Origin of the sequence: Bremerella volcania (genome assembly GCF_007748115.1) — a bacterium.
GTDB lineage: Bacteria > Planctomycetota > Planctomycetia > Pirellulales > Pirellulaceae > Bremerella > Bremerella volcania.
Genome location: NZ_CP036289.1, coordinates 5,476,874 through 6,399,619, shown reverse-complemented (window position 1 = coordinate 6,399,619; position 922,746 = coordinate 5,476,874). Strand labels below are relative to the sequence as shown.

The following is a 922,746-nucleotide window of genomic DNA, read 5'->3' as shown; positions in this document are numbered from 1 at the left end:
GTGTGTACGTACTGAACGAACTCAATTCGACCTTGGATGTCTTCGCATTCAACCCCAACACGGGCGAGAGCGAACATCTCCAGCGTGCTGCCACGTTGCCGAAAGATTTCGAGGGGAACAATACGACCGCCGAGATTTACATTCACCCGAACGGACGATGGCTGTATGCCTCGAATCGTGGTCACGACAGCATCGCCGCTTACCGAATCGACGCGGATACGGGGCTTGTTACCCTGCTTGGGCACTACAGCACGATGGGTAAAACGCCACGGCACTTTCGGATTGCTCCCGACGGTAAGTTTCTTCTGGCGGCCAATCAAGATACCAATAACATCGTGATCTTTGAGATCGATCAGAAGATTGGTACGCTCAAGCCGCTGCCGTCGCAGATCTCGGTGCCCAATCCCTGCTGCATCGAGTTTCTGCAGAAGTAAGCGAAAACACGGGATGAAACGTCGTCGGATGGCTACTACCTTCGATCGTAGTAGCCATCTTTCTTTTTTGGGACGGATCGAGGCAAAGGAATTTCGTTGCGTACTTTGGCTATTGGCGATGTGCATGGATGTTTGATCGCGCTGAAGTGTCTACTGGATGAGGTGGGGCTCCGGCCGGACGATCGTATTGTATTCCTGGGAGACTACGTCGACCGTGGGCCAAATTCTCGTGGAGTGATCCAGTACATCCTGGAGCTACGTGATCAATACGACGTGGTGTGCCTGAGAGGGAACCACGAGATCATGATGCTCACGGCGAGGGATGATTCCCGTACCTTCAACTCGTGGTTGGGATATGGAGGCGAAGAGACGCTCGAATCGTACGCTCCCGACACTGGCGAGCAATCCGATCTGGAACACGTCTCCGAGCAACACTGGCTTTTTTTGGAATCGGTCTGCCAACCTTACTTCGAGGACGATTCCCACATCTTCGTGCATGGTAATGTCCGCCCCGACCTCCCGCTCAACGAGCAGGATAATGCGACTCTCTATTGGGACAAGTTCATCAATCGCGGACCGCACTTTTCGGGTAAGAAAGTTATCTGCGGTCATACCTCGCAGAAGTCAGGCTGGCCTCTGGATGTGGGGCATTCCGTAGTGATTGACACGTGGGCATGTGGCACAGGATGGCTTACCTGCCTGGACACAGAATCAGGCCACTTCTGGCAGGCCAATCAGGTCTGTGACACCCGAAGCGGTACGCTAGCATAACTCTTCAGCGGCCCAAAAACCGAGATATCACGTTGCATGTTACCGGAGTCGATCCGATTTCACGATGTGAGAATGCTTGCCCTTGACCCTTAGGGGCAATCCTCCTATCGTTTTCGCTTACCGCGTACGGGTCAGCAGGCAGGAAGCCTACTTATTGGCGTGGAAAAAAGCACGAATTCATCAAGGAAGTCAGGGATGACGACAGCAAACAAAGGCGTGGAATCATCAGGTGTTTCGCAAGTTCCACTGCTGGACATCGGCCGTGGTAACGGACCGTTGAAAGAAGAATTCATGGCGGCTTTCGAGTCGGTTCTCGACTCAGGCCGGTTTCTGTTTGGTCCGGATGTTTTCCAGTTGGAAGAAACCTGTGCGGCCGCATCGCATGCCAAGTTTGGCATCGGCTGTGCTTCTGGGAGCGACGCTTTGCTGCTCTCACTCATGGCCCTGGATATCGGTCCCGGCGATGAAGTCCTCGTTCCCAGCTTCACCTTCTTTGCCACTGCCAGCTGCGTTTGGCGATTGGGTGCGAAGCCGGTCTTCGTCGACATCGAGCCCACCTCGTTCAACATCGACCCGACTCGCCTGCAAGAACAAATCACGCCTAATACCAAGGCGATCATTCCGGTCCATCTGTTCGGCCAATGCGCCGACATGACCGAAATCAACAAGATCGCCCAGATGCACGACATTCCCGTCATTGAAGACGCCGCTCAAGCCATTCTGGCCGAGCACAAAGGTCAGCGGGCCGGCAGCATGAGCCTGGCTGGCTGCATCAGCTTCTACCCGACCAAGAACCTCGGTGGCATGGGGGACGGCGGCATGCTGGTCACCAACGACGAAGAGTTCGCCGCCAAGCTGAAGCTGCTTCGCGGGCACGGCATGGAGCCCCGCTACTACCACCAGGTTGTCGGCATCAACAGCCGCTTGGACACGCTCCAGGCCGCGGCTCTCAACGTCAAAATGAAGCATATGGCCGAGTGGACCGAGATGCGTCGCCAGAATGCCATGCGATACCACGAACTGTTCAGCCAATGCGGTCTGGACCTGGTGTTGAACCTGCCGACCGAAACCGAAGGCAGCTATCACGTTTGGAATCAATACACCGTTCGCGTCCCACGCGGCGGCCGTGATTCGCTTCGCAAGCATCTGGCCGAACTGAAGGTCGGCAGCGAGATCTACTACCCGGTTCCGCTGCACCAACAGCAGTGCTTCGCCGCGCTGAAGGAAGAGCTGGCACCCCTGCCGGAAACGGAAAAGGCCGCCGAAGAAGTTTTGGCCCTGCCCATCTTCCCAGAACTAACCGCCGCCGAGCAGCGCCACGTGGTCAGCTCGATCGCGATGTATTACGGCATCGAAGCCAACTTCGAAGGCAAAGCCCGTCGCAAGTCGGCTTAGGCGATATTCGGACAACTTAAAACGCAAAAGCGATGCTCAAAGGGGCATCGCTTTTTTATTCAGACTGCTTACCTTCTTGAAGCTCGATCAGGCATTGCCAGGCTGTGGTCAGGGTTCCTACTACCAGGTAGCCCCACCAAAGACCATAAAGGATTCCTAAGAGGATATAGCTACCTGCCGGCGACGTGATATGCCGCGAAGCGGTCCATATAAAGAATCCGGCGATCGGCAACAGGATGATCAATCCAAAGATCGACCGGAAAAGAATACGCACATATCGTCGCCGATACGATCTTAATTTCGCGATCTGATCTTCGTGAAGACCTTCTAGTGTTGCTGGCGAAAGCAGCATTAGACCAAGCCAGACACCAAGCACAACGAATTGTGTGGCTCCGATCAATGGCATGACATAAGCATAGAATTGGAGGATTCTCTCGTACGGTAACATCGCCACTCCCTTTCCGGCATCGAGGTGTGGCCGCGATTGTAACCGTGCAATTACGAGATTGCCAGAAACGAGCGACTATCGAAAAGGTCGCCAGAGAGGCTTCTTGAACAGCCCCGGCCGCTCGTCTTGAACGTCGTCGCTGGAAGAGTCAGGACGCGACGCCGTTCGCCCCGCCGGCAGCGGCACTGTGGCTGGGGTCCAGCGGGCCGAGTCTTTGCCGCGAAGATCGACCTGGATGTCTTTCTTTTGCTGCAGGACCTCTCCCTGCTCCGTCGAGTAGCGGACGTGCAGTTGCAGCGATTCATGTTCTGGCTTCCCTTCGGTCCAGGGGAGCTTCAGGTGGACCCCTTTACCGAGCAAGGTTCGTTTGAGGTACTTGGCCGAGTCGGTCGTATCGAAGTCCCAGCGGCCGACGAATGCCTCTTTGCCGGTATAGGCCGGATCGAGCAGGACCACCGAAACAGGCCCCGGCGAATCGACGTACTGGCCCGCTTCGTTCTGCGGTTCGATCACCACCATAATGCCGTCGTCTCCTGGCTGGTCGTCGGCATCGTAGCCGCCGGTCAGCTTCGGATTGAGCTGCATCTGCGTGACGATCCGGTCGACCACCACTTCGGCCTCCGGATCAAACTGCTGCAGCAGCGGCCCGTCCAATAGCTCGGGGCCGGGGGCCACGCTTTCCAGTTCCGGCAGGCTGCTCGACTCGCCCAGCTCAATCACCGGGCTGGTCAGCAAATCGCCGTCAGGCCGGGAAGAAATACGGGACGCACTGGTGTGCGGCGTCGGCAAGGTTTCTGGTTCGGTCGACGTGGTGCTCGTCCCTTCCGGTAGACCAAGCTGCTTGCGTAGCGACTCGTTCTCGCGGCGGACCGACGCAATCTGGGAATCTTTCTGATGCACGACGTCCTGCAAGGCATAAACCTTGTCTTCCAGGTAACGCAGCTCCGACTCCAGCAGCTGCACCGATGGATCGGTCGTTCGGCAACCGCTGGTCAGGCCAAGCAGAGCGAACGCAAGCATCGCGAATCGAATTGTGACAGTTCGTGATAGCACGCTGACGAAACTTTCCCAGGATTTTGGCCGAAATGAGGGAGGAAAAACTAAAGGTCCGGCCACGCGTGCGGCATAGGTACGAAAAATTTGTGGGTGGGTCAAACCCAATGTGTCGAGTTCCGAAACGAACTGCTAGCAGAATTCCGTTGACTCGCGCTATTACCTCGGTACGTTAGAGGACTCGCTAAGAGTTTCCGCCTTCTCCTGTTTTACAGTAGCTCTTCATGCCTACCTCCGAATTCCTCAAAGTCGCCAGCTACGCCAACGCGGCCGATGCCGATCATCTGAAGGCGGTCCTGCAGGATCACGGTATTCGGGCGTTTGTCGACGGAGGCGATCTGCAGACGTCGCTTAGCTATATCGGCAGCGCTTTGGGCGGCGTGCATGTGATGGTTCGCTCGGTCGATGCCGAAAAGGCGTTGGAGATCAAGGAAGAGCTAAGTCACGAAAGTCACGAGCAGACCGGCGATCCCTGGTTCTGTGGCGCCTGCCAGGAAGTGGTCGATGCGGGCTTCCAAGTCTGTTGGTCGTGCGGCGGCGATCGAAGCGACGTCGAAGCCACCATGCCCGAGGCCGCCGAACTGAATGACGAGGAGGAAGAGGAACCTCTGCCGGACGAGAGCGACCAACCGCTGCCTGATACGGCGTACTTCGACGAGTCGAATCCATACGCTTCGCCGCAAGCCAAAGTCGCAGGCGCCGAGCAGCCTGCCAAGCCGAGCGAGATCAGCGAAGAAGCCGAAGCCATGCTCGTCCGGGCCTGGCGAGCAGCCATCATCGGGCTGACTTTCATGCCGATTTTGGCAAACATCTACTCGATGTACATGCTGTTCGCCGCATTGAAAGAATCGAGTCAATTTACGTCCGAGGGCAATTGGCGATTCAACGGAGCATTCGTCTTGAATATGCTCAGCGGGATTGCCTGGGGATCGCTGTTTTACTTCATGTATCGGCCGGTGGTCGTTTGAGGGTGCTTGCGTGCTTTCCAATTTCCTTCCATCGCCGAGCCTGCGACCATTCGTGAGCCACTACTGGGCGAGCTTCAACAACCGCCAAGTGACGCACGCGATCTTTCCCGATGGATCGGTTGATCTCGTTTTCGCCGCCGACGCGACCTCCGCGGATTGTTGGTTGTTTGGTACTTCCACATCGGCCACCGAGGTTCCATTGGTTGCTGGGACGAACTATCTGGGCGTCCGCTTCCGGCCTGGTCAAGCACGACATTTTATGTCGCTGGCAACGAAAGAACTGACCAACCATCACGAGGCGGCATCCGAGGCGTTGAGGTTTTCCCTGGGAGAGGTACCACAGCAGATCGCGATGCCGACTATTTTTCAGCGTCTCGACAAACTTTTCGAGGATTATTTGGATCATCGTCAGCCCAACGAGCATCGTATTGACCAGGTCATTCGTTGGATCGAGACGAATTCCGGCAATGTCCGCATCGAAGAAGCCGCCGGTATGTACGGGAAAAGCCGCCGGCAGTTGGAGCGAGCGTTTCTCGACTGCGTCGGCATTTCCCCGAAGTTATTTGCATCGATCGTGCGGTTTCAGAACGCTGCCGGCCGGATCGCTTGCCCCGGTGCGTCGCTCGCTGAAGTTGCCCTGGCCAGTGGCTATGTCGATCAATGTCACATGACCAACGACTTCCGCCGTCTAACCGGCACTTCGCCAGCGAGATTTCTAAAACGGCATGTCGCATTCTTGCAAGACGCGACCGACTAAGGGATCCAAACTGGGGTGATTCCCATTTTATCCCAAGGAGTTGTCTCTATGAAATTTTGGACCGGTGTGATCACCCACAAACTAGCCGAGTCGAAGTCGTTTTACGTGAACTTGTTTGGCTGTGAAATCCTCTTTGAAGAGGATTGGTTCGTGCTACTACGGCTTGGCGCGAGCGAACTCGGATTCCTGCGCCCCGAAATGGAAGGCCAGCACCCCCTGTTTCAGAAGGCCCACTCGGGGCATGGTATGTGGATCACGGTGGAGGTCGAAGATGCAACGGCGGAATGCGAACGCATCCGGAAGCTAGGCCAGCCAATTGAACAAGAGCTTCGCGACGAAGCATGGGGCGACCGGCACTTCGTGTTGAAAGATCCAAATGGCATCGGTGTGGATGTGGTGCAGCGGATTGGGTGACCGTTGGATTTTGTTCCTTGGACGGAATTAGACTCCGTGCCGCTATTGGTCGATACGGTTGAGAGAATTCCAGGCTTTCCGTGGGAGGTCGATCCGTACGTAGCCTACACACTGGCGCATTAAAAAGCCCATGCGATTTGCATGGGCTCTTTCAATCGTCTATCGCGGCAAAACGCCTACGAAGGCATGTGCTCGACCACCTTGTCGATCAGCCCGTAGTCGCAGGCCTCTTCGGCGCTCAGGAAGCGGTCGCGGTCGGTGTCGGCTTCGATTTGTTCGATCGGTTTGCCGGTGTGCTTCAGCAGGATCTCGTTCATGCGGTGTTTGATCCGCTTGAACTCGGTGGCGTGGATCAGGATGTCCGAGGCGGTACCCTGCATGCCGGCCAGCGGTTGGTGGATCATCACGCGGGCATTGGGCAACGCGTATCGCTTGCCGGCGGCGCCCGCGGTCAGCAGAACGGCACCCATCGAGGCGGCCTGGCCGATGCAGTAGGTGGCCACGTCGCACGTGACGAACTGCATGGTGTCGTAAATGGCCATCCCAGCACTGACGCTACCGCCGGGGCTGTTGACGTACAGGTTGATGTCGGCCTTGGGGTCTTCCGATTGCAGGAACAGCATCTGGGCGACGATCAGGTTGGCGACTTCGTCGTTCACGCCGGTTCCCAGGAAGATAATCCGGTCTTTGAGAAGTCGGCTGTAAATGTCGAAGACGCGTTCTTCACGTCCGCTTTTTTCCACCACGTAAGGAATCAGAGGCATCGTATTGGCTCCAGTGTCTGGAATGTGTATTGGGCTTGGGAAAGTCGAATGAAATGAGATAGCGTGTACCATTTTCGCCCCCTCACCCTAGCCCTCTCGCCGAAGGGGCGAGGGGACAGGACATGAAAGGAGAGCAACGGTGGGCTTAGTCCTCTTCGCCGGCTTCTGCTGCTGGCGGCTTGGTGAGGATTTCGTCGACGATCCGATATTCCTTCGCCTCGGTGGCGTTCATGTAGAAGTCGCGGTTGACGTCTTTGGCGATCTTTTCTTCCGGTTGATCGCAGTGGGCGGCGAGGATCTTGTTTAGTTCTTCGCGCGTCTTGATGATTTCGTTGGCCTGGATTTCGATGTCGCTCACCTGGCCGCCGACGCCACCGTGCGGTTGGTGAATCATGACCTTGGCGTGCGGCAGGATGAAACGCTTGCCAGCGGCACCACCGGCCAGCAGAATGGCCCCGCCACTGGCGGCCAAGCCGACGCAGTACGTGGCGACTGGGCACGAGAGCATTTGCATCGTGTCGTAGATGGCCATCGTCGAGGTGACGCTTCCGCCTGGGCTGTTGATGTAGAAGTGAACTTGCTTTCGGCGATTTTCGCTTTGCAGGTACAACAGCTTCATGACCAATTCATTGGCGTTGCCGTCGTAGATTTCGCCTTGCAGGAAAACGATCCGGTTTTCCAAAAGCAGGTCGCCAAGGGTCATCTGGCGTTGCCGTTGATATTCGGCATAGGCCATGGCCATGGGCCCGACAGGGGCATGAGGGAATTGTGAATTCATGGTCGTCGATCCTTCCATTACAACGTGCCGTCAAGGACGCCGCGGCACAGGATTAGTCCACCTGCCTGCCCGGTCGCTTCCGGCGAAGCAAACTACGAGAAGTATCCTGTTATTGTCTCCAGTTACCGGGGGAAGACAACCGTAGAAGACACTTAGGAGAGGGGGCGGCGAAGTTTTTGTACTTTCGCTAATCGCTACCAGCCGGAAAATTTTAACTCGGCTAAAGAATTTGCCTCATCATGCCATGAAAAAAGCCCCGATGGCGTCCATCGGGGCTTTGAATGTCAGGGTTCAAGATGCCAATTATTCGGCGTCCTTGGCTTCTTCTTCGGCTGCTGGGGCTGCTTCTTCCCCTTCGCCGCAAATCAGCAGGTTGACGGCCGAGGTCTTGCTTTGCTGCAGGTCGGCATCGACTTCGGTAACCTTGGCTTCGCTCTGGATCAGCTCGATCACCTTGCGTTCGATGATCTGGTTACGCAGCACGTCCATCATGCCGCCTTTTTCCAGTTGAGCACGGATGCGACGTGGCGATTCGCCTCGCTGCATCGCGATCTGCATCACTTCCAGATCGTAGTCTTGCTGGGTTTCTTCGATGTTTTCTTCTTCCGCGATGCGTTCGAGGATGAAGTGTTCCTTCAAGGCCTTGCGGGTCGAAGCCATGCTGTTTTGACGCAGCTCGTTGCGGTGAGCCTGGATGTCTTCTTCGGCGAAACCAGCCGAGCGAAGTTCCATCACGGCTCGTTCCAGTTCGCGAGCGGACTGACGCTTGAGTAGGGCCGGTGGCAGTTCCCAGTCGGCTTCCTTGGTCAGTTCTTCGGTGATCTGCTGACGCAGACGCTGCTGCTGGTAGTAGTTCAGCTGGCGTTCCATGTCTTGTTTGACATAGTCACGCAGGTCCCCTTCGCTTTCAAAGCCGCCGATCTGCTTCAGGAACGCTTCGTCCATTTCTGGCAGTTCGGTTCGCTTGACTTCGAGAACTTCGATTTCCATCTCGACTTCTTTGCCACGCATTGCTTCGTTGGCGGCTTCGTCGCTGATGGTCAGGGTGACGGTCTTCTTGTCGCCTGCTTTGGCTCCGGTCATTTCCTTGCCGAAGTCTTCCCACTTGGCGTCCTGGAAGCTGAGCGTGTCGCGCAGACGGATCGATTCTTCTTCGGCGTGCTCGATCTTCTTGCCGTCGTGCTTGAAGGTCAGGTTGCACACCAGGTGATCGTCAATTTCGGCGGCACCTTCGTACGGAACCAGTGAAGCGTAACGACCCAGAACCTGCTTCAAATGCTTGTCGATGTCTTCCTTTTCAAAGCCGCGGGTTGGCTTTTCGATCTTCAAGCCCTTCCACTTCGGCAGGTCGAATTCAGGGCGAACTTCGATATCGAATTCGAAGGTCAGTTCCCCTTCTTCCGGCAGTTCGATGGCCGAGTAGTTGAAGTCAGGCTCGCTGATCGCCGAGAAGGACTGTTCTTCGGTGGCCTGGGTCATGCTGTCCATGAGCAGCGTCCCTTTGACCTGGTCCTTCACTTCGGCGCGGAACCGCTTTTCGACCAGTTTCTTTGGGGCATTGCCCTTGCGGAAACCCGGCACGGCGGCATTGGGGACCATGTCTTCAATGGCGACGTCGAAGTAACGATCGATGTCTTCACGGGAAACAGTCACCGTGACGTGACGCTGGCACGAGCTAGGAGCGTCGACCTTCACGTCCAAGTTCAACTTCTTGGGGCCTTCCGCTTCAGCAACTGCACTTTCAGCGTTTTCGGTTTCAGGCGAACTCATTCAACGATTCCGCAAAATCTGGGGTGAAAAACAAGAAACCCGGCTTGTAGCTCAGGTCGATCAAGCAATTGAGGTCAATGCAGAATGGGTGGGCTTCTCCTCACCCACGCCGCGAGACTCATCATTGCGTCTCGTGTGAAACGTGGCGATGCGGCAAAGCCTTTGCCAGAAGCCACATCCACCAAATGTCTTACTGCGCTACGCGTGTCGATGGAAACTCAAACACGGCGGCAGTAAGAAGGAAGAGCGGGTGAACGGATTCGAACCGTCGACAACAACGTTGGCAACGTTGTGCTCTACCAACTGAGCTACACCCGCACAGGGAACGTCGTTCCCTCATCTAGGAAAGCACTAGTGTACTGAAAATTCAGAACTGGTCTACCCGGGGCAAACAAAAAACTGCTTGCCAGAGAGGAAAGTATGCGACAAAGGTGTTCTGTTGTCAACTTGATGGCACCCAGAGTCGTTATAACCTTTGTGAAAATAGCTGGTTAGGGCGTTTCGAGTTCGCCTGCAAGCTCGCCCGATGGCATGTCCGCGGAAAGCGAAAGGAGCGTTCTCAATGCCTGCTCCGCTTCTGCCAAATCAGCCGGGGCGAAGAAGTCGTCGTCCACGGCTTGCCCCTAGCGAAAGATGGCTGTCACGAAAGATCGCGCAGCCATCCTACCTCGTTAGATTGCCTGGGCCAATGGAATTAGTCCAAGACGTTCGGCTTTGGGCCAGCTGGCTTGGGCGCTGGCTTAGGAGCGTTCGGATCGGGCGGTGGTGGTTCCGGCCCGAACTTCACTTTGCCACCAACCCAGGTCGTGTACTGCCAATTGGCGTCCACTGGGGTCCAGCCGGCCAGGTAACCCATTTCATCGGTCACGTGGCGTGTTTCGACATACGCTTCGTAGCTGTCCGGCATCACGATGAACTTGAAGTAAAACTTCGAGGGATCGACCGTGCTTAGCAGGCGGCGGAAACGGGAGCGTGGACTCGTGACTTCGTCGATCTTGAAACCTGCGTCTTCCTTTGGCGTGAAGCGAAGCCGCGGGTCTCGCCCCGCCGCGTACATCTCCATGCGGAACCAATCGTCCGACATGGGACGTTCGTTGAAGTCCTCGACAAATTTCTCCGCATCGATCCCTTCCTTAGGGTCCTTGATGTATTTGCGAACGCCACGCTCGGCCTGGTATTCGGCCCGCTTCCTGGCCGAGGCTCGCGCCGGTTCGTCGACAATCGGGTAGACCTGGTTGCCAGTAAGCAGGAAGGCCGCTTCCTTGATCCCATCGGGAGCCGGACGAGGATCTGGCAGGGTGACGACCTTGGCAGCGAGTTGAGCCCGCTCCGGTGTGTCGTCGAGGGTTGCTTCGAGCTTGGCGATCTCTTCCAGCGCACTATTGAGTTCGCTGGAGAGCTTCTCGCGTTTCTCCTTGTTCTCGTCGGCCTTCTTGGCCATCTCCAGCGCATCTTTTTGGGCGATGATCGCCTTTTGCAGTTCTCCCTGCTGCGACTTGAGGATCGCTTCCTTGGCGACCGATTCGGACTGTAGACGCTGGATCAGCATCTCCAGGTCTTGCTCGTCGGGATTGAGGTCTTTTAGCTCTTTCTCGACCTTGAGCTTATCTTTCTGGGCTTCTTCGAGGTCCTTGATCAGCTTTTCCAAGGCCAGAGGATCGATCTGCATGCTATTGGCGATCTGCTTGACCGATTCCTGCATACCGAGCTGTACCACCACGAGCACGATGATGAGAATGCCGACCACGTTGAACATCGTGTCCAACAGCGAGTCGAGCCCTTCCTCTTCTTCGACGCCTCTACGTTTCGCCATGATTGGTTCGTCTTATCGCTGGGTAGCCGCGCAGAGGGCTACGAATTCTTCGCTTGTTTGGTGAAGTAACTCAAGTCGACTCGGCCGTCGCCAATGACAGGCAACTTACCGTTCTTGACGCCTTTGGCATTCGCATAATTGCGGGCCGTGTTGTAGGTCGAAAGGCCGTCGTCACGGATTAGAAAGACGAGCGTTCCGTCTTTCTGCCCCTTTACCTTATCGAGCATCTTGGCGAAATCAGGGTTCGTATTGAGTTCCGCCGTGCGGACGGGAATGGTTTTGCCGTCTTCGTGAATGACGACGCGGCCATCGTCGCACTCGATGAACGAGGGCTTGAAGCCCACGCCACTACCCCCTGGCAGAATCGAGTTTTCCGCCTCTTTCGGCGGCAGCTTTCGCTCGGCGATGACTTTCGTCAGCTGGGCAATCTCCTCGCGCCGCCCTTTCAGCTCTTCCTCCATCGCGCCCACCTCCTCAGTCAGCGCGGCAACGTTGACTTTGGGGCCTTCGATGGAGATGTTTTGCAGCTTGTTCTGCGTTTCTTCCAGCTTGGCCAGAAGTTCGGCCAGCTTCTTCTTGGCATCTTCGAGCTTCTTCTGTTCGCTCGAATTTTCGCGCTTGATCTGCTCTTCGCGTTTCTTCAGTTGATCGCGAAGCTGCTCCAGCGCGGCCGTTTCGGCCTGGAGTTCCTTTTCTTTTTTCTGGTACTCCATGGCCGCATCGACCGCGTCGTTATCGAGCGACTGGACGGCGATCGTCGCGATCACCATGGCCAGCGTCCCGATCACGCAGGCAAGCACGCTCAGGAAAGGGAAGAGCGAAATGTCTTCCCCTTCGGCTTGTCGTCCCTTGGCCATTTAGCGCCTCCCGTTTCGCTTGCTCTTGGCTTTGCTGCCGCCGCCGAAGCCAAACCATCCGCCGCCAGAGCCGTTGGATTCGACCTGCTGCACCACGACCGTTTCGTTGCCGAGCTTGTTGAGGACTTCGGTCAAGCCGCTGAGGCCTTGCTCGACGCCGCCGAGGTACTTCTGCAGACGCTCCGAGGTGTCGGTCATCGTTTCGTTGACCTTGATGTGCGAGTCGACCGAGGCACTGGCAAGCTGGCCAAGCGTGCTTTGCAGCTGTGCGGCGACTTCCTGCATCTGGTTGAGCTGATCCTGCATGAGGGTCTGTTGCTCTTCCTGACGCTTCTGCATGTCGACCGTCTTGGCGTTGACCACTTCCAGCAGCTTGTTGGTCGTTTCTTCCTGGCTGGTCAGAATCTTGCCGTTGATCTCGTCCCAACCCTTCGAGGTTTGTTCGGTGATCGTCTGGCCGACCAGTTCCAGCTTCTTGACCCACGCCTCAAGCTCTCCTTGCTGGGCGGCCATCGCCTCTTCGACCGCACGGCGGAAGATCTTCGTGTCGTAGGGAGAAGTTGGCTTGTCTTCGGCCTTTTCGCGACCGTCGTTCAAACGACGGATCAGGTTTTCGTTGCAGTACTCATCCACCCAGTTGAGCACCCCTTCTTCGCTCTTCTGCAGCGAAGACATCGGGAACTTGATGATCATGCTCATCACCAGGGCGACCAGGGTCGTATTGAACGCCGTACCCAGACCGCTGAACATCCCCTGCAGCGAGGCCGTCAGCTTGTCGAGGTCGCCACCCCCCAGGGCACCGGAAAGCTCGGTCACGGCCAAGCTGATACCGAGCACCGTCCCGATAAAACCCATGGTCGGGATGGCCCAGATCAGCACCCGCAAGTAAGCGTAGCTGGATGAAACGTTGTTGTAGTCGATCTCCGACTGCGAGGCCATCATCGTCGCCGTTTCCGAGGCGTTTTGACGCACGCGAAAGTGCTGCAGACCACGCAGCACGCGGTTGATCAAGAAGCTTTCACCGTCATGACCCGGCAGCCCTTGGATGTGCTCGACGAACTTGCTGAGCGTATCGACGCGGATCTCTTGCGAGATGTCGGTCGGCAGAACGTCCATCAGCAGATAGTCCTTCTGACGCAGAATCTTGCGATGCTTCATCCACAAGATGCTCACGGCCCAGAAGAACAGGAACGTACTGAGCGACTGAATAGCGACCGCTTGAAAACCGCCGATCCAGAACAGGCCGCCGATGTAGGTTCCCTTCGAGAAGTACATCAGCCCCATGAAGACGATCATCGACACCAGGCCGATCAGACCGGACAACCACAAGTTGACGTTGCTCGGGTCGGTGAAGTCCCCTTCGCCGGACGAACTGCTCGTGGCGGCTGCGGTTTGCTTCTTGGCCGTTGTGGTGCCCTTACGCGCTCCGCCCGTCTTGACGACCGGGCCGGCCGGCGCCGAGGCTGATTCCGAGGAAAGATTTCCCAGGTCGAGACTACCGCCCGAAGATGTCGAGCCGCTACCAAACTCAGGCAGGGAAGGAGAGTCGAGCGAAGGGAGTTGTTCCGGCTCTTCCTGAACGTGAGGGATATGGACACTTTTTTTGCAGTAAGGGCAGTTTCGCTTTTGTCCAGCGAGTTCTTGACGGACCTTAAGCTTCTGACCGCACTCGGGACAATTGAATTGGAAGTACATCTGGACCTCGAAAGGAAACGAAGCGCGACAACCGGTCGCAGGTGAGATTAGGAAGCGGAAAAAGCCAGGGCGAATCTGAGAGAATCCCAGTCGCTTGTTGGGTGTGCGGGTGGAAGGTGAATCCGGGGTGAGATCTACTCACGCACTACTGGCCTTTAATCGTCTTCTTATTGTGCTTAGTAAATTATTCCCGATCAGAGCGATTTGGGGAAAAATTTGGCCAAAACTTGAGATTCATATCGACCGAAATCGATTGTTCCGGGAGTAACGGGGCAAAGATTTCCCCACTACGAACGAATCCCCCTGAAGTCTAGAAAGACCAATTTTAAGAAAAGTTGGGTACTTTCAGGTTTAATGAGGAATTGTTAAGTCCATCGATCTGTGGGATTCGTCCTTCCAGGGATAGATATCCTTCATGGGAAACTTGCCCTAGGTAGAAAAATGGAAATCGTTCGCCCATTGGCTTTCGGGTCGGTAATCGTCGCAGGGCTGTTGCTGCTGGGGTGCGACGTCAAGTTTCAGCGAAATTCCGAGCATCTTCATTACCTTCCCTCCCCGGTCCAACCGAATTCGCCGGTTAGTCCTGGCGAGAAAAATCGAAAGTACGAATTCGAAATCGCTCAACTCAACGATAGCGGAATCTTGTTGCCCAGTGCCGAGGGAGAAGAAGCGGACGAGCACGTCGGCATGAACCTCCAAGTGCTGAGCGATGACCGATGGGGTTTGAACATCTTCCGGGCAAGTCGTTTTCCCGAGGATGACCTTCGCCACGATGACAATCCAACGGTGATTCGTTTCTCTCAGCGAGACGTGATTCCCTATTACGGCGATCTGTTTCGGATAACGATCGACAGCGACCAGGTGCGCATGGAGCAGTGCACTGAGCTGCTACCGTCAGAAATGGTGCCCGCCGCCGGAAGTCGCGTCATCACGATGGATGGTTCCGAGGCCACGTTCTTCCGCAAGCGATTGCATCGACCGGATGGTGTTATCATCCCAGAAGACCCTTTCGAGACGATCGAGCTAGTCAAGTTCGAGACAGATCCCGAATCCACACGGGCCCTGATTCTGCGTAAACGAATGATCGTCCATATCGTCAACGGAACTCCCGAAACCAAGCTGATCGAACCTCCCAAGAGAGAATGGGTAGGCGCTGGTGCCAATTTGCTCGTCGACGACCAACTCGTTCGCGTGAAGCAAATCGTGCAGCCCGACGAGATTTCAGGCGTTGGAACGCCGGTCGGTTGGATCGAGTTAGAACAGGTCGATCTCTCGCAAGTGGAGAGGCATCGTGCGCTGCTGTGATCTTCGCATCATCTTGCTTGTTTTTGTTTTGCTGACGGGCTGCGATAAGAACTCGAACTCGCAAAAACTCGCAAGCCAACTTCCCTCTGTCAGCATTCAGACAGCTGAGGACGATGCCGAATCGCTCACTTATCACTGGGACCATCATGGGAAAGATACGGCTTGCCTGTTACCCATTCCCAATCTGACCTCAAAGCCGGTGACAATGCGATTCCGCCAAGCCAAAATCGACGGCAGCCTGGTCGGCGTTCTCTTTCTCGAATCGGAGTATGCGATTGAAGTCGGAAAGATCCTTTCCGATCAGACCATGATCTTCGTCCGCCCTGGCGAAGTAATTCCGTATCACGATCAACTTTACCGCGTCACATTTGACGACGATTCCCTCGATCTCAAACGCGTGACCCAATTCATTCCCGAAAGCTTTCGTCCCAACCCAGGTCACTTGGTGATACCGTTGACCGAACACCCTGCGATTCGCAGGCGACTCTTTCACCTCCAGCGCGATGACTGGTCGGACTACGAGCGCGTCCGCGTCATCCACATCGCCGAAGACGCAAGCCATGCCAAGTACCAAGGCAAACCCTACTACGATTCGGCTCAAGGGGTATTGGAGGACAATACGATCGAGCCGAATGAGGTCGTGCATCGGTGGGCTCAAAGCACGACCGACGTGGCTGCCATCGTACCGCCGGTAGAAATCGAAGGAGTCGGAAAACTTCGCGGCTGGGTCGCGTTTCGCCAGACGCTGGCCGACAATTGAGATGGGCTGTAGAGCGTTTTTAAGTTAGGTGTAGCGTCCTGGGCGTCGGCGAGGCAAGCTGGGCAAGGCGACCGAAGCAGGCGAATCCTCTAGATTCGTCGATGCAGGTCAACGAAGTCCCGCGCGGCCGCAGCCAGCCAAAGACGCTACAGATGAATTGGAACCGCGCTAGAAGATCCCCATCGCGATCAAGCTATAGCGGACGACAAATCCACCCACGACCAGGCTGACCATACTCATCAGCTTGATAAGAATGTTCAAGCTGGGGCCGCTGGTATCTTTGAACGGATCGCCAACCGTATCTCCCACGACGGCAGCCTTGTGGGCGTCGCTTCCCTTGCCGCCGTGATGGCCCGCTTCGATATACTTCTTCGCGTTGTCCCAACTGCCGCCGCTGTTAGCCATGAAGATCGCCAGGCAGAAGCCGCTGGTGAGTGCCCCCACGAGAAGTCCCAGCACGCCGCCGACGCCCAGCAAGAAGCCCACGGCCAAGGGAGTAATCAGCCCGAGCAGCGAAGGAACGATCATCTCCATCTGGGCTGCCTTGGTACTGATCTCGACCGGGGTCGCATAATCAGGCTCTTCGGTATTGTCCATGATGCCAGGCTTTTCGCGGAATTGCCGGCGGACTTCTTCGACCATTCCTTTGGCCGCGCGTCCGACCGCTTTCATCGTCAGCGCACAGAAGACGAACGTCGTCATCGCACCGATGAAAATACCGACCAGCACTTTCGGATTCATGACGTTCGCTTCGTAATAGGTGGCGAAGTCGCTGAGGCTGGCCTCGTGCACGTTCACAAAGCTGGCCCCACTCGCGACGAACGTCAGACGAGGTTCCCCTTGCTCCGGAGTGATGAGTTGAACCATGTCGGTAGACAAAGCCGCCGGCTTTCCGTCGCTCCCCAGCGCGTGCCATGCCTCTTTGACCTTCACGTCACGAAGATCGGCCGGCATGGGCAAGTAGCCATAAACGCGATCGGTGCCGTCCTGATCTTCCTTCAAAACGACCAGGCCTGGGGCGATCTTGGTAGGCGTATCATACTGGACCTGTGCCGCGACGCTGGTTCCCCAGCGATCGAAACCTTCCCGCACCACTTCCACATAGGCCGCCATCAAGGCCAATGCCGTCAGCGCGGCCGAACCGATCGCAAAACCCTTCCCCGTGGCTGCCGTCGTATTGCCCAGGCTATCAAGCGCATCGGTTCGCTCACGGACGATCGGTTCCAGGTGGGACATCTCGGCGTTCCCCCCGGCGTTGTCGGCAATGGGGCCGTACGCGTCAGTGGCCAGCGTAATGCCGAGGGTGCTGAGCATCCCGACGGCCGCAATCCCCACGCCATACAGACCGAGAGCGAACAGGTTGGGATCGTTGAAATTCCAACCATTGGCAAAACCGAACGATGCCAGCGTTGCCAACGAAATCACAATGACCGGCGGCCAGACGCTGAGCATCCCGTCGGCGATCCCTCCGATGATGATCGTGGCTGGGCCGGTCTCGGACTGTTCCGCCAACTTTCTGGTCGGCGTGAATTCGTCGCTGGTCGCGTACTCGGTCCACTTTCCAATCAGCCACCCGGCTGCGAGCCCGACGATGATGCTTAGCGATACCCCGGGGATGGCAAAGCCAACTTGAAACGACGCCTCCGGGACGGCAGGCATCAGCAAAATGCAGATGAGGATGGCCACGACCATCACGGCCGCCGTGGCCATGTTAATGCCGCGGGAAAGAGCCGCGAGCAGATTCTTCTGCGAAGCGCCTTCCTGCGTGCGAACGAGATAAACACCGATAATCGAGAGAAGCGTTCCGAATGCCGCGATCAACATCGGAACGAACACCGCGCGAATCTGAGCATCGGCGACATCGTCAAAGCCCGCCGCACTAGCCATCTCTGGAGAAGAAAACGCGGCTACGCCCAGCGCGGCGGTGGCCAGAATACTTCCGCAGTAGCTCTCGTAAAGGTCGGCCCCCATCCCGGCAACGTCCCCAACGTTGTCGCCGACGTTGTCGGCAATTGAGGCCGGATTGCGCGGGTCGTCTTCGGGAATGCCTTGCTCGACCTTACCCACCAGGTCAGCGCCGACGTCGGCGGCTTTCGTAAAGATCCCACCCCCGACGCGGGCAAACAGCGCCTGACAACTGGCCCCCATGCCGAAGCAAAGCATCGTAGTGGTGATATTGAACAGCGAGAGATTGAAGATCCACTTCAGCACGCCAAACCAGATCACAATGTCGAGTAGTCCCAGGCCAACGACCGTCAGCCCCATGACCGCGCCACTGCGAAACGCGACTTGTAACCCTTGGTTAAGTGACTTCTGGGCGCCGGCGGCCGTGCGGCTGCTCGCCAGGGTGGCGGTCTTCATGCCGATCCAACCGGCGAGCCCTGAAAAGAAGCCGCCGGTCATGAACGCAAAAGGGACCCAGCGGCTTTGTACCCCGACAACAAATGCGAGGAAGGCAAGAACCGCGGCGATCGCCACGAAGAAGATCGTCACCACCACGTACTGCTGGGCGAGGTAAGCATTCGCCCCTTCGCGAACATATCCGGCGATCCGCTGCATGGTCGGCGTGCCGGGGTCCGCTCGAACCATGCCCATGAAAAAGAAGTAGGCCTGAGTGAGGGCCGCAATCGACGCAAAAAGTACCAACAGCCAGATGCCGAAAAACATGGTGCCATTCCTTTGAAGACCGACGGCAAATTCCAAGGTGTCGCAATCGATGAAAGCCCACAGGCCGATCGACAGGCCAAGTCTAGCGTGGGGTAGTCGTCATTATCCATATTATCGGAGGGGTTTAAACTGGTTTGTGATAGCTTGGACAAGGAAAAACGAGATTAAGTGCGCGTTAAGACGCCTTTTGCGGGGCAGCAAAGTCCTTTAAGGTGAGATGGCCTCATTTCACCGGGAAATTGCGACTTGTGCGGTGTGGAGACGTTTTGGTTTGCTGATGCCCCTGGCACGGTCGTTCTCGGCAGTGTGCTCCATCGCCCCGTTCCCCCCATGTTAGGCAGATTGATTTCCCCTGTGCAAAATTGTTGGCTTCTTTGCGAACAGCGATTAAGCTTTAGATGTTGTGTTTCCTACGTATTGGGTAGGAAAAGTATCCGTGAATCGCTGCATCTTTTGGGGGCGGCTCTGGCGGATCTTGTCTTGGATCATCTCACAGTTGTTTAGTCGATTCGCTGGCGATCGCCAAACTGTAGCGAATCATAGGAGCGGTTATCTCATGAAATGGCACATGGTTGGGCGATTGTTTGGCTGCATGGCCATGCTGGCCTGTTTGGCTCCCGCGGCATACGCGGACAATAAGAAATCCGAGTCGGCCAGCGAAGTCGAAACGGTCGAGATGTTCCAAGCCATCGATAATGGTGACATCGAAGTGAAGTTCATTCCGATGAACTCCGAGAAGGGCACCGTGATCATCACGAACAAGACCAAGAAGAAGATGCGTGTCGAATTGCCGGCCGCGTTCGCTGGTGTTCCGCTCGCTCAGTTTGGCGGTGGCGGCTTCGGCGGTAACAACGGCGGCGGTTTCGGCAACCAAGGCGGTGGCTTCGGCGGCCAAGGCGGTGGCGGTAACCAAGGCGTAGGCGGCGGCTTTGGCGGCAACCAAGGCGGCGGCGGCTTCGGTGGCGGTGGTGGCGGTTTTGGTAATCAAGGCGGCGGTGGCGGTTTCTTCAACGTCATGCCTGAAAAAGTTCAACGCATCAAAGTCCAAGGCGTTTGCCTTGATCACGGTTTGGAAGATCCCGATCCGCAGATCCCTTACGAATTGAAGCCAATCGGTGCCTACACCGAAAAGCCTGGCGTCGCTGATCTCTGCCACATGCTCGGCAGTGGCCAACTGAATCAACGCAGTGCCCAAGCAGCTGCCTGGCACTTGAACAATGGCATGAGCTGGGAAGAACTGGCCAACAAACGCATCGAGCACTTGATTGGTGACGATACCCCTTACTTCAGCCGTCAGGAATTGCAGATCGCTTACCGCGCAGCCGAAGTCGCTAAAGAGCGTCACGCAGCTCGCGAAAAGGCGAACAAGAGCAAGAAGCCGACCGAATCGCTCTCGCTGCTCAGCGCCGAGTAAGACGGACGATTCATTCGAGTCAGCACGATTCGGGGGACGCTCATCGAGCGTCCCCTTTTTTATGCGCTCGGATCCTCATCGACGTTGGCCTGGTCACTCGGCGGGATCGCAAGCTGCGAAGGAAACAATTCCGTGCAGAGGTACTCGAATCCTTCGAGAAAGATCAGCGGCCATGCCAACAAACTGTGCAACAGAAGAGTGAAGATCGACTGCGGTGGCTCTTCCGTTTCATCGTCTTTCGGTGAATGTTTCGCCCTGGCGACGAGGTCGTAAACCTTGTAGAGAAGTGCACTCACCACCGCGCAGCTCAGCCAAACGATAGTGGCCATCATCCAGCCGGCGACCAGCAAACTGACGATCCCCAAAATGAAGATCGAGAGCATCGCCAGATTTCGCCATCCGCGAATACGGGGCTCATTGGACAACGAAACGAGCGAGCCGACTAGCAGCGCCAGGGACATAAGCGAATAAACGATGATCGTACCAGTCACGCCGAGTTCCTTCGGTGCGAACAAGAAGGGAAGGCAAGTCGACCGGACAGTATAAGAGCCGTTAGGCTGCTTTGGGAGTAATTTCCCGGCTCAGATCCTGGTAACGCTCTTTCAAGATCTCCAGCTTGGACTCGTTGAGCGACTCGTGCTCGCGGCGAAGCTCGGCCAGCTGAGCGCGAACCTGGGCCTCGCGGTCGGCCAACTCATGTTTGGCGCGACGCAGCTCGGTGTGATGTTGATCGGCTTCGTCTTCGAGCCGCACCTGTTGTTCCTGGATCTCGAGCTTGGCGAGTTCCAGTTGATGCAGCAGCTGCCGAATCTCGCTCTTGGCTGCCTGGTTCCGGGCATGCAGCGCTTTGTCGAAGTGATCGACGGCGTGGTCCGTTTGTTGATCCAGTCGCCGCCGCAGCGCGGAAGGAATCCGCACGCGAATCTCGGCCCAGGCCATTTCCAACTGATCGCGAATCAATTGCAGCTCTTCAAACGCATACTGCATTTCCTGCTGCACGCCGGCCAGTTCGTTCTCGCGACGAACCAGTTCATCCTGATCGTGTGCCAGCTGCTGTTGTTCCTGCTCAAGCCATTGATGCTGTTGAGCGCGGCTCTGCTCGATTTCTCGCTCAACCTTGGCCGTGTAGGCAGCAAACTCCTTTTCGCGCAGGGCCTGCAGCGAACGAGCGTTCTTCAATAGAGCCCACTGCTGCGCCAGTTGCGACTCGGCCTCGCTCAACTTCTCCAGTCGAACGGTGACCGGCCCTTCCATCTCCGGCTCGACCTCGGGAATGTCGGTCGTCTGGCCGCGCCATTTACGCCGCCATTGGCGAATCTTCTCTTCGATGCTCCACAGGCCGCCGGGGTTCGAGGCCTTCGCTTGGGGTTCTTGCGGGGTCGGCTTGGCGGACTTGGGAAGAGGCTGGTCCATCGCCAGGGCGGCACTTCGCTGCTGACTTTCGAAATTCGCCATCCGAGCATTGAGTTCCGCCTCGCGACGGTCGAGTTCCATCTGGCGATCACGCATCAAGCGGGCCAGTTGATTGATCTGCCGCCGCTGCCAGTCGGGTAATGTTTCGAGATCGGCCGAAGCAAGATCGACCCCTTGATCGTCTTCCAGGACGTCGGCCGAATTACTATCCACCGAGGGTGCATGCGGAGGATCTATACGCAACTCAGGCGAGGCCTGCTCGGAAAGAGGACGCGACGACGGCGTGATATTCGATGGACGGATAGTCGGCTTCATGGCGAATCAAATCAGTTGGCGGCAGTCGAATGGATTACTCGGCCATCCTTTCGCATCGGCATGATGTGCCTAAGAAGTTGAGTTTAACGGCTGCGCAGATTGAAATGCTGAGGGCTAGCAATCCGTTGGCGGTGCTACCAGCAGCCAAAAAGGTGTCGGCGCACAAAAAACGGAGGACGAACGTCCTCCGCTATGCTAGCAGGCGATCTGCGTTGGGCATCAGCGCTTAGCCTTTGGCGGCGTCCAGCGCTTGCTGCAAATTGGCTTTTGGCTGGTTGCCGAGCATCTGGTTCACGACTTCGCCGTTCTTGAAGATCATCACGGTCGGGATGCTCTGGATACCGTACTTCACCGCCAAACCCGGGTTCTGGTCGGTGTCGACTTTGCCGACTTTGACCGAACCTTCGTATTCGGTGGCGAGTTGATCGATCACTGGTGCCAGCTGACGGCAGGGACCGCACCAAGGGGCCCAGAAGTCGACCAAAACCGGCTCGCTCGACTGCAGGACTTCGGCATCAAAGTTGTCTTCGTTAAATGTCTTGGCCATTGGAGGCTTCTCCCGATCAATGGAAAATATGGGGGTTTACTGTCGCTTGCGTCTCATGAGATCAAGTCGAGCCCAGACGTCCAGCATGCCGTAATTCCGAGCCTAAACCAATAGAATCGCGAATTTTAACCAGGTTCACAACCCAGGGGGCATGGTTTTATTATGGGGGGTAACCGAGTCAGGACAACCTTCCGCGGCACCCTCCAGCCGTGCTCTGCTAACTAGGATGCCACTTGGTGGTCAGCGTTACAGGCAGATTGCCCTCGGTTTCCCGAAGTTCCCATATTACGCCACACCCCAGCTGCGAGATGCGCGATGAGCGTCACGATCTATCATAACCCGCGTTGTACGAAGAGCCGCCAAACGTTGACCCGGCTCCAGGAGCACGGCCTTGAGCCGAACGTGGTGCTGTACCTCGATAGCCCGCCTGACGAAAAGACGATCAAAGGACTGCTCAAGAAGCTGGGACTCAAGGCCGAGCAGCTCGTGCGGAAGAAGGATCATAAGGCCTTGGGGCTACCGCAGCCGGAAGACGAAGCAGGCTGGATCGCCCAGATGGCTGCCAACCCGAAGATCATCGAACGTCCGATTGTCGTGGTCGGTAAAGAGGCCCGCTTAGGACGACCGCCTGAGAGCGTTGATGAGATCCTCCCGTGATCGATGGCTACCGGCTGCCAGGCTGCCACAGCATGGTTCAAGTTCCCAATTTCAGGGATGGCTCTAATCAGGTTATACTGCAAGGATTATGGAAACCTACCTAACGTGCGGTCACCATGCAGATTGCCTGCCAGGCCGCACGTTTTTGTCGCCGGCGGCGCTGGTTAGGGCAACGGCGAAATAAAGATATTCAGTATGGCGAAATACATCATTCGCTACGGGGCCATGCGTTTTTTAGGCGTGTTCTCGGCCCGAGCAAAAGATGAATACAACCGCGACGATCAAGTCATCATTCGCACCAAGCGCGGCTTGGAGGTGGGGGATGTGCTATGTGAAGCTACCGACGAGGCGGTCAAGCAGTTGAGCGATCCGGCCTTTGGCAGCATCATGCGGGCCATGTCGGACGAAGACCTCAAGCAGACCGAGCACATGGTCGGAGACGCCCAGCGCGAGGTGGAAACCGTTCGCCGCGTGATCGGCGAGATGGATCTTCCGATGCAGTTGGTCGACGTCGAGCACCTTTTCGGCGGCGAGCGGATCATCGTTTATTACCTGGCCGAGTCGCGGGTCGACTTTCGCGAGTTGGTCAAGGCATTGGCTTCCGAACTCCAGACGCGCATCGAGATGCGGCAAATCGGCGTTCGCGACGAAGCCAAGCTGCTGGCCGACTATGGCGACTGCGGCAAGCCGGTCTGCTGCAACACGCACCTGAGCGAAATGCCGCCGGTTTCGATGCGGATGGCCAAGCTGCAAAAAGCGACGCTCGACCCGACGAAGATTTCCGGCCGCTGCGGCAGACTCAAGTGCTGTCTGCGTTACGAGTACGACACGTACGAAGAACTGCAGCGCGACCTACCACCCATTGGCAGCGACATCGTCACCAACAGTGGCCGCGGTCGCGTTTTGAATCACGAGATTCTGGCCGGTCAGCTGTTGGTGCGCATGGAAGACAACCGCAACATCATGATCGACGCCAGCGACGTGCTGACGGTCCTCAAGCGGGGCAATGGCCAAACCGGGGGTGGTTCCAAACGCGGCAAACGTCGTGACAAGAAGGAAGCCGCGGAAGAGAGCGGCGAGAACACCCAGTCCAACTCAGACACTCCGAAGGAATAACACGGCATGTCCGAAGATACTTATTCCGCCTTCATGCAGCTGCTCAAAGACGATCCACGCTATCGCATGGAAGCCTATCAATTCGTCCGCGAAGCCCTTTCGTTCGGACAGCGGTACCAAGAAGAGCAGGACGAAGAAGCCTCTGAAGAAGAAGATCTGGACCTGGAATGCTTCGAGGAAGAGATCGACGAACTCGAAGAGGATCTCGAAGGTTGGGATGAAGAAGAAGACGTCGAACGCCATCTGACCGGTCAGGTGCTGTGCCAGGCCATCCGGCAGTACGCCCAGCAGCAGTACGGCCTGCTGGCCAAGGTGGTGCTCAACTCGTGGGGCATCCATACCACCAGCGATTTCGGCGAGATCGTCTACAACCTGATTGGCATCGGCATGATGCGCAAGTCGAAATCGGACCGCCGCGAAGACTTCAACGATCAGTACGACTTCGAAGACGCGTTCGTGAAGAACTTTGACTTCCAACTGTCGGAAGAATCAGGACAAGCCTAGTCTAAAACGCACAGGGAAGAAGCATGGCGGCCGCCAAAAACAAACAGGCACCCAAACCGGATGAAGCCCGCAAATCGCCGGTGTACCTTCCCACATCGAACCCACCCAGGCCGCACGTCGCTTTCTTGATCCTGATGACCGTGGTTGCGGTCATCTGGTTCAGCCTGCTGGCGTATCTCGCCCTACAGCAGGTCGGAACGATCTAGAAAAACCTTGACCCCTCTCGCATCGCCAAAGAAGGTAACGCACCCATCGATCCTACGCCTTCATGCGTTTGCGTTTAATGATTCTCACCATGCGTCTGGCGCTGGTTACGATCCCATTCTCTGGGCTTGCGTTCCAGCTCGTGTGGTGCGTGCACGGCACTCGCGTCTTTGGTTTTCTCAGGGGCAACGTCCGACTCACTCTTGGGCTTGGTGATTGCCACGTCGTGCGGTTCAGGCACGCGGTAGATGACATAGATTCCGACCGCCACCAGCGCGGCCATGATGAACAATGCCCAGCCGGGGATCGGGAAAAGCAGGATCGAAATGCCCCAGCCGAGCACGACCGTGGCGATTGCCTGAATCTTGGTGCTCGTCTTGATTCCCTTACGCACTTCCCAGTCGTACAGGATCGGTCCGAAATAGGGCAGATCGAGCAGCAGGTCATTCAGCTTCGGGAACGACCGGACCAGAAAGTAGCTGGTCACTAATAGAAATGGAGTTGCCGGGACGATCGGCAAGATCATCCCCAGGACTGCGAGCGTGAAAAAGATCGCTGCACACCCCAAGTAGAACAGCCGCTTGGTCCACGGGATCTCAGGTACCGGAGGATGAGTCATGGTGAAGGCCGGACCTCTGCGCAGCTGTAACGAACCGTTCCGGCAGGCGTCGGCTATTCTCCCAGGTCGGAGTAAAACGTCAGCAAGTTGCCATCAGGATCGAAGAAGCCAAACTCGCGGGTGCCGAAGGCCGTGTCACGCAGCGTCGTATCGGAAGCGAAGATCCCCAGGGGCTGAAACACGCTGTAAAGGTGCTCGACGTCGCACACGGCGATGCGGATATTGGGTCGTTCGACACGATCCCAGCTCGAGGGATCGTGCCAGCGCAGATGGATTTCGACTCGATCTCGAATGATCGATGCATAGCGTGGATCGTCCGCATCTTGATACGATAGCTTAAAGTCCAGCTTGTCGACATAAAACTGGATGGCGGCCTTCACGTCGCGGGACGGCAGGACAGGGTTCACGGCTTCGAGTAGCAAATCGGGCATGGGGAGGGCAAGCCTTGTTAAGGGGAACGCAGGCGATCGAGTCCGTCTTCACGGTTTGTCGCTACCTCTAACGGTCCCGGTTGATTCATATCGTCTGATATTAGGCTACAGACGAAAAGTACTCCCCGCAACTCTCCATTCAGGCTGCAGACCATGATTCGCCCCTGAACTTCGCACACTTCCCGCAGCAAAGCGACCAGTACTCGGACGCCAACGCTCGACATAAAGCGTACGTGGCTCAGGTCAATTAAGACCTTTTCCGGGTGACGGGACCGCCCATAATCGATAAACAATTCGCGAATCGTCAGACAGTTGTTCGCGTCGCGCATGTTCGAGATCAAGGGAGTGACCACGTGAACATCGTCGACTTGTTCGAACGAAACGAGTGAATGAGATACCTTGGCGTTCATGCTTCCTTGCTCCGCCTTGCATGGTTGGGGTGGGTGCCGATCGCTCGCATCAAGCTAGCATGATCGGTAATCAGAAGTGCCTGATCGGCCTGATCGCAGATAAGTTACGCGGCCGACAAAGCTGACTCAAGAGTATCTACGGAAGCAAACGGCGTTGGGTCGTTAGGGTTTTCTGAGATTAATTTGCAAATTCTGAACATTCCGGTGAGGGAGTCGGACAGGTTGCAGAAAATGATCCGTTCGTCCGCGTTGGGAACTGCCCGACGAAGATTCAGAAACGCGAGAATTCCGATACTGCTGACGAAGTTGACGTTCTGCATATCGATCACTACGCGTCGATGATCGATCTGTTTCACATAGTCGGTCATGCCATCCCGAATCGAATAACAGATCTCGGAATCACGCATTTGTTCGACTTGCGGAGTGAGCACTAGGACTTCATCCGCAATATGGTGGTGGACTAACGTCGGAGCGGCATCGTTCATGGCTGGCCCTTTTCAAAGTGGATCACCTCACAAGCGCTCAATGAGGAGAAACTCTTAACAGAGTTTCAATGATTTAGCATCACCTACCTTTGAGGGAAGGTCAACCGGCGAAATTCGAAAGAAAGGACTTTCGACCGCTTATTTCCCGTGCTGATAACATCCGCAGCCAATGGGTGTTTCTTCGTTTGACAGGCAAGATAGCCACCAGTTGTGCGACCAATGAAGATACTGCTGGGGGGTGAATGGCCTCTTATTCGCTGACTGGGGAAACCCACGTTGGGGCAAGAATCCGTTAAGATACGGTGGTCCGATAGGATTGCGCCCTGCCGCTTGCCGGGCTACACTGTGATACCACCAGGGCTTGTCCCAAATTGCACGAAGTATTCACGCCAAGGAGGGCCGCTGTGGCGACGCCACCGAAACTTTCCGCCACCGGTTTGACGACCGGCGATTGCATCGCCCAGATGAAGAAGCTGCCGGAGGAGTGCATCGATCTGGCCTTTGCCGATCCCCCCTTCAACATCGGCTACAAGTACGACGTGTACGACGATCGTAAATCGGTCGACGAGTATCTCCTGTGGAGCGAAACATGGATGCGGGAAGTCCAGCGCGTTCTCAAGCCGACCGGGGCATTCTGGCTGGCGATCGGCGATGAATTCGCCGCGGAGCTGAAAGTTCTGGCGACGCGCACGCTCGGTCTGCATTGCCGTAACTGGGTCGTCTGGTATTACACCTTCGGTGTGCACTGCAAGAGCAAGTTCACCCGCAGCCACGCGCACCTCTTCTACTTCACCAAGGACGCCAAGCAGTTCACCTTCAACGACGAGCAGATCCGCGTCCCGAGCGCCCGGATGCTGGTTTATGGCGACAAGCGAGCCAATCCCAAGGGACGCGTTCCCGACGATACCTGGATCCTGCGTCCCCAGGATGCCCCCGAAAGCTTCAGCAGCGAAGAGGATACGTGGTACTTCCCCCGCGTGGCCGGTACCTTCAAGGAACGAGCCGGCTTTCACGGCTGCCAAATGCCGGAACAACTGCTGGGGCGAATCATCAAGTGCTGCTCCAACGAAGGAGAGATCGTCATGGATCCCTTTGCCGGCAGCGGCTCGACGCTGGTGACTGCGAAGAAGCTGGGCCGCCAGCCGCTGGGTTTCGAGCTATCCAAAGACTACGCGAAACAAGTGCGCCAGCGTCTGGCCAGCGTCAAAGAAGGGGATCCCCTGGTCGGCGCCGAAAACCCACTCACCAGCGCCCCGAGCACCGCCAAGGGACGCCGACTGAAAGAAACCACGGCCTAGGTAGGGCCCGCGTGTCGCGGGTCGGATACCGAGTACCGCTGCGCGACCCGCGACACGCGGGCCCTACCATTCTACGCTTCCGGCAAACGTTCCCAGACCTCGAAGCGGGTCGGGTACTGGTTCTTCTCGTCGGCGGGTATCTCTTCGGCCGACTCCAGATGCCACTGATGAAAATCGAGCAGCGGGAAGTGCGTGTCTCCATCGGGGATCATGGCGTGTACCTTCGTCAGGTAAAGCCGCGTCGTCCATGGGAGCATGGCCTTGTAGATTTCGGCGCCCCCCACCACAAACGCTTCGTCCGCGTCGTGACACGCGGCGACCGCATCGCCGACGCTGCTGGCGATGACCGCCCCTTCGACCTGGTAGCCAGGATCGCGGGTAACGATGATCGTCGTGCGTCCCGGAAGCAGCCGCCCGATCGACTCGTACGTCTTACGCCCCATGATCATCGGGTGCCCCATGGTCAGGCTTTTGAACCGCTTCAGATCGTGAGACAATCGCCACGGCATGTCTCCGTCACGGCCGATCACCCAGTCTTGGCTGGCCGCGACGATCATCGAAATTCTCATACGGCCACCGGGGCGGAAATGTGCGGGTGCGGGTCGTAGTCGACGAGCTCGAAGTCTTCAAACGTAAACGCGAACAAGTCCTTCACGTTCGGGTTGATCTTCATCGTCGGCAGCGGGCGAGGCTCGCGCGACAGTTGGAGCCTGGTTTGTTCCAGGTGATTCGAGTACAGGTGCGCGTCGCCAAACGTATGCACGAAGTCGCCTGGTTGCAGATCGCATACCTGGGCGATCATCATCGTCAGCAGCGAGTAAGAAGCAATGTTGAACGGTACGCCGAGGAACACGTCGGCACTGCGTTGGTAGAGCTGACAGCTCAACTTCCCTTCCGCCACGTAGAACTGAAAGAGCAAGTGACACGGCGGCAGCGCCATTTGCGGAACGTCGGCCACGTTCCAGGCCGAGACGATCAACCGCCGCGAATCAGGGTTCGTCTTGATCTGCTCGACCAACTGCGAAACCTGATCGATCGTCTCGCCGCTGGGGGTCTGCCAACTGCGCCACTGCTTGCCGTAGACCGGCCCGAGGTTGCCATCGGCGTCGGCCCACTCGTCCCAAATGCGGACCTTGTTCTCTTTGAGATACCGGATGTTGGTATCCCCTTGCAGAAACCACAGCAGTTCGTGAATGATCGAACGCAGATGCAGCTTTTTGGTCGTGACGACCGGGAACCCTTCCGCGAGATCGAACCGCATTTGATGCCCGAATACGCTCAGCGTGCCGGTGCCGGTACGATCGTGCTTCTCGACCCCTTCGTCGAGAATCCGCTGCATCAGATCAAGGTACTGTCGCATAAAAACTCATGTCCCCTCTTCCTCGCAGGGAGAGGGTTAGGGTGAGGTATTTTGAACGGAGTGAGCCTTGGTGAAGAGGTTTCCCACGGCAATCCGTTGTATTCTGAAAGTCGAACTCGGTGGACGGTATCGATCGCGCTGCGCCCCTCACCCTAGCCCTCTCCCCCAAGGGGCGAGGGGACAAGAGCTTAGGACGCGCTGCGTTCACCAGCATGTATGGCAACTAGCTGATCGCTGCTTCGCATTGTCGCATGTAGGCGATGCTGTCCTTCACCAGCGACTCGATGCCAGGCTCGTAGTCGAAGACTTCCACCGAGACCCAACCATTGTAACCGACTTCCTTGAGGGCTTGGAAAATCGGGATAAAATCGACGTCTCCCATTCCTGGGCCGCGCTTGTTCGGGTCGTTGGCGTGGAAGTGAGCAATGTGCGGGTGCGTTTCGCGGATGATCTGCGGGATCGGCTTCTCTTCGGCCGACATCGCTTTCACGTCCAAGTGAATCTGGCAGTTGGGCGAGTCGATCAGGTCCATCAACTCCAACCCCTTCTCCGCCGTGTTCAGGAAGTCTCCTTCGGCCGGGCCGAGCGGTTCCAACGCAAGCGTCACGTCGCACTGTTCGAGCGTAGGCATCGCTTTGCGAATGCAATCGGCGGCCAGCTTCATTGCCTGAGATTCACTCACCCCGGGAAGCAGGTTTCGCTGCTGCGGGCTGCCCAGCACCATGATTTTTCCGCCCAAATCGCGACATAGCCGCGCCAATTCGCAAAAGTAGTCACTCGTCTTCTGGCGAACGGCATCGTCCGGGGTGGTTAGGTAGAATCCTTCCGTCTTGGCCAACAGCCAATGCAGACCCACCACGTCCAGTTCGGCATCTTCGATCTTGCCGCGGATCTCGCCGCGCTGCTTGGCGGTCAAATCGTAGGCAGTCGAGGCGAGCGTGAACGGAGCGATTTCGATCGCATCATAGCCTGACTCTTTCGCGTGCGCCAGGGCCGTTTCCAGCTTCCAGTCTTGGTACGTTTCGTTGCAGATAGCGTAAGGAAACATCGGCTTCTCTTGTCCCCTCTCCCTCGCGGGGAAAGAGTTTGTTGTTCGTGTTGGGAAGTTAAGCGAGCAATGTCCAGCGTCGCTCGCCCCCTCACCCTAACCCTCTCCATGCGAGGGGCGAGGGGACAAGATGAGGAACACTCCGTTCTATGGGATTCGCGCCGCAGGGACAACCATGTGCTTAAAGCGCTTCAGTCAGAATTTGCAGCAAGTCGTCCCGGGTCGGGGTGCGTGGATTGATATTCATCAGCCGCGAAATGGCAAATGACTTGTCGGCGAACTCCGGCAGCATCTCTTCGGTCACGCCCAGCGCACTCAGCTTCTCGGGAATGCCAATGAGTTCCTTGAGCTGTTCCACCTGGCGGATCGCGAGCAAGCCCCCTTCCATGTCGCTGGCGTAATCACAGATCGGATCCAACAGCTGCGCGATCCGAGCCAGCTTCGTCTCGCGCTGCGGCAGGTTGTACTTCATCACGTAAGGAAGCAAGAGTCCGTTGCCGCCGCCGTGGCTGCAATGCACGCGGCCGCCGATCGGGTACTCCAGCGCGTGAACCACCGCCACGCCGCAGTTGGAAAACGCCAGGCCTGCCAGCGATGCGGCGAGCGCCATCTTCTCGCGGGCCTCGCGATTGTGCGGGTCGTGAACGGCCGCTACCAGGTAACGGCCTACCAGCGCGATCGCTTCTTCGGCAAACAACTCGCCGATCGGCGTGCTGCCGCTGTACGGAATCGACTCGCCGGGCTCGGCCGCGATCTCGGACGACTCCTTCGATAGGTACGCTTCGACCGCATGGGTCAGCGCGTCGATGCCACTATCGGCGGTGACTTGCTTCGGGCAGCTGAAGGTCAGCTCGGGATCGACAATTGCCAGAGCCGGGCGCATGAACTGGCTGAGGATGCTCACCTTCATGTGCGACTCGCGATCGGTCAGCACGGCCGACTGCGAGACCTCGCTGCCGGTGCCGGCGGTGGTCGGCATGGCGATCACCGGAATGATCTCGGACGGAACGTTATCCCAGCCAAAGTAGTCTCGCGGCTGGCCCCCGTGCGTGGCCAGCACGGCGGTGACCTTGGCCAGGTCGATATTGCTTCCACCACCCAGCCCGAGAATCGCGTCCGGCTCGAAGGTACCGGCCATCAGCGCTGCGTTCCTGGCGATTTCCAAATCAGGCTCGGCGACGCTGCCGTCGAACACTTCGACCTGAATGCCGTGCTCCTTCAGGTCGTCAACCAGCGGCTGCACCATGCCCAGGCCGGCCAGCGTGGCGTCCGTAACGATCTGAACTTTACGATACCGACGACCAGCGGCCCGCTTGCCAAGTTCGTGCCGAGATCCGCAGCCAAAGGTGAACTGCCCGGCAGAGAAGAAGCTCCAGGATTGTGCCATGTTATCGAATCCTGTCCCCTCGCCCCTTGGGGGAGAGGGCTAGGGTGAGGGGAGATCAGGTGTCTCGGTTAGCTATGGAAGAAGCGTGAACTGCGAGAAGAGAATATGCCGTTAAATCTTAAAAGGGTGAGAAGCGTCATCAGCAGCCCCTCACCCTAACCCTCTCTCCCCTCAGGGGAGAGGGGGACAAGATGTTGGTTAGCCTTGCTTGGCTAGTAGGCGTTCCAGGTACTTGGCGACCAGCGTGGCGTCGTCCGAAGCGACCAGGTGATCGATCTGCTGCTTGGGGACTTCCAGCTTTTCCAGGTGACCGATGATCCGCTTCCAGATGGTGGCTCGCTTCTTCCCTTCAGCGAGGTACAGCTCGGTGATGTTTTCCTGGAGCTTCTGCGTCGCGATGGCGTCTTTGTTGTCGTAGTAACGCTTGATGATGTTTTGCTGATGTTTCGTGTAGGACTTGGCCATCCGGGGCATCCTTTTCGCATTCAAGAAAGCAAATAAGACCGCAAACAGGTGCGGCCGAAAATTCATCGTGACAGAGTCAACGAAACCTGTAAAGCGATCGGCTTTCCTGGCGGCAGAATTCCAGCAAATTTGCCCATAGTATCAGTGCTGGCATGGGCAACTCTGGTCCCCTCGCCCTTTGGGGGAGAGCGTCACGCCGGTCCCTTTAATGCCTATTCTGTATCAATCGTTGGTTTTCCGGTGATTAGACCGGGTAACTATCATTTCTTCGGGAGTTTGATCCGCGAAAGCTCAAGCTTCTGATTGAAATCAAACAAGTCTTCGGTCTTATTCGATTTAAGGACCTCTTTGAATGCATCAGACTTGGATGTCACCAACGCTATATACTCCGTAGAATTTTCGTAATGAACTGTTTTTCCAGCGAGCTGACTTTTGTCGATCATTTCCGCAAAACGGGGTCCATTCGGGGGTATGAGAACCAGCTTGTCATCCGAGATGTTTTTTACGAGCAGAAATCCGTAGGTCGGTTCATCACGATTCCGGGTCTTGGTTTCAAAGAAGATAAAATCGTGTTCACCTAGCGAAGAGAACGTACCGACGTTTGACATAGCCTCAAACTTGTCTTCTGACCTCCGTGACAGTGTCCCAATCAATAGACCGCCGTCAAATCGAGTGGCTGCCTGATAAACGTCGCCCTGAGCGGATGACCACCAGCCACGCATCTCGTTGGTTCGTTCTGCAGACCAACGCTCACCAGGGATTTCGCTGAAATGCACGATCTGGCAGCCAGAAAGTGCGACGACGAGAAGTGATGCAAGCGTTCTCAAATCGACTCCGTCAGATAGCTGAGCGTTAGGAAGCTTCTCCCTAACAACTGTCGACAGTAAAGATTCCTCCTGACGTTCAGGCATTTAACGTAACGTCGAGGATAGTCGCTGGCTACTTCGTTGTCACTCGTTTTGCATGTGATAATCCGCCGTGGCCCGGCGCGCTTCGCAACCTTCCGGCCTAACCCTCTCCCTTCGCAAAGGGAGAGGGCACCGGCAAGAACTATTCGCCGCAGCAAGGGCAACGTTCCGGCACGATCACCAGCAGCGTCGCGCTGTACTTGGTGGCATCGTAGCCATCACCACTGGCGTCTGGCTGTTCGACATGCGCCACTACCAGGTACTGATCGCCGCTCTTGGGCGTGAAGCTGGCTTCGCCGTTTTCGTTCGTCTTGCGCTCGTACGTTTCGTCGAAACCTTCCTTCAGGGTTTCACGGCGCGGAATGAACGAGACGACCGTGTCCTTCAGCGGCTTGCCATGAAACATCAGCTTCACGGCGATCGGCTTGCCAGGGCCCAGCGGCGCGACGGGGTTTTCGGTCGGTACCAATTCCAACGCGTGACCCTGCGGCTTGTCGAAGCCGGTCAGGTCGCTGGGTACCTGCGAAAGACTGTCGCTGACGATGAAGAAGGTCTTGCCGCTCTTCACGCTTCGCACCGGGTGGCCGTGGTTCACGATCGTATCGCGGGCGTGCGACACGAGGTAAAGGCCTGGCGCGTCGGCGACGTACTTGGCGTTCCAGAAACCTTCCTTGGGGGCATAACCCAAATCGACCGCCACGCTCCTCAGGTCGAACTTCGACCCATCCGGGGCAACGACGTCCCAAGTGCCATCGGCCGGGTTGGCCTTGCTGGCCATCTTGAAGTCGCGATGGTCGTTGCCGTGGTTGCCAAGTTTCAAGTCGACGTAGATGGCATCGCCCGTGCGGACGATGCCGGTGTTGGTTTCGACCCAGGTGTCGTGGGCTAAAGCGCTGGTGGCCATCACGGCAACCAGCAGAGTCATGGTAAGAATGCGTTTCATATCGTTTACCTTATGGGTAGATGGTTTTGAAAATTAATAGTCGCCGATCACTTCGCCGCCGCTACCGCTGTAGATCGCGCGGTTGATCGTCAGGTCGATCGTCTCTGGCAGAAACTGCACCGAGCCGTCACCGAATAGAACTTCCGCGCCGCCTGGGTGAAAACTGCGGGCCGCGAAGTAGCCGGTGAAGTGAGTCACCACGTCCGGCGTGCGACTGTTCGGGGAAAGGTACCCGTTGGTCGCCGAGTTGATCGCACCGCTGAACGCCCACGTCGTGCCGCGGCCGCGCAGGGCCGGGCTCTCGCCGCCGCGCCAACTGGTGAACTGGTTCCAGAACGAGGGAACGTCCGGATTGGCAATCATTCCATTGCCATCGGTGTAGCTGCTCCAAGGGCTGCCGCTTCCATCCATGCCGCGAACCGAACCCATGCTCGTTCCCACGCCGCTCGATCCGTTGAGGGTCTTTTGATACGGAGCCTTCGGCAGCTCTCCCGCGGCCAGCGTCGTATCAGGCCCCACGCTGCGAACCGTTTCATTCATCAGCGCCGTGTTGCTCAGGCCATCGGTCAGTGCAGAGAACTTGCAGCCGCTGGGCTCGAAGAAAGGACCATCGGTCCGCCAGCGGAAGTCGTAGTTCGTCCCGGTACCGCTGCCGATGCTCACCATGTAGTTCAGTCCTCCGTAGGTCACTGGGCCGCCACTGGTGGTCAGCGTGGTGATCTCCGGAGCTGGATCGCTCGGGCAAAGGTAAACGGGAATGGGCGTGGCGAACGCACTGGCGAACAGCGGGTTGGGGATCTTCTCGCTCCAGCTGCCGGTGAAAGCGACTTCGGAGAAGTCCAACAGATCGTACAGATTGCCCTGTTCGATATAGGGCAACACACGTGCCTGGACCGAGAAGTCGGCGTCGCGCTGACCAAACCGAGGCAGCACCTGGTGCGTCGATTCGTAGTTGTGCAGAGCCAACCCCAACTGCTTGAGATGGTTGGTACAAGTCATCCGCCGAGCCGCCTCGCGGGCTTGTTGCACGGCAGGCAGGAGTAGCGCGATCAAGATTCCGATGATGGCAATCACCACCAGAAGCTCGACCAGCGTAAAAGCTTGTCGTCTTTTCATGATTATGTATTGAAGTAAGTAACATGTTTTAAGAAATGAAAGAGAAATGATTGGCAATTCTTGTCCCCTCTCCCTCGAAGGGAGAGGGCTAGGGTGAGGGATTCACGATCGCGCGTCGACGAACATCGTGCGTCGCTATTCATGCATCGATCAGGAACCCATACCCGCCACGCAATTCGATCTGGGATAACCCCCCTCACCCTCTCCCCTCAGGGGCGAGGGGACGGGAAGGAGTGCGCAGCAGCGAACCTTCACCAATCAGACTTCGAGAAACACGTTAGACCCGCGGCGGTGGCGGGTCGGGGGGGGCGCGGAAAGAGGTAGGCCGCAGTAAAGAATCGTGGGGCATGGCTTCGACGTGCAAAGCCACCAGTCGTCCGGCACCCAGATCAAATTCCAGGACCGGCGAGTAAATCAACGTCACGCTCGCCAAAGCATGGCACTGCATCGCATTGGTCAGCGAGAAAGGACGTGAAGCAGGAGCCTCTTTCGGCTCGCTCTTGGTGAGCGAGCATGAACCGCCAGCACACGCTGCCTCTTCCGTCTTCTTCTGCGGCGAAATCCCTCGCAACGTGCACTGGGCGGCGTAAACGTCTGGTTTCAGCTCCTGCGAGCCGCAGTATTCCGACGACGAATCGATCGTCTCCTTCAGCGCGGCCAGGAAGGCCTCTGGCGGCTGAACCGCATTCTTCTGAGCCCAGGCCAGTTTCTCCTGGCGGCTGAAACAACAGCAGTGGTTCCAGCAGTTACCGGCGTTACGGCAGGAGCAAGCGTGATCCTGGCACATGAACGGGATGCTGGTGTCCTTAAAATTTGGTACCGAGATGGTGATGCCCGCTCCCCATAAGACCATGGTGCCCAACAGGATAAACGTAAGCGTACGTTTTCCAAGGGACTGATCGGTTAGCTGATGCCAGGCGTGCATCGCGGGCGATGGACTTTCCGGGGGGATGAAATGGCGGTGGGGTCCCGGTTTTCGGGAAAGAACCGATTGTAATACTGCTGCTGTGTGGGGGCAAGTTTCACAAACTCACTAGCGGGACATACGCCCCAAGGTTTACCATAGATAGTAGCGATGCAGGCAAAAACATGCCGAAAGTCGCTGACTTGGAATTCGTTCAAGAAGCGAAAGAATTCAATAACGTGAAGCAAATTATCGCCATCGTGAAACCTTATCTGGCCGAGAAAGTGCTCGACACGCTCAGCCGCGCTCCGCTGGAAGCATTGAACGTCCGCGAGGTGAAAGGTTTCGGTCGGCAGAAGAATTATCTCGACGAGTACAGCGAGAGCGAATATTCCAAAACGTTTCTGCCCAAGATCGAAATCAGTATGTGGTTGGATGATTCGCGAGTCGAGGAGACGGTTCGCAAGATCGTCGCGGTCGCGCGTAGCGGCCGAATGGGGGACGGAAAGATTTTCGTCCTGCCGATGACGTTCGCCGCGGACATGATCGACTTCGCCGAATACGAAGCCCGGCAGAAAGAAACCTAGCCCCGGTCGTCGATCAGGCCGGAGTATAAGGAGTCCAAGCCATGCGACACCTACTCATCGGTTTGATTGCCCTGGTCATCTTTCTCATGTTGGTCCTGTACGCCTCGGCCAAGATTTGGGGTGAGGAACCGCCGACCCGCGCGGCGCCCCCAGTGGAAAGTGCCTTGCAGCTAAGGCTTGCGCCGCGCAGCGTCCTGGTCTTCGATACCCTCTACAGCGGCCGGACCCGCGTGAACCCCGTGCAGCGGCAACTGCTGCGCGAGGGATACGGGGTCGCGGGAAAGCTGCCGATCCTGCCGGAGAAGCGCGACGCGAACTTAAAGGATGCCGCCGGCAACGTGCTGCCGTCGGCCAATCCCTTGCGTAACCTGAGCGGCCCGCTGCTGGGAACCGAGCGCACCACGCGCGATCCGCTGATGCGGAACCGGCTCTCGGCGAGTGAACGAACCGAGCAGCAGCTTTACCGCGGACCATCGCACCCAGGGATGATCGCCCCGCGAGCCCAGCAGCAGCGGTCGACCCCTTCGGCGCGGGACTTGGGGCGGTAGGGTTCGCGTGTTAAGACGTGGACCACGTTCACGCGTGAGATCCTTCGGCCGCCCTTTCAGGGCTTAAGACATTGTTGTTGGTCGCCAACCAGGGGCTCTTGCGCCCCTGGCTATTATCTGTCGCCCCGTTGGGGCTCAAGAGGATGCCGGGAATCGTCGGAAGCTGCCACACAATCGCGGGTGACCAATTCGCCTCGGGCGTATCCGTGACCATCCGTGCAATCCGTGGTTAGCCCTCTCTTCTCTCTCCTAACCAGCAGCGGCCTTGTCGAAGATTTGATCGTAGCGGCGGCGCGTTTCGCGGGTCATCTGGCGGCACTCTTTCAGCAGCGTGGCCGGGTCTTCGTAGTCCAACAGGTAGGCCAGCTTGGCGACCTCCAGGCGTTCTTCCGGCAGGTCGTGCCGGGCCGTGGTGTTCATCAGTCGCAGCCGGGCTTCCACCATGCGGAGGAACTCGTACGCTTTGTGGAAATGGTCGTGGTCTTCCTGGCTGAGATAGCCTTTCTCGTGCAGCAGCTTCAAGCCGTCGAGCGTGTTGGGGACCAGCACTTCGGGGCTCTCGGCCAGGTGCTTCATCTGCAACATCTGCACGACGAACTCGATGTCGACCGTCCCGCCAGGGCCGCGTTTGATGTTGTTCTTCGACGCTGTCTCTTCCATGCGGGTACGCATCTTGCGAATCTCGTCCGCGTCGGATGGCTTCCACGGATGACAGGCGATCGCGTCGCGAATGGTCTTCTCGGCCGCTTCGCACCCGGCCGGCGGACCGAAGATCGGACGGGCCTTGGTCAGTGCCTGGCGCTCCCACAGTTCGCCGCTTCCCTTGGCGTGGTAGTTGAAAAGATCTTCGAGCGTGACGGCCATGGGGCCGCTCTTGCCGGTCGGACGCAGCCGCGGATCGAGTTCATACAGCCGACCATACGGCCCCAGCTCGTTGACGCTTTTGATGATCCGCTGGCCGAGCTGGCCGAAGAAGTGCTGGTTGGTCGTGCTGCTTGCGCCGCGATGCCGACCATCGACGACCGTGTTCCCGTTCCCTTCGTAGACGAAGATGATGTCGAGATCGCTATGATAGTTCGGCTCTTTGCCCCCGATCTTGCCGAGCCCCAAAATGATCAGATCGCACGGCTTACCGTCAGGCAGGCGCGGTTCGCCAAAGCGGGCCACCAGCTGGCGATACTCACGGAAGACGATTTGATGCAGGCACACTTCGGCCACGTCGGAAAGAGTTTGCAGCCGCGTGTGGAGATCTTTCTTACGCAGAATATCGAGCACGCCCACACGCAGGTGCATCAGGTTTTTGAAGCTGTGCAGGATCGGCATGATGTCTTCCGCCCCGCGGCACAGCTCCAGCACCATCTCTTCCAGCACGCGGCGGCTGGGCAAGCGGTCGAGCATGAGCGAGTCCATCAACTCGTCGATCATGCCTGGGTTGCTGATCAGCACGTTTGACAGGTAGGGACTGCCGGCACAAAGCCGCACGTACAAATGCAGCGTCGCCGGATTCGCGCTGAACAATTCCCACAGAACTTCTTTACCCCCGAGCGAATCACTTACCTGGGCCAGGTTCACCAAAGTGGAGTCAGGATCCGGCGTCTGTGAAATGGCTTCGAGCAGTTGCGGCGCGATCGCGGCCAGGAAGTGCCGACAGCGACGCGTCGAAAGAAAACGCACCCGTTCGCGCGTCAGGGCCATCACATTTTCGTAGGCGATCTTCGGATCGTGGAAGCCAAAGTCGGAGAGGGCTTCGTCGATCGCGTCGGCGGTCGGCTCGGGATCGAGCACCAGGTCGACCACCGGGGCGGTTACCTCGTCATCGGGGAAGGCGTCGTGCAGCAGGTGATCGAGGATCTTGCGATTGATCTCGGTCTTCTCTTGAAAGTCGGCCTGGAACTTCTTGAGCGCGGTGCCGTCGGAATCGTCGACGTATCCCATCCGCATGGCCAGCTTGTTGCGCTCGAGCGCCTCGCCGGGGAGGGAATGGGTTTGCAGATCGAACATGATCTGCAAGCGGTGTTCGACCTTACGCAAGAAGCTGTAGTTGTCTTTCAGGATCGAACTTTCCTGCAGCGTCAGACAACCCACTTCTTCCAGCGTGCGAATCCCTTCGAGCGTATTCGGCATGCGAATCTGCGGCAGATCGCCCCCGTTGAGCAGCTGCAGGAACTGAATGACGAACTCGATATCGCGAATGCCGCCATGCCCTGTCTTGACGTTGGCGTCGACCGCGCCGGCGCCGGTGGCACGTTTCTCGATGCGGCGTTTGAGTGCTTTGATGCCGGTGATATCGGCGCGGCTGAGATAGTTGCGATAGATCCACGGTTCCTGCTTTTCGAGAAACTCTTGCCCCAGGGAACTATCGCCGGCACAGGACCGTGCTTTGACGAACGCCTGGCGTTCCCACGTGCGGCCCAGGATATCGTAATAGTGCAGCCCCCCGTCCAGGCTGTTGATTAGTGGGCCGCGACTTCCCTCGGGTCGCAGCCGCATGTCGATGCGGTAGGGGGTGCCGAGTTCGGTCGGTTCGGTCAGCAGCTTCATCAGTCGCTGCCCGACGCGCTCGAAGTACTCTTTGTTGGTGATCGATTTCTCACCGTCGGTGCTGCCTTCGCCGTCGTAGAGAAACATCAGGTCGATGTCGCTCGAATAGTTCAACTCCGAGCCTCCCAGCTTCCCCAGCGCGATCACGCAAAACCGCGGCGTGCTTGCCTTGCCGTTGCGACCATTTTTAGGCGTGGGGTTGCCGAATCGCAGCGAGACCAGTTTGCACGCGGCGCGGTAAGCGGCTTCGATCAACGCATCGGCCAGAAACGAGATTTGCCGCGTGACGGTTTCGATGTTTTGATTGCAGATCAAGTCGCCGTAAGCGATCCGCAGCGTCTCGCGCCGCTTGTAACGCCGCAGCGCCTTCATGATCGCTTTCTCTTCGTTTAGTAGCCGTACCTCGGAGACGATCTCGTCGACCAGGTACTGCCGCGCCGCAGGCTGGCCGTCGGTGATGCGAACCAACTCGAAGCTTTCCGGATCGTTGATGATCTGATCGCTGAGACTTTGACTGGAGCTGAAGATCCGGACCAGCGTGGTCATCGAACTCGAATCGCGCTCGAACAGCGCGGCAAGGCTGAGTGGACTGCGCGCTCGGCTGAAGAGTCGCTCCAGATTGTTCAGCGCCATATCGGGATCGCTGCAGCCGGGCAGCGTTTGCGAAAGCTGCCCGCACAGGGACGCTTGCAAGTCGATGGGCAAGTTCAACCGCACGAAGCTGTTCAAGTTTTCTCGGCCGCGCGCCGTGTCAACAATCTTCAGTTGCGAAAGCCACTCGTCTGCGTCCTGAGAATTATCAGCAAGCTTCGCGAAATCAGATACGGTCATAGTCGCTTCGAAAGAGCCGCTGGTGAAAGTGCTTCCCCTGGGGATTGCGTTAGTCTGCCTGGGGCGCGGAAAGCAGCGCAAGTGCAATCAGGGTCGCGAAATCGGTGAATTCGGTAAACTTGTATTCTAAGCGGAAAGCGCGCGTTCCGATAGCAAGCAAGCAAGGAAGATCGTGGCAAAAAAGTTGACATTTCACGCCTGACGAGAATTCGTCAAACTAGGGCAGAGAGTTTTCAGTCTCAAAGAATCTTGTCCCCTCTCCCCGCAGGGGCGAGGGGACAGGAATTGATTCTTACTAAACACTTGCCCCCTCGTTCGCCTACGGCGACTTAAAAGTCAAGTCCTTGCGAAAAATTTCATCCGGTAAATAATCAAATTCAGACAGACCGGAAAACAGTATTCCTCGGGAAATTGTGGCCTGTTTATAATCAAGGACGCCGACGCGAACTAAGCTTGCAAAAGACGAGCGGCAAATGCTCGCAGCGGTACGTCATCGAGATCAGGAGGATCTCGCCGCCTTAAACTGAGAAGGAGTTTTCATTGCTTTCGATCCGTCCCAGAGTTGCTGAGCTGGCCTTTCAGCTTTACACGAGGCCACTTCACCCCGAACTGTTCGAAGCGTTTCAAACGCGAACGGTCCAGCGGGGAGGGTACACTCTGAAGATGGATATCACCAACTGCGGCCATGTTCTCACCTGGCGGCACGAAGGGCTCACGCTGACCGAAGTTTGCACCTCGGCTCATCAAGAACTGCCGACCAAGCGGCGGATCATGGCCTATCAAATCAAGGGACGACGCAGCGATCAATTCGAGTGCCACGGCATTCGCTATCAAACGACGTTTCAATTGGAAGGCGTTTCGACCAAGCTTTTCCGGATGTGCCAACGCGAACTTTGCAACGACGATCGCAAGGTTGGGCTCGTGCATGAATTCGATTCCAGCGGCCGAATGAACATGGGGGCCGTCAGCTACATGAACGCCGAGACACGCAACCGTAGCGTCTTCATCCAAGCGTTTCACACCTTTCCCGACGACCAGGCCATCGTCAAAACGGAAACGTATTTCCGTTTGCCAGGGTAAGCCGCTTCCACGGGTGGCCGCAGGCCACAAGCGGCTAGTGCATCAGGTTTGTCTTAGATAGAACGATTCCACCTTCAACCAGCTCCATGCCTGAGCCGCTTGTCGGCGATGCCGACCCAGAGATGCTCTCTGGGCCACCCCTCGTCACTCCAAATCTCGGCAGAACGGTAGCACGGCTTCGCACATCGCCTCGGGGTTTTCCATGGGAACCATGTGTCCCGCGGCGGGAATCTCGACGAACTGGGCACCTGGGATTTGGGCGGCGAATCCTTTCATTTCATCCGGTGGGCTGATCACGTCGTGCTCGCCGCTGATGACCAGCGTGGGAATGTTGATCTCCGGCAGCCAACTTTCCACATTCGGCCTTTGGGCCATGCCGCGCTGGGCGGCGGCTACGCCGCGGGGATCTTGCCGCAAGATCATTTCAGTCAGAGCCTTGGCCACTTCCGGCTTTTCATGGCGGGTATTTTCCGAAAGAAGCTTGGGCAGCATGTTCACCGGCACGTCACTCATGCCAGCCGAAAGGACCGCCTCGGCGGCCATGCGACGAGCCCGGGCTTGCACCTCGTCGTCGGCGATGGCCCGCGTGTCGAGCAGGATCATGCGGCTCAATCGATCGCGATGCCGCTGCCACATCTGCCACGCGATATAGCCCCCCATGCTCAGCCCGGCGAAGGTGACTTGCTCTGCGATATCCAACTCATCGAGAATCGCGGCGACGTCATCGGCGAACATCTCCATCGGAACGATCTCGCGATAACCATCACTCTCGCCGAAGCCGCGCAGGTCGACGGCAATTACCTGGTGCTGCTCGGCCAGCGGCTCGAACACGGCGTCGTACATGTGATGGTCCAGCGGAAAGCCATGCACCAGCACCAGCGGACTCCCCTGGCCTGCCGTGCGAACATGAAACGAGGTGTCGCCGATTCGCAGTTTATGGTCCATGGAGTTGCTCCGCAGGTTGAAGTCACGATGGTCTAACCGTAGTTCATTGTGACAAAGAACGATCGATTTGGGAAACTCGCCCCGAGTTCTGTCCCCTCGCCCCTGCGAGGGAGAGGGGACAAGAAGAAGCATGTGCCGTCAACGAATTTCGCTGACTCAAAAATTAAGACGCCAGCTTCCCGATCCACTGCATCATCAACACGACGACGATCGGTGCCCAAATCCAAAGCGACACCATGTTCAAGTTCCAGGCCGGCAGTCCGCGGCGCAAGCGCCATAGTTGAGCGATGCGATAGGGGATCTGAAAGAGGACCACGCCGAAGATCAGAATGCCGGCCGGGTTGAACGCCAGCGACGCGCTCAGTTGGCCGTGCGCCAGCGAGATGAAGCTGCGCGTCAGACCGCAGCCGGGGCAATCGATGCCGGCCATGTTCTGCATGCTGCACGTCGGCGGCAGCGCAATGTTCAGCCACGGGATGACCACGTCGGTCGGTCCGTCGGTAGTGAGCAGAAACGACAGCGCCGTCACCAGCACGGCGATGCTCAGCATGATGATGTGGAAGGTCCACTTCGGCCGCGGGGCGTCACTCTCTAGCGGCATCACGAGGGAAGAACTCACAGCTTCCCCTCTTGCTTGTACTCAGGGAAGTGCGTGTCAGGGCTGTCAGGCAGTTCGATGGCCTCGAATTCGATGTTGTTTTCCTGGCACTTCTTGGCGAACTCGTGGTACTTCTTGCGAATCATGCCGGAGTGCGGGATCTGCATGGCCGCCATGCGTTGATACTTGACCGCCGAAGCCCAGTCTTTTTTCGCGGCATGACAGTGCGCCAGGGTGTCCAGGTAAGCACCGTTGCCTGGCACCATTTCCAGCGAAAGTTCGCTCGCCTCGATCGCGTGATCGAAATCTCCGTACGTGTTGCAGACGAGCCAGGCGTATTGATTGCAGTAGTTGGCCATTTGCGAGCCTTGGGCTCCCATGAAGTCGTCGCCGCGGCTGTTCTGTTTGAAGATCTCGTACTGCTTCTGGAACTTCTCGACAAACGGCTTGTAGAAGTCGATCGTGTGGTCGATGTGTTCCTTGGCCTTGGCTTTCCACATGTCGTCCTGCTGGCCGACGCGGTATGATGCGATCAGAACGTCCGCTTCGTCTTCGTAATACTTGATCGCCTTGTCGAGGTCCTTCTTGGCCGCGGTCAGGTCTCCCCGCTTCTCGGCGGCGGTGGCACGGAACAAATAACTACGCGCCAGAAACCGCGAGATCGCTTCGTCGCGATCCGCATTGAGGGGGTTGTTCGGGCCGAACTTCTTCTCGACCGCTTCGACCCACGGCCACATCACATCGGCCGCTTTGTCGGGGTAGCCGAGGTCGTTCTCCAGTTCGCCCAGTTGCATGCGGGCCAACATCGATTCGCGCTCCAGCACGTCGTCGAAGCTGTCGATGACGTACTGGTACTCGCTACGGCTCCAGCGGAAGGTGCCGCGGTCGGAAAGGGCCTGGGCGGTCAGGTAATGGCTGTCGTACGAATCAGGCTCCAAGCTCAACGCGGCCTTGGCGTACGCTTCGGCCTTTTCAATGTTGTCTTGCACCAGTTCCGATTCGGCGAGCAAATACAACAGCGAGGGGTTCTCGCCAAACGGGCCGCCAATCGGCATGCCGTCGAGCGCCGGGGACTTCTTGGCGTGATACTCGGCCAGTTGTCCGACCACCGAAGGCCCTTTGCGATCCAAAAACCACGTAGTCAGGTCCAACAGTTCGCTTTCGGAAAACTTGGCACTGATGCGAATGACGTCTTCCATCGCCGCCAAGGCTTCGTCTTGTTTGCCTTGTTGACGCAGCTGATCGACTTCCCAGCGGACCAGGTCGAGCACGACCTGCTGACTGGTCAGCCCGGGCCGCGTGGTGAACAGGTCGATCTCATTGGTGATCTGGTCTTCCCACTGGGCAATCGCCTCGCCAGGCTGGTTCAAGCTGGTGCGGAAGACCTTCAGCCAACTGGGACCGACGCGAGGACTATCGCCGATCCGATCGCTGATGATCTCGATGATCTGCGGCTTCTCGTCGTCCGAGGCTCCTTGAAATTGAATGGCCGCGGCCAGGGCAGCTTCCTTCGAGAGGACTTCCGAAACGTCGTAGCGGCTGATCCGGCACAGGGCGCTTAGCGCGTCCATCGTATGCAGACGCGACAGCTCGCCAATGCGGCTGCGGCGATTGTCGACGTTCAAGTTGCCGTAGCGATTGAGGTAAGCATTGACCTCGTCCGAGAACTCTGGCCGGGTCCATTCGATTTCAACACTGCGGATGAGATACTGCGCACGGCGGGCAATCTCCAAATCGGGATCGCGCATCGCGCCGAACAGCTGATCGAAGGCCGCGATTCCCATGCGTGCCAGATCGGACTGGGCGCGTTCGCGAACGGTGAAGTTGCGGTCGCCGAGCTGGGTGATCAGGGCCTGAACTTTTTCAGGGGAGGTGGCGGCCGCCGACTGCGCATGGGCAGTGCTTTCCGACCACGGTCCGAGCATCACTACACAGACCGCAGCTACCAGGAAGCCGAGCCGTACATTCCAAGGCATAGATCGTTCCTCGCCATTATCTAAGTACTACAGCGCCGGTATGAATCCATCCGAAGCCCTGAAGGGGCGACACATAATAGCCAGGGGCGTGAGCCCCTGGACAGGCAATCTCAACAAAGTCTGAGCCCCAACGGGGTGACAGAACCTCTAGCTTGGGGAAGATTCTGTCGCCCTTTCAGGGCTATCGCTTCGTAGAAAGCGTTCCAGGGGCCTATGCCCCTGGCTATTATCTTTCGCCCCGTTGGGGCTGAGAGATCATGAATTCGATCCAACGCTGTCGCTTTAGGGACTCTCTAAGGATACCCCTCAAGGCGGCCCAGAAACAAGGCAAGAGTCGCAAGTCAGCAGCCGATAGGTCCGAGGGGATGAAGCGATCGGGGCCTAAAAAATCCATATCAAGTACATCGTAGAGCCAGGAAAAGCCGAGAACGCCGGGGGGTTAGATGCGGCTGTTTTCCATCTGCTCGATATACTGTCGAAGCCGTTCGTTCTCGTTTTCCACGTTCTTTAGGCGCAGCATGTTCTCGACGCGCTTGGTCAGTTCGATGCGATTGACCGGTTTCGAGAGGAAATCGTCGGTCCCGGCTGCGACGGCGCGTTCGATGTCGCCCAGTTCGTTAAGCGCCGTAACCATAAGTATCATAATACCTTTGGTCGATGGATCGGCCTTCAACTGCTTGCAAACCTCGAAGCCGCTGAGCTTGGGCATCATCACGTCCAACAAGATCAAATCAGGCTGGAAGCTGGCGACTTTGTCGAGCGTGTCTTGCCCGTTGACGGCGATTTCCGTTTCGCAGTCGACGCCGGCCAAATAGGCCTCCAAGAGTTCAACATTGGCTTGATTGTCGTCGGCAATCAGAATCTTGTAGCTGTCCGCCATGGTTCTCCTCAACTTACTGCCGAATGCGCGAATCGATCCCGTGATTATAGAAGCCAAGTCGATTCGCGGAAACGGCTGATATCGGCCCAGGCAGGCAACTTAGTTGAGGTTTCCCGCGGGGTGATTAGGCTGGAAGGTATCTACCATGCTTTGCTTCCGAGGATACCCAGCCGTGAATTACCGTCTTTTGGTACGCATACCGACTGTTTTGATTGTCTTGTCCAAGATGCTGTTTGTGGCCTGTCTGATCGTTCAGGCCGCGGGCCCGGCCGGTGAATCCCCAGAGATCGAAGCCGCTCGCCTGCGGATCAAGTTGTACCAGGGGCAAGAGTACCCGCTGCAGCGACGGCTACTCAACTCGAAGATCAACATCGCCAAGGCCCAGATCCAATCGTACGAGCGACAGCTGGCCGAGTACGAGCAGTTCACCAAGTTCAAATACTCGGCGCCCCTCTTCGGACAGTTAGAGTTCACCAAGGTCGGACTTGTCCAAGCCGAAGAAAACCTCAAGAATTTGATCGAAGAAAAGTCGCTGCTGGAGCGCTTCCATCAAGACCGGATGCGCCTAATGCAACTGGAACTGCAAATGCTCCAGCGCAGCGGACTATAAGCAATTTCCATTCATGGAAATCACCCTGCGTCTTAAGTGTCGTCTTCCAGCGGTTCCATTACCGCTACGCTGGCCGTGAAGCCATGTAGGAAGTTCTTGCCAGCGACTGGGCCGATTTCGCCGGCGGCGAAGAAGCCGGCGTTGGGGATCGTGCCGAACGCGGTCTTCAAGCAGGTTGCATCGTGATGCGGTTCGCTGAAGAGCTTCGTTCCGCGCCCATTGCAGGTAAACGTCAGCACCGAGGTGGGCGACGACCCGCTCTTCTTGATCTCGGCGGTCAGCTGCTTGAGTTCCGCCGAAGCCGAGAACTCGTCGCGCACGTGGAACTGCACCGTCTGACCAGGCTTCACGTAGTCGCCGATCATCAGCGAGCCTGATTCTTTCTCGATCCCCACCACGTTGCGAACGATGAAGTCTCCTTGGCTGCGGTCCGATTGGTATTCGTCGACGACGCGTCCGATGTGCAGGCCGCGGCTGACCAGTTGCTGATCCGTCACGGGTAGCGTTTTGTAGATCGCTTCCAACTGCTTGAGCGCCGGTATCCCGCCCAGTTCGTGAATGACGTTGCGCTCGGCCTTGGTAATGATCAGCGGATCGCCGATCGGTCGGCACCCTTGCGAAACGATCGTTCGCACGCGGACGTTGCCGTGCAGGTAAATCAAGATGCCGCCGCTATCAAACGTGCGATCTCCCAGGATCAAACGATTTTCGCCGGGCTGATAGCTGGCGCTGGCGATCCCGCCAATCACCGGGATGCCGGGCTGGTCTTCGTTAATACGCTCCAATAGCAGATCGGCCGGAAAGCTGAAGGGCTCGGCCAAGGCCAACGTGCAGGCATCCTGGGGCCACTGGGTCGGTAGCTCGTCCGACCAACCGACGATCGAGCCCCCGTCCGGCGTGCGCTGGAATTCCAAGTGCATCGGTAAGACGGTCGTCTGCGGCAAGTGAGCCAGCCACAAGCTGATCGCAGGCGTGTCTTCCGCCTCGCGCGATTGGCCGATGATCGATTCGCCGGTGCAGCCGATCACGTTTTGCGTTCCCAAAAGACGCGTGAGCTCTTTTGCCACCACATCGGCATATGGCAGGTGATGGGGCGAAACAAAGACCATCGCCAGATCGACCGGAGCGGCCAACGCGTCGAGCGCCTCTTTAACGACTTCCGCCAGCGCTGCTTCGGTCGTGTCTTGAACCGAAAGTGCCGCGGCAAACTTAGGGTGCGGCTTCGTCATGGTATGTGCCTGGTCCTTTAGGGGACGGAACCTTCTCTGTGGTGTTCCTGCTCTTAGTATCTAGTGTCTCGTGCGGCCGATGACGCCATCTTCCGGGCTGCTGGCCGAAGCGTACAACCGCCGAGGGATCCGCCCCGACTGAAATGCCAGGCGCCCTGCCTCGGTCGCATGCCGCATCGCGTGAGCCATTCGCACAGGATCCTTCGCGTGGGCGATCGCCGTGTTGAGCAGCACGCCATCGACTCCCAGTTCCATGGCGAAGGCCACGTCGCTGGCCGTGCCGACGCCAGCGTCGACGATCACAGGGTAGTCGGGGTCTTCTCCCTTGAGGTACTCCAGGCAGATGCGGATGTTGTTCGGATTCAAGATCCCCTGCCCCGAACCAATTGGACTGCCAGCCGGCATTACGGCGGTCGCGCCCACTTCTTTTAAGCGTTTGGCGATCACCGGATCGTCGGTCGTATAGCACAGAACCTGAAAGCCAAGTTCGACCAACTGCTCGCAGGCCTGAACCGTCTCGACCGGATCGGGCAGCAGCGTCTTGGTATCGGCCAGCACTTCCAGCTTCACCCAGTCGGCACCGGGGTTCTCCAACCCCAGCAGGATCTCTCGGCCGAGCTTAGCCGTCCGGACGGCATCGCGGGCGTTGTAGCAGCCGGCCGTGTTGGGCAGCAGCGTGTAGCGATGGAAATCGATGTAGTCCAGGAGATTACGACCCGTCGGGTCGTACAGCTTTTCGCGACGCACGGCGACGGTGACGCACTCGCTGCCGGAAGCTTCGAGCGATTGCTGCATCAGTTCGAGCGTATCGTACTTGCCGGTCCCGACGATCAAGCGGCTGCGCAGCGTGTGCGTTCCGAGCACCAGAGGGGCATCGTCGGTCTTAGCCTGGACAAGACTCATTAGCCACCTCCTACCAGGGTCACGACTTCTAACTGGTCGCCAGCAGACAACTTATAGGTTGCGTGCTCGCCGCGCGGGATGAGTTCCAGGTTGACTTCCACGGCGATGAATTTGGGATTCAGCGAAAGAGTCTCGACGACGTCCGCCACGGAGGCACCTTCCGGGACGTCGCGTTCCTCTTCGTTAATACGTATTTTCATGAAACTCTCAGACAGAAAATCAGGCGGCACGGCCCACTAGCCGCCTCACGGGGCCGTGGGTCGAACCTTACCCAAGTTTACGACGGGAGGGTTTCTCTCGACAACCGGACGATTTGCCGTAGGTTGGGTTTTCCGGCGGAAATGACGTCCAGATCCAAAAGAAAGGGCCTCGCTTCCCGAGAGAAGCAGGCCCGATCGTATGTCTGAGCGGCGATCCGTCCGACTATGGTTCGCGGAGCATGACGTTTCGCGCGGTGCCGGAGTCCAACAGAATCAAAGCGCCCTGCTGCGGTGCGCCACGAGCGGCCAGCGTTCGCTGCCAGGGCACCCCATACACGACGAAACGGCCGGTGGTCGCGTCGATGACGTACACCACGCAGTCGCCGGGACGCGTGTTGCCCCCTTGGCCAGGGAAGCTGGCGGCACCGGTCAGGATCATGTACGTCGGCTTCTTCGCGGCGTCGACGCCCAGGTCTTGCAGCACGTTGGTGCGGAAAAGGCCGGCAAACTTCGTCGTGCGGCCATTCAAGACCGAGCACTGCAGGTCGCCGGTCAGCGAGTCGAGCGTAAACAGGCCTTCCACTTCTTCATCCACGCGGCCGGTTGCGGCGCACATCGTTTCGCTCCAGGTACTTGCCGTGGCATTGACCGGGATTTCGAGAGCAGGCTGCTGTTGCTGAAGTCCGACCGTCAACCCAACGATAGCAAACGCCGTCATGACGCTTCCCACCGCGAAACTTGCCAGCCAGAAACGAGTTGTCGAATCGAGCTTCATGAATTGAGTCCTCAAAGGTTTCCATCAAAGGGGGAAGAAAAGAATGGCCCGAAATCGGCTGATAGAAGCGATTTCCATCGATATCGCCAAGCCGAAATTTGCCTAACGTTAGCGTCAATGCCCTAACCATCCGACATCGTACGAGGTTTCTCCCTAATGTGCCAGAGATAAGTTGGGTTCGCCCGGTAAAGGGGCAGTCAGCTCAATGCCGGGCAGCTGGTCCCAGGCAGCTGGACTTGCTTGGTGCTTGCGTTTTTAACGGAAATGCGTATTCTTCTTGAAGTTACGAACACGAACGCGCGATCCCAAACTTCTTGATAAACCTGGGTGGCAGGATGCCAGCTTGGGCTTGGAATCGGGCATCCGAATGGTTGATAATAAGACTTGGCGGATGCCAATCCGGCCGGATCCTCGACAATCGGCCGTTAAGACGCGACGGATAGACCTCGTCGAATTACCTACTCAGCCGGCTGATGCGCGAGATACTCTTTCAATACGAAAGCGTGAACCCGACGACTTGGGCTTACTTGTCGTCGCTGCTGGTGATTGGGCTGTACTTCAAGTTCAACCGCGTCTGGAGCGTTCGAAACCTCGATATCTTGCTGATCATCGCCCTGGCGCCGGGCCTGCTGATGGTCTACTTCGGTCAGCAGAGCATCAACGTCGCGGCGAGCCTTCCCACGGCTCCCGCGGAAACCGTCCCTCTGATACCCAAGTTGGAACCCGTGGTGGAGCCTGCTGCGCAGGCGGCCCCCTTGGTACCCGAGGAGGCAATCGCCCCGCCGACGCGGCAAGAGATGCTGCAGGTTGGTAAGACGCTGGAGAAGACCGGATACATCTGGCTCTTCTGTTTGAGCACGTTGATCGTGATCCGCTTGTTCGTCGATCCGACGATGGTCCGCCGGCCGATGCTCGAGCCGAACCTGACCATTGGCGGGATGACCTTCATCACCTGTGCGCTATTCATCTTCTTGATGACCAACGTCATTGTTGGCCGCCCTTCGGATGCCGACCTGCGCGGCGTTCGCGAGGCCTCGAAGAGCAGCCCGGAAGAAGTGGAAGAGTCGCTGCGCCATTTTGGCCCTGGCTACCGCATGCTCCTTTTGGTGCCGCGCATTCCGACCTATCAATTGGCTCAGCAGGACGAGCCAACCGATCTGCAGACGACCGAGAAGATCACCGTCATCGTGACCAAAACGATGGCCATCCTGGCGAACATGGCCCTGATCGCCGGCATCATCCTGGTGGGCTATCGGCACTTCGATAACATCAAAATGGGAGTGGGAGCAGCGATGTTCTACTTCCTGCTTCCCTATGCGGCGGTCTATACCGGCCGGATCGATCACGTGCTGCCGGCGGCGCTGTTGGTCTGGGCGATCTTCTTTTACCGCCAGCCGCTGGTCTCCGGCATCTTCATGGGCTTCGCGATCGGCACGCTCTATTACCCGCTGTTCCTCTTGCCGCTGTGGTTCAGTTACTACTGGGAACGGGGGCGTGGTCGCTTCCTGATTGGGGTGGTCGCGACGCTGGTGCTGTTGGCACTATCGCTCGCGTTCACGTCGTCCGACTTCGAAACCTTCCTGAACCAGTTCCGGGCGATGTTCGGTTTGTGGCTCCCGCGCGACGAAGGGTACACCGGCTTCTGGAACTACTACTTCAACTCGAACGCCTACCGCATTCCGGTTCTGGCGGCGTTCGCGGTGATCTCGATCGCGTTCGCCATCTGGCCGGCCCAGAAGAACCTGGGCACGCTGATCAGTTGCACGGCCGGCCTGATGCTGGCCGCCCAGTTCTGGCATGCCAACGACGGCACGACCTATGTTGCCTGGTATATGCCGCTGATGCTGCTGACGATCTTTCGCCCGAACCTGGAAGACCGCGTCGCGCTAAGGGTCATCGGCGAAGGATGGCTGAAACGGTCCGGCCAGGGGACCAAGCCCAGCGACGAAGAGAAGCAAGCCGCTTAACGCCGACCAACGTCCCGGGTGGCCCAGAGATAGCCCTCTGGATAGGGATGAAGACCCGTTGCTCCTAGGGTTTACTACGAGTGTGTTAGTAACCCATAAACCCAAAAGGAGCAACGAGCGATGCCTAGTTTACCAACTTTCGTCGGGCTTGATTACCATCAGGATTTGGTTCAGGTGTGTGTTTTGGATTCGGAAGGGCGGACGCTGGCGAATCGGTCGGTGCGGAATGAGGCTGATTTGATTGCCCGCTTTGCGTTGCAGCATGGCACGCCGCAACGCGTGGCGATCGAGGCCTGTTGCGGGGCGGCCGATCTGGCCGAGGAACTGGTCACCCATCGCAATTTGCCGGTGCAGCTGGCTCATCCAGGCTACGTCGCACGGATGAAGCGTTCGCCTGACAAAACCGACCTGGCCGATGCCCAACTGCTGGCCGATCTGGCTCGCGTCAATTACCTGCCGAGCGTGTGGCTGGCCCCCGAAGCAACGCGGCAACTGCGACGCCTGGTCCGCCATCGGGCTCAATTGGTGCGGCGGCGGCGGGACGTTAAACTGCGGATTCGTGGGCTTTTACGAGAAAACCGGGTGCCTTCACCGGGCGGCACGCCTTGGACGAAGAAGTGGCTCACATGGCTGCAGGAAACAGACGACTTGGCACCAAGCGACCGGTGGCTTGTGGAAGACCACCTCGAGGAATTGACTTCCCTGGGGCGTCGCATCCGTGCTGTGGAAGCCAAGATCAGGCACACGGTCGAAGACGATCCGGTCGTTGCGAAGCTTCTGACAATGCCCGGCGTGGGGCTGGTGACGGCGGTTACGCTTCGCGCCGAGATCGGTCGCTTCGATCGCTTCACGCGTGGCAAGCAACTGGCTCGGTTCTGCGGAGTGACGCCTCGCAATGCCAGCAGTGGACAACGTCAGGCAGATGCAGGACTGATCAAGGCCGGCAACCCCGACCTGCGGACTGTGTTGATCGAATTGGGGCATCGACTGATTCGACAAACAAGTGGCCCATGGACCAAGCTAGCGACCGGCATGCTGAGTCGAGGCAAACCGAAGAACGTGGTGGTCGCGGCGGTCGCCAATCGTTGGGTTCGCTGGCTGCACCACGAACTACGCCGCGAAACGCCCCAAGCGGATCGCGTTTTAGAGCAAGCCGTTTAAATTAAGGAATCCCCACAACTCGATAGAACTCTGGGAGATCCTTCGAAAGAAGCGACTGGTCAAGCATTCACCTGTTCCGGCGGGAAGGTACGCTCGAGGTGGCCCTGGGCTCAAGCTCGTCTCTGGTTAGGGCAGCCTTCCCCTTTACTTCGAAAACACCCACAGGGGCTATCCCACCACGGGAAACGCTCGGATAGAGGAAGGGAACCACCGGTGAAAACACTTGACAACGAGTCTGTCTTCATAGAGGGCCACCCCTGAAATGAATAAACGTGCGCGATAAAAAAAGGCCGCGTCGTGGGACGCGGCCTCTTCTGTTTTGTTTCGTTACGATGAGGAGGGGGGCGGCTGGCCTAATCGAATGCGTGAGGCGTTACGCCGACGCTGACAATGCTGCAGGCCTGGATCGGGTCGATGCCACGCTGGCGAGCGGCTTCCAGCAGCTCGGCGCTTTCGCTGCCAGGATTGAAGAAGACTTCACGAGCCGGCTTCGAAGCGATGTCGCTCACCATCTTCATACCGATTTGAGGCGGAACGTATACGCTGATGCGATCCAGCTGATCGACCGGAATGTCTTTCACCGAGGTGTAAACCTTAAGACCTTCGATCTGGCCACCTCTTGGGTTCACGGGGTAAACATCGTACCCGCGCTCCAGATGAGCTCGGACGGATTTGTTCCCGTATTTGGAACGCTCCGCACTTGCTCCCAAGATGGCCACAGTTGGCTTCGACACCATTTGCGCTCTCCTCATAAAGATTGGGAAAATAGATAGACTGCGACCAGTAACGTCTGGCCGGCGACCGCCCTAGACTTCCATTAATAACGGGAATCCGTATGGCGTCAAACGTCGAAATTCGGTAGCTCCGAACACCAATTTCAACGAACATGTAACGGGCGCAAAGAGTTGCGCTGATTGATCACTCCGTGGTCACTATAAAAAGAATTCGCAATTTTGATCACAATCTTTTCGCGCCCATTCAAGCACCCGGCAACTGCGTTTTAACCCGTATTTTCTCGGGTAAAACGCATGCGAATGTTTAAGGGAAACCTCGCGATCTTAATTCGCCCTTTAGAGGAGCGATCGCTGACCAGAGGAAGATTCGCCTTCGAAGCTCTCCTTCAAAAACGCTCGCAAATCACCCTTTTGCAGGTCCGCATCATGGCGGAAGTGAAGCCGCACGATCTCTTCGCCGCTGCGCGACTGATCGACGTCCGGTTCGTGGCCTAATCCGGCGATTCTGCCCTGCGTCGTGGACGCTTTAGAGGTCTTCAGTTCCAGCCGAACATGTTCCGGCTTCTTGGTCGTCACCACGGCCCACGCGGTCCGCTTGCCGGGGATCATCATGTTGATCAGCATCTGGTTGTTCCACAGGATCTCGCCTTGCGGAGCGACTTCTTTCAGCAGCTCGATCACCTCTTCCAGCACCGACTGGTCCCACGCTACCTTTTTGCCCGGCGGGAAGCCCTTGCGCGACAGGTGCCACTTCTCGCCGAGCTTCTTCCACGGCATGTGGCTTTCGACGTCCTGGCTGATGGTCGACTCATACTTCTGAAAGCCGATGATCGCGTCGTCGACGAACTTCCAGAACTCCGGCTTGTTGATCTCTTGCCAGCTGTGGGCCCTGATCTCGACTTCCTGGAACGGACCACGCAGGTTTTTGACCTTCACCCGCGGATCGTTGCTGTAGATCGGCAGGTCGTCCATCTGGTTGAGGGTTGGCAAGTTGAGTTCCTGGGGTAGTTCGTACTTGTTGAACGTCCCCTTCATCACGCGGAACTTCAGCTTCACCAGCCAGCTTTCGCCGGTGATGCCGTGGAAGAACCAGCCGTCCGATTTCTTCTTCGCCGCGATCTCGACGATCGTCCGCGAGTTCCAGTTGGGGTCGCTGAACGAGTCGGAAGCTTGAATGCGATCGACCACCTCGGCCAGGATCTTGCCGTCCCAGTTACACGGCTGCCCGTCGCGTCCGACGCGATCCTTCGTGTGCCAACGTCGTCCGTCGAGTTCCCAAGGCATCTGGATTTGGGCACCCACGTCGTCGATGTCGAGGTCTCCTTCGCGCTGCTGCTCCGCCGCGTGCGGATCGTACTGCGGACGCTCTTCGCGCGGGGCCGCTTCCAGCACGGGGCCCAGCGCTTCGCCAGTATGACTGCGCAGCCAGGTCATGCCTCGTTCGTCGGTCAGGGTCGACTCTTCGCTCTTCTGCTTCTTGGCCAGCTTGAGGAACGACTTCGAGTACGCGACGATATCTTCCGGCGTACCGACCGTCACGACCTGGCCGCCCGCCTGGCCGGCTTCGGGACCCATCTCGATGACCCAGTCGGCCTGCTTCAAGATGTCGAGATTGTGTTCGATCACGATCACCGTATTGCCCAGGTCGACCAGCCGATGGAACACGTCCAGCAACTTCTTCAGGTCCTCGAAGTGCAGCCCGGTCGAAGGTTCGTCCAAAAGGTACAGCGTGCGGCCCGTATCAGGCCGAGCCAGTTCCGAAGCGAGCTTCACGCGTTGGGCTTCGCCACCGGAAAGGGTCGGGGCCGACTGGCCGAGCGTGACGTAATCGAGACCCACGTCGCATAGCGTCTGCAGCGTGCGGCGAATCTTGGGGATGTTCTCGAACAGCTGCACGGCCTGGCCACACGACATTTCGAGCACTTCGGAAATCGACTTTCCGTGGAATTTGACCGCGAGCGTCTCTTCGTTGTAACGCAGCCCGTTGCACGTTTCGCAGGTGACCCACACGTCGGGCAGGAAGTGCATCTCGATGCATTTCTGCCCCATGCCTTGGCAGTCTTCGCAGCGTCCCCCTTCGACGTTGAAGCTGAAGCGACGCGCCGTGTAGCCGCGGACCTTGGCGTCAGGCAGCTGAGCGAACAGGTCGCGAATCAAGTCGAACACGCCGGTATAGGTCGCCGGATTCGAGCTGGGGCTGTTGCCGATCGGCTGCTGATCGACGCGGATGACCTTGTTGATGTTCTCCATGCCGCGCAGGGCATCGTGCGCGCCGGGAATGGTCGAAGCGCGATGCAGGCGGCGGGCCAGCGTGTTGTACAAGATGTCTTGAACGAGCGTGCTCTTGCCGCTACCGCTCGGGCCGCCAATGGCAACCAAAGCACCCAGCGGAATCGAGACGTTCACGTTCCGCAGGTTGCGGTGGCTGGCCCCGACGATCTCAAGCCATTCGCCCGAAGGGCTGCTGAAATCGGCGATCACGTCTTCGTCGGAGTTGTTCGCGATCGACATCATACGGCGATTGCTCGGCGCGTAGATCGCCTGTTTGCCCGAGATGTATGGACCGGTTACCGAGCCAGAGGCTTTGGCGATCTGCTTGGGCGTTCCTTCGGCCACGATCGTTCCGCCGTGACGCCCTGCCTGAGGGCCAAAGTCGATCAACCGATCGCTCCCCTCAATCACTTCCTGATCATGTTCGACCACCAGCAGCGTATTGCCCAGGTCACGCAGCCGATGCAATGCTTTGAGCAGTCGACGGTTGTCGCGCGGGTGGAGGCCAATCGTCGGTTCGTCCAGCACGTACAGCACGCCGCACAGGCCGCTGCCCAGCTGGCTGGCCAGGCGAATACGCTGGGCTTCCCCGGCCGAAAGCGTGGGGGCCGTGCGGCGGAGAGTCAGGTACTCGAGCCCCACGTCCAGCAAAAACTGCACGCGGCTGTCGATCTCGCGGAGCAGCTCGCCGGCGATCTTCTGTTCGCGCTTCTTCAATTTGGCCGAGCGGATGAACTCCAGCAGTTCGGCCAGCGGCATGCTGGTGATGTCGCGCATCGACTTCTTCCGGAAACGCACCGCCGAGGCGTCGTCCCGCAAACGCGAGCCATCGCAGGTGGTGCATTCCACTTCCGCCACCAGCGATTCCAGCTGACCGCGGAACGAAGGACTCAGCCGCGAGGCATCTTCCAGCGCTGGATACAACCCCTTGAACTGGAAGCGGAACTCGATCTTGTCTTTCTTCTTCCCATCGGTGTAGATGTCGTAGACCGTGTCGCCGGTGCCGTGCAGAATGATTCGCCGCTGACGCGCGCCAAGTTGTTCAAACGGAACGTCGATCGGAATCTTGTTCTTCTCGCAAATCGCTTCGAGCATGCGCATCGCGGTCGGCGACTTGAGGTCGGGCCACAACCGCAGCGCACCTTCAGCCAGGCTGCGCTTCGGATCGCTCAGCAGTGCTGTTGGATCGGCACCGGTCTGCGTGCCGAGCCCTTCGCAGTCGGGGCACCAGCCGAGGTAACTGTTGAACGAGAAGTTATGCGGCGACAGTGGATCGAAGCTGCGATCGCAAGACTCGCACGAAAGCTTCTGGCTCAGACGCTTGGTTCGCCAGTGGGCTTCGGGGACGTCGTCTTCCGCGTAGGCGAGCACTAACACGCCGCCGGACTGGCTCAGCGCGATCTCGACGCTGTCGGCAATGCGCGGCCGGGCATCCTGACGCACGACGATTCGGTCGACCACCACTTCCACGTCATGCTTGCGGCGGCGATCGATCTTCGGCATCTTGTCGATCGTGTGCACCACGCCGTCGACGCGAACGCGCTGATAACCGGCGGCCTTCAGCTCTTCCCATAGGTCGGAGTATTGTTGCCCCGTATCGAGGTGCCGCGGGGCGAGCAGGAACAGCTTGGTCCCCTCCTCTTCCTGCAAGACCTTATCGGTGATCTGCGTCGACGTTTGCGTTTTAATTGGGACGTCGCAGTCGGGGCAATTGGGCTCGCCCAGGCGGCTCATCAGCACGCGCAGGTAGTCGTAAATCTCGGTGACGGTACCGACCGTCGAACGGGGCGACTTGCCGAGGTTCTTCTGCTCGATGGCGATCGCCGGCGAAAGTCCCTCGATGTGGTCGACCTTCGGCTTCTGCATCTGGCCGACGAACTGCCGCGCGTACGCGCTCAGGCTTTCGACGTAGCGGCGCTGCCCCTCGGCGTAGATCGTATCCATCGCCAGCGAGCTTTTGCCGCTACCGCTGGGGCCGCAGAAGACGGTCATCTTGTCGCGGTCGATGCCGACGCTGACGTCCTTCAGGTTGTGCATCTTGGCACCACGCACGTCGATCCGCTTGGCCTGAACCTTGGCGGTCTGCTGCGACTCTTTCGCCGCGCGTTTGATCTCGGCCACGGCCCGGCTCGTTTCACCCCTCAAGAGAGGCTGCAGTGCCTGGCCGGTGTACGAAGCTTCGACCGCGGCGACTTCTTCCGGCGTTCCTTCGGCGACGATCGTGCCGCCGTTGATGCCCCCTTCAGGACCGAGATCGACAACCCAGTCGGCCGTCTTGATCACGTCCAGGTTATGTTCGACCACCAGCACCGTGTTGCCGGCGCTGGCGAAGTCGTGCAGCACTTTCAGCAGCATCTTCGTGTCGGCGAAGTGGAGCCCGGTGGTGGGTTCGTCCAACAGGTACAGCGTCTTGCCGGTGCTGCGTTTGGAAAGCTCTTTGGCGAGCTTGATACGCTGGGCTTCACCCCCAGAAAGGGTCGGCGAAGGCTGCCCGAGCTTGATGTAATCGAGCCCGACGTCGTGCAGCGTTTGCAGCTTCTGGGCGATCTTGGGGACGTTCTCGAACGTCTTCAAAGCGTCCTGCACGTCCATCTCTAAGATGTCGGCGATCGACTTGTCTTTGAACAAGATTTCGAGCGTTTCGCGGTTGAAGCGGTGTCCTTCGCACACCGGGCAGGTGACCCAGATGTCGGCCAGGAAGTCCATCTCCAGCTTGTTGGCCCCGTTCCCTTCGCAGGCACTGCAGCGGCCGCCGTCGACGTTGAAGCTGAAGCGGCCTGGCTTGTAGCCTCGCTTGCGAGACTCGGGCAGTTGGGCGAACAGGTCGCGGATTTCGTCGAACACCTTGATGTAGGTCGCCGGGTTGCTGCGCGGCGTGCGGCCGATCGGGCTTTGATCGATCGCGATCATCTTGTCGAGATGCTCGATCCCTTCGATCCGCTCGTGCTCGCCTGGCTCGCCCAGGCCGCCGTTCAAATCGCGGCGGAGCGCTTCGACCAGGATGCCGTTAATGAGCGAACTCTTGCCGCTACCACTGGCCCCCGTGATGCAGACGAATCCCCCTAGCGGGATCTCGGCGGTGATGTTCTTCAGGTTGTTCTGCGCGGCACCGACGATGCGGAGCTTCTTCTCGCCTAAAGGACGGCGCGACGTGGGGATTTCGATTTTGTCTTTGCCGGACAGGAACCGCCCGGTGACGCTTTCCTCGACCGCTTCCAACTGCTTGGCCGAGCCTTGGGCGACGACGTACCCGCCGCGCACTCCGGCCCCGGGACCGAAGTCGATGATATGGTCGGCGACGCGCATCGTGTCTTCGTCGTGCTCGACCACCAGGACCGTGTTGCCCAGGTCGCGCAGGTCGTTCAAGGTTGCCAGCAGGCGGTCGTTATCGCGCGGGTGGAGACCGATCGACGGTTCGTCGAGGATATACGTCACGCCGACCAGGCCGCAGCCGATCTGCCCTGCCAGGCGTATACGCTGCGATTCACCACCGCTGAGGGTCGGAGCCGTTCGGTCGAGCGTGAGGTATTCGAGCCCCACGTTCTGCAGGAAGCCGAGTCGTCCTCGCACTTCCTTGACTGCTTCTTCGGCGATCTTCTGCGAAAGGCTGTCGAGTTCCAGCTCTCCGAAGAAATCGGCCGCCTGTTGAATCGACAGCTGGCAGATCTCCGGCAGCGTCCGCGAGCCGTCCTTGCCGAACGCCTTGCTGGCGGTGGTGACCTTCACGCTACGGGCCTGAGGGTTCAGGCGATCGCCATGGCACTGTGGGCAGATGACCGTGGCCATGTACTTTTCAAGCTGCCGCTGCTGCGGCTTCGAGTTGGTATTGCGATACTTTTCCAGCAGGTCAGGCACAATGCCACCGTAGGTGCCACCGTACATCTGGGGGCTGTTGCCGCCGCGCCAGGTGAACGTGATGTGCTCGTCTCCGGTGCCCCACAGCAGGTAGTCTTGGTGCTCCTGGGGCATGTCGCGCCAGGCCGTTTCCAGGATGGCCCCTTTGCCCAGGTCGTACTTCCGCTCCATCGTGTCGGCCATACCTTGATAGATATGACGCTTCCAGCGGCCCAGCTCTTTCCACTTGCCTAGCAGTTCGATCGCCCCTTGCTTGAACGACAAGGTCACGTCGGGGACCAGCAGTTCAGGATCGAACGTGTAGACCTTGCCCAGGCCGTCGCACGTCGGGCACATCCCCTGTGGCGAGTTGAAGCTGAACAGCTGCGGCGTCGGCGGACTGTAAGATATTCCACAGTCGACGCAGGCGTAGTCGACCGAGAACATCATGTCGCCAGCCACGGCCGTCTTGCTGCGCTTGCTTTTGGCCCGTTTCTTTTTCGGGGCCGCTTCCTGCCCTTCGGGCGTTTCGTCTTCGCGCGGGGCGATGATCAGGCTGCCTTCTCCCATCTTCAGGGCCAGCTCGACCGCTTCGGCCAGGCGTCCGCGGACCCCCTCTTTGATGCTCAAACGATCGACGACCAATTCGATGTTGTGCCGCATCTGGCGATCGAGCTGCAGCTCGTCGTTGAGCTGGATGACCTCACCGTCGACCCGAGCCCGGACGAAGCCCTGCTTTAACAGGTCGACGAACAGGTCCTTAAACTCCCCCTTCTGGCCGCGAACCAGCGGAGCAAGCACGGCGAACGAGGTCCCTTCTTCCTGGCCGAGAATCCGCTCGAGGATTTGTTCCCGCGTCTGGGCGGTGAGCTTCTTGCCACATTCACTACAAAAGCCCTGCCCCACGCGCGAGAAGATCACGCGGAGATAGTCGTAGATTTCGGTGATCGTGCCGACCGTACTACGTGGGTTGTTGCTGGTCGTCTTCTGCGAAATCGAAATGCTGGGGGTCAAGCCGCCGATGTAGTCGACGTCGGGCTTGGGCATCTGCCCCATGAATTGCCGCGCGTAGCTGGACAGGCTCTCGACGTACCGCCGCTGCCCTTCCGCATAGACGGTATCGAACGCCAGCGAGCTTTTCCCGCTACCGCTCACGCCCGTCAAGCAAATCAGTTTATTGCGAGGAAGCGTCAGCGTGACCTCGCGCAGATTGTGTTCGCGGGCCCCTTTGACTTCAATATCGGAAACCGGCATAGATGCTCGTCCGTGGGTTCACTTCGCGGCTAAGTTCGACCGAATCCATCGATTTTAGGGGACCTGCCGAGCAGGGAGAAGGGTACGCGGTAGCCCCTCGCCCAGGAAATGGGGAGTTCCAAGCGGGACATTTTGGAGAGAAGAGGGAAGAGGAACCTCGGATTTCACGGATGAACATGGATATGGTGGGGATGAACATACGTTTGGTTGGCTCAGAATTTTATTTCTGGATCAACTTTCCTTTTCTTATCCGTGAAATCCGTGGTTCGCTCTCCTCTTTCCCCCATCAAAACCAGCCTCGAAAATCTGTTACCATGGGTGGTTTCCACGCCCAATCCCCTGCCCGACTGAAAGAGACGCATCATGGCCAAATTCCACGTTCTGCTGACCGACTATGCCTGGGAAGAACTGGAAATCGAAAAGCAAGTGCTCGCCGACAACGACGTCGAGTTGATCGTCGCCACCGCGAAGGACGAAGATTCGCTCGCCGCGCTCGCTAAGCAGCACCAGGTCGATGCCATCATGACTAACTGGGCCCAGGTCACCGAAAAGGTCATTTCGGCTTCTCCCAACGTGAAGATCGTCGCCCGACTGGGAATCGGACTCGATAACATCGACATGGCCTACTGCACGTCGAAGGGCATTCTCGTCACCAACACGCCCGACTACTGCTTGACCGAAGTCGCCGAGCACACGCTGGCACTCCTCTTCGCGTGTGCCCGGAAGGTGGCCATGTACCATCACGACACGATGAGCGGCAAGTACGACCTGACGGCCGGCCCGATCATGCGGCGGATGGAAGGTCAAACGCTCGGGATCGTCGGCTTGGGCAACATCGGCATGCTGCTGGCCCAAAAGGCCAAGTGCCTGGGCCTGAACGTCGTCGCCACCAGCCGCAGCGGCAAGACGATGGACGGCGTCGAAACGGTCGACCTCGACACGCTGCTGGCCAAGTCGGACTACGTCTCGCTTCTGATTCCTGCCACTCCGGAAACGAAAAAGTCGTTCGGGGCCGAGCAGTTTCAGAAGATGAAACCGACGGCCTACCTTATTAACACGGCTCGCGGGGCGATCGTCGATCACGACGCGCTGGCCGCCGCCCTGGAAGCCGGCCAGTTGGCCGGAGCGGCGCTCGACGTGCAAGACCCGGAACCGTGTGACTTGACGATCGCTCCGTACAACGACCCACGCGTGATCGTCACCCCGCACGCGGCGTTCGTGAGTGTCGAATCGCTGGAAAACATGCGCGGCCGCGTCTCGCAGCAGGTCGTCGACTGCTTGCAAGGAAAGACGCCAGAGAACGTCCGCAACGGTTTGACCGTCGGCTAGTGAATCAAGCTTGAATGAAATAGGACGTACCCATCCTCATGAACGTCCATACATGAGCCGCTTGTTCCCTGCGGTCACCCAGAGATGCTCTCTGGGGCACCCTCATTATCTTTAAGTCGATTTCCGTTCCGGCAGCGGGTTGATCGAAAGACCACCGCTGCTGCGGATTTCGACTTCGTACTTCTTGCCAGGCCGAACCCGCATTCCTTCCGATTGCTCGCTCGCGGCGCGGACGCCGTACTCGGCAGCTTTCACGGGGTCGTTGGCGATGTCCCAGAAGTTGCTCCAGATTTTCTGCTCAAACTCGTTGGGCTTGTCCCGCAGGCCATAAGCCTCGGGCCGCTCCCCTTCCTTATCGATCGTGAATCCGTCGATCGGTTTTTGATGTTCGCCGTAGATCTTCTGCAGGATGAAGATCGAAGCGGACCGTAGCGGGTCGTTCGTTTCGACCAGTTCGTCCTCGAACTTCACGACCTTGCCGTTCACGTAGACCATGTCGCCGTCGATTTTGAACTGTTGCGGCTCGGTGATCGGTTGCCCTTGTTCGTTCAGTTCGACGAACTCGATGATCGACTGCACGCGTTGGGCGTCGTCAGGCTGCTCTTGGCTGATCACCGAAAGTTGTCCGACGCGGCGGTCGACCTTCAGCAGTTTCAGCCGCAGGGCCAAGAGGTCGATCTCGTCTTCCAGCTCGCCGATCTTCGCGACGTGCTGCTGGATCTCCTTCTCCTTCGCGGCGATCTCCAATTCTTTTTCGTTGTAGACCGACCAACCGTAATAAGAAACGGTCGAGAACGCGATCAGCAGCAGCAAGATCAACAGCGTGCGAACTGAATTGTTAAACCGGTCGATGGCGTCCACCATCTTGGCCATACTATTGCTCCGTAAGGTTGCCCGGTGAGAGCAGGCAATGAGGTCACGTCAATGTTCGTTGATGCATTCGAGCCGCCTACCCCTATCGTAACTTGCCAGGGGGGGCCGAACCAATCCCAACTAGTGCAACCCGGATGCCAACGGAGAAGATTACCAGAATTCTTTACGTGGCTTTCACTTGCCAAGAATCTTGCTGATCGCTTCTACATGGGATGGATCTACCGCGAAGATGCCTGAATTGTTGTCGAGCATTTGATAATGGTCAGGGCTACCTGTCGCGCGCGACGGGACCAGCCCTGTATGGGTTAGAAACAGAATCCACTCGTAGTCCGGCAATTGATGACCCTGCCGCTGTAACAACTGCGTGAGGGTCCCTTCGGTCGACACGTAGATCCACGTTTTGTCACGCTCAAACGGCTGACGCAGATTTCCCTTGAGAACCTGTGAGACTCGAAACGTGAACCGAGTCTGCTTTTTGGGGGAACTTGAATACCCGGCTTCCTTGGCGACAACGATCACATCGGCCTGTTGGCTCAGCTCGCCAATCTTCTTTTCCGTGAAATTGGCCTGCCAACTTGCCAGGGCCGACTCCCAATGGCGTTTCTCCATCTCCTTTTGCTTTGCATAGTCCCGTTGTCGCTGCTGGCCTGCGCGGATCTGCTCGATCGACCAGGCACGCCGTTCTGCCGAATACGCATAACAATGGAATGGGTTGGTTCGAAATACAGGCACGCTGTTCGGCTGTCGATTCGCGGGGCTCATCTCTCCCCAGAGGATCCACTTCGTATCCACCTTGGGCGCTGCCAGTGGTGTCGCTCGCCACTGGATGTAACGCGGATTGGTCACCACGTCCCCATAGTCGATATCATGCGGAGGAGGCGACCAGATCGCCAGGTATCGATTGGGCTTCAACTCGCCACGCAGGACTTCCTCGACCTGCAACTGGAGCTGAGGCGGATGACCATTGGTAGCTTTCTTGTCCAGCACGCGCGTGATGGTCGCCACGATCACGGCGCCATTGTCGGTCCCCATGTAAGGGGCCCCGCACGTGATTGTCCCCTTTTCCGCCGCCAAAGAGCCAGCGCCAATAAGCGAGAAGATCACTGCGGGAACGAGAATCGCATTTCGCATGGCATCTGCCCTGACTCGTCTTGAAAAGAATAAGCGCACCTGGGCGACCGGCATGAAAGTCAATTCTACGAAACGCTTCCGAAATTGCCCAAGATTTCGCGAGGGAATTCAGGGAGGCCCGCGTTCTTTCGTGTTGCCCACGGTGGGTGCCACGCCCAAGTCCGCGTGGGCGTGTCTTGGCTTTGTGCCTGCGAGAGTGCCAATCGATACTTCTGCGGCGACCTCCTTCGCACGCCCAAGCGGACTTGAGCGGGGCACCCGATCCATCGAGCGCTGCTTGAGCAGTTTCTGCAGACGTTTCAATTCGCTCCCTTGGCGGTCGAGCACTTTCAAGTGAAACGAAACCCACGCCAGCGCGCGGTCCAACTGTTTCCCAGAGGGCACGCGGAGCCCGTCAATGATTTCGCCAACGAGAGAAACACGCTCTGGTTGCTCAGGACGTTTCGGCCGTGATGGCCGCGCTGGCCTGATCTTCTTTGGCCGAGAAGGGCGTGTCTTCGCTTTAGCAGGAACCCTACCCTCAGGCTCGGTCTCGACTGGTTCGTCCTGCGGCGAAGGATCGACCGCGAGGACCAACTGGCCGACGACGTCCGCCGGCACTTCCACCAACGTCCCACAGGCCGAGCACACGAATGTCTTCCCAGCGCGCACGACGACCTGCGGTCCGCTCTCAGGCGAGAGCGATCCGCGGCGATCCGTTTGTGCTGGGGTTGATGACATGGTGATGCTCGTTGGATTGAATTTTTTCCGAAGCCCTGAAAGGGCGGCATAATCGTGAAATGGGTTTCGATTCTGTCGCCCTTACAGGGCTAGAGTTTTCTCGAATGAATTACCAGGGGCTTGCGCCCCTGGCTATTATCTGTCGCCCCGTTGGGGCTAGGAGGTTGTGTGATGTACGTAGCTTTTGGGGAACAGTCCCCTTGCATGGCTTAGGTATACCAGCCTGAGGGTGTTAGAAGATAGTGCGCGCGCTGGTTTTGTTCAGCCAATGGTACGGCTGAGCTTTTCATGAGGTTCGATACTTGATGAAGCGTGGTCTTTACCCGGGTTGGCAAACGCTTTCCTCGCCTGCTTCATGGGCTCGCAACCTTCTCGCCCAGGTACTGGCGCGCCTCGTTCATGACGTTCTCAGCCAACGTCACGCTGGCCCACTCGGGGTAACCGATGCTGAGGTAATAATTCCGCCACGAAAAGAACTTGTTCTCGTGCACCTCTTTAATCTCGCTCCACGGGATCAGCAGTGGCGGGTGCATTGGGCGAAACAGAAAGAACACGGCCAGGTACAGTCCCTTGTCCGTCACGCCGACGGCCAGCATATTCCGATATCCAGCCATCCCGATGCCGCAACTTTGAAAGTAGAAATACTTTCCGTCGGGCTTCTCGCGGGCACGAAAGCTTTTTGCCAAAAGCCCCCAATCACCTAGAAAAGCGATCACCGCCATCGTGGAGCAGGCGATTAGTGCGAAGCCGATGAGCAGTACGAAGGCGAACAAGCAAGCTTCTCCTGTTAAGCGGTCCGAATACTTCGCTACGGAAAAAATCTTGTAAACAGTTCCGAGTGACTGCCGAGGATGCCCAGTTTTCTTTCCCGCGGTTTGTAATTCTTGAAATCACAAGGGGCGACAGACCATGCTCGGGCGACGTTCATTACGTCGTCTTCTGACGCGGTTTGGATATCATCGCGTTCCCAATACGACTCTTCTTCGTCTTTCAGGCTCCTTTCGTCAACGAACGCGATGCCCAGCGACTGTTCTTCGGGGGTTAAGTCTCCAGCGTTCCATAACGTTTCACCTGATTCGCCCAGGTAGCCGTATCCGCGAATCAGCTTCCCTTGAACGGCCTTCGCCCAAACGTGATAGTCCACGATTCGGTGGGTTGAGAATACCTGAGCTTCGCCGAAAGTTTGGCTGAGTTCCTCCAGCGGTTGGGCGACTTCACGGCGTACGTCGTTGTTCGACGGCGGTAGTTCAAAACCTGTCACCAGGGTCCAGCCATCGACCGCCGGCGTAACAAACACCGAGCGATCGTAGGCATTCGCGATGCCAGACCGCCAATTGGCTGGCTGAGAGTTCTGCAGGCCAAAAGCGGTCACCACGGCCTGCATGTCGACGGACGGAACCGCCCACCACGTGTTCTTGTAACCGAAACCAAATGGATCGTCAGGCTCCTGAGGTGGAAGCTCAACAACGGCAGGCGGAGTTGGTGCTGGCCTGGAACTTTTGCGTCGAAATGGCCACATGATTGGTCGTCCCCTTACCGCGCCTTGTCATACTCCGGGTTCACGGCCTGCTTGCTCCATTGTTTCAGCACCCCTTTGAGCGACGCGACCGATTCGTCGTATTGCCCTTGGTCGCCGGTTTGCTCGATCCACTGGTCGAGAATGCCGCGGTACTTTTCGAGTTGCTCTTGGTACGCCGGATCGGTAGCCAGGTTGTGGATTTCGTCGGGATCGTTTTTCAGGTCGTACAGTTCTTCCGGCACGCGCGTCTCCGACATGATGAAGCTTTCGATATCGTTCATTTTGCCGGCCTGGTAGTATGCTTTGAGGTCTTTCATGAACGCCTGGCCGTCGCGGTATTGGGGCTGCATGAAGGGACGATCGGTCTTGAAGTTGCGAAGGTATTTCAGCCGCTGGCCGGTGACCGCGCGGACGCGTTCGATAGTGTAGTCGCAGCGGTCGCGGGCACTAATGACGAAGTCTCGCTGGAAGTCGCTGGCGAAGAAGTCCTTCGCTTCCATGTGCTTGGGTTGCGGAATCCCTGCCAGGGCGAGCGTGGTGCCGGTGATGTCGATGCCGCTGACCAGGTCGTCGCGCGTGGTACCGGCCGGGATGCCTGGCCCGGCGATCACCAAGGGAACGCGGATGCTCCCTTCATAGAGCCACTGTTTGTGCCGCGGCAGTTTCATGCCGTGATCGGTGAAAAAGAAAACGACGGTGTTCTTGTCGAAGCCGTGCTCTTTGAGCGTCTTCACGATCTGCCCGAGCTCTTCGTCGGTTTGGCGGATACAGTCGTAGTGATGCGCGATCTCGCTTCGAACGCTGGGCAGATCGGCATAGTAGGGCATCACCTCGACGTCCTCAGGCGAGGTCTTTCCGGCGGGAAAGCCTTCGAACTTGCCGCTGTTTTTTCCTCCCTTGAGTTGCAGCTGAAGGAACACCGGTTTATCGTCGGGGCACTCTTTGAGTAGCTGCGGCAGCAGGTTGCCTGACGGTGCCCAGGCAAGCACGTTCACGTCGTACAGCAAATCTTCGTCTGACTCGGCAGGGATCGCGCTGGTCCCCTTGGGCCGGTTCAGTTCTTTCTCATTCTGCGAAGCCCATAAGAAATTGAAGTCGCTCTTGGGGCCGTAGTTGATCACGTGATAGCCGCCGGCACGTAGCGTTTGGTAGACCGTCTTGTTCTCCTTGGGAAGACGGATCTCTTCGCCGGGGTAGCGCTGACGCGAGCTGCGATGGTTGTGAACGCCCAGGCTCGTTTGCATCGCGCCCAAGGCAATCGCTGAACGCGTCGCCGAACAAACGCCGGCCGGCATGTAAGCACGATGGAACTGCACGCCGCCGCTGGCGAGTGCGTCGATGTTGGGCGTGGGTACGGTGTCGTCGCCGTAGCAGCCCATCCAGTCATTCATGTCTTCGGCGAAGATCCACACGATGTTCGGGCGATCGGCCGAGAAAGAAGGAACGGCCAATAGGCCGAAGAGAGTGAACGAAGCCAGGAAAGAGACTAGAAGAGTGTTGTATTTCATAGCAAGGCTGGGATGGAAATTAGGTGGTAGGAGTTCTGTGCTATCTTCTCGCTACAATTCAGTTGCGAACACCGTTTCAAGCTCATTGGCGCCATTTAGGGCAAAGTATTTGTTTCGTGTCTTAGCTGTCATTCGTGCATGGTAACCTTGTTCACGACCGTTGCATTAAAGGCATCGAGTATTCGATCGATCTTTCTTCGTTCTAGCTGATAGTTGTCTGATGTTTGAACAAAGGACATCCTCGATCCTTTCAAAGTCACATAGCTTACATAAGGTACTTGAGACAGACTCTTCTTGAGTTGGGCTAGTTCCTCGTTGTCACCTTCGATGATCCACTTTATTTTTCGCCCAGTCACGCGGGCACGGCTACTGGAAGCGGAAGCCCCCATTTCACCTCCTTGTCTGGCGATATCTTGAATTGCTGCTTCTATTGAGTCCATTCGTTTCGCCAAGTACTTGTCAGGTTCAGGGGTATCAGGAGATACCTGAATTAAGAGAGACGTGGCTGCACGATAGATTGGGTTGTCGCAGCTGTAATCTTCCTGCGTAACAACTTCAATTGATTCCCTTAAGGCTCGTGAAGCAGCGTCTACTCCGTATAGATCGTTTTGGTAGAAGATTGTTCTTTCGTCCGCGATATCGAATGGAAGTTTTGTTCCGTCCTCTGCGAATGACACGACGGGTAGTCGCTTAGCATGTCTCACTGCCAGTTCGTACATTACATTTGGGTTCAAGTCAGTCAAGTTAGCGATCACCACCTCGGCTGAAAGCAACAACTCAATAACTTGTTTTGTTATAGAGCCTGGAGTGGCAATTTCATGGGCAACCTTAACGTCGTAACCCAAGTCCTCCATCACAGGTCGAATGACTGCATTTAATAAACCTTCCGCAGAACGTCTGGTCGCCGAATCTTTGGCACCAATCGGCGTAACAATAAAGCACGTCTTTTGTTGTTGGCTCGATTTGGAATTCTCTGGCTGGACTTGTTTTTTTGCCATGTCTTCTTTGTCATTGGCAGAGGTTAAGAGAGGTTGTAGCAATATGATAATCAGATGATGTTTGACAAACTACTCTTCTTCACTGTTAGCACTGCCGCGTCGGCGCTGTGACGTAATCGGCAAGACGGCGGTTCCCCTATTCTGATTGGACCAGCGGCTCGTCCGAAGTTGACTTTTTCTCAGCCATGAAAGACTTGATCTCGCGGACGATATCTTCCGGCAAAGTCAGGCTGGCCCACTCGGGCGACCCAATGCTGAGTCGATATCTCCGCTGCGAAAAGGTATTCTTCTCGCGCACCGCGGTGATTTTTTCCCAGGGAATCAGCAGTGGCGGGTGCATGGGGCGAAACGGAAAGAAGACGGCAAGGTAAAGCCCCTCGGCCGAAATGCAGACGGTCAGAATGTTCCCATAAGAAACCATTCCGACGGCGGCGCTGCGAAAGTGAAAAGTCTTCCCGTCTGGTTTGTGGCGGGCATGAAAGGACTTCGCCAGGCGCCGCCAATCTCCGAGCGATGCGAGCAGCAGCAGCGTGAAGCCGCCGACCAACACGAAAATGGTGAATACAAAGAGGAACAGCAAGAAGACATCTCCCGAATCGTGGCATGCCTGACGAAGGTTGACCCAAAGGTTGCGCTAGGCCACCTTGATTGTTCGTGTCTTCGTCTCATCTTAAAGTACAATAATCGCATCCGCACCCTTGCCCCAGTCTTTTCTCCAGGAGCCTCCTCATGGATCGTCGCCAGTTTCTTACGACGGCTGCCGCTGTGACTGCTGTTTCTTCGCTGCCTCGGTCGACCTGGGCGCAGGATCTGCTTGACATTAAGCCAAAGCGGGTCGGGCTGATTGGCTGTGGGTGGTATGGCAAGTGCGACTTGATGCGGTTGATTCAGGTAGCTCCGGTGGAAGTCGTTTCGCTTTGCGACGTCGATTCGCAGATGCTCACCGGGGCGGCCGAACTGGTGGCTTCGCGGCAGAAGTCAGGCAAGCAGCCGCGGCAGTATGGCGACTATCGGAAAATGCTGGCCGAGAAGGATCTCGATATCTGCCTGGTCGGCACGCCGGATCATTGGCACGCACTGGCGATGATCGAGGCCTGCCAGGCCGGGGCGGACGTTTACTGCCAGAAGCCGATCAGCCGCGATATCGTTGAAGGCCAGGCGATGTTAGCCGCGGCTCGCAAGTACGATCGCGTCGTACAGGTTGGCACCCAGCGGCGGAGCACGGCGCATCTGATCGAGGCCCGCGATAAGGTGATTAATGCGGGCCTGCTCGGCACGATCGGGCACGCCGAGATTTGCTGCTACTACGGCATGGGGCGCAATCGCAAGGCCGAAAATTGCCCACCGCCGGAGTATCTCGATTTCGAGATGTGGACCGGTCCGGCCCCGAAGCTGCCTTTCAACCCGGTGATGCACCCGCGCAGCTGGCGAATGTTCCAGGAGTTCGGCAACGGGATCATGGGAGACATGTGCATCCACATGCTCGACACGGTTCGTTGGATGCTCGATCTGGGCTGGCCCAACAGCGTCAACAGCCGCGGCGGAACGTATGTGTACACCGATGCCACCGGCAACGTGCCAGACACCCAGGTCGCGACGTTTGATTTCGACCAGTTGGACGTCGTCTGGACGCATCGCACCTACGGCGATGCCCCTGACCGCGATTACCCGTGGGCCGTGTTTCTGTACGGCGACAAGGGAACCTTGAAAGCGAGCGTGAACAAGTACGAGTTCTTCCCCAAAGGCAAGAAGGAAGCGACCCTTACAGGCGCGCCGAAGACCGAGTGGGATAAGTACCCGGAAGACGAGCACGAGAAGGACCTCGAACAACACGTCGCCGCCGCCAACCGGGCCCACCAGCGCGACTTCCTGAAAGCGATTGAAGAGCGCGGCCGCCCCGTGGCCGACATCGAACAAGGACACATCTCTACCGCCAGCTGCATCCTGGCCAACATGTCCCTGCAGCTCGGCCGCAGCCTAGCGTGGGACGCCGAATCAGGCAACGTGAAGGGAGACGACGAGGCAAACCAGCTGTTGGCCCGCGAGTACCGCGGCGACTGGATGCACCCGACGGTGGAGAATGTGTAATCACACGGCTCGGGTTTAGTCTCTTACTCCGACACTAGCGCAATATCATGCGTGTTGCTGCCGGCATCGACCTGAATCACTTCGATCTCTTCCCAGTAAGATTTGGGGAGATTTGCCAAAGGGTTCTTGGGCGGTGGTCCGACCGGGCGGCCATCGGGGCCGATCTCCGGCATCGGGGTTACGACCGAGCCGGGGATCAGTTTGACCGAGTGCTCGCCAGGCTGGATGCCTGTCTTGTTGAACGAGAACTGGGCCTCGTACTTTCCCTGTTCATCGGTCTGTGCGTAGGAAGGGGAGCCTCCTTCAGCGATGGGTGAGAACTGAATCGCCACACCGGCTGGCGCCGGTTTGCCGTCAATTGTGACCGTACCGGTTAATGACGGCAAACCGCTGCCACCGCAACCGACCGCCGCTGCCAAAAGGACAGCGGACAGTAGCTTAGAGAGCCCGCAGGCGCGTAGTGTCATCTTGTGCATGTGAAAACCTCCCTGCGTGTTTAGTACGAACCAAGAGGCTGGCCGTCATCGCGCAGGCCCAGCTTCTGATAAACGCCGACAGTCGACTTATCGAGCGAGTCGTACGAGTCGTACCAGGCAGCCGGGTTACCGTCGTTCTTGAGCCCTTCGCGGGAGTCGATCGTTTCGCTGATGAAATGAACGCTGCCGTCGGCATAGAGGAAGTTCGCGCCGCCTGGGTGCAGACTGGAGAACGCCAGGTAGAAACGTCCCACCAGCGGCTGATTTACCTTTTGGCCAAACGTACGACCGATAGCCTTAGGGGAAGACCAGGAGTCTTCGGAGTTCACATTGCCGGTGCCAACCCAGTAGGCTGCGTGATGCAGAGAGTCGCGTTCGCCAATGGCAAACGTGTTACTGGTTCCATCGGTGATGTCGGCCATGCGGATCCCCTTCTGAGGATTCATCATACCGTGCTTGTTAGGGACGGCGGCCGTGGCCGATGCATTCCAGTTGGTCGTGTAGTGTCCCATCACGCCGGCGTAGTTGCTTTTGGCAGGCTTGGTCGTATCGGGACCTCCGGTATGGCAGAAGTCGACCGAAGTGTTGATGTCGTCGCCGGGATCGCTGGGGCAGATGTACGCGTCCAGAGGCGTTCGCATCAGGGCAACCCCTGCGGCTGGCCAGCTGGAAGAGTTGTTGCCCGGCAAAAGCGTGTTGAATTCTTGGGTCGTCACACCCAACTGATCGTGCAGGGCTGATTGCTCAATGAATGGCAAGATCCGTGCGCCCCAGCCCCAGGCTTTGACCCACGCGGCCGCGTTGGCCTGATCGTTGAAGCTGTAAGCGGCGGGAAATTCGCCGAACGTGTCATGGAAATTGTGCAGGCCCAGACCGATTTGCTTGAGATTGTTGTTGCATTGCATGCGCCGCGCAGCTTCGCGTGCCTGCTGAACCGCAGGCAGTAAGAGGGCAATCAGAACGCCAATAATGGCAATGACCACCAGCAGCTCGACGAGCGTGAAGGCTCGCTTTTTCATGGGGAAGTCCTTAGTAAAGACGCAGGAGAACGGGATAAAAATGAAAATGGGGCAATACGCCCACTATCCCGTGATATCTCCTTGAAGAGTTTGTGTCAATGCAATTTAATCAGGAAAAGAGAAGAATTGTCCGTAACGTGCTAACCGGCATGGCACCGCCCACAATACCGGAGGGGGGATCCGATGGTGAAAGATATCCAGACTCTAGAAAACCTTTACGACAGAAGCCCCTAGAGTGGCGGATAAGTGTTGAGAAAATTAAGCGAGTTATGAGAACCATTGCAGCCGTCAACTCACGGCCCAGAATGACCTGCGTGATTGCGTCTTGTCACGACACGGCTAATCTTCGTCGCCGTCTTCTTCGTCGAACAAATCGGTCTGTTTGCTCTTCGGCTTGTCCGAAGCCGCCGCGCTGGTTTCTGACTCGGTCGGCCGATTGAGCATGTCGGCCAGCATCGCGTCGTCATCTTTGTCGACGATCAGCACGCCGCCGCCGTAATTGGCGAGCGACGGATCGACGGCCTTGCCACTTTCGTCGAGGACCATGTCCGCTTCGGCCGTCTTCTTCTTGGCGACTTCCAGTAGCTTTTCGTAGATGTCTTCCTTATCGGTACCGTTGATGTCGCTGACGGCCTGGGCGACTTCGCCCAGGTAACGGCGGAAGATGCTGCGGCGGTCCGCCTGCTGCTTCACTTTCATGCGGCGGCGGAGGAACATGCCGAGCTTGCGTCCGACGGTTTGCAAAGCGAGCCGCATTTCCTTCTGGATTTCATCGTAGCTGGCAACCGCTTCCTTGGCCTGATTGGTGAAGGGAACCCAGACGCTGGCGATGTGTACCATGATGGTGACCGGGCCGCTGGGCAAGTTGCCGCGCGACTGCGAAAGGCCATACGAACGCCAGTTGGTCTGGGCGATGGTCTTGGTGATCGCACAGTCGCCGTGCTGGAACTGCAGCGGCACGCGGTTGGCGTACCGGTAAACCTGCATCGACTGCCCCTCGTTGACGTTGACGTTCTGCATCGCTTCGAAGAGGTGGTCGATCTCCTTCGGCTTGAGCTTGTTGGGGCTCTTTCGCGTGCCGACCTTCGACTGCTTGATGATCTTGTCGGCCGCATCGGGGCCAAGGCCATTGAACGTGAGGATCAAAAACTGCCGCACGGTGCGGGCATCGGTTTCGTACAGCAGTTCTTTCAGCAGATCCTTGGTGATCTTCTGCGTTTCGACGTTGCCGCCGTAAGCCAGGGCGACTTCGATCTGGAATGGATTGCCCCGGTAAACGGCCGGCGGACGGGTCGCGGCGGCGTAGAACTCGGCCGGCACCACGCTATGCAGACCTTTGAGCAGTTGCTCTTCGCCGATCGGCACGATGCAGTCGGTCGTCGGGTTCGAGATCTTCGTGTCTTGAATCGCCGCGTACAGGTGCTCGGCATGGTCGCGATCGATCCGCTTCACCCGCATCCGCGTGCTGAGCTTGGCCTTGTCGCAGATCTGCTTGGCGATCGAAGGACTGACGCGCGAGAACGACGTAGTTAAAAAGCCGGACAGGCTCGATTCGGTCGTTTCCTTGCACATCGAAACCAACCGGCCCAGCTCGACCCCGTACGGGTGCGGCTTGATTTCGGTCGCTTCCGGCGGCAAGACGTCGGTCGAACGGTGGTACGTTTTCTGATTGCCGCTGGGGTCGATGTAGTGCAGCGTGACGTGCGGGTTGGCGATGGCCGTTTGCTCGAGGTATTCGTCGACGCTTCCTTTGCCGCGCTGGTACTTGGCTTCCAGGTCGAGCGTGACTCGCGTGCCGGAAACGATCGGTTTGGGCTTGGCATCGGGCTTCTCGGGATCGTGATGGGTGACCCATTCGATGCCGTGGTCTTCGATGTACTTCTCCCCTTTTTCGCCGGGCGGGATGTCTTCGCCGTCTCCCTTGCCGTTAAGGATCTCGGGCTTGTTGACCTTGGTATCGATCCGCAATTCGTAGTAGTGGGCAGGCTTCTTGGCACCTGTTTTACTGACGATTTTAATCGGCTTGCCGGTCGTCAGAATGGCATACATACCAGCGGCACTGATGCCGATCCCTTGCTGGCCGCGGCTCATGCGCAGGCGGTGGAACTTCGAGCCGTACAGCAGCTTGCCGAAGATCAGCGGGATTTGCTTCTTGAGAATGCCTGGCCCGTTGTCCTGGATGGCGGCCTTGTAGCGGCTTTCGCCGGTCTGTTCGACGTGTACCCAGATTTCCGGCAGAATGCCTGCTTCTTCGCACGCGTCGAGCGAGTTATCGACGGCTTCCTTAATGGTCGTCAGCAGGGCCTTGCGCGGGTTGTCGAAACCCAGCATATGGCGATTCTTGGCGAAGAACTCGCTCACCGAGATCTCGCGCTGCTTCTTGGCCATCGTTTCGGCCGTCGCGCGGCGGGGAGCAGACTTCTTACGCTTTGCGGTTCCGTTCGCAGTAGTGGTGGCGCCTTCCGACAACGTGGAAACTCCTGTGGTCGCGGACTGAGATTCTTATGAAATCGTGTCCCCTCTCCCTTCCCAAGGGAGAGGGGACTGGAGAGGATTGAATCGACGATTGTAGTAAAGTTTGTCGGTTACGGGGATAGCGGCAGGATCTGGAGATTGGGGATGACTGTCATACTCGGAAGAATAGGGGTTTTTGGCATGATAGCTTCATAAAGACTCAGACTACCCACCGGAATAGCCGATTTAACCAAGGACGGAAGGTCTGGACTTATCTGACCCGCGCAGATTGCCGAAGTACCCAGTGGTGGCGGTTTGGACCAGTTTCCCGACATATGTACATGGCGAAGCTAAAAGAACCCATCCACGGCCAAAAGCGTGGTTGCCTAATTGCCGCACTTGGCAGGAGCTATCAATCGGATGAAACGCATTGCAACAACTTGTTTGTTCGCCCTGGTCCTGACCGCAGGCTGGATGGCGGTTGGCTCGACGGCTCAGGCGAACGAATATGCCAGCCCACCCGTCTACCCCGACGTCATGAACCAGTACTACGTCGCCGATCCGTACTACGGATACCCGGCTGCGATGTACACCGCTCCGGTGACGACTCCTCCGTACGTTCCGCAAACGTACATTTCGTATCCACCGCTGAATCCGCACGAGTTTCTGTACAAGCACCACCGCAACTACTACCACTACTACAACGGTGGTCAGGGTTTCAACCGCACCAAGGCTCACTGGTACGGCGGTCGCACTTGGCTGAATCCTTACAACCCCTTCTTTTAATCAGAACTTGCTCGAGCCGGACCACGTCCCTCGCTTCACGTAGGAAATAAAGACGATGACCCAGACACGACTGATTCTCGCTCTCCTCGTCGGCCTGACCCTTGGCGGCAGCGTGCAAACGGCTGAAGCTGGTTGGCTGTGGGGACGTGGCTACAGCAACAACGCCAATGCCCATCACGCTTCGCAGCTTCCATGGCACGGCGGCTACGCCTATGAAAACTACCAGACGCCGGTGGCGATGGTCGTTCCCCCGAATGCCAACATGCAGACGAACTACTCGTGGGGCGTCCCTTCCAGCCGCATGACGCCGGTGTATCACCAGTTCGGCCAGGCCTATGCCGGCGGCATCACCGGTCACCCCAGCAGCCTGGGCACGACCCCTTACTGGCCTAGCGACACGCAGCAGTTTGGCGTTTACAACGTTCGCGGTCCTTGGACCTGGAACGCCGCCGACCTGGGTTACGGCTGGCACCTCGGTTTCCACCACCGCCCACACTGGAATAACAAGATCGGCAGCTGCCCCGGCGGCAACTGCGGTAACAATTACTACTACGGTGCCCCTGCCCACAGCGTCGAAGGGGGCAGCGTCATCACCGAAGAAGGCTACGTCCCAGGCAGCTACAGCGAACAGCCAATCACCCCGGCTGAAGCACCAACCCCAGCCGCTCCGCCAGAAGCTTAGTTCTTACGGCGAAAACTTGAACGAACGAAAGCTGAGTTCTCGACCATCGAGGGCTCAGCTTTTTTCGTTTTCTTGACGCAGAGGTCTTCAGCAGCAAGCGATGCACTGCTATCGGTTTGCCGCAGCACAAACCAAATTTTCTGCTAGCCACTTGCCTGGACATCTCACAACGCGAATGATGTTGTCGACTCGATAACCAACCACCTCACCTCCTCCCGGTGTTTCTTTCCGAGTCTGCCGATTGTGCCGGTTTCTCCGGGCAAAAGCGGCCCCTTTCGAAATTCACGCGACCGGTTCGCACTTTGGCACGGCAAGTGAATTTAGTTCTTCCAGCAACGCATCACCCCTCAGGAAAAACCTTCAGACAAAGAACCTAGCCATGCTCGAATTCCAAACCATGTTGATCTTCTTCGGTGCCTCGATCGCGATCGTGCTGGGCGTGCACGTCTCTCGTCCACTCAAGGCGACCAACCCGTTTGGTAGCTAATTCGAGCAAAATACCGCTGCTGTTGGCAAGGCATAGGTAAAACGGTGGTAGGGTGGCTACGGCTTCCCAGCCGATAGCCACCTTCGCCTGCTAAGCCTGTCCCACAAAATCAAGATGGCTATCCGCCGAAGACGCCGGTAGCCATCCTTGTGACTCACCGATCGGCAAGCATCCCTAGTGTAATCAGCGGTCGGTTGAACAAATGAGGTTGGTTTATAGTTTCATGGCAGCCGATAACGATCTTGAACTACAGCTGCTGGGTCTTTGGATTCAAAAAGATAGTTAATTTAGCCGTCTAGTCCAGCGAGCCTTCGTAATTCATCCACAATGGCTAGTACTGAAGCATGAGACGGTGGTGTTTCCGTATCGTCATCACTGACCTGTCCAGCGAGACGCTCCAATGCACTTCTCACGGCATCTTCACTCTTTTGGTCCTGGAAAGCTCGCAAAAAAGATAGCCAATACTCAATTCTCACTCCGCAAAGCTGTAACTTGCGCATTTCCCCAAGGTATGTATCCATGATCCCGGTACGTGCAAACCGTCCAAAATTCCCTCCCTGGTCTGAGGCTGGTCTATCTGCGATTTCGTCGGCTTTGTGTGGGTATGGTTTGACAGATTCAGGAGCGCTAATTCCTTTATCGCTGCGAGAATTGCGAATAAACTGCCAATGATAATTTCGGTACTCAGCTGCGTAACGTGCCGATTCGATATAAGGGGTAAAAGCTTGTGGCTTCCCGCTGATTACTTGTGACAACACCCATGGCACCACGACGATCAGATCTTGAGGATTGCAAGCTGCAGGTGTCACTTGATAACGGAAACTCGGCTCTCCCTCTTTGGCCAATAAGTACCACCCTTTGAGTTCGATGCCCATCAGGACATCCGGTGATTCGCCCGCTTTTTGTAATCGAACATCAGGAAAAGTCTGGGATTGTCTGACAAAACTGTAAAGGGCATATTCTTCGTTGGGGTCCCATACGAGACGCATCGAATTCAAAGTTTGCACGACCTGATCTTCGATCGTTGCACCCAATACGGTATTGAGGGTGTGGATGTCCGTTGCCGCTACGCCAGAAATAAATGTCTCCGTGCGGAAATAGGCCGGAAGAGATATAATCGCTTCGCGAACGTCGTTAAATAGCTTGGAATGTACCGAATTGCCCGGCTCCGTTTTCTCAGGTGGTGCGGGTATGGCATCACTCATCGTACGTTTTCAGCCTTTCTGTTGATGCCAACCAGTATTCCGGCATGATCTCGGCACTATGACATGCCCGACCGTTTGAATGGGAGGCAATCGCTGCTGAGCATAAGCCGCCGAATGGTTCCCATACCACATCACCAGGTTCGGTGCAGGCTTGGATACAGATATCGATCAGTCGAAGCGGCTTCTGGTTGTTATGGACACAGCGGTATTTTTCTTTCAATCGCTCGACACCGCGGACAGGCGGCTCTCGCCAGACGTTGTTAATTCCTACTTCACAATGGAATTTTGCGCGCATTCGTGACCATTGCTCGCCGCTTAACGGTAGATTGCCATCAATGCTAAAATAGGGTTTTCCTTCAGTTGCACCATGCGTGTTCGCATAGGCGACTAGCCGTTCAAACGCTTCAACGGGTGGGAAGTACCAAAGGTGGCACTTGGTAAAGTACTTTCGAGTCGCTGCATTGCGAACATTACAGGCCTCGTTTGTAAGCGACAATGGAAGGCCAGTACGCAGCCATTCCAGCCGAAGCCACTCCTGCATGGAAACTTCACGTCCCTCGAATCGGAAGCGAGCAGGTTTGACGTATTGCACGCAAACTTCGGTAACCACAGGAAACTTACGCAATGTCTGCGAGTTGGCATTGCCAGCCACATGGCCTAGGCCTTTATCCCATATGTGGCAGCACCGGTATTCCCAGCCGTTCGCAACCAAAATGGGATGTACAGTCGCCCAGCCAAGTTCGGTGTTCCAGAACCACAAGGTCGTTTCTGGTGTCGAGTAACGTGACCACGCTTCGATGTGCGGGCGATAGATCTCCGGCAGCGTTTCAGGTGTAGGAGGGTCGCCAGGGAAACCTTTAATGCCATAGGGACCGTCGGAAACTATGCAGATCGGGGTCCGCCATGAGCCATAGAGTTCTAATGCGTCTCCATAGTGCAGTCGTACTTGATCACGTGATTCGACGTCTCCTTCACTCAACTGGCGCTTCGGCAGCGACCGATTCGTCCTTGCGAGTTTGCTGGATTGAGCTTTAGTAGCTGCCATAATTTAATGCGTCCTTCATCCAATCCACTTTAGGAGACATCGGGTGCATTCAGCCGAGTCTACGGGCGCTGTGAATGACCTTCTGCAGACGACTTGTCATAAGCCTTGTGTCGTAACTATCATTGCGATGTAGTGCATGGGATGCAACGCCCCCGAGCGTGAATGGACAAGTTTATAACATTCAGCGATGAATCTTGGGTCTGCCTCTGGGCAAAACGAACTAGGTACTTGCAAGTATCGCACTGTCAATTGCGGTCGACTCATCCGAATGGCCGAGCAGCCACCTTTAATTCCGCGGCAAGCCCTGCATCAACTCTACAAACCGGGCCTTCATCTCCGGTCCGCCCATGTCGGGATACAGCGTTTGCAGGTAACGCACGATCTGCTTCGCTTCTTCGGGGTTGCCGAGCTGAATGTGGCAGCGGGCGATTTCGAGTTTGGCTTCATACCAGGTGGGAGACTGCGTGCGGCTTTTGCGGCTGATCTGTCGCCAGCGATCGAGGGCTTGCTCTTGTTGCTCGGCGGTGGTTCCGCGGGAAAGCATCCGGGCCAGCCCCACTTGAATTTCGGAATCATTGGGCAGCTGCTGGGCGAGGGTTGCGTACAGCTCGATTGCCTGGTCGAGCTTGCCGCTGGCGGCCAAGGCTTCTGCTTCGCGCGTGGCAATGACCATCCGCGTTTGTTCGTCCAGCTGCATCATGTTCGGCCGCAGCATGGCGATGACCGTCAGTTCGATCTGGGCGATCTGTTGCCGGATCGCAGGCGAGGCCGAGCCGCCCATCTGGCCGAGTGCTTGCAGGACTTCGAATAACTGGTGAGGACTATCGTCACGGACTTGCTGCAGCTTGGCTTGGGCCTGATCGAGCTTTCCCAGGCCGGCCAGCGCGATCACTTGCAGCGATTCCAATCGGCTTCGCCAACCATCCGGGCCGTTGGGATTGGAACGCAGGGCAACTTCGATCACGGCTCGCGCGTTGTCGTATCCGTGGTCGGTGTAGTTCAGCCACAGCTGAGCGGCCGACTCCGAGGCCAGACGCATGGTGGCAGTCCATTCGCCGCCGCCGGACTGGCCATTGAGGACGACTTGCTCGAAGTAGTCGATCACTTTGCGGACGTCTTGCGGGACGAGTTCCTGCTTCGCGCCGGCCGTTTGAAACCATTTGAGCGATGCCTGACGAACCCCTTCGACCGCCAGCGGGAAGTGCGTCGACTTCGGTGGGATCAGCAGGTAGGCCTCGGTCGCTGCCCGCCAATTGCCGCGCGAGAATTCGATCTGCGCAAGCCACATGGCGGCCTGGGCGGCTGGCTCTCCTTCGTTCCAGCGGCTGAGGTTCTCGCGCAGCAGTGCGATGTAGGGTTCCAACTGCGGCGGGTCCGACTGCCGGGCAATCTGCGATTGGTAGTAAGCCGCCGTCAAGTGCCGCAAGGAGGCATCCTGCTCGGCAGGAAACTCGAGCGCCGCTCCCCGCAGCCGCTTCACCCCTTCGGCCAGGTTGCCTGCTTCGACCGCCACCGCGGCGGCGGCCAGGCGAAGCTGGTATTCTTCCGACGGCTGATTGGAAGCACGGGCCGCTTGGGCGCCGAGGTCGTAGTTCTTGATCGCCTCGTCCCAGTCCTTCTGCCGGACGTAGTTCTCGGCGGTGCGGCGCAGCAGGTCGACGTTCTGCGTGCCGCCGGTACTCGCACTGCCGGTCAGCTGTTGCTCGGCACGGCGGGCCCAGTAGGGACCATACAGTTGTTCCAACTCGCGAACGACCGCCGCGCTGCGTCCTTGCCACAGTTGAATGTCCGGGGTGTTTTGTTTCTCTTCGGCCTGTTTCCAAAAGGAGAGGTAGGTCTCGAAGATGGCGTAGTCGAGTTCGGCCGAAGCCATCCCGTCGGTCCCGCGGGCCTGGTTGATCATTTGCGTCGCGAGCGGCAAATCGTTCTGTGCCAGAGCTACACGTATGTCTTCCGCCCAAGCGGCGCTGAGGACAGAAACCGGCGGGGGTGGGTCCATTCTCCGGAGCATGGCGACGGTGCTTCTGGCTTGATCCAGCCGGCCGAGATGACGCAGGGCTCGGATGGCCAACAGTTGGGCAGGCCATTTGACCTGGGTATCAGGCCGGAGCTTGGTCAGCGGTTCGACTTGCTGCAGGACCTGGACCATCGCGTTGGTGCGATCGAGCGAATCAGGTGGGTAGCTGAGTCCCTGCTGTTCGGTCGCCTCGGCCGATTGCAGCGCGACCTTGCGTGAGAGGGCCAGAAGCTGATCCGACGTCAGCGGCAGTCGGTTGTTGGGCGAATGCGACTCGCGCAGCAGCCCGTCGACTTTTTCCTGTAAGGCCTCGTACTGCCCGAGCAGTTGGGCGGAAAGCTTTTGAGCCTGGTTGAGCTTGGCATTGTCGCCGAAGACCTCCCCTTCCTGCCGCAAGAGTCGTAGCTGGGCCAGCTGGCTATGGGCGGTTTGCACTTCGATGAGGATCGATGCAGCTGGGTCAGGAAATTGTTTTTGAAACTGCGGAAGGACCGCTGCGGCCGAGTTCCAGTAGCGCTCGCGCTCACTTGGGCGAGCATTCAGCGCGTGCAGCGAATACGCTCGCACGAGTTCCGCGGCCATCTCGGCCCGATGCGACGAAGTGATCCCTTCGGCTATGACCTGCTGCGCGGCATAACGCTCGGCCAGACCAAACAACTGGCGGTCGAGCAGCCCCTGCATCATTCGGCGATCGTCTTCCAGCGCCGACTGCGCCCAGGCTGCGCTGGTCAGCATGAGGAGGAAGATCGTGATGAAGGGAATCGTTTTCATGGGAAGCGGTTATGCGTAACTCGCGTCGTTGGTGGTCGAAACGCTCTTCAGCCCCAACGGGGCGCTAGATAATAGCCAGGGGCGCAAGCCCCTGGTGCCGTTGACCCAAGCGTCGTGAGCCCTGAAGGGGCGACAGAAAACATTCATGGAGAAGTTCTGTCGCCCCGTTGGGGCTCAACGTTTTAGAGGGTCGCTTTCCAGGGGCTTACGCCCCTGGCTATTATCTGTCGCCCTTACAGGGCTAGGAGTTGATCTGATTAACAAACTGAGTTCTAAGTTTTGTCTGTTGTAGGATGGCTATCGCCTCGGAAGGCGTAGCCATCCTACAACTTATCCGTGTTCATCCGTGCCATCCGTGGTTGTCCTCTTAATCTGGTTCGACCGCGAACTGGATCTCCTGGAAGTTCAACAGCCGGCCGATGTCGTACACGTCGATGACCTGTCCGACCGGGACGACTTCGGTCGGGTCGATGATCAAGGGAACGTCATTCTTGATCGATGCCAACGTGCCGAGGATCTCGCGAACTTCCGTTAGTTCCTGAGTTCGTCGTTCGTTGACGGCGTAGGTGAAGTTGCCAGGCTCGCCGGTGATGCGGACGACAATTTGTTCGAAGTCTTCGATCTCGAGTTCTCTTTCGGCTGAGGAACCGACGTTGCTCGGGGGCGAAATGCTGCTGGGTAAGGCATACTCGACGATCTGAAAACTGGCCGTCCACAGAAAGAAGATCAGCAGCAGGAACACGACGTCGATCATCGGCGTCATGGCAACCTGGAGCGGTCCGCGATCTCGGTAAGGGCTGGGGCGTCTCATCGTGCGTCCTCCGGTCGAATCACGGAGAAGGCAATGCTCCAGATGCCAGCCTCGGTGGCGGCCAGCATCACGGGCTTCACGTTGGCGTAGGGAGTTTCTCGATCGCAGCGGATGCGCAGTTCAATCGAGTCCCCGGTTCGCGCTCGCTCGGTTGCCAGACGCTCTTTCAACTGTTCCGGTGGCACGCGGCGGCCGGCCAGGATGAGCGATCCGTCCGACTCGATGTTCACCACGACGCGAGGCTGTTGATCGTCGATGATCTCTTGGCCACTTTCCGCAGTGGGTAGCGGCAGCGGCATCTGGGCTTCCTGCTTGGCCAGGTGGCTGGAGACCAGGAAGAAGATGATCAACAGGAACACCACGTCGATCATCGGCGTCATGTTGAATTCGGCCTGGCCCGGTTTCAAGTTGTTTGGCACACGCACGGGCGTTAGCTCCTTGAGGCCTGGGCGGCAGCTTGGCGCTTGCGGCGCTTGAGCGGAGTGAAGACCTGCTGAGCGACGTAAGCGGCTTCGGCCACCAGTTCATCGACCCAGTTACGAAAGATGGCGAACGCACCCAGTGAAGGAATTGCCACGAGCAAGCCGCCCACGGTGGTAACCAGGGCCTGGTAAATCCCTTCGGCCAAGTCCCCTGCCCCGGCGGCTCCTTGCGTGGCCGCCACTTGCTGGAAGGCGAAGATCATCCCGGTGACCGTACCAAGCAGTCCAACCATCGGAGCGATGTTGCCGATGACCGAGAGGTATTCGATCTTGCGAAACAGCCGCGCGGATTGTTCGGCGGTGGCGTCTTCAAGCGCCTTTTCGACCGCGGTCCAGCCTCCATCGAGTTCGGCGATGCCACTCAACAGGACGAACGACAGGAAACTGGGACGCTCGCGACAAGCACGCTCGGCTTCTTGCACTTTGCCGGCCAGCAGATGATCGCGAACCGTATCGCCCAGCTCCGGTGGCATGATCTCGGTCTTGCGAATCGTCATCGCTTGTTCAAAGACCAGGTACGCCGCCGTCATCGACAGCGCGAGCAGGAAGATGAGGATCAGTCCCCCCACGATTCCGCCGCTGAGGACGATGTCGATGAAGCCGGTCTTTTCCGGCGGCGCGGTTGGTTCGCTCGCCGGCGGGTCGGCCGCCGGCGCGTCTTGAGCGATGGCCGGTGTTGGTCCGGCGGTTGGGAACAGGAGCGATCCGTTTCCGAGCATTCCCAACGCCAGCACAGCCAGGCAGGCGGTCCAAATTCCGATACGTGTCAAGTTGGCCAAGGCTGCCTCCTAGTTGCTACCTGAGCTGGCGATTCGTTTGAGGTTGATTTCCGCTTCCTGTCGTGCTGGCTGGTCGCCATATTGATCGATGGCCTCGCGCAGGACGCGCTCCGCCTGGTCGGCTTCTACGGCCCTTTCCAGGGCCCGACCTGCTTGAAGTAGGCTGTCTGCCGCGACGGGTCGCAGATTGGGATACAGGATCGGCGGCCGCATCAATGTGAGGGCGGCCTGGTTGTCGTTATCGAGTTGCCGCCATGCTTTGCCGACCACCAGCGTTGGCCCGGCCAGTGCCGCTCCGCGCAGGAACCCGGCATCCAACTGCCGCTGCCACTGCTGCACGTCGGCCTGACTGGCGGTGACGATCTTGGTTTGCCATAGCTGAGCTTCGGCCAGCATCGCGATCTGCGGGATCTTGCTGCGGCGAAGATTGCCAAGCACCTGGATCGCCTGGGAACGATCGGACGTGCTCAGCAGCCAACTCGCACCCAGAAGCTGGGCATAGGGGGACGGCACCTCCATCCACTGCCGCGCCGCTCGATCGCGCTCGAAATGGGGTGGCAAGCTGAACCAGGCCAACGGCAGCGCATCGAAATGCACTGTTTGCGGATCGTCGGCTACGATCTGGAGGAACGTGTTGCCCGCTTCGATATACCGTCCGGCGTTCTGCAGGGCGAGCGATTCCAGGGCCAGGATCTCACGCTTCACCCACGGGCGACGTTCGCCTGAGACCGCGGCGGCAAACATTCGGGCCGCTTCGCTCGACTTGCCTTCGGCGAGAAGCTGCTTCGCTTGCAGCACGTCGGAAGCATAGTCGGTCTCGACCGAAGCGACCTTTTCGGCGGGGATGCTCGTCTGCCCAGAGGCCGTTTGCAGGGTCAGGACCTGGCCGGTGTAGTCGATGACGTTGCCGCGAACCTTGGTGGGCTCGGCATTGGGAGTGGTCGGGCGAAGGGTGACGGTATCGTCGGCCGCGCACCGGTGCTGCGCGTCGCCCAGTGCGATCAGAGAAAGAACAAGCGTGAACAGAATCGCGCGACGAGGCAACGGAAGTCTCAATCTCTTCAGGTTAGGGATATTAAGGTTGGGCACGGAGCTTCGAGATATCGACGTAAACATGCTTGCCGTCGTTCTCGTCGGCCAATTTTACCAGAAAGTTGCGTCGTCCATCGTAGGGGCCGTAGCCAAATTCGATCGCATGGATCGAACACCCTTTGTTCAGCTTGCGAATTCGATCGAGATCGGCCGGAAACAGCTGCGGCTGATCGGCATCCGTCAGAAAGAAGACGACATCCGGATTCATCCGCAGTGCCAACGACAAGGCATCGACATGCTGCGTGCTACCGCTGGCAATGATCCCACGGACAAAACGCTCGGCCAGGTTCTTCCCTTGTTCGTCGGCGAATACCAACTGGGGGCCGTTGCCGCGAGGGCTGAAGACCTGGGGGTTTTCGTTATAGAAGATGATGGCGAACTGATGCAGTTTGTCTAAATCGTGCAGACTCTTGATAAGCTGCTGCTTGGCGGCGGCCAAAGGCCTGCCGTCCATGCTGCCGCTGCGGTCGAAGACGTACACGAACTTATTTCCGCGCCCTTCGGCGCCAAAGACCGAGGTCTTCCCTTCGTTGCCCAGGCCACCTTTGGAGGTCGCTCCCCCTTGGGTCATGCCGCCAGCGGAAGGAAGGCCCGATGCCTCTTCGCCGGTCAGGGCCTGATCTCCCTGAGGAAGGAGATTGCCCAAAGCGCTTGGGGGAAGGTCGACCGAGGGCAGCGCCTGGCTGATGGCCTGGGCGGCTTGCTGTGAATCGGTCGCTGTCTGGCTATCGGCCGTTTGGCTGGAGTCGCCGTCGAAGTACTCGGTGGCGTTCTCGCTGCGATTGGCCAGCGCGATGCTACCACGCCGAGCCGGCTCGTCGCCGATTCCTTTCGCTACCGTACGAACGGTTAGGATCAAAAGGGTTCCCAGCAGCGCATGGATCAACAGAGACATCAGCCAGGCAGGCATCACCCGGCGGGATTTGACCCACTGGATTTGATCCGCAGGCTGAATCGATTCGAGTTGTTGGCTGGTCGACATAACATGAATGCTGGGCAAGGGACACGTAATTACTGGTTTGTAGCCAGCCACTCTCGTTGCGACAAGCGTGATTTCAGACCATATGGGCCTTCTATCGACCGGCAGAGCAATCGACAAAGATTGCCTCAAGGGAAGGATCTTCTCCATTTTAACCGCGATATGGGGGCATGACTCGGAAATTGATCATCAATTCCCAGTGGATACCCGGTTTTGGCACAGGGCGTGCAATTAAGCCCACCCACAGTCGCAAAGCAATGTGAATCGAACGATTGGCCTATTTCGGGATTTTTCATAGATTCACAACCGCTTTTGCGGCCGTTGAACAGTCTGTGATTAATTCCCAGGAAGCAGGCAAGTGGCCCGTGGATAGTCGGCTTGATAACCCCCGATTTCAGGTCGACGTCCACGGTGTCCTTTATTTCTTGATGACGTGCGTCTCTACTAACCATTGGACACGATTGCTATCACTGCATGAGCGGAGCCGTGTCCCTCCGACTCGCGCCCTTTAAGGGATCTCTTGTATGACAAACCTATCAGGTTCGTCGGCCACCACGGAAACGGTTCACGCGGGCATGGGCCCCATTCCACACGACTCTGGAGTCGCGTTTCGTTTATGGGCACCTCACGCGGACAGTGTGAGCCTCATCGGAACGTTCAACGATTGGGATCCGAAGACGATGCCGATGCAAGCCGAAGAGAACGGCCGGTGGTACATCAACGTGCCGAAGGCAAAGCCGGGCGATGAGTACCGTTACCAGTTAAAGTGTGGCGATCACGAGGTCAGCCGCATGGATCCTCGTGCCCGGGAAGTGACCAGTTCCGTCGGAAACAGCGTCATCCATCAGACCGATTTCGACTGGGGTGACGACAACTACCGGCTGCCAGCGTGGAACGATATCGTTCTGTACGAGATGCACCTGGGGACGTTCAATCGTTCGGAGGAAGACACTGTCGGAACCTTTCGCGACGCAATCAAACGCCTGGATCACCTGGTGAAGCTGGGTGTAAACGTCGTTCAGTTGATGCCGCTGGCCGAGTTCGCCGGGGACATCAGCTGGGGATACAATCCGGCCCAGATCTTCGCGGTGGAAAGCGGTTATGGGGGACCGCAGGGTCTGAAGCGGTTTGTGAAAGCCGCACACCAGCGGGGAATCGGCGTCATTCAGGACGTCGTTTACAACCACTTCGGCCCGAGCGATCTCGACATCTGGCAGTTCGACCTGTGGAACGAGAACGGCAAGGGCGGCATCTACTTCTATAACGACTGGCGCAGCAAGACGCCTTGGGGAGATACCCGGCCTGACTATGGCCGGGGCGAGGTGCGTCAGTTCATCTACGACAACGCGATGATGTGGATCAACGACTACCATGTCGACGGTTTGCGTTACGACATGACGCTCTATATGCGCAGCGTCGACGGACAAAGCGATCTTCCCGAGGGATGGAGCCTGGCCCAGTGGATCAATCAAGACGTGCGCAATGCCAGACCTGGGACGCTGCTCATTGCCGAAGACTTGCAAACCAATCCTTATCTGACCAAGGACGCGGCCGAAGGAGGGGCACATTTTTCGAGCCAATGGGATGCCGAGTTCGTGCATCCAGTGCGCGACTTGGCCAAGCAGCCCAGCGACGCCGGGCGCGACCTCGATAAACTGATCAGCGCGATCACCTACCGCTATAACATCGATGCGTTTGAACGCGTCGTTTACACCGAGTCGCACGACGAGGTCGCCAACGGCAAGTCGCGGCTCCCATCTGAGATCAATCCGGAACAGCCGACCGACGGCTACGCGCGGCATCGATCGACGCTGGCCGCGGGGGTGATGATGACCACGCCAGGCATCCCGATGCTTTTTCAAGGACAAGAGTTCCTGCAAGATGGCTGGTTCCAGGATACCGACCCGCTGGATTGGGATCGGAAAGAGGAATTCCCCGGCGTCGTGATGCTTTACCGCGATATGATCCACGCTCGACGTAACCTGCACGGCATAACGAGGGGTTTAATGGGGCAGCATGTGCATGTCTACCACCGGAACGATGAATGCAAGTTGATCGCTTATCAGCGGTGGTTCGATCACGGCCTGGGGGACGATGTGATCGTAGTCGTCAATTTTTCGAATCAGGCGCTGGAGAACTATCACGTTGGTTTTCCCTGCGGTGGAACGTGGAAGCTGCGGCTCAATAGCGCGGCTCCGGTTTACAACGCGACGTTCGTTTCGTCAACCGTTTCGCAGTTAGATCCGCAGGAAAAGCCAATGGACGGGTTGCCGCATACCGGGACGCTCTCGATCAGTCCCTACAGCATGCTGATCTACTCGCAAGATCCGACGTCTTAGGTCGGCGATAGCGCGCTTGCTGACGGAATTGCGTTCAAGCTGTTCGAGAAACGATCAGCGATCCTAACGCATGAGGACAAGGCGATGATAAACTGCGCGGTATCGCCTTGTCCGATCGCAAGAAAACAGGCAGTTTTGCGATCATTTGAGTATTTTTGAAAGACTTTCCTCAAGTCGGTATGGCAGTTGCGACTCACTTCTTCTACCTCGAACAACCTCAGTTTCATTTAGGAGATCGTGAAATGTTAGTAACGCGTATTTTAGGACTTTTCCTCGCCTTGGCATTGGTCGTTCCCGCTGTGGCCGATGAAAAGCCCGCTAAGAATCAAGAGAAGGAAGCGAAGACTTCCGCAAAGTCGGATCGTATTACCGCCACCCGCGTACTTGGCGCTAGTGTCTACGGCAGCAACAAAGAAGATACGGTTGGCTCGGTCAACGACATCGTCATGACCAAAGACGGCAAAGTCGCTTACTTGATCGTCGGCAGCGGCGGCGTCGCTGGCGTCGGTGAAACCAACCATGCTGTTCCCGCTAAGACGGTGAATATGGCCTGGGTCAATACGGATGACGACGCCACGCTGAAAATCAGCGTTCCGATGTCGGCCGAAGACTTGGAAAATGCTCCTGCTTTGTCGCTGGAACATTGTGCCGACCTGACTGTCGATTCGTTCTACGAACGTAACAGCAAGTACTTCAAGTCGACCGACGCTCCGCAACTGAAGGCGGAAGAGATGTTCCTCGCTTCGGCGTTGAACGATCTGCAAGTCAAAGGCAGCGGTAACGAAGCGATCGGTCAGCTAGATGACATCGTCTTCAACCACAAGTTGGACGCATGCGAGGCTGAGTACTTTATCATCGGTTCCGGTGGTACCCTGGGCGTGGGCGAAAAGTACACCCCGGTTCCTGTCGACAAGGTGAAGGTCACCAAGACCGAAGATAACCAGTACACGGCCATGATCGATGCGGATAAAAACATCATCGGTGCTGCTCCGAAGGTGACTTCGGATAAGTACTATGCCGAGTTGGATCACGAAGAAACGCGAACGAACGTCAAAAAGGCATTCGCTGAAACTGGCGACAAATAGTCACCGCGTTTCGAGCTACTTGAGAGAGTAGCGAAACCGACCACGCACGCCGCGAAAGCGGGAGGACGCACTCGGAGTCATCCGGGTGCGTCTCTTGCGTTCGAATCACACGAAAACACGGAATCTGAGCGGAATTTCAGCGACGCGGCTTCTTTTGATCGGTCGGCACGACGATATCTTTGGTCGAAGGTTCCTTCGGCAGATCGAGCGTCATCTGGTAGTCCTGGAACAGCATGTACCCTTTGGGAAACAGGTCGTCGTCGCCCTTGCCATCCAGGCCAATGATCGTGGCGACATGCGGTCCGCCGATATGACCGCGCGACGCGCTGGCCGAATCGAATTTGCCGTCAATGATTTCAAGCGAGACCGCCGCTCCGCGATTCCCTTGGTTCGAATCGGGGATCAACGTGATCGACCCGATCGGAACCGGCTTTCCCTGGTAGGTGACGGTGCCTGAGATCGGGTAGGTTTCTAAATCGCTCTTCGCTCGGCAGCCAATCGAGGTTCCCAACAATACGAGCGAAACTAAGCCAAGCAAGTAACCGGTTCGAAGCATGATGAAACGCACAGGGGCAAAGGATGCAATGGCTTAGTTGGTGCTGACAGGCTCGTTACCGGCCTTGCTGGCCCCGGCCAAAAACGTGGCGAAGTCGACCGTTTCGGGGACGAACGTCACCGAACCGTCACCACGCGAGAACATGGCGCCGCCTGGGTGCATGCTGCCGAACGCGACCGTATTCCACTTATCGTCCACACCGCTATTGACGGGACTCTGGATGTTCTTCGAGATCAAAAAGAGCTTGCCGCGGGAATCGTTGTATTCGCCTCGTAACCAGTAGCGGCGGTACGGCATGTCTTTCCATGAGTTCTCACCCATCAGATAGGTGTTGGAAAGACCATCGGTCACGTCGCGGAACTTCGATCCTTTCTCCCACATGATCCCCTCGGTGCATTTGCCGCCGAATGCTTCGGAAAGGTTCTGGCAGTCGTAGGCCTGGCCGCTGGTGGCGTTGGTGCCTTGCGGCCCCAGGATGCCGAAGTAGTGGATCGCGTAGCACTGCTGGCCGTTGTAGACCTCGTCGGTGCGGGGGGAGTAAATCTCGGAACTCGGAGCACTCGGACACAGGTAAGCATCGATCCGAGCAATGCCGTATTTCACGCGTCCGGTTGCCACGTGACTGCCGGTGGTGTAGTCGAGCCCTTCGGCAATCGCATTCTGTTCCAACTGCGGAAGGATCGAAGCGCTCCATCCCAGGTGGTTACCCCCGTAGCCTGGCAGTGGCAAAATGCCGTGAATATCGTGGTAGGTATGCATCGCCAGCGCGGTTTGCTTCATATTGTTCGAGCATTGCATTCGCCGGGCTGACTCGCGAGCCTGTTGAACGGCTGGCAGCAGCAAGGCAATCAGAACTCCGATAATGGCGATTACCACCAATAGTTCGACAAGCGTAAAGGCGCGCGACCGCGACCGACGCGTTATGGCGTAACGAAGCATTTAAGTTTTCCCGTGATGAGACCGGAGCGAACTTGGAAAAGTCGTCGAGATAAGAGATAAGAACACCGACATTCCGCACGTATCTTATCGGTTAGAAGAAACGCTTGCCATATATTTTAAGTTTTTTGATAGTCGGTTTGGGGCGGCGGTCTCCCCCGTTAGGGATGTTAAGGGGCGAATCGGATACCTAGCCTTCTCCTATGTCACGACAGGGGAAACTGGGCGACAATTAGGGCGCACGCAGACTGCGAACAACCGCGATGGGAGAAAGACAGTGCTGGTACTTGTGACCGGTTCGACCGGATTAGTGGGCAACAACGTAACTCGGATGCTTCTCGGGCAAGGACATCAAGTTCGCGTAATGGTCCGGGATCCCCGAATCGATCGTTCGCTAGCTGGGCTTGACGTCGAGCCCGTACCTGGCGACATCCGCGAAGAGGAGGCGGTCAACACGGCGATGATCGGCGTCGACGCGGTCATTCACTCGGCCGCGGTGGTGCACATTGGCTGGACCAAAGAAAAGCTGATGCACCAGGTGAATGTCGAAGGGACCAAGATCGTCGCGGCGGCAGCCTTGAAGCAGGGAGTTCGCATGGTGCACGTCTCGTCGGTCGACGCGCTGGGTGTCGGCAAGAAGGATGCGTCGGCCAACGAAGATTCGCCGCGCGAGGGAAAGATTCCTTGTCCCTACGTGGTCACCAAGCGCGCCGCGGAAGACGCCCTGCGCGAGATGGTTCCGCAAGGCTTGAACGTCGTGATCGCGAACCCGGCGCTGATGTTCGGCCCCTGGGACTGGAAGCCATCGTCGGGACGCATGTTGATTTCCGTGGTGAAAAAGCAGCCACCCTTGGCGCCGCGCGGCGGAGGGAGCACGTGCGATGTTCGCGACGTGGCGGCCGCGATCATCACGGCCATTCATAAGGGAAGAGTCGGCGAGAACTATATCCTGGGGGGCGAGAATCTGACGTATTTCGACCTCTGGAAACGCATGGCCGCCATCACCGGCCGGCGTCCGCCGTGGGGACGCCTGGGACCGCTGATGGGTATGATTGCCGGACTGAGCGGTGATATGTATGGTCACATGGATGGGAAAGAGCCGGAAGTGAACTCGGCGGCAATTAAGATGGGTAGTCAGTATCATTACTATCGCAGCGACAAGGCGATGGAAGAACTCGACTACCAGATTCGCCCGCTCGATCGAACGCTGCGTGACGCGCTGATTTGGTTTCGCGCCAACGGTTATCTCCCTGCACTCGATGGTTCCGAAGCATGAACGCCCCTTGCAATCGCCGCCGTTTTCTTACCAGGCTTGGTGCCGCGCTTTCCGTCAGCGGCTTGGGTGCCTGGTCCGCCGGCCGAAGCGAGGCCGCGGAGAACGTAACCTCGACCGGTCAGAGCCTGCCTGGGCTGGCGGCTTACGACTTGCTGATGGAGAAGTTCTTTCAGGAGAATGAGCCGCTGGGGGCATCATTGGCGGTCGCCTACCGGGGACGGCTGGTTTACGCCAAGGGGTTCGGCTTCGCCGATCTTGCCCGAGAATCGCACGTTCAGCCAACCTCGCTGTTTCGCATAGCCAGTTTGACCAAGCCGATTACCGCAGTCGCGGTCATGAAACTGGCGGAACAGGGGAAGCTGACGTTGGATCAGCCGATCGTCCCGCTGTTGAACCTCGACTTCTTGCCGGAAGACGCTCAAGAATGGGCCGATCCGCGCCTGGCCGAGATCACAGTACGGCAATGCTTGCAGCATACCGGTGGTTTTGACAAAGAAGTCTCTGGTGATCCGTTCGCGATTAGCCGTCCGGTGAAAGTGGCACTGGGTGTCGACTTTCCTCTCTCGAAAGAGGATCTGCTGCGATTCGCGTTGACCAGAAAGCTCGACTTCGACCCAGGCCAAAAGAGCGCTTATGCGAATATTGGTTACCTGATGCTGGGACGTTTGATCGAGCAGCAAAGTGATCAGGCCTACGACGAGTACGTGCAGCAACAAGTCCTGCACCCGCTGGGCATCCGCCGCATGCAATTGGCGCGCACGCTGAAAGAAGACGCGGCCGAGGGGGAGGTGCAGTATCGCGACTCCAAAGGGCGAACCGGAGCGAATGTGTTGGGGTTGGAAAGCACCCAGTGGGTCCCCTACCCGTACGGCATCGAGCGCATCGAGAACCTGGCACCGGTCGGAGGTTGGCTGGCCTCGTCGATTGATCTGGTTCGATTTACCTCTGGTCTGTTCTTTCCCACGGGGGATCCGATCCTGTCGCGCGCATCGCTGAAAACGATGTTCGCACCACCCAAGATCGACGGCAAGAAGTTCTCCGGCAACGAAGCCTACTACGCGTGCGGTTGGTTAACGCGCCCATCGCCAGACAGTCATTTGCCGTGGACCTGCTGGCATACCGGGAGCCTGACCGGGGTATCGACGCTGTTGGTCTCCCGCGCCGATGGGGTCAGTTGGTGTGTGCTATTCAACCAAGATCGTGCCCCAGACGGCCAGGCGTACGCCAGCAAGATCGACGGGCCGCTGCATGCTCCGGCCAATTCGGCTAGCAATTGGCCGGAGGGAGATTTGTTTGCCCAGTACCTTTAAAGGGCGATCACGTTAGACGGCGGCCTTCTTCGATTCGATCAACTGCAGAAGTGCCTTTTGCGGATCGGCGAACTTCGCGATCCCTTCTTCCATGAGGATCTTTTCCAGGTGCACGTAGTCGACCTTGCTGTCGAGTTCGTCGAGCACTTCTTGCGGCGGCATCTGGTCGATTTCGCGACCGAACGACTTGCCGCTCTCTTGCACTTGCTGGTTGGTCTTGGGTGGATTCGTTTCGATCCCGTCGCCAGCGAACGCCGCCACATACTTCCACGGTGGATCCGAAGGGAGCTTGGTGCCGGTCGAGGCGAAAATCAGCTCCTGCTGCAGCTTCAGATTCTTATCGGTCCAGAAGTCGGCGTTATCCTTCCAGATGTTTTTTGCGTTAACGATCCCGAGCTGCCCCTGGGCGGCGTCGCTGAGATCAGGCAAATGCTTCTCGGAATAAACATCCACGCGAGAAACAAAGATAGAGTAGACACTTTTGAACGCGTCGGTCGATTGGCGCCTTTGGGCACCGCGCCACACGGCCTCGCGAGCGGCGTGATACTGACGCATCGTGAAGCAAAGTGTCACGTTCAGCGTGATGCCGGCGGCACAAAGTTCTTCCAGTGCATCGATGCCGGCCGGGGTCGCGGGGACTTTGATCATGCGGTTCTTGTGGCCGATGCCCCACTTCTTGCCCAGTTCGATGTACTGCGCCACGCGCTCGTCATGCGGCAGGTTGCGATCGGGGTCTTCCAGCAGCGGATCCAACTCGAAGCTGACGTAACCGTCATTCCCCTCAGTGCGCTCCCACACCGGTAAAAAGACGTCTTGGGCGTTTTGGACCATGCGATCGGTGATCGTCCAGGCAATCTCGTCGGCCTCTTTCCCCTCGGCCGTCAACTCTTCGATCCAGCTGTCGAACTGCCCCGATTTGATCAGATCGGAAACGATAACCGGGTTGGAAGTCGCCCCGGAAACGCCCAGCTTGTAGTTGGAATCGACCAACTCGGGGTCAATGGAATCGAGCCATACTTTGGTACCTGCCTGAATGAGTGTCTCAAGTGGCGTCGTCATTGCCCATCGCTCCTTAATTGGGGAATCAAATGCATGAATTGGACGAAGTTGCGGTATTCTACCCAGGCGAGCGGTGCAGATCTTCTTTTTCCGTGGTGCGAAGGTCGTTGAAAGCACCCCAATTTGCAAATGGTGAAGATGCACAGCTTAGGTGAAATGCGCCTGTCATAGACTCAACTTGAAGAAAACTGTAGCTTTAATCGCTAACGGACGCAAAAATTGGCGAAGTTTTTACCGTTTTGCGTAGAAAGCAGCAATCAACAAAAAATCTGTGAGACGCCGGCCGACGTCGCCGCGTTCTCATAGTGGGGTTCATTGGCAGAGCCGATGGCGTTGGATCTAGGCATGAGCGTTCCAGTGTCCTCGATCCGGGTTGCTCAAGGATTCTCAAAGAGCGGATTTTGATGCAGATGCGTCGACCAACATTCTTCGAGCGTTACGCTCTGTTCATTTTGATGGCGATCTTCTTCCTCGTGCCGTTCGCGCTGCGCGGGGCACGATTGTCGCTGGAACAGATGAGGAATGACGTGAAGGACTGGCTTCCCAGTGACTTCGCGGAAACCTCAGAACTCGATTGGTTCCGCGATCACTTCCTGGGCGAGCAGTTCGTTCTGATCAGCTGGGAAGGCTGCACCGCCGACGATCAGCGTCTCGACTATCTCGCGCGGCTCTTGGTACCTCCGCCGCTGACCGAAGAAGACAAGAACAAAGTTCCCATCGATCATCGCTTGCCTGACTTCATCGGAGATGAACTGGGGCTTTATTACCCTGGCGACGATCACCAAGGGTGGGCCGGCCAGAACGAGAAGTGGTTTCTGGGGAATGACGCGACCTGGTACTACCTGCTGGAAAATGGCGAGCTCTACAAGTGGAATGGCCAGAGCACCGTGATCGGTGCACTGAGCCGCGCCGCCGAGCGCGTCTTCACTGGAGGCAACTCGGCCGATGGCGACTATGTAAAGAAGGTCCACGAAGAGTACTACAAGAAACCAAAGCTGCTGCAAGCGCGGCTCTTCAAATCAGTAACGACCGGGCCTGATGTTCTGGCCCAGCTGGCTGCCCCTGGCGGCACGCTCGTTCGCGACGACGACCCGAGCCCCAAGGATCTGGAAGAAGCCCGCGAGAAAGCCCTCAGCCGTTTGACCGGCACGCTCTTCGGTCCCGATGGCGAGCAGACCTGCTTGATCGTTACCCTGACCGATGCCGGCAAGGTCGATCTGCGCCGCACGATGGGACACGGCGTGCTGGGCCGTCCGCTGGGTCAATTGGAAGAACTGGCCATTCAGGCTGGCGTCCCGCTGGAAGAACTTCGCCTGGGCGGTCCCCCGGTCGATAACGTTTCGATCGACGAAGAAGGGGAACGGACGCTGGCCCGCCTGGTCAGCTTCAGCGTGATTATCGGGCTGGGTCTTTCGTACATGTGCTTGCGGAGCATCAAGCTGACGATCATGGTCTTCTTCGTCGGCGGGATCAGCGCGGTGACGAGTCTATCGCTGATTTACTGGACCGCGGGCCGTTTCATCTGGTGGCTCGATCCAACCACCGACGCCGTGATCATGTCGATGCCGGCGGTCGTGTACGTGCTGGGCTTATCGGGTGCCATCCATATCGTGAACTACTACAAGGACGTGGTGAACGAGTCCGGCACTCTGCGGAACGCCCCGGAGCTGACGATCGCTCACGGTTGGTATCCCTGCACGATCGCCGCGGTCACCACCGCCGTGGGTTTGGGATCGCTGGCCACCAGTAGCATCACGCCGATTCACAAGTTCGGGATCTTCTCGGCGATGGGCGTTCTGGCGACGCTCTTGCTGCTGTTCACCTACCTGCCGGCGGCGCTGCAGATGTGGCCCCCCAATGCCGCGAAGAAGAAGGGGGAATCGAAGCCGATCGAACCTTCCGCGGCGGGACAATGGATTCGCGGAATTGGGGATCGAATCGGCGACTTCATCATCGCGCACAACATCAAGGTCGCCCTGGGCTGCCTAGCGATCTTCCTCTTCTTTGCGTTCGGACTTCAGTATCTGAAGACCTCCGTTCAGCTGCTGAAGATGTTCGACGACGATGCCCGCATCATCCAGGACTATGCCTGGCTGGAAGATAACCTCGGCAAGCTGGTTCCCATGGAACTAGTCGTCCGCGTCGAGCCGGAGATGCTGTACTACGATGAAGCCGATCCAGAGAAGGCCCTCAACCCGCTGGCCCTGAAAAACGAAAACAAGGTCGATCCGAAGTTCCAGTACAAGTTTCTCGAACGCATGGAGATGGCCCAGCGTGTGGCCAACGTGGTCGAAGAATACCTCGGCCCCGACGGTGCCGAACTGGTCGGGCCGCCGATGTCGGCACTGACGTTCGCCCCGGAACTTCCCGATGCCGGCAACAGCACGGCCTCGCTGTCAGAGCGTTATGCCTACAGCAAGCAACTGGAAGCTTCGTTCAACGAGTTCGTGAAGTCCGATTACCTGCGCGTCGACAAGAAGAACGGCGCCGAGTTGTGGCGAGTCAGTCTGCGACTGGGGGCTTTGGAAAACATCGACTACGGCAACTTCGTCAACGACCTGAAGCAGGTCACCGAGCCGATCATGGATGCCTACCAGGCCCGTGATCGCATTCTGGCCCAGATCGACAAGGACCGAGACGGCGCCGGATACGTCAACGCCAAGGTCGCGTTATTGGGCGTCAACTACGAGGCCGCGAAAGAAGCGGCTGCCGGCAAGTCTGAACATCACGATCGCTACGGGCACCTCGACGCGACGAAGGTGTTTTCCGAAACGCTACGAGACTTGCTGGTCAATGCTCGTATCAAGTTATTGGATCACGATCCGAACGTGCATAGCCAGGAGCGTCTGGACTACATCCTGAACAACAACCGCGGTCATGCGGACTATGTCGTTCTCGTCGAACCCAACGCGATCTACGACATGGGGGCGATTTCCGACAACGCTAATATCAAGGGGACCTTCGACGTCACCGCGCACGAGTACACCGGGAAAGAGATTCCCCGGATGTACAGCGACGATCGTCCCCCGGTTTCGCTGGTCTATACAGGCGTCGTTCCGGTCGTTTACAAGGCGGCCCGTACGCTGCTGACCAACCTGATCGAAAGCACGGTCTGGGCGTTTGCCTTGATCGCGTTGGTGATGATGTTGGTTCTCAAGAGCTTCCGAGCCGGTCTCATTTCGATGCTGCCGAACGTCTTTCCGATTTGCATCGTGTTCGGCTTTATGAGTTGGACCGGGATCGAAGTCGACATCGGTACGATGATGACCGCCAGCGTGGCGATGGGCGTGGCGGTGGACGATACGGTCCACTTCCTGACCTGGTTCCGCTGGGGTCTGGATGAAGGTTACACGCGATCGCACGCCATTAAAGAAGCGTACAACCGCTGTGCGATGGCCATGTTCCAGACGACGATCATCGGTGGTCTGGGGCTTGCCGTGTTCGCTTTCAGCACGTTTACCCCGACGCAGCGGTTTGGTTACCTGATGGTCTCGCTATTGGCGGTGGCCCTGATTGGTGACCTGGTATTCCTGCCGGCCCTGCTGGCCGGCCCGCTAGGACGAGTCTTCCGTCCCGATCGTAAGGCCCGCAGCAACCGAGAACACGACGATGACGCTGCGGAAACACCCTCGGAAGAGCCATCGGCTGAAAGCGAATCCCCGGCAGCCGCTTCCGAGGAAATGGAAGAACCGCGTGTCTACCCAGTGCACGGCCGCAGCCGGCCTGCGTAGCAGCTCTGCCGGTCGACCGGTCCCCGATTCTTCCTATAATGGATCGTTTACCGGCCTCGCTTGTCCGTGGATAAGCAAGGCCTGATCCCGCTGTTTGGGCCCGGCTCTTAGGACCGCTACGTTGCAGATTATTCACTTTCCTCACCCCACGCTGCGTTATAAATCGAAGCCTGTCAAACGCGTCGACGCGGAGCTTCGCGGCATGATTGCCGAGATGTTCGATCTGATGTACCAGGCTCGGGGAATCGGCCTGGCCGCCAACCAGGTTGGTATTCCGCTGCGGTTCTTCATCATGAACCTGGCCGGTGAAAAGGGAGAGGGGGAAGAACTGGTCTTCATCAATCCAGCCATCAACCGGGGAACCGGCTCGGACGAAGCGGAAGAAGGCTGTCTCAGCTTACCTGGCGTGTATGGCCCGGTGATGCGTCCGGCGGAAATCATGTTCAGCGCCTACATGCCCAATGGCGAGAAGTTCGAGCAGAAGGTCGACGGCATGTTTGCCCGCTGCGTTCAGCACGAGACCGACCATCTCGACGGGGTGATGTTCACCGACCGGATGGACGAAGACTCGCTGTACGACATCCAGCCGCAGATCGACCAATTCGAGCTGACCTTCGAACGATTGCGCGGCGAAGGGAAGCTGCCGACCGACCAGGAGATTAAGAAGTTCCAGGACGAACTTGAGAAAAAGTATGCTTAGTTAGTTGGAAGTTTTCAGTGTTCAGTTTTTAGTAAGACTGCCTGGAGACTTCGTCTGAACTGAACACTGAACACTGAAAACTAATAAATGAAAATCGTCATGATGGGGACTGGCCCGTTTGCGGTTCCCACCTTCGAGGCCTTGATTGCGAGCGAGCACGAAGTCGCTTGCCTCTTCACTCAGCCGGTGCGTTCGGTGCATCGGCGGAAGTCTTCGATACCGACACCGATGCGCGATGTGGCCAACGCGCATGGCATTGCCATCCATGATCCGGTCAGCGTGAATACCCAAGAGTCGCGGCAACTGCTGGCCGATCTTCAGCCGGATCTATTAGTCGTGTGCGACTACGGCCAGATCTTGAAGGACTTCATCCTCGCCACGGCGACCTACGGCGGCATCAACCTGCACGGTTCGATCTTGCCGAAGTATCGTGGCGCGGCGCCGGTGAACTGGGCGATTCTAAGTGGGGATGAAGAGACCGGCATCACGGTCATTCACATGACGCCCAAGCTCGACGGAGGACCTTGCTTGAAGGTCGTCCGTACGCCGATCGGTCCGACCGAAACGACCGTTGAACTGGAACCCCGCCTGGCTGATCTGGGCGTATCGGCCGTGCTCGAGTCGATCGAGATGCTGCTGAAGCATGGCCCCGAAGGGACACCGGGCAAGGTCCAGGATCAGTCCCTCGCCACCAAGGCACCGCGTCTGGCCAAGTCGGATGCGGACGTCAACTGGAACGAACCCGCTGAGCTGATCTACAACAAGTTCCGCGCGTATCAGCCGTGGCCAGGCTGCTTCACCCATCTCGAGCACCAGGGAAAGCCGCCGCTACGGATTATCCTTAAAGAGATCCGCCTGTTGCGCGAGCCAGCCCCGGAAGGAATTTCGCCCGGCTCGGTCTCGCAAGTGGCCGAAGATCGTCTCTATTTCGCGGCGAAGGATGGCCAGATCGTAGTCGACTCGCTGCAGCCAGCCGGTAAGAAACCGATGCAGGTAGCGGATTTCGTCCATGGTCACCATCCCCAGGTAGGCGATCGACTCCTATCGGAATCGCAGCTTTCGCCGCAAGAATAATCCGTTTCTAGCCCGTTTTACCCAGTTTGCCGCGGAAATCCCTCTCGCCCCCATAGGGGGTCGTTGTTTAAGATACACCGTTGGATTTCTGCACGGACGCGGGATTATATACTGTGAGTCGCTGGGACATCGTTCTATTTGCGGTCGCTTCTTACATCGCCATCATGGGATTGGTGCGACTGATGAGGGTACGCCGTATTCGCTTAGAGCGACAGTTCCAGGAGGAATTCCGCCGCCAACGCGAGATTGTCCTTAAGCAGCAGGCCGAACAAGAGAAGAAGGCCCGCGAACTCGCCGAACAGCAACAGTTTGAAGAATTCATCAAGCAGAAACAAAAAGAGGCTGCCTAGTCTGGGAATTCAATGAGCGGGTGCCACTGCTGGCTTGTCCAGCGGAGCGAAGCAGCTACCCACCCCTCACCGCTGAGCGAGTTAGCAGTGTCACCCGAACTCCAGGCTGTCTGTCCGTCACGCCATACGAAGATTCGTCCGCATGGAAAAACGTCTTTTTATTGAAACCGTGGGTTGTCAGATGAACATGCTCGATAGCGAGCTGGTCGTGGCCTCGCTCCGCAAGCAAGGTTACGTCCTGACGACCAAACCGGAAGAAGCCGATACCCTGCTCTTCAACACCTGCAGCGTGCGTGCTCAGTCGGAAAACAAGACGTACAGCCACCTCGGCATGCTGCGCGACCTGAAAGAGAAGAACCCCGAGAAGGTCATCGGCGTGATGGGCTGCATGGCCCAGAACCATCAGCACAAGATCTTCACCCGGGCACCCTACGTCGACCTGATCGTCGGGCCCGGCCAACTGCATCAGATTCCTTCGATGATCGACAAGATCAACGCCGGCCAGGGGAAGCAGATTGAAGTCAGCCTGGGGCGTAAGGATGGTACCCGCGATCAAATCACACGCAGCCACGAAAGCTTCGATCCGCTGCGCGATCCCGAGATGCGTCCCACTCCGTTTCAGGCCTACGTGCGAATTCAAATCGGCTGCGACAAGTTCTGCACGTACTGCATCGTGCCGAGCGTGCGCGGCCCCGAGCAGGGACGTTCGCCGGAAGACATCCTTCGCGAAAGCCGTCACCTGGCCGAGCACGGCACCGTCGAGATCACGCTCGTCGGTCAGACCGTCAACAGCTACAAGGCCACCGACTCAAGCGGCAAGCTCTGGCGACTGGCCGATCTGCTGGCTGAGCTGCAAGAGATTGAAGGACTCGAGCGCATCAAGTTCGTGACCAACTACCCGAAGGACATGACGCGGGAACTGCTGGAAGCGGTTCGCGATTTGAGCAAGGTCTCGCCGTATCTCCACGTGCCGCTGCAAAGTGGCTCGGACGAGGTCCTCAAGCGGATGAAACGCGGCTACACCGTGGCCGACTATCGCGAGATGATGGCCCGCATTCGCGAGATGGTGCCTGGCTACGCGGTCAGCAGTGACTTCATCGTCGGTTTCTGCGGCGAGACGGAAGAAGACTTCCAGAAGACGGTCGAGCTGGTCGAAGAGTGCCGTTTCAAGAATAGCTTCATCTTCAAGTACAGCCAGCGCGAAGGAACGCGCGGCGCGGACCTCTTCATCGATGACATACCGCATCACGTGAAGCAACAGCGCAACAACGACCTGCTGGCGATCCAGAATCGCATCAGCCTGGAAGACAACCAGAAGCTGATCGGCGACACGGTCCACGTGCTGGTCGAAGGTCCCAGCAAGACGGCCCTCAAGAAGGCGGATGAAGTCGAGAACCCGCACGCGACGCAGTTGATCGGACGCACGCACTGCGACCGGATCGTCGTCTTCGATGGTAACCCGCGACAGATCGGCAAGATCATGCCGGTGGTGGTTTACGATTGCCACGCGCATACGCTGTTCGGCGAAGTCGTCACGCAGCAGTGCGGCCCGGAACTCTTTGCCCTGGGTTAGTGTCTCGTTTGATTGCAATTCCCGGGGTTGCTTGCGCGGCCTGCGGTGATGAGTGGTCACTTTTCTCGGTTGCTTCCGTTGTTACGATGATGGTTCAGTCCCAAAGTCTTGACCCGTAGGAGCCGCCCGACATGAGCCGACCGAAGATCCTCGCTTTCGCAGGAAGTGCCCGCCGCGATTCGTTCAACAAAAAGCTGATTCAAATCGCCGTGAAAGGGGCTCAAGAGGCTGGGGCCGAGGTCACACTGCTCGACCTGGCCGACTTTCCGATGCCGCTGTACGACGGCGACCTGGAAGCCGAGCATGGAATCCCAGAGAACGTCAAGACGTTGAAAGAGTTATTCCTGGCGCATCAGGGGTTGTTGCTGTCGTGTCCGGAATATAACAGTTCGATCACGCCTCTGCTTAAGAACACGATTGACTGGGTCTCGCGGCCAGTTGAAGGGGAAGGGCGACTGGCTGCGTACCAGGGTAAAGTGTGCGCGCTGATGAGTGCCTCGCCGGGGGCGCTAGGCGGACTGCGCGGGCTGGTCCACGTGCGAGCCATTCTGCAAAACATCGGGGTGATCGTGCTGCCCAAGCAGATGGCTATTTCGCAGGCTAATAATGCGTTTGCTGATGATGGTTCCCTCAAGGATTCCCAGCAGCAAGAAACGACTGAAGGTCTGGGAAAATCTTTGTGTGGTTTCTTAGAGAAACTGCAATAATCAATGTTGCCGAATGAATCCGTTTTGCGGTACTGCAAAACACGTTTATTTGAGGGTCTCCTTGTCGTTATTCCTTTTCTCGTCAAAAAAACTCTCAATTTCGCATATCAAAGTCGACATGGTGGAGCATTGCGTCTACCTGGAATTCATCGTTTCGGGAGATCCCTCGGAACCCCAGTGGATCGCGTTGATGCACGATATTGTTGAGCCAATCAGCAAGACGGGGAAATCTCGAATTTTCGTCGATTTGTCGGGCATATCAAACGCGATTGATCCAATGAATCACTATCGTATGGGAATTCGAGCCGGCGCGACTTTCGGCATCCGCGCTTGCCTGGCAGCTTTGCGGCCAGTTTGGGATGACGATAACTTCTGGGAGACCGTCGCGACGAATCGTGCTGCGATCGCCAAATCGGGAGACGATCGTATGACGCTGCTTAATTGGCTTACCAGTGACGCATGAGGACCTATCACTTTGCGTGTTTATCGTCATGTCCAAGTTTGAACATCCTTACATAGAACATGCCGAGTACCTGGAGTTCGTCGTTCCGGAAGAAGTGCGCGACGAAGAAGCGTTCAAAGAACTGTTACAAGCCATGGTCGAGGCCACCAAGAAAACCGGCAAACGACGGATTTTCGTCGATCGAGGTCAAAGCGACAAAACCGTTCGGACTGACCCCATGGTAATCTATCGTATGGCCGTTCGAATGGGTGAAGCATTTGGTGCGTCGGTCCGCATTGCGGCTTTCTCGCATTGGGCTGATCAAGATACGTTCTGGGAAGACGTCGCGACCAATCGCGGGGCGATTGTCAGGGCCAGTAGCGATCGCGCGAGCTTGCTAACGTGGCTGCTACAGGAAGATTGAATTCTCATGACTGATTTCACGATCGTCCTACAGGAGCATCCTCGGTACTTGCAGTACACCCTGTCGGGCGATCACACCGTTGAAGATTGGATCGATCTGCTGCACCAGATGGCGGCCGATAGCGAGCGGTTAGGCAAGTCGCGAATATTCGTCGATGCATCCCAGGTCACGCTTTCCAACAGCGTGATGTTGCGGTATCGGATCGGAGTTCTTACCGGCGAAATTTTCGGGGCAAATGCAAGGATCGCAACGCTCGCTCGAGCGGACGATCCAGATCAGCTCTGGGAAACCGTCGCGACCAATCGGGGAGCCATCGTCAGGTCAGGGCGCGATCGCGACAAGCTGCTCGAGTGGCTCGATGAAGTTGCTTGACGACGTTAGTGAGGGTGTTAGAGTTGCGGTCACGAGGAACCTGGCCGTATTCCCTCGATGCGTTCGAAGTGGGACACCATGAAGAAACTCAGCGTCGAAAAGATCGAGCACCCCGGCTTTCTTGAGTTCGTATGCACAGGCGACCATGTCCCGGAAGATTGGGAGGAGTTGGTCGACTTGATTTATCAAGAGTGCCAACGCACCGGCAAGAATGGTGTTCTGGTCAATGGAATGAGCTTGAGTTCGGTCATGGACAACATGACCCGTTATCGTGTTGGGCTGCTGGTCGCGGAGAAGTTCGGCCCATCCTACAAGGCCGCGGCGCTCATGCCGCGCGAGCATATCAACTTCTTCTGGGAAACGGTCGCGCACAATCGCGGCGCGAAGGTAAGAGCGGCCAGCGATCGCGACACGCTGGTGGCCTGGCTTAGCGAGCAGGATTAGCGGCTTACCACTTGGGGATATGCAGTTTGCGATTCATCAGCACGGCCCAGATGGTCATGCCAATCATGATGATGCCTGCCGACATCAATACGGTTAGGTCCAAGTACAGGGTCAAGCCCAACAGGCCCGCGAATACCACGAGATAAGACATAAGATGGTTCCAACAAGAAAGACGAGACTTTGTTGGAAGCTTGGGTCGCATCTGCCCCTTTCGCAAGCAAGCGGTAGGCAGCAAACAGGAACAATCTAAGCTGCACGGCCGGCAGAACCTGCGGAATCGCTACAACTGCGCGGCCCATAAAAAATGGCTACCGGACCGATCGTCCGATAGCCACTACAAATGTCGCATTAGTCTAGAAAGGGGCAGGCTGCTGCCCATCTGCCATCGGCTTCTTGGCCTTCTCTGGCTCACCGCTGGGGGCATTCACCAGAACCTTCAGCGACTCCAGGCAGCTGACCATGTCTTCCTGGCTGATCTCTTCCCAGCCGGCACTGCGATGGCGAATGATGGCCAGCTTGAACGCCTCGAACGCATCCAGTACGTCGTCCGGCATCGAACCGATCTCGGCAAACGGCTTCACCAACGAAGGGGCTTCGGTCGAATCGCCGATTTCACCTTCGGCCAGCCCTGATTCCCGAGCGTGCGTGTCTTGCTCTTCATCGCCGAAATCAGGACCTTCGTGCAAGGGTCCGCTGGGGCCATCCATTTCGCCAATGGAGCCGCGAACTTCGTCGTCGCTGCCTTGGGCCGGTTCGTAGTCTTCGTCCACTTCCGAAGCGATCACGTCGTCGCTCGGGCGATCGGCTTCCAGCTTGCCCATCGTTTCCCAGCGTTGGTTTCGCATCGAGGCGACTGACCACTTGTTTTCAGCGGCACCTTCCAGCCACATCTCGGCGTCGTCCCATTCGATGGCGGCCTGGAAGTGGCTCCAGAAAAGGCCATCATAAGTGGGGTAGTTATCACCGAAACGCTCGAAGACCCGGCGCAAACGACCGACATGCTGACCGGTCACTCCCCCCACGCGACGAGCCCAGGCATCGTCGGCGTATTCGGAAGTAGGCGCCCCTGCCTCCTGCAGAGACGTTCGCCACTGATAAATGATCTTTCCCTTGTCCCAGTTGGTCGTGCTGATCAACTTGGTCCACTGACCCAAATAGGGAGCCGAAGCTGCTTCCAGCTTGGCCAGCAGTTCGTCGCTCAAGGGGAATTCGGACGCGGTGGTTTCCGCCGCAGGTTGGGTGGTATCGGTTGCGGCGAGATCGACAGTTGGTTCTTCCATGCGGACTTGGCTTCCTATCCTTTCGAGACGTGATCCAAATGGGCCCGGCACGCCCACAATTCTTCTCGCGGAGCGGGGCCAACTTTCAAGAGGCACGAATTCTACGCACTGACCTGAGGAGCGTTCCACCAAGTAACACCCGGTGCGGTAAAAATTCTGCTGGCTTGTGGCACCAAGAAGCGTCCATGCAACAACTTAGACCTTCACAAAATCTCCATATCCGAGCGTCCGAAATGGGGATAACTTGTCAGCCGTATGTCGAACCTGCGTCACGAAATTGAAAGTCGCTGACGAGTAGGTTTTCGCCCTGACAAGAGATGCCGAAAATACGGTTTTCGCCGAGAAAACGCGATGAAAACTTCACGTCGAGAATGCCGCTGGTTCTTAGCTTTTTTTAAGAGAAGACCAACCACGGATTACACGGATAAGAAGATGAGTTAGGTGCCACACTCACGTCTTATTGGGCGTGCCTTATCAGCCCCAAGGGGCGAGGGGACGGCAACGCGTGCTTACAGTTCTTCGTCCAGCGCGCCATAGGGTACGCGAGCGAGGTCTCCTTGCAGGTCGTCGTAGAAAGTCGAAACCGCCTCGACGGCCATGGCGTGGAAATCGTCTTCGCGGGTTGGTCCTTCCAGGGGACCGACTTCGCCGATCGGTGTGGCGGCATCGTCGAGGTATTTTTCGCTGAACATCAACAGCGGATGAAATCGCTCGCCACTGACGCCAATCCAGCCCATGTCGAACACCTGACCCATGCTCATGCCGAATTGGGCGCAGATGCTTTTGCGAATTCCTTGATCTTCGATGCCGTTTTGCTGGAGCGTGGCATCGAGTTCTGCGACCTGTGCCAATAGATAGGCGTTCATCAGGTTACAGTACGTTTCCGTATCGCGACGGATATCGACCGGTTCCATATTCGTTCTCCTGGCGATGGTGGCAGATGCGGGAGACGTCTGTCTAGGCCGGGTTGGCGCGATCTTCGGAAGTGAATCCGCAATGCTTGTGCTTGCCGTCGCAAAACGGCTTGTTGTCCGAATGGCCGCAGCGGCACAGGGCGATGCTAGGCTTGTCGATGGTGTAGGAGTTGCCCTCGGAGTCTTCGAGCGTCACCGGTCCCTCGACCAAAAAGGGGCCGTTGTCACGGATGCGAATCTTGGTTTCAGACATATCCCGATCCTTCACTGGGTTGGTTGGCTAGTGGACCTAATTACTTGCATTCTAGAGGCGCCTGGCGGCAAGGGGGAAGTGTTCCGTTTTCGGTTTTCAATCGTAGGATGGCTACCGGCGTCTTCGGCGGATAGCCATCTTTCCTCACAGCAAAGGCGTCAAGCATAAGGTGGCTATCGGCTAAGAAGCCGTAGCCAGCCTACGGCTTGCTGAAAACGGAACACTGAAAACTTCAAACTAAATTCATTCATCATCCGAGCCCAACCGTCGTCGGCGGTTCCATAACAATACTCCCCAAAAGAGCAAAAAGCCGGCCATGCAGGCAAACACGATCAAACCGCGGCGGATGTCGTACCCGCGGGTTCCTTCGGCCAGGCCCAGATACGAACCGATGGCCAGGTAGATGCCCCACAAGGCGAGCGCAGCGATCACGCCGGCCATCAGGTATACGGTATTTTTCGACTCAGAAGCCATGCCTAGTAGTCCGAACTGCCATAGTAAACTTCCGCTGGTAGTCCTGTGCGATCGCGGACAGCTTGGGCGATCGCGTCGACCTCAAAGTCCTCGAGCGGCGTGACGATCGACTCGGCCGGCTTGCGGGCCACGGTGTAAACCTGGACCAGCTTGATCTGGCCGCCCCCTTGGGTGATTTCGTTCAAGCGATCGCAGAAGGCCGCAATCTCTTCGGCGTTGGGGCTTTCGCCCAGCAGTTTCAGGAACATCGATTGAATGACGATCGGACGCAGCTTCGCGGCCAGCAGCAGGTTATCGAGAACCCGCTGAAAGGGAATCTTGGTTCGTTCGATGGTGCGGTAGTACTCTGCCGTGCCGGCGTCGAGCTTGGCCCAGATCTCGCCTTGGTTGGCGTCGAGGATCTCGAGACCGCGCTGCACGTGCGGCCGATGAAACATGGTGGCGTTGGTAATCAGCACCATCTTCACGTCGTCGAGACCATGCTTACGCTTGATCTCGGCACTGCGCTCGATCAGATCGTCGAAGTTTTTATAGGTGGTCGGCTCGCCATCGCCGCTGAATGCGATGTCGTTGACGCGCCGCAGATGGGGCGGCGTCTCGGCGAACTTGGCCGTGTGAAAGATTTCGCCGGACGCACACAGGTCGAGCATTTCCTCCAGTTCGTGGAAGTAACGATCGCTTTCGACGAAGCGGACTTCGCTTTCAGTGCGGCGATCGACCTGGCAGTAGATGCAATCGAAATTGCAGATCTTGTCGGGATTTAAATTAACACCAACCGATAGCCCCTTGCTCCGGCGAGAAAGGACCGGGTAGACGAACCGGTTCCCTTCGAACGTGCGCTGGTGTTGGGTGTGGAGGTGGTGCGTATTCATCAAGTTTTCAGTTTGTAGTATTCAGTTTTCAGTGTGAGTGAGCTTGGCTCAACCAGTCTTATTACTGAAAACTGAAAACTTGATTCTACTCGATTATCGCGTCTGCGTGGCTTGCTTCTGGCCGATGGGCTCTGCTGGGATATTATGCCCGGGGAGTTCGGAAAGCAAATTGCCGCGAATGACCGCCAGCGTGCCTTTGGCCTTCTGGACTTCTTCCTGCGGAACGTCGCGGAGGGCCTTGGCTCGCACGCTTTTGGCGCAATTGACCATTTGTTCCCACATGGGTTCCACCTTTTCGGTGGCGCGGATGATCTTCTTGCGGCGATCGTTGGGGTCGGTCTCGCGGACGATCCAGCCGTCGCGTTCCATGCGGTCGATCACCCCGACAAGCGTGGGGGCTTCGATACGCATCTGGTCGGCCAGTTCGCTTTGGGTGATTTCACCCATGTACGAGAGCCAGCACAAGACTTCCCATTGGCGATAGGTGATGCCGAGTTTCCCCAGTTCATCGTTCATCGCACGCGTCATCAGATGGGCGACACTGAAAACCCAATAGCCCAAGCTATCTTCAAAGTCGTAACGGAGCATTCTATTCTCTTCGGTCGGAGGCTGAATAATTGAGATGAGATAATGGACGAGCCAGCCTTGCTTCTCTGTCTTTGCCAGTGGTCATCCGAGCGCTAAAAAGCACGCGAATAACAGTATTCAAACAACGTTTCCCATTCTGACTGGGCTACTTTGCGTAAAAGTTCCTCGTTTGCGCACTTGCCGCGAGCCGTGGCTTCACAAGCGTCCACCATCGCCATCGGGTCCCAATGTCGCTCCGCCAGGAATTGGGTATAGCGATCGAGGTTTTCGCCGGAAGCCAGCGAATTTGCCCTTTCGGCGAGCGCCTCCATCGCGGGGTGATCGCCCGTGCGGCGGAACCAATACTTGGCATTGCCATAGTCTGGCTCGCGCCGATGCATGATTCCGTGCCAGTAGCTGCCGGTGGAACTGGGCAAATCCTGGCTTACCGTGTGCGACTCATCCAAGTAATTCCAGAGCAGCCACAAACCGCTGATACAAGCGCGAGCCATCTCGTGATCTTTCACCGGTTTGTTACTCAAGGAATTAACATCGATTGCCTGGAGCCGCTCCAGCACCGACCGATCCGGATTACCAGGGCCCAGGGGGCACAAGGGGGCATTCTGGATAAGTTCGGCGATTTCAGTGGGGTACGGATCGAAATTCATGCCTATGCTGGGGTCACTTCCAAGAGGGGTTCGCTTCATGGCAAATCTACCATGGACACAGCTTAACAGGTTTTCAGCCGCTAGCGGCCTAACTATTTCGAAAATCGAACTACCACGCTCGTAGGAGGCTAGATTCCCTGTTCAGGCCGATTTTTGCTGATAAACTCAGTTACTTCGCCCTCTTACTATAGAGGTGACCAAGAGGGCGCTAATAGTTACACCCCCTTTCGGTTTTCTGATTCTCGTCCGAGGCTTTCCCATGTCGACTGATCCTCAGAAGGATCCCGCTTCCGTGGAACCCACCCCCCAATCTCCTGAAGCTTCGGCCCCGGAGGCTTCTTCCGCCGCTCCTGCACCCGCAGAAACCCCAGTCGAAAACACCGCCGATGGCGACGACAAGGAAAAGAAGAAGGTGCTGATCGGTTCGCAGCGAGATGCTCCGGCACCAGCGCCCGCCAAGCGTCAGCCCCCCAAGCCCAAGCGTCCTTCGCAGCCCAGACCCGCCGAAGACAACGACGATCCGACCCAAATCCCGGCCGACCTGAGCGAAACGTTGGCCGAGGCCTCGCAGGAAGAAGGCGAGCCGGACTACCGCTTGCCAGTCGAGGGGGGCAAGGTTCACGTCCCCAATCGCCGCGAGACGATGGAAGACATCGAAGCCGAACTGGAAGCCGCGTTCGGTGGAACGTCGATCGACGACGTGATGAGCAACCAAACGCCAGCCCCGGCGGCCGTTCGCCTGGACGAAGGAGACCGCGTGACCGGCACCGTCATTCGCGTGCATCGCGAAGACGTCTTCTTCGATCTGCCCCAAGGCAACCAAGGGATCGCTTCGATTCGCAGCTTCGTGGCACCTCCTTCGGTGGGCGACAAGCTCGAAGTTTCGATCGGCACGTTCAACGGTAGCCAGCGTCTCTATGAAGTCGGCATCCCCGGTGCTTCGACCAGCGTTCAAGACTGGGGAGACATCAAGGAAGGAATCGTCGTCGACGCGGTGGTTGATGGCGTGAACAAGGGTGGCCTCGAGTGTGCCGTCGGTACGGCTCGCGGCTTCATCCCGGCCAGCCAGGTTGCGACCTACCACGTGAAGGACCTGGAAGAGTTCAAGGGACGCAAGCTGCAGTGCCTGGTGACCGAAGCCAATCCCGAGAAGCGCAACCTGGTGCTCAGTGCCCGGGCAGTCGCCGAGAAGATGGCCGAAGACAACAAGAAAAACGTCCTGGGCAGCTTGACCGTGGGTCAGGTTCGCGAAGGGACCGTCACGCGTATTCAAGACTTCGGCGCATTCGTCGACATCGGCGGCGTCGATGGCCTGGTTCACGTGAGCCAGATCAGCTGGGACCGCGTATCACATCCTTCCGACGTCCTGGCCGAAGGTCAGGCCGTGAAGGTGAAGGTTACCAAGATGGATCCCGAGACCGGCAAGATCGGTCTCTCGATCCGCGACACCATGGAGAACCCCTGGCAAAAGGTCGCCAGCGAGTTCGCCGTCGGCAAGGTCGTGCCTGGCAAGGTGACCAAGCTGATGGACTTCGGTGCGTTCGTTGAAATTGCCCCTGGCATCGAAGGCCTGGTGCACGTCAGCGAAGTGAGCTACAGCCGCATCAGCCGTGTTTCCAGCGTACTGAAAGTGGGTGAAGAAGTCGAAGTGAAGGTCCTCAGCATCGACCAGGCCAAGCGCCGGATCAGCCTCTCGATCAAAGCCACCCAGCCGCCACCGGCCGACTCGAAGCAAGGCGGCCGCCGCAAGGACGAGCCGGAAACCGACGTCGACCGCGAACTGTCGGTCAAGAAGAAGTCGAACCAGCCACTCAAAGGGGGCATCACCAACGACCAAAGCGAAGGCGCCAAGTTCGGCTTGAAATGGTAACACCTACCAGCAAAACTTGATTCACAAAGAAGCCCTCACAATAAACCGTCGAGGGCTTTTTTAATTCCTGTCCCCTCGCCCCTTGGGGGAGAGGGTTAGGGTGAGGGGGTGAACAAGGTACACGCCGTCAACGTTTCGAGGAGAACGTAAAGTTAGACCCGAGTTCTTCCGAGCCCCAACGGGGCGACATAGTTGGTGAATATCGCACGACTATGTCGCCCTTTCAGGGCTTGGATTTTTTCTGATCGCCTACCAGGGGCTGACGCCCCTGGCTATTATCTGTCGCCCCGTTGGGGCTTGGAACGCATGCCCAAGTGGACGTGGGCATGGCACCCGGCTCAGCTCTTTGCATGTTGAGCTGAGCGAGCGCCGCGCTTTGGCTCATGCCCAGGAACCCCGGTCGGAGACCATGCTCGTTCAGCTCGCGCAAAGCTTCATGATTGACGTTGAGCAAGACCAAAAGACCCATTAACGGCAACGGAACCAGACACGGTAACGGAAGTAGAATCAGCGAGCCGCAAAGAATGGCGACCAGTGTCGAATAGATCTGCTGCGCCAGACGAAAGATGACGAAGGCCGCGATAAAACGAAGCACCAATAAACGATCCACTTCACTCGGGTCGGAAGCGAGATTCCCACAATCCACAATAGCATTGGGCCTATCACGAATCCGAGCCTCCTCATCCGTGGCAGACTGGGTCGAATTCAGGCTCGGTGATCGAAATGGGGAGTCGTCATGCGTCATCCCTGCATTATAGTAAGGCCCCGGCGAGCGTGGATTGTTTCGTTGTCCGTTACGACTCGTCTCGTTTCCTGAGCGATCGGAGTTGTATCCTGGCTTCCGATTGGCTCATGCCCATCGGGCCAGGTTTTAGCCCCTGACGCTTGAGAACGCGGACGGCTTTTTGATTGACGATGGCCAAGACAGGCAAGCCCAAGATGACCGTCAGCATCAAGAGCCCGCAAAGGATCGCGATGCTGGTTGAATAGACCAACTGGGACAGGCGAAAGACGACCACGGTTGAGACCAGAATGTAGCACCAAAACGGAATTAACAAGTAGCGAACGGGAATTCCCAGGCCGATCAGAGAAAATAGCCAAGGGACGATCGTAAATCCGGCGAAAACCAGAAGCAAGATTTCCGTCGTTCGGTGAAACCAGACGATCTGAAGGACATGGGCCTCCTCATCCACCTGAGGTTGAGTGGAGTCCAGACTCGGTGATCGAAATGGGGAGTCGTCGGGTGTCACGCCCACATTATAGTAGGGCCCGCGTGTCGCGGGTCGAATTCCTGGTAGTAACTACGCGGCCCGTGCGAGCGAGGGTCCCTCCTTTACTTCAGCCCAACCGCGTGTCCGTCCAACTCCCAGGCTTCGTCGATCTCGACGCCCAGGTACGTCAGCAAAGTCGGCACCGCATCGACGATGTAGACCTGTTTTTCAAACTTCCCTCGCTTGGCGGCTTCGCCGCTGACGATCAGGAAGCTGTTCAGGATGTCGGGGTTTTTGTGTCCGCCGCCGTGTCCTTTGCCGGAGCCGCCGTGGTCGCTGGTGACGACGATCAGCCACTGTTGGTCGGTGCGTTTTTCGATTGCTTCGAGCACGCTGCCGACCAGCGTATCGACATGCTCGATCGCGGCAATGTACTCAGGGACCGTGGGGTGAAAGCCGTGGGCGTGGCCGGCTTCATCGACTTCGCCCAGGTAGAGCATCATCGCGGTGGGGCCGTCATCCTTGGCGAGTTCCACGATGGCCGCGGCGGCTGCGTCGTCGTCGGCTTCGGCGTACGAGGTCCCCTTCTTCGTGTCGATCGATACGTCGGCCGACGAAACGATGTACTGGGCGATCGGTGTCCAGTTGATGATCGAAACGGTCTTCGCCTCCGGCATGCTCTTCTTCACGTAGTGAAAGAAGTGCGGGTACTTGTCGAACTTGGGCTCCTTAAAGCCGTTGTCCTGCACATTGTGCTTGTCGGCCCAGACGCCGGTGTTGATGCTGCCCCAGCCAGGCCCGCTGACGGTGTCGTTCTTCAGGTAACGATCCCCCAGGATGAGCGCCGTCGGCGAGTAAATCCCGTTCTCGCGCAGCTTATCGAGGTTCGGCGTTTTGGCCTTGGTCAACGCATCGAAACGGCAGCCATCGATGCCCAACAGCAGGACGTGCTTCGATTTTTCGGCGGCGGAAAGGGAGCTTCCAGCAACCAGCAGGGCAACAATCGCAAGTGAAAATAAACGGGGCATGGCAGACCCTTTCTTTTTGAGAGGAAAAATTGTTGACCTAAAGTCTACGCAGCCTGATGGGTAGATTCCATCCGCCGGGCATCAAGTTTCCGTTAAAGAGCTCGCTCGCTCGGATCATCGGGAATGGCCTGAAGCACCGCTTCGATCGAAGTAACAAGCTGGCGCGAATCGGGATGGTGGTAGATGTCTGCCCACGACTGTTCGACGGCCCGCGTACCCTGCGTGGTGATGAAGGTGAGCCGGGCATTGGTCGCTGGTGGTGCCGCGGGGCGGGGGAAATCGTACTTCGCGACGCGGTCGAGCCACTGGTCTGCCTGGGCCAGCAGCTTCTCGATTTCAGCAGAAAGTTTGGGCGATGGCGCGGTTACCATCGCGCATTCGCCCAGTCGATCGATGAAGATGCAAATCCCGCCTTGATAACATGCCAGGAAGATCGGATCGTCGTCGCCGGGAAGTTCCCAGATCACCGCCAGGATCTGCAGCGGTGGAAGCGTTCGTGCTTGCGACTTCAGCAGCCGACAGTGCTGAATGCGAACGCGAGCATCGACCATCTCGTTTCCGGCGTAATCCTCCCAGCTGTGCAGGACCTCGGTCAGATCAGGCAGCGTCGGCCAAGGAAAGCTCCCTTTGATGGCCGCCGCTTGGGCGAGGAAGGGGTCGTCGCAGAATGCGAGGTTATATAGTTGGTTCTGTTGGGCCGTGGAAAAGGGTTCGTGAAAGGTGGTGCCGAACAACGACTTCACCAGATTGGAAAGGGCCAGCCAATCGACCCCAATGCCCGATAGCGGTACGCGCTGCTGAGCCAGAACGTGTCGGGCATGATCGATCACGATAAATAGACTGATAACGGCGAGCCAGGGGATCACGCTCAGAAACAGCAACACCGCTCGTTTTTTGTTGTCGTACTGAAATGCGTCGGCTAACTGCCGCACGCTGTAAAGACCCATGCCGACGGCACCCACCAGGACAAGCAGCGCCGCTATAACAACTAGTTGAAGTACTTCCGCTTTCCACTGGTCCCGCATCCAACTGGTCAGCATGAGCACGGCCAACATACCGGCCTGAACGTACGCCGCGAGCGTCGCCCAGCCCAACTGCTGGCCGATGTTGTACAAGTAGTCCCCCATGATGCTACGGACCTGGTCCGCTTCCTCATCGAGGCCCGCTGGCGAAGCGAACGGCGACTCTTGCGATTCCGGAATCGTCATGCCAGTTGTTGGTTGATAGGAACGATCAGCCGCACATCGTTATCGACCGGCGGGGCAGGCTCTTTCGGCTCGGCCAGGTTGATCACCGCAAAGGCGATCACGCCGTGCAGGATGGCCAGCACCAGGAGGCCTCCGATGACGTTGGTCATGACGCTACTGCGAAGTTTGGCGGCGACTTCCGCGGCGGTTCCTCGCTTCAGGCGGTTGACGACCATGCTTCCCTTGCGCGGCATGAGCCCGCGTCGGGCTTCGTCGTAGATACCGAAGACAACGACCTCTTCGCCGGGTTCGATACGTTTTTCGATGAGTTTGGGTAAGGGACCGAAGACTCGATTCTCTTCGGTGAGTTCTCCTTCGTCTTCATCCTCTTCATCGTCCTCCTGGTTAACGCCAGCCGCGGCATCGATCGCTGCGGCTTCTTCAATGGTCATCAAGTCGGTTTCGCTCCCGAAGGGGATGACTTGATCGAGGGGCGTGTTGGTTAGCCGTAGGTGCCTGACCACGCGGCCATCGTCGTCCGACCAGACTTCGCCGAAGACGGCCAAGACCGAAACGACCTTCATGCCCGATCGATCTTCGAATTCGGTGTTTTGTAAGAACTCGCGAGCAGCGGAAATGGCCGAGGAACTCAGGCAGTTGTCGGCGATCGCATCGTCGACCATCGGAAAGCCCAACAGGCGAACATCTCCCCACGAGGTTTGGATTTTGCAAGGCGACATCAAAAAGCCCGCGAAGTCGGAGGCTGTGTTTTCATCGGCGCTATCCGACGTGTCGACTTCAGGCTTGCAAACGTCGTACTCGCAGATCACGCACGGCTTGCCGGAGAAGGGAGCTTTCAGCGGCTCCCCTTCGGGGCGAATGCGTCCGGCGACGGCGATCTTGCAGCCATCGTTTAGTTGCAATCCGAACTCGGCCTTCGAGATCAGCGACCAGTCGCTCCAGGCTGTCCAGGCGTTGGTTAGTGCCCCGATGCAGAAGAAGGTGATCAGGCCCGAGATGCCGCCGGAGATCAGCCCTTCGGGACGCTGGAAAACCTGGTCGAACGCGTACATATAGCCGGCTACCAATACGGCCAGCAAAAGCAGCGAGAGACCACATCCCTTGAGCATCGTGAACAACCCTGGACGAGAATGCGTCAGTTACTCGCCACGGCGAGACATTCCTTTTAGTGTAGCCTGCTTCCCGGCGTTTCATACTGAGGTTTTGGGATCGACCGGCGAGCCGTCGTCATGCCGCAACTGCTCGACGATCGCCTTATGCGACGGGCCAATCCAGCCGAATTTCAAACCATGAGAACGTAGTTCACGATGAATCAGTCGAGCCGCCAAGACGACCCCCACAATTGACACCAAAGGGATACCGGCAATCGCGACGATCCAATAATAGCGAATCAGGTATCCACATCGAGCAAGCACGAGGTAGACCACTATCCCCGAGATCACGCTGACGATTGAATAGACGATAAACAGCGTCGTAAGTGTCGTCAAAACAGAGAGGCTACTCGGATCCTTGCCAAGTGATTCCGCAACTGCGATGTAGGCGAACGCGGACGCATATAGACCACCGAGATAGCACGCACATAAAACCTCTAACCACCGAAGACCTCGGGCCAGTTTGAAAATCTCTTGCGAGCGTTTGTCGAACGAGTCGTGAGGCTGGTCGACAATTTCGGGAGATTTGAATGGAGAGTCATCCGTCATCGGTTTTCCCGTTGGTTCGATCCAAGGGGCTAGGCTTTGGCGACGACCATCGCCGCACATTGCCCTTTGCGGGTATGGCTGAGGATCAGGATCGCCGGCTTGTCGATATCCAATGGCTGACCATGAATGACTGGAATATCACACGCCGGGTCAGGCGTATCGTAATTCAAGGTCGCTGGGACCTTACCGTGCTGTAGGGCCAAGACGGCGACGCCTGCGTCGAGTGCTCCGCACGCGGATCCACTGTTGCCGTAATAGCTTTTCAGGGCCGCGACCGGGACGCCAGGGAGCGCGGCCTTGATGCCTTCGGCTTCGAGCGGGTCGTCGGCAATGTTGCCGGAACCGTGCGACACAATACATGCCAGGTCATCGGGGGTGATGCTGGAATCACGCAGGGTCGCGGCGATGCAACTGCTGACCGCGGTGGGGGAAACAGGGGCATCGGCGGTAACACGACCAAATGTCGAAGAGGCCCCGAGGACTTTGCCCAAAATATTCGCCCCGCGTGCTTCCGCTTTCTCGCGCGTTTCGAGAACCATCGCGGCGGCTGCTTCGCTGCTGACCGATCCGTCGCGATCTTTTTCAAACGGACGCGAGGCCTTCTCAGGCTCGTCGTTGCGGTGTGAAAGGAGCGAGTCGCCACGATACAGCAGAACATTCAAATTCAAACGAGAGCCGGTCGCCCCGGTGATCATGCAGTCCATCGTCCCGCGACGCAGGTGGGCCAGCGCTTCGCTTACCGCGTTGATCGCGCTGGCTTCTTCCAGGCAGATCGTGTTGTTGTGGCCGCGACCGTCGTAGTAGATACCCACGTGACAAGCGGGCATGTTGGGCAGGTACTTCAGCATCCACAGCGGGTTGGTTTCGCTCATCGCCGAGGGACCCCAGCGGTCGTGTTGGTACCAGCCCTCTTCGATGCACTGATCGTAGGCGGCCCGCAGGTCTTCGAAGTCGCTGTACATCATCTCGCTGCCGTAGACGACACCAAGACGTTCCGGGTCGACGCTGCCAGGCTCGAGGCCGGCCTGGTCCATCGCCAGAGCAGCCGCGGCGAATCCGGTTTGGATCTCGCGGCACATGACCTTCAACGCCTTGCGAGGCTTAACGTACTTCTTGCCGTCGAAGTCTTTCAGCTCGCCCCCGAAGGTGACCGGGTAGTCGGGCATGGTGAATACGGAAAGGGGCGCAATCCCAGACTTGCCAGCCATGAGGCTTTCCCAAACGGCCTCGTTGCCAATTCCGATGGGGCTCACTACCCCATTACCAGTAATTACGACTTCGACTTGGGACTGCATCCGTTAGCTTGGCTTTCCTGAAGCGATCGCGAAAGATTGACTGTTGTTATATCGGTAGGCCCTCCCCTTCCCTAGATCGGCCCGGCAACGACAAATTCGCCATTTGCGAAATTTTGCGGCAATGTCGATAATTTAGGAAGAAAATGCCATCTTGGAAGGGTGGGTGGTTAGAATTCCGTAAATTAAACTTTGCGTATGGATGTTGGCATCCCTGGGTTGATGTAATCGTCATCCTTTACCCTCCTTCCGCCGGAAACTTGACCGAGCCTGAACAATTGGCGGAACCCGCCCTATCGCCACAGCCGATTTTGATGCTTAGGAAGTAATCCCGAATCATGGACGGATTTCCCGAAACCGCGAACCCGGCAACGACTCGATACAGCCATGAGCGACACCTCCGACAAATCTTTGCAAGCTCCTTTGCACTGCAACAAGACCGATGATTTTTCGATGGCCGAGGCCCGTAAGTCGATTGGTGACTTGTTCCAGCCCAAGCCGTGGATCTACTGGACCGACTTTCTGGTGAGCTTCTCGGTCGGGCTGGTTTGCTTTCGGATGGTCCGTCAAAGCGAACTGTTCAGCTGGCAGCAAGCGTTGTTCTTCGTGATCAGCAGTTGTTTGTTTTACCGATTGGCGATGTTCATTCACGAACTGGTCCATCTTCGTACCGGCACCTTCACGGCGTTCCGCGTGACGTGGAACCTGCTGGTGGGCATTCCTTTCCTGATGCCGTCGTTCGTCTATTATACGCACCTCGATCATCATCGCCGAAAACACTACGGCACCGATATGGATGGCGAGTACCTCCCGATCGAATACGAAGGCCGCTGGCAGATTTTTGCCTTTTTAGCCTCGAGCTTTGTCGTTCCATTTCTGGCCGTTTTTCGTTTCCTGGTACTGACGCCACTGACCTGGATCAGCCCCCGTTTCCGCGACTGGGCATTTCAGCACGCGTCGTCGATGGTGATCGATCCGAAATACATTCGTCCGCTGCCGACCAAGACCGCCATGCGATTGATTCGTCTGCAGGAAGGGTTGTGCTTCCTGTGGTGCCTGGGCGTGCTGATTGGGGCACTGACCGTAGGTGGGTACCCGTATCCCTTCCTGATTCAGGCCTACTGTACCGGCGTGTTCATCCTGACGTTGAACGCCCTGCGTACGCTGGTCGCTCATCGTTGGCACAACCACGAAGGGGAAATGACCTTCCTGGAACAGTTGCTGGACTCGGTGAACTTTCCCGGCAACAAGTGGATTACCCAGATCTGGGCACCCATCGGTACGCGTTTCCATGCATTGCATCACATGTTCCCCTCGCTGCCGTACCACGCGATGCCGGAAGCGCATCGCCGTTTGATCGAGAAGCTGCCGGAAGGCTCGCCGTATCATCAGACGAACGAGACCTCTTTCACGCACGCGTTCCTCGATTTGTGGAAACGCTGCGGCCGGCTGATGAATCGTCCGGCCCGGCCAGCGACGCAAGCCGAATCGACGAACGTCGAACCGGCTTCCTCCCACAACGAGATGGCCAAGTCGGCTTAGTCGCTTCCAGGCTGAACACACGATGCGACCGGGTGTCCCAGAGGGATTTCTCTCTGGTAGCCGTAGGCTACAAGCGGCTAATGAGTTCGGTTGGAATTAGGTAGTGACTCAGCTTTGAGTTACGTTCTTGCATGAGCCGCCTGTCGGCAAGCCAACCCAGAGATCGCTCTCCGGGCCACTCAGTTGAGTTTCTGCATGATTGAACATTCGAACGAGACCCGTCAGAATCGTTCTTCATCATGAGCACTGAACAGCAAAAGCCGTTGCCACCGTCTGATCCGCGTGTCTTCTTCGCTGCCGAGCGGACCATGCTCGCGTGGCTGCGTACGGGGCTCGCCGTGATTGGCGTTGGGTTTCTGGTTGCGCGGTTTGGTTTGTTTCTCCGGATGCTCCGCCACCCCGGCGTCGATATCAGTCCGCCGCTGTTCTCTTCGCTAATCGGTATTAGTTTCGTTTTGTTGGGTGCCACGCTGATTGGCGTCTCGGCCTGGCAGCATAGGGGGTTCATTCGCGAGATGACGCTCGACCAGCGGCCCCGTCGTTACAGCATGTATCTGGCCGTGTGGGTATCGGCCGTCGTGACGCTTCTGGGATTGGCACTAGCAATCTACTTGCTTCTGAGTGTTTTTACCGGCGAGCCAATCCACGCGGCAGGTTCTTCCCCTTCTCAATAGGTGAAAGAGGAAGCCGAACGCGTCAGATTCACTTGTTTTCGGCTGAAATTGAGAGAATTATCTCAATCGAACGCCTATTCTTCGGTTCGCCGCGGGTTCCGATTCAGGCGTCATGAACTATAGTAAACGTGGACCCTCGCCCCACTTTCCCTCCCCTGAAAACTTCTAAAGCAAGTAGGTTTTTCCTAGATGACATCCTCCCGCTCGCTTTTTGCCCGCGTTTTGTCTGTAGTCACGCTTTGCCTTTTGCCGGCCACCCTTAGGGCGGCTGACGCCCCGAAGCCCATCAAGGCGCTGCTGGTGACCGGCGGCTGCTGCCACGACTACCAGACGCAGAAGAACATCATCAAAGAAGGGCTCGAAGCCAGGGCTCACATCGAAGTGACCGTGGTCCACGAAGGGGGCAGCACCACCGATACCAAGATTCCCCTCTACCAGAATCCCAACTGGGCAGAAGGGTACGACATCGTCCTGCACAACGAATGCTTCGCCGCGGTAAAAGATCCCGCGTGGACCGCGCGCGTGTTGAAGCCGCATCAGGAAGGCCTGCCAGGCGTCGTCATTCACTGTGCGATGCACTGCTATCGTGACGGAACCGATCAGTGGTTCAAGTTCTGCGGCGTGACTTCGCATCGTCATGGTGCCCATTATCCGCACGCCGTTTACAACTACGACGCACAGCATCCCATCATGCAGGGCTTCGGCCCTGCCTGGGCGAACCCGCAAGGCGAGCTGTATCACATCGCGAAGGTGTGGGAGAACACGCACGTGTTGGGGGCTTCCAAGGAGCTGAACCAAGGGGACGAGCACGTCTGCATCTGGACCAACCAATATGGCGACGCCAAGGTCTTCGGCACCACGCTTGGTCATCACAACGAAACGATGGAAGCCGACACATTCCTGAACATGTTGACCCGCGGCACGCTGTGGGCCTGCGATAAGCTGAGCGATGAATACCTGAAGCCAGTCGACGCCGCACCGAAGCTGGTTCCGGTGAATCTCGCTTTGGACAAACCGGCCAAGGCCTCGAGCGAAGAGACCGGCAAGAACAACTTCGCCAAGAACGCTTTCGATGGAGACAAGTCGACCCGCTGGTGTGCCGGCGGAGCGAACTACCCGCAGTGGCTGGAAGTCGACCTGGGCGAGCCGAAAGAACTGCGTGGCGCTCAGATCGATTGGGAATCGGAAGGGGGCGTCTATCAGTACACGATCGACGGCAGCGCCGACGGCAAGAGCTGGAAGACGATCGTCGACCAGTCGCAGAAAGACGACAACAAGCACGACTTTGAATTCGTCGCTGGCGGCTTCCGTTACATCCGCGTCAGCGCATTGAACAGCAAGCACGGCGGCTGGGCTTCGATTCGCGAGTTGCGCCTGCTCGGTAAGGAGATGATCGAAGTCGCTCCGGAGAAAGCCAAGCAGGACGAAGACGCTCAGAAGCTGGCCGAAGTGAAGCTGCCGGAAGGGTTCGAGAAGACGATCTTCGCGGCGCCACCGGCGGTGAACTATCCGGTCTTCGTGGCCGCTTCGCCGGAAGGAGACGTCTACGTTTCGGTCGACAAGAACGGTTCGCTCGATCGCGAACTGAAGCGCGGTGCCATCCATCGTCTGCGAGACACCGACGGCGACGGCAAGGCGGACGAGGTGAAGCTGTTCGTGCCGGACGTCGATTCCCCCCGCGGCATCGTGTGGGATCGCGATCGGTTGTACGTGCTGCATCCGCCGCATCTGAGTGCGTTCATCGACGAAGACGGCGACGGCCGCAGCGACAAGCAAGAGATTCTGATCAAGAACCTGGCGTTCACCTTCAAGGATCGCCCGGCCGACCATACGTCCAACGGTGTGACGCTAGGGATCGATGGCTGGTTGTACCTGGCGATCGGGGACTTCGGTTTCATGGAGGCTGAAGGGGCCGATGGACGCAAGCTACAGTGCCGCGGTGGCGGCGTGCTGCGGGTTCGTCCCGATGGCTCGAACATGGAGATGTACAGCTACGGCACGCGGAACATCCTGGAAGTGGCCGTCGACCCGCTGATGAATGCCTTCACGCGTGACAACACGAACGACGGCGGCGGCTGGGACATTCGCCTGCATCACTTCAGCGGCCTGGAAGACCACGGCTATCCCCGCTTGTACATGAACTTCGGCGAAGAGATCGTCCAGCCGCTGGCCGATTACGGTGGTGGTTCCGGATGCGGTGCGTTGTACATGGACGAACCCGGCTTCCCCGAAGGTTACGGCAACGCGCTGTACACCGCCGACTGGGGCCGCAGCTGGATCTATCGCCACAATCCGAAGCGGAAGGGAGCGACCTTCGAGGTCAATCAGGAAGAGTTTTTGGGATTGCCGCGCGTGACCGACCTGGACGTCGACGCCAACAGCAATATTTATGCTGCGAGCTGGAAGGGAGCGACCTTCAAGTATAACGGCGAGGACGTTGGGTATTTGGTGCAGGTGAAGCCGAAGGGATATAAGGCCGAGGCTTTGCCGAACCTGCGGGAAGCCAGCGAAGACGAATTGTTCGCGATGCTCTATTCAGAGAGTCATCGTCGCCGGTTGGCGGCTCAGCGTGAGTTGCTGGCCCGGAGTGACTTTAGCACGAAGAAAGGAAAAGAACTCGTTCTGGCAACTTTCAAGAAGGCTATGTCTATCGCGAAAGGGAAGGAATTCGATCGTAAGAAGCCCTCCCCTGAAACCCGAGTCGCAGCGCTCTACCTTGCGACGCAGATAGTGCTTGAGGCGAATTCAGTACGAGGCCCTGATATCTCTCTGGAAAGTAGTTTTGCTGAGTTTGAGCCGCTATTCTCTGACTCCGATATTGGCCCCTTGGTTATTCGAGCGCTATCTGACTTCGTCGCTGCCGGTGGGGTCAATTTAGAGATTAGTGCTCATGGCCCCCTCAATCGCTTGATTGAAGAACAATTCAACAGCAAGAATCCAAGAATGGTGTTGGAGGCCATCATTGCCAAAGGTCGGCTTACACCACCAGCGAACGTAACGAATTGGGAAAGTGAACGAGCTGGTGGCGCTGCCACATTCCTCGGTTCCGATGACCCTGTGCTTCGTCACACGGCATTTCGCACCGTGGTTAACCTGGAAGATTACGAGGCAATGTTTGCGATCATCGATGGCCGCACTGCCAGCGAGCGTAAACGCCAGTTCGCCTTATTCGCTCTGCAGCGGATGCACAAGCCGGAAGTGGTCGACGGGCTCATTGAACGTCTGGCCAAGGAAGACGATGCCTATCGTCGCCAAGGTTTGCTGACCGCGCTGTGCCGGCTCTACTTCGTCGACGGCCAATGGAAGGGGAACAGTTGGGGGACGCGGCCGGATACGCGAGGTCCTTACTATCAGCCTGAGAAGTGGGAACTGTCCGATAAAATCGGCGGCGTGCTGCGCAGTACGTTGGCTTCGGCCGATAACGAGGAATCGGCGTTCCTGCTCACGCAGCTTCAGCGACATCGAGTCGAACTGGATGGCACGCTGCGTCTGGCCCTGGAGAAAGCGGCTAACGATCCGAAGTTTGCCGCCGCGGCGGTGAACCTGATTGCATCTTCCAACGCGCTTCCCAGCGAAGCGATCGGACTGTTGAAGTCGACCGCCACCGGCGACGCTACCGACGCGGAAGTTCGCGGCCAGGCCGTCACGGCCCTGCTCCGCAGCACCGACGCGGATACCGTGAAGGTCGCACTCGCAGGACTCACCAAGCTGCACCAGGCCGACGCCAATAGTGCCGCATTCAAGAAGGCTTTCAGCCAGTTCCAGAACAAGGATCAGCTGAGCCGTCAGATCGGTGTGCTGGAAAGTCTCGCCAAGACGCCGACCACGGGTGAAGCAGTTTGGGCCGAAGCTGGTCTGCTGACCCTCTCGCAGCAAAAGAAGCTGTCGCCCGAAGTGGAAAGTACCGTGACCAGTTCGTTGGCTTCCGGCTGGAACGACCCGGCTCGTCAGCCGCAACTGCTTTCTGCGGCGATGATCGTCAACGATCGTCAGTTGGAAGATAAGGTCCTGGGACTGCTCGACAGCAAGAGTGCCGAGGTCGCTTCGGCCGCCAGCAAGGTCGCCGATGCCTGGAAGCTGAAGGCCCAGATGAACAAGCCGACCGGCCCGAAGGTGGCCACGATCGATCCGGCGGAGGTCATCAAGATGGTCGTCGGCATGAAGGGGAACAAGGCTCGCGGCGAACAGCTCTTCGCCAAGCTGGCCTGTAACAAGTGCCATACGGTCGATCCGAACGAAACGCCGCGCGGCCCTTACCTGCCGCAGGTTGCCAAGACCTACAAGCGGGATCAGCTGACCGAAGCGATCGTGCTGCCGAGTAAGTCGCTGGCCCAAGGCTTCGTGACCAATATCTTCCAGATGGAAGACGGCCGCCTGCTGTCCGGCTTCATCACCTTCGAAGGCCCGGAGAAGATCGTCATCCGTGATAACCAGGGGAACGAAATCACCTTGAACCCCGACGAGATTCTCGGCCAGAAAAAGGACGACATCTCGATCATGCCGGTCGGCCTGGCTAACGAGGCAACCGTCCAGGAACTGGCCGACCTGGTGACCTACCTGGAAAGCCTGGCCTCGAAGGCTGGTACGAAGTAGGGGAGGATTTAGCCACCGAGGGCACAGAGATCACAGAGAGAAAGAAAGAGAAGAGTAACCACGGATGACACGGATAAGAAGTCTGTTGCCTTAAGTATCGTGACTAAGCCTCTTAGATTGAATCTATTCAAGAGCTATCGACAAAGTCGATGGCTTTTTTTTATCCGTGATATCCGTGGTCAAAAAATCCTCCCTCGGTGCTCTCTGTGCCCTCTGTGGCAAAAATCTTCTTGAAGCCAAGTCCGATACGCGTCATAACAAAAAGACATCGACCGGCCACCCCACTACGTTTCGGTCGGCCCTTTCTGGCGTGCTACTGGCAAACCGAAGGCTTGGGTGATGTCTCTTTTCTTCATCCGATTCATGGTGATTTGTGCGATCGTCGGCGGAAGTTCCGCAACCTACGCTGGCGATCCGTCTCCGTATGACAAGCAGCAGGAAGCGATCTCGCTGATGCGTGTCAGGGGGCACGATCTGCGAATGTGGGAGTCGATCACTGGCGTCTACTGCGAACTGGAACTGTTCGACCCAGGCCCCGAGGAACTGACCGCAGTGGCCAATCTTCCGCGGCTGGTGGAACTGGAAATTCATGGCGGCAAGCTAACTCGGGCCAGCGTTCGCCAAATGGGAAAGCTTTCGCATCTCACGCGGCTGTCATTAGACGACTGCCAGTTTCCCGAGGGGAACCTGGCGTTCCTGAAGCATCTCACGTCGCTTGAGCGGCTTTACTTTCAATGCTGCAAATTCGAGGGGGCGAGTCTCTCGGAACTGGGCTCGCTCGATCGTCTCTATTACGTTCGCATCAGTGACTGCGTGCTCGAAGACAGTGGGAACCTGGTGTTTCCGGCCGAGATGCAGCGGCTCTCGCGGCTGTACGTCTACGATACGTTCGTCAATCAGTGGAGCTTCCAGCAACTAGTCGGCAGCAGCTACCTGACCTCGATCAAGTTTCAGGATGCGAAGATCACCGACGAATACTTGCGGCACGCGGCCCCTGGCGAAAACCTGGAACGCCTTCGGGTATATCACCAAATCACGCACGCCGCCGGCGAACGTTTCAAGCAGAAGTTCCCTGAGGTTCGGTTCTACTACTGAGGCCGATGGACTATTCGCCTGCAAAAATCTTGCGCGCCATCTCGAACCCGGGGTTTTGATAGTCTCCGCTAAGGACCATTGAATCCTGAATCGGAACCATGATTTGTGCGACCGCAACGACCTTGCCATTGACGACCAGGGCCAACTTGCTGGCCGTGGGTTTGCTGGTTGCCGCGAGCATCTTCTGACCGCCGCCTGGTGTCAGACTAATCTTCAGCATCGGCTGACCTGGTTGATTCGTATCGACTTGCTGGGCAATCGTGTCGATATCGTTGGTGACGATCAGCGGCGGCGTTACGAGATCGATGGGGTTACCAGTGGTGGGATCGACCGCCGTCCTGGTATTGTTTCCTGGAGCCGCTGCCACTTCATAGAGTTCAATCACCACGCCAGCTGGCACTGGAATTGGGTTGGTATTCTCGGAGGAGTTGCAGCCGAAGGTCGCACAGAGTAGTGCGGCAAACAGCACAGATGTTTTGATCGCGACCGGCATGATCGATCTCCCGTCGTGAGGGGCAGTTGTCTGAGACTTGGGATGGCGGAAAGTATTCGCACGGCATGGTGAAGTATTGCCAGAAAAAATCAAAGTTCTCAAAAAGGGCCAGCGGCAGCTTAATCGAGCGCTAAAGTTCTTTGGTCATGAAGAACTTCGTGTGTCCATGCGAGTCCCAGTTCGGGATCTGCCCGGCGACCTGGAACCCGTGCTTGAGGTAGAACTGGGGTGCCTGGTACTGCATGGTGTCGGCGTAGAGGTACTTGCAGCCCATCGCCGCGGCACGCCGCTCCGCGTCGATCAACAGGCTCGATCCAATCCCCTGGCCGCGATACGGAGGGTCGACCGCCATGATCGAGATCTTCAGCCAGGCCAGGACATGCTCGGCAATCAATCCACCGACGAGTTTGTTTTGATCCCGCGCGAGCAGGACCAGTGGTTTCGAGAAATCCGCATCGTGGGTGGCGCGTTCCATGAACGCCTGGTTGGCGTTCCAATTATATTCACGAAGCCATGTATGGACTTGGTCTACTTCCGGAGAGTCGGTTGCCGATGTGCTGGTGATATCCCACGGGAGATCTGGAGAGGATGCCATGCGTCGATTTCATCTCTGCGCGGGCTGCATCACGGCCATTTTGCCAAGCGGCTACACTTCGTCTGAAGGAGCGGGCGATTCTTCTTGTCGTGGTCGAGGAGGGCCGTCACGCATCGGAGGTGGCGGGCCATCGAATTCCGGAGGACGCGGTCCCCGTTCACGATCGCCTCGCATGCCGGGAGGCCCGCCTGGTCCACGATCACCACGCCCTTCGGGCCCGCGACCTTCCGGGTCGCGATCGTCTGGCCCCCGGCCATCTCCGCGGCGGCCGTCGCGACCATCACGTTCGTCTCGATCGCGATCCCACGGTGGTCCTGGCGGACGACCGCCAAAGAAGCGACCCCCGTTGGCTCGCATGTACTCATGACGTAGCTCGGCATCGAAACGCTCAGGCGGAAGTGCGGCGAGTTCGGCCTGACGTTTCTCCGGCAGCTTGCGGTAAAACTTCTGCAGCTGGTCATCATCCACGCGGTTCTGGAAATGGGCGAAGACAGCGGCCTGCATCAGGGCGCTTAAGAGGCCCCGTTGCCGATCTGGCGTTTCCGCCTGAAGTCGCTGCTGCGTTTCTTTGTCTAACTGAGAGGACAATTGTTGGAAGTCTTTGTCCGATGGCATGATCGCTTTCATTTCAGGGTCGCGCATGAGCCAGGCCCAGATGACGAACAGCTTGCGATCATCCGCTGCGTCTTCCAGACGCTCTTTCAGCCAGGGAACCTTATCGTAAATCTGCTGCTCGTTCGCGAGAATCTCCTCTTTATGGGCGTCGCGCCATTGATCAAACCAAATCTTGATGGCTTGGAAGTCTTCACGTTTGGGTTGAATGTCTCGGAAGGCATACCGCGTGAACTCTTCAAACTGCTTTCGCTCTTGAGAAGCGATGATCCGTTTGATCTCGGTGATTCGTTCCTCGGGTGGCAGCTCTTGCAGTTTCAGACGCTCGACCGAGCTGATCGTCTTCAGCCAGTCGTAATAGCGGTGCATCACCTCGCGCAGCTGTTCCCCGTCGGGATGCTCGTTGAGCGCCTCGTTCAAGGCAGTTCTCCGCTTGCGTTCGTCGGTCGAAAGCTTCTCGAAGCGTTCCAGCTTCAGCCGGAGTTCCGACTTGTCGGCGGCCGACATCGCTTCGATGCGGGCCACGCGCTCGGCGGTCGTTTCCTGCGAGTGACCGATCAGGGCCGTCACCAGGACGAGGGCCACGACCGTCGCGGCAGAGATTGCGTTACGATTCATCGCTGGTCTCTCCCGTGAAAAGGCCTTCTTTCCGCAGGGCTTCCAGAAATTCGATATTGTCGACACGCTCCAGTTCGTCAACGTTTTCGATGACCGTCAGGTTATCGACGAGAATGCGATCGGGGCGATTGAGCCGCCATTGGGTGAGCATGTAACCCATGCCGATCAAGGCCACGATGCCCAAAGCAATGCCTGCCTGGCGAATGATGGCGGTTCGTTTGCGCTGTTGCTCGTACTGCTGAATCTCTTGCGACGCGGCGACGGTGATCATCTCGACCGTGGTGCGGACGAACTTTTCGTCGTCGAGATCGGCTTTGGGAAGTGCGTCGAGCATATCCCAGGCGCGATCGAGGTCGTCGAGCCGGCTGCGGAACGTTTCGTCCTCGGCCAGGCGTGTTTCGACCAGCGAGCGTTCCGTATCGTCAAGCTCGTTGTCGAGATAGGCGGCCAGCAGCTCGTCCATCTCGGTCTTCGCGTCGGGATGTGCAGTGGGATCGGTCATGGCTACGTCGCTAGATAGGCGGGATAGGCCCGCTTGATCCGCTAATGTTCCTAGGTCGTCTCCAGTCCCCTCTCCCTTTCCAAGGGAGAGGGGACTGGAGAGATTTCCATCAGGATGCTTAGGGGACGGTTCCTTCTTGTAAGTAGGGTTGCAGGGCTTCTTTCAGGTTGGCCCGGGCTCGGGACAATAACGACTTGATGGCTTGAACCGACATGCCCATCGTTTCGGCGATGTCGGCGTAGCTCATCTCTTCAAATTTCGAGAGCAACACGGCCATCCGTTGTCGTTCGTTGAGGGACTCGACCGCCTGGCGGACGATCGAACCCATTTCTGATTTATCGAGTTGCCGGGTAGGCATCATGCCGCTGGCTGCCGTGGCGATACGCTCCATGGGGTCAGCCGGTTGGCTGCCTGATTGCTCGGCGGCGTTGGTGACTTGAACTTCCTTGCGACGGGCCAGGCTGCGGCGGGCGTTGCTGGCCACGTTGTTCACGATGGTGAAAAGCCATGTCGAGAACCGCGAGCCCGGCACGTACGACTTGCGCGAGCGATAAACGCGCATAAAGACGTCCTGGGCAAGGTCTTCGGCTAGATCTCGCTTCCCCACCAAGTGTTCCAACACCGTGACGACCCGGCGTTGGTATCGGAGCATCAGCTCTTCGAACGCGGCCGCGTCGTCATCGCGCACCAACAGCATGAGCCGGACATCCGGATCTTGCAGTTCGTATCTTCGGGCAGTCGATTCCGAAATCGACAAAACATCTTCTCCGCGAGCCGACGTGACAAGGACAATTCAAGGGGCAGCAGCACCCTGAAATTTCAGTCTAGGGATTGGCATCGGCAAAAACTAGCAGCCTGATCCCTTTACAAGCTACTGTAAGTCGCGTCCGCGTCGGATTCTTCATCACAAGGAGCATTCATCCTGGGGCACATTCCAACAAACCCCGATCGCCGTTCAAGGTTCTGCGAGGCCCTCGAAAGAGTGGAAGGCCTGGTCAAACGGGATCGGCTAACTCCTTTGAGATCGTGGCCCAGCGTTTCTTGGGTTAGAGCCATGCTGTCGCGCGAAGCGAGTAAGTATTTTCTTTTGGCACGCCTATTGCATATGTGTCTAGCGTCCTAACGGAAACTGAGACAGGGTCGGAACAGAGAAGAGGATCCTTGATAACAGGGGCCGGTTTTAAGAAGAGGCACACCGGTTTAGGACCTTAATCCTTTAGAGGCATTGGTTTAAGGTTGTTCCGAAAGGATGATAAGAGGCTTGAGTTGGAAGGATCTCCCCCTTCCATCCGTAATAGAACAGGCGAGTTCGTTTAACAGAGACGACTCGCCTGTTTTATTTTGCGCGTTGCAAAATTGAGCAGTGTGCAATTATGATACGCCCCGCGTGGGGGTATAGGTGCCGCGAAATGCGATATCAAATCGAAAAAACAAAATTTACGATAAAAAACACCACTTTTGATAGGCCGGAATAATCTACTCGAATTCCGCAGAATATAAGAGTGATCCCGCATCTTGTCCGCTGGCGGGGAAAAACTCCCAGAAAACCCTCCGATTCCGGAAATTCAACGAGTACATTCATAGTACACGCACGTTTATCCAGGTTGAGTTACGGCATTCTTGCAATGTCTAGTCAGGATAGTAGCTCACAATGGACAGACCTAACTCGTTACGCACGAGGGCTTTTCGCCGTCCATTTTTAGTCGCAGAGAGGTATCCCCATGTCGCGCTGGCAATTTCTTCCCGTTACGTTCGGCGTCGTGCTCGCAATGGCCGCGGGCTTGAGTGCCGCTGATAAAGCTGAAGATTACGGCATCCCACAGGTTGCCACGATCAACGAGAAGATTCGTCTCGGTTGGGAAGACTATGGAATCTCGCCATCTCCCGAAGAGATCGACACTGTTTGGGCACGTCGCCTGTTCCTTGATGTCCTGGGACGCGTTCCTTCGGTCGACGAATTGAATGAGTTTCAGCGTGATCGCGGCAAGGACAAGAAGAAGAATCTGGTCGACAAGCTCCTCTACGACGAGCAATACACCGAAGAATATGCCCGCAACTGGACCACCATTTGGACCAACATCCTGATTGGTCGTAACGGCGGTACTGACAACAACTCGCAGATCAGCCGCCCTGGGATGCAAAAGTACCTACGGGATAGCTTCGCTCGAAACAAGCCATACGACCAAATAGTCAAAGAACTGGTGACCGCTACCGGTGCCAACACGCCTGGCATGCCCAACTTCAACGGTGCCGTCAACTTCTACATGGACAAGTTGGAAGAAGATGGCGTTCAGGCGACCGCCAAGACGGCCCAGATTTTCCTCGGTATGCAGGTTCAGTGTACCCAGTGCCACAACCATCCATTCAACGAATGGAAGCAGGAAAAGTTCTGGAACATGAACGCGTTCTTCCGTCAAACGCGTGCTCAACGTGGTCAGATGCCTGCTGGTGGCGACGATAACATGCGAGCGATGACGCTCAACAACGTCGACTTCATGGGAGAAGGCCGCAACATCAACAATGCCGAAATTTACTACGAACTGCGTAACGGCCTGCTGAAGGTCGCTTATCCAGAATTTCTGGATGGTCAGAAGATCCCCACCAGTGGTCGTGTTTCGGAAGTCAACCGTCGCGATGAACTGGCGAAGTTCATCATCGACTCCGAGAACCTGCCCGAAGCGATCGCCAACCGTTACTGGGGTCACTTCCTCGGTTACGGCTTCACGAAGCCTGTCGACGACATGGGCCCCCACAATCGCCCCACCCATCCGGAACTGGTCACCTACCTGGGTGAGCAAGTTCGTGGTAACAGTTTCAACCTGAAGGACTTGATCCGCTGGATCACCCTGAGCGAAGCGTATGGTCTTTCCAGCAAGATCACCAAGGGGAATGCCCTGGACGATCCGACCGTCGGCGAACCGCCGAAGTTCAGCCACTTCTACCTGCGTCAGATGCAGGCCGAACAGCTGTACGAATCGCTGCTGGTCGCCACCGAGGCTCACAAGACTCGCGGCAATTACGAAGCTCAGGAAAAGAAGAAGAGCGAATGGATGCAGCAGTTTGTCACCGCCTTCGGAACCGATGAAGGGGACGAAGCGACGACGTTCAACGGCACTATTCCTCAGGCCCTGATGATGTTCAATGGCGACCTGGTCATGGACGCCGTCAGCACGAAGCAAGGCAGCTTCATCCACCGCATGGCCGCGGAAGGTCGCGATGGTAAGGAAGCAATCAATCACTTGTACATGGCAACGGTGGCTCGCCGCCCAACGCGAAACGAGCTGCAGGCCGCTAACTACCTCATTGGTGTTCACAAGGGAGACATGGCCAAGGCCATGCAAGACGTCTTCTGGGCTCTCTTGAACAGCAACGAGTTTATTTTGAATCACTAATCTGTCGACGTACTCCAACCCAGTAACAATACCGCTGGCCCGAGTCGTCGGGCGCATCAAACAAGGAACTTTATTATGAGTTTTGCTCCACAGGGGATGACCCGACGTCACTTCATGTCGCACATGGCTGGCGCATCGGCCATGATCGCTCCCTCGTTGATGATGGGAAGCGCTATCCAGGCCAATGCTCAAGACCTGAAGAAGCGTGGCAAGAGCTGCATCATGCTTTGGATGGGCGGCGGTCCTAGCACGATGGACATCTGGGATCTTAAGCCAGGTACCAACACCGGTGGTCCTTTCCGTCCGATCAGCACCAAGGGTGACCTGCAAATCAGCGAGCACATGCCGCTGACTGCCAAGGTGATGGACAACCTCTCGGTCGTTCGCTCGATGAGCACCCGCGAAGCGGATCACGGTCGCGGCCGTTACTACATGCACACCGGTTACGTGCCCAATCCGAACATCGAACACCCCAGCTACGGTTCGGTGATCGCTCACGAACTGGCCAGCGACCACAATGAATTGGAAATCCCACCGTTCGTTTCGGTTGGTGGTGGTAGCGTCGGCCCAGGCTTCTTGGGGATGTCGTGGGCACCGTTCACCGTCAGCAGCAATGGCCAGGTTCGTAACCTGGGCATGAAGGGCTGGGGAGATGAAACCCTGCAAAGCCGCCTGGAAATGCTGCGTTTGATCGAAGGTGGCTTCGTCAACCAGAACCGCGGTCCGGCTGCCCTGGATCACGCCAAGATTCTGGACAAGACGGTCAAGCTGATGACCAGCGATCAGATGAAGGCCTTCAAGGTTATGGAAGAACCAGAAGAAATGAAGGAACTGTACGGTAACGATGGCTTCGGCCGTGGTTGCTTGCTGGCTCGCCGTCTGGTGGAAGCTGGCGTTCCATTCATCGAAGTCGATCTGGGCGGTTGGGACAACCACCAGAACATCTTCAACACGTTGTCCGACAACAAGCTGCCGGTCCTCGACCGTGCGATGAGTGCGTTGGTAACCGACCTGAAGCAACGCGGTCTGCTGGAAAGCACCACGATCGTGTGGATGGGTGAGTTCAGCCGTACGCCACGCATCAACGGCAACACCGGTCGCGATCACTGGGCTCGCAGCTGGAGCACCGTGGTCGGTGGTGGTGGCATCAACGGCGGTATCGCGGTTGGTGAAACCAGCTCGGATGGTACTCGCGTGGAAACCGAACCATACAGCTCGGAAGACCTGATGGCCACCGTTTGCCGTGCGATGGGTATCTCGCTTGATACCACGTTCACCAGCAAGAGCGGTCGTCCGATGAAGATCGCCAATGGCGGTAAGGTGATTAAGGAATTGATCGCCTAAAAAAAGGCGAAATATTTTTCGCAGAGCGGGAACAATTTCGATGCCTCACTGCGAACTCCTTATTAGCCAAGCAAAATGAACCTTTCAGAGCCCACTTTCTGGAAGGAATCGCCTGACGAAAACTAACCCGTCAGGCACATAATCCAACGAAGCGCGACGGTCGAAAGCCCCTGATTACCTCGTGGTAGTAAAGACTTTCGACCGTGTTTCGTTTCTTGAGGCGCAATCAGCGCTGCACGGATCAATCGATTTTCTGAGATGATTCGCATGCTATTAATTACGCTGCAAGCGATCAAGAAATCTCGATAAGTTTCGTCAGCAAATCTGAAGAAGTGTTGCTAGCTTAGAGAGGACCTTGTTTCTCTTCCAAGGCCGTTCGCAGGCGTCCTGTCTTACGGTCGTGACAGGTTTGAAGCCAATGCTTCAGGCGAAGAATCTGGGCTCGAGGGGCCAGCATGGGGTAGTGGGTCATGCGGCCAACGGTCGCGATTCGCGTCATCCAGCGCCGCTTCGCCTCGAAGGAACCGGGGCCCATGTCGAGCGACTTGTCACCACGCTCAAAACTATCGCGGATCAGGATGGCCGTCAGGGCCGTACCGAGCCCATGTTCGCGAGCTTCGGGCGCATCGCCGCGACGCAGACCGAAGATGTGGCCATCGGAGCAGTAGTTATAGCAGAAGCCGATTGGCTTGCAGTCGAGGTAAAGCATCGCCAGGTCGAGCATGCCCAGTTCGGTCGCGGCGACATGACAGTCTTTGATGTACCGTCGAATCGGTCGATGGGAAATAGTTGTCCCGGTGGTCGAGTGTCCCTGCCAACTCTTTTCGGCGATCGATGTGGCCTGATTGTAAAGGTCCCAGCGAGGGTTGCAGTCCCCCGCCGCTTTTCCCAAAGGACGGTATCGTTCGAGGTGAATGCGGCCGGGCTGATCGAACTTCTTGAGTTTGCGACGAATATCACTGCGCAGTTTGGGGCTACGCGATCGCAGGTAATCATCCCAAGACCCTTCAAAGTCAATAAAGACCGTTTCCTTCCAGACGCCTGGGTTGGGTGTGTAGCCGGCCTCGGTCATTGCATCGCTGGTCAGATTGACCTCCAGGTCTTCCTCGGCAAGCCAACGCAGGTCGATCATGTCCCAGTTGCGGGGCGTCATCTGGACATGCTGTAGGGCACGTCGGAGCGTCTCGTGAGGGTTCTCGGCGAGGACGCTGAAGTGGGTACCCCAATCGGCAAGTGGGTAGGTCAGCACACGCAATTTGCCCAGGCGCGTCGGTTCTTTGACCACGACAAACGGTACCACGCCGACCAGGCGCTCTCCGTCGAGAACCAGCAGCACGCGCAGCAGTTTGCCTTCGCCAAAGTGTTTCCAATAGATCTGCAGCCACTCGAGCGTTTGAAAGAACGTCGCGCCCGGTGTCGATTCCCACAGTCGATGCCAATTGCATCGCACGTAGGATAGATCCTGGGTTTCGTTGATTTCCAAAACGCGGAGCATTCCGGCGTGGTCCTAACCTGAGGGTAAATAGCGGTAAACGCTCCGCATGCGAAACGTAGCTTGGCTCACTTGAAACTTAAGCCGAGAAACCAATCGGGGCCGCTAGATGGTTACGGTAATCCCCACGCCAGAGAGAGGGGGTTGGCGTCAGAATCATTACAGCCGGTATAAAAGCCAAAGGCCTGTCGAACGCATGTTTCGACAGGCCTTTGCCTGGGAATTATTCGCTGCGTGACTTGCGGTTAAAGCTCGGACGAATCGCCAGAGAAGCCTGGGTTCACGGGAAACAAAGGTGCTCGTTTCACGGGCTTCTCTTCAATCGGGCCAGCTTCCGGCGAAGCCGTTTCCGAAAGGTCGATCTCGCTGGTGGAAGGCGCCGCATCGGATGCTGGATCCGTCACAGGAGTTGGCATCACCGGCCCTGCGTCGGCCGGCGCTTCGGCCGAATTCAGGTCCGGCTTACGAACTTCCTGCGGGGTATCGGTTTCCTGAGCGACCTTGGTCTTGGCCGAGTTTCCTTCCTTCGTGGCCGACATCGAGATCGGCTTGGCAAGCTCGCTCTTGGCGAGTTCCACGGCACCGGCCCCGTCAGGCGACTCTTGATACAACGAAACGATTCGGCGGAAGATCTCGCGACCTCTCTTCACGTCGCCTGAAACGGTCATCTCTTCGGCCTGAAGGACGAAGTCATTGAGTGACGAGTTCTGAACCTTGCCGGTGACTCGCAAGTGCTGCAGTCGATTGATCTCTCGCTTGGCGATCAAATGATAAGGGCGGTTGTCGACCGTCTCCGGCAGTTCTTCCAGAATCATGTCATACTGATGCCAGGCTCCCAGGTGATTGCCATTTTCTTCCAAGCCCCGAGCATTCGCCAGGCGGCGTTCGGCATCGCTGCGGAACTCGCGACCCATGCGCAGACTGATCGCCAGGCGAGCTTCGGCGCGTTCCATTTGAATCATGTCGAGCCAGTTTTGCGCCTCGTCGGCGTACTCGCTATCAGGGTAACGCTCTAGCAGGGGCTGAATGTAATTAGTCTCGGCCTCACGCCACTTGGTCGTGTCGTCGGTGAGCATCAACGGTTCGGCTCGTGCGTAAAGCTGGGCATCGTTAAGTGGTCGAAGCAACCAAACCAGTGCTCCGATCACCACGATCAATGCTAGTCCCAGGAAGATTCGGCTGTTGAAGAACGACCCCCGTTCGTGACTCACGGGCTTGTGGAGCAGCTTCTCGGCTTCGCTGCGGTCGATACCGATGTCGATGATGCTCTCGCGGCCGTTGTTGCCGACCAAGGCATGCTCGATCGCACTCATGCCGCGAGCCACCGCGTCTTGGGATTCGCGCAGGCCAGCCGCGACCGAATCGATGTCGGGCGGACGGCGATCGGGCATGATTTCGATCATCCGCATGATGACCCGATCGAGCCACACGGGGCAATCGAGTTCCAACGACGCCGGCCGTTCAGGCAGTTTCCATCGCTCGTCGCCGGAGGCCAACGGATTGAAGGGCAGCTTGCCGGTGATCATCTCATAGAAGACGCATCCCAGCGAGAAGATGTCGGTGGCATCATCGACGTACTGGGGATCTTCAAACTGCTCAGGCGAAAGGTACTGTTGGCGATCTTTCGGGAATAGCAGCAGCGACGATCGCCGCCAGCGTGGGTCGGCCCAGAAGCTGGTCAGCTGAACGGTCAGCGGCTTGCGTGGATCGGTCAATCCGGCACCGGAAAGCAAAATATGAGCCGGTCGAACATCCAAGTGGTGAATGTTCATGTGATGCGATGCTGCCAGGGCGGCACATACCTGCAGTCCAATCTCGACCACGGTTTCCCACGGAAGGGGACCGTGCTGTTCGAGATACTGCTGAAGGCTGATCCCATCGACGAAGTCGAGAGCGAAGAACGGAATCCCCTGATCGATCCCCGCCCCGTGATAACGCACGATGTTGGGATGATTCAACTTCATCAACTGACGACTACGCTTCTCGAGCCGTTGTCGTGCCCGAGGATTTTCAGCGTATCGTTCAGGCAGAATGCAAACGACCGCTTGACGTTTTTGTTTGAGATGAAAGCCATGAAATACATGACTGTCAGGGTCGTTGCCGAGGCGGTTCTCCAGGGCAAACGGACCTAACTTGGATAGCTCTATCATCGATCGTTCCCTCAAATCGGTTGGGCATGCGAGGGGGGTCGCAATCTACTTTGACGCGCGCGCTCAGCGTGTAGTTCGCCTCTTCTGCCAAAAGGTTAAACACTGCAAACCCCAAGCCAGATTCGAAGAAAATGCCCCGATGACCGCGCTGTTCGATATAAGCTGTTATGGTCACTATACTTCTTACCGCAAAAATTCTCGTATCGAACTTGACTAATATTTCTTACGTGCTGTCGATCTGAGACGTCTTGTCTCAAAATGAGGCAAATTTCGCCTCACCTGGTTTCTGTTGAGGCATTTGAGCAAAAGCCGTAGAATCGCCCCGCTTGGGTTGTCTCCGTAGACCCAGGCCACGTTACCAATGACCAAGTCAAGGAAGACACGTGTCATGAGTTCTCTCATTCGCAGGGACGAGATCGCCGCACCTCGATCTCGCTGGATCGAGCAAGGGCAAGCCGCCATTCGGCACGAAGCCGACGTGATGCTGCGCGTGGCCCAGTCGCTGGACGATCGTTTTGCCAGCGCTGTTGAAATGATTTTGAACTGCCGCGGCGATGTGATCGTTAGTGGGATCGGCAAAGCAGGTCACGTCGGGACGAAGCTGGCGGCGACGTTTGCTTCGACCGGTACACGCAGTCATTTCCTGCATCCGGCGGAAGCGATCCATGGCGATCTTGGCCGCGTTGGTGAACAAGACGTCGTGCTGATGCTTTCGCAAAGTGGTGAAACGGAAGAAGTCGTGCGGTTGCTGCCGATCTTACAAGGTCTCGGTGCGACGCTCATCGCGATGACCTCTTCAGCGGAAAATACACTCGGCAAAGCGGCATCGGTGGTGCTGGAACTCGGTGGCATTATCGAAGCCTGCCCGCTTAATCTCGCCCCAACAGCCAGCACGGCGGCGATGCTGGCGCTGGGAGACGCGCTGGCAATCACGGTGAGCGAGCATCGCGGCTTTCGCCCGGAAGACTTTGCCCGTTATCACCCCGGCGGAAGTCTCGGTCGCAAGTTGGCGTTGGTGGAAGAAAAGATGCGTCCACTTGCGCAGTGCCGTGTGGCATCCGACCAGCTATCGATTCGCGAAGTCTTTCAGAAGGTTCGCGTGCACGGTCGTCGTACCGGGGCGGTCATGTTGATCGATGCCGATGGACGATTGTCCGGCATCTTTACCGATAGCGACCTGGCCCGTTTGTTCGAGCGGGATGACATGGTCGACATCAACGCGTCGATTTCCACGGTCATGACGACGCGTCCCAAGACAACGACCGCTGGCACCCGCTTTCAGGCAGCTCTGCATCGCCTGGCGAACGAAAAGATCAGCGAATTGCCGGTGATCGATGCCCAGGGGCGTCCACTTGGTATGTTGGATGTGACGGATATGGTGGGTCAGGTTCCCTGCGATGCCGCCGAGGAACCAGCCGTGCGGCCCACTTTGAAGATCCGTTATCCGAACCAAGACGAGCGAGGGGCGTAGATGAATCTGGAACAGCGATGCCAGGCAGTTGAACTGTTGTTGACCGATGTCGACGGCGTGCTGACCGACGGCGGCGTGATATTGAACAACGAAGGAGTCGAGTCGAAGCAGTTCCATATTCGGGACGGACTTGGCTTTAAACTATGGCGTCAGGCCGGCTTCAAATGCGGCTTGATCACGGGACGCAATTCCCAGGTCGTGCGTCTGCGTGCTCAAGAATTGAGCATGGACATCGTCCGGCAAGGAATCACCGACAAAGCGACGGTGGCTCAAGAGGTGCTCAAGAAGTTTGACCTCAAGCCCGAACAACTGGCCTTCGTCGGAGACGATTTGATCGATCTCGGAGTGATTCGTCTGGCAGGTCTGGGGATTGCGGTTGCTGACGCGGTGGAAGAGGTAAAGGAAGCCGCCGACTACGTGACCAAGACGCCTGGCGGCAAAGGAGCGATTCGCGAGGTGATCGAGGTCATCCTCAAAGCGAAGAAAGTCTGGAACGACATCATCCACACTTATTAAGCATGGAAGCGAGATTTGACGGCAGCCATTCAACAAGACACGTGGCACCCCCCAACGCTCATCGGGCAGGCCGTGCACGTCGTGGTCGTATTTGGCGTGATGGTGGCGATCGCCGTCACTTATCAGATGACGTTTGTTCCCTGGATCGAGCCGACGATCAAAGAAAACGACACCACGGCCGTCCCTACCGTCGACTTTCTGGGGCAGCAGAAACAAAAACTGGCACTCTACTTCTCGCCGCGCAGTTGGCAGCTTGGTTCGACGAAAGTTCTCGAGAGCAACAACATCATGCTCTTGATGAAAGACTTTCACGAAGTGGGAGAGAATCGCCTGGAGTTGGAACCGCTGACGATCATCGCCTTCGAGAACGATGCCGAGCAGGACAAGTGGGATAAACCGGTTGTCATCTTGAATGCGGAAAAGGCTATTCTGCAGTTCTCGGAACTGAACCTGGCATTTGGGAAGATCGGTGACCTGGTGGGTGGGCAGTTGCTGGGCAACGTGCAGATCACACGCAAGAGTGCCGATGGACATCACGAACCGCTAAACGTGCTGACCTCCGACGTGATGCTGGCTTCCAATCGGATTGAAACCAAAAGAGACGTCCAGTTCCAAATGGGTAAGCACCAGGGAAGCGGACGCCACCTGATCGCGCAGTTTGAGGAAGGCCCCAATCGTGGTCAACAGAAGGGGCCGAACATCTCAGGCCTTTCCATTCTGGAACTGGTTCATGTCGACCGGATCGTCCTTTCGACTGAAGGTCGCGGGCTGCTAGGCAATGCGGCCGAGATCCCCGGCATGCGCGAGCAATCGAGCCAGATGTATGCTTCGGCACCGGTTGAGATCCGCTGCCTGGGGCCGTTCGTCTTCGATGGTTCGCACCGGGTGGCGACCTTTCGCGATCAAGTCCAAGTACGTCGCTTGGTTGCTTCCGGCGTGACCGATCAACTGGAAGCCGACCTCTTGGAGGTTCACTTCCAGAAAGAAGCCCCTGCCGCACCGCTTGAGCAAACCGCGGCAGCCTACCAAGAGGGGGACCCGGAATCGCAAACCGCCAAGCTGAAGATGCAGCGCCTGGTGGCGGTCGGAAATCCGTTTCGTTTGTCGGCCACCAGCGTTTCGGCGAATGCCGAAGGGGGGCAGTTGATTTATGACCTGGTCAAGAAACGGATCGAAGTCAAAGGAAGTCCCAACGCGATCCTCACCAAGGATAAGTATCGCTGCGAGTCGCCTCACCTGATGTATGAACTGGGGGACAACCCAAGCCACTTGGGACGCGTCTGGTCGGCTGGTCCCGGGGTCTTCACCGGCAACTTGAACGACAAAGATCCGAACGAAACGAGTCGGCTTTCGTGGCAGGACCAGTTTCGGATAGAACCACAAAACGGAGAGTATGCCGTTGCGGTGGAAGGCAACGCGACGGTTTCGGTCGACAAGAAGGGACAAATCTCTGGCGACAAGCTGTTCGTCTTCCTGCAAGACGTGACCCCGCCAGGGGAAAAGAAACAGAAGCTCATCCCCAGTCGGCTGCACGGCACGGGACGCATCTCGATCGATACGCCCCAACTGGTCGGGCGCACGAATGAGATCAAGACATGGTTTCAATTCGACGGGCCCCAAGTTGCCCAGGGGAACGAGCCTGGCAAGCTGCCAATCGGGCCGGCACCGGGCGCGCCCGGCACACCCATGAGCGGCACACCTCAACAGCAGCCGGGACAAACGCAAACTGCCGCAGAGAAGCCAACCCGGTTCCGTCTCTCCGGCGAAACGATTCAATTGGTCGTTCGCTTTGATGGGCAGAAGTCGTACCTCGATTCGGCTCAGATCTCGGGACAAGTGCAAATGGCTGAGATGCCGGAAGGGGAAGGTCTGGTCGATCCCTTCATGGTCCGGGGCAACGTCGTGCAGCTGTTGAACGCGACCGAAAACAACGCGGAAATTCACGTTACCGGCGAACCGGCCGTTGTTTCGGGACGTGGTCTGATCATGCGAAGTGGTCGCCTACGCGTGAACCAGCTGCAAGGACGCATCTGGACCGATGGCCCCGGCACGCTCGAGTTTCCTTTGGAACGCGACTTCCAGGGACGCAAGCTGGCGGTGCCGGAGTACTTCAACGTGCAGTGGCAAGGAGGGCTCGAAGCCCAACACGATCAGATCACGTTCGATCGGGCCGTCAAAATCCAGGGACGTCAAAGCCATCTGAACACGGCTCGCCTGACGATCACCTTGAACCGTCCGATCAGCTTTACCGATACCAGCGCCAACAAGGCCTTGAGCGCCAAACGCGTGGAATGTTCCGGGGGCGTGCAGTTGTACAATCGCAACGTCGAACTGGGCGTTCTCAAGTCGGTGGATCAATTCGAAGGGAAGACTTTGTCCATCAATCAAGAGACCGGCGACATTCAGGCGCAAGGTCCCGGGACGGCCAAGACGGTCATGTTGGGCAGTCCCAACGCTCAGATTCCTGGGCAACCAGCACCGATGAAGCCTGTCGATGAGAAGCAGCTCACGTTTCTGCGTGTCGACTTCGTCAGTCATATCAGCGGCAATGTGCATCGCAAAGAGGTCACGTTCCACAAGGTCGACCGTGCCTACTATGGCCCTGTGAAGTCGTGGGACGACGAGATTGATCTGCAGAACCCAGTCGCGATGAATGCTACCGACGTCACGCTTCGCTGCGACCAATTGACCGTGGTTCAGCATGATAAGCAATCAGGCCTCAGCGGCGGCGAGATCCTGGCGATGGGCAATAGCGAAGTTCAAGGAAAGATGTTCAGTGCCTGGGCCGACCGCATCAGCTATTCGACCGATAAACACCTGTTGACGATGACTGGCAACGGACGCAACGCGGCGCAATTGATTCACCAGCAGCGGATCGGCGGTTCGCGGCAGACGTTGACAGCCGGAAAGATTCAGTACTGGCCTGAAACCAGAAAGTTCCAGGTCGACGACGGCAAGTCGATCGACGTCTCGGGCGAGCGGCCCAGTGGCGTCAACATTCCGAAAATCCCCGGCCTGCGTTAACGCGTCGGGTTCTCGTACCAGATAACACCCAGGTTGTCGCGTTCCTCACAGGTCAGCACATCCAGGTCGCCATCTCCATCGAGATCGATCAGCTGAAGAAGATCAAACTTGATGCCTTCCTCGGTTCCACTAATCGTGTGGGCGATCCACTCCCCTTCTCTCTTCTGCATCCACATCACGCCGTGCTTTTTGCCGGAATTGCCACAGCTGATGACCAGATTATTTTGCCCATCGAGATTGACGTCGGCGACGCGAACGGACTTGCCGGTGCCGGTGTTTGCCGGCATGAGGATTTCGATTTGCTCGAAGACCGGATCGCTGCCGGTGCGGCGCAGCCATAGGATCGTATCGCCATAGGTCGTGCACACCACGTCACGATGCCCATCCTGATCGAGGTCGGCTGCGTCGAGGAACATCACTTCGTGGCCGGCTCCACCGATCAGATTCGGCGTCTGCGATCGTTTTTCGCGGGACAGGTCGATCCAGTAAACGCCCCGCTGCTTTCCTTTGCGGTCGCTAAAGAGGAGATCGGCCTGGCCGTCCTGGTTGATGTCTTCCGACACGAGGGACATGATCCAGCCGGCATCGGTCAGCTTGTGCCAACTCCATGTGGCCGCAACATCCTGGCGAAAGATGCCCACCGCGCCATTGGGTGCTTTCGAACCAGCGATCAATTCCGGGTCCCTTCCCTTTTCAATCTGCCAGGGGAGCGCGAACATCCAGCGCGATTGATTCTCGGAAGCTGCGATCGGTTGCGTTTTCCAGGCATTTGGCCGTAGATAGTCTTCTGGGTTCGTGGGAGCCAGGTGCACGAAGACCGTTTGCTGCTTTCCCTCGCACGACGAGACCACATCGAAAGTTCCGTCGCCGTTGACGTCCATGAAGACGGCATCTTCGGGGCTCTTTACCTTGCCGACCGTCACGGCTGGCCAGGGCTTTTTGACGTTTGCATGACCTGGATGCAGATATGCCCGGATGACGCTCCCCTCTTCCCATCCGGTGCATAAATCGGGCAGGCCATCGCCGTTGACGTCTTGCGGCCGCACGCCATCAGCGCCCCGTGATGTGTTATCGATCGTATGTCGCTTCCACGGCTCGTCTGCGCTTAACGTGCCCAAGAGTGACAACACGATAGCAATTATAGCGGTGCGCGGAACAGGCATGATGAAACCTGGAGGTGGAAGGTGAGATGAATCGCGGCAAGATCTGCACAGTACTTCACCTCAGGCCCTGCGTCCAGGATTTACCGAGGGCGCATAAAAAACCCTGCCGGGATTGCAGCAGGGTAGGCTTAAGCCGAACGAAGCGGGGCGGTTGTTAGACGAGCCCCTGACGTACGGCCCAGACTGCGGCCTGGGTACGGTCGGTGACGTCAACCTTGCGCAGAATGTTCTGCACGTGTTCCTTGACCGTTTCGATGCTAATGCTTAGCGAGCGACCAATTTCACGATTGCTGAGACCCAGAGCCAGGTGCCGAAGCACTTGCATTTCGCGATTGGTTAAAGGGAACTCGCTGTTCTTGGCATCATGACGCTTGGCCATGGTGCCTTTGACGCGCGACATGACGCTTCCCTCAGGCTGCTTGCCACCGCTAGCAGCGTTGTGGATCGCATTAATGATCATTTCGCGAGGCGAACCCTTCAGGACGTAATCGACTGCGCCCAAAGCAACGCCACGTGCGACGTAAGTTGGGTTGTCGTAAGTGCTGAGCATAACGACCGGCGTGCCGGGTGCGTCGGACTGTAGCTTTTCCAGAGCAGCTAAGCCGTCCATTTCCGGCATGCGGATATCCATGAGAACAACATCAGGCTTATGCTGGAGTGCCTTCTCTACGGCATCATTTCCATCAACAGCTTCCCCGACGACTTCAATATCGGTACCTCGGAAGAGACACGCTAAGCCGCTGCGAACGACTTCATGATCGTCGACAACCAACACATTAATGGACATAAGAACCTTTCACACTGAAACGAGGGTGGTTGATGTGAGCGGCTTCTCGGAGCAGTATTCCCCACCCGGTGCGAGTCAGACGCTTTTTTTGAAAACGCCAAAAATCTCGCTAACTGCATATCCGCGATAACCTTGCGTTTATCGACGCTGCCTTGTCCCCATATTAACCCCCAGTGAAGGCATTACCAGTGTGGTTGCCCGTGATGTGCCCCTTTTTGCGATGTTCCGCACCCGCTAGACGTAGTAAATCTAGGGCTTTTCAGAACTTTTAAGGGGGGAATTGCCGCCTATCCGAAGGGTGTGTTTTTCCACGGCGGGATATCAGGTCACGTCGGGGGGTGTCTACAAATTGCCACATTGTTTTGACCAGGGTGAATGCGTGACCTAGATAAATAGATAGATGTGGAGAATTTGCGACACGTGTTGTCTCGCAGAAGCTCTCCCCCCAATTGAGAGATAGAATCAGAACGTTTTCCCTGGATATTCCCATCATGAATCAAGCTCAACTGCTGCTGATTGACGACGACCGCCATGTCTTGGAATCGATGGGAAGTTGGCTGCGCGAAATCGGTTATGCAGTCGATCAGGCCTCCAACCTGAATCAAGCGATCGCCCTGATCGATGATCGCCCGTACGACCTGATCCTGGCCGATGTCCGTTTGGGAGACGAAGATGGCTTTGATGTGTTGCGACATTGCCACACCCATCACCCGGGTACCACAGTGATCATGATTACCGGTTACGGAACCGTGGAAACCGGGATCGAGGCCCTCAGGGCTGGTGCTTTCGACCTGCTGACGAAACCGTTGATCGACGAAGAACTGGAAATGGCCATCCAGCGGGCACTCTCGCAACAAAAGGTAATGCAGGAGAATCAGCAATTAAAGCAGCAGCTCGATTTGCGATTCGGACTGGAAAATATTATTGGCCATGATCACCGAATGTTACGCATTTTCGACATGGTCGACAGCGTCGCCGACACGCGCGCCACCGTTTTGATCACCGGTGAAAGCGGAACCGGTAAATCGCTGCTGGCTCGGGCCATCCATCGCCGCAGCAATCGCCGCGACCAACCGTTCATCGAAGTGGCCTGTGGTGCGTTGCCGGAAAACCTGCTCGAGAGCGAACTGTTCGGTCACGTGGCCGGTTCGTTCACCGGTGCTACTGGAAATAAGGTCGGTAAGTTCAAAGCGGCCGACAAGGGAACGATCTTCCTCGACGAAATCGGTACCGCACCGCTCAGCATGCAGGTCAAACTGCTTCGCGTGCTGCAGGAACTGCAGTTTGAGCCAGTGGGCGGAACGGAAACTGAAACGATCGATACGCGTGTCGTTTTGGCAACCAACGAAAACCTGGCCAACCTGGTCGATCGTGGTGAATTCCGTCAGGACCTGTTCTACCGGGTGAACGTCATCAACCTGGAACTACCTCCGCTACGGGAACGCATCTCGGATATTCCGCGTCTGGCCGATCACTTCCTGGCGGAAGTTTGCCAAGACACCGGCCGCCGCGTGCATGGTTTCTCAAGCGAAGCAGTTGCCGCCTTGCAGCGTTACAAATGGCCGGGCAACGTTCGAGAACTGCAAAACGTGGTCGAACGAGCCGTGCTACTTAGCAAGCACGACGAGATCACGCCAGACGACATGCCATCGTCGATCGCCTCAGGCGCCCCGGTCTCGGTCAACCGAAGCACTGGGACCTCATTGAAGGAAGCCCTGGAAGGCCCCGAGCGCCAGATTATCCGCGAGGTGCTGGAATCAAACGGCTGGAACCGCAATGAAACGGCCGATCAGTTGGGCATCAACCGCACGACGCTGTATAAGAAGATGAAAAAGCTTGGCCTGGAAGAAATGGCTGGGCAGCGGTCGGGGATGTAATGCCGATTTCGGTAAAGATGTTTTCTTATCGATAAAAACTTTTGGTTGCCCGATTCGCTCGGAAGCGGGCACCGATTATCAGTTCTCGTGCAGTCGGGTACCCATCGCTGGCACAAGCGCACATTTCCCCATTAGTTGGCCTAATCCCACACTCTTAATCTGGGCCTTTTCAGGGGTTCCTGCGACGTTTTAGTGCTTCCCCTCTGGTTGACCCTCTTTTTCCCGCAGTCGTATAATCCGGCTTTTCCTGCTCGACCGTTGCGAATTCCATCTGGAAGAAGTCGATGAAGATTCATGAGTTCCAGGCGAAGGAAATTCTTCGCCAAGCCGGGGTTGCTGTACCCCGCAGCATTGTTGCCAAGACCGCTGAACAGGCGAGTGCCGCTTTCACCGAACTGGGTGGTAAGATCGCCGTGGTGAAGGCCCAGATCCACGCCGGTGGTCGCGGTAAAGGAACCGTGAAGGACAACGCCGACCAGCGCGGTGTGCAATTGGTGAAGTCGGCCGAAGAAGCCGCCACCGTCGCCAAGAACCTGCTGGGTAAGGAACTGGTCACGATTCAGACCGGTCCAGAAGGCAAGCAGGTCAACCAGGTGTTGGTCGAAGAAGGTTGCGACATCGCTCGCGAACTGTATCTGGGCATCGTGCTCGACCGAGCCGCCAAGCTGCCGGTTCTGATGATGTCGAGCGAAGGTGGTACCGAGATCGAAGAAGTCGCCGCCGAGACGCCTGAGAAGATCTTTAAAGAACATTTCAATCCGGCCCTGGGACCGCAAAGCTACCAGATACGCAAGCTGTGCAAAAAGCTGGGCATCGAAGGTCCGGCTGCCCGCGCCGCTGAGAAGTTCATCAAGGGGCTCTGCAAGGTTTACGTCGACACCGACTGTGCCCTGGCTGAAATCAACCCGCTGGTCATCACCGGCGACGGCGGCATGATCGCCCTGGATTGCAAGATGACCTTCGACGAGAACGCCATGTTCCGTCACAAGGATCTGGCCGAACTGCGTGACCTTTCCGAAGAGGAGCCTGCCGAAGTGCGTGCCGGCAACACGGGCCTCAGCTACGTGAAGCTCGACGGCAACATCGGCTGCCTGGTCAACGGCGCCGGTCTAGCGATGAGCACGATGGACATCATCAAGCTGCACGGCGGCGAGCCAGCCAACTTCCTGGACGTCGGTGGCGGTGCCAACGTCGATCAGGTGACCGAGGCGTTCAGCATTCTGCTGGACGACAAGAACGTGAAGGCCGTGCTGGTGAATATCTTCGGCGGCATCATGCGTTGCACGACGATCGCCGGTGCACTTTTGGAAGCTTACAAGAAGCTCGACTTCAACGTCCCGCTCGTGGTTCGCTTGGAAGGAACCGAAGTCGAAGAAGGCCGCAAGATGCTGGCTGACTCAGGTATCGACATCATCATCGCCGACGGTCTGACCGATGCTGCGAAGAAGGTAGTAGCCACAGTCGCTTAGCGGCAAGTGTGAAGTGTTCAGTTTTCAGTCGCAAGAAAACTGACGCTGCGTCCCGGAATCTTGCTGAAAACTGAACACCGAAAACTGAAAACTAATTATGAGTATCCTCGTCAACAAAGACACCAAAGTCATTTGTCAGGGCATCACCGGTAAGGTCGGCGAGTTCCATACCAAGGGCTGCAAGGAATACGGCACCAAGATGGTCGGCGGCGTCACGCCGGGCAAAGGGGGCCAAACGGTGGAAGGCCTGCCGGTCTGGGACACCGTGGAAGAAGCGGTCAACGAAACGGGCGCCAACGCCACGATGATCTTCGTGCCGCCTCCGTTCACGGCCGATGCCATTCTGGAAGCGGTCGACGCCGGTATCGAAGTGATCTGTGCGATCACCGAAGGGGTACCGGTCCTCGACATGGTTCCCGTTTACGAAACCGTCAAGAAGAGCAAGTCGGTCCTTATCGGTCCGAACTGCCCTGGCGTGATTACGCCGGAAGAATGCAAGATCGGCATCATGCCGGGTTATATTCACAAGAAGGGTCCTGTCGGCGTGATGAGCCGCAGTGGTACGCTGACCTACGAAGCCGTTTGGCAGCTGACCAACCTGGGTCTGGGCCAGTCGACCTGCGTCGGCCTGGGTGGTGACCCGATCGTAGGTACGTCGTTCATCGACCTGCTGGAAATGTACCAGAACGATGGCGATACCGAAGCGATCATGATGATGGGCGAAATTGGTGGTACGGCCGAAGAAGAAGCCGCCGCCTACATCAAGGAAAACGTGACCAAGCCGGTCGCCGCTTTCATCGCCGGTCGTACGGCCCCTCCTGGCAAGCGTATGGGTCACGCGGGTGCGATCATTAGCGGCGGCAAGGGAACGGCCGATGAAAAGTTCGCCGCCCTGCGAGCTGCCGGCGTCGAAATCGCCGAAAGCCCTGCCGACATGGGTACCGCGCTCAAGCGTGCGATTGAGAACCACAAGTAAGCTTGTGTCTTGCGTTCAACAAAGAAGCCCACTGGAAGCAGTGGGCTTTTTTTATGTGCGGTCACCGCGCAATCGAAAGTGCCGTTTGCGCAACAAGCAGTAGACATCCCCCATCCGCGTGTGACAGATTGTCGGGGATCATTTTCCCATCTACTGCGTAGAGATAATCAAGCGTTAAATCCAACTACGGGTTCAGTAGCGGATTGCGCGCCTTTATGTCCTGTTTAGTTGCGGTCCTGCCGCACATCGACGGTCGGACTGCTATAATACCCCGTCAGGCGGACCTTCCCACAGGCTTACAGAGAGAGACCATCGTGTCGGGAATGGAAAAAGGACTAGCAGTCTCCCCAGGCGTTTCGATTGGGGTGGCGTACTGCATTTTAGAGATCTTCGTGAATCCCGATCGCAAGCGATTGGAAAAGCACGAAGTGCAGAAGGAGCTTGCGCGGTATGAACAGGCTTGCGAACGTACGGCCGTCGATTTAGCGGCGCTGCAGTCCAAGGTCGAGAAGCAGATCGGCAAAAACGAAGGCGCGATTTTCGCCGTCCACCAAACCATTCTGCGCGATCCTGCATTCACCAATAAAGTTCGGCACTGGATTGTCGAAGAGCACCTGACCGCTTCGGCGGCGCTGCATCGATTGATGGAGCAGTACACGGAAGTCTTCTCGAAGACCGGCGACGAATACCTTCAAGAGCGTCTGAACGATATTCGCGACGTGGTCGTCCGCTTGAGTGCATACCTATCCGACGTCTTGAACGACGCCGAAGAGTCGGGGCTGAGTGGTCCCCTGATCGTCGTCGCCGACGAACTACTCCCTTCCCAGGCCGTCGCTTTGGGGGAAGCGGACGTGCGGGGCATCGTGACCCAAGCCGGTAGCCAGACGAGCCACGCGGCGCTGATTGCCCGTAGCCGCGGAATTCCGGCGGTAAGTGGTGTCTCGGGGATCCTGCGCAAAGTGAAGACAGGCGACACGGTCGTCGTTAATGGCAGCGAAGGGATCGTTTCGATCAATCCCGAGCCGGAAGAACTGGCCGCTTATCGCAAGCTGGAACGCGAGTTTTTCCATCTGAAAGATCAACTGGCCGCCAATCGGCATCACCCTGCCGTCACGCGCGATGGGATGCCGCTGAAGCTGCTCGCGAATATCAACAACGTCAAAGACGTCGAAGCGGCCGCGGCGATGGGAGCCGCCGGTGTGGGGTTGTACCGCACCGAGTACCTCTACCTGACGCACGAAAATGTGCCGGACGAAGACGAGCAGTACGAAGTTTACAAAGAGATTCTGCAGAAGTCGCCCCACAAGTACGTAACGATTCGTACGCTCGATATTGGCGGGGACAAAACGGTCGCCTACTTGGGGCACAACCATAACGAGGCGAACCCCTTCATGGGTTGGCGAAGCATTCGGCTCTCGTTCGAGCACCCCGAGTTTTTCCTCTCGCAGCTACGCGCGATCATGCGATGTGCGGCCGAACTGCCAGAGGGAAGCGACGGGGAAGTGAACATGCTCTTCCCCATGATTACCAATGTCGAGGAGATGCGTAAAGCGAATCACTTGGTTCGCAAGGCCGAGAAGTCGCTCGACGAACGAGGCGTACCACGCGGGAAGGTCAAAGTGGGCATGATGCTCGAAGTGCCTGCCGCCGCGGTCTGCATCCATCACCTGCTGGAACTGGTCGACTTCGTTTCGATTGGGTCGAATGACCTGGTGCAGTACTTGACCGCGGCCGACCGCGACAATCCGAAGGTGAGCGGCCTATGTCAGCCCCTTTCGCCGGCCGTGGTCATGACGCTCAAGAACGTGATCGAGGCCTGTAACCAGGTCAAAAAGCCAGTCACGCTTTGCGGTGAAATGGCCGGCCAACCACGTGCTTTTCTCCTGCTTCTGGGGATGGGGCTAAGAAGCTTCAGCATGAGCCCTGCGTTTATCCCCACCATCAAGGAGTTGGCAATTCTGACGACGATCGAGCACGCCGAGCGCGTTGTTCAAAAAGTGATCGACATGAAAACAACCAACCAGGTAAAACGCTTTTTGCGGATGGAATTAGAAGCAATTTCACCTGAATTGGCTCGTTTGGACACGGAATAAGCCGTCGGAGTGATTCTGGTATCGATTTTGCAATGTAGGGCGAATGGATAATTCAGTGAATTTGCACAGGGTTGACTGGCTTTGTGCGAATGTCAGGCTAGACTTTCGCGTCGCTGGACAAGATCGATAGATAGAAAGGTTTCACGATGACTCCAACAGCACGAAAAAACATTCTCTGCAGCATGGCCCTGGTCGCCGCAATTTGGTTTGGCTTCCAAGCCAATAACGTACACGGCATGACCCGCGCCGAATACCGATCCCACATCCGTTCGATGGATATCACCGAGCGTCCAAACCGCTTTGGTCACTTTTACGGCAACAACGTCCGCCGCGTCCATCACTGGCGCCACGGTCGTTAATCGAACCGTACGACCAAGCTGAAGCTACACAAATGGCTGCTTCCTGCTGGGAAGCAGCCATTTGTCTTTTCTTGACGCTAGAACTGCCGCGGATTGCCAACGCCGCGAATGCTGCCGGAGAAAGGCATTACAGCGCTTGGTATCGGTGCGACCGGATACGCTTCGAGGCCGGGTGCCTGCCAGCTTGGCCGCTCGGGGTGCAGTACCCGGTAAGGAATCTGCGGTTGCACCGGCACGGCTGCAAAATCGGGATGGCGGCCGAAGTACGGATCCAGGAGGTCATATCCGTAGAGGTCGTAATAGGTCTGGTCGAATGCGTCTTGCAGGTTTCGCCAGTCCTGCATGCGCGGGTTGCCTTGTTTCCAATCGGACGCATTGTCGATGGTGTACTCCACGACCTTGTAGCGCTGAATGACGGGGTCGAACGCGCGCTGCAGTGCGTAGTAGCTTCCCTGCCGCTGCGCCAGGCGCGTGAACTTCTGCGACTCGTCGGCCAGGTCTTGCAGGGCCGCGTTGAGCGTCTTCATCTGCGTATCGTACGACGCGAGCTTCTTGACTTTGTGCTCGAGCGCCAGCGCATCGGCCGCCATATTCCCGCGGCGAATGAAGATGCTTTGAGCAAAAAGGTCGGTCGCAATGACACACGTCAAACAACTGAATGTCAGAAGCGTGATACAAGTTCGCATAACGAAATCCTCGATGGGATCAGAGTGTTTCTCTTCCATGCATTGTAAGAACAGAACTTCCTGGCGGCCAAGAAAAAAGAAAGCGTGCGACAGGCTATCGCACGCTTTTCCGCCGAGTACACCCTCAGCTATTTGATCGCAGCCTTCAGCATGTGGGCCCAGGCGGGGGCTCCATTGCCAAGCTTGACGTTGATCTTGCCGTCCTTCGAGCCAATCTGAATGCCTGGCTGTGGGTAAGGACGTGGTTGTGGCTGGTGGTGACCGTAGTCAGGACGATATCGGTGATCGTTATAGTGATTGTCGTAATGACCGTGACCATGGACGTGACCGATGCTGCAGCTGTATTGGATGTAACCGCAGTGCTGTTCGTACAAGTCGTAGTAGACCCGGTCAAACGCTCGTTCGACGTCGGCCCAAGCACTCAACACGTGACGGTCTGGACGATGGCAACTGTGCCAGGCACGGCGGAAGTCTTGTTGCACGTGACGCATCTCACGCGAGACTTCTTCAAAGTCGTGGCGAAGATGAGTCAGGCTGCCACCACGGCGAGCCGTATCGCAGAAGTGATCGACTTCACGCAGCAAGGCCTTCGCTTCAAATGCCAGGCTCGTGAAGCCTTCATGGAAGCGAACCTCCTGGTAGAACTCTTCGGCTGCGTGATGCAGCCGTTCGATGTCATTTACCAGGCGATGTCGATGATCGAAGTAACCGGCGTTCGCGGTCGATGCCATCGAAAGGAGTGCCGTGCCCAGAATCCCGCTCCAAACCAAAGTCTTAGTCAACATGTCCATTTCCCCCGGATCTGCTTGAATCAAAAAAAAGCTTGTTGTGAGTTGTCTCGTTGCCGTCGGTGACTTGATGGCAACGCTAGTACTAAAGGCAGCGGGGATGCCAAAACGGAAAAAGAAATCTCAGTAAGCGGCGTAAGTAGAGGAATATCAGAGATTTAACGCCAGGAAAAGTAAATTGGCCTGGGTAAGAAATACGGGCCAATCACCCATGCGTTGTCAATGTGATAACAGGCCGTCTCAGCACGGACAGCCTGATTGGGAAAGAACTTCAGAGGCCTCGGAAGAAAGAATGAAGCCCCTGGCACAAACGGAGGGCCCTGTTTGTAGGGACTACTTACGGGGCTTCTTCAGCACGATGACCGGGCAGTGGGCCAAACGAACCACTCGATCGGCAACCGAACCCACGAGGACGCGCATGATCGACGATCGCCCGTGGGATGGAATCAGAATCGAGTTCGCTTCGATCTGTTCGGCATAGTGGCAGATCTTTTCGCCCGGGTCGCCGAACGCGATGACGATCTTCAGATCTTTATACTTCTCGTCGGAAAGTTCTTTGCGAATGGCCTGGGTGGCGTGGTGCGTGCGGGTGTTCTCATCCACCGTGTCCCACACCTCGCCAGGTTCGGCCGGAGAAAGCTCTCCCAGAACGTGGATCACATGCACGCCGTCGCTTGAATCCAGCAAGGAAAGTGCCATGTCAACCGCTTCTTTAGCATCGGCGGAGAAGTCATAGGGCACAACGATCGGAGCTTTTGAAATCCAGGTCACGGGAAGTTTCCTTTCCTCGTTTCACACAAAGGTTGCTACTGGTCTAGGCGCTGAACACATCGTAGCGAACTGCCAGGCTGCGTAACAGCCACGCCTATTCTTCAGGCAGGTCAAGTCCTCGGCGGACAAACGCCTGTTCTTCTTCTTTGTGCTTATTCATTTCGACCGCAAATGCATCGAACTCTTCTTTCCAGTCTTCGGTGACCGAATGGACTTCAAGATCGCGAGCAAGTCCGTCCAACTGCGAGAGCAGCAACTTGTGCGAAAGTTCCATCTGCCGCGTTGCTGGACACATGTGGGGATGCTGGGCACAAATCTCGTCGAAACATCCCTCTTCTTCCTCGTGAAAGTGTTTGGTCATCAGGTCGCGAAGCTGCGTCAGACGCCTCGACAGTTGAGCTTTGGCGATGGACTTCTTCGTGTCGTGCAGGCACCGCTGAAGATCATGGACCGCACAGTCGAGCCCTTCGTGTTCAAACTCGAAGTGCAGGTAGAAGGGCCGATTCCCTCCGGTTAGATAGCTATCACTGGTCATCGCACACCTCCTTCCCTTTTTGGGGGCATTAAATGGGGTATTGAATAAAATAGGTTTAGCTCGTCTCCGACGGTTGTTTGAACGTCAGAACGGGACATTTGGCATGCCGCACGATCGATTCGGCGGTACTACCAATCAACATATGCAACAGGCCAGTACGGCCGTGAGTGCCTAGGACAATCAGGTCGACGTTCTCTTCATCTGCCAGGCGAACGACAGCCGAAGATGGGTCGCCAGTGATCAAGCGATATTCAACGGGAACTTCCGGGTCGCTGGGTTTGATCTCGTGCAGCATCTTTTTCAGATCGTCCGGAGACGGGTCCAGCATGCCGTAATACATCTCACCGGTGCCATAGACCGTGGGTGGCTCTTCGACATGGGCCACGATGATCGTTGCGCCGCTGTCGCGTGCCAAAGCAGTCGCCAAGTGCAATGCTGCGTCACCGCAGTGAGAAAAATCGGTCGGAAAGAGAATACGTTTGAAGTTCATGGCTCGACTCCTTCTCCATGGGGCAATTGATTTCGGCTTACGGTCGAACCTCTTGCTCTCTATTGTTTGTTACGAATTTCACAAGATTCGAGTTTGCCAGAATCGGGGTAAATCGAACCGGAAATGCGTCAAAAAAACGTAGATGCATCGGCACGATGCCAGCGGGGGCGTTATCGAGGTGTGAGAGGCATGGGGGCAGGCCTACGCTGGCTTATGAATCATTCCTGTCGATGATCTATTGTCACGATTGGCGATGTCCTTGGCAAACAGATCGTGCCGCGTTGATCCATATTTACGGTACTTTTCTTGTTGCCTGTCAGCAGTCAAATCGCAGGGGAGCCAGCCAGCATATCCAAGGCAACCCCTACCCCGTAGGCAATCGCCGCGGCGACCCCACCGGTGGCCACCGTCTCGATGACCGAAGCCAGCGGGCCTTCCTGCACCACGCGAGCGCGGAACACGCCAATCAGGGCGAAACCGACGCCGGTTAGTAGGGCGCTGGAAAGAAAGATCGTCGAGGCATCCAATCCGAAATGGATCAGAGGCAAAGGAAGCAGTGGAATCGAGCCACACAGCACGAACCCGGCAAAGGTCACCAGGCCAGATTTCCAAGGGGATGGAGGTTGCAGACGAAGTCCCCACTCTTCGACCAACATGGTATCGACCCAGCGATGGCGGTCTTCGCAGATCGTTTGAACGACCTGTTCCAGCAGATCCCCTTCAAAACCCTTGGCGGCAAAGATTTGCCGGATCTCTTCCCGCTCGCGATCGGGGACCTCTTTGATGTGGATGTTCTCGATCAGACGGTACTTTTTCAGTTGCATCTGATCGCTACGTGCCTTCAGGTAGTTGCTGATGGCCATGCTGAAACCATCGGCCAGAAGATTGGCAATCCCCAGAACAATCGCGACGGTCACGCCATAACTGGCACCGGCTACCCCTGCCACGATCGCAAAGGTCGTGATCGTTCCGTCGACCCCGCCCAGGACGAAGTCGCCGGAGAATTCTTCGACCGATGGTCCCGCGATACGCGCGGCAATCGCTTCATCGGTATGCTGCTGGGCAAGTTCTTCGGGCGAAAGTTTCATCGTCAAGCATTCCCAAGCCGAGGCCGTGCGAGAAAGAAAACCTCAGTATACGAAGAAGATCGAGGCTCGTTTATTTCTTTCGAGCGATCAGCAGTCCACCATGGGCGGCCATCACCGCACCGGCACTCAATGCGGCCCAGGCAATCCAGCCTGGTGGGCGGATCGTTTCCCGGACATCCGCTCCGCTGTTGACCATCAAGTGATTGAGCGCGCCGCGGGGCGTATCCGGGCCAGGACCGACATTGTGGGCCAGAAATTTGGTTGCCGACGGCGTGAGCTGAAATGATTCGACGGCGTACATTTGGCCGCCGGCCAGCAGCAGAAAGATGCCGGCGTAGATGAAATGAATAGCCCAGGCCTTTTGTTTCATGGCAAGTGTCTCGATTCGAAAGTGCTAGCAGTCGAGCCTATCTTTCTTGTCGAGTCATTTGCCCTCGTCCGATGAGTGCCCTTCGGTTTGTTCCGATTTTGCGGATCTTCGCAGAATGCGTTTGGCCTTTTGCTTGGCCAAACGTAACGATCCGCGAACTTGGGAACGGATTTTTGCGCTAAACCTGGGTGGGGTGAATTCCAGGTTCATCATCGGGACTGGTTGGCCGCGCCAGTGGCTTTTGTAACCTTCGTCCCCTCGCAGAAAGTCAAAGGTCGCTTTCCCGGAATCAATCGCATGCCGAATTGCAGCCGTGATGCCGAGCCAGCCCGGACGGGCGTAATCGCAATCGATCTCGATGCCGCTGCAGTAATGTAAGAGGGTGTCCCCTTCCTCAAGATCGAGTTCGACCGCAATCGGTCGTCCTTCGAGTTCAATCCACTGTAGACGCAGTTGGCCCGACTCGAGGTGTTCGCGTGCGGCTTCTTCCAGGAAGTGATGGAAACGCTGCGACGCGAAACAACCACGCTGGCCCATCTGGTTGCGGCGCTTTTGATGGAGGTTGACCAAAATCGAGAACCCATGCTGCAGGGTTGCCTGGTCGGCGATATGAATGGTTGCCCTGCCGGTTTCAAACTGATTACGCCAGAGCTGGCGGACGCGGTGGCGGCGTGATCGCGAGAGTTGCGAAACCCACTCTTCCCACGTTGCTGGCAGCGTAAGTCGGTAGCTGTCCAACTGCGGCAGTTTCTTGACTTCGTAATGCCTCGCCTGCATTGCACTGGCCAGATCGTGCATGACCAAGTCCGACGCGTCGAGACCCTCGAAGAAGAGACGATCGACCGAGGCAAACTGACTTGGCAGGTATTGGGCAAGTGCATCGACAACTTGGGCTTTTTCGCCTGGTTTGGCCAATACCGACAGATAGTCGCTACAAACTTTCCCCGAGCCTAGCATTTGAATCTCGTCGCCACTCCACCAGGTGTGACGCCGATACCAGGGAGCCAGACCGATCAGCCAGCAGTTGTCGTCGCGCAGGGTGACGATCTGCAAATGGCTTCCAGCTTGGCGATAGTGTTTCCACCAGGTGAGTAACCAGCGTGGCGCTAGAAAGAGCCGCTGTCCGGCGAGGCGTTCCCACTCCAAGAAGAGCGACGACGTCGAATCGACCTCGGAGACGATCTCCACGCGCAGTGGTAGAACTTCTCGAGAGTACGAAGCGGATAATTGAACGGGATCGCGCGAAGGGCAATCGGTTGCCATGGGATTTCCAGGGTAAAGTACGCATTGCGATCCTCGCGACTTTCCCGCTGGAAAATCACCACGTAAACCGCAATACCACGCACTACGTATTCGATCGTACTTGCGGCTGGAAGAGAACGAATCGTTCTCGGCTATGGATTTAGAAGAAGCTTTGCGACTTCTGGCCAAGCTGCCGAATGTGCGGATTATTCCGGCTTGTGGACTGCCCACGTCCAGTGGCGATCGGACGTTAGCCGGACCGTCTCGGGGTCGAATCCCAGCGAGGCAACCATCTCGCGGATTTCCGAAAGGGAAAGAGCCGCTTGAAGCGATTCGCCGAACATCTTCTGGGCGAACTCTGGCTCCTCGCCGCAGTAGGTTGCGACGAACTGTTCCACTTGCTCGCGGGTCTCTGGCCGCACGAGGTCGCGGAAGAAGAGCCAGCCGCCTGGTTCGGTCAGCCGGACGCTTTCTCGCAGCACGGCAAGGGGCTTGGGGATGTGGTGAATGATGGAGTTGGACATCACCCCGGTGAAGAAGCCATCTTCGTAGTCGGTTTGTTTGGCGTCGAGTCGTGCCAGTTGAACACGTTCCAGCAGGCCGGCGATGTCGATGTTGATTCTTGCGACGTCCAACATGGCGATCGATGCGTCGGCACCCATGATGCGACACTGGGGGATGCGCTCGGCAAGCAGGATCGGAATGCGGGCAGTGCCGGTGCCGACGTCGAAAATGTCGATCATGGCGGCCTCGACGTCGGGCTCGATACCGAGGAACGCAATCAGATCAGTGACGAATGCCTCGTTAACTGCGGCATGATCCATTTCGTCGTAGATCATGGCTTCCTGCGGCGTGTCCATCACTTCGGGTTCGAGAATACGCTCGAGCATGGATCTAACTTTCTGTATCGTGCTGGGGGACTTCGCGCGGAGGTGAGGCGTGCTGCCACAGAGCACACACAGCCAAAACGACCGCCATGCAAACATAGGCCCACATCATGTAAATCGGGCTTTGCCCGGCTGCGGCATTGGGTATGTCAGGCACATGCCAACCTAGTACCAGCTTACCACTTGGAAACGGCGAGTGTATCACGCCGAAGAGGCTGAACGCGGCACACGTCAGGGCAAACGTCGCCGCCGTGTATAAGCGGCGGTCAATGATATACGCCAGAATCGCCGCCCAAAGCATGCTCGTCAGAATGAATCCGCCAGCCAGCATCTGCAGGGTTTGCATCTTCACGGCGATCCCAGCAGGATGCGAATGTCCCTGTTCGTCGGGGGGAGTCTGGATGTTTCCTTGACTGTAATCACGCAACTTGAGCGTCAGGTCGTTCAGTTTTTTCGCCGCCTCGGCATCGATCTCTCCCGCATCGACCATTGCCGCGACTTCTCCTTGCATTTGAAAGGAAAGCCCCGTGTAGGTTCCTTGCAGATCGCCGGCGAAGATCAACACCAACGCCGCAAGGGCCGGGATACAAGCAATCGAAACAGCCGGGTAGTGTCGTTTGGGTGTCGCTTGAAAGCTTTGCGAGGTGATCTCGAGCCCGATAAATACAAGGATCGGAAAGACGGTTGGTTTAGGAATCGCCCAGTACAGAAAACCAAAGTAACCGAGCACTCCTGCCCCGCCGACGAACAGAGCCGTTGCCAGGGTGTAGGCGGCACGGCCTCCCATCGCTTTGTAGGCGGGGTGGCCAATGTAGGGTGTCGTTTGGATCACGCCGCCGCAGAGGCCAGCAACCAGCGTCGCAATCGCTTCGGCCCCGATGATGCGGTTGGTGTCATATTCGTCGCCGGCCGCGGCAGCGCTTTCAACGCAATCGATCCCGCCGATGACGGTAGCCAAAGCAAACGGGATGACGATGGGCAGGTACTGCGCTGCTTCGTTGAACTTCGCCAAGGTCAGCCACTCGAAGCGGAACACGGCTAACCAGTCGGCCGGAAGCAACGCATCGGTCGGTTGAAACTCCATCGGCTCCGGCGTGGCACCCAGTAGCCCAAGCCCATGCATGAGGTAATAGATCGCGCCGGAAACGACCAAGGCCGCCGCCGCGCCGGGGATCTTCCACGGCAGGCGTATTTGGGCCACCAGTGTGACCAATACGATCGATAGGGCCGTCATGCCGACGAGCGGAAAGTGCAACGCTTCGATGAACGGTAGAAAGCTGATCAGCACCAGGGCGATCGCCGCGAGCGAACCGAGGAGCCCTGCTCGCGGAATCACCTTACGAATCCAACTTGAGCTGAACGCGAAAAAGGATTTGAAAATTCCGGACAAGACAATGGACCAAATGCCAATATGCCACGTACGGATAGCAGCCTCTTCTGCTGTCAGTTGTAATTCCTGGACTCCCAGGAGAAACGATGGCCCCAAAACGAAAAACACCATGCCAAAGGTGCTCGGCGTATCGAGCCCTAAAGGCATGGCAGTTACATCGTTACGGCCACTCCTTTTCGCCAGATTCATGGCCATCCAGAAGAAGATCACATCTCCTACCAGTACCCCAATCGCCGTCCCTGGCACCATGTGTCCAATGGCGAATGTTGTAGGAAAGTTAAAGACGGCCGCTAGCAAGCCGATTGTCAGCAAAAGATCGGCAATGTTGTCTAACATCAAGCCAAAGAAGGCGTTAACGTCGCCAGCAACGGCCCATTTATATTTGGTGTCGTTCATTTTTTCTCTTTCGGCACGGGCGTTGCATTAGGGGTTGATCGAGTTTATGAGCCTGTCATGGGGCTGTCAATTCTCGACCATCTCCCCACGTGAACCACCTTCCGGGGTGCAAGCGTGCTAGAATACGGATCGCGGCGATGGTCGGAAGGCACCTTCGACAAGCCTTTTGCAAGGTTTGTGTGAAGATTGCTCCCATCAGGAAACGGATTTCGAACCATTGCTGGGAACCTTCGTAGAAAATGACAACTGCCACACTTGAAATGACGTCGAGTTATTCCGACCCATCGCTCGTTCAACCCAAATCCGATGAGGATTTGCTGTTGGCGTACCGAGATTCGGGGAACCGAGAGTACTTCCAGAAGTTGGTGCAGCGTTACGAACGTGAGCTGTTCAACTACCTGCGGCGGTACTTGGGAGATCCCGAAATGGCGGAGGATGTATTTCAGGCTGCCTTTCTGCAAGTGCATCTGAAGTGCGATACCTTCGAGGAAGGACGTCGTTTTCGCCCCTGGCTGTACACGATTGCCACCAATCAGGCGATCGACGCTCAGCGTAAGTCGAAGCGCCATAAAATGGTTAGCTTGGACCGCGCTGGCAACGGCACCGAACAGCAAGAGACCGGCTCGCTGGTTGATTTGTTGGTAAGTGCCGAGCCTGGGCCGATGGCACAGATGGACGATTACGAACGTCAGCGCGTGATGCGTGATGCCGTTCAGCAACTGCCGGAATCATTGAAGACCGCCGTGGTGTTGGTCTACTACCAAGGTTTAAAGTACCGCGAAGCCGCGGACATCTTGGAGATTCCGGTCGGTACGGTGAAGAGCCGTCTGCATACTGCAGTGCAGAAGTTAACCGAAGCATGGAACGAAATTTATACCTCAGATGACGAAGACTCGTGAGCACTGGTTGGGCTACCTAATGGGAGCCCTGGATGAAAATGAGCAGGCCTCGGTCGAGCAGCAAATTGCTGAAGACCCTCGCACTGCGGACGAGCTGGAACAACTTCGAACTCACCTGAACTTATTGTCCGATGGCCTCGATGAGGCCGCCCCGCCGGTCGGACTTGCCACACGTACGTGTGCGCTTCTGGATAACCCCAGCCTATTTGCCGAGGTTCTCGATTCAGCAGCCCCCGAAGACGCCAACGCGCCGACGCCTAAAGACAAACAACCTTTTGAGTCGATTGGCGGCGGCAGTCCCCGCTTTACCATGATGGATATGATGGTGGCCGTTGGGGCATGTGTCGCGGCCGTAGCAATCTTCTTCCCGGCACTGGCCAGTTCACGCATGTTGGCAACACGACTTCAATGTGAAAACAATCTCCGCCAGGTCGGTATGGCACTGCAAGAGTTTGCTACCGGCAACGCGGAAAAACGCTACCCTGCGGTCGCTTCCACGGGTCCGCTGTCGGTCGCGGGTTCTTACGCTCCGCGTCTATTGAACGCCGGCTATCTGGAACACCCGGAAGTGGTTCGCTGCGTCGAAGCCTCGCAGAACCTATCCCAGCCGCAACAGTTGCCAACCGTCGAGCAATTGTTGAATGCCCCTGAGTCGGATGTCGAAAGACTGCAGCAGGGACTCGCGACGGTCTACAATTACAATCTTGGCAGCCTTCGCAACGGCGAGTTACAAGCTCCACTGATGAAAGGTCGGGCCCTGTATCCGGTCGCTTCCGATATCGTGGTCGTTCAAGACGGGCAAATCGCCCCGCAGGGTCACGAAGATGGGCGATTCAACATCTTATTTGATGATGGCCATGTCGAATTCATCAGCCTGGAAGACTTGCCCAGCTCGATGAAGCACTACTTTCTCAACGACAAGGGTCAGGTTGCTGCCGGGGTCGACGAAGACGACGCAGTGATCGCCAATGGAATGGCTCACCCATTCACTGAAGAAGCCGCTGAGGAAATGCCAGCACTTCCAGCAGACTAGTCACTGGGGGGGCACGGCGTCGGGGCCGATCGGTCTCGCAGAGGCTGTCGGAGCGTTAAGATTCGATTACGCTCCCTAAAATCAGGTTGGCCACCCTCTTGTGGAATTGGTATCTTTCCGTCACGATATCAGATTCTCCCCGGTACAGATTCAAGAATTCAGGCAGAACGTCGCTCGTGATCGACACTGGCTCATCATCTATTGCTCCACCGCGAAGTACGGTGAAACAGACCATTCAGCTCGGCTTTTATATCGGAGCTGGCGTTGGCTTGGCTGTCGGAACAGGCCTCGCGGTCCTCATGGGCAGCAATCTTATTTGGCAATCAGGCGGGCTTGTCGCTGGTGCTTTGCTTGGCATTTGCGGAGGTCTGACGATCTCGTGGATGCAGCGTCGCCTGAAGTCAACTCCCGCCCCGGCATATCGGCCCAGCGGCACTTAGCCGACCGCTTGCTCTATCGAAAGAATTGCCACCCCTCTGCGTTTATTGTGCATGGCAATGCTGGCAGCGACTGACCAAGGCTAACATCTGAGGCCCTTTGAGCGAAACCCGCTTGTGAGCCTTGACCTTGTCCGAACTGGCATGATGGCACTGGCTGCAGCAATGGGTTTCGGTGAACTTATGATCGGCAAGATGGGAAAGTAGCTCGCCATCGGGCCCCTTACTCTCCACCGCCGCGTCGACAGAAACGAGCGAACAGATGTTCGGGGCAGCAAGCAGCTCGGTCAGGTTCGCTCCGCCACTAGCACCGGTGGTTGCTAGGCTATCGGAAGTGGGAGACGAGTTATCCGAGTTGCTCGAGCCGTGCGACCAATTCCCTTGGACTGCCAAAACGATCATCAGACACAACGCCAAGGCAATCAGAGGACCTCGAATGGCAGCCACGATATCGGTAGTCGGTCGCTCAGCCTGATCGGTGATGCAGCGATGGCTAGGCGTGCTATCGTCGGCCAGAAAGACTGGCAGCGAACAGTCGTCATCGTCTGTGTCAGCTTGGCCATTGGCTAGCATTTCCGTCGCAGGCCGCAGCGCTTCGGCCAGTTCGCGGCAGCTATGGCAAACCGTCAAATGCCGTTGGATCGGCATATCCGTCTCGTGCTCACCCGTGGGAAAAGGAGCCCGGGTTAGCACATCGAACACGTCGTCGCAGGTTGGTAGATGGTGCGATTGAATCATCGAACGTGTTCCTCGGAAAGCTCTTGGCAAGTGTTCTGGATCAATTTCGCAAGTTGCAGCAATCCATTGCGGACGCGGGCCTTGGCAGCCGGCAGGCCGATGCCTTGCGCATCGGCGATCTCCTGAAATTTCATTTCGCCAAAGAATCTCAGGCGAATCGCTTCCGCTTGAATGGGAGTCAGCTTATCGAGCAGCTTAAGTACCTGACCGCGGCGTTCTCGGTCGATCAGTCCAGAGAGTACCTGACAGGGAACTTCCGTCTCTAATGGTGAGGGGCTCTCGTCACTGTGGCCCGCCTGAAGCTTGGTCGAAGTGACAGGCAGCTTCTTCCCTTTCTCGCGAATTCGGTGGCAAACATTCAGCAGAATTCGCCACAGCCACGTGCGGAAGCTATATCGCGAGTCGTAGGTATGCAGCCACTTGAAGCTATTAAGAAACGCTTCCTGAACGGCGTCCTCTGCCGACTGCGAATCCCCCAGGTAGCTATAGGCCAGGTTCAACAGGGCACGGCGATACCGCTTCACGATGACGGCATACCGATCCGCATCTCCCGCCAAAACGGCCGAGAGGATCTCGCCATCAGTCAACTCAGGGATGTCCGAAGCAGCCATGAAGTGGAGGGGGAGGAGGGAATCAGCGGAAGTTGGAAGTTCCCTCTATTATAGCGCGACCCCTGCCCCAGGGATACAATTCGCGTAAACCCTTGTTGCTGAAGAGTTTTAACTACGGGCGACACGTTCGCAGTGAGACGTGTTTCCTGATGAAAACTGAAAACTATCCCCAAGAAACGCTGAAAGTCCGTCTTTCTTACCAAGAGCTATTGGTCGTGCAAGAAAGGGTCATCAGAACTTAACCCCGGTCCAGAGGAGAAGCGTTCCCTGGATTCTTGCCGTACCATCCACTTTGGTAAGAGAGGCGGACTCTCAACTGAACTATCGTACGTGAACGTGCGTCTTGTTCACTCACGACGTTCGCAAACCTTAACCACCCGGGAAGATCCCCACCTTGCCCAGGCAGTACAGTTATCGAATCCCTTGCGGCTGGAGATGATTGATACCCCTTTGCTAATTGGATTTCTTATCGCAGTCGGTTTGGTCGGATCGAGTGTGCCGATTATGACGCCGGACTACTGGTACAAACGCTCCATGTCGCCAGCGATACGGAAGGCCTGCCATTTGATTGCAAGCCTTGCCGGTGGCTGAGACAATCGAGGGAGACTCATCTCCCCCCATTTGACTTTTGTTTTCGATGGATCGTTTGGATGACGGAATCGATACATCCCTTTGAGGTACCAAGTGATCCCCTACCACCAAAAAGTTTCTGGGAGCGGAACTCTAGTCGGATGATGAACTGGGGATGCTTGCTGATTGAGTTGGTGTTTCTCTGGGCCTTGCTTGTGCCAGCGGTGTACACGCCCAGATCCGCTTCGCGTCGAATGGCCTCTGCCAATAACCTGAAGCAGATAGGCCTTGCAATGCACAACTACTACGATACCTACGGTACCCTGCCTCCTGCCTATGTGGCGGATGCGCAAGGCGAACCGCTTTATTCGTGGCGTGTTTTGCTTCTCCCCTTTATCGAAGAGAAGAAGTTGTACGAGCAGTTCCACCTGGACGAGCCTTGGTCGAGTGATCACAACCGAAAGCTGCTCAATAAGATGCCGGGTATCTATGAGAGCCCCTTTCATCCAGGTTCGGCGGAAGCGAAAGGAAAGACGCCTTACCGGGCAGTGGTCGACACCCGTGAGGAGCGAACCGTGCTGCGCCCGACGAAGGGGCGGAATTTCAGGGAGGTTACCGATGGGTTAGCTTTCAGCGCGCTGGTAATCGACGATCCGGTCCGCCTGGTTGAGTGGACCAAGCCGGAAGATATTGATCCGCTGCACCTGTTGGCTCTTACGCAGATCGGTGACAACGAGATGCACGGTATCCTGGTCTTGATGGGGGATGCGTCTTACACGTTCATTGGCGAGGCGAACCGCGACGAGTTAATCGGGATGATTTACTGCGACGATGGCCGAACGGGAAAAGATGAATCATGAACGAGCCCAATCCGTTCGATAGTCCTGAGGCTTACACGGGTAAGCCGGAGCCCAAGAAGTGGTGGCATTTCACGGTTGTCGAATGGATCGTCATGGTGCTCATTATCTTCGTCTTGGCCGCGCTGCTCATGCCGGCGGCGAAGATGGCCAAGACGAGTGGCCGTCGGGATTGGTCGGCGAACCATCTCAAGGAAATCGGCATCGCTCTGCACAACTATCACGACCTCTATGGCACCTTGCCCCCGGCCGTGGTGACCGATGCCGAGGGGCGTCCGCTTTACTCGTGGCGAGTGCTGCTTCTGCCATTTCTAGAGCAGCAGGCTCTCTACGACCAATTCGACCTTTCTCAGCCGTGGGACAGCCAGACGAATCGACCGTTGGTCGAGCAAATGCCGTATATGTTCGAGAGTCCCTTTTTGGATCCTACCGAGAACCCTGGAATGACGAGCTACCTGGCGGTAGTCGACCCGGAAGGAAAACGAACCCTCATGCTTTCCCAAGAAGGACGTGCGTTTGACGAAGTACCTTGTGAACTAGGTAACGTAGCGATGGTCGTCGAGCAGATCGACCAGGCGGTGATTTGGACGAAACCAGAGGATATCAGTCCTTTTGAGTTGATCGAAAGGCCCCCAATCGACCAGAATGACCATGCCTACTACGCGGTGCTGTTTGGCGATGCATCGGTTACGTGGATGCCTGAAGATGATCCCCAACAGCTGCGAGCATGCCTTCTTTGCAAAGAATTTGCCAAGGCAGGCGAAACGTCTGCCTATGAATAATTCAGCTTCAGGACTCCAGTTTTAAGACTCTGTCAGGGACCCCCACCATGAAAGCTTCTCGACGCGGCGATGCCAAAGTCGTCATTATCATCTTGGTCGTTGTGTTTGGGGTGATGGCCCTCCTGTGTGCCGGCATCGTGGTGGCACTCTTGGTGCCGGCGATCGGCCAGGCCCGGATGGCTGCCCAGCGGATGCAGTCCCAGAACAACCTGAAGGTGATTGGGCTCGCCCTGCATAACTACCACGATACTTATGGTACCTTGCCGCCTGCTTATATTCCGGATGAAGATGGACAGCCGATGCACTCGTGGCGGGTGTTGATCCTGCCGTTCGTCGAAGCGAATCACATCTACGCTCAGTACGACTGACTTCTCGCAGCCATGGGACAGCCCGGCCAACATGCAGGCCTGCAAGATGATGCCGTTTGTGTACGAAAGCCCTGCCCTGGGAAATGAAGGCCAGGGGGATGCCACCACGTATGTTGCCATTACGGGACCCAAGTCGGTGTTGGGAATGGACAAGGCCAGTACGTTCGGGGAAATCACGGTGGGAACATCCAACGCCATCATGGTGGTCGAGGACACGACCAACCCGGTTCCTTGGTACAAGCCGGTCGATATCTCCCCCCAGGCACTCACGTCGAAGAATTTCGACGATCAATATTTCAACGGAGTTCAAGCGTTGATGGCCGACGGCTCGGTTCACTTCTTCCCTGAAGCCAGCAAGACTCAAGTGCAGGGTATGACGTCCGTCGATGGAAGTTAGTCCCTCTCGCGCGGCCGATTCATGCTCATTTGAACGAACAATTGCCGGTGCCCTCTTCAACTTCCCAGCCAAAGCCACGAGAATAGCGCACGTCACCTGTGTTTCTCATCTTGGGCCGGAAGCGATATGACGCCGAGCGATCCATTTCCGTCGATTAGATTCCGCGGCCAATTGCGCCCTTCACAAGTTCAGGTACGCGACGTCGCCCAGCAGCAGCTATCGCGGGGGGAGCGGCAACTGCATATCGTCGCTCCGCCAGGCTCAGGCAAGACGGTCGTCGGCCTCTACCTCTGGGCCGAAATGATCAAGCGGCCGGCGCTGGTGCTCAGTCCCAACTCGGCCATTCAATCGCAATGGGCGGCCAGGACCGACCTGTTCGAGACCGACCGGCCGATGTCGATGCTGGTCAGCACCTCCCCAGACGAGCCGAAGTTACTGACTTCGCTCACCTATCAGGCCGTCACGCTGCCGCGCCGCGGTGACGATGGGCTCGATCATGCGGCTATGTCGCTGTGGGAAGATCGCCTGATCTCGAAGGGGCAAGCCCAAGATCCGGCCGAAGCGAAGGTTTGGATTCGCGATCTGAAGAAGCACAATCGCGACTACTACGACGAGCGTCTGTCGGCCTATCGCAAGAGTGTGCGCGACGAAGCAGGCCTCGCCGGTGAATCATTTGAAATGTTGCACCAGTCGTGCCTGCGAACCTGGCAGCGACTGCGGGAAGAAGGGGTTGGGATGCTCATCCTCGACGAATGCCATCACCTGGTGGGGCACTGGGGACGCGTGCTTTCCGACGCGATGCAGTACCTCGACGATCCGATCGTCGTGGGGCTTACCGCGACGCCCCCTGACGGCGATGGAAAGATCCCCGCCGACTTCGAGCGTTACCAAGAGTTCCTCGGGCCTATCGATCATGATGTGCCGGTGCCGGCGGTCGTGCGCGATGGCTTTCTCGCTCCTTATCAGGATCTGGTCTACTTCGTCCGCCCTTCCGAGGCCGAGCTGCGCTTCGTCGCCCAGGCCGACGATCACCTGGAAGAGATTCTGCAGGAAGTCACCAACAAACCGGCCGACAACGGAGACGAAGTGTCGGTCGCGGAAGTTGCTCCGGTCGAAGAACCGGAAGGGGATGAGACGGAAGGAGACGAACTGAAGTTGCACCACGTGGGTGGAACCGAAGCGGTTTACAAGGACGAGGATAATCCCTTCGCGGATCTGATTTCGGAAGTTGAAGCCGAACAGGGAACGCCTCCCGAACCAAAGCCGCAGACGGAAGTTGCCGTCGTCGACGAGGCACCTCGGGTCAAGGCACTCGTTCCCTGGCTGCTGCAGATGCTCGAAACACGCCGACACGCAACCAGCACGTTCAAGACGTGGTCTTCCTTTCATCGTCGTGATCCCGATTTTGCGGACGCTGCCCGCGTGTTTCTGCAGACGCGAAACGTCGAGTTGCCTGCGGAAGTTCCGCCGGTGGTACTGGAAGTGCCAATCGAGGAAGTGCCGCAGATCCCAGTCATTATCCCGGTGCTCGATCGTTACGTACGGCATGGGCTGCGACGTTCGGCCAACGCCGAGGATCGTGCATTGGCCGAGAGAGTGATTTCCGGTCTGCGAATGCTGGGCGTGCAGATCACGGAAACCGGCTGCCAGGCATGCGCTTCGCCGGTCGGACGCGTGCTGGCTTATTCCAGTGAAAAAGCGAAGGCCCTGGTTCCGATTCTCATGGCCGAGATGGCGGCGCTGGGGGATGCGATTCGCGCGGTGGTGGTGACCGACTTCGAGAAGACCTCAGCCACGATCTCCGAGGTCGAACATCTGCTCAGCAGCGAAGCAGGCGGAGCGATCGCCGCGTTTCGCGTGCTGGTCAGCGATCCAAGGCTGGACGAACTCGATCCAATCCTGGTCACCGGTTCGAGCGTGCTGGTGGATGATGACCTATCGGAAAAATTCGAGGCCGCGGCCAAAGAGTGGCTCTCCAACGCCGGCTATGATGCGACGTTGACGTTCGCCGCCGAAGTTGGTTTTCACGTCGTTTCCGGCAGCGGTCGTGATTGGTGCCCTCGCGTTTACGTCGAGATGATTACCGACCTCTTCCAGCGCGGTCTGACGAAGTGCCTCGTCGGCACGCGAGGGCTTTTGGGGGAAGGCTGGGACGCGAACAAGATCAACGTACTTATCGATCTGACGACCGTCACCACGAGCATGACGGTGCGGCAACTTCGGGGGAGATCTTTTCGATTGGATCCCCAGGTTCCCGAGAAACTGGCTGACAACTGGGATGTCGTCTGCCTGGCTCCGGAATTCAGCAAGGGCCTGGACGACTATGCCCGCTTCATCAAGAAGCATCAGAACATTTTTGGCGTGACCGATGACTCGGTGATCGAGAAGGGGGTCGGTCACGTCCACCCAGCTCTGACCGATTTACGCCCTGAGTTGTTGGAAGGTTCGGTCCGTGATTTGAATCGCGACATGCTTGCACGCGTGACGCTGCGACGTGAGACACGCGACTTATGGCAGATCGGAACTCCCTATGAAGGAACTCCGAATCACACGCTGGAAATGCGAATTAAAGGGTCATCACGCGAGGCAGGCGGTTTTCCTCCGTTTGCCGGAACCAAAGAGCCCTGGTCGAGTGAGTCGCTGGTGCAAGCCATTGGCGAGGCAATTGCCCGCACGATGGTCGACCTGAAATTGATTAAGTCGCCACCGGATGTCGTAGCGAAGTCTCGAGCTGGTGGTTACGTACGTGTATTGCTGGAAGACGCCAGCGACGGGGATAGCCGTCTGTTCGTAACGGCTTTGCACGAGGCGCTCGGCCCGTTGAATCGTCCCCGCTACATTATTCCTCGCAAGCTCAAGTTCGTACGAACCAATTGGCTGTCACGCATGTTGCCGAAGATGCTCGGGCAATATTTCGAGAAGAGTGAAGACAAGACCGTGATGGTGCACGCCGTGCCCAATGCCCTGGCAAAGAACAAAGAGACGGTCGAAGTTTACCAACGCTATTGGAACCACTACGTCAGCCCGGGCTTCCCGGTGTTTGCCTTGCGGGGTGAAGGGGAAGATCTCATGCGCGAGGCGCTGAAGAAAGGGATGAGCCCAGAAGGTGATTTCCACGAAAAGGAAATCTTTCGCTAACCAGAGATGGGCTGGTTTAGCTGTTGAATAAGGCGGCAATGTCGTCTTGGCCAAGTGGTTCGTCGTCCAGTTCGTCTTCCTCTTCGGAATCCCCTTGGGCGGCCACATCTTCCGAGGATGATTCCTCGTCGTCGGATGCCTGCGAGGCAGCGAACATCGATTCGATGTCATCGGCCGAAGCGATCTCGGCAGATTCCTCACTCGCCGGCTCGTCTTGCTGAAAACCTTTCGTTTCATCCTTGCGTCCGGCCAGAAACTCTTCGAGTTCGTTATCTTCGTCCCCGGTAACGTTCGATTCGTTGACAGGCGATTGCGGTGCTTGCTCAGCGACAGGCTCGAATGATTCTTCGATTTCCGGCTCTGCTTCTGGCACAGGTTCCGGTTCCGGCGGCATGTCTTCCGGTTCGTTCATTTCCGGAAACGGCTGATTCACGGCCGTGGATGCCGGCTCGGCGTCGGGTTTCTCGGCTTCCGTTTCTTCGTCCGAGTCGATCGCGTCGATCTGGACAGTATTGTCTCGGTTGGATGGCAGGAACAACGCATACCAAGGCTGTGGCCCGTAGCCCAACAAGACTGCGGCTGCAAAACCGACAGCTAGATTCAAAACGGCAAACAGCAGAACGATGAACACGGCTTATCCACTAACGAAACCCATGTCGAAACCAGGGGGAAGCATCACCCCATGTCTGAAGCATACGCTTCAACTGGCGTTTGTTGCCGATGGCTCGCGGAATGCCGCAGCAATATTCGATCTACGGCGATTGATATCTGGATATTCGCTTTAACCGTTACAGAGCGACTCGTCGCGAAGAGCCGCTGTTAGCGACTTTGTCCACGCATGATGGGCCCAGGCCGTCCCGTGTTTTGGGAGGCTTGTCGCATGAATTCAGGCGAAGGGCTGCCAGGCAGAGTAAATACTGCCGGTTGAGCCGTCGGGTTGTCTTTCGAGCGAAGCACGACCGTAACTTCCGCTCCATCCTTCTGCCCCCGAAGATAATGCAACATCTCGCGTTCAACATCGCTTAGCCCCTGCAGGCTTTCGATGCTACTGGAAGTAGAGGCAGAGACGGACGAAACGCTGGGCGTCGAGCGCGTGGCGGGGTTCGAGGGGAAGTTGCTTTGCGGGGCATCGGGAAGCGATCGTGACGGACTGGTCATCGACGGCTGTAATGCCGAGGCCAGTTGAACGGGGCGGGCGTTCTGCTTGTTCTGGAACAGATGCGCGAGTTTCGCTTGGTTCAACACGGTATAGATGGTGGGTATGGCGGCGTAGATTCCTTCGTCGTCCTCGTCATCGGCGGCATTGCAAACGCCAACGAGTTGGCCCTGGGCATTGAATAGTCCGCCACCACTACGACCTACCGAAGGAGCCCCGGCGGCCTGCACGTTGTCGTGACCGACGTAGCGATTCACGCTGTTGATACGTGTCTGGTAAAGGTTGCGTGGTCCCCCATTGTCGCAGCCGACGCTAAATGCGGGCTGTCCTACTTGCATCTGGTGCGTGGGTGGAGCGATCGACATTGGCTTGATCGGTGATTGGGTACGAATGGCAACCAGGGCCACGTCACGCTCGAGATCATAAACGAGAATTTCACCTGGCACCGTCGTGCCAGACTCGGACTGTTGGAAGGTAATCACTTCCAGGGGCCCCTGCCCTTGTGAATCGCGGAACAAGTGAGCACAAGTCAGTACCAATGCTTCGTTACCTTGGGTATGAACGACGGTGCCACTGCCGTAGGAGTGCCCATCCGGATCGCTTACCTTCAGCTTGACGCTGGCCTGCATCGCTTGGGCGTGGATGTCACCACCGGCGGACGAAGGCGTTTGTGCCATGGGCTGACCGTACATCGCGGGCTGAACGCCAGACTGACCAGGCATGGCCATCGAGGATTGCGGCGACTGACCACGAGCTAGTCCCGTGGCGGCGTTTAGTTGAGGCGCGGCTTGGGCAACGTTCATCTGTGGTTTAGCCGCCTGGAACATCTTGGCCAGACGATCGAACGAGGTTGCACCTTCGACCGTGTCGACAATCTGATTGTTCGAGACGAGAACGAAGTAAGGCAATCCGCGAACACCCATTTGCTGGGCCATCTGCGGTTGCTGATCGCGATTGACGACTTGGATTGGGTAGCCGGCCTGTTGCATGCGTCCGATCACCGGCTGCATCTGGTGACAATAAACACACCAGTCCGCGGTAAAGCAGTAGAGGACCGCGTCGGCAGCGTTAAGCGGCGCCGTGAGCGCGAACAGTAACAAGAGCGAGGTAACCGCCTTCATCGCATCCCTCCTTGGAGCGAAATCAATCTCGGCCCAATCTTAGGCCTCGTGTCTTCGAGCGGGCCAGCGGGGATCTTGGCCCTCGAGTCTGCTTCGGAAAGAGACTCGTGCTTTTCACGTTCGGCCATCCTGGTCGAAGGGGGTCGGAAAAGCGCCGGGACAATGTCGTTTGATCATGAATTTTCAGCAATGGCAATTCGAGATGAATTTGCCGGAAATGCACAGGATGGACGAAAAACTCTCAAGTTTCCCTGTGCTATCAGCCGCGGACACCAAGTGGCAGCACAACTTTGCACCCCCAAATGATGAGATGCGCTCGCAGATCGAGGGGCCGCTTCGCGACTTTTCTCGACATTTCGAGATACACTGGAACAGTTGCCCGTGGGCATCACGAATCCTCTTAACTGACGCTCGTTTCTGAGTACTTTTCGCCTCCAGCTATCGTTTTTTTTAGATGAAAGACCTTCCGCAACACGAATCGCCTGCGGTTGATGTCGCGCAACTCGTTGCACAACATCAACTTAGCGTATGGCGTTATTTGCGGTCCTGGGGATGTTCGCCCCAGGAAGCGGAGGATCTGACTCAGGAAACTTTTTTGAAAGTCCTTGAGAAGCCGTTCGAGCAGCTGACCGATGCCGCTACCAGGGGGTATTTAAGAACCGTTGCTCGAAACTTGCTGATCGACCGCCGACGCAAAGAGGGGCGGCAAACCAACATCCAGGCGGTCGAGAACATCGAGCAGTTCTGGGTGGCGACCGACGATCGCAAGCCGGACGAACTTTTGGGATTGCTCAGTGAGTGCCTGGATAGCCTCACCGAGCGAGCCCGGATGGCATTAGAGATGCGATTTCAAGATCGCAAATCGCGTTCAGAAATCGCCGAAGCACTACAAATTGGCGAGCATGGAGCGAAAAACCTGATGCAACGGGCGAAGCAGCAGCTTCGCGAATGTATCGAGTTCAAATTGAATAACGAATCATGAACCACGAAGATCCGATCATCGATCCTCTCCTTGAGGAACTGCTGGGCCAGCAGCAGATGCCGGATCTCACTGCGCGCATCGTTAAGGCTCACCAGCAGCGACACGCCCACGGCCCTTCCGCAGTCAACGGTCAGGCCAAAGCACCACTCTCGATGGTGACCTCCGCCGTTGAAGCATCGTCGGAAAGCGCCGCCGAAGTCGAAGCTCCAACTCAAAAAACAAGCACGGCCAAGCGTCGCCTGCAACGACAGCGTTTCGTGACCGCTATCGGGTCACTTGCACTTAGTCTCTGCCTGTTGGTCGTCCTCAGTGGAGTGGCCTACATCAGTTATCAGCAGCTCATGCCAGGGCAAGGCACGCCGCTCGCCGCCGACGGGGACAAGGCCCCGTCGGCAGGCGCCCGCGACACGGGCGAGCAACCGCAACTCGCTTCCCAAAACGGTCCCAAGTCGAGTGATGTTCCCCCTCCACAAGCGATGCCGGAACCTGGCCCGAAAATGCCTGGCGTGCTCGAGTCGGTTGATCCAACCGCACTGGTCGAGAAGACGGCTCCTCGATTCGTGAAGCCGCGATCGCGTGGAAGTTTAGAACTTTCCGACGATCAGATCGTTGACCAAATCAACGAGGCGATCGCTTCCGCCTGGAAAGCTGAGAATGTCAAGCCGTCGCCGGCGGCCACCGATCACGAGTTCGTTCGTCGGACCTATTTGCAGCTATTGGGGCGTATTCCCACGGTCGAAGAGATCGAACACTTCGTTAGTCAACGACGCGACGATAAGCGTGAGTGGCTTGTCGATCAGATCTTGTCGAGCGACAAGTATGAAGCAGAGTTCGCATCGTTCTGGAGTGCTCGTTTCGCGAATATTCTCGTCGGCCGTGCCGGCGGGATGAGCGAAGACAGCCCGATTGATCGCTCCGCGCTGGAAGGCTACCTGGCCAAGCAGTTCGAGAACAACACGCCGTATAACTTGTTGGTGCAAGATCTTCTCACGGCAACCGGAACGACCAGTCCTGGAAGTGAAAGCTTCAACCCGGCGACTAACTTCCTGGTCAGCATGGTCGATGGCGATGCCAAGCTGGCGACTGCCAAGACCTGCACGGCGTTTCTCGGCCAACAGCTACAGTGTGCCGAGTGTCACAATCATCCAACCACCGGTTGGAGCCAACAGCAGTTCTGGGGGCTGAACGCATTCTTCCGCCAGACCAAATTAGCCAAAGATCGCCAGTCAGGGCAGCTGGCGATCCTCGATCAGGACTTCACCAAGAGCCGCGATTCCGACTCGGGCGAAGTCTACTACGAACAGCCTAACGGCCTTTTGAAAGTCGCTTATCCGCAGTTTGTGGATGGCACGACAATCCCACGCTCAGGCAAGGTTTCCGAAGTCGACCGTCGACAGGAATTGGCTCAGTTGATCGTCAACTCGGATCAATTCCCCAAAGCGGCCGTGAATCGCATGTGGCAGCACTTCTTTGGTGTTGGTTTCACGCAGCCGGTGGATGACATGGGGCCGCATAATCCGGCGTCGCATCCTGAGTTGTTGGATCAGCTTTCAGAGCACTTCGCCGAGTCGAATTTTGATCTTCGGCGTTTGATGCGGTGGATCACGCTTTCGCGCCCATACGGACTCTCGAGCCGACAGATCGATGAGAATCTGGCCGACAATCCGGACGCAGGTCAGCAACTGTTTGCTCGGTATTACTCGCGACAGATGGAAGCAGAGCAGCTATTTCATTCGCTGCAAATGCTGGCCAAGAATCCTGTCGAAGGAAGTCACGCCATTATCGCCTCGGTCGATGATCGCCACAGCTGGCTTGGTCAGGTCAATCAAAAAATGGGGGATGACGAAGACAGCGAAACGTCTGCCCTGGATGGTGGAATCACGCAGTCTCTGTTGTTGATGAATGGCGGCTTGATGAAACAGGCCACCGACGCTCAGGCAGCCGTTCTGAAGAAGGTTACGGCCTCGAAGATGTCGTCCCACGACAAGGTCGAGCATTTGTTCCTGGCCGCCCTGTCACGTCGACCGACCAAGCAGGAATTGTCCGCAATTAGCGAGATTCTGAAGACTCGCAACAACGAATCGGCGGCCCTCCAGGATATCTGGTGGGCCCTCTTGAACAGTAACGAGTTCATTCTCGATCATTGATTCCAGTGAGCTTTCTCTAGCCTGTGCGTTTGCCTTGGCTCGCGGTTTTCGTGAGACTAATAGATAGCACTATTTTGTAAGTGACTCGAATTGATCGGGTAGCACCGCGTTGATTGCCGCCTGGGCATGTCGATAGAAGAAGATTCTTGCCCGAAAAAGGTGACGCGGATACACGCAAAGGACCGTGCATCATGAAACTTGATCAGCAACGTGACGAGATGGTCAACCTGCTTAAAGAACGAGGCATCACTGATCAGGACGTGCTTCAGGCCATGCATGATGTGCCACGAGAAGACTTTGTCTTGCCCTCTTTCCACGACGATGCCTATGTGGATTCGGCGTTGCCACTGACGCATAAGCAGACGATCTCCCAGCCTTTGATCGTTGCCCTGATGGCCCAGGTCTTGGAGCTTCAGCCTACCGATCGAGTTCTGGAAGTGGGGACCGGTAGCGGCTACGCAGCGGCCGTCATGGGGCGTTTGGCGAAAGAGGTCTTCACCGTCGAGCGCATAGGCGATCTCGCAATCACGGCGGCTGAAACGATCAAAAGGCTGGGCATTGGCAATGTTCACGTTCGGTTTGGAGATGGGCTGAAGGGTTGGCCCGAGGAAGGACCTTACGACGCGATTGCCGTTGCCGCTGGTGGAGACCGAGTTCCCAGTGCTCTATTTGAACAGTTGGTAGTTGGTGGACGCCTGGTTATGCCGTTGGGGCCGGTGCAGGATTCCCAGAAGTTAATACGCATTCGTAAGATTGATAAGGACCGTTATGTGGAGGATGATTTCGGCGGCGTTCGTTTCGTTCCTCTCCTACCCGAAACGGACTAGGTCCACGTACCGGCATTGGATTGAGGAAGCGGTAGTCGGCCGCTTCCTCTGGGGAACGTTTCGCCGAAGGTCCTTAGGCGGCCTTCAGCTCGCTTTCCATGTTCGAGAGCGCCAGCATGAGTTGGCTCCACTCGCTGACGATTTCGAGCGTCTCGAACTGAATGACGTCGAAGTTCTCGAAGCCGCGTTCGCTCAGGCGAATCGCGTCTCCCAGCACCATCGTGCCGACTGGTTCGACTTCTGGCAGGTTGTCCACATCAAGCTCCTCTTCTTCATTGGGCAGAATATGTTCCAACGCACGATGAACGGCCCACAGGGCAGCTCGGCGGGCGTCAGCGGCATCAACAATCAAACGTAACGATCCCGATTCGACGTAGTATTTGGCCATGATTGATATCCTTTTGTGTATTGCTTTAGGGTTCTGAATAACTTGGTTGCCCTTGGGCAGTAGTAGTTATCGCGATCCGTCTGACACGTCAGGTCATGGCCGGAATAGATTTTTCCGAGCAGGTCAGAAATGAGCAAAATTGCTGGTAAGAAGGCGTGCTAGCACGCGGATGCACGCAAAAAAGGAGCCGGTCCAATGTTCTGCCCCAATAGGTCGTGAAGCATTACGCCTCACGAAAACATTGTACCGGCCCCATACGGCTCGCGGGTGTGCACCGACAGAAGGAAGCGACGTCTTGTCGCACTTGGAGTCACATCTTGTGCTCGCTATTACCGTCAGCCAATTGTGGGAATTGGCGTTAGTGCCCCGGCTAAGAGCTTAATTGTTTTGGTGACGTTCTGCCCAGTTCGCCAGCCAACACAAGCAATGTTGCTCATCTTCGGCATTCCCGCAATGGGGAAGCTCTTTGCGACTCATGTTTATGCGGTGAACCGACAGCTGGATTCGGTTTTCGCTCCTTAATCGCATTAAAAAGAAAGGTCTATGGAAAGCATATTGCCGCAGTATCTATTGCGGTGTCCTCAGTGGAAGGCTCCGACGGCTTCATTTATGTTGCGTGTTTGATGCAAATTGGACAGGCAAGCGTTGTCCGAGTGAAGGCATGCTTTCATTATTCCGCCCCGAACGGCCATCTGATATGAGAAAACTAGCAGAGGGTCGGACATGGACCTATCGCCCAACTCGGACATGCCTGACATAGGGCACAGGGAAAAGCTCATACCGTCGCGGACAAGCAGTCCGGCCGTTAGCTAGAAGAGTTCATCGAATCCGATTCAACGATACAGTCGGTCATTCGGTTGGCTTCGTCAACCAGAATCACGCGAGGTTGGTGCCCCTCGATTTCCTCCGCAGTGTACTGCGCATAGCAAACGATGATGACCAGGTCGCCGGGGCTTACCAGGTGAGCTGCCGCACCGTTAATTCCAATGACGCCGGAACCTGCTTCGCCGGGAATGGCATAGGTGGTAAGGCGCTGGCCATTGGTAACATTTAGGACGTCGACCTGTTCGTGCGGCAAGATCTGAGCCGCTTCCAACAAGTGGGAATCGATGGTAACGCTGCCTACGTAGTCCAGGTCGGCCTGGGTTACAGTCGCGCGGTGAATTTTTGATCGGAGAAAGGTACGTAGCATCCCAATGCTTTCGTAGGTTCGTTCCCGATGCCTCAGAGTATTTCTGCAAACGGCAATTTCGGGGAAGCCACTATCAGCAAGGCTAACACAAGCCAAGCCTCTTATTATATCGGATAATGACAAGAATGGAAAAAGCCCCCAGGTGGAAACCTGGGGGCTTTTTTGCGTTTGGAATGGCTGGGATATCGGTCAAAAAGATAAATAGAGGCAGATAGGTTGCTATTCCACGCAGGTATCAGCTTCAGATCCTACGCTAATGGGCGAAGAATAATGAAGCTGAGCAATTTGCCAACCGAGGTGATTCTGAATCATGACGGCTGTAATTCGCAGGGGGACTTCGGCTTTCCGGTATCCGGCTTGAACATAGAGGTAGCAATCGGTGGCGAGCCAGGCGACCTGACCCATCGTCGAAACACTTCTCCATCCAAATCGCATCCGGAGAGTATCTGTTTGTTCCCAGTCTCGGCGAACTTGACCCCAAATAGCCGCGGAACCGACGTTTCGCTCGTCGCATCCACTTCCCAGGACCACAGCATCTCGATCTGAACAAAACAGGCCTAAAAGTCTCCCTTTATCTCGGCTTGCATAAGCGTCTGCGAACTGGCGCAGCACACTCATGACATCCGCTTCGACAGAAGCAGTTGCGTACACGACAATCTCCCTGTCATGCGCGAGCGCATTCAAGCACATTATTGCCTACGAGAATAAGCAAGTTGAATAGAACAGATTCGAGAAGAGGTCCAATCGCGAGTCGTGAGGCTAAACAGACTCTTAGGTGGCCCAACAGGAACCGGTTAAACTAGCTCGATCGCCGAGGCATCTGGCTGAAACACACTCCCTAAGGAACCATTTCACCCGCGAAATCGAGGCACAATACGCAGATGAAACACTAGCAGAAAAGGATAAGGCTGTATCACAGATTTTAACGGAATGTTTTCGCGATCTCCAAGAACAATTGATCGGCTTGGGCCGATTAAAACAGAAAGAATTCTGTAGAAAACCGTTGCGCGCTGCTTAGTGGAAGGCAATTTTTCATTAGACGAAGTATCAGCTCGTCCATTATGGGGGCGGGTATAAGCTCGCGCAAAACAGCCTTCTTCGTGACCTATGCTTTAGGGCCGTTCTGCGCGCCGATTTGCCGGCGATTGCCTTCCTCGGAGTCCCCAACGCGGGAAAACTATCTGTGGCGAACAACAAGAACAATCTCGTTTATGCGTGGATCCTCCCGCTCGCTGTCTTGTGGAGTGCCTTCCTGCTGTTCCAAGTCCAGCCACTGATCAGCAAGACAATCCTTCCCTGGTTTGGCGGAAGCCCAACCGTGTGGACGACCTGCATGCTGTTCTTTCAGGTCGTTCTTTTCGCTGGCTACCTGTATGCCCACTTGCTAGCAACCTATGTGCCCAAGCGATGGCAGGGGATTATTCATGCGGGCCTGATGATTGCCGCTCTTTTGCTCATGCCCATTTCCCCAGGGGATGACTGGAAGCCGACGGCCGATGTTTGGCCGCCTGGGTATATCTTGCTTCTGTTGGTGACTCACCTGGGGCTCCCATACTTTCTGCTGGCCGCCAATGGACCGCTGCTTCAGCACTGGTTCAGCCAGTTGGCTCCCGGGAAAACCCCGTACCGACTTTATGCGTTGTCCAACATCGGCTCGCTCGCTGCACTTCTGACCTACCCCTTCCTGGTTGAACCGAATTGGACGCTGCCGACCCAATCGGGAGCTTGGGGTTGGGGATATGCCGGATTCGCGTTGCTGTTGATTCCGATCGCGATTGCCATCGTTCGCAATCAAGCTGGCACCCAAGAAGCTTGTGAGTTACCCGGTGATTCTCTGGACGAAGCGGTACCAGGATGGAAGACGCTGGCGGCATGGTTGGCTCTGCCGGCGTTCGCTTGCGTGATGCTTTTGGCCACGACTAATCATGTCTGTCAGGACATGGCTGTGGTGCCGTTCTTGTGGGTTGTCCCTCTGAGTCTATATCTGCTGACGTTTATCTTTTGCTTCGATGGCGAAGGATGGTACCGACGTGGTTGGTTGGGGTGGATGGCGATCGGCAGCATTGTATTGATCAGTGTTTTGGAATTGTTGGGGGGTATGCTCGACATTGGCTGGGTCGCCGTTTCCTATTTTGGAGCGATGTTCTTCGTGTGCATGATCTGTCACGGAGAACTCGTTCGCTTAAAGCCTTCGACGCGACATTTGACGCTTTACTACCTGATGATTGCCGGTGGTGGTGCCTTGGGAGGAATGTTCGTATCGCTTGTGTGTCCACTCATCTTTTCGCAGTACTACGAAATGCCGCTCAGCCTGATCGTGGCCTTCGCCTTGGCATTGTGCGTTACGGTTAGTTCGCTCGAGAAGCGCCTCGGATCGATTCCGCTCTGGTCGATGGGGCTGTTGTTCTGTGGAATGCTGGCGATGTTGTCGGGGCAATTGCGTTCGTTCCAGTCGCATTACCTCGAGTCGCAACGAAACTTTTACGGCGTGCTCAGCATTGGCGAAGTTCCTACCAACGACGGTCAGTCGATACTGGCGATGTACCACGGGCGGATTATGCATGGCTTTCAATACCAGGCAGAAGCAAAGCGAGGGGAACCCACGTCGTACTACGCCCGAAACACGGGCGTTGGGCTTGCATTGGCACGATTGCCCAAACAGGACGGGAAACGCGTTGGCGTGGTTGGTCTGGGAGCAGGAACACTAGCAGCCTACGCTCGTGAAGGTGACTACTATCGCTTCTACGAGATCAATGACGACGTCATCGAAATGGCCAACGAGCACTTCACCTTCCTGCAAGATTGCCAGGCCGAGCATGACCTGGTGCTTGGCGATGCCCGACTGTCTTTGGAACGTGAACCCGATCAGCAGTTCGATCTGTTGGTACTCGATGCGTTTAGTGGCGATGCCATTCCGACGCACTTACTGACGCGGGAAGCATTTCGGATTTATCAGCGGCACCTGGCTGAAGGGGGCGTCCTGGCGATTCATGTGAGCAACAAGCATCTTGACCTGCGGCCGGTGGTGCTCGGAACGTGTGATGAGTTTGACTTGGAAACGCTCTACATCACCACCGCCCCGGATGCCGCTACGCAGCAGACTGGGTCGCAGTGGATCATTGCGTCGAAGAACCATCAATTCTTGTCGGACGATACGATGCAGTCCGCAGCGACGAATTTGGGGCCACACATGGTTTACGCAAAACCGTGGACAGATAACTTCAGCAATCTTCTCGAAGTGTTGAGGTAGAAACAGATTTACGCGATCTTGATGATGACCGCCGTCAGGTCGTCATGGGCCTTGGCGGCAACCGCGAAGTTGCGAACCTCAATGTCCAGACGCTTGACCATTTGGGCCGCGGTCAAATCACGATGGGTCGCAATCAGATCGGCAATGCGGTGCGTACCGAATTGCGATCCGTCTTGTCCTTCGGTTTCATGAATGCCATCGGTGCACAGAACGAGGATTTGACCCGATTCGAGCGTTATCGGGTCAGGACAGGGATACTCAAAATTGTCGATGACTCCCAGCGGTGGGCCGCTTCGTTCCAGTTCTTCAAAGGAGCCGTCGGATTGGATCAGTAAACCGTTTTGTCCGGCACCCAGATATTCGATCTGTTGCTCTCTTAGATCGAGTCGAACCACCAGCGCCGTCATAAAGTCGCCGGCCTCGACGTCTTCAGCAATCGCATTGTTCCAGGTATTGATGATGGGTTGGCATTGCTTGCGTGTTCTGGCGATACCGCGGAAATAAGAACGCGAAGTCGTCATCAGCAAGGCTGGTCCGAGACCATGCCCGCACACATCGGCCACGGTGACGATCAGCGTGTCGTCGTCGGGTTGCACGAAATCGAAGTAGTCGCCGCTGGTCCACTCGGCCGGTCGAGATAGAAACGCGATATCAAGCCCCGGAACATGGGGTGCAGACCTGGGGAGTAGATTCGATTGAACGCGCTGCGCCAGCATCATCTCTTCGCGGCTATGTTGTACTTCACGATTCAACAGCGCATTCTCGCTTGCCAATAAAGCCCTGGCCGCTTCGTTTTCCTTGAACAGCGGCTCGATCGTGGCAATGCCGGCAAAGAAAAGGATTGCCGTTAGCAGCGTTGCCAACGTTTGAACCCACAACGTCGGCTCCCAGATGATGTCGCCGGGCGGGGACTGAATCGTATCGACGATGCCAGCACCAATCCAAAGAGTCATCAAGACACCGGCCCCAGAAATGAAGAGCCAAGCGTACCGACGTCGGTAGATGGTGTTCAGGCGCAGTGCCATCAGGACTGCGACCAATTGGAACAGGGCGGCGAGCCCCAGAACGAAGGTGAATGCCATGTTGCTGCCGTTACAATCCACTCTGGCGAATTTTGCGCTTGCCAGTTACTAGCGATTGTTGAGGATTGCTCAGTATGCGGCAATGAGCTTCACGATTTCTTAATGGTTTATTGCTTCGACCGGAATGCAGAGTTCGATCTTGGTACCATGTTTTGGGGCACTCTCGATCGTGAGCTTCCCTTCCAGTAAATCGGCTTTCTGTTTCAGTCCGGTCAGTCCATAGCTAGTCAGTTCGATCGATTCGACATCAAAGCCTATGCCGTCATCTTGAACGCAAGCAATGAGGCTCTGCCCCCGTTGGCCGAGTGAGACATCAATCCTGATCGCTTCGCTGTGTTTTCGTGCGTTCGTAATGGACTCTTGAAAGAAACGAAATAGGCACGATCGCTGCCAGGGAGCAAGACGCGGCAGATCCCTATCGATTTCAACATGGATTTGAGCGGTCGAAAGAGAAGGCAATTTGATGAATTCTTGCAGGGCCGCCTCGATCCCTTCCTCGTCAAGACGCTTGGGATTGAGGCCTTGGATCAAGCGTCGTGATTCGGCTAGTGCCTCTTCGAGGATGGCTCGACACCGATCGAGGGAAGTCGAATCAGGCTTCTCTTTATCGTAAGCCTCGAGGAAGAGAAGTGCCGCGGTGATCTGCTGCGTGAGACCATCATGGATCTCGAAGCCAATCGACTGTCGCCAGCGTTCCAGGTGATCGATGTATCGCCACAAATTAGCCTGGGCTTCCTGGCTTAACGGTGTTAGCTTGGACACGTCGTTACCAGGTGGAGCGGTGGAATGAGCCCCGTTCGGTTCATCCGAAGAGGGTGTCGGGTTGGAAAGGAAATGGGAACTCATAGCTCACTTCCGTGATCCGCGAATATGATTCGTTAACGTTAGTTTCCGTGATCATTTGGAAACAGAGTGCCCCTCCGCTCTTAATCATACCCCCGCGTGGGTGGTTGAGTCAGCGCGTTTTTGTCCAAATCGAAGTAATATCCGCCACTTGGGCGTGAAATTCCTCGTCTTTGAACTCTGGGAAAGAAACCTATGGAAGTATCGCACGCCGTCCAGGCTTTGGGGGGGACCAATACGGAAGAACGTCGGAAAGCCGCCGAAGCCTGTGCCAAGGATCCAAGTATCGCCATGGCCGCGATTGTTCCTCTTTGCCGCTGCTGCGGCGATAGGGATGAACAGGTCAGCCAGTGGAGCCAAGCGGCATTGGAAGAGTTGGGACCGCCAGAGGCCGATGAGCTTGAGTCACTGCTCGAGCTAACGACTTCAGCTGAACTGACCGCCTATTGGGCCGTGACACTTGTCGGGCGACTTCAAGCCAAAGCGTCTCCGGCAGCGGCGCACCTGGCAAATCTGATCGAGAAAGAAGACACCCCCGTCGAAGTCCGTAATCGCGCCATCTGGGCGATTGGCCAGATCGGAGCCGTGGATGAATCGATCAAGACAACGCTCGAAAAGGCCGCTCAAAGTGAAAATGCCCGTACGGCTCGTTTGGCCTCAAAGGCATTGAGCAACATGTAGCAGACCAAAGAGTGCTATCACTGCGAGCAGCAATTTTTCCGCGGCTCGCCTTCTTTTCTGCTTTCTTGCCAGCGACTGACCTGGAAGTGGGGAATCCCTTTCGGTAAGGTTGCCCCGCTTGTACTAGGTACCTTGTTATGGATGACAGGGTGTCTGCTGGCAGTCGAAACCGCACATGGCAAGGAGGCTTCAAGTGCGCGCTCTCATTCTTTCTTCGCTCGCGTTTATTGTTGGTCTTGTTGCGGCTACCGGTTGCAATGTCGAGCAGGTTCTCGAGCAGTTGCCCGACGGCGTGCAGACTTCGGCCACATCGACAGCGCAGCCAGGAGATTCGATCCGCCTTGCCAGTTTCAACATTCAGGTCTTTGGACAATCGAAGATTGACAAACCGGATGTGATGAAGGTACTGACTCAAGTAGTCAAGTCGTTTGACATCGTGGCAGTCCAAGAACTTCGCAGTAAAGAACAAGACGTCATCCCCCGTTGGCTGGAAATGATCAACGCCGATGGTTCCCAATGGGCCTCGCTCGTCGGACCGCGCTTGGGACGCACGTCGAGCACAGAGCAGTACGTCTTCCTATACAATACTGCCAAAATCGAATTCATCGAAAAGAGCGACTTCACCATCAACGATCCACACGACTTATTGCACCGCGAGCCGTACGTCGCCTCGTTTCGTACTCGCGTAAATCCTGGCGTCCAGCCGTTTAGCTTCACCTTGATTAACATCCATACCGACCCGGACGAGGTCGACGAAGAGATGGATGCCCTGGGCGAGGTTTATGAAGTCGTCCGCGATGCCAATCCGAACGAAGACGATGTCATCCTTCTAGGTGACTTGAATACCGACTACACCCACCTAGGCATGTTGGGGCAAGTTCCGGGTATCTTTGCCACCGTCCAGGGAACGCCCACCAACACGCGCAAGAGCAAGAGCTACGACAACATCGTCTTCGACCACCGACGTACGACCGAATTCGCCGGTCAGGCAGGCGTACTGGACCTGATGGCTGCCTTTAAGATGACCGAAGATCAAGCGTTGGAAATCTCCGACCACTTACCCGTCTGGGCGACTTTCTCTTCGGTGGAAGCAGGTGGCGGAGCGTTGGCCTCTGCTCCGGCAGGGACAACGCGTTAGTACGCTTTACACGCTTTACTGCGGCTCGTACTCGTGCATCGCGTGGAATTCTTTCGGCGGCTCGAAAGGGCGTAGATCCTTGGCCAAATAGGGGTTCTGGCTCTTGAGATCACCCCGGATGAGATAGTACTGCGGTTCCTGGTAATAGTCGCTCCAGCGAACCGCATAGATGGTGCCGGTGGTTGTCTTCTCGACATCGAATTGATGGGCCAGTTCGACGACCTCACCCATCTTGTATTTTGGCTCAGGGACTTCTTCCATCATCACTGGGCGTATCTTCATTTGGACGTCGCCGTAGCTGATCAGGTAGAAGTCGTCGTCCGTGACTTCGCGGCGAAAGATGAAATCGCTCGGAATCAGGCCTTCTGCTTTGTGGCGATCCTGGGGAAAGATCCAACCGTCACCATCTTCCGGCCAACGGGGAAACATCACCCAGACTACCGGTGGTTTAACGGGAAAGACTTCACTGTTTTGGATGGGGATCGAATCGTCCGTAGGTGCCATGCCGGGTAATTCTCGCGATGGTGTCTAGTGAGTCGAACTTGGACTGACCTCTTTCATTCTAACGAACATTTGGCCTGACAAGAAACAACACAAGGTGGCTGCCGAGGAGGTACTACCCCAACGACAACCACCTTGCAGGACACGTCGTGGTGTGCCTCGTGGTTAATCTTCGGCCTGACTCAGGTCGTAAACCAGTTGCGGTGGCGGAACCTTGGCGGCGATTTGCTGAAATGCGGAGAGCATTTGAGATTCCAATTCGGCAATCGTCGAGCCGCCAGGAACGCTGATGTGAATGCCGCCACACGCATTGGCAATAGCCGTCATCACGTCACGGTCCGCACTGGCACCCACACTCATGGTGTGGATCGTCACGCCACGCTTGTGGGCTTGGACGGCTTCCCAGATGGCATATTGTTTCGAGCGGTCGTTGGTGGAGTAGTCGGCGTTGCCGTCGCCATCGTAGTCGGTGTAGTCATCCCAGTCCCAGTCGTAAGGCAAGCTCCAGCCACTCTTGTAGCGGTTGGCGTTACCGTCGGTCATCAGCACGATCGTCGGACGAGCACCATGTCGTGCGTGAGCTTGAAGCAACTCATCCGCTTCATCCACGCCAAAGCCCATCGCCGTGAAACTGCCATAGTGACCGGCCTGCTTGTGGCGTTGAATCGTATCGAGCGAATCGTAGTCGTCCGAGATCAGGTTGCCATTCAAGCTGGCATACGCGTCGCCATCGTTGAGCGTATGCTCGACGCGAGAGGACTCATCGTAGGAAACGATCCCCACTTCGTCACCGAAGTCGAGATCTTGCAGGAAGTCGAGGAACAGAGAAAACCCGTTTTTCACCGCGTGGAACGGATAGTGTGGTGCCTTCCAAAGGTCTTCCGTTTCATAGTTGTGATAGCGATTGGTCAGGATGTAATCGACGAAGTTCAGTTTGCCATACTTCTGGCGATTACCGCTATCGCTCGGGACGTTGTCTCGGCAGTAGTTGATGAACTCGTCCCAACTTCCGCGACTGTAAGGGTAGTTGATGTTGTCCAAGCCAAACGCCTGCTTCACGGCGCTGTTGGTGTCGCGGAATTCTTCCCCGTTGCCGGTAGCGTTGCCCGCCCGCACGTAGACCCGGTCGATTTGGCGATTGTTGTTCGAGCCTGTTCCCGAGAACGTTCCCGTCTTGCTATTGGGATAGAAGTATTGTGATTTTCCGTTGCTAAAGTACAGGCGAACCCGCGAGATGTTCTTGGTCGACTCGACGTAAACTTCGCGATCTTTGAAGGTCACCTTGTTTTGTGGGGCTGCCGAACTGGTCGGTGGATCGCCGACGATCGTCAGATATTCCTGTTCAAACGACAGGCTGCCGACGTTAGGGTTCATCGCATTGAAAATGTCGACCATGTTCGCTTCGATGTTGCTTTGTCCCAAGCGACTGATCGAAGTGTAGCGGCTGTCGTCGTTCATCGAACCAGAGAAGTCGAGCACCACGACCATGTCGCGAGCTTCAACGAACGCGATAGCCTCCGCACGCAGGTCAATCGTCGGAGTTCCCACTGCCCAGCCGAATGCCAACGGCACCTTGCTGTCGCGTGCGCTCATATCTTCCTGGTCGCGGCGAGCGGTAACTTTGACCACGTTGTAAGGGCCTTCATTCCAGGTGATATCCCACTTGCCGGTTCCTTCGTTGTAGGTTCGCTTGCCAAAGACAACGTCATTATCCGCGTCGACGTAAACCCCGTTGCGGTCAGCAACATCGGCGGCCATGGCACGGGCATGTTCCAGCGAGATCGAGTTGGGATCGCCCCCTTCGCTTGCACTTTGGACGGCCGACGTGATCTCTTGCGAGGCCGCTAAGGCCGCCGCATCGACCGCGTTTTGCAGACGTGTCTGCTCCATCGCAATCAGACCGGAGTCGATGCCGAGCGAGAGGAAAGCGAACAGCACGATCATCACGAAAGCCGCAAGCACGATGAACACGCCGCGTCTGTTGTGCCGCTGAGTTGTCTGGGGAATGCTTTTGCTGGCCATGGATCTGTTTCTTTCTGAACCTGCTAGGGAGTGTTGTCGGCGGTGTGCCAACCAGGATCGAAAAGGGTGAAACTAAGACGATAGGATGCGGGCTACTGTACGATCGTCGACCTGGTATTGCGGAAGATGACGGCGGTCGAAAGGTCGTAGTCCAAGTTGTCGGGTACCGGCATCGCTGCTACCTGAGACATAGGCAAAGCGATGCGTACCTGAAATAAGTCAAGATCGTTGTTGGGATCGTCTAAGTTGAAAGATTCACCTGGCTTTCCAGCAGGTTCGATATAGATCTGAAGCTTCTCCGGATCGTATCCGGAAGCTTCCAGGCTGTTGCGAATATCGGAGATGATTTTGTCGTTCGTCTTAATGCCACTGGCAACCCAGTCGGCACGATCCATCGCACCCAGGCGGGCTCCGTCGCGAGCGACTTGTGCCAGCTGGCCATAGGTTTCGAACATCCGGCTGGCTTCCAGCATGCCTAGGATCAGCGTCAAGAAAACGGGCGCGATCACGGCGAATTCCACCGTTGCCGTCGCGCGGCGATTGGTCAGAGCGCGTCGTCGATGAAAAAGGTTCATGGCGTTTCGTTGGGAAAAGGATTTTATAAAGCACTAACGTGCATAAGTTGCTTTGCTTGTCCTGTCTTCCGCTAGGGGAAGCGGGGACCGGAATCGGCTGCCGCACGCGAGATTCGTTACTCGTGTCGCGTGAACGTTTCGCCGCTCAGCAGTACGTTGCCTAGCCACGGATGTGGAATCAAGGAAACGTTGCCATACGGTATGGAGGCGCGAATCATGAACAGCTGCCGCGGTTCGGCGTCTTCAAGTTCGATATCAGGCATGGCCTGAAAATCTTCCAACGTCGTCGGGGCATCGCCACCGTTGTCAAATTGGCTGGCGTCTTTGATTTGGATGGTGACCATCGAAGGGTCGACCGCTCCGCCCATTCGCTCGCGGGCATATTGTTCGACTTCCGCGGTCGTGGCACCGGTAGCCGAGCCCCAGCGAGCCGCGGTGCGCGTGGCATTCTTTAGTACGTTATTGACCATCGTGGCATGGCCGAATTCGATGATCGCAAAGACGAACATAAAAAAAACCGGCATCACGAGTGCGGTTTCCACAATCGTAGCGCCGGTTCTTTTCCCACATCGGTTGTGCGAAAAAATAGATACCTGACGCGAATTGCGACGCTTTCGCCACATGGCGAGGGCCTCTTCTGTGGTGCGGAATAGTGCGAGAGATTAGGTTCCGTAGCAACTCGCTCACGACTTCTAATTCAATGCATCAGAAGAACGAGATGAGTTGTTATTGAAAACCTAGTTCACAAATCCGGCATTTGCAGAAAGAATCTGCAAGTTTTAGGCAAGCGTTGCCGAGAGGGTGCCTGCTGGGCGTGAGCGGTAGTGCCAATCATACCCTGCGGCGTCGAATTCTCGAATTTACGGTCCTTCTTCTTTGGCGACCGTATCGACCAATACCAGGATCTTGCCGGTATCTTCGTTATAACCGTAAATTTCGTACCAGCGTAGCTTGGCGAACTCGATGCGATTGTCACGCATCATTTGCATGAACTCTTTATATGACGGGAACTTGCCGTTAAGGGCCTTGTAATGTTGAACCTGTTGTTGAAGTCCGAGCGTGCTTGCCCTGGCTGCCAGCGTGAAGTAGCCGGACGCGGCCTGGCTGAATGGATCAACTCCTTCGATGTTGCCGTCACGGGCCTCGATACCTTGTTTCTTTAACCACTCTTTGGCATCAACCACTTCATCGGTCGTCTGGTGAATGACCCCCTTTTTGGGTTTTGGCTCTGGGGCAGGTTCTTCCGGCGGCTTTTCCTCGGAGGGAGTCTCGGTCGTGGCCTGTTCGGTCATCGGTGAGGACGAGGCTGTCTCTGGCGGTGGCGCTTCCGAGTTGGCGACCGCATTATTGTTGGCATCTTTTGGCTGGTCCAAATTCGCGATGGGCTCTCCGCAGCCAACCAGAAAGAACGTCAGCGAAAGACAAACTGCATATCGCAACATGAGAAGACCGCCTAAGAACAGAAAGACTGGAATACCGACGACATTATTTTCGCGCGTTTTAAGGTCTCTTGCAAGCATTTACAACGAAGACGAATTTGCGATCCGATGGGCGAAATACCCCCCCACCAATATTCCACCCAGGCAGACGAGAAACGCGGCGCCGCCAATTCCGAGGATCAGATTGCTCCCCAAAGCAATTCCCATCAGGAAGATGATCGCCGCCAGATTGCCGACTGCCACACAATAGATCTGTCGCTTACGCCACTTTTCGATCGCGGCACGTTGTTCGTCATTCATAAAAGTGTGTCTCAGGTGGGGGTGCGCAGCTTGCCGCTCCATGCTACCATAAGTGCTCGCTGAACTTGTAATATCCTCCGATCGACCGGACTTCAATGGCCAAACGTCGCCCCGTGAAGAAGAAACCCGCTCGCGGTGCTGCCACGCAACCGCCGAGTGTCGACGCCCCGATGCGAATTATTGGCGGCCGGCTGAAGAATAAGAAGATCGAGTATTCCGGCGACACTCGAACCCGCCCGATGAAGGAACGGGTTCGAGAGGCGGTCTTCAATCTGATTGGCCCCTCAATTAAGGGCAAGATCGCGATCGACCTTTTCGCTGGGACCGGAGCGCTAGGGTTGGAAGCGATCAGCCGCGGAGCGATTCAGGCCCACCTGATCGAGCGTCATGTACCAACCTCGAAGCTGATCCGAAACAATGCCGAGGCCCTGGAGATCACCGATCTGATCACCATCTATGCCCATAACTCGTTTATGTGGGTTAAAAAGGAACTGGGCAAAGTTGCGCGGACGCCGTGGGTCGTGTTCATTTGCCCACCGTACGACTTTTTCGTCTCTCGCTGGGAAGAGATGGAGAAGCAGATGGTAACCCTACTTGAGGCCGCACCCCCGGAAAGCATCCTGATCGTCGAGTTCGATGATCAGTTCGATGGGGCCCAGCTTCCGGATGCCGAGAACTGGGATGTCCGGGTCTATTCCCCTGCGCATGTCGGCATCTATCGGCTGCCGTCTGACGAAGAAGCTTCGTAGCAAACCACCCGCTTCTACTGCTTACTGCTAATTACACTCAGCTAGCAGTGCATCTTTATCGTCTGAAGTAGAGTTCCGACCCGGTCATGACCGATGTAGGGGAGAGACGGCTTATTGCGAAAGTGCTGGCTCCTTAAGACCCCCGGCGTAACTTCTTGAGCGTGACGATCATAAGGCGGATGGAAACCAAATTGCTAAAGCGAGTTTGGTTCGTACTGGTACACCTGGCAATCCTCAGTCAGGCGTCTTACCTGTTGTCTGCGCCGCCGGAAGTGGAAACTCGCTCGGCATTCGACGATCCAGCTCTTTTCAAAATGGAGTTGGAGCCGCCGGCGAAGAAGCAGTTCCAGCCACTCGAACAAGTTCGTCCCAAACAGTCAGATCCCGTCGCAGCCGATCAGTCTGCCGGCTCGAGCTATGGACTGCCGGATCTACGGCATCTGCACCAGCAGTTGCCTAAAGCGGTCGAAAAGATCCGCGATATGTTGTTGCCGGTCGAAGCTCCGCCTGAACCAGATCCCAACGACGTCACCCAGCCGTTGGAAGAACCGGTGGAAGTCCTGCTGGCTCCACAAACCATTGAGACGCTTCCCCCGGTGGAAGTCAGTCCCTGGCGAGATCCTGTCATTGAATTACCGGTCGCCAGCCAGCTTCCGCAGCTCGAACGGATGCCGCTGGTCGCTTACCGTCCTGACACCCGCAACCGTGATAACATTTATCGCGTGGGAGACGAGCCAGAGAGTGCCGCGGACGTTCTTCCAGCCCTCGAACCGCCAAAGGTTCTGCCCCCAGTGGATGCTGCTCGTCCGGTCACGTACCGTTGGCCAAAGACGCCGCACTTGGACGCGATGCTTGAGCGATTGGACGAGTATCCCGAAACCAAGAGCTGGGCCAGCGACCTCCGTACGGCACTTCAAAAGCTACGAGAGGAATCGACCATTGGCACGGCCCCTGCTTCGCAGCACCTCAAACGGTTGGCGGAAGTCACCGGCGAAGCCGTTTCCATGGTCGATACGCTCGACTACGGCTGGCAGCGCACCGACATCACCCAAACCTATTACGCGATGCTGCGGCGGATCGACCTGTGGAACGCAGCGCACGACATTATCCACAGTGGCATTCAGCTGAGCGCTTCTCCGACGACGCTGGGCAACCTGCAGCAGCACCTGGAAGATTCTGAAGCGATCTTGCGTGACGGCGGTCAACTGCTCAGTTGGAGCGATTACCTGCAACTAAAACAGCTACGCCAGGCAATGGAATCGAATGCCTCGCCTCAGCAGATGCAGGAAGTAGCCAACCAGGTTTTGGCTCGGCTGGAAGGGGGCGAGTTCGACGAAGCTCAAAAGCAGCTTCTCGCTCAGGCACCCTTCGTGAACCTGGCTAATTCTTTGCGGCCATGGTTGGGGATCAACTTCAATCCCGAAAAGACCCTCGCAGCCGTCGAACGGTACGAACAGGAACAATCGGCCGCCGATGCGAAGCTGATCGCCATGGAATCCAGCTTACTGCAGCATCATGCCGAGCAGCCGATCGTCGAATTCGGCCAGCTGATCGATCACACGTACCGCAATGCGAACACGCGATTTGAAGTCAGTCAGCAGTTCATGCAGGCCTTTATGCCGGAGCTTCAGCCCGACGAATCGCGGGTGGATGACTTCATTCTCGGGGCACGCGTGCTGGGTCGCAGCCGCAGCGTGACTCGTTTGCACGTCCGCCCGGTGCCTGACGATCAGCAGTGGCGAGTCCAACTGGAAGTGTTGGGGAACGTCGACAGCCAAACGACCAGTCATAGCGGGCCGGTGAAGATCTTCAATCGTGGACGATCTCGCTACCACGCCGCGAAACAAGTGGTTGTTAATCCGAAGGGATTCTGGGTATCGCCGGCTGTGGCTCGAGCCGATACGACCACCAGCGTGGATAACCTGAAAAGCGACTATGACGGAATCCCCTTGATCGGTTCCTTGGTTCGTAGCGTCGCGCGTGGTCAAACCGAAGAGAAGAAATACGCTGCCGAAGCGGAAGTCGAACGCAAAGTTCGTCGTCAGGCCGAAACACAGTTGAATGAGCAGCTCAACGACAAGGTTCAACAGTGGCAAGACAAGCTGTACGTGGACGTCGTTCAGCCGCTGGTTCGTCTTGGCCTGGATCCTTCGGTGGTCGATTTAAGCACGTCCAGCCGTAGCATCTCCGGCCGTTTTCGCGCCGCTGGTCCTCGGCATCTGGCCGCCCACACGCCTCGGCCCAGTAGCCCGATCGACAGTGTTCTCAGTGCTCAACTGCATCAGTCAGGTCTGAATAACTTGATCCGCCAGCTTCGTCTGGGGGGCCGCGAGATGACGCCGAAAGAATTCCTGATGGAAATTGGCACGCGATTCCCCGCCGTTCAGAGTGATGTCGATGAAGAGCTTCCCGCGGAAGTGGCCTTTAAGTTCTCGGAAGACGATCCGATCCGCGTCGAGTTCAAGGACGGTCAGGCTCAACTGACCCTGCGCATCGATTCGTTGACGGTCGATGACAACCACTGGGAAGATTTGGAAGTTTCGGCACTCTATAGTCCTACTAGCGTTGACTTCGATGCCAAGCTTGTGCGGGACAGTACCGTCTTTCTGAAGGGGAAACGCCTGGGCTTTCGCGATCAAATCGCGCTGCGGGCTGTCTTCCTGAAGGTGCTATCCAAGAAGCACGAGATCCCGCTCTTTCCCGCGGGAGCGAAGGTCGATCCGCGTCTGGCCGAATTCCAGGTCAATCAGCTGGCCCTACACGAAGGTTGGCTGGCCGTTTCGCTGGGGCCCAAAGGCGTTCTGATGCAGGAACGAAAACTGTTCCGCGTCGCCGACGAACCGGAGCGAACCAGCCGCTAAGGGTCAACCCACTCGCGATGCCAAAGCTCTAGCACCAACAGTGCCCACAGCCGGGCACTATGGTCGAACTGGTTCGTATCGTGTTCCCGCAAGAGTGTCTCGATGGTGTCCTGACGGAAATACCCACGGCTCTTGGTCGTTTCACTTGTAAGCGTATCGTGTAGTAGTTCTTTCAACTGTCCGCGGAACCATGTGTTAAGCGGCACACCGAAGCCCATCTTGCGACGTTTCCAAATGACTTCCGGCAGCTTGTCTCCGAACGCGTGCTTCAGAAGAAACTTTCCGCGACCCATCCGCCACTTCCACTTCGACGGCAATCGAATCGCAAACTCGGCCAGGCGGTAATCCAAGAACGGTTGCCGGCATTCCAGGGCATGAGCCATCGAGGCGATGTCGACTTTAGTATTCAGATCGCACGGCAGGTAAGTCGTGAGATCGGCCAACGAAGCGGCCGTCAGGGCGTCCCGTTTGCCGGAGCGTTTCCAGGCCGAGTAAAGAAAGGCATAAGGGTCGGTATCGGGAAGCCTTTCGACGAAGCCATCATCATATAACTCACCGCGACGTGTTTCATTGAAGATGCTGATCCAGTCCAGGTACCGTCGGCCCGGAGACATCGCGATCGCCTCGGCAAAACGTCGTGCCCGTCGCAGCCTTGATTTCTGGGGACCACCGGCCGGTAAGAGTTTCATGCCGAGCTTGGATCCGAAGCGTCCGACCGGACCAAACATATCGACCGCCGCCGCCAGACGCACGGCTTTGTAGCGATCGTAACCCGCGAAGAGTTCGTCCCCTCCGTCGCCGCTGAGAGCCACCGTGACGTGCTCGCGAGTCATTTGCGAAACATACCATGTTGGAATCGCGGAACTATCGGCGAACGGTTCATCGTAGTGATGAATGAGTTTCGGTAACATCTCGAGCGCATCAGGCGTCACCTGAAACTCATGGTGCTCCGTCCCCAGGTGCTCGGCGACTTGTCGTGCATAGCTGGTCTCGTCATATTCCTTCTGCGGAAAGCCAATGGAAAACGTCTTCACCGGCTGATCGGTGAGCTGTTTCATCGTGGCGACGACCAGTGAAGAATCGATTCCGCCGGATAGAAACGCCCCCAGCGGGACATCGGCTTGCAGGCGAAGCTTGACCGAATCGGTGAAGAGCCGGATGAGTTCGGCCTTGGCGTCGTCCAGGCTGATGGCCATTTCGCGGCTGAAATCGGGATTCCAATAACTGGCGATCTCGAGGTTCTTTCCATCGAAGGTCAGATAACAGCCTGGCGGTAGCTTGTGAATCCCTCGGAAGATCGTTCGCGGATGGGGCACATATTGATACGTAAGGTAGGCATCGATCGCGCCAGGGTCAATTTCGCGTGGCAGTCCCGGCACTTGCAGGAGAGCCTTGAGTTCGCTTCCGAAGAGAAGCCGGTCGCCATGCACGCAGTAGTAGAGCGGTTTCTGTCCCAGGCGATCGCGACCCAGGACGATACGCCGGTGACGCTGGTCCCAAACGGCTATGGCGAACATTCCATTGAAGTGGGAAAACGCGTCGACCCCTTCATCCTCGAAAAGGTGAACGATCACCTCGGTATCGCAGTGCGTGCGGAACGTGTGCCCTGCCCCTTCCAGGCGAGCCCTGAGCGAATGGAAATTGAAGATCTCGCCGTTGAACGCGGTCCATACGGTTTCGTCTTCATTGGCCAGTGGCTGATGGCCGCCAGCCAGGTCGATGATCGAAAGCCGGCGATGGCCAAGGCCCACTCCTGGCACGGTGCCATAGGGGCCATGTTCGTGTGGGAAGCGGTGATAGATCCCTGAGTCGTCAGGGCCGCGATGAGCCAGCGAGTCGGTCATGCGGCGCAGCACCTCTTCGCTCACTTCGTGCTGTGGATCGACCCAAAATGCCCCGGCAATGCCACACATGGTTATTTGGTTCTTAGTGCCTAGTTCGACAGGAGAGAAGAGGGAAAAGCCGCCAGTAGATTCCTTCTCCTTACTCCGACCCATCACAAAGGGGTGTTGCTTCGGCTCGGATGCGAGCTTTCACCAAAAGTTGATTCAACTGCGAAAGCTCTTCTTCGGTCATGTGCCCGAGGTTTTGTTTGTGGATTTCCAGCAGCGGCTGGCGAATCGTTTCCACCAGCTTGCGCCCTTTGGGGGTGATGGTGATCATCACGACTCGGCGGTCGCTCTCGCTCCGATTGCGCTCGACCAGTTCAGCTTCGGCCAGACGATCGACCAGACGAGTGATATCGGGAACACGGGTCACCATTTGCTGAACGATTTCCAGGCACGGCAGGCCTTCGCCGTGATGTGAGTCCAGGATCTTCAGAATGTTGTACTGCGCGCTGGATAGGCCGTGCCGTTTCATCAAACGGCCGGGCGCGGCCGCGATCATGTTGTGCGTGCGAAGCAGGTTGAGAAAGGTCTCCAATTCGAGAGACTCGAATGGCTGTTCCTTTTTCAACTGCTGTTGAAGGATGGATTCAGGCAAAACGTTCGGCCTTGCAGCGGGAGAGAATGAAATGGGGAACGTCCCTATTATTATCACAAAGTTGGCCGCTGTGGGCCTGAATGGAAAAAAGCCGCCGACCTAGGCCAGCGGCTCTTATGATTTGACTAGCACGCACCCAGAGGGATTGCGACGCTTAATTTTCCTTCTTCAATTCGGTCTCGATCGCTTCGATGACCGTCTTGTCGTCTGGTTCGACACGGGTACGGAAACGCTGGATCACTTCACCATTCTTACCGATCAGGAACTTCTCGAAATTCCACTTCACGTCGCCAGGATCGGATTCAAAGCTCTTCAACTTGGTGTACAGCGGCGCGGTGCCTTCTCCGTTGACTTCGATCTTCTCGAACATCGGAAAGGTCACGTCGTACTTCTCGGTGCAGAACTCTCGAATCTGCGAAGCGGTGCCAGGTTCCTGTTTGCCAAACTGATTGCAAGGGAAGCCGAGGACCGCAAAGCCTTGATCACCGTATTGTTCGTACAACGCTTGAAGGGGTTCGTACTGGGGCGTCTTGCCGCACTTGCTGGCGACGTTCACGATCAACAGAACCTTGCCCTTGTACTCGGACAAGTCGACCTTCTTGCCTTCCAGCGTTTTGACTTCGCCTTTCAGGACATCTTCAGAGGCCACGGCCGACACAGAGAATGCGGCCAGCAAGGCCAACGCAGCAAAGACGGATAGAACCGACTTCATAGGGAACTCCTCAACGTTTGCGGGGGGGAAATGTTTTGCCAGGCAGGACTGCGGGCAGGAAATAGTTGTCCCAACAGCCATTAGTTAAGTGTACCGACAAAAACAGACGCGTTGCAACAAAATGTTGGCTCGATCGCTCTTTTAGGTTGGGAACTGGAGGAGGGCAAAAGAACGCGTGGCAACACATTGCTCCCGCCGGGGTAGGTGTTGCCACGCGCTGATAGGTTTATCGAGGGGGCAATTGCCCGTGGTTTAGAATTCGCCTGGGTTCTCGTCGCCGCCGTCGTTGGAGTCGGCTTTGTATTGATCGCGTTCGCGTCGAGTCGCTTCCAGGTCGAACATCAGGTACTTCATATCCAGACGCAATTGGCTCAACGCTTCTTGCACCAAAGTGTAGATGCGACGGCGGCGTCGGCTGTTCTCGATCACTTTGTTGACGGCTGGTTCCAACTCTTGTCGGTGCTCTTCCGGCAGCTTGGCAATCATGATCGCCAACTCGACCAGGTCCTTGGGCAGTTCTTCTTGGGCGGCAGCTTGGTCGTCGACTCGTTGGTTGGCTTGGCTCATGTGGTTTCTCCGCAATTGGGTTGTTCGCTTCTGACACGATTATTTGCAGCCCCCGTGCCACATGCGTGCATGCATTTATGCTAAACGACCTAAGTTGCAATTGCCAAACAGCTTACGATTATTCGTGAAAAGTGGAAGCATTCCGACATGTGGTATTTTCACCACGCGATTGATCTGGAAATGGTTTCTAAATCTAGGTACAAGCACGACTTACGACTGAAGAAACATGCCGTTGCAGTAAGGAAACACTCGGCGTGAAAGCGCCCCGCCGACAAACCAGTTTTTTTCTCCGTTTGCTGCTCGTGTTGCTTTTGAGCATCACGACCCTCCCTTGCTGCGCGCTGGCGGCGGTGATCGAAGACTTCGAATCGGCGACAACAACTTGGAAGCCGCTCGAGGGCGATGCCCCAGCAAGTCGGCTCGACCATAAGCGGATTGTCGGCAACTCGCATCTTGGGGCCAGTAGTGAATTGATTGCGCTGCGATTTTCGCAGGGTTCGTACGCCTATTACGGCCACCCCATCACTCCGGCACGCGTTGTCCCGGATCTTTCGCTGTCTGTCTGGATCAAGTCGGATCGATCAGGCATTCAGTTTGCCGCGCAGGTTGTCTTTCCGCGGAGTCGCGATCCCCGCACGGGACAGCCGATCACGACGCGCATTCTCGGGGACCGAGCCGGACAGCCTGACCAGTGGAACCAGATCGGCATCCGCAATATCGACCAGCAAGTCAACGACCAGGTCACCGCGCTGCGCAGCGAACATGGCCCGCAGTTCGATCCGCGGGAAGCATATGTCGACATGGTCTTGCTGAACGTCTACACCGGACCAGGACTCATACGTGTGCAGATTGATGACCTGGAAGTGGAAGGTCTGCTGAATGTTCAAAACGTCAATACGGTGACGCAAAGAGTGACCAACCCCAGCGGACTTCGCGGCATGGGAAGTTTGCCCGGGACGACCGGCGCGAATGTGCAATTGGCACCACCCCGCAGCGAATCGGCTTCCAATGGTCAGGTCATCGAGTTGAACGATCACGCCGCGGTCCCGCGAGTCATCGACTACAACGGTGAACCCTTATCACTGCTGCGAGGCCTTGGTTTCAACGCCATCCGAACGAGCCGTGCCCCTTCGCCACAGCTTCAGCGAGAGTTGCTGCGTTACAACATGTGGAGCGTCAGTTCGCCGCCCGAGACGCGCAGCCCGGCCGAACAATCGGCGGTTCTTGCTTGGGAACTGCCGATCACCTCAGGCCAAGATGCCTTCTCCGACTTTGCCATTCGAGCCGCCGATTTACGGCTTCTCGACGGACAGAAGCCCCGTCCCGTCTTGGCCATCGCGCCGAATCGAGTTCATGACTACAGTCAGCACAGCGAGATCATCGCGACCCGTCGCTCGCCGCTGGGCACATCTCAGTCGCTCGACGATTATGCCAAATGGACGCAGTCGTGGGGCCTGTTTGCCTCGCCCAGTGCGACTCGTTGGGCCGTGATACCGACGCAGTTCAGTCCTGCCACCCAGCGGCAAGTTTCGTATCTCGCCCAGGAGTCGCGCGTGCCCATGGGGTTCCAGCCGTATCAGCTGGAAAAGGCCGCGTTTCTGGCGATCGCCAACGGTGTGCGAGGTATCGTGTTCGAAAGCAACACGCCGCTCAATGAAGATCACCCGGTAGACTTCGCCAGAAGGACGGCACTCGACGTCATCAACCGCCGTATTGAACTCATCTATCCTTGGATTGCCCAAGGAAGTCCGCGTAATGGAGCGATTTCCAGTGACCCCAACGTGCATGTCTCGATGTTGGCCACCGATACGGCCATTCTGTTGATCGCCGTGAGAACTGGGCCGGAAGATCAGTTCGTTGTCGATCCCCTGCCCGATCGCCCGGTGAACGTCCGAGTACGAGGTGTGCCGATGGCATCGGAAGCGTATCGCATCGGCGACAGCGGCATTCACCCGGTCAATCATAGTCGTGGGCTGGGGGACATGCAGATTCAGCTGGATGCCAGCGAACATGTCTCACTTGTCTTCTTGACGCAAGACCCACGTGTCATTCGTGAGATGCGTCGCCGCAGTGATGAGCACCGTACCGAGATCGTCCGCCTGCGAATGGAGGCCGTGAATCACGAGTTCGAGTTGGCTCGCAGCGTCCAAGCGGCACTCGAGTCACCTTCCGAGTCGCCGGCGATCCGCCGCAACATTGATTCTGCATGGGCTGACATTCGCCAGGCCCGCACGCTGTACGAAGAGTACAACTTGCAAACGGCCTATCGCTACGTGACCCAGGCCGAGCGAAAAGTAGCCTCTGTGCAGCGGCAACAGTGGGCTCAATGGGCATCGCAGTATACGTTTCCGCTGACCAACCCGACGCTGATCTCGCACGACCTGGTGCCATTTGCTTCGCGACTGCAAGGCAACTTGAATTATCTTCGTCCTGGGCCGAACACGCTGCCGGCAGGCGATATGGAAGACCTTACCTTTCTGCTATCCAGCGGATGGATTCAGGTTCGTTCGCCTCAGCCAGGTTTCGAGTCGGCCGTCGAGCTATCGCCGCAACGGCCGCACGCTGGGAACTATTCCCTTTCGCTTCGAGTCTCGCCAGATCAGCAAGGGCTGTATGCGCGACCGGAACAAGCGCCGATCGCGGTTCGCAGCGCAATGGTCCAGGTTCCGCCAGGTCGGCTGGTGCTCATCCGCGGATGGATTCGCATTCCACAGCCGTTGTCTTCTGAGACCGGCGGTGTGCTGATTCACGACACGCTCGGCGGTCGAGAACTGGGGATCCATATGACCGATGCGACCGAGTGGACCGAATTCAGTTTGATGCGGGCCACCGGCGATTCCGACACGTTCAATCTGACGGTTGAACTGGCCGACGTCGGCCAAGTCTTTCTGGATGACATTACGGTCTCGACTTACGAGGCGACGCGCGGGCCGGAGATTGCACCCGGCTTTGGTGCCGAAGCGGGTGATCGCTTTCAAACCTACCAACCGTAGGACATCGCGTTAGCGAAAACGGCTTCTCTGGTTGCGATTGCTGCTTTCGATTCGCTACGATCAGGGTGTTGCTATTCTTCCCACCGCCTTGAGTAAATCTGTGACCGTGCTGGCCTACTTTGGTGAATTGCCATTCCCATCGCCCCTTCTGGGCGGATTGATTCTTGGATTGATCATGGTGGGAATCATTTTTTATCTCTACATCCTGCCAAAGAAGAACGAGCCACCGGAGGTTAACCCAGTGGAAATCGCCATCGATCCGATGGTGGCCTCAGGGCCCAAGTCGCTGATGGGGCCGGAGGTACGCGTCTACAACGTGCCGGTGCGGATCGTGGCGATCGTCGTCGCGGCGGCCGGACGGGGGCACGATCAGCTGAGCGAGGAAACCCTGCGGACGTTGATGGAGAACTTTCTTCCCCAGATGATGGCCGTTATCAGAGCCCACCGACCGGATGTCTATCGTTGGCCTGGGCAAATGAGTACGCGCGGATTCAGTCAACGCTTCTTCGCCCAAGCGAACCTACCGGGCGAGCATGGCGAAGGAAGCCCCTGGACTGCGGTCGCCGGACGATACGATCACCAAGGGAGCGGGTATCTCATCGGCTTGGTTTGTTGCGCCGACGAAGATAATCCCTTGGGGCAGATTCTGGTCGAACAAAAGCAGCAGTGGACCGACATCGTACGGATTTCCTGAGAGGGAAAGCATCGGCCGATTCCTTGGCCAGCGCCTTGGCATCTGTCATATTACTTAGGGCAGCCGCATAGGTGCTGTTGCTCTTCTCTCAATGAGCCTCCGCTTTGCAGCACGGATCGCAAGAGGTGCACCATGAAACGTTCCCCGAAGCAACTTGCCGAAGACGTCCAAGCCATTTGGCAAGCTGGAGTCGATGCGGTCAAGAGCGACGAACTCGTCTACGATGCCGTCGAAGTGGTTGAGGACACGCTTTTCGTCGGGGAGTCGCGGTTCAACCTCGCGGCCATCAAACGAATCTTCGTGATCGGCGGTGGTAAGGCGGGCGCCGGGATGGCAATCGGTCTGCAGAAGGCCTTGGGTGACAAAGTCCTCAACGAAAAGCATGTGCAGGGAATCGTCAGCGTGCCTGCCGACTGCGTACAGGAGCTTTCGCACATTCAACTGAAAGCAGGCCGGCCCGCCGGGCAGAACTCGCCAACGGTCGAAGGGGTGGAGATCTCGCGGCAGATCTTGCGAATGTGCGAAGGAATGACCGTTCATGATCTGTGCATTGGCTTGATCTCAGGGGGCGGTTCGGCGCTGCTGCCTTCGCCGATCGACGGCATCGGTCTGAGTGAGAAGCAAGAGATCACGAGCTTTCTCAGCGGCAATGGTGCCAACATCGAGCAGCTCAACACGGTACGCAAGCAGCTAAGCCGCATCAAAGGACATGGTCTGGCCATGAGCTGTAAGGCGGGCAACCTCGTCAGTCTGATCATCTCGGACGTGCTAGGGGATTCGCTGGACGTCATTGCATCCGGCCCCACCGTCCCGAATACGACGACCGCGGCCGATGCGCTCGACGTGTTGAAGATGTATGGCGTGCCGCACATCGAGAGATTCGCCAATATCGTCCGCGTGCTGGAAGAGAAAGCCAAGCGTCATCCGAGGAATGATTCCCGCACCACGTGCAGCGTTGCCAACTGGATCATCGGCAACAACGCCGTCGCCGTGGATGCCGCGGGTATCGAAGCCGAAAAGCGGGGATACTCACACGTGATGCACTGCGCCAGGGGGATGGAAGGAGAAGCAGAAGAGATCGGGCAGCATCTGATGCGGATGGGGATCAAGATGCAAAACGAAGCTGGCCCCGATTGTCTGATCACGGGAGGGGAGCCGGTCGTGAAGCTTGTTGACCCGTCCAAGCGCGGCTTGGGTGGTAGGAATCAACAGCTGGTGTTGGCCGCGACGGTGGAGGCCATGCAGCAGCGGGGAGATAATGCGCTCGATGGGATTGCGATCCTCAGTGGCGGAACCGATGGTGAGGATGGCCCAACGGATGCCGCGGGAGCATGGATGGATGCCGAAGCGATTTCCGCGATGAACGCGAGCGGCTTGAAGCCAGAAGACTTTCTCAAAAAGAACGACGCGTATCATTTCTTCGCGCCACTCAACCGTTTGGTGAAGACGGGCCCCACGCACACTAACGTGTGCGATGTTCGTGTTGTGGTTGTCGATCGAGTTCAGCCTCAGCCAGAGAAGTGAGGGGCGCAAGCAAAAAGCGGTCTTCTTACTTGAAGACCGCTTGAGCGAATGTTGGTGAGTGGCAGCAGACTATTCTTCGCTGACCGTTACCTTTTCCATCTTGTCCCCTTGGGCGATCGCGTTGACGACGTCTTGGCCTTCGATCACTTTGCCGAAGACGGAGTGCTTACCGTCGAGCCACGGGGTTGCCTCGTGCGTGATGAAGAATTGCGAGCCGTTCGTGTTGGGACCGGCATTGGCCATCGACAGGATACCAGGACCATCGTGCTTCAGGTCGGGGTGGAACTCATCCTCGAACTTGTAGCCTGGGCCGCCGGTGCCGGTGCCTTGAGGGCAACCGGTTTGGACCATGAAGTCCGCGATCACGCGGTGAAACTTCAGGCCGTCGTAGAAGCCCTCGCCGGCCAGCTTCTCGAAGTTACCGACCGTCTTGGGGACCTTGTCTTCGAACAGTTCCAGCTTGATGGTGCCCTTGTTGGTTTCGATGGTGGCAACTTTCATCGGTATTCCCTTGTTTTGTATCGGGGTGAGTTGTGATGATCGTCGTCCATTATAGAAACATCGCGTCCGATCGATAACCGGGGCGAGGGCTGGGCGAACTGGGCTGCTTTCTAGTGATATCGTTCAAGAAACGGAAGAACGCCGAATCGTGCGATCCGGCGTTCCTGGAAATTCGATGACGCTTGCAGGAGGTTAGTCCCACCACCATTGTCCGGCGGCCAGGTTCTGGAGCGAGATTCCTTTTTGGGTCTCTGCCAGGACTCCTTCTTCATCCTTCTGGACGTTGTCTGGGGTCAGGGCCTGCTTGGCGTTGATTTCAACACCACCGCCGATTGGGGTCAGCAGGCGATTGCCTTTCCAGATGGCATTCACGGCTGTTTCGACCGTCTCAGGGGCGGGCAATGTTTCAACCGGGTAGGCATCTTCGTCGGCGAACACGCCCAGATCGAAGCCGCTCTGGTTGTAGTAGTCTTGCTCTTGGATGTAAGCCGCGGCGATCAGCATGTCGATCAGGTCGCGAAGCTGGCCATAAACGGCTTCTCGTTCGGCCAGTTCGCCATACTTCTTGGTGAACGTGCTGGTGAACATGAAGCTGGCACGATCGACGGCGTTAGTCTGTTGGCGACCACCTTGCATGGTGACCATTTCGCTGGCACCGATGAGTTTCACGCCGTCCCCTTGAAGTTCCATGGCCAGGCCATCGTCCGAAACCTTGACGCAGTCGTAGTTCGGGACGAAGAACCAACGCTGCATGGCGTTGGATGCGATCGAGCCTGGACGAGCTTTTTCGACGTAGCTGGGAATGTTGACCGGTGGTTGTTCCAGGCCGATCCCGATCAGCTTCATACGGTAGTCGGCTTCAACCATCACGCGAGCGAAGTGCGTGTTCGCCGAGATGCCGCGAACTGAAACGATCTGGTTACCCAGAGCGTTCTTCATCGCAGTGACGATGCTGCGGGTATCGCCGGGGCGAACGCTGGTCTGTGGGATCGAGGCAATCACCTGGCTCAGGTTCGCGAGGCCTTCCTTGGTGGGATCGATCGAGACGCCCACGTTGTTCGGACCGTCAGTAAATGGACCAAACGCACGCAATGCGACGATCAGGTCATCCAACTGGAGAGTCGCTTTGCCGCTGTAGGTACCAACACTGACCCCATTGAGATCCCGAACATAGCCTTCGGCCGTACCGGCGAGAACGATGTCTTTCGTTTCCGGGTAGTAGAAGACGTACTTGATTTCATTCAGCCCAGCCAGGTTTTTCATGTCTTCTGGGATACCGCCACCCTTGGCAACGGCTTCGGCAACGGCCTTCTCAAGGCGATTGAGCGAAACCTTACGCAGCTTGCTGGGGCGATTCAGTTCGGCAGGCAGCACCGAAGCTGCTTGTTGAACCCGCTGTTTCATGAGCATCCCGGTCGGATCGCTGGCACGTCGCATCTTCAGCACACCCTCGGCGTCGACATAGATACCTGCCGCGATGGGGTTATCATCTTGGTTCTGTGCTTCGGCAATGCCAGTGCATAGCAACAAAAGGGCGACCGAGAGAAACGACAAAAGCTTCGTTAGTCGCAAGTCCATAGCAGATCCCTGGATACAGTTGAGCTCGAGAAGGTGAAGGATTGGTGGACGCAGAGTCCTGGGAGACCTTAAGTAAGTATCGCATACCCAAGGCGTACTGTCCCTGAATCCCTTGAACAATCAGGCAAGGGTTACCAGTGATCTTAATTTGAGGGGATAGGAAAGGCAAGCAATTCGCGAAAAGAGGGACGATTCGTTGGCCCTGGCCTCGATCGCCGCCTGAATAACCGGAAAAATCGGTCTAAGTACTTGTTTTGCAATTAGTTACAAAACGCTATGCCGAGTTGCGGACCCCTCCAGAAGCAGGGCGTCTGAGCAGAAGTTCGAAGTTCCCTTCCCCAAGAAGTTCATCAACGCGGGTCCGCATTTCCGGGGAAAGGTCGACTCCTTTCTGGCTTTTCAGGGCGACCTGACGACCATCTTCCAGCACCAGCAGAAGCTTCAGTTCGCAGTTGCCAGGATACCCACGCACGATCTCGACAAGCGTTTGCAGCTTATCTTCGCCATGGACTTGCTGGTCGACCCGAACCATCACGCCGCGCGCGTATCGCGTTTCCACTTCCTCGATGGGAATCAACTCATTGACGATCAGGTTCGCCTCGTCATCACCGCCTCGCCGATCGAGTCGACCCGAAATGATGTAAACGCCGTCCGGCCTGAGGGACTCGCCCAACTTGGCATAGTCTTCCGGCCATAGGATGCAGCGGATACCGCCATCGACGTCTTCCAGGTCGAAGTTAGCGTACTTGGTATGGGTGCTTCCGGGCCGCGCCTTACGCGTGTGTGCGAGTTTGATCGAGGCGACCATGCCGCCCATGGTGACTTCGGTTTTGTCTTTGAGGCCGGTAAGATTCGCGGTGCTATGGCTACAGCACATCTCGAATTTACGTTTGTACTCGGCCAGAGGATGACTCGACCAGTAGAACCCAAGACACTCTTTCTCGTAGCCCAGCGTTTCTTTGTCTGGCCAAGGCTGCACATCGGGAAGCACGACCGCTTTGGCTTCTTCCGCGGGATCTTCGACGGCAGCGAAAAGGTTCTTTTGCCCCGCCCTCTTGTCCGCGATCGCGGAGGCGCCGGACTGGATCGCTTTGTCTAGCGCCGTAACGTATTGAGCCCGATGCCCGCCAAGGCGGTCGAATGCACCGGCCTTGATCAACGTTTCGATGGCTGCCTTGCTGCACTGCGACGGATCGACGCGTTCGCAGAAGTCGAAAATGTCGGTGAACGGACCGTCTTTCTCGCGCGCCGCGACGATCGCTTCCGCCGCACCGCCACCGCAACCTTTGATGGCACTTAGCGCGAAGACGATCTTGCCGTCCTTCACCGTGAACTCTTCATCGGAATGGTTGACGTCAGGCGGAGCCACTTCGATGTTCATCCGCTCAGCGTCTTCCATGTGCTCGACCAGTGCGTCCTTCGTCTTGAAGTTTCGGCCACTGATGTCACCGGAAAGAAGCGCGGCCATGAACTCGATCGGGTAGTGCGCTTTCAGGTAGGCCGTTTGATAGGCGACCAGTGCGTAAGCCGTTGAGTGGCTCTTATTGAAACCATACCCGGCGAACTTGACGATCATGTCCCAGAAGTCCTGGGCTTCCTGCTTGGTGAGGCCTTTCTCTTGAGCACCTTCCAGGAACTGCTCGCGATTGGCCTGGATGATCGATTCTTTCTTCTTACTGATCGCCTTAATGCACGTGTACGCTTTGGCCAGCGGAATGCCACCCAGGCGATTCAAGATCCGCATCACCTGTTCCTGGTAGACCATGACCCCGTTGGTCTCTTCCAGCACGTCTTTCAGCACTTGATGCTTGTAAGCCGCTTCCTTGCGACCATGCTTCACCTCGATGTAGTCGTCGACCATCCCGCCTTCGAGCGGACCAGGCCGATAGAGCGCATTGGTCGCGATAATGTCGAGGAAGCTGTCCGGCTTCATACGTTTCAACAGGTCGCGAATGCCGCCACTTTCCAGCTGAAACACACCCTTCGTTTCACCGCGTCTCAGGAGGTCGAATGTGTCTTTATCATCCAAGGGAAGCCGCAAGATGTCGAGGTCTTCGCCGCGAACCTTCTTGATTAGATCGACCGCGTTTCGCAGGATCGTCAAGTTACGCAGACCGAGGAAGTCCATTTTCAGCAGACCGGCCGCTTCGACGTCATTCATCGACCACTGAGTGATGATGTCGTCTTTGCCGGAAACGCGGCAAAGCGGAACGTACTCGGTCAGTGGTTCATCCGCGATCACCACGGCGGCCGCGTGCGTCCCGACGTTGCGTGCCAGCCCCTCGATCTTCATCGCCAGATCGAGTAGTTCCTTGATGTCCGGGTTCGCGTTGTAGGCGGACTGCATGTCCGCGCTTTGGGCAAGCGCATCTTTCAGCTTGATACCCAGCTGATCGGGCACCATGCCGGTCACTTCGTTGACCATGTCCAGCGGCAGCCCCATCGCGCGGCCGACGTCTTTGATCGCGGCCCGGGCGGCTAGCGTACCGAACGTACCGATCTGGGCGACGTTCGCTTCGCCGTACTTATCCTTCACATACTTGATGACCATTCCCCGACGTTCTTTATCGAAGTCGATATCGATATCAGGGGCTTCCAGGCGGTTTTCATCCAGGAATCGCTCGAACAGCAAGTCGTACTTGATCGGACAGACGTGGCTCAAATAGAGGGCGTAGCACACCAGCGCACCCACACCGCTACCACGAGCCGTGGCCGGAATGTTTTGCTTGCGGGCCTCGACCACGAAGTCCCACACGATCAGGAAGTAGTTCGGGAAGCCAAGTCGGCTGATCACCCCCAGTTCGCGGTCCAAGCGGGCCATGACGACTTCGCTCAACTCGCCGCCAGGCAGCATCTCTTCGTTGCCTTCGTAACGCTCTTTGAGTCCTTGAATGCAAAGCTCGCGGAGATATTCGTCGGCCGTCTTGCTTTCGGGGATTTTGAAGGAGGGGAAGTGGCGCTTGCCCAGTTCCAGGTCAATGTCGACGGTGTCGGCGATTTCCTGGCTACGCGAGCAGGCATCTTCCAAGCCTGGGAAACTCGCGTACATGTCATCCGGACTACGAAGATAGAACTGGTCGTTCTCCATCTTCATTCGCGAGGCATCCGTACGGAACTTGCCGGTGTTCACGCATAAGAGGATATCCTGGGCCTCGGCATCACTCTGATCGACATAGTGCGTGTCGCTGGTGGCTACCAGCGGCAGGCCGATCCTCTTGGCAACGTCGACCGCGCCCTCCAGTTGCATCTTCTGGATATCGAGACCATTGTTCATGATCTCGATGAAGTAGCGATCGCCGAACAACTTGTGGAACCAGCCAGCCGTTTCCTCGGCTTCTTTGACGACCTCCGCCGTATTGGTTCCGTTCATCACGATCTTCGAGAACTCGCTGCTCACGCAGCCACTCAGGCAGATGATTCCCTCGTGATATTTCTCCAATAGTTCTTTATCGATACGCGGCTTGAAGTAGAACCCTTCCAGGTAGGCGGCCGAGGCCAGCTTCACCAGGTTCTTGAAGCCTGTCTTGTTTTGGGCCAGCAAAGTGAGGTGATAGTTCGAGCCGCGCATACCGCCTGATTTTTCCAGGCGGCTGCCCGGCGCGATGTAGGCCTCGTACCCGATGATCGGGTTGATCTCGTTCGCTTGGCACGTGTTGTAGAACTGCAGTGCCCCGTGCAGGTTACCATGGTCGGTCAAAGCCAACGCATTCATGCCGTGCTCTTTGGCACGCGTCACGAGCTTGGGAATCGGACCCGCTCCGTCCAAAAGGCTGTAGTGCGAATGGCAATGCAAATGGACGAACGACTGGCTCATTCGGGCTCCGCTCCATGGACTGGGCTGCGATCGTGTTAGAAGCACGCAGCGAGAAGACTCATCAACCAGTTGATTCTATCAGGTTGACGGCGATTGAAAACCGAAAGAGATGCTGATTACTGTAACTCGCAGAAGAGCTCAACCTTCTTACGATTTTGGCAGCCAAAATCGATGAACTTCGAAGTTCACGCCTACTCGGGTTCGCCAATGCTGCGCAGGAGCATGGCCAGTCGCGATTGCAGATCCAACAGGTTTTGCCACTCGCGCATTTCGAGCACGACGTTTTCGGTCCGTTCGTTCACTTCCACGCTCACCAGTAGATGTCGGATGCGAATGTGCACGTAGTCCATCAACTCGGCAAGCTGTGCTGCCTGGGCGGGGCTGAGGCGTTCCGGAAGCTCAGGCGGTTGAAGGGAATAGATGGCGGCTTGCAGGTCGTCTTGCTGGGCGTTCCAGTTCAGCTCGAATTCGAGCGACGACTCTCCTTCATGATCGTTGGGACCGTGGGTGCGATCGTCGTCGGGAAGATTGCCTTCCTTTTCTTCCTGCTGCTTGCGGAGCGCGGCCAGGCGAACCGCGATTTGCGATTCCGAGCCGTAGATAATCACCGATCGCCCGACTTGGATCATATCGCCATGACGGAGAATGCGGAGATGGATATCTTCGCCGTTAACGCGTGTTCCATTGGTGCTTTCCAGGTCGGTCAGGACGATTTTGTTGTGATCTTCCTGAATTTTCAGATGGAAGCGGCTAACGCGGTCATCCTTGAGCTGAAGCGTGTTCCCTTCTTCGCGACCAATGGACACCGGAGTCTCCAACCCCTCGTATACCGCCCCCCGGTCGGCGCCGTCGATGATCCGCAACGTGATGTAGGCCATAAACTTGTGGATTTCTGCTCGGTAAGCGATGAGGTATCTGGGCAGCTGGCTGCCGCTAACATTATGCAGCACAGAAAGCAATTTCGCGAGTACTGCGCAAAACGGCAGAGATTAGGCCGCTTGGCGAACCTGAGTCACCTAAGAACTGTCCGATGCGGTAGTTGCGGCCGAATGGCAAAATGGTATCATCACTCAATTGCCGAAAATGCAAGCGGGAGTAGCTCAATGGATAGAGCATCGGTCTTCGGAACCGAGGGTTGGGGGTTCGAGTCCCTCCTCCCGTGCTTCGCTTAAGCCACACGAATCATCGCGTGGCTTTTTTCATGCGCCTATCCAGCGTTAGTAATTATTACACCGGAGCGGGTAGATCGCGCCGACAAAAGATCCAGGTCGCTCCGGCAAAGCCAGCCAGTCCGCCGCCGGTAAGAAAGCTCAGGTAGGCCAGTCCGCCTGGTCGCCACTCTTCCTGCGACTTCTGAAACCAGAAACTCCAGGCCCCGTCCTTCGTATTGATGGCGTAGCTCACCAAGACCTCTGGTTCGTATAGCGAAAAGATCGTCGTGTAACGCAGCCAGGTCATTTCTTCGAGTGACAAGGACAGCACGCGCAGCATCAGTTGGATGATCAGGAACGCGGCTGCAATGGCGATCGTTCGCCAGCGGTACTGATCCCATGAAGACATCAGCGTCGTGAAGCCTCCGAAGAAGATCCCCAGACCCAGTAAATTCAGAGCCGAAGGGAACATGTCTTCCTTGTCGACAAAGTCGGAGAGGGGCATGCGCGTGGGAGCATTCGCGTCTCGAGTAAACGGTACTTCGACTTCGATCTTCACCAGAGGGATCTGCATCTTGATCGGCTGGTTTTCTCGTTTGACCGTTGTATTTTCGATGCCACAGGCCAACCCTGCGTAGGCGCTCGCGGCGATCACCACGGCGCCAAACAACGTCATCAGGTTCTTGCTCATCAGATACTGGAAACGGCTGACCGGCTGCGACAGCATCATCTCCATGGTCCCTTTGCCCAGCGGACCACTGACCGTATCGCTGCCCCGAGCAATGCCCCACACAACGATCAACAGAATGACCATCGGCTCGGTAAACGTGAACGCCACGCGGCCGGGGTAGGTCAACGCTTGCTCGAAGTCGACGGCGGAGAAGTTCTCGAACTCGGGCCGCAAGATTTCCAGGATGCCTTGGAAGCGGCTCATGTCGATCCGGCCGACAATCCATACGCGCACCCAGCAGAACGCGAAAAGCGCGATCGAGCAGCCGAGCATCAGCAGACGCGACTCGCGCCAAGTTTGCCGTAACATGGCCAGGTTCATGCCGCGTGCTCGCTTACCGGGGCGTGGAATCGGTCGTAAACCTCGCGAAGCCCCATTCGCGTGACTTTCAGTTCGGTGGATGGCAACTGTGTGATCCAGCCCATCACGTCGCGAAGTTCCCCTTCGGTTTCCAGGTGAACGGTGTGGCCGTGCTGCCGGGCAGAAATTACTCGATTACGAATTCCTTCGGGAACGCGGGGCAGCGGCTGCATGAGCTGAAACACAACCGAATGCTGTCGGGCCAAATCTTGCAGGCACTGATCGTGGACGACCTTTCCCTGCCGCATGATGATGGCCCGATCGCAGATGTCTTCAATCTCGGACAACACGTGCGAGCAAATAACGACTGTCCTGCCCGACTTGTGGGCTTGGCCGATCATGCGGATGACTTCGCCGCGGACGTTCGGATCGAGACTGGTCGTGGGCTCGTCCATGATCAGCATCGGAGCGTCGGTTGCTAGGGCAATCGAGAGCCCCAACTTCTGCCGCATCCCGGTGCTCATGTAGCCGACGCGGCGCGATGTATCGAGTTCCAGTCGCTTGGCCGTGGCGTACGATCGTTCGCGACTGCCGCGGGGATGGATATCGGCGAAGAAATCGAGGACCTGCTTCCCCTTCATTTCGCCGAATAAACGGACATCGCCTGGTAAGTAAGAAACCAAGCTATGGACCGCTTTTTTCGCTTTCTGGCAATCTTTTCCACCAATTTCCGCGCGGCCGTGCGTTGGCCGCAGAAAACCCATCAAGATGCGGAAAAGGGTCGATTTGCCAGCTCCGTTGGGGCCGAGTACACCGCAGCACTCTCCCCGGGCGACCTCGATATTGGCGTGATCGAGGGCCAGAAAGCTGCCGTATCGTTTTGTTAAATCGTGTGTCTTCAGCATGGGCGCAAGCGGGTCTACACCGTTAGTACCGCAGGAAACCGAAAAAGGTTTTCCAGAATTAACCGCGCCGATTTTGGCAGACTGCCAGCACCGAAGATAGAGGAGCACCGCCACCCCCTTCCTCTGAGCGGGAAGAGGGCAGGCTCTTTTGTTAGCGATTGAACAAAAAGGCAGGACTGTTGATCAGTGCCCAAGCCAGGTCTTGCAGACCGGCTAATCGTCGATTCTCGTCGAGCGCCCGGGCCTGATTCAGCTTCGCTTCCAGGTCCTTCAGTAGGGCGTCGCCGGAGATATACATCGAAACCAGCTTCTGCGTTTCTTCCTCGCTCCGCTGGTCGGCCGGCTTGGCGATGATCTGGCGGATGTCGGCCGGCAGGTTGTTTTCCAGCCGCACGGGTCGCTCGCTGGAAGTCGCCGACAGGCGGAAACGTCCCAAAAGATGGGTGCTGTCCTGGTACTGCTGGTCCATCCGCACCACCAGTTTAGCGCCTTCGGGGATCGTCACGTCCCCGTCGACTTCAAACAGGGCCGTATGTTGTTCACCGAAACGCGGACTCACCGCCCAGCCACTTCCGGGGGTGCCGTCGACCGCGCCGCGAACATCCCAGTTTTCCTGAGAAAAGGTCGCTTCAGCACGATGGAAGGAAACTTCCGGGCCTTCGCTTCCATCGGCAAGCTGCACCTGGGCTTTGAGTTCGTTCAAAACGAAGTTCCCGTTTTGGGCTCGCCCCGGTCCCTTGGACGGCAGGGAATCGTCCGGCATCGCTTCCAAGCGCAAACCGGTGAGTGGACCGGCAGCGATCTGGTAGACCACTTCGTACTGGTCCTTGGTGACGGGGCCGGTCGCCAAGATCGACTCGTCTTCTTTCTTCTCGAATTTCACGCCCGCCTTGGAAGTACCTTCGAGCATGGTCAGAGGTGTCCAACTGGCAATGCGTCCGAGCGAAGCTTCCCACTGCGGCATCTTGGCCATCAGTTGCTGACGATGCTCGTCCAGAGCTTTCTGGGCGACTTCGAGGTCAGGCGTCGGCTCGTTCATCAGTTCGATCCCCAGCTTCACTTCATCGTCGCTGGCATGCCGACCAAGAAAGCGTAGGAAGATCTCATCGATCAAGGCGCGATCGTCGGTCACTTCGGTCGCCAGCTTTGTCAGGGCGTTATTCTTGTCGGCAATGGCATTGCTGATCACGGGACCGTTGACCAGTTTCATCACGGGGCCCAGCATTACGCCGGTGGCTCGTTCGCATTCGCACGAACTCTCGCGAGCCGGTTTGCCGAAGTCATCCAGAAATGGAATGTTCACATCGGTGCCTGGCAATTGAGCGGCGCGGAAACCACTGGGAAGTTGCGGCAAGTTGTAATTGCTGCCGGTCACTTGATGGATTGAATCGAACAACACTTCCGCCGGCAATCTTCGCGGCACGGCATGGGAGAAGTTGATCGCGTCGTCCTCGTTCCACTTGTTGGTCGCAATCGCTTGCTGATAAGTTCGCGAACGACAGATTTCGCGGACGATATGCCGCGTGTTGAAACCACTGTCGATGAAGCTGTGGGTCAACGCTTCCAGCAGCATCGGGTTGGTGGGCGGGTTACCAGCTCGGATGTCGTCGATAGGCTCGATGATGCCGCGTCCCAGCAAGTAGCCCCACATGCGATTGACGTAACTTGACGCGAAGTATTGGTTCGACGGATCGGTCAGCCACTCGGCCAACTCCTCGCGCCGCGTCCCTTCGTCTTCCACCAGATCGGCTTGGTAAGGGAACTCCGGAGGAGTCACCTTGCCGGTCAGTTGGTGCTTCACTTCGCCGCTGCCGGTGTCGTAAATCACCTCGACCAGTGGCGTCGCTCCTTCCACCGCCGAACCACCAATCCGCTGGCCGGCGAAACGCTTGTCTTCCTTTCGCCCAATCTGCGCGAAGAAAGCCGACAGGTTGTAATACTGGTTCTGGGTCCAACGCTCGAATGGGTGATCGTGGCACTTGTTGCAGTTGAAGCGAACCGCCAGGAACAACTGCGTGGTGTTCTCCATCGTGTCTTCTGGAGTGCGAAGAATCTTGTAGTAGGCGCTGGCCGGGTGATCGATGGTCGAGCCGGAAGCGGTCAAGATTTCGTATACCATCTGGTCGTACGGTTTGTTGGACGCGATCGAGTCTTTGATCCAGTTTCGCAGCGCATGCACCCCAGGATCGCCGAGGTACTTCTGGTTGACCTGCAGCAGGTCGCACCACTTATTGGTCCAGTACTCGACATAAGGCCCGCTGCCGATCAAATGATCGATGAGCGCCTCCCGTTTCTCTTGCGACGGACGTTTATCGTCCAGGAATGCCCGGGCCTGATCGGCCGTCGGGGGAAGGCCGGTGAGGTCGAGGTAAATTCGGCGAACGAACTGGTCGTCGGTGCACAGGCCGGAAGATTGCACGTTCACACGCTGCAGCTTTTCGTCGACCAACTTGTCGATGTAGTTTTGCTGTGGCTGCTGGACCCACTCGAAGCCGGTGCGATCCCCCATCACGGTAACCGTGGTGGCGTCGTAGGCACCGTCATAGCGGGCCAGCACGGGGGCTTCGCCGCGACGCAGAAGTTTCAGCACCCCATCCTGGTCGGCGGTGGCGACTTCGATATCGCCACTTTCGATAAACGCATCCGCCGTCACATCCACGACCTGACCATCGGTCAGCGTGGCATATACGGCGAACTGCTGCGACATGCCAGGCAGCGGCACGGTGGGGTTGGCAGGATAGATGGCGATCTTCTCGACCTTAGGAGAATCGAGATTCAACTTCACGCCACCAGCGATCCAGTTCTTCAAGATCTCATATCTTCGCTCGCCAGGCTTGGTCAATTGGCCACCGACATGAGGAACGACGCCGGAGGTCTTCAGCAGCATCAGGCTTTGATCGGGCACGGCTCGGTTGAAACGACGGCCAGCGATGTCGTCGACCAGCGCTCGATGATCGTAGGTCGGATCGTAACCACGTAGCGACAGTTTGAAGCCGTTCTTGCCATCCTTCGCGCCGTGACACGTGCCTTGGTTGCAACCCATCTTGCTCATCGCTGGAGTGACGTCTCGGATGAAATCGGCCTCGTAGTCCGCGTGAGAATCCTTCACCTCAACCGGCACTTTCAACTCTTGTCCTGCAACATGAAAGACCAACTCGCCGACGGCGTCCTTGTTGGGCGTGACCAGGCCACGAGGCGTGATGCTGACCGCGTCCCAGTTGTCGGTTCGTTTCGCGCTACGGGTCAGGTCGACCTGCTCTCCGTTTTCGAGTTCGGCGGTAATCAGGATCTGCGCGTAGGCGAAAGGTCCCTTGAGCGAGACCTTCTCGGGGAAGACGACGATTCGCTGAATGGTCTTCCCTGGCGGGATCTTATTGTCCGAGTCTGCCGCGATGCTAGCCGAGGTGACGCCAAGCAAGACGAGACAAACAAGGATGGGCTTAAGATTCATCGAACGAAATCCTATCAGGAAGAATCGCCAGTGCGATTATTGGTTCGAGGCTGTCTGGGGCGTGATGGGAACGGCCGGGAATTGCTGCAAACGCTTGCCTGTCTCCAGGTCGTGCAAGAGCACTTCTCCATCGAACCCAACCGACGCTATCCGCTTGTTATCGGGGGCGATGCTGATCGAGTAGACCGCATGCAGCGGGCCTTCCAGTTCCAGCACCTTCTTGCCGTCGGCAACAGTAAACACGTGGACATGCCCTGCGCCGTCGAGGCTGCTACATGCGACGGCCTTGGCGGCATCGGAAGTAAAAGCCACGTCGTAAATCCGGCCAGGCATTTCAGGAAAGTCTTTGATCTTGTTGAAGTCGTCCCCAATCTTGCGGGCCTTCTCACGGAACAGCCGATAGATTTTGGGAACCCCGTCCGCCCCGCCGATCAGAACCTGGTCTTCGCCAGGATAACGGGCAACCGCGTTAATGCCCCCTTTGAGCGCACCGGGCGTGATGCTGGTGACGTTGTCGACGAAACGCTGCGTTTTGACTTCGTACAACTTCACGGCCATATCTCGACTGACCGAAACGAGATGGCTTCCATCCTTCGAGAAGACCGTATCCAAAGCCCAGTCTTCATGGGCACCGTTGAAGAAAACTTGTTTGCCGCTATTTGCGTCGAATCCGCGGACCGAATTGTCTCCACAGCCAATGGCAATCAGTTTCCCGTCGGGGGACCAACTCACGCCGTAGACGTTGTCGTAGGAAACGGGAACCGAGTAGGCCAACTTCTGATCGGCCACGTTCCATAATTGCAGTTCTCCCAGTCGACCAGGAGAGCCGCCGGCAACGGCAAGTTTGGTTCCGTCCGGGGAGAACGCCAGTGATTCGATCCGTTCCGACATGCCAACCAATCGACCAGCGATACCACTGCCATCGGCTTTCTGCAGCAGCACTTCGTGATAGCCGGAAACGGCCAGCAACTGACCATCCGGCGAGAAGGCCACGCTGGTAAGTACCGGGGGACGGACGTAGCTCGGGGGATGTTCGGCGTCGTACTTATCCTTCGCCGAATCAGGCGTGTCGTCTTTGGCTCCCTGGAGGATCCAGTTGAGAATGATCTTCTGGTCGGCTTCGGAAAGGGGAGGCTTGCCTTTGGGCATCTCGGCTTTGCCATCGACCGGTGTGATCAGTTCCACCAGGTAGCTCGCCGCCGGATCACCAGCGACGATCGCCGCAGAGCCCGATTCCCCACCGGTCAGCAACGACTGGTGATCGGTCATCAGGTAATCGCCTCCCTGTTTTGCCGGCTGGTGACATCCCTGGCAATTAGCTTGCAGGATGGGGCGCACGTCGCGGTAGTAGCTGACGTTCTCAGTGGAGTCAGCAGTTGCTTCTTCCGCCATGACGATCGCTGGGGATGCGATCAAAATGGCCAGCCATATACGCAATGCAGGCATGAGACACCGGGAAGGTTCTTAAGTGAGGATTGGGTCAGGAAAAGGAAGGATCGGCGACAAGGGTTTGTCGGGAAGGGGCAAGGCGATAACGCTAGGTTAGCATCCTTCTCATTAAGTGTAATGGAACGTTTGCCCGATTTGCAAGTTTTATTTGCCTGGAAGCCGACCAACTGGCGTCACTTTGCACCTGCGGCTTGTGGCGCTAGACTGAACACAATAAGTCCGAGCAGCGATGATAGGTTCGAGGTAGTTGAAGATGGCGAAAGTCGTGGCAGTCGTTTCTGGTGGGATGGATTCGGCAACGCTCCTTTATCACATGTTGGACGCAGGACATGCGTGTTGGGCCATTTCGGTCGACTATGGTCAGCGGCATGTGAAGGAACTCGACTTTGCCCGCCAATTGTGTGAAGGGGTGAATGTTCCGCACCTGATCGCGGACCTTTCGGCCATCAACCCGATCTTCGGCAACAACAGCCTTTCCGGCCGGGAGATGGAAGTGCCTGAGGGGCACTACGCGGAAGAAAGCATGAAGCAGACCGTCGTTCCGAATCGCAATATGATCCTGCTTTCAGTCGCGATTGCCTGGGCGGCCAGTAATCAGTGCGCGGCTGTGGCCTATGGGGCTCACAGCGGCGATCATGCCATTTACCCCGATTGCCGACCGGCATTCGCCGATGCCATGGATGCGGCCGCTCGGCTATGTGATTGGAATCCCATCGAGCTGTGGCGTCCTTTCGTTCACATGGATAAGGGGGAGATCGCCAAACGGGGCGTGCAGTTGGGCGTTCCCTACGAAAAGACGTGGACCTGCTACAAGGGTCTCGAAAAACACTGTGGGAAGTGCGGCGCGTGCGTCGAGCGAAAAGAGGCTTTCGCAGCGAATGGTCTGATCGATCCAACCGATTACGCTGATTAGAGATAGAACGCCAGAGGAGCGTTTCTTGGAAATCCTGGCAACCACCCCTTACTCGCGACGATAATTCATTCTGAACGCCAGCTGGGAGAATGCCTCGTATGGGTGGCATGTTCCAGATTGGGGATTGGCGCAAGACTTGCCTTTAGCCAATATTTATACCAGTTTGCCTATTTGTCCCTGGCAGCGAAGATTCGCGCGGTACATTTCAGGCGAATTCCCACCAATGCGATGATCGTTATCGGTTGATATCGCCAGCAATGCTAAGGTTTTGGGGTTCTGATGATTAGTTACACTTGGCTGAAATCAATGGCCGAGTAACCCCGAATTGGTCGAAGTCGTCCTATAGCGAATTACCGATCGATCATTACCCACCCCCTAACGGGCCGACCACGAATGATTCAACTTTCCACCAAGCCGTTTCCTCTGCCGCGTCCGATGCGACAGTTGGAAATCGCTCAAACGGAACTGCACCTGTGGCGGATTTCGTTTGAGGAAGGCCTGTCGGGCGTCGATCAATTGCATAAGCAGCTTTCGGAAGCCGAGCAGGTGCGGGCCTCCAAATTCTTCCGCGAAAACCAGGCCCAGCAGTACGTCGTATTCCACGCTGCCCTGCGGGACATTCTGGCTCGGTATTTAGATGTCGAGCCGGCCGAAATTGCCTACGAAGCTGGCGAATTCGGCAAACCGAACATCATTCGAGGTCAGGCCGGTGAGTTGCGTTTTAATCTGACGCACTCAGGCGAACTGGCCGTTGTCGCGGTTTCGATAGGAATGGAAGTGGGCGTCGATATCGAACGCATCCGCAAAGTTCGCAGCTTCGCTAGCATGCTCCAGCGTTGCCTTTCGGACGCTGAGCGGAAAGACCTTTGTGCTTACCCGGAAGCGGATCGATTCCACCAATTTCTCCGGTTCTGGACCCACAAAGAGGCCTACCTGAAGACCATCGGAGTCGGGCTGCGGGCACCCCTGGATCGCATAACTCTGGATCTTCAAGCTCCTGAGTCGCGTCGGGTTGTGAACCATTTCGACATCTTCCCGCAATCTCCGGTCGTTCGTTTGATGGAACTGGCACCCTGTGAAGGGTTTGTCGGGGCCGTCGGTTCGACTCATGGAGACTCGCCAGAGATCAAAACGTTCGGTTGGGTGAGTGGTCGATAGAGCGGATAATGGGTAAACTGATATGTTACCCTTAGCCACGAGGTGCTCAATGACAGCCGAGCCATCCGGACCTTCCGGCGATGCGCCTAAGTCCGCGGAAGAAATCCAAGACTGGATTATCGATTATCTTGCCAAAGAGTTGGATACGAGTCCCAACTCGATTGACCCAAGCGCTACCTTCGATTCCTTCGCCCTCGATTCGGCCACGGCCATTGGAATGACCGGCGATATGGAAAACTGGCTCGGGAAACGGATTGATCCGACGATCGTTTACGATTACCCCACGATCGAAGAGTTCTCCAGCTATCTGGCGGGCGAGAAGTAAGCCCACAATTGCCCGGAGTCTGCCCTGCTTTCATTCACCTGCGACGGAAGCCTTTTCGATGCAGCCAAAACATGAACCGATTGCCGTTATCGGAATCGGTTGTCGTTTGCCCGGGGCCGATAGCCCGGAAGCTTTCTGGAACTTGTTGATCGAAGGTCGGGACGCCATTGGCGAAGTTCCTCCGGACCGCTGGGACGTCGACCGCCTGTACGACCCCGAGCCTGCAACGCCCGGCAAGATGTACACCCGGCGGGGTGGCTTCCTCAGCAATGTGGCCGACTTCGATCCGACCCTCTTCGGCATCAGCGGACGCGAAGCGGAAAAGATGGATCCGCAGCAGCGGCTGCTGTGCGAGGTGACCTGGGAAGCCTTCGAGAATGCCGGCATCCCGGTCAAAACGCTAGGCAACAGCGCGACCGGCATTTACGTCGGCATCAGCAACAGTGACTACGCAAGGCTCTTGTTCCGCGGGCTCGATTCGCTCAACGCATATAGTGCCACCGGCACCAGCTTGTCGATCGCGGCCAACCGATTGAGCTACCTCTTTAACTTTCGCGGGCCGAGTATTGCGGTCGATACGGCTTGCTCGTCTTCGCTTGTGTCGGCTCACCTTGCTTGCCAAGGTCTTCAATCAGGCGAGACCGACCTGGCCGTCGCGGCCGGGGTGAACTTGATTTTGACACCTGAAGGGACAATCACCTTCTGTCAGGCACGCATGATGGCCCCGGATGGGCGTTGTAAGACCTTCGATGCCAGCGCCGATGGCTACGTTCGCGGCGAAGGGTGCGGCGCCGTCATCCTGAAGCGGCTGAGCGATGCCGAGCGCGATGGGGATCGTATCTTGGCCGTCATTCATGGAACGGCAGTCAATCAAGATGGCCTCACCAATGGTCTGACTGCCCCTAATGGTCCTTCGCAGCAGGAAGTGCTGAACGCCGCTTTGGAAGATGCCCAGCTTGAGCCGCAAGCGATCGAACTGATCGAGGCCCACGGCACCGGGACTTCGCTGGGAGATCCGATCGAAGTCCGCAGCCTGAAGAACGTCCTGGGCATGGGGCGCGATGCCCAGCATCCGCTTCGCCTGGGAAGCGTCAAAACCAACATCGGCCACTTGGAATCGGCCGCTGGGATGGCCGGCCTGTTGAAACTGGTCCTTTCGCTCAGCAAAGGCCAGATTCCACCCCATTTGAATTTCGAAACACTCAATCCGTACATCGACCTGAGTGGGGCGGAAGTCGAGATCGTTACCGAGGTTAAGACCTGGAACAGTGATGCCGGCAATCGCTTGGCTGGCGTCAGCGCGTTCGGGTTTGGCGGAACGAATTGTCACATCATCGTGGGGGACTACGTTTCGAAAGACACCGAAGCGAAGGCCCCGGCGTTCAAGGATCGCCCGCGACATATCATTCCGCTTTCGACCCAGACGCAAGATGGCTTACCTCTGCTGGCCGAGCGTTACCTGGAAGCTTTGGAAGACGAATCGATTTCGCTGGCCGACTTTGCTCATAGTGTGGCCGTGGGCCGTTCGACGCTCGATGCCCGGACGTTCGTCAATGCCGCGAATAAGAAAGAGGCGATCGCTGCGCTTCATAAGCTGGTCGAAAAGGGCTCGAAGGATTCGACCGACGGCCAACCGGTGCGTCGCCGCAACAAGGTGGTGTTCCTGTTCACAGGACAGGGATCACAATATCCCGGGATGGGACGCGACCTCTACGAGTTGCACCCCGTTTACCGTGAGGCAATCGACCAGTGTGCCGCCCAACTCAAGAAGTACGACGTGCCGCTGCTGGACGTGCTGTTTGCCGAGACCGACAGCGAGACTATCCATCAGACGGCCATGTCGCAGCCAACGCTGTTTGCCACCGAGTACGCCCTGTACCAATTGTGGAAGTTTTGGGGAATCACGCCGAGCATGGCCATTGGCCACAGTGTCGGTGAATACGTCGCGGCGTGTGTCGCGGGTGTGTTTTCGCTCGAAGACGCGCTGAAGCTGATCGCGCTGCGCGGCAAGCTGATGCAGAGCTTGCCGGCCGGTGGCGCAATGTTGGCGGTTTCGGCCGGTGCCGATCGTATTGAAACGCTCCTGAACGGACATGCCGGTCAAGTCGGCATTGCCGCGGTGAACAGCCCGCAGCAGACGGTCCTTAGTGGTGCGGCGGAAGTGATCGATCAAGTTGCCGAGCTATGCCAGTCCGAAGGTATTCGTGCCACGCGGCTGACCGTTTCGCATGCGTTTCACTCGAATTTGATGGAGCCGATTCTCGACGAATTCGAACAGGCCGTTTCCTTGATTGAGATGAAACCGGCCGCGTTTCCCATCGCTGCGAATTTAACCGGCGAGCTTTCCAAAGACGCGTTCACCAAGCCTCAGTATTGGCGTCAACATCTGCGCGAAGCCGTTCGTTTTGCCGATGGAATCCAGGCGATCGCGGCCAAAGGGGGCAACGTCTTCGTCGAAATCGGACCGCAGCCGGTACTTTCAGGGCTGGGACTCGTAAGCCTGCCAGGCAAGGAAAACGCCTGGCTGCCGAGCCTGCGCAGTGGTCGAGACGATTGGCAGATGATGCTCAACTCGCTGGGCGAACTGCATGAGATCGGCATCGCGATCGACTGGAAAGCGTTTGATGCTCCTTATGCTCGAAAGCGAATTGAGCTGCCAACCTACCCGTTTGTGCGCAGCCGGTTCTGGGCACCGGATACGATGCCGGTTTCCAGTGGCGAAGACTTCGGCTCGGGCACTGGGCTCATACCTACCCGCACCTCGCATCCGCTGTTGGGAGTGAAGATCCCCACGGCAACCGACGAGGTGCTCTTTCAAACGAACCTGGCACCGGGTTTCCCGGCATATCTGAACGATCACCAGTTGTTCGGCAACCCGGTCTTTCCGGCGACAGGGTACATCGAATTGGCGCTCGGAGCCGCCCAATCGCACTTCGAGCAAGGACACTTCTCCGTCGAACAGTTGCAAGTTCAGCAGCCGCTCGTCTTTGAACAGCAGCACTCCAAGACGGTTCAGGTCGTTCTGATGCCGGAAGAGTTCGGCTATGCTTCCTTCCGTATTCTCAGTGCCGAAACGACCGATAGCGAGGAGACGACATGGAAGCTGCACGCGGCTGGGAAGATCGTCCCGGCTGTGGCTCCGCCTGAGAAAGCCGACCTGCAGGAAGCTTTCTTCCGGATGGAAAAGCAGGTCGACGTCGAAGAGTTCTACGCCGGAGCGAAACAAAGCGGCTTGCAATATGGTCATGCCTTCCAGGGGATCAAGCAGCTTGGAAACGGTGAAGACGAAGCTTTGGCCGAAGTGGCGCTGCCGACTGATCTTCAAAGCGATGCGCGTAACTATCACCTGCACCCAGCGCTGCTCGACGCCTGTTTCCAGACCGTGGGGAGCTTGCTGGCCGACGAACTAACGCCAGGCACGACGTTCATCCCGATTGGTGTTGGCAGCGTGACCTGCTTCGAGGGGCACTCGCCGCAGCGAGTCGCTTGCTGGTCGAAGATCGTCGCTCGCAAGCCGGGGCGGATGCCGCAGGTCGAAGCCGACATTCTGCTGGCCAATGAAGAAGGGGAAGTCCTGGCTGAGGTGCGCGGGTTGAAGCTGGCCCGTCTCGCCAAGATCGACCTGCAGAAGCGTCTGGTTGCCGACGTCGATCGCTGGTACCACGAGGTCAAGTGGCTTGAAACGCCGCGGATTGGTAGCCCACTGACGGTGGATGAAAAAGAAGAGTCGGTCTGGCTCATCTTCGGTGACGGTCGACCCATGACGGAGTATCTCGTCGAGCAACTCGAGCAGCGTAAGCAGCAAGTGATGCAGGTCTTCCCAGGCACCGAACTTGAGTTTGGCGAAGTCGATGCCACGCTCGATCCGGCCGAGCCTGGCGAGTTCGTCGAACTGCTCGATTCGCTCGAGCTTTCGAACTCGCGGAAGTTGCGCGGCGTGATCTACCTGTGGGCACAGCAAGATCTGTCCGGCAAAGCGAACGAGTCGATGGTCGACCATGCTTTGGGTTGCCAAGGGCTTCTGCATGTCGCCCAGGCCCTGGGGCAGCGGGAAGATCAATCGCCGCGGCTATACGTCGTCACGCTGGGTGGTCAGCGGATTTACTCCGGCGACAAGATTGGACACCCCCTAGAAGCGGCCACGTGGGGCTTGGCGGGCGTCATTGCCAACGAATTGCCCAAGCTCAACTGCACGCGTATCGACGTCGACGCGGCCGATCGCGATACGGCTGGCCGGTTGCTTGGTGAAATCTGGGTGCCTGACTCGGAAACAGAAATCGCCTTGCGCGGCGAGAAGCGTTTCTCGTCACGGTTGATGCCGATGCGACTGGCGGTCGATGGCGAGTTGACGATTCCCGAACAGCCGTATCAGCTGGGCCTGAAGAAGTTCGGCATGCTGACCAATCTGGAATTGGTCCCCAAACCACGCATCGAACCAGCGGAGACGGAAGTCGAGATCGCCGTCAAAGCGTCGGGACTCAACTTCCGCGATGTGCTGCGGGCCCTGGGGATGCTTCAGGAGTACGAAAAAGAGATCGGCATCCTCACCGAAGCGGACGTGACCTTTGGTTTCGAGTGCAGCGGCGTCGTCACGGCGGTTGGCAGCCAGGTGAAGAATCTGAGGGTCGGCGACGAGGTGATCGCGCTTTCGACAGCCAGCATGACCAGTCACCTGCTGGTCGATCAAAACTACGTCGCCAAGAAGCCAAGCACGCAGACGTTCGACGAAGCAGCGACGATTCCGCTCGCGTTTCTGACCGCGCACTATGGACTGGTGCGGCTGGCCAGGCTCCGCAAAGGGGAACGGGTCCTCATTCACGCGGCGGCCGGTGGCGTGGGGCAAGCTGCCGTGGCGATCGCTCAGGCCGTCGGTGCCGAGATCTACGCAACCGCCAGCAAAGGCAAGTGGGACTTCCTGCATTCGCTGGGGATCAAACACATATACGATTCGCGAACCACGCTCTTCAGCGATCAGATTTTGAAAGATACCGGCGGCGAAGGGGTCGACGTCGTCCTCAATAGCTTGAATCAAGAGTTCATTCCCAAGAGCGTCGAATGCCTTGCCAAGCAGGGGCGTTTCGTCGAGATCGGCAAGATCGGTATCTGGACGACCCAGCAGTTTGCCGAGGCCAAGTCCGGCGCGACCTATTTTCCGTTTGATCTGGGGGACGAGGAACGCAAATCGCCGGGACTTATCGCGGCGATGCTCGAAGAACTACTGCCACAGTTTGAATCGCACAAGCTGACTCCCCTCCCCTTGCAGGCCTATCGCATTGAAGACGCCGTCGAAGCGTTTCGTTTCATGCAGCAGGCCAAGCACCTGGGCAAGGTCGTGCTGCAGATGACGCCGCCTGCCGGTGAACGTCCGTTGATTCGAGAAAACGCGACCTACCTGATTACTGGCGGCACCGGGGCCATTGGCCTGGAAGTCGCCCAGTGGTTGATCGAGCAGGGAGCCCAAAGCGTCGTTCTTACCAGCCGCAGCGGTAAAGCGAATGAGGCGGCCGCCGAGCGGATCGCGGCCTGGGAAAGCGAAGGCGCCCAGGTCACCATTTCGACCATGGATGCCGCGCGTGCCGACCAGGTTGCCGCGGTGCTCGATTTCATCAAAACAGAACTTCCACCGCTGGCAGGCGTTTTCCATGCCGCCGGCGTGCTGGACGACGCCACGATCGCGCAGCAGTCGTGGGATCGCTTCGCCCAGGTGTTGCCGGCCAAGGTGGACGGCTCGTGGTATTTGCATCAGCAAACGCGCGAATTGCCGCTGGACTACTTCGTCTGCTTCTCGTCGATTGCCGCGATGATCGGTTCGCCTGGACAAGCCAACTACGCCGCGGCCAATGCGTTCATGGATGCCCTTTGTGCCGGTCGCCGTTCTGAAGGCCTGACCGGCCTGAGCATCAACTGGGGGCCCTGGAGTGGCGGTGGCATGGCCAAGTCGGCCGACGCCCGACGGCTTGCCGGAATCGGCCTGGGCATGATTGCTCCGCAGCAGGGACTGCTGGCCCTGGAAGAACTTCTGCCGACCCGTTACGCCGACGTCGGCGTCTTTCCGGTCGACTGGGCGAAGTTCCTCAAACAGTTCGGACGCAACAAGCATCCGCGACTGTTGGACGAACTTGCCAAGATTCATCGTCACGAACGAGTCGTCGGCGCGGCCTCAGGCGGGGCGCTGCGCGATCGTTTGGCGGCAGCCGATGACGACAAGCGAGCCGCGATGATTGGCGATTACGTTGCCGATCAAGCCGCCAAGACGCTGGGCATCAGCAATTCGCAGTTGGATCGAGCCAAACCATTGGCCGAGATGGGGCTCGACTCGCTGATGGGGATCGAGCTGAAGAACGCGATCGAGGCAGAGCTTGAGATCGACATTCCGGTCGAAGAGTTCTCGCAGGATACTACGGTCACCAGCCTCGCCACGGTCGTTGCCAATCTAGTAGGCGTGGAAGGGGATTTCACATCAGGTGGTGGCGGCGAAGCTTCGGCCCCGGCCGCAAAGGAAAAGCCGGCGCGTGCTCTGGAAGACATTCCGGCGTCCGATTTCCAGACCGATCAGTTTCCCGAAGTGGTCGAACTGCAAGAGCGTATCGCGCGGTTTGCCCGGATGGGGATGGAAAGCCCTTACTTCGACGTCCACGAAGGAACGACGCGTGACACGGCCATCATTGCTGGTCGCGAGTTCATCTGCTTCAGCAGTTACAACTACGTCGGTAGCAGTGGCGATCCGGAAGTGACCGCCGCCGCCCAGGCCGCCATCGAGAAGTTTGGCACCAGTGTTTCCGCCAGCCGCGTCGTCTCCGGCGAAAAGACGATCCACGGAGAGCTGGAACGCAAGATTGCCGAGTTCGTGGGGACTGAGTCCGCCGTTTGTTTCGTCGGTGGTCACTCGACCAACGAGACCACGATTGGCCATTTGATGAACCCAGGCGACTTGATTCTGCACGACGAACTGGCCCACAACAGCCTGGTGCAAGGGTGCATCCTCTCGGGGGCTCAGCGACGTGCGTTTCCGCACAACGATACGGCTGCCTGCGAGCGGATGCTGGCCGAGATGCGCGACAAGTATCGCCGGGCCGTGATTGTCGTCGAAGGGGTCTACAGCATGGACGGCGACTACTGCGACCTGCCCAAGCTGGTCGAGATCAAGGAAAAGTACAAGGCGATGCTCTTCGTCGACGAGGCCCACTCGATCGGCACGATGGGCAAGACAGGCCGAGGCATTTGCGAACACTTCGGCATTCCCGGTTCGCGGATTGATTTCCTGATGGCAACGCTCAGCAAGTCGCTAGGTAGCTGCGGCGGCTACATTGCCGGCAAGAAGACGATGATCGAGTACCTCAAGTACACGGCACCCGGCTTCGTGTTCAGCGTGGGGATGCCACCCTCGAACGCGGCGGCTGCACTGGCATCGTTCGAGCGAATCGAGAAGCACCCGGAAGTGGTTGCCAAGTGCATGAGCAACTCCCGCTTGTTCCTCAAGCTGGCCAAGGAAAAGGGGCTCGATACGGGGCTGAGCAACAATACGCCGGTTGTGCCGGTTATCACCGGCAACTCACTGCTGGCCTTGCGGCTCTCGCGAGCTCTGTACGCTCGCGGCTATAACGTTCAGCCGATTATGTATCCCGCGGTGGAAGAGAAGGCAGCCCGTCTGCGGTTTTTCATTACCAGCTGCCACAGCGAAGAACAAATCCGGCAAACGGTTGACGCGACCGCCGAAGAGCTGGAAAAATTGAAAGCCGAATCCAACGACGCGGCGAAATAGGTGACCCGCGCGACTCGCTTGTCACACGAGGGGGGAACATTCACGTGTCGAAAGCTGTCCACACGCAAGCGTTGGCACTGCTCACCAAGCGAGTCTTCTCCCTAAAGGAGATTCAAGAGCAATTGGAAGCAGGCGAGTTGTCCTGCACGATTGAGCAGGCGGACGATGAAAACAGCGTCCGCACGCTTCAAGGGAAACTGCCAAGCGACGGCCCCATTGTCGCCATCGAGATTGTCGAAGCTCCCTGGCCGGCCAAGATCGAACCGGAACAAGACCTGGGGCCGTTTAGTTACAGCGGAGCGCTCGAGCGAGCTTGTAAGTTCAACGTGAATTGGACGAAGGCCGCGGAAGTTGCTGCCCAGCATCAAGGTGTTGTCCTGGTGCGTATGAGGAACGAAACCTCAGAGCCGTCGACGGCAACCGAGGTGCTTACGCAGTTGATGGCCTTGGCCAAGGTCAGTTTGTCGATCGGCTTACTTCCCGATGTGGCTGGTTATTTCTGCCCCGGCGGCGAGATCTTCGTCCCGGTCGAAGTGCTCGACGAAATTCTCCAGGCCAGCAAAGTCGCCGGGTTTCCGCCGCTGGATCTGTTTGCCAATCTACGGCTGTCATGGCTGGACGATCGCTGGATCATTTTTGAAACGATCGGTAACGCGCAGCTCGGTTTGCGTGACTTCGAAGTGTATGCCGACAGTAAGCAGCACGACTTGAACGACATTGCCGCATGGCTTCGGCGTTGGAGTTGGCAGCACTTGCAGGCCGAAAACGCCCTTGAGGATGGTTCCGTTGCCAGTGGGCCTGGTGAGGGGAGCTTCGACGTGGTTTACGCCGACGATGCACTGTTGCCCCCCAAACGTCCAGTGATTCGGTTGATCGCCCAGGATGAAGCGAAGATGCCGGAAGGCTTGCCGGCACGGCTGCGTATCGATCGAGCGTAATCGATTCTCGCGATTAGCGATTCTTCCGCTGGGATTGCTTTTCCCAGTAACGCAGCAGTTCTTTGCCAATGCTCAAGATGGTCAAAAGCAGCATTGGTGCGGCGAGGGTAACGAACATGAAGCTGAAGCGGTTGGAGAGGGTGCCATCTTTGGAATCGTTCAGCATATAGTGCCCCATCACAAAGAGCATGCTGAGCAGGAAGGTAGCCAGCATGATCGATCCAATGCCGAAGCGTGGACGCCACGGACGCTTGGGCTCGGGTTGGTGGACTTCGGGGGTATTGTCGTCGTCAAAAAGGGGATCGTCGCCCATTTTTAGGACATGGCCGCCAAGATAGGATCGTGGAGAGAGTGGATTCGATTCAGAAGATCGTCCTGAGTCAGGTCATTCGACATGGGGATCATAAGGTACTTGCCCAGCCGGCTGCAACAGTCGAGCACGATTTGACGTGAGTTGGGAGAGGCAAATCCATACTGACACGGCTCGTGACCGGTGATGAAAAGCTCGACTCCCAACTGCCGGGCCAGGAGGTCGACGTTTTCTTGGCGGAAATCACGTCCCCAGACCAGACGGTGCAGCGACCCGCCGCAAGCGCGATCGTGACAGGTCAGTTCCCGGTCGAAGATGCTGGCATCGAAGGGTTCCTCGTCGCACTGCTTCGGCAGGCTATGGGTCACCATGATATGGTCCCCAATCCGAATCGCGATCGGGAGGCTCGCCAAGAATTCTAGCTGAGCGGCACGTACCGCTGGCACGGCATCGCCGTACATCTGTCCCATACCACAGCGGAACATCAGGTTGAGCATTTTGCCCGCTTTCATGATCGGAAAGTCGGTCAGCTCGGCCAGTTCGTGGTTCGAAATCAGAAAGTGAACCTGATCGGGAAAGCGAATCACCAGTTGGGCGATGTCTTCCAGCATCAGGTGAGACATGCATCCGCCAGCCTTGGGGTAGGTGGGGCCTCCATGGCACACTTCCTGAAAAACCAAGTGCCGACGTGGATTACTCTCCAAATCGGCGATATTGAGGATTTGCCGGAAGTTGGTGCGGTTGCCATGCAGGTCTGCCGTCACCATCACATCATCCGTGTTCGATGCATCCAAGTGGATGACATTGCCTCGCCTAAGCGAAGACTCCCGCAAGATTTGCCCGGCATTCTGGTAAGACTCAATCGTTTTTTGGGCCACGCTGGCGGCAACACACATAAGCTTTGATGCGAGCTATAGAAAGGGACGAGAAAACACTGGCGATGTTTTATTGTTGCTAGTGAGCCCCTTCGAGGCAAACCTTATTCATTTAGTGGCCGATCGTATGGGTTATTCCGTCCGCAGAGGCCAGGTGAACGCTTGGTCAGGAAGTTTCTTCCACAATTCCCTAAATTCTTTGCCGAGTCCCCTCAAGATTGGGACCTATACTTCCAGTGAACTTTTCACCTTTTCTCATTGCGTTCTGAAGTCCGATGAACTCCGATCGTCGAAATTCGATGCGATTTTCCGTCGCTCCGTCACGGGTCAAAGCCCAGTTGCGGGTAGGTAAAGATACCTACAAGGCGGAACTGCTGGATGAATCGATGGCCGGCTTTGCCGTAGCCGTCGAAATCCCTCGGCGCAAGCTCGGAGAACAAGGTTTCGTCTGTGAGTCGGATTGTCCCTTATTTGGGGAAATCGCCCGATTGAGCGTGACTGGACATAGCGAATACGAAGTTCAGATTATTAGTATCGTCCCTCGTGAGGACGAATCGGTTTCGGCAACCAAGTCTCGCGTTTGCTTGCGCCTGGGTACCCGGGTTGTTCGCGAGATCTACGGAGAAGACCGCAATTCGGTTGGACGCAATCTGCGTTTGACGGCGGCCATGGGACTGGCCATGCTCTTCTCGCTTTACTGCACCGCGCAGTCATTTTCGGGCCAATTGGCCTCCATGGTGCCGTCGGCAGAGCTGGCTTGGGGCAACATGCTGGAGCAGTGGCAGACCCTTGGTTCAGGGGAACGTTCGTGGCGGAAGGAAATCGCCCATGCCACCAGCCACGGGTACGTCGTGCCGAACAGCGAGGAAATGACTAAGCTCATTGAGTTTTCCAAGTCACTACCCACCCTTCATCGGGTGGAAAAGGTGATGCTCTTCCAGCAGGACAGTAAGTTTCTGCAGCAACTCAATTTGACGGCAGATCAAATGTTAGCCGTTCGCAAAATCGCCATGGAAGCCGAGGCCGCCATGGAGCAGCTATGGCTGCAACTGAAACACGATCAGGAAGTGTTTGCCGAGCAGCTTTCGATTCTTCTGGTCGAGTTGGAAACGCGCATCCTGGCTAATCTGAATTCCGAACAGGCCAAAATGTGGATGCACGCCCAGTTCGGGTAAGCTCCGCTAGCACTGGAGCAATTCTTCGGGGCTAAGCCTGAAATCTGTAACGGCTGGTAGGGATTGACCTGATTTGTTCAATTTTCCCGGATCTTAGGCCGATCAATCCTATTGGACTTGCCCGGTAGAGACACTTGGCGAGCGACCCATTTCGGCACAAGGCCCCTGCACCTTCGCGCTGAATGGAATGACCCCCAAAACGACCCAACGCCGTGCCCGCAAACGCGCGAGGAAATTCACCATGAATCGCTTGTTCTTCATTCTGGCAGCCGTATGCCTTCTGGCGGGTAGTGGCTGCTGCCATCATATCGGGGCGAGCCCCTGCAACAACCCGACCAGCGTCAGCGCACCACCGCCTGCCGTTCAAAGCGGCCCTGGTTCGGCCCAAGTCACGTACCCCTACTACACAACGCGCGGGCCGCGAGACTTCCTGGATCCGGCTCCGTTCGATATTGGATACTAAGCGTTCGTCGCAATTTGGAACACGAAGACGCGAGTGCCGCCCGTCAGAGTCCTCTGAGGGCGGCACTTTTTTGCGCGTTTATCGTTTGAATGCGCGGTAAAAGCAGCAGGCTGCGTAGTTCCTCAAGTTCCCCTGATTTGTGATCCCAAGGCACCACAACGAGGTGACGGTCCAAGATTCATGCAAAACGTGCGTTAAATATGGGGTCATATCTCCCCGCTAATCCTTGACAACCGCCATCGCTGCCCCTATGTTGCCGTGCTGGTATCATCGATACTAGGTATCGCTTTAGTCAACCAGCATTTGCGCTTACGTCAAATCTATGACGCGCAAGTTTGCGAAAGCTCCTCAGGCATCCCCATGGATACGACGATCGTCACGGACCTTCAAGTTGTCGCCCGTGAAGTTGGTATTCCTCTCGAAAAAGTTCAGCGAACCGTCGAACTGCTTGATGATGGGAACACCGTTCCGTTTATTACGCGCTATCGTAAAGACGAGACAGGTGGCTTGGACGAGGAGCAGATCCGCGCCATTCAAAGCAGCAACACGAAGCTGCGTCAATTGAACGAGCGCAAGCGGACCATTCTCAAGTCGATCCAGTCGCAAGAGAAGCTGACCGACGAACTCGCCGAGCAGATCAAGAAAGCCCAGACCCAGAAGCTCCTGGAAGATCTCTATCTTCCCTTCAAACCGAAGAAGCAAACCCTGGCAACCCAGGCCCGCGAACGTGGTTTGGAGCCGCTGGCCCTGGAAGTGCTCAATGATGCTGAAGAGGCCAAAGACCTGAAGGCCCGGGCGGAAGCATTCGTCGATGCCGAGAAGTCACTGGCCGATACCGATGCCGTCATCCAAGGGGTGGGATGCATCATTGCGGAAGTCTTCTCCGAAAACGCCCTGTTGCGGGGGCGGCTTCGTAAGCTGTTCTGGAAAACGGGACAGTTGACCAGCGCGCGCATCGAGAACGCAGACCAGCCAGACAAGTCCGACTCCGACGAAGACGATAGCGATTCCCAAGACGACGTATCGGCTACCCACGAGGAAGAATCCTCGAAGACCACGGAAGTAACTTCCGAAGCCGAAACGAGCGACTCTGGCGAAACAAAGCCCGCGGCGAAACCTGAAACGGACAAAGAGAGCGGGAAGAAGCCCACGATTCAAGAGATTCGCCGCGAGAAACGCAAGCGACAGAAAGAAAAGGAACGTGCCAAGAAGGACAAGGCCTTCCGCGACTACTACGACTATCATGAGCCCGTCTCGAAAATCCCACCACACCGGGTCCTGGCCATCAATCGGGGCGACCGTACCCGATTCCTGAAGGTTCGGATCGAGGTCGATTTCGATAAAATCATCAAGACGGCCGAAGAGGTGGTGATTCCCGAAGGGCATTCGCACGCCGAATACTTGAAGCAGTGTCTGCGCGATAGTCTCAACCGTCTGATCATTCCAGGCATCGAACGGGAAATCCGCCGCGAGCTGACCGAGAAAGCGGAAACGCATGCCATCGAGGTCTTTGCCTGTAATCTTCGTAAACTGCTGCTCCAGCCGCCTGTTCGCGGTAAACGCGTTCTCGCCGTCGACCCGGGCTTCCGCAGTGGATGCAAGCTGGTCGCGATCGATCCATTTGGCAATGTGCTGGGCACCGGAGTGATTCACCTGATTGGTCCTCAGGATCGCGTCGAGAAGAGCCGCAGTCGAATTGTTGAAATGATCAAGCAGTTCGACGCGCAGATCGTCGCGATCGGAAACGGCACTGCTTGTCGTGAAACCGAACAGATCGTTGCCAGCGCCATCGCCGACGAACTGAAAGACCGCGACATTTGTTACCTGATCGTCAACGAAGCGGGTGCCAGTGTCTACTCGACCAGTGAACTGGGACGCGAAGAGTTTCCCAAATTCGATGCGACCATCCGTGGCACGATCAGCATCGGTCGCCGACTGCTGGATCCACTCTCAGAACTGGTAAAGATCAACCCATCCAACATTGGTGTGGGACTTTACCAGCACGACGTCAAAGCGAAGCATCTGCGAGACTCGCTGGACGACGTGGTCGAATCGTGCGTGAACTACGTGGGCGTCGACGTCAACACGGCCAGCCCTGCCCTGCTGAGTTACGTGTCTGGCCTCAATCAACTCACGGCACGTCGAATCTATGAACACCGTCAGGCAAAAGGCCCCTTCCGCTCGCGTGAAGAAATTCGTGAAGTTGCTGGAATCGGGGAAGCCACATTCGTTCAAGCGGCCGGTTTTTTGAAGGTCGTTCCCGCCGAGAATCCCCTGGATGCGACCTGGATTCACCCGGAAAGCTACGAGGTCGCCACGAAGCTTCTGGATAAGCTCGGCTGCTCGTTGACTGAGGTATTGTCGACCGTTCCGTCGCCACCACCGATTGTCGAGAAGCCAAAGTCGTTCCAGTTGGTAGAAGAGCAGGCGGTTGCCGAGCCAGCGACCGAGCCGCAACCGGTAGAAGCCGAGGTTGCCGAAGCAGTTGCATCGGCAGCCACTCCAGCAGAAGCTGGCAGTGAGCCCACCGCCGAGGCAGTTGCATCGGAAGCCCCGGTCGTTTCTGAAGAAGTAGCGGCTCCGGCGGTTGAGTCCAGCAGCGAGGCAACCGAAGTCACCGATACCGTAAGCGACGATCCCGATGTGCCGGCTCCGCAGCCAGCCCCAGCCGAGATCGCGGCATCAGACGAGAATCACAAACAGCTTCTGGCCAAGATTGCATCCGCCGATATCGATAAGCTGGCCGAAGAATTGAGCATCGGTGTCCACCTGGCTCGCGACATTACCGGTGCTCTTTCGCGTCCAGGTCGCGACCCCCGTGCCGACTTCCCACCTCCGCTCTTCCGCCGTGGCGTGCTCAAGCTGGAAGACTTGGAGCCTGGCATGGAGATGATGGGCACGGTGCTGAATGTGGTCGACTTCGGGGCGTTCGTCGATATTGGTCTCCACGACAGCGGCATGGTTCACATCAGCCGTCTGGCAGATCGCTACGTCGCCGACCCGCACGAAGTGGTCAGCGTTGGAGACGTCATTCGCGTCTGGGTGATTGAAATCGATCGCGAACGACGCCGTGTCTCCTTGACTGCGATTGATCCTTCGATTCAAACCGAGAAGAAGGAAAAGCCCCAGGGACGTCCCAATCGCCCTCCCCGCTCAGAGCGTCCTCAGCGCCCGAAGGCGAAAGCCGGTCACAAACCGCAAGCGGGTGGTGGCCACGGCAAGGGCAAACAAGGTGGCAAGCCTCGCCACTCTGAGCGTCGTGCCAAGCCGAAACCTTCCAAGCCGATCACCGACGCGATGAAGGAAGGGAAGGAGCCGCTGCGTTCATTCGGCGACCTTCAGCAGTTCTTCGACATGCAGCGGGAAGATAAAAAGAAGCCAAAGAAGTAGGTTTCTCGCTCGACGCATTCCCTCACCGAAGGCCGAAAACGCTTCCATTCAAAGCGGTGGTGTTTCCTACCGCGATCAGGCGTAATAATGGAATGATCGTATTGCCATGTTTCGCCTAGGGGAAAGACTGACGTATGTCCGACTTTGAAGATCGACTGAAACGTGCCATCGAGCGCGGTGAGAAACGGAGCGAATCGAAGCGACGTGCTGCCGAGGAAGCAGCGATGTCCGATGAGGAATGCCGAGAACTGCACAGTCGATTGCGTCTCAAGGTCTCGGATTACATCGAGAAGTGTCTGCAAAAGCTCCCCAATCACTTCCCTGGTTTCCAGTATGAAACGCTGTTCGGCGATCAAGGATGGGGCGGGGCCTGCGTTCGCGATGATCTCGATCTGACTGGTGGAAGGCGTCGCAATCTCTACAGCCGCATCGAGTTAGCGGTCAAGCCTTATTCGTCAGTGCGTGTGCTGGAACTCTCTGGCAAAGCCATGATCCGCAACAAAGAACTGTTTCATCGAACGCACTTTGAGAAGCTGAGCGAGGTTGACGAAGCCGACTTTCGTGACCTGATCGATTTGTGGGTCGTCGAATACGCCGAGCAGTATTCAGCATCGTAAGCAGGGACTTCGTCACGCTCATTTTGCAGGCTGGTCACCATTCGGCTAATCTGAAGCAAGCCGTTTACCTGGTTTCTTAGGGAGTCTGTCAATGCATTGGTTCGTGATCTGTGCGGTAGTCTTGGGAGCGGAAGCGAGTAACCAGGAGACCGCTAAACCAGAACCTGTCAGTGCCTACCAACAGAAAAACATCCGCGGCTGGGACGTCTTCGTCCATAAGACTTTGCTGCGTGAAGAGAAGGAAACCGGGGATGCCTTGTTGGAGCTTATCGACCACCAGCTCTACGAGATCCAGCGACGCTTGCCAGAGCATGCCGTCACCGCGCTTCAAAAAATTCCGATCTGGCTCGAAAGCGACAACACAAAAGTGAATCCGTGTGCGTGCTACCACGTGTCTGCCGACTGGCTGACTGATAATGGTTTCCTGCCAGAGAAAGCCAAAGCGGTCGAAGTTGCCAGCGCGAAGACGTTCCTGCAGTGGACCAAAGAGCAACCATTCATGCTGCTGCACGAACTCTCGCACGGCTACCATGACCAGGTGTTTGGGTATGACGATTCGCGAATTGTTGAAGCGTTCCAAGCGGCCCAGAAGTCAGGCAAGTACGACAAGGTACGCCACATCGATGGCTCGCAGAAGAAGCATTACGCCATGGATGATGAAAAGGAATACTTCTCTGAGTTGACGGAAGCCTATTTTGGGACCAACGACTTTTATCCGTTCGTGAAGCCGGAACTGAAAGAGCACGATCCCGAAGGTTTTCGAGTGATCGAGATGCTGTGGAATGAAAAACCGATGGCCGATGAAGATCAAGAGTCGGATGCCGATATGGCCTCGAACTAGCTCATTGTGCTCAATCAGGCGTCTCTGATTTTCTACGATTAAGATACCAGCGAACGATACGCTGGCTGGCTTGCAATAAGGGCGCTCGAAATACGACCAGAATGCACCCGAGCACGCCTCCAGTTAGCAGCAGCCCAAGCTGCCGGTGAAACAGCACCAGCATCAATGCCCATAGGGCCAATGCGATCGACCACCACCAGGGAAAGTTCTTGATGGTTAGCGCAGCCAGTAATGTCGATGCACCGAGCACGGTGCCCGCGATCACGGGAATGAGAAGAGAGCCCAGCACGGACGCCTGATCGATGGCCACGCCCAGAATTGGGATGACCAGCATAAGCGCCAAAAGAGTCAACCAGCCCCACGCGGCCCAGGAGACCTTCTTATCGGCCATTCGCTCCCCCGCGCGGAAAAAGAGAGTGTCAGACCTCTCGGCGAAACTTCAGGAAGAGAGATCTATTCTGAGGCGGTACGGGCTTTTCGCTTAGCCGAACTTCATCGTACGGGCTTCGCGTACGGCACGTGCTGCGTTGTCGGCGAAGTTGTCGATCTGGTTCAATCCGCGCAAGAGCATGGCATGGCCATCGATCACGACTTCATCAATGTCGGCGTCATCCAGCGTGCGAGCCAACTGCGAAATGCGTCCCGCTTGCTCACGCAGGCGTTCCACGACATTGCTCATGCGATCACTGTCGTAGGGCTCTTTGCGGGGAACTCGTTTATTAGCGTCCGCAGCCGACGCCTTCGCCTTCTTTTTGGCCATGATTCTTCTTTATGAATGCGTAAAAGGGTGAACAAGCGGAGGTTATCAGAGGCTCAGCAAGTTGTGAATTATTTAGTACCAATTAATCAAAGCAAAGTCAACTTTTCGGTAGAGGAATAGCAAGATATCGCGGAATTTCAACGGAGACATTTTGGCCCGGAAAGCCAATTCAGCTGGCGGGCATTTAACCCGCACAAGTGATTCGATCAGAATAATCGCTGTGTTTGGCAGATTAGGCTGTTCTCCCAGGACGGGAAACGGCGAGAAATTCTCATCAGTTGTCCCCTGCCGGTGATCGTAAGCTAGATTTAGACGCACCCCGTATCCGTGTGGGGCGCGATTGCCGAATGGACAGGGACAACGCGAAATGGCTACCGCAATCCTTAGCAAAACCTCGATCCGTGTGCCTATGGCCGGGATTGTTGCCTCCTCTGCACCCAATGTGCTGGAGACGTTGCTGGGTAGCTGCGTCGGTATTTCGCTATGGTGTCAGGAGACGCGTCTCGGGGCCCTTGCGCATGCGATGCTCAGCGACAGCCAAGGTTGCACCAAACAGCCTGGCCGCTTTGTCGATACGGCTATTCCCGAGATGTTGGACCAATTGGCCAAAAACGGCGCTCGACGTCGAGCGATCGTCGCCAAGATTACTGGCGGCTCGAATATGTTCAAAGTTTCGAGCTCTTCCCATGAAGTGGGTCGTAAGAACATCGACAAGGCCTGCGAGCTTTTAAGACTCCAGAAGATCCCCATCTTGGCTCAGCACATCGGTGGATCGAGTGGCCGAGTCATCTATTTCGATCTCGAAACAGGCGAGATTCGGGTCAAAGTCGGCCTCGAGTTTGTCGCCAAAATCTAACCTCGCCTTCCCGGCTTGAGTATCCGCAACCTTCGTTCCAAGGCGATAGCCATACGAGCAGTTTTTGATTAACCAAAAAGCATTGTTTGGCTATTGACAAACGGGTGCTGTCGGCAGTAGATTTTTGATTAGTCCAAAACTAAAATGATGCTCTCAAAAAAATGAACTTTGATTTTTGGCAATTGCTGGGGAAGGTCTGCTCAAATGAATAATTCGCGTCGTGGGTTTACCTTGGTCGAGTTGTTGGTGGTTATTGCCATCATCGGAGTGTTGATTTCCTTGCTATTGCCGGCGGTGCAGCAGGCCCGGGAGGCGGCTCGGCGGATGCAGTGCACCAATAACCTCAAACAGATCGGGCTGGCCATCCATAATTATGCTTCCACCCATCAAGTCTTTCCCTCGGGATACGTCAGCTACAAGACGCGTGATGGCAACGGGCCGGCCTGGGCTTCGATCGATTCCGATACATGGGATGCCGCCCCTGGTTGGGGCTGGGCCGCATTGATCCTTCCCTTCATGGAGCAGCGCACCATTACTGATTCGCTGAATATGAGACAGCCCATCTGGGATTCGGCGAATCGGCCTTTTATCAACACCAAGCTGGAAGCCTATCTGTGCCCATCGTCCAGCGGCGAGCACGATCCCTTTACGGTTCGTGATAGTTCCGGGAATGCCTTATCGCGGTTTGGCAGTTCGATTGTCGTAGGTCGGTCGCATTACATCGCCAGTCATGGGCAAGAGTCGTGCTGGGGAGACTGCGGTTCGTCGGCCAGTGGCCCGGTGTTTACCAATATCTATACCGGTGCCACCACCACGGTTCAGATTCATGGTGATGCGTCGAAGGTCGCCGACGGGCCATTCTACCGAAACTCGAAGGTCGGCTTTCGTGATGTTACCGATGGAACGACCAACACCCTGTTCATCAGCGAGCACTCCTCGAAACTCAGCGACAAGACTTGGGTCGGCGTCATTCCTGGGGCATTCACGCACCCACGATACTCCACGCCTGAAAATGGTCCCGATGCCGCGGCCACGCTCGTCATGATGCATGTCGGACCATCCGGCGGCGAACTCGACATTACCGGCGATCCCATCATTCATCCCATTAACTTCCCGACGCTGCACGTGGGGCAGATGTACTCCGAGCACCCAGGCGGCGGGAATGTTCTATTCGGCGACGGCTCGGTCAGTTTCCAGCCCGAAACAATCGACCTGATTCTGGCCGCTGAAATGGCGAGCATGAACGAAGGGGAAGTCATCAAGTCGAGGGGATTCTAAGCATGGATTTTTCCAAAGGAACTTTGGCCGGTATTGGGGTCGCGGCCGTGCTGATCGTCGCGGTAGTCATCTACTGGCTGACGCGTCCGACCTTCGGCGAAATCAGCCGGAAAGGATACGACTATGCGATGGCGTTGGGCTCGGCGTGCAACGGAAAAGATGAGGCCAAGGTTGCTAAGATCACGCAGATGATCGACCAGTCTGCGCAGGATGGCGAACTGCAATCCTACGAAGCAGCCTGGCTAAAAGGGATCGCCCAGCAGGCCAGCGACGGGCAATGGGAGTCGGCCTACGCCTCGGTAAGGAAGTTGATGCAAGAGCAAACTCAAGCCGCGACGCCACTGCCTGAGCTCGACTAATGTTCCGGCTTGAGGGCTCGGGTCATCAGGAAGGTGTCCAGGTAGCGGGAAATCAAATCGTCCTCGCCCCAGCGATCTTCCAGCAGTTCGACCAGGTGAAACCCGGCCGCCATCTGACCGCCAAGCTGATCTTCTAGCGTGTGTCCAAAAGCGAGTGGTTGCGTCTTGAGTACCTTATCGAGTTCCTCCGGACTCAAGTGGGTCATGTCCGCGTAGGGAATCTTGTGACGCACGACCAACTCAGCGCGCTGGTCCTGGGCAGCTTCATCGAAGATAAATCGCACCGGATTGCAAATGCCGGCCAAAAGCGTCCCGCCAGGGCGAAGCACACGAAATGCCTCGCGCCACACCGGCAAAATGTTCTCGGCAAAGCAGTTTGAACAAGGATGAAAGATCAGGTCGAACGACGCATCGGCGAAGACGCCGAGATCCGCCATGTCTCCTTGCACGGTCTTGAGTGACAGCCCTTCTCGCTCGGCGACAAGCTGGTCTTGGCCGAGCTGCTGGGGTGAGTTGTCATACACCGTCACATCCGCCCCGGCCGCCGAAAGGGTCGGCCCTTGCTGCCCACCGCCCGAGGCCAGGCACAAAATCTTCACGCCGGAAAGCTCCTCTGGGAACCAGTTTCTTGGAACGCGTTTGGTCGGCGTAAGCCCCAGCGACCACTCCCCTGCCCTGGCCTGGGCAATCTTTTCAGCGGGAACGGGAATCGTCCAGCGATCTTCTTCCTGCACCAGGCGATTCCATGCTTCGCGATTGTGCTTGAGGATGTCCATGGTCAGATACCTTGAAGTGCGGATTCAGTGAATGCGTTTGGCGGCGTTCAGAAGCGTAGAATTTTGGCAACAACTCTCATGTGATGAGACATAAACACGCTTTAAAGGTTCTCTCTATTACGCGTTCATTCGTTATCCACACGATAATTGTAAGCTTTCACTTGGAGTTGCATCGAACCCGCATGTTGTGGTTATTGAAGAATGTGACTGGCCAAGAAATAAAAAACGCCAGGGCATTTGTTGACTGCCCTGGCGTCTGTGATGGTTCACTGCGGAAACGACATGTTACGTCGTCTGATGAATCTTCACCTGCTTGAAGCGGTCTTGCAGCGATTCGACTTCCATCTCTTCCTGCCGCAGCGCTTCCATCGCCTTGGTGGCGGCTTCGGCGGCTTGGATGGTGGTGATGCAGGGGATGCCATGTTGGACGGCGGCGGCGCGGATGCGGCCTTCGTCGGTTCGGGCACCTTTGCCGTTGGGCGTGTTCATCACCAGGGAAACGGCACCGTCGATCATCAGGTCCAGCAGGTTCGGGTGACCTTCTGCCAGTTTCTTGATCCGCTGGGCAGGCACGCCAGCTTCTTCCAGTCGGCGGGCCGTACCGTCGGTGGCGAGAAGCTCGTAACCCATGTCTCGCAGACGGGCCGAGATGTCGGCGATCTGATCCTTGTGACGTCCGGAGACACTGACAAAGATCTTGCCGTCTTCCGGTTGCGGAAGCAACACGCCGGCGGCCAGCTGGCACTTGGCGAACGCCAGGCTGAACCGTTCGCTGATCCCCATCACTTCACCGGTCGATCGCATTTCGGGGCCGAGCACAATGTCGACGCCAGCGAACTTGCGGAACGGGAAGACCGACTCTTTGATCGAAACGTGTGCCGGGATCGGTTCGCCGGTGATGCCTAGTTCCGGCAGCGTGCAGCCCGTCATCACCTTGGCGGCGATCTTAGCGACCGGCATGCCGGTTGCCTTGGCGACAAACGGCACCGTCCGGCTGGCACGAGGATTCACTTCCAGGACATAAACGTTGGTGACGCCATCTTCCTGCTTCACGGCGAACTGAACGTTCATCAGGCCCACGACCTTCAAGTACTTCGCCATGGCGATGGTCGCCTCGCGAATTTCCTGCACGATCGGTCCCGGCAAGCTGTACGGTGGAATCACGCAGGCCGAGTCACCACTGTGCACGCCTGCTTCTTCGATGTGTTCCATCACGCCCGAGACGATGACGTTCTCGCCGTCGCTGATGCAGTCGACGTCAACTTCGGTAGCATCTTCCAGGAAGCGGTCGATCAGCACCGGTTGTCCCTGGGCGACCAGAAACGCTTCGGCCACGAATCGCTCGAACTGCTTGTCGTCGTAGCAAATCTCCATCGCGCGGCCGCCGAGCACAAAGCTGGGGCGAACCAGTGCCGGGTAACCAACCTTGCTTGCTTCAGCACGGGCCTGGCTCATGTTGCGGGCAATCGCGTTGGCTGGCTGCTTCAGGTTCAAGCGATTGAGCAGCTGCTGGAACTGTTCGCGGTCTTCGGCGGCATCGATCGTATCGACGCTGGTCCCGATGATCGGCACGCCAGCGTTGGCCAGACCGCGGGCCAGGTTCAGCGGCGTCTGACCGCCGAACTGAACGATGACGCCATCGGGCTGAACGACGTCGCAAATGTTCAAGACGTCTTCGGTCGTCAGCGGTTCAAAGAACAGCAAGTCGGAAGTGTCGTAGTCGGTACTGACCGTTTCCGGGTTGCTGTTGACCATCACCGATTCGATGCCTAGTTCCTTCAGGGCAAATGAAGCATGGCAGCAGCAGTAATCGAACTCGATCCCCTGGCCGATTCGGTTAGGACCGCCACCCAGAATCATGATCCGTTTCTGTTCCGGATTCTTGGCAGGGACTTCGTTTTCGATTTCGTAGGTCGAGTAATAGTACGGCGTGTAGGCTTCAAATTCAGCGGCGCACGTATCGACCGACTTGTAAATCGCGGTGATGCCGCGTTTCTTTCGCTCGCCGCGGACCTCCATCTCACTACTGTGGAGCAGGGTCGCCAGTTGGCGGTCGGAGAAACCCCAGCGTTTGGCTTTCAAGAGCTGCTCGTCGGTGATTTCGCTGATCGAACCAATCGCGGCCAGTTCGTCTTCGTATTCGACAAGCTGCATCATCTGATCGCCGAACCACGGGTCGATGCCGGTGATATCGTACAACTGGGCGACCGTCATGCCAGACTTGAGTGCGTAGCGGATGTACCAGGGACGCTCGGCATTGGGCTTCGAGAGCTTCGCGCGGATTTCGTCGTCGGCTGGCTGTTCGTCCGTACCCCACAGGTCTTTGCCGTCGCAGCCGAAACCGAAGCGGCCCACTTCCAGGCCACGCAGCGCTTTCTGGAACGACTCCTTAAACGTGCGGCCGATTGCCATCGTTTCGCCGACGCTTTTCATCTGAGTGGTCAGCGTGCTGTCGGCCTCGGGGAACTTCTCGAAGGCGAAGCGAGGAATCTTGGTGACGACGTAGTCGATCGAAGGCTCGAAGCAGGCCAGCGTCTCGCGGGTAATGTCGTTGGGCAGTTCGTGCAGACGATAACCCACGGCCAGCTTGGCGGCGATCTTGGCTATGGGGAAGCCGGTCGCCTTGGAAGCCAACGCCGAGCTGCGGCTCACGCGGGGGTTCATCTCGATGACGATCATGCGGTCTGATTTCGGATCGCAAGCGAACTGAATGTTCGAGCCGCCAGTCTCGACGCCAATCTCGCGAATGACCGCCAGCGAGGCGTCACGCATGCGTTGGTATTCTTTATCGGTCAGCGTTTGGGCCGGGGCGACGGTGATGCTGTCGCCGGTGTGCACGCCCATCGGATCGAAGTTTTCGATGGAGCAGATGATTACGACGTTGTCGTCGCGGTCACGCATCACTTCCATCTCGTACTCTTTCCAGCCGATGATCGATTCTTCGATCAGCACTTCGGTGACCGGCGATTGATCGAGACCGTTGCGAACCAGCGAGTCGAACTCTTCACGGTTGTACGCGATGCTGGAGCCGGAACCACCCATTGTGAAGCTGGGGCGAACGACCGCCGGCAGGCCCACTTCATCCAGCACGGCCCGAGCTTCGGCAACGGTATGGACCGTGGCCCCCTTGCAGACTTCCAGACCAATCTTGCCCATGGCCTGCTTGAATTGTTCGCGTTCTTCCGCCTTGGCGATGACGTCGGCCCGGGCACCGATCATTTCGACGCCGTACTTTTCCAGAATTCCGTGCTTGTCGAGATCCATGGCCAGGTTCAGCCCTGTCTGGCCACCTAGCGTGGGCAGCAAGGCACATGGCTTTTCTTTGGCGATGATCTTTTCCAGGATGTCGACGGTCAGCGGTTCGATGTAGGTCGAATCGGCCGTGTCCGGGTCGGTCATGATGGTGGCTGGGTTGGAGTTGACCAACACCACCTCGTAACCTTCTTCTCGAAGCGCTTTGCAGGCCTGGGTGCCGGAATAGTCGAACTCGCAGGCCTGACCGATCACAATAGGACCGGAACCAATGATCAAGATCTTTTTGATATCGTCGCGTCGCGGCACTGGGGGTTCTCGTACTTGGCTGAAGTGAGGGCGGTGACAGGCGCGCACTGACCCCTGTCTTCATGAACTTGTAGTGCAAAATCCCACCAATTTAACCGCACGATCGACGCGATAACAAGGGGCGCGACCTTGGCATTCAAAAAAGCGCCGTCGACCAATTCGCGTCCATTTCCACTAGGTTGACGCCAGGGGAGGCGATTCTGCCGAGACAACTGATTACGTCTTGGGGGTTTAGGCCGATTGATGGATCCGATGGATTCGTCTTCACGCAATTCGGAAACGGGCTGCGTCGAACGTGGGCAGTGACTTGGCGAGACAGTTTGCGGGAAATAACACGATGTCCTAGAAGCTTCCAAATTTCCCAGGATTGCGCGCATCATTCCGGCTGTATCGATCAAAGGATGCAATTTCGTTTGTTGCGATGCTTAATAACTGCGCAGCCCCTAGTGTGACGCGTTGACAGTAGTTTCCGATCCACTTAGCATTTAAGTGGTTTACGATTCTCTGTACACGCCAACCCTTGCATAATTCTGAGGCAACCTTGTCCCGGAACAGTCCCTCTCAAAGTGGAGTGTTTCACTCCACAGTCGACTCTCGGGTCGAAAAGTTTACCGAAAGCATCAGCTTCGACCACCGACTGTACGCCCAGGACATCCGCGGTTCGATCGCCCACGCCGAGATGCTTGCCGATGTGGGTGTGTTGACTAGTGAAGAGGCAGCCCAGATCACCACGGCCCTTGCGCTGATTAAGGGCGAGATCGAAAACGGTGACTTCCAGTTCGATGAAAAGCTGGAAGACGTTCATATGAACATCGAGAGCGCGTTAGTCGATCGCTTGGGAGATGTTGGGCGCAAATTGCACACCGGCAGGAGTCGAAATGATCAGGTCTCGACCGACGCCCGGCTTTGGATTCGCGATTCCATCGACGAAACAGATCGATTGCTAAAACAGTTGCAAATCGCGTTCGTCGGTCGCTGCGACGCGGATATGGACATTATTTTACCAGCCTACACGCACATGCAGCGGGCACAGCCGGTGCTGGCCCCGCACTATTGGCTGGCTTACACCGAGAAGTTCCAGCGCGATCGCGAGCGTCTGGCCGACTGCCGTCGTCGCGTCAACGTATGCAGCTTGGGCACCGCCGCTTTGGCGGGCACCACCATTCCGATCGATCGCGAAAACGTAGCCAAGCGGTTGGGATTCGAGGGAGTTGCGGCCAACAGCATCGATGTTTCCAGTGATCGGGACTTCCTGGTGGAGTACGCGTTCGTCCTGACAATGATCGCCGAGCATCTGAGCGTCTGGGCCGACGAATGGGTGTTGTGGTCGAGCGTGGAATTCAAGTTCATCCAGGTTCCCCAGCAGTTCTGCACCGGCAGTTCGATCATGCCGCAGAAGATTAACCCGGACGTCTGTGAACTTATTCGCGGGAAAACAGCTCGGGTGATTGGGAACTTGCAGTCGCTGCTGGTCCTCATTAAGGGACTGCCGCTGGCCTACAACCGGGATCTGCAAGAGGACAAAGAGCGTCTGTTCGATTCGGTCGATACGGTTCACCGGTCCTTAGACCTGACCGCTTCGATTGTCGAAGGCGCGACATTGAATACGGAGTCGATCAACTCGCGGCTGGAAGACGGCTTCCTCGATGCGACCACGCTGATGGAGTACTTGATCGGCAAAGGGACTCCCCAGCGAACGGCCCATCATCAAATCGGCAGCCTGGTAGGCAAGGCCATGGAAAAGCGATGCCGTCTGGCCGAATTGCCGATCGAGGATTTTACGGCCGTTAACGATTCGTTGGATAAATCTGTTTATGACGTCTTGGGAGTGGAGCGAGCGGTTGCTGCATTCCGAAGTTATGGCTCAACCTCGCCTGACATGGTGAAAAAGCAAGTGGTTCGCTGGAAGGAGCAATTAGAATTGAGCTGACCGCTCAGGATTGTTTCTTGCCAAGGAACGGGCATTTTCGTCCGAAATGCCACCCCACTAACCTTGCGAAAATCAGATGCAACGTTTTCCTAAGATTGCTTTTACGATCGTGCTTTTTGTTGGTTCGGTCATCGCCTGCGATGCCCTGGCTCAGCAACCGGAACAGCCTGCGCCTGCCGTTCCCGTCGATACGGCTGCGATTCAAGCAATCAAGGAATCGAATCCGACCACGGCCGAGCAACTGATCAATGCGGCCATTCTCTCGGCCGATCTTGGTCGAGGTGACTTAGGCAAAGCCTACCTGAACAAGCTGATTCAAAACGATCCCGCCGAAGACGAAGTTTTGGCTGCACAGCAAAAGCTGGGCACAGGGCGGATCTTCCGCCTGCAATCGATCGATTCCCTGCAGCCGGAAGGGGCCAAAGCAGCTACGATGCTGCTGACGAAGCTCGATACGTACTTCAAAGATCCGGCGCGGCTGAATCAGCTTGTCGATCAATTGATCGATAAGGACGAGGTCGTTCGCAAGCAAGCCGCCCGGCAATTGATGAACGCTGGTGCGGCCGCCGCCAATCCTCTCTTCGCCGTGCTGGCCGACCCAAGCCGAGACGCCGTTCGCCCGGCCGCCAAGCGGATGCTGGTTCGTCTTGATCGGTCGATTCACGGTCCGCTTCTCGCCGCTCTCGACAGTTCCAATCCACTGCTGGTGGCTCAGTTGGTTGACGTTGCCAAGGAACTGGACTTGACCCAGGCCACGCAATTCCTGGTGGGGGCCTATGTGCTGACCGACGACGATCAACTGCGATCGGCGATCGGTGAATACCTGGATGCCACGGTCCAATCGCGACCGACCGAAGAGGACGTCAAAGCCTACCTGGCCAAGCGGGTCAAGATGTATCTTGGCGAAGGTCCTATGTTTGCGGTCAACGAAGATGGCCTGGTCGACCTGTGGACGTGGGATGCCGCGAAGAATCAAGTCGTCATGACGCCTGTCCCATTGGCCGATGCGGAAGTGATTACCGCGGGGCAATTGCTTCGTGATCTGTATGCCATGGACGAGACCAATGCGGACGTGCAGGTTCAAGCGGCGCTGGCCGCCATGCAGCGTATGGGTGTCCTCGGTGAGACCGACGCCGTACTCCAGAAGTTGGTCGACCAGCATGGTGTCGAACTGCTGCAATCAGCCCTCACCAAGGCCCTGGAAGATCGTAAGTTCTCCCAGGCCGCGGTCGTTGCCTGCGAGCAGATCGGCGCGACGAAGAACGCGGACCTGCTGATTGCATTAGAAGGAAAACTCAGCCCGTTGGCTTCGGCGCTGCAGTCTCCGGTTTATCGTGTTCGCAGGGCTGCTGCGAAGGCGATCCTGACGATCGATCCCAAGACCCCCTACGCCGGTTCGGCGGAACTGTTGGATACGCTGGGCTTCATGGCCTCGGCCCAGGGGAAGCGGAATATCCTCTTGGGTGAGCTTCATCAACAAAATGCCCAACGCATGGCCGGCTTGTTGTCAGAACTTCAACTCGAACCGGTCGTCACGCCCGGGGGCCGGGAATTCTTCAAAGAGGCTTATGCCTCGCCCGACGTCGAAGCCATCTTCATCAGCAAGCCATTGGCTCTGCCAGCGATGATGGAGACGGTTCAGATTCTTCGAAAAGATCGCCGAACGGCCGACTTGCCGATTGGCATCATCGCACCGATTGGTGAAGTGGTTCATTATCAACTGCGAACCAAGGACGATCCCCTGACCGTCGTCATGATTCGTCCGAACGACATCGAAGGCTTCGTCTTTCAACTGAAGCAGCTTTATCTTTCCCAGGGACGATTGCTGGTTCCAGCCGACGAACGCGAAGCCGATGCCGAATTCGCGATCGCCGAAATCAGCCGCATGCTTGATGCTGCCGACCAGTATGACTTCTACAATTTTCTGAAAGTCGAAGAGATTGCCGTTCGCCGTCTGATGGACCAGAACGTCGCTGCGAATGTTGCCAAGCTGCTTGGCAAACTTGGTACGCCGGCCGCACAGACCGCTTTGGTGGATTATGCCAGCGACCCCTTTAACCCTGTTGCCCTGCGTCAGGCATGTGCCGATGCGTTGAAGGCTGCGATTGAACGTCGCGGTATACTCCTCACCAAAGATCAGATCGTCGCCCAGTACGACCGCTATAACGCCTCGGAGGAATTGGACTCCGAGACGCAGGCCGTGCGAGGCAAAATTCTGGACATCATCGAGGCGCCGACCCAAGACGTTCGTTTCGACCAACCGGCCAAGATCGGCCCGTAGGTTAGCAATGGGACTGTATTCCGAAACGACTTCCAACTACACGCAGGACTACGCACCCCTAGGGTACGAACCGCCCATCCCTGGCCTGATTGGATCGAGTAAGGCCATGGGGGACGTCTATCGTCTCACGCGTAAAGTTGCCCAGACGAATGCTTCGGTGCTTCTGTTGGGGGAAACAGGTACCGGTAAGGAAATGATCGCCTCGTCGGTGCACCGCCTGAGCCAACGTGCGTCAGGCCCGTTCGTGAAGGTGAACTGCGGTGCTTTAAGTGAAAGCCTGCTCGAAAGCGAACTGTTCGGTCACGTTCGCGGGGCGTTTACCGGGGCAATCGGTAATCGTACCGGTCGTTTTGAAGCAGCCCATGGCGGCAGTATTTTTCTCGACGAAATCAACTCTACGACGCTGCACCTGCAGGTAAAACTGCTGCGTGTGCTGCAAGAACGCGAATTCGAGCGCGTCGGTGACACGGCCACGATCCGGGTCGATACCCGCGTCATTGCGGCGAGTAACCGACACCTGCTGGAAGAAGTCGGCGAAGGGAAGTTCCGCGAAGACTTGTACTGGCGGCTCAATGTCGTTCCGATCCGAATTCCACCCCTGCGCGAACGCCGCGAAGACATCCCGGAACTGGTCGCCCACTTCCTGAACGTCTATAGCGAAGTCAACGATCGCCACGTGGTTCACATCCAGCGCGAAGCGATGGAAGCACTGCAGGACCACAACTGGCCAGGCAACGTTCGCGAACTGCAGAACTACGTTGAACGCGCCGTCGTTCTGGCCGAAGGGGACGAACTGGCCATTGACCTGCTACCGCCTGAGATTCGCAGTGGTGATAACCGCTCGGCGATGAGTCTCGGCCGCGGTGTGGCCGACTTCGATACGCTGGCCTTTGAAGTCGTTCAGCAGGGCCTGCAAGATGCCGATCCGGAAGCGGAAGACCTGCATTCACGCGTAGTTAATCGCGTTGAGAAAGAGCTGATCGTGCAGGTCATGTCTTCGTGTGCCAACGTCCAAACCAAGGCCGCCACACGCCTGGGCATCAACCGCAATACGCTTCACAAGAAGCTGAAAGAGTACGAGATCGAATCGTGATCGCCGGTGAAACGACCGAGTCACAAGCTGCGAGGTCGTGGAAGCAATTCCTTATTGCTCGTCTTTGGCGTTACTCTTGCTTGTTGGTCGTCCTGCTTGCAGCGGCAACTCTTCTATCAGGCTTTGCTCGCATCTATTGGATCTGGGATCTTCTAGCGAACCTACGGGTTCAGCAAGCTCTTGTGGCCTTGGTTTTGGTGGCCATCTGTGCGATCTACCGACGGTGGGTCTGGCTTTCCGTTCCCGTGGCTTGTTTCCTCGTGCATGCGCCATGGTTTTTGCCTGGGTTAGAACGTGTTGGCGGATCGCCCGACCTCCGGCAAGTGATGAAAGTTTCGGTTGGTAACGTGCTCTCGAGCAATCGAAACTTCGACCTGGCACTAACGGAAATCCTGCGTGACGATCCCGACGTCTTCGTCGTGTTAGAAATCGATTCCGCGTGGGCGGCGGAAATTGAAGCGGCCACGAAAGCAGATTACGCGTACCAGGTCGTTCATCCGGACGACCGGGGGAACTTTGGCATGGGGCTGTACTCGCGTTACCCCATCACGCATTCGCGAATCTTTCGCCTGAATGAAGGGATTGCTTCGATCGAAGCCGTCGTGGATGTGAAAGGAGCGTCATATCGAGTCATCGGAACGCATCCATTGCCCCCAACGGGCGACCGCGGCTTTCGCTCGCGCAATGAACACCTGCGAATGTTGGCCAGGAGAGTTCAAAACCCAGAGCCGGAATTCGAGGGGCTGCCGACGATCGTCCTGGGCGATTTCAATTTGACCCCCTGGTCTCCCTTCTTTCATGACTTTGAACTAGCCAGCGGTTTGCGAAGAACCGAGCTTTCATTCAACGTGACCCCCACCTGGTATGTCCTGCCGCTCTTTCCGCTGGGCCTTTCGCTCGATCACGTTTTTATCAGCGATGACTTAACTTACTGGGGGCGAAGCGTCGGCGGTCCGATGGGCTCCGATCACCGCAGCGTGACGGTCACGGTCAGCCGAGTTGCCCGTGGCGAGGGAGACTTCTCGGATTAGCTCCAAGCGTGCCGCTCGTGCGACCAGCTGCCATCGGGGTAAAGCTTCAATTCGATCCAGCAGGCTGGACAGCCCAGGTATTCTTTTCCGCCCCACCAGTTCCCGCTGACCGCTCCACCGCAGATATACGTCGTATCGTCGACGTCGACGCGATCGACCGTGTGCATGTGTCCGCTCAGGCACAGCTTCACGCGAGGGTGCTTGCGGAACAGGGTGCGCAGGTCGGCCAGTCTCTGAGGCGACCATCCCGACGGCACGACGTATCCTTTGCCCAGTCCCTTGTCGGTGGATGGTTCGTAGAAGTGCGTCACCGACATCAATGGTGCATGGGTGACGACGCAGGCTGGCTTGTCGCTCTTGGCAAGTTCTTCCTCGAACCACTTCCACTGAGCCTCGTCGATCTCGCATCCCTGATACTGGAACGTATCGAGCAGAAAGAACTGCCAACCGCCATGCTCGGCCGCATAGTATCTTGACGGCATGCCGAACGTTTCGACAGCGCGCTTCTTTTCCTGGTAGCTTTCCGGTTGGTCTTTGGCGTGGTCTTTCCAGCGGATGTCGTGATTGCCGATGCAACTGACGCTGGGCACCATCAGCCGGTCGATGACGTTCTCTTTCCACTGCTGGAATTGGACGTCGGTCTGTTGGTCCGATTGGCCCCCATCGACGGCCATGACGTTGTCTCCGCCAAAGACGAACAGCCCAGGGGCTTCTTCGCGGGATTGGATCTCAGTCAGGAGCCGTTCGACCTTCTTCATGACTTCTCCGTTGCCGGCTGGCTGATGGGTATCGGTCAGGAAGGCAGCCGTGAAGGGGCGATCGGTTGTCGAAGCAGTCGAGTTGGATTCCTCGGCCAAGGCAATGCCGCCGGTCATGGCCAGGCTGCCACCAAACAAAGTCTGTAGGAAAGAGCGACGTAAGAGAGACATCGGGACCTCCGATCGTTTTAAATGGATTGAGACGGGCTGAATCGAACCGTTCGCGCCGGCGCCAGCCAACGGTGTCTGAAGCGCGATTCTAGTCCCCTTTTCGACCCTTTCGATGAGCAGTCGACCATTTTGCGGACATCGAATGGCGTTCTTACTCAATGCGCACAAATTTCGAAAAACTTCTTACTCTGGCAGGTCGCGGTGAACCGTTGGATACGGGTGGCCGTCTTCCGAAAACATGCCCGGTTTTCTGCTATCCCCGGACGACCAGGCCGGCGATAGAATATGTCGCTTCAATTTCGGTTCACACCCCATCGGTCGTCGTCAAATGGAATGGCTTTCGGAACTTTCTCCCTGGGTTTTGGCGCTGTTGATCTTCCTGATTCGGATGGTCGACGTGTCCATTGGGACCTTGCGCACGATCTGTGTCGTTCAAGGGCGGATGGGCCTATCGGTCATGTTAGGGTTCTTTGAAGTTCTGATTTGGATCGCAGCCCTATCGCAGGTCATCATGGGAGTCTCGGACAGTCCCATTTTGATGGTCGCCTATGCCGGTGGATTCGCGTTGGGGAACGCCGTTGGGATTGGTCTCGAGCGACGATTGGCTTTGGGTTCGGTGGTGGTTCGAATTATTGCCCCGGAAGAAGATGCCGAAATCGTGAGAGCCTTGCGGAAAAGCGGCTATCGGGCGACGACCTTCGAGGGGGAAGGTGTCGAAGGTCCGGTCGATCTGATCTATGTGCGTTGCTCGCGACGAGAGGTCGGCAAGCTGCTGAAGATCGTGAAGTTTCTCAAGCCAGACGTCTTTTACACGGTCGAGCCGGTCCAGGAGCATAGCGAGCGTTTCGCCGAAGCCTTGCCGCACGTGACCGGTTGGCGTGCGGTCTTCAAGATGAAGTGAATTCCTGGCCGTTACCTACCTAAACTGGCTTACCGCTGCTTGACCCCTGGCCAGCGGTACTAAAGAATCGGGAGATTGAGTTCGCCCCCCCAGATGCGCCCTGACAGGGCTTGCAGTGAAATAGGAGTTCGTTGAATGCCTGCCCGAATGTTATGTTTCGCCTTACTGTTGATTGGTTTCGTTCCCGCCACGCTCTTGGCCCAGGCTTCGGACGGGGCGGCAGCCGAGGCCGAAGCGCCTGCCACTGCTGGGGAAAAAGACGATTTCGACAAAATGATGGGGGAGTGGAAGGTGATCATCACCGAGCTTCGCCGGATTCAACAAGCCTATCGACTGGCACCGGAGAAAGACCTGCCCAAGCTCCGCAAGGAGTACAGCGAAGTCCTGGATCAAGGGATGGCTTTGTTGCCGAAGATTGAGGATGCCGCGGTTCAGCGTTTGAAAGCCTCGCCGGACGATCAAGACGCGAAGCTCTTTCTGGCTAAGGTCTTGGCCGACGCCCTGGAAAAGGATGACTACCCACGCGGTTATCGCCTGGTCCACCTGCTGCTGGACAATGGGTTCGACGAAAACGAACTGCTGGCCGATCAGGTCGTCGCCGCCTTCGGGACCGACCACTTCGAAGAAGCTGAAACGGCATTCAAGAAGCTGAAGGAAAAGATGCTGCCGATCGATGATCGCGTCGGCCAGAATGGAGTCATGGCGACCGAGCTTAAGGAAAAGTGGGCCCGCGAGGAAGAACTGCGGAAGAAGGAAGCCGAAGCGGACGATCTTCCCCGCGTGAAGATGTCGACCAGCCAGGGAGACATGGTAATAGAACTTTACGAGAACGAGGCACCCGACACGGTCGGCAACTTCGTGAATCTGGTCGAGAAGAAGTTTTACGATGGCCTTCCCTTCCACCGGGTTCTACCTCACTTCATGGCTCAAGGGGGCGATCCCCAGGGAGATGGAAGCGGCGGACCTGGATACCATATCTTCTGCGAATGCTACAACAAGGATGCCCGAGATCACTTTTCAGGCACCCTCAGCATGGCTCACGCTGGTAAGAATACCGGCGGGTCCCAGTTCTTCCTGACCTTCCAGGCAACGCCGCATCTCGATGGTAAGCACACCGTGTTTGGCCGCGTGATCGAAGGGAAGGACGTTCTTTCCAAGCTCACCCGTCGCGAACCTGGCGGACTTTCGGTACCGACTGCCGATCGAATTCTGAAGGCCGAAGTGATCCGCAAGCGCGATCACCAGTATGTTCCCAACAAAGCGCCGTAGAAACACAATCTGCGCGAAGTCGTATGTGTGCGCAGGCTGCGCTAATTTCTATTTTTACGGCCATGTTTTCCTGACAAAACCTGCCGTACGTTTCACTCAGCATCAGATGCAGGGTACCCTAAGTTCAGCCTCCGTAATGTAAGGCACGTCCCAGTACGTGCCTTTTTCATGCGCCGATAACTGCTAGCACTTTTCAAGGCGCCAAACCTTAACGGAAAATAACACGCAGCTATTCCCCGAAGAGGGCGGATAATGGGCTGCATCTTGCGTGGCTAATTTATGACCACATCACAACTTACGTGAATTGCTGCTTTTTATCGGTTGCAAACTTAGGGAAATTAAACCTCGACATGCTTGACGTTGGGGGCTGGGATCAATAACCTTACATTTTGGATTTTAATCTTGGATTTCACCAGTATCTAAATTCCGCATAGTTCCCCCTTCACTTCCTGAAGACGTTTATGCACGTAAAGTCCCTCAAGGTGTTCTGCGACGTTGTCGGTCAGCGCAGCTTTTCAAGAGCTGCGGACGAGAACGGCATTTCGCAATCTGGCGCAAGCCAGGTCGTGCACCAATTGGAGGAACGTCTGGGGGTGAAGTTGATCGATCGCTCAAAGCGTCCCTTGGTTCCGACTGCCGAAGGCGAACTCTACTACCAAGGCTGCCGTCAACTGGTTCAGCGATATTACGCCTTGGAAGAGGACGTCCGCACGTTCCATAAGGAGCTTGCCGGACAGGTAACCATTGCTTCGATCTATTCCGTAGGTCTCAGCCATATGAATGCCTGCGTGCAGGAATTCCTAGGCAAGCATCCCAAAGCGAATGTACGTCTCCAATATCATCATCCCGACACGGTGGTGCAGTTGGTCGAGACCGATCAGGTCGACTTTGGATTGGTTAGCTACCCAAAGACATCCAAGAGCATCAAAGTCGATATGTGGCGAGAGGAACCGATGTTCCTCGTCTGCGCCCCTGGCTGCGAACTAGCCAATCGGGAAACGATCTGGCTTGACGAACTCGATGGCCGCCGCATGGTGGGCTTCGATACCCGTTTGCAGATTCGTCGCGAAATCGACTTCGTGCTCTCCTCTGCCGGGGCCGACGTTCAAGTTGTCATGGAATTTGACAACATCGAGACGATTAAGCGGGCCATCGAGATCGATGCCGGTTTTGGATTGTTGCCAATCGACACGGTAACACGTGAATTGGAAACCGGTTCGCTCGTGGCGGTGCCTATCGAAGGAGCCCCCCTGTTCCGTCCGCTGGGGATCGTGACCCGGCAAGGGAAAGAGTTAGGGAAGACGGCTCGCCGTTTCATTCAATTGCTGCATGAGAAAGCAGATAACTCGGATGCCGATGGCTCCGAGGCGGAAGTCAAACCGGTAGCGGCCAACTTCACCGACGAGGAAGCTGCCGACGCCAATAGTGATCTTGAAAACGGAGTTTCGGCACGCACTTAAAACGTTCCCCGCTCGAAGACAAAGTCTCCCGGGGAATAAGCCTGCGGAGATCTTGTCTACCGACTAGATCCAACACCCCACTGAAGACATCCGGGCGTGCGGCCCGAAGTTTTAGCTAGAAGAAGGTAGAACCATGATCCAGCCAAACCAATCGACCTCGCGAACTTATCGGACCGAGCGTCCCGGTAAGGAAGGTTTGTATGATCCGGCAATGGAGAGGGAAAACTGCGGCGTTGGTTTCGTAGCCCATATCAAGGGCAAGCGAACCCACCAGTTGGTACTCGATGCCGAGGCGATGAACATCAACATGGACCACCGTGGCGGTTGCGGCTGTGAAGCCAACACCGGCGACGGTGCCGGTATGTTGACGGCGTTGCCGCTGGAGTTTTTGGCTCGTGTTGCCAAGGAAGATCTCGGGAAAGAACTGCCTGAACCGGGCAAGTTTGCCGCGGGTATCGTCTTTCTGCCGCGTGATGCCAAGTCGCGCGAGCACTGCAAGAAGACGGTTGAAAACCTGATCGAAGAACATGGTCAGGTCCTGGTCGGCTGGCGAAAAGTGCCTACCAATCCGGAAGGCGCCGACATCGGTCCGACCGCTTTGGCTTGCATGCCCGAGATCGAGATGCTGATCGTCTCGGCCGGCGGTGATCTCGAAGGGGATGCCTTCGAACGCCAACTGTACATGATCCGCAAGCGTGCCAGCCACATGCTTCGCGGCGATCTCAATCTCGTCCAGCGCACGCTGTTTTACATCGGCAGTCTGTCGACGAAGGTCATCATCTACAAAGGGATGCTGACGCCGGCTCAGTTGGTGCCGTTTTATCGCGACCTGCAATGCGAAGACTACACCACGCATCTGGCGATGGTTCACTCGCGTTTCAGCACCAACACGTTCCCCTCGTGGGACCGTGCTCAGCCGAATCGCTTCATGTCGCACAATGGCGAAATCAATACGGTTCGCGGCAACGCCAACTGGATGAAGGCCCGCGAAGGCCAAGCCAAGAGCGAACTATTCGGCGATGAACTGACCAAGCTCTTCCCGATCGTCGAGCCCGAATGCTCCGACTCCGGTACGTTCGATAACGTTCTCGAATTCCTGCTGATGGGCGGTCGTACGCTGCAGGAAGCCGTCATGATGATGGTGCCGGAAGCCTGGCAAAAGCACGAAACGATGGCCGAGGACAAGCGGGCATTCTACGAATATCACTCCAGCTTGATGGAGCCGTGGGACGGTCCTGCCTCGATCGCGTTTACCGACGGTCATTACATCGGCGCGGTGCTCGACCGAAATGGTCTGCGTCCGAGCCGCTACTACGTGACCTCCGACGACCGCGTGATCATGGCCAGCGAAGTGGGGGTCATTCCCGTCGATCCGAGCATCGTGATCGAAAAGGGACGCCTCCAGCCCGGACGCATGTTCCTGATCGACTTCGAACAAGGTCGCATGATTCCGGACGAAGAACTAAAGACCAGTTTCGCCCGCGAACGTCCTTACGCCAAGTGGCTTCGCGAACAACGCATCGAACTGGCCGAGCTGAGCCCCAACAAAGAGCCGCACGGCTTCGATCCCGAGACCCTCTTGGCGCGCATGCAGGCCTTCGGTTTCACCACCGAAACGCTCAACTTCATGCTGCTGCCGCTGATCGAGCAAAAGCGTGACCCGATCGGTTCGATGGGTAACGACTCGGCCCTGGCGTGTCTCAGCGACAAGCCGCGCATGCTTTACGACTACTTCAAGCAGTTGTTCGCCCAGGTCACCAACCCGGCGATCGACTCGATTCGTGAAGAAGTCGTCATGTCGCTGGAGTGCTACATCGGTCCTGAAAGCAACCTGCTGGAAACGACGCCCGAGCACGCTCACCGCTTGCTCGTTTCGCATCCGATTCTGACCAATGAAGAGTTGGCTGCCTTCTCGCACATGGATCACCGTGGCTGGAAGACGAAGGTCATCGACGTGACGTTCGCTCGCAGCGAAGGTCACGACGGCCTGGTCAAAGCGTTGGATCGCATTTGTGCCGAGGCCGAATCGGCGATCGACGAAGGTTACAGCAATATTGTGCTGAGCGATCGTAAGATCAGTGCCGAACGCGTTCCGGTAAGCATGCTGCTGGTGACCGGTGCCGTCCACCATCACCTGGTCGGAGTCGCCAAGCGAACTCAGATTGGCATCATTCTGGAAACAGGCGAAGCTCGCGAAGTGCATCACCACTGCCTGCTGGTGGGTTACGGTGCCGACGCGATCAATCCTTATCTTGCCTTCGAGGCCCTGTGGCAAGCTCGCGTCGATGGCCTGGTGAAGGCCGAAGACTACCCCGACGACGATTCCCTCGTGGCCGCGTACCGGAAGGGCGTTGCCAAGGGGCTCCTCAAGGTGATGGGTAAGATGGGGATCAGTACGCTTCAGTCTTACAAGGGTGCTCAGATCTTCGAGGCCCTCGGTCTGCAAGACGAAGTGATCAAGCGCTGCTTCGCTGGAACTTCCAGCCGCGTTCAGGGCGTGAACTTCAAGGTTCTCGCCGAAGAACAACTGCGTCGTCACGAATTGGGATATCCCGTTCGCGAAGACGGCCGTTTGCCCGTGTTACCCAACCCAGGTGAATTCCACTGGCGGGCCGAAGGGGAGCGTCATGCTTGGAGCCCCGACGCGATCGCCAACATTCAGGTCGCTGCCCGCACCAACAGCCGCGATGCCTACAACCAGTTCGCGAAGTTGGTGAATGAGGATTCCCGCAACCGCTGCATGCTGCGTGGCCTGCTAACCTTCAAGGAAGACACCAAGTCGATTCCAATCGACGAGGTGATGCCCGCCAGCGAGATCGTCAAACGCTTCTGCACCGGCGCGATGAGTTACGGCTCAATTTCGGGCGAAGCCCACGAATCGCTGGCCATCGCCATGAATCGCATCGGCGGTAAGAGCAACACCGGCGAAGGGGGCGAAGATTCGCTTCGCTTCCAGCCATTGGCCAACGGCGACTCGAAGCGTTCGGCCATCAAGCAGGTCGCATCCGGCCGCTTTGGTGTGACGATCAACTACCTGACCAACGCGGACGAAATTCAGATCAAGATCTCGCAAGGTGCCAAGCCGGGCGAAGGTGGCGAACTGCCAGGTAAGAAGGTGGACGAGTACATCGCTCGCCTGCGTTACTCGACCCCTGGCGTCGGTCTGATCAGTCCTCCGCCGCACCACGATATTTACTCGATCGAAGACCTTTCGCAGCTGATTCACGATCTGAAGAACGCGAATCCGGCAGCTCGCATCAGCGTGAAGCTGGTCTCCGAAATCGGTGTCGGTACCATCGCCGCCGGCGTGGCCAAAGCCAAGGCCGATCACATCCTGATCGCCGGCGACAACGGCGGTACCGGGGCTTCGCCGCTGACGAGCATCAAGCACGCCGGTCTGCCTTGGGAACTGGGGATTGCTGAAACGCACCAGACCCTGGTTATGAACGACCTGCGTAGCCGCGTGGTTCTACAAACCGACGGTGGTTTGAAGACCGGTCGCGACGTCGTGATCGCCGCGATCCTGGGAGCCGAAGAAATGGGCTTCTCGACCGCGCCGCTGATCACGCTGGGCTGCATCATGATGCGGAAGTGTCACCTCAATACGTGCCCGGTCGGGATCGCCACCCAAGATCCGGAGCTTCGCAAGAAGTTCAAGGGCGAACCGGAACACGTCGTGAATTACCTGTTCATGGTGGCCGAAGAAGCTCGTGAACTGATGGCCAAGCTGGGCGTCAAGACGATGGACGAACTGATCGGCCGCGTCGACCTGCTTGAATCGAACAAGGCGATCCAGCACTGGAAAGCCGACGGTCTGGACCTGACTCCACTGTTGAAGCCAGCGGAAAACAAGAATCCCAATTCACCACAATACAACGTGATGAAGCAGGATCACCGTTTGGAATTGGCTCTGGACAACATGCTGATCGAGAGGTCGCAGCCGGCTCTCGAGAAGAAAGAAAAGGTTCGGATCGAAACGCCGATCATCAATATCAACCGTACCGTCGGCACCACGCTCAGCCATGAGATTGCCAAGCGTTACGGTGAAAACGGCCTGCCTGACGAAACCATTCACGTCAAGCTGCATGGTTCGGCCGGTCAAAGTATTGGTGCCTTCTTGGCTGCCGGGGTCACCCTGGAACTGGAAGGGGACGCGAACGACTACGTCGGCAAAGGCCTCTCAGGCGGTCGCGTCATCATCTATCCACCCAAAAGCAGTTCCTTCAAGGCGGAAGAGAACATGCTGGTGGGTAACGTCTGCCTGTACGGGGCGACGCGGGGTCAGGCCTTCTTCCGAGGTAGGGCGGCCGAACGATTCTGTGTCCGGAACAGCGGTGCGCACACTGTTGTCGAAGGAGTCGGAGATCACGGATGTGAATACATGACCGGGGGCCGCGTGGTCGTCCTGGGCTCGACTGGCCGCAACTTCGCAGCCGGTATGAGTGGCGGTGTCGCCTACATTTGGGATTACGAAGGCAACTTCCTGCAGAATTGCAATCTGGGAATGGTCGAGCTAGAGCGGTTGGACAACCCCAGCGACATCGTGGAGGTAAAAGGCCTGATCCAAATGCATGCCAAGTACACGCAGTCGCCAGTGGCCGAGAAGATTCTCGCCGACTGGGACAATGCGATGACTCAGTTCGTCAAGGTCATGCCCATTGATTACAAGCGTGTCCTCAACGAACGCATGCAACACGATGAAGAAGAAGACGTTCAACTAAGCGGAGCCGAAAGCAATGGGTAAGCCTACCGGGTTTATGGAATTTCAGCGGAACACCATTCCCTATCGTGATCCGCTGGTTCGTATCAACGACTACAACGAGTTTCAAATCGAAGTCACCGACAGCCATCTGCAAACGCAGGGCGCTCGGTGCATGGACTGCGGCGTTCCGTTCTGCCAAAGCACGACCGGATGCCCCGTCGACAACCTGATTCCCGAGTGGAACGACCTGGTCTACAAAGGCCGTTGGCGGGAAGCACTCGATCGTCTGCACAAGACGAACAACTTCCCCGAGTTCACCGGTCGCGTTTGTCCGGCTCCTTGCGAAAACGCTTGCGTGCTTGGCATCACCAACCCGCCGGTCGCGATCAAGAACATCGAATGTTCGATCATCGATCGGGGCTTCGAAGAAGGTTGGGTCACCGCGATGGTGCCTGAGCACCGCACCGGTAAGAAGGTCGCCGTGATTGGTTCCGGTCCGGCTGGTTTGGCCGCGGCCGAACAGTTGAACAAGGCCGGCCACAACGTGACCGTGTACGAGCGAGACGACCGCATCGGCGGTCTGCTGATGTACGGCATTCCGAACATGAAGCTCGACAAGCACACCGTCCAGCGTCGCGTCGATCTGATGGAAGCCGCAGGTGTCAAGTTCGTCACCAATGCCCACGTCGGTCAGAACATCGACGTCGCCGAGCTGAAAGAAAAGAATGACGCGATCATTCTGGCCGTCGGTGCCACCAAGCCGCGTGATCTGCCCATCCCCGGCCGCGAACTCAACGGCGTTCACTTCGCCATGGAATTCCTGAGGGCCAACACCAAGAGCCTGATGGATTCCAACCTCGAAGACGGCAACTACATTTCCGCCGAAGGCAAGAACGTCATCGTCATCGGTGGTGGTGATACCGGCACCGACTGCATCGGTACCTCGATCCGTCACGGCTGCACCAGCATGGTCAACTTCGAACTGCTGCCCAAGCCGCCGGCCGATCGTGCCCCGGATAACCCGTGGCCGCAATGGGCTCGGATCTTCCGCGTCGACTACGGTCACCAGGAAGCGGAAGCCAAGTTCGGCAACGATCCGCGCGAGTTCTGCATCCTGTCGAAGGAATTCATCGACGACGGCAACGGCAACGTGGCTGGCATCAAGACGGTGACCGTCCAGTGGACCAAAGATGACAGCGGCCGCTGGAACATGGCCGAAGTCCCCGGCAGCGAGAAGGTGTTCAAGGCCGACCTCGTTCTGCTGGCCATGGGCTTCCTCGGTCCGGAAGCGACCCTGGTCGAAAAGCTTGGCATGGAAACGGATCAACGATCCAACTTCAAAGCCGAATACGGCCGCTTCGCCACGTCCATCGACGGCGTCTTCGCCGCTGGCGACTGCCGCCGCGGACAGAGCCTGGTCGTCTGGGCCATCAACGAAGGCCGAGCCGCCGCACGCGAGTGCGACAAGTACCTGATGGGGGTCAGCTCATTGCCGTAAGCAGGCAACAAGTTTCTCATCAGAGAAACGAGAATTAGTCCCCTCGCCCCTGAGGGGAGAGGGCTAGGGTGAGGGGCTCCTTCGCCTGACCAAAACAAGCAAGGTGTTTCATTTCACCTCATATGCTCTAAGCTAGGGTGAGTCGCCAAAATCGACTCACCCTTTTTTATTGCCCGAGTGTGCCCCCATGAATGATCTTGCCCAGAAGATTTTTGCGAGTCCCATCGACAACTATCCCGCTGCCACGGTGGCCTGCTTCGATCCGACCTGTGGTGATTTGCCGCGGCGAAAGCTCGATGAGAAGCGACTGGTGAGCTATCTCGAGAAGCTTGCCGGCGCGGGCGCCGAAGCCGTATTGCTCGCCGCTTCCACTGGGCACGGTCACTTGCGGACGGTCGAAGAACTGGAGCGTTGGTTCGAGGTCGCAGCCCAGGCCAACGCTCGATCGCTGGTGCGCATGGCCCTGCTCCGCCCCGAAGATGGCGAAGAGGCCAACCACAAGCTGGTGGCAATTTTACGGGAACATGCCTATCCGGTGGTCTTCATTCGTCCCGGCACGAACTTGCCTGCCCATGCCACCGACACGCAGATTGTCGAGAACATGCGTCCGCTGGTCGAGATGATCGCCGAGGCCGGCATGGCCGTAGGCGTTTACTCTATTCCCGACGTGAGTGGCGTTCCCCTGCCGGCATCCGCGACCGAAAAGCTACTCGATCTGCCGGGTGGCGATAAGATCGTCGCGGCCAAGATCACCGAGGCCGATTACTTGGCGAGCACGCGCGAGTACCTCCTCAGCCCACGACTGTCGAAACTGAAGATCGTCCAGGGATGGGACCCCCATTTGGCTCAGGCACTCAGCGAAGGCCCGCGCTCGAACATCGAGAACAAGCAGCGCGTCGGGGTGACGTCGGGGCCGATGTCGTTCGCCGTCTATCAATACTTGTACATGTTGGAAGCGGCCAAAGAGCACGACTGGGACGAACTGGCCCTGGCTCAGAAGGCGGTCACCGCGCTCTTCGAAGCCATGCAGGACGATCCCACGAAGTTCGCCGACTTGCAGCGCGCCAAGTTCATCATGGGCCTGGGTCTGCCGCTGACCTCGAGCCTAGATACCGAGAAGGTCGAGAAGGTCCTCACCGCACTCGAAAACCTGCCACGCAAGTCGGATCAAAAGCGATTAGCGAAGAGCTTAGACTTGATGGGAGACGGGCCGTACCACGATCGATTGGCGGAGTTGTACGCGTAGCTGCCACTCGTTGCGAACGGCTAAATCTCGTACACCGCATCATGGCAGGCAACTTCCACATTGGGCATGCCCAACGCCTTTAGTTCTTCAGAAACCTGATCGTGGAAGCCTGGCTTCAGATGCACGGCGACGATGCGTACGTCGGGGGCGACGTGTTCGATCTGTCGTTTGAATTGCCCTGGCGTCGTATGCAAACTCTTTTCGGCCAGCCACTGCATTTGGTTGGGGAAGCTGGCGTCGAGGAAAATGATCTTCAAGTTCGGAATCGACTGAACGATCTTGTCGAACTCCAAAAACGGAGCCGTATCCCAGGCAAACAGCGCGGTGCCGTTTTCCGATTCGAACACGTACCCAAGCGTCGGAACGATGTGCTCCAGTGGAATCGGCGTGACCTGGTAATCGGCAATCTTGACCGGGCGGTGCGGGTCGAGGATCTGCTTCCGGTAGAAAGGGAATTCGGTACCGGCAATACGCTGGAGGTCTGGCCAGACCTGGTCGTTGAAGACATGGTCTTCCAGACAGTTCCACGTCGCCTCGCCTGCATACACCGCCGGGCACTCAAGCGAAGGCGCATAGATGTTATCGAGAAACAGGGGCAGCCCGCCAATATGATCGATGTGCGAATGGGTGAGCAGCACGTGGTCGACGGCACGCTGAGCGTCAATGCAGCCCAGGTAAGGGAGCCCGCCGGTATCGATTGCGATGTGCTCGTCAATCAAGACCGAGACCGCGAATTGCAGCCGACTTTGATGATCGACTGACGGCATGAGCAGGCGAATCTTCATTAGGCGATTTCCCAGTGCCAGCGGCGGCGCCGGGTTCTTTCTCAGATAAGTGGTGGTTGTGGCGAAAGATCGGAAGCGGAATCTTGTTGTTGGATTAACAAAAGGATGCCGCGCCAGTCGCTCATTTTTACTGTAAAAAGGGCTTTCTTCAGGTGCAAGCGCCGCGAATCGATTGTGACGAATAAACTGGTTACAATAGGCGACCGAAGGCGGATTGCACTCCCGGCAGTTCTTCACAGGCAGCGGAAGACTCGATGGAAAAGAAACGGATCATCATTCTCGGTGGCGGCTTCGGCGGCGTGTATACGGCGAGCGAACTGCTTCGGCGCTCGAAACGCTTTCACAAGGCGAACCTGGACGTCGAAGTGATTCTCGTCAGCGAAGAGAACTATATCACCTTTCAGCCGCTTCTGCCCGAAGTGGTTTCAGGGGCGGTCGAGCAGTTGCACGTCATCAGCCCCATTCGCCGTACCGCCCCAGGCGTGGTCCTGTACACGCGTCAGATCGAAAAGATCGACGTCGACAACATGACCGTGCAGCTTTCTCCCGGCCGCGTGCCACGGTCCGAAGTACTCAAGTACGATCACTTGGTTATCGCGCTGGGGAATCAGTTGGCCCACAACATGGTGCCTGGCATGTATGAGCATGCGATCCCATTTAAGTACCTGGGAGACGCACTGCGGCTGCGGAACCATATCGTGCAGATGCTGGAAGAAGCGAGCGTTTGCGAGGACGCCGAAGAACGCGAACGCCTGCTCACGTTCGTGGTCGCCGGGGGTGGATTCTCGGGCGTCGAGTGCATCGCCGAAATGGACGACTTCCTCAAGAAGGCGGTCCGTTCGTTTCCTCGGATCACGCGAAACGACTTGCGGATGGTCTTGGTTCAAAGTGCCGATCGCATTCTGCCGGAGATGAAAGAAAGCCTCGCTACCTATGCCGATAAGCTACTGCGTCGGCGCGGGATCAATATCGTGTTGGAGCATCGTCTGCACGAAGTCTCGGCCGATCGCGCGATCATTTTGTGCAAAGAGAACAACGAGCAAGTCACGATCCCCACGCGTACAGTCGTCGCCACCGTGCCGACCGAACCGCACCAGGTGATCCTTGATACACCGCTGGAACGCGAGCGTGGGCGTATTCTGGTCAGCGATGAAATGGAATCGACCAGTCATCCAGGCGTGTGGAGTTTGGGGGACTGTGCGGCCGTTCCCAGTGGCGAAGGCTACTTCAGCCCGCCCACCGCCCAGTATGCCGTGCGTCAGGCCGTGATCTGTGCCGAGAACATCCTGGCCACGCTGCAGGCCAAGCCACGAAAGCGATTCAAGTTCGCCGGTCTCGGCAAGCTGGCCTCGCTGGGCGCTCGCTGTGCGGTCGCGGAAGTGTTGGGCTTCACGTTTTCTGGCTTCATCGCCTGGGTCATGTGGCGGGCCATCTATGTCGGCAAGATGCCTGGTTTGGATCGCAAGATTCGTGTGTTTTTGGACTGGCTGAAAGACTTTTTCCTCCCCCGCGACATCACGCAGCTGAACGTCCACGACGAACAACAAGTTCGCCGCGAACATCTGGCCGCCGGGCAGACCCTCTTTCACCAGGGAGACTTCGGCGACCGATTGTACTTTGTGGCCAAGGGAAAGCTCGAGATCGAAGTCGACGGGCGCGTCGTCAATACCACCGGCGAAGGAGATGTGATCGGCGAAATGGCTCTCCTCTCGCATAAAGCCCGCAGCGCGACCGTGAGGGCCGTCGAGTCGACCGACCTGGTCAGCCTGCCGCGCGATGCGTTCGACTCGATCATCCAGTACGTCCCTGGTGCCGCCGAAGCAATGGCCGAGATCCATCGGAAACGCATGCAGCAAAACGCGGATGAAGAAGCGTCGGTTGATGACGCCGTGCAGCGCTAAACCTCAATCCGCGTCCACGCCCCGTGCCAATAACGTAGCAGGATGAGAATCATGCGGGCAACGTTATCCAGTAGCATGGCTATCCACGCTCCGGTCAGGCCCCAGCCGACACCGCTTAGTGCGATGCCGGTCAGTGGGATCTCGATCGTTTCCCATGCCAGCCAGTAAGTAAACGGCATGCGGATCAGCAGGAAGCCGACGAACGTGATCAAAAGCGGCCACGTGGTATCGCCGGCCCCGCGTAGCGAGCCGCTGATCACACTGAACACGGCGTAAAACGGCAAGCAGGCCGCCATGATCCATAGGATCTTCAGCACGGCTTCGCTAGTCGAAAACGCGGTGGTCCCTGATTCAGGAAAGCCGAGAAACAGGTTGGCCACGAAGTCCCCTCCGAGCATGATCGTCAGCGAGTACGCCGAGAGCAACGCGAAGCAGATCGATAGCGACACGAGCGTTGCCCGGGTCGCTCGACGTGGATTGTTGGCCCCCAGGTGCTGACCGGTCAGGGACGAAGCCGATACGGCAAACGCCCAGGCTGCCAGAAACCCAGGAGACTCCAAGCGAATCGCCAGTCCATGCGCGGCGGCTTGTGTCGTGCCCAGGCTGTTGATGATGCCCAGGTACCACAGGTGGGATGACAGCACGATCGCATCGTTCAATCCGCCTGGTAGTCCCACACGCAGTAGGCGTCGCATCCTTTCGACGTTCGGCCACATGCCGCGCCATTGCACTTTCAGGTGCGCTCTTCCTTGAAACAGAATCGCCAGCAGAAGCAGTCCGCCAATTGCATGACTGACCGCGGTTCCGATTGCGATGCCACTCCAGCCAAGCTTGGGAATCGGCCCCACGCCAATTGCCAAAGCGGCGCTGATCGCGATGTTCAATACGTTGACGATCGTCATCACGATCAGGCCGGTCACCGTATCGCCTGCTCCGTGCAGGCAAGCCGTCGTGATCGCGATCATCATGAAGCCGGGGATCGCCGGGATGAGGATACGAAGGTACGTAAGGGCCATGTCGTAGGCCTGCCCTTCGAGCTGCATCGCGGCGACATAATCATCGGCCAGAAACCAAAACAGAACGGTCGTGACAAGGCTCAAAATCATGCCCAACGAAATGGCCTGCTCGGTGGCAAGTTCGGCGTCCTGCCAATTGCCAGCCCCGATGTTTCGGGCCACGACCGCGGTCGCGCCGATACCGATCGACGCACAGATGACGAAAATCATCCAGCAGCTGTAAGCCATCAAACCGACGGCAGCCACCGCGGGTACCGAGTTCTCGGCGGATAGGCAGTTACCGGCCAGGTAGGTATCGGTCGTGCCGACGCAAAATTCCAGGAACTGCTCGGCCAGCGCCGGTGTGGCGATCGTCATCACGGCGCGCAGATCCCCCTTCGACGTCATCGACGTGCGCGGGGCGGTCTCTTCGATCTGCGTCATCGACATGAAGCGTACACCGTACGAAAGGGCGCAGGATGGAAACGTGCATTATAAGCACAAGATGCCGCTGGTCAGTGAAGGGTTCGCCGCTAGCGTGTTAAGCATCCGCGATCGGCGTGAGCGTATCGGCGGCCACCAAAATCTCGTCGATATTGGGAAACTCGACCGACGACGAGGGACGGAAGTCCCACACGATCTGACCGTTGGTGTCGATCAGATAGGTGCCTGACAGCTGCATCAAGTCTCCTCGTGGTCGGCCGATACCGCTCCGCGTGAGGGCCTTGAGACCTTCCCACCATAGCTGTGGCCCGGCAACTTGCCAAACGTTGCCGCGAGGAACTTCAAAGGCCTGGTACACGCTTTGATCCGGGTCGGCATACACCGGAAAAGTCAGCTTGAGCGCTTCGCGGAACTTCCTGGCCTCGTCTGCCCCACCCATGATGACCAGGGCCACGTCCAGGTTATGCCGCGTGAAGGTCTCGTAGTGCTTGAGCAACTGCTTGGCGTGATCGATGCAGAAGACACAGCCCAAGTGCCGCGAGAACTGTAGCAGTAACGGACGCTTCGCATACAGATGAGCCAGGGGAACCTTGCAACCGTCTTCTGCGATCAAATCGACGTGCGGGGCCGGAATGGAGGATGCGTAGTGGGTCATCTTAGTTTGCGTGAGGACGTTTTCTCTGGGAGGGCGGCCTCCTTGCTAAAGGCCTCGTATTCCGCTTTCATCATCTTCCCGATGGCCACCCGATCGACGCCGAACCAGGTGGTATTGGGCGTCTGGGAATCGAGCTTGATGCGTTTGTTTTCAATCTCGACCAGTTCATCCAGTTTTTCTTGCTTCACCGCACGGTCGTCCGTGGCGCGGAGCTGGGCTTCGGTGTAAATCGCTTGAGCGTTCAGCAAAATGCCTTCGGGAACGGCTTTCTCTTCCACCCGCTTTTCCAGGTAGGTCGTAAACAGCTTCAGCGATTCAAGCTGCTCTGCCTGCAAGTATCGCATGTATGACACTAGACCGTCCGGCAGACGTACGTTGCCCGGGCCGATGTAGTTAACTTGTTGAGCAGTCGTTACTTGAGTCGAAGCCAATAGCAACAGGAATGTGAGAACGATCGTTCGCATGATAGCACCCTTACTTGGTCAAAGTCGCAACCCTGGTATCGTACCGCCCAGCTCCCCATTCAACCTAGAGCAATGTCGCCACGGCATCCTCACCGAATGTGAGAATAAAAATTGCCTCAGTTTGGGAAATACTTTATGGTGGGTGTGGCTATTCACCCATATGAATGGGACAAAACGCCTGACTGAGCGTAGTTCCATCCGGATAGTTGGTTCCTCATTATCTCTTCTAAGGAACTCCCTATGGTTTTGTCTACTGGTCGGCCCCAGCGTGGGTTCACGCTCGTCGAGCTTCTCGTCGTCATTGCGATCATCGGTGTCTTGATTGCCCTGCTGCTTCCCGCCGTGCAGCAAGCCCGCGAGGCCGCTCGCCGGATGCAGTGCAGCAACCAGCTCAAGCAGATCGGCTTGGCAATGCACAACTATCACGACACCTACCAGGTCTTTCCGCCCGGTAGCGTCAATCTCGATTTGACGACCGCGGCCAACAAAAGTCTCACGAACTGGGCCGTTTCCATTCTGCCGTTTTTAGAGCAGTCTGCGCTATTCGAGCAATACAATCAGAGCGTCCACAACTCGCATGCCGATAATCAGGATGTTTTGCAGACCATCTTGCCGGCCATGCTCTGTCCGTCGGACGTGAATTCCGAAGTACTCACCCAGCCTAGCCAGCTCATCACATTCGACATCGCCCCTGGCTCTTACAAGGGGAACATCGGCCGACGGTTCCGCGGGGCCAACGGCTATTTCGACTATCCTCCTTACGCCGGTACTTATACCGCCTCCGAGAAAGAATCCATCGGTCCGCTGCACGTGTCAGGCGTGAACGGACTCAACTGCGAGCGTTTCGCCACGATCACCGATGGTTCGACCAACACATTGTTGGTCGGCGAATACCACACCAAGACGCGGCCAGATTGCAAAACGTTTTGGGCCAGTTCGCATAGCTTTCATAACCTGGCGGCGGCTCAGCCTGAGTCGTACACGCGAATTCCCGACTGGGATGCCTGTTACGCGGCGACCGGCGGCAGCCAGCATTGGAAGTGTTATCGCGCATGGGGCGCTTTGCACGCCGCTGGCACGATGAACTTCGTGATGTGCGACGGTTCGGTGACCAGCATTCCGCAGACGATCGATAACGTGATCTTCGAGGCCCTCTCAACAATCGGCCGAAACGAAGTCGCTTCGTTGCCCTAGTCTCTCTTTTCGCCGGGAAGAACCTCGCATGATGGTTGCGCGAATCGTGGCTCTCGCCCCGCTCTGTTTGCTCGTGGGCTGTTTCGGCTCGGACAAGATCGTCCCGGTATCGGGCCGGGTGACCTTGGATGGCGAGCCGCTCTCTGGAGCGGTCGTCGGCTATGAACCGATCGCTCAGGAAGGTGACCTCGAAGCTGGCTACGGCAGCTACGCCAGGACCGACGACGACGGCCGCTACACGCTGCGCTCCCTCAACAATGAAGACGGCGCGCTGGTCGGCCAGCACCGGGTTTCGGTCAGTACGGTCGTCGGCAAGGAAGGCCCCAACGGCGAGATCCTTGGTTTGACGAAGGAACGTGTTCCCTCGCGATACAACAATGATACGCAACTGGTGATAGAAGTGCCCGAAGGAGGCACCGACGAGGCGAATCTGGAGTTGGAGTCGAGAAGGTAGAACTTAGTCCAGCCTCTCAGGGGCGAGGGGGACTGGATGGTTGCACCATTGTTCCCGGACTTCTATCTTCTTCCTATCTTCACGCGATCTCCCAGGTTTGCCCGTACCATAGCGGGGGAAACTGGGGTGTCTTGCGTTGACATGGGGATTTGAACGACCGTAAAATGTTGAGTTTTCCCGGACGCGGGGTGTCTTGACAGGGGAAACCGGACTTCCGATCGGTTTATCTCAGGTGCCTTTCGTTCGAAGCATGAACAACCTCGGAGCTTGCTCCACTTTCCAGAGAACCATCCTTGAGAGACGCTATCGAAAAAGCGGACGTCCTGATTGAAGCCTTAGGATGGATCCGCCGCTTCCGCAACAAAGTCACCGTGATCAAGTTGGGCGGAAGCGTCATGGAGAACCCCGACGCGCTGCGGCACTGCTTAATTGACATCGTCTTTATGGAAACGGTCGGCATGCGTCCGGTCGTGATTCATGGAGGCGGGGCCGCCATCAGCCGAGCCATGGCCGAAGCGAAGATCGAGCCCAACTTCATTCAAGGACGCCGCTACACCGACGATGCCACGCTGAAAATCGTCGAAGAAGTTCTCGCTGGCCAAGTCTGCAGCCACATCACCCAGGAAGTCGAAGACATCGGCGGCCGGGCAATGAGCCTGAACCTCGATCCGCAGTGCGTGCTGTTTGGCGAGCGCATGACCTTGCCAGGCGAAAACGGCGAAGAGATCGACCTGGGGCATGTCGGCAACGTGACGGAAGTCGACCGGGCCACGATCGAGAACCTGTGCTACGCCGGCCAGGTACCGATCATCCCGAGCATGTGCATCGATAAAAAGACCGGACAAAAGCTGAACGTCAACGCCGACACGGCCGCCAACGCCGTGGCCGAAGCCCTGGGCGCCGAGAAGCTGGTCTTCCTGTCGGACGTGAATGGCGTGCGTACCGATAAGGACGATCCCGATACGCTGGTCCATTCGCTCAACCGCGAGAAGGCCGAAGCGATGATCAAGTCGGGGCAAATTGCTTCCGGCATGATTCCCAAAGTTGAAGCCTGCCTGGAAACGCTGGCCCGCGGCGTGAGCAAGATCCATATCATCGACGGCCGTCTACGTCATTCGCTGCTGCTGGAAATTTACACGAACACTGGGGTGGGAACGGAAATCGTTTTGTAACAACTATCGTCGCCGCTCACCAACTAGTCCCCTCGCCCCTTTGGGGAGAGGGTTAGGGTGAGGGGCGAAGCGGGTACCAACTGCCCAACCCTCACCCTAGCCCTCTCCCTCGGGAAGGGAGAGGGGACCCGAGAGAGAAAAACACACCGAACTTTTTCAGTCTGGCCGCTGTCCACTAGCTTTCCCATGAGTGGACCTGGTCTTGGAGAACCTGTCATGAGTACGACCGATGCTTCCGCCGGAACCGAGCCGTTAAGCTCGACGGACACTGTCGAACTTTTTCAGAAGTACGTGGTGCCCAACTACGTGCGCTACCCGGTGAACCTGGTTCGCGGCGAAGGCTCGAAAATCTGGGATGCCGAAGGGAAAGAGTACCTAGACCTGTTTCCCGGCTGGGGCTGCAACCTGTTGGGTCACTGCCCGGATATGGTCGTTGCCGCGGTGCAGGATCAAGTTGCCAAGCTGATTCATGTGCCCAATACCTGGCACATGGACGTCCAAGGCCAGTGGGCCAAGATGCTTTCCGATCGCAGTTTCGGGGGCAAAGCGTTCTTCTGTAACAGCGGTGCCGAAGCGAACGAAGCAGCCATCAAGCTGGCTCGTCTGCACACGCCGCACGAAAAGTACAAGATCATCACCTTTCTGGGCGGCTTTCACGGCCGGACCTACGGCGCGGTGACCGCCACCGCGCAGCCGAAGTACCATCAGCACATCGGCCCGATGATGGCCGGTTTCAGTTATGCTCCGCACGGCGATCTGGAAGCGGTCCGCGACCTGGTCGACGAACATACGTGTGCGATAATGATTGAACCGATCCAAGGCGAAGGGGGCGTCAAGCTGCCGCCGGAAGGCTTCCTGGAAGGTTTGCGAAAGATTGCCGACGAAAACAACTTGCTGCTGATCTTCGACGAAGTTCAGACCGGTTGCGGGCGAACCGGCGAGTGGTTCGGCTACCAGCACTTTGGCGTTCAGCCTGACATCATGACCCTGGCCAAGAGCTTGTGCGGGGGCGTCGCCGGCGGCGCGTTGATGACGACGTCGGAGATTGCCGACAGCTTGAAGCCGGGCATGCACGCGGCCACGTTTGGCGGTAACCCGCTGGCAGCCCGGGCAGGGATCGCGGCGATTGAGCAGATCGAACGGGACGGCCTCTTGGAAAAGGCCAAGCAGGCCAGCGAGATCTTCCGCGAGCGGCTGACCGCGCTCAAGCAAGAGTGCGATCTGATTCGGGAAGTTCGCATCGTCGGCATGATGATCGGCCTGGAGCTTTCGGTCGACGGGGCCCCGGCCGTGAAGGCCTGCCTCGAGAAGCAGCTTCTCATCAACTGCACGCAAGGACGAGTCATCCGTCTGCTGCCGGCGATGAACATCACCGAGGAAGAAATTCACCACGGGTGCGATATTCTTTCTGAAGTATTAAAAAATTTGCCAGCTACGGCTGAGTAATCTCTTTTCTCTTTGGGTACGTAGGTGCCACTGTTTTTTCATCGCGAGATCGTTTCCATGCGACATTTCTTGAGCCTCTTTGACGTTTCCGACGACGAACTAAAGCGAATCTTCGAGTTGGGCCGCCAGCTGAAAACACGCTTGAAGTCAGGCGTCCGTGAACCTATCCTGCAGGGCAAAGTGGCCGGGCTGTTGTTCGAGAAACCTTCGCTGCGTACCCGCGTCAGCTTTGAAGCCGGCATGGCTCAACTGGGGGGCAGCAGCTTGTTCCTGGGCGAAGACGTCGGCTGGGGGAAGCGAGAAGCTCCGCAAGATTTCAGCCGCGTGATTGGCCAGTACCTGGACGTGATCGTCTGTCGAGCCAAGTCGCACGACAAGGTCGAAACGCTGGCCAAGTATGCCGATACGGTCATCATCAACGGCCTGACCGACCTGTGCCATCCCTGCCAGGCGCTGGCCGACCTGATGACCATTCACGAAGAGTTCGGCACGCTGAAAGGTCAGAAGCTGACGTTCGTCGGCGACGGCAATAACGTTTCCCGCAGTCTGGCGCTGGCCTGTGCGAAGATGAGCATGCAGTTCACGCTGGCCCATCCCAAGGGATACGAGATTGAGCAAGAGTTCATCGATCGCATCCTGAAGGTTGTCCCGGACGCGAAGATCGACCAGACTTCCGATCCGATCGCCGCGGTGGAAGGTGCCTGTGCCGTTTACACCGACGTGTGGGCCAGCATGGGGCAAGAGGCCGAACAGGCCAAGCGGGAGAAAGACTTCGCCGACTTCCAGGTCAATCAGAAGTTGATGGACGCCGCCGCGAAGGACGCCATTTTCCTGCACTGCCTGCCCGCCAAACGAGGCCAGGAAGTGACGGACGAAGTGATGGATTGCCCAACCAGCCGCATCGTCGAACAAGCCGGCAACCGCATGCATGCCCAGAAGGGGCTGCTGGTATGGCTATTGACCGAAGCGGTCGACAAGGTTCACCTCGACTAGTTCTTACGAGAAGAGATTAGCCGCAGAGGACACAGAGACCACCGAGAGAAGAGTTTTAACCACGAATTACACAGATGAACACAGATATCTGAAGATTCGTCTTCGACGATTCCAATTTCATCCGTGTCTATCCGTGAAATCTGTGGTTGTCTTCTTTTCTTTCGCTGTGTCCTCTGCGGCTATCACGCATTCACGAATTGCTCCCAAGGATATTACACCATGCCCCGTCACGATGGCCGTTCTGTTTCCCAGCTTCGTCCTTTGAAGGTGAAGCGAAAGTACACCAAGAACGCCCCTGGGAGCGTGCTGATTCAAGCCGGCACGACCACCGTTCTATGCACGGCCAGCGTCGAGTCGTCAGTGCCGCCGTGGCTTAAGGGGAGTGAAAAAGGTTGGGTCACGGCCGAGTACAACATGCTGCCAGGCAGCACGCCGACGCGTAAGGCGCGGAAGGTCGATGGTCGTACGACCGAGATTCAGCGGTTGATTGGACGGAGCCTGCGAGCGGTCGTCGACCTGGAAGCGTTGGGCGAGCAGATGATCACGGTCGACTGCGACGTGCTGGACGCCGACGGGGGAACGCGCACGGCCAGCATTACCGGGGCGTTCATCGCGCTGGTCGACGCGGTGAGCACCATCGAACTGCCCGATCCGAAACGTTCGGTCTTCAAAGACAGCCTGGCCGCGATCAGCGTCGGCATCGTCAATGGTTCGCCGGTCTTGGATCTGGACTACGTGGAAGACTTCGCCGCGACGGTCGATATGAACGTCGTCATGACCGGCAGCGGGAAGTTCATCGAAATCCAGGGCACCGGAGAAGAAGCGACCTTCAGCGAAGACGAACTGTCCAAGCTTCTGAAACTGGCCAAAGGGGGCATCATGGAACTGACTGAGATGCAACAAAAAGCCCTCGGCCGCAAATGGCCGCTCGTTTCCTAGTTGTAAATCGCAAGGATGCTACCAGCAACAGGCCGGGTGCCCCAGAGAGCTATCTCTGGGTGGCCGCAGGCCACAGGAGGCTCACGCGTCCAACGTGAACCAAGTGGAAGGTTTCGTTCTTCGACAACGCCCATCCATTAGCCGCTTGTCGGCTACGCCGACCCAGAGATGGCTCTCTGGGCCACCCTGGTAGTCAGCGTAGTCGTTTTGGTTAATACTCTTGCGTTCCAGCCCTTACAGCTCAAAAGTCAGCGTATCGAGGCCTTCTTTGGGGACGTCGACCGTCAGGCTGCCGTCGGTGGCTTTGCTGGGGAGTCTCACGGCGGAGGACTTCTCGGGCACGACGGCGTCTTCGGCACCCAGGACGATACGATTGCGAATGCGGACCTGGTGTTGACCGATCATGGCACCTTCCATGCCATCTTCTCCGGTGGTCTTCAGAGTGAAGCGACCCTGGTCGTCGGTAAGTCCCGAGGAAGCGATCGCAGGCTCTTCACCTTGGGTGACCGGCAGGAAACTGACGATCAGGTTCGGCTGTGGTTTTCCTTTGACGGTGACTGTTCCGCTGACGGGAGCAAAATTCTCGTTCTCTTGGCTGCATCCAGCCAAGAGAACGACTAAGGCAACCAGCGCGACGGTCCCTAGGTTTTGCGTAAGTTTCATGATTGGGGGTTAACCTTCTTCTTGGTATCGATTCGTGAAACGATGGGCCAACGCTAGTTGATGCGTTCGACTTCGCCGTTGCCCATGGTGGCTTGGGCACCGAACACGCGGAGGTCAATCGTTTCGGGTAGGAAGAAGGTCGAAGCATCGGCCCGCAGGAAGTTCAGCCCGCCTGGGTGATGCGAATACCAGGCCCGGCGACAAATGTTGGTGCTGGTATTTGCGGTGCAAGTGTTGTACTCGTTGCCGAAGATATACGGATCGAGAATCACGTACCCCACGCCGTAGCCCCACTTCGAGTGCGCCCAGAACGCGCCGCGGCCGGGGTCATCCTTTGGCTGATGGAATTCGCCCACCAACAAGGTGTTGGTCGTGCCATCGGTGACCGAGGCCATCTTCTCGAAGTTCAGCTTGTCGTTGTTGTAGTTGCCTACAGAGTGGAAAATGCCTTTCCACTTTTGCGTCGACATATCGACTTCTTTGATATGGTCCCAGTTGTACGCTTCGTCCTCGACGTAACCGCTCATCCCTTTGTACGACATCGCATGGGCGTCGCGGCCGAAACCGGACGATGGCTGACGAATGGGGGTTGGCATCGTATCGCTGGGGCAAATGAACGCTTCCAGCCGCTGCTTCACTTCGTCGGCATTGTTGGCGTGGTCGCAGGTAACGGTGTGATCGTACGACTCGTAAAGTGCGTTCTGTTCGATGTACGGCAGGATCGCGATGCACCAGTTGCCCCAGTACGGCTCGCCTGACTGCACGCGCCCCGGAGGGAAGTGCAGGAAGGTATCGTGATAGTTGTGAATCGCGATCCCCATCTGCTTCATGTTGTTGCCGCACTGCATCCGGCGAGCGGCTTCGCGAGCCTGCTGCACCGCCGGCAAGAGCAACGCGATCAACACGCCAATGATGGCAATCACGACCAGAAGTTCCACCAACGTAAATCCGCGCCGAGTGCGCCCGGCGAGTCCAACAACGCGCATGATTCCGAGTCCTGGTAAGAGAGATAAGAAAAGGTTGGACTCGTCGTCCGTCCATTCAACGAATCGATGAGCCCGCTATGGAAAAGAACGAGCACCGCAAACGACGATGACGAGCACTGTCTTTGTGTGCAGTGCAAAGTATGTATAAAGATGGAAAATTTTCCCTGGCATATTGGGAGAAATCTATAATGACGTTTGAGCTGCCTTTGAATAGTCAACCGAGCCGGATAATGGCAATGAAAGGGACTTCTGGTGACAACGGTTTCTTTGGTAGGGCCCGATATGCCAATATAGGAGGGGACGCTCAGAAGGTCGTTTTTCAGGGGGATATCGGGATTCATGCCGAGAGTACAGGCGAAAGGCCCTGGTTTGCCCACACCCGGCTTGCGGACTACCGAGGCGACATGCGGAGTGTCGGGGTGCCGCTGTGCCCCGTATGGCATCCAGTGCAGAAGTGCGTGAAGCCAGGGCGTGCTCCACTGTAGTGATCGCCAGCAAACGCGTAGAAGGTGGCTCGCTCACCCGAGTCGTTCTGGGCTTCGCTCTGCCAGCTGGCGACGTGCCCCTCGGAATCGAAACCGGCCAAGACGGTTGGCGCCCCAGGCGGAATTCGGAAACGGAAGTCGTCGTTCTTCACCGGCGTCTCGATCAGCAACTCGAAACCGCCATGCGTGCGCGGCTCGTCAGGCAAATCGAAGCGATCGCGATACGATCCATAAACGCGAATGGTCTCGATCAGGTCCTTGGGGACCGGGTTGAAAATCGGCGCGTCGCTGCTGGTTGCCTTTTGTCCTGGAGCATCCTGGTTGCCGGCAAAGCTGACGGCTGAATTGTGGACCTCGGCCGTCGGGCCAGCGAATGTTTCTCCGTTGGCAAAGCGAACGGTTTGGCTGCCGTCCCCTACTTCCAGTGCTTGGAAGTTGTACTTGATCTTTCGGGGCGTGACGGCCACCGGTTCGCTATCGACCAGCCGCGGATCATCGAAGACTTTTCGCAGCGAGATGCTTTCCGCGGTGGAACCCGCGCTCCAGTCAGCATCGGCCAGATAAATTCCATACGATGCTTCATCCCAGGTACCATCTTCCCGCGCGCTGGCGGCCGCGAGAATGATTTGGTGGTCAGGATACGGTCCAGGCGTTGCCAGTTGCAACGCGTTGCCATTTTTATCGTGCGAAGGCCCGAAGACCAGTACCGAGTCGCTCGTCGTGGGAAGCACCGATTCCTTGGCCAGCGAACTGGGGGAATTACTGATGCTGCCTGCTTTAGCCTGAACGACCGTCATTATAGATGTTGAATCTTCGCCGTTCGCGGAAGCAGTCATGAAGACGTAATTGCCGTTATCGAGTCCACGTGCGCGCCAGACAGGCTCTTTCGTTTTCAGCACGCTGCCAAAGAAATCGCCGTTGGGCTCCACGTGCGCACCCAGCCACGCATCGGTCGGCAGCGTGGCGGTGTCCGCGCCATCGGTATACGGCTCGATCGTCGTCAAATCTCGCGAGATGACTTCGCGATTGCGGCTCCAAAGACTGAAAATGACGTAGCCGTTGGACGCGATCCACGGCCAGCGATCATTATTGCGATTGGCCGATAACGGCTTCTTGTCGCTTCCATCTTCCTTCATGATCCACAGCGTGGTGCTACGACGGGCATGATCGCGTCCCAGATCCGGCGTGCGGCTGGAAGCGAAGACGATGTGACCGCCAGGAGCGTACGTCGGGTCGACGTCGTCATAGTCGATTCTTTTGCGCTTTGTATCCGAGAGAACGGCTTCTCCCGTTTCGTCGTAGCGCATGGGAGGAACCGCCGTGCAGCCAGGATCGTTGGGTCCGCCGGTCAGTTGACGCAGGCCTGTCCCGTCGATTTGAATCTCGTACAAGCGAAAGTGGCCTGGATCAGGCGCTGCTTTACGCCCGGCGAAGATGATTTTCTGACCATCGGGCGAGACGCTCGGGCTCATCACGTCGATTAACGTTGAACCATCGGGCAGCGGCTTTTCCCAGGTCAGTTCGCTAACCTCGCCACTGGGAAGCAGCATTCTCAGCCGCCCTTGCTCGGCCTGCCATAGCGGCTGACCAGGGTAGACGAACGTTTCGCCGTGGTCGGCGGCAGCGCGCAGGCTGGCGGTGCTGCCGCGCGACGTAAAGACGATAGGGTAGACAACCCGCCCGTGAACGTAGCCGGTCAGTTCAGGGCTGCCAGGCGGTAATGGGCTTTGATTGAAGTACCAAAACCCAACCGCGACGAGTCCGAATCCGATAGCAGCAGAGACAGCAAGAAGAGTTCTGCCGAGCCTACTTCGCATACGTACTCAAATCGATATCGATCGTATCGCCACCCTTGATGGATTGCTTGATGGGCGTCTTGGCCTGACTGAACTGTCCCTTCAACTTGTCGACATTGGGGTAAGGATCAAGCTGCTGGACGGAGATTCGATATTCGCCGGCAGGCACTTCGGCTTCAAAATGGCCACTGGGGTCGATGCTGGTCATATACGTTTGACCGGTCATCTTGCCATTTTCTTCTTGGATGAAGTGGATCTGGATGTCTCCTTGGCTGCTTACTTGAAGGGCTTCACCACCTTTGGTTACCGAGCCTTTAACGATCGAAGGGGCTTCGCTGCAACCGACGCAAGCCAGCATCAAGCAGGCAAACAAGCCAATAGAAATCCGAGTGGTTGTCACTTCGGCATACCTTTCAATGTGCAAGATAAGACTTGATGAACTTCCAATAAGAATCGGCGAGGATCGCGCCTCGCCGATTGCGTTGATAGGTCGATCGAGGACTAAGGTCTCTCGTAAGGAATGCCGTCGTTGATGGCGTGCATCATGGCCCAGGTAGGCTGATCGATCGTTTCGGCAATACTGCTGACGCTTCCGTCCACAAACACGATGTTGACGATGCCGGGGTGCAGCGAGCGAGCGACGGCCTGCGTGTTCGTGCAGCCTTCCCAGCATCCACCTCTTCCGTCGGCGAAGTCCTGGCAATCGAGAACGTCGTCGGAGTTGGCATTCCTATCGTTCGGGCCATGGCAGTCACCGCGTGAGAAGTTGTTCACGATGCTGGAACCGGAAACGCCCAATGCCCACACGCCGCGCTGGTCGGTAGCGACTTCACCGATCCGAATTTCATCCACGAGGGCGGAGTTGGAAGTTCCGTCGGTAACCGCCGACATGTTCTTACCTTTGTTGACGGTAAAGACGCCGTCGGAACTGATGTTCTGGCTGTACCCGTTGGGGGTCGAGGACTCGCCGTCATTCCACCACGATTGAAAACCGCCATTGGCCGCATAGTTGCCGCGTCCCCAGTTGCCGCCGATGCCGCTGTAGGGAGTTTTGGAGGCCGCGTCGCTCGGGCAGAGGTAGGCAGGAATCTCCTGGGCTCGCGCAAATTCGCCGTTGGGCAACGTCACATCGCGCTGCCACTTATCGACTGTGTTCGCGTTGTTCTCATTCACCTCGAAGAGGTCGTAGAGAGCCGACTGTTCGACGAACGGTAGGAACTTAACGGCCCAGTTAGGACCAATCTGATCCGATTCGTTGTTCCCTGCATAACCGTTGTTGTGGTTGTACAGTGCGGCGGGGAAGGCCAGGAATGTGTCGTGGTGATTATGTGCCGCCAGGCCGATTTGCTTGAGATTGTTTATGCACTGCGAGCGGCGTGCGGCTTCGCGTGCTTGCTGCACGGCCGGCAGCAACAGGGCAATCAGAACGCCAATAATCGCGATCACAACGAGCAGTTCAACCAGCGTAAAGGCTTTCCGTCCCCCAAGACGTATTGCAAGAGGCTTATACATTGACGAGGTTCCTTGATAAGAGTCAGCGAGGCGAAGAAGCGATAATGAGTAAAAGTTAAAATATGGAAAATGTGTGAGAAAAAGGACCTTCCGGGCTATAGAGCACCACAAATGCCAGTTTAGAGGAGAGGCAGCCTCTGGAGTGGTTATCGCTAAGAGCGATCTCGGGTGCAACTAAAAATACGACAAAAATAAGTTAAATAGCCGAGATCCTACGGGGAACACCGTAGGTGTAGGGGGGTGTGGTGAAATATGTCTCAATCAAAATGCGTTTATGCGGCATGGAAACGTGCGAAATCATTCAACGATGCCGATTTCATCTTTGGGCGTGGCAAATGATGGGGAGGCGGGCAACAGAACGTTCCCGCCCAGCGATTTCGAGAATGGTTGCTTACACCTGGCGAGCGTCACGCAATCGCGATTGGTGAGCCTGCCTCTGCTGCCGCACTTGCTAGTCGACCAAATCGATGTCGAACGTTTGATTGCCGCTGGCCGTCACTTCAAACTCCAGGGGCGTCGAGTCCATGGACATGTATTTCTTCGGCAGCATGTCCTTGTTCACGTAGGCTGGCTCGCCCGCGTTCTCGCCATCCTTTTGAACCCCTTGTTGAACAGGGACTAACTTCCGTACAGTCACTTTGTACTTACCGGCCATGGCGCCGTCACCGGTCTCGAACGTCGACAAAGCATAGGTACCGTCGGTGCCGGATGTGGCATTGGCGACTTTAACTTCCGAGGAACTCGGAAGAAACTGAATTGTCGCTCCTTCCACGGCTTCCCCCTTGTAGGTCACCTTGCCGGTGACCGGAGATGTGGGTGGATTGGAAGTGCCAGGTTCGCATCCCATCACGAACAGGCAAACAGCTGCCGCGCTCAACAACAGAACATTCTTGTTCATTAGGCTTCCCCCTTTTTGGGCTAAATCGTGGAACGAAAAAACGCCCGACCGATTGGGGTCGGGCGTTTGCTCTATCACATGGCATCGGCAACTAGTCAGTCACCGGCTCGCCACCATTACGACTTCCCAACGCACCCCAAATGCCATAGGGGGATTGTCCGGTGGTGAAATTGAAGCTCGCTCCCTGGTTGCCGGTGTCAATGGTCTCGGAGATGAATCGCACCGAACCATCCCCCAAGCACGTCAAGACGCCACCTGGATGCAGGCTGCTGGCACCTGGCAATGCAAACGTTCCATCATGGATGTTGCCGCTGTTGCCGTCCCCAGTACAGCTGACACTGTTCGGTGGAGCTGCGGCAAAGAAACCAGAAAACGGCGATCTTCCATCGTTCCAGCGTGCACCTTCGCTTTGCCCCGCCCAGGTCCCCGTAAGAGCAGCGGTACAAGTCGACGGCGAACTGTTGCCATCCAGCGTGATTTGGGCAAAAGCGCCTTGCATCGGGCGTGCATTGGATGCGTAGGCAATCCTCTCGGAAAACGCCATCGTGTTCGACAGGCCATCGGTAATGGAGGCGAAATTCAACTTGTTCTGGATTTGGTTGTTACTGACATTCCCTCGTTGGAACATGCCGCGGGTATTCTGCATCGGGCCGTCCCTATCAACCAGCCGATCTCCCAAGCACATCATGTAATTCTTCGAGCACTTCTGTGAGTCCTCAAAAGTGGCTGGGGGCACCGACGATGGACACGTAAAACCATCAAAGCTGAAATCGTTCCAATAGGCTCGGTCGTCCCATGGGTTCGCCCCCAAATCGGCTTGGATCTGTTCGTAGGAGTTGTTCTGCTCGAGGAAGGGTAGCAACAGGATAAATCCATTGCGACGTCCGCTATGGCCACCACCAATGTCTCGCAGCGGCGGCATGTACCCGTACGTATCGTGGTGATTGTGTAGCGAGAGTCCCAACTGTTTCAAATTGTTCGAGCACTGCATGCGGCGCGCGGCTTCACGGGCTTGCTGAACGGCTGGCAATAACAGGGCAATCAGCACACCGATAATGGCGATCACAACGAGCAATTCGACCAGCGTGAAGGCTTTCCGTTGGCCAAAACGCATTGAAAGAAGCTTATGCATGTACGAGGTTCCTTGAGGCGGAAAGGTGATAACAGAGAAAGAAAAAAACGGAGATAAGTGTATCAAAAAGAATGCACCGGTGGGGTCAGTGCCGTAAATGCTGATTCAGAGGAGGTAGTCATTCTTTACTATTATCGTAACGGGGCTTTAAGGGTGCAATTGTTGATAGGGGGAAATTGCGGGAAATCGCTGATAATCTACGGACAGGGCAGTAGATATAGGGGGAGTTGAGAAATATATCTCAATCAAAATATGCTTCTGCGGCATGCGGTCTCGTCATCTCGATGACGAAAACAGGCTGCTAGGAAGCCTGGGGGGTCTCGAATTTAGGAACGTTTTCACTTGCTGGGGGCGAATGTTACGCTGTCGAGATTCATCAGGCCCCCTTGCCGCTCTGGGTTGATGAACACGAGGTAGATATCGTGGCGGCCGGCCTGGGGCTCCATGGGGCAGGTAACGTCATGGAACGCATCCCAGCTACCGTTCACCTCGACCAGAGCGGAAGCAATAACCGGGCCGTCGAGCGAGTCCAGGCGGGCTTCAATCCGACCCCCTGACCCGGCCGAGGTGACCCGTAAGGTCAGGCTGCCGACGCGATCCAACGGGATTTGATTGAATCGGGCGAAGTGGTTGTGGTTGATCGCGCCGAGAAACTTGCCATCGGAAGCGGTATGACCGCCGAGCGTTCGCGGGCCGTTGATTTCGTCCGCGGCTTCCGCTTCGATCTTGCGTTGCCGCAAGAAGAGCTTGGCCGTGCCGACCAGCGGCGGAATCTCTCCGGCGCCTAAGTCTCGATAACTGGCTTCGAGCTGTACGTAGCCTGCTTTCTCGACCTCCGCGTCGGTGAGTTCAATGTTCCCGACGAAGCCATCGAACACGCGGACGGCGTTGTCCTTCTCCAGCGAGTAGACCCACGCGACCATGTCTCGGATTTCCTCGATCGAATGCTGCGAGTGGGGCAGCATGGGGACCTTACCCCAAACGCCGGCCGAGCCTTCACGGACACGCTTTACCGATGCTTCCAAGGCCTCGGCGTTGCCGCGATACTTTTCGGCGACCTTCAGGAAAGGAGGACCTACCCGCAGTCCATCGACCGCGTGGCAGTTGAAGCAGTCACTCTTCTTCATCAGTCGCAGGCCGACGGGGTCGTTGTCGCTGACGTCACCGCCGGGGCCGCGGGGAATGCTGCCGGTTCCCAGGGTCATGTTGACCGCCGTGCGGCGTGGTGCTTCGAGATCGATTTCCGGCGCGCCGGTTTCGTCCGCTTCTTCAAAGTCGGAGGTGCCATCTTCGACGTCGTTGACCTTCAACTGATAGTGAATGGCGGCCAGCGAGTCGAAGAAGTCGCCATCCCGCGGCGAAACGAACGAGACCTGGGGTCGTGCATTGCCTACGATCACGGGTACCGACGCGATTGCCTCGGCTCCCTGCGGATCGGTCACTTTCAACTCGACATTGAACACGCCGGCTTCTTCGAAGGTGATTTCCGGATTGGCGTCGTTGGAAAGAAGCTGCGGCGTGGGTTTCTCTTCCCCGGCACGATGGGCGTACCAGGCGTACTTCAAATCGTCCCCATCCTTGTCCTTGGTACCGTTGCTGAAAAGCCTCACGGCCAGAGGCTGTTTGCCGGTGTTGTTTTCGGCGGAGGCCACGGCACTGGGAGGCCGATTGCCGCGCACGTAGTCGATGCGCACCAGTTTGGCGTCGTCGTTCACGCCCCACGTCTCACCGTACTCGAGCATGTACAGAGCGCCATCCGGGCCGAACTGCATGTCGACGGGGCGCGTGAATTTGTGGTCGGGCATGAAGGGTTCCAGCGAGGCGATCTCGGAGTCGCCCGTCAAATGAACGGCCAGGATCCAGTGGCGAGACCACTCGTACACGAACAAGCAGCGGTTGAAATGAGGCGGAAACTTGGTCGTGCTGGGATTGGCCGCGTCGAAGTCGTACGAGGGACCCGCACATGCGGTGCGTCCGCCGGAGCCAACTTCCGGGAACTTCTCGAACGCGGCGCCGGGGTAATAGATGAACGCTTCGGTGGCCGGAGGCAACTCGCGAATCCCGGTGTTGTTAGGGGACTCGTTCACCGGGTGAGCCGGATCGAATTTCGCGCCGATCTTTTCGGTCGCGAAGTCGACGTCATGGTAGGCCTGATTGTCGGCGATGAAGTAAGGCCAGCCAAAGTTGCCGGCCTTCTTGGCCTGGTTGATTTCGTCGTAACCGCGAGGACCACGCGGGCCATCGCCGCCGGCATCGGGACCGACTTCGCCCCAGTACAGATAACCAGTTTTCTGATCGACATTGATCCGCCATGGATTGCGGCAGCCCATTACGTAGATCTCGGGATGCCCCTGCGAGCCATCCTTGGGAAACAGATTGCCATCAGGCACTTCATACGTGCCGTCGGCCAGGGGACGAATCCGCAACACTTTGCCGTTATAGCTGCGGGTGTTGGACGAGGACTTCTGGGCGTCCCAAGGGAACTTGTCGGCGCGTTCGTCGATGGGGGCATAGCCGTGCGAATCGCCATGCGGATGGGTGTTGTCGCCGGTGCCAATGAACAGGCAACCATCCGGGCCGAACTCCAGAGAGCCAGCATGATGGCAGCACTGTAGACGCTGCTCTTCGTACTTCAGCAGAACCTTTTCGCTGGACATGTCGAGTTTGCCATCGACAAGCGTGAAGCGGCTCACGTGCTGGCCCGAGAACTCCGGCGGCGAGTATTGCAGGTAAATCCAATGGTTGTCTTCAAAGCTTGGATCGAGCGCCAGGCCGATCAGGCCGTTTTCCTGAGCGGTAGTCACCACCACTTCACCGACCAGGTCCGTTTGTCGCTTGTGGGGATCATAGACCTTCAGTTGCCCTTGGATCTCGATGTAAAAGATGCGTCCGTCCGGAGCGACGGCCAGTTCCATCGGTTGTTTCAACTGGGTAACCAGCGTGGTGACTTCCAGACGCGAGGGATCAAACGGCGGCTCTTCCGCGGTTAGCGTAGTGAACGGAGCGAGCACGGTGCCCAGGCACAGAAGCAGACAAATCAAATTGGAAGAAGGCATCACGGCTTTCCTGAACAGCACAATCACGAAGGGAATATTGGCTGGCTGTGTGGGGAGAAATTTGGGAGGACGCGGCGGGAAAAAGATCGCGGACGAATCTTTTTGACTTTGGGGCGTGTTCGCTTCACGATAGTTGGTAAGGGAGACGTCGTCTACCTCAAGTCCATGAGTGGACTGAGGTTGCTACCGTTGCTTGGTACCATAGGTAATAATGAGACGATAACCCCGCCTGCCGAGTCATTCTCGTCCCACGCCGACATCCTTCCCCATAGATTATGGCCCTGCCTGCTGAAAGGTTACGCATGATTCGCCCTGCCCTGCTCTTTGTCGCTTTGATTTCGTATCTGGCCATTCCGCTGGCATTGATTGAGGCCGCCCAGAAGCCGAATGTGGTTATTCTTTTGGCCGACGATCTAGGATACCAGGATATCGGGTGCTACGACGGGCCGGTTAAGACCCCGGCAATCGATGCCCTGGCCGCTGGTGGAACGCGCTTTCAAGCGTTCTATTCTGGCTGTGCCGTATGTTCGCCGTCTCGAGCAACCCTTTTGACGGGTCGGCATCATATTCGCGCGGGTGTTTACAGTTGGATCCATGATGCCTCGCAGCGGTCGCACTTGCTGCTTCGCGAAAACACCCTGGCCGAGGTGCTCAAGCAAGAGGGGTACGCCACCGCGCATATCGGCAAGTGGCATCTTGGTCTGCCGACCGAAAAGTACGATAAGCCCACGCCTGACCAGCACGGCTTCGACTATTGGTTTGCGACCTGGAACAACGCCGAGCCCAGCCATAAGAATCCTCACAATTTCATTCGCAATGGAAAACCGGTCGGCAGGCTGGAAGGGTACTCGTGCCAGTTGGTCGTCGACGAAGCGATCGACTGGCTCGATCATCACCGCGACGCGAAGAAGCCCTTCTTTCTCAACGTCTGGTTTCACGAGCCCCACGCACCGATCGCCGCTCCGGAAGAGGTCGTCGTGAAGTATGGCAAGAAGAACGACAATGCCGCGATCTACTCTGGCACGATCGACAACACCAACCTAGCCATCGAGCGTCTGGTCGCCAAACTGCATGAGATCGACAAGCCGGAGAATACGCTGATCGTTTACGCTTCGGATAATGGTAGCTATCGCGACGATCGCACCGGCGGTCTGTGTGGGAAGAAGGGAGTGAACTGGGAAGGGGGAATTCGCGTTCCAGGTATCTTTACCTGGCCTGGGACCATTGAAGCAGGCCAGGTGATTTCCAACGAAACGCCGGCCGGGATCGTCGATATCTTTCCGACCGTCTGCGGTTTGCTGGGGGTCGATCCTCCCCAAGGACGTCACCTGGATGGGAGCAATCTGACACCTCTCTTAGTGCCCGGCAAGGCATCGTTTGCCCGGCATCAGCCGCTGTTCTGGCATCTGCAAAGGTCGCGTCCGATCGTTGCGATGCGCGACGGACGGTACAGCCTGGTAGCCCAGCGCGATTACGAGATGAGTAGCGACAACATGTTCCAGGAAAAATGGATTCCCCTGATCAAGAACGGAACCTATGCCAACTATCAATTGTTTGATCTGATAGACGATCCGCAGCAGAAACATGATTTGGCGAGGGAAAAGCCTGAGTTGTTGGCAAAGCTGAAAGGCAAACTACTGGAGATCAATGGCAGCATCATGGCCGATGGTGCGAACTGGCATCTCTCGGCAGAGGGGGAATAGTCTGCCTCGCGAGTCTTTCGCGATTGCCGATCCACCGATCGAGTTGCTGCCTGATAGTATTTCCGAAGTCTTCGAGAATTGTAATTATTTTCTTTGGGACTCATTCATCCGTTGTGTGATGCCTCGCGACATCGTATCTTGTGTGAAAAGGTCAGTCCACAAGTGGAGATTCTCTTTAAATGGGTGCTTGGGGGTACGAGATTTTCGACAACGACACCGCCTGCGACTGGCTCGACAGCCTGACGGTGTGCGACGATCTTTCGTGGATCGAAACGACGCTCGAAACGAGTATCAACGCCGAAGACCACCTCGACGTCGACCAGGCGAGCGAAGCCTTGGCGGCCTGTGAAGCGATCGCGCATCTCCGCGGAAGACCTGGCCTGCACGAGGCCTCGTTGGATCAACTCAACCGCTGGGTAGACAGGCATAAGCACCTCAACACGGACCACCTCGTCCCTCTGGCCACGCAGGCCCTGGCCCGCATCACCTCCGATGATTGCCAACTGAAGCAACAGTGGCAGCAAACCGATCAGTTCGAGCAATGGGTGGCGACGGTAGAAGACGTCGGTCGGCGCATCGTCTAGAGCGGTTCCAATTCATCTGTAGCGTCCTTGGCTGGCTGCGGCTGCGCGGGACTTCGTTGACCTGCATCGACGAATCTAGAGGATTCGCCTGCTTCGGTCGCCTTGTCCAGCTTGCCTCGCCGACGCCCATAACGCTACAGCTAACTTGGAAACGCTCTAAACAGCCAGTTTTCGCAAGGCACTCGCAACGCCTAACGCGACTTCGGTCATCGCGTCGTAGTCGAGCGTGTCAGGCGTATCGCTGGGCTGATGATAGTTCGGGTTACGCAAAAAGCTGGTATCGGTCAGCATCAGCGCTGGGTAGCCTTCGTCCCAGAACGAACTGTTGTCGCTGCGGCGAATCTCGTGGATCTTTTCCGGCAAGCAGATCGAGAAGAGGCTCATTCGCGAAGCCTTCTTGAACCCTCGGCGAAACGACCACGACAACTGCCACGAATGCAAGTTGCCGACCGCCCCCAGGAAGTTCCCCCGCTTGGGAAAGATCCAGTGCAGAAATTTGGGGATCGTATCAGGCACCTTCTGCGAGCCTGGTTCATGACGGAAGTAGCCTACCATCTCGAGGCACAGCATCGCGATCCGTTCCCCTCGCAGTTTGGCTTGACGAGCATGATGCTGGCTCCCCATCGAGCCCAGGCTCATGTAGGGAGCCTCTTCGCAGGCAAACGAGACGAAGCGAATCGTTTTTCGGGGATAGACCTCTTTCAATAGTCGGCTCGCCTCCAATAGTACCGCCACGGCCGAAGCGTTGTCGTCGGCACCCGGCGTGGTCGCGACCGTGTCGTAATGGGCCCCCAGAACAATCACGTCCCTGGCGGACTTGCCGGGGATTTCCACCACCAGGTTGGTCGCCGGACCGTCGGAAGACTCGTACGTCTCTTCACGCACCTCGTAGCCCATCTCTTTCCACTGTCCAGAAAGGTATCCGATCGTCGCCGTAATCGACTCAGGCTTGGCCAGAATCCGAGGACCAATCAAACCGGCGAGCCGATCGACATGGGTGCTGAGTTTTTTGCGAATGGGTGCGCGGTCGAATGTCATGAGTGCTCGTGCGGCCGATAAGTTGAGGTGGCCTGATTATAGGTAAAGCAGCAGGATGATCGCCAGCGACGGCGTGGGATGGCTCGCTCCGAGAGCTTCGCTTTGCCGGTGGAGGACCGCGCCGCTATTTGTGGCTAAATCATTTCGAATGAGTTACTGTGAACGCTGTTGTCGCACGTTTTGGCGCAACGCTTCCGAATTTGCCTCCCCTCGCAAGCCCCACGGTGAGTCATGCTTCGTCTCTTCACGCTTTCCTTCCGAATCTTGTCTCTTTCGTTTTCGGTTCTACTGATCGGGACCTCTTGTGATGCCCAGGCGCCGCAGGAACCGACTTCCTTGACAGCGACGGAAAGCGACGCCGCAACCTCTGATGATTGGCCCCGGTTTCGTGGCCCAAGTGGTATGGGGACGTCGGCGGCCACCGGTTTGCCGTTGACGTGGAGCGAGTCGGAGAACATCGTTTGGAAAACCGAACTCCCTGGCTCGGGAGCCTCGAGTCCCGTTACTTACGGTGACCATATCTACCTGACCAGCTACACCGGCTATCTGGTTCCCGGTCAGGACAGAGGGAGCCTGGACAACTTGCAGCGTCACGTGTTGGCGCTGGATCGCGCTTCGGGGCAGATCGTGTGGGACAAAGCCGTGGCTGCCAAGCTTCCTGAGGAAGAAAACATTCGCGATCATGGTTATGCTGCCAACACGTGCGTCGCTGATAAGAGCGGCGTGGTGGCGTTTCTCGGCAAGTCAGGAGTGATCGCTTACGATCATCAAGGAAACCAAAAGTGGCAAGCCGACGTAGGAAGCAACACCAACGGCTGGGGCACCGCGGCATCGCCGCTGCTGGTTGAAGACCTGGTGATCATCAATGCCAGTATCGAAAGTGAATCGCTGGTGGCGCTTGATCGAGCCACCGGCGAGCGGCGTTGGCAGGCCGGTGGTATTCGGGAGGCCTGGAACACGCCGATCATCGTCACCGCCGATTCCGGCCGAAAGGAATTGGTCGTCGCGCGGCACGGCGACGTCATGGCGTTCGATCCTGCGACCGGCGATTCGCTGTGGACCTGCAAGACCGGCATCTCCTGGTACATGGTGCCCACCGGTGTCGCGGCTGACGGGGTGGTTTACTTCGTCGGTGGTCGCTCTGGCACCGCGGCCCTCGCAGTGCGCGCTGGTGGCAGTGGCGACGTGACCGATACGCATCGCTTGTGGACAAGCAATGCCGGCACCAACGTTCCGTCGCCGATCTATCACCAAGGGCATCTCTACTATATCGATTACAACGGCAGCATCGCCTATTGTGCCGATGCGAAGACGGGAGAGGTGGTCTACCAGGAACGTCTGGGGCGGTTTGACCAGGTCTACGCTTCTCCTGTCATGGCTGAGGGGCGGATTTACTACCTCGCTCGCAATGGCGCCACACTGGTTGTCGCCGCACGGCCCGAATTCCAGCAGTCGGCCCGCAACGAGCTTTCCGACGGAACGCGCTTCGACGCCAGCCCCGCCGTCGACGGCAATCGCCTGCTCATTCGCAGTGGCAAATACTTGTACTGCATTGGAAGGCAGTAGAAGCAGCGCACTGAAACCGAGAACTTCCTGGAGATACGTTCTTCGCATGGCTTCGCTGGGGCAGTAACGCCTGCTTTGAAAGTCACCTGGAATTTTGCTGCGCCTGTAGAACATGGGAGTAAAAAATTTTTTGCAATTCTGTTGACTAGTCCTGTAGTCGGCGGCTAAGATGTGACGACAGCAGTAGTCAGAAAGGATCGTTTGAGGCATGACGGAACGAAAAACATTAGGGAAAGTGGAACTTGATCTGCTCCAGGCGGTAGACCAGTTGCAGCCGGTTTCCGTAAGAACACTGGCGGAGCATTTAGCTAGCCGTACCGGTCAAGCTCGGACGACGGTCCTGACAACTCTTGAGCGATTGAGGAAGAAGGGATATCTTTCCCGACGTTCGATAAAAGGGGTCAATCATTACTCGACTCGTCAGTCGGTCACCGAGATTTTGCCGCGACTTGTGGGGGAGTTTGTTCACAAGATGCTCGGTGGATCCGTTTCTCCCGTCGTGGCTTATTTGCAAGATAGAAATCTAGATGCGGAAGAGCTTGAGCAACTTAAGGCGCTGGTGGAAGAACTTCAAGCCCGGCAGTCCGAAGCCGAGGAGGGGTCATGATTGAAGTACTGACCGATGTAATAGAGTACTGGTCGGCGGCGATGTGGCGGGCAAGTTGGCATGGGGCCATAGCCGTATCCATCGCATGGCTGATCGACTCACGGTGGCAATCGATGCCCGCGACGTGGCGTAGTTGGTTATGGCGTCTAGTCTTCCTCAAGATCGTTCTCGCCTTGTTACCTATCACGCTTCCTATTCCTGTCTTGCCCGGGCCGGTTCCCCATGTTGAGACGCAATCGTTGTCCGTCGAACATGTAAACGTCGTTCCCTCGCTAGAAGCGAGCAGAGCAACGCCTGAAGCACACTTTCCGAACCTTCAACTGATGCTCTTTTTCACCTGGATCGCCGGCATCGGAGTTTGTGCTCTTTCGATGCACCAAGATGCCCGAAATGTACGACGTCGCTTGGAAGCCTCCCGGCTGACCGTGGGTACCGCGGTTGTGCAGCATGTGCAAGTCATCATGAAAAGGTTGCACCTAGTATCCAAGCCGCAGATACGAGTCTACGACGGCAGTGGTAGTCCTTGTTTGGTCAAACGGGGAAATCAGCCGGTCGTGCTACTTCCCGCACGATGGTTAGAGCGGTGCTCCTCGACGGAATTGCAACTTGCTTTGGCTCATGAACTGGCACATTTCATTCGCAAAGACTTAGCTTGGAATCGTTTTGTTGCCTGCTGCCGTTCCTTATTTTTCTTTCATCCTCTTGTATGGGTCGCAACCCAGCGTTATCTGGCGGCGCAAGAAATAGCTTGTGACAAGATGGCGTTGTCTCATTCGGAAGGCGCTCCTGCGGATTATGCTCGCCTTCTAGTTCAACTTGCAGAGCAGCCGGTGGTATCCCTTGGAGGGGCCGCGGCGATGATAGGTAGTATTTCTAATCTCAGAGAAAGGATCGCGGCGATGTATCGCTCACACCATTCACCCCCCCGTGCAATTGCTTGGGCACTCATGTGCGTAGGCGTATTAAGCCTTGTGCCATTTTCACTTGCACAGCAAGTTGAAAAGCCAAACCAGGATCAGGAAATGGCAGACAATGCCGTCGAGAAATCAAAATTAGGAAAGAGAGCTTCGGCGTCAGCTAGCGCGTCTGGCGGCGCGAGCGGGTTCGGGTTCGGAGCCGGGGCCGGAGCCGGAGCAGGAGAAGGTGGCAGGGGCAACGGAAGGGGCCTCGGTGCAGCCGCATCGATGTCTCGATCACAGTCTCGAGCGGCTGTTTCGGTTTCCCTCGGAGAAGATGACGACGAAAACATGCCCGAAATGAAGGGAGATCGACCCAACCGTGATGCCTTGCCGCGTAACGCTCGAATGCGACCTACCCGGATGAAGCAAACGATGATGTCGGGCGGCCCCGACGCCAGTCAATCATGGAAGCGTACGACGGAAGCAACCTTAGAAGGAAATGAAATTAAAATCGTCGAGTCGGATAAGGAAGTCTCCGTTTCGATCAAGAAGAGGGATGGCAGCGAACAAGTGTTTGTCGCGTCAACTCTCAATGAACTAGCGGCTAAATCGCCTGAGGCCGCCGATTTGTACAAGAGACTGGTTAAGGATTCGAGGACGCCTGCAAGATCGCCCCTCAGCAGTTCAAATTCCTCGCTGGGAAAATTTCCCGATGCTCGGGCCCTCATGCGAGAACAAATCGAATCGATGAAAAACGACGCATCAGGTGACGCCCAGTTACAAGGCATCCTCAATGAGTTGGACCAGTTGTTAGACTAGCTCATGGGCTCTTTCGCCTATCCTGTGAAAACGCCGCGTGCACTTGTGTGCGTGGCGTTTTTTTTCGTCGGAGCGTTTGGCTTCGAGTTCTTGGGTCGTGACGAAGTGATTTGCGCGAAAACATAAAGTCATGGTCCGCAAAGAGGAGACTTCCTGCGAGGGAGAGATTAAAAAGTAGGAGAGTCCCAGCAAGTTTGGATTACAATGACCTGGAACTTCCTTTATGGCGGCTACATGTTCTCAGTGAATCCTTTCCATGAAAGCCATCGTCCTGCAGACTCTCGACGGCACCCAGCATATTGGCTTTATCCTCTGCGCGATTCCGCCAGGCGATATCGAAGGGGACTGCATGTTTTCGATCGTGCCCGATAATGCCCAACTGCTGGAGGACCCCGAAATCGTTCAACTACTGGAACGTCGCGACCAGGGAGAGAGCCAGATCGAACTCTCGGAAGACAGCCGATCTCTCTTAATTCGCTCGCGCCGGCTGGATAACATGTTCGTCCAATTTGAAACGGATGGCGTTGGTCACTGGGGCTACATCCGCTCTGGCCAGCGCGTCGCCATCGGCCAGGCCACGACGATTACCTCGCAGCACTAGCGGCCGGACTTCAGGTCGATCTGCACCGGTTCCATGTTCGCTTTCACTTCGACTTTCAAATCGGTCGTCGCTGGCGACGAATACTTCATCGGCGTGAGGAATTTGACTGCCTGTTCAATGTTGCCCATCACCTGCTGGTCCGCTTCAGTACCTTCTTCCACAGGGGCCGCTTCGGCCTGGCGGCGGGTATCCAGCTTGACGACGGTTACTTTGTACTCGCCTGGGGGCACGCCATCGCCGGCGGTGTACGAAGCGAGCGTGAAGTGACCCTGATCGTCGGTTTGCCCCGTCGAAGGACGACCACCTTCGGCCGGCACGAAACTGATCGCGGCGCCGTCAAGTGGCTGGCCATCGAGTGTGACGGTCCCTTCGACTGGCAGCATTCCATTGCCGGAACAGCCTAGCAAAGCGGTGCCCAGACCCAGGCAGATCGACATCATCAGCGCAGAAGTTCGCTTGTGCATAACTAAGGTACCAGCAGGAAGGAGTGGCGAGGTGGGATTAATTCAAATTGACCGGCTGGCCGTCGTCTCGCTGGCCAAGACGCTGGTAGGCGTCGTGGTCGATCGTTTCGGCGCGAAAGGCAACCGAGCCATCACCATGCACGAACTGGGCGCCGCCTGGGTGCATCGAGCGAAACCCGAACTCCAAATTCCAGTTGCACTTCGCATAGCAAGTATCGCCGCCCGGGGCATCCGCCGGATCGTGGCAGGTATCGGTATTGATCGGAATCAATGTGTTCACCAGGCCGCTGCCGTTATTGGAGTGAGACCATCCGTTGCGAGCATGCACCGAGCAATCGGAACGAACTTCGCCGAAGTAGATGGTGTTCGATAGCCCGTCGGTCGTTTCGCTGAACTTGCCGCAGTAGCGATTGCCACCCCGGGTAAAGGGGCCAGCAGGGTTATCCTGATTGTGCTTGTTGTCGATCTTGAATCCGTTAAAGACAGCGCCCTGCGCACACGAGCAATTCGGATTGCCGGTGCTGCCAACCCCAGACGGGCCGTAGTTGGCCGAGTAGTTGTGGGCGGCATTGGTCGTACCGGGGATCAGACCTCCGTGCGTATCGCTGGGGCATTGGTACGCTTCGATGATGACCTGTCGCACGCGAATGGTATTCGCCGGACTGTCGGCCCACTGATCGTGAACGTTGGTGCTGTTGGTGAAGTCAATCTGGTTGTGAAGCGAAGCCTGTTCAATGAACGGTAACAGACTGGTGAACACGCCGCCACGGTACGGGTTGGGGGACGCAGGGGCCGGCGTCACCCAAGGCATGTCGTTCGCCCAAAGGCCGCCAGGAGGCAGCGATTGAAACGTGTCGTGATAGTTGTGCAGGGCCAGGCCGATCTGTTTCAGATGGTTGCTGCACGTCATACGTCGGGCAGCCTCACGAGCTTGTTGGACGGCAGGTAGCAGCAGGGCAATCAAGACGCCAATGATAGCGATGACGACCAAGAGCTCCACGAGCGTGAAACCGCGATTCACAGTCTTCATGGGAAGAGTCTCAGGTAAAGAGAAAAATGAGATTGAAAGAGGACTTAAAGTCTAGCGTGTTTATATTCCTTTTTAAAGAGCTACTTACGGCAGACAACTTTCCATTCGGGACTTGGCCGAATGGGTGGGGGAAACTTCACGAGATTTGAACTACCGCCTAAAAACTGATTGTGGTAATATGATCGCCGTACAAGTAACAAAAAGACTTAATAAAGGCAGTTAAACCGGTGTAGGTATTTGTCTCTCAGCGTGAAGTTCGCCCACCATGTCCTAGCTTGAACGTGGATTATTTCCACATCAGGCCAGCGAAACTTTCTCTATCCTCCGCTGATGTACACCGAGTTCGTGCCCTCCATGCCCCCCACCGGATCTGACGGAAATGCCTTTCGCCGATCCTCACCCGAAAACACCGTCCGGAAAAACAACGAGATGCATAAGCCTGAACCTCTGCGTCAACAATGGTTTGGCAACGTACCGAAGGACCTGCTCGCAGGCCTGGTGGTGGCGTTGGCCCTGATTCCCGAAGCGATCGCGTTTTCGATCATCGCCGGGGTCGACCCGAAGGTCGGGCTTTACGCTTCCTTCTGCATTGCCGCGGTCAGTGCTTTCGTCGGCGGCCGGCCGGGCATGATCTCGGCCGCGACCGGGGCGATGGCCCTGGTCATGGTCACGCTGGTCAAAGAGCACGGCCTGCAGTACCTCTTGGCCGCTACTATTCTGACCGGGCTGCTGCAGATCGCCGCGGGTTACTTCAAGCTGGGCGTCTTGATGCGATTCGTCTCGAAGTCGGTGATCACCGGCTTCGTGAACGCGCTGGCCATCCTGATCTTCATGGCACAACTGCCGGAACTGATCGGCGTGCCATGGATCGTTTACCCCATGGTGGCCGCCGGGCTGGCGATCATCTACTTGTTCCCGTACCTGACCAAAGCGGTCCCCTCGCCGCTGATTGCCATCTGCGTGCTGACGGTGGTTTCGATCATGTGCGGCTTCCAGATCCGCACGGTCGGCGACATGGGACAACTGCCTGACAGCCTGCCGGTGTTTCTGTTGCCGGAAATCCCTTGGACGTGGGAAACGCTGCAGATCATCTTCCCGGTCTCGGTTACCTTGGCCGTGGTGGGTTTGCTCGAATCATTGATGACCGCGTCGATCGTCGACGAAATGACCGACACCCACAGTGACAAGAACCAGGAATGCGTCGGTCAAGGGTGTGCCAACATCCTGGCTGGTTTCCTGGGTGGGATGGCTGGTTGTGCGATGATCGGGCAATCGGTGATCAACGTGAAGTCAGGCGGCCGAGGCCGTCTGTCGACGCTGTGTGCTGGGGTTTTCCTGTTGATTCTGATCGTGTTTCTGGGAGAGTACGTCTCGATGATTCCCATGGCCGCGCTCGTCTCGGTGATGATCATGGTTTCCATTGGCACGTTCAAATGGGAATCGCTGAAGAACCTGGTGCTGCATCCGAAAAGCTCGAGCGCCGTGATGGTCAGCACGGTGGTGGTCGTCGTCGCGACGCACGACCTGGCCCAAGGGGTGCTGGTCGGCGTGCTGATGTCTGGCTTCTTCTTCGCCCACAAGGTCGGTCAGATTCTGAACGTCGAAGGGGAGATGCACGAATGCAACACCGGAAAGACCTACAACGTCACCGGGCAGGTCTTCTTCGCCTCGGCCGATCGCTTCTTCAATTCATTCGATTACCAAGAGAAACTCGACCGAGTCCACATCGACGTCAGCGCCGCTCACTTCTGGGACATCACGGCGATCGGGGCGCTCGACAAGGTGATCGTGAAGTATCGCCAGAAGGAAATCGAAGTCGAACTGATCGGCCTGAACGAAGCGAGCGCCCTGATGGTCGACCGCTTTGCCATTCACGACAAGGCGGACGCAGCGGACCAACTGTCCGGGCACTAGGCCGCCGCCGAGTAACGCTTGCAATCTGATCGACTCCCCCGGCAACTTCGGTTATCCTCCAAGGGTGGCCCGCACGTACTACCCGGGTGGCCTCGCTCGTCTTGAGTCTCATCGGATCACCTCGTCGGAGGCGGCACTTGGCCGCGGGATCGTGAAGCCGCACGGCTCGTCATCGCGTTATCGAATCCTGAAAGCACTCGCCGCAGGCGTCGTCGTGCTGCTGCTGAGCAAGGTGCTTGTATCGGTCGTGTCCGAGTACGTGAACTACTTTCCCCCCAACTTCGACGCCGTCTTTCTGTTGGGGCGGGAAGAGTCGTTTCGCGGCATCTACCCGCCGGCCTTCTACACGCACATCATCGCTTCGCCGATCGCCATCCTACTGGCCGCTTACTTGATGGTCAGCGGCAAGCGGAAATCGCACGGTACCTGGCACCGGCGTCTGGGCAAGGCTCAGCTGTTTCTCGTGTTGGGTCTGGTCGCACCAAGCGGCTTCGTCATGGCGTTCTGGGCATTCACCGGGCCGATTGCGGGAGTCGGATTCGCCATGCAGGCGATCGCCACCGCGCTGACCGTCGCCATGGCGGCCAGGTACGCGATGCAGCGGAACTTCCCGCTTCATCAACGCTGGGCCACGCACTGCTTTCTGCTGCTGATCGCTCCCCTGTTCTTCCGCATTGCGGCTGGCATTCTGATCGTCACCGATACCGAAAGCTTCGCTGCCTACCAGGCCAATGCCTGGCTCAGCTGGGTCGTGCCGATGGTCGCCTACGAGGTCATCCGCTGGCGTAAAAAACGCAATGCGATGAAGCGAAAAACAACCCCCGACATGCAACTGCAAGAGGCCTAGTCATGACTACCTACGACAAACTACGGAGTGGGTTCACGATTGTCGAGTTGTTAGTGGTGCTGGCGATTATCGGGCTGCTGATCGCTTTGCTGCTGCCGGCGTCGCGAACCTCGCGTGAGGCGAGTCGCCGGATGCAGTGCCAGAACAATCTGAAGCAGCTTGGCCTGAGCGTGCATAACTATCACGATACGTTCGAGTCGCTGCCGAGTTGTTCGAGCGGCGACCGACCGGAAGCCACCGAGATGACCGATAGCGGCTATCGCCGGAGCGGTTTGATTGCCCTGCTGCCGTTCGTGGAACAGGGGACGCTGTACGAAACGATCATGGCTCCCTTAACGGTCGACGGTCAGACCTATCCGGCGCTGGGGCCAGACCCGTGGGTCGAAGCGTACGCGCCATGGACGACGCAGCTTCACGATTTCAATTGTCCTTCCGATCAATATGACGGTGCCCGGCCGTTGGGAACGACCAATTATGTGTTCTGCATCGGGGACACGCCCCGCATTTACCATTCAGGCGAAAGCCAACGCGGGGCGTTTTCGCCAGGGCGTTGGACTCACATGCGCGATATCACGGATGGCACCTCGAACACGATGATGCTCGGGGAGATCGCCGTTGAAATGAACGTGGTCGCTCAGTCGCTGGAGCAGCTATCCAATGCCGAGATTTGTTCCGGCGAAAAAAGGGAGTCGGATCGACGCGATCTTGCCTCGCACGCACGCGGCTACAGCTGGGCCGATGGGGCCGCGGGTCCGGCGATGTTCAATACGATTCTGCCACCCAATCGCCCCAGCTGCGGTTTGAGCGGAACCGAAGCGGTCGACGGGCTCTTCAGCTTGGCAAGTTATCATGCGGAAGGGGCTCATGTCGTCTTGGCGGATGGCTCGACACGGTACGTGACCGATGACGTCGACACGGGCGATCTCAGCCAGGCCCCGCTCCCAGCCAATTCCCAGCAGCCCAGTCCGTATGGGGTTTGGGGTGCCCTGGGAAGTATCGCTGGCGGGGAAGATCACTCGTTTTAGTGCCTGCCATCGGGCCGCCCGGCGATTTGTGAGGTACACTTCCCGTGGAATCTCTTCTTGACGCACCACGGGAATCGCCTCAGTGAAAAAACATCTGTTCCATCTGCTGCGAGACGCCGTGCTGGTGGTGATCGGCTTACTGGTCGCCGTTCATGCAGCCGTTGGCCTGGCGATCGGGATAATACTGACCTGGGTCACCGGCATCAGTTGGTACATCATCGTGCCGATTTGCATGGTTGTGGCGATGCTGTTCGTCTTCAGTAATGAGGACGACAACGGCGACGGAGGAAGCACCCGCCGGGGAAAACGACGCCCGGTTGGTTAGTCGGCTTAGGCGGTAGCTTTCACGTCGAAACTTCCCCAATGCCGAACATGGTTGCCTCCATTCGGGGTAGGCTTCCGCTGGCTGTGTTACAATTTCTCGCGGCTCGTTCCTCTTATCATGTCGCGAAATATGTTCATCCTTATTCTGCTCCTAGCGATTGCTCTGGGCTACGGTTTGGTCCTTGTCTACGTCGCCTACCATCGCGGCAGGGTGGCCTACTCGGCGAAAGCTACCCGGGCAGAGAAGAATCTGCGGCACGTCGCCACGTTGGTGACGGTTGTGCTGACGACCTTCTTTTTGCTTGGACTACATCATTGGGAAGTGACATCGGACGGAGCCTTGATGGTTTTGGCCGCGTTCATGACCGTCGTTTTGATGTTGCGATCGATCCTGGTCGAACTGGGGTTACGCCGCGTTAACCCCAGCGACGTTTAGCCGACCACGCAAATCCTACTTCATCGATTCTAACTGCGTGAGCAGCGATTCGACCGCTTCATGTCCTTCGCGATTCTGGCGGATGACCAGCAAATTGCGATCGCGGATCACGGCGATGTCCGCGTGTCCTCCCAAAGCGTTCCACGACTCGGGAAAAACGATCTTTTCAACGACCTTTGCCGCTCCCACGGCTTCCAGTTGATGAAGCTTGTAAATCCGAGTGGAAAGCCGCTCGTCGGCGGCATCGTAGGAGGTGATGACCAGGGCTCCTTTTTCGATGATCCACCCTAGCTCGTGCTGCTGGGTAAGAAGGTCGAGCGCCGCCGCAAGCGTGAGCGACTCGAAGTTGGCGTTGATGGGGACGTCGAGGTCGATATCGCTGTCATCCAATGCGGTCTGATCGATCACGATGGGAATGTGGTGCAGGTTCTTCAAATAGGCCACCACTTCGGAAAGAGGCGTATCGACGAATTGAACTTTGGTTTCGTCTTGCATCCTGGCGGCGATCTTCTGGCTGGCCTGGGCATCGGTGCCGGTCCAGGTCACTTGAAAGCGGCCTGCGTCCCCGGGGGCTGGTCGATAGGCGGCAATGCCTTCTTGTGCCGGTGGAGGAGCCACTTCAAAGCCTCCCATTCCACCTTCCATGACCCCTCCGTTGCCAAAACCACCACCGCCGAACTGCGCCCAGGCAGAAGGGGCCAAGCCAAGTACCAATACCAGAGTCCAAATCGGCGCGCATCGCATGACGAGATTTCCCGAGGAAGGAGGAAAAGAAGTGGTTTTCCGACAGCCTACGGCAATGGTGATTTTAAGGCAAAGGATTTGTTGACGCGTGAGAAATCAAGGAAACGCTTGATCCCTTCGACAACGATTCGCATACTACGAGGCGAATGGTTTCGCTCACCCCTGGCAGGTTTGAATCGATGGTTCCCGACGACGACGATCACAGCGCACCGGCCCGCTTTGGAAGGTGGATCAATCAACTCGACATCGATTTCAGCAGCTTCACGCTGGTGGGCTGGGTGGTGGCGATTGGGTCACTGGTGCTCGGCGGCTTCGCCGGATACCTGGTCTACTCACTGGTCGCTGCTGGGGGCAACCAGCAAGGCGTTAACGCCGGCAAAGCTTCCGGCTTGAGCTTCTTCATCACGATGGTGGTCGTCACGGTCTTCTCGTTTCAAGGACTCCGGGCCGTCGCCCGGTGGACCGGCAACCCGGTGGTTCGTGATCGCGAAGACTGAGCCACAACGCACTCTGTCTGAACGTATTCGCCTACGAGGTTACGCACGATGAACTGGTTTTACTGGTCGCTTTTGGCTGCCTTGTTCGCTGGCATAACGGCCGTACTGGCCAAAGCGGGAACCAGCGGCATCGATCCGAACCTGGCGACGGCCATACGAACGACCGTCGTCCTGGTGCTGGCCTGGGGGATCGTCTTTGCCACCGGCATGCCGGCTTGGGGCTCTCTTTCGGGCAGTGCGATCCTGTTTCTTACGCTATCCGGCCTGGCGACCGGAGCTTCGTGGCTATGCTACTTTCAAGCTCTCAGCGTAGGGCAAGCGTCGTCGGTGGCCCCGGTCGACAAGCTAAGCGTTGTCTTTGCGATCGCGCTAGCCGCGATCTTTCTGGGTGAGAAGCTCGCGTGGCAGCACTGGGTTGGTGGCGTGCTGATCGTGGCCGGCGCGGCACTGATTGCCTGGCGGTAGCCACGGGGCGCTTCGTCGTTTGCGGAAAGCTTACAGGCAACGATTAGTTGCCAGCCCCCTTCATCTTCGCCAGAAGTTCGTCTGCCGCCTTTTTCAGAACCGGGTTGTCCGACTTGGCGGCCTCATCCACGATCGGGGCAACGGCCTTTTGCGTTGCCTGCGAACCGGCGTCGATGTGGACCAGCGCCCAAGCACACAGCATTCGCAAGCCTGGATCTTCGGCGTCTTGCATCGCCTGAATGAGATTCGGCTGAGCGGCTTTCGCGTCGGGGCCGATGCGTCCCAGGGCCAGGGCCGCGTTGTGGGCGATCGATCCTTGACCCTTTTCCAGCGCCTTGGTCAGCTGCGGCACGGCCGACTTGGCAGCGGGGCCGATCTTACCCAGCGTCACGACCGCTTCGTTGGCTACCCGCAGGTTGTCGCTGTCGATCAGTTTGGCCACCGCGCTGGTGGCTGGCGCCCCCTTGGGGCCCATGTCGCCAATGATCAGGATCGCGTCGTATTGAACGCTCGGGTGCTTCAAGGCTTCGGTCAGCAGCTCAATCGCGTCGGGGCCCATCGATGCCAACACGTTCAGCGCGTTACGCACGACCGGCACGTCGGCCATGCTCAAGTCATCCTTGAGGGCTTCTTTAAGCAGCGCGGGCGGAGCCTTGAGCGAAACCAGCCCTTGCGACGCCATCGCGCGAACGAGGGGATACTTCGAGTTCAGTCCAGCAGCCAGGCGCTGAATGGCCTGCTTGTTCAGCTCTTGGTCCGCCGGATTCGAGCGAGCGAGTGCCCAGAGGCTGACCAGCGACAACAGTCCTTCGCCACGGGCATTGGCCTGCAGACGATCGGCCGCTTCCTGGGGCAATTTGCCGATGCAGCCCAACGTGTAGATGGCCGCGATCTCGAGCTGCTCATCTGCGAGGCTCTTCGTGATCAGCGGCAAGTAACTCTCGGCTGCCTTGGGCATCGATGCCAACGCCAGCAGGGCCTCGCGGCGAATCTCGCCTTGGCCGTTCTCAACCAGGCCAGCCAAAGCTGGGGCGGCGTCGGCAGCTTGAGGGCCGAGTTCACGCAAGATCAAGCACGCCCAGAAGGCTGCTTTGTCATTCTTCAATGCTTCGATCAAGCCAGGAACCGCTGCCGGGCCGGCATCGGCGATGGCATTCATCACCCGCAAGCGAACGGCCGGATCGGAATCTTCCAGCAGCTTGGTGAACAGCGGGATGGTGACGTCCGCGCCAGGCTGCAGCTCCACCAGCTTGGCGATCGCTTCGCGCCGCACGGTGGCATCTTCGCTGGCGGTTGCCTCAACGAGGGCTTCCACGGATGGTTTTGGGGCGTCTTCCGCGATGGCGACGGAGTGCCAGGTTGCCGCAGTCAGGACAGCCAATGCGAATAAAGTTGCAGGTCGAATCACGACGGGGTTCTCCAAAGCGAAACGCAAAATGCTGACTAAGGCAACTGGGTTTGACAGGTCGAGTAAAGCAACTTCTTCAGAAACGTGTAGGCGTCCATGTACTGCTGCGGAGGCACCTTGGTGATGCCGCGCTTCAGCGTGGTCGCCATTTGCTCGACCGCCTCGGTGAACTGCTGAGCGTCCTGGGCGCCGAGCATGCCGTGGGCCGAGTTCTTATTCAGCAGGCTTTCCACGACTTCGCGCTGCTTTTCAAAGTCGGGGTATTGCAGCAAGGTGGGCCAATTGAGCTTGCCGGTTTCTTTGTCGACGCTGCCTGGGGGAAGGCCCTTTGGGGCCTCTGACTGGGCCAGGCTCACCAGTTGTTCCTCGGTCGGACGCGGGTGCTTCTTCGCCTCGTAGGCGTCGCGCTGGGCTCGCATCTGGAAGTAGGTATTGGCGTACTGCTGGTGGTTGGCGATCTCTTGGCTTTGGGCCTGAGTCATGTTGATCGCCGCTTCGGACGTTTGCAGGTTGTACGAACCCTGGGCACTGACCACGTTGGCCATCCCATTAAGCGCCCCTTCGGCCGCCGTCGAGGCATACCCATAGTTACCATACAAAGGGGCCACCGGGGCAACGTAGCCCTGGGCATAAACAGGAGAAGTCGCCAACAGGCAACACGCCATCCACAGGAGTATTCTCATCGCAGCATCCTTCGTGTCGATCGCGTCGCACGCACACCAGGGCATACATCGTAACATGGGAAGAACCATTCAGTTAAGTCGCCAGCGTACGGGTAAACAAGTACTTTTCAGCTGGCGAGGGGGAAATTATTGAAAGGTTCACGGAAAGCACCCGCGCTTTAGTCGGTTCGCCCGCTATCAGTTGAATAATGTTGCGGAGGGGAGAGGGGACTGGAATGGTGGTTGTTTCCTCACCACTTGATAACCGACATTGCCCCCGAAACCCACCCTTTGCTAACATTCCCGCGACCAGGGCTCTGGCGGTAGGGCATCACTGCGACCCTTGGCCCCTATTTTTTTCGAGTTTCACGCGGGTTTTGCCATTATGAGCGTTTCCGTTGTCGTTCCGATTTACAACGAAATCGAGACCATTCCCCTGCTCTACAGCAGCTTGCACGGCGTGCTAGCAAACCTGGGGCGGGACTATGAGATTTTGTTCGTCGACGACGGTTCCAGCGATGGGTCGACGGCGAAGCTCAAGGAAGTGGCCGCGACCGATCCGCATGTGAAGGTGGTTGAGTTTCGCCGGAACTATGGCCAGACGGCGGCCATGCACGCGGGCATTCAGCACGCGTCGATGGACGTGGTGATCACGCTTGACGGCGACATGCAGAACGATCCGGAAGACATTCCGATGATGCTCGAGAAGATCGACGAAGGCTTCGACCTGGTACATGGCTGGCGGAAGAATCGCCAGGACGCGTTCGTCAATCGCAAGCTTCCTTCCAAGATCGCCAACTGGTTGATCTCGAAGGTGACCAAGTTTCCGATTCATGACCTCGGCTGTACCCTCAAGGCGATTCGCCGCGAGATCGCCGTCGAGCTGGAACTGTACGGCGAGATGCACCGCTTCATCCCGATTCTGGCGCATCAGCGCGGGGCGAAGTGCGTGGAAGTCGTCACGCGGCATCATGCCCGCCGCTTCGGTCAAACGAAGTACGGCATCGGCCGCACCACGCGGGTGGTGCTCGATTTGCTGACCGTCGCCTACATGCAGCAGTTCTTCACCAGCCCGATGAAGCTGTTCGGCCGGATGGGCTTTGCCTGCCTGGGCATTGCGGGTCTTAGCGTGTTGACTACCATCGGCATGAAGCTGATCGGCCAGGTCGATATGACCGGCAACCCGCTACTGCTGTTTGCCGTGCTGAGCACGATCCTCGGCTCGCAGATGTTCGGCATGGGGCTGCTGGGTGAAGTGAATGCCCGGATCTACTATGCTTCCAACGGCAATGATTCGTACGCGGTGCGCAGCCTGACTAACTTCGACGACGATAGTCCGCATTCGATCAAGATGCGTCGCCAAGCCGCTTAGTCGGCTTTGACGACCCCTGGCGGTTTCCAGCTTCCCTTGCCTGGCGGAAGGATCGATGGTGGTTCGGTCTTGGGCCAGTAGAGCCGCATGACCAGGTAGATTGGGCCGTCGGGAGCTGGCAGCCAGTTGGCCTCTTTCTCCTTGCCCGGCGAATCCTTCTGGATGTAGATGGTGAGCGAGCCGTCGGCATTCTTCTTCATGCCTGGCAGCATGGGGGAATTGATCAGGTAACGATCGATCGGGTTTTCGATCAATAGCTGCGTCTTGCCGTCGTACATGGTGACCGACCAGAACGCGTTGACCGGCGGCAACTGGCCGGCGGGAAACGTGAGGGCGTAGTTCTGTTTGCTGCTGTCGAGCGGGTGGCCGTCGACGTCTTGAACGGTCAGCGGATAAGTGGCTTCCTCGGCATCGTTACCGTACAGACCGGCCATGGCGGCCGCGGCACGTAGAGTCCAGTCTCCTTGAAAGAAGTCGCGATCTCCGAACGCGGCGGTGACGCGCCAACTGTTCATCTCGGTGCCGATCTTAGCGACCTTGTTTTTGATGGCCGCGATTCCCTTTTCGCCGCCGAGCTTTAAAGCAACTTTCTGCCCTTCGGAAAGTTCGCAGCACGGGAAGGGCTTACCGGCTTCAATGCCGATGTTCATGAACTGAGCCCGAAGGGGCTCTTCGACCTTCGCCTGACCGACCGTGGGGCAGAATCGTAAGAGGAATGCCAGGTAGGCATACGGATCTTTGGTGGCCAGTTCTTTGTCGATCTTGGGCCAGTTGACTTGCGGAGGACTCTCTGGCGAAGGCTCGCCCAGGAAGGTCGAGAGGGGCAGGATCTGGTACCCTTTCTGGACCTTCTTGACGTTCTCGATGTCTGCCGGATCGAACAGCTGCGTGCGAATGATGGCCATCGAGAAGTCAGTTTCGCAGCGGAATACCTGGTCGATGCCAGGGGGCTTCTCACCGGTCCAGTTCGGTCCCGCGACCATGTACTTACCTCCTTGGTTGCCGGTCGTGCGACTGCCAACGTAACCATAGTTGTAGGTGTAAAGATCGACCAACTGCACCGAGAAGTAGCGATCTTCTTCGATTTGCGGCACGGCAAAGACGACCGGTTCCGCTCGCAGGTCGGCGCAGAAGAAAGAATAGGGCGTGTCGCTATTGGGCGTTACGACGGCTGTGTCGGCGGGTGTCGCGACGTGGGCCGTGTTGAAGACCTCGTTGAAGCCGCACTTGTATTGACTGGAAGTCGTATCGATGAAGAACTCGTAGATGGCCGCGTAGTTCATCACCATCGGATAGCCATAGATCATCGCCGTTTCGGCCGTGGCGACATCGTCGGCTGCCGGGTCCTCGGCGGAAAGGATGCCAGGGCTGAGAAGACAAACCAACAATAAGATCATCGATGCCAAGGTGGTCTTCATCGCGCTCTCCCCCGAAGTATGCTCATAGTGAAAAGTCTGCCCATGGCTAACCATTCAGAATATCTACGCGACGGATGAAAAAGAACTGTTTTCTTCGTATTTCATCGAGAATGATCGATAGCCCCCGTGCTTAGTCAACGCACCACGCCATTCGTTTTGCGAAGTCTTTCTGGAATTCAGGCCTCCAGCGCGAGACCGACTCGCGCGGGTCGCCGCTGCTTTTTGGCCGGTCGCGGTACCATCCGTCTTGAGCTAGCGTATATTGACCTCCCCAGCCAGGCTGAGAAGGATCGCTCGGCGTGTTGCCTCCACTTGGCAGAAAGAAGAACCACGACGGCGTGTCCCCTTCCTTCAGGCAGCCATGTGGATTGGGACTGGTCCAGGTCTTAGTCGGATAGAGCTTGCCGAGCGGTCCCTGGGAGCGGATGTGTTGGTCGATCCACTCGCGGCTGGTCAGGGAAAGGTCTCCGGTCAGGTACATCCCGCGGAAGGTGGCTTGGCGTCGGTCCTCTCCCGGCGGGGCTTTGCTGAGGATGTAGAACATGCCGGGGAACTCGTCGTGCATCCAATCGGCGATGCCGTCCTGGTCGGCAATGTCGTAGACGTGAAGCTTCTGGACGAACGTTTGATATTCGGCTTCGCTGCGATCATGCTTCACACGCCATAGTGCCTGAGCCAGGTCGGTCTGGCCACCCCAGATGGCGATGTTCAAGGGATCGTCCTTCGTGCCGGCATCGATTCGCTCGATTAGAAACTTGGAGCCTTCGGTGTCGTGCTTGTCGCCGATGTGCTTTCGCCCTCGCTCGGGATTGCCCGACTTGATGCACGCGGCCAGTTGCGCGGCCTCTGGCCAGTTCGACTCGTGCTTGGCCAGGTTGGGCCGTACCTGGGCGTACGCGTCGACGATCTCGCGAATGAGCTGAGGCTGCGTGATCGCTTTCTTCAGCTCGCCAGGCGTACCCGAAGCGGAAGCCACCAGTCCTTCCAGGCGAAACTGGTTCGCATAAATCATCAGGCGAACCATCGACTGCTGGTCGTCGGGGTCGCCACCGATATCGGTCAGCACCAAGAGGCGTGGCCGGGGCATATTGGGCTCTTGGGCGAGAATCGGACCTGCGATGGCAAGAGTCCACAGGCATACCAGGCACAAAGCACGACTTCGCATGGGAAGCTTTCCGAGGATCGAAGTGGATCAGATGAAAGGGGCAGCGTTCATCTTACTTCACTTCGCATCGTGATTCTTCCATTTCACCAGGCGAATTTTCCGCCCAGTGACGCTACGGTAGACGACTTCGATTGCCAGGGAAAGAACGATCATGCCAAAGAGAATCCAGAGATGTTTCCGGGTGGCAGCGTTCTCGTCGACTTCGATGCAAAGCACTACCAAAGCAATCCAGGTGCTAATGGCCGCCAGCGCGGAAATCCATACCCGGCCGCCGGTCTCTTTCGCCAGGCGAACCGCGGCGACGTTCACGCCCAGAAAGATTAGCAGAAAGCCAGCACTGCCCATCGTTGCGATGGCTTCCAAAGGAACGAAGTTCGCGATCAGCAGGGCCAGGGCCGCCGTGATGAACGTTCCTTCGGCATGCTGACCGCGGATCGAACGCTCTAGCTCGGTCGGTAGTTCACCACTCTTGGCGATGATGTAAGTGAGTCTTCCGGTACTGTAAAAGGTGGCGTTAATGGCCGAACTGGTCGCGAAGATGGCAGCGACCGCAATCGCGATGTAGCCTGTGCGCCCCATGACGTCGTCGGCGGCGACGGAAAGGACGTGTGCGCTGGACTGGGAAACTTCTTCGAAACCAAGATGTCCGACGACGACCAGCGCGATCAGAAAATAGAGCACCATGACGATCGCCACACCCCCCAGGTACGCAATGGGCAGCGTACGTTTCGGGTTGGCCACGTCGTTGGAGGCGTTGGCAATCAGTTCAAAGCCTTCGTAGTTCAGAAAAATGAGCATGGCGCCGGCGATCAGGCCTGGCGCCGAAACGTAGTGCTCGTAATCGAGCCGGCTCCACTCGATCGGCGTTGCCAGGCCAAACAGGATGAATGCCAGCAGCAAGATCATCTTGGCGGCATTGAAGAAATTCTCGGACCGCACGACCAGCTTCGACGCGAACAGGTTCAAGAGAAACAAACCGACGATCACCGCGCAAATGAACTTATGCAGCCAGAACGCCTGATCCTCTTTGGGAAAGAAGCTGGCCGCGTAGCTTCCAAACGCGTAGGCATAGATGGCCAGCAGCACGACGTAGCTCAGCAGCAGGAGGATGTTCGCCGCCCCGGTGAGAATGCCTCCGCCGAAGGCCCGGTTCAAGAACTCAACCGTACCCCCTTCGCCCGGATATCGCAGCGTTAGCTTGAGATACGAGTAGCTGGTCAGCAGAGCGACGATTCCCGAAATCAAAAAAGCCGCCGGAGCACCCCCTTTGGTCACTTCGACCGTCAGCCCGGTCACGGCAAAGATTCCCCCTCCGACCATTCCACCAATCCCGATGGAAAGGGTCGAGAGCACGCCCAGCTTTTCGTTTTCCTCAGAAGCCATTCGCCGCTGGCCAATCACGTTGCCGTACTAGGAATTCAACCGCGATCGGAGGCAACCCATTGCCTGATCGTCAAGCGGATTAAACATTGCTTGACGACGCTTGCCAAGAGGGAAACGCTGCCGCGGGCAACAAGCGGAGTAACTTCTGGGGCAAGTCACCATACTGCGGAATCGATACGATCAGTTCAGATTCGTGGGGATGACCGAGATGTGGACGTCTTCGCTATGATAAAGATCCTCGGGGATGCGCCAGCGAGTCAGGCCAAGTTCTTTGCGACCGATGTTTACCTGCTCGGTCATTGGTTTACCGTGATTGTAGTTAAACGTGTGCAGCATTTCGTGCACCATAAACCAGGGGCGACCAAAGGGATCGACGGCTTCATACAGCCCATTTAGCGGCATGCTCATCCACGACTGCTTTCCGCCCACTTGGGCTTTTGCGTTGTGGGTGTTCAGACGCCAGCGAATCTGAGTTGTGTTGGGACCTTTGCGGCCAGTCGTCACTTTCAAAACTGCCCGGCAGTGCTCCAGTTGGTGCAAATAGATTGCCGCCCGGTCTCGCCAGCCGGCGGGAGCATCCAACTGAAAATTCGCGGATCGGAATTTGACGAACTCCGCGGGCGTAACGAGCTCTTCGTGTTTGCTTGCCCACTCCCACGAGGCGGCCAACTTCACCGTTTCCAGAGGATTACCCAGCAGCCCAAGATTGATTTCATCGGGCGGATTCTTCGGAAGTGGCTGATTGCCCCGCATGGTGAAGGTCTCTGACCAGTGGATATCCGACCTGCCCTTATCGATTTCGATCCCAGAAGGATCGTTCAATATGCCACCGACACGATATTCCTGGGTGCTGGGAAGCCGGGTCAGGATCTTCGCGAACGCCGATACCTGCAAAGGACCACCCAGCTGAAACTCTTCCAAGTCCTTGACTGAAACCAGGCACTTCCGCGAGATCAACTTGCGGCCTGACTCGGCGTTCAGTTCGTAGCTCATGTGGAAGGTCGGACGGTTGGTGACCAGATGCAGCCCTTCTCGAAAGTTCACGTTTAGTTCACCACGTGGATGCGCCAGGTTGAGCGTGGCGGACGCGATCGGCGGGTTCCCTTCCGCCAAAGAGACAGGCCGACGATACCAGTAGCGGCCGGAGGTCGAGATTGTCGTAATGGCGGCAAACGTTTCCCCGTCTCGCGCTCCGCGGATCCGCGAGTGCGTCGGCATAATCTTCACATGCCCGAGTGCGATCGTGTCGTGATTCTCGCCAATCAACGTGACATCCAGCTGGGTTTCGGTCGTTGTGTACAGTCTTACCGATCCGATTGGTTCCCCTTCATGGATGCTCACCTCCCCTGTCGTTGCGAAACTGCGTAATTTGAGGTGTCGTATCCCAAGTGGTTCTGATTGGTTTTCCAACTCAATTCTGAGCGGCTGTAGCTCGAGTACCCAATCGACCGCCGCGGTGGTTACCAACCAACGCGGCGAACGAAAGAATGCCTTTTCACCTAGAACTTCTCCATGGATCTCGACCTGGTATCCACCAGGAGGAAGGTCAGCGGTCCATTGGCCATCGTCGTCCAGCGACCAACTCAAGTCGGCCTGCTCGAAACGATTCCATTTCGGGTCCCACTTCAGCGTCAAAATCGTTAGTTGCTGTTTGTCCTCCACGGGGATCTCGGGAGCCGCGATGGTTGCGGCCATGGCAAACACCTTTTCTGGCTGTACCCAAAGAAGGGCCATCGCTAGGAGAATCACGATAAGTTCGCGTGTCGACATCTTGGTAGTCTAGACTCGTCAGGCGGGAAGAACTTTATTCGCGATAATTAGGCTACCACGGCGGAGACCGAATGAAAAGAAAGTTCAAATCGTGTCATTTGTGGATGGAATCGATGAAGGTCTCGGTTAATGGTCCGTTGTGCCGACAGTTCATAGGATGCTTGAAATATTGGGTTTTGGGATTGAGGTCTATTGTTCGACGGTTTCAACATCATTGCTTTCCTCCTTGCGGTCACAGCTATATCACCTTGGGTAGTGATGTGGTCGATGGCGGTTTTCATCTATGCCGGTTGTAAAGGGCTCACCTGGCGTTCGGCCATTAAAGTAAGTGTTCCCGCAAATCGCAACGTAGCTTACCTGCTGCTTTGGCCCGGGATGGATATCGAGGCCTTTCTCGACCGCCGCCGCGACGTCGTGCCGCCGACGCTTGGCGAGTGGCTGTTTGCCCCCGCGAAAATGGGCTGCGGATTCGTTCTCTTGTATGGCGCTGTGCCGAGACTTTCGCCGGACCACGTGCTAGTGGTGGGATGGGTGGGCATGATCGGTCTTATCTTCGTGCTGCACTTCGGCCTGTTTCATTTGCTTTCGTGCTGGTGGCGATCGCGGGGAGTCGACGCGAAACCGCTGATGGATTGGCCGATCTTGGCGACGAGTTTGGGCGAATTTTGGGGACGCCGTTGGAATCGAGCCTTCCGTGATCTGACGTTCCGATATCTCTTCCGGCCCCTGACTCAGCGGTTTGGAGCGGCTTGGGGATTGATGGCCGGCTTCCTCATGAGCGGGCTGGTGCACGACGTGGTGATCTCGATCCCGGCTGGGAGCGGTTATGGAGGTCCGACCTTGTTCTTTGTCGTGCAGGGGATCGGCATGTTAGCCGAACGCAGTTCGCTTGGACGCAAGGTTGGCCTGGGCAGCGGTGCTGTGGGCTGGCTGTTTACCGCCGCTTGTTTACTCGTTCCGGTGGGGATGCTGTTTCATCCCGCGTTTATCCGCAACGTGATCGTTCCATTTCTTCAAGCGATAGGTGCCGCATGATGCCGTCGCTCGCTAACTTGATCTTCGTCGCCGGTCTGATGCACTTCGGCATCTTGATTGCCTCGGCGCTGGTTCCCTTTCGGCTCGATTGGAAGAACCAACTGGCCAGCCTGCCGAAGTTGCACTGGCAGATGTACTGGGTCTATGGTGGCTACGTCGTGTTGTCGATCATCGCGTTTGGCGTGATCAGCGTTACCAACGCCACGGAGATTGCCGCGGGAAGCGGCCTGGCCCGGGCATTCTGCGGTTACGTTTGCCTCTTCTGGCTCATTCGACTCGGCCTTCAAGCCGTGCTGGACGTCAAGCAGCATTTAACCGCCTGGTGGCTGACCGCCGGCTACCACACCCTCAGCGTCATCTTCCTGACGCTGGTGCTGATTTATGGCTGGGGGGCGATACACGGGTGACGAACGAGGCTTGTTCGAGGTAGTGGTTGCTATCGAAGACCGTTAGTCCATCAGCACCAAAACATCCGGCAGCTGGTTCGCGGCACCCTCGCTGCGCGGCAATACTTCGGATAGCTGTTGCCCTGCTGACTGGATGACCGCGCAGATGGCTTCGGTCGGGTGACCTTGCCCTAGGCCTTCGGTCAGCTGCCTGCATAGCTCGTCGAGTTTTGCCTGGCCGAGCTTCTCGAGGACTTCCTGGTCGGCCAGGATGGTGGCTGTGTGCTCGAAGAGGGAAACGTAAACCAACAGGCCCGTCGCGCCGCTGGTGTGATGCACCCGGCGATCGAAGAAGACCTGCCGCGCGCGGGCAGCAACTTCATCTTTCATCTGATCGCTGGGAGTGAACAGCCGACGCAGCCAGCCGATCCGACTGCCGAGCATCGCCCCGACGAGAAACGCCACCACGATGCTGGCTGCCAAAGCGATTAGGCCGGAATCAAATGACGTGCCGGTCCAGTCCCCTAGTTCGTCCGTCGATCGAGGGTACAGAGTCCAAATCATAATCGCCGCGATAGTGGCTAGCCAGAGGCCGAGGACGTCTTCGGCTCGATCGTAGCGGCCCGATGCGGTGGCGACGACCGGGACGATCTCGCACGAGGTACTGGCTTCGGCCTGGGCGACGGTTTCCTGGATCTTCTGACGCTCGTCGGTGCTGAAGAGAGTTGATGCGCGCTGCATGACTTTAATTTCCTTACCAAGACCCTGTGGCGCCACCGCCACCGGAAGACCCACCGCCAAACGAACCGCCGCTGAAGCCGCCTCCACCACTGCCGCGGCTGGTCGCCATGTGATAGAGGATGGTACCCACCACGGTGAACACGACCGCCCAGAAGGCCCAGGCCCAGCCACTGGAGCCGCTTCGATAGAGGGAAACCGCGGTGAAGATCGCCAAGCCGACGAAGCCAGCTCCCACCGCATAATGCCACCAAGGTCGCGGTTGGGCGGGAAGCTCGAGCTTGCGGGCCATCTTGTCGAGCGAGTCAACCCCGGCGACGATCCCTTCCGAGAACTGTCCTTGCTTGAAGCGGGGAATGATTTGCTCGTCCATGATCTGTTGGCACAGAGCGTCTTCGCGGCGTCCCCAGCCGCCCCCCAGTTCGATGCGGGCCTTGCGATCGTTCTTCGAGACCAACAGCAGGATGCCGGTGTTCCACTCTTGGCCGTTGATTTGCGCGTGCCCGATGCCCCACTGGTCGAACAGCAGCGTTGCGAACGTTTCAATCCGCAACCCTTCGCCCCCATGGTTAGCCATCGAGTCGATCGTAATGACGATGATCGGCGTCGCTTTCTCGGTCAGCAGCTTGTCGCACACTTCCCGAATTTTCTCTTCGTCTTCCGGCGTGATCATCTCGGCCAGGTCGCGCACGAACTCGCGCTCGCCCGGCTTCTCGATATCGATTTGAATGGCCGAAGCGGTCGATGCGAAACCAAGTAGGAGTACCGCGATCAGGATCAGCCTGTTACTCAACCATTTGCCCATGAAGCTTCGCTCTCGGCTCGGGGGGTTACTCATTTCATTAAATCGAGTAACCAGCATAACGCATCACGAACGAGATCGCACGCTACGGGGGACGTTTGTCGGAACGTTCACTTCTTCCAGCAGCAACTTGGCGTCTTCGGCCCAGTCGCGGCGGACGGCAGGGCTGAAATTAGGGGATCTCTTGATCGCGCGACTGCCACAAGACTTCGATCATGCGCCTGGCCGCCAGTCGCGTGAGATCGGGATACCCGTGCGTTCAGGCATCGATTGCGAACGTTTTCAGGTGATTGACAGCGTTCCGGATACTCGCGTAATCGGCACAATTCCCATCGGTGCCGAGCGGAAGTGGAAAGCATTTCGTCTTATTCGACCAATTCCAGTACGATGCCCACGGCGGTGGTCCCGTTGAAGTGATCGAGCAACACCTTCGAGGCGATCACGCCGTCGCTGGGATCGCTATAGTGCTTCGTCTCTTGGTCGTCGAAGAACAGTTTCAACTCGGGGAGTTCGCTCGTGATGCTGGTCGGTTTATTGGTTTCGATGACGCCATCTTCCGGCGTGTCGCGAACCCAGACCTTGCCTTGGCGATCGGTGACTTGAATGATGGACGTGCCTTGGTCCAACTCGGTGAGGAAATCGACGATCTGGTGCCGCAGATCGATCGCGATGACGGCCGCGCCGAACAGGCTGCCAGTGGCTGAGTCGTAGATTGGCGTGATCGCGACCAGGCGCACTCCTTCTTCGACGCGATCGTCTTCTTTATCGTCGGCGCTGCGGATGGCTAGCAAGATGTCTCCCTGGCTGAGCCGCGAAACCTGGGCGAGGATCTCCGGTTCGTTATGGGTCGTCAGTCGAGACGCTGGCACACGACGCAGGTAGGCGGGGTCGCGGGCATTCCGCTCGACGCACACGACGTCTTCCGCGGCTTCGTCGGTGATCTTGGTGAAGCTGATCGAGAGGTACTCGACGTTGGCTCGCAGGAACTCTTCGTAAATCTGTTCGAGACGATCGCGCCAGACGTCTTCAGGCTCGGCTTCCGCGTTGTCGCCGTTAGCCTGGATGATGCCTTGGATGGGCGGGAGACTCGACATGAAGCGAACATCTTTCGAGAGGCTCTCGGCGGTGGCTTTGAGTTGGACTTCCAGTTCACGGCTGTAGGCCTGCATTTGATCGAAGCGGCTTTGGCGTGCGGCCTTCCTGGCTTTGTACGAGTCGACGACGAAGACCGTCATCGCGACCAGGCAGGTCACCAGCACCAGGCCCACAAGTTGCGAAGCGATGCGATGATGCTGAATCCAGCGTGCCAGCCGCTGCTCGGGGCGCTCGCGATAGGCATCGACCTTTTCGCCAGCCATCCAGCGCTGCACTTCCTCGGCAAGCTCCGACGCCGATTGATACCGGGCATATTGTCGCTTGGCCATGGCCTTGGCGCAGATGGCGGCCAGCGCGGGGTCGACGTCGGGGTTCACATCGGCGGCATTGGGTGTTGGCTGACCGGCGATCGCCGTCAACAGTTCTCGGCCGTTGACCGAGTTGGAAGCGTTCCGCGTATGTTCATGGGGACCGCACCCGGCCAGGATCGAGAAGAGGATTGCGCCGAGCCCGTAGATGTCGGTGCGTTCGTCCAACTCGTCAATGCGGCCGGCGGCTTGCTCGGGGGCCATGTACAGGGGGGTCCCGAGAACCTGGCCATCCATCGTGCTTTGACTACTGGGGTGCGAGGCGTGCGTGCTCGACTGGCTGTCGCTGGTTTGCAATTCGTTGATGACTTTGGCGATGCCCCAGTCGATCACGATCACCTGGCCGAAGTTGTCGATGGCGACGTTCTCAGGCTTCAGGTCGCGGTGAATGACCTTGCGCGAATGGGCATGGCCGATGGCCTGGCAAACGTTGACGAAGTCGGTCAGCAGCCGCCGCAAGAGCATCGGGTTGTGTTCCCCTTCGCTCAGGCGTTCGTGATATTCTTGAATCGTATCGTGCAGCGTTTGCTTGCCGAGGAAACGCATTGCGTAGAAGGATTGGCCGGTTTCGAGGTCTTCCCCCAGGTGATAAATAGGGACGATGCCAGGATGCTCGAGCCGACCGGTGATTTCTGCTTCGCGGCGAAAACGCTCTTGGGCCGCCGATTGATCGGGGGCGGTGACTTCTTTGACGGCGACGGGGCGCTTGAGATGTTCGTCGTAGGCCAGCCAGACGCGACCCAGCCCCCCTTGGCCGAGCTTGCGGATCAGTCGGTAGCGAGCCATCGACGCACGCACGCCGGTGGCGTCGTTGGCACCCGAGCCTGAGACGCTACGGATTCCCATCAGTCGGGCAATCGCTCCGGAAGGGTCGACCGAGTCGAGCGTCCGCGCGACGACCGTTTCCGCCGAGGTAAAGCCGGTATCGCTGGCCGGCGTGACTTCCTTCAGCAGCGACGGACTTCGTTCGATCAGCATGTTGCAGGTGTCGACGTCGATCTGCCCCAGCGCGACTAAATGTTCGTGCAGAGGAAGATCGCCGTGCAGTGTCCAAGTGGAAAGGGCCTGAGACAACTGGCGTTCCGAGATGACCCCCATACGCAGAATCAGCGCTGCCACGGCGATGTCTTGTTGCTCCTTGCTGAAATCACCGCTGGAGCCGGCCATCGTTTCCGCATAACGAGCATCAGGAACTGGGGCTTGATCAGAAGGCATGCGAAGTAAGGTCCCAAGGAAGCGAGTTGAGCTGGTACTTCCTCAAGTTTAGTTGCCCAATGGGACCCGTGGGAGAAGTTTTAGGGGCAATTGGGCCGTTCCGACTAGTCGGCCAGATCGAGTGCCAGCGGTTCCGGCGAGCCGTTTTCGATGGTCACCGACAGTCCAGAGGTGTTCGGGCTGCGGTACTTCTTGGGAAGAAGGTTCTTCGGCGGTCCCAGCTTCTGGAATGCCGCTTGAGCTTCCTGAGGATTGAGATCGGGATCCAGTTCGCGGACTTCGATCTTGCTGACGACGATGTCATACTCACCAGGCATCGCACCGGGTGCCTGAAGTGACGGCGAGATGTACGTCGTCACTTCGAAGGTACCTTCGGCATTGGTCGTTCCGCTGGCAGAACGTCCGTCCGATTGCTTGGGAATCAGCGTGACCGTGGCATCTTCGACTGGCTTCCCTTCGTATTGAACCAGTCCTTTCACAGGATAGGTCGTCGGCCCGCCTGAAGACCAGCAACCGGTCACGAGAACCAACAACATGGGAGACAGCGCTAGAATTCTATTGTGGGACATACTCGGCCGTGTCCTTAAAAATCGGATGTGGTAAGCGGGCGTTGTCGACTGGGATGAAATTGATGCTGCGTGGCGTGATGGTCCGCACCGTTAGAATTCGCCGATCACCCCCCCGTCGGACTTGTCGCCGAGTCGGGCATAGGTTAGGCGGTCGATTGTCTCGGGCAGGAAGTGGACCGAGGCGTCACCCATGACAAACTGGCACCCACCGGGGTGTGCCGACTTGAAGCCGAAGGTGGCATTCCAGTTGTTACTGGCATTAGAGAAGCAGGTGTTCGTGCCATACCGAGCATCTCCGGGGCAGGTCGGAAAGTTGATGGGGGCAGTTGTCGCGTACCAAAGCGAATCTGGCCACGACCATCCCCAGGAAGCGAAGGTCTGGCAGGTCATGCGGATCTCGCCCATGAGAATCGTGTTCGACGTGCCGTCGGTAATGTCCGCGATTCGAGCCGAGTAGGGAGTAAAGTAACCACGACCGAACGGACCGGAAACGGCTTGTTCGCCATAGTCTGAACGCACGTTACCACGGTTGAAGGGGTCTTCGCCGTCGTTGTCGGTATCGAGCCCCATGCCTGAGGGAAACGCCCCGGCGGTCGCCAGAAGATCGCAACCGGCAGCCGACTGCATGAACTGCGAGCCGATGCTGGGTGCGTAGCTGGATCGCGCGGCCCCAGTGGTTGGGTTGTTGGTTTCGACGTCAGGGTCACTGGGGCATTGATACGCTTCAATCTGATGATCGCAGACACGCTTTCCGTTGACGGTATAAAGCGTGAGGTTCGTATCTTTCATGTCAATTCCATCGAACAAGGCCGTTTGCTCGATGAACGGCAACAGGCCGATCAAGACGCACATGTTGTTTCCGCCGCGGCCGGAACCGTTGTACCAGTTAATGGGAAATCGCTTCATGACGTCGTGGTAGTTATGCAGCCCGATTCCCATCTGTCGGAAGTTATTGCTGCACGACATTCGCCGGGCCGCCTCGCGTGCCTGTTGAACGGCCGGAAGTAGCAAGGCGATGAGAACCCCGATGATGGCGATAACGACAAGCAGTTCCACGAGTGTGAAACCGCGGCGGTTCCGGGTGAGATACGAAGCCATGGGTGAATTCCTGATCTCGAGAGGTTGGAAAAGAGAAGGATGATAAGACGGTCGCCGATTCTACCCACACCCGATTTGCGAATCTACGGGAATGTGATTTTTTATTAAAAAATAATTGCAATGGTAAATGTGTGGAAATGAGTCGCGGTCCTTTTTTTCCCAGGCACAGCAGTGGGAAATCGAAAGTAGGCAAAGTACTTAGCTTGCTTGTGAACGAGTTTCTCGCCTAAGAATAAGGCTCGATATTGCGAAATATCTCGCTGGGCCAATGAGAAGCTTGGCGGGTGCGTTGGGTCTCAGATTGCTTTGCTGGTGTGCAAGTTTTGGCTTTTCGAAACTAACGCCGCGAAGGGATCGCTCGTGAGAAGGATTCCCTTTATGGGATGGTGTTCTGTTCGAAAGGGAGGGGGGGTAGTGGTGGAGTTAACCCATTTTGAGAATTATGGTTTCGGTCCGGATGTCGAGATCATGAATCTGGAGATCCACCGACACTCGCTGGCATGCTTTTTCCGCTACGCCCCCAGCCACTGCGATGGCTGCAACAACGTCGACTGTATGATCCGATCCGATGCGAGACGAGCCACAGCAGCCGTGCCTTACGAACTTGAGTCGTGTGTGGGCAATCGCTACGATGCGATTTCGCTTCAAACTGTTTGGCACACTAACAGTAAAGACGATCTCATGGAAAACGAATCAAGCTCGCCCGCCAAAACCTTTCTAGGATTCCTTGCGCTCGTTGGAATCCTCATCGTTATTTTGGTGGTGGGGGGAGTCGTCTACTTGATGATCGCGTCGGAGTATGCCAAGCCGGTCGTGGTGACCAATAAGATGAAGATGATCGCGATGGCATTGCAGGAATATCATCAGGACTACGGCGCCTACCCGCCGGCCTATACGACCGACCAGGACGGCACGCCGCTGCTTTCGTGGCGCGTGCTGTTGTTGCCGTACATGTTCAGCGATCAGCTGTATCAGGAATTCGACCTCGATCAGCCATGGGATACCGAGACCAACCTGGCCGCAGCCCAGTGGATGCCGCTGGTTTACGAAAGCATTTACCTGCCGCGCGACATTCGAGAAACCCACACCCCTTTCGTCGCGTTAGCGGGACCAGACACAGTGCTCAGCACGAGCCCAACCGCGGCCGGCGAGGGCATCACCAGCGGCGGAGCCGCAATGGCGGTGATTGCGGACCATGCCAACCCGGTCTTCTGGAGCGAGCCGAACGAGATGTCGCCAGAAACCTTCGCGGCCTGGGCGACCCTCGATGATCAGCCGACCGGCGGAACCCTCGTGATCACCACCAGCCCGACGTCCGACTACCTGGACGTCGAAATGTATCACGACGATTCCCTCGCGAAGCTGAAGTCGATGATGAAGCTCTCGGGGGAAGAGCCGTAGTTCGGTTTTCGGACCTGCTGCAACAAAGTCACATCCTCAATGCCATGCTCGCAGGTCGACTTGGTTGCCACTACCAATGAAGCCCTCAAGCCTTTCGAGTCTTGCAACTAGAGAAACGCCCCAAAGTTTACTTTGGTCTAAGATGAAGTATGATTCTCTGTGATTCCGATGAAGAAGCCTTTGTTCCTAGCCCGAGGATTTTGACTTCACTTTTTTCGGTAATAACGAACGACAATTCGATCGATCCCATTTGAAATCCAAACTCTGGAGGCGTTGAGTTAGCTTCATCAACGGTAGCAAGGAGGCTTTCTAAGGAACGTGTAAGTCTATCATGGATCTTAGGTGCTAGGAGTTCGTACTCTATCTCTACAGGCACAAGACTAAGCTTGATCTTAGTGACTTGGTTTTCAGAAACGCTTGCACCTCCCCCAAATTTCACAGGCCCCCATTCGAGTTCAAAGGCGCCGCTCGGTGCATCTTTTAGAATCGAGTTGATTTCGAGTTCGACTTTATCAATGACTATGTTCCTATCAGAAAGATCTGATTGGCTATCTGATATTGCACGCTTGATTTGTTGTATTACCAATTCGATTTCTTGCATGCTAGGCAACCTTTGCATGTACAGTTGGTCCGCACGGCGATTGCACCATAACTCACCGTCCCAGCAGGACTTCCATGCGGTAGTCATCGCCCCAGCCGCATTTTAATCGTTTGTTCTTCACGCCGACCTTGGCTGTCTTGTTGTTCTTCAGCAGGCTCAGGCTCGTCCTTCGTAGCAGGCTAAAGTTGGCGTCGGCGTGCCCTTTGCGGATGCGAGATTGATCTTCACCGAACGTCACGTCCAGTTGCCAGTGCAGGCTGTTTTCAATGCCCCAATGACCGCGAACGGCCTCGGCGAAACGCTTGCCGGAAAGGTACTTGCTCAGGATATAGTATCGCACCTCGCTCGTCTCGTTCCCGCCTTGCTTCACGATATTGATCGTCATCCCGATCGCCCTCAAGTTCGACCAACGATCTCGTGTGATGATCTCGTCGTTCACAGGGCAGATATAATAGGAACGCGACTCCTCGCGACCATGCCCTTTCTCGTGCGTTTCGTGACGGTGTACTTTGGCTCGCTTGAAATTGCTTTCCTGCTGCGCGACAAAAAAATCTTCGATCGAATCGTGGAGGGTCGGCTGATTGCGCTTCACGGCCAGGCAATAATCGGCTCCCTGGTCGACGATCTTCTGAGCGATGTCCTGTTGGCAACCTTGAGCGTCAATCGTCACTAAACTGCCGGAAACCTCGACGATTTCAAGCAGTTTGGGAATGGCGGTGATCTCGTTGCTCTTCGCGTCGGTTACTACCTGGCCGAGACTCACATGATTGGCAGTCGCCCAGGCACTGACCATGTGAATGGCCGCCTTGCTGCTGGCCTTGTCGAAACTCCGCCGCAGCGTCTTGCCGTCAATCGCGATGATCTGCCCGTCGGTGATTTCGTGTAAGGCGGTGATCCAAGTCAGCAAACACTTCTCAAACTCAGCCGGATTCAGCGAAGCCAAGATCGCATTAAAGCGATCGTGCGAAGGGATGCCGGAACTCAAATCAAGGAACTTACCCAGCCACTCCTTCTTCATCTCGGCCCAGTCGGCGATAGCCACAAAATCATCCGCCCCACTCATCACCGCACACAGCGCGATGGTCACGATATTCGTTAACGGATAAGTCACCTTGCGAGTCCGCGGATCGGTCAGATCGGCAAAGCACTCTTGAAGGGAAACAGGCGAACGTGACGACATGAGAAAGGCACCTGAGAACACCGGATCAGGCCGCGACAACCTCCGTCACAAAATCGCCTGACCGCCATTGCCTCAGTGTCGCAGATAACCCATCATGGCGCAATCGCCGTGAGTTGGTCCGCGGGAAGCCATGTCTGAAAGATAGATCACAAAGCTATCGCGAAAAATCGGACCGCTGTCCTGAAAGTGGTATACGAGTTTGCCGTGGTGTTTTCGAGGAAGCAATATTTTTAATAGTTTAACAGGGGTAATATTTGTCCAAAAGTCAATTGCGACATCAAGGTCGAGATATCCCGAACCAACTTCATGGCATTTGCGGTTCTCTAATGGTATCGCCATGACATTGAGGAAGGTGCGAACGGCTTCTGGAGACGTGCTCAGTTCAATCGCTAGTTTTTCTTCCAACAAGAAAGAGAATATATCGTAGAGAGATTTGATGGTGTTGTGGTCACAGGAGACCTGATAGCTCGTATTTCCGTTTGCCATGAATGACCGAACAGTTGGGTTCCAGAGGTCTTGATATCCTGGAAATATGCCAGTATCAGCAAAACCAATTACAACAAAGCGAATTGGAGGAGCGAATATGCCTAAGACATGTGCTTGTTGTACTTCTGCCATGCAAGCAAACAAGAAACGCATCATGCTCATCGTAAAGGCGGCAATTCTGCTCATTCTTGCGCACGCTAAGCTTGTAGAGGGCCCGAATTTTCTTGCTGTTTCGGGCATGTTTGGGTGTTGATAATCCTCTGGATTGGGTACTCCATTGGTAACCAGTGTCGGGGACATTTTGTTGGCGACACCGCGACTTGAGAGGTCAAGCAGATTGCGATCGCAGTCCGTTGCTCCTACTGAGATTACCCAACGAGCACGGGCCAAACTTTGGAGCGTGTTCTCGCATGGGCCGTCGTTACCAGCGGCGGTGACTACAACTTTGTTGGATTGGTATGCGTATCGAGTTGCAATTTGTAATGGTTCGTGTTCGTTAAAATCACGAGATTTCAAGCCGAGACTAAGATTTAGGATATCAATTTCGGCTTCTGGTCCAATTAGCCAATCGATACCATGAAGAAGGTTAAGGTAGGATCGACTTCTTTCGAATCGCGTTCCCGATATCGCCCCTTCAAGTTGGGATTTGTTGCTGTTGTTTGACTTGATGAACGGAAGACTAGAAAAGGTATCGTCTGTTCCGCGAATAGAGTTAAGTTCGTCTGCATCGTCGAGATGGTAAAACGCGGTTGGAGTCATCTGGATCCTCAAGTGGCACAAGTGTAGATGTGAGCGGATCCGGCGCGTTGGTCACGAGGGGCCCAACAATCTGCCAAAGAGTTGCGTGCTAATAATATACCAAAAATTTCGATGGATATCGTCCAAAGGTGCTGTTGCGTGACTTGACTCGTGTTTTGTGTAGTCCTAGCGAATAGGCCACTTCAAGAACTCAACAGCCACCGCGAAATCTTCAACAACGTCCGCCGCGGCACCCACGGTGTGATCCAGTTGAGTAGCAACCACAGTCGCCACTCGTTGATCACGACCAGGCGTCCCTTCTTCATCGCGCGGTAGCCCAACTCGGCTACGCTGCGGGCGGTGGCCGTCGAGCCCTTTCTGAACATGCCCACGTGCTTGGCGTGGGCGCGTTGGAAGAAATCCGTTTCGACCGGGCCGGGACATAACGCGGTGACGGTGACGCCCAGTTCGGCGACTTCTTCGTTAATCGCCTGGGAGAAGCTGAGGACGTATGCTTTCGAGGCGTAGTAGACCGCCATCATGGGGCCTGGCAAGAAGCCGGCTGTGCTGCCGACGTTGAGGATGCGTCCGTGTTGCCGCTCAAGCATTCCTTGCACGAAGCGGTGGGTCATTTCGCTGAGGACGGTGACGTTCAGGTGGATCATCGCGCCGTCGGTCTTCCAGTCGTGCTGATAGAAAGGGCCATGATTGCCGAAGCCTGCGTTGTTGATCAGGAAGTCGACCTCGATGCCGGCAGCCTCGACCTGGTCGTAAACCTGGTGCACGGCCCCTGGCTCGTTCAGGTCGATGGCGATGCACAGGACGTTGACCTGGTGCTTCTCGACGATCTGCTGCTTGAGTTCTTCGAGTACTTCCCCGCGCCGCGCGATCAAGACCAGGTCCCCCCCGTGCTCGGCATGGACCCAGGCCAACTCGCGGCCGATGCCGCTGGAGGCTCCGGTGATCAGGGCAGTGTTCTTCATGGTGCGTGCTCCTCAATGGTGTGCTTGCATGCTGCTATTCTGACATACGATCGGCCAGGGAAACAATTGGAAGACTCCATTCGCGTGGACGCGGGCCTAACTTGTCTGCGATAGCAGGAGCGATAGGATGGGGGGAGAAATTACGCGGCGATCACCCCGAAGAAAGGAAACTGATGAAAGCAGCCTACATTGAACAAACGGGCCCCCCTGAAGTCATCCAGGTTGGTGAAATCCCCACGCCGGAACCGGGCGAAGGTCAGGTATTGGTGAAAGTCGTTACGGCAGCGCTCAACCCGATCGATACGTACATTCGCAACGGTGCCAACTATTGGGAACTGCCCAAGCCGTTTGTCACCGGTAGTGACTTGGCCGGCACGATCGAAAAGGTAGGCCCCGGCGCAAGTCGCTACCAGGTTGGTCAGCACGTGTGGGGAACGAACCAGGGACTGGTCGGGCGCCAGGGAACGTTCGCCGAGTACGCCGTGGTGGACGAGCACTGGTTGTATGCCACGCCTGATAATGTTTCCGACGACGCAGCCGCCGCGTGCGCGCTGACCGGCGTGACGGCCCACTTGGGGCTGGGTGCCGACAACGCGGCACTGAAGACAGGCGAAACGATCTTCGTGCATGGCGGTTCTGGGGGCGTCGGTTCGATGGTCGTGCAGATGGCCAAAGCGATGGGAGCAACCGTTCTGGCGACCGCAGGCTCCGACGAGAAAGCGGAACTGTGCAAAGAACTGGGAGCCGACTACGTCTTCAACTACAAAACACAGAACGTCGCCGAGGAAGTCCTTAAGGTTTGTCCCGCCGGGGTGAATGTGATTTGGGAAACGATCCGCGAGCCGGACTTCGATTTTCTGGTCAGTATTGCCGCCGAGCGCTGCCGCATGGTGCTGATGGCCGGCCGCGATGCCCGGCCGGAGTTTCCCGTGGGGCCGTTCTATGTGAAAGGATGCAGCCTGCACGGGTTCGTGATGTTCAAAGTGAGCCCCGAGGAAATGGATGTGTGCGGCCAACAGATCAGCCGGTGGCTCTCGGAAGGGAAGCTGAAGCCGCAGATCGGGAAGATCTTTCCCCTGGCCGAAGCAGCGGCTGCCCACAAGCTGCAGGAAGACAACACATTGCGGCAAGCAGGCACCCTGGCAGGGAAAATCCTGATCAAGCCGTGAACCGGGCATCCAGAGGAACTATAATGCGGCTCGACTCGTAACCATCGTCAAACGAATTGAATCCCTTTCGCGAGTGAGCCGCATGTTGTCCCGCCTCTGCTTACTGCTAACCCTCCTCTCGTTTTTGCCGATCTCTCGTGCTTTCGCAACCGAATTCGGCGAGATCGTCACCGTGGCCGGTACCGGCGATAAAGAGTTGGGCAAGATGGAAGGTCCGGTCGATGAAGTCAACATTGGCCAGACGTTCGGTGTTCTGATCGGTCCGGACGGTGCTCTTTACGTGACGGAAGTTGAAAACCATCGCGTGCTGCGCGTCGACCTGAAGACCAGGCAGGTCACGACCGTCGCTGGCAACGGCACCAAAGGGTATTCCGGCGATGGGGGCCCGGCGACTGAAGCCCAATTGAACGAACCGTACGAGGTGCGTTTCGCCAAAAACGGCGATATGTATTTCGTCGAGATGCAGAACCATCTCATTCGCAAGGTCGATGCGAAGACCGGAACCATCTCCACCGTCGCTGGCACCGGCAAGCCTGGCTACTCCGGCGATGGCGGCCCGGCCCTCAAGGCGCAGTTCAATCGACCGCACAGCATTGTGTTGACCGAAGATGACTCTACGCTCTACGTGGCCGACATTCAGAACCATCGAATCCGCGCCATCGATCTAAAGACCGGCGTCATTCAGTCGATCGCCGGAAATGGCGAGAAGAAGCTGCCGATCGACGGCGAGACGACCGTAGGTAAGTCGATGGTGGGACCGCGAGCACTTTACCTCGATGGCAACGACCTGTGGATCGCCTTGCGGGAAGGGCACAGTGTCTGGCGGTTGGACTTGAAGACCGGCATCGTGCATCACGTGGCATGCTCGGGCAAGCAGGGATACAGCGGCGACGGTGGCAGTGCCAAAGAGGCCACGATGAACGGCCCCAAGGGAATCGTGAAGGCACCCAACGGCAACTTGTACGTCGTCGATACCGAAAACCAAGCCATTCGTGAGATCGACGTGAAGAACGACCGCATCCGTACGGTGGCTGGTATCGGCCCGAAGGGGCGCGGTTACTCCGGCGACAATGGCCCTGCGACCAAGGCCAAGATGGATCGTCCTCATGGAATTGGCGTCGGGGCGGATAATGCTTTGTACATCGGCGACACGAACAATCACCGGGTACGCAAAGTCGTGCCTGTTACCGAATAACCGAAGGAAAGACCCATGCACGCAATGAATCGACGACAGATGCTTCAGGCTTCTTTGGCGGCTTCGGCCGCGGTGGGCCTGGGTAGTTCCCTTGCGGCTCAGCAGGCTTCACCCAGCCGCTGGAAGCTGATTACGTTTACCAAGTTCCTGCAGCCGCTGAGCTATGACGAGATGGCCGAGCGGGTCGCCGCGATCGGCTTTGAAGGCATCGAGGCCCCCATCCGCACCGGCGGCCATATCGAACCTGAGAACGTTGCGGAGGAATTGCCGAAGTTCGTCGAAGCACTCAAGAAGCAGGGGCTGACGATCGACATTCTGACGTCCAGCATTAACAGCATCGATTCCCCCAACGCGGAAGAGACGCTAAAGGTCGCCAAAGAACTGGGCATCCCGCGGTATCGCATGTCGTACTACAAGTATGACCTCAAGAAACCGGTAACCCGTCAACTGCGTGAAGCGGGTGCCCAACTGAAAGACCTGGCGGCGATGAACGAGGAGATCGGCATTCAGGCCGTCTATCAGAATCACTCCGGCAGCCACTACGTCGGTGCCCCGGTCTGGGACATCATGCAGTTGGTGCGTCAGTACGATCCGAAGGTGGTGTCGATGGCTTTCGATATCGGCCATGCCCGCGTCGAAGGAAACACATCGTGGCCTATCCAATGGAACCTCGTCCAGTCGCACCTTGGCTCGGTCTACATCAAGGATTTTAAAGGGAACGGCGGCCGGCCGGCGTGGTGCTCGGTCACTGAAGGGGAACTTCCTGGCGAGTTCTGGAAGCTGCTCAAAGCGAGCGACTACAACGGACCAATTTCGCTGCACGTCGAGTACCTGCATGGCGAAGAAGCGAAACAGGTATCCAATCATATCGCGGCGATGAAACGGGACCTGGCCTGGCTCAAGCAGAAGCTGGCGTCTTAGTCCTGCCGACGCTGTTAAATCCCCGCCTAGAAACAGCCCGCCTTTCCCGGAGAGCATTATGAAAATCTTGTCTGCGCTCGCCCTGTCGTGCATTGCTCTGGCTGGATCTGCACTGGGTGCCGATCATCGTCCCAATATCGTCTGGCTTTCGTGCGAAGACATCAGCCCGCATATCGGCTGCTTCGGTGACGCGCACGCGATCACCCCGAACATCGATCAGCTGGCCACCGAAGGCGTACGTTACACCAACACGTTTACGACCGCCGGCGTATGTGCTCCTTGCCGGAGCGGGATCATCACCGGCATGTACCAGACGTCGCTTGGTTCGCAGCATATGCGCTGCACGGCGACATTGCCTGACGAGATCAAACCGTTTCCTGTGTATATGCGTGAAGCAGGCTATTACTGCACGAACAACTCGAAGCAGGATTATCAGTTCCGCACGCCCAAGGGAACCTGGGACGACTCATCCGGGAAAGCCCATTGGCGGAACCGACCTGACAAGTCGCAGCCGTTCTTTTCGGTGTTCAACTTCACCGGTTGTCACGAGTCGGGCATTGCCTCGAAGGGTAAATATGAATCGGTCACGAAAGTGCTGACGCCTGAGCAGCGACAAGATCCCGAGAAGCTGCAGCTGCCCCCTTACTATCCCGACCCGCCGGTCGTGCGCGAGGACTGGAAACGCAACTACGAGCTGATCACGGCCATGGATCACTGGGCCGGCAACTTGATTCAGCAGTTGAAAGACGATGGGCTGTACGACGATACGATCGTCATGTTCTGGTCCGATCACGGAGTCGGCCTGCCGCGGGCCAAACGCTGGTTGTACGATTCCGGCACGCACATTCCCCTGGTCGTTCGGATTCCGGAAAAGTTTCGCGTTGACGGCCAGGGTCTGCCTGGCGAGGTGAACGACCAGCTGGTCAGTTCGATCGACTTCGGCCCGACGGTGCTGACACTGGCCGGTGCCCAGGTGCCTAAGTACATGCAAGGGCAAACGTTCCTGGGCGAAGACGTCAGGCCGCGCGACTACGTTTATGGGGCACGCGACCGCATGGACGAGCGGTACGACATCATCCGCATGGTGCGCGACAAGCGTTTCCAATACATCCGCAACTACGAGCCCCTGAAAACGTACTATCAGTACATGAATACGCCGGAGAAAGGGGCGACGATGAGCGAGCTTCGTCGTTTGCATGAAAAGGGAGAGTTGCCAGCCGAAGCGGAATACTACTTCTCGGCCACTAAGCCGGTCGAAGAACTGTACGATTGTCAGGCCGATCCGCACGAGGTACACAACCTGGCCGCCGATCCAAAGTACGCCGATGTCCTCAAACGCATGCGGGGCGCTCATCGGCAATGGGTGCTCGACACGCGTGATACGGGACTGATCCCTGAGCCGATCCTCGTGAATCGGTCGAAGCAAGTGGGAAGCGAATACGCGGTTCTCCGGCAGCCTGGCAATGACAAGTTGAACCAGCGCCTCGCCACGGTTGCCGTTCTGGCTTCCGAAGGGGAATCGGCACTCCCGAAACTGATTCAGGCCATGAAGGACGAAGACGATGCCGTGCGCTACTGGGCGGCAACCGGGATCGGCAATATTGGCGAGCCGGCTCGCGAGTATGCCGCGGGAATCGTTCAGGCAGCTTTGGCGGATGAGTCCTCCGCCGTGCGAACTGCCGCCGCCAGGGCCCTGTGTCGCATGCGAATGCCGGAGGATGCCTTGCCGGTACTAGTCAAGGAAATGACCACGGGCGGGCAGTGGGAACGCTTGCAGGCAGCGATCGTCCTGGACGAAATCGACGAGCAGGCTCGCCCCGTGCTTCAGGAGATGAAACAGGGGCTGGAGTATCAAAAGGGCTTCAATTCGGATGGCAAGTACCGCGTTCGCGTCACGAACCGGGCCTTGAATGAACTACAGGGAACCGAGAACACGGTTCCCTAAGGCTTTCACAAAAGCGAAAATAACACGATGGCATTGGTGAAACAGCTTCGCATGGTTGTGACGCTATCGCTGGTCTTGCTGCTGTTGGGCGTGCAAGAGACTTTATGGGCTCAGGATGCGCGTCCGCCCAATGTGATCGTGATCTTGTGCGACAACCTCGGCTATGGGGACGTCGGTTGCTACGGATCGAAGGTGCATCGCACACCCAGTCTCGACCAGATGGCCGCCGAAGGGATGAAGTTCACCGACCTTTATGCGGCCAGTGGCGTGTGCACGCCGTCGCGGGCAGCGCTTCTGACGGGCTGCTATCCACCGCGGGTCGATATGCACAAAAGCGACACCGGGGGAGCCGTCTTGCAGCCCGTTTCACCGAAGGGACTTTCCCCAAGCGAAATCACAATTGCCGAACTGTTAAAAACCAAGGGGTACGCCACCACGATCATCGGCAAGTGGCATCTGGGAGATCAGCTGCCGTTTCTGCCGACGCGGCAAGGGTTCGACTCGTTTTATGGCATTCCGTACAGCGACGACATGACGCCGCGAGAAGGCAAGCCGTGGCCTGATCTCCCGCTAATGCGTGATGAAGTGGTCATCGACGCTCCGGTCGATCTCAACGAGGCTACGCGGTTGTACACGCTGGAAGCGATTCGCTTCATCACCGATAACCGCAACCGCCCCTTCTTCCTTTACTTGCCCCAGGCCATGCCAGGCAGTACACGTGCTCCCTACGCCAGCGAAGCGTTTCGGGGAAAGAGCGAGAACGGACCGTGGGGAGATTCGGTCGAGGAACTCGATTGGTCGACCGGTCAGATTCTGAAGACCCTTAAGTTGCTTCAGCTTGAGGAGCGAACTCTCGTCATCTGGACGAGCGACAATGGTGCCCCGCGCCGCAGTCCCGTCCAGGGATCGAACGAGCCCCTGAAGGGCTGGGGGTACACTACCGCGGAAGGAGGCATGCGCGTTCCGACGATTGCCTGGTGGCCGGGAACGATACCTGGCGGAACCGAGTGCGCGGAGGTCGCCTCGCTGATGGATCTTTATCCGACGATCGCTCACCTGGCCGGGGCGCCGCTGCCGCACGATCGCATGATCGATGGGAAGGACATTCTGCCGCTGTTGAAAGGGACGCCGGGGGCGAAGTCGCCCCACGAGGCGTTCTACTACTATATGTTCGATCAGCTTCAGGCCGTCCGTAGCGGCGACTGGAAGTTGTATCTCCCGCTGCCAAGCGTGAAAGGAGGCTGGCAGCAAGAGAAGGAAGCCTTCGCTCGGCCACGGCTCTTCAATTTGAAAGAGGATCTGCAGGAAACCAACGACGTGGCCAAGCAGAACCCCCAGATTGTCGAGCAAATGCTGCTGCTGGCCGCGAAGATCCAGGCCGATCTTGGCGACGACGAGAACCCCGGCCCCGGTCGCCGTCCAGCGGGACATTTCGCCAGCCCAACGGCCCGCGTCTTGCCGAAATAGGCCCATTTCTCACGCGATTTCGCTGGCGAACCGCACGAAGGTGGTGGTTGTCTCTCTTGCTGGGCCGCACTCCGCGCCAACGGGATAGTGCGGTACAATGCCCCATTCTTGACGATGAAACCCCTAGCGATAGGACCTCACTGCGAGGAATCCCCCATGGCACGACGCATTTTGGTCACCTCTGCCCTGCCTTACGCGAATGGGCCGATCCATATCGGGCACCTGGTGGAATACATCCAGACCGATATCTGGGTCCGCTTTCAGAAGCTGGCAGGCAACGATTGCCGTTATTTCTGCGCCGACGATACGCACGGCACGGCGATCATGATCAGCGCTCAGAAGAATGGAGTGACCGAAGAAGAGTTCATCGCCAAGATGAGCGGAGAACATCAACAGGACTTCGCCGGGTTTGGGGTCCAGTTCGATAACTATGGCTCGACCCACAGCGACGAGAATCGCGCGCTGTGCGCCGAGTTCTGGCAGTCGCTGCGCGATGCCGATCTGGTCGTCGAGAAAGACGTGCACCAGCTGTTCGATCCCGAGAAGAAAACCTTCCTGGCCGATCGATTTGTGCGCGGTACGTGTCCGAAATGCGGGGCAGAGAACCAACCCGGCGATAACTGTTCCAAGTGTGGTGCCGCCTACACGCCAGCTGACTTGATCGACCCGAAGAGTACGCTTTCCGGCGCGACGCCAGAGCTGAAGACCGCCAAACACTTGTTCGTGCAGTTGGAGAAGCTGCATGCCTTCCTCGACGAGTGGACGCAAAGCGGGCAGCACCTGCAGGATGAAGTCGCCAACTATCTGAAGGGGCATTTCCTGCACGACGAGCTTCGCGACTGGGACATCTCGCGGCCAGGCCCTTACTTCGGTTTCGAGATCCCCGACAGCCCCGGCGACTACTGGTACGTCTGGTTCGACGCCCCAATCGGCTACATTGCCTCGACCTGGCAGTGGTGCAAGGCCAACGGCGAAGACCTGGCCAAGTGGTGGAAAAACCCCGAGACGGAAGTGCATCACTTCATTGGCAAAGACATCACGTACTTCCACACGCTCTTCTGGCCCGGCATGCTCAAGACGGCCGGTTACAATCTGCCCACCAAGGTTCACATCCACGGCTTCCTGACGGTCGACGGGAAGAAGATGTCCAAGAGCGAGGGAACGTTCGTCAAAGCGGCGACCTACCTGAAGCACCTGGACCCGTCTTACTTGCGGTACTTCTATGCTTCGAAGCTGGGCCCGAGACTGGATGACCTCGACATGAATCTCGAGGAGTTCGCCGACAAGATCAACTCCGACTTGATTGGCAAGGTCGTGAACCTGGCGTCGCGGACGGCGAAGTTTGTCGAGAAGACCGGGCTTTCGGCCGAGTACCCGGACGACGGCGGCTTGTTCCAAAAGGGGGCCGCTGCTGGCGATCAAATTGCCAAGGCGTACGAAGACTGCGACCTGAACAAGGCGATGCGGTTAATCCTGGAGTTGGCCGACGCGGCGAATCCTTACATCGAAGCGAACAAACCGTGGGAGCTACGTAAGGATCCGGCCAACGCCCAGCAGTTGCAGGACGTGTGCACGGTCGGCCTAAACTTATTCCGGCAGATCGTTGTGTACCTGTCGCCGGTGCTGCCGACGCTGGCCGAGCAAACCGGCCAGCTATTGAACGAGCCGATCACCAGTTGGGATCAGGCCAAGACGCCACTTACCGGCACCGGGGTGAACAAATTCAATCACTTGATGAAACGTGTAGAAGCAGACAAGGTGAAAGCCATGATCGACGATAGCAAGGAAGAAGCAGCCGCCGAAGCTCCGGCCGAGAATAACCAGGCCGACGAGACCGCGGCGAAGTTCAACGACAGTGCCCAGCCGATGGTCGACGAGCCGATGGCCGAAGAGTGCACGATCGACGACTTCGTGAAGGTCGACCTCCGCGTGGCCCGCGTCCTTTCGGCCGAGCAAGTGCCGGAAGCGCGCAAGCTGTTGAAGCTGACCCTGGGTCTGGGGGGCGACCATCGCAAACAGGTCTTCGCCGGCATCAAAGCCGCCTACGAACCGGAAGACCTGGTTGGCAGGTTGGTGGTGATGGTTGCGAACCTGAAGCCGCGTCAGATGAAGTTCGGCCTCAGCGAAGGCATGGTCTGCGCCAGCGGTCCTGGCGGGGAAGAAGTTTTCCTGCTCAGCCCTGATGAAGGAGCGAAGCCGGGACAGCGGATTCATTAGTTAGTTGGAAGTTTTCAGTGTTCAGTCAGAAGGCCCTCCGGCTTGTGTGTCGGATGGCCTTTTTCTGTGCTTATCCGTGAAATCCTTGGTTCATTAAGTTCCTCTCTCCGTGCCCTCTGTGGCTAATTTTGATTCTTACGAATCTCGCAGGTTGAGAATCATCTCGACCGCGTAGGGATCGAGGTTCATTTGCTGGGCGATTTCTGTCTGCGATTGACCCTGGTCGGCCAGGGCGTAGATCTCGGCGCGTTTGGTATCGTCGCACAGTAGCTCGGAGACGGCGCTGAAGTTGGGGCTTCCCTCTCCGACCAGCTCGCGGCTTTCTTGTAGCGTCCGCTCGATCGGGCGGCGCTCTTCTGGCGAGAGTGCGGAGGCTTCGATTTTCATCAGCGTCCGCTGCAGGATCAGCAGCTTGGTATCGACTTCGGCCTGAAGCTCTCGCGTCCGCTCGAGCATTTCGACCTGCCACTTGTTCAAGTCGGCCGGACCCCCGGACATGGACCACTGTTTGTTTTCAGGCCGGGGATTCGAGACGAGGTAGTTGTCCTTGCCGCGGTCCTTCTTCGCTCGCATCTGGCCGCGCCAGTTGCGGCGCATGAGGATCCAGATGAGTAAGATGATTCCTCCAAAGAACATCAAGTAAGGTAGATAGCCGTTCTCGCCCATGCTGTGCATCCCTGCCTGAGGTGTCTGGCCGTGCTACTGATCAAGAACCAGGTACTTGTCCAACAGGGCCTCGACGCCGATGCAGTACTGCGAACTACTTTCATTCTCGTCGTAGATGGGGTCCATCGCCACGGCGGACACCGATTCGCGGAGTCCCAGCAGGATCTCGCGGATATGTTCCATGTTATGCAGCGTCATCACCTCACCGGAGCCATCGTCGGTGGTCGAGTACTTCTTCGCCTTGTCTTCGTCGGTGAACAAGTTGAGTAGCGTGATGGGCTGGCCTTCTTCGTCGTTGCCTACGGTACTGGAATAGCCATCCTCCTGCTTGATGACGAATACCGGGTAATTCCAGGGGGAATTGTCGACGATCAAGAAGTCTTCCAGCAGCGTTTTGATCTTGGCGATCCACTTGGCGTTGATGTCGAACTCGATGGGCTCGGGATCGTATGCGACCTTAGTTACCGGCAATTTCAGGCTTTTGAGAAACCAGCGGAACTCGCGGTCGTTGTTCAGTTGGCGAGGTTCGCCGATGATGGCGAACTGCTGCATGAAGTTGAGTGCGACCTGCTCGGTCGAGTGCGTCGTCAGGATGTGCTGGGGCTGGTCGTCGGTGTCTTGGGGGTCGACGATCGACGTGTAACCGCCCCCATGCGCGATGAGGTAAAGCGGATACTCCCACTGAATCGTTGCGGACATTTCCGGGGCTCCTCCTGGTTTCGGATCCGTGGTTCAGGTGGCGGCTGGGTTGGCTCGCAATTGCTTGGCGATCTCGCGGTTCTCGCGCTGAATCAGCTGTCCGCACGCGGCGGCGATGTCGGCCCCCAGCGAATAGCGGATGGTGACGGGGAAACCTGCTTGTTTCAGCAGCTCTGCGAAACGGTCTCGTGCTGCTTGAGTGCTTCCCCGCAGATGATCGGCACCGTCGATCGAATTGTAAGGGATCAAGTTCACATGTGCGTGGATGTTTTTCAGGAAACCAATCAGTTTTTCGGCATCCTCCACGCGATCGGTGCGATCCTCCAGCATGAGGTATTCGATCATGACTTGCCGCCGATCGCTGAGTTGAAGCTGCAAAAGGGTCTCTTTCAAGCGGCTCAGCGAGACACTTTTGGCCAGCGGAATCAGATCTTGGCGGACGAGATCATTGGCACTATGCAAGCTAAGTGCCAGGTTGACGCTCGGGAATCGCTCGTCGAGTCGTAGCATTTCGTCGGGGATGCCCACGGTCGAAACGAGCAGACGCTGCTGCGAATAGTCGAACAGCAGGGGTGACGTCAGCGCAGTGATCACTTCGTGGAGGTTCGCCGGGTTGTGCAGCGGTTCCCCCATCCCCATGAAGACGATGTTCCGTACCCGGCGGTCTTCCTCGCGCAGCAGTTGATTGGCCTGAACGACCTGGTCGAGGATCTGGGCCGCCGAAAGATTCCGTGCTATCCCCATTTGCCCGGTGGCACAAAAGCGACAAGCGGCCGCACAGCCGATTTGGGACGAGATGCACAGCGACGTCCGTCCGGTGCCGGCCCGCAGAATGACCGACTCGATCATCAGCCCCTGGTCGGTGCGAAAGAGGAGTTTCGTGGCCCCGTCCAGCTGCGAGTCGAGTCGCTCGGCCAGCGCGAGGGGATGGGGCTCGATCTCGGATTGTAAGACAGCCGCCACACTGGGGGCTACTTCCGAGAGCGCGTCTGCGAAAGACCACCCCTGCTTCAGCCACCGCGTACGAAATTTGCGGAGGGAATGGACGGTCTGCGAGTCGTTTCCGAATCGCTCGTTCCAGGCTGTGACGTCGTACCAATGCGGCATAAAGGGTTCTCTGCAGGGTTTCGCCAGTATACCAGGGAACCCTTCCGCATAGCGATGCGTTCTGGTGGTGTGGCGGCAAAAATTAGGTCGATTCGGCATTCTTGCCCATCGTCAGGTTGTGGGGACGTCGCCATAATTCCATTTTTAAGTCAAGCAGTTGGTTCTCAAGAAAGGGCTACGATCGATGTCGACGATTCTGACGACGGCGTTTTTGCTGGCGCTGTCCAACATTTTCATGACGTTTGCCTGGTACGCTCATCTGAAGGATCTGTCGGCAAAGCCGTGGATCATCGCGGTGTTGGTCAGCTGGGGGATCGCCTTTTTCGAGTACCTGATCCAGGTACCGGCCAACCGCATTGGCTTTACCCGGATGGACCTGGGGCAACTCAAAATCCTGCAGGAAGCGATCACACTGACGGTCTTCATCCCCTTCGCGATTTACTACATGAAGCAGCCGCTGCGGCTGGATTTCCTCTGGGCCGGGCTGTGTATCTGCGGGGCGGTTTACTTTATCTTTCGGGGGAACGTTTCCGTTGCCCAATAGTCGCTGCCAATGGATCGCTGATCGATGAGCCTTCCCGAATCCATCATGAAAGCCTTTCCTGCGTCGGAAGATCGCCTATTCGAAAGCCTCCGTCCGGCTGTCGACAACGATATGTTGAAAGACATTGCCATGGCGGATAACGGTCACCAATGGGAAGAAATGTACGAACAACTGCGAATCATTCGGGATCGAGGGGAGATCCCCGACCGATTCGACTGGCAGCTGGATGAAGTCCTTTGCTTGACTCGCTGGAGTGACCCGGACAAGCCAAATCCTCCCCCTTTTCGTTCTGGGCCGATGGGACCGAAAGGGTTTGTCACGCGACTGTTCGTATGTACTGTGCTGATGCGACAAGAGCAAACGCCAAGAGAAGATTGGGATTCTAACGTTGCGATTTCGCTTGCGAGTGCCGCGAGGATCGGTCCCGATGCGGACGATGCGTTGGCACGGTTTCTCACCTATCGGCTTCGCCAGATAACCAATCCCGACGATCGGTTTTATGCACGACTGGGCATTTTGACCATCGCACTGCGTCGCGGTAATCAGGGGATCACGGAGAGTGACTTAGAAACCTTAGCAGACCAGTTACTGGATGCCGACACTGGTTCACGTGGGGCAACCTCGTTCGATCCCGAGTTCCCTCCCCCGGCAGACTTCAGTATCGAGCAAGGCTTTTGGGAGCCAACCGTCGCCCAGCTGCGCGACCACGCCCTAAGGGTGAATCCCAAGCTGGGTGAGAAGTTGCAACTATGTGCATTGTTGGTCGCTAGAGACTGATTTCGGACGCTTTACGAGGTAAGATATAGATAGATCGAACTCCATAGGAAAGTGAGGTCCACCATGAACGTCAACACGTATCACCATTGGAAGTTCACCCTGGTTGGCGGCGGGATCGCGGCTTTGGGGATCTTCATGATGTCGACGTCTTACCTGAACCTGGACGCGGCGTCGTGGATGTCGTCTGCCGGAGTCGGCACGTTGGTTCTCGGCATGGCCGTGTTCGCCTACGGTGTTTGGGCCTATCTGCGGCATCAGCCTGGGAAGAACTAGACTGGTAGCTAGACCGAAGCCACCGATTTCAGCCGGGCAGCTTTCGCCTCTTGCCGTTCGGCTTGTCGCTTGTCGATGTGCTCGAGATCGTCCCGCGGGGTGGCGTTGATGAGTTTGCGGGTATATTCCTCTTTCGGGTCGGCATAGATTGCTTCGGCGGGGCCGAACTCGACGATCTTCCCTTCGTTCATCACGGCCATCATGTCGGCCATGAATTTGACCACGCTCAGATCGTGGCTGATGAAGATGTAGGTCAGGCCCCGTTTCTCTTGCAGGTCTTTCAGCAGGTTGAGTACCTGGGCTTGGACCGAGACGTCGAGGGCCGAGACCGATTCGTCGCAGACGAGAAAGTCTGGCTCGACGGCCAGGGCCCGGGCGATGCAGATGCGCTGTCGCTGGCCGCCGGAGAACTCGTGCGGGTAGCGGCGGAGGTGATCGGGATTCATCCCCACTTCCTGCATCAGATACGCCGCGCGATCCCGCTGTTCCTTCTTCGTCTTGCCAATCTTCTGAATGACCATTGGTTCGCAGATGGCGGCCTCGATGGTCATACGCGGGTTCAAGCTGCCGTACGGATCTTGGAAGATGATCTGAATCCTCTTCCGCATCTCGCGCAGAGTGCCCCCACTCAGGTTGCGGACGTTCTTCCCTTCAAACTCAACGATACCGTCGGTTGGTTCGATCAGCCGCAGAATGGCCCGGCCGGTGGTGGTTTTGCCGCAGCCTGATTCGCCGACCAGGCCAAGCGTCTGGCCGCGATAGACATCGAAGTCAATGCCGTCGACCGCCTTCACGTGGCCGCTAACCCGCGAGAAAATACCTTTGCGTATCGGGAAGTGAACCTTCAATCCCCGCACCGAAAGCAGCGGCCGCTCGTTGTCGCCGACGGCGTTGGTATCGGCCGCGTAGGCGCCTTCTTCCCAAGGGTGTCCCATTTCCATGAGGGCCTGCTTGGGATGCAGCAGTCGCCCTCGTCCTTCGACCATAAGCTGATCGAATTTCTCCTGCGACATCTCCTTCTCGACGATCTCGACGCCGGATTCGGTCGTCTTCGATTCCATGAAGTCGCTGACGGTGGGCAGCCGGCGATACTTCGTGTCGAGACGCGGACGACAGGCCAAAAGCCCCTTGGTGTATGGGTGCTGAGGGTTCTCGAAGATCTGGCGGATGTTGCCATTCTCGACGATGTTGCCGCGGTACATGACCAGTACATGGTCGGCGATCTCCGCGATCACACCCAGGTCGTGCGTGATGAACAGAATGGACATACCGCGGCTGTCGCGCAGTTGACGGAGGATGTCGAGGATCTGGGCCTGGATGGTGACGTCCAAGGCAGTCGTCGGTTCGTCGGCGATCAGCAGCTTGGGATTGCAGCTGAGGGCCATGGCGATCATTACCCGCTGCTTCTGCCCGCCAGACATCTGGTGCGGGTAATAGTCGACGCGTTTGTGGGGATCGGGAATGCCGACCTCTTCGAACAGCTGAATCGTTCGCTCGCGGGCTTCCTTCTTGCTGAGGTCCTGATGCAGGCGAATTGCTTCCATGACCTGCGAACCGACGGTGAATACAGGGTTCAGCGACGTCATCGGTTCCTGGAAGATCATGCTGATGTCTTTGCCGCGAATCTTCCGCATCGCCGGATCCGGGAGGCGCACCAGATCGGTTCCCAGGAACGAGATCGACCCGTCCTCGATCTTCGCGCTGCGGGCCAACAGCTGCATGATCGACAGCGACGTGACCGACTTGCCGGAGCCTGATTCGCCGACGATACCCAGCGTTTCTCCTTCTTCGAGTTGAAAGGAGATGCCGTCCACGGCCTTGACGATTTCCTCGCCATGGAAGTAGGTCCGCAGGTTGTCGACTTTGAGCAGGGTTTGGGTCATGGTCGGATTGGACAAAGGAGTTAGGCGTCGCGGGTTCGTGGGTCGGTGGCTTCCTGGATGCCTTCGCCGATTAAGTTGTAAGCCAGCACGGTGGTGAAAATGGCCAGCCCAGGAAAGAAGATCAGCCACCACATCGAACGGATGTTGTTCTGTCCTTCGTGCAGCACGCGTCCCCAGGTGGGAGTCAACGTGTCGGCACCGATGCCCAGGAAGCTCAGCGCGCTCTCGGTGAAAATGGCCGCGGCAATGCCGAAGCTGATCGGCACGAGAATCGGGGCCAGGGCGTTTCGCAGGATGTGAATGAACATAATTCGCAGCGACCCGGCTCCCATGGCTTTCGCCGCGGCGACGTACTCGATCTGCTTGATCTTGAGGAACTCGGCCCGCGTCAACCGGGCGATGCCGGTCCATCCGGTCAGACCGATTACGGCCACGACCTGCCAGATGCTGGGATGCTCGGCGATGGCCAGCAGGGCGATCACCAGGATCAACGTGGGAACGCAGAGAATGATTTCGATGAACCGGGAAAGAACAAAGTCGACCCAGCCGCCGAAGTAGCCGGCACAGGCACCAATCGTAATGCCGACGGCCCCAGCGATGCCCATCGAAACGAAGCCGACCAGCAGCGCGACGCGGGTTCCATGCACTAGCTGCGAGAAGACGTCGACGCCGTTCGAGTCGGTTCCCATCAGGTTTTGCCAGGTTGGTTTGCCGTCAGCTTTATCAGGATTGCCTGGCTGCCCTTCGAACCAGTCGTCGCGGACGCGTTCGATCGGGTCTTGGCGAACCAGCGGCCAGATGGCCCAACTGTTGGGGTCTTTCGCTTTGAGATTCGGTTCGTAACGTTTCTCGAAGTGATCGCCGGTGGTGAAGATGGCGTTTTCCCACGGGGCGTAAAAGTAGCCCATGCAGGGGAAATAGATGTTTCCTTTGTAGTAACAGACGATTGGCTTGGTTCCGGCGATCGCTGGCGAGAAGATCGCGACCAGTGCCAGGAAGCCGACGAAGTAAAGCCCAAGCATGGCCATCGGGCGACGTCGATAGTATCGCCAGGCAGTCGCCCAGAAACCTTGCGAGGTCGCTGGCTTGATAGGCTTGACCGGTTGTTCAGCGAGTTCAGCTGCAGCACTCATGAGTTACGAATAAGTAATCCGGGGGTCAACGAATGCGTACAGAACGTCGGCCAACAGCTGACCGAGCAGCGTCATGACCGAGAACATCAAAACCAGGCCCATGATCACCGGGTACTCACGCATGGTGATCGACTGGTAAAAGAGATAGCCAATGCCGTTCCACTGGTAAATGGTTTCCAGAATCACCGAGCCAGCCAGAAGCGAAGGAAGCGTCAGTCCGATGATGGTGACCAACGGAATCAGCGAATTGCGGAACGCATGCGTCACCAAAATACTGGTAGGGCTGGCCCCTTTGGCTTTCGCGGTGCGGATGTAATCTTGCTGGATTGTCTCCATCATGTTGGCTTTGATGAAGCGGGTATAGTAGGCCAGCGAGGTATAGGTCAAACAGAGCACTGGCAAAATGGCGTGCGATAGGATATCCCACAGCTTGCCCAGCGAACTCATCTCGGCGTACCCTTCGCCGGTTGAACCATACAGTGGCAGCCATTCCAGGCGGACTGCAATGATTAGGTTCAAATAGACGGCCGCCACGAAGTTGGGAAGCGCGTACAGAATGTAGAGGATCGTGCTGACCAGTCGTTCGCGAAAGGTCAATGCATTAGCGGTCGACCAAAGCCCCATGGGAATGCAGAGGAAGTAAGTCAAAATCAGAGAGGTGCCGGTCAAGATGAGCGTCTTGGGGAGACGTTCGCCGATGATGATGGTCACCTTCCGGCGGTCGTTGATCCCGCGCCCCAAATCGCCTTGCAAGACGTCGCCTAGCCAGTACCAGTAGCCGACGTACCAGGGTTTGTCCAAGCGGTACTGCTTTTCCAGCTTGTCCATCTGCTCTTGCGACATCAACGCGTCCATGCGGACGGTTTCTTGCATGATGGTCAGCGGCGTGCCTGGCATGTTCCGGATGAGCCCATACACAATGAAGGTCACCGCCAGCAATGTGAAGATGCCAATCAGGATGCGACGGGCGATATAGGTCAGCATGCGAAAGAACGACTTGGAAAGGTTGGTGGAAGGAACCGTGCGAACGCGATCGAATGGAGGGGCAAGCTAGAGTGGCTTAACCTTCCAAACCGATTCCATCCCCGGCGAGTAGTGGAACGGGCCGCGAGCACTGAATTCGTAACCTCGCATGTCCTTATTGAACCCATACAGCGACGACAAGTAAAAGAGCCAGGTATAGGGTTGGTCTTCATAGAAGATTTTGGCCATTTCCTGGTAGATCTTGGCTCGCTTTTCACGGTCGAGTTCGACCATCCCTTCTTCGTACAGTTCATCGACCTTCTTGTTCGAGTACTGACCGTAATTGCGGGTTTGGCCGGTGCCAAAGATGTTCTTGGTATAGAACGGATCGGTGCCCGAGCCCCAGCCACCCAGCATGGCATCGAACGTGTGGTCTTGGGCTTTTTGCTGCAAGACGGTGAACTCGGTCGCACGCTCTTCGACCTTGATGCCAAGCTTGTTCAAGCTGGTAACGACGACGCGGGCCACCTTTTCCGAAGTCGGCGTCTGTCCCCGCATCAAGGTGAAGCGGAAAGGAACCTTCTTGCCACCGATCATCTTGTCTCGAATGCCGTCAGCATCGCTGTCGACCCAGCCCGCTTCGTCCAGCAGCTTGCGGGCCTTATCCAGGTCGTACGTAAACATCGGAAGCGGAGGTTCCGGTGCCATCCACGAAGTGGGATGGAACGGACCGTTAGCCTGCTCGAACAAACCATCCAATACGCGATCCAACAGTTCTTTGTAGTCGATACCGTAGCTCATCGCCTTGCGGACGTTCGGGTCTTTGAAGAACTCCGATTCGCAGTTCCAAGCGATGTGGTACTCAGTCCACTCGGTGGCTTTGACCTTGACGTTCCTCTCAAAGAACTCTGGTTCGTTGGCATCCGTGTTCCACTTGGGAGCGGGGATCTCCATTTCGTCGATCTTGCCCGCCGAGAGCGCCAGCAGCGCGGTGTTGGTGTCGGTGATCACTTCCATGCGGATGTTCTTGAAGTAGGGTTTGTCGCGAACCTGCTTGCCTTCGTGCATGTAAAAGCCTTCGCGGCGCTGCAGCATGACGTTCTTACCGCGCGTACGACTTACGACCTCGTAAGGTCCGCCAACGACGGGGGTTTCTTCCAGTTTCAGGTGAATGTCGCTGTCGACCATGCTCGGGTCCATCGCGATCGATTCGTAGTAGATGTGTTTCGGCACGACGGGGAATTCGTCTTTCCACTCGTTCACTGCGGTCGACTTCTCGTGGAAGATGCAGAACGTGTGCTCGTCGTAGGCTTTCAAGTAGAGAACCGTCTCCATGCCGCTGGAAATAGCTGGCATGTAGGCGACCATGTCGGGATGCTTCACTAGCTTAAAAGTGAACTCCCAGTCATAGGCCGTGATCGGCTCGCCGTCGGACCAGGTCAGGTCGTCGCGGATGACGAACTTGTGAACCGTGTTGTCTTCGTTGACCTGCCAGGTCTTGATGAACGTGCCGTTGCCAACGGGGTTCAGGTTGATGTCGGAGGCGATCGCCCCCACGCCCGTCAGACCTGCCACGTCGAAGTCGGAGGTGGAACTCATCGTTAGGGGGTTCAAGCTGTTGATATCGCCGGCGACGTGATGCACCCAGGTCGCATCCCAGTTGACTTCGTCATCGCTCTTGGGGAGGACCTTGACCGACTCGAGGATCTCTTTGATCTGCCGGTCGTTTTCCGATTTCAGGTTGACTGCTTCCGCCGGCGGCATGGGTGGCTGATAGTCGGCCAACTGATGCTTGAGCTTGTCCAGCAGATCGATGACTGGTTTGTCCGTCCACTTGTTATTAGCGTTCAGCTCTTCAAGCGTTGGAGGATCGAAACCTTTGACCCCTTTCTCGTAGTCGAACTTTTCGATGGCTGCCTGGATTTCGTCTTCCGAGTAATCCGAGGAACCTCCGGTACAACCGGCCAGTGGGGCCAGAGTGGCGAGAAACAAGAAGAGATGGATGCCCAGGGCGCCGTGGACTTTTGTCATTACGCAACCTCTTAACGAGACAGCATCAAGCTGAATCCACCGCTAGCAAAGCCGTGCGCTGACCCAATTGATGCAATTTTCCTAATCAATCCCCTTGGAATCGTAAACGTATCAAAAAAATGGGTCAATAACGGCTCACCGCGGGGGCGCCACTGACCACTGCTGCTGTCATGGCTGTCGAAATGCACTTTTGGGGGGAATCGACGGCAAGCGCACACGAGTCGGGGCAAAATTTGCCGTTTGGCGCGATTTTGCTGATTTTGTCGTCCCTGGTGCCCGATCTTTCCAAATGAAGGATGAGACTTGATTGCGCTCGCGCTGGGTTCTCATCGACTGCCTATCGCGAGCAAACGCTACGTCACTGGTATGAGATTGAAGATGTTGACTACGCCCAAAACTGCTTGGTTGTTGCTGATCGCCGCCACCCTGCTTGTGACCGGAGCCCCCAGCTTCGCGCATGCCCAGGCCACGCAACCCCAATGGATCTGGGCCCCACAGCACCATAAGGACCAGGTTCCTTCCAGCAGTTGCTTTTTCCGTAAGAGCATCAACATCTCGCAGATGACCGGTGGTCAAATCATGATCACCGCCGATGACGAGTACGAACTCTGGATAAACGGAAAAAAAATCGCAGAAGACAAAAACTGGCGAAATCGGCGACAATTCGACATTACGAACCACCTGACGATCGGCGACAATGTCTTCGCCGTCCAAGTCCGCAATACCCAGGCGGGCGCCGCCGGGCTGTTGGCCGAGATTACGATCTTCGGCCCGAACAACCAGAAGGTGAGCTTCCCCTCGAATTCGTCGTGGAAGACGGACCTCCGCCCCTTCCCGCTCTGGCAATCAACTTTCTACAGCGATTCACGCTGGCAACGTGCTCAGGAATTGGGACCGGCCAACGGGACGACCCCCTGGAACAACGGTCAGCCGCAGGTAGCTGCCAACAACAAGAGCGGCCCGCCGGTTCCTCCCGAGCCGTCTTTTGCTGAAAAGCCACGTCCTTCGCAGCGTCCAATTGAAGCCAAGCCAATCTCGACGGCGAAAACACCTCAGACAACACAGCCGGAAGTGGTATCGACTCCAGTACAGGATACACCGTCCGAAGAATCTCGGTTCCGCATTTTACCTGGCTTCGCGATTCAGGAAGTGATCTCGGCCGAGAAGACCGGGGCGTTGATTTCGATGACGTTCAACGAATTCGGCAACATCATCGCCTCGAAAGAGGGTGGCGATCTGATGCTAATTTACGATTCCAACGACGACGGCGTCGTCGACGCGCAGCGTGTTTACAACGACACGATCAAAAACGTGCAAGGGATTTTGCCACTTAACGGTGAGGTGTTCGTCGTCGGCGAAGGCTCTGAAGGGACCGGTCTTTATAAGCTGAGCGATACAGACGGAGACGGCGACGTCGAAGAAGTCGCAACGCTCGTCACGTTCAACGGAGCGATCGGCGAACATGGCCCTCACGGACTGGCCTTGGGACCGGATGGACTGATTTACATGGTGGCCGGCAACGACACAAAGCTCGAGTCAGACGTCGATGAAAAGAGCCCTCATCGCCACTTCTACGAAGGGGACCTTGTCCCGCGATTTGAAGATCCAGGCGGTCATGCCGTGGGCGTGAAAGCCCCAGGCGGCATGGTACTGCGTACCGACATCGAAGGACAGAACGTCGAGATCGTCGCAGGCGGTATTCGCAATGCGTACGACCTGGCCTTCAATCGCAACGGTGACCTGTTCATTCACGACAGCGACATGGAATGGGACGAAGGCCTGGTGTGGCATCGTCCGACTCGCCTCTACCAGGTTTCGCCTGGTTCCGATTTCGGTTGGCGTAGCGGCTGGGCGAAGTGGCCAAATTACTATCCCGACTGTGTGCCACCGATCTTGGAAACGGGGGCTGGTTCTCCCACGGGGTTAGTGGTCTACGATCACTTCAAATATCCGGCCAAGTATCAGAACCGCCTGTTTGTTACCGACTGGGCGAACGGACGTATCAGCACGGTCTCGCTGACCCGAGACGGAGCCGGATATGTCGCCAAGAGCGAAGCACTGCTTGAAGGCAAGCCGATGAACGTGACCGATTTGGAAGTGGGTCCGGATGGTTGGATCTACTTCACCACCGGTGGCCGCGGCACCGAAGGCGGGCTTTATCGAATCGTCTACAAGGGAGACATCCCCGAAGGAAGCGACGACCTGGGCAAAGGAATCGCCCAGGCCATCCGTCATCCACAGCCGCAAAGTGCCTGGGGTCGACAAGAAATCGCTGAAATCCAATCCGACTTGGGTGACTTGTGGAATCCACAGATTCAAGGCGTTGCGATCGCTAAAGAGAACCCCTCGTACTATCGCACGCGAGCATTGGACTTGATGCAGCTTTATGGCCCGTCACCAACCCTGAGCATGCTGCTTGGGCTGACCGAGGACGACAATGCTGAAGTTTGCCAAAAGGCAATCTCGCTCTTGATCAACTACCCAGGAAGCGAATCAACCGAGCGTCTGCGAGAACTACTGAAGCACGAAAGCCCAGCTGTTCGCCGGGAAGCCTGCGAGACGCTATGCGAGATTCGCGGTACGGTAACCTACGAAGAATTGCGGCCTCTGCTATCTGCCGAAGATCGACGCGAAGCGTATGCTGCTCGTCGCTTGCTCGAGAATCAGCCGGTTGAGAGCTGGATCGAAGACGTTCTGATCGCTGATTCGGCAACGCTGTTCAACTCGGGCTGCATCGCCGCACTCGTGGCTCAGCCTTCGCACGATATTGCTTTGAAGATCGCTTTGAAGGCCCAGAAACGACTGGACGACTACTTGAGCGACCAAGAGTTCCTGTCGATGCTGCGTGTCATTCAGTTGGCGATCGATCGAGGAAGCTTGAACGAAAGCGATGTACCTGGTTTGGCGCCGCGACTGGCCAGCGAGTTTCCCGCTGCCGATCACAAGATGAATCGTGAATTGATCCGCACGCTGGCACACTTCCGTGTTTCCGATATCACCGACCGCTACATCGCCCATCTCGATAGCAAGATGCCGGCGGCAGAGCGTTTGAATCTGGCCATGCACATGTCCTTCATCGAAGAAGGGTGGACGAGCGAACAGAAGCTCAAGCTGCTTGGTCACTTGGAAAGCGGCCTGAAGATCGACGGCGGCGAGGGACTTCGCGGCTACATCGAAACGAGTACCAAGCAGTTCGTGAAATGCTTAACGCCAGAAGAACAGTACGTTGCCCTGACCTTGGGACACATGTGGCCCAACGCCGCGCTTGCCGTCCTGTTTGAATTGCCGGAACATCCCAGCGATCAGGTTCTCCAAACGCTTCGCATGATTGACGAAGAACTCATCGGCGACGAGACGACCGTCGCGACTCGGATGCGAAAGGGGATTGTTGCGATTCTGGCCAGTAATGGCACTCCAGAGAACATGGCTTACCTGAGAAAGGCATTCGATCGTGAGCCGGAACGCCGCGCATCGATCGCTTTTGGGCTGGCTCAGCAGCCTGAAGGGAAGAACTTCGCGTACCTGGTCAAAGCCATACCGGTGCTGGAGGGTGACTTCGCGACCAATGTTATTGAGAAGCTGACCCAAGGGACGCAAACCGAAAACGATCCGGAGACGATTCGTCAATTGATTCTGTTGGGACTGCGTTCGGACGATACCTGCCGACAGGCCGTCAATCAGCTTCTGGTCAAATGGACCGGCGAATCGGCCGCATCGCCAGCTGATCCATTTGAGAAACAGATGAAGTCGTGGCAGAGTTGGTTTGCCAATAGCTACCCCGATCTTCCTGAAGCGAAGCTGGTCGACAACAAGTCGAGCAACTGGGACCTGAAAGAACTGCTCGAGTTCCTCGGTTCGGACGACTACCACGGAGGAGACGCGACCTCAGGGGCATTGATCTTCAAGAAGGCACAATGTGCCGCCTGTCACCGCATGGGAGGAGCCGGCGAGGCGATCGGTCCTGACCTGACCGATATTGCTCGACGCTTCCAGAAGAAGCAGATCCTGGAATCGATTCTGTTCCCGTCGCACGTGATCTCGGATCAATACACAACCAAGCAGATTCTGACGGTCGACGGTAAGATCCTGTCTGGTTTGATCTCGACGAGCCCAAGCGGCAACTACGTCGTCATCGACAGCCAAGGCAACAAGACCGAAGTACCGCAGGCCGATGTTGATGAACTGTCGCCATCGAAAACCAGCATCATGCCCAGTGGGCTGCTGGATCAGCTGACCGCCGAAGAAATCGGCGACCTGATGACCTACCTCAAAGCGAACAAAGCTTCATCGAAAACACAGGTCGCCAATCAGCCGAGCGGAACATCGGTTCGTTAGGGGAATGACTCTAAGTGAAGTCTCTTTTCGCCGGTTCGATGGAGCCGGCGTTGAGGCAGTCGAGCAAGATTCGCAAACGGCCCAAGTTGCGGCGGTTGAACGTAAACACAAGTCGCGACATCTCTTCCAACTCAGGCTCATCCTCTTCTGGCAGTGCGTCTCGCACTTCAAACGTTCCCTCGCTGAGGATATCGCGGAATTCCGTTTGAATGGCACTTAGCAGCGACTCGGCAATAGGTGTCACAGTGCGGATGACCAGCTGTTTCCGGACATACCGCATGCTGTGGTACACCTTGTAGAACTGTTCGATCTCGCCCACCGCTTCGTCGATCCGATCGGTGACCTTGTACAAGGCGAAGTCTTCCGGCGAGATCATGCCGCTCTCGTACAGGGCTGCACGAATGAAAACGTCGAGCGCTTTCCAGTAAGTGCCGCCTGGGGCGTCCAGCAGAACGATCGGAAAGAGGTCGCGTTTGCCGGTTTGCACCAGGGTCAGGACTTCGAAGGCTTCGTCAAGCGTTCCGAACCCCCCTGGCAAACACACCACCGCATCGCACTCCTTCACAAACATCAGTTTGCGTGTGAAGAAGTACTTCATGTTCACAAGTTTTTCATCGCCGTGAATCACGGGATTGGCTTGCTGCTCGAAGGGGAGCATGATGTTCAAGCCCATGGAATTGGCCCGCCCTGCCCCGCGATGGCCAGCCTCCATGATGCCACTTCCGGCACCGGTAATGACCAGCCAATCATCTTCGGCCATCTGCTGGGCAAAGTCGGCGGCCGTCTGATAGGTGGGATGATCGGGCCGCGTTCGAGCGGAACCAAAGATCGTGACTTTGCGTTTTCCCCGAAATGGGGTGAAGACCTTGAACGCGTAGCGTAGTTCTTTCAGCGATCGCGAGAGTAACTTGAGGTCTCCGCGTGTTGCGGCGTCGCGTTGCAGTTTATCCGCAGTCTGGCGAATCTGATCGAGAAGGTTTTTAATCTCAATCTCGCGGCGCTCATCCTTGTCTGACGAAAGATCCTCGGCATCCGTTTCTTCAAATCGGCTCAACGATCGATCTCCTTCTCGAGAGAGGCTTCCCCCCTTCGGTTTCCCGAAGGTAAGCGGAAACCCGTACTAACTAACCCACTGTGGGAAGGGCACCCGTGCGAATAATAGCATATCCCTCTAAAGGCACGGATGGTTACGGGTCGTATCCAAGTATACAATTGTTTTGAAATCAGTGCGGAAATATTTAAAAAGTTAAGGGGTTGTTGTTACGGAGATCGACCGATAAACTACGCGAATACGCGTTTTTCGTGAATTCTCCGGTTTTGCGTTTGACAGTCGCGTCCGCGGAAATCTGCCACATTCCGACTGACGAATTCTTAACAATTCAAGTCGAAATAATCCAACAACCAGTAGATCCGGTTTCCGCCTATAGGCGATTAAACGTAATGGTTAATATCCTGCGCCAGAAAGACATCACGATTCTCGACTTTGGTCCAGAGTATGGCAATCTCGACGAAGCTAGTCTGAGTAACGTCGTTCAGCAGATCGTTGAAGTTGCCAAACATACTTCTCCCCCGTTGGTCGTCATCGATCTATCAAATACCGAGGCGATCGGGTCCTTCTTCATTCAGTTCTTGATCCGCATTTGGAAGCTGATCAAGAAGAGGGGTGGAAGGTTGGTAATCGCTGGTCTTAGTGAAGAATGCTTGAACGTTTTAAAGCGTTCGAAGATCGAATCTCTTTGGCAACGCTATCCGACTCGGGAAGCCGCGACCGAAGCGCTTAAAGGCGCCGAATAGGGCTTACGACGACGGTTCAAGTGTCGTCGCCGTCGCGACTGTTCTTTTCCCGTATGTATTCCGCGCGACTGGCTTGATATTCTTCCGCGCTGGGAAGCTCGTCTGCTTTGGATTGTTGTTGGTTCTCAAAGATTCTCTGAAGAAAAGGGCGGCACCAACCACATCCGGTTCCCGCTCCTCCGCATTCAGAAAGCTGCGAGGCTCGGCGCGGTTTTTCAATGCGACAAAAGTTCTGTACTTTGCGCTTGGTCACGTGAAAGCATAGACACAATTCGTCATCCGGATTCATTTGGCGGAACCCTTTCCCGACGCGATGTGAAGTGCGACTTCGCAGGCCGTATAGAATTGCTCGATGTCCAACATCTCGCTGGTCATGTGTTGATTGTGTTGACCGCATCCGAGCGAGACCGCGGAGATTCCGTGCCGATAGAGCCAGTTCGCATCGAGGCCACCGTTGGCAATCGTGTTAAACGGACTCAGTCCCAATCTGCTGAGGACGTCGCCGGCAGCCTGGACACTTGGTGATTCAGGCGACATCACGAATGGTTCGTAATTTAAATCGCCATCAAAGTTGACATCTGCCCTGTGACTTGAGCTGTTTCGCACCTCTTCGGCTGCCTGACGAAATGCTTGCTGAAAACGGTCAACAAGAATTTCAATGGTCTCCTTCTGATGACTACGAACTTCGGCTCGAAGTTGCACATGATCCGCAACGACATTGGTTGCGTTTCCCCCTTGAATGACTCCAATATTACTCGTTCCTGTCAGTTCTTCTTGCGAAATCTTCCCTAATAGTCCTTGCCCGTGCAGGCTATTGATCGCAACTCCCGCAACGGTGATCGCGTTAATCCCTTTCTCAGGAGCAACGCCGGCATGACTGGCCAGGCCATGAATATCGATCGTCATTCGATACCCGCCAATGGCACCGATGGTGAGCTTGGCCGGATCTCCCCCGTCCCAATTGAATGCCAATTCCGGATTGCCAAGCTTGTCGACTTCCAGGTACCGCGTCCCCTGAAGGCCGATCTCTTCCTGAACCGTGAACAGCAAGGTCAACGGTCCGTGGGGTATCTTTTGAGCCAAGACTTCCGTCGCGGCAAACAGCACCGTCGCCACGCCGGCGCGGTCGTCGGCGCCTAATCCTGTGTGATCATCCTGTGGGATTAGCATGTCGTCTTGAAGCATGGGACGTGCGCCGACACAGATCGGGACGGTATCCATGTGAGCCATCAGTAAACGGCGCGGGGCCTCGTAGCTTCCCGGCAGCGAAACGATGAGATTGCCGGTTGTGCTCTGGAGAACCGGGCAGCGCTGGTGCGCCGTGTCATGCGTGATGTCTTCGTCAGGTACGCCTACCGCTTGAAGTTCGCGGCGGACCTTCGCGGCAACTTCGGCTTCTTCTCCACTTGCGCCAGGGATTGCCATGAGATCTTGGACAAGCCTAAGGGCGCGGTCTTTCTGCGTGTGGGATAACATGGTGGTTTACTAGGGGAAGATGGTGGTCAGGGCAGCGAAGACCATCATACCATAACCAGCACATTAGCCGTCAGCATTGACGTCGTGGCGTTGAACGAATTGCAGTTCTGGATGGACGAGCCCTTCATTCACGGCGAAAATGAGCATCTCGTTGATTGTCTGGACTTCTAGCTTCGATTTCAAATCACCCACCGTTTTATTGACGGTGCGCTCGCTGATATCCAACGCTTCCGCGATTTCGGACTGTGTTCTTCCGAGGGATAATTCTCGGAGTACGCCCACCTCGCGATCGCTGAGTGTGGCCAGACGTGAAGAGGGTAAGCCATCTTCACGTTCCACCAGCCTCTTATCGAGTTCCGGCGAAAAATAGGTGTTTCCGGCAGCGACGTGACGAATGGCAAATGCGAGGTTGCGGAGGGATTCGGAATGCTTGGAAACGATACCCGCGGCGCCCACTTCCAAGCATCGGTCCAAGTAGTTGTCTTTGGGGAAGCCGGTGTAGAAGAGGATTTTTGCCAGGCCTCCGCTTGCCTTGGTGATTTGTTTGCAGGCCAAGAACGGGTCCATGCCGTGCATGTGAATATCCATAAGGACCACATCCGGCTTGGTCGACTCAATCATCGCGAGCGCGGCTTGCGCATGGGTTGCGTGTCCGATGATTTGAATCGATTCATCAGAATCCAGAACGCGTGCAACGGCCCGCATGATGGCGTCGTCATCGTCGACGACCAAAACGCGAGGGTAGGAAGGTTTGGAGGTGCTCTTTGCAAGCATCATCAGACTGCCCCTGAATCTACTAGCTGAAAATTCATTGGTGGTCGCCTAACATTCAAGCGAACTTGTTACCTAGGTGCGCAATACAGCTGCCACTCGGGAAAATCCCTAAGGCAAGTATAGGACCCTTTTCGGGGAGTTGCGGTGATTCCGCAAAACGTGCCAAAAAGCGCAAAACTGGGAAGAATCACTTTTCGAAGCGTAGCTTGGCAGTTTTGTTTGACCAGTGCTTAGCGTGACATAAGTAATTAGTAGAGGTTGCTGCCCCTTAGTGCGGCTGCGCACTCGAAGACCTCTGCGATCACCCCGGATGTTTCGCATAATCCGAACGATCGTTACATCCGTGTCGGTAGTCGTGAAGTCGAAGATGTCACAGTTCACATTGCTCCACCTACTTTCTTGCCTGTTGTTCTTCGCCATAGGCTTTGTCGCTGCCCAGTGGTTGCGGTTTCCCTCAAAGCGAGAAGACAAGCACGAACAGTACGAGACGAATACCGGTTCAGAACTTGCGAGAGACGATCAACAAGATCTTCCTCCAGGCCATGAAGATGGTTCGCAAGAAGCACAAATGGCTGCGGCCGAGGCGCTTAGCGAAGTGGTGGATCGGGTTCGAAGTCTGGCCGATGGGGTGCGAATTGAAGTTCACGAGCATTCGCAATCGGTCGAGCAAATCAACCACGATTTGCTGGCGACGGCAAATGTTTCCGATCCTGAAGCCGCATCGCGCGTTATCTCGCGTTTGATCGATGCCAATCGGCATCTTGATTCGAGGTTAAACATGGCCGAAGCGCGCCTGCAGGAACAATCGCAATTGCTGCGATCGCACCGCGTGGAAGCACGGACCGACGCACTGACAGGTTTGCCCAATCGGCGCGTCTTCGACGAAGAGATCGAACGCTTGTTTAAAGAGAAACGCGATTCGCGACGTGTTTCGTCGCTGATCATGGTGGACATCGATCACTTCAAGGACTTCAACGATCGGCATGGACATCAAGCCGGAGATCTTTGCTTGAAGAAGGTAGGCGAAGTCATTCGTCAGACCGTTCGTGGCATTGGCGGGATCGTCATGCGATATGGCGGCGAGGAGTTCGCGGTATTGCTACCGGGAACCGAGCTATTCGATGCCAAGGTCGCCGCACAGCGTCTCAATCGAAATATCGAACGATTGATTGTCGATTTCGAGGAGAAAGAACTCAACGTAACGGCCAGCCTGGGCGTCGCTGAAATCGGAAGTGATAGTGAAGCGAGCGAGTGGCTTGGACGTGCCGACCGGGCCCTGTATGCTGCCAAACGCGAAGGTCGAAACCGCGGCTGTTGGCACGACGGCCAAGCCTGCCATGAGATCACTCGGAGAAATACGGATCCAGAGATTGAGGTGGATGAAGAGAGTAGCACGATCGCGCGACGAGAAGCTTTCAATCATGATGTCAATCGAAGACTGGCTCTCTTCCATCGCAAACGGCAACCGCTCGCATTGATTATTGCGAGCATTGATTTGATTGATGGTAAGGCTGTGGAAGATCACCCAGACTTCGTGGCGATTCAGCAAGCGGTGATGCAGGTATTCGGTGCCGTGCTTCGTGACATGGATCACTACTGTCAGTTGACTGATAACCAATTCGGTGCGTTACTGCCCGCAGCTGACGGCCACGATGCCGCAGTCGTCGCTGAGCGAGCGCGTGATGCGATCTCGCGAATGGAGCTGAAGACACCAACCGATGTGATTCGCATTTCGATTTCGTGTGGTGTCTCTCAAGCGTTGGAAGGGGATGAGGCCGAGCACATGCTCTCGCGAAGTGAATTGGCATTGGCGCATGCCCAGGGTAAGAAGGGAAATGCGGTTTATCTACTGCGTCACGAAATGGATTGGGAGTCCCCCTTGCGGATTACCCCAGAGGCAGTGATAGCAAACGAATAATTCTTTCTTTCTGTCGGATTCTTTTCAAGAAAGCGGGGTTGATCCGTTTTCTGAAAACCAATAATTTACCGCCTCACACGGACGACATGTCCTCGCTGCGGAGCAATGAGGCGGTCATCCGGACTTGCGTATCCGAGAGATGTTTCCTGCATAAGAAGAGCTAATTTTCTGGTTTTTCGCGGATCGTGAGCTGGGTGTTTGACACGGATGTCGAGCAGACTGGCTTGATAACTCTTAGATAATGCAACCGAAAGAATCGGCTCGTTTCGACAGGATGTCGATTCCCAGAACCGACCAATCGCTCCCGGAGAAGAACGGAATCCTTTGCCCCCCTGGGATCCGAACTTTCCGGGGGCCTTTTTTATTTCGAACCAAACGAATAGCATCGTTGGTCTCTGGATGGCTTCCGCAATGACTCGCGGTGAGCGAACGTTAGCAATGGATCGCGCTCTTGCTCTAACGTCAACTGTTCGATTTCCCTTCAACCATGGCCAGCAACTTGTTTCGCTTCGCACTTTGCGGCGTTCTGTTTTGTCAGCTTGCATTGGCAGCAACGGCCTATGCGCAGGCCATTCCTGGGGTGACTCCCGAAGCAGGCACTGGCGAAAAACCAGTCGAGCCACCAGCGGTCGATCCCAAGCTGATGGTGAAGCAAGGGAACCCGCAAGTCGCCGTTCGTACATTTCTCGAAGCGATGCAAGACGGTGATTACGACACCGCACTGGCGTGCATGGACTTCAGCGAACGAATGGGCATTCCTAGACAATCGAAGCTCGATCTCGCATATGAACTCTATCAACTGCTTTCAACCTTATGGGGGATCGACTCGTCGCTGGTCCCTGCGCAGACTGAAGCCGACCAATTCGAGGTCGCGGTGTTTGGCGAGGGGGACGGACGTGTTCCACTCGACCAACAAGAAGATGCCGCGAAAATGACACTGACGAAAGGGCCTCAGGGGCTTTGGAGTTTCAGCGCCAAGACGGTCGCGGCAATTAGTGAGTTAGCCAAGAAGTATACGCCGGACATTGAAGCGGAAGAGAAACGAGACGCCGTCGAAGGAGATGGTGCTCCAAAGCCGAAGCCGACTTTTGCGCTGTGGCTTGAGTCTCAGGTACCGCCATTCTATCGCGAAGAGCACTTCGTCCTTCCCACGTATCAATGGATTTGTCTGCTTACGCTCATCATTGCAGGCTACCTGGTAGACGTCATCGTGCAATGGATTTTGCGATTCATTCGTGGCGTACGATTTGCCAAGACGGCTGACGATGAAGAGCTGCGAAAAGCATTCGAGAAGGCCTGGACCCCGATTGGCCTGACGGCCATGGCATTGACCTGGTATTTCGGTCTCTGGCTGTTTCGATTGCCAGACTTGTTTCGGGCCATCATTATCTACGGCGTCCAGCTGTTCGGTATCGTCGCCGGCACATGGTTCATCTTCCGTATCATTGACCTGGTCATTGTGCATTTGACTCAGGCAGCGGCGAAACGCGGGAAGAAGTACGACGATCTTCTGTTGCCTGCGGTCAGTAAGACGCTTAAGACCTTTACAGTCTGTATTGGCATTCTTGTATTTGCGGAATCGTTTTCGCTGCCGATCGTCGGTTTGTTGGGGTCGCTGGGAATTGGTGGTATCGCGATTGCCTTGGCAGCCAAGGAAACACTCAGCAACGTCTTCGGCTCGCTAACCGTGATGGTCGACCGCCCCTTTGAAATTGGCGATTGGATTATTACCGAAGGGGTAGAAGGTACCGTCGAGGCGATGGGCATGCGGAGTACCAAGATCCGCACGTTCGACAACAGCTTGGTAACGCTACCCAACAGCCTATTGATTACGGCCAAGGTCGATAACATGGGCCGGCGAACGTTTCGCCGCATCAAGACGATGGTCTCGGTGCAGTACGATACCACGCCGGAACAGATCGACGCTTTTTGTGAGGGGATCCGGGAATTAATCCGCCGGCAGCCTTATACGCGAAAAGACTATTATCAGGTTTATCTCAACCAGTTTGCCGCCAGTTCGCTCGATATCTTGGTGAACCTCTACCTTGATTGCAACGACTGGAGTATCGAACTACGAGAGCGGCATCGTTTGTTTGTTGATATCGTCCGCCTGGCAAAGAGACTCGGCGTGCAGTTCGCGTTTCCCACGCAGACGATTCATCTTTATCAGGAAGAGCCCCAGGGATTTGCCGGAGCCGACGAACTGCCCGAAGAAGCAGGACGTCGGGCCGCCGCAGAGATTGCTGGCCCCTTGCCGATGCCTAATGAACGTCGTGGCCTGGTCGACTTCCCGGGCCCTCATCAATACGAAGATATCGATTCTCGTCGCCGCAAAAAGTGACGATCGCCGTCACTTCTGCTTTTCGCATAAGGCAATCCAGCCGCTGGCCCGCCAGTTCCCAAACAGCCACGAATGGGAAAGCTCGGCTTGCCGGTCCATTCGCAGTGGAACCAGGCGAGTCACATGAAAGTCACTCGACTTGAGAGCATTGGCGAATTCACCGCGGCTGAAGACGTGCAAAAAGAAATTCGGGATGCCTCGATAGCGATAGTACTTGTCTCCACGTTCCATGCCACGGGTCAAATACGCTTTGACCAAATGGGAAGTGATCCAGATCGCGCCATCTGGCTCAAAGAAATTGAACCAGAAGTTATGGACGTGCACGACGAACTTACCGCTAGGCTTGAGAATGCGATGGACATGGTCGAGGAACTGCTTGCGGTAGACGGCTCCCTTAATCATTCCTAGCGTGCTGAACATGCAAATGGCGTGGTCAACGGACTGATCTTCGATCGCCTCGAGTTCCACCAGGTTGGCTTGGAGGCACTGGATGTCGAGCCCTTCCTGCTGGGCCTTCTCGGCAACGATACGCAGCATTTCCTCGGACAGATCGACTGCCAGTCCCTGATTGCCTCGACGGACCAATGGAACTAGCGCCCTGGCCGTCCCGCATCCCAGGTCGGCCACGAGGCCGGTTGGCGGAATAAAATCGGCCACCACATGTTCGTCGAACTGAAAATCACTGCCAAAGGCGAGGTCTTCATCATAGCCGTCGGCAATCGCGGCCGACTCGATATAGTCGAGTGATCCTCTCGTAACACCAGTCGGAAGCTGCCAGGATGGTCGGGAGGAAGATGAACTCATAAGAACTCTCATGGCCACCAGCAAGCGGACGAAACGACGCACGAGGTGGGCTAGTGAGTGAAGAATCAGGACCCGGACTTACCAGCCAAGATTATTTTCCGGGCGTGGCCGATCGCGAAGCGGACGACGAAGCGGTGGCGGCGGCCTGCGATCTTGATGATCTTTCAATTCTCGGACCTGCAGGCGCAACTGGCGAACCTCTTCCCGAAGCTCGTGTAAGACTTCGATGACCGATTGATCGTCCGAGCCTGCCGCATCTTGTTGTTGGGCCTCGTCGTCTGCGGGGAGGGCCTGTTCGATGTCGTCAAGCAGAAATTCCAAAGGGTGGCGATGTTCCGGTAGCCGTCGATGTCCGAGTGGGCGGTCGTGGTGTGGATGTGGATGATGAGGATGCGGAGGTAGGAGGTGCCGAGGTGGGAGGAAACCTTCTTGCTCAACCATATCACTGGCTGAATCCGAAACCTCTTTCGCATTTGCCTGCGAGGCGGACTCAGGCCAGAAGATCGCCGAGGCTGCCCAAAGCAGCAGCGGAATGAACATCAAGACCAAGCCTGCCGGCCATGAACGCTCGCCAGCTTGGGGAGTCGAGATGCCTAGGATCTGACGAATACGTCCGATGAGTTGCCCTTGGCGATCTCCCAGGAAGTTGGTGGCCAGCACTTCGTTGGCATGATCGAGTTGCCACGATGCGACATGTTCCAACGACTTGGCATAATTGAGACGATGCCCCAGTGCTTCGATCGCCATTTCGTCGCAGCAGACTTCTCGTTCCCGGCGGATCTCCGTCGAGACCCACCAAACCACGGGATGGTAGAAGAAGATCGTCTCCGCCACGCGCTGGAGGAAGTTAATCCATAAGTCTTGTCGGCGAATATGTGCCAGTTCATGCGACAGGACGGCTTCCAGGATCTCTGGCGCGATCTCGGCCGCCCATGCAGCGGGCAGCAGCACCATCGGGCGCAGCAGGCCGACGGTCATCGCCTGGCTGACGCGACACGAGAAAGCAACCGGCGATAAATGCAGCAGATTCAGCCTGGTGGCCAGATCGGCGTAACGCACAAGGAGATCAGAATCGATCGAAAACAGTCCCACGCGACGAAGCCAGACCGTCCCCAGATAGCCGATGCAAAGTCGAAGGCCCAGAACGACGACGCCTGCGGTCCAAATCAGCATCAAGTAGGGCTGGATTTGCACCATGAGGTAGGCCAGGCTCGAGAGTGAATAGGCAGCGTCTTCACGTGTCGCCAAAAGCAGTTCGTGCGCGGTGTTTGTTTCGTCCGCGGCCACAGACGCAACGCGGTCGTTGTTTGAATCGAGCGTGATCGGAGAAGCCGAATCTTCGGCTAGAAACTCCATCCGCGACAGGGTAGCCATATCACGGATGTCGAGCAGTCCGAAGGTAATGCCGGGGCAAAGAAGAATCAGCAGTAAAGTGGCCAGGGCACCGCAGTACCGCATCTGGGGCGAGCGGAATGAGGCGAGCCTACTTATCAGTCGCCAGGCACAATAGATAACCGTTGCTTGCCACACGAAGTGCAGCAATACAAAGGTCAGTTTCATCCCCAAAGGGCTTTGCAGCACACTCCACATCAAACGTGATTCTCTTCCTCGTACAGTTCTAAAGCCTTACGAATCTCTTCCAATTCTACTGCATTGGGTTTCGATTCCTCCAGCAAATGGGCAACTAAAGAAGGTGCCGAACCCTCGAAGACGCGGCCGAGAATGTCACTCACGATACCGCCCAGGGTTTTTTCTTGAGGTCGCCTGGCCGAGTACTGAAATGCTCGACCGAGAGGCTCGCGTTCTAACAGGTCTTTGTCCGCCATGACGTTCATCAGGCTCATTACAGACGTGTAAGCACGCGTCCGTTCTTGGGTATTCAGTTCTTCCAGAACTTCACGTACCGTGCTGGGGCCTCGTTTCCATAGGACTTTGAGGACTTCCAGTTCACCGGACGTAGGGGTTTCCTGCTTGGGCCTTGCCATTTTATTTAAGTATCAACTTTGAATCAGAGTCACTTGGAATTCAATCGAAAAGCTTTCATGACTATTTGGCAGGAGGTACGGATCGACCCGTAGCTAGTAGTAGAAAGTTTCGCCCCCGAAACGATTACATTACACAAAACATACCAGAAATTCTGACACAACTGCACGGGATATAGTTCCAGCGAACCAGTCTGCAGGGGTGAAAAAATCCATGGCAAAGCTGGGTTTATCCCTTGCTGATTCCGATCGCTTAGCCTTGGAATTGTTCGCGAATACCAGATCGCGACAAGTTCCACAGTGCCCAAGCCGACGGAAAAAACGAGAGGATAACCAGTGGTAACGGCAAACATCCAATGACGGAGCCAATCACGCTAACCCAGTAGTTTTTCCGCTTACGTATCGACCATCCGGCAAAAATCAGCAAGCTGCCTATGACAGCAAATGCCAACTCGTAAACCAGCGCTTTTAGCGCACTATCGAGATAAAACGATGGCTGTGCGTACGCTTCACTTTCGGCCGTGACATCACGATACATCAAGATAGATATCGGGATAGTTGCCACCGCAACGACAAGATAAATGGCGCCACATGTGATAATCACCATCGAGGCAATACCCAATCCATGGGCGGCTTGTGATTTGGCGAACGGTCGTGGAGAGGGGTCCGACGCCGGGCTGCTGTAGGGATTCGAGCTATTTTGAGTCGCAGGCATTTCATACCTACTACGAGGTCACAGGCACGTCCAGGCGGATTCAAACGCGGTGTCGACCGCGAAAGTTGATGATATCGGCCCCGTGGCGAGCAATCAATCGAAAGCTGGCTAGGCGGCGCGATTCCGGGTGACCTTGTCGACGAGCCTACGTCGATTCCCCTCAGAAAGCGAAAGAGTCCATTCGCGCAGGTTGCGTTTGAACTTATGACGCGCACGTCCGAGTCGCCCGTAAAAGTTCGCATACCAGTTTTGCTGGGCCTGGAATTGCAGCAGGTCCCAGGTCTTCTCGAAGTTGCCGGCCACGATCGGCTGCCAATCAACCTCGATTGGGATCCAAGGCTTGCCCAACAATGCCCCCACGACACTTCGACGCTCACAGGTATGCACCGTAGCCGTTACAAAGCCACAGGTGGCAGCCAGCGCCGAGAGGGTGCCGCAGTTGAAGTGGTACAAATGCCCCGGGTGCCACTTCTGATGGAACCGGGTATCGAGTGACTCGACGTTGGGGACCTCGACTAGAACACAGCCGCCTGGTTTCAGAGTCGTCCAGATTTTGGCAAGAGCTGCCTGGGGATCGGGCAAGTGTTCCAGGACGTGAAAAATCGTGACCACGTCGAAGTGCTCTTTCGGTAGGACGGCGCTTCGTAAGGATTCGTTGATGATCTTCACGCCGTAACTCTTACGACCAAATTGGGCATAGGTCTGATCGACCTCGATCCCTTGCATTTCGAGGCCATGACGGCGACCGACGTACAGTAATTCTCCTGAACCGGTGCCGACATCAAGCACGGCGGCACCTTTGGTGACCAGCGTCTTGATCATCTCGACTCGCTGGTTCGCGATGAAAGCGTTGCGAGCCGTATGTTTCCATTTGGGCTGGGAGGCCGATTTGTAGAAGCGACGATACGTGCTGCGATAGAAGTCGTCGATCGTGTCGTTGTCGGCGCGAGGATCGGTGTAGACGAGTCCCGTAGCTTGAGAGATGACCGTTCGCAAGGGGTAGCCGTATCGGTCTCTATCGCAAATCACGACGGCCGCATGCTGGCCAGAAATCGGGCAGGCAGCCTGGGCGTCGATCTGCGTTCCGATCTCGCCATTGGATCCATCCCAAGCGTGAAACACTCGGTGTGTCATGGGCCGTTCCTGATTTTCGGTAGCGACTAGGCTGCCGCATCCATGTCACTTCGATCGCCAAAGTTATTACGCGACAAGTTGCCAAAGTAATACTTCACCGCTTCTGGGTGTCGTACCACTTCGTCGGGCGTGCCGTGGCAAAGGATGTTGCCACGGTGAACGACGTAGCATCGATCGACGATTTCCAACGTCTTTTCTGCCTGGTGGTCGGTGATCAGGATAGAGATTCCACTGTCGCGAAGTTCGCGAATCACCAATTGAATGCTGTCGACGGTCACCGGGTCGATGCCGGTAAACGGTTCGTCGAGCATGATGATTTCAGGGTCGGAAACCAGGCAGCGGGCGATCTCCAGCCGGCGGCGTTCGCCCCCGGACAGACTCTTGGCTTTCGACTTGCGAATGTGGGTGATGTCGAATCGTTCCAACAATTCTTCACAGCGCATCTTGCGATGGTATGAGTCGATTCGCAGCAGTTCCATCACGCCCAGCAAGTTCTGCTCGACGGTCAGCTTTTGGAAGACACTGCTATCCTGGGCCAGATAACCCATGCCGCCGTCACGGCAACGTTTAAACATCGGCCAAAGCGTAACGTCTTTGCCGCTAAGTTCGACACGTCCTTCGTTAGGGGTAACCATGCCGCAAGTCATGCGGAAGCTGGTCGTCTTGCCGGCGCCGTTGGAACCCAAAAGGCCAACGATTTCACCACGTTTCACATCGTAGCTCACGCCATCGACGACGCGTCGTCGGCCGTAGGTTTTGACAAGGTTTTGAGCGGAGAGAATCGTTGATTCGTCCATGAATCGTTAGGTCCTACCGTTATTGAATGAACTTCATCCTGCTGAAGTTGGGGAAAAACGGAACTGGCTTATTCTTGGAATGAGGCCAATAGACGAAGAGTGCTTTGCCAATCAGCATGTGCTCAGGCACAAACTGTTGGCCCACCGGGAAGAGTCGGCCATCCTGGCTTTCGGCACTATTGTCGCCCAGCGGAAAGTATTGCCCCTTTTCCAGGGTGAAGATCGCCTCGCGACGCATGTTGAATAGCTCGGTCGAGTTCCAGGTTTCGGGGTTGGTCAGCGTCTCCATGATGCGATCGTCTGGAGGAGCGTTCCAGCCTGGGTGACCGGCGACTTCATAATCGAGCAGCGTGCTGGTTTCTCGCCCGTGGCGGTATTGTCGTCCATCGGCGATGTAGTAGACATCCCGCAGCACGCGTACGCGCTCAAGAGTCAATTGAACGGAATCGGTCCCGATACCCACTGGCAGCAGGTCGCCAGGATCTTCCGGGCTCCATTTAGGGGAAACCGGCTGATTGGGTGTGTAGGTCGCCGGTGCATTGAATTTCACAAGGCTACCGTTCACCCATAAGCGAAGCTCATCATCGGTGTTGGCGAAACGAAGCGAATACGTGCCGGCACCTCGAACGGAGGTTTGGGCTTCGATTTCTCCTGCATGGTCAAACGTGACCGATGGCTTGTTCGTATCGATGGTGGCCTTGCCGGTGGCAACGTCGATATCACAGCGAAAGTGCGTTCCCCCTTCGACCAGGTCGAGAGAGAGAATGCCTTGCTCCGACTTCACGGTGGCTTCGCACTCCAGCATCAAATCACCCACCCAATGCAACCCGGAGGAAGTCCGATGGTTGCGATAGCGGGTAACGGTATCGGTGTTATAGGCACTGAAGTCGGTGATTAACTGGCTGCACTCTTCGCGGGCCTTTTGCGTATCGATCGGATCATTGTGTTCCGCCAGGGCCCAATAGCTGAAGGTGCGTCCGTTGTCAGCCAGCACGTGTCGATAACGCAGCCACGTTGGTTTTCCGCTTGGCGTGCACGTCCAGGCTCCATTCTCCTGCTTGACCCAATCGGCACGCGTTTCGGTGGGATGAGCCTCGAGTCGGTCCGGAAACCCAGCCTTCTCCAGAATGGGACAGGGATAGTTGGTGTCGTAGACCAAGCGATTTAATGTCAACTGCTTGGAAGGAGGTTTTCGCGCAATGCTGAATTGCGTTTCGCCTGGCTTCTTGATGTAGATATCGCCGTGATAGATACGAACCGTCTCGCCAGGTAGACCGATCAGACGCTTGATGTAGTTCGTTTGTGGTTCGATCGGGTATTTGAAAACGATCACATCCCAGCGGGCCGGGTCCGCAAAGTCATAGGCGAACTTGCTAACCAGGATTCGATCGCCGCTGTACGATGGGTTGTCCCCGATTTCGGTCAGACGATGGTACAGCGGATCAATTGCCTCGACGACGTTCTGGAATTGTCGGTTGGTCGTGCGGTCCATCTCGCCGCTGGCACCCACCGTGTATTCATAGCCGGAATACTCATCGACCACATCTTTATGGCGTCCAAGAAGCGTGGTTGCCATCGATCCGGTTGGTATGACAAACGCCTCGGCTTCGAATGCTCGAAACAGCAGCGCCAAGATCACGGCGACGACAAGCGACTCGACAAACTCGCGCGTCACGGCAAAGTGATCGGTGTCGCCTGATTGCTGGGAAGACTTCGAATCGTTCGCCGCGAGCGAGCCTGAATTCGATGAATTGCGTTTTTTCTTGGCCATATATCCGCTACTTCTCGCTGAAAATCGGCAAGGCGGCCGTCGAAGCAGTGGCACATCGCGCGGTAGACGGATGACCATCAGGGACGCCTGGACTATTCACTATACCCAATCCGGAGATTCGACGCAGCGCTGGTCATGGGGCGTCTGCTTGCATTCAGACCTATTCAGCTAGCACCCGTAAAACCTTGCCGCGTAGGTTCTTACGGACGTCGATAGGACCAAGTTCAAAGCGGGAGTCGTCGGAGACGGGAGTGTTATCTCCCAGAACAAAGATTTCGTCCGGGGACAATTCCCGGTCGAACGACCACTGGGTCGGTCGTCGCTGGCGACCCAGCCAGACGATGTCGCGATAGACCTTCACATGACGCAGGATGGCTTGTCCCTCATCAATCTTGAGTGCGAACGGCTGGTTGCTCCACTGCATGCTGGCGGCGCCCAGAGGGAAGTACCCATGTCGTCGATCCTGCTGAAGCTCAAGAAAGAACTCTCCGTCGTACTCCCCTGCCCTGATGGTCATTCCGGCCAGGCTGTCGATCGAGAGAGGTAACGTTATCGACTGCTCGGAATTGCTTCCTTGGACAATACCCTGGCTGAGATCGACTTCGATGGTAGCCGTATGTTCGTTTCCCTGCAGCCGAATCGTGAGCCCTTGGGCCTGCCAATGCTCGCATTTGAATTCGATCCAGAGATCCGAAACCGGAAACAACTCCCGCGAGACGCTGTGATTGTAGCCATAGCTATCCAGCGGCGAAGCGGCATGCTCTACTGGGCTCGGTGGTGGTAGACAGCGATGATGATGGTAGATCAGCCAGTCATTATTGTTTGTGTGATCATCCCCGATCGGTGCGAAGCCCAGGGAACCCTGACGCACATTCCACCCGCTACCGGCGGAACGCTCACTGCGAAAGCGTGGACTGTTTGGTGCCGCGTGCGATTGATCGAAGACAAGCTGCTTCAGCGCTTCGCGCCCCTGGGGGGATTTGCGGATGAGTTGCGCGCCTCGATACAACTCGCCTTGGCGAATCTGAGGAGTCTCTCCCGGCAGGAAAGCGATTCGCTTCACTTGCCAGGCGTTGGTTTCCGGATCTTCTAGCAAGACGACATCCCAGCGCCGAAGTTGATTTGGCTCGATGGTTTCCCAGATCAAGCGATGTCCAGGTCGCACTTTCGATGTGTCGATGGGGTTCTCTTGAAAGCCACAATTAGGACAGGTCGCGTATTCGGGAAGCTCTGTCGCGTCGAGCGCTGTCGAATATTTGCATTGCTCGCAGGTGAGTGGATAGTGCGGACCCAGTAGTGATGGCGCCATCGATCCGCTGGCAACCCGATAGATCGGATCTGGCGTTGCGGTTGCCACTGCGAAACCGGCCACGCATCCCGTGAAGATCAGCAGAATCAAGAGTGGGCCAAGACGCATTGGCGCCTCCAGCTTCAAAAGAAAACAAATCGGACGCAATCACTCGGCGGGTGGGGCATGCCGAGTGATACTTCTATGTTAATTGCGCCTGAGGGGTGAGGAGAGAAATTATGAGCGATCTTCGCCGGTTTCGAGCACCGCCATGAACGCTTTTTGCGGAATATCGACCGAACCGATCGATTTCATCCGCTTCTTACCTTCCTTCTGCTTTTGCCATAGCTTTCGTTTGCGAGAAATGTCACCACCGTAACACTTGGCGGTCACGTTCTTGCGGAGGGCCTTCACCGTTTCGCGAGCGATGACGCGATTTCCGATGGCGGCTTGGACGGCCACCTCGAACATGTGACGGTCGATTTCGGATTTCAGCTTCTTCACGACGGCTCGTCCGCGACGATCGGCATCGGCTCGGTCGCAGATGATGCTCAACGCATCTACCCGCTTGCCGTTGACCAGGATGTCCATACGGACGAGATCCGCTTCTTCGTAGCCGCGGATCTCGTAGTCCATGGTACCGTAACCGCGGGTCGCACTCTTCAGCTTGTCGTGCAAGTCGTAAATCACTTCGGCCAGCGGAATGTCGTATACGAGCATCGATCGAGTTGGCGAAAGATACTCGGTGCGAACGTGAATCCCGCGACGTTCGTTGCAAAGCTGCATCACCGCCCCGATGTAGTCAGACGGCTGAATCAAACTCACACGAACGATCGGCTGCAAAAACGTTTCGATCTCGCCGGCATCCGGCACATCCTGTGGTTTGTGAATGTCGATCGTTTCGCCGTTGCGGTTGATGATCTGGTAGGTCACGTTGGGGGCCGTCTGCACCAGGTCGATGTCGGCCTCTTGTTCGAGCCGTTGCTGCACGATCTCCATGTGCAGCAGACCGAGAAAACCGCAGCGGAAGCCAAAGCCCAATGCGTCGCTCGTTTCCGGCTCGAAGGTAAAGCTTGGGTCGTTGATGCGGAGGCTCTTCAGGGCGTCGCGCAGTTGTTCGAAGTCTTGGCCGTCGGAAGGGTACAGCCCGCAGAAGACCATCCGCTTCGGTTCCTGGTACCCAGGCAGTGCCTTGGCACCCTTGTCCCCTTGGACGGTGATCGTATCACCGATGTTGACCAGTTCCAGCGACTTGATGTTGCAGATGACGTAACCAACCTGGCCGGCGGCGAGTTCATCGCGCGCGACCGGGCGTGGCGTGAACTGACCGACTTCGAGTACGTCGTGATTCGTTTCCCCTTTGATGAAACGAATCTTGTCTCCTTTTTTGAGCGAACCATTCATCACGCGAACGTAAGTGATCGCACCGCGGAACTTGTCATAGTGGGAGTCGAAGACCATCGCCTGGAGCGTGGCCTGACGATCTCCTTTAGGAGCCGGGATACGCTGGATGATGCGGGCCAGAAGCGCATCGACCCCTTGCCCCGTTTTGCCGCTGATACCGCAGATGTCGGTCGCGTCGAGGGCCAAGGTATGTTCGATTTCCTCGGCGACTTCCTCGGGCCGGGCGTGATTGAGGTCGATCTTGCTGAGGCAAGGAACGACTTCCAGATCGTGTTCCATCGCCATGAAGGCATTAGCAACCGTTTGAGCCTCGACACCTTGGAAGGCGTCCACCAGCAGGACGGCACCTTCGCAGCACGTCAAAGAGCGGCCGACTTCATACTGGAAGTCGACGTGGCCAGGGGTATCGATCAGGTTGATCTCGTAATCTCTGCCTTCGTGCTTGTACTTCATCACCACGGCACGAGCTTTAATCGTGATACCGCGTTCCCGCTCGACTTCCATATCGTCGAGCAGTTGCTCTTTCATTTCCCGCGAACTGACGGTGGCCGTTTTCTCCAGCAGACGATCGGCCAACGTGCTTTTGCCGTGGTCGATGTGTGCGATGATGCAGAAATTGCGAATGTACTTCTGGTCGATGATTGCCATCGTGATGAAGATGCCCTGGGATGGAGTTGGCTCTTGGAGGAACCCGGCGAATGTCCGAATGATTCGGGTAAACGCCCCATTATACATCAGGACTAGGTTGTCAGGGAATCGCGGTGGGCGACGACGCGGGCCTTACCAGCAGCCCCCAAATAGCCAGCATCACCACCCAAGCGGGCGAAATCGACCACCGTATGCTGGGCTGGAACCGGAAATGCCCGGGCCTTGACCTCCTGGCGGACCCGATCGAGGAACTTACATCCCAATTCGGTTTCATGCCCCCCAAAATTGATGGCCCCACCCAAAATCACCGCCCCGGGGTCGATTGTGTGCATCAGCGAAACGATCCCGATGCCCAGGTAGCGAGCCGTTTCCATCACGATGTGTAAGGAAAGACTGTCGTCTTTTTCCGCTTCTTGGGCGACCATCAGGGGCGTGAGCTTCTCGCCGCCATCGATCCGGGCGTGGAGCGAACTTTCCTTTTTCAGGTCCATCGCCAGGGCCTCTTGCGTTCGCTTGACGATAGCCGTTCCGCTGGCGTAGGCCTCGAGATGGCCGCGCTGGCCGGTCGGAATCGTGCGGGCATTCTCGCTGAAATCAATGATAATGTGACCCAGTTCGCCACCGTGACTGTGTTCGCCATCGATCAGCAGATCGTCGACAATGATCCCGCCACCAACGCCGGTGCCGAGGGTCAGCATGATGATGCTGCGGAATTCTTTGCCGGAACCGAGCCAGTATTCACCGAATGCGGCGGCGTTGGCATCGTTGGCGTAGACGACCGGACGCCCGGTGAGCTTCGAGAGGCAATCCCGGATCGGAAAGTTGTACGAGTTCGGAAGGTTGTGGGGCTCCAGGAGCATACCCCTTTCGATATCCATTGTGCCAGGCGTGGCCAGGCCGATCGCGGCGATGTTATCCATCGGACGGCCGACGACCTGCATCATCTCTTTGATGACTTCCGTGGTGCGTTCCATGTACCGCTGAGGACCTTCAGGCTCGTTGGTTGGAATCTTCTTGTATTCGACCGTGTTACCATGATCGTCTACCAGGCCAATTTTGATATTGGTGCCGCCAACATCGACGCCGCAAAAAAGTGGCAGCGTCTCTTTGCCGGGATCAATGTGTGGTACTGACGTCATGGAATTGTCTTTTCTATAGCGATGGACGAACGAAAGACCGCATAGGGAGCGACCTTAATCATATGAAAGGGAGCTTACAGTCGCAATCCGCTCCATTGTTTCCCTTAATACGCACCTAAGGTGATTCTGTTTCAACAGGTCGGATGATGGCCAATGGATAGCAGTCACCGAGAGTTCCACAGCGTGTCCTTTGGAGAGAGAAGTGCTTCGTCTGGCTATTACGAAGCATGGTTGCGTTGAGAAATGTTTCGCTAGAATGCGCCGGTTCGGATTTCTGTGGACGAGATGTCCATCCGAAATTGAGAGGCGGAAACCGGCTGGCAGAGTTTCGCCAGGCTCGCGGGCAAGTTCAACTGATCGAACGTCAGGAAGCTCTCGTCGACCACCCGCGGGAAAACGAGGAATTTACAATTCTGTTGGGCGAACTCGCTGACGGCCGCATCGCGAAGTTGGATGGAGTTCTGGTAATAGCGAGGCTCGGCGATCCGTACGATCGTGTCGGCACCCACGACGAAGGTTGCCTCTGGGAAAATCTTTGACTTGTCGAGAAAGGTCGGAGCTTTCGTCAGCCAGCAGCGCTGCGGGGCCTCGAACTGTTCGGCGCGAGACTTGATGTGGAAGAAGTCGAGCGGTGGTTTGTCGACGTTTTCGATCGAGATCTCGAAATCCACCGGGTGGCCGGTGATCTCTTCGGCCACTTCCGCCATCGTCTGGTGTCCCTCGTGCAGCGGATTGAACGCTCCGGGAAACAAGACCCCGCTAAACGATTCGAGCGAAGCGTCCTGCTGGGCCTTGGGGACGCACACGGCCGTTCGCTTGCCGAGCAGAAGATCCGTCCAGGCGGGCCAGGCGCTGGCCGTCATTTCGTCAACGCGTTCCCCCGGTAGAAGGTCGAGCGGAATTCGATCGGAGAAACCAGTCGCATCGGCCAGGCGGTTCAAAAGCAAAGCGGCGACGACATTTTCTTCTCGCCCACGATCTCGCGAATCCTTGGTCAGAACGAGGGACGCTATGCTGCTGCTGCTGGCGGTTTGTATGGCGATGTGAACTCGATGTTGACCCTTCTTGGGGCGAAGACTACGCAAACTGGCACTGCATCCAATCCCCACAAGGTGCATGTCATCTAGATCTGCGGGAGAAATTCGACTTTGTAAGTCGCGAGCACGAAAAAAGGCTCGCATCGCCATGGCCTGTGCCGTTGCTCGGCTGCAATAATGACTGGGTTTGTAGCGCAGAAAATCTTCCAGGGATGCGCTCGAGTAGGGAACCACAGCTTCGAGAACGGTGTCGGATGCACCGGGGACGCTCAGCAGTTGGCTGAGCGCTTCGCTCCCACCGCCAGTGACCACGGCCGCCAATTTCCATGGCGAGCGGTGAAGCTGGCGAATCAGTTGATGGGTTATTGTGTCTTTCATTGGTCGTTCCCTATCCCATACCCCTGAAAGAATAGATCGCAAACCAATGGCTGTCGACCACACGTATACGGCACATGACCGATTACTCTCCTAGTATATGACGCAACGAACCTCTCCGAATCCATGGTTAGGGTTAATTTGTGGTGTTCTTGCCGCGGTGGGTTATTCGCTGGCGAACATCTGCCTGCGCTGGCTCACGAATCTGGACCCGATATGGGTCTCTTTTTTCAAGGCGATTCCCACGGTTGTGTTGTTTGCTCCGATAGCCGTTTGGCAGGTTCGCACGGGGCGATCCCCCATGCCCAAGGCATCTTCTATTTTCATTCTTATCGTGGCCGCAATTATCAGCCAGCTATTGGGCAACGCCATGCTGCAGTGGAGCTTTGGCGTCGTTGGGGTGGCCATGAGCGTCCCTCTGTGTCTGGGGACGATGATTGTGGTCGGGGTGATGGTTAGCAATTGGCTGCTGGAGGAATCCCTAACCCGCTGGCAACGCTGGGGAACAGCTTCCCTGGTGCTGGCCCTTATTACGCTTAGTCTGGCTGGGAGAGGAGCGGTTCAGTCGGTCGTGGAAGATGCGTCTGGGTGGTTGATGATCGGCGCAGGGATCGTGGCACCCATGTTGGCAGGGATTTCCTACGCCTTCTTGAGTGTGGCCATCCGTCGGGGTGTCTCCGGCGAAGTGAGCATGTTCATGACCACCTCGCTGATCTGTGCCGTTGGGATAGCGATCCTCGGCCCTTTGAGTCTCTATACAACAGGCCTGGAAGAAATGGCACTCACGACTTGGTCACAATATGGAGTGCTGTTGATTGCCGGACTCTTGAACGCGGCGGCGTTTGTCGCTCTAACGTTGTCATTTCGATACGCTCCGGTCATTGTTGGGAATGCAGCAAATTCGCTTCAGAACCCTCTTTCGGCGCTGGCTGGGGTCATCTTGTTTCATGAAGCTTACAGTATCAACTTGATCTTCGGCGTGGTGCTGACAGTGCTGGGCGTGGTGATGATGGGCCTGAGAGAGAGACCGCTGCCTGAGCCATCAGAAGAGATTCAAGAAATAAAATCGGCCGTCGTTGGAGACGGCCGATAGTTGTGTGTTGAGTTTCGGTGTTGTGCCTTAACGGCTGCTGACCAAGTGCTTTCGGCTCGAGTTGGGCGATACAAAGTGTACGTTTTCTTCCTCTAGGATCTCCAACGCGTGATCCATCCAATCAGACAACTGTGTCAGCGAATCTTCGGGGAGTGCCTGGTAGACCACAAAATTCCCTGTCGGGGTCTTCGGTGGCTCGTGAACCAGCTTGAATGGCGTCGAGTGATCCATTGAAATTTCTCCTATCCGATCGAGCCACAATTCGAAAGAAGAGGTGCTCGTTTAAGTGGACGGCTTCTGGTCACAACATGACACCGCAACCGTGGTGCCAAGTTCGCACAATTTCTTAATGGGGCGTCGCAATTCTTTCCTAAGGTGAAATTTATCAACTAGTTGGGGCTTTTGAGGGCCAATTCACTTTGCGGACAGCCGAAGTGCTTATTGTGTGGTCTTCAGGCAACGGCTGCCATTTTCATCAACATCTTTCACACGGCCTGCCATCCTAACTGTCCCGGGAGCAATTGCATATTGCAGTCGAGAACTGCAACTTACGGCTCGCGTTAAGGGAAGTCATTCTGACCCAGCCCTACTACCCTGCCCCTCGCCAGAGTTGATCGAGAAAGGGGCAACTTTGGCCTAATTCTGCTCTCGTCACAGTTACCTCTGACAGCATGTCAAAAAACGGGAAAAAAATCCAAAGATCGGCAAATTCGCGGCGAAGTCCTATCTATGCCTGCAAGTTAACCGCTCGGTCATGGCCGCTAATCACGATCCGTAAAGCCGTGCCGGGCAGGAAAAGTACGAGGGTCATTCCGTTTATTTCAGAGAGGGTTGAGTGATGATCAAGAAACTCGCATGCACCGGAGTCGGTGCCGCACTGTTGGCAGGGCTCGTGTTTGGGACCGACGCTTACAGCTACATCTCCACGACCGCCAGTCGTGTGAGCGACAACGTCAAAAACAGCGTTCCTGTCGAGTTCGAACTCGATCGGGCTCGCAAGATGATTCAGGACCTGACTCCTGAGATTCGCCGCAACATGCATATGATTGCGAAAGAAGAAGTGGAAGTCGAAAAGCTCCAAGCTCGCGTCGGCGACCTGCAAGAGAAGCTGGCTTCCAACAAGGCGGACATCATTCGCCTGAAGAACGATCTCGATTCCGGCAGCACCTACTTCACCTATGCTGGTCACGAGTACTCGCGTAACGCGGTGCAGACCGACCTTGCTGGTCGATTCGAGCGTTTCAAGACGCAGGATGCTACCCGTGTGAAGTTGGAAAGCATTCTTCGTGCCCGCGAACAAGGATTGGACGCTGCTCGCGCCAAGCTGGACGGCATGCTGACCGCTCGCCGACAACTGGAAGTCGACGTCGAGAACCTGGAAGCACGCCAGAAGATGGTGGAAGTGGCCCAAACGTCGAGCAAATTCGCGTTTGATGATAGCCACCTGTCCAAGACCAAGCGTCTGATTGATGAAATCCGGACCCGCATTGACGTGGCCGAGCGAATGGTTGACGTCGATGGCGAACTGGCTGGCGAAATCCAGCTGGACGAGCAGGTCGATGCCGACATCAGCAATGAAGTCGCATCGTATTTCGGTCTGGAGATCGAACTGGACGACGAAGAACTAGCCGAAGTTGACACGAAGGCTGCCGAGAAGCTGACTAAGCGAATTGAGCTTTCTCAGCTGAACTAGGGCACGGATTGACCCTTGGAAATCTCCAGCGAGGTTGAGATGGCTTCAGCTTAACGAAGTTGCAAGCCATCTCAGCACGCGCGGCAATCCGGTCCCCTTGCCCCCGTCTGCGGGGAGAGGGGACAAGATTAGGGTTGCAAGATCGAACAGCTTAGGGGTGGGGGCTTGTGTGATAAACTTAGTATTAGCCAACACGAGCAAGAGCGAATGTCCATAGTTGAGTCAGATTTCGCGTATCGAAGAGGGAATGTGAGCGACCGCCTGCAAATGTGGATCGATGGGGTCGGCGGCTTTATGCTGCTGCTGGCCGATCGCGTCAATATTGGCCAGGCCATGGCTTCCGCCCAGGTAGATATCCCTATCATGGGAGATATCAGCCGGCGTCATGCTGCCATCAAGCGCAGCGGAGACGAATACATCGTTGAGCCACTATCGGAAGTCAAACTCAACGATCAATCGATCGATGGCCCTTCGCTGCTAAAACACCGCGATGTGATGACCTTGGGGCGAGGCGTGAAGCTACAGTTCACGCAGCCGCATCCTTTAAGCACGTCGGCCGTGCTGAAGATTGTCAGTCGGCACCGAACCGAACCGACGTGCGATGGAGTGGTCTTGTTGGCGGATTCGCTGCTGATGGGGCCCAAGTCGAACAACCATGTCATGTGCACCCAGTGGCAGCATGACGTGGTCGTTTACCGGCAGGGAAGTAAGTTACTTTTGAAATCGAAGACACCCCTATTCCAAGCCGATTCGACCCAGCCGGCGACATCGATCAGAATAGGAGAAACGGTCCAGGGAGAAGAGGTATCGTTTTGCCTGGAGCCACTAGGCCGGGCATGAAAACCAACGTCCTGTCCCCTCTCCACCGTCTGCGGGGGAGAGGGGACAGGATGTTGCAAACTTATCAATTTCCGTTGGCCAGGGACTAGACCATGAACCAGTCGGCAGCCGCCATTACTCCGGAGAACCAACCGGGGGACGATGAAGTCGGCCCTGCGAACTTAGCCAAACCGAAAGAAAGCCCCATGCGGTTTACTTACAAGAGCGGTTCCTCTCCGTTGGATGGATACACCATCAAGCGGGGCGTGGGGGCCGGCGGTTTCGGTGAAGTCTATTACGCCACGACCGAGTCTGGCAAAGAAGTCGCGCTGAAGCACATTCAGCGTAATCTCGAAATCGAAATGCGTGGTGCCAAGCACTGTTTGAATCTCAAGCATCCGCACCTCGTTTCTCTGTACGACATCCGATACGACAAAGACGGCGAAGGCTGGATTGTCATGGAGTTCGTCCACGGCGACAGTCTGCAAGATATCGTCGAGCGTCATCCCAACGGCATGCCGCGGGAAGAAGCATTGTCCTGGTTCAAAGCGATCGCTTCCGCCGTCAACTACCTGCATGACCATGGCATCGTTCACCGCGACCTGAAGCCGGGAAACATCTTCAACGATCAAGGCACCGTCAAGATTGGTGACTATGGTCTGTCAAAATTCATCTCGGTCAGCCGTCGTAGCGGTCAGACCGAAAGCGTCGGCACGTTTCACTACATGGCTCCCGAGATTGGCAAGGGACGCTACGGTCGCGAGATCGACGTCTATGCTCTGGGGATTATCCTGTTCGAGATGCTCACCGGCCGCGTTCCTTTCGAGGGGGAAAGCAGCCAAGAGATCATCATGAAGCATCTCACGGCGAGCCCTGATCTGGGTAACCTGGGCGAGCCGTTTCGGAGCGTGGTCTCCCAGGCGCTTGAAAAGGATCCCGACAAGCGAACCAGCAGCGCCGAGGAAATGCTCGAGCAGTTGGGCTTGAAAGAAAACGTCGGATACGTTTCAGCGATCAACACTTCGCGTCCCGCGGCTGCTAAAAGTCAGTCGCCGGCGGATGCTCCTCCCCAGTCGGAAGTCAAAGCGAAGATTGGGTATGTCGAAGCGCCCGCCTCGAAGGGAACCCTACACGACGAACCGATTGCCCAGGCCGTCACCAGTATGGCCGAACGCTTCAGCCGTTGGTGGAACCACAACAACACCAGTATGCCGGTGAAAGTCCTCGTGCTGGGAGCGATTGCCTTTGGCATCGTGACCAATTTACACTTCATCGTGCCGCTCGCGTTCGTTGGTGGTGCCGTTTACATGGCTTACCTGTTTATTCGCTTGCTGGTAAATACGACGCAGGACCAGAATCCTGGCGGGACCGGGGCCCCTGAACAGAAGGGTTCCAGCGGTCGCTATCATCCCGAAGCGATGAGGCGCAAGCATCGAGCCGCCGAGGATGCCGGATGGCAACCCAAGCGGAAAGATCGTGAACGAGCCGCGATCGCCGTGCGGCCAACTCGAGAAAAAGTTCGCGAACTACTGGGCTCGCTGATCGCCAGCGGTGTCTCCGCCATCTTGGTATCGTTCGTCCTGTTGGCCATTTCGGTCGGTGAAGAGGCATTCACCAGAACGGCGATCCTGACGATTGGCCCCGCCTACGTGTTTTTCACCGGGCTAACCATCCTAGCGTCGTGGGCCGTGCTGATCACTTCCAAGATGTGGGAAGATCATAATGGTGATCAAGCCCGCCGCCGCATCATCATGATGATCATTGGCGTGGGACTGGGAGTCACTACCTGGTTCGGGTCGATGATCGTATTCACAGGCATCCCCGACGCAACGAACATGCAGACGCCATGGTTCGCGATGGGCGAGCAGTCGTCGGTCGGAGCCCTGATGATGTTCTTCGGCCTGGTCTTCCTGGTTCCGCGCTGGTGGAAGCTGGCCGATCCGCTGCGAAGCAATTGGCTGAGCATCTGGAACACAGGCCTCTTCGTCATTTGGGCCAGTATTCTCGCGGCCTTTTGGCCATTCCTGCAGCCTTGGGGAATCATGCTTGTTGGCTCGGTCGCCGCGACCGTTCAGCTTTCCGCTCCTTGGCTCAACCAGCATCGCCGCGACGTCGAACGCCGACGATACGAACAGGAATTGAAGGAGACAACTGTCAGTGGAGGCCACTAGACTCCATTTTTTGCACCAAACTTGAGATGACAAATGATGGACGTATCAATGAGTTGGATGTTGCTGCTGGCCCTGGCTGGCGTCTTGGTTGTTGGCGTACTTGGATTAGTTGTTGTGTTCGCCGCAATTTTTTCCCGGGGACGCCAATAAACGACGGGCTATGGCGAATAACGCTTAGCTCCTCGCCCCAGTGACTCTTATGGTAGAAACAGCACCTGACATGACGATCAGCATTTTGGCAATCTTGTTGCTTGGCTTTCTGCTTGCCTGCCTGGTTGGTGTGGTGATCCTTGTGATCGCTGTCGCTGGCAAGCATGGCGGAAAGGTTGCTGCCGGGTTAGGGGCTGCCGTGCTGTGTGGGATGGTACTGTTTTGTGGCGGTGTCATGGCTTTTACCGTTAGCGCTACGCGCGTCGAACCGGCAATGGAGGCCCCTGTCGAGGTCCGCTCGTATGGTGAAGCGGAATATGGCGACTCGTATGGTGGAGGTGAAGTGGAATATGGCGAGGGCCGCTCGTATGGTGGAGGTGGAGCGGAATATGGCGAGTCGTTACAACGAACACGTGTTGACGCTGTGTCCGAGCGTAAAGAATCGATCGTCCCCCCGCATGCCCAAAAGGTTGCAAACCCAGCACCTGTCGAAGTTGAAGCTCCCTTGCCTGTTTCGACCGATATTCTGACTGGCTCCAATTTCACAACGGAAGAGGCGACCGCTTCCACGGGGAAAACGATTGGGCAGTTCGCTGGAACCATTTACCAAGAGTTTCGTAATCAACTGAAGTCAGGCAAGTTCGATTTAGATCCCTCAAGAATCATTCCTCCTGGCCGTCCCAGTTGGGTTGAACAAGAGCCTCATTGGGGGCATGACCGAACCTATTATATTTCGGTCAGTTCCGGGCCATATGACAGGGGAATGGATTGCCGCCGTGCGTTGGATTTGGAGATCAGTAAGGCCATCGATCAATTCGCCATCGAACTGACTGGAAGCGAAGATGCACCGGCGTTGATTGGCGACCAACTCGCGACCATCAAGGAAACGGTTACGACCGAATCGTACCAGGAGGAGTTGACGCCTTCGTTTGGGGTCATGCATCAGTGGCACTCGCTGCTCAAGTTCGATCCGGCCGTTCAAGAGCAGATCCGCCAGTTCTGGTATGCCCAGCAACGCATCAGCCGCGTCGTCTATATCGGGACAGGCTTCCTGTTCCTGCTTGGTCTTATGTCCATCTTTTACGCTGGCATGTCGCTTACCGGTAAGGGTTCGCGAGTCTCTCCCACGCTGGTCTCTGTCGGCAGTGTGGCCGCCTTGTGTGGTTTGATTGCCGCAGGTGTGATTTTCGTCCGATCATTTCCCATGCTATAACTTGGGATAGAGGGATTTGACGTAACCAATGGTTGCCATTGGCTTTGCCGGTGCGACTCAACGTTATGGCTCGTGGCTGCGGTCCAGGTTTCATCTGCCGCGTGACGCGCCAATCGGGATACTTTTCAAGGCTTCGTAAGGAACTGCACTCCCTTGTCACCTACACGTGTATCAGAAACCGATGCCCTGCTGATTGGCCGCATCCGTGACGGTGAGGAAGATGCCTGGCAGGATTTAATCGACCGTTACGAAGGGCGTTTGCTCGCGTTTGTCGAAAGTCGCCTTCGCCGTCGAGCCCATAGCGAAGACGTGGTTCAAGAAACATTTATCGGTTTCCTGAACAGTCTGCCCAACTATGATGGCCGTCGAAGTTTGGAAAGCTATCTTTTTGCGATCTGTGCGTATAAACTCACCGATCATCTGCGTCGCGAAGGCCGTCGGCCCACGCTCCCGCTAAGTTCAGCCGGTGGTGGGAAGTCAAGCTCCGATACCTGGGAACTGGAAGGCCCTGCCCGGCCAGCGTCGAGCCTGGTGCGAAGTGGCGAGCGGCGTCGGATGGAGGAAGATGCCTTGGTGGAAGCCATTCAGGAGCAAATTGCCAAATGGAAGGAACGCGGCGACTGGGTGAAGATCCAGTGCATGGAACTACTATTCGTGCGTGGTTGGGCGAATAAAGACGTCGCTACCAAGCTGAACATCAGCGAGCAGCACGTCGCGAATTATAAACATGACTTCACGAACAAACTTCGCGGAAGTGTTAAGAATCAACAGCTGAGTGAGGAAGTCTTTCCGGAGCTATACTCACCATAGGAAACTACTTGTGACAGAGTCGCGAGGCAAACGGTGACTCCAAATCTTCTCTAAAACCTGAATCTGGGGGAAATAGCAACGATGTCTGCAGTAGAAAACCGATACACGCTTCGTGAATTTGTCGAGCAGACCCAGCAACGGGATCGCGGCGAAGGCTTCTTTGAAATGGAAAGCCCGCGTATTCTGGAAGTGAACCTAAAAAGCAACTTCGTCTGGACCAAGATGGGATCGATGATCTCGTATCTTGGTAGCATGAAATTCGAGCGCGAAGGGATGTTCGACAAGGGACTGGGCGGGTTCTTCAAGAAAGCCGTGACAGGGGAAGGTGCTCGTCTGACCAAGGTCACAGGGACCGGCAAGGTTTACCTGGCGGACTACGGCAAGAAGATCCAGATTCTTCGCCTCGAAAACCAAGAGATCGTGGTGAACGCCAATGATATTCTGGCATTCGAGGACACTGTCAGCTGGGACATCAAGATGATGAAGCGAATCTCATCGATGATGGCCGGCGGTTTGTTTCAGATGACGCTTAGCGGCACCGGCATGGTCGCTATCACGACTCACTACGAACCGCTGACGTTGGTCGTGACACCAGACCAACCTGTGTATACCGATCCAAATGCAACGGTCGCGTGGAGCGGAACGCTGCAGCCGAATTTCAAGACCGATATCTCGTTCCGCACGTTGATTGGCCGTTCCAGCGGCGAATCGTTCCAGATGGAATTCGTCGGCAACGGATTCGTCGTTGTGCAACCATTCGAGGAAGTCTATCACGTCGAAGGTTAGCCGGCGGCGTTTAGGCATGAATACTAACCACGGCTGCCGGTGCTAGTCGCCGGCAGCTGGATCTGAATTGAAAGCGTAATCTAAGTTCTACGTTAGAATGAAAGTAGGTTGATGAGAGCCTTGACCAACGCCGATTTGGAAGCCTACCTGAATGAAGAGTTGGCGGTCGAGGAAGCTTCCTTCGTGGAAGAGCAAATTCGCGACCAGCCGGAACTCAAAGAGCGACTGCTCGAAATCCTCTCGCGGCGTGATGCTGGGGTACATAGCCTGGGTGAGATTTGGCGGCGGCACCGCATTACATGCCCCACACGTCCTCAGCTTCAGCAGTATCTGCTGGGGGTCGTTGCTTCAGAAGAAGAGGCGAGCTACGTCACGTTTCACTTGGAACAAATCGGCTGCCGGATCTGTGCGGCAAACCTGGCCGATCTCATCAAAGCATCGGAAGAAGCAGATCAGAAGGCGGATCAAGAAGGTCAGTCGACCCGCCGCCGGAAGTATTTTCAATCGAGCGTAGGACGTCTTCGCAAAGAAGGTTCTTAACAAACCTTGTTCGTCGAACGCTCAAGTTGAGCGACTGCGAACCGCTCGGCTCCCTTTTCCGAAGTCGGTACGGCTAATCTACGTACTGCGTGGGTGCAGTTTGTCCCTGTAGCAGATTCGCTACCATCTCGCCGTGGTTTGGCACAGTGCTTGCATTCCATGGGTTCCTAAAATCCGTGGTAAACGGATTACCTGCTGCCGGAACCTCGCCCGTCAGTAGGCAAATGGAAAATAGAAGAGGGCTAGAGCCCGTCATCATGAGTAATCTCGACATCCATCGCACGTCCGTGTCCGCTTGCTTGAGAGCGAGTCGAATCCAACCCCCCTTGCCGGACGGATCGTTCATGATCGCCGTGAATGATCCAGTCGATGCGATCCACTCGGAACGACACCCTGAAGAGGCCGTCGATCGTCATCGCGAGACGATGGCGTTAGACCGCGTTTTCTGGTTTGCCGTCGGCTTGCTTATGGTGACCGGTATCGCGATTCGAATCTGGATGATCTTATAACGCGATCATAAGACCTGTAACCCGCACAACGAACTCTTGCTGGAATTTTGCCATGACAACAACTGCAACCCAAAGTTCTGATACGGCCAACGTAGATACCGATCATGGGACCCTCGCAACATCCGATAAACGTCTCGAGGAACGTACCGTCAAAGAGCTTCGCGAACTGGCAAGCCAACTCGGGATTCGCGGACGTAGTAAGCTCATGCACAAAGAGGAGTTGATTTGCGTCATTCGCCGTCGCTGGTAGACCATCGAATAAAATACACACGAAAAAGCAGGAGCCTGGTTGCCGAGCGACCAGGCTTTTGTCGTTCGAACCACCGCCAACGTCCAGCAATGAATTGCAAGTAATCCGCATGGATGAATCCATTCTATGATCTTCCGAAGTGGCAACGAGTTATGCAACAAATCGAAAGTTTTGCATCGAGTTGGAACGAGACGTGCAGAACTAGAGTTTCTGTTGGAACGCTTCAACGAGTAGGCGGTAACACTTGATACGTCAGGCCCTCGTCAAGCACGTTTCCCTAATGTACATCGCTTCAAACATGGCAGAACGAAGCGATGCTCCTTCAACCATCTGCCGATGACAATTCAAGGAGAGGTTCTATGTTACGCACCATTCCCGCAGTCGTTGCTGCTGCCCTGATGGCCGCTGGAAGCGTCACCTCATTCGCACATGCTGACGACAATTCAGTTGCCGATCCGTTCGCGGAACCAACGGCCGCAGCTGACGCTCCTGCAACCGACGTGGAAGCCAAGAAGCCAGTTATTTCCGCGGAGATCAATACGGAAAAGAAAACGACGGATAACGCCTCCAAGGTGGCGATCGCCACGCGAGCCAGCCAACTTCAGGGCATGACGATTCAAAACGAAGCTGGTAAGGATCTCGGTAACGTCCGTGATATCGTGATTGATATAGATCGCGGTCGCGTCAAGTATGTGGCAGTCGCCTATGGTGGTTTTCTCGGTCTGGGATCTAAGCTGTTTGCCGTGCCCTTTGAAGCCTTCGACCATCGTCCGGCTACCCAAGATAAAGATGCCGTACTTCTGCTAAAACTGAGTGAAGAGATGCTTCGTAAGGCTCCAGGATTTGACGCCGATAATTGGCCGAACATGGCATCGCCGGAGTTTGCCCTAGCCATCGATAAGCACTACGCAGACCGAGAAGGTGGAGTGAACGTAAAAGTCGGTCCTATTGACGTCGACGTCAATGTTGATCGTGAACCACAACGTACCAATGCGAACCAGGCAAACTCGATGGTTGTCCACCGCGCTGATGAATTAATCGGTATGGCCGTGGTCAACAAGGCCAATGAGAAGTTGGGTTCGATCAACGATCTCATGGTCGACATGTCCTCAGGCGACATCCGCTATGCCGCTCTTTCCGTTGGTGGTCTTGCTGGGATTGGCGATACGCTGCATGCCGTGGCATGGAAGAACTTCCGCCTAAAACACAATGCCCAGGAAGACTCGAATCAGTTGGTGCTCAACGCCAACCCAAAGACGCTTGAGAAAGCCAAAGGTTTCGATCAGAACAATTGGCCACAACGGGCCAACCCAAACTTCGATGGCCAGGCGAACCGAGTTGATGACCGCCGCCCGGTCGACGACAGTCGTCCGGCTATCGATGCTGACATTGAAGCACTAGGTGTAGACATCAACGTCAATGATGATGTGCCTGGGAGCGTTATCGACGCCGAAGTAGGTGTTGAATAATTCAGGAAGACAACCGTTCAGCGGAGGAACGATTCGCATGGACGTAATAAGTAACCACACCTGAGATGGATTTGCGAAGTGGTTGTTGGGCCAACGCCTTGGGGGAGACGTTCTTTGAATGCTTTCCCTCAAGGCTTGGCTTTTTTAGTGGGCTCATCTTTTTAGGTAAAGGAACCAGTCATGAATTGGGATACCATTGAAGGAAACTGGAAACAGTTTAGCGGTAAGGTGCGTGAGAAGTGGGGCAAATTAACGGATGACGATTTAGAAGTAATCGCCGGAAAACGCGATCGCCTGAGCGGCAAGATCCAAGAACGTTACGGCATTGCAAAAGAAGAAGCTGAGCGTCAGATCGACGAGTATCAACGCGCTACGTAGCTTTGTCTGTTGATTGAACCTTGGGGGCAACCCCGATGGAAGCCCGGAGTCATGGGCCATGGTTCTGGGCTTTTGTCGTTAAAGTCCTCGCGACTTGCCCTGAAGATAGAATCCTTGGTAAATAATGGGCTGTTAAGCCCCCTTATAGGCAATGCTAAAGATTCTCTATCACTTTTAGATTGACCCCACTTTTGTTTTTTTCTTACACTCAATGGTTCCTTCCTGTCTCCCTCCTTCGGGGACGTATGCCTTCACACCTCTGTTGATGGGAAAGCGAACCTATGCGGCTGCCACCTCACGGTTTCCGGATGCGCATCGCGAGTATTACCCTGCTTCTGCTGACGCCGGTCGTGCTGTGCGCGGCCGACTCGCTCGATACCAAGCCGCTACCGGGCATCTTGCTGGATAACACCGCCGCCCAGTTGATGGGACCATGGCAGACTTCAGTACACAGCAAGCCTTACATCGGCGAAGGCTACGTCCACAGTGGCGTTCCTGGTCAAGAGGAAGCGACCATCGGCAAGACGATCACCTTTCGCCAGAAGCTGCCTACCGATGGCAAGTATGGCGTTTACTTGGCATACAACGCCAATGGCAATCGAGCCGCTGCCGCTCCCGTTGAGATTCAACATGCGGATGGGGATGCCAAGCTGAGGGTGAACCAGCGAGAAACTCCCAAGGGCCCTGCCCTATTCCACTCGCTGGGTGAATTCAATTTCAACACCGACAAAGAGGCGGTCGTTGCGATCTCGGACAAAGACGCCCAGGGAATCGTGATTGTTGATGCCGTCCTTTTCGTGCCGGCCAGTGAGATTGCCAAACTCGACGCCGTGGGGAAGAAGCTTACTGCGAAGACGCCGGAAGCCAAGCCAGAGAAAAAGGAAAAGCCCAAGCCGGAAGTCGCTCCGGCATTCGTACGAGTAAAGAATAACGATGCCCGATTGCTGACGTCGGATGAACTCGACCAGTTGATTAATCGCGAGGCCCACCTGACCGAAACGACCGACATCGTCGATGACGAGACATTTCTACGGCGCGTCACGATTGATGTGATCGGCCGGATTCCGACCGAGCAGGAACGGGCCGACTTCCTCGCCGACACGAACCCTGCCAAGCGTTCGCTGCTGATCGATCGGCTGCTGGAAAGCCCCGAGTTCGGCACCAATTGGGGAACCTACTGGAGCGACGTCTTCAGTTATCGCATTCCCCAGCCAGAACTTACCTTTCTGGATTATCAGATCTTCCAGGATTGGATGGCCCAGCAAATGAACGAGGGCGTTGGTTGGGACGAGATTACCTATCGCATTTTGACGGCAACAGGGAAAGTGGGGGACAACCCTCCGGCTTTCTTCGTAGGTTTCCACCAGGCAAGTACTTCGCGACTAGCTGGCGAAACGACACGGGTTTTCCTCGGAACGCAGATCCAATGTGCCGAATGCCACGATCACCCGTTCGTCGATATCCCTCAAGAACGCTTTCACCAGATGGCTGCGTTCTTCGTTCGCACCAATGCCAAGTTGCCTTGGAATGACAGTGCTGAAATCGAAGTTGGCAGTAAGGACGCTGGCGAACATAAGATGCCAGATACCAACAAGACGATGATGCCCGCCGTCTTTGCTGGCGACCAGCTAGAGAAAGGTGTCAGCGACGTCAATCGCCGCGTTACCTTGGCCAACTGGGTTGTCAGCCCCGATAACGCACTGTTTGCCAAAGCCTATGTGAACCGCACCTGGGAGCGACTGATGGATCAGCCCTTCTGTGATCCGGTCGACGAGATCTCGGACGAGGCTGGCTTCCCCAGCTTGCCATCCGTTCATGATGCGGTGGCAGGCCACTTTGTCGCCAACGAGTACGATGCGAAGCCCTTGTTCCGGTTGATCCTCAATACCAAAGCGTATCAGCGCGAACTCGATTCATCGGACGAGGTCGTCGGGCAACTGGCATCGGCCGAACTTCGTAAGATGCGTGGGGATGTCGTCTTCAAGAATCTGGAAACGGCCATCGAGCTTCCCAATGTGAAGGGGGAGCAGATGAAGCCGACCGCTGAGATGCGATTCCCGCCTCCACCCAAGAGCACGAAGGATATCGTGAACGACGTGTTCGGCTACGATCCATCCCTCGGCAAGCAGTTCCGTCCGCAAACGATGCAGCAGGCCATGTTCCTGATGAACAACCGTCAGCTTCAAGATCAAGTCAATGCAGGCAAAGATCAACAGACGAAGCTGGCCAAGCTTCTCAAGGAAACGCCTGACGATCGCCAGGCAATTCAACGGCTATACATCAACGTGCTGGGCCGCGCCCCGGCGGACAAAGAGTTGGACATTGCCTACCAGTTTGTCCAAGAAGGAGCTTCGCGAGGCGAGGCTTTCGAAGATCTACTCTGGGCGCTCTTGAACACCGCGGAATTTACTACTCGCAAGTAAGTCCGCGTTAGTGCCCCTGCGTTTGTCCTTCCTTTGAGACCCGGCAGAATACGTTATTGAGGAACACGAGATGATTCGCCCTTTCTGGAATCTGGTAGCCGGACGAGATGGTGTCTCGCATCGCCGAGCGTTTCTCAAACAACTGATGACAGGGGCTGCTGCCGGCACGTTAACGCTGTCATGGCGCGATATGATGATCGCTCGTGCAAGCGAATTGCGTAAGACCGGCAAGAAGATGATCCTGCTGTGGATGGATGGGGGACCCAGCCAGTTCGAAACCTTCAATCCCAAGATCGGATCGCAATACCAGGGACCTGCGACATCGATACCGACTTCGCTTCCCGGGGTACACATTGCCGAGTACATGCCGGAAACGGCCAAGATGATGCACAAGATCGCTTTGATCCGCAGTATGAAGAGCAGCGAACGCGATCACTTCCGCGCCATCAAGCTGGTTCGCAGCGGATATCCGATCAATCCTTCGATTCAATATCCAACGTGGGGCAGCGTGGTCGCACGGGAACGTTTCGATCCAACCTACGACCTGCCAGCTTTCGTGCGAATTGGCAAGCCGCGAATAACCACGCGCGACATCAACAGTGGCGTGTTAGGGCCACGTTACGAGTCATTCAAAATCGATCAAGCCGGTACGCTGCCCGAGGACGTTTTGACGACGGTGCCTGAGCAGCGGTTGCGTCGTCGTTTGGATTTGTCGGCCCGCCTGGATGAGCAATTCGCAATGAGCGGCGGCGCCCAGCGTGTGGTTGAGAAGCAAGAGATTTACGAGCAAACTCAACGGTTCGTGCTAAGCCCTAAGCTTGAGGCGTTTCGCCTGGATAACGAACCGGAAAGCATTCGCGACGCCTATGGCCGCAACGAGTTCGGTCAGGCCTGTTTGCTGGCCCGGCGACTCGTGGAAACTGGTGTTAGCTTTATCGAGGTCTTCAGTACCGGTAACGTGAGCGATCAAGGATGGGATACGCATAAGAAAGGCTGGGACGAGAATCCCAAACTAGCCAACGGCGTCGATCAAGGTTACGCGATGCTTCTGCGCGACCTTGAGCAGCGCGGCATGTTGGAAGATACGTTGGTCGTCTGGATGGGCGAATTCGGGCGAACTCCCAAATTCAAACCGGACGGCGGTCGCGAGCACTACTCTGACGGTTGGATTACCTGCTTGTCTGGCGGCGGTGTTAAGATGGGGCAAGTGATCGGCGAGACCGATAAGGAAGGTGTCCACGTTACCGATCGTCCCGTCGAAGTGCAGGATCTTTTCCAGACCTTCTGTCATGTCTTGGGCATGAACCCACACGATGAATACGTCACCGATCAGGACCAGCCACTGGCGCTGGTTAAGGGTGGTGAAGTCATTCAGGAACTGTTCTAGAAGCCGGTAAACCCGTGCAGGCAGATCGTTTCCTGGTAGGATCTAAGATCGGTTCGCACCAGGCTGGCGGCTTCTTCCATGTTCCTAACGCCGTGACCACCGATCGGACTGATTGCATCGCTGCCCCCGGCAATTTTCGGCGAGATGAACGCGTAGACTTCATCGATTTGCCGGGCATCCCACAACATACCAAGCAGTTGGCTGCCTCCTTCAACGAGCAGATTGGTCATGCCTCGTAAGGCGAGCTGGCGAAGAAAATACTCCATTCGCTCGGCGTGGCCGCTCCCTTGGCAAACAATCAACTGGCAGCCTGCATGTGCCAGGCGGTCGAGGCGTTCTGAACGAGCCGATTCGGCAACTGCTACGATTACCGGTGCCTCTGAGATGGTCTCGATCAATCGGCTGGATGTTGAGAGTGTCGCCTGGCTATCGAAAACAATCCTTGCCGCCGTCCGCGGTCCAGGAGGGCGGGTCGTCAGTAAGGGATCGTCCAGCTTTACCGTTCCGCTGCCGACCATCACTCCATCGCAAAGTCCTCGGATGCGATGCACTTCCGCTCGTGCCGCTTCGCCACTGATCCACTTGCTGCTTCCACTGGCGGTGGCCAGCTTGCCGTCGAGCGTCATGGCCCACTTGGCGATCACCCAGGGCTTCCCCTGTTGATGAACTTTGGCAAACGGGGCATTCAGTCGAGCCGCCTCTTCACCGCAGGCTCCGACGCTCACTTGAATACCACTGCTGGCGAGAACCTGGATGCCACCTCCCTGTACTTTCGGGAAAGGGTCTTGCATGGCGATCACGACTCTGGCCGGTTTCACTTTCAGCAGAGCATCGGTGCACGGAGGCGTTTTGCCGTGATGGCAACAAGGCTCAAGCGTTACGTAGACGGTACACCCTTCAAGCGAAGCACTGCCTGCGTTGGCAATCGCGTTGACTTCGGCGTGTGGTTCGCCGAAGCATTCATGGAATCCCTCGCCAACGATCCGACCGTCTTTAACGATCACACATCCAACCATGGGGTTGGGTTCAACCAAGCCGCGACCCTGCTCGGCGAGATCTAACGCTCGCCGCATGAATCGCTGGTCGTCGTCGGCGATTGCCATGGTTTAGTCCATTCCTGGCAACCAGAGTCCCGACTTCTTCTCTTCGCCACCACCAGCGGCCGGTGGTGCGGACTGAGGCGGAGGTCCGGCAGGGGCACCGGGTGTCCAGAGGCCGCCCTCTGCTTGCGGTCCGCTTTGCGCGGGAGGAGGCCCCGCTGGCATGCCGCCAGCCATGCGACCGTCTGGCGTAATCAGGCCGAAACGTTGCAGTACCCCAAATAGTGCCTGGGCGGTTTGCGGTTCCTGGGCGTACTTTGACATCAGCGTTTGCATCAGCATTTGAGCTTCCTGCATTTCGCGACGTTCGAACCGCATCGAAAGCTCGGCGACCATCCAGAGGCCGGGGGATCGGCCCTGTTGGACGGCTTCTTCCTGAGCCTTCTTGAGGTTCGCGAGAGCCTGATCGCTATCGGTCGCGGTACGTGCCAGTTCGCCGTAAAGTTGCGATCGGTCGATCTGATCCTTGAGCGACTCTCGAACCAACAACTCATTGGCCAGGACTTCGACGGCCTTATTGAGCCCGCGGATCACGCTGCGGCCGTAGCCTTGAATCAAGTCCTGATCGGAAAGCTGAGCAGCCGGCAAGCGATGCAGCCGTGTGATGGGTAGGTTGAGCACATCGAGGTTCTCGGTCGATAGCGTCCCGGCGGCTGGCAGGCTCAGTTTTTCTCGCAGTTCGGCGAAATCAAACTTCCATTTTTCCTGCTGGCCGACCATTTCCAGGGTCAGTACTTCCGCTGCCAATGGCAAACGAAGTTCAGTATCCTTCGAGGCTTCCAGCGGAGTCTTGCCGCTGAGGGTTTGCAGGGGGAAGTTAACCCACTTTTCGAGAATGACCTCCCGACGCTTTTCGGTCATGAGCCGGTTGCGGACTTCGTTGGGCGTGTCATCGGGCAGACGCCACTGCCAGTTCATCAGGTCCTGCAGAGCGAAGATACGGCCTTGCACGTCTTCGCTAACCGTTGGATCGATTGTGTCGCCACAGATTTCTTTGAGCGTGCTGATCGCTTCGTCGAAGCTTGGCCCCTTGGCTGACGTGAACTCGATCCGTGCCGGTCGGTCGGTTTCCTTGCCGAATACCAGCAGTTCGCCCAGAACGCTCGAAACGTTTTCCAGGGTGAGATCGACGCCAGACTCCTTACGAGGTTTGTCCAATAGCAGGTAAGCGGCTCGTGGTGGCGGGGATTCTTCGGTACCAAGCTGCGAAAGATCGATGGGCAGGTGCTCGCACCGTTCGTCGACGCGTAGCTTTTCCAGCAGCGGTTCCATTTCGTGAATGGACATCGATGCGTTGACGACGTCGATCTGTTCTTCGTCCTGGTCGGTGAGTGCTTTGGCAAGTGCTTCCGCTTCAGTGGCGGTTTCAAAGTCGCTGCGCTGCTCGGCGACGGCATAGGTGTGCAGCGTCTTTGCGGCGACGTCATCCTGTCCGAGACTGAACTGCAAGGCCGCGATGTTTTCGAGAATGGCCGGGTTGCGAGGTGCACCGGCACGCAGCTCTTCAAATTGCTTGAGCCCCTTGCGCCATAGGCCTTGGGCCGCATCTTGCAAGGCTTTGTTGAACTCTTCATTGCGTGGGAAGTCGGCCGGGCATTCGGCGAGCGTCAGATCTTGTTTCAGGAAGATCGGAATCTCTGGCGAGTTATTCAGACGCATCAGCATCTGCATTGGCATGTTGTCGTCGTCGGGGGCCAGGTTCGACTGCAGCGTGAAGTGGCTGCGAGCCCCTAGCACTTTACCCGTCATCAACAGCATCTGGCCGACCGCCCCGAACGCATCGTAGAGCGATGGGTGCAGGCGTTCTTCCGTTTTTTCGAGTGCCGTTTGAAGCTCGTCGATCGCTTCGTCCCCTTTGCCCAACGAGGCTTCCAGCGTGGCCTTGAGCGCATGGGCTGCAGGATTGTTGGGGTGCTTTTCCAGGAATAGATTGACCGCTTCTTCGGCCTTATGTTCGTCGGAAAGCTGAAGGTTGAGGATGGCGTTGTAGAATAACGGCACCGAGTGATCGGGGTGCTTTTCCAGCATCTTGCGAACGAAGTCGAGACAGGCCACGCGCTGCTCGCCTTGCAGCATACGTTCGATCTTTTCGATATCGGCGACCATGTCCGGGCAATAGAACTTGATCTTCTTGTTGGTGCCGCACGGTGGATAGGCGTAAGCGTCGATAGTCATGCCGACTTCCGTTGGTGAGTTTTCGTGATGGTTCGCAATTGCGTATTCTTCAGCCGTTCAGTCAGGCGGAGATGTTTCCAGGGAAACTCGGATGGTAACAAATATATGTCCTGCTGACGAGAAGCTTCATGGCTTTCAGGGAATCCCGGATGCGGGAATTTACCCCCAAGTTTGCAGCCCCTAAGTTCCTTCGAGTAAAGTAGAATTTCACTTGACCGGTTCCCTGGATCAATTCCTCCTTTTTCTTCATCGCATCCACCGTACCCCCCAGCTTGTTTTATGCGAAGCCTGCTCATCCTGCTGTTCCTTTCCGTTCCGGTTCTGGCCGATTTTCCCGAGATTCATAACTCGGAACGGGATAAGGACGCCCAACCGATGCCGCCGAAAGAAGCGGCGGCCAGCTTTGAAGTGCCTGATGGTTTTAACGTTGAGGTTGTTTTCGCCGAGCCGGACGTGCAAAACCCGATTGCCATGACCTGGGATGCCCGAGGTCGGCTGTGGGTGGCGGAGAACTACACCTACGATCAACCCAGCATGCGGTTCGATCGCAGCATGCGTGATCGGGTTCTCTTTTTCGAAGATACTGACCGCGATGGCAAATTGGACAAGCGAAACGTCTTCGTCGATGACGTGCAGATGCTTACCAGCGTCGAGGTTGGGCTCGGCGGGGTGTGGCTGATGTGCCCTCCGCAAGTGCTGTTCATTCCGGATGCCGATCACGATGGCAAGCCGGATAGTCGTGCCAAGGTAGTGCTCGATGGTTTCACGGTGGCCAAGGATAACTATCACAACTTCGCCAACGGTTTGCGATTCGGTCCTGACGGTTGGCTGTACGGCCGCTGTGGTCACTCGTGTCCGGGGCTGATTGGCGTGCCTGGGACGCCTGACGAACTTCGACAGCCGATGGACGGCGGCATCTGGCGATACCATCCTCAAACCAAGCATGTGGAAGTACTGACCTGCGGCACAACCAATCCATGGGGGCACGACTGGGACGAGCATGGCGAGATGTTCTTCATCAACACGGTCAACGGTCACCTGTGGCATACGATTCCAGGGGCCCACTTCAAGCAGGCCTTCACGCTCGATAAGAACCCGCACGTCTACGAACTGATCGATCACCACGCCGATCATTGGCATTTCGACACGACCGGAAAATGGCAAGATTCGCGGGCCGGAGCCGCAAATGAGTTCGGTGGTGGCCATGCCCACGTCGGGATGATGATTTACCAGGGGACGAATTGGCCGGAGGCGTATCGAGGCAACCTGTTTACGGTCAACATGCACGGCATGCGGGTGAATCAGGAAATCCTGGAGCGCGAAGGGAGCGGTTACGTCGGCAAACATGGCAAGGACATCCTGATCAGCGGTGATCCTTTCTTTCGCGGAATGGAACTGAGTACCGGGCCAGACGGTAGCGTCTACATGATTGACTGGAGCGACACCGGCGAATGCCACGATCACACCGGCGTGCATCGTACGAGCGGACGCATCTATCGCATTTCGTACGATGGCGCCAACAAGGTACCCAGGCCGCCAACGGGTGATTCTTACTTCTTGAATCCCATGGTGCAGCAACTGGATAACAACTGGACGCCACGAATGGCTCGTCTCGTTTTGCAAGAGAAGTATCTTGCTGGCGAAGACATGGGGCCACTGGTCGAGTTGCTGAAACCGATGGTGCTGGAATCGACGCCCGAGCAGGCACTCACGTCGCAGGAAAAGCATGACCGGAATCGATTGCGGTACTTGTGGACACTGCATGTGATTGGTGGCACGGACGAAGAGCTGCTTTTGAAACTGTTGGATGATAAGAACGAGTACATCCGTGTGTGGGCGATTCGCTTGCTGACCCAGCAGTGGCCGCTTGATGGAATCCTCGGCCCAGTGCCCTACGATGAAGCAGCTCAGAAGGTTGTCGCCGAGAATGCCCAGCAGAGATTGCCAAAGCTGACCGAGATGGCGAAGAACGATAAGTCCGGTCTGGTTCTGCTGACGTTGGCCTCAACGCTTCATCGCTTGCCGGTTTATGACCGCTGCCAAGTAGCAACGGAATTAGTGAAACATGCCCAGTACGCCGATGACCACAATCTTCCTTTGATGACATGGTACGGACTGATTCCTGTCGCAAATCAGCCTTCCAAACCCTTTCAGACTCAGGCCGGTACGGTGCAGGCAACCGTAGTGCGGGAACCTGGCATGAAACCGGACGGGCTGGTTGACGTAGCTATCGCTTCCACTTGGCCTACAACGACGAAACTGATCGCTCGTCGGTTGACGGAAAGTATTGATAAGGACCCCATTCCGATTAACAACCTGATTGTCGCGACCAGGGACTTTGATACTTCCAAAGCGAGCGACGTGCTTGCTGGAATGAGTGAAGCCCTGCGAGGTTGGTCGAAAGCGCCTAAGCCGAAAGATTGGGATGCCTTGGTGACTAGTTTCAAGAGTGCTGAGGACCCATCGATTCAGCAATACTTGCGGGAACTGGGCGCCTTGTTCGGCGATGGTCGGGCCCTTGATGAACTCCGCAAGCTGGCCATGAGTGGCGACACCGACATGCAGATTCGCCAGTCGGCGCTCGCTTCGCTGATTGAAGCGAAGCCAGATGATTTGCGTGAAATCTGCGAGAAACTGGTGTCGACTTCCAATTTGAATGTGGTGGCTGCCCGGGGGCTGGCCCTGTTCGACGATCCTGATGCCGCCAAGCTGCTGGTTGACAATTACCGCCGCTTTCGCGAGCCGCAGCGACCTGAAGTTCTCGCGATTCTGCTTTCACGACCGACATCGGCCAACGTGCTGTTGGATGCGATGGAGAAGAATCGTATTCGCAAATCGGACGTGACTGCCTTTCATGTTCGCCAGATGCGAAGCTTAGGAGACGAAGCCCTCTCGAAACGAGTCAACGAGGTGTGGGGCGAAGTGCGTGAGTCGAGTGAAGAGAAGCAGAAGGCGATGGCGTACTGGAAGGGGCGACTCACCGAGGAGACCCTTTCGCACGCCAATATGGGCCAAGGCCGCGTTGTGTTTGAAGGATTGTGTGCCAAGTGCCACCGTTTGTATGGCGAGGGAAGCAACATCGGACCAGACCTGACCGGTAGCAACCGCAGCAACCTCGATTACCTGCTGCAGAACATCATCGACCCTAGCGCGATCGTCAGTGCCGACTACCGGATGACGGTTTTGCAAATGGATGATGGGCGGGTGCTAAGTGGGATCATCGCCGAGCAAACCGATCGCACCCTGACGCTACAAACGCCGACCGATCGTGTAACGGTCGAAAAGGAAGGGATTGAAGCTCAGAAGAAAACGGCCCTCTCGCCGATGCCGGATCTTCAACTGGGGGCAGGGCCCAATCAGCCAGGCGGGCTGCTGACCGATGAGCAGTTTATCGATCTGATTTCGTACCTGAAAAACCCTGCTCAAGTACCGCTGCCGGCAGCAAACTAGTCGATCTCGAGTGGGCCACTATCCTGACACTGCTAGCACCCGTCAAACATCGCTTGCCGTGAGTTGACGGTTTCTCTAGTATCTGCCTGCCCCGCGATGCGCGCAGGGGGCTCTCCGTTTACCACCTACGATGAAAACGCTTCTGGCATGGATGCTCGAAGGATCGCCGCTGTACTGCTATTTGCGATGATGTTCGCAGGCGGCTGTCGTGCGCTATGGCATCCAGAAGAAGACGTTCCGCCGAGCGAATTGCCTTCCGCTCCCATCGCCGCGGATACCGTATCGCTGGAAATTGCCCGGTTATCGCTCAACAGCGTCGACCAGCAAGACCTCGGTGACATCTGGAAAGAGATCGATGAGCAAGCCATCCCTTTGGACAAACGCCGGGAGCTAGTTGCCAATGGTTTCCGCGTCGGGATCGTAGACTTCCACTTGCCGGCACCCCTGCGGAAGATTCTCAGTGAGAACGAAAGCAAGAAAGGGGCAAGCGGCGGGGACATGGTGCGAGTTACCGGTGACGAAAAGGTGGCCATCAATTATCGCCGGTTCCCGCGTGGCAAACGAAGCGAGTACGTCATGGTGCCAGCTCAGGAAGAGATATCGCTTCTGGAAACGGTCAACGGCTCGCTACGGGGCGAGACGTACTACAACGCCGAATGCAAATTCATTCTCAAGACGTTTCCCCAGAACGACGGCCGCGTGCAGATTGTCGTAACTCCCGAGATCCACCACGGCCAGCCGCGCCAACGAGTTGAAGCCGGACAAGGCATGTTCCGCTTTGAAACGCGGAAGGAAACGAAGGTGTTCGAGCAAGTCGAATTCATTGCCATGCTTGAGGCAGGACAGACGCTCGTCCTCAGTGGAACGAAGGATGTGAAAGGGGTGGGTAAGTCGTTCTTCGAGCGAGAAAACGGCGGTTCACCGCGTCGACAACTGCTGCTAATTCGCTTGGCTGGCTCACAATTCGACGATCTTTTTCAGCCTCAATCATCGGTCAAGGAAAATTTGCCCCTTAATGAGGACTCTACGGAAGGTCTGCTTCCCTCCCATTTTGACAGCGCCGAGTAGCCATCTACAGGGGATTGACCCCACGCCGCAAACTCTCTGATAATAACGACTTTGAATGAAATAGTCGGGCTGCCCTAGGGGGCTTTTGGAATCCTCACGCAGCCGTGTTAATGCTTTAACTCGGGAGATACCTCATGGCTTTGATTCCCCTACGGGTGCTACTGGATCACGCAGCCGAAAATTCTTATGGCGTGGCTGCCTTCAACGTCAACAACATGGAACAGATCCAGTCGATCATGGAAGCCGCCAAGGAAACGGATTCTCCAGTGATCGTCCAAGCTTCCCGTGGTGCTCGTAGCTATTCGCAAGACAACTACCTCCGCCACCTGATGCTGGCCGCTTCGGAACTCTATCCAGAGATCCCGATCGTCATGCACCAGGACCACGGCAACAGCCCTGAAACCTGCATGAGTGCCATCGAAAATGGCTTCACCTCGGTGATGATGGACGGTTCGCTGAAGGAAGACGGCAAGACCCCGGCCGACTACGATTACAACGTCTCGGTCACCAAAAAGGTGGTCGAAATGGCTCACGCTAAAAACGTAAGCGTCGAAGGCGAACTGGGCTGCTTGGGTTCGCTCGAAACGGGTACCGGTGAAGCCGAAGACGGCCACGGTGCTGAAGGCGAACTGAGCCACGATCAGCTGCTGACCGATCCGGAAGAAGCCGAACGATTCGTTGCCGAAACGGGCGTCGATGCGTTGGCGGTTGCCATCGGTACCAGCCATGGTGCTTACAAATTCACAAAGGCCCCAACCGGCGACGTGCTGGCCATGGATCGTATCGAAGAGATCCACAAGCGTCTGCCGAACTGCCATCTGGTGATGCACGGTAGCTCCAGCGTTCCGCAGGAACTGCAAGACATCATCAACAAGTACGGCGGTGCCATGAAGCAGACCTACGGCGTGCCGGTTGAAGAAATCCAACGCGGTATCAAGCACGGCGTTCGCAAGATCAACGTCGACACCGACAACCGCATGGCCATCACTGGTGCCATCCGCAAGGTGCTCGCCGAGAACCCAGCTGAATTCGATCCTCGCAAGTACTTGACCCCGGCTCGCGAAGCCATGAAGCAGGTTTGCATCGATCGCATGGTTGCGTTCGGCCAAGCCGGTCAGGCCTCGAAGATGCGTGAAGCCAGCTTGGTTTAATGCCAAGGTGACAAGCTAAATCACGAAAAGGGCTGTGCATCTCGCGCAGCCCTTTTTTGTTGTGTTTACGATCGCCAATCGCGCGAAAGTTTCTCCATCTAATGGCGTGACACCCCATGGCTGCTCCACCCCGCGTATTTCATGAACCCGCTCAACTTCGTGCCGAAATCCGACGAGTCCAGGCGGATGGTAAACGCGTCGGCCTGGTTCCGACGATGGGCGCTCTGCATCCAGGGCACTTAAGCCTCGTCGCCGAGTCTCAAAAGTCGTGCGATCTGACTGTCGTCACGATCTTCGTGAATCCCACCCAGTTTGCCCCTGGCGAGGACTTCGCCAAGTATCCGCGGACGCTCGATGCCGACCTGGAATTGCTATCGGAATTCGCCCCCGTTTGGGCGCTGGTCCCGGAAGTCGACGCGATGTACCCGCCAGGCAGCACCACCGAGGTGAAAGCCCCCGAGATCGCCCTGCCACTGGAAGGGATATTCCGCCCAATCCATTTTGATGGGGTCGCGACGATCGTGCTGAAGCTCTTTCAGGTGGCGCCTGCCGACGCGGCCTTCTTCGGTCAGAAGGATTATCAGCAGGTTCGCGTCATAGAAGAGATGGTGCGCGATTTGATCGTGCCGATTGAGATCGTCCGCTGTCCGATCGTCCGCGAAGCGGACGGGCTGGCAATGAGTTCGCGAAACCGCTACCTGTCTCCCGAAGAACGTGAAATTGCGCTGAGCATTTCGCGAAGTTTACACGATGCGGTTCGGCAGATCGAATCAGGCGAGGTCAACGCCCGGTTGCTACGGGATGAAATTGAGCAGGCCCTCCGCGGTGCGGGAGTTGGTGAAATTGATTACGTTTCGGTTGCGTGCCCGCGTACACTTAAATCGGTGGAGACAATCGAGGGAGATGTCGTTATCCTGGTGGCTGCCAAAGTCGGAACCACTCGGTTAATCGATAATGTGCTGGTCTCTTTCCCGGTCTCCCAGTAGTTTCTCAAGCCCCCAGAATCCATCGTGCAGCGTACCCTGTTCCTCATTCCTGTTCCGGACGACCTGTTCGGCCTGCCGGTGGTGGGCATGGGGTGGTTGTTGATCTTGTGGGGGCTGATTGTCGCCGTATGGATCTTCCTGCTTTCCCGAAAGCCGACTTTCATGCAGGAACTGATGGGGCATCTGCCGCTGTTCGCAGTGGTCGCGGCAGCGATCGTCTACGTGCTACCGATGCTACGTGTCACAGAAGGAGATCAGATCGGATTTCCCGTGCGGGGATATGGCGTGCTCCTGGTGTTCGCGATTGTTTCCGCTGTGGGCTTGGCGGCCTATCGTGCGCAGCGTATGGGGCTGAATCCGGAGGTGATTTTGTCGCTGGCGATGGTGTTGATCATTTGCGGCGTGGTCGGAGCGCGTCTCTTTTTCGTGATTCAATACTGGGAGAACTTCTATCGTCCTGGTGATTGGCGGGCAACGGCTCAAGAGATATTCAAAGTCACCGAAGGGGGAATCGTGGTGTACGGTTCACTCATCGGGGCGGCTGTCGCCTTTGCTGTGTTCTGTTATCGAAAGCAAATTAACGCATTGGCCTTGGCCGACTTGATCGCACCGAGCTTAATGATCGGTATGTTTTTCGGCCGACTCGGCTGCTTCATGAACGGCTGTTGTTACGGTGGACTTTGTACGCTTCCTTTGGCCGTACAGTTTCCCCAAGGTATTCCACCACAATACACGCCACCCTATGTGCGGCATATGGAGAACGGGGCATTCTACGGGCTGCTGTTTGTCCAAAACGACGAGGGGCAGGTGATTGTCGCAAATGTCTTGCCAGACGCAGCGGCCAGCAAGACCGGCAAGTTTGATGTGGGCGACGTCGTGGAAAAGATCGACGGCTATCCGCTGCAGAGTGAAGAGTACAAGCCGCTAGATCTTTTGAAGAATCGTTTCCTGGCTTCGTGGATGAAAGAGGGGCCGCGTAAGGGAACGCTTGAGATCACGCTGGCTGGTAAAGGGGACGTGGCGCTCCACGTCGACGAGATGCCCAAGGCCTCGCTGCCGATTCATCCCACGCAAATCTACAGCAGCCTGAATGGGCTCATCCTTTGCTTATTGGTATTGGCTTACTATCCTTTCCGCAAGGCGGATGGGGAAGTGATTGCGTTGACCCTGGGACTCTACTCGATTGCCCGCTTTTTATTGGAAGTCATCCGAACCGACGAGTACGCCATTGGCGGGACAGGACTGACCATTTCCCAGAACGTGAGTGTGGTTATCCTGGTGCTGGCGATCGGCCTGTTTATTTTCGCTCGTATGCGAAAGCAACCACTTGCCTGGCCACGCGAAGCGGCGCCTAATGCAGGATCTTAAGCTCCTTCGGTTTTTTCCGGGGCGCTGAAGATCGACATCCAAGAACATGCTAAAAGGGTGCCCCAACCATGCCCATCCACATTTCTGCCCCAGCCGTGATCGAAGCCGCTGGGAACAAGCCCAAAGTGATCCAGGAGTTCGTCGGCCGCGTCAACTCGAAGACCGACGAGGTAAGCATTGCTCGGATGGTCAGCCCGAGCGGCTGGGTTGAGCCTGGGCAGACGCCACAGTTCGATGAATACACCGTCGTCCTCCATGGAGAGCTAACCGTCGAGTCGAAAGAAGGTGTCCAGGTGGTTTCGGCGGGTCAGGCAATAATTGTGAAAAAAGGGGAATGGGTCCGCTACAGTAGCCCTCATCCCGATGGTGCGGAATATATCGCCGCATGTCTACCGGCTTTTTCTCCCGAAACCGTTCATCGCGATCCCGAGTAAGATTACGGGCTACCTTATCCTCGAAATGACGTGCTGTTTCAGCTACGATAGAACTGTTCTTTCCCATTCTCCGGCGAGCGCAGACGCGCGGTAAAGAGTTGCTCTTCGGGGAATCTTCTGACATCCTTTGCTCCTCGACTCATACCACCCCGGCTACATCGTTCGTGTCTGACGACTCGCTCCTGATTCAGCGCATTCTCCAAGGCGATACGTCCGCCTACGAGGAGATTGTGCGCTGTTACCAGCAGCGATTGTTCAACACGATGGTAAATATTCTTGGCTCGAAGGAAGACGCCGAGGATGTCGTGCAGGAGTCGTTCGTTCAGGCCTATCTCAAGCTGGGTACGTTTCAGGGAAACAGTGCTTTTTACACTTGGCTGTATCGCATTTCGTTCAACATTGCGATCAGCCATCGTCGTCGACGAAAGAAGGTTCACTCGATCGATCAGGTACGCGAAGAAATCGGCAACGAACCGGTCGATCGCAACGAAGGGCCTGGTCACCGAATGGAGCAGCAGGAGAACATTCGTCAGGTTCACACGGCACTCGAAAAGCTCTCAGAGGAACATCGAGACGTCCTGGTGCTGCGTGAACTCGAAGGGATGGACTACGACCGCATTGCCGATGTGCTGGAACTGCCGGTGGGCACGGTGCGAAGCCGCTTACACCGCGCAAGGTTTCATCTGAAAGAATGTCTCGAAGTGATGATTGCGCAGTCGGAACGCGGCTTGCCTTAGGTGTCGCTCAATCGTCGCCCCCACTGGTTTCGTCCATGTCAAAGAGCCCAAGAAAAAATAGAGGGCTTAAGCCAAGACGTCCTGCCAGATCGCCTGACCCAAGCCCTCTCGGGTGGAGCAATTGCCACGGTTAGTCGATTTGAGCGGCGCTTGCTGCGGCAGACTCCGCTGGAGTAACCGGAAAGATCGTGTTGACGCTCGCGAAGAAGGCATAGATGCCGAACACGATCACGATCAGGCCAATCCCCAGCGGCTTCGCCAAAGGCCAACTGGTCATGTCGACGGCACCGGCATCTTTCTGCTCGTAGGGTGTTTCCCGCGGAGCAACTTGTGCCATCAGCAATTGGAAGCCGACCAGCAAGGCGAACATGAGCCCCAGAAAGTGAAAGTCGTAGAACGGCTGGTTCAGGTCAATGGCTGCATCTTTTGTCATCGGCTGAATGACAAAGTAGAAAATGGCGATTGCAACAAACCCGAAGATCAGAGCGGCATCGGCTGCGATCTTCGGGGCTCGCTTCGAGAGCATGCCGACGAGAACCACGGAAAAGATCGGGATAAAGTACAGCCCGTTCATTTTTTGGAGGTAGCCGAAGATGCTATCTTGTCCGGCGAGCAGCGGGGCAATCGTCATCGAGACAATAGCCAGGATCGTTCCGAAGATTTTCCCGGCGTGAATAACGCGTTCATCGGACGCGTTCGGATGCAGCATTTGTTTGTATACGCCCAGGCTGAAGAGGGTAGCCGTGCTATTGAGAGCCGAGTTAAACGAGCTAAGGATGGCGCCAACCATCACCGCAGCGAAGAAGCCGGCCAGCCACGTAGGCAACACGTCGCTGACCAGGGTACCGTAAGCCTTATCGTTGGCGATCGTTCCCCCGTAAAGGTGAAACGCAATTAAGCCGGGGATCACGAGAATCAGCGGAGCCAGGATCTTCAAGACTCCTGCCAGAAGAACCCCCTTTTGCCCTTCTTTCAGACTGCTTGCACCAAAGGTTCGCTGAATGATCTGCTGGTTCGTGCACCAGTAAAACAGATTCAAAAGCAAGACGCCGGTGAAGAGCGTGGATACGGGTACCGATGAGTCGGCGCCGCCGAGTGAGTTAAACTTCTCGGGGTTGGCCACGTACATTTCTTCGACGGCGGCAAAGATGCTCTCGCTGTTAATGGCGCTGAGCCCGAAAAACAGAATCATGAAGCCACCCACGAGTAGACCGAAGCCGTTGAGCGTATCAGAAACGGCAACCGTTCTCAGCCCACCAAAAATCGCGTAAAGCGAACCGATGATACCGATCATCCACACGGCACCCCACAGGATCGCGTAATCTGCCGTCCCCATGGCATCGGCGGGAGCATTCGCCGCAACATCGGCACGTTCGATACCAAGGATGCCTTTCACGTCGAGAATCCCCGTCAGGCCTGTCGCTCCGGTGTACAGAATGATTGGAAGCAAAATACCAGCATAGGCGACGATAAAAATAATGGACGTAATCGCCCGGGTTGAGTCGCCAAAACGCTCTTCTAGAAACTCTGGGACGGTCGCGATTCCGCTTTTCAGATAGCGGGGAAGAAAGTACAGGGCCATCACCACCAGGGATGCACCTGCCAGGACTTCCCAGGCCATCACGCAGATACCGTCCTTAAAGGCCGCCCCGTTCAGGCCGACCAATTGTTCGGTCGACAGGTTGGTCAGCATGAGAGAACCGGCAATGTATCCCCCAGTTAGCGTTCGGCCTGCAAGAAAATAACCTGCCGAAGATCCGTGGTCGTCCTTTCGTGTCAGCAACCAAGTAACGAAACCCACCAGTGCCGTGAAAAAGACGAACGAACCGAGGACGATAACCGTTTCAAGCATGGGGCTGCCTGTGATTAGTTGCGGGGGCATGAAGAGTGAGGAAACCGTTGAGGTTAACCGGTACGGGTCTCAACGCAATGAGAAAAGTGCAATAGGCGTTGAGAAATTTTGCGATATTCAGACTCGAGGTGCAATCCTGCGATGGACATCGGCAGCCAAGGCGATTCATCGCATTTACTCAAGCCATGGTGATTCAGCAGCGGCATGGCCGGGGAGTCGAGTGCAGAATTCTTTCTGTTTTATTCAATTAACCACATCGGATTTAGCCGATGGATTAACTAGAGACCCACTTTCGTCGATATTCGGCAAACCACAGAGAACGTGGATGCGTTCTGCCTAGAATAATCGTAGGCACAGAACTTTTTGCGAGAGGCGAATCATGTTTTTTATCGTTTCGATTCTGCAGCAGCAGCGGAAGCAGAAATAGCGATCAATCCGATCAGCTAATTTCCCTCAGTTAGTCCATCATCCGTCTTGAACTTTGGGAAGGATGTAGGGTTTTCTCCAAGTGGAACGAGGCGGAGTTCGCTAACAGCGAACTTTCCGATCAAGGGAAGTCCAACCATCTCTATCTCGACCTGATATTCTTTTGGGGCGTCGAGCGTGATCTCTCCCAGGCTTGTGGTCGCCAGCATCTGATCGTTATCGCTGAGTTGAATATCGTCTTCCAAATAGCGATTATTCCCGAAATACACGCGCATTCGGGCCTCCTGTGTGGGGCCTGTACAGATGGCATCCACTTCGACCTGGTAAGTTCCCGGGGCAGAAAGGTGAATTTGCCAGAGGACCCTTTGGTCGCGGCTTTTGAAGCCCGCGATTTGGTCCCATTCATTGAGATCGAGGCCTTCTCCCAACACTTTTGCGGTCAGTGGCGACAGGCGGACCGAACCATCTGAGTCTTGGTAGATTGCCGGGGGCAGAGATTGGGCGATAGGATCAGAAGAATCCTTATTTGTTTCAGGGGCAATGGACACGGATTTGACGGCGTTCGATTTGGGTGGAATTGTCGCTTGCGGGGAGCGGTTGCATCCAACGAAAAGGCCCAATATCAGCAAGGTCAGAGGGAAATTGAGAGTGGACAAGGTGTCAGTTTTCTTCCGTCGAGTAGGATTCGTGGTTAGAATGAAGTTGCGGTTGCTTTTCTTAATATGTCTCTGGAAAGACTGTGTGTGGCTTCGACACGTCCATCATACCGTTTGGATGATATTCTCGCTCTCAACGCCGAGATTATATCGTTATCGCGTGTTGAATTGCCGCTGGATCCTCATCTGGGACGAATGAGTAAGGATCTTACAGGGCGTCTTCGCCGATTGGGCGAAGACCTCTCGGAACGTCTTTCCGCAGGGCAATCGCTTGAAGACGCGATAGGGGAATTGGGGACTGGTTTTCCGCCCATGTATCGGGCCGTGGTTACGGCTGGGATTCGCAGCGGACGACTGACTTCAGCCCTGGAGGATATCGCTGCAACCGCTCGCCGCGTCCAGAAGATGAGAATCTCGTACCTCACGGCGTCGGTTTATCCGGCGATTTTGTTGATCCTCGCAGGCATCTTCGGGATGACCATCGGGATGGAACAACTGCGCATGATGCGTGAAATCTGTGTCGATTCCTTCATCCCGGAAACATCCTTGATTCTTAGGTCGATCGATTTTTTTGCCTCCTTGAAGCCACTATTCATCGCATTGATTCCCCTGGGTGGATTGATGCTGTTCTGCATCGCCTTGCTGCAAGTCTGGCCCTCATTCTTATTTCTGGGAGATGGCTTCGTGACCTGGCTGCTGCCTGGGGCGAAGAAAGCGGCTCGGAATTGTCAATGGGCAATGGTTTTCGATTTGATGGGATTGTTGATTCGTCATCGGTGCCCGCTTCCAGAGGCCGTGAGACTTGCGACGGAGGCGACCTGTAATCGTCGAATGACGGCGAGTGGTCGCCAATGGGCCGACCGCATTGAAATGGGAGACTTGAAAACAGCACCTCCCGAACTGAATCCACTAAGTCGTTGGCTTTTGGCAGCGCAATTAGAGCCGGATGCTTTAGCGGATAGCTTGGCCCTGACAGGCGAACGCTACTACGCCAAGGCTCGGCGACAGAGTCTATGGATTCAGAATCAGCTTCCCATTTATGCCACACTGGTGATCGGCGGTTTGGTCGTTGTTCTTTATGCGATGATGCTCTTCGTTCCCTGGATTGGAATTCTGCGTTTCGTACTGGCCCTTCCCGCTTAGCCTCGTTGTTCCCGCGTTTCGTTCATGCAGCCAACATTCGGTTCTTCGAATCATGATTCCAAAGTAGATCACCCACTGCTCGGCAGTGCGGAGACCGTGGAAGATTCGCAATCGGAGCATGAAGTTAAGCCGTCCACTATTTACCTCAATTCGGCCGAGTCGGCCGAACTTCTCCGCTGCATCGGCGAGTTGTCCAATTCGGGAATGCCGTTGGATGAAGGCTTGGAAGCATTCGCGGAGGAGGTCTCTCAGCGAAAGCTCAAACAGGCATTCCGACAGTTAGCCAAAGAGATTCGTGCCGGTGGGAATCCGCTGGTCGATCACGATCTCAGTTTCGTGCGACTCCCTAAGTACCACCAAAGCGTCTTAGTTGCCGGTATTCAGTCGCATCGACTCGGTGAGACGCTCTACGAGTTGCTGGAAGAAGAGAACTGGCGAAACGAGTATTGGCGCGATCTGTGGGCCGCGCTTTCGTACCCGTTTCTGTTAGCCACGGTTACGCTGCTGGTCGTCGACCTTTTGAACGTGTTCATCATGCCGATGATTCAGACGCAATTTCTTTCCATCTACGAAGACTTTGAACTTGATTTGTCGTTTGATCCAGAGATCTTTCGCGCTCCTACGATATCGTGGACCAGTTTCTTTTTGTTGGGGGGTGTCGGGATCTTCCTGATTCCCGCTTTTCTGACACCCGCACAGACTGCCTTATTGAGGCGTAGCGTGCCGTTAGTCGGAAAGATCTTCTGGTGGTACGAATCGCTCGACTTGATCATCAAACTGCGGTTATTGGTGGCTCAGAACATTCCTACCCCGACCTCCCTGCGTCTCTTGGAGGATGCGGTAGCCAGCCGTCGTTTCGCGGAATTAGCGCCCATTTGGGCCGAACAGATGGAGCAAGGCAAGCCACTGGGGGAAGTCTGGCAAGTTTCGCCGGATATTCCTTCCTCGATTCTCCCCTTGGTGCGTTGGGGAGAGTCTAACAATGCTCTTGCCGAGGCACTCGAGAGCGCGGAGCGGCTCTTAAAAGAGAGACTTGCGCTTCGGCGTGAATTAATTCGCAAGATTGGACCGCCGGTGATCACTATCCTTGTATTGGCGGCTTTGTTTTGGGCGGCTGTTCGTCTGGTCGTGTTGGTTTCTCCCTTGATTGACTTGATTCAAGCGTTGACCTGAGTTCATGGATCTTCTCTACCACTTGCAGAATCTCTGGATGGCCGTCCTATTGGGCATCGTGCTGCTCGTTCTGGCGAATCAGTGGGATAACACAACCCATGAAGAGTCCACTTTGCTGCGTCGTGCGCTCCGTCTGACGGCGTGGATGATCATCTGTATTGGGGGAGTAGGTTGGTGGATCGGCGTCTCGGGGTTTGTGGCTGTCGTTCTCATCCCTGTCGTTTCCTTCGTTCTCTTTGGTATCGGCATGCAGCGTTACCGCGTTATGGAAAACCGTAGCCTGGTTTCGATCGTGATTGCCGGTATGGAGAAAGGAATACCACCGGTTGCCAGCGCCGTCGCGTATCGGCAAGAGGCGACTGGGCTCCAGGAGCGGAAAGCGGATCGGTTTGCCAAGGCTCTCGGTGCTGGTATGTCGCTGGTGGATGCGGCTCGGGTTGCTCGCGTGTTTCTGCCAGCCGAGACGGTCATGATGCTCGAACTGGGACGCACGATGGGAAATGTCGACGCAATCAACAAGCATTCCAAGGAATTTGTTCGTGACGACACGACCAACTACGGCAATCTCGACTTATTCCTTGGCGGCCTGATTACGGTCGTCCTGGTTGGGTTTTTTCAGTTAGCATTGCTGACATTCACCGAGATCAAAATCAAGCCTGTGTTGGCGATGATCATCGATGATTTCGATTTGGGGGCCAGCGGTTTTCCTGCGTTGTGGGCCTGGAGTGAGTGGTCGGCGGACATAATTTTGTGGTGTTTATATTTCATCATACCCATTGCCTTTTTGCTATTCATACTAATGGTGATGGTGCAGTGTGGCGTTTTCAGCGAATTGCCTTGGGGGTTGCGTTGGGTTCACGGACCGCTGAACGAGTGTCGATTCTTAAACGTCCTGTCGGTAGTTGTTGCTGCTGACTTGCCAGTGCAAAGTGCATTGGAGGTTGCACGAGCCAGGTTTCCTGCCGGAAGAATCCGTAGAGCTGCTCGGCATGTCTGTCGACAGCAACAAGCCGGCGCCGATTGGATCGAGTCGCTCCGCAAAGAGGGGATATTGAATCGAGGTGAAGCGGCTTTGGCCAGTTCGGCTCAGGACGCCGGCAACCTGGCATGGGCCCTCAAAGAGATTTCGATTGGTAAGCGTCGTCGACATTTGCAACGCATGGCGCCGGCAATGAAAATAGCGTTACCAATTCTCGTCTTGTTGGCCGCCCTGCCGGTACTATTCGCTGCGATTGGGATTTTTCTTCCCATTATAAACCTGGTGACTAACTTGTCACTTTATTCGCCGGTGAACTAATCATGCCCCGAAACGTCAATAAACTTGGAATCTCCGTGATCGAGTGCGTCGTCGCACTTTCGGTCTTGGCTGCCATGTTGTCGGTGGTGTTGTCCATTCAAGTGGTTCAGTCGGCTCGGATTGGGCTTGCCAAACAAAAGCTGGTAGCCGAGCAAACGTTGAGCAATCTTGCCCAGCGCGTCGTTGCGGCCGATCAGGACGAAGTCACCGAAGAGACGATCGTTGGCTGGGCTCGACGGTTGGAGCAGCAGCAAGGACTGCCTCAAGGTACGATTCAAGTCGAACTCAATGCGATCTCGAAGCCAACTACCGGAAAGCAGATTGTCCTCAAGTGGAAACCGAAGTCTTCGCACTTGCCTCAGTACTCGCTGGTCACCTGGCGATTCGAGCAGACGCCCGAGGAAGCCGCGGAGGAGCAGTCATGAGATCGCGACGCCCCAAAGGGACCAGCCTGATCGAAACGCTGGTGATCATTGTTATCGGAGGGATCATCGCCACTCTGGCGATTAAGCTCTTGCATCAAAGTCAGTTGAATGCTCGCCAGGCTCAGGATTGGCTTGATCTGCAAAGAGGAGTTACGCGATTGGAAACACAACTTCGTCGAGACCTGCGAGATGCCGCTGATGTTGAACTGCCCGATGAGCAAACGCTGGTCATCCAACTGTCAGACGCGTCGGTCTCATACGTGAGCAAGGACGGACTTGTCGAACGAACGCGAACCAATCAGCAGTCGGATCAGAGTCCAAGAGAGGGCTACCGGTTGCCTAAGTCGCGAGTGGTTGTTTCTCATGACGACCCAGGTCAAGTCCGCATGTTGATCGAAGCGAACCAGGGGATGCCATCTTCGGAAGAATATGTCATCGAGCAAACCATCGGGAGGCGACCGTGAAACAACAACAATCATGCAAGCCACGTGGATTTGTCAGTGTGTTCGTGTTAGTGGCCATGGTAGGGGCCGTGTTAATCGCTACCGCATCCTTGATGCAGGTCACTGCCCAGTCACGGCATGCGTCCAATGGCGTGAGTCAGCAGCAAGTCGACTTGCTGTTCGAGGCGGCGATTGAACTAGCAAAGTCGCGTTTAGCATCTCAACCGAAATATGACGGTGAATCGTGGCAGATTGAAAAAAAGGACAGCGGCCTGCGTAAGGCGGCCCAGGTCATCGTCAAGATCGAATCAAACACCGATCCGAACTTTCGCAATGTGGAAGTCGTCGTCGAGCTTGGCGACGACCCCGCAGCGACAATTCGCGATCGAAGAACATGGACCATTTCACTCCCTATGTCGGAGCAAAGTTAATGAACGCGAGAACTTTCCGCGGATTTACGCTGGTCGAATTGCTAGTTGTTATTGCCATCATTGGGGTATTGATTGCCCTATTGCTTCCCGCCGTGCAACAGGCACGCGAGGCCGCGCGTCGGATGCAATGCATGAATCATCTTGCTCAGTTGGTGTTGGCTCTGCACAACTACGAGTCCGCCAATCAGCACTTTCCGGCCGGCTCGATCAACGATACGAGCCCCATTCGGAATGTTCCGAAAGGGTACCATCACAACTGGATCTCGGCCACTCTCCCCTATCTCGGAGACATCACGACCTACGATCATATCGACTTCAGCAAAGGAGTTTATGACAAGGCACAAAACGGACCGAGAGCATTGAGCCTGGAGATGTTGGAATGCCCTTCGAGCCCAATCAATCGTGTGAACAATCGAGTCGGTTCGTCGCACTACGTAGGGATTCACAATCATTGTGAATTGCCAATCAGCGAATCAAATACCGGGGCCTTTATTTTGAACAAGCCCCTTTCGGCGGCGAACTTCCATGATGGTGTTGCCTTTACCCTTTTTCTTGCGGAAGCAGATATTACACCGACCAGCAATTTAGGTTGGCTAAGCGGTACAAGAGCAACACTGCGTAATACAGGGGCTGCTCCAAGGAGTGGTCCGGCGATTGGATTGCCCAATGTTTATACCGACCCAGCGTGGTTGAACACGCTCGAGATGCAACCGAGTGAGGCTTTCGACAACATTACTGCGATATCTGCTGGCGACAGCGGTGGCGAAGATGAGAAAGAGAAAGAAGGCGAGCAGGTTGCCGAGGCAGAGAACCTGAACGAAGCCGATTTCATGGACTTCGAAGGGAAAAATGTACCGCTCTTGCAAGCAAGAGTTTTCGGAGTGATTCCCAATGATCCGACCCTCTATGTCGGTGGCATTGGAAGCTACCATCCCGGCGGCGTCAACACAGCGATGGGGGATGGAAGCGTGCGTTTCATTTCGGAAACGATCGGACCGGTTCCGTATCACCAGATGGGGCATCGGTCTGATGGCCAATTGCGAGTCAGCGAGTATTAGACGGACGTCGCCATGCTAAAAGGCCAATCCTTTCCCCTGATCTTTTTGATGTTGCTGGTCGCGTTCTCGGCGATTCTGGCTCGTATTGCTATGCCGATCGTGCAATCGTTTCAAACGCACGATATTTATGGCTCGGCGGTTGCGACGGAACAGTGGATTACCTGGAGCGCGGCGATGGTGCTGACTGGTGCCGTGGTTGGTTTCTCGATTGGATGGGTACGAGAATATTTTTGGCCTGGGGCAATCGTCGGCTTCATACTCGGAAGCGTTATTGGTGCGGTTTGCACGCCGTTTCTGGCAGTTCCCGCGGCGCTCACTGCTTTATGTGACTTGGCCTGGATCTTTATCTCGTTGATTTTGTTGACGTTCGGGACCATACTGATCGAACGCCGCTGCAGAAGCCCACAAGACGGCGAACGATACGTAAAAGCACTCAAGGAGAATCCCGAGCAATCGTGATCGAAGCTTGCCGGGGATACAGATCGTGATTTACTCAATCAGGGGCATAGGATGGTCAGCAATATCAGTCGCGTTCTCTTGGTCGAAGACAATCCGGCCCATGCGAAACTGATGATGAGGACTCTCAGGGAGTTTGGCGAGTCGCTGGACATCGATCACGTCACCGATGGCGAAGCCGCTCTTGCCTATCTTTTCCGAATCAATGAATTTCAGCATAAGAATAAGCTGCCGCACTTAGTGTTGCTTGATTTGCGAATCCCCAAGTTCGATGGCCTGACGGTGCTTGGCCGAATTAAGCAAGACCCAGTGCTCAAGCAGATCCCGGTTGTCATTCTTACGACGTCGGACGCCGATTCTGACATCCGAGGAGCTTCGGATAGGTTTGCTAACAGCTATCTGGTAAAACCAATTGAATACGTGCAATTTGTCAACTTGATGCGCTCTGTTGGGGCCTATTGGACAAAGTTGAATCAGACACCTTCTCCTTGAAGGTGATTTCAACTTCCATCCCCTTCGACGAAATCGTCAGGCATTGCTCATCCCCGTTTTTTCTACGGAACAGTCATGGCAGGTAAGTTGCGTTTGTTGATTGTTGAAGACGATCCCGCACACGCGAGACTTATCATGCGTGGGTTTCGTTCAGAAATAGACGACTTTGAACTTTCGACGCACTTTTCGCTCAAGGACGCACGCGACACCATTGAGCAATCTGTTCCTGATCTTGTGATTGTGGACCTCTCGTTGCCTGATGGTTTAGGAGCCGATCTGATTGAGCCGCAAGGGAAAGCGGCGCGATATCCGGTCATGATCATCACGAGTCAGGGAGACGAGCAGACGGCCGTTGACGTATTAAAACGGGGGGCGATCGACTATGTCGTCAAGTCCGAAGCTGGCTTCGCGGAACTGCCACGGCTGGCCAAACGGTCGATTCGGGAGTGGCGACTGCAACGCGAGAAGATGGAAGCCGAAGAAGCGCTGCGCAATAGCGAGCAGCGTTATCGAGCGCTGATCGATCACTCTCCGACGTCCATCGTAGTTGCCTGTGAAGGAAGAATAGTCCTCGCCAATGGAATGGCTCAAAAATGTTTGCGGGCAAGTTCCACCAGCGAAGTGGTAGGAAAGCCGATCGAAACGTTCGATATTCCTGATATTGCGGCCCTGGCCTATGCCGATGGAAGAGATGCTGATACGCGTTCGCCAACTCAATTGAACGAATACGTCCTGCGTCGAGTTGACGGGACTCTACTCGATGTCGAGTTGATGACGACCTCAGTTGACTACTACGGTCAGAATGCCACGCAGTACGTGTTCCAAGACATCACGCTGCGTAAAGCAGCCGAAACGGAAATGCGTATTCGCGATCGCGCCATTGCTTCGGCGGGAGATGGCATTTTCATTGTTCAACTTTCGAAGGGTGAGATCAAAGTTGTCGACTGCAACCAGGCATTTCTCGAGATCGTCGGCTGCAGTCGCGAACTGGTAGGGCAAATCGGGCTGAAAGTGATTCGGTGCGATTCGCGATACGATGCCCGCTTGCGCTTGATTGTCGCCGGGATTCATTCCCGGCAGTCTGCGCGAGATACGATCCGGATCCATGCTGAAAACGACGAGTTTCGCTGGGTTGAAATCTCGATCTCTCCGGTGCAAGTCTCAGACAGCCAGAACTCGCATGTCGTTGGCGTCGTGCATGACATCACGGAAAAGGTGAATGCCGAGGAAGAAATCCGACGACATAATGCGGAACTAGCTCATTTTCTGCGACTGACGGCGATGGGGGAGTTAGTCGCCGGGCTCGCTCATGAGGTGAATCAACCGCTGTACGCAATATCGAACTATGCCGGGACTTGCGAGAACCTTCTCAAGTCGCCGGATGGGATTGATAAGCCGAGTCTGCAGCAGTGCGTTTCTCGAATTGGCCAGCAAGCCCGGCGTGCTGCCGAAATCATTCGCCGTCTTCGAAATTTCGTGAGTCGCACGGCCCCTAAGGCAGAGTCTGTCGAGATAAATGATTTGCTTGGCGATTCCATTGCACTCCTGACGCCGCTTCTGGAAGAACAGGCAATCGAGATTTCTCTGGAGATAGATCCTTCGACGCCCAGTGTATTTGTCGATAGAATTCAGATAGAGCAGGTTCTGATTAATTTGATTACTAATGCGATTGATGCGATTGACGACACCAACGCTGAACGTATCATCGAGATCAAGACATGCCTTGTTGAGACTAAGAATGAGCCAATGGTTCAGGTTTCCGTGCGCGATTATGGTGTAGGCCTCCCTCCAGGCTTCGATGTGTTCGAGGCTTTTCAATCGACCAAGGAAAAGGGAATGGGGATGGGCTTATCCATTAGCCGCACAATTGTCGAGTCGCATGGGGGCAAGATTTGGGTTGAATCGGGCTCCGCACGCGGTACGATCTTTTTCTTCACGCTTCCAACTTCCCTCCAACAGGTAACTGGTTATGCCGACGAATCCGACCGTGTTTGTCATTGACGACGACCCAGCGGCACGTGAATCGATAGGGATGCTCATTCGTTCCCTCGGCCTTCAAGTCGAAACGTTCGCGTCCGCCGAACAGTACTTGCAAGCGTTTGATGCCAGCCGCCCTGGTTGCGTCGTGACCGATATGAGAATGTTGGGACTCAGTGGCTTAGAGCTACAGGAACAATTGGTCGAGATGGGAGAACGGATTCCCGTGATTCTGATTTCGGCTCATGCCAACATGCAGATTGCCGTGAAGGCGATGCGGAATGGTGCGATCACCTTTCTGGAAAAGCCTTGCCAGCAGCAGGAAATCATCGACGCAGTAAACGAAGCGATCGCCTTGGATGCCCGCTGGCGACAGGAATCGAGAGAGTCGACCGAAGCCAAGGAAAACTATGAGAAGCTGAATGCCGGTGAACGTGACGTCATGAAACTGATGATGGTCGGCAAGGCAAACAAAGTGATTGCCAATCGGCTGGACGTTAGCCTCCGAACGGTCGAGGCTCGTCGGCACAACGTCTTCAAGAAAATGAACGTCGATAACATTCCCGACTTGACCAGGCTGGCGATGAAGATTGACGAACTTCGCGCTGAGATTGAATCGAATAGCGACTCTGGCGACGACACGGAAGAAGAATAAATCATTCGCAGCCCAACTTCAGTCTCTTGGCTGGCCCAGCACCAACGCTCCGACACTCAATGTGATAATGATCGGCAGGAGCGTCATGGGGTAAAGCGGTGGTTTGGGTTCCTGGTAGAGATAGTCTTTCGCCACGAGCCAACTCTCGGCTCGCAGCCATCCCTCGTCGGTTTTCCGCCAGACGATGGTAACTTCCTTCTGGGCCGCTGGGCCAGACGTTGGCAATACCATGGATGTGGCGATCCAAATTGCCCCGAGCACGAGAAAAGACCAGAGAAGCACGCGAATCACGGGAAGTTCGTTTCTGCAAAATCATGAGAAGGAGAATGCTGTCCTTAGCCTGTTTTGCAGGGAATGTGCCATCACCGTTTGAAGAGTCTTTGGAAGTTGCTAATTCCTTTTTACAAAAGAGGTTATGGCATGAGGTGAGGTGCCGATATGGATCATTCTTGAGGCGTTTTGGCCTCATCCAGTCTCGATGTGATGTTGCGTTATGGAAACGCGATGCGTGAGCGAGACTGGCGGATTTCCGTGAAAGCTCAATCTTCGCGAATCGAAAGTTGCCCCAAGGTGTGCCGTGACCTATTTATTTCACGTGCGGTCTGCATTCAGAACAGGGCGACCGGGGGAACTTTTCGCTTCCAGAATTGACGGGATGAGAATCACGATGACGCAAAATACTTCTCTGAAAGACCTGCTGGCCGGAGCTCAATTGCCAGCTTTGCCGCAAAGTGCCATTCGCTTGTTGGAGCTCGCTCAGGATCCCGAAAACGGCCCCGCCGAATTTGCGGTACCAATCGAGGCAGATCCCGGGCTGACCGGACAGGTATTGCGATTCGTCAATTCGTCCTATTTCGGCTTCTCGCGAGAGATTTCCAACGTCAAACTCGCCATTACGCTCGTTGGAATTCGTACGATCAAGAATTTCGCACTCTGGAGTGCCGTGTTCAGCTTAATGCCCAACCCAAAGAGTGGGCCGTTTGACCTCAAGAGCCTGTGGCAAGATTCTCTGCGCCGCGGTTTGTTTGCCCGGGCTGTTGGCAAGCATCTGGGATTGAAAGATGCCGAGGATCTTTTTGCTGCCGCACTGCTACAAGACATGGCCGTTCCGCTGCTGGCGAAAGAACTCGGCGACAAGTACCGTACGCTGATTGAAGGCCGCAGCGAAGGTCAAGCACGTATTTCTGACCTGGAACGTGAAACCTTCGGATGGACCCATGCCGAAGCTGGCGGCGTGATCGCTCGTGGTTGGAGCTTGCCGGAAGCATTTGCGGAACTGATTGAATCGCACCTGGACTTGGAAGATTACCTGGCCGCTCCCGAAAAAGACCCAGGCCGTGTTGCTGTTGCCCTCTCGGCATTGTTGCCGGCGACTGCCGATGAGTCGTGGAAAGAACTGGAACGCTTCCAGTCGGCCTACGGTAAAGTCATGAAGGGCGGCCCATCGATCGCGGAGACCCTGGAAAAGGTCGATGCTGATTACGAAGAGTTCGCTCCGGTTCTTAAGCTGGCCAACCCGTCGGTCACGCTTGTCGAACTATATAATCAAAGCCTGCAGAAGTCGGCCACCTAAGCAGCGCACAAATTCTTCGCCGCATCACTCGTGGTCCCCTAGCGAGGAAGCTCAGAAGATAGGGCAAGAACTAAAAAAAGCCGCTCCCAAAGGAACGGCTTTTTTCTGTTTGGCATAACAGGTCGTGAACGTTTTGCCTTACCAGACGAACTCGCCGCCGAGGTAAGCACCATGAAGGATCACGTCGCTTGAAGCTTGCACGTCGTTGATAACGGCGAAGTCTTCAAAGTTTTGCGGGATCTGGTCGGCTGCCAGGCCAACACCGCTGACGGCGAGGGCTCGGTAACCACCGGTGAACGTAAGGCAGTTGAACACTTTGTAGTCGACGCCCAGGTCAAATTCACCCAGGAAGGTGACGCGACCTCGCGAGCTGCTCAGGTTGAACTCCTGGCCGTTGTTGGGGCTGAGGACATTGTTGACAACGGCGTACCCATTGGAACCGTATAGTTCGGAATCTTGCGTAACAATGTTTCCATAGATACCGAGCTTGGTAGCCAGGTGAACGTTCCAGCAACCGTGCGTCATGTTGGTGATAAAGCCGATCTGTGGACCGATCAGGTTGTTCGAGACGTCGATATCGTAGTTCACTTCGTCGACCTGGCCGGTGTAGCTGTAGTCGACCGTGTCAGCTGAGAAGGACAACGATTCAGCGAATCGGAAGTAGCGAACACCCCCCAGGACGCCAACCGAGAAGCTGTTGCAGCCCGAGTTGCAAGAGAACATGGTTGGATCTTGGAACAGGTTCAATTCAATGTTATAGAAATCCGATGTACGGCGAAGTCGGTGATTCAAGGCGTTGTTGTAGTAGTTTTCGATATTCGACAAACCACCGCCACTGTCGTAAGAAAGACCTTGGAACGCGTCTTCCAGGACGGTATTCAAGTTGCCGGTAACTTGCGTGTCGTTCACTTGGAACTCGGTAGTATCACGAATTGCCCAGAATACACCTTCCCAAGCCCAAGTGCCGCAACCGGTGTATTTGCCCAGGCGAACTTCGTAACCGCCTGCCCAATCCATTCCGGCGTCGTGCGTGCCCATGACCTGACGACCGTAGTCTGCGTCGTCGTAGCTCAACCAAACCTCTTTCTCGAGGTCACGGTTCATGATCAAAGCGCCGCCGTAGGCGAACCAACGGCTGCAAGGCATGCAGCAATCGGCGTAAACGTCGCTACCGTAGCACGCGCCCGAGTCGCAGTTGCCCGAGGAAAGGACCGATTGCTCGATTCCGGGCATCGCGGGTGGCCCCAGGTCTTCTTGCTTACCTTCGAGGGCGTCCATGTAAGCCTTGTCTCCCTGGATAGGTTCGAGACTGGCTTCGGGTTTGTAGCTCACATTCGAGGTTGGTTGCGACCACAACTTGGCGGGCGCACTCGGCTCGGCATAGTAGGTCGCCCCAGGGCGATATGCCGATGATTGATTGATGTCGCCAGGGGACTGGGCGAACAAAGCGCTGGCGCTTAGCAATCCAGCCAAGGCACCAGGTACTGAAAGAAACGTCTTCATGACAAAATGCTCCACGACTTTGCTTTGGACCCGTCGAGGTGACGAACCTCAAAGCTGCCAAACAATGCGGAGTTTCTGGATTCCGTTCCACACTCTGGCTTCCTGCGTCGCGCGGCTACCGTGCCGCACGTGGCCACAACCGTGTGACCATTAGCATTCATCGACAGCTGCTAGCGGCATTGATAGCAAGTTTTCTAGAGCAAAATAACTTTTCAGCAGGTGGGTCGTTGTAGAACCGTACTAATCGCTAGCACTAGACCGCTAGCCATGTTCAACCGAGCGATGGAGCTGCTAAACTGCCCGAAGATAGGGAAGAGAACTCTGAATGTTAAGAAATACGCTTCGAAATGATGTTTGTCAAAAAAATGGGATGAAAAAAAGTAGTCTGATTTCGAGGACCTTGCTGGCAAGGTGCCTTCGCAAATCGCTATTGGGTAAACGATTACCATGTAGTTACTATGCGTCGGGTTGTTAGCTATCGCGTAAGTTAACGACACAATGACCACTTCCAGCCAAGTTCAGGGGAACGGATGCGTCTGACATTGCGAACGCTGCTGGCTCATGAACACGGATTGTTGAATGAGCAGCAAGCGGAACTCATCTCTCAGAAGATCGAACAAAGCCCATTTGTGGCTCAGCTGCTTCGTCATTTGAAAGACCGAGCGGTACGGCGCGAGATTGTTCCGCTGGCGATTGAGGCACGCGGAGCGGTTTGCTTGGAAAAGGTCGCGAGGTATCTCGACTATACGTTACCGGCCGAAGAAGTGGTCAAGCTGGAAAACGAGTGCTTCGCGTCGGATCGCCTCTTGGCGGAAGTTGCGTCGTGCCATGAGATCATTTCCCAATGGCTCTCGACGCCGACTCCAATCGAGCCAACCTTGCGTCAGCGCCTGTATGCGATCCTGCCAGGTTCCATTGGGGCGATCTCCGCGACGAGTGACGAACTCGCAATTGATCTTCCCGCGTTGGCTTATCAATCTGCGCCACCAAGCACGCCGTCGGTCGAGCGAGAGGTTCCCGTTCAGACCAAGTCCGAAGAGTCAGGCTGGATTGCAGGAGCGTTTCGCCTGTTCGCGTTAGCTGCCAGTGTCTTGATATTGGTGACCTACGTAGCGATGAATCGCGATAAGGTCGAGGCGATGATTGCCCAGCACTGGCAAGACAAATCGCGAGTCACTACCGCGTCCGATGAAACCTCGCCGACTCCCAAAAAGCAGATCGTACCCGACACGCTGGTTTCCCAGTCCAATTCGATGACGCCAATCGAAATGGCATCACCCCGTGAAGCGGTCCCTGCTCGACTCCCGGAAGTCGCCACAACGGCGTTCCATATGCCGATTCCTGTTGATCGAAATACGGCAAAGGCTCTTGCGTGGGATATCGAGGAAGCCAAGGGGAGTTTTTATCAAGAGTTCTTGGGTGAAACTTGGCAAACGGCAGGCTTGAAGCAACTCGGTGCCGGACGCGTTGTCGTGAGCACTGGCGGACAGCTTCGGATGGTTAGCGAAGGGCTTCGGTTTGAAGTGGGACAGCTTTCCGAGTTGTCATTAAGCGAGGACGGACTCGCGAAGTTGCGATATGGCACCCTGATCATCGATATGGAATCGGACCGGGAATTCATGATGGATGTTGCTGGTCAACAAGTGAAGATTGCAACTCTCAGCGACCCAGTCCGGCTGGCATTATCCACGAGGGCGGTCGTTTCTCGTGGGCTCGACTTTGCTGCCACTACTGCGAATCAGGAAGTGCATTTTGAAGGAATCTCCGGGAAAGTCGATTTGACGATTCCCGGATGTCGCGGCCCCATTCCGCTGGAGCATGGGCAAATGGTCATCTCCCATGTGAAGCACGGAGTTCGGGGTGGCGATACGAGCGTTCTCGATGAAATGCAGCATGAAGGTTCGGATTCGACGCTTGCCGAGACCGTTCAAGCCTCAAGCGAACCCATTCGCTTTCTTCACGATACGCTATCTTCGGAAGTTTCCCGTGAACGTCTCGCCGCAGCAATGACGCTCACCCAATTGGGGCTCACCGATGCCTGGTCAGAAATCTGGAGCCAGTTTCAGGGTCACCAAATTCCAGGCTCGTACTTGGTGGAACTCCGGAACTTATGGGCACAGGATTCCGCGTTGGTGGGAAACACGAAGCGTATGCTTTTGCAGCAGAATCCTGAGCATGGCCCCCTGATCTATCGGCTGATCTGTGGGTTTTCCGACGATCAGCTAACCGGTGAGACGCGTCTGCAACTGAAGTCACTGCTCGGGCATCCCGAGCCAGCTGTCCAGACTTGGGCCCGTTTTCAGCTTTCGCAGCGGCAAATACGATAGCCGAATGAGGAAAAATCATCGGGCAGGTAGCTCTTACGGCTATGCCATTCAAGCTTGATCTGCCGCCTCGTGGAACCTCATCGCAGGTAGCTACAAGCCGCCGTTGTGATCATATTAGCGGCGAACTCTCTTAAATTGCGTCGAACTATCGCCTTCTCGGGGGGATTGCTCGTGGCGAACGGATGATCGGGGAATGCCACTTAGCACTACTCGGTTTACGAAAAACGTCTAAAAATTGGACGGAAACGGGTAGTGGCTCCATTTGTCAGCCTGATCGCTTGCTTGTAAACTGGGTGGTTTCCGCTATAGCATCCATGATGAAACGGGGACTACCTCTCCGTAGTCGTGTCTGGTTAGCTAACCGATATGTCGAGCTTTAGCCCCATTAAGCCGGATCGTCCCGTCAGGAGATTTCATACGTGCAAGTCAACATTTCAACGCGCCATGGTCAATTGAGTCCTGCCTCACAAGAAACAATCACCGAGAAAGTTTCTAAGTTGAATCGGTTGTTCGAGCGTATCACTGCGGTGGAAGTTACGATCGATCTGGAACATACCGATAAACCAGAGGTTGAATTACGAGTCACGGCCGAGAAGACGGAAGACTTTGTGGCGACGGACAAAGCGGAAAGCCTCCTAGCGGCTTTAGATAGCACCATCCACAAGATGGAACAGCAGCTCCGTAAGCACAAAGAAAAGCTGAAGGCGCATCGTGGTAAGGGACAGCCCGCCACTGATGCCGAAACGAACTTCGAGGGATAGAACAGCGACCAAACTGGCGAAACTACGCTGGACATCTGGCACCGAGTCTTTGCAGCGACTTGTTACCGGCCCGGTCCACCATGAAAAGGAACCTAGCTAATGAAGTTTGCCGATTTTATCAGCGTTAAGGCAATCAAGCCGGAATTAGAGTCGAAGGACAAAGAGGCCGTCATCCGTGAATTGGCGGCAAGTCTCGTGGCGTCTGGCGACATCATGGAAGACAGCGCCGATAGCATTATCAAGGCCATCCTCAAACGCGAAGAGCTCGGCAGCACCGGTATTGGCCGTGGAATAGCCGTCCCTCACACGAAACACCCTAGCGTCGAGAAGCTGGTTGGCACGGTTGGTGTCAGCAGCGAAGGTGTCGACTTTAACAGCCTGGATGGCGAATCCGTGCACCTGTTCTTCCTGTTGGTTTCTCCTCCGGATCGTCCTGGTGACCACCTGCGAGCCCTGGAAAACATTTCGCGTCAGCTACGCGATGACATGTTCTGCAAGTTTTTGAAGCAGTCAAAGTCTGTTGAAGACATCAAGACACTGCTGGACGAAGCTGACAACAACCAGTTCGGCAGCTAAGAGTCGCATCAATCCTTGGCGGAGATGTCGAGTCGGCTTGAAGCGGGGTCATCGGGCTGAATTCATAGCGACATCCCATCATACGGGGCAATGTACGGATGGGCGATGAATCCATCATTCGAAAAGTAGTCGTACCAAACCGGCAGGGACTTCATGCGCGCCCAGCGAACATGTTCGTTAAGGTCGCGTTGCAGTATCAGTCTCAAGTCGAAATCACGCGTGATGGCTTGAAAGTGAGTGGCAAGAGCATTCTCGACGTGATGACTTTGGCCGCTGAACAAGGTACGGAGCTTACGATTATCGTCACCGGTCCTGACGCGGAAACGGCTGCGGATGCTCTGGTAGATGTTGTGAAACGCTTCATCGAAGAGGATGATGAAGAGAACGGGACGTGAGTCGGTGCGTCGTTCCCGGCGTTCTCTTGCCAACTAAAGCGAGTCGATCTTAATGCGAGTTTTCCAAGGGATTGCGGTCTCATCCGGCGTGGCCATAGCCAAGGCCATGGTGGTAGACGATCAGCAACCTAGGGTGACTCGTCGCTTTATTTCGCGAGCAAATGTCGACGCGGAACTGAAGCGACTGGCTAGTGCGATGGATCTGGTCGCCGAGCAAATTCAGACCAGCCAGGAAGAAGTTGCCACGGAACTGGGGGACCAATACGGTGCCATCTTCTCGGCCCACTTGCAGATGGTTCGGGATGAAAAGCTAAACGAATCCCTCATCGACTCGATTCGTTACCGTCATTACACGGCCGAATATGCCGTCTCGCAGTCATTTGCTCGCTATATCCAGTTCTTCGAACGCGTCCCCAACCCATTCTTACGTGAACGAGCAGGCGATTTCCGTGATATTGAACAGCGTTTGTTGAATGTGCTGTTTGGTGCGGACGCCAAGCGGAAGCTCGCTGCCAAGCAGCCATCGATCGTGATCGCTCACGATCTGACCCCCAGCGAGATGGCTAATTTGGACCGGGTGAACATTCGTGGGATAGTCACCGAGGTGGGTGGCCCCGGCAGCCACTCTGCGATTGTGGCAGAGGCCCTGGAGCTACCGGCGGTTGTTGGTGTCGGACCTCATCTACGCGAGATTCAGACCGATACAACGCTGATCATCGACGGGCATCAGGGACGTGTGATCGTCCAGCCGGACGAAGAAACGATCGCGCGGTACAAGCAAGAAGTTGAGCAGCAGCGTCAAACGAAGATCAAACTTCGAGGTCTGCGTGATCTGCCTGCGGTTACGACCGATGGCGAAACGATTACGCTGATGGCCAACATCGAATTTCCCCATGAAGCCGACGCATGTATCGAGCGTGGTGCCAGCGGCGTGGGGCTGTACCGGACAGAGTTTCTGTATCTCGGCCAAGACAGCGAGCCAACCGAGGAAGATCACTACCAGGTCTACTCCAAGGTCATTCGCGACATGCAGGGAAGCCCTATCGTTATTCGCACTTTGGATTTAGGTGCCGACAAGATTTTCGGCGATGATCATCCGCCCGAGCAGAATCCGTTTTTGGGTCTGCGTAGTATTCGGCTTTCCTTGCGGAATACGGACCAGTTTCGCCGACAACTGAGGGCGATCCTGCGGGCGAGCGTATTGGGGGATGTATCGGTGATGTTCCCCCTGGTGAGCACGCTTCATGAGTTGCGGCAGGCCAAGATGCTACTGTCTGACTTGATGGAAGATCTCGAGGAACAGTCGATTGCCTTCAACCGAGACCTCAAAGTCGGCATTATGGTTGAGGTCCCATCGAGCGTCGTCATGCTGGACAGATTCGCTCAGGAAATCGATTTCATTAGTATTGGAACCAATGATTTGGTCCAGTATACATTAGCGGTGGATCGCAATAATCCAGACGTGGCAACCCTTTACAACAGCTGCGATCCGGCCGTTCTGAGGCTCATCCAGATGGCGGTCGATTCAGCGAAAAAGGGAAACATTGAGGTCACTCTGTGCGGCCAAATGGGGGGGAATCCCGTTTACACCATGTTGCTAATTGGCATGGGTTTGCGTAGTTTGAGTGTTACACCGAGCGCGATTCCTGAAATCAAACAAATATGTCGCACCGTCTCCGCTCAGAAATGTCGTGAGTTGGCGACTCGGGTGCGAGACATGGACAACGCGTGGGAAATTAAACGGTTGCTACGAGAGAGCTTACGGCAATTGTTTCCCGACGATGCCTAAGTCGGTTGGGTGAAAGCACCCCCGGCTGCCTCAAAAAGAAGGTTCTGTTAATCAGGGCCAGATAGACAAATCACAAAAGAATATTTTTCCGGTGAATCGTAATTCGCCGGATTCCTTGACACAGGTTCAAGACAAGAACGCTTTTATCGAAACCAGGGCAACCGCGCCTGTCACAGGGACTTTTAAAAAGCCTGTCACGGGAGCGAGCCGATTCCAAGAGACCAGCGACAAACGAGTGACCCAAGCCAAGATGCTGAAAGTCAGTGAGAAGAGGACACGCCGAAAAAACCGCTAACCGCCTGAGCCAACCATCGCCACCACAGGGCGAAGAACAACGACAGCTCCCCAGCGAAGATGCGGAATATAGATTGTGCGAGATCCCTTTCACTGCAGTCACTTTGTGATAGATCGCCGTTTCTGGATCGTTGCCCCAACAAGGAATACACTGTTGGATAACCCGACCAGCCGCGTGAAAACACTTCAGGTTGCTCTCAAGCCACCGCAGTAGAAGATCCGGACCGGGCTCGATGTTGGTCGCAAGATATCGTCGAGACAACCTCAGTCAAAACCCGTCATTTCGAGAAAAAGCTTTCGCGGTCATGGACCCCATGCACCAAAGCGAGCTTTTCATGAAAAAAGAGATGCTGATCAACGTATCGCAGCCGGAAGAATGCCGGATTGCGATCGTGGAAGATGGAATTCTGGAAGAGTTCTATCTGGAACGGACCAGCCAGGAAAACTTTGTCGGCAACATTTACAAAGGCGTTGTCGTCAATCTCGAGCCCAGTATCCAAGCGGCCTTCGTCGACTTCGGTGTCGGTAAGAATGGCTTTCTCCATATTAGCGACGTCGAGCCACAATACTTCCGCCAAGGTGGATATGATCCGGCAGCTCAGTACGATCGCCCTGAAGACTTGGCCGCATCGCGGTTTGGCAGTGACTTCGGCGACGATGACGATGGCGAAGAAGGCGACGATGACAGCCCGTCAGGCGGCGCCGGAACGAAAACGCAGCAGCGACGCGGTCGTCGTCAACGACCCGGTGCCCGCCCACGCGTGAAGCCGCCGATCCAAGAGATCTTCAAGCGGGGGGACGAAGTCCTCGTGCAGGTCATCAAGGAAGGGATCGGTAACAAGGGGCCAACTCTGTCGACCTACATCAGCATTCCAGGACGCTACTTGGTTCTGATGCCAGCCCTGGGCCGCGTAGGCGTTTCTCGCAAGATTGAAGACGACCAGGTGCGTCGTCGTTTACGCGGCACGCTGTTGGACCTAGATCCACCAAAGGGATTGGGCTTTATCGTCCGCACTGCCGGGCAAGATCGAACGAAGAAAGATCTGTCGCGCGACATGGCGTATTTGCTTCGCCTGTGGCGTTTGATCGTTCGCCGCATCCGCAAGTCGACGGGCCCCTGCGAGATCTACGAAGAAAGCGACATGATCATTCGCACCATTCGCGATATCTTCGCCGCGGATGTTGATGCGATCTACATCGATCGTAAAGAACAATACGAGGCCGCCAAGGAGTTTCTACAGTTGGTGATGCCACGGTTCGTGGATCGCCTGCAGCGACACGACACGAAGGAAGCCCTCTTCCGCAAGTACAACCTGGACGAGGAAATCGCCAAGATTCACCAGCGCGAAGTTCCCTTGTCGCGCGGCGGTTCGATCGTGATCGATCAGACCGAGGCGCTAGTGGCCATCGACGTGAACAGTGGTAACTTCCGCTACGATGGCAGTTCGGAAGAAGCCGCTTATCACCTGAATTTGCTGGCGGCCAAGGAAATCGCTCGCCAGTTGCGACTGCGTGATCTGGGTGGTGTGATCGTCAACGACTTCATTGATATGCGTCGAGAAAAGCATCGAGCGAACGTCGAGCGTGCCCTCAAGGATGCCGTCAAACGGGACCGTGCCCGCACCAAGATCCTGCGGACGAGCCCCTTTGGTTTGATCGAAATGACACGTCAGCGTGTCCGGCCAAGTCTCAAGCGAAGCATCTTCCGGGATTGCCCTTGCTGCAGTGGTCGCGGCGTTGTGAAGTCGTCCGAGAGCATGGCGATCGAAGTCACGCGTGTCTTGATCGCGGCGGCTCAGCAGCCCAAGGCCAGCCAGATCAACTGCCGGGTGAACGAGGAAGTCGCAGCCTACCTGAACAACAAGAAACGCCGGGAAATCGCGGTCATCGAAGACGACAATCGGGTGGTCGTTCACATCATCGGTAGCGAGTCGGTCTTCCCCGAGCATGTCGAAGTGGAATGTAAGGATGCGGAAGGGCGCCGTATTTACATGACTGACCCGCACGATGCTTCCCGCAATGGGCGTCGTTAAGTCTATTTACGGCAATGATTTAAGGGCGAATCATGTTTCGCGTGCCTCGCTCTGGTTTGACCGGGCAGTGGCAGACATGACAAGCGTCGGGGCCAATTCCAAGAAAACAACTTTGGCGCCCTCGACAGTTAACCGTTTGCCCGGTAAATTGTGTGGTTTCCCCTGAAGACATTCGCCCCATTAGGGGCCGTTCAGAAATATAAAACTCGATTGGGTTCAATCGGATGTACGCGATCATTCAAGAAGACGGTAAGCAAATTAAAGTCGAACAAGGCCAAGAGCTGCGGATTGATTTCCGCTTCGAGGCCTCTGCTGGCGATGCGTTGACGTTTGACAACGTTCTGTTGGTTTCCGGCGAAGACGGCGTCAAGATCGGCAAGCCAACCGTTGACGGTGCTTCGGTCAAAGCCGAAGTCGTAGGTGTTGTCCAAGGCGAAAAGCTGACCATTCAGAAGTTCCGCCGCCGTAAGAACAGCAAGCGTAAGACGGGCCATCGTCAACTCTACACCAAAGTGAAGATCAACGAGATCGTTGCTTAAGGTTCGCTGAGTAAAACTGCACAAATTGGAAAGCCGCAAGTAAGAGTTCTTGCGGCTTTCTTCGTGCGCTCTTTGAGTAAGTTCTGGCGATTCGAAATACTTTATGCAGCTAGAGTTAAGAATTTCCAAAAAAAGACTAGTCAAACCAAGGCAATATCGATAAGTTGTTCCCCATGCAAGAGGGAAAACCCTCTGGGTCAGCAATCGAAAACACGACGGAGTTAGCTTTTCGACAGGTCATCGGCAGACCGTTTCGCAGCGGCCCAAACGCAATGAAGCGATAACCAGCAGGACGTTGAAAACCAGTCAGGCAACTATTTGGGGATGGACTCGGCTTAGCAAATATCTATCGCTTGACTGTTACTTGGACAGTACCCTGCAGTATTCACCCTACTGCAGGGTACTGTTTTTTTCTTGAACGAGATTGTTCACGACATCTGGCTAGTTTGCCAACGGCGGGCTCCACCAAATCCAGAACGGCTGCCAAAACAAGAAGAAGCCCACACCAACGGCGAAAAGGCTGCTAGTCAGGACGGCCGCACTTCCGACGTCCAAGGCTACCCGGATATGCTCGTTCGGTTGGTCATCGACCGCTTTGGCCAGGCATTCAATCGATGTGTTGAACAACTCAGCAACGATGACCAGGCCAATCGTTAGAATCAAGACCGACCAGCGACCGTAATCGAATTGAAGCAGTGCCGCTGCTGAGAAAGCAAGTGCCGCGGCTGGCAGGTGAACTGCAAAGCTTCCTTCGGTGCGAATCGCCCAGGCCAAGCCAGAGAAAGCTAGGCCGAACTTGCGGATCCAGCCGCGAGGTGTCATTTCGTTCTTCATCGCGATCTGATCCTCTGGCGAACGTGTTATTCGAGGCCGTAAGCACCCAGCGGTGGAAGAGGTTCGCCGTTGATTTTGCTGTATTGTCCGGTTGCGAAGAACCTCGGCTCGAAGTTGATACCGATACCAACGTTGTTCCGACTCGTATCGACGTTGAAGTTGAAAGTAAACAAACTCGATTCGCCGATTCGAGTCAGGAAGATATTCTGACCAAGGTTCGTATTCTCTTTCAGGTCGTAGGCCGTTCCCAGTCCTCCAAACCATTTTTCGCTTAGTCGATACTGCAGTGATGCAATGATCAACTGCGTTTCAAATGGTTGAATTGTATTGGTGTAACTGACGTATAGATTCCCGATCTGAGTGCGATTGATATAGCTACCGACGGTGATGGTTTGCAAACCATCGTCAAACAGATCCCAGAAACCGTTCGAGAAGACGTTCAAGCGATTACCGATCTGCCAGTCGAATTGATAGTTCAACAGGCCAACGGTCTCGCCAAAGTTGTCTCGATCGGCGTCGGGAAATACGGTACCGCCAACATCGAATCGAATCCAATCAATGATCTTCTCGTTGCCGGGACCGCCTCGCTTGGTTTGCCAGGTTTGTCGCAACTGCAGATTGGCGGCCGAGACATCGTCAGCAATTTCACCCACCGGCGAAGTCACCCAGCCTTGCTGGTTCGTGCGGAATGCGTAGTAGCGAGGATCGACTGCGGTGGGAACTGGCGTGCCGGCCGGTAGCCCATAGGTATTAAACTTGAAGCGGCGCTGGAATGCCTCTTGCGAGTCGTCGTTGATGTTGTTGTAGATCGCCATTCGGGAGAGGTCCTGGCTCGAATCGGCATAGTAAAGGTCGCCGTAGAGCGTGACCTTATGGGCGATGCCATTGATGTTCAGCAACTGACTTTGAGCGGCTCGATTCACGCTCCAGGCCATGAGGCTGCCGCGAATACCCCCTTGGGCATAACCCCGCAGCAGATCGTCGCCGTTGATGTCTTGTCCTTGATAGGTGACGTCCCCTAAAGCATAAGGGGTTACCTTGGAGCCAAACAGTTCCATCGGCAAATCGATTTCATGTCGCGTCGTACCTACCAATCCTTCCACATCGACTTCGTACGGAAGCGGATCATAAGTAGCGGCGTCGGCCGGGTCTTCGGGGGCGGTCGAAGGCCTCAGGCGAGCGTAGCCAACCGAGGAGTGCGAGAAGTAAGTCAAGCGATCGAATAGCAGCGGTTGTCCAAGCATGTAATGGTCGAGCTTGGGCATCCATTCGGTCTGCATGAAGAAGTCGTTCACGCGTGACGAGCCATAGATATTGAAGCTCTGATTATCGACCAGTTTCTTCAGCTCAAACGATGTGTCGAAGTCCTTCTGCGTGTCCCAGTCCTTCTCGTAGAACGACTCCAGGAAGTTGCGATCGGAAATCAAACCCAACTCGCCGGTGAACTGCCAGTCGAAGAAGGTCATCTGGCGATGACGCCCCCACACTCGGCCGCGAAGATCTGTCTCGGGAGTAAGTGAACGTCGATCGGCACCGAGGTTATCCTTACCGGTATCGTAGATGCCCCAGGCATCGAGGAAGCCTGTTGCTGGGTTGTTAAAGTATGGGAAGTAGGTCTGATCGAAATTGAACCGAGTTCCTACGCCAACACCTCGTTCCGACAGGAAATCGAGGTCGGTAACCCACTCGGTTCCTTCCCAGGGCTCGTCAATGCCGAGGATTTCGTAGTTGTCGAACTCGGTACGGACCTGGAATCCGAAAACATCGTCATTCTTGAAGCTGATCTTGTTTAGATAGAAGACCGGATCATTGATGTCGGCGGAAAGGACCGGCCAGTAAAAGACCGGATAACCACCAAAGTAAAGCGTGTTGTTGCGCGAAGTCGCCAGGCGTTTATGATCGATTTTCGGTTGTCCCGTCAGTGGATCGATCTGGGCCTCGCCGGTAATCGGGTTCATGACCGTCGACTGTTGGTCGGTGTATTCGATTTGGTTCGACTGAAACCAATAGCGAGGCACGCCCATACGGCTGGTGGTGATTGCGGCACCATACGCCTGGTAACGATCTCGATTCACACGCTGTAGGACATCGGCCTTGAGGCGAACTAGCCCCTGGTATTCCGGCACCGGGGTTAGGAGTTCCGCGTTCAGAATCGTGCCGTATTCTTCTGCGACGTTGTAATACATCCGCTCCGCATAAACGACCTGCTCGCCTTGGCGGAAGACGACATTCCCTTCCAGGTAGAGTTCGTAAGCACCATCCCCCGTCACGCCTTCGGGGCCGGTTAGTCCTTCAATCCCATTCTTCGACCAGACGATCGCTCGATCGGCAAGGAGGCTAACCGTATCGAGTTCGCCGAGCCCCTCGACAATCAGGTTCATGCCGGCGTCGAACTTGGCAATCGTCTCACCGGTATTAGGATCGGTATCGACTTCTAACTGATAACCATTGGAGTAACGCTGCAATAGACGAACGCGAATCTGCGGCTGAGAAACGGAGAACGCAGGAGGCATCGGCTGACCTCCTTCGAATTGAATCTGCTGAATCGGCGCTTGGATCGGTTCTTTCGGCGCGAAGTCTTCGTCCGATGGCTGGGCGTTGCGGCCGCGATGGTAAATAGCCGGAGCAACCGCAGGTGGAGCCTTGGTGGGATCGACAGGCAACTGAATGCGTGAGGTCGTGAAGAGCTGCCCTAACCAGGAGGCATCTTGAAGCTGCACGCGCCCGGCATCGGCATCGCGGTAAGTAACGTTGACCTGGTTCTCGAGGTAGACGGTGACTTTGTGCGGAACCAGGCGAAACGGTTGTGCGTATTCAATCCAAAGGACGGCGTCTTTCCCCTTCAACACCGTTTTGTCCTGGACGATCTCGCAGTCGCCGCGGAGGATCCAGACCTCTTGTTCACCGTCTTGCCAGTGCCGCGCGTCATTCGCCCGAACGTAGATTGGCCGGGTGGCATCCGATTGAGGAAGGTGAATTTCAGCAACCGATGTTGCCGATAATATGCCAAGCAATACCCACGCCGCGCACATCGTTAGCGCACGCGTGATGCACGCGGAACCGCACCAGGCGTTCACCTGGCGCGTCTTCGGACTTGTCCTGTGAGGGGGAAACAGGGTCCTGGCTTCCTTGCCGATTGACTCTGACTTGTTGGGAATTCTCAGGTCGCGTGCGAGGTAATCTTTGACGATCCGAGACTTTAAAGCGGGGCGGATTATAGGGATGCGCCCAGACCAGAGCAAGCCAGCTTCCGCCTGATTAGCGCTTCGTCAGCCGATTCCAGATCAACTCGATCCCTGCACATGCTAGCACGGCGAGAATTGGAACCAGCGGCGAACGCATTCGCATGTTGCTCCAAAAGAAGAGATGCACCAGCGTAAAGCTTGCTAGCAGCATCAATGCCGCAATCCAGCCAGGCTTGCGTAGGTTCTTGCCGATAGCGAAAAGTCCTGCGATTACCAAGGCAAACTGCGCCAGGTACCACGCCCCAATGGCATACCGGACCATGGTTCGCTTGCCACTTTCGTCCTGGGAAAGAGCATTGGGCAAGAGCCGCCAGAACATGGTGAATCGAACCAAGACGCTGTAGGCCGCCATGTCGGGGTTCTGCTTCATGGTGTCGATCGCTTCCCGGTAGGCGGCTTTGTCCCGAGCCAATTCGCTAGCAGACGTTCCCAGGTAAGGATTACGACGGGCAAATCGCTGGTGGAATTCGGTATTATCCCAGACCGGCGTCTTGCCACTTCTTAGGTACTCGTAGTACGACTCGTTATTTCCCCAGAGGAGGGTATGGCCGCCATGAGTGGTTCCGAGCACAGGCGATTCAAATACGAGCATATTCCGCACGACCCATGGTGCAAGCAGGAATAGAAGCATCAGGCCGTAGGCCAGTACCGATGAGATTCGCAGTTTCCAGCCGCGGCAGCAAAACCAAACGGCGATCGGCAGCAGGGTGGCCCAGACCAGAAAGGTGGGCCGGCAGAATATAGCCAGCCCAATGGCCCCGGCGATGTTGACGGCGCTAATGGTGGCATCGCGGCTGCCACGAGCATCATCGCTTGATAGATGCTTATTGGCCAAAGACGAAACAGCCACTAGCGTCAGTATGGCGAGGCAGGTTGCCAGGGTTTCGGTCATCACGAGAGTCGACTGATTGAGCAGGATAGGGTCGATCGCGACCAGCAGCCCGGCCACACTTCGCCATCGTTCCAGACCCATTTGAATCGCCCAAAAGAACGTCAGGACCGCCGTGACGACTCCCAGGGCGATATGCAGCAGCAACACCTCTTCTGGCAGAACATGTCGCGAAATACTGGTGACCGCCAAAAGTAGTGGATAAAGAGGCGGGCGAAATGCGGTTGGTTCGGCAGGGTCATCCAGCGTGAAAGAGTGAATTCGCAGGATATTGTTGGCCAGCAGTCGATAGCTATCGGGATCCTGCGAGAAATTCTCGTACTGAAGGTAGCCCGCGCCGCCGCGGATCAGCAGCGCGACTACCAGGACGATGTACCATTGCCAATCCAACCAGACGCTCTCGCGACGAGGCGAAGTGGGAGAGGCATCGCTCGTAGAATCCATCGTGGTGACCGATCAATAGAAGCCGACTCGTACGACCTGGGGGACTTCGTAGAATATAACAGACTCGGCACCCGGGTGACGATGAGGGCCCCCAACTAGGAATTGTGGTGAAGAAACTATTCGAAAGATGGATCGCCCTTCGCTGGCTGCTCTTGGCGGTTGGCATTGCGCTGACGGTAGGGGCCGTCTATCTCGGGCAGGGGCTCTCGTTTGACCGTTCCATCGAAAACATGTTCGCGGCGGAAGATCCTCTTATTCAATCGCACGAACGATTTAATCGGATTTTCGGCGGCAACGAGGTCATTTTAGGCGTTTACAAGGACGATCAGCTATTCGCCGTGGATGGTACTGGTCTGGATAAGGTTCGGGCGGTACGAACTCAGATCGAAGCTTTGGACGGCGTCAAAGAAGTTCTTTCCCTTGATCGAAAGTTGACCAGAGGCTTCGTGCTTGATCCCGAGTCAGATGCCGGCATCAAGTTGAAAGAGCTATTCGCCGGTTACACCCACAATCGAGATGGCAACATCGTTGCCTTGCCGATTCAACTCACGCCCAAGAGTGAAACAACGGTAAGTCGTGTTGAGTTGATCGGGCAGGTTCGGGCTATTTTCGACGGACTTCCTGGCGGGATGATCACAGGCGAGCCGGTTATGGTCGTCGATGGTTTCAAATACGTGGAAGAGGATGGAGATCGATTGGGTTGGGCGACTTCCCTTCTCTTGGCGGCGGTGATTCTTCTCGTCTTTCGCAACATCCGCTGGATGATAATCGCGATCGTTGTCGTGCAGGTCACGTTGCAGTGGACCCATGCAGCCTTGGCCGTCAGCGGTTTGCAACTGAGTATGGTCAGTTCGATGCTAACGGCGATTGTGACCGTCATTGGCGTCGCCACGGTCGTGCATTACATCCTGCGTTTTCGCCAGTATCGCGACGAAGGACAAGAGCCGAAGGAGGCCTTGGCGTCCGCATCTGCGTACCTGTTGGCCCCCGTATTCTGGGCGTGTGCGACCGATGCGGTCGGGTTCTCGGCGCTGCTAATCACCAGCGTTGGGCCAGTGCACGACTTCGGCATCATGATGGCCGTCGGAGCCATGCTAGTGTTGCCGGCGGTCTTGGTGTTTCTGCCTGGGTTGGTCCTGGCCGGCAGTCCTTGGATCGTGGACCCTGCCAGCCCCTGGGGGGATGCCAAGCTGAGTTCTGGTTTATCGCGAACGATCAACTCTATCGTGAAACGCCCGGTGATTCTCATGGTGTTGATCCTGCTGGCGTTTGCCGTGTCGTTGTGGGGAGCTGCCCGGCTTCGCGTGGAAAGTGATTTCACGAAGAACTTCCGCGAGACCACGCCAATTGTTCAGGCCTATGCGTTCGTCGAGGATGAATTGGGCGGGGCCGGCGTATGGGACGTGGCCATTCCGGCGCCTGAGCACCTGACCTGGGAGTACATTCAGGAAGTGCAGGCCCTGGAGGATCGCCTGAGAACCGAAGTCCCGGAACTTTCCAAGGTGCTGAGCCTGGCCGATGTGGTTTCGGCGATGATGGAGGCCGCTGAGAAGAAAAGTCCCTTCCGCCTGCCAAAATATTCTTTGATGCGAGTTGGCATGGGTTTGCTTCGAGACCAACTCCCAGAGACGCTCAATTCGCTGTACTCGAATGACCCCGAAAACCCGGATGAGTATTGGTTCCGAATCATGCTTCTTTCGAAGGAGCGACAAGACGCTCAGACCAAACAGGAAACGATTGAGGCCGTGCGACGCGTCGTCGCCGACTTCTACGCTCAGAAGCAGGCCGAAGCCAAAGTGGCCGAAGAAGATGGCGAAATGGCGGTCCACGATGGCGAACCGATCGTCAGTGGGTTCTTCGTGCTGCTAACGCACCTGATTGACAGCCTGATTCGTGATCAGTGGGAGTCATTTGCATTGGCGATTGCCGGGATCGGGGTAACCATGACACTCGCGTTTCGCAGCTTGAAGATGGCCCTGTTGGCTCTTATTCCCAACATACTACCCATTTTGATGGTCACCGGAGCATTTGGCCTGCTGGGATACCGTATCAATATGGGGGCAGCAATGATCGCCGCCGTTTCCATGGGGCTGGGGGTCGATGCTTCGATTCACTACATTTATGGTTTTCAGCGAAGCATCGCCGGCGGCTTAACCCCCAGTCAGGCCCTGGTTGAGGTCCAACAGAGCGTCGGAAAAGCGGTGATATTTGCCACGTTTGCCTTAATTGCAGGCTTCAGCGTTCTGTGCGTAAGTGATTTTGTGCCTACGATTTACTTCGGCGTATTGGTGGGACTGACCATGTTGGGGGCGCTGGTCGGAAACCTGATCATCTTGCCGCTTCTAATCAAGCTTCTGGTGATCGGACGGACTGAGCCACAAGTTTGAACGCAATGCCTTGGATCGCTTGAACTCGATTCAGCGGCGCTTGCTTGCCAATGTGGCGGGCTCTCTGGTAGAATGCGTCGTTTGCACCTAAATAGCTTTCCCCATCTGGGGATTTTTGACGTAGCTTAATAGCGGATACGTAACGGAGAGTTTCGTGGGAACGAAGAAAACTGGTAAGGGTCGACGGAAGATTGGACGCAAGAAGCGACGTATGCGTGCAAAGATCCGTCACCGCAAGAAATAATTGCGGTGGGCCGTCTTAGGACGTGTCTCCTCCTACAATTCCCCACCCCGTCCATGCCGCCGTTGCCTACGTTTTCCAGGCAACGGCATTTCTTTCTGCGCGCCCGGGTTGGGTTGAGTTCCGCCGCGGTCGAAAGTCTTCTTTCGCGGCGTCAGTCCTTGAGGCCAGTCGTCGCGATTCCTTTCAGGAACGTCTTCTGGGCGAAGAAGAACAGGACCACGATCGGCAACGTGAAGAGTGTCGCCGCCGCCAACAGCAGGTGTGTTTGGTCGGCGTAGCTGCTGACGAACTGCTCAAGACCGTATGCCAGCGGGAACTTGTCCTTGTTGCTCAGGAACAGGAGTGGACCGCTGAAGTCGTTCCACGCCGCAACAAACTGAAACAGGCCAACCGTCGCTAAGGCCGGCACCGACATGGGCAGGATGATCCGCCAATAGATGCCCCACTCCGAGAGTCCGTCGATCCGGGCCGCCTCGCTGATTTCTTCAGGGATAGTACGAAAGAACTGCCGCAGCAGAAAGATCGAAAACGCATCTCCCAGGAACGTAGGCACGATTAGCGCCCCGAGCGTGTTGTATAGGCCTACTTCACGTAACAGCAGGAACCGGGGAATCATGGTGACGTGCCACGGAAGCAGCATCGTGCCGATCAGCACGGCAAACAGCTTATCGCGTCCCCACCACTTCAGCTTGGCGAAAGCATAAGCAGCCATCGAGCACGAAAGTAGCGTTCCCGCGACTGAGCCCAGGCAAAGCACCAGCGTGTTGGAAAGGTACTGCCAGAACGGCATCGCCTCTATCGCTGCCCCGTAGTTTTCCCATTGCCAAGACTGGGGGATCAGTTGATTAGGATTTGCCTGGATCTCTGTGGGAGACTTGAGTGATCCAGAAAGCATCACCAGCAGCGGCAAACTATAAATCGTCGCAAAGAAGATCAGCAGCACATAGATCGTCGACTTCTGTAGCCAGGTCATGGTTCGTTCCTTGCGCGGTCGATGTGCGACTGAATCCTGGCCTCAGTTTCTTGCAGCATTTGGCGAAGATTTGGTTCGGTCGAGCTAGACATAGCTAACTCGGCAAGGTTCTTGACCTCGTTGTTGAAGTAGGGAGCCCCAGGAATGACGGGAACTGGGTATTGGTTCTTGCTGCCGGCGAGTTCGATGAATGTGCGGAAGAGCGGTTCCTCTTGCAGGAACTGCTGAAAGGTCGGCTCATCGACCACGTGCGGTGAAACGGGGATCCAGCCGCCCGCTACGCAGGTCGTGGCGGCTGCGGCTTCCTTTCCATCAAAGCCGCACCAAAACTTGATGAACTCCCAGGCTCCGCGCGACGCATTCGCTCCTCGTGGGATCACAAAGTTATTGCCGTTGACCCAGCCGGCGTTGGGTTTGCCGCCAGGGGGAACAGGCAGGGGAATTGCATCGAATTGAGTGACCTCTATTCGCTTCTCAGCCTGTGATTTCTGAAATGCCCGAATGTCCCGCACACGCCACTGACCATCCATGACCACCGCATATCGCTCAGCAAATAGCGGGAATGTCTTGCCAGGAAGCGATTGATCGCCGTGACGGAAGCGGGCGATCTCGGATGGACCGTAGCGTTTGCGGTAACTGGCCATCCAAGCCAAAGCGGATTCGATTTGGGGCGTCGTTAGCGTGACGCGTCCATCGTTTGAATCGTAGAACTGCCCGCTAAAGACAGGGCCCCAGGCCCAAATACGTCGCGAATCTGGCAGGTACCCGTGATGTTGATAAGCTTCGGCTTGGCCCGGCGGAGCGATAGTCTCGGCGATATGATCCAGATCGGCGATCGTTTTTGGTGGGGATAGCCCATAGCGCGCGAGCATCGTTTTGTTGACGTACAAGGCTCGAATATCAAGTCCATTGGGGACGCCGTAGAGGCGATCCTGGTAAGTGACCAGCCGACGCGCCGCTGGGAAAAGCCACTTCTCGAGTCGATCGACTTCATCGGGAGACGCGACTTCGTCCAGTGCCAGAATCGCTCCGCGATGCCCCCAATCGGCGATCACGGGATCATCGATATTCAGTAGGTCAGGTGGATCGCCTCCGGTAACGCTAAGGAAAAACTTCAGGTCGAGGTTGTTGCCAGGCATTGCAATCGCGCGTACGTAATAGTCATCCTGCGACTCGTTAAATCGCTTGGCAACATCCTCGACGATCGCCCGATCGGCTCCACCCCAGAAGTGCCAGAACACGACCTCTTCGCGATTGCTGGGTGTGTGTGTGTCGCTCGCGGTCAACAGTTGTTGCGAGACCAGCAGACCGCCCCCGAGCACGATAATAGCGGCGGTGGCCAGCATTCCACGAAGCGAGGAGATAACGTTCATCAGCGTACCCCCTCGTATACCCACCGCCGGGAAGTGGAGAACAAGAACCAGGTTGCTACGCCCAGCAAGGCAAACAACAGCCATGCCACGGCCGACGCGTACCCCATGTTCAGATGTTGGAACGCACTGAGAAACAGATGCAAGCTGATCACGAGGGTCGAATCAGCCGGGGCACCGCGCCCTTCGCTGACGATGTAGATCTGCGTGAAGGCTTGAACTGATTGAATAAGCCCCATGACGAGATTGAAAAAGATAATTGGCGTGAGCAGCGGTAGCGTGACGTTCACGAATCGACGAATGGGCCCTGCTCCGTCGATCCGGGCAGCTTCGTAAAGCGATTTCGGGATGTCACCAATCGCCGCCAGGTAAATCACCATGAAATTGCCCATGCCCCACAAACTCATCAGAACGAGGGCATCCTTCGATCCGATCGGAGCCGAGTTGTTTGCCCAGGCCGCTTCGGTGAGGGAATTGGGCGAAACAAACTCTGCCGGCGAGGCAAACCATTGCGGCTGCCAAAGGCCGAGCCAGCCAAGAATCGAATTCACCAGGCCATCGGCCGGATTCAAGAGCCACATCCACAAGATACTCGCAGCAACCACCGGAATGACCGACGGCAGGTAAAACAGCGTGCGAAAGATCGACTGCCCCCGGATGTCGCACGAGAGGAGCGTTGCCAGGCCTACCCCCAAAACGATGGACAGCGGCACCGAGAGCAACGCGTAGTAACCGGTGTTCCATAGGGCATGGGAAATGCCGGTACCGGTGGCGAATTCATTGGCCAGTTGCTCGTAGTTATCCATCCCCACGAACCGGGGAGGGTTGATCAAATCGTACTGGCAAAAGCTCCAGTACAAAGAAACAACAAATGGGTAAACGAATAACGCTAAGAGTCCCACTAGCCAGGGACTTGCGAAGCTGGCTGCGGTAAACCATGACCTCCAACGGCGACGCGACTCAAGCGATGCCGTTTCAGCAATGTCTGGGCTGTCCGCGTGATGTTGCAAGGGTTAACTCGTGCTGTTTTTCGGAGCGGAATGAATTTCTGGATTCCCTGTCATCCTGCTGGTAATCTGTGTCGGAATATGCCGATCATGCCCAGGGATGTTCCCCTTACGATGCCACATTTCGACCGCGGCGACAAACGGGGGGTGGAACCATGCTACGATGACAATAGGCCGCTATTGGTTTCATGAACTTCCCGCGATCGGTGGCCTGACCAGTTGAAACGGATCGATAACGAATGGAATTTCCCCGTTTAGCAAGAGATATTTCGATCGAGCGAGATGAGGCGGGCGTGCCCCACATCACCGCCAAGTCCCTTGATGACGCACTGTATGGCTTAGGGTACATGCATGCGACTGATCGACTGACCCAGATTCTCTTTGCCCGGGCTATCGCCTCGGGGCAAGCGGCCGAAACGATTGCAGCTCGCGACGAGTTATTGGAAACGGATCGTTTTTTCCGTCGTATCGGGCTGCATCGAAATCAACCTCGCGAGCGAGATTACTGGCCGGAAGAAACGCAGAAAGAGGTCCAGCATTATTGCTCGGGTGTCAACGACGGGATGAAGGCCGTCGGACATACCCTGCCTATGTGGGCCATTGGCTTCGAAGCAGCCCCCTGGGAACCGGTGTCCGTCTTGTACATCGGTAATCTCCTTAGCTTTGGCGGGCTCGCGGTCAGTCAGTTGGAAAACGAAAGGATCGTCATCGAACTCATTCAGGCAGGAGGCGATGAGGCGGCATTGCGGGAACTCTTCCCAGGCCGGTTAGACCACGTCGACTTCGACTTGGTACGGCAAGTACATCACGTACGGCGAATGTCCGACGAAGCGCTGGAAGTGTTGATGGATCTGCCGCGTCTGGCTGGAAGCAATGCTTGGGTGGTAGGGCCATCCAAAACGAAAAGTGGCAGTCCCCTGCTCTGCTCCGATCCACACTTGGAAACCAACCGGTTACCGGCGATCTGGTACGAAGCCGTATTGAAGTGGGATGGCGAATACGCGATCGGGGCCACCTTGCCTGGTTGCCCGTTGTTTGCCGTGGGGCGTACGAAGAAGGTCAGCTGGGGTGTCACCTACATGAAAGGGGACACGACGGACTTCTTCATCGAAGAGGTGCGTAAGTCGCAAGAAGGAAACTGGCAGTATCGCCGCGAAGACGATTGGATCGACTATCAAATTCGTGAAGAGGCGATTGGCTGCAAGGGCAAGCCGCCAGAAACGATGCGTGTGTTTGAAAACCCGCAAGGCATTCTAGAGGTGGATCCGGAACAATTTGGAGACGGCTTTTACTTCTCATTGGCGTGGACCGGTCTGTTTCCCCACTCCGGCATGGCGATCGCGTCATGGCTTGATATGCTCAAAGCCGAAAGTACATCCCACGCATTGGATGTCGCCAAGGAGTGTCCACAACCGACGCTTTGTTGGGTAGTTGGCGACGCGGATGGCAATATTGGTCTGCAAGGCAACGGGCGATTCCCTCGCCGCAGGAACGATGTGTCTGGCCTTGGTCCCGTTGCGGCGTGGGATGCAAGGAACCACTGGCAAGGAACGATTGCAACGGACAAGTTGCCGCGGGTCTACAACCCGCAGTGCGGGTATATTGCCACGGCGAACGAAGACATTAATGAGCCAGGCAAACCGAAGTTCGTCAGCCAAACGCTGCCCGACTATCGAAAGCGACGGATTGTCGAGCGGCTGGAAGAATTGATCGAAATCACGCCTGAAGATATGCAGCAGTTGCAATACGACTTGTTGAGCGTTCAGGCACGCGAGATTCTTCCGATACTGCTGGTGTACGCACCCGACGAACTGAAGCAAAGACTGGCTGGATGGGACTACCGGTATGCCCCAGATAGTACCGAGGCGGTCGCGTTTCAGCGGTTCTATCGAAATACGCTTCTCGAAATTTTCGGGCACGAACGGGGCATGGGACCGCGACGCACCTTGTACCTTGTATCACGCGCTGGCTTTTCGAGCATGATCATTGCAGCATGTGATGCGGTATTAAAGAAGGACATCTCGCTCTGGTGGCAAACACGCGACAAGGGGGAGATGATCCATACAGCGGGCGAGAAAGTCTTGTTGGAACGGGAAATCACCTGGGGTGAGTTTAACAACTTTCACTTTACCGATCGCTTCTTTGGCGGTGGCCAAGTGGGCAGATTGCTGGGATTTGATAGCCCTAAGTATCCCATGCCGGGGTGTCATGCGACGGTGTTCCAAGGGCACGTTCTGCAAACGGCCACACGCGAGTCAACTTTCGCGCCGAGTTATCACTTCGTCACGGATATGAGCACTGACCAGGCTTGGACGAACTTGCCAGGTGGGCCATGCGAAAGCCGCTTCTCGTGGTACTACAAGAGCGACGTGCCCCTTTGGATGGAGGGAGAATACAAGAAGCTTGCCCCGAAGTGGGAAGCTACAGAGACCAGCCAGCCAGAAGAATCACCACGAATACCACCCCCATAAAGCCGAGGATCCACACGGCCGTATCCCAAGCATGCTTTAGGATGGCTGGCCACAATTCGTGACGCGTGGCCCCGTAAACGAGGCTTACCACCACAATCAAGGGGAAGGCGTAAAGCAGCATCCGAGCGCCGGGAAACATGGCAAACAGGATGAGATCGAACATGGGCGATACTCTCTTGCGGTGTGTGATTTAGGAGGACGCGGAGCGTTCTTTTGCCTCGGAGTTTTTCGCGTCGGACTCGGGCGCATCTTCAGCCCCAGTGTCATCCTCTTTGGCTCTTTTCTTTTTCTCGGAATCAGGGACCATCCAGACGGGGCCTGCTCCGGCATCGTAAATCACCAGTACGTTCAGCAGTCCGGCGATCATCGTGTACAAGGTACCCATCTCAAACAGATAGCCGTACGTGCGATGAAGCTCGGCCATTTCGCCATCGATCGGAGGTGCCATGATGCGAACGCCGCCGATCTCAATCGGCTCCATTTTCTGACGCACCAATAGCGACTGGGCCAGTGCCGGAAGTGTAGGCAGGCCAACGCCTAGCTGGCAAATCAGAGGGAGTCGCTTCTCTTCGTTGTCCCACTTTGCATAAACGACCCGGCCACCGCCCATCGACAGGCCGAGGAAGTAAATTGAGAGAATGCAAACCAAGAACAAGATCCCTTTACCACGGCGCCCCTGGTAGAGGTGTCCCGCACCTGGAATTAGCCATGCGAGGAAGATGGCAGTGGTGGGGTTTTTCAGATCCACAGGAACAGGAGCGAAAGGATCTTGGCCTGCGGTTGGAGGAGCAGACCCGGCATCATTCGACATAGGGTTAAACCGGTAAGAATTTTCTACGTAGGTAATCTCTCAATCTTAGCCAAATACGCCCTGGATTCCAGGCCAGTTGTGGGGGCGATTTCTGCTACATGAATGCGTAAGGTGAACGCAGATAAAGACTTTGGATGGTTGAAGTGGGTTAGCAGCCCGAACGAATCAAAGAAGTTCTTCGCGAATTGCTTCCACCGTCTCAGGCGTTACCGACTGAGATTCACTGGCTTCGAGGGCCAGTCGCGAGAGATCGAGAATCTGCGAAATCACCCGAGGAAGCCCTTCCGAGTGCTGCGATACCGCTTGGATCGCAGCATCGTCGAGCGTAAGGGGAGAGCCGGGGAAAGCTGCCTGGTACGTCCGGGTGAAGTGAGCGACGTCTTCGCACGTCCAGGCTTCGAGTTCGATCTTTAAGTCGGCCATCTTCAAGAGCCGCAGATCGAACGAACGGAGTTTCGTACTATCGACCGATAGGATCAGCGATCCTCCGGTCGTTGCTCCGCAATGTAAACGGGCCAATGTCAGCAAGATATCTGCCGTTTCCTGGGCCATTTCTTCGACGTGATCCACAACGACAACGACCTGGCGCTCTTCCAAGGCATAGGTCGTCAACTGCTCGCGAATCTGAAACCATAGCTCCGTTGGCGTCGTGGCAAGTCCAACGTCGGCTTTCAGTTGGATGGCGAGTTCCCACAGAAAGTCTTGCTCGAACGTGCCAGGGGTCTGCAAGTAGGGAACAATCGATCCGCCGCGACGAAGCTTGGTCGTCCACTTTTCGAGTAGAGTCGATTTACCGCTTCCCAGAGGCCCGGTCAGTACCGCGACACGATCGCGACGCGCAAGAGCGTACTCAAGTCGGGCAACGGCTTCCAGGTAAGCTGGGCTCTCGAAAAACGGACTCATACAGGCGACAATCTATTGAGGGCTGCTAGCTGTTCGCGACGGTGCTAGCACCGCCGCGCAGGGCATTCCTGCCTTGGGATTGTTTCGGTAGAATCCGTCCGCGGTCTTCATGCATTCCTGCTCCTCAGATACGCAAACCCGCAATGTCAGAACGTTTTTTTATCGAGCATCCACCAACGGGCGCGGAAGTTACCTTCGACGAAGCCGAATCGCAGCATCTGGCCAAGGTAATGCGGGCCAATGTGGGTGACATGGTGGTTGGTTTTGACGGCAAGGGAATGGAATACCAGATTGAACTTACGTCGGTCGGGAAGAAAAAGGTTGTTGGATCGGTTCGTAGCCAAGCCGAAGTTTCCCGAGAAGCATCACGCCGGCTGACCTTGGCCGTTGCGCTTCCGAAGGGAGATCGACAACGCTGGCTGGTAGAGAAGTGCGTCGAATTGGGCGTAGCACGCTTGATTCCCCTGCTTACCAAGCGAGGCGTCGCTCAGCCGGTCGAAAAGGCCATCGAACGCCTTCGCCGCACGGTGGTCGAGGCCAGTAAACAGTGCGAACGAAATCACTTGATGGCGGTCGATGAAGGGCAAACGCTGGAAAAAGTCTTGGCCTCGCGACCGGCGGCTTCCTTCTTGCTTCATCCAAGTGGGGAAGCAATTCATCATGATGCCGTCGTGCCGGCGAGTGATGTTTTGGCGCTCGTTGGTCCGGAAGGGGGCTTCACGGATGAGGAAGTTGCCGAAGCGGCCGAGCATGGTTGTCAGATTGTTAGTCTCGGACCGCGGATTCTACGTGTCGAAACGGCAGCGCTCGCGATGGCTACTCTGGTGACGACTGTGCCTGGTCCTTAGGGGCCTCGACTTCATCGCCGAGCTTTTCAATTCGACCAAACAGTGCCCCGCCGACTTCGCCGTGTGTCCACGTTCCAGCGTACTTGTCTTCGTCGATGACCACGTGCGCACTGAAAGTGCCCATGCCGGGGATGGTTGTCTTGTCGAGCGAAATTACCGGCGTCATCCCGGCCCACTTCACTTCCAGCGGCAATGGAAGTTGCACGTCTTTATCGCCATATTTGATCCGAGCATTGATCAGCCAGATGTCCCCTTCTTCTAACTTGCGGACGTTTTTGATCTCGTAGCGTTCTGGCTTGGGAGCCTGATCTTCTTTACCAGAGATAGTAAACGAACCGACAAGTGCGACGTTGTCGAGTCGTTTCTCGAACAGCGCGTAGCGTTTTGCTTGGACGTCACTCGCTTTATCGTCTTGGGCGAAAAGCGATGGACTAAGAAGCAGGGCAACTACAAGCGAAAGGCAAGCACGACGCAACATGGGACTTCTCCGAAGCGGGGCGAACTAAAATTCGATGCTGTTCATCGTAGCGTGATCCGAAACTTCCGCCAAACAAGATCACGGGATCTGAACATTTCGCAGGTATTCAAGCGCGTCGGAGACCTCTTGTACCGGGTTCTCGGGGTGTTCGCGTTCGACGCAGATAAAACCGCGGTACCGAGCCTCTTCGAGCGAGGCGATCAGCAGCGGGAAATCAACCGTCCCACGGCCAAGCGGAACCTCGACACCTCGCCCGCGAGCCAGATCTTTTACGCCGTCCTTGCCGCGGACGCTCACCACGTAGTTGGCAAGTGCCTGGTACGACTCGTCGGCCGAGAAGCCGTTGATGATCAGCGCTCCGGGGTCGAAGTCGACGCCGATTGATCCTTCCGGGAGTTGATCCAGGAATTGTTTCATCACCGGACCGTCAACCTGTCCGGTTTTAGCAGCAAAGGTCACACCGCAGGTATCCGCATGGCGGGCCAGGTCATGCAGGACTTCGAGCAAGCGGGTATTGCTCTCGGCGGAGATCTCTTGATCGATGCCGCCGATATGATTGACCAGCACCTTGGCGCCAAGGTCATACGCAGAGGTCATGGCAGCTTTGGTGGCGGCTACGCGACGATCAAGATCGTCCAACACGTTATAACCACGGCGGGTCGGAAAGCTGACCGAGGCGATTTTCAGGTTATAGTCCGACAGCATTTTTTTGAGATGCCGAATCCCCGTCTTGGTAAGTTCATCCGGGCGGATTTCGTTGCGGAGGTCGATTTCGACGGCGTCGGCTTTCAACTCGCCAGCCGTTTGTAGGGCCTTGCGGAAAGGTTGTCGAAGACTGCGAAGTTGGACGCTCAGTGGAATCATGGACGACTATTTGGTGGGTTGAAGGGTATCGGAACGATTCAACGTGACGAACGTAGCGGTTATATCGCTTTTTATCGTGATGGCGAATCGGAGTTTTCGCAAGGTATGCCTGCGGTCACGGTTTGATGAGCAAGAGTTTAGCGGACTGCGCTCGTTTCTGCGCGGGATAATATTCGCTGAAACCAATTGCCTGGCAACTCGCCGATGATGTCGTTCGCTTTAATACCTCTGATGGTCCTGGCCGCAGGCTGGAAGGATGCGCCGATCGAGGAGCGTCATCCCGAGGCAATCGAACTGTTTCAATGCGATTTCGAGGATGACACCGATCTCAACTACGATCTGTGGCCCGATCAGTGGACGCGGCGATCTGGCCCCGGCTTTCCCCGGTACGTCGATGTGGAAATCACGGATCAGGCTGCGGCCAGCAAGAATCGTTCGCTGAATATCCGGCTCGACGGAGGAGCGGCCACGGCCTATAGCCCGCCAATCGCAGTACGGGATATCTTTAGTTACGTCCTTGAAGGGCAAATCAAAACCGAGGGGCTCGAGCTTGATAAAGCGTACATCTCGCTCACCTTTTTCAATGACAAGCAACAACCGGTCGAGACATATTACTCGGAAAAGTTCAAAGAGACGGGTGGATGGGTAAAGATCCGAATTGGACCAATTGCCCCCAAGAACACGAACCTCGATTTGGCGGTGATCGGATTGCATATAGGACCGGAAGGTGATGTTGACGAAGACCTGACCGGGAGTGTGTGTTTCGACGATCTATGGTTTGCTCGTCTTCCGAAAATGACTCTGGAGACGGCTGATGGCGGCAGTGTTTACCTGAATGATCAACCGATCAAGGTGCGCTGCAAGGTTTCAGGGATCTTGGAACGCGATCCGACCGTGATATTTGAACTGGTCGACGTCGGTCGTCAGTCCCTCGCGCGGCAAGAAAGCAAACTGGCAGGAAAGGTCGTTGCACGAAAGACCGAGAAGATCTCGGAACTGTTCGGCAAGAAGGCGTACCAGGACGAGAATTGGGATGTTGGTTACGCCGGGGACATTCAATGGCAACCACCTATCGAACAAAATGGTTACTACGAAATTCGCGCTACAATGATGGGCAGTTCCGGACTGATGCATCGTCGCGTGATGACGGTAGCAGTTGTTTCTCGCGACACGGTTCCCGAGAAAGGTGAGTTCGGTTGGTCGCTGCCCAGCGGCGAAGAGCCCCTCGACTTTCAGCGAATGTTCGACCTCCTGGTCACTGCCGGAGTGAACTGGGTGAAGTTCCCGGTGTGGTACAACGACGACGACCTTGAGCGAGCCAATAATATTGCCCGCTTCGCCGAGCGTTTGAATAAACACAACATCAATGTGGTGGCCGTGATTGATAAACCACCGGCGGACATTCGGAACCTGTTTGGCGAACAGGAAACGATGTTGGTCGCGAATGTTTTCGCTGAGCCTCTGCTGTGGCGACCCTACGTCGAGCCCATTCTCACGCGTCTTTCACTCACCGTGCACTACTGGCAATTGGGCGCCGATAGTGATGTGAGCTTCGTCGGTTATACGAACTTGCAGGATAAGCTACGGCAAATTCGCCAAGAACTTCGTACCAGCGGACAAGACATTGAATTGGGGATCCCTTGGCGATGGATGGCAGAAACGCCTGAGGGCAAAGGGGTTCCGTATGACTTTCTGGCCTATTCAATTTTGCCTCCTAGTGGAAGCTTGGACGGTTTGTTGCCGATGACCAAGGACGAACTTGGCATCTATTTGGACAAGTCGCAAGGTAAGACAACCCGCTTTGCTACGATCTATCCCTTGCCTCGTTCCAAGTATACGACGGAAGAACGTGCACGAGACCTCGTTGAAAAGATGGTTGCCGCGAAGATTCACCGAGCGGATGCGGCTTTCATTTCCAAGCCGTTCGATAGCGAATATGGATTGATGAACGAGAATGGTTCGCCGTCGGAGTTGCTCTTGCCGTGGCGAACGACCGCACGGTTGATATCGGGAACAGAATATCTGGGAGCGATTCAGTTGCCGAATAAGAGTCAGAACCATGTGTTTGCCCGCGGCAATCGTACGGTAATGCTCGTGTGGAACTCGCGGGAGACCAATGAAGTATTGTACCTGGGAGATGACGTCAAAATCATCGACCTATGGGGACGTGAAGTGACGCCTCTGCAAGAAGGTAACAAACAGATTATTCCGGTCGGTCCGATCCCGCAGTTTCTGATTGGGTTGAACGACAGCGTTGCCGAGATGCGACTGGCATTTCAGTTCTCACCGTCTGAGTTGGAGAGTGATTTCGGACGGACCCAACGGATGGACGCGACCGTACTGAATACTTTCCCCACGGCGATTAGTGGGGTGGCACGATTGGTTGCTCCCGACGTCTGGAATGTGAATCCCGGTATTCTGCGATTCAAACTGACTCGAGGGGGTGAACTGAAGTCACCGTATAAAATCTTGCTACGAGCGGATGCCGACAGCGGTTTGCAGCCGGTGAGAATTGACTTCCAGATTAGTGCCGACAAAGAATACGAATTTAGCGTTTATCGTGACGTCCTTGTGGGTAGTGGAATGATGCAGGTCGAGTCGACGGCGTCTTTCGACAAAGACACCGGTGAACTCGTCATCGAAGCGACCATCCACAATCTGCAAGAGCAACTGATTTCGTTCGACTGTTTGTTGTACGCCACTGGGCGCCGGCAAATGCGTCAACGGATTATGAATTTTGGATTAGGGCGCACGACGATTGTCTACCGAATTCCCGATGCGGACGATTTGAAGGGAGGCACAATTCTTCTCCGATTACGGGAAATCGGCGGTACCCGGGTTTTCAATCACCGCGTAGAAGTCAAGGATTAGAGGAGCGATCGAATCGTGCCTTGAATCCTTTTGGCGAGATTATCCCGTGGTTGAACCATTGAATCTGAGAAGCGTCTGCGAGTTTCTAGAACGATTTGCCCCCAGGCAATTGGCTGAATCGTGGGACAATGTGGGACTGCTTGTAGGGGACCCGGCTCAGGCGATCCAAGGCATTGTGACCTGCCTGACGGTAACGCCTGAAGTCGTTGACGAAGCGATCGAAGCGGACGCCGACTTGATCGTGACACATCATCCGATGCCCTTCAGGCCGCTCAAGCAGATCACTACCAACACCACGGTCGGGCAAATGCTCTTGAAGTTGATTCAGAACAAGATTGCCGTCTACAGTCCACATACGGCGTTCGACTCCTGTGCGGAGGGCATTAACTATCAATTGGCTAGCGGCATCGGGCTGACCGAAATACGGCCATTGATACCATCCGACCAACTGGATGCCTCAGAGTCAGCTTCCCAGGTTGGCACAGGGCGTTGGGGGAGAATTGCTGAAGGCAGTATGCCGCTGGCTCGCATTGCCGAGATGGCCAAGCAAGTGACCGGGGCCTCGATGGTTAAAGTCTTGGGCCGGGGAACGGCTGAAATTGAATCTGTAGCCGTTGGCTGTGGGTCGGCTGGCGAACTTCTAACCGCCACGATCGAGAATAAAATCGAGTGTCTGATTCTGGGGGAAACCAGTTTTCACACATGCCTTGAAGCCAAAGCTCAAAATGTCGCGTTGGTGCTCGTGGGGCATTATGCCAGCGAGCGATTTGCCGTCGAGAAACTCGCTTCGATTCTGGCTGAGGCATTTCCTACGGTCAATGTTTGGAGCAGCCGACAAGAAGCGGACCCGATTCACTTCGCCTGAAAAATCTATTCTGGGCCGTGCAACGCAGAGTGATACTCGGCATCCAAACTAATGTTTCCACAACCGTTGTGTCCTCAAATGCATTTCACGGGCCAGGTTGCGTCGAATGAGTCGGCAGGGTTTGTCGATCTAACGCCTTTAGATAACAATGGTTAGGGCGCAGGGGAGGCTGGTGCGCAAGGCTATGCTTAGGGCCAGCGGTCCGTTGGGGCATTCGACTTGGGTTGACCTCCTTGCAAAATGGTTATCAAAACACCTCGTTAAATTAACTTTGCGCACGATTGGCGAACTTTATGAAACAACGCGATAAGTCTCTCATCGCTCTGCCGGTCTACAATGAAGCGAGCACCATCCATGCGGTTTTGGACCAGGTCGTCAGCTACGGGCATCCCGTGCTGGTGGTCAACGATGGTTCCACGGATGACACATTGAAGCTTCTCCTGCAGCGTGATGACATCATCGTCGTGACGCACGAGAAGAACTCCGGATATGGAGCCGCCTTGATGACCGCGTTTCGATATGCCGAAGATCACAATTTTGACATCGTGGTTACGATGGACTGCGATGGTCAGCACGAACCTCAATTAATTCCCAAGTTCATTAGGGCATGTCGCTCGGTCGATATCGTTTCGGGCAGCCGGTATCTCAAGCAATTCGAGGGGCAAAGCGAACCGCCGGCACAGCGGCTCTTTATCAATCGCCGGGTTACTTCCGAGTTAAACCGCCTGCTTGGTTTCCAGTTGACCGATTCGTTTTGTGGATTCAAGGCCTATCGAGTCGAAGCCCTGAAGAAGCTGGACGTGACCGAGACAGGCTACGCGATGCCGCTCGAACTTTGGGTGGAAGCCGCCAAGGCAGGATTAAATGTCGTAGAACTGCCTGTTCCGTTGATCTACTTGGACGAGAACCGTTCGTTTGGCGGTGCGCTGGATGATGGAAGCACGCGGCTCAACTACTATCATTTCGTCTTGGATCGCAGCCTTGCCCGAAGTGGTTTGACTAGCACCGGTGCCCACACCATGGCTTCGTGCTGAAACAATTCGCCTAAGAAGCTTTTCGTATGACTGCCGAGCAACCCGGAATCCGGTACCAACGAATCCGTGCGCCACGCAGTCACGGTGAATCGCTTGTCCAGCCGAGTCCGCTCGATGCAGCAGGTCTCATCGCCGAGAATGGCTCGCGATTTTCCGCGGCGGGTGACTGCGTACTCGGCCATCGTGGTCTCAAACTCGACACGCTGCGTCGCCAGGCCCGGGAAGACATTCTGCGAATCGTCCAGCAACATGTTTCCAACTATTGCGATGCTTCTAATTTGCCGGTTACCCATGGCCCGGTGATCATGACCGGGCATCAGCCGGCCCTATATCATCCCGGTGTCTGGTTCAAGAACTTTTTGGCGGACCGTGTCGCGTCGCGGGTGAAGGGGATCGCGATCAACGTCATTATTGACAACGACGTCGCACCGGCACCTTCAATTTCCGCACTATCGGGCACGCCAGATGACCCTCGCCCAGCACGTGTTGCGTATGACCAGCCAGGACCACGTGTCGCTTGGGAAATGACTTACGTGGCGTCTTTGGAAACGCTACGATCGTTCGCCAGACGTGTCGAGGAAACGATCCAGCCCTTTGTTGCCCAACCTTTGGTCACTCATTTCTGGCCGCAAGTCATCCGGGAGGTAGAATCAGGAAAACCACTGGGGTTGGCTTTTTCGGCGGCTCGAAACCATCTGGAAAAGTCCTTCGGACTACGAATATTAGATATCCCTCTCAGCCAACTTTGTCAGATGGAATGGTTTTGTCGGATCGCGGCAAACATCCTGTCGAATGCAAGGGGTTACCGATACGCTTACAACCACTGCGTTCACCAGTATCGCGACGTTCATAAGATTCATAGTACGTCTCATCCGGTTCCTGATCTGGGAGAAGAAGACGGTTTCGTTGAAGTTCCCTTCTGGGTATGGACGAAAGAGATCGCAAGTCGGCGCGGGCTATGGGTTTCGGTTTCCTTGTCTAAGCTCGTTCTGAGCGACCGCGAGAGTTGGCAAATTGAACTGCCGCATGACGATGACTTGGTAGCATCCCTCCAGGCATTGACTAAGAATGGCATCTACATTCGTCCGCGGGCGTTGATGACGACGACCATATTGCGATTGGTGGCATCCGATCTCTTCGTTCATGGTATTGGGGGGGCGAAGTATGACCAGGTCACCGATGAGATTAGTCGTTTTTACTTCGGCATGCAGCCACCTATATTTGTTACGTCAACCGCCACGGCGCAGTTACCTATCGAGCGACTTAATTGGAGTCCTAATGTTCTGCGAGAGTTTGATGGCCGTTTGCGTGATGCCGAGTTTAACCCCGATCGCGCGATCGACGATGCCATGGAAGATGACCCAAAGTGGCAATCACTTCTCGAACAAAAGTCGCGATTGCTTGCCAACGTTCCAAAATTTCCAGAAAAACGTTTGTGGCATCGACGGCTACAAGAAGTGAATTCGAAACTGCGAAATGAAATTGCGGAACCTGTTGCGCGCCTTCGAATTGAGCGCGACAAGATCGCGCGCCAACTGCAACAGAAGCAGTTGCTGACGTCGCGAGAATACTCTCTTTTGCTCTTCCCGGAAGAAGGATTGCGGAATTTGCTACTGGACCTTGCTGAAAAAGCGATTTAATCTAAGAGAAGAGTTCACTTTGCAAAGGGATTTGTCTTTATTGAACGGAGTCGGATTGAATGCGTCGCGTCGTATCATCGACCTATTCGCCCCTGATTCAGCCGCCCGAGCCTTCCTCTCATGCGAGCCTCTCTCGCAGGGATGCGGCCCAGTTTTGTCTCACGACCAGCCAGGAAGGCGAGCAATTCGCCATCTTGCAATTGATGAAACATTGTCTTTTCGCTTACGACGAAAACGAGTTTCACTCGCAACAGGAACGCCCCGACTACGATGCCCGTGAACGTCTCACGTTCCGGCTTGGCAATCAGATTATTGGACACATTCGTTGTGTGCCGCAGCAGGTATGGTTGCAAGGAGCCTTGGTGCCGTACCTTTGCGCGAGCGAATTCGTTTTGGCACCTGAGCACGTTGACCTGAAGAACGTCGACGCTTTCTTTCGATGTCTCGATGCAACGTTCGATAGTTATCCTGGCGCGTTCATGATGCATCGAACCAGCGCCGCTATGGCACAGCGGTTGGCTCGATTTGGTTGGGTTTCGTTGTCTAGCAACTTTCGTAGCAGAGCGGCAACCGAACCTTATTTGGCTTCCGTTCGCGGCGCATCGAACGAACCGGCTCCGTTACTGCCGTTGCGGAGTGAATCTGGACTTTGGATTCGCTTGATGCGTCAGGTCGAAGCGGAAGCGTTGGTTTCGCTATATGAGAATTCATTTCAAGCCAACCAGATTGGTACGCCGCGCTCGTCGGCGATGTGGGATTGGCTGCTGCGACGAAAAGCTTTCGATGCGCTATACGTCGCGATACGAGGAGGAAACAAACTGGCGTTAGAAGATGCCATCGATCGAATCGCTGGCTACGCGGTCGTGAAAGACGAAAAGATCTTGGAAGTAGTTACCCAACCGAGCGAAAAAGGGGTAAAGCTTCCGTTGATCAATCGGATTTGCAGCGACCTCTATGAGGCCGACCATTCCGAGTTTCATCTCGAATCGCCGGCATCCGATCCGGTGCATGACCTGCTAACGGACATTCCTGTCGCTAAGAGTGCGCCGCCCGGGGAAGAACTCCTTGTTCGCATGCCCAACCCAATCCAGCAGATGGCGGAGTTGGCCGCGACGCTCCATCAGCGGGCCAAGACGCGTGGTCTTGAACTACCGCTGGACTTAGGGCTGCTAATCGATGGCGAGAAGTACTGCATTCACTTGGGCAAGCGAAAAGGATCCCTGACCGATGGTAAGTTGGGACGCAGCTATCTGGAATTAACGCATGCCCAAGTCGTGCGCTTAGTGCTTGGTGATTTGCCGATTCAGCAGCTACTTCAGCAAGGTCAAATAGTCGCGTCCACCCAAGTTGCGGCGAATGTGGCTTCGAAACTATTCGACTACGATCCTCCCTGGTTCCCCGCAATCGACGTCTTGCTGATGCGTTGATCGCCGTGATATCAGTAGGGATCGAAAGAAATCCCCATCCAGCGGGTACATGGCAAACTTATCCGGATTGAGTATCATAAAGCGCTTGGTTTTTGGTCGGTCCGCCTCTCTTGCTTGGACCTCCTAAGTTTTCCACTCGAATCGTAGATCATCGTCTGCTGTTTCCATGAAGATCGCCATCGCTTCGGACCATGCTGGGTATCATTATAAGACCATCATCATCAAGCATCTCGAGGCTCTGGGGCACGAGGTGGTAGATTTTGGGACCGATTCGGCCGAGGCATGTGACTATCCCGACTTTATCATTCCTGCGGCGAAGGCCGTTGCGGCGGGGCAGTGCGAGCGCGGTATCGTTCTGGGAGGATCGGGAAATGGAGAAGCCATCGCCGCAAATCGAATCCACGGCATTCGTTGCGCTCTGACCTGGAATGTCGAAACGGCAAAGCTAGGGCGTCAGCACAACAAAGCGAATATGATTTCCATCGGCGAGCGAATGACAGCCGAAGGGGATGTTCTTAAGATCGTCGACGCTTGGCTGGCAACCGAATTTGAAGGTGGGCGTCATCAGCGTCGGATCGAGAAGATTGACACACTTTCACAGAACTAGTGTTCTGCTAGTGATTTGAGGCAATCAAGCGCCAACGCGAATATGACCCAGTATCTGACCTTCGCGTACGATATCGTCCTCTTCGGTATTTAGATCGCAGAGCACGCCTGATGCGGGGGAAACGACGTCGAAGGTCACTTCTCCGGCAAGAACCTCTAGGACGCGATCCCCTTCACGGACAAACGAACCGCGCGGTACTAGCCACAAACTGGTACGAACCAGGATATCGGTCAGGCCAAGTTCCGGCAAAATTAGCGGTTGTAAGTCTTCGCGTAGCATTGATTTCCGATTTCTACAGTCTGTCAGGTTCAGAAACTTGAGAACCTTCGGGCACTCATGATCGTCCTGTTGGTGACCACACCTGGCTCAGGCGAGGGCTGGAGATTAATACCGGGGAAGCGTTATCGATTCAAGGTCGAATCAATTGCCCGGGAATCGGAAATTTGGCAATAACTTCGATCTCGGTTGCCCTGTTTCCAGCGGTCTTTCGCGAAAATATGTGAGAGAAAATATCTTTTTTGCAAAATATATGGCCGCAACTACAGAATTAGCTTACGGTAACAAAGCACCATAAATTTGGGACAAAGAATTTGGCTGATAGGGGGGCTTTATGGCCAAAAGTATCAAGTCAATTGCGCTTATCTTTGCAGTTCTCATTGCCTTCGGGGTGATTTACGAGTCGTCGCTTCGCAGAATTACCGACGGCGGAATAGAATGGCTCAGGCGACATACAAACGATTTTTGCGAGCCCGGTTATCGTCTTCATTCCGAGCACTGCTGGCATTACGAAAATGGCGAAACCTACTTCGTCTATGTCTTTGAAACGACACCAGTCCATCAGGGATTCAGTCCTGGCGTGCAGATCCTTCTGGAGGACGACAAACACAAGGAGTTGCATCGCTTTAACATCAATTCCGAACACAAACTGCTCAATACGGCTCTCCTGCAATCGGTGACACCCAACCGATTAGAGCTGGTATTTCGCGTGGACGAGCCGTCACCGGATCTCTATTGTTACTACTGGAAGGTCGAAGGTAGACGACTGGTTCGGGCTGACTTCATGGTGGCTTCCTAAAGGGGCCTGTAAAGTTTCAATTGCTTATCGAATCACAGCAGATTCTCGATGGCTGTGATCTTCTTTCGCAAATTGCTTGTTTTCTCTGAAATTCCTTTCTACTGTTTAATCAGTACTTGATTGCGAGTAGGAAATCGTGAAAGTTTCCGTTCGCTTGGTCTCGTACTTGCCAGCCACTTTTCTGCATGACCTGACTTATCACGGCAGGGGCAACCAAGAACAGAGAGAGCACAATGAGCAACTTCAAGAGGCGAAAACGATTCGCCCGACAACAGAGAATCAGCGGCGAGCAACTCGAACAACGTCAGTTGTTGGCAAGCGACCTGACGGTCGTCATCGATTCCGTGTTAGAGGAAGTAAGAACGATCGACGGGACTGGGAACAATCTCATTGATCCCACATGGGGAAGCACAGAGACAGCATTCATTCGTTTTGTGGATGCAGACTACGCCGATGGAATTTCTGAGGCTTCCGGCGAAGATCGCCCCAGTGCCCGCGAGGTCAGTAATAACATTGCGGCACAGTCAACATCGGTAACGAACGATCGATTTCTGACTGATTTCGTGTGGCAATGGGGGCAGTTTTTGGATCACGATATCGACCTGACAAGAGAATCTGATCCACAAGAATTGTTGCCTATCGAAGTGCCCACCGGAGATATCTTCTTCGATCCGACGGGGACCGGTACGGCAACCATATCGCTAAGTCGCAGCGAGTATGATCCGACTACCGGCACCTCGATAGATAATCCGCGGGAGCAGGTTAACTCGATCACCGCATTCATCGACGGATCGATGATTTACGGTTCCGACGATTCGCTAGCGGCGGCGCTGCGAACTTTTGAAGGAGGGCATCTGAAGACAAGCGAAGGAAACCTACTGCCATACGAAGGGGATATTTACGAAGATGCCGAGGGTTCCATCTTCTTCGTTGCAGGCGATGTCAGGGCTAACGAGCAGGTCGGTTTGACGGCAATGCATACGCTTTTCCTGCGCGAGCACAATCGTGTGGCCGATGAAATCTCAGCCGCGAATCCCGATCTTGCGGACGAAGAGATCTATCAACAGGCCCGCGCGATTGTTATTGCCGAGATCCAGTCAATTACCTTCAACGAATTCCTGCCGGCACTTCTTGGCCCCGACGCGATTGCTCCTTATCGAGGCTACGACCCTACGGTCGATCCGAGCATAGCGAACGAATTTGCCACGGCTGCCTATCGGTTTGGGCATAGCATGTTGTCCAGTGAAGTTCTGCGGCTCAACAACGATGGAACGGTAGCCGAGGAAGGATCGCTTTCGCTACGGGAGATGTTCTTCAATCCGCAAGAGATCACCGATAACGGCATTGATTCGCTACTCCTGGGACTTGCTTCGCAGCAAGCTCAAGAAATCGATAACTTGCTGATCGACGACGTCAGAAATTTCCTGTTTGGTCCTCCTGGAGCAGGCGGATTCGATTTGGCTTCGCTCAATATTCAGCGAGGCCGTGATCATGGCTTGGCGGACTACAATACCACGCGCGTGGCCTATGGTTTAGATCCTGTCAGCTCATTCGACGAGATCTCCTCGAACCCTGATGTCGTGGCGGCACTTCAGGCAACGTATGACTCCGTTGATGACATCGACTTGTGGGTAGGTGGTCTGGCAGAGGATCATGTCGCTGGTTCAAGCATTGGAGAGCTTTTCCGCACGATCATAGCGGATCAGTTCACTCGTCTGCGCGACGGAGACCGTTTCTGGTATCAAAACCTGTTTACGGGACGCCAGTTGCAAGAGATCGAACAGACTTCGCTCAGCGATATCATTACCCGAAACACCAGCATTACTTCTTTGCAGGAGAATGTCTTTTTTGATGCCTCGGTTTGGATTCATGATGCTTCCGATAGCCGATCGGAAGTGACTTGGATTACTGGTACAGGAGATGAGGTCACTATTCAGGAGACGGATCGAAGTGGTACTACCAACGAGGCGAAGGTTGCGACTGACGTCGGCCAGGTACAGGTGGTCGGCGAGGATCTGCAGCGTGATGTATTCGTGCTCGAGTTAAGCCAGCTTGTTTCCACTTTGGATGGTGGTTTCGTCGTCCAAGGGCAAGAGGGACGTGGCGATGTCCTCGTCCTGGCTACAGGCGATGGCGCCGATTCGATCGTGATTGGCGAGAATACCATTGAGTGGAACAACCAGGTGATCGCCTATAGCGGCATCGAGCGAATCGTGATTTTCTCCAACGAATCGAGCGACTCTGTGGAGGTTGAAGCAGAGATCGACGTCCGCGTTGATGTGCTGACCGAGGAAGCCCCCACGACCAATCGCGAACTGCTCGATGTGCTGGATCGCCGAGACCCACGCCCCGATCGACCCAATGGGCCACGACGTAACGATGGGCCCCGACGCGGTGACGATGATCGTCGTCGCGAAGAAGATACCCGGCGAAGAGATGATGATTTCCGCCGAGCGGTTGATCAGATCGTTGCCGATTTCGCGTAATTCGAGCACGTTCCATTGTTGCGATACGGCATCATGTTGCCGTATCGCAACATCTTCTATGTACTTGCGAACTTCTTTGACGAGTGCTTGGTTTGCCGTAAGCCATTTTGAGTTAATGGTTTGTGGGTTGTTGGCGTGCTCTTTGGCAATGAATGGCATCCCCTTTGCAAATCCTTGTTCCGTTCGACTATTCGAACCAGACTCGCACACTGGCGAGCTTTTGGAAACCGCCAATCATTGTCTCGTCGAGAACGTCTCCTCCATGCACGCCCGCGAACATGTCCAGCTTGCCGCCTACCTCGCCGTCCATGCCCCTACCTATCTACGGGGAAACGTGACTCACAGTCCAACGGCGTTGGAGCACTACTGGATATCCTCCAAATGCCGTCTTGATCGTTGGGGCATTCGACTGAAGACCCATGCTCAGTTGCTGGAGTCGGGATCGGCGATGGATTTCCCGCGTTTCTGGAATGCGGCACGACCGGTAATCGAGGAGATTTTGGTAAGCGATATTCTTACACGCGTCTGGATCTCAGTGTGCGTCGCACACGACAGAATTCAGCGAGAAAGCATCGCTGAGCCTGTGGCTAGGAGTGTTTTTCTAGGGCACATGGAAGCCAGGAATCGGGCACTGAACCTGCTTTTACATGGACGCGGATTGGAGGCGACCATGATGGTCCCCTTGAATCGACTTCGGCGGCGGACGGAACGCTGGACCGACATGTTGTTGGGATACATCGCCGCGGATACTGACGTGAACAGTTTCGGCTACGACCAGGCACGTGTTCGCGAGTTTGGCAACGACATTCGCAGCGAACGAGGAGCGACTAACAAAAGCGCCTCTTGGACGATGCTACTGGAAACCGCGCTCGAGGCGTTTGGCAGTCAATTGATAGGCGAGCCTGCCAATGCGGATTTGAATCGGGATATTGCCACCTCGGTCATGGCCAGTTTCGGTGATGAACTGTTTAGCCAGAACACCGTAATCAACCCAATGTGGGAATCGCGAATCATTCATCTGGCCGACGATACACAGCAGTTAATCGAGCAGCTGCTTTCTCCAGAAACGCCAATCGTCGAGCAGCAGGGAAGGGAACCTTCGCGAATATCGTTTCCAACCTAGGCAGCCTATGTGCTTGGCGATTGATACGGGTTGTCGGTGACTTCGGCCAATACAATTTCTTCATAACGATCGTGCGCGATATCGACGCATTGTTTTAGTCGCTCGAACAATGCCGATTGTTTCTCTGCGTCAGGCAGCACTGCTTTGGGAATAGCCAGGTAGATGAAGGGCAGCGTGTCGTAGATCACGATGGCTTCCTGGTCGTCCGATACCTGATCCAATACACTCCAGCGGCTAAACCCAATTCCTTCTTCCGTAACGGTTGCGACTCCCGCGTCGTAGAACCAGGCTTCATCCGGCCGATTCACTTCTCGCTGGGACGATAGTTCTCTTAGGAATTGTGTGCGACTATGCCACTGAAGTCCGAAAACCAGAAGCAGGATAGACGTCATCGTGAGCAGCAGGTAGTAGAACAAATCTGTATTTAGTCCCACTTGGTAGCGCAGCACGATGAGAAGTACAGTCAAAATGATCGGCAAGATCAGTTGCTTGATCAGGCCCATGTTCGTAGGAACCGCATTCTTGCCATCTGCATCAATTCCCATGGTAGCCAGACGAGCGTAAAGTGCGGGGTTGGCCTCCCATTTCAAGTGCTCAATTAACTGAAACTCATCGAGATAGTTGTCTTGACGAAACGATTCCCAGTCAAGCAGCGGGGATGGTTGTGCTTGGCCCTCACTTCTCAATGATTGAGCTCTAGCGACGAACGATTCCGCCTCTTCTGCGGACGCGAAATATCGTTTAGGGATCACGTAGGCTCGCATTTTCTGGACGTAGATAGCAACATAATCCGGCAGATTCTGTACGCGGGGGACCATGCTCCAGCGTCGCCGTGAGGCGCCACGTTCAGTCGTTGTTTCCAGGTAGTCGTCAAGAAGCCGTAGCCGTTGCGGTCCAGGAATGACTTTGGCATTCTTGCCAATGCTAGCCCAAGCACGCCAATAGAGAATGGTGAGAAGTAGGGCGCACAGGGCGACGACTCCCAGCAAGCAAATCAGGAAGAACCACTCTCCCAAGATGATAAACAGGATCGCCAGAGGCCAAATGGCCGTTAAAACCCTGAGCGTACGCCAGTAGTCCTTCAAGCGGTCTGCCCAAGGTAAGCCATGAAGAATGGCTGCGATGTCTTCCGGCTTGTTTTCGTAGGTGACTTCCATGGACATCACGGCAAATAAGGATGAAGTCGCATCATCGGTCCGATTGTCGACTGAATTTCATGGAAATGTATTCTCCTCCTGGTGACAATAGGGAGACGTTTAATCAACTTTCGTTCCTCACATTATTCACGTTTCCAATGTCATTATCGACCATTCGCCTGATCATTTCGGGGTGCTTCGTTTTCGTAGCGTTTGGCGGTGTTAATGCGGCCGCGGAGCGTCCTAATGTCGTTCTGATCATGACCGATGATCAAGGTTACGGCGATGTCGGCATCCACGGTAATCAGGTATTGCGAACACCCAATCTCGATCGATTCGCACGGGAAGGCACACAGCTAACGCAGTTCTACTGCAGCCCTGTGTGTGCGCCTACGCGAGCCGCATTAATGACGGGACGTTACTTCTATCGGACCGGTGTCATTCATACCTCGCGTGGTGCGGCCAGAATGGCCAGCGATGAGAAGACATTGGCCGAAGTGTTTCAGGATGCCGGATATGTTACCGGAATCTTTGGCAAATGGCACTTGGGTGATAACTATCCGCTGCGGCCACAAGATCAAGGTTTCCAAGAAAGTCTGGTCCACAAGTCTGGCGGAATCACGCAGCCACCTGATCAGCCCAACGACTATTTCGACCCGCTGCTGTGGAACAATGGCCATCCGGTTCAAGCTCAGGGGTACTGCACAGATGTCTTCTTTACCGCTGCCATCGACTTCATCAAACAGAGCCGGGACGTTCCTTTCTTTGCCTACATCGCGACGAACGCCCCCCACACACCGTTAATCGTGGAAGAGGCCGCCTGGAAACGTTACGCCGATCAAGGTCAGGACGAAACGACCGCCAAGGTCTATGCCATGGTCGAAAACATCGACGAAAACTTCGCGCGTCTCTTAGAGACACTCGATGCCCTGAAGCGGAGAGAAAATACCATCGTCATCTTTCTGACCGACAATGGCCCGCAGCAGAAGCGTTTCAACGGAGACCTCAACGGACGAAAGTCGATGGTGCTAGAAGGAGGAATTCATGTTCCCTGCTTCGTACAGTGGCCTGCCAGATTGAAGGGGGGAAGCAAAGTCAATACGCGCCATGCTCACATCGATTGGCTGCCGACGCTAATCGAAGCGACTGGTATCCAGGCCGATCTGCCGAACAAGATCGATGGCGTTAGTTTCTGGCCGCAGCTCACTGGGAAGCAAAGGGAGATACAGCCAAGAAACCTGTTCTTTCAAGTGCATCGCGGTCTAGAGCCAGAGCCCTACCATAATGCGGCTGTTGTAGGCGAGCGATATAAACTGGTGATGAATGTTGGCAGTTTTGGTAAAGCGAGGCTGACGGATGTGCCTGAGAAGCAGCGAACAGGAATTCAGCTTTTTGATCTGAGCGAAGATCCCAGCGAGCAAAACGATTTGGCCGAGCAGATGCCTGATAAGGTACAGCAGTTGACCAAAGCCTACGACGGCTGGTTCGCCGACGTGAAGGCCTCACGGGGCTTCTCTCCTCCAGCTATCTTGTTAGGGTCGAGAGCGACTGACTCGACTCTGCTATGCCGCTACCAGGACGGGCACTACGAAGGGGAGCGTCACCTTGGCTGGAAGGTCGAAGTGCGAGAACCTCTCTTGGTCCAACTGCGTTTGAATCAGGAGGCAAAACCTGGCGAAAAGCTGATGGTGCAGTGGTTAGGCAACGTCACCGCCTACGACATCGAGCAGCCTAAGCAGCCAGTCACGGTACTACAGTTGGCGCCTGGGACCGGCCGCTTAGACGTTTGGCTTCAATCCGAAGGTAAGCCTCGCGAGTTCATCAAAGACAACTCAACAAAAGGTGATGTCGTGGTCAGTCCGGTGAGGGTAGCTGATTCGGACTAGTCCCCCAGGCCAAGTTTGACCGGCACCGATACCCTTTCACCCTGCCGCAGGACACTCAGAACAACCTGTTCCCCTGGCTTCTTGTTTTCAATAGCCGAAAGCAGATCATCGGCGGACTGGACTTGGTGCCCGTCAATTCCAGAGATCGTATCCGCTTCACTTCGATCGAGCCGTGTTTGCTCGTAGACGAACGGACCACGCTGGATTTGTTCGCGAACCAGTCGAAAGCCACGAATTCCTGCCTGGTCGGCGGGGCCGCCGGGGGCAACGGTAGCGACCGTCAGTCCCTGTTCCGTCTGATAAACGCGAGTGATCCCGATATCGGGTCGAATGACGCGACCATTCTTGACCAGTTGAGGCACCACCCTTTGAATTGCTGAGACAGGGATGGCGAAACCAACGCCCGTGTTTTCGCCGGTGCTCGATGCGATCGCCGTATTCATGCCGATCAGGCGGCCACTGCTGTCGAACAACGGACCGCCGGAGTTTCCGCGATTCAACGCCGCGTCAATTTGAATGATCGACTTCATCGTGCGGCCGCTCCGCGATGGGAGCACGCGGTTCAGGCTCGAGATGATGCCAATGGTCATCGTTCTCTCCAGGCCAAATGGATTGCCGATCGCGTAAACTTTCTGGCCGACTTTCAATCGAGACGAATCCCCGAACTGAACCGGATGCAGGACTTCTTCTGGGGCATCGATCTTTAACACGGCGATGTCGTTGACTGGGTCCTGCCCGACGAGTGCCGCCGCGTAGCTTTCGCCATCGAAGAGAGTGACACGAATCTCACGAGCACCTTCGATCACGTGGTAGTTCGTCAGGATGAGTCCCTGCTTGTCGAGTACGCTCCCACTCCCTGATCCTTCCGCGGGACGCTCCATCAAAAAGAAGTTATCGATTTGGACACTTCGCGTGGTGATGTGGACCACGGCACGGTTGCCTTGTTCGTAAACGTAGATATTCCGCTGTTCGTCAGGAGTGAGTTCTAGTTGCTTGGCACTCCACTGAGGAGTGAATTCCTGGGGAACGGTGACAATGCGGTCTTGGGCGCAGACCGAAGCGGAAAACAGGGTGAGGGTGACGAAAGAGAAGGGGAGAAATACGCGAAGTGTAGTCATCGATCGTACTCCTAAGGCGTGGGGGGCTCTCCTGGGGTAAAACGAACTTTCGAAATCATTCGCACATGTCGATGTACGACCAAGATAGAAATTGGTTCAGCGGCCGAAACTAGGCCTATTTAATCCGTTCTTTGAGACGCTGTTGAGTCAGAAGCATCATCGTGCGATGCGAACCAAGCCGTGAGATATCACTATCATCATCGGTAGGAGCAAGCTGCTGGTAATCGCCATCGGGATTCATGACCCAGGCCTGGCGGCGATCTTTCAACAGCACGTCCAGGATCTCCCATAGACGCTCCTTGTGCGCTCGCAGTTCAAGCGGTGTCACTGCTTCAACGCGATTACTCAGATTACGCTGCATCCAGTCGGCCGAGCCAATATAGAACTCGCCATCGAGTGGGTCGTCTGAGCCGTTGGCGAAGTAGAAGATACGCGAGTGCTCTAAGAATCGACCAATGATGCTACGGATAGTCACATTCTCGGTAAGGCCTGGCACGCCGGCTCGCAAGCAAGAGAACCCACGTACGATGCATTCGACTTGAACTCCAGCCTGGGACGCGGCAATGATCCCCTGGCACATCTCCGGGTCTTCCAGTTGGTTGACCTTGATAATCATCATGGCAGGCTTCCCAGCCTTTTTGTTTTCGATCTCGCGGCGTGTTTTTTCCAGGAACTGCTCGCGCATGTTGGTCGGCGCAACCAATAGCTTTTGGAAGCTAGGTTCGCGAGAACGCCCTGTCAGGGCATGGAATAGATTCACCACGTCGGTCGTCAGCATCGGATCGCAGGTGAACAGTCCCAGGTCCGTATAAAGCCGTGCTGTTTTGACGTGGTAGTTGCCGGTGCCGATGTGGGCGTAGCAGCGGATGCCGTCTGACTCTTGACGCACGACCAGGGCGATTTTCGTGTGGGTTTTCAGTCCAAGCACACCATACACAACGTGGGCTCCGATCTTCTCAAGTTCCTTGGCCCAGTGCAGGTTACGCTCTTCGTCGAAGCGAGCTTTGAGTTCGATCAAGCAGGCAACTTGCTTGCCCGTCTCGGCCGCACGGATCAAGCTGCGAACAAACGGCGTGTCGTCACCTACCCGATATACGGTCATCTTGATTGCGATCACCTTGGGATCATTTGCCGCGGCACGAATGAACTGCTCGACGCTCGCATCGAAACTTTCATACGGGTGATGCACCAGGAAGTCACCTGACTTAATAACCGAAAAGATATCCGCTTCTTCGCCAGCGAGGTCGGCTGGAACGATCGGATTCCAAGGTTCGTCGCGAAGTTCTTTGATATCGAGTGATGCCAGCGGCCACATCCCCGCATAGTCCAATTCGCCGGGCACCTCGTAGACGTCGTCTTCCGAGAGATCGAACTGGTGCATCAATAACGAGCGAACCCACGGGTTGGGATCTTCCGAAAGTTCGAGCCTCACGACCGGCTCGAACTTTCGTTGACGCAGTTCTTCGGCGACAATCGTGCGGATGCTTTCCGATTCGTCGTCATCTTCGATTTCAACCTCCGAGTTTCGCGTGATGCGAAACAGCGTCGAGTCGATGATCGTCATGCCTGGAAACAACTTTTCGGCGTTGTAATGAATAAGATCGGCCAGGCGAATGTACGATCGCGCGTCATCCATCTCGGAATCGAGTTGAATCCATTGCGGCAGGATGTTGGGAACCTTGACTCGGGCAAACAAGTTCTCTTCCGAGTCGGGTACACGCAGAACGAAGCCTAGAGAAGTCGATAGGTTCGACATGTAAGGAAAAGGGTGCCCCGGATCGAGCGCTAGCGGCGTGAGTGCCGGGTAAACGTTGCGATTGAAAAAGAGATGCGCCTTCTCACGCTGGGAATCGGTAAGCTGATCCCAATCCAAGAGGTGAATGCTGTGCTCGGCAAGCAGTGGCTTGAGTTCCTTGCGGAAGCATTGGGCTCGCTTCTTCAGCATGGGGATGATGACTTGGCGCATCTCTTGCAGACGCTGCTGCACCGGCACTGGGCCAATGACCTTATTTTTGAGCCGTTCGGCCTGACTGCGCGTACGCAATAAGCCGATCCGTTTCATGAAAAACTCGTCCAGGTTCGACGTAAAGATGGCCAGAAACTTGATTCGTTCAAGACCTGGGTTGCGGTCGTCGAGTGCCTCGTGCAGTACGCGGCTGTTGAATTGAAGCCATCCCAGATCACGGTCAGAATAGGCATCTCGCCAAGATGTGTCGGTCAGATCCGTTTCGGACGAGGAAGTCTTCAGGTTCTGGTCGATCAAGCGTGCCGTAATTTCCTGCGTCATCAGTCCTTCGAGCCTTTTTCTGCGGAAAGCTTTGCTTGTGTCAAATCTAGGGTGCAAAGTGGCATTCTATCTGATCAGCACCCCGAATGGGGCCCCCAGATATAGGTTTCAGCCTGAATTAACGGTGAAGATTGGCCTTGGGATTGGTCGACGAAAATATTACAACGACCCCTCGAAAAGGTCTCTTTGAGTTCTAACATGGACCTGCTGGCATGGCGATAGATACGAAAATCTGGACTGGCCCTGGCCGACCCGCCGTCTTCCTGGACCGGGACGGCACCATCAATGAAGAGGTGAAATACCTGGGGTCGCCCCATCAGCTACGGCTCATTCCCGGTGTCGCCGAGGCGATTGCACGCCTGAATCAAGTGAGCATTCCGGTAATTGTCGTGACCAACCAGTCAGGCATTGCCCGTGGTTACTACACCGAGGACGACGTCCAGGACGTACACAACTACATGGACAAGCTGCTTGCCGACCACGGGGCGTCTGTCAGTGCGTATTACTACTGCCCGCATCACCCGGACGCGATCGTGAAGAAGTACGCGGTCGACTGCGAGTGCCGCAAGCCTCGGATCGGCATGCTTAGCGCTGCCGCTGCCCAGGAAAATGTTTCCCTAAGTCAAGCCTATGTCGTGGGAGACAAGCGTTCCGATTTGCGTGCCGCAGTCAACGCAGGGGCACGCGGCATCCTGGTTCGAACCGGGTATGGTACGAAGACTGAAGAAGAACTTCTTCACGAATCAGAAGCGACCGGGGCAGCCCTGGTCACGAATATAGTAGACGACTTAGCCGCCGCGGTTGAGCAAATCTTGTCCCAACTCAACCAGTCCCAACCGCAGAGCGTAAAGCCGCCAAAGTTTGCGTCTACTTATCGCCATCATCGACCGGAGCTAGGTCAACATTACCCTCACTGATAGGCTCTGCCTCGCCGGGTTGCTCGGGTGGAGGAATCTCGGCCCCAATCGGCCCGAGTTCTTTGGATGCTTCTGTAATCATTTCAACCAGCATCGGATCGATCGGTGTTGGTTGGGTTGGCTCTGCTGAAACCTCTTCGGTAGAAGCTTCCGCTGCATTCGATTCGTTCGCTGGCTGCATTGGCTTAGTGGTGGGCTCTTCTGAAACAATTGGTTCGTTTACCGGCATTTCGGCGTTCACCTTCCGCCCGGTTGGTTTCGACTTTGGTTGGGCAGCTGTTTTCTTCTGGGGCGTTGTTTGTTTCGAGGCATTGACTTGCTGCTGGAATGCTGCCGCCAAGGGGCTTTCCTCGACATCGTCGGCCGGCTTGTTTCTCGATACCTGGTTATCCGTATTCAAGGACTGTTCGGCGGGTTCATCGTCCATGGGGTCTTCGGTCGGGATCGACTCAACCGGCACGTCTGCGTTGGAGTTCAACTGGTCAGGCGTTTTGCCTTCGTTGGCGAGTTCGCGCATCTCGGCCGTTCGCAATTCTTCAGGCACAAGGAAGTAGGCCTGAGGCGGAAGCTTTGGGACGATCTTGAAAACGTCCTGGTGGCCGAACCACATGATCATCATCACAGCGATCAACAAGCCTGCTGCCCCGCCCACCACGATCTTGGCGAATTCGAGAATTACGTTGGGCTCTGATTTCTTCGGTTTGCGCGTTGGACGCGAGGAATCAATCTTGGCCATTGGCGCGCTGCTAGACAGCGGGCCCGAATCCTTGATCTGAAACTCGTTCTTCGGTTCAATCGATTCGCTGGCGAGGTTGTATTCGGTCGTATCGGCAAGGCTTGCAGGGATCGCGACGGTGACTTCAGAGCCTGGTCCGGAAACGATCTCGGCTTCCGGCGGTAAGCTCGAAAGGATTTCGCTCATGGGGAACTCTTCACTGCAACGCGGGCAACGGATGACCGACATCTCCTTCGCCATGGCAGGAATGCGAATGGAGTCGTGACAACGAGGGCAGGAACTCAACAGCATGTGGGGCTCCGAAACGTGGCAATATCGACTGACCGACCCGAAGCGCGGGAGGGGAATTGGACAAGGGCTCCCCACGGTGGCCAGAGGCAACCAATTATTTTAGCAAGAATGTACGAAATTGGGTGAAATGGTGCCAATCGCCGCCAAGTTTTCTCTAAAACGGGGGTGGATTGCGCCTAGCTGGAAGTTTGAATTTCTGCGAGCTAAACTAGAAGGACCTCCCTGACCTACCTCAAACAACCCTTCATTCGCTCGAATCTGGAGCATTGCCTGTGACTGGTAGCCCCTGGACTTTTCGGCTTATTCCCTGCTTCGTGGGGATTTTTGTTTCGGGACTGATTTGTGCTGACTCCTTCGCTCAATTTGGGGGCGGTGATGGCCAAGTCAAGGCCGATATCCATGACGGGGATCGGATTGCCCTTGTCGGTGGGACCTTCATCGAACGTGAACAGCAGTACGGATATTTCGAGTTGGCCCTGAATCTGGCTCTGCCGAAAACCAACTTTACCGTACGAAACCTGGGCTGGAGTGGCGACACGGTCACGGCCATCTCACGGGCACGCTTTGGCAATCAGCAGGAAGCCTGGTCGCATCTGACCAAGTCGTTGGATCTTGTCGATCCCACGGTTATTTACGTCGGTTATGGAACTAACGAAGCGTTCCGTGGCAAGGAAGGCTTGGAAGAGTTCAAGGCCAACTATGTGAAACTTCTGGATGAACTGGAGAAGCGAACCCAGCGCATCGTCTTGATCAAGCCGTTGCCGATGGAAAACCTTGGTCCTCCCCTTCCAAACCCCGAAGAGTACAACGCGAATATCGAGTTGTACGGTAAGGCGATTCAGCAGTTGGCCTACGACCGTGGTTACCGAACGATGGGCATGAACGATGCTTTCGGCAAGTACAGACCGACCTCCAAAAACCAACCGGAGCATTTGACCGACAATGGCATGCATCTTACGGAATACGGGTACTGGTATCTGGCTCCGAAGATGGTCGAAAGCCTGGCCCCGTGGACGAGTGAGTCCCCGTTGAAAGCCGTCGCGGCCAATCCCCTGAAACCGCATGACAAAGTATTAGTGTCACTGCCGTACGCGTCGGCACCAGGTAAAGGTTTCCCTCACTCGGTTCCCTGTGCGATCCATTTCTTCCAGCAGGGCAGTTGCACGTTGCAGGGCCCTGGGGACACGCCTGCAGTAACGGCCACAACCGAACAGTGGGGACGCGGAGTCGATATTCCAGCGACCTCGCTTTACGCCAAGACGGAACAACTCCGCCAGGCGATTCTCCGCAAGAACCAGCTGTTCTTTGATCGTTTCCGACCGCAAAACGAAACGTACCTTTACCTGTTCCGTAAGCATGAGCAGGGAAACAATGCGGTCGAGATCCCCCAGTTCGATCCTCTGATCGAGCAGCAGGACAAGAAGATCTTTGAGTTGAAACAGCCGGTCGCATTTGACGTGAAGTTTGAAAAAGCGGCCGACTAAGTTCCTCGTCTTATTCTGAAATCATCCTTCCTTGCTATTGAGATATTCTTCCCCATGAACCGCCCTACCCTTGCCTTGCTGCTGCTGTTGATCGCTCCGGCGGCCTTATTTGCTCAGCGTGATCTGAAAGTTATCCCCGATACCGATCCAGCCGCTGAACAACGGTCATTCACCGTGGCCGAAGGATTCGAGGTGAACCTGTTCGCTTCCGAACCGATGATTGCCAGCCCGATTCAAATCAACTTCGACGCCCAAGGCCGCTTGTGGGTCGCGTCGAGTTCGGTCTATCCCCAGATCGAGCCTGGCCAGGTCGCTGACGACAAGATCCTCATGCTGGAAGATACCGACGGGGATGGTGCCGCCGACAAGTCAACGGTCTTCGCGGACGGCCTCTTGATTCCTACCGGTGTATTGCCAGGCGATGGTGGTGTGTACGTGGCCAACAGCACGGAACTGCTGCATATGAAGGATACCGACGGCGACGGCAAGGCAGATCAGAAGCGTGTTGTGCTTTCAGGTTTCGGCACGGAAGATACGCACCATATTCTGCACACGCTTCGCTGGGGCTACGACGGGATGATGTACTTCAACCAGTCGATTTACATTCATAGCCATATCGAAACACCCCACGGAGTGCGCCGCCTGAATGCCGGCGGTATTTGGCAGTTCCGTTCCGAAACCATGGAGCTAGACGTTTTCTGCCGTGGTTTCGTGAACACCTGGGGGCATCACTTCAACGACTACGGTGCGAACTTCGCGACCGATGGTGCTTATGGCGAGGGCATCAACTACACTTTTCCCGGGGCGGTTTTTGTTACGGCAGCCGACTCTCGCCGATTGCTGCAAGGGCTGAATCCCGGCAGCCCGAAGCATTGTGGTTTGGAGCTAGTTGGCGGATCGCATTTGCCGGAAGACTGGCAAACCAGCGCCATTACCAATGACTTTCGAGCCCATCGTGTGTGTCGCTTTGTGCTGGAAGAAGACGGTTCCGGCTACGCCAGCCGCCAGGCCGAGGATGTCATCAAGGCAGCTCACGGGGCGTTTCGCCCTGTCGACGTGAAGATGGGGCCCGACGGAGCGATTTACATTGCCGACTGGTACAACCCGATCATTCAGCACGGTGAAGTCGACTTCCGTGACCCTCGTCGAGACCACGTGCATGGACGCATCTGGCGAGTGACCAAGAAGGGAAGTCCATTGGTCCAGCCGCAGAATCTGCACGAGGCCTCCATCGATGAACTGTTGACTGCTTTAAAGTCTCCTGAAAAATGGATTCGTACACATGCCAAGCTTCAGCTGAAGCAACGTCCGCGAACCGATGTTCTTACGCAGCTTGCCGCGTGGATGCAGAAGCTGGCCAAAGACGATCCTTCTACGGAGCACCAACGCCTGGAAGGGCTCTGGGCATATCAGGCACTCGATGAGATCAACGAGCCGCTGCTGTTGGAACTCCTCGCGTCGCCTAATCACAACATCCGTGCGGCAGCCGTCCGGGTTGCCTCGCAGTGGCACGATGAAGTCTCTCACCCGCTCGCATTGTTTGCGGCTGCCGTTCGTGATGAGCATCCACGCGTACGTCTGGAAGGTGTTCGCGCTTTGGCCACGATTCCTAGTTCTCAGGCGATGATCGTCGGGCTGGAAGCGACTCGCCAGCCGATGGACCGATTCTTGGACTTCGCCGTGTGGCAATTGGTCGAGGACCTTGCCCCAGTCTGGATTCCAGATTTGAAGCAAGCCGTTGCCAACAACGATAGGAACTCGAAGATTTTACAAGATGCCAAAGCGCATCCCAAAAGCTGGACGTTTGCCTTCGAAGCGATCCCCAACGCCGAAGTTGCCGAGGCAGCGATTCTCTTGCTGCCAGAAGCAGACGCGGAAACATCAGGCCGATTGGTGGAACTAGCCGCTCAGCGAGGTGGCTCGCAACTGCTGGGTAACCTTCTCACTTCGATCTTGCCAGAGGGAAGCCGGGCTGAGGATAACTCGCAGGTCATCCCAATTCTCAAGTCATTTCTCGTCGCCATGCAGGTACGCAAGACGAAGCCGGAAGGAGACTTGGCCGCGATTGAACAGCTTTACGCGTCCGACTCGCCGGAAGTTGTCGCATTGGCCTTCGACACGGCGATTGCCTGGAACGTTGCTTCCCAGGACCTGGTACGTGCCTATGCATCAGGCGAGAAAGAACTTCCTCCGACGGCACGCGTTGCTGCGGTTAGGGCCCTCGCGAAAATGCCGGGACAGCCTACCTCCAAGCTACTGGTCGAGTTGATTCAATCCGACACTACCGGTCAACCAGTTCGCTTGGCCGCCCTGGAAAGCCTAGCCACCTTCGCTCTTCCCAATGCGGCGAATCAAACCGCCGTGTTACTAGCAAAAGACGGAAATACCATTCCGGCTGACGCGCTTCTCGCACCATTTGTCAGCCGTAAGCAAGGACAGGTTCGCCTCGCCGAAGCACTTAAAGATAAGAAGTTGCCACGTGACCAGGCCCAACTGGCTCTTCGCTCGGTGCGCAGCAGCAGCCAGGCATCTCCGGAGCTTGTCACCGCGATTCAATCGGCAGGCGGTCTGACTGAAGGGGTTCGGCAGTGGTCCGACGAAGAACTGGCTGAGATTACCAAGTTGGTCGCGCAGTCAGGCGATCCACACGCCGGAGAAGCGATCTTCCGCAAGGAGGCGCTCAACTGTTTCAAGTGCCATGCGATTGGCGAGGCTGGCGGCAATGTCGGGCCGAACTTGATCAGCCTGGGAGCGAGTGCTCAGCCAGACTATATCGTCGAGTCGATTCTACGCCCCAGTGCGAAGGTGAAAGAGAACTTCCACTCGTTGATCATTCTAACCGACGAAGGAAAGGTACTCACAGGGATTCCCGTTCGCGAGAACAAGGACCTGCTTGTCCTGCGTGACGCCGAGGGACGCGAGATCGAGATTCCTCAGGAATCGATTGACGATCGTGCCGAGGGGCGCTCGCTGATGCCGGATGGATCGATCGATGCTCTGACCACAAAGGAAATTGTCGACCTGGCGGCGTTTATGTCGAAGCTGGGCAAAGCAGAAGAGTTCTCGATCGGCAATCAAAAGTATTTGCGATCGTGGCAGACGCTGACGTACAACAATGAATCCCTGCGAGCGATCAACCGTTCGAGTAATAACACGGTTGCTGCCGGGCATCCATCGTTTGTGTGGAAACCCATCTTCAGCCAGGTTGATGGGGGTGTTCCTCTCGCGGAACTTCCCGTTTATCACCCTCATCGTAACCAACCGCAGTTCGCTTACCTGCAAACTGACATCGAAGTCGCTAGCGGCGGGACTTTCAGGTTTGCCTTTGAAGGCCCGGAAGGACTTTCCGTGTGGTTCGATGGCAAACCCATTCCGACGGCCCAAGAGTTGGAAGCCGATTGGCAGCCAGGTGTGCACCAGATCACACTTGCCATCAACTTGGGTGAACGTCAGAAGGCAGTGAAAATGCGTCTTCTGGAAGAGCAATCGACAGGTCGCTTGGCCACTGCGGCGAAGAAATAGCCGCGATTGATCAGAATTGGGGGTAATCTTGCCTTGACCTGCAACTTGCCCCTTTGGTAGTTACACGCTTCGGTCCAGCTAATTAGTATCGTCACAAGCTGACGGGGGACTTGAGCGTCATCGTGAAAAAAATTTCTCATCAGCCGTTTTTCAGCCTTTTGCGCTGCCTATTGCTAGCACTTGGAGCACTTGCTTCAGGACAAGAGGCCGCAGCCCAGGGAACCGTCGCGCCTGCACCTGTCACGGGCTCCGCGGGAGCTTCCATCCAAGGATGGGATCCTTATTCGACGGCACCCCAGTACGGATCGTATAGTCAGCCAGGCTACAGCGCGCCCAGCTATGCCGCGCCACCGACGTCCAGCTATCCGCCGCCGAGCAGTTTTCCACCGGCACCATCGTCGCCACCTGCGAGTTTTTCGACGGGACCGAACTCGTTTTATCCTCAGCAGCCGCAACCGTTATATCAACCGGCCCAGCCATTTGCTCCTCAGCAGCAGTACCAGATTCCGTACGAACGCTTCATGGAGAACCTGGCTTTTCAGTATACGTTTTTGCCTAAGCTGAACGACGACCCGGATACCCTGCAGACGCAGGACTTCGAGACCTCGGTTACTGCGCTGTTCCCCAATTTTCTGTTCAGCGATCACCCCTTGTTGGTCACACCCGGTTTCGTGCTGCACCTCTGGGATGGCCCATCCACGATGGTGCAGGACCTGCCATCGAAGGCTTACAGTGCTTACTTGGACCTGGCCTGGAATCCGGAGCTAACGCCGCGGTTGTATGCCGAACTGGGTTTTCGCGTGGGGGTCTATACTGACTTCGAGACAATCAATTCCGACAGCTTGCGGTTTCAAGGATTGGGTGTGGGCAACATCCGCTTGACTCCCACCATGACTTTGAAGGCTGGTGCCGTTTACATCGATCGCATGGACAAGAAGCTGTTGCCGGTCGTTGGTTTGTTATGGGAACCCGATAGCCTCACTCGCTTTGATATCACCTTTCCGTACCCGCGGCTTTCCAAGTATTGGACGACCATCGGTGATCGTAAGGTGTGGTGGTATGTCGGCGGTGAATATGGCTACGGTAGTTGGACGATCCAACGTTATGACTTTGTCGCCATGGATAGCGTCGCCGATCAGATCGATATCAATGACTACCGCGTCTTCGTCGGCTTAGAAGCAACGCACCCCAATCGCTTACGAGCCTACGCGGAAATCGGGTATGTATGGGACCGGAACATTCTGTATCGGGCGCCTACTATTCCCAACCTGAAAGTGAACGACACCTTGATGTTACGAGTTGGGTTTAATTTCTAAGGCGAGGCATTGAAACACCCATCGACCTATGCCGCATGTCTGTTTGTCATCGGATGCCTCTGCGGAAGCGAAGCGACGGAGCATGCTCACGCGCAGATGCAGCCGTGGGCGCAGCGCGATCTGAGCACGCTACCGCGCGAATCAACTTATCATCCGATTCAGCGCATTCCACCGACCGAAGTTTTTCCAGGCGGATATCAATTGCCGCAATATCCGAAGACAGGATCGCCTGGTAATCCAGCCGTTCCAGCCACGCTTGTCTCTGAAAATCCCCCGGAGTTGAGCACACTCTCCGACGATATCGAGAAGCAAGATGCGCTTTACCTGAGTGAAGAAGAAGTCTTCTCGACACGGCCGAAGCTCAGTCCGGCCAAGGATGGCATTTTGCAGTCGTTAACCATTCAAAGTACCTGGATCGCCGGTAGCGGAGACAACATCGGCATGACAGAAATCAGCGGTAGCGCGACACTCGGTTTTCCAGCTCCGACCCGCGAATCTCCCTTGCTGTTGACGCCTGGTTACGGAATGTACTTTCTGGTCGGTCCCGATTCGGTCGAGGCCCCGGCGACGCTTTATCAGGCCTATCTCACCACGCGCTGGATGTCGCAGTTATCACCGAAGTGGGGGACGGTATTGTCGGTTACTCCTGGCGTGTACAGTGACTTTCAGCGGACCGATAGCAATGCGTTTCGCGTCAGTGGTATGGCCATCATGTCCTACCAGTGGACCGAGTCAGTTCAGTTTCTCTTCGGTGTGGCCTATCTTAACCGCGACGACTATTCCATCCTGCCTGTGGTCGGATTGGTTTGGACGCCTGATGATGACCATCGTTTAGAACTTACTTTCCCTCGTCCTCGCTATTTGCAGTTGTTTTCATATGGCGACGGCTATGAAGACTGGTGGTATGTTTCAGGTGAGTTCGGTGGAGGGACTTGGAGCGTCGAGCACCCCCTGGGTGAAAACGACTCATTGACGTTGAGTGATTACCGTCTCCTCATCGGGATGGAACGAAAAACGGATGGGGGTGGTAAATCGTTCTTGGAAATCGGTTACGTGTTTGGCCGAAAATTCGAGTACGAAAACGATCCCGTCGAACTCAATATGAGCGACACCATCATGCTGCGAAGCGGCTGGTGGTATTAACGACCGTTTGAATGTTTGCCCAACTCTTTCTCAAGCAGCTTCATGTTGCGGCGGTTGGCCCGGAATGTAACGTCAAACAGGTCACCGACCAGTGGAATGAAACCGATGATGAAGTCGACCAGGACATTCCAAACCATCTTGGTCAACGTCCAGCGGCTGGCACCGAGACGGTAGGCTTCCCACAAAAAATAGGCGGAGACTGCCGTCGTGGAAGCGTCGCCCACAATTGGTATTAGGCCGAGTACCGCGTCCCAACCTAGAGTGATCTTCGTGCCAGGCACCGTAACGGCATCGTCAAACAAGTGGGCTATCGAACGAAGTCGCTTGATCAGCTTGTCGCGGTCTTCTTTCGAGAGGGAATGCTGGGCATGTTTGCCTGCCTTGCGAACTGCACTAGGCGTTTCAGGGCGGCGCGGCATCAACCGGGACGTATTTGGACTTAAGTGTCGAATGTTCATCGCTCGTTACCGGGGTTAAAGGTATGGCACGCAAAGGTGCCGACCTACCTTTTCGCAATCGCTATACCAGTCGCGCAGCAATCGGTGGTGAATTGGACCTATCCTGAGAGGGTTTCGCCTTAAACTATGTTCAGTAAACTTCTTAAGGCACTTGGCGACGTTTGCCAATTTCTTGCAACACCGATCATCTAACCAAATTTGCAGGCGAGCATTCACTCTGAAAGCGTGGCGACAATCCCCATAGCGACCGCGATGGTTGATGGAATGGCAGCGGCTAAGATCACCAGCGTCGCTCGCAGGGCAGCTGGAAATTTAAAGGGAAGAAACATTCCCAACACGGCTGCCAGGAAGGGGCCAGCCATGGGGAGCCAATAGCAGACGATTGGTACATCACTCCACGAATTGACGTGGGCGATCAGCAGAATGCCTGCGAGGTAGGTTGTTGACGTCAGCCCAATACCACCAAGCGGCGATCGTCCGAGAAAGATCCCTGCGACGACCAACCCGAGTGACGCACCAAAGGGTAGTCCGGCAATTTGGGTAAAGAGTAGGCTATCTGAGATTGCCACGATCGCCGAAACAGCCAGACAGGTGCCTAGCCAAACCACCGTAAATGGCCAGCGACTACTCTCCGAAGAAAGCTCCGTTGTTGCCGACACGACCGTCACTCCCACGCACCAGCACAAGAGATAGGGGACGTACGGTGGTGAAAGGGCATCCCATGTTGGCATCAGCAGATAACCAACCCCTGCTGCGACAGCCGCAGACACAACGGGGAGAATGCCAAAACGAACGAGAGCGGATCGTCCCATCAGACTAACTGCTGACGCGGCAAGCATCGCCATGACAACCCCGATCGGAAGCCACTCATAGTGAGCGTCAGGGATCCAGGGTCCTAACTTCAGCTTGAAGTATCCGACCGCGGCACCCGCAACCAAGGGAAGTGAAGTCTCGAGGGGAGAGACAGGATCATTGGTGGCGGAAGGGATCTCTTCCGAATCTGGTTCGCTCTTATCAACAGGGAAGAGTTGATGGGCAATCCAGACCAGAACGAAGCGGAGCCCGGCCGCCGTGACGAGCGGCGCGGCGAGGCCCCAAAGTAAGTCATTCCAGGAGAATGGCATGTTCGCTTATTTGCCAACCTTGATGGTCATGGTTACGTCTTCATGAACGTTGTCCGTTCCATAATCCATGCCGAAGTCGACGCGATTGATGACAAACTCTGCGTCCAAAGTGATATCCTTTCCGACTTTCACTTTGGCGGGAAAGCTGATCGACTTGGTTTCGCCAAGCAGGGTCAAGTCGCCAGTGATCTTTACCGTGCCGTCATCGGCGGCTTCGATCGATTTCGAAACGAACTTCGCCTCGGGGTTTTCGCGGACGTCGAAGAAGTCGGGGCTCTTCAAGTGATTGGTCAGCTTTTCAATTTCTGTTTCTAGCGAAGCGGTATCGATAACGACTTTGATCTCAGTCAGCTTACCGTCAGCCGCTTGGACCATGCCGTTAAACTTGCCGAATTTCCCGGTGCGTGGGTCCGGCTTGTCTCCCTTGTGTGTACCCACGAACTGAATCAACGTGTTCTCCGGCGTCAGCTTCACTTCAACCGGACCACTTGCTTCCTCGGCGACGGTTGTGGTTTCCTCGGCCGGCTTCTTCATCTCGGCCCCTTCTTTGGGGGACGGTTTTTCAGCAGGCTCTTCTTCAGAAGCTTTTTCCTTCGGTGCAGCTTCTTCCGCAGGCTTGTCGGTAAGTCCTTCAACTTCATCGGCCGGAGTCGGCTGAGCAGCGGCTTCCGGATTGACTTCTTCCTTTTTCATCTCCTCTTTGGGGGCTTCCGGCGCTGGGGCTGGCTCTTCCTTGGGCGTCTCCACGGGAGGTGCCGCCTTTTCCTCTTTCATCTCCGGCTTTTCTTCCGGTGCCGGGGCAACTTCTTCGGCTGGCTTTGCTGTCACGGCTGGCGGGGGCATGGTTTCGTTGGTGACTGCCGGTGCGGCCGTCTCGTTCGTCTTTGAAGGGGTACCGGTACCGCTATCGCCACTAGGTGGCTTGCAGCCGGTACAAGCGATCGCGGCGACCAAAACAAAACCTAAAAATCGCATCATCGTATTCTCCTTGATGTCTTGGGTGAGTGGGGTTGAGGGCGAACGCAAGCATCTAGGGTGGATGGGGACAACGCCTGTCGCTTGTCAAACGACATTAAACCACACGACCAGCAACGATTCCATTCTTCTTTTAGGTCGCTAAGTAGTCGGCGGCACTTACTGGTGCATTGCACTGGAAGTTCTCGCACACATATACCGTTGGCTGACCATTCAATGGAGACTTTCCCGATATCATCGGCTGCAAGTTCGCGCCCAGGTGTTCACCGTCGATTGCCAGTACGAACAGCGTGTTCGGCTGGTATTGTTTGTGAATAGCGTGGACAAGTTCATCGCACGATGGACGATCTGTAGCAGCAATCACGACCTCCGAGCCCGGCTGATGCAGGTAGTCGTAAGCGACCAGTAACTGCCCCGCGGCGATCGGATGTTTCTGCAAGATCTCTGCCGCTGCGGAAATTGTTTCTTCGGCAAGCTGTAAATACTTTTCGCTGCCCAACAGTTTGCCAAGCTTCGCCAGGACCAGCGCGGCAACGCCATTTCCGCTAGGAACACTATGATCGTAAAAGTCCTTGTTGCGGGCAATCAATTGTTCATGATCGTCGGCCGTGTAGAAGAACCCACCTGACTCCGTGTCGTAGAAGTGCTCGATAGCTATGTCGATCAGCTTCTGTGAGTGTTTTAGCCACTCGGTTTCGAAGGTCGCTTCATACAACGCGAACATCGCCGAAGCAACGTACGTGTAGTCATCGAGATAGGCTGGAAGCTTGGCTTGGCCGTGTCGGTAGGCGTGCAGCAACCGGTCTGTGTCGTCGGTCATTTGCTCTAGAACAAATCTTGCAGCCCTCTTGGCGGCAGCGATGTATGCGGCCTCGTTAAACGTCGCACCAGCTTTCGCAAACGCTTCGATCATCAGTCCGTTCCAACTGGCGAGGATCTTGTCGTCCTTGCCGGGACGAATACGTTGACAGCGTACGTTGAAGAGGACTTCCCGTGCCCGATTCATCTCGTCGCGCAGTTCTTGTTCCGTGGTCCCAAAGTCTTGGGCATACTGGGCAATCGGTTTCTTAAGCCTTGGGATATTGTGCCCTTCGAAGTTGCCGGATTCGGTGATGTCGTACACCTGACGAAAACGCTGGGCGACCAGGGGATCGCCTAGCAGCTGATCGACTTCCGCCGGCGTCCACACGTAAAACTTGCCTTCTTCCCCTTCGCTATCGGCGTCTTCGGTACTGTGAAAGCCTCCCTGCTGGTCGGTCATGTCGCGCAGGACGTAATCGCACGACTCCTTCACGACGCGAGCGTAGTTCTCGTTTTTCGTCAGACGGTATGCATCGACGTAATTGCTGATTAACAAGGCGTTGTCGTACAGCATCTTTTCGAAGTGAGGGACGAGCCAGTATTCGTCGACACTATAACGGGCAAACCCACCCCCTAGGTGATCATAGATGCCCCCCATCGCCATCTTATCGAGCGTGGTGGTTACCATCGGTAGGAGCTTTTCATTGCGGGTATCGATGAAGTGCCGCATCAGCAAATCGATGTTCATCGTGTGCGGGAATTTTGGAGCCGAACCAAAGCCGCCGTGCTTAGGGTCGAACGACTCTTCCATTTGCCGGACGGCCATGCTAACTCGACCTGGGGGAATCTCGGTTGATTCTGCCGATCCTAGACCAATTCGCTGCAGACGTTCAGTAAGAAGCCGCGATTGTTGCAGGGCGACCTCTCGACGGTTCTCCCAGGCATCGACCACTGCCCGGAGAACTTGATCGAAGCCTGGCATACCTCGGCCTGCCGTCGGAGGCCAATAGGTGCCGCCAAAAAAAGGCATCAGTTCAGGCGTCAGAAAAACCGACATCGGCCAGCCGCCGTGCCCAGTGAGCAACTGCACGGCGTTCATGTAGATCTGATCCAGGTCTGGGCGTTCTTCGCGGTCAACCTTGATGCTTACGAAATGCTCGTTCAAGTAGTCGGCGATGGCCTGCGACTCGAAGCTTTCGTGCTCCATCACATGACACCAGTGACAGGCCGAATACCCAATCGATAAGAAAATGGGCTTCTCTTCCTGCTTTGACTTCTCCAGTGCTTCCTTATCCCAAGGATACCAGTCGACAGGGTTGTTGGCATGTTGGAGGAGATAGGGACTCGTTTCGTGGGCGAGACGGTTCGGCATGATCCGTATTCCTTCGCGCGACGAACTGCCGCACTAAGCAAGGTGGGCGATTGGTTTATCGAAACGAATGTGTTTGATCCGGGAATTCACCGGACTGGACGTCTTTACAGAATTGGCGAACCGCATCGGAAACGGTCTGGCGGACATTGGCGTACTGCTTAACGAACTTTGGTACGTGCCCTTCGGTCAAGCCGATCATGTCATTCAGAACAAGGACTTGCCCGTCGCACGACTTGCCGGCCCCAATGCCGATCGTAGGAATGTCCAGCATCTTGGTGATTTCCGCCGCGTCGTCTTGGGGGATGCATTCCAGCACAATACTGAACGCCCCGGCATCGGCCGCCGACTTGGCATCATAGATCAGCCGTTCTCGATCGCGCTGCACACGATAGCCTCCCATTTGATGTACCAACTGCGGTCGCAGACCAATATGTGCCATAACCGGGATGCCGGCGTTTACCAAACCCGAGATTACCTCGGCCTGATCCGCGCCACCTTCCAATTTGACGGCCTGGGCACCGGTTTCTTTGAGAATGCGACCCGCGTTACGAATGGCTTCGTAGACGCCCAAAAGGTTCGATGGAAAAGGCATATCGACGATAACCAGTGCGCTGGAGACGGCACGCGTAACCATCTCGGCATGGTAAATCATCTCGTCCAGCGTGACCGGAATGGTTGAGTCATGTCCTTGGACCACCATCGATAAGGTATCCCCGACCAAGATGGCGTCGATCCCAGCTTGATCGACCAAGCTTGCCATTGGATAGTCGTATGCCGTTAGTACGGTCAGCTTCTTGCCCTCCGCTTTGCGGCTTACAAATTGGGGAACCGTCAGTCGAGATTTGCCGCGGGGGGGGGTGGACATGGGCCTAAGCCTTTTTTGATTGCAAGTGTTGAGCCAGTCAGCACTTATTTTCTCCATTGGCCGCCAAAGCGGCAACCAGTGACTGGCAACCGCTGGGCGTCTAGCAAGCTAATTAGTTTTCCGCGTATAGGAGACAGGTTGGGTAACGCACTCACTTCCCTGCGGCAGCGGACCATTGCCCATTGCGAGCAGGTATCGCGGAAAAAATTGGAAATTCTTTCGGCCAACCGTTATCCTAAGGGACACAGCAGCCTTCCATGCGCTTCCCTTCTGGAACCATTTCAGGACTCCCATGCATCGCCAAATTTCTCATCTTTGTGCGGCCATTTTGTTTTCACTGGCCGTATTGCTTCTCTCGTTTCCCGTCAACGCTCAAAACCCCAATCAGCCTCAACAGGGAATGCCCAATTTCAACGGACGCCCTGGCCAAAAACAGGAGCGGACCAGCCTGTCTGGCAAGCTCACCGCGGCCCTGCCGCCGCTAATCAAGTTGAAGCCTGAAAAGGGGAACCAGGAGTGGACGATTCGCGTCGACTCGAAGCCTGACGAGATCGTTGTTCGCGGCGAAGCGGAAAAGGGTTGGGTTCGTCCTGGCATGTTCGTCCACTTCGAAGCTACCCTCGATAAAAAGGGTGTCGGTCAATCCGCGGTCAGCGAAGTAAGTGTCTTCACTCCCACACCTCAGTTGGAACTGGGCGTTACTGAACAAGGAGGTTTGCCAGATTTCTCGTCGGCCGGTTCGGAAGAAACGACCGAAAGCTCGGGCGAAGAAGTCTCGAAGTACACCGTCGTAGGTCGCCTGTCAGGCGTCGCACGTGATGGCAAATGGAGTGTCACGGCCGGCAAGGCGAAGGTCACGGTCGAAGTCGCTGAAGATGCCAAGATCAGTGTCGAGCTTCCAGACCCACGATTGATTCGCATTGGCGACACGGTCAAGGGAACGGTTTATTACTACAACCAAGGTGTTGGCATCTTGAAGGGAGAGGTGGAAGTGGAGGCCGCGGAGCCCTTCGCTGCCCCGGAAGATCCCCGCGAAGCTCGTCGCAAGAGCCGTAGTCGAGAAAAAGAAGAAGGCCCAGCCAACCCGGCCGAAGCCAAGAGTATTTTTGATATGTAGTAACCGCAGGAGATCCAACGATTTCCCGACGGTGAACCGGGAGGGGAGGTCCTTGTGGCCTCCTCTTTTTTTGTTGATGCCGAGACGGCTAAGAATACAAACGAAATCGTTGCTACTACGCGCGGGATGGCTTATCTTGTCGCGATGATAAGATCTTATCCTCGTTTCAACTTTTCGGCAGATCTGCGATGAACGAGAGATTTTTGCGAAACGCCTTCATTATGATCGTAGTACTCGGCGGTATGTTTCTTTATGGCCTCATCCGGCCGTTTGATGGGGACGATCAGGTCAGCATCGGCGACCGCACGGTAACGTCGCGTCGAGCGAAAGTGATCGATCGAGGAAAGGAGGATACGCGGAACGTTGTCGTCCAGCCAAGTCCTAAATTTCTGATCGAATACGCCTTTGGTGATGGCACGGAGGGGTTCAACATTCTGCGAATCAGAGCGGACGGTACTGGGGAGTACAACTATTGGGACCAGGAGTCGGAGTCAGCACGACAAAAGAGGTTGACATTCAAACTGTCGCGTGCCGAATTGGAAGAGATTTGCGGAAAGCTGAATCAGTCGGGATTTATGGCGCTTGCCAACGAGTATCACGGTGATGTGACAGGCGGAACGCAGGTAGCCATCACCGTGGTAACCGGGCACGTTGAGAAAGAGGTCTATTGCGATAATCACTTTCCGGTGGCAGTGGTCGCCGTGGCCGACTATCTTGAGAAAGAAGTCATCCAGCCAAATCGCAACCGTTCCTGAGTTGCTCTCTCTTCCTCAAACACATCTCATTGGAAAAAGGTGCCCTGCCATGCGTTTTCCTCTTTTTCTGAGCATCGTCATATGCTTTTGCCTGGTCATGTTTTCGGATGCGTGTGCGGCTGAAGCGAAGCGGCCGAATATTGTCCTGATCATGTGCGACGATATGGGATTTTCGGACATTGGCTGCTACGGCGGTGAAGTCGACACCCCGAATCTTGACAAGCTGGCGACCGGCGGAATGCGGTTTCGTACTTTCTATAATAATGCTAAGTGCGAGCACACACGAGCGTCCCTGTTGACCGGACGTTGGTGGCATCACGTAGGGGCTTCAGCAAGTGTGGTGTATAAGGCTCCGACGTTCGGCGAGCGATTGCGTGAGGCAGGCTACCGTACGTTGATGGTTGGTAAGTGGCACGCAGGTCAAACGCCGTATCAGCGCGGCTTCGACCGGTACTATGGCCTGACCGACGGTTGCTGCAATTTCTGGAACCCTGGCCACGCCCGACCAGGCGAGCCTGAGCCGGCTAAGAAGCGTGTTCGCCGCTGGGCAATTGATGCGGAGGAGTTTCTTCCTTTCACGCCTGACTCGAAAGATTTCTACACCACCGATGCATTCACCGACCATGCCGTAGAGTATTTGGAAACGTACAAGGAGGAAGAGCAGCCGTTCCTGCTTTACGTCGCCTACACGGCACCTCATTATCCGTTGCATGCGAGTGAGGAAGATATCGCCAAGTATCGTGGAAAGTATGGTGAGATCGGGTGGGACAAGCTGCGTGAGGAGCGTTTCGCTCGACAAAATAAGTTAGGCGTGCTGCCTAAAAACGTCCGCTTGTCACCGCGTGATCCCGTCTTGCCGGCATGGGATGAGATTGCCGAGCAGGAACGCGACGGGTGGGATTTGCGCATGGCGACCTATGCCGCGATGATCGATCGTATGGACCGCAACATTGGTCGCATTCTGCAGAAGTTGGAAGCGATTGGCAAAGCGGACAACACGGTGATCTTCTTCCTTTCAGACAATGGTGCCTGTGACGAGTCGTCCGATCGATCGACCGTGAAAGGATCGATGCCATGGGAAGTGACCAGCTATCTAACCCAGGGACGCAACTGGGCGAATGCGTCCAACACGCCGTATCGCAAATACAAAACGACCGATTATGAAGGGGGCACACGCACGCCGATGATTGCCTGGTGGCCAAACGAAATCAAAGCCGGCACGATCACCGATCAGCCAGGGCACCTGATCGACTTCATGCCCACGATGCTCGAACTGGCCGGCGCGAAGATCACTGACGAATTACCAGGGCATTCGCTGGTCGAAACGCTTAGCGGTTCGGCAAACGAACGTGCCTGGCCCATCTACTGGCAGTTCGGCAAAGCCCAGGCGATCCGTGATCACGACTGGAAACTGGTAAAGCTCGGCAAAGGGGACTGGGAACTTTACGATCTGAGTCAAGATCCCACCGAACTCAACGATCTTGCCAAAGAGCATCCCGAAAAAGTTGAGGAGCTTGATGCCAAGTGGCAAGCTTGGTGGAAGGACAGAGGGAAGTAGTCCCGGCATTGCGTGAGCATGAACTTCACGCCACCTCTAATTCATGCTCTCTTCGTAGGCTACGTAAAGATCGGCAGAATTGAAATTATCAGCTGTCTTGGTCTCATTACCGCGTGTCTCTAAAGCTGACCCGGCGGCGAGTGCTGCCGAGAAGGCGGCTTGAATGGTGACGAAGCTTGGTTCCTGGCCTCTGTGAGCGACGTGCTTGTGTCCGAGTAATTCGGTCCTGCCGCCATCAAGAGTTTTAATGACCGTTCCTTCATCCTCCGTTTTCATGCCAAGAATCCAAAGGGTACCTCCGTTGTTGACGACTTTCGCATCTCCTGGATCGGTTTGAGATTCAATGTTCAGTTGTCTTGCCCATACATTCTGTTTGTCGGAGATCTTGAGCGGTCCCAAGCAGACGTCCGTGAGAAACAACTTTCCCGCATGCGAAAGGCCTGGCTGGTATTGTCCACCCAAAATATGACGCAATTGGAGTTCTCGGTGGGTATCCTGTGTGAAAGTAATTCCGCCCGCTTCGAGGCCTTCGATGAGCACCGCAGGCGAGGTACCATCTACGAGGACAACCGTTGCCCTTTGGTCTTTGACCGGACTAAGCATTGCTTCGCATCCAACGAAATGCCGGACATTATTTCGCAAATAGAGACCACTCTGTATGAGCCAACGCCCACGGGGTAGATAAACCGTTGTAGCCCCAGAGTCGATCGCTGCTTGAATAGACGGAGTATCGTCCATATCGTCGTCCGGTCTTCCAGAATAGCCCATCGGAAATTGATGAGGACTGGCCCATCGGCTGAGATCTTGTTCCCAGTCGACTTGCGTTGGTTCTTCGATAGGAAGCCCCAAGGACTGGGCGGGCGAAGGAAATAGCGTGAAGGGCTTACCCTTGCGGCTCGCCTCGGATCCGTTGGCAATGTATTCAACCAAGGGTGAGTCGACCACGGTAGGGTTGCCCCGACCATGTTGAATCTCATTCGAGACAATTGCACGAAAGCCATCTGCCCGAATGTTTCTGAGAAAAGCAGCCTTTTGATTGCGAATCGCGACGGGTGGAGAACCATTACCCGTATAGGTTAATTGGGAATCAATCAGAAGGAGACGGCTCTGCCCGGGATCTCCCTTCATTGTAGGACCGTTGTGTATCGCGGTGACGCTTCCTTGAAATTCGAGGTCTCGCACGAAAATGGATTGAGAGAAGCCATTAGTCCAGCCGTACTCTCGTTGATTTCGAAGCTTGATGTGTTCAAATGTTTGCGATGCCGTTTGATAGGCGCACTTAATCCCGCGATCGAAACCGTCGACGGTAAGATGCTGTACCAATAGAGGCCCTACTTCGTCGGTATGCCCCATATCGAGTCCAACTGCGCCACGATGTTGCGGGTCTTCGCTCTTAATTGTGACTTGGCGTATACCGCCTTGGTTGCTTGCGTTGAACAGAACGCCTGACGCTTTGGGGTGATCTTTTCCAACTGAGACGGTCATGTGGCGAAGACCATTGCGAAATCTTTGGGCCGGACTCGGACCGAACCAGAGGACTGCGTCGGCGAATTCTTCATTCACGTTGTCCATCAGGCGAAGGATCGTGCCTTGCTCGGACTGGCCGATCAGGATATTTCGCTTGGCTCGGTCACGTAGTTCCAGGCACGCATGCTTGTTCTTTAAGGGATCCTGCTCGGGCAGGTGAAAGAGCGTGTCACCGATGTCATACACACCATTGGGGAAGTAGAAAATGTGATTGCCAGAAACGTGATCACAAAGCGCTTGTTGAATAGCACGAGAATCGTCCTTGCCGTCATCGGGTATTGCGCCGTAGGGTGCCTTCGTAACGTCGATCACGCCAGAATCGTCTGGGAATAAGATATTTTCCGCACTCGCCAAGGAAGGCAGGCAAATCAGTAGCAGCGATGGTATGAAAAATTTTACGGCATGCATGGTGGTTTCGGCAGATAAAGGCGATGAAACACTTGGCGCTCCCACGTGGCTGTCCGCTGCAAGAAACTCCATTTAACCAGTCAGTTCCTCATAAAGGACCTCTTCTTTCCCCAAAAAAGCCGCCAGTGACTTCTGGCGGCTTTCTTCGTTCTTGGTTGATCTCAGTCGGGCGATTAGCCCATCTGTATTTCGTAACCTTTGCGGTTTTCTCGCGAAAGGAACGTGTTGGCCTGGTCGTCGCCGATGACCTCTCGCTTTTCTGGATCCCAATTGAGTTCGCGACCCAATCGCATGGCGATATTCGAGAGGTGACAAATCTCCAGCATGCGATTGTGGGACCAGACGTCTGAGATCGGCTGTTTGCGTGACTCCATACACTCGATGAAGTTGACGCTGTGGTTCGCCGGAACAGGCCCGCCGTAGACCTTTTCGATCGAACCTTCCGGCAGCGGATTCTCTTTGAGGGCTTCGATGGGGGCACCAACGATTTTGCCGCGATTGACGAAGAAACGGCCATCAGTTCCCTCGAAGAGGATCCCGTTGTCACCTTCGCTGGTGATGATCATTTCGACGTCGTTAGGCATGTCGGCCTGAATCTTGAACTTGGTCGCTACGTTGTACCGATCATGAACGACCGGGTTACCGTCTTGGTATTCGCAAGCCAGTTCGTACTCAAGCGGTTTCACCTTGCTCGGACCGGTGTCGGTGGCACCCAATGCCCAGCAAGCGATATCGACATGATGGGCACCCCAGTCGGTCAGCTTGCCGCCAGAGTACTCATGCCAGTTGCGGAACGAATAATGGCAATTGCTGTAAAGGGGAACGCCACCGCCGTAACCCGTTCGCATTTCCGGCAGGGCTCGATAGTCGACCTTCTGGGCTGGGCCAAGCCACATATCCCAGTCGAGTCCGCCAGGAATATCCGCCACGGGAATTTCGGGAGAACCGGTCATTCCATTGATGCCGCACGTCACCTTTTGAACCTTACCGATGCGGCCTTCGTTGACCATGGCGACCGCTTGCAGGAAACGCTGGCCTGATTCACTTCGCTGCATGGTACCGACCTGGAAGACGCGGCCCGTTTCCTTGACGACCTTTTCGATCAACTTGCCTTCGGCGATCGTCAGGGTGAGGGGCTTTTCGCAGTAGACGTCTTTGCCGGCATACATTGCTTCGACGGCAATTTTGGTATGCCAGTGATCTGGCGTGGCAATCATCACCGCGTCGATGTCTTTGCGATCGAGCACCTTGCGATAATCGGTGTAGGCGTCGGGTTTTTTGCCTTGCTTCTTTTCGAGCTTCGATACGTTTTCTGCCAGAACGTTGGCATCGACATCCGCCAATGCGGCGAAGTCAGCATAAGGAGTCGTCTTGTTAGTGATCCCCCAGCCTTGGTTGCGCAGACCGATCGTCGCGAATGTGGGGCGATCATTGGCGTTTTGAAAACCAAAGGCGCGGTTGGCCGAGGGGATGATGACGGTGGCTGCACCTGCAGCGGCAACTCCCTTAAGGAATTGACGACGTGTGCTTTGCGGGAATTGAGACATGGTTGATCTTCCTAGGGGTGATTAAGAGCGAATGCCTTGGAAATGTGGGGTAGGTAAACTGAGGCAGTGATGAGTCATACTCATTTTAGTCGTAGTAGAGCAGGTCCGTTCCCTATTTTAACGTGAGACGATCGTAACCGCGACTATCGGGATGTCGTAGAAATCGCCGGTTTTGTGCGAAAAATGCCACGAATTGCTACTTTCGGCTCGGCAAATTGCCCCACATTTCCTGCATCAAGGCAAACACCTCCGGCTCATCTTTCTTAAGCTCGCCGGTAACAAATGGATAGAAGTCGTTCGATCCAAAATAAGATTCGGTCATCTCGGCGAAGAACTCCTTCGGGTTGGTTAACGCGTAGTGCTCGCGTAGATGACCTGGGCTCGTAAGGACCGACTGGTAACTCTGATTCTCTTTGAACTTTTCCCATACGGCTCGGATACGCGCGTTGTCAAAGCCTAAAAATTGATCGTGATAGGCATGAGCAAGTTCATGCAGCACGACCCATGGCATTCTGTGGTTTTCGTATGGAGAAAGAAAAGCGTCCACACTTGGAATATGTACGCACTTGGCAAGCTCTTCGTCGTAGCGGTTGCGTTTCAGCCAACCTTTGTCGGGGTGGTACTGCATCGCGGTAAGCTCGCCATAGTCGAGATCGAGTTGAATCACGACCTTGCGAAGCTTCTCCAAAGATTCTGGAGGCATCACGACGTCGATGGCGACGAGACGAGCAGAGAGAAGTTTGAGCGCACGCTCCCCTTGGTCCTTGTGTTTGCCGGCGAGAAGTCGGTCGTCCACGCGGACAGTCCATCCTTCGACGTCTCGCACCGTATGTTTGTCTGGCAGTGCTGGGCCATCCTGAGAGAACGCCTGCGAACAAGGAAGCATTGCGAGCACCAGCAGCACCGTAAGTGCGATGAGTCTGTTCATGAGGATTGCTTGGCCACAATGGCTTACTTGGACTTCTTTTGTTTGGGATGCGTGGGCGGCTTGGCATCTTGCGAGCGAATCAGCGGTGCCGTTGGGCGTTTTGTCGCCTTGATGTCAGCCACATGCTGATTGTACATTTCCTGCAATTGTTCGCAGACGTCGGGGTGCTGGGCGGCGACGTTGGTAGTTTCACCGATATCAGCGACGATGTCATAAAGTTGAACCGGTTCGCTCGAGGGCGTTCGACCTTGTGGAGCATCACGTCCCTGCTTCTTTTCTTGCCAGGGATAATACTTCCATTTCCCATGCCGGACGGTACCTTCTCCGTGCATAAGAACGAACGACTCTCGCGGGCCCTCGGTATTTTCAGTGAGCATCACCGAACGGATGTCGACGCCGTCGATCCTGCGTCCTGAAAGCTTGCCATCACACAGTTTGGCCAGTGTCGGCAACACATCAATGGATGCGGTGATTTCATCGCATACGGACCCGGCTGGAATGGTCCCAGGCCACCACATCAACGTGGGTTCCCGAATACCGCCGTCATAAACACTCGCCTTCTTGGCTCTTAAAGGAAGAGACGACCCCACGGCAGCACCGTTGTCGCTCGTAAAGATAACCAGTGTGTTTTCGGCGATGCCTTCATCCCGAAGAGTCTTGAGAATTTCGCCAACTGACCAGTCGACTTCTTCAATGGCGTCCCAAATCAACTTCTCGGTACGCCCCTGGAATTCCTTACTGACGTGCAGCGGGAGGTGAACCATCGTGTGAGGCAGATACAGAAAGAATGGTTTGTCACTGTCGGATGTGATAAAGCGAATCGCTTCCTCGGTGTAGCGTTTGGTGATCGTATTTTGATCACAGGGATACTCGATGATTTCTTCGTCTCTCATGAGTGGGACGACGTTCTTTTTCGTGACTCCGTCTTTCAACTCCTGCATAGTGACCCCTTCGCGGAGGACGATGTCGGCGGCTAGCTTGTTGGCTGGATCGATCCACATATCATTGCTATAGGGGATGCCGTAATAGCTGTCGAATCCTTGATAGGTCGGCAGGCAAGGGGGAAGATGGCCGAGGTGCCACTTGCCCACGCAGGCCGTTCGATAGCCAACATCATGGAGCATATCCGCAATTGTCTGTTCCTCAGGATGTAGCCCCTGATTGCTATTAGGAAAGAGCACCGGGTTCATGCTCAGCCGCTGATAGTGAGTGCCGGTTAACAACGCCGTCCGCGAGCCAGAGCAGACCGCGCAACCAACATAGAAGTCGGTAAACTTCATCCCTTCCGCGGCCATCTGATTCAAATTCGGCGTGCGTGGGCCTTTGGCTCCGTTGAACTCGACATCCCCATACCCCATGTCGTCAATGAAGATGAGGACGATGTTTGGTGACCGCTGCGCTTCTTCACCGAGGGCAAGTTGGGCTTGGGAAACGAGAAAACAAGCCAGGAGAAATCCGACTAGGAGTCGCATCATGTGGTCTCGCGAAGGGGAGTGAGAAAGGAATCTATCGGCAGGCGTCGATCTGATTATCAATGACGCGACGACTCAGGTCAAATTTTGGTAGATTTCTGTTGTTCAAGAGCGCGTCTCAATGTTCTTTGGCGAGTTGCGACTAAATGAATCGCCTCTATGTCCAGCAATTGGCCCAGAGACTGGGTTGGATTGAGCCCGAATTCTTCAATCATCGACTTGAGGGATGGCCTACCGAGAACTACGGAGCGGAACTTGTCGAATGGGCCGAGTGCCGGATCTCGGAGAGTTTCTTTCTGCAGGTCAATGGTCTACCGCAGAACATTGAAGACTACTCCCTCTGCGTCTACGCGATTCGATATCAAATCTGCAGCGGTTGGCGATCGATCCGACTAACTTCTGATGACCAGCAAAGACAAGAAGTTGCAAGGAAGGCTGCCCCCTTCTTCGACTTCAAGCACTTCTCTACATCGGAGGCCCGTGCCTGCTATCGCCGAGAGTTCCCACACTCAAAAGGGTATTCCTGGAAGCGAATTCAAGTAGAAGGTGCACCGCACTTCATGCAGCAGATCTTGTAGTCCTTAGCGTTCTCCCTTGCGATCGTCTCAACCGTAATCCGAGTACGTGCCTCGCCACTACTTTCGCGGGACAACGCCTGGCGAGCGTTGTGCATCAATCTGGCTTTCCATGGTCTGACTTTGTCTTGGGGAGTCTGTAAGAGTTGCTCGGGAAATCATGAGGTGATTTTGAGGTCTGTTGCGATACTGATTTGCATTTTGTCTTGGCCGAATTGTGTTTTTCAAACAAATCGGCCAGAGCCTATTTTGCAACATTGAGTTGACCATGGCGGCTGAATTAGTTTGTCCGTTCTAGCGCAAGTACAAATGCATGCGAAGATTCTATTTTATTTATTCTTTTAGGTTGGAGTCTGTATATGAGACAACGAAGCAAGCAAGTTGGGTTTACGCTCGTGGAATTGTTGGTGGTGATCGCCATCATCGGGGTGCTGATTGCACTCCTCTTGCCGGCCGTGCAACAGGCCCGCGAAGCGGCACGACGGACGAGTTGCCGTAACAAAATGAAGCAGTTAGGACTGGCTCTGCACAACTACCACGATACGTTCAATGTGTTCCCTTCCGGCAACATGAGCCGCAGTGGTTCGACGACGGACTGCACTCCGGATGGAAATCAATGCCAGGACGGGATGGCCTCGTGGACCGTTTTGATCTTGCCGTTCATCGAGCAAGGCAACCTGTACGATCAGTTCGACTTCAAGCAGCCGTTGTACTGGGGCTTTAACGACGACTTCACGGGAACCAATCCCAACTGTGGTACCAACAATGTGAACTTTGTACCCCAAACCACTTCCGTCGACGCGTTCCATTGTCCTTCGGATCCATTGGCGTCGGGTGGTAGTTTGACGAACAATTACATGGGCGTGATGGGCGGCGATACGTTCCCGGCCAACAACAATGGTTCAGCCTATAACTGTCGGATGAATAACTCGCGTTTGAACTACAACAATGGGATGTTGTATTTGAATTCGAAGACCGGCTTCCATAGTGCTACTGATGGGTCGTCGAATGTTTATTTGATCGGTGAGAGTAAGTACCTGTTCCAACCTAATTTCTGCTGTGAAACGGCTACGTGGGCTTCGTCAGCACGCATCAATAATGATGACTCGCTGCTATTGAACATTGTTGCATGTACTTTTCAGCCAAATACAGGCGACAATCCGCTGAACAATAACGTCCATATGTGGGACGAAATGCCAGGTACCGTTGGAAGTTGGCACCCTGGCGGATGTCACATGGCCATGGGGGATGCTTCAGTTCACTTCATCAGTGAGAACATCGACATCACGACGCATCGAAATTTGAGCAAGCGTAGCGATGGTTATCCCATTGGTGGGTTCAGCGGTCTCTAGTCGCTCTTCAGGCAACCACTAAAAGGAGATATACCATCATGCGCATTTTGATATTACTTGCCCTCGTTGTGGCTACCGTTACCCTCGGCTGCAACGGACCAGCTACCGAAGGTCCCGAGCGGTTCCCGTTGTCGGGCGCGATCACTTACAAGGGAGCGCCACTGCCAGCCGGCAAGATTTACTTCGAACCGAATGGAAAGAAAAACAATTCCGGTCCGATGGTGACGGCTGAAATCAAGGATGGCAAATACGAGACGCCTGCAGGCAAAGGTACCGTGGGGGGAGCCCACATCGTTCGCATCGATGGATACGACGCCAAGAACGTCACGGAGCATAACCCGTTGGGGGATGCCCTTTTCATCAATCATGTGATCGAGGTCGATTTGCCGAAGGAAAAAGCGACCGAAGATTTCACCGTTGAGAAGTAATCCCTTCAGGGCATTGGCAACAACACCGAAAGACGGGCCTAAACTGGTCCGTCTTTTTCTTTTGGATGTATCTCGTTTTGTGATAACACGTTCCGAATCCAATTGCCGCTCGCAGCCAAATTCGTAGATCTGATCGGCCCTCGGAATCGTCTTCCCCAATGGGCTTAGTATGCGCCATTGGCTGACCAATAGGAGACACGAAGATGCGTACGATCATGCTGGCGACCGTCACCGCAGTGGTTCTGGGAACGTTTGTGGCTGGAACCATGTTGACGGGGGCCGAGGGAGATGCTCAGTTGGCGAATGAAAACCCTCAAATCGACTACCAGGGCTTCATGAAGCAGGTGCAGGAGGTTGCCAAAGTTCGTGAACAGAGGCGTGTGTCGGAAGAGGGGTTCATTCGCATGATGGATGATCCCAAGACCATCGTTCTCGATGCTCGCAGCAAACGGATGTACGACCTTTTGCATGTGAAAGGAGCCGTGCATATCTCGCTGCCGGACATGACGGCAGAGGATCTGGCCGAGCTAATTCCGAAGAAGGATACTCGGGTTGTGATCTACTGCAACAACAATTTCAAGAACGAACCCCAGGCATTCGCGCCCAAGGCTCCCGTCGCTTCGCTCAACTTGAATACCTACAACACGCTCTACAGCTACGGCTATCGAAACATTTACGAGTTGAAGCCGCTGTTGGATCGACATGACACAAAGATCCCCTTCGCAGGTACATCGGTGGAAAACGGCAAGTAGCCTCATTTCCCAGCCTCGGTCCCTTGACCGAAGTTGGGAATTTACAATTGCCCTTCTCCTTTCTCATAGGCCACTCCGGCATCTCGATCGCAGGTTGGCAGCATGGATGTGCGCGAAGAAGTACGTGTTATTGAGAACCGGTTGAGGTCCGCTAGAGTTGCGTAAGCCGTGAAGATTTCTTTCGCGGAAATGTCGAATGAGGGTAACTCCCTTCGACTATTTCCATGCAGTGCAAGTTCCAGAACGCAGATCATTTGCTTGCTAATGGATGACGCCGCGAATTAAAATCACCTAGTTTTGATGGGACAGCTGAGGTGGTTGGGTTCTATTCCCATTAAAAACCGATAGGGACGTAAGAGAAGACCATGAAATACATGTTACTGGTTTACGGCGCGGAATCGTGTTGGACGCCTGAGAGTCGTGAGGATTGCATGCGAAAGAGCATGGCGATCTGCGAGGAACTGGAAAGGGAGGGCAAGCTCGTGGCGTCTTCCCCACTTATGTCCGTTACGACGTCCAAAACGGTTCGGGTTCGGGAAGGCAAACAACTGATCACTACCGGTCCGTTTGCCGAAACGACCGAGCAGCTAGGAGGCTATTACGTGCTGGATGTCGAGACTGAGCAGGAGGCCCTGGAAATCGCAGCCAGGATTCCTCCGGCCTCGGTGGGATGCGTGGAAGTCCGTCCTTTGGAGCCTCTTCCGCAGTAGTTGGCTGCGGCACTTCTCGCTTCGCGTCCCGCCGACTATGATCCAATCAGTGTCTGGAATCTGTCTTCCTTGCATGGCTGGGTCTAAGACGTATGGGAAGCATCTATGAGCTACCGACATGGGTAATTGTTGGCAGCATATTCATTTTGACGTTCATCGCGAACGAAGTCGGTTTTTTGGCAGGTCGGCGAGAAGGAAAGAATGACTCGGAAGGTGCACGGACGGTCAGCAATGGGCTGAAGGCAAGCATTCTAGGGCTGGCCGCTTTGCTGTTGGGGTTTTCATTTTCGACGACGACGGCCAAGCACTATCAGCGACAGCGACTGGTTTTGGAAGAAGCCAACGCGATTGGCACCTGCTACCTTCGCGCCGGCTTACTGAGTGACCCGCAGAGATCAGAGCTTCAGCAAGGTCTCGAGCGTTTCACCGAATTGCGATTGAAGCGTTTCGAATTCGCCCTGGATCATGACACGTACCACGAGACACTGAAGCAGATGCAGGTCGAACTCGATTCAATTTGGCGGACCGTCGAGACGACCATGCAAAGTCAGCCGGATCGAATCGTTCCCAGCCAGATCGTTCCCGCGGCCAACAGCGTCATTGACTTAAACACGACGCGAGAGTGGTCGGCGCGCAATCACATGCCGCAACCGGTGTTGATTTTGTTGTGCATTTGTATCATCGTTTCCAGCATGATTACCGGGCATTCCTCTGGGCAGGTGGGCAAGAGGTATCTCGGATTGTGGGTCGCGTTCAACGTGCTACTCACGCTCGTTCTTTTTGTGATTCTCGATTTCGATCGTCCTCGTCGTGGCTTGATTCAGGTCGATCATCAACCAATGGTGGAAGTGCTGGAGACGATGCAGCCCGCTGCCAGTTAACGCGACTACGCTTGTTGATAAATTCATGAAGATGTCAACGATCGCGGATACGATGCCATCCGCCGCGTATTTCTCAATGAAATCATCGAGCACTCTTCGCTTTACGTAAGCGAGCCTTTAACGGCCGAGTGATCGGTTGTGATGCGTTTAGAAGGGCCAAGCATAGATCGCCAGACCGATGGCCGCACAGGAAACCGCGAAGCCCAGGATCACCAGCACGCCATCCCGCACTGTGATGCCCAAAGCAAATAGTGCGATTGCCGTTCCGGGAATGGCTACGGCAAAGGGCAGGAAGGCCAGCGGAATGAAGAGCAACGCCAAAAAGGCGACAATCGTCGCAATGACATAATGAAATGGCGCGTGTGTGATTGTCTGCAAGCGACGGCTAGTGAAGCCTTCCAGCCATTTCGCCCAGGGAAGCGTTTTGTCGATTCCTTTCGTTAACGTTTCTCGTGAGAAGGAAAAGTCGAGCAGTCGCTGTGGTAACCATGGTCTTCCGCTTGAGAAGATCATTTGTATGGCAATCAACATCAGAACGCAGCCAGTTACGATCGACATGCCTGGTATGGCACCAATGGGTGAGACGGCCATGATGGCAGGCACCAGCAGGAGAGGTCCAAAACTTCGACTGTTGAGCGAGTCGAGCGTGTCTTCCAGCGTGACGTTGTCCCCGTCGGTGTTCTCTTTCATTTGCTCGAGTATATCGACAAGACCTTCGGGGGAAGAATCATTTGTAGGTTCTTCCGAAGTCGTTGATGTGGCAGTGGTTTGAGCGGTTGTCATTTTGCTTTCTGGTGAAATGGGTGTTGGCGTCAAAACACCATAGAGCAAAATGCATGCCGTTTATTGAAGTCGCTTTTGCTCCATGAGTGATCGAAAGTAATCGACATGGTCCGCAGCGCTGCGTTCCAGACTGAAATGCTGAATCACACGTGAGCGGGCCGCATTGCCTAGATTGGATGCTAGATGCTGATTCTCGATCACGCGAGTCAGCGAATTTGCCAGAGTACTAACGTCATCGGCCGGAAAGACGACGCCAGTATCGTCGTGTTCAATCAAAATGCGATTACCGGGGATATCGCTGACCACACATGGAAGTGCCGCGGCCATCGCTTCGAGTAGTGCGATCGACATCCCCTCGTGCAGTGATGGAAGAACGAATGCGTCGGCGGCGGACAGCACGTCTTCGACCGTATCAAACGCCCCCGGCAAGATGATCCGGCTCTGAAGACCCATCGCTCCGACCAGCGAAGCCAACTCCCCTTCCTGAGGCCCTTCCCCAATGAGCCATAGACGAGCCATTGGAAAACGCTGTAGGACATACGGCCAGGCACGTACCACCTTGGTCAGGCCTTTGCCTGGGTGAAGTCTGCCGGTGAAGACCACCAGGGGAGCGGACTCGGCCAAGGTGAGTATCGGATTGGCCGCGGCAAGGGCTGCCCGGGCAGCGCGACGCTGTTCGGCGGATCGCATGGGACCGACTTTTACCCCGTTGGGAATGAAGCGGATCTTATCACGCTCGAAACCGGATGAGGCCATCTCGTCGAAGATCTGCTGGCTCGGAGCCACGAAGCCGTCGGCTTGTTGACAAGTCCGGCGGATGCGATGACCGAAGTTGGCTGTTTCGTGGAAAGCACAGTCCCCTGTCTCACCGGTTCCTTCGGCCCGCAAGATGACCGGGATCTTGCTTCCTTGTAAACGGGAGGTCGCCACTACGGCGCTGTGTTTGAGCATCGAGACGTATACCGCATCGAGTTCGTTCTGCTGCGACCTGAGCCAACGCCCCAGCGACATCATGTACCTTACCGTTCCCCAGCCGCGGACCGAAGGGTTAGGCAGGCGAACGACTGGAATGCCGCGATGCGAAATTTGCTTAGGCCAATCTGGGTGCCACTGAGCAGTCACGAGTTGGACTTGATGCCCTTGGCGCGTGAGTTCCTCGGCCAGATTGGCCATGACCATTTCCGCCCCCCCAACCAGAGGCCAGAATCGGCGAGTGACAAGTGCCAGGCGAAGAGAAGTCATGCGTGCGAAGCGATCTCGTGGTCTTCCAACGCCGCAACAAACGGCAGATTGCGGTAGAGGTCTTGATAATCCAAACCGTACCCTACGACGAACTCGTTGGGAATACGAAAGCCGACGAAGTCAGGCCGGATTGCCACTTCGTGGCGCTCGGATTTGGAAAGCAGCACCAGCGAACGAACCGAGGTCGGGCCATGCTCCTGGATGCTTTCGAGCACGTTCTTCAAAGTGTGGCCCGTATCGAAAATGTCATCAACGACCAGCACATCTTGCCCGGCAATCTGCGGCATCATATCCAGATTCAGGGCCAACTCACCCGCCGAAGTAGCTTTTCCGCGGTAGCTGCGTGCCTGCATGACGCCTACCCTTAGTGGCATCTCCAGCTGACGAATCAAGTCGGCCATTAATACCAGGCTTCCGGTCATGACACCGAGTACCGTCAGAGGCCGATCTCCGTACGTATCGGCCAGTTCCGTCGCCAGATGGGTGACCCTTGTGGCAAGTTCTTTCGTTTCAATCAAGGTATGCAAAGAAAACATCCCCACGTGCGGATGACGGAAGTTGTATCGATAAGCCGCTATTGTAAGCTGTTAGCTCTTCGTTCTGTAGAGTCCATATGGGCTTCAGGCATGATCTGTTGTCGAAGCAAGTACCTCGGCGATTCTGCCTCTCATGTATCCATTCATTTTCAACAACGAAAGTTTCATGTTCGACATCATCGGAGACATTCACGGCCATGCTGACGAGCTGATCGCACTACTCGGCGAGTTGGGCTATTCACAGCGAGATGGAATTTACGGTCATTCAGAGCGAAAGGTGATCTTTCTCGGGGATTTCGTCGATCGCGGACCCAAGATTCGTGAAGCACTGGAGATCGTCCGCGGCATGATCGAAACGGACGCGGCCCTTACCGTGATGGGTAATCACGAATTAAACGCGATGGCGTTTCACATGCCCCATCCCGATCGGCCCGGCGAGTATGTGCGTCCACATACTCCTAAGAACGAAAAGCAGCACGGGCAAACGTTAATTCAATTAAGCGATTCTCAGCTGAGCGATGCCCTGACGTGGTTTCGCACGCTTCCGATGTGGCTGGAACTGGATGGACTACGCGCCGTGCATGCTTGTTGGGACGATGCCGAGATCGGCCAGATCGCGAACCAGCTTCAGAAATCCGGAGGACTCACCGACGAGGTGCTTGCTGCGGCCTGTTTGCCCGATGGGGCACTTTTCGCTTCGATCGAGGTGGTCCTCAAGGGAAAAGAGATGCAATTGCCCCAGGGATATAGCTTTCAAGACAAGGATGGGCACGAGCGTACGAAGACGCGGACACGCTGGTTCTTAGCTGCGGCAGGTCATACTTTCGGCAGCTACGCGATGACTGACGAGTTGGATTGCGATATTCCATTGAGTGACGATGTTCGCAGAGCGTCACGACCGTACGGCGAGACCGAAAAACCGGTTTTTCTCGGTCACTATTGGCTGAAGCAAGCCACGCCCAAGCGTTTGGCCAGGAACGTGGCCTGTGTCGATTACAGCGTTGCCAAGGGAGGCTTCCTGTGCGCGTATCGCTGGGATGGCGAACAGGAGCTTTGCGACGAAAACTTCGTGTACGTCAGGTGAATGCGGACGTTAGTTGGCAGCACCGGCGGCAGCCAATCCGCCAGCAAAGAGGACGAGCGCAACTTGAATCACGATCCCCAAGACCCATAGGCCCACGCCGACCATGCCGAGAATCATGCCGATCTGCGTCATTTGACGCCCTTCGGGATCCATCCGACCCGCATCGATTTCCGCCAAATCTTGCGAGCCCATATACCAGGCCGCCGGGGCACAAAAACAACATGCGATCAGACCGAGAATTCCCAGGACCAAAATGAGTACACCACGATGTGGTTTCATGTCCGCGTTTCCTTACTAGTTCGAATAGTCGGCTTTAAAGTTGATAAGGGATCCGATGAGGCATCAGCCTCGCGGAGTATGATAACAGGTGGATTCTTGAATTCCCACAAAAGTTCTGTTTTTCAAACCGATAATCACTTTGTTTTATGGCAACCGAACTAAGATCAGCTTCGCTGAACAGAGTTGTTTTTCCCAAAAGTTGAAATAAGCATGACCGATCAACCCACTTACGGCAACTGGCGAAAGATCGACCTCGATGGCCATCTGTGCGAACTGTTCGAGCCGCGGCAGAGGAACGAGCATGGGTACGTAGTGATCTATCTGCATGGGGTACACCTGGGGAAACTGTATCACAGCCCGGCGTTTGTCGAGCAATTTGAAAAGTTTGGTTTGCCGGTGGTTGCTCCTGTAACGCAGCGAAGTTGGTGGACCGATCGGATCTGCGAAGAATTCGATCCTCAGCGATCGGCCCAGACCTACCTGCTGCAAAACGTGCTGCCGTTTGTCGAAGAGCAGTACGGAGCCAGGACGTCGAAGGTGGCGCTGTTCGGGACGAGTATGGGGGGACAAGGCTCTCTACGGTTTGCCTACAAATTCCCTGATACCTTCCCGATTGTTGCTGCCGTGAGCCCGGCAATCGACTATCAGAATCGGATGCGCGACGACCCGGAAGATAACCTGTGGCAAATGTACAACAGTCCGGAACAGGCCCGGCAAGACACGACGACCTTGCATATTCACCCTCTGAACTGGCCCCGTAATCAATTCTTTTGCTGCTGCCCTGAAGACACCTCTTGGTGGGAAAGCTCAGATCGATTACGAATGAAGCTGCAGTCTTTGGGCGTGCCGCACACCTGCGATCTGGAGACCAAGGGCGGGGGGCATGGTTTCAACTACTACAGCCTGATGGCCCCCAAGGTGGTTCAGTTCCTTTGGGACTGCTTAGAAAAAGAACGCCGCAGAATTGTTTAGATCATGTGCACCTGTGAAGAATTCGCTGGACGATGCAGAAACTGATGCTCATCATCCCGACGCTTGATCGTTCGGGGGCCGAGAAACAACTGACGATGTTGGCCAAGGGATTGCCTCGCGATCAGTTCGATGTTTCGGTCTGTTGCCTGACGCGGGGTGGTCCTTATAGCGAAGAGTTGAGTGCGGCTGGCATCCCGGTGACGGTGATCGGAAAGCAGTTGAAGATCGATCCGGCTGCTTATTGGCGACTCAAGAAACACATTCAAGAAGTCAAGCCCGACATCGTTCACACCTGGCTTTTCGCTGCCAACAGCTACGGTCGCAAGGCGGCCCAAGCAGCCGGCGTCCGCCATATTCTGTGCGGCGAACGTTGCGTCGATCCCTGGAAGATCACCCACGAGCATTTCATCGATCAATATCTCGATCGCTTTACTGACAAGATCTTGGTCAACAGTTCCGGCATCGTCGACTTCTACGTGAAGAAGGGACGCGACAAGAACAAGTTTGTCGTCATTCCCAACGGCATTGATCTGATCGACGGCTCTCCTCAGATCAGCAAAGAGGAGCTTTGGAACCAGTTGCGATTGCCGTCCAACGCCAAGATGATGCTCAGCGTGGGACGTCTGTGGCCGCAGAAGCGAATGAAAGACCTCATCTGGGCGACCGAGATATTGAAGCGGATCCGCGATGATGCGTTTCTGGTAATCGTCGGCGATGGTCCCCAGCGCGAACGGCTAGTGCGATACACGCAGCAGGTCACCATCGACGACAAGGTGCGGATTGCCGGACCACGTGACGACGTGGCCGATTTGATGCGGCATGCCACCCTGTTTATGCTCGCCAGTGGTTATGAAGGCCAATCGAATGCCTTGATGGAGGCGATGTCGATTGGCCTGCCGGTGGCAGTCAGCGATATTCCCGGCAACCGCGACTTAGTTACCCACGACGAGAACGGTTACCTCGTCGGTTTAGGACAGCGGACCGAGTATTCCCGCTTTGCCAATTTCCTGCTGGAAGACGAGGCCCTGAGAAACCGCTTCTCGGAAGCCGCGCGAAAGACAATCGGCGAGCAGTTTAGCGTCCAGCAAATGATCGATCGACACGCGGCTCTCTATCAGAGTTTGTCGTAATTGTTGGACTGCGGCCCACTTCTGGCGAACTCCCCTGCCCCGGTTGTTATCCCTTTTGACCGGCGGTAGGCTAGTAGGTTTGAATTTCGGCCATCTGTTTGACCCTAAGAAAACTCAGAACGAAGACCATGAGCGATCCTTACTTCCAGAAGCTGTTTGCTGAACGTATCGGTGGCGAAAACTACGGTAAGGGAACCGCGATCTATAAGTTCGAGAAGATCAAGCGGGCCAAACGCAAGGCACTGGCCGACTATCCTGATCGCCAGTTGATCGATTTCGGTATCGGCGAAAATGACGAAATGGCCCCGGAATCGGTCCGCAAAGTCATGGCCGAAGAGATTAACAAGCCAGAGAATCGCGGTTACGCCGACAACGGGGTGGCCGAGTTCAAGAAGGCCGCCGCCGACTACATGAAGCGGATGTTCGGCGTCGAACTCGATGCCGCGACCGAAGTGAACCACTGCATCGGTTCCAAGACGGCCCTGGCCATGTTGCCGGCCTGTTTCATCAATCCCGGCGATATCTGCCTGATGACAGTGCCTGGTTACCCGGTCGCCGGAACGCATGCAGCGTACTACGGTGGTACCGTATACAAGCTTCCTTTGTTAGCTGAAAACGATTTCTTTCCCGATCTCGACGGCATTCCGGCGGAAGTGAAAGAGAAGGCCAAGCTGTTGGTGATCAACTATCCCAACAGCCCAACCGGAAAGGTCGCGACCAAGGAGTTCTACGAAAAGGTCGTCAAGTTCGCTAAGGACAACAACCTGGTTGTCGTGCAGGACGCGGCCCATACCGTGTTGACCTTTGAAGGCGAACCACTCAGCTTCCTCAGCGTGCCAGGGGCTAAGGACGTGGGGGTGGAAGTCCATTCGCTGTCCAAGGGCTTCGACATGATTGGGTGGCGTATCGGTTGGGTGTGTGGCAATCCGCTGCTGGTTCAGGCATTCAGCGACGTGAAGGATAACTGTGACAGCGGGCAGTTCATTGCCATCCAAAAAGCAGCCGCGGCAGCCTTGGCTAGTGAAGCTATCCCCAAGCAAACCAACGCCAAGTACGAGCGTCGCCTGAAGAAGCTGGTCGACATGCTCAACCGCTGCGGTTTCCAATGCAAGATGCCTGGCGGGACGTACTTTCTTTACACGAAGAGCCCTTCCGGCGTCGAGGGTGGCCCAAGCTTCGCCAACGCCGAAGAGGCCTCGCAGTACCTCATCACCGAGAAGTCAATCTGCACCGTACCTTGGGACGACGCCGGAGCCTTCCTGCGATTCTCGGTCACATACGTCGCGGCCGATGAAGCGGCTGAAGACGCACTGATGGAAGAAACCGAAAAGCGATTGAAGCAGATCTCGTTGAAGTTCGATTAAGCTACTGGCTGGGTATTGGCTCGGAAAAACTCTGCGATCTCTGGTTTCTGAGTTTTTCCTTGGGCGGCATTCAGGATGAGTTCCGTGTAGCTCGCCTGAGTTGCTATTAGCTCGAAACCGTTCACTTTCAGGAAGATAATTCCAGCAGCCGCAGCTATTCTCTTATTGCCATCAATGAACGGATGATTGCGAGCGAGGTGAAATACGTAAGCACTCGCTTTGTCAAAGATGGTCGGGTGAAGCTCTACTTCGCCAAATGTGGCTAAAGGCATTGCCAAGGCAGCTTCCAACAATCCCCGGTCACGAAGTCCATCTTGACCACCATAAGTTTTGATTTGCCACCGATGAATTGCCAATGCATCCTCGATGTTGAGGAAAACAATGGCAGTCATTCGGCAAGTTTCCGAAACGTTTCCGGGAAATTTTTATCCGCAAATTTAATGGCATCTTGGAGAGCATCTGGGTCAATGCCGCTCTTGGACTTTGAGAGCTTGAGCCCGTCTTCTAGTTGGGTGACTTCCAGGCTAGTGGTTTCATCAAATTGCAATTGCTCGACGACAGAAGCATCGAGTTCCAAAACGTAGCGATCACCTTGCTTTTTAAGCCTGACAATCATGCGGAAGATTCGTGAGATAATGCTGAACAGTAGTTGAACAAAAGATTGGCTAAGGCAAGCTTACCACTTCCCCGTCCCCTTTGTCCCCTAGTTTCCGAAAAAGATCGAGTTCGATCGTGTAGGGGATGAACCTCACGCTGCCGTCGACTAGCAGAGCATTCAGGCCGCCATCATGAGAACTGCCGAAACGGTTGGCGCCGTTGAGCGGTGCCGTTCCGGTAATATCTGGCCACGGTTCGAGGTCGGTTCGGCGTACCGTTTCGTGCGTGATGCCTGGATTGCTGGACGGAGGGCCATCCCAGCCAGAGGTGTATCCGTAGATGTCTCCTTCCTGGGTGCCTTGACCAAGCGTGTTGAGATTGACGCACTTCTCGGCCACCATCAGCGTGTTACTGGTTCCGTCGGTCACCGAGGAAAAGTCATAAAGGTTCTTACGAGGTCCAACGCTTCCGCTGGATGTATCGCCGCATGTACCGGTAAAGTTCCTGGCCAGAACGCCGGTCCCTTCCTGGTTGCCGCCGGCATAGTCAATCTGGGCGCGGGATACCTGGTCGAACGTGTTTCCGTTGGTGCCGTTGTAACTCCAGCACATCGGAATCAGCTTGGACGGTTCGGAAGAAGGTGAGCGACGGCTTGGGCAGAAGTACTCTGGGATGGGCACGCTCATCGCGTACTTCGATGATTCCAGATCGGTCCCGCCGGGCTTTCCGTTGTGAACGGTGTCGCGTTCCATGAACGGAAGAATCTGAAAGGCCCATCCTGCGGCCTGTTTTTCGAGTGCCCCTGGACGGCCACCATTGAACGTTACGAACACATGCTGAGCATAGCCACCGGTAGGAAACGCATTGTAGGTGTCGGTGTGGTTATGCCAGGCCAAGCCGATCTGCTTGAGTTGGTTGACGCACTGGGTCCGCCTGGCCGCCTCGCGAGCCCGCTGAACCGCTGGTAAGAGCAGCCCAATTAGAATTCCAATAATTGCGATTACCACCAGGAGTTCGACCAGCGTGAACCCTCGGCGGAGGTAGCGTTTCGAAATGATCGCTTGTGAGGGCATGGAATAGGGGGTGGTTGTGGCGGTCGTAGTAAATTTAGGGGGAGATAATAATGTTTCAGAGTACCCGGAGGAGTGGTTTTAAGCAAACACCAGGGACAATCATCGCAATCGACGCAAACCTTTGCGCAGTTAACAATTCCACCAACTTGCCGCCCCGGGTGACCTATATTTTAAACGAAATAGAGCATCCAATGGATTCTTGGTTTGGCAAAGTAAAAGGCAACTGACGTGGCAGGCGGTTCTTCCATAACGACCGGCGTATCCAAGACACTTGGTCACGCCCCGCAAGACTCGGACGAAGTGGGCTTGGTGGCTCAGATGGTTTCCAGGGCCCAACAGCTTTATTCGCTTCCTACCGTCGCGATGGAAGTTCTCGAGCTTACCGCCAACGAACATGCCACGGTCGTACAAATCAAGGAATGCATCCAGCGCGACCCGGCGATGACCCTCAAGATCCTGAAAGTCGTCAACAGCCCACTGTTTGGGCTTTCGGGCCAGGTGTCGGATCTCAACCAAGCCCTTGCGCTGCTGGGCATCAAACCGCTTAAGCTACTTGTGCTTGGCTTTAGCTTACCGAAGGCCATGCTGCAGGGAATTGAAGCTGAGGTGTTGGCTCAGTATTGGCAGTTTGCCTTGACCAAGGCCGTGGCCGCGCGCGAGATCGCCAATCTGCAGCGGAAGAACTTTGGGGACGAGGCATTCATTGCCGGATTGCTGTCTGAGATTGGAGCCTTGGTCATGCTTCAGGACTTGGGCGATGCCTACGCCAACTTTGCCAACAAGGTCCTGCAGGAAGAGGCCGACCTGTCGGAGATGGAATGGGAAACACTCGGATTTGATCATAACATTCTCGGTTGTCGGCTACTTCAAAGCTGGAACCTGCCAGAGAATCTGGTGCAAGTGATTCGGGAGGGGAATCCTTCTTCGGGAATTGATTTCGGCAAACTGAGCGGGCAATCGGCGACGCTTCGTCTCGCGCACAACTTGGCGGAGGTTCTCGCGCACCATCGCCTCAACTTGATGCCAAAGTTTCTCGAGCAGTTGAAGTCGACCTCTAGCCATGATGCCGATACCGTCGAGCACCTGGTAGTGGATATTCAGGAAAAACTGTATCAACTGGCCGGCGTCCTATCGGTATCCCTGCCAGATGGGACGGACTACTGCGAAGTGGTTGCCCAGGCCTACGTTCAGTTATCCCAGTTGGCCGAGGCAGTTGCCGCGCCGTTGGCCCTGGGAGATCGCGCACCTCACGAACAGATGATTCAATCGCCGGAAGTTCAGCGATTAATCGACACGACAAAGAGTCTTGCGGAAAACGGTGGGGTTCCTCTTGTCGCAGATCAGCCAAGCAATACGGATCCGTCTACTGAAGATGTGCCCGTCGATCCAATCATGGCCGACGTGAACCTGCTGACGGAGATTGCCACGTCGATGCAGCGTTGCCGCGCTCAACGCTGTGAGTTCTCATTGTCGCTTTTGAAAATCAATCAATTCGAAGACTTCGTCATGGTGGCCGGTATCGAGGAAGTCGATGTTTGGCGGCAGTTGGTCGCGGCCATCGTCGACCGTCTGAGCGATGGCCTAGGGCGGGTTCTGCCGTGCGGCGAGATGAGCCTGGCGGTTTTGTTAGACGATCACGACCGGCATCAAACGGTCACGTTGACTCGACAGATCCTCGACCTGGTAACGAACTGGTCGCAGCGTCGCGAGTGCCATCAAGGGGTCGAACTGACGCTTAGCAGCGGTGTGGCATCTGCCTGCGTGCCGCCGAAGAGTCTTCCGCCGCAAGAGATCTTTCAAGCGGCCCGGCGATGTCTGTTGGCGGCCTCTAAGGGGGGCGGCAATGCCATCAAGAGTATCGAAGTGCTGTAGTAGCAAGTAGTTTTTATGATTCCAGCGAACGCTTGAGCGACAACGGCGTGCAGATTTCCGATGGGAAGCGACGTACGGAAAGTGGAGAGCCAGGGCTAACCTTTACCATTTCACGCTTGCTCTATAGGCTTTAGTGGCGGTCTGGCATATCCAATGGGCTAACTGGTCCGCTATCCGCTGCCTGCGGAATTCTGTTACCTTGGTCTCTATGAATGAATCGATGGAATCCCGCGTGGACGAGCTAACGGCATCTCACGAACCCTCCCTGGGAGAGGGGAATTCGAAAACGTGGCAACAAGACTCGGTAGAATTCTCTACGCAGGCTCGCCTGCATGCCGATCCCCCGGCTCGAAAGCGTCGGGTTCGATTGCCGGTCATTCTTTTCTTTGCTACGTGCGTGTCCACCTTCCTTGCCGGGATGACCAACTGGCAACCGTTGGAAGCGATGATTAATCTGTTTGCCTGGTCGAACAATGGGGTGATGGGGATTCCTCATGCCTATGATTCGTTTCTTTCGAGTCCCGCCGTCGAGATGCGGCGCGACCTGATTCATTACTTGGCCGACTGGAAGAGCGGCTTGCTTTACATGGCGGCGATGTTGGGGATTTTGTTTGCCCACGAAATGGGGCACTTCCTCATGGCACTGCGTTACCGGGTTCCGGCCAGTCTGCCTTACTTTATTCCAGTACCGATCTCTCCGATCGGAACGTTCGGCGCCGTGATTGGCATGGACGGCATGCGTGCCAATCGCAAGCAATTGTTTGACATTGGATTAGCCGGCCCACTGGCCGGTTTGGTCGTGGCCTTTCCGGTGCTATGGTACGGCGTATCTCAAATGGATTTGTCGGCGCCAGGAACCGGATCGTTCAAGCTCGACTTGCCGATCGCGATGGCGTGGATGATGCAGTGGTTCAATGTCCCTGGGTATGAAGAGGGGATGTACATCAATCAAAGCCAACTCAACCCCTTTTTCATGGCCGGCTGGGTAGGGCTGCTGGTGACGGGGCTCAACATGATTCCGGTCAGTCAACTCGATGGAGGGCACGTGACTTACACCATGTTTGGAAAGAGCGCGCATTGGATTGCCAGGGCGTTTCTTGTGGTGGCGGTGGTCTTTATCATTTCGCTCGGTGCCTACCAGTGGAGCCTGATGCTGCTGCTGGTCATCTTGATGCGTCCCGATCATCCGCCGACCAGTGACGATAGTGTCCCGATTGGTTGGTTTCGCTACGCCCTGGGAACAGTATCCCTTAGCATTCCCCTGCTCTGCTTTCCGCCAATGGCGATCGTGGCCGCCTAGTCCGCAGCTTTGAGCCGCTGCAGAATCTCTGACGTAATCGGACGCTTCGAGTCCCAGAAGATCCAGGCTCGGTAAAACTCTTGCACATCCGGGCTATTAAGCCGGGCCGCTGCGGCCACCGCATCTTTCTTGGTGCGAAAGGACAGAAAGTAAGTCGTATCGTCGAGCATCACCGGCCGGCCATCCTGCGGTCCGATGACGCGAAACGCGAGTTGCTTATGTAGCGCCGAAATAGCGACCTTCCACTTAGCAAACGAATAATCGCCAACGCCGAAGATAGAAAACGGAGGGCGTCCCCGGTAGATCGAACTCTTGCGATCCGCCAGTCGATTGGCATGCTTTTGCAGGTAAGCCCATGTTCTCGGTGCGGTGGACTTGATCGGAGCGGTGTCTTCGCCTGTTCGCTTCTGCGGCACGATCAAGAACTTGTCGGTACATTTCACTTCCCCGCGATAGACGGCCCCGGCAGGCATCCATGGATAGACATAGTCAGGCTCTAGTTCGATCATCTCCCCTAGCCCGTTTACTAGTCCCCAACCCCGTCGTTCAAGCTGCATGACCGCGCGGCAATCGTGCTTAATGCCGCTTCGCCAGCGTTTGGTCGCTTGAGTATCAAGCAGATGTTTTTGCCGTGCGAGAGCCCGGTGATCGGCAACCAGATTGCCAGAGTGCATGCCCAGTACGGTCGAAGCGTGGTCGGCATCGAACCGCTCATAGACTTCGCACGTGGTAGTCGGCTTAGTGGATTGCATGTGACAGACCAACAAGCAGGCATCGACCGAGGCGTTAAAGTGCTCGCGGGAATCAATCTTATGGATTGAGCAGTTCGTGATAGGCAGCCCTGTTTTCCAGGCCTGCTCCAAGACCTTCCGGGCAACGGTCGTTTTGCAAAGCATTGCCAGCACGCCGTCCTGGTGGGGCATGGCTTCCAACAGGTGCATGATCATCCACTGCGAGATATCGAAGTTGGCTTTGCCAGTCTTGGCCGAGATACCCCGTTCGTTTTGAAAATTTGACTTTGTGGGGAGATTACCACTACCGATCGATCCCAAGGTTGAATTGGTGACCCATGGTGGATTGCCCAGCACGAGCAAGGGCCCCGGTTGTCGGCCTAGTAGCGATGCCCAGTCTTGCCGAAAAAAGTCGCCTTGAGCGACGTCGACCTCGCAGTCCGTAGTCGTAAGGCGGCGGCGAGCTTCCGCCACATAAGTGCGATTCCATTCGCGTCCGACGAGTCGTTTGCAATTGGAAAAAACGTGAGCCGCAGCCTCAAGAAACGTCCCTTGTCCGCAGGTAGGTTCCAATACGCTGCCAGGGTTCACGCCGCCTGCGCGGAGTAACCGACAGATGGCTTCCGCGAGAACCAGCGGAGTTTGAAAGTCGCCGTACTCTGTTTTCTGGCGACTTTTGACGCGAATCATGGAAGCGTTTCGAGTTGGAAATTGAGTTAAAGGAGCGAACTTCGCGTCAGTTTAAGAATTTTGCGAAATTCGAACCATGGCAATTTCCAGCTCAGTCCTCCCACTCATCAGGCAACTTGGGGCTTGCCAGAATTCAATTGTGGCTCGATTAAGTCTTCCTTGGCGATCACGACCAGTCCTGACTGCGTGACGGTAAAGCCGCGGCTCCGGTCGAGTTCCAGATCGAAGCCGATCTGAGTATCCGAAGGAATGGAAACGCCTTTGTCGATGATCGCTCGGCGGATTTGACTGTGCCGGCCGACCGAAACGCCCTCGAACAAAATCGAATCGTGCACCGACGAAAAGCTATTCACGCGGACGCGCGGGCCAATGATGCTCCGTTCGACCTCACCGCCGGAGATAATCGACCCACCGCAGACGACGCTATCGAGCGCGTACCCGCGACGGCTGGGATCGGATTCCCCGCCAAAGACGAACTTCGGTGGCGGTACGTTAGGCTGATAGGTCCGTAGCGGCCAAGCTTCGTCGTAGATGTTCAGTTGCGGATCGACCGATACAAGGTCCATATTCGCCTCGTAGTAAGCATCCAGCGTACCGACGTCACGCCAGTAGGCATCGCGTTTCCGGTTCTCGTCCCGGAAGGGGAACGCGTAGATGCGATGCGTATCGATGATCGACGGAATGATGTTCCGTCCGAAGTCATGGGCGCTAGTTCGATTGGTGGCGTCCTTGCAAAGCTGCTCGAACAGAAATGCCGCATTGAAGACGTAAATCCCCATCGAGGCCAGGCAGTGCTGATCATCGCCGGGAATGGTCTTGGGGTTCTCCGGCTTCTCATCGAAACCGAGGATCTTCTGCTCGCGATCGATCTGCATTACGCCGAACGACCTTGCTTCTTTGATGGTTGTTTTCAGGGCCCCAATCGTCAGGTCAGCCCCGTTCTCGATGTGGAAGTCGAGCATCGAGGCGTAGTTCATCTTGTAGATGTGATCGCCTGCCAGAATCACAACGTACTTGGGACGATGCTTTTCGATGGCGTAGATGTTTTGGTAAACCGCATCGGCGGTGCCTTGGTACCACTGCTCGTCGATTCGTTGCTGGGGCGGCACGACGTCGATGCATTCGCCCAGTTCGCGGCAGAAGTACCGCTGCCAGCCGACGTTGATATGGCGGTCTAGGCTTTGCGCTTTGTACTGCGTCAGCAATTGAATTTGCCGAAAGCCACTGTTCAGGCAATTCGAAAGAGCAAAATCGATGATGCGATAAACGCCGCCAAAGGGGACCGCTGGCTTCGCGCGATCGCGCGTGAGTGGTTCCAAGCGGGAACCCTTGCCGCCGGCAAGGATCACGGTGAGTACGTTCTCCATCCGTTGCGTACCTCAGCTATGATTGGGGTGTGGGAAGAGGCAATGGAAGCTTGGGGCGGGCCTCCGAGGTGTCTGCCGCATTCTATCGGCTTTACCCAAACGTCAAAACTAAAAAATGAGGCGAAGTCGCTAGCAGATTGCGCGAAGCGGAAACTTGTCGTATCGGCCGTAACGGTTAGTTCGCCAGCGAACCGATGTTCATTGCGGACTGTCTTCGCCATCGGGTAGACGAAGTAGCAAGGCTTTAAAGGACACACATGAATCCCTCAGAGAAATCAACGGTAGATGAAATCAGGGCCCGCTTCGACAACGACGTCGATCGCTTTTCGAACCTGGAAACAGGGCAATCGGCCACGATGGATGCCCCGTTGGTGCTAGATCTGATCACGCGTGTCGCCGCTGCCCACCGGCCAGACGCGAAGGATGTTCTCGATATTGGCTGTGGTGCCGGAAACTACACCTTAAAGCTGCTCCAGCGAATTGCTGGAATGAACTGCACGCTGATTGACCTTAGCCAGCCGATGCTCGATCGGGCCCGACAGCGTGTGTCAGAGGATGGAGCCCAAGAAATAACCACCATTCAAGGAGATATTCGCGAAGTCGAAATCCCCGACGAAACTTTCGATGTCGTGATGGCTGCCGCTGTGCTGCATCATCTTCGCGACGATGCCGACTGGAAGCATGTCTTCCAGAAAATCTACCAGGCGATGCGTCCCGGTGGAATCTTCTTGGTGAGCGATCTGGTGACTTCCGATTTACCAGCGGCTGACCAGGTTCAATGGAAACGGTACGGCGAGTACCTCACCAACTTCCGAGATGACGCCTATCGTCAGACCGTCTTCGATTACATCGAAAAAGAAGACACCCCGCGGAGTGTCCTCTTTCAAGTCGATGTGTGCCGAAAGGTTGGTTTTCGCCAAGTCGAGGTGTTGCACCTGAACTCATGCTTTGGTGCGTATTGTGCGGTGAAGTGATTTAGCAATAATTGGAATTCAACTGATACAGCTATTCCGGCTTCTTGTTATCTGATTTAGTGTTTAGATCCCCTTTATCGAAGCCCGCCGTAATGTGCTGTATCCCCATATCCAAGTCAGGAGTTGCACCTTGATCTGATTCGCTTCCGCCTTGATCTAAATGAGCTGACGGCTCATTTGACTGGTCTGCATTTTCAGGGGTTGTCATTTTTGTACTAAGCTCCAATTTCTAGAGATTTGAAAACGGTTCTTGAGATTAACTGCTAGTTCATGATCTTCGTAGCTATCAGCAGGACAAGGAAAATAACGCTTGTGAACATTGCTGCGGAGAGTCGGGTGAGGATTCGCCTAAAGTGTCGACCGATATGCCCCGTTTCTACCTCATTTGCCGCTATGGCACTTAGGTAAAGTCTTGCTAGTGACTTTTTTACATGATCCTTTTGTAATTTGGGCTCATCGAATGTTGCCATGATTTTGTCATGGTTAGCATTGGGAATAGCGAACCCTATTCGATTCAAGAATACAAGATATTCCCAAACGGTCATGATTAAAAAAAACGCAAGCGCGACATAAGCAATGGCGGAAGAAATGGCGAGCCAAGAGATTGTATTTTTCGAGGGATTGTGAAACAGCCCGATGAGTTGAGGCGTGCCGAATAGTACAAGCATCGTAACTAGAAATCCTGTGAGTACTAGAAGATGCCCGATTCTCGCTAAGTGGAGTTGCCGGACTGCAAGGAATTTGTCATGGCGATCTTTCACAAATTCGTAGAGTTCGCGTTTTTGATCACTGTCCATGGGTATCTCAAAATCCTTTTCATAGCACAATAGTTCGTATTTCCGTAGGAATTCCGGGACAAAAACTAATTGCACCAGTCCGACTGCGGCGTGCTGTGTACGGTAGCATCTTTGCCTTCGGTGAGCCCGGCAATCTTCGATTCCATTGACTCGACGCTTGCGGCATCAGGATGGAATTGCAAGCCGAGGTCGATCTCATACGACGCACCAGGGGCGATCTTGAGCACGCGGCCGTTCTTTTCCTCAAACGAGCGGGGGTTGGGGAAGTTGGTCGACGGTTCGAGCCCCGTTACATAGCCATCCGCTTCGGCGGCCGTATTTTTCCAGATGACGAGGTAGGGAAGTTGCTTGACGTTGAAATGCACCGACACGCCTTGATCGCCTTTCGCGTTCTTCAGCAGTGCACAGGTATCGCCGTTATCGTCCGCGGCAAGCTGCATGAAATAAACCTGCTCGGCATAGCCGGCGGTGGGGCCTTTGTAGATCGACCATGTATCGACATCTTCCACGGCGCGGGCGTCGCGAGGGCACAGTTGTGTCACAGGGCACACGACCGAAGCCCCCTCGCCCAAGATGGGGGCACCCATGTTGATGTGGTACAGCATCTGTGCCGTGCTTTCCTGAGCGGCACGATTGATGATGCGGTCGCGGATGCGGAAACCGTTTTCGCCTGCCTTGGTACGGATCTCGGTTTTCATCGCGACGTTGTAGCACAGAAAGCGAGTTTCACGCACTTCTCCACGGATGCACATCTCGCCATCGGGCGAAACTTCGACGACGACGTCTTCAGTCGGTTGGTTTGCGATTCGACCGTGCAGGCCATACTTCAGCCGCCCGGTTTCGGCATCGAATTCTGGCGCTCCATTACTTTCCAGCCCGCATCGAACGATCAATTCGTCCATGCCGTCTAGCCACCCGAGCCCACTCGGATCGGAAAGAGGAACGAACTGCGGATGGACCGGGCCTTCTACAGGAGAATCCCAGCCGATGCGCGTGTCACCATGCTTAGCCTGGTGAATGCTCATGCCGCGGGTCGGAATCGTCGTGAACGAGAAGTCGCCGTTCTGGACCGTGAGAAGCTCGACCCCGTCGCGCCGCCCACCGAATAAGCGAGTGTGCGTAACGCTTAGCCCGTGCTGCTTGGCCGCTTTCAAAAAGGGAGCGGGCTGCTCATAAGGGGACGTAATGTCGTACTCACTCAGGACCCAGCGATTGCTCATGTTGCTCTCTTTCTGATTTGTCATTTCTAGACAGGTTTTTGGCACGAACGGACAAATTGCCGTTACCATACGCGTGCTACGCGTGAAATTCCAGCACAGAAGGGTCGAAAAGGCCCCTCATTTACTTGTCACCAGGATAAAACCTGTTAAAACAAGCGCTTTCCCTTGACGACTGAGGGCCTACTGTGGTCTGCGCTAATCGAGCCGTCTCGTGCCACCGGGGCAAGCGTTCCCACCGCATTATGCTACCACACCGGAGTAACGAGCCGAGATGATCGAAAGTATTGTCAAAGGGAATCGCATCGCCAGGATTCTGGACGGAATTTTGAAAACTTGAAGCCAGTCCGTTGCCTGCCATCACATCTCATCCTCACAAAAACATAATCTCTATCGGAGCACTCTCTCATGAGTACGCATCCTAACGCGTCCCCGAAACTTCATAATGCCATGTGGCCTGGTTTGGTTGGTAAGGAAGAAGGGACCGATCATCCGCCGATCAGCCTGGAACGCATGCTGGAGTTGACCGCCGCTGCCGAAGTGGATGGCATCAAGTTCGACGGGATCGATTACTTCCTGTTTCACCCTCACACCGATCCCGATGCGCCGGATGACGAATTGAAGCGGATTGCCGACCTGGTTGCCTCGTACAATCTGACGATCGGCTCGCTGGTCGCTCCGATTTGGCCTGGTACCGTGGGTGGTCCTGCGATGGGTACCGAAGAAGAACGCTCCAACTTCGTGCTCGCCGTGAAGAAGGCCTGTCGCATCGCGAAGATCTTCAACGACCATGGTGTACGACAGTACGGTTGCATTCGTATCGACTCGGCCAGTGGCGTGGAGGCCTGGTCTGCGGATCCCGAAGCCAACACCAAGCTGATTGCCGAAACCTTCAAAGAGGCCGGTAAAGTCGCCGCTGACAATGGCGAACGTCTGGCTGCCGAAGGGGAAATCTGCTGGGGGGGCATGCACTCTTGGAAGGACATGCTGAACCTTCTGGAAGCGGTGGGCATGCCGGAAACGGTTGGGTTCCAGGCCGACCTGGCCCATACCTATCTCTACCTGCTGGGCTACAACGCGCCAGAGCATGCCTTGCTAAAGGAAGGCTACACCGAAGAAGAATTCTGGGCCGCCTACACCGAAATGACCAACGCCCTGCGAAAGTGGACGATCGACTTCCACGTCGCCCAGAACGACGGTAGCGTGCATGGGACGGGTTCGCACGATAAGACGGGTCGTCACTGCCCTGCCGACGATCCCAACGGCAAGCTTGATATCGTCAAGTGCAGCCAGTACTGGCTCGATGGTGCCCAGGACCGCGGTATCAAGCACATCTGCTGGGACGGATGCATGTTCCCCAACGAAATGCTCGAAAAGCAGGAAACCTGGAACACGATCCTCGATGTCATGATCAAAGTTCGCGACCAGTGTGGTTGGAACTAAGTCGGTATGCTCGAGCCGATTGACGAGTTCGTAGAAACTGCAACCCAGTTTTGTCATTTGGTTGAGGACCATGAAAGCGAACCGCTTGATCGATTTATTCGAAAACTCCAGCAGTTTCTTCCTCTTATGTATTACCAAGCGGTGAAGTTGCCGGACGTTGGATCACGCTCAGAGCCAAGCTATCAGCGTGAGATTACGCACGATCAGTGGCAGAGTTTATTCGGAAGGCTCGTTCAATATTTAGGAGTTCACGATCAGTATTGGATAGTGCATGACGTCGACTTGGTTGCTGACGATGTACCAGAAGCAATCCTTAGCAGTTTGGCAGATGACGTAACAGACATTTGGCGAGATTTGAAGAACGGCCTCTTGTATTGGGAGGCTGCTGATGAGCCACTACGGCGGGAATTGATTTGGCAATGGCGATTTCACTTTTATGGCCATTGGTCGGATCATGTGATTGATGCAATGCGTGCCGTTAACCGCATGTGTCAGGAATTTGAACACGACGAAGATTAGAGCCCACAAACCTCACCTGCTTCGCTTAGCGCGAGCCCCACTTGGGAGAATCACATCATGGCAAAGAAACCTCTTCGTATTGGTCTGGTCGGCTATGGCTTCATGGGCCGTACCCACTCCAATGGCTACAAGCGGGTACCAGACTTCTTTCCGGAACTCCAATATCAACCGGTCCTGAAGGCCGTTTGTGGTCGTAGCGAAGACAAAACCAAGGCCTTCGCCGAGCAGTGGGGCTACGAGTCGTACGAGACCGATTGGAACAAGCTGATCGCTCGCGACGATATCGACGCCATCGACATTTGCACCCCCAACGATACGCACGGTCCGATTTCGATCGCCGCCGCCAAGGCCGGCAAGATGGTTCTGTGCGAAAAACCGATCGGGATGAGCACCGCCGAAGGGGAAGAGATGGTCAAAGCCGTCGAAGACGCCGGCGTGGCCAATACCATCTTTTACAACTATCGCCGCATTCCGGCGGTGACCCTGGCTAAGAAGATCATCGACAGCGGCAAGCTGGGACGTATTTTCCACTATCGCGCCAACTTCCTGCAGGACTGGACGATCAACGCCGATGTTCCTCAGGGGGGTGCGGGTCTGTGGCGTCTGGATGCGGCTTCGGCAGGTTCCGGCGTCACGGGGGACCTGTTGGCTCACTGCATCGACACGGCTATCTGGCTCAACGGAAGAATTAACGACGTCAACGCTGTGACCGAAACGTTCGTCAAGGAGCGTCTGCACAGTGGAACCGGTAAGAAAGAGCCTGTGAAGATCGATGATGCCTGCTCGTTCTTCTGTCACTTCGAGAACGGTTCGCTCGGTCTGTTCGAGTCGACGCGCTACGCTCGTGGTCACAAGGCGCTATACACCTTCGAGATCAATGGCGAACATGCCTCGATCCGCTGGGACCTGCACGACTTGCACCGCTTGGAATACTTCGATCATGCCGACGAAGGGGAAGTCCGCGGCTGGCGTTCGATTCATGTCACCGACGGCGAGCACCCTTACATGGATCACTGGTGGGTGCCAGGTCTGAACATCGGCTACGAACACAGCTTCGTGCACCATGTGGCCGACTTCCTGAAGAGCATCGAAGAAGGCACGCCATGCGAGCCGACCTTCAAGTCCGCTCTGGAAACCCAGAAGGTCTGCGATGCCGTCCTGGCCAGTGCCGCCGAAAAGGTCTGGAAGGACGTTTAGTCGCAAGTGGTCCACGATCGAAACCGGGGAAAGGGCAATTCCGAGCCCTTTCCCTTTTTCGTTTCGGGGCAATGATGATCACATGAATTACTTCGCCCACGGAAGACCGTTTCTCGATCAGCCTTACTTCTTGGCCGGAACGGCGGTGCCGGACTGGTTGAACGTCGTCGATCGCAAGTGCCGTGCACGCTCGAAGAAGGCCCTGCCCCTTTGTGAATCCAGCGATGCGATGGAAGCCCAGGTTGCCGCCGGCATCGTCCAGCATCATGCCGATGACGATTGGTTTCATCGAACCGAAGAATTTAACCGCTTGCAGTGGGATTTCACGAAGCGAATCCGCGATTTCCTAGGCAAAGACAGCGGCCTGCGACCTAGTTTCCTCGGCCATATTCTCGTGGAGTTACTGTTGGATTCCGCGCTGATCGAAGATGATCCCGATGAGTTAGATGCCTATTATGCTGCACTTAAAGAAGTGGATGGAGCCTTGGTGCAGCAAACGGTTCAGCGCATCGCCGAGCGACCGGCCGAACGTTTGGATTGGTTCATTGGTCGATTCGTTGAGGTTCGCTTTTTAGAGGATTACCCAGACGACGAAAAACTGCTTTACCGGTTGAATCAAGTGATGCAGCGCGTCAAACTACCAGCTTTGCCCGATGCGTTTGCTACGCTCCTGCCGGAGCTTCGCCGAGACGTACGGGCCTCGTCCGCAGTGTTGCTGACCGCCCATTCGACTTAACCGCCCCTCAAGAGTTTTCATAGAGTCCAGGAGACCCCGTCGATGAAATTTGGCATGAACTTGTTGCTTTGGTCCGGCGATCCCGATGACAGCTTGCTGCCGGTGATCGAAGAGTTGAAGGCCATGGGATATGACGGGGTGGAGATCCCACTTTTCAATCTCGACGTCGACAAATGGACGAAGTACGGCGAAAAGATCAAAGCAATGGATCTGAAGTGTACCGCCGTCACCGTCCGTAATGAAGAGGACAACCCGATAAGCCCCGATGCCTCGGTGCGTGCCAAAGGCGTAGAACTCAACAAGAAGACGCTCGACTGCTGTGCCGCACTAGGCGCCGAAACGCTCGTCGGTCCGTATCACTCGGCAATCGGTATCTTCAGTGGTGCCGGCCCGACCGAAGACGAATGGAAGTGGGGCGTCGATTCGATGCGACAAGTCGCCGAACACGCCGGCGATGTCAACGTGATGCTGGGCGTCGAAGCGCTCAATCGCTTTGAAACGTACCTGTTAAACATCCATAGGGACTCGGCTCGATTTGTTCGTGAAGTCGATCATCCTAACTGCAAGATGATGTACGACACCTTCCACGCAAACATCGAAGAAGCGGACATCGCCCAAGCCATTCGTGATTGTTCGGACGTGCTGCATCATGTGCATATCTCGGAAAACAACCGCGCCACGCCAGGCAGCGGCCACATCGATTTCAATACCAATTTCGATACGTTGAAGGAAGTTGGCTACGACGGCTGGATGGTCGTGGAGGCGTTTGGCTTGGCGTTGCCGGAAATCGCTGCCGCCACCAAGATCTGGCGCAAGATGTTCGATACGGAACTGCAACTGGCCAAAGACGGCCTTGCCTTCATGAAGCAGGAAGTTGCCAAACGCTGGTAAGCTTCCAGTATATTTCAAAAATACCTTAGAAGGCCGCGTTCGAACGGCCTTCTTTTTTTTGGGGGAGTTGTAGCCTCCGGGGCCGAATCTTCCCCTGCTTTCATCTTGGTAAATGCGGGATCGATCGATATAGTTCCGTTATGACCGACGACGAGGAACAGTTCGATCTTTATGCCATGTTCGCCGACGATGCCGACGATGGTGGGCTTTCGTTGGATCGCTTGTCGGAGACCTACGCCGAGGCGCTTGGCAATCGTCCGGTCCCGTTTCAAGAAGAGAAACCGGCCGCAGAGGAAGAGTTCCCAGAAGACGAATCGACCGCCGAAGCCGTTTCTCGGTTGGCCGATGAAGCAGAAGCAGATGATCCATGCGAGCTTTCCCCCACGACCATTCTGGAAGCGATCTTGTTCGTCGGTCATGCCTCGAATGACAAGTTGACCGCTGAAAAAGCCGCGTCCGTGATGCGCGGGGTTCAAGCCGACGAAATCGACGACCTGGTCACGCAACTCAACCGCAAGTATGAAGCGGAAGGATGTCCTTACGAAATCACTGCGGTTGGCGGAACATATCGCATGGCCCTCCGTGACGAGTTTCGCCCGTTGCGAGAGAAGTTCTACGGCAAGGTCCGTGAGGCCAAGCTCTCTCAACCGGCGATCGATGTCCTTTCGCTAGTCGCCTACAACCAAGGTGCCACGCGTGAAGAAGTTGATGACATGCGGAACAAACCGAGCGGGCCGATTCTCACGCAACTGGTACGTCGCCGACTGCTTCGCGTTCAGCCTGATCCAGAAGACAAGCGGCTGAAACGCTACACGACGACAGAACGCTTTCTACAATTGTTCGGGCTGACTTCGCTCGATGACCTTCCGCAGCCGCAATCGCTGGATGACTAGTGCGGTTGCGGACAAGTAGAAGCAGGATACGTGAATTTCTTGAAAGTTGCTCGTTTCGAGAAGGTGTCTAATGAAAATTGCGTGTTCGTAAGTGATTCTGCATAGGCAGGTTATGGCGATGCTTGCTTTTGGCCGCTGACGAGCCGACATCCGCTTGGTACAATGCGAGCCATCAAATTTGAGGGGCTCATGCTGCCCCTAAACTCGCTCCCGCGATACTTAGTGAGTATCGTCAGGCGAAACTCGAATGGGTTTCCCTCGGAAGCGATTCATTCCCCTGACGCAAGGTTTGGCATGTCCCGTCGTTCGCATCTCGCGCGACTTCGCCAACAGTCTCCGCTCATTCTGCCATCGGTGCTATCGTGTGACTTTAGCGATATGCGCGGTGAGGTAGAGCGACTGGAAACTGCTGGCGTGCAAGCACTTCATTTGGACGTGATGGACGGAAATTTCGTCCCCAACATCACTTACGGAATGCCCATTGTTGCCGCGTTTCGCAAGTTGACACAACTTCCGCTCGATGTCCATTTGATGATCGAGAATCCGGAGCGTTATATCCGACAGTTTTATGAGGCGGGCGCGGATATCATTACCGTTCACGAGGAAGCGACTGGAATCGACACGGCCAATGTCCTGCAAGAGATCAAGAATCTGGGCTGTGGGGCTGGGGTGACGATTAACCCGGACATCCCTGTCGAGCGAGTTCTCCCTTTCGTGGACACAGCCGACTTGATATTAGTCATGAGTGTCAATGCAGGATTTGGCGGTCAAACGTTCAATCCTGTGGCGTTGGAGAAGCTTGAAGCTTTGCGAAAAGTCGGTCCTCCGGAACTTCTCTTGGAAGTCGACGGCGGCGTGAACCTGGAAACGGTTCAGGCGTGCACCGAAGCAGGGGCTGACCTCCTGGTAATAGGATCAGCGATTTTCAATCAATCGGATTACGGCGCAGCGATTGATCAGCTCTATCGATCTGCCCAAGTTTCGACCTAGTTGAGAACAGCTTAGCCATGTTACGAATAGTGCTCGTCCGACCTGGGCAGACCGAATACGACTTTCAGGGTCGCATCCGTAGCCGTCTTGCCGTTCCTCTTACCGAAGAGGGAACACGCCAGGCGTCGGAAATGGTTCAACAACTTCAGGCCCTGGAAATCGAGGCCATCTACTGTGGCCCCTGCCAGTCATGTCAGCAGACCGCAGAAGCGTTTGCCCGTGCTCTGGGGAAACGAATCAAGCAGATGGACTGCCTGGCAAATTTGAACGCCGGACTTTGGCAGGGAAAGCTGATCACCGAAGTCAAGCAGAACCAGCCAACGGTCTACCGTTTATGGCAGGAAAATCCGGAGGCGGTCTGTCCCCCCCAAGGGGAGACCTTAGGCGAGGTGCGCTTGCGTGTGCAGAACGCCCTAGACAAGATATGGAAAAAGCATCAAAAAGGTGACGGCAATGTGATTGTCGTCGCTCCAGAACCTCTGGCATCCATCATTCGCAGCGAGATCCTGCAAACCGACTTCGGTGATTTGTGGCAGGCCGAACGTCGATGTGGATGGTGGGAATTGATCCAGTATGAAAAAAACGCAGTCGTCTCGAAAGTCTAAGCCTGGCAAGAAGCAGCTGGCTGAAACTGACGAAACCACCTCTCCGACTACTCCCCTCGTCGAGGCATCCAACATGGCATCCGTTTCCTCGGAAATCGTTTCCCAAACCGAAGAATCCGGCAAACCTAAGAAACGTGGCGTACCCGAAGGTCTGTGGCAGCGGTGTCCTGGTTGTCAGGCGGCCATCTTCCGCAAGCAAGCCGAACAACTGCTAGGTGTTTGTCCCGAGTGTGACTATCACTGGACCATTACGGCTCAGCAGCGCATCGAGCAGGTCCTCGATACGGGAACCTTCGAGGAGTGGGATACCAATCTCCATTCGCTCGATCCGCTGGAGTTCAAGGACAAGAAGTCGTACGCCGACCGCTTGGTAGCCGAGCAAAAGCGAACCGGTCTGCGTGAAGCGGCCCTGACCGGTTGCGGGATGATTCGTGCTCGACGCGTGGCGATTGGCGTGACCGACAGTGCGTTCATTATGGGCAGCATGGGGAGCGTCGTTGGAGAAAAGCTTACGCGGCTCATCGAACGAGCCACGGCTCAGGACTTGCCGTTGATCATCATCAGTGGATCGGGCGGTGGTGCCCGCATGCACGAAGGGATTCTGTCCCTGATGCAGATGGCCAAAACAACCGCTGCCCTGGCCAAGTTCCACGAGGCTGGCGGGTTGTTTATTTCCGTGTTGACCAATCCAACGATGGGTGGCGTAGCGGCCAGCTTCGCTTCCCTGGGAGACCTGATCTTCGCCGAACCGAAGGCCTTGGTAGGCTTTGCTGGCCCGCGAACGATCAAGGCAACCATTCGCATCGATTTGCCGGAGGGTTTTCAAACCAGCGAGTTCCTGCTGGAGCACGGTTTTGTGGACCGGATTGTCCCGCGAAACAAACTGAAACTCGAAATCGCCCGGGCGATCGACTACTGCGGCAAATAGCCTGAAGCGCGTCTTAGTCCCTCAAGCGACACTCTCACGGATGGTGTGTCTTGTGTCGCTTTGCACGCCAGCTTAAAGTGGGGGGTAGAGGCACCGGAACAGACAGGCTAAACCCATTCAAGCGACGTCAAATTTGGCGATTCATGCGCCATTTTTGCCGGACGAATTCCGTTCAGGGGCCTAAATTTGAAGTATCGTTTCAAGTTTGCACCCTGATCGCGTGAGTCGCCTTTCCCGATGAGTCTGCTCAAGAAGTTTACGTCGCTGTTCGCCGGCCAACCCAAGCTTGATATCGCATCGCGATTTTCGATCTTGAAAGAAGCCGTCTCTGGGACGATGAGCGAATTCTACAAGGTCCGCGAGCACTCGACTGGACGTACCCTTGGACTGAAGATTCTCGACCTCGAAAAGCAGCAGTTCTTCGATTCTCGCTTCCAAGGGCTGACTCGCCCGAAAGAAGGCGAGATTGCCATGTCTCTCACGCATCCATGCATAGTGCGGACACTCGAGCATGGCCTTGTGACGACCGGCCAGCAGTATCTGCTGATGGAGTACTTAGAGGGCAAAGGGCTCAACTCGCTGATCGTTGACAGAGATCCGATGCTGGAAGGAAAGCAACTCGTGTTGCTGCGTCAAATGGCGGACGCCTTGGCGTGTGTCCACGAGGCCGGTTTCATTCACCGCGACATCTGCCCTCGAAATTTCATTGCCGCCCCAGATTGCCGTTCGTGCAAGCTTATCGACTTTGGGCTGACGCTGCCGGCCAAGCCCGAGTTCATGGCCCCTGGTAATCGAACTGGGACACCGAACTACATGGCCCCGGAAATCGTTCGGCGACGGCCTACGGACCAGCGAGTGGACATCTTTTCGTTGGGTGTAACTGGTTTCCGTCTCTTGGTTTACGAATTGCCATGGGCCAGCGTAGAAGGGACCGGACGAGATGCTTTGAACCACGACACCATACCGCCAGGCAACATCTTCGACCTTCGTCCAAAACTCAATCGGGAACTGGGAGAGCTGATTATGGCCTGCATTGACCGTGATCCACGCAACCGCCCAGAGACTGCCCGCGACATGCTCAACGCTCTGCAGAAAATCAAGCGGGTTGACGCGTAGAAGCAGCCATTGGATGGGTGAGTTACGCCTTGACGCCCCTGAGCCCTCTGGTATCATGATGCGTTTCCCCTCGATCCAAAATTGTCGCCTAGGCGATAGAATACCCGGCGGATTGCCCGTATTCCGCCTGATAACGCATAAATCAGGAGAGTTACCGTGACCATCGACAAGAGCCTTAAGGTTAAGCGGGGTGGTATTTCGACCCGCAGTGTGTTGAAGCGTAGCGAACGTATTGCTCAGATGAAGCAGCGTGGCACCTTTGACGAAGAGACCACTTCGCCAATCGGTCTGCCCAAGACCAAAGTTGTGAAGATCTCGATGAAGAAGAAGAAGAAGGTCAAGGAAGAAGACGCGAAGAAGTAGTCCTCTTTCGCGATCGAGCGATCCAAGCAAAAGCCCTGGCGAGCAAGTCAGGGCTTTTTGCGTTGTGGGCCGCAGTTTGGTTTACTCGGGGGTAAATTGCCACTCGATCCGGCACCAATCGTTCATTTCGAGCAGCAGATCATCGGTATCGGCGTAGTCTCTGTCTGGCACTAAATAGCCCCCCACGGCCACGTGGACGTGATCTACCGTCCAAGGCCACGGAGACGTCAGGATGTTACCGCCGGGCTGTGGCCCGACCGTCAGCGGTACGTCGTCGGGCGTTTGCTCGAAAGTATGAACCTCGTTGCGCTCGCCCAGGCACAGCCATAGACTGAACCAGTCGAAGAACCGCAACTGGGCGACGGCCAGCTTTTCTTCCTCGTCGGTGCACTGTGGATGACGCTTTTCCCAGTTATCTCGCCAGGTTTCACAGAGTTCTTCATACTTGTGAAGGAAGGTCTGGCCAGCTTCGCTTTCGGCTGACTCGCTATGCTCTCGTAGCGTCATGAAGTGCTCAGCGATCAAGTACTGAGCGAATGGGCTGATCCGGGCCGCCCACTCGATCGACTTCGTCCAAATGGCATGCGACTCAGGCGCCGGAGAGTCGAGAAACGAAACGGGACGTTTGGTCTTGGGATCGATCGGCGGCGAGTTGTCGACGGGGATCCAGCCATCGTCGTGATGAAAGATGGCCGGCCAGACCACCTCGGGGTGAACCAAGGGGGAGAACGGGCCATTGCCCCAGTGCGAAGCGAGATCGCCTGAGAGAGCGGCATGAACCGATTGTTGAATCAAGAGCAACATTGGTTCACCATCAGGCAGCTTATAGGGGCGAACAATCACGACGGAGCCTTTCAGCAGACGAGAAGGCGGATCCTTTTGGCCACTCTTCGATGTATCCCGTGAAGAGGAGGCCAGGAACGCTGTACTTACGTGTGCGTAACAACAATACTCTGAAACAATTGTACGCGCCGATCGTCGCGGTTAGCGTTTTTCGAGCGATTCGGCTTTCGCTGAGATCAGCGCCGGCTCTTTGGATTCAACTTCCTGCGGGCTTTTTGCTATGGTTGGCTTGGCCGATTCGATCAGATCGAACCCGCTCATGAACGAGCGATCGGTCTGTCCAAACTTCTCGGCCAGACTGGTCTCGAAAGTAAAGACGGTCGAGTAGCGCCTCCCGTTGTCGTCCGAGATCAGATAATAGATCCACGTAATCGGCATCTTGTTGGCCGTTCCGACGGCGGTCACGCGAAGCTCTCGCAGCCCTTGCGAGTTCACGGCTTGAGAGGCATCCACAACTTGCCCCAGGCGTTCCTTGAGGGCCTTTTTGACTTCCGCCTCGAAGCCTTCGAGCGTCATCTGTTCGCCGGCTTTCATGTTCGTCAGGCGATTCACGTTGGCCTGAGCGATCAGTTCGCCGTCGGCCACCATGCGAAAGACGGTTTGCTTGGGGGTTTCGGCCATCGCATGCCAACGACGATCGTGCATCAGGCGAAAACCGGCCTCTTTCCCCTCGAAGGCCAGCATCTCGCTGCCGTCGTTGGCCTGCAAATTCAGCTTGGCGAGATTGGCATCACTTAGCTCTTCGGTCGGCTCAGCGGCTTCGATCTGCGTGCGGACGATGGCGGTGACGTCAAAGCCTGGGATGGCATGGCCGATGCTGCGGTCTTCTTTGATCGAGGCGGCAAACCAAGTGATGGCCTGGTTTCTTGTATCCAGATTCAGACGACCTTTCAGCTCAATTTCCGTTGCCACGCCTTGGATGGCTCCGGAAACCTTACCTTCGAGCGACACCTTGGCGATGCCTGCCTTGTCGACTTCGGTGAGGGTAGCGACTACCTCGTGGTTGTTGATGGCATCAATGCCCAAGACTTGAGCGAGGGCTTGGTCGTCAGGCGACCAGGTTTGGTTAATGGCAACCGGCTCGTAAGGAAATAGTTTGGCTAGGACTGCAGGGTTTCCGGGAACGCTGATCAATTCCAGTTCTTCGCGCGTCAGGGTGTATTGGGGGCTGAACATAACGGGACGATCGCCGCTGGTATCGACCGAAATCAAACGCTTTACGGTTGGCAGTTTGTCATCCAACGGCTTTTCGTTGGCAGTCGAGTGGGTTTCCGCCGTTTCGTAGAACCGTACTGCCGAAGCTGGACCGAGAACTCGTTCGATGGCGACGTACTTGCCATCGAGGGTCACCGGGTAGTGGCGGACCTTCTTACCGTCCGGGTTTACACGCATCGTTCCCTGGACTTTAAGCTCGGTGCTGACGCGACGAGTCTTCCCTGCGAGCTTTTCGGTCAGCTTCCAGGTGTCTTCTGCCAAAATGGGTGATGTAACCCACAGTGCGAGGATTGAGCCGACCAGTACGATGTGCTTATAGGTGCTCGGGTTTCCGTAATTTTGTGTAACGAATATTGCCCGGTAAGCATCGAAATACATGTGTTCGGCCTGGAATTTGAGGTCTCTCGGGAAAAAGCGAAATCGCTATGTACGGGAGAATCGTCAAATCCGGCGGAGCAGGTTGAAAGAAAGTTGCTGCTGCGGTGTCTATCTGGTACAGGTCTTCGTTTTTCCAACTTCTCAGAAGTGGACAAAACGTCAGGATTTGACAATTGCGGCGTGTGTGCCTACGAAAGCAGGATCCTGTGCAACGTTTGGCATGCTATTCGCAACAGGTTTTCGTGCATCAACTTACGACAAATGGCAGTCGTCGGTCGTAACCCCTGAAACGGGGGTTTTTAAGAAAAGCATGAACAAATGAGCAACCAAATAAGTCATTTCCTCGTATAAGGTCATAGAGAAAGTTGGTTCGCAAGCTAATAGTTGATCGTTCATCCGTTTACTTTGCGTTCCACAAGACTTTTCAAGCATCTGACAGAAAGAGGCGCTCATCGACCGATGAGTAGCTGTCCCGTTGCTTGAGTGATAGTTCCCCGGGAAGGGGGACTCTCTCCAAGTTAGACATCGTCTGGGCGATCGGAACTCGCAGGGAAAACCAGGCAGGTGTTGTTGATCACTGAGTGAGGGACAACATGAACAAGGGATATAAGAACGTCGCGCTCCGACAGCTGCGCGATCAACAGATCAAATATGCTCCCCGGGATCGAAAGCTAGATCAGGCGAATCGTGCAGAAAAGCTGATTTCCGAGATCGATCCCAATAAGCAATATCCGGTCGACTACATCTACTATCGTCTGACCGACTTCCGTCCGGAACAGCCAAGCGTTGGTTCGCTGCTTCCCGGAAAGTCTGCCGCCGAAGATTTGCGCCTGATGGTGGAAGATCTCTCGGACGCCGCCGACGTTTCCGTCGATACGGTTCCGGAGGAAGTGCTAACCGTCGAACAGTTGAGCGATCGTTTCAACGTCTCGACCAAAACGATTTCGCGATGGCGTAAGCAAGGGCTCGTCAGCCGCAAGTTCCTCTTCGAGGGACGTAAGCGAGTGGGCTTCCTGCGCAGCAGCGTCGAACGCTTCGTGAAGGACAACCCTGATCGAATCGAGCGGGGTCGTCACTTCAGTCAGCTTACCGATGCTGAGAAGCTGGAAATCATCGATCGTGCTCGTCGCTTGGCGAATGCCGGCGGTACCCCTTCCGAGGTTGCCAAGCGTGTGGCCGCGAAGATGGGGCGTAGTGTCGAAACCATTCGTTACACGCTCAAACATCATGACGACGAACAGCCCAAAGAAGCCGTTTTTCCCCGGGGAACCGGGCCTTTGACCGAATCGGCCAAGCAGATCATCTATGGCGAATATCGCCATGGTGTGTCGGTCGATCGGCTCGCTGAAAAGCATGGTCGTACTCGGGCATCGATCTATCGTGTGATCAATGAAATTCGTTTCCGTCACATCATGGAACTGCCGCTGGATTGCATCTACAACGACGACTTCGAGAAGGCAGGCCTGGAAGAAGAAATCCTGGGCGAAATGCCACCTCATGAGAAGGCTGCCCGGAAGGTCCGAGTTCCTTCCGGTCTGCCGACTTACCTGGCTTCGCTGTACGAGATGCCCTTGTTGACACGCGAGCAGGAGTATCACCTGTTCCGGAAGTTCAATTTCCTGAAATACAAGGCCTTGAAGATTCGCGAAACCTTGGACGAACAGCGTCCGAAGTCGAGCGACATGGATGCCATCGAGCAGCTGTATGATCAGGCCAGCGATGTGAAAAACTTGATCGTGCAGTCGAACTTGCGATTGGTGGTTTCGATTGCCAAACGTCACGTTGGTGCCACCGAAGATTTCTTCGAACTGGTTTCCGACGGCAATATGTCGCTGATTCGTGCCGCGGAGAAGTTCGACTATTCGCGTGGTAATAAGTTCAGCACGTACTGCAGTTGGGCAATCATGAAGAACTTTGCCCGGACCATTCCGGTCGAGTTCCGTCATCGCGATCGGTACCGAACGAGCTTGGACGAGTACTTCACCACGCGTGTTGACGAGCGAAGTGATCAGTACGAGCAGGAGATGGCTCAGCAGACTCGCGAAAAGCAGATCGACAAGATCCTGCATCGCCTGGACGAGCGTGAGCAAAAGATCATTATCCGCCGATTCGGCCTGGATCACAGCCGCGAACCACAGACCTTGAAAGAGGTTGGCGAGGAACTAGGCGTGACCAAGGAGCGAATCCGCCAGATCGAGGCTCGGGCGCTTAACAAGCTGAAAACGGCTGCCCGCGACTATAACTTCGATCTGCCGGAAACGAACTAACCCCTGGGACTTGTGAGAGTCCTGCCCATCATGCGAAAAAAGCCAGTGGCGGAAGTCTCTGGCTTTTTTCGTTTCCCAGCGGCAGAACGCACTTCGTGCTATTTTGTCGCATGATCGGAAGCTTTTTGATACTTTTCAGATGTGGGCCTGCTTTTCGGCGAGTGCGTTTCTGCCGCACTCGAATGTGTCGATTTCGAGAGTTTCTTTTCAGAGAAGTAGGAGTCGAATCATGAATGTATCTGTTTTGGAGCGTGAAGCGATTACTTGGGACACGCCGGTAAGCCAATGGGAGCGGTTAGCCGGGGATGATCCCCTTTCGGATGAGCTTGCCGAGGAAGCCAGTGAGCTTCTGGGATATACGCTTTTGGCCAAGAAGAAACGCGAGGCTCGTCGGCAGCGGACACTCGAGCAGACGCTGGCTGAGTACGATATCCGGCCTTTTACGCCCGAGAGTGTCCGTAAGTACAAACAGGCTTGTGAGGTCAATCCGTCTCGGTTCTGGCCGACGATCGTGGAATCGGTTATCGGTCTGAGTTTCACCCTGGCGATGGGCGCACTAGGAGGGCTTTTCTTTTCGGCATTATTGATGAATACCATGCTCTCGTTCTATTGTGCCTTGACCGTCATCGGCGGTGTCTTAGTGGGGATTGTGTTCGGGTGTTGCAGTGGGGCGGGGATTGTTCAGCGGAAGTGGAGGCTACGGGAACTAGCTTCGTATACCGAGCCTATCCCGGAATATGCCCTCCAAACGGCCTTGGACATCAAGAAGAAGCATTCAGGCGTAAGCTTCTATGTCGATGTGCTGGAAGAGAACCACATCGTAGTCGACCCATTCCTGGTGATGCGAGTCCAGAGCGGCAATGTGATTCAGGACTGTTACATCGAAGTGTGGAACGAATCGGCGTTTTGTGGCGAGCGGGAAGCGTGACTCTGGCATGCTTGTTGCCCTTGGCGTTAACACGATTTCCGTACCCAGGCCAGCCTGGGTACGTTCTTTTCGCCGGCATGTGATTCAACCTCTAAAATGCCGTATCAAGTCCGTCCCATTAGGCAAACTGGATGAGCCTGTAACGGGGGGTAAGTGAACGCTAAGAGTCTTGTGAACACCTCCCAGGATGTGGTGTCTCAAAGGAGACACGGATTTTGGACGAAATTTGCCATTCCCGTGCTCATCCTGGCTTGCGGGGAAATTTGGACTCGTTATAGTTATTGGTTTTCCATAAAGCCCAGGTAGTGGGCTAGCGTAGCTCAATTGGCAGAGCAGCTGATTTGTAATCAGCAGGTTGTGGGTTCAAGTCCCTCCGCTAGCTTGTAATGCCCACTTTTGGGGCTGAATTTGGACGGATCACTGCCGTTTTCGTCGGGTTGCCGATGCCACCAGTTTCGGGCGCGTCGAAAAGCGGATATGTTGGGGGGTTTCCCGAGCGGTCAAAGGGGACAGACTGTAAATCTGTTGGCATTGCCTTCACAGGTTCGAATCCTGTACCCCCCACTAAAATAGATTCCCGGGCTTTATTGGAAGAAAAGACAGCAAGGCCTGGGTAGGTTGCGGGTGTAGCTCAATGGTAGAGCAACAGCCTTCCAAGCTGAAGACGAGGGTTCGATTCCCTTCACCCGCTTCGCAGCATGCCTCTTTACCGGGTAGGTTGCGAGCTTGCCGATGCGGCCAAGCAGGCCGATAAGGCTTCGTTGTCGAAAATCGGGTTGTCCGTTTGGGCGGCTCGGAAGCGAGTAGCCGGGTAAAGGTGGCGGAAGCAAAGCCCCAAACAAGCTTCCCATTTTTCGGCTGCTGTAGCTCAGTGGTAGAGCACTTCCTTGGTAAGGAAGAGGTCATGGGTTCAAGTCCCATCAGCAGCTCTTCACGGCACCTTGATTTTCGTATTTAGACAAATCCCAAATTTCACGGTTTAGCTGGGGTAAGAAAGACAAAGAAAATGGCCAAGGACGTATTTGAACGATCTAAACCTCACGTCAATGTTGGCACCATTGGTCACATCGACCACGGTAAAACGACCACCACGGGCGCTATTCTGGCAGTTCAGGCCGCCAAGGGTCTTGCCAAGATGAAGGCCTACTCGGAAATCGCCAAGGGCGGTACCGTTCGTGACGAAACGAAGACGGTTACCATTGCTGTGGCTCACGTCGAGTACGAATCGCCGACTCGTCACTATGCCCACATCGACTGCCCCGGCCACGCCGACTTTGTGAAGAACATGATCACCGGTGCCGCCCAGATGGACGGTGCAATCCTGGTGGTTTCCGCTGCCGACGGTCCTATGCCGCAGACCAAGGAGCACGTTCTGCTCGCTCGTCAGGTGGGTGTGCCTTGCGTTGTGGTTTACCTGAACAAGTGCGACCTGGTCGACGACGAAGAGTTGCTGGACCTGGTCGAGCTGGAAGTTCGCGAACTGTTGAACAAGAACGACTTCCCTGGCGACGACTGCCCGGTTGTTCGTGGTAACTCGCTGGCTGCCTACAACAACCCGGCTGATCCGGACGCTTCCGCATGCATCACCGAACTGGTTGAAGCCCTGGATAGCTACATTCCAGAGCCAGAACGCGAAACCGACAAGCCGTTCCTGATGGCTATCGAGGACGTGTTCTCGATCGAAGGTCGTGGTACGGTTGCTACCGGTCGTATTGAGCGTGGCGTTGTGAAGGTTGGTGAAGAAGTCGAAATCCTCGGTCTGACCGAGAAGCCGACCAAGACGACTGTCACCGGCGTTGAAATGTTCAACAAGATCTTGCAGGAAGGTCACGCTGGCGACAACGTCGGTTGCCTTCTGCGTGGTGTCAAGCGTGAAGACATCTCGCGTGGTCAGGTTCTCGCCAAGCCAGGTTCGGTTAATCCGCACACCAAGTTCGAGGCAGAAATCTACTGCTTGAGCAAGGAAGAAGGTGGTCGTCACACGCCATTCTTCAGCGGTTACCGCCCACAGTTCTACTTCCGTACGACCGATGTCACCGGTACCGCCAATCTGCAGGGTGCCGAAATGTGCATGCCGGGCGACAATGTGAAGATCGAAGTCGAACTGCACAAGCCAATCGCTATGTTTGAAGGTGTTCGCTTCGCTATCCGCGAAGGTGGTAAGACGGTCGGTTCCGGCGTCGTTACCAAGATCACAGCATAAGAAGATCGAAAGTTCACGTCGCCGAAACCAATCCGTTTTGGTTCGGCGACGCTCCAGGGGCGTAGCTCAATTGGCAGAGCGCTGGATTCCAAATCCAGATGTTGAGAGTTCGAGTCCCTCCGCCCCTGCTAATTAGTTGGTGTTACCGAACTTGTTGAGCGCGTCGCACCGGTAGAGACATCCTGGAAAACATCCCAGCGTCGTCGCCGCGGCAGGAACGCCAAAGACTGAGAGTGACCATGGCCAAGGAGAAGACCGTCGGTTCCCCTTCCCTTCTCAATGAGATGGTTCAGGCGAATCGATACAAGCGGACGCAGGGTAAAATTGCCCGGCAGGCAACGCTGATTTCGATTTGGGTATTGATTTCGATTGCCGCTTACCAGCTTTATCAGCAGTTGGAGGCGTACGCGACGATCGCCCAGTATCGATTGCACTTGCTGCTTCCGGTTGTCCTGGTCGTCGTTGGATTTTGGGTTGCTTACCGATTGATTAATTGGCCTACGTTCGCGGACTTTTTGATCGCGGTCGAGGCAGAAATGAATAAGGTGACTTGGCCTTCCAAGGCCGAGTTGTGGCGAAGTGTCATCGTGGTGATCGCGTTGATCTTCATCCTGGCCTTGCTGTTGTTTGCGTTTGACTTGTTGTGGATCACCTTGTTCAAAACGATTGGACTGATCCCGCCTGATCCGCAGGCGACCGCCACTTAGGCGGCAGTAAGCGTCACTGGATTTCCGAGTACACTTTGCTTAGATGGTCCGGTTTTGATCGCCGGTTAAGGTTGGTTTCGTGGCAAGTTCTCCTGACAATTCGTTCGATCCGCAGAAAGATCCTGAAACGGATGTTCCTGCGGATGCCGCAGTCCCCTCGGAAGAAACGGCGACTCCGGAAGCTGTCTCGGAAGAGCCTGCCTCGACCGAAGCGGAGAGCGCTGACGCTGGTGATGCAGCGGCAGAAGAGCCAGTGGTCGAAGAGTCGGCCAAGCCGAAACCTGCTCCGGCGGCTTCCGGCAAGAAACGCGGCCCCATCGAAGAAATCATTGAAGATGAAGAAGATGCTGCAACGGATGCAGCCAACAAGGAGTGGTACATCCTCAAGGTTCAGAGTAATCGCGAAAAGTCGATTTCCAGCAACCTGATTCGCCGTGTCAAAATGGCCGGTCTTGAGGATTACTTCGGCGAGATTCTTGTCCCCACCGAGGATCTGGTGGAATACAAGAACGGCAAGAAAAAAGTTACCAAGCAAAAGCTCTACCCAGGCTACATCGTCGTGCATATGGCAATCAACGACGATACATGGTTCCTGGTTCGTGAGACCGGTGGCATTGGTGACTTCACGGGCGCGGCTGGTAAGCCAGTTCCCATGTTGCCGCACGAAGTGGATCGCATCGTCAAGAAGACGCGCAAGCCTGATGAGGGTGAGCAAGAAGAAGTCAAGACGAACATTCGCTTCAAGATTGGCGACCATGTTCGCATCACCGAAGGCACCTTCGAGAACTTCGAGGGCGATGTCGAGGTGATCGACAACACCAATGGCCGCGTGACGGTCATGATTAATATTTTCGGCCGCACAACACCGGTGGAGATGGAACACTGGCAAATGGAGCCAGTTTAATCCACCTCAGGCGTTGGACCGGTGGTCGATTCTTCTTATTCCCCCCTTTGCCGGCGGACAGAGAGAACGAGCTTCGGGGCCTTAGTTTAATAAGCACACGGTTTACATAGCATACGGTCGCACAAGCCTTGTCACGGCGTGACGCGGCACGGGAAACAGCAAAATGGCACGGGAACAAGTAGGTCAAGCGAAGTTTCAGGTCCCTGGTGGTCAAGCCACTCCGGCTCCTCCGGTTGGTACCTCGTTGGGGCGTTTCGGTGTGAACCTCGGCCAGTTCGTTCAGCAGTTCAACGACAAGACCCGAGAATTCAATGGCATGCCGATTCCGGTTGTCGTGACCGTTTACAACGACCGTACGTTTGAATTCATCTGCAAGAGCCCGCCAGCGGCAGCATTGCTGAAGAAGGCTGCTGGCCTGGCTAAAGGCAGCGGCACGCCGAACACCAAGAAGGTCGGTAAGGTCAGCAAGGGCCAGATCGACGACATTTGCAATCAGAAGATGGCGGACCTCAATGCCCGCGACTTGGAACATGCTCGCCGAATGATCGAAGGAACGGCTCGGAGCATGGGCCTGGAAGTCACGGAATAGTCCTGCCCCCTAACGCGAACATTATCTCCCTACATATTGGCGATTGACGATGGCTAAACAATCCAAACGATATCGAGCCCTGGCGGAAAAGGTGCCAGCAGAAGCGCTGACCCTGAAAGACGCGATCGTACTGCTGAAGTCGTTCAATACGACTAAGTTCGATCAGACCGTTGAAATTGCGATGCGATTGGGTATCGATCCGAAGCAGGCGGACCAACTGGTTCGCGGTGCGTTGGTGTTGCCTCATGGTATCGGTAAGGTTCAACGTGTTATCGTATTTGCCAAGGGTGACAACGCAGCCGCTGCCCAGGAAGCTGGTGCCGACGAAGTGGGCGCGGAAGACTTGGCGAAAAAAATCAAAGATGGTTGGCTCGACTTCGACGTCTGTATCGCCAGTCCTGACATGATGGGCTTGGTTGGGCCCCTGGGACGCGTTCTGGGTCCGCGTGGCTTGATGCCATCGCCGCGTGCCGGAACGGTTACCCCGGACGTTGCCAAAGTCGTTAAAGAGTACAAGGCTGGCAAGGTTGAGTTCCGTAACGATCCAACCGGGATCGTTCATGCTGTGGTCGGTCGGCTTGGTTTCGATGCCGATAAGCTGCAGGACAACATCCAGGCCTTCATCGATCATATCAATGGCCTCAAGCCCCAAGCGGCGAAGGGCACTTATGTTCGTAGCGTCAATTTGAGTGCAACGATGAGCCCTGGTGTTCTGGTTGCCCTCTAAATTGCTCCTAGCAAGTTCAAGCGTTACGCAATAACCCATACGTACAAAGCCCTGAGCCATGAGTAAGTATCTAAAGAAACTGGTGATCACCGATCTGTCCAAGAAATTGGATGGCGTGAACGACCTCCTGGTGGTCGACGTCGTGGGGATGAATGCGGAAAAGACCCACCTGGTCCGCAAGCAACTCCGTGAAAAAGGCCTTAGCCTGATGGTTGTCCGCCGCACGCTGGCAGCCAAGGCTTGTGAAGGCACTTCGCTCGCACCTGCTTTCGTTAGCATGGAAGGCAGTACTGCCCTGGTTTGGGGTGGCGAGGATTTCGTCGATTTGGCCAAGGAAGTGGTCAAGCTGAACGAAGACGATAAGTTTCCGGGATTCACCGCCAAGGGCGGTGTCATGGATGGCGAATCCCTGAACCCTGATTCGGTCAAGGCAATCAGTAAATGGCCCAACCGAGCTGAACAGCTCTCGCTTCTGGTGGGTCAGATTCTGGGTCCTGGTCGTACCCTGGCAGCCCAAATCAAGGGGCCAGGTGCCAAGTTGGCCTCGCAGGTCAAGCAGGTTGGCGAAAAACAAGAAGGCTAACGGCCTTCTCTCGGCAAACGTCCTGGCGGCATTTGCCGAAAGAACGTTTCCATAAACCAAAACATCCGTATTCCCTGGCGCAGGCGGGCCCGTTCCCCTGCAAATAAGTGTTGAAAGGATAAGATCCGAAATGTCCGAAGAAGCAACTGCAACCGTCGAAGTTTCCGAAGAAATCAAGGGTTTGGGCGATCAAATCGCTGGCCTCACCCTGAAGCAAGCCGTTGAGTTGGGCGACTACCTGAAAGACGCTCACGGCATCGAAGCCGCTGCTGGCGGTGGTGTTGTCATGGCTGGTCCTGCTGCTGGTGGTGGTGAAGCTGCTGCTGCTGAAAAGACCGAGTTCGACGTCGTGATGACCGACTTCGGTGCTCAGAAGATTGGCGTGATCAAGGTCGTCCGTGCGATCACTGGCCTGGGCTTGAAGGAAGCCAAGGACATGGTCGAAACCAAAGACGCCAAGATCAAAGAAGGTGTTTCCAAGGAAGACGCCGAAAAGGCGAAGGAAGAGCTGGAAGCCGCTGGTGCCGTCGTCGAAATTCGATAAGACTGCGGTTATTGGCTGATTTCCTGTTTTCACTCAGACGTTGCCTCCCCTATACTAAAGAGGCAACGTCGCGAGGTGTGATTTTGAAGTCTTCCGGATCTTCTTTTTCTTTTGACAGCATGGATGGGAATCAGGTAAGAGCGCGCGCCCGCAGTGGCGGGCGTGCTAGCTTGCATAGCGCCAGCTGCGCGCTTTTGCCGGTCCGCTTGAATCTGAACCTCTACTGTCCGCCCGTATCACTCATGCTTTCACGCACTCTATATCGGACTGTTGGCTGAAACCCTGCATAACGTCCGTAATTGATTTGCCCCGAAAGTATGTTGTTTTTTGATTTGCCGCCCAAGGAGTCGCGTCGCCTATGGCTACCTCGTCGCAACGACGGCTGGAACCTAATGAAGTTCGTCGGTTTGGAAGTCAATCGATTTACATGGCTCCCCCGGATCTGACGAAAATTCAGACCCTGAGCTATCAAAACTTTCTGCAGGCGGATGTCGAAGCAGAAGAGCGAGATCAAGAGTTGGGCATCGAGAGTGTCCTCCGCGAGATCTTCCCCATCCAGAGCTATGACGGACAGAATCAACTCGATTACGTCCGTTATGAACTGGGCAAGCCGCGCTATACGCCAGAGGAATGTAAGCAGCTGCGGTTGACCTACGGTCGCCCATTCCGAATTTGGCTTCGCTTGAACAAAGAAGAGCCGATCGAGGAAGAAGTTTACCTCGGCGATCTGCCCGTCATGTTGGGCGGTGGTGAATTCATCATCAACGGTGCCGAGCGCGTCGTTGTGAGCCAATTGCACCGCAGCCCTGGTGTCGACTTCGTTCTGGAACAAGACACGACCTCCGACAAAAAGCTACCTAGCTGCCGCGTCATTCCGGAGCGTGGAAGCTGGATCGAAGTAAACGTGTCGAAGAAGGACTCGCTCACGGTCCGCATCGACCAAAGCGGTAAGTTCGCCGCGACGACGCTCCTTCGTGCCATGTCGCCGGAGTACAGTAGCGACGCCGACGTGATCCGTGCGTTCTACGAATCGAGCGTCGAGGCGGTCAAAGATGGCCGCAGCGTCTCGAAGATCGAAAATAAGATCGCCGTCGACGACATCATCTATCCCAGTGGTAGCGATCGCGCTGGCGAAATCATTCTCGAAGCGGGGCAGAAGATCAGCCGCAATATCGCGGAACTGATTTGTTCGTCCGGCATCGACAAGGTCGAGGTGATGGAGCCTCCTAAGACGCAGTTGATTTTCAACGCGTTGGCCGAGGACAACACTTCCAGCCACGAAGAAGCATTGCTGCGTATCTATCAGCGACTACGTCCTGGTAACCCGCCGCAATTGGAAAAGGCCAAGACTCTTTTCGCCGAGAAGTTCTACGACGAAAACCGCTATCGCCTGGGGCGCGTTGGTCGTTTCCGTATGAACCGAAAGCTCGGTCTGGATATCGATGAAGGTCAACAGACCCTGCGTCCAGAGGACTTGATCGCGGCGATTCGCTACATCCTGAATCTTTCGTCCGGCGATAAGCGGGCCCGCATCGACGATATTGACCACCTTGGTAATCGTCGCCTGCGTACCATCGATGAACTCGCTTGCGACGAAATGCGAAAGGGCTTCTTGAAGCTGCGTCGAACGGTTCAGGAGCGAATGAGCCTGAAGGACGCGGAAGACATGACTCCGCGCAACCTGGTCAACCCGAAGAGCATTTCCGCCGCCATCGAATACTTCTTCGGTCGTGGCGAATTGTCGCAGGTGGTCGACCAGACCAACCCGCTCTCGATGCTCACTCACGAGCGTCGCCTGTCAGCCCTTGGCCCAGGCGGTTTGAATCGAAAGCGTGCCGGTTTCGAGGTTCGCGACGTTCACATTTCGCACTACGGTCGTATCTGCCCGATTGAGACGCCGGAAGGTACGAACATCGGTCTGATCTCTAGCTTGGCTCTTTACTCGTCGGTGGACGAATACGGCTTTTTGATCACGCCTTATCGTAAGATCACTAACGGTAAGATCGCCAAGGGCTTCGTTTGGCTACGTGCCGACGAGGAATCGGACGCCCTGGTGGCTCCGGCCGATACGCCGACAGACGAAGACGATAACTTGCTGGGCGACTTGATCATCGCTCGCTACCGTAGCGACTTCGAGATGGTCGCGCCGACCGAAGTGGACTACATCGACGTGGCTCCGTGCCAGATGGTGGGTGTTTCCGCGGCGTTGATTCCATTCCTTGAGCACGACGACGCGAACCGTGCTTTGATGGGATCCAACATGCAGCGGCAAGCCGTTCCCCTGCTGATTGCCGAACCGCCGATCGTCGGTACCGGTGTCGAGCGTGACGTGGCCATGAACTCAAGCATGATCGTCCGGGCCAAGTTCGATGGTACGGTCACCTATGTGGACGCCTTGAAGGTGGTCGTCGAACGTAGCGGGGCTGCCGAGCATGCCGAAGACGTTTACGAACTGCGAAAGTTTGTTGGTCTCAATGAGCGTACCTGCTTGAATCAGCATCCTGTCGTGAAGATGGGACAGAAGATCACCGCTGGCGACGTGCTGGCCGATGGTGCCGCGACCCACGGTGGTCAGTTGGCCTTGGGCCGTAACGTACTGGTCGGCTTCATGTCGTTCGACGGCTACAACTATGAAGACGCGATCATCATCAGCGAAGAACTGGTGAAGCAAGACGTTTACACTTCGATTCATATCGAGGAGTTCGACGTCGAAATTCGCGAAACGAAGCTGGGCCGCGAAGACTTCACACGAGATATTCCGAACGTCTCTGAAAAGATGCTTCGCAATCTCGACGAGAGCGGTATCGTCCAGGTCGGTACCTACGTGAAGCCTGGCGACATCCTGGTTGGTAAGGTTTCGCCAAAGAGTAAGACCGAGTTGACGCCGGAAGAAAAGCTGCTGCACGCGATCTTTGGCCGTGCTGGTGAAGACGTGAAAAACGATTCGCTGGAAGTTCCTTCCGGCATCGAAGGGATCGTTGTTCAGGCCGAGAAGTTTGCCCGCCGCATGAGCCTCTCGGACGACGAACGAAAGGCGTTTGAAAAGACCCTCAAGGATGCCGAAGCTGAAGGTAATAGTGCCATTTCTGAACTCTTCGCTGAATTCATCGGAGAGATCGAGAAGATCCTGAGTAAGACCGTCACCGACGAAGACGGTACTCCGCTAACTCGCGACCAGGACAGCAAGTACATCGCGGAACAGGCACAGCAGTTCCGTCTGTACAAGATTCTGGAAAACCTTAAGAGTGAGGATCGGATTTCCCAGATCCGCCAGCTGTATGCGGCCAAGTGGCCAGCCATCGAACTGGCGATCGATCAACGCGATCGCAAGCTGAACAGCATGAAGCGAGGTGACGAACTTCGCAGTGGTGTTCTGCAGATGGTCAAGGTCTACATTGCCACCAAGCGGGTGATTTCGGTGGGTGACAAGATGGCCGGTCGCCACGGTAACAAGGGTGTGATCGCCAAGATTCTCCCGGTCGAAGACATGCCATTTTTGCCGGACGGTACCCCAATCCAGATCATGCTTAACCCGCTCGGCGTTCCTAGCCGTATGAATGTGGGGCAGATTCTGGAAACCCACTTGGGTTGGGCAGGTGCCAAGCTCGGATTCCAGGCGATCACTCCGGTGTTCGACGGGGCGAGTGAAGAGATCATCAACGACTGTCTGGAAGAAGCGGGACTGCCGCGTCACGGGAAGGCACGCCTTCACGACGGACGTACCGGCGAAGCGCTCAACCAGGAAACGACGGTCGGCTACATCTACATGTTGAAGCTGCATCACTTGGTGGATGACAAGGTGCACGCTCGAAGCACTGGGCCATACTCGCTTATTACTCAGCAACCGCTGGGTGGTAAAGCTCGTTTCGGCGGTCAGCGTTTCGGGGAAATGGAAGTGTGGGCTCTGGAAGCCTACGGTGCCGCGTACATCCTTCAGGAACTGCTCACTGTGAAGAGTGACGACGTCGAAGGAAGAACGAAAATCTACGAATCGATGGTCAAAGGTGAAAACACGCTGGAAGCCGGTACGCCCGCCAGCTTCGACGTGTTGACCAACGAAATCCGAGGGCTCGGGTTGAATATGCAACTGGAAAAGCGCCGCTTGTAAACCAGGCGGCCTTCGTTGCGGCGAGCTGATAAAGCTCAGTTCGCGATTGGCGACCCCCGCCGTTGGCACCTCACCAGGCAGCCAACGGCACCTTCACCAACACGACCATCCAAGTGGAAATACATAAGGAGCACGGGCCATGAGTATTCTCGAAAGCTCTTACGACCGAATCAACGATTACACCGCGGTCAAGATCAGCCTCGCACGGCCTCATGACATTCGCAGTTGGTCGTTTGGTGAAGTCAAAAAGCCGGAGACGATCAACTACCGAACCTACCGACCGGAAAAGGACGGCCTTTTTTGCGAACGTATCTTCGGCCCGGAAAAGGACTGGGAATGTGCGTGCGGTAAGTACCGCGGCATGAAATACAAAGGCATGATCTGCGATCGGTGTGGTGTGAAAATCACGCACAGCCGTGTTCGTCGCAAACGCATGGGGCACATCGAACTGGCCGCCCCGATCGTGCACATCTGGTTCTTCAAGGCCATGCCCAGCCGCCTGGGTAACCTGCTGGCGATGAAGACCTCGAGCCTGGAAAAGGTGATCTACTTCCAGGATTACGTCGTGATCGATCCAGGCTCCACCGATCTCGAAAAGTTCCAGACGCTGACCGAAGAAGAGTACCGCGGCGCAGTCGAACAATTCGGTGCTGGCTCGTTTGAAGCCGACATGGGTGCCGAAGCCGTTCGTAAGCTGCTGCAAGGTCTCGACCTGGTCCAGCTGTCGATCGACCTGCGAAAAGACTTGGCCGAAACCGGATCAAAGCAGAAACGCAAGGACTACATCAACCGGTTGAAGATCGTCGAGTCGATCCGTGACAGCGACAACAAGCCGGAATGGATGATCATGGACGTCATTCCAGTGATCCCACCGGATCTGCGTCCGTTGGTTCTGTTGGATTCCGGCAACTTCGCCACGTCCGACTTGAATGATCTCTACCGTCGTATCATCAACCGTAATAACCGCCTCCGGAAGTTGGTCGACCTGAACGCTCCGGAAGTCATCATCCGCAACGAAAAGCGTATGTTGCAGCAGTCGGTCGACGCTCTGTTCGACAACAACCGCTGCAAACGCCCAGTGCTCGGTAGCAGCAACCGTCCGCTTAAATCCTTGACCGACATGATCAAGGGTAAGCAGGGCCGTTTCCGTGAAAACTTGCTCGGTAAGCGCGTCGACTACTCGGCGCGTTCCGTGATCGTGGTTGGTCCGCGGATGAAACTGCATCAGTGCGGTTTGCCCAAGAAGATCGCCCTGGAACTGTATCAACCGTTCATTATCCGCAAGCTCAAGGTGTTGGGCCATGCCGACACCATCAAGAGCGCCAAGAAGATGCTCGAACGGAAGGATGAAGAAGTCTGGGATATCTTGGAATCGGTGATCCAGAATCACCCGGTTCTGTTGAATCGTGCCCCGACCCTTCACCGTATGGGTATCCAGGCATTTGAGCCGACGTTGGTCGAAGGGAACGCAATTCACCTTCACCCGCTGGTCTGTAAAGGCTTCAATGCTGACTTCGACGGTGACCAGATGGCCGTTCACCTGCCGCTTTCCATTGAAGCCCAGGTCGAAGCACACACATTGATGTTGGCAACCAACAACATCTTCGCTCCGTCCAACGGTAAGCCGATTATGAGCCCGTCGCAGGACGTGGTGATGGGTTGTAACTTCATCACCATCAGCTTGCCAAACCGTCCCGGTGAAGGCATGACCTTCTCCTCGATGGACGAAGCGGACTACGCGTTCGCCCAGGGTATCATCGATCTGCATGCCCTTATCAAGGTTCGTCTGCCTGAAGGCCGCAAGCTCAAGGGCGAGGACGACGAAGAGAGCAACACGCGGATCGTAGAAACGACTTTCGGTCGCGTCTTGTTCAACGAGATGCTGCCGGCAGGGATGGACTATTACAACTACTCACTTGGTAGTAGTGAACTATCCAAGGTGATCTCGGACTGCTACCAGCGTCTGGGCCGCCGGGCGACGATCAACCTGCTGGATGATATGAACCAGCTTGGTTTCCGCGAATCGACCCGTAGTGGTTTGTCCTTCGCGACCGACGACCTTGTGACGCCAGATTCGAAGCACAAGATTATCGGTGAAGCCGAAAAGAAGGTGATCAAGTTCAAGAAGTTGTACGAACGCGGCGTGATCACCGACAAGGAACGTGTTAACCAGGTTCTCGACGCTTGGACGCATGCTCGTGAGCAGATTACTGCCGAGATGATGACCGAGATGAAGAACGACGATCGTGGTGGTCACGGCTACATCAACCCGGTCTACTTGATGGCCGACTCGGGTGCTCGTGGTGGTACCGAACAGATTCGTCAGCTGGCTGGTATGCGTGGTCTGATGGCGAAGCCGTCAGGCGAAATTATCGAAACGCCGATTAAGTCGAACTTCCGTGAAGGTCTGACGGTGCTCGAGTACTTCTCCTCGACGCACGGTGCCCGCAAGGGTCTGGCTGATACGGCGTTGAAGACGGCTGACTCGGGTTACCTGACGCGTAAGCTGGCCGACGTTGCCCAGAACGTCGTGATCACCGCTGAAGACTGCGGTACGACCCAAGGGATTACCAAGGGAGTTATTTACCGCGGTGAAAAAGTGGAAGTGTCGCTGGCAGACGCGATCAAGGGCCGGGTTAGTCGCCAGAGCATCGTGAACCCGATCACCGACGAAGTGATCGTTCGCGAAAATGAGATGATCACGCCGGATACGGCCCGCAAGATTGAAAAGATGGGTCTCGAACGTATCCAGGTTCGTAGCCCCATGACCTGCGATAACGGCCTGGGTTGCTGCAAGGCCTGCTACGGCATGGATATGTCGACCGGTGATCAGGTCGAAGAAGGCATGGCCGTCGGTATCATCGCTGCTCAGTCGATTGGTGAACCAGGCACGCAGCTTACGATGCGTACGTTCCACATCGGTGGTGTGGCCGTTACCGATACTGAAGAGCACGAAAAGAAGACCAAGCGTGGTGGTTTCGTCAAGTTTACCCGCATGCGTACGGCGACCAACGACGAAGGCAAAAACATCGTTCTCACCCGTAACGGTGAAATCACGATCGTCGATGCCAAGGGTCGTGAAATCGAAAGCTACGACGTGCCAACCGGTGCTACACTGGAAGTCAAGGAAAACGACGAAGTGAAGACCGGTCAGGTGCTTTGCTCGTGGAATCCTTACTCGATCCCGATCGTTGCCGAAGTCGGCGGTCGCGTCCGTTACGAGGACGTCGTCGAAGGGGAAACGATGATCATCGAGCACGACTCGACCGGGACTACTCGTCGCATGATCACCGAGCACAAGGGTGATTTCCATCCGCAGTTGGTGATTGAAGACGAAGACGGCAAGCCGCTTGACGTTTACTACCTGCCGGAAAAGGCGATCATCGACGCCGAAGAAGGTGCCAAGGTTTCTGCCGGTACGACGGTGGCCAGTACGCCGCGTGAATCGGGAGGTGTTAAGGACATCACCGGTGGTCTGCCGCGAGTTACTGAAATCTTCGAGGCCCGTAAGCCGAAAGATCCAGCTGTGATGGCTGAGATCGACGGTGTGGTCGAAATCCTCTCCGAGAAGAAGCGTGGCAAGCGTACGATCATCGTCCGCAACGAATCGGGCATCGAACGCGAACACCTTGTTCCGCATGGTAAGCGATTCCTCGTTCACACGGGTGACTACGTCAAAGCGGGGCAGTCGCTGATCGACGGTCCGCTGGTTCCTCATGACATCCTGCGAATTTCGGGCGAAGAAGCCGTTCAGCAATACCTGTTGCATGAAATTCAAGGCGTCTATCGCAGCCAGCGTGTGGAAATCAACGACAAGCACATCGAAATCATCGTCGCACGCATGCTGCGAAAGGTGATGGTCGACTCAGCGGGTGATACGAGCTTGCTGCCAGGCTTGGTGATGGACAAGTTCGACTTCCGTCGAGCCAACGATCAGCTTTCCCGCTGCCTGAAGATCAGTGCTACCGGTGACTCACAGCAGTTCACCGAAGGCATGATCGTGCCAAAGGAAGCGTTGGAACAGGAAAACGCGCAAATCGAATCGCTGGGCGGCAATCCTGCCAAGGGAACCAAGCCTGCCGCCGCAAGTGCTTCGACACAGCTCTTGGGGATCACCAAGGCAGCCGTTCAAAGTTCCAGCTTTATCTCGGCTGCGTCCTTCCAGGAAACAACCAAGGTTCTTACCGAGGCTGCTCTGGCAGGCAAGGTCGACGAACTGATCGGTCTGAAGGAAAACGTGATCTTGGGTCACTTGATTCCTGCCGGTACTGGTTTCCGCACCTTCCAAGACTCGGAAGTCCGCATCAATCCAGAAGCATTGGCCGAACTCGCATCGCGAACGCGCGAACGCACGCTGGAAGAAAGCTTCCCGCTGCTACAAGATGGCGGCGAACAGTCGCAGCCTGGGCAGGGACCTGCGGCCATTTCCGAAATGGCTCCCGCTCCTGGACTGGAAAGCCTGCTGGGTGGCGGCGGATCGATTCCCGCAACTGAAGGCCCGGCCTATGGTCAGCAGCCGCCAATGCCTCCACATGATGGTGGCGAAGGCTTCGATCGGGATCCGAACCGGGACGAACTGTAAAACACCGCGTTTGGGCAAACGAACGGGCCCAAATCGCTAAACAAATAAGGTGTCATGGCCACGTCCGCGTGGCCATGTGCCGTTCCTAGCCCTCGCGACCCTTGGGGAAATGCGGGGGAAACGCAGATTGTCGAGCCACGTTTTCCCGTGAGATCTTCATTACGGGTTGACAGTCGTCGGCAATCGGATAATTTAAAGGGCTTCCCATAATCTGTGGGAAGCGACAGTAAGCAAACAGAAATTCGGCCGCCCCCAATCATCGCGGCCCTATGGAAAAAGCAACGGCGACCTATGCCCACCATCAATCAGCTCGTTCGTAAGCCGCGAAAAAAGAAGCGTAAGTTCTCCAAGTCCCCCGTTTTGGAGAAGTGCCCGCAGAAGCGTGGTGTGTGTTTGCAGGTCCGCACGATGACCCCTAAGAAGCCAAACTCGGCTCTGCGGAAGATTGCTCGTGTGCGTCTGTCGAACCAGAAGGAAGTCACTGTTTACATCCCAGGCGAAGGTCACAGCTTGCAGGAACACTCGATCGTGCTCGTGCGTGGCGGTCGTGTCCGCGACCTTCCGGGTGTGCGTTATCAAGTCGTCCGTGGTGCCCTGGACGCATTGGGCGTTAACGGTCGTAAGCAGTCCCGCAGTCGTTACGGTGCGAAGCGGAGCTAGTCGGGGCGTAACTGGGCTAAAGTTCCAGGCGTCGCGCAATTAAAAAAACATCCCACAAACCAAGCCATAGCGAATAGTTAGTTACCAACGATGGGTAAGATTACTGCCAGCCGCGAAACGTTGAAGCCGGATCCGCGTTACAAATCGATCCTGGCTAGCAAGTTCATCAATTGCCTGATGCTGGATGGCAAGAAGACGACCGCTCAGGACGTTTTCTACGGTGCCATGGATGAGCTCAAAAAGCGTGTTCCCGGAGAAGAGCCAATCGACGTTTTTACCCAGGCCGTTGAGAACGTCAAGCCGCACATCGAAGTTCGCTCAAAGCGTGTCGGTGGTGCCGCTTATCAGGTTCCTATGCAGGTCAATCGTACCCGGCAGCAGTCGCTCGCCATCCGCTGGCTTCTGATGGCTGTTCGTGAAAAGAAGGGGCGTCCGGCCCATTTGAAGTTGGCTGACGAACTGTTTGCCGCCTACAACCGCGAAGGCACCGCCTACACTCGACGTGAAAACGTACACCGTATGGCTGACGCGAACAAGGCATTCGCTCACTTCGCCTGGTAAGATCGTAAAGCGAAGGCCGTGCTTCAACACAAGTGCGGCTTTTTTTATGCGCCGACAGTTCTTGTCTGCTCGCCTGACAGGGGCGAGCAGACAAGAAATCGAGACCTCCTGGGCATGGTCGATTGAATAAGAAAACGGCAGAATAGACAGTTCCCTTTGCCGTTCACCGAGAAGCAAGAAAGGTCCAGTCGAAAGCGGCTGGCATCAGAGTCATGGATCGTAAACTTGAAGACATTCGCAATATTGGGGTGATCGCCCACATCGACGCCGGCAAGACGACGGTGACCGAGCGGATGCTCTATTACAGTGGTACTTCGCACAAGGTCGGCGAGGTCGACAAGGGGACCACGCAGACAGACTTTGACCCGGAAGAAGCCGAGCGCGGCATCACGATCTACTCAGCGTGTGTGACATTTGGCTGGAAGGGCTATACGGTCAACTTGATTGATACGCCTGGTCACGTCGACTTTACGGCCGAGGTGGAACGCTGCCTCCGCGTGCTGGACGGGGGCGTGGTTGTCTTTAGTGCTCGAGAAGGGGTGGAAGCCCAAAGTGAAACTGTCTGGCGGCAGGCAGATCGGTACAAGGTTCCGCGTGTCGCGTTTATCAACAAGATGGACCGAGAAGGGGCCGATTTCTATTCAGTGCTGCAAGAGATTGAAAAGCGGCTCAAGGCGAATCCGGTTCCCATCCAGATTCCGGTTGGTGCTGGTCCGCCGCATGTTGCTGATGCGTTTCGGGGTGTGATCGATCTGATCGAAATGAAGATGCTTCATTTTGGCGAAGGAGATCAGGATCGAACGGTGGATGTGCTTGACATCCCGGAAGACTACCTCGAAAAGGCTCAGCAGTGGCGAGATAACTTGCTCGAGAAGCTGTACGACCTCAGCAACGAGTTGATGGAGTTAAGTCTCTCGGAAGAGCCGATTCCTGCCGATCTGATTCGCCAGGTGCTGAGGCAAGGAACGCTCGCCCGCCAGCTGCAGCCGGTGATGTGCGGTTCGGCATTGGATGGCATCGGCGTGCAACCGATCCTGGACGCAGTAACCTATTATTTGCCGAGTCCCAAGGACGTTCCCGCCGTTGTCGGTACCAATCCGGCGAAGAAAAATCAGGCCGAAAAGCGTGAGCCTGACCCGAAAGAGCCGTTTTGCGGGCTCGTCTTCAAGGTGCTACCTGCGAAGCACGGCGATATGACTTGGGTGCGTGTGTACTCCGGCGAATTGAAGCCGAACTCGCGCTTGTTGAATCCAGGTCGCGACGTGAAAGAAAACTGTGCCCAGCTATGGCATATTCAAGCATCCAAAAAAGAGCAGGTCGACCATGTCGGCACTGGGGATATCGTCGGTATCATCGGTCTGCGTCACTCGGTCACCGGCGATACGCTTTGCGATACGCGTAGCCCTATTCTGCTCGAGTCGATCAAGTTCCCCGAGACGGTGATCGGCATGGCGATTGAGCCTGAGTCGTCGGCCGATCGCGACAAGCTTTCCGAGACCTTGGCGATGATGCGTCGTCAGGATCCAACGTTTGCCGCGGACGAGAACAAGGACACCGGGCAGACGATCATCAGCGGGATGGGGGAACTGCATCTGGAGGTGATTCGCCATCGTCTGCTGCGTGATTTCAAGCTGAACGTCAAGGTGCATAAGCCGCGGGTTAGCTACCGTGAAACAATTGGCAAGTCGGCCAAGGTGACGGGCGAATGTCATCGTATTATTCAGGGGCAACAGTTGTTCGCGAAGGTGACGATTCAGGTCGAGCACGCGCCGAATCAACAGCAGCCGGTCACGGTCATTACCAGGGTCCCGCCAGAGCGAGTGCCGTATCACTTGGTGGAAGCGGCTGTGGAGGAACTGCATAGTCGAGCCGTCGGTGGCGGCATCATTGGTGGGTTCCCATTAGCGGACATCAAAATTACGGTTCTCGATGCGGAGGCCGCCGAGGTAGGCTCGACCGAAACAGCCTTTGCGATTGCCGCCGGCGACGCGTTCGAGAAAGGGCTGGAGGCCGCCGTTCCGACGTTGCTCGAGCCGATCATGAAGCTGACGATCACGACTCCAGAGGATTACATGGGGGATTTCGTCGGCGACATCATGAAGCGGCGCGGGGAGATCGCCAAGACCGAGAATCGCTCAGGTGACGCGATTATCGAGGCACATGCCCCGCTGGCCGAGCTGTTCGGCTATTCCAGCGCGATGCGAAGTCTCAGCCAAGGCCGAGCTTCGAGCAGCATGGAGCCGCTCAAATACGCCCCTGCCCCGCCCGAGCTAATTAAGCAATTTATGTGATTTGCAAGGTCTAAGCTGGCTGGGTCGGGTTGTTTGCCGCGAATTCCTGCCACTTCCGGGCCCAATTGTCAGTTGGAACGCAGCAGACTGGATTGCCGATGTTGCCGCTCAGGTAACGCTGGCTTCCGTGGATTGCACCGTCATTTATGGCAAAAACAATTCACGAGGCTCAGAAATTGAGCCAAGAGGATTAAGAATCCGACAAGTTGTTCCACGTATCGTCCTTCGGGACGACCCGTAAAAAGAGGCGTTTTCCGCCTGAAAATAGCGGTTTTCGTTTCGTTTGAGACAACCATTCGAAAAAGGTTCGAAATCCCAACCCGAGCCCATTGACGAAGTTGCCTGGGATTTTTAATATCATCTGTTTCCCGCACAGCTCAAAGAGCGACCAGGGAGCGAAAAGAAATTACAACCCCGGGTTACCGGGAAGCAGTTCATAGGGATCAGGCACGTGGCGAAAGAAATTATTCGCATTCGGATGGAAGCTTACGATCACTCGATCTTGGATCAGAGTGCTCTCGACATCGTCGATACGGCGAAGCGGACCCATTCGGAAGTGCACGGCCCCATTCCGTTGCCGACCCGTATTGAGCGTTACACCGTTCTCTCGGGCCCGCATATCGACAAGAAGGCTCGCCAGCAGTTTGAGGTTCGGACGCACAAGCGTCTGATCGATATCGTCCAGGCTACCGCCAAGACGATCGAATCGCTCAACAAGCTGAACTTGCCAGCTGGTGTTGATATCAAGATCAAGGCAACAACCCGATAGTTTAACCACTTAGCTCGTTTTAAAGAGTCTTTGGATGGCTGGAAGCTTCGGGTGGTAATTGGCCGACTTGGCTAATCCATCGAAGCGAGCAACGGACTACAAGGCGACGAATCATGGCAAAAGGCATACTCGGCCGTAAGGTTGGGATGACCCAGATCTACACAGAGTCTGGCGAAGTTATCCCGGTTACGGTTGTACAAGCAGGTCCCTGTCACGTGCTTCAGGTGCGAACCTTGGAGCGCGATGGCTACGAGGCAATCCAGCTCGGTTACGACGACAAGCCTCGCCGCCTAGCGATTCGTAGCGAACGTGGTCACGTTGCTCCCCTCTCAAGCAAGCGATCGAAGAAGCTGGCCGCCGCTGGAGCTGAAGCTTCCGCGAAAGCCGGTTGCGAACCTAAGCGTTTCGTTCGTGAACTTCGTGGTTCGATCGAAGGTGCTGAAGTTGGTCAAGAGATCAGCATCGGCGTTCTCGCTGAAGCAGCCCGGGTTGATGTCATCGCCACTAGCCGCGGTCGTGGCTACGCCGGTGTGATGAAGCGACATAACTTTGCCGGTCAGCGTGCTACCCACGGCGTGAAGAAGGTTCACCGTCACACGGGTGGTACTGGTTGCAGTGCCTATCCAAGCCGTACGTTCAAGGGCCTGAAGATGAGCGGCCAGTACGGAAACGCCAAGGTCACCACTCGCAACTTGAAGGTGGTCAAGGTCGACGAAGAAAACGGCGTGATCCTGCTTAATGGTGCCGTGCCAGGGCCCAACGGCGGATACGTGATCGTTCGTGAAACAAATATGGTCCGCTAACGGCGTCCTTGAGTCATTAAGTCGCGTCAACGCGTGAAAGAATAGTTCCATGGTCAGTTTGCCTATTTTTGACAAGAGCGGAAAGGAAGTCGGCAAGTACGAGCTTGATCCGGCTGAAATCGCTCCGTCGATCAACAAGCAGTTGATGCACGACGCCGTTGTGATGTACCAGGCGAATCTTCGCCAGGGCACGCACCGTACGAAGACTCGCGCCGAAGTGGCTGGTTCGACGAAGAAAATGTACCGCCAGAAGGGTACCGGTAACGCACGTGCTGGTTCCAAGCGTAGTGGTGTTCGCCGGGGTGGTGGTCACATCTTCGCCATTCGCCCTCGCGATTATTCGTACCGGCTGAATAAGAAAGCCTTGAAGATCGCGACCCGCATGGCGATCGCCAGCAAGATTCAGGGCGAGCAAGTGGTCGTTGTCGATGACTTGGCTCAAGACGAAATCAAGACCAAGAGTGTCGCAGGTGCCTTGAAGGCCCTGGGCATTTACGGTCAAAAGGTTGCGATCGCGTTGGAAAAGCACGATCCAGTCTTCTACCGCAGTGCACGAAACATTGAAGGTGTCTCGGTTAGTCCTGTTGCTGAGTTGAACGCCTATTTGGTTTTGCGTCCGCGGAAGTTGGTCATTACGAAGGCTGCCCTTGATTCGCTGCGTAATGGCGGCAAGAGCGAGTAAACGCTTTCGATCGATTGGCTTAAAAGTAAATCAATTCAACCTGACATAGTGACAGAGGTGCCAACATGGCACGGCCTTACTACAAACCGAGCGAAGACATCCCAACGCGAACGCTTGATTCCCACCAGGTGATTCTGCGTCCGCTGGTTACCGAAAAGGGTGTTCAGGTTTCGGAAGACTTGAATCAATACACATTCGAGATCGCTCCGGCTGCCACCAAGTTGGATGTCCGTCGTGCGGTTGAAGAGTTATTCGACGTCAAAGTCGCCAGCGTGAAGACGCAGACACGGAAGGGTAAAGCCCGCCGTTATCGTTTTCGCAACGGAACGACCCGTAACTGGAAGAAGGCCATCGTTACGTTGGCCGATGATCAAAAGATCGACTTCTATTAATCGACACCGGTCCTCCGAATCAGACAGCGACCCGTAATAAACTACGAGACGAACCATGGGTATCCGAAAATACAAGCCGACCTCCGCTGGGCGTCGTAACGCCTCGGTCAGCGACTTCAAGGAGTTGACCAAGGGTGCGAAGCCGGAAAAGGCACTTCTCCGGAAGTTGACCAAAACTGGCGGTCGTAATAACCAAGGTAAGATCACGACCCGTCACCGTGGCGGTGGCCATAAGCGTCGTTACCGCGTGATCGATTTCCGTCGAGCCAAAGATGGCGTGCCTGCAGTGGTCGCTTCGGTGCAGTACGATCCGAACCGCAGTGCTCGTATCGCCCTGTTGAACTACGTTGATGGCGAGAAGCGATACATCCTGGCTCCCGATGGATTGAAGGCCGGCGACAAGGTTCAAAGCGGTAGCGAAGCATCGCCGACCGTCGGTAACTGCCTGCCGCTGAAGAATATTCCTGCCGGGACAACCGTTCATAACGTCGAGATGACGCCTGGTCGTGGTGGTGCCATGTGCCGCTCGGCTGGTAGCTCGGCTACGTTGATGGCCTGTGAAGCCGATTGGGCTCAGCTTTCGCTCCCAAGTGGCGAAATTCGTCGTGTTTCGAGCCGTTGTCGTGCGACCATTGGTCGCGTCAGCAACCCAGATCACGAAAAGGTTTCGCTCGGTAAGGCGGGTCGTAAGCGTTGGTTGGGTCGCCGTCCTCACGTTCGTGGTACTGCGATGAACCCGATCGATCACCCGCACGGTGGTGGTGAAGGCCGTACTAAGGGTGGTCGCCATCCGGTTACGCCGCAAGGTAAGCCAACCAAGGGTGGAGCAACGCGTCACCGCAAGAAGGCTTCCAATCGCTCGATCGTTCGCCGCCGCCGTTCGCGTCGTTACGGTCTACTGAAGTTGTTGAAGTAAAAGCCCCCACAGCACACGGAAAGTTAGGCCGCCAAGCCGCGACCCTAAAGGTTTTCAAAGATGAGCCGATCCCTAAAAAAAGGGCCGTACGTCGACCCGAACGTTTATGAAAAGGTTGCCAAGCAAGAAGAAGCTGGCACCAAGGACCCAATCAAGACTTGGGCACGATCTTGCACGATCATTCCCGAGTTCATCGGTCACACGTTCATGGTTCACAACGGCAAGGCCCACCTGAAGGTTTATGTCACCGAAGACATGATCGGGCACAAGCTCGGTGAATTCGCGCCGACGCGAACCTTCCGTGGTCACGGCGCTGATAAGAAGAAGAAATAACGCATACCGATTGGCAAACGCAGCTTGGCTGCCCACGGCAAAGAAGGGCCCTGCCCGACGCTCGTGGTTCGAGGAGTTGATCAACCATGTTCAAAGCGACCCACCGACTGGCACGCATCAGCCCGCGAAAGGTGCGCCCGCTAGCCGATTTGGTGCGTGGCAAGCTGGCCGACGAGGCACTCGACATTCTGCGATACCAACCGCAGCGTGGTGCCCGTCTGCTGGAAGAAGTCATCAAGAGTGCCATCGGCAACTCGCAAGATTCGGAACAGAACGAGGGCCGCGCTGCGAACCAGCACGCTTTGTTTGTTCGCGAGGCTCGCGTTGATGGTGGCCCGATCATTAAGCGATTCCGCCCCCGAGCTCGTGGAAGCGCGTTCCCGATTTTGAAGCGGACCTGTCACATTCACGTCACCCTGGAGGAACTCCAAGGCTAAGGTAACCCATTGGTTGCCCCGTCTTCGAGTCGAGAGACAAGCATGGGACAAAAAGTTAATCCAGTTGCGTTTCGTACCGGCGTCATGGTCGGCTGGAAGAGCAAGTGGTTTGCATCGAAGCGTGATTTTCCAGGCCTGCTACTGGAAGACAAAAAGATCCGGGACTTCATTCTGAAGCACCCTGATCAGCGTATTCGCCAAAAGTATCGTAATGCAGGCATCGACAAAGTCGAAATCGAACGGACCCGCGACGAAGTTCGCGTGACGCTGTTCGTTGCCCGACCAGGTCTGATCATCGGTCAGAAGGGTCAGGAAGTCGAAAAGCTGCAGGAAGAATTGCAAAACCTGGTTGGCCGTCGCATCAATCTGAAGATTGAAGAAGTCGGTCGTCCGGAACTGCGAGCCCAGTTGGTTGCCGAGGACATCGCCGACCAGTTGGCCAAGCGTGCCAGCTTCCGCCGCACGATGAAGCGTGCGATCGAAAGCACTATGGAGGCCGGTGCCCGTGGCATCAAAATCCAAATGGCCGGTCGTCTTGGCGGTGCGGAAATGGCTCGCCGCGAAAAGCAAATTGAAGGATCGATTCCGTTGAGCACCCTGCGGGCCAAGATCGATTACGGCTTCACCGAAGCTCGTACGCCGCAGGGACATATCGGGGTTCAGGTCTGGATCAATAACGGTTTTTACGAAGGGGACGACTCCGATGGCTATGATGCCTCGACGAGTGAAGCACCGAAAAAGCCAAAGAAGACGTATAAAAGGTAATGCCACTCGTGGCAATACCGTCGTCCTTGGTGATTACGGACTTCAATCCACACAAGCGGGTCACATTACCGCTCAAACGATCGAAGCGGGTCGTATCGCTGCTCAGCAGTACGTCCGTGGTATCGGTAAGTTGTACATCCGGATCTTCCCCCACAAGTCCGTAACGGCTCGTCCGTTGGAGACTCGTATGGGTAAGGGTAAAGGTGAGCCTGACCGTTGGGTCGCCACCGTGAAGCCTGGTACGGTAATGTACGAGCTGAAGGGTGTCACCGAGCAACAAGCGAAAATTTGTTTCGCTCGTTTGGCTCATAAGATGCCGGTTCGATGCCGCTTCGTGCGTCGTCGCCCGGAACTGGAAACAACCGAGGCCTAGTCCCGCGGGGGACGTGGCCCATGATGGTCGGCGGCGAGTAAACCGCAAGCGAAACGTGATTAGGCGATAAGGCAATGAAAGCAAGCGAATTGCGAGAACTGAGCGACGATCAGCTTCAGGCGAACCTGAAGAACGCCATGGATACTTTGTTCCGTTTGCGAGTTCAGTCCCAGACCGAACGTTTGGACGCCCCCAGCGAATTAGCGAAGAATCGCAAGTTGGTGGCTCGGATTAAAACGATTCAAGCCGAGCGAGCAGCCGCCGCGGCCAGTACCTAATTCAAGCGAAGTTTAAAGAGAGATTCGGCAATGCCCAAGAAAGTATTGGTCGGTCGAGTGACGGGCGACAAGCAAGACAAGACGCGACGCGTTGAAATCGCCCGTCGTATCCGTCATCCGCTGTACGGCAAGTACTACTCGCGTCGCATGGTTTGCCATGTGCATGACGAAAACAACGAGTCGGGTCTGGGCGATCGTGTCGAGATCATCGAGAGCCGCCCACGCAGCAAGACAAAGCGCTGGGAATTGGTTCGGATCGTGGAGAAGAGCACGGAAGTTGACGTGGCCGCTCTGAAGGCTGCTCGTGAACAAGCCGCTCACCTGCAAGAACAAGAAGATAGCTAAAGCTCCCGTACACCGCCAAGGCTTCACTAAGAGCTGCGGCATAGGGTTGGATTTAAAAAGCGATGATTCAACAAGAAACAAGACTGGCCGTCGCCGACAACACCGGAGCGAAGGAAGTCATGTGCATCAAGGTTCTCGGTGGTACGCGTAAGCGAACCGCTGGCCTGGGCGACGTGATTATCTGCTCGGTGAAGGAAGTTGTGGCGGGTGCGGACGTAAAGAAGAAGGCCGTTGTGCGAGCTGTGATCGTTCGCTGCAAGAAGCCGACTCGTCGTCCGGACGGAAGCTACATCCGGTTCGATCGCAACGCGGTCGTGCTGATTGACAAAGACAATAATCCGCGTGGCACGCGTATTTTCGGTGCGGTCGCTCGTGAGCTGCGTGATCGCAAGTTCATGAAGATCGTCAGTTTGGCCAGTGAGGTGGTTTAATGCATATCAAAGTTGACGACACCGTCGAAATCATCACCGGCGCCGATGCGGCTAGCGAACTTCGTGGCAAGGTCCTGAAGGTCTACCCGGAAAAGGGCAAGATCCTCGTGGAAGGTGCGGCAAAGGTTTACAAGCACGTCAAGCCAAGCCAACGTAACCCCAAGGGGGGTAAGCTGTCGAAGGAAATGCCCATCGACATTTCCAACGTCATGCTGGTTTGCACTGAATGCAAACAACGCACCAAGACGGGTGCCAAGATCAAAGAGGACGGCAGCAAGGTTCGCTACTGCAAGTCGTGCAGTGCCGAAATCGGCCAGCTGAGTCCGGCCAAATAACTACTGCCCAGCGCAGACCCAAATCAAAAGGCGTGAGCCGGTAATCGTTCGAGATAAGCCATGAGCAAACCACGACTTCAAGAACAATACGAAAACGAAGTGCTTCCCGCACTGGCAGAAAAGTTGGGGCGCAAGAACCCGATGAACCTGCCGCGTCTGCGGAAGATCGTCGTCAATATGGGTGTCGGCACGGCCGTTACCGAAAAGAAACATGTCGACGAAGCTGCTGAAGCGATGACCGAATTCACCGGCCAGCGACCAATGATCTGCCGTGCTCGCAAGAGCGTTGCGGCATTTAAGCTGCGTGAAGGTATGCCAATCGGCGTGAAGGTCACCCTTCGCCGTCAACGCATGTACGAGTTCCTGGACCGCTTGGTTTCGTTGGCTCTTCCACAGGTTCGCGACTTTCGTGGTGTGAACCCCAAGAGCTTCGACGGCAACGGCAATTACACGATGGGCCTCACCGAGCAGATGGTGTTTCCGGAATTGAATCCGGACAAGTACACCCGTCAGCAGGGGATGGACATCACCTTCGTCACCACCGGGGCAACCGATGACGAAGCTCGCGAACTGCTCGCTTTGTTGGGCATGCCGTTCCAGCGAGAAGAACCCAAAAAGAAGAAGACCGCCTAAGTCGTAGTGCTTAGACCGGACCGTATACAGAACGTTTACTCAGTCGATTCGTTTTCCAGGTAGGAAATCCTCGTGGCAAGCAAGTCAAAAATCGCCAAGGCCAATCGCGAGCCGAAGTTTTCGTCTCGGCGTGAACGTCGCTGCACCATGTGCGGCCGTCCACGTGCCGTGTATCGAAAGTTTGGTGTCTGCCGTATTTGTATTCGCAACTTGGCGGATCGAGGGCTGATTCCAGGTTTACGCAAGGCGAGTTGGTAAGGGGACCCGAAGTATTATGATGACCGACCCTATCGCCGACATGTTGACCCGTATTCGCAATGCGGTTCGCGTCGAGCACCCACACGTTGAAATGCCCACGTCCAAGGTCAAACGCGGTTTGGCCGACGTGCTGAAGCGTGAAGGCTACATCTGGGACTGGGTAGAAACCGAGGACCATCCGGTGAAGCAGATTCGCTTGGAACTGAAGTACGGCCCCAGCGGGGAACGCGTAATTCAGCATATCAAGCGCGTCAGTAAGCCTGGTCGTCGTATTTATTCCAAGTCGACCGAGCTCCGTCCGATTCTCAACGGCATGGGTATCACCGTGATCAGCACCTCCAGCGGTGTGATCAGTGATCGTGAAGCTCGCCAGAAGAAGATTGGCGGCGAAGTATTGTGCGAAGTCTGGTAATCCAGACGCGTAAAACCCCATCCACCAGGACAGTCTCCTTCGTAGAGACCCATTGCCTAAGATAGGTTAAGAAAATGTCCCGACTAGGTAGAAAACCCGTCGCCTTGCCCGATAAGGTCAAGGTGTCGATCGACGGTCAAACCGTAAACATCGAAGGCCCACTGGGTAAGCTCTCTTACACGGCGAATCCTGTCATCACCGTCGAACTGGGTGAAGGCGAAAAGGAAGTCATCGTATCACGTAAGGAAGATACCCGGACCGGTAAGGCCATGCACGGTCTGACTCGCGCTTTGATCGCCAACATGGTCGAAGGGGTAGAAAAGGGTTACGAGAAGCGACTGGAAGTGGTGGGTGTGGGTTACCTGGCTGCAATCGCCGGTGACGTTCTCCAACTTCGCGTCGGTTTCGCCAACGAAATCCACAAGAAGATTCCCAAGGACCTCACCGTCACCTGCCCCGACCAAACGCACATCCTGGTCAAGGGTATCGACAAGCAGCGCGTCGGTCAGTTTGCCGCCGAAGTGCGTGCCAGCCGTAAGCCTGAGCCTTACAAGGGCAAGGGTGTTCGCTACCAGGGCGAACGCGTTAAGCTGAAGCCTGGTAAGGCCGCTGGTAAGTAATCGGTAATCAAGTTAATTGAAGTCATCGTGTCGCGGCTGTTACCGCGGCACCTACGAGGCTAGTTGAGTCGTGAACAAGCAAAAATTCATTGCCAAGCAGCGGAAACGTCGGAGCAATCACGTCCGTCGAAAGGCTCGTGGCAACGCCGAACGTCCTCGGCTGACGATTTACCGTAGTAACAACAACATCTACTGCCAGATCATCGATGACGAAGCAGGTCGCACCTTGGTGTCGGCCTCTTCCCGCGACAAAGATCTGCGTGCGGATGGTACCGCTGGCAACTGTGAAGCCGCCGCGAAGATCGGTAAGGCCATCGCCGAGAAGGCACTGGCTGCCGGGCTGAAGCAGGTTTGCTTCGATCGTGGTCACTTTCGCTACAACGGTCGTGTCGCCGCGTTGGCAACGGCCGCCCGCGAAGGTGGATTGGACTTCTAGTAGATAACTAAGTCATTCAAAGCGTTGGGAAAAGCTGGTCCAGAGATCAGCAACATCCAAACGGGAGAGCCAATACCGTGGCGAAAGATTCTGGCAAAGGCGGATTCGTCGAAAAGGTCGTGAAGATCAAGCGTTGTGCCGCCGTGGTCAAGGGTGGTCGTCGTTTCAGCTTCGCGGCGATGGTCGTCATTGGTGACGGCAAGAGCAAGGTCGGCTGGGGCTATGGCAAAGCCAACGAAGTTCCGCCGAGCGTCCAAAAGGCCGTCAAGCAAGCCGAACGCAAGATGCTCGAAGTTCCGATCGTGGAAGGCTCGATCCCACACAAGGTGATCGGTACCTTTGGTGCTGGCCGCGTGGTCATGCTTCCGGCTCACCCTGGTACCGGTATTATCGCTGGTGCTTCGGTTCGTGCCGTCTGTGAAGCCGCAGGGATCCACGACGTTTTGACCAAGAGCTTTGGTTCGACCAATCCAGTCGTCCTGGTGAAAGCCACTTTGAACGCCCTGGAACAGCTGCGAACCAAGGAAGAAATTCAACGCCTGCGAGGAGTTGCTGTCTAATGAGTTTGCACGATATCAACCAAGGCGTTCACAAGAATAAGCGTCGCCAACGCATCGGTCGTGGCACCGGTAGTGGTTGGGGCAAGACATCGCAGCGTGGTCACAAGGGGGCTCGCAGCCGTGCTGGTTGGTCGAATCGTCCGACCTTCCAGGGTGGTCAAACGCCGATCGTTCGCCACGTCCCTAAGCGCGGTTTCAACAACCGCTGGGCCTTGACGGTCGCTGCAGTCAACATCAAGGACCTGAACGAGTTGTTCAACGACGGCGATACGGTCACGATGGAATCGCTCCGTGAAAAGGGTCTTTGCAAGCGTCGTTTCGACGAAGTTAAGATTCTCGGCGACGGTGAACTTTCCAAGAAGCTGACCGTGGAAGCCCACCGCTTCAGCGCCTCGGCGAAGGAAAAGATCGAAAAGGCTGGCGGTACCTGCAACACGGTCGTCCGCATCACGACGGTGGCTGAAAAAAAGGAAGCCTCCAAAGGGGCTAAGGCCTAGTTAAGAAACAACACCAAACATGCCCACGTTGTTACGTGGGCATGTTTTTTGCGCAAGCAGTGATTGGCGAGCCGCAAGAATGCGGAAATACGCTCGAATTTACGGATAGGACACATTTGGGTGGTCTAGTCTGAGACACGCGGTTTGGTGTAAATTCACTCATCCGCACTCCCTGCAAACCATCGTTCATTGCTATGCCTCATTGGGGGCATTCATTAGAACCAGCCAAATCGGGTTAGATTGTCATGTTGGAAAAAGTACGCGTCCTTTTCACCATCCCCGAACTACGGACGAAGATTCTTTTGACGATCGGCTTATTGGCCGTCTTTCGTGTCGGCTCGCAAATTCCACTGCCGATGATCGACCAACTCAAGCTGCAAGAGATGTTCGCCTCGCAAGGAAACGAAGGCGTTGCCGGTCTGCTGCAACAAGTCTCCGTTTTTAGTGCGAGTGCATTGAGCCAGATTACGATCTTTGGCCTCGGCATCATGCCCTATATCTCGGCGTCGATTATCTTCCAGCTCCTGGGCACCGTCTGGAAGCCGCTTGAAGAGTTGCAGAAGGAAGGGGAAACCGGACGCAAGAAAATCAATGAATACACCCGGTATGCGACCGTGGCGCTGTGTGTCATCCAAAGTTACTTCTACCTGGCGTCGATGACGGCTGTGGGGGAAGGGGGTGATAGCATCGTCAACCAGGCCTTCTGGACATCCTCGGAACCGGGGAATATCGATAAGAGCCTGTACTGGGGCTGGGCGATCGTCGCCGTGGCGATCATGACCTGCGGTACCGTCTTTTTGATGTGGCTCGGTGAGCAGATCGACGAGTTCGGCATTGGTAACGGGATCAGCCTTTTGATTATGGCTGGTATTCTCGCGGCAATGCCAGGGGCACTACTCGACCTGCTGTACAACACCAAGCCAGAGTTGACCAACTTCACGCGAGGGGAGTTTGGTATCGAAACCATTGTCGTGTTGGCGATCCTGTTTGTGGCGGTGATCACAGGCGTGGTCTTCATCATGCAGGGTCAACGCAAGATCCCGATGCAGAGTGCCAAGCACGTTCGCGGTCGCCGCGTTTATGGTGGTACCCGCCAATTCCTTCCACTGCGTATCAACCAAGCCGGCGTGATGCCGATCATTTTCGCCAGCAGCTTGCTGCTGTTCCCGCAGTTCATCTTCCAGGCTCTGGCCGGGTGGACCGAATCGGCAACGCTGGCGAACTTGGCCGATATTTTCGCCCGTGGACAAAGCTTTCTGTACATCGCTTGTTATATCGCCTTGATCTACTTCTTCTGCTACTTCTGGACGGCCATTACCTTCAACCCGAAAGACGTCTCGGAAAACCTGAAGAACTTTGGTTCGTTCATTCCCGGCTATCGCCCAGGTCGACGAACGGAGGAATACTTGGAAAAGGTCATGGTTCGCATCACGTACGTGGGTGCAGGCTTCCTTGCCTTGGTGGCCATCATTCCGACGCTCGTTTCCGCGGAACTAGGTGTCTCGCCTCAGGTAGCAAGCTTCTACGGTGGTACCGGTTTGCTCATTGCCGTGAGCGTGGCCTTCGATCTGGTGCAAAAGATCGATAGTCACTTGGTGATGCGTAACTATAAGGGGCTCATCGAGGGCTAACACTTTCTCGCCAGGATGGCACGTCCCGCTTTCACTCAACCCCAACTTGAAAGCGGCTTCGATTTTGTGACTTCGGTGTGGATGATGTCCCACGTCATCCGCGCCCAAGCTAGGCTGCGGTTTGGCCATGCGGATTATCTTTCTCGGACCTCCTGGTGTCGGCAAAGGGACTCAGTCCCATAAGCTGGTCGAATTCCTGAACATTCCCCATATCTCAACAGGGGAAATGTTACGGGAAGCGATCCGCAATAAGACCGAACTCGGCATGAAAGTCGCCACCCAAATGGAAGGTGGTCGTCTTGCCGCGGACGAAATCGTCGTCCAGTTGGTACGCCAGCGCCTCACACAACCTGATTGTCGAAATGGCTATTTGCTGGACGGCTTCCCACGAACCCTGCCACAAGCCGCATCGCTTGATCTTGGCCTGGCTGTCGATGACGAAGCGGTCGATGCCGTTCTGAATCTTACCGTTGATCAAGATGAACTCTTGAGCCGATTAATGGCCCGGGCTCAGAAGGAAGATCGCGGAGACGATAACGAAGAGACGATTCGTAATCGGATGAAGGTTTACGACGATATGACCTCTCCATTGATCGCGTATTACGAAGAACAGAAGGTGCTCTATCGCATCGATGGGATCGGTACAATCGAGGAAGTCTTCGACCGCATTAAAGCCGTTCTGGAAGAAGTGGACCGAAAGAAGAACGCATGATCACGCTCCGCTCCAAACGCGAGATCGAGAAAATGCATGTTGCCGGACAACTCGTTCGGCAAGCCCATCAAAAAGTGGCCGAACTGGTCAAGCCTGGGATCACCACGGCCGTACTCGACAAAGCCGTCGACGACCTGTTTGCCGAGGCAGGGGCTGTCGCTCTGTTCAAAGGAGTTCCCGGCAAGGTCCCCTTCCCTGCTGCCACATGCATCTCGGTCAACGATGAGGTGGTTCACGGAATCCCTGGCAAGCGGATCCTAAAGGAAGGAGACATCGTCAGCGTCGACACAGGGGCCAAAATCGGAGGCTGGTGCGGTGATTCGGCCTGGACCTATGCCGTCGGTGAGATCAGCGACGAAGCCAAGAAGCTAATGGAGGTGACGGAGCGGGCTCTGCAGATCGCGATCGAACTGCTACCGGTGAAAAAGCGTTGGAGCCAGGTGGCCAAGGAAATGCAACACGAGGTCGAGTCGGCCGGATTTTCGGTAATTACGACACTTGTGGGACATGGAATCGGCACAACGATGCACGAAGAGCCCCAGGTACCAAACTACGATTCTCGCGAATTCCGGCAAAAAGGCGACTTCGATCTTCGACCTGGCTTGGTCCTGGCTGTCGAGCCCATGGTGGCCGTCGGACGAGAGGATTTGTATCTGCATGGGGACGGTTGGACTCTTTCGACCAAGGATCGTAGCTTGACGGCTCACTTCGAGCATACGCTTGCCCTGACGTCCTCAGGCGTCCGAATTTTGACGGGGGAGGATTAAGGCAGCCAGATGACGGTTCTCGTGGTAGGAGCGACTGGGGCGACCGGCAAGCTTTTGGTCGAGCAGTTGCTCAGCCGTGGGCAGCATGTACGCGTGATTGTCCGATCACGAGATCGTTTACCTGAAGCGGTAAAGGGGCATCCTGGAATAACGATCGCGGAAGCGAGTCTCTCGGATCTCACCAGCGAAGAGCTTCAGCAGCATGTTTTGGGGTGCGATAGTGTTGCCTCGTGCCTGGGGCATAACTTGACGCTCCAAGGCATCTTCGGGCATCCACGGAGGCTCGTAACCGACACCGTCCGGCGACTTTGCCAGGCAGTCGAGCGGACCAAGCCAGAAAACCGCGTCCGATTTGTTCTGATGAACACCGCAGGCAACCAGAATCGCGACCTGGACGAGCCGGCGACGTTTGCCAATCAATGCGTTGTGGGACTATTACGCTTTGCCGTGCCACCTCATGCCGACAACGAACAAGCATCGGACGTGCTTCGCCAAGAAATCGGAAAAAATAGTCCGTCGCTTAGTTGGGTCGTGGTAAGGCCGGATAGCCTAGTTGATCAAGCGGAGGTCACGCCCTACGAGCTTCATCCCTCACCGACAAGGGACCCCATTTTCAACGCCGGAACCACCAGTCGCATCAATGTGGCTCATTTCATGGCGGAATTGATCATGGACAGGGCAGTATGGGGAAAGTGGGTTGGCCAAATGCCTGTAATTTATAACTGTGAAGCTCAATAGCCGGGCATGACCTTACACCGCAAGTGCCAATCCCAGAGGGAAAGGGTTGGTAGTTCCCCTGGTCAATAGGAATGTGCCATTTCACCCTTCGAAAACCGAAGTTTTCATAGTCGCGCCCCTTGCCAGTGGAAAAGGAAGTCGGGTATACTGTCCCGCTTCCCCAACGCCCAAGGTTTGGAAGTAGAGAGTCATGAAGGTAAGAGCCAGCGTTAAGCGAATTTGCGACAAATGCAAAGTGGTCCGCCGTCGAGGCCGGGTCTATGTCATTTGTGAAAACGCCCGTCACAAGCAACGACAGGGCTAGTTTTCCGTCTTGCCACGGTGTTTCCCCTAAATCTGAGGGTGCCCGGGAGGGCAAAACGAAACATCGCACCACTTCGCAAAGCCATAGCACAAAACATTTTCGGAATCATTTGCCCCGACAGGGCAGCCTTAGGAGATCACCATGCCACGTTTGCTCGGTGTGGACATTCCCAACGATAAGAAGACCTGGATCAGCCTGACGTACTTGTACGGCGTCGGTCCTGCGGTTGCTCGTGAATTGTGCGTAAAGGTGGGTATCGATCAAGATCGACCCGCTTCGGAGATTCACGAAGACGAATTGAGCCGTTTGGCTGGTCTGCTGGAAAGCGAATACACGGTTGAAGGTCCTCTTCGTCGTCAGCTTTCGCAAAACATCCAACGCCTCAACCGTATCGTTTGCTACCGCGGTCTGCGACATCGTCGTGGTTTGCCGGTTCGCGGCCAGCGTACCCGCACCAACGCCCGCACCCGTAAGGGTCCGAAGAAGACCGTCGCTGGTAAGAAGGGCGTGAAGGATCTTCGTTAATAAGATCCTTGTCGATCACTGCGAAGTACGACGCGGCAATTTTCTGCTTCGTACTTCTCAATTTGCATACACATCATCATTCAGCTTGAAACGCTACGCCCGTTGTGGTGGGAGATAGTTAAGTGGCCAAGGTCGCAAAGCGAAAAACACGACGTAACGTCCAGCAAGGGACTGTCCATATCAAGGCAACCTTCAACAACACCCAGGTGACCATCACCGACAGCAAGGGTGACACGTTGTGCTGGGCCAGCGCCGGAACTTGTGGCTTCAAGGGGAGCCGTAAGAGCACGCCGTTTGCCGGTCAGTGTGCAGCTCAGCAAGCCGCTGAAAAGGCGTTGAAGTTTGGTTTGAAGGAAGTAGACGTGAAGGTCAACGGACCAGGCAGTGGCCGCGAAAGCGCCATCACCGCCTTGGCAGCGGCCGGTCTGACCGTCAAGTCGATCGAAGATTGCACTCCTATTCCGCACAACGGTTGCCGCCCCCCGAAGAAGCGTCGCGTCTAATACCACGACGGTTCTTTCCTGGCAACGTTTTCAGGCGGTCATAAGACACACATAGCAGCACAAAACGGAGCGAACTATGCATATTCGATGGCGTGGGTTGGAATTGCCGAGTGCGGTCACTTGCGAAGCCGAAACCCTCACCTCCAATTACGGCAAGTTCATTGCCGAACCGTTTGAACGCGGTTTCGGTGCCACCATTGGCAACAGCATGCGACGCATCCTGCTCTCGAGCCTCGAGGGTGCGGCTGTCACGCAGATCAAAGTCCGTGGTGCCCAGCACGAATTCACCAGCATTCCTGGCGTTGTCGAAGACATGACCGACATCGTCCTGAATGTGAAATCGGTTGTCGTTAAGAAGCACTCAGAGATGACGAAGGTCATCACGATCGAAAAGCAAGGTCCTTGCGAGATCATCGGTGCCGACATTCAGTGCGATGCGGACGTCGAGATCATTAACAAGGATCTGCACCTGTGCACCGTCACCGGCGAAATTCCATTCATGATGGAAATGGTCGTCGAGTCGGGTCGCAGCTACGTTCCATCGACCGAGCACAGCTCGAATGAACACGAAATCGGCATTATCCCTGTCGACGCCGTCTTCAGCCCCGTGACTCGCGTTCGTTATACGGTGGAAGAAACCCGCGTTGGTCAGAAGACCAACTACGATCGCTTGATTCTGGAAATCTGGACCGATGGTTCGGCTCATCCAGAAATGGCTTTGGTCGAAGCCGCCAAAATCTTGCGAAAGCACCTCAATCCGTTTGTTCAGTACAACGAACTGGGGGCGACGATCAATATGCCTAGCCGTTCGACCCCCAGCGGGTTGGATCCGGTGATGGAAGCCAAGCTCAACATGAGCCTCGCTGAATTGCACCTTTCGGTTCGTGCATCGAACTGCCTCGAATCGGAAAACATTCACACGGTCCGCGACCTGGTTCGACGTACCGAAGATCAGCTGATGGAAGTCCGCAACTTTGGTGAAACGACCCTGACCGAAGTTCGTGAAAAGCTGAAGGAATACAACTTGCACCTCGGCATGCGAGTGCCGCCAGCTGCGAGCCCGATGCACTAAGGAAACACAGCCTGTCACAGATCTTGTCCCCTCGCTCCTGAGGGGACAGGGTGAGGGGTTCTGATACATCAAGAACATCTGCCTTACACGGCACTGACAACACTCAAGAAGTACCATGCGACACCTACGAAAAGGTCGACGACTCGGACGCTCGGCGAGCCACCGCAAGGCTCTGTTCCGCAACATGGCTAGCAGCTTGCTGTTGACCGAACGTCCTGATGACGTCAACGAAAGCTACTACCTCTACAGCGACTACCTGGCAGCCGACACTCCAGGGACCGGGCACAACACGCCCAAGGTTAAGGGCCGCATTGTCACGACCGTGCAGAAGGCGAAGGAACTGCGGCCTTACGTCGAGAAGTGTATCACGGTCGCCAAGAAGGCATTGCCGCACCTTCGCGAAGCTGAAAAGTTCGCGACCAAGGCCAAGCCTAACACGCCGGAATACAAAGAATGGCGTGAAAGCGAACAGTGGCAAAAATGGAACGCCGCCATGGCGCCTGCGGTTGCTGCTCGTCGTCGCGTGGTGGCTTTGCTCGGTAACCAGCGTGCCGTCGAAATCCTGTTCGACGAAGTCGCACCTCGCTTTGAAGATCGCGAAGGTGGTTATACCCGCATCCTGAAGCTGGCCAAGCCGCGTCTGGGTGATGCCGGTATTCAAGCCATCCTCGAATTCGTCGGTAACGATCGCGACCGCGTGAAGACCGAAGCCGAACGTCCTGCTTTCGACAGCGACGAAGAAACGGCAGCCGCACCAGCCGCTGAAGCTCCGGCAGAAGAAGAAGCCGCAGCACCTGAAGCTCCAGTTGAGGAAGCGGGTGACAACGAAGAAAAGCAGGAAGGCTAATCGCCTCTTGTAATTCGGATCGCTTGAAAATTTTAAAACCGCTATACTCGCTCAAGTATAGCGGTTTTTTCATGGACGGACATGACGTGAAACGCTCCTCACGGCCCAAGCAGCGAAAAAAGGCGAAGCCTGCCAGGAAGTCGGCGGTGAATCAGGCGCGTGTGCCATCGAAGTCGATGGGACGCGTGCAGTTGCATAAGTCGGCTGGCCGGCGAGGCTTCGATTTCACGTTTGCCATGCGACTGTTGGTCAACGATATGATCGATCGGATGCCGGAACTGGCCCATATCGACATGAGTCGCGTGGCTGTCGCCATTGTTCAAGCACGCATTGATTCCACCCATGGCGTGTTCGCCACGCTCACACCAATGCGTTTTGAACAGGGTTCGCGTTTTACTACCCGTCGCGGACGCAAGTATTGCTGCCAATCTCTCTTGGATGAGCACGGCCGAGAGATGCTCTACATTCTCAGTTTCTATCTCCCACGATTTCAGAACATGGACTTCTCGGAGAAGATGATCACTATCTTCCACGAGTTGTGGCACATTAGTCCCGATTTTGACGGCGACATTCGGCGTCACCCAGGCCGCTGTTATGCCCATTCATCGAGCCAAAAGGAATACGACGAACACATGGCTGTCTTGTCGACCAAGTACCTGATGAAGAAGCCCCCTCCCGAGTTATACGCGTTTCTGGAACATGATTTTGCCAAGTTGTATCATCAAGGCGGTGGAATTTACGGCGTGAAGATTCCTCGCCCCAAGCTGATTCCCGAGGCCGGCTAGAGCGTCGATGCTCATCTATGCATTTACGCTTTATTGCAATTCTTTTCGGATTTGATACGGCCGCTGTTCCGACCTCTGCTACACTCGACCACGGTTGGGTGATCCTCTCTACTTACCATCCTGCGGCCTGTACGGTCGATTCCCCCGCCAAACGACGGACTTTTCGCTCTGTCGTCGAGCACTCTTATTGAGGGGATACCCGAATGTTCGGTAACCAAGTTTCCGATAAGGATCTGCAACGCAAAGTGGATCGTACAATGGAACGCACTGGCGTGAATTCTCAGGCCAAAGTCAAGGCCCGTGTTGTCAATGGAACCGTCGAGTTGTCTGGGGCTCTGCAATACGAAAATCAGCGTCGCCCGATTTTAAAAGTTATTCGCAGTATTCAAGGCGTTCAGAGGGTCAACGACCTCATGGCTTGTCCACCAAAGCCGAAACGAACCGACGCCTGATTTGCTTTGAACGTCGAACGCGTAAGTCTGTCTGGGTAATGTGCCGTCAAAAACTGACGTGCTTAGATAGTGTCCTGAATTCTTCCAGTGGCCATCTCTTCGCTCGATGTTCTGGACATACGGCACCATAAAACATGACGTGCGTTCAGCTAGCCAAATCGAATAGCACCAACTTCGGGAACTGATAGACTGAAAGGTTGAATACGACGAGTATTACATTGAAACTCCCTTACAAGTCCTTATCTTGGACCCAATGAGAAGGAGGTGCCCTCGATCATTCTTGTTGTCCTCGCATGAAATAGACGGTCGTCTAGTAGGTCTAGGTTTTGATGAGGTAAGGTGTCATGATTGACCGTCTAACGCCAACCATTCGACCGAATCAGAGAGTGCGTGGATATCAGCGATGGCGATCATTGCTGTTTCTGCATTGGCCGGTTCCTTTTGAAACTTTACGGCCATTGGTGCCTGCTGGTCTGGAGATCGATCACTTTGACGGGGTCGCTTATGTTGGCGTGGTTCCCTTTGCAATGAAAGGAGTCCGCAATGCCTGGTGGCCGGAATGGGCTTCGATGACTTTTTTAGAGACGAACGTCCGTACCTATGTCTATCACGGTAGCCAGCCAGGCGTCTACTTTCTTTCGCTCGATGCGGCCAATCGTTTGGCCGTTTGGGGTGCTCGGCAGTTTTGGGGATTGCCTTACTATCATGCCCAGATGAGCCTGAAGCGAACGGAAGACAAAGTCGTCTATGAAACCGAACGACCGTGTGGCAGCGTGCGACATAAGGTCAGCTATCGAATTGGTCCACCACTGGAACCTTCGCAACCGGGGTCGCTCCAGCATTTCTTTCTCGAACGCTATTACTTGTTCCTGGAGCATCGCGGAACACTCTATACCGGCCAGGTACATCATGTGCCGTATCCTGCTCACGAGGTCGAAATATTGGCTATCGAGGATACACTGTTGAATGCTTCAGGTCTTGCAATCCCACCAGACCCACCCTCTTTTGCGCACTTCTCGCCAGGCGTCGATGTTGAAATCTTCGGACTAAAGCCCCTGCCTCGCACGCCGTGAGATCAGAACGTGGTCACCTTCCCGCTTTCTGAGGGATAGCCTGTGATGGCATCTTCGGAGCGATCGTTACAAAGCGATCGTTTTACGATTGATGCCAGGCACATGATCAAAAATGATCCTTCATTCTGTCGAATCCTCTTCATGAAATAATATCCGCGACCTAAGTTTTTTTGATTGCTAAATGTCGCCACCATGGGGGTGGCCGACCCTAGATCTGGCTGGATCTCGATTCGAGGCGGAACGAGATGCCATAGAGAATTCGTGCGCTACCTTCACGGAAACACTGAATCATGTCGTCCGCCCTGCCTCAACTCGATATTGCTTGGATGCTTATCTGCGCCGCCCTGGTCATGTTGATGCAGGGAGGTTTTTGTCTGTTAGAGAGCGGTCTGGTCCGCGCCAAAAACAGCTTTAATGTGGCGCTGAAGAACCTGGTCGACTTTTGCGTGTCGGCAGCCGTGTTTTGGGTGTTTGGCTTCGCGATTATGTTCGGTGCCAGCTATCACGGATGGTTTGGGACAACGATGTTCTGCCCTGGCGAGGACTCATCTCCCTGGTTGATGGCGTTCTTCATCTTTCAAATGGTCTTCTGCGGTACGGCGACGACTATTATCTCGGGTGCGGTTGCCGAACGTATTCGCTTTCGCGGGTACTTCATCATTGCGTTATTAGTCTCTGGTGTCATCTATCCATTGTTTGGCCATTGGGCTTGGGGCGGTGCTGCCGATGGCGCTGCTTCTGGCTGGTTGGCCCAGGAAGGGTTCATCGACTTCGCCGGCTCAACGGTTGTTCATTCGGTGGGCGGCTGGGTGGCCTTGGCAGCAATCCTGGTCATTGGGCCACGCATCGGTCGTTTTGACGGCGACCGCCCTGGTATTCATGGTCATAACTTGACGCTGGCAACGTTCGGCGTGTTGATGCTGTGGTTTGGCTGGTTCGGCTTCAACGGCGGTAGCACTTTGGCAATGAACGACTCGGTGCCGCTTATCATCGTAAACACGAACCTGGCCGGAGCCTTTGGTGGACTAGCCTGCTTAGCTTGCTCGTGGACCATTCATCGTCGTCCTGACGTTGGACATACCATGAACGGCGCCGTTGCCGGGCTTGTGGGCATTACGGCATCGTGTCACATCGTGGCCCCTTGGGCAGCCGTTGCCATCGGGTGCGGGGCCGGCGTGATCTGTTGTCTGGTTACGGAACTACTTCCCAAGCTAAAGATCGACGATGTCATCGGTGCTTTTCCCGCCCACGCGTGTGCCGGTGCGTTTGGAACACTGGCACTCGCATTTCTGGCCGACCCGAGTCATTTCGGTGAAGGGATGACGGCGTGGTCGCAGTTCTGGGTGCAATTGAAAGGCGTTACCGCATGTGCTGCGCTCGCATTTGGCGGTGGGTTCACGTTGATCTACTTGATCAACCTGGTGATGCCTTTCCGCACATCGGCCGAACATGAAGTCGCAGGCTTGAACATCTCGGAACATGGTGCCAGTACCGAACTGATTGATCTACTAACGAACATGTCACGTCATCGCGAGCAAGGAGACTTCTCGCAAAAGGTCGACATCGAGCCGCATACCGAAGTCGGGCAGATTGCCGCCGAATACAACCGCGTGCTCGAATGCGTCAATAAGGAGATGAGGCAGCGAACCGAGGCCGAGGCGCGATTCCGCGGAATCTTCGAGAATGCCGTCGAAGGGATCTATCAGACGACACCTGATGGTCGGTTCATGACCGTCAATCCGGCGCTAGCTCGGATGTTGGGTTACGAGAGTCTCGTTGATTTGACGGACTGCATCTCGGACATCTCCAGCCAGGTCTACGTCGAACAGAATCGACGCGCTGAATTCATCGAGACGCTCGACCAGCAGGGAGTCGTGTTTGGATTTGAGTCCGAAATCCGCCGAGCCAATGGCGAGACGATGTGGATCTCGGAAAACGCTTCGGTTCGACGTGACCTGGAAGGGAATGTCTCGTACTACGAAGGCACCGTCGAGGACATTACCGAGCGGCGTAAAGCACGCTACTTTGAGGCAGAGCGTAACGCTGCCGACGCGGCCAATCGCGCCAAAAGCGATTTCCTGGCGAGCATGAGTCACGAAATCCGTACGCCACTCAACGGTATTATTGGCTTTCTCGATCTGTTGGCCGCGACCAGGCTCGAGAGCAATCAACAACGCTTTGTGGATCTGGCGAAAAGTTCCGCCGGAACGCTGCTGCACTTGATTAACGACATTCTCGATCTCTCGAAGATTGAAGCCGGTGGCATCGAGTTTGAATCGACGGAGTTCGTCGTCCACGAACTGGTGGAATCAGTCCCCGAGATGTTCTCGCCGCAAGGACGAGCAAGGGGGCTGGAACTTAACTGTTGCATTGGGCCTGATGTTCCGCAGGCCGTGATCGGCGATCCGGAGCGAATTCGACAGGTCTTGATCAACTTGTTTGCCAATGCGGTCAAGTTTACGGAACATGGTGGCGTGAACTTGCATGTCACCATGGCAGACAAACAAAGCGATCCGAACATGCAGAACCAGGCCTGCATTCAATTCGCGGTGGAAGATACAGGGATTGGCATCCCGCAAAGTCGCCTTGATCGATTGTTCAAAGCATTCTCGCAGGTCGACGCCTCAACCACGCGCAACTACGGTGGAACTGGACTCGGGTTGGCGATCTGTAAACAACTCGTCGAACTTATGGGTGGCGAAATCGGTGTCGATAGCGAGGCAGGCAAAGGTTCCACATTCTGGTTCAGGATTCCTCTGCAGTGCACTGAACGATCGACCTGCGACGTCATTCCGAACGTGCATGGGCTTCGTGTGCTGGCGGTTGATGACAATCACATGAATCTGCAAGTGCTCAAAGAGCAACTGCAATCGTGGGGAGTCGAGGCAACCACGGCCAGTAGCGGGAGCCGAGCTCTTGATTTGATGAGGGAAGCCGCCGAAAGGAACGCACCCTTCCAGTTGGCTATTCTCGATCACATCATGCCTGAGATGGATGGCCTAACGCTGGCCGATCGAATTCATGGGCACGAAGCATATCGCGATACCAAATTGTTGATGCTTACCTCTTACGATCGCGATATTTCCAGCGAGGTCCTCAAGCGATTGGAAATGACGTGCCTGACCAAGCCGATTCGCCAGTCGCGACTGCTCGATACGCTCGTATCGTTGTCTGGTGGACGGCGTTCGAGCGAGACGCAAGCTCGCTTGGAAGCCGAAACGATGCTGCTCAATGATCGGCGCCATCAAGATGCAACGATCATTGTCGTGGATGACAACGAGATCAACCGCCTGGTTGCTCATGAGATTCTTCAGGCTGAAGGCTTTCAAGTTATATTGGCCGAAAACGGACGAGAGGCTGTCGACAAGGTGAGCGGGGCGGATGTCGACCTGATCTTGATGGACTGCGAAATGCCCGAAATGGACGGATTCGAGGCGACACGTAAGATTCGCCGGATGGCATCGCTAACCCATCCGAAGCTCCTTGATTTGCCAATCGTGGCACTCACCGCGCAAGCCATCAAGGGAGATCAAGAACGCTGTCTTTCCGCTGGCATGAATGACTACGTTATGAAGCCAGTAAATCGCCAGCAGTTAATTCAGACGATCCTGAAACAGCTTGACCAGCGAAAGTCATCGTCGGCCGCCGAGGCAACTGGCGCAGATGAAATATCGTCAGAGGTCGCTGAGCCTGACGCTGGTCAAGAAGAGCAAATCTCGATCGCCGAACTGCGTGAGCGTTGCGGTGGCGACGAGAGTTTGATTCAGCGTGTTCTTCAAAAATTTGCTGACAAAGCAAAGTCAGAGATCGTACTGCTCGAGCAACATGTTCGTGACGGAAACATCGACAAGGTTGTTCAAGTTGCCCATTCTTTGAAAGGGATGGCGGCGAACGTAGCCGCCCAGCCCGTTTCCAAGGTAGCAGGAACCATCGAATTGGCAGCTAGAGAGCAGCAGGCGGAAGGATATGAACTTTTAATGAAAGAGCTCAGTGAAAAGTTCGACACGTGCGAAGCAGTAATTGCCCACCTGTTAAACGAAGGTAACCGTAAGCAGGGAGATCGATAAGCATGGATACGCGCATCAGCATTTTAGTGGTTGATGATGATGACATTGCACTCGATATGGTCGAGAGCTATTTGACGCGGGAAGGCTTCTTAGTGTTCACCGCGCTCAATGGTGTCGAAGCGGTCAAGCAGCTTGAAGAGAATGAAATCCAGATCGTCGTGACCGACTGGGAGATGCCGATGATGAATGGCCTGGAACTCTGCCGCGAGATCCGGGGGCGTTTCACCGAGCACTACATTTACAGCATTTTGCTGACCAGTCGCGGCCGCAATGATGAGATCGTCGAAGGCATGGCATCGGGTGCGGATGACTTCATGGTCAAGCCCTTCAACCCGCCAGAACTCTTAGCGCGGATCAATGCCGGCGTTCGTCTGATCGGGTTGGAAACACGCGATCTGGTCATCTTCTCTCTGGCACGTTTAGCCGAATCGCGTGACACGGAAACAGGCCAACACTTGGAGCGAGTTCGCCAGTATTCGCGCCGCTTGGCCCGAGAAATGTCGACCCTGCCGGAGTTTGCTCAGGTGATCGACGGTGAATTCGTTCGTCTTATTTATCAGACGAGCCCTCTGCACGATATTGGCAAGGTTGGCATTCCCGATGGTGTCTTGCTCAAGCCTGGCAAGTTAACCAAGGACGAATTCGAGGTCATGAAAAAGCACACGATCCTTGGAGCGGAAACGCTTGACGCCGCACTCAAGCAGTTTCCCAAAGCCAAGTTTCTGCAAATGGCCAGAGACATAGCAGTGGCCCATCACGAAAAATGGGATGGCAGTGGGTATCCATACGGATTGAGCGGCCTGGAAATCCCTCTTTCAGCTCGTATCGTTGCCGTGGCCGACGTGTACGATGCGTTGACAACCAGGCGCATCTACAAGGAGGCTTTCAGCACGGATTACGCGGAAAACATTATTCTCGAAGGAAGCGGCAAACACTTTGACCCCGAAGTTGTGCGGGCATTTGAAGCTTGCAAAGAAGACTTTGTGCGTTTCGTCGAGCAGTATTCCGATCCTGTTGAAGCGGAGTGTGAAATGACAGCGACTAGCTGACGAGGGATGCATCCCAATCTACGCGAGGTTAAGATGGAGGGCTCTGTCCAATCCCCCTTCTCCTTCCCTTCCGACTCTCGCGTGCATCATGAACTGTCAAAAACTAAGCGTCGTCGCAATAAGCGCATTCCTGATTTCTATTACGCTCGGAATCGCTGTCGGGCAAGATAAGGCCAAACTGCCCAACGTCATCGTCGTCATGGCGGATGACCTGGGAATTGGCGATGTCTCGGCAACCAATCCAGATTGCAAGATCAAGACGCCGAATATCGAGCAGATGGCTACCGAAGGCCTCACGTTTTTAGATGCCCATACGCCCAGCTCGGTTTGTACTCCGACGCGATATGGTCTTCTAACGGGGCGATACAACTGGCGTTCACGACTTGCTCGTGGTGTTTTGAGTGGAACGAGCGAACATCTTATTCCTGCCGATCGCCCCACGCTGGGTCACTTAATGCAAGCTGCTGGCTACCACACAGCGATGATCGGCAAGTGGCACCTCGGCTGGGACTGGCACAAAGAAAACGGCAAGATCGACTTTACTAAACCGGTCACCAATGGTCCTGACATCAACGGCTTCGATCAGTACTACGGCCATTGTGGTTCGCTCGATATGCCTCCGTACGTTTGGGTCGATACTGGGCAGGTCACCGCGGTACCCCAGCGCGAAGAAGGAGTAACGTCCAAGGAAGATCGCTATGGCTGGTATCGTAAAGGTCCGATCGGGCCTGACTTCGTCATTGAGCAAGTCCTTCCTCACCTGTTCGATAAGTCGATTACCTATGTGAACGAGCGGGCTGAGCCAGAGCACGCAGGCCAGCCCTTTTTTCTGTATCTTCCACTGCCGGCGCCCCACACACCGATTGTGCCTATCCCCCCCTTTAAGGACGCCAGCGGCTTGAATCCCTATGGTGACTTCGTTATGCAAGTCGATCATCACATGGGAGAACTATTCGCGGCGCTGAAAGAAAATCAGCTTGACGAGAATACGTTGGTTTTCTTTACCAGCGACAACGGCTGCTCGCCTCAGGCAAACTTTCCGCTCCTCTTGGAAAAAGGGCATGATCCCAGTTCAGGCTATCGCGGCCACAAGGCCGACATCTACGAAGGAGGCCATCGAGTTCCCTTGATCGTTCGATGGCCCGGACACATTGAAGGGGGACGTAAGACCAGCGCCCTGGCTTGTCTGACCGACGTCTACTCAACGCTGGAAGCGATCACCGGCCAGTTGCGTAAGCCAACCGGCGGCGAAGATGGCTATAGCTTGGTCTCTGTTTTTGAGGGGGAAGAATCGTCGGGACGCGATACGCTCGTTAGTCATTCCATCTCGGGGCACTTCGCCATTCGACAAGGCAATTGGAAACTGTGTTTGTCTCATGGAAGTGGAGGCTGGAGCGATCCAAGAGAGCCTGCGGCCATCAAGCAAGGCTTGCCGAAGATGCAGCTATTCAACTTGAGTTCCGACCCCGGCGAGCAAGATAACCTGGTGGAAAGTCACCCTGAAAAAGTCAAGCAGCTATTAGAATTGCTTGAACGTCAAGTCGAGCAAGGACGCTGTACGCCAGGTGAAAAGGTTGAGAACGACCGCAAGATTACCTTCCTGTCAGCAAATTGAGATTGGGTACACAGTCTTCCGTGGACAGTCTTACGGCTTTGATCGCTTTATGGCCTATGCCGATAGTTGGTGGGTGAGCAGGGGGGCGAATTGAGGTCTCGAAATCAATTGTTGTCCTCGAAAGATGGTATTTCTTGAGGCAACACCGAACTGGGAAGCTCTGGCAGACGCTCGTCCGCAAGAGTTCGAACAATCCTAACGATTCGTCGTTCCAATAATTCTTTGGGAGTTAGCGACGTACCTCGGTTAATTTTTTCTAGCTTGTCGTTGAATTTGCGATGCAGTGAGAGAGCGTTTTCGGTCTGATTCTGCAGCTGGACGCCCCAGCTATTCTCAATGTTTGATTCTAAGTCTAAGACAATCTCTTCTGTATGCTCAGGCGTCTCTTCCAATTGAACGAAAAGCTCTTCAATTTCAGCGTGGTTATCCCGGACAAATGATTGAAACTGGGCTGAGCTCAATTTGGTTGTCTCGTGTAAACCAAGTCGTAGTTGACGGCGTGTTGTTTCTTGAAGCCACTGGCGAATTTGTGGCGATGAGCCGATCAACTGTTCGCTCATCGCCTCGGCAATATTCGGCGCCTGAGTTTTGATCTCGGTAGTGAGTTCCCTTCGGAGTTTGGGGTAGTTCTTGCGAATTTCCTGTTCTGCTTGTTCCGCAAGGTTTCTCGGCTGAATCCGTTTGCGGATATCCAAATAGGTATCCACAGAAATTCCGATCAGTTCAATTAAAAACAACCCAAGGAGTACGGTCGTGAATCGGTTACTACAAAAGAAATTGGCAGAAGACGGATGTGATTGGGATGGCGAGGACATTGTAGACTCTCCACAAGTTGATATGCGATTATCATGACTCAGCGGCGAACGTGGCACCGAAGGCTAGTCGAGAACGGCCTCTTCCGCCTCTTGGGTAAAGGCGAGCACACTCCAGTCGACCGCATAATCTCGTAGCTGTGTTTCCAACGAGGGCTCACCGGGTTCAGGTGTCTCCAATGGTTGGATGTTCTCCCATGAGGCTTGTGTTCTTTGGGCTTGTTCCGCGAACTGTTTCACTCGATAGCGATCAATGAGGCGACCACCCACCTTCTCAAATTCGGCTATCAGTCTATCCAGCGACTCCTCATCGGCATGATCGGGGAACTCGTCAGCGAGAACTTGTCGATGCGCTCTGAGGAAGTCGCCATACTCCGCCTTTAATGCGTCGATGAAAATGTCGTCGGCATTTTCTGCGAATTTACCCCCTTCAGTACGCAGGGTATTGATATAGCGGTCACGATCTTCCTTGAACTGCTGAGAAATAGCGATCCCCAAAGGAGGCGCTAACTCGGCGACAACACTTTTCACCTCCGATTCAATCTCAGGGGCATTTTTCGCAATTCTTTCGCGGACTTCTTCCGCCAACTTTTCTTCATTGATAGGTACTTGGCTTCTTCCACCAAGGGTCAGATAGCTCCAGGTGGCAAAAATTGCTAAGACCATCAAGCCGAGTAATACATTGTTGATAGTTGCGAGACTCGATGAATGTGACGAGTGGGGATGAGGCATCGGGGCGCTTCGCTTTCCGTTATAAGACGAGGTGGCGAACTGTAGCTCTCGGAGACTACGAGAGAAGACTCAAACAGTTATGTGCAAAATGTGCGCCGCGGTGGATTCGCATCGAACCATGATGCGACGCGCGCACGAAAAAACCTCTTCGAGCGATGAGCTCGAAGAGGTTCTTCAATATAAATAAGGTAGTGACTTGCTTGAGGGATGGTGGTCGTCCCACTTGAGGTTCGTGTTGGGTTCGTGAAAACCACTTGAACCAAAAGTTTTCCTTAGAAAGGAGGTGATCCAGCCGCAGGTTCCCCTACGGCTACCTTGTTACGACTTAGTCCCAATCGCGGAGTTCACGTTCGGCGCCTGCCTCCCGAAGGTTAGCTTAGCGACTTCGCGTGCACCCCACTTTCGTGGCTTGACGGGCGGTGTGTACAAGGCTCAGGAACATATTCACCGCGGTATGCTGACCCGCGATTACTAGCGATTCCGGCTTCATGCAGGCGAGTTGCAGCCTGCAATCCGAACTGAGCAACACTTTTTGGGATTTGCTAGATCTCGCGATTTTGCTTCCCTTTGTATGTTGCATTGTAGGACGTGTGCAGCCCTAGTCATAAAGGCCATGAGGACTTGACGTCATCCCCACCTTCCTCCGGTTTAACACCGGCGGTCTCTCTAGAGTCCCCGACATGACTCGCTGGCAACTAGAGATAAGGGTTTCGCTCGTTAAGGGACTTAACCCGACATCTCACGACACGAGCTGACGACAGCCATGCAGCACCTGTGCAAAAGCTCTCCGAAGAGCACTCTCCCCTTTCAGGGAGATTCTTAAGCATGTCAAGACTAGGATAAGGTTCTTCGCGTAGCCTCGAATTAAGCCACATCCTCCACCGCTTGTGTGAGCCCCCGTCAATTCTTTTGAGTTTCAGCCTTGCGACCATACTCCCCAGGCGGAGCACTTAACACTTTCGCTACGACCGAGAAACTGTGGGAGGTCCCTCGATCCAGTGCTCATCGTTTACAGCTAGGACTACCGGGGTATCTAATCCCGTTCGCTCCCCTAGCTTTCGTGCCTCAGCGTCAGAAGAGACCCAGTGAGCCGCCTTCGCCACCGGTGTTCCTGATGATATCAACGCATTTCACCGCTCCACCATCAGTTCCGCTCACCCCTATCTCCCTCAAGCCATGCAGTTTCAAACGCAGTTCCACGGTTGAGCCGTGGGATTTCACATCTGACTTGCATGGCCGCCTACGCACCCTTTAAGCCCAGTAATTCCGAATAACGTTCGGTCGGTTCGTCTTACCGCGGCTGCTGGCACGAACTTAGCCCGACCTTCCTCTGAGGTTTGGTCAAAATTTCCTTCCCTCTGACAGCGGTTTACAACCCGAAGGCCTTCATCCCGCACGCGGCATCGCTCGGTCAGACTTGCGTCCATTGCCGAAGATTCTCGACTGCAGCCACCCGTAGGTGTCTGGGCAGTGTCTCAGTCCCAGTGAGACGGGCCACGCTCTCACGCCCGCTAACCATCGTCGCCTTGGTAAGCCATTACCTTACCAACTAGCTAATAGTAAGCAGACCCATCTCCAGGCGCCGGAGCTTTGATCCGTAGATGTTATTGGGCATTACCGCCAGTTTCCCGACGCTATTCCCAGCCTGGAGGTAGGTATCTACCTGTTACTCTCCCTTTCGCCGCTGTCCCCTCGAAAGCAAGCTTTCTTGGTTCTCGCTCGACTTGCATGCCTAATCCATGCCGCCAACGTTCATTCTGAGCCAGGATCAAACCCTTCAATTAAATATTTGCTTAACTAAAACGACCGAAGCCGAGTTAGCGTGTGAGCAAGTTAGCAATCGAAAATGTTTGAACTAGCTACTAGATTTCAAAAAAATTGAACTAGCTTGAGTTCAAATAATGATCGTCCCTTTAAGACTGCAAGCAATCTCAAAGAAACCCAACCACCATTGTTCTCAAACAGAGGTCACTACCAAATTGTCAAAGATCAAAAGCTTTCGCTTCTCCCTGTCGGCGTCAGTTGCTCCAGGTGAGACGGTATATCCTATCGCTTCTTGGTCTGGCGTCAAAGGGGCTCGCGAGGTTTTTGTTTAGAAAAGATGAAACCGCGTCGTAACGTGCTGACTCAAAACATATTACGGCGATGCGAATTCCGCGGAAACGTTTTCCTTTTCGACCGGATTGGGCCGTGCGACCCTGTAAAGCGTGGCTTGGATCTTGTATTTTACGGGTGGTGCAGCGTGCGTTTTGCTGCAGCCTGATTTTAGCTGCCATAGAAGAAGGGCACGAGTGTCATGATGTGTCGTGGAGTTCGCGGTGCGACGACGGTTACGCACAACGATCGGAACGAAATTCTCGAAGCGACCCGGCAGCTATTAGCCCTTATGATTCGCCGGAATGGAATTGATCCCAAAGACGTTGCCAGCGCGATTTTTACCGTGACGAGCGATCTGGATGCAGAGTTCCCTGCACTCGCAGCGCGGCAGATCGGTTGGATGGATGTGCCTCTGATTTGCACGCACGAAATCAGTGTCCCTGGCTCTTTACCGTTATGTTTGCGAATTCTGTTGCACTGGAACACGGATAAAGCCCAGAACGAGATTCACCACGTTTATGTACGCGATGCTGTCAGGCTTCGCCCGGATTTGTGCCAGGTTCCTGAGATCGATTGGGAGGAACTTGAGCAGTGGATCGAGCAGCAAATGGCAGGCATGAAATAGGACTATCTCAGTAACCTTTTGTCTGCAAATGGGTTATGGCAAAAGTGCGAGTAGGGTTCGGCTAGCACTTGGTATGTGTTGGCACTCTAGTTGCTTCATTTTCTTTAAATGAAGTGCCCCCGTGTCGAGCGGGGCGGTTGCCCACTGTGTGGGCATTTTTTTGTGCCTGGCTTTAGGGGTAATAAGTTGAAAACCCCGTATTATTGCGGAGGATCGAGGTAATTGTCTATGGTCTTCATCTTAAGTTAACGATACTATTGCTAATACCTCATCTGCAGTCGATTGACGCGGCAGGTGCCCCACTGCCAGACATCCATAACTCACTCCAGAGTGGCAAGACTGGCCACTAGAAAAGGAGGCTCGTATGCAGGATGTAATTGCGGGCTACTTCATCGTAGGCATCGTTAGCCTTGGTGGCTTCTTCGCCACAAGAGCCTGGACCAGGGACTGGTCTGTATTCGCTCTGAATCAATTCGCGGTTATCGTGGTCGCCATTGTCGCGTTCTATACGGCTTTCGTTTGGGAAAGTCTGTTCCTCACTGAACTCTTACCATTCTCGAATTTAATCATTCTCAGCAACATCTATCCCCTCGCGGCGCTTGTGCTTGCCGCGATCGCGTCGAACCGCTTACGCGACCAAGGGTGGCGGCGTGCCATCCCCATGTCTGGCCTGCTCGGAGCTGGTGTTTGGTCGTTGATATATCCAGTGATGGGACAAGCGCCAGAATGCCAGATGAACTGGGATTCTCAGGGTATCTGCTACCAGACCACAAGCCAGACATGTACAGCCGCCTGTGCGGCGACCTTGCTGAACTACTACGATATTCCAACGACGGAAGAAGAAATGGCCGAGCTTTGTTTGACTCGGCAAGGAACTTCCTGGAAAGGCTTTTACCGCGGGCTGAAGCTTAAAACGCAGGACACGCCTTACCAGGTGCGGATGGGATATCTCACGCCGGATGAACTCGCTTCCTCGCGGAGGCCCGTGGTTCTACGTGTTGGCAAGCGAGCTTGGTTCGGCAGCAGCAACGCCGCAGGTTTGCCAGATGGCTGGAAAGTTGGCGAGATCCACTCGGTCGTCTGCCTCGGACAGATCCAAGGCTACTATGTCATCGCCGACCCGAATCCAGAAATTGGCATCGAGTTTTGGAGCGAAGACGAGTTGCTGAAAGTGTGGGATGGCCATAGTGCTCTGCTTGAACGCAGCTACGAAGGTCCGCCGTTCAAATACACGCGTAGTGGCCTCGAAAATATCCGGGCGCTCGCCGCTCGTTAGACTTCCCACACGCAGCGAATCGACTGCGTCTCAGTAATCAGATGGTCCACCGGAAGGTCGTTAGGCTCGGTCGGAATGTCTGCGAAAATCTGGCAATCAAATGCGAGGGCAATCTTCCTGCAATCGCTTCTTAGTTGATGTAGAAGGCGGTCGAAATAGCCTTTGCCGTAGCCAATTCGATTCCCGCGCCGGTCGAACGCAACACCTGGCATCACCAGCGTATCGATGGTTTCGGGAGAAATCGTTCGTTCGGCACGCAACTCGGCGATCGGTTCGCTTATGCCGAACGTGCCCCGCTCAAGTTCCTGAAGATCGGTGAGGAGAAAGAGCCCTAACTGGTTGTCTGCCAGGCAATAGGGGACCACGACTTGCCCTCTCCTGAGCAGTACCTCTCGCAAGATCCCCATCGTCTTCACTTCATTGCGTACACTGACATAGACCATCCAGGTGGAATCTTCGTGAAACGGAAATTCCTCAAAAAGTCGGCGGCAAATGGCATCGCTTCTCTGACCACCGTCGTTGAGTGCTTGGCGTCTAGCGATTGCCTGACGGCGAATATCGTTCTTTTCTGAGGAATCCATGGTAGTCGCCGGGAATTCCGTCTAACCGAACAGAGCCATCGTCAGACGCATGCCGGTAAACCAAAGATAGAGACTAGCCACCGTACGAGTTAGTGCGGACAGCAAAGACAATATCGAAATCCCAAACCCTACCCAGCGAGTCGTGGAACGTCGATGGGACAGGAGATAGACATTCGATATAACGGCGACAGCCGCGAGGAGTACACCGAGAATCGAATAGTAGCAGACAATATTCGCAAGCAAGGCAAGTATTGAGCTGCCAAGACTTGGGTAGTCCAGCGGAAGTGAATCGATAAACCTTCTAACCGTCGGGACGACTGCCTGTGAATAAGATGGCACCGTCTCGGTTTCTTCGGTCTCTTCTTCAATGATCGCAGCGATCGGTTCATCTTCCTCCGATTCCTCTGGCGCAAGATAAATTGCCAGAACCGGAGCCCTGCGAATGGGAGGAACTTGAAGCTGGACCGTTTGGGTAGAACCAGATCCGTCGAGTCCCGAAGTTCTAACCGTTTCACTGCGAATGAACGGCGTGCCGCATTTCCAACAGCGGTTGACTGCTCCCATGAGCTCTTCACCACAGTTGCTGCACACGACGCTCATGTCTGGGGCCTGAATCGAGAGGTACTTTTGTTGAAATGCAACACAAAATGTATAAATTGACGCAGGGCTGCAATCTTGTGGAGTCGCGCCAAACGGACTACTCTAAAAAGTTTACCGTGAATAGCCAAATATTCTTCTATTCATAGTCATCCTCCTAGAAAAAAGCGGGAAAACTGCCCGCGAGTCGACAAGGGCTCTCAGGGGATCCCATTCGTATCGTGAGAAGTATGTTGAATCTGAAAACTGTGATGGTCCGGATCTGTTCTTTAGTGCTCTTGGTTTTGACCTCCGCAAGCGGTTCAATGCTGCACGCCGAAGTGCCCGAGCCGGAAGTTCCACAACTTGCTCCTGCTTCCGACGAAGGCGAAAAGGCAATCTCCGGGTTCAAAGTGCCTGAGGGGTTCAAAATGAGCCTCTTCGCAGCTGAGCCAATGATCGCGAATCCGGTGGCATTTTGTCTGGATGATTTGGGGCGTGTCTACGTCGCGGAGACTTACCGACAAGGCCAAGGAGTCGAGGACAACCGAGGTCACAACTATTGGTTGATCGACGATCTCGCGGCGCAGTCGGTTGCCGATCGGCGGGCCTACATTTTAAAGCATCATCCCGAAGCCGCTCAAAAGTACACGCAGCATGACGATCGCATTCGCATGTTGGTCGATACCGATGGCGACGGTAAGGCCGATCAAGATACGGTCTTTTCTTCCGGGTACAACGATATCGTGGAAGGAACCGGAGCTGGCGTGTTGGCACTCGATGGCAGTGTCTACTACACCAACATTCCGCATGTGTGGAAATTAAAAGACGTCGATGGAGATGGTGTCGCTGATGAAAAGAAGTCCCTCAGCGAAGGGTACGGCGTTCGATTCGCGTTTCGCGGACATGATCTGCATGGTTTGACGCTAGGACCCGACGGCAAAATCTATTTCAGCATCGGTGACCGTGGCTACAACATTGAAGTCAATGGTACGCGTCTCAAAGACCCAGGCTCAGGAGCGGTGTTCCGTTGTAATCCCGATGGATCGAACCTGGAAGTCTTCTGCACCGGGCTTCGTAATCCTCAGGAACTTGCGTTCGACGATTTCGGCAACCTCTTTACTTGCGACAACAACTCGGACAGTGGCGACCAGGCCCGATGGATCTATCTTGTTAAAGATGGGCACACCGGCTGGAATATGGCATACCAATACCTGAGCGATCGCGGACCATGGAACCGAGAGAAACTGTGGCATCCGCATCACGAAGGTCAGGCTGCCTATATCGTTCCGCCAATCCTGAACATTTCGGACGGACCGAGCGGACTGGTTTATTACCCAGGCACAGGGTTTGGCAAGCAATTCGACGGAACGTTCTTCTTATGTGACTTCCGCGGTGGCCCGGCGAACAGCGGTATCCGCACGTTCCGCATGAAGTCGAAGGGGGCAGGCTACGAACTGGTCGACTCCGAGCAATTCCTCTGGAAGTGCCTGGTAACGGACGTTGATTTTGGCCCAGATGGTGCCATGTACGTCAGTGACTGGGTCGATGGTTGGACAGGCCTGAATAAAGGACGCATCTACCGCCTGACCAAGGATAACCCGGAAGACGCCAAGCTCATCGCGGAAGTGAAAGAGCTTCTCCCCAGCGATTTCACGACGAAGCCGGACGAGGAACTACAGCGCCTGCTGGGACACGCCGATCGCCGAGTTCGGATGAAAGCACAATTCGCACTGGCCGCTGGCGACAAACTCGACGTGCTTAAGTCGGTGGCTGCCGACAGCAGCCAACCCCAATTGGCCCGGCTGCATGCCATCTGGGGCATTGGGCAGATCGCGGAAGGGGAAGCCAAGATCGCCGACCGCGTGAAGACCGTCGAATTGCTTTCTACGCAATTAGTGAAAGATGAAGACCCAGAAGTCCGGGCTCAAGTGGGCCGCGTGCTGGGAGAGCTTCGCGTGATCTATGGGCTTCCGGAATTACTGGAAGATGAGAACCCACGCGTTCAATACTTTGCCATGATCGGGCTGGGCAACGCCGGACCGCATGGAGATCCGAACCAGGTCATCGATCGTGTCGCTGCGATTCTGGCTAAGAATGCCGATCAAGATCCAGTCTTGCGTCACGGCGGCGTCATGGCGATGGCTGGTATGCGAAGTCTTCAGTCGTTGGCTGACCTGGCGAATCACCCCTCAGCCAGCGTGCGTATTGCAGCCGTAGTCGCACTGCGGCGGCTCGAGAGCCCAACGGTTGTTCGCTACTTGTCGGACGGCAACGAATTGGTGGTCCTGGAAGCCGTTCGTGCCATTCACGATTTGCCGATGGAAAGTGCGTTGCCCCAGGCAGCCCGGTTAATCGATGCTGGCTGGAAGAACGACGCTTTGCTCCGTCGAGTGCTCAATGCGAACTTCCGCCTGGGCGATCCGGAGAACGCCGAAGCGATTGCTCGTTTCGCTGCGAGAAGCGACATGCCAGAGGCGATGCGATTGGAAGCGTTAGCCATGCTGGAAACTTGGGATAAGCCAGGGCAGTTGGATCGCGTTATTAACTTCTATCGCCCGCTGGAAGAACGTGATCGCGAGTCCGCCAAGGAGGCTTTGGCGACGGCTCTTCCAAAACTGCTGACGACGGATGAAGCCGTTCGGAACAAGGCCGCCAAGCTGGCCGCCTCGTTCGGGATCAAAGAGGTCGCGCCCGTGCTGATCGGGCTCGCAACCGACGCCAAGCAATCTGACGAAACGAGAGCTGATGCGATTGCCGCTTTGGTTAACGTTGATCCGGACAAAGCAAAGCCGATCGCACAGGAAGCATTGAAATCGGATCAACCCTTGGTTCGAGCCGTCGCGCGAGATCAACTGGCTAAACTGATGCCCGTTGCCGCGGCCAAGCTACTTGCCGAAGGAATTGCTGCCGATTCGACCATTGAACGTCAACAAGCTTTGGCAACGCTGGCCAGTTTGAAGCCGGCCGGTTCCGGGGAAATCGTGGCTTCGGCAATGGAAAAACTTCTCTCCGGTCAGATGCCTGAGGACACGCGTCTCGATGCGATTGAAGCGGCTACGGCATTCAAGGACTCGCCTGAAGTTTCCTCTCTCCTGGAGAAGTACCGTTTGTCGCTTGATCCGGCCGATCCGCTGGCCGAATACCGAGTGGCATTGGCAGGTGGAGACTTCGAGCGAGGCCGGAGGATCTTCTTCGAGAAGACAGAAACTTCGTGTGTTCGCTGTCACCGCGCCATGGGGACCGGGGGCCGGGTTGGACCGGAACTGGATGCCCTGGGGCAGACGAAGTCGCGTGAGTATCTGCTCGAGGCCGTCGTTCAGCCAAATGCCAAGATTGCCGAAGGGTTTGAATCGATCCTGGTGCTGACCGTCGATGGCCAAACCTATTCCGGTGTTCTCAAGGAAGAGACCGACGAGGCCGTCAATTTGGTCGATGCCGATGGCAAACTGATTACGATTCCGCAGGGTGACATTGAGGGACGTAAGAGTGCGAAGAGCCCGATGCCTGAGGATGTCTACAAGCATCTATCGAAGTCGGAACTGCGTGACCTGGTCCAGTTCCTGGCTAGTTTGAAAAAGGATGGCTCCGCAGCTGGCCACGAGTAATTACTTCGTGCTGTTCTCGAAAAACTTCCAAAGCTCGGCGGTCGCGTCGAGCTTACTGGTAATTGGGCCAATCAAGCGAGGTGGCAGGTTTCGGCTGGCACCTCGCCATTGATGACCGTGCCCTTTGAGGTAAAGAATGGTCAGTTCGGGACCATTCTTTCGCGACCGATAGCGAACTTTCTTAATCGCATCGTCGTCTGCCGTGGTTGTCGGTTCCGTTTCGCAGCCGATCGCTTTAGCCCACTTCTCCATCAGGTCGGTAACCGGCGGCGTTGTTCTCGTGCCCCAGGGAAGTGAAGACTCGCCTCCGTCGATTGGTAGCACAGGATCTTCCGTTCCGAAGATGAACAGTGTCGGCAGTGGCTTGGTGGGCTTGGGGTCTTCCACCGCGACCATGCCCGCGACGGTGCCGATAGCAGCGAGGCGATCGGCCATCTCGGCACCCAGGCGAAAAGTCATTCCACCCCCGTTACTATGCCCGATGGCGAAGACGCGGGCCTTGTCGTAGGGAACCTTCTTCGCAAGATCGTCCAGCAATAGGCCAATGTAGGCAACGTCGTCGATCTTCGATCGGGGCGAGCCTTCGCGCAGTTGTCCGGAGTTCCACAGTTGCGGATTGGCCAGGAAGTTGCTTGGGAGTCGCGGCCTGGCCGGTAGTCCGTTCGGAGCGACGACGATAAACCCTTTTTCGTCGGCCAGCTTGGCCCAGTTGTCGTGGTCTAGGATCGACTCGGCCCCACCCCCTGCCCCATGCATGGCGATCACCAAAGGTGGAGGCATCTGAGCGTTGTAGTTTTTAGGAATATGTACCAGTGCAGTCCGTGTGTACCCCTCAGACTCGGTCGAGATTTCAAACTGACCGGCCGTCGGCGGCGACGGGATTTCGGCTGCTTGAAAGGTTTTGCCACCCCAAAGTAGCCAGCCGACGACTCCTGTTAAGAGAAGCAATACGACCCAGCGGCGATGACGGAACATGGCAACCTCGCAGAGTGAACGGGTGATTAGTTACCAGGTATTACCTGCGAGATTGCCCGACGGTTTCGATAGATTTAGGTTCCGAGAATGACACCACCGTCGACTCGGATGGCGGCTCCGTTGGTAGCACTGGACAGTGGCGAGCAGTAATAAGCCGTTGTATTGGCAACTTCTTCGACCTCGGCAAATCGCTGAATCAGGGAAGTTGGCCGAGCATGGTTGAAGAAATCTTCCTCGAATTCTTCTTTCGACTGGTTGGCTTCTGCGGCCAATTCTCCGACAAACTGAGACACCCCTTCCGAGGCGGTCGGTCCAGGCAGAATTGCGTTCACGGTAACGTGCGTCCCTTTGGTTAGACGGGCAATACCGTTTACCAGTGAGATGTTCGCCGCTTTGGTCATACCGTAGTGGATCATCTCGGACGGAATCTGAACGCCGCTTTCACTGGAGATGAACAAGATGCGCCCCCAGTTGCGCTGGAGCATCCCAGGCAGCACAGCACGCGTTAGTCGCACGCCGGACATTACGTTTACCTGGTAGAAACGCTCCCAGTCCTCGTCGGGGATCTCCGTAAACTCTTTCGGTTCAAAGATCCCGGCATTGTTGACCAGAATGTCGATTTGCCCCGCCTTATCGAGCAGTTCGCGACATCCCTGCGCTGTCGATACATCGGCGGCGATGCCACGTGCGCCGTGCCCGATCGATTGAGCCGCTGCCTGGGTCGATTTCTCGCTACGGCCATTCACGATGACGTTCGCTTCTTCCTGGGCCAGAACCTGGGCGATCGCGTAGCCGATTCCTTTGGTCGAACCGGTAACCAGGGCATTCTTGTTCTTCAGTTGAAGATCCATGAGACCATCTTTCTATCAAGTAGTATTCGGGAAACGCAGGCAAAGTCAGAGCGTTTGCCCGTCGATCGAGTTGCGTAAATTCATTCAGAGCCTGCCCATATCCTACAGCGAATCTACCATGGCAAGCCAAACTTGCGCTCGACCGAACAAGCTAAGTAGATGACACAATCGAGTAAAACGCGATAGTGCGTGTTGAATCCGCATCTACCGATTTCTCACGCGAGATTGACACTTTACCAACTTGGATGCAGGGGCGCGCAACCGAATTACAGGTCACATTCGCAGCAATTGAAGCTTCTCAAACAGCTTGCCTTGACCACGGTTCCCTAACACGACGATTTTCCGCCACTTGCATTGGTCGTCCAGATAGCCGAATTCATCGGGGTTATCCGTTAATGTGAAGTTCCTATCGAAGGCTCTTCAAGCTTGCCAGAGGAAGTCAATGCATGAACTGGTTCAAGTCCGGCCTCGTTGTGGTGGCTTTCTTCGCTGAGGATGGCCCCAGGGGCGAAGAACTCGATGAAGCTTACCTTGATGGAGTAGCCGACGGGAACTAGAAACAGCACTAAGACCGTGGCGAAAATTTCGCCAAACGCGATGCTCGTTGCCATCGGGATGAGAAGCTGGGCCTGGAGGGAGGTCTCCGTCAGAAGTGGCGATAGACCGCCCACTGTCGTAATGGTGGTCAGCAACACTGGGCGAAAACGCCGCGTTCCAGCTTCAAGCAGAGCCTCTTTGAGCGGCATGCCGGCGTGCACGCGCTGATTGATGAAGTCCACCAATACGATGGAGTCATTCACGACGATCCCGGTCAGAGCGACCAGGCCGAACATGCTGAAGAACGTGAGGGGAATGCCCATGATCGCGTGTCCTGCTACCGCTCCGATCGCTCCGAAAGGAATGATGGCCAAGATCAAGATCGGCTGGAAGTACGATTTGAATTCGAAAGCAAGCAGCATGAACATGGCGACCAACGCGACAATGAAGCCATTGAACAGGCTGCCCATCGATTCGCTGCGTTGTTCGTTCTGCCCTTCCCAGGAGACGCTGATGCCAGGGTATTCTTTTAGGAGCTTCGGAATGAAGTCTGCTTTGATACCTGCAACGATTTCGACTTCATTGCCACGTTCAGAATCGACATCCGCGGTGATCTTGATCGAACGCTTTTGCTTGACGCGGTTGATCTCGGAATAGCCGCGAACGATATCCACTTCCGCGAGTTCCGTGATCGGACGCTCGATGCCGTCGTTCAGGCGAATGCGGATATCATTGAACGATGCCAGACGATGACGATCCTCTTGCGGGTATCGCACCATGATTTTCACTTCGTGGCGTCCACGCTGCACGCGCATCACTTCCTGGCCGTAGAAAGCGGCCCGAACAGTTTCGGCCAGGTCGGCCGTACGTACCCCTAATGCCTGGGCGTCCGGCTTGATTCGGAAGCGATATTCCCACTTGCCTGGGATCGAGTCATCCGAGATATCGATCAGGCCCGAGTATGTTTCCATATGAGCCTTGGTTTTCTCGATCGCTTCCTCCAACTGATCCATGTGATCGCTGTCGGCCAATAGGCGAAACTCAATCGGCGTCGCGCCGGGGCCCATCGCCTGCGAGGCGATCGTTAGCGACTCGGCGCCAGGGATCGGGCCAAGTTCCTCTCGCCAGGCGGTGACGATTTCCATGCTGCTGATTTCGCGCTGCTCGGTATCTTGCAGTTCGATCTCGACGCTTCCGACGTGGCTACCGCTGGCCTCATTGGCATTTGCCCCAGGAGGCCCACCATTGGAAACCTGCGAGCCGACCGTGCGAAACGATACTTGTCCCAAGCTCTCACCTTCCGGGGAAAGTCGATCGTTGACGGCCCAGAAGGCTTCCTCGATGCGTTTGGTCCACTGCTGCGTGACGCGTTCAGGTGTTCCATCTGGGAAGGTAACCTGCGCTTGTACCGTGTTGCCATCGAGCTTGGGAAAGAACTCGATCGGAGTAATGCCAGAACGCACGATCGCAAAGGTAACCAGAATCGACGCCAAACCACCCCCACAGACGATGATGCGGTTGTGCAGGGCCCAGTGCAGGGAGGGTTGGTAGACGTTTTCGATGAACCAATTCAGAATCTTCGTGGTCGTATCGCTGGCCCAATGAACGATGGGCAACATCCAGGCAAAGATGAACAGTGCCCAGCCCAGGAACCTCATGAAGCCATCGTTCTTGTGGGCCAGGTGGCACGGCAAGATCGTCAGGCATTCAAACAGTGAGGCAATCAGGATGGCAATGATCGCCATCGGCATCACTGCCATGAATTTGCCCATCACGCCACTGACAAACAGCAGCGGCATGAATGCCATGACGGTGGTCGCTGTCGATGAAGAGACAGAACTCATCACCTCCGACGTGCCATCGACGGCTGAGTCCATCAGGGACTTGCCCATAAGCCGGTGGGAGTAGATGTTTTCTCCCACGACGATTGCATCGTCCACCACGATGCCCAAGGCCATCAGGAATCCGAACATGGAAATCATGTTCATCGTTTCCCCGGCGGCAAACAGGTAGATGCCAGCGGCAAACAAAGAGAACGGGATCCCCAGCGAAACCCAGATCGCCAGCTCGAGATCGAGGAACAAGATCAAAAGCACGAAGACGATGATCAAGCCGTAAATCGCGTTTTCTATCAGCAAGTTCAAACGCCCGCGGACTTCGACCGACTGATCGCTCCAGGTCAGTATTTCATAGCCGCTAGGCAGCTCTTTTTCAGCGACGTACCTCTTGACCGCATCCACCATCTTCAGCAGGTCTTCATCCGAGCTGCGCGAGATGGTCAAGGCCATCGCTGGTTTCCCTTGGATGTAGGCCCGAGATGTGGTGTCGGCCAGTTCGTCACGTACTGTCCCAAGGTCGGAAATGGTCAGCACGGCGCCATCCAGTTGGGTAATCAAGGGCAGCTCCGCGATGTCGTCCCCGGTGGTGCGGCGATTGTTACCCCGTAGCAAGACTTCCTGAGACTCGCCACGAATGGTACCCGCTGGCAGTTCGCGGTTTTCCCGCCGGATGATCTCGGCCACGTTGTTCAGAGTTAGGCCATGCGATCGTAAAATCGATTCGTCGATCTCGACGTCAATCTGATAGTCGCGGTTATTGATGAAGTCTACCTGAGAAACGCCGTCGAGCTGAAGCAGTTCATCGCGGACCTTTTCCGCGACGGCTCGCAATTGGAGCTGAGCTTCCTCTGAGTCAAACTCGGGGCCAATCACTCCCACGCGAATGGCCGGGCGTCTTGTGGTAACGCGGCGTACTTCCGCGTCTTCAGCTTCTGCCGGAAAGCTTGGGATGCGATCGATTTCTGAGCGGACTTCGTCCAGCACCCGGTCGGGATTCAGGACAGAAGAGTGCAACTCGATAACAACACTCCCGGCGCCTTCGGCGGCGACGGAAGTGACCTTCTTGATGCCATCAAGCGAACGCACTGCTTCTTCGATCTTCTGGCAGATCCCCTCTTCAACCTCTTGGGGGGCGGCTCCAGGATAGGGAACCTGGACGAGGATCATATCGAGATCGAAATCGGGGAACGTCTCGCGTTGCATCTGCGAAAGCGAGACAAAGCCGACCAAGATCGCGGCAACCATCAAGATATTCATGGCGGGCGTGTTGGAAATCGCCCAGCGAACAATGGACTTCATGGCTACTGAATTACCTCGACTTTCGCGCCGTCGAAGGGAGCCGACAAGGGGGAGACAACGACCTGTTCGCCAGGTTGAATCTTCCCTTCTCCGGCATACACCAAGGCTTCGTCTCCACTACTGACCGCAACGGCAACTTCTCGGCGTTGTAACTTTCCGTCTTTGACAACCCATAGTCGATTGCCTGGATAAACAGCCGGAATCGGGACGGCGACTAGCGGACTTCTGGGGTTGACGTGGACGTCGACCTGAACGTACATGCCCACCATGAGCGTCGGAACCTCGACCAAGGTGTCGACTTCTCCATTGTCGGTGATGCGTTTGACCTGAAGAGGCTCTTCGACCTGGACGCGGCACGGAATCATTCGCGTTTGTTGGTCGATCTGGCCACCATCGTAGCGCGTAAGTTTTCCGTCCCAGACGTAAACCTCGTTGCCAATGCGGTAGCTGACGGTGACCGGTGTTTCTGGCAACTCGTAGGCGCCACGTTTCTTAGTCTCGGTCGAACCGGTTGACGACTCCCAGAGCCACTTCATTTGGTGAGCTTGCAGGCTGCATTTTATTTCCAGCTTTGAGGTGTCACGGATCGTGCAGATGGCCGTCCCTTTTTGCAGATAACTGTCTTGCTCGACGTTGTCCTCAACAACCATTCCATCGATCGGCGAGGTGATCGTCGTGCGACTGAGTTGTAACTGGGCGGCAGAGATTTCCGATTTCGTGCGATCACGCACGTTTTCCAGCCGCGTCTTGGTCGCTTTCAGCAGAGCTAGTTGATCGCGCTGCGTTTGCAGAGTGGTCTTGGCGCTGAGTTCCGCTCGTAGGGCGTCATCCAGGCTCGACTCCGTCGTGGCATTACGGGTGACGAGACTGCGAATGCGGTCGGTTGATCGCGTCTGAATGACGAGATTCTCAGAAGCCAACTCGATCTGACCTTCGGCGGCGGCGATCTGAACGTCCATTTCGGCGATGTTGTCTTCGGCCTGTTCCAGCTCCTCTTGCAGGCGTTCCAATTCCAAGTCATAGTCGCGACGGTCGATCAAAACGATCGGCTCTTTGGCGGAAACCGTTCGTCCGATGCGGAGCTTGTCGGATTTTTCGATGACCCTGCCAGCGACTTCGGCGGCCAGGTTGATTTCGCGATAGGGGACGACGACCCCGCCGACCTCAAACGTAATCCCGGAATCATGCGGCTGAACCGTTTGGATTTCGACAAGCCGGATGTCCTCCGGCGGTGGCTGGTCCGACTCGGTCTTCGCTTTCCCCAAGAGGATAATGGCAGCGACACCACCTCCCACCAAGCAGAGGGAGATGAGAGATTTCAGGACTAGCTTTAAAATGCCGGAAAACTTCGACATGGAGCGTTCTCAGATGAGAGGACGGACAATTTGCCAATTTGATTAGCTACGTTAGTATTAAACACGCGTTTAACTCGATGGTATCTCCGTAATCCTAAAAAAACAATCGCAAGATCTGAAAATTCATGAGTTCATCACCGCCTGACGCCAAACAGCGCCTGCTAGAAGCAGCCATTCAGGAGTTTGCCCTGCATGGCTACGATCATGGTACGGTTCGCCGTATCTGCGGTAAGGCAGACGTGAACGTGAACGCGGTGAAATACTACTTCGAGGATAAAAAGGGCCTTTATATCGAGGCGGTCAAAGAAGCCCACCGGGCTCGGCACCGGTCAATGGCCCCCAGCGGCTTCATTCCGCCAGGAGATAGTCCCGAGATCGCCCCAGAGGTTCGTTTGCAGGGCTTCATTCGCCAGATGGTGACCATGGCTATGTCGGCCCAGGATCGAATCGATCACAAGCACTTGCTGATCTTTCGCGAAATGGCTGATCCTTCGGAGGCAACCCAGGACATCGTTCATGAATTCATTCGTCCTCACTTCGAGCGATTAAACGACATCTTGAAGGAGCTTTTACCCGAGGGAACGCCGGAGGGGGATCGGCACATGTTCGCGTTTAGCGTTGTAGGGCAGTGTATGCATTACAAAATGGCGGGACCAATCATCAATATGCTCATCTCACAGGATGAACTGCAGGCCCTAACCGCCGATCGTGTGGCCGAACACATTTATCAGATCGTGACCGCAGCGATTCTCCAAAGAAAACAAGCAGATTCCGCTTGATTTTATCCTGGCGATGCTTCAGGCTGCTGGCAGTTGCCTATCTCATGTTTGCCTGGGAGTGAAAGCATGCGACGACTTGCCTGCGTTGGGATCCTTCTCTCGATCTGCACGACCACCCTGGCCGATGACTGGCCGCAGTGGCGGGGACCGAATCGCGATGGCGTTTGGCGAGAACGAGGCATCTTGCGTGAATTCCCGGAGGAGGGTCTCCGCCGCGAGTGGACCGTTCCCATCGGCGCTGGCTATAGCGGGCCTGTGGTTGCCGATGGTTATGTCTATGTGACCGATCGCATCGTCGAGCCTGAGCAGAAGGAACGCGTCCACTGCGTCGACTTGGCCAACGGGAGGAAGTTGTGGAGCTTTGAATATGCGTGTCCCTATTCCAACATCGGCTATACGGCCGGCCCTCGGGCCTGTCCGTTGGTCGATGATTCGAATGTCTACACCTTAGGAGCGATGGGGCATCTGCACTGTTTGGATGCGATCACCGGGGACAAAATCTGGTCGCGAGATCTTCAAAAAGACTACAAGATTCGGATGCCCAATTGGGGAATCGCGGCAGCTCCCCTGGTATGGCGTGACCTGTTGATTTTGCAGATAGGTGGGGCCGATGGTGCCTGCGTGATTGCACTGGATAAAGAGAGTGGTGAAGAAGAGTGGCGGGCGTTGAACGATCGCGCATGTTACTCTTCCCCCATCATGATCGAGCAAGCGGGGCGTCCCACCGTGCTGGTCTGGACCGGCGACAGTGTTGCCGCACTCGATCCTAAAGATGGTGACGTTCGTTGGCGATATCCTTGGGCGCCTCGCAATATGCCGATCGGTGTCGCGACACCAGTTATTCACGGCGATCGCGTGTTTCTCACTTCTTTCTACGATGGGGCGCTGATGCTCAGAATCAAACCAGACGAGTTGGGATACGAGGTTCTCTGGCATCGCGTGGGGCGCTCGGAAAACGATACCGACGGACTCCATTCCATCATCAGCACGCCGGTCTTCGAGGGAGACTACATTTACGGCGTGGATAGCTACGGTCAGTTTCGTTGTCTCGATGCGTCAAACGGCGACCGCGTCTGGGAGGATCAAACGGCCGTGCCTAAGGCACGCTGGAGCACGATCCACTTTGTAAAACATGGGGATCGATACTTCATGTTCAACGAGCGGGGGGAACTGATCATTGCCCGGCTGTCGCCTGAGGGTTTTGACGAAATCGACCGGACGAAGATCCTTGATCCGACACGTGACCAGCTCTCGCGCCGCGACGGTGTGTGCTGGTCCCACCCAGCATTCGCCGAGCAGTGCGTGATTGCTCGCAGCGATAATGAGTTGGTGTGCATCAGCCTCGAGGACTGATCAGGCTACCAGGCCTGTGCGTCGTTGACGGCCTTTTCCAGGATCGCGACGACCGTGTTGGGATCGTACGGTTTGCGCACGTAGAACCGTGCTCCGCTACGGCGAATCTGACGGACCGTATCTTCGCAGCCGTTGGCGCTAAGGATGATGATCGGAATCTCGCTTGTCTGCTCCGCATCGGTCAATTGCGAGCAAACATCCAGCCCATTGGAATCGGGAAGATTCACATCCAGAAGAATGGCCATTGGCCGCTCTTGGAAAGCGAGTCGGACGCATTCGCTTCCCTGATGGGTAACGATTGGCTCGAAGCCTCGCTTCTTGACGAAGTGAGCTAAAGCCTCACATATATCTGGCTCATCATCGCAAATGAGAACCTCACCGCGCAGCTGAAAGTCGGTGAGTTCTTCCATTTGAGGAATGGCATCCGCAATCATTATCCTGCCCCCTGTTTGCGTTTCGCCGGTGCGTACAGTCCATCGTGTACTCAAGCATTCCCTCCAGACGAGCGTTGTCAAAACGCAACGGTTGCGAAAAGACAACGTTTTTGGCCGGGGCTGGCCTTATAACCGTTAAAGTCGCAGGGTCAGCGGTTTTTCCAATCGATGTCGTTCAGTTGGCATAGTGCCAACTCCAACGCATGCGTACCGAGTCGACCATGCCCCTGGGCTTTCACGGCCTGGTAAAGCTGCTCGGCGAGAGCCAAGCCTGGTAGTGCGATTCCCATCTTGCGGGCTTCGGAAAGAGCGATCCCCATGTCTTTGATGAAGTGTTCGACGAAGAAGCCTGGATCGAAGTTGTTATCGATGATACGCGGACCGAGATTGGTCAGTGACCAACTGCCGGCCGCACCGGAGCCGACGCTTTGCAGAACCGTTTCTAAATCGAGGCCCGCCTTATAGCCGTACAGTAGCGCTTCGCAGACGCCAATCATGCCGGTGGCGATCAGCGTTTGGTTTACCATCTTGGTATGCTGCCCTGCCCCAGGCCCGCCTTGGCGAACGATCGTCTTGCCCATTGCTTCCCAGCAGGGCTCTAGCGCGGTAACGACTTCCTCTTCTCCTCCGATCATGATCGAAAGTCGAGCCTCCTTCGCACCGATGTCACCACCGGAGACGGGCGCGTCGACACTGTAAACGCCCTTCGCTTTGGCCGTTTCGGCAATCTCAATGGCCAGGGTCGGCTCACTGGTCGTCATGTCGACGATGATATTACCAGGCTTGCTGCCAGCCAGGACGCCATCGTCTCCGAGAATGACGTCACGCACATCCGCCGGAAAACCAACGATCGTGAATACCACGTCACTCGCTTCCGCTACTTGCTTAGGTATATCGGCCCACTGCGCACCTTTGGCGAGCAGCCCGGCGGCTTTCTCCTTAGTGCGATTGTAGACGGTTGACGAGAAGCCTTTGTCGATCAGATGACCGCACATGCTGGCACCCATGACGCCGGTGCCGATCCAGCCGATCTTGGTTTTTCCCGGAACAATCTCAATGCTTGGCATGGTAGAGGCCTTACCTGCTGGAGGGATGAAGCAATGCAGTGCAACGAGAATTGTAACACAGCATGCCGAGTCCCTTTAGCCCCAGAGGCGGCAACCGCACGCATCGGAGCGGTACGGCACAATTCGAGGTCGCTACTCGGGTTTCTGCAGTACAAGAAACGCGTAGCTGGTGAGTGCCGAAATGGGATACTTGCTGAGAAGCCGGGCCTTGGTCTTTTCAAGCGAATCGATCCAAGGAAGTCGCTTTCGGTAGTAGCTGTGACCGAAGAAGCCATCGTACCGGAGAACGCGGTAACCCAGTGATTCGAAACGCCGAACCATGCTCATCGAAGGACCGCGACTCCAACTGTAATAGGCGCGGAACTTGTCGTGTTGGTGTTTATCACGAGGTTCCATGATCGCCAGGATGCGTTCGCTGACGAATTCCGGCATCAGCCAGTTCACCAGAAATGGCAAGGCGTACAGGGTCGAGAAACAGTGGGCGGTCACTCCGCCTGGCTTGAGCATCGAGTAGATGTTCTCGTAGTACTGCTTTCCATTCTGAACGTGTTCGTTCACCATCCGGCTGTAGATAAGGTCGAAAGCACCATGGACGCTAAGCGGGATTTCTTCTCGGCAGGCGTCAAGCTGCAGCGTCTCGTACGCCTCGTCGGCTTTCGAGAGTTCCTCGGCACTGATGTCGTTGGTCGTGTAGGTGAACGAGGCCGAACGCACGAACTCAACCGGCAACGTCGGGTTGGCGCCCGAACCGATTTCCAGAATCGATTGAGGCTGATAGGTCTCGATCAGTTCACGAAGCCGAGTCTCCGCACGTTTCCAGGCAGGAAAGGCGTCGACGGTATGGAAGGAAATAGGACTGGAAACCATGGAACTGCCGGTTCGATGATGTGATTTGCGATGGCCATTCGTAGCAGCGCCGACAGCGAAGGCCGATGATACCTACTCGATCCAGATTAATTCGCACTTGGGCAGTCTCAAGCGACAAAATTTCTGACTCCCCTGGCTGCGGATCAGAAATCAAAAGCAGGCCGCATAATCAATACAACTAGAAAAGCCGATCGCAGAAGATCGGTTGAATTCGAATGGCATTACCGGCGAGGGATCTGTGGGCGGGACATGATTTCGCCTAGGATGAACGCGTTGCGTACCTGAGTGGGATCGCGGAACATGGCAGCGATTGCGGCCCCAGCGTTTGGCGATGATTGGGAAGAGTCCGAGTCGTAGTTATAGGACTCGGATTCTTCGTACTGATGTTCCTGGTGGACCATCGCCTCGATGGCGTAAGGCTGGCGTTCTACGGGCTTATTGGCTTCCGGGTGAGCGACATCAATCTGCGATTCGAGATGATGATCTCGAAGCGTCTCATGAGCTGGCTCCGCTTCGACAAACTCTTCGTCATGATGGTCCTCAACCGACTGAGCCGGTACCCGCGATGAGGAGGCGTTTCCACCTCCTCGGCTTTGTTCGAGAAAATCTTGGATCTCTCGTTCCAGGTCGGATTGAGGTTCTCGCCTGCGACGTTGTCCGCGATCGTCTTGCACGGCTTTCCCTCCTAACAATTGAAGCAAATAGGGACCGACCATAAAGATTACCACGACGCCGATACGGATCAGCAGTTCAACGGCATCGACGTCGGCTAGTAGGTTCCAAATTCCCACAAATGATGTCCCAGTTGATGGGGCTTACTTATTCGATGTGGTGCCAGTACTGCTGGAAAGAGCGATCGACTTCCGCATGTCGGTATCGGCCTGCACGTTTCGTAGCGAGTAGTAGTCCATGATGCTCAAACGACCGTTGCGAAAGGCTTCGGAAATAGCCTTGGGAACTTCCGATTCGGCATCGACGACAGCCGAACGAGCATTCTCGATTTCGGCCAGGTTTTCCCGTTCTTCGGCCACGGCCATCGCACGGCGACCTTCAGCACGTGCCCGAGCAACTTGCGTGTCTGCTTCTGCTTGATCGGCTTGCAGCCGAGCGCCAATGTTTTCTCCCACATCGATGTCGGCGATATCGATCGAAACAATCTCGAATGCGGTGTTGGCATCCAAGCGGCGTGACAGCACCGCCTTGGAAATCAGGTCGGGGTTTTCGAGCACGTCCGAGTGGAATTCGGCCGAGCCGATCGCGCTAACGATACCTTCCCCGACACGCCCGATGATCGTTTCTTCGGTGGCACCACCAATCAGCCGCTGCAGGTTGGCTCGCACCGTGACGCGCGCTTTCACTTTCAGCTGGATGCCATTCTTGGCCATTGCGTCGAGCGAGGTTCGTTTGGCATTGCGTGGGGGGCAGTCGATCACCTTGGGATAGACGCTCGTTTGAACGGCTTCCAGCACATCGCGGCCGGCCAGGTCGATGGCGGTGGCTTCGCGGAACGTCAATTGAATGGTCTTCGCTTTGTTGGCCGCGATCATCGCTTTGATGACCTGAGGCACATTGCCGCCGGCCAAGTAGTGCGCTTCGAGTGCTTTGGTGGTGATCCCAGACGAATCACCGAGCCCGGCCTGAACGGCCATGATCTTCCCGCGGACGATCATCTTGGCGTTCACGTTTCGAAACGACATGCCAAGCAAGTCGAAGATCGTGATTCCGGCCCCGGTCCAGATCGATTGAATCCAGAGGCGGAAGTAAAACGCGAAGATCCCAATAATGATCAACATGACCAGCGCGGCGGCCAGCATGCCGATGATCACCAGGTTCGTCCACCAGTCGGCAAGCAGAGAAATTTCAACAATGTTTTGCATGGGGTGTTCTTTTACCGCGACGGCATGGGTATTGATTCAGCCACCAGTTATGCCATTCTGACCGCGAAAGTCAAGCAAAGGGGTCATCTTCAAAGATTTCGTCGTTACGGCTGGTCAGCGATTCCGCTGCTGCATCCTCAGTGGCCGGGGAGGGAGCCTCCTCGGATTCGTCGACGCGAGCGACGAGAACTCGATTCCCTTCGACTTCCACAACTTCAATCAAATCCCCGCGATCCGCTGCTGGTCCCACGATAATCACGTCCCAGCGATTGCCGTCGATCTCGGCGACCCCACTGGGAAGCAGATTGCTGCGAGCGATTCCTCGGCGGCCGACCAGTTCGGTATGGCCGGAACTTGCGTGGGAGTCGACGTATTCTTCCGTGGCCGAATCGAGCAAGATCATACGCCCCAACGGGGTATGGGGCCAAACACGTATCGCGATCCCAATCATTATTGGAACGGTTATTACCGCGGCCGCGAGGAATGCGGTGCCGACTGCGATGTCACACTTCAGGTAGGCATAAACGACCGCCGCCACTAACAGCACGGCGGCGATAAATCCCAGGACGCCCCCCGAGGGAATGAACATCTCGAGGACGATAAACGCCAATCCCGAGAGGAGCAGAATCAGGGCGATGGTTATCGGTGACATAAACAATCCCTCGCAGGAGCTCGGATGTCAGGCGAACAAATCATTGCGATTCCGAGCGAACAATGGCATAGTTGCCGCGTACTTGAACGACGACAATTTTATCCCCTTGTTCAATCATATCACCGTCGGATGTGACGCTCACGATTTCATGTCCGATTTTCGCTTTGCCGCTGGGGCGAAGTGGCGTGAGGGCCACGCCCGTGTTGCCGACCAGATGGGTCAGATCAACGATCGTTTCCCGGCGGCGGATTTCTTCCATCGTTTCGTCATCCGGGGCGTCGAGCATCGTTTGATTCAAGAACGGCGTCCTCGGCAGCACATGCTTCGCAAAGAAGGCCGCGGCGATCATCCCCGAAAATAAGACCAGAATCGTACCCAACGAGTAAGGGACCTGGTCGAGTTCGTAATCGGTTGTCGGCCAGATAAAAGTCTGCATGGCCAGAACGATCCCGGCGATGAACATCGCACCACCACCCAAGCCAAAGATGCCGAAGCCTGGCAGCACGAGAAGTTCCAGCAGGATGAAGAAGAGGCCTCCGACTATCAGCATCGCTTCCAACCAGCCGGCGGTACCGTTGAGGAAGCGGCTCCAGAAGAAGAGTCCAAAGCACATCACGGCCACGAAGCCCGGAATGCCCACGCCAGGCGCTTTGAACTCGCTAATCAAAGCGATCACGCCGATAAACAAACAGAACATGGCGAGGCCAGGTTTCGCCAAGATCTCGATGAACTGATGCGCCCAGTTCTGTTTGGGGATTTCCAACTCGTCCGGCAGTCCATACCGCCGGGTCACATCCGACACGCTGGTTGCGTTCGCGTCGGCCACGCCCCAGTCGAGTGCCTGGGTGCCGGTCAATTGCAGCGGCATGCCGGCCTGCGTGATTTCCGGACCTTGCTTCCACTGGTTGGGGTCGGGAAGTTCGGTCGCTTCGCGCTCGCTAAGGTACTTCGTGAGGGTGGTTCCAGCGCGCTGGTATCGAAAGACCTTCAATTCAGGGTCGTTCATGGCGCCCCAGACAGACCATGATCGGTTCGCTTCGACCGAAATCTTGGCGAGGTAATTCTCGAGGTCGGCTCGGCCTTGCTCGGTGTAGCGGTAACTCCCCTCGCCTCCCAGTTTGGCATTCGGGGCAACGGCGATTTCATCGCAGGCCATCGCAATCAGCGAAGCATTGGACAAGGCCTCTTCGGTGACCAAGGCCACCGTGTGGACGGTGTCAGGCAAACCGAGAAGGAAGTTGACCATGTTCTCGCAAGCGACTGGGTCACCCCCGCGTGACTTGATCTCAATCAATGCGAAATTCACGCCACGCGTTACGGCATCTTGCATGGAAAGAGAAGTTCGCTGAACCATGCGATTGGAGATCTCGCCGTCCATAACAAAGCGAGCCGCTTTCCAGTCACGGTTGAGCCCCAGATCTTGAGTGATTTGGTTCTCAGGTATTTCCAGCAGCGCCGCCAGTTGGCGGTAATTCTCGCTCACATGGCTTATCAGCTGCAGATCTTGTCGCAGCTTGTTGGCGGTGAAGAGTGCCATCTGCCCGCGTGGTACCAGTTTCTCGGAAGTCGCGACCTGGCCGTCGGCCTTGAGCTGGGCGTACTCGTCGCCGTTGACAAATCGACGATCATTCACACGGTAGATTTCCAGCCCAGGGTCGAGCATGCCCAGCGCCAGCTGAGGTGGCAGGACATTGCGAAAACCGGCGATCTCTTCGTAGGCATGTCGCATCGTATTGGAGATCGAGCCTTCATCGATTCCCGCGTTGCCAAGCTGGGCATCGGGATGCATTACTATCTGTTCGCATGCCAGCGGAATAAGAACCGCGTGACCTTCGATCGGGCCTTTCAGGTAAGCGACTGTTTTGAGCCGAGTCGCCTCTCTGGAAGTCAGGAAGCGAGCAATCGCCAGGCTGCGTTCAAATTCGCTGCCCCGCGACTGGCCATCGGCATTGGCTTCCAGTTCGAGAATGACGACCGGACGTTCATCCTTGTCGGTGAGCCGTGAGAGGAGCTTCTGGAGGCTTTTCTTGACGTCGGTATCCACCGTGCCCGTAATCGGCAACGGAACCCTTAAGCGGACGCCAGCGAGCTTGGGGGCCGCCCCTTGTTGTGCTTGGTCCTCTCCCTTGGCGGCCAGTTCGTCTTGTTGAGACAGCACTGCCGAGGGAGAGATCATGACCAGAGCCAGGAGCAGAAAAGCTTCTGCCCACCAGATCCAGGTACCGCGAGCTTTCGACATCCGGGGACCTATTTATGCAGGAAGTGGGCGCTAGAATTAGCGTTCCTATTCTTCAGTAACTGAATTATAGCGCGAGACGAAACGGGGCAAAAGAAAATCCACCTTTCCAATTCATGAAGGAATCGAGAAGGTGGATATTGTGCGAATTAAGGCGATTTGGGCGAACTAGCTGCTACCGAGGTATCGCTTGATTGGGGCGAACGGCGTTGGCCGGCCCCTGCCCTGGTTGCTGGGCACCCGGCGTCTGCTGGACGACTCGCTGCCAACCGCTGGGCAGTTGCGGCTGGAAGAACGATCGCTTGAACATTGCTTGTAGGCCGGCCGTCAGACCTCCTGCTTCATACGTCTTACGGTCGGAGAACTGATAGACCGTCCGCGAGAAGTTGGGCATGTTCGGCGGCGTGGCATTGGGATTGTAGTTCCGATCGAACACCGAGATGGCAAACGGTAGGAACTCTTCCCGATCGATCAGGATATCGATGTAGCGGTACTCGGCCGCATCCTCAGGACGCTTCGGCCAGGCTTCCAGCCAATATTCGTTGGGATTGTTGCCTTGGTAGGGGGAGACGCGGAGATAGAAGCGGTCCTTGATCTCTTCCTTCTTCGCTCCGAACAGAAACGGCAGCGGGCCATTGGTGATCGCTTGCCCTTGTTGCTCTGGCGGCAGAGGCCAAACCTTCAACTGCTTGGCGGCGACGTCGAACTCGAAGATCGAAGCACCGTCGCAAACCCAATGCTCGAGGACTTCGGCCGGGCGGAATTCGTAGGTCGCAGGCTTGCCGGCTTCCTTGGGTGGCGTGTAGTGCTGGATCGATTCGACTTTGAACAAGCCCTTGTCTGGCTGTTCGTACTTGATGACGCCTTTGCTGTAGGTCTTATGCGCGTCGGCCGGGCCGAAGACCGAATCGTATTCCCAGCGTTCGAAGTTGGCTTCGTAATGATTGACCTTCTTGCTGCGGAATTCCCAGAACTGCAGGATGTCGTCGATGTATTTCTGTTCCTGTGGAGTCACTTGGAACGGAACAGGCATCTGACCTTGGCCTGCTTGGGCCTGGCCGGCAACCATGCCTGGCTGTAGATTCTGTTGCGGATTGGCCTGTTGCCCATTCTGGGCCAGACCCAGTGGTTGACCGTTGCCAGGTTGGACCTGGGCGAAGCTGTTGCTGCTGACGAGGCCAACCATGGCCATGCACGCCGCGAGGAAGATTCCATTCTTCATCGAGGATTTCCGCTTGTGAGGGGGACCAAACACGGCTGGGATGCCCCAGCCGATGGGGAAACGAGCTTGGATCGTATCACATTGCCTGCATGCGACCTAGATCGAATCTTCGCGCGGAGCTAGCAGGTAATAAAGCTCGTCGAAATGGGTTGCAACATGCGTGGCAAGCTCGTTTCCTTCGACGCTGGACGGGGCCTTCCCTTCGGTAAATAGGACACTCGGGCAGCCTGCGTTTTGGGCCGATTGAATGTCGAGTTCGTAATCTCCCACCATCACGACCTCGTCGACGGTGAACTTCCAGCGTCGACAAATTTCGAGAATCGCCCACGGATCTGGTTTATGGGGACCATCTTCGCGACAGATGACGATGTCGAAGTAGTGTCCAATGTTCAGGAAACTTAACGTATGCCGGGTCGTCACGGTGCTGTTGCGCGTGACGATCGCCATGGGGCGCCCTTCCTTGGCCAACGCTTGCAGCAGTCGATCGGCTCCGTCGATCATCGAAGCCCGCTTGGCACCCTCGAATTCGTGGCGATGAAGAATCTCTTCTTTCGCCGTGCGGTCGGCTTGGGAGAGTTCGCCCAACTGCTCTAAGATGGGGATGCCTGGCCGCAGCCCCATCTCGACCCGCATCGCGGCAAAGTCGAGACCCGAGTCGACCAGGGTCCCGTCCATGTCGAAGATGATGCCTTTGAGATGGGATAGTGCGGTCATGGTGAATCACTGTGTTGGGAAGTAGTGCGAAGTATAATCCTGACCCCACTCCCTTCCCAAAGGAGAGGGCTAGGGTGAGGGTTGGTGAAGCGGGTACTTGGTTTGTCTCCTAACCCTCTCACCCCGGGGGGACAAGACTTGAAAGGAAAGTCTGTGGAAGTTGCTGTCTTTGGTACGAAATCTTACGACCGCCATTTTCTCCTGTCTGCGGCCGATGGGACTGATATTCAGTGGAGCTTCATTGAGCCCCGCCTGACGGAAACCACGGCTCCGCTGGCCTCTCCCTTTGAGGCGATCTGCTGCTTCGTCAACGACGAGATCTCTTCCGGCGTGCTGCAAAAGCTGGCCGAGGGAAAAACGAAACTGATCGCCATGCGGTGTGCGGGGTACAACAACATCGATCTTCCCATCGCCCAAGAGCTAGGTATCCAAGTTGCCCGGGTGCCGGCCTATAGTCCCTATGCGGTCGCCGAGCATGCTGTCGGCTTAATCCTGACGCTCAACCGCAAATATCACAAGGCCTACAACCGGGTGCGCGAAGGGGATTTCTCGCTCGGTGGTCTCTTGGGATTCGATCTGCATGACAAAACGGTCGGCGTCATCGGCACCGGAAAGATCGGCCAGATTTTCGCCAGAATCATGCATGGGTTTGGGTGCCAACTGCTCGCCTACGACGTGCACCAGGCCGAGGACTGCCAGAAAATAGGCGTGAAGTACGCGGCGCTGGAAGCGGTGCTCGCTCAAAGCGACATCATTTCGCTCCACTGTCCGCTGCTTCCGGCGACCAAGCATCTGATCAACGACGAGGCGATCGCCAAGCTGAAACCAGGAGTTATGATCATCAACACCAGTCGCGGCGGTTTGATCGATACCAAGGCCGCGATCGGCGGTCTGAAGACAGGACAGATCGGCTCGCTTGGGATCGACGTTTACGAGGAAGAAGCCGAGCTATTCTTCGAGGACAAGTCGGAGTCGGTCATACAAGACGACGTCTTTGCCCGCCTGGTGACCTTTCCCAATGTATTGGTAACGGGGCACCAGGGCTTCTTCACGCAAAACGCCTTGGCGGCAATCGCCAAGGTGACGGTGCAAAATCTGAATGAGTTCGCTGCTGGAGAAGAGCTGTCGAACGAAGTCAAAGTGACCTAGTGTCGCGGCACTCAGAGTGTCACGCTCGCCAGCTTCAAAATCGCCTCGAACTCTTTCTTCTTCACCGGCTGAACGGAAAGACGCGAGCCTTTGCGCATCAGTTCCATGTCGGCCAGCGCCTTCACGCCAGTAAGCTGATCGCGGCCCAGCGGTTCGGGGAACTTCTTTTTCAGCTTGATATCGACCATGAACCAGCGTGGGTTTTCCGGTGTGCTTTTGGGGTCGAAATGATGGTCGTTTTCGTCCCACGAGGTGAAGTCGGGATAGCTTTCCTTCACGACTTCCGCCACGCCGACAATCGACGGCGGATTAGCATTGGAGTGATAAAAGAGGACTAGGTCCCCTTTCTTCATGTCGTCCCGCATGAAGTTCCGAGCCTGGTAATTACGTACGCCAGACCAGAAGGTGGTCTTCTTCTTTTCCTTAGCCAGGTCATCGATCGAGTACGATTCTGGCTCTGTTTTCATTAACCAGTAATTCATCTTTTCGTGCTATCACTTGGGGATTGGGCCGCCAGCGTCGGCGATTTTCATGTTTCACGATGAACCGCTAGAATAAACGACGCAAGCCTTGTTTGTCATGGGGCGCAAGCCGAGGTTGACTTGTTGCCTGCAATGCGGGAAAACGTCACACCTTCTCTTATCGCGGACCCAATCAGAGCAGTCGGAATTGAAAAGCAGGACGCAAAAAAGCGACGAAATCTTAGCCATTCCCATGTTCGTGGCGACCGTGGCGATGCTTACGTTCTTTGCGCTCACGGTCCAAGAGTTCATGACGCGGGAAGAACACTTTTATGTTCCGCGGCTGATGGCCTTTTTCTGGCTGACGCTGGCCATGTATCCCATTTTCTGGGCCGAATCGCTCTGGCATTTTTCCATCGATAGCCCTCGCAAGTGGAAAACGCTTTACGCGTGCGTCCTGCCGCCGCTGCGTCTGGCCCGACGAGATATGGAAGATGGCTCGCGAATGTGGCTGCCGATCTTGGGGTGGCGACATATCGATGAAGACCTGCACGAGGAGGTCGAGCGTGATCTGAGCGTGCCGATGATCATCGTGGCGGTGATGATCCTGCCGTTGCTGGCGATTGATTTCGTCTGGGCCGCGCAACTGGAAGGCTCACGGCCACTGCAGATAGTGGTCGAGACAGGCTACAGCATTACTTGGCTGGCATTCACGATGGAATTCATCGTGATGTTCTCGATCGTCGACAAGAAGATGCTTTACTTGAAGACGCACTGGGTCGACTTGCTCATTATTTGTCTGCCGCTGGTCGCCTTTCTCAGGGCATTCCGCGTGACGCAACTCGTGCGTCTGCAACAGGTAACCAGGGCGACGCGTGTGTACCGCATGCGTGGCTTGGCCCTGCGAGTCTGGCGAGGTCTCTTGGCGATGGACGTGATCAGTCGCCTGGCCCGCATGACGCCGGAGGCGAAGATTGAAACGCTGAGGAAACTGATCCAGGAAAAACAGCGCGAGATCGAAAACCTCGAAGGGGAGATCGCCGAACTCGAGACGCAAATCAAGCCAGCCACCGCCGACGAGGCCGCGAAGGAAATCCGCGAAGGGGAAGCGGCCTAGTCGGTTGCGATCATTGAAAGATAGACCGCGTGCATCGGCGGTCGACCTTCCTACTTCTTTTCTTTGAGAGGCGACTTGTCGAGTTCTTCCTTGCCGTCCAGTTCGCGCAGCTTGATGCTGCGGTACCAGACGGGGTCGCCGTGGTCTTGAAGTTTCAGCTTCGCTCCGCGAGCAGCGACATCGGCTCCTCGTTTTTTCAGCTTCTCAATTTGTGGGGCAAGCTCCGGATTGGTGTAGTCGATGTCGACCACTTTCTCGCCGTTGAGCCAATGCTGAATGACGGTTCCTTGGCAGACGATTCGCCCGGTGTTCCATTGGCCTGGCTCTTTCGTCGCATCATGCGAAGGGGCGATGCAGTAGTAGAGAGACGCGGCGGAAGTGTCAGGGGTCTTGCCGTCGCGATGCTTTTGGTTATCGAGAATTTGGTACTCGTATTGGCCAGGCCGATAGTAAACGCCGCTATTGCTGCCAGGGGCGACTTTCCATTGGAAGCGAAGCTCGAAGTCGTCGGGGATGGGCTTCACGTCGTAGACGATATCGCCGCCGCGACCCGTTCGCTCGATGACGCCATCGGTGACTTTCCAGTTGCCACTTTGTTTCCAGCCTTCCAGGTCTTGGCCATTGAAGAGAAGTTCGAAGCCTTTTGCTTTCTCCTCAGCGGTCAGTTGGTTGGCTTCATCGGCGCGCAGCGCGGACGTGGACGCGAAGGAAAGGAGCAGGGCAAGACACAAGCTAAGTCGATGCATGGGTGGGACCTTCCAGGAGTGAGTTGAGAGTGGGCATCACTTGGGACGTCCCGCGCAAGCTCAGGAAGATCCCAAATGCATTAGCTCATGGTATGTTCCACGAAAAGCGCTTTCAACTTTCGTGTGATCGGACCAGGCTTGCCGTCACCGATTTCACGGTCGTCGACCTTCACCACGCCGATCACCTCGGCGGCCGTACCGGTCATGAAGCACTCGTCGGCAACGTAGATATCGTGACGCGTGAGGGTTTTCTCGAAGGTCGGAATACCAGCCTTTTTTGCCAGTTCCAGAACGACGTCGCGGGTCACGCCTTCCAGAATGCCGGCGTCGGTCGGCGGGGTCAGCAGATTGCCATCGCGGACGATGAAGATGTTATCCGCCGTGCACTCGGAAACCTCCCCCTTGTGATTGAGCATCAAGGCTTCCAGGCAACCGGCGTTGCTGGCTTCGATTTTGGCCATGATGTTATTCAAGTAGTTCAGCGACTTGATCCGTGGCGAGAGGGCCGCCGGATGGTTGCGGATCGTGGCGGCCGTGATGATGGCCAATCCATTGTCGTAGAACTCTTGCGGGTAGAGCTTGATCTTGTCGACGATGATGATCACTTGGGGGTTCTCGGTCCGTTCCGGGCCGAGGCCCAAAGTCCCGGCACCACGCGTGATGACCAATCGAATGTACCCGTCGGTGAATTCGCTTTGCTTGACCGTTTCCAGGCAAGCATCGATCATTTCCGCTGGCGTCATCGGGATTTTCAAGCAAATGGCCTTCGCCGAGTCATAAAGACGGCGGATGTGCTGCTCTAGGCGGAAGATCTTGCCGTTGTAAATGCGGAGACCTTCGAATACCCCGTCCCCATAAAGCAGGCCATGATCGAAAACACTGACCATAGCTTCGTTAGGGGCGAAAAACTTCCCGTTGATATAGACTTTCGCGGACATGGGTATCTTACTGGGAGATTCGGAGTGTGGGGTGGAAACTCGCATTATACCCTAATCTTGTGAACTTGCCCTAGAGCCCTCTAAAGGTCTCCCGGTCGGGAGTTTTAAACTTCATACTTCCAGCCAGACAGTCGAATTGGGGCGAGGTTCATGGCCCGCCAGAGGTTTTGACAGAAAGACCTGCCGAGGCCCAAGAGGGGGGCAATCTAAATGATGTTGATCGATTTTCGGATCTCGGCCTGAACGACGTCGACAGCCTGGGTTCCGTCGACCTCGACGACCAACTCCTTGCGGCGGAAGATCTCTAGCACCGGCTTGGTCTTCTCGTGGTATTCAGCCAGACGATTGGCCAGGACTTCTTCCGTATCGTCCGCCCGGCGAATCAGTTTCCCGCCGCAAATATCGCAGCGCCCTTCGATTTTCGGGCGGTGATCGATCACGTTAAAGTCGACCCCGCAATCTTCGCACAATCGGCGAGCGAGGACCCGCTTCTTGATCACCTCGTCCGGAACCACGATATGGACGACCGCGTCGATATCGTAACTTTCTAGGAAAAAGGCGGCCTGGTTGGCGTTGCGGGGGAAGCCGTCCAGGATAAAGCCGAAGTTCCAATCGTGCTCTTGCAGGCGGCGCTGGACGATTTCTTCGACGATTTCGTCATCGACCAGCTTCCCGGCGTTAAGAATACGCTTGATCTTCGCCGCTAACTTGGTGTGGTTCTTGATGTTCCATCGCAGGATGTCCCCGACGCCGATGTGGGCTAGGTCGAGGTGCTGTTCTAATAATTTGGCCTGAGTTCCTTTGCCGGAACCCTGTACGCCCATGAACACATACTTGTGCATGGCGACGTCCTTGCGAAATCAATCAAGTCGTGGGGTATTTTCTGAGACAAGTCGTCGATTGTAGTGCTTTCATGGCCTCAGCGGAATTGGCAAACGGGGGAAATGTGAGATCGAGATATCTCCAAAAGTGTGAGGTGCGTTGCTACCAAGGCCAGGCGGCGGTTTGCTAAGCGGCAATGAGTTATTCCCTGAGGCAGCCATAGTGAGCATACCGATACGAATTGGATTAGTGGGGTCTGTGCTTGTGATGATCAGCCTGGCGTTGCCAAGTGTAGAACATGGCAGCCCTATGTTGGGATTCCAATGTGCAGGCCTGGCTGCCGTGGTGGGTTTGTCGCCGATAGCCGATTACGACCCAGATCCCACCGATATTATCTACTGCCGAATTGCCTGGTTGGCGAATCTGTTAGCCCCTACCGTGATGCTGATCTCTGTTCCGAAACAGAAAGCGTTTCAGTGCTTAACTGTGGGGATGTTTTTCGTGTTGTTGCTTGGCCTTTTCGTCCTGCTAATCGAAGATCATCCAGGCGTAACGGAGAGATATCTCGGGTATTATCTGTGGCTGCTTGGGCTGCTAGTGATGGGAGGTAGCGGCGTAGCAAGGGTTGTCGAGCACGAGCAAAGCATCTTTGATTTGCCAGAACACTCGACTGAAATTGAGCAATAAACAAATAGTTTGGCATTGAGTGATGTCTCGCCCACTCGACGACTTCGAGTACATCATCTTGGATGGCTGGTAATGCGGAGCAGTTTCCCTGCGTGTTAATTCTCTGATTAATTTGCGCTCATCCGGCGAAATCGTTGAACCCCCATCGGCGTGGTCTCATACTGGCGTCTCACTCTTCTTTTTTCAGTCGTCAGGTTGGATGCTTCATTTTTTCCCGGCGGCGCAACGCAGTGGTGACGTATGAGCAAGCATCTTTTCTCTGCGAGTCTCTTGCTGGCGATAAGTTTGGTGGTGGGTAAGAGCGCATGGGGGGACGACAACGCGCAGTCTCCTGAGCCGATGCCTCCGCAACTGGAGGCCACTATCAAGGCATTCGAGGCGATTGGCGGCATGCATGAGTATCGTGAGTGCTATGGGTTTCCGTCGCTTAAGTTTCATTTCTTTGGGCTCAAATTGGATTCGACCGACGCTGATATCAAGAAGATGCCGGTTGTTCCTTTCCCCTTCGCATTCACGTCGATCAGCAACTCAATCACCGACCTGGGCGTTGCCGAACTAGCGAAACAGAAGAACATGCGGGCACTCAATCTGGTCGATGCCCAGATCAGCGGTCAGGGGTTGGCGGAACTGACGCACGTGAAGGATCTGGAAGTCCTCAACTTGTCGAACTCGTCGATCCAAGATAAGGGGCTCGAAGCCCTGAGTAACTTTCCCCAGCTTAGGGCGCTCCGTCTGGGGAACACCGAGGTGACGGACGATTGTTTTGTCTATGTCTCTAGACTGAAAGATCTCGAAGCCCTGGATTTGAGGTTCACTCAGGTTCAAGGGAAGAAGCTAAACGAGTTGAAGCCATGTGAGAAGCTTCAACAATTGCTCTTTTCGGGCTGTCCGGTGACCGACGAAAGACTTCAGGAGTTGGGAAAACGTGAGGCACTTGAAGGCCTGGACCTCGATTACACCCAGGTAACCGACAACGGTACGAAAACGCTGGAGAACTTTCCGAACCTGCGAAATTTAAGCCTCAGCGCGACAAAGATTGCCGACCAGGGATTAGAAGACGTCGGCAAACAGAAGCGGCTTCAAAGGCTTTATCTCAGTGGAACCCGCGTGACTGACGAGGGGATGTCACACCTGGGCGGTCTTGATCAACTCGAGGAACTCGCACTCAGTGAAACCAAGGTCCAAGATGCAGGACTGGCGAAACTGTCCGACCTGAAAAATCTCAACAATTTGAAACTTATTCGTACTCAGGTAACAGGTACTGGTTTCGATGCATTTTCCGATGTGCCATTGCAAACGTTGAATCTCAGTCACGCGCCCATCTCCGACAGCGGAATGAAAGCAATTGCCCAGATCAAGACGCTGAAAGAGTTAACCCTCGATCACGTTCCTTTGTCGGACGAGGGTGCGAAGCAACTGGCGAGCCTGGACAACCTGACTCTGTTGAGTCTCGGGCACTCCAACATTGGTGAAGAAGGATTGAAGTCCGTAAGTCAGATGTCGAAGTTACGGGTCCTCGATCTGAGCGACACCCCAGTATCGGACGACAGCATTAAGGAGCTTGCGAAGCTCAAAGAGTTGCGTCTGCTATATCTTTCCGGATCGGTGATCACGAAAGATAGTATTGCCCAACTGAAGAAGGCACTGCCCAACTGTGATATTCAATCTGACTCGAAATGAAAGATCGTAGCTTAGCGCCTCGTGCCAGAGCTACTTATTCACCCCAATCATCTTAATCGCGTCTTCGGCCTTCTGGCTCGACTTTTCGAGGAAGTCTGGCGGGAATTCCTTCGATTTGCCCAAGTCGGTCCGGATCGACTTCAGGAAGTTGAGGGCAATGTTTTCATTCACGCCGTGCGGGGTAATGCCGACGACGCCGGACCCGGCATGGGTGCGGAAATCACCGGCATTCTGAAAGCGGGATACACCTACTTTGGCGGCCAGATTGTGGGGGCGAAGTAGGGCGACCAGGTCGTTCATGAAAGCGTTCTCCTGTCGGCCGCCGCCACCGTTGGTATAGCGAAGTCCCAACGGCCAGGCCGGCGATGGGGAGGCCAGGGAGTAGACACGAACGTACTTCAGCGCTGCCGAACCGAAGACGCGCTCGATAATGAACAATGCGTTCGAGGTGATCAGGTTCCCTTGGCTGTGGGCGACAATCAGCGTGTTGCGACCATAGTTGTTCGCGACTTCTCGAAACAGCGTAACCGTTGCCTGGTTCCAGACGAACGCGCCTTTGACCGTCTCATCGACGATTTTCTTGACTTCATCGTCTCGCAGCATCTTGCCAGGGACGAGCTTCCGGTTTCCAAATACCCGGGCACTGGCATTTTGGGTGTAATCCAACAAGCACTGACCCAGGTCCAAAATTGCCCCGTTCGACAAGTTGTAAACACCATAGACCGGATGCTCACATACGATCGAAAGCAGCGATGCCGTCAGGGCATGGTCTTTGGCACTGTTACGAATGCCGTTGACGTAGTACAAGCGAGGCGTATTCACGGGAATGCTCAACAAGTTGTACTTGTTAACTTCACCGTCTTTGCTGGGGACCGTCGGAATCGTAGGAGCCATCGCTAGCCTTCCTCAGGATAGTTAGATTGTGGGAAAAGGATCGAGCTTGGTCTTCTTTATCAAGCCATCAGATCAGGTGCACGGAATGATTAACGGTCGAAGCGGAACTTGGTTGCTAGGAATCAGCGAGAATTGATGAAATTCATCGCGAGTTCGTCTCGGCAACTCGCCCAGTGACTCCAGTTATGCCTGGAAATGCCAACGAAATCGGATTGATTATACTTGCTTTGCGACACTTCCTGGAAGCATTCGCGAAGCGAATGGAGTATCCGGGCAAGTAAATTGTCTCGGCTGCTAGATGGGAGCTAGTCTACCGGCCGAAGTGCTGCTCGAGAAACGCAAGCGTTTTGTTGTTCGACCAGGCGTGCCCCCCTGCAAAGAAGTCAGCGTCAAGGTTCTCGTCTTGCCCGAGCACTTCGTAGACCTTCTTCAGGCGTGCGTATTCCTTTCGGGCACCATCGATCGGGAAGATCGGGTCGTCGATGCCATTGATCAGCAGGACCGGTCGCGGGGCGTGCAAGCCAACCACGTCGGCCATTTCCCCTTCACGCATGATGCCTGGGAGCGTGTTGCAGATGCAGTGATGCATGGCGTAGATCGACGTGCGGTACTCTGAGAACGCACCGGCGATCATGGCCAGTTTCACACGCTCGTCCAGAATTGGCAGATACATGGTCAGCGTACCACCGCCGGATAAGCCACATGCGCCGATCCGCTTGGCATCGACTTCGTCCTGGGTTTGTAGGAAGTCAATCACTCGCATGGCATCCCAGCAGCGAATTCCTTGCGGCGTCATCCCCATCAAGAAGGCATTCATCGTCGTCTCGTGGCAGCTTCGCGGTGGCGATTCGATGCCGTAGTCTTGTCGACCGACCGTTTCATTCCAACCTCGTACGACGATCGCCGCCGTGATGTAACCGTGCTCGGCCATGTAGACCGCATAATCGAGGGCACTCTCGTCGGTCTTCTTTTTTTGAGCCGGGGTTTCGTTCAGGCGGATGTACGGATCGATGCCGCTGTGCCCGTGCAGGCAGACCATTGCCGGCGTCTTCCCTTGAAGTTCGTGCGGCACGAAGTAATAGACGGGAGCCCAGTAGTTCCGCTCGGTGCGAACGTAGATCTTATGCCGAGTGAACTTCTCGAACTTCTCCTCTTCGGCCCACTTCACTTCCAGCGGAACGGCCTCGGGCATTTCGCCCAATAAGTCGACGACCGTAGCGTGCATCTTCTTCCGCCACGCTTCGTGCTGATGCGGTGTCATCGCGCGGTACATCTGGGCCGGGACGACTTGCTGGCCGAGAAGCTCAAAGCTGTGGGTGACGTTGTTCTCGGCTGGAGTTTCCTGTGCGGTGGTGACTGAGAAAAAAAACGCCACGGCGCATAGAGCGAGGGGGATGCGAAACGCGGTCATCGGTGGGATCTCTGGCGGGCTAAGGGCAGGGCATGTCTGACACTAACTTGCCAGACTTTAGGGGCGAGGGGAAGTATTATTTTGTGCCCCAACAAAAAATGCCCACGCACGGGCGTGGGCATTCAAGTGAACTTCGTAATTCGTCGAGTTGCACTACAGCAATTCGCTGGCAATGTCCGCCAGTTCGGAGCGTTCGCCCTTCTCGAGCGAGATGTGAGCGTATAAGTCCTGCCCTTTCATGCGGTTGATCATGTACGACAAACCGTTGGAAAGACTATCCAGGTACGGGTGGTCGATCTGGTTGATGTCGCCGGTGAAGACGATTTTCGTTCCTTCGCCCGCCCGGGTGATGATCGTTTTCACCTCGTGCGGGGTCAGGTTTTGAGCCTCGTCGACGATCATGTACATCCGCTGTAAGCTGCGTCCGCGGATGTAGGCCAGCGGCGTGATGACCAGCTTTTCCTGTTCCAGCATGCGGGTGATGCGCTGGGCCTCTTTGTCGGTGTCGTTGAACTGATGCCGAATCACCGAGAGGTTATCGAACAGCGGCTGCATGTACGGATCCATCTTCGCCGAGATATCGCCCGGCAAGTAGCCGAGGTCTCGGTTGGAAAGGGGAACCACCGGTCGGGCCAGCAAAATCTGGCGATACGCTGACGAGCAGGCCAATGCCGACGAAAGAGCGAGCAGCGTTTTACCGGTACCCGCTTTACCAGCCAGGGTGACCAGCTTGATGTTGTCGTCCATCAGGGCCTTGATGGCAAAGACCTGTTCGGCATTGCGGGGCTTGATGCCGTAGGGGCTGTACTTTTCAATTCGCCGCAAAATTTGATCTTCGCGGTTGAAGGTTGCCAGGACCGACTTCGATCCGTTTCGCAGGACGAAGTTTTCGTTCGCGATCGGGTCGCATACTTCGGGGAAGTCTTCCAGGTGAACGTGGCCAGAGTCCTGGTAGAAACGATCGATCTGTTCGGTCGTGATGTTCTCGAGAATTCGGCGTCCCGAGTACAGGCTGTCGAAACTCTCGACTTTATCGTTGATGTAGTCCTGGGCTTGCAGGCCGAGGCTCTTGGCTTTCATCCGCAGGTTTACGTCCTTGGTGATCAGGATCACGCGACGATCGTGGACGTAACGCTGCAGGTGAAGGGCTGTGTTCAGGATACGGTTGTCAGGCGAGTCGTGCAGAAAAACTTGATGAAGCCGGGCGTCCAATTCGTTGGTGATGATGACCCTGAGCCGGCCTTGTTCTTCGCCGAGAGTTGCCCCTTCTTCCGAAAGAAGATCACCGGTCATTTGGTCGATCTGGCGAAGAAACTCGCGGGCCTGGAAATTGATGTCCTCGTTACCTTTTTTAAACCGGTCCAGTTCTTCGAGGACGGTGATGGGCAAGGCCACATCGTGCTCCTCAAAGTTTTGGAACGATCTTGCATCATGCAAGATAACGTTGGTGTCGAGAACGAAAAGCTTCAACTGCGTCTGCACCGACTGACTGATCATGCGTTCTCCGTTTGCACGGGACCATGGGCACGCGAGAAGTGAAATGCCAAGTCGAAGGGCAACTGTGCGTCCCTTGTGGTCACAATCCATTGCTTAGCTGGATTGTGACCGAGGCGCCATCCTGGGAAAAGCCCGCTTTTTCCTTGCGGTAGCATTTTCAGGAAAATAGGAGAACTGCAGGAAATGGCCGCCTCTGAGTATTTCCGTGCTTTATTCGATTATACCTCACTGGACATATCCCTGTTTCTCAGGTTCGAACTGTTTTAGCACTTAGAACTATTGCGCCAGTGACGTAACGTGTACTTAGGAGAAACTTTGCGGAACCTTCGCCAGAATTTTGCCTCTCGGGAAAGTCTGCCCAAGTGGACAGAACAAAGATCGAAAAACTCCGGTCTTTGAGTTGCCGCCAATTGGGGGCAGTGCCTACAATCGAGCAATACATGGAAGCGGTTTCGCGGATGGTTGCGAGATCCAAGTCGTGCACCTTTTGAGACGAAAGGTTCTCAATGGATTATGCGTCGATTCTGGCTCGTTACATCGGCAGGGAAGTTTATGTATCGACATTTGGCCACGTTCGCTTACGTGGAGAATTGGCCGCAGTTTACGAAGACTGCGTCCGTCTAATTAATGCCTCGACTTCGCAAGAGTCCGAGGATGCCCCTTGGTCTAATTCGGTGACGGATTTCGGTGACGATGGACCCCATGCGGATGGCTCGGAGGCCTTGGTCCATTTTCATCACATTGTCGCGATACGCTGCGCGGATGACGAACTGTTAGACGTTCCGGTGCTGCCGGAGTTTCATGCGGAGCCGCCAGTACCGGTCGTCGATAATGAAGTCGCCTCGCCCCCAGAGTCCACTCAGGAACCTTGGGAAGCGTTTCTCGAAGTTGACCGTTTGACCCTGGAATTAGGGCAGAAACTAGTCAAACTCGTGCATCCCGAGTCGACCGATATCATGCAGCGGACCTCAGCGATTCGCTGTCATCTGGCCGATTCGTTGGGGATCGTCATACCTCGGTTGCGTTTGCGGGATTCGCTCGATTTGAGCGATCAGGAATATCGGATCCTCATCGATCAGTGCGAGGTCGCTCGTGGTCGGTTGGGGCCTGGGCAGTACCTGGCCCTCGACATGGGTACCTCCAGCGGAACGCTCCAAGGCGTACGCGGGATCGATCCAACCTTCGGCGGCCCTGGCATTTGGATTACCTCCGATCAGCAGCAGGAAGCCGAACAGCTAGGTTACCTGGTTATCGATCCCTCGATGCTGGTGATCACGCATCTGCAGGAGACGCTGCGGCGACACGCCCACGAGATTTTGACGCTCGGTGACGTGCGTGAAATGCTCGAACGGCTGCGGGAACGTTCGCCAGGCGAATTCGACGAAATTCGCTCGAGTCCGATGACAGTGTCCATGTTGCATGCCGTTTTGCGGCGATTATTGGAAGAAGGAGAGTCCATCAAGAACTTCTCCCGCATCGTCGAGATTCTCGCTCTGCACGGCCACCGCAACCAAGACATCGAAACGCTGGTCGCCATGGTTCGCGTCCGCCTGGGCCGACAGTTGGTCCAGCGTTACATCGATTCCGACGGGAAAGTCCATGCGATCGGTCTCGATCGCGACTTGGAAGCCCCTCTGCTGCAAATGAGTGACGAAGATGCCGGACGGAATGTGCGCGGCTGGATGGAACGTCTGGTCGATGTCCTGCGAGAAGCCTTTCAGCGACTCGACGAACAGCAGCGACCTGTGGCAGTCATCGTTTCGTCCGATCTGCGAAATCGCTTGTGGCAAATCCTATCGCCTCATTTCCCGCAGATCGCAGTCCTTAGCCTGGCTGAGGTTCCGCGGGGAACGGAAATCTACTGGCAGATGATCGTCTCGCCGGAAGAAGTCGGTGCATTGGAAACTCCAATGAAGCGCAGTCCGCACCCAGCGATCGCGAAAGACACCACGTATCGTCCGGCCAAGAGCAAGATTTCCGATCACATCGCGGAAGAATTGCCCCCACGTCGGCCACGTTAGCGTCACGAAAGATGCTCCGTAACATGGCTACCGACGACTTCGCCGGTAGCCATGTTTCGTTTCTTGTCGCTGCGTTAATCTTCCAGTGCCTTTTGTTCCTTCTGGTCGGGAACGACGTAGGAATTGACGATTTCCGAACTGCCAGGCGAACTGGTGTACGTATGCGTTTCGCCGTCCACCGTGGTCGTGGCATGGATGTGGAACTTCGACTTGGCCCATCTGAGGAAGCGTTTCTTCATCCACTCGCGACAGGGTGGAATCAAAAAGGCGAAGCCCAACGCGTCGGTCAGCAGGCCTGGGGTCATCAACAAGGCCCCAGCGGCGAAAATCATCGCCGCATCCGCCATCGCGCTGCCGGGCATCTGTCCCGTCGCTAGCTGCGATTGAATCTTCTGCCAGGTCGAAAACCCTTGGCTGCGTGCCAGAAGCGTTCCGAGGATACCGGTAAAGATCACGATCCCCAGCGTGACCAACCAACCTTCATATTGGGCCAGCCACAAGAGCAGGGTCAGCTCCACCAGCGGAACGGTGACGAATAGAGCGAGCAGTAAGGCAAAAACTTGAATGGTTCTAATCCGTGTTGAAAGGGGAATACGCCTACGGAAATGATAACACGCTATTATTCGTCGCCAATCTTGGAAGCTTAGAAACGAAGTTGCTTTAGCGCTTCCACTAACGTGTCCAGGTGCTGCCGCGTGTGCCCGGAAGAAAGACTGATTCGCAGGAGACACTCTCCGTCAGGCACCGAAGGGGGGCGAATCCCAGGTACCAACATACCCCGCTCGAATAGCTTGGTGGAAAGCTCCATCGCCAAGGCTTCCGTCTCGACGATTACCGGAATGATCTGGCTGTGACTATCGCCCAGACTCCACCCTTGCTGGCGTAGTGCATCTCGCAGAAACTCGGCGCTGGCCATCAACTTCTGACGACGCTCCGGCTCGTGCTGCACGATCTGCAGCGCAGCCAGCATGGCCGCTGCATTGGCCGCCGGAGCCGCCGTCGAAAACACATAGGGCCGCGAGCGATTCACCAGGTAATCGATCAGCGCCTGGCTGCCCACGACAAAACCGCCGTGTCCACCAAACGCCTTGCTGAACGTCCCGACGCGCACCGGCACGCGATCTTCGACACCGAAATGCTCGCACAGCCCGTGCCCGTGTTCGCCGAAGACGCCAGTCGCGTGCGCTTCGTCGACCATCAGCATCGCTTCATACTTGTCGGCCAGGTCGACCAGTTCATCCAGCGGGGCAATCGTGCCGTCCATGCTGAAGAGCGTATCGGTCACGATCAATCGACGGCGAAACGTGCCGCACTGCTTTAGCAGGTTTTCCAGGTAGTCGACATCGCGATGGGGATAGACGCGAACGGTCGCTTTGGAAAGCCGCGTGCCGTCGATAATGCTGGCGTGGTTCTTTTCGTCGCTGAGGATGACGTCGCCCCGATCGGTCAGCGCGTCGATCGTACCGGCGTTGGCTGCAAAGCCGCTCGAAAACGTGAGTCCGGCCTCGGTTCCCTCGAATCGGGCTAGTTCGGCTTCGAGCTGGGCCTGTTCGCTTCCGCGGCCGGTGATCAGCGGACTGGCGCCACTTCCCCACCCTTCCCTGGCGATGGCTGCCTGGGCGGCGTCCCGCAGGCGAGGATCGGCGGCAAGGTCGAGATAGTCATTGCTGCCGAAGTTAATAAGGTGGTTCTCTCTCCACGAGACGGTCGCTCCCTGTTGGGTGGAACGGACGTGGATAGCCCGGCGGCGCTCCATCGCGTGGAGCAGATCAAGTTGTTCGGGTATCCAAGCCAGGGGATCAAACATGAGGTTCTCGCGAAATAAGGGTCTACTGATATTATTTCGCAAGCGAGCCTACCGCTCAAACGGGCTTGACCCTACTTCAACAGCCGCCCTTTGAGATAGTCGACCAGGTCGAGCTTGACCGTGCCGTTTTCCAACTCTTTGGCAATCGCTTTATTCGCTTCGCGAACAAGCTTTTCCTCTTTGCTGGAAAGTTTCTTGGCCAGCGTCCCTTCCAACTGCTCGCCAATTTGCTCGGCCACTTCGCCGTGAGCCTTGCCGATGCGGTGGACATAGAACCGCTCAAGCTGGATCTGACCGCCGGTCACTTTGGGAGTCAGTTCGGCCGACGAAACCAATTTCGACATGTCCCATTTGCTCTCAAGCTGCACATCCAGACGAATCTTGACCGTCGCTTCGGCCACCACGCTCAAACCAAGCAGTCGCACGTCGCGTACCCATTGTTGGAACTCGGCCTCGCCTTGAAACTCGACCCGTGCATGAATCTGGCAAGTCGAGCGCATTGGCCCGACGTGAAGGTCCTCGATCCAAATCCGGACATGCTGATTGGGATCTTCAATATGACCGAGGTAGCGCACCCAGTCCCCATGATTCTGCGCTTCGCGAACACGCTCGAGCTTCAGGCTGTTCCACTTGCCGCGGACCTTGAGCCGCTTGGTGAACTCGTGCGTTCGGCCCCAATCGGATTCGTCTTTGAATGACGTAGGAAGCGAACGGCGAACGGCATCTTCCAGAATGGGGGAGAGAATCTTCTCGAAGTCTGCCTGGGGGGCGGCTGCTAGCAGCGACGGAACGAGCAAACCAATGCCTGTGACCAGCAGAGGCAACGTTCTCCATTTTCGCGGCGGCATGAGCCTCTCCCCAAGAAGGTGTGGACACTATGACTGTTTATCGCAATTTTCTCGATTTGGTTCGCACGATTTCTCTAAAGTCGGACGAACCGGATTGGCACGATTGTGCGAATTCTTCTAAGATTCCGTCCCGATTCTCGTAAGACTCCCCTCTAGTGCCATCGTGGTTTCGCGAATGAACGGACTCATTCCAAACGTCGGTCGATTTCTAACTTGCACTCTTCTGTGGATCTGCCTGGCGATGCTAGCGTCGCCGGTGGCGGCCGAAGTGCCAGGGACCTGGTACCTCGATGCCCAGTTGAACGACGTGTCTTTTGTGGATGATCGCCATGGGATTGCCGTCGGCGATCATGGAGCCATCTGGCAAACCGACGATGGCGGACTCGAGTGGCGACAGGTTCCTTCCGGTACCGACGCCCACCTGACAAGCGTTTATTTCACCGACCCACGGCACGGCTGGGCGGTTGGCGGTCATCAACAACCTTACAGCACCCAGACTCGCGGAGTCGTCCTAACGACCGGCGATGGAGGGATGTCGTGGAAGTTGATGCCAGAGCAGTCACTGCCGAAGCTGACCGGCATGCGATTTGAAGATACCCGGCATGGCTGGGCCGTTGGTCATGGTTCGCACCTGTTCCCGACCGGGCTGTTTGAAACCAGCGACGGGGGACGCAGCTGGAGAAGCTTGCCAGGCACCCAGAACACACGCTTTCAAAAGTTCGCTGTCTTGCCTGGGGGCGAACTCTTGTTGGCTGGCGTAAGTGGAAATCTCTCGCTGGCCGATCGCGGCGGCATTCGCAAGCCAACGATCCTGGTCGATCCGCTCCGGGACATGCAGGACATCGTGGTTGCCGGAGCCAAAGATGCGACCGCCGTGGGGGAAGGAGGGCTGATCCTCAATTCCAACAACGCAGGCACATCATGGGAAGTCGTCGCGCCGGGACCGCTTCAGCAGACCGACCGCCAAGTTGACTTTTACGCGGTCGAGCGTCTGGGCAAGCATGTCTGGATTGCCGGCGACCCAGGCAGTTTCGTGCTGCATTCCAGCGACGGCGGACAATCGTTCACCACGCAAAAGCTTCCCACCACGACGACGATTCGAGCGATCTTCTTTCGCAATGAAACGACCGGCTGGGCCGTCGGCTCGCTGGGAACCATCCTGCATACCAATGATGGTGGTCAAACTTGGACGGTACAGCGGCAAGGAGGCCAGCGTCTCGCCTTGCTGGGCATCTTCCACGATGCATCGATCATCCCATATGAACTGGTAAGTCATCACGCCGGCTCGCAGGGATACCTGACCGGTATGGAAGTGATCAATCGTCCGATGCCGCAAACGGGCACGCCTCGCCCGCCGCTTGCCGATGCCCTGCTGCATAGTGGCGCGAACGTCGGTCACACGGCCTGGCAGTTCCCGGCCTACAATGCCAAGCTTAAGCTGACCGGCGATCAAATGGCCAAGACCTGGGATGCCGCCAACGACGGTCAGGGGCTCGCTGCCGCGGAAAGCTACCTGGTCCAGCGCATTCGGCAATGGAAACCAACCGTGGTCCTGACCGACTACGCCGATCCAACCGGCAAAGATCCCCTGGCCTACATGGTCAATCAACTGGTGCTTCGTGCGGTGGAGAAGGCCAGCGAAGCAGACAGTTTTCCCGAACAACAGTCCGAACTGGGATTAGACCCGTGGACCGTAGCCCGGGTTTGCAGCGTGGTACCGGAAGGTCAGAACGGTTCGATCACGCTGAATGCGACTCAGATCTCTCCGCAACTTGCCATGTCGTTGTCCGAGCACGCGGGCGTGTCACGGGGGATCGCCACAGGCCAACTGATTGATGCACCCTCCACGCTGGAGTTGAAAGTCTTGCGCTCGTCCGGACTGATCGAAGGTCGCTTGAGCGATATCTTCACCGGCCTCTCCGTCCCGGCGGGCAAAGGCGCACGACGACCGCCTCAGCAAATGTCGCTCGTTGATCTGGCGCAGCTTCAGCGAACTGCTCAGAAGCGGCGGAACATGTTCGAGATGATCAATCATGCCATGAAAGACGAACAGCGTGGCGCGTTACTATTGGGCCAAATGCTCAAGCTGTCGGAAGACTTGCCGCCAGCGCGTAGCGTCGAAGTCCTTTCGCACCTGGCGGAAAAGGCTAACGAGAGTGGTAATCTTTCGTTAGCGGCTGACATGCATCACCAGATTGTCAGCACCTATCCCTCACATGTCCTGGCCGAGCGTTCCGCCGCGTGGCTTCTGGCGTACTACGCAAGCATCGAAATCCAGTTTCAAAATCGTAGTTCGGCAGAGTTTGCCACGCCAACGGCACCCAAAGAAGGTACAGGGGACGAGGAACCGTCCGATGCCAGCGAAGTTGCGACGGTTTCTTTCGATGATCCCACGAATTATAAGCGTCCGACCAAGTCGCCTGAGCGGGCCGCGAAGTTGATCGCGGAACTGAGCCAAAATATGCCACAAGTTTTGGCCGATCCTTCCTTGGCGTTTCTGCTGGAACGTCTTCATGCCGAGCAGGGGCACTCGCGCCAGGGCGAGTCGTACATTCGACGGCTGTTGAACCTAGGGCAGGAGAATCCATGGTGTCGACGTGCCCAGTGGGAACTGGTTCTCGGGCGTGGTAACAGCCGCGTCGATGCCCCGGTGGTGGCGGCCAACTACGACGAGTCGAAGCCTGTGCTTGATGGCCGGTTGAATGATCGGGTCTGGCAAACCGGCAAGCCGGTTGACTTTCAGGCCGGTACCCTTTCGCCCGAATCGGGGGCACCGCCGGCCGCGATGATCGTGGGCTTTGACGACGATTATCTTTACTTGGCGATTCGGTGCATGAAGTCGAAGAACTTCCGTTACGAAGCCCCAGGGCAGCGCCCACGCGAGCGCGACGCCGATCTTCAGACAAGTGATCGAGTTCGCATCTACCTCGATCTCGACCGCGACTACGCTACCTCGTACTGCTTGTCGGTCGACTATCGCGGACGAACCGCTGATTCCCTCTCGGGCAACCTAGCGTGGAACCCCAACTGGTACGTTGCCGCCGATCAGGATTCTGCGACTTGGACCATTGAAGCGGCCATTCCATTTAAAGAGTTGTCGGGCCAAGGGCTCGCGCCTGGCGATACCTGGGGGATGGCCGTCCAGCGGGTGCTGGTCAGCGAAGGAACTGAGGCATGGCCTTCAAGTGCCCTGTATGAAATGGGGCCGAGCGAGTTCGGTCTCTTGCAATTTCAATAAATCCGCTTAGAACGGTGCGAGTTGAAACCAGTGACGTTCTCTCGCAGGCAGCATCAGCGTGGCATATCTGATTGGAATCGATGAAGCCGGATACGGCCCGAACCTAGGACCACTGGTCATCGGTGGAACCGTGTGGCAACTCGACGATCGCCACGAAGACCTGGATGGCGTCGAGTTGTACGACCTGCTGAAGGACGCCATCGCACGCAAGCCATCGCGCAAACACCTGGCGATCGCTGATTCCAAAGTAGTGTACGGCAAGCGAGACGATCTTTCGCTGCTGGAAGAAGCGGTGCTGGCAACCGGTGATCATTTATCTCACGTTCATCCCATCTGGCAAGGCTGCTGCGAGCCAGACCTGGGGGATGAATTGCCACAAGATCTCGCCCCATGGTACACAGGCTGGGAGCACTCGTGCCCGCTGCACGCTGCTGGGGAAACGGTGTCCGAGCGAAAGACTCAGTTTGATGGTGCTTGCCAGTCGTCGGGCGTTTCGCTGGCCCAGGTAAGAAGTCTCTTTCTTACCGAGAAAGCTTACAACGAGCGACTCGCCAGAATCGGCAACAAAAGCACTGTCCTTTCGCACGCATCGCTTGGGCTGGTGCGGCGATTGCTCGAAGAACTCGACGCCACATCCCCCCAGGCCGTTCGCATCGTGTGTGACAAGCACGGCGGGCGAGATTACTACGCCGGTCTGTTACAGCACTTCTTTCCTGACACATGGTGGCAGATCCAAGAGGAGTCGCGCGGCGTCAGCCGTTATGTTGGCGAGGTTGGCTCTTTGGAGGTATCGATCGAGTTCCGCTCGAAGGGGGAAGGCTTCCTCCCCACCGCGTTGGCATCGATCTACGCCAAGTTTCACCGCGAGGTGGCGATGCGGGCCATCAACGCCTATTGGGCCAGGCACGTGCCAGGGATTGCCGAAACGGCCGGGTATCCCCTTGATGCGGCTCGCTTTGCCCAAGAGACCGAGGCATCTCGCAAAGAGCTGAAGATTCCATGGGATACATTCTGGCGACTTAAGTAATGGAAGCGAACCGCTCGTTGTCGATTGGGGTCCAGGGGAATAAAATAACTAAAGTATGCGAAAAATAGACGGCGACCTAAGCCGGCGTTTCCCCCCAACAGAATTACGAGTTCATGGCCACTTTTGACGTGGAATCGCAATTGGATGTCCAGCGCATCCGGGCCGATTTCCCAATTCTGCACCAGGTTGACGAAGAACAGCATCCCCTCGTCTATCTCGACAACGGGGCCAGCAGCCAGCGTCCCAACTCGGTGATCCAGTGCCTAAGTAATGTCTATGAAAAGCATTACGCGAATGTGCACCGTGGCGCGCATCGGCTCAGTGGCGAATCGACTGATTTGTTTGAAGAAGCTCGGCGAGCCGTGCAGCAGTTCATCGGTGCGGCGTTCGAGAACGAAGTGATCTTCACCAGCGGAACCACCATGGGCATCAACCTGGTGGCGCGTAGCTGGGGGGATGCCAACGTCACGGCAGGGGACGAAATTCTGCTGACCGAGATGGAGCATCACTCGAACCTCGTTCCGTGGCAGCAATTGGCTCAACGAACCGGGGCGAAGATTCGGGCGATTCCGGTCACCGCAGATGGCCAACTCGATCTCGATTCCCTTTCCGTACTGCTGACCGAGCGGACCAAAATCGTGGCACTGGCAGCCGTTTCAAACGTTTTAGGGACCATCAACCCCGTCGCTGAAATTGCCAAGGAAGCCCATGCCGTGGGAGCCAAGGTGATGGTCGACGCCGCCCAGGCCGTGCCGCATGAAGCGATCGATGTGGGTGGTTGGGATGCCGATTTCGTGGCATTCAGCGGCCATAAAATGTTGGGGCCATCAGGCGTGGGGGTTTTGTACGGCAAACACGCGTTGCTGGAAGAGATGCCGCCATTTTTGGGCGGGGGGAGCATGATCGACGTGGTCGAGATCGATCGCTTCACGCCTGCGATGCTTCCGGCAAAGTTTGAAGCCGGCACGCCGCCGATCGCCGATGCGATTGCCATGAAGCCGGCGATTGAGTACCTGGAGCAAGTCGGCCTGGCTCGAATCCTGCAACACGAGCAATCGTTGGCCGCGTACGCTCACGAACTATTGGCCGATGTGCCAGGCCTGAAGATCTTGGGGCCGGACGTGAGCAAGAAGGCAGGCATCGTGAGCTTTGTGATCGATGGCCTGGCCGCCAGTGACGTCGCGACCTTTCTCGATGGGCGCGGGATTGCCGTTCGCGAGGGGCATCACTGCACCTTGCCGCTGCATAAGAAGCTAGGAATCAGTGCAAGCGTGCGAGCCAGTTTCTATCTGTACAACACGCGCGAAGAGGTCGAAAAGCTGGCCGATGCCGTGCGGACGACAGTCGAATTTTTCGGCTAAACCGTATTCCAGGTCACCAGACGCGGTTATCTGAATCGGCTAGACTGTTTGTTAGACACGAGATCATCACCCCCCGCTTCCAGTTCGAACAGGAAATCAGGCAAATGTCTCAGAAAGATTACACCCGACGCGACTTCCATAAGCTTTCCGCGGCAGCCCTCAGCGGGATGATGGCGGCCGGGACGATCGGTTGCGGTTCGCAGCCTGCTCCCAAGACGACCGGCGATGCCCCTGCCGAAGGCGATGGGACATCCACCGTTGCCAAGCATGCTTGTCGCGGATTGAACGAATGCAAAGGCCAGGGTGCCAAGGGGACCAATGAATGTGCCGGAGCCGGTACGTGTGCTACGGTCGAGCATCACATCTGCGGTGGCCACAATGACTGCAAAGGACAAGGGGGCTGCGGTAAAACGCCAGGGGCAAACGAGTGTGCCGGCAAAGGTGGCTGTCACGTTCCCATGAGTGGCGGCATGTGGAAGAAGGCCCGTGAGTTGTTCGAAGAGCGGATGAAAGAAAAGGGTGTCGAGTTGAATCCTGCTCCAGAACCGGCCGCTTAGAATCACGAACGCCTAACACTCAGAGAAGCGAAGATGCCACAGCCACGGCTTGGCCACGAAAACCTGGGACTGGGGGTCGGACTTCGCGCCCCCCACTTCTCTTATATCCTCGAGCACTGGCCCAGGGTCGACTGGTTCGAGATCATCTCCGAGAACTACATCGACTCGCAAGGACGTCCGCGGTATGTCCTCGACCAGGTCGCCGAGCGTTACCCGGTCGTTATGCACGGTGTTTCGCTTTCGATTGGCAGCACCGATCCGCTCGACTTCGAGTACCTCGCCAAGCTGAAGTCTCTTGCTCAGGCGATTGGTGCCCGTTGGATCTCCGATCATGTCTGCTGGACCGGCGTTTCCGGTCAGAACACGCACGACCTGCTGCCGATTCCTTACAACGACGAAACGCTTCAGCATGTTGCTGGGCGGGTTCGCCAGGTGCAAGACTATCTGGAGCGTCCGCTGATTCTGGAAGATCCCAGCAGCTACGTCACCTTCGCGTCGTCGACGATGAGTGAATGGGAATTTCTGACCGCTTTGACCGAGGAGACCGGATGCGGGCTACTGCTGGATGTGAACAACGTTTACGTGTCTGCCGTGAATCATGACTTTGACCCAGTCGAGTACATTGAGAATCTTCCGTGGGAAAGCATTGTTCAGTTTCACCTGGCAGGGCACACCAACATGGGAGACTACTGCATCGACACGCACGACGGACACGTGATCGACCCGGTTTGGAAGCTGTATCGGTTGGCTCACGAACGAACTGGGGGTGTTTCGACGCTGCTAGAATGGGACGCCAACATCCCCGACTTCCCCACGCTGCATGCCGAGGTGCTCAAGGCGAAGCGTTTTATCGAGGGGGAAACGATTGTGGCCGATGAACCTGCGGACCAGGGGCACACGCCCGTGCCGCATCCTGCACATCGTATCGAGCATGAAGTGAGCTAATGCGATGACCGACGGCCAACCGAGTTTGCATAGCTTGCCGGTGCTTCAAAAGTGGATGCAGTCGGTGATTACCCACGTGAATGGCGTGGCGGAAGGAGTCCATTCGCCGGAAGCTCAAGAGCACATCGCGGTCGATGCGTCGCAGATCGAGTCGATCGTTACTCGCAGCCAGCGGCGAACCAGCGCCCAGCGGTTGGAAGTGTACGCTCACGCCTACTATGCCCGGCTGGTCGAGTGTTTGAAGTCGATCTATCCCCTGTTTGCCAAGACGGTCGGTGACGAATTATTCGATCAGTTTGCGATCACCTATCTGCAGCAGTACCCGTCTCGATCGTACACGCTGAACCGCCTGGGAGATCGGTTTCCCGATTTTCTGGAAGAGACGAGTCCAACCCGAGGAACGGACCAGCTAGGGTTCGAGGACTTCCTGGTGGGGCTTGCCGTTGCCGAACGCAGTATCGACGCCATCTTCGACGGCCGCGGCATCGAGCAGGCAGAGGTGTTCTCGCCATCGCAGCTGGAAGGCATCTCGCCGGAGTCTTTCGCCGAAGCTAAATTCCAGATGGTGCCCTGTCTACGGCTGCACTCCTTTCCGTTCCCGATCAGCAACTTCATCACGGCGATCAAGCAAGATACCCAGGCCGCCATTCCCGAAGCCACACCCAGCTGGCTGGCCTTAACGCGGAGGGACTATATCGTCCGTCGCGTCCCTCTTTCTCGCTGGGAATACCATCTGCTGGTGCGGCTAACCGAGGGACTAAGCGTTTCCCAGTCGATCGAAGGAGCGGTCATCGAGGTCGCCCCTTCGGAAGACATTTCGGAGCTGCTAGCGGCCGCTTTCCGAAAATTCACCACTGAGCAGTTCTTTCTGGCAATGGATGGCCCAGCGGAGCGAAGATCAGGATAGGCAAAATATCATCCTTTACCCGGGATCTTCACCATCGCATCAAGTTGGCCTGCCGGATCCCGAGAATGGGTAAATCTTATGTAAGAAGCGAGGAAATGGAGGGGGAATGGGGGGCAGTGTGGCTTGTGATCGGCCCCAGAGCCCCTACAATCAATGAGTTACTTTGGGGTTCTGATTCCAGGGCTCTACAAATTGGCAGGGTTACCTATCCGGTTTCCCCCATCCTTGCCTGATCTAGTTCTTTGAGGGCCGCAATGGCATTGGTTAGCTGGGTTCGAGGTCGTGTTTTTAACTTCGTTCACCGTAACAACTTAGTGTACAACACCTGCTGGGAAGATCCCCGCTTGGATCGGGTCGCCCTGGAGATTCAACCGCATCACAATGTGATGGTCATTACGTCGGCTGGTTGCAACGCGCTCGACTACGTTCTGGCCGGTGCCAACCATGTTTATGCGGTCGACATGAATCCACGGCAGAACGCCCTGCTGGATCTCAAGAAAGCAGCCATCCAGAACCTGGAGTATGAAGACTTCTTCTCCATGTTTGGCAAAGGGCAGTTGCTCGACTTCAAAGAGGCCTACAAATCGAAGCTGCGTGGTTCGTTACCAGAATGGTCTCGCAGCTACTGGGATCGGAAGATCAAGTACTTCCGCCCTCGTAAGAAACGCAGCTTCTACTTCCGCGGTACTTCCGGTGCGTTCGCCAAGGTGGTGAACATGTACGTCGAGAACGTCCTGCGGATGCGACCGCTGGTTCTCGAACTGTTGGATGCCAAGTCGCTGGACGAGCAGAAAGAAATCTTCGAGGTCATCGACCGCAAGCTGTGGACCGGACCTCTCAAGTTCGCGATGAGCCGAGATACCACGTGGAGCCTGGTCGGCGTGCCAAGAGCCCAGCGCGAGCATCTGGAGAAGCAGTACTCCAACGGCATCGTCGACTTCGTGCAAGACAACATGCGAGCCGTCTTCGCCGAACTGCCTATCCAAGACAACTACTTCTGGCGCGTCTACGTGACCGGCCAATACACCGAACAGTGTTGTCCGGAATACCTCAAGCCTGAGAACTTCCAGAAGCTTAAGGATGGCCTGGTCCACAAGGTCAGTACCCATACCGACTCGGTGCAGCACTTCCTCGAAAAGCACAACGGTCACCCGATTCACCGCCTGGTGCTTCTAGATCATCAAGACTGGCTGACCGACAAGCTTTACTTCGCCCTGGAAAACGAATGGCAGGCAATTACCAATCGACTGGCAGGGGAAGAAGATGCCCGCATCATCTGGCGAACAGGCGGCCTGAACACCGACTTCATCGACGAAGTCGAGATCACGCATAAGGGTCAGAAAAAGCAGGTCGGCGAACTATTGACCTATCACCAGGAGCTGGCCGACGAGCTTCACGTCAAGGATCGCGTGCACACCTACGGGGCGTTCCGAATCGCGGACATCGCTGCCTAAGTCACGCCAATCTTTGAGGAGCATCGGATGAGTCTGGCTTCGGACCTGAAAGTCCTGTATCACCTGGCCGTAAAGCCGGTGAAAGGGGACAACCACGCAGAGCGCCTTGATAGTTTCTACAGCGGTCAGGCGGGCGCGTACGACGATTTTCGCAAACGCCTGCTCAAAGGGCGAGAAGAGATGTACCGCTCGATCGAACCCCCGCAAGATGCCGTGTGGGTCGATATGGGGGGCGGTACAGGCTCGAATCTGGAATTCATTTCCGATCGCGTCGGCCAGTTGAAACAGGCATACGTGGTCGATCTGGCTTCGTCGCTGTTGAAGGTGTGTGACGACCGCATCCAGCAGCGCGGTTGGAACAACGTGAAAACGGTGGAAGCGGACGCCACGACCTGGACGCCTGACGAAGGTTACGCCGACGTCGTGACGTTCTCTTACTCGCTGACGATGATCCCTGATTGGTTCGCGGCAATTGACAACGCGCTGCGAATCTTGAAGCCAGGCGGAACGATCGGCGTGGTTGATTTCTACGTTTCACGAAAGTTCCCCGACGAGTCGCTCAAGCGTCATCCTTGGTTCACGCGAAGCTTTTGGCCGGTATGGTTCGCGTCGGACAATGTCTTTCCGTCACGCGATCACGTTCCCTATTTGCAGCGTCACTTTGAAACCACCAAACTGGAAGAGAATCGCGCCAAGGTTCCTTACTTGTTATGGTTCAAGACGCCGTACTACATCTTCACCGGCACGAAGCGCGAAGCGTAGCTCCGAGCCCGGCGACGATAGCCAAATGGAACTTCCACTAGCGAAATAGTCAAGCCCATGGCGAAATCGGTTCTCTCACCATCCTTCCTGTTTCAGTATTCGGTCCCGCTGAACTATCGCGAGAAGATCTGGCAGCAAAAGCCACTGGATTACTCCGAGCAGTACAAGCTGCGCGGATTCGGAGAACTCGACAGCCGAAAGCAGTTTGCCGACGTCCGGGGTGGGTGGAACGAGCGTGGCGTTTCTTTCTCGGTGCTTGTCTCCGGAAAGCGGCAGCCGGTGTGGTGCCGCGAGAGTCGCGTCGACGAGAGTGACGGCTTTCAGCTTTGGATCGATACCAGGGCCACGCACAACGTGCACCGCGCGACGCGGTTCTGTCATCGCTTTGCTTTCCTGCCCATCGGTGCCGGCCCCAGCTATCGCGACCCGGTTGGGGATCAGCTGTTGATCAATCGCGCGCGAGAGAACGCCAACCCGGTCCGCCCCGGCGATTTGCGGGTGCGGGGAACGCTGACCAAGGATGGCTACCTTTTGGAGTGCTGCGTACCGGCGACCAGCCTGACCGGGTACGACCCGAGCGAGTACGACAAACTCGGCTTCTTTTACGCCGTGATGGATCGCGAACTGGGATGGCAAACGCAAAGCGTTAACACGCAGTTCCCAATCGACGAAGATCCCAGCATCTGGACGACGTTGGAGTTGGTCCGTTAGTAGTCGCGTAGGATCTCGACAGCGGCGTTCTTGCCGCAGGCTCCCATCACGCCACCGCCTGGGTGGCTGGCTGCTCCGCAGAGGTACAAACCTTTCACCGGCGTGCGATGATCGGCCCAGCCTGGGATCGGACGCATGGCGAACAACTGGTTGAAGTTCATCGCTCCTTGCATGATGTTCCCCCCCGTCAGCCCGTAGACGCGTTCAAGGTCCAGCGGCGAGAGCACCTGGCGATGCATGACCGCCCCAGGCACGTTTGGTGCGTACTGTCCGATCTTGGCAATGCAGCGATCGGCAAACGATTCTTTGACGTCGTCCCAGTTGGCGTCCCGCAGTTTATAAGGAGCGTATTGAACGAAGATCGACAGGATATGCTTTCCTTCCGGCGCAATCGTTTTGTCGACCGACGTGGGCATGGTCATTTCGAGAATCGGCTCTTCACTCGCCCGGCCATACTTGGCGTCGTCGTAAGCGCGTTCGATGTAGTCCATCGTCGGAGAGATATGCATCGTGCCGCGATGAATCGGACTGAGACCCGTTTCGGGATAAGCGGTAAACTGCGGCGGCTCGGCCAGGGCCAGGTTGATCTTCGCCGAAGCGGAAGCGTAGTCGATGTTCGAAACAGCCCGCAGGAAGTCGGCCGGCAGTTGATCGGGCGAAAGGAACTTGCGGAACGTTAGGTTGGCGTCGACGCTGGAAGCCACGACCTTGGCCTCGTAGGTGGTGCCATCTTCCAGTTCGACTCCTTGGATACTCCGCTCGCTGGTGTGGATCTTGGCGACGGGGGCTTCGCGGACGATCGTCACGCCCAATTCTTCGCATGTTTTGGCCAATGCCGTGGCGATGCCGCCCATGCCCCCTTCGACGAAACCCCACACGCCTCGCTTGCCGCCAGCTTCCCCCATCACGTGGTGCAGCAGCACATAGGCGGTGCCTGGTGCAGAGATCGATGCGAACGCGCCAATGATCGCGTCGGTGGCGAGCGTTGCCCGCAGCGGCTCGCTTTCGAACCATCGTTCGAGGATCGGCCGAGCAGCGCCTGAGAGAAGCTCAATCGCTTCGGGGATCTCGCCTCCGAGTTTGCCAAACGTCTGGTAGAAGCTCCACAGGCGTGATGTATCGCGAATCTTTTTGGTTAGCGAGACGCTACGCCAGTCCTTGGGCATCGGCAGCGGATCAGGTGCCGTCTTCATCAGAATCGGTTCGACGACCGCGGCGATGCGTTCCAGAAGTTCGTTGTACTTCGGATACTGCTGGGCGTCCTGCTGGCTGAACTTCGCGATTTCCTTCGTATTGGAATTGACGTCATGCCCCAGCAGCAAGTAGCGACCGTCGTCGGTAGGGGTGAACGAGGCCGGATCGCGGGGCAGGATCTTCAGGCCGTTTTGCTTCAGCTTTAGGTCGCGAATGATCTCTGGCAGAAGCAAACTAACCACATAAGAGGCGGTTGAGACCTTGAAGCCGGGCCATAGTTCTTCGCTGGTCGAACAGCCCCCTAGTACGTGCCGCCGTTCGAGCACGGCGACTTTCTTGCCTGATTTGGCCAGATACGCGGCGGTTATTAAACCATTGTGTCCAGCGCCGATTACGACGCAATCATAGTGCCCGCCACCGGATGCCATACGAAACCAATCCTTGCTGAGGGAAATCTGCGATTGAGCGATATCAATCTAGACTTCGCCACAAACAAGCGGAAAAGTTTACCTTGGCTGCGGCAATCGAATCGATCGCTATAACCGCGATAAATGAGAGGGTTGTCTCAATCCTAGTGCAAAGCAGGGATGTCTTTGACGCCGGTCAGCCGCGTGAACTCTTGCAGTCGCTGCTGGGCGGTGACCTTTTCGATCGAGTCTTTCATGTTGTCGTCGGCCTTCTGGTACCACTGGGCGGCGCGACCCAGGAACTTGTTGCGTTCGGCACCAGGAGGGCTGGAGATGCCGATGTCCCACCAGCCTTCGGCAATCCGGAATTGAATTCGAGGGTCGATGGGCGACGTACGCTCGGTCTCCGCGAGATACTCGAAACGATCGTCGTTGCTGTGGAGCAGAAACTCGAAACCCTTTTCCCAGTTATTACGATGCACGCACCAATACTTGCCGACCATCAAGTTTCCTTCTTCGTCTAGCGAAGGTACTTCAAGCGACAGGAAGCGAGCCTGGATGGCGTCGTAATCCTTGCGTGACGCTTGGAGTCTGGCCTTCAGGGTGTCTAGTTCGGAGATGGTCTTTTTGTCGTTCTGGCTTGCGGCGTAACGGGAACCAATCTGAATCAGTTGGTCCATCGCTTCGAAGTTGTTCTCTTGCTCGGCACGCTCCAAGATCGACTTGGCAAGGGCGCGGAACTGAGGCAACTCGTGAGCAGGAATCTTCTGCAGGTTTTCAGCACCGAAACGTACGGTGTACAAGTCCGAACTGAAGCTGTCGACTTGGAATTTTTCTTGCAGTTTGTCGAACGAATCTTTGAGCAGAACGGGGCTCTTGGCGAGAATGGCAAAGCGATAAGCAATCTGGAGTGCCGCGAATTGTTTCGCGGGATCGTCCTTGAGGTATTCCGCATGCTGAAGCAGCTTCTCGGCGATTTCTTCCTTCTTCTTGTCCTGGTCGGCATTGCGGGCTTCGTTCTGGAACAGGCGTCTCAGTTCGACCGTCGCGCTGTCAATGGCAAGACGCGATGGTAGAGGAAGCTTCGACGGGTCCAGGTCGTTTCGCGATATAGGAGCAGCAAGCGGCTCGGTGGAGGTCATCGAAGTGGATGATGGGGTACCGCTTGCCGGGCTGCTTTCGCGTTGAGGAACGCTCGAAGCAACTTCACCCAAGTTGATTGGGTTACTGACCACGAACAAGCGATTGAGGTGGTCGTTGCTGATGACGGGAAATTCATGCACGACACCATCGCCTGTGAGGGCGAAGAACCGACTGTCCGGCCAGCCTGTGATTGCATTGGCCGGCGCCGAGGGATCGAACTTCAAATCTTCTGGTTTGGTCCAAACGACGCGATTGGCTGGATCGGCGACTTCTACGGCAATGACGGCGTTGTGAAGACCGCGCGGACTGAGCGAACTGATCGGGTTGGCACGACGCTCGTTCACCGCGCATGTCGGACCGGTCACAAACACGAAATTCGTGCGGTCGTCCGGCGTGTCAGGCGTCATGTATGCGTACGGCTTTTCCGCTGCGAGTTTAATGTTGTGCGGGCTGTCCCATGGCTCGTTGAGGTTGAACTTGCTGTACAGATCGTCGTAGCCGAGGTACGGAAGCAAGTGCACCCGCCAACTCAGCAGTTGCCGCCCTTGCTTGTTGGCCGGAGAAGCGGCCGGGATTGTTTGATTATCGGCAATCTGCTGGGCCAATGCTTGACCGAGAATATGCAGTACGGCTCGCGACCGGGCTTTCGTTTGCACGCGGTCGCCATGAACCGGCTGTAGCTTGAAGCCTTCCAGGATCGCGAAACGATCTCGGGCACCAGGAATCTGCGATGTTGAAGTTTCCGTAGGAGCAACCGTGCCGACTGCCGGAGTGGCTGCTGGCGTCATCGGTTCGGCTGGTTGCGATGTTGGCTTCGACTCGGGAGCTGCTGCGGTCTTCTCCGCTGGTTTGCTCTCAGTCGTCGCTTTCTTGGCGGGTTTCTCTTCCGCTGGCTTCTCGGCCGCAGGTGTTTTTGCGGCAGGCTTCTTCTCTTGTTGCGCTGGCTTCTTGGCCGGAGCAGGCTTCTTCTCTTCCTCGTCTCCGCCGCCACCCCGGTTGAGGTCGAATCGCGCCAGCTTGCTCGCTGGGGAATCCCCTCCGCAACCGCCGCAGCCGGTCACGCCAAAGCATAGGATCGCCACAAAAATGAACGAGGCCAAACGTCTCGAATTTGCCCAAATCATAGAGCCAAAAGTCATCGCTAACCGTGGGAGTCAGGTTGATCGGTCCGCAAGACGATCAACGGGTTTCTAGAACCATCCGGACCTTGCAGGCGAATGGGACAATGCATCGAGCGTGCATTGTAGACGACTTCCTCGGCTACCAATTGTGGCGCAAATGCAATTAGCGCATTCTTCATCTGCCCACAACAAATCCATCGCATATAGCCAGGTCGACCATCAATTCCCCGTCCAGAATCGTCCCAGTTGTAGTCCCAGCAGGATGGCACTAATCCCCAAGGTGACGTTCAAAAGGACATTTGCCGCCGCCAGATAAACCTTCCCGTATGGTGCGTCTTGGTAGAGCAGCACCGTTTCGAAACCAAACGTCGAGAAGGTCGTAAAAGATCCGAGAAAGCCGGAAAGCAGCACGGTTCGCCAAAATGCCGGAAGCACTTCGTGGTGGTTTCCCAGATACCCCAGAAAGCCAAACACCAGGCATCCCAGCACATTCACTGTTAACGTGCCCAGCGGGAATTTCACGGCGTCCAGTTCGGGGACGTAGCCTTGGACGAACGTTCCCACATAAACGCGACCTAGGGCCCCCAGTGCGCCAAAGAGTGCGATGGTCAGTATGAGGATGACTTTTGTCATGAGGCTTGTCCGAAATGCTTTCTATGATTGGACTTCAGCTTAGGCGACAGCCTGGCTGCGGGCCAGGGTAATCAACATCGAGGGGGGCAAGTCTGACAGGCCGCAATGTCGCAACATATTGATGGCCTGGGCGGTCGTGTAATGGGCGTGCGTGGCGACGTGCAACAGAACGTCCATCGCTTGCGAACCAATCCTCTGCCCCTGGTAGCTGCTGGAACTTATGCGGTAGATCGTTTTCTCGAGGTCCTCAGGCGTCAGCGCGTCGAGGTAATCGCTCCAGCGCTGATCGAGCTGCTGCCAACGTTCAATCAATGTTGTGAGGGATGTCGCGGCCCCCTCCCCTTCCTGGTTGCCTGGCAGCTTTCCGGCAACATCGCCTGGGGCAACGGCATCGTCGGTCCCTTGCAGTGCCGCCAGCCAGACATATTCGGCGGCATACAGGTGACAAAGGGTCCGCCAGAGAGTGCCTTGGCCGATCTCGTGGGGCTGATGTAGTTGTTCGTCGCTCAGTGGACGGCATGCTTCCAACAAGTGATGGGTTGCCCAAATGCGATGTTCGTGCAGGCGCAGGATAGGGGTAACGGCATTCATATAGAACTCCTGTCGATGAAAAAAGCGGCCCTGGATGCCAGGACCGCTTTAAGATATTCGATCGATGCGATTTGTTCGACGTTATTTGTCGTCGAGGATATCGACGGCCTTGAAGGCCTGACCTTCCAGCATCGACAAACTGGCACCACCGCCGGTCGAAACGTGGGTCACTTTGTCGTCCAGGCCGAACTGACCGATCGCGGCGGCACTGTCACCACCACCGATGATGCTGATGGCATCCGACTCGGCGATCGCTTCGGCGACGGCCTTGGTACCGGCGTCGAATGGGGGCATCTCGAATACACCCATCGGGCCGTTCCAGACAACCGTTTGGGCGTCTTTTACCAATTCCGAGTACAGCTTGGCCGTTTCCGGTCCGACGTCAAGACCTTCGTAATCGTCTGGAATCTCGCCAGCCTTCACGACCATCTTGTTGCAGTCGCCACTGAAGTCGTCGCCGCAGTGCGTATCCACCGGCAAGACCAGCTTGTCGCCGCCAGCTGCGATCAGTTCCTTGGCCAATTCGACCTTGTCCTTTTCGACCAGGCTCTTGCCAACCTTGCCACCTTCCGCGAGCGAGAACGTGTAGGCCATAGCCCCGCCGATCAGCACCTTGTCGCAGATGCCCAGCAGGTTCTTGATGACCATGATCTTGTCGGAAACCTTGGCACCACCCAGGATCGCCACGAAAGGACGCTTGGGGTTGCCGATGGCATCGGAAAGATAGGTGATTTCCTTTTCAACCAGAAAACCGACAACCTTTGGCTTGCTACCCATCGCTTCGGGAACGGCGACCATCGAAGCATCGGTGCGGTGACAGGTGCCAAACGCGTCGTTGCAGTAGATGTCGGCGAATGCGGCCAGCTTGGCGGCGAACTCGGCATCACCCTTCTTTTCCCCCTTTTCGAATCGAAGATTTTCCAGTACCACGACGCCGCCGTCGGTCAGCGCGGCCACCTTGGAGGCCGCATCGTCTCCCACTGTATCGGAAGCGAAAGCAACGTCCTTGCCCAGCAGTTCGCCCAGACGAACGGCAGCCGGCTTCAGGCTGTAGGCCGAGTTGTCGGCGCCTGGTTCAGGACGGCCCAAGTGGCTCATTAGGATCAGCTGGCCGCCGCGATCGACGACCGATTTGATCGAAGGGAGGGCCATTTCGATGCGACGATCGTCCGTGATCTTGCCACCGTCGAGCGGGACGTTAAAGTCGACCCGCATCAAGACTTTCTTGCCACTAACGTCTACGTCGGCGATCGATAGCTTTGCCATGGGGGATTCAAGCTCCGAGTAAGGATCTCTAGGTTTATGCGTTGAAACCGCCAATGTAACGCGTGGAAGGGCGTCGCAAAAGGTACCGCCGATCAGACACGCGTTTACGACGTTTTCGTCCGCAGTAATCGCAGGCTATTGGCAATCACCGCCAGCGAAACGCCCGTGTCGGCCAGAATGGCGAGCCACAAATTGGAATAACCGATGATCGTCAAAGCGATGAAGATCACCTTGATCGCCAGGGCAGCGAATATATTTTGCCGGATCAGGCTCAGCGTTCTTCGGCCATGCGCGATCAACCAGGGCAGCTTTTCGATCTCGTCCGACATCAGCGCGACGTCGGCCGTTTCGATTGCTGTATCACTTCCCATCGCTCCCATGGCGATCCCCACATCCGCCGCCGCCAGGGCGGGACCATCGTTGATGCCGTCGCCGACCATGGCTACTAGTTTGTAATCGTGACGCAGACGCAAGACCGCTCCGATCTTGTCTTCCGGTAGCTGCTCCGCTTTCCAGGCATCGACCCCGACTTGCTCGGCCACGTCCTTCACGACATTGGTTCGATCGCCGGAAATGAGTTCGACCTGGGCGACCCCCAGACGATGCAGCGACTCGACCGCATGGGTGGCCGTGTCTCGAAGCTCGTCCTGCAACTGGAAAGTTGCCAGAAGCTGATTGCCTTGCCCCAGGACGACGACGTTGGTTCCTGACTTTGCCGCACCGTCTTCCAGGTGGGTGACGTCGATCCCTTGCTCGGCCGCCAGACGCGTACTTCCCAGCCAGACCTTCAGCCCGTCGACCTGCCCGGAGATGCCTCGCCCCGGGATTTCTTCGACGTGGGCGACTTCTGCCGGATCGACTTGCTGCTGTTTGGCATAGTTCAGAATCGCTTTCGCAATGGGATGCGTGCTGTGATTCTGCAAACCGGCCGCCACAGCCAATGCGACTTCTTCGTTGATGCCCCCAAGCACTGAACCGTGGTGACGGACGGCATCCCGGTAGTCAGCGTGCCGGTCTTATCGAGAACCACTGCTTTGACGTTGGCTAACGTTTCGAGCGAAAGACCTCCTTTGACCAGCACCCCGTTGCGCGCGGCCGCCGTCAGCGCGGACACAATGCTGACCGGCGTCGAGATCACCAGGGCACAGGGGCAAGCGATCACCAGGAGTACCAGGCCGTTGTAGAACCAGGTGGTCGCGGAATCGACGGACCATCCGAGCACGGTCGGAGGAATGACCATCACGGCAACGGCCAGAAGCATCATCGTGGGGGTGTAATACCGGGCAAACTGATCGACCCACTGTTCGCTGGGGGCCCGGCGCTGATAGGCCTGATCGATGAGCCGCACGATCCGGTTCAACAGCGTCGACCCTGAAGTGCCTGCCACGCGGAACTCGATGCTTCCGCTGCCGTTGATCGTTCCTGTGTAAACGGGATCGCCCGGTTCTTTCTCGACCGGGACCGACTCGCCGGTGATTGGTGCCTGGTCGATCGCGGAAACGCCCTGCACGATCGTTCCATCGAGTGGTATGCGTTCGCCGGCCCGGACGAGACAGATCTGGCCGTTGTTGATTTCGTCGGTCGCGACTTCTTCGATGCCGTCATCGGTCTTCACGCGTGCGACGTCGGGAGCCAGCGACATGAGCGATTGGATTGAACGACGAGCCCGGGTCACGCTACGCTGTTCGAGAACTTCCGACAGCGTGAACAGGAACGTGACCATCGCCGCTTCAAAAAATTCCCCCAGGATGATCGCTCCGATGACGGCCACCGTCATCAATAGGTTCATGTCGGCTGAAAAACGCCGGACCGCTTTGACCGCTTTGGGAAAGATCCAGCGGATACCCAGGCTAATCGAAATGAGGTAGAGCAGGATCGCCAGCACCGAAATGGTATGGGCGCCCTCGCCGTGCCCGAACAGTGCCGCGATGCCGCCTGACTCCCAGGCCTGAATGACGACCGCCACCAGCAGGAACGCACCGCTGCGGACCAGGGCTCGTTCGCGGTTGTAATCGTGCCGGACCGGCTCTTGGGCAGTAGCGTTACTAGGCGTCTCGACCACTTCCTGAGCCGTCATACCAAGCGAACTGACCGCTTCCAGGAGGCGTTTGACGTTCCAGTGCTGGGCGTCGTAATGGATATCCATTCGCCCGCGCATGACGTCGAAGTCGAGCTTTTCGATCCCCGGTTTCTCCGCCAGGCCATCCTTAAGAATCCGAACTTCTTCCGCGCAATCGAGTTCTGCCACCTGAAGGCTGACCGAAAGGGACCGGCTGATTGCGTCGTCCTGGGGTTGGTGCGTCATCCGGATCTACATGGGGGACAGGGCTTTAGGAAAACGGATGTATCCGAATGGTAGCGTTGAAAAGCCTGCAGTCAAAGCCCTTGTAACCACTTGGCATCTAAGCAGTTGGCGTCTAAGCTGAATCGTTTCCCCCGAACGTGTGAATGCACACCGGGGATAACCCTTTTGTGTTGTGGAACTGAAATCCATGCTGCTGCTGGCAATCTATTGCCTCCTGATCATCGCTGCTTCCCTGCTGGGAGGTTGGCTGCCAGTGGTCATTCGTCTGACGCACACCCGCATGCAGATGATGATGAGCGCCGTGGGTGGTCTGATGTTGGGGGTCGGGATTTTGCATATGCTCCCGCATGGGATTGCCGAATGCAACTCGATGGATTGGGCGATGGGCAGCCTGCTGGTGGGCCTGATCACGACTTTCTTCCTGATGCGGCTGTTTCATTTCCATGAACATGCCCCGATCGAAAATGAATACCCAGGCACCGCGGCCGGCGATCACAAGCACGGTGGACACCTTCACTGCGATCACGACCATGATCACTCAGGCCACACGCACAATCACTCGCAGGACGCCGCGGACTCGCGGATGCGCTGGCTAGGGGTCTTCATGGGGTTGTCGCTGCATACGCTGTTGGATGGCATTGCCTTGGCCGCTGGCGTTTCGGCTGCAGCACATCACGACAATTCGGGTTTCATGGGACTGTTGGGATTAGGGGTCTTTCTGGGGATCTTCCTGCACAAGCCGCTCGATGCGTTGTCGATCACGTTCATCATGCGGCAAAGCAAGTGGCCTGTGAGCACCATCAATGTGGTGAATCTCGGTTACGCGATTATGTGCCCTTTGGGGGTTGTGCTGTTCTTCGCTGGTTACAACGGGTTCGATGCCTCCAAGCAGTTTGTGGTCGGCATGGCCCTCTGTTTTTCGGCCGGGGTCTTTCTGTGCATCTCGCTGGCCGACATTCTGCCGGAAGTGCAGTTCCACTCGCACGACAAGGTCAAGCTTTCGCTGGTCATGCTGCTGGGGATCGGTTTCGCTTACCTGATTGGTTTCGCCGAACCAGGCGGCCTGCACGACCACAACAAACCGCCGCAGGATCAATCAGCGGAAGTGTCCCAGCCGTAACTCTTACGGCGAGCGGGGAATCCGGGCATCGGCGCCGTGGCGTTTTCTCGGCTTGGGTTCGATCGGGACGTTGATGAACCAGTTGAGCAGCAGTCCCAGCACGAAGCCCACGATCAGCATCGTGAAAAATGGTATCGGGGCGCTCGCCGTCTCCCAGCCATGCTGGAGGGACGAACCGAAGATCGTGGCCAGCGTGACCATTGGGAAGAAGAGCGCCGCCAGGATGTTCAACCGATGGGCCGAGACCGCCATGCGGTGGCTGCTGGCCGCTTGTTGTTCGGTGCGCTGGGCGATCAGGAAATCGAGTTCGTTCTTCGCTTCGTTGTAAAGCAGTTCGGCCGAGCGTTCCAAGTCGTAGCTGCGGTCGCGAAAATTGATCATCGTCCGATCGTTGCCAGAAGCCTCGCGGGCCGACTGTAGCGTGCTGTGCAGATTTCGCGTCGCTCGTAGCAGCGGACCGAGTTCGCTGATCACGCGAAAGTACTCTTCGCTCGACTGGGAGTCGTTCTCCGCTTTTTCAAGCCTGGCAATCGCCCCGTTGTACTCTTCCAAGTGCTTAATCATCGACGACGGTCCCTGGCCAAGGTCACTGCTTTGTAGTACGCCGGCCGGGTTACGCCAGAAGTAGCGGCCACCGCGGACGCGCTCGCCATGGCGCGGCGGTCGATGGGTCACAATCAGAATGTGTCCATCCGCTTGCATGACACGTTGGCGACCTGGACCATCGCCGAGTCGCTCGTGAAAGATCTGCGGCACTTCCCAGTTCATAGGCAGTGGTGATGCGGTGCTCATCGGATGGCTAACCTCTTAGGTGGATCGAAATGCAAAAACGCATGGGGCTTTATGCAAATGGCGCTTCGCTATAGATCTCAAAAAATAGCGAAAATTCGCCGCGAATCCACAAAAACTTCGCCTGAAACGTACGGAATCTTGCCACGCTCGATCGTTTCAACCAAAATCAATTGCGTATTTTTCGTGTCCGCCGGCGTTGCGCAATTCTCTATGATTCGTCGGTCCCCCCACTGACACGGTTCCATCCCCAAAGCAAGAAGACGTTCGTACTTCGTAAAGGAAAACTCATGTTGAAGCGTTTGGCCGCAGGTGCCCTGGTTTGTTTGATGTTGTCCGCTATTGCTACCGCCGCCGAAGGCGAGTGGAAGTCGCTGATGGACGGCAAGTCGTTCGACGGTTGGAAAATCAGCGAAAACCCTGATTCGTGGAAGATCGAAGACGGCGCGTTCGTCGCCAAGGGCGATCGCAGCCACCTGTTCTATGTCGGCGAAGACAAGCCGTTCAAGAACTTTGAATTCAAGGCCAAGGTTAAGACCGACAAGAACAGCAACGGCGGGATCTACTTCCACACCAAGTTCCAAGACACCGGCTGGCCGAAGTACGGCTTCGAAGCTCAGGTTAACAACACCCACCGCGACCCCAAGAAGACCGGTGGAATTTACTCGGTCAAGGACGTCATGAACAACTCGCCAGCCAAAGACGGTGAGTGGTTCGACTACTACATCAAGGTCGACGGCAAGCACATCGTCACCAAGATCAACGGTCAAGTCGCCGCCGACTACACCGAGCCAGAAGACGCCCAGCCAGGCAAGGACTTCACCCGCGTTTTGGACAAGGGGACCTTCGCCCTGCAAGCCCACGACCCAGGCAGCACCGTCTGGTTCAAGGATATCCAGGTTCGTCGTCTGGACGACTAGTTTTCAATAATGAAGACACTGCGAGAACGGCCGCGACGATCATCGCGGCCGTTTTCTTTTCTTGAAACTGACGAACGGGAGACTAAGCATATTCCGCCGAATCCGCTTCCACCGAACGCCGCAGCGTATGCGGGAAGTCGGGGATCGCGCTTCGCACGCGGGTCCAGGTAGGCATCTCATGGGCCATGATTGGGTTCTCGAAGAATTCTTGTCCGCACTGGGTGATCATGCGGGCAAAGCCTTCAACGGAGTGCTCTTCGGTGTGGCGATCGAAGTTCAGACCGTTGATCACGGCATCGGCATGGTACTGACGAATTGCGTCCTGGGCATCACGCAGGTAAGCAGATTCCAGCGTGTTGAACATCCCCATGCTGAAGACGATGCCACGGCTCGACAGCGTACGGTAAATGCTGTGCAAGATGTCCGCGGTCATCTTCATCAGGCCGCGATTGGCATCTTCCAGCGAGATCGGCTGGTGCTTGTGTTCGTACGGATGTCCCAGGTCGATCTGGCAGATTCGTTTGGGGGCCGTGTTGCGAAAGACTTCCGCCAGGGTGCCTACTTCCAGGCCCCAGTCGCTGGGAATACGATTGGCGCGGACGAGCGTGGAGGTCACGGCGAACTCGCCTGAGAGCGGGTAACGGAAGCTGTTCAAGAAGACCAGGAAGTCGTCGTTGCCCAGCACGCGAATCAGTGATCGCAGAAGCGGCGTCACCAACAAGCGAACCACGCGGCCATGCATGCGGTCGGTGACGCGGGCATAGTAGGCCTTGCAGAAGTCGAAGTCGAAGCCGGGGTGGGCCATCGGCAAGCAGAGCCGCATGAGCATGTCGCGGTGATAGTTCACGATGTCGCAGTCATGCAGAGCCATCGCTTTGATGTCGGGGTCGGCCAGCAGGTAGCCGAACGCCGTCCAGACCGCCCGTCCCTTGCCGGGAACCGAGACGTTGAAGCCCGCGTCGGTTAGCTGTTGAAATGCCGCCTGTCCGCGCGGGCCGTCGTTCCAAAGCACGCGGCACACGTTTCCCAGCTTGGACGTGAGCCGGCGGCACTCGCGGTAATCTTCGACGTCAGGGGCCCGGTTCAGCACCACGACGACCGTCTTGAGGAACTTCGTTCCTTCGAGTTCATCCATGATGGCCGAGAACGCAGGGGCACGCATGTCGCTGGCGGTAACCGGCAGGATGAGCCCCATCGGGTATTCGCTGGTGGCGTCTTCGAGCGTACGTTCCAACTGTTCGGCTCCGAGCGTGCCGAAGTCGTGCAGTGTCGAGATAGGGCCTTGCTGGATAAAGTCGGACAAATCTGTGTCTCCTTGCCGGGGGCGATTGCTAGGGAGAGGGATCGCTGGGAACGGGAAGCAAGATCGCTAGTCGTCAGGCTCGGAAAGCCAAACGATCTGATACGGATCAAGCGTGATGCCGTGCGACTCTACGACGTATTGATCGCTGATCAAGTCGTAGGTCAGCGGCCGTAACTTGGGGTCGCTCAGGGGAAGCCCTTGCAGCTTGTCGGAAAGGTTCGCCAGAACGAGAATGGTTTGATCGCGATTGGGCGAAGTTCGCTTGAATCCGAGGATCGCCGGATGGCCGGTCGGGAAGACTTCGCTTGGTCCGTCGGGATGAAACGCCGACTGTTCGATCCGCTTGGCGATCAGGTTTTGATAGCCATGGAAGATCCGGTTCTGCAGCGTCTCGTGCGAACTAATCTGGTTCTCGAGTTCGAGTCGCTCGTACTTGCGACGATTGATCCGCCGTGGGATGCCACTCTCTTCGACGCCGCCAAAGTGATTCTGGGTGCCGACCAGGCTGTGGAAATAGATACCGGGAATTCCCTTCATGGCCAGCATGATCGCCTGCGATGCGAGGAAACGCACGGCGTGATGTTCGGGACCAAAGCCCTCCGGTTCACCTAGCGCGTCGACGTAAGTGATATTCAATTCGTACGGTTTTTGCGATCCGTCAGGCATCGTCCGCATGCCGACGAGGCCTCCTCGATCGCGAGTGGCCTGCACTAGTTTGTCGAGACGTTCTTGCGAAACAAGCCCTTCCAGCGGACGCACGCCAATGCCATCGTGCGAGGCGGTGAAGTTGAAGTAGGTGGTGCCGGCGGGGATATCGTACAGCGTCTCCATCCACTTATTCAGCGTGGTGGCGTCTTCATTCAGATACGCATCGAACAGCAGCGGCGGCAAGCTGAACTGATAGACCATGTGCGCTTCGTCCGCCAAACCGAAGTAACTGATGTTCTCGGCGTGCGGTACGTTGGTTTCGGTCAACAGCAGCACGTGTGGGGCGACGATCTCGGTGACGGTGCGCCACAGCTTGACCGCCTCGTGGGTTTCGTCCAGGTGCAAACAGCTCGTGCCGATGGTCTTCCATAGAAACGCGATCGCATCCAGGCGAATCACGCGGGCCCCATTCTGCACGTAAAACAGCAGCACGTCGGTCATCGCCAGAAGGACTTCCGGGCTGCCGTAGTTCAGGTCGACCTGGTCGGCGCTGAACGTCGTCCAGACGTGCTTCTCCCCGGTCGAGGACGGGTAAGGGGAAAGCAGCGGCAACGCTCGCGGCCGTACGACCTGGCTGAGGTCGGTATTTGGATCGACGTCGATAAAGAACTCGTCGTACGGCTTCTCGCCTTGCAGGTATTTCTGGAACCACTCGCTCTTTTGCGAACAGTGATTGGCGACCATGTCGAAGGCCAGGTTGAACTCTTCGGCCAGCGAGTGCAGGTCGTCCCACGTTCCGGAGTGGGGATCAACCTGGTAGTAGTCGACCACCGAGAAGCCATCGTCCGACGTATACGGAAAGAAGGGCAGCAGGTGAACCGTATTGAGCAGCTTTTGATAGCCGTGATGGACCAGGAAGTCCTTTAAGATGGCCAGCGGGGTTTTTTCGGGGCCGTAAACCTGGTCGGCGTAAGTGATCAAGACGATGTCGGTCTCGTCCCAACCGGTTCGCTTGGGCTCAGGGATCTTGGTCGTGTACGACTCGAGCAAGTCAACCAGACGCGGCAGAACATCGGTGGCAACAGGCTCGCCATACATGCGGGTGAGGTGCTGCTTGAGCGTATCGTGTTGTTCTGACGTGCCGATCATGGAACCTCCTTATCCGACGTCCGCGCCTTGAGCTACGAGCGCGGTACGTCTTACAAATCATCCATACCCGTGAAATTGGTCACCAGGGCTCGCAGTTTTCGTTTGAGTACGGAGTAGCTAAAGAAGCGTTTGCCCAGTTCGAAGTTGTGTTCGACTACTTCCTGGCGGTAAGCTTCGTCTTCCATCAGGTTACGAACCTGGGTGACGACGTCCTTGGTCAGATACCCATCCATCGTCACGACCTTGAAGCCCTTGGGCTCGATATCGGTGACGAAGATCGAGTAACGATTCACCAGGACTGGCTTCTTGAAGTAAAACGCTTCGATCAATGCATTGCCAAACCCTTCATACAGGCTTGGGTAACTGATGAAGTCGGCGGCTGCGTAGCAATCGCCGAGCGTGTAAATCTTGCGACCTTCGCGATCGATGCGACGCTCTTCCCCCACGCGGTCGGCCACGAAGCGCAGGTCGACGTTTTGTCGTTCGGCCATCTCTTGCAGGGCATGCATATACTCGTCCCCTTCGTCGCCAGACTCGTGGGTCACCACCAGCTTGTACTTAGGGTTGTTCAGCGAATTGACCAGCGAGATCGCATGCTCGATCCCCTTGCGCGGCACCACGCGGGTGGGCTGAAGGATGACGATATCATCCGGCGTCAGACCGATATCCTGCTTGAAGCTGTGCGGGTAGTCGTCGTTGACCGGTGGGTCCTCGAAATCGAGAACGTTGGGAACCAGGATCGACGATTGCCCCTTGCGGTGCGAGAGATCGGCCTGGCCTGGCAAGTTGATCGTGACGTGTTGAATCGAGGGTAACGTAGGCGGGAACGCCATGCTGAGGATGTCGTTGATCCCGTTGACCGAGAACCGATCGCGTTCCCAGTAAAAGTCGTGGTGGTGCGCGATGGTGGGGAAGCCCGTCTCGGCAATGAACATGGTGATCGCCACGCCCAGAGGAACATTCATCGGAATGCAAAGCGCATTTTGCACGATCATCACCTCGATGTTGAAGCGACGCGTGAATTCGTACAGCGTATGTTTGAGATATTCGGCCAGTGCGAATATCCGCCGCGTAACTTCCGGATCACGAGTGGTCGTGCCGAAGATACGCCGATTAATCCATTGTATGTCGGGATGACCAAAATAGGCATGGGGGACCAGGCTGGTGATGTCGGGATCGGTGTCCATCTTCCCGCCGTACCAGTAGCTGACATGCTTGTAGTCCCAAAGGACTTTGGCCCATTTGGCCGCTTCTAACGAAACGCCATCGGTCCCGGCAAAACGTGTTCCTACGAAACCAATGTTATGCCCTGCGGTATCAGTTACGTTCATGCTGGATTATCTCGGAAGGCAAGCCAAAATGTCGGAAAGTCTAGTGAGCGTCACGTCAGGGTGCATTGGCAACATTCGAGCATCGTCCTTCCGTAGTCGTAGACTACGACGGTCTCCGGCAAACAGAGCAGTTTTCATGCCAATTTGCGATGCCGGCTGGATATCGTTCAGCATGTCGTTGCCAACATACAAAATATGACACGCGTCGATTCCCTGGTCGGCTAAACTTTTCGCAGCGGCCTCATAAAGCTCGGTCCCAGGCTTGGCAACGCGATGCTCGTACGAGAAAAAACAGTTCTCCGGGCGGAAGCCATTTTCCTCAAGCGTCGATTCGAGGAAAGTTTCCACGATTTTTGGCGTGAAGTACTGGGCATTACTGATGATTCCCAGCGTGTAATCGCGCTGGTGCAGCGTGGTGAGAACCTCGCGTAAGTCGGGCATCGGCCACACCGGATTGACCCGCGTTTCAAACTCCAGCGCGAACAGTTTCATATCGAAATCGCACGGCAATTCGACCTGCCCACGACGCATCGGGCCATCAAAAACTTTTTCCCAAATTTCTTCGATCACCACCTCTGGATAAGAAGTGCCTCTTTTAGTGGCAATTTTGTGATCATCCTGAATCACGTTGTAAAGCTGGGCAATCATCTCGTCGGCCGGCACGCTGCATTGCACGCCACTGGCCTCCCAGGCCGCTTCCAGGGCATCTCCCTTGGTCATTTCCATGGCGGTACCCACGTCGCCGCTGCCGCTGACCAGCAACGTTCCGTAGATATCGAACAGCACCGCGCGGATCCCCGGCAGCTGTCTTAGCTCCGCTGGCTGATCGGTGGGAATCGGCTGGAGTGGCTGACTGTTGCTTCTTAGGATTTCCGAAAAAGAGTTCATGCATCTTCCAGGCGGACAGGATGAAAGCGGGACAGTTCCACGAATTGCCGCAAGATCCGATTGGCTCCGTTGAACGACGAAACCGGCCCCGGCTGCTGCCTGGCCAACTGCTCGTATCGCTCGCGCAGCCGCTCTCCGGTTCCCTTCAGGCCGAACCGCGAGAGGACAATTTGGGAATTGATTTGAATGGTCGAGTCGAAGTTGACGTCCTCTTGCATGAGGGGCCGCATCACCAGGGCGTTCTCTTCGACGATCGCCTCGGCAAGCTCTTTACTGTTGGCAACGGCTCGCACGACTTCCCGCTGCGCCTCGACCGTCAAAAGGGCGAAGTCGATCCACTCGTCGCTTAGTCGCTCGTCGAGTTGTTTCTCGAGATCCTCCGCTTCCATCTCTTCTTGTCCGAAATCGCGTCGTACCTGCGTGAACAACTCGGTCATCCGCTGGCGATAGGCTTGTTCCGAGAAAACTTCACGCCCCGAGATCGGGCAGCGTTTCGGAATGTAGAGACACGCCGCCAGGCTATCCAAACGCAGCCCTGCCTTTTTGAAGTCGGCCGAGATCTCCGGCAGGTCGCGGCCGATCAGCAGTTTGCCAGCCAGCCACGCTTCGAGAAACACGAGCCCGAACCCTTCGGCCACGCTCGTATTGATGATCGCGTCGGCCGCGGCCAGGTTTTCGTGAAATGAAAGACCAGCGTCGCCACCTACGTTGAACTTGCACGGAAGCTCCAATTCTTTCGCCAGCGACTCCCATGCCTGGTAGGGCGCAAGCTCGACGGGATTCACCGGGGCCAGCGTGATCCCAAAAGTGACCGGCTGGGGGGCCAACGCCGACCAGAGGACTAACTCGCCGACGTTCTTCCGACGAATACCACGCACCGGATATAACACGTACGGTTCGCTTGGCCCTACGGAAAGTTTCTCTTGTAGCGCGCGCCGCGCGTCGGCGCGATGCGGCAGAACCGGAAACGGCTGCACCGGGTTGGGTAGCCAGGCCAGTTTGTCGCTCGCGAATCCGGCTTTTTCGAGAATACCCCGGTCGCGCGAATTGAGGACCGCGTAATGGACGTGGGGCGCCTGAAAGTAAACCTCGGCCATGCCGGTTCCACTTTCGCCGTGGTACTCGACCTGGCGGCGATAGTTATCCGGGCGAAAGTCTTCCGCGAAATCGTGCAGCTGCAGTAGCATGCGGTAACCAGCTTCTGCTAGCCGAGCCAGCGCGTTGGGCCACGCGACATTCTTGCCCAGCGTGTGATTGTGCACGTGCAGCAGCGTTTCTTCCGCGGAAAGCCCCTGCTTTTCGAGCATTTCGGAAGTCGCCCGAAACGGAGCTTCTTCGCCGACGGCGGTGACCGTGTCGTAGTCGATGCTGGGAATCTCGACCAGTTCGACCCCTTCCAAAGCAGGTTCGACGTTTTCCGGCCAACCGGTGGCGCGCCCCCCGTATAAGATCACGACGCGATCGAAGATCTCCCGAGCCCCGGCCTCGTGCAGGGCTCGCAGGTGATTGAGGATCACCTGGGTCACGCCGCCGCGATTGAGGTGATGATGCACGATTACCAGGTTCATCGAGATCCTTTCAAGTTCCTTCCCAGCCAACAAAACGCAACGGCGCATTCTCCCCCGTCCCGTCGACTGTTAAGCTAGACGTGGAAGCAAGGAGAATCAAGTCGACCCCCCTGCCCTCCCTACTGAGGAACCTTATCTTCATGAGCGACGACATTGAAAGTTTGCTGGCATCTCTTTCCGAAGGCAAACGGGATGCGGCCGACAAGCTGCTACCGATCCTCTACCAAGAGCTGAAGGGGATTGCCAACCAGCACATGCGGAACGAACGGGCCGATCACACGCTGCAGGCAACGGCCTTGGTACATGAGGCCTTCTTAAAACTCGTCGACCAGAATCGCGTCGAGTGGAAAGGGAAAGCGCACTTTTGTGCGGTCGCTTCGAATATCATGCGGCGGATCCTGGTCGATCACGCCCGCACCAAGAACGCCGCCAAACGCGGGAAAGGGGCTCAACGGATCACGCTGGAAGAAGGTCTCGTCGCCGGCGATCCCCAAAACAACGTCGACCTGGTCGAACTCGATGAACTACTCACCGAACTGGCCGAACTCAACCCACGCCACGCCAAAATCATCGAGATGCGCTACTTCGCCGGCATGACCGTCGAAGAAACCGCCGCGGCGCTCGATGTTTCCGTCTCGACTGTCAAGGGAGACTGGCGGATGGCCAAAGCCTGGCTCACGGCCCGACTCGAAGACAATTCATCAACCTCCTAGCCCTGAAAGGGCGGCATGGAATAGCCAGGGGCGTCAGCCTCTGGAACAAAGACCAATCACCAGGTGAGCCCCAACGGGGCGCCATAGAATTGCATGACACCGGACGATTACCAGCGACTTTGCGAGGCCTTCGAGCACGCCATTCAATTGCCGCTCGAAGACCGCGAAGCGTGGCTGACCGAGTACTTCGCCGATCGAGCCGACCTGCATGATGAAGTCCGGCGGATGCTAGCCAACGACGAGAACTCCGCGCTCGACAATTCTCCGCTGCACGAGCATCTTGCCGTCGATGATCTCACGCCGGCAACGGTCGACCTCGATCCCGAGAGGACGGTCACTTCCAACCGCAAGGCCGACACGGTCGAATCGGTGCCGGGGTACGAACTGATCGACGAACTCGGCCGCGGCGGGATGGGAGTCGTCTTCAAGGCCCGGCAGCTTTCGCCGGAACGCGTGGTGGCGGTGAAGATGATCCTTTCCGGCCAGTTTGCCTCCGCTCAAGAGATTCAACGCTTCCGGGCCGAGGCGGAAGCCGCCGCGAATCTTTCGCACGCCGGCATCGTGCCGATCTACGAAGTTGGGCATCATCAGGGGCGGCATTTCTTTTCGATGGGGTACGTCGAAGGACGCAGCCTGGCCGATATGATTCGCGAAGGGGGCTTGTCACCGGAACGAATCGCGGAGTTGGTCCTGGAGATCGCCCAGGCCATGGCCCACGCCCACTCGATGGGAATCGTTCATCGCGATTTGAAGCCATCGAACATCTTGATCGACGCCGACGGCCATCCGCGGGTGACCGACTTCGGTCTGGCCAAGCGGATGGACGGCAATTCCGAGATGACCTACTCCGGGCAAATCCTCGGTTCGCCTGGCTACATGGCCCCTGAACAGGCTGCCGGCAAGAATCATCAAATCGATCAGGCGACGGATATCTACGGCTTGGGGGCGATTCTGTACGCGCTGTTGACCGGCAAGCCGCCGTTTGCGGCCAGCAACATTCTGGAAGCGATCGACCAGATTTGCACGGTGAACCCGGTCTCGCCGCGGAAACTCAACTGGAACGTTCCTCGTGCGCTGGAAACGATTTGCCTGAAGTGCATGCACAAGACGCCGGCGGCTCGGTATCGCAGCATGAAGGAGCTTGCCGCCGACCTGCAATCGTACCTGCGGCACGAGCCGATCCGGGCCAAGCCGCTGGGAGTTGGCGAGCGGATCATCTATTGGGCGCGGCGGAAGCCTGGCCTGGCCAGCACGCTGGCCTGCGTGCTGCTGTTCTTCATCTACCACGCGATCAGTTCGTACATTCTGCACGAGCCCGTCTCGGCCCAGCCGTGGTTTCGCGTCGCTTCGGTAATGTTTGCGATTGCCTTCTCGGTGGCGGCATGGTTCTTTCAGCGGATGTACGAAAAGCCGAGCACCCGCAACGTGGCGATTTACGCGTGGATGACCTGGAACTTTGTCCTGCTGACAGGCCTCTTGTTTCTGGTGCATGGTGCGGCAAGTCCACTGAGCCTGATCTATCTGCTGCTGGTCGCGGCCAGTGCGACCTTGTACGAGAAAGGGCTGGTCGGGTACACGATGATCCTGGCCGCCGCAGGCTACCTGACGCACGTCGTCGTCGGCGCAACCATTCGCCCGGTTGGTTACGTCGATTTCTTCGACGCCACGGCCATGATGCTGTCGATCCTGATTCTCGGAATGATCCAGTACTTCGTCGTCCGCCGCATCCGCCGCACGATGGACGACGAATAGGGCTATTTCGTAGGGCCCGCGTGCCGCGGGTCGGACCCTTGGTACCCGCTTCACGACCCGCGGCGCGCGGGCCCTACAAAAAAAATTTCCAAGCGCACTATCTCACTGAAGCGCTCCCCCTCTAAATTGCACGTACACCCAACAAAGCAATCGCGCTTCCGGGTGGCATGCCCACGTCCGCGTGGGCATGCCCTCTCAGCCCCTGGCTTTTATCAGTCGCCCTTTCAGGGCTTCGGAAAAATTCGTCAATACCACGTATCGAGCACTACCATGTCAACAACACACCACCTCCCTAAAGCAAACGGAGCGTTCTCACGCGAGAACAAACCGCAGGTCGTGGTGCGCGCTGGCAAACACTACGTCTGTTCGTCGTGTGGAACAATGGTCGAAATCCCAGCCGACGTCGTGGGTCAGTTGGTGATCGCGATCGATCCGGCACCGAAAGTCGAAGAGCCGCAACAACAGCCTTCCACGCCTGTTTCCAAGAACGCGGACGTTTCCATTGGGAATTCTGATGACGCCGCGGTCGAACGTCGTTCGACCCTCTTTGCGCCTGCTAAGCCTGTTGCGAAACGACCGAAGCAAAAGCGTTTCGTCGGCGAAATGATCGACGGGCTGAAGGTCCCCTCCGCCGGCAGGCTCGATCGCGCGCTGGCCTGGGTAACGTTTCACCTCAAGGTGCTCGACCGGCAAGGGAGCGAAATCAAACGCCTCAAGAAGCTGCTCAAGAAAGAAAGCGTGCCATGCCCACGTCCGCACGGGCATGCCATGAAGGTCGCTGGGCATGAATCGCGTAGACCCTGCCGTCAGGAACAAGCAAGCCATGCCCACGAAGACGTGGGCATGTCACCCAATACGGATCCAGCCAAAGAACGCGGCCCGCCAGCATAATCTTGTCCCCTCTCCCTCGCAGGGAGAGGGCTAGGGTGAGGGTTTTTAGAACGCCCTTCACCCAGCATCACCAGCTAGAGTTCCCCATCGATCGGAACCCAGTTCACGCATGCGCTGACCTTAATTTCACTGTCAGTCGACTAACTTCCACCTACCACCGTGTACTGCGCGGCCGAGCCAGCGGGCTTGGTGACGACGGCGCGAAAGGTTTGGCCGGGGAAGGTTCGCTTGTCCAATCGAAAGGTGATCTTGTGGCGTCCTGGCAGCACGCTGGTTTGAATCGGCTCGTTGCCGGGGAATTCGTCGTCGATGATCCACGCGGTGACCCCTTGCTTGGGATTCATCTCGACGCCGATGTCACCCCCGTCAACGACTTCGATTTCACCTTGCAAAAACAGCACGGGGCTATCGATCTCGCTCAGGTCGGCTAATGGCAACTCGCCGTTGACCTTGCCGTAGACCGGCAGCCAGGCATCGGCGTCGAGCCCGAGAATCTGCGATTCAAACTCGCCGGTCGACGGATTCGCTTCCCCTTGCAGCGCATCGGGAACTTCCTTCAGGACGCGCCAGCGCTGAATGGTCGGTTCGCTGCGAATGCCGTAAGGGCCAGGCTTGCCCAGCTGGGCAACGTAGGCCACCAGGTCGAGGAATTCGTCTTCGGTCAGGAAGTTCGCCAGCCCCTTGGGCATGAGCGAGCCCCCTTCCTTTTCCAGATCGATGTCGTCGGCCGGAATGATGATTTCGTTGCCGTTGGCATCTTTCAGGATGGTGCGGTCCTCGTTCTCGTCGGCGACGATGCCTTGGTGCATCTTGCCGTCGAAGTCGACGATCGACTTCATGATGTACGCTTCCTTGACGGCCATCTCTGGGAAGAGGATCGAATTGATCACGTAGTCGACCGGGCTGGTCGCACCGACGGGGCTCAGGTCGGGACCGATCTGCCCTCCGGCGCCACTGATGGCGTGACACTTCAGGCAGCTGAGTTCCTTGCGGCGGAAGATTTCTTCCCCGCGAGCCGGGTCCCCCTTTTTCAAAACCTGGGCGACGAGCGTTTGCAGTTGTTCGTTGGTGAGTGGATCGGGATTGTTGTCGATGCCGGCGGCAGCGCTCAGCACGTTGACCAGCGAAGCGTCGGAACGGCCGACCGAGTACATCTGACGCAGACACATTTTGGCCACGTCGCCGTCGAGCTTTTTACCTTCGAGCGCGGCGGCCAGAGCGTCCGGCCCTTTGGTGTCGGCCAGGAACGCGTCGATCATGTCGGCCGGATCGGTCGACGTATCGGCCCCGCTGAGCACCTTGGCCGCGGCCTCGGCGGCCTTTTGGACGTCGATGTTGGTCAGCGCCGAGACTCCCAGGTAGCGGATCGAAAGAGGTTGCTCTTCACTGGTCAGCTTGGCGACCGTGTTGGCCGTTTTGTCGCTGCCGGTCGCGATCAGCGAGCCGATCGCCAGGCGGCGCAGTTTGAGCGGCTTGTTGTTATCAAGGGCAATCGCTGCCAGCGTGTCGGCGGTGGCTTCGACTTTCCAGAGGCCTGCCAGCTCGATGCCCAGCGTTTTCAGGCTGTGGTCGTCGCTGGCAATCAGGTCGCCAATTGCCGAGAGATCGCCAGCGGGAACCAGGTTACGGCTCTCGCTAGCTTTCTTCAAAGCCTCGAGCGACTCGAGCTTCAAGGCCGGGCTGAAGCCGTCCGGCTTGGTAGCTTCCTGAAAGAGGATCCCCAGGTTCTCGGCATTGCCTCGTTCGGCAATCATGCCGATCACCGTCCCGACGCGAGACTCCGGCAGCTTGCCACTTTGCAGCAAGCGAACCATCGCATCGGTCGCCCCCTGGGCGAATGCGGTTTGTGGAGTCGCCAGCAGCACACACGCAAGCAACAAATAACAAGGGAGGAAAATTCGATTCAGCATCGTTGGTCTGTTCCGAAAGTTAGGCAGGCGGTCTGTCCAAAAAAAGAGCCATCCCCAGTCGAGGATGACTCTTCCTTAGTCATCAAACATTCATTGTAATTCAAAAACTAGCCTTGCTTGGCACGCTTTTCGAGCGTCTCCAACGTTTCCTTCAACGTATATTCCAGGTAGTAGTCCTGGTCGTGAAGAAGCGATTGCAAAGCGATTTCCTGGGCACGTTCCACGTCTTCGCCATCAAAGAAGCTGAGGGCTCGGATGGCTTCCAGGCGGACGCGCGGGTTTTCGTCGTTGACCTGCGTTTCCAATAGATCAAGCGAACCTGGGACGCGATCGCGCCAGTAGCACAACACGCGAGTGGCCGCCGCACGAGCACGGAAGTCACTATCGGTCAGCATTCGCTTGAGCAGGTCGGCATCGACCAGGTCCAAGTTCTGCTTTACCCACAGGGCTTCCAGCAAGTGATGGTTGTACCACGGATCGTTTTTGTCGAGACCAGCCATCCACGTTTCGAGGGCCGCAGAAACTTCCTGGCCGTCGTGGTTGCGGAGTTCGCGACGAACGCGGTAACGGGTACGGTATTCGGGCTCTTTCAAAAGATCGAGCAGTTGGAGCACGGAGGCACCGTCGATCTTCGGGGCTTTCACCAGGTCGTTGCCGGTGTAGCGAATTCGCCAGATACGACCGTGATGCTTGTCACGCTTCGGATCACGCAGCGAGTGCTGCATGTGACCGACCAGCGGGTTGTACCAGTCAACGATGTACAGAGCACCATCGGGGCCGAACTGAATATCGACCGGGCGGAAGCTGGTGTCTTTCGAGACCAACAGCGGGTCGACCGGATCGGCATGGAAACCGCTGCCCTCGTCCTTGACCTTGTACTGCAGAATCCCCTGGAAACCGATGCAGTTGTTCAGCAAGTAATTGCCTTGGGCCGACTCAGGGAAGTTGCGACTGGAAACGATTTCGCAGCCAGCGGTCGGACGCCACTGCTTGGTGAGGAACTGATTCATGCGCCCATGCTTTTGCGGATACACCACGTCGCCGCTGAAAGCCGCACCGAAGTAGTTGGCACCGCCGGAAGCATCGGCCACAAAGTTCTGGCCCCAGTCGTCAAACGTGTGACCCCAGGGGTTCGCGAAACCATAAGAGACGAAGATATCCAGCTTTTCCGTCAACGGCTCGTAGCGGAAGATGCCTGCGTTGGCGACGCGTTCGGGACCATAAGGCGTTTCGATCTGCGATTGATGGAAGGTTCCTTCCTGGAAGTACAACGCACCGCCAGGGCCCCACGTGAACGCACTGATCGAGTGATGCGAGTCGGCCGAATCGAAGCCGTGCAGGATGAGCGTTCGCTCGTCGGCTTTATCGTCGCCGTTGGTGTCTTTCAGGAACATCAGGTTCGGCTGCTGGGCAACGTACGCACCTCCGTCACCGATTTCGATCCCGGTCGGCACGTGCAGGCCATCGGCGAAGACCGTTTGCTTGTCGGCCTGGCCGTCGCCGTCGGTATCTTCCAGGATCAGCACCTTGTCGTCCGGAGGCGTGCCTGGCAAGTACATCGGGTAGCTTTCCATGGTGGTGACCCACAGACGTCCCTTGGCATCGAAGGCCAATTGGACCGGGTTTTCCAGATCAGGGAACTCCACTTCCGAGGCGAACAAATTAATCTCGTAACCCTCAGGCAGCGAGAAGGTCTTCGCTTCCGCTTCCGGGTTGAAGATATCGACCGGACGATTCACGTTCGTTTCGATCGCGGTGAAATCGCCGGTGTTGCTGTCGTCGATTTGCTCGGGAACGCTTTCGCCGTTGGCGACCTTCCAGATGCGCTGATCGCGGTTCTCGATCATCTTTCGCAGCTTGGTGAACTCGGCCGGAAAGTTGACCACGCCGAAGGGGTTCTTACGGCCGCCATAGATGTAGAAGCCATTGACCGCCCGGTGATCGTAGAAGAACTGCAGGTCCTTCTCTTTCACTTCCGGGTAGAGCGTGGCCAGATCGGTCTTGTACGTGGGAGCAGGACCGAAGAGACCTTCATCGAGAACCTTGCCAAACAGCTGGTAGCCTTGGTCGTTCAAGTGAATGCCGTTGATGGTCAGATCGCTGTCGCCGGCCATCGGTTCGAGCATCGGGGCGAAGACGTCGACGTACACGACGTCATGCTTGTCGGCCAGCTTGTGCATGGCCTCGGCGTACAGGGCGATGTTTTCGTTGTTCTTCTCGCCAGTGGGCAGGAAACGCGAGTGGAGGTCTTCGTGCGGAATGGGAGAAACGAGAACGAGCGTCGGAGACTTGCCGTCGTACTTGCTCTTCTTGGTGTCGGTGATGAACTTCTCCAGGTCCTTCTCGAACTTGGGGAGTCCCTTGGCGCCAGCGAACGATTCATTGAAGCCAAAGAACGCCATGATGACGTTCGGCTTGTGATCTTCCAGACGCGTGCCGTGATCGTAGAAGTCTTTACTGCGAGGACGCAACGTCAGTTCATCGGCCGACCAGCCCAGGTCGCGAACGACCAGGTTCAGCTCGGGAAAGCGGGCCTGAAGCCTTGTCTCGAAGTGCGGGAAGTATTGCATTCGCTCGGCAAGCGTATTGCCGATGTAGACAATCTTGTCCCCCTTCTTCAGTTCAAGCTGCGCGGCATGGGCTGAAGATGACGCGATCAGCAAAACGCAAAGACCCAGCAGTAAAGCTGCCGTACTCAATGGTCGAATCATGGTGTTCCTGGTTTTGAAAAGGGTTCGTGGCAACCGTGTGATGGTATGCGTTTGCGAGGAAGCGGAAACGAGCACACGGCCAGCGAAGCGAGGTAGGTGGTTCGAGATTCCCTTCGGCCTCTGAAAGGCCTGTCAGTGCATTACGAATCTTAAGATTATAAGCCTGAGCGCCGCCGCGTTGAAAGCTTCGGTGGTGATTTCAAATTGGACGATTCCCGACAAATTGGGATAAATCAGACAAGAGTGTAAAAATAACGAACGTTAACGCTGAGATTCCGCAAGCTAGGGGAAAGGCGAATGAGCGATTTTTCGCAGGCATGTTTTAAGAATCAATCGCAGAAATCCCTAGCAGTCAGCCGGGCTAACGAATCGGGCCAACCTGGCTGGCAAAAGCTGGCCTCGTGCCGTGCACCCGTAAGATGCGCAGGACTTCGCAAACCGTTCCGGCATTTCGATTCAGATGAGTATGCAGCGAGTTGACCATGATCTCGGTCTGCACGCCTGGCAATCGTGCGCTGGAAACGGGAACGATGCTATCGCTTTGCCCATCGTGCGGCGTCCACCAACCGTTGCCGAGGATCGTGTGGCTCGGAATGTCCGGTTGAATCGGCAAGCGATAAATGCCGGTCAGCAGCATGCTCTTGGGACTGATCAGGTCGAGACTGATCGGCACGCGGTGACGGAACTCTTTGCGAAACGCAGCCGGGTTGTCTTCGATCAATTGTCGGTGGGCATCCTTCAAGCAGGGATCTTCATGGACAAGTGTCGCGGAGACGTGACCTGTCTTGGCGGACAGATGGGTGGTGCCTTGGTGCGGCGTGCCGATGAAGACGACGCGGCCCACGTGGGGTGAATGAGTGAAGTAAAACTGTCGACGCAAGTACTCCTGCATCTTCGGCGGAGCATCGAGCGTATTGAGCGGTTGGAAGGCCGCGTGTTCCCACAGCGTGTTGCCGCTATCGGCGGCTTGCAGCTTTGCAACGAGGCCACCCATGCTGTGACCGACCAGCACGACGTTGCGAAGGTCTCGATCGAATCCGCTCGGATCCATTTCCCTGATGATTTGATCGAACTGTTCTCGCAACACGGCGGCCGTTTCCAGGAAGGGTGCACCCGTGGGATAGTGGAACGCCCAGACTTCGTAGCGCGCTGCCAGGTCGGGATTGCCATCGATCTCGTTGGCAATGCCGGCCCAGGTATAGGGAGCCGAGAGAAGGCCGTGAACGAAGATGACTGGAATCTTCCCTTTGCGGTGCGGTTCGAGAATGAACAGTCCGCGGTTGGTCATGTCTTGGTAAGGATGCATGGCCTTGAGCTTCGATTCGTCGCGCGTTTCGCTGAGGAGATACGCGTACGGCGCGGTCGTATCCTTGGCCAGCGGAACCTGGCGGCAGTGGAATTCGACGTCGCCTGAGGTGCGAGGATCGTACAGTTCGAGCTTGGCGACGACCTGCTCGATGTGCGTTCCTTCCGGAGAATGGGCTTCGACGGTCGCGTCGTACAGATTCATCTCCGCTTCGGGACGCAGGATGCCGGTCACGGAAAACGGAACTTCTTCCGGGAACCACTTATCGGCCTTCTTCCGCTCGCGGATGCAGACCATCGGAACCCCCAGCCCCGGCGAACGGTGCTTGGTGAGAAGATATTTCGACTGATAATCTCCCACGACGTGCCAGCGATCGAAGTCGTCGGCGGTGCGCTGGAAGTTGACGTATTCGAACTCGACGATTTTATAGCCGCCATTGACGGGCAACTTGATGCCGCACTGCTTATCGATATAGCCTGCCTTGTCGGCGATAAACATCAAGCGGGCAATCGACGAGTGGTAGACCTGCCAGGCGCGTTCGGTTCCCTTGGTGGTCTTGGGTTGGGGCGGAACGGTTTGCATGTAACGATAGGCCGCGATGGCCGCGTCGAGGTACATGTTCATCGCTGACTCGTCGAGTTGCTTGTCGGCGTCGACCGCCATCGCGTAGTACGACTCGGCCTGTCGCAGCTGGATCTCGGCGGACTCCGACTCGGGGATCGATTGCTCGACCATGCCAGGCAGATCCGGCATGTAAAGAACTTCCCCTTCCCCCAGTTCACTTTGAAAGAACTCAGGGCCAAGGTTCAATGGCTCGCCGATGACCTCGGTGCCCATGGCTTCCGGTTCGATCGTTCGGGCAGTGGGTGTCTCGATACGCTCGCCACCGTGATCGAGGAGATTGGGCATGTTCGACATGCGTTTGAGAGGACGGCCGACGACCGCTTCTCCCAGGTTGGTCGAGACGTCCTCGTACGCTTCGGGAGCGTCGATCTCTTCTTCGAAGGCGCACAGTTGGATGAAGTTAGGAGCGACTTGGGTACTCGCGAGCGCGTCGGTGTCAGTCGACTGGGTCGTACTGACGTCGCACGGATTGCACCAGATGCCAAACGGATATTGCGACTTTGGGTTGGCTTCCGGGCATGGAGCCACCATTTGAGGATCACGCCAACGCCCCTTGCGGCAGAGCGCGCAGCCCGATGCAAACTGAATCAGCAAGATCGCAGCGCAAAGGGTGGCAAATGTCGGCTTCCAGCGGACCACGAGATTCGCTTCCTGCATCGTTGGGGTGGGGAGTGCATCATGGCACGTCATCCATTACGACATGCGCATGAAGCGAAATCCAATTCGAATTTCGCCACAAAACGTTACCTCATCAATAAGGTCCGCGCAGCCAAATGTCTCGGCGCAAGCAAGAAATATTGCCATCACCGTTTCCGGTGATAGCGGTCGTTTCGGTTATCGTACCCCAGGGCAGCGGCGATTAGTTTCCGGCCGAGGCGATCGGCTTGGGAAACAGGGCCGACTGCCAGCGAGCGGCGCGTTCGATGTGCTGTTGAACGATGTTGCACAGTTCGGCTCGCTGAATCGGTTTGAGCAGGAAGTCAGACGCACCATTTTCGACGGCTTGGGTCACATGCATCCAACTCGACTGACCGGTCAGGAAGACGACCTGAGTCCAGGCATTTCGCTGTTTGGCGAAGATCAACATGTCCTGGCCGTCGATGTCGGGCATCTCGATGTCGCTGATCAGCAGATCGCAGCAGTTATTGCTAATCCACTTCTGGGCTTCATGTGCGTCGGTAAAGTCAACCAGGTCCAACTCATTGCCGAAAGCTCCGCGGAGAATGGTTTTCACCAAACGAACGATCCCAGCGTCGTCGTCGAGAATTACGGTTTTCAGTTTACGGTTGGCCATAGTATTGATCCTGATGCCCTGAGAATCATAAAGAATGGTTTGGGGTTTCAAGGAAAGACTAGGTTACAATTGCCTAATAAGCGCGTCCCATGTGTGGGAGCCTGCAGGCTTTGAGTTTGACTTCGAGAGTGGGAGTATCGGTTTTATGGAAGATATGGATTTTGTGGCCGTCCGTACGTGCCAAAGTCACGAGGAAGCAACGATCATTCAGAACGCGCTTCAAGAAGAAGGAATTCCGTGTGCGCTGGATAACGACCATCAAGGCGGTCTCACCGGCGTGCTGGCGATCCGCATTATGGTGCCCAGCGACAAGAAAGAGGAAGCCGATCGGTTCCTCACCGAGCATCACTCGGAATAGATCGCTTAGCCTTGCATGGCTTGAATGGCCGCGGTCAGTTCGGTGACAGCCGACGCAAGATCGTTGCCTTCCAGCCATAGACGCGGCGCATGAACCTTTTGTCGAACGGCCTCGGCTAGCGCAGCTTGTAGGCCGCTTCTTTCTTCTTGAGTCCACCAACCGTCTTCCATGGCTCCGTAGGTCTGGTCGGGACGATTCCAATAGACGGTCAGCCGCGCTGGCTCGATGCTTGTGGTGTTGCTCTGCTGCGGCCCGGTCAGGACCTCCGCGATATCGAACCACCAGGGAAGAACTCGGACGCTGCAGCCAGGGGGGAGGCTGCGATGAACGGCCTGGTGCTGGGTCAAATCGGTGAGCGAGGTCACCAGGTCGTGTTTCGATTTTGGATACGTAAGCAATTGATTCGCCAGCGAATGTTTTGGGTCGCTTAGTTCTTTTTCGGTCGCAGCGAGCAGCTGACTGACCGCAGGCCCCGGCAGTGCGGCGATCTCGACTACGGGCGGCGTGGTCGAGAGATGTCGCCACAAGTCGCCGATGCTGGCGTTGAGATCGGGATGAAGCATCTCCGCGGCGACCTGGGCAGCCGGCTGCATGACGAAACGTCGGAAGCTCATCCGGGGATGGGGGATGGTAAGCTGCAAGGTTTTGGTGATCTGCTGATCATAGAGAAGCAAGTCAAGATCAAGCTTTCGAGCACCCCAGCGTTGGATGCGAACGCGACCGTGGCTTTGCTCGACGTTGATCAGTTTCTGGTGAACTTGTTCCGGCGAGAGCGAAGTAGAAAATTTCGCAGCCGAATTGAGATAATCAGGTTGTCCGCTGGGGCCACCCACAGGTTTGGTGACCAAGAGTTCGCTTCGTGCTTCCAGCGTAAAGTCAGGATCGGTAGCGAGTTGGTCGACAGCCTGAGTAAGTACCGCTCCGCGGTCTCCGAGGTTCGCGCCCAGGGCAATCAAAATGGTGGGCACAGGTCCGTTGCTCTGCGAGCGGTTGGGGAAAAGGCAAATGAACAGGTGTGAATAACATGTTGATCAGGACGCCAAAAAGCATGAAGGGATCTCCATAAACAGGCCCGAAAGCCTGTCGCACGTCGTTTCCCTCAGTCGTCGCCCTTCAAACTTTTTAGCGGAGAGTGTTGCCAACCTATGTGTGACAATTCCCTTTGCCGGAAAGCAATATCTCTCGCACGCACTCATATCCCTCTCGCTTTCTCGAATGGCCTGCACACTGGCCAACAAAACCGAGCGACGACGCTGCACTTTCCAGGCGCGCAGAACTCCCTGGGGATGTCCTTATCGCGAGCCGGGAACCGATGGTCAGAGCGACCAGTTTGCAACGAATGACACAGGTTTTTGAGGAGAGAGGTGTTTAAGACGCAAGTCAGCGTCCCTTGGTTCCAATCAACATAGGGACTAATTTTGCGAAGCGGAGCGGAGTTGTCAAGCAACCATCGTAATCTTTTTTTCACATTGTGATTCTGGCTTGAATTTCACGCTGTAAAATCGTTTGCAATTGGTCGACAATTCTTGTGCACAAAAAACGCATTGCCCTGAATTGCTCGCTAAGTTGTGAAAAATTGTTCGATTATAACTTTGTTATTGCATGGTAATTTGTGTGTAGTGTGCAGGCGACGTAAGAACCGTTGCCAGGCTGCTTAGGCCATCCGGCGATGCGAAAGTGCCGGTAATTCCGCACGTATTTTACGCTGGGCAGCCAGGTCAATCTCGGCGTAGATGATACCTGGCTGACGATCATCGCCGCGGGCCAGGACCTTTCCCCACGGATCAATGACCAACGAATTTCCGTAGCACTGAATTGAATTGCCATACATGCCACATTGATTCGCGGCGACGACGTAAATCTGATTTTCAATCGCGCGAGCACGCGCTAAAACCTCCCAATGTGCCTGACCTGTCTTGTCGGTGAACGCCGCAGGCAGCACGCAGACTTGCATTCCATCTTCGGTCAGGCGACGAAAGATCTCGGGGAACCGCAGGTCGTAACAAATGGCTTGTCCGATATGCCCTAGCGGAGTTGAAGCGACCGAAAGTTGACTGCCGGCTCGCACGAAGTCGGACTCGACCACTTTCACATCCGGCAAGTTGATGTCGAAGCAGTGGATCTTGTCATAGGTGGCCAAAACTTGGCCATGCGGGCCAAACAAAATGCTTCGGTTCATCACCATCGTGGGATCATCGCTGGCGGCGACCGCAACGCTGCCGGCACACAACACCAACTCGTGCTTGATGGCCAGTCCCCGCATCGTTTGCAGGACTTTGCCGTCCATCGTTTCGGCGTTTTCTCGTAATTGAGAGACACTTCCCAGGTACGGAAACAACTCAGGAAGGACCACCAATTGGGCACCGGCCTGGGCCGCATCGGCGATCATCGATTCGGCTTGTTCCAAATTATCCGATTTTTCCGCTCCCGAGTCCATTTGTAGGGCGGCGACAATGTAGGGAGCGATCATAGCTGCGGGTCTCCAAGGTTCGTTTTTTCTAAGAAGTGCTCTATACTTGTACGCGGACTTGGTTGGTCACCGTGACCCGTTCCGGGTTCGGGCCTTTTTCTTCCCGGAATTGCCAAAAATCAATGAGTATTCACTCAGAAAACGATCAGGACGTCGTGTCGCATCTGGAGCAGACCCTTTTGGAGATCTCCACGGATGAATCGCGCCGAGTGGAACTGCTGCACCAGGTTTTGGGTGAAGCGGCCTGTTATCGACTGGCGATTTACGATATTCCGCGCGACTTTCTGCTCTCGGTCGTGGTGCCTATCTACAACGAAGTCAACTCGCTGCAACAAGTCATTGCAGCAGTTCGCCAGTGCGGATTCAAGTGCGAAATCATTTTGGTCGACGACGGCAGCACCGACGGAACGCGGGACCTACTGGAAACGCTCCATGATCAATCCGATCTGAAGATCATTCTGCACGAAAAGAACCAAGGCAAAGGAGCGGCCCTAGCCACCGGTTTCAAGGAAGCAACCGGCGACGCGGTCATCATCCAGGATGCCGATCTGGAATATACCCCGAAGGATTACCGGGTACTGCTGCAGCCGATCATTTGCGAAGGGGTCGACGCCGTTTACGGCAGCCGCTTCATCACCGGGCAGCGCAACGTGCCACGCGTGCGACACTACCTGGCTAACAAGCTCGTGACGATGTGGTCGAACTTGTTCTCGAATCTGCTTCTCACCGATATGGAAACCTGTTACAAGGTGTTCCGGCGCGAGGTGATTCAAGAGATCGCTCCCACGCTTCGTGAGAAGCGTTTTGGGATCGAGCCGGAAATCACCGCCAAGCTGGCCCGACGCAAGGGGCTGCGAATTCGCGAAGTACCGATTCGCTATTACCCTCGGACCTTTGAAGAGGGGAAGAAGATCGGTTGGAAAGATGGCATCCGGGCATTGTGGTGCGCTATCCGATACTAACTGACACCACCTACCGGCTCTCCTTCGCTTTATGAATGATGCCTCCCCGCCTCATAATGCGGCATCGCCTGTCGACCCCGATCTGATCCGCAAAACACAGCGGGCCACGCGGTTGACCATGATCGGTCAGATTGCCGGGCAGATCATCTCGCTGGTCGTCATCGCCGAATTGTATCGCCTGGTCTCGCCGGCCGAGTTCGGGCTGCTGGGGATGTACATGCCCATCATGCTGTTGATCCGTTCGTTCGGATCGCTGGGGATGGACATTGCGACCGTGCAGAAGAAGGGGCTGACCAACGAAGAAGCCTCGACGCTGTTCTGGTACCAGGTAATTACCGGTGTCGTGCTAACCGTCATCCTGATCGGTCTCTCGCCTCTATTGGCGATGTGGTACCAAGCCGAGCGGTTGATGCCGGTGGGAATGGCCCTGGCGGGAACGGCCCTGCTTTACAATAGTTACTCGCAGCACAAATCGCTGGCCGAGAAGAAGCTGAACTTCGGCCGACTGACGATCGTGCGAGTCCTTTCGTTGATTATTAGCGGCGTGGTCGCGATTGTCGCCGCGTACTCTGACTGGGGCATCTGGGCTCTGGTTCTTCAGCAGTACAGCGAACTGGTTGTGCTGAACATTGGATTTTGGGCGATCGAGCCATGGCGGCCAGGCAAGTGTGCCCCGCTTTCGGAAATGAAGCAGCTGCTCAACTTCAGCGGATACTACACGCTAAGCGGGATATTCTTCGCGGTCGGACAGAACCTGGACAAGATTATCCTGGGGGCCGTGTTTGGTTCGACCCCCGAAGGGCACCGTTGGATCGGCTACTACACCCAGGCCTACAACCAGATGATTCGCCCAGTCTACCTGCTGACGTCGCCGGTGACGTCAGCCATGTTGCCGGCGTTGTCTCAGGCAAAGGGGAATCGCGAGTCGTTCAGCGCGTTGACGGCCTCTTTCTATCGCATGGTTGGCATCATGCTGGCTCCTTGTTCGATCGGGATGTTGATCGTGGGGGACGAATTGATGCCGGTGCTGGGCGGAAACGATTGGATTCAGGCCGGTGATATCCTCTCGATCATGGGGTTGATGATCGTCGCCCAAAGCTGGATCAACATTTCGGGAAGCTTGATGAGTGCCGCCGGCCGGGCCGATCTGCTGGCGGTCGGAGCGTTTGGCAACCTGGTCGCGCTGGCTGGGGCTTGTGGTTTAGCGTACTTCTTTGCCGGGAAAGATAATCCCGAACTGTTCACGATCGATCTAGCGGGCCTGGTCATGATGGCGACGGTTGTCGTCTGCGGACCTTACCTGGCGTTCTGTTTCAAGAGTTCCGACGTCGACGTGCGAAAGACCTTTGGTCAACTGACGCCGGCGCTGGCGGCTTCGATCTTGATGGGAGCCGTGGTCTATTTTGCCGGTTTGCTCGACTACTACCTGCCGGACGCATTAACGCTGGTCGAAGAAATCATCGTTGGCGTGATTGTCTACTTCGTCTTTGCCCGCCACGAAATCCGGTGGCTCTGGCGGCAACTGCGGGGCATCCAGCCGGATGAAGACATCCATACGGTCGTAGACTAACATCTCTTGTCTTCTCTCCCTGCGAGGGAGAGGGGACAGGAAATTAGAACTTGCCGAGGATTGCTTCTCCGCGGAACTTGGGGCGGGCCATGACTAGTTGGCTGACGCCGATCTGGCGTTCGTGGAAGCCGGCTTCGCAGTAGGCGAGGTAGTATTCCCACATCCGCAGGAAGTAATCGTCCATGCCCAGGGCGCGAATGCGTGGGAGGTGTTCTAGAAAGTTCTCTCGCCAGGCAGCCAGCGTGCGGGCATAGTGGCTACCGAAATCTTCCGCATGCACGATCCGCAGGTCGGTCGTTCTGGCAATCGAGCGGGCCATCAAATGGTAGGAAGGAAGAAAACCGCCGGGGAAGATGTATCGCTGAATGAAGTCGATGCCGCGCGAATAGCTCTCGATCCGCTCGTCCGGAATGGTGATTACCTGCAGGGCCATCGTGCCGTTGGGCTTCAGGAGCGAGCCGCACTTTTCAAAGTAGGTGTCGAGGTAATCCCGGCCGACCGCTTCGATCATTTCGATGCTGACGACATGATCGTAGGTGCCGGTAAGGTCGCGGTAGTCTCTTTTGAGGAGCGTGACCTGATCCTGCAGACCGGCGTCTTCGATTCGCCGGCACGCGTAGTTGAACTGCTGCTGCGAAATGGTAGTGGTCGTGACGTGGCAGCCGTAGTTCCTGGCTGCATACTCAGCGAAGCCACCCCAGCCGGTGCCGATCTCCAGCACGCGGCTGCCTGGCTTCAGGTCGAGTTTGCGGCAGATGCGATCGAGCTTGGCGAGCGAGGCTTCTTCCAGCGTCGCGTCTTCATGCTCGTAGATCCCGGACGAATACATCATGGTGGGATCGAGCATGAGCTGAAAGAACTCGTTGCTCAGATCGTAGTGGGCGGCGATGTTCTTCCGGCTTCCTTGCTTGGAGTTTCGGGTTCGCCACTGCTGCAGACCTCGCCAAGGGGCGAGCCAGAACGACGTGTGACGTTCGATCCCTTTCAAGGAATCGAGATTGCGAGCCATGATTCGCAGTAGCGCGGTCAGATCGCTGCAGACCCACTTCCCTTCCAGGTAAGCTTCGGCCGCGGCGAGCGTTCCCCCCAGCATCATGTGCCGGTAGACGCGAAGGTCATCGATGCGGACGACGGCTCGCAGTTCGACGTCGTGACTGGGGCCGAATTGAACCTGGCCGAGGGGATCGATGATAAGGACGTGCCCTGCTTCGATCTTCGAGAGGGTGCGATGCAGAATCTTGCGGCATTGCCGCGCCACGTAGCAGTGGAGGCCTGCGGATACTTGAGGAAGCGCCTTCCGCAGCCGCAACGAGGGATGTTCGATCGCAAGTTCCGCTAGGCCGGTTCGGTCACTTGAACAGCCGCGCGGGCTGCGTGCTGACTCTGCGGGTGAGGGTATATGGGACATCGTTTCCACCAAAGTTTCCAAGCTTCATAGTAGATTGCGGCAACGACTTTCAGGCTCATTGCAGGCAAACGCCATAAGAACCGTTGAATGGTGCGGTGTGCTAACGGTTTTTTTTCCAAAGACATTCCCGCGTGGAAAACGGGGCGGCCCTCTTCATGGTTCTCGAGCCCCACAATCAGCTGCTGCCCTACCGAGCGAAACGACCAGCGGTAGGTGTGGTTCATCGGCATGAACGGCGAGACGTGCATCTGCTTGGGGTGCTCGTAGGCATAGGCCTGATCGGCTTCGCTCCAAGTCGGCTTCAGCACATAAACTTGTTGCTCGCCCCAGGGGATGTTGTTGACTTCCGCCAGGATGATGGCCGGGAAGGCGCTGTCCGGCGCACGGTACACAAAGAAGAGGTTCAATGGGCTGAAATAGTGCCCGAAGTATCGGAGCTGCGTCAGCAAGTGGATTGGGCCTGTGGGGCACTCGCCTAATTCTTTCGAAACGAGCGATCGAACGCGCTGCTCGAGCGAGCCTCGCTGCGAGCGCAGGTGAACGTCGCGCGGGAACGAAATAGCAGCCCGTCGATGGTCGGACAACACTTTGCCCGGACCGACGACCTGGTCGATTTCGGCCAGGTCGAAGTAGGCCATCGTCAGGCGGTAGTCAAACTGATGCTTGACGGGGCCATGGCGTGTGTGGGAGACCGTTCCTTCGTACAGGCAACTGTGCATGCGTCCAAGTTCTTTCCAAAGTAAGCGGCAACGGCCAAGGCACTCTTCACCCCATCCTCGTGAAACCCATAGCCACACCAGCCACCACAGAAGTACGTCTGCCGCTGCCCCTGCAGTTCCGGCAGACGCTTCTGGGTGGCATACGAGTGGCGATTGAACGCCGGGTGGTCGTACTGCATCTGCTGTAAGATCTTCGTCGGATCGATGCGGTCGGTAATGTTCAGGCTCAACAGGATTGGCGTAGGAGAGGCGACCCTCTGCAGGCGAGAAAGGTCATAGGTCACGCTGGCGGTCGTCTGATGGCCATCGGGCAGCAAATAGTTCCAACTGGCCCACGCATGACGGTGCTTGGGCAAGAGCCGCGTGTCGGTATGCAGGACCGCATCGTTGGGCTGATAGGGGAAGTGGCCGAGGATTTCTTGCTCCAGTGGCGTGGGCTGGTCGAGCATCTTCAGCGTTTGATCGGCATGCGTGGCGAAGACGACCTGATCGAACGTTTCGGCCTGATCGTCTCTCGTGATCACCGTGACTTGCTCATCGTTTCGCAGAACACGTTTCACTGGCGAGTTCAAGCGAACGCGGTCCCCCAGGGGTTCGATCAGCTTTCGCACATACTGCTTTGATCCGCCGACGATCGTCTTCCATTGCGGCCGGTTGGTGATTGCCATCAGGCCGTGGTTGTCGCAGAAGCCCAGGAAGAACTGGGCCGGGAAGCCAAGGATCTGCTGCGGATCGGCTGACCAGATCGCGGCGGCCATTGGTACGAGGTATTTCTCCAGGAACATGTCCCCAACGCGGCAGCGCTTGAGGAACTGCCCGACCGTTTCTCCCTCGCCGATGGTTGCCTGCCGGACGGCTTCGGTCCCCAGGCGGTTAAACCGCAAGATGTCCCGCAACATATTCCAATAGCGAAGGGAGGTCATGTTACGCCAGCTGGGAAATAGGCCTCGGAGGCTGCTTCCTTGATATTCCAGCCCGGTCTTTTCGCAGCGAACGCTGAAGCTCATGTCGCTGTCTTGTGCTTCGACCCCCAGCATATCCAGCAGGCGACAGAAATTAGGATAGGTTCGGTCATTGAAGACCATGAACCCGGTGTCGACGTCGTAAGTTTCGCCGTCGAGTTGGCAAGTGACCGTGTTACTGTGCCCGCCTGGATAGCTGGCGGCCTCGAATAGTGTGACATCATGATCGTTATGCAGCAGGCGGGCCACCAGGTTGCCACTGATCCCGCCCCCAATCACCGCGATCCGTTGACGATTCATGACGAGCTTTCTATGAGGTGGGTGAGTGGGAATGAGTCGTGACGCTGGCCGAATCTTCTTTCGGAGCCGGCGGCCAGGGGAAGAAGCTGCTCGTTCGGCGGATGTAATCGGCGTACTCCGGCCGCCGTGTTTGAATGCGCTTCTCGAGATGGGCGACGCCTGAGAACCAGAGCAGGCAGAAGGTCATCAGGGCCGGGCCGATGATCGTCCACCACGCCGACGCATCGAACGAGATGGCCAGCACGTAATAGCCACACCAGACGAGGAAGTCGCCGAAGTAGTTCGGATGCCGTGTGTAGTGCCAGAGCCCTTGATCCAATACCTTACCGCGGTTTTGAGGATTTCCTTTGAAGCGTGCAAGTTGGTAGTCGCCGATGCTCTCGAAACTGAGGCCGACCAGCCACAGCATCAGGCCAAACGGCGTGAGCGTCGAGAAGCTGGCATCGAGGGTCGGTATAACCTGCAAGGGGAGCGAGACGATCCACATGATCGTCCCTTGTAGCCCGAAGATCACCACAAGACTGAACAGGGCGAAGTTGCGTCCTGGCTTTTTGCGCATTTCGGTATAGCGAGAATCCTCGCCGTGGCCGATGTTCCGCCAGCTCAAGTATCCGGCGAGCCGACAGCCCCAGATAGTCACCAGGATGGTCGTCACCCAGGCAGCGGTCGTCGGAGCGGCGGCGTTCAACAGAGACACCCACGAAATCACCACGAAACCGAAGCCCCAGAAGAGGTCGACGATACTGGCGTCCTTCAGCCAGAGACTAAGCAGCCACAGGCAAACCATGCACCCTGCGACGACGCCTGCGTTGATCAGAAGTAGGTTGACCAAGTCCATGAAAAATGCTGAGGATAAGGGTTGAACATTGCGGTAGTTGCTTAAACCGCAGCAGTTTTTCGGACTTAACTTGCTTTTGCCGTTTTTTGCTCGGCGATCCAGCGATCGATCAGGCGTTCGAGCACAGGCAGCGGAATCGCACCATTATCCAGGACGGTGTTGTGGAACTGGCGAAGATCAAAGTCATCTCCCAATTGCTGCTCGGCTTTGGCGCGCAGCTCTTTGATCTTCAGTTCGCCGATTTTGTAGGCCAACGCCTGGCCAGGCCAGACGATGTACCGGTCGATTTCGACGGCGACTTCCAGGTCACTCTTGCCGCTGTTTTCCTTGAAGAACTTAATGGCTTGGGCGCGGCTCCAGCCCATGTTGTGCATGCCGGTATCGACCACCAGCCGGCAGGCCCGCCACATCTCGAAAGTCAGCTGGCCGAACTTGTCGTAGGGGGTTTGATAGAAGCCCATCTCTTCGCCCAGCGACTCGGCGTACAAGGCCCACCCTTCGACGTACGCCGTGTAGTGCCCCTCGCGGCGGAAGCGGGGAAGGTCGGTCAGCTCTTGGGCTCGGGCAATCTGCAGATGATGACCAGGACACGCCTCGTGCAGCGTGAGGGCCTCCATCTCGTACTTGGGACGGCTATCCAGCGCGTAGGTGTTGGCCATGAAGAACCCTGCCCGGGCGGCTTCCGACGAGCCAGGATAGTACCGGGCCGAGGTCTGATTGGGGGCTTCGTAATCGGGGAATGCCCGCACGCCGTAAGGAAGCCGCGGCAGTTCGACGAATAGCTTTGGCAGTTCGGCATCGACCCGCTTGGCAATGTCGCGATACCCAATCAGCAGGTCGTCGGCCTCGGTGTAATAGAACTGCGGATCGGTCTTTAGGAAGTGGATAAACTCGTCGAAGCTTCCCTCGAAGCCAGACTCGCGAATCACTTTCTCCATCTCGCCGCGAATCCGCTTCACCTCGCTCATGCCGATCTCGTGGATCTCTTGCGGCGTCAGATCGGTCGTCGTCGAGTAGCGGCACTTGTATGCGTAGTAATCGCGGCCATCGGGCAGCGCGGCCGCACCGATGATTTCGGCGCCATTGGGCAAGTATTCGTCTTCGATGAACGACTTCAGCTTCAGCATGGCGGGAAAGACGCGATCGGCGATGGCCGACTTGCCCAGCTTGGCCAGTCGATCTTGCTCTTCCTGGGAAATCGAATCGGGGAAGTCCTGGAATGGCTTGTACAGCGGGCTGTCGGTCGCATCGGCCAATACCTGACCGCTGATCTGCTTGGGGATGCTACGCAGCGGGCCAGGCGGTTGTACCCACCGAGTTTCGATTCCTTTACGCAATAGGTCGGTGTTTCGCTGAAGAAACTCGGGATAGCTGTTGAGCCGCGCGATGTAGTTTTCGTAGTCCTTCACCGTCTTGAACGGCATCTGCTCGGCCGTGAATGCCAGGTCGAACTGCGGGCCCCCAAGCTGGTCGATCGCCAATAACTCGGTGGGATACTTCTGCCCTTCGATCTGTCGGCGGACGTTGTAGTCGAACAACTCGTACGACAACAAGTCCTGGCCGGTGAGCTGACTGGCATCGATCGCCTGGAGCTTTTCGAGAAGTTCATGCGGATGCTTTTTTCGCTGGTCGATGGCGGCTTGAGAGAGATCGGTCCACTTGTCGTTGCCTCGCGGATCACCAATCGACGTGCCGAGCGTGGGGAAATGGTTCAGCCGCCACTGCCAATCCTCTTCAAACAGTTGGTGCAGTTGGGCTGCGGCCGTACTGTCTTGGGCGATCAGGGAAGTGGGAATCGCGGCAAGTGTGACCATCGCGACGGCGACCAAGCGAAGCAGAGACATGGAAAATCCTTCCGGACGTTCAAAGACAAAAGAGGCAAACCAGGGGTGCCTCTATTCTGAACGACGAAGGATTTCCCGCCAACCTGCTAAATGTACAATTTTACGAATCGTTGTCGGAGAAATACTGGGCGGTTCCTAGCGAAGCGATCGCTGCGCCGATTCGCGAGAGCGCCACCGCGTAGGCCGCCGTGCGCATGTCGATCCTTTTTTCGATCATCCAGTCGTACACGTGGTTGAACTCCTGGGTCATCATCGCATGCAGCCGTTGCTGCACCTCTTCCAGGCTCCAGTAGAACCCTTGTTGGTTCTGCACCCATTCAAAGTAGCTGACCGTCACACCCCCGGCATTGGCCAGGATGTCCGGCACGACTAACTTCCCACGCTCGTTGAGGATCTCGTCTGCCTCGCCGGTGGTGGGGCCGTTGGCCACTTCAACGATGACCGGAGCTTTGATCTGATTGGCGTTGGAAACCGTAATCACGTCTTCCAACGCAGCGGGAATGAGAACGTCGACGTCCAGTTCCAAGAGCTGTTCGTTGGTGATCGACTTCGACGGGACCGCTTCGCAAACCGAACCGGTGCAGTATACGGCCTGCAGACGCCGTGATTCGTTTTTGATCTGAATCAAGCTGGGGATATCGAACCCTTCCGGCTTGTAGATCCCGCCGCGCGAATCGCTGACGGCGACTATTTGATAACCATCGGCATGCAGCAGCCGCGCGATGCTTTGACCGGCGTTACCGAAACCTTGTACTGCCACGCGTGTCTTCTTGGGGACCCAGTCACGTTTCTTTTCGAGTTCCTTGATGCAGTAGTAAGCACCGCGTCCGGTGGCCTCTTCGCGTCCTTGGCTGCCGCCGAGGGGAATCGGTTTGCCGGTGATCACGCCTGGCGTATGGCGACGATGGATCTTCGAATACTCGTCCATCATCCAGCCCATGATCATGGCGTTGGTGTACATGTCTGGGGCGGGGATGTCGGTCTCGGGGCCGATGAAGTCGGCGATCTGTTCGATGAAACCGCGCGAGAGCCGCTCGAGTTCCAGTCGCGAAAGCTCTTTCGGGTTCACACAGATGCCCCCTTTCGCACCGCCGTAGGGGATGTTCATCACGGCGCACTTGAAGGTCATCCAAAACGCGAGTGCTTTGACTTCCGAGATATCGACGTTTGGTGAGTACCGCAGGCCACCTTTGGTTGGTCCCCGGGTGTCATCGTGGCGTACGCGATAGCCGGTGAAGATTTTCAGAGAACCATCGTCCATGCGAACAGGCACCGAGACCTGCAGGATCTGCTTGGGGTGTTTCAGACGTTCGAGCGCTTCGGCATCGATGTCGGCATATTGAAACGCTTTGTCGAGACGAGCGATTGCGCCCGAGAATAGATCGACATTCGTTGGGGCGTTCATGGCGAACCTACCTTGCTGAGGCTGTAGACGAGGTGAATTATCGCGACGACTCAAGTGGGGGTCGCAACCGCGCGAGGCTTCATCTCTTTTTATTGTTCCTCTCGCGGAGCGAGGAAGCAATACGAGGAGGGACGCGTTAGCGATGATAGACCATCGGCGGCACGCCAGCGGTCGGAAGCGAGGGGGTCGTCCGTTTGGGAAGCGTGACCGGCTTGGAGACGTCGCGGCGAAGAACCCGCCGAGCGACGTCGGTGTAGATCTCTTCGTGGCGGATCACGTTGCGGTAGTTGTCGAACATATCGAGGAAGCGGGCTCGGCCAGCGACTCCCATCTGCTCGGCCAGGTCGTCGTTTTCCAGAACTTTCGCCACGGCCGAAGACAATGCAGCGGCGTTGTTGCTGGGGACCAGGTAGCCGGTCTCGCCGTCGACGACGCTCTCGATCAGCCCGCCGACGCGGGTGGCGACGACGGGTTTGAACGCGGCCATCGCTTCGGGAGGCGTCAGGCCGAACGCTTCCTGAGTGGGACAAGCGACCAACAGGTCGATGGCCCGCATCATGTTGGGGATGTCGTGTTGAAAATCGACGAAGCGGAATTCGTTCTGGAGATCCAACTGTCGGATCCTGGCGTCGATCTTCCGCATGTAATTCGGGAAGCGATTACCGATCACGGCAACTTTCGCGCTGGGAACTCGCCGCAGAATCTCGGGCATGGCCTTGAGCAGCAGCAGGTGATTCTTCCGCGGGCAAACATCGCCGACGATGCCGATCACTTTGTCTTCAGGGGTGAAGCCGTTTTCCGCTCGCCAGCGGTCACGCAGCACTTCGGCATTATGGGGGATCGGGGCATGATCAATCAGGGCGCGAACCGTTTCGATATTTCGCGGCCGTACACGATTCCAACTGATTTCGATCCCGCGGGTATGGTCCGAGTTCGCGATCACGAAGTCCTTCAGCATCCAATAGGCATGCAACTTCGTGTGGTGGGCGGTCGCTACGACCGGGACCTTGGTGAACATCTTCAGCATCGCGCCGAAGATCTGCCCGCTGGTGTTGTGCGTATGAACGATGTCGATGCGTTCTTCTTTGACCCACTTGGCGATCGCCTTGAGGTCGTGAAAGGGCCAGCGCTGAAGATCCGAGGCGTGAAACTTTACGTTGGTGCCAGGCAGTTGCTGGTGAATCCAGGAGTTTTCTCGCCCGACCAGGGTAACATCGTGCCCGCGTTTGGCGAGTCCTTCGGCAAGGCGGAGGCATTGAATTATCGCTCCGTTCACGCCAATTCCGGATATGAGTTGCACGATCTTCATGGGAGGCCGCATGGTTCCTGGGTGTCTCGTCAAGTCGACCGGGCGGTTTACCGCGCGCTAGTCGGATCGCGTTCTTAACGGAATTACCCAAACGGAACAAGACGAACCCAGGGGGATGGCTCTTCTTCGTATGGGTGGCCTGGGGGTGGTTCTCCCTAGCCTTGCACCTTGTGATAAAGTATGACAGATGCATTCCGAGACTCGATTTGACAGCAGTGATAGCACCTGATGGCGCACTACACCGGAAGTGGCGGAACCGACGGCGGAAACATGGTGATGTTTTGGCCGGAAAACCTGCCAGAAGAAGCGGACACGATGCTCGAGAACGACCCGTTCTCGTTCGCGGAAACCATGCGCGAAGAGGGAAAGATCATCTGGTTTCTGTGCGATGGCGAGGGGGACTTCTCAGTGAGCGTCTATGTCGACGAAGAGCCGCCTTCCGATCTGCGTAGTTTTCTGGAAGAAGAAGAGCATTACCCCGACGTCTACGTGAAGGGAGACACCTACTTTGGTGGGCTCGAGTACATGTACCGCGAGCATAACCCGCTGTTGGAGGAGTTTCCCAATATGTGCGGGAATCTCGAAATTCCGGATGGCATTTACCAAGGAAACGTCTACCGAACGAATATCCCACCGGCGTTCAGCCGTACGTGGCTGATGCAGCGGATGGGAACCAGTCGCTACCGGGTGCTGCATTGGCAGCAACTGCTGAGCAAAGCGGCCATGCTGGGGGTGGTGGGCGTGTTGTTCGCGTTCTTCTTCCTGGTCTGGTACATCTGGCTGGCCGCGGTGGGCGCGGTGGTGCTCACCTTCTTGGCGGCCGTGCTGCTGGCCCGGTCCGAGTCGTGCCGCGAAGCGATCGTGGCGATCGACGAGTTCACGCAGCAATTCCCCGAGTATGTCGTCCTGCTAACATCGCAGCCGCCGGAAGCGGCGCTAGAACCTGAGAACGAAGAACTGGCAATGCCGGTCGGATAGAACCCTTGAAGCTGAAATGTCCCAACTGCGATATCTATCTGTCGACTCGGCAAATGAATGTCGACAACGACCTGGCGATCTGCCACGACTGCAACGAAGCGTTCAAGATCTCGACGCTGCTTGAATCACAGCCAGAACGGCAGGTGTACGAGAACGCTGGTTGGGTCAGCGACGCCAGCGATTCCTTCAATATCAACGATCCGCCGGGGGGTGTTTCGTACGAGAACTTCGGCAGGCGGTGGCGGATCGCTGCCACCACGCGTAGCTGGTCGGCGTTCTTCCTGGTTCCCTTCATGTGCGTCTGGTCTGGGTTTAGTCTCGGTGGGATCTATGGATCGCAAATCGCCGAAGGGAAGTTCGATCCGATACTTTCGCTGTTTGGCATTCCTTTCGTCTTAGGGACGTTGCTCTTCGGCTCCTTTGCAGTGCTGAGCGTGATCGGCCGATTGGTCATTAAGACCGACGAGATGGATCACGATGCAGGCAGCATTTTTCTAGGGGTTGGCCCAATTGGCTGGACCCGGCGGTTTCGCTGGTCGGAAGTGCGGCGAATCGACGAGACTGTAGGGACTGGCAGGAACCAGTCGACGCGAATCACCTTGTACCGCGACCAAGGGGACATCAACTTCGGCGACATGCTTTCCGAAAAGCGTCGGCGATACGTCCTGCATGCCGTGCGGCAATTGGTTGGCAGTGGAAGATAGCCAGCCAGTTTGCGGATCGTGAACCGCTAAGAAGCCTGCCAGGCGGCGATGAGCGATCGCGCCGCGTGGCCGCGGTGACCTACCTCGGCGGTTTGTGCTTCATCGAGTTCGGCCAGCGTTTGGTCCCTTCCTTCCAGCAGGAAAACCGAGTCGTAGCCGAAGCCGAACTCGCCAATTGGTTGCCGGCCGATCCGGCCGCGGCACTCCCCTGCCCCTTCCAATGCCACGCTACCGTCGGGAGCCGCCACGCACAGATGGCATAGGAAGCGGGCCGAGCGTTTATCGTCGGGAACGTCGAGCATATGTTCGATCAGCAGAGCCAGGTTCATGGCCATGCTTGCGTCGTCGCCGGCATATCGGGCCGATCGCACGCCAGGGGCTCCGTCTAACGCGTCGACTTCCAGGCCCGTATCGTCGGCAATCACCCACCGCTGAAGCTGACGAGCATAACCGCTCGCCTTCTTGCGGGCATTTTCCCGCAGCGTGTCGCCATCTTCTTTAACCGGCTGAAGATTGCCGTCCTTCGGAAGAGGATGGATCGGCAGCCCCAGGGGCTGAAGCAGGCTGGTCAACTCGCGAATCTTGTGCGGGTTCGAGGTGGCGACGATCAGTTCGTGGCACTTGCTAAGATGTAGGGGCATAGTAATCGACTAAATAATGGCGAGCGGATCGCGATCGTGTTCCAGGGTGCCGCGTGTGACGCCGACCCGGTTCAAGGCCTTCAACTGCTGCCAGACTTCTTCGCCGCCGATGATGCCTTGCAGGAGGTCACGATACAGCTTGATGATCCGAGCAATCTCGTGCGGTGGATCATCGTTCAATAGCTCGATGCGGAAGTAGCGTACGCCCAGTTCGAGCATCGGCTGAACGATTTCCGCGCCGCTTTGCGGGGTCTTGTTGAATAGCGTGTTGCGGCAGCCGACATCCGCGACCAGCGGATGTTCAGCACCGACGCGATCGCGGAGTTTCACTTCGTGCTCGTCGCAGGGGCGTCCGCAGTTGGTCTTGTTCGTGCCTGGTGAAAGAACGCTGCAGAAGACGCAGTGCTCCATGTGGAACATCGGCATGTGCTGGTGAATTACCAGTTCCAGGTGCCCGGCCGCGCAGTGCTGGGCCATCACTAGGAGCTGATCGCGATTGAGGTCGTACGACGGCGTTACGCGGCTGGCACCATGTTTCCGCAGCCAATCGATGGTCAACTCGTTCGCGGCGTTGAAGGAGAAGTCGGCGATGCAGGTGGCTGCCAGATCGGTGAAGAACTTCAGGCCGGACAGGTTCCGCACGACGTAGCCATCGGCCCCGTGCTTGGATAGCGCCTTGAAGATCCCCATCTCGCCGGGCTTTTGAATGCGTGGGGTGACCAGGAAGATCTTGGCACCTGCTTCATGCGCAAGAGGGACGGCATCTTTGTATTGGCGAATGTCCTGAAAGTCGGCGTAAACGGTCTCGATGCCCTGGCTCATCGCGGCTTCCAATTGGTGCATCGATCGCGTCAGCACGATCAGCTTCGGCTCGCCTGGCTCTGGTGGTGCCTGTTCCATTTCGCTTTGCATCTGCGAGAGGACCAGGTCGTGTTCGATCGTTCGCCCACGGGTTGCCATTTTCTGACGAGCTTCGTCCAGTTGAGCGATCAACTCCTTGCGAAGCTTACCCAGCACACTCAGCGGAACCATCGGGTTGCCGGCGATCTTGGCGGAAAGCGATTCCAGAGAGTAACCACTGCCACCCAAGCGAGAGAATTGCTCTTGAAGTAATGATTCGCTGAGCGCGTGTTTGCGTGCTTCCTCAAGCGTTCCCTCGGTTTGCAGTTCGATTTGGCCGAGGGAGTCGCTGGACACGAAGACGCGGAGCGGCTGCCCGACGCGTGCCGACACGTTGATCGTCAGCGGGATGTCGCGGCCGTGGAGTTCGCCGCTATAGGTCTTACGCAGTTCACGCGTCAGGGCCGGGTCGTCGCTCTTCCAGACTTTCAGTCCGGGAGTGATGTACTGAAAGTCGACCGAACCGCGAGGGAAGTCGATTTCGACCAGCCCGCTGATCGCCTCGCCGGTGACGCGGCGTCCGCGTTGGCTGACGGTGAAGACGCGCCCCCCCTGCTCCTTCCCGGCGGCACGATCCCCTTCGAAAACGATGCCGTCACCTGCTTTCAGGCGGCCATGCAGTTCCAGCTTGGCCCGCTTGCGGCGATCGTCGACGGAGACGACTTCAGCGACCAAGACGCCTCGCTTGGCACTGCTGGTGGCCGGGACGAGCATCTTGTGATCGCACCCTTGCAGCCAGCCAGGCGAGAAGCCGCGCGAGAAGGAAAGCTCCATCTCTTCGACTTGCCGCGGGGTGAAGGTCACCGGCTTGCCGGCCAGAGCGGCGTCGATCGCCTGGCGATAGTGACGCGTGATGTTGGCGACGTACTCTGGCGTCTTCAGGCGGCCTTCGATCTTGAACGAGACGACGCCAGCCTCCAGCAGTTCCGGCACCAAGGCGAATGCGGCCAGGTCTTGCGGGCTCAAGAGATACTTCTGATCGCCCAGGTCGATGTCGACCCCGTCGCAGACTAGTTCGTATGGCAAGCGACAGGCCTGGGCACACTGGCCGCGATTGGCACTGCGACCGCCGAGCGATTCACTGGTGAGACACTGGCCACTGTAGGCGACGCACAAGGCCCCATGCACGAAGGCTTCCAGCGGCATTTGCGTCTTTTCGTGGATCTTGGCGATCTCGTGGACGGAAAGCTCGCGCGCCAGCACGACGCGCTCGATGCCGGTTTGCTGGATTTCGGCAATGCACTCGGCGCTGGTCAGGGTCATCTGCGTCGAGGCGTGGATCGGCAACTCGGGGGCCGTTCGGCGGATCAAGCCGACCAGGCCGAGGTCTTGGACCAACACGGCATCGGTGCCTGCTTTGGCAATGCGGCGGATGATGGGCTCGATGGTGGCCAGTTCATCACTGAAGGTCAGCGTGTTGACGGTGGTATACCCACGCACCCCATGCCAGTGCAGCATTTCCATCAGGCGGGGGAGGTCGTCGAGTGAGAAGTTCTTAGCCCGGGCACGAGCGTTGAAGCCGGTTTCCAGCCCGAAATAGATTGCGTCGGCACCGTTGGCAATGGCCGCACGGGCACAGTCCCAATCGCCTGCTGGAGCAAGAAGTTCCGGCCGCGTGACCGTCGATGCCTGACTATCGTTCATCAAAACTTGCGCTAATGCCCAGTGGAAAACAAGGTATCGAGGGGAATCGGTTGATTTTACTGGGGCCTGGCAGCTACGGATAGGGACGAAATGGGGCTGTTTTCAGTAAGTCTCCTGCGGCGCTTCCGCGATTTGGCCCGTTTCCCACGAAAAAAGGCCAACCGTGGAGACCTCGGTGGCCATGATTAGAAAAAGATGGGGCGTTGTTGGGGCTTTACTAGTCACCGACGCCGATGTCATCTTCCAGAGCCTTTTGAACGACGGCGTTCTCGTGGTGCTCGTGGTTCAAATAGCGAGTCGTGAAATCGCGAAAGCGTACGTGGAACGTGGCCAGGGCCTCCGTGGGGCTATGATGCAAATCGTCGAGCATCGCATCGATGTCACTTAACAGCAGGCGATGATCGAGTCGCAGTTGCTCACATTCGGATGAATAACGCGGAGCGATACTGATGGTCTCTTGGAGATAGCCACCGCATTCTTCTTTGGCGAACTGGTCATGCATCATGTCGCGCAGTTCGTTCAGGCCGAGAACCAGTGGTTCGGCCGAGTCTCCTTCCGCGGTGATCCGATCTGCTTCTTCCAGAAGGTCGTGCAGGAGGGCGTGCTCGGTTAGAAGTTTCGTTACAGCGGCATCCGTCAATCGTTGCAGGTCGGGCATGGCATCCTCCTTAAGCGGTGAGAGGAAAAGATAAGCTGGCGCCCCTCCAAATTAAAATTTGCGAATCCTGCAATCCGTTTGCGTCCGTTCATTTGTGTTTTTATGCGGGATTCTGCGAGTCGTCAATCAATTCTTTTCGTGGAAAGTGCAAAAAAGAAACGAGCGAATGCCTACGGCGAAACTAGTGAATCGGGCGGGGTGCGCGGCCTAAGGGGATCAACGTTGCCCTATACGTTCTGTTCGAGATTAAGTTTGGGAAAAGAGCGTGATTAGGGTGACCTTACGGCGATAAAATGGGCTGGAGTATGGTCAGCATTACGTTCACCTGGGGGGCATATTAAGGAGTCAATTCGATGCAAGCCGCTAGCAGATTGATGGGGATTTTTTTCTTGTTGGGACTCGTTTCGGTAGTGATCGCCGACGAGCCGGCCAAGCCAAGTGCGAACAGTTTGGATTCCGCCGCGATGGCCGAGTTGATGGCCAAGCTCGGCGCTCCGGGCAAGCCTCACGAGCATCTTCAGGCGATGGTCGGCAAGTACAAGACGATCTCGAACTGGATTGTGCCCGGCGAAAACGAAGAGTCGGTCGACGAAGGGACTGCTGAGTTCAAGTCGATTCTCGGCGGGCGATTCGTGACGCAGCAGTTCAAAAGCACTTACAACGGCGAACCCATGGAAGGCTTCGGCATCCTGGGCTATGACAACGCCGAGCAGAAGTTTGTGGGTATCTGGATCGACAACATGTCGACCCACATTCTGCACACCGAGGGCAAGCTCGATGACAAGACCGGCGTGATGACCGAAACAGGTACGTGCAGCTCGCCGATCGGTACGATGAATTTCAAGATGACGACGGTTCCGACCGATGACGGATTCGTCTTCACGTTGTCGCAGGTAACCGGCGATACGGAAACCGAAATGGGCAAAATAAAGTACGTGAAGCAGTAATTGTTTCGCCCAACGGCAGACTATACTAAAGTGCACCTGGGAATCTGGGTGCACTTTTGATTGGAAAGAAGCACAAGGAGAATTCGTGCTCGAAGATACAGCTGATTCGCGTGACTACCGCGTCCGATTGTTCTACAAAACCAAGCCGGACGTCCCCAAGGCGGCCATCCTCGACAAGATGCAGAAGAGGGCGGAAGGGTTTGCGCCGCGCGATGGGAAGCGAGATTCCAATCGTCTTGATTTTCGCCATCCCAAGCATGTCGCCAACATCGGCGGCAAGTCGGTGGGGGCCACGTGGAGTATTCGCGAGGAAGAGATCGAATACCCGGGCGACCTGACTCCCTTCCTGCCGGCGCTCGAGCAGTCGTGGCTGTGGGATGACGCCGAAGGAGCAGTCGGTGACTGCGAGCATCAGTTGGTTGTCGTGGATCAGACGGCGTCGAACATGCGCCCGATCGAACGTTTGCAGATGATGCAGTTCCTGGTGGCCAGCATCATCGAAGCGGTCCCTTGCGACGCCATTTACTGGGAAGCGACCGAGCAGTTCCTTGAGCCCAAGAACTTCCTGGACTGCCTGGAAGGCGTGGCCGCCAAACCATGGAAGGCGCCGGGGGCCTTCAACGTCCGCGTGTCGCGAGTGATTGGCTATGGCGAACGTCGCGACGATGATTCGCGCGACATGATCGTCGATAGCCTAGGACTTGGCGTGCTGGGTTGGCCTGACTTCCAATGTCACTTCCGCGGTTTGGATTGGCGCGAGATTCAGCAGATCGTGTACGAAAAGGCGTTGGAGGTCTTCGAGCATGGTCCCAAGCTACAAGACGGTCAGGCCTTTCCCGGCATCAACGCCACTCAGGTTTGGAAGTGCCGTTTCGAGGAGGCCATTCTTGGGCCGCCCCGCAAGGTGATCGACATCGATCCAGGCATTCCATACTGTGCTGGCCTTCGTTATGCCATCACCGCAGGCGTTTACGTGAAGTAGATTACGCCTGGGATGAATTCTTGAGAATTGGTTTTCTCTCGTGTAACTCTTCGTATCCAAGTGGTATCGAAAGGGTCAGTTACGCTTTGATAACTGACAACCACACACAAGGAGAAAACCTCATGCCTCGACTGCAACCGATTCCACTGGAAAGTGCCCAGGGTAAGCAACGCGAGCTTCTCGACGCCGCGAAGAAGAAGCTCGGCAAGCACATTAACATCGTCGCGACGATGGCCAACTCGCCGGCCGTGTTGGAAGCTTACCTTGGCTTTTCTGGAGCAATGGGACATTCCAAACTTTCGGCCAAGGCGCGCGAAGCCGTCGCGCTGCGGATTGGTGAACAGAACCACTGCCAGTACTGCGTCTCGGCGCATACGACTGTCGGCAAGATGGTTGGCTTCTCGGAAGACGAGACCGTCAAGGTCCGCCAAGGGGAAGCCGCCGATCCGACGGTTCAAGCCGTGATCGATCTGGCGGATGCGATTTCCCAGACCAAGGGTTATCTCAGCGACGATCAGTTCCATGCCGCGAAAGCCGCAGGGTTGGGTGATGAAGAAATTACCGAAGTGGTCGGCCTGGTGGCTTTGAATTACTTCACCAATTTCTTCAACCACGTCGCCGAGACGGAAGTCGATTTCCCGAAAGTCGAACTGTTCGCGGAAGCTGCCTAAGTTCAGCCTCTTCTGCGAAGACGATGTGGCCAGTGCAGTGCACCGCTGGCCCCATTACGTTTTCTCTACTCGGGTCGGACTGGCAAATATTGAAAGCTTTTCGCCTTGTCGATCCACTTCTGGTCTCCATAGACGCCGACGTCGTCTGTCTTGAACGCGCGAAAACCGAGCTTGTGAACCGGTGAGTCGGCCGCAATCGTGAAGTCGAACTTCTCAGGATCCGCGAACTTGGGATCGGCAATGATCGATCCGATTTCGTGCCCTTGGGCTTGCCACTCTTGGAGCGACTTGCCCTCGAAAGTGACGTCCCGTCCTGACGCGTCGAAGTAGCAATTGTTCGAGCTGTCGTGCTTGACCTGGCTCCACCGCCCGTGCAGTAGTTCCCCTTGGTCGTAGTAGACGATGTTCCGCTCGAGCGAGAACGACCGATGAGGTTCGACGCGGGTTGCCTGCAGTTGATAGAGCAGCGCGAACGCCAGGATGTTGTTTCTTACGATGTTGTCTTTACCGTAATGTTGATGAAAGCCGCCGGTCTTGGTGCGATAGACGAGATTGTCTTCGAAGAGAATCCCGCTGCTGCCTTCGTCGGTATAAAGCCCCCAGCCGCCATAGCTGTAGGCGTGAATGTCATGGAAGATATTGCCGCGGACGACCGTTCCTTCCGATGGGCCGAGCGTGTAGATGCCACCCATATCGCTGAGTACGCCGTAGCCGAGATGATGGACGTGATTCTTGGCAATCGTGTTTCGCTTGGCGAAGCTCTCGCCGTAGCCCCAGCGCCAGCCGACCGAGATGCCGGTGTAGAAATAGTCGGCGATTTCGTTGTGGGTGACGCGATTGTCGGGGCTATGACCGATCCAGAGCCCCACGGCACACGGGAAAATGCGCCCACCGCGGTTCAGGATGTTGTTGTCGATAGTGATGTGATCGGTTTGCTGTTTCGGATCACGACGCATCGCCGTTTCCCCAATCCGCACGCCTCCGGCACCGGTGTCATGAATCCAAGTTCGTTCGAGCGTGCAGTGCTGGCACCCGCGACGAAACCAAAGGCCATAGATGCCGACGTGGCCGATCTCGCAATCGGCGATGGCTAAATGCCGAGCACCATCAATCAGAACTGCGGCTTCGATGGGTGAAGCGGCCTGACTGGGTTCGAATCCGCTTTGCGGCGTGGTCCAGCGTGCGTGCAAGAATCGGAGGCCGCGAAGCTCGACGTGTTCCACGAATTCATCCGCTTCGGGTTTGCCACGTACGATCAAGAGCTTCTCGAGACGCGGGACGATCATCTGCATCTGCGAGGGGTCTTCGCCGGGACGTGGGAAGTAACGAATAACGCCATCGGCGGAAGCGTGCCATTCACCAGGCGTATCGAGCGCGGCGGCGTAATTCTCAATGCGGATCTGGGTTTGCTGGTTCAGCGGATTGTGCCCCTTCATCTTGCGACCCGAGGTCACCATTGCGTGCTGTTCGTACAGAAGTTGGTCGATGTGCCTGCGTGTGTTGTCCCATTTGTGGTAGGCCAGCAACTGAACCTGGGGCAGTTCTTCCGGCGTGACGTTGGCCAGCGTGGCCGCGTAGTCTTCTCCGGTCAGGCGAAGCGTTTGCCGGGCGGGTCCTTTCTCTGGAGCTTCTTCGGTGACGCTGGTCAGGGTGAATAGCCCCTCGTCCGGTTCGCGAGCCAACGTGGTTGGCTGGTGGCCGGCGATCAGTTGTTCCGGCATGGGGCTGCGAAGCTTGGCTGGAAGGACGGCCTCCCAGGTTTTTCCGTTTTTCTTCCATCCGGTGATGACGCTTCCGCCTGAGAAGATCGGCACAGCGTCTTGCATGGCCCGGTAGACGATCGGGTGCTGTTGCGTGCCGCTATCTTCCGGCGTCAAAACGAACGGCTCTGCCAGCAAGTATGCCCCATCGGCGACCCAAACGGTGTGGGCTTCCGCACTAGCATGGCTGCGGATCGCATCGCGCGCCTTGGCCAGCGTGGCAAACGGAGCGGCCTGGGTGCCGGCGGCGGCGTCGTTACCACCCGGTGCGATATACCAATCGGCGGCACTGGCAGGCACGGCAAGAAATAAGAGCAGCCCGAGGGGCGCAAAGCGAAGCAGCGTCATTGGTAAATTCCGTAGTTTGGCGGGAAGAAATCAAGGCGGGAACCCCAAAGGGCGTTCCTCCATGATAAAGCAGAACCGCCGTGCGTCCAAACGATGACCGACGTTGGCTTTGACGCCTCTAACGGGACATCAAGTTTTTGAGTCGCAATTGTGCTTCGCTGAGCAGATTAGCGCCCCACGATTCCCCTTCGAGAAGCTGGATCACACCTCGGTAAATGCGCTCGGCTTTGTCGGGGTCGTCCGAAGCAATTTGATTGGCGTAGTCGAGACGCTCGCGAATCGAAATCGTTTGCTGCTTGCTTCGGCTGGCCAGGGACGAATTCAATTGCTTCAGGCGTCTTTCCGCGAGAACCAAGCAGCGGGCGATATCCCCTTGCTGCGTATCGGACGGACCATAGACCAAGATCAGGCCTTGCAGCTTATCGCGCGCGGCTTCCGGATCGAACTCGTTGGTCTTCATCGCGTCGAGGTAAATCTGTTCGACGGGATGCATCCCTTGGTTGGCTCGACCGATTGCGGCGGCCAGGCGGTAGCGATTCTCTTGCCGTCGGAGATTCAATTCCTCTTTAAGCTGGGCGACATATTCGGATCGCGGGTCTTCGGGGAAGCGTTCCAGGAAGTCGTCCATCTCGTCGGAAACTTCGGCCAGATTTCCTTCGGTGGCGCCGTATTCAATCGAATGATAAACCTGGTCGGCGCCAGGCTTTTGCGGAGCAATGAGCATCGCGGTCACGACCACACCCAATGCTACGAGCAGGCCACCGATTTGAAGGTAGTTGATCCAGACCGTGCTCTTTTCGCGACGCGACTCCTCTTCGGACGTCCGCTGACGCTGCTCGGCGACGGTTGTGAAACGGGTTTGCGACTCCGGCTTTTTGGCTCGCTGACTCACAATAGTCGCCGGGGCCTGCGTGGCTTCGTCGCCGCTTTTCGGTTTGAGGTTGCCTGATCCTTCTTCCCCAGGCAATTGCATCGTAGGGGCTTCCGCCAACTTGCGGGCCTGGGGGTCGAGCGTAGGGGCATCGTCCTCGCCGTCTTTTAGTTGGTATTCATCCCCCGGTGCCGATGGAGCCTTCGTCGAGTGATCGGCCAGGTGCAAGTCGAAGTCGGTGTCTTCGGGAAGTTCTAAGAGAGCTTCCAGGCGACGACAAAGAGCACGAGCCGTCGGAACGCGGTTCTCGGGGTTCTTATCGAGTAGTTGCGTAATCAACTGGCTCAGGTCGTTGGGCAACGTCTCCACCAGCCGATCGATCGGAATGGGTTCGTTGTAACGCAACTTGTCGAGGATTTCGGTTACCGAATTGCCGCGGAATGGTGGCTGTCGGGCGAGCATCGCATACATGAGCGCCCCGAGGCTATACAGGTCGGCCTTGGGGGTGACTCCTTCGCCAAAGGCCTGTTCCGGGGCCATGTAGTCGGCGGTGCCCACGATACCGCCGGCCATGGTAACGCCTGTCGCGCCGAAGAGACGAGCGATGCCGAAGTCGAGGATCTTCACCTTATCGTCGCGAGTAATCAGGACGTTGGCTGGCTTGATGTCGCGGTGAACGATCCCCATGTCGTGTGCTTGACGCAGGCCAGCCGCGATCTCCAAAGCGTACCGCACGACGGTTCGCCAGCTTTTGATTGGTGTTTTGACGATCACCTCGGCCAGGCTGCGACCGTCGACCAGTTCCATGGCGTAGAACAACTCGCCGTCTTCTTCTCCAAACCCGAACAGCCGCACGATGTTGGGGTGTTTCAACTGCAGCAGTGTTTCGATCTCGCGTTGGAAACGCTCGCGCAGCCCTTCATTATGCGACATGTTGCTGGGCAGAACCTTGATCGCAGCCTTGTCGCCGGTTCGTTCGTCGATGCCGCGATAAACGGTCCCCATCCCACCACTGCCGATCGTGGTATCCAGGCGATAGGGGCCCATCTTTTTCTGGTCCATAACAATGCCGTTTGCGAGTTGCGAGGTCGTCTGGGAGAAGAAAGTGCCAGAGGAGGCGTGTCCTATTATAGAAGCATACCCCGCGAACTTCGACGACTCTGCTACACCCAGAAGCAAATCACGGCCAAACCCAGCAAAAGTGTGGCGACGCTGTCGCGAACGCTCCACTGGTCGCTCGACGCATTCCAGCGCACATGCGAGATGATGGCCCCAGTCGGACAGGCATATCGGCAGAAGCCCATCGGTACAAAGGCCGAGAATACGAGCCCCCCGATCGCGATCGAAAGCGAGGCCCAGCCTGATATGGTGGGGACATACGCATCAAAGGGTTCCAATGCCGCCAGGTTGCCATCGATGATCGAAAAAGCGATGAGAATGCACGCCGCCAGCAGCACCGCAGGCAACGCGGAAAGAACCAGCCGCAGCTTCTTGGGAATCTTCCAACTCCACTTCGAGAACCGCAGGATCATCATCTGGGCGGCACCATGTGGACAAAGATGATTGCAATAGACCTGCTTCTTGCTGAAGAGGGGGACCGCAAATGCTGCGATCGCCACGGCGACCAGGCCGATGCACTTCTGCCAAGGAACGGGGTGACTGGCCCAGCCAACAAAAAGTGCCATGGAAAGGATGTCTCCGGCAAAGAAGCCGAGATAGGCAATCACGATAAACCCAAAGCCGAACTGCACCCACTTCTTGCCGCGCAGATCGGTGAACGCAATGGCCAGGGCCGCGGAAATCACCAGCAGTGTGGCAACGTCGCGCCAAGTGAACGTAACCGGCGTTTTCGCGATTTCCGGCTTCTGTTCGGCTTGCATTTCGCGCTGGTAGGCGGCGGCTGCGATGCCGATTGCCTGGGTCGCTGACTGGCTGGTCATGGTGGCCCCGGAAACCCCTTCGATCTCCGCTTCTTTGACATCCAACTTGGCAAGCTGATCGAGACCGTAGCCGGCCAGGTACTCGGGAAAGGACCAGTCTTCGCGAACGTACCGCACGTAGGGCTCGTTGTCGTAGCTTTCCCGCAAGGTGGCCGCTTTCAACTTTCCTTCGGTGTCCATGACCACCAGCACGTCGGACGGCCCTTGGTAGCCAACGTGTTGATCGGCCTGAGGGCTGGTTCGCCAGGCAGTGCCGATTGGTTTCCCTTCAGCATCAAGGACTTCGAGCCATCCGTGCGGAGACGTTTTAGCGACAAGCTGTTTCGCCTCAGGGAGGATCTCGGCGACTTCTTCAAGCGTAATATCCTTAGGAAAACGATAGTTGGGAGGGTCGCTGCCGAGCGTCTTGGTGACCGATTCAATGATGGCCAGGCTGGTCAGCGTCGCCCCGGAGACGGCATCGAGTTTCGTTTGGCCTCCCAGATCCTCGGGGGATTTTCCCGTGAACTGCTTGAGAAACCAGGTCGCCTTTTGAACGGCCGCCAGATGCTCGGGCGTATCTTTGCTCGAAAGGATTTCGACGCCACGGATCGTGTTGTCGGCATCGACGACGATGAGCGAATTCGTGGGGCCTGAGAAGCCAATGATGTTGCTGGCGGTAGGCAACGTGGTGACTGCCCAGCCGACGCGTTTTCCGGCGGCATTGTGAATGTAGGCTCCTTCCCGATCGGAAGCAGCCACCAGGGAAGACGCCTCAGGTAGGAATCCTTGCACTTTGCCCAACGAGATTTCTACTGGCCCTAGCGCGGCCTGGCTTTCATGCTGACTATGAACGCGAACCAACAACGCGATCGCCGCGATCAGGGCGAACCGGTATCCATGCAGAAGCAAACGCAGGCCGAGGGACCTGCGTTTCTTAGGTGGAACGTTGGCTACTGGGGTTTCTTCCGCCATCGACGTGCGTTACTTCTCATCGACGGGAATCAACTGGATCGCATCGGCGTGGATGTTTCCATCACCGCGGGATTCGACCTCAACGTACGTCTCTTCCCCTGGCTTGATGGTGAAGACCCCCAGCGAGTAGAAACCTCCGTCGATCGGCGGCTGCTCTTTCATATTGATCACGGTCGTTTCGCGCGAGGTATCGATCCCGACGACGACATTGGCCTGGGCACTTCGGTTTTCGTGCGGCTGGTAGGCGTAGCGAATCTCGTAGTTGCCGGCTTTTTCGATCTTGATGGGGAAGCGAACCTTGGCACCCTTCTCACCGGAATAGAGATAGCCGTGGTTCACATACCCTTTCAGGCCGGTTCCTTCACTCCACTTGCCGGTCTTCTCGGCTTGCCGATCGTCAATGACGATCCCGGTTAGTTTGGTGGGGTTGATGCCCGATGGCGGACCGTAAGGGGAAGTTGGTAATAGCGTGTCCGGCATTTCGATCTCAGCATCGACGGTCGCGCGGCGGGCCTGACCTGGCAGCTTGAGCAAATGATCCATTTCGTCCCAGTGCTCTTCGTAAACCGCACGTGGCGAGCAGTCATGGATCTTGCAGAGCGAGGCAGCCTTACCGACGACTTCTCCCATCATGCCGCAGGTCTTCATCACGCGAACGGTCCCCAAGGCTTCGTGGGTCACGCTGATGCAGCGTCCGGCCATGAACAGGTTGGGCACGTTCTTCGAGTAGAAGCAGCGGTAAGGAACTGGATAGCCGTACGAGCGGTCGACACGCTGATCATGCACGGCGATCGAAATGAACGGATTATCGGGGAACTTGTCGGCATATTCCTTCTTGGGATAGTGCAGGTCGATCGACCAGGTGCTCGGCACGCAGCCATCCTTGAAGTCGCGTTTGGCGACGATATCTTCTTCGGTCAAAATCACATCGCCGATCAAGCGGCGCGATTCACGCGGACCGCCCACGTAGGCTAGCCAGGTGAGTTCGGCATTCTTGTGCTTCGATGCCCCGTCTCGGTTCTTCATCGCGTTGAACGCACCGTAAACGGCACGCAGGTTCCAGTCGCGGATTGCTTCGGCACCTTGGATCGGGTCTTTGTCGAAACCACTTTCCCAGAACCACTGACCGTGATGGTCACGAGGGTAGGGGAAGTCTTTCATGGTCAGATCCAAAGCCCAGGGCGTTTCCGGGAAGGTCGTTTCCTGGTCGGCTTCATCCCAGCGCCACATGTTGCTCATGCCCATGCGGCCTTTGTCGGTTTGGTCGTACAGGGCACCGGCCAAAGCACCGATCGTGCCGTGACCAGTCGCGTCGCAGAACAGGGTCCCTTCAAACTTGCGAACCTGGCTAGTGCGGGTATCGAACGCCGTGATGGAGGCGATTTTGCCATCCTTCATCTCCAGGCCGTTGGCGTGATGATTCAGGAACAGGTCGATGTTCGGTTCGGCACGAACAATTGCTTCCTTCTTTTCGTCTCCGAATTCCTCGTAGGTACCGGGGGACTTCTTGGCCTTGTCGGCAAACTCTTCGACGATTTCGCCAATTCGCGGGTACTTACCACGACGGATGTTACCCATCGCCCACACGCGAACTTCGCTGCTTCCGTTGCCGCCAAGCACCGGGCGATCTTGAATCAACGCGACCTTGCAGCCCATGCGAGCCGCACTGATCGCGGCACCCATTCCGGAGTAGCCGCCGCCAATCACGACCAGATCGTAGGGGCCTTCGGTTTTGATGTCTTCCGTAATGCCCAGCAGGTCTTTACGCCACTTAGCCAATTGGCTTCCGCTGGAAGGAGGCGTGGCATTGGTGTTGGTGGTGAAGTAGATCGCATCGCAGCGACCATCGAAGCCGGTCAGGTCTTGGATGCTTAGGGTGACGTCTTTATTCTCGATGTCGACGGTGCCGCCGTCGTGCCAGAACCACTCGGCGCCCTTGGTGCCAAAGGTTTCTTCGAGCGGTTTACCATCAATAGCCACTTGGAACTTGCCAGGAGAGCCAGGGGCATTCCACTGGCCAACCCAGTCTTTCGTGCGAACGAAGACGCGGTAGGTCCCGGTTTCTGGAAAGGTCACTTCCGTCTTCGCTTCAGCAACCGGCTTGCCGAGGCCGTGGGCCAAGAGGTAGGGCGAACCCATCTCGATGATGAATTGGGTATCCAACTTCCAGCCACCGTGGTCGGTGAAGCTTTCGGCTTCGACCAAAAGGTCAGCAGCCATCAGGGAGGAAGTAAAAAAACAGAACAGGACCGCCAGTGCGGCCGAGAAAGTGCTTTTCATGCGAGAATCTGCGTCGGATTAGGAATGTGGCAGGAATGGTGGGTGTAGAAAGATGTTCTACAGTCTTATTAGTTTAACACACTACCCCCAGAGGAAAGCAAATAGACGCCCCAATGATGTCGCGTGGTTTTTCCCGCGACGCGGGGGGAATGGTCAAAAAACTTCAAATTTTGGTCTTGCCAAAACAATGGTTTACATGTAAAGTAATTGCAGACGGAGAAAGAAATGACCCCACCTGGTTTACAAGACGAACTCAAGAAGCGAAATCCTTTCGATTCGAAGCAGCAGGAAGCCATCCTCAACATCTTGCGGACGAGCGACCTATTTCATAATCGATTGGGGCGGCTGCTGCGGGAGTACGGTCTGACCGGTTCGCAGTACAACGTGCTGCGGATTTTGCGTGGGGAAGGAAAACCGTTGCCTTCGTTGGAGATCGCAGGCCGATTGATTCAGGTCGTTCCTGCGATCACTGGACTTATCGATCGATTGGAAAAGCAGGAACTGGTGAGCCGTGTTCGGTGTGAGAAAGACCGTCGCGTCGTGTACGTGGCCATCACTGACAAGGCTCTCGGTATCCTGGCCCAAATCGACCAGCCGCTGATGGCAATGCACAAGCAGTTAATCGGGCACCTCAGTCAGCAGGAACTTCAGCAGTTGATCGATTTGTTGGAAAAATCACGCGAAGGGGTCACCCGCGATCTCGAGTAAGCATCTGTTTTTTTAGTCGAATAGTTGATATGTAAATAGTTTGCCAAGTGATTTAGTTTTGGGGAGTTTGTCAGATGAGTTTTCAAGGCAAGGTCGTACTGATTACCGGCGGAACTTCAGGCATCGGCGAGGCCTCGGCCATTCTCTTTGCCAAGCAAGGGGCGAAGGTGGTCGTCGCTGGGCGTCGTAAGAAACTGGGCAACGCCGTCGTCGATCGAATCAAGTCCGCGGGAGGGGAAGCGGTCTTCGTCAAGGCGGATGTCACCAGTGAAGACGAGGTCAAGAACCTGGTCGAAAAGACCGTCGAACAGTACGGACGCATTGACATCGCATTCAACAACGCTGGCGTCGAGGCCGTCGGCATGTTGACCGACTTTAACGTGGACGACTATCGCAAGGTGTTCGATATCAACGTGCTGGGCGTGTTTCTCAGCATGAAGTACGAGATCGAGCAGATGCTCAAGCAAGGGGGAGGCGTGATCGTCAATACGTCCAGCATCGTCGGACACGTGGCGATGCCAGGGGCGAGCATTTACATCGCCTCGAAACACGCTGTCGAAGGGGCCACCAAAACGGCGGCGCTGGAATACGCCCAGCAAGGAATTCGCATTAACGCGGTCGCACCGGGGGCAACCGCCACCGACATGATCGATCGCTTCGCTGGAAAAGAAGGGGCAGAGAGCCGCGCGGCTTTGGCGGCACAACATCCGATGAATCGTTTGGCGACGTCCGAGGAGATTGCCGCGGCGGTTGCCTACCTGGCTTCCGATGCGGCCGCATTTACCAATGGAGTCAGCTTACCTGTCGATGGTGGTTACCTCGCCAAGTAAAGGAACCTGGTCATGATCAATGTTCGAAAAGCTGCCGATCGCGGTCATGCCAATCATGGTTGGCTCGACACCTATCACACGTTTTCCTTCGCGGGGTATGTCGATCGTGATCACGTTCACTTTCGCTCGCTTCGCGTGATGAATGAAGATCGTGTTGCCCCCGGCCAAGGCTTCGGGACCCATCCGCACAACGACATGGAAATTGTCACCTATGTGCTGGAAGGTGCCTTGGAGCACAAGGACTCGATGGGCAACGGCGAGGTCCTGCGGCCTGGCGAATTTCAACGCATGACCGCCGGCACGGGGATCACGCACAGCGAGTTCAATCCGTCTGCGGACGAGCCGGTTCACCTTTATCAGATCTGGCTCTTTCCCGATCGGAAAGGACACACGCCTAGTTACGAACAGAAGCGATTTCCCGACGAGCAGCTGAAAAACGAGCTCCGGGTGGTCGCTTCGCCGGATGCGGAAGATGGTTCGCTCTTGATTCATCAGGACGCGAAGATCTTCCTCAGCAAGCTCGACGACGGTGCAGTCGTCGAGCATCCGTTGGTCGACGGTCGACATGCCTGGCTGCAGGTCCTGCGGGGCAAAGTGACCCTCAACGGTCAGCCCCTGGACACGAGCGACGGAGCGGCCGTAAGCGAAGAGCGGATGTTGAAAATCGAAGCCGATGAGGACGCCGAGATCATGCTGTTTGATCTTGCCTGATACGACGGCCAATTTAATCCATGACAAATCGAAACAAGAAAGTCAGCAATATGAATCCGACAGTTCAAGGTCTTCTCACCGTGGTTGGGCGGTTATTGATCGTCACCATCTTTTTGATGAGCGCTCTGGGCAACAAGATCCCGCAGTTTAGCAGCGTGGCGCAGTACATGGCCTCGGAAGGGGTTCCAGCCCCTCAGGTCATGCTCGCCGGAGCGATCGTGTTTTTGATTGTCGGCGGGCTATCGATCTTGCTCGGGTTTTATGCCCGGGTGGGGGCGGTATTGCTGCTGACGTTCTTAGTGTTGGCGACCTACTTTTTCCATGACTTCTGGACCTTTGAAGGAGAGGCCGCCCAGGGACAGATGATCCACTTCATGAAAAACCTTTCGATGATGGGGACCATGTTGTTCATCATGGCGGTTGGCTCGGGACCTTGGAGCTTGGACCAGAAACTGGTTAAAGAGGAAGTTGCCGTCTGATTACTCCCCCTCTGCCCATTGGCGGCAATGACTCTTGCGGAAGCACGTTCTCGTTTGCGGGAACGTGCTTCTTGTTGCGCTCGTGGAAGACGGCCCGCCAATGGATTATGCTAGGGCTACGCGCTTTCCCCTGCCACTTACGCACCAAGCGGAGTCCTCCTCGTGATACGATCCCTTGCCCTTGTTCCGTTCGCTGTTCTTGCTCTGGTTTCTCTGGCCCAGGCCGACGATGCAAAAAAGCCGAATATCTTGTTTCTCTTTTCGGATGACCAAAGCTACGAAACGCCCGGCTACGTCGGCCTGACCCAGGCCCAGACGCCTAGCCTCGACGAGCTTGCCAAGCGATCGGTCTCCTTCACGCATGCCTACAATCAAGGTTCCTGGAGTGGGGCGGTATGTGTCGCCAGTCGAACGATGCTCAATTCGGGCCGATTTGTGTGGCACGCGAACGACATCTACAAGACTTCTGAGAAAGAACGAGCGGAAGGCCGTTTCTGGTCGGAATACATGAAGAAGGCCGGCTATCGAACCTACATGACCGGCAAGTGGCATGTGCCAGCCAATGCGGCCAAGGCCTTTGACGTGACGGGACACGTCCGTGGCGGCATGCCGCAGCAGACGCCCCAAGGTTACGACCGCCCGAAGAGTGCCGACGATACGCAGTGGCAACCTTGGGACAAGAAGTTCGGCGGCTTCTGGGAAGGGGGCAAGCATTGGAGCGAAGTGGTTGGTGACGAAGCGGTCGGTTTCTTGGAAGAGGCTGCCAAGGACGAGAAACCGTTCTTCATGTACATCGCGTTCAATGCGCCGCACGATCCGCGACAATCTCCGAAAGAGTTTGTTGACATGTACCCGGAACATGAAATCGAAGTCCCCCAGGACTTCCTACCAGAGTATCCCGAGTGCAAACAGATTGGCTGCCCACCAACCTTGCGCGACGAGCACCTGGCACCTTTCCCACGCACCAAGTACGCGGTGCAGGTACATCGGCAAGAATACTTTGCGATCATCACGCACATGGATCAGCAGATTGGTCGCATTTTGGAAGCCTTGGAAAAGTCAGGCAAAGCGGATGAAACGTATGTCTTCTTCACGTCCGACCATGGCCTGGCTTGTGGTCACCATGGGCTGATGGGGAAGCAGAACTCGTATGACCACAGCATCCGTGTGCCTCTGCTGGTTTCCGGCCCTGGCATCAAGCCAGGCACAAACGACGCAGCCGTTTATCTGCAAGACGTCATGCCGACGACGCTAGAGCTGGCCCTGGTCAACAAACCTGAGCACGTCGAGTTCACAAGTCTGTTGCCTCTGATTCACGGTGAGAAGGCCCAGTCGTACGACGCCATCTACAATTGTTATCTCGATTTGCAGCGATCGATCACGCAGGATGGTTTCAAGCTGATGGTCTATCCCAAGGCGAATCGTGTGAAGCTGTTCGATCTGACCAGCGATCCGATGGAGATGAAGGATCTGTCGGCCGACCCTGTCCACGCCGAGAAAAAACAGCAGCTGTTCGCGACGCTGCAAAAGTGGCAAGCCAAGGTCGGGGATAAGCTTGGGCTCGACGCTCAGCTCGTCAAATAGAATCGGCCATATAAGGCTTTTTGCCAAGATTTACCGATAGTCTTGTAGGTGTTCTAAATTGGCCTGAGAAATTTTCCGTGCGAAAACTCACCGCCGCTGGAAACCTGGCGGCGGTTGCCTGGGTATGTCTTATGTAACAGGCAGGAATAGCGCAAGATTGACTGCTTCTGGAAAGCGGGACGTCAAAGCGTACCATTACCGATAGCGCCATGCGTGGTTCCGCGATTCTATTAGGGAGTAGGCAATCGTGAAGTTGTTTTCCAGTATCTTGTCGGTCAGCATTCTACTTGTGGGTACTAGCGGTTGGCTTCTCGCGGAAGAAGAGACCTCTGCTTCCGAGACGTCCGCTTTATTCAACGTGACTCGGCAAGATCACCAGGGGAACGTGCATCAGATTGCGGCCAGCTCGCGCAAGGCGGTCCGGGTATTCGTCTTCATGACCGGCGAGTGTCCTGTGTCGCGGACCTACTTTCCGGTTTTGAATGAACTTTATCGCGAGTGGGGCAAGAACGAGAAAGACATCCAGTTGCTGGGGATCTGGGCGGACGTGACACAGACTCCCCAGGACGTCGCTGGCATGGCCAAGGAGTTCTCGATCGAGTTTCCCATTTTACTGGATCGTGACGCGAGCCTAGGCAAGGCGCTCGCGCCGACCACAGTGCCGGAAGTCTTCGTGTTGGATCATCACGGAGAGATTGGCTACCGGGGACGAATCGATGATCGGTTTCTAAAGTTGGGATCGCGAAAGCCTGAGGCCACGGAGAACACGTTGCAGCAAGCCGTTGAAAAGGTTGCCGCGGGGCTGCCTGTTCTCGTTCCACGGACAAAGCCGGTGGGTTGCTACTATGAACTTCCCCCGACACCGAGTCTTGAGGAAGCGACCCTTACCTTCAACCGAGATATTGCCCCGATCTTGAACGCCAACTGTGTGGTTTGTCACCGCGAGGGTGAAGTCGGTCCGTTCACGCTGACCAGCTACATGGATGCCGCGAAGCGAGCCCGGCAAATTGCCCGGGTGGTCGATACGAAGCTGATGCCTCCCTGGAAAGCGGCTCAGGTTCATGGCGAGTTCGAAGGGCAACGGACGCTGACCGATCGCGAGATTGAAACCTTGAAAGCGTGGGCCAAGTCGGATCGTGCTGAAGGAGATCCGGCTGACCTGCCACCTACGCCTACGTTCGCATCCGATTGGATTCTGGGCGAGCCAGACCTCGTGCTCGAGATGCAAGAGGATTTTGAAGTTCCAGCCGGCGGTGCCGACATCTTCCGCAACTTCGTCATTCCGTACGAGATTCCGGAAGACAAACTGGTGGCGGCGGTTCAGTTCAAGCCAGGCGATGCCAGCGTGGTGCATCATTCGATTCTATACCTTGACAACAGCGGCAAGGCACGCGCCAAGGATGCCGCTGCGCCAGGACCTGGCTATTCAACCTTTGGCGGTCCAGGGTTTGTGCCGTCGGGGTCGATTGGGGGTTGGTCGCCAGGCAAACGTCCCCATCCCCTTCCCAACGGTTTAGGGCGAAAGATGCAGAAAGGGGCAGATCTGGTGATGCAGATTCACTATCACCCCAGCGGCAAAGCGACCAAAGATCGCTCGAAGGTCGGAATCTATTTCGTCGACAACCCAAAGAACGAAGCGTTCGCGATCTGGACGTCGTCGTTCGATCTGGACATCCCGCCCGGCGAAGAGCATTACAAAGCGACTGCGTCTTACAAGCTTCCCGCCGAGGTGACGCTGCTCAGCTGCATCCCGCACATGCACCTTCTGGGGCAACAGATGAAGGCCACCGCATATTTGCCCGATGGTACATCCAAAGTGCTGATCGACGTGCCGCAGTGGGACTTCAACTGGCAAGACGAGTACATGCTAGCAGAACCGATGCAACTACCCGCCGGGACCCGGATTAAAGTTACGGCCAGCTACGACAACTCGGAAAACAACCCGACCAACCCCAGTTCGCCCCCTCAACGAGTTACCTTCGGGGAAGAAACCACAGACGAAATGCTGTACTGCTTCTTCCTTGTAGCCGCGAAGGAAAAGAGCACCATCCCTGTCGTATTGGGTGATGTCTTTACGCAAGAGGTTCTACGTCGATCGGCCCACAGGCTAAAAATGGGCCGTTAGTCCCCAAAATGACGAGCACTTCTCGCTGCTAGCACCCAGGGCGAGTAAGGCTTGGCGGAAAGCGAATTGATCTCGATTGACCGCCTGCGGGGCAAACTCTATCGTAGACGCCCCGCAGGGTCTCGGCACGGATGAATGATACGCCCGGCCAGCGGTGAGATACTGATTATTTGCTCGTTACAGTCCGTCATCAGATGGTCGTGTCTTTGGGCGGAATGGAAAAGAAATCATGTGGCAATTGCAGCGCTCATGGATGAGCGTCTTCCTGGCTGGCTTTGTTTTGTTGGTCAGCGGGGAAATGAGCTTGGCTCAGCAACCAGGGGGATCTGGATTCGGTCCGATTCCGATTACCGTTGATGGCAACGAGGCACCTGCGGGCAGTTATCAGGGGCCCGTTCCGATACAGTACGATGCCCAGTCGCCCCAGCAGCCGCCGCAAAATACGCAGCCGGCACCGCAATATGCTCAACCGCCGGCTCCAGCGCAATACCAACCTTCGTTCGGGCCGAATCCCCAGCCAACTGGTAGTGCGTTTAGTGCTCCGCAGCAGCCTACTTCTCAGCCGGTACCAGGAAGTGCCGTGCCCGCGCCTGGTGGTCTGATTTTGCCAGAGGAAGAACTCTCGCTTGAACGCGTGGAAATGCTTCGCCGAGCAGTGGAAGAAGCGACGAACCTGGACGAGGCGAAAAAGAAGCGAGCCATCGAACTCTACCAAAGTGCAGCCGCCAAGGTGAAAGAAGCCCAAGACTTCGCTGCCAAAGCGACCGCAATGGCCGCCGATGCCCAGCCGGCAGTGATTCAGCAGCGGCTTGATGTGATCAAGAAAAGCCTGGAAGAGATCAAGAAGTTGAAGCCGGAATCGTTTGCCGATGTCCCGCTTGCTGAACTGGAACAGCGCCAGGCCAAGCAGGAACTCGACAACACGGCCATTCAGAAGGATCGGATCGCAGCCGAAACCGAGCCCAAGCGTCGCGTTGATCGGCGAAAGCAAATCCGCGAATGGATGGTCGAAGTTCCCAAGGAATTCGTCAAGATCAAACAGGCCGCGGAAAGCATTCCCCAGGACGAACACCCCCTGCTTGCCCAGGCCATCAAGACCGACGTCATGGCTCGGCGGATTTCACTCTATCGTCAATACGTGGCCGCGGAAGCGGAACTGGCCAAGTACGATACCGAGGAAGCGGTCGACTTGGTGCGTTTCGAACGGGACCTGGCGACTCAGCGTCTGGCGTTTGCCGAGCAGACGATGAAGGCCATCGCCGACCAGGTGCAAAAGAAGCGTGCCCAAGCAGCCCAGGAAGCCGTTCGCCAGGCACGCGAACAGTTGATCATGGTTCAGCCGGTACTGCGTTCATACGCCGAGCGGAACCAGGAACTAGCCGAAACGTCTCAGGCAATCGCCAAGAAGCTGGCCGAGGCCGAAAAGGAAGCCAATGAGGCCGACCAACAACTCCGAAACTTGCGCAAGCAGTTTAACGAGACCAGAGAGAAGGTGGAGAAGCTTGGGCTGACCAGCTCCATTGGTGCACTGCTTCGCAAGCAGCGAACAGATCTGATCGAGATGTCCCCCTGGCGAACCGGAATGCCTGATCGTCAGGCATTAATCGATGAGGCCCAGTTCAAGCACTTCGAATACGACGACGAGCGAGAAGAATTGGCCAATCCGGAACTCCTGGTGCAGCGCATCATGGACGAGGCACAACTGCAAGTCGAATCAGAACGCGAGCAGCTCGAATTGGCGGCCCGCGAACTGTTCGAGCGGAAACGCGAGTTTCTCGGTCTGCTGATCAAGAACAACACGAAGTACCTCGATACGCTGATCGATTTGAAGACGAAAGAGCAACAGACCGTCAGCGAGATCGCCGCCTATCAGAACTACATCGACAAACGTGTCCTGTGGATCCGTAGCGGCAACATTCTGGCCACGGAACTCCAAGTCGACGAATCGGACAAAGCAATTCTGTCGCCTGCCAATTGGATCGATGTTTCGCGCGTTCTTTGGTCAGACGTCAAGCGGAACTTGATGATCTGGATTGTCGTCGTTTCACTTTTTGTGGCCCTGGTGATCAAGCGAGGCCGGTTGAAGACGGAGCTGCGATCCCTCGGCGACCTGGCTCAAAAGCCTGGCTACTTTGCCTTTTGGCCGACGATGCATGCGATCTTCTATTCGTTGATCCTGGCCGGTATGAATCCAGCGTTTGTTGCCTTCGTGGCCTGGCGTTTGACGTCAGCAGGTACCGATCAGACCTTTTCAATCGCGGTTGGCAACGGGCTGTACTGGACCGCGGTCATGTGGTTCCCTCTGGAGCTTATGAAAAACGTGTGCCGCGGCAAGGGATTGGGCGAGGCACACTTCAAGTGGCCGGAGTCCTCGCTACGCCTGCTCGGCAAAAGCATGACCTGGTTGACCCCGGCGATTTTGCCGCTGACGTTCGTTACGTCAACCTTCTACGCCAGCGACCCAACGCATGGGCACGATGCGATCGAACGCATTTGCTTTATCGTTCAGGCCCTCTTCCTGTCCGCGTTCCTCGCGCGGATCTTGCATCCGACCGGCGTGTTTCAGGAATACCTCGCCTACAACCAAGGCGGCTGGTTAGACCGTTTGAAATACGTTTGGTACTGGGGCTCGGTGACCGCGCCACTGGCGCTGGCTGGGCTCGCTTTCTGGGGATACTACTACACCGCCCAGGTTCTGTCGTGGCGACTGTTCGCCACGCTTTGCTGCGTGATGGGGCTGATGCTGATTCGAGCAACCTTAATGCGTTGGATCATGCTGGCTCGCCGCAAACTGAGTATTGCCCAGGCGCGCGAACGTGCCGCGGCGGCCGCTGCTCAGACAGGCGACTCGGCAGCCGCTTCGCTGTCGAATTCGATTCTGGCCGAGCAAGCCAAGGAAGAACTTTCGGCTCACAGTGCTCAGACACAGCGTCTGCTGGCGACCGGGATGTTCACCATCTCGCTTGTCGGGTTCTGGCTGATCTGGGGCCAGGTATTGCCGGCCCTGCGTATGCTCGACCAGTATGGCTACGACATTGCCGCCACGGAAGAAGTTGCCCAGTCCGAGATGCCAGCGGCGCCCGGCATGCCGCCAACCACGACGGACAAAGAAGCCAACGAAGGCGCCGCGAAAGAAGAGGCACCCAGCGTCGCCGAAGAATCGACCGGCGATAAGGTGGTCACCAAGAAAATCACGATCCTGACGATTGCCTTTGCCGGCCTGATTTTGGTTCTGACGTTGGTATTTGCTCGCGATATTCCGGGCTTGATGGAAATGACCGTCTTACAGCGATTGCCGCTGGAGCCTTCCATTCGCTACGCGATCACCTCGCTGACCAGCTATGCGATCGTAATGATCGGCGTGATCTGGGCGTTCTCGAGCGTTGGCTTGCAGTGGTCACAGATCCAATGGCTAGCGACCGCTTTGACGTTCGGTTTGGCGTTTGGCCTGCAGGAAATGTTTGCTAACTTCGTGGCTGGCATTATCATTTTGTTCGAGCGTCCGATCCGTGTCGGAGATATTGTCACGATTCATGATGTAACTGGCGTGGTCTCGCGAATCCGAATTCGTGCGACGTCGATTACCAATTGGGATCGTAAGGAATACGTGGTTCCGAATAAGGAATTCATTACCGGTCGACTGCTCAACTGGACGCTTTCTGACACGGTCAATCGCGTGGTCATCAACGTCGGCGTGGCCTATGGCACCGATACGGAGGCGGCTCGAAAGATTCTGCTGGAGATCGCCGAGAAGAATCAGTACCTGCTTAAGGACCCTGGTCCGATCGCCACGTTCGAGGGCTTCGGCGACAGTACGCTCAACCTGATTCTGCGGGCCTATCTGCCGAACCTCGAGAACCGCTTGATGGTGATTAACGATCTTCATACGGCGATCGATCGAGCGTTTCGCGACGCGAAGATCGAAATTGCGTTTCCGCAACGCGATCTGCATATTCGCACCGCCCCCGGCGTGGCGGCCGCGTTGGGTGTGCCAGGGGCCGAAGAGCGTTTGCCCGTCGCCGACAAGCAGGAAGACAAACGCGGGGCAGCCTAGCTTTGATCAAAAGCCGCATCGAGTCCGGGTGTCCTAGAGAATACTCTCTGGGACACCCTGTCAATGCTAGCGAAGAAGTCGCTCTGGCTTGAAATTACGCAATGCGATACAAACCGCTTGAAAGTATGCGCGCAGCGTAATCATTGAGGTCAAAGCGATGAAACGAGACCGAACGGATTCGACGGAAACGGCCAGCAGTTGGAGCAAGTTGCGCCCCTTGATGGTCGTGACGGGTCTGATTTTCCTGGTGGTGATGCTTCCCTCGATCGCGGCACAAACGCCACTTTTGGCGTGGGGGGTCGCTCAGGGAACGGCCGATCTCAATGGCAAGGTTACCGTCGGCTCTGCTTCGCTGGGTTGGTTTTCACCCATCGTCCTGAAGGACGTTGAAGTCGTCGACGCCGAGGGAGCACCGGTCGCGGAAATCCCTTCAATCCGCGTGAGCCAATCGCTGCTGAGCTTGGTTGGCAATTCGGCCAATTTAGGCACGATCGAAATCAATCAACCGGTCGTACATGTGACCGTCTCCGAAGGGAAAAGCAACTTAGAACAGTTGCTTCCAGTCGTCGAAACACCTTCGGAAGCAGAAGAGGGAGGATCGTCTACGCCGCGCACGTACCGTCTGGTTGTTCGCCAGGGAACCGTTCATTTGGCCGACGGGAACTCTTCGCGAACGTGGACCTTGGAAGATCTTGCCGCCGACGTCGACTTTCGTGATGCCACGATCCCGGCGCCGTGTACCTTTTCGGCAAGTTTGCGAGACCGTGAACAGTTGGGGGTGCTGCAGGGAAAAGGTGCCCTGCCCACCGGCTCGGGAGAGGCCAAGTTCTCGGTGGTGACCAAGGGAATTCCGTTAGGTATCGCCGAGCTTGCCGCTGCTCGGATAGGGCAGCAGATCTTTGCCCAAGGAGAACTCAACGGACAGGTCGATCTAGTCTCATCGCCGGCAGGGCCATCGGTTCTCTGCAATTTGGAAGCCAGCGGCATCCACATGCGTTCGCTGAACTCGGCGCGAGGAGCTGGTTGGAACGATGGAACCCTTCGTGCGACGGGCGTCATTGGTCTCGCGGGCACTCATGCCCAGGCAAATCAATTCACGCTGACGACCGACTGGGGACAAGTCCTGGTCAATGGAAGGATCCCAACGAAACTGACGGCTGCTTCCTCTCCAAATGCTTCTCCGGGACAGGTCTTAGGGGAAGAACCTTGGGAGATCCGTGGTACGGTCGATATCGCTCGCTTGGCCAACGCATTTCCGGAACTTCTGCAGATACGCGATGGCGTGCAGCTTCAGGAAGGACGCGTCACGCTGAACCTGGCAAATCATGTCGAGATGGGGCATTCGTCCTTGCAGGCATCGGCAGTCGTTTCCAACATTGTGGCGATCGTCAATGGGCGGCATGCCGATTGGCAGCAGCCGTTGGAGTTGTCGGCGGCCGTGTCGATGCCTGGTGATCAGTTGCAGCTTGATACGATCGCATGTCGCTCGTCGTTTCTGACAGCCGATGGAAAGACCAATGGTCCTCTGACGGATGTTCGCTTTTCGATAGATGGTAATCGCCTGGCCGCGGACCTATCGCGCTTTGTCGATCTGAAAGGAAACCAGTTCGCAGGCACGCTCGAAGGCTCGCTTCAGATCCAAAATATGGGCGGTGGTCGAGTTGGACTCGCTGCCGTGGCCAATGGGACGGATGTGAAGTGGATGCAAGGCTCGCAGATGGTCTTCGCCGAACCGAGTGTGCAGACGCAGATGCAATCGACCATCGTCCTGCAGAATGCCGCACTTCAGCAGATCGAATCCGCCAATGCGTCGCTGCAAGCCGGCTCGACGTCGTTGACTGCCCAGACGTCGGGAATGGTTATTTTCAACGAAGACACGGTTTGGCCGATCAAAGTGCAACTGCAAGGGATGGTCGATCCGATTTGGAATCAACTTCGCGGACTGATCGGCTTCGAGGATTTTCAACTTGGCGGCAATGGCATGGTCTTGGCCAAGCTGACCATGGGGACCAACCAATGGCTGATCGAAGGAGTGAACGTTGACCTGAATGATTTTGCTCTGGTGGGGCCTGCGACGCAGGTTCATGAGAAGAAGCTTAAAGTCGAAGGTAACGCCCTGGTCGACTGGGGGGCACAGCACTTTTCGAGCAAGCAATTCACTGTCGTCGGCACGACGATTTCTGCCCGCGGTACCGAGATTGATATGCCGTTGAAGAGTGGTCAGACCGCTTCGGGGCAACTGGCTTATCGCGTGGATTTGAGTCGTGGTATGCACTGGGTCGTTCCGCCACAGTGGTTAGGACAAAACCGAGTTTCCGGCGAGATGTCTGGCACGATGACGCTTTCCAGTGATGCCAATGGGGTCGTTCTGCAGAACAGCGGACAGATTGCCAATTGGGAGCTTCTGGTTCCAGGAGCCAACCCCAATGGAACGCCTCAGCCCCAGATGCAGCCTGCGTCGGTCAGCCAGCAGACGTTTTCGTGGCGCGAAGCCAATCTGACGTACATGCAATCGCTTAGCCTGAATCACAACGAAGACGCACTCGCTTTGCACGAATGCCAATTGAGCTGCTCGGCCTTGAAGCTTTCTGCCAAGGGGGGGGTAAGCCAATTGTCGTCGGTCGGTAACGTTTCGGTCCAAGGGCAGGCCGATTACGACTGGGCCAAGATCTCGCCGCTGGTCGCTGCGATTGTGGGACCGCAAGTTCAGATTCAAGGTCAGCGCACGTCGCGTTTTCAATGGATTGGCCCACTGTGGGGTGGAGCAGATTCCGTCGCCAACTCGTTGACGATTTCGCCAGCCTGGGAAGCCGCGGCGGATGTGTCTTGGCAACAAGCCAACCTGTTTGGCATTCCGGCCGGCGAGTCGATTTTGAACGCTCAGTTACGGCAAGGCGTTGTTCAATTGACGGCCAATAGTCCTGAACTGAGCGGTGGGAAGCTGACAGTGAACACTCAGCTGCTGCTCAATGCCAAGCCAATGCAATGGCAGGTACCTCCCGGACGCGTCATCGAGAACGTGGCGATCACACCTGAGATGTGCCGTTCGTGGCTTCAGTACGTCACGCCGATTGTGGCGGATGCAACGCGAGTGGAAGGCCGTTTTTCGCTGGATGTGGAACGAGGAATGTTCCCCGTTGAGGACCCCATCCAAGGCGAGTCCAACGGTGTGCTGCACATTCAAGGTGCCGAGGTCCGGTCTGGCCCGCTGGCTCAAGGTTACGTGATGCTCGCTCGCAACGTGGAAGCACTCGTGAAAGCAAAGCCTGCCGCGGCGATCGATCAAGGCTCGGCGTCGCTACTGACTTTACCACCGCAGCAAGTTCGCTACCGCGTGGTTAAGGGACGCGTATACCACGAGAATCTGATTGTTCAGTCGGGGGATGTTCGCGTGATCACATCGGGCTGGGTCGACGCCAACCAGCAGATGCAAATGATGGCCGCCATTCCGATTCAAGATAGTTGGGTCGAAAAAGCTCCCTGGCTGGCGTCCATGCGAGGTACGGCGCTGAATGTGCCGATCTCGGGTTCCATGCAGCAGCCGAAAATTGATAGCCAGGTGATCGAACAGATGACGCGGGGGATGCTCGATAATGCTGCCCGCGGAGCAATTCAGGAAGGAATCAATCGCGGGCTCCAGGAATTGTTCCGACCCCGATAACGTCAGGGCGTCTAGCAGTGGCCGTCATGGCAGGCAGCAAACCGGCGAAATTCTCCTTCGTCGATGAAGATGGATTCGTCGGAGAGTTGGAAAATAAGATCCGTGCCAGGCCAGCCCATCGCGCTGAGAAGCGTATCGAATGCTTCTTCCGAGCAATTGCCTTTGATCTCAGCCGAATGCAATCGGCCGTTGCGATCGTAGAGGACACCGTCGAGCTGCCAAGGGTCGTCGCCGTCGGTCTCATGCACCCAGACAAACGACCCGTCAGGCTCGAACAGCATGCGCGGCAGATTGTTAAGCCGGGACTGCGCAGTTTCGAATGAGCACCCCATCGGCTCTCCGAGCACAATGGGTGAAATCGACAACGTCTGAAGCCGAAGTCCTCGCGCATTAACGAGGGGACCCAACTGCAGGGATCGCGGGCGAGCATGCACGGAAACGTGGAACCGATACATCAACTTGTTGCTGGTTATGAAACTGAATCTGCCACCCACTGCAAATAGGCGCTCGATCCATCAACGATTGGGAGCGCGATGATCTCCGGAACTTCGTATGAATGGTGCTGGCGAATCAGTTCGGCTAATGAGGAAAATACTTGGCTCGTCGTCTTGATCGAGACCAAAAACTCTTCCTCTTTTTGGATCGCGCCTTGCCACTGATAGACGGACGTCATCGGACCAACAATCTGGACACATGCCCCTTTGGCATGTTGGATGATGGTCTCGGCAAGCTTCTCGGCATCCGCAGAACTACCGGTCGTTGTTTGAACCACGATCGCCTGCGACATGCCGTCTCACATCACCAAAGAGAAGGAAGAATTTCCAACGTGCTGCCCCAGTCGATAGTCTACTTGATGGATCGGGAATGCGGGCACGCGATTGAGTGTGGGTTTCCGCAAAGGACGTTACGTTATCGTTGCGGTCGAATCGATTCGCTCGATTTTCGTAATGGGCCCCCAAGTGGTTCATAGACTGGAGAGGGGGGGGTGGGTATTGTGTGACCTCCGAGTGAGGACGATTTACCGGGAGATCGCAGAGGTGGGGTAAACACGGGGTTGGCTTTGGGCGTCAGAACGTTTTGTGCGCCATCCACGCGAATTCGTCGAATCGGCGAAGGCGCCGTTCCGAGAATCCCGCTCCAGACCTCGTACGGAGCACCTTGTCGTTCGTCATCCCGATAGAACGTCAGATAGGTCATCTTCTCTGAGGGAAGGAATTCCCTCCAATCACCGTTGCCGCAAGTGGGCGTGTAGACACGACGCCAAGTTCCGCAGTTGAAATAGAGTTGGCTCAGCATGTACCCATCGGCAAAGCTTGCGTCCAGAGGAACGGTTTCGTCGCTATGCGTGTGACCGAAGACGATGTGTTTCGCACGGCGGTTTCGGAACTCACATTCCTCCATGGCCTTTTTCGAGAGCGATTTGCTTTGGCCTTGCTTGCGGAGCCAGTTCATGATGCGCCGTCCCCAGGTCTCTTCGTCCTGGTAACGGAATTTCATCAGCGAACCGAGTTCTTCCAGGTCCCGCACGCCGAACGAGTTGTCCCGATCTAATTGGTATGCCAACGGCATCATCTGGGAAATGACGCGGTCCCAACAATTCTTCAGTTCGTATTGCAGCGACGTAACGGGGCAAGAAATTTTCATCATCTGGTTCAGGCACACCGGGGCCATGACCAGCGGACGGACGTGATCTAGTTCCTGCAATCCCAACTGGCATGAGGCAGGCAATTGTTCGCCGAAACCATGTTGGACCTCGAAGCGGAACCGCATAAGTCCTTCGATGAGAAGAAGGTCTGTCAGGCTTGCTCGGTCGCGGTGGCCAGCGTAGCTGAGGTTGTCGAAGACGTCGCCATGTCGCGCAAACATGCGATGTTGACGGTAAGCGGCCGACAGATCGGCATCCTCGGCAGGCTCGTGCGCGAAGGGGCGTTCGGGTGAGTTGTTGAGTCCAAACGCTTCGACGATCGCGCTGCGAACGTGGTTCATTTCTGGGTTGGATAAGTGCAGCGGCCAGTCCGCATTGCCCACCATGTAATGAATGCGAACGGGTATGGGTTGCAAGTCGTCGTCGAATGCCGGTTTCCCGTCGGGAGACATACCAGGCACACGCACGGTTTGTCGTGTGCTTATCCCCTTGAAGATCGCGGTCGTTTCGAGGTTGCGCGAGAGGATGCCAGAGACAATCGCGCTCACGCGTTTGCAGAATTCGGTGGACTGCTGCGCGCTCCATGGTTTAGGTCCGTCGATGAGCCAACGCGAGGAACGCATGATGTCGAGGACGTCGCCGAGCAGTACTAGATCGATGTGGGGAATGGGACGGTACTGGCCGTCGCTCCGCCACGAAGCGCGCACGGCGAGATCTTGAAGTCGTTCCGTAAAGATCCGGAAGGCCCCGGAATCTAGGGTCTCGCAACTGGTGCCGTCGGTGAGATGGAGATCGCTGAGTACGACTAACATGTGGAATCCCCGCGGACAATAAAACCAAAGACGACGCGTCATTCCGCGTAAATGACGCGTCGGGAACCCTTGAACTGAATCGGTTGCGCCGAACGCGTAGCGTTAGTTTTATCGCGAGAAGCCGTACAGACTGTGCGGCGATTAGACTGAAGATTCAGCGTTGTCCTGTCAGTGCTATCGCTGACAACGTTGCTAGCGAACGCGTTTTCGCGCCTTGAGTGCGATATAGCGTTCTTCTGGCATGGTGATGCTGGTGACGCGAACGCCGAATTTGTCGCCGATCTTCACGGCTTCCCCCTCGGCAATCTTTTGATGGCCGATTTCTACGTCGAGCGTATCTTCGCAGGACTTGTCGAATTGGATGATCGTACCCACGCCAATGTTGACGATGTCGTTTACTTTCATCTTTTTAGCGGCCAGAATTACTCGGATCGGGACTTCGATTTGCAGCAAACTGCGACTAAAGCTTGGCAACTCTTTGTAACTAGAAATTCGCGGACGAGCAGCCGTTGGCATAGGACTTGGTTGGGGAGCACTCGGTGATGACGCCGCGGCTGGTTCAGCCTGAGCCTGATCGGCTTCTGCCGCCGCTAGGGTCGGCGTGTCGGTCACGGCTTGGAAGACGCTGCTAGGGCTGGTCAAAGGCCATACCATCAGTGCTTCATGAGGCGTGCCGTCGATTTCCAACTGCAATGAAAGCTTGGCTGGGCTGTCGCCGGGCGTTCCGTTTTCACAGGCAGCCGCCAGATCGTCGACGGCTTGAACCTGGAACTCCATGGCCATGAACTCTTCTGGCAAGAGCGTCATGCCGAGTTCCTGGCCAAGCGTTGCCAACTTGCTTTCGCCAGTGGGATCAGGGGAAGCATACCACTCCGGTAGCACTCCACTGACCTGAGAAATGAGGACTAGCGCGGCCTCCGATTCAACGTTCAGGACAATCGCCAGTCCGCCGACTTTCCAGTCGGTTAGGTCCGAGTCGGTTGACAGCGGGCCTCCCTCACCCAACTTGAGTTGGATCTTCTGATCAAACGCCCTCGAAAAAGCGTCCGAAGCCTCGACTGCGGTTGCTTCGCATGCTGCGATAACTTCGGAAAGAGCTTCGATGTTGAATGCAGTCATATTTCTGAGTGGGATGCAGCGCGCACGGATCGATTGTCATTCGTCTTCCTGGGAATAATCGGCACCGGCGGTCGTTAAACTTGATATATTCGTTGCAGATTCTCATGGGCTGCTCTCATCTTTGCGTGACGATCGGGGCCTGTTTTCCTTCAAGAAACTGCGAGATAATCTGGTCTTCAAGCATGTGATAGCTAGCGATTGTTCGCATCTTCTCACGTGCGAACGTGCCTGAGCCCGATTTCTTCGTCAAAAGTCAAGTTTTTAGCTATGAATTGCTCGGCCAGTCGATTTCCCTCATTGCCAGTCCGATTGAATATGGCTATATTGCCATTAAGCCATGAATGAATCCTTAGCAAAACTCGTTTCCAAATCACCCCCGCAGTACGAGGCACGTGCGAAGGTGGCCAAGGCGATGGCTCACCCGAGCAGGTTGTTCATGCTCGATCTGCTGGGGCAGCGCGATATGTGCGTCCAGGAATTGACTCAAAGCGTTGGTTGCGATCAGTCGACCGTTTCCAAGCATTTGGCAGTTCTGAAAGAAGTCGGGCTCATCGAGTCTCGGCGGGAAGGGACTTCGAACTATTACAAGCTCGCTTGTGGCTGCTTGGATGGTTTCTTTCAGTGTCTGGAAGCGGTCGTCCAGTCCGATGTAGAGAAGCGAACGTCCGCTTGTGACGGAGGTTGTAAGCCGTGAGACGCTATGTGGCGGAAGTCATTGGAACGTTTGCCCTCGTCTTCGCTGGGACGGGCGCTATCGTCGTTAATGACTTGACCCAACAGTCCGTTACGCATGTAGGGATTGCCCTGACTTTCGGAATGATTGTCATGGCATTGATTTACGCGATCGGTGATGTATCTGGGGCGCATCTTAATCCAGCGGTAACGATCGGATTTTGGACGGCTCGCCAGTTTGAGGGCAAAGAAGTCGTTCCCTACATCATTGCTCAACTCGTGGGGGCAATCGCAGCAAGTACGACGTTACGGGTGCTATTCATGGAGCATGCCACGCTGGGGGCTACGCTGCCTGCGGGATCCTGGTGGCAGTCATTCGTGCTGGAAGTGATCCTTACGTTTCTATTGATGTTCGTCATTTTGAACGTCGCTACGGGAGCGAAGGAAAAAGGCATCATGGCCGGTGCCGCCATCGGAGCCACGGTTGGCTTGGAAGCGATGTTCGCCGGCCCCATTTGCGGGGCGTCGATGAACCCGGCGCGCTCGATTGCTCCGGCCTTGGTGAGCGGACGCTTGGAATACCTGTGGATCTATATCGTGGCGACGATTGCCGGTGCGATCCTGGCCGTGTTTGCCTATCAATTCATTCAAACGGAAACAGAATCCGATTCGAACCCGGAATCGGAACATCATGCGATGGAGGAAGTGTCATGAAACGTGTCTTGATCTTATGCACGGGAAACTCGTGCCGATCACAAATGGCGGAAGCGCTTTGGGCCGAGCTTGGTCAGGGGGAGTGGGATGCTTACTCCGCCGGCTCGAAACCTTCAGGCTACGTCCATCCCCTGGCGATTGAAGCGATGAAAGAGTTGGGCATTGATATTAGTGGGTACGAAAGCAAGTCGGCCCAGGACTTTCAGCATCAACCTTTTGATCTGGTCGTTACGGTTTGTGATAACGCCAAGGAAGAGTGCCCCATTTATCCTGAAGCGAAGGAGACCTTGCATTGGCCATTCGATGACCCGGCCGATGCCAAGGGAACGAACGAGGAAAAGATGCCGACGTTTCGCCGTGTACGCGATGAAATCAAGGCCAAGATTGGTCAGTATTTAGGAGTCTAAGATGCAATCCGTAGTTGATTTTCCCGGCAGCTTTCGCATTCATGTCGCATTGAATGTGTCGAATCTGGAAGCATCGCAGAAGTTCTATGAAATGCTGCTGGGGACAGCCCCCAGCAAGGTACGACCTCGGTACGCCAAGTTCGAGCCAGTCGATCCTTCAGTGAATCTTTCGTTGAATCAGATTGATGAGCCTTTCCAGGTCGAACAAGGTTCCGCTCATTTCGGCATTCAAGTGAAGACCATTGCCGAAGTGCATGCCGCGGCCAAGCGTTTCGAAGCGGCCGGATACAAAGTGATGCAGGAAGAAGCGACGACCTGTTGTTACGCCGTGCAGGACAAGGTCTGGGTCGCGGACCCGGATGGTCATAAATGGGAAGTCTTCGTCGTCATGAATGCCGACGCGAAGGACGAACTGTACGAACAGTCCGGCTGCTGCAGTCCCAACCTGTCGCAGATCCAATTGTAAGCTTGCTTGACGATGCAGCCTGATGGTCAATCATCAGGCTGTCGTCTTTTCTTGCGGAGAAGCTTCTATTCGGCTTTCCTGCCCATTAAAACGCGGTAGATGGCCAGGACGACCATCGAGCCCAATATCGCTACAAAAAAGCTGTACAGATTGAAGCCGGTGACCGTTCCATATCCTAGTCCGGTCATGATAAATCCTCCTACCATGGCTCCAACGACACCAATAATGATGGTCACGATGCAGCCACCTGGGTCGTCTCCGGGGAAGAGGAATTTGGCCAAAGCTCCGGCAATCAGGCCGAATACGATCCAAGAGATAATGCCCATGGTTGTTGCTCCCTTCAGGACGGGTTTCATTCACTCAAACGAAACCTGATGCGCAAAGCGTGCCAACGATATTCATCGGCTCATGCCTAGGTAGACGAGGGAAGTTGCTTGCTGAAGGTCATCTGGCCAAATAGCCAGAGAACGAATTTGCTCGGCATCATCATGAGGGCCCGCTCGGCCAGCAAACGCATCCGATCCGCCGCGATCATCTGTCCGCGAAAGTGAGTCTCCTTCATGCGAATGGTTTCTCCCAGTTGCTTCTTGAGCTTGGTGCTCTTCATGCCTTCCGGGTGAACTCGGTAACGAATCAACGGTTCGGGATGGTTGGCAAACTTGGCTCCGGCGATTGCCAGCCGGCACCAAAGGTCATAGTCTTCGACAAAGAAGTCGGTTTGGTATCCGCCAACTTTTAAGACGGCATCACGCTTGAACATCACCACTGGATGAGCGATCGCACAGTATCTGCGTAGTGCTTTGACGATCTCTTCATGCGTGCGGGGATAATCCCGGAAGCCAAGGTGTTTCCCGTCGTCGTCGATAATGTTAAGTGTGCTTCCCAGGACATCCAGATCCGGTTCTTTCTGAAAGCACTCTACTTGAGTCGCAACGCGATGGGGTTCCCACAGATCGTCCGCATCTCCGCGAGCCACCAATTCGGCGGTGGCCAGTTGAAGTCCTTGGTTAAGCTGATCGGCAAGGCCACCAGTTCGATGCGGGTTGCTAACATGGAGGATACGGTCATCCTTTACATGAGCAATCATTTCTCGCCCGTCACGTTCAGAGGGATCTTCCACGATAACGATCTGCAAATTCTGATAGGTCTGATTGAGGATGCTCTCCAGCGCCTCTGGAAAAAGGCGAGGGTGGGGATTCCATACGGGCATCAGTACCGAAACAAGCGGTTGGTCGTGCACGGAAGAATTGGGTTCTGACATGATGGCCTGAGTGACACAACTCGCGGTGGAGAATAGACAAACACCTTGAGTATAAATTCGCTGCCTCTTCACGAAACGTGCTACTCGGTTAGCGTTTCGTGAAGTTCCTGCCGACAGGACTACGCCGCACGGAAGCGGCAAATTCCGAAACACCAGATTCTGGATTGGCAGCGATGGGTCAACGGACCGTGGCAGGCGAATTGGGCAAAGAGTCGTTCTCTGGGACGATTCCTTCGTTTATTTATGGAAGTTGTCGGTGCGTTGTTGCCAGGGAGGTGACGATGAATGGATGCAACCGTCTATTGGCGTATTAGGCAGCGCAGGGAGAGTTTCTGGGTGGATTGATCGACCTTAACTTTGGGCTACCATAATAGAACCTCAAAAACCCCTGCCTTTTGGAGTTCTTCCCGTGATTCGATGTCTTTTTGCTTCTGCCTTTGCGCTGTCGGCTATGGCGACTTCCCTTTTTGCTGCCCCGCAAAATTATGACGTTGTCATTTATGGAGGGACCTCCGCTGCGATCACGGCCGCCGTTCAAGTCAAGAAAATGGGTAAGACGGTCGTCGTTGTTTCGCCTGACAAGCATCTTGGCGGTCTCTCGAGCGGTGGTCTCGGCTGGACCGACAGCGGGAACAAGGACGCCATCGGTGGTCTGTCGCTCGACTTCTACGAGCGCGTCAAAAAACACTACGATCAGCCAGAAGCCTGGCGTCAACAAAAGGCTGGCCAATACAGCCGCTATCGTAAGAACGACAGCGCGATGTGGGTCTTCGAACCCCATGTCGCTGAGAAGGTGTTTGAGCAACTCGTCGAAGAGTACAATATCCCCGTCGTTCGCGATCAATGGCTCGATCGCGCCAATGGCGTGAAGAAGGTCGATGGAAAGATCGTCAGCATTACGACGCTCGATGGAAACACCTACACCGGCAAGGTCTTCCTCGACACAACCTACGAAGGGGATTTGATGGCAGCCGCTGGCGTGTCGTACCACGTCGGACGTGAATCGAATGACGTTTACGGTGAAACGATCAACGGTGTGCAAGTCGCACGTGCCCACAGCCATCAATTCGAATATCCAACCGATCCCTATGTCGTCGAAGGGGATCCAAGTAGCGGATTGCTGCCGCGTATTTCCGCGGACAAGCCAGGCCCCGATGGAAGTGGCGACGATAAGATTCAAGCCTACTGTTTTCGCATGTGTTTGACCACGGCAGCCGACAATCAGGTCAAATTCCCCAAGCCCGAGGGCTATGACCCCAAGCAGTACGCGTTGCTGGCTCGTTACCTCAAGGGTGGCTGGAAGGGGGTCTTTAACAAGTTCGATCCTGCTCCGAATTTCAAAACCGATACGAACAACCACGGGGCGTTCTCGACCGACAACATTGGGATGAATTATGACTATCCCGAAGCTTCGTACGAGCGACGCAAGGAAATCATTCGCGAGCACGAAACGTATCAAAAGGGCTGGCTCTACTTCATCGCCAACGATCCGTCCATTCCGAAAGACATACAAGATCGCATGAACAAGTGGGGGCTGGCCAAGGATGAGTTCGTCGATAACGGCAACTGGCCGCACCAGATCTATGTTCGCGAAGCTCGACGTATGATCGGTCCAGTCGTGATGTGCGAGCCGATGCTGCGAGCACAAGTTCCCACGCCGAAGAGCATCGGCATGGGGTCGTACAACATGGACTCGCATAATGTTCAACGGTTCGTCACCGACAAGGGGTATGTCCGTAATGAAGGGGATATCCAGATCAGCCCCGGCGGGCCTTACCCGATCAGCTATGACAGCGTGACTCCCAAGAAGGAAGAGTGCACGAACTTGTTGGTGCCAGTATGTGTTTCGTCCTCGCACATTGCTTACGGCTCGATCCGCATGGAACCGGTATTCATGATCCTCGGTCAATCGGCCGCCACCGCGGCTTGCATGGCGATCGATCAAAACATTGCCGTTCAGGACGTCGAGTATGCCGAACTGAGTCAGCGGCTTGTGAAAGATGGCCAGGTTCTGGAAATGGAACGGAAGCCTTCTTATCCTAAGCAAATGATCGACCCGAAGAAGCTGGAAGGGATCGTGGTCGACGACACCCAGGCCGAAAAGACCGGTGCTTGGCCGGTCAGCAGTTCCGTTTCAGGGTTCGTCGGGACAGGCTACGTGCACGATGAAAACAAGGGCCAAGGCAAGAAGTCGATCGCCTTCAAAGTTCCCAAGTTGGAAGCTGGCAAGTATGACGTCCGTGTCGCCTATTCCAGCAATCCCAATCGCGCCTCGAACGTGCCGGTAACGGTCACCGCCCAGGGGAAGGAAGTCTTTTCGGGGACGATCAATCAGAAGAAGGATCCAAGCGTCGACAAAGTCTTTGTCTCGCTGGGCAAGTTCGATCTTAGCGGCGAGACGATCGTTACGCTGACCAACGAAGGGGTCGACGGCTACGTGGTTGCCGATGCGGTTGTACTTCTGCCAGTGAAATAGGTGCGAAGTGATTCGATGTCGACTTCTTTGAAAATATTGATGGTATTGCTGGCGCTAGTTTTTGCGCCAACAGCATCGGCGGATGAACCGATACGGATCCGCGTCGTCAGCTACAACATTCACCACGGTGAAGGAACCGACGGCAAGCTCGATCTTTCGCGCATCGCTCAAGTCGTGAGTGATGCCAAGCCGGATATTATCGCCCTGCAGGAAGTCGATCGAAACACCAAGCGGACGGGCAACGTCGATCAAGCAGCTGAACTTGCCAGACTGCTGGAGATGAATGGTGTCTTCGGTGGCAACATTGACCTTCAAGGTGGTCACTACGGTAACGCTATTTTGACCCGGTATGCATCCATCTCTTCTACGAATCATCAACTTCCCTCGCTGGCCAACGGGGAACAGCGAGGGGTGATGGAGGCTGATATTGCGGTGCCAGGCTTCAAGCTGCCGCTGAAGTTCTTAGCGACCCATTACGACCATCGACCGGATGAAAACGAGCGTATTGCATCTTGCGAGATGATTGCACAGTTGACTCGTGACTGGGGCGACCGCCCTGCTCTGCTGGCTGGCGATTTGAATGCGCTGCCGGAGAGCAAACCGCTGATGCTCCTGGAAAAAGACTGGATACGCTCCAATAGGGAGGTCCTACCCACGATTCCCAGCGACCAACCAACTCGGCAAATCGACTACATCCTGCTTCGTCCTAACATGGGATGGAAAGTCGTCGAATGTCGCTTGCTCGACGGGGTGGTCGCATCGGATCATCGCGGCATTCTGGCCGTACTTGAGTGGTCAGAACCTGCCTCGAACTAGCGCTATTCCGCTTACCTGCGACGTTCTCAGTCGCTGTGTTTACGTGCAAGAGATTGCTGTGAACGGGCTCAAATCTACCGGCAATAGTGCAGCTCGCCACATCGGCAAAAAAACAGAGTAGTCGCATTTTCTCCTGATATCCGTATTGCGCAAGAGACTCTTCCATATGCGGCTTTCTTGACCCCCATAGGACGAGGAGAAAAAACGGCCATTGTGTAATTTCCATGAATTGTCGATGGCCCGTGGAAAGACCGATTGTGCATTTGACTCGGCCCAACTCTATTGCCCCCACCGTCATCCAAACGATAGCGGTCGCCAAAATGTTTGGTGTAGTTATTCAGTAATAAGACTGCAGTTTATTAAAAGTGAGTCTGATGAGTTCGCAAATTACAAATCGCGTTGCGATCCCTGAATAAGTAAAAAGGGGCAGGCGGCAGGGATTTCCGCTTTTCGGGTGATCGGCCCTAGCCCCTTTGTTGAAGATTCCTGCATTTGCCGGCTCATGATCGGCTTCACATCGCTTCTAACGCGATCCTACTCTAAAATCGACTCCCAAGCTGATTGGCAGGCCAAGGGCCGCGACGCTACGGATTCCCCACGATTTCGCTGATGCACCTTTTTGGAGGATGAGACTTGAAGACGCTGACCAGAGAACTCTGGATGGATATCCCACAGCGGCGGGCGATCGTTTCCATTCATCGAGAGATAGAGAAACTCGTCGCTGAGAGCGGTGTGCAAGATGGCCTGATTCTTGTCAACGCGATGCATATCACCGCAAGCGTCTTTATCAATGACAACGAGAGCGGTCTTCATGCTGACTACGAGAGATGGCTTGAAGACCTGGTCCCTTTCAATCCTGGGACCGACCCCGCAAGAGGTGGCTATCTTCACAACCGAACCGGGGAAGACAATGCGGATGCTCACCACAAGCGGCAGATCATGGGTAGAGAGGTAGTCGTCGCGATCACGGATGGAAAGCTCCATCTTGGACCGTGGGAGCACATCTTCTACTACGAGTTTGATGGGCGGCGGCGGAAGCGGATTTTGGTGAAAATTATTGGGGAGTGAGGAGATGCCCGCGATATGTGTCAGAAAAGTTTGACCTATTCCCTCAAACTTTTCGCGTCCTCCTTTAGTACTCCTTCCAAACGAACCTCGGTGCCCCCAAGGCTCACAGCACTGGTTCGCGCCTCTTTTTACTTCAGGAATGCCTACCATGTTCATGCGTATTTCGCTGACGCTCACTCTCCTTGCCTCGTTCTCAGTCCAGGCTTTGGCTCAAACCACTACGGCTGGTGTTGAAGGTTTTCTCATTGAAGGAAAACTGTCTGAAGGCAAATCGGCGATGCAGGCCCGGGTTGAGGCGACGCCGAAGGATGCCGAAGCGCAGTATGCCGTGGGGATCTTTTCGGTACTGATTGCGGCGGAGAACTTGTCGCAGAATTTGTATCGCTACGGGCTGCGGCCTGACGCGCCGCGGGCTCCCTTCGTGCGGATGCCGGTGCCGGAGAATCCTGATCCAGAAGAGCTGACCTACGAGAAGTGGCGAGGAGTCCTTCAGCAGTTCATCGATGATCTGGCGGTCGCCGAGGCTGAGCTTTCCAAGGTCGACGATCCGGATGTCAAGTTGAAGCTGCCAGTCGGCATGGTGCGGATGGACCTCAACGGCGATGGCAAAGCCGAGGATGCGGAAACGTTCTGGAAAGTCTTCACTGCCGTCGCCTGGCGAGCTGCCAAGCTGGACGAAGATCAGCAGCGGTTTGAAATTGGCTTCGACAAAGCAGATGTCCATTGGATGATCGGTTATACCCATTTGCTTCGTGCGATGGCCGAAGCGTACCTCGCATACGATACGAGCGAATTCTTTACCAATACGGCGTCCATCTTTTTCGCAGGGGTCGAGTCCCCCTTGGTACAGCTTCGCACGGAACGACAAAACAATTTCATGGATCAAATCGCGGATGCCGTACTGACGGTTCATCTCATGAAGTTTGAGCTCGTGGAGCCGGAGCGAATGGAAGTGGCACGGCAACATTTGCTGACCATGATCTCGCAGAGCCGGTTGGTCTGGGAGTATTGCACGCAGGAAACGGACGATGATCGCGAATGGATCCCCAACGCCAAGCAGACGAGCCTAACGCCACTTACCGTGAATGAGGAACGGATCGCAGGCTGGGCGGCGTTTCTGAATGAAGCCGAAGAGGTGCTGGAGGGGAAGAAGCTGCTTCCGCACTGGCGAGTCAATGACGGTCGCGGTATCAACCTGCGTCGTGTATTTACCGAACCAACCAACTTCGACCTGATTGGCTGGGTCCATGGCGTGTCGGCACTTCCTTACTTGGAAGAAGGAGATAAGGTCTCCATGGATACGGCCAGGACACTTTCGCGAACGTTTGAAGGGCGGTTCTTGGTATTCGCCGTTTGGTTCCAGTAGTGCGAGCCCCTCCGACGACTAACCAATCATCCGATCCAACGCCATTAGTGCGATCCGCCAGGGGGCCTGGCGGGTCTCTTGGGTCTGCCACCACTGCTGGACGATTTCCGCGAGTGCCTCGTGGCCGATATGGGTTACCTGCCACAGCTTCATTGCGTCGGCCAGGGAAACGGAACCGGGCTTCACCAGTTCGACTTCTTCTGCGGCGTATAGAATGCCTGGCAAGGTAGCCAGCCGGGCGATCATGCCGATGCGGTCGGGATCGATCTCTTCGCTGTACTTGGGCAGGTCGAGATTCAACTGCGAGATCAACCACCCAAGCCGGGCGACCTCGGGCAGTTGGGGGTGAGGGTCGTAGAGCATGCCTTCCAGGCGAACGCTGTTGTAGGCCAGGTGCGCCGTTCCGCGGCCTCCACTGATGGGAAGCACCAGGATCACGTCGGCCGTTTCTGGTAAGAATTCTTCCGGCAGAACCCGCATGAGAAAGTAGAGCAAACCAGGGCCACGCGCTTCCCAGGCCTCGCGCAAGGGGCGACGGCGAAGGGAAAGTTCCTCGGCTGCTTTGGGGAGGACCGACGAATAGGCGTTGGAGAGATCCGATAGGGCTCCGCCGATGGAGGTGGCGTAGCCGGATTCGCTGGCTTCCAGGCCGTGAGTTTTGCGAAGGACCGCTTTGGCCAGTTCGACCTTGCCATCCAGCTGGGCGGAAAGGGGTAAAGCGTGTCTCCAGAATAGTTTGGGAACAACCTGAGCGGTTTGCAGTTCGCTCACCAGGCGTTTGGCAGAGGGGGCTACGGCATTCACAAGATCTTCAGAAAGGCTGGCAGGGGCGTTTCCGGCAAGAATCTGGGCGGCATGCAAGCAACTGGTCCAGGTATTTTCTTGCCAGCGAAGTTCCAGATTCATCCTTAGGTTCCTTCCGTAGGGGTGGGTTCATGTTCTAGAATCATCTCTTTCGTCGAGGTCGATTGCAACCGACAGGGAGAAACGTTTATCCCATGGTAGTTGGCCCGCGTCCAAAAATCGTTCTGCACGCCCCAGGAGAGTGGAACTCATGCTGAAAGAGAATGGCAACCGGTGGACCGCCGCCGATTCTACCGATCTGTACGAAGTTGACCGGTGGGGAAAAAGCTATTTCAGCGTCAGTGACGAAGGGCACCTTTTGGTTCATCCGTCGAAGTCTTCCGACAAGACGATCGACTTGAAGACGGTCGTCGATCGGCTCGAGGCTCGGGGGATCGATCTGCCGATCCTGCTACGCTTCAGCGAGATCTTGCAAAATCGGCTACAGGAAATCAACAACGCCTTTACGACCGCCATCTCGGACTACGATTACCACAACAAGTATTCGTGCATCTATCCGATCAAGGTCAACCAACAGCGGCACGTGGTTGAAGAAGTGCTGGATTACGGTCGTCCGTATGGGTTCGGCCTGGAAGCGGGCAGCAAGCCAGAACTGTTGGCCGTGATTGCAATGACGGACGAAAACACGCCGATCATCTGCAACGGGTTCAAGGATGAAGAGTACATCGAGATCGCCATGTACGGCCAGAAGCTTGGCCGGACGATCATTCCGGTCGTCGAGAAGTACACCGAACTGGCGCTCATTCTTAAGACCGCCGAAGAAATTGGCGTTCGTCCCAAGATCGGCTTCCGGGTGAAGCTTGCCTCGCGCGGTAAGGGACGTTGGTCGGCCAGTGGCGGCTATCACAGCAAGTTCGGTTTGACCGTGACGGAAGTCTTGCGGGCTCTGGACGAGCTGAAGTTGCGCGGCATGGAAGACTGCTTCAACCTGTTGCACTATCACCAGGGAAGCCAGGTCAGCAATATCCGCTACGTGAAGACCGCATTGATTGAAGCGGCCCGCATTTACGTCGACCTGGTCAAGCGAGGTGCCGGCCTGAAGTACCTGGATGTCGGTGGCGGTTTGGGTGTCGACTACGACGGTTCGCAAACTGACTTCCATTCCAGCATGAACTATACGCTGGACGAATATGCTCGCGACGTGGTCTCTCACGTCCAGTCGATCTGCAACGAAGCGGAAGTTCCTCACCCGCACTTGTTGTCGGAAAGTGGCCGCGCGGTGGTTGCGTTCCACAGCGTGTTGGTCTTCGGTACGTTGGGCGTTGCCGAGCAAGGTCTGGGCGAACTGAAGCAGGAGTTTGACGAAGACACGCCGACTCCTCTACGGGATTTGAAGGAAGCGTATGCTTCGGTCAGTCCGCGTACGGTATTGGAGAGCTTCCACGATGCTCAAATGGCATTGGATATGGCCTTGTCGATGTTTGGCAACGGCAACCTGACGCTGGAACAGCGTAGCGAGGCGGAAACGCTTTACTGGAATCTCTGCTTCAAGATTCGCGGGCTGATCAGCGAACTGGATCACGTGCCGGAAGAGTTCGAAGGCCTCGATCGGATGCTTTGCGATACCTACTTCTGCAACTTCTCGCTATTTCAGTCGCTGCCAGATAACTGGGCGATCAACCAGTTGTTTCCCATCATGCCGATTCATCGACTCAATGAAGAGCCGCTGCGGCATGCCGTGATTGGTGATATTACCTGCGACAGCGACGGAAAGATCGATCAGTTCATCGATCGCCGCCATGTGAAACGAACGCTGCAACTGCATCGTTATGATGGTCAGCCCTACTACATGGGAGCGTTTCTGGTCGGAGCCTACCAGGAAGTGCTAGGTGATCTGCACAACTTGTTCGGCGATACGAACGCCGTGCACGTTGAGTTGGACGACCAAGGTGAGCCTTCTTTCACGCACATTATCAAGGGGGATACGGTGCAGGAGGTACTGCACTACATGCAGTTCAACGAAGAAGAACTGACTCGCCAAATGCAGCGCAGCGTCGAGCAGTCGATCAAGAAGGGGGCTATCGAGGCTAAGGAAGCAGGCACGATCATGAAGTTCTACGAATCGGGCCTGCGTGGTTACACCTACTTGGAATAGGCCGCCAGCGCTACGGAGTTTTTAACTTCCGTAGCGTGTAGTGGGCTTCCTTGGGCCACAGCGCCCCTTGGTCTCCGGCGATTTCATCATCCAGGAAGATCTCGTAGACGAATCCTTCCCTGAGGGGAGCTTCCAGCGCAATCGTGGCTTCTAGCCGGTCCGGCGAAACTTCGACTTTCAAGACGCTTTCCAGGCGGCGCTGTTGGTCGTCACCACCGTAAGCCGGAGTCGAAACGCGGGTGTACGATGCCACGGTATAATTGGTTGGCAAGCCGCCTCGCGTGGCGTCGATCTGATCGGTAAAGCGAACCCTAAAGCCGGTTGGCGTTGCTGTTACCTCGTCGATTCCCAGCGGCAGATGAACCGATTTAGGACGCATCTTGGTGAACGAACCGATGTTGTTCCCGCCACCCCAGCCAGCGTCACGAATGTTACCGATGTAGACGTCGCCATCCGGTGCCACGGCGCAACTGATCGGACCGAGAAGGCCCTTCTCGACATCTTGCGGCGGGTCGACCGTCATGGGGTAGACAGCCCCTTGGATGATGCCATTTACCTCTTCCAGGCTCATGCGTACCAGGCGGCGAGTATCATATTCACAGCCAATCAGGTCCCCTTCCCACGGTCCGTACAAGTCGTAACCCAGTCGCTCTCGCTCCTTTCGCGGAGTTTCCAGGAAGCAGATGCCGTTCACGCTTCGCGTCCATGGATGGGGAATCGCGATCGAGGGGGGCGTCTCTGGAGGATTGAATCCAGGTTTGCGATCGATGGCATTGATGAAGCCGTAACGCTGTCCTGGCACAACGTGATTCAATTCATTAAATGGATTGAAGTTCCCTTGATTGTCGGTGACGTACAACTCGCCGCGGTTGTTACGGGCAATGCCCATCGGAAAGCGATGACCGGCCGTCAACTCTCCCAAGCGGAACGTTTGTTGAGCGGGATCGAGCGTATCGGGAATTAGCTTCAGCACGGTCCCGCGTAGCGCGGCGGCTTCTGGCGTACGTTTATCTTGTTGGCAAGGGATGGCCAGGTAATAATTACCCTCTTCATCCTTTGGCAAGCCAACGACCCAATCGTGATAGTCGTCGGTATGTCCCCAGCCGTGAGCCAGGTTGGTTACCTTTTCGACGACGCCATCTTCGTCTTCATCCCATAGGCGAAGCAGGGCATACTTGTTGACGACATCAACATACTTGTCGTAAGACTTAATGCCGTAAGGGGCCGCATACTCGTCACCAAATTGCGAGTAGGTGTCTTCAAGGCCATCCCCGTCAGTATCGATCAGTTTCCACAATCGCCCTTTGAGGGAACCGGCGATTAGGGCTCCGTTAGGTTGCCAGTCCATCGCGATAGGCATCATTTCCGTGGTGATGGGGAGACGCGTTGCGGTCCAACCAGGGATGATGTCGAGCGAGACGGCGTTCGACTTGCGAACCGGAATCGGAGGTTGTTTGGCAAGTGTTTCGCCTGGCAGATCGAGACGGACAGTCATGTCGATCGTACGATTCTCGCCCGGTCGCAGCCAAACGGTCGCATCGTCTCCGTAAACGATGTTGGGTTGCTTTTTGATGTCGAAAGAGATGTTTCCCGCTTCATATCGCTGGGTGGGTTGGTCATCGGTGGAAGCTCTGTCTCTCAGGAGTGAGCCTGCAAGCGTCTCACTGGGGAGATACAGGACAATGCTGCCTCCTTCAGGCACGTTCTGAAACTGCATCGAACGGTGAAAGCCGTTCATCGGCTTGCCGTCATTCGACCAGATTGGTTGCCACGTCTCGAGCACGTCGACGTCGTACTCGTCCGACCCTTGCACGAAGTGCAGCGTATGGGACCAGATCAACTTGTCCCCTTCGTAGCGGATTTCATGGAATCGCGTAATGAATTGCCCGTCACGCGTGGGCTTGGGAGGCGTGTCTTGCTCGTCGATTAGCAGGCGAATTTCAGGTTCTTGCCGAAAGTCACTCAACAGGCCGCGGGCTCCGATCTCCCAGTGCCACGTCTTTCCTTCACTGCGCTGACGGGCCACATCGCCAACCCACCACTGTAGCAGCTTGCCGGTCTCCAGGTCGTACAGAACATTGTTCCGGTTGGGCAGTCCCACCAGGAACGGCTTGATCAAGACGTCAGATTCATTCAGCTTGATGACATCGGTAAGTACCACCGGTCGAGACGTTTCCGTACGCGTGCCGTTGAACCTGACGATGCGAACAGGATCAGGCTTAGGGGGAGTAAAGTCCGGCGTGTTGAGTACCTTCCAGACGGCGGCCAGTTGGGTGTCGACGTTGTTATCGAGAACGCCCTGCACAGGCAGCTTCACACTGGGCATCTCCATGCGGGGAACGATACGTGCCGGATCGTGAACCCAGCGGTAGAACCACGGTTCGCGAATACGTTTGCCCAGCATCGACAGATCGGGTCCCTTCGCGTTAAGAGGTGCCTTGGGGGGAATCATTTTGCCGACTTGATGGCAACTGGTGCAGCCAAAGCCGTCGGTGGTTACCAGTCGCGATCCGGCGACGGTCGCGGCCAGGCCTTCCAATTCCGGAATGTCGAGCGTAGCTGGAGCTTTCTCTGGGATACGATCCTGCGTTACGAAATAATCGACCAATGCCTGTTGCTCTTCGGGCGAAAGCTGGAACTTGGGCATCTGCACTTTTAGCCAAGGGCGATGATTCCCTTCGCTGCGCCGAATGGCTGCCAAAAGAGCATCGTCATGTAGTTTATCGCCGACACTGTTCAGAGACGGAGGGACCATCGCCGGCAGTTGCGAGGCCAAGCTCGAGTGTGCGTCGGTGACCTCCTTTGCTGTTGCATTCAGGCCGACGTTCGTTCCGCGAGGATGACAGGCGAAGCAGTTGTTCTTGGTGAGAACCCAGGCAGCGTCAAGCGTGTCGGACTTTTCGTGCTTTGCCCGAGATACTTCGCGAATATAGGTCGTGATGGCTTCCTGGTCTTCTTTCGATAGACGATATCCTGGCTGTCCCTTTTGCGGGTTGGGCTGATCCATGCACCCAGCCTGCCACAAGTTGCCAGGTGTAAGTGCTACCAGCGACGGACGATTGCCACTCTTGGCGCCGCCAGGAAGTGTGTGGCAAGTGTTGCAACGATTGGCTGCAACGACCTCACGCCCACGTTTCACCAAGAGTTCGTTGAAGGCTCGCACGGGCGTCCTCGCAATCGTTTTATCTTCGGTGAGCGTGGCCAGGTAGGCCGTGATGTCGTCGCGCTGTTTGTCATTCAGATCATAGACGGGCATCCGATGATCGGAGTTCAGCGTAGCAGGATCTTTAAGCCAGGCGTCAAAGAACTCTTTCGGCCGCTTCGCTGCGATGTTCGTCAGTTCCGGACCGCCCATGACATCAGCTCGGCCGAGTTCTCCGATCTTATGGCAGGCGGTGCATCCCAGGCTAAGTACGAGGTTCTCGCCACTGGCAACGGATCCCTTGACCGGTAAGTCCTTGGCTTTGGCACGCGGTTGGGATTCTGAGAGTAGGTATTCGGCGACCGCTTTAACGTCGTCGTCGGAGAGATTGAAGTGGGGCATCCGGCGCAGCGTATTCGTTTCTTGCCCATCGCTTTGTAACCATGCTTGCAGCCAGTTTTCGGAAAGATTGCCGTCCAACTGCGCCAGGGAAGGGGCTTTCTCAGCCGGTGGTTGTTGTTGAATATCGTGACATGAAGTGCAGCGGTAGCCGGCGATAAGTTCTCGTCCACGGTTGAACGGTTGGTCGATCGTTTTGTCGATGTCGTGGAAGAGATACTCGGCCGAGACCGGTTCGAGAGGAAAGTCAGGACCAGACCAAAACAGGCGGAGCTCGGCATCGGGTTGTGTTTTCGCGAAATCGATTTGCAGCGGATGCCAGTCGAATTTCATCGCGAGCGGCTTACCGGCGACCCATTGGGGCGTTTTTGTGTTGGCTTCGAGAACGACTTCTCCTTCCAACTGAATCCGGACCTTGCCGCAAACGTAAGCGTAAAGGGAGTAATTGCCTGAGGTGCGACTGAGTAGAAGTCCATCCCAGCGAGCACTGAACTTGCCGTCGCTGACACGGTCATCTGGCGACCTGCCCTGCCAATCGAACGAAATAGTGGGGTCGATGCGAACGCAGTGCGAGCCATCGCTGCCTTGGATAGTGGTGATCAGCCCCGAGCGAAAATCTTCTTCAAATTGAGCTAGCAGTGGGCAGGAGAGGCCAAGCGAAAGTAGCAGGGCGATTGTGAACGCTAGGGGGAGATGACGCATTCGCTGAATCCTGAGGAGGTTGGAAGGGGAAGGCAGGCTGACTCACTAGATCGTATGATTTCAGGGCAAAAAGGCCGTTGATTCCCTTAGATATAACGTGGAATCATCGGCGAATCAATCATAGTCGCCTAGTAGGGATGCCCAGTGCGTGGCATCGCCACAATTGGGTGTGGTCTTAACTATCCAAACTAACCCACACTGTGGAGTAAGTCGAACCTTAAGTTAAGTATACCTAACGGTTTGAACTGCCAGGCGACACTTGATTCGGGGGACTTCATCGCATATCGGGGCTTGCACTGATATTGCCCCATCCACGGCAAAACTCCTACACTGCCGGTGCCAAGGATTCGGTTCGAACAGGGGGACAGGGAAGATGGAAAAAGTTCACGTCAATGCATTGATCATCGGAGGCGGAGCCACAGGGCTTTGGCTTCTCGATCAACTGCGCCGCGAGGGCCGATCAGCGCTGCTTGTCGAATCCAAATCGCTGGGAACGGGACAGACCATCGCCGCCCAGGGAATCCTTCACAGTGGCTTGAAGTATTCGCTTCAAGGATTATTGACCGCGTCTGCCCGTGAAGCCCGCGAAATGCCAGCGATCTGGCGAAAGTGTCTTGAGGATAATTCGCTGCCCAATCTATCGCAGACCAAGATCCGATCGCAGTCGTTTTACCTTTGGGGAACCAGTTCGGCTTCGTCCAAGCTTGGCATGTGGGGAGCACGTCTCGGACTTCAAGTCACTCCCCAAGCCGTAAGCCCACATAATGCCCCTACGCTGCTCAAGGGATGCTCCGGATCCATTTTTAGCGTCGCGGAACAGGTTATCTCTTGCGAGTCTCTGTTGGCGAACCTGGCCGAAACCAATCAGAAGCAAATTGTTCAGGTCGCAGAGAATCAGGGAACGGAGGTTCGACTCGGTTCGGATGGGCATGTCCGGTCCGTTGTTCTGAACTCACCAGACGGGCAGCAAGTTGAAGTCATCGCTGACTGGAACGTCTTCTCGGCCGGGAAAGGGAATGCTGCCCTGCGTATTGCCGCTGGCTTGGACCCACGAAAGCAACAGACGCGGCCGCTTCATATGGTGATGGTTCGCGGCGGACTGCAAGAGTTCTACGGTCACTGCGTCGACGGTGCGACGACTCGCGTTTCGATCACTTCCGCCAAGCGGAACAATGGAGAAATCGTGTGGCAAGTCGGCGGTAAGATTGCCGAAGAAGGGGTCGACATGGATCGCGCCGATTTGATCTCAAGGGCACGTACGGAACTTCTGGAAACGATGCCGGGTATCTCATTGGAAGATGCATGGTGGGCGACCTATCGTGTGGATCGTGCGGAAGGCATCACAATGACTGGCGGCCGTCCCGATTCGTTCCGCATCGAAAAGGAAGGGAACGTCCTCACGGCCTGGCCGACGAAGTTGGTGCTGGTTCCTCAACTGATTCAAGGGCTGGCCGGCACGATTCGCTCGTCCTCTGCTCGCCGTATTGAAGACCTTGAGAAGCTGAATGCGTGGCCTCGTCCGGCCATTGCAAAAGCACCTTGGGATCGTGAGCAATTCTGGACCTCCCTCAATCTACCTGAATCGGCAGCAGCCTAGCACAATATGCTTAGAAGATCCCTCGGAAATACCGGCTTGCAACTAGGACCCATCGGGTTTGGTGCCTTCAAGATTGGCCGCAATGCGAAGATAAAGTATCCGCGTCCCTACGATCTGCCTGGTGACGAGGAAGTTACCAGGCTTCTCGATGGGCTGATTGACCTTGGAATCAATCATTTTGACACGGCCCCTGCGTACGGTATTAGCGAACAACGTCTGGGTACTTGGCTCAGCCGGCGCGATGTGCCAATTGTCATCTCCACGAAAGTGGGTGAGTTATTTGAAGATGGCAATTCGCGATATGTCTTCGATGAGGCTTCTGTACGTGCAAGCGTGGCTAACAGCTTACGACTCATGCGGCGAGATGTGCTCGATGTCGTGCTGATCCATACACCTCACGATGATGTGACCGTGTTGAAGAAGACGCCTGTCGTCGAGACGCTGCAATCGCTAAAGGAAGCGGGAGATATCCGGGCGATCGGACTCTCTGGCAAAACGCCGGAGGCTGCGACAATGGCACTCGACTGGGCCGATCTGCTGATGGTCGAGTTCAATGCGGATGATACATCGCACGCGGCAGTCATCGAGGAAGCCGCTCGTCGCGAGATTGGCGTGCTGGTAAAGAAGGGGCTCGCCTCCGGGCATCTGCCTGCGGACCAGGCGATACCTTTCGTACTGAATCAGCCAGGCGTGACGAGCCTGGTAATCGGTGGGATCAATCTGAAGCATATGGCCGACAATCTAAGAATTGCCGAGGCCGCGTTGTCGCAAGAATCGGTCTAACGCGATGGCTCGTCGCGGCTCACGCAGCGGAAGCCTGTGAAGTTCGTGCTTGTCTCAGGCGTAAGCTTTCCACGATACCAGACGGTCGCTTCGCTTACGCCTGTCTGGTCGGAACTGAGCCAACTGCCACCGCGTGTGACACGCATTTCTCCGCGGCTTGCTCCTGAGGGATCGACCTCGCCAATTAGGGCATAGCTGTCTTCGGCATAGAAGCTGGAAGTCCACTCCGCGACATTTCCGGCCAGATCAAAGATACCGTGCTCTGAGGCAGGAAAGGATGCTACGGGCGCAATCCCGTGATACTCATCCAGTGATTGATCGCGTAGGGGAAATTCTCCCTGCCAGAGGTTTGCGAGTTGGTGGGCTTGTAACTTCGAATCGAGGGGCCACGGAAAGTCGCCCCTTAGCGATTGTCCCCGTGCGGCGGCTTCCCATTGGAATTCGGTTGGTAGGCTTTTGCCTGCCCACTTGGCATAGGCGTTCGCGTCGTACCACGAGACATGAATGACTGGAAATGTCTCTTTACCGAGGATGGAAGATTCCGGCCCATCGGGATGTTGCCAGTTGGCTCCATCCTGACGGGTGAATTGGCGAGAGGTCTCGTCAAAGCATAGGCTGTATCCTCGTCTTTCTGCGTCGGTTTGGTAGCCGGTTGCTTGAACGAATTCCGCGAACATGGCGTTCGTCACTTCGGTGCGATCGATCCGAAATGGCGTCAGGTGGATGCTTCGAGCCGGCCGCGTATCGCGTGGCCCTGTATCGCTGCCAATTAAATATGTTCCGCCTGGGATTAAGATCGGATCGGTGTCAACTTCCGCTTCGACGTTGGCTGGGACAGCAAGCGAAGGAGGTGCTGAATCGACGTTTTGCCCGTAGGTGAGGTAGATCGCTGCCCCAGAGATGAGACAGACCAAGCCTAGCCCTAAGATAGTTTTCGAGTTGTTTCGCCCAGCAGACATCCATGCACCTTGGGGGCCCAGTCGGAAATTCGTCAGCTCAATTTTTGCCGCATCCTGCGGCTGTAGGCTTCCAGTTTCTTTCGCTCGGCCTCGCTAAGCGACTCCATCCCGGATTGATTCACCTTTTCCAGAATGCGTTCGGCTTCTTCGTCCGAGTCGTTGTAGGGATCGAAATCTTCTTCCTCGGTATGAATCCGTAGCTTCGGACGTGACCGCAATGACCACTTCGGAAGGGCCAGCTTGCTGGGGATGAACTGCCCCAGTTGGATGCCACTGAAGAAGTAGGCCACGCCCAGACCGATTCCCGCCAAGTGAGCCGAATAGGCGATGTCATCTTGCTGCCCAAAGACATTGGACAGCAGCATGATCGCGCCTACCACCCAAGCGGGAACGGGAATCAGGAAGCCCAGGTAGACGGTCATCTTGGGATACAGGCAGACGAACAGCGCGAAGATCGTCGATACGGCCCCGGAGGCACCCACCATCGGGCCCGCGTTCTGGCCGAGTAGGACAACGATGGCGTTCCAGGCGATCCCGCAGACGACGACGCTCAGCAAATACAACTTCAGGAATTCGGCTTTGCCGGTGCGGGTTTCAACGATACGACCAAACATCCACAGCATGAACATATTGCCGAAAATGTGCCAGCCAGCGTGGGGGCCGGAGATCGCGTGAAGAAACCCGTAGGTCAGGTACTGAAACCACATCCACGGTTGATAAAGCGTCGAATCGTGAACGCCCAGCCATCGGGCGAGGTCCAACTGAAGAAGCCAATCGACCAGGAAAACGCCTACGTTGATGTAGACCAGCAGCATTGTGGCGGACTGGCCTCCCATAGAGAAGGACATCTGTCCATCGTTTTCGCGATAATATTCCCGATCGTAGAGGCCCATTTCCCAACCAAAACAAAGATTCGAGGTAGCACGCGCACAGCAATGGCCGTGCATCCATTCAAACTATCTTAGGTGCGCAGAAGAGAAAAGTGCAGTGCGGCTTCTCGTGGATGGATTTGGCCAGAAGCTGCAAAGTCATGCGGACTGATAGCTTAAAGCGATTTCGCGTTACCCACGAAACCACCTAAACTCGTCAATCGAGGGACTCGACAGCGGCGTGGAGATGAGAAACTGGTGAAATTAGTAGGCCAGCGTCAGCGAATCAGGATCGGCCTTGTCGAGTTCTTCCTGGCCCAGCTTCCGCAAAACAGCATCGCTGGCACGCTGAAGTTCTTCGACCAGCGTTTGATTGGTGCGATATAGCCGGCTGTTGACCTTCAAGGTTTCGGTCAGGAAGCTAAGCAGTTTTTGCTTGTACTCGGCAATCTGTTCCTGCTCGTAAACGACCTTGTCTTTGTCGGCCTGAAGATTGGCCTTTTCCTGCTCGCGGTAGGCGATGACGTCCTTGGCGATGTTGTCGGCTTCGGTCAACATCTTGATGTCTTCGTTCAACGTGTAAGCCGTGTCACGCATGTCTTCGACTTGCGATTTGTACGCATGGAACTGGAATACGAAGTCGTTGAGGGGTCGAATATAGACCTTCTCGTCAACGGTAACGATCCCTTGATCGACGAGCGCCTTGCCTGGATCACGCGAGGTCGACAGGATGACCTGGTCCCCCTTGGTGAATTTGGTTGGCTCTCCCTGCTTCAGGAATGCCGCGGCAGCCAAGCCCGATGCAGGCTCAAATTCCTGGGTAATGCCTGAGGTGTCGACCTGGGCATCGACGGGCACTTCGTAATCCTGCTGGAAGGTGACTCTGCTCATCACGGCAATTTCAGGATCGTCGGCACCGGCTGGTTCGCCGTTACGTTGGATGCTGGTGAGCACTTCGTCCTGCATCGGCTGAGGGAGCCCCATCCGCGAGCATGCGCCGCGAATCAGGGAGGCCAGTTGCGCATCGTCCATGTCGTCGAAGACTTCATGATCGTCGACCGGCATCTTGTCATACAGCATCCACTGATTCGGCAAATTCAGCGTTTGTTGCTGAGCTCGGTCCAGTTTCGTCGTCGATTCGACGGTCATGTTCTGATCTTGAATCGTGCGAACGACGAATTCGCCAATGAAGTAAGCCGGAACGTTCAGCGTGGGATCTTCCGGGTGATTCATTTGTCCGAACGCATAAACGATGTCATCCGGTGCCAACGATCGCTGCGTTGGCACAGATGCAGGAGCAGCAGCACCGCCGGCTGGGTTATTCGTCACGGGTGCCTGGACTGGAGGAAGCGTTAGGCCAACTTGATTGTTGTTGATCGCACCACGGGTGACGTTTCTCCACAAACGGCCGCGGTCATACATGACTCGTTTGAGTTCTGCTTTGGCACCAACCAGGCTGTCGGTTGGATCGTCCACCGATTCCAAGCGACCTGATTGCGGATTGACGGTTCGACCCGTTTCAAGAAGTTCCACCTGGGAAACAGCTTGATTCAGTTCCTTATCTTTCTGTTCGGCTAGTTTCTTCCAACTCGATTCGGTTCGCAGCACGGCGGCGGCCAAAACCAAATAAGCAAAGGCTGCACCGAAGGTTAGGAAAAGACCCAACACATGCAGAACATTCCAGTTAGCCGCGTTCAGGTACGAGAAAATCCCGAACAGCAGAACGAGCACGGCAATGACAATGTAAAAGACGGTCATGTGGGCTTAAGTTCTGGGAGTTGACGATCGTAACAGTGACAGAAAAGGGAAGGGGTTGGATCTGTTTTGTACGCGGGCAATCGGCTGTTTGGACCGTCAGTCCTTACCTGTCCGCGCAAATCCATCCGTGTATTGTACTTCAGACCCAAGACTTTTCACGGAAATTGCCATGGCATTCCATAGAAAAGACTCCGAGATCATAAATTGGGAAGTCTGGGCAGTCAAACGGCTTCGATTGAGGGGGTTTTAGGCTTAACCCTATTTATAGCAAATGGTTAGGTCGTGTTCTGCATCTTTCATGGCCGCTACAACCCGCAAAATCGTTCAAGTCCGAACGGTTTTCGGCCGAAACCTTATCGATAGCGGAACGTTCTTCCCCGGGATGGTTCGCTACCGAATGTTTTTTGCGCCTGCGGATCTTCCGATTCTAACGGATCGATGACCGTGGGCGTTCCGGCTGAACTCAGGGAAGCTTCCCATGGCAAACTCGGAGCGAACATCGCCACATGTGGCGGTGGAATTGATTCGTATGGCCATTGAAATGGCGTCATGTGAGAAAACGATGCGGGCTGCGATCGCGGAAGTGGTTTCACCGTTTTCTCTCTCAGAAAATGCCTTTTTCGTTTTGGTGTTGTGCCAGCAAAACTTGGATCGGCCCCTGCCGCAGTCCAAGTTGGCCAAGACCGTGGGGCTTTCTCCGGCTCAGCTGAGCAATCTGGTCGAGCAACTTCGGCAAGAGGATTGGATTGAAGCCAGTCGCGATGAACGTGATCGGCGGCGCCAGTACTGGACGCTTACCGACGACGGCAATCGCAGACTTGAAGCAATCCTTCCTCGATTTCACGAAGCTTGGCAATTCGATCAGCTTCCCGTCGATCCGCGAACGCTGCTGGAAGGATTTCGGCAATTGGTCGCACTGCTTGGCGATTCGTTGAATACCCAAGCAGTAGCATCGTCGGTTTCCCCTGTCAAATCCCACGCCGCATAGGGAGATGGGCCAGCATGCGAATCAATCCATCCCGAAATCGAGCCAATCTTCCGCTATCGCCCATTCCGAGCTGTTGGGTTGCGATGGCGTTGTTGATGAGCGTGCTCTTTGTAGTGGGCTGCCACTCGCCGGGGTTTTACCGAGTCCAGGCAGACGACGACGCGTACCATCTGGTTGCCGAGAAGAATAATGATCCTCGGTGGCACCTGAATCGGACCTCGATTGATCCTAGCCCGCAGTCCCGAATGTTTGATCCATTCAGTCCTGATTGCCCTCCAATGCCGTTGGATGACCCGGCCGCCAATCAATTCATGCATGTGGTAGATCACAAGCCAGCCTACTGGGGCTGGGAAAATGAGGGCGTTACGGACGAAGTCGCCAATCCCAACTGGATGGCTTATCTTCCGTTGAACGAAGAAGGGGAATTGGTTTTGAACGTTGATCGCGCCGTGGAACTGGCACGATTGAATTCCCCTACTTACCAACGAGAGTTGGAAGACCTCTACCTGTCAGCACTCGATGTCAGCTTCGAACGTTTTCGATTCGATGCCCAGTTCTTCGGAGGCTATGAAGTCTTCTACACGGCGGACGGCCCCGAACGCGGGGGCGGGAACTCGTCGAGTGTGCTGGAAACGAATACCCGCAACATTCAGATGGAAAAGCTGTTTGCGACCGGAGGACAATTGGTGGTTGGTTTCGCCAATAGCATGATGTGGGAGTTTTCGGGTCCCAATACCGATTCGGTCAACAGTTTGATCGACTTCTCGCTTGTGCAACCGTTACTACGTGGCGGTGGTCGTAAGGTGGTTCTCGAGAACCTTACCCAACAGGAACGAAATCTGCTTGCGGCTGTTCGCGATATGGAACGATTCAATCAATCCTTCTATCTCGATATCGTTGCCGGGCGTGGGTTAACCGCCGGGCCTCGCGTTGGTGGAGGGCTTCCCTCGATCGGGCCCAATGGTTCGTTTGGTGTGGGTGGTTATTACGGTTTGCTGCAGCGACAACAAACCATTCGCAACCAGGAAAGCAACATCGCGTCGCTACGCAGCAGCCTGGCCCAGTTGGAAGCACTGTTCGAGGCAGGGCGTATCGACTCGTTCCAGGTGGAACTTACCCGGCAGTCTCTCTTTCAAACACAAAGCTCTTTGTTGTCGAACAAGACGCAGCTGGCGAATTCGTTGGATCAGTTCAAGATCGACATGGGGCTTCCGCCTGAGTTGAATTTAGAGTTGGAGCGAGATCCCTTCTTTGACCAATTTAACCTGATCGATCCGGCGTTTACTCCGGTGACTAACAAGCTGAACGACATTCAGATCACGGTGGGGAATTCCATTCTGGAAGTCTTGCCAGATCCGGAAGAGATCGATCCGAATCTACCGCTGGAACCCGAGTTGGTCTGGGACGAGGAAGTTGAAGCACGGCTTAAGGCGGTGCAAACTTTGACGCAGCAGTTGAAGGTGATTCTGCAACTGGTTCAGGAAGACTTCTTTCCGCTGGTCGAGCAAGACGTCTCGCGTCTGGAGGAGGCTCTGCCGGCCCGCATCGAAGATCTCGAAGAGATTACCGAGAAGCTTGCTGGGTACAGCGAAAACGTTCAAGACGAAACGGTCTCTGGGGGCGTGCTCAGTACGCGCCGGCTGGAGGAACTTCCCCCCCAGCTTCGAACGGTGCTTGCCGATCTGAAAGTACGATTCGCCCAACACACGACGATCCTGGACGAAATCAACGCGAACGTCGGCAAGCTGATCGAAAGCGGGCCGGCGATGCAGCCCAAGCAGTTGTACGGTCAGGCAAAGCTTGCCGTGTTCGATCCCGTGCCGGATGAAATCACGACACTTATTTCCGATGTCTTGGGATTGTCACTGGTTCAAGCTCGTGCCCGAGCCGAAACCGTTTCGCTTGTCCCTGTCGATATCTCGTCGGATACCGCGCTCGATGTGGCACGGGTTTATCGTCTCGACTGGATGAATGCCCAAGCGGCCTATGTCGACTCGTGGCGAAACATACAAGTCGTCGCGAACGATCTCATGAGTGATCTCGACATCGTTTTTACCGGCGAGATAGGCAACATCGGGGATAACCCCGTCAAGTTCAACAGCGATAATGGTCGGCTGCGAGCTGGCCTTGAGTGGGACGCCCCGCTCACGCGATTGGTGGAACGAAACAACTATCGAGAAGCTCAAATCCAATATCAACGGACACGCAGGGCTTATTATCAGTACCGAGACTTCATCAGCCAAGGGCTTCGCGACACCATTCGTACGCTCGACTTGAATCGTATCAATTTCGAGCTGCGGCGGGCTGCGGTTCAGGTGGCGATCTCTCAGGTCGAACGAACGCAGTTGCGATTACAGGAGCCTGCCAAGCCCAACCAGAACAATCAGCAATTCGACTCGAGTACTGCTCGTGACTTGTTGAACGCGTTAGACAGTCTTCTTTCCGCGCAGAACGATTTCCTCTCGGTGGGCGTCAACTACGAAGTTCTCCGGCGCGGTCTCGATGTCGATATGGGAACGATTCAGCTGGACGAACGAGGTGTTTGGATCGATCCGGGCCCGATTGAGGGATCGTATTGGGAAGAGAAACTTCAGCAGATGCAGTTTGACCACGAAATCCCGGAACTATCGGAAGAGTCTGATCTTTCGTCAGGCGTTCCCGAGGAGATCGAGTCCTCGGGCGGATTGCAGCTGGAAGTCGACGGAGCTGAGCCCGCTGAGCTTCCTCCTCCACCAGGCGAGCTTAAGCCGACAAGCGTTGAAGCCGTAGACCTGCGGTTAGATCCCCCCAAATAGATGGCAATTGGAAAGGCACATTCCGGACTCTTTATCTATACATCCCAGGCGACCTTGCTTAAGATCTCTGCGCGGAATTACGTAAAACGCTGTTACAGAAGAGTTTACTTACCTGCCTGATAGCCGTTTTAACAATCTTTCGAGATTTGGCAGAATCTTCCACGACTTATCGGGGTTTCATCTGGGTGAAGTACTTCGGGAGTCGATCTATACCCAATGAGTGGTGATCCACCCTAAAATTTTTCGGTAACTACCTTCTGACCAATGGGTTAGGAGGAGCGGATATTGTGAATTGCGGTGGTTTTTGAGGTTAACCTCGGCTCATTGTTTGGTAAACTTACAGGTGCCTTCCTGGCACACTCCCTTCCTTCTTAAGCTTTATGCACGGAAATCCATGGTTAGGTCCGTGCATCCTACCTTCGTTGAGAAACTTCCATGGCTAGCTTTCCGTCTAGTTTGCTGCGTTCACTAAAGATCCCTGCTCTGCGACCTCGACATTGTCGACCAGCTAGGAGGGGATATTTCGCCAAGGCTGCTGTTGTTTGCCTCGTCATTGCGGGGGCTGCTGGCATCTACTTCTACACTGCCGGTAAGAAGGGACCAGTCGTCGAGGACGAGATGTTCCATCAGGTGGCGGTGGGTGACTTCGTCCACGACGTTGTAGAGAAAGGTGAAGTTGAGAGTGCCCGGAATGTTGACGTGATGTCGGTCGTGCGGGGTTATCGCGACTTGAACAACTTCGAGATCCTGTGGGTGATCGAAGAAGGCAAGATGGTTGAGCCTGGTGATGTTTTGGTCCGACTCGATTCGTCGGCACTGGAGGAGGAGGCAAAACTCCAGCGACTTGATCTAAGTGGTTCCGTTGCCGGTCTATCTAAGGCCCAGAACGAACTCGAAGCAGCTCAAATCGCGATGACGGAGTACGTGGACGGTTTATTCGTGCAAGAGAAGAAGGAACTTGAAGCGGAAATCAAGTTCGCCGAAGAAACGCTCCGACGCGCCGAGGAATACTACGCTTACAGCTCGCGTCTCGCGGCGAAAGGATTCGTGACTTCGCTTCAGTTGGAAGGGGATAAGTTCGCCGTGGATAAGGCGAAGATTGAACTCGAAAACGCCAAACTCAAGCTATCGGTGCTCATCGAGCAGACGAAACACAAGAAGATCAAGGAACTCGAGAGCGCCATCGGCGTTGCCAAAGCAGATTTAGAGTCGGCCAAGGAGCGAAACTCCATCGAGCAAAAGCGACTCGACTTCTTCTTGGAGCAGATCAAGAACTGCACGATCACGGCGCCTGCTTCAGGTCAAGTGGTTTACGCCAATGAACGCGGTAACCGGGAAGCCTCGGAGTTTATCGTTGAACCAGGAACATCGGTGCGGGAACGTCAAACGATTATTCGTCTGCCGGACTATAGCGCGATGCAAGTTCACGTGCTGATTAATGAATCGCGAGTCGCCATGGTCGACGCGGGCATGAAAGCGACGATCACGCTTGATGCTTTTGATGGTTTGAAGTTGGCCGGCACCGTGACAAAGGTCAACGAGTATCCCGAACCAATCAGCCGGTTTGGTGCTCAGATCAAGCGCTACGCCGCCGTGGTAACCATTGACGGCACGCCGCGTCAAATTAAACCTGGTTTGACGGCCAATGTTGCGATTCACGTCGATAGCAAAGATGATGTGTTGATGGTGCCAGTGCAGTCCGTCATGCCCTACGGCGATGAGTACTATTGCATGATTCGCAAGAGTGCTGAGGATATCGAACCCAGGAAGGTGGATCTTGGACCAAGCAACAATCGTTTCGTCGTTGTTAATAGTGGACTTGAGGCGGGGGAATACGTCTCGATGAGTCCTCGCCGTTTATTGGATTCCGTCGAGATGCCAGAGTTGCCGCCTGAGCAGATTAATCCAAAGCGAAAAGAGGGTGGCGAGCGAAAGGGACCACCGGGGCGAAGTCCCGGCAAACCTTCGCCAGAGAAGAGCCCCGGCGAAGCCAACCAGTCTGGCGGGGAAACGCAATTGGTCGATCGAGTGCTGAAGAACTTTGATGCGAACAATGACGGTGTTCTTTCTGCCGATGAACTGGCTGCCAATGGCGGAGAGAAATATACCAGCGCCGACCAAGATGGAGACGGTCAGGTACAACGCCATGAGTTAATCGCGGCGACCAATTCTGAAGAAGCCCTTGAGGAAGATCCCGTACGAATTGCCGAAGATCAGTCGCCCCAAGCGGTGGGAGGCGCTCAGTGAATTACGCCACGCGCGTAGTTAACCTCAAGAAGATCTACCACCTCAAAGGCGAAACGGTTCACGCACTGCGAGGAATCAACTTCGATGTTCCTGAGGGTGACTACGTATCCATCATGGGAACATCCGGTAGTGGCAAAAGCACGCTGCTGAATATGTTGGGGTGCCTCGATCGACCCACTTCAGGGCAGGTTGTGTTGGGTGGCAGCGATACGAGCAAGCTTTCCGATGATCAGCTCTCACAGCTTCGCGCTTCGCGGATTGGTTTTGTATTTCAGTCGTACAATCTCATCCAGCAGTTGACGGTGCTTGAGAATATCGAAGTTCCCCTGTTTTATCGAGGCAGCGTTTCATCGTCCGATCACAAACGTGCTCGGGAATTGGCACGGATGGTGGGGCTGGGCGATCGCTTGGGGCACCGCCCGACTCAATTGTCCGGTGGTCAGCAACAGCGTGTTGCCGTTGCGCGAAGTCTGATTAATAATCCCGACTACATCCTGGCTGACGAACCGACGGGTAATCTCGATTCCAAGACGACCGAAGAAATCTTGCAGTTGTTCGAGACTCTCAATGATCAGGGACGCACGATTATTCTGGTAACCCACGAAGATGACGTGTCGCACCATGCCAAGCGTTCGATTCGCTTGATGGACGGGCTGATTCAGGAAGATCACGCCGTCGAGGATCGTCGTTCGGCGAATGCCCACGGCACGATGGATACTTCGGCACTCAATTTAGCGTAACGCACAGGAACCTGGTCCCATGCTTGGGCTACGAATTTGGAAACTTGGAATCAAAAGCTTGTTGCTGCATCCGATGCGGTCGCTGCTGACGATTCTTGGTATTTTCATCGGCGTAGCGAGTGTGATCTGGCTGCTTGCCATCAGCGAAGGGATCAGCGCGAAGGCCCAGCAGCAAATCGAAAAGCTGGGTGCAGAAAACATCATCGTTCGCACGGTTAAGCCTCCTTCCGAAGCCATCGCGGAACAACGTGGTCCTTTGACTTACGGTCTGAAACGAGACGACTGGAAGCTGTTGGAGGAAACACTGCATTCGGTCGAGACAGCGACACCCATTCGTGAAATCCGACGTCAGTTCCGCCATGGCCCCAATTCGGTCAATGGCCGGTTGGTTGGCTGTACGCCTGCCTATGCACGCTTGAATCATCTGGAAGTTCAACCACGCCGTGGCCATTTCCTTACCGACGTGGAAGTCCAGGATAAATCGAACGTTTGCGTGTTGGCCGCAGAAGTTGCCGACTCGCTTTTCGGATTTGAGAAGCCAGTGGGCAAGACGATTCACGTCGACGACGACATCTACACGGTGGTTGGTGTTTTGAAACCCAAGGCCGCGACGGCCGCCGTAGGTGGGAGTTTGTCAGGGCAACAATACGATAAGGATGTTTACATTCCGATCAGTACTCTCTGGCAACGCATCGGCGACCATGTCGTGATGATCGAAGGGGGGACATTCTCCAGCGAGATCGTCGAGTTGAATCAAGTCACGTTGAAGATTGCCGAGTCCGAACAGGTCATGAACACGGCCGACCTGGTTCGCGAGAGCTTGGAGAATCATAATACGCTACGTGACATCTCGGTGGTGGTTCCCCTCGAACTTTTGGAACAGGCCCGGCAGACGAAGTTCATGTTTATGGTCTTTATGGGCCTGATCGCCGCGATCTCGCTGCTAGTGGGTGGTATCGGCATTATGAACATCATGCTGGCCACCGTGACCGAACGTACTCGCGAGATTGGCATTCGCCGGGCTCTGGGGGCGAAGCGGGGAGATATTATCCGTCAGTTCCTGGTCGAGACGATTGTTCTTTCCGTCGTGGGCGGTCTTACCGGCGTCCTGGGCGGGCTTCTTTGTATCCCAGCCGTCGACCTGGCTCGATTTTTGGCCAATACGTACGACCCGGCATTGGTGGCCCAGTTGCCGGACTCGATTCGGGATGTAAGCCCTCAGATCGTGCCGATTTCGATTCCGCTGGCTTTCGGGATCTCGGTTCTTGTGGGCGTTATCTTCGGGCTATATCCAGCCAGCCGTGCGGCCGATCTCGATCCGATCGAAGCACTGCGGGCAGCCAATTGATCTGAGCGGGGAAGCCCATTCTCGGATCGGCTAAAGTGCGTTATCCTGTTACATTCTTCGCGATAAGGATATTTTCTCTAAGCTCTGTAACTTTATACGATCAGGCGGCAGCGGATGGCCAAGAAGAAAGCCCCCAAAAAGGCAGCACCTAAGACGGATAGCAAGGCGAAGGTTGATCTATCGAAAAAGGATGTCCACACCCTGAAGCAGTTGGTTGGTCTGGCCGACAGTGTGGTCTCTGCCGCCGGACGAGTTCGCGATCCGAAGATGGACATCCCGACGCGAAGTCTCTCGAACGTGCGTTATAACAAGTCACAGCGCATTATCGAGATGGGCAAGAATACGACCGGGCGGCAGCTGTTCAATTTGAATCAGGCCAAAAGCTATATGCAGACGATGCTCGTCGGCAGTGGTTGCAAAAAACTGATTGACGAGGGCAAGTCGACCAGTATTCGAGGTCTCTACTATCTGCTCAAGCACACCATCGCAGGTACCAAGGAAGAAACCTTTGCCGATCAGGCCGAGAGCGATCCGATCATCGAAGACGTGGAAGTGCTGCTGAACGTTCTCCGTGAAGAGCTGCACTTGTACGCTCAGAAGAAAGGGGACATGGTCGGTAATATTGTCCTGCGTGACAAAGGGGACGAAATCGACTGCTCGCGCATGGGAAGTGGCGGATATGGGATACCGTCGATTGTCGAGCCGGAGACGATTGAGTTCATCAAGTGCGATGCCAAGTTCGTCCTGCATGTCGAAAAAGGTACGGTCTGGCAGCGGTTCAACGAAGACAAGTTTTGGAAGAAGCATAACTGCATTTTGACACACGGTGGTGGTCAGCCATCGCGCGGCGTCAGGCGACTGCTCTCGCGGTTGAATACGGAGCTCAATTTGCCAATTTACTGCGTGCTCGATAACGACCCTTGGGGGTATTACATCTACAGCGTAATCAAACAAGGCTCAATCAATTTGGCGTATGAGTCAAAGCGTATGGCGGTGCCGGACGCCAAGTTTATAGGGCTTCGTTCGATAGACTACGAACGCTGCAACCTTTCCCCGAGCGTTCAGATCGCTCTGAATGATTCCGATCGCAAACGGGCCAAACAGATTGCCAGCTACCCCTGGTTCGAACATAAGAAAATGTGGCAAAAAGAAATCCAGAAGATGCTCGAGAATGGCTTCAAGCTGGAAGTCGAAGCGTTGATCAGCCAGGGGGTAAGTTACGTGACTGAAGAATATGTCCCCGCACGTTTAGCGGAACGCTCGTGGTTGGACTAGGCACTCGCTGGAAGCAACAGAGAAGCTGAGACCAACGGAGAAGGCATGATCGACCGAAGTGAACTCCCGCTTGAGCTGGCAGATTTTCCCGCCGTCGCCCAGGTTCCTGTTCAGTGGGGAGACATGGACTCGTTTCAGCATGTGAACAACATCGTTTACTTGCGCTGGTTCGAGACGTCCCGCGTTCGCTACCTGGAAGTATCGGGCCTGAATCCCGTCATGGAAGCGACAGGCTGTGGACCGATCCTGGCTTCGGTGCACTGTAATTACCGAAAACAGCTGCGTTATCCGGATAGCGTGCTCATTGGTGCTCGGATGGTAAAGCTAGGCGGGACAAGCATGAAGGTCGAACATGTCGTCTACAGCACTGTACAAGGACAGATTGTTGCCGACGGTGAATCCGGCGTCGTCTATTTCGACTACGCGAATCAGCGGCCGATCGTCATACCTGAGCAGGTACGAAAGCTGATCGCTCAAACGGAAGGCCGCGAACTCTAGTTCTCTACCTCTAGGACTTGAGGCTGGCCGCGATTCTGCTGCCAGTTTCTCGGGCCTCGCTGTCCGTTGTCATTGGGCTGAGGGCCACCCTGCTGTCCGTTCTGGTTTTGCTGCTGCTGTTGGAGTTGTTGCGGATCCACTTTTTCCAACAGACGGTTAAGTAGCTCTCGGAATTTGTCCCCGCCGACGCCTGTTTTCAAGTTGACGACGCGAACGGTGGAAACCTGTTTCGCCGACTCGTCAATTCGTTTGACCATATCCATCACCAGCGTCATCAAGCTCTCCCCTTCAGCGGAGATCAGCAGCGTGTTAGAAATATCGTCGACACCGATCGACAACTTCCCGCGAAATGCCGACCCGCTACGGGAAACAAAGTCACTGGCCGATCGTTCGTCGTTTCGTTCACGATTGCCCCCTTGTTGTTGCTGGGGAGCTTGCAGTGATTTGTCGTTTGATGAAAGCAGATCGCGAAAGACTTCTTTGACCGATTCGGCGATCGCCGATGCCCGCGAGTATCGCACGGCATAGGTGGCGTTGAGTCGTTTGCTCTCTTCGACAACTGGTTCCGGCTTGTCGTATAGTTCGATCAATTCACGAATGGTGACTAATTGTTCGGCGCTCGCGTTTTGAACGAGGATCGTGTTGGTATCGATGTCCGCCAGGAATTTGATCGGTGCTCGCTGCGACAACCGACGAGGGTCTTCCTTCTGGTCCTGTTGATTAAAATCCCAGAACCACGGCGAGCGGTTGCTGGTATCTTCCTCTTCTTCCTCCTCGAAGAAGTCTTCCAGGTTCCATGAAATGTACAGGGCTGGAGCATGTTTGAGCTGGAAGACTTCGTAGTCCTTGGGAGGAGGGGTCATTTCCAGGAGTATATCTTCTAGAAGGTCGAGCACGGCCGGATTCTCAGAAGCCAGCGTCATCCGACCGTTCTCGTCGACCTGAATCACAACAGGCTGGTCCACCGCAGGTTTCTGCCCATCGCTGCCAGGGGAAGCCTTTGGGAAGTACTTCTGCATAAGCTCCTCTTGGGAGAGCCCTTCCAGTTGGTTGTCGTCGGCAACGACCGTTTCCCCAGTTGTTTCTTTGGAATTGGTATCTTCGTTTTGGGTGGCGACGGCCAGATGGACGGGGACCGTAATGCCGTGTTGGTGCATTACCGAGCTATCCGCTTCTGGTTTCTTTTCCTTGGATTCTTCCGGCTTTGCTGGTTCCGGTTCAGGCTTCTTCTTCGGTTCTGCCACTTCGATTTTCAGAGGCGATGGAGAAACTTGCGGCCAGACCTCTTTCAGCTTCTTGACCAATTCCTGAGCCGATTCATTGGAACCAAGGTCAAGCGTGCGCAGGCGACCTCGTTGCGAGTCACCTCCACTTGGAATCTCCCCCAATTGAACCAGTAGGTTTTCGACCGCCTCAAGCTCGACGTCATTCGCCCAGAGCAACAGACGATTGTTGACCACGTCGGCATCGACACGGAATTTATCCTTGCTCTTGGTGTCTTCTTGCTGGCGGCCGTAGCTGTAGAACGAATAGTAACCGCGGCGGGAATTACTATCGTCGTCTTCTTCCTCGCTTCCCATCATGAACTGGATCGAGCCGGCAACGTAGTCGGCTTGAAGTCGGCGCAGACGGATTACTTTAAACTGACGACCTGTGCCGTCCAACTTACTAATCAACGCTTCAATCGTGATCTGATCGGCTGGCGTGGCGTAGGCAATCAAGGCTTTGTTCTTATCGTCGGCGACCAACTGCGTGGTGGGATCAAGATTGCCGGCTTGCAATAGCATCGATTGAAGTGCTTTCGGGTCCAACTGGGCCAGCCGAAACACTTTAACGCGCTGGAAGTTGGCGCCGATCGTGGCACCTGGCTGCGGTGGGACATCGAACATCTTGACCGCTTCGGCAATGACCACGATCTTGTCTGGTGGGGCATTCGCGATGATGCTGTTTTGTCGCGTATTAATCACCAGGTGGATGTCATCCGGAGTGTTGGAACGACGGCGAGCACTGCTGTTTCCCCCTTGTTGTTGACGCTGCTGCATTTGCTGCATCATCTGTTGCTGCATTTGTTGCATCTGCTGCATCATCTGAGGATTCATCATCGACATGCCGCCGCCGCTTGATTTGCTGATACCCAGCAGCGATTGCAGTTGAGCCATCACATCCTCGGCTCGTGTGTAGCGAAGAAAGAACTCGTGGACCTTGGAAGAGCGTACCTCAGAGGACTGTTCTTCCTGCAGCACGTGCTGAATCTCGCGCAGGTTGGAGACGACATCCAAGACTTCCAACCGGTTCGAGGTAGCCAGGGCTGACATCGAACCGTGTTTGCTCAGCATCGGTTTGAGTTCTTCCACGGCATCTTCGGCCATCAGCCAACTGAGCGGGAAAGAAACCTTGACGAACTCGTGTGCGTCGCGATAACGCAGATCTTCCGAATGAACGCGAGGAACCCGGGACGGATTCAGCCCTTCCAGTTTGGCGACAACCAACCCTTCCTGCTGCTGCAGGATGGTATATCCGCGAGTCATCAGTCGTTCGTTAAGAAGATCGCGGACTTCGTCGACCGAGTAAGCACGCTGGGTCGTCAGGTTCAGATAGTCGCCTGGGAGCTCTTGCCAGTCCAGGCTGGTATTCGAGATATCTGCCAGCCAGTCCAAGACATCGGGCCAAGCCTGGCCTCGAAAGTTAAATCGGACCATCCCACGCTCGTCAGGACGGACCTTTAGTTCTTCCGGGTCTGATGGCTGGTCAGGTTCATCCTTTCGTTGGATCGGACCTTTATTGTCTCCCATTGGGGCTTCGCCAGGCTTGCCGCCATCTTTCTTTTCTTCAGGCTTTGCCTCTCCTTTTTGGGGTTCTTCCGGCTTTGCTCCTTTGGGACTGGGTTGTTCTCCGCCAGGGGACGGTCGCGGTCCGCGTACGCGCGCGGGGCCACCCGAACGGACCTCAACCGGGCCAGATTGAATTTGGGGAGTCGCGTCTTCCTGGCCGCTGGCAAATTCAGGTAAGCAGGTGAACACGGCGAAAACGAAGCATAATCCCATGCATCGAAATGCAGGGGAGGGCCGAAAAGTCATGGGGCTTCCGGTTGGGATGAGTCGCGGGATAGGCAGCCGATGGGGCATCAAGACGACCTCATTATCTTTGGTCTGTCGATTCGGTTCAAATCAATTGCCAGGAAATTCCCCTAAATTGGTGTAGCCTGGAATTCCCCGAACTTAAGCCATTACGTAAGACGATCGAAAAAGTGCTTCGGTTTCTTGTATTGGTTCTTGTATGACATTCTGAAGACTCTACGTTAGAGGCAAGCTGGGAAGACAACGCAGTTCGCGCGATGTCAGTGCTGTCACGTGGATTCCTCAAAACGACGTAAGTTTTGCCCTGGATTTGCGGAACTTTCGTGGCTACAAGGCCATCTACTTTTTCAGGCAACGGTTCTTACATCGTTGTCATACCCGACCAGGCATCCTAACTCTTTAATTAGAAACAGGTTGCAGGGAATCAAGATTGGTAGCTCCAACTGTTTAGGTAGCTTAGACTCATGGATTTGCAACTCAATGACGAACTTCTTTCGGCTTTCCTGGATGGGGAAGTCTCAGAAGAAGAACGTCTGCAAATCGAGACTCAGCTGGCAAACTCCCCCGAGTGGCGCCATCGCTATCACCAGTTGGTTGAAACCGTTAACGCGGTTCGCACTTTGCCTGAGGTTACTTTGCCGCGGGATTTCTCTCAGGGAATCATGGCGCAGATCGCGCAGCGTCAGCAAGATGAGACGCATGACTCGGCTAATTCCGAAGTCACTCTGGCCACCTCGTCGGACCGATCGGTTCGCCAGCGAAGACGCCAGAAGAATTCCCCTTATGCGTCAGCTTGGATTGCAGTCGCGGCTTGTCTTTTGATCGCAGCGGGTTTGGGGATCGCCTATCAAGCGGGACTATTCGGCTCGGGTGCCGACCCGATGATCGCCCAGAATGATCCCGTTGGTAATCCCGGTGTGAAGCCGATCGATCATCCTGCCACGCCGGATGTCAAACCGGCGGCTGACAACCAACCTGAAGAGCCAAAGCACTCCCCCTTTCCTACGGTCGACGAGCTTGCCAACAGCCAGAACAATCCGCCGATGGAAGTCGTCCCGATGGATGATCCGGGAATGGAACGAAGCCCGATTGGGATTCGCGTGAATGTCCGCACCAAGCCAGGCGAAAATCCTAAGCCACCTTCGACGATGAAACGGCCCGGCTCACTGGCCCGGAGTGTCTTCAATCTTGATCCGCAGGAAGATCCTGAGTTGGATCGTCTCGAACTGACGAATTTCAAGAGTGATGACGTCACGGAAGAGATTTCAGCCTGGGCAGATCTCAACCAGGACGGTGAGGTTTCCGACTCGGAAGCTCAGCAGGCGTGGTTTCGCTTTATGCAAACCGAAGGTGCCGTACCAGCGCTGAGCGAAGAGGCTCTGATCGCGATCGATCAGGACATGAATCAAAAGATTTCTATTGCCGAGTTTCATCTAGCAGTCGCATCGGTCCGCTGGAATGGCAACAAGGCAATCCGCAAGGCCTGGTATCGTTTGGATGCCAATGGGGACGGCGTGTGGTCGCGCGAGGATTTCCCTGCCAATGCTCGTTTTGCCACGATGGGCACACCACCGCTCTCGCAACAGCTAGTTCAGTGGCATGCATTGTTGGATCGCTCTCGCGATGGCAAGGTGTCGCGTCTGGAGTTCGCGCTTTCTGCTGATCACATCCAGCTTGTGCTCAAGACTTGGGAACAGAAGATTCTCAATCCTCAGTCGTACGATCAAACAAAGTCGTTGTTGAATGAATATGACCGAGATGGGAATGGTCAGTTAGCGGGCCGTGAATTGATGCGATTGCAAGAGAAGCACCAAGCGTTTGCCCCGAGGATGGAAAACGTCGGCCGTGACGGTCTCTCAGCTTACGAACTCTACTTGATAGTCGAAGCAGAAAACCTCTGATCCTTCAGACGCGTTGCATCAGGGTTTTCCCGTAGGTCTGCTGGGGAAAGCCGTTTGGTAGCTGTTGTCTGGTTTTTTTGGGGGGTGAAAGTCCTTTCTTTGCGAGACTGACTGCGTAGAATGGCGTTGTCGTGATAATTAAGGTCAGCTTTTCTGTCGCGACACTGCGGAAAACCGCGTTGGATAATGATATTCGTCGGACGAATATCCAGACAACCTATCCAACCGAAGGGGAGAGACGTCGAAGATGAACAAGGAAAGCGGCAGCGTCGTGGGAAGTCAGGAAGAGTCCGCGCATGTCGATTCCATCTCTACTGCCGATTCACGCGCTGCCGGTCGGTTGAACGCCCCGTCGAAGTCCGCTACCTCTGACGTAGAAGTATCGGAAATGCGTCAAGCTTCGGATTCCGAGGCGCTTCGCTCCTATCTTGTCGAGATGGGTAAAATCGCCAGGCTTACTCCGCAGCAAGAGCAGCACCTGACACGGCGTGTTGCCGAAACGCGTCGCAGCTATCTTCACCGGTTGTTTGGGTGTGGAATCGTCACGCAGATGGTGTGTGATCTGCTTGTGGAAGTCGCCGAAGGTGATCGACGGCTTGATCGCACCTTGGAAGTCACCATCAGTGGTCCAGGCCAAAAGGCGAAGCTGCAAAGCAAGGTTCGCGAGGCGATTGAGTATCTCGCAGAGTCAGCGCATCGCAACCGCTACGATATTTCAGTAGCTATGCGCACGGATGAGGAAACGCCCCAGCGTCGGCAGCGGGCTATCGAACGGCTGATGCGACGTCGCCATGCAACGGCATGTTTTCTGGAGTCGTTCGGGCTGCGAGAGAAGTTTCTCCCGGAATGGCAGCGTAAAGTTGAGCAGTTGCTTGAGTCACTCGATTTGCCGGCCGACGGTGTACCGGGGAATATGTTTGATATGCCAGTCTCTCCTGAGGCGTTAGAGATCTTCGAGCTTTATCAAGAAACGCCAGGTACGCTTGCGTTTCAGCGGCCAATGATCCGTGAAGCGCATGAACTATACTGCCGGGCAAAAAAGGAACTCGTTTCCGCTAACTTGCGTTTAGTGGTTTCCATTGCCAAGAACTATCGAAATCGCGGATTGAGTTTTCTGGATCTGATTCAGGAGGGAAATGTAGGGCTGATTCGAGCAGTTGAGAAGTTCGACGATTCACTCGGCTTTAAGTTTGCCACCTATGGGACATGGTGGATTCGCCAGGCAATACTGAAAGGTATCGCGGAGCAGGCAAAATTGATCCGTGTCCCGGCGAGAATGCAGGAACGGATCCAGAATGTTCAGTCCTCCAAAGCTCAGTTCCGCCAGGAAGAGAATCGCGATCCGACAATCGAAGAGACCGCCAGTCTTGCCAAGGTAACCGAGCGGGATGTCCTCCAAGCGGATTTGCTAATGCGAGGGCCCATGTCGCTTGATGTAAAACCGTACGACGACGAAGAGTTCGCCGATATGTTGCCGGCGCGGGATGACTTTACCGGGCTGTCGGAATCAAGCCGTGAAACGGTCCAAAAGCTATTGGCAAGCGTGTTTAGTGTTCTGACTCCGCGAGAACAGGAAATACTCTGTCGGCGATATGGTATTCCTGACGGGCAAGTGCAGACGCTGGAAGAAGTGAGCCAAGCTTTTTCGCTGACCCGGGAACGAATTCGGCAGATCGAAATCGCTGCCCTGCGAAAGCTCCGTAAGTCGAGTGCTTGCGCAGGGCTTAAGGACTGGATTGACGAGCCAATACCCTTCTAGAACTCTTCACCAAGCGTCGCATTCGTAGGAAAGTTGACGCAAATAGTCGATCGCTTCTTCGAGCTCGGATGTTTCGACGCCAACTTTCCTGCCTTCACGGTCGCAACGCGCAAGTAGGATTAGCTCGTCGTAATCCTCTGATTCTTTTAAGCGGCGTTTCGCCCTGGCTCCGATCGTGCCGTCGATTACCAATGCGGCTTCCCTGTGATGAGCAATGAGCCAGTAGGTTCGCTCCGTGACGTCGTCCCTAAGAGCTTCCAGGCCGGCCTGCACGTGGTCGTGAGGATCAATCCCTTTGCCTGCGTCATGAAGCAAAGCCGCCAACAGGAACTCTTCGTCGTACGGTAGGTGGTCGCGTGCAAGGTCGAACACTTGGAGACTGTGGTAAAGTGCGTCCCCTTCTGGATGCCATTTGGGATTCTGCTTGACATTTTCCAGAGGTAGCAGCAATGCCTCATATTGGAGAAAGCGATCGACTTGGTTTTCGACAGCGGCGAGCCCCTCGGCGTAATCGGTTTCGTCATAGGTTTCAGTCAACAACTGCTCGAACTCGGCGATGCTCATCCGTTCCTGAGGTTTGCCAGTAATCGAGCTTTTGGAGACCACCGAAGCATCCTTGGTCGCTCGAACGGTGAGTTCGAATGGATATTCTTCTCGAATGTGGATGTGCGTGTAAACGCCAGCAGCGCCTGGTTTGTTCACGTGCTTTCGCTGGACGTCGAAGCGTATGCCTTCCGCTTCCAGCGCGGCGGTCACGGCGGATATGCTGTCGCTGAAAACATGCAGGTCGATGTCCGACCCTTTGCGGACGTGTCCCGTGAGAACGCTACCAACAATCTTGGGGCGAAAACGCTTTAGCACTTTCATCATGCGAAGTGCTTCCAGACGCATGGTCAGCAGGTGATCAAGCCGAGTATTCCCCTCAAACATCCTTGCCATCGACTGCACCTCGTCGCGAATCTCCGCGTTGGTGGGTAGATCGGCTTCTTTTACCCAGCCTCGTTGGACGCGGCGGGCCGCTTTCATCTTGGCGTGGTAGTACTCAGATTCCTGGCGGTCGTACAGCATGCGCGCAGCCTGATGGGCAATCTGGCGACGCAGTTTCGACGGTTGTGTCATAGAGATGGTCAGCTTGATTGGCTGACAAGTCGACGAGTCTTACAAAGGTAGAGCGTTCTGGTCGACAACAGAACGGCTATCGGCATTATACACAAAGCTGTGCGAAAAGAACCGCCGAGTCGACTCAAGGGTAGGCTACGCCGCACCGCGCCGATCCGGCAACCAGGTGCCCTCTCCCGACAACCAAATCACCGGCCGGCAACGGTGCGCACGTCAGCCGCAAGATAGCTCCTCGCGACAGCAAAGGCGGCAAGGTCCTTGTTGGGGTTATCTCTTAAGGAGTTCCCAAAACTGGAACGTTGGCCGTATAAGCCGATGGTGCAGATAACAAGAAAGGAGATTGTGACCATTGAGTCGCGGACGTAGCATGCAAAAGCAAACTGCATGCCGCGTACCATAAACCCTTAGGTGGTCACACTTTGGCCACCTGTCGTAGGCACTGTCTATGGCGAGAGTTAGCGACGCTTGGGGGCTGGTCTTAAGCGCCGAATGCACGGATTCTTCATAACCAATGCTACGGATGCGCGCCCGCTGTGCCTAATTCCGGGGCAGCGGCCGGGGGCATCCCGTCATCTACATTCGCCACCTGTCCAGGGTTAGAATGCGGCGAAAGGAATCCTCTCCATTCATCGAAAGATTAATAGCTATGCGCCTTGCAAAGTTTATCGGAACACACGGGACCCCAGCGGTTGGCTTGGTGCGTGACAACGAAATCATTCAGTTTTCCAGCCAGGATGTCACCAGCCTCTACGAGATCCTCGATGCAGACGACCCTGTGCAAAAGGTCGAGTCGTTGCTTGCCAACGCGCAGGAAACGGTAGCTATGGATCAAGTTGTCCTTCTGCCCCCCATCGATCAGCAGGAAGTCTGGGCTGCCGGCGTAACGTACAAACGCAGTCAAACGGCACGAATGGAAGAGTCGGAAGCGGCCGCCGATTGCTACGATCGGGTATACCTATCGGCTCGTCCTGAGCTTTTCTTCAAGGCGACGCCTGCCCGTGTTACCGGAACGGGACAGACCCTCAGAATTCGTAAAGATTCCAAGTGGAATGTTCCGGAGCCAGAATTCGCGTTGGCATTGAATTCTCGGGGGGAAATCGTCGGTGTTACGATCGGTAACGACATGAGCAGCCGTGACATCGAAGGAGAGAACCCCCTTTATCTTCCGCAAGCAAAAGTTTATGACCAGTGTTGCGGATTAGGACCGTGGGTTGTTCTTGCTTCTGAGTATTGGAAGGAGCATTCAGAGCTTTCGCAGGTCAAAGTGCAGTTGAGCATCGTCCGGGCCGACGTCGAGGTCTTTCAGGGGGATACAAGCCTCGATCAGTTGGCCCGCTCGTTGGAAGGCTTGGTTGAGTATCTCTTCCGAGATCAGCACTTTCCACGCGGAGCATTTTTGCTGACGGGAACGGGTATCGTTCCTGACAACGATTTCACGCTTCAGCCGCAAGACATCGTGAGCATTCAGATTTCAGGTATCGGCACCCTGACCAGTGAGATTATTCAAGGGTGACAAAGACCGTAACGCATCGGGAAAGGTGATTGGTTTCATGGCGGCAGAACAGGTTCTCATCGGTGGAAAGTGGCGAGACGCTGAGCACAACGAAACGTTTCAAGCCGAGAACCCCGCAACCAAACAGGCACTCGCGGAAGAGTATCCCATCAGCACCTGGAGTGACCTCGACCAGGCCCTGACTGCTGCCGCTGGCGCATTCCAGGAAATGCGCCAGATGGCGGTAGAAAAGTTGGAGTTGTTCCTCAATCGTTTTGCGGAACTGTTAGACGAAAACAAGCAAGCAATTTGTGAGTTGGCCAACACCGAAAGCGGATTGCCTGTCTCGCCTCGTTTGCTTGAAGTCGAAATGCCCCGAACGATCAATCAGCTTCGTCTGGCTGCCGCGGCATCGGTCGACGGAACCTGGCGAGCCGCGACGATTGACACCAAGAGTGGGATTCGGTCGTACTATGCAGGCATTGGTCCGGTTGCGGTCTTCGGCCCAAACAACTTTCCGCTGGCATTTAGCGGCGCTTCCGGGGGCGACTTTGCCGCGGCCATCGCCGCCGGGAATCCCGTCATCGTGAAGGCCAATCCGGCTCAACCGGGGACCACGCGCGAACTGGCCAAGCTCGCGCATCAGGCCGCCACCGAATCAGGGCTTCCACCGGCTGCGGTACAGTTGATCTATCACATGTCCAATGAAGACGGGTTGAAGTTCGTGGCCGACCATCGTCTCGGGGCGATTGGCTTCACCGGCAGTAAACTGGCTGGACTGAAACTGAAAGAAGCCGCGGATAAGGTTGGTAAGCCAATCTACCTGGAAATGTCGAGCGTAAACCCCGTTGTGATTCTACCGGGGGCATTGGCCGAGCGTGGCGAAGCATTGGTAGGTGAATTTCAAACAAGTTGCTTAATGGCGGCTGGACAGTTTTGCACAAACCCCGGGCTGATCATTTTGCTGGACGATGACCAATCGGCCAAATTCATCGAAGGTGCCAAAACCGGTTTCGCTGCGGCTCCAAGTGGCACGCTCTTGACCAAAGGAGTTGAAGCGGGGCTTACTCAGAACCTGAAGGTGTTGATCGACGCTGGGGCGGATGTCGAGGCGAGTGGAAGTGGCGAGGGCTCTTCGCAAGGGTATACGTGTCCAAACACGTTGCTTTCGACGACCGCTGAGAAATTCTTGTCCAATTCCGAGGCCTTCCAAACCGAAGCGTTCGGAAACTGCTCGTTGATCGTGAAGGCCAAGAATCTGGCAGAAGTTTGTGAGGTAATTGATTCCCTGGAAGGCAACCTTACGGGGACGATCTATTCGGATACAGCCGGTGGCGATGATCCTGCTTACGATCAGGTCGCTCACCATTTACGTCCAAAGGTTGGTCGTTTGATCAATGATAAGATGCCAACAGGCGTTGCCGTAAGTCCTGCAATGAATCATGGCGGTCCCTTCCCCGCGACCGGGCATCCTGGCTTCACCGCAGTGGGTATTCCGGCTTCGATTCATCGTTTTGCGGCGCTACAGTCGTTTGACAATGTTCGCCCCAATCGCCTGCCGCGGGAACTGCGAGATGAGAACCCGACAGGAAAGACCTGGCGATTTGTGGACGGGGCATGGACTCAAGGTCACATCGGCTAAAGCCTCGGTTCCTGAAGGACGAAATTCCAGCACTCTTCTGGGTGATTGCTGGAGTCGTGCTGGGAGATCCGTTATGATTGCCAGCAACTGATTTGATGATGCTTCATCCCTTGTGCTAAATCTGCAAGTGAGAACTCCACCCATGTATGACGCATTGATGCTGTTTGCCCAGGCCGACGCCGTAGGCGGATCCATGTGGTACGTCTACGCTTTGGCGACATTCATGCTGATCGTCTTCGGCATTGTCATTCTCATTGTTTTGTTGAACTACGGTCAGCTTTGGTTTCAAGCGTACATGTCGAGTGCCGACGTTTCACTATGGAGCTTGGTGGGGATGAGTCTTCGCCAGGTGAATAGCCGGCTGATCGTCAAAGCCAAGATCATGGCCAAGCAGTCTGGGCTCGATATCGATCGCCGTAGTGGAATCAGCACCAAGCGGCTGGAAGCCCATTACCTGGCCGGCGGGAATGTCATGCATGTGATTCACGCCATCATCGCTGCTCAGAGAGCTGGGATCGATCTGGATTTCGACCGGGCCGCTGCGATCGATCTGGCCGGTCGAGATGTGGTTGACGCGGTGAAAACCAGCGTGCTTCCCAAGGTGATTGAATGCCCTGATCCCCGACGCAGCGGCAAGAGCACGCTTAGTGCAATCGCCAAGAATGGTGTCGAACTGCGTGTGCGTGCCAAAGTGACGGTGCGAACTTCGCTCGAACAGTTAATCGGCGGTGCCACGGAGGAAACCGTGATCGCACGTGTCGGTGAAAGTATCATTTCGGCGATTGGATCTTCAGAGCACCATACCCACGTGCTGGAAAATCCGGACGTCATTACCCGGGCAGTGCTCGCACGTGGCCTCGACGCTCATACGGCGTACGAAATCGTTTCGATCGATATTGCGGACATCGACGTCGGCGAAAACGTAGGGGCTCGCCTGCAAAATGATCAGGCCGAAGCGGATACGCGAGTGGCCCGGGCCAAAGCAGAGCAGCGCCGCGCAGAGGCGATTGCTTCCGAGCAGGAAAACAAAGCCAAAGTTGCGATGAACCGTGCGAAGCTTGTCTTTGCGGAAGCGGAGGTTCCCAAAGCGATGGCCGAAGCCTTCCGAAGCGGCAAGATGCATACCCAGGCAGAAAACGGCCAGGCTGGTTAGTCAACGACAGAAATTGGGTTTCGCTTACCCTTAGGTTGGGTCAGCTTATATGAAACAAGCCATCGCAGGACTTTCTCTAAGTTCTGAGCAAGAGTCGACGGCATTGATTGTCTGGCCGTCCGTCTCAGCGACTACCATCGGACAGTTTCTCGGTAGGCTGTACGAGAAGAAGGGGGGCGTTTCGTTTTTGAACGTGGGCAACCTATTCGTTTTGTTGTCCATTCCAATCGCCATACCACTGTACCTTTGGAATGTGCTGCCAATGGTGGGAACACGCTATCGCATTACCAACCGTCACGTGAATGTCGAACGAGGTGTTCAGGGAGTCTTGGAGCGGCAGATCGCACTTGACCAGTTCGATCAAATTGAAGTGCGACAACTTCCAGGGCAGGCTTGGTTTCGATCTGCCGATCTCATTTTCTTTATGGGGGAAGAAGAAGTCTTCTCCCTACCTGGCGTTCCCTACCCCGAAGGCTTTCGCACGGCGTGCCTGAAAGCGTCAATGACCTTTCGCGGCTTTCACGCGATTCACGCTCGTCAGGCAAATGGTGCTTGAGTCACGTCGAGGTGCCCTTCAATCAGCCGTACCAATCGAGCCAGCATTCGTGAACCTCGGCGAATTGCATGTTCAGGATTGGGCTGGTCCATGTCGATGAGCGGGACATGGACGAAAAGACTGCGATCGGACAGGCCTCGTTGCCGGTAGATCTCCATCGACCAGTAGTACGTCGCATTGCAGAGATAGGTCCCCGCATGAAAGCTAACAGACGCCGGTAGGTCATGCTCGCGTAAGTCTTGGCACCACGTATCAAGTGGTAGCTGGCTTGCAAATGCAGTCGGGCCGAAGGGGCTCAGTGGTGAAGTTGGTGTCTTGGGATCTGATTTAAGGTTGAGCGCCACCATCTCAAGCTGATATTCATCGATTCGAGGTGACTGCCCTAGGTGTAGTGCAAAGTCGAACCAATCCGCATGTAAGTCACCGAGTCGTGGTTCCGCGAGATTGTAGTCGACTGGCAAGATTTCCGTCGTAAACGCGATGCGGTCAGAGCCAGGATTATCCTCGGCCCAATGGGTAAGGATCTGCATCGATGCATTGGTCGGGTACTGTAAGAATGGCTCGAAGGCCGTGATCAGAATCCGATGCATCATCTAGTACTTACTCTGTAGATGGAACAGGACCCGGTCGACGCGGTTCGTATTTACAGCAGTCGATCGGACAGACATCGTGCGATGGGCCGAACTTGCCGATCGCTTCCTTTTCGGGGGTAATGCCCAAACGCTCTTCAATCAGCTTACGGATCATTCCAATGAACTTTGGGTGGATGCCGGCGGTCTTGGCACGTGCCATCGTGATGCCAACCTCCTCCGCTAGTTTGGCAGCCTCGTCATCCAGATCGTAGATGACTTCCATGTGATCGGAAACAAAACCAACCGGCACAATTACGACCTGGCTTGCCAATTTCTTATCAGCGATCTCTTGGATGACATCACAAACGTCCGGTTCCAGCCACGGTTGTTGGGGGGGGCCACTTCGGCTTTGGTAAACTAGTGACCAATCTTCCAGACCTAAGGCTTCCGATATCAGACGGGAACTCTCATGCAGTTGTTTTTCATAAGCGCAGTTGGCTGCCATTGCATTGGGGATGCTGTGAGCCGTGAACAATACCTTCCGCCGATCGGAGCCATCTTCGGGGAGTTCTCTGATCGCGTCACGGACACGATCCACCATGGTCTCGATAAAGTCGGGGTGGTTATAGAACGTTCGAATTTTGTCGAGCGACATCTGCTCCGTCAGGTTCAACTCCTCCAGGGCACGCTGAATGTCTTCACGATACTGACGACAGCCTGAGTAAGAACTGAAGATGGAGGTCACGAAGACCAGTACCTTGCGGTGCCCAGCATCGAACATCTGCTTCAAGGTATCTGCCAATAGGGGGTACCAGTTGCGATTCCCCCAGAAAATCGGAAGCGAAATATCTTGAGAAACGAGTTCCGACTTGAGAGCTTCGATTAACTCTCGGTTTTGGTCGTTGATTGGGCTTTTGCCACCGAAGTGGTAATAGTGTTCGGCGACTTCGAGCATTCGCTCGCGAGGAACATTACGACCGCGGAGAACATTTTCTAGGAAGGGTATGACATCGTCCGGTTTCTCGGGACCGCCGAAAGAGAGAACGAGTATGGCATCGTAAGGTAGTTTAGTCATGTTGATTGACTTAATGCGTGCGCGGCGTTGGATCAAAGAAAGCTTACCCGCAATTGCGGTGAGTGTTCAACTTGCGAATGAACATGATTGGGTGACCGACTTGGCACTGAGAGAAAGTATGACGCGCGTTGGCCAGGTTGCGTACGCCCACAAAAAAAGCCTGTCGTCGGAAGACGAAAGGCTTTGCAGTGACCCCTACGGGACTCGAACCCGTGTTACCGGCGTGAAAGGCCGGTGTCCTAGACCACTAGACGAAGGGGCCGTTTGTTGAAGGGCTTAAATATACCCAATGACTTATAGTGTCTTCAAGGGGGGATGCCGTCAGGAAGCGAAAATCCTCTTTTTGGCAAACCGAAAACCTTCGAAACACGCAACCGCAGCAGAATACGGTAAGAATTCGCGGGCTTCGTTAGTGCTTAATGTTTCAATGAGAAAGGCAATCCGAGATCACTTAATCTGGATGACTATTCCGATTCCATGTTGGCCGACGCGTCCGTCGCCGACTGTCCACTCTCATTGCGTTTGATAGCATCGTAAACTTCGCGGCGATGCACGGGGACTTCCTTTGGAGCTTCGACGCCAAGGCGGACCTTATCACCACGAATTTCAACAACGACAATGGTGATGTCGTTATTGATGACAATGCTCTCGTTTTTCTTCCTCGATAATACCAGCATTTTATGCTCTCCACGCAACCGCCAAGGGGGGATACTCTTTCATGATTTTGGCGGCACTGCCTTGTCGAATGCTTGAACCTTCTTGGCGCCTTCGTTAGACTTGAGCAGAAATCAAAAGGTTCGAGTCATATCAACCTAATACAGCGACATCCTCGAAAATCTCCCAAACGCAACAAGAACAGCCTGTTTTGCGCGAGGAAACTCTCACTTCACTCTACGCGCTAATTTAGCGGCGTCAAGCAAGCAAATCTCGGACTTTAGTGAATTCTGGAGCCAGTCGCGAGGAATGTGCCGAAAAAACGGGAGGATTTGCCTTGGCTGCCAGGGTTATCTAAGGTCCCTGGAATTCAAGCAGTTTGCCCCGCCAATTGGCCACTTGGTCTCACTTTGTCAGAAGGGGGGAAATTGTTAATATTAGGTCGCTGACCGTTAACGCAAGCTTAAGTCCTGTAAGGGGAAGCGGCGCCACTTTCGAGCCAACGATGATCAACCGAATTCGTGCGAAGGGAAGGCATGCTTAGTTGGTGGAAAAATCTGAATCGCGCGATCACCACGGTCATTCAAGGCCTTTGGGTGACCCTTCGGGTCTGGAAATCGACGTACGACCCAAACCGCAAAACATTTACCGAGCACTTCGAATATCCCGAGCTTCCTGCCCAAGTGGCCCCCCGCTATCGAGGGTTTCATCGATTCGATGTCACTACCTGCATCGGCTGTGATCAATGTGCCAAGGCTTGCCCGGTCGACTGCATCTACATCGGCAAAGAACGTGTTGAGAACGGCAAAGGTTTTCGGCTCACGCATTTCACCATCGATTACACGAAGTGTATGTTTTGTGCTTTGTGTATCGAGCCGTGCCCGGTCGATTGCATCTTTATGGGTGGTACGCTCGACTTGAGTTCTTACAGTCGCGATGGTGCGCTGGTCGACTATTCTCGTTTGCCAATCGATGTTGCCTGGGGACGAGCGACTTTGAATCCAACGGCCGTCGCGGAATCGAAGGCGGTACTTCGACCCGTCCATGGCGGTCCTTCCGAGCAAACCGGCTAGTTGCACAGTTGTCGCGTGGCCCCTTAAATGAGGGCATGCCAGACGCGCTGGGTCGAACCTTTCGTTACGCATTCAAGCCGGACGTAGCTCATGAGTTTATCAACCACGATCGTTGCTTACCTGATCCTGTTCACCGTGGCAGGCTTCGGTTTCGTGTTGGTGAACCTCTTACTGGGAAGCATCCTGCGACCTAAGAATCCGTACGAAGAAAAGCTCGAGATCTATGAATGTGGCGAGCCGACGATCGGTTCCAGCTTTGTCCAATTCGACCTGCGGTTCTACGTGGTCGCATTGCTGTTCATTATCTTCGATGTTGAAGTCGCCTTCTTCTTTCCTTGGGCGGTTGTTTTCGGGAAGTCGACCCAGCTTGCCAGGCCGGAATCACCTGCGATTGTCGAGATGGAGGATGGTACACGTGCGATCGGCCCTGGGTACATAGGCCTGATGACCGAGCTAGGGTTGCCGGTCGATGAAGCGGAACTGTTAGCCTCGAAGGACGTTGCCGAAAGCAACACCCAGGCCCAGTCTGCTGCATCGAAGTTGGTGTGGACGTGCGTGGCGGACATCATGATCTTTTTTGCGATCCTCATGGTTGGATTCGCCTATGTCTGGAAGCGAGGTGATCTCGACTGGGTGCGATCGATGGCCGGACATCCCCATACCAGTGCGAAATCTAAATCGAGCTGGCGCGACTCAACCCAGGTGGCAACGACGCCGTAAGGATTCAGGAAAGTAATACGCAAGCATGATCGACGAAGCCTTCATAGAGACACTCAAAAATCGTTTCGGTGGCAAGATCTCCGGTGCGAATCTTGAAAACGTCGATCCTTGGATCGAGGTAACGTCTGCTGGTTTGGTGGAAGTGTGCCGTTATCTCAAGCAGGAGCCTACGATCGCATTCGACTACCTGAATTCGATTTGCGTCGTCGACTACTGCGAGACTGACCCAAAGAAAGCAGCCAAAGTGAAATGGCAGCCACATCTGGAAGTCGTATATCACGTTTCCAGTATTCGCCACAAGACGACCGGCGTGATAAAGGTGATGCTGCCGCGATGGAAGGAAGATGTTGAAGGGCAAATCCCTGAACTGCCGTCGGTGACCGACGTTTGGAGAGCTGCCGATTGGCACGAACGGGAGGCGTATGATCTATCCGGCGTATTATTTGTCGGGCATCAAAACCTGCGGAGGATCTTGTGTCCTGAAGACTGGGTAGGGCATCCACTTCGTAAAGACTACGAAATGCCACTTGAGTATCACGGAATCCGTGGACGTTAGTTTGTTGAAAGCCCTTTGAATGTCCAACGCGAATCATTCCGAAATCATTGAACTCGATGTTCGCACCGACGAGATGTTGGTGAACATGGGGCCCCAGCATCCGAGCACTCATGGCGTCCTTCGACTCGTCTTGCGAACCGACGGCGAAGTCGTCTCGGAGGCGGTGCCCCATATCGGATACTTGCATCGTTGCGCTGAGAAGATCGGAGAGAACCTCACGCCACGGCAGTTTGTTCCGTATACCGACCGGATGGATTACCTGGCTGGGATGAACATGAACCTCGGTTGGTCGCTGGCCGTCGAGAAACTACTGAACTACGACCTGCCCGAGAAGGTGCGGCATACTCGCGTGATGATCGCGGAACTCAACCGCATTGCCAGTCATCTGGTGGGCATGGGGACCTACGGGCTCGATCTCGGGACGTTCAGCCCGTTTCTCTATGCGTTTCGCGAGCGAGAGAAGATTCTCGATCTTTTGGAATGGGTCTGCGGTGCGCGACTAACTTACAGCTACATAACTCCGGGAGGTGTTACGGCTGACTTGCCGTCGGACTGGATCGATAAGTGTCGCCAGTTTCTCGATCAGTTCGAACCACAGATCCCGGACTATCACACGCTTCTGACGACGAATGCCATTTTCATCAAGCGAACCACAGGCATCGGGATCATGTCGGCCGACATGGCGATTGCTTACGGTTGCTCGGGGCCTGTGCTGAGAGGGTCAGGCGTCGATCATGATCTGCGCCGGGATGGCGAGCCTCGCTACCGCTCGATGTACGAGGGATATGATTTTGAGGTAATTGTCGAAAAGAACGGAAGCTACCCTAAGGATCAAGTTTATCCAGCGGTTCCGGAAGAAGCCGTACTGGGCGATTGTTGGCACCGGTTTTACGTGAGGATGCTCGAGGTAATCCAGGCGATCAAGTTGATCCGCCAAGGGATGGACTTTTATCAGAAGTCAAGTGGTGACTGGGGGACACCCATCAAGCTGGCAACCAAATTGCCGAAAGGCGAGGCCTATCTCGAAACGGAATGTCCACGCGGACAGATGGGGTTCTATGTCGTTTCCGATGGTGGTGACTCGGTCCCACGCCGTGCCAGGGCTCGCAGCAGTTGTTTCAGTAACCTATCGGTCGTGGAAGAGCTTTGCCGCGGTGGGTTGATCGCCGACATTCCGGCGATCGTCGGTTCATTGGATATCGTGATGGGAGAGATCGATAGGTAATTGCCATGAAGGTTCGGTCTTTTCACCGAAGCCGATGCGTTGAGATGGGTTTCCGTACATTTTAAATGTATGGGGCCCTTGGTACTGCCATGCCTAAATTGGTCTACTGGCCGTCCGATGGGCCTGGCTTCTAATCGGAGCAGCCGTGATGAATCTTCGGAGAGTGTTGCAGGTCGTTTGTCTGGTTATCGCCACCTCATCCACAGCCTTTGCTCACCCACAAGAAGGGCTTACCGGCGATGGACTGGGTGCTGGATTCCTTCACCCCTGGTTTGGCTTTGATCATCTTCTGGCGATGATCGCTGTCGGGCTTTTGAGTGTACAGATGGGTGGGAGGGCGATATGGATTCTTCCTGCAGCCTTCTCGGGCATGATGGTAGCCGGCGGTATTGTTGGCATGAATGGTGTGCCGTTTCACTTTGTCGAGTGTGGAATCGCTCTGACCGTGATCGCTCTTGGTGCAGCCTTGGCCTTTGGGGTGAAGTATCCACTAATCACTGCAGCCATCTTTATTGGGACTTTTGGTTTGACGCACGGCCATGCTCACGGAACCGAAATGCCAGCAATGGCCGCTCCTGTCTTTTACGCGGCTGGGTTTGTTGGGGCTACCGCACTACTTCATTTGATTGGGATTGCTGGTGGGTTGGGTATGAAATGTAATCAGCGGTGGGTACCTCAGTTTCGACTGTCGGGAGTCGCGATCTCGCTGGCAGGCGTCGGATTGCTGCTAGGCGTGTTGTAGTGGCTACTGATCGAGATATTTCCCGTGGAGTGTTTGATCGCGAATTCGCTTGTATCCCGACCAGAAAGTCTAAGATTGGGGACTGAGTAGTTTTCGCCGGATGCCTGGACCGGTATCATGAGGATCCGGGAAAAGACAGTGTTTTGCCCGGTAATCTTACGCACAAGGAAAGCGCGCACGTGGGAGAGTTCTTCGCAGGTTGGTTTCCTGCAGGATGGGAATTCCTGGGGTACACAGTCGCCGCGCTGATTCAAGCCTTCTTGCTGGTCAATGTGATCGCTCTTGGTGCTTTTGTTTTCATCTGGGCTGAACGGAAAGTCTCCGCCCGTATTCAAGATCGCCTGGGACCGACACGCACCGGCGGAGCGTTCGGGTGGCTTCAGTCGCTGGCCGACGGAATTAAGCTTCTCTCGAAAGAAGACTTGATGCCTAAGGACGCCGATCCCATCCTCTTTAAGCTTGCTCCTTATGTTGCCTTCGCAGCCAGCTTTTCAGCATTCATGGCCCTTCCCTTCGCTTCGGGTTGGGTGGCGTTGCATTTGAATATTGGTCTGTTCTTCCTAATCGCCGTTTTGGGATTGGAAGTCTTCGGCGTCATCCTGGCTGGTTACTCGTCCGGGTCGAAATGGTCCCTCTTTGGTGCGATGCGGCAGGCAGCCCAGGTTGTTAGCTATGAAGTGCCGTTGGGTATCTGCGTGATCGTTCCGCTGATGATCTGCGGGACGATGGATCTGGTAGCCATCGGTGATCAACAACGCGGATTGTTTACCAATTGGCTCATCTTTCACGATCCCTTCATCTTCGTCGTATTCTGGGTTTACTTTACTTGCGCGGTTGCCAGTGTGAATCGAGCTCCTTTCGATCTGGCGGAAGCGGAAAGTGAACTGGTTGCCGGTTTTCTCACCGAGTACTCTGGCATGCGGTGGAGTCTGTTCTTCATGGCCGAATATGGCTCGATGATCTTGGTATCGGCCTTGGCTGCGATTCTGTTCTTTGGTGGATGGAATGGGCCGATTCCAATTTTCAGTGCCTTAATGGATTGGTTCCCAAACTATCTAGGCAACTGCTGGTGGTTCAGTACGACGGCCAATCTGTTCGGCTTGCTTTGCCTATTGATGAAAGCATCGATCGGTGTGATCGCGATGATGTGGGTGCGGTGGACTTTCCCCCGCCTGCGTGTCGACCAGGTGATTACAATGTGCCTGAAGTACTGCGTTCCAATCGCGGCGGTCTGTCTATTGGGTGTGATGTTCTGGACGGCGCTAGGCGTTCCTTTTTTCAATGATCTTCTGCCGGCTCAAGATCGGGCCCTGGTCCGTGAGGGGTGGTTTAAGTCCGGCGAGAAGCAGGCCGATGCGTTGCTCAAGTCGCTTTCGCCATCCCCGGACGAGGAAGGAGAAGTCGAGTGACTCCCCTGCTTGCAGCCACTAGCGAAGCGGCCATCAACTGGCACACGGTGATGTTTTACGTCATAGCTCTGTGTGCGTGCGGTTTTGCCGTGATCGTGGCATTGACGAACAACATCGTACGGATGGCGTTTGCGTTGATCGTCAGCCTGGCGGCAACCAGCGGTCTGCTGTTTCTTGCAGGAGCGTATTTCGTCGGCGCCATGCAGTTGATGATTTACGTGGGCGGAACGGTTGTACTGCTGATCTTCGGCGTGATGCTCACGGCGCAAAAAGCGTTCATCACCATGCGGACCCAGGCAGGCGACTGGATCTTGGGGCTTTTGGTTGGCGGTACCCTGCTCGCCGTTTTGGTCCAACTGGTATTTCTCATCCCTGAGTGGCAAAGCTCGAATTATCAGTCCACGGCGGATGCGCAGTTAGTTGCTTACGCGGAAGAACTCAAGAGCCAACGGGCACGCGGGGAAGAGATTACCGCGGAGCAGCGGCGGAGACTGGAACTCATGGCGGTCAAGGCCAGCGAAGGAATGCCACAGCGAACTGGCGAGATTGGCCTGGCGCTCATCGGTGTGCGGGCCGACAAGATCGAGAGCGAACAAACTGGTTTGGCGGGGTACCTGCTTCCCTTTGAAATCGTTTCGGTGCATTTGTTGGTGGTGTTGGTCGGCGCGGCGTTCTTGGCCCGTGCTAAACGACATCATCACGGAGGGGACGTCTCATGAGCTTTTTGAGCGAACCCATCGGACTGTCGCACTACCTGGCGGTCGGGGCGTTTCTGTTTGTGACCGGCGTGGTGTGCATGGCTACCAAACGGAATGCTTTGGGGATTTTGATGGGCATCGAATTGGTGCTCAACGGAGCGATCGTCAACTTCGTGGGTTTTGCATGCCCTTATTTTCGCGACGAAAACTTAGGGCTTGATGGGCACCTGATCGCGCTGTTCGTCATCGTGTTGGCGGCGGCGGAAGCGGCAGTGGCACTGGCAATAGCCCTGAACTTTTACAACAACCATGCGACAATCGACGTCGATCGCGCAGATGAATTGAAAGGTTGATGGAAGTTTTTCTCCCTTACCTTCCGAGTCTGCTGGTGACCGCGGTATTACTACCGTTGGTGTCGTTCTGCGTGATCTTCCTAGTCGGTACACGATTGGGGGATCGGGGGAAACCAGCGGCGTGGATCGCGATCAGCGCCATTCTCGCCTCGACGATCCTGTCGTTCTTCTCCGCAGGCATCTGGTTCTCCGTTCACAAGACGCCTACTCCGCATGCGATGAGTGATTCGCATCATGTGGTCGAGCACCATGCACCGCCGGTGATTACTGGCAGCGGCTACACGCTGGCGAGTTTCGCAGGGGCTGATGTAAGCATCAACTATTACATCGATGCATTGACGATTCTCATGTTTTGCATGGTAACACTCATCGCCACATGCATTCATTTTTATTCCACCGGATACATGCACGAAGAATTGCATGAAGTCGTGGATAACGAGGCACTGCTTGCCGATGGAGAATCGATCCGGAGACCTGGCCGATATGCTCGATTCTTTCAGGCATTTTCCCTGTTCTGCTTTAGCATGCTGGGGCTGGTGATTTCCGGTAACTTCCTGATGACGTTTGTCTTTTGGGAGTTGGTCGGTCTCTGTTCCTGGCTTTTGATTGGTTTCTACGTTGAACGCCAATCGGCGTCGACTGCTGCCAACAAGGCTTTTATTGTTAATCGAATTGGCGACTTCGGCATGCTGATCGGATTGATGGCCCTGTGGGCGAGTTTAGGAACGCTTAATTTCGGAGATATGCCCGGTTCAGGGAGTGGTGTGTTTTCGCAGATGCGGAGTGAGGAAAATCACTTTGGGCTTAAGGTGCCTGATGGGATGGTTCGCTTGGTAGCCGCCGATCGAATTGACGAGATGGCATTGGCTTCTCCCGTGCCGCTAAACCAAGAGCAGCTAGCGGCGAAAGTCAATGCATCGATCAAAGCGTGGCGTGATGGAACGACCGATGGAGACACGACCAAATACGGCTACACGCTGCTAATTGTCGCGGGCCTTGGGATCTTTTGTGGATGCGTCGGCAAGAGTGCCCAGTTCCCGCTGCACGTTTGGCTGCCGGATGCAATGGAAGGTCCAACGCCTGTGTCGGCATTGGTGCACTCGGCGACGATGGTCGCAGCCGGTGTGTTTTTGGTCGCACGGTCCTATCCGATCTTCTTGCCGGAAGTGCTGCTGGTGATTGCGTGCGTGGGCTGCGTGACGTTGTTCCTCGGAGCGACGATCGCTCTTGTTTCGACCGACATTAAGCGAGTGCTGGCCTATTCGACGGTTAGCCAGTTGGGTTACATGATGTTAGCACTAGGTGTCGGCGGTTGGGCGGCTGGCGTGATGCATTTGATTACCCATGCGTGTTTCAAGAGCTTGCTGTTCTTGTGCTCTGGCTCGGTGATTCATGCGGTACATAGCAACGAGATGCCGCATATGGGCGGATTGATCCGCAAAATGCCTTGGACCGGATATACGATGCTCGTTGGCTGTCTGGCGATCTCTGGTATCGGCATCCCTTCCATCTTCGGACTGCCAATTGGTTTGAGTGGCTACTACTCGAAAGATGCCATCCTGGAACAGGTCTTTTCCTTTCGTCATTTCAATCCAGTTTGGGGAACGGTTTTCTTCGGCGCTGCTTGCGGCGGAGCATGCCTGACGGCATTCTACATGTTTCGAATGTGGTACCTGACGTTCCTCGGAGAGCCACGCTCGGCTCACAAGCATGAGCATGCCCATGAATCGCCAAAAGCGATGGTTGTCCCTCTAGTCTTGCTGGCGATCTTGGCGGTTGTTGTCGCCTGGCCGATCTACGATTCGATTGGTTTGCCGACGCTTTCCCGAACGATCGAACAGGCACGGCCGGCAGGCATCTGGCAAGATATGGCGGGTAGTCATTGGAACGTCACGATGCCGGAAGAATCGAAGGGGCATGTTGCCGCGGTTAAGGGACCCGTGGGCGTACTTGCATTTGGAGCAGCGGTTAGCGGTATCGTGTTGGCGTCGGTGTTTTATCTGTGGAAAACTTTGGACCCGGCAGACGTGCGGCGTTCGTTCGACCCGATTTACCGAGTCCTGTTCAATAAGTGGTACTTCGACGAAGTCTACCAGGCGGTCTTCGTTCGCGGCGCGTTGGCGGTGGCGACCTGCGTCTCACTGTTTGATCGACTGGTCATTGACCGAGTGGTGGACGGTTTTGCGTGGCTGGTCGTTGGTTTTGCTACTCTTTCTGACAACTGGGTTGATCGCCGCGGGATCGATGGCTTCGTGAATTGGTTCTCACGGCAGACGTATCGACTGGGCAGCAGCTTGCGAATGTTGCAGACGGGTAGCTTGCGTCAGTATGTGATGCTGATTGTCGTCAGTACCGTCGCATTGTTTTTGATTCTGAGTTTTTGGACCTATTCCCTGGCTCAATAGAAGCTAACGTTTTGCCCTTGAGGCACTTGTATGGATAACCTCGCATATTTCGTAGTGACATCGCTGATCTTCACGCCGGTCGTGGGAGCGATCGTCTTGCTGTTTTTTCCATCGGAAAACAAGTCGCTGCTGCGCTGGTTCACGCTGTTTGTCACCTTGCTCGTTTTGCTGCCGACGCTGTGGATCGCGCTCCCCTGGAGTGAAGCTCTTAGCTTTGAAATCAACGAAGCTGGCGTCCAAAACGTCGTACAAGTCTCATGGATTCCTTCGTTTGATATCCAATTCTTTCTAGGTATCGACGGCATTAGTTTCCCCTTGCTGCTTCTGACGGCGTTGATTTCCTTCCTGGCGATGGGAGCCAGTTGGACAATCGATAAGTACGTGAAGAGCTACTGCGTGCTTTACCTGTTGCTATTGGCCGGGATGATGGGCGTGTTTTTGTCGCTGGACTTCTTTTTGTTCTACATATTCTGGGAAGTCATGCTGCTGCCGATGTATTTCCTGATTGGTGTTTGGGGTGGACCACGCAAAGAGTACGCCGCGATCAAGTTCTTCTTGTACACGCTGTTTGGTAGTGTGCTCATGTTGATTGCTTTGTTGATGCTCTACTTCAACAGCGATCTACGACAGCTCTCAGTTGAACAACTTGCGACAGCTCATATCGCGGCTTGGGACGAAGCAGGAGAACTTCTATCAGCGGAAGATTACAAAGCCAAGGTCGACGCCAGTGAGTATCCCGTGCACACGTTCAATATTTTGGCCCTTCAGCAACTCGGCCAGCATACGGAAGTCTTCGACCAGGTGCTGTTGTTCGGCAAATCGATTCAGTGGTGGGCATTTGTCCTGCTGCTGATTGGCTTCATCATCAAGGTCCCCAGTGTACCCTTGCATACCTGGTTGCCGGATGCCCACGTGGAAGCACCCACGCCGATTTCGATGATCCTGGCAGGCGTGCTGTTGAAGATGGGGGGCTATGGCATCGTGCGGATTTGCTATCCGATCTGTCCAGATGCAGGCTATGACCTGGTTTGGTTTGTCTGTTCCATCGGCGTCATCAGTATGGTATACGGGGCATTCGCAGCACTGGCCCAGACGGACTTTAAGCGAATGGTTGCCTATAGTTCGGTGAGTCATATGGGCTATGTCGTGCTAGGACTGGGCGTATGGAGCGCTACGGCTGGAACGGTTTTCGATCCGGTATCATGGAGCATGGGCGTCAAAGGCGCGCTGTTTCAGATGATTGGTCACGGGATCAGTTCGGCCGGAATGTTCTTCATGGTTGGCGTGATTTACGACCGCGTTCATCACCGCGATTTGAATCAGTTCGGCGGCTTATATGGCAAGATGCCCGTTTATACAGCGATGGCCATGCTATTGTTCTTCGCTGGCTTGGGACTTCCAGGGCTCTGTGGTTTTATTGGCGAGGTCTTCGTTGTCCTTTCGGTCTGGAAGCTGAGTGCCACATTGGCGGCGATTGCAGCAGCGGTCGTTATTCTGACGGCGGCATACATCTTGTGGGCAATCCAACGCGTCTATCTGGGACCCGAATATCGAGGCCCGCACCAAGAAGGAATATCGGAGATCAATCTTCGCGAAATGGCCATTGCCCTGCCACTTTGTGTACTGGCAGTGGTCCTGGGAGTCTTCCCAGCGACCATGTTCCGATACATGGACGCCACGGTCGATCAACAGGTAGCCGACCTGGTCGAGTGGACCGAGGACGTGAAACTCCCCCAACTTCGGGCTGAACGCCAAGAGGCCGATAAAGACGTTGCCGCGAACGCCCCCTGAGTAGATCCATCGCTTACATGTTTGTCACCCTCGTGAATCACTTGACGTCCGATACGTTCGCCAGCCTCCCTGGGTTTGGGGTGGAATTGGCACTGTGCGTGACGATTGTTGTGATTCTCTTGGCTCGCATGTTCGCGTTTTCCGAGCGAATTGACTCGAATTGGTTTGCTCTGGCAGGAACCTTGGTCGCTCTTGCTGTTCTGTCTCCGCTGGCCCCTTGGGACATTTCGCAAAGTCCAGCCCGCATGGTTCCCATTGGCGAGTTGCCGCGAGTCGAGATCTTTACCGGGATGCTCGTGTATGATGGCTTCTCGGTTGTCATCAAGACCTTGTTGCTTGTCTTTCTGCTACTCTTTTTTCTACTCGTAAAACTAACCCAAGCGCATCGTAAGCCGGATAGCCCTGACTTCACGACGTTGGTGTTAGGTTCAACACTGGGCATGTGCCTGATGGTGTCCGCCAATCATATGTTGATGGTCTTTCTTGCGATCGAGATGGCATCGGTCCCTTCTTATGCGATGGTGGCGATGCATCGTCACGATCGCAAGGGATCGGAGGCGGCACTAAAGTATGCCGTTTACGGAGCAGGCACCGCCGGGGTGATGCTCTATGGAATCAGCCTGCTTTCTGGCATGCTGAATTCAGCACATATGCCAACGATGGCATTGCACCTTGCGCAAGTGGCTGCAGCCGGAATCTCACCCGCTGAGAGCGTGATCCTGGTGATGGCCATGTTGATGATTCTCGTGGGCGTGGCGTTCAAACTGTCCGCGGTTCCGTTTCACCAGTGGTGTCCCGATGTATTTGAAGGCGCTACCGCAGAAGTTGGTGCATTCCTTTCGGTGGCTTCAAAAGCAGCCGCCTTGGCATTGTTGGTGAGAATGGCAATCGGGCTCACTTGCTTGGAGGGTGCCCCGCTTGAGTTGGTTGAATGGAGAGAAGGTAGCGAGCTGGCTATTTCGAGCCATTCCGAATTGATAAGCCCCGCCTTGAGCTCGACTCAAAACTTCGTGGCTTGGGTGATTGCTGCGATGGCGGCGGTGACCTGTACATTTGGAAATCTGGCTGCGTTCGCTCAGACGAATATCAAACGACTCTTGGCCTACTCCACGATTGCGCACGCAGGCTACATGATGATGGCGGTGCCGGCGGTGCTCACTCTAGTCTCGATCGATCCCGTGGCGGCAAGTCAGTGTGTCGGCTACCTGGGACTTTATATTGCCGTCTATCTACTGATGAACCTTGGGGCTTTCGCCGTCGTGGCCATGGTGCGTGACGTTACAGGAAGTGAAGAAATTCGCGACTACGCCGGGCTGATTCATCGCAGCAAGTCGTTTACCATTTGCCTGACAGTGATGCTGGTTAGTCTCGTCGGCCTTCCTCCGCTGGCTGGATTTATTGGCAAGTTTGCTGTCTTTGCGGGACTGGCTCGCGGATACCTCGCAGGCGGCGAAACGTATTTGGTTGCGTTGCTGGTGATTGGTTGTGTGAATACGGCAATCAGCTTGTTTTATTATCTGCGCATTGTGAAAGCGATGACGATCGACTCGGTTGAAGGGGATACCGCTCCGATGCGAAGTTCGCCAAGCATTTTACAAACGGGTTATCTGTGGTGTTTGACGATTCCAGTATTGGTGCTAATCGTCGGTTGGGATGCTCTGAACGTTTGGATTCAGCAGGCCGTTCGCGGTTTGGTCTCGTGATGCTCAAAGTGAGTCGTTGCTAATGTTGTCTGCCAAACAGTATGAGTTGCTTAACCGAATTGCCGCATTGCATCATCGGTCCCTGCCAACCTATCTAACTTACGCTCGGCCCTGGGTCAGGATTGGCAGCGAAGCAAAGGCAGGTATTATCGAGGATATTGCTGCAGACCATCACGATTTGGTTCAGCGTATTTTACGTGTGCTTGAAGCGGATGGTCGTCCCGTTATGCTGGGCGATTTTCCGATGGACTATACGGACTTGAACGACCTTTCGCTCGATTTTATTCTGCGGGAAATGACACTCTATGAGCATCGCCTGCTTCAGACATTGGAAGAAATTGCTACGTGGATGGATCGAGATCAGTCGTCCTATCTTTTAGTGCATATGGCGATTGGTATGGCGATGGGGCATCTGGAGAATCTAGCCGACGCGAACGGTAATTCTCCTGCAATGAAGGCGTAGCCGTCGTTTCGTCCCGGCATAGTCCGCGTTACCATGGACCGTTTCGTATTCGCAGTTTCGATCTTGGAGAAGAGAATCCATCGTGGAGTGGTTTGACACGCATGCCCATTTGTTCGACGAGGGGATATTGCCTCAAATCGAAGATGTCTTAGGCCGAGCCGAAGAGGCCGGTGTCAGCACGATTGTGGCGATCGGTACCACCTTGGAAGATAGCCGAATTTGCGTTGAGTTGGCCGAGCGTTTTCCACAGGTCTATGCTTCCGTGGGGATTCACCCCAATCATAGTGCCGAGGCAAACGACGGAGACCTGGATAAGGTGGAAAAGCTGATTCCTCACCCTAAGGTGGTTGCTATCGGAGAGACTGGCCTCGATCGATACTGGGATTTTGCCCCAATCGAACTTCAGAAACAGTACCTGAGTTGGCACGTTGAAAAGTCGCGGGAATACCGCAAACCGCTCGTCATTCATATGCGTGACTGCGAAGACGACATCGTCCAGTGGTTAGAAAACTCGAAGGCCGACGGGCCGCTGTCGGGGATTTTGCATTCCTACACCGGAAATGCCCAACTTGCCGAACTAGGTGTCGCGTGCGGGATGCATATTAGTTTCGCCGGCATGCTGACGTTCAAGAGAAACCAGGAACTACGCGACGTGGCGAAAACTGTCCCGACAGATCGCTTGCTCGTGGAAACCGACTGTCCCTACTTGAGTCCCGAGCCATGCCGTAAACAGCGGCCCAACGAGCCGGCACTTGTCATTCACACGGGAACATGCCTGGCAAGTGAGCGAGGTGTCGGCGCCGCCGAGATGGCACGTATCACGACGGCAAACGCTCGAAAGCTGTTTGGTATCGCTGAATCTTAATGCCACCGTTCACACGGCCTGCGGTTGAGAGAGCCTGCGACTGCGTTAGAATACGGGAACGACTCACGACTTCCTGACCCCCCACCCTAGGACGATTTCTCGATGGTTAAGACCGCCAGTACGATGCTTCCGCTGGGAACGCCTGCTCCCGATTTTTCGCTGTTGAATGTCGATTCGAAGATGGTATCGCTTGCTGACTTTGCTGATGCTAAGGCACTAGTCGTTATCTTCATGTGCAACCATTGTCCTTTCGTAAAGCATCTAGCCGATGCTTTGGCCGAATTTGGTCGTGAGTGCCAGGCAAAGGGGGTTGCTGTGGTCGGGATCAGTTCCAATGACGTTGCGAATTACCCAGATGATTCGCCAGAGCAAATGGTCCACGAGGCCGAGAATCGCGGCTATACGTTTCCCTACCTGTACGATGAAGATCAGAGTGTTGCCAAGGCTTACAAAGCGGCCTGCACGCCTGACTTCTATGTCTTTGATGCCGAAAAGAAGCTTGCCTATCGTGGGCAGTTCGACGCCAGTCGGCCTGGTAACGACATCGCTGTGACCGGCGAAGATCTTCGCAAGGCGGTTGATGCCGTTGTCGCGGGGCAACCGGTGCCGGAACCGCATATGCCCAGCATTGGATGCAACATCAAATGGATTTCCGGAAGGGAGCCGGAATACTTCAACCCTGCCGGTACGGCTTAATTGACCGATTGGTTATACGCTTGATTCATCGGAAGCAGCGGCCTTGGATAGTCTCGAACCATCCGTCAGGATTCGGACCATCTCGGCCGCTGATCCTGTTTCTTGTAATAGTTTCCGCTGTTGCGATGCCCAACTCGGGCGATTGGCGATCACGTTGCAGTGTTCAAGCTGGTCGGCACACTGGAGCCGTTTGGCCAGTGGGGCCAACTTGGTTACCAGGCGTTTTGTCATCTCAGGCACCGTTTCGACATCAAAGGTGAACGAGTTGACCAGGCGAGCCGAAGTCCCGAACCGGGCTGCTCGCCACTTGTTCTGCCGAACCATCATAGGGTGGCAGTCGTGCTGATAGGCTCCTTCGTCAATCTCACGCGAGAGATAGACGATCAAGCATTGGGTCATGGCAGTCAGGGCCAAAGCATCTTCTAAGCTGCCAGGCATATCGCAGATACGCACTTCGACCGTTCCAAAGTTATGGTGTGGACGAACGTCCCACCAGATTTCACGAATCGTGTTGATGAAGCCCGTATCGACCATGTGGTTGACGATCCATACGTACTCGCTCCAGTTCCGCATGAGTGTCGGAATTCCGGCAGTCGGCAGCCCCTCCATGATTTTACTGCGATGAGACGAAAGGCCGGTATCGCGACCTTCCCAGTAGGGACTCGAACTGGAGAGGGCCAATAGCAGAGGCAAGTATTGCATGATGCGATCGCAAAGCATGACTGCTTTGTCGCCAGACTCGACCCCCACATGTACGTGCAATCCCTGGGTGACCAGGCGCCGGGCCATCTCTTGCAATAGTTCCAGCAGATCCAGGTAGCGTTGATTGGGGGTAACGACTTGATCTTTCCAACGCGAGAAAGGATGCGTCGCTGCCCACCAAAGTTGGAGGCCTAACTTGTCGAGTACGGTTTCGATGCGTTTGATTTTGTCGGAAAGGTCCTGCTCCGCTTCGCCAACGGTATGGCAAATTCCTGTGTTGATCTCTAAACAGCACTGCATCAATTCTGGCTTGTACTGCCCTTTTTCCTCTTCCGGCAACTGGTCGAGGATGGTTTGAACTGCGGACGACAACTGCATCGTCTTGCTATCGACCAGGCCTAATTCCAACTCAACACCAAGGGTCGGGTAATTGTTGGCACGAAACTCGATTTTCGACATGTGGGGCATCCTAGTCTGAAGTCGAATCGGGATGAGAAGTCGTCCGAGACTGTAGCAAATAAGTATGGAATCGTGAGCCAGGCTCGAAACAGGCGATCACACTACGAGCCAGCAAGTTAGCTCCCAGCGGCAAAACACGTTCATCGATGTCGAATCGCGTGCTGTGCAGAAGAGGCCAGGTGCTTGATCCAGGCGTAGCACATCCCAGCCGAATCATCGCTCCCGGCACATGGTCCAGGTAGAACGCAAAGTCCTCGCCACCCATACTGGCTCGCGGAACTTCATGGATCGCAGGCATGCCCAAAAGCTCGACGCAGTTCTCTTTGAGCAAGTCGATCACGGTGCCATCATTTCGGACCGCAGGCGTTCCTAAATCGAAACTGACTTCGATTTCGGTTTGGGTCGCCATCGCAATCCCCTCGGCGATGCGATGGATGTGACGGATGGTCTCGGTCCGCGTTTGCGATTGTAGGGTCCGAATGGTGCCTTGCAGTTGGACTGTCTCGGGAATAACGTTGGCGCTGGTTCCCCCATGGATCTGCCCAAAACTGACGACCACCGCTTCGTGGGTTTGGGTGACGCGAGGAATGGCCAAATAGAGCGTGTTAATGAGCTGCGCCGCTGCGGCAATCGGATCATTGGCTTCATATGGCCGCGCCCCGTGACCGCTGGAACCATGAATGTTGATGCGAATCTCTTCGCAATTGGCTGTCAACTCTCCTTTTCGGAAGCCCACTTTGCCGAAAGGAAGCCCAGGCTCCATGTGCGTGGCCAAGATGGCGGAGACGTCTTCCAGAGCTCCGGCCTTGATCATCGCTTTCGCGCCCACACATGTTTCTTCCGCAGGCTGGAAAATGAAGCGAGCACGTATCGGCCAGGGCAATTCATTGCTCTTTGCGAGTGCTTGAATTGCTTGAGCTGCACCCAGGACGAGCGTTGTATGGGCATCGTGACCGCAGGCATGCATCACTCCGTCGACCTGACTGCAATAGTCAACCTTCTTACAGTCATGGATACGAAGAGCGTCGATGTCACCCCGTAGAGCGATTGCGGTCGATCCTTCGCTTTCAAAAGTATCGAGATCCGCTATTACACCTCGGCCGTCGGGCCCCATGCGTACGGATAGACCAAGATCGCCCAGAATTTGGTAGAGAGAGAGACTTGTCTGAAATTCTTCGCCAGAGACTTCCGGAAAGCGATGCAAGTTCCGACGAAATTGGACGAGATGATCGATATTCTGTTCGATCTCCGCACTTAGTCTCGATTGCCAAGTTGTCATGCTGCGGGGACTTTCCTTTCAATTCAGTGAATCTCGGTACTCCAATATTACCACGCAATTGGAGTACCGATCACCATCAATTTGGAAAGGATTTCCGCAAAGAATTTGACCGACTAACCGTCAACGAATTCCGGCGTAATCAATTCGGGGATCGCCCCGAGTTCGTAGCCTTCCTTCAAGAAGCGAGTAACCGACTCACGGCCGCGCTCGCCGAAGTCAATGGTCCAGTCATTGACGTACATCCCGACGAATTTGTCAGCGAGTTGGTTGTCGAGTCCTCGGCCGAACTGCAATGCATAGTCCAGTGCGGGTTGACGGTTTTCCAAACCGTAGACAATGCTCTCTTTCAGCAGTCGGGTTACTTCCCGAATGGTTTCATCCCCCAGGTCCTTACGTATGCCGTTGGCACCCAAAGGAAGCGGCAATCCATCGGTCCGGTCGTACCACCAGACTCCCAGGTCGACGATCAACTGTAAGTCTTGGCGTTGGTAGGTCAATTGGCCTTCGTGAATGATCAGGCCGGCATCAACCTGTTTGCCTTGATACTCACCAGCAGCAGTGACTTCGATGATTTCGTCGAACGGAACGACGACGTGGTCAAATTCCTGGCCAAGGTACATACGCAATCCGAGAAATGCGGACGTAAGTGTGCCTGGGACGGCAATCGTCTTGGTCTTGAGCTCGTCTTGAGTGAACTTCTGCTTGGCGATGACCATGGGGCCGTAGTTGTCCCCCATGCTCGCTCCACACGAACAGATGGCATACTTGTCGTGCAAATGCGCGTACGCATGAATACTGATCGCGGTTAATTCCAACTCGCCGGAAAAGGCGCGACGATTGAGCGTTTCGATATCGACCAACTCGTGCTCGAACCGGTAGTTGCCGGTATCGATCTTGTCGCAGGCCAATGCGTAGAACATGAAGGCATCGTCCGGGTCAGGGCTATGCCCTACGCGAATCAGTTTTTTCTCGGCCAAGATACTAAGTCCCTGGTTGGGGTGAAGCAGTGAAAATCAAACCATCCATTGTTGCGTGGATTGGTGTTTTTCATCAACCAGGGAACCGACATGATTCTGGCCGGATAACACGCCTTTTGGGGCGTAAGTTGAGGTCTCCGCCGCGATTAAGCGTCAAATGATATTCCACCACCGGAGTTGGGGTAGTAGTCCTCATTGCTTCCATAGCCGTACGAACCAAGCGGGCGCTGCTCGAAGTTCTCAGAATTAGCACTTTCGTCGAGCGTTTCCATCATCTCTTCGGCATCCGAAGAAGTAATTTCCCGCTGGCTGTCACTGGGACGTTCCGGGGCTTCAGGCATCTGCCGGCAGAGTTCTTCCCAGGTTTCACGTTCTTCGTTGAGAACGTTCAAGACGCCTTCCAAGCGGTGGTACTCGTCTTTGGCATGCAGGTCGGTGAGTTCCTGGAACAGAAAGAAGTAGATCCCAGCAACGTTCTGCATCAATTCGCTGCCATCGTTTTTGATACTGCAAAGAATCTGCGCGACGATCTCTCGACAACGCATCAGGCGTTCCCAGGCTTCTTCCTTTTCTTGCTGTTCGCTCAGTTGTTGGGCCTGGTACGCAAAGCGAATCGCTCCGTTGATCATCATCAACTGAAGCTTTTGCGGAGTCGCTGTGAGGACTTCGGTTTCCAGGTAGTTTTCCGTCGAATCGCTAGCAAAGCTCATGAATATCAACTTGGGTCAGTCGAGGATCGAAGAGTTGGGTCTATCGGTAATATCGACCGGTACTCCAAATGTCTTGCGGGGAAACACTGAGCAACGCGGTAATTACCCAGTAGTACCATCTGGCTTGATATACTGAATTTGGCTCAATGCCGTTTGGTTATTCTGCAACTTTCCGATGGTCAGTTCCAGATTGTAAAACTCTTTGAGAAGGCTCTCGGACTTGCGTTCTAGTCGCTCGGTCATCGCCTTGATGCGATCTGTATTGAGGTCAGTGCGGGATTGAAGCGTCTGTGCTCTACTGACAAGCAGCGAATTGTTTCTGCCGGCGAATTGTTCGGTCAGATTAAAGACCTTGAGCGCGAAGCCTGTGGTCTCTCGTGTGAAAAAAGTTTCCACGGCTTCCGAGTCTTGCTCGAACGCTGCTTTGAGTTTGGTCGAGTTCAGGCTCAGCTTGCCGGTATCATTGAACTCGAAACCAAGCTGTTCGAGCGACTGGAATTTGCCGTTTCCAGCCAGACGTGAAGTGATCAGGTTGCCAAGTTCGGTGTCAATGCGCAATGCCTCGTTCGACCCAAAGAGGATGCCCGTCGTGTTGTCCGATTCGTTGAAGAAGGTGTGTGAATCGAGTTTGTCACGCAATGCGTTGTATTGATCGACGAACTCCTGCGCAGCCTTTAACAGGGGTTCGTCTGAGACCTGAACATTCACGTTGATGGCAGATTCGGACGCCGCATTGACGGTTAACGATACGCCTTCCAATACTTCGTTGAATTTGTTGGAGCTTGACGACGTCAGGATGCCTGCGGCTGCATTGCTGGAAGAGCCAAACAGCAACAAAGCGTCCTGGGCTTCAACGATTTCATCAAATCGAAACTGCGATTGGCTAGAGTCGATAACGACTCTTCCTTTGCTTCCAGAAATTGTGCTGGTCAGCGACAAGCGTACAGGGTTCGTACCGGACCCCGTATTGAGTGAACTGGCCGATAGGCCGATATCTGCATCGTTGATCTTGTCGATGACGTCTTGCAGAGTTTCCCCTGCTTCAATATCGATAGTCGTGACTTCCGAGCCTTCAATCACAGTACGGTTGACGCCGTCGACTTCTTTCTCTACTCCAGTGCCAAGAAGACCAAGGCTGGCTGCCGTATTGATCGAACTGCCTTCGGTTACGGTAAGCTTGCCAGAGCCTGACGACTTGTCGATCAGAACGATGCCATCGCCACGATCATTGATTCGGGCTTCTACGTTCAGTGTCAGCTGAGCGTTGATCGTGTCGATCAGGTCGCCAACCGTTTCGAATGAGGCGTCAGTCAGATCGAATAGCCGCGTATTTCCTTCACTGTTTTTGATTAGGAACTTGCCTCGCTCGATACCGGCACCCCCTTTGAGGTCATCAAGCCTGGTATTCTCGTTAACGAACTGGCGACCAAGATTGCCTGAGTTGACGGTCAAGCTGGTCGAGTCATGCTCGATGTTGAGCAGTTCCGCACTGTTGGTTCCGTCCGCGTTCGCCACAATGAAGTTGCTGGTGAACGAGCCACTTGTTTCGGTTAGCGAGATGCCTGTGCCTGACGCATTAACCTTAGCGTTAATGGCCAGTCCAGATGCGTTGATCAATTCGATTACATCTTCAATCGTCTCAGCTGAGGACAAGTCGACATTGGCTGAGCTGCCCGACCTATCGGTCAGTGCGATGGTGCCGAGCGTGCCCAATCCCTGGCCACCATTGAGAGAGGTTAGTAGCGTCGTTTTCAGGCCTGATTGAAGCCTGTGACTGGTAAGCGTACCGCCTGATGCCGTGCCAGTAAGCCCGAGATCCTCGGCAGTCGAACTGTTGTTGATACTGCTGACGGCGAATGTCCCCCCGCTGTCGGTCGACAGGTCGATGAGTTCGATGCTGTCGCCGTCATCACTGATCTGCGCTCGCAGTTTAGTGGGATCGATTCCATTGATAGTATCAATTAGTTCGCCCAGAGTCTGTGGCTCGGAAGCATCGCTGGCTTCCCCTTTGTCGGTCGTCGCTTCGATCGAAGCGTCAACAATCCGGTCGCCCGTAGCGCTGGTGGGTTTGGAAGCGGTGAAAGTCGCGGCAAAGGCCGTATTGCCGTTGAGTGCCGTAACAACGTCATCGGCCGTCGTTTCGCCTTGCGCGATGCGAACGGTGATGGTCTTTGCATCCGCGTCAAATTCGACGGCTTCATTGCCTTGCGTTACCGCGCCATCGGCGACATAGGCGATTTGATAGCCATCGTAGTCGGCCCCCTTCACCTTGGCAGTGAAGTTGACTTGGCCATTGGCAGCGTCGTCTGGGGTAGTTGCCGAGGATAGCAGGACACCTCCGGCTGTTACGGCCGTGTCGGTAACATCGACCAGGCCGCTACCGTCACTGCCGGTTCCATTGGAGGCCGTGAACAGCGCGCTTGCCGTGGGATCGTTGTTGATGGCATCGATGACGTTCGTGCCGGTCGAGTTTCCAGCATCGATCCGAATAGTAAGCGTCTTGTTGTCTGGATCGGATTCATCGTACGTAATCGTTTCTGAGCCGGCGGTCACGCCTGCATCATCGACGAAAACGATCGTTACATCATCGTAAGTCCCGCCGGTACCATTGGCGGTCAGGGTAATCGCGGCATTCGGGTCGACGGATGTTGTCGTGGCGGCAGCTGTTCCGGTTGTGGCGGCAGTGGCAACGGAGTCTTTGTTGGGATCGATGATTCCGTTTCCGAGGCCGTTGTTCACGGTTTCAGCCGTGAAGTATTGGCTGGCAGTCGCATCATTTTCGAGCGCCGTGATGATATCTGCGGCTGTGGTTTTGCCTGCGTCAATCTGGAACGTCAGCGTCTTGGCGTTGCTATCGAAAACGACCGTTTCGTTCCCCTTGGTAATCGAACCATTATCTTGAAAGATGATTTGAACGGCGTCGTAATCACTGCCATTTTGTACTGAGGTGAAGCTGAGCCGGGCATCCCCTGACTTGGTTGTGGCCGTGGCGAAGTCCTCCGGGGCAGCCGACTTGCCAAGATCGATCTCTAGCGTGGTACCGTCACGCAACGAAACGGACAGATCAGCCGCACCACGGTTTACGCTAATTCCGTTTCCATCGTTAAGCGAAGATAGCAGAGTGTTGGCATGCAGGCTCAGCAGATCGGCGCCCGTGACGGTGTTCGACGCGGAGTTGATGCCGTCCAGACCTAGGTCAGCGGCTGTGCTACTACTTCCGACGGCCTGAACAATGAGGTTCGAGCTGGTTGATCCCGAGTTGTCGGTTAGCTTGATACGATCGCCATCGACGGTTGCCGTAACCTGAATGTCATCATTGTTGTTGATCGCATCCAGCACATCGTCAATGGTCTGGGCATAGCTTAAATCGACGGCGGCGCTACTTCCGCTGCGGTCAGTGATGCGAAGCTTACCTCGCTGAACTCCTTGTCCCCCGTTAAGTTGGTCGAGGGAAATCCCGTCATCGAGCTTGGGGCCGTGACTGATCTGGATCTTGCCTGCAGACAGTGGCTGCGTAAGGGAGGCGACGCCAGAACTAAGTAGCTGCTGCGACTGGGCCGTCCGGATCGGTGTGAATTGGTAGTTGCCGGTCTTGGGTGTTCCGGTAACTGTGGCAGACAGAAACGAAGTGTTGCTACTTGTGGCTTTCGATGTGTTGAAGAGCGTGCTTTTCTCGAATTTCTTCGCAGTGAACTGAAAGCTCAAGACACTGGCTGTCAGCTCGGCAATGGCCGCCGCTTCTTTATTGATGGACTCGGTGCGGCTGACCAGCAAATCGCGAGGCTGAGCTTCGAGCGCAATCAACTGCTTGACCGTTTCCGTGATCGGAATGCCAGTGATGAGACCTGTATTGGCTTGAATGCCTGCCATTATCTTCGTGTCGCATGGGTGAGCTTTCGCTCACGCAATAGTTCCGCAGAAATCAAACCCGCGCTTATCTCCCTTATCGACCATCCTTGGCCATAGGCTGGAGGAATTTTCCGATTAGGTAGTTTTGATCGATCTGACTACCAATGAAAAACGCCCGACCACAAGGTCGGGCGTTTTCCTTTTATTGGAACTGAATTGCTTCTTAACGGAGCAGACTCAGGACGTTTTGTGGGTTCTGGTTGGCGATACCCAACACCGAGGTACCCGACTGGACCAGAATCTGCGACCGGGTCAGCTTAGCCGATTCAGCGGCGAAGTCCGCGTCGCGAATCGAGCTTTCAGCTTCGGTCAGGTTGGCCAGCGTGTCATTCAAGGTGTAGATGTTCGATTCCAGAGTCGTTTTCTGGAACGCACCCAGGCGACCTCGAAGCTGGGTGACGACCGTGATCGTTTCGTCAACGATCTTGGCAGCACCACCGACGTCGGAGGTCAGGCTCTTGGAACCACCGGAACGCAGCTCGAACAGGCGACCGCTGACACCACCCAGGGTTGCGGTGCTGACGCTCTGAATACCGAGGCGGGCTTGCTGATTGCTAACCACGTCTGGACCCAGTTGGAACAAGGCACCACCGCCCGAGATCTGGAAGCTTAGCTTCGAGCTGTCGCTGACGGTCGCACTCAACGAGAAGCTCAAGTCGAGCGACGAGGTATTGATCGAAGCCTTCAGACCGTCACCCACGGCTTGGATACCATTGATGCGGACGTCGACGTCGGTACCTTCCGAACGATCGGCAGCGACACCGCTACCGTTCGTCAAGTGGAACGTTCCGCTCAGAGCTTTCACGCTCACGAAGCTGTCCGAACCGTATCGAGTTGCCTGGAAAGTCAAACCGGTGTTTTCCAGATCCGAGTTGCCCTGCAATGCAGCACCTTGGACGCTGCCACCATCGACAACACCACCGGTCAGCGTACCTGTATCGTCGGTCGTGACGACGCCAGCACCTGTACCACCTGCGGTGGCCGTAAACAAGGCAGCGACATCAGCATCGTAGTTAGGATCGCTAGAGGTGAAAATGTCTTCGATATCGGCTGCAGTCGTGACACCTTCTTGAATGTAGAAGGTCAGCGTCTTGGAAGCCTCATCATATTCAGCACGTTCATCAGTACCGGCCGTAACCGATCCATCAGCAACGAACTGAATCGTGACATCGTCATAGTCTTCACCGCTGTTGATGGCGGTGAGCGTCAGTTGGGCATTCACGCCATTCACTGCGAACGTCGTACCGGATGCCTGAGCGTCTTCAAGGTCGGTTCCGCTCGTAGCAAAGGTGATATCGTCCGAGGTGACGGCCAACACACCGGAGCCGTCGCTGCCACCGGAATTGGTGACGCTAATGCCACGGTCTGCCAGGTAGGAGGCGGCGTCCGATGCTTCGGTGACGTCGCTGATGAACTGGCTTGGATCATCAAAGAACGCGATCAGGTCGTTCGCGGTCGTGGTGATAATGCCGTTCTCGTCGGTAGCCAGGTTGATGATCAGCGTGCCTTCCGAAACAACGCCACCCGCAGTGTCAACCGACGATGGGTAATTGGCGATGGTGATGACGCCGGAACCGTCACTGGAACCAAAGTTGTCGGCTCCGAAGTAGTCGCTGACGTACGTGTCGTTGTTGATCGCGTCAACAGCATCTTGGGCCGTCGACGTAGCATCGTTGACATAGATTTTCAGCGTCTTGTTTTCTTTGTCGAGAATAACGTATTCGTCGCCATTACCGGCCAGGTCGGTATCGTCGACAAACGAAATCGTATAGTCGTCGTACTCGCTGCCTTTCAGCTTTGCGGAGACAGTGAACGTTGCGTTCGCATCATCGCTCTGCAGCGTAGCGGACGATAGTCCTTCCACACGAGGATCGGTCGTCGTGTCGATGCTGAGTTCCGTGCCTGGGTTTGAAACAAACCGAATGTTCGGATTAGACTCAGGAGCCAGGAACTGCAGGCGGTTGTTCTGTTCAGCAACACCGCTGTAAGCAACGTCGGTGAACTCCGAGACGATACCGTAGCCGTTGTTGCCTGCTTCAAGCGAAGCAGTGACTTTGTCGTTGCCGGTAGCGGCGTTGATCGCCGTGACAACGTCGTTGGCCGTGGCGATTACGTCGCCGCCATCAACACCGCCGGCGAACGTGCCAGCAGCACCTGCGGAGGCAACTGCACCAGCACCCGTACCACCGGTCGTTTCGACCAGAGCTGCCGTGAATAACTCGGCGACTTGATCGTTGACAGCGGTATTGTTAATTGCCGTAACAAGCTGTGCGGCAGTCGACGTCGCAGCCTTGTGGATCGTTAGCGTGCCGGCGTCGGCATCGAAGTCAACGGTTTCAGCACCGGCGGCACCGTCATTAGCGAAGACAACCTGAACGCCATTGAAGTCCGCGCCCTTGATGTTGGCCGTGATGGTAAAGTCGTTGTCCGTACCGGCATCGTCCACGGTAACCGTAGCGGCTTCGTAATCGCGAACGCCGAGTGAGACTTCGATCTGAGCGGGATCTTCACCAACCGGAGCAGTGTAAGTCGCGCTGGTCGTGCTCGTGGTGCCCTTGGTGTACTTAATGCGGACGTCACCAGGATCGAAACCGGCTTCGTTAGCAGTGATCAAGACGTCGTTGTTTTCGCCGTAGCTCGACGCAACCAGGGTGCCCTTGGTGGCAGCCGTTTCGACGATGGCTTCCACGCCGGTAGCGTCCGAGACCAAGTTGACGGCTGAAGCAACTTCTTCGATGGTCGAACCCTTAGCAAAGTTGAATGCTTCGGTACCGTTGCCGCCGCCGATTTGCAGCACGAGATCTTCGGCGATGGCACCGAAGTTGTAGTTGAGCTGACCACGAGTTGCTTGCTTAACGACGTTGACCGAGACGCCGATTTCGCTAAACGAACCGAAGTTGGCCTGGTCGACTCGGAGGCCTTCGATCGACTTGGTATCCACACCGTTGGTGATGAAGTCGAGGTTACCGTCCAGTAGACGCTTGCCTTGGAACGAAGTGATTTGTGCGATACGGTCGATGGCTTCCAGCGACGAGTCGATCTGCAACTGGTTAGCAGCGATCTGCTCTTCGCTCAACGCACCCGTATTGGCTGCTTCCGAAGTCAAGCCACGGATGTCGTTGAGAAGCTGGCTCACCTGACCAAGTGCGCTGTCTGCGGTAGCGATCAGCTGGTTGGCACGTTCACTATTCGTGATGGCCTTCTCCACGCTGATGATATCGCTGCGAAGACCTTCACTGGCGATCAAACCAGCTGGATCGTCTTTACCTCGGTTGATCCGGAGACCGGTGCTCAAACGACCCAGAGCGGTTTGCAAGTCGTTGTTCGAACGCGATAACGTGTTCTGAGCGATGAGTGAGCTGACGTTAGTATTGATTCGGGTCATTTTGAGACACCCCTCCTAGTTGAGGACTACGTTTGGTTCCAACCGAGACGGGGAGTCGTGACTCAGCTGGTGCGGCTGCAAAACGCAGCCCCGAAATATTGGGAACGAACGATTGTCAATCTCGAGTTTTGGCCACGGTTTCTTTCTACGAACGTCGTAGCCAGTTTGGGCCTGCCCCCGCTTAACGCCTCTTGTCCGAGCTAGCTACGTGGTCGGCGCAGCTTCCGCGAGGATTCTGAAACGTCTAAATGGGAAGATCGTCACACTTTGACACTAGCTTGAGATAAAGACATTCTTTTTCGTTGACGTCTGACTTGACGGAAGTTGTTTCCCTTGTTCATTCCGCATCGTCGGACTAGACGTTACGACCGCACCACCAAGGTTTTCGTTTGTAGGCGAGAATTGATTGGCAAAGGCATATTCATATGTGTCAAGATGCCCTGTTTTCCCGCTGTGATAGCACGCATCACGTATTTGTGATCGATAGGAGGACCTAACGTACCGGATGCAGTTCTCGGTGGGAGATATTTCGCTAAAAATCCGCTGGGAGAGGGAATTTGGGCGAGGTACCGCTGTGCGGACTGCCGTAAATTCATGCAGCGCAAAGTGAGATTCACTGTGCGGATTGACGCTAAGGAAGAGGGATGAGGAGGTCGCCTGGCTGATGGATAGACGACCTCCATATCACAGCCGCAATTATTTGCGGCCCTTTTTCATCATGGCCGTGTCTTCTGGCTGCATGCCGGAGGCCTGCATGTTTTCGCGCTTGATCGCCTCGTAAACTTCCTGGCGGTGCACAGGAATGTCTTGAGGGGCAGCGATGCCCAGGCGAACTTTGTCCCCACGAATATCCACAATCGTGATGACAATGTTGTCGCCGATCATGATGCTTTCGTCACGGTGCCTCGAGAGTACCAGCATCTCTGGCTCCTTCCTACTTTTATTTCAATCAGGGTATTGGGCATTTGGTGCTTGTAAGATTCCGTCCAGCCCCGAATGACTGCCATAATGCAGTCGCTCGCCAGCAATGATAGCAGTGCATTGCTATGACTCGACGTGTTGAGTATCGGACACCTAGAGATGCGGATTCACTTTTCAATCCGCGAATACTGTTCTGACGGCAAGTCCGGATGTTCAAGCGCTGCGACGCAGAGGGATTGTTTCAGTCGCAATGACATGCCGCAGGGGTTGTTCGTCGGTCGTAATCACCTGACGGCCAACCTGAAGCGACAGATTTACCAGCAGAGGGGCTCGTAGATTGACGGTAACCAAACTGTCTTCCCGACTTACGACTACCAGTACAAAGGTCTCCATGCCGGCGCCGATTTGCAGCGAACTGGCTTGTTCTGGGCTGATTCGCACTTTGTAACTCGGAATGAATCGCCGTGGACTAACGACCGCGAAAGCGAGCCCTGGGTCTTCCAGCGACTGCAGCCAGCCAACGGACTCGTTCGACTCATCCGCCAGAATGGCCCACTTCGTATGATTGTCGAACCCGATCATTCCGTTTGGGAAGGTGATGATTTCATCTTGGCGGATATCGAGCTGGCCGAAGCGAGTGGTTTTGAATTCCATGGCCCCTGGCATCCTTACGCAATCTTGTCGGCGAAATAGTAGTGGACGCAAAGATAACGCCCTATTCTCTCTATCGACCGATTGGCCGGTGGAATCCATAAAATCGTCAAAGTCGGACTAGATAAAGTCCAACAAGGTTAATTGGTAGAGTTGGCCTGTCATCTGTAACGAGGCTTGAAAAGACGCCTGTTTGGCGGTCATTTCCGAAATCGCCTGCACAATGTCGACGTCAATTTCCAACGATAGATTCGTCTTCAATTCCAGGATCTCGTCCTCACCACGAGCTTTCAGCACATCCACATGCTGGTCTCGGGCACCCAGTGCCCCACGCGTAAAGCTCAGGCGCTCAATATCTTCTTCCAGCAGCCCTGCGATCCGAGAGACCTCTTGGACATTCTTGGAAGCAATCGCGTCTTTCAGCCGCAGGAGTGAGTTGAAAATACCTTTGGTTTCTTGTGGGTTGACATTGCGACCTTGAAGCACTTCCGGGCTGCCGCCGGCTGTGGTTCCGACCGTTCCTGTTGCGTTGATAATCCCACTGCCAGAATTGGTCGGATCATTGGCGAAGCTCAGCTTGGCATCGAAATCCCCCTGCTGGTCAATCGCCGCAATGACTTGGTTAGTCGTCGTCACGCCCGCTTCAATTTGAATGGTCAGCGTCTTAGTTGCTGAATTGAAAACTGCGCTGGGGACACCGCCAGACAGAGAGTCTTCGAAGACGATCTGTACGTCGTTCATGCGTGTACCCGGGTATTTTGCGACCAGGGAGAACGCAGTATTGAGGTGATTCGGCGAAGCAAACGAGATATCGGCTGTCGCTGCCGCCGAATCTGCTACCGGTGTTCCACCATTGGTCGTTGCAAGGACGCCAGTTTGTGTGATCAGCCCCGTACCTGCATTCGTGGCATCTTCCGCCGCGTAAAGTTCCGCGGAAAACGTTCCCTCGGCTTGGATTGCGGCAATGACAGTATTCGCGGAAGTCAGCGCCGGATCGACGTCGATCGTCAGTTTTTGCGTCGCCTGGTCAAACGAGACCAGGGCCTGGTTGCCACTGGCGGCATTGTTGACGAACTCGATTTGAATATCGTTGTAGCTGATGCCCGGGTTCTGGGCCGTAAGTTTAATGGCATTGTTGACGTTGTCTGGCTCTGCAAATTGAACGATTGCCGTGGCAGGCGAAGCGTCCGGTGAATCCGATACGGTGGCCTCGGTTTGCCCAGGCGGGATCAAGCCGAGATCAACGCCGGCGTGGCTAAGAACACCTTGCGATACCATGAGACGACCAAACCCAGGTGGGTTGTCGTCGATCAATTCGATACCATTGCCGAACTCCGAGAGGCGTGCGACCACTGCGTTGTTGCCATCCAGATTGTTCGGATGATTGTTGATCAAATTCAGCACGTCACCGATGGTTTTAGCGGTCGAAAGATCGAGCTCCAATTCGACGCCATCGTTGCGGGTAATCGTTAAGTCCGTTCCGTCGGTGCCGGTGACTCCCCGACCGAAATTCAACTCGGAGAGTCGCGTTTCTGTCGTGAAACTGCGTAGGCCTAACTGCGTTGCGGTTTGCCCACCATTTTCGCCAATCGAGAAATCTCCTCCGCTTACACTTGAGCGGACATTGATTCCGTTCCCATTGGCGTTAATGTCGGCGACAAGGCCTGCACCGCTGCCATTGAAGACGTTTAGCAGATCTTCTACGGTTTCTACTTCGCTGAAATCGAGTGTCGTGATGACCGATCCATTTTGGATTTGGATACCAGACTCACTGTCGAACGTGGTTCCCGAGCCACCTGATGTTTCACCAATGACCGAAGTACTGACCGTGCCGCTGGCGGTCAGGAATTCAGCAGTTGTATCTTTGGGGTCAATGCTGGCGGTAAAGTCTGCCGAGAACGTAGCACTGTTGTTCAACGCCCGGATTAGGTCGTCTGCAGTCGTTGTGCCTGAGGCGACCTGAACGTAATACGCGTCAGTGTCACCCCCTGTGTTGCCAGTATTTCCGATCGTGCCGGCGCTTGCCACATTCACCGATGCGGCCAGATTGAACGATTCGCCGTTACCATTGTCGCTGGTAACGGAAAACGTTCCTTCTGCCGCAATGGCGTTGATAATCGATTGAACGGTAGTTTCGTTGTCGTCGTCGATCTGAATCGTCAGTCGACGCGTTGTTCCGTTGTCCGAGTAGCTCGCGGTGGCGGCGTCCCCCAGGTTGTTGGATGCGTCGATTACGATTTCAACATTGTTAAATAGTTCACCCGCTTGATTCGCGATCAGTGTCAGATCGTTTCCGCCACCCACAAGAGGAAGCGAAGCCCTGGCCTTGACGGCTTGCGTAGTTACGGTGGCCGTTGACGATAGACCATCGTTAACGGCGGTTACGGCAGCTGCTGGGTTGAATCCTTCGCCTGTGTTGGCCTTTCCGACCGCGAATCGTCCGTCGGTGGCAAACGCGTTCATTAATGTCTGGAGACTTGTCTCGTCGCTGTCATCGACCAGGACGGTGATCGTAGGGACGCCATCTACCAGCGTTGTGGGACCAATAACGGCTGAATCACCGATGTCGTTGGAAGCGTCGATAATGATTTGTACGCCATCAAGACTGCCGTCGGTCGAATTTGCCGTGAGCAGCAAATCATTGTCGGCTCCGTCCAGGTTCAACGTCGCCTGAGGTCGCAATAGATCAGAACCTTTCGTGACGATTTCGTTGCCACGGGTAATCCCGGTACCTGCTTTCAGCAGGTTGTCATCGACCAGTTGAATCTTGGTTCCGTTGAGTGACTCACCGTTGGCATTGGCCTCGATGAGGATGTCGTTGTTAGAACCTGGGTATTGTATGATCGCACTCGACTTGGTGCCCAGAAGGTTAGAAATCTTGGTAGTCAGCGTAACCTTTGGATTCAGGTCTGCCCCTACGATCGGGTTGGTAAGATTACCTTCGGTCTTAAGAATCCCCAGTTGTGCCGCGACGCGACTGCCGCCCAGTTCACGGATAGTCAGGTTGCCTCCTCCGGCATCGTCGATGTCGACAATCAGACCCGTATCACTGATACGAGCCGTTACTTTACGGCCGGCAGGGGGATTGGATTCAATCAAGCGAACCACGTCATTGAGTGTGTTCGCCTTGCTGATATCGATGGTAACTGGCGGCGAGAGGCCATCCGAAATCTGGAAACTCCCCTTCTGAATCCCCTTACCCGCGCGGAGATCAGAGAGCTTCGTAGACCCAGTTACGATAGGATTCAGGTCCCCAATTCCCTTGACCTGCTGACTGATCGCGCCAAACGCTTCGTGCCCATTTACCGTCGTATCGAAAAGCAAGTCGATGTCGGCGAAACTTTGCAGTCCTGTAGTATTGCCCAGGTACTGGATCAAACCATTTTCGAGCGTCTGAAACGGCTTGGTCGTGGTATTGGATCCAGCGAAGAGGTGGCGTCCGCGAAACTGTTGGTTGGCCAAGTCCATCAGTTGTTGAATCGCACGTTCAACTTGTTCTCCGGCTGCGGCCAACTCGGTATCGGAAAAGGTTGTGTCAGCGAGCCGAACGGCCAACCCCTTCACATCGTTCAGTGTCGTCTGGACGTTGGCGAGTGCTACGTCCGTCGCCGAGAGATAAGACTGGCTGGTAATCAAATTGGTTTGGATTTGTGTCTTTTGCTCCAACAACGACTGGAGCGTGACGCCGCGGATGGCGGCCGGCGCGTCATCACTGAGGGAAAGCACGCGACGTCCGGTACCCAATTGCGTTTGCAGACGAAGCAAGTCGAGCTGGTCAGCCGACATTTGATTGGTGAGACGCTGCGACAGAAGGTAGTCGCTCGTTCGACCTGTGGGTACCGGAATAATACGTGTCATGGATATGTTTCCGTGGCCGCGAGGCTGAGCTTGGGCTCAGTGTCAAGGACTCGCAGGCTGAGGCCCTCCCTACAGGTTGACCAAAATCTCTAATAGTTCATCCAGCGTGGCGATCATGCGGGATGATGCCTGGAACTGACGTTGAAAGGTGATCATACGCACTGCTTCCTCGTCCAAGTTCACCCCGCTAACGCCAAGCTTCTGTCCTTCGAGCGTATCTTTGAAGACGCGAAAGCCTTCGGTGATACCCTTGGTAACTGCAGCAGTTTGTGCAACTCCCCCGACCATGTCTTTATAAAACGCGGCAACCGTTGTCCCGCCAAAGGAGTCTAGGGCTCTATCGGCAAACGACGCGAGGTCCAGCGCGTTGTCTGTGTCTTTGCCGATGCCAGATCGGCTCGCCGCAAACTTGGATGGATCGCCGCTGACCATCTCGTTCACGCCAAGATCAGTCGCGGACGAGCCCGTAAAAAATGTGCCTACGCCCAGGGCCGCTAATACGCCGCTGGTGTCGTCTGCGAAGGCAAATTCGATGTTCGGTTGATCGGCATTGATTTGAAGCTGCCCCTCCAGGCTGATTGACGCTGAGAGTCCGTCAATATCGTCCAACGCCGTTTGCAGGTCTTCTAGCGAAGTGTCTTCGTTCGTGCCGTTGAGTGTTACGAAGATGTCGTGGGTTTCCGTGACGCCTGTTTGCCGATTGAGCAGTTTGACTTGGAACGAACCATTTTCCGGTGTAAACGGAAGTCCGACCTGGTCGAGCGCATCATCCCACTGATCGGCACTGACAAAGTGCTCGGCTTCTATCGACTCGTAACCGGTTAGCCCCTGGCCGCTGCTAAAGACCTTATTGAACTCGAATGTAAATGACTTCGCGAAATCGTTGAGTCGCGTGAGGAAGTCCCCGAGAATGTGATCGCGCGAATTCACCAGGCCTGCAAGCTTGCCTGTGTCGGTTTGCAAGGGAGATTCAAAGTCGACAATTTTGATGTCGACGAAATTGGCGCCATCGCGTGGTTCTTCATCGGCATAAACTTGTCGGGAAATGCCATCGGTTACCAGGTATTCACCCCCAGCGAATACGGATACAGAGCCGTTTTCCTGCTCCACGGCTCGGATACCAATCATCTCGGATAGCTCAGTCAGCTTTCGTTGGCGTTGGTCACGAAGCCCCACGGCATCGCTTTGCGTAACGCCCCCTTCCATCTGCGTAATTTTTACGTTGAGTTCAGCAATGTCGGTCAAGAGACCATTGATCGTCCCGGAAGCGTCACGGATTCGATCGTTCGTATCGAGTTGCACTTGGCGAACACGTTGATAGAGCCGAGAGATATCGTCCGCCAGCGTTTGCCCACGAAGTATTGTCAGGTTGCGAACCCCCAAGTCTTCCGGCTGGTTAAGGATGTCGTTGATCGAGCCGAAAAAGTTGTTGAGGGATGTGCTGAGGTCGGTATCGCTCAGTTCACCGATGAGGGCATCGAGTTGCGTGAACGTGTTTTCTTCGGCTTCTCCCTTGGCAAGGTCACTTCGTGAACCGCGTAGGCGCTCTTCCAGAAAGTGGTCGACCTGCTGAACGATCGCCTCGACCTTCACGCCGAGACCTAGACGCAGGTTGCCGACCGCTTGCGTCGGCGCAGGCGTATAGATGACGCGCTGTCGGAGGTAGTCCGGCGTGTTGACGTTAGCGATGTTGTTGCCCGTAACCTGCAGACCTACCTGGGCTGCTTGCAGGGCATTGTTCGCTTGTTGTAGAGAGCTAAATAGAGACATCCTTGTTTACCTCGTTAGGCGAGCCGCGCTAGCACGACCTATGCATCCTGATCTACCAAGGTTCCACCTTGATTCGAGGCATTCTCCGCTTCATATGTCGGTTTAAGCTTCCCTCCGGTCGCAATGATTTGTAGCAATTGCGAAAGATGTAACACGGTTTGTTGGGCTAGCACGAAGTTCGTCAGTGTTTCGTTCTGAATATGACGCATCGCATCCTTCGCGGTATGCGCCTTCATCGCAAGTTCGCCAGTTTGATTCTCGTCTAAAGCTCTTGCTAGCGAGTGCATGCTATCGGATGGTAGCCCCTTGCCCTTCGCATTGGCTAGCAGCATTTGGCGCGAGTCGCGGAGTTGATCGAGCCGATCGAGCAATGCCTGTTCGCTGACCATGGTTTGTTCCATGGCTTCCAGGTCATTTGCAACCATCTGCTCTCGCTTGCGATGCAAGACGTTCAACAAGTCGGCTTGGACGTCGGATAGTTTCTGCAGAAAGGTCGCCGTCTCGTTCTCGAGGTTCAACGGAGGTGACGAATGTTCTGCTGTGGAAGGCATTGGCGAAGTCATATCGATCAAAACCACTTACTTAAGAGTGGGAAACAGTATGTACTAAATGGAGACGTCCAACTGCGACAAAGCCGCTGAGTTGATTTCAGTGCCTTGCGATTTGTTCTGCTGCTTAAGCGATTCAAGTTGTTGGATCGCCTGCTGGGCTTCGTCTTCGCTGACAAACGAAGAAAGCTCGGAAGCGTCATGCCGATTGCCCATATTGGCGGCAAAAAGCTCGAACATCGGCTTGGAAATCTGCTCGGCACTCGCATCGGAAATCTTCTCGACCAGTAGCTGATCCAATTGTGACTGAAAGACTTCCTCTGCCCTGCCACCATGAAAGTAAGCCGGCTTGCCGACCGATTCTCGCATGCTCTTGAGCATCTGCCCGAACATCGATTCGCCCACGAACTGGTCGAATTTCTCACGAAGCTGACCTTGGGGGGCCGCTGCGCCGGATGCCGAGGTGAGTGTGTTGACGTTCATTGGGAGGGTACTATTTCGGTTCTTAGTTGACGTAAATCAGTTCGCCGTACACTTTTCCCTGGTGATGCAATGCTTCGACGATATCGATGATGTCCGTCGCTGGGACCTTCAAGGTCGTCAGGGCGTCTTCCAGGTCTTTTAGGCGTGTCGCGTACTGCTTCTGCGTGTCGACGGTGACGAATTTTGACGCTTCTGGGTTGGCGGTTTCGACTTTGATGCCGTTGTGATTGATCACGACAGGACCGATCTCGACGTCGCTGCCAATCACGATCAGTCCTTGATTCTTGTTGATCACGACTTTGTTATTCAGCAAACTGTCGACGATCGGGGTTTCCATGAGGATCGAGACGAAGAAGACCGGTTCTTCTTTGTATTGAGGAGGAATCGTGACTTCGATCGTCTTCTGGTCGAGTGCCTTGGCGATCTGACCGCTGGTGCCTCGGCTGATGTTCTGCTCCAGGTTATTCACTCCGAAGACGATTTCCTGGGCCATCCGCCAATCCTTATGACCTTCATTGATGACCAGGAAAATCTTCCCGTCTTGGGTAACGAACGGGTTACGAATCGTCTTTTCGATGCGGCAGCCATTCATAACGTAGCCTCGAGTTGGAATGTCTTGCTTGGCAAGTTCGACAGGCCCACTAGCGAGTGCCCAAACCGTCTTGTCGTGCGGGTTGGGCCCTTGTAGCGTCGAGATCGCCAGCGTGCCGCCGGCAAGGCTCTTGGCCCCTAGCGAGCTGACTTCGCAGTCGATGAAGTCCCCTTCCTCGGCACCTTCGGCTGGAATGTTCGCACGAACGAGGACCAACGCCATGTTCTTGATGTTCTTCAGTTCCTCAGGCAGGTATTCGCCGCCTGGGCCGCTGCCTGCGTTGTTGCCCATGTGCTTGAGCATTAACGACAACGCACGATGCGTAGGCGTCAGATCCGAGTCGCCGGTTCCCTTCAAACCGACTACCAGGCCAACCCCTTGCAGGTAGTTACCCTCTTGCCCTTTGACTCGGACGAAATCGGACAATGGTCGATTGATTTGAAATCGCTGCGAATCAATCGAACTGTACTGAGTTCGCGAAACCTGAGCTTCGACGGTAGCACCGGCGAGCGCCAGAATAGCGAAGATTGTCAGGCTTGCGAGTTGTCGAGTCATTTGAGTGTTCATGATGACGTTCTGTATTGGTTAGCCAGGAGAAGTCTTAGAACCAGTGGACTTTATCCCACAGGGTCAGAAACCAGCCTCGGCGATAAGCGTCGCGAACCGAACCGTGATCTTCCTTGGTGATTGTCAGGTCGGCCAGGTGCTCGCTCAGCACAGTGTTGTTTGGGTTGATATCTTCGGTGCGGCAGACGCCACGCAGGTGGTAAACCCAAATCTCGTCATTGACGGTGATCGTCTTGCGGGCTTCCAGCTTCAGCGTACCGTTGGGCAGAATCTCTTGGACTTCGGCAGCGATGGTGAACTTGAGACCTTCGGATGTCTCCATCTCGGCTTCCGACTTTAAACGCTGATTGAGCGTGCCGGTGATTCTCGGATCACCGTCGGCTTGAACTGCGGGCTTGATCGAGTTGATGCCGTCCAGGCGAATCCAGTCGGTCAGGATCGCTGCGTACTGCCCACTCTTCTTTCGGTCGATTTCGCCGTCGGAAAAGGCCTGGGCTCGTTCATCGACACGAATATGAATCAGGTCGTGAATTTGTACCTGGCGTGGCGGAGGCAATTCACGATACATCCAGCTGAGATCTTTCGTGGTGCCGTTGTAAGGCATGCCTTCGGCGATCTGTCCTTCCGGCATGTTGCGTTGTCCGAGGCTCGAAATCGGGCCACTTTGCTGTGCTAAGAGGTCATCGCATATGGCTACCAATTGCAGCAAGGCGAAGGCTACGATAGCATTTTTCATCGATTGATCTCCGGTTGCGGCAGGGGCATCAATGGCTTCGAAGTAGGAACCTTTACGTGGCCCCCCAGGACAATTGCTTCCCCTGGACCGGTGACTTGGGCTTGAAAGCGTTCCACTTGGCGTGCCCGGCCGAAATGCTTGGGTTCGATAGGTTGGACTTCGACGAGTTCCTGCATACCGGCATCGCTAAGGGCCAGCATTTCTCGTCGCACAATTACATTGCCGGCGTGAGCGTAGACCGTGACGACATCGTTTCGACGAACGATGATCGGTTCGCGAATGTCTTGGGAAGAAATCGGGCGATCGGCGGCGATTGTTCGCGTGGCTTCTTTGCCAACTACGTTGTGCAGTGCGGAAGGGTAGGAGTCATCGCGACGAATAACCGTCAACTCTCGCATTTCGACGTCGCTTGCCTGAATGACTTCGCCGCGGCGGACGTTTCGCACGACATGGGCTACTGTCATGATCTCTTGTGGTTGGTCGACTTGACTGCTGATAGTGCGACGTGGAATTCGCTTCGCCGTAACCGCCGCATGCTCAATTGTTTCTTGGACGGAAGCTGCTTCCATGCGGACTCGGTTCGACCCGGTGACAGAGACTTGTTCACTTGAAATCCCCCGAGCAGCCAAGATCGAGCGGATATCGTTGATCGTGAGGTAGGTCGAGTGATCGGTGCCAGGGGCAGGCATCAATTCCATTTCGCTTAGTTCAGCACGAAGTTTATGGTCTTGGACTTCAATGGCAGCTACGTCACCCAAGCGTACCAGTGTTCCACCGACGATGGCGGAAGTCTTCAATACGACCTGATCGGTTTGAGCCATCGCCGTAGTGGACATGGCCAACACTACCAGCATGCTAAAAAGGGAACGAGTTACAGTCGCGATCGTCATGATTCTAAACGTGGATCCTATCGACGAAGGTTCGAGATAAGTTGCAAGATTTGATCGCCGGCCTGAATCGTCTGCGAGTTCAACTCAAACGATCGTTGCGTAGTGATCAGATCGATCAATTCTTGAACCGGTTCGACATTGGAAGCTTCCAGCATCCCTTTGCGAATCTGCCCCAAGCCATTGGTTTGAGGATTGCCGGTAATCGGGGCACTAGATGCACCCGTCTCGGCATAGAGGTTTTCGCCCAGCTTCAGGAGACCTTCGGGATTGATGAACGTTGCCAGTTGAATCTGACCGACTTCATTCAACGTGCTCGATCCAGGCTGTTGGACCGAAACGATTCCATCGGGACTGACCTCGACGGCGGTGGCATCTTGGGGAATGACGATCGCAGGTTGAAGGGGACGCCCGATACCAGCTGATCCGGTAACGACTTGGCCGTTTGCATTGACCGAGAAATTTCCGGCTCGGGAGTAGTAAACTTCGCCGCTCGGATCGAGAACCTGAAAGAAGCCTTCGCCTTCGATCAGCATGTCGAGCGGTCGATCGGTGCTGGTGAATGCACCTTGTTTGAAATCGGTCTGAACGCTGGAAACGCGAACGCCGAGACCGACTTCCGTACCGGTCGGCGTGAGGTTACCGGTCGAGTCTGGATTGCCAGGCAGAACTTCGTGATCGTAGAACAGATCTTCGAAGTTGGCTCGATCCTTCTTAAACCCGGTGGTGTTCACGTTGGCCAGGTTATTGGCAATGACGTCGAGCTTGGTTTGCATCGACTGCATGCCAGTGGCTGCGGTGTAAAGGGTTTGGACACTCATGGCTTACTTCCTTGTTCGCCTTCGGTACGCGTGTATTTTACGAGGGGGATATTAGCTTTGACGCAGGACTCGGCCCAGCAAATTGCCCAAAGCTTCGTCTTGTGATTTGATCATGTTGATATTGGATTCGTATGCCCGGGTCGTTTCGATCATGGCCATCATTTCCGTAATGGGATTAGCGGCTGATCGTTCCAGCATTCCTGGGGCAGCACTCCGCTGCTCTTCTGGTAGCTGCTCGACGGGACCGAGCGATCGAAATAGGTTCTTGCCGAACTTCACGAGGTCGGCATTCGATTCCGGTTTGGCAATAGCTAGCGGAATGACTTCGCCGCCAATTACCACTTCTCCGCGTTCGTTGTAGAAAGCTCCACTGTGAACGGCCTTGGCTTCTGGGTCGACTTGGACGGGATCACCGTCACTGGACAACACCGAGTACCCTTCCTGCGTTGTCAGACGCCCATCGGGCGTAAACAGGAAATTGCCGCCACGGGTCAGCATGACCTGATCGCCATGTTGAACCTGGAAATAGCCTTCTCCGCGGATCGCGATGTCGTCGCGGTTGCCAGTCGGAGTAATGGGGCCGGGCTTGAAATTGGTTTGCGTGTCACGAATCATGACCCCGCCGCCAATGTTGTTGATGCTGCCCGAGCCAGGTGAATCGAGATATTGGTTGATGGCTTCCGAATCGCGAGCTTCGAGGATCGCAAATTCATTCTTGAAGCCTGGCGTGTCGACGTTGGCCAAGTTATTCGCAATCACTTCCATGCGACGCGATTGAGCTTGGGCTCCTTCTGCCGAAATATACAGGCCGTAAACCATGATGAATCTTTGGTCTGAAACATGCCCCCCCGGACACGCTCTTCCCTAAGGCAATGTGCGTGCCAAAGAATCGTTGCCGATGAAGGAAAGTTTTGAGTTTGTCGTAAGTCGAACAGAGGTCGACAGTTGCCCGTTTGATAGCACGGATCGCCAGCATGGCGGAAAGAATTTCCAAGGGCCCGGCAACCGGAAAAAGCTGCCGGGCTAGGTCGGCAAAGATTGCGGATGGCGGCAATAGTTAACCGCGTCCGCCAGAAGTTCTCGCGTAGCTGATGATACGCTGAGCCCCTTGAATGATCAGTTGCGAAGCCACCTGACGTCCGATTTCAGCAGCTTTGGTGGGCGGTCCACAGGCGTAAGCTGAGATCTTCTGAACACCATCTCCGCTGATTACTACCCCATCGAGATGTAAAAGATCGCGTTCGATCTCGAGTCGAGCCCACGCACCCACCGGGGCCAGACAGCCACCACGCAGCTCTGCTAGCAACACGCGTTCGGCCTGCACACAGTGGTAACTGTCGGGGTGATGCAGGACCCCAACGGCTACCTTGGCGCGTTGATCGGAATCACGGACTTCGATCCCCAGGGCACCTTGCCCGACGGCAGGTAGCATGACACGTTTGTCGATCACATGAACAATCCGGTCAGCCATTTCTAAGCGGCGAAGCCCAGCTTCGGCCAAGACGATGGCTTCGTACTCGCCTTCGTCCATCTTTCGGAGACGAGTCTCGACGTTGCCTCGAATGTCGCGAATTTCAAGATCGGGGCGGGCATGAAGTAGTTGAGCGCGGCGACGGACGCTACCGGTACCGATGATAGCCCCTTGTGGTAGCGAATCGACATGAAATCCACCTCGCGAGACCAGTACGTCGCCGCACGCTTCACGCGTCGGTACCGCCGCCAGTGCAAGACCAGGCGTTGGATCCGTAGGAAGATCCTTCAGGCTATGAACGGCTACATCTACCCTGTTTTCCAGCAGAGCCGCTTGGATCTCTTTGGTAAACAGGCCTTGGCCACCGATCTCGCCGAGGGGGCCAGAGGTGACGTCCCCCTTGGTTGAAACATGAACGACTTCAACGGATTGTCCGCTTCGTTTGAGTTCTTCAGCAACCCAGTGGGCTTGCCATAGAGCTAGCGGGCTGCTGCGCGTACCGATGCGGAGAGGCTCACCATTCATACGTGCTTTTTCGTTCCATGAATCGAAGGCGGGATGAGATGGAGGTCACCTGACCCAGTTGCATGATTGGGCTGAGGCTGACGTCTTTGTGGTGCTTTCAGACTTTTGGCTATCCAGACCAACAGGTCAGGTCACGCTCATGAAGTGATTAGGCTGGCTAAAGATCTGAACGAGTCATTAGCATACAAAACAAATGAGCATTAGGGGAGTTGGGGTGATCAGTAAAAGCAGATATTCGCAAAAACTGATAATTCGAAGCATCAAAAATGGTCAGCCTAGCCACTATCCTGTTGTGATTCGTTGCCAGATTCCGATTCTTGCTTCTGCTTCAGACGAGCTTGAATCTGCCCCGCGACGGGAGATACTTGCGTCTGTTGCTGCGGAGGAACGACAACACCGCAGCTGACGATGAACTGAAACGCTTGATCCAGAGTGATATTCAGTTCGATCGTTTCACTCTTCTTGGCGTTAATGGTAAAACCCGTAGCTGGCATTGGTGAGGTTGGAATCAGGATCGTTACGACAGGCTCACCGGCTTTGTCTTTTATATCGAGCATGCTCTCGCTGGTAACAAAACCAAGCGACCACATCCCCTTACGTGGATACTCGACCGCAACCACCCGGGTGAACTGGATTTCTTGTTCGTTTAGGAGAAAGTCCGTGACTTGCTTCACAGAACCATAGACATTGCGAATAATCGGAAGCCGTTGCATAACTTGCCGTTCGGAAGCGTTCCAGATCATCCGGCCGAGGCCCCCTGCAAGAAATTTTCCGGTGAAATAGAGGGCTAGTAAGCAGACGGCCAACAGTGAAGGAATCGTAAGTTCACGTTTCAGCCAGCGATACTGAACGTACTGCTCATACACACCATAACCGGATGCCGGCATCGGTTGATCATGGAGATGCTCGTACACGAAGTTGTAGATCTTCTCGGGGACCCACTGCCCGTTGGCCGTCTTTCGGTAGATTTCTGAGTCGTACTCGGCACGAGTTGCTTCGGGAGCCGCATTGGGAAGTTCTCGATGAACATCCTGGATGGCCCAAGCAATAGCCGAACGGGCCGTCGTTTCGATCGGTGCGAGTATGTAGCTTTGGATCGTGGCAAGGATCCAAATGAAGATGACGATCGTTAGAAGCGGAGGAGCAGCGATCGCCAAGCCGCGGAGAACCGCGCGGCGAAAAGAATAAAAGCCGCTCACTTTCTTCGGGTCGGTCTTGGTCAATTCACTGGTCATGGGAGGATACCTTGTCGGCTCTTTAACAAGCGAGACATCATGCAGGATCTGGAGAAGGGCATCCTTGATTGGACAACGGCTGCATTTTCTATCGCCCGAGTCGCCTAATCGCGTGAATACCCTTCCTTCTTGCTTCGATCCTTTCTACGCGAAGAAAATAGTCAATCCGGTTGCATTTTCATTAAAATTGCCGTCAATGTCTGCCTAAACGTTAAGGTACTGAGGAGTGGAACGAGCGACGATTGCTACGCGGATTTCCGAAGCTCCTGCTTTGCGAAGAATGCGAGACAGCTCAACCAGCGTCGCTCCGGTCGTCATAATGTCGTCCACCAGCACAATCGGACGATCCAGCAATATCGGTCTCTGGACAGCAAACGCATTGCGAACGTTTTTCTTTCTGGAGGTAATTGGTAACTCACTCTGCTTGGCCAAACGGCGCTGACAATAGACGAGCTTGCGATATGGCCAGCCCGTCTTGCGCGCAAATGATTTGGCCAATATCGCTGCCGTATCGGTACCGCGGCGAATTCGCCGTGTCCAATGCATGGGCACGGGCACAATCCACGGCTGCATCGTCGTTTTCCCCTCCAGGTTGCTCGTCAGAAGTTGCCCTAAATCCCACGCTGCGGGCGTGCCACGATTACTTTTCGCCAAGAGAACTGCCTTGCGTAACGTTCCCTCGTAATTGCCCACGGAGGTGACTTCCTCGAAGGGAAGCTTCAGGTGGTGGCAAGCTGGACAGTCTTCTGATAGGAGTGCGTTCTCATGCGATAGCACTGCCGAGCAGCGAATACACTTCTTCGCCTCTGCCCGTTCGCGCTCGCATGTAGGGCAAATGACTTTGGGATTTCGGTACGTGGCGACCTCATCGGAACAAAGGCAGCAACAGCCGGGAAGCAAGAGGTCTGCTAGAGACCTTCCGATATGACGAACCTTGCTTGAGATGGAATTCTGAGACATGGAATTCGGGTTCGCAGAGCCGTTGACTGGAACATCGGATCGAGTATTAGCAGTTGATTTTATCCGCTCTGCGAGGCCGGTCGTCAAACGAATTCGTCTTTGGGGAATTTTCCAAAATGGGTATAACCCCCTCCATCCGTAATTCGTCTGTGCTAGCAAGCCGGCCGGAAGGCCTTACCTATGTTGCTGATCGACCGATATCTGCTGATTCAGTTTCTCAAATCGTTTCTGATATTCTTTATCAGTTTCACGGGGCTGTTCATCGTCATCGATTCGTTCAACAACCTCGACGAATTCCTCAAATACGGCGACCAAACGGGCAGCACCTTTGGTGTTCTGTGGGATTACTACAGTCCGCGTGTGTTTACCTTCTTTGGGATGACCAGCGGTATCCTCACCCTAATCTCGGCCATGTTTACCGTAACGTGGATTCAGCGTCATAATGAAATGACGGCCTTGATGGCTGCCGGTATTTCCCAGGCTCGTATCGTACGGCCGGTGATTATTGCCGTAATCGTGATCGCCATTTTAGGTGTTCTGAATCGCGAACTTCTCATTCCCCAGTACATGGATCGTCTGACGAGAAATGCTCAGGATTGGCTTGGCGAATCGAAAAAGACCTTTCAACCGAAGTTCGATAATCGGACCGGCGTTCTATTGAACGGTGCGGCCACGGTCGCCAGCGATTCGCGAATTGAGTCGCCGAACTTTCGCCTGGACCAAAACTATGAGGGGATCGGAAATCAGATCAATGGCGAGAACGCTTACTATCAAGCCGCCACCGAAGATCATCCCAGTGGCTTTCTGATCGACAACCTCAGCAAGCCGGCATCCACCGAAGGCGTTGCTTCGGTCGACTTTGAGGGAACTCCGTTAGTACTCATGCCAGCCGACCACAACTGGCTTAAGTCCGATCAGTGCTTTCTGGCAACCGAGCTTACCTTCGAGCAGCTAACAGCCAGCAGCCAGTGGCGTGACTACGCATCGACCTACGATCTGATTGCCACGCTCAGCAATCGTAGCCTCGATGTTGGAGCTGACGTCCGTACCGAGATTCATAGTCGAATCGTGCAGCCATTTCTCGATATCACGCTACTCTTTTTGGGGTTGCCGATTGTATTGCGAAAAGAGAATCGCAACATCTTCATTGCCATCGGCTATTGTCTGCTGTTGGTCATGTGCTTTTACGCCGTCACTTTGGTATGTAAGGCAATGGGAGCGACCTCGTGGATTCGCCCAACGTCGTTGGCGGCCTTCATCCCGCTGATTGTCTTCGTGCCGATCGCCACGGCCATGGCGGCACCACTTCGCGATTAGGCGAAGTAGTGCCGATGACTTCGACGTTTAGAACTTGAAGTTCTTGATGCCTCCCTTAACGTCGTTTCGGTAAAATCGATCAAGGTTCCGGCGTTGTTCTTGTTGAATCACGCTGTTACCCGATTGAATCCCCTCCAACAGTTCCTGTTTGGCATCCATTTGGTTCGTCGGTGCTTGCTGGCCTTGCTGTACCTGAGATTCAGATTGCCAGGTATTGCGGCGATTTAACTCCTCTTGCGTAAGAGCCAGGTCGGTTGTACCCCGGAAGAACGCGTACTCTCCCTTCTCGGCTTGGGCAATCACGGTGCTGCGTCCCCGAATGCCATCCCCGATGAAGATCCCACGAAGGTCCGTATCGCCGGAAACGAAATCGGAATTGTTCGTGCCAATGACTTTGACATGTACGTCGTCGACGTAGGTGTCTTTCATCTTATTCTTGACGGTGACGCGAACGCGTCCCGAAACGCTGTCTTCGTTGACGTCGAGTTTCAAAGGGCTGATCAGGACCAGGCCGCTGGCGTGTAGGTTGTCTGCCCGAGCAACGATCAGATATGCCCCTTCTTCCTTCAGCGGAAGTGGAACGTCTTTTTCTTTGTCCTGGTAGTCCTTGCCGTCGCCAAGCTCGATCGTCGCTTCATGCAGCGGCTGAATTCCCGCAAGATTAATCGTGGTAATCTTCTGCAAGTTGCGCTGTAGCAAGCCAAACTTCATGAGGTCGATACGATAGACCTTGATCTCGCAATCCTTCACGTTGCGGTAGTCGAGGGTCAAATGAACCTTTTCATTTGGTAGGAAACTGGTGACCTCCTCTAAGGAAATCGCTTGCCGCGTGAAGTAGTTAATAGCTTGAGCCGCATCCACGAATCGATCTTTCACTTCCGTGTAGTTGGCAATTGCCTTGGCGGCTTGGTTCAGAGAATGGTGAATCTGCCCCATGATGTAAATGGCTCGCCAGCGATTCTGAGCGGCAACGCTGTTCGAGTTTCGCTGCGAAGCAGGCACGCTCTGGGCGACTTTGTCGGACATTTCCAGGGCCTGCTTTGGTTCGCTTAACGCGAAGTGACAGAACGCGGTAAGATACCAGTAGCTGCTCAAGTGATCGCTCTTGGGATAACGATCCGTATACTTCTCGCACAGCTTGATTGTCTGCTGATATTGTTCGAGTTCGGTCATGCCCGACGCCAAAGCAAACGCTGCCTCATCCGCCGAAGGATCTTCGGGATGGGTCGTCAGGAACTGCTCTAGCATTTGCAGCGATTTCTTTAGGAAGTGAACCTTGGTCAGTTTCAGGTTCTTTCCTTCTCGCGAGGCAGCAGCCTGGGCTGCATTGCCGTACACATCGGTTGCCAAGGCATACTCGGCAATTGCGGTATACGATTCCTGGGGCGAGTTTTTCAGTAGGTCTTCCATTACCTTGATACTGCGAATGACTTCTCCTTGATCGACTAAGAAACCCGCCACTTGGCTTTCGACCATGAAGTTGGCTTCAACCGTGGCTCGGAAAACGAGATAGCTTCGTTCATATTCGCCAAGTTCGTTGTAGGCATCACCTACTTTCAACAACTTGGCGAAAGGAATCTGTTCGTCCGGGAACTTTTCGATCAGCAGTTCAAAGAACTTGACCGCTTCAGCCGAGTGGTTGGCTTGAAGGTGAATGTCGAACAGCATCTTGGTGGTTTCGCGGAACGGATTGTTGTCGAGCGACCAGTTGCTGAACAGGTCCGTCAAGTGAGCTTCGGCCCCGGCGAAATCCCCCTTGTCAAACTTGCGACGACCGAGTTCGTAGAGTTCCTGGGGCGTAAGACGGTACTTGTCTCCACTCTCTTCTCCGCTGGCGAGAACCTTGAGCGACTTCGACTCACCTACGGCGAGGCTTTCAGGACGATACACATCCTGGGCCAACGTGGGACCGGTGTAATAGCTGCCTGGCTGAATGCCAACAAGTTCGTAGTTCAAGTAGCGAGAGCCACGACTTGGCCCCAGGTAAAACAAGATGTAGCCTGGGTGGATTTCGTAGCGTTCAAAGCTTCCGCTAATCGAACTTGGGTCCACCGTCGCCCCGGATGGAATGGGCTCGGTGACGACCAGGTATTCCATCTGTTGTTCTTCTTCATCGTTTCGCACGTTACTGCGATAGATGTTGACGCGTACCTGACCTCGTTCACCGGAGGGCAACTCGGTAAGTTCGTTGCGGAATGACTGGTAACTACCACTGACCACTCCGAAGCCGCGAGGAATTTCTTCGCCATCGAACCGCAGCGGTGCTGGATCGTAGTAGCGACGTACGTACCATCGTGAAGTATTCGACTGAAGCTTGTCCAGCGGAACGTCCGCTGAGAGTTCGCAGCGATAGGTGAACTCGCCGCGTCCGGCCAACTGAAAGCGAACGGTTTCCTGCTTGCCTCGCTTCAGGAAATCGGCGGGAATATCAATCGATTGCGTTAGGCTCTGCGCGTCTATCTTTAGAGTCTTAACCTTTTTGTCATTCACGAGGATGGTTAGTTGATATTCGTCGGCTGCCAATGCCTGGCCAGAAGTCCAGCCGCAAATCGCCATCATGGCTGGTCCAGTCGCTTTGTCAGGGTGCCAACGATGTCCGCTGCGAGCTTGAAGGACGTCTTTGGCTACTTTCGTCATTTCGGGCGACTTAGGTTGGGTTGCCAGGACGCACATCGCGTACAAGGCTTTGGACTCGACATCCGAACTATTCCAGCCAGAGATGCCCTGTTGACCGATTTTGCTCTTGACCAGATCCGTCAATTCGCGGGCCGTATCGCTGCGATTCATTTCGGCAAAGGTCAGTGCCAGATAGGCACAGCCTGAAGCGGTTAAAGACTGGCGATTACGATGCAACTGATTAGCTAACGAGAAGTCGCCAGCACCTGAAATGGTCAAAGCGTGCAACAGGGTTGCCTTGCTGTCGTAATCACCGACAGGCAGCTTGGGAATTTCATTCTTAACGGCATGAACCGTCTTCTGAACGAGATCTGCATCAATGCGATGCCCTGCCTTGCGAGCCGCAGCCAATGCCCAGAGGGCTCGCGCCGTCGAATAGCGGTTGGTTCCCGTTTGCGAGCCACTCCAGCTGAATCCGCCATTGTCGTTTTGCATGACGATCAGGGAAGCGATCGCGGCATCAACCTTGGATTTCACCGTATCGAGAAAAGGGCCGCCTTGATCGGGGCTTTGCTTCAGTAAGCTCTCCAACGCGATGCCGGCGAGAATATCGCTCGTCAGCGTGTCGATTGGCGTCGCTGCGATGGTGCCACATCGATAGATGGGTACCACTGGAGGATCCAGCACGCTGATCAGATCGGAACGCACATTGGGACCGATCACGATGCTGAGCGTGGGGTTCTCCCAAGGCATTCCTTCAGGGTATTTGACTACGGCAGTCATATCACTGGAAGCTTGGCCTGCGTCCGAGCGGACAAGGCGATAGCTGCGGAGGCGGATCGGCACAGATTGACGCTGGACGTCAGCGATATCGCCAGAGCGAACTTCCAAGCGGAATTCGGCTACAGCCGGATCGGCGCTCTTCACGGCCGCCGGATCAAGCTCGAGAGGAATGAGCAGATCCTTTTCCGTTTCGTCTTTGAATTCGATGGTTTTCTTTTGGGTGACTTTCTTCTCGCCGATGCTGATCTCAAGGGCCAGTTCGACCTTGGCTGGCTTGCCGTTGGTCTTAAAGACTCGAACAGGAATCTGGATCGTGTCGCCACTTTGCAGTGCCATCGGTAGCGTTAAATCTGCAAATAGCGGCTTAGCGACCGTTAGCTCCGTTTCCGCCTCGCCAGCCAGCGTTTCGACAGTGATGCCCTTGGTTAGCAGTTTCCAAGTTGTTGAATTGGGTGGCAGCGTAATATCGACACTGGCTAGACCTTTTTCGTCAGTGACAAGGCTGGGGGCCCAGAAAGCGGTTTCCTGAGGAGGTAAGCCAGGCAGCAGAAGGTCGCCGTTCTTTGCGGCTTCGTCGACCATGGCGAACAATTCGTTGTTTGCAATCTTTCCCTCGGACAACTGAATGGCTCGGTTTGAGTAACGGCCTCGAGCATCGAGAACTTGCACGCCGAGATTGGCATTTCCTTGGGAGTCGAAATACCAACTTCTCTCGCGGAATGTTGACATGTCGTCCCAACGCACGTCTTTCGCTCCCCAGCCCAGCTGTTGTTCGCCTAGCTGGAAGTCATACATTGCTTGTTGTCCAGCGACCATCTTCTTGCCGGATTCTTTTTCAATAGCAAGACGATCGGCTATTTGACGCATCTGCTTGAGTTCTGGTACGGCTTGGGGCTGTGCCGCAGCTGGGGCGTTTGGCTGTGCATATCCGGGGCGTCCCATCGAGCCACCGAAACCTCCGCCACCTCCAAACCCGCCTCCGTAGGCACCGTTGCCTGAAGCGTTAGCGTTCATGCCGTAGTCATACGCTTCCGCATCGGCGGGGGCGCCAAACGGATCGATTGCCGCTCCGTCGAAGTCTCGCATGCCCGCACGACTGAAGTCACTCAATTCGAGCCGGATTTCCTCGGCCGCTTCTAAACGCTCTTCTTCCGCCAAGAGTTGCTCGTCGATCGCTTCGGTAGTTGGCTGGTAGTGGAAGTCGATGCTGGAAGTTGCTCGCATAGCGAAGACCCGTGGATTGCCTTGCCAGAAGTTGCTCGGCTTGGCCCAGTTGGGCGGGAACTGATCGAGAAGGCTCTTTTCCACCAAGGCCAGACTCAGTTCGGCTGGAAGGGGATTCCTTAGTGCGTCAGTTGTCTTGAACTCTGCTTTCACCGTATCACCAGGCCGAGCATTCTTGGGCAACTTCAACTCGATTCTCAGATCACGTTCGACCTGAAAGACGCTTTCGGCCGTGTGAAATCGAATAGCAGCCTCCCCATTGTCGATCTCGGCGTTTTTCTTGGCATCAGTCATCGCCGCGATCGCAAGCTGGAAGTTCGGGGCTAAAAACGCATCGACGTCGAACTTCAGGGCATTCTTTCCTGACTTCAATTCCACCAGACGATAATCGAGGATCTTCGAACCCTCGAACGTTACCAAAGCCATCGTCGGTTCGCCACGCCAGTGAACATCGATCGAGGCTTTCTCGCCTGACTTCAGCAGATGTCGATCCGCTAAAATGTGTAGGCGAATCCGATCGTTTTCGTCCGAGATGTTCACTGCGGCCTGGGCCGAGATGTCATGCTTGAAGCGATCGACTCCGGTGAAACGCAGGACGTAGTGTCCCCCTTTTTCAAGCGTCAGCGTCTGTCGAGCTTCCCCATTGTCGTTTGATTTGAGTTCATGTTTTGACACAAGCACTTCCTGAGCCTGTCCTGGTTGATCGTCCGCTAGTCGCATCACCGATAGCGTTAGATCGGTTTCGAGCGGTTCTCCTTCCAGATCTTTCACGCTGGCAGTAACGTCAAACGATTCTCCGCTTAAGTAGGTATCACGAACGATCGAGGCATTGATCGTAAAGCCAACCGCCGAAATGAACACACTCTTCGCGGTCGAAGCGTTCTCACTGGGCATGCGGGCCTGAATCTGCACGACCTTGGAATCGCGTAAGTCGCGTGTCGGCAACTCGAATTCGACCTGTCCTTTGTTGTTGGTTTGGGCATCGATCTGCTTTCCGTCGAGGAAATACTGCAGATTACGGTTGATGACCGGATCGCCGTGGTAATATTTCGCCGTGATCTTTCCTTTCACGACCTCGCCGCGGTAATAGACGTCCTCTGCCGTTTCGATCTCCAGAAAGATTCGTGGAAGCTGGAATTCGGCGACCTGGAAGACACCGTAATAAGCTTCTTCTTTATTCTTGATCGATTTCATTACCACCTGGTACGAACCAACCGGCGACTGGGCCGGAAGCAGCAAATGCCCGCCTGCGGAGCCAAAGTCAGAGAGTTTCACCTCGCGATAAAGCAGGGAACGACCACGCGGATCGAGTACTTCCAATTGGTAAGTTTCTCCCGCGGGAACGGTGTAGCGGTCATCTTTCACGTGACGAATGATGCCGCGGACGTGCACGAGTTGACCGGGGCGATAGGCGGGGCGATCGGTGTAAAGGTAACCGCGTCGTTCAAGCCCCCGAGCCACATCGAGCCCGCCCAAGTTCACGATGTTGGCGGCTGAATGCCCGTCGACGACCCCCAGCACACGGATATCACTCGACCCGTGAAGCTCGTCTCGACTGGCGCGATAAACACCATCCTCACCTGTTTTCGCTTCGGCGAAGACCTCGCTGCCATTGGACATCAACAAGCGAACGTCCCCCCACGGCTTGCCGGTCTTCATGTTCTGAGCGTAGACGAACACTTCGTCTCGCGAGCTTTTGACGATCATGTCCAAATCGCTTTGCAGAACGACCGTCGTGGCTTCCTTGGTAGCGCCGGTAACGGTCACGGCGACGACACCTGCTTCGGCCACCTTGTTCCCTTCCTGCTCGCCAGGCAAAGGAATCGGGATCTCGACGTTGTGTGTGTCGAGGCGATATTTCTCGTACTTTGGAACTTCAAACGTGAAGCTCTCGGCCGGATCGATCAACGCAATGTCCAGGCTTTCGATACCCCCGGTCGTTTGCATCTTGCGGAAGTAGGTTTCAAGATCGATTGGATAGATCTGAACGGTTACCTTTTCGAGGTTCCTTGTCTTCAGTTGAATCGATGGCTTCTGGTTAGAGCGAAACTTGCGGAGCGTTGCGAGTTCGAGTTGTTCGCCAGTAAGAAGCGTAATGCGTTGTTGAGCTTGCGACGCGAACGGTGTCCCGGCGAGTTCTTTGTAAAGCTCGATCGCTTCGGCAAGCTTCTCTAGCTTTTGCTCAGTCGTCAAAGCGATGTTGTACTTGGCTTGGGCGGCAATCTGCGAACCTGGAAACTTGCTGGCCAATTGCTGCCAGGCCGAGATAGCCTCAGCCCAGTTTTCCTGTCGATGGAAGCTTTCGCCAATTCGGAACTGGATCTGTTGTGAACGTGAATCAACCGGGTATTTCACCAGGAATTCACGCCAAAGTTTGCGCGCCTCGTCGTAGTTTTCTTCCGCGTAGGCAAACTCGGCTTTCTGGTACTGAGCATTGATAATGCGCTGTTGGGCCTCGCTCCATTTTGAGTGCGTGGGATGCTTAGAAAGGTACTGGCTCCAGGCGGCAATCGCTTCATCAAATTTGTGTTGTTGGGCATAGATCGAACCCAAGAGGAAACGGGCGTCCGCGTAGGCATCGGTACTAGCGTACTGCTCGATCTTTAGAAAAGATTGCAGGGCTTGAACGGCATCATCACCTCGACCCCGGCTAGAAAAAGCGCGAGCGAGTTGGAAGTGTGCTTCCGGTACACTCTCGTGTTCAGGGTATTTGGCCAAATACTCTTCCAACGCCGCAACACCCAGTTCTAGATCTTGTTCGGAAGGAGGACTGGGAAAATTGTAAGTTTCGGCCAAGCGAAAGGCGGCTTTGGGGAGCAGTGGAGAGTCTTCTCCGTCGTGCAGCGCAAGTAAGTCTTCCCATGTCTTCCGCGCTGCCGCGTGTTGTCCTGCTTGAAGGTAGAGTTCACCTAACTCGTAGCGGGCAATCAGTTTGATCGTGCGATCGGTGCTGTTTGAGACGAGATTCGCGTAGACGTTGATCGCTGCCCCCTGTTGGCCCAGGTGCTTTTGACTGCGGGCGATCTGCAGGTTGATCTTGTCCCGCGTCTTGGGTTTCGGACCGACCTCCAACGCCTTTTGATAGAACTGCAAAGCCTTCGAGTATTCGTTGTTGTCTTTGGTTTCCTCACCGCACTCGTAAGCTACGCTTGCAAGATTGAGGTATATCTCAGCGACTTCTTCCTTGCGATCGAGTGACAGGAGATAGCGTGCTTGTTCACGATAGGCCACCTCAGCACTGCGATAATCGCCCCGGCGTGCATGAGCTAACCCTATGGCAAATTTGGCTTTGCGAGACCATTTAGAGTCCGGGAACCGCTTCAACTGCTCTTCAAAGACGCGCACGGCATCTTCATACTTACCAGCGAAATGAAGTGCTCGTCCTTTGAGATAGAGTAGTTGCTCTTTGTCGCCGCCATCTTTGGCCAAATCCGCGTCGATCAGCTGGATCGCTTCGTCGTAGTTTCGATCCTGCATGGCATCGCGAATGGCAGTCGGTGCCAGGACGTAAAGCGTTTCATCAACGCTGGTTACATCCTCGATATCACCCTCCGCGGCGGTCGCGATGATCGGGAGGCAAAGGGCAAATACGAAACTCCAGACTAGCGGTCGAATTAGCGGCAACATCAGAGAAGTCCCCGGGGCTAAAGGATAGAAGAGTGTCGCGACTAGGTTCGTTATCTCAGACATAGACGATTTGGGCTAGGAAATGGTTTTTGCTGGTTTCGCAAGCCGTAATGTCAGTCCATTTAACTCATTTCTAGGTCATAAGTGACCATCTGACAATGTTTTAGTGCAATTTGTCGCCATGTTTATCGACAGCGTCAAGCATGGGGTCCGTCAAGAAAATCGATCTTTTGCCTGTCGCATTACGCCGTTAAGATTCACCCCCACTCTGACCAGACAGAGGGTTGGATGCATGGATGCAAATAGGGGGTTGGACCATGTCCGATAACGCGAAGCACGCTACAAAGTCGTTGTCATTTTCTCGCTGCTTGGAAACAGTCTCGTTGAGCCTGTTCCTCTTGGCGATCGTCCTGGGATGTGCCCAGGATAAAGGGGAGCAAGAAGTCGCGTCGGGCGATCCGAATGATGCTCCATATGCTGAAAGCGCCGCTCCTGTTGATGCCGCGCCGGTGAATGATCCGGTACAGCCACCACAGCAGCGGCCATTTAGCATGGAGATCGTCGAACCTCAGTTGGGACCAGAGGGGAACGCGCCACAGGCCGAGCCAGACGTCCGGTACGGTTACTCCGATCCATCCGAAACCGCTCCCCTCCCGAAATATACTCCGCGGAATTTGTCACCAAGTGCGTCTGGCAGTTCTCCGAATCTTCAGCGGAGTCCCGCCTCGGATATGAGTCCTTACTCGCAGCCCAAATCTCTGCCATCGCAGATGCAGCAACCTCAAGCCATGGAAGCTCCGCTTGAGCAGCCCCGGATGATGCAGGCTCCTGCCGAGATGCAGCCCATGACAGCCGAGCCCGAACTTGCACCGTTCCAGGAGGAAGCTGCGAGTGATGATCCATTTGATGTTGTCGAGGTGTTTTATGGGACCGACCGTGCGCCCATGGTTTGGCCGGGCAGCGTGCTGCCCCATAAGTTCCATGCGTTACTACCAGCGGTCACTTGCGTGATCTTGGGAATCGCCGTCGCGCTCCTCCTCACGAAATTCAAACAGTACATTATTGCCGGACTGACCGTGGTAGTTGCCGTTAGTGGAGCGGTCGTTGTTGGGCAGGAAGGTTGGGTTCAGTACCACAAGTACGACCGCTTTCTATCAAATGACTCTGTCGTCTACGGCAAAGAGCAAGGGGATCTGGAACTGGGAACCTGTAAGGTAAGCATTCCTAAATCGCACCAGGCTGGCCAACTCGAATCTCCGTCCGTTGTGCACTGGGAGTTTGAGGAGAAGCCGGAAGACCACGTTATGTTGATGGAAGTGAAGTCGAAGAAAGAGCAGGAGTTCTTTGACATGCTCAAGCTGCGCGTCGAAGAGTCTCCCAATCGTGATCTTCTGATCTTCATCCACGGCTACAACGTTACTTTTGAAGATGCAGCCCGACGTACGGCCCAGATCACTCATGACCTGGATTTCAAAGGGGCTCCGGTCTTTTTCAGTTGGCCATCCCAGGGGGAACTTCTGGGATACGTTACCGATCGCGGTAACTCGTTTTGGACCGCTTCTCATCTAAAAGAGTTTCTGTTGAAAGTCCATCAGCACAGTGGTGCCCAGTCGGTGCATCTGATCGCTCACAGCATGGGGAACCGAGCGTTTGGTGCCGCGGTGGAATCGTTGGCGCAGGACCTTCAACAGAACCAAAAGATCTTCAATGAAGTCATTTTGGCGGCTCCAGACGTCGACGCACGCGTTTTTAAGGAGAAGATTGCACCGAATCTGACGGGTCTGGCCCATCACGTTACGTTGTACGCCTCGCAAAATGATGTGGCCCTCATGGCCTCGCGTGCAGTAAACGGCTATCCTCGCGCCGGCGATGTTGGCGCGAATATCTTAGTTCTCAACGGCATCGATACCATCGATGTTACGAAGATCGATACCAGTTTGATGGGGCACGCCTATTATGGTGACAACACGACGGTTATCAGCGATATCTATGAGTTGATGCAGAACGCTCGCATGCCGACACAGCGGCAGTGGCTCCGCGATATCTCAAGCCCTGGCGGCATGTATTGGTACTTCGATCCGCAGTACAACAACGCTGTGACGCGAACGCCTGCGAGCCCACCTCTACGGTAGCCGGATGGATACCGCAATTCAGTCCCTTACCGCGGCAACTATTTCGTCGTGGTAATGTCGTATTGAAACTCGTTTGTCGGCAAAGTTGCACGCACAGTGCTCTGGTTCGGGTCGCGTAGATCTTTCGGGACGAGTTCGACTGTGTTCCCTTCGGACGCTTTCATGTCGACGGGAAGGTCTTGTCCGTTCTTCAAAGCAGGTTTTGAGAACGTCACGACGCATTCCTTCATTCCCCCCAGCGGGATATTTTGAACCAAAAAGGTCCCATCGTCTGAAGTCGTCGTCGAGACGAGCATGCTTTCGTGATTCATCGCGTCCCAGAAGGTGACCTCGATGCCGCCACGCGCTTGGCCGTTGATCAAGACTTTTCCACGGGCAGTCTGTGGCACAGGAGTGACGTCACAGCCTGCTACCACGAAAGCCAGCAAAGCAACACCGGAGGCTCTTAGGATCGTGCTGAACCAATATGGTTGAGACATGAGAAAGACTTCACTTTGCTAGGGTGCCAGGTTAGTTGGAAACAACTTCTTCGCCATTGCGAGTGCCATAGGCCTTACGCGTGGCCGCATCGCTTGTTTCGGCCAGAAACGTAACGGAACCATCGGTTAGGCAGAACATCGCTCCACCGGGGTGCTGACTGCTGTAGCCGAACTCATATTCGCTGAAGCCTGCCGCACCTGGATCGACCTTAGGCAAATTGATTCCGACGCCCAGTGTGCCGAACATTTCCGACCAGTCGGCTGGCACGTCGGCATCGTCGCCGCCGATGATCCAGTGATCCTTCTGGGCAGAAGCTCCGTTGGCGCTGTCTTCACGAGCCCCGGTATTGCGAGGATCAGGCACAGCCTCACCAAAAGCGACCGTGTTGGAAGTGCCGTCGGTTACGTCGGCAAAACGCAATGGACGAAAATTTTGGAAGACGCCATTCAAATCTGCTCCGGCCGACTTGCCCCACCATGCCTGCCCCTGACCTGATTGATAGTCGGAGGTCAACGTGCCAGAACAGTTGCCTAGATAGCTGGCCGGAACGCGGTTTTGTACTGTCCAGTTGTCGGTCGAGGTGTCACGAATTTGTTCTGGAATCGGTGCTGACGGACAACGAAATCCAGGAACCAGCGTTTCACATGCCGCGATATTGCGATGGCTTGCATTGCTGCTCGTTAGTGAAGCTCCGCTGACACCGCCACCGCCGGCGGCAAAGTTGGCAGAATCGGTGGTCAGAGTAATCGCTTCATAGAGGTTCGTTTGTTCGACGAACGGAAGTAGGCGGGCACTCCAGTGACCGCCGGTTTCGTCGCTGGAAGAGTCTTCTTCGTTGCTGGCACCAGCAGGGAACTTGCCGTAGGTGTCGTGATGATTGTGCAGGGCCAAACCAAGCTGCTTTAAGTTGTTTGTACAACTCATGCGCCGTGCGGCTTCGCGGGCTTGTTGCACAGCTGGCAGCAACAGGGCGATCAATACGCCGATGATGGCGATCACGACCAACAACTCGACCAGGGTGAATCCGTTAAGTTTTCGAGACATTTTCGTCAGCCTTCAAGAAACGCGGTGAGAAAAACAATATTGATGAAATGATTGGGATACGTTCGCACGTTGCATGCTCGCTTCCACATGTCGGCTTATGGTAGCCTTGAAGGAGAATCGTTGACATGACAAAATACGCATAAGGTTTGACATAATGCACGGTCTGTTCGCACATCGTTAAGAAAACCATCATGCCCCTTTTGCAATCGGATAGTTGACGATGGGAAGGGCGTGGAAAGCACGACGGATCGCGACCGTTAAAGGTGTTTAGTGATGTCTACCTCTTTATTAGGCGTGCCGGCCCGACGTTCCGTGGCGTTGGTGGTCCAGACGGCGACGGAGTGGAGTCGCGAAGTCCTGCGCGGGGTGGCTGACTATGCCGGCGAGCAAGGAGGCTGGGATTGCTTCATCGAGCCGCATGGATTTTGGGAAACCTTACAGTTGCCACGCGATTGGAAAGGGCATGGTGTTATAGGGCGACTCACAAGTCCGGGGCTGGTGCGAAGTATCGCGCGTCGCAAGATTCCATGCGTCAATGTCTCTTGGGCTCGGCAGCACTCCCGGCGTTATCCCAATGTTGTTTCTGATCAGAGGGCTTGCGGTCACATGGCTACCCAGCACTTTCTTGATCGAGGCTTCCGCAACATTGCCTACATTGGCGCTGCACCGCATATGCCTTACGGCACAGAGATGGAAGATGCCATACGCGAGAAGACCGACGCGGATGAAGCCCAACTTCACGTCTTCGCTTACGACAAGGAGGAAACGGACCCGCGCGAGCACGGTATTCGTTCCAATGAGCATCTGTTGCGTCAGTGGCTGCTTGAACTTCCCAAGCCGGTAGGGGTAATCACCTGGAGCGCGATGGTTGGAAGGGCTGTGATGACGCAGTGTGCGAATGCCACGATCGAAGTGCCAGACGACGTAGCGATCTTGTGCATCGAAGATGATGCGTTGATGTCGGCACTTGCTCCTGTGGAGTTATCGAGCCTCGATCAGGGTGGACGTACGGTAGGTTATCGAGCGGCCGAATTGTTAGACAGAATGATCCAAGGGGAACCGGCCCCTGAACAGCCGATCGAGATTCCTCCCCGTGGCGTACTTGCTCGACGATCGTCAGATGCGACGGGTTTTCAAGACGAGGTCGTCGCCGAAGCGATCAAGTATATTCGAGAAAACGCCGAGCAGCCGATTCGCATTCATGACCTGGAAGTTGCACTCAATGTTTCCAGGCGTGTGCTAGAAAACCGATTTGAACGTTTCGTCGGCCGCTCTCCGGCGGTGATTCTACGACGGGTTCGACTTGAACGCGCCGCCGTTTTGTTGCGCGATACCGAACTTGCGATCCCAGAGATCGCCTACCGATGTGGTTTTAACCACACCGAGTCTTTCATCCGAAGCTTCAAGCGAACCATGGGGGATGTGCCCAGTCATTTCCGGCGCCAAAATCGTCAAGATAACTACCTCCGCTAGGAGGTCTGCCATTTCATGAAATGAAAAGGGCCAAAAACACAGTCACGAATACGCTTCTGGGCCGATAAGAAGGTATTTTCGTTTTCAATTCTTCGGCTTGAGTGGATTTCCCTGGGGCGATTGCTAAATCGATTGCGACTCAAGCTCCACCAAGGCGTGTAGCCTTTGAATCATGTCGCTGTCAGACGTGTTTTCCAGGTTTAGTACTCGGGCGCGGCGCTCGAGCCAGAACTTGAGGCGTTCCAGTTTGACGATTTCGAGTTCCAGGGCTTCCTGTTCCTGGCGAAGCTCTTCTAGCTTGGTGGTTGCTTTCTTCAGCGATGGGTACTCCTCGTGCTCGAGGATATTGGATCGCAAGTAGTCAGGCTCTTCTGTCAGCAGTACCATCGTTTGAGGATGCCACGGGTTGGTGATCACGGGCCACTTCTTTTCCAACGACTCGCGGATTTTCTGCTTCAATCCATTGATTTCCCCAAGTTGACGACGAACGTCTCCGTCAACCTTTCGCTTCGTGCCCTTCTTATCTCGAATCGCTTCTTCGACCTGTTTGCCTCGGTCGACTTCGGAAAACTCAAATCGCCCGCTGAGGCCCTCAATCACCGCTTGCTCGCTGGCGTCAGCCCCGGCCATCAGTTGATCGATTGGCGTGTGAATCGTGGCAAGGTCATTTTCCCCCTGGAGAGTTGAGTACTCACGAAGAAAGAAGTCGGAAGTGCGTGTCGGAATGTCGATTGTGTCGGCGTGAAGTACAGTATAAGCGTGCGCTTCCAGAAGTGTGGTGACACCGTCTTGGTCGAAGTCGGGCTTCTCGATCGATTCACCAATTCGGGAGACACCACTCAAGGCTTCCCAGAAATAGGAAGAGTATTCGCGATACTCGGCCTGATCGACGTTTGGCGTACAGCCAGCGGCAACTCGGTCAGGCACCGTCGAAAAGAAGCCGCAGCGTCGATGGTCGGCTAATCCTTTGTCTGGATCGCCCCCCTTAAAGATTAGATTGCCGAAGCCACCGCTGTAGCATTGAACCATCACGGCCACGAACGGGACATTGGGTGGCAATTCGTCTAATTTCTCGGTCCACTCCTTAGCCGTCATCTTATCGCGATACCAGAGATGCGTGACGTTTCCACTATACGTTGGTTCCCTGCGAGTTTTTTTTGCTGGCTTATCGGCTTCTTTCTTATGATCGGTTTCTTCCTCTTTGGTGTCGTCCGACTTGGCGTCTTCCTCTTTCATCTTGTCGTTGGCTTTTGGCGGCGGTGCGGGTCTGGTACGGTCCTTTCCGCCGTGTCCTGTGAAGTAGAAGATGACTCGGTCATCCGAGTTCAGGCGATGCGAAAGATCGGCTAGTGTTTTCTCGATGCTTTCCGGCGTTGCCTCGCCGCTGATACCGGGGATGGTGCTGGAGCGATAATCGAACTTAATCCCCTGTCCTGGCCCGACGATCTCGGCCAAAAGTCGATGGATATCTTCCGGGTCGCGATCAACGTTTTCATATTGCAGGTCGACGGCCGGATTCGAGCCATCTGCAAACAAGATTTGATGTTCCGCTTTTTCTAGTCCTAACTGAGAAAGAACACGCTGGAAAAACAGAACATTATTTTCCAGCGAGATCTGATTTCCATCTGCAACGGGACCACCACCGATCGTCAGGAAACGGTCTTCCGCGGCAAGGGGCAGACTGAATAGAAGAAGTCCCGCAAGTAACAGGCCAGGGCGGAGAGAAAGGCGAAGCATCAGGGAAACCTGCGAAAAAAGTGCGTAAGTCTCTAAAAGGTCGCGCGGCACTCCTTCGCCGACATGAGGGCAAGCATCCTGAGGAGAGGGGCAGTCGCGATTGGCGTTCGTCGCAACTCGCCGGAGGTGTATGGTTAATTTTCAATATAGAGATGCTTGCGCGACATTGCACGTGTAAGGAAGAAGTTTTTTCACACACTCTCTCCTGGTTCGCGATGCCTGGACGCCCCTCAGCGTCTTCGATAGTCGGCACAATCGGACCAATCCTTATTCTCTGGTCGAGAGCTAGCAGCTTGTCCAGTTTTGCCTGCTGGCGAAGATAGTCGTGGGGAGATGCCCGGTATACTATGAGATTCCCACTAGGCAGCGCGAGTCGCTGGGCAGCCCGTTAAATCTGAATTAACCAAGCGAAAGCCAATGGATAGTAACGACGAATCTCCCAAACGGCGGGGTGATAAAGGAAACTCTGGCAATCTGTGGTACATCTTGGTGGCCGGGGCGGTGGTATTCCTGGTCGCGATGTACTTGCTGCAGTCGGGATCGGAAGAACTCGCTCAGCCCGACCTGGAGAAGCTGATTGCTTCGATTGACGAGAAGCCGGCGGAAGGTGTCGTACCTGGCGTAACGGTCAAGCGGAAGGACAGCGACGGCAAAGTTTCCAGTATCCGCTACTCAAATTTGCGAAATGTTGAAATTGGTTCCAGCTCAGTTACCGCTGTTGTGGATCGTTACAACATGGACAGCAAAGATCCGAGTAAAGCGAAGACCGAAGGCCAGAAGATTGTGACCTACCTGGTTCGTAGCGAAAATGCGGCCGGCAAGATTCAGTCGATGCTCGACGAGGCGGACTTTACCGACTACAAGGCAGCTGGTCCCCCTAACTTCTTCGAAATCTATGGCGGTCCGCTGTTGATGATTGGTTTGGGGATTGCATTCTGCTACTTCATGATTCGCAGGATCGGCGGGACTGGCAGTGCCATTGCATTCGGTCGCAGTCGCGGCAAGCTGCATATGCAAGACGATTTGAACATTAGCTTCGACGACGTCGCTGGCATCGAAGAAGCCGTGGACGAAGTGAAGGAAATTGTCGACTTCCTCCGTTCGCCTGAAAAATATCAGGAACTGGGCGGCCGTATTCCCAAAGGCGTACTTCTGGTCGGCCCTCCCGGAACGGGGAAAACGCTACTTGCCAAGGCGATCGCCGGTGAGGCAGGCGTCTCATTCTTCAGCATGAGCGGTAGTGACTTCGTCGAAATGTTTGTCGGTGTCGGTGCGGCCCGCGTTCGCGACCTATTCCAGCAAGCCGCAGCGAAAAGCCCCTGTATCATCTTCATTGATGAACTCGACGCCCTGGGTAAGGCCCGAGGCGGCGGAATTGTTGGCGGGCATGATGAACGAGAGCAAACACTTAACGCGCTGCTGGTCGAGATGGACGGCTTCGAAGCGAATGCCGGGATTATCATCATCGCGGCAACCAACCGTCCGGAAATGCTGGACCCTGCCCTGCTCCGCCCCGGACGCTTTGATCGCCAGGTACTGGTCGACCGGCCTGACGCAGGCGGTCGCGAAGATATTCTCCGGGTTCACGTCCGTAGCGTGAAATTGGATGATACGGTCAATTTGAAAAGCGTTGCTGCGATCACCACCGGTTTCTCCGGTGCCGATCTGGCGAATCTCGTCAACGAAGCTGCCCTGCTTGCGGCTCGTAAGGGCAAAGCGGCCGTCGGCATGGAAGAATTCGACGAAGGGGTTGAACGCGTCACGGCCGGTCTCGAGAAGAAACAACGCGTGATGCACGAAGACGAAAAGCTTCGTGTAGCCTATCACGAGAGCGGCCACGCATTGGTGGCTTATTGTCTGCCAAACACCGATCCAGTGCATAAGGTCTCGATCATTCCTCGCGGCCTGGCGGCCCTTGGTTATACGATGCAACGGCCGACGGAAGATCGCTTTCTGATGACGCAAAGCGAACTGGAAAGCCGCATTCAGGTGCTGCTTGCCGGAACCCTTGCCGAAGAGATGGTCTACGAAGAGATCTCGACTGGTGCTCAAAACGACCTGGAACGAGCTACCGAAATCGCTCGCAGCATGGTGACCGACTACGGCATGAGCCGCTTGGGGAGGGTCAATTTCCGCGCCAGCGGACGTTCGGCCTTCATCCCCGAACAATCGGAAGAACGAGCCCGATCTCACAGCGAAGAAACCTATCGCGAGATCGACCTGGAAATCAAACGCATCATCGACGAACTCCTGAAACGCACCAAGGAGATGATGGAAGACCGCCGAGCTGCCCTGGTTGCCCTGACGGAACGCTTGATGGAGCTTGAGGTGGTTGATGCCGAAGAACTGAAACGAGTCATCGAAGAAACCTCGGACGGACCAAGAATTGTGCCCGGCACCGAGGTCAAGCGGCACGGAACGCCTAAAGAGATTAACTCGGACGATATCCCGCCAGCGGGAGCCGTTGACCAGGGGAGCTAGTGTTAGGTGTTTTTAGAAGTGAGTCGGCCAGCGGGCATTCCTCTGGTCGACTTTCTGAACCTAATCAATGGGTGAGATATTGCCTTATCGCCCTGCTTCGTACCAGGGGTAATGGCTCGCCATCGCATCCTTGACCACGCCGGTAACGATCTGAATACTGACAGGCTTCTCGAGCAGTGAGAAGACTTCTACGCTTTCGGCCTGGGTGGCAATGGCTTGGTCGAGGCCGCCGGTCAGAAGAATGTAGGGAATGTTGATTCCCAGGCTGCGACAAGCCGAAATCGATTCCAGTCCCGTTCGCTCAGGCATGTGGAAATCGAATAGTGCGACATGAACCGTTGTCCCCTGGGCTACGTGAATTGCCTCGTCGCCGTTAGCTGCCAAGATGGGCTCAAACCCACGACGTGCGAACACCTCCGCCATCGTCTCGCGAAAAGCGCGATCGTCGTCAGTGATTAGCATGATGGGATGTTCTGAATTTCGCATGGCACTCAGCCGCTAAGCACGCGTAACGTGTTGGCAGGACAAAAGCTTCGACGCTTAATCATGCAAATATAGTTCCCATTTTTGGCCAGAAAGCCTGACAGGTGCAATAGCGATCGATCGGATGCGGTAAATACGTATGAAAACGATATCTTCAGGCCATTTTCACAAACGGCTGAGCGCATCCTCACGGTCGTCTCCTGCCAATTTGACAGGAACGCAAGGAATACTTGCCTACTTTATCAGCCGTGTTGATACTACCGTTGATTTTCGGTCTCTTAATGCAGGGGTACTTATAACTAAGTCGTGATTCCGCTATAACTTGTGGCATGCGAGCGGCCCCTTTCGATGGATGGTCGGAGTAGCGGCCGAAGGGCGCTGATTGCGTCAAAAAGCGATCTGAAGACAACACTTGTAAGCGGGATTTTGCCCTACCAGCAGAATCTCGATTTCGGAAAGGGTCTGTGGTGAGCTCGGCACCTAGTTTTTTACAGCGCAACGAGTTCCTGTTGCGACGCCTGCATTCTTTGACCGGCCTGATTCCAATCGGTGCCTATATGGTGGTTCACCTCTCAGTGAATGCCAGCGTATTTGGCTCGCCGCGGCTGTTTCAGCGGTTGGTGTTTCACATCCATTCCCTGGGGCCGCTATTGCCATTGGTCGAGTGGTCGCTGATCTTTCTACCAATCATCTTCCATGCTGTTTATGGCTTGATCATCACGAAGGATGGCAATCCCAACACGCAAAGTTACCCATATAACAGCAACTTCCGTTACACAATGCAGCGGGCAACAGGGCTGATTGCGTTCCTGTTTATTGCCTGGCACGTGTTTCATATGCATGGCTGGATCCATGCCAGCTTCTGGGTGAATAACATTGCTCATCCGCTATTTGGGGCCCAGTTCTCGCCTTACAACGCAGCGAGTAGCGGGGCCGAAGCAATGCAGGCCTCGATCATCGTGCCAATCCTTTACGGGATTGGCGTGTTGGCGGCCACGTTCCACTTCACCAATGGTCTATTCACGTTCGGCATTACCTGGGGCTTCTGGATTAGTGCCAAAGCGCAAGAGAAGGCCAAGATGGTCGCCAACGTGCTGTTCGTTCTGCTGGCCGTCGTCGGGATGACTTCGATCGTAGGGCTTTACTCGATGAGTCAAGAGAAGATCGCAGAAGTCCGCAAGGAAGAAGACAAAGCCTACGAACTGCTGGTCGAAACGGGTGACATCGTGCCGAACGACCACAAGCATTCCAAAGAGTCGAAATACTACCACGCGGAAGAGTCGGACGACGCCGCCAAGGCCGAGTCGAAGCGTTAAAGCCACGCGACTCCTTTCGGTTTAACTCGAAAGGAAAAACGCCGCCAATTGAAAACCCAAGAGCCAAAGGTGGACGGGAATGGCAGAGAAGCGAGTTCTAGTTGTCGGTGGTGGATTGGCCGGTCTGGCAGCCACCATGAAGCTGGCCGAGTTGGGCATCAAAGTCGATTTGATGAGCCTCACGCCGGTCAAACGCTCGCACAGTGTGTGTGCTCAGGGGGGCATTAACAGCGTCAACGACGCCACACGCCAACTGGGTGACGACGAGTATAAACACTTTGACGATACCGTCTACGGTGGTGACTTTCTGAACCACCAGCCACCGGTCTACGAGATGGCGATGTGGGCACCCAAGGTGATCGACTTGATGGATCGTCTGGGAGTTCCCTTCAATCGAACCACCGAAGGTTTCATCGACCGTCGTCGTTTCGGTGGAACACTTTACAAGCGAACGGCTTTCGCCGGGGCCACTACCGGTCAGCAGCTTCTCTACGCACTCGATGAACAGGTTCGCCGCTGGGAAGTGGAAGGCCTGGTCAAGAAGTACGAAATGTGGGACTTCCTCGGACCAGTCCTGAATGACGACGGAACATGCGTTGGGGCAGTTGCCCAAGACCTTTACAGCATGGAGATCCGCTCCTTCAAGGCGGATGCTGTCGTCGTCGCGACCGGTGGTTGTGGTTTGATCTACGGCCGCAGCACAATGAGCATGACCTGTAACGGTTCGGCGGCCAGTCGCTGCGTGCAAGCCGGTGCCAAGTATGGCAACGGCGAATGCATTCAGGTGCATCCGACCGCCATCCCAGGTGCCGACAAACTCCGCCTGATGAGCGAATCGGCTCGTGGTGAAGGGGGGCGTGTTTGGGTGCCGAGAACCCCTCATGATTCTCGCGCTCCGAAAGACATTCCTGAATCGGAACGCTACTACTTCCTGGAAGAACGCTACCCGGAATACGGCAACCTGGTTCCACGTGACATTGCTACGCGTGAAATCTTCGACGTCTGTGTGAACGACGGACTGAGCGTTGAGGCCGATCGACAGTGCGTTTACCTCGACCTGACCCACATCGAAGCGAGTGAACTCAATCGTAAGCTCGGCGGTATTCTCGACATCTACCGCAAATTCCAAGGTGTCGACCCGTGCTATACGCCGATGCGTATTTTCCCTGCGGTTCACTACAGCATGGGCGGCTTGTGGACTAACTACAAGAAGAAGGAAAGCGGCGGTTTGGTGGCTGGTTCGCCAATCAATCAGCAGACGAACATCCCGAATCTGTACGCCATCGGCGAAGTCGACTACCACTATCACGGCGCAAACCGCCTGGGTGCGAACTCGTTGTTGTCCTGTATCTTCTCAGGGCTGTTCCTGGCACCCGGCTTAGAGACCTTGCTCGGAAGCATGACCCCGGGGACGTCGGCTGCCGATCAACCCGCTTCGCTGTACGAAGCGGCTGTGAAGAAACACCAGGACCGCCAAGATACCTTGCTCAAGCAGAAGGGAGATGAAAACCCTTACTTGATTCATCAGGAACTGGGCAACATGATGACGAACATCGCCACGGTGGTGCGTCAAAACTCGCAGCTCAAGGAAGGCATCGGAAAGCTGGCCGACTTGAAGGAGCGAGCTTGGAAGTGTGCGCTGAGCGATACTGGCAACTGGTCGAATCAGAACGTGCTCTTCACTAAGGCGCTGCAAGACATGTTCCCGATCGCCGAAGCAATCCTCAAAGGCGCCTTGCAGCGTGACGAATGTCGCGGTGCTCACTACAAGCCTGAATTCGAGTTGCCGGGCCTCACGGCCACCGATCCTGCTGAACATCGCCGTCAGGCTGAAGAGTGGTGCGACAAGTTTGAAGCAAACGTCGAGAAGTTCCTCAAGAGCACCATCGCCACCTACGATGGCAGAGACGTCAACATCAGCTACGAAGAAGTCGATACCAGCATCGAGCCGCCACGGCCTCGCCTATATGGCCTCGTCGGAGCGGAACAGATCAGCGAAGTTTGGAAGGAACGGAAAGCTAAGAAGAAGGCAGCAGCCCAAGGTGATCCTGCCGCTGCTGCTAGCTAGCTTCTACCTTCAGATGTGTAAGAGATGGCTCGGTTTCGGCCGAGCGTACGGCACAGAAAACTGGAACCTGAAAAGCTAAGAATATGATTGCCCATTCGCAGAATAAGCCGAAAACTTTCTTCGTCAAAATACTTCGCCAGGACGGTCCAGGGAAACCAAGTTATTGGCAGCGGTTCGAACTCGGTTACGAGGCCGAATTGAACGTGATCAGCGTGCTGCAGAAGATCGCCGCCAAGGCGAAGACTGCCAATGGCGAAAAAACCACGCCTGTTTGCTGGGACTGTGGCTGTTTGGAAGAGGTTTGCGGTGCCTGCACGATGGTGATCAACGGCAAAGTCCGCCAGTCGTGCTCCGCTCTGGTCGACAAACTTCTGGAAGACAGCAATGAGATCGAGCTTCGTCCGATGACCAAGTTCCCCGTTGTCAGAGACTTGTTCGTCGATCGAAGCCGGATGTTCAACGCCCTCAAGAAGGTTAAAGGTTGGATCCCGGCCGATGGTTACTATGACTTGGGGCCAGGTCCAAGACAGTCGCGTGCCAATCAGGAAATGGCTTATCCGCTGAGCGAGTGCATGACCTGCGGGTGCTGCGTGGAAGCTTGCCCACAATACTCGAAGATCGAACTAATTCCGCATTCCGGCGAATCGGACGCCGACTTCGAAAAGCGCAAGCTCGAGGCTTACAGCCATGGTTTCGTTGGTCCGGCGGCCATCAGTCAGGTCGTGCTGTTCAACTTGCACCCCACTGGAAAGATGATGGCCGGAGAACGTCTTGATGCATTGACCGAAGAAGGGGGCATTCAGGTTTGTGGCAACGCCCAGAATTGTGTAGCTGTCTGCCCAAAGAAGATTCCGCTGACGATGAGCATTGGCAAGATCGGACGTGATACAACCTTCAATACGCTCCGCAAGTGGTTTGATCGCCCTGCAAGCAAGCACTAAGCCTCTCCGGTCCCCTCGCCCCTTCGGGGAGAGGGTTAGGGTGAGGGGGCGATGAAGGTACTCAGTCTCAATCCTCATCCTCGGCAAGGGACATGCTGAAAGACCGCTACGCATGACAGATGATACCAACTCTCTAAGATTCGATGGCAAGGTTGCTCTGATTACCGGGGCCAGCGATCGTGGTATCGGCGGAGCAATTGTCGAGCGTCTGTCGAAAGAAGGGGCCTCGATCGTTGTTGCTAATCGGCACGAGCCTAAACGTGTTCTCAAACGGCTCGAGCGACAAGGTACGCCATTTCTCTATCAAGACTGCGACGTCACCAGCGACGAGCAAATTGCCGCATTGAAGACTGCGGCCCAGCATAAGTTCGGCAAGGTCGACTACCTGATCAATAACGCGGGCATCGAGCTTTGCCAGAACCTGGAAGACTATGCCGAAGGTCAGTGGCAACAGCTGCTTGACATCAATCTGACGGGCGCGATTCGCATGACCCGCGCTTTTCTTCCGCTGCTGCCATCGCCAGGCGGCGTCGTGTTGAATGTGGCCTCTGCTCTGGGGCTGGGCGGGTGCGTTGGCTTCTCGGTCTATAGTGCCAGTAAAGCCGGCCTCAATGGTTTTACTCAATCATTGGCATGGGAACTGGGGCCGAAGAAGATCCGCGTGGTTGCCGTTGCCCCAGGCATCGTCACCACGCCAATGGCCATGCGTTTCGCCGAAGAATGTGAAACTCGCGAGGAAGTCGAACAACTACGTCAGGATATTGAGGCTTGCCACCCGCTTGGGGTTGGTGTGCCTCACGATGTGGCCAACGCGGTCGCGTTTCTCGTTTCGGAAGAAGCCAGTTGGATCACCGGCGTCACGCTACCACTGGGTTGGGCGCCGCACTATGACCTGCCGATGCATCGGTACGTTTAGTTCTCGGAATCAAGACGCTTTTCAATCTCTTGATCGATCAGCTTTTGTGCATCTTCGATCGTCATTTGCTTCGTATCAATGGCATCAGCCTGTTCGTCAGTGTATGAATACGTCGTGCCTTCTTCGGTCGACGTAAAGATCCCGAAGTAAGAGACCTCACTTCGTGTTATCGTTTTTGGTCCCTGAAAGTCGACCGTCCAGTTTCCATACCTTGGGAAGCGAAGGAATGTACCTGTGCCATCAGGAAGTGAAACGTGAATGCTTGCGTTGTGATCTCCTCTATTCGACAAATAGACTCTGCCGTTTGCGTCCGTCAGGGCATCTTGTTGAGAAGTATTCATGAACATGACGGACGTATTAGCAACAGGCTTACCATAGTATTTGACCGTCACCGATGGTGGAGAAATCCAATCAAGAGACGCAAGATAGATCGCGACAAGAATCAACCCGAAGACTGCCGGAATGATAAAGTCGTTCTTAATCATGGTTGCGTTGTGATGAGCGGTCTAGGGTTAGGATTTAGCTCAAGTCTACTAGACCGAACCCAAGAAATCCAACGCGATCGTCGCGGTTTCCTCGGTCTTCTCGTAGGGAACCATGTGCCCGCATTCTTCCAGGACGGTTAGCTTGGCGTTGGGCAGATGCTTTGCGTAGTACTCGCCGTGGGCCAGCGGGATTAGCTTGTCGTGGCGGCCCCAGATTACTTGTACAGGGCTGTTCAAGCGGTGCAGGTGCCCAGCCAGTTTCGGATCGTGCAGGTAAGGGTTCCAGCCGACGCGGGCGGTTGCCTCGCGGGCCCTCAGCCACATGAGAATGCGTGGGTCGTTGGTGTCGGCTGGAAAGTAATCTACCGCTTCCTGGCCTTTCGGATCGAAGAAAAGCAGCTCGCGGAGCTTGTCAAAGCTGTCAATGAATAGTTCTTCCATCGGGGACCCATCCACATGCAAACCAGCGGCGGCGATCATCACCATCGGCCCGATCAAGTTGGGACGCATTAGTTTCACTTCGGCCGCTGTCCAGGCCCCCAGCGAGTAACTGACGACCGGAACGTTCTCCAGGTTCAACTCACCCAGCAGATCGACGTAGTGCCAAGCCAGGTCGTGGATGTCTTCGATCTGATCCAGGCCTTCGCTGAGGGCAAAGCCTGGGTGTGCCGGAAGGTAGACGGTGTACTTCTCGGCCAGCTTGTGGTGAAACGCGATCGGTTCGGTCTCGCCCCCGGCCGAGTGCAAGTAAAGCAGCGGTGGGCCTTCCCCCAGGATGGTAAGCTGCGTCTTCTTGCCGGCGATGTTGAGCGTCTTATTTTCGGTTTTCATGGAACGCGTCTTGCGCGGGGTGATTGTTGGTGGATTGCGTGTGCCTGCGTTCGCCACTGACCCTAGCCCTCTCTCCTGAGAGGGGCGAGGGGACAGGATTTGTTTCTAGCTGGTTAGGGTGACGCTTAGTTCTTCGCGGAGGCCGGGCATGACCTTTTCGGCGAAAAGCTTCATGTTCTTGCAGGTCATGTCATGTGGCAGCGTGCCCAGTTGAAACAAACCGAGCAGATTGCCGACGCCCAGCTTCTTGATGCGTTCGGATAGCTTTTGACGAACCGTGTCGGGGCTGCCGACGATGGCGTACCCGCCTGCTTCGATGTCTTCGCGGGTTTCGCAGGTACTCATGAACTGCAGCAAGCCCTTTTGGATGCCAGCGATCGAACGGGCCGACGTGTAGCCTGGTGGGAAGACGACAAGTCCTTTGAGCAGCTTCTTTACGAAGTACCAGAGATGCGGTTCGTACTCAGCCCAGGCCTGTTCGTCCGTCTCCGCACAGTAGATCGGCAGCAGCCAGCCGAGTTGTTCCGGATCGGTCGTGTAATCGCACTTCTCACATTCGTCGCGGAACACGTCGAAGTTGCGTTGGAAGAAATCCATGTGAAAGTATGGGATGCCCATGTAGGCGAAGCGCCGTTGGGCGACGAATTGAATCGTTTCGCGGCTGCCCGCCCCGGGGATCCAGATCGGTGGATGGGGCTGCTGGATTGGTCGCGGCCATGGGTTCACGTATTTTAGTTTCCAATGCTTGCCGTAGTGCTCGAACGGACCAGGCTCGGTCCACGCTCGCAGGATGAGGTCGAATGCTTCGCGGTACATCTCGCGGGCAAACGTGGGGTTCTTCGAAAAACTGTAGTATTCAGGGCCGCCACCGACGACCAGCCCAGCAATCAGTCGACCACCGCTGATGCAGTCGATCATCGAGAACTCTTCGGCGCAGCGAGTTGGTGGATCGTAGAACGGAATCGCGTTCCCAACGACAGCGATACGGCAATTCTTCGTCTGACGCGCGAGAATCGATGCCATCAGATTCGGGCTGGGCATCGTGCCGTAGGCGTTCTGATGATGCTCGTTGACGCAAACCCCGTCAAAGCCTAACTGATCGGCGAGCACCAGTTGGTCAAGGTAGTTGTTGTAAAGTTCGCCGCCATGCTCTGGGTCGAACATCTCGTTGGGGAGCCAAGTCCAGGCAGTGTCGTACTTCTCAGCGAAGTCGTCGGGTAGTCGGTCCCAGGGCATCAAATGGAAGGCGAAGAATTTCATGGGTGATTCTCTTTAGAAGATCCGGTCCCGGCTTCCGCCCCTCGACTAAACCCTTCGCTCAAGGAGGCAAGGAAATATCAGCACTAGAAGCGGTAAGGGGATCCCAATTTGTTTCTATTAAAGTCGCCAAAATGCGCATCTATGACAACCCGAGAAGTTGGTTTCTGTTGCCTACAGGCGCAAAAAAACACCCCGGAGAGGTGCCAAGACCTAACCGGGGTGCTTCGTATGTCAAAACAGCGTAAGTAGTGCTTACTTCGCCATTTCCAATTCTTTCTTGCGTTCAGCAACCACTTCTTCCTGAATGTGGGAAGGAGTTGGCTTGTAGCTGCCTAGTTCCATGCTGAACGTACCTTGACCTTGGGTCATGCTACGAAGTTCCGTGGCGTAGCCGAACATGGCAGCCAAAGGAATTTCGGCTCGGATGACCGTCGTGTCACCGTTCATGTCGGTCTGGTTGACCATCCCGCGGCGGACGATGATGTCGCCGGTGACGGGGCCTTGGAACGCTTCAGGAATTTCGACTTCCACGTTCATCACAGGCTCCAGCAAGGTTGGCTTCATCTTCATGAAGTTCTCGCGGAAGCAGCCTTGGGCGGCAATCTTGAACGCCATTTCGGACGAGTCGACGTCGTGGTACGAACCGTCGTTCAGGATGACCTTCACGCCCACCACAGGGAACTCGGCCAAAGGCCCCTTGGCCATGCAGTCTTCAAAGCCACGTTGAACGGCCGGAATGTATTCTTTTGGAATACGACCCTGGCTGATCTTGTCTTCGAAGATGAAGTTTTCAGCGTCTTCGGCGTCCTGCGGAATCGGTTCGATACTACCCACAATGTGAGCGAACTGACCGGAACCACCCGTTTGCTTCTTGTGCTTGTAGTTGTACTCGACCGATTGGGTTGGGCTTTCGCGGTACGAAACCTTAGGTGGGCCAGTGACGACTTCCACCTTGTATTCGCGGCGAATACGCTCAACGTAAACGTCCAGGTGCAACTCACCCATGCCCGCGATGATCGTTTCGTTCGTCTCGGGATCGGTGAACACGTGGAAGGTTGGGTCTTCCTTACGGAAACGCTGCAACGCCTTACTCAACTTGTCGCTGTCGTCGCGGCTCTTCGGTGCGACCGAGATCTTGATGACCGGGATCGGCACGAAGATGTTTTCCAGCGAGCAGAACTCACGTTCCTTGGCGTAGGTATCACCGGAAGCGCAGTCGATGCCTGTGACGGCGATAATATCACCGGCACCAGCGGAATCGATTTCTTCACGCTTGTCGGAGTGCATTCGCACGATACGAGCAAAACGTTCGGTCTTGCCGGTACGCTGATTCACGTATGGCTCGCCCTTCTTGATCGTACCTTGATAGATACGCATGAACGTCAACTGACCATAGGGATCTTCGACGATCTTGAAAGCCATGCCGACAAACGGAGCTTTCGGATCACAAGCCAGCGGAATCTTTTCGTCCGATTCGACAAACGTATTGGCCGAGTACTTCACTTCCAGAGGCGATGGCAAGTAACGCACGATCGCATCCAGCAGCGTTTGTACGCCCTTGTTCTTAAAAGCGGTACCCATGAAGACGGGGGTGATCTGCAGGCCAACGACGGCGTCGTGGGTAGTCTTGTAGATCAAGTCGTTGGGGACTTCTTCTTCGGACAGGAGCAATTCCATGATCTCGTCGCTGTAGTTGGACAATGCTTCGAGCATGTCGTGACGAGCCTGCTTGGCCTTTTCTTCCAGGTCGGCTGGAATGGTTTCCTTGCGGACCGTTTCGCCCTTTTCGCCATCGTAGTAGATGGCTTCCATCTCGATCAGGTCAACAACGCCCTTAAAGTTTTCTTCTTTGCCGATCGGAATCTGGTAAGCGATCGCATCGACGCCCAACTTGTCGCGCATCTGCTTGATGACGCTATCTGGGTTGGCACCGGTGCGGTCCATCTTGTTGATGAACGCCAGACGCGGAACCTTGTAGCGCTTCATCTGACGGTCCACGGTGAGCGACTGAGCCTGAACACCACCGACCGAGCAGAGAACGAGGATGGCACCGTCGAGCACGCGGAGCGAACGTTCCACTTCCACGGTAAAGTCAACGTGGCCTGGGGTATCGATCAAGTTGATGGGATGACCATTCCAAGCCACGCTGGTTGCGGCCGAGGTAATGGTAATACCGCGTTCCTTTTCCAGTTCCATATGGTCCATGGTCGCGCCATCGCCACCACCGCGGACTTCTTCGATCTTGTGGATACGGCCACTGTAAAACAGGATGCGTTCGCTCAGCGTCGTCTTACCGGAGTCGATATGAGCCGAAATACCGATGTTTCGTAGTTTCTTCAGGTCCATAATGTCACGATTGAAATGAAAAACAGGTGTAAGGGTGTGAAAGGGTTCGGACGTCTCGGTGGGTTTAAAGGAGAGATGACCCGAACCGTTAATTGGAAACAGAATCCGGTAAAACCGCTACTGACGCGTCTCGGACATCGGGCCCAGTCTGCCCTGAAAGGGCTCGCGGAGCCTGTGTATATTGATCCAGCATCTTACTGGTTTTGGCTTTTCCCGCTAGGTCACTTAAGAGAAGCCAGCGCACATGTCCAGAGGGGAACGTCAGCTTAGGCGGCAGCTGGAATTCCTGGTCCCACAACAATGGGACGACGCGATGGAAGAATAGGAAGATAGATAGTCTTCATAAATGTGCGGGACCAAATCCCTGTAAAGGCTTAACTGGCCGATAGTTAACACCAGCAAGCGGCCCTCAAAAGGCTCTCCGCATCCCTTATTAGGAATCACAAAGTGTTAAGGGATAGCAAAGCGCCCTAGCCGCTAAACAACCTATTTGTATACCAAGGCCCTCAAATGGGGAAGGCGAAAATTTCACCGTTTTTTATCAATGCGGTGAACCTCAGACGTAGATGCTTTCCACTCTCAGAAGGTTCGCACCAATGGTTTCTACCTAGGCTATTTCGCTTCTGCCAGTTCGTGACGGATCATCATTTCCAATTCCTGGAGGTCTTCTTCGTAGAAGCCAGAGCGGTGGAATACAACGACGCCGTCAGCCGAGATCAAGACATTCCTCGGAATTGATTCACTAGCGAAGAGGCCATAAATCGCACGATCGGGGTCTGCGGCGATCGGTAGGTGAAGGTCATGTTCCCGGCGAAACGCATCGATGCTGGCCACCGTTTCTTCGCGACCAATCATCAGCATCTGGAAGTTGTCGTTGTCGTGATGCGCCTCCCAGATTTGCTTTAAATGAGGTAACTCCGAATAACAGGGGCCGCACCAAGTAGCGAAGAAGTTCAACAGAACTACCTTTCGTCCGTCGCTGCGAGACGAGAACGACTTTCCGGCGAGGGTTTCCACAGTAAACTCTGGTACCTGGTCGCCGACAAAGACGTGGGTCGATTCTTGGAACCGTTCCGCTCTTGCTGCTTCAAACTTGGCCATCTGTTCTCGTCCCACCGCGGGCAAGTGAACCCAAAACAGAATGGCATATTGAAGGCCGATCACCAGCACGACAGTTGCGATCGAGAGACCAAGCCCAAGCAGATAACGAGTTCGCCAAGGCGTGTTCCAGCGAAGTACTAGCCAAACGAATGAGAAGAGTGCGCCTGCGATGCCAAACAAGGCAATCGTGAGATTCACCAAGAGGGTCGTGTTGTACAGCGAATGCCCCATAGCGTTCCTAGATGATTAGAGAGGGTGCAATTCAATCATCTATTCGGCGAAACACTCCAATTATTATATTATTATCGCGATTGATCTATCGTTTAGGTTCGCGGTAAGCCTGGCGCTTTTCGTACAGGGCAAGCCGATGCTGTAGGAAGGGCTTTTCGGACGTCGGTGCCTTTTTGATCGCTTCACCGACCCGCTGCTTGGCGACGTCAAACTGGCCAGTGGCAGCCTCCGCGGCGGCAAGCGTATCGAAATAGCGAAAGTCGAGACCGTCCGACTGGGTGACGGCTGCCTTGGCGAATCGCAGGGCCAATTCTGGATTGCGGTAGGTATCATCCGGACAGGTAGCCAAGATCCATGCTAAGCCTTGCTGAGCTCTCGGTAGATCTTTTTCCAGGGTAAGGGCCTTTTTGTAATCGAGGATCGCCTCTTTGAAATAACCTAGATCACTGTAGGCATCGGCTCGGTTAGCCAAGACGAGTGGATTTTGCGGGGCCAGCTTGACGGCCTGGTTGTAGGCCATCATGGCGGCTTCGTAACTTTCCAGGCGATAGAAGCAGTGAGCCTGACCGGTCATCGCGCCCACGTCTTTGGGATTCAATTTCAGGACGGTTTGATACTGCTTCAGGGCAGCTGCGAAATGGCTGACTTCGTACAGGAGTTCCGCTTTGTTATAGATGGCCGTTTCAAACTTGGGATTTAGCTTAATGGCCAGATCCAAGTCGGCCAGTGCCTGCTCGGTTTGCCCGAGTGTGGCATACGACAATGCTCGGTTATGAATCGCTTGCCAATGCTTGGGGTTCTTCTTGATCGCCAGTGAGAAGTCTTTCAGCGCAGCCGCTTCCAATTTTTGAATTTTCTCGGGGTCGTCCGTCATAAGGGACGTTTCTGCATAGATCTCCCCCCGTTTGTTGCGTGCCCAGGCCTCGAGTTTGGTGAAGTACTCGACCTGTGCCTGAGCGAGTTCCAGCCCGCTTGCCTGGTCGCAGATCTCGACCAATCGGGTCAGTTCTTCCTGATTTTTGGCTGTGTCGCTGAGCTTCGCCGCTTCGGTGATCATCGCCTTAACGTCTTGGCCGTAACCCATTGAAGCACAAGCGAACAGAACAAACCATGTCCAACCGGATTGCCAAAGCATCTTCCGCATGACAGCTAATCTCGCCACTAAAAACCAAGCCACTGGCTCTTTTTACCTAAATGGTACCGGCGGCGACTTTAGCGAGTTCACCGAAAGAGGGATAGAGCGATTCGGCGAGGTGATAGCATACGATACGTTTATCGCTGGCGATCTTCTTCCCGCAGTAATTCTATCTCGGCCGCGATCCGCCGCGATTTCCCCTGAAGATGTTCTCCAGCGGGAACCTGGCCAGATTGGGTGTAGGCATAAAGCTTCGATTCTTGCTCTTTAAGGAGTTTGACTCGGGCCTTGTGAAGCTCTAATCGTTCGTCATCCGATTCGGCCAAATCCAGTTTGGCGGACATGAGGTTGGACTCGGCGTCGTAGACTTTTACGATCGCGACCTGCCCAGCGAGATACTTGGCATACACCACTTTATAGTAGTCATTCAACGTATCTCGCTTCTGAACCATCAGCTCGTGAATCTTTTCGGCATTCGGCGACTTAGCTGGAGCCGATGAGTTGTTCTCTGGAGGCGTTGTTTCCTGAGCGAATACCAACGTGCAGGCACAGACAATGATTGCCATAAAGGTGGTAGCCAATAGGTAGCGCATGTCGTTCGATCCTTCGGAAATAGAAACAAGAAAGGCCTCTGCGAATCGCGGAGGCCATTGTAACCATCAACGTTTGAATCTGTCACGAAATTACTCGTGCGGATAGGTCATCTTCCAAGGATCGAGGGCGTCCTTCAGGGCTTCCGGTTCGATCTCGCCCTGCTCTTCGGCCAGTTCACGGATGGTCTTACCGCTGGCGAATGCATCCTTGGCCATCTTGGCAGCTTTGTCGTAGCCGATCAGCGGGTTCAGGCTGGTGCACATTGACAGACTCTGTTCGACGGCTGCGTTGCACTTATCTTCATTCGCTTCCATGCCTTCCACGCAGAACTCAACGAACGCATCGCATGAGTTGGCCAGTAAGTGGATGCTTTCCAGGACAGTGTGCCCCATCACCGGCATCATGATGTTGAGCTGGAAGTTTCCGCCTGCGGCACCTGATAGGGCCATGCAGCCATCATTGCCGATCACCTTGGCGGTGACCTGCATCATACTTTCGCTCATCACGGGGTTCACTTTTCCAGGCATGATGCTGCTGCCGGGTTGTCTCGAAGGAAGAGTCACTTCAAAGAAACCACAACGTGGACCGCTACCTAACCAACGAACATTGTTAGCGAAGTTGAATAAGGTCGTAGCAATCGTCTTCAGTTCGCTATGGCACTGCACCAACGCATCGCGGTTGGCATTGGCTTCAAAGTGATCGATGGCCTCGATGAACGGAATGTCCAAACCTTCTGCGAGTGCGGCACAAACTTTTTTCGAGAACTGTGGATGGGTATTAATGCCAGTGCCCACGGCTGTTCCGCCGACCGGTAGTTCGAGCACCGACTCCAGGGCGATCTTGGCCCGCTTGATCGAAAGTTCGATCTGGCGAGCGAAGCCACCGAACTCTTGACCCAGGCGAAGTGGTGTCGCGTCCATCAAGTGGGTACGACCGATCTTGATGATCTTGTCCCAGGCTTCCGCTTTCTTCTTCAGTGAAGCATGCAGCTTTTCTAGAGCAGGAATCAAGCTCGACTTGATCTGCATCGCGGCGGCAACATGGATCGCGGTCGGGAACGTATCGTTGGTACTCTGTCCCATGTTGACGTGATCATTTGGGTGAATCGGCTTGGTCGCGGCGAGGCGATCGCCACCGATGATTTCGATAGCCCGGTTGCTGATCACTTCGTTGACGTTCATGTTGCTGGAAGTGCCGCTACCGGTTTGGAAGACGTCGATTGGAAACTCTCCATCGAGTTTACCTTCGCGAACTTCGACACAGGCATCCAGAAGCGCTTGGACCTGGTCGTCGTTGAGTGGGTTTTTGCCGGTACCGGTCAACTTACCGAGATCGCGATTCGCGATCGCACACGCATATTTCACCCAACCCATCGCATGGATCAGCGCCGGAGGTAAGGTCCAGCCGCTAATTGGAAAGTTCTCGACGGCTCTTTGTGTCTGAGCGCTGTAATAGGCGTTGGCGGGAACCTGAACTTCCCCCATCGAGTCTTTTTCGGTGCGAAACTGCGACATTATTTGTGCCTCATCCGGTGATTCTTGCAATCCGATATTACCAACCGCCTATTTTAAAACGGTTCGATCTGAGGCGAAAGAAGAGGGCTTGGCCCGCCTTAGTCGTCGAAGATGCCTTCTCCGAATTTTTGGGGGCGGGGCGAGTTGGACGGGCTCGATTTGTCGCCGGGGGGGGAGTGAGGCCCTTTCAATTCGGACGCTTTCTCAATGCGCTCGATCGTTTCGGAAGGCTCTTGAGGGGGTGGCTCTCGCTTGGGTGGCGCCGAAGTCGACGAAGGTTGATCGTCGTCATCGTGATCGTAGTCTTCTCCGGCATCGCTGAAGTAGTCGTCGTATTTCGAGCGATAACCAGGGTGTTTGGCTTCTTCGATTTCGTTGAGATACTCATCGATGACGCGGGTTTGGATCTGCTCACGACACTCGGAATTGATCGGGTGTGCGATGTCCGCATAGAGTTTGGCTCTCTGGTCCGACCCTCGTTCGATTTGGGGCTGCTTCAGTTTCATACCACATTGATTGCAGTATGCTGCACGCATGTGGTTTTTGCAGCCACAATTTGGGCAGTGCCCCGTTAACTTCCGGCTGGGCATGGCGACGAATGGACCGTTGGCGCCTTCAATGATCTTCAAGTCGCGAATCACGAAGGCATCATCGAATGTGATGGAGCAGAATCCACGCAACCGATCGCTGGAATCTTCCATCAGCTTGATGCGGACTTCGGTGATTTTCACGGTTGCTTACTCCCGGACGTTAAATGCGGCGTCAGTTTCGCAGCGATTGGAGCCCGCACGTCGTTACTGGAAAAACCATACCGACGTTCTGAGCTTGTAGCCGGGCGGCAATGCGCCTGGCGTGGACGCGGCTACGACAAATGGTGAAGTAGCCAGAGCCACTCCCTGACATCTGGTGGGCGACCACATCCAATTGTTCGCAAATCCTAGCGAGTTGGTCGATTCGCGTCGAAAGTTCTCGGGCAGGTCGCGTCAGGCGATTTGTGAGCTGTCGTGGCATAGACGTACGTTGATGTGACTTCAAGCTGGCAACGAGTTCGCATGACGAGTCAGGGACATCCGGTAACTGACAACGTCGATATGCCTCGGCCGTCGAAATGCCTCCGGCAGGACGAATCAACACCAAGTCGAGCCGCCGTCCTGCGAAGGATTCGATGTTTTCCCCGCGACCTGTGGCAATCGCCTGACCGCTTCCTAGTTGTCCGGCGAAAAAAAAGAACGGTATGTCGCTTCCCAATCGCGCAGCCAACTCGCTCAGGCGATCGATCGAAAGATTTAAATTCCATGCTTTGCTTGCGGCGAATAATGCTGCCGCCGCATCACTGGAAGCGCCGCCAAACCCGGACGCTGACGGAATTCGCTTTCGGAGCACGATTTGCGCTCCGTGCGAGACATTTTCTTCCGACTGAAGCAATTTCACGGCCCGATAAACCAAGTTGCTATCCTGAGGAGGAAGATCGCCAAGTAGTCGACTGCTGTCGCCTAATCGCGTGGCTTGCGCAAGTTGCCCTGGGTCCCACGCACAATCGAGAGCGATATCACGCTGTTTTGTGGGAGTGACTTCCAGGCGATCAAATAGCGAGACAGCGACCATGATGGTTTCCAACTGGTGGAAGCCATCGGGGCGCTTTCCTAGCAGTTCCAGGAAGAGGTTGATCTTCGCCGGAGCAAGTACGGATACCTTGGAAGCCAATCGCTGAAACAACATCCGTGCAACCTTGCCGATGCTTTCGGAGACTCTCGAACTGACGATCTCTGCGTTTCATACTGGAACGCGTGCCAGAAGAGCCAAGAGTCACGCGAAGCAATTTCTCTGTTTCGATCAATGCGCACACTTCGACCAACCTAGGTGCGTGTTAACGCAATTTATCCCCCCCTCACTGCTCGGTCAAGGTAATTCGCTAGCGTTTCACGACGAGTTTGAAATGCAACGGATTTCGCTGCATGAGGAGTGCCACCTTCATCTCCGCATGCCGAAAAAGAAACGGTGCCAAGCTCGTTAATTCCCCGTGATATGGCTACTGAGTCAATCGTTTAAGGAGTTGTTGGGCCTCCTCATTCTGGGGATCACGATCGATCGCCAAGTGCAAGAGAGCGATCGATTGTCGCGGATTCTGATGCTGAATCAGCTTGGCCATAAGGAAGTATGCCTCTGAGTCTTGGGGGTTCATCTTGATCGTTAAGTCAAGAAGTTTCAGGGCCATGTCTACGTCCCCCAGTTCGATCGACTTCTTGGCTCCGTTTAGAAACGTGTTGGCATAGCCTCCCTTAAAGGGGTACTCAGGATGTAACTCGATGGTCTTCTCAAGGTAGGGAATTGCCTTGGCCCAATCTCCCTGCATGACGTAGGCGTGGGCAATCCCGTGATAGGCGCGAGGATTACTCGGATTTTTCGCCAGCACGTCGCGCCACATCGATTCGTCATCTCGATAGACTTCGTTCCTGGCGATTGATACCCCGCCGTAAACAATAACCAGAACGGCAAGCACGACGACTAACGCTTGCGACGCTGACAAGTGAGAGGAACTGGAGGGTTGCTCTGGTTCAGTCCGCCGGAGCCCTTCGTAGATACCGAATACGATCAGTGTCAGCAAGGATGCCAGCGGAAGGTACATGCGATGCTCGAAGACGATGTCTTGGATCGGAAGAATGCTGGACGTTGGGGCGAGAATCAAAAAGAAGCTCGCGCCCACGAAACTCCATCGCGGAGCACGAAAGACGCACCAAATGGTAAGGCCTAAAGCGGCTACCACAATAACGCCTGGCCAGATGGCTTCGGCGAGTGAATACGTTGCTCGCCAACCATGGTCAAGCGACTGCCCCATCGGCAAGACAGTCAGTTGAAGATAAAACGGAATCGCGTGAGCCTGGCTATAGAGATATTCTCTGGGGCCAACCACGGTGCGAATCGGCTGGTCTCCTGTGAAGTCGACTTCATGTACCAGCACGGTGCCATGTTTATTGTGATTCTCGATAGGAACCATGGCTACCTGGGCAAGAATGAGCCAAGAAGCAAACAGGCCAACGTATACAAGCCATCGGTCACGAAACAGTTCTCGCCAAGATTCTGCCAAGAACGCGCGGTCGTACCAGAGGACAACCAAGGGGATGACGACGGCCACTTCTTTGCACATCGCGGAGGCAGCACAAGCGATGACGCTGCCAAGGTACCACGCAGCACGATACTTGGAAGTGAATCCCTTGACGAAGCAAAACAGTGAAAGCAGAAAGCACATCCCCATGAGCGATTCGTATCGCTGAACAATATAGGTTACCGACTGAGTTTGCAGCGGATGAATCGCCCATAAGAGTGCGATAGCGGTTGCCAGCAGCATCGCATGATCGCGATATCGCTCGGGTGTCTTGGGTAATTTCAGTGTTAGAAAGATAAATCCAAACAGTAGTAAACTAGCCACGATGTGGATGGAGATATTCACAACGTGGTAACCAACGAGGGTTCCACCATCAGCGGCATAGTTCAGTCGCCAAGTCAGTTTGACTAGTGATCGCGGGCCCTTGGGGAAATGATTCCAATTGAGCCTTTGATAAGTTTCATTCGACTGAATTTTAGCCGCGCCATCAAAATGAAATGGGTAAGTGAAAGTGCGATGGTACACGACCAAGACGAGAAGGGGGATCGCTACAAGGGGTATCCACATCATGCGGTTGGTCGGAGGTGTAATCGCTTCTGGCATTGGAGTTTTGGGTAGTCTTAGGGGCTTTCGCGAATTGAATTGAAAATCCAACTAGTTCGAATTTGGCTGCTCTCGATCTTGAGCCGCAGCCAATTGGCGAACCGTTTTTAGGTTCATTGCAGCCAATTCAAAGTCGGGGCGAATTGAAAGAGCAACTTCATAGTGGTGAATCGCTTCAGGCAGCCGTCCACTTCGAGCAAGCAGGTTGGCAATGTTGTTGTGGGCATCGGCGTTCCGTTCATTCAATAAAATCGCCTGTTGATAATGCTCGAGCGCCACTTCGGGCTTCTTCTGGGTCAGCATCGCTCCCAGGTTGTTATGGGCTTCTGAATAATCAGGGGCCACCTTTACAGCAGTAGCGAACAACTGAGTTGCATAGTCCGGTTGGCTCGTTCGGACAATGCGACCCAAGGTCACATATGCTTCCGCGTAGGCTGGATCTAATTCGAGTGCTCGTTGCAAGGGCGCAATCGCGGGCTCATATTGCTCTTCGTCAACGTATGCTCTGGCTAAGCCGTAGTATCCTCGCGCAAATTCAGGAGCCTTCGCGACTACATCCGTCCAGAGACTGAATCCCGAGCGATATACCTCATTTCGCGACAGGGTGACGCCACCAAAAATCAGAGCGAGGGTGATTCCACCGAATAATATCCCACGGCGAACTTGGGTGATGGAATGCTTCTGTGAGCCGTAATGGCGGCACAGTCCCTCGAAGCCAATTAAGACCAAGAAGGCAAGCACTGCTGCTGAAGGTAAATACATCCGATGTTCGACAGCAACGTCTTTGATCGGCAGAATGCTCGACGTCGGTGCTAGGATCAAAAAGAACCACCCTCCTAGAAAGCTCCAGCGTGGGTATTTGACCATTGACCAAATCGTAACACCAACAAGCAGTAAGACGAACAGTCCCGGTAAAGCGGCTTGGGCGAAGGTTGTCGTTGACCTCCAGCCATGGTCGAGCGACTGTCCATAAGGAACCAGAACAAGCCGTAGATAGAAAAGAATGGCTTGAGGCTGGCTTAATAGATAATCCCATGCTCCGATCGCCTGCTCTTGAACCTGGCCATCAACGATTGAGGTTTCGACCACGTAGGCAACATTAAATCTCTTGAGCGATTGTTCCGATTTCTGGGCGATCGGAAGAAAGACTAGCCAAGTACAAAATGTGGCAATGTAAAGAGGAAAGTGATTTCGAGCTAACACTTTCCAAGAGGGCGAAATAAATGCGCGGTCGTACCAAAGTAGAAGCAAGGGCAGCACGACGGCTACCTCTTTGCTGACCATTGCCATGTAACAAGCGACGAAACAACCTACGAACCAAATCCATCTACGCGAAGAGTTGGCGCTATACGCGAGGCAAAAAACACACAGCAAAAAACTCATCCCCATGAGCGATTCGTATCTCTGGATGATGTAGGTCACCGATTGTGTTTGCAGAGGGTGAACGCTCCAGGTCAGGGCAATGATGCCCGCAAGCAGACTTGCTTGTTCACGATAGCGATCAGGGATGTTGGGGAAGCTAAGCGTTCGGTATACCAAGCCGAAAAGGAGCAACCCACTGACGGTATGGATGGCGATGTTGGCCAAATGGTAACCGAGGGGATTTTTTCCCGAGACCCTATAATTGAGCCTCCACGACGTCTTAACAAGGGTTCGGGGACCTCGTGGGAAATTGCTCCAAGAGAGATTTCCAATACTTGGATTATCAACAATCTGCTGCTGACCGTCGAAATGGAAAGGGAAATTGAGGGTTCGGTGATAGCAAATTACTGACGCAATCACGATAGCTACCGCAAAAAGCAGCAACGTCCTACGAGAACTTCTAACGTGAACCTCAGACATAAAAGGTAGAAAACGCCGAGAAAGAAACGAAGTGTGTTGAGAAACTTCCCATTCTACCGGAGGCGATCTGCGTTCCGAGAAAGAGCCCCAGCGCCGACGCATCTTTTCTTCAAACCTTAACGCCCCAAAGCTATCCAGATTGCCCTGCCCTTCTCAGCCAAGGTTCTCTAGAATCCTGGCTTACAAAGCAAAACAACATGGACCAGTGAAATGGCACTCTTGAGAATCGACGCAATTCGACATTTCCTCTGTGGCATCGCGATGGGGGCTGCTGACGCGGTACCAGGGATTTCTGGGGGTACGGTTGCCCTAGTGCTTGGTATTTACCGTCGCCTGGTCGACGCAGTCAGTCAGGTTAGCGTGGATGCGTTTCGACTGCTGGCGAAGCGTCAGTGGCGAACGTTGGCCGAGCGATTTGATTTCTGGTTTCTGTTGGTATTGCTTAGCGGAATTGCCTGTGGCCTTCTCACGTTCGTAGTGGTCTTGCATGAACTAATCGGAGAGGCGGATCATCCAGCCTCGACGCGACCATTTGTATATGCGGTGTTTTTCGGCGCGATCGGTGCCTCTGGATTTCTAGTCGCCAAAATGATTCGGCCGGCAAATGTCGGACACGCGATTCTTTGTGTGGTACTGGGGGTAATCGGAGCCGCTTTTGCCTGGTGGCTGACCGGACTACCCGCTCTGGAAGCGTTCGACTCGGCACCCAACCCAATTGTCTCGTTTCTGTTGGGGGCGATCGCAATCTGTGCGATGATCCTGCCAGGTATCAGTGGTTCCTACTTGCTTTTAGTCTTCGGAGCGTATCACTATTTCAGCGGTGTCCCCAAGGCAATGGCCAAAGGAGAGATTGCGGTTGGCGACTTGTTCGCATTTACCTGCTTTGCCATAGGTTGTTTGGTGGGGCTGTTATCCTTCAGCAAATTGCTCAAGTGGCTACTTCATCAGCATGAAGCCGTCACTCTTTCGCTGATGGGTGGTTTCATGATTGGGGCGTTGCGAAAGCTATGGCCGTGGCAAGGCGACGAAGTGGAAACTCCATTTGCCAATGAGCCAGTGATTTGCTTCGGCCTTATGGTGGTGGCGGCGGTCGTGGTTCTCGTGATTGACTTCCTGGCCCGCCCCAATGTGGAAGAAGAAATCGAAGACGGTCATTCCAGCCAGCGGGCATCGTGACCGCGACTCTTTAGTTCCTCTACGAAGCTTTTCGGGCCGTGAGTACAAAAGACGGTCTTCGGACCAACCTCTTCCACGGCGTGGATGAGTTGATCGAAGTCGGCATGGTCCGAAAGTGGAATCCAATGTTCATTCGGCGCGGTGCCTTTTCGTCGCTTGTCAAGAGCCCATCCTGTGACGTGAAACTTTTCGACATGGACCGCACCGGGCAGAATGCCGGGCGTTAAGGGTTTAGGGGGAACGATGACCACGCAACCAGGAATAGGCCGCCCGCTGTAGGGTCGGAAATCTCCTAATTCGCAGCCGGCCTCCTCGTAGATTTGACTGATTGCATAGATGTCGGGATGCTGCAGCACAGGGATCCCTTGGGACGTCAGGATCCTGGTGACCTCTTGAGACTTTCCCAAGACGTACGCCGAAATGACTGGCGTCGCTCCACGACGGAAGGCCGCACGAATCTTTTCCAAGAGCATCTCAATCACCGTATCGCGTGGCGGTAGGCGATAGTGCGGATGGCCAAAAGTGCACTCCATGATCAGATAGTCCGCCGACCGAAGTTGGGCTTGTTCCGCCGTCGCGGAAGGCCCCAGTCGGAAGTCGCCAGTGTAGAGCACTGTTCCTTTGTCGTGCTGGGCGTAGACCATCGCCGAACCGAAGATATGGCCCGCAGGCAGTGCCGTTAATTTCAGGCCGGCAACTTCGATTGATTCGCCCAGTGGCATGATCTTGGTGGAAACATTCCCCAAGCGATGGCGAACAAGTCTGGCGGTCGGTTCGGTGCACAAGGCCATGGCGTGTTGGGCCACGTGATCCATGTGAGCGTGCGAAATGAACCCAAGTGCTTGCCTGCGTGTCACATCGAGACCGATGCGAGATGGAAGCAAGAAGAGTCCCCGGTCCATTGCGAAAAGTCCAGAAACATGCCCCGGCCTTGGTGCCAAGGGGGCAAAATCAGACGAAAGCAACCGCTGTTTGGTACTTTCCGACGTGTTGGTTGCTTTTCTTCCGGACAAGGACAACCTAAAATGTAAAGAACATGGTGGGTGATTGGATTTTGACGACCCACTCTTTGTACTCAATTCTTCAAGCTTGTGAGGTCAACTGCCGATAGGTAGAGGACGAAATCTCTAAAATGAGAATATAAACTTGAGGAAGCTTACACCGGGGGCGAACTGGTATCGACCGGATAGTCTGAAGTGTAAGTTGCGTGTCGTGGTTGGTCAGCAGGCCACGTAAAAAGCAGACCAAACAATAATTGCAAACGATACTAACTTTGCAACGGCTGCCTAATTAGTTGTAGCCCCAACTGAGGGTCTTTGTCGGAGAGACCTGAAAGTTGGATGCCAATTCCGACTAGCCGAGGGTCACGTGGAGCACGCCTGAGGTTAAAAACCGTTCTCCTCTAGCTTCCCGGGAATCCTGTCGATTGGAGTCCCAGGTTGCGAAACTTAAATAATCGAATACACACGTAGACGCTTGCATGGAAATATCGCGGCACGCGGGTTCAATTCCCGCCGCCTCCACTCAGACCCACCTTGGCCGTTTTGGCAAGGTGGGTTTTTTCTTTGGGTTTGTGAAAATGAGCTAAGCGTTCCATGATCATAAGCCTAATATCGTGTTTGAGGCAGGGTCCACTAAGTTAAGCTAATGGTTGTTTCCCCTGTGCATCGCGAACTTCAAACGCTATCGAGGTGATCAAGATTCGTCAAAAAGTCCTTTCGTCTCAAGAGTCTTAGGAATTGGTAAGGCTGTTCCGATCTTTGAGTTGAGTTTCTTGATGAAATGTGCGGCGAGTGCGGGAGATTCCTGCTCGTCATTTTGATGAACGAAGAAAGATAGCTTCCGCAAACCAGCCTTCTTCCATTGAGCGATTCGCTCTACCCAGTCATCGAGCCGTGACCGATCTGATTTGGGATCGTTCGCACCTACCCAGCGAATAAATGCATTCGGGGTGGTCAAACGCATGTGCATCAGATCACGGCGACCTGCGGTATCGACGAGAATATTCGTCATCCCATGCGATTCAAGCAAATCGTAAAGTTCGCTTGAAACCACCTTGTCGTTGTACCAATCGGAATGGCGGAACTCGATCGCCAGCGGCGCTGCATACGACCAGTTTTCGATAAATGCGACAACACGGTCGAAGTTCTTCGGTCCAAAATTATTGTGCAATTGCAGGAACGGCATCGCCAATTTTTCATGCAAGTGTGACATGTTAGCAACGTTCTGTTCCACGATTTCTTCAACATCCTGCAGTCGCCGGAAGTGAGAGATGGTTTGTTCAAGTTTGGGAAAGAACCGGAACCCCTCCGGGACTGTCTCGTACCACTTTGAGAACACTGCAGGCGGGAACAAACGGTAAAACGTGGCATTCAACTCGATGCAATTGAACTGCGTTGCGTAGTACGCCAACTCGTCTTTTGTTTTTCTCGGATAGAAATTCTTGAGGTCTTTTTTGTTCCACTTCGCACATCCGACATAGACTTCAAGATCGTGCGAAGACGATCTATTTTTCAGAACCTTCGCTGTGCCAGGATGGTCGGGCGGGAGTATGAAATCGACCTTCTCTGGATAGTCAACTTGTCCAAATTTCATGCTATCTTCCACAATTGCCTAGGACATACAAAAAGGCTGACCGCTGCATTTTTACTTACTTCACTTTCAAAGCTTTGCTCCCCAGGGCATTTTGATGTTTCTGGGATCCACCGAGTACCGGTTGCCTGGGGGCATCTCTGTTCTGGTTTGAGCTATTTTCAGTGAGCAGGTTTCCAAGAGAAAATATAAATCATAATGATGCCTGGAGGACATCCTCTGTGCCTGGGAGAAATTGCTTGGAGCCAATCGCCATGAAAAGAGACTCTGGCCAATGGTTTTTGCTTACCAGGGATTTGACCAATGTGTCGGCAGTTTTAATCGACGTGACTTGGGCGATTCGCAACGGAGACTAGTTGGACAAGCCGTAATTCAGCTCGACGGCTATCGCAAGCAATTCAGCCCGATGGCCTGAAGCCGCTCGTCGAACCTACTGATTGAAAAGCCCCATGAGTCTGGGACTTTACTTTGCCCAAGAAATGAAGCATCGAGTAGGATGCCACATTCTAGGTTCAATATGCAGAGGCAAAAATTGAAAAAGCATTTTGGCGACAAATTGACGGCGTTGGGTCGACTTTTTCGTGATGGCTGAGTTGACCTAGGAAGATGTGGCCCGTGCATGCTGCCAAATGCCTCGCATCGTTTGCTCAGGTTCATTTCCTTAGCCGCTTACTTCATCTCAGCCAGCGAGGAATTGGCGACTTTTATTTTCTACTGGCGGGAATCTCCAGGTCCTGCGTTGTCTCGTCCTGGGGAAGGTCGAGTTCGAAGGTATGTTCGGCGAGTGGTCCTTGTAGTTCGGCGGCTTCCGCCGTCATTGCCTCGGTGGCAATTACGTGGACATGATGGGGGCCGCCCACGGTGCCTCGTCCGTTCCGAGCGGTATCATAATGGCCATCGACGATACGTGCCGTTCCTTGCGGACCGCTATTCCCTTTCTGTTTGTCAGGCGTGAAAACGACCGACCCGCCAGGAACGGGGGCCCCTTTATAGGTCACCGTGCCGGAGACGTCGTAGCGGATCGGCCCGTCTTGCTTTTGGCAACCTATGGCTAAAGGTATCAGCATGATTGCCAGCGGCATAAACGTGAAATGGTAGCGAGTCTTCTGACGCATATGGTAGTCCTTGCGAGATCGAGAAGAGTAATCCAAGCATTCCATAGAGATGCGGACGTGTCCACTAATCGAGACTCGCCACTTCATTTCCGTTCCTGCTGGCCGTCGACAGATAGATGTCCATGTCGATGTTCTCGGAAACGAAATGGACGCTGCTATCGGCCATCAGCAGTTGTGTACCTCCGGGGTGCATACTGCTGAAACTCATGTTGTTGAAGTTTCCGGACACGAAGCCTTGAATGTTGATGCCGAATTTGACGTTCTTGCTCATGCCGCAAGAGTGGTCGGCGCACCCGCGCGACCATGCCCGGGGAGCAGCGGCTCCGGTTGGATATTGGTTCGTGGAAAGTTCGCCGACCATGATCGTGTTGGAAGTGCCATCGGTAATATCGCGGAAGCCGATTTTACTATTCGCACCCAGCACTCCTTGATTCGAGACCTCATTGAACGATTGGCAATTGGGAGCCGATCCACTGTCGGAGGACTTCTTGCAGAACAGTTGGTAGCCCGGTCCAACTGGTCCCATGTTGCCGACGTAATGACCGGCGAACATCGGGCCGATCACGGCATCGCTGCTATCAATGATCGTTTCATCGGTATGGTCGGAGTGGGTTAGCGGAGCGCTGGGGCACTGGTAGACAGGAGGAACGGTTGTCACCACCCGCCGGTTCGGTTTTCCACGCCAACCTTGGATGTAATTGAATTGATCGGCCATGGCCGAGAACTCAACCTGAGGCAGAATGGTTACTAGAAAGCTATGCGATGTAGCGCCAAAGGCGGTGTTTTCGTTAGTACTGGATGGCGATGGTCCCATGTATCGGAAGCCGCCTGGTGGAAATGTCTTGTAAACATCGTGGTAGTTGTGCAGAGCGATGCCAATCTGTTTGAGATTGGCTTGGCAGTTCATTCGTCGGGCGGCCTCACGTGCCTGTTGAACCGCGGGAAGCAGCAGTGCTATAAGAATTCCGATGATGGCAATCACCACCAGCAATTCCACCAAAGTGAAACCTAGGTGCTTCGACTTTCGTGCGTTGTTTCTTGACATAATGAATGACCTCAGAAAAGGAAAGATGGTCAATGTCAGGCCGTAGGCCCAAAAAAAGGATGAGTAATAATGTCGAGGATTTATCCCGACTTCAGTGCTTCTTGAATCACTTCACCGCCTAAGACCGTGGGGATTTCCTGGCGGTTGTTATGTGGATAGATGAGTTGATGCTGGTCGATCCCGAGCGTATGCAAAATGGTGGCATGCAGATCGTGTGGTGACAGGGGACGCTCTACCGGAACGAAACCAAGCTCATCGGTCGCCCCGATTACCTGCCCGCCTTCGATCCCTCCTCCAGCCAACCACATGGTGTAGCCGGCAGGTGAATGATCGCGACCGCGGGCATCGCCTGTTCGCGTGCCTTCGGTGGTGGGGGTTCGACCGAATTCGCCGCCCCAAACAACAAGGGTATCGTCCAGCATGCCTCGCTGCTTTAGATCGTCTAACAGGGCAGCGACGGGTTGATCGGTAGCCTTACAGCGAGCAATGTGATTCGACTTTAACGAGCCATGGGCATCCCAGCCGCCATTGCGCAGCTGGATGAAACGGACTCCCTGTTCTACCAGCCGTCTGGCTAACAGGCATTGTCGTCCAAAGGCCGCAGTCGCCTTTTCGTGGATGCCATAGTTCTGTTGCGTTTCGGCTGATTCGGAAGAAAGGTCGAGCACATCCGGAGCTTCCATTTGCATGCGGAATCCGAGTTCGTACGACTCGATACGAGCTTGAAGTTCAGAGTTCTGTGCTTGTTGTTCCAAGTGCTGCTGGTTCATCCAGTGGATGAATTCAAGTTGCTGGCGTCGGTCGATCTCGGAATAGAGCTGGGGCATTTCGGAATAAGGAATGCCTTGTTGGGCATCGAGAACGGTTCCCTGGTATCGGGCAGGCAAAAAACCTGAAGCCCAACCGGGGCGTTGTGGTGCTGGGCCGTTCTCGTTCGAGGAAAGCATCACGAACCCCGGCAGGTTTTGGGCGGGACTTCCCAATCCATACGTTACCCAGGCTCCCATGCTTGGGCGATCTCCCAATCCCGAACCGGTTAACGTAATGCACTCGCCTGGACCATGAACCGGAATGCGATGGTTCAGCGAGCGGAAGACGCAGATGTCGTCGACATGTCTGGCCGTATGCGGCATCAAGTCTGAAACCTCGATGCCACTCTGGCCATGCCTGTTGAAACGAAATGGCGACGCCATCAGCTTGGAGTGGACGCCGGATCGCGGAATGTTGGGAACGTTGGCGACGATACTTGCCGGCACATATTCCCCATCCATCTTGGAGAGTCGTGGTTTGGGGTCCCAGGTATCGACGTGTCCGGGGCCTCCCGACATGAACAAGAAGATCACCGATTTAGCGGTCGGCTTGAAGTGTGGCATCTGCGTGTTCTTTACGCTGGAAGGCGATCCCCAAACTTGGTCCTGCTTAAGCAGGCAGTTTAGCGCCATGGCCCCGATACCTAGTCCAGCGGTGTGAAACAGAGCACGACGATTCATGGACATGTCAAACACAGGAAAAAAGCTTTCGATCAATGGCATTAAGGTAAGTAGACAAACTCGTTCAGGTTCATCAGAGCGTGAAGAAACTGTGCAAGTTTGCGCTGCTGAAGGTCTTGGTCTCCGTCGACTACTTGAAGCATAGTTCGGCAGCGTTCGACTTCTGGTTCGGTAGGCGTGCGCCCTAAGATTCGCGAAAAGGCAAGTTCGATCTGACGTTGAGGATCTTCTCCTGCTACCTCAGTGATCTGCTGGGCGAGCTTCTGCGCTCGTTTCACCACGAAGGGATTATTGAGTAGGTAGAGTGGCTGCAGGGCCACCGTCGATGTTTCACGACCTGGACAACTACGGATTGCTTCCGGAGCATCAAACATTTGCATCACATCCGGAAGTTCACTGCGCCTCTGCGAAAGGTAGATCGTTCGCCGAAGTTCCTGTTCGTCTCGATGAGGTGCGACACTGGGACCGCCAACTTGCCGGTTGAGTTCACCGGTAACAACCAGAAGAGAATCGCGAATCGCCTCTGCCTGAAGACGTCGTTGCGGCCAGCGCCAAAGGTGAATGTTCTCCGGGTCGATTGCATCATTGCTGGCGTTGAACGCTGAACTCTGGCGATAGACATCCGATGTCAGAATCAGCCGTTGAATGTGCCGGGTATCCCAGGAGTTCTCCATCAGTTCCACGGCTAGCCAATCGAGCAGTTCAGGGTGACTTGGGAGAGAGCCATGCGTTCCAAAATCACTGGAGGTGGCCACGATACCGCGGCCGAAATACATTTGCCATAGTCGGTTTACCCATACCCGTGCTGTCAGTGGGTTATCGCGACTCCCCAGCCAATCCGATAGGGCTTGGCGCGGTGTGGGGGTGAGTTGCGAGGGAGTCGTGCCCAAGACGGCCGGCCAGCCGGGTTCGACTCGCAATCCGGGGCTATTCACATCACCACGAACGAGAATATGAGTCTCAGCCTCTTTCAAAACATCAGGCACGTATGGCAGAGGAGAGCGGTTTACGACCGCAAGGTATTCGAGGTCTTTCCTGCCGGTGGCCGGCGAGTAGTATGCCCAGGTATGAGCAGGATACTCAGCTGGATCGATTTTCAGTTTCTTTGCTTCTTGCAGATAAAATTTGTAAGAGCCTTTGGAAAACCACTCAGAGATCTCCTGGGCCGATGGAGTATCTGAGTTCGGGAGACGTATGTTTCCTAATTGACCACGAGAGAAAAAGGCTAGAAATCGGTAATAGTCTCTTTGCGTGATGGGTTCGAATTTGTGGTTATGACACTGGGCGCATTCCATGGTCAGACCCAGCAGGGCACTCGTCGTGTTATCGACGATGTCAAACATGACGTCCGTCCGCTGCAGGTCCTTGTCCATTTGGTTGCCGCTGATGCGGGCCGACGCGAGAAAACCGGTCGCAATCACGGCCTGATCCGTTTCTGTCGGAAGCTCGTCACCAGCGAGTTGCTCTTTTAGGAATTGATCGTACGGTTTGTTGCTGTTGAAGCTATTGATGACATAATCTCGATATCGCCACGCAAAGGGACGGGGAATATCGTGCTGATGCCCTTCGCTCTCGCCCCAGCGAACGAGGTCAAGCCACATCCTGGCTGTTCTTTCGCCAGCGTGAGGAGATGCAAGAACCTGGTCGACCAATCGGGCGTAAGCTCCGGGAGATTGGTCCTTAAGGAAAGCATTCGTCTCTTCTTCCGTGGGAGGAAGGCCAAGTGCGTTTAGATACAGGCGGCGAATTTGAACTCGGCGATCTGCCGGCGTGGATGGGACAAGCCCTAATTCGCGTTGACGAGCTACAAGAAAGGCATCGATCGGATTGGTGTCATAGCCATCGACCTGTGGAACCTCAGGTCGTTCCACCCGCTGAAAGGCCCAGTGTTCGGATTCGACTTTGGGTTCGGGAAGAAGCTTGTCGTCCCAGTCGAGCCCTTGTTCGATCCAGGCAGTGATCAGTGCAATTTGCTTTTCTGACAGAGGCTCTCCCTCTGGGGGCATCCGCTTAGTATCAGAGTTCGACGTGAGAGCTTGCAGCAAGGGATTGTTTCGGCTTTTGCCTGGGACAACGAGTGCGTGTCCTGTGCTGTGCCCAAGTAATTCACTTCGAACATCAAGTCGGTAGCCAGAATCGGGAAACTCGCCAGCGTGACATTCAAAGCAGCGCTGTTTGAGAAGTGGATAGACATCGCGTTTGAAATCGACGGTCTCATTCCACACAACCGTGGGCTTCGGCGGTTTTCCTGGAGTGGCCAGGCCATTGGCATGCAGAAACGCGTAGGCTTCATCCCAACTGGAAGACAAAACCAGGTCACCTACACGGATACGATCTTCGCGTTCCGTCTTGACGCCGGTTGCGAAACCAACCCAGTGGAACTGATGCAGTCCCGATTGTTTGCTGATCTGAAGATTGGGAGCATTGCGAGAATCCTCTTCGGGATCGATCCACAGTTCCATCTGGGTGTAGTCATTACGCTCGCCCGGCTTTTCTTTGGATAGACGGGCGATTAGTCGATAAGTCTTTCCAGGCTCGAGTTTGTGTTGGCTCCAAGCGGTTTGGCTTGAACCGAAACGCAGCATAAAAACATTCTGTCCTTTGCTTGGGCCTCGGTCTGCCAGATGGACGCCAATATTGGGTATCCCTGAGTTATGAACGGCCTGGTCGCTTCCTTCGGTACGATCAAGCCAGAGCACGAAGAATTCCGGATCAGGGTTACCGTTAACCTTTTCTGGTTCATAGACGAAACGGAATCCGACGAATACCTCATCCTCCGCGTAAACACGATCGAGCTGTCGGCGAAGTGGGTTGTTGCGCGAGCCTGTTCCTCGAATCAAGACCGATGGCCATTGGAGATTTGCCGTAGGATCGTACGATGCTGGCGATAGTTTCGAAAGCTTCCAACCACCTCGCCAGCCGTTCAATACTTTCGTTGCGGGGATTCCCGAGGAAAGTTCGACAGAAGGATCAAAACGATCCGCGACGACCGGAAAAGGATCTGCAAACGACTCCGATGCCGTCATCGCCCAGCCACAGATGCCCAGGCAACAAGCGAGAAGAGTTTTCGGCAATGAACCTATCCACTTCATTAATTCCCAACCTTTTGTTTGAGGAGTGCCCATGCGAATGATGCTTATGAGGTTGGTGACGCCTGCAATACGTTCGTCAGGTCGAAGTCAATCAGGAGGCGATCAATCCACAGCTTGTCGTGAGGCTCAGTATCTTTGCCCATACGAAATCCAAGCGTCGACAGGACTTCAGCACCTTGCCCTGGAGGTAGTTCATAGACGAGATCAGGCGGCCCGATCGACTGCACATCGGGATTAATCCACAGTTCGATTTGACTGAATTTCGACATGCTTGACTTGCGAAGGCGCCCCACGAGAAAGAACCGGACATCGTCCCCAGTTACTGGACGATTATCCTGATGGTCGAGTTTTAGGCGTGCGAAGTACTCGCCAAAGCGAATGCCTGCATTGGGTCTCGTGGAGTGACTGATCCCCTTTCCCAAGTGGTTGTCAAACCAAAGGGCGAAGAAGTCATCGGGATCGAGCCCCTGGTATCGTCCTAGGAAGCTGAAGCAGAAATCTTGGTTCAGCGGTGTGGGCAGTTGTGTTTCCAACCGATTGCAGATGGATGGAAATGCCGGATCACGGCCATCCATCTCGACGACATAGGGATCTCCCGATATCCCCTGCCAACGTAAGGGAGTATCCAAGATCGCGACGCGAGCAAATTTTCCATCGACAATCCAAGGATGAAATACACCTTTGCCCGTTTCATTTTGCTGGAAGGGAGAGAAGTCTTCGACCAACCAAGCTTTCGCTGGTACAGCTTGTTCGACGGAAGCAGGTATTTTCCCCAATCGCGAGAGAGCTTCCGAGAGGGGCATCGTATGCATGGCCGGCGGATATTGGCCGTTTCGAGCCAATTGAATCTGTTCGAGCGATGGCAGTGAGACACGGTCGCTTGAATCGACGCTGGCCAGAGAAATATCCGTGAAATCTGTTCGAGACTGGGAGTAACGCGAAGTTGCTTTTGCGCTAAGCAGTAGGGCTTTGTCGGACTCAGGAGCCTTACGTGATTGGACGGTGACTTCGCCTTCATACACCTGGACACTCGCTTGACCGGTCGCATCGACCTCAGCCCCAAACTTGGTGCCAAGGTCTACGATTTTCATGTCGGGCGTAAAAATGGTAAATCCGCGAGCTTCTTCCGGAACGACCGCGGCCAGTTTGCCTCGATGCAGCACCGCTTTCCAGGCGGAATGGAATTCTAACTCGGCCGGTCCCTGTAAGGTCACACCGCTGCCGCATTCGAATGCCAGACGAACCAATCCTGCGTCTAATTTGAGGTGCTCGCCTTCTCGAAAGGGCATGCCATATTCCAAGTCGCCATTAGAGTCAGCCAGGATGGCATCTTCACTATCGATAAGGATTGCCGCAATCGTGGGTGAATTGGGTACATCGACAGCCAAGTTATTTGGTCGATCTTTTTGCCGACCTGGCCAGAGGAACACGGCCAGAAGTACCGTCGCGGAGAGAGCAGCTAATATCAAGCCCGCGCTTTGCCAGCTTTCAAGACGCCGCTGGGATGGGACCAGTGTTTGTTCCTGAATCGTCTCGATGATCTGGTTATGGACCTCGACAGGCTCTGGTTCAGTCGGCGGATCCGAATAGTCGATCTGCGTCCACTGGAGTAGCGTATCCGACACGATCTGGTCGACATACAACTGACGCAGTTCCGTCGAACGCTCAATGATTTGCGATAGTCTTGCGTCTTCGGCTTCACTCAGATTCCCACCAAGCAATCCAGTGATAAGGCGTTCAAATTCGAGTCGAGTTTCGGGAGAGACTTGGTCGCTCATGTTGGCACCTCGATACGAAGAGCCCGTTCGACACATTCTTTCAGTGACTTTCGAATTCGGTAGAGTGTCATTGCCACGGCCTGAGGTTGACGTCCCAGACGTTTGGCGATGTCGTTGATGGAAACATTGTTTTGATAACGCGATTGAAGAATCGACCTCTGATTGGCCGGCAACTTGGCAACGCACCGACGAAGCTCTTCCGCGCGTTCGTCAATCTGTTCCATCTGCATCGCGGCGCGCCTTGCCAAGTCTTCGATCAATTCCTCACTGAGTGGGATGTGCGACTTTCGCCCTCGAGACTTAAAGAAGGAGAGTGCCTGCAAGTGAGCAATCCGACATGCCCAGCTTGCAAATGGACGAGTCGGATCGTATTCGTTTCGTTTTCGCCACAGGACTAAATTGGTTTCCTGCAAAACGTCGTCAACGTCCGCGGAAGTGCGAACAATCGTTCTCAAGAAGGCTGTCAGCGGTAATTGATGCCGTGCAATTAGCGAGACGAAACGCTCATCGATCTCGCTGCTGGCTAGTGGGAGTACCGGGGTGCTTCTGGCTCTGGAATCCGTTGACGGCGGGTCGCTGTGGTCGGAAATAATGAAAACTCCCGGAATGAGCGATGACTACGAGCCACTGAATCGCGGCGGTTGGCAGGAATACGATAGGAAAAGGGCATGCCTACTAAGACTTATCCATCATTCGCGATTCATAACGCGAGGTATTCAAAAAAAAGTGGCTTTTTCAGGAAGTTGCCTTTTGGCCGAGTGTTGGTTAAGGGTCGAGTCTTCTAGCTTAATTGGGCGAGAAGCTCCTTAGACCGGCGCGTTTATGTACATAGCGGGTCGATCTAGATTAGAATCAGGCAAAATAACCATGCAGTCGGCGTCGGAGTTGTCAGGGGCTTTGTGTGACCTCATGACTTCGCGGCCACGCGGCCTATCACAACGGCAGGAAGACAGTCCCCATGTTGCGAATCTGCTATACCAGCTCTCTCCTATTGCTGCTCTGTTGTTCTGCCATGGTCACGGCAGAAGATCGGTCGACCAGGCCCAACATTTTGTTCATCTTTTCTGATGACCACGCTATTAAGGCTATCTCAGCCTATGGTGGAGACTTAGCCAAGGTTGCTCCGACTCCCAACATTGATCGCTTGGCCCGAGAAGGAATGTTGTTTCGTAACTCCTTTTGTGCGAACTCGATTTGCGGACCATCGCGGGCCACGATTTTGACAGGCAAGCACAGTCACAAGAATGGGTTCATGCGAAACACCGGACAAGGCATGGATCAATCGCAATGGACGCTGTCCAAGGCACTTCAGTCATCTGGATACAACACAGCCCTCATTGGCAAATGGCATCTAAAGACGCAACCCTTGGGATTTGATCACTGGGAAATCCTGCCGGGCCAAGGCAACTACTACAATCCTGACTTCATTCAGCAGGATGGTTCGACGAAGCGGTTTACTGGCTATGTTACCGACATTACCACTGACAAATCAATTGAATGGCTGGAACAACGCGACCAATCGAAGCCGTTCTTCCTAATGTGCCAGCACAAAGCACCGCACCGTACTTTTGCCCCGCCACTTCGCTACTTGGACGTATTTGACGAGGTGGAAATCCCAGAACCGGCAAATCTGTTTGATGCCTATACCAACAGAAGCTTGACGTTGGCCAAAAACGAGATGGAAATCGATCGTCATCTTGACTGGGCCTATGACCTGAAGGTCCGCAAGGATGAGCGGGGCGAAGTCGCACTACCGAAGCCTGATCGCTATGGAACGCCGGAATACAATCGGATGACCGATGATCAAAAGTCCGAGTGGGATGCGCACTTCGGTCCGCGCAATAGAGCATTCTTGAACGACTTTAAAACAGGCAAAATGTCGAGCCGGGACATCGTGCGTTGGAAGTATCGTCGCTACATGCGAAATTATCTCGGCACGGTGAAGGCGGTAGACGAGAACGTCGGGCGATTGCTGAAGTACCTCGGCGATAACGGTCTGGCCGAAAATACCATCGTGGTTTACTCGTCAGATCAAGGTTTCTATCTGGGTGAACATGGATGGTACGACAAACGCTGGATGTTTGAGGAGTCACTTAGGATGCCGTTGATCATTCGCTGGCCCGGTTTGACGCATCCGAATTCGACCGCGGAAGAATTGGTTCAAAATATCGACTACGCACCCACCTTTTTGGAAATGGCCGGTTTGGAGATTCCGGAAGAGATTCAGGGCCGTTCGCTCGTCCCGATCTTGAAGGGGAAGCCCACGGAATGGCGCGAGTCACTGTACTATGCTTACTATGAACTTGGTGAGCACGCGGTACCACAGCACTTTGGCGTTCGGACCAAACGATACAAACTAATTCATTTTCCGGTAACCGAGGAATGGAATCTGTTTGACCTGCAGTCCGATCCTAACGAGATGATTAGCATCTACGACGACCCTGCGGCACAGCCAATCCGTGATTCGTTGACGAAGGAGTATTACCGCCTTCGCGAATTCTACGAGGCTCCCGCGTTGCCTAAACCTGTGAAACGCTAGTAAATGTCAAAACGCACGAATAGAGCCACTCTTGCTGTGCGTGACGCATTTACGTCAGTCGGATTTCGCAGGTAATTGAGTGTCCGACGACCGAAATGAAACGTTGTCCCAGCGTTTTACGGCTTACTTGACCGGATCCAGCCCGGTCGACGCGTATTAGGTGAAAGGCCAACATGCCAATGTTGGATTTGGCCGTTTCATGCGATGTAAATCGGAAATCCTCAGTGGCGAGGGGGCAACAAAGACCCCCCCTATGTTGTCTGGACGTTTATGTCTTAGGTGGCTAGAGTGACGGCAATTCCTGTTATCCCTATGGCTTCAACAGTCGGTAATGAAGTTGCTGAAGAGTTCCGCGTCTGAAAGTCGAAGAAGATGGAATGCTTCATAACGGCGACAGGCTCCTTTTTGCCTGGTCCTACGATTTCCAATGAGGAGATTCACGAGTATCTAGGTGTGCTCGACGGGGAGTCGCAGGTTGCACAAAGCGTGCTTAAGATGAACGGTATCGTCTCGCGGCACTACGCGCTCGACCAACGGCAACAGGCAACTCACGATGTCTATGACCTGGCAAAACTTGCCGCGAAGACCTGTCTAAGTGAGGCTTCACCGCGGCGCCCGGTTACGTTTTTGTCTGCAGGTTCGACTTACGCGCCGCTATCAGGCCCTGGAATCGCTTCGATAATTCATAGTCGGCTTGGTGCGGATGGCGTTCTCGATCGATCCTTGGAGCTAAGTTCGCATGGCGGGATCTGCACCTCGGCATCGGCTGCGTTGGTAGCGGCTGTTCGAGCTGTGAAGCTTGGCGAGCACGAGTCGGCCCTGAGTATCGGCGCCGAGCATGCATCCGAGATTTTAAAGGCTTCCGCAATCCGCCCTATCGACGACCGAGCAGAACATGCCGATATCCGCAAAAGCCAGTGGTTCATGTCGGTCTTTCTGCGGTTCATGCTCTCCGACGGTAGTGGCGCGGTGCTTCTTGAAAGTGAGCCACGTGCAGACGGGTTGTCGTTTCGGGTCGACTGGACGCATTCGATGTCGTTTGCCCACCATGCCCCGCTATGCATGAAACTGGAAAATGCGAATCGTCTTCTCAGCCAGGACGTGGGCATCCTGACCCGCTACTTATACCAATTTGCCGGCGAGTTCGTCGCCTCGGCACTTGAGAAGAACAACGAGCAATTGGGAGCGTATCGGATGATTCTGCCGCATATGTCTTCTTACTTCTTCCGGCGGAAGATGGAAAAGACGATGCAGAAGTTTACGTCTAATCCCTCGGTTACTGTCCCTTACTGGACGAATCTAGCGACGGCCGGAAACACGGGTACGGCGAGTATTTATGTCATGCTGGACGAGTTCGTCCGGCAGCACGAGATCATGTCGGGGGACCGTTTGTTGCTCTTTATCCCCGAGTCAGGTCAGTTCAATTTCGTTCTCGTTAGTTTGACGGCGACATGATCGTGAGTGACGCAAACGCACTTAACACCAGCAGGAAGCTGGCCATCATTGGCTGCGGAAGCAGCGGTCTGATTGCGCTGAAGTCAGCGATCGATGCCCTGCCGGGCTGGCAAATTGTCTGCTACGAAAAAGGGGACCAAATCACGGGTGTCTGGGGCAATCCCTATCCAGGCTTTGTTTCGACCTCGACGAAGTACACAACTCAGTTTACCTGCTTTCCGGTGCGAGACGCCGCCGTGGAAAATGATGGCGGACAGAGCCGGGCCGAGTTCTTTCGTGATGGAGAATACGGAGAGTACCTCAACCAGTTTGCCGACGCGTTCCAGCTTCGCTCGCACATTAAGCTGGGGTGTCAGGTCGAAAGACTTCAGCGGGCAGCAAGTGACGAAGGGTGGTTGCTTACGTATCGCAGCACTGGGGAAGAAGGTCAGGCGACGTCGGTGACCGAGCAATTCGATGCGGTCGTTATATGTACCGGCCTGACTGCCCAGTGCAAGGAACTGGAAACGAAGCTGCCCACGCTTTCGCCCCGAGAACTCAACAAACCGGATGGACTTGCGCACGTTACAGGCGAACGGATTGTCGTCTTTGGTGGCGGCGAGTCGGCGGTTGACTACGCGACTCGACTGGCTCGCCCAGAACTGAATAACGAGGTATATCTTTCGCTGCGCACCGGGGTTCGCGTCAGTCCGCGTTATCATCCGATCCGAGGCGTTCCGTCGGACTTCTTGCGAAACCGCTTGATGTTGTCGATCCATCCGGTGCTTCGCAATTGGATTGGCCAACGGTTTGTCGAAGCCCGGATGCTGCATCAGGAGCGATTCGAGAAGTGGTTTCCGGCCAAGAGTAAAAAACAAGCCGAGAATTCCAAGTCGAGCCACCAAGAGTTGAAAAAAGAATGGGCTTATCGACTTACGAAAGGAGCCAAGGATGAGCTATTCAATATGTTTCACAACAAGAGCGACGACTTCCTGGATGGTGTTGCCGATGGACGCATCAAGATCGTCGGAGAACCGGTCGACGACGAGATGATACGCTTCTATCAGTTTCAGTCGGATGAGCAAGTTGATGTTGCCCCGACGAAGATTTTGCCTGCGGTTGGGTATAAGTCGACTTTATCGGCGATCTCAGGCGGAACGATGAGCCTGGCCGACTTTTACCTGGGCTGCGTGCATGTGACGTATCCGGACCTCTTCCTGGTCGGATTTGCTCGGCCGGTGATTGGCAACATTCCCTCGATCAGCGAGATGCAGGCAAACTACATCACAGGGATTATTGGTGGAACTGTGCCGCGGCCGCCCGATATTGCCCAGGAGCATGCGTTAGCTCAAGAGGCCAATTTTGCACGGTATCCCAGGCTCGATCTTGAGATCATCTACCCGGTCGAGATGTTCCCGTATTGCGACTATCTGGCCCGGCAGATGAAGATCTATCCGACGGTGAAAACTGCGGGGTCGCTTCGAGAGTGGTGCCGTATTCAACTACAACCGGCGACCACGGCACATTATTATTTCCAAGATCAGCCGACGCATCGATTCTTTGGGAGTGCGCCGGTCTACATGCCGTCGGTGTTTGTGTTGCTGTTGCTCTTGCTCAAGCCGTTGGACTGGGGATTCCGTATCGTGCGGCGCGTGTTCCGACGCCAGGCTGCCCATCTACCCTCGTAGGCGTCATTGCTCATGGAATCGCAGCAATCAGACTCGCAGCCTCCAACATTCTCCGGCAAGCTCGCCCGCCCGCCGCTAATGTATCGTCAGTGGCTGCTTGCCGGTAACCGCGCAAAGTTCTTTGACACGTTGGTGCAGGACCTGGGAGACTTCGTTCACTATCGCGGTTTATTTAGCTTTTACCTGGTCAATCATCCATCGCTGGTCAAACAAGTGTTGATGGAGACGCATAAATCGTTCGATAAGAACAGTGTTATTTACGACCGGTTTCGCAACGCGTTTGGCAATGGTCTTGTCGTGGCCGAGGGGGAACGCTGGCGACGTGCGCGAAGACTGATGCAGCCGCTGTTTGGACCTCGTGCCGTTGAGCACTATTTCGAACTGATGCGCGACTCAGCACAGCAGACGGCAATCCGCTGGGAACCGATCTGCCAGGCAGGCGAGGTGCTAGATGTTGCTAGTGAGATGAATCACGTGACGCTGCAGATCGCAGGGCGGGCGTTGTTTCATGACTCATTCGACAAGATCGCGCCAAAAATCAGTCACTGGACTCACGTGATCAATTTGTATAGTGCCAAACCGCCGTTGCCGATCATTCGCAGCTTTTGGTTTCCCTCTCGTATCAATCGTAAACTGAAACAGGCACTGGCAGAATTCAATGAGTTCCTGCAAGAGATGATCCAGAGACGCCGTGGAGGCGAGCGGTCCACCGATTTGATCAGTCGGCTTTTGGCGGCCCGGGATGAAGAGACAGGCGAGCCAATGTCGGATCAGGAGATTGCAGAGGAGGCGCTCGGAATGATTATCGGAGGACACGAGACTTCGTCCAGTGCTCTGGCGTGGGTCTGGTGCGAGTTAGACCAGCATCCAGACGTTCGCGATCAGCTGCATCAGGAAATCGACGAAGTGATTGGCACCGGGCCGCTTCAGCTGGAACACATTCCGCAGTTGGTATATACGCGGATGGTGATTGAGGAAGCGATTCGTCTTCATCCGCCATTCTGGTTTGAGAATCGCAACGTAGCCGCCGATGTTGAATTAGGTGGTGTCCAGATCTCGAAGGGATCGGTGGTAGTCTTCAGCCGATATTCCCTGCATCGACATCCAGGGTTCTGGGACGCCCCGGAAGAGTTCAATCCCGGACGATTCAGGCCTGGATCCGAAGAGAACAAACGTTCCGTCTATGCTTATATTCCCTTTGGTGGAGGACCGCGAATCTGTATTGGTGTTCACTTTGCCATGATGGAACTGGTTGTCGTCCTGGCAGTGCTTGCGCGGCAATTCAAGGTTGTGTTGGACCAGTCGCATCGCCATGAAATGGCAGCCAATCTGACGATGACTCCTAAGTACGGCGTACGAGCCCGCTTGGAAAGGCGATCATGAATCAGTTTCCCTACATCACCGATTACATCAACGAGATCTTCGCTCGCGAGAAAAATCGCTGGGACTTCATTTACTTACGGCCGATCATCGTCTTTAGCTATTTTTTTCAGCGGACGATCAGTTTTCCGCTGAAGTTCATCTTTCATCGCTTTCCTTTCGGCTGCGAAGCCTACTTGATCGATTGGTGGATGACCTTTGGGTTGAAGTATGTCGCAACTCAGGATGCAGCTGAATTGCTGATGCGGCACGTCCAGATCGAGCCCCTCTTGTACCGGCACATCTTGGGGCCTCACGACGAAAACTATACGCCCAGTGACAAGCGGCTTAACGGAATTGATGGCGATTTCAACCTTGAGAGTATCGACGTTGCCCTGCGTAATCAGCTGACCGTCGGGCACGACTTACTCTCGTATGAGGTAGTGGATCGTTTTGATCGCGAACAGTTTCTCGCCAATCTTGCCAAGATCCGCGCTACCCGACCAGCCGATCATGAGCTTCTGAGCAAGAAGGTGTTAGAGGAAAACAAGAAGTATTCGTATCAGCTACTGGGGCCAACCAATATTGTCCTGTTGATTGTGACGACCATCACTTTGTTTGGTGACTTACGAACGACCATCACGGCGCTCAATTCGTTCGGATCGGATTCGCTCCTGTTGTGGTGCATGAAGCAGCTTTATGCCAATGACCGCCAGGCCCAGATTGACCTCGATTTCTACATGCAGGAAGTAAGCAATCGCGGGCACTACAACAGCAGTGCTTTTTTCTCGAACCCTAGCCAGTATCTCTACTATCACATCGTCTTCGACGAAGTCTGCTATGACCTGCTCATGAATCACCCACCGACGCAGGACGCAAGGACCGTTGAAGGTTAATGCCGCACGGGGGCTTCAGTCAGGGTTACTTTGTACGTCTTCGCCGGCAATTGAATACGAGTCGGACTTTCTCGCAAACGGCAAAAGCAGCATGCCAGGCAAGCGTTCTACCTGAGATTCAACGCGGTATTCTTTGAGCCCGATGTCCATCTTGTCGTGACCTTTTGAAGGCTGATCGCGGTAGGTGCCGAGCAGGAAGTCCCACCAAGGCAGATTAAACCCGAAGTTGCTGTTCGTCTCACGGCGAATGACCGAATGGTGGACTCGATGCATGTCCGGTGTTACCAGCACCAGACGCACGACTCGGTCGAGCCACGGGGGGAGCGAGATATTACTGTGATTGAACATTGACGTAGCATTCAATAGCACTTCAAACAAAAAGACAGCGATCGCCGGTGCGCCCAGCACAACGATCAAAGCCAGTTTGATCACAGCTGAAAGCAATATTTCCAGCGTATGGAAACGAAGTCCTGTCGTAACGTCGATGTCCATGTCGGCATGGTGCACCATGTGAAGTCGCCACAGCAGCGGAACGGCATGAAGCATGACGTGTTGCAGATAGATGGTCAGGTCAAAGATGAGCACGGCCAAGAGCACCTCAACCCACATCGGCCAGTCAACCAGGTAAAGGATACCCCACTGCCGTGACTCGGCAAACATGGCCGCGGCCACGGCTGAGATGGGTAGCACGATACGGGCAGTGATCGTGTTGATGACGACCAACGCCAAATTGCTCAGCCAGCGAGATGTCTTGGCTGTCGTCAATACGCGCCGCGGTGCCAACAGTTCCCATATGGCCATGACTACCAACACGCCAAGAAAGCAGGCCAGCCGGATGATCATCTCGACGTGGGGATGCATGTTCGCTCAAATCATCTCATGAGGAAGACACTGGTTTACCACGATACCACAATGCCAATCGCTCAGGCGAAATGCCCATTCGCCAGGCTAATAGGATAGCTTGATTCATGCAGGTCGTACGCACGACTCCCCGCTTCCGCCACCGCCTGGCAGATACGGTCATCGACACATCTGCCATCGCAATTCGCCCGCGTTTGCGGAGCCTCTGCCCCAGTTCAATGTCTTCCATCAGGGGCCAGTTTCGAAACCCACCTACTTCGTAAAGCGTTTGTGAACGCAAGAACAGGCCCTGGTCTCCATAAGGCCGCTGAAGGAATCGAGAACGAAGGTTGGCAAGCTGGGCCACCAATCGCAGCCCAGGCGTATCATGGTCGATTTTCAAACGAAACGCACCAGCGATTGTCTTGCCATGCAGGGTGTTTCGGATGACCTCATCGTAACGGAAGGGCAAAAGTGCGTCGGCGTGCAAAAAAAGGAGGTGCCCACCACTGGCCAACGCGGCTCCGGCGTTCAGCTGAATACCCCGACCAGGCTTGCACTGGACAACTTTGGCTTGGTGCTGTAGGGCGATTTGAACCGTGTCATCCTTGCTTCCACCATCGGCAACGATGACTTCAAGGTCTTTCTCACTTGTGCAGCGACTGTTCACGGCGTGCAAGGTTTCGGCCAGGTTTTTCACCTCATTGAGTGTGGGGATGACGATGGAAAGCCGATTGGCATCGTAGGCTGGCAAGATCCCTTCGAGCAACTGCGGCCACCGGCGACATGAGATTAAATCTTCCGGATAGTCGACGTCGGAGAGAGGTGAAAGCAGTTTCCGGCTTAGACCTTGGACGTCTATCTTCTTCATGGTCTCAGTTAGTACCCTGGACGTTCCCCAGGGGATTTCTCGGAACAAGCTCGGCTGGGGAGACTTCAGTCCAATGAGATAATATCCCCCATCTTCTGCTGGGCCAACGACCACGTCGTGTCTCTCAAGCAGTCGATTTGCCATTTGCAAAGTAGTGGCATCGAGCTGTGGGCAGTCGGCACCGATCACGATCACACGATCCGAATCGGCTTGAAATGCCTCGTCGATCGCATGGCAAAGACGTTCTCCCAGATCAGTTCCTTGCTGTGGGACATAGCCCATGCCGTCTCCGAACATGGCCTGCATGGCCGTCGCATCGCGGCCAGCGAACCGCACTTCGATAGTGCATGGCACTTGTCTCTGAAAGGTTCGCACTATATCGAGCGTATGGGACGTGAGTCTTTGCTGAAGTATTGCTGCACCTTCAGGACCCAGGGAAGGAATAAGCCTGGTCTTGGTGTTTCCCGGTTCAGGATATCGGGTAAAGACGATCAACTGTGTTTTCATGAAAGGATCGCGCCCTGACAACTCGAGCCGTTTCCGGCGGTACATCCGAAGCAGTGCCTGCCGGTAGCGATGGTCCGTTGGGCAATGGTATCGCAGTCCAAATCTTCAATTCGGCGACGCTTCGTGGTCACCGGCAATTCAAGCATCTGGTTGAAGTCACAATCGTATAGGTTACCAAGCCAGTCCACCGAGAGAGTGGTGCGGCACATGACATGGGGAACCGTTTGCGGATTGAAGCTGTCGACGAGCTTCCTCATGTAGGTTTCGTACTTGCCTGTCTGAAGCAGGTCGTCCAGGAATCGGCTGATGGGAAGATTCGTAATCGTGTGCAGCTGGTTGAAGACAATGTCGTAGCGAGACTTCAGTTCGCGGCGATAAGCGACTTCGAGCTCCGCTTGACTGGGCGGCAAGGAAGGCCCAACGGGATTGTAAACCAGCGTGAGTCGTAGGCCGCTATCGGCTTGGCCATATCCTAGCTCATTAAGAAGGCGTAACGCTTCAACCGACCGCCGGAAGACGCCATCGCCGCGTTGGCGATCACAGTTGTCTTCCAGGTAACAAGGAAGCGAAGCAACGACCTCGACGCCATGGTCGGCCAAGAACTGAGGCAGGTCGCGATATCCGTTAGCGACCAGGATCGTCAAATTGCAGCGATCGATGATTCGTCGCTCAAGCGCATGGGCCTGTTCGACGAGATAGCGAAAGTTAGGATTCATTTCCGGGGCACCACCGGTAATATCGAGCGTAGGAATCTCTAGGCGAGTCAGGGCCGAGATGATCGCTTCGGCAATCTCGCGAGACATGCTCTCACGGCGGTCTGGACCCGCATCGACATGACAATGCGTGCATGTTTGATTGCAGAGCTTGCCGACATTGATCTGCAAAACGTCGATGCCGGCGGCGTGAAGCAGTGGCAAATGGTGCTGTTGCAGAGCTTCATCAAAATGGGGGAGGTTGGCAACCAGGTCGCCTTGAAGGATTTCATGTTGTGTTTGAGCATGGGCGAGAGTGCTCTGGCGTCTGACGAGTGACAATTGCATTGATGGGAAACTTTCACGGCGGTCGGTAACGTTGCGAGATGTCAAGCGAGTAGCTTGTGCCAGTTCTTAGCAGCAGTCATCTCCGCATTCGCTAGGAGCTTCGGTGGTTACGTCGTAGTCCAATCCTTTCGTTTGGCGGGGATGACGCCGCGCATTTTGGTGGCACATAAACGGCTCGGCATCGTCCAGGGGAATCGGTTCTATGGGCTCGACAAAGTCGAACATTTCAACGTAAGGCTCAGCCTGCAGCAAACGAAACGTCTTATCACAGACGGCCATCCTTTCGCCGCGATAATAGATGTGACCATCGTCATCTTTAACCGTGGAAAAGGGGCCTCGGTAGATGACGGCCTGATTGCGTTCCAGGCAAGGCCCCTGCTTTCCTTTGTATGCCATGACAGTCACCGAACGAAACTCAATTCCTTCGACGGTCTGCCAGGGTTGGGCTTCGCGTTTGACGATTTCAATACCATGAAAGCCCGCCTCGACAAACGCATTCAAGAATTCATCTTCCCGAAACGCACCACTAATGCAGCCTGACCAAAGCGTTGGATCATTCTTGAGTGTTTCCGGAACGGTTTCGTCGCTCACAATATCGCTGACCGCTACGCGGCCCCCGACGCGGAGAACGCGGAACATTTCTGCGAACAACTGATGTCGATCGGAAACCTTCACAAGGTTCAGTACACAGTTAGATAAAACGCAGTCGACCGAATTGCTCTCGATCAGCGGCCGCTCACTGCGAATTCGTTCGGTTGCATGCCGCAGTGCATGGTAGCTGGTAAGGTCACTAGCCGGTTGGTCGGACAGGACGGTTGCGAGCTGGTCGAGATCCAACTGCAAGTCTTGTATCATGCCATTGCGGAATTCAACGTTCGCATAGCCTATTCGCTCGGCGACGGTCGGGGCGTGCTTTCGGGCCAGGCTCAGCATCTCTTGATTGCAGTCGACGCCGATGACACGCCCTTGCGAACCGACCATCTGGGCCGCAATGAAACAAAGTTTCCCTCCTCCACTCCCCAGGTCCAGTACCGTATCCCCTGGCCGGACATAGGGTGTAGGGTCGCCGCAGCCGTAGTCGCGTTCGATCACTTCATCCGGGATCACTTCCAAAAGCTTGGTATCGTATTGCACGGGACAGCAGAGAGCCGCCTCACGCTCTTGAGCAGCATCGGCATACCGCTGGGCAACGGCTTGATCGCTGTCGAGTTTAGGGGATGTGGACATAGTTGAATTTCACACTTGCTAATAATCAGTGATGTATGACCGAACATTGTTTTTGTACGTAACTTCGACCACGATTACCGTGACCAGGCTAACCAACGGTGAAAAAGGGCCTTCACAAACGGGGTTAGCCGTGTGCGATTGTATTGATCTCCCAACTTGCGGATGGCCTCGGTTTGCGTCGGATAAGGATGGATCGTGCTGCCGATCTTGCCAAGACCCAGTCCATGGGTCATGGCGAGGGAGATCTCGGAAATCATCTCGCCGGCGCTGGGTGCGACGATGGTCGCACCGAGGATCTTGTCGGTTCCCTTTTTAACATGAACTTTGACAAAGCCTTCCGTTTCTTCTTCGAGAATAGAACGATCTATCTCGGAAAAGTGCTGAATGTAGGTGTCAATGGCGCGACCTTGCTCGTTTGCCTGGTGCTCGCTCAGCCCCACGTGAGCGACTTCAGGAGAAGTATAAGTACACCAGGGAATGATCAGGTCGGTCCAGCGTTTACGTCCAAGGAAGAGAGCATTTTGAATCACTGCTCGGGCCATGAAATCGGCTGCGTGCGTGAACTGATAAGGAGAGCAGACGTCGCCGGCGGCGAAGATGTTTTTGTTGGTGGTCTGCAGGCGATTGTTCACTTTGACTTCTTTGTCGTTGTAGTCGACCCCAACGGCTTCGAGATTTAAGCCTTCGACGTTCGGTCTTCGTCCGGTCGCGATCAGAAGTTGATCAACATTTGCCTGTTTGCTTTCCCCGTCTTCGCTCCAGCTCAACTGAATGGGATCGCCTGATTCGACTTTCAGATCCGAGATTCCGTTTTGAAGTGTGATGCCATCACGTTGCAGGGCTCGAGCGACCAATGCACTGGCGTCTTGGTCTTCCTTAGGAAGGACGTGCGGCGAACGCCCTAGTAGTGTGACCTGCGATCCTAGAAGCGAAAAGGCTTGTGCCAGTTCGCAGCCGATTGGCCCAGAGCCCACCACGCCGAGCCTGTGTGGTAACTGGGTCAGCGAGAAGACGCTCTCGTTGGTCAGATAACTCACCTCGTTGAGGCCAGGGATTGCAGGGACGGCGGCGCGAGCGCCAGTGGCGATCACTGCCTTTTTGAAGTTCAGACGCGTACCATTGACTTGAATCGTCTGCGAGGCGACAAACTGGGCCTGACCAAAATAGACATCGACACCCAGTTTCTGAAACCGCATGGCTGAGTCGTTGTGGCTGATCTCGGCTCGTAGCGTCCTCATTCGCTGCATGACCGCGGGGAAATCGATCGGACCATCTTGAGACGTCTTTACGCCGAAACTGCCGCTTCGCCGCTGATGCAAAACCATGCGTGCGGCGCTGATGATGCCTTTGGAGGGTACGCAGCCCACATTGAGACAATCGCCTCCCATGAGGTCGCGTTCGATCAGAGCGACTTTGGCACCGAGACCTGCCGCACCGGCGGCAGTAACCAGGCCCGCCGTCCCGGCTCCAATTACGACCAGGTTGTATCTTCCGGAAGGTTGCGGTGGCTTCCAGTCTGAAGGATGCACGTTCTCGATGAGGAGGCGATTGGCCTGATCGTCCGGGCTTGTTTGGGGCAGCCGAGGGATGACACCGTCTTGAAGAAACTGTGGCCTGTCCTGGGGAGCCATGCGTTCTACCTGCTTTACAATACTTCGCGAGGATGCGTGATGAGCCAGGCCTCGATCTGGTGTGAATTGGCTGCCAACAGAACCAAGAGCAATGCGAAACCAACCAGTAGGATCGTACGCATTAAATACCTTGGAAGTGGCTCCTTGGTTTCGTTGAGTTCGGCATCACTTGGAGCAGGCGAGTCTGACGTGGCCGAATCCGCAACTTGGCTGCGAATTTTACTGCGGGCCAGGCGAGCGATGTAGACACTAACAATAACGGTGGCAGCCAGGCCAATTGCCAGGAAAATCCATTCGGCCAGCGTTCGCTCACGCTGCTCTCCTAAGGCAGCCCGCGTGATATATCCTAAGTAAACGTAAAGAAACGTCCCTGGCAACATGGCCAGCCAACTCGCGATCACGTAGGGCCAAAATCGAATGGATGTCAGCCCATAGAGATAATTCTGCACATTGAAGGGGATCGCAGGCGACAGCCTCAATAAGGCGACAATCTTCCAACCTCCCTCGCCAATGGCGCTATCGATGGCCGCGAAAAGGGGATACCGTTCCGCCCATTGGGTAACATGCCTGCGAACTCCGTACCGCGCGATGAGGAAGCACAACGACGCCCCGATCGTGGAACCAATCGAAACAACCACTGTCCCGATGCCAAGCCCAAAAGTGGCGCCAGCGACGAGCGTAAGAATCGTTCCAGGAACGAGAAGCACCGTGGCGACAATATAGGCGATCGTCAATACGACGGGACCCCATATCCCAAGAGATGAGATCCAGGTCTCGAGTGATGCAAGCAGATCTTTCGTCGGTAAACTGCGGACAATCAAGATCAGGCTGATCGCCCCGACTAAGACGGCGATCCAACGGACGACTTGAAGCCACATGGCGATCGGGTCCGTTGAGGCTGCGTCGGAAGGATCGGAATCTGAACCCTGCTGGGCATTCATACGGCTAAGAGACCTAGTGCATCGGCAACCATTTTTCTGTTTAGCCGATGCGCACCGGGAAGGTTGATCAAAATCATGAACCTAAAGTCTACCCGAACCGCTGGGCTTTACAGAGTGAAATAGCGAACACTCGATGACGGCGTATCGCAAGAATCCTTCTAGGCATTCCGCGGTGTGGTAAAGAAGCTATGCACGGTCGACCCAAAACCATGGTCGACCTCGTGGCGTTTGCGCTGCTCGCGAAAACCTTCGAGCTTCTCCAAAACACTCAGCCGTGTGTCCTGGTCATTGATGCAGATCGATTGGCCGGTGTGGCTTGACACGATGTACTCAAGTGTTCTGGAGTTGATTTGGTCGCGCGGAATTTGAACCTGGCGAAGTTCGATTCCCGGGACTTCCGTCGATGTTTGCTGCATAGCCGGTACTGCAGGTGGAGATGACGGCAAGCCTTCGGTGGCGATGCCCGGTGAATCGCTGGGGCTCCAACTCGGCGCGGGAGTCGTAGCAGGGCCTGGCATGTATTGTGGAGGGTGCACTTCGTCATACGGAAGGTAGATGGCACCAGTGTAAAAGTCGACGGCGAATGCCACTACGCCGGGGACGAAGAAGAACAGCATCCCCAGACCGTTGAGCGCGGCGACTTTCCAGTCGATTTGATGGGTATGCGGTTGGCCAACTCGCTCAGAATGCATCAACGATCCACATCCGCTCGAGAACAAGGCAACCGGCGCCAAAGCTACTGGGGTGGTGAGCGTTTTCAGAAATTGACGCCGCTGCATTCTATTTTTCCTTGGCCAAAGGGATTCCGCGGTCTTCTCAGGCACTCTCTGGTCTAAATATCTCGCCCCAGCAATGGTATCGACTTTTCGGATTGTGTCAGTTGAACCGAAAATGACGCGGAGATATTCGCAGCAAGCACTTTTGAAATCAATACTTGAATTCCCGTTAAAGTCAGCATATCGGCGACCGAAAAGGGCTCGCGGATCAGACTATCTTCGTTGCCTGATAGCACTGCTGGATCGCCGTTGCGTAAGTTCGTATGTCAGAACGGATTGTCAGGCTTAAGGTCGAAAACGGTGGGTTTGAATGTTCGCTCGCGAGAGAGTGTAATAAAGAATCCGAATTCGCCTCGTTCCCCCCTCATGGCATCGCATCATGCAGAAGATTTTCCTACCCGCTTTAGTCGTCCTGACTTCTGTCATCGCTGGTCACGGCTTGGCTCAATCTTTACCGAAACCCGCTGTAGACGGCCTGCGGTACTACTATCCGCCAGAGAGGGTAGAGCCTCGCGAAATCGAAACGGACATTTGCGTCTACGGCGGAACGAGCGGAGGTGTGGTCGCCGCGATCCAAGCGCGACGGATGGGCAAATCGGCGGTGCTGCTTTCCTTTGGTAAACATGTCGGCGGTTTGACTACCGGTGGCTTGAGCCATACCGATGGCGGCGGCGCGGATGTGTGCGGCGGAATCGCGCGAGAATTCTACAACCAAATCGGTCAACGGAACTTCAAGCCATCGGCTGCAGAAGATGTCTATAAGAAGATGCTGACCGAGGCTGGGGTTGAAGTGTATTATTTGGCGCATCTCGACAAGGTCAACAGAGACGGTACGCAGATCACTTCGATCTCAATGGAAGACGGCCTGGTTGTTAAAGCAAAGCAGTTCATCGATGCAACGTACGAAGGGGACCTTTTCGCCAGGGCCGGTGTCTCGTATGCAGTTGGCCGAGAAGCCAATAGCGTCTATGACGAAACGTATGATGGCATTCGTCAGCCAGGGACCGGCGGGCACAACTTCCCGACGGCAATCGATCCGTACGTGAGGCCCGGGGATCCCTCCAGTGGGCTTCTGCCTCGAATCGTCGCCGATGGAGGTGTTCCCGGCGAAGGAGACAAGGCAATCCAGGCTTATTGTTTTCGTATGCGGTTGGTCAAAGGGGAAGACCGCCTGCCGTTTCCGAAGCCGAACGTCTACGACACGCAGCAGTACGAAGTACTCGCCCGACTGTTCGAGTCCGGAGCCGATCCACGCATGGGTTGGTCGATCGATACGAACAATCACCATCTGTTCGATGGTGCCTACTTCATTGACTTTGTCGGGGGCAACACCGATTGGCCTGAAGGGGATTGGATGACCCGAGAAAAGATCTTCCAGGACCACGCGAACTATCAGATCGGCGTCATGTATTTCCTGACACATTCGCCACGAATTCCCGACCAGTGGCGAGATCGTTTCGCGGCATTCGGCCTGCCTTCCGATGAATATCAAGACACGAGTGGTTGGACACATGAACTCTACATCCGCGAAGGTCGTCGCATGCTGAGTGACTATGTGATGACCCAGGACAATTGCCAAGGCTACGAGGTGCCTGAGGATTCCATTGGTTTGGCGTCCTATAATATGGACTCGCATCATTGCCAGATGGTTGCGGTCGATGGAGCGATCCGCAATGAAGGTAATGTCGAGATTCGCGTGTCCCCCTACCCGATTGCCTACCGCGCGATTACCCCCAAGGCGTCTGAATGCACGAACCTTTTGGTGCCAGTTGCGTTGTCTTCCAGTCACATCGCATTTGGTTCGATTCGCATGGAACCGGTCTTCATGATCCTTGGCCAAAGTGCCGCGACAGCCGCCTCGCAAGCAATCGATGACAACGTGAGTGTTCAGAATATTAAGTACGAATCGTTGGCTAAGCAGTTGTTGGCCGATGGCCAAATTATCCAGTACGAAGGATCTTCTGAAGGACCGATCCATCCGAAGACGTTGAAGGGAATCGTCGTTGATGATCGAGACGCAAAACTGGAAGGAGAGTGGGAGGAGTCAAATCATATCCGCCCATTTATCGGTCGTGGATATCGTCACGACCAAGATCAAGCCAAAGGCAAATGCACTGCAACGTTCGCCACGAAACTGAAGTCTGGGGAGTACGAAGTCCGCTTGGCTTACTCGGCTAATAGCAACCGTGCGAGTAATTTGCCGGTTACGATTCGACACGCTGCAGGGGAACAAAGAGTCGTCGTCAACCAACGCGAGAAGCCAAGTATTGATGAGATCTTTGTGTCACTGGGTAAGTTTCGCTTTGACCAGCAAGGAGAAGTTGTCGTCAGTAACGAAGGGACCGACGGGCACGTGATCATCGACGCGGTCGTGTTCGTCTCGGTCGAGTAAGACTAAGAAGCTCGAAGGGCTCCTAGAATATCGACGCGAGCCGCTTGCCATGCCGGCCAAATGCCTGCGGCAATTCCCGTTACGAGAGCCACGGTCAACGAAACGAGAATCAATCGGAACGAGGGTAGGAAAGCAACGCTGACAGCCTCGGCCGAGACCGATAGACTGCTGAATTCCAGCGTAATAACGGCACTGGCGATGCCCAGTGCACCGCCAAGTAAGCTCAGGACGATACTTTCGGAAAGAACCAGTGCAAATACCGTTCTCCCCGTGAATCCTAGTGTTTGCAGGACTGCGTGTTCCTTGATTCGGTCTTGAACCGACATCACGGTCGTCGTCGAGACCAGGGAGAGCACGATGACGACGCACGCATAACCAAGGTACTTCGACATCTCGACAAGCTGATTCAAATCTCCCAGGCTCTTGGCTTGAAAGACTCCTTTGGGACGCGTGTCCGTTTCGACCGAACCTCCGCGAAACTTGTCATCGATCATTTCGCAGATCGCCAGTTGGTCGGTGCCTGGCTTCAGGATTACTTCATGTTGGGTAACGGTTCCAACCAAGTTCATCCCTTTTCCACGCTGCAAAAACTCGAGATGAGAATAGATATAGTTTTCCTCCGCCGGATCAGACGCGGTGAAGATGCCGGCAATCTGAACGGTTAAGTCTCCAATCGAGAACTTGTCGCCGACGCTTATACCGCGGCGTGATGCTACGGCACTGCCAACGACAGCAGCATCTTGATGTTCCTCGAATTCACTCCAGTTTCCCGCCTTCAACTGGAAGTCACGTGCCTTGCGGATCTTATCCGGGGGAAGGCCATAAAAGACGATCACGTCCAGGCTGGCTCGACAGTTATTGGTGAATACCTGGATTGGGATCACGTCGTCGACGCCCGGCAACTTTTGGATTTGCTGCTGGTAGTCTTGCGGTAAGTGGCTGGTGGCGGGGCAGAACTTGTTGGCCTGGAAGACGATCAACGAACCTTTCGCTGCTTGTCTCGCCTGCAAATCGGTCATGCCTTCTTGAACCGCGCCCACGAAGCAGAATACGAATAGCGCAATCGCGGCACCGACACAGGTCAGGGCCGTCCGGGATCTATGTCTCCACAGTGTTTTGAGGACCAATGGCAAGAACTTAAACATGTTCGACCTCTCGATCGGTCGTTTCGACCAGCTTGCCACGATCGAGTTGGAACTGCCGATGGGCGACCAGGGCGGCTGAACGATCATGAGTGACCATCAGCAACGTCACACCCAGTTCGCGATTCAAACGGCCCAGTAGATGCAGAATTTGCTGTGAGGTCTCCGGGTCGAGGTCTCCGGTCGGTTCGTCGGCCACGACTACCAGCGGATGATTCACAATCGCCCGAGCAATACCGACACGTTGTTCCTGACCGCCGGAGAGTTGCCGCGGATAGTGGCTCGCCCGGTCGATCAGATCGACGGCTTCCAGGGCAATCTTGACGCGTTGTCTGCGCTCAGCCCGCGACATCGGCAAAAGCAGCAAGGGAAGCTCGATGTTTTCGTAAGCGGTAAGTACCGGAACGAGGTTGTGGGTTTGAAACACGTAGCCAAGGTTCGCGGCACGCCACTTGGCCAACTTCGTGCGGGAGAGTGTCGTAAGATCCGTACCGTCAACGACGATGCTGCCGGAATCGGGGCGGTCGATCGTAGCGATCAGATTCAGCAGGGTACTCTTGCCGGTACCGCTAGCGCCCATCAGAGACAAGAACTCTCCCCGCTCGATCGCGAGAGATACGTCATCAAGCGGCGTGATGGTTTCGTCACCTTTGTGGTACTGCTTGGTAACATGGCAGACTTCAACCAGGGGCATGGCTATTCTCCTTCCGGGGGAAGTCGGTTGAGTGTGGAACGAACGACACGATCCGGCATGGTCATCGCGGACGACTCTTCCACTTCGTCAATTACTTCAATCCTCGTGTCATCTTGAAGGTCCATAGGAGGATTGAAGATCAAGCGATCTCCCAGATTCAATCCAGACAGAACTTCGCTCATAGGACTGGAAGGGTTGGCGACCACCGTGATCGACTTCTTTCGAGCCTTGCCAGCAGCTTGATCCGCGACCCACGCAAACGTTTGGCCGTTTTCGTTGAGCACCATTTCCGAAGGAATGTAAATTCGCATCTCTTCTTCCGACGCGTCTCCCTGTTGCTCAAGCTTAGGGGCGAGAAACGTAACATCAACGAGCATCTCAGGCTTGAAATACTCGGGTGGATTGGGCAAAGCTACTTTGACTTGTAGCGTGTTCTTTTGAATGTCCGCTTCCGAGCTAATAAACAGCACATGGCCTACCATCGGCTGATCAAGGGCTGGATTGTTGATGGTTACTTGTTGATTGAGGGATACTTGCGGGATGTTCTCGAAGCGAACGTCAACACGTACCTGAAGGCTATCTGGCCGATACATCGTTACGACGGTGCTGCTGTCTGATTCGGTGCGCTGCGAAGGCATCGTACCAAGATGTGTGCCCGGCGGACTCAGCAGCTGGTATATTCGACCAGCGACCGGGGCGCGAACAACCATCCGGTCGAGGGCCAGCTTGGCTTGGGCGAGTGCGACTTCGGCTTGACGCAAGCGCGCCTTGGCGGCTTGCAGTTCTGCCTGGGCGGTCTCCTTGGCTTCCACTTCATCGACCAGGAGATCGAGTTGAGTTTTGAGTGCCTCTTGCCGCTTATTCCAGGCAACCTTTTCGGCATGTAACGTACCCTTGCGCTGGATGAGTTCTTCGAGTGTCGCCTCGGCGGTCGCCAATCGCGAGATGGCTTCTTCGACGGTAATCTTGGAGACCGCAATGCCTGCATCGACTTTTCGTTGGTGATCGAGTTGGGCATACTCTTGCATCGCCTCGGCCCTGCGAATCTCGAACGGTAAGTTTTGTAACTGAGTATCGATCTGCGAAACCTGGGCCTCTGCTTCGGCGAGCTGTGCTTCCAGGTGAACGGGTTGTTCCACCCGAACGTTTGCCGCATCGAGTGCAGCTTGCGATTGCGCGACTTCGGCTTGACGTAAATCGCGATCAGCGACGGCCCGTTCATAGGCGAGTTGATTGTCCTCGCGAACCAGATTCGCGACAGGATCCCCCTTGCTAACCGCCTGGTCTTCCACCACGAGCAACTCTTCAATGACGCCTGGTGAGAGGGCGGCAACACGAATGGGTGTCGGGCGAGGTTCGACCCAGCCGGCTGCTTGAAACAACGGGGTTCCGGCAGACTGAGTTTTCGCTTTGGATGCGACAACCGGGATAACTTTCACCGGGGTGGCCGGGAAAATGAGATCCCAGGCCGCCCACACAAGCAAGGCCGCGAAACTAGCAACCAACACTCCGGGAATCAGTACACGCGAAACGAAGTGCCGCCGGATGGGCAGATCGGTACCGCGCCGATCCGCCGTCGTCGCGTCTCGGTCGATCGCGAGTTGTTTCAGATCGACTTCTGCCATGGATTACTTCCTCACGTAAAGACTGTTGGCGAGAACCGTCAGGTTGCCTTCGGCGTCACGCTTTGCTTTGCCACGAACAACGACCGTTTGAAGTTCATCCAGTTTCAGCGACTGGCGTGCATCCGCTTTGAGAACTTCCCCGTTTTCGTCAACGACTTTGACCAATGCCGTCGCGCCGGGAAGTTTGTCGGTTTCGCAGCAATAGTCCCAAGGTTTTTCGCACGCATCACCAGGGATATCGTTGCAAGCTTTCAGGGAGGGATCGACGATCGAGAACGCTGCTCGTCCTTCGACCCATGGATTGGCCGACCCACCGATGCGACCGACGATGGTGACATCTTCGTCATCCTTAGCCGATTCGCGAACGGCGATCACTTCCTGGGCTCCCTCTGGTTCGGAAGCCAATAGATATTTCGCCATCTCCGGCGAAGGTGCCCCATCATTGCGTGCTTCATTGGAATCGCCACTGGAACGGTTGCAACCAAGCGACACGAGGGAAAGTGCCATGATCAATATCAAAGAGAGAATCGTTTTCATGCTTATCCTTTCTAAAGTTCAAAGTACGTATTCAGACTGATTTCAACCCGTCGACCACCGGCATCCGCAGTGCACGGAAAGCCGGGGGAAGCGACCCCAAAATCCCCATTAACAAACCAACCAAGCACCCGATAAGAATGCACACGTTATCGATCCTGAGAGCGAACGCTCCCATGGTGAAACGCACCGAAGCTCCGTTGAAGAGAGTCAGTGCGATCAGTGTTGCCAACAAACTAGCCGAGGTCGCCAAGAGGAGTCCTTCTTGGATCAAGCTAAGCAGAATGGCGCGCCGCACAAACCCAATGGTTTGCAGCATCGCCAGTTCGGAGATTCGACCCACGACCGCCCCATACATGGTGTTCAGCCCAGCCAAAATCCCGGCACCGGAGATCAAAAAGACTACCAACCAAGCTAGCCAGCGGATGGGACCATAGTCACGCTGCAGTCCCGCGTAATACTCTGTTTCCCGTGCGGCTTGCAGTTCCAGATCGAGACGTTCTTTGCAGAATAAATCAATGTCGCTGTAGTCGCCTGACGAGCCAAGCCGCAGCGCCACCAGGCTCAGGTCTTGCCGCTTCATGGATTGCTGAAGTTCGTCGAGACGGCACCATACTTCGGATTCAAATGCCCCACCGGTCGCGGAGAACGTGCCCGCAACTTTCCAGGTGCGTCCTTCGAACTGGACGTCATCTCCAGGGGTAATAGCATCCTTGGCGAGGCCAAGTTTGACAGCGGCCATGCGGCCGATCAGAGCTTCACCTGGACCTGGCCAATGCCCGCTTTCCAACTGAATCCGATTGCGAACCAATAGTACCTCAGGCATGACGCCACGCACCAATCCCATAGCCGGCTGGGTCATCGAATCGGTGAAGACTTCCGTGCCCAGGTAGAGTTCTGGCGAAACGTATTTCTTGCCTTGTCTTACTCGAATGTCGGGAATGCTGGCCGCAATCAAGTCGCTGGAGCGCATCGGAATCGATGAGTATTCCAAGTTCTCTCCCATGCCGAGCGAGAAGACCAGCACGGTGTCGGAATCTCCGCTGACTTGCAGGTTCTTTTCGAGCCCTCGAATAAAGCCGACGACAATAAATACCAGCAAAATAACCGCGGTCAGCGCACCCAAAGTAAGCATGGTGCGCAGAGGTCGACGGAACAGATTGCGAGTCGCGTAATCCCAAGCAAGGGGGCGAAACCACATGGTAATACCCATCGTAGGGGCAATCGAGCGAACGAGGCTTAACAAGACCATCCGCGCAGACGGATGCTGAGCGACATGTTAAGACCTCACGATGCGAGAAGGCATCACAGGTTTAGCAGGTTAGTGCAACGAAGAGGGTGCGCAGCTGGCGGCCTGAAAGCACATGCTTGTCAGAGAGTACAGAATCACGCTTTCGTAGCGTTGTCGATTCATCGAGAGAAACAGACGGAAAAGCAGGGTAGAATGCCAATAATGCTAACTCTGGCAAATCGATGCTGACATCATGGCGTTCCTGAACCGCACCATTGCAGATCCCTTGGCAGGTCTTGTGCTGCGAGTCGGAGTCGTTTGGCTCTATCGGGTCACTTTCAGAAGACTTCGAGGAACAGCAGCAGCAAACCGGCGATTCGGTTTTCGAGTCGTCGCCAAGTTGCGAGCTTACTCCGTACCCATGACCGACCGCGCACGCGAGCGGGCAGTAGAGCAGGGCCAGGATGGTCAGTAGTGAAATACTTCGCACGGATCGATGTTCCTTCTACCTATCATTGTGCGCACCATATGCCAGCGAGGCAAGTTCAGTTATGTCAGCCCCAACGTTCCACAGGCTCATCTCTCTCTTTTTGACGGCCCGGATATTGTCATTCTTGACCTGAAAACGCACGATAGAGACCGCACATAGTGAATTCAAACCAAGTTTCTGGCTTCGCCAACCCTGTGGGTGGCATCCTTCGTCATTTTAACACGTTTCATGCCCGCTAAGAGTGTCTCTCCACATGTCGCCTTGCTGATTGAAACCTCTCGGACTTATGGTCGAGAGCTACTGCATGGGGTGCGCAAATACGTGGCCGAGCGTGGCCCCTGGTCCCTTCTGGTTGAGTCTCGATCGCTGGAGTCCCCTGCCCCACCCTGGCTGCCGGCCTGGAGTGGAAACGGAATCATGACTCGCAGTGGCTCACAGGCCATGGTCGACTCGGTAAAACGCGCCAAGGTTCCAACGGTAGAATTGCGTTCGACTCGTTTGAAGCACTCCTTTCCATTTGTTGGCGTAAACAACTTCTCGTTGGGCAAGCTAGTTGCCGAATACTTTTTGGATCGTGGCTTTCGCCATTTCGCCGTATATCAATTGGGGGCCGAGGAATACTTCCAACAGCGTTGCGAGAATTTCGTGCAGACCGTCGCCGACAATGGTTACGAGGCCTCGCGATACCATCCCTTGAACCGCCGCGAACAGCCAACCGAATGGGAGCAAGCCCAAAGAGAACTGGCCGATTGGATCCATGGATTGCCCAAGCCGGTCGGCGTGATGGCTTGTACTGATCAGCTCGGCTTCTGGTTACTAGATGCCTGCCGTCGATGCGGAGCGATCGTGCCGGAGGAGGTCGCGGTCGTCGGGGTCGAAAACGACGCCTCGCTTTGTACGATGGCATCGACTCCCCTTTCGAGTGTCGAACTCAACGGCACGGCGATCGGCTATCGGGCCGCAGAACTCTTAGAGTATTTGATGAAAGGGGGGAAGCCGCCAAAGAAACCGATCCTAATTGAACCACTGGGAATCGTTACACGGCTGTCATCGGATATCGTCGCGGTGGAGGATCGTGATCTGGCGAATGCCTTGCTATTTATGCGGGAGCATGCTTGTGAGGGAATTGGTGTGTCCGATGTGCTGAAAGAGGTCGCCATTTCGCGAAGCTCGCTGGAACGGGGACTGCGGAAGCTCTTAGGGCGATCGCCCAATCAGGAACTCCTTCGTTTGAAGTTGTCGCGGGCGGAGGAAATGCTCATCCATACCGATCTCACGCTTGCCGTTATTGCCCAGCGTTGTGGCTTCCGAAGAACCCAGCATCTGGCCGAAACTTTCCGCGAAGTGTTTGCCGTGCCGCCAGGACAATACCGCCAGGACCGGCGTAAAGCTCGCTAAGGCAAAACCTGGGATGATAAAATAACGGAGCATGAAGACGCATTTGCGGATTGTTTCGTTGGCTGGCATGCGTCACGATAGGAATATTGCTCGGACGAAGAGAAGTAGTTCGTCGCGAACCCTTCCTCTTATCTACCTCATGCCCATGCCTGCCTCGGAGCTACGCAATGTCTCGATCGACTCTGGATCGCCGTCAATGGATCACACAAGTATCAGCGGCTGCTTCTACTTCGATGGTTTTTGGCGCACTACCTGTGCTGCATGGCGCTGAGAAGCCGCGGGATGTGAATAGCCGACTGGGAATTGGAGCAATCGGCCTTCGCTACCAAGGTTCGGTCATTACTGAAAAAGCGGCTGCTCACGGCGATATCGTCGCGCTGGCTGACGTTGATCGTGAGATTCTTGAAAAGGCCAATTCCGACTTTGGTGGGAAGTCGGTACTAATGGAGGACTACCGTGACCTGCTCACCCGCGAGGATGTCGATGTCGTCATGATTGGTACACCGGATCATTGGCACACCAAAATGGTGATCGATGCTTGTCGAGCCGGCAAAGACGTTTACTGCGAGAAGCCACTCACGCTCACTATCGATGAAGGCAAGAAATTACGAGAAGTCGTGAAGGAAACGGGACGCGTCGTCCAAGTGGGGTCCTGGCAGCGAAGCGACATTCGCTTTCGCACCGCGGTCGAAATGGTTCGGCAAGGGTGGGTAGGTAATCTAGAAAGAGTTGACATCGTTTTGGGCAAGAACAAGACGGGCGGTCCCTTTGAGACAAAGCCGATTCCCAAGACCTTTAACTGGGATCTGTGGCAGGGGCAGACGCCTGATGTTCCCTATATTCCAGAACGGTCGCACTATACGTTTCGTTGGTGGTACGAGTACAGCGGCGGTCAAATGACCGACTGGGGGGCGCACCATATCGATATCGGACAGTGGGGAGCCGGAGGCCTTCCGGTTGAAATTGAAGGAACCGCCAAGATGCCTTCGGTGGAAAATGGCTACAACGTCGCGATCGACTATCACGTTACGTACAGGCTCGATAATGGCGTGGAAATGACCGTTTCCGACGAGGGTCGTAACGGTGTCATGTTCACGGGCGACAAGGGACGGATCTTCGTGAATCGTGGGACGCTCGATGGCGCACCGACCGAGCGCAAACTACCACGTGAGGACTTCGTGCTCTACGATTTCGACAATCTCCAGCGCCCAGAGCGAGCCGGCAAACTCGATGCGATCATCAACCACATGGGGAACTTCTTCGACTGTGTTGCTTCGCGAAAGTTGCCTGTCTCTGATATCGAAAGCCAGCATCGTAGCGTCAGTACCTGTCACTTGGGGAATATTTCGATGCGACTTGGACGCAAGTTGACTTGGAATGCCAAGAGTGAGACGTTTGATGGAGACGAGGAGGCGAATCAGCACCTCAGTCGCCCGCAACGTTCCGGATACGAGACCGTATAAATCCATCCCAGCTTTGCTAGCGAAAAGATGTCATGAAGCCCCAGCCCATGATTAACCGCCGTACGTTCCAAAAGTTTTCCGCAGGCCTTCTGGGTGCGGCTTGGACGTCACCATTGCTCGCGTCCCCCAGTCAGTTTCAGCTGAATTACATGCTCCCGTCGTGCATGTACGGCTATAGCAAACTGGAAGAGATTCTTCCGGAAGCCAAAAAGATTGGGGCTAGGCACATCGACATTTGGCCCAAAGTTCATGGGGACCAACGCGAGCAAATCGAAGCGATGGGTGTGGAACGCTTCGCAGAACTTCTTGAGGCGAACGACGTAAAGCTCGGTTGTATAACGCAGTACAAATTGGGCCCTTTCGGTTTGCAAAGTGAGATGCCACTTGCCAAACAGTTTGGGTGCCCCCTAATGATTACCGGTGGTGCCGGCCCGAAGGATGCCAAGGGCCCTGAACTTAAGAAGGCGGTCGCGGCCTTCATTGAAAAGATGAAACCGCACCTCGAGATCGCGGAGGAAAACGGAGTTACCATTGCTATCGAGAACCACGCCAACAACCTGATTGATTCACCAGACTCGCTGAGGTGGTTGTTTGAGTTGCGTCCCTCGAAGAATTTGGCGATTGCCCTGGCCCCGTATCATTTGCCACAGGACGGAAAGCAGCTTGCGGGACTCATTCGCGAACTAGGCGAGGGGATACAAATGTTTTATGCCTGGCAGCATGGAGCGGGTTCGCATCAGCCAATGCCGGTCGAGCAGCAGTTGCTGCAGATGCCAGGTCGCGGTCCGCTCGATTTTCAGCCACTATTAGAAGCCTTAGCAGAAGTGAAATATCAAGGGTGGACTGAGGTATTCATGCACCCGTTTCCACGTGGAATTCCCATCTTGCCTACCATTGCCGAAACGACAGCCGAGATCGTGCGAGGGCGTGATTACCTGAGCCAGTGTGTTTCAAAATTGAATAAAGGAAACTAACGTGTCGGACAAAGTACTCATCATTATTGGCGACGCATCCGAAACTCTCGACACGCTGTATCCTTACTATCGGCTGCAAGAAGGTGGCTTCGAGCCTGTGGTTGCAGGCCCACGACGAGGAAAGTTTCAGATGGTGATGCACGAGGTCAAGCCAGGCTGGACGATCACCAAGGAGTGGGAAGGCTACACGATAGAAGCGCAAATCGCGTTTTCAGAAATTGTTCCCCAGGATTACGCCGGCATCATGTTCAGCGGCGGACGTGCTCCGGAGTATATTCGCTACGACGAACACCTCATCGCAGCTACACGCTGGTTTGTCGATCACGGTAAACCAGTGGCTTCGGTATGTCATGGCGTCGAGGTGCTCGCCTACGCCGATCGAGTACGCGGCCGACGGATGGCGACTGTTCCAAAGTGTAAGTTTGACTTGGAAGTATGTGGGGGAACGTTCGTCGACGAGCCATGTGTCGTCGATGGAAACATCGTCAGTGGCCGCACTTTTCATGATAACGGCCGCTACTTCGGGGCATTCATGGAAATGCTTGAAGCTGCCCGTAAATCAGCGGCCAATGGAGTAGGGGCGTAATCTACTCCACCACGAGCACTCCGTTCATCACCATCCAGTGGCCGGGGAAACTGCAAAAGTATGGGTAACGCCCCGGTTTCTCTGGTGCTTGGAAGTAAATGGTGAATTGCTTCTCGGGATCGACAATGTCCGTATACGTTAGGACACTACTGGAATCGGGAACATATTGATTCAGCGCTGCTTCGGGATCGGCCACGAGTTTGTTGGCAAGATCCCCTACCGTGGCCAGCGTGCCTGGTTCGATGAGAACCCAGTTATGCGGTACGACGTCGGGATTGGCGAACGTGAGTTCAATCAACTCACCCGCGTTTGCTGTGAGTTCCGATGTGGAGTAAGTCAGGTTCTTTCCTGCTTCCAAGTGCAGCTTGCGATCCGGTTCCGAAGCCGGTTTCTTCTGCCAAGGGTTGGGTTTGCGATTTCCAAGCAGCGCAAGATCGCGCAGCAGTGGATGGGCTGCGATAACCTTCTCTCCGGGCTGATTGTTCGGGACGGCATCAAACGGGTGATCGAGCTTGTGCACGGTAACGAACAACTCTTGGGCTTCGCCTGCGTCGACTTTCAGTAAGAGGTGGAGTTGGTTGACCGGCTGGAGATCAGGCATCTCGACAAAGATGGTCTTTTCATCAAGCGAGTGAACAAAAGCGATCTCGATCGCCTCGTGTCCAATCACATTGGGGTGGCTGGGAGCCATTTCTGGCGAACCGTACCCCGGTCCATAGCGATAGTTCCAGGCTTGGGCGAAATGTGTCTTTGAGTTGCGAATGATTTCGCTATCGATTGGTTCCTGGTATTCGATCAAAACACCGTTCTCATATACGTGAAAGCGGACTGGCATCTGTATGGCTTTGCCGGTGTACCGTACACGATGAAGGCAGCCATCGTCCGGTGTGTACGATCCCCATCCAGCCATGCCGCTAACGTAAAGCTGGCCATCGGCCGGATTGGTTGCCGCTCGGTGTGCTCCCGAGCGGAATTCACCAGGCAGCGGCTTCACGGCGCCTTGAGCTTGTCCATCGACTTCATCACGAAGAACCAGGAAATGCGTCCCCATGCCAAACGAAGTATGAATGAGCTGATTCTGCAGTGGACCAAACCTCGGGTCGGAATTGATCGCCTGGCCGCCGCTGCTGTTATCCAGACCACGAGGCATGTATACCAGCGGCAGTGAGGGTGCTTGACCCTTCTTCGGACCGCGATATCCAAAGTGGGGCACTTCCTTCAAGCTGGGGTCAACAAGGCAAACCATCGAAGCAGGCGTCCATGCTCCCTCACTGCAAGGAACGGTCACTTTGCCGTCCGACGTGATTCCCAATCCATCTGGATTTCGAAAGCCGGTCGCCAGGACTTCGGCCCGTTTGCCATCAGCGGAAATGCGAAGCAGGCCATCCTTGCCCGAGGCAGTGTAGAAGCGTCCTTGGGAATCGATTTCCAGTCCGCAGATGTAGTCGTGTCCGCCAGGAGAAGTGTCATAAACATTCGAGAAACACTCGTAGAAGTCTGCCTCGCGGTCGTCATTGTGATCGACTAGACGCGAGATTTGATCTCGCCCCAGAACGTAGATTTGGTTGTCCCACACGGCTACTCCCAGGGGCTGGTGAAGACCGGTCGCGAAGCGTTTCCAGCGAATCTCATCCAGGTCCGCATCCAGGCCTGTCGCAAGCCAAACATCTCCGGTCATGGTTGCCACAACGGCTGTGCCATCTTCCAGAAAGTCGTGATCGCCAACGAACATCAAGGTTCCCCACGGATTGTCTTGGGGCAATTCAATCGTATCGATTGCGTACGGCTGGTCATTACGACCGAGCTTGCCGTAAGTAACTATCTCTTGCGGCCACTGCGTTGGAGGCGTCTTGATCGACGTTGCTAACGGATGCTCGCCAACAGGCATCACGGTTCTCGAAAACTTGCCATCTTCTTCCCAAGGTGCGTCGAGCATTTCGGTATCGCCGATTCGATACGAAAAGACGATACGCGGTCCGACGCGGTAGTACCCGTGGTACTGGAATGGTTGATCAGGCCGCTTTACTTTCGGTTGTTCGACGACAGGGCCAGCGGGGCGAAGGCCGTCCATAAATCCATGGCGCACCTCGGAAAACTTCACGAAGCCACCCTTCCAGACGGCTGCGTAGGTCAGTGTTTCCGGGTCAAAGCAAGTCGACAATGCTCCTTCATCTCCGAGTTGTACACAGACTCCTTTGTTGACGGTCTGGCCTGGCAGGTGTGTAACGCCTGCCAGAACTGGCGACTTGTCGCGCTGACTCCAACGGGCATCTTTCCATACTGCCTCATTCTGGTTGCCCCAGTGCCCGAACTTGCCTCCGTCAAGCCCAGGAAAAGCAGGCAGAAGGTGCCAGTGCCGAGTTGCGGAAGCGAAATGGATTGCTTGCTTGCGGTAAAAATCATAGACACGATCTCGGTTGACGTTCTCTTGCCATAGATTCCAAAGGGCTGGCGTAAGCGGGGCTCGATCGAAAGTAAACGCGACCGGTTGATCTGCCTCGTGGACCAGCGTTGATAGTTCTTTGTCATGCTCGAGATCTAAAAGGAAACGCACAAGATCGCGACGCTGTGAAAGACTCATCGCGCTGGCCATTCCCGTCGGCATAAGTGTGCCCGTTTCTCGCGACTGGTCGATATCCGCTTTCAGCAGGGAAACCGTCTTCTGCGCGGCAGGATCAAAGACTTCAATTGCCTCGTCCGTTTCACCGCGCTTGTACCCTTGAACGATCTGTCCATCGGCCAGTTGAAAGAGCCACGCCGTATATTCTGGCTTGACGGTATGACTTGGCCACAAGATGGCCTCAACAATCTGAGTGGGCGCCAGACGTTTATTCACCTCATTCAACGAGGGGCCGACGCTTCCCCCTTTCTGGCCGACTTGGTGGCAAGAGACGCATGCATACTTCGCTGACCGAAACACGCTCATGCCGCGGGGCGCATCCCCTTCGGCAGCGGAGAGCTTGGCGATCTTCTCGCAATATTCACTATCGAACGCGACGGGCAGTGGTTTTGCTATGGTGACCTTCGGTACGCCACAGAACTCATTCGCATCTTGTCCAAGTAGAATCGATGGCTTAAGTGCCAAGGTGAGCGCGAAAAGAACGATGAAGGAGACTTGATTCCGGCAGGTAGGCATCGTAAGCAGCCAACGTCGAAGGATAAGAGTAAAATGGCAGGAGAAACAGAGGAACTCGCAATATACCACTGACATTGGCGGCGCACAAAAAAAGCTGGGAAACGAATTCAGCGTCTCCCAGCTTGATGGATTTAATGCAGTGTGGCGGAAAGCAGCCGCCTATGCAGACTTTCGCAGAACCTTAAGGCTAGTGTTGGCCAGCGCGGAGAGCCGCTGAAGGTCGTGGTCGACCATTGTCTCGACGAGTTCCTGGAAAGACATCTTGGGTTTCCAGTTCAACTCTTCTTGTGCTTTCATGGGATCGGCAAGCAGCAGATCGACCTCGGCCGGGCGATAAAACTTAGGATCGATCACGACGTGTTTTTCCCAGTTCAGTCCAACCCGATCGAACGCGATTTGAACAAAGTCACCCACGCGATACGTTTCACCGGTGCCAATCACATAATCGATAGGCTTGTCTTGCTGTAGCATCAGCCACATCGCTTCCACATAGTCGCCAGCGAAACCCCAGTCGCGACGGGCGTCCAGGTTGCCCAGACGAACTTCCGTGGCGAGCCCCAGTTTAATGCGTGCGACGGCATCACTGATTTTTCGAGTAACGAACTCAAGACCGCGTCGTGGAGATTCATGATTGAAAAGGATCCCACCGCACGCATACATATCGTAGCTTTCACGGTAGTTGACAGTCATCCAGTGACCGTAGGCCTTAGCGACGCCATAGGGGCTGCGAGGGTGAAATGGAGTCGTCTCTCTCTGAGGCGTCTCATGGACCTTGCCGAACATTTCGCTGCTACTTGCTTGGTAGAAGCGAATCGACGTGTCGACCATGCGGATCGCTTCCAGAAGTCGCGTCACGCCCAATCCGGTTACCTCTCCGGTAAGGATGGGCTGGTCCCAACTGCTGCCTACAAAGCTTTGGGCTGCCAGGTTGTAAACTTCGGTCGGCTTGATCTTCGCAATCAAGCGTTCCAGAGATGCTTGATCGAGCAGGTCCGTGCAGTGGAGTTCGATCTTATCGGTGAGGTGTTCGATGCGCTCGAAGGCATTGGTACTGCTTCGGCGAAAACAGCCATGTACCTGATAGCCTTTTTCGAGAAGGAATTCAGCAAGATACGAACCATCCTGGCCCGTGATTCCGGTAATCAGCGCGATATTCGACATGACAATTACTACGCCTTCTTTGCTTGACAGGGGACCATCCGTGGTGAGGCAAAGATAGCGGAATTCGTGGTTCGATAAAATCCCAATCGAATTCAAGGATTACGCTGAGTCTAAGCAGCACGTGATGCACTTGCCGAGCGAGCTTCCAGTAGATTGCCGGCTAAATGAGCCACCACATCAACAAGTTTCGGAAAGACTGCTTTCCATGGCTCATTTTCTACGGTGATACTTGGCTTAGATTCCCATCCCTGCTCATTCTCAAAGGCAACGATCTGACGTTGGAGATGTGACGGGTCATCCAGAGAAAAGAACTGAGCCCCACTTCCGGCAACCTCGCGAAAGATGGGAATATCGCTGGCAAATACGTGTAGGCCGTGGTGTTGTGCCTCAACGATCGGCAAACCAAACCCTTCTGCTTTCGACGAGAAAAGAAAGCCTTTGCTTCTTTGGTAGATGTAATTCAGGGCGTCATCATTGACGTTGTCCAGAAAATGAAGACGTTTGCCTACTTCAGGGTGGTTGGAAATTCTCGCGACCAAGTCGTCGCACTTCCAGCCGACGCGGCCGACAAGTGCTAGCGAAACATCGACGCCTTCCTGCCATAGAAGCTCAAAGGCATCGAGCAGATAATGATGATTTTTACGGACTTCAATCGTCGAAACCATTAGATAGGGGGCTTTTTCGCGCTCAGCGAAGAGTCGGCGAATATTCCCAGGTACCTTGGAAATATCGACCTGTCGGACCGGGCCGATGTCACATCCCAATCGAACGTGGCTGACATTGTGTCTTTCGATCGGGGCGTTCTCTTCCTGAATGAACCGCCACAAGTCATCTTCTCCGGCTTGAGCGTCTCCGAGAATAAAATCGACCGTACGCACCAGACGCTGCATCCAAGGCGTAAACTTGGTGCGCATTCCCCCGTCGAAGAATTCGGGAAACCGTATTGGGATCAGGTCGTGAACCATGGCACCAACGATGGCTCCGTTCTGCTGGGCGCTTTGAATAGCCTCGAACAGTTCCGGTAGATCCCACCAAGAGTCCGGCATCAAGATAACATCGCCTGTCCCAGGATTGACGGCGACATGAGGCGGTCGAAGCCGCTGAATCACTTTGCGAGCAAAACGATCGATGGTTCGCGGGTACAATAATTTTCGGATACGTGTGCCGAGCCTATTGAGCTTCAAGCGGTTTGCCGTTCCGACCCAATTTGGAACAAGGTCTTGGCAAAAGGCTGCCCAGCTGCGTCCTGACTTGCTGTAACCACGCGCCGCACACCAGCGATCGACATGCACGAACCGACCGTCGATATGAATGACCGGAAAACATTCAATTTTCGTTTCCGGGTTTGCCGAATAGGCCAGCGATTCTCGCGCGAGGCTGCGAACGACGCGCTGAATTCCTGTGTGATAGTCTTGCGAAGCGGTGTGCGTGATGTCGATCAATAGTCGACGTATCGGTGGGTTCATCCGTCTAGTTCAATCCGTGCTTGCCAATAGTTTCTATCCGAGAAACGGCAACGATGAACTTAGCAGACCTTACACCAGGGAAGAAGACCAAACTCGATACCCCACCAGAGGCTTGGACGACATTACAACGATTGGGTTCTGCGGGCATTCCCCCCCCAAAATCATCACATCGCAAGTTGCTTATCAGGACGCGTTTAAAATCAACACGGTGGATACTGGTAGGCATCCCCCTAATGCCTTTGATAGACACGTGTTATACGGATGTTGTAGGGGAGTGGCTTGATCAGTGAGGAAAGTTGAGCTGGACGACCCGTTGCCAATTAGCTGAATCTTTCAATCAGTGACAAAACCATCCTGCCTGACAATAGGACCGCAATCAGTAGCGAGCAAGTTGCAATGGTGCATGCCGGGACTTTCAGTTTTGTGGGGGGAAGCTTGATCGCCAGGTAGAGCATTGCGAAAGCAAGCAGCGGCACGCCAATGACGGTAAGGGCCTGGGCGAAGACAATCAAAGATACGCTGGAAAGCCCTAACCAGTTGACGGCAATCGCGACCAGCATTCCCACTGCCAGTCCGGCCACGGTGAGGGCTTTTACCGGTTGATCTTTCACGCTGGCAGACATCCCCAGGCTGTCGCTCAGGGCCGTTCCCCCAATTAACGCATTGACCAGGAGCGAACTAAATGCACCAGCAGAGATGCCAATGCAAAACATGAACTTGGCCCGCGGTCCGATCAACGGTTCAAGTTGCTTGGCGACATCCGTGATGCTGGTCAGCTTCGCGTCCTGAAGGACCGCAGCTGAAGTCACCATAATGATAAAGCTGATGCCCCCGAGGACTGCAATACCAACGATCGAGTCAACGATTCCGTTGGCGATGTTATCGCGCGTCCAGTTCTTCTCGCGAACTCCGTAGATTTGATAGAACGCTCCGGCGATGGAAAACGTCGTGCCAAACATTCCCAGTAACATCACGATGTTTTCCGGAGAACCACCACCGTCTGGAAAAGAAGGAATCATTCCGGCGAAGATCTTGGAGATTTCAGGCTGAACGACCGCCAGATTCACAACGAAGCCTAGCAGCATGATCCCTACCATCACCATCATCATTTTTTCAATAAATCGATATGGGGTACTACTGCCGTACAAGGCCCATACCAATCCGGCATTGATCAAAACGATGGCCACGAGCGACATCCACCAGGCCGAGGCCCCCATGTTCGTGCTGTCCGTCGCAATGTTGATCACATCGATGATGGCCAGGTTGTTGGTAAATTGGAAACAACTGGTGATCAGAAAGAATACAATTCCAATTCCTACGGAAACGGGTCGACCTAATCGGTGAGCAATTTCCGAAAACGGAGTACGGTCGAAGCTCGTGCCGATTACGGCCGCGAGAAAGACGGTAAGCGCCATGAATACTGATGCCAGGCCCAATACCCAGATCATGTTATAACCGTACGCAGCACCTACCTTCGAGTTGGCCAAGATGCTGCCTGGTCCGAGCACGACCGAGGCGACGACAATCGCCGGTCCAATCGCTTTGACGACTCTCAGGAAGGAAACTTGCTTTTGGCTTTCAGCCGCCGCATCCGACATGACTCACTCGCTTTCATGCGATTCGATCGGTGAAGAACTAGCGCAATTCACCGACAGAGTTGGGGTTTCTGGGAGAGGGGTGTCATTATCGCCGATCGTGGGCGTAAGATTCAAAGGGAAAAGTCAACGATGTTTTCCCCTGGCTCAACATCTGCAATGAGCCCCGACTTTCGATCGCTGCTGTATTTTTCAGGCAGAATCGCTTCAGCGGATTTCTCAGGTCCATGATCGATGAATGCTGAGATCATTACGCGGTGCTTACCCAGGGGGACACCTGGCCCGAACTGCTCGGTGCCGGCGACATAGGTGCCATCTTGTTGAATTTCGGCGAAGGCCATCATGGAACCTTCTTTCTCGGGAACAAATACGATCGTACCTGTCGGTAGCGTCTTGCCTTTGTATGTCACCGTTCCTGATACTTGTCCCATCTCAGGCCCTTTCGGGCCGCAGCCCGCCAAGAGTGACACCAGAAAGAGACACGCTGTGGTTTTCCAAGTAAACCTTTTCATGACGCAATCACTTAAACATAGGTAGAACGAAGCGGTAGAAAATGATCGTCGCTCGCATGAATTCGAGCGACGATCGCGCGGATTTATGTTTATAGTCCGGAGACGACCTCGCCGTTGTGGCGTGTCGCAACCGCTTTAAGCGTATCGAGAGGCATTGTTTCCGTCAGGAATTTGACGCTTCCGTCGCACATCACAAACAAAGCACCACCAGGATGGTAACTGGAGAACGGCGTCGAGTTGTTGCCATACGAGCCTGGGAAATTGATCGGATATTGAACCAGCTTGTGGTCGATCATCAACCATTCGTTCGCGTTGTAGGAAGTCGAGCCCCACGTCCACGGCTTCAGACCTGCAAATCCTGAGGCAGTACTGACCTTCGAGGTCTCACCCAACAGAAACGTATTGGTGGTTCCGTCAACAATGTCGGCAAAGCGTGTTCGGCTATTGGGATAAATGATCCCCGATTTTGAATAGCCGACTCGGCCAGCTGTCGTTGCGGCAACGAAATCAACGTCGACCGAACCGCCATTGCCTCGGTAGTGAAGACCACCCTGGACGTTGTGATATGGAAAGTTCGTGGTAACCGGCTGGTCGGAAGAAAGCTCGCCCAGAGGAGACGACGGGCAGGTGATCCCGGGGACGGCCCCAAAGATTGGATTATTTTGGTTGTGGCTGCGGTATGGACTCCGCGTCATCATGTAGTTTGCCGCGAGTGCCTCCATCCCTTCATACCGGGTGTTCTGCTCAATAAATGGGAAAATACGTGGAACCCAACCTACCGCGTAGAATTGCCATGAAGTATCCCCACCGGTCATGAATCGCCCGTAGGTATCGTGGTAGTTATGAAAAGCCAGGCCCAATTGCTTCAAGTTGTTACTACATTGCATGCGCCGAGCGGCTTCTCGTGCTTGTTGGACCGCCGGCAGCAGCAAGGCAATCAACACACCGATAATGGCGATGACGACAAGGAGTTCCACCAGCGTGAATCCGCGATTTCGTTTCATTGCATAACCTTTATAGAGAAAGAAATAGAGATGACTTCACGGTAAAGTTGGCTCATGATGTCAGCTGATATCAACTTGGCCAAAAAAAAGCATGAGGGAAATTGAAAAGGGGCAGTCACGAGGCCGCGTACCCAAGTCGTTCATATCTTTTCAGTAACGCAAAGAACGCGCCACGAACGATCAAATCACACGGCTGATCTCGACTTTCAACCAAATTGGTTTGAATTCGTCGAGAAACGGTCCAAAAAAACGAGATGAGGTGCAAAGTGAGGGGCCGTCTGTGCCGTCGATTTCATCGAGGCTTATTGCAATTCGCCCAAAAAATGAGCGGGAAAAGCTTGCTATTGATCAGCCCACCCGTCAAAATGATATCAGCTGACATCATATCGGCCAAGATAAAAAAATAGATTAGGATGCATTTTCTAAGAGAATCTACGGCGAGAACTTGTCTGACTCTATGGATGGATGCATGGAAAGTAATATCAGCGGAGAAACCCATTGCAGTGTTGTGGCAAAGATTTACTGGTTGACTTAGCAAGAAGTGACGCCACAATGATGTCTCGTGACATCTTTGCCATGTGTTCGGATCCCTTTTCATGTCGCGGTGGATCGAATCGTCGTAGTTAGGAAGCAAAATCGAACTTATGAAACTCGAAGTCTTAGAAGATGCCAAACGGTTGGGAATTGCAGCCGCTCGTCGCGGTGCGGAGGCTATCCGCAATGCGATTGCCGAAAACGGTCGAGCGAACATCATCGTTGCCACTGGGGCTTCTCAGTTCGAGACGCTATCCGCGCTGATTGCTGAAGAAGGCATTGACTGGAGCCATGTCACAGGGTTTCATCTGGACGAATACCTTGGGCTCGATGATCAACATCCTGCTTCGTTTTGCCGTTACTTGCGAGAGCGTTTCGTGGAACATGTTCCTCTGAAAAAGTTTCACTACGTGGACGGCACCGGTGCTGATCCTCATCAGGTTTGTCGTGAGTTAGGGCAACTTATTCAAGATCATCCCATCGATGTTGCCTTCGTCGGAATTGGTGAGAATGGACACCTCGCATTCAATGACCCTCCTGCGGACTTCGATACTAACGAACCCTATCTGGTGGTTGAACTGGACGAAGCTTGCCGAAAACAGCAAGCTGGCGAAGGATGGTTTGCCACGATCGATGACGTACCAACGCAAGCCATCAGTATGTCTTGTCGTCACATTTTGAAGTCAAAAACCATCATTTGTAGTGTTCCCGACAAGCGAAAAGCGGAAGCTGTACGTAGTAGCCTTGAGGGACCTGTTACCCCAGACGTTCCCGCCTCCATTTTGCAGACGCATGAGAGTACGACTTTGTACGTCGACAAGGCGGCTGCATCACTGCTTACCTCCTCGACCCTCTCCGACTAAAAAGCGCCAGGAGCGACATGACTACCCCGAAATTCATCGATCTTCAGATCAATGGCTACTATGGCGTTGACTTTAACCAGGACAATATCTCCGCGGAAGAACTGAACGCTGCATGCGTGGCACTAGAGCGAGATGGCGTCGAGCAAGTTCTGGTAACGGTCATCACGGATGACATCGCCAAAATGGCCTTGCGAATTCGCCGTCTCGTCCGCCTGCGTAGTAACGATCAACTTGTTCAACGAATGATCGCCGGCGTGCATGTCGAAGGGCCGTTCATCAGTACCGAGGCTGGGTATGTTGGGGCACATCCCGTCTATGCGGCCAAGCAGGCCAACTGGCGGGAAATGGAGACGCTTCTTGAAGCTGCTGATGGACTGGTGCGAATTGTTACCTTGGCACCTGAACAAGATCCGGCCCAGGAAATTACTCGCCGTCTTGTCGAAGAAGGGATTGTCGTTTCCGCTGGGCATACGAATGCATCGCTGAAGGAACTCGACGCGGCGATCGACGCAGGACTTTCAATGTTTACCCACCTGGGTAACGGCTGTCCGCGGATGATGGATCGGCACGATAACATTATTCAGCGGGTTTTAAGCCGGTCCGAGCATCTGCAAATTGGACTTATCGCCGATGGGGCGCACGTTCCGTTTTTCGCTTTGAAGAACTACCTCGACATCATTGGCATCAATCGAGCATTTGTTGTCTCGGATGCCATATCCGCTGCAGGCTGCGGCCCTGGTGTTTATCCGTTGGGTGATCAAGAGGTAACCGTCGGTGCGGATGGAGTTCCCCGAGCCGAAGACGATAGCCACTTGGTAGGCTCAGCGACGACGATGCAGCAGATGGCGGAAAACCTTCAGTGCCGACTAGGCCTGACCGCGACGGAGATACGTCGTCTTACTTATACCAACCCGCTGAACCAATTGGTCGGCTCTGTAAAGGCTGTCTCTCTGCGGATGAGTGGTTCGTTGAAAAACGGTGGTCATCAAGCGACAACGACTTAGCATGCTAGGTCGACTCGCGGACAACGAGTTGCGGTCGAATCACCCGCAATCGCTTGGACGGAGAAATCGTTCCAGCGATGGTTTCTTCAACCAGGTCCATAGCTTGCTTGGCGTATTCTGCATGGCACTGATCGATGGTTGTCAGTCCTGGTTCAATCACATCGGCGATATCTAGATTGTCATAGCCTGTTACGGCGACGTCCTTGGGAACCGTATATCCGTGGCGTTCAAGTCCTTGGATCAGGCGAACGGCCCATTCGTCGTTGGATGCGATGATCGCGTCGGCTTTGTTGGTGACGACGAGCTTTTGGATACAGTCGTCAATGGCCTCACGGGACGGTTTCTGAGTCGCTTCCGGATTGGTCCAAATCAGTGAGTTGGTCGTAGGTAGCTTGCGGCGTTTGACATTCTCTTTCCAAGCCTCGCTTCGAATCGACATGAGTTGATCCGAAGGGGACCAGAGTTGAATCGCAATTTTCTTACGTCCTCGATCGGCAAGGTGATCGACCAACTGCTCAATCGCCGAGGAGGTCTCGACCCGAACGCAAGGTTGAGCTTTAAGAATGGGGGAAGAGTGCACGATGATGTTCTCGCGCCCGCGAAAAACCTTCTTCAGCTTAGGACGGAAGTCCTGCATGACGTCGAACATGCAAAGAATTGCGTCCATGCCATGATCCGCAAAGTCATCCAGGTAGGTTTTGATTTCGTCTGGATCATGATGAGCCTGACCGATCATCAAGCGATAACCGCGGTTGTGCGCTTCGGCTTCGATTGCGGCAAGACGCGCCGAAAAGACGGCCAGGTTCACGGTGTCCAGCACCACGCCGATGATCTTCGTCGGCATGCCGCGGAGTCGCTGAGCGGCACGATTGGGACGGTAGTCGAGTTCCGCCGCAATTTTGAGAACCTTCTCGCGCGTCGCCTCTGAGACGCGAACGCAATCCGCTCCCGAGTTATTGAGGATATGCCCCACCGCTGCACGGGAGACCCCAGCTTTGTTCGCAATGTCGAGGAGGCGGACTTTCCGTGGTTCTTGGGCCATATTGTTCGTTCATCTGATAGGGTGGGCGGTCGATCGATTGACGAACGAGCGACTGCCACGTTGGACTTGGCAATGGGTCAAGCTTTCCAGAATACGGAAAACAGGGACCTTGAATCAAGTCCTGCAGATTGAACGAAGTGGAGAAGCCTAAACGACTTCAGGCACGATATAGGGTGCCCGATACTCGCGTTTTAGCAGCATGTTGGCCTTTTCGTCCTGAGGGAACATCTCGGTCTTGGGGTCGATTTGAACGGTTTTTCCCAGCTGAACGTGTGCTGAACTGACATCTACCCCGTTCGCCGCCAGGTGAGATTGCATCCGCACGGCGGCCTCGTGTACGAGTGGTTGCTCTTGGGTGCGTTCCCGGAGGGATTTCAGTGAAATAGCATCACCAGTCTGGTGTGAAATATTTCCGAGATGGCAAAGAGCCGTCGAAAGGTGCCCCGTTCGGACATTGCAATTCAGGTCGGATGTCTTCCGCGATCGAACAGCCTTTACGAAGTTTTCGCGGTGTAACTGCCGGCCACCATCAGGACCTGTGGTTCCTTTGATTTCTCGAATGGTCTTGCCTTGAGAGTCGATAACCTTGCCTGTATCGAAACCAACATACGTAGCATCTTCCCCTTCAACGACAATACCGTAGCTGATTCCCATGTAGTCGCAGGTATCCTTCTTCCCGGTCGCCGTTGGCAAGTCACGGATCTCGAAGGTAATGGGAGCTTGGGCGTATTCGTAGCGGAGCAGATGCGTGTTGGGCGTTTGGCCATTGTCATCCCACGCATAACGTCCACCGACGCTGCTGACGGCGGTCGGAAACTCTTCCGCGCCAATCGACCAGCGGCAAAGATCAAGGATGTGCGGGCCGTTGTTGCCAAGTTCCGCATTGCCATAGTCCCAGAACCAGTGCCAGTCGTAATGATAATTGGCACGTTCCAGCTTTGTCGGGGCAGGGCCGCACCACTGGTCGTGATTCACGGTAGCGAGCGGTTTAGGAGGGGCCGACGGGCGACTAATCGAATTACGGCGAGTTAAGTACAGGCCTTTGACCTGTTTCACTTTGCCTAGCACACCTTGCTGGATTTCCTGGAAGAAGTCTTTCAGGTGCGTAAAGCTTCGTCGCTGGATTCCGATCTGAACGATCCGATCGTACTTCTTGGCAGCCTTCTCCATCTGTCCCGCTTCCCAGATGTTGTGAGAGCAAGGCTTCTCGGTGTAGACGTCTTTACCTGCCTGGCACCCCCAGACCGTTCCAAGGCCGTGCCAGTGATTGGGGACGGCTAGGACGACGGCATCAACATTCGGGTCGTCGAAGACCTGCCGCATGTCGCCGTACGTCTTCAGCTTGCTGTTGAACTTCTTTTGGAACTCTTCAGCTCGCTTGCCCAGGACGGCACTATCAACATCGCACGCACCTACGACGCGAACCCCAGAAATCTCAGGAAAGCCATTGAGGTGCGTTCTGCCAATTCCATTCAAACCAATCACGACGACCCGTAGTTCGTCGTTCGCGGAAGCAAACGCGGATGGTGTCGTGATCGAGGTCACAGCCGTCGCGGATGCAGCGGCAAGGAACTGGCGTCGATTGAAGGAAAGCATATCAGTACCTATTGGGCAGGGCTTAATTCAATTTGGAATGGTAGCTGGAGCGTGCGGCTATTTGGTCTCGCCTATGAGGCTATTCAAAGAAATTACTTTGCCATCGGCATCGCGGCTCATGTCGGCGGCGGTCATGAACGCCACGATTTCCAATGTCTGTTCAGGGGAAATAGGAGCTTCCTTGGTGTGAAAGAACTTGACGATCTCAACAACCAGCAGGTCGTAACTAGCACGGATCTTGGTTAGTTCGATATCCTTCTTTCCGAAGACCAGGACGCCGTAGCCATTTGCTCCGTCGCGAATTCCCCGAAAGGTTCCCACGCGGCCATCTTCCCAGACGCCAGTGACGATCTCGGCCCCTTCGGTTTGCGTGCGCTGCACGGATTTGCATCCGGGCCCCATTACCGTAAAGAGGGTTTCTACGCCATGGATGCCGTACCAGAACAGGTCGGGATGGGTCGGGTCAAGTTTACAAGGGCTGTAAGCAACGCAGCCCATGACGTCTTCTTTGTTGAGGTCGATCACTTCCCGGCAGAATCGGAGTGTCGAAGCAGAGAAGAAGGGAGTGCCTGTCTTTTGCGACAAGGCGATCAATTGCTTTGTTTCTTCAAGTGACGCGGTGATTGGCTTGTCGACAAAGAGAGGAATACCCGCTTCGAGAACAGGTGTGGCTTGCTGAAGATGCACCCGTCCATCGACACTGTTCATAATGACCGCATCGACTTTCTTCAGCAGGGCATCGATGGAAGGGACGATCTCGACCCCCATATCACTGATTTGCTTGGTGAAGCCTTCAATCCGATCGGCACTGGTCGGCAAATCGGGACTGCCTCCGGGAAACGCGGCGATGACTTTGGCGCTTCGCAATTCGGCTGGGGCGTCTGTCGCATTGATCGTCTTAGTAAACGCAACGGCGTGGGAGCTATCGAGGCCAATTAAACCGATCCGCAGTGTCTCAGCGGCGTGTGTTGAAGTTGTCATAAGCAGGCAAGCCATTAAACAAGCGATCGTGGTGACAGCAGGGGAGATTCTCACGGGCAAGACCTTTGATTGCGGGAGGCAGCGAAGTCTGGCGACATGGCCAGGCATCGAGTTCGTCAAATCGTTGCCACCAAGATACCACGTGACATCACTTGAGTAAAGCTTTTTCTTTTCAGGCTGTAATGAAAGGTGGGATGGCCTGCCTCCGAGGAGTGGGTGTGCCAGCACGCGGTAGCGTGAAACGTGGGAGATCGGCCGTTCTGGTCACAGGAATCGGAAAAGCTTTGCCCATACACCCGATATTCTGGGGATGCACAGCTGAAATAGCTGCCGAAGTGCTATCGGATGTGCCGATGGCATGTCTCGTATAGGTTCTAATGATTCTTCTGGAAGAGTCTTCATTGGCGAGGCGGACAATGGCGTTGCTCTCTTATCCCGGTCGGTTCGTATTGATCTTAGTTCTGGTTGTGGCGACCAGTTCCATGGCTTACGGACAAGGTATCGCTGTGACAGGGGTAGGCCCGGTGAATCGATCGATGGGTGGGGCGGGTACGGCCGCACCGCTGGATGCGATCGGTGCATTGCACTGGAACCCAGCGTCGATCAGCTATCTCGAGCAGTCCGAAGTCTCGTTTGGCATGGAAGGCCTATTGGCTGACATCGAGCTTTCGTCGACCGTGAGTGGCACGACCAACACGACCAATGGAGAAGCAGGCGTAGCCATTATCCCGGCCGTCGGTTGGGTCGATCACTTGGAAGGAACTCCGCTGACCATTGGCATGGGAGTCTATGGGATTGGTGGTTTCCGAAACAACATGCCTATGGATGCAAGTAATCCGCTTCTGGCATCCGGCCCTGTTTTCGCCGACGCGGAAATCATGCAGATCGCACCAACCATGTCACTACGATTGGGCGAGTGTTGGTCGATCGGCGTGGCACCAACGATTACTGCTGCCCGCATGCAGTTCGATCCGCTTGGACCTTCGGCAATTACACCCACCAGCACGGCGGGGTCCGGCAATCGCGTTCACTGGGGCGGGGGTATCCAAGGGGGCATCTATTACGCCAGTCCCAGTTGCTGGCGAGCTGGTTTCACAATCAAAAGCACCCAATGGTTTGAACAGTTCCGCTTCTTTACGCCGTCAGGGGTCGTTCGCTTTGATCTCGACTATCCCATGATTCTTTCCACGGGCCTGGCATACTACGGATGGGAACGTTGGGTCTTTGCTGCAGATGCACGTTATTTCGATTATGCCAATACGCAGGGTTTTCGTGACCTCGGATGGGACAACGTGTTCGCCGGTGCGATTGGAGCCCAATACCAGCTAAGCGATCTGTGGAAACTGCGGGCTGGGTATAACTTCAACCAGAACCCGATCGGCTCGGAAGACGTCTTCACGAATGTCGCCAACCCACTGATTCAAACGCATAACATTGCACTGGGGGCCGGGTGTTTGCTGACCGATGGAGTCGAACTGAATCTCGCGTATGTGTATTTGGTTGATTCGTCGGTTTCAGGGCCGGCTCCTTCCCCACCGTTTGGTGCCAATGACACCATCTCGCACCGCATCAGTGCCCACTCATTGGTGATGGGAGTCCAGATTCGGTATTAGAGTCAAATTCTGGGCGCTTGCGTGTTATGCGCTACGCTATCTGGTGGTATCCGAAGGTGTTATGCGGGTTGTTCCCGATGTTCCGCCAGTTGATCGGCCAGAGGCCATGCGTTTTGACCCTCGGAGAAATGTAACCTATCTTTCGGAAGATATCCCGTTTTTGCACTCCGCAAACTTTTCTCAGTGCATAGGTTACGTCCCTGGGAGGCAGTTGATGAGCTTGCAGCAAACGCACGCGCCGGCTGAAGAACAGTCGATCAATTGGGAAACTTTGAAGTCACGATGTATTGGTCGTCTCGATCTCGTCGAGAAGGCCCTGAATCGATTTCAAGATTCCTTGGCAGACGATCTAGAGTCTCTAGAAGAGGCGGTTGAAAAGCTGAACTCGCAAGAAGTTGCGCGGATTGCCCATCGCATCAAAGGGACTTCCTTAACCGTTTCCGCGGATCGCCTGGCAGGGTATGCGATGCACTTGGAAAGACAAGCGGAAGAAGAAGATTTGAACTACGACGAAGCATCTCTTGCTGATATTCGTGACGAATGTTGCCGATTGAGCCAACTCATATCGCAACATCGGTCCGGGGGAAGTTAATGATCATTCACGATCGAGATACCAGCCAATCGCCGATCCTACTGGTAGATGATGATCCAGCGTGCCTGGGGATGCTGAGTGACGTTCTTAGTGCGCTTGGAATTCCTGTTGAAACCGCACGAGATGGGAATGAAGCCCTGGAGATGATCTATCAGGGAGATTTCCGCATTGTATTGTCCGACTGGCAAATGCCGGGGATGTCTGGGGTCGAACTTTGTCGACGCGTTCGCCAACGTCCTTTGAGTGGATACGTTTATTTCATTCTACTGACTTCGCTCGATCGCCAACACAACCTCGTGAGTGGACTGAGGGCGGGTGCCGACGACTTTATTACGAAGCCATTCGACCCTGAAGAACTTCACATTCGGCTCCGCGCGGCCAATCGAATTGTGTCGCTCGAAAGCCGCAACGTGATCATATTCGCATTGGCCAAGCTTGCCGAATCACGCGATCCAGAAACAGGCGCTCACCTGGAGCGAATGCGGGAATACTCGCGACTTCTGGCTGAAGATCTCTCGCAACAGCCAAAGTATGCCGATGTCGTTGATGCGGATTACGTGAGGACGATTTACCTGACCAGTCCCCTGCATGATATCGGAAAGGTTGGCATCCCGGATCACGTGCTGCTCAAGCCGGGCAAACTGACAGCGGAAGAGTTCGAGATCATGAAGCAGCATACACTCGTAGGTTTCCATACTTTGGATGCCGCCGTGCGAGAACAGCCCGAAGCCGCCTACTTGCGTTTCGCACGTGATATTGCTTGCTCGCATCACGAGAAATACGACGGCAGTGGCTATCCTTACGGTCTCAAAGGAGAAGAAATTCCTCTTTGTGGCCGTATTGTCGCGGTGGCAGACGTCTACGATGCCCTGACTACGGCACGCGTGTACAAGGAAGCCTTCAGTCACCAGAAGGCTTGCCAAATCATTCGCGAGGGAAGCGGTGCCCACTTCGATCCTGATATTGTCGACGCCTTCTTCCGTCATGAAGAAGAGATCGTCGACATTAATCAGCGACTGAATGACGCATCGGTTTGTCCGGAACTCCCCCAGATGTCGCCAAGCGTCACATTTCCCACCGGACCCGTTCCGACGGCGAACTAGCTTTCGATGACCTTGCCGTTTTTGGCGATTCTCCCAGCACGTGCTGGACGTGGCAATTCTGCCGGGTCGAGGCGTCGAATGCAGTCCGGAGCACGGTGACTGACGTAGTTGACGATGATCCCAGTGCGATCCCGCGTCAGTTCCATCTTGTCCGTGTTAAATCCCGCCATATCGTAAACATTTAACACGTCCTCTACCGTTCTTTGATAAAAGAACCAGTCTAAATGCCATTGATAGGGGGTTTCGTCATATTGTTCGGTATCCTTAAAGGCGATTACGAGAGCACCGCCATCCGATAGGGTTTCACCCAGCCCGCTAAAGATACCTATTAGGTGTTCGTCGGTAAGGTAGTCTGCCAAGCCGACGCTATAGATTATATCGAATGTTCCATACTTCGCCTTGGTGGCTTCCGCGTTGCGAGCTCGCATGGCGTTAAAGCGAACCGGCTTGAGAGTGGTCGAAGGCGGAAGCTGGGAAGCGACCGTAGCTTCGATATACTCCAAAGCGACCGGGTCATTGTCCATCGCAACGACTTCAATGTTACGACCCTCAAACTCCGGCCAATCCAAAAACTCGCGGCATGGACCACAAGCGATGTCCATGATCCGAAGATCACCTTCTCGCTTTGCAATCTCGTTGAGCAGGTACTCGCGTACCATGTCCTTGCGTCCACGAACGGCGTTGGCTAGAGGCAATTCCGAGATGCACAGGTCGATATACGCCCCAATACCCCGGGCAGGCGTCTCTTCCTCGTATAGTTTAACGAGCATCTCATAGTCCCCAGCGAAACCGCTAGGTTTGGTACGCGCGCGATTGGCGATCCAACTTTGCGAAAACCAGGGAGAAGTCTCGTCGCGAAAGCGTGCCTGAACTTCTTTGATCAGGTCGGGATCGCTTTCGTGGGCTCGCTCGAAAGCGCGACAAGCTGCTTGAGATTGCTGAAAGGCGGCGAGCGTTCGCTTGTGAAACTCATCGTTTCGTTGCGGGATGGCGTCCTTGTCGATCTCGCTTTCCAGTTGAGTAAGCTGACGCTTGAATTCCGCCACGTCCTTCGAGAAGAATTCGATCACACTTGGTAGTCTGAAAGTGGTCGAATCATTCGACTGTATCATGGCTAATACCTAACACACAGGTTCCAAAATGGGCAAATTTCGCCGCAAACAGATGAATGCGGCCTGACTCGCCTTTACATCAGAATAGGTAAGGATGAGAAAATCAACCAAGAAAGTCGCTATTTAGACATAAGGGGGGGTGTGCTTACGTAACTTTGATCAATTAAGTGCCCCTTATGACCCATACGTATTGCGCAGTAAGCGCTATAAGTATCTCAGTTCGTGATTACCCGCGAAAGAAAGCTATGGTTTAGCTGATTTCGTGCGCCAGAAACGCGCGCGGATTTTGCCTTATGGAGGTGCAGCATTCTCTCTGAGTAACAGGAATTGATGAGGCACGGGATGAGGTGGGATTCCCACCTGCCCAGTGCCGGAGCGATTCCATAGATGAGAACGAAATAGGACCATGGTGGATCGAGAAGCGGGAACAAGACTCGCCCCAGGCGAAGTTGGGTCGGAAGTGCCAGAAGAGATTCTTGCGCGGTACGAGGTCAACGCATCCAGCGGTGATTCACCCTTTGTGCGCACGTACTGGGGAAATGATCGAGAGACAGGCGAAGGCGTTGAAATCAAGGCCATCGAACTGAAGTCCGTGACGTCAGGGACACGTGCGCGCATCGAGTTCGAAGCGTCGATCCGACAGGAGCATCCCAATGACCAGCTAGTTCCCGTGATCGATTTTGTGCGAACAAGCACGGAATTCTACGTGGTGATGCCCTGGAATGACGGAGTGTCCCTAAGTCAAATGCTGACGTCCAAGCCGATTTCCGTCGAAGAGACGATTCAAATTGGCAAGGACATCTTCACGGCGCTCGACTCACTTCATCGGCGAGGTTCGCTTCATCGTGATGTGACGCCATCGAGTATGTTCGTCAGGTCGCAAAATGGAAAGCCGGGATTGATTGGTCGTGTGACTCTTGGAGGGTTCGGCACCGTCAAGCGATTTCACCCCGATCAACTCTTCGGCGAACGAGAGTGCGAAACAGTCTCATACATGTCGCCTGAAGAAGCGGGCTCCATTGATACGGACGTGGGGCCCCCTTCTGACTTGTACGCGGCAGGGATCCTTCTGTTTCGTTGCCTCGCTGGGCGGCTTCCCTTTCAGGGGCAAGGGGCCGGTGCGATTCTGTTCGAGCACCTAACGGCACCGGTACCTGATTTGCCTACGATAAACCCCGAAGTTCCGAGAGATTTGGACGAATTGGTCCAACGGCTACTTAGAAAGGATCCGCACGATCGCTACCAGCTGGCAAGCGCCGTGGTTGCCGACTTGTTGGCAATCGAAGAATCGCTTGCTGCCGGGGAATCGGGAGGTCACGTGGCGATCGGCGCTTGTGATCGCCGCTGCACGTTAACCGAGCCAACGTTCGTTGGCAGAGAAGAAGAACTCAAACAGCTCAATAATTTCATCCGCGAAACTCGGCAGGGTAAATCCTCCGTGATCCTGGTCGAAGGGGAGTCAGGCCTCGGGAAGAGCCGTTTGCTGGTGGAAGCGGTGCGCGTGGCTCGTCGCAATAGTAACTGGGTGTTGCGTGGACAAGCGACAACGAATGTCGGCCAACGTCCTTATCGCACGCTCGAGGGTATTGTCGATGGCTTTCTGTCGGTCGCTCAAAAAGATAAAGATCTTCTCCGCCGGGTGCAGGAACAAGTGGGTGACATGGCGGATGCCTTGGTTGCCGCTTTGCCATCATTGGGAGCTGCCTTACGTCCTACCGGCCGTATTACCGATCAGTCGCCCGCTGCTTTTGGTGAAAACAGAACGATCGACTCGTTGATTCGATTTCTTGGAGCTTTGGGAAGTCGAGATCGTCCAGCGATCATCATTCTGGACGATTGTCAGTGGGCCGATGCGTTGACCCATAGTCTCATTCGTCGCTGGCATACGCAGACGCGGCAATCGGAACGCCATAGTGCTCTGATCTGTTCGTTCCGTAGCGAAGAAGTGAGCGATGATCACGCTTTGCGTTCAATCCCAAGGTGCCAACACATTTGTTTGTTGACCTTGCGTAAGGAAGAAATTCGCCAGTTGGCTGAGTCGATGGCAGGCTCGCTGCCGACGGAAGCCGTGGAGGTTGTGACACGACTGGCCAGCGGTAGTCCGTTTATGGCCTCGGCCGTTCTGCGCGGTTTGGTCGAATCGGGGGCATTAGTCGCCGAAGATGGTACCTGGCAAGTCGACCAGCGTGCTATCCGAGACATCCAGTCTTCGCAAGAAGCAGCTTCGTTTCTCGCACATCGAATCGAGATGCTTCCGGAGGAAACGATCGAATTGCTCTCCGTGGGCGCGTTGGTTGGTAAAGAATTCAGCTTAGACACCGCCGCAGCGTTGGCCAGATTGACGGTTCCAGCCGCAGTGGGAGCTTTGCTACATGCCAAAGACCGCAACCTGATCTGGGAACGTGCTGATGGTGGTCAGTTCGTTTTTGTGCATGATAAGATCCGCAGTTCGTTGTTAGATCGGCTTGATCCGAACGAACAAAAACAACTGCACCTCAGGGCGGCATTGCATTTACAGGAGCACAGTCCCTCACGGGTTTCCGAAATTGCTTACCATCTGGACGAAGCGGGCGCCTCGGAAACAGCTCTTGGTTATGCCCTGCAGGCTGCCGAACAAGCACGCAGTCAGTTCTCCTTGGAAGTTGCCGAACGGCAATATCGGATCGCCCAGAAGGGTGCCGAGAACCAACCGAAATCCATCCGCTTCCGGATTGCGGAGGGACTTGGCGATGCGCTGATGCTGCGAGGGCAATACCCGGAGGCCGCACCGCAGTTTGAACTGGCGGCTGAACTCGCGGAAGGGGATCTCGATCGCGCCAAGATCCAGAGCAAGTTGGCCGAGTTGTCGTTTAAGCGCGGAGACATGGAAGCCGCTACTAAAGGATTTGAAAAGGCACTAAGAAGCTTGGGCTGTATGGTCCCCCGGAATAAGTTTCTGGGGACGATGCTCTTAATGTGGGAAGCTATCAAACAGGTCCTGCATTCCTGCTTTCCAAAGATGATGCTTCAGAGGAAAAGACGACCCCCCAATGACTCCGAGCGGTTGGCAATTCAGCTTTTTGCCTTGCTGGCACACGGATGTTGGTACTGTCGAAGCAAATTGGAATGCTTGTCGGCACACTTGCGAGGTTTGAATTACGCCGAAGAGTTTCTGCCGAGCCCCGAATTGGCAAGTGCCTATTCCTTGCATGCACCTGTGGCTTGTTTGATTCCTCTATTCAAGCGAGCAATTGCCTATGCTCAACGGTCCCTGAAGCTGCGGAAAGAATTCGACGACGTCTGGGGTCAGGGGCAATCACTCAACTACTACAGCTGTTCTCTTTACGCAGCCGGCCAATATCGAGAAAGTATCGAGAAGGGACGCGAAGCCATCCAGTTATTGGAGCGGACCGGCGACTACTGGCAAGTTCATATTGCCCGATACCAAGTGGCTGCGTCTTTATATCACCTGGGCAACTTCCGAGAGGCGATTGCCGAAGCCAAGAACAACCATCGGTCAGGCGTGGAGCTAGGGGACGAGCAAGCATCGGGTATCATTCTCGATGTGTGGGCACGGGCAACTCTTGGTAACATCCCGGATTCGCTATTTGAAGCGGAACTTGCTCGGAAGCGTCACGACGCTCAAGGCAAGACTCAGCTTTACCTCGCGGTGGGTATCCGCGACCTTTACCAAGGGAAGATCGAGTCGGCAATCACGGCGCTTGAGCAAGCAGTCGATACGGCAACTTCGGCAGGTATCCAGAATGCCTACACGGCACCTGCCCTGCCCTGGCTGGCCACGGCCATTCGCATGCAAGCCGAATCCACGCTGCCACATGCCCCCGCGCTAAGAAATGAACGGCTTGCGAAAGCCGAGCAAATCGCACTTCGTGCGGTTGCCGCCGCGAAGGTGTGTCCCAATGACTTACCACGAGCGATCCGAGAACGCGCCATCATCGCGGCCATGCGAGGGAACTACCGCAAGTCGCGCCGCCTTTTCGACAAGGCTTTTGCGATAGCGAAACAGTTAGGGTCGATCTACGAACAGGCACTGACTTTGCAGCATCGAAGCGAAGTGGGGCAGTCGGCTCGGTGGGCAGACGCCGTCCAGGACGAACGCGAGTCACAACGGCTCTTGGATGAGTTGACTATTGAACAAGAGACGGAAAGCACGCGTGGCGGTCAGATGGGCACGCTATCGTTGGTCGATCGATTCGATACCGTGCTACACGTTGGACGTCGAATCGCTTCCGCACTTTCGACCGACCGGATTTACGAGGAGGCTTCGCTGGGAGCAACGCGCTTGCTGCGAGGTGAGAACAGCCTGTTGCTCGAGTTTGATCGTGACGATGCGATGGCGGAACCTACCGTCGTGCTTGGCGCAACGGATGTTCCGTTCGACAGAGCAAACCTGCAGCGGGCGACGGAAGCCGGCAGAGCAATGACGTTTATCGAGACGAGTAATGAAGGAGACTTGCACCGCGATACGACAAACCCGCGTTCGTCGATCTACATACCGATATTCGTTCGAAATCGCCTTTCAGCATGTGTGTGCGTGACGCATTCTCAAGTCGTTGGCTTGTTTGGTACTGACGAAGAACGCCTGGCTGATTTCGTGGGGACGATCGCCGGTGCTGCTTTGGAAAATGCCCAAGGGTTCATGGAACTGTCGAATCTGAATACAACTCTCGAACAACGTGTTGCTGAGCGAACGGCGGCCGCGGAAACGAGAGCCGCCGAGTTGGCACGATCGAATCTACAACTGGAACGCACCGCCAAGGAACTTCGCCTGACCGAGGAAGAGCTGCGCGTGGCGAAGGTTGCTGCCGAGACGGCCAACGAGGCAAAGAGTCGGTTCCTGGCCACCATGAGCCACGAAATTCGTACGCCGCTCAACGGCATCTTAGGCATGACCGAGTTAGCTCTGCGAACCCAACTCACTTCACAGCAGCGGAATTGCTTGACGGTAATCAATCAGTCTGGCGACGCGTTACTCAGCCTTCTCAACGATATTTTGGATATTTCTAAGATTGAAGCTGGGAAGATGCATTTGGAAGCGATCCCGATGGAGCCGCAGGGTGTCGTGACCGCGGCGGTTCGGCCGCTGGCCGTGAATGCCGCCAAAAAGGGTTTGGAGTTACTGTACCGTATCGCTCCGAGCGTGCCGGAGTCTATCGAGGGAGATCCATGCCGACTGCGCCAGGTCATTATGAACTTGGTGGGCAACGCAATTAAGTTCACGGATCACGGGGAAGTGTTCATCGATTGTACGGTGGACTCCGATGATGACGTGCAACAGCTTCACATTTCCGTGCGAGATACTGGACCGGGGATTCCTGAGGACAAGCTGTCGACCATCTTTGAGTCTTTCGAGCAAAGCGATAGTTCGACCACCCGCCGCTACGGTGGAACGGGACTTGGTCTGTCCATTTCATCACAAATCGTGGCCCTTATGGAAGGCAAGCTTTGGGTCGAAAGTGAACTGGGGCAGGGAAGTACTTTCCACGTGTCCATTCCACTGAAGTCGACCCAAACCGAATCGGACAAGTCCGCCAAGCCATTGTCCAACGAGCATGTCCTACTCGTTTCAGAGCATCCCACCTCGCGGAAGCTGTATCAAGAGATCCTTGAGCAAGCTGGGGCGAGTTTGGAGCATGTGACCCTCGACCAGGCCCTGAGGCGCGGTCAAGAAGGTACCGCCGATGACGCCGTTCTGGTTCTTGACTGGGAAGTTGATTCCGACAAGTTAGAGCAATGGTTCTTGACGCCTGATTCGGTGGATCTATTCAACCTGCCTCACATCGTGCTCATTCCACCCACAGGCGTCCCAGACGAGATTGACCACTGCAGCATGGTCACGGTTGCGAAACCTATTTCTGCCAGTGACCTGATCAGTGCCATTGAGTCGGCCAAGAATGCCTATCCTGCCACGCGAGATGCTGAGTTGCTACACCATTCGTCAGGGGAACGTTCGCTACATATCCTGCTCGCAGACGATGCCCCCGTTAATCTGGAAGTGGCCACAGGTATTCTCGAGGTCTTTGGCCATACCTGTGAGGTCGCCAGTACAGGGCGTGAAGCACTGGAGCGCTATCAGAGTGGAAAGTTTGACCTGGTGTTGATGGATCTGGAAATGCCGGAGATGGACGGCAACCAGGCGACCGACGCAATCCGGCAGTGGGAACAAGAGCACGGGCAACGCACGCCGATTGTGGCTATGACAGCGCATGCCCTTGATGGTGCCCGAGAGAACTGCCTGGCAGCAGGCATGGACGATTATCTGTCGAAACCCATCCAGCCAGAACGGCTCAAGCAATTGCTCGATGAAATTGCCGTGTCCGGAAACGTGCCAACGGCGTAGTCTTGCTGTTGGCGCTTAGGCGATGATGTCCTCAACGACACGCGCCGGTTCGACGCCAGTGAGCCGCATATCGAGTCCTTGGAACTTGACGCTGAAGTGTTCGTGATCAATGCCCAAAAGGTGGAGCATGGTAGCGTGCAGGTCACGCACATGGACGACATTGTCGACGGCATGGTATCCCAGGTCGTCGGTTGCGCCGTAGGTGGTCCCTCCTTTGATCGGTCCCCCAGCCAGCCACATGCTAAAGCCCTTGATATGATGGTCGCGGCCTATGTCTCCCTTGCCTGTCTGCGACATGGGGGTTCGACCGAACTCACCACCCCAGACGATCAGAGTATCTTCCAGCATGCCTCGCTGTTTGAGATCGGTGAGCAGGGCATAGGTTGGCTTGTCAGTGAGTCCTGAGCAAATATCCATATACTTGCTCAAGCCGCCATGATGGTCCCAGCCACGGTGATAAAGGTGGATGAAACGCACGCCGCGTTCGGCGAGCCTCCGAGCGAGCAAGCAATTCGAGGCGAATGAACCATCCCCTGGCTTGGCCCCGTACATATCCAGAATATGCTGCGGCTCGTCCGACATGTCGGTAAGTTCCGGGACCGACATCTGCATGCGGAATGCCATTTCGTACGCGGCAATGCGACTGGAAATCTCGGGATCGCCTGCGGTGGCCTGATTTCGTTGATTCAGCTGGCTGATCGCATCGACTAGGTGACGCTGCTGCGAAGTGTTCACCCCGTTAGGATTGCGAACATAATAGACCGGGTCACCAGTGGAACTGAATTCGACGCCCTGATAGCGACTAGGCAGGAAACCACTGGCCCATTGTCGAGAGGCGATCGGCTGGGGATTTCGGCCACCGACGCTACTCATCACGACAAAACCGGGCAGTTCATCCGTTTCACAGCCGATGCCATAGTTCACCCAGGCGCCCATCGAGGGGCGACCGCTGATGGCGGTCCCTGTGTTCATGAATGTGTGGGCCGGGTCGTGGTTGATTTGTTCAGTGACCATCGATCGAACGATACAGATATCGTCCGCCATCTTCGCATGCCATGGCAGATACTCGCTGATTTCCTGTCCATTGGCGCCATGTTTGTTGAACTTGGCAATCGATCCCAGGCACTTCAGTTCCTTGCCTTGTAGCTGAGCGATCGGTTGACCTTCCGTGTAGGAAGTTGGGAATGGCTTGCCATTCATCTCAGCCAGTTTGGGCTTATAGTCGAATGTTTCCAGGTGGGAAGGACCGCCTGCCATGCAAAGAAAAATAACACGCTTGACCTTCTGCGGTAGATTCGGCAGCCCAGGCTGCCCAGCAACGCCACCGGTACTCTTGGTTGCGGAGAACCCATCGCGCGCAAGTAGTGAACCCAGGGCGGCTGAGCCGAGTCCAACGCCCGTTCGGGAAAGAAACGTGCGACGATTCAATTGCATCGGGTGAAATTCAGACATGACACACTCAGAGTCTTAGTTGCGGGTAATGAATTCATCGAGGTTGAAGATCACTCGGGCAACCTGGGTCCAGGCTGCCAGTTCGGCGACTTCGATCGCATCATCCGACGGTTTCAGGCCAATTTCCAATAGCTTGGCCGCCGCCTGAGTGTCTTTGCGATAGATCTCTCGGTTCTCATGCAGGATTTGGGTGAGAATCTGTTGTTCTTCAGAATCGGGCACGCGTGAAAGTGCCAACATGTAAGCACGATTCAAGCGAGCCTGATCGTCGGCTGCTTCGCTGGAGAGGATACGCGTGGCGAACTCTCTCGCAGCTTCGATGTACGTGGGGTCGTTAAGCAGCGCCAACGCTGCCAATGGAGTGTTCGAGCGAGCACGCTCGACGGTGCACTCTTCGCGGCTCGGTGCATCAAAGGCCTTCAGGCTGGGGTGCAGGAATTGACGTTGCCAATGGACATAGACGCCACGTCGCCACTGCTGCTCGTTCTTGTCTTCGTGATACTTCCGTTGCGGGAAGTTTAGATGTCGATAATAGCCGGTTGGCTGATACGGCTTCACGCTTGGGCCACCGTATTCCAGATTCAACAGGCCACTAACTGCCAAGGCATTGTCACGAATCATTTCCGCAGGCAGGCGGTGTCTGGTTTGGTGGCTGTAAAAGCGGTTGTATGGATCCTGCTCACGGGTCTCGGCACTGGCAAACGAAGACTGTTTGTAGGCGGACGTCATGACCATCGACTTCACAAGACGCTTGATGTCCCAGTCGTTTTGATAGAAGTCGACGGCAAGATAGTCGAGTAGCTCCGGATGGACAGGAGGCTCGCCTTGTCCGCCAAAGTCACCCAGGCTCGCGGACAGCCCGACGCCATAAAACAGGTACCACATTCGATTCGCAAAAACCCGAGCGGTAAGCCCGCCTGAACCGTGCTGCGGATCGGTAAGCCAGTTGGCCAGGTCAAGCCGCGTGGCTCGATCTTGCTGGGTATCGATGTTGCCCAGAAATGTGGGGATGGCAGGGGTGACGATTTTGCCACTGTCATCCAGCCAATTTCCCCGCGGCAGCACACGCATCTGACGTGGTTTGATTGCTTCGGTGACCATCGTCAGACGAGCCGACTTGTTCAGTTCGTCAATTTGCTTTTGTAGTCGTTCCGTTTCTGCTTCGTCGTCGCTGGAGATTTCCGCTAGTTCTGCTTGAAGTTCGGCCAATTTGGAACGTTCTCGTTGCGAAAGCACCTTGATCTCGGGAGGCCGCTTGGTGGGAAGTGCATTCGTACCAACCTTGAAGTGTTGTGCTTCGTCGACATCCGCAAAAAACGCAGCGAGGCTGTAAAAATCGTCGATGGTATACGGATCGTACTTATGCGTGTGGCACTGGGCACATCCGACCGTCGCGCCCATCCAAACCTGAGACACATTGCGAACACGGTCTGCCGCGTAAATGGCGAGATATTCTTTTTCCTGGAGGCCCCCTTCGTGCGTTGTCTGCAGAAGACGGTTGTAGCCAGAGGCAATCTTCTGGTCGATCGTACTGTCGGGAAGTAGATCGCCAGCGAGTTGTTCTCGTGTGAATTGGTCGAACGGAAGGTTGCTGTTGAACGCATCCAGGACGTAGTCGCGATAGGGTGAAATATTGTGATCCTGATCACCGTGATAGCCGACCGTATCCGCAAAACGGACCAGGTCGAGCCAGTAGATCGCCATGCGTTCTCCGTACCGATCCGAAGCGAGCAAGCGGTCGACGACTTTTTCAAACGCGTCGGGCGATTGATCGTCCAGGAAAGCTTTCACTTCCTCCACCGTCGGCGGAAGGCCGGTCAGATCAAACGTAACCCGGCGCAATAGTGTGACCTTGTCTGCTGCAGGGGATGGTTTCAGCCCTTCTGATTCCATCTTGGCCAGTAGAAAGCGATCGATATCACTTTCGGGCCAATCCTTGTTTTGGACTTCGGGGACAGGATGAGACTGTAGTGGAACGTATGCCCAGTGCTTTTCGTACTGAGCTCCCTCCTCGATCCAACGCTTCAGCGTGGCGATATCCTTGGCTGAGAGTTTTTTGCCGGAATCGACCGGCGGCATACGGGAATCTGGATCGGCAATAATACGCTGATAGAACTCGCTTGATTCCAAATCTCCGGGGACGATCGCGTAATCCTTGGCCGCCTCTTCTTCATCAAAGCGAAGGTCTCCCTCACGATGTTCCGGATCCGGTCCATGACAGTAGAAACAGTTCTCGGAAAGGATAGGCCGGACGTCGCGGTTGTAGTCCAGCGGCTTTTCGGCCATCGCCACGTTAGTCAACGTCATGAGTGGCATGGCAAACAAAAATGCAATCGTGCGGGCAGGAGTCATCAGCATGGCAGGAAGTCTATAGGGTAAGGAAACGACTAGGTCTTCGGCGGGCCGGCGATAATCTCGTAATGGCGACGGATTTGTTTTTCCGTAAGGGCTTTCTCGTAAATGGCGACTTCATCGAGTTGCCCTTCGAGTTGCCGCATCGGACGAACGGAGTCGAGTTGTCCCAATACGGCCGTGTAGGCGGAGGAATCGTCAAAATCGAGATCGTCCAGGTTGACCTGAAGCTGACCGTTGCAATACAAGCGAATCGCATCAGGTGTTTTTACTGCGACGATATGCGTCCAGATACCTGGCGTACACGAGTTGGGGCTGAATACATTCTTGCCGCCATCGTAGGTAGTTGGCGGGTAACGATACAGCATCCGAATCGTGGCGGGGCGATGAACGACATTGGTCTGATTGGCATATTCAAGCACACAAAGGTGGCTCTCCTTTTCAAGGTCGGCTTGGGTGACCGGCAGCAGACCGAAAAAGGTTCCCCAGTGCATCCTATCGGCTCGAACCCAGAATTCAATCGAAAAGTCGCGACGATTGATTCTGTCGATCGGTTCGCTCAGCCCAAGGTATCGCCCCGTCTTGCTTTGTGAGAAGCGAATGCGTCCGCCACTGATCTCAATCGAGCCATCGTTGGCTGAATGAATCACGCCGTGATGATGATCCCCCATCTGATTCATGACTCGGTCGCCGATGACATCGCCATCTTCAAATCGCCAATAGACGAGTGGACGATCGGCTTTCACAACGTCGGCGTATTGATCGGTGGAATTCAAGTAAAGATTATCGACCGGGAGCATGTCGACGTGATCCGTCTGATCAAACGTTTTCGCCGAGATCACCAGTTCTCCGTCGGTGAACAATGCACTTTGGTTTGAAGATACCAATTCGTTTAACAGCGTATCGCCGGACGGTCCTAGCAGCGAGGCCATGACTTCTCCCCGATAGACTTCAACTTCACTCCGGCTGGGACCTTCAACGCGGAATACGAACTCGCTTGAGCCATTCGCCACGGCGGATACTGGTCCATTTAGCGAAAACGAATCGGAGTCCGGGGGAGTGACTACGCCCGCTTGACCGCTTAGAAGCGTTGCGTGGTGCTCGGTAAGTAAATGTATTTCAGAGGGGCCTGTCAACTGAACACGCACGCCAGAGAGAAACTCGAGTTTCAAGTCTCCACGATTCAATCGAAGAGCACCTGGTTTAACGCGATCACCGACCTGAAGGGGAGAATCGGTGTCCTCTTCCTCGCTGCAGCTGATCACGATCGCGATCGGTCCCTGGCCGACGAGTTGCGTTTCCGTGAAATCGAGCATGGGATTGCCCAGGAAGGCCGTCTTCCAAGAGTCGATGAAAAACAGGTTGGCGAATCCAAGTAGGATCAGAATCGACAACGCTACCGCAAAGGGAATACCCCAAGACCTGGAAACGGGCTGACCAGTTTTAATGGTCAGCGGCGGGTAGGACCGTAAGTGATGCTCCAATTCCGACTGCATATCGGACTGCTCGACGTATGCCAGGCGAAACTGCTGGTCGGAGATCAGCCGGCGCTCCAGGTCGGCAAATTCTTCGTGAGACATCTGACCATCGACCAGACGGTCTATTGCCAAGCGTGCTTCACGTTCGAGTTGGGTGGGTGTCGGTTGAGACATAACGCTTTCGGATACCTATTCTTCCGCCAAGGCGACGCGACGGCGAACGCATTGAGCCAGCTTGTCACGGATTCGGTCCAAACGCCGGTACAACGTCTTGGCAGTCGTTTCCATCTGACTGGCAAGTTTCCCGATGGTGATTTCGGAGTCATACCGAGACCTGAGCAACGCCAGGTCATTGGTTCCCAGCGTTTCCATGCAAACTTTCAGTGCGCGACTTCGTCGATCCAGATGGTCCTGCGAGGCCTGATGCGTATCCGCAATGGCTTGCATCGCACTTTCCGAGAAAACCATCCGGTCGCGGGCTACCTTGCGTCTCTGCTTGAGAGACTCGAAGTAGGCGAATTTTTGAGCCCAGGGAAGGAATTCTCGTTCGTGATCAAACTCTTCAAACTTCTCCCACAAAACGATCGCCGTGGCTTGCCACACTTCTTCCGCGTCGTCCATTCTGGGGACTAGCGACCGAATATAGCGCATCAAGGGCCTCTCGAATTTCACAATCAATTCAACGAAAGGGGTTGGATTTCGATGCGAGGAGGTGGACTCGGCCATAATGTGGATGGAGAAGAACTGTTAGGCAAGGTTCTGTCGCATTATGTATTCTACCGTGGCGACTCGAATTCCCCTTGGGAAATCGGTTGGCAGATGAGAATTGCCAATTTCCTCGGTATGCGAAACAAGCCTAAATGAGAGAGCGAAGGTCCCGAAAACTTTGCAAAAAGTCATTCAGCGTAAGAGCTTACGGCTCGACAGTGAAAATGCCAGTGCGAGCCGGAGCGATGGGGCGCACTCGCTTCGAGCTATTCTAATTAGGTTATCCGCGTCTCGAAATCTAGAGACGCGTTTGGCAATCACTTCTTTGGCTTACCACCTCCCCACGTAGGGGTAGGGAAGTCTTTTTTCCACTGGAAGTACATCGATTCCAGCTTCTTGACCTGATCCGGATGCTCGGCTGCGATGTTGATCTTTTCTTCGGCATCTTGGCTTAGGTCATAAAGTTCCGGTTTGCCGGAGCCACCGCTGGCAACGACCAGCTTCAGGTTCCCATCGCGGACTGCCCAGTTGGCCCCGCTCTTCCAGAAGAGTGTTTCGTGCGGAGGTGCTTTGGTTTCCCCAGTAAGAAATGGTGTTAGGTCGGTGCCATCCAAGGGCAGGCCCGGAGACTCGGAAACGCCAGCGGCTTTCATGATCGTCGGGAAGATGTCTAGCGCGATTACCGCCTCGTCAATGACTTTCCCTTTTTCGATCTTGCCTGGCCACTGCATCACGAACGGGACGCGAATGCCACCTTCCCAGGCCGATCCCTTCTTGCCTCGCAGAGGTGTATTGTCATGACCTGTCGCACCGCCATTATCGTTCAGGAAGATGACGATGGTGTTGTCCTTGATGCCTTGCTCGTTGATCGCATCCAGAACCGTACCCACGGCGCGATCGAGAGCGATCGTCATCGCGCGGTGTTTGGCCTGGCGCGTGTCGCCGCCCAGAGAATCGAGATCGGATTGAAGGACATGATTCGGGGTGTGAATCGCATTGAACGCAACGTACATGAAGAAGGGGCGGTCTTCACTTTTGGCGATGTAGTCGGCCGCCGCGATTGCTAGTTCATCGGTCATGTACTCGAAGCTTTCCGGCCGCACCGGCTCACGATCACGCAGTAGCTGATTCAAGCGAGTTGGCTTGTCCAGCGGGAAGTAGCTGCGTGCTCCTTGCAGAAATCCATAGAAGTCGGTGAAGCCTCGCTCCATGGGATGGAACTTAGGAGCATAACCCAGATGCCATTTTCCCAAGGCAATGGTCTGGTAGCCTGCTTGCTTCATCACATCGGCGATAGTCGTTTCTTCCAGTGATAGTCCATTGGTCTCGCTATATACGGGAGGGATGTTGAACTCGTGGCCGAAGCGATTCTGATACCTACCGGTGAGAAGGCCGGCACGGGATGGGCTGCAGACGGTACCGGAAACGTATCCGTTGGTGAAGCGGACGCCATTGGCCGCGATCGAGTTAATGCGCGGAGTTGGAAAGAGTTCGGCTCCGTGGAGGGAGAACTCGTGGTAGCCTGCATCGTCCGAGAAAAGGATAACCACATTCGGCTTCGCAGGGTCCTTGCTCGCGGCCCGTACGTCGCTTGCGAGTAGACTCATGGCCACCAACAATGTGGCGATATGGCATGTTCTAAGTAGAGTTTTCATAAAGGGGATTCTTATTGCCAAACGACCAGGGAGAAACGGGGAAAGAGGGCGTCACGCTTGATCTATCTTAAGCCAACAGTTCAATAATCTGACGAGGCCCTCAAGGAAGATTACTCTTCCAATGCTTTAGCGGCGATGCCATACATGGCATACCGCAAACTGTTTGTTGTATTGTGATTGCCGCCCAGGGTGACGGTGCCTGCGGGGACATCGCGTTGCCAGACTTCGTACTCGACGTAGATATCTTCCCCCTCCGGCACCTCGATACTGGAAATGATGTCGTTCGACGGCGCCCAAGGACCGCTACGCAACTTCATATTCGTCTTCTGAAAATCTTGGGTCAGCCAATCAGGCGGTTCTAGTCGTGAATCGTGCCAAACGAACAAGCGACTGGGTACGGAAAGGTTCACGTAGTACTCGAGTTCGGGATGATATCGATCTTGGGAATACATCACTACGACATCGGCACCACGCATCGCTTCGGGGAAACGCTGCCCCTTCATTGGCCGCCATTTCGGAAGACCAAGTCCCACATAGCTCCTGGTCGGTGGCCCTAATCCACCGACTCGCACGCTATAGCAGCGATGTTTGCCTTTGTGTTTTCCGTTATCCGTGATGTCGAAGATCACGGGCACAGGATCTTTGCTGCCGGCGAGTACTTCATTGCGATCGCCGCGTACGACAACGCTCGTCAATCGTTGGGAACCCCTTCCCTTGTCAACGCGAATCGCTTCCCCTTCTTTGAGGTTTGCAATCGTGTTGGATGGCTGCGATCTGCCGGGAGGCGAGTGAACATCGACGGCCCCTTCAAAGACCACCACATCTGTCTCACCTGAGTCATGAACGGAAACGCCGAATCGTGTGCCCAGGTCGATGATTTGAGCCTCGGCAGTTTCGACTTGAAATCCAGCCGCGTCATCGCCTACATCGACGGTCACGCTGCCGAGAGTGACTCGCAAAAGCATGTCACTGACAAGCTCGCACCGGACGGGGCCAATCGCCTCGACTTCCGCCCCGGAGTCGAGACGAAACTTTAAGGAGCCCTGGGGGATATCGATCTGCTTTCGGAAGACGCGACTTCCCTTGGCCAAGTCCATGTCGGTTGCCGAGATCACAACTAATGGAACTCCGCGAGGTGAGGATAGCCACCACCCGGTCAGACCTATTGCCAGGATGAGAATGGAGAGGGCCAAACCCACTGCTGGTACGTTCCAGTTCCAATCGTTCTCAGGTAAATCTGGTTTCGTGGAAATCACCAGCGATTCATCGACCGCGGCGCGGCCATGTTGCCAGGTCAGGTAGGCATGAATCTTCATTTGCTCACGATAGGCGTGACGAGATTCGGCATCGTCTCGGAGGACTTGCTGAAACTCCGCCACGTCGGACTCGGTTGCCTGCCCTTCAAGCACGGCGTTACAGAGCGTGACGAACCGGCTTTTATCGCTCATTCGTAGGTCTCCCGGCGAAGGGCCAATTCAATGCAGTCCGCAAGGGACTTACGGACGCGATAAAATAGTGCCGACATTGCATTTTCGGTACGGCACTGTCGGGCCGCGATGTCTTGAACCGCTTCGCCGCGGCCATATCTTGCGTCGAGGAGGTCTCGTTGTTGTGGGGGCAATTTATCGAGGCATCCTTCGAGGGCGGAAATCTGCTGAGTCGAGTCGGCCGATGTGCCCTCCCAATCCGAAGCGATCAAGGCGACCAGTTCATCATCCAAGACGATGCGGGAACGAGATTGTTTCTTGCGCCAGGCCATCACCTCGAATCGGGCAAAGACGTATGCCCAGCGGAGGAAGGGCTGCGCTGGATCGTATTCGCTTGCCTTGTTGCAGAGCTTTAGATTGGTTTCTTGAAGCACGTCATTAGCCTCGGAAACGCCACCCATTAGGGAAGCAATAAACGCATACAAAGCACTCTGACTGGCGATCAGGTGTTGAGCAAATTCGGGGGAAATCCCCGAAGCTTCCGAATTGGCAGGCGACATCGTTTCCATAGCAAATTCTTTCAGCCCCCCAAAACGAATCTGACGCCAAAAACTGCCCTTTGCTTGAGATTGTAGTCGCACGATGTCCGTAGCCGTCGAAGTTGCCGTCCATCATCCGCTGTTGATGGGGTGAAAACTTGGTGAATAGTCTGAGATTTGTGGCTTTCCGGTGATGGGACCGTTATGTTGATGGATGAGTACATGGAATTGGCTGTTCCAAGTCACTTCAACATCTCTTTGCCGTGATTTTGACAGCATTGTTCTCTCTTTGCATTGGCTAGGTACATCATGAAACGAATATTTACGGGTCTTACGGTGGCTCTGCTGCTTTGCGGGTCAAGTTGGTCTCAAGATGCCAATCCTGCCGCCCCTGCGGATGCGGAGAAAGTGAAGGAGGCAGAGGCAAACGCTTCGCCGGCTTCCGATGAAGATATGCCCGACGTGGGGGATGCAATCGTTGAGATTGAATTGGTACTGACCGAGGATGAAGCAGCGATCTTGGCAGCGGTCGATTCCTATGCCGCGACCTTCAACAAGGGAGATGCGAAAGCCTTAGCAGAGCATTGGACCGAAAACGGCGAATTCGTCACGCCGGCGGGGGACGTCCTGAAGGGACGCAAGGCGCTGGAAGATGATTTCGCCGCTTATTTCAAGGACAAAGCAGGGGCGAAACTAGAGCTGGTGCAAACGCAGATCAAAATGCTTTCTCCTCATGTGGCATCCGAAACGGGGATCGCCAGGGTGATTCTCGAGGGGGAAGAACCAAGCGAGACAATGTACGAAGCCATCCACGTGAAGACCGCCGAGGGATGGCGGATTGATACCGTCAAAGAAGATGCAGTACCGGAAGCAGCTCCAACGCACTACGAGCAGCTTCAGGCTCTTCAGTGGATGATTGGTACCTGGGTCGACGATGCGCAAGAGGGCGTGACCGTCGAAACCACCGGACGCTGGACAAAGAATAATAACTTCATCGTCCGTTCGTTCCGTGTTTTCGTTCAGGATCAGGTCGACTTTGAAGGGACGCAGGTCGTTGGCTGGGATCCGAGTGCCGGAGCAATTCGTTCTTGGACTTTCGATTCCGACGGTGGGTTTGGTGTCGGTCGCTGGTCGAATTCCGGCAACCGCTGGACTGTTCAGGCACTGAACGTGCTGCCGGATGGCCGCCGTGGATCGTCCACCAATATCTACGATCTCTTGGATGAAAACACCATCGAATTCAAATCAATCGGACGTCAAGTCGATGGAGAACTACTGCCCAGTATCGACACGTTCACGATCGTTCGAGCAGCGGAATAATTCGAATCAAATCGCATAACTCAACGCGCAAGGATAGTCCCATGAAAATGAATGTAACGACATTGGTTGTCGCGGCCATGATCGGTTCGCTAGTCGTTGGTGACGCCTACGCTCGCGGTGGTCGTGGCGGCGGTGGAGGAGGCGGAAGATCATTTAGTGGCGGTGGTGGAGGGGGACGCTCGATATCACGGCCCAGTGGTGGCAGCCATACTCCTTCGATGAGCCGACCTTCGGTGAGCCGTCCATCCCCTTCCGTAAGCCGACCTTCGATCAGTCGCCCGTCACCATCCCCTTCGACGAGCCGCCCATCGATTAGCGCTCCTTCGATGAATCGACCGACGTCAAGCCGGCCTGCGATTAGCCGTCCATCCACCGGAAGTACGCCCAGCTTCTCTCGGCCAAGCACCGGGGGGACCACACGTCCCGATGTATCGCGCCCCAGCATCACCACGCCGGGAAGTGGTTCCAGCAATAGTCGCCCTGGCATCACACGCCCCGGTAGCGGAGATAGCGGTAACCGTCCAGGTATTACGCGACCTGGAAGTGGCGATCTTGGAGACCGCCCGGGAATCACGCGCCCCGGCAGCGGCGACAGTGCCCGTCCAGGAATTACTCGTCCAGGAAGCGGCGATGGCAATCGTCCCAGCATCGATCGCCCGAGTACCGGCAATCGTCCCAACTTCACACGTCCCGGTGGAGGCGACTCCGGTTTCTCGCGTCCTACCAATAACGATTTGAAGGACTTCCTTGATTTGCCAGGAAAGCCTGGCGGTGACGGTGAATTCCCGAATCGCCCAGGCACCGGTGATGGAGATCGTTTCCCGAATCGACCCGGCACAGGGGATGGCGACCGCTTCCCCAACCGTCCAGGCACCGGTGACGGCGATCGTTTCCCGAATCGTCCTGGCAGCGGGGATGGTGTCAATATTGGTAGTGGGGACCGCAACGATATCAATGTAAATATTGGAAACAAGATCGGTAACCGCGAGAACAACATCAACAACATCCGCAACAAGTGGACGAACATTGACAACGATCGTCGTCCGTTCAATCGGGATTGGTGGGATGGACATAATCACTATGGCCATGGTTGGCACTGGCATAACTCTTGGAATCGATACCCCAATGGTTGGTGCTGGCGACCTGCGACCTGGGTCGCATTTGGCACTTGGTTTACATGGGCTGCCTGGCCTCAGCCCTACACGTATGACTACGGCACCACCGTCGTCTATCGTGATAACTACGTTTACGTGAACGATCAGCAATACGCCTCGGCCGATCAGTACTACAATCAGGCGGTCAATATTGCCGAAAGCGTTCCGGAAAATGTGGACGAACAGAAGGTTGAATGGATGCCGCTAGGGGTCTTCGCGATCGCCGAAGAATCGGCAACCGATTCCGGGATGATGGTTCAGTTGGCTGTCAGCAAGGAAGGTATCATAGCGGGTACCTTCTATAACGATATCACCGGAGAAGATCGGCCCCTTCAGGGGATGGTCGATCAAAAGACGCAGCGAGCTGCCTGGCAGTTTGCCGATGGCAAGAATCAGGACATCGTCATGGAGACCGGGATCTACAATTTGACGAAGGATGAAGCAACGGCTTTAGTTCACTTCGGCGAACAAGAGACCCAGACGTGGTTGATGGTGCGCCTTCCAGAGCCGGAACAGGACAAGAGTCAGCCAGCTCAATAGCCTTAGTAAAACATGCGAGACGAAAAGAAAAGGCGACCTCCACAGGTCGCCTTTTTTCGTGAGCCGAGCTGACAGTCAATAGCAACTTATCTGGAAGCAGCCGAAGCTAAGACAGGGTCATTGATCGACTTCATTTGCCGCAGAATCTTGGCGTCCAGTTCTTTGATGATCGCCTTCAACTCGGGGGAATCGGAAGCAATCAGGTTATTCGACTCGGCAGGATCATCGGTCAGGTGGTAAAGCTCATCGCGGCCTTCGTTCAGAAAATCGCGAATCAGCTTCCATTCAGGCGTACGAATCATACGCATGTGGGTGTGAGACTGATGTTTGGTGCTGTACTCCGCATAGAAGTCGTTGTCCCATTCGACATCCTTTCCTTGCAAAATTGGGACGATACTCGTGCCGTGGATTTTTAAATCGGATGGAAGTTCGACTCCGGCCATCTCCAGCAGCGTCGGAAACCAATCAAGATTGGAAACGGTGTGTTCAATCTTAATGCCCGGCTTCACGGTACCGGGCCAACGAATGATGGTGGGAACACGGATTGAATTGTCGTACATATTGGGACGTTGACCGTTGGGAATGTTCTTGGTTGCCGGCGGGTTCTTGGTCAGCACCCAGTGCCCGTTCCCTTTGTGCCAGATTCCATTGTGCCCCATGTTGTAGCCATGATCGCTCGAAAAAATCACGACGGTGTTCTCATCAAGGTTCTTGTCTTTGAGGAGTTTTAAGATGCGACCCACATTGCGATCGACGCCGGCAACACTTGCCAGGTATTCACGCGTCATTTGTTTCACACGAGAAACATCCAGATTCGGATAATCAGGATTAGGGATCGTGGGATCCAGATCGGCAAACGGTGCCCAGTCTTCGTCGGCTACCGGAAGCCACCGCGTATGGGGTGCACGGTAGTGCAGCGACAGGCAGAACGGCTTGTCGGCCGGCGCACTAGTTAGAAATTCGAGGGCGTGATCGGTCAGGATGTCGGTAGTCAGCCCTTCCATCTTTTGGTTCTTGCCGTTCTTTTCCAGCGTCGGGTTGTTGGTCGGTGCGCCTCCAGTGCGGAATCCCATGAAGTAGTCATAGCCAAACTTGGTGGGATGCATGGAATCAGGCGTTCCCAAGTGCCACTTGCCAACGAGTCCCGTGTGATAGCCTGCCTTCTGCAACAGCTGGACCCAGGTTGTGGTATCGGTGGGTAGGCCGAGTTTCGGTTCGCGTTGGGGGTGAATCCAATCGGTGATTCCCAATTCCGAGCCGTACCGTCCTGAGATCAACGAGGCACGCGATGGACTGCACACAGGCGTCACCGTGAACGAATTGGTCAGATAGGCTCCCTGCTTGACCAGTGAATCCATGTTGGGGGTAACGGCGTGTGATTGTCCTGACGCCTGCAGTGCCCATGGAGCCTGGTCGTCGGTGAACAGAAAGAGGATGTTCGGTCGCGACTTCTCAGCGGCGTTTGTTTCCGCTGTTAGCAAAAAACTAAAAGGAACGGCGCAGCATAAAAGTAGCGTCCTGGTGATCAAATTCATGATAGACCTTTAAGACTAGGGGTGATTTCAGGCGAGGTATGGGTCGCCAGCGTAAGCAAATACGCTAAGGTAGGATAGGAACAATCGTACTCGAAACCAAACTGTTTCCCAACTGGTTCTTCGTGAATCCCAAGCATCCGATCTCGCTGACGAATCTGCAAAAGACACTCTTAATTACGCTTCATGCCAAGGCGTTGGAAAGTAAGTGCCACGATTCCATTCTGAAGGATCACTATGCGGCCAAAGTGGCTGAGCAGATCGACTATGACTTTTCACGTTTCAAGCTTTCGCGCGATGCGATTGTTGCACTTGCCATTCGAGCGAAAGCTCTTGATTGGTGGACCGAGGAGTTCCTCAAAGAAAACAAGCATGCGAATGTTGTGCACATTGGATGTGGACTCGATAGCCGCCACTTGCGGCTGAATTCGGCCAAGGAAGTGACTTGGTGGGAAGTCGACTATCCCGAAGTCATTGCGCTTCGCGAAAAGACCTACGAAGAGCGACCAGGATGCCGCTTGCTAGGCGCCAACATCCTGGAAGACGACTGGCTGCAAGCGATATCTTCTGATGTGCCTACCATCGTTGTAGCCGAAGGGGTTCTTCCTTACTTTTCCGAAGAAACAGCAATCCAGTTTCTTTCCTGTGTAGTATCGCACTTCAATTCCGGGCAGATTGCGTTCGACGCCTACAATCGCTGGGGCGTGATGTGGTTGAACCAACTGCCAATCATGCGACAAACCCAAGAGAAACTGCATTGGGCCGTTGATGATCCCCGGCAACTGGAAGTCGCCGTGCCGTCCATGAGATTGAAAGTGGAGAACACCGATGGAATTTCCGAGTTCGTACAACGGGCCGGATTCTGGTCGCGAACGGCGTTTCGATTGAGTCGAGGGTTACCAATGTTTCGAAGAATGGGGCAGCTCTTACTCTACGACTTTGGTTCTCTCTGACCGCTCCTGCCTGGGCATCGCACTGACGAGGCGAGCAACCAATACCGCAAGATAAAACTGGCCAGTGACTGACTGCGTCCATGTCAGGGTCCTTGCCAGGTCGGTTTGTGGAGTAATATCTCCATAGCCGAGGGTCGACATGGTAACGAAGCTGAAGTAAAGCAAGGTGGCCAGGCTGGGAGGGTCGTTCACGCTATCGCCTGGAGGTGTCGTTGGAAGCGCGAACGGAGTGGCTTCAAGAAGCGTCAGTGCTGAATATCCCAAAGCCCACATTAATCCTAAGAGAAGGTAGACGCAGATTGATCCGAGGATCGCGTTGGGAGTTACCTCTTCGCTACGAATGATTGATTTGAGAAGAAGAACGGCCGTAAAGCCGAGAAAGAAGAAGCCTGCGACATAGCGAAGGATGATGACATTTTCATTGGGAAGAAAGAACGACCACCAGTGAAGCGCGAGGGCAATGATTGCCGCACAGGCAAACATCCAGAGCTTGGTTCGATGCTGCCAATTGATCAGGACCGCAGAGACAAAGACCAGGGTTAAACAACTAAGCTGAATCAGGTCGCCAAGCCGAGTTGCTTCCAAAAGAGGTGCTACCACCACCGCAATGATGAGTGAACCTAATAGAACAGAGAATCGAATCTCTTTTCCCATGTCAGCGGATGTCATGTGCGCAGACATCTTGAACCCCCACAGCTGTTGAGTTTGCAAACTTGTGATCGGCGCACGGTGATTGTAACGGACTGGCCGCGCCTAGGCAGCAGGCGGCCTCGATGTGTCGTCATCCTTCGAACCGCACAGCCATTCGCCGAGCCCACGGAAGATGACGAAGAAGGACGGGACAAATCCAAGCGAGAAAATCGTGGCTGCGATCATACCTCCGACGACGGCATTACCCACCGCTTGTCGGCTCGCGGCCCCAGCTCCTGATGCGATCAAGAGTGGCAAAAAGCCTAGAATCGACGAGAAGGCTGTCATCAGAATCGCCCGAAAACGCAAGCTTGCCGCTGCGATCGCGGAATCGAACAGCCCCTTTCCGTCGCGTCGCTGCTCGGCGGCGAATTCGACAATCAGGATCGCATTTTTACTCGCCAGGGCGACCAGAAGCACCAAGCCGATTTGGGTATAGACGTTGTTGTCGGCGCCTCGCGCTAGCAGTGCAATAACGACGCCGAGCGCCGCCAGCGGAACGACAGCGATCACGGCCATTGGACTGGTCCAGCTTTCATATTGCGCCGCGAGGACTAAGAACACCAAAAAGATGGATAGAACCAGAATAAACGTTGGGTTTTCGGTCAGGGAGTCGGAATCACTCAAGAGTTTCTCCTGGTACGACATGCCTGTCCATTCATACGAGATGGAAGGAGGAAACTTATTAGCGGCCATCTGCTCCATCAAGTTGATCGCTTCTCCCGAACTGTAGCCTGGTGCGGGTTCACCGTTAATCTGAGCGGACGGGTAAAGGTTGTATCGCTGGATCACTTGCGGCCCCACCGTTCGCTTCACCGTCGTGAACGTTCCCAGTGGAATCATCTCGCCTTGGTTGTTTCGAACTTCCAGGCGAAGGAGATCCTCGGGGTTGACGCGAAAACTCTGGTCGGCTTGCACGCGAACTTGCCAGGTACGTCCAAACCGATTGAAGTCGTTCACATAAGCCGACCCCATAAACGCCTGCATCGTCTCGAATACGGAATTCAAGGAGATGCCAAGACTCTTGACCTTGGTACGATCGATGTCGGCATACAGTTGCGGAACATCGGCGCGGAAGGTGGTGTTCACTCGCGTCAGGCCCGACTGGGCGTTGCCGTCGCGAACCATTTCGTCGGCTACGGTCTGCAGCGTCGTCATGCCCGCGCCCCCCACGTCTTGAATCTGCATTTGAAAGCCGCTGGCATTTCCCAGGCCATCAATCGGTGGCGGAGGAAAGACCACGACGTTGGCCTTCTTGAGTTGTGAAAGACGTTTTTGAAGAGCCTGCAGGATGCCCGCCTGACTCAATTCTCGCGTTTGACGATCTTCCCAGGGTTCAAACACGATCGCCACGAGCCCGCTATTCGATCCTACCGTTCCACTGAGGATCGAATACCCCGAGATGGAAACCCAATCCGCGATGCCCGGCGTTTCGCTGACAATGGCGTCGATTTCTCGAAGCACTTCGTCGGTTCTTGAGAGGGAAGCGGCGTCGGGTAGTTGAATATTCGCGAACGCGTACCCTTGGTCTTCGAGAGGGACAAACCCGGTTGGAATCGACTGAAGTCCATACCCGGTGATTCCCAGCAGCACGACAAAAAGGATCACGGCAACAGCTATTCGTCGAACAAGCCCTCCGATGATGCTCTTGTAAATGCCGGTCGTATGGTCAAAGACATAGTTGAAACCGTTGAAAAATCCACGCAGCATTCCATTGAGAAACGCCGCACAAAACCAACCAGCGAGTGCGGCAACGATCGGAGCACCAATCGCAACGGCCCAAGACGTCATCCCCATCCCGGATAACAATCGATATGCCAGCCAGCAGGCAAGAATGGCCAGCAAAAGGGCAATCACCGTGCGTGGTATGAACTCCCCTTTTCTCTTGGTTTCTTCGCTGGGACGTAGAAGCAACCCGCACAGCGCCGGGCTCAAGGAAAGCGCATTGATCGTGCTAATCGCCACCGCGGCAGAAATCGTAAGGGCAAATTGTCGATACATCTGCCCCACAATTCCTCCCATGAAGGCAGTTGGCACAAACACGGCCAAGAGCACCAACGTGGTGGCAATCACGGGACCCGTGATCTCATCCATCGCTTTGACTGCCGCGTCTTTGGACGAGAGGCCACTTTCGATATGTCGGGCCGAGTTTTCGACGACGACAATCGCATCGTCCACCACGATTCCGATCGCCAGGACAACTCCAAACAGCGTTAACATGTTGATCGAAAAGCCAAGCCCTGCCATCACGGCAAACGTACCGATCAAGGCGACAGGAATGGCTGCTGTGGGAACCAGGGTGGCTCGCCAATCCTGAAGAAAAATAAAGATCACCAGCACAACGAGAAGTACGGCAACGAAGAGGGTGGAATAGACTTCCGCGATCGAGGCCTCGACAAAGCGTGTCGTATCGAAAGGTATCGCGTACTTGACCCCCTTAGGAAACTTCTCGGCCATCGTCTTCATTCGAGCTTCGATCGCAGCTGCCAGGTCTAACGCATTCGCGCCAGGAAGCTGATACACGGCAATTGCCGCACATGGAATCCCATTCGCAGTTGCTTGATAGTTGTACGTCTTGGCACCAAGCTCGACGGACGCTAGATCTCGCAGGCGGGTGATCCCTGAACCTTCACCCCCGGTTTTGAGAATCAGATCTCCGAACTGGGAAGCTTCTTCCAGGCGTCCGCGGGTATTGATCACCATTTGAAAGGAGGTATCGTCCGAAGTGGGTGGTTCTCCGACGCGACCTGCTGCTACCTGAACGTTTTGTTCTCGGATGGCGGCAATGACGTCCTCAGTCGTCAGGTTTCTGGCTTCCAACTTCGACGGATCGAGCCAGATACGCATGCTGTAGTCGGCTGCTCCAAAGATGTTAAGCGCACCAACGCCATCGATTCGACCTAGCTCATCACGGAGATTGATTGTCGCGTAGTTACTAAGGTAAAGACTATCGTGCGTAGGGTTGTCCGACGTCAGCGTAATGAACTGCACGATCTGGGTTGACTGTTTCTTGGTGGTGATCCCTTGTCGTCTCACGTCTTCCGGTAACTTTGGATTAGCGATGGCAACGCGGTTTTGCACCAAGACCGTCGCCATGTCCATATCGGTCCCGGTCTCAAACGTGACGTTCAGCGTGTAGGAACCGTCGTCCGCACATGTCGAAGACATGTACAACATGTTTTCAACGCCGTTGACCTCCTGTTCGACCGGTGACGCGACCGTTTCCGCAATTACCTGCGGGTTGGCACCCGGGTAGAAGGCGGTCACTTGAACCGTGGGAGGAGTGATCTGCGGAAACTTAGCAACCGGAAGCGTCGTTTGAGCGACGGCGCCGGCCAGCACGATCACGATCGAAATCACGGTCGCGAAGATTGGACGATAAATGAAGAAACGAGACATGCGTCGACCGAGAGGTTAGATAGGATTGACGGTTAGGACGAGGGCTGGGCTTCCGCTGGATCAGCGGTCTCCGGTTTCGTTTCTTCCGACGGGCTTTCCTTTTCATCTTCCTGAGCCGGTTGATCCGCCAGTGGATTCAACAGCGATTCATCCATGGACAGCGTTTGTACTTTCGGAGCAACGATCGCTCCAGGACGCGATCGCTGGACACCCTCGATAACGACTGGTTCGTCCGCTTTGAGACCCGAACTTACGACAACCATGGGGCCGAACTTGTTTCCCAACGTGACGTCGCGACGCTCGACAGTGTTATTCTTATTGACGACCAGCAAATAGCTGCCTGCTTGATCAAATCCCGTTGCGCTTTCCGGAATAAGTAAGGCGTCCTTCTTTTGCTCGATCGGAGCGCGAATTCGGACGAACAAGCCGGGGACAATCTTAAGATCTGGATTCGGGAAAACCCCACGCACGGCAAACGTACCAGTACTCTCGTCAACTGCAAGATCAGCAAAGTTGAAACTCCCGCGGAATGGATACGTGGTATCGGTTGCCCGGGCAAGATAGAGAGGAACCTTGCCGGAATGGTTTTCTCGTTCTTCGCGAGTCTGTTTGTCAATGAATTCCAGAAAAGCACGTTCGCTGATCGAGAAGTTCGCGTAGATCTGATCGTAAGAGATGACGGTCGTCAAGTGAGTCGATGGCTGGCCAGTAACGAGATTCCCTCTTTTAACCAGGGCCTTGCCGACGCGTCCCTTGATAGGCGAGCGGACTTCTGTGTAGTCGAGATCTAACTGAGCGTTATCTAGCCGCGCCTCAGCCGCCAAGACGGCTGCCTCAGAACCGTCCAGTTCGGCTTTCGCCGCCACCAGGTTGGTTTCAGGGGTGGCCTTTTTCTCGAACAACTCCTTCTGGCGATTGAACTCGATAACGGCCTTTTCGCGTTCCACTTTCTTGGCTTCGAGTTCCGCGCGAGCCATGTCTCGGGCTGCCAGGTAGCGGCGGCGTTCGAGTTGGAAAAGAACCTGGTCTTTCTCCACATCGTCGTTCGGCTCGAACAGGACTTCTTCAATAATCCCTTCCACGCGGGCATCGATCTCGACACGTTCGACCGCTTCGGTGGTGCCTGTTTCCTCCATGTAGATCGTAACGTCGCGCACCAATGGAAGGGCGACGTTGACCTCGGCCGGTGGCGGCGGCTGATACTGGTTGGGGGACGAGCAGCCGCACAAGGCTAAAACCGGCAGTGCAACTGAAATACCGCACCCAAGTAGACGAGACCACGCAGTAGCATGTCGCGCTATCATAAGAATCCCCGATCATGTTGTAGGCGACTGGCGACTAGAATTCCACGCCGTACTTTTCCGTCATGTGACGACGAATATCCGCGGTCGCATTATCAATGTCGCGCATGACGTCGTTGGCCGACTTGGCTCCCTTGATTTGTTCTTCCATACGAACATTAGACATCTTGGAACCAGTGCGTTGCCAATTGGGCGTCGCCACCCAACCGCTCCAACTGTATTGCCCGGTCCAATTGGCCCCAATCGGAGTGGAATAAGTGGATACGTCGTATTGCTCAGGCACCTCGTTCTGCCGAATTCGGCTGCGTGCGGCGGCATTCGTGACCTCCGATTGTCCCGTCCGCAGACTTTCTGAGACGTAGCGGCCATAATTCAGCAGATCTGGGTCGACGTTGGCGATCGGCAGACGGTCGATTTTGCGAGCATACTTGTCGAACCACACGCTGATTTGTCCCATGGTCTGACGACCCTTCTTCTTGATGCGTAGTTCGTCCAGCAGCGAAACCACTGACTTGTAGTAGATTTGCGAGGCCGCAATGGTCAGTTCCTTCTTCTCATCCGCTTCCGACCCTTCGCCTGCCTGGGCAGCTTTCTGCTTGGCTTCCTGAAGCGAAGGTGGCGTGTCGATCAGACTGAAGATTCGACGCAGCCCACTCGCATAGAGCGGCCCTGTGAGTTGAATGCGATTACCGCTAACGCTTTCCTCCCAAGAGTCGATCTCGTCGATCATCATGCCTTGCTTGCCAAGGATTTCAAGCAGTAGTGGTTTGGCGAAATCTTTGAGGATGGAAACGTCTTCACTGAAGTCGACCTTCACGGCACCCGTCATCGAATCTTGAACGGTTACGCCCAAAGAGATACCGCGGATACTGGCCAAGACCTTGGCTACTTCATCCAAGTCGACTTGTTTACCCTTAAGCGTATCCATCGAGTCGAGTCGACTTCGAATGATTTGGGGAGACGCGACGTTCGTCAAATCGAGCGCCACGATGATGGGGGAGCCTGCGTCGGCAAATGTTTGCGCTTCGGCGAGATAATCACTCAAACCACGCAGCGAATTGTCGTAGTAACGGGTAATCCATTGGGCCACGTCCTGACGCTTGGCAGGCGTTCCATAACCAACGACGTTTTCCATGAACTTAACCACATAGATATCGCCCGGCAAAACCGCGACGGGCCGTTCCGAGATGTAGTCGGTCGTCCCTTGATAACGGACTGCTACCTTGGGCAGTGAAGGATCGTACTTCAACTCCATCAGGCCAACTTGCCAGTCCGGATACTTCGTTTCGAGGTCAAGCTTCGCCGCGGCAACGAACGTGTTCGCTTGAGGTGGAATCGCTTCGACACCAGCCTCGAAGGCTTCTTCCTGCTTCTCTCGCCAGTTATGGGCCTTGCCCAGTGGGCTGTTTTGCAGCTTGTTAACATCGACAAAGAAGATGGCATTGGCACCGTCGGGGATGCGTTTGGTGAGTTCGCGGAATTGGGCGAAGCCTGAGCTTGGATGAGAAGTCAGGATGATGATACCAATACATCCGCAGAGAAGTGCCCGGATCATTGATGTAGCTCCTAGGGGGTTGTCTTGGGCAAAATCGCAATTTCGGAAAGCGTCGTGATTTATTCAATTTACCATTCCAGAATGCAGGGAACCACGGCTTTTTACGAGGGCATTCAAGAAGAATCAGTGAATAACACCTTCGCACTTGGTGATCCGCCTCAGAGCCACGTCTGAACGGTTTGCTCGACTTGTTCTCCGTCGAGAGTCTCGTGGGCCACAAGTTCGTCGACGATTGCCGCGAGAGCTGCCCAGTAATGGTCTTGCGAAAGCAACGAGTAAAGGTCGTTGGTGGCTTTTTCAAGAAAAGACATGCGTTTTTGACGGTCCGAGATGAAACGTTCCGCCGATTGCCAGGCAGCCTGCCAGTCAGAGGCCCACTCGCCTATGAATCCAGGGTGATAGGGCTCGCCGGTGTGAATCATCTCGGCCACGGGACCGGCTAATGCCACCATGATCATCTTTTGGTGTAGTTCCCTAGTCGTGAACTGGTCGATGGGCCATTCGACCTGAATCTCGGCAAATCGATCCGCTCCATCATCCCATTCGGGGATCAACGAAACATGACGAACACGAGCACCCACCACAATGGCAAGCAGCGCATGTCCGGCTTCGTGGTAGGCATTGATCTCTTCCATAGGCACGCATTGTAAGATGAAAGGAGGGTCGATGGTTGAAACGTGAGACTAATTACAAAACTTCCGCGAAACGTAATCGGCCATCGGAAGCCCTGGCCGGCATAGGCTGGACGACCGTTAAAAACAGAACGCTGTCGATCCGCGGCAGTAGCTCTTCACGAAATTCGCTTGAGGTATGAGTTGCTTGGGGGGGAAGTGAGCCCAAGTTTGAAGGAAGCCCCTCATCGCTCGGCTTGTCGAACAGAGTACCGGGCGATACAAAGCCAAGGATTTCTATCATGCACTTCGGACTCTACCTGCTCCGAAAGGAAAGTATATCCGGACCTCAATTCATCCAGGCTGTTTCGCGACAGTTGGAAACTCGCCCTCAGATCGGCTCGCTGGCCATTGAAACCCGCCGATTGTCGATGCGAGATGTTTTTCGAATCTTGAGTCTTCAGAGCGTGACGAACGAATCATTTGGACAACTGGCAATTCAATTAGGGGTCCTTGCGGAAAGCGATATTCGCGAGCTCTTAACACTCCAGACCGAACAAACAACCCCATTAGCACAAGTTCTGGTCGATATCGGGGCGATCGAGCCCTACCAACTGCAAACCGAGTTGCAGCTTTTCCGCTCGGCTATGTCGGAAGGTCATCTGGCTTCTCCCGGCGCTGCTTATCTCGATGTTGACGCCATCGAAGCGGCATTTGCCACCTTTGAGGCAACTGCCTAGTTCTGAGGAACAGGTTTGCGAAAGCAGACTTTCTATTCGCTAACTCGCACCCTTCTTGCAAACGGTAGAACCGGCAAAGGCTAGTTGCGCGTAACCGTATTTAGCTTCCCAATTCATGTGCGATTGATCTCTTGCATATATAGGCAAGCTACATCTTTCCAACCGAATACCCGTACGTTTGGAGAGGAACGCTTATGTCGTTCGATGACCCTGCGCTGTTAGCTGAATTCGTAACCGAGTCACGAGAACATCTCGCCGACGTCGAGGGGCAGTTGCTCGAGATCGAAGCGAATGGGGCCAATATTGATGTCGACCTTGTGAACAAGGTATTCCGGGCCATCCATTCGATCAAAGGAGCTGCGGGGTTCATGGGGCTCGTTCGCGTCAACGAACTGGCCCATGCACTGGAAAATGTCCTCGGTAAGATGCGAACTGAGGAACTGACTCCCAATTCTCAGATTGTTGACGTCATGCTGAAAGGAGCCGATGCTCTTTCTGGCCTGATCAATGACATCGAGAACTCCAACACGGTGGATGTCTCGGCGCATATCACTTTGCTGAATGAGATTTTCGAGGGAGAAGTCAGTACCTCGCCTGCCAAGTCTCTAAATGCAGCTCAAGCTGCTCAAGAGATTGACTCGCAAGGCGCAAAGCAAGCCGTTGCGATCCCTCCGGTGCCCGCGCAAAAGAATGCTCGTGTCGATGATCATGCCGAATTCAAGGAAGCGACCGTATCTCAGCGAGCGCCAGCGACGCCCCAGGTTGAATCCAGCATCCGCGTACAAGTGGGTGTTTTAGATCGACTGATGAACCTCGCCGGCGAACTCGTGCTGGGTCGAAATCAGCTTCTGCAAACGGTCAACAACGCCGATGGAAACAGCCTTCAAGCGGTTGCCGCTCGTCTGGATCAAGTGACCAGCGAATTGCAGGAAGCGATCATGCAGACGCGCATGCAGCCCATCGGCAATGTCTTCAGCAAGTTTCCGCGAGTCGTTCGCGATCTTTCGGCTAAGTTGGGCAAGCAGTGTAACGTCGTCATGGAAGGTGGCGAGGTCGAAGTCGACAAGACGATCATCGAAGCGATCGGCGATCCACTGACCCACATGGTGCGCAACTCGGTCGATCACGGTATCGAAATGCCTGAAAAGCGGATGGCCAGCCAGAAGGAGCCGACCGGTACCGTCACCCTGCGAGCCTATCACCAGGCCGGAAAGGTTCGCATCGATATCTGTGACGATGGCGGCGGCATCGACACGAACCGACTTAAGGACAAAGCGGTCTCCAAGGAGATTATCTCTGCGGAACGTGCCGCCCAGATGTCCGATCGTGATGCCGTGTGGCTCATCTTCCATCCGGGCTTCTCGACGGCTGAAAAGATCAGCGACGTCAGCGGCCGCGGCGTGGGAATGGACGTCGTCCGAACCAATATCGAGAAGATCGGCGGTTCGGTCGATATTGAATCGACGCTTGGCAAAGGAACGTCGGTTCAGATTACGCTGCCGCTAACTTTGGCAATCATTCCATCGATGTTGATTCGCAGTTGCAATCGTCGCTTTGCGATCCCACAAGTCAATATCGTCGAACTGGTTCGCGTCCGAGCGAGCGAGGCCTCGCAAAGGATCAGCAAGGTCAAGGGTGCTCGCGTGTTGCGGCTGCGGGGCTCCTTGCTTCCGCTGGTCGACCTCGATCAAGCTTTGAACTTTGCCAATCAATCGAGTGAAAGCATAGGTGCTCGTCAAATCGTGGTCGTGGAAAGTGGTCAATTCCGTTACGGGTTGATCGTTGACGAAATTGACGACTCGGAAGAAATCGTCGTCAAGCCGCTGGGACGTCATCTCAAGACGTGCAGTTGCCTGGCCGGTGCGACCATTCTGGGAGACGGCCATGTCGCTCCGATTCTCGACGTCTCGGGAATTGCAGCCAAGACCGACCTGCGATCTCATGAGCAGGAAAACGAGAAGGATAACTACCACGACGATGCATCGCTCTCGAGCGAACGTCAGTCTTTGCTCATGTTTACCAATGCTCCCGGCGAACAGTTCGCCGTCCCGATGAGCCTCATTTCGCGGATCGAACGTATTCGTACCGAGCAAATTGATACCGTCGGCGGACAAGAACTTCTGCAGTATCGCGGGACTTCCTTACCGCTGTTGACCATCGAAGCTCACGTTCAGGCTCAGCCACGTCCTGAAATGGATAACGTGCATGTGGTTGTATTCCAGATTCACGGCCGTGAAGTCGGCTTGATTGCCGCCGAGCTGAACGACATTCGTGAAGTGGCGGCCGAGATCGACGGAAACACGTTTCGCGAACCGGGCATCGCAGGCTCGATCGTCGTTGACGACAAAACCATCCGTATTGTCGACCTCTACGAACTGGCCTTCTCAGCACATCCGAAGTGGTTCGCGGAGAAGCCAATAGTCACTGCCAATGAAGAGTCGCCGTTTCAGATCTTGCTGGCCGAAGACTCGTCCTTCTTCCGTAAACAGGCCAAAGACTACCTGGCAACCGAAGGCTTTGAAATCGTCGAAGCGGAAGATGGTGCCCAGGCCTGGGAGCTTCTGAAGTCGGGTGAACATGCAATCGATCTGGTTATTACCGATATCGAAATGCCCCGTATGAACGGTTTCGAACTCACGAAAAAGATCAAGTCGGATCCCCACACTTGTTATCTCCCGGTCATCGCGTTGACCTCGTTGGCCAGTGATGAAGATCAAGTTCGCGGTGTGGACGCCGGCGTTGATGACTATCAAATCAAAATGGATCGTGAACGCGTCATGTCGGCTGTCGGGCGACTACTGAATCCGAAGAAGACGGGGCGCAATGTTTCGCATTTCAAGCCTGAAGTGCTGGAAGGATGTTTGTCATGAGTTCTGCCGCCACTGCTGCCAAGTCCGCTACGATTGAGCTTCAATTTGCCACGTTCTACGTTGGCGAGTTGCTCCTGGCTTTGCCAATCGACTATGTGCAAGAGATCAATCGCAACCTCGATCTTACGGAAATCCCACACGCACCCGAGCATGTCCGCGGCGTGATTAATCTTCGTGGCGACGTCGCCACGGTTATCGACCTGCGACGCATCCTCGGATTCAGCCTGGCTGAAGTCACACCACAGAGTCGGAATCTGATCGTCCGGTCAGGTGATGAATCGATCGGCCTCTGGGTGGATCAAATCGCCGACATCATTTCGATTACAAGCGACAGCATCATCCCTGCCCCGGCCAACATTTCTGGGGCCGATGGTCGCTACTTCACAGGCGTCTACCGAAATGATTCGGAGATCGTCGTGATTCTGGATGTCCAAGAAGTCCTGGATGTGGAATAGCACAACAGAACTTTACCCCCATCATCAGCAACCCTGAAATCTTGAATGGAACACCCTTTGGGTTCCCACGCCCCCCAATTCAAAGGTAAGACCAAGTGAAGAACGTATTGCAAATGAAAATGACCGGCAAGCTGATTACGGCTTGTCTTGTATTCGGTATCCTGCCCCTGTTGGCCGTTGGTGCGGTCATGTGGCAATCCGCCAACAAGGCGATTGAGGTTGCCGCTCGCGACTATCGCACAACAGCCGAGAACATCGCCGATACCATCGATCGAAACCTCTTTGAACGCTACGGCGACGTTCAAGCATTTGGCTTGAACGAAGTCATTCAGAATCGAGATTCGTGGTACAAGCAAGGTACCGACAATCCGATCGTCACCGCCATGGATAAGTACGTCGATACATACGATATCTACTACTTGACCATGCTGGTCGACCTGGATGGCAAGCTGATTGCCGTCAATAGCCGTGATCATGACGGCGTCGCGGTTGATACGGGCGATCTATACCAGAAGAACTTCTCGGATAAATCGTGGTTCCAGGACGTCCTCACCAAGAACTTCTATGAAGACGAAACGGGAGCTTGTTCCGGTACGGTTGTCGAACACCTGTACGTCGATGACAAAGTCAAGAAATGCTACGGCAATGAAGGCTATGCGCTGGGCTTCTCCGCTCCGGTCTACGATGCCGACGGCAATGTGATCGCCGTCTGGAAGAATGTTGCGAAGTTCAGCCTGGTCGAAGAAATCATCTGGGACGCCTACAGCAAGCTGAAGCAACGTGGCCTGGCAACCGCCGAGATTACGCTTCTGGATGACAGAGGGAACGTAATCGTCGATTGCGATCCGGTAAGTCGTGGTACCGAAGAGATTGTCCGAGACACCAACGTGATTGGCAAACTGAATCTTGCTGAGAAACAAGTGTCTGCCGCTCAAAGCGTCGTCGCTGGCGAAAGTGGGTTTACTACCGACTCCTATCACGCTCGCAAAGGAATCACTCAAGCCGCCGGTTATACTCCACTGCGTGGAGCCCTCGGGTTTCCGGGCATGAAGTGGAACGTCTTGGTGCGTGTCGACTCCGCCGAGGCATTCGCGGAAGCCTACCGACCTCTTTATGCATGGGGAATCACGACCGCAATCGCTTCCGTGGTCATCGGTTTCATGGCCTTTCTGATTGCTCGTACGTTCACCAAGCCGCTGCACAATACGATTGCCATGCTGCAGGACGTTGCTGAAGGTGACGGCGACTTGACCAAGCGGCTCGATGAATCACGTAACGACGAGATCGGTGAAGTCGCTCATTGGTTCAATGTCTTCATCAGTCAAATTCAAAGCATGGTGGCTGAGATCGCTTCCAACTCGAACATTCTCTCCGAAGGCTCGGCCCGATTGGTCACGACCGCCACGCAGCTTTCGTCGGGTGCCGAGTCGTCCAAGCATCGTTCGGCCAACGTTTCTTCGGCTGCCGAAGAGATGTCGATCAATATGAAGAACATGGCTAGTTCCACCACGCAGATGTCGGGCGGGATCAGCTCGGTTGTCACGGCGATCGACGAGATGACCACCACTATTTCAGAAATCGCCAAGCATGCAGAAACGAGTGCTGGCGTTGCCGACAAGGCCACTCGCATCGCCGAAGACAGCAACAACAAGATTTGCCATCTTGGTACGGCTGCCGATGAAATCGGTCGCGTGATCGAGGTGATCGAAGACATCGCCGAGCAGACCAATCTTCTGGCTCTCAACGCGACCATCGAGGCAGCCCGGGCCGGTGAAGCTGGTAAGGGGTTCGCCGTGGTCGCCACGGAAGTGAAAGAGTTGGCCAAGCAGACTTCGACGGCGACTGACGACATTCGCAAGCGAATCGAGCACATTCAAAGTTCGACGCAGGATGCCGTTAGCTCGATTTCCGAAATCAGCGAAGTGGTTAGCAGCGTCAACGAACTGGCTCGCACGATCGCTTCGGCCGTGGAAGAACAAAGCATTACGACCAAGCAGATTTCGCAGGACATCTCCGAGACCGCGTCGGCCGCTGAAGTGGTTGCTCGCGGCGTCGACGAGTCGGCAACGGCCAGCGGTGAAATCACGCAGAACATCTGCGAGGTGGACCGTGTCCTGAGCGAGACCGTTCAAGGTGCCAGTCTGTCGCAGCAATCGGGTGAAGAACTTGCTCGACTTGCTGAGAGCCTGCGAAGCGTCGTCTCGCGTTTCAAGATTGGTGACTCCTCCTCGGCGAATAAGGCCAAGGAAGATCAGCCAGCGATGGGCGCCTAGGAAATGATTAAGAAAACAAGTCGCCTCGTCCACCAGCATGGGGATCCAGGCGACTCAACCGGGGTCAAAAAGGAATCGGAAACCATGCGTGTGTTAATTGTGGACGACTCGACCTTGTTCAGGAAGGTCGTCCGGGACACGTTGTCGGAGTGCCCCGGTGTCGAGATCGTTGCCGTTGCTTCGGATGGCAAAAGCGCACTCGATAAAATCCGTCACTATCAACCCGACCTGGTGACGCTCGACGTGGAAATGCCGGTGCTCAACGGCATTGAAGTGCTACGCGAACTGCAATCGCTGCAGACCAAGCCTGAGGTCGTCATGCTTAGTGCCATGACCGATCACGGCGCTTTGGCAACCACTCAGGCCCTTCGGCTTGGGGCATTCGACTTCGTCCTGAAGCCGAATCAGTCCAAACTCGAAGACAGTTGTGCTCAGCTGAGAATGGATCTGCTGCCCAAAGTCAAAGTCTTACAGGAACGACTGCGAAAGCAGTTGGGAACGGTCCCGGCTCAAGAAGAGGAATCGATTCGCTTCGACCCGGTGACGCGTCCCTTCGAGCCGGGACATGTCAAAGTTATCGGAATCGGCGTCTCGACAGGCGGACCAGCTGCTCTTGCCCATGTCCTTCCTAAGCTTACAGCTACTCTCTCGGTTCCATTGTTGATTGTCCAGCACATGCCTCCGGTGTTTACCCGTTCGCTGGCTGCCGACCTGGATCGGACATCCAAGATCAAGGTTCACGAGGCTGCGACGGGACAAGTCATCTTGCCAGGCAATGCGTACATCGCCCCTGGCGGCAAGCAGATGAAGGTCGTGACCGTGAACGGCCACAAAGAGATTCTCATTACCGACGATCCCGCGGAACGAAGCTGCAAACCTTCGGTCGACTATTTGTTTCGTTCGATGGCCCATGAATACGGCCGCGACGCGATGGCGATCGTGATGACTGGGATGGGGGATGATGGAACCATGGGCTGCCGTTTGCTCAAGCGTCACGACTGTATGGTAGTCGCCCAGGAAGAAAAAAGCTGCGTAGTGTTTGGTATGCCACGGCAAGTGATCGCCGCCGGACTGGCCGACAAGGTAACACCCCTGAATCATATGCACGAGATCATCGAAAGTGCCGGGGTCCAAGGAGGTAGCAAATGCCGGTAACTGCTGGCGATATCGATGCCGTGTGCGAGCTGATCAACGACCTGTGCGGGATCTGCCTGGACGCATCGAAGTCTTATCTTATTGAAAGTCGTTTGGGGCAAATCGTCGAGAAGCATGGCTGCACAAGCTACGCGGATCTTGTCCAGAAAGTGCGGCGGGGTACCGATGCGAGCCTGAAAAACCAGGTTGTCGATGCCATCACGACCAACGAAACACTGTTCTTTCGCGACAGCTACCTGTTCGAGGCGTTGCGTTACAAGGCCCTGCCGGAGCTGATCGACAGCAAAGAAAAAACGGCATTTCCAACGCGTCTGCGACTGTGGTCCGCGGCATGCAGCACCGGGCAAGAGCCCTATAGCCTGGCAATGACCTTGGCGGAAATGATTCCGGACGTGAATCGCTGGGATATTCAGATTATGGGTACCGACATCTCCGACGCAGTCATCGCCAAGGCGAGTCGCGGATGGTATGCGACCCATGAAATCGAGCGTGGCGTATCCCCGGAGCGGCTACAACGTTTCTTCTTGGCCGATGGTAGTGGCTGGCGGGTCCGTGACGAGATTCGAGCCATGTGCAGCTTCCAGCGACAGAACTTGCTCGAGCCGCTAGGTATGTCGGCCCGCTTCGATATGGTTTTCTGTCGCAACGTCGCAATCTATTTTACACGAGAAGTGCGTCGCGATCTGTTCCAGCGAATCGCCACAACGATGAGCCCCCAAGGCTATTTGTTTGTGGGTGCCCAGGAGTTCTTGGCCGATATCGGCCCGAATTTTGCTCCACAAAATCATTGTCGGGGGACATTCTATCGACCGAACATGACGAACATCCCGGTCTACGTCCGATAGACCGCAAAGTTCGCTTCCTCCTTGCCAATAGGCCTGCCGCTAGACTACCTTGCATACATCACGAAGTCACTGCGAGGTTGTCGATGTCGAATCATTCAAGTTCACCTATTACGTCGGAACAAACCCGTCGCCGGTTTCTACAAACCGGGGTTCTTTTGATGGCTGGTGCCACCGCGGGCCAGGCATATGCGCAAGGAGAGCAACCGATGCTGCGAATCGGCCTGATGACGGATTTGCACTACGCGGACAAGAAGCCGGTTGGATCGCGATACTATCGTGAAACGCTGGATAAGATTGCCGAAGCATCGGGCAAGCTTTCCGGCTCCAGTCTCGATTTTCTCGTGGAACTCGGCGACTTCATCGATGCGGCTGACGCCGTTGACGTCGAACTCAGCTATTTGAAAACGATAGCCAAGCCATTTGCCGGGATTTGCCACGATCGTCACTATGTGCTGGGTAATCACTGCGTCGATACGTTGACCAAAGAGGAATTCCTCGGCGCGGTCGAGCGGGAGAAGTCTTACTATTCGTTTGATCGCAGCGATTATCACTTTGTCGTTCTCGATTCCTGCTTTCGCAAGGACGGCAAGCCGTACGGCCGCAAGAACTCGATCTGGACCGATGCCAATGTGCCTCCAGAGGAGTTAGAGTGGCTAGCCGACGACCTGCAGCGAAATGAGAAAAAGACCATCGTCTTCGCGCATCAGCGGCTTGATAACGAAGGGGACCATGCCGTCAACAATTCGCCAGAGGTGCGCAAGATTTTGGAAGATTCAGGCAACGTTACGGCCGTCTTCCAGGGGCATAGCCATGCCAACGACTATCACCAGGTCAACGGCATCCATTACTGCACGCTACGAGCCATGGTCGAAGAGTCCGGCCTGGAGAATAGCGGTTTCGCAATTCTAGAGATCGACCGCCAAGGTGGATTGAAGATCGAAGGCTTCAAAAAGCAGGTCAGCTACCAGTGGACCTAACCAATCTGTTTCGCGATCTGCCGGAAAGCCTGCCTGAGGAAGGGTTTCAAACGCTGGTTGAAAGCGGGAACGTACGTATCGAGCGGATTGTGTCCGCGGGGCATGCTTCACCGCCCGGGTATTGGTACGACCAACCACAAAGCGAGTTCGTCGTCCTGCTGCAGGGCTCTGCCCAGTTACAGATTGAAGGGGAAGATCAGCCGCGAGTTCTCGAGCCAGGCGATTTCGTCAATCTGCCAGCCCATCAGAAACATCGCGTGGAGTCGACCGATCCGCACGTGAAGACCGTTTGGCTCGCGTTTCACTACGGTTCATAGGGCCGCAATGCGTCTTTTTGTTTCTTCGACCAAGCCGGCGTTCAAGCGGCCTTTTTTAGCAGCCGTGATGTTTTCTTCGAGATGATCTTCGTTGCACGTGCCAACGATGGTCGTATCACAGTGCGGGTGCGAGAGCGTAAAACGCAAAATAAACTCGGCTCGTGTCATGCCATCGGTCAAAAGCTCGTCCAGCTTCGCGGCCGACCAGACGTCGTTTAAGTTCGGTCGTTGAATCTCGGCATCGGGACCTCCATGCGCGATCCCACCGCGGATGATGATTCCGGCTCCGGACTCGCTAGCGGCAGTGATGATATCGTGATGCTCAGGGGCCAGGCAGGAATAAGGAATCTGAAAGGTCTCGAAGACCCCCAATTCGATCAAGGCTGTAAGATCTGGGAGTTTGCTTGATATGCCGATGTGCCGAATCAAGCCTTGCTGCTTGAATTCGAGCAGCTGATCGATCAGGCCGTTCTTTTCCAGCGTTACCGCGTCACCACCATGAAACTGCATGAGATCGACGTAGTCGGTTTCGAGTCGCTTCAGGCTCGTTTCCAGATTCCGCTGGATGACGTCTATATTCCACTCGTGTTTGATCTCGATGTGGTCGGCATGCTGGGTGTAGTCGCATCCGCACTTGGTCGCCAGGTAAAACTCTTTACGACGCGCGTGCAATG

766 protein-coding genes, 8 tRNA genes, 1 rRNA gene and 1 other RNA gene (2 of these 776 only partly in view) are annotated in these 922,746 nt (G+C 55.6%); 387 read left to right on the top strand and 389 right to left on the bottom strand.

Annotation, left to right across the window (positions count from 1 at the left end; all coding sequences use genetic code 11):
• The 3 genes from Pan97_RS25685 to Pan97_RS25675 form a co-directional block, all read left to right on the top strand.
• A protein-coding gene (locus tag Pan97_RS25685; RefSeq protein WP_144977848.1) for a lactonase family protein crosses the window boundary here: on the top strand, window positions 1–434 show its end. The gene continues 763 nt to the left of window position 1, outside the view; 434 of the gene's 1,197 nt are visible here — the last part of the coding sequence; its start codon lies beyond the left edge, outside the window; the stop codon is at window positions 432–434.
• 96 nt (window positions 435–530) lie between these two features.
• A complete protein-coding gene (locus Pan97_RS25680) occupies window positions 531–1,205 on the top strand; it encodes a metallophosphoesterase family protein (protein ID WP_144977846.1) in 675 nt (224 codons plus the stop codon).
• A 195-nt stretch (window positions 1,206–1,400) separates the two neighbouring features.
• Window positions 1,401–2,600, top strand: coding sequence for a DegT/DnrJ/EryC1/StrS family aminotransferase (locus Pan97_RS25675; RefSeq protein WP_144977844.1), 1,200 nt, complete (start codon window positions 1,401–1,403; stop codon window positions 2,598–2,600).
• Between the two features lie 55 nt (window positions 2,601–2,655).
• On the opposite strand, the gene Pan97_RS25670 is transcribed toward Pan97_RS25675, so the two are convergent.
• On the bottom strand, window positions 2,656–2,874 hold the full coding sequence (locus Pan97_RS25670) for a hypothetical protein (protein WP_144977842.1): 219 nt from the start codon (window positions 2,872–2,874) through the stop codon (window positions 2,656–2,658).
• A 249-nt stretch (window positions 2,875–3,123) separates the two neighbouring features.
• Window positions 3,124–4,068 (bottom strand): hypothetical protein, encoded by a 945-nt coding sequence (locus Pan97_RS25665; protein ID WP_144977840.1) that lies wholly within the window; start codon window positions 4,066–4,068, stop codon window positions 3,124–3,126.
• 257 nt (window positions 4,069–4,325) lie between these two features.
• On the opposite strand from Pan97_RS25665, the gene Pan97_RS25660 reads away from it, so the two are divergent.
• The 3 genes from Pan97_RS25660 to Pan97_RS25650 are packed head-to-tail and all read left to right on the top strand — an operon-like array spanning window position 4,326 to window position 6,240.
• On the top strand, window positions 4,326–5,069 hold the full coding sequence (locus Pan97_RS25660) for a putative signal transducing protein (protein WP_144977838.1): 744 nt from the start codon (window positions 4,326–4,328) through the stop codon (window positions 5,067–5,069).
• Window positions 5,070–5,079: 10 nt separating this feature from the next.
• The gene (locus Pan97_RS25655; RefSeq protein WP_144977836.1) at window positions 5,080–5,826 is read left to right on the top strand and encodes an AraC family transcriptional regulator; all 747 of its coding nucleotides are present in this window, start codon (window positions 5,080–5,082) and stop codon (window positions 5,824–5,826) included.
• A gap of 48 nt (window positions 5,827–5,874) precedes the next feature.
• Window positions 5,875–6,240 (top strand): VOC family protein, encoded by a 366-nt coding sequence (locus tag Pan97_RS25650; protein ID WP_144977834.1) that lies wholly within the window; start codon window positions 5,875–5,877, stop codon window positions 6,238–6,240.
• Between the two features lie 176 nt (window positions 6,241–6,416).
• On the opposite strand, the gene clpP is transcribed toward Pan97_RS25650, so the two are convergent.
• From clpP to Pan97_RS25615, 8 genes are all read right to left on the bottom strand, one after another.
• Window positions 6,417–7,004: an ATP-dependent Clp endopeptidase proteolytic subunit ClpP gene (gene clpP / locus Pan97_RS25645; protein ID WP_144977832.1), complete on the bottom strand. Its 588-nt coding sequence runs from the start codon at window positions 7,002–7,004 to the stop codon at window positions 6,417–6,419.
• A 145-nt stretch (window positions 7,005–7,149) separates the two neighbouring features.
• A complete protein-coding gene (locus Pan97_RS25640; protein ID WP_196782220.1) occupies window positions 7,150–7,782 on the bottom strand; it encodes a ClpP family protease in 633 nt (210 codons plus the stop codon).
• A gap of 303 nt (window positions 7,783–8,085) precedes the next feature.
• Entirely contained in the window at window positions 8,086–9,552 is a 1,467-nt protein-coding gene (gene tig / locus Pan97_RS25635; RefSeq protein WP_144977830.1) for a trigger factor, read from the bottom strand.
• Window positions 9,553–9,797: 245 nt separating this feature from the next.
• A tRNA-Gly gene (locus tag Pan97_RS25630) sits at window positions 9,798–9,870 on the bottom strand.
• Between the two features lie 173 nt (window positions 9,871–10,043).
• Window positions 10,044–10,166 (bottom strand): hypothetical protein, encoded by a 123-nt coding sequence (locus tag Pan97_RS27080; RefSeq protein ID WP_261342363.1) that lies wholly within the window; start codon window positions 10,164–10,166, stop codon window positions 10,044–10,046.
• Window positions 10,167–10,246: 80 nt separating this feature from the next.
• Window positions 10,247–11,365, bottom strand: coding sequence for a hypothetical protein (locus Pan97_RS25625; RefSeq protein WP_144977828.1), 1,119 nt, complete (start codon window positions 11,363–11,365; stop codon window positions 10,247–10,249).
• 38 nt (window positions 11,366–11,403) lie between these two features.
• Window positions 11,404–12,222, bottom strand: a complete 819-nt coding sequence (locus tag Pan97_RS25620; protein WP_144977826.1) for a hypothetical protein — start codon at window positions 12,220–12,222, stop codon at window positions 11,404–11,406.
• Window positions 12,223–13,917, bottom strand: a complete 1,695-nt coding sequence (locus Pan97_RS25615) for a MotA/TolQ/ExbB proton channel family protein (RefSeq protein ID WP_144977824.1) — start codon at window positions 13,915–13,917, stop codon at window positions 12,223–12,225. It abuts the gene before it with no gap.
• A gap of 441 nt (window positions 13,918–14,358) precedes the next feature.
• On the opposite strand from Pan97_RS25615, the gene Pan97_RS25610 reads away from it, so the two are divergent.
• Window positions 14,359–15,222 carry a hypothetical protein gene (locus Pan97_RS25610; protein WP_144977822.1) on the top strand — a complete coding sequence of 288 codons (864 nt, stop codon included), beginning with the start codon at window positions 14,359–14,361 and terminating at the stop codon, window positions 15,220–15,222.
• Window positions 15,209–15,982: a hypothetical protein gene (locus tag Pan97_RS25605; protein WP_144977820.1), complete on the top strand. Its 774-nt coding sequence runs from the start codon at window positions 15,209–15,211 to the stop codon at window positions 15,980–15,982. Before Pan97_RS25610 ends, Pan97_RS25605 begins: the two co-directional genes overlap by 14 nt.
• Window positions 15,983–16,150: 168 nt before the next feature.
• On the opposite strand, the gene Pan97_RS25600 is transcribed toward Pan97_RS25605, so the two are convergent.
• Window positions 16,151–18,649, bottom strand: coding sequence for a sodium-translocating pyrophosphatase (locus Pan97_RS25600; RefSeq protein ID WP_144977818.1), 2,499 nt, complete (start codon window positions 18,647–18,649; stop codon window positions 16,151–16,153).
• A gap of 556 nt (window positions 18,650–19,205) precedes the next feature.
• Between Pan97_RS25600 and Pan97_RS26390 the strand changes: the two genes are divergently transcribed.
• Window positions 19,206–20,063, top strand: a complete 858-nt coding sequence (locus tag Pan97_RS26390; protein ID WP_165698974.1) for a hypothetical protein — start codon at window positions 19,206–19,208, stop codon at window positions 20,061–20,063.
• 59 nt (window positions 20,064–20,122) lie between these two features.
• Here Pan97_RS26390 and Pan97_RS25585 read toward each other — a convergent pair whose 3' ends face one another.
• From Pan97_RS25585 to trxA, 3 genes are all read right to left on the bottom strand, one after another.
• Window positions 20,123–20,554: a hypothetical protein gene (locus tag Pan97_RS25585; protein ID WP_144977814.1), complete on the bottom strand. Its 432-nt coding sequence runs from the start codon at window positions 20,552–20,554 to the stop codon at window positions 20,123–20,125.
• Window positions 20,555–20,615: 61 nt separating this feature from the next.
• Window positions 20,616–21,791 carry a coiled-coil domain-containing protein gene (locus Pan97_RS25580; RefSeq protein ID WP_144977812.1) on the bottom strand — a complete coding sequence of 392 codons (1,176 nt, stop codon included), beginning with the start codon at window positions 21,789–21,791 and terminating at the stop codon, window positions 20,616–20,618.
• Window positions 21,792–22,017: 226 nt separating this feature from the next.
• Entirely contained in the window at window positions 22,018–22,338 is a 321-nt protein-coding gene (gene trxA, locus Pan97_RS25575; RefSeq protein ID WP_144977810.1) for a thioredoxin, read from the bottom strand.
• 315 nt (window positions 22,339–22,653) lie between these two features.
• On the opposite strand from trxA, the gene arsC reads away from it, so the two are divergent.
• From arsC to Pan97_RS25555, 4 genes are all read left to right on the top strand, one after another.
• Window positions 22,654–22,995, top strand: a complete 342-nt coding sequence (arsC, locus tag Pan97_RS25570; RefSeq protein ID WP_144977808.1) for an arsenate reductase (glutaredoxin) — start codon at window positions 22,654–22,656, stop codon at window positions 22,993–22,995.
• Window positions 22,996–23,190: 195 nt separating this feature from the next.
• Complete coding sequence (locus tag Pan97_RS25565; protein WP_144977806.1) at window positions 23,191–24,111, top strand: PSP1 domain-containing protein; 921 nt, start codon at window positions 23,191–23,193, stop codon at window positions 24,109–24,111.
• A gap of 6 nt (window positions 24,112–24,117) precedes the next feature.
• On the top strand, window positions 24,118–24,615 hold the full coding sequence (locus tag Pan97_RS25560) for a Minf_1886 family protein (protein ID WP_196782219.1): 498 nt from the start codon (window positions 24,118–24,120) through the stop codon (window positions 24,613–24,615).
• Window positions 24,616–24,638: 23 nt separating this feature from the next.
• Entirely contained in the window at window positions 24,639–24,821 is a 183-nt protein-coding gene (locus Pan97_RS25555; protein ID WP_144977804.1) for a hypothetical protein, read from the top strand.
• Window positions 24,822–24,895: 74 nt separating this feature from the next.
• Here Pan97_RS25555 and Pan97_RS25550 read toward each other — a convergent pair whose 3' ends face one another.
• The 4 genes from Pan97_RS25550 to Pan97_RS25535 all read right to left on the bottom strand — a co-directional run bounded on the left by Pan97_RS25550 (window position 24,896) and on the right by Pan97_RS25535 (window position 26,764).
• Entirely contained in the window at window positions 24,896–25,438 is a 543-nt protein-coding gene (locus tag Pan97_RS25550) for a YbaN family protein (protein ID WP_144977802.1), read from the bottom strand.
• A 53-nt stretch (window positions 25,439–25,491) separates the two neighbouring features.
• Window positions 25,492–25,869: a VOC family protein gene (locus Pan97_RS25545; RefSeq protein WP_144977800.1), complete on the bottom strand. Its 378-nt coding sequence runs from the start codon at window positions 25,867–25,869 to the stop codon at window positions 25,492–25,494.
• 17 nt (window positions 25,870–25,886) lie between these two features.
• Window positions 25,887–26,279: an STAS domain-containing protein gene (locus Pan97_RS25540; RefSeq protein ID WP_144977798.1), complete on the bottom strand. Its 393-nt coding sequence runs from the start codon at window positions 26,277–26,279 to the stop codon at window positions 25,887–25,889.
• Window positions 26,280–26,383: 104 nt separating this feature from the next.
• Window positions 26,384–26,764: an STAS domain-containing protein gene (locus Pan97_RS25535; protein ID WP_144977796.1), complete on the bottom strand. Its 381-nt coding sequence runs from the start codon at window positions 26,762–26,764 to the stop codon at window positions 26,384–26,386.
• A gap of 404 nt (window positions 26,765–27,168) precedes the next feature.
• On the opposite strand from Pan97_RS25535, the gene Pan97_RS25530 reads away from it, so the two are divergent.
• Window positions 27,169–28,062 (top strand): DNA-methyltransferase, encoded by an 894-nt coding sequence (locus Pan97_RS25530; RefSeq protein ID WP_241676342.1) that lies wholly within the window; start codon window positions 27,169–27,171, stop codon window positions 28,060–28,062.
• A gap of 71 nt (window positions 28,063–28,133) precedes the next feature.
• Here the strand turns inward: Pan97_RS25530 and Pan97_RS25525 are convergent, their stop codons facing one another.
• The 9 genes from Pan97_RS25525 to Pan97_RS25485 all read right to left on the bottom strand — a co-directional run bounded on the left by Pan97_RS25525 (window position 28,134) and on the right by Pan97_RS25485 (window position 36,214).
• Window positions 28,134–28,631 carry a dihydrofolate reductase gene (locus Pan97_RS25525; RefSeq protein ID WP_144977794.1) on the bottom strand — a complete coding sequence of 166 codons (498 nt, stop codon included), beginning with the start codon at window positions 28,629–28,631 and terminating at the stop codon, window positions 28,134–28,136.
• Window positions 28,628–29,422: a thymidylate synthase gene (locus Pan97_RS25520; RefSeq protein ID WP_144977792.1), complete on the bottom strand. Its 795-nt coding sequence runs from the start codon at window positions 29,420–29,422 to the stop codon at window positions 28,628–28,630. The genes Pan97_RS25525 and Pan97_RS25520 overlap by 4 nt, the downstream gene beginning before the upstream one ends.
• A gap of 223 nt (window positions 29,423–29,645) precedes the next feature.
• Window positions 29,646–30,470, bottom strand: coding sequence for a sugar phosphate isomerase/epimerase family protein (locus Pan97_RS25515; protein ID WP_144977790.1), 825 nt, complete (start codon window positions 30,468–30,470; stop codon window positions 29,646–29,648).
• A gap of 181 nt (window positions 30,471–30,651) precedes the next feature.
• Window positions 30,652–31,857, bottom strand: coding sequence for an iron-containing alcohol dehydrogenase (locus tag Pan97_RS25510; RefSeq protein ID WP_144977788.1), 1,206 nt, complete (start codon window positions 31,855–31,857; stop codon window positions 30,652–30,654).
• A gap of 198 nt (window positions 31,858–32,055) precedes the next feature.
• On the bottom strand, window positions 32,056–32,322 hold the full coding sequence (locus tag Pan97_RS25505; RefSeq protein WP_144977786.1) for a hypothetical protein: 267 nt from the start codon (window positions 32,320–32,322) through the stop codon (window positions 32,056–32,058).
• 260 nt (window positions 32,323–32,582) lie between these two features.
• Entirely contained in the window at window positions 32,583–33,233 is a 651-nt protein-coding gene (locus tag Pan97_RS25500; protein WP_144977785.1) for a hypothetical protein, read from the bottom strand.
• A 139-nt stretch (window positions 33,234–33,372) separates the two neighbouring features.
• Window positions 33,373–34,173 carry a DUF4198 domain-containing protein gene (locus Pan97_RS25495; RefSeq protein WP_196782218.1) on the bottom strand — a complete coding sequence of 267 codons (801 nt, stop codon included), beginning with the start codon at window positions 34,171–34,173 and terminating at the stop codon, window positions 33,373–33,375.
• 33 nt (window positions 34,174–34,206) lie between these two features.
• Complete coding sequence (locus Pan97_RS25490; protein ID WP_144977783.1) at window positions 34,207–35,289, bottom strand: DUF1559 domain-containing protein; 1,083 nt, start codon at window positions 35,287–35,289, stop codon at window positions 34,207–34,209.
• 277 nt (window positions 35,290–35,566) lie between these two features.
• Window positions 35,567–36,214 carry a hypothetical protein gene (locus Pan97_RS25485; RefSeq protein ID WP_144977781.1) on the bottom strand — a complete coding sequence of 216 codons (648 nt, stop codon included), beginning with the start codon at window positions 36,212–36,214 and terminating at the stop codon, window positions 35,567–35,569.
• Window positions 36,215–36,378: 164 nt separating this feature from the next.
• Here Pan97_RS25485 and Pan97_RS25480 point away from each other — a divergent pair, with 164 nt between their 5' ends.
• Both Pan97_RS25480 and Pan97_RS25475 read left to right on the top strand, forming a co-directional pair.
• Window positions 36,379–36,780, top strand: a complete 402-nt coding sequence (locus tag Pan97_RS25480; protein WP_196782217.1) for a P-II family nitrogen regulator — start codon at window positions 36,379–36,381, stop codon at window positions 36,778–36,780.
• A 41-nt stretch (window positions 36,781–36,821) separates the two neighbouring features.
• A complete protein-coding gene (locus Pan97_RS25475) occupies window positions 36,822–37,328 on the top strand; it encodes a hypothetical protein (RefSeq protein WP_144977779.1) in 507 nt (168 codons plus the stop codon).
• A gap of 28 nt (window positions 37,329–37,356) precedes the next feature.
• On the opposite strand, the gene Pan97_RS25470 is transcribed toward Pan97_RS25475, so the two are convergent.
• Both Pan97_RS25470 and glnE read right to left on the bottom strand, forming a co-directional pair.
• Window positions 37,357–37,542 (bottom strand): hypothetical protein, encoded by a 186-nt coding sequence (locus tag Pan97_RS25470; protein WP_144977777.1) that lies wholly within the window; start codon window positions 37,540–37,542, stop codon window positions 37,357–37,359.
• A 35-nt stretch (window positions 37,543–37,577) separates the two neighbouring features.
• Window positions 37,578–40,700: a bifunctional [glutamate--ammonia ligase]-adenylyl-L-tyrosine phosphorylase/[glutamate--ammonia-ligase] adenylyltransferase gene (gene glnE / locus Pan97_RS25465; RefSeq protein ID WP_144977775.1), complete on the bottom strand. Its 3,123-nt coding sequence runs from the start codon at window positions 40,698–40,700 to the stop codon at window positions 37,578–37,580.
• Window positions 40,701–41,240: 540 nt separating this feature from the next.
• On the opposite strand from glnE, the gene Pan97_RS25460 reads away from it, so the two are divergent.
• Complete coding sequence (locus tag Pan97_RS25460; protein ID WP_144977773.1) at window positions 41,241–41,780, top strand: DUF2617 family protein; 540 nt, start codon at window positions 41,241–41,243, stop codon at window positions 41,778–41,780.
• Window positions 41,781–41,924: 144 nt separating this feature from the next.
• Here the strand turns inward: Pan97_RS25460 and Pan97_RS25455 are convergent, their stop codons facing one another.
• The 4 genes from Pan97_RS25455 to Pan97_RS25440 all read right to left on the bottom strand — a co-directional run bounded on the left by Pan97_RS25455 (window position 41,925) and on the right by Pan97_RS25440 (window position 46,179).
• On the bottom strand, window positions 41,925–42,725 hold the full coding sequence (locus Pan97_RS25455) for an alpha/beta fold hydrolase (RefSeq protein WP_165698973.1): 801 nt from the start codon (window positions 42,723–42,725) through the stop codon (window positions 41,925–41,927).
• 163 nt (window positions 42,726–42,888) lie between these two features.
• Window positions 42,889–43,344 carry a DUF2752 domain-containing protein gene (locus Pan97_RS25450; RefSeq protein ID WP_144977770.1) on the bottom strand — a complete coding sequence of 152 codons (456 nt, stop codon included), beginning with the start codon at window positions 43,342–43,344 and terminating at the stop codon, window positions 42,889–42,891.
• Window positions 43,341–45,299 (bottom strand): tetratricopeptide repeat protein, encoded by a 1,959-nt coding sequence (locus Pan97_RS25445; protein ID WP_144977768.1) that lies wholly within the window; start codon window positions 45,297–45,299, stop codon window positions 43,341–43,343. The genes Pan97_RS25450 and Pan97_RS25445 overlap by 4 nt, the downstream gene beginning before the upstream one ends.
• Before the next feature lie 439 nt (window positions 45,300–45,738).
• Window positions 45,739–46,179, bottom strand: a complete 441-nt coding sequence (locus tag Pan97_RS25440; protein ID WP_144977766.1) for a response regulator — start codon at window positions 46,177–46,179, stop codon at window positions 45,739–45,741.
• Window positions 46,180–46,351: 172 nt separating this feature from the next.
• On the opposite strand from Pan97_RS25440, the gene Pan97_RS25435 reads away from it, so the two are divergent.
• Window positions 46,352–46,789 (top strand): hypothetical protein, encoded by a 438-nt coding sequence (locus Pan97_RS25435; protein ID WP_144977764.1) that lies wholly within the window; start codon window positions 46,352–46,354, stop codon window positions 46,787–46,789.
• A 32-nt stretch (window positions 46,790–46,821) separates the two neighbouring features.
• Here Pan97_RS25435 and Pan97_RS25430 read toward each other — a convergent pair whose 3' ends face one another.
• The 4 genes from Pan97_RS25430 to Pan97_RS25415 all read right to left on the bottom strand — a co-directional run bounded on the left by Pan97_RS25430 (window position 46,822) and on the right by Pan97_RS25415 (window position 49,896).
• Window positions 46,822–48,018 carry an FIST signal transduction protein gene (locus tag Pan97_RS25430; protein ID WP_144977762.1) on the bottom strand — a complete coding sequence of 399 codons (1,197 nt, stop codon included), beginning with the start codon at window positions 48,016–48,018 and terminating at the stop codon, window positions 46,822–46,824.
• Window positions 48,019–48,078: 60 nt separating this feature from the next.
• Complete coding sequence (locus Pan97_RS25425; RefSeq protein WP_144977760.1) at window positions 48,079–48,921, bottom strand: thiazole synthase; 843 nt, start codon at window positions 48,919–48,921, stop codon at window positions 48,079–48,081.
• Complete coding sequence (thiS, locus tag Pan97_RS25420) at window positions 48,921–49,121, bottom strand: sulfur carrier protein ThiS (protein WP_144977758.1); 201 nt, start codon at window positions 49,119–49,121, stop codon at window positions 48,921–48,923. The genes Pan97_RS25425 and thiS overlap by 1 nt, the downstream gene beginning before the upstream one ends.
• A gap of 223 nt (window positions 49,122–49,344) precedes the next feature.
• Window positions 49,345–49,896: a hypothetical protein gene (locus Pan97_RS25415; RefSeq protein ID WP_144977756.1), complete on the bottom strand. Its 552-nt coding sequence runs from the start codon at window positions 49,894–49,896 to the stop codon at window positions 49,345–49,347.
• A 473-nt stretch (window positions 49,897–50,369) separates the two neighbouring features.
• On the opposite strand from Pan97_RS25415, the gene Pan97_RS25410 reads away from it, so the two are divergent.
• Both Pan97_RS25410 and Pan97_RS25405 read left to right on the top strand, forming a co-directional pair.
• Window positions 50,370–51,863, top strand: a complete 1,494-nt coding sequence (locus tag Pan97_RS25410; protein WP_144977754.1) for a hypothetical protein — start codon at window positions 50,370–50,372, stop codon at window positions 51,861–51,863.
• 120 nt (window positions 51,864–51,983) lie between these two features.
• On the top strand, window positions 51,984–53,024 hold the full coding sequence (locus Pan97_RS25405) for an IS110 family RNA-guided transposase (RefSeq protein ID WP_144969839.1): 1,041 nt from the start codon (window positions 51,984–51,986) through the stop codon (window positions 53,022–53,024).
• Between the two features lie 353 nt (window positions 53,025–53,377).
• Here the strand turns inward: Pan97_RS25405 and Pan97_RS25400 are convergent, their stop codons facing one another.
• Both Pan97_RS25400 and uvrA read right to left on the bottom strand, forming a co-directional pair.
• Window positions 53,378–53,761: a CoA-binding protein gene (locus tag Pan97_RS25400; RefSeq protein WP_241676341.1), complete on the bottom strand. Its 384-nt coding sequence runs from the start codon at window positions 53,759–53,761 to the stop codon at window positions 53,378–53,380.
• A 333-nt stretch (window positions 53,762–54,094) separates the two neighbouring features.
• Window positions 54,095–61,117, bottom strand: a complete 7,023-nt coding sequence (gene uvrA, locus Pan97_RS25395) for an excinuclease ABC subunit UvrA (RefSeq protein WP_144977752.1) — start codon at window positions 61,115–61,117, stop codon at window positions 54,095–54,097.
• Window positions 61,118–61,480: 363 nt separating this feature from the next.
• Between uvrA and Pan97_RS25390 the strand changes: the two genes are divergently transcribed.
• Complete coding sequence (locus tag Pan97_RS25390; protein WP_144977750.1) at window positions 61,481–62,446, top strand: C-terminal binding protein; 966 nt, start codon at window positions 61,481–61,483, stop codon at window positions 62,444–62,446.
• Between the two features lie 111 nt (window positions 62,447–62,557).
• Here the strand turns inward: Pan97_RS25390 and Pan97_RS25385 are convergent, their stop codons facing one another.
• The 8 genes from Pan97_RS25385 to Pan97_RS25350 all read right to left on the bottom strand — a co-directional run bounded on the left by Pan97_RS25385 (window position 62,558) and on the right by Pan97_RS25350 (window position 69,775).
• Window positions 62,558–63,319, bottom strand: a complete 762-nt coding sequence (locus Pan97_RS25385; RefSeq protein WP_144977748.1) for a hypothetical protein — start codon at window positions 63,317–63,319, stop codon at window positions 62,558–62,560.
• Window positions 63,320–63,493: 174 nt separating this feature from the next.
• Window positions 63,494–64,450 (bottom strand): hypothetical protein, encoded by a 957-nt coding sequence (locus Pan97_RS25380; RefSeq protein ID WP_144977746.1) that lies wholly within the window; start codon window positions 64,448–64,450, stop codon window positions 63,494–63,496.
• Window positions 64,451–64,558: 108 nt separating this feature from the next.
• Window positions 64,559–65,170: a hypothetical protein gene (locus tag Pan97_RS25375; protein ID WP_144977744.1), complete on the bottom strand. Its 612-nt coding sequence runs from the start codon at window positions 65,168–65,170 to the stop codon at window positions 64,559–64,561.
• A 353-nt stretch (window positions 65,171–65,523) separates the two neighbouring features.
• Window positions 65,524–65,943: a hypothetical protein gene (locus tag Pan97_RS25370; protein ID WP_144977742.1), complete on the bottom strand. Its 420-nt coding sequence runs from the start codon at window positions 65,941–65,943 to the stop codon at window positions 65,524–65,526.
• Between the two features lie 35 nt (window positions 65,944–65,978).
• On the bottom strand, window positions 65,979–66,689 hold the full coding sequence (locus Pan97_RS25365) for a DUF3597 domain-containing protein (protein WP_144977740.1): 711 nt from the start codon (window positions 66,687–66,689) through the stop codon (window positions 65,979–65,981).
• Window positions 66,690–66,703: 14 nt separating this feature from the next.
• Entirely contained in the window at window positions 66,704–68,197 is a 1,494-nt protein-coding gene (locus Pan97_RS25360; RefSeq protein WP_144977738.1) for a sulfatase family protein, read from the bottom strand.
• 128 nt (window positions 68,198–68,325) lie between these two features.
• Window positions 68,326–69,195, bottom strand: a complete 870-nt coding sequence (locus Pan97_RS25355) for a hypothetical protein (protein WP_144977736.1) — start codon at window positions 69,193–69,195, stop codon at window positions 68,326–68,328.
• Window positions 69,196–69,331: 136 nt separating this feature from the next.
• Entirely contained in the window at window positions 69,332–69,775 is a 444-nt protein-coding gene (locus Pan97_RS25350) for a hypothetical protein (protein WP_144977734.1), read from the bottom strand.
• Window positions 69,776–69,924: 149 nt separating this feature from the next.
• Here Pan97_RS25350 and Pan97_RS25345 point away from each other — a divergent pair, with 149 nt between their 5' ends.
• The gene (locus tag Pan97_RS25345) at window positions 69,925–71,283 is read left to right on the top strand and encodes a Gfo/Idh/MocA family protein (protein ID WP_144977732.1); all 1,359 of its coding nucleotides are present in this window, start codon (window positions 69,925–69,927) and stop codon (window positions 71,281–71,283) included.
• A gap of 23 nt (window positions 71,284–71,306) precedes the next feature.
• Here Pan97_RS25345 and Pan97_RS25340 read toward each other — a convergent pair whose 3' ends face one another.
• From Pan97_RS25340 to Pan97_RS25330, 3 genes are all read right to left on the bottom strand, one after another.
• Window positions 71,307–71,759 carry a hypothetical protein gene (locus Pan97_RS25340; protein ID WP_144977730.1) on the bottom strand — a complete coding sequence of 151 codons (453 nt, stop codon included), beginning with the start codon at window positions 71,757–71,759 and terminating at the stop codon, window positions 71,307–71,309.
• Window positions 71,760–71,779: 20 nt separating this feature from the next.
• On the bottom strand, window positions 71,780–72,778 hold the full coding sequence (locus Pan97_RS25335) for a DUF1559 family PulG-like putative transporter (protein WP_144977728.1): 999 nt from the start codon (window positions 72,776–72,778) through the stop codon (window positions 71,780–71,782).
• A 339-nt stretch (window positions 72,779–73,117) separates the two neighbouring features.
• Complete coding sequence (locus tag Pan97_RS25330) at window positions 73,118–75,247, bottom strand: DNA topoisomerase VI subunit B (RefSeq protein ID WP_196782216.1); 2,130 nt, start codon at window positions 75,245–75,247, stop codon at window positions 73,118–73,120.
• A gap of 405 nt (window positions 75,248–75,652) precedes the next feature.
• On the opposite strand from Pan97_RS25330, the gene Pan97_RS25325 reads away from it, so the two are divergent.
• Together Pan97_RS25325 and Pan97_RS25320 are read left to right on the top strand one after the other, a co-directional pair.
• A complete protein-coding gene (locus tag Pan97_RS25325; RefSeq protein ID WP_144977726.1) occupies window positions 75,653–76,018 on the top strand; it encodes a hypothetical protein in 366 nt (121 codons plus the stop codon).
• 55 nt (window positions 76,019–76,073) lie between these two features.
• On the top strand, window positions 76,074–76,700 hold the full coding sequence (locus Pan97_RS25320; protein ID WP_144977725.1) for a hypothetical protein: 627 nt from the start codon (window positions 76,074–76,076) through the stop codon (window positions 76,698–76,700).
• A 774-nt stretch (window positions 76,701–77,474) separates the two neighbouring features.
• On the opposite strand, the gene Pan97_RS25315 is transcribed toward Pan97_RS25320, so the two are convergent.
• The 8 genes from Pan97_RS25315 to Pan97_RS25280 all read right to left on the bottom strand — a co-directional run bounded on the left by Pan97_RS25315 (window position 77,475) and on the right by Pan97_RS25280 (window position 86,371).
• Window positions 77,475–78,392, bottom strand: coding sequence for a hypothetical protein (locus tag Pan97_RS25315; RefSeq protein ID WP_144977723.1), 918 nt, complete (start codon window positions 78,390–78,392; stop codon window positions 77,475–77,477).
• Window positions 78,385–79,437: a DNA methyltransferase gene (locus Pan97_RS25310; RefSeq protein ID WP_144977721.1), complete on the bottom strand. Its 1,053-nt coding sequence runs from the start codon at window positions 79,435–79,437 to the stop codon at window positions 78,385–78,387. Before Pan97_RS25310 ends, Pan97_RS25315 begins: the two co-directional genes overlap by 8 nt.
• 286 nt (window positions 79,438–79,723) lie before the next feature.
• Window positions 79,724–82,225, bottom strand: coding sequence for a tetratricopeptide repeat protein (locus Pan97_RS25305; protein WP_144977719.1), 2,502 nt, complete (start codon window positions 82,223–82,225; stop codon window positions 79,724–79,726).
• A 367-nt stretch (window positions 82,226–82,592) separates the two neighbouring features.
• The gene (locus Pan97_RS25300) at window positions 82,593–83,036 is read right to left on the bottom strand and encodes an ExbD/TolR family protein (protein WP_144977717.1); all 444 of its coding nucleotides are present in this window, start codon (window positions 83,034–83,036) and stop codon (window positions 82,593–82,595) included.
• Entirely contained in the window at window positions 83,033–83,461 is a 429-nt protein-coding gene (locus tag Pan97_RS25295) for an ExbD/TolR family protein (protein WP_144977715.1), read from the bottom strand. The genes Pan97_RS25300 and Pan97_RS25295 overlap by 4 nt, the downstream gene beginning before the upstream one ends.
• 5 nt (window positions 83,462–83,466) lie before the next feature.
• Window positions 83,467–84,297, bottom strand: coding sequence for a MotA/TolQ/ExbB proton channel family protein (locus Pan97_RS25290; protein WP_144977713.1), 831 nt, complete (start codon window positions 84,295–84,297; stop codon window positions 83,467–83,469).
• A 9-nt stretch (window positions 84,298–84,306) separates the two neighbouring features.
• The gene (locus Pan97_RS25285) at window positions 84,307–85,341 is read right to left on the bottom strand and encodes a tetratricopeptide repeat protein (RefSeq protein WP_144977711.1); all 1,035 of its coding nucleotides are present in this window, start codon (window positions 85,339–85,341) and stop codon (window positions 84,307–84,309) included.
• Window positions 85,342–85,372: 31 nt separating this feature from the next.
• Complete coding sequence (locus tag Pan97_RS25280) at window positions 85,373–86,371, bottom strand: vWA domain-containing protein (RefSeq protein ID WP_144977709.1); 999 nt, start codon at window positions 86,369–86,371, stop codon at window positions 85,373–85,375.
• Window positions 86,372–86,892: 521 nt separating this feature from the next.
• On the opposite strand from Pan97_RS25280, the gene Pan97_RS25275 reads away from it, so the two are divergent.
• Window positions 86,893–88,707, top strand: a complete 1,815-nt coding sequence (locus tag Pan97_RS25275; protein WP_144977707.1) for an alpha-amylase family glycosyl hydrolase — start codon at window positions 86,893–86,895, stop codon at window positions 88,705–88,707.
• 179 nt (window positions 88,708–88,886) lie between these two features.
• Window positions 88,887–89,792 (top strand): PRC-barrel domain-containing protein, encoded by a 906-nt coding sequence (locus tag Pan97_RS25270; protein ID WP_144977705.1) that lies wholly within the window; start codon window positions 88,887–88,889, stop codon window positions 89,790–89,792.
• Between the two features lie 136 nt (window positions 89,793–89,928).
• On the opposite strand, the gene Pan97_RS25265 is transcribed toward Pan97_RS25270, so the two are convergent.
• Entirely contained in the window at window positions 89,929–90,348 is a 420-nt protein-coding gene (locus Pan97_RS25265) for a hypothetical protein (RefSeq protein WP_144977703.1), read from the bottom strand.
• Window positions 90,349–90,381: 33 nt separating this feature from the next.
• Entirely contained in the window at window positions 90,382–91,287 is a 906-nt protein-coding gene (locus Pan97_RS25260; protein ID WP_144978665.1) for a DUF1559 domain-containing protein, read from the bottom strand.
• Window positions 91,288–91,561: 274 nt separating this feature from the next.
• Between Pan97_RS25260 and Pan97_RS25255 the strand changes: the two genes are divergently transcribed.
• Both Pan97_RS25255 and Pan97_RS25250 read left to right on the top strand, forming a co-directional pair.
• Window positions 91,562–92,560: an NAD-dependent epimerase/dehydratase family protein gene (locus tag Pan97_RS25255; protein ID WP_165698971.1), complete on the top strand. Its 999-nt coding sequence runs from the start codon at window positions 91,562–91,564 to the stop codon at window positions 92,558–92,560.
• Entirely contained in the window at window positions 92,557–93,870 is a 1,314-nt protein-coding gene (locus tag Pan97_RS25250) for a serine hydrolase domain-containing protein (RefSeq protein WP_144977699.1), read from the top strand. The genes Pan97_RS25255 and Pan97_RS25250 overlap by 4 nt, the downstream gene beginning before the upstream one ends.
• A gap of 12 nt (window positions 93,871–93,882) precedes the next feature.
• Here the strand turns inward: Pan97_RS25250 and Pan97_RS25245 are convergent, their stop codons facing one another.
• On the bottom strand, window positions 93,883–94,929 hold the full coding sequence (locus tag Pan97_RS25245; protein WP_144977697.1) for a transaldolase family protein: 1,047 nt from the start codon (window positions 94,927–94,929) through the stop codon (window positions 93,883–93,885).
• Window positions 94,930–95,333: 404 nt separating this feature from the next.
• Here Pan97_RS25245 and Pan97_RS26970 point away from each other — a divergent pair, with 404 nt between their 5' ends.
• The 10 genes from Pan97_RS26970 to Pan97_RS25195 all read left to right on the top strand — a co-directional run bounded on the left by Pan97_RS26970 (window position 95,334) and on the right by Pan97_RS25195 (window position 104,746).
• Window positions 95,334–98,660 carry an efflux RND transporter permease subunit gene (locus tag Pan97_RS26970; RefSeq protein ID WP_196782215.1) on the top strand — a complete coding sequence of 1,109 codons (3,327 nt, stop codon included), beginning with the start codon at window positions 95,334–95,336 and terminating at the stop codon, window positions 98,658–98,660.
• A gap of 121 nt (window positions 98,661–98,781) precedes the next feature.
• On the top strand, window positions 98,782–99,360 hold the full coding sequence (def, locus tag Pan97_RS25235; RefSeq protein ID WP_144977695.1) for a peptide deformylase: 579 nt from the start codon (window positions 98,782–98,784) through the stop codon (window positions 99,358–99,360).
• An 87-nt stretch (window positions 99,361–99,447) separates the two neighbouring features.
• Complete coding sequence (gene fmt / locus Pan97_RS25230) at window positions 99,448–100,434, top strand: methionyl-tRNA formyltransferase (RefSeq protein WP_144977693.1); 987 nt, start codon at window positions 99,448–99,450, stop codon at window positions 100,432–100,434.
• A 113-nt stretch (window positions 100,435–100,547) separates the two neighbouring features.
• Window positions 100,548–100,784 carry a hypothetical protein gene (locus Pan97_RS25225; protein ID WP_144977691.1) on the top strand — a complete coding sequence of 79 codons (237 nt, stop codon included), beginning with the start codon at window positions 100,548–100,550 and terminating at the stop codon, window positions 100,782–100,784.
• Window positions 100,785–100,926: 142 nt separating this feature from the next.
• On the top strand, window positions 100,927–102,357 hold the full coding sequence (miaB, locus tag Pan97_RS25220; protein WP_144977689.1) for a tRNA (N6-isopentenyl adenosine(37)-C2)-methylthiotransferase MiaB: 1,431 nt from the start codon (window positions 100,927–100,929) through the stop codon (window positions 102,355–102,357).
• A gap of 131 nt (window positions 102,358–102,488) precedes the next feature.
• The gene (locus Pan97_RS25215) at window positions 102,489–103,064 is read left to right on the top strand and encodes an NADPH-dependent FMN reductase (protein WP_144977687.1); all 576 of its coding nucleotides are present in this window, start codon (window positions 102,489–102,491) and stop codon (window positions 103,062–103,064) included.
• A 118-nt stretch (window positions 103,065–103,182) separates the two neighbouring features.
• Complete coding sequence (locus Pan97_RS25210; RefSeq protein ID WP_144977685.1) at window positions 103,183–103,527, top strand: hypothetical protein; 345 nt, start codon at window positions 103,183–103,185, stop codon at window positions 103,525–103,527.
• A 28-nt stretch (window positions 103,528–103,555) separates the two neighbouring features.
• Window positions 103,556–103,930, top strand: a complete 375-nt coding sequence (locus Pan97_RS25205) for a hypothetical protein (RefSeq protein WP_144977683.1) — start codon at window positions 103,556–103,558, stop codon at window positions 103,928–103,930.
• Window positions 103,931–103,936: 6 nt separating this feature from the next.
• Complete coding sequence (locus Pan97_RS25200) at window positions 103,937–104,302, top strand: hypothetical protein (protein WP_144977681.1); 366 nt, start codon at window positions 103,937–103,939, stop codon at window positions 104,300–104,302.
• 78 nt (window positions 104,303–104,380) lie between these two features.
• On the top strand, window positions 104,381–104,746 hold the full coding sequence (locus tag Pan97_RS25195; protein WP_144977679.1) for a hypothetical protein: 366 nt from the start codon (window positions 104,381–104,383) through the stop codon (window positions 104,744–104,746).
• A gap of 4 nt (window positions 104,747–104,750) precedes the next feature.
• Here Pan97_RS25195 and Pan97_RS26385 read toward each other — a convergent pair whose 3' ends face one another.
• From Pan97_RS26385 to Pan97_RS25160, 8 genes are all read right to left on the bottom strand, one after another.
• Window positions 104,751–104,897, bottom strand: a complete 147-nt coding sequence (locus tag Pan97_RS26385) for a hypothetical protein (protein ID WP_165698970.1) — start codon at window positions 104,895–104,897, stop codon at window positions 104,751–104,753.
• A gap of 202 nt (window positions 104,898–105,099) precedes the next feature.
• Window positions 105,100–106,026: a hypothetical protein gene (locus Pan97_RS25190; RefSeq protein WP_144977677.1), complete on the bottom strand. Its 927-nt coding sequence runs from the start codon at window positions 106,024–106,026 to the stop codon at window positions 105,100–105,102.
• Between the two features lie 509 nt (window positions 106,027–106,535).
• Window positions 106,536–106,940, bottom strand: a complete 405-nt coding sequence (locus Pan97_RS25185; protein WP_144977675.1) for a hypothetical protein — start codon at window positions 106,938–106,940, stop codon at window positions 106,536–106,538.
• Between the two features lie 43 nt (window positions 106,941–106,983).
• A complete protein-coding gene (locus Pan97_RS25180) occupies window positions 106,984–107,193 on the bottom strand; it encodes a CDGSH iron-sulfur domain-containing protein (protein ID WP_144977674.1) in 210 nt (69 codons plus the stop codon).
• Between the two features lie 243 nt (window positions 107,194–107,436).
• Window positions 107,437–107,667, bottom strand: a complete 231-nt coding sequence (locus tag Pan97_RS25175) for a hypothetical protein (protein WP_144977672.1) — start codon at window positions 107,665–107,667, stop codon at window positions 107,437–107,439.
• 2 nt (window positions 107,668–107,669) lie between these two features.
• Complete coding sequence (locus Pan97_RS25170; RefSeq protein ID WP_144977670.1) at window positions 107,670–108,539, bottom strand: radical SAM protein; 870 nt, start codon at window positions 108,537–108,539, stop codon at window positions 107,670–107,672.
• A 93-nt stretch (window positions 108,540–108,632) separates the two neighbouring features.
• The gene (locus tag Pan97_RS25165; protein ID WP_144977668.1) at window positions 108,633–109,127 is read right to left on the bottom strand and encodes a MarR family winged helix-turn-helix transcriptional regulator; all 495 of its coding nucleotides are present in this window, start codon (window positions 109,125–109,127) and stop codon (window positions 108,633–108,635) included.
• A 92-nt stretch (window positions 109,128–109,219) separates the two neighbouring features.
• Window positions 109,220–109,813: a hypothetical protein gene (locus tag Pan97_RS25160; RefSeq protein WP_144977666.1), complete on the bottom strand. Its 594-nt coding sequence runs from the start codon at window positions 109,811–109,813 to the stop codon at window positions 109,220–109,222.
• A 253-nt stretch (window positions 109,814–110,066) separates the two neighbouring features.
• Here Pan97_RS25160 and Pan97_RS25155 point away from each other — a divergent pair, with 253 nt between their 5' ends.
• Entirely contained in the window at window positions 110,067–111,644 is a 1,578-nt protein-coding gene (locus tag Pan97_RS25155) for a 30S ribosomal protein S1 (RefSeq protein WP_165698969.1), read from the top strand.
• A 223-nt stretch (window positions 111,645–111,867) separates the two neighbouring features.
• Here the strand turns inward: Pan97_RS25155 and Pan97_RS25150 are convergent, their stop codons facing one another.
• From Pan97_RS25150 to Pan97_RS25120, 7 genes are all read right to left on the bottom strand, one after another.
• Window positions 111,868–112,239: a hypothetical protein gene (locus tag Pan97_RS25150; RefSeq protein WP_144977662.1), complete on the bottom strand. Its 372-nt coding sequence runs from the start codon at window positions 112,237–112,239 to the stop codon at window positions 111,868–111,870.
• 199 nt (window positions 112,240–112,438) lie between these two features.
• Complete coding sequence (locus Pan97_RS25145; protein ID WP_144977660.1) at window positions 112,439–112,780, bottom strand: hypothetical protein; 342 nt, start codon at window positions 112,778–112,780, stop codon at window positions 112,439–112,441.
• 197 nt (window positions 112,781–112,977) lie between these two features.
• The gene (locus Pan97_RS25140) at window positions 112,978–113,883 is read right to left on the bottom strand and encodes an alkaline phosphatase family protein (RefSeq protein WP_144977658.1); all 906 of its coding nucleotides are present in this window, start codon (window positions 113,881–113,883) and stop codon (window positions 112,978–112,980) included.
• A gap of 92 nt (window positions 113,884–113,975) precedes the next feature.
• The gene (locus Pan97_RS25135; protein ID WP_144977656.1) at window positions 113,976–115,091 is read right to left on the bottom strand and encodes a hypothetical protein; all 1,116 of its coding nucleotides are present in this window, start codon (window positions 115,089–115,091) and stop codon (window positions 113,976–113,978) included.
• The gene (locus Pan97_RS25130) at window positions 115,088–116,200 is read right to left on the bottom strand and encodes a hypothetical protein (RefSeq protein ID WP_144977654.1); all 1,113 of its coding nucleotides are present in this window, start codon (window positions 116,198–116,200) and stop codon (window positions 115,088–115,090) included. Before Pan97_RS25130 ends, Pan97_RS25135 begins: the two co-directional genes overlap by 4 nt.
• A gap of 81 nt (window positions 116,201–116,281) precedes the next feature.
• Window positions 116,282–116,791, bottom strand: coding sequence for a hypothetical protein (locus tag Pan97_RS25125; protein WP_144977652.1), 510 nt, complete (start codon window positions 116,789–116,791; stop codon window positions 116,282–116,284).
• Window positions 116,792–116,820: 29 nt separating this feature from the next.
• Entirely contained in the window at window positions 116,821–118,086 is a 1,266-nt protein-coding gene (locus tag Pan97_RS25120; protein WP_144977650.1) for a beta-ketoacyl-[acyl-carrier-protein] synthase family protein, read from the bottom strand.
• 384 nt (window positions 118,087–118,470) lie between these two features.
• Between Pan97_RS25120 and Pan97_RS25115 the strand changes: the two genes are divergently transcribed.
• From Pan97_RS25115 to Pan97_RS25100, 4 genes are all read left to right on the top strand, one after another.
• Window positions 118,471–119,625: a fatty acid desaturase family protein gene (locus Pan97_RS25115; RefSeq protein ID WP_144977648.1), complete on the top strand. Its 1,155-nt coding sequence runs from the start codon at window positions 118,471–118,473 to the stop codon at window positions 119,623–119,625.
• Window positions 119,626–119,864: 239 nt separating this feature from the next.
• On the top strand, window positions 119,865–120,299 hold the full coding sequence (locus Pan97_RS25110; RefSeq protein ID WP_144977646.1) for a YidH family protein: 435 nt from the start codon (window positions 119,865–119,867) through the stop codon (window positions 120,297–120,299).
• 189 nt (window positions 120,300–120,488) lie between these two features.
• The gene (locus Pan97_RS25105; RefSeq protein WP_144977644.1) at window positions 120,489–124,892 is read left to right on the top strand and encodes a DUF7133 domain-containing protein; all 4,404 of its coding nucleotides are present in this window, start codon (window positions 120,489–120,491) and stop codon (window positions 124,890–124,892) included.
• Between the two features lie 339 nt (window positions 124,893–125,231).
• The gene (locus tag Pan97_RS25100; protein WP_144977642.1) at window positions 125,232–125,987 is read left to right on the top strand and encodes a leucine-rich repeat domain-containing protein; all 756 of its coding nucleotides are present in this window, start codon (window positions 125,232–125,234) and stop codon (window positions 125,985–125,987) included.
• A gap of 10 nt (window positions 125,988–125,997) precedes the next feature.
• On the opposite strand, the gene Pan97_RS25095 is transcribed toward Pan97_RS25100, so the two are convergent.
• The 5 genes from Pan97_RS25095 to Pan97_RS25075 form a co-directional block, all read right to left on the bottom strand.
• Entirely contained in the window at window positions 125,998–126,480 is a 483-nt protein-coding gene (locus Pan97_RS25095) for a SecDF P1 head subdomain-containing protein (RefSeq protein WP_144977640.1), read from the bottom strand.
• A 130-nt stretch (window positions 126,481–126,610) separates the two neighbouring features.
• Window positions 126,611–127,075: a GNAT family N-acetyltransferase gene (locus Pan97_RS25090; RefSeq protein ID WP_144977638.1), complete on the bottom strand. Its 465-nt coding sequence runs from the start codon at window positions 127,073–127,075 to the stop codon at window positions 126,611–126,613.
• Window positions 127,076–127,126: 51 nt separating this feature from the next.
• Window positions 127,127–128,305, bottom strand: coding sequence for a hypothetical protein (locus Pan97_RS25085; protein WP_144977636.1), 1,179 nt, complete (start codon window positions 128,303–128,305; stop codon window positions 127,127–127,129).
• Window positions 128,295–128,807: an anti-sigma factor family protein gene (locus tag Pan97_RS26440; protein WP_174819559.1), complete on the bottom strand. Its 513-nt coding sequence runs from the start codon at window positions 128,805–128,807 to the stop codon at window positions 128,295–128,297. Before Pan97_RS26440 ends, Pan97_RS25085 begins: the two co-directional genes overlap by 11 nt.
• A 118-nt stretch (window positions 128,808–128,925) precedes the next feature.
• The gene (locus Pan97_RS25075; protein ID WP_241676340.1) at window positions 128,926–129,564 is read right to left on the bottom strand and encodes an RNA polymerase sigma factor; all 639 of its coding nucleotides are present in this window, start codon (window positions 129,562–129,564) and stop codon (window positions 128,926–128,928) included.
• Between the two features lie 964 nt (window positions 129,565–130,528).
• Here Pan97_RS25075 and Pan97_RS25065 point away from each other — a divergent pair.
• Entirely contained in the window at window positions 130,529–132,199 is a 1,671-nt protein-coding gene (locus tag Pan97_RS25065) for a DUF1549 domain-containing protein (RefSeq protein WP_174819558.1), read from the top strand.
• Window positions 132,200–132,274: 75 nt separating this feature from the next.
• Window positions 132,275–133,543, top strand: a complete 1,269-nt coding sequence (locus Pan97_RS25060; RefSeq protein ID WP_144977634.1) for a DUF1501 domain-containing protein — start codon at window positions 132,275–132,277, stop codon at window positions 133,541–133,543.
• A gap of 343 nt (window positions 133,544–133,886) precedes the next feature.
• Here Pan97_RS25060 and Pan97_RS25055 read toward each other — a convergent pair whose 3' ends face one another.
• Window positions 133,887–135,038, bottom strand: a complete 1,152-nt coding sequence (locus Pan97_RS25055; RefSeq protein WP_144977632.1) for a GNAT family N-acetyltransferase — start codon at window positions 135,036–135,038, stop codon at window positions 133,887–133,889.
• A gap of 242 nt (window positions 135,039–135,280) precedes the next feature.
• On the bottom strand, window positions 135,281–137,185 hold the full coding sequence (locus Pan97_RS25050) for a protein kinase domain-containing protein (RefSeq protein WP_144977630.1): 1,905 nt from the start codon (window positions 137,183–137,185) through the stop codon (window positions 135,281–135,283).
• Between the two features lie 388 nt (window positions 137,186–137,573).
• On the opposite strand from Pan97_RS25050, the gene Pan97_RS25045 reads away from it, so the two are divergent.
• Genes Pan97_RS25045 through Pan97_RS25035 form a run of 3 tightly spaced genes read left to right on the top strand, consistent with a single transcriptional unit; the run spans window position 137,574 to window position 142,196 of the window.
• Complete coding sequence (locus Pan97_RS25045) at window positions 137,574–138,656, top strand: KpsF/GutQ family sugar-phosphate isomerase (protein WP_144977628.1); 1,083 nt, start codon at window positions 137,574–137,576, stop codon at window positions 138,654–138,656.
• Window positions 138,657–139,172 (top strand): KdsC family phosphatase, encoded by a 516-nt coding sequence (locus tag Pan97_RS25040; protein ID WP_144977626.1) that lies wholly within the window; start codon window positions 138,657–138,659, stop codon window positions 139,170–139,172.
• Between the two features lie 15 nt (window positions 139,173–139,187).
• Window positions 139,188–142,196: an LptA/OstA family protein gene (locus Pan97_RS25035; protein WP_144977624.1), complete on the top strand. Its 3,009-nt coding sequence runs from the start codon at window positions 139,188–139,190 to the stop codon at window positions 142,194–142,196.
• On the opposite strand, the gene Pan97_RS25030 is transcribed toward Pan97_RS25035, so the two are convergent.
• Both Pan97_RS25030 and Pan97_RS25025 read right to left on the bottom strand, forming a co-directional pair.
• Window positions 142,193–143,326, bottom strand: coding sequence for an FG-GAP repeat domain-containing protein (locus Pan97_RS25030; protein ID WP_165698968.1), 1,134 nt, complete (start codon window positions 143,324–143,326; stop codon window positions 142,193–142,195). The two genes, Pan97_RS25035 and Pan97_RS25030, sit on opposite strands and share 4 nt — an antisense overlap.
• Before the next feature lie 187 nt (window positions 143,327–143,513).
• The gene (locus Pan97_RS25025) at window positions 143,514–144,146 is read right to left on the bottom strand and encodes a response regulator transcription factor (RefSeq protein WP_144977620.1); all 633 of its coding nucleotides are present in this window, start codon (window positions 144,144–144,146) and stop codon (window positions 143,514–143,516) included.
• 488 nt (window positions 144,147–144,634) lie between these two features.
• On the opposite strand from Pan97_RS25025, the gene Pan97_RS25020 reads away from it, so the two are divergent.
• The 5 genes from Pan97_RS25020 (at window position 144,635) to Pan97_RS25000 (ending at window position 150,920) form a co-directional block, all read left to right on the top strand.
• A complete protein-coding gene (locus tag Pan97_RS25020) occupies window positions 144,635–146,023 on the top strand; it encodes a sigma-54-dependent transcriptional regulator (protein ID WP_144978656.1) in 1,389 nt (462 codons plus the stop codon).
• Window positions 146,024–146,307: 284 nt separating this feature from the next.
• A complete protein-coding gene (gene sucC / locus Pan97_RS25015) occupies window positions 146,308–147,492 on the top strand; it encodes an ADP-forming succinate--CoA ligase subunit beta (RefSeq protein WP_144977618.1) in 1,185 nt (394 codons plus the stop codon).
• A gap of 97 nt (window positions 147,493–147,589) precedes the next feature.
• Window positions 147,590–148,468 (top strand): succinate--CoA ligase subunit alpha, encoded by an 879-nt coding sequence (sucD, locus tag Pan97_RS25010; protein ID WP_144977617.1) that lies wholly within the window; start codon window positions 147,590–147,592, stop codon window positions 148,466–148,468.
• A gap of 323 nt (window positions 148,469–148,791) precedes the next feature.
• Window positions 148,792–150,561 carry a phosphoenolpyruvate--protein phosphotransferase gene (ptsP, locus tag Pan97_RS25005; protein ID WP_144977615.1) on the top strand — a complete coding sequence of 590 codons (1,770 nt, stop codon included), beginning with the start codon at window positions 148,792–148,794 and terminating at the stop codon, window positions 150,559–150,561.
• A gap of 146 nt (window positions 150,562–150,707) precedes the next feature.
• Window positions 150,708–150,920: a hypothetical protein gene (locus Pan97_RS25000; RefSeq protein WP_144977613.1), complete on the top strand. Its 213-nt coding sequence runs from the start codon at window positions 150,708–150,710 to the stop codon at window positions 150,918–150,920.
• Window positions 150,921–150,997: 77 nt separating this feature from the next.
• On the opposite strand, the gene Pan97_RS24995 is transcribed toward Pan97_RS25000, so the two are convergent.
• From Pan97_RS24995 to Pan97_RS24950, 10 genes are all read right to left on the bottom strand, one after another.
• Entirely contained in the window at window positions 150,998–151,606 is a 609-nt protein-coding gene (locus Pan97_RS24995) for a hypothetical protein (RefSeq protein WP_144977611.1), read from the bottom strand.
• Between the two features lie 128 nt (window positions 151,607–151,734).
• A complete protein-coding gene (locus tag Pan97_RS24990) occupies window positions 151,735–152,391 on the bottom strand; it encodes a hypothetical protein (RefSeq protein ID WP_144977609.1) in 657 nt (218 codons plus the stop codon).
• Between the two features lie 336 nt (window positions 152,392–152,727).
• Window positions 152,728–153,165: a universal stress protein gene (locus Pan97_RS24985; RefSeq protein ID WP_144977607.1), complete on the bottom strand. Its 438-nt coding sequence runs from the start codon at window positions 153,163–153,165 to the stop codon at window positions 152,728–152,730.
• A gap of 94 nt (window positions 153,166–153,259) precedes the next feature.
• Window positions 153,260–153,700, bottom strand: coding sequence for a hemerythrin domain-containing protein (locus Pan97_RS24980; protein ID WP_144977605.1), 441 nt, complete (start codon window positions 153,698–153,700; stop codon window positions 153,260–153,262).
• Window positions 153,701–153,755: 55 nt separating this feature from the next.
• The gene (locus Pan97_RS24975) at window positions 153,756–154,190 is read right to left on the bottom strand and encodes a universal stress protein (RefSeq protein WP_144977603.1); all 435 of its coding nucleotides are present in this window, start codon (window positions 154,188–154,190) and stop codon (window positions 153,756–153,758) included.
• Window positions 154,191–154,513: 323 nt separating this feature from the next.
• A complete protein-coding gene (locus tag Pan97_RS24970) occupies window positions 154,514–155,278 on the bottom strand; it encodes a VIT1/CCC1 transporter family protein (RefSeq protein WP_144977601.1) in 765 nt (254 codons plus the stop codon).
• Between the two features lie 70 nt (window positions 155,279–155,348).
• Window positions 155,349–155,648, bottom strand: coding sequence for a hypothetical protein (locus Pan97_RS24965; RefSeq protein WP_144977599.1), 300 nt, complete (start codon window positions 155,646–155,648; stop codon window positions 155,349–155,351).
• A gap of 54 nt (window positions 155,649–155,702) precedes the next feature.
• Window positions 155,703–156,911, bottom strand: coding sequence for a GNAT family N-acetyltransferase (locus tag Pan97_RS24960; protein WP_144977597.1), 1,209 nt, complete (start codon window positions 156,909–156,911; stop codon window positions 155,703–155,705).
• Window positions 156,912–157,096: 185 nt separating this feature from the next.
• A complete protein-coding gene (locus tag Pan97_RS24955; protein WP_144977595.1) occupies window positions 157,097–157,780 on the bottom strand; it encodes a class I SAM-dependent methyltransferase in 684 nt (227 codons plus the stop codon).
• Between the two features lie 4 nt (window positions 157,781–157,784).
• Window positions 157,785–159,563 carry a SulP family inorganic anion transporter gene (locus Pan97_RS24950; RefSeq protein ID WP_144977593.1) on the bottom strand — a complete coding sequence of 593 codons (1,779 nt, stop codon included), beginning with the start codon at window positions 159,561–159,563 and terminating at the stop codon, window positions 157,785–157,787.
• 239 nt (window positions 159,564–159,802) lie between these two features.
• On the opposite strand from Pan97_RS24950, the gene Pan97_RS24945 reads away from it, so the two are divergent.
• The 3 genes from Pan97_RS24945 (at window position 159,803) to Pan97_RS24935 (ending at window position 161,935) form a co-directional block, all read left to right on the top strand.
• Window positions 159,803–160,462, top strand: a complete 660-nt coding sequence (locus Pan97_RS24945) for an RNA polymerase sigma factor (RefSeq protein WP_196782213.1) — start codon at window positions 159,803–159,805, stop codon at window positions 160,460–160,462.
• Entirely contained in the window at window positions 160,446–161,495 is a 1,050-nt protein-coding gene (locus tag Pan97_RS24940) for a hypothetical protein (protein ID WP_144977591.1), read from the top strand. Before Pan97_RS24945 ends, Pan97_RS24940 begins: the two co-directional genes overlap by 17 nt.
• Before the next feature lie 221 nt (window positions 161,496–161,716).
• Window positions 161,717–161,935: a hypothetical protein gene (locus Pan97_RS24935; protein ID WP_144977589.1), complete on the top strand. Its 219-nt coding sequence runs from the start codon at window positions 161,717–161,719 to the stop codon at window positions 161,933–161,935.
• A 42-nt stretch (window positions 161,936–161,977) separates the two neighbouring features.
• On the opposite strand, the gene Pan97_RS24930 is transcribed toward Pan97_RS24935, so the two are convergent.
• Window positions 161,978–162,670: a hypothetical protein gene (locus Pan97_RS24930; protein WP_144977587.1), complete on the bottom strand. Its 693-nt coding sequence runs from the start codon at window positions 162,668–162,670 to the stop codon at window positions 161,978–161,980.
• Window positions 162,667–163,281, bottom strand: coding sequence for an RNA polymerase sigma factor (locus tag Pan97_RS24925; protein ID WP_144977585.1), 615 nt, complete (start codon window positions 163,279–163,281; stop codon window positions 162,667–162,669). Before Pan97_RS24925 ends, Pan97_RS24930 begins: the two co-directional genes overlap by 4 nt.
• A gap of 731 nt (window positions 163,282–164,012) precedes the next feature.
• Here Pan97_RS24925 and Pan97_RS24920 point away from each other — a divergent pair.
• The 5 genes from Pan97_RS24920 to Pan97_RS24900 all read left to right on the top strand — a co-directional run bounded on the left by Pan97_RS24920 (window position 164,013) and on the right by Pan97_RS24900 (window position 169,393).
• Window positions 164,013–164,711: a DUF1559 family PulG-like putative transporter gene (locus tag Pan97_RS24920; RefSeq protein ID WP_165698967.1), complete on the top strand. Its 699-nt coding sequence runs from the start codon at window positions 164,013–164,015 to the stop codon at window positions 164,709–164,711.
• Window positions 164,708–165,490 (top strand): DUF1559 family PulG-like putative transporter, encoded by a 783-nt coding sequence (locus tag Pan97_RS24915; RefSeq protein ID WP_144977581.1) that lies wholly within the window; start codon window positions 164,708–164,710, stop codon window positions 165,488–165,490. Before Pan97_RS24920 ends, Pan97_RS24915 begins: the two co-directional genes overlap by 4 nt.
• Window positions 165,491–165,537: 47 nt before the next feature.
• Window positions 165,538–165,858: a DUF1559 family PulG-like putative transporter gene (locus tag Pan97_RS24910; RefSeq protein ID WP_144977579.1), complete on the top strand. Its 321-nt coding sequence runs from the start codon at window positions 165,538–165,540 to the stop codon at window positions 165,856–165,858.
• A gap of 46 nt (window positions 165,859–165,904) precedes the next feature.
• Window positions 165,905–166,255: an H-X9-DG-CTERM domain-containing protein gene (locus Pan97_RS24905; protein WP_165698966.1), complete on the top strand. Its 351-nt coding sequence runs from the start codon at window positions 165,905–165,907 to the stop codon at window positions 166,253–166,255.
• A 126-nt stretch (window positions 166,256–166,381) separates the two neighbouring features.
• Entirely contained in the window at window positions 166,382–169,393 is a 3,012-nt protein-coding gene (locus tag Pan97_RS24900; protein WP_144977575.1) for a DEAD/DEAH box helicase, read from the top strand.
• Between the two features lie 16 nt (window positions 169,394–169,409).
• On the opposite strand, the gene Pan97_RS24895 is transcribed toward Pan97_RS24900, so the two are convergent.
• Both Pan97_RS24895 and Pan97_RS24890 read right to left on the bottom strand, forming a co-directional pair.
• A complete protein-coding gene (locus Pan97_RS24895) occupies window positions 169,410–170,024 on the bottom strand; it encodes a hypothetical protein (RefSeq protein WP_144977573.1) in 615 nt (204 codons plus the stop codon).
• A 188-nt stretch (window positions 170,025–170,212) separates the two neighbouring features.
• Complete coding sequence (locus tag Pan97_RS24890; protein WP_144977571.1) at window positions 170,213–171,670, bottom strand: trypsin-like peptidase domain-containing protein; 1,458 nt, start codon at window positions 171,668–171,670, stop codon at window positions 170,213–170,215.
• 454 nt (window positions 171,671–172,124) lie between these two features.
• On the opposite strand from Pan97_RS24890, the gene Pan97_RS24885 reads away from it, so the two are divergent.
• The 3 genes from Pan97_RS24885 (at window position 172,125) to Pan97_RS24875 (ending at window position 175,626) form a co-directional block, all read left to right on the top strand.
• Window positions 172,125–172,652: an RNA polymerase sigma factor gene (locus Pan97_RS24885; protein WP_144977569.1), complete on the top strand. Its 528-nt coding sequence runs from the start codon at window positions 172,125–172,127 to the stop codon at window positions 172,650–172,652.
• A complete protein-coding gene (locus Pan97_RS24880) occupies window positions 172,649–174,799 on the top strand; it encodes a DUF1549 domain-containing protein (protein ID WP_144977567.1) in 2,151 nt (716 codons plus the stop codon). The genes Pan97_RS24885 and Pan97_RS24880 overlap by 4 nt, the downstream gene beginning before the upstream one ends.
• A 191-nt stretch (window positions 174,800–174,990) precedes the next feature.
• Window positions 174,991–175,626: a protein-L-isoaspartate(D-aspartate) O-methyltransferase gene (locus Pan97_RS24875; protein ID WP_144977565.1), complete on the top strand. Its 636-nt coding sequence runs from the start codon at window positions 174,991–174,993 to the stop codon at window positions 175,624–175,626.
• A gap of 73 nt (window positions 175,627–175,699) precedes the next feature.
• On the opposite strand, the gene Pan97_RS24870 is transcribed toward Pan97_RS24875, so the two are convergent.
• The 3 genes from Pan97_RS24870 to Pan97_RS27215 all read right to left on the bottom strand — a co-directional run bounded on the left by Pan97_RS24870 (window position 175,700) and on the right by Pan97_RS27215 (window position 177,824).
• Window positions 175,700–176,014: a hypothetical protein gene (locus tag Pan97_RS24870; protein ID WP_144977563.1), complete on the bottom strand. Its 315-nt coding sequence runs from the start codon at window positions 176,012–176,014 to the stop codon at window positions 175,700–175,702.
• A gap of 805 nt (window positions 176,015–176,819) precedes the next feature.
• Window positions 176,820–177,206 carry an aspartate 1-decarboxylase gene (gene panD, locus Pan97_RS24865; protein WP_144977561.1) on the bottom strand — a complete coding sequence of 129 codons (387 nt, stop codon included), beginning with the start codon at window positions 177,204–177,206 and terminating at the stop codon, window positions 176,820–176,822.
• A gap of 219 nt (window positions 177,207–177,425) precedes the next feature.
• Window positions 177,426–177,824 (bottom strand): nuclear transport factor 2 family protein, encoded by a 399-nt coding sequence (locus Pan97_RS27215; protein ID WP_391529995.1) that lies wholly within the window; start codon window positions 177,822–177,824, stop codon window positions 177,426–177,428.
• A gap of 565 nt (window positions 177,825–178,389) precedes the next feature.
• Between Pan97_RS27215 and Pan97_RS24855 the strand changes: the two genes are divergently transcribed.
• Complete coding sequence (locus tag Pan97_RS24855) at window positions 178,390–180,456, top strand: spermidine synthase (protein ID WP_144977557.1); 2,067 nt, start codon at window positions 178,390–178,392, stop codon at window positions 180,454–180,456.
• Window positions 180,457–180,464: 8 nt separating this feature from the next.
• Here Pan97_RS24855 and Pan97_RS24850 read toward each other — a convergent pair whose 3' ends face one another.
• Entirely contained in the window at window positions 180,465–181,538 is a 1,074-nt protein-coding gene (locus tag Pan97_RS24850) for a PP2C family protein-serine/threonine phosphatase (protein ID WP_144977555.1), read from the bottom strand.
• 99 nt (window positions 181,539–181,637) lie between these two features.
• Window positions 181,638–182,384, bottom strand: coding sequence for a sensor histidine kinase (locus Pan97_RS24845; RefSeq protein WP_144977553.1), 747 nt, complete (start codon window positions 182,382–182,384; stop codon window positions 181,638–181,640).
• Window positions 182,385–182,576: 192 nt separating this feature from the next.
• Here Pan97_RS24845 and Pan97_RS24840 point away from each other — a divergent pair, with 192 nt between their 5' ends.
• Together Pan97_RS24840 and Pan97_RS24835 are read left to right on the top strand one after the other, a co-directional pair.
• A complete protein-coding gene (locus Pan97_RS24840; RefSeq protein WP_144977551.1) occupies window positions 182,577–183,062 on the top strand; it encodes a HEAT repeat domain-containing protein in 486 nt (161 codons plus the stop codon).
• Window positions 183,063–183,255: 193 nt separating this feature from the next.
• Window positions 183,256–184,200, top strand: a complete 945-nt coding sequence (locus Pan97_RS24835) for an endonuclease/exonuclease/phosphatase family protein (protein WP_165698964.1) — start codon at window positions 183,256–183,258, stop codon at window positions 184,198–184,200.
• A 15-nt stretch (window positions 184,201–184,215) separates the two neighbouring features.
• Here the strand turns inward: Pan97_RS24835 and Pan97_RS24830 are convergent, their stop codons facing one another.
• The 6 genes from Pan97_RS24830 to Pan97_RS24805 form a co-directional block, all read right to left on the bottom strand.
• Window positions 184,216–184,704: a DUF6960 family protein gene (locus tag Pan97_RS24830; protein WP_144977547.1), complete on the bottom strand. Its 489-nt coding sequence runs from the start codon at window positions 184,702–184,704 to the stop codon at window positions 184,216–184,218.
• Window positions 184,705–184,866: 162 nt separating this feature from the next.
• Window positions 184,867–186,723, bottom strand: coding sequence for a pilus assembly protein TadG-related protein (locus tag Pan97_RS24825; RefSeq protein ID WP_144977545.1), 1,857 nt, complete (start codon window positions 186,721–186,723; stop codon window positions 184,867–184,869).
• 92 nt (window positions 186,724–186,815) lie between these two features.
• Window positions 186,816–187,298 (bottom strand): TadE/TadG family type IV pilus assembly protein, encoded by a 483-nt coding sequence (locus Pan97_RS24820; protein ID WP_144977543.1) that lies wholly within the window; start codon window positions 187,296–187,298, stop codon window positions 186,816–186,818.
• Between the two features lie 116 nt (window positions 187,299–187,414).
• A complete protein-coding gene (locus Pan97_RS24815) occupies window positions 187,415–187,921 on the bottom strand; it encodes a TadE/TadG family type IV pilus assembly protein (protein ID WP_144977541.1) in 507 nt (168 codons plus the stop codon).
• A gap of 237 nt (window positions 187,922–188,158) precedes the next feature.
• Window positions 188,159–188,740, bottom strand: coding sequence for a hypothetical protein (locus tag Pan97_RS24810; RefSeq protein WP_144977539.1), 582 nt, complete (start codon window positions 188,738–188,740; stop codon window positions 188,159–188,161).
• Window positions 188,741–188,818: 78 nt separating this feature from the next.
• Window positions 188,819–189,037 (bottom strand): hypothetical protein, encoded by a 219-nt coding sequence (locus Pan97_RS24805; RefSeq protein ID WP_144977537.1) that lies wholly within the window; start codon window positions 189,035–189,037, stop codon window positions 188,819–188,821.
• A gap of 95 nt (window positions 189,038–189,132) precedes the next feature.
• Between Pan97_RS24805 and Pan97_RS24800 the strand changes: the two genes are divergently transcribed.
• Complete coding sequence (locus tag Pan97_RS24800) at window positions 189,133–189,786, top strand: RsmD family RNA methyltransferase (protein ID WP_144977536.1); 654 nt, start codon at window positions 189,133–189,135, stop codon at window positions 189,784–189,786.
• Between the two features lie 179 nt (window positions 189,787–189,965).
• Entirely contained in the window at window positions 189,966–192,647 is a 2,682-nt protein-coding gene (locus tag Pan97_RS24795; RefSeq protein ID WP_144977534.1) for a hypothetical protein, read from the top strand.
• Here Pan97_RS24795 and asnB read toward each other — a convergent pair.
• The 4 genes from asnB to Pan97_RS24775 all read right to left on the bottom strand — a co-directional run bounded on the left by asnB (window position 192,644) and on the right by Pan97_RS24775 (window position 196,410).
• Complete coding sequence (gene asnB / locus Pan97_RS24790; RefSeq protein ID WP_144977532.1) at window positions 192,644–194,560, bottom strand: asparagine synthase (glutamine-hydrolyzing); 1,917 nt, start codon at window positions 194,558–194,560, stop codon at window positions 192,644–192,646. The genes Pan97_RS24795 and asnB overlap by 4 nt on opposite strands.
• A 70-nt stretch (window positions 194,561–194,630) precedes the next feature.
• Window positions 194,631–195,131, bottom strand: a complete 501-nt coding sequence (locus Pan97_RS24785; RefSeq protein ID WP_144977530.1) for a MarR family winged helix-turn-helix transcriptional regulator — start codon at window positions 195,129–195,131, stop codon at window positions 194,631–194,633.
• A gap of 154 nt (window positions 195,132–195,285) precedes the next feature.
• The gene (locus tag Pan97_RS24780) at window positions 195,286–195,843 is read right to left on the bottom strand and encodes a glutathione peroxidase (RefSeq protein ID WP_144977528.1); all 558 of its coding nucleotides are present in this window, start codon (window positions 195,841–195,843) and stop codon (window positions 195,286–195,288) included.
• A 252-nt stretch (window positions 195,844–196,095) separates the two neighbouring features.
• Window positions 196,096–196,410, bottom strand: coding sequence for a transcriptional regulator (locus Pan97_RS24775; protein WP_144977526.1), 315 nt, complete (start codon window positions 196,408–196,410; stop codon window positions 196,096–196,098).
• Between the two features lie 254 nt (window positions 196,411–196,664).
• Between Pan97_RS24775 and Pan97_RS24770 the strand changes: the two genes are divergently transcribed.
• The 3 genes from Pan97_RS24770 to Pan97_RS24760 all read left to right on the top strand — a co-directional run bounded on the left by Pan97_RS24770 (window position 196,665) and on the right by Pan97_RS24760 (window position 201,621).
• A complete protein-coding gene (locus Pan97_RS24770) occupies window positions 196,665–199,403 on the top strand; it encodes a hypothetical protein (RefSeq protein ID WP_144977524.1) in 2,739 nt (912 codons plus the stop codon).
• A gap of 31 nt (window positions 199,404–199,434) precedes the next feature.
• Window positions 199,435–200,097 (top strand): hypothetical protein, encoded by a 663-nt coding sequence (locus Pan97_RS24765; protein ID WP_144977522.1) that lies wholly within the window; start codon window positions 199,435–199,437, stop codon window positions 200,095–200,097.
• A 132-nt stretch (window positions 200,098–200,229) separates the two neighbouring features.
• On the top strand, window positions 200,230–201,621 hold the full coding sequence (locus Pan97_RS24760) for a glycerate kinase type-2 family protein (RefSeq protein ID WP_144977520.1): 1,392 nt from the start codon (window positions 200,230–200,232) through the stop codon (window positions 201,619–201,621).
• A gap of 69 nt (window positions 201,622–201,690) precedes the next feature.
• Here Pan97_RS24760 and Pan97_RS24755 read toward each other — a convergent pair whose 3' ends face one another.
• The 4 genes from Pan97_RS24755 to Pan97_RS24740 form a co-directional block, all read right to left on the bottom strand.
• Entirely contained in the window at window positions 201,691–202,122 is a 432-nt protein-coding gene (locus tag Pan97_RS24755; protein WP_144977517.1) for a peptidylprolyl isomerase, read from the bottom strand.
• A 192-nt stretch (window positions 202,123–202,314) separates the two neighbouring features.
• Complete coding sequence (locus Pan97_RS24750; RefSeq protein ID WP_144977514.1) at window positions 202,315–203,700, bottom strand: DUF1598 domain-containing protein; 1,386 nt, start codon at window positions 203,698–203,700, stop codon at window positions 202,315–202,317.
• 274 nt (window positions 203,701–203,974) lie between these two features.
• Window positions 203,975–207,514 (bottom strand): DNA polymerase III subunit alpha, encoded by a 3,540-nt coding sequence (gene dnaE, locus Pan97_RS24745; RefSeq protein WP_144977511.1) that lies wholly within the window; start codon window positions 207,512–207,514, stop codon window positions 203,975–203,977.
• A 191-nt stretch (window positions 207,515–207,705) separates the two neighbouring features.
• Window positions 207,706–208,392 (bottom strand): FHA domain-containing protein, encoded by a 687-nt coding sequence (locus tag Pan97_RS24740; protein ID WP_144978652.1) that lies wholly within the window; start codon window positions 208,390–208,392, stop codon window positions 207,706–207,708.
• Between the two features lie 211 nt (window positions 208,393–208,603).
• Here Pan97_RS24740 and Pan97_RS24735 point away from each other — a divergent pair.
• Window positions 208,604–208,676 (top strand) — tRNA-Arg (locus Pan97_RS24735).
• 65 nt (window positions 208,677–208,741) lie between these two features.
• Here the strand turns inward: Pan97_RS24735 and Pan97_RS24730 are convergent.
• The 4 genes from Pan97_RS24730 to Pan97_RS24715 form a co-directional block, all read right to left on the bottom strand.
• Window positions 208,742–209,704 carry an ABC transporter permease subunit gene (locus Pan97_RS24730; RefSeq protein WP_165698962.1) on the bottom strand — a complete coding sequence of 321 codons (963 nt, stop codon included), beginning with the start codon at window positions 209,702–209,704 and terminating at the stop codon, window positions 208,742–208,744.
• Window positions 209,705–209,712: 8 nt separating this feature from the next.
• Window positions 209,713–210,600: an ABC transporter ATP-binding protein gene (locus Pan97_RS24725; RefSeq protein ID WP_144977506.1), complete on the bottom strand. Its 888-nt coding sequence runs from the start codon at window positions 210,598–210,600 to the stop codon at window positions 209,713–209,715.
• Window positions 210,601–210,751: 151 nt separating this feature from the next.
• Window positions 210,752–214,051: a DUF1549 domain-containing protein gene (locus Pan97_RS24720; protein WP_144977503.1), complete on the bottom strand. Its 3,300-nt coding sequence runs from the start codon at window positions 214,049–214,051 to the stop codon at window positions 210,752–210,754.
• Window positions 214,052–214,087: 36 nt separating this feature from the next.
• Window positions 214,088–215,497 carry a WD40 repeat domain-containing protein gene (locus tag Pan97_RS24715; RefSeq protein WP_144977500.1) on the bottom strand — a complete coding sequence of 470 codons (1,410 nt, stop codon included), beginning with the start codon at window positions 215,495–215,497 and terminating at the stop codon, window positions 214,088–214,090.
• A gap of 256 nt (window positions 215,498–215,753) precedes the next feature.
• Between Pan97_RS24715 and queC the strand changes: the two genes are divergently transcribed.
• The 5 genes from queC to Pan97_RS24690 all read left to right on the top strand — a co-directional run bounded on the left by queC (window position 215,754) and on the right by Pan97_RS24690 (window position 226,596).
• Window positions 215,754–216,413 (top strand): 7-cyano-7-deazaguanine synthase QueC, encoded by a 660-nt coding sequence (queC, locus tag Pan97_RS24710; protein WP_144977497.1) that lies wholly within the window; start codon window positions 215,754–215,756, stop codon window positions 216,411–216,413.
• A gap of 393 nt (window positions 216,414–216,806) precedes the next feature.
• Window positions 216,807–217,571, top strand: a complete 765-nt coding sequence (locus tag Pan97_RS24705; protein ID WP_144977494.1) for a 4'-phosphopantetheinyl transferase family protein — start codon at window positions 216,807–216,809, stop codon at window positions 217,569–217,571.
• 49 nt (window positions 217,572–217,620) lie between these two features.
• Window positions 217,621–217,896 (top strand): acyl carrier protein, encoded by a 276-nt coding sequence (locus Pan97_RS24700; protein WP_144977491.1) that lies wholly within the window; start codon window positions 217,621–217,623, stop codon window positions 217,894–217,896.
• A gap of 58 nt (window positions 217,897–217,954) precedes the next feature.
• The gene (locus tag Pan97_RS24695; protein ID WP_144977488.1) at window positions 217,955–225,658 is read left to right on the top strand and encodes a type I polyketide synthase; all 7,704 of its coding nucleotides are present in this window, start codon (window positions 217,955–217,957) and stop codon (window positions 225,656–225,658) included.
• A gap of 44 nt (window positions 225,659–225,702) precedes the next feature.
• Window positions 225,703–226,596 carry a hypothetical protein gene (locus tag Pan97_RS24690; protein WP_144977485.1) on the top strand — a complete coding sequence of 298 codons (894 nt, stop codon included), beginning with the start codon at window positions 225,703–225,705 and terminating at the stop codon, window positions 226,594–226,596.
• A 13-nt stretch (window positions 226,597–226,609) separates the two neighbouring features.
• Here Pan97_RS24690 and Pan97_RS24685 read toward each other — a convergent pair whose 3' ends face one another.
• Both Pan97_RS24685 and Pan97_RS24680 read right to left on the bottom strand, forming a co-directional pair.
• On the bottom strand, window positions 226,610–226,909 hold the full coding sequence (locus Pan97_RS24685) for a hypothetical protein (protein ID WP_144977483.1): 300 nt from the start codon (window positions 226,907–226,909) through the stop codon (window positions 226,610–226,612).
• A gap of 2 nt (window positions 226,910–226,911) precedes the next feature.
• Window positions 226,912–227,673: a metallophosphoesterase family protein gene (locus tag Pan97_RS24680; RefSeq protein WP_144977480.1), complete on the bottom strand. Its 762-nt coding sequence runs from the start codon at window positions 227,671–227,673 to the stop codon at window positions 226,912–226,914.
• Between the two features lie 407 nt (window positions 227,674–228,080).
• On the opposite strand from Pan97_RS24680, the gene Pan97_RS24675 reads away from it, so the two are divergent.
• From Pan97_RS24675 to Pan97_RS24655, 5 genes are all read left to right on the top strand, one after another.
• Complete coding sequence (locus Pan97_RS24675) at window positions 228,081–228,956, top strand: hypothetical protein (RefSeq protein WP_144977477.1); 876 nt, start codon at window positions 228,081–228,083, stop codon at window positions 228,954–228,956.
• Window positions 228,957–229,197: 241 nt separating this feature from the next.
• Window positions 229,198–229,419: a hypothetical protein gene (locus tag Pan97_RS24670; RefSeq protein ID WP_144977474.1), complete on the top strand. Its 222-nt coding sequence runs from the start codon at window positions 229,198–229,200 to the stop codon at window positions 229,417–229,419.
• Window positions 229,420–229,779: 360 nt separating this feature from the next.
• Window positions 229,780–232,809 (top strand): Tex family protein, encoded by a 3,030-nt coding sequence (locus Pan97_RS24665; RefSeq protein ID WP_144977471.1) that lies wholly within the window; start codon window positions 229,780–229,782, stop codon window positions 232,807–232,809.
• A gap of 134 nt (window positions 232,810–232,943) precedes the next feature.
• On the top strand, window positions 232,944–233,426 hold the full coding sequence (locus tag Pan97_RS24660; RefSeq protein WP_144977468.1) for a hypothetical protein: 483 nt from the start codon (window positions 232,944–232,946) through the stop codon (window positions 233,424–233,426).
• 91 nt (window positions 233,427–233,517) lie between these two features.
• Window positions 233,518–234,267: a hypothetical protein gene (locus Pan97_RS24655; RefSeq protein ID WP_144977465.1), complete on the top strand. Its 750-nt coding sequence runs from the start codon at window positions 233,518–233,520 to the stop codon at window positions 234,265–234,267.
• A 10-nt stretch (window positions 234,268–234,277) separates the two neighbouring features.
• Here the strand turns inward: Pan97_RS24655 and Pan97_RS24650 are convergent, their stop codons facing one another.
• Together Pan97_RS24650 and Pan97_RS24645 are read right to left on the bottom strand one after the other, a co-directional pair.
• On the bottom strand, window positions 234,278–234,658 hold the full coding sequence (locus tag Pan97_RS24650; RefSeq protein ID WP_144977462.1) for a hypothetical protein: 381 nt from the start codon (window positions 234,656–234,658) through the stop codon (window positions 234,278–234,280).
• Between the two features lie 90 nt (window positions 234,659–234,748).
• Window positions 234,749–235,027 (bottom strand): hypothetical protein, encoded by a 279-nt coding sequence (locus Pan97_RS24645; protein ID WP_144977459.1) that lies wholly within the window; start codon window positions 235,025–235,027, stop codon window positions 234,749–234,751.
• A 367-nt stretch (window positions 235,028–235,394) separates the two neighbouring features.
• Between Pan97_RS24645 and Pan97_RS24640 the strand changes: the two genes are divergently transcribed.
• The 3 genes from Pan97_RS24640 (at window position 235,395) to Pan97_RS24630 (ending at window position 237,520) form a co-directional block, all read left to right on the top strand.
• Complete coding sequence (locus Pan97_RS24640; RefSeq protein ID WP_144977457.1) at window positions 235,395–235,883, top strand: chemotaxis protein CheD; 489 nt, start codon at window positions 235,395–235,397, stop codon at window positions 235,881–235,883.
• 204 nt (window positions 235,884–236,087) lie between these two features.
• A complete protein-coding gene (locus Pan97_RS24635; protein ID WP_144977455.1) occupies window positions 236,088–237,161 on the top strand; it encodes a DUF1559 domain-containing protein in 1,074 nt (357 codons plus the stop codon).
• Between the two features lie 2 nt (window positions 237,162–237,163).
• On the top strand, window positions 237,164–237,520 hold the full coding sequence (locus Pan97_RS24630; RefSeq protein WP_144977453.1) for a hypothetical protein: 357 nt from the start codon (window positions 237,164–237,166) through the stop codon (window positions 237,518–237,520).
• Here the strand turns inward: Pan97_RS24630 and Pan97_RS24625 are convergent.
• A complete protein-coding gene (locus tag Pan97_RS24625; protein ID WP_144977451.1) occupies window positions 237,517–238,296 on the bottom strand; it encodes a class I SAM-dependent methyltransferase in 780 nt (259 codons plus the stop codon). The two genes, Pan97_RS24630 and Pan97_RS24625, sit on opposite strands and share 4 nt — an antisense overlap.
• Before the next feature lie 285 nt (window positions 238,297–238,581).
• Window positions 238,582–241,857 carry a carbamoyl-phosphate synthase large subunit gene (gene carB / locus Pan97_RS24620; protein WP_144977449.1) on the bottom strand — a complete coding sequence of 1,092 codons (3,276 nt, stop codon included), beginning with the start codon at window positions 241,855–241,857 and terminating at the stop codon, window positions 238,582–238,584.
• A 541-nt stretch (window positions 241,858–242,398) separates the two neighbouring features.
• On the opposite strand from carB, the gene argH reads away from it, so the two are divergent.
• From argH to Pan97_RS24600, 4 genes are all read left to right on the top strand, one after another.
• On the top strand, window positions 242,399–243,787 hold the full coding sequence (gene argH, locus Pan97_RS24615; protein ID WP_144977447.1) for an argininosuccinate lyase: 1,389 nt from the start codon (window positions 242,399–242,401) through the stop codon (window positions 243,785–243,787).
• Between the two features lie 76 nt (window positions 243,788–243,863).
• A complete protein-coding gene (locus Pan97_RS24610; protein ID WP_144977445.1) occupies window positions 243,864–246,068 on the top strand; it encodes a HEAT repeat domain-containing protein in 2,205 nt (734 codons plus the stop codon).
• Window positions 246,069–246,174: 106 nt separating this feature from the next.
• Window positions 246,175–247,161 carry a sigma-54 interaction domain-containing protein gene (locus Pan97_RS24605; protein ID WP_241676453.1) on the top strand — a complete coding sequence of 329 codons (987 nt, stop codon included), beginning with the start codon at window positions 246,175–246,177 and terminating at the stop codon, window positions 247,159–247,161.
• The gene (locus tag Pan97_RS24600) at window positions 247,158–248,192 is read left to right on the top strand and encodes an endonuclease/exonuclease/phosphatase family protein (RefSeq protein WP_144977440.1); all 1,035 of its coding nucleotides are present in this window, start codon (window positions 247,158–247,160) and stop codon (window positions 248,190–248,192) included. The genes Pan97_RS24605 and Pan97_RS24600 overlap by 4 nt, the downstream gene beginning before the upstream one ends.
• Here Pan97_RS24600 and Pan97_RS24595 read toward each other — a convergent pair.
• Window positions 248,189–249,121, bottom strand: coding sequence for a metallophosphoesterase family protein (locus tag Pan97_RS24595; RefSeq protein ID WP_144977438.1), 933 nt, complete (start codon window positions 249,119–249,121; stop codon window positions 248,189–248,191). The genes Pan97_RS24600 and Pan97_RS24595 overlap by 4 nt on opposite strands.
• A 238-nt stretch (window positions 249,122–249,359) precedes the next feature.
• Between Pan97_RS24595 and Pan97_RS24590 the strand changes: the two genes are divergently transcribed.
• From Pan97_RS24590 to Pan97_RS24565, 6 genes are all read left to right on the top strand, one after another.
• Window positions 249,360–250,022 carry a DUF2179 domain-containing protein gene (locus Pan97_RS24590; protein ID WP_144977434.1) on the top strand — a complete coding sequence of 221 codons (663 nt, stop codon included), beginning with the start codon at window positions 249,360–249,362 and terminating at the stop codon, window positions 250,020–250,022.
• 135 nt (window positions 250,023–250,157) lie between these two features.
• Window positions 250,158–251,291 (top strand): peptidylprolyl isomerase, encoded by a 1,134-nt coding sequence (locus tag Pan97_RS26960; RefSeq protein ID WP_196782211.1) that lies wholly within the window; start codon window positions 250,158–250,160, stop codon window positions 251,289–251,291.
• Between the two features lie 461 nt (window positions 251,292–251,752).
• Complete coding sequence (locus Pan97_RS24580; protein ID WP_144977431.1) at window positions 251,753–252,751, top strand: LysR family transcriptional regulator; 999 nt, start codon at window positions 251,753–251,755, stop codon at window positions 252,749–252,751.
• Between the two features lie 133 nt (window positions 252,752–252,884).
• Window positions 252,885–257,495: a glutamate synthase large subunit gene (gltB, locus tag Pan97_RS24575; RefSeq protein WP_144977427.1), complete on the top strand. Its 4,611-nt coding sequence runs from the start codon at window positions 252,885–252,887 to the stop codon at window positions 257,493–257,495.
• Window positions 257,488–258,951, top strand: a complete 1,464-nt coding sequence (locus tag Pan97_RS24570; RefSeq protein ID WP_144977425.1) for a glutamate synthase subunit beta — start codon at window positions 257,488–257,490, stop codon at window positions 258,949–258,951. Before gltB ends, Pan97_RS24570 begins: the two co-directional genes overlap by 8 nt.
• A gap of 187 nt (window positions 258,952–259,138) precedes the next feature.
• Window positions 259,139–260,197 (top strand): dihydrodipicolinate synthase family protein, encoded by a 1,059-nt coding sequence (locus Pan97_RS24565; RefSeq protein WP_144977423.1) that lies wholly within the window; start codon window positions 259,139–259,141, stop codon window positions 260,195–260,197.
• 20 nt (window positions 260,198–260,217) lie between these two features.
• Here the strand turns inward: Pan97_RS24565 and Pan97_RS24560 are convergent, their stop codons facing one another.
• Complete coding sequence (locus tag Pan97_RS24560; protein WP_144977420.1) at window positions 260,218–260,982, bottom strand: MBL fold metallo-hydrolase; 765 nt, start codon at window positions 260,980–260,982, stop codon at window positions 260,218–260,220.
• A gap of 254 nt (window positions 260,983–261,236) precedes the next feature.
• On the opposite strand from Pan97_RS24560, the gene Pan97_RS24555 reads away from it, so the two are divergent.
• A complete protein-coding gene (locus Pan97_RS24555) occupies window positions 261,237–262,883 on the top strand; it encodes an FAD-dependent oxidoreductase (protein WP_144977417.1) in 1,647 nt (548 codons plus the stop codon).
• Here Pan97_RS24555 and Pan97_RS24550 read toward each other — a convergent pair.
• From Pan97_RS24550 to Pan97_RS24540, 3 genes are all read right to left on the bottom strand, one after another.
• A complete protein-coding gene (locus Pan97_RS24550) occupies window positions 262,880–264,328 on the bottom strand; it encodes an MATE family efflux transporter (RefSeq protein WP_144977414.1) in 1,449 nt (482 codons plus the stop codon). The two genes, Pan97_RS24555 and Pan97_RS24550, sit on opposite strands and share 4 nt — an antisense overlap.
• 91 nt (window positions 264,329–264,419) lie before the next feature.
• On the bottom strand, window positions 264,420–264,977 hold the full coding sequence (locus tag Pan97_RS24545; RefSeq protein ID WP_144977410.1) for a peroxiredoxin-like family protein: 558 nt from the start codon (window positions 264,975–264,977) through the stop codon (window positions 264,420–264,422).
• On the bottom strand, window positions 264,974–265,441 hold the full coding sequence (locus Pan97_RS24540) for a hypothetical protein (RefSeq protein WP_144977407.1): 468 nt from the start codon (window positions 265,439–265,441) through the stop codon (window positions 264,974–264,976). The genes Pan97_RS24545 and Pan97_RS24540 overlap by 4 nt, the downstream gene beginning before the upstream one ends.
• A 240-nt stretch (window positions 265,442–265,681) precedes the next feature.
• Between Pan97_RS24540 and Pan97_RS24535 the strand changes: the two genes are divergently transcribed.
• The 6 genes from Pan97_RS24535 (at window position 265,682) to rph (ending at window position 271,639) form a co-directional block, all read left to right on the top strand.
• Window positions 265,682–266,635: a DUF1559 domain-containing protein gene (locus tag Pan97_RS24535; protein WP_144977404.1), complete on the top strand. Its 954-nt coding sequence runs from the start codon at window positions 265,682–265,684 to the stop codon at window positions 266,633–266,635.
• Between the two features lie 28 nt (window positions 266,636–266,663).
• Window positions 266,664–267,089, top strand: a complete 426-nt coding sequence (locus Pan97_RS24530) for a transthyretin-like family protein (protein WP_144977402.1) — start codon at window positions 266,664–266,666, stop codon at window positions 267,087–267,089.
• Window positions 267,090–267,382: 293 nt separating this feature from the next.
• Window positions 267,383–268,261: an acetylglutamate kinase gene (gene argB / locus Pan97_RS24525; protein ID WP_144977399.1), complete on the top strand. Its 879-nt coding sequence runs from the start codon at window positions 267,383–267,385 to the stop codon at window positions 268,259–268,261.
• A gap of 216 nt (window positions 268,262–268,477) precedes the next feature.
• Entirely contained in the window at window positions 268,478–269,707 is a 1,230-nt protein-coding gene (locus Pan97_RS24520) for an aspartate aminotransferase family protein (RefSeq protein WP_144977396.1), read from the top strand.
• A gap of 57 nt (window positions 269,708–269,764) precedes the next feature.
• On the top strand, window positions 269,765–270,700 hold the full coding sequence (argF, locus tag Pan97_RS24515) for an ornithine carbamoyltransferase (protein ID WP_144977393.1): 936 nt from the start codon (window positions 269,765–269,767) through the stop codon (window positions 270,698–270,700).
• A gap of 219 nt (window positions 270,701–270,919) precedes the next feature.
• Window positions 270,920–271,639: a ribonuclease PH gene (gene rph, locus Pan97_RS24510; protein WP_144977390.1), complete on the top strand. Its 720-nt coding sequence runs from the start codon at window positions 270,920–270,922 to the stop codon at window positions 271,637–271,639.
• Window positions 271,640–271,873: 234 nt separating this feature from the next.
• On the opposite strand, the gene Pan97_RS24505 is transcribed toward rph, so the two are convergent.
• The 8 genes from Pan97_RS24505 to Pan97_RS24470 form a co-directional block, all read right to left on the bottom strand.
• Complete coding sequence (locus Pan97_RS24505; protein WP_144977388.1) at window positions 271,874–272,302, bottom strand: DUF4198 domain-containing protein; 429 nt, start codon at window positions 272,300–272,302, stop codon at window positions 271,874–271,876.
• 53 nt (window positions 272,303–272,355) lie between these two features.
• Window positions 272,356–273,288 carry a DUF1559 domain-containing protein gene (locus Pan97_RS24500; protein WP_144978648.1) on the bottom strand — a complete coding sequence of 311 codons (933 nt, stop codon included), beginning with the start codon at window positions 273,286–273,288 and terminating at the stop codon, window positions 272,356–272,358.
• 391 nt (window positions 273,289–273,679) lie between these two features.
• Window positions 273,680–275,590 carry a TolB family protein gene (locus Pan97_RS24495; protein WP_144977385.1) on the bottom strand — a complete coding sequence of 637 codons (1,911 nt, stop codon included), beginning with the start codon at window positions 275,588–275,590 and terminating at the stop codon, window positions 273,680–273,682.
• Window positions 275,580–275,969 carry a DUF3823 domain-containing protein gene (locus tag Pan97_RS26380; protein WP_165698961.1) on the bottom strand — a complete coding sequence of 130 codons (390 nt, stop codon included), beginning with the start codon at window positions 275,967–275,969 and terminating at the stop codon, window positions 275,580–275,582. Before Pan97_RS26380 ends, Pan97_RS24495 begins: the two co-directional genes overlap by 11 nt.
• Window positions 275,970–276,070: 101 nt before the next feature.
• Window positions 276,071–277,081: a DUF1559 domain-containing protein gene (locus tag Pan97_RS24485; protein WP_144978646.1), complete on the bottom strand. Its 1,011-nt coding sequence runs from the start codon at window positions 277,079–277,081 to the stop codon at window positions 276,071–276,073.
• Window positions 277,082–277,532: 451 nt separating this feature from the next.
• Complete coding sequence (locus Pan97_RS24480; protein ID WP_144977379.1) at window positions 277,533–277,979, bottom strand: carboxypeptidase regulatory-like domain-containing protein; 447 nt, start codon at window positions 277,977–277,979, stop codon at window positions 277,533–277,535.
• Between the two features lie 91 nt (window positions 277,980–278,070).
• Complete coding sequence (locus Pan97_RS24475) at window positions 278,071–279,111, bottom strand: DUF1559 domain-containing protein (RefSeq protein ID WP_165698960.1); 1,041 nt, start codon at window positions 279,109–279,111, stop codon at window positions 278,071–278,073.
• Between the two features lie 338 nt (window positions 279,112–279,449).
• The gene (locus Pan97_RS24470) at window positions 279,450–282,167 is read right to left on the bottom strand and encodes a PQQ-dependent sugar dehydrogenase (RefSeq protein ID WP_144977376.1); all 2,718 of its coding nucleotides are present in this window, start codon (window positions 282,165–282,167) and stop codon (window positions 279,450–279,452) included.
• 302 nt (window positions 282,168–282,469) lie between these two features.
• Here Pan97_RS24470 and Pan97_RS24465 point away from each other — a divergent pair, with 302 nt between their 5' ends.
• Both Pan97_RS24465 and Pan97_RS24460 read left to right on the top strand, forming a co-directional pair.
• A complete protein-coding gene (locus tag Pan97_RS24465; protein ID WP_196782210.1) occupies window positions 282,470–283,870 on the top strand; it encodes a sulfatase-like hydrolase/transferase in 1,401 nt (466 codons plus the stop codon).
• Window positions 283,871–284,049: 179 nt separating this feature from the next.
• The gene (locus Pan97_RS24460) at window positions 284,050–284,454 is read left to right on the top strand and encodes a DUF4259 domain-containing protein (RefSeq protein WP_144977374.1); all 405 of its coding nucleotides are present in this window, start codon (window positions 284,050–284,052) and stop codon (window positions 284,452–284,454) included.
• 156 nt (window positions 284,455–284,610) lie between these two features.
• On the opposite strand, the gene Pan97_RS24455 is transcribed toward Pan97_RS24460, so the two are convergent.
• Window positions 284,611–285,492, bottom strand: coding sequence for a M28 family peptidase (locus Pan97_RS24455; RefSeq protein ID WP_144977371.1), 882 nt, complete (start codon window positions 285,490–285,492; stop codon window positions 284,611–284,613).
• Between the two features lie 336 nt (window positions 285,493–285,828).
• On the opposite strand from Pan97_RS24455, the gene Pan97_RS24450 reads away from it, so the two are divergent.
• The 4 genes from Pan97_RS24450 to Pan97_RS24435 all read left to right on the top strand — a co-directional run bounded on the left by Pan97_RS24450 (window position 285,829) and on the right by Pan97_RS24435 (window position 289,984).
• Entirely contained in the window at window positions 285,829–287,058 is a 1,230-nt protein-coding gene (locus Pan97_RS24450; RefSeq protein WP_165698959.1) for an outer membrane protein assembly factor BamB family protein, read from the top strand.
• A gap of 208 nt (window positions 287,059–287,266) precedes the next feature.
• Window positions 287,267–287,665 (top strand): BlaI/MecI/CopY family transcriptional regulator, encoded by a 399-nt coding sequence (locus Pan97_RS24445; RefSeq protein ID WP_144977365.1) that lies wholly within the window; start codon window positions 287,267–287,269, stop codon window positions 287,663–287,665.
• Window positions 287,662–289,383: a M56 family metallopeptidase gene (locus tag Pan97_RS24440; RefSeq protein WP_144977363.1), complete on the top strand. Its 1,722-nt coding sequence runs from the start codon at window positions 287,662–287,664 to the stop codon at window positions 289,381–289,383. The genes Pan97_RS24445 and Pan97_RS24440 overlap by 4 nt, the downstream gene beginning before the upstream one ends.
• A gap of 256 nt (window positions 289,384–289,639) precedes the next feature.
• Complete coding sequence (locus tag Pan97_RS24435) at window positions 289,640–289,984, top strand: hypothetical protein (protein ID WP_144977360.1); 345 nt, start codon at window positions 289,640–289,642, stop codon at window positions 289,982–289,984.
• Here the strand turns inward: Pan97_RS24435 and Pan97_RS24430 are convergent.
• Together Pan97_RS24430 and Pan97_RS24425 are read right to left on the bottom strand one after the other, a co-directional pair.
• On the bottom strand, window positions 289,981–290,448 hold the full coding sequence (locus Pan97_RS24430; RefSeq protein ID WP_196782209.1) for a carboxypeptidase-like regulatory domain-containing protein: 468 nt from the start codon (window positions 290,446–290,448) through the stop codon (window positions 289,981–289,983). The genes Pan97_RS24435 and Pan97_RS24430 overlap by 4 nt on opposite strands.
• A gap of 37 nt (window positions 290,449–290,485) precedes the next feature.
• Entirely contained in the window at window positions 290,486–291,478 is a 993-nt protein-coding gene (locus tag Pan97_RS24425) for a DUF1559 domain-containing protein (RefSeq protein WP_144977357.1), read from the bottom strand.
• Window positions 291,479–291,907: 429 nt separating this feature from the next.
• On the opposite strand from Pan97_RS24425, the gene Pan97_RS24420 reads away from it, so the two are divergent.
• The 5 genes from Pan97_RS24420 to Pan97_RS24400 all read left to right on the top strand — a co-directional run bounded on the left by Pan97_RS24420 (window position 291,908) and on the right by Pan97_RS24400 (window position 296,024).
• Complete coding sequence (locus Pan97_RS24420; RefSeq protein WP_144977354.1) at window positions 291,908–293,392, top strand: SulP family inorganic anion transporter; 1,485 nt, start codon at window positions 291,908–291,910, stop codon at window positions 293,390–293,392.
• 64 nt (window positions 293,393–293,456) lie between these two features.
• Complete coding sequence (locus Pan97_RS24415) at window positions 293,457–294,239, top strand: DUF2306 domain-containing protein (RefSeq protein WP_165698958.1); 783 nt, start codon at window positions 293,457–293,459, stop codon at window positions 294,237–294,239.
• A gap of 2 nt (window positions 294,240–294,241) precedes the next feature.
• A complete protein-coding gene (locus tag Pan97_RS24410) occupies window positions 294,242–295,264 on the top strand; it encodes a DUF1559 domain-containing protein (protein ID WP_144977347.1) in 1,023 nt (340 codons plus the stop codon).
• A gap of 82 nt (window positions 295,265–295,346) precedes the next feature.
• Window positions 295,347–295,589 (top strand): hypothetical protein, encoded by a 243-nt coding sequence (locus tag Pan97_RS24405; protein ID WP_144977344.1) that lies wholly within the window; start codon window positions 295,347–295,349, stop codon window positions 295,587–295,589.
• A 117-nt stretch (window positions 295,590–295,706) separates the two neighbouring features.
• Complete coding sequence (locus Pan97_RS24400) at window positions 295,707–296,024, top strand: hypothetical protein (protein WP_144977340.1); 318 nt, start codon at window positions 295,707–295,709, stop codon at window positions 296,022–296,024.
• A gap of 15 nt (window positions 296,025–296,039) precedes the next feature.
• Here the strand turns inward: Pan97_RS24400 and Pan97_RS24395 are convergent, their stop codons facing one another.
• Window positions 296,040–296,768 carry a hypothetical protein gene (locus Pan97_RS24395; protein ID WP_144977337.1) on the bottom strand — a complete coding sequence of 243 codons (729 nt, stop codon included), beginning with the start codon at window positions 296,766–296,768 and terminating at the stop codon, window positions 296,040–296,042.
• Between the two features lie 146 nt (window positions 296,769–296,914).
• Here Pan97_RS24395 and Pan97_RS24390 point away from each other — a divergent pair, with 146 nt between their 5' ends.
• Both Pan97_RS24390 and Pan97_RS24385 read left to right on the top strand, forming a co-directional pair.
• Entirely contained in the window at window positions 296,915–297,265 is a 351-nt protein-coding gene (locus tag Pan97_RS24390) for a hypothetical protein (protein WP_144977334.1), read from the top strand.
• Between the two features lie 48 nt (window positions 297,266–297,313).
• The gene (locus Pan97_RS24385; RefSeq protein WP_144977331.1) at window positions 297,314–297,730 is read left to right on the top strand and encodes an EamA family transporter; all 417 of its coding nucleotides are present in this window, start codon (window positions 297,314–297,316) and stop codon (window positions 297,728–297,730) included.
• A 43-nt stretch (window positions 297,731–297,773) separates the two neighbouring features.
• Here the strand turns inward: Pan97_RS24385 and Pan97_RS24380 are convergent, their stop codons facing one another.
• Window positions 297,774–299,138, bottom strand: a complete 1,365-nt coding sequence (locus Pan97_RS24380; protein WP_144977328.1) for a HEAT repeat domain-containing protein — start codon at window positions 299,136–299,138, stop codon at window positions 297,774–297,776.
• A gap of 35 nt (window positions 299,139–299,173) precedes the next feature.
• The gene (locus tag Pan97_RS24375; protein WP_144977326.1) at window positions 299,174–299,821 is read right to left on the bottom strand and encodes a hypothetical protein; all 648 of its coding nucleotides are present in this window, start codon (window positions 299,819–299,821) and stop codon (window positions 299,174–299,176) included.
• A gap of 364 nt (window positions 299,822–300,185) precedes the next feature.
• Here Pan97_RS24375 and Pan97_RS24370 point away from each other — a divergent pair, with 364 nt between their 5' ends.
• On the top strand, window positions 300,186–301,172 hold the full coding sequence (locus Pan97_RS24370) for a glycosyltransferase family 2 protein (protein WP_144977323.1): 987 nt from the start codon (window positions 300,186–300,188) through the stop codon (window positions 301,170–301,172).
• On the opposite strand, the gene Pan97_RS24365 is transcribed toward Pan97_RS24370, so the two are convergent.
• From Pan97_RS24365 to Pan97_RS24350, 4 genes are all read right to left on the bottom strand, one after another.
• Complete coding sequence (locus Pan97_RS24365; protein ID WP_196782208.1) at window positions 301,169–302,590, bottom strand: DUF1254 domain-containing protein; 1,422 nt, start codon at window positions 302,588–302,590, stop codon at window positions 301,169–301,171. The two genes, Pan97_RS24370 and Pan97_RS24365, sit on opposite strands and share 4 nt — an antisense overlap.
• Before the next feature lie 130 nt (window positions 302,591–302,720).
• On the bottom strand, window positions 302,721–303,755 hold the full coding sequence (locus Pan97_RS24360) for a DUF1593 domain-containing protein (RefSeq protein WP_144977320.1): 1,035 nt from the start codon (window positions 303,753–303,755) through the stop codon (window positions 302,721–302,723).
• Window positions 303,756–303,812: 57 nt separating this feature from the next.
• Window positions 303,813–305,138: an APC family permease gene (locus Pan97_RS24355; protein ID WP_144977317.1), complete on the bottom strand. Its 1,326-nt coding sequence runs from the start codon at window positions 305,136–305,138 to the stop codon at window positions 303,813–303,815.
• 180 nt (window positions 305,139–305,318) lie between these two features.
• Window positions 305,319–306,908 carry a hypothetical protein gene (locus Pan97_RS24350; RefSeq protein ID WP_144977315.1) on the bottom strand — a complete coding sequence of 530 codons (1,590 nt, stop codon included), beginning with the start codon at window positions 306,906–306,908 and terminating at the stop codon, window positions 305,319–305,321.
• Between the two features lie 267 nt (window positions 306,909–307,175).
• Between Pan97_RS24350 and Pan97_RS24345 the strand changes: the two genes are divergently transcribed.
• Window positions 307,176–307,943 carry a wax synthase family protein gene (locus tag Pan97_RS24345; RefSeq protein ID WP_165698957.1) on the top strand — a complete coding sequence of 256 codons (768 nt, stop codon included), beginning with the start codon at window positions 307,176–307,178 and terminating at the stop codon, window positions 307,941–307,943.
• Window positions 307,940–308,350 carry a hypothetical protein gene (locus Pan97_RS24340; RefSeq protein ID WP_144977309.1) on the top strand — a complete coding sequence of 137 codons (411 nt, stop codon included), beginning with the start codon at window positions 307,940–307,942 and terminating at the stop codon, window positions 308,348–308,350. Before Pan97_RS24345 ends, Pan97_RS24340 begins: the two co-directional genes overlap by 4 nt.
• Before the next feature lie 42 nt (window positions 308,351–308,392).
• On the opposite strand, the gene Pan97_RS24335 is transcribed toward Pan97_RS24340, so the two are convergent.
• The 5 genes from Pan97_RS24335 to Pan97_RS24315 all read right to left on the bottom strand — a co-directional run bounded on the left by Pan97_RS24335 (window position 308,393) and on the right by Pan97_RS24315 (window position 314,214).
• Entirely contained in the window at window positions 308,393–309,070 is a 678-nt protein-coding gene (locus Pan97_RS24335) for a TPM domain-containing protein (protein WP_144977306.1), read from the bottom strand.
• 13 nt (window positions 309,071–309,083) lie between these two features.
• Window positions 309,084–309,905: a TPM domain-containing protein gene (locus Pan97_RS24330; protein WP_165698956.1), complete on the bottom strand. Its 822-nt coding sequence runs from the start codon at window positions 309,903–309,905 to the stop codon at window positions 309,084–309,086.
• Between the two features lie 329 nt (window positions 309,906–310,234).
• Entirely contained in the window at window positions 310,235–312,547 is a 2,313-nt protein-coding gene (locus tag Pan97_RS24325; protein ID WP_144977300.1) for a serine/threonine-protein kinase, read from the bottom strand.
• 104 nt (window positions 312,548–312,651) lie between these two features.
• The gene (locus Pan97_RS24320) at window positions 312,652–313,116 is read right to left on the bottom strand and encodes a carboxypeptidase-like regulatory domain-containing protein (RefSeq protein ID WP_144977297.1); all 465 of its coding nucleotides are present in this window, start codon (window positions 313,114–313,116) and stop codon (window positions 312,652–312,654) included.
• Window positions 313,117–313,206: 90 nt separating this feature from the next.
• Window positions 313,207–314,214 (bottom strand): DUF1559 domain-containing protein, encoded by a 1,008-nt coding sequence (locus Pan97_RS24315; protein WP_144978636.1) that lies wholly within the window; start codon window positions 314,212–314,214, stop codon window positions 313,207–313,209.
• Between the two features lie 414 nt (window positions 314,215–314,628).
• Here Pan97_RS24315 and Pan97_RS24310 point away from each other — a divergent pair, with 414 nt between their 5' ends.
• Window positions 314,629–315,615 (top strand): DUF1559 family PulG-like putative transporter, encoded by a 987-nt coding sequence (locus Pan97_RS24310; RefSeq protein ID WP_165698955.1) that lies wholly within the window; start codon window positions 314,629–314,631, stop codon window positions 315,613–315,615.
• A 127-nt stretch (window positions 315,616–315,742) separates the two neighbouring features.
• Here the strand turns inward: Pan97_RS24310 and Pan97_RS24305 are convergent, their stop codons facing one another.
• From Pan97_RS24305 to Pan97_RS24290, 4 genes are all read right to left on the bottom strand, one after another.
• On the bottom strand, window positions 315,743–316,216 hold the full coding sequence (locus Pan97_RS24305; protein WP_144977291.1) for a trypco2 family protein: 474 nt from the start codon (window positions 316,214–316,216) through the stop codon (window positions 315,743–315,745).
• A gap of 52 nt (window positions 316,217–316,268) precedes the next feature.
• Window positions 316,269–317,396, bottom strand: a complete 1,128-nt coding sequence (locus tag Pan97_RS24300) for an ISAs1 family transposase (RefSeq protein ID WP_144970136.1) — start codon at window positions 317,394–317,396, stop codon at window positions 316,269–316,271.
• 72 nt (window positions 317,397–317,468) lie between these two features.
• A complete protein-coding gene (locus Pan97_RS24295) occupies window positions 317,469–318,641 on the bottom strand; it encodes a S8 family serine peptidase (protein ID WP_144977288.1) in 1,173 nt (390 codons plus the stop codon).
• Between the two features lie 182 nt (window positions 318,642–318,823).
• The gene (locus tag Pan97_RS24290; protein ID WP_144977285.1) at window positions 318,824–319,603 is read right to left on the bottom strand and encodes an SDR family NAD(P)-dependent oxidoreductase; all 780 of its coding nucleotides are present in this window, start codon (window positions 319,601–319,603) and stop codon (window positions 318,824–318,826) included.
• 173 nt (window positions 319,604–319,776) lie between these two features.
• Here Pan97_RS24290 and Pan97_RS24285 point away from each other — a divergent pair, with 173 nt between their 5' ends.
• From Pan97_RS24285 to metG, 6 genes are all read left to right on the top strand, one after another.
• The gene (locus Pan97_RS24285) at window positions 319,777–320,772 is read left to right on the top strand and encodes an NADPH:quinone reductase (RefSeq protein ID WP_144977283.1); all 996 of its coding nucleotides are present in this window, start codon (window positions 319,777–319,779) and stop codon (window positions 320,770–320,772) included.
• Between the two features lie 82 nt (window positions 320,773–320,854).
• Window positions 320,855–321,967, top strand: coding sequence for an NHL domain-containing protein (locus Pan97_RS24280; RefSeq protein ID WP_144977280.1), 1,113 nt, complete (start codon window positions 320,855–320,857; stop codon window positions 321,965–321,967).
• Window positions 321,968–321,982: 15 nt separating this feature from the next.
• Complete coding sequence (locus tag Pan97_RS24275; protein ID WP_144977277.1) at window positions 321,983–322,888, top strand: sugar phosphate isomerase/epimerase family protein; 906 nt, start codon at window positions 321,983–321,985, stop codon at window positions 322,886–322,888.
• Between the two features lie 58 nt (window positions 322,889–322,946).
• Complete coding sequence (locus Pan97_RS24270; RefSeq protein WP_144977274.1) at window positions 322,947–324,833, top strand: sulfatase-like hydrolase/transferase; 1,887 nt, start codon at window positions 322,947–322,949, stop codon at window positions 324,831–324,833.
• A 27-nt stretch (window positions 324,834–324,860) separates the two neighbouring features.
• On the top strand, window positions 324,861–326,300 hold the full coding sequence (locus tag Pan97_RS24265) for a sulfatase family protein (protein ID WP_196782207.1): 1,440 nt from the start codon (window positions 324,861–324,863) through the stop codon (window positions 326,298–326,300).
• A 156-nt stretch (window positions 326,301–326,456) separates the two neighbouring features.
• Window positions 326,457–328,517, top strand: a complete 2,061-nt coding sequence (metG, locus tag Pan97_RS24260; RefSeq protein WP_144977271.1) for a methionine--tRNA ligase — start codon at window positions 326,457–326,459, stop codon at window positions 328,515–328,517.
• Between the two features lie 135 nt (window positions 328,518–328,652).
• Here metG and Pan97_RS24255 read toward each other — a convergent pair whose 3' ends face one another.
• From Pan97_RS24255 to rlmN, 3 genes are read right to left on the bottom strand one after another with little or no spacing between them, the layout of a single operon-like run.
• Window positions 328,653–329,183: a hypothetical protein gene (locus tag Pan97_RS24255; protein WP_144977268.1), complete on the bottom strand. Its 531-nt coding sequence runs from the start codon at window positions 329,181–329,183 to the stop codon at window positions 328,653–328,655.
• A 33-nt stretch (window positions 329,184–329,216) separates the two neighbouring features.
• Window positions 329,217–329,882 (bottom strand): hypothetical protein, encoded by a 666-nt coding sequence (locus Pan97_RS24250; protein ID WP_144977265.1) that lies wholly within the window; start codon window positions 329,880–329,882, stop codon window positions 329,217–329,219.
• 33 nt (window positions 329,883–329,915) lie between these two features.
• Window positions 329,916–330,989, bottom strand: coding sequence for a 23S rRNA (adenine(2503)-C(2))-methyltransferase RlmN (gene rlmN / locus Pan97_RS24245; protein WP_165698954.1), 1,074 nt, complete (start codon window positions 330,987–330,989; stop codon window positions 329,916–329,918).
• 184 nt (window positions 330,990–331,173) lie between these two features.
• Here rlmN and Pan97_RS24240 point away from each other — a divergent pair, with 184 nt between their 5' ends.
• The 3 genes from Pan97_RS24240 (at window position 331,174) to Pan97_RS24230 (ending at window position 332,583) form a co-directional block, all read left to right on the top strand.
• Window positions 331,174–331,533, top strand: a complete 360-nt coding sequence (locus Pan97_RS24240) for a DMT family protein (RefSeq protein WP_144977259.1) — start codon at window positions 331,174–331,176, stop codon at window positions 331,531–331,533.
• A gap of 45 nt (window positions 331,534–331,578) precedes the next feature.
• On the top strand, window positions 331,579–332,310 hold the full coding sequence (locus tag Pan97_RS24235; RefSeq protein ID WP_144977256.1) for a hypothetical protein: 732 nt from the start codon (window positions 331,579–331,581) through the stop codon (window positions 332,308–332,310).
• A gap of 63 nt (window positions 332,311–332,373) precedes the next feature.
• Window positions 332,374–332,583: a hypothetical protein gene (locus Pan97_RS24230; RefSeq protein ID WP_144977253.1), complete on the top strand. Its 210-nt coding sequence runs from the start codon at window positions 332,374–332,376 to the stop codon at window positions 332,581–332,583.
• Window positions 332,584–332,591: 8 nt separating this feature from the next.
• Here Pan97_RS24230 and Pan97_RS24225 read toward each other — a convergent pair whose 3' ends face one another.
• The 4 genes from Pan97_RS24225 to Pan97_RS24210 form a co-directional block, all read right to left on the bottom strand.
• Window positions 332,592–334,466 carry an ABC transporter ATP-binding protein gene (locus Pan97_RS24225; RefSeq protein WP_144977250.1) on the bottom strand — a complete coding sequence of 625 codons (1,875 nt, stop codon included), beginning with the start codon at window positions 334,464–334,466 and terminating at the stop codon, window positions 332,592–332,594.
• Window positions 334,467–334,486: 20 nt separating this feature from the next.
• The gene (locus Pan97_RS24220; RefSeq protein ID WP_144977247.1) at window positions 334,487–335,599 is read right to left on the bottom strand and encodes an ABC transporter permease; all 1,113 of its coding nucleotides are present in this window, start codon (window positions 335,597–335,599) and stop codon (window positions 334,487–334,489) included.
• Between the two features lie 3 nt (window positions 335,600–335,602).
• Window positions 335,603–336,583, bottom strand: a complete 981-nt coding sequence (locus tag Pan97_RS24215) for an ABC transporter permease (protein ID WP_144977244.1) — start codon at window positions 336,581–336,583, stop codon at window positions 335,603–335,605.
• Between the two features lie 66 nt (window positions 336,584–336,649).
• Entirely contained in the window at window positions 336,650–338,593 is a 1,944-nt protein-coding gene (locus Pan97_RS24210) for an ABC transporter substrate-binding protein (RefSeq protein ID WP_144977241.1), read from the bottom strand.
• 378 nt (window positions 338,594–338,971) lie between these two features.
• Between Pan97_RS24210 and Pan97_RS24205 the strand changes: the two genes are divergently transcribed.
• Window positions 338,972–342,928 (top strand): DUF7133 domain-containing protein, encoded by a 3,957-nt coding sequence (locus Pan97_RS24205; RefSeq protein WP_165698953.1) that lies wholly within the window; start codon window positions 338,972–338,974, stop codon window positions 342,926–342,928.
• A 10-nt stretch (window positions 342,929–342,938) separates the two neighbouring features.
• Here the strand turns inward: Pan97_RS24205 and Pan97_RS24200 are convergent, their stop codons facing one another.
• The gene (locus Pan97_RS24200; RefSeq protein WP_144977235.1) at window positions 342,939–343,982 is read right to left on the bottom strand and encodes an LOG family protein; all 1,044 of its coding nucleotides are present in this window, start codon (window positions 343,980–343,982) and stop codon (window positions 342,939–342,941) included.
• A 248-nt stretch (window positions 343,983–344,230) separates the two neighbouring features.
• On the opposite strand from Pan97_RS24200, the gene Pan97_RS24195 reads away from it, so the two are divergent.
• Window positions 344,231–344,722 carry an STAS domain-containing protein gene (locus tag Pan97_RS24195; protein ID WP_144977232.1) on the top strand — a complete coding sequence of 164 codons (492 nt, stop codon included), beginning with the start codon at window positions 344,231–344,233 and terminating at the stop codon, window positions 344,720–344,722.
• Window positions 344,723–344,738: 16 nt separating this feature from the next.
• Here Pan97_RS24195 and Pan97_RS24190 read toward each other — a convergent pair whose 3' ends face one another.
• The 3 genes from Pan97_RS24190 to Pan97_RS24180 form a co-directional block, all read right to left on the bottom strand.
• Window positions 344,739–345,011 carry a (2Fe-2S)-binding protein gene (locus Pan97_RS24190; RefSeq protein WP_144977229.1) on the bottom strand — a complete coding sequence of 91 codons (273 nt, stop codon included), beginning with the start codon at window positions 345,009–345,011 and terminating at the stop codon, window positions 344,739–344,741.
• Window positions 345,008–346,147: a M20/M25/M40 family metallo-hydrolase gene (locus Pan97_RS24185; protein ID WP_196782206.1), complete on the bottom strand. Its 1,140-nt coding sequence runs from the start codon at window positions 346,145–346,147 to the stop codon at window positions 345,008–345,010. Before Pan97_RS24185 ends, Pan97_RS24190 begins: the two co-directional genes overlap by 4 nt.
• Window positions 346,148–346,261: 114 nt before the next feature.
• The gene (locus Pan97_RS24180; RefSeq protein WP_144977223.1) at window positions 346,262–346,975 is read right to left on the bottom strand and encodes a response regulator transcription factor; all 714 of its coding nucleotides are present in this window, start codon (window positions 346,973–346,975) and stop codon (window positions 346,262–346,264) included.
• A 364-nt stretch (window positions 346,976–347,339) separates the two neighbouring features.
• On the opposite strand from Pan97_RS24180, the gene Pan97_RS24175 reads away from it, so the two are divergent.
• On the top strand, window positions 347,340–348,890 hold the full coding sequence (locus Pan97_RS24175; RefSeq protein ID WP_165698952.1) for a diguanylate cyclase: 1,551 nt from the start codon (window positions 347,340–347,342) through the stop codon (window positions 348,888–348,890).
• A 487-nt stretch (window positions 348,891–349,377) separates the two neighbouring features.
• Complete coding sequence (locus Pan97_RS24170) at window positions 349,378–351,231, top strand: mechanosensitive ion channel family protein (RefSeq protein ID WP_144977217.1); 1,854 nt, start codon at window positions 349,378–349,380, stop codon at window positions 351,229–351,231.
• Between the two features lie 9 nt (window positions 351,232–351,240).
• Here the strand turns inward: Pan97_RS24170 and Pan97_RS24165 are convergent, their stop codons facing one another.
• From Pan97_RS24165 to Pan97_RS24115, 11 genes are all read right to left on the bottom strand, one after another.
• Window positions 351,241–352,035, bottom strand: coding sequence for a class I SAM-dependent methyltransferase (locus Pan97_RS24165; RefSeq protein WP_165698951.1), 795 nt, complete (start codon window positions 352,033–352,035; stop codon window positions 351,241–351,243).
• 78 nt (window positions 352,036–352,113) lie between these two features.
• Window positions 352,114–353,625 (bottom strand): M56 family metallopeptidase, encoded by a 1,512-nt coding sequence (locus tag Pan97_RS24160; RefSeq protein WP_144977211.1) that lies wholly within the window; start codon window positions 353,623–353,625, stop codon window positions 352,114–352,116.
• Window positions 353,625–354,020 (bottom strand): BlaI/MecI/CopY family transcriptional regulator, encoded by a 396-nt coding sequence (locus tag Pan97_RS24155; protein ID WP_144977208.1) that lies wholly within the window; start codon window positions 354,018–354,020, stop codon window positions 353,625–353,627. Before Pan97_RS24155 ends, Pan97_RS24160 begins: the two co-directional genes overlap by 1 nt.
• A gap of 250 nt (window positions 354,021–354,270) precedes the next feature.
• Window positions 354,271–354,732: a hypothetical protein gene (locus Pan97_RS24150; RefSeq protein ID WP_144977205.1), complete on the bottom strand. Its 462-nt coding sequence runs from the start codon at window positions 354,730–354,732 to the stop codon at window positions 354,271–354,273.
• Between the two features lie 108 nt (window positions 354,733–354,840).
• Complete coding sequence (locus Pan97_RS24145; RefSeq protein WP_144977202.1) at window positions 354,841–355,866, bottom strand: class I SAM-dependent methyltransferase; 1,026 nt, start codon at window positions 355,864–355,866, stop codon at window positions 354,841–354,843.
• A gap of 26 nt (window positions 355,867–355,892) precedes the next feature.
• Window positions 355,893–356,663, bottom strand: a complete 771-nt coding sequence (gene lptB / locus Pan97_RS24140) for an LPS export ABC transporter ATP-binding protein (RefSeq protein WP_144977199.1) — start codon at window positions 356,661–356,663, stop codon at window positions 355,893–355,895.
• A 19-nt stretch (window positions 356,664–356,682) separates the two neighbouring features.
• Window positions 356,683–358,434 (bottom strand): signal peptidase I, encoded by a 1,752-nt coding sequence (gene lepB / locus Pan97_RS24135; protein ID WP_165698950.1) that lies wholly within the window; start codon window positions 358,432–358,434, stop codon window positions 356,683–356,685.
• A gap of 160 nt (window positions 358,435–358,594) precedes the next feature.
• Window positions 358,595–359,851 carry a S26 family signal peptidase gene (locus Pan97_RS24130; protein ID WP_144977193.1) on the bottom strand — a complete coding sequence of 419 codons (1,257 nt, stop codon included), beginning with the start codon at window positions 359,849–359,851 and terminating at the stop codon, window positions 358,595–358,597.
• 108 nt (window positions 359,852–359,959) lie between these two features.
• On the bottom strand, window positions 359,960–361,774 hold the full coding sequence (gene lepA / locus Pan97_RS24125) for a translation elongation factor 4 (RefSeq protein WP_144977191.1): 1,815 nt from the start codon (window positions 361,772–361,774) through the stop codon (window positions 359,960–359,962).
• Between the two features lie 92 nt (window positions 361,775–361,866).
• Entirely contained in the window at window positions 361,867–362,913 is a 1,047-nt protein-coding gene (locus Pan97_RS24120; protein WP_144977188.1) for an ROK family protein, read from the bottom strand.
• A 251-nt stretch (window positions 362,914–363,164) separates the two neighbouring features.
• On the bottom strand, window positions 363,165–364,328 hold the full coding sequence (locus Pan97_RS24115) for a CinA family protein (protein ID WP_144977185.1): 1,164 nt from the start codon (window positions 364,326–364,328) through the stop codon (window positions 363,165–363,167).
• A gap of 97 nt (window positions 364,329–364,425) precedes the next feature.
• On the opposite strand from Pan97_RS24115, the gene Pan97_RS24110 reads away from it, so the two are divergent.
• Complete coding sequence (locus Pan97_RS24110; protein WP_144977182.1) at window positions 364,426–365,418, top strand: DMT family transporter; 993 nt, start codon at window positions 364,426–364,428, stop codon at window positions 365,416–365,418.
• Window positions 365,419–365,445: 27 nt separating this feature from the next.
• On the opposite strand, the gene Pan97_RS24105 is transcribed toward Pan97_RS24110, so the two are convergent.
• Window positions 365,446–365,649 carry a hypothetical protein gene (locus Pan97_RS24105; RefSeq protein ID WP_144977178.1) on the bottom strand — a complete coding sequence of 68 codons (204 nt, stop codon included), beginning with the start codon at window positions 365,647–365,649 and terminating at the stop codon, window positions 365,446–365,448.
• A 607-nt stretch (window positions 365,650–366,256) separates the two neighbouring features.
• On the opposite strand from Pan97_RS24105, the gene Pan97_RS24100 reads away from it, so the two are divergent.
• The 13 genes from Pan97_RS24100 (at window position 366,257) to Pan97_RS24040 (ending at window position 380,016) form a co-directional block, all read left to right on the top strand.
• Entirely contained in the window at window positions 366,257–367,111 is an 855-nt protein-coding gene (locus Pan97_RS24100) for a hypothetical protein (RefSeq protein WP_174819556.1), read from the top strand.
• 249 nt (window positions 367,112–367,360) lie between these two features.
• Complete coding sequence (locus Pan97_RS24095; RefSeq protein WP_165698949.1) at window positions 367,361–367,951, top strand: FHA domain-containing protein; 591 nt, start codon at window positions 367,361–367,363, stop codon at window positions 367,949–367,951.
• 92 nt (window positions 367,952–368,043) lie between these two features.
• Window positions 368,044–370,101 carry a serine/threonine-protein kinase gene (locus Pan97_RS24090; RefSeq protein ID WP_144977172.1) on the top strand — a complete coding sequence of 686 codons (2,058 nt, stop codon included), beginning with the start codon at window positions 368,044–368,046 and terminating at the stop codon, window positions 370,099–370,101.
• A 220-nt stretch (window positions 370,102–370,321) separates the two neighbouring features.
• Window positions 370,322–371,464 carry a hypothetical protein gene (locus Pan97_RS24085; protein ID WP_144977169.1) on the top strand — a complete coding sequence of 381 codons (1,143 nt, stop codon included), beginning with the start codon at window positions 370,322–370,324 and terminating at the stop codon, window positions 371,462–371,464.
• Window positions 371,465–371,617: 153 nt separating this feature from the next.
• On the top strand, window positions 371,618–372,274 hold the full coding sequence (locus Pan97_RS24080; protein ID WP_144977166.1) for an RNA polymerase sigma factor: 657 nt from the start codon (window positions 371,618–371,620) through the stop codon (window positions 372,272–372,274).
• A gap of 81 nt (window positions 372,275–372,355) precedes the next feature.
• Window positions 372,356–373,060 (top strand): AIM24 family protein, encoded by a 705-nt coding sequence (locus Pan97_RS24075; protein ID WP_144977163.1) that lies wholly within the window; start codon window positions 372,356–372,358, stop codon window positions 373,058–373,060.
• A gap of 111 nt (window positions 373,061–373,171) precedes the next feature.
• Entirely contained in the window at window positions 373,172–373,600 is a 429-nt protein-coding gene (locus Pan97_RS24070) for a hypothetical protein (RefSeq protein WP_196782205.1), read from the top strand.
• A gap of 257 nt (window positions 373,601–373,857) precedes the next feature.
• Window positions 373,858–374,109 (top strand): hypothetical protein, encoded by a 252-nt coding sequence (locus Pan97_RS24065; protein ID WP_144977157.1) that lies wholly within the window; start codon window positions 373,858–373,860, stop codon window positions 374,107–374,109.
• Window positions 374,110–374,161: 52 nt separating this feature from the next.
• Window positions 374,162–374,359 carry a Rho termination factor N-terminal domain-containing protein gene (locus tag Pan97_RS24060; protein ID WP_144977154.1) on the top strand — a complete coding sequence of 66 codons (198 nt, stop codon included), beginning with the start codon at window positions 374,162–374,164 and terminating at the stop codon, window positions 374,357–374,359.
• Between the two features lie 359 nt (window positions 374,360–374,718).
• On the top strand, window positions 374,719–375,828 hold the full coding sequence (locus tag Pan97_RS24055; protein WP_165698948.1) for a PRC-barrel domain-containing protein: 1,110 nt from the start codon (window positions 374,719–374,721) through the stop codon (window positions 375,826–375,828).
• A gap of 180 nt (window positions 375,829–376,008) precedes the next feature.
• Window positions 376,009–376,206 carry a CsbD family protein gene (locus Pan97_RS24050; RefSeq protein ID WP_144977148.1) on the top strand — a complete coding sequence of 66 codons (198 nt, stop codon included), beginning with the start codon at window positions 376,009–376,011 and terminating at the stop codon, window positions 376,204–376,206.
• Window positions 376,207–376,487: 281 nt separating this feature from the next.
• The gene (locus Pan97_RS24045; RefSeq protein ID WP_144977146.1) at window positions 376,488–378,629 is read left to right on the top strand and encodes a DUF1549 domain-containing protein; all 2,142 of its coding nucleotides are present in this window, start codon (window positions 376,488–376,490) and stop codon (window positions 378,627–378,629) included.
• Window positions 378,630–378,699: 70 nt separating this feature from the next.
• On the top strand, window positions 378,700–380,016 hold the full coding sequence (locus tag Pan97_RS24040; protein WP_144977143.1) for a DUF1501 domain-containing protein: 1,317 nt from the start codon (window positions 378,700–378,702) through the stop codon (window positions 380,014–380,016).
• Here Pan97_RS24040 and ribD read toward each other — a convergent pair.
• Together ribD and Pan97_RS24030 are read right to left on the bottom strand one after the other, a co-directional pair.
• Entirely contained in the window at window positions 380,013–381,119 is a 1,107-nt protein-coding gene (gene ribD / locus Pan97_RS24035) for a bifunctional diaminohydroxyphosphoribosylaminopyrimidine deaminase/5-amino-6-(5-phosphoribosylamino)uracil reductase RibD (RefSeq protein ID WP_196782204.1), read from the bottom strand. The genes Pan97_RS24040 and ribD overlap by 4 nt on opposite strands.
• Window positions 381,120–381,122: 3 nt before the next feature.
• The gene (locus Pan97_RS24030; RefSeq protein WP_144977140.1) at window positions 381,123–383,291 is read right to left on the bottom strand and encodes a tetratricopeptide repeat protein; all 2,169 of its coding nucleotides are present in this window, start codon (window positions 383,289–383,291) and stop codon (window positions 381,123–381,125) included.
• 279 nt (window positions 383,292–383,570) lie between these two features.
• On the opposite strand from Pan97_RS24030, the gene Pan97_RS24025 reads away from it, so the two are divergent.
• The 7 genes from Pan97_RS24025 (at window position 383,571) to Pan97_RS23995 (ending at window position 392,485) form a co-directional block, all read left to right on the top strand.
• Window positions 383,571–386,741 (top strand): PVC-type heme-binding CxxCH protein, encoded by a 3,171-nt coding sequence (locus Pan97_RS24025; protein ID WP_144977137.1) that lies wholly within the window; start codon window positions 383,571–383,573, stop codon window positions 386,739–386,741.
• A 147-nt stretch (window positions 386,742–386,888) separates the two neighbouring features.
• Window positions 386,889–387,809 carry a hypothetical protein gene (locus tag Pan97_RS24020; RefSeq protein WP_144977134.1) on the top strand — a complete coding sequence of 307 codons (921 nt, stop codon included), beginning with the start codon at window positions 386,889–386,891 and terminating at the stop codon, window positions 387,807–387,809.
• Between the two features lie 134 nt (window positions 387,810–387,943).
• Window positions 387,944–388,960 (top strand): class II fructose-bisphosphate aldolase, encoded by a 1,017-nt coding sequence (gene fba / locus Pan97_RS24015; protein WP_144977132.1) that lies wholly within the window; start codon window positions 387,944–387,946, stop codon window positions 388,958–388,960.
• Window positions 388,961–389,076: 116 nt separating this feature from the next.
• Window positions 389,077–389,946 carry a pantoate--beta-alanine ligase gene (gene panC, locus Pan97_RS24010; protein ID WP_144977129.1) on the top strand — a complete coding sequence of 290 codons (870 nt, stop codon included), beginning with the start codon at window positions 389,077–389,079 and terminating at the stop codon, window positions 389,944–389,946.
• Window positions 389,947–389,970: 24 nt separating this feature from the next.
• Window positions 389,971–391,314 carry a prolipoprotein diacylglyceryl transferase family protein gene (locus Pan97_RS24005; RefSeq protein ID WP_144977126.1) on the top strand — a complete coding sequence of 448 codons (1,344 nt, stop codon included), beginning with the start codon at window positions 389,971–389,973 and terminating at the stop codon, window positions 391,312–391,314.
• Window positions 391,315–391,382: 68 nt separating this feature from the next.
• Complete coding sequence (locus Pan97_RS24000) at window positions 391,383–391,748, top strand: cupin domain-containing protein (RefSeq protein ID WP_144977123.1); 366 nt, start codon at window positions 391,383–391,385, stop codon at window positions 391,746–391,748.
• A 164-nt stretch (window positions 391,749–391,912) separates the two neighbouring features.
• Window positions 391,913–392,485 (top strand): RNA polymerase sigma factor, encoded by a 573-nt coding sequence (locus Pan97_RS23995; protein ID WP_144977120.1) that lies wholly within the window; start codon window positions 391,913–391,915, stop codon window positions 392,483–392,485.
• A gap of 130 nt (window positions 392,486–392,615) precedes the next feature.
• On the opposite strand, the gene Pan97_RS23990 is transcribed toward Pan97_RS23995, so the two are convergent.
• Both Pan97_RS23990 and Pan97_RS23985 read right to left on the bottom strand, forming a co-directional pair.
• The gene (locus Pan97_RS23990) at window positions 392,616–394,337 is read right to left on the bottom strand and encodes a solute:sodium symporter family transporter (protein WP_144977117.1); all 1,722 of its coding nucleotides are present in this window, start codon (window positions 394,335–394,337) and stop codon (window positions 392,616–392,618) included.
• A 443-nt stretch (window positions 394,338–394,780) separates the two neighbouring features.
• Window positions 394,781–395,419, bottom strand: coding sequence for a hypothetical protein (locus tag Pan97_RS23985; RefSeq protein ID WP_144977114.1), 639 nt, complete (start codon window positions 395,417–395,419; stop codon window positions 394,781–394,783).
• A 66-nt stretch (window positions 395,420–395,485) separates the two neighbouring features.
• Here Pan97_RS23985 and Pan97_RS23980 point away from each other — a divergent pair, with 66 nt between their 5' ends.
• From Pan97_RS23980 to Pan97_RS23930, 11 genes are all read left to right on the top strand, one after another.
• A complete protein-coding gene (locus Pan97_RS23980; protein WP_144977111.1) occupies window positions 395,486–396,562 on the top strand; it encodes a type II secretion system F family protein in 1,077 nt (358 codons plus the stop codon).
• A 96-nt stretch (window positions 396,563–396,658) separates the two neighbouring features.
• Window positions 396,659–397,735, top strand: coding sequence for a type II secretion system F family protein (locus tag Pan97_RS23975; RefSeq protein ID WP_165698946.1), 1,077 nt, complete (start codon window positions 396,659–396,661; stop codon window positions 397,733–397,735).
• A 37-nt stretch (window positions 397,736–397,772) separates the two neighbouring features.
• Window positions 397,773–399,032, top strand: coding sequence for a type II secretion system F family protein (locus Pan97_RS23970; protein WP_165698945.1), 1,260 nt, complete (start codon window positions 397,773–397,775; stop codon window positions 399,030–399,032).
• A gap of 2 nt (window positions 399,033–399,034) precedes the next feature.
• Entirely contained in the window at window positions 399,035–399,457 is a 423-nt protein-coding gene (locus tag Pan97_RS23965) for a hypothetical protein (RefSeq protein WP_144977102.1), read from the top strand.
• Window positions 399,454–399,921: a hypothetical protein gene (locus Pan97_RS23960; RefSeq protein ID WP_144977098.1), complete on the top strand. Its 468-nt coding sequence runs from the start codon at window positions 399,454–399,456 to the stop codon at window positions 399,919–399,921. Before Pan97_RS23965 ends, Pan97_RS23960 begins: the two co-directional genes overlap by 4 nt.
• Entirely contained in the window at window positions 399,918–400,331 is a 414-nt protein-coding gene (locus Pan97_RS23955) for a hypothetical protein (RefSeq protein ID WP_144977095.1), read from the top strand. Before Pan97_RS23960 ends, Pan97_RS23955 begins: the two co-directional genes overlap by 4 nt.
• Complete coding sequence (locus Pan97_RS23950; RefSeq protein WP_144977092.1) at window positions 400,331–401,389, top strand: DUF1559 domain-containing protein; 1,059 nt, start codon at window positions 400,331–400,333, stop codon at window positions 401,387–401,389. Before Pan97_RS23955 ends, Pan97_RS23950 begins: the two co-directional genes overlap by 1 nt.
• A gap of 12 nt (window positions 401,390–401,401) precedes the next feature.
• Entirely contained in the window at window positions 401,402–401,848 is a 447-nt protein-coding gene (locus Pan97_RS23945; RefSeq protein WP_144977089.1) for a hypothetical protein, read from the top strand.
• Between the two features lie 51 nt (window positions 401,849–401,899).
• Window positions 401,900–402,337, top strand: coding sequence for a response regulator (locus tag Pan97_RS23940; RefSeq protein ID WP_144977086.1), 438 nt, complete (start codon window positions 401,900–401,902; stop codon window positions 402,335–402,337).
• A 75-nt stretch (window positions 402,338–402,412) separates the two neighbouring features.
• Window positions 402,413–404,338, top strand: a complete 1,926-nt coding sequence (locus Pan97_RS23935; protein ID WP_144977084.1) for a PAS domain S-box protein — start codon at window positions 402,413–402,415, stop codon at window positions 404,336–404,338.
• Window positions 404,307–404,969, top strand: a complete 663-nt coding sequence (locus Pan97_RS23930; RefSeq protein ID WP_144977081.1) for a response regulator transcription factor — start codon at window positions 404,307–404,309, stop codon at window positions 404,967–404,969. Before Pan97_RS23935 ends, Pan97_RS23930 begins: the two co-directional genes overlap by 32 nt.
• A gap of 18 nt (window positions 404,970–404,987) precedes the next feature.
• On the opposite strand, the gene Pan97_RS23925 is transcribed toward Pan97_RS23930, so the two are convergent.
• On the bottom strand, window positions 404,988–405,260 hold the full coding sequence (locus Pan97_RS23925; RefSeq protein ID WP_144977078.1) for a hypothetical protein: 273 nt from the start codon (window positions 405,258–405,260) through the stop codon (window positions 404,988–404,990).
• A gap of 376 nt (window positions 405,261–405,636) precedes the next feature.
• On the opposite strand from Pan97_RS23925, the gene Pan97_RS23920 reads away from it, so the two are divergent.
• Window positions 405,637–406,542: an HDOD domain-containing protein gene (locus Pan97_RS23920; RefSeq protein WP_144977075.1), complete on the top strand. Its 906-nt coding sequence runs from the start codon at window positions 405,637–405,639 to the stop codon at window positions 406,540–406,542.
• A 138-nt stretch (window positions 406,543–406,680) separates the two neighbouring features.
• Here Pan97_RS23920 and Pan97_RS23915 read toward each other — a convergent pair whose 3' ends face one another.
• The gene (locus tag Pan97_RS23915; RefSeq protein WP_144977072.1) at window positions 406,681–408,045 is read right to left on the bottom strand and encodes a BBP7 family outer membrane beta-barrel protein; all 1,365 of its coding nucleotides are present in this window, start codon (window positions 408,043–408,045) and stop codon (window positions 406,681–406,683) included.
• Window positions 408,046–408,575: 530 nt separating this feature from the next.
• Here Pan97_RS23915 and Pan97_RS23910 point away from each other — a divergent pair.
• The 7 genes from Pan97_RS23910 to rplU all read left to right on the top strand — a co-directional run bounded on the left by Pan97_RS23910 (window position 408,576) and on the right by rplU (window position 416,759).
• Complete coding sequence (locus tag Pan97_RS23910) at window positions 408,576–410,372, top strand: hypothetical protein (RefSeq protein ID WP_144977069.1); 1,797 nt, start codon at window positions 408,576–408,578, stop codon at window positions 410,370–410,372.
• Window positions 410,373–410,791: 419 nt separating this feature from the next.
• Window positions 410,792–411,133: a ribosome hibernation-promoting factor, HPF/YfiA family gene (hpf, locus tag Pan97_RS23905; RefSeq protein ID WP_196782203.1), complete on the top strand. Its 342-nt coding sequence runs from the start codon at window positions 410,792–410,794 to the stop codon at window positions 411,131–411,133.
• A 99-nt stretch (window positions 411,134–411,232) separates the two neighbouring features.
• The gene (locus Pan97_RS23900) at window positions 411,233–411,709 is read left to right on the top strand and encodes a PTS sugar transporter subunit IIA (protein WP_144977066.1); all 477 of its coding nucleotides are present in this window, start codon (window positions 411,233–411,235) and stop codon (window positions 411,707–411,709) included.
• A 98-nt stretch (window positions 411,710–411,807) separates the two neighbouring features.
• A complete protein-coding gene (locus Pan97_RS23895) occupies window positions 411,808–412,104 on the top strand; it encodes an HPr family phosphocarrier protein (RefSeq protein ID WP_144977063.1) in 297 nt (98 codons plus the stop codon).
• Window positions 412,105–412,156: 52 nt separating this feature from the next.
• Window positions 412,157–413,893 (top strand): phosphoenolpyruvate--protein phosphotransferase, encoded by a 1,737-nt coding sequence (ptsP, locus tag Pan97_RS23890; protein WP_144977060.1) that lies wholly within the window; start codon window positions 412,157–412,159, stop codon window positions 413,891–413,893.
• 629 nt (window positions 413,894–414,522) lie between these two features.
• Window positions 414,523–416,220: an Rne/Rng family ribonuclease gene (locus tag Pan97_RS23885; RefSeq protein ID WP_144977058.1), complete on the top strand. Its 1,698-nt coding sequence runs from the start codon at window positions 414,523–414,525 to the stop codon at window positions 416,218–416,220.
• A gap of 224 nt (window positions 416,221–416,444) precedes the next feature.
• The gene (gene rplU / locus Pan97_RS23880) at window positions 416,445–416,759 is read left to right on the top strand and encodes a 50S ribosomal protein L21 (RefSeq protein ID WP_144977055.1); all 315 of its coding nucleotides are present in this window, start codon (window positions 416,445–416,447) and stop codon (window positions 416,757–416,759) included.
• A 441-nt stretch (window positions 416,760–417,200) separates the two neighbouring features.
• Here the strand turns inward: rplU and Pan97_RS26375 are convergent, their stop codons facing one another.
• The 3 genes from Pan97_RS26375 to Pan97_RS23870 all read right to left on the bottom strand — a co-directional run bounded on the left by Pan97_RS26375 (window position 417,201) and on the right by Pan97_RS23870 (window position 422,171).
• Window positions 417,201–417,593, bottom strand: coding sequence for a diacylglycerol kinase (locus Pan97_RS26375; RefSeq protein WP_165698944.1), 393 nt, complete (start codon window positions 417,591–417,593; stop codon window positions 417,201–417,203).
• 26 nt (window positions 417,594–417,619) lie between these two features.
• Window positions 417,620–420,670, bottom strand: a complete 3,051-nt coding sequence (locus Pan97_RS26370; protein WP_165698943.1) for an LPS-assembly protein LptD — start codon at window positions 420,668–420,670, stop codon at window positions 417,620–417,622.
• Between the two features lie 181 nt (window positions 420,671–420,851).
• Complete coding sequence (locus tag Pan97_RS23870; protein ID WP_144977049.1) at window positions 420,852–422,171, bottom strand: hypothetical protein; 1,320 nt, start codon at window positions 422,169–422,171, stop codon at window positions 420,852–420,854.
• 107 nt (window positions 422,172–422,278) lie between these two features.
• Here Pan97_RS23870 and Pan97_RS23865 point away from each other — a divergent pair, with 107 nt between their 5' ends.
• Window positions 422,279–424,558, top strand: a complete 2,280-nt coding sequence (locus tag Pan97_RS23865; protein WP_144977046.1) for an efflux RND transporter permease subunit — start codon at window positions 422,279–422,281, stop codon at window positions 424,556–424,558.
• A 395-nt stretch (window positions 424,559–424,953) separates the two neighbouring features.
• Here Pan97_RS23865 and Pan97_RS23860 read toward each other — a convergent pair whose 3' ends face one another.
• Genes Pan97_RS23860 through Pan97_RS23850 form a run of 3 tightly spaced genes read right to left on the bottom strand, consistent with a single transcriptional unit; the run spans window position 424,954 to window position 427,951 of the window.
• Window positions 424,954–425,775, bottom strand: a complete 822-nt coding sequence (locus tag Pan97_RS23860; RefSeq protein ID WP_144977043.1) for a carbohydrate ABC transporter permease — start codon at window positions 425,773–425,775, stop codon at window positions 424,954–424,956.
• Window positions 425,772–427,148: an extracellular solute-binding protein gene (locus Pan97_RS23855; RefSeq protein ID WP_165698942.1), complete on the bottom strand. Its 1,377-nt coding sequence runs from the start codon at window positions 427,146–427,148 to the stop codon at window positions 425,772–425,774. Before Pan97_RS23855 ends, Pan97_RS23860 begins: the two co-directional genes overlap by 4 nt.
• Window positions 427,148–427,951, bottom strand: coding sequence for a carbohydrate ABC transporter permease (locus Pan97_RS23850; protein ID WP_196782202.1), 804 nt, complete (start codon window positions 427,949–427,951; stop codon window positions 427,148–427,150). The genes Pan97_RS23855 and Pan97_RS23850 overlap by 1 nt, the downstream gene beginning before the upstream one ends.
• 440 nt (window positions 427,952–428,391) lie before the next feature.
• Between Pan97_RS23850 and Pan97_RS23845 the strand changes: the two genes are divergently transcribed.
• Complete coding sequence (locus Pan97_RS23845; RefSeq protein WP_144977037.1) at window positions 428,392–430,623, top strand: penicillin acylase family protein; 2,232 nt, start codon at window positions 428,392–428,394, stop codon at window positions 430,621–430,623.
• Here the strand turns inward: Pan97_RS23845 and Pan97_RS23840 are convergent.
• The 3 genes from Pan97_RS23840 to Pan97_RS23830 all read right to left on the bottom strand — a co-directional run bounded on the left by Pan97_RS23840 (window position 430,574) and on the right by Pan97_RS23830 (window position 432,337).
• Window positions 430,574–430,786, bottom strand: a complete 213-nt coding sequence (locus tag Pan97_RS23840; protein WP_196782201.1) for a hypothetical protein — start codon at window positions 430,784–430,786, stop codon at window positions 430,574–430,576. The two genes, Pan97_RS23845 and Pan97_RS23840, sit on opposite strands and share 50 nt — an antisense overlap.
• Window positions 430,787–430,813: 27 nt before the next feature.
• Window positions 430,814–431,434 (bottom strand): DUF6677 family protein, encoded by a 621-nt coding sequence (locus Pan97_RS23835; RefSeq protein WP_315861153.1) that lies wholly within the window; start codon window positions 431,432–431,434, stop codon window positions 430,814–430,816.
• Between the two features lie 165 nt (window positions 431,435–431,599).
• Complete coding sequence (locus tag Pan97_RS23830; protein WP_144977031.1) at window positions 431,600–432,337, bottom strand: AAA family ATPase; 738 nt, start codon at window positions 432,335–432,337, stop codon at window positions 431,600–431,602.
• A 143-nt stretch (window positions 432,338–432,480) separates the two neighbouring features.
• Between Pan97_RS23830 and Pan97_RS23825 the strand changes: the two genes are divergently transcribed.
• Window positions 432,481–433,185 (top strand): RsmE family RNA methyltransferase, encoded by a 705-nt coding sequence (locus tag Pan97_RS23825; protein WP_144977029.1) that lies wholly within the window; start codon window positions 432,481–432,483, stop codon window positions 433,183–433,185.
• Here Pan97_RS23825 and Pan97_RS23820 read toward each other — a convergent pair.
• Entirely contained in the window at window positions 433,154–433,663 is a 510-nt protein-coding gene (locus Pan97_RS23820; RefSeq protein WP_196782200.1) for a hypothetical protein, read from the bottom strand. The genes Pan97_RS23825 and Pan97_RS23820 overlap by 32 nt on opposite strands.
• A gap of 78 nt (window positions 433,664–433,741) precedes the next feature.
• Window positions 433,742–434,527, bottom strand: coding sequence for a sugar phosphate isomerase/epimerase family protein (locus tag Pan97_RS23815; protein ID WP_144977026.1), 786 nt, complete (start codon window positions 434,525–434,527; stop codon window positions 433,742–433,744).
• A 204-nt stretch (window positions 434,528–434,731) separates the two neighbouring features.
• On the opposite strand from Pan97_RS23815, the gene Pan97_RS23810 reads away from it, so the two are divergent.
• The 6 genes from Pan97_RS23810 to rpiB all read left to right on the top strand — a co-directional run bounded on the left by Pan97_RS23810 (window position 434,732) and on the right by rpiB (window position 442,971).
• Window positions 434,732–437,398: a hypothetical protein gene (locus tag Pan97_RS23810; protein WP_144977023.1), complete on the top strand. Its 2,667-nt coding sequence runs from the start codon at window positions 434,732–434,734 to the stop codon at window positions 437,396–437,398.
• Window positions 437,399–437,444: 46 nt separating this feature from the next.
• Window positions 437,445–438,263, top strand: a complete 819-nt coding sequence (locus Pan97_RS23805; protein ID WP_144977020.1) for a Nif3-like dinuclear metal center hexameric protein — start codon at window positions 437,445–437,447, stop codon at window positions 438,261–438,263.
• A 293-nt stretch (window positions 438,264–438,556) separates the two neighbouring features.
• Window positions 438,557–439,297: a glycosyltransferase family 2 protein gene (locus tag Pan97_RS23800; RefSeq protein WP_144977018.1), complete on the top strand. Its 741-nt coding sequence runs from the start codon at window positions 438,557–438,559 to the stop codon at window positions 439,295–439,297.
• 305 nt (window positions 439,298–439,602) lie between these two features.
• Window positions 439,603–440,937: a hypothetical protein gene (locus Pan97_RS23795; RefSeq protein WP_144977015.1), complete on the top strand. Its 1,335-nt coding sequence runs from the start codon at window positions 439,603–439,605 to the stop codon at window positions 440,935–440,937.
• A gap of 59 nt (window positions 440,938–440,996) precedes the next feature.
• On the top strand, window positions 440,997–442,364 hold the full coding sequence (locus Pan97_RS23790) for a GNAT family N-acetyltransferase (RefSeq protein ID WP_144977012.1): 1,368 nt from the start codon (window positions 440,997–440,999) through the stop codon (window positions 442,362–442,364).
• A gap of 166 nt (window positions 442,365–442,530) precedes the next feature.
• The gene (gene rpiB, locus Pan97_RS23785) at window positions 442,531–442,971 is read left to right on the top strand and encodes a ribose 5-phosphate isomerase B (protein WP_144977009.1); all 441 of its coding nucleotides are present in this window, start codon (window positions 442,531–442,533) and stop codon (window positions 442,969–442,971) included.
• A gap of 24 nt (window positions 442,972–442,995) precedes the next feature.
• Here rpiB and Pan97_RS23780 read toward each other — a convergent pair whose 3' ends face one another.
• Window positions 442,996–443,250 carry a lipoyl domain-containing protein gene (locus tag Pan97_RS23780; RefSeq protein WP_144977006.1) on the bottom strand — a complete coding sequence of 85 codons (255 nt, stop codon included), beginning with the start codon at window positions 443,248–443,250 and terminating at the stop codon, window positions 442,996–442,998.
• A 331-nt stretch (window positions 443,251–443,581) separates the two neighbouring features.
• On the opposite strand from Pan97_RS23780, the gene Pan97_RS23775 reads away from it, so the two are divergent.
• Together Pan97_RS23775 and Pan97_RS23770 are read left to right on the top strand one after the other, a co-directional pair.
• A complete protein-coding gene (locus Pan97_RS23775) occupies window positions 443,582–444,046 on the top strand; it encodes a hypothetical protein (RefSeq protein WP_144977003.1) in 465 nt (154 codons plus the stop codon).
• A 233-nt stretch (window positions 444,047–444,279) separates the two neighbouring features.
• A complete protein-coding gene (locus Pan97_RS23770) occupies window positions 444,280–446,532 on the top strand; it encodes a peroxidase family protein (protein WP_144977000.1) in 2,253 nt (750 codons plus the stop codon).
• 187 nt (window positions 446,533–446,719) lie between these two features.
• On the opposite strand, the gene Pan97_RS27075 is transcribed toward Pan97_RS23770, so the two are convergent.
• Window positions 446,720–446,842 (bottom strand): hypothetical protein, encoded by a 123-nt coding sequence (locus tag Pan97_RS27075; protein ID WP_261342361.1) that lies wholly within the window; start codon window positions 446,840–446,842, stop codon window positions 446,720–446,722.
• Window positions 446,843–447,202: 360 nt separating this feature from the next.
• Between Pan97_RS27075 and Pan97_RS23765 the strand changes: the two genes are divergently transcribed.
• A complete protein-coding gene (locus Pan97_RS23765) occupies window positions 447,203–447,655 on the top strand; it encodes a hypothetical protein (RefSeq protein WP_144976998.1) in 453 nt (150 codons plus the stop codon).
• A gap of 5 nt (window positions 447,656–447,660) precedes the next feature.
• On the opposite strand, the gene Pan97_RS23760 is transcribed toward Pan97_RS23765, so the two are convergent.
• The gene (locus Pan97_RS23760; RefSeq protein WP_165698941.1) at window positions 447,661–448,812 is read right to left on the bottom strand and encodes a YcxB family protein; all 1,152 of its coding nucleotides are present in this window, start codon (window positions 448,810–448,812) and stop codon (window positions 447,661–447,663) included.
• 137 nt (window positions 448,813–448,949) lie between these two features.
• Here Pan97_RS23760 and Pan97_RS23755 point away from each other — a divergent pair, with 137 nt between their 5' ends.
• On the top strand, window positions 448,950–450,677 hold the full coding sequence (locus tag Pan97_RS23755; RefSeq protein ID WP_165698940.1) for an arylsulfatase: 1,728 nt from the start codon (window positions 448,950–448,952) through the stop codon (window positions 450,675–450,677).
• Here the strand turns inward: Pan97_RS23755 and Pan97_RS23750 are convergent.
• Together Pan97_RS23750 and ppk1 are read right to left on the bottom strand one after the other, a co-directional pair.
• Complete coding sequence (locus tag Pan97_RS23750; protein ID WP_144976986.1) at window positions 450,674–451,795, bottom strand: S1C family serine protease; 1,122 nt, start codon at window positions 451,793–451,795, stop codon at window positions 450,674–450,676. The two genes, Pan97_RS23755 and Pan97_RS23750, sit on opposite strands and share 4 nt — an antisense overlap.
• 115 nt (window positions 451,796–451,910) lie before the next feature.
• Window positions 451,911–454,082 carry a polyphosphate kinase 1 gene (gene ppk1 / locus Pan97_RS23745; RefSeq protein ID WP_144976982.1) on the bottom strand — a complete coding sequence of 724 codons (2,172 nt, stop codon included), beginning with the start codon at window positions 454,080–454,082 and terminating at the stop codon, window positions 451,911–451,913.
• 212 nt (window positions 454,083–454,294) lie between these two features.
• Here ppk1 and gmhB point away from each other — a divergent pair, with 212 nt between their 5' ends.
• Window positions 454,295–454,999: a D-glycero-beta-D-manno-heptose 1,7-bisphosphate 7-phosphatase gene (gene gmhB, locus Pan97_RS23740; RefSeq protein WP_144976980.1), complete on the top strand. Its 705-nt coding sequence runs from the start codon at window positions 454,295–454,297 to the stop codon at window positions 454,997–454,999.
• Here gmhB and Pan97_RS23735 read toward each other — a convergent pair.
• Window positions 454,950–455,921 carry a hypothetical protein gene (locus Pan97_RS23735; RefSeq protein WP_144976977.1) on the bottom strand — a complete coding sequence of 324 codons (972 nt, stop codon included), beginning with the start codon at window positions 455,919–455,921 and terminating at the stop codon, window positions 454,950–454,952. The two genes, gmhB and Pan97_RS23735, sit on opposite strands and share 50 nt — an antisense overlap.
• Window positions 455,922–456,298: 377 nt before the next feature.
• Here Pan97_RS23735 and Pan97_RS23730 point away from each other — a divergent pair, with 377 nt between their 5' ends.
• The 4 genes from Pan97_RS23730 to Pan97_RS23715 all read left to right on the top strand — a co-directional run bounded on the left by Pan97_RS23730 (window position 456,299) and on the right by Pan97_RS23715 (window position 463,491).
• Window positions 456,299–457,510: an SGNH/GDSL hydrolase family protein gene (locus tag Pan97_RS23730; protein WP_165698939.1), complete on the top strand. Its 1,212-nt coding sequence runs from the start codon at window positions 456,299–456,301 to the stop codon at window positions 457,508–457,510.
• A 54-nt stretch (window positions 457,511–457,564) separates the two neighbouring features.
• Window positions 457,565–461,032, top strand: a complete 3,468-nt coding sequence (locus tag Pan97_RS23725; RefSeq protein ID WP_144976971.1) for a PVC-type heme-binding CxxCH protein — start codon at window positions 457,565–457,567, stop codon at window positions 461,030–461,032.
• Window positions 461,033–461,154: 122 nt separating this feature from the next.
• Window positions 461,155–462,348: a hypothetical protein gene (locus Pan97_RS23720; protein ID WP_144976968.1), complete on the top strand. Its 1,194-nt coding sequence runs from the start codon at window positions 461,155–461,157 to the stop codon at window positions 462,346–462,348.
• Window positions 462,349–462,357: 9 nt separating this feature from the next.
• Window positions 462,358–463,491 (top strand): DUF6268 family outer membrane beta-barrel protein, encoded by a 1,134-nt coding sequence (locus Pan97_RS23715; RefSeq protein WP_144976965.1) that lies wholly within the window; start codon window positions 462,358–462,360, stop codon window positions 463,489–463,491.
• Here Pan97_RS23715 and Pan97_RS23710 read toward each other — a convergent pair.
• The 5 genes from Pan97_RS23710 to panB form a co-directional block, all read right to left on the bottom strand.
• A complete protein-coding gene (locus tag Pan97_RS23710) occupies window positions 463,488–463,910 on the bottom strand; it encodes a DUF4112 domain-containing protein (protein ID WP_144976962.1) in 423 nt (140 codons plus the stop codon). The two genes, Pan97_RS23715 and Pan97_RS23710, sit on opposite strands and share 4 nt — an antisense overlap.
• Before the next feature lie 251 nt (window positions 463,911–464,161).
• Window positions 464,162–465,073, bottom strand: a complete 912-nt coding sequence (locus Pan97_RS23705) for a hypothetical protein (protein WP_144976959.1) — start codon at window positions 465,071–465,073, stop codon at window positions 464,162–464,164.
• Between the two features lie 6 nt (window positions 465,074–465,079).
• The gene (locus Pan97_RS23700; RefSeq protein WP_144976956.1) at window positions 465,080–466,051 is read right to left on the bottom strand and encodes a YceI family protein; all 972 of its coding nucleotides are present in this window, start codon (window positions 466,049–466,051) and stop codon (window positions 465,080–465,082) included.
• A gap of 130 nt (window positions 466,052–466,181) precedes the next feature.
• On the bottom strand, window positions 466,182–468,221 hold the full coding sequence (locus Pan97_RS23695) for a thioredoxin domain-containing protein (protein WP_144976953.1): 2,040 nt from the start codon (window positions 468,219–468,221) through the stop codon (window positions 466,182–466,184).
• A 55-nt stretch (window positions 468,222–468,276) separates the two neighbouring features.
• A complete protein-coding gene (gene panB, locus Pan97_RS23690) occupies window positions 468,277–469,086 on the bottom strand; it encodes a 3-methyl-2-oxobutanoate hydroxymethyltransferase (protein ID WP_144976950.1) in 810 nt (269 codons plus the stop codon).
• A 292-nt stretch (window positions 469,087–469,378) separates the two neighbouring features.
• Between panB and Pan97_RS23685 the strand changes: the two genes are divergently transcribed.
• The 3 genes from Pan97_RS23685 (at window position 469,379) to Pan97_RS23675 (ending at window position 472,516) form a co-directional block, all read left to right on the top strand.
• Window positions 469,379–470,203: a hypothetical protein gene (locus Pan97_RS23685; protein ID WP_144976948.1), complete on the top strand. Its 825-nt coding sequence runs from the start codon at window positions 469,379–469,381 to the stop codon at window positions 470,201–470,203.
• 221 nt (window positions 470,204–470,424) lie between these two features.
• Window positions 470,425–470,958 carry a hypothetical protein gene (locus Pan97_RS23680; RefSeq protein ID WP_144976945.1) on the top strand — a complete coding sequence of 178 codons (534 nt, stop codon included), beginning with the start codon at window positions 470,425–470,427 and terminating at the stop codon, window positions 470,956–470,958.
• 49 nt (window positions 470,959–471,007) lie between these two features.
• Window positions 471,008–472,516: an arylsulfatase gene (locus Pan97_RS23675; protein WP_144976942.1), complete on the top strand. Its 1,509-nt coding sequence runs from the start codon at window positions 471,008–471,010 to the stop codon at window positions 472,514–472,516.
• 36 nt (window positions 472,517–472,552) lie between these two features.
• On the opposite strand, the gene Pan97_RS23670 is transcribed toward Pan97_RS23675, so the two are convergent.
• From Pan97_RS23670 to Pan97_RS23655, 4 genes are all read right to left on the bottom strand, one after another.
• Window positions 472,553–474,523: a glycosyl hydrolase family 28-related protein gene (locus Pan97_RS23670; protein WP_144976940.1), complete on the bottom strand. Its 1,971-nt coding sequence runs from the start codon at window positions 474,521–474,523 to the stop codon at window positions 472,553–472,555.
• A gap of 101 nt (window positions 474,524–474,624) precedes the next feature.
• Window positions 474,625–475,998, bottom strand: coding sequence for a Gfo/Idh/MocA family protein (locus Pan97_RS23665; protein ID WP_144976938.1), 1,374 nt, complete (start codon window positions 475,996–475,998; stop codon window positions 474,625–474,627).
• Between the two features lie 196 nt (window positions 475,999–476,194).
• The gene (locus tag Pan97_RS23660; protein ID WP_144976935.1) at window positions 476,195–476,926 is read right to left on the bottom strand and encodes a zinc-dependent peptidase; all 732 of its coding nucleotides are present in this window, start codon (window positions 476,924–476,926) and stop codon (window positions 476,195–476,197) included.
• A 23-nt stretch (window positions 476,927–476,949) separates the two neighbouring features.
• On the bottom strand, window positions 476,950–478,401 hold the full coding sequence (locus Pan97_RS23655; RefSeq protein WP_144976933.1) for a sulfatase family protein: 1,452 nt from the start codon (window positions 478,399–478,401) through the stop codon (window positions 476,950–476,952).
• A gap of 143 nt (window positions 478,402–478,544) precedes the next feature.
• Here Pan97_RS23655 and Pan97_RS23650 point away from each other — a divergent pair, with 143 nt between their 5' ends.
• The 6 genes from Pan97_RS23650 (at window position 478,545) to Pan97_RS23625 (ending at window position 483,096) form a co-directional block, all read left to right on the top strand.
• Window positions 478,545–478,976, top strand: coding sequence for a hypothetical protein (locus Pan97_RS23650; RefSeq protein ID WP_144976930.1), 432 nt, complete (start codon window positions 478,545–478,547; stop codon window positions 478,974–478,976).
• A gap of 356 nt (window positions 478,977–479,332) precedes the next feature.
• On the top strand, window positions 479,333–480,325 hold the full coding sequence (locus Pan97_RS23645) for a DUF1559 domain-containing protein (RefSeq protein WP_144976927.1): 993 nt from the start codon (window positions 479,333–479,335) through the stop codon (window positions 480,323–480,325).
• Window positions 480,326–480,363: 38 nt separating this feature from the next.
• The gene (locus Pan97_RS23640; protein WP_144976924.1) at window positions 480,364–480,753 is read left to right on the top strand and encodes a hypothetical protein; all 390 of its coding nucleotides are present in this window, start codon (window positions 480,364–480,366) and stop codon (window positions 480,751–480,753) included.
• Between the two features lie 203 nt (window positions 480,754–480,956).
• Window positions 480,957–481,505: a rhodanese-like domain-containing protein gene (locus Pan97_RS23635; RefSeq protein ID WP_144976921.1), complete on the top strand. Its 549-nt coding sequence runs from the start codon at window positions 480,957–480,959 to the stop codon at window positions 481,503–481,505.
• Between the two features lie 365 nt (window positions 481,506–481,870).
• Window positions 481,871–482,215, top strand: a complete 345-nt coding sequence (locus tag Pan97_RS23630; RefSeq protein ID WP_144976918.1) for a YciI family protein — start codon at window positions 481,871–481,873, stop codon at window positions 482,213–482,215.
• 92 nt (window positions 482,216–482,307) lie between these two features.
• Complete coding sequence (locus Pan97_RS23625; RefSeq protein WP_144976915.1) at window positions 482,308–483,096, top strand: bestrophin-like domain; 789 nt, start codon at window positions 482,308–482,310, stop codon at window positions 483,094–483,096.
• 147 nt (window positions 483,097–483,243) lie between these two features.
• Here Pan97_RS23625 and Pan97_RS23620 read toward each other — a convergent pair whose 3' ends face one another.
• From Pan97_RS23620 to hpt, 3 genes are read right to left on the bottom strand one after another with little or no spacing between them, the layout of a single operon-like run.
• Complete coding sequence (locus Pan97_RS23620; RefSeq protein ID WP_144976912.1) at window positions 483,244–483,927, bottom strand: exopolysaccharide biosynthesis protein; 684 nt, start codon at window positions 483,925–483,927, stop codon at window positions 483,244–483,246.
• Window positions 483,928–483,939: 12 nt separating this feature from the next.
• Window positions 483,940–485,121, bottom strand: coding sequence for a glycosyltransferase family 4 protein (locus Pan97_RS23615; protein WP_144976909.1), 1,182 nt, complete (start codon window positions 485,119–485,121; stop codon window positions 483,940–483,942).
• The gene (gene hpt / locus Pan97_RS23610) at window positions 485,118–485,648 is read right to left on the bottom strand and encodes a hypoxanthine phosphoribosyltransferase (protein ID WP_144976906.1); all 531 of its coding nucleotides are present in this window, start codon (window positions 485,646–485,648) and stop codon (window positions 485,118–485,120) included. Before hpt ends, Pan97_RS23615 begins: the two co-directional genes overlap by 4 nt.
• A 175-nt stretch (window positions 485,649–485,823) precedes the next feature.
• Between hpt and Pan97_RS23605 the strand changes: the two genes are divergently transcribed.
• Window positions 485,824–486,741 carry a metallophosphoesterase gene (locus tag Pan97_RS23605; protein ID WP_165698938.1) on the top strand — a complete coding sequence of 306 codons (918 nt, stop codon included), beginning with the start codon at window positions 485,824–485,826 and terminating at the stop codon, window positions 486,739–486,741.
• Window positions 486,742–486,750: 9 nt separating this feature from the next.
• Here the strand turns inward: Pan97_RS23605 and Pan97_RS23600 are convergent, their stop codons facing one another.
• Window positions 486,751–487,020, bottom strand: a complete 270-nt coding sequence (locus tag Pan97_RS23600; RefSeq protein WP_144976901.1) for a DUF4190 domain-containing protein — start codon at window positions 487,018–487,020, stop codon at window positions 486,751–486,753.
• Window positions 487,021–487,230: 210 nt separating this feature from the next.
• Between Pan97_RS23600 and Pan97_RS23595 the strand changes: the two genes are divergently transcribed.
• From Pan97_RS23595 to Pan97_RS23585, 3 genes are all read left to right on the top strand, one after another.
• Window positions 487,231–487,992: an alpha/beta hydrolase-fold protein gene (locus Pan97_RS23595; RefSeq protein WP_144976898.1), complete on the top strand. Its 762-nt coding sequence runs from the start codon at window positions 487,231–487,233 to the stop codon at window positions 487,990–487,992.
• A gap of 32 nt (window positions 487,993–488,024) precedes the next feature.
• A complete protein-coding gene (locus tag Pan97_RS23590; RefSeq protein WP_144976896.1) occupies window positions 488,025–489,122 on the top strand; it encodes a glycosyltransferase in 1,098 nt (365 codons plus the stop codon).
• A gap of 128 nt (window positions 489,123–489,250) precedes the next feature.
• Window positions 489,251–490,486, top strand: coding sequence for an LL-diaminopimelate aminotransferase (locus Pan97_RS23585; RefSeq protein WP_144976893.1), 1,236 nt, complete (start codon window positions 489,251–489,253; stop codon window positions 490,484–490,486).
• On the opposite strand, the gene Pan97_RS23580 is transcribed toward Pan97_RS23585, so the two are convergent.
• The 3 genes from Pan97_RS23580 to Pan97_RS23570 are packed head-to-tail and all read right to left on the bottom strand — an operon-like array spanning window position 490,483 to window position 492,156.
• Window positions 490,483–490,878 (bottom strand): type II toxin-antitoxin system death-on-curing family toxin, encoded by a 396-nt coding sequence (locus Pan97_RS23580; protein ID WP_144976891.1) that lies wholly within the window; start codon window positions 490,876–490,878, stop codon window positions 490,483–490,485. The two genes, Pan97_RS23585 and Pan97_RS23580, sit on opposite strands and share 4 nt — an antisense overlap.
• On the bottom strand, window positions 490,875–491,102 hold the full coding sequence (locus tag Pan97_RS23575) for a hypothetical protein (RefSeq protein WP_144976889.1): 228 nt from the start codon (window positions 491,100–491,102) through the stop codon (window positions 490,875–490,877). Before Pan97_RS23575 ends, Pan97_RS23580 begins: the two co-directional genes overlap by 4 nt.
• 49 nt (window positions 491,103–491,151) lie before the next feature.
• Complete coding sequence (locus Pan97_RS23570) at window positions 491,152–492,156, bottom strand: DUF1559 domain-containing protein (protein WP_165698937.1); 1,005 nt, start codon at window positions 492,154–492,156, stop codon at window positions 491,152–491,154.
• Window positions 492,157–492,384: 228 nt separating this feature from the next.
• Here Pan97_RS23570 and Pan97_RS23565 point away from each other — a divergent pair, with 228 nt between their 5' ends.
• Complete coding sequence (locus Pan97_RS23565) at window positions 492,385–494,028, top strand: HDOD domain-containing protein (RefSeq protein WP_144976884.1); 1,644 nt, start codon at window positions 492,385–492,387, stop codon at window positions 494,026–494,028.
• A gap of 397 nt (window positions 494,029–494,425) precedes the next feature.
• A complete protein-coding gene (locus Pan97_RS23560; RefSeq protein WP_144976883.1) occupies window positions 494,426–495,328 on the top strand; it encodes a site-2 protease family protein in 903 nt (300 codons plus the stop codon).
• On the opposite strand, the gene Pan97_RS23555 is transcribed toward Pan97_RS23560, so the two are convergent.
• Window positions 495,325–496,749, bottom strand: a complete 1,425-nt coding sequence (locus tag Pan97_RS23555) for an N-6 DNA methylase (protein ID WP_144976882.1) — start codon at window positions 496,747–496,749, stop codon at window positions 495,325–495,327. The genes Pan97_RS23560 and Pan97_RS23555 overlap by 4 nt on opposite strands.
• Window positions 496,750–496,856: 107 nt before the next feature.
• Window positions 496,857–498,116: a glucose-1-phosphate adenylyltransferase gene (gene glgC, locus Pan97_RS23550; RefSeq protein ID WP_144976880.1), complete on the bottom strand. Its 1,260-nt coding sequence runs from the start codon at window positions 498,114–498,116 to the stop codon at window positions 496,857–496,859.
• 257 nt (window positions 498,117–498,373) lie between these two features.
• Here glgC and Pan97_RS23545 point away from each other — a divergent pair, with 257 nt between their 5' ends.
• On the top strand, window positions 498,374–499,090 hold the full coding sequence (locus Pan97_RS23545) for a class I SAM-dependent methyltransferase (RefSeq protein ID WP_144976878.1): 717 nt from the start codon (window positions 498,374–498,376) through the stop codon (window positions 499,088–499,090).
• Between the two features lie 31 nt (window positions 499,091–499,121).
• Here the strand turns inward: Pan97_RS23545 and Pan97_RS26365 are convergent, their stop codons facing one another.
• The 3 genes from Pan97_RS26365 to Pan97_RS23535 form a co-directional block, all read right to left on the bottom strand.
• Window positions 499,122–499,298 (bottom strand): hypothetical protein, encoded by a 177-nt coding sequence (locus tag Pan97_RS26365; protein ID WP_165698936.1) that lies wholly within the window; start codon window positions 499,296–499,298, stop codon window positions 499,122–499,124.
• Window positions 499,299–499,353: 55 nt separating this feature from the next.
• Window positions 499,354–499,887, bottom strand: a complete 534-nt coding sequence (locus Pan97_RS23540) for a hypothetical protein (protein WP_144976876.1) — start codon at window positions 499,885–499,887, stop codon at window positions 499,354–499,356.
• A 65-nt stretch (window positions 499,888–499,952) separates the two neighbouring features.
• Window positions 499,953–501,107 carry an aldose 1-epimerase family protein gene (locus Pan97_RS23535; RefSeq protein ID WP_165698935.1) on the bottom strand — a complete coding sequence of 385 codons (1,155 nt, stop codon included), beginning with the start codon at window positions 501,105–501,107 and terminating at the stop codon, window positions 499,953–499,955.
• Between the two features lie 405 nt (window positions 501,108–501,512).
• Here Pan97_RS23535 and Pan97_RS23530 point away from each other — a divergent pair, with 405 nt between their 5' ends.
• From Pan97_RS23530 to Pan97_RS23480, 11 genes are all read left to right on the top strand, one after another.
• Window positions 501,513–502,547, top strand: a complete 1,035-nt coding sequence (locus tag Pan97_RS23530) for a sugar phosphate isomerase/epimerase family protein (RefSeq protein ID WP_196782198.1) — start codon at window positions 501,513–501,515, stop codon at window positions 502,545–502,547.
• Between the two features lie 6 nt (window positions 502,548–502,553).
• A complete protein-coding gene (locus Pan97_RS23525) occupies window positions 502,554–503,066 on the top strand; it encodes a DUF5063 domain-containing protein (protein WP_144976872.1) in 513 nt (170 codons plus the stop codon).
• A 57-nt stretch (window positions 503,067–503,123) separates the two neighbouring features.
• Window positions 503,124–504,263: a Gfo/Idh/MocA family protein gene (locus tag Pan97_RS23520; protein WP_196782197.1), complete on the top strand. Its 1,140-nt coding sequence runs from the start codon at window positions 503,124–503,126 to the stop codon at window positions 504,261–504,263.
• 82 nt (window positions 504,264–504,345) lie between these two features.
• On the top strand, window positions 504,346–504,999 hold the full coding sequence (locus tag Pan97_RS23515) for a hypothetical protein (protein ID WP_144976868.1): 654 nt from the start codon (window positions 504,346–504,348) through the stop codon (window positions 504,997–504,999).
• A 42-nt stretch (window positions 505,000–505,041) separates the two neighbouring features.
• Window positions 505,042–505,890 (top strand): sugar phosphate isomerase/epimerase family protein, encoded by an 849-nt coding sequence (locus tag Pan97_RS23510; RefSeq protein ID WP_144976866.1) that lies wholly within the window; start codon window positions 505,042–505,044, stop codon window positions 505,888–505,890.
• 140 nt (window positions 505,891–506,030) lie between these two features.
• On the top strand, window positions 506,031–506,783 hold the full coding sequence (scpB, locus tag Pan97_RS23505) for an SMC-Scp complex subunit ScpB (RefSeq protein ID WP_144976864.1): 753 nt from the start codon (window positions 506,031–506,033) through the stop codon (window positions 506,781–506,783).
• Between the two features lie 294 nt (window positions 506,784–507,077).
• Complete coding sequence (rpe, locus tag Pan97_RS23500) at window positions 507,078–507,773, top strand: ribulose-phosphate 3-epimerase (RefSeq protein ID WP_144976862.1); 696 nt, start codon at window positions 507,078–507,080, stop codon at window positions 507,771–507,773.
• 17 nt (window positions 507,774–507,790) lie between these two features.
• The gene (locus Pan97_RS23495; protein WP_144976860.1) at window positions 507,791–508,378 is read left to right on the top strand and encodes a histidine phosphatase family protein; all 588 of its coding nucleotides are present in this window, start codon (window positions 507,791–507,793) and stop codon (window positions 508,376–508,378) included.
• The gene (gene accD / locus Pan97_RS23490; RefSeq protein ID WP_391529970.1) at window positions 508,347–509,306 is read left to right on the top strand and encodes an acetyl-CoA carboxylase, carboxyltransferase subunit beta; all 960 of its coding nucleotides are present in this window, start codon (window positions 508,347–508,349) and stop codon (window positions 509,304–509,306) included. The genes Pan97_RS23495 and accD overlap by 32 nt, the downstream gene beginning before the upstream one ends.
• Window positions 509,307–509,543: 237 nt before the next feature.
• Window positions 509,544–510,422 (top strand): serine/threonine-protein kinase, encoded by an 879-nt coding sequence (locus Pan97_RS23485; protein ID WP_144976856.1) that lies wholly within the window; start codon window positions 509,544–509,546, stop codon window positions 510,420–510,422.
• A 156-nt stretch (window positions 510,423–510,578) separates the two neighbouring features.
• Window positions 510,579–510,785, top strand: a complete 207-nt coding sequence (locus Pan97_RS23480; RefSeq protein WP_144976855.1) for a small basic protein — start codon at window positions 510,579–510,581, stop codon at window positions 510,783–510,785.
• 81 nt (window positions 510,786–510,866) lie between these two features.
• Here Pan97_RS23480 and Pan97_RS23475 read toward each other — a convergent pair whose 3' ends face one another.
• A complete protein-coding gene (locus tag Pan97_RS23475) occupies window positions 510,867–511,589 on the bottom strand; it encodes a DUF3891 family protein (protein WP_206668913.1) in 723 nt (240 codons plus the stop codon).
• Between the two features lie 180 nt (window positions 511,590–511,769).
• Window positions 511,770–513,221: a hypothetical protein gene (locus tag Pan97_RS23470; RefSeq protein WP_144976851.1), complete on the bottom strand. Its 1,452-nt coding sequence runs from the start codon at window positions 513,219–513,221 to the stop codon at window positions 511,770–511,772.
• 593 nt (window positions 513,222–513,814) lie between these two features.
• On the opposite strand from Pan97_RS23470, the gene Pan97_RS23465 reads away from it, so the two are divergent.
• The 54 genes from Pan97_RS23465 to Pan97_RS23200 all read left to right on the top strand — a co-directional run bounded on the left by Pan97_RS23465 (window position 513,815) and on the right by Pan97_RS23200 (window position 561,290).
• Window positions 513,815–515,488: a sigma-70 family RNA polymerase sigma factor gene (locus Pan97_RS23465; protein WP_144976849.1), complete on the top strand. Its 1,674-nt coding sequence runs from the start codon at window positions 513,815–513,817 to the stop codon at window positions 515,486–515,488.
• 229 nt (window positions 515,489–515,717) lie between these two features.
• Complete coding sequence (locus Pan97_RS23460) at window positions 515,718–516,416, top strand: magnesium transporter (RefSeq protein WP_144976847.1); 699 nt, start codon at window positions 515,718–515,720, stop codon at window positions 516,414–516,416.
• 309 nt (window positions 516,417–516,725) lie between these two features.
• Window positions 516,726–516,798 (top strand) — tRNA-Thr (locus Pan97_RS23455).
• Window positions 516,799–516,898: 100 nt separating this feature from the next.
• Window positions 516,899–516,980, top strand: a tRNA-Tyr gene (locus Pan97_RS23450).
• 56 nt (window positions 516,981–517,036) lie between these two features.
• Window positions 517,037–517,107, top strand: a tRNA-Gly gene (locus Pan97_RS23445).
• A gap of 166 nt (window positions 517,108–517,273) precedes the next feature.
• Window positions 517,274–517,345 (top strand) — tRNA-Thr (locus Pan97_RS23440).
• 77 nt (window positions 517,346–517,422) lie between these two features.
• Window positions 517,423–518,619: an elongation factor Tu gene (gene tuf, locus Pan97_RS23435; RefSeq protein ID WP_144976845.1), complete on the top strand. Its 1,197-nt coding sequence runs from the start codon at window positions 517,423–517,425 to the stop codon at window positions 518,617–518,619.
• 55 nt (window positions 518,620–518,674) lie between these two features.
• A tRNA-Trp gene (locus Pan97_RS23430) sits at window positions 518,675–518,747 on the top strand.
• A gap of 111 nt (window positions 518,748–518,858) precedes the next feature.
• Complete coding sequence (secE, locus tag Pan97_RS23425) at window positions 518,859–519,326, top strand: preprotein translocase subunit SecE (protein ID WP_144976844.1); 468 nt, start codon at window positions 518,859–518,861, stop codon at window positions 519,324–519,326.
• 79 nt (window positions 519,327–519,405) lie between these two features.
• Window positions 519,406–520,230: a transcription termination/antitermination protein NusG gene (gene nusG / locus Pan97_RS23420; protein WP_241676336.1), complete on the top strand. Its 825-nt coding sequence runs from the start codon at window positions 519,406–519,408 to the stop codon at window positions 520,228–520,230.
• 163 nt (window positions 520,231–520,393) lie between these two features.
• Window positions 520,394–520,819 (top strand): 50S ribosomal protein L11, encoded by a 426-nt coding sequence (gene rplK, locus Pan97_RS23415; protein ID WP_144976842.1) that lies wholly within the window; start codon window positions 520,394–520,396, stop codon window positions 520,817–520,819.
• Between the two features lie 49 nt (window positions 520,820–520,868).
• Window positions 520,869–521,546: a 50S ribosomal protein L1 gene (gene rplA, locus Pan97_RS23410; RefSeq protein ID WP_144976841.1), complete on the top strand. Its 678-nt coding sequence runs from the start codon at window positions 520,869–520,871 to the stop codon at window positions 521,544–521,546.
• A gap of 58 nt (window positions 521,547–521,604) precedes the next feature.
• Entirely contained in the window at window positions 521,605–522,129 is a 525-nt protein-coding gene (gene rplJ / locus Pan97_RS23405; RefSeq protein WP_144976839.1) for a 50S ribosomal protein L10, read from the top strand.
• A 130-nt stretch (window positions 522,130–522,259) separates the two neighbouring features.
• Window positions 522,260–522,673 (top strand): 50S ribosomal protein L7/L12, encoded by a 414-nt coding sequence (rplL, locus tag Pan97_RS23400; protein ID WP_144976837.1) that lies wholly within the window; start codon window positions 522,260–522,262, stop codon window positions 522,671–522,673.
• A gap of 358 nt (window positions 522,674–523,031) precedes the next feature.
• Complete coding sequence (rpoB, locus tag Pan97_RS23395) at window positions 523,032–526,781, top strand: DNA-directed RNA polymerase subunit beta (protein ID WP_144976835.1); 3,750 nt, start codon at window positions 523,032–523,034, stop codon at window positions 526,779–526,781.
• Between the two features lie 139 nt (window positions 526,782–526,920).
• On the top strand, window positions 526,921–531,363 hold the full coding sequence (gene rpoC / locus Pan97_RS23390; RefSeq protein WP_144976833.1) for a DNA-directed RNA polymerase subunit beta': 4,443 nt from the start codon (window positions 526,921–526,923) through the stop codon (window positions 531,361–531,363).
• 291 nt (window positions 531,364–531,654) lie between these two features.
• The gene (gene rpsL, locus Pan97_RS23385) at window positions 531,655–532,023 is read left to right on the top strand and encodes a 30S ribosomal protein S12 (RefSeq protein ID WP_144976831.1); all 369 of its coding nucleotides are present in this window, start codon (window positions 531,655–531,657) and stop codon (window positions 532,021–532,023) included.
• Window positions 532,024–532,113: 90 nt separating this feature from the next.
• A complete protein-coding gene (gene rpsG / locus Pan97_RS23380) occupies window positions 532,114–532,584 on the top strand; it encodes a 30S ribosomal protein S7 (protein WP_144976829.1) in 471 nt (156 codons plus the stop codon).
• A gap of 212 nt (window positions 532,585–532,796) precedes the next feature.
• Complete coding sequence (gene fusA, locus Pan97_RS23375) at window positions 532,797–534,875, top strand: elongation factor G (RefSeq protein WP_144976827.1); 2,079 nt, start codon at window positions 532,797–532,799, stop codon at window positions 534,873–534,875.
• A gap of 451 nt (window positions 534,876–535,326) precedes the next feature.
• On the top strand, window positions 535,327–535,644 hold the full coding sequence (rpsJ, locus tag Pan97_RS23370; RefSeq protein ID WP_105351940.1) for a 30S ribosomal protein S10: 318 nt from the start codon (window positions 535,327–535,329) through the stop codon (window positions 535,642–535,644).
• Window positions 535,645–535,790: 146 nt separating this feature from the next.
• Complete coding sequence (gene rplC / locus Pan97_RS23365) at window positions 535,791–536,447, top strand: 50S ribosomal protein L3 (protein ID WP_241676451.1); 657 nt, start codon at window positions 535,791–535,793, stop codon at window positions 536,445–536,447.
• A gap of 49 nt (window positions 536,448–536,496) precedes the next feature.
• The gene (rplD, locus tag Pan97_RS23360) at window positions 536,497–537,129 is read left to right on the top strand and encodes a 50S ribosomal protein L4 (RefSeq protein ID WP_144976823.1); all 633 of its coding nucleotides are present in this window, start codon (window positions 536,497–536,499) and stop codon (window positions 537,127–537,129) included.
• A gap of 65 nt (window positions 537,130–537,194) precedes the next feature.
• Window positions 537,195–537,521, top strand: coding sequence for a 50S ribosomal protein L23 (gene rplW, locus Pan97_RS23355; protein ID WP_144976821.1), 327 nt, complete (start codon window positions 537,195–537,197; stop codon window positions 537,519–537,521).
• Window positions 537,522–537,576: 55 nt separating this feature from the next.
• A complete protein-coding gene (rplB, locus tag Pan97_RS23350; protein WP_144976820.1) occupies window positions 537,577–538,437 on the top strand; it encodes a 50S ribosomal protein L2 in 861 nt (286 codons plus the stop codon).
• 60 nt (window positions 538,438–538,497) lie between these two features.
• On the top strand, window positions 538,498–538,770 hold the full coding sequence (rpsS, locus tag Pan97_RS23345; protein WP_105351927.1) for a 30S ribosomal protein S19: 273 nt from the start codon (window positions 538,498–538,500) through the stop codon (window positions 538,768–538,770).
• A gap of 86 nt (window positions 538,771–538,856) precedes the next feature.
• Complete coding sequence (gene rplV / locus Pan97_RS23340) at window positions 538,857–539,207, top strand: 50S ribosomal protein L22 (RefSeq protein ID WP_105351925.1); 351 nt, start codon at window positions 538,857–538,859, stop codon at window positions 539,205–539,207.
• A 42-nt stretch (window positions 539,208–539,249) separates the two neighbouring features.
• On the top strand, window positions 539,250–539,972 hold the full coding sequence (rpsC, locus tag Pan97_RS23335) for a 30S ribosomal protein S3 (RefSeq protein WP_105351923.1): 723 nt from the start codon (window positions 539,250–539,252) through the stop codon (window positions 539,970–539,972).
• Window positions 539,932–540,345, top strand: coding sequence for a 50S ribosomal protein L16 (gene rplP, locus Pan97_RS23330; protein WP_261341384.1), 414 nt, complete (start codon window positions 539,932–539,934; stop codon window positions 540,343–540,345). Before rpsC ends, rplP begins: the two co-directional genes overlap by 41 nt.
• A 74-nt stretch (window positions 540,346–540,419) precedes the next feature.
• A complete protein-coding gene (gene rpmC, locus Pan97_RS23325) occupies window positions 540,420–540,623 on the top strand; it encodes a 50S ribosomal protein L29 (RefSeq protein ID WP_144976818.1) in 204 nt (67 codons plus the stop codon).
• A gap of 30 nt (window positions 540,624–540,653) precedes the next feature.
• On the top strand, window positions 540,654–540,968 hold the full coding sequence (rpsQ, locus tag Pan97_RS23320) for a 30S ribosomal protein S17 (RefSeq protein WP_144976816.1): 315 nt from the start codon (window positions 540,654–540,656) through the stop codon (window positions 540,966–540,968).
• A gap of 62 nt (window positions 540,969–541,030) precedes the next feature.
• Window positions 541,031–541,399: a 50S ribosomal protein L14 gene (gene rplN / locus Pan97_RS23315; RefSeq protein WP_105351916.1), complete on the top strand. Its 369-nt coding sequence runs from the start codon at window positions 541,031–541,033 to the stop codon at window positions 541,397–541,399.
• Window positions 541,399–541,734, top strand: coding sequence for a 50S ribosomal protein L24 (gene rplX, locus Pan97_RS23310; protein ID WP_144976814.1), 336 nt, complete (start codon window positions 541,399–541,401; stop codon window positions 541,732–541,734). Before rplN ends, rplX begins: the two co-directional genes overlap by 1 nt.
• A 60-nt stretch (window positions 541,735–541,794) precedes the next feature.
• Window positions 541,795–542,367, top strand: coding sequence for a 50S ribosomal protein L5 (rplE, locus tag Pan97_RS23305; RefSeq protein ID WP_144976813.1), 573 nt, complete (start codon window positions 541,795–541,797; stop codon window positions 542,365–542,367).
• Window positions 542,368–542,439: 72 nt separating this feature from the next.
• Window positions 542,440–542,625: a type Z 30S ribosomal protein S14 gene (locus Pan97_RS23300; protein ID WP_105351913.1), complete on the top strand. Its 186-nt coding sequence runs from the start codon at window positions 542,440–542,442 to the stop codon at window positions 542,623–542,625.
• 16 nt (window positions 542,626–542,641) lie between these two features.
• Complete coding sequence (gene rpsH, locus Pan97_RS23295) at window positions 542,642–543,037, top strand: 30S ribosomal protein S8 (protein ID WP_144976812.1); 396 nt, start codon at window positions 542,642–542,644, stop codon at window positions 543,035–543,037.
• 74 nt (window positions 543,038–543,111) lie between these two features.
• Window positions 543,112–543,657, top strand: coding sequence for a 50S ribosomal protein L6 (gene rplF, locus Pan97_RS23290; RefSeq protein WP_144976811.1), 546 nt, complete (start codon window positions 543,112–543,114; stop codon window positions 543,655–543,657).
• Window positions 543,658–543,727: 70 nt separating this feature from the next.
• Entirely contained in the window at window positions 543,728–544,093 is a 366-nt protein-coding gene (gene rplR, locus Pan97_RS23285) for a 50S ribosomal protein L18 (protein ID WP_144976810.1), read from the top strand.
• Window positions 544,094–544,170: 77 nt separating this feature from the next.
• Window positions 544,171–544,653, top strand: coding sequence for a 30S ribosomal protein S5 (gene rpsE, locus Pan97_RS23280; protein ID WP_105351903.1), 483 nt, complete (start codon window positions 544,171–544,173; stop codon window positions 544,651–544,653).
• On the top strand, window positions 544,653–545,150 hold the full coding sequence (gene rplO, locus Pan97_RS23275) for a 50S ribosomal protein L15 (protein WP_144976809.1): 498 nt from the start codon (window positions 544,653–544,655) through the stop codon (window positions 545,148–545,150). Before rpsE ends, rplO begins: the two co-directional genes overlap by 1 nt.
• A gap of 245 nt (window positions 545,151–545,395) precedes the next feature.
• On the top strand, window positions 545,396–546,781 hold the full coding sequence (gene secY / locus Pan97_RS23270; protein WP_144976808.1) for a preprotein translocase subunit SecY: 1,386 nt from the start codon (window positions 545,396–545,398) through the stop codon (window positions 546,779–546,781).
• 127 nt (window positions 546,782–546,908) lie between these two features.
• Entirely contained in the window at window positions 546,909–547,493 is a 585-nt protein-coding gene (locus Pan97_RS23265; protein WP_144976807.1) for an adenylate kinase, read from the top strand.
• Window positions 547,490–548,260, top strand: coding sequence for a type I methionyl aminopeptidase (gene map, locus Pan97_RS23260; protein ID WP_144976806.1), 771 nt, complete (start codon window positions 547,490–547,492; stop codon window positions 548,258–548,260). The genes Pan97_RS23265 and map overlap by 4 nt, the downstream gene beginning before the upstream one ends.
• A gap of 9 nt (window positions 548,261–548,269) precedes the next feature.
• Complete coding sequence (locus Pan97_RS23255) at window positions 548,270–548,998, top strand: NAD(P)-dependent oxidoreductase (protein ID WP_144976805.1); 729 nt, start codon at window positions 548,270–548,272, stop codon at window positions 548,996–548,998.
• A gap of 190 nt (window positions 548,999–549,188) precedes the next feature.
• Complete coding sequence (gene rpmJ, locus Pan97_RS23250; RefSeq protein ID WP_105330843.1) at window positions 549,189–549,302, top strand: 50S ribosomal protein L36; 114 nt, start codon at window positions 549,189–549,191, stop codon at window positions 549,300–549,302.
• 141 nt (window positions 549,303–549,443) lie between these two features.
• Window positions 549,444–549,827, top strand: a complete 384-nt coding sequence (rpsM, locus tag Pan97_RS23245; RefSeq protein ID WP_105351891.1) for a 30S ribosomal protein S13 — start codon at window positions 549,444–549,446, stop codon at window positions 549,825–549,827.
• Between the two features lie 122 nt (window positions 549,828–549,949).
• Window positions 549,950–550,330, top strand: coding sequence for a 30S ribosomal protein S11 (gene rpsK, locus Pan97_RS23240; RefSeq protein ID WP_144976803.1), 381 nt, complete (start codon window positions 549,950–549,952; stop codon window positions 550,328–550,330).
• 76 nt (window positions 550,331–550,406) lie between these two features.
• Window positions 550,407–551,402, top strand: coding sequence for a DNA-directed RNA polymerase subunit alpha (locus Pan97_RS23235; protein ID WP_144976801.1), 996 nt, complete (start codon window positions 550,407–550,409; stop codon window positions 551,400–551,402).
• Between the two features lie 115 nt (window positions 551,403–551,517).
• Complete coding sequence (locus tag Pan97_RS23230) at window positions 551,518–552,249, top strand: bL17 family ribosomal protein (protein ID WP_144976799.1); 732 nt, start codon at window positions 551,518–551,520, stop codon at window positions 552,247–552,249.
• A gap of 86 nt (window positions 552,250–552,335) precedes the next feature.
• Window positions 552,336–553,034 carry a putative metallopeptidase gene (locus Pan97_RS23225; RefSeq protein ID WP_241676335.1) on the top strand — a complete coding sequence of 233 codons (699 nt, stop codon included), beginning with the start codon at window positions 552,336–552,338 and terminating at the stop codon, window positions 553,032–553,034.
• Between the two features lie 203 nt (window positions 553,035–553,237).
• On the top strand, window positions 553,238–553,486 hold the full coding sequence (locus tag Pan97_RS27210) for a BON domain-containing protein (RefSeq protein WP_144976797.1): 249 nt from the start codon (window positions 553,238–553,240) through the stop codon (window positions 553,484–553,486).
• Window positions 553,487–553,830: 344 nt separating this feature from the next.
• The gene (locus Pan97_RS23215; protein ID WP_144976795.1) at window positions 553,831–554,559 is read left to right on the top strand and encodes a YqjF family protein; all 729 of its coding nucleotides are present in this window, start codon (window positions 553,831–553,833) and stop codon (window positions 554,557–554,559) included.
• 290 nt (window positions 554,560–554,849) lie between these two features.
• A complete protein-coding gene (amt, locus tag Pan97_RS23210; RefSeq protein WP_144976793.1) occupies window positions 554,850–558,626 on the top strand; it encodes an ammonium transporter in 3,777 nt (1,258 codons plus the stop codon).
• Window positions 558,627–558,628: 2 nt separating this feature from the next.
• Entirely contained in the window at window positions 558,629–559,675 is a 1,047-nt protein-coding gene (locus Pan97_RS23205) for an HD domain-containing phosphohydrolase (RefSeq protein WP_241676334.1), read from the top strand.
• Between the two features lie 88 nt (window positions 559,676–559,763).
• Window positions 559,764–561,290, top strand: coding sequence for a sulfatase family protein (locus Pan97_RS23200; protein WP_144976791.1), 1,527 nt, complete (start codon window positions 559,764–559,766; stop codon window positions 561,288–561,290).
• Between the two features lie 104 nt (window positions 561,291–561,394).
• On the opposite strand, the gene Pan97_RS23195 is transcribed toward Pan97_RS23200, so the two are convergent.
• The 3 genes from Pan97_RS23195 to Pan97_RS23185 all read right to left on the bottom strand — a co-directional run bounded on the left by Pan97_RS23195 (window position 561,395) and on the right by Pan97_RS23185 (window position 564,618).
• On the bottom strand, window positions 561,395–562,105 hold the full coding sequence (locus tag Pan97_RS23195; RefSeq protein ID WP_144976789.1) for a hypothetical protein: 711 nt from the start codon (window positions 562,103–562,105) through the stop codon (window positions 561,395–561,397).
• Window positions 562,106–562,168: 63 nt separating this feature from the next.
• Window positions 562,169–562,834 carry a hypothetical protein gene (locus Pan97_RS23190; protein ID WP_144976787.1) on the bottom strand — a complete coding sequence of 222 codons (666 nt, stop codon included), beginning with the start codon at window positions 562,832–562,834 and terminating at the stop codon, window positions 562,169–562,171.
• A 276-nt stretch (window positions 562,835–563,110) separates the two neighbouring features.
• A 16S ribosomal RNA gene (locus Pan97_RS23185) occupies window positions 563,111–564,618 on the bottom strand.
• Between the two features lie 512 nt (window positions 564,619–565,130).
• Here Pan97_RS23185 and aroH point away from each other — a divergent pair.
• Window positions 565,131–565,556 (top strand): chorismate mutase, encoded by a 426-nt coding sequence (aroH, locus tag Pan97_RS23180; protein WP_144976785.1) that lies wholly within the window; start codon window positions 565,131–565,133, stop codon window positions 565,554–565,556.
• Window positions 565,557–565,920: 364 nt separating this feature from the next.
• Window positions 565,921–566,832 (top strand): cysteine peptidase family C39 domain-containing protein, encoded by a 912-nt coding sequence (locus tag Pan97_RS23175; RefSeq protein ID WP_144976783.1) that lies wholly within the window; start codon window positions 565,921–565,923, stop codon window positions 566,830–566,832.
• Here Pan97_RS23175 and Pan97_RS23170 read toward each other — a convergent pair.
• Together Pan97_RS23170 and Pan97_RS23165 are read right to left on the bottom strand one after the other, a co-directional pair.
• Entirely contained in the window at window positions 566,829–567,413 is a 585-nt protein-coding gene (locus Pan97_RS23170; RefSeq protein WP_144976781.1) for a 5-formyltetrahydrofolate cyclo-ligase, read from the bottom strand. The two genes, Pan97_RS23175 and Pan97_RS23170, sit on opposite strands and share 4 nt — an antisense overlap.
• Before the next feature lie 21 nt (window positions 567,414–567,434).
• Window positions 567,435–568,013: a hypothetical protein gene (locus Pan97_RS23165; protein WP_144976779.1), complete on the bottom strand. Its 579-nt coding sequence runs from the start codon at window positions 568,011–568,013 to the stop codon at window positions 567,435–567,437.
• A 302-nt stretch (window positions 568,014–568,315) separates the two neighbouring features.
• Between Pan97_RS23165 and Pan97_RS23160 the strand changes: the two genes are divergently transcribed.
• Window positions 568,316–571,597 carry a PVC-type heme-binding CxxCH protein gene (locus Pan97_RS23160; RefSeq protein ID WP_196782196.1) on the top strand — a complete coding sequence of 1,094 codons (3,282 nt, stop codon included), beginning with the start codon at window positions 568,316–568,318 and terminating at the stop codon, window positions 571,595–571,597.
• On the opposite strand, the gene Pan97_RS23155 is transcribed toward Pan97_RS23160, so the two are convergent.
• The 4 genes from Pan97_RS23155 to Pan97_RS23140 form a co-directional block, all read right to left on the bottom strand.
• Window positions 571,598–572,572 carry an alpha/beta hydrolase family esterase gene (locus tag Pan97_RS23155; RefSeq protein ID WP_144976777.1) on the bottom strand — a complete coding sequence of 325 codons (975 nt, stop codon included), beginning with the start codon at window positions 572,570–572,572 and terminating at the stop codon, window positions 571,598–571,600.
• Window positions 572,573–572,646: 74 nt separating this feature from the next.
• A complete protein-coding gene (locus Pan97_RS23150) occupies window positions 572,647–573,423 on the bottom strand; it encodes an SDR family NAD(P)-dependent oxidoreductase (RefSeq protein ID WP_144976775.1) in 777 nt (258 codons plus the stop codon).
• 392 nt (window positions 573,424–573,815) lie between these two features.
• Window positions 573,816–577,097 (bottom strand): efflux RND transporter permease subunit, encoded by a 3,282-nt coding sequence (locus Pan97_RS23145; protein WP_144976773.1) that lies wholly within the window; start codon window positions 577,095–577,097, stop codon window positions 573,816–573,818.
• A 2-nt stretch (window positions 577,098–577,099) separates the two neighbouring features.
• Window positions 577,100–578,452, bottom strand: coding sequence for an efflux RND transporter periplasmic adaptor subunit (locus Pan97_RS23140; RefSeq protein WP_144976771.1), 1,353 nt, complete (start codon window positions 578,450–578,452; stop codon window positions 577,100–577,102).
• Between the two features lie 125 nt (window positions 578,453–578,577).
• On the opposite strand from Pan97_RS23140, the gene Pan97_RS23135 reads away from it, so the two are divergent.
• Both Pan97_RS23135 and Pan97_RS23130 read left to right on the top strand, forming a co-directional pair.
• Window positions 578,578–579,231, top strand: coding sequence for a CerR family C-terminal domain-containing protein (locus Pan97_RS23135; RefSeq protein ID WP_144976769.1), 654 nt, complete (start codon window positions 578,578–578,580; stop codon window positions 579,229–579,231).
• 66 nt (window positions 579,232–579,297) lie between these two features.
• Complete coding sequence (locus Pan97_RS23130) at window positions 579,298–580,584, top strand: PQQ-binding-like beta-propeller repeat protein (RefSeq protein ID WP_144976768.1); 1,287 nt, start codon at window positions 579,298–579,300, stop codon at window positions 580,582–580,584.
• A 5-nt stretch (window positions 580,585–580,589) separates the two neighbouring features.
• Here Pan97_RS23130 and Pan97_RS23125 read toward each other — a convergent pair whose 3' ends face one another.
• The 9 genes from Pan97_RS23125 to Pan97_RS23085 all read right to left on the bottom strand — a co-directional run bounded on the left by Pan97_RS23125 (window position 580,590) and on the right by Pan97_RS23085 (window position 589,653).
• Window positions 580,590–581,072: a response regulator gene (locus Pan97_RS23125; protein ID WP_144976766.1), complete on the bottom strand. Its 483-nt coding sequence runs from the start codon at window positions 581,070–581,072 to the stop codon at window positions 580,590–580,592.
• Window positions 581,073–581,167: 95 nt separating this feature from the next.
• Complete coding sequence (locus tag Pan97_RS23120; RefSeq protein WP_144976764.1) at window positions 581,168–582,085, bottom strand: NAD(P)-dependent oxidoreductase; 918 nt, start codon at window positions 582,083–582,085, stop codon at window positions 581,168–581,170.
• Between the two features lie 132 nt (window positions 582,086–582,217).
• Complete coding sequence (locus Pan97_RS23115) at window positions 582,218–582,952, bottom strand: class I SAM-dependent methyltransferase (protein ID WP_144976762.1); 735 nt, start codon at window positions 582,950–582,952, stop codon at window positions 582,218–582,220.
• Window positions 582,953–583,173: 221 nt separating this feature from the next.
• Entirely contained in the window at window positions 583,174–583,743 is a 570-nt protein-coding gene (locus tag Pan97_RS23110; protein ID WP_144976760.1) for a hypothetical protein, read from the bottom strand.
• A 24-nt stretch (window positions 583,744–583,767) separates the two neighbouring features.
• Window positions 583,768–584,829: a flotillin-like protein FloA gene (gene floA, locus Pan97_RS23105; protein WP_144976758.1), complete on the bottom strand. Its 1,062-nt coding sequence runs from the start codon at window positions 584,827–584,829 to the stop codon at window positions 583,768–583,770.
• Between the two features lie 70 nt (window positions 584,830–584,899).
• A complete protein-coding gene (locus Pan97_RS23100; RefSeq protein ID WP_144976756.1) occupies window positions 584,900–585,481 on the bottom strand; it encodes an NfeD family protein in 582 nt (193 codons plus the stop codon).
• A gap of 40 nt (window positions 585,482–585,521) precedes the next feature.
• The gene (locus Pan97_RS23095) at window positions 585,522–587,720 is read right to left on the bottom strand and encodes an NfeD family protein (RefSeq protein WP_144976754.1); all 2,199 of its coding nucleotides are present in this window, start codon (window positions 587,718–587,720) and stop codon (window positions 585,522–585,524) included.
• A 172-nt stretch (window positions 587,721–587,892) separates the two neighbouring features.
• On the bottom strand, window positions 587,893–588,939 hold the full coding sequence (locus Pan97_RS23090) for a TIGR03009 domain-containing protein (protein WP_144976753.1): 1,047 nt from the start codon (window positions 588,937–588,939) through the stop codon (window positions 587,893–587,895).
• A gap of 96 nt (window positions 588,940–589,035) precedes the next feature.
• Window positions 589,036–589,653: an HAD family hydrolase gene (locus Pan97_RS23085; protein WP_144976751.1), complete on the bottom strand. Its 618-nt coding sequence runs from the start codon at window positions 589,651–589,653 to the stop codon at window positions 589,036–589,038.
• A gap of 153 nt (window positions 589,654–589,806) precedes the next feature.
• Here Pan97_RS23085 and Pan97_RS23080 point away from each other — a divergent pair, with 153 nt between their 5' ends.
• Complete coding sequence (locus Pan97_RS23080) at window positions 589,807–590,802, top strand: 2-hydroxyacid dehydrogenase (protein WP_144976749.1); 996 nt, start codon at window positions 589,807–589,809, stop codon at window positions 590,800–590,802.
• Between the two features lie 11 nt (window positions 590,803–590,813).
• Here the strand turns inward: Pan97_RS23080 and Pan97_RS23075 are convergent, their stop codons facing one another.
• Window positions 590,814–591,284, bottom strand: coding sequence for an EVE domain-containing protein (locus tag Pan97_RS23075; RefSeq protein ID WP_144976747.1), 471 nt, complete (start codon window positions 591,282–591,284; stop codon window positions 590,814–590,816).
• A 187-nt stretch (window positions 591,285–591,471) separates the two neighbouring features.
• Between Pan97_RS23075 and Pan97_RS23070 the strand changes: the two genes are divergently transcribed.
• Window positions 591,472–592,380 carry a hypothetical protein gene (locus tag Pan97_RS23070; protein ID WP_144976745.1) on the top strand — a complete coding sequence of 303 codons (909 nt, stop codon included), beginning with the start codon at window positions 591,472–591,474 and terminating at the stop codon, window positions 592,378–592,380.
• A 50-nt stretch (window positions 592,381–592,430) separates the two neighbouring features.
• On the opposite strand, the gene Pan97_RS23065 is transcribed toward Pan97_RS23070, so the two are convergent.
• The 3 genes from Pan97_RS23065 to Pan97_RS23055 form a co-directional block, all read right to left on the bottom strand.
• Window positions 592,431–593,126, bottom strand: coding sequence for a 3-keto-disaccharide hydrolase (locus tag Pan97_RS23065; RefSeq protein ID WP_144976743.1), 696 nt, complete (start codon window positions 593,124–593,126; stop codon window positions 592,431–592,433).
• Window positions 593,127–593,206: 80 nt separating this feature from the next.
• Entirely contained in the window at window positions 593,207–594,064 is an 858-nt protein-coding gene (ilvE, locus tag Pan97_RS23060) for a branched-chain-amino-acid transaminase (RefSeq protein WP_144976741.1), read from the bottom strand.
• Window positions 594,065–594,270: 206 nt separating this feature from the next.
• A complete protein-coding gene (locus Pan97_RS23055) occupies window positions 594,271–594,906 on the bottom strand; it encodes an adenylate kinase family protein (protein WP_144976739.1) in 636 nt (211 codons plus the stop codon).
• A gap of 244 nt (window positions 594,907–595,150) precedes the next feature.
• On the opposite strand from Pan97_RS23055, the gene Pan97_RS23050 reads away from it, so the two are divergent.
• Together Pan97_RS23050 and Pan97_RS23045 are read left to right on the top strand one after the other, a co-directional pair.
• On the top strand, window positions 595,151–595,573 hold the full coding sequence (locus Pan97_RS23050; RefSeq protein WP_144976737.1) for a hypothetical protein: 423 nt from the start codon (window positions 595,151–595,153) through the stop codon (window positions 595,571–595,573).
• Window positions 595,574–595,813: 240 nt separating this feature from the next.
• Window positions 595,814–597,253 (top strand): leucine-rich repeat domain-containing protein, encoded by a 1,440-nt coding sequence (locus Pan97_RS23045; protein WP_144976735.1) that lies wholly within the window; start codon window positions 595,814–595,816, stop codon window positions 597,251–597,253.
• A 30-nt stretch (window positions 597,254–597,283) separates the two neighbouring features.
• Here the strand turns inward: Pan97_RS23045 and Pan97_RS23040 are convergent, their stop codons facing one another.
• The 3 genes from Pan97_RS23040 to Pan97_RS23030 form a co-directional block, all read right to left on the bottom strand.
• Entirely contained in the window at window positions 597,284–598,147 is an 864-nt protein-coding gene (locus Pan97_RS23040; RefSeq protein WP_144976733.1) for a hypothetical protein, read from the bottom strand.
• A 310-nt stretch (window positions 598,148–598,457) separates the two neighbouring features.
• Window positions 598,458–599,558 carry an alpha/beta hydrolase gene (locus tag Pan97_RS23035; RefSeq protein WP_144976731.1) on the bottom strand — a complete coding sequence of 367 codons (1,101 nt, stop codon included), beginning with the start codon at window positions 599,556–599,558 and terminating at the stop codon, window positions 598,458–598,460.
• A gap of 153 nt (window positions 599,559–599,711) precedes the next feature.
• Window positions 599,712–601,055: a PhoH family protein gene (locus tag Pan97_RS23030; protein ID WP_144976729.1), complete on the bottom strand. Its 1,344-nt coding sequence runs from the start codon at window positions 601,053–601,055 to the stop codon at window positions 599,712–599,714.
• Window positions 601,056–601,561: 506 nt separating this feature from the next.
• Here Pan97_RS23030 and Pan97_RS23025 point away from each other — a divergent pair.
• Complete coding sequence (locus Pan97_RS23025) at window positions 601,562–603,076, top strand: FHIPEP family type III secretion protein (protein ID WP_144976727.1); 1,515 nt, start codon at window positions 601,562–601,564, stop codon at window positions 603,074–603,076.
• Between the two features lie 74 nt (window positions 603,077–603,150).
• Here the strand turns inward: Pan97_RS23025 and Pan97_RS23020 are convergent, their stop codons facing one another.
• From Pan97_RS23020 to Pan97_RS23010, 3 genes are all read right to left on the bottom strand, one after another.
• Window positions 603,151–603,807: an FxsA family protein gene (locus tag Pan97_RS23020; RefSeq protein WP_144976725.1), complete on the bottom strand. Its 657-nt coding sequence runs from the start codon at window positions 603,805–603,807 to the stop codon at window positions 603,151–603,153.
• The gene (bioF, locus tag Pan97_RS23015) at window positions 603,720–604,883 is read right to left on the bottom strand and encodes an 8-amino-7-oxononanoate synthase (RefSeq protein WP_144976723.1); all 1,164 of its coding nucleotides are present in this window, start codon (window positions 604,881–604,883) and stop codon (window positions 603,720–603,722) included. The genes Pan97_RS23020 and bioF overlap by 88 nt, the downstream gene beginning before the upstream one ends.
• A gap of 71 nt (window positions 604,884–604,954) precedes the next feature.
• Window positions 604,955–605,731, bottom strand: coding sequence for a hypothetical protein (locus Pan97_RS23010; RefSeq protein ID WP_144976721.1), 777 nt, complete (start codon window positions 605,729–605,731; stop codon window positions 604,955–604,957).
• Between the two features lie 175 nt (window positions 605,732–605,906).
• Between Pan97_RS23010 and Pan97_RS23005 the strand changes: the two genes are divergently transcribed.
• The 9 genes from Pan97_RS23005 to Pan97_RS22965 all read left to right on the top strand — a co-directional run bounded on the left by Pan97_RS23005 (window position 605,907) and on the right by Pan97_RS22965 (window position 616,693).
• Window positions 605,907–608,969, top strand: coding sequence for a YCF48-related protein (locus Pan97_RS23005; RefSeq protein ID WP_144976719.1), 3,063 nt, complete (start codon window positions 605,907–605,909; stop codon window positions 608,967–608,969).
• Between the two features lie 58 nt (window positions 608,970–609,027).
• Complete coding sequence (locus Pan97_RS23000; RefSeq protein WP_144976717.1) at window positions 609,028–609,996, top strand: ribonuclease H family protein; 969 nt, start codon at window positions 609,028–609,030, stop codon at window positions 609,994–609,996.
• 113 nt (window positions 609,997–610,109) lie between these two features.
• The gene (locus tag Pan97_RS22995; RefSeq protein WP_144976715.1) at window positions 610,110–611,357 is read left to right on the top strand and encodes an aminotransferase class V-fold PLP-dependent enzyme; all 1,248 of its coding nucleotides are present in this window, start codon (window positions 610,110–610,112) and stop codon (window positions 611,355–611,357) included.
• A gap of 104 nt (window positions 611,358–611,461) precedes the next feature.
• Window positions 611,462–611,914, top strand: a complete 453-nt coding sequence (locus Pan97_RS22990; protein WP_144976713.1) for a twin-arginine translocation signal domain-containing protein — start codon at window positions 611,462–611,464, stop codon at window positions 611,912–611,914.
• 33 nt (window positions 611,915–611,947) lie between these two features.
• Window positions 611,948–612,859, top strand: coding sequence for an MNIO family bufferin maturase (gene bufB / locus Pan97_RS22985; RefSeq protein WP_144976711.1), 912 nt, complete (start codon window positions 611,948–611,950; stop codon window positions 612,857–612,859).
• A gap of 4 nt (window positions 612,860–612,863) precedes the next feature.
• Window positions 612,864–613,766, top strand: coding sequence for an HvfC/BufC N-terminal domain-containing protein (locus Pan97_RS22980; protein ID WP_144976709.1), 903 nt, complete (start codon window positions 612,864–612,866; stop codon window positions 613,764–613,766).
• A gap of 254 nt (window positions 613,767–614,020) precedes the next feature.
• A complete protein-coding gene (locus Pan97_RS22975) occupies window positions 614,021–615,220 on the top strand; it encodes a DUF3419 family protein (RefSeq protein ID WP_144976707.1) in 1,200 nt (399 codons plus the stop codon).
• Window positions 615,221–615,247: 27 nt separating this feature from the next.
• Window positions 615,248–615,982: a class I SAM-dependent methyltransferase gene (locus Pan97_RS22970; RefSeq protein WP_144976705.1), complete on the top strand. Its 735-nt coding sequence runs from the start codon at window positions 615,248–615,250 to the stop codon at window positions 615,980–615,982.
• Between the two features lie 57 nt (window positions 615,983–616,039).
• Window positions 616,040–616,693: a DOMON domain-containing protein gene (locus tag Pan97_RS22965; protein WP_196782195.1), complete on the top strand. Its 654-nt coding sequence runs from the start codon at window positions 616,040–616,042 to the stop codon at window positions 616,691–616,693.
• Here Pan97_RS22965 and Pan97_RS22960 read toward each other — a convergent pair.
• The 7 genes from Pan97_RS22960 to Pan97_RS27065 all read right to left on the bottom strand — a co-directional run bounded on the left by Pan97_RS22960 (window position 616,690) and on the right by Pan97_RS27065 (window position 625,353).
• Window positions 616,690–618,315, bottom strand: coding sequence for a phytoene desaturase family protein (locus Pan97_RS22960; RefSeq protein WP_144976703.1), 1,626 nt, complete (start codon window positions 618,313–618,315; stop codon window positions 616,690–616,692). The two genes, Pan97_RS22965 and Pan97_RS22960, sit on opposite strands and share 4 nt — an antisense overlap.
• A gap of 143 nt (window positions 618,316–618,458) precedes the next feature.
• Window positions 618,459–620,537, bottom strand: coding sequence for a DUF1559 family PulG-like putative transporter (locus Pan97_RS22955; RefSeq protein ID WP_144976701.1), 2,079 nt, complete (start codon window positions 620,535–620,537; stop codon window positions 618,459–618,461).
• A gap of 240 nt (window positions 620,538–620,777) precedes the next feature.
• Window positions 620,778–621,191: a fluoride efflux transporter CrcB gene (crcB, locus tag Pan97_RS22950; protein ID WP_144976699.1), complete on the bottom strand. Its 414-nt coding sequence runs from the start codon at window positions 621,189–621,191 to the stop codon at window positions 620,778–620,780.
• A 39-nt stretch (window positions 621,192–621,230) separates the two neighbouring features.
• The gene (locus Pan97_RS22945; protein ID WP_144976698.1) at window positions 621,231–621,782 is read right to left on the bottom strand and encodes a DinB family protein; all 552 of its coding nucleotides are present in this window, start codon (window positions 621,780–621,782) and stop codon (window positions 621,231–621,233) included.
• A gap of 81 nt (window positions 621,783–621,863) precedes the next feature.
• Window positions 621,864–623,048 carry a phosphoglycerate kinase gene (locus Pan97_RS22940; RefSeq protein ID WP_144976696.1) on the bottom strand — a complete coding sequence of 395 codons (1,185 nt, stop codon included), beginning with the start codon at window positions 623,046–623,048 and terminating at the stop codon, window positions 621,864–621,866.
• A 104-nt stretch (window positions 623,049–623,152) separates the two neighbouring features.
• Complete coding sequence (locus Pan97_RS27070) at window positions 623,153–623,983, bottom strand: heavy metal translocating P-type ATPase (RefSeq protein WP_165698933.1); 831 nt, start codon at window positions 623,981–623,983, stop codon at window positions 623,153–623,155.
• Window positions 623,929–625,353 carry a heavy metal translocating P-type ATPase gene (locus Pan97_RS27065; RefSeq protein WP_144976692.1) on the bottom strand — a complete coding sequence of 475 codons (1,425 nt, stop codon included), beginning with the start codon at window positions 625,351–625,353 and terminating at the stop codon, window positions 623,929–623,931. The genes Pan97_RS27070 and Pan97_RS27065 overlap by 55 nt, the downstream gene beginning before the upstream one ends.
• Window positions 625,354–625,540: 187 nt before the next feature.
• Here Pan97_RS27065 and Pan97_RS22925 point away from each other — a divergent pair, with 187 nt between their 5' ends.
• Window positions 625,541–626,473, top strand: coding sequence for a ZIP family metal transporter (locus Pan97_RS22925; protein ID WP_196782194.1), 933 nt, complete (start codon window positions 625,541–625,543; stop codon window positions 626,471–626,473).
• A gap of 3 nt (window positions 626,474–626,476) precedes the next feature.
• Here Pan97_RS22925 and Pan97_RS22920 read toward each other — a convergent pair whose 3' ends face one another.
• The gene (locus Pan97_RS22920) at window positions 626,477–627,265 is read right to left on the bottom strand and encodes a magnesium transporter CorA family protein (protein WP_144976690.1); all 789 of its coding nucleotides are present in this window, start codon (window positions 627,263–627,265) and stop codon (window positions 626,477–626,479) included.
• A 287-nt stretch (window positions 627,266–627,552) separates the two neighbouring features.
• Here Pan97_RS22920 and Pan97_RS22915 point away from each other — a divergent pair, with 287 nt between their 5' ends.
• Window positions 627,553–628,182: a 3-keto-disaccharide hydrolase gene (locus Pan97_RS22915; RefSeq protein ID WP_144976688.1), complete on the top strand. Its 630-nt coding sequence runs from the start codon at window positions 627,553–627,555 to the stop codon at window positions 628,180–628,182.
• 82 nt (window positions 628,183–628,264) lie between these two features.
• On the opposite strand, the gene Pan97_RS22910 is transcribed toward Pan97_RS22915, so the two are convergent.
• The 5 genes from Pan97_RS22910 to Pan97_RS22890 form a co-directional block, all read right to left on the bottom strand.
• On the bottom strand, window positions 628,265–629,485 hold the full coding sequence (locus Pan97_RS22910) for a glycosyltransferase family protein (protein WP_144976686.1): 1,221 nt from the start codon (window positions 629,483–629,485) through the stop codon (window positions 628,265–628,267).
• A gap of 66 nt (window positions 629,486–629,551) precedes the next feature.
• Window positions 629,552–631,282, bottom strand: a complete 1,731-nt coding sequence (locus Pan97_RS22905) for an alpha-amylase family glycosyl hydrolase (protein WP_144976684.1) — start codon at window positions 631,280–631,282, stop codon at window positions 629,552–629,554.
• Window positions 631,283–631,332: 50 nt separating this feature from the next.
• Window positions 631,333–632,613, bottom strand: coding sequence for a glycosyltransferase family 4 protein (locus Pan97_RS22900; protein WP_144976682.1), 1,281 nt, complete (start codon window positions 632,611–632,613; stop codon window positions 631,333–631,335).
• Window positions 632,614–632,619: 6 nt separating this feature from the next.
• Window positions 632,620–633,501 (bottom strand): HAD family hydrolase, encoded by an 882-nt coding sequence (locus Pan97_RS22895; protein WP_144976680.1) that lies wholly within the window; start codon window positions 633,499–633,501, stop codon window positions 632,620–632,622.
• The gene (locus Pan97_RS22890) at window positions 633,498–635,069 is read right to left on the bottom strand and encodes a hypothetical protein (protein ID WP_144976679.1); all 1,572 of its coding nucleotides are present in this window, start codon (window positions 635,067–635,069) and stop codon (window positions 633,498–633,500) included. Before Pan97_RS22890 ends, Pan97_RS22895 begins: the two co-directional genes overlap by 4 nt.
• Window positions 635,070–635,209: 140 nt before the next feature.
• Between Pan97_RS22890 and Pan97_RS22885 the strand changes: the two genes are divergently transcribed.
• The 3 genes from Pan97_RS22885 (at window position 635,210) to Pan97_RS22875 (ending at window position 638,425) form a co-directional block, all read left to right on the top strand.
• Complete coding sequence (locus tag Pan97_RS22885) at window positions 635,210–635,782, top strand: sigma-70 family RNA polymerase sigma factor (RefSeq protein ID WP_144976677.1); 573 nt, start codon at window positions 635,210–635,212, stop codon at window positions 635,780–635,782.
• 93 nt (window positions 635,783–635,875) lie between these two features.
• Window positions 635,876–637,534, top strand: coding sequence for a serine/threonine-protein kinase (locus Pan97_RS22880; protein ID WP_144976675.1), 1,659 nt, complete (start codon window positions 635,876–635,878; stop codon window positions 637,532–637,534).
• Window positions 637,535–637,804: 270 nt separating this feature from the next.
• On the top strand, window positions 637,805–638,425 hold the full coding sequence (locus tag Pan97_RS22875; protein WP_144976673.1) for a hypothetical protein: 621 nt from the start codon (window positions 637,805–637,807) through the stop codon (window positions 638,423–638,425).
• Window positions 638,426–638,565: 140 nt separating this feature from the next.
• Here Pan97_RS22875 and Pan97_RS22870 read toward each other — a convergent pair whose 3' ends face one another.
• From Pan97_RS22870 to Pan97_RS22855, 4 genes are all read right to left on the bottom strand, one after another.
• Entirely contained in the window at window positions 638,566–640,335 is a 1,770-nt protein-coding gene (locus tag Pan97_RS22870) for a c-type cytochrome (protein ID WP_144976672.1), read from the bottom strand.
• Between the two features lie 107 nt (window positions 640,336–640,442).
• Complete coding sequence (locus Pan97_RS22865) at window positions 640,443–643,046, bottom strand: PVC-type heme-binding CxxCH protein (RefSeq protein WP_144976670.1); 2,604 nt, start codon at window positions 643,044–643,046, stop codon at window positions 640,443–640,445.
• 361 nt (window positions 643,047–643,407) lie between these two features.
• The gene (locus Pan97_RS22860) at window positions 643,408–645,615 is read right to left on the bottom strand and encodes an esterase/lipase family protein (protein WP_165698932.1); all 2,208 of its coding nucleotides are present in this window, start codon (window positions 645,613–645,615) and stop codon (window positions 643,408–643,410) included.
• Between the two features lie 220 nt (window positions 645,616–645,835).
• A complete protein-coding gene (locus Pan97_RS22855) occupies window positions 645,836–646,270 on the bottom strand; it encodes a response regulator (RefSeq protein ID WP_196782193.1) in 435 nt (144 codons plus the stop codon).
• A 145-nt stretch (window positions 646,271–646,415) separates the two neighbouring features.
• Here Pan97_RS22855 and Pan97_RS22850 point away from each other — a divergent pair, with 145 nt between their 5' ends.
• Complete coding sequence (locus tag Pan97_RS22850) at window positions 646,416–646,628, top strand: putative signal transducing protein (RefSeq protein WP_165698931.1); 213 nt, start codon at window positions 646,416–646,418, stop codon at window positions 646,626–646,628.
• Between the two features lie 5 nt (window positions 646,629–646,633).
• On the opposite strand, the gene folK is transcribed toward Pan97_RS22850, so the two are convergent.
• Both folK and Pan97_RS22840 read right to left on the bottom strand, forming a co-directional pair.
• Window positions 646,634–647,596, bottom strand: coding sequence for a 2-amino-4-hydroxy-6-hydroxymethyldihydropteridine diphosphokinase (gene folK / locus Pan97_RS22845; protein WP_165698930.1), 963 nt, complete (start codon window positions 647,594–647,596; stop codon window positions 646,634–646,636).
• 686 nt (window positions 647,597–648,282) lie between these two features.
• Window positions 648,283–649,098 (bottom strand): carbon-nitrogen hydrolase family protein, encoded by an 816-nt coding sequence (locus Pan97_RS22840; protein WP_144976663.1) that lies wholly within the window; start codon window positions 649,096–649,098, stop codon window positions 648,283–648,285.
• A gap of 122 nt (window positions 649,099–649,220) precedes the next feature.
• On the opposite strand from Pan97_RS22840, the gene Pan97_RS22835 reads away from it, so the two are divergent.
• Both Pan97_RS22835 and Pan97_RS22830 read left to right on the top strand, forming a co-directional pair.
• A complete protein-coding gene (locus tag Pan97_RS22835; protein ID WP_144976661.1) occupies window positions 649,221–650,060 on the top strand; it encodes a glycosyltransferase family 2 protein in 840 nt (279 codons plus the stop codon).
• Between the two features lie 31 nt (window positions 650,061–650,091).
• Window positions 650,092–651,630, top strand: a complete 1,539-nt coding sequence (locus Pan97_RS22830) for a lipopolysaccharide biosynthesis protein (protein WP_144976659.1) — start codon at window positions 650,092–650,094, stop codon at window positions 651,628–651,630.
• Between the two features lie 43 nt (window positions 651,631–651,673).
• On the opposite strand, the gene Pan97_RS22825 is transcribed toward Pan97_RS22830, so the two are convergent.
• The 7 genes from Pan97_RS22825 to Pan97_RS22795 form a co-directional block, all read right to left on the bottom strand.
• Window positions 651,674–653,038 (bottom strand): SAM-dependent methyltransferase, encoded by a 1,365-nt coding sequence (locus Pan97_RS22825; RefSeq protein ID WP_144976658.1) that lies wholly within the window; start codon window positions 653,036–653,038, stop codon window positions 651,674–651,676.
• The gene (locus Pan97_RS22820) at window positions 652,966–653,757 is read right to left on the bottom strand and encodes a DUF1365 domain-containing protein (protein ID WP_144976656.1); all 792 of its coding nucleotides are present in this window, start codon (window positions 653,755–653,757) and stop codon (window positions 652,966–652,968) included. Before Pan97_RS22820 ends, Pan97_RS22825 begins: the two co-directional genes overlap by 73 nt.
• Complete coding sequence (locus Pan97_RS22815; RefSeq protein WP_144976654.1) at window positions 653,679–655,019, bottom strand: NAD(P)/FAD-dependent oxidoreductase; 1,341 nt, start codon at window positions 655,017–655,019, stop codon at window positions 653,679–653,681. The genes Pan97_RS22820 and Pan97_RS22815 overlap by 79 nt, the downstream gene beginning before the upstream one ends.
• A gap of 10 nt (window positions 655,020–655,029) precedes the next feature.
• Window positions 655,030–655,857 (bottom strand): DUF1295 domain-containing protein, encoded by an 828-nt coding sequence (locus Pan97_RS22810; RefSeq protein ID WP_144976653.1) that lies wholly within the window; start codon window positions 655,855–655,857, stop codon window positions 655,030–655,032.
• Window positions 655,858–655,922: 65 nt separating this feature from the next.
• A complete protein-coding gene (locus Pan97_RS22805) occupies window positions 655,923–657,701 on the bottom strand; it encodes a DUF885 domain-containing protein (RefSeq protein WP_144976651.1) in 1,779 nt (592 codons plus the stop codon).
• Window positions 657,702–657,801: 100 nt separating this feature from the next.
• The gene (locus Pan97_RS22800; RefSeq protein ID WP_144976649.1) at window positions 657,802–659,106 is read right to left on the bottom strand and encodes a Glu/Leu/Phe/Val family dehydrogenase; all 1,305 of its coding nucleotides are present in this window, start codon (window positions 659,104–659,106) and stop codon (window positions 657,802–657,804) included.
• A 136-nt stretch (window positions 659,107–659,242) separates the two neighbouring features.
• Window positions 659,243–660,415, bottom strand: coding sequence for a glycosyltransferase family 4 protein (locus tag Pan97_RS22795; RefSeq protein ID WP_165698929.1), 1,173 nt, complete (start codon window positions 660,413–660,415; stop codon window positions 659,243–659,245).
• 228 nt (window positions 660,416–660,643) lie between these two features.
• On the opposite strand from Pan97_RS22795, the gene Pan97_RS22790 reads away from it, so the two are divergent.
• Both Pan97_RS22790 and Pan97_RS22785 read left to right on the top strand, forming a co-directional pair.
• Window positions 660,644–661,393 (top strand): hypothetical protein, encoded by a 750-nt coding sequence (locus Pan97_RS22790; protein ID WP_144976645.1) that lies wholly within the window; start codon window positions 660,644–660,646, stop codon window positions 661,391–661,393.
• Window positions 661,394–661,398: 5 nt separating this feature from the next.
• Entirely contained in the window at window positions 661,399–662,097 is a 699-nt protein-coding gene (locus Pan97_RS22785) for a hypothetical protein (protein WP_144976644.1), read from the top strand.
• Window positions 662,098–662,123: 26 nt separating this feature from the next.
• On the opposite strand, the gene rdgB is transcribed toward Pan97_RS22785, so the two are convergent.
• The 3 genes from rdgB to Pan97_RS22770 form a co-directional block, all read right to left on the bottom strand.
• Window positions 662,124–662,738 carry an RdgB/HAM1 family non-canonical purine NTP pyrophosphatase gene (gene rdgB, locus Pan97_RS22780; RefSeq protein ID WP_144976642.1) on the bottom strand — a complete coding sequence of 205 codons (615 nt, stop codon included), beginning with the start codon at window positions 662,736–662,738 and terminating at the stop codon, window positions 662,124–662,126.
• Between the two features lie 9 nt (window positions 662,739–662,747).
• Window positions 662,748–665,282 carry a DUF3656 domain-containing U32 family peptidase gene (locus Pan97_RS22775; RefSeq protein ID WP_144976640.1) on the bottom strand — a complete coding sequence of 845 codons (2,535 nt, stop codon included), beginning with the start codon at window positions 665,280–665,282 and terminating at the stop codon, window positions 662,748–662,750.
• A gap of 217 nt (window positions 665,283–665,499) precedes the next feature.
• Window positions 665,500–665,940: a hypothetical protein gene (locus Pan97_RS22770; protein WP_144976638.1), complete on the bottom strand. Its 441-nt coding sequence runs from the start codon at window positions 665,938–665,940 to the stop codon at window positions 665,500–665,502.
• A gap of 353 nt (window positions 665,941–666,293) precedes the next feature.
• On the opposite strand from Pan97_RS22770, the gene Pan97_RS22765 reads away from it, so the two are divergent.
• The 3 genes from Pan97_RS22765 (at window position 666,294) to Pan97_RS22755 (ending at window position 668,540) form a co-directional block, all read left to right on the top strand.
• Entirely contained in the window at window positions 666,294–666,887 is a 594-nt protein-coding gene (locus tag Pan97_RS22765) for a DUF1579 domain-containing protein (protein ID WP_144976637.1), read from the top strand.
• A gap of 85 nt (window positions 666,888–666,972) precedes the next feature.
• Entirely contained in the window at window positions 666,973–667,869 is an 897-nt protein-coding gene (locus Pan97_RS22760) for a DUF4261 domain-containing protein (protein WP_144976636.1), read from the top strand.
• Window positions 667,870–667,991: 122 nt separating this feature from the next.
• The gene (locus Pan97_RS22755; protein ID WP_144976635.1) at window positions 667,992–668,540 is read left to right on the top strand and encodes a carboxymuconolactone decarboxylase family protein; all 549 of its coding nucleotides are present in this window, start codon (window positions 667,992–667,994) and stop codon (window positions 668,538–668,540) included.
• A gap of 65 nt (window positions 668,541–668,605) precedes the next feature.
• Here Pan97_RS22755 and Pan97_RS22750 read toward each other — a convergent pair whose 3' ends face one another.
• The 4 genes from Pan97_RS22750 to Pan97_RS22735 form a co-directional block, all read right to left on the bottom strand.
• Window positions 668,606–670,648: a right-handed parallel beta-helix repeat-containing protein gene (locus Pan97_RS22750; protein ID WP_144976634.1), complete on the bottom strand. Its 2,043-nt coding sequence runs from the start codon at window positions 670,646–670,648 to the stop codon at window positions 668,606–668,608.
• 118 nt (window positions 670,649–670,766) lie between these two features.
• The gene (locus tag Pan97_RS22745) at window positions 670,767–672,581 is read right to left on the bottom strand and encodes a serine/threonine-protein kinase (protein ID WP_144976632.1); all 1,815 of its coding nucleotides are present in this window, start codon (window positions 672,579–672,581) and stop codon (window positions 670,767–670,769) included.
• A gap of 101 nt (window positions 672,582–672,682) precedes the next feature.
• Window positions 672,683–674,413: an FMN-binding protein gene (locus Pan97_RS22740; RefSeq protein ID WP_144976629.1), complete on the bottom strand. Its 1,731-nt coding sequence runs from the start codon at window positions 674,411–674,413 to the stop codon at window positions 672,683–672,685.
• Window positions 674,414–674,422: 9 nt separating this feature from the next.
• Window positions 674,423–676,693, bottom strand: coding sequence for an FAD-dependent oxidoreductase (locus Pan97_RS22735; RefSeq protein ID WP_144976628.1), 2,271 nt, complete (start codon window positions 676,691–676,693; stop codon window positions 674,423–674,425).
• Window positions 676,694–676,918: 225 nt separating this feature from the next.
• Between Pan97_RS22735 and Pan97_RS22730 the strand changes: the two genes are divergently transcribed.
• The 8 genes from Pan97_RS22730 to Pan97_RS22695 all read left to right on the top strand — a co-directional run bounded on the left by Pan97_RS22730 (window position 676,919) and on the right by Pan97_RS22695 (window position 690,845).
• Window positions 676,919–677,401, top strand: coding sequence for a MarR family winged helix-turn-helix transcriptional regulator (locus Pan97_RS22730; protein ID WP_144976626.1), 483 nt, complete (start codon window positions 676,919–676,921; stop codon window positions 677,399–677,401).
• Between the two features lie 74 nt (window positions 677,402–677,475).
• A complete protein-coding gene (locus Pan97_RS22725) occupies window positions 677,476–678,231 on the top strand; it encodes a glucose 1-dehydrogenase (RefSeq protein ID WP_144976624.1) in 756 nt (251 codons plus the stop codon).
• 12 nt (window positions 678,232–678,243) lie between these two features.
• Window positions 678,244–678,942 (top strand): pirin family protein, encoded by a 699-nt coding sequence (locus Pan97_RS22720; RefSeq protein ID WP_144976622.1) that lies wholly within the window; start codon window positions 678,244–678,246, stop codon window positions 678,940–678,942.
• 50 nt (window positions 678,943–678,992) lie between these two features.
• Window positions 678,993–679,421 (top strand): DoxX family protein, encoded by a 429-nt coding sequence (locus Pan97_RS22715; protein WP_144976620.1) that lies wholly within the window; start codon window positions 678,993–678,995, stop codon window positions 679,419–679,421.
• A 162-nt stretch (window positions 679,422–679,583) separates the two neighbouring features.
• A complete protein-coding gene (locus Pan97_RS22710) occupies window positions 679,584–681,005 on the top strand; it encodes a sulfatase-like hydrolase/transferase (RefSeq protein WP_196782192.1) in 1,422 nt (473 codons plus the stop codon).
• Window positions 681,006–681,252: 247 nt separating this feature from the next.
• Window positions 681,253–683,130, top strand: a complete 1,878-nt coding sequence (locus Pan97_RS22705; protein ID WP_196782191.1) for a redoxin domain-containing protein — start codon at window positions 681,253–681,255, stop codon at window positions 683,128–683,130.
• A 229-nt stretch (window positions 683,131–683,359) separates the two neighbouring features.
• Complete coding sequence (locus Pan97_RS22700) at window positions 683,360–687,184, top strand: mechanosensitive ion channel domain-containing protein (protein WP_144976616.1); 3,825 nt, start codon at window positions 683,360–683,362, stop codon at window positions 687,182–687,184.
• Between the two features lie 157 nt (window positions 687,185–687,341).
• Complete coding sequence (locus Pan97_RS22695; RefSeq protein ID WP_144976615.1) at window positions 687,342–690,845, top strand: AsmA family protein; 3,504 nt, start codon at window positions 687,342–687,344, stop codon at window positions 690,843–690,845.
• An 11-nt stretch (window positions 690,846–690,856) separates the two neighbouring features.
• On the opposite strand, the gene Pan97_RS22690 is transcribed toward Pan97_RS22695, so the two are convergent.
• The 4 genes from Pan97_RS22690 to Pan97_RS22675 form a co-directional block, all read right to left on the bottom strand.
• Window positions 690,857–691,177, bottom strand: a complete 321-nt coding sequence (locus tag Pan97_RS22690) for a hypothetical protein (RefSeq protein ID WP_144976613.1) — start codon at window positions 691,175–691,177, stop codon at window positions 690,857–690,859.
• A gap of 137 nt (window positions 691,178–691,314) precedes the next feature.
• The gene (gene cutA / locus Pan97_RS22685; protein ID WP_144976611.1) at window positions 691,315–691,632 is read right to left on the bottom strand and encodes a divalent-cation tolerance protein CutA; all 318 of its coding nucleotides are present in this window, start codon (window positions 691,630–691,632) and stop codon (window positions 691,315–691,317) included.
• Between the two features lie 122 nt (window positions 691,633–691,754).
• Entirely contained in the window at window positions 691,755–693,302 is a 1,548-nt protein-coding gene (locus Pan97_RS22680) for a metallophosphoesterase family protein (RefSeq protein ID WP_144976608.1), read from the bottom strand.
• A gap of 192 nt (window positions 693,303–693,494) precedes the next feature.
• Window positions 693,495–694,421 carry a FliM/FliN family flagellar motor C-terminal domain-containing protein gene (locus Pan97_RS22675; protein ID WP_144976606.1) on the bottom strand — a complete coding sequence of 309 codons (927 nt, stop codon included), beginning with the start codon at window positions 694,419–694,421 and terminating at the stop codon, window positions 693,495–693,497.
• A 337-nt stretch (window positions 694,422–694,758) separates the two neighbouring features.
• On the opposite strand from Pan97_RS22675, the gene Pan97_RS22670 reads away from it, so the two are divergent.
• Genes Pan97_RS22670 through Pan97_RS22655 form a run of 4 tightly spaced genes read left to right on the top strand, consistent with a single transcriptional unit; the run spans window position 694,759 to window position 696,680 of the window.
• The gene (locus Pan97_RS22670) at window positions 694,759–695,115 is read left to right on the top strand and encodes an ArsR/SmtB family transcription factor (protein WP_144976604.1); all 357 of its coding nucleotides are present in this window, start codon (window positions 694,759–694,761) and stop codon (window positions 695,113–695,115) included.
• Window positions 695,112–695,807 carry an MIP/aquaporin family protein gene (locus Pan97_RS22665; protein WP_144976602.1) on the top strand — a complete coding sequence of 232 codons (696 nt, stop codon included), beginning with the start codon at window positions 695,112–695,114 and terminating at the stop codon, window positions 695,805–695,807. The genes Pan97_RS22670 and Pan97_RS22665 overlap by 4 nt, the downstream gene beginning before the upstream one ends.
• Complete coding sequence (locus tag Pan97_RS22660; protein ID WP_144976600.1) at window positions 695,804–696,214, top strand: arsenate reductase ArsC; 411 nt, start codon at window positions 695,804–695,806, stop codon at window positions 696,212–696,214. Before Pan97_RS22665 ends, Pan97_RS22660 begins: the two co-directional genes overlap by 4 nt.
• Before the next feature lies 1 nt (window position 696,215).
• Window positions 696,216–696,680, top strand: a complete 465-nt coding sequence (locus Pan97_RS22655) for an ArsI/CadI family heavy metal resistance metalloenzyme (protein WP_144976598.1) — start codon at window positions 696,216–696,218, stop codon at window positions 696,678–696,680.
• Window positions 696,681–696,745: 65 nt separating this feature from the next.
• Here the strand turns inward: Pan97_RS22655 and Pan97_RS22650 are convergent, their stop codons facing one another.
• Window positions 696,746–697,006, bottom strand: coding sequence for a GlsB/YeaQ/YmgE family stress response membrane protein (locus Pan97_RS22650; protein ID WP_144976596.1), 261 nt, complete (start codon window positions 697,004–697,006; stop codon window positions 696,746–696,748).
• 86 nt (window positions 697,007–697,092) lie between these two features.
• The gene (locus tag Pan97_RS22645; RefSeq protein ID WP_196782190.1) at window positions 697,093–697,941 is read right to left on the bottom strand and encodes a glycosyltransferase; all 849 of its coding nucleotides are present in this window, start codon (window positions 697,939–697,941) and stop codon (window positions 697,093–697,095) included.
• Window positions 697,942–698,392: 451 nt separating this feature from the next.
• Between Pan97_RS22645 and Pan97_RS22640 the strand changes: the two genes are divergently transcribed.
• The 4 genes from Pan97_RS22640 (at window position 698,393) to Pan97_RS22625 (ending at window position 703,667) form a co-directional block, all read left to right on the top strand.
• Complete coding sequence (locus Pan97_RS22640) at window positions 698,393–700,417, top strand: FAD-dependent oxidoreductase (protein WP_144976595.1); 2,025 nt, start codon at window positions 698,393–698,395, stop codon at window positions 700,415–700,417.
• 15 nt (window positions 700,418–700,432) lie between these two features.
• Window positions 700,433–701,233, top strand: coding sequence for an endonuclease/exonuclease/phosphatase family protein (locus Pan97_RS22635; protein WP_144976593.1), 801 nt, complete (start codon window positions 700,433–700,435; stop codon window positions 701,231–701,233).
• A gap of 633 nt (window positions 701,234–701,866) precedes the next feature.
• Complete coding sequence (locus Pan97_RS22630) at window positions 701,867–702,301, top strand: secondary thiamine-phosphate synthase enzyme YjbQ (protein ID WP_144976591.1); 435 nt, start codon at window positions 701,867–701,869, stop codon at window positions 702,299–702,301.
• A 148-nt stretch (window positions 702,302–702,449) separates the two neighbouring features.
• Entirely contained in the window at window positions 702,450–703,667 is a 1,218-nt protein-coding gene (locus Pan97_RS22625; protein WP_144976589.1) for a hypothetical protein, read from the top strand.
• A gap of 18 nt (window positions 703,668–703,685) precedes the next feature.
• Here Pan97_RS22625 and Pan97_RS22620 read toward each other — a convergent pair whose 3' ends face one another.
• Window positions 703,686–704,573 (bottom strand): hypothetical protein, encoded by an 888-nt coding sequence (locus tag Pan97_RS22620; protein WP_144976588.1) that lies wholly within the window; start codon window positions 704,571–704,573, stop codon window positions 703,686–703,688.
• Window positions 704,574–704,721: 148 nt separating this feature from the next.
• Between Pan97_RS22620 and speA the strand changes: the two genes are divergently transcribed.
• The gene (gene speA, locus Pan97_RS22615) at window positions 704,722–706,626 is read left to right on the top strand and encodes a biosynthetic arginine decarboxylase (RefSeq protein ID WP_144976586.1); all 1,905 of its coding nucleotides are present in this window, start codon (window positions 704,722–704,724) and stop codon (window positions 706,624–706,626) included.
• A gap of 10 nt (window positions 706,627–706,636) precedes the next feature.
• Here the strand turns inward: speA and Pan97_RS22610 are convergent, their stop codons facing one another.
• Entirely contained in the window at window positions 706,637–710,869 is a 4,233-nt protein-coding gene (locus Pan97_RS22610) for a c-type cytochrome (protein WP_144976584.1), read from the bottom strand.
• Window positions 710,870–711,242: 373 nt separating this feature from the next.
• On the opposite strand from Pan97_RS22610, the gene Pan97_RS22605 reads away from it, so the two are divergent.
• On the top strand, window positions 711,243–712,466 hold the full coding sequence (locus Pan97_RS22605) for an FAD-dependent oxidoreductase (protein WP_144976582.1): 1,224 nt from the start codon (window positions 711,243–711,245) through the stop codon (window positions 712,464–712,466).
• A 36-nt stretch (window positions 712,467–712,502) separates the two neighbouring features.
• Window positions 712,503–713,249, top strand: coding sequence for an aldo/keto reductase (locus tag Pan97_RS22600; protein WP_206668912.1), 747 nt, complete (start codon window positions 712,503–712,505; stop codon window positions 713,247–713,249).
• On the opposite strand, the gene Pan97_RS22595 is transcribed toward Pan97_RS22600, so the two are convergent.
• The 3 genes from Pan97_RS22595 to Pan97_RS22585 form a co-directional block, all read right to left on the bottom strand.
• A complete protein-coding gene (locus tag Pan97_RS22595; protein ID WP_144976578.1) occupies window positions 713,246–714,208 on the bottom strand; it encodes a formylglycine-generating enzyme family protein in 963 nt (320 codons plus the stop codon). The genes Pan97_RS22600 and Pan97_RS22595 overlap by 4 nt on opposite strands.
• A 32-nt stretch (window positions 714,209–714,240) precedes the next feature.
• Window positions 714,241–715,056 carry a rhomboid family intramembrane serine protease gene (locus Pan97_RS22590; RefSeq protein ID WP_165698928.1) on the bottom strand — a complete coding sequence of 272 codons (816 nt, stop codon included), beginning with the start codon at window positions 715,054–715,056 and terminating at the stop codon, window positions 714,241–714,243.
• A 285-nt stretch (window positions 715,057–715,341) separates the two neighbouring features.
• Entirely contained in the window at window positions 715,342–716,835 is a 1,494-nt protein-coding gene (locus tag Pan97_RS22585; protein ID WP_144976574.1) for a CDK-activating kinase assembly factor MAT1, read from the bottom strand.
• Between the two features lie 478 nt (window positions 716,836–717,313).
• Between Pan97_RS22585 and Pan97_RS22580 the strand changes: the two genes are divergently transcribed.
• The 7 genes from Pan97_RS22580 to Pan97_RS22550 all read left to right on the top strand — a co-directional run bounded on the left by Pan97_RS22580 (window position 717,314) and on the right by Pan97_RS22550 (window position 726,726).
• Window positions 717,314–717,823: a MarR family transcriptional regulator gene (locus Pan97_RS22580; protein ID WP_144976573.1), complete on the top strand. Its 510-nt coding sequence runs from the start codon at window positions 717,314–717,316 to the stop codon at window positions 717,821–717,823.
• Between the two features lie 14 nt (window positions 717,824–717,837).
• Complete coding sequence (locus Pan97_RS22575; protein ID WP_144976571.1) at window positions 717,838–720,618, top strand: TolC family protein; 2,781 nt, start codon at window positions 717,838–717,840, stop codon at window positions 720,616–720,618.
• 618 nt (window positions 720,619–721,236) lie between these two features.
• A complete protein-coding gene (locus tag Pan97_RS22570; protein WP_165698927.1) occupies window positions 721,237–722,865 on the top strand; it encodes an efflux RND transporter periplasmic adaptor subunit in 1,629 nt (542 codons plus the stop codon).
• Window positions 722,862–723,605, top strand: coding sequence for an ABC transporter ATP-binding protein (locus Pan97_RS22565; protein WP_144976568.1), 744 nt, complete (start codon window positions 722,862–722,864; stop codon window positions 723,603–723,605). The genes Pan97_RS22570 and Pan97_RS22565 overlap by 4 nt, the downstream gene beginning before the upstream one ends.
• 19 nt (window positions 723,606–723,624) lie before the next feature.
• Window positions 723,625–724,953 carry an ABC transporter permease gene (locus Pan97_RS22560; RefSeq protein ID WP_144976566.1) on the top strand — a complete coding sequence of 443 codons (1,329 nt, stop codon included), beginning with the start codon at window positions 723,625–723,627 and terminating at the stop codon, window positions 724,951–724,953.
• Window positions 724,954–725,067: 114 nt separating this feature from the next.
• Complete coding sequence (locus Pan97_RS22555; RefSeq protein ID WP_144976564.1) at window positions 725,068–726,228, top strand: DNA topoisomerase IV subunit A; 1,161 nt, start codon at window positions 725,068–725,070, stop codon at window positions 726,226–726,228.
• A 45-nt stretch (window positions 726,229–726,273) separates the two neighbouring features.
• On the top strand, window positions 726,274–726,726 hold the full coding sequence (locus Pan97_RS22550) for an acyl-CoA thioesterase (protein ID WP_144976562.1): 453 nt from the start codon (window positions 726,274–726,276) through the stop codon (window positions 726,724–726,726).
• Here Pan97_RS22550 and Pan97_RS22545 read toward each other — a convergent pair.
• Window positions 726,723–729,770 carry a secretin N-terminal domain-containing protein gene (locus tag Pan97_RS22545; protein WP_165698926.1) on the bottom strand — a complete coding sequence of 1,016 codons (3,048 nt, stop codon included), beginning with the start codon at window positions 729,768–729,770 and terminating at the stop codon, window positions 726,723–726,725. The genes Pan97_RS22550 and Pan97_RS22545 overlap by 4 nt on opposite strands.
• Before the next feature lie 497 nt (window positions 729,771–730,267).
• On the opposite strand from Pan97_RS22545, the gene Pan97_RS22540 reads away from it, so the two are divergent.
• Window positions 730,268–731,704 carry a zf-HC2 domain-containing protein gene (locus Pan97_RS22540; protein ID WP_144976559.1) on the top strand — a complete coding sequence of 479 codons (1,437 nt, stop codon included), beginning with the start codon at window positions 730,268–730,270 and terminating at the stop codon, window positions 731,702–731,704.
• A 247-nt stretch (window positions 731,705–731,951) separates the two neighbouring features.
• Window positions 731,952–733,463 (top strand): RNA polymerase sigma factor RpoD/SigA, encoded by a 1,512-nt coding sequence (locus Pan97_RS22535; protein WP_144976557.1) that lies wholly within the window; start codon window positions 731,952–731,954, stop codon window positions 733,461–733,463.
• Between the two features lie 6 nt (window positions 733,464–733,469).
• On the opposite strand, the gene Pan97_RS22530 is transcribed toward Pan97_RS22535, so the two are convergent.
• The gene (locus Pan97_RS22530) at window positions 733,470–734,582 is read right to left on the bottom strand and encodes an HD domain-containing protein (protein WP_144976555.1); all 1,113 of its coding nucleotides are present in this window, start codon (window positions 734,580–734,582) and stop codon (window positions 733,470–733,472) included.
• A gap of 646 nt (window positions 734,583–735,228) precedes the next feature.
• Between Pan97_RS22530 and Pan97_RS22525 the strand changes: the two genes are divergently transcribed.
• The 4 genes from Pan97_RS22525 to Pan97_RS22510 all read left to right on the top strand — a co-directional run bounded on the left by Pan97_RS22525 (window position 735,229) and on the right by Pan97_RS22510 (window position 739,425).
• Entirely contained in the window at window positions 735,229–736,095 is an 867-nt protein-coding gene (locus tag Pan97_RS22525; protein WP_144976553.1) for a fumarylacetoacetate hydrolase family protein, read from the top strand.
• Window positions 736,096–736,132: 37 nt separating this feature from the next.
• Window positions 736,133–737,716, top strand: coding sequence for an aldehyde dehydrogenase (NADP(+)) (locus Pan97_RS22520; protein ID WP_144976551.1), 1,584 nt, complete (start codon window positions 736,133–736,135; stop codon window positions 737,714–737,716).
• Between the two features lie 142 nt (window positions 737,717–737,858).
• Entirely contained in the window at window positions 737,859–738,869 is a 1,011-nt protein-coding gene (floA, locus tag Pan97_RS22515; protein ID WP_144976549.1) for a flotillin-like protein FloA, read from the top strand.
• A 49-nt stretch (window positions 738,870–738,918) separates the two neighbouring features.
• On the top strand, window positions 738,919–739,425 hold the full coding sequence (locus Pan97_RS22510; RefSeq protein WP_144976547.1) for a PH domain-containing protein: 507 nt from the start codon (window positions 738,919–738,921) through the stop codon (window positions 739,423–739,425).
• Here the strand turns inward: Pan97_RS22510 and Pan97_RS22505 are convergent.
• From Pan97_RS22505 to csrA (Pan97_RS22490), 4 genes are all read right to left on the bottom strand, one after another.
• Window positions 739,407–740,018 (bottom strand): pyroglutamyl-peptidase I family protein, encoded by a 612-nt coding sequence (locus tag Pan97_RS22505; protein ID WP_144976545.1) that lies wholly within the window; start codon window positions 740,016–740,018, stop codon window positions 739,407–739,409. The genes Pan97_RS22510 and Pan97_RS22505 overlap by 19 nt on opposite strands.
• Window positions 740,019–740,025: 7 nt before the next feature.
• On the bottom strand, window positions 740,026–741,072 hold the full coding sequence (locus Pan97_RS22500) for a ferrochelatase (protein ID WP_144976543.1): 1,047 nt from the start codon (window positions 741,070–741,072) through the stop codon (window positions 740,026–740,028).
• A gap of 189 nt (window positions 741,073–741,261) precedes the next feature.
• A tRNA-Glu gene (locus Pan97_RS22495) sits at window positions 741,262–741,334 on the bottom strand.
• 202 nt (window positions 741,335–741,536) lie between these two features.
• The gene (csrA, locus tag Pan97_RS22490) at window positions 741,537–741,749 is read right to left on the bottom strand and encodes a carbon storage regulator CsrA (RefSeq protein ID WP_144976541.1); all 213 of its coding nucleotides are present in this window, start codon (window positions 741,747–741,749) and stop codon (window positions 741,537–741,539) included.
• A 513-nt stretch (window positions 741,750–742,262) separates the two neighbouring features.
• On the opposite strand from csrA (Pan97_RS22490), the gene Pan97_RS22485 reads away from it, so the two are divergent.
• The 14 genes from Pan97_RS22485 to Pan97_RS22420 all read left to right on the top strand — a co-directional run bounded on the left by Pan97_RS22485 (window position 742,263) and on the right by Pan97_RS22420 (window position 756,425).
• On the top strand, window positions 742,263–742,799 hold the full coding sequence (locus Pan97_RS22485; RefSeq protein WP_144976539.1) for a NuoI/complex I 23 kDa subunit family protein: 537 nt from the start codon (window positions 742,263–742,265) through the stop codon (window positions 742,797–742,799).
• A 90-nt stretch (window positions 742,800–742,889) separates the two neighbouring features.
• The gene (locus Pan97_RS27205; RefSeq protein WP_144976537.1) at window positions 742,890–743,519 is read left to right on the top strand and encodes an NADH-quinone oxidoreductase subunit A; all 630 of its coding nucleotides are present in this window, start codon (window positions 742,890–742,892) and stop codon (window positions 743,517–743,519) included.
• A 25-nt stretch (window positions 743,520–743,544) separates the two neighbouring features.
• Window positions 743,545–744,075, top strand: coding sequence for an NADH-quinone oxidoreductase subunit C (locus Pan97_RS22475; RefSeq protein WP_144976535.1), 531 nt, complete (start codon window positions 743,545–743,547; stop codon window positions 744,073–744,075).
• Window positions 744,076–744,094: 19 nt separating this feature from the next.
• On the top strand, window positions 744,095–745,300 hold the full coding sequence (locus Pan97_RS22470) for an NADH-quinone oxidoreductase subunit D (protein WP_144976533.1): 1,206 nt from the start codon (window positions 744,095–744,097) through the stop codon (window positions 745,298–745,300).
• A 148-nt stretch (window positions 745,301–745,448) separates the two neighbouring features.
• The gene (locus Pan97_RS22465) at window positions 745,449–746,042 is read left to right on the top strand and encodes a HupE/UreJ family protein (protein ID WP_144978602.1); all 594 of its coding nucleotides are present in this window, start codon (window positions 745,449–745,451) and stop codon (window positions 746,040–746,042) included.
• Between the two features lie 179 nt (window positions 746,043–746,221).
• Window positions 746,222–747,451 (top strand): NADH-quinone oxidoreductase subunit NuoH, encoded by a 1,230-nt coding sequence (gene nuoH / locus Pan97_RS22460; RefSeq protein WP_144976532.1) that lies wholly within the window; start codon window positions 746,222–746,224, stop codon window positions 747,449–747,451.
• Entirely contained in the window at window positions 747,448–748,170 is a 723-nt protein-coding gene (locus Pan97_RS22455) for an NADH-quinone oxidoreductase subunit J family protein (RefSeq protein ID WP_196782188.1), read from the top strand. Before nuoH ends, Pan97_RS22455 begins: the two co-directional genes overlap by 4 nt.
• On the top strand, window positions 748,167–748,502 hold the full coding sequence (gene nuoK / locus Pan97_RS22450; protein ID WP_144976530.1) for an NADH-quinone oxidoreductase subunit NuoK: 336 nt from the start codon (window positions 748,167–748,169) through the stop codon (window positions 748,500–748,502). Before Pan97_RS22455 ends, nuoK begins: the two co-directional genes overlap by 4 nt.
• Window positions 748,502–750,907, top strand: a complete 2,406-nt coding sequence (gene nuoL, locus Pan97_RS22445) for an NADH-quinone oxidoreductase subunit L (RefSeq protein ID WP_144976528.1) — start codon at window positions 748,502–748,504, stop codon at window positions 750,905–750,907. Before nuoK ends, nuoL begins: the two co-directional genes overlap by 1 nt.
• Before the next feature lie 30 nt (window positions 750,908–750,937).
• On the top strand, window positions 750,938–752,698 hold the full coding sequence (locus Pan97_RS22440; RefSeq protein ID WP_144976526.1) for a complex I subunit 4 family protein: 1,761 nt from the start codon (window positions 750,938–750,940) through the stop codon (window positions 752,696–752,698).
• Window positions 752,699–752,715: 17 nt separating this feature from the next.
• Window positions 752,716–754,401: an NADH-quinone oxidoreductase subunit N gene (locus Pan97_RS22435; protein ID WP_144976524.1), complete on the top strand. Its 1,686-nt coding sequence runs from the start codon at window positions 752,716–752,718 to the stop codon at window positions 754,399–754,401.
• A gap of 22 nt (window positions 754,402–754,423) precedes the next feature.
• Window positions 754,424–754,864, top strand: coding sequence for a hypothetical protein (locus tag Pan97_RS22430; RefSeq protein WP_144976522.1), 441 nt, complete (start codon window positions 754,424–754,426; stop codon window positions 754,862–754,864).
• A gap of 82 nt (window positions 754,865–754,946) precedes the next feature.
• Window positions 754,947–755,729: a TatD family hydrolase gene (locus Pan97_RS22425; RefSeq protein WP_144976520.1), complete on the top strand. Its 783-nt coding sequence runs from the start codon at window positions 754,947–754,949 to the stop codon at window positions 755,727–755,729.
• A gap of 102 nt (window positions 755,730–755,831) precedes the next feature.
• Window positions 755,832–756,425, top strand: coding sequence for a thioredoxin family protein (locus tag Pan97_RS22420; protein ID WP_144976519.1), 594 nt, complete (start codon window positions 755,832–755,834; stop codon window positions 756,423–756,425).
• 12 nt (window positions 756,426–756,437) lie between these two features.
• Here the strand turns inward: Pan97_RS22420 and Pan97_RS22415 are convergent, their stop codons facing one another.
• The 20 genes from Pan97_RS22415 to Pan97_RS26360 form a co-directional block, all read right to left on the bottom strand.
• Complete coding sequence (locus Pan97_RS22415) at window positions 756,438–757,586, bottom strand: carboxylate-amine ligase (RefSeq protein WP_144976517.1); 1,149 nt, start codon at window positions 757,584–757,586, stop codon at window positions 756,438–756,440.
• 10 nt (window positions 757,587–757,596) lie between these two features.
• A complete protein-coding gene (locus Pan97_RS22410) occupies window positions 757,597–758,865 on the bottom strand; it encodes a M20 metallopeptidase family protein (RefSeq protein ID WP_144976516.1) in 1,269 nt (422 codons plus the stop codon).
• Window positions 758,866–758,978: 113 nt separating this feature from the next.
• Window positions 758,979–759,842: an MqnA/MqnD/SBP family protein gene (locus tag Pan97_RS22405; RefSeq protein ID WP_144976514.1), complete on the bottom strand. Its 864-nt coding sequence runs from the start codon at window positions 759,840–759,842 to the stop codon at window positions 758,979–758,981.
• Between the two features lie 146 nt (window positions 759,843–759,988).
• Window positions 759,989–760,552, bottom strand: coding sequence for a flagellar export chaperone FliS (gene fliS / locus Pan97_RS22400; RefSeq protein WP_144976512.1), 564 nt, complete (start codon window positions 760,550–760,552; stop codon window positions 759,989–759,991).
• 102 nt (window positions 760,553–760,654) lie between these two features.
• The gene (fliD, locus tag Pan97_RS22395) at window positions 760,655–764,422 is read right to left on the bottom strand and encodes a flagellar filament capping protein FliD (RefSeq protein ID WP_144976510.1); all 3,768 of its coding nucleotides are present in this window, start codon (window positions 764,420–764,422) and stop codon (window positions 760,655–760,657) included.
• A gap of 202 nt (window positions 764,423–764,624) precedes the next feature.
• Window positions 764,625–767,846, bottom strand: a complete 3,222-nt coding sequence (locus Pan97_RS22390) for a flagellin (protein WP_144976508.1) — start codon at window positions 767,844–767,846, stop codon at window positions 764,625–764,627.
• A gap of 696 nt (window positions 767,847–768,542) precedes the next feature.
• Window positions 768,543–768,767, bottom strand: a complete 225-nt coding sequence (csrA, locus tag Pan97_RS22385) for a carbon storage regulator CsrA (protein WP_105354695.1) — start codon at window positions 768,765–768,767, stop codon at window positions 768,543–768,545.
• A gap of 213 nt (window positions 768,768–768,980) precedes the next feature.
• The gene (fliW, locus tag Pan97_RS22380; RefSeq protein WP_165698925.1) at window positions 768,981–769,421 is read right to left on the bottom strand and encodes a flagellar assembly protein FliW; all 441 of its coding nucleotides are present in this window, start codon (window positions 769,419–769,421) and stop codon (window positions 768,981–768,983) included.
• Window positions 769,422–769,538: 117 nt separating this feature from the next.
• Entirely contained in the window at window positions 769,539–773,276 is a 3,738-nt protein-coding gene (locus Pan97_RS22375; protein WP_144976504.1) for a flagellin N-terminal helical domain-containing protein, read from the bottom strand.
• 69 nt (window positions 773,277–773,345) lie between these two features.
• Window positions 773,346–775,046, bottom strand: coding sequence for a flagellar hook-associated protein FlgK (gene flgK / locus Pan97_RS22370; RefSeq protein ID WP_144976503.1), 1,701 nt, complete (start codon window positions 775,044–775,046; stop codon window positions 773,346–773,348).
• Between the two features lie 38 nt (window positions 775,047–775,084).
• Entirely contained in the window at window positions 775,085–775,597 is a 513-nt protein-coding gene (gene flgN, locus Pan97_RS22365) for a flagellar export chaperone FlgN (protein WP_165698924.1), read from the bottom strand.
• A gap of 54 nt (window positions 775,598–775,651) precedes the next feature.
• On the bottom strand, window positions 775,652–776,077 hold the full coding sequence (locus Pan97_RS22360) for a rod-binding protein (RefSeq protein WP_144976499.1): 426 nt from the start codon (window positions 776,075–776,077) through the stop codon (window positions 775,652–775,654).
• Between the two features lie 22 nt (window positions 776,078–776,099).
• Window positions 776,100–777,224, bottom strand: a complete 1,125-nt coding sequence (locus Pan97_RS22355) for a flagellar basal body P-ring protein FlgI (RefSeq protein WP_165698923.1) — start codon at window positions 777,222–777,224, stop codon at window positions 776,100–776,102.
• A 46-nt stretch (window positions 777,225–777,270) separates the two neighbouring features.
• On the bottom strand, window positions 777,271–777,972 hold the full coding sequence (locus Pan97_RS22350; protein WP_144976495.1) for a flagellar basal body L-ring protein FlgH: 702 nt from the start codon (window positions 777,970–777,972) through the stop codon (window positions 777,271–777,273).
• Window positions 777,969–778,862 (bottom strand): flagellar basal body P-ring formation chaperone FlgA, encoded by an 894-nt coding sequence (flgA, locus tag Pan97_RS22345; RefSeq protein ID WP_144976493.1) that lies wholly within the window; start codon window positions 778,860–778,862, stop codon window positions 777,969–777,971. The genes Pan97_RS22350 and flgA overlap by 4 nt, the downstream gene beginning before the upstream one ends.
• A gap of 17 nt (window positions 778,863–778,879) precedes the next feature.
• On the bottom strand, window positions 778,880–779,680 hold the full coding sequence (flgG, locus tag Pan97_RS22340; protein ID WP_144976491.1) for a flagellar basal-body rod protein FlgG: 801 nt from the start codon (window positions 779,678–779,680) through the stop codon (window positions 778,880–778,882).
• Window positions 779,681–779,731: 51 nt separating this feature from the next.
• A complete protein-coding gene (locus Pan97_RS22335) occupies window positions 779,732–780,499 on the bottom strand; it encodes a flagellar hook-basal body protein (protein WP_144976489.1) in 768 nt (255 codons plus the stop codon).
• Window positions 780,500–780,737: 238 nt separating this feature from the next.
• Window positions 780,738–781,676, bottom strand: a complete 939-nt coding sequence (gene hemC / locus Pan97_RS22330) for a hydroxymethylbilane synthase (protein ID WP_144976487.1) — start codon at window positions 781,674–781,676, stop codon at window positions 780,738–780,740.
• A 275-nt stretch (window positions 781,677–781,951) separates the two neighbouring features.
• On the bottom strand, window positions 781,952–782,911 hold the full coding sequence (locus Pan97_RS22325; RefSeq protein ID WP_144976485.1) for a DUF502 domain-containing protein: 960 nt from the start codon (window positions 782,909–782,911) through the stop codon (window positions 781,952–781,954).
• 204 nt (window positions 782,912–783,115) lie between these two features.
• The gene (locus Pan97_RS26360; RefSeq protein WP_165698922.1) at window positions 783,116–783,565 is read right to left on the bottom strand and encodes a ComF family protein; all 450 of its coding nucleotides are present in this window, start codon (window positions 783,563–783,565) and stop codon (window positions 783,116–783,118) included.
• A gap of 486 nt (window positions 783,566–784,051) precedes the next feature.
• Here Pan97_RS26360 and Pan97_RS22315 point away from each other — a divergent pair, with 486 nt between their 5' ends.
• Entirely contained in the window at window positions 784,052–785,188 is a 1,137-nt protein-coding gene (locus Pan97_RS22315; protein ID WP_144976481.1) for an LptF/LptG family permease, read from the top strand.
• A gap of 27 nt (window positions 785,189–785,215) precedes the next feature.
• Here the strand turns inward: Pan97_RS22315 and Pan97_RS22310 are convergent, their stop codons facing one another.
• A complete protein-coding gene (locus Pan97_RS22310; RefSeq protein WP_165698921.1) occupies window positions 785,216–793,438 on the bottom strand; it encodes a DUF6340 family protein in 8,223 nt (2,740 codons plus the stop codon).
• Window positions 793,439–793,755: 317 nt separating this feature from the next.
• Between Pan97_RS22310 and Pan97_RS22305 the strand changes: the two genes are divergently transcribed.
• On the top strand, window positions 793,756–795,570 hold the full coding sequence (locus Pan97_RS22305; protein WP_165698920.1) for an alpha/beta hydrolase: 1,815 nt from the start codon (window positions 793,756–793,758) through the stop codon (window positions 795,568–795,570).
• A gap of 38 nt (window positions 795,571–795,608) precedes the next feature.
• Here Pan97_RS22305 and Pan97_RS22300 read toward each other — a convergent pair whose 3' ends face one another.
• Complete coding sequence (locus Pan97_RS22300) at window positions 795,609–796,049, bottom strand: hypothetical protein (RefSeq protein WP_144976475.1); 441 nt, start codon at window positions 796,047–796,049, stop codon at window positions 795,609–795,611.
• A gap of 31 nt (window positions 796,050–796,080) precedes the next feature.
• Complete coding sequence (locus Pan97_RS22295; protein WP_144976474.1) at window positions 796,081–797,094, bottom strand: DUF1559 domain-containing protein; 1,014 nt, start codon at window positions 797,092–797,094, stop codon at window positions 796,081–796,083.
• Window positions 797,095–797,367: 273 nt separating this feature from the next.
• Here Pan97_RS22295 and Pan97_RS22290 point away from each other — a divergent pair, with 273 nt between their 5' ends.
• On the top strand, window positions 797,368–798,567 hold the full coding sequence (locus tag Pan97_RS22290) for a XylR family transcriptional regulator (RefSeq protein ID WP_144976472.1): 1,200 nt from the start codon (window positions 797,368–797,370) through the stop codon (window positions 798,565–798,567).
• A 123-nt stretch (window positions 798,568–798,690) separates the two neighbouring features.
• Here the strand turns inward: Pan97_RS22290 and Pan97_RS22285 are convergent, their stop codons facing one another.
• Entirely contained in the window at window positions 798,691–800,304 is a 1,614-nt protein-coding gene (locus tag Pan97_RS22285; RefSeq protein ID WP_196782187.1) for a GPI-anchor transamidase, read from the bottom strand.
• 417 nt (window positions 800,305–800,721) lie between these two features.
• On the opposite strand from Pan97_RS22285, the gene ftsH reads away from it, so the two are divergent.
• Complete coding sequence (ftsH, locus tag Pan97_RS22280) at window positions 800,722–802,785, top strand: ATP-dependent zinc metalloprotease FtsH (protein WP_144976470.1); 2,064 nt, start codon at window positions 800,722–800,724, stop codon at window positions 802,783–802,785.
• A gap of 84 nt (window positions 802,786–802,869) precedes the next feature.
• On the opposite strand, the gene Pan97_RS22275 is transcribed toward ftsH, so the two are convergent.
• Window positions 802,870–803,247 carry a response regulator gene (locus Pan97_RS22275; protein ID WP_165698919.1) on the bottom strand — a complete coding sequence of 126 codons (378 nt, stop codon included), beginning with the start codon at window positions 803,245–803,247 and terminating at the stop codon, window positions 802,870–802,872.
• A 530-nt stretch (window positions 803,248–803,777) separates the two neighbouring features.
• Between Pan97_RS22275 and Pan97_RS22270 the strand changes: the two genes are divergently transcribed.
• From Pan97_RS22270 to Pan97_RS22255, 4 genes are all read left to right on the top strand, one after another.
• Entirely contained in the window at window positions 803,778–804,584 is an 807-nt protein-coding gene (locus Pan97_RS22270; RefSeq protein WP_196782186.1) for a succinate dehydrogenase cytochrome b558 subunit, read from the top strand.
• 79 nt (window positions 804,585–804,663) lie between these two features.
• On the top strand, window positions 804,664–806,652 hold the full coding sequence (gene sdhA, locus Pan97_RS22265) for a succinate dehydrogenase flavoprotein subunit (RefSeq protein ID WP_144976465.1): 1,989 nt from the start codon (window positions 804,664–804,666) through the stop codon (window positions 806,650–806,652).
• An 83-nt stretch (window positions 806,653–806,735) separates the two neighbouring features.
• Window positions 806,736–807,593, top strand: a complete 858-nt coding sequence (sdhB, locus tag Pan97_RS22260; protein WP_144976463.1) for a succinate dehydrogenase iron-sulfur subunit — start codon at window positions 806,736–806,738, stop codon at window positions 807,591–807,593.
• 112 nt (window positions 807,594–807,705) lie between these two features.
• Window positions 807,706–808,509, top strand: a complete 804-nt coding sequence (locus Pan97_RS22255; RefSeq protein ID WP_144976461.1) for an SDR family NAD(P)-dependent oxidoreductase — start codon at window positions 807,706–807,708, stop codon at window positions 808,507–808,509.
• Here Pan97_RS22255 and Pan97_RS22250 read toward each other — a convergent pair.
• From Pan97_RS22250 to Pan97_RS22195, 12 genes are all read right to left on the bottom strand, one after another.
• The gene (locus Pan97_RS22250) at window positions 808,506–808,994 is read right to left on the bottom strand and encodes a DUF4198 domain-containing protein (RefSeq protein ID WP_144976459.1); all 489 of its coding nucleotides are present in this window, start codon (window positions 808,992–808,994) and stop codon (window positions 808,506–808,508) included. The two genes, Pan97_RS22255 and Pan97_RS22250, sit on opposite strands and share 4 nt — an antisense overlap.
• Window positions 808,995–809,042: 48 nt before the next feature.
• Window positions 809,043–809,825 carry an alpha/beta fold hydrolase gene (locus Pan97_RS22245; protein WP_144976457.1) on the bottom strand — a complete coding sequence of 261 codons (783 nt, stop codon included), beginning with the start codon at window positions 809,823–809,825 and terminating at the stop codon, window positions 809,043–809,045.
• Window positions 809,826–809,930: 105 nt separating this feature from the next.
• The gene (locus tag Pan97_RS22240) at window positions 809,931–811,085 is read right to left on the bottom strand and encodes an LLM class flavin-dependent oxidoreductase (protein WP_144976455.1); all 1,155 of its coding nucleotides are present in this window, start codon (window positions 811,083–811,085) and stop codon (window positions 809,931–809,933) included.
• A 252-nt stretch (window positions 811,086–811,337) separates the two neighbouring features.
• A complete protein-coding gene (gene fusA / locus Pan97_RS22235) occupies window positions 811,338–813,431 on the bottom strand; it encodes an elongation factor G (RefSeq protein ID WP_144976453.1) in 2,094 nt (697 codons plus the stop codon).
• A 612-nt stretch (window positions 813,432–814,043) separates the two neighbouring features.
• Window positions 814,044–814,763 carry a TlpA family protein disulfide reductase gene (locus tag Pan97_RS22230; protein WP_144976451.1) on the bottom strand — a complete coding sequence of 240 codons (720 nt, stop codon included), beginning with the start codon at window positions 814,761–814,763 and terminating at the stop codon, window positions 814,044–814,046.
• Between the two features lie 85 nt (window positions 814,764–814,848).
• Window positions 814,849–815,907 (bottom strand): tetratricopeptide repeat protein, encoded by a 1,059-nt coding sequence (locus Pan97_RS22225; RefSeq protein WP_144976449.1) that lies wholly within the window; start codon window positions 815,905–815,907, stop codon window positions 814,849–814,851.
• A 128-nt stretch (window positions 815,908–816,035) separates the two neighbouring features.
• Entirely contained in the window at window positions 816,036–816,491 is a 456-nt protein-coding gene (locus tag Pan97_RS22220) for a hypothetical protein (RefSeq protein ID WP_144976447.1), read from the bottom strand.
• A gap of 90 nt (window positions 816,492–816,581) precedes the next feature.
• A complete protein-coding gene (locus Pan97_RS22215; protein ID WP_144976446.1) occupies window positions 816,582–818,006 on the bottom strand; it encodes a class II fumarate hydratase in 1,425 nt (474 codons plus the stop codon).
• 98 nt (window positions 818,007–818,104) lie between these two features.
• A complete protein-coding gene (locus tag Pan97_RS22210) occupies window positions 818,105–818,737 on the bottom strand; it encodes a SpoVG family protein (RefSeq protein WP_144976444.1) in 633 nt (210 codons plus the stop codon).
• A 31-nt stretch (window positions 818,738–818,768) separates the two neighbouring features.
• Window positions 818,769–819,725 (bottom strand): 4-(cytidine 5'-diphospho)-2-C-methyl-D-erythritol kinase, encoded by a 957-nt coding sequence (ispE, locus tag Pan97_RS22205; protein ID WP_144976442.1) that lies wholly within the window; start codon window positions 819,723–819,725, stop codon window positions 818,769–818,771.
• Window positions 819,726–820,035: 310 nt separating this feature from the next.
• The gene (locus Pan97_RS22200) at window positions 820,036–821,454 is read right to left on the bottom strand and encodes a tetratricopeptide repeat protein (protein ID WP_165698918.1); all 1,419 of its coding nucleotides are present in this window, start codon (window positions 821,452–821,454) and stop codon (window positions 820,036–820,038) included.
• Window positions 821,455–821,763: 309 nt separating this feature from the next.
• Complete coding sequence (locus tag Pan97_RS22195; protein ID WP_165698917.1) at window positions 821,764–823,299, bottom strand: tetratricopeptide repeat protein; 1,536 nt, start codon at window positions 823,297–823,299, stop codon at window positions 821,764–821,766.
• A gap of 465 nt (window positions 823,300–823,764) precedes the next feature.
• Here Pan97_RS22195 and Pan97_RS22190 point away from each other — a divergent pair, with 465 nt between their 5' ends.
• A complete protein-coding gene (locus Pan97_RS22190) occupies window positions 823,765–824,730 on the top strand; it encodes a DUF368 domain-containing protein (RefSeq protein ID WP_144976436.1) in 966 nt (321 codons plus the stop codon).
• Here Pan97_RS22190 and Pan97_RS22185 read toward each other — a convergent pair.
• Window positions 824,706–825,614, bottom strand: coding sequence for an MBL fold metallo-hydrolase (locus Pan97_RS22185; protein WP_165698916.1), 909 nt, complete (start codon window positions 825,612–825,614; stop codon window positions 824,706–824,708). The two genes, Pan97_RS22190 and Pan97_RS22185, sit on opposite strands and share 25 nt — an antisense overlap.
• A gap of 279 nt (window positions 825,615–825,893) precedes the next feature.
• Here Pan97_RS22185 and ssrA point away from each other — a divergent pair.
• Window positions 825,894–826,256: a transfer-messenger RNA gene (gene ssrA / locus Pan97_RS22180) on the top strand.
• A 169-nt stretch (window positions 826,257–826,425) separates the two neighbouring features.
• On the opposite strand, the gene Pan97_RS22175 is transcribed toward ssrA, so the two are convergent.
• The 7 genes from Pan97_RS22175 to Pan97_RS22145 all read right to left on the bottom strand — a co-directional run bounded on the left by Pan97_RS22175 (window position 826,426) and on the right by Pan97_RS22145 (window position 836,354).
• The gene (locus tag Pan97_RS22175) at window positions 826,426–827,325 is read right to left on the bottom strand and encodes a DUF72 domain-containing protein (protein ID WP_144976433.1); all 900 of its coding nucleotides are present in this window, start codon (window positions 827,323–827,325) and stop codon (window positions 826,426–826,428) included.
• Window positions 827,326–828,026: 701 nt separating this feature from the next.
• Window positions 828,027–828,437, bottom strand: a complete 411-nt coding sequence (locus Pan97_RS22170) for a hypothetical protein (protein WP_206668911.1) — start codon at window positions 828,435–828,437, stop codon at window positions 828,027–828,029.
• Between the two features lie 64 nt (window positions 828,438–828,501).
• The gene (locus tag Pan97_RS22165; RefSeq protein ID WP_144976431.1) at window positions 828,502–829,482 is read right to left on the bottom strand and encodes a DUF1559 domain-containing protein; all 981 of its coding nucleotides are present in this window, start codon (window positions 829,480–829,482) and stop codon (window positions 828,502–828,504) included.
• Between the two features lie 80 nt (window positions 829,483–829,562).
• Window positions 829,563–830,972: a DUF1501 domain-containing protein gene (locus Pan97_RS22160; protein ID WP_241676333.1), complete on the bottom strand. Its 1,410-nt coding sequence runs from the start codon at window positions 830,970–830,972 to the stop codon at window positions 829,563–829,565.
• Between the two features lie 41 nt (window positions 830,973–831,013).
• Window positions 831,014–834,046 (bottom strand): PSD1 and planctomycete cytochrome C domain-containing protein, encoded by a 3,033-nt coding sequence (locus Pan97_RS22155; protein WP_241676332.1) that lies wholly within the window; start codon window positions 834,044–834,046, stop codon window positions 831,014–831,016.
• A 62-nt stretch (window positions 834,047–834,108) separates the two neighbouring features.
• Window positions 834,109–835,842, bottom strand: coding sequence for a FecR domain-containing protein (locus Pan97_RS22150; protein ID WP_165698915.1), 1,734 nt, complete (start codon window positions 835,840–835,842; stop codon window positions 834,109–834,111).
• Window positions 835,839–836,354, bottom strand: a complete 516-nt coding sequence (locus Pan97_RS22145; RefSeq protein WP_196782448.1) for a sigma-70 family RNA polymerase sigma factor — start codon at window positions 836,352–836,354, stop codon at window positions 835,839–835,841. The genes Pan97_RS22150 and Pan97_RS22145 overlap by 4 nt, the downstream gene beginning before the upstream one ends.
• Before the next feature lie 500 nt (window positions 836,355–836,854).
• On the opposite strand from Pan97_RS22145, the gene Pan97_RS22140 reads away from it, so the two are divergent.
• The 5 genes from Pan97_RS22140 (at window position 836,855) to Pan97_RS22120 (ending at window position 843,758) form a co-directional block, all read left to right on the top strand.
• Complete coding sequence (locus tag Pan97_RS22140) at window positions 836,855–838,381, top strand: sulfatase family protein (protein ID WP_241676448.1); 1,527 nt, start codon at window positions 836,855–836,857, stop codon at window positions 838,379–838,381.
• Between the two features lie 372 nt (window positions 838,382–838,753).
• Entirely contained in the window at window positions 838,754–839,836 is a 1,083-nt protein-coding gene (locus Pan97_RS22135) for a 3-oxoacyl-[acyl-carrier-protein] synthase III C-terminal domain-containing protein (RefSeq protein ID WP_144976419.1), read from the top strand.
• A gap of 2 nt (window positions 839,837–839,838) precedes the next feature.
• Window positions 839,839–841,503, top strand: a complete 1,665-nt coding sequence (locus Pan97_RS22130) for an NAD(P)/FAD-dependent oxidoreductase (protein WP_165698914.1) — start codon at window positions 839,839–839,841, stop codon at window positions 841,501–841,503.
• 12 nt (window positions 841,504–841,515) lie between these two features.
• Entirely contained in the window at window positions 841,516–842,886 is a 1,371-nt protein-coding gene (locus Pan97_RS22125) for a cytochrome P450 (RefSeq protein WP_144976415.1), read from the top strand.
• Window positions 842,883–843,758 (top strand): hypothetical protein, encoded by an 876-nt coding sequence (locus Pan97_RS22120; protein WP_144976413.1) that lies wholly within the window; start codon window positions 842,883–842,885, stop codon window positions 843,756–843,758. Before Pan97_RS22125 ends, Pan97_RS22120 begins: the two co-directional genes overlap by 4 nt.
• A 15-nt stretch (window positions 843,759–843,773) precedes the next feature.
• Here the strand turns inward: Pan97_RS22120 and Pan97_RS22115 are convergent, their stop codons facing one another.
• The 7 genes from Pan97_RS22115 to Pan97_RS22085 form a co-directional block, all read right to left on the bottom strand.
• Window positions 843,774–844,619, bottom strand: coding sequence for a sterol desaturase family protein (locus Pan97_RS22115; RefSeq protein ID WP_144976411.1), 846 nt, complete (start codon window positions 844,617–844,619; stop codon window positions 843,774–843,776).
• A gap of 16 nt (window positions 844,620–844,635) precedes the next feature.
• A complete protein-coding gene (locus Pan97_RS26565; RefSeq protein ID WP_196782185.1) occupies window positions 844,636–845,976 on the bottom strand; it encodes a TIGR04283 family arsenosugar biosynthesis glycosyltransferase in 1,341 nt (446 codons plus the stop codon).
• On the bottom strand, window positions 845,973–847,016 hold the full coding sequence (gene arsS / locus Pan97_RS22105) for an arsenosugar biosynthesis radical SAM (seleno)protein ArsS (RefSeq protein WP_144976410.1): 1,044 nt from the start codon (window positions 847,014–847,016) through the stop codon (window positions 845,973–845,975). The genes Pan97_RS26565 and arsS overlap by 4 nt, the downstream gene beginning before the upstream one ends.
• A gap of 66 nt (window positions 847,017–847,082) precedes the next feature.
• Entirely contained in the window at window positions 847,083–848,243 is a 1,161-nt protein-coding gene (locus Pan97_RS22100) for a methyltransferase domain-containing protein (RefSeq protein WP_144976408.1), read from the bottom strand.
• Window positions 848,244–848,317: 74 nt separating this feature from the next.
• The gene (locus Pan97_RS22095; protein ID WP_144976406.1) at window positions 848,318–849,874 is read right to left on the bottom strand and encodes a mercuric reductase; all 1,557 of its coding nucleotides are present in this window, start codon (window positions 849,872–849,874) and stop codon (window positions 848,318–848,320) included.
• 14 nt (window positions 849,875–849,888) lie between these two features.
• Window positions 849,889–850,752, bottom strand: coding sequence for a TVP38/TMEM64 family protein (locus tag Pan97_RS22090; RefSeq protein WP_144976404.1), 864 nt, complete (start codon window positions 850,750–850,752; stop codon window positions 849,889–849,891).
• Between the two features lie 221 nt (window positions 850,753–850,973).
• The gene (locus Pan97_RS22085) at window positions 850,974–851,594 is read right to left on the bottom strand and encodes a hypothetical protein (RefSeq protein ID WP_144976402.1); all 621 of its coding nucleotides are present in this window, start codon (window positions 851,592–851,594) and stop codon (window positions 850,974–850,976) included.
• Between the two features lie 376 nt (window positions 851,595–851,970).
• Between Pan97_RS22085 and Pan97_RS22080 the strand changes: the two genes are divergently transcribed.
• A complete protein-coding gene (locus tag Pan97_RS22080; RefSeq protein ID WP_144976400.1) occupies window positions 851,971–853,983 on the top strand; it encodes an FAD-dependent oxidoreductase in 2,013 nt (670 codons plus the stop codon).
• A gap of 2 nt (window positions 853,984–853,985) precedes the next feature.
• Here Pan97_RS22080 and Pan97_RS22075 read toward each other — a convergent pair whose 3' ends face one another.
• The 6 genes from Pan97_RS22075 to Pan97_RS22050 form a co-directional block, all read right to left on the bottom strand.
• On the bottom strand, window positions 853,986–855,128 hold the full coding sequence (locus Pan97_RS22075; RefSeq protein WP_144976398.1) for an ABC transporter permease: 1,143 nt from the start codon (window positions 855,126–855,128) through the stop codon (window positions 853,986–853,988).
• Window positions 855,121–855,819 (bottom strand): ABC transporter ATP-binding protein, encoded by a 699-nt coding sequence (locus Pan97_RS22070; RefSeq protein ID WP_144976395.1) that lies wholly within the window; start codon window positions 855,817–855,819, stop codon window positions 855,121–855,123. Before Pan97_RS22070 ends, Pan97_RS22075 begins: the two co-directional genes overlap by 8 nt.
• Before the next feature lie 2 nt (window positions 855,820–855,821).
• Window positions 855,822–857,444 carry an efflux RND transporter periplasmic adaptor subunit gene (locus Pan97_RS22065; RefSeq protein ID WP_144976394.1) on the bottom strand — a complete coding sequence of 541 codons (1,623 nt, stop codon included), beginning with the start codon at window positions 857,442–857,444 and terminating at the stop codon, window positions 855,822–855,824.
• 3 nt (window positions 857,445–857,447) lie between these two features.
• Window positions 857,448–857,981 (bottom strand): hypothetical protein, encoded by a 534-nt coding sequence (locus Pan97_RS22060; RefSeq protein ID WP_174819555.1) that lies wholly within the window; start codon window positions 857,979–857,981, stop codon window positions 857,448–857,450.
• 31 nt (window positions 857,982–858,012) lie between these two features.
• Complete coding sequence (locus tag Pan97_RS22055) at window positions 858,013–859,179, bottom strand: ABC transporter permease (RefSeq protein ID WP_144976392.1); 1,167 nt, start codon at window positions 859,177–859,179, stop codon at window positions 858,013–858,015.
• 112 nt (window positions 859,180–859,291) lie between these two features.
• Window positions 859,292–859,699: a hypothetical protein gene (locus tag Pan97_RS22050; RefSeq protein ID WP_144976390.1), complete on the bottom strand. Its 408-nt coding sequence runs from the start codon at window positions 859,697–859,699 to the stop codon at window positions 859,292–859,294.
• Window positions 859,700–860,116: 417 nt separating this feature from the next.
• On the opposite strand from Pan97_RS22050, the gene Pan97_RS22045 reads away from it, so the two are divergent.
• The 4 genes from Pan97_RS22045 (at window position 860,117) to Pan97_RS22030 (ending at window position 864,120) form a co-directional block, all read left to right on the top strand.
• Entirely contained in the window at window positions 860,117–861,097 is a 981-nt protein-coding gene (locus tag Pan97_RS22045; protein ID WP_241676330.1) for a XylR family transcriptional regulator, read from the top strand.
• A gap of 167 nt (window positions 861,098–861,264) precedes the next feature.
• Complete coding sequence (locus Pan97_RS22040; protein WP_144976386.1) at window positions 861,265–862,560, top strand: Gfo/Idh/MocA family protein; 1,296 nt, start codon at window positions 861,265–861,267, stop codon at window positions 862,558–862,560.
• Between the two features lie 47 nt (window positions 862,561–862,607).
• Window positions 862,608–863,534, top strand: coding sequence for a sugar phosphate isomerase/epimerase family protein (locus Pan97_RS22035; RefSeq protein ID WP_165698913.1), 927 nt, complete (start codon window positions 862,608–862,610; stop codon window positions 863,532–863,534).
• Between the two features lies 1 nt (window position 863,535).
• Window positions 863,536–864,120 carry a DJ-1/PfpI family protein gene (locus Pan97_RS22030; RefSeq protein ID WP_144976382.1) on the top strand — a complete coding sequence of 195 codons (585 nt, stop codon included), beginning with the start codon at window positions 863,536–863,538 and terminating at the stop codon, window positions 864,118–864,120.
• A 1-nt stretch (window position 864,121) separates the two neighbouring features.
• Here Pan97_RS22030 and Pan97_RS22025 read toward each other — a convergent pair whose 3' ends face one another.
• From Pan97_RS22025 to Pan97_RS22000, 6 genes are all read right to left on the bottom strand, one after another.
• Window positions 864,122–867,256: a DUF6797 domain-containing protein gene (locus tag Pan97_RS22025; RefSeq protein WP_165698912.1), complete on the bottom strand. Its 3,135-nt coding sequence runs from the start codon at window positions 867,254–867,256 to the stop codon at window positions 864,122–864,124.
• 159 nt (window positions 867,257–867,415) lie between these two features.
• A complete protein-coding gene (gene gmd / locus Pan97_RS22020; protein ID WP_144976378.1) occupies window positions 867,416–868,417 on the bottom strand; it encodes a GDP-mannose 4,6-dehydratase in 1,002 nt (333 codons plus the stop codon).
• 110 nt (window positions 868,418–868,527) lie between these two features.
• Complete coding sequence (locus tag Pan97_RS22015) at window positions 868,528–869,709, bottom strand: glycosyltransferase family 4 protein (protein ID WP_165698911.1); 1,182 nt, start codon at window positions 869,707–869,709, stop codon at window positions 868,528–868,530.
• Between the two features lie 494 nt (window positions 869,710–870,203).
• Complete coding sequence (locus Pan97_RS22010) at window positions 870,204–871,481, bottom strand: NRAMP family divalent metal transporter (RefSeq protein WP_144976375.1); 1,278 nt, start codon at window positions 871,479–871,481, stop codon at window positions 870,204–870,206.
• Between the two features lie 110 nt (window positions 871,482–871,591).
• A complete protein-coding gene (locus Pan97_RS22005) occupies window positions 871,592–871,909 on the bottom strand; it encodes a hypothetical protein (RefSeq protein ID WP_144976373.1) in 318 nt (105 codons plus the stop codon).
• Window positions 871,910–872,079: 170 nt separating this feature from the next.
• Window positions 872,080–872,994, bottom strand: a complete 915-nt coding sequence (locus tag Pan97_RS22000) for a DUF1559 domain-containing protein (RefSeq protein WP_144976371.1) — start codon at window positions 872,992–872,994, stop codon at window positions 872,080–872,082.
• A 644-nt stretch (window positions 872,995–873,638) separates the two neighbouring features.
• Between Pan97_RS22000 and Pan97_RS21995 the strand changes: the two genes are divergently transcribed.
• Window positions 873,639–874,391 carry a glucosamine-6-phosphate deaminase gene (locus Pan97_RS21995; RefSeq protein ID WP_144976369.1) on the top strand — a complete coding sequence of 251 codons (753 nt, stop codon included), beginning with the start codon at window positions 873,639–873,641 and terminating at the stop codon, window positions 874,389–874,391.
• Window positions 874,392–874,408: 17 nt separating this feature from the next.
• Window positions 874,409–875,395 (top strand): N-acetylglucosamine-6-phosphate deacetylase, encoded by a 987-nt coding sequence (locus Pan97_RS21990; RefSeq protein ID WP_174819554.1) that lies wholly within the window; start codon window positions 874,409–874,411, stop codon window positions 875,393–875,395.
• Window positions 875,396–875,399: 4 nt separating this feature from the next.
• On the opposite strand, the gene Pan97_RS21985 is transcribed toward Pan97_RS21990, so the two are convergent.
• The 3 genes from Pan97_RS21985 to Pan97_RS21975 form a co-directional block, all read right to left on the bottom strand.
• A complete protein-coding gene (locus tag Pan97_RS21985) occupies window positions 875,400–876,437 on the bottom strand; it encodes a LacI family DNA-binding transcriptional regulator (RefSeq protein ID WP_144976367.1) in 1,038 nt (345 codons plus the stop codon).
• Between the two features lie 147 nt (window positions 876,438–876,584).
• Complete coding sequence (locus Pan97_RS21980; RefSeq protein WP_144976365.1) at window positions 876,585–878,033, bottom strand: Gfo/Idh/MocA family protein; 1,449 nt, start codon at window positions 878,031–878,033, stop codon at window positions 876,585–876,587.
• 57 nt (window positions 878,034–878,090) lie between these two features.
• Window positions 878,091–879,014: a Gfo/Idh/MocA family protein gene (locus Pan97_RS21975; protein WP_196782184.1), complete on the bottom strand. Its 924-nt coding sequence runs from the start codon at window positions 879,012–879,014 to the stop codon at window positions 878,091–878,093.
• Window positions 879,015–879,430: 416 nt separating this feature from the next.
• Here Pan97_RS21975 and Pan97_RS21970 point away from each other — a divergent pair, with 416 nt between their 5' ends.
• The 3 genes from Pan97_RS21970 to Pan97_RS21960 all read left to right on the top strand — a co-directional run bounded on the left by Pan97_RS21970 (window position 879,431) and on the right by Pan97_RS21960 (window position 882,322).
• On the top strand, window positions 879,431–880,627 hold the full coding sequence (locus Pan97_RS21970) for an OmpP1/FadL family transporter (RefSeq protein WP_144976364.1): 1,197 nt from the start codon (window positions 879,431–879,433) through the stop codon (window positions 880,625–880,627).
• A 214-nt stretch (window positions 880,628–880,841) separates the two neighbouring features.
• Complete coding sequence (locus Pan97_RS21965; protein ID WP_165698910.1) at window positions 880,842–881,219, top strand: Hpt domain-containing protein; 378 nt, start codon at window positions 880,842–880,844, stop codon at window positions 881,217–881,219.
• Window positions 881,219–882,322 (top strand): HD-GYP domain-containing protein, encoded by a 1,104-nt coding sequence (locus Pan97_RS21960; RefSeq protein ID WP_144976360.1) that lies wholly within the window; start codon window positions 881,219–881,221, stop codon window positions 882,320–882,322. The genes Pan97_RS21965 and Pan97_RS21960 overlap by 1 nt, the downstream gene beginning before the upstream one ends.
• On the opposite strand, the gene Pan97_RS21955 is transcribed toward Pan97_RS21960, so the two are convergent.
• Window positions 882,319–883,434 carry an SAM-dependent methyltransferase gene (locus Pan97_RS21955; protein WP_144976359.1) on the bottom strand — a complete coding sequence of 372 codons (1,116 nt, stop codon included), beginning with the start codon at window positions 883,432–883,434 and terminating at the stop codon, window positions 882,319–882,321. The two genes, Pan97_RS21960 and Pan97_RS21955, sit on opposite strands and share 4 nt — an antisense overlap.
• 406 nt (window positions 883,435–883,840) lie before the next feature.
• Between Pan97_RS21955 and Pan97_RS21950 the strand changes: the two genes are divergently transcribed.
• Window positions 883,841–889,774 (top strand): ATP-binding protein, encoded by a 5,934-nt coding sequence (locus Pan97_RS21950; RefSeq protein ID WP_144976357.1) that lies wholly within the window; start codon window positions 883,841–883,843, stop codon window positions 889,772–889,774.
• 15 nt (window positions 889,775–889,789) lie between these two features.
• On the opposite strand, the gene Pan97_RS21945 is transcribed toward Pan97_RS21950, so the two are convergent.
• The 7 genes from Pan97_RS21945 to Pan97_RS21915 form a co-directional block, all read right to left on the bottom strand.
• The gene (locus tag Pan97_RS21945; RefSeq protein WP_144976355.1) at window positions 889,790–891,226 is read right to left on the bottom strand and encodes a DUF1501 domain-containing protein; all 1,437 of its coding nucleotides are present in this window, start codon (window positions 891,224–891,226) and stop codon (window positions 889,790–889,792) included.
• Window positions 891,227–891,241: 15 nt separating this feature from the next.
• A complete protein-coding gene (locus Pan97_RS21940) occupies window positions 891,242–893,584 on the bottom strand; it encodes a PSD1 and planctomycete cytochrome C domain-containing protein (protein WP_206668910.1) in 2,343 nt (780 codons plus the stop codon).
• Between the two features lie 29 nt (window positions 893,585–893,613).
• Entirely contained in the window at window positions 893,614–895,230 is a 1,617-nt protein-coding gene (locus Pan97_RS21935) for a LamG-like jellyroll fold domain-containing protein (RefSeq protein WP_144976353.1), read from the bottom strand.
• 15 nt (window positions 895,231–895,245) lie between these two features.
• Entirely contained in the window at window positions 895,246–895,782 is a 537-nt protein-coding gene (locus Pan97_RS21930) for a sigma-70 family RNA polymerase sigma factor (protein ID WP_144976351.1), read from the bottom strand.
• A 299-nt stretch (window positions 895,783–896,081) separates the two neighbouring features.
• A complete protein-coding gene (locus Pan97_RS21925) occupies window positions 896,082–897,419 on the bottom strand; it encodes a sulfatase-like hydrolase/transferase (protein WP_144976349.1) in 1,338 nt (445 codons plus the stop codon).
• A gap of 110 nt (window positions 897,420–897,529) precedes the next feature.
• Complete coding sequence (locus Pan97_RS21920) at window positions 897,530–898,867, bottom strand: FecR domain-containing protein (RefSeq protein ID WP_144976347.1); 1,338 nt, start codon at window positions 898,865–898,867, stop codon at window positions 897,530–897,532.
• On the bottom strand, window positions 898,864–899,415 hold the full coding sequence (locus Pan97_RS21915; protein WP_144976345.1) for a sigma-70 family RNA polymerase sigma factor: 552 nt from the start codon (window positions 899,413–899,415) through the stop codon (window positions 898,864–898,866). Before Pan97_RS21915 ends, Pan97_RS21920 begins: the two co-directional genes overlap by 4 nt.
• 279 nt (window positions 899,416–899,694) lie before the next feature.
• Between Pan97_RS21915 and Pan97_RS21910 the strand changes: the two genes are divergently transcribed.
• On the top strand, window positions 899,695–900,705 hold the full coding sequence (locus Pan97_RS21910) for a YybH family protein (RefSeq protein WP_144976343.1): 1,011 nt from the start codon (window positions 899,695–899,697) through the stop codon (window positions 900,703–900,705).
• A 41-nt stretch (window positions 900,706–900,746) separates the two neighbouring features.
• The gene (locus Pan97_RS21905; protein ID WP_144976341.1) at window positions 900,747–902,399 is read left to right on the top strand and encodes a mu-protocadherin- cell-suface protein; all 1,653 of its coding nucleotides are present in this window, start codon (window positions 900,747–900,749) and stop codon (window positions 902,397–902,399) included.
• An 86-nt stretch (window positions 902,400–902,485) separates the two neighbouring features.
• Here Pan97_RS21905 and Pan97_RS21900 read toward each other — a convergent pair whose 3' ends face one another.
• A complete protein-coding gene (locus Pan97_RS21900) occupies window positions 902,486–903,934 on the bottom strand; it encodes a sulfatase family protein (protein WP_144976339.1) in 1,449 nt (482 codons plus the stop codon).
• A gap of 122 nt (window positions 903,935–904,056) precedes the next feature.
• On the opposite strand from Pan97_RS21900, the gene Pan97_RS21895 reads away from it, so the two are divergent.
• Window positions 904,057–904,884, top strand: a complete 828-nt coding sequence (locus Pan97_RS21895) for a class I SAM-dependent methyltransferase (protein ID WP_165698908.1) — start codon at window positions 904,057–904,059, stop codon at window positions 904,882–904,884.
• Here the strand turns inward: Pan97_RS21895 and Pan97_RS21890 are convergent.
• The 5 genes from Pan97_RS21890 to Pan97_RS21870 form a co-directional block, all read right to left on the bottom strand.
• On the bottom strand, window positions 904,858–905,553 hold the full coding sequence (locus Pan97_RS21890; RefSeq protein ID WP_165698907.1) for an ion channel: 696 nt from the start codon (window positions 905,551–905,553) through the stop codon (window positions 904,858–904,860). The genes Pan97_RS21895 and Pan97_RS21890 overlap by 27 nt on opposite strands.
• An 84-nt stretch (window positions 905,554–905,637) precedes the next feature.
• Window positions 905,638–908,973: an efflux RND transporter permease subunit gene (locus Pan97_RS21885; RefSeq protein ID WP_144976334.1), complete on the bottom strand. Its 3,336-nt coding sequence runs from the start codon at window positions 908,971–908,973 to the stop codon at window positions 905,638–905,640.
• A gap of 32 nt (window positions 908,974–909,005) precedes the next feature.
• A complete protein-coding gene (locus Pan97_RS21880; protein ID WP_206668909.1) occupies window positions 909,006–910,202 on the bottom strand; it encodes an efflux RND transporter periplasmic adaptor subunit in 1,197 nt (398 codons plus the stop codon).
• A 109-nt stretch (window positions 910,203–910,311) separates the two neighbouring features.
• Window positions 910,312–911,829 carry a hypothetical protein gene (locus tag Pan97_RS21875; protein WP_144976330.1) on the bottom strand — a complete coding sequence of 506 codons (1,518 nt, stop codon included), beginning with the start codon at window positions 911,827–911,829 and terminating at the stop codon, window positions 910,312–910,314.
• A gap of 158 nt (window positions 911,830–911,987) precedes the next feature.
• Complete coding sequence (locus Pan97_RS21870; RefSeq protein ID WP_144976328.1) at window positions 911,988–912,464, bottom strand: FtsH/Yme1/Tma family ATP-dependent metallopeptidase; 477 nt, start codon at window positions 912,462–912,464, stop codon at window positions 911,988–911,990.
• Between the two features lie 278 nt (window positions 912,465–912,742).
• On the opposite strand from Pan97_RS21870, the gene Pan97_RS21865 reads away from it, so the two are divergent.
• From Pan97_RS21865 to Pan97_RS21830, 8 genes are all read left to right on the top strand, one after another.
• Window positions 912,743–913,180 carry a hypothetical protein gene (locus tag Pan97_RS21865; RefSeq protein ID WP_144976326.1) on the top strand — a complete coding sequence of 146 codons (438 nt, stop codon included), beginning with the start codon at window positions 912,743–912,745 and terminating at the stop codon, window positions 913,178–913,180.
• A gap of 194 nt (window positions 913,181–913,374) precedes the next feature.
• Window positions 913,375–916,050 carry a chemotaxis protein CheW gene (locus tag Pan97_RS21860; protein ID WP_144976324.1) on the top strand — a complete coding sequence of 892 codons (2,676 nt, stop codon included), beginning with the start codon at window positions 913,375–913,377 and terminating at the stop codon, window positions 916,048–916,050.
• Window positions 916,047–916,505, top strand: coding sequence for a chemotaxis protein CheW (locus Pan97_RS21855; protein ID WP_165698906.1), 459 nt, complete (start codon window positions 916,047–916,049; stop codon window positions 916,503–916,505). The genes Pan97_RS21860 and Pan97_RS21855 overlap by 4 nt, the downstream gene beginning before the upstream one ends.
• Window positions 916,506–916,600: 95 nt before the next feature.
• Window positions 916,601–918,778, top strand: a complete 2,178-nt coding sequence (locus Pan97_RS21850; RefSeq protein WP_144976321.1) for a methyl-accepting chemotaxis protein — start codon at window positions 916,601–916,603, stop codon at window positions 918,776–918,778.
• 84 nt (window positions 918,779–918,862) lie between these two features.
• Window positions 918,863–919,933, top strand: a complete 1,071-nt coding sequence (locus tag Pan97_RS21845) for a protein-glutamate methylesterase/protein-glutamine glutaminase (protein WP_165698905.1) — start codon at window positions 918,863–918,865, stop codon at window positions 919,931–919,933.
• Window positions 919,924–920,778 carry a CheR family methyltransferase gene (locus tag Pan97_RS21840; RefSeq protein ID WP_144976317.1) on the top strand — a complete coding sequence of 285 codons (855 nt, stop codon included), beginning with the start codon at window positions 919,924–919,926 and terminating at the stop codon, window positions 920,776–920,778. Before Pan97_RS21845 ends, Pan97_RS21840 begins: the two co-directional genes overlap by 10 nt.
• Window positions 920,779–920,984: 206 nt before the next feature.
• Complete coding sequence (locus Pan97_RS21835) at window positions 920,985–921,755, top strand: metallophosphoesterase (RefSeq protein WP_241676329.1); 771 nt, start codon at window positions 920,985–920,987, stop codon at window positions 921,753–921,755.
• A complete protein-coding gene (locus tag Pan97_RS21830) occupies window positions 921,746–922,072 on the top strand; it encodes a cupin domain-containing protein (protein WP_144976313.1) in 327 nt (108 codons plus the stop codon). Before Pan97_RS21835 ends, Pan97_RS21830 begins: the two co-directional genes overlap by 10 nt.
• Here the strand turns inward: Pan97_RS21830 and Pan97_RS21825 are convergent.
• On the bottom strand, window positions 922,067–922,746 hold the 3' portion of the coding sequence (locus Pan97_RS21825; protein WP_144976311.1) for an aldo/keto reductase. 208 nt of this gene lie beyond the right edge of the window; 680 of the gene's 888 nt are visible here — the last part of the coding sequence; its start codon lies off the right edge, out of view; the stop codon is at window positions 922,067–922,069. The genes Pan97_RS21830 and Pan97_RS21825 overlap by 6 nt on opposite strands.

Coding starts and splice junctions, on each gene's coding strand:
- Pan97_RS25675 (WP_144977844.1), top strand. CDS start 1,401: ATGACGACAGCAAACAAAGGCGTGGAATCATCAGGTGTTTCGCAAGTT.
- Pan97_RS25665 (WP_144977840.1), bottom strand. CDS start 4,068: ATGCTTGCGTTCGCTCTGCTTGGCCTGACCAGCGGTTGCCGAACGACC.
- Pan97_RS25660 (WP_144977838.1), top strand. CDS start 4,326: ATGCCTACCTCCGAATTCCTCAAAGTCGCCAGCTACGCCAACGCGGCC.
- Pan97_RS25650 (WP_144977834.1), top strand. CDS start 5,875: ATGAAATTTTGGACCGGTGTGATCACCCACAAACTAGCCGAGTCGAAG.
- clpP (WP_144977832.1), bottom strand. CDS start 7,004: ATGCCTCTGATTCCTTACGTGGTGGAAAAAAGCGGACGTGAAGAACGC.
- Pan97_RS25640 (WP_196782220.1), bottom strand. CDS start 7,782: ATGAATTCACAATTCCCTCATGCCCCTGTCGGGCCCATGGCCATGGCC.
- tig (WP_144977830.1), bottom strand. CDS start 9,552: ATGAGTTCGCCTGAAACCGAAAACGCTGAAAGTGCAGTTGCTGAAGCG.
- Pan97_RS25625 (WP_144977828.1), bottom strand. CDS start 11,365: ATGGCGAAACGTAGAGGCGTCGAAGAAGAGGAAGGGCTCGACTCGCTG.
- Pan97_RS25620 (WP_144977826.1), bottom strand. CDS start 12,222: ATGGCCAAGGGACGACAAGCCGAAGGGGAAGACATTTCGCTCTTCCCT.
- Pan97_RS25615 (WP_144977824.1), bottom strand. CDS start 13,917: ATGTACTTCCAATTCAATTGTCCCGAGTGCGGTCAGAAGCTTAAGGTC.
- Pan97_RS25610 (WP_144977822.1), top strand. CDS start 14,359: ATGGAAATCGTTCGCCCATTGGCTTTCGGGTCGGTAATCGTCGCAGGG.
- Pan97_RS25600 (WP_144977818.1), bottom strand. CDS start 18,649: ATGTTTTTCGGCATCTGGCTGTTGGTACTTTTTGCGTCGATTGCGGCC.
- Pan97_RS26390 (WP_165698974.1), top strand. CDS start 19,206: ATGAAATGGCACATGGTTGGGCGATTGTTTGGCTGCATGGCCATGCTG.
- Pan97_RS25580 (WP_144977812.1), bottom strand. CDS start 21,791: ATGAAGCCGACTATCCGTCCATCGAATATCACGCCGTCGTCGCGTCCT.
- trxA (WP_144977810.1), bottom strand. CDS start 22,338: ATGGCCAAGACATTTAACGAAGACAACTTTGATGCCGAAGTCCTGCAG.
- arsC (WP_144977808.1), top strand. CDS start 22,654: ATGAGCGTCACGATCTATCATAACCCGCGTTGTACGAAGAGCCGCCAA.
- Pan97_RS25565 (WP_144977806.1), top strand. CDS start 23,191: ATGGCGAAATACATCATTCGCTACGGGGCCATGCGTTTTTTAGGCGTG.
- Pan97_RS25560 (WP_196782219.1), top strand. CDS start 24,118: ATGTCCGAAGATACTTATTCCGCCTTCATGCAGCTGCTCAAAGACGAT.
- Pan97_RS25555 (WP_144977804.1), top strand. CDS start 24,639: ATGGCGGCCGCCAAAAACAAACAGGCACCCAAACCGGATGAAGCCCGC.
- Pan97_RS25550 (WP_144977802.1), bottom strand. CDS start 25,438: ATGACTCATCCTCCGGTACCTGAGATCCCGTGGACCAAGCGGCTGTTC.
- Pan97_RS25545 (WP_144977800.1), bottom strand. CDS start 25,869: ATGCCCGATTTGCTACTCGAAGCCGTGAACCCTGTCCTGCCGTCCCGC.
- Pan97_RS25540 (WP_144977798.1), bottom strand. CDS start 26,279: ATGAACGCCAAGGTATCTCATTCACTCGTTTCGTTCGAACAAGTCGAC.
- Pan97_RS25535 (WP_144977796.1), bottom strand. CDS start 26,764: ATGAACGATGCCGCTCCGACGTTAGTCCACCACCATATTGCGGATGAA.
- Pan97_RS25525 (WP_144977794.1), bottom strand. CDS start 28,631: ATGAGAATTTCGATGATCGTCGCGGCCAGCCAAGACTGGGTGATCGGC.
- Pan97_RS25520 (WP_144977792.1), bottom strand. CDS start 29,422: ATGCGACAGTACCTTGATCTGATGCAGCGGATTCTCGACGAAGGGGTC.
- Pan97_RS25515 (WP_144977790.1), bottom strand. CDS start 30,470: ATGTTTCCTTACGCTATCTGCAACGAAACGTACCAAGACTGGAAGCTG.
- Pan97_RS25510 (WP_144977788.1), bottom strand. CDS start 31,857: ATGGCACAATCCTGGAGCTTCTTCTCTGCCGGGCAGTTCACCTTTGGC.
- Pan97_RS25505 (WP_144977786.1), bottom strand. CDS start 32,322: ATGGCCAAGTCCTACACGAAACATCAGCAAAACATCATCAAGCGTTAC.
- Pan97_RS25500 (WP_144977785.1), bottom strand. CDS start 33,233: ATGCCTGAACGTCAGGAGGAATCTTTACTGTCGACAGTTGTTAGGGAG.
- Pan97_RS25495 (WP_196782218.1), bottom strand. CDS start 34,173: ATGAAACGCATTCTTACCATGACTCTGCTGGTTGCCGTGATGGCCACC.
- Pan97_RS25490 (WP_144977783.1), bottom strand. CDS start 35,289: ATGAAAAGACGACAAGCTTTTACGCTGGTCGAGCTTCTGGTGGTGATT.
- Pan97_RS25485 (WP_144977781.1), bottom strand. CDS start 36,214: ATGCACGCCTGGCATCAGCTAACCGATCAGTCCCTTGGAAAACGTACG.
- Pan97_RS25480 (WP_196782217.1), top strand. CDS start 36,379: ATGCCGAAAGTCGCTGACTTGGAATTCGTTCAAGAAGCGAAAGAATTC.
- Pan97_RS25475 (WP_144977779.1), top strand. CDS start 36,822: ATGCGACACCTACTCATCGGTTTGATTGCCCTGGTCATCTTTCTCATG.
- Pan97_RS25470 (WP_144977777.1), bottom strand. CDS start 37,542: ATGGTCACGGATACGCCCGAGGCGAATTGGTCACCCGCGATTGTGTGG.
- glnE (WP_144977775.1), bottom strand. CDS start 40,700: ATGACCGTATCTGATTTCGCGAAGCTTGCTGATAATTCTCAGGACGCA.
- Pan97_RS25455 (WP_165698973.1), bottom strand. CDS start 42,725: ATGGACCATAAACTGCGAATCGGCGACACCTCGTTTCATGTTCGCACG.
- Pan97_RS25445 (WP_144977768.1), bottom strand. CDS start 45,299: ATGCCTTGGAATGTACGGCTCGGCTTCCTGGTAGCTGCGGTCTGTGTA.
- Pan97_RS25440 (WP_144977766.1), bottom strand. CDS start 46,179: ATGGCGGACAGCTACAAGATTCTGATTGCCGACGACAATCAAGCCAAT.
- Pan97_RS25430 (WP_144977762.1), bottom strand. CDS start 48,018: ATGACGAAGCCGCACCCTAAGTTTGCCGCGGCACTTTCGGTTCAAGAC.
- Pan97_RS25425 (WP_144977760.1), bottom strand. CDS start 48,921: ATGAGTCTTGTCCAGGCTAAGACCGACGATGCCCCTCTGGTGCTCGGA.
- thiS (WP_144977758.1), bottom strand. CDS start 49,121: ATGAAAATACGTATTAACGAAGAGGAACGCGACGTCCCGGAAGGTGCC.
- Pan97_RS25415 (WP_144977756.1), bottom strand. CDS start 49,896: ATGAAGCTCGATTCGACAACTCGTTTCTGGCTGGCAAGTTTCGCGGTG.
- Pan97_RS25410 (WP_144977754.1), top strand. CDS start 50,370: ATGCGCGAGATACTCTTTCAATACGAAAGCGTGAACCCGACGACTTGG.
- Pan97_RS25405 (WP_144969839.1), top strand. CDS start 51,984: ATGCCTAGTTTACCAACTTTCGTCGGGCTTGATTACCATCAGGATTTG.
- Pan97_RS25400 (WP_241676341.1), bottom strand. CDS start 53,761: ATGGTGTCGAAGCCAACTGTGGCCATCTTGGGAGCAAGTGCGGAGCGT.
- uvrA (WP_144977752.1), bottom strand. CDS start 61,117: ATGCCGGTTTCCGATATTGAAGTCAAAGGGGCCCGCGAACACAATCTG.
- Pan97_RS25390 (WP_144977750.1), top strand. CDS start 61,481: ATGGCCAAATTCCACGTTCTGCTGACCGACTATGCCTGGGAAGAACTG.
- Pan97_RS25385 (WP_144977748.1), bottom strand. CDS start 63,319: ATGGCCAAGATGGTGGACGCCATCGACCGGTTTAACAATTCAGTTCGC.
- Pan97_RS25380 (WP_144977746.1), bottom strand. CDS start 64,450: ATGCGAAATGCGATTCTCGTTCCCGCAGTGATCTTCTCGCTTATTGGC.
- Pan97_RS25375 (WP_144977744.1), bottom strand. CDS start 65,170: ATGTCATCAACCCCAGCACAAACGGATCGCCGCGGATCGCTCTCGCCT.
- Pan97_RS25365 (WP_144977740.1), bottom strand. CDS start 66,689: ATGTGGCCATTTCGACGCAAAAGTTCCAGGCCAGCACCAACTCCGCCT.
- Pan97_RS25360 (WP_144977738.1), bottom strand. CDS start 68,197: ATGAAATACAACACTCTTCTAGTCTCTTTCCTGGCTTCGTTCACTCTC.
- Pan97_RS25355 (WP_144977736.1), bottom strand. CDS start 69,195: ATGGCAAAAAAACAAGTCCAGCCAGAGAATTCCAAATCGAGCCAACAA.
- Pan97_RS25345 (WP_144977732.1), top strand. CDS start 69,925: ATGGATCGTCGCCAGTTTCTTACGACGGCTGCCGCTGTGACTGCTGTT.
- Pan97_RS25340 (WP_144977730.1), bottom strand. CDS start 71,759: ATGCACAAGATGACACTACGCGCCTGCGGGCTCTCTAAGCTACTGTCC.
- Pan97_RS25335 (WP_144977728.1), bottom strand. CDS start 72,778: ATGAAAAAGCGAGCCTTCACGCTCGTCGAGCTGCTGGTGGTCATTGCC.
- Pan97_RS25325 (WP_144977726.1), top strand. CDS start 75,653: ATGAAACGCATTGCAACAACTTGTTTGTTCGCCCTGGTCCTGACCGCA.
- Pan97_RS25320 (WP_144977725.1), top strand. CDS start 76,074: ATGACCCAGACACGACTGATTCTCGCTCTCCTCGTCGGCCTGACCCTT.
- Pan97_RS25315 (WP_144977723.1), bottom strand. CDS start 78,392: ATGAGTGATGCCATACCCGCACCACCTGAGAAAACGGAGCCGGGCAAT.
- Pan97_RS25310 (WP_144977721.1), bottom strand. CDS start 79,437: ATGGCAGCTACTAAAGCTCAATCCAGCAAACTCGCAAGGACGAATCGG.
- Pan97_RS25305 (WP_144977719.1), bottom strand. CDS start 82,225: ATGAAAACGATTCCCTTCATCACGATCTTCCTCCTCATGCTGACCAGC.
- Pan97_RS25300 (WP_144977717.1), bottom strand. CDS start 83,036: ATGAGACGCCCCAGCCCTTACCGAGATCGCGGACCGCTCCAGGTTGCC.
- Pan97_RS25280 (WP_144977709.1), bottom strand. CDS start 86,371: ATGTCGACCAGCCAACAACTCGAATCGATTCAGCCTGCGGATCAAATC.
- Pan97_RS25275 (WP_144977707.1), top strand. CDS start 86,893: ATGACAAACCTATCAGGTTCGTCGGCCACCACGGAAACGGTTCACGCG.
- Pan97_RS25270 (WP_144977705.1), top strand. CDS start 88,887: ATGGCAGTTGCGACTCACTTCTTCTACCTCGAACAACCTCAGTTTCAT.
- Pan97_RS25265 (WP_144977703.1), bottom strand. CDS start 90,348: ATGCTTCGAACCGGTTACTTGCTTGGCTTAGTTTCGCTCGTATTGTTG.
- Pan97_RS25260 (WP_144978665.1), bottom strand. CDS start 91,287: ATGCTTCGTTACGCCATAACGCGTCGGTCGCGGTCGCGCGCCTTTACG.
- Pan97_RS25250 (WP_144977699.1), top strand. CDS start 92,557: ATGAACGCCCCTTGCAATCGCCGCCGTTTTCTTACCAGGCTTGGTGCC.
- Pan97_RS25245 (WP_144977697.1), bottom strand. CDS start 94,929: ATGACGACGCCACTTGAGACACTCATTCAGGCAGGTACCAAAGTATGG.
- Pan97_RS26970 (WP_196782215.1), top strand. CDS start 95,334: ATGCAGATGCGTCGACCAACATTCTTCGAGCGTTACGCTCTGTTCATT.
- fmt (WP_144977693.1), top strand. CDS start 99,448: ATGAAAATCGTCATGATGGGGACTGGCCCGTTTGCGGTTCCCACCTTC.
- miaB (WP_144977689.1), top strand. CDS start 100,927: ATGGAAAAACGTCTTTTTATTGAAACCGTGGGTTGTCAGATGAACATG.
- Pan97_RS25215 (WP_144977687.1), top strand. CDS start 102,489: ATGAGCCGACCGAAGATCCTCGCTTTCGCAGGAAGTGCCCGCCGCGAT.
- Pan97_RS25210 (WP_144977685.1), top strand. CDS start 103,183: ATGGTGGAGCATTGCGTCTACCTGGAATTCATCGTTTCGGGAGATCCC.
- Pan97_RS25205 (WP_144977683.1), top strand. CDS start 103,556: ATGTCCAAGTTTGAACATCCTTACATAGAACATGCCGAGTACCTGGAG.
- Pan97_RS25200 (WP_144977681.1), top strand. CDS start 103,937: ATGACTGATTTCACGATCGTCCTACAGGAGCATCCTCGGTACTTGCAG.
- Pan97_RS25195 (WP_144977679.1), top strand. CDS start 104,381: ATGAAGAAACTCAGCGTCGAAAAGATCGAGCACCCCGGCTTTCTTGAG.
- Pan97_RS26385 (WP_165698970.1), bottom strand. CDS start 104,897: ATGTCTTATCTCGTGGTATTCGCGGGCCTGTTGGGCTTGACCCTGTAC.
- Pan97_RS25190 (WP_144977677.1), bottom strand. CDS start 106,026: ATGGAAGAACCAACTGTCGATCTCGCCGCAACCGATACCACCCAACCT.
- Pan97_RS25185 (WP_144977675.1), bottom strand. CDS start 106,940: ATGGAACCGGTCGATATCCGTCGCGATACGGAAACGTACTGTAACCTG.
- Pan97_RS25180 (WP_144977674.1), bottom strand. CDS start 107,193: ATGTCTGAAACCAAGATTCGCATCCGTGACAACGGCCCCTTTTTGGTC.
- Pan97_RS25175 (WP_144977672.1), bottom strand. CDS start 107,667: ATGGCTTCTGAGTCGAAAAATACCGTATACCTGATGGCCGGCGTGATC.
- Pan97_RS25170 (WP_144977670.1), bottom strand. CDS start 108,539: ATGAATACGCACCACCTCCACACCCAACACCAGCGCACGTTCGAAGGG.
- Pan97_RS25165 (WP_144977668.1), bottom strand. CDS start 109,127: ATGCTCCGTTACGACTTTGAAGATAGCTTGGGCTATTGGGTTTTCAGT.
- Pan97_RS25160 (WP_144977666.1), bottom strand. CDS start 109,813: ATGAAGCGAACCCCTCTTGGAAGTGACCCCAGCATAGGCATGAATTTC.
- Pan97_RS25140 (WP_144977658.1), bottom strand. CDS start 113,883: ATGCCCCGTTTATTTTCACTTGCGATTGTTGCCCTGCTGGTTGCTGGA.
- Pan97_RS25135 (WP_144977656.1), bottom strand. CDS start 115,091: ATGACGATTCCGGAATCGCAAGAGTCGCCGTTCGCTTCGCCAGCGGGC.
- Pan97_RS25130 (WP_144977654.1), bottom strand. CDS start 116,200: ATGCTCAAGGGATGTGGTCTCTCGCTGCTTTTGCTGGCCGTATTGGTA.
- Pan97_RS25125 (WP_144977652.1), bottom strand. CDS start 116,791: ATGACGGATGACTCTCCATTCAAATCTCCCGAAATTGTCGACCAGCCT.
- Pan97_RS25120 (WP_144977650.1), bottom strand. CDS start 118,086: ATGCAGTCCCAAGTCGAAGTCGTAATTACTGGTAATGGGGTAGTGAGC.
- Pan97_RS25115 (WP_144977648.1), top strand. CDS start 118,471: ATGAGCGACACCTCCGACAAATCTTTGCAAGCTCCTTTGCACTGCAAC.
- Pan97_RS25110 (WP_144977646.1), top strand. CDS start 119,865: ATGAGCACTGAACAGCAAAAGCCGTTGCCACCGTCTGATCCGCGTGTC.
- Pan97_RS25105 (WP_144977644.1), top strand. CDS start 120,489: ATGACATCCTCCCGCTCGCTTTTTGCCCGCGTTTTGTCTGTAGTCACG.
- Pan97_RS25100 (WP_144977642.1), top strand. CDS start 125,232: ATGTCTCTTTTCTTCATCCGATTCATGGTGATTTGTGCGATCGTCGGC.
- Pan97_RS25095 (WP_144977640.1), bottom strand. CDS start 126,480: ATGCCGGTCGCGATCAAAACATCTGTGCTGTTTGCCGCACTACTCTGT.
- Pan97_RS25090 (WP_144977638.1), bottom strand. CDS start 127,075: ATGGCATCCTCTCCAGATCTCCCGTGGGATATCACCAGCACATCGGCA.
- Pan97_RS25085 (WP_144977636.1), bottom strand. CDS start 128,305: ATGAATCGTAACGCAATCTCTGCCGCGACGGTCGTGGCCCTCGTCCTG.
- Pan97_RS26440 (WP_174819559.1), bottom strand. CDS start 128,807: ATGACCGATCCCACTGCACATCCCGACGCGAAGACCGAGATGGACGAG.
- Pan97_RS25065 (WP_174819558.1), top strand. CDS start 130,529: ATGTCGCGCTGGCAATTTCTTCCCGTTACGTTCGGCGTCGTGCTCGCA.
- Pan97_RS25060 (WP_144977634.1), top strand. CDS start 132,275: ATGAGTTTTGCTCCACAGGGGATGACCCGACGTCACTTCATGTCGCAC.
- Pan97_RS25055 (WP_144977632.1), bottom strand. CDS start 135,038: ATGCTCCGCGTTTTGGAAATCAACGAAACCCAGGATCTATCCTACGTG.
- Pan97_RS25050 (WP_144977630.1), bottom strand. CDS start 137,185: ATGATAGAGCTATCCAAGTTAGGTCCGTTTGCCCTGGAGAACCGCCTC.
- Pan97_RS25045 (WP_144977628.1), top strand. CDS start 137,574: ATGAGTTCTCTCATTCGCAGGGACGAGATCGCCGCACCTCGATCTCGC.
- Pan97_RS25040 (WP_144977626.1), top strand. CDS start 138,657: ATGAATCTGGAACAGCGATGCCAGGCAGTTGAACTGTTGTTGACCGAT.
- Pan97_RS25025 (WP_144977620.1), bottom strand. CDS start 144,146: ATGTCCATTAATGTGTTGGTTGTCGACGATCATGAAGTCGTTCGCAGC.
- sucC (WP_144977618.1), top strand. CDS start 146,308: ATGAAGATTCATGAGTTCCAGGCGAAGGAAATTCTTCGCCAAGCCGGG.
- sucD (WP_144977617.1), top strand. CDS start 147,590: ATGAGTATCCTCGTCAACAAAGACACCAAAGTCATTTGTCAGGGCATC.
- ptsP (WP_144977615.1), top strand. CDS start 148,792: ATGGAAAAAGGACTAGCAGTCTCCCCAGGCGTTTCGATTGGGGTGGCG.
- Pan97_RS25000 (WP_144977613.1), top strand. CDS start 150,708: ATGACTCCAACAGCACGAAAAAACATTCTCTGCAGCATGGCCCTGGTC.
- Pan97_RS24995 (WP_144977611.1), bottom strand. CDS start 151,606: ATGCGAACTTGTATCACGCTTCTGACATTCAGTTGTTTGACGTGTGTC.
- Pan97_RS24990 (WP_144977609.1), bottom strand. CDS start 152,391: ATGTTGACTAAGACTTTGGTTTGGAGCGGGATTCTGGGCACGGCACTC.
- Pan97_RS24980 (WP_144977605.1), bottom strand. CDS start 153,700: ATGACCAGTGATAGCTATCTAACCGGAGGGAATCGGCCCTTCTACCTG.
- Pan97_RS24975 (WP_144977603.1), bottom strand. CDS start 154,190: ATGAACTTCAAACGTATTCTCTTTCCGACCGATTTTTCTCACTGCGGT.
- Pan97_RS24970 (WP_144977601.1), bottom strand. CDS start 155,278: ATGAAACTTTCGCCCGAAGAACTTGCCCAGCAGCATACCGATGAAGCG.
- Pan97_RS24965 (WP_144977599.1), bottom strand. CDS start 155,648: ATGAAACAAAAGGCCTGGGCTATTCATTTCATCTACGCCGGCATCTTT.
- Pan97_RS24960 (WP_144977597.1), bottom strand. CDS start 156,911: ATGGCAACCGATTGCCCTTCGCGCGATCCCGTTCAATTATCCGCTTCG.
- Pan97_RS24955 (WP_144977595.1), bottom strand. CDS start 157,780: ATGCTCGAGCGTATTCTCGAACCCGAAGTGATGGACACGCCGCAGGAA.
- Pan97_RS24950 (WP_144977593.1), bottom strand. CDS start 159,563: ATGAACGACACCAAATATAAATGGGCCGTTGCTGGCGACGTTAACGCC.
- Pan97_RS24945 (WP_196782213.1), top strand. CDS start 159,803: ATGACAACTGCCACACTTGAAATGACGTCGAGTTATTCCGACCCATCG.
- Pan97_RS24940 (WP_144977591.1), top strand. CDS start 160,446: ATGACGAAGACTCGTGAGCACTGGTTGGGCTACCTAATGGGAGCCCTG.
- Pan97_RS24930 (WP_144977587.1), bottom strand. CDS start 162,670: ATGATTCAATCGCACCATCTACCAACCTGCGACGACGTGTTCGATGTG.
- Pan97_RS24925 (WP_144977585.1), bottom strand. CDS start 163,281: ATGGCTGCTTCGGACATCCCTGAGTTGACTGATGGCGAGATCCTCTCG.
- Pan97_RS24920 (WP_165698967.1), top strand. CDS start 164,013: ATGATGAACTGGGGATGCTTGCTGATTGAGTTGGTGTTTCTCTGGGCC.
- Pan97_RS24915 (WP_144977581.1), top strand. CDS start 164,708: ATGAACGAGCCCAATCCGTTCGATAGTCCTGAGGCTTACACGGGTAAG.
- Pan97_RS24910 (WP_144977579.1), top strand. CDS start 165,538: ATGAAAGCTTCTCGACGCGGCGATGCCAAAGTCGTCATTATCATCTTG.
- Pan97_RS24905 (WP_165698966.1), top strand. CDS start 165,905: ATGATGCCGTTTGTGTACGAAAGCCCTGCCCTGGGAAATGAAGGCCAG.
- Pan97_RS24900 (WP_144977575.1), top strand. CDS start 166,382: ATGACGCCGAGCGATCCATTTCCGTCGATTAGATTCCGCGGCCAATTG.
- Pan97_RS24890 (WP_144977571.1), bottom strand. CDS start 171,670: ATGAAGGCGGTTACCTCGCTCTTGTTACTGTTCGCGCTCACGGCGCCG.
- Pan97_RS24885 (WP_144977569.1), top strand. CDS start 172,125: ATGAAAGACCTTCCGCAACACGAATCGCCTGCGGTTGATGTCGCGCAA.
- Pan97_RS24880 (WP_144977567.1), top strand. CDS start 172,649: ATGAACCACGAAGATCCGATCATCGATCCTCTCCTTGAGGAACTGCTG.
- Pan97_RS24875 (WP_144977565.1), top strand. CDS start 174,991: ATGAAACTTGATCAGCAACGTGACGAGATGGTCAACCTGCTTAAAGAA.
- Pan97_RS24870 (WP_144977563.1), bottom strand. CDS start 176,014: ATGGCCAAATACTACGTCGAATCGGGATCGTTACGTTTGATTGTTGAT.
- panD (WP_144977561.1), bottom strand. CDS start 177,206: ATGCTACGTACCTTTCTCCGATCAAAAATTCACCGCGCGACTGTAACC.
- Pan97_RS27215 (WP_391529995.1), bottom strand. CDS start 177,824: ATGAGTGTGCTGCGCCAGTTCGCAGACGCTTATGCAAGCCGAGATAAA.
- Pan97_RS24850 (WP_144977555.1), bottom strand. CDS start 181,538: ATGGCATTCACCTTCGTTCTGGGGCTCGCCGCCCTGTTCCAATTGGTC.
- Pan97_RS24845 (WP_144977553.1), bottom strand. CDS start 182,384: ATGAGTTCCCATTTCCTTTCCAACCCGACACCCTCTTCGGATGAACCG.
- Pan97_RS24840 (WP_144977551.1), top strand. CDS start 182,577: ATGGAAGTATCGCACGCCGTCCAGGCTTTGGGGGGGACCAATACGGAA.
- Pan97_RS24830 (WP_144977547.1), bottom strand. CDS start 184,704: ATGGCACCTACGGACGATTCGATCCCCATCCAAAACAGTGAAGTCTTT.
- Pan97_RS24825 (WP_144977545.1), bottom strand. CDS start 186,723: ATGGCCAGCAAAAGCATTCCCCAGACAACTCAGCGGCACAACAGACGC.
- Pan97_RS24820 (WP_144977543.1), bottom strand. CDS start 187,298: ATGAACCTTTTTCATCGACGACGCGCTCTGACCAATCGCCGCGCGACG.
- Pan97_RS24815 (WP_144977541.1), bottom strand. CDS start 187,921: ATGTGGCGAAAGCGTCGCAATTCGCGTCAGGTATCTATTTTTTCGCAC.
- Pan97_RS24810 (WP_144977539.1), bottom strand. CDS start 188,740: ATGTTGCGATATGCAGTTTGTCTTTCGCTGACGTTCTTTCTGGTTGGC.
- Pan97_RS24805 (WP_144977537.1), bottom strand. CDS start 189,037: ATGAATGACGAACAACGTGCCGCGATCGAAAAGTGGCGTAAGCGACAG.
- Pan97_RS24800 (WP_144977536.1), top strand. CDS start 189,133: ATGGCCAAACGTCGCCCCGTGAAGAAGAAACCCGCTCGCGGTGCTGCC.
- Pan97_RS24795 (WP_144977534.1), top strand. CDS start 189,966: ATGGAAACCAAATTGCTAAAGCGAGTTTGGTTCGTACTGGTACACCTG.
- asnB (WP_144977532.1), bottom strand. CDS start 194,560: ATGTGTGGCATTGCCGGGGCATTTTGGGTCGATCCACAGCACGAAGTG.
- Pan97_RS24780 (WP_144977528.1), bottom strand. CDS start 195,843: ATGAAGTCGGTTCTATCCGTCTTTGCTGCGTTGGCCTTGCTGGCCGCA.
- Pan97_RS24775 (WP_144977526.1), bottom strand. CDS start 196,410: ATGAGCCAAGCCAACCAACGAGTCGACGACCAAGCTGCCGCCCAAGAA.
- Pan97_RS24760 (WP_144977520.1), top strand. CDS start 200,230: ATGAAACGTTCCCCGAAGCAACTTGCCGAAGACGTCCAAGCCATTTGG.
- Pan97_RS24755 (WP_144977517.1), bottom strand. CDS start 202,122: ATGAAAGTTGCCACCATCGAAACCAACAAGGGCACCATCAAGCTGGAA.
- Pan97_RS24750 (WP_144977514.1), bottom strand. CDS start 203,700: ATGGACTTGCGACTAACGAAGCTTTTGTCGTTTCTCTCGGTCGCCCTT.
- dnaE (WP_144977511.1), bottom strand. CDS start 207,514: ATGAGCCAGTCGTTCGTCCATTTGCATTGCCATTCGCACTACAGCCTT.
- Pan97_RS24740 (WP_144978652.1), bottom strand. CDS start 208,392: ATGGCCTACATCACGTTGCGGATCATCGACGGCGCCGACCGGGGGGCG.
- Pan97_RS24730 (WP_165698962.1), bottom strand. CDS start 209,704: ATGTTACGGCAAACTTGGCGCGAGTCGCGTCTGCTGATGCTCGGCTGC.
- Pan97_RS24725 (WP_144977506.1), bottom strand. CDS start 210,600: ATGCTGAAGACACACGATTTAACAAAACGATACGGCAGCTTTCTGGCC.
- Pan97_RS24720 (WP_144977503.1), bottom strand. CDS start 214,051: ATGAATCTTAAGCCCATCCTTGTTTGTCTCGTCTTGCTTGGCGTCACC.
- Pan97_RS24715 (WP_144977500.1), bottom strand. CDS start 215,497: ATGCCTGCATTGCGTATATGGCTGGCCATTTTGATCGCATCCCCAGCG.
- queC (WP_144977497.1), top strand. CDS start 215,754: ATGGCGAAAGTCGTGGCAGTCGTTTCTGGTGGGATGGATTCGGCAACG.
- Pan97_RS24705 (WP_144977494.1), top strand. CDS start 216,807: ATGATTCAACTTTCCACCAAGCCGTTTCCTCTGCCGCGTCCGATGCGA.
- Pan97_RS24700 (WP_144977491.1), top strand. CDS start 217,621: ATGACAGCCGAGCCATCCGGACCTTCCGGCGATGCGCCTAAGTCCGCG.
- Pan97_RS24695 (WP_144977488.1), top strand. CDS start 217,955: ATGCAGCCAAAACATGAACCGATTGCCGTTATCGGAATCGGTTGTCGT.
- Pan97_RS24685 (WP_144977483.1), bottom strand. CDS start 226,909: ATGGGCGACGATCCCCTTTTTGACGACGACAATACCCCCGAAGTCCAC.
- Pan97_RS24680 (WP_144977480.1), bottom strand. CDS start 227,673: ATGGTGACGGCAGACCTGCATGGCAACCGCACCAACTTCCGGCAAATC.
- Pan97_RS24675 (WP_144977477.1), top strand. CDS start 228,081: ATGCGATTTTCCGTCGCTCCGTCACGGGTCAAAGCCCAGTTGCGGGTA.
- Pan97_RS24670 (WP_144977474.1), top strand. CDS start 229,198: ATGAATCGCTTGTTCTTCATTCTGGCAGCCGTATGCCTTCTGGCGGGT.
- Pan97_RS24665 (WP_144977471.1), top strand. CDS start 229,780: ATGGATACGACGATCGTCACGGACCTTCAAGTTGTCGCCCGTGAAGTT.
- Pan97_RS24660 (WP_144977468.1), top strand. CDS start 232,944: ATGTCCGACTTTGAAGATCGACTGAAACGTGCCATCGAGCGCGGTGAG.
- Pan97_RS24655 (WP_144977465.1), top strand. CDS start 233,518: ATGCATTGGTTCGTGATCTGTGCGGTAGTCTTGGGAGCGGAAGCGAGT.
- Pan97_RS24650 (WP_144977462.1), bottom strand. CDS start 234,658: ATGGCCGATAAGAAGGTCTCCTGGGCCGCGTGGGGCTGGTTGACTCTT.
- Pan97_RS24645 (WP_144977459.1), bottom strand. CDS start 235,027: ATGGCCAAAAAGAAGGCGAAGGCGTCGGCTGCGGACGCTAATAAACGA.
- Pan97_RS24640 (WP_144977457.1), top strand. CDS start 235,395: ATGGCTACCGCAATCCTTAGCAAAACCTCGATCCGTGTGCCTATGGCC.
- Pan97_RS24635 (WP_144977455.1), top strand. CDS start 236,088: ATGAATAATTCGCGTCGTGGGTTTACCTTGGTCGAGTTGTTGGTGGTT.
- Pan97_RS24630 (WP_144977453.1), top strand. CDS start 237,164: ATGGATTTTTCCAAAGGAACTTTGGCCGGTATTGGGGTCGCGGCCGTG.
- Pan97_RS24625 (WP_144977451.1), bottom strand. CDS start 238,296: ATGGACATCCTCAAGCACAATCGCGAAGCATGGAATCGCCTGGTGCAG.
- Pan97_RS24610 (WP_144977445.1), top strand. CDS start 243,864: ATGCAACGTTTTCCTAAGATTGCTTTTACGATCGTGCTTTTTGTTGGT.
- Pan97_RS24605 (WP_241676453.1), top strand. CDS start 246,175: ATGGGGGACGTCTATCGTCTCACGCGTAAAGTTGCCCAGACGAATGCT.
- Pan97_RS24595 (WP_144977438.1), bottom strand. CDS start 249,121: ATGTCTCTCTTACGTCGCTCTTTCCTACAGACTTTGTTTGGTGGCAGC.
- Pan97_RS24590 (WP_144977434.1), top strand. CDS start 249,360: ATGCCCGGTTTTCTGCTATCCCCGGACGACCAGGCCGGCGATAGAATA.
- Pan97_RS26960 (WP_196782211.1), top strand. CDS start 250,158: ATGCCTGCCCGAATGTTATGTTTCGCCTTACTGTTGATTGGTTTCGTT.
- Pan97_RS24580 (WP_144977431.1), top strand. CDS start 251,753: ATGCACGTAAAGTCCCTCAAGGTGTTCTGCGACGTTGTCGGTCAGCGC.
- gltB (WP_144977427.1), top strand. CDS start 252,885: ATGATCCAGCCAAACCAATCGACCTCGCGAACTTATCGGACCGAGCGT.
- Pan97_RS24570 (WP_144977425.1), top strand. CDS start 257,488: ATGGGTAAGCCTACCGGGTTTATGGAATTTCAGCGGAACACCATTCCC.
- Pan97_RS24565 (WP_144977423.1), top strand. CDS start 259,139: ATGAATGATCTTGCCCAGAAGATTTTTGCGAGTCCCATCGACAACTAT.
- Pan97_RS24560 (WP_144977420.1), bottom strand. CDS start 260,982: ATGAAGATTCGCCTGCTCATGCCGTCAGTCGATCATCAAAGTCGGCTG.
- Pan97_RS24555 (WP_144977417.1), top strand. CDS start 261,237: ATGGAAAAGAAACGGATCATCATTCTCGGTGGCGGCTTCGGCGGCGTG.
- Pan97_RS24550 (WP_144977414.1), bottom strand. CDS start 264,328: ATGTCGATGACGCAGATCGAAGAGACCGCCCCGCGCACGTCGATGACG.
- Pan97_RS24545 (WP_144977410.1), bottom strand. CDS start 264,977: ATGACCCACTACGCATCCTCCATTCCGGCCCCGCACGTCGATTTGATC.
- Pan97_RS24540 (WP_144977407.1), bottom strand. CDS start 265,441: ATGCGAACGATCGTTCTCACATTCCTGTTGCTATTGGCTTCGACTCAA.
- Pan97_RS24535 (WP_144977404.1), top strand. CDS start 265,682: ATGGTTTTGTCTACTGGTCGGCCCCAGCGTGGGTTCACGCTCGTCGAG.
- Pan97_RS24530 (WP_144977402.1), top strand. CDS start 266,664: ATGATGGTTGCGCGAATCGTGGCTCTCGCCCCGCTCTGTTTGCTCGTG.
- Pan97_RS24520 (WP_144977396.1), top strand. CDS start 268,478: ATGAGTACGACCGATGCTTCCGCCGGAACCGAGCCGTTAAGCTCGACG.
- argF (WP_144977393.1), top strand. CDS start 269,765: ATGCGACATTTCTTGAGCCTCTTTGACGTTTCCGACGACGAACTAAAG.
- rph (WP_144977390.1), top strand. CDS start 270,920: ATGCCCCGTCACGATGGCCGTTCTGTTTCCCAGCTTCGTCCTTTGAAG.
- Pan97_RS24505 (WP_144977388.1), bottom strand. CDS start 272,302: ATGAAACTTACGCAAAACCTAGGGACCGTCGCGCTGGTTGCCTTAGTC.
- Pan97_RS24500 (WP_144978648.1), bottom strand. CDS start 273,288: ATGCGCGTTGTTGGACTCGCCGGGCGCACTCGGCGCGGATTTACGTTG.
- Pan97_RS24495 (WP_144977385.1), bottom strand. CDS start 275,590: ATGCGAAGTAGGCTCGGCAGAACTCTTCTTGCTGTCTCTGCTGCTATC.
- Pan97_RS24485 (WP_144978646.1), bottom strand. CDS start 277,081: ATGTATAAGCCTCTTGCAATACGTCTTGGGGGACGGAAAGCCTTTACG.
- Pan97_RS24480 (WP_144977379.1), bottom strand. CDS start 277,979: ATGAACAAGAATGTTCTGTTGTTGAGCGCGGCAGCTGTTTGCCTGTTC.
- Pan97_RS24475 (WP_165698960.1), bottom strand. CDS start 279,111: ATGCATAAGCTTCTTTCAATGCGTTTTGGCCAACGGAAAGCCTTCACG.
- Pan97_RS24470 (WP_144977376.1), bottom strand. CDS start 282,167: ATGCCTTCTTCCAATTTGATTTGTCTGCTTCTGTGCCTGGGCACCGTG.
- Pan97_RS24465 (WP_196782210.1), top strand. CDS start 282,470: ATGATTCGCCCTGCCCTGCTCTTTGTCGCTTTGATTTCGTATCTGGCC.
- Pan97_RS24460 (WP_144977374.1), top strand. CDS start 284,050: ATGGGTGCTTGGGGGTACGAGATTTTCGACAACGACACCGCCTGCGAC.
- Pan97_RS24455 (WP_144977371.1), bottom strand. CDS start 285,492: ATGACATTCGACCGCGCACCCATTCGCAAAAAACTCAGCACCCATGTC.
- Pan97_RS24445 (WP_144977365.1), top strand. CDS start 287,267: ATGACGGAACGAAAAACATTAGGGAAAGTGGAACTTGATCTGCTCCAG.
- Pan97_RS24440 (WP_144977363.1), top strand. CDS start 287,662: ATGATTGAAGTACTGACCGATGTAATAGAGTACTGGTCGGCGGCGATG.
- Pan97_RS24435 (WP_144977360.1), top strand. CDS start 289,640: ATGAAAGCCATCGTCCTGCAGACTCTCGACGGCACCCAGCATATTGGC.
- Pan97_RS24430 (WP_196782209.1), bottom strand. CDS start 290,448: ATGCACAAGCGAACTTCTGCGCTGATGATGTCGATCTGCCTGGGTCTG.
- Pan97_RS24425 (WP_144977357.1), bottom strand. CDS start 291,478: ATGAAGACTGTGAATCGCGGTTTCACGCTCGTGGAGCTCTTGGTCGTC.
- Pan97_RS24420 (WP_144977354.1), top strand. CDS start 291,908: ATGCATAAGCCTGAACCTCTGCGTCAACAATGGTTTGGCAACGTACCG.
- Pan97_RS24410 (WP_144977347.1), top strand. CDS start 294,242: ATGACTACCTACGACAAACTACGGAGTGGGTTCACGATTGTCGAGTTG.
- Pan97_RS24400 (WP_144977340.1), top strand. CDS start 295,707: ATGTCGCGAAATATGTTCATCCTTATTCTGCTCCTAGCGATTGCTCTG.
- Pan97_RS24395 (WP_144977337.1), bottom strand. CDS start 296,768: ATGCGATGCGCGCCGATTTGGACTCTGGTATTGGTACTTGGCTTGGCC.
- Pan97_RS24390 (WP_144977334.1), top strand. CDS start 296,915: ATGGTTTCGCTCACCCCTGGCAGGTTTGAATCGATGGTTCCCGACGAC.
- Pan97_RS24385 (WP_144977331.1), top strand. CDS start 297,314: ATGAACTGGTTTTACTGGTCGCTTTTGGCTGCCTTGTTCGCTGGCATA.
- Pan97_RS24375 (WP_144977326.1), bottom strand. CDS start 299,821: ATGAGAATACTCCTGTGGATGGCGTGTTGCCTGTTGGCGACTTCTCCT.
- Pan97_RS24370 (WP_144977323.1), top strand. CDS start 300,186: ATGAGCGTTTCCGTTGTCGTTCCGATTTACAACGAAATCGAGACCATT.
- Pan97_RS24365 (WP_196782208.1), bottom strand. CDS start 302,590: ATGAAGACCACCTTGGCATCGATGATCTTATTGTTGGTTTGTCTTCTC.
- Pan97_RS24360 (WP_144977320.1), bottom strand. CDS start 303,755: ATGCGAAGTCGTGCTTTGTGCCTGGTATGCCTGTGGACTCTTGCCATC.
- Pan97_RS24355 (WP_144977317.1), bottom strand. CDS start 305,138: ATGGCTTCTGAGGAAAACGAAAAGCTGGGCGTGCTCTCGACCCTTTCC.
- Pan97_RS24350 (WP_144977315.1), bottom strand. CDS start 306,908: ATGTCGACACGCGAACTTATCGTGATTCTCCTAGCGATGGCCCTTCTT.
- Pan97_RS24345 (WP_165698957.1), top strand. CDS start 307,176: ATGGCGGTTTTCATCTATGCCGGTTGTAAAGGGCTCACCTGGCGTTCG.
- Pan97_RS24340 (WP_144977309.1), top strand. CDS start 307,940: ATGATGCCGTCGCTCGCTAACTTGATCTTCGTCGCCGGTCTGATGCAC.
- Pan97_RS24335 (WP_144977306.1), bottom strand. CDS start 309,070: ATGCAGCGCGCATCAACTCTCTTCAGCACCGACGAGCGTCAGAAGATC.
- Pan97_RS24330 (WP_165698956.1), bottom strand. CDS start 309,905: ATGAGTAACCCCCCGAGCCGAGAGCGAAGCTTCATGGGCAAATGGTTG.
- Pan97_RS24325 (WP_144977300.1), bottom strand. CDS start 312,547: ATGCCTTCTGATCAAGCCCCAGTTCCTGATGCTCGTTATGCGGAAACG.
- Pan97_RS24320 (WP_144977297.1), bottom strand. CDS start 313,116: ATGTCCCACAATAGAATTCTAGCGCTGTCTCCCATGTTGTTGGTTCTC.
- Pan97_RS24315 (WP_144978636.1), bottom strand. CDS start 314,214: ATGGCTTCGTATCTCACCCGGAACCGCCGCGGTTTCACACTCGTGGAA.
- Pan97_RS24305 (WP_144977291.1), bottom strand. CDS start 316,216: ATGCAAGAAATCGAATTGGTAATACAACAAATCAAGCGTGCAATATCA.
- Pan97_RS24300 (WP_144970136.1), bottom strand. CDS start 317,396: ATGTCGTCACGTTCGCCTGTTTCCCTTCAAGAGTGCTTTGCCGATCTG.
- Pan97_RS24295 (WP_144977288.1), bottom strand. CDS start 318,641: ATGACTCCAACCGCGTTTTACCATCTCGACGATGCAGACGAACTTAAC.
- Pan97_RS24290 (WP_144977285.1), bottom strand. CDS start 319,603: ATGAAGAACACTGCCCTGATCACCGGAGCCTCCAGCGGCATCGGCCGC.
- Pan97_RS24285 (WP_144977283.1), top strand. CDS start 319,777: ATGAAAGCAGCCTACATTGAACAAACGGGCCCCCCTGAAGTCATCCAG.
- Pan97_RS24280 (WP_144977280.1), top strand. CDS start 320,855: ATGTTGTCCCGCCTCTGCTTACTGCTAACCCTCCTCTCGTTTTTGCCG.
- Pan97_RS24275 (WP_144977277.1), top strand. CDS start 321,983: ATGCACGCAATGAATCGACGACAGATGCTTCAGGCTTCTTTGGCGGCT.
- Pan97_RS24270 (WP_144977274.1), top strand. CDS start 322,947: ATGAAAATCTTGTCTGCGCTCGCCCTGTCGTGCATTGCTCTGGCTGGA.
- Pan97_RS24265 (WP_196782207.1), top strand. CDS start 324,861: ATGGCATTGGTGAAACAGCTTCGCATGGTTGTGACGCTATCGCTGGTC.
- metG (WP_144977271.1), top strand. CDS start 326,457: ATGGCACGACGCATTTTGGTCACCTCTGCCCTGCCTTACGCGAATGGG.
- Pan97_RS24255 (WP_144977268.1), bottom strand. CDS start 329,183: ATGGGCGAGAACGGCTATCTACCTTACTTGATGTTCTTTGGAGGAATC.
- Pan97_RS24250 (WP_144977265.1), bottom strand. CDS start 329,882: ATGTCCGCAACGATTCAGTGGGAGTATCCGCTTTACCTCATCGCGCAT.
- rlmN (WP_165698954.1), bottom strand. CDS start 330,989: ATGCCGCATTGGTACGACGTCACAGCCTGGAACGAGCGATTCGGAAAC.
- Pan97_RS24240 (WP_144977259.1), top strand. CDS start 331,174: ATGTCGACGATTCTGACGACGGCGTTTTTGCTGGCGCTGTCCAACATT.
- Pan97_RS24235 (WP_144977256.1), top strand. CDS start 331,579: ATGAAAGCCTTTCCTGCGTCGGAAGATCGCCTATTCGAAAGCCTCCGT.
- Pan97_RS24230 (WP_144977253.1), top strand. CDS start 332,374: ATGAACGTCAACACGTATCACCATTGGAAGTTCACCCTGGTTGGCGGC.
- Pan97_RS24225 (WP_144977250.1), bottom strand. CDS start 334,466: ATGACCCAAACCCTGCTCAAAGTCGACAACCTGCGGACCTACTTCCAT.
- Pan97_RS24220 (WP_144977247.1), bottom strand. CDS start 335,599: ATGAGTGCTGCAGCTGAACTCGCTGAACAACCGGTCAAGCCTATCAAG.
- Pan97_RS24215 (WP_144977244.1), bottom strand. CDS start 336,583: ATGCTGACCTATATCGCCCGTCGCATCCTGATTGGCATCTTCACATTG.
- Pan97_RS24210 (WP_144977241.1), bottom strand. CDS start 338,593: ATGACAAAAGTCCACGGCGCCCTGGGCATCCATCTCTTCTTGTTTCTC.
- Pan97_RS24205 (WP_165698953.1), top strand. CDS start 338,972: ATGTTGACTACGCCCAAAACTGCTTGGTTGTTGCTGATCGCCGCCACC.
- Pan97_RS24190 (WP_144977229.1), bottom strand. CDS start 345,011: ATGAATCCGGATGACGAATTGTGTCTATGCTTTCACGTGACCAAGCGC.
- Pan97_RS24185 (WP_196782206.1), bottom strand. CDS start 346,147: ATGGCAATCCCTGGCGCAAGTGGAGAAGAAGCCGAAGTTGCCGCGAAG.
- Pan97_RS24180 (WP_144977223.1), bottom strand. CDS start 346,975: ATGATGCTTGCAAAGAGCACCTCCAAACCTTCCTACCCTCGCGTTTTG.
- Pan97_RS24175 (WP_165698952.1), top strand. CDS start 347,340: ATGTCACAGTTCACATTGCTCCACCTACTTTCTTGCCTGTTGTTCTTC.
- Pan97_RS24170 (WP_144977217.1), top strand. CDS start 349,378: ATGGCCAGCAACTTGTTTCGCTTCGCACTTTGCGGCGTTCTGTTTTGT.
- Pan97_RS24165 (WP_165698951.1), bottom strand. CDS start 352,035: ATGAGTTCATCTTCCTCCCGACCATCCTGGCAGCTTCCGACTGGTGTT.
- Pan97_RS24160 (WP_144977211.1), bottom strand. CDS start 353,625: ATGTGGAGTGTGCTGCAAAGCCCTTTGGGGATGAAACTGACCTTTGTA.
- Pan97_RS24155 (WP_144977208.1), bottom strand. CDS start 354,020: ATGGCAAGGCCCAAGCAGGAAACCCCTACGTCCGGTGAACTGGAAGTC.
- Pan97_RS24150 (WP_144977205.1), bottom strand. CDS start 354,732: ATGCCTGCGACTCAAAATAGCTCGAATCCCTACAGCAGCCCGGCGTCG.
- Pan97_RS24145 (WP_144977202.1), bottom strand. CDS start 355,866: ATGACACACCGAGTGTTTCACGCTTGGGATGGATCCAATGGCGAGATC.
- lptB (WP_144977199.1), bottom strand. CDS start 356,663: ATGGACGAATCAACGATTCTCTCCGCTCAAAACCTTGTCAAAACCTAC.
- lepB (WP_165698950.1), bottom strand. CDS start 358,434: ATGGCCAAGAAAAAACGCAATTCATCGAATTCAGGCTCGCTCGCGGCG.
- Pan97_RS24130 (WP_144977193.1), bottom strand. CDS start 359,851: ATGCGTCTTGGCCCACTCTTGATTCTGCTGATCTTCACGGGATGCGTG.
- lepA (WP_144977191.1), bottom strand. CDS start 361,774: ATGGCAATCATCGACCAGAAGTACATTCGCAATTTCTGCATCATCGCA.
- Pan97_RS24120 (WP_144977188.1), bottom strand. CDS start 362,913: ATGACGTCAGTACCACACATTGATCCCGGCAAAGAGACGCTGCCACTT.
- Pan97_RS24115 (WP_144977185.1), bottom strand. CDS start 364,328: ATGAAAGACACAATAACCCATCAACTGATTCGCCAGCTTCACCGCTCG.
- Pan97_RS24110 (WP_144977182.1), top strand. CDS start 364,426: ATGACGCAACGAACCTCTCCGAATCCATGGTTAGGGTTAATTTGTGGT.
- Pan97_RS24105 (WP_144977178.1), bottom strand. CDS start 365,649: ATGGATCACTCGACGCCATTCAAGCTGGTTCACGAGCCACCGAAGACC.
- Pan97_RS24100 (WP_174819556.1), top strand. CDS start 366,257: ATGATCAAGAAACTCGCATGCACCGGAGTCGGTGCCGCACTGTTGGCA.
- Pan97_RS24090 (WP_144977172.1), top strand. CDS start 368,044: ATGAACCAGTCGGCAGCCGCCATTACTCCGGAGAACCAACCGGGGGAC.
- Pan97_RS24085 (WP_144977169.1), top strand. CDS start 370,322: ATGACGATCAGCATTTTGGCAATCTTGTTGCTTGGCTTTCTGCTTGCC.
- Pan97_RS24075 (WP_144977163.1), top strand. CDS start 372,356: ATGTCTGCAGTAGAAAACCGATACACGCTTCGTGAATTTGTCGAGCAG.
- Pan97_RS24070 (WP_196782205.1), top strand. CDS start 373,172: ATGAGAGCCTTGACCAACGCCGATTTGGAAGCCTACCTGAATGAAGAG.
- Pan97_RS24065 (WP_144977157.1), top strand. CDS start 373,858: ATGAGTAATCTCGACATCCATCGCACGTCCGTGTCCGCTTGCTTGAGA.
- Pan97_RS24060 (WP_144977154.1), top strand. CDS start 374,162: ATGACAACAACTGCAACCCAAAGTTCTGATACGGCCAACGTAGATACC.
- Pan97_RS24055 (WP_165698948.1), top strand. CDS start 374,719: ATGTTACGCACCATTCCCGCAGTCGTTGCTGCTGCCCTGATGGCCGCT.
- Pan97_RS24050 (WP_144977148.1), top strand. CDS start 376,009: ATGAATTGGGATACCATTGAAGGAAACTGGAAACAGTTTAGCGGTAAG.
- Pan97_RS24045 (WP_144977146.1), top strand. CDS start 376,488: ATGCGGCTGCCACCTCACGGTTTCCGGATGCGCATCGCGAGTATTACC.
- Pan97_RS24040 (WP_144977143.1), top strand. CDS start 378,700: ATGATTCGCCCTTTCTGGAATCTGGTAGCCGGACGAGATGGTGTCTCG.
- ribD (WP_196782204.1), bottom strand. CDS start 381,119: ATGGCAATCGCCGACGACGACCAGCGATTCATGCGGCGAGCGTTAGAT.
- Pan97_RS24030 (WP_144977140.1), bottom strand. CDS start 383,291: ATGACTATCGACGCTTACGCCTATCCACCGTGCGGCACCAACAAGAAG.
- Pan97_RS24025 (WP_144977137.1), top strand. CDS start 383,571: ATGCGAAGCCTGCTCATCCTGCTGTTCCTTTCCGTTCCGGTTCTGGCC.
- Pan97_RS24020 (WP_144977134.1), top strand. CDS start 386,889: ATGGATGCTCGAAGGATCGCCGCTGTACTGCTATTTGCGATGATGTTC.
- fba (WP_144977132.1), top strand. CDS start 387,944: ATGGCTTTGATTCCCCTACGGGTGCTACTGGATCACGCAGCCGAAAAT.
- panC (WP_144977129.1), top strand. CDS start 389,077: ATGGCTGCTCCACCCCGCGTATTTCATGAACCCGCTCAACTTCGTGCC.
- Pan97_RS24000 (WP_144977123.1), top strand. CDS start 391,383: ATGCCCATCCACATTTCTGCCCCAGCCGTGATCGAAGCCGCTGGGAAC.
- Pan97_RS23990 (WP_144977117.1), bottom strand. CDS start 394,337: ATGCTTGAAACGGTTATCGTCCTCGGTTCGTTCGTCTTTTTCACGGCA.
- Pan97_RS23980 (WP_144977111.1), top strand. CDS start 395,486: ATGTCTCTGGAAAGACTGTGTGTGGCTTCGACACGTCCATCATACCGT.
- Pan97_RS23970 (WP_165698945.1), top strand. CDS start 397,773: ATGGCCGTCCTATTGGGCATCGTGCTGCTCGTTCTGGCGAATCAGTGG.
- Pan97_RS23965 (WP_144977102.1), top strand. CDS start 399,035: ATGCCCCGAAACGTCAATAAACTTGGAATCTCCGTGATCGAGTGCGTC.
- Pan97_RS23960 (WP_144977098.1), top strand. CDS start 399,454: ATGAGATCGCGACGCCCCAAAGGGACCAGCCTGATCGAAACGCTGGTG.
- Pan97_RS23950 (WP_144977092.1), top strand. CDS start 400,331: ATGAACGCGAGAACTTTCCGCGGATTTACGCTGGTCGAATTGCTAGTT.
- Pan97_RS23945 (WP_144977089.1), top strand. CDS start 401,402: ATGCTAAAAGGCCAATCCTTTCCCCTGATCTTTTTGATGTTGCTGGTC.
- Pan97_RS23940 (WP_144977086.1), top strand. CDS start 401,900: ATGGTCAGCAATATCAGTCGCGTTCTCTTGGTCGAAGACAATCCGGCC.
- Pan97_RS23935 (WP_144977084.1), top strand. CDS start 402,413: ATGGCAGGTAAGTTGCGTTTGTTGATTGTTGAAGACGATCCCGCACAC.
- Pan97_RS23930 (WP_144977081.1), top strand. CDS start 404,307: ATGCCGACGAATCCGACCGTGTTTGTCATTGACGACGACCCAGCGGCA.
- Pan97_RS23920 (WP_144977075.1), top strand. CDS start 405,637: ATGACGCAAAATACTTCTCTGAAAGACCTGCTGGCCGGAGCTCAATTG.
- Pan97_RS23915 (WP_144977072.1), bottom strand. CDS start 408,045: ATGAAGACGTTTCTTTCAGTACCTGGTGCCTTGGCTGGATTGCTAAGC.
- Pan97_RS23910 (WP_144977069.1), top strand. CDS start 408,576: ATGCGTCTGACATTGCGAACGCTGCTGGCTCATGAACACGGATTGTTG.
- Pan97_RS23900 (WP_144977066.1), top strand. CDS start 411,233: ATGAAGTTTGCCGATTTTATCAGCGTTAAGGCAATCAAGCCGGAATTA.
- Pan97_RS23895 (WP_144977063.1), top strand. CDS start 411,808: ATGGGCGATGAATCCATCATTCGAAAAGTAGTCGTACCAAACCGGCAG.
- ptsP (WP_144977060.1), top strand. CDS start 412,157: ATGCGAGTTTTCCAAGGGATTGCGGTCTCATCCGGCGTGGCCATAGCC.
- Pan97_RS23885 (WP_144977058.1), top strand. CDS start 414,523: ATGAAAAAAGAGATGCTGATCAACGTATCGCAGCCGGAAGAATGCCGG.
- rplU (WP_144977055.1), top strand. CDS start 416,445: ATGTACGCGATCATTCAAGAAGACGGTAAGCAAATTAAAGTCGAACAA.
- Pan97_RS26375 (WP_165698944.1), bottom strand. CDS start 417,593: ATGAAGAACGAAATGACACCTCGCGGCTGGATCCGCAAGTTCGGCCTA.
- Pan97_RS23870 (WP_144977049.1), bottom strand. CDS start 422,171: ATGGATTCTACGAGCGATGCCTCTCCCACTTCGCCTCGTCGCGAGAGC.
- Pan97_RS23860 (WP_144977043.1), bottom strand. CDS start 425,775: ATGACCTGGCTACAGAAGTCGACGATCTATGTGCTGCTGATCTTCTTT.
- Pan97_RS23855 (WP_165698942.1), bottom strand. CDS start 427,148: ATGAACGTTATCTCCTCGCTTCGTGGAATGCTGGCCACCGCCGCTATT.
- Pan97_RS23850 (WP_196782202.1), bottom strand. CDS start 427,951: ATGGATAACTACGAGCAACTGGCCAATGAATTCGCCACCGGTACCGGC.
- Pan97_RS23845 (WP_144977037.1), top strand. CDS start 428,392: ATGGAATTTCCCCGTTTAGCAAGAGATATTTCGATCGAGCGAGATGAG.
- Pan97_RS23840 (WP_196782201.1), bottom strand. CDS start 430,786: ATGTTCGATCTCATCCTGTTTGCCATGTTTCCCGGCGCTCGGATGCTG.
- Pan97_RS23835 (WP_315861153.1), bottom strand. CDS start 431,434: ATGTCGAATGATGCCGGGTCTGCTCCTCCAACCGCAGGCCAAGATCCT.
- Pan97_RS23830 (WP_144977031.1), bottom strand. CDS start 432,337: ATGAGTCCGTTTTTCGAGAGCCCAGCTTACCTGGAAGCCGTTGCCCGA.
- Pan97_RS23825 (WP_144977029.1), top strand. CDS start 432,481: ATGTCAGAACGTTTTTTTATCGAGCATCCACCAACGGGCGCGGAAGTT.
- Pan97_RS23820 (WP_196782200.1), bottom strand. CDS start 433,663: ATGTTGCGTCGTGCTTGCCTTTCGCTTGTAGTTGCCCTGCTTCTTAGT.
- Pan97_RS23815 (WP_144977026.1), bottom strand. CDS start 434,527: ATGATTCCACTGAGCGTCCAACTTCGCAGTCTTCGACAACCTTTCCGC.
- Pan97_RS23810 (WP_144977023.1), top strand. CDS start 434,732: ATGATGTCGTTCGCTTTAATACCTCTGATGGTCCTGGCCGCAGGCTGG.
- Pan97_RS23800 (WP_144977018.1), top strand. CDS start 438,557: ATGAAACAACGCGATAAGTCTCTCATCGCTCTGCCGGTCTACAATGAA.
- Pan97_RS23795 (WP_144977015.1), top strand. CDS start 439,603: ATGACCGGGCATCAGCCGGCCCTATATCATCCCGGTGTCTGGTTCAAG.
- Pan97_RS23790 (WP_144977012.1), top strand. CDS start 440,997: ATGCGTCGCGTCGTATCATCGACCTATTCGCCCCTGATTCAGCCGCCC.
- rpiB (WP_144977009.1), top strand. CDS start 442,531: ATGAAGATCGCCATCGCTTCGGACCATGCTGGGTATCATTATAAGACC.
- Pan97_RS23780 (WP_144977006.1), bottom strand. CDS start 443,250: ATGCTACGCGAAGACTTACAACCGCTAATTTTGCCGGAACTTGGCCTG.
- Pan97_RS23775 (WP_144977003.1), top strand. CDS start 443,582: ATGGCCAAAAGTATCAAGTCAATTGCGCTTATCTTTGCAGTTCTCATT.
- Pan97_RS23770 (WP_144977000.1), top strand. CDS start 444,280: ATGAGCAACTTCAAGAGGCGAAAACGATTCGCCCGACAACAGAGAATC.
- Pan97_RS27075 (WP_261342361.1), bottom strand. CDS start 446,842: ATGGACGGCGAGGTAGGCGGCAAGCTGGACATGTTCGCGGGCGTGCAT.
- Pan97_RS23765 (WP_144976998.1), top strand. CDS start 447,203: ATGATGGTCCCCTTGAATCGACTTCGGCGGCGGACGGAACGCTGGACC.
- Pan97_RS23760 (WP_165698941.1), bottom strand. CDS start 448,812: ATGGAAGTCACCTACGAAAACAAGCCGGAAGACATCGCAGCCATTCTT.
- Pan97_RS23755 (WP_165698940.1), top strand. CDS start 448,950: ATGTCATTATCGACCATTCGCCTGATCATTTCGGGGTGCTTCGTTTTC.
- Pan97_RS23750 (WP_144976986.1), bottom strand. CDS start 451,795: ATGACTACACTTCGCGTATTTCTCCCCTTCTCTTTCGTCACCCTCACC.
- ppk1 (WP_144976982.1), bottom strand. CDS start 454,082: ATGACGCAGGAAATTACGGCACGCTTGATCGACCAGAACCTGAAGACT.
- gmhB (WP_144976980.1), top strand. CDS start 454,295: ATGGCGATAGATACGAAAATCTGGACTGGCCCTGGCCGACCCGCCGTC.
- Pan97_RS23735 (WP_144976977.1), bottom strand. CDS start 455,921: ATGAGCGAAATCCTTTCGAGCTTACCGCCGGAAGCCGAGATCGTTTCC.
- Pan97_RS23725 (WP_144976971.1), top strand. CDS start 457,565: ATGAACCGCCCTACCCTTGCCTTGCTGCTGCTGTTGATCGCTCCGGCG.
- Pan97_RS23710 (WP_144976962.1), bottom strand. CDS start 463,910: ATGCCGCGCCGCCCTGAAACGCCTAGTGCAGTTCGCAAGGCAGGCAAA.
- Pan97_RS23705 (WP_144976959.1), bottom strand. CDS start 465,073: ATGCCATTCTCCTGGAATGACTTACTTTGGGGCCTCGCCGCGCCGCTC.
- Pan97_RS23700 (WP_144976956.1), bottom strand. CDS start 466,051: ATGATGCGATTTTTAGGTTTTGTTTTGGTCGCCGCGATCGCTTGTACC.
- Pan97_RS23695 (WP_144976953.1), bottom strand. CDS start 468,221: ATGCCGAACCGTCTCGCCCACGAAACGAGTCCCTATCTCCTCCAACAT.
- panB (WP_144976950.1), bottom strand. CDS start 469,086: ATGTCCACCCCCCCCCGCGGCAAATCTCGACTGACGGTTCCCCAATTT.
- Pan97_RS23685 (WP_144976948.1), top strand. CDS start 469,379: ATGCATCGCCAAATTTCTCATCTTTGTGCGGCCATTTTGTTTTCACTG.
- Pan97_RS23680 (WP_144976945.1), top strand. CDS start 470,425: ATGATCGTAGTACTCGGCGGTATGTTTCTTTATGGCCTCATCCGGCCG.
- Pan97_RS23675 (WP_144976942.1), top strand. CDS start 471,008: ATGCGTTTTCCTCTTTTTCTGAGCATCGTCATATGCTTTTGCCTGGTC.
- Pan97_RS23670 (WP_144976940.1), bottom strand. CDS start 474,523: ATGGAGTTTCTTGCAGCGGACAGCCACGTGGGAGCGCCAAGTGTTTCA.
- Pan97_RS23665 (WP_144976938.1), bottom strand. CDS start 475,998: ATGTCTCAATTCCCGCAAAGCACACGTCGTCAATTCCTTAAGGGAGTT.
- Pan97_RS23660 (WP_144976935.1), bottom strand. CDS start 476,926: ATGAACAGACTCATCGCACTTACGGTGCTGCTGGTGCTCGCAATGCTT.
- Pan97_RS23655 (WP_144976933.1), bottom strand. CDS start 478,401: ATGATGCGACTCCTAGTCGGATTTCTCCTGGCTTGTTTTCTCGTTTCC.
- Pan97_RS23650 (WP_144976930.1), top strand. CDS start 478,545: ATGAATCGCCTCTATGTCCAGCAATTGGCCCAGAGACTGGGTTGGATT.
- Pan97_RS23645 (WP_144976927.1), top strand. CDS start 479,333: ATGAGACAACGAAGCAAGCAAGTTGGGTTTACGCTCGTGGAATTGTTG.
- Pan97_RS23640 (WP_144976924.1), top strand. CDS start 480,364: ATGCGCATTTTGATATTACTTGCCCTCGTTGTGGCTACCGTTACCCTC.
- Pan97_RS23635 (WP_144976921.1), top strand. CDS start 480,957: ATGCGTACGATCATGCTGGCGACCGTCACCGCAGTGGTTCTGGGAACG.
- Pan97_RS23630 (WP_144976918.1), top strand. CDS start 481,871: ATGAAATACATGTTACTGGTTTACGGCGCGGAATCGTGTTGGACGCCT.
- Pan97_RS23625 (WP_144976915.1), top strand. CDS start 482,308: ATGGGAAGCATCTATGAGCTACCGACATGGGTAATTGTTGGCAGCATA.
- Pan97_RS23615 (WP_144976909.1), bottom strand. CDS start 485,121: ATGACTTCTCTTCGCCTGGCACTTGTCACTCGCCGATTCTGGCCTCTG.
- Pan97_RS23605 (WP_165698938.1), top strand. CDS start 485,824: ATGTTCGACATCATCGGAGACATTCACGGCCATGCTGACGAGCTGATC.
- Pan97_RS23600 (WP_144976901.1), bottom strand. CDS start 487,020: ATGAAACCACATCGTGGTGTACTCATTTTGGTCCTGGGAATTCTCGGT.
- Pan97_RS23595 (WP_144976898.1), top strand. CDS start 487,231: ATGACCGATCAACCCACTTACGGCAACTGGCGAAAGATCGACCTCGAT.
- Pan97_RS23590 (WP_144976896.1), top strand. CDS start 488,025: ATGCAGAAACTGATGCTCATCATCCCGACGCTTGATCGTTCGGGGGCC.
- Pan97_RS23585 (WP_144976893.1), top strand. CDS start 489,251: ATGAGCGATCCTTACTTCCAGAAGCTGTTTGCTGAACGTATCGGTGGC.
- Pan97_RS23580 (WP_144976891.1), bottom strand. CDS start 490,878: ATGACTGCCATTGTTTTCCTCAACATCGAGGATGCATTGGCAATTCAT.
- Pan97_RS23575 (WP_144976889.1), bottom strand. CDS start 491,102: ATGATTGTCAGGCTTAAAAAGCAAGGTGATCGCTACGTTTTGGAACTC.
- Pan97_RS23570 (WP_165698937.1), bottom strand. CDS start 492,156: ATGCCCTCACAAGCGATCATTTCGAAACGCTACCTCCGCCGAGGGTTC.
- Pan97_RS23555 (WP_144976882.1), bottom strand. CDS start 496,749: ATGATTCGCGTCAAAAGTCGCCAGAAAACAGAGTACGGCGACTTTCAA.
- glgC (WP_144976880.1), bottom strand. CDS start 498,116: ATGGAGAACGTACTCACCGTGATCCTTGCCGGCGGCAAGGGTTCCCGC.
- Pan97_RS23545 (WP_144976878.1), top strand. CDS start 498,374: ATGAATCCCTCAGAGAAATCAACGGTAGATGAAATCAGGGCCCGCTTC.
- Pan97_RS26365 (WP_165698936.1), bottom strand. CDS start 499,298: ATGACAACCCCTGAAAATGCAGACCAGTCAAATGAGCCGTCAGCTCAT.
- Pan97_RS23540 (WP_144976876.1), bottom strand. CDS start 499,887: ATGGACAGTGATCAAAAACGCGAACTCTACGAATTTGTGAAAGATCGC.
- Pan97_RS23535 (WP_165698935.1), bottom strand. CDS start 501,107: ATGAGCAATCGCTGGGTCCTGAGTGAGTACGACATTACGTCCCCTTAT.
- Pan97_RS23530 (WP_196782198.1), top strand. CDS start 501,513: ATGAGTACGCATCCTAACGCGTCCCCGAAACTTCATAATGCCATGTGG.
- Pan97_RS23525 (WP_144976872.1), top strand. CDS start 502,554: ATGCTCGAGCCGATTGACGAGTTCGTAGAAACTGCAACCCAGTTTTGT.
- Pan97_RS23520 (WP_196782197.1), top strand. CDS start 503,124: ATGGCAAAGAAACCTCTTCGTATTGGTCTGGTCGGCTATGGCTTCATG.
- Pan97_RS23515 (WP_144976868.1), top strand. CDS start 504,346: ATGAATTACTTCGCCCACGGAAGACCGTTTCTCGATCAGCCTTACTTC.
- Pan97_RS23510 (WP_144976866.1), top strand. CDS start 505,042: ATGAAATTTGGCATGAACTTGTTGCTTTGGTCCGGCGATCCCGATGAC.
- scpB (WP_144976864.1), top strand. CDS start 506,031: ATGACCGACGACGAGGAACAGTTCGATCTTTATGCCATGTTCGCCGAC.
- rpe (WP_144976862.1), top strand. CDS start 507,078: ATGTCCCGTCGTTCGCATCTCGCGCGACTTCGCCAACAGTCTCCGCTC.
- Pan97_RS23495 (WP_144976860.1), top strand. CDS start 507,791: ATGTTACGAATAGTGCTCGTCCGACCTGGGCAGACCGAATACGACTTT.
- accD (WP_391529970.1), top strand. CDS start 508,347: ATGAAAAAAACGCAGTCGTCTCGAAAGTCTAAGCCTGGCAAGAAGCAG.
- Pan97_RS23485 (WP_144976856.1), top strand. CDS start 509,544: ATGAGTCTGCTCAAGAAGTTTACGTCGCTGTTCGCCGGCCAACCCAAG.
- Pan97_RS23475 (WP_206668913.1), bottom strand. CDS start 511,589: ATGTTGCTCTTGATTCAACAATCGGTTCATGCCGCTCTCTCAGGCGAT.
- Pan97_RS23470 (WP_144976851.1), bottom strand. CDS start 513,221: ATGTATTTCGATGCTTACCGGGCAATATTCGTTACACAAAATTACGGA.
- Pan97_RS23465 (WP_144976849.1), top strand. CDS start 513,815: ATGAACAAGGGATATAAGAACGTCGCGCTCCGACAGCTGCGCGATCAA.
- Pan97_RS23460 (WP_144976847.1), top strand. CDS start 515,718: ATGAATGTATCTGTTTTGGAGCGTGAAGCGATTACTTGGGACACGCCG.
- tuf (WP_144976845.1), top strand. CDS start 517,423: ATGGCCAAGGACGTATTTGAACGATCTAAACCTCACGTCAATGTTGGC.
- secE (WP_144976844.1), top strand. CDS start 518,859: ATGGCCAAGGAGAAGACCGTCGGTTCCCCTTCCCTTCTCAATGAGATG.
- rplK (WP_144976842.1), top strand. CDS start 520,394: ATGGCACGGGAACAAGTAGGTCAAGCGAAGTTTCAGGTCCCTGGTGGT.
- rplA (WP_144976841.1), top strand. CDS start 520,869: ATGGCTAAACAATCCAAACGATATCGAGCCCTGGCGGAAAAGGTGCCA.
- rplJ (WP_144976839.1), top strand. CDS start 521,605: ATGAGTAAGTATCTAAAGAAACTGGTGATCACCGATCTGTCCAAGAAA.
- rplL (WP_144976837.1), top strand. CDS start 522,260: ATGTCCGAAGAAGCAACTGCAACCGTCGAAGTTTCCGAAGAAATCAAG.
- rpoB (WP_144976835.1), top strand. CDS start 523,032: ATGGCTACCTCGTCGCAACGACGGCTGGAACCTAATGAAGTTCGTCGG.
- rpoC (WP_144976833.1), top strand. CDS start 526,921: ATGAGTATTCTCGAAAGCTCTTACGACCGAATCAACGATTACACCGCG.
- rpsL (WP_144976831.1), top strand. CDS start 531,655: ATGCCCACCATCAATCAGCTCGTTCGTAAGCCGCGAAAAAAGAAGCGT.
- rpsG (WP_144976829.1), top strand. CDS start 532,114: ATGGGTAAGATTACTGCCAGCCGCGAAACGTTGAAGCCGGATCCGCGT.
- fusA (WP_144976827.1), top strand. CDS start 532,797: ATGGATCGTAAACTTGAAGACATTCGCAATATTGGGGTGATCGCCCAC.
- rplC (WP_241676451.1), top strand. CDS start 535,791: ATGACCCAGATCTACACAGAGTCTGGCGAAGTTATCCCGGTTACGGTT.
- rplD (WP_144976823.1), top strand. CDS start 536,497: ATGGTCAGTTTGCCTATTTTTGACAAGAGCGGAAAGGAAGTCGGCAAG.
- rplW (WP_144976821.1), top strand. CDS start 537,195: ATGGCACGGCCTTACTACAAACCGAGCGAAGACATCCCAACGCGAACG.
- rplB (WP_144976820.1), top strand. CDS start 537,577: ATGGGTATCCGAAAATACAAGCCGACCTCCGCTGGGCGTCGTAACGCC.
- rpsS (WP_105351927.1), top strand. CDS start 538,498: ATGAGCCGATCCCTAAAAAAAGGGCCGTACGTCGACCCGAACGTTTAT.
- rplV (WP_105351925.1), top strand. CDS start 538,857: ATGTTCAAAGCGACCCACCGACTGGCACGCATCAGCCCGCGAAAGGTG.
- rpsC (WP_105351923.1), top strand. CDS start 539,250: ATGGGACAAAAAGTTAATCCAGTTGCGTTTCGTACCGGCGTCATGGTC.
- rpmC (WP_144976818.1), top strand. CDS start 540,420: ATGAAAGCAAGCGAATTGCGAGAACTGAGCGACGATCAGCTTCAGGCG.
- rpsQ (WP_144976816.1), top strand. CDS start 540,654: ATGCCCAAGAAAGTATTGGTCGGTCGAGTGACGGGCGACAAGCAAGAC.
- rplN (WP_105351916.1), top strand. CDS start 541,031: ATGATTCAACAAGAAACAAGACTGGCCGTCGCCGACAACACCGGAGCG.
- rplX (WP_144976814.1), top strand. CDS start 541,399: ATGCATATCAAAGTTGACGACACCGTCGAAATCATCACCGGCGCCGAT.
- rplE (WP_144976813.1), top strand. CDS start 541,795: ATGAGCAAACCACGACTTCAAGAACAATACGAAAACGAAGTGCTTCCC.
- rpsH (WP_144976812.1), top strand. CDS start 542,642: ATGATGACCGACCCTATCGCCGACATGTTGACCCGTATTCGCAATGCG.
- rplF (WP_144976811.1), top strand. CDS start 543,112: ATGTCCCGACTAGGTAGAAAACCCGTCGCCTTGCCCGATAAGGTCAAG.
- rplO (WP_144976809.1), top strand. CDS start 544,653: ATGAGTTTGCACGATATCAACCAAGGCGTTCACAAGAATAAGCGTCGC.
- secY (WP_144976808.1), top strand. CDS start 545,396: ATGTTGGAAAAAGTACGCGTCCTTTTCACCATCCCCGAACTACGGACG.
- Pan97_RS23265 (WP_144976807.1), top strand. CDS start 546,909: ATGCGGATTATCTTTCTCGGACCTCCTGGTGTCGGCAAAGGGACTCAG.
- map (WP_144976806.1), top strand. CDS start 547,490: ATGATCACGCTCCGCTCCAAACGCGAGATCGAGAAAATGCATGTTGCC.
- Pan97_RS23255 (WP_144976805.1), top strand. CDS start 548,270: ATGACGGTTCTCGTGGTAGGAGCGACTGGGGCGACCGGCAAGCTTTTG.
- rpmJ (WP_105330843.1), top strand. CDS start 549,189: ATGAAGGTAAGAGCCAGCGTTAAGCGAATTTGCGACAAATGCAAAGTG.
- rpsM (WP_105351891.1), top strand. CDS start 549,444: ATGCCACGTTTGCTCGGTGTGGACATTCCCAACGATAAGAAGACCTGG.
- Pan97_RS23235 (WP_144976801.1), top strand. CDS start 550,407: ATGCATATTCGATGGCGTGGGTTGGAATTGCCGAGTGCGGTCACTTGC.
- Pan97_RS23230 (WP_144976799.1), top strand. CDS start 551,518: ATGCGACACCTACGAAAAGGTCGACGACTCGGACGCTCGGCGAGCCAC.
- Pan97_RS27210 (WP_144976797.1), top strand. CDS start 553,238: ATGTTCGGTAACCAAGTTTCCGATAAGGATCTGCAACGCAAAGTGGAT.
- Pan97_RS23215 (WP_144976795.1), top strand. CDS start 553,831: ATGATTGACCGTCTAACGCCAACCATTCGACCGAATCAGAGAGTGCGT.
- amt (WP_144976793.1), top strand. CDS start 554,850: ATGTCGTCCGCCCTGCCTCAACTCGATATTGCTTGGATGCTTATCTGC.
- Pan97_RS23205 (WP_241676334.1), top strand. CDS start 558,629: ATGGATACGCGCATCAGCATTTTAGTGGTTGATGATGATGACATTGCA.
- Pan97_RS23200 (WP_144976791.1), top strand. CDS start 559,764: ATGAACTGTCAAAAACTAAGCGTCGTCGCAATAAGCGCATTCCTGATT.
- Pan97_RS23195 (WP_144976789.1), bottom strand. CDS start 562,105: ATGTCCTCGCCATCCCAATCACATCCGTCTTCTGCCAATTTCTTTTGT.
- Pan97_RS23190 (WP_144976787.1), bottom strand. CDS start 562,834: ATGCCTCATCCCCACTCGTCACATTCATCGAGTCTCGCAACTATCAAC.
- aroH (WP_144976785.1), top strand. CDS start 565,131: ATGATGTGTCGTGGAGTTCGCGGTGCGACGACGGTTACGCACAACGAT.
- Pan97_RS23175 (WP_144976783.1), top strand. CDS start 565,921: ATGCAGGATGTAATTGCGGGCTACTTCATCGTAGGCATCGTTAGCCTT.
- Pan97_RS23170 (WP_144976781.1), bottom strand. CDS start 567,413: ATGGATTCCTCAGAAAAGAACGATATTCGCCGTCAGGCAATCGCTAGA.
- Pan97_RS23165 (WP_144976779.1), bottom strand. CDS start 568,013: ATGAGCGTCGTGTGCAGCAACTGTGGTGAAGAGCTCATGGGAGCAGTC.
- Pan97_RS23160 (WP_196782196.1), top strand. CDS start 568,316: ATGCTGCACGCCGAAGTGCCCGAGCCGGAAGTTCCACAACTTGCTCCT.
- Pan97_RS23155 (WP_144976777.1), bottom strand. CDS start 572,572: ATGTTCCGTCATCGCCGCTGGGTCGTATTGCTTCTCTTAACAGGAGTC.
- Pan97_RS23150 (WP_144976775.1), bottom strand. CDS start 573,423: ATGGATCTTCAACTGAAGAACAAGAATGCCCTGGTTACCGGTTCGACC.
- Pan97_RS23145 (WP_144976773.1), bottom strand. CDS start 577,097: ATGAAGTCCATTGTTCGCTGGGCGATTTCCAACACGCCCGCCATGAAT.
- Pan97_RS23140 (WP_144976771.1), bottom strand. CDS start 578,452: ATGTCGAAGTTTTCCGGCATTTTAAAGCTAGTCCTGAAATCTCTCATC.
- Pan97_RS23135 (WP_144976769.1), top strand. CDS start 578,578: ATGAGTTCATCACCGCCTGACGCCAAACAGCGCCTGCTAGAAGCAGCC.
- Pan97_RS23130 (WP_144976768.1), top strand. CDS start 579,298: ATGCGACGACTTGCCTGCGTTGGGATCCTTCTCTCGATCTGCACGACC.
- Pan97_RS23120 (WP_144976764.1), bottom strand. CDS start 582,085: ATGCCAAGCATTGAGATTGTTCCGGGAAAAACCAAGATCGGCTGGATC.
- Pan97_RS23115 (WP_144976762.1), bottom strand. CDS start 582,952: ATGGTTTCCAGTCCTATTTCCTTCCATACCGTCGACGCCTTTCCTGCC.
- floA (WP_144976758.1), bottom strand. CDS start 584,829: ATGCAAAACATTGTTGAAATTTCTCTGCTTGCCGACTGGTGGACGAAC.
- Pan97_RS23100 (WP_144976756.1), bottom strand. CDS start 585,481: ATGTCACCGATAACCATCGCCCTGATTCTGCTCCTCTCGGGATTGGCG.
- Pan97_RS23095 (WP_144976754.1), bottom strand. CDS start 587,720: ATGTCGAAAGCTCGCGGTACCTGGATCTGGTGGGCAGAAGCTTTTCTG.
- Pan97_RS23090 (WP_144976753.1), bottom strand. CDS start 588,939: ATGAAGAATGGAATCTTCCTCGCGGCGTGCATGGCCATGGTTGGCCTC.
- Pan97_RS23085 (WP_144976751.1), bottom strand. CDS start 589,653: ATGACCGCACTATCCCATCTCAAAGGCATCATCTTCGACATGGACGGG.
- Pan97_RS23075 (WP_144976747.1), bottom strand. CDS start 591,284: ATGAATTACTGGTTAATGAAAACAGAGCCAGAATCGTACTCGATCGAT.
- Pan97_RS23065 (WP_144976743.1), bottom strand. CDS start 593,126: ATGCATCGACTTAGCTTGTGTCTTGCCCTGCTCCTTTCCTTCGCGTCC.
- ilvE (WP_144976741.1), bottom strand. CDS start 594,064: ATGTCCGCGAAAGTCTATATCAACGGGAAGTTTTTCGCCCCTAACGAA.
- Pan97_RS23055 (WP_144976739.1), bottom strand. CDS start 594,906: ATGCACAAGTATGTGTTCATGGGCGTACAGGGTTCCGGCAAAGGAACT.
- Pan97_RS23045 (WP_144976735.1), top strand. CDS start 595,814: ATGAGCAAGCATCTTTTCTCTGCGAGTCTCTTGCTGGCGATAAGTTTG.
- Pan97_RS23040 (WP_144976733.1), bottom strand. CDS start 598,147: ATGGCTCCTACGATTCCGACGGTCCCCAGCAAAGACGGTGAAGTTAAC.
- Pan97_RS23035 (WP_144976731.1), bottom strand. CDS start 599,558: ATGACCGCGTTTCGCATCCCCCTCGCTCTATGCGCCGTGGCGTTTTTT.
- Pan97_RS23030 (WP_144976729.1), bottom strand. CDS start 601,055: ATGATCAGTCAGTCGGTGCAGACGCAGTTGAAGCTTTTCGTTCTCGAC.
- Pan97_RS23025 (WP_144976727.1), top strand. CDS start 601,562: ATGGATTATGCGTCGATTCTGGCTCGTTACATCGGCAGGGAAGTTTAT.
- bioF (WP_144976723.1), bottom strand. CDS start 604,883: ATGTTTGATCCCCTGGCTTGGATACCCGAACAACTTGATCTGCTCCAC.
- Pan97_RS23010 (WP_144976721.1), bottom strand. CDS start 605,731: ATGCCGCCGCGAAAATGGAGAACGTTGCCTCTGCTGGTCACAGGCATT.
- Pan97_RS23005 (WP_144976719.1), top strand. CDS start 605,907: ATGAACGGACTCATTCCAAACGTCGGTCGATTTCTAACTTGCACTCTT.
- Pan97_RS22995 (WP_144976715.1), top strand. CDS start 610,110: ATGGCCACTTTTGACGTGGAATCGCAATTGGATGTCCAGCGCATCCGG.
- Pan97_RS22990 (WP_144976713.1), top strand. CDS start 611,462: ATGTCTCAGAAAGATTACACCCGACGCGACTTCCATAAGCTTTCCGCG.
- bufB (WP_144976711.1), top strand. CDS start 611,948: ATGCCACAGCCACGGCTTGGCCACGAAAACCTGGGACTGGGGGTCGGA.
- Pan97_RS22980 (WP_144976709.1), top strand. CDS start 612,864: ATGACCGACGGCCAACCGAGTTTGCATAGCTTGCCGGTGCTTCAAAAG.
- Pan97_RS22975 (WP_144976707.1), top strand. CDS start 614,021: ATGGCATTGGTTAGCTGGGTTCGAGGTCGTGTTTTTAACTTCGTTCAC.
- Pan97_RS22970 (WP_144976705.1), top strand. CDS start 615,248: ATGAGTCTGGCTTCGGACCTGAAAGTCCTGTATCACCTGGCCGTAAAG.
- Pan97_RS22965 (WP_196782195.1), top strand. CDS start 616,040: ATGGCGAAATCGGTTCTCTCACCATCCTTCCTGTTTCAGTATTCGGTC.
- Pan97_RS22960 (WP_144976703.1), bottom strand. CDS start 618,315: ATGGCATCCGGTGGCGGGCACTATGATTGCGTCGTAATCGGCGCTGGA.
- crcB (WP_144976699.1), bottom strand. CDS start 621,191: ATGACAAAAGTCATCCTCATACTGACCATCGCACTCTTTGGCGCACTG.
- Pan97_RS22945 (WP_144976698.1), bottom strand. CDS start 621,782: ATGAATGCCGTTACCCCTATCCTGCGCCTGCACGAACATCGCATTTGG.
- Pan97_RS22940 (WP_144976696.1), bottom strand. CDS start 623,048: ATGGCAAAGCTATCGATCGCCGACGTAGACGTTAGTGGCAAGAAAGTC.
- Pan97_RS27065 (WP_144976692.1), bottom strand. CDS start 625,353: ATGACGCACCAACCCCAGGACGACGCAATCAGCCGGTCCCTTTCGGTC.
- Pan97_RS22925 (WP_196782194.1), top strand. CDS start 625,541: ATGCTGCTGCTGGCAATCTATTGCCTCCTGATCATCGCTGCTTCCCTG.
- Pan97_RS22920 (WP_144976690.1), bottom strand. CDS start 627,265: ATGAGCACCGCATCACCACTGCCTATGAACTGGGAAGTGCCGCAGATC.
- Pan97_RS22915 (WP_144976688.1), top strand. CDS start 627,553: ATGTTGAAGCGTTTGGCCGCAGGTGCCCTGGTTTGTTTGATGTTGTCC.
- Pan97_RS22905 (WP_144976684.1), bottom strand. CDS start 631,282: ATGATCGGCACGTCAGAACAACACGATACGCTCAAGCAGCACCTCACC.
- Pan97_RS22900 (WP_144976682.1), bottom strand. CDS start 632,613: ATGAACGTAACTGATACCGCAGGGCATAACATTGGTTTCGTAGGAACA.
- Pan97_RS22895 (WP_144976680.1), bottom strand. CDS start 633,501: ATGAACTCTTTTTCGGAAATCCTAAGAAGCAACAGTCAGCCACTCCAG.
- Pan97_RS22890 (WP_144976679.1), bottom strand. CDS start 635,069: ATGAACCTGGTAATCGTGCATCATCACCTCAATCGCGGCGGCGTGACC.
- Pan97_RS22885 (WP_144976677.1), top strand. CDS start 635,210: ATGAGCGACGACATTGAAAGTTTGCTGGCATCTCTTTCCGAAGGCAAA.
- Pan97_RS22880 (WP_144976675.1), top strand. CDS start 635,876: ATGACACCGGACGATTACCAGCGACTTTGCGAGGCCTTCGAGCACGCC.
- Pan97_RS22875 (WP_144976673.1), top strand. CDS start 637,805: ATGTCAACAACACACCACCTCCCTAAAGCAAACGGAGCGTTCTCACGC.
- Pan97_RS22870 (WP_144976672.1), bottom strand. CDS start 640,335: ATGCTGAATCGAATTTTCCTCCCTTGTTATTTGTTGCTTGCGTGTGTG.
- Pan97_RS22865 (WP_144976670.1), bottom strand. CDS start 643,046: ATGATTCGACCATTGAGTACGGCAGCTTTACTGCTGGGTCTTTGCGTT.
- Pan97_RS22855 (WP_196782193.1), bottom strand. CDS start 646,270: ATGGCCAACCGTAAACTGAAAACCGTAATTCTCGACGACGACGCTGGG.
- Pan97_RS22850 (WP_165698931.1), top strand. CDS start 646,416: ATGGAAGATATGGATTTTGTGGCCGTCCGTACGTGCCAAAGTCACGAG.
- Pan97_RS22840 (WP_144976663.1), bottom strand. CDS start 649,098: ATGATCGCTCCCTACATTGTCGCCGCCCTACAAATGGACTCGGGAGCG.
- Pan97_RS22835 (WP_144976661.1), top strand. CDS start 649,221: ATGAGTATTCACTCAGAAAACGATCAGGACGTCGTGTCGCATCTGGAG.
- Pan97_RS22830 (WP_144976659.1), top strand. CDS start 650,092: ATGAATGATGCCTCCCCGCCTCATAATGCGGCATCGCCTGTCGACCCC.
- Pan97_RS22825 (WP_144976658.1), bottom strand. CDS start 653,038: ATGTCCCATATACCCTCACCCGCAGAGTCAGCACGCAGCCCGCGCGGC.
- Pan97_RS22820 (WP_144976656.1), bottom strand. CDS start 653,757: ATGCACAGTTGCCTGTACGAAGGAACGGTCTCCCACACACGCCATGGC.
- Pan97_RS22815 (WP_144976654.1), bottom strand. CDS start 655,019: ATGAATCGTCAACGGATCGCGGTGATTGGGGGCGGGATCAGTGGCAAC.
- Pan97_RS22810 (WP_144976653.1), bottom strand. CDS start 655,857: ATGGACTTGGTCAACCTACTTCTGATCAACGCAGGCGTCGTCGCAGGG.
- Pan97_RS22805 (WP_144976651.1), bottom strand. CDS start 657,701: ATGTCTCTGCTTCGCTTGGTCGCCGTCGCGATGGTCACACTTGCCGCG.
- Pan97_RS22800 (WP_144976649.1), bottom strand. CDS start 659,106: ATGAACGCCCCAACGAATGTCGATCTATTCTCGGGCGCAATCGCTCGT.
- Pan97_RS22795 (WP_165698929.1), bottom strand. CDS start 660,415: ATGAAGATCGTGCAACTCATATCCGGAATTGGCGTGAACGGAGCGATA.
- Pan97_RS22790 (WP_144976645.1), top strand. CDS start 660,644: ATGGCGCACTACACCGGAAGTGGCGGAACCGACGGCGGAAACATGGTG.
- rdgB (WP_144976642.1), bottom strand. CDS start 662,738: ATGCCCCTACATCTTAGCAAGTGCCACGAACTGATCGTCGCCACCTCG.
- Pan97_RS22775 (WP_144976640.1), bottom strand. CDS start 665,282: ATGAACGATAGTCAGGCATCGACGGTCACGCGGCCGGAACTTCTTGCT.
- Pan97_RS22770 (WP_144976638.1), bottom strand. CDS start 665,940: ATGCCCGACCTGCAACGATTGACGGATGCCGCTGTAACGAAACTTCTA.
- Pan97_RS22765 (WP_144976637.1), top strand. CDS start 666,294: ATGCAAGCCGCTAGCAGATTGATGGGGATTTTTTTCTTGTTGGGACTC.
- Pan97_RS22755 (WP_144976635.1), top strand. CDS start 667,992: ATGCCTCGACTGCAACCGATTCCACTGGAAAGTGCCCAGGGTAAGCAA.
- Pan97_RS22750 (WP_144976634.1), bottom strand. CDS start 670,648: ATGACGCTGCTTCGCTTTGCGCCCCTCGGGCTGCTCTTATTTCTTGCC.
- Pan97_RS22745 (WP_144976632.1), bottom strand. CDS start 672,581: ATGGACCAGAAAAAGATGGGCCCCTATCGCCTGGATACCACGATCGGC.
- Pan97_RS22740 (WP_144976629.1), bottom strand. CDS start 674,413: ATGGCGGAAGAAACCCCAGTAGCCAACGTTCCACCTAAGAAACGCAGG.
- Pan97_RS22735 (WP_144976628.1), bottom strand. CDS start 676,693: ATGAAAAGCACTTTCTCGGCCGCACTGGCGGTCCTGTTCTGTTTTTTT.
- Pan97_RS22730 (WP_144976626.1), top strand. CDS start 676,919: ATGACCCCACCTGGTTTACAAGACGAACTCAAGAAGCGAAATCCTTTC.
- Pan97_RS22725 (WP_144976624.1), top strand. CDS start 677,476: ATGAGTTTTCAAGGCAAGGTCGTACTGATTACCGGCGGAACTTCAGGC.
- Pan97_RS22720 (WP_144976622.1), top strand. CDS start 678,244: ATGATCAATGTTCGAAAAGCTGCCGATCGCGGTCATGCCAATCATGGT.
- Pan97_RS22715 (WP_144976620.1), top strand. CDS start 678,993: ATGAATCCGACAGTTCAAGGTCTTCTCACCGTGGTTGGGCGGTTATTG.
- Pan97_RS22700 (WP_144976616.1), top strand. CDS start 683,360: ATGTGGCAATTGCAGCGCTCATGGATGAGCGTCTTCCTGGCTGGCTTT.
- Pan97_RS22695 (WP_144976615.1), top strand. CDS start 687,342: ATGAAACGAGACCGAACGGATTCGACGGAAACGGCCAGCAGTTGGAGC.
- Pan97_RS22690 (WP_144976613.1), bottom strand. CDS start 691,177: ATGGGGTGCTCATTCGAAACTGCGCAGTCCCGGCTTAACAATCTGCCG.
- cutA (WP_144976611.1), bottom strand. CDS start 691,632: ATGTCGCAGGCGATCGTGGTTCAAACAACGACCGGTAGTTCTGCGGAT.
- Pan97_RS22680 (WP_144976608.1), bottom strand. CDS start 693,302: ATGTTAGTCGTACTCAGCGATCTCCATCTCACCGACGGCACCAGTTGC.
- Pan97_RS22675 (WP_144976606.1), bottom strand. CDS start 694,421: ATGACTGCATTCAACATCGAAGCTCTTTCCGAAGTTATCGCAGCATGC.
- Pan97_RS22670 (WP_144976604.1), top strand. CDS start 694,759: ATGAATGAATCCTTAGCAAAACTCGTTTCCAAATCACCCCCGCAGTAC.
- Pan97_RS22660 (WP_144976600.1), top strand. CDS start 695,804: ATGAAACGTGTCTTGATCTTATGCACGGGAAACTCGTGCCGATCACAA.
- Pan97_RS22655 (WP_144976598.1), top strand. CDS start 696,216: ATGCAATCCGTAGTTGATTTTCCCGGCAGCTTTCGCATTCATGTCGCA.
- Pan97_RS22650 (WP_144976596.1), bottom strand. CDS start 697,006: ATGGGCATTATCTCTTGGATCGTATTCGGCCTGATTGCCGGAGCTTTG.
- Pan97_RS22645 (WP_196782190.1), bottom strand. CDS start 697,941: ATGTCAGAACCCAATTCTTCCGTGCACGACCAACCGCTTGTTTCGGTA.
- Pan97_RS22640 (WP_144976595.1), top strand. CDS start 698,393: ATGGCGACTTCCCTTTTTGCTGCCCCGCAAAATTATGACGTTGTCATT.
- Pan97_RS22635 (WP_144976593.1), top strand. CDS start 700,433: ATGTCGACTTCTTTGAAAATATTGATGGTATTGCTGGCGCTAGTTTTT.
- Pan97_RS22625 (WP_144976589.1), top strand. CDS start 702,450: ATGTTCATGCGTATTTCGCTGACGCTCACTCTCCTTGCCTCGTTCTCA.
- Pan97_RS22620 (WP_144976588.1), bottom strand. CDS start 704,573: ATGAATCTGGAACTTCGCTGGCAAGAAAATACCTGGACCAGTTGCTTG.
- speA (WP_144976586.1), top strand. CDS start 704,722: ATGCTGAAAGAGAATGGCAACCGGTGGACCGCCGCCGATTCTACCGAT.
- Pan97_RS22610 (WP_144976584.1), bottom strand. CDS start 710,869: ATGCGTCATCTCCCCCTAGCGTTCACAATCGCCCTGCTACTTTCGCTT.
- Pan97_RS22605 (WP_144976582.1), top strand. CDS start 711,243: ATGGAAAAAGTTCACGTCAATGCATTGATCATCGGAGGCGGAGCCACA.
- Pan97_RS22595 (WP_144976578.1), bottom strand. CDS start 714,208: ATGTCTGCTGGGCGAAACAACTCGAAAACTATCTTAGGGCTAGGCTTG.
- Pan97_RS22590 (WP_165698928.1), bottom strand. CDS start 715,056: ATGTCCTTCTCTATGGGAGGCCAGTCCGCCACAATGCTGCTGGTCTAC.
- Pan97_RS22585 (WP_144976574.1), bottom strand. CDS start 716,835: ATGACCGTCTTTTACATTGTCATTGCCGTGCTCGTTCTGCTGTTCGGG.
- Pan97_RS22580 (WP_144976573.1), top strand. CDS start 717,314: ATGGCAAACTCGGAGCGAACATCGCCACATGTGGCGGTGGAATTGATT.
- Pan97_RS22575 (WP_144976571.1), top strand. CDS start 717,838: ATGCGAATCAATCCATCCCGAAATCGAGCCAATCTTCCGCTATCGCCC.
- Pan97_RS22570 (WP_165698927.1), top strand. CDS start 721,237: ATGTTCCATCAGGTGGCGGTGGGTGACTTCGTCCACGACGTTGTAGAG.
- Pan97_RS22560 (WP_144976566.1), top strand. CDS start 723,625: ATGCTTGGGCTACGAATTTGGAAACTTGGAATCAAAAGCTTGTTGCTG.
- Pan97_RS22555 (WP_144976564.1), top strand. CDS start 725,068: ATGGCCAAGAAGAAAGCCCCCAAAAAGGCAGCACCTAAGACGGATAGC.
- Pan97_RS22550 (WP_144976562.1), top strand. CDS start 726,274: ATGATCGACCGAAGTGAACTCCCGCTTGAGCTGGCAGATTTTCCCGCC.
- Pan97_RS22545 (WP_165698926.1), bottom strand. CDS start 729,770: ATGGGATTATGCTTCGTTTTCGCCGTGTTCACCTGCTTACCTGAATTT.
- Pan97_RS22540 (WP_144976559.1), top strand. CDS start 730,268: ATGGATTTGCAACTCAATGACGAACTTCTTTCGGCTTTCCTGGATGGG.
- Pan97_RS22535 (WP_144976557.1), top strand. CDS start 731,952: ATGAACAAGGAAAGCGGCAGCGTCGTGGGAAGTCAGGAAGAGTCCGCG.
- Pan97_RS22530 (WP_144976555.1), bottom strand. CDS start 734,582: ATGACACAACCGTCGAAACTGCGTCGCCAGATTGCCCATCAGGCTGCG.
- Pan97_RS22525 (WP_144976553.1), top strand. CDS start 735,229: ATGCGCCTTGCAAAGTTTATCGGAACACACGGGACCCCAGCGGTTGGC.
- Pan97_RS22520 (WP_144976551.1), top strand. CDS start 736,133: ATGGCGGCAGAACAGGTTCTCATCGGTGGAAAGTGGCGAGACGCTGAG.
- floA (WP_144976549.1), top strand. CDS start 737,859: ATGTATGACGCATTGATGCTGTTTGCCCAGGCCGACGCCGTAGGCGGA.
- Pan97_RS22510 (WP_144976547.1), top strand. CDS start 738,919: ATGAAACAAGCCATCGCAGGACTTTCTCTAAGTTCTGAGCAAGAGTCG.
- Pan97_RS22505 (WP_144976545.1), bottom strand. CDS start 740,018: ATGATGCATCGGATTCTGATCACGGCCTTCGAGCCATTCTTACAGTAC.
- Pan97_RS22500 (WP_144976543.1), bottom strand. CDS start 741,072: ATGACTAAACTACCTTACGATGCCATACTCGTTCTCTCTTTCGGCGGT.
- csrA (WP_144976541.1), bottom strand. CDS start 741,749: ATGCTGGTATTATCGAGGAAGAAAAACGAGAGCATTGTCATCAATAAC.
- Pan97_RS22485 (WP_144976539.1), top strand. CDS start 742,263: ATGCTTAGTTGGTGGAAAAATCTGAATCGCGCGATCACCACGGTCATT.
- Pan97_RS27205 (WP_144976537.1), top strand. CDS start 742,890: ATGAGTTTATCAACCACGATCGTTGCTTACCTGATCCTGTTCACCGTG.
- Pan97_RS22475 (WP_144976535.1), top strand. CDS start 743,545: ATGATCGACGAAGCCTTCATAGAGACACTCAAAAATCGTTTCGGTGGC.
- Pan97_RS22470 (WP_144976533.1), top strand. CDS start 744,095: ATGTCCAACGCGAATCATTCCGAAATCATTGAACTCGATGTTCGCACC.
- Pan97_RS22465 (WP_144978602.1), top strand. CDS start 745,449: ATGAATCTTCGGAGAGTGTTGCAGGTCGTTTGTCTGGTTATCGCCACC.
- nuoK (WP_144976530.1), top strand. CDS start 748,167: ATGAGCTTTTTGAGCGAACCCATCGGACTGTCGCACTACCTGGCGGTC.
- nuoL (WP_144976528.1), top strand. CDS start 748,502: ATGGAAGTTTTTCTCCCTTACCTTCCGAGTCTGCTGGTGACCGCGGTA.
- Pan97_RS22440 (WP_144976526.1), top strand. CDS start 750,938: ATGGATAACCTCGCATATTTCGTAGTGACATCGCTGATCTTCACGCCG.
- Pan97_RS22435 (WP_144976524.1), top strand. CDS start 752,716: ATGTTTGTCACCCTCGTGAATCACTTGACGTCCGATACGTTCGCCAGC.
- Pan97_RS22430 (WP_144976522.1), top strand. CDS start 754,424: ATGTTGTCTGCCAAACAGTATGAGTTGCTTAACCGAATTGCCGCATTG.
- Pan97_RS22420 (WP_144976519.1), top strand. CDS start 755,832: ATGGTTAAGACCGCCAGTACGATGCTTCCGCTGGGAACGCCTGCTCCC.
- Pan97_RS22415 (WP_144976517.1), bottom strand. CDS start 757,586: ATGTCGAAAATCGAGTTTCGTGCCAACAATTACCCGACCCTTGGTGTT.
- Pan97_RS22410 (WP_144976516.1), bottom strand. CDS start 758,865: ATGACAACTTGGCAATCGAGACTAAGTGCGGAGATCGAACAGAATATC.
- fliS (WP_144976512.1), bottom strand. CDS start 760,552: ATGAGCTTTGCTAGCGATTCGACGGAAAACTACCTGGAAACCGAAGTC.
- fliD (WP_144976510.1), bottom strand. CDS start 764,422: ATGGCAGGCATTCAAGCCAATACAGGTCTCATCACTGGCATTCCGATC.
- Pan97_RS22390 (WP_144976508.1), bottom strand. CDS start 767,846: ATGACCCGAATCAATACTAACGTCAGCTCACTCATCGCTCAGAACACG.
- csrA (WP_105354695.1), bottom strand. CDS start 768,767: ATGCTGGTACTCTCGAGGCACCGTGACGAAAGCATCATGATCGGCGAC.
- fliW (WP_165698925.1), bottom strand. CDS start 769,421: ATGGAATTCAAAACCACTCGCTTCGGCCAGCTCGATATCCGCCAAGAT.
- Pan97_RS22375 (WP_144976504.1), bottom strand. CDS start 773,276: ATGACACGTATTATTCCGGTACCCACAGGTCGAACGAGCGACTACCTT.
- flgK (WP_144976503.1), bottom strand. CDS start 775,046: ATGTCTCTATTTAGCTCTCTACAACAAGCGAACAATGCCCTGCAAGCA.
- flgN (WP_165698924.1), bottom strand. CDS start 775,597: ATGCCTTCCACAGCAGAACATTCGTCACCTCCGTTGAACCTCGAGAAC.
- Pan97_RS22360 (WP_144976499.1), bottom strand. CDS start 776,077: ATGAACGTCAACACACTCACCTCGGCATCCGGCGCAGCGGCCCCCCAA.
- Pan97_RS22355 (WP_165698923.1), bottom strand. CDS start 777,224: ATGACTCGACAACTCGCAAGCCTGACAATCTTCGCTATTCTGGCGCTC.
- Pan97_RS22350 (WP_144976495.1), bottom strand. CDS start 777,972: ATGAAAAATGCTATCGTAGCCTTCGCCTTGCTGCAATTGGTAGCCATA.
- flgA (WP_144976493.1), bottom strand. CDS start 778,862: ATGACGATCGCGACTGTAACTCGTTCCCTTTTTAGCATGCTGGTAGTG.
- flgG (WP_144976491.1), bottom strand. CDS start 779,680: ATGAGTGTCCAAACCCTTTACACCGCAGCCACTGGCATGCAGTCGATG.
- Pan97_RS22335 (WP_144976489.1), bottom strand. CDS start 780,499: ATGGTTTACGGCCTGTATATTTCGGCAGAAGGAGCCCAAGCTCAATCG.
- hemC (WP_144976487.1), bottom strand. CDS start 781,676: ATGAATGGTGAGCCTCTCCGCATCGGTACGCGCAGCAGCCCGCTAGCT.
- Pan97_RS22325 (WP_144976485.1), bottom strand. CDS start 782,911: ATGACCAGTGAATTGACCAAGACCGACCCGAAGAAAGTGAGCGGCTTT.
- Pan97_RS22315 (WP_144976481.1), top strand. CDS start 784,052: ATGTTGCTGATCGACCGATATCTGCTGATTCAGTTTCTCAAATCGTTT.
- Pan97_RS22310 (WP_165698921.1), bottom strand. CDS start 793,438: ATGTTGCCGCTAATTCGACCGCTAGTCTGGAGTTTCGTATTTGCCCTT.
- Pan97_RS22305 (WP_165698920.1), top strand. CDS start 793,756: ATGTCCGATAACGCGAAGCACGCTACAAAGTCGTTGTCATTTTCTCGC.
- Pan97_RS22300 (WP_144976475.1), bottom strand. CDS start 796,049: ATGTCTCAACCATATTGGTTCAGCACGATCCTAAGAGCCTCCGGTGTT.
- Pan97_RS22295 (WP_144976474.1), bottom strand. CDS start 797,094: ATGTCTCGAAAACTTAACGGATTCACCCTGGTCGAGTTGTTGGTCGTG.
- Pan97_RS22290 (WP_144976472.1), top strand. CDS start 797,368: ATGTCTACCTCTTTATTAGGCGTGCCGGCCCGACGTTCCGTGGCGTTG.
- Pan97_RS22285 (WP_196782187.1), bottom strand. CDS start 800,304: ATGCTTCGCCTTTCTCTCCGCCCTGGCCTGTTACTTGCGGGACTTCTT.
- ftsH (WP_144976470.1), top strand. CDS start 800,722: ATGGATAGTAACGACGAATCTCCCAAACGGCGGGGTGATAAAGGAAAC.
- Pan97_RS22275 (WP_165698919.1), bottom strand. CDS start 803,247: ATGCTAATCACTGACGACGATCGCGCTTTTCGCGAGACGATGGCGGAG.
- sdhA (WP_144976465.1), top strand. CDS start 804,664: ATGGCAGAGAAGCGAGTTCTAGTTGTCGGTGGTGGATTGGCCGGTCTG.
- sdhB (WP_144976463.1), top strand. CDS start 806,736: ATGATTGCCCATTCGCAGAATAAGCCGAAAACTTTCTTCGTCAAAATA.
- Pan97_RS22255 (WP_144976461.1), top strand. CDS start 807,706: ATGACAGATGATACCAACTCTCTAAGATTCGATGGCAAGGTTGCTCTG.
- Pan97_RS22250 (WP_144976459.1), bottom strand. CDS start 808,994: ATGATTAAGAACGACTTTATCATTCCGGCAGTCTTCGGGTTGATTCTT.
- Pan97_RS22245 (WP_144976457.1), bottom strand. CDS start 809,825: ATGAAAACCGAAAATAAGACGCTCAACATCGCCGGCAAGAAGACGCAG.
- Pan97_RS22240 (WP_144976455.1), bottom strand. CDS start 811,085: ATGAAATTCTTCGCCTTCCATTTGATGCCCTGGGACCGACTACCCGAC.
- fusA (WP_144976453.1), bottom strand. CDS start 813,431: ATGGACCTGAAGAAACTACGAAACATCGGTATTTCGGCTCATATCGAC.
- Pan97_RS22230 (WP_144976451.1), bottom strand. CDS start 814,763: ATGGGGCATTCGCTGTACAACACGACCCTCTTGGTGAATCTCACGATT.
- Pan97_RS22225 (WP_144976449.1), bottom strand. CDS start 815,907: ATGCGGAAGATGCTTTGGCAATCCGGTTGGACATGGTTTGTTCTGTTC.
- Pan97_RS22220 (WP_144976447.1), bottom strand. CDS start 816,491: ATGCGCTACCTATTGGCTACCACCTTTATGGCAATCATTGTCTGTGCC.
- Pan97_RS22215 (WP_144976446.1), bottom strand. CDS start 818,006: ATGTCGCAGTTTCGCACCGAAAAAGACTCGATGGGGGAAGTTCAGGTT.
- ispE (WP_144976442.1), bottom strand. CDS start 819,725: ATGTTGTTTCAGCGATTGGCTTCCAAGGTATCCGTACTTGCTCCGGCG.
- Pan97_RS22190 (WP_144976436.1), top strand. CDS start 823,765: ATGGCACTCTTGAGAATCGACGCAATTCGACATTTCCTCTGTGGCATC.
- Pan97_RS22175 (WP_144976433.1), bottom strand. CDS start 827,325: ATGAAATTTGGACAAGTTGACTATCCAGAGAAGGTCGATTTCATACTC.
- Pan97_RS22170 (WP_206668911.1), bottom strand. CDS start 828,437: ATGCGTCAGAAGACTCGCTACCATTTCACGTTTATGCCGCTGGCAATC.
- Pan97_RS22165 (WP_144976431.1), bottom strand. CDS start 829,482: ATGTCAAGAAACAACGCACGAAAGTCGAAGCACCTAGGTTTCACTTTG.
- Pan97_RS22160 (WP_241676333.1), bottom strand. CDS start 830,972: ATGAATCGTCGTGCTCTGTTTCACACCGCTGGACTAGGTATCGGGGCC.
- Pan97_RS22150 (WP_165698915.1), bottom strand. CDS start 835,842: ATGAGCGACCAAGTCTCTCCCGAAACTCGACTCGAATTTGAACGCCTT.
- Pan97_RS22140 (WP_241676448.1), top strand. CDS start 836,855: ATGGTCACGGCAGAAGATCGGTCGACCAGGCCCAACATTTTGTTCATC.
- Pan97_RS22135 (WP_144976419.1), top strand. CDS start 838,754: ATGGAATGCTTCATAACGGCGACAGGCTCCTTTTTGCCTGGTCCTACG.
- Pan97_RS22125 (WP_144976415.1), top strand. CDS start 841,516: ATGGAATCGCAGCAATCAGACTCGCAGCCTCCAACATTCTCCGGCAAG.
- Pan97_RS22120 (WP_144976413.1), top strand. CDS start 842,883: ATGAATCAGTTTCCCTACATCACCGATTACATCAACGAGATCTTCGCT.
- Pan97_RS22115 (WP_144976411.1), bottom strand. CDS start 844,619: ATGCATCCCCACGTCGAGATGATCATCCGGCTGGCCTGCTTTCTTGGC.
- Pan97_RS26565 (WP_196782185.1), bottom strand. CDS start 845,976: ATGAAAACACAGTTGATCGTCTTTACCCGATATCCTGAACCGGGAAAC.
- arsS (WP_144976410.1), bottom strand. CDS start 847,016: ATGCAATTGTCACTCGTCAGACGCCAGAGCACTCTCGCCCATGCTCAA.
- Pan97_RS22100 (WP_144976408.1), bottom strand. CDS start 848,243: ATGTCCACATCCCCTAAACTCGACAGCGATCAAGCCGTTGCCCAGCGG.
- Pan97_RS22095 (WP_144976406.1), bottom strand. CDS start 849,874: ATGGCTCCCCAGGACAGGCCACAGTTTCTTCAAGACGGTGTCATCCCT.
- Pan97_RS22090 (WP_144976404.1), bottom strand. CDS start 850,752: ATGTGGCTTCAAGTCGTCCGTTGGATCGCCGTCTTAGTCGGGGCGATC.
- Pan97_RS22085 (WP_144976402.1), bottom strand. CDS start 851,594: ATGCAGCGGCGTCAATTTCTGAAAACGCTCACCACCCCAGTAGCTTTG.
- Pan97_RS22080 (WP_144976400.1), top strand. CDS start 851,971: ATGCAGAAGATTTTCCTACCCGCTTTAGTCGTCCTGACTTCTGTCATC.
- Pan97_RS22075 (WP_144976398.1), bottom strand. CDS start 855,128: ATGTTTAAGTTCTTGCCATTGGTCCTCAAAACACTGTGGAGACATAGA.
- Pan97_RS22070 (WP_144976395.1), bottom strand. CDS start 855,819: ATGCCCCTGGTTGAAGTCTGCCATGTTACCAAGCAGTACCACAAAGGT.
- Pan97_RS22065 (WP_144976394.1), bottom strand. CDS start 857,444: ATGGCAGAAGTCGATCTGAAACAACTCGCGATCGACCGAGACGCGACG.
- Pan97_RS22060 (WP_174819555.1), bottom strand. CDS start 857,981: ATGAAAACGATTCTCTCTTTGATATTGATCATGGCACTTTCCCTCGTG.
- Pan97_RS22055 (WP_144976392.1), bottom strand. CDS start 859,179: ATGTGGTTTCGCCCCCTTGCTTGGGATTACGCGACTCGCAATCTGTTC.
- Pan97_RS22045 (WP_241676330.1), top strand. CDS start 860,117: ATGACTCGCAGTGGCTCACAGGCCATGGTCGACTCGGTAAAACGCGCC.
- Pan97_RS22040 (WP_144976386.1), top strand. CDS start 861,265: ATGTCTCGATCGACTCTGGATCGCCGTCAATGGATCACACAAGTATCA.
- Pan97_RS22035 (WP_165698913.1), top strand. CDS start 862,608: ATGATTAACCGCCGTACGTTCCAAAAGTTTTCCGCAGGCCTTCTGGGT.
- Pan97_RS22025 (WP_165698912.1), bottom strand. CDS start 867,256: ATGCCTACCTGCCGGAATCAAGTCTCCTTCATCGTTCTTTTCGCGCTC.
- gmd (WP_144976378.1), bottom strand. CDS start 868,417: ATGTCGAATATCGCGCTGATTACCGGAATCACGGGCCAGGATGGTTCG.
- Pan97_RS22010 (WP_144976375.1), bottom strand. CDS start 871,481: ATGTCGGATGCGGCGGCTGAAAGCCAAAAGCAAGTTTCCTTCCTGAGA.
- Pan97_RS22005 (WP_144976373.1), bottom strand. CDS start 871,909: ATGGGACAAGTATCAGGAACGGTGACATACAAAGGCAAGACGCTACCG.
- Pan97_RS22000 (WP_144976371.1), bottom strand. CDS start 872,994: ATGAAACGAAATCGCGGATTCACGCTGGTGGAACTCCTTGTCGTCATC.
- Pan97_RS21995 (WP_144976369.1), top strand. CDS start 873,639: ATGAAACTCGAAGTCTTAGAAGATGCCAAACGGTTGGGAATTGCAGCC.
- Pan97_RS21990 (WP_174819554.1), top strand. CDS start 874,409: ATGACTACCCCGAAATTCATCGATCTTCAGATCAATGGCTACTATGGC.
- Pan97_RS21985 (WP_144976367.1), bottom strand. CDS start 876,437: ATGGCCCAAGAACCACGGAAAGTCCGCCTCCTCGACATTGCGAACAAA.
- Pan97_RS21980 (WP_144976365.1), bottom strand. CDS start 878,033: ATGCTTTCCTTCAATCGACGCCAGTTCCTTGCCGCTGCATCCGCGACG.
- Pan97_RS21975 (WP_196782184.1), bottom strand. CDS start 879,014: ATGACAACTTCAACACACGCCGCTGAGACACTGCGGATCGGTTTAATT.
- Pan97_RS21970 (WP_144976364.1), top strand. CDS start 879,431: ATGGCGTTGCTCTCTTATCCCGGTCGGTTCGTATTGATCTTAGTTCTG.
- Pan97_RS21965 (WP_165698910.1), top strand. CDS start 880,842: ATGAGCTTGCAGCAAACGCACGCGCCGGCTGAAGAACAGTCGATCAAT.
- Pan97_RS21960 (WP_144976360.1), top strand. CDS start 881,219: ATGATCATTCACGATCGAGATACCAGCCAATCGCCGATCCTACTGGTA.
- Pan97_RS21955 (WP_144976359.1), bottom strand. CDS start 883,434: ATGATACAGTCGAATGATTCGACCACTTTCAGACTACCAAGTGTGATC.
- Pan97_RS21950 (WP_144976357.1), top strand. CDS start 883,841: ATGGTGGATCGAGAAGCGGGAACAAGACTCGCCCCAGGCGAAGTTGGG.
- Pan97_RS21945 (WP_144976355.1), bottom strand. CDS start 891,226: ATGTCTGAATTTCACCCGATGCAATTGAATCGTCGCACGTTTCTTTCC.
- Pan97_RS21940 (WP_206668910.1), bottom strand. CDS start 893,584: ATGCTGATGACTCCTGCCCGCACGATTGCATTTTTGTTTGCCATGCCA.
- Pan97_RS21935 (WP_144976353.1), bottom strand. CDS start 895,230: ATGTCTCAACCGACACCCACCCAACTCGAACGTGAAGCACGCTTGGCA.
- Pan97_RS21930 (WP_144976351.1), bottom strand. CDS start 895,782: ATGGCCGAGTCCACCTCCTCGCATCGAAATCCAACCCCTTTCGTTGAA.
- Pan97_RS21925 (WP_144976349.1), bottom strand. CDS start 897,419: ATGAAAACTCTACTTAGAACATGCCATATCGCCACATTGTTGGTGGCC.
- Pan97_RS21920 (WP_144976347.1), bottom strand. CDS start 898,867: ATGAGCGATAAAAGCCGGTTCGTCACGCTCTGTAACGCCGTGCTTGAA.
- Pan97_RS21915 (WP_144976345.1), bottom strand. CDS start 899,415: ATGGAAACGATGTCGCCTGCCAATTCGGAAGCTTCGGGGATTTCCCCC.
- Pan97_RS21910 (WP_144976343.1), top strand. CDS start 899,695: ATGAAACGAATATTTACGGGTCTTACGGTGGCTCTGCTGCTTTGCGGG.
- Pan97_RS21905 (WP_144976341.1), top strand. CDS start 900,747: ATGAAAATGAATGTAACGACATTGGTTGTCGCGGCCATGATCGGTTCG.
- Pan97_RS21900 (WP_144976339.1), bottom strand. CDS start 903,934: ATGAATTTGATCACCAGGACGCTACTTTTATGCTGCGCCGTTCCTTTT.
- Pan97_RS21890 (WP_165698907.1), bottom strand. CDS start 905,553: ATGACATCCGCTGACATGGGAAAAGAGATTCGATTCTCTGTTCTATTA.
- Pan97_RS21885 (WP_144976334.1), bottom strand. CDS start 908,973: ATGTCTCGTTTCTTCATTTATCGTCCAATCTTCGCGACCGTGATTTCG.
- Pan97_RS21875 (WP_144976330.1), bottom strand. CDS start 911,829: ATGATCCGGGCACTTCTCTGCGGATGTATTGGTATCATCATCCTGACT.
- Pan97_RS21870 (WP_144976328.1), bottom strand. CDS start 912,464: ATGGAAGAGATCAATGCCTACCACGAAGCCGGACATGCGCTGCTTGCC.
- Pan97_RS21865 (WP_144976326.1), top strand. CDS start 912,743: ATGCACTTCGGACTCTACCTGCTCCGAAAGGAAAGTATATCCGGACCT.
- Pan97_RS21860 (WP_144976324.1), top strand. CDS start 913,375: ATGTCGTTCGATGACCCTGCGCTGTTAGCTGAATTCGTAACCGAGTCA.
- Pan97_RS21855 (WP_165698906.1), top strand. CDS start 916,047: ATGAGTTCTGCCGCCACTGCTGCCAAGTCCGCTACGATTGAGCTTCAA.
- Pan97_RS21845 (WP_165698905.1), top strand. CDS start 918,863: ATGCGTGTGTTAATTGTGGACGACTCGACCTTGTTCAGGAAGGTCGTC.
- Pan97_RS21840 (WP_144976317.1), top strand. CDS start 919,924: ATGCCGGTAACTGCTGGCGATATCGATGCCGTGTGCGAGCTGATCAAC.
- Pan97_RS21835 (WP_241676329.1), top strand. CDS start 920,985: ATGCTGCGAATCGGCCTGATGACGGATTTGCACTACGCGGACAAGAAG.